Here is a 786833-nt window from a genome sequence, read left to right as displayed (position 1 = left end):
CTATTATTTAGTATAAAATATAGAACAAACTTACCTAGTAATAAAGTTGCGCTTCTATTACATGCATGCATTATTTTATGTCATAAAAGTGTACTACTATAACTTTTATGCTATCATTAATAATATTATTTAAAATATTGAAACTTTTTCCCTAATTGAACTGGAATTAAAATATAATTTGCAGCATTCAAAGCATTCCTGAAAAGAAAATTTTGGCTGGAAGAAGTATCTAAAAAAAACATAATCAAAATTATAATCTCCTATATAAAAGGATTGGACAAAAAAATACTATTAATTGACTTAGATCCTTAAAATTCTTTAACTTCTTATTTTAATAAGTATGTTTCTGATGTTGAAAAATACAATGTTTATAATATGTTAAAGAAAGATTTTCATTTTAAAAAATACTTAAATAAAATTAATGACCATATATATAATTCCTTCTCATCCCATGTAAGAAAAATTCAATTTATAAGGTACAACAAAAGAAAATTTATTAAAATATTATTTAAATGTTTTGATAAATAAGAAAAAAGTATTGAAAGTGTGAGATGTAATACAAACAAACTTACTTTTCTAAATACAATCCTATCAGAATTAGTTAAAAATGCTATAACGCTTGAAATTACCTAGCAAGTTTTATTATTTTAAAATTTTTAAAAATTCAAATCCTAACTATATCTTAGCTCTAAATCAATACGGGTTATTTAAAACTTTAAATAAAGATTATATAGAGAATATACTTACTATTTTAAATTCAAAACATAGAGAAAAAAGAATATCTATTAAAGGTGACAAGCTAAATATAAAAATATGAAACAAAAAAATTTTTTGCACGGAAACTTATTCAAAAAATAACATAGTTAAACAAATACGTTAAAACATTCTTAAATGTTAAGATTATATATTTAGTATTTACTATTTCCCCCAAATATAAAATAATAAATATTATTACATTACCACATCTCGTTGAAACTTCCCTAACCTAAAAAGAATTTAGAGAAATAAAACACTAAATTTTAAGACTATTTTTTGCAAATCCTACCAATAAATAAAAATTTTGTTTCAATCAAATACTTATTTTAAAAATTAGCTTTCGCTATTTAAAATCTTAAAGATTTAATAAGTTCAAAGTTAAAATTAAAAAATCCAATAAATATTAGCTATAATAACTAAAATAGAAATAAAAAACTCAATAATAAATAATGGTAAAACAAACCTAAACCATGTACCATAACCTAATTTAGATATCCCTAATACAGCCATTATAACTCCGCTTGTAGGTGTTATTAAATTAATAAGTCCGGATGAAGTTTGCATAGCAATAACAACCGAAGATCTTGGCATTGATAAAAAATCAGCGAGTGGAGCCATTATTGGCATAGTTAAACTAGCGTGACCTGATGAAGATGGAACAACAAATCCTATAAATACTTGAATAATTTCATTCAAAATAATAAAAAGGGGTCTGGGAAGATTATATAAAAAATTAGTAGCAGCATTTAATATAGTGGCAGTAATCAAACCATCATCGCATACTATCATAACACCTCTAGCAAGCCCAATAACAAGAGCTGCTGTTATTAGACTTTCAGATCCTTGCACAAATGCATCCCACATTTCAGATTCACCCAATCTACAAATAAAAGCTGCTATAATAGCAAATCCAAGATATAACATTGTCATTTCCTGCATCCACCAACCAAGCTTAACAATACTAAATATCAAAAATATTATCATGAACCCAAATAAAAGCAAAACCAATTTATGAGCAAAAGTAAACTCAATACCATTTTGAGCACCATCTCTGGTAGAAATATTGTTCTTTTTAACAAAATACTCATAATGCTCATCTTTTTGAGAATAAACAAGCGATTTTCTAGGATCCTTTTTGATTTTAGATGCATAAACACAAACATAAACTATCGCAACTAGTACCGATATAACATAAAGAACAACTCTAAAATAAAATCCATCCTGCAAACTAATAGAAGCTATTGCAGATGCAATTCCTGTAGCAAATGGATTTACAGTAGAAGCCATAGTGCCTACTCCAGCTCCCAAAGCAATAATAGACGCTCCAACAAGGCTATCATAACCTAAAGCCACTATCAAAGGAATCATAACAAAATAAAAAGGAAGGGTCTCTTCACTCATTCCAGTTACAGTTCCGCCGATTGAAAAAATAAACATTAATAAAGGAATAAGCAACCTATCTTTATGTCCCAATTTCTTAATTAAAGAATAAATTCCTGCATCTATTGCCCCTGTTTTCATAATAATTCCATAGGCACCTCCAACAATTAAAACAAAAACAATAACTTCGACTGCATGCTCCATACCTTTTGACATCGCAGTTAAAATAGTCATAATAGGATGCAAAAATCCTCTAGGCTCTCGATCTACATAATGATAAGTTCCAGCAACAACTATCTCTCTTTTAGGCCCATCACCTATTTGCCTAAATTCTTTATCAAACTCACCGGCGGGAATCACATATGTTAATATGGTAACAAAAACAATTAAAGAAAATATTATCGTAAAACTACTTGGCATTTTTATCATAAAATTCCTTCCAAATTTCAAATAATTAATTTAATATAAATAAAATCTTTATCCCAAAGTCGATACCATAATAGCTTTAACGGTATGAACTCTATTTTCAGCCTCATCAAAAACAACTGAATTTTTACTTTCAAAAACTTCTTCTGTAACTTCAATTCCATTAAGTCCATATTTATTAAAAATATCCTTACCAATCACAGTATTTAAATCATGAAAAGCAGGTAAACAATGCATAAATATTGCATCATCCTTTGCCATGCACATCATCTCTTTATTGACCTGATAAGACTTTAGAAGATTTATCCTATCTTCCCAATTACTCTCACCCATACCCATAGATACCCACACATCCGTATACACAACATCAGCGCATTTAACGGCCTCTTCTTTAGAATCTGTAATTGTAATTTTACCACCACTCTCTAAAGCTAAAGACCTAGCCTTAAGCTCCAAATTGGGATCTGGGAAAAGCTCTTTGGGAGCAAAAATTCTAAAATCAAGCCCCATAATAGCACAACCTTTCAATAAAGAATTGGCAACATTACATCTGCCATCACCACAAAATACTATTTTAATCCCTTGTAAACTTCCCTTATGCTCTTTTATTGTCATTAAATCAGCCAGTATTTGGGTTGGATGAGAAACATCTGTCAGGCCATTATAAACAGGAACATTAGAATAATTTGCTAAACATTCAACGGTCTGCTGAGAAAATCCTCTAAACCCAATCGCATCATACATGCGTCCTAAAACTCTCGCAGTATCTTTCATAGACTCCTTTATACCTATTTGGTTGCCTTTAGATCCCAAATAAGTGATATTTGATCCTTGATCATAAGCTGCAATCTCAAAAGCACACCGAGTCCTTGTTGAATCTTTCTCGAAAATTATAACAATATTCTTTCCTTTAAGCTTCTGCACTTCAATTCCTGAATATTTTGACTTTTTTAAATCGATCGATAAATCAAGTAGATATTCAATATCTTTGCTTGTAAAATCTAAAAGATTTAAAAAGCTCCTATTTCTTAAATTATACATCAACCCTCCAACCTTACAATGAGTTTTTAAAAACCCATTTGGCTAACTAGACTTTTACTAAACTTGAATATTAAATATCCTCTCTTACTAAAGGCATAGACATGCATCTTGGACCACCTCGACCTCTTGAAAGCTCACTAGATGGAATTCTATGAACTTTAATACCATTTTCTTCAAATAATCTATTAGTCACGTGATTCCTAGAATAAGCAACTACTTCTCCCGGAGCTATGGTCAAAATATTAGCACCATCATTCCATTGTTCTCTTGCTCCATGTATTAAGTCTCCACCCGCACATTTTATTATGTCAATCTTCCTGCCAAGATAAAAACTCAAAACATCTCTAAGTTTTGCTTTTTCTTTTTTAATATTAACCTTGCCAGAGCCTGAATTATAAGTTAAAACATAAATTGAGAAATACATATCATCACTCGTAAAACTTGTAAAAAGGCTATAATCAATTTGAGTAAAAACTGTATCTAAATGCATATAAGCCCTATTTTTTGGAATTTTAAAAGCCAAAATTGTGTTAAATGAAGTCTTATTTTTAAAAAGACTAACGGCTAATTTTTCTACAGAGTTAGCTTCTGTTCTTTCAGAAATTCCAATAACCAAAAGATCTTTGTTTAAAACAAACTCATCTCCACCTTCCAAAGAAGTCTCTTCCCATCTATTAAACCAAATTGGAACATTTTCTTTGTAAATGGGATGATATTTGAAAATATACTCTGCAAATACTGTTTCTCTACGTCTAACCTTAGTATGCATTTTATTTATTGTAATTCCATTCCCAATACTAGCAAAAGGATCCCTGGTAAATAAAACATTAGGCATAGGATCAATAATAAAAAGATTTTCACCATTAACTAAATCATCAAGAGAAGATGCATAATTTTCAAACTCCTCTCTTGTAACGCCCGAAATCATTTTAGAGACCATATTCTCAATAGGTAAATTAGAAAAATAATCTTTTAAAATATTAACTGTGCTATCTGTTTTTATTTCTGCTTCCAGAATAAATTGAGATATAAATTTATTTTTGATCGCCACAGAAGAAGCAAGAACCTCGCTAACAAGATCCTCAAGGTACTCAATTTCAATTGAATTATTTTTTAAAGTATTTACAAAAAATTCATGCTCTTCTCTTGCAACTTTAAGATAGGGAATATCATCAAATAAAAACTTTTTCATAATAAAGGGTGTAAGATTTTCTAATTCTTCTCCTGGCCTATGAAGCAAAACCTTTTTTAAACGACCTATTTCTGAAAATATATTTATTGGATTTAAATATCCTTCCATCAATTGCCCCTTTATAAAAATTGCCTTATTTATATTTTAATATTATAGTTTATATTAAAAAATATCAACTATTTTTTAAATTTTTTAAAAAAATATAGGCGTAGAAAGCAGAAATCTTACTAATAACAAAAAAAGAAATTCTTAAATAAAGAAAAATTTAATTGAAAACATCAGCAACAATTATGCTAAAATACTAACATGAAGAAAATTCATAGATCAATATTAATGTTCTCTATTCAAATTTTGCTATTTTCTTGTGCCTTAGTTGCAGAAGATACTAAATCAAAAAATCTAAGCACATCAGACATTATATTGACACAAAACACACCATTAGAAAGCTCTTTAATGAAAAATCCTTCTGGTGTAGAATATCGAATAGCAATATCCAATATCCAAGAAATTTTAAACAATAATAATTCTTTTTTAATAAAAAAAACAGCAGCCAAAATCAAAATAAGCCCACAAAAACTAGAAGAAATAAAAAACTATTTAAATGCTTATAAAAACTATTTAAACAATGAAAAAGAATGGATAAAGTTTATAGATCAAAGTAGCGTCAATGGCAATCTAATAATTAAAATTGATACTGCTTTTGAAAAAAAAACATATTCTAATCATGCGAATTCAGATAATAAAAATTTAACAGAACTAATAGAATTACAAATGCACCTGGAAAAAGAAATTTTAAACTTAATTGAGCAAACATTTCATGACAAAAATTTAGGCTACATACAATTAAATCATATTAATTCATTTTTTCCTCAAAAAAATATAAACTCAATAACAAAAGAAATAATAGATGGAGAAGAATATGTTGCACCTCACATAATAGCAAATCAATTATTAAAAATAAAAAATAAAAAATATTTTGAACAATTCATGAACTCTTTAAAGATTGAGAACAGCACAATAAAAACAATAATTGAAAAACAAAAAATTTCAGATCTTCATAATGAATTGTATTATTCAAAACAACCGACCCCTAAAAGAAGGAAAAGGTCAACCACTGAATCCGATAATAGTAATCAGCATGATATAATACCAAAAATAATAGACCCAAATACAGGCATTGAAATAACCCCTAAAAATTTAAGATCTCTTTTATCAAATGGCGATATAATACTAATTAAACCAAAAATAGACTGGACAGAATTTTTTTATTTTTGGCAACATGTAGGAATATTTGATGAAGAAAAATACGAAGCTACCAAAAAAATCGCATTCAATGGGAATGACAGTTTTGATATAAAATCAATAATTACAAGCAATCAAATCAAATTTGATACAGCATCTACTCAAGGCTCAGGGTATGAAAAACTCTCAACATATGTACAATCAAGAATATTAAAAATATTTTCGCCAATAACAGATACAAGAACAATTCAAAAAGCTATTAATTTTGGAAGAAGTAGATATATTGACAATAACTTTGGATATATGATTCCATTAATATCATCTAATTTATGGACAGATTCATTTGATCTTGAAGAAATTCACAACAAAACCTATTGTTCTCTAATGGTTGACAGAATATATAAAATAGCAGGACTTAATGTATCAAGAAATTACGAAATTTCAGGAATAATTACTCCTGGAGAAATAAATGCAGCCGCTTACAATTTTTATATGTCTTATACGATTACAGGAATATTCCCAAGCGTGCTTCCAAAAAGGCTTATTAAACCAAGCTTAAAAGAAAAATTCATTGGTTATAACAAAGAAATAGTAGATACAGTGGAATTAAAAAAATCAAAAGAAGAAATTTTTGGAAGAGCTTGCAATATAATAAATCTTTGGTGCTCAGGAAGTTAATACTATTTACTATATGGACAAATATTATGCATGCATTTTGATTAACAGTAATGAAAAAATTATTTTCAAATCCTGGGAAGAATGCAAAACTGCTATTAAAGGGAAAAATAATAAAATAAAAAGTTTTAGAACAATAGAACAAGCTCAAAATTGGTTATTCGACAACGTAGATAAAATTTATCATCATCCAATTGGAATATATTTTGATTCTGGAACAGGGAGAGGAAAGGGTGTAGAGATTAGAGTTGTAAACGAAAAAGGAATTTCGATATTAGATAAAATCCTAGATAAATCCTTGATTAATGAATATGGAAATCATTATGTCAAAAATTTTCAAGGAATCAGCAATAATTTTGGAGAATTACTTGCCCTATACACAGCACTCAAAATAGCATTAAAAGAAAATGTAACAGATATATTTGGTGACAGCAAATTAATAATTGACTATTGGTCAAAAGGAATCTATAATAGCAAAAAATTAAAACAAATTACTATTAATTTAATCAAAAAAACAGCTGAATTAAGGAAAAAATTTGAAGAACAAGGTGGAAAAATTTCTTTTATTCCAGGAAATGAAAACATTGCAGATCTTGGTTTTCACAAAGCTAAATAAAAATATTGTTAAAAATTGCACAAAAACAATGTTAGTGATTTCAATGGCTTATTTTTATTGTTGTGCAACAATAAAAATAAGCCCTGATTATGAAACTGATTTTAAAGTTTTAGAATCTCCCTCTAAATACATTAAAATAAATGTAATTAAGGCAGCAAAAGAATATATTTATATTCAAATTACGAACAATAGTTTAGACATAGTAAAAATAAATTGGCAAAACACTAGTCTTAATAATGATAAAATTGTTTTAAAAAAAGAAGATCTTACAATAAACAATGAAATAAAGTACAAGAATAAATACAGAGAGTTTTTTATTGGGCCTAAAACTTCATTTAAATTTAAAGCATATCCACTAAAAATTTTATCTAAAAACAAAAATAGCGATACTCTAACATCAACTATTAAATATCCATCTATTTTCAAACTCAACATAACAAAAGCAGGAATTGAAGCAAAAAAAACAATAAATGTGTTAATAAAAAGAACTATTAAAATCAATATTACTAATAAATAAAAACTATTATTATTTTTTTGTTTTTCTGTTAATTAGAAGCTCGTAGTTTGTATCTTTATTATTTTCAAATGATGCTTTTACAGGAGCAAAAAAATTCCAAGAAATATAAATTGTAAAATTATTTCTCCAGACAGGAGAATAAATACCGTCAGATCCTTTTAGCAAATCTGGTTCTAAATTATATTCACCAATAAACTTCCAATCATAAAAATTAAATTTGAAACCTGATGAAAACTTTTTAATCTTAAAAAGTGAATTTTTTCTGTCTTGAGTATTAAAGAAATTGAAAGATTTTAACAAATCATCAAAGATGTTGACAGTCTCAAGGCCAAGTTGATCCATATACCCTTTAAAGTATCTAAAAGTCTTAGTATTGATAGAAAAAGTAGAAAAGTAAATTTCTAAAAATTCTGTATACTTAAATTTAAAAGTTAGTGAAGAGTGGAGCTCATTATCCGTAAATTTCTGTAAATTTATTTTCCAGCCAACATCTACCCCTAAAGTAAGAGAAAGTTTCTTGTCAAACAAGCTTAAAACATACAAATCCTTCTTGTAACTAGAATTTAAAGAATATGGAACAAGCTTAGTTGAATCTCCAACCTTATAAAAATCTCCTTTTAAAGGATCATAATTATATTCAAAGTCATCTTTCATAGCAAACAAAAACTGAAAATCAACAACGTTGAGCTTAAACGAAAGTTCAGAGACTCTATTTATTAAAGGATTATAAGCAACTAAAAAACTAAATTTAAAATAATTTAAATATTTTGGCTCAATTTTATAATACAAAGCAGGAGACATTTCTAAATTTTTATAAGGCGATGAAGGTCTTTGGGGCTCCAAAGGATTCACTAAAGATTGATCAACAAAAATTCCGGAATTTTTAACATCTTCTTTAAATTTCTTATAATATTTAATTCCAATTCCAGCTTCTTGCAATAAATAAGGAAAATCTAAAGAAAATTTAAGATCAGAAGATGCCTTAATATCTTCAAAGCTATTTTTTAATTCCCCTGAAAGCTCAGCACTAAAATGATTATAATCATAAATTAAAGAAGCTGTTAAGCTTTGATAAAAAGTTTCCGGATCAGATAAAAAAATACTGCTATTCTTATCAACTAAAGATTTTACATCTGAATCATATTTTCTATTAAATGAATACAAAGTAGACTTATTCTCAAACTTTAAAGTACTTCTAGAAAATAAAGGGTATCTAATAAACGGAAGCAAATTTAAATTTATTTGATTAATAATAGAGTGTTCACTTTTTTTATCTTTATCTTCAACTTCAAAATCTTTATTTGAGGGATTATACTCAATAGTATTAAGATATAATAAATTTTCAAAAGTAATTAAACGATTGTAAAAATCAGCATGAATTTTTATATCCATTTTATTTTTTATATCAAATAAATAATTTTTTATTTCATAATTAAAATCTTTTGGGCTTGTAATGCCATAATTATTAAAAAAAACATTATTTCTCAAATAAGGATTAATACCAAACCTAATAAAAAAAGAATCAAATTGATCAATGTTATTTAAAATAATTGGTTCTGGAGAAATATGTAAATTTTTATTTAAATCTTTTATTTCTTCAGACTTTTCTCCCTTCATGCTCTTTTTATCTTTGTCTTTAGCTTCTAGATTTTTAACTTCTGGGCTTATTATTATTTCTTTAGCATCGGCTGAAAATGTCCATTGATTATTGTAAAGGTCTTTTTGAAAATTTAAATCAATATATGGAGCATAAATTCTCTCTAAATAAAACCATTTTCTTGTAGGATCATTAGTCTCTTTTGGTTTCTCCAAAGGAGATTTAACGTAAAGATTCTCATAACCCGACAATTTGAAATTTAAGCCCAAATTATTTAATTTGTAATCTAAAATTGAATTATCATTAAATGTTCGTTTATAAAAAGAAGACAAATTCCAATCAAAAGTGCTAATACTAGTTTGCTCTTTAACTGAATCTTTATCTAAATTTAAAAGAGAAAAAAATGTAGCGCTCTCTATTCTATCTCTAAAATCAATATTGACATATGGATCAGAATAGTGCTCTAAAACAACTGAAAAAAGTGCGTCACTTAAAAGAAATTCTGTTTTAAATTTAAGCAAGTATCTAAAAGGAACTTCAAACCCAAATATATCTCCTTTATTAAAATTAGAAAAACTAAAAAGGGATTGTTTTAAATTTCTGTTGTCAAAAGGATAATATCCTCCATCGTAACTATAAATATTCCTAGTAAAACCTAATCCAAAATTTCCTTCCAGAGTTTTAAAATGCCCCAAAGTATTGCCCAAATCAAAATCAATTCCAGAATAAAATCCTAGATTAGAATAAATATCAAAAATCAATTTAACATAATCTTTACTAGTATTATGTGCTAAATTTTCTGCAAAAAAATAAGTTAAATATCCATTTCTTATATAAGGTTTTTTACCTGAATTATAAACAGAATTGAAATCAAAATCCAAAAAAGAAGAATCTTCGCTTGAAGATTTATTACCAAAAAGATAAATAGTATTAAAAGCAGAAAAACCTTTTCGTGGATTTAGGCCTAAAGATGGATTAAAAAATAAACTGTCTCCCGGTCTGAAAAAAAAGGGAATATAAAATACTGGAACTCTTCCCATGTAAAATATGGCATTTAAAAACCCAAAATCTCCTGAAGGCAACACCCATATTTTAGCAGCCTTGATCGAATAGTAAGGATCTGGAATTTTACTAGTTGTTGCAAAGGATTGTTCCAAAATGGTAACATCATTATCCATCTTTTTTAAAACCTTCCCCCCAAATGAAAGAATATGATCTATTTTATTTTTTTGCATTTTTTTTTGAAGAATACCATCTTTTAACAGAAAATTTTGAGAATCAAAATCAACAAAAAATTCATTACCATAAAAATAAAGCTTTTCATTATTATCCATATCAAGAATGTATTCAACATTCCCAATAGAATAAAGTTTTTTAGAATTCTTGTTAAGGACTATTCTGTCACCCTTAATATTATGCTTCTTATTCTCTTTAATATCTTCAACTAAGATAGTAACTCTTCCTTCAAAAATAATGCTCTCATCCTTAGTAACCCCATAAGTGAAATTTTCAAGATTGTCAGTAGTTTCAATTATTATTTTATATCTACCAGATCCAGAAAGCCCTTTCCCTTTGACAAAAAGCTCAGGATCTATTCCAAACTTTTTTAAAAGTAATTCTCGTATTTTTGAAACATCAGTTTCTTTTAGGCCTTCTTTTAAGGCCCATTTTTTCAAATCTTCATCAGTTGAAAGCTCAAGTTCTCTTAAATAAGATTTTTGACTTAAAGTTAGTTTATCCCTTTTTTTAGAATTCTCATTATTTGCAGTCTGAGCAAAAATTGCATTAGAAAATGCTAAAAAAATTAAAAATATTACAAAAGATCTTTTAAAAACATTCCCGTATAGGAATTTTCGCATTTTGCAACCTCTTCAGGAACACCAGAAACAACGATATTCCCCCCCGCCAATCCACCATCAGGCCCCAAATCTATTATATAATCCGCCTGTTTAATTACATCTAAATTATGCTCTATGAGTACAACTGTATTACCATTAGAAACTAAACGCTGTAAAACCTCTAACAGCTTCTTTATATCATCAAAATGTAATCCAGTTGTTGGTTCATCAATAATATAGAAGGTTTTACCCGTACTTTTTTTGCTTAGCTCAAAAGCCAACTTAATACGTTGAGCCTCACCTCCTGATAAAGTTGTTGCAGATTGTCCCAATTTAATGTATTCAAGCCCAACTTCAATTAAAAATTTTAAATAATGATTAATTTTGGGAACATTCTCAAAAAATTTACTAGCTTCACATATACTCATTTCTAAAACATCATGTATATTTTTCCCCTTGTACCTAACCTCTAAAGTTTCTTCATTAAATTTTTTACCCTTACACAAATCACAAGGAACAAAAACATCTGGTAAAAAATGCATTTGAATATTAAGATATCCATCTCCTTGACATTTCTCGCACCTCCCACCCTTAACATTAAAAGAAAATCTACCAGCTTTAAACCCCCTTGACTTTGCATCCGGAAGCTTAGCAAAAAGCTCTCTAATTTCTGTAAAAAATCCAACATAAGTTGCTGGGTTTGACCTTGAAGTTCTCCCTATTGGTTTTTGATTTATTTGAATAATTTTGTCAATTTTTTCATACCCAATAATATCTTTAAACCCATCACAATACTTTCCATCAAGCTTTAATCTACTATCAAGAGCTGGATACAACACTTCGTTAAGCAAAGTACTTTTTCCACTACCAGAAACGCCTGTTATTACGGTAAAAACTCTCAAAGGAATGCTTACATCTATATTTTTAAGATTATTTTTATTAGACCCTAAAAGCAAAATTTCTCCCTTATCTGTTTTCCTTCTAGAGCTTGGAATATCTATTTTAAACTTGCCACTCAAATATTGACCTGTCAAGCTATTTTGACTATTTAAAATATCAATTAATGTACCTTTTGCAACTATTTCACCACCAAGAATTCCAGCACCGGGACCCATATCAATAATATAGTCTGCGGTACGTAAAGTTTGCTCATCATGCTCAACAACAATTACCGTATTGCCAAGATTTTTAAGATTAACAAGAGTAGAAATTAATCTTTCATTATCTCTTTGATGAAGACCAATACTTGGCTCATCAAGAACATAAATAACACCCGAAAGCGCTGATCCTATTTGCGTAGCAAGCCTAATACGCTGAGCCTCCCCCCCAGAAAGACTGCCTGATATTCTATTTAAATACAAATAAGAAAGACCAACATCAATTAAAAATTTAAGCCTACTTTTAATTTCCTTTAAAATTTCTTTAGATATTTTTTCTTCCACCACATCAAGTTGTAAGTTTTCAAAAAACACATAAGAATCTAATACAGACAAATTGGTAAGATCTTGAATGTCTTTTCCATTGATTTTCACAGTTAAAGCTCCAGCGCTTAAACGCTTACCTTTGCATGAATTACAGATTTTTTTAGACATCAAATTTTCATAAAAAATTTTAGTGCTCTCTGATTCTGTTGCAAGATATCGTCTTTTTAGTAGGGGCAAAAGTCCTTCAAATTTTTTGGAATAATGGAATCCCCCATCTACTTCCTTTGCTTCCATTTCTTTAGACTGGTAAATAAAATCTATTTTTTCGTTTGAGCCGTATAAAATCTGCTTAAGCACTTTATCTGGGATGTCTTTTATTGGAGTTTTTAATTCAAAATTATAATGTTTGGCAAGTCCCTTAAAAATAGCTACAGACCAAGATGAACTTGTCTTAAACGTAAGAAAAGCATCATCATTAAAAGAAAGACTGGTATCAGGACAAATGCTCTCAAAATCAAACTCAAGTGTAACACCAAGCCCAGAACACTCGCTGCAAGCACCAAATGGACTATTAAATGAAAAAAGTCTGGGCTCTATAAGAGGGAGTGAAAATCCACACAAAGGACAACTATTGTGCTCTGTAAAAAGTTTATCTATTTTTTCCAAATCATTTTCAATCTCCACTCGTAAATACCCATTAGAAACAGCAAGAGAAGTTTCAATAGATTCTGCAAGCCTAATTCGAATATCATTACCAAGCTTGATTCTGTCAACTATAATTTCAATGGTATGTTTTTTATTTTTATGTAAATTTAAATTAAATGCATCTTCAATTAAATAATCTTCGGAATTTATTCTAACTCTATTAAAACCTTGATTTAATATTTTTTCTAAAACTTTTTTATGTGAGCCCTTAGAACCCCTTACAATTGGCGCAAAAAGCACAACTTTGGATCCTTCGGAATAACTTAAAATAGTATTAACTATTTTATCCAAAGATTGTTCTTCTATTAATCTGCCATCATTCGGACAGTACGCTTTACCTATTTTCGCAAATATTAGCCTATAATAATCATAAATCTCGGTAATTGTCCCAACAGTAGAACGGGGATTGTTGCTTATTGTTTTCTGCTCAATAGCTATGGAAGGGGAAAGTCCGTCTATATAATCAACATTGGGCTTTTTCATTACACCTAAAAACTGCCTTGCATAAGCTGAAACAGACTCCATATACCTTCTTTGTCCTTCTGCAAAAATAGTATCAAAAGCTAGAGAAGACTTACCAGAACCACTTTTGCCAGATATTACAACTAAACCATCTTTTGGAATATCAACATCAATATTTTTTAAGTTATGTTCCTTTGCTCCCCTGATGATAATTTTTTTATTCAAACTTTTTTCCAAGGATTACACCTCTCTTTTATTTATTGCGAGTCATACTAATTTTGCCACTAATCTCTTTTATTTTATCTCTTAAAACAATTGCATCTTCAAATCTTTCATCATTAACAGCTTCTTCTAGCTCAAATTTAAGCTTATCAATAAGCTTTTTTTTAGACAATCTCCCCCCAAAAATAATTTTTTCAAAGTCATAGCTAATATTTTTATTTTTATTATTAAGCTCTTTTTCTAAAATATTTTGAATCTTCTTAACAATTGTCTTGGGAGTAATATTATTTTTTTTATTATAATCGATCTGAATTTGACGTCTTCTATTAGTCTCCTCAATTGCCTCCTGCATAGCCACACTTATTTTGTCGTAATACATTATTACAAGTCCATTAGAATTTCTAGCAGCCCTACCAATTGTTTGTATTAATGAAGTAGTAGATCTTAAAAATCCAACTTTATCGGCATCTAGTATTGCAACAAGAGATACTTCTGGAATATCTAAACCCTCTCTAAGCAGGTTAATGCCAACAATAACATCAATTTCAGATTTTCTAAGCAATGAAATAACTTCTACTCTTTCAAGAGTGTCAAGTTCTGAATGTAAATATTTTGCTTTTACCCCAAGACTTGCTAAATATTCAGTTAAATCCTCAGACATTTTTTTTGTCAAAGTAGTAATTAAAACTCGCTCTTTAAGAGCTACTCTTTTTTGAATCTCACTATAAAGATCTTCCATTTGTCCATAAGAATGCCTGGTAATAATTTCTGGATCAACAAGGCCTGTGGGACGAATTATTTGATCAACAACCACGCTACTCTTTTCACTCTCTTCAAGGCCTGGAGTTGCAGACACAAACACAACCTGATTAATTAATGTGTCAAATTCATCATATTTAAGAGGCCTATTTTCAAGCGCTGCAGGAAGTCTAAATCCAAAGTTAACAAGATTTAATTTTCTAGAATGATCTCCATTATACATCCCCCTAAATTGTGGCAATGTAACGTGAGATTCATCTACAAATAATAAGTAATCTTTCGGGAAAAAGTCAAAAAGACAATAAGGTCTCTCCATTGTACTTCCACTCAAAAAATATTTAGAATAATTTTCAATGCCTGAACAAAATCCCGTTTCTCTAAGCATTTCCAAATCATACTCTACCCTCTGTCTAAGTCTCTCGGCCTCTACAAGCCTGCCATTATTTTTAAAATATTGACATTGAAGATCTAAATCATGAGATATCTTAGGGATTGCCTCCAATACGTTGTTATAAGGAATTACAAAATAAGATTTAGCAAAAAGAGTAAAACTATTTGTAGCTCCTAAATTTTTTTTAGAAAATGAACTAATTCTGTATATTTTAACAATTTCATCAAAATCCAAACAAATTCGATACGCAAATTCTCCGTGCTCACTGCTAGGCCAAATTTCAATAATATCTCCCTTAATCGAAAATTTATCTCTTTCTAGATTCATTAAAGTTCTCTCATAATAAAGCTCTACAAAAATATCTGATATTTCTTTAATGGAAATTTTTTGGCCTACAAAAAATTCTCGCGCTGATTTTTTGAAAAAATCTGGAGACCCAAGAGCATAAATTGAAGATACCGTTGCAACAACAATGACATCTCGTCTTTTAGCAAGAGACGTTACAGTCCTTATTCGCTTTATTTCTATCTCAGCATTAATAGTAGCTTCTTTTTCAATAAATAAATCCTTTGAAGGAACATATGATTCGGGCTGGTAGTAATCATAATAAGAAACAAAATATTCAACAGCATTGTTTGGGAAAAAATCTTTAAACTCCCTATAAAGTTGCGCTGCTAATGTTTTATTATGACTGACAACTAAAGCAGGCCTATTTAGGTCTTTAATTATATTTGCAATTGTAAAAGTTTTTCCACTCCCTGTAACGCCTTTTAATGTTTGATACTTATTCCCAAGCAAAATAGAATTTTTAATCTCTTTTATTGCTTTTGGTTGATCACCAGCAGGAAGATATTCCGACTTCAAAAAAAAATCTATCATTAATTTAACGACCAAAATTTAATACGCATTCTTATAAAATATCTAATAATAAATTCTATATCAAGTATATAATTCATTATAAATCAATATAATTTAATTAATCTTTGTTTGAAAAAATAAAAGGATAACTCATGCAAAAAATCGACGCCAAAAAAAAATTGGAAAATTACATTCTTCTAGAAGAAGATGTTTATTTTAAAGAAGAAGCAAAAAAAATTCTAAGAACAAATAATTCAACAGAAATTCTAAACAGATTTTACAAAGACTTAGAATTTGGCACTGCTGGTATGAGGGGAATCATTGGAGCTGGAACATGCTACATAAACACGCATAATGTAAAAAAAATAAGCCAAGGAATATCCAACTATGTACTTAAAATCAATAAAAAACCTAAAGTTGCAATAAGTTATGATTCAAGATATTTTTCAAAAGAATTTGCTTACAATGCTGCTCAAATTTTTGCCTCAAATAATTTTGAAACATATATATACAAAAGCCTAAGGCCTACCCCCCAATTGTCTTATACAATAAGAAAATTTGACTGTGATGTTGGAGTTATGATAACAGCAAGTCATAATTCAAAAGAATATAATGGCTATAAAGCATACTGGAAAGGTGGAGTACAAATGATGCCACCTCATGACACATTAATAACTGATGAAATTAAAAAAGTAAAAAACATAATAAATACAATCACCATAAAAGAAGGCATTGAAAAAAAAATCATCAAAGAACTCGGTAATGAAATAGACAAAGAGTATATAAAAACAATAAACAAAGAATTCCCTGATTTTGAAAAGAACAGTAAAAAAACAAACTTAAAAGTAGCCTACACGGCACTACATGGTACCGGAGGGACCATAATAAAAGAACTCTTTGCAAATAGCAAAATACAGCTTTTTTTAGAAAAAAGTCAAATAATGCCAAATCCTGATTTTCCAACAATAAGATATCCTAATCCGGAAAAAAAAACATCAATGCTTAAGGTAATAAAACTTGCAAAAAAAGAAGATTGTGACATTGCATTTGCAACAGATCCAGATGCTGACAGAATAGGGATTGCATTTAAAGACCAAAAGGAATGGATATTATTAAATGGAAATCAAATATCATGCATTTTAATGGACTATATACTCTCAAAAGAAATAAATCCTGAAAATACATTTGTAATATCATCGTTTGTAACAACACCAATGCTAGAAAAAATTGCAAAAAAATATGGTTCTCAAATTTTTAGAACTTACACAGGATTTAAATGGATAGGAAGCTTAATTGATGAATTGGAAAAAAATGAACCAAATAAAAAATTTGCTTTTGCATGCGAAGAAAGTCACGGATACCTAATAGGGGGAAAAGTTAGAGACAAGGATGCATTTTCAGCCATGAAGGGGATTTGCTCTTTAGCGCTTGATTTAAAAGCCAAAAATCAAACAATTAAAAACTATCTTGAAAAGATATACAAAGAATTTGGATATTATGAAGAAATCAATATAGAAAAAAACTTTAAAGGGGCTGATGGAGAAATCCAAAGAGAAGCGCTAATGTTAAAGCTAAGAAAAGAAGAAAAAATGCAATTCGCAGGAATTAAAATAATTGAAAAATTGGACTACAAAACTCTTAAACAGATTAATTTTAAAAAAGAAATTTCAGAAATCAAAGAATATAAATATCCTACAAATGCAATAAAATTTATACTTGAAAACGAAATTGCAATAACCGTAAGACCCTCTGGAACAGAACCAAAAATTAAATTTTACATATCTGTAAAGCTAAAATATAAGGAAAAAGATAAAATATTTGGTATAATAAATGCAATAACTATGGAGATAAACAAATATTAACATAACAGAAAATTTAATAAATTTAGTAGAAATAGATTCAAAAGAAATTGCAAGAAAAAATAAAAATAAAGAAGTTTCAATTTGGCATTTATTAATGTCTATAATTACAACTCCTAAAAAATCTGAAATAAAATTTATAGATACTAAAACTTTAAAAAATATTAAACAAGAAGCTATATTTGAAATAGATAAATTAGAAAAAATTTTAATAGAAAAAAATGAGATAATTATTCCAAAAATCAATAAAGAAATCTTTGCCCTTATAAAAGAAGCTAAAAAGGAATTTAAATATAAATCCTTAATAGGAGCAAAAGAAATTTTTTATCAAATATTAAAAAATAAAAAACTTTTAAAAAAGTACAAACTAAGTAAATCTAGCTTCGACTTTAAAGATCAAAATATTTTAGAGTACATGGAAAAAAATAAAATAAGATTAATTGAAACTTACAAAGAATTTGATGAAGAAATACGACTTGAAAATGAACAATTTGAAATTGGAAAGTATGTCAAAAATTTAACAGCACTTGCAAAAGATAAAAAATTAGACCCTTTGATTGGAAGAGAAGAAGAGATTAAAACTCTTACAAATATACTCTTGAGAAGAAACAAAAATAGCGCAATGCTAATAGGTGAACCTGGTGTAGGAAAAACAGCAATAGTTGAAGGACTTGCCTCAAGTATAGTACAAAAAAAAATAAACAGCAAACTACAAAACAAAACAATTTTAATGCTTCAAGTTTCAAACTTGGTATCGGGAACAAAATATAGGGGTGAGTTTGAAGACCGTTTAAACAATATAATTAAGTATATTGAAAAAAATAAAAACACAATCATATTTATTGATGAAATACACACCCTAATAGGCGCTGGAAACTCCGAAGGAGCTCTTGATGCATCAAATATATTAAAACCATCACTTTCTAAAGCCGAAATACAAATTATTGGCGCAACCACTTACAGTGAATACCGAAAATACATTTCAAAAGACAAAGCATTTGCCAGAAGATTTCAAACAATTACTGTAAGAGAGCCTGATGAAAAAGATACACTAAAAATAATCAAAAATATTGCAAAAAATTTCGAAGACTATCATGGAGTGATCTATGAAAAAAATGCACTTATAAATATAGTAAAACTTTCATCCAAATATCTAATAAATAAAAGATTTCCAGATAAGGCAATAGATATAATAGATATTGCCGGCGCAATTAAAAAGGAAGAACCTACAAAAGACAATATTGTAACATCGAATGATGTACAAAAAGCAATAAATGAAATACTATCTATTAAAACAACAAATAGCATAAAAGAAGAAATTTTAGAACTAAAAGAAATAGAGAGCAAAATCAATCAAAAAGTGATCGGACAAAAAGATGCGGTAGGCGAACTTATTAAAGAAATTATTAAAGTTAAACTTGAACTTAATGATGATTCTAAGCCTTTAACTTCGATACTATTAATAGGAGCAAATGGGTGTGGAAAAACCATTTTGATTGATGAACTATCTAAAAAAATTATCAAGGATCAAAATTCAGTATTAAAATTAGATATGTCAGATTATAAAGAAGAAAGCTCTATTTCAAAATTAATCGGCACAAATCCGGGATACGTGGGTTACTCTGATGGAGGCATCCTAATAAATAAATTAAAACATTCATTTGAAACTTTAATATTGTTTGAAAACATCGAAAATGCCCACACCTCTATATTAAACCTCATAAGTCAAATGCTTGAAAATGGAGAACTTATTGATAGCAAAGAAGATAAAATACTATTTAAAAACACAATTATAATAATGACTACAAACGTTGGATCTAAAATGCTTCTTGGAGAAAATAATATTGGATTTAATAAAAATCAACAAAAAAGTCCAGAAACAGAAACCCTTAAAAAAGAAATAAAACAAGATCTTGAAAAAAGATTTAAGCTATCCCTTTTAGACAGAATTCAAAAAAAAATCATCCTAAATGTCCTTACAAAGGACAATATAGAAGAAATTTGCAAAAACTACTTAAATGCTCTTAAGACAAAATTTAACTCTAAAGGAATTGAAATAGAAATAAAAAAAGATATTAACAAATTTATAGCTACAAAATACTATAAAAAAAATTCAGGAGCAAGAAGCGTAATTGCTGCAATAAAAGAAAAAATAGAAGAAAATATTATCACCAAAATATCTGAAAATCAAAACATAAATAAAATAACAATTTATTTAGAAAAAGAAACCATAATAGCAGAATAAAGGAGAATTACAATATTCAATATGTTTAAAAAAGTAGAAACCAAGACAAATTTTCCCAAAATAGAAGAAAAAATATTAAAATTTTGGAATGACAATAAGATCTTTGAAAAATCAATGGAACAAAGAAAAGGATGTGAAGAATTTACATTTTATGACGGACCGCCTTTTGCAACAGGACTTCCCCATTTCGGACATTTTGTTCCAAACACAATAAAAGACATAATTCCAAGATACCAAACAATGCAAGGTAAATATGTTAAAAGAAATTTTGGGTGGGATACTCATGGGCTACCCGTTGAATACGAAGTAGAAAAAAAATTGGGAATTTCTGGTAAATATGAAATAGAAAATTATGGTATTGAAAATTTTAACAAAGAATGTAGAAAAATAGTACTTAGATATACAGAAGAATGGAAAAATATAATCTTAAGGCTTGGAAGATGGGTAGATTTTGAAAAAGGCTACAAAACCATGGATATAAGCTTCATGGAATCTGTGTGGTGGGTATTTAAAAATCTTTATAACAAAGGTTTAATATACGAAAGTTATTATGTACTACCTTATTCCCCAAAGCTTGCAACTCCGCTTTCAAACTTCGAAGTGAATCTTGGAGAATATAAAGAAGTTAATGATCCATCATTAACAATAAAATTCAAAATAAAAGATAAAAACGAATATCTACTAGCATGGACAACCACCCCTTGGACATTGCCCTCAAACCTTGGAATTGCAGTAGGACAAGAAATAGAATATTCCAAAATTTTCGACAAAAAAAGAGAAGAGATTTTAATACTTGGATCAAAAAAGATTAATAGCTATTATAATGATGAGAATTCATATACCATTATAGAAAAATTTAAAGGAAGCAAACTTGAAAGCATAGAATATGAACCTATTTTTAACTACTTTTTAGAACAAAAAGATAAAGGAGCTTTTAAAGTCCATACAGCCGATTATATTACAACTGACGACGGAACAGGAATTGTTCATATTGCTCCCTACGGAGAAGAAGACTACAAAATACTTAAAAATAATACAAATGTCGATATAATAGATCCCTTAGATGCTGAATGTAAATTTACAAATCAGGTGAAAGATTTTAAAGGGCTTTATGTAAAAGATGCTGATAAAAAAATAATAGAAAACTTAAAATTGCGCAATTTTTTATTCAAAAGAGAAAATTATCTGCACAGATATCCATTTTGCTACAGAACAAACTGCCCAATTATTTACAGACCAATAAGCTCGTGGTTTGTAAATGTAGAAAAAATAAAAACCAGGCTTTTAGAAATAAATGAAAAAATTAATTGGATGCCAGCTCATTTAAAAAAAGGAAGATTTGGAAAATGGCTAGAAAATGCAAAAGATTGGGCAATAAGCAGAAACAGATTTTGGGGAAATCCAATTCCAATTTGGATATGCTCAAAAACAGGAAAAAAAATTTGCGTTGGATCAAAAAAAGAGCTTGAAGAACTATCTGGTCAAAAAATCGAAGACTTACACAAAGATGAAGTAGATAAAATAACCTGGCCAAGCAAAGACGGTGGCACATTTATCAGAACAAGCGAAGTTCTAGATTGTTGGTTTGAATCTGGAGCAATGCCTTACGCAAGCAATCATTATCCATTCACAAACGAAAGTAATTTTAAAAATGTATTTCCTGCTGACTTTATTGCAGAAGGTTTAGATCAAACAAGAGGTTGGTTTTACACTCTTACAATTCTAGGAACTTCTCTTTTTGAAAACACAGCATTTAAAAACGTCATTGTCAATGGACTTGTGCTTTCAAGCGATGGAAGAAAAATGTCAAAATCCTTTAAAAATTATACAGACCCAATGGAAGTAATAAACACCTTTGGAGCTGATGCCTTAAGACTTTATTTAATAATGAGTCCTGTAGTCAAAGCTGATGATCTAAAATATAGCGACAATGGAGTAAGAGACGTTCTTAAAAATATAATAATACCTATTTGGAATGCTTACTCCTTTTTCACAACTTATGCAATAATTGATAAATTTAAACCTCCAAAAAATCTCAGCTTAATTAAAAATAATAACCTTGACAAATGGATCATAAGCGAACTTGAAAGTCTAAAAAAAATACTAAATATAGAAATAGATAAATACAATTTAACAAAATCAATAGAATCTTTACTTGAATTTATAGATAAATTAAATAATTGGTATATAAGAAGATCAAGAAGAAGATTTTGGAAATCAGAAAATGATAAAGACAAAAATGATGCCTACGAAACATTATATTATGCAATCAAAACCTTAATGATTTTACTTGCACCCTTTATTCCATTTATAACAGAAGAAATTTATCAAAATTTAAAAACCGATGAAGATAAACAATCAATACACCTGAACGATTATCCAAAAGCAAATGAAAATTTCATCAACAAAACAATCGAAGAGAAAATAAATCTTGCAAGAAAAATAACTTCAATGGCAAGATCACTCAGATCATTGCATAATATAAAAATACGAATGCCTATTAGTACAATATATATTGTTACAAAAAATCAAAATGAACAAAATATGTTAATAGAAATGCAAGAAATAATATTAGATGAAATAAATGCAAAAGAAATGAAAATAAAATCTAACGAAGAGGAGCTTATAACTTACAAAGCAAAAGCAAACTTTAAAGAACTTGGCAAAAAGCTTGGAAAAGATATGAAAACGGTGTCTACCGAAATTAGCAAGCTAAAAAATGAAGACATAATAAAAATAATAAATGGAATGCCTTACGAAGTAAAAGTAGCTAACACAAAGCATTATTTATCATTAAATGATATAATATTAGAGAGAGAAGAAAAAGAAAACTTGAAAGTAATAAATGAAGAATCTATTACAATAGGAATAGACTCACTAATCACTAAAGAATTGCACTTAGAGGGACTTACAAGAGAATTAGTAAGACAAATCCAAAATTTAAGAAAGGAAAAAAATTTGGATGTTAGTGATAGAATAAACTTATATATAGAAAGTAATGCAACATTGAAAGAAATGCTAAATAAATTTGAAAAATATATTAAAACCGAAACATTAGCCTTAAATATCATATCAAGTAAAAGTAAGCTAGAAAAAAAAATAAACCTTGACGATGAAACATGTACAATAATAGGAATTGAAAAATGTTAAAAATGTTAACAAAAATAATTACTATTTCATGCCTCATAACAGGATGTGCTAGTCTACCTTACAATCCTCCAAAACAAAATATAAATTACTTAATGGAACTTTTGCCTGACGCAAATTTATATGCACATGTAAATTTAATTAAAAACAGATCTATTTACAACTCTTTAAGCCCTAAATATAAGTCTGCTTTAAGACTTATAAGCGATTTATACTTCAGCTATAAAAAAGAAAATAACGACTTTGCCCTACTAGTAATGGGGAATTTCCCAAAAGATATTTTTTGGGGAATTCATAAAAACAGAAATGTAGAATCAATAGGCAATATACTTACAAATCCAAAATGGAAACTTAAAAATTCAAACATATACATTACCCCAAACAAAGCTAGAACTAACATTACAATAAACCAAAAAGATCAAACCTTAAAAGACAATAACATACTAACAACAAAATACATTGAGGAATTAGAAAAAAATGAAATGTTTTTTTTGATTCAAGATGCAACATTACTACTCCCAAACCAAATGGTAAATAGCAAAAATTTAATCCCCTTTAGCAATGGAACTATGTCTGTAAACAGCCTAAATCAAACCGAATATATTTTTAAATCCCTGATTAAAACAAATAACCCTTCAATACTAAAAATATTGTCAAAAAAGTTAATTCCAACTATCTTGGCAAGCACAACTAATCTCGCAATATCAAGCCAAATAAAGGCCACAATAAAAGATCAAAATACAGTAGAAATAGAATTTAATATTCAAAAATCTAGTGTTGAAAACTTTATAGCAAAACTAGCTTCAAATATTCAAACCTAAAATTTTTATCACCCAACTAAAAAAGAGGTCTTAATTTTGATTTTTGCAAGTAAAATAATTGTACAAAGCTCCAATTTTACCAGATTCATTATTAAACTTAGTTGTCTCAAGTGCTACAAGATCTTTCATATTTCTATTATTATTAAAAGCCATTTCTAAAGACCATAAATTTTCTAATTTTTCATATATTCTATCTATTAAATCGGGCCTTGCGCTTATTCCTCCTCCAATTAAAATTTTTTCAGGATTTAAAATAAAAGTTAAATTAAAAATACCAAACGATAAACTTTCAAAAAATCTGTCAACTTCATTTTTAGCATGAATATTACCATTCTCAGCAAGATCAAAAACAAATTCTCCTGAAATCTCTTTCAAAGACTTGCCTAATCGCATAGCAACTCTTTTTCTTAAGGCCGAAACAGAAGAAATAGATTCCCATCTGCAATTAAAAGGAATATTATTACTAATACCTCTAGTAATCATAAATCCAACCTCTCCAGACATAAATGAACTTCCTTTTAAAAGTTTGCCATTTGTAAAAATTCCAGCGCCAATTCCTGTGCCGAGAGTTATAGCAATAAAATCATTAGAGTCAATAGCATTGCCCTTAAATTTTTCTGCTAAGGCTACACAATTAGCATCATTTTCAATCTCTGTACTTACTCCGGTTAAAGATTCTAATCTCTCTTTTAGGGGATAATTAACAAACCCCGAAATAGCATTTGCTCTTATTACATTTCCCTTGAGATCAACAAACCCAGGAATACAAATTGCAACCCCCGCTATATCGCTTGATTCTTTGTAGGAATTAATAAGCTTAGCTAAAATATTTACTTGTTCATCAGAAGTAACACCTGTGCTTATTTCATTTTTATCAAAAAAAACACCGCCTGAATCTGCAAGCGAATATTTAGTACTAGTCCCGCCAACATCAATTGCTAAATAACGTTTCATATTTACCCTCAAAGGCTAATTGTACATAAATGATCACAAATTTTCCATAGCAATATAAGAAATCTTAGAAATCTTGTTTATAACTATTTGTGTTTTAATCATTTCCTTTAAATAAGAAACATGAGAAATGATGCCAATTTGTCGTCCCGTCATCATTTGAAACTTAGAAAGCTTAGGCATAACTTGAGCTAAAGTATCTTCATCAAGATTGCCAAAACCTTCATCTAGAAAAAAAGCTTCTATTTTTAAATCACTATCCCTTATTTTATCAGATAAAGCTAACGATAAAGCTAAAGATACAAGAAATTTTTCACCCCCTGACAAAGTTTTTACCGTCCTTATTTTATTAACATCTTTTTTATCTTCAATTAAAAAATCAAACTCTTTGCTATCTTTGTTAGTTTTAAGCTCAAAATCAGGGAAAATCCACCTTAAATACTTCTCATTTGCCAGCCTTAAAATATCATTAATTAAAAAAGTTTGAACATAATATTTCAATCCAGAAGATCTAATAACTACCTTTCTTAAAATATCTAGTTTATCTTTCCTTTCTTTAGCAAGATTTAATTCCGATCTTAACGTGTCTAAATTAATTTTTTGTTGATCAATCTTTTTTTGAAGCGTTTGAAAATTTAAAAGCTTTATTTTATACCTTTCGATATCTCCGGATAAAAATTCAAGCTTAGAGCTAATTGATAAACTCAATTTTTGCAAGAAATGTAAACTATTCTTATTTATTTGTTCTAAAACAGTTTTTGATTCAAGAGAAAATAATGAGCTAAAAGAAACACTTCCTAAATTTGAGACTATATTAATAAAATTATTTTGTTCTTCGTTCAATCTCTCTTTTAAAGCCAATATAGATTTCTTTAAAAATTTAATTTGAGTTTCAGTTTTGATTTTTAAATCTTTTAAATTTTTAAGATTTAAAATAAGCTCAGTCCATTTATTTTCTACACTTTCTTGCCTAGTCAAAATAACATTAAATTCTCTTTCTAAAGAGGAATAATCGTTAAAACTTAAATTTAAATTAAGTTTTAATAATAAACTTTTAATCTGCACAAGATTTTTATCAAAATTTCGATTTTTAAAAGAAATCAAAATTTTTAAATCTTTTTTTCTAGCCTTAAATTGTTCAAGCTTTTCTAATTTATTTTCAAATGCTAAAATTTTTTTTCTGTCAAAATAATTTATGTACCTATCAAATAAATTTTTTCCAAGTAATCTTAAAATTTCAGCATTGTTCTTTTCAAACTCTAAAGCATTAATCTCTTGTTTAGAGATTTCTTCTTGCCTGCAGGACAAATGATATTTAAGCTCATCAATTTGATTTTGTATTAAATGAAGTTTCGAATTTAAAACATAGAGCTCTTTCAACTTACAAGCCGATAATTTATCTTTACGCTGATAATTTTTATATTCAACCTCGATATATTTTAGCTTTTCTTTATCACTTTCAATAGAACAATTTTTATCATAAAGATATTTTAATAACTCTTTATACAAATCAATCTTAACAGTATTTTTTTCCTTATTTTTATTAAAATCTTTTTTATTGGCAGATTTCAATAAAAATTCCAACCTATCTCTATATTTTGAAATTAACTCATCGTTAAAAGTTTGAAATAATTTTAATGCTTCATAATAAACATATTTATCAAAATCGAAATTAGATTTCTCAGAAGAAATACTTTTAAGCTCATCATTTTTTTTACTTTGAAACTTCAATAATTCTCTTTTTTCATCTTCAAGACTGTTCTTCTTTAAAAGTAAACTTTGATAATCATTCTCAATCAATCTCGAATCAAAAATATTGCAATTTTTATTATAAAGGTCCTTAACATAATTAAAATTAAAATCATTGCTACATAAATCTTTAATTTCTTTTAAATTATTCATCACTTTTGAAAGTTCTAAATCAAGTAATTTGACGTCATTAAGTAATTCACCTTGCATAGTAACAAGATTCTTCAAATTCCAGAAATCCGAACACAAATAAATTTTTCGATCCAAATACAAATTTTCTTTTAATTTCTTTTGAAGAGAATAGTCCATCTCTAAAGAATTTTGACATTCAATCTGGTAAGATAATTGATCCTCTAAAGAAGAGATTTCAATTTTCAGTCCTAAATATTTCTCATTAGAAGCAATGGCTTGACTGCACAAAGAAATGGCATTTCTAATATTTCCAAGATCAATTTCTAATTGACCAATATCAACTAAATCCAAATAATCCTTAAGAGATTTATACTCTCTCTCGTCATAATCAAGGATTGATTTTTCATAAGATTCAGAATTTAATAGCTTATCTATACTAAACTTTGTACGCTCAAAATCACTTTTTAAATAAAATTCCAAATTATCATATTTCTGTAAATTAAAAATATTATCAATTATTGCAGTCTTCTCCTTAGGAGTTGATGTTAAAAATTCTTGAAAATTACCCTGTGGCAAAATTACAGTTTGACAAAATTGATTAAAGTCTAATCTACAAAGGCTTTTAATATGATCCAAAACATCAGCTCGTCCCTCAATAATCCTATTGTCAAAAAAACAATTAAGCAACATACTTTTGGGAGTCTCTATATTTTTTACATTAAGCTCAATAAAAGATTCATAAATTTTCCCAGAAATAGTAAAGGTTAATTTAACATAAGCATTAGTCTCACCTTTTGATATAATATCTACAATTTTTTTACCAAGTCTATAAACACGAGCATATAGCGCTAAAGTTATGCAGTCTAAAATAGTACTTTTGCCTGATCCAGTATTACCAGAAATTAAAAAAATACCTGATCGTCTTAAAAGAAGAGTATCGAAATTTAATTCATGTTCGCCTTTATAAGAAGCAATATTTTTGAATATGAGCCTATTTATCCTCATATTCACCCAAATATCCTTTAGCTAAAACCTCGCTAAAAAGAGAAATAAGCTCTTCTTCCTTAAATTTAATATCTTTAATAACCCCAGTCTCAAAATCTCGTTTCAATTTTTTTTCAAAAAAATATTTCTCATCCATTTCAAGCACTTCAATCTCTCCAATAAAGCTAGAATCATCTTGTAAATTCTGACTTGAGAGCAAAGAATAAGAAATAGAAGCTAAATTCATAAAATTAAGTCTTACTAAATCATAAATGATCTCCTCAGCGCTAGTGTCAACTGCTTCATTTAGTTCAATTTTCAAATAAATAGTAAAAGACTCTTCTTTTTTGACATTGGCTAAAAAATCAAGAACTTCATTCAAAGAACCTTTAACAAAGATTAATTTATTAAAAACTGGAACCGGAAAAGCTTCTTGCAAGATTAGTTTATTATCATTAAAATGCAAAACATTTATATATTTATCAGGGGTCTCATTAAATGAATATTGCATAGGAGATCCTGAATAAACAATATTATCACTTAACTTAATGAATTTATGAATATGCCCAAGAGCAACATAAGAAAAACCATTTCCAAAAACATTAAATGGGATAATATAACTGCCCCCCAAGGTATCAATCTTTTTACTGCTGCCAAAAAAAGAATGCGCCATCAATATTCTAGGTATGCCTTTATAATTGTTTTCTAAAAAATTAGATAAATTTGATATCTTTTCTCTATAAGCATTTTCTAAATTTTCAAGAAATAGCTTCCCGGAAGACTGATCTTCTGATCCAAAAATATTATCAAAATTTTGCCCTAAAATAAGTCTTTCATTTATATGCGGAAGACAAGCAACAATAAACTCAAGATTTCCATTGTCTTTTAAGAAAACTATCTGCTCATCAGAATCATATTCTGTTATTAAAAAAAAATTAAACCTTGAAAGAAGTTTTTTATTTATATTTAAATAATCCTTTTTGTCATGATTTCCGGAAATAACTACACACCATTTACAAGGAGTAAAAGAAAGCTCGTAAAAAAAATTATTTACCAATCTTTGCTCTTCAAATCCAGGCCTCTTAGAGTCATAAACATCCCCAGCAACAAGTAAAAGATCTATCTTTTCTTTTTTAATAAATTCTAAAAGAAAAGATAGAAAATTTTCTTGCTGCTTAAGTATTGAAAAATTTTCAATTTTTTTACCAATATGCCAATCTGAAGTATGCAAAATTTTATAATTGCTCACAAAATACTCTCATTTTTTTTAATTCTTAAATTATATTTATATATTATAATACAATATATAAATATAAGGAATTTATGCAAAATAAAAAATTAATAATAGTTGAATCACCAACAAAAGCCAAAACAATAAAAAAGTTTCTTGATGAATCATTCTTAGTAGAAGCATGCATTGGACATATAGTAGATCTACCAAACAATGCAAAAGAAATTCCCAAAGAATATAAAAAATACGAATGGGCAAATATTTCTATAGATTATAACAATGGATTTAATCCAATTTACATTATTCCTAGCAATAAAAAACAAATTGTATCAAAACTAAAAAAATTGGTAAAAACAATAAATGAAATATATCTTGCAACGGACCAAGACAGAGAAGGAGAAACTATAGCATTTCATTTAAAAGAAGTATTAAAAATTACAAATTACAAACGTATGATATTTCATGAAATCACAAAAACTGCAATAACTGAATCGCTAAAAAATACTAGAAACATAGACATGAATCTTGTTAATGCTGGGGAAGCTCGAAGAATATTAGACCGATTATATGGATATACCATCTCTCCCCTACTTTGGAAAAAAGTAGCTTACGGACTTTCTGCTGGTCGAGTACAATCTGTTGGGCTAAAATTATTAATAGAAAAAGAAAAAACCAGAATAAATTTTAAAAAGGCTAATTATTATTCAATTTTACTTCAATGCAAACACGATAAAAAAGATTTGCTGCTTGAAACAAAGTTAGAAGAAATTGATGGCAAGAATATAGCAGAGGGTAAAGATTTTGTAAATGAAACTGGAAAACTTAAAAATAGCGACAAAACAATAATAATGACCCAAGATTTAATGATCGAGCTTGGAAAAGAATTAGAAAATGGACAAAAAATTGAATTAATTTCAATAGAAACTAAAAAAATAAAAATACCTCCTCCAAAGCCATTTACTACATCCTCACTTCAACAAGAAATAAATAAACGCCTTAAAATTGGAACAAAGCAAATCATGCAACACGCTCAAAAACTTTATGAACACGGGTATATTACGTATATGAGAACAGATTCTCACAATATTGCTAAAATTGCCAGAGACAAAATAACAAAAATAATAAAAAATAAATATGGAAAAGAGTATATAGAAACAAAAGATAGAATTTATGAAAAAGAAAAAATGGCTCAAAATGCACATGAAGCGATAAGGCCTTCTGAAATGTTTATTCCAAACGAAAATATAGAAATAGAAAGTAAAACCGCTAAAGAAATTTACAAAATAATATGGGACAGAACCATTATTTCTGGAATGAAAGACGCAATAAAGGAGAATATAAAATTGACTTTTAAGTATAAAAACTTAATTTTCAAATCAAGTTTTACAAAAATAATTTTTGATGGATTTCTTAAGCATACTCAAGAAACAGATGAACATCTTGATATAAACTTTGACTTAATAAAAAAAAGAGATATGTTTTCTATAGTTAAAATGAAAACAAACGAACACGAAACAAAAGCTCCATTTAGATATACAGAAGCGTCTCTTGTGCAAAAAATGGAAAAAGAAGGAATAGGTCGTCCTTCAACCTACGCTACAATTATATCAACACTTTTAGAAAGAGAATATGCATTCAAACTTAACAATACGCTAATACCAACTATAAAAGGAGCTGCCGTAATGAATCTTCTTGAGAAATATTTCCCAGTCCTAATTGAACTAAATTTCACCTCTAATATGGAAGAAAAATTAGATAAAATAGCAATAGGAAAGCTAGATAAAATAAAATATCTAAGTAAATTCTATAATGGCAAAAAAGGACTAAAAGATACAGTAATGCAACTAGAGCCTAAAATTGATTCTTCTGAATTTAGAACTGTTATTGAAAGTCAAAACATAGAAAATAAAGATAATAGCATTAATTACACAATAAACATTGGCAAATATGGACCTTATTTAACATTCAAAGGGCATAATTACTCAATTAACACAACAACCCCATTAGAAAATTTGTACAAAAAAGATGAAATAGAAAAAATAGTAAATGAAAAAGATCTAAAACCAAATATACTTGGTATTGATCCTTTAACAGGACTTAATGTAATCTTCAAAAATACAATTTATGGGAACATTGTACAACTTGGGGAAGACACTTATGCTCCTCAAGAATATACAAAAAAAGGAAAACCTAAAAAATTAAAAATAATAAAAGCAAAAAAAGCATCAACTAAAAATATTGTCCCCGAAAACATAACATTAGAGCTTGCTTTAAAACTACTCTCACTGCCAAAACCGATTGGCAAACATCCTCAAACTAATGAACAAATCATTGCTGCAACCGGTGTTTTTGGAGATTATATTAAAACTGAAAGCGGAAGTATTGCTTGCTCTCTAAAAAAAGATTTAAAAGCATATGACATAACACTAGAGAAAGCTATTAGCTTGCTTGACGAAAGAGTTAATAAAGTAGGCATAATCGTTAAAACAATCACATTTTCTAAAAACAAAATCGGCAATAAAATATATATTTACAAAAAAAACGACAAATTTTATGCTAAAATTAAAAGAAGGAAGATTGATTTACCTGGTAACGTTAATCTTGATGAAATAAATGAAAAATATGTGTTCAGTTTATTGTAAATATGAATGATTTAAAACTCCCAATTTATAAATACAAAGATGAATTAATTAGTGTATTAAAAAAAAATAATGTTTTAATTGTTGAAAGCCCAACAGGAAGCGGTAAAACCACCCAACTACCCAGAATAATATATGAAGCAGGTTTTGCAAAATTAGGAAAAATTGGAGTAACTCAACCAAGAAGAATAGCTACAATATCAATAGCTGAATATATTGCCAAGCATATTGGTGTAAACGTTGGAGAAGAAGTTGGTTACAAAATAAGATTTGAAGAAATTACAAGCCCAAAAACCAAAATTAAACTAATGACTGACGGGGTACTTCTGCAAGAGTTAAAAAAAGATACATTGCTTTACGAATATGACGTAATAATAATAGACGAAGCACACGAACGAAGTTTAAACATAGATTTTATACTAGGCCTTATTAAAGACATTTTAAAAAAAAGAGACGATTTCAAAATCATAATTTCGTCTGCTACAATAAACACAAAAATATTTTCAAAATATTTTAACAATGCGCCAGTTGTTAGCATTGAAACCATCACATATCCAGTACAAATAATATATAATCCTCCTCTTTTAAATACATCAAAAGGAATGATATTAAAAATAAAAGAAATTGTTTTAAACGTAATAAAAGAAAAAAAAGCAGGAGATATTCTTATATTTTTATCTGGAGAGAAAGAAATAAAAGAAACAATAAAAGAATTACAAGAGTTAAACTCAAAAAAAAATTTAATAATATTTCCTTTATACGGAAGAATGCCTAAAGAAGCTCAAGAGCAAATATTTATAGATACTCCTAAAAATAAAAGAAAAATAATAGTGTCAACAAACATCGCAGAAACTTCAATCACAATTGAAAATATTAAAATAGTAATCGATAGTGGAAAAGTAAAAACAAACAAATTCCAAACAAAAACTCATACCTATTCGCTTCAAGAAGTTCCAATTTCAAAATCTTCAGCAACTCAAAGGGCCGGTAGAGCAGGAAGACTTTCAAAAGGAACTTGCTACAGACTTTACAAAAGAGAAGATTATCAACTAAGAGAAGATTACCAAAAAGAAGAAATATATAGAACAGATCTATCTGAGGTAATACTGAGAATGGCAGATATTGGAATCAGAGATTTTACCCACTTTGACTTTATCTCAAAACCATCAACACATTCAATTCAAACTGCAAGTAAAATATTAAAATCTTTGGATGCTATAAACAATAAAAACGAACTTACAGAAATTGGGAAATACATGATATTGTTCCCATTAGTACCAGCACATTCAAGAGCATTGGTTGAAGCAATGATAAATTACCCACAGGCAATATATCAAACTACAATAGGTCTATCATTTTTATCCACAAGTGGAATTTTTCTACTACCCCAAAATGAAGAAATGGAAGCTAGACGAGCTCACTTAAAATACAAAAATCCAATGGGAGATTTGATTGGGTTTGTTAACATCTTTGAAGATTTTAAAAAAGCTGCAAATAAAGAAGCATTCACAAAGGAAAATTATTTAGATCTACAAGCACTTGAAGAGATAATAAATGTTCAAATGCAGCTTGAAAACATTGTTAGCAAATTAAATATACCAATAGCACAAAAAGGTGTTTTTGACAACGAAGGATATTTAAAATCAATAATGAGAGGAATGAGGGATTATATTTGTTTTAAAACTTCAAAAAAGAAATATAAAACCATCAAAGCTCAAAACGTAATAATTCATCCCGGATCACTTATTAGCACAGATTCTGTTAAATATTTCGTTGCAGGAGAAATTGTAGAAACTACAAAAATGTATGCAAGATCCATTGGTGTCTTAAAAAAAGAATGGATTGATAGTATTGGCCTTATTAATGAAGAGTTAAAACATAAAAAGATACCCGAAAAGCAAATAACAAATGCTAAACAGACAAAAATTATCGATGAAATCAAAATAGGAAAAAAAATTTTCAAATCAGAATATAAAAATAACACTTATGTAATACAAATTAGCCTAGAAACACTAAAAGAAATGATTTTGAAAAAAGAACTAAACAATCAAAATAATCAAGATTTAAAAAAAATTAAAATACAATTAATACATAAAAATATAACGGTTTTCAACAATAAAAAATTTTCAGAAACTATAGAAATAGTTAAAGCAATGGGGAAAAATTGGCATTGTATAAAAAAATATGAAACAAAGAATGTAAACATCAATGAAGAACCTGAAAAAATGAAAAATCTTTTAGAGTGTACAATGCAGTTTATAAACTCTCCACCAAAAAAAATTGCTCTTTTTTTATCATTGGAAACAGATTGCCTTGGAAATTTTCGACTAAAACCAAAACAAAATTTCATAATGGCAGTAGAAGAATCTATAGAAAGCATAAAAAGCCTAATAGAAAACGAAGAATACATACAAAAGTTACATTTTATAAAAAAATTAATAAATAAAGTTTATAAAAAATTAAATTATTTTTTTTAAAAACTGAACTTTGAAAACCTTATTTAAAATAGAAAAGATAATAACCAATATTATTTAAAATTATTTTCACTATTCTAAAAACAAAGTTTATAATAAATCATGGACTGGCTATCCTTTTTTTATGTTTTATTATTTTTAGTAATTTCCCCTTTTGCATTGCGAAGCAATAATAAGGAAAATACAGAAAATTTAATAAAATTATACATGCTTTATGATTTAACTAATAACTTGCCAAAAGAATTAGAAACAATAAATAAAATTAAAAATTTTGACTTAGAACAATATTATCTGCTAATTACAAAATACTATTTAAAAATAAAAAAATATAAAGAAGCTAATAATTTCTTAAATAAAATAAACAAAAAAAAGATTAAAAATCAAAAAATGAAAAATGAAATCATTTCGCTAAAATTAAGAATAAATGAAGATAATATTAATGAAGAAGAAATTAAAAAAATTTTGAATAAGGAGGAAAATATAGATGTAAAAATAATTTATCAAATATTTAATCTTATAAGATTTAAAAATAAAAAATTAGCAGCAAAAATTAAAAATCTTATAATAACAAACTATCCCAAAAGTATTTATTCTTATAAAATAAAAAGAAATGAATAAAAAAATATTAACACTTCTATTATTAGTTTTAAGTATTTCATCAGGACTAATGTTGTCCAAATCAATTGCAAAACAACCTAAATACAAAGTTGTTAGGGGTCGTTTCATAAATAGCAATTACGTTTTAGTAAAAATTGAAAATAAAGATCTTAAATTTACCATATCAAAACCTATTTATGACAAAAATCTAAATAATTACTATTTTAAGGGCCAGACAACAAGTAATTTCTTAATTTCTAACAATGTCGACATTGCAATTAATACAAGCCCATATGAAGTTAAACAAAACATGTTTTTCCCAAAAGGACTGTACATATATAATAAAAAAATAATTTCAAAACAAATAAACAACTACGGAGAAATTGCAATAAAACACAATAAAATTATATTAAATCCCGAAGAAGACGAAATAAAAAACTGCGATTATGGATTTAGCGGATTTTTTGTTTTAATCAAAAATGGAAAGTATAAAAAAAACTTCAAAGAAACAAAGCACCCAAGAACAATAATAGGGACCGATAAAAATAACAAATATTTATTTCTTGCTACAATAGAAGGAAGAGGCGTTAATAACAGCAAGGGAGCCTCTCTTAATGAAGCTATTGATTTTGCACTAAGCTATGGCATGTCTAACGCCATTAATCTAGATGGGGGAGGCTCAAGCACTCTTGTTGTAAAATCAAACAACGCTCCTTACAAATTAAACTTTACTGCGAACATCTTTGGACAAGAAAGATCTGTCCCATTCCATTTAGGAATAAAACTTCCTAATTAAAAAATCTCCAACCAATATTAAATCCAAGCGTAATCTCAGTTGTTAGCCCAGAAAAATTTTTATAATTAGAAAATGGAGAGATAGAAAGCATAAACAAAGGCCTAATATATAAACCCTCAAAATCTGGAATAAAAAGATCAGCAGCAAGACCCATGCTTAAAAAAAAGAGATTGAATTTATTAGAGCTCAAATCAAAGGCATATTTAAATCCAATCAATGGGAAAAGCATTCTAATCTGTTCTTTAAAAATCATAGGATATCCCCCATAAAGCCCAAGCGAGAAATATCTCCCATTATGAGTAGTAACAAAAGCCTCTTTGTAAGAAATTTCAAAAAGTACATAATTTGCATCAAAAAATAAATTCAAATTAATCCCATGATCTGACCTAGTAAAATTTGGAGCAAATTTAGTGGAGCCTGTTTGATCAGTATAATTAGTAAATTGATAAGAAAAACCTCCACCAAAAGAAAGTGGATAAGAAACAATTAACTTATTAGAAGAGATGAGAAATAAAATAAAAAAAAGATATTTCTTCATTAACAATCCTTAAAAATTCTAAAAAATACTATATTATTATAGTAACACACTAAAGTAGTATATAAAAAATCAAGGAAATTATGAATACAAAAACATTATATTTAATATCCTTAATTCTTTTAGCTTGTAATAAAAATAACAAAATTCCTCTCATTCAAAAATTAAATTTGCCCAAAAGCAGCATTCTTGGATTTAGTAATAAAATGGGCATAATAATAAAGGACTATGCTTTTCTTAGTAAAAGCACTAAAAAAATTAGCGAATTGGACTATGATTACGAAATTCTACTTAGAAAAGATGAAGTCGTAAAAATTGAAAAAACACTAGAAAAAACAGAACGCTATGGAATTGAAGGTAATTGGATCCTAGTCAATTATAGGGGAACTAAAAGATACATTTTTAGCCAAGACATAAACATAGTCAACAACCTAATAATTGAACATTCCAAATAGCTCAACTGAATAGCTGGACAAAAGTCTCCGATCAGTCTAGCAAATTACTTATTTTTTTTCTTATGCCTATTTTTTCTTCTTTTTTTCTTCCTTTTATGAGTGGAAATTTTTTTTAATTTTCTTTTTCTTCCGCAAGGCACTCCCTAAATCTCCTTATCAACTTTAAAAATTAAATTCAAAATGTCAACTAAATCATCCTCTGGATGAAGCCATAAAACATCAGAAATTTTGGCAAAAAAGGTCATTTGCCTTTTTGCATACAAAACAGAATTTTTGTTTATCAAACTTATTATATCATTTAAACTGTAAAAAGGTCTACTTTTCCATAACAAAAACTCATTATAACCTATCCCTTTAAAAGCTGGAGTATTTTCATTGTACCCTTTGCTAAACAAGCCTCTAATCTCTGAAAGTAATCCGTCATTAAACATTTCATTAATTCTTATTGATATTCTAGTTTTCAAATCATCGAAAGATCTTTTAAGGCCTATAATTAAAATGTTTTTAAATTTGCTATCTTGTTTTTTTTTAAATTGGCTAATAGGAATTCCTGTTTGATAATAAACCTCAAGTGATCTTTTAATCCGATAAATATCATTCTTATTTAACATATTAAATCTAACAGGATCTACATTTTTTAATTCATTTAAAAGATGAGATTTGCCTTTAAGTTCTAAAAGATTGTTTACATACTCTCTTATTTTAGAACCAACCAAAGGTGTTGAAGGAAATCCATCCTTTAAATGCTTAAAATAAAAGGCAGTACCCCCTACAAATATAGGAATTTTCTTTTTACGTCTAATTTCTTTTATTATTCTTAAAGCTTGCTCGTAAAAAATTCCAATAGTATACTCTTCTTCAGGATCTAAAAAATCTACTAAATGGTGCTTTATATGCTTCATTAAACTTTTACTAGGCTTTGAAGAAGCTACATTAAATTCTTTATATACTTGAATAGAATCAACATTAATAACTTCTGCTTTATTTTTTGGAAAATGAAATAAAATATTGCTTTTGCCCACAGCTGTGGGGCCAAAAATAAAAACTATTCTATCTGCCTTCAATTGAATAGCTAAATTTACCAGTCAAAACGTCATTAAAAGCTTGTCCTAATATTTTATCATCAAAGGTAGCATGCTCTGCTAAAGAAATATTTTCTATGATTTGTTCTGTGCGCATTATAGTCGCAACAACAAGTTCATAAAAATTTCCATCAAAATCTTGTATTTTTTTTAAAGGTACTTTAATCATTTAATCTCCTTACAAACTTAAACATATTAATATTAAATAAGTTTAGCTAATTTTTTTTAAGTTTCTTTTATCAATTTCATCTCTAATTAATTCAAAAACTTCATTTGAATTAATATTTGTAGCATCAATCACTAAATCGGTCTTAGAACAATAATCATCAATATCTATATTGTAAATAGCTAAATATCTTTTTTTATCATTTTCATCTCTACTAAAAGTACTGCTTAAAACATCGGAATACATGCCTCCCTCTCTAGTCATTATTCTCTCGGCTCTGACTTCTATTTTAGCATAAAGATATATTTTTAAATCAGCACTCTTAGAGATCCAAATGGCAAGACGAGAAGCAAACACTGTATTATTTTTTTTAGCAAGTAAAGATAATCTTTTATCAAGATACTTATCCCAATAATAATCACCTCTTCCTATTATCTCTTTCTCATAAAACTCAGAAAAGGGGATATTAAGCTCTCTTGCAATATCATGAAAAGTATAATTAATAAACTCAAGACCATAATGCTTTGCAAGCATACTGCTTACAGTAGTATTACCACAACCACTCTTACCAGAAAGTGCTATTTTCATTCAATATTCCTTATTTGCTCTTTTATTTTTTCTAAATTTAACTTCATATTTAAAATTAAACTCTTAATATCAAGATCAACCGCCTTATTGCTCATAGTTGTTATTTCTCTATGCATTTCTTGAGAAATAAATTCAAGAATTTTGCCACATACCTCATATTCAAGATTTTTATAAAAAGTTTCTATATGAGAATCTAAGCGCATTATCTCTTCATTAATGTCTAAACGAATTGCCATTTTAGCTGCTTCTTCTGCAATGCTTAAATCTCTAAATTCGTCCATTAATTTAGAAATATTTTCTTTAATGCTTGCAAATAATCTAACATTTATATCGCTACAAGCATCCTTAATAATTTTAAGATCTCGCTCTATTAGCGCAAGGGTTGACACGATATCCGATTTAGTATTTTCTCCTTCAAAAACTCTTCCATTATTGTAATGAAACAGGGTTTCTTCTAAAACGCCTTTAAATAATCCATAAATCTCTTCTTGATGCTCACTATCCTCATCAATTATCAAAGCTCCTTTTAATGATAAAAAATCGCCTAAACTTAGTTCATTCTTAATATTAAGATCAGTATTTAATAAAGAATCTCTAAGTCTGGAAATAGCCTCAATATAATTGGGATTAACTGTAAAATTCATACGTGGAACCAATTCTTTATATCCCACATTTAAAAAAACATTGCCTCTGCTAATATATTTTGAAATCAAATTTCTTATATCAAGATCATAACCAGAAAAAATTTCCGGTAATCTAAGTTTAAATTCTAAAAATTTTCCATTATAAGATTTCAAATTAACACTAAACATATAGTTCCCAACTATCTTTTCCAAATAAAAAAATCCCGTCATGCTTTTCACTACAATACCCTTACAGAAAATCATGTAAAATAAAATTATTTCCAGCACCCATTGTAATAAACAAATCCCCCGATATTAATAAACTTTTTATAAATTTAATAGAATCTTTGACATCCTTGAAAAAATAAGTGTTTTTATTTATTTTTTTAATATTTAAAAATAATTTAACAGAAAGTTCGTCTGGATCAAAATTCTCCCTATTAGAAAGATAGATATTGTGCAAAATTAATATATCAGCAGCACTTAAAACCTCAACAAAATCATCAAAAAATTCTTTTGTTCTTGTAAAAGTATGAGGCATAAAATCCAAAATTATACGTTTGTTCTTATAAAAATTTTTAATACCAAAAAGCGTATCTCTAATTTCCCTAGGATGATGAGCATAATCATCCATGTAAATTACTCCCTTTTCCTCTTTAATAAGTTCAACCCTTCTTTTTATACCACTATAATTCTTTGCAATTCTCTTTATTGCTTCTCCAAAATCAAAAATTGATTTTCCATTAATTTTTAAAAAAAGATTTAAAGCCAAAAGCGCTGCTGAAAAATTTAATACATTGTGAAATAAAACAGTTTTAAGCTCAATATTGCATAAATCTAAAAAAGAAAAACAAAAATATTCATTCTTAACTACAATATTACTTATTGGGAAATTCGACAAATTTCTAGATCCAAAGCTAAAAATATTTATATCTTTTCTATTAATTTGACTTTTAATTTTAAGCAAATTATTATCATCAGAATTAATTATTAATATTCCATTTTCCTTCAAATTATTAATATATTGTAAAAAAGCACATTCAAGAGCCTCATAATTTTTAAAAAAATCAACATGCTCATAATCAACATTGGTTAAAATAAGCATATTAGGACTAAAATGCAAAAAATGTTTTTTATATTCACAAGTCTCAACAATAAAAATATTGCTAATGCCAGATATTGAAGAATTATCTCCAAAATCTTTAACACTCGATCCCAAAATAACATTGGGATTGAATCCCAATTTGTCAAAAAGAACACCTAAAAACGCAGTAGTAGTAGTTTTACCGTGAGAGCCTGCAATTCCAATGCTGTAGTACTTTCTAGAAAGCTCGCCCAGAACCTCAGGATAAGATAAAATAGGTATATTTAATTCTTTTGCTTCAAGCAAAACTTGCAAACTATCTTTATCATAAGCTGGAGAGTATACTATTAAGTCAAAAGGCCTATCAAGCTCTTTTAATGAAAATTTATAAATATTTTCATAATAAGATATTTTATTATTATTTAAAATCTCATCGGTATAAAATTGCTCAGAAACATCTACTCCTTCTACAAAATACCCTTTTAAATTTAAAAAACAAGCTAGAGAACAAACTCCGCTCCCCTTTATTCCTACAAAAAAAATATTACTCAAACTGTCAAAATTAACCCTCATAACTCTCTTCTAAATAATCTTTTTTGTCATAAAATTTGTGTATAACTATGTCAATAGATAATATATTAATTATTGTATATTTCAGTACGTTAGTAATAATATACGTTCTAAGCATTTCTGTATTATTAAGTAGATTATTTCTAAGGGGGATATTTAAAAACAGCTTAAAAAGGTAATTGTTTCCATCTTTTTTGATTTTAAGATCATAAACAATATAATTTCTATCATACTCAGCAACACAATGTTCAATAATTTGCCTTACAGCCCTTTTGGAAATAGACAAAACCCCTTCTTCATAAAAATGAGGTCTTACAACAGATCTAATATAATTCTTATTCCTTCTAAAAAACCATCCGCTTTTAAAAAAAACTTTAATTGAGTTTAATAACAAATTGGGTCTAACAGACGTTATTTCAAAAGCAGCTGCTGGTACAACATGCTCCCCCATTTGCCTTGAAATTCTTGCTTTTTCTATTTCCTCTCTAGTTGAAACATCTGTTATGTAAATAATCTTAAAAACATTTGGCAATAAAAGTCTTGAAACTATTTTATCTATCATTTTAAGACTTGTTCCTAATATTAATATTTTATTAAATTCTTCCCTTCCAAGAACTTCAAGCATTTCACGACAATGAGCATCATCTTCAAATACAGACCTCTTTACTGCCCTAAAAACATTATCTTCAAACTTGGCAGAACTACCAGCAATAATTTTCATGTTTTTAATTAACACGCCATCATCGATGATTAAAGGTATTGAGTACTTATCTGCTACCAAATGTGATCTAAAGCTCTTACCAGTTCCAGCAGATCCCACCAATGCATATACCTTAACTCTTACAAATTTATGCTTAATGCTAGTTGCAACGTTTTTAACCTTGCTTAATATTTTTTTCAAAAAAAAATTATTTGAAAAATTCTGAAAATTCATAAACATCAAAAATATCTTTTACTTGCTTTAAAAATTCTAAACTAGGCTTAGCGTAAAATTCATTCTTTTTAAAGAATTCTTCATTAAATTTTAACAAAAAAGCATGTAAAAAGTAATCTCTTTTTTTAAATTTATCATAATATTTCTTGTCATTAATTAAGGGATGATTATTAAATGCACATTGAGACCTTATTTGATGAGTAAAACCCGTTTCAATAACAATCTCAGCAAGAGTAGCTCTTTTGGAAGACAATATTGGATTAACCTTTGTAATTGCATTAACAAAGTTCGTATCTTCTAAAACAAAAGTTTTCCTCAGTTTTTTATTTCTAAATAAATGATTTTCATAAATAACAGGAGACTTAATATTTCCAAAAAGTATTCCAAAATACTTTTTAGTTATAGATCCACGACTAAATGCAGCACTTAACTTTCTTGCAGTATTTATATTTTTTGCAAAAATAATAATACCGGAGGTATTCCTATCAAGCCTGTGAACTGCCGAGGGCTTAAAACTAAGAGATTTTAAATCTTCCCCTAAAAGGTAAGCATTCACTAAAAAATCAAGAGAATTTCTATCTCCATGAACTAAAACGCCTTTTTGCTTATCTACAACAAGTAAATCACTGTCCTCATAAATTATTCTTTTTTGAATACACTGAAAATCAATATTGCTTTTATAATATTCATCTAAAGTCAAGTTTAAGCTTGGAGCTAAAGATTTATATAAATAAATTTTATCACCTTTGCAAACTTTACATGAAAAATGCGATTTCAGACCATTTAGCCTAATGTCTCCCTTTCTAATATGTTTTATTATCCTAACTTTAGACAAATTCAAAATTTTAATCAAAATTGAATCTAGTCGCTTACCATCATCATTAGCAAGAATTTCTAAAAAAATATACTTATCCAAACGCAAGAAACAATAACCCTAATAAACTTTGCTATTTTTTTTACAAAAAAAATTAACTATTAAAAATGTAAATATAGAAACAAAAAACGATGGAAAAATGGGGTGAAAAAACCAAATGTTCAAATCAAAGCATACAATACATAAATAAAATATCAAACCTAAAAGCATAGAAGCAAATGCTGCTATTTTGCTTACAAAATTTAAATAAAGTCCAAAAACAATAATTGAAAAAAATGAAACTTCTAAAGCTCCAAAAGCAAAAATATTAATAAAAAATAAAAAATTTGGAGGAAATAGAGAAAATATAAGTATTATTAAAATAAAAAAAACATTAGAAATCATTATTACTTTGTTAACCTTTACATCTTCTTTTAAATCTTTTTTATAAATAAATATTGACTTTATTAAAACAGATGTTATTAAGAGCAAATTTGAATCTACTGTGGACATTATTGCAGATAAAAGACCCATAAAAAACATAAAACAAGAAAAGGGATTTAAAACTTTTAAAGCCACATTTAAAACAACTTTATCATTTGGATTTAAATCTGGGAAAAGAATAATAGCAAAAAATCCTATTAAATGCATTAAAATAATTAAAAAACTAATAATAAAAGTAGAAATGGGAAGAGAAAATTTTATAGCATTCTCATCTTTAAATGCTATAAAATTATTAATAATCTGAGGATGCCCTAATATTCCTATTCCTATTAATATCCAAAAAGAAATTATATATTGTGGCTTTAAGTCAATATTTGAAGGAAGTAAAAGGTTTTTATCTAAAATAATCGTTGCCGTATTAAACAAATTATTAATGCCGCCTCCCAAATTTAACATCTTGAAAAACAAAATAACAGATGAAACGATCATTAAAAATCCTTGAACCAAATCCGTATAAGCTACAGCCTTAAATCCACCAAAAAATACATAAACAAAAATTAATAGGGTAAAAAACAAAAGACCAACTACATAATCAATACCCCAAAAAACTTCTATAAGCTTGGCACCACCTATTAATTGAGCAGAAATTAAAAACATTGAGAAAAAAATTAATACAAATCCACTAATTAAAGCCAAAAAATCACTTCTATATCTATATCTAATGTAATCAATAATATTTATTGCATTAATTTTTTTTGATTCTCTATTTAATCTCTGGCCAACAATAATAAAAACAATTAAAGTTGTGGGAATTTGGATAGTAGCTAATAATATAAAAGATAACCCATACTTATAAACAGCAGAAGGACCAGAAATAAAACTACTAGCACTAATATAACTAGAAGAAAATAATAGCGCCATAACAATAAAATTAATATTTCGATTTGCAAGAAAATATTTATTTAATAACAAAAACTCACTCCTATTTCTTTTTTAGAAAAACAAAAAATAAAAAAATATTAATAATGCATTAAGTTTTACTAATTATTAAAATAAAAAAACAAACCAAAAAAAAATTTATACTGGGGAATAAAATTCCTGACCCAAAAAACCACAAAGGAATATTAAATATAGTGGAAGATGTGTTAATAAAATAGGCAAAACAAAACCACAAGAAAAACATACAAACATACAACAATACAGCGTACAAAATCCTATTTTTCATTTAAAACAACCTTAATAAAAGGATATAAAATTCATAAATTCAAATTTAACATATATTATATAATATATGTTATATGAATAAAAATAAACATATATTAATCGGCATATGTGGAGGCATAGCCTCTTACAAATCAGTTTACATAGTTTCTAGTTTAGTTAAATTAGGATACAAAGTCAAAGTTATAATGACAAAAAATGCAACAAAATTTATCACCCCATTAACTTTAGAAACCATTTCTAAGAACAAAATAATTACTAATTTATGGGATTTAGACCATAATGAAGTTGAACATATAAAAATTGCAAAGTGGGCACAACTAATTCTAATTATTCCTGCTACCTACAATACAATATCTAAAATCGCATCAGGAATTGCCAATGATGCATTAACTACAATAATATCTGCAAGCAAAGCTCCTACTTATTTTGCAATAGCAATGAATAGTGCAATGTATTTAAATCCTATTTTAAAAGAAAATATAAGAAAACTTAAGACCTATAATTATAAATTTATTGAACCTGATAAAGGATTCTTGGCTTGCTCATCAAATGCATTGGGACGCCTTAAAAATGAAGACAAAATTATAAAAATAATATTGAATGAATTCAATAATCAAAAAAAGTACCTAAAAAACAAAAAAATACTAATAACAGCATCCAGAACCGAAGAATTAATAGACCCAATCCGCTATTTTTCAAATAAATCAACAGGAAAAATGGGATTTTGTTTGGCACAAGAGGCTATTAAACTAGGAGCCCAAGTTACGATTATTACAGGGCCAACCAATGAAAATGAACCAGAAGGGGTTAATATTATAAAAATAAAAACTGCAATGGAAATGTACAAAGAAGTTCTCAAAATATATAATAAATTTGAAATAATAATTGGAGCTGCAGCTGTTGCTGATTTTAAACCCAAATACATTTTAAGCAGTAAAATTAAAAAAAATAAAACCAATAAATTATATATAAAATTAGTAAGAAACCCCGACATAATCAAGCACTTAGGACACAATAAACTTAAAAACCAAATTGTTATTGGATTTTGCGCTGAAAATTCTAAAAATTTAATTGAAAAAGCCAAAGAAAAATTAAAAAATAAAAATTTAGACTTTATCATTGCAAATGAACTTAAATATTTTGGTTCAAGCTTAAACAAAGTTTATATAATAAATAAACAAAGTACAAAAGAACTACCAGAAATGAAAAAATCAGAAGTGGCTAAAGAAATTTTAAAAATTTTGTACTAATACTGCTTTAACAGCTTATCAAATAATCAATAATCTTTTAAAAGCATTTTAATATATTCAGAGTTTGTTTCACTTTTAATTTTTTTAAGCTTATCAGAAAGTGATGAAGATTTATTATAAATAGCTCCTTTTAATGCAAAATGCCTTAAATCAACATTTTTACTGTCAATGATTTTAGAATAAAAATTATCAAATTTACCCTTTTTACTAGCCAGCATTGAAGCAATACCCTTTAAAACATTTGAAGGTCTATTAACATTTTCTTTGTTAGCAATTTCTAAAGCAATTGATAATGCTTTTGGAGGATCTTTATCTAAAAGATAGCTAAACATTGAAATTTTAAAATTACTGTCAATCTTAAAATCAAACATAATGTTTTTCATCTCAATACCGCCAAGATCCATATCAATTAAAGCCTTAGCAGAAGCCTCCCTAACTTTCAGAGACGGGTCGCTTTTAAGTTTATAAATCAAAATATCCTTTGCCGAAAAATCCCTATGTCCTTTAATTGCATTAACAACTTTAAATCTAATATTATCATCAGAATCTCTTAAAAATCCTTGCAAAATCTCTTTAGACTTTAAAGAATTATCTTTAGATAAAGAAGTAATAATAGCTAATTTAACATTTAAATTATTGTTATTATTTTGAAGATATAAATCAGCATTTGCGGTTACTTTATCTGGAGCAAGATATGACAACGCTTCAATTGCAGCAGCCTTAATTGATGGACTCTCATAACTATCTAAAGAAATTTCATAAATTTTATTCTGATAATCAACAGCGGCTATTTTACCAAGAGCAATAAGTATTTCTCTTCTAGCACCATCATTCCCAGAATATTTTTCAAAAACCTCCATCATATTTTTAGAATACTCAAGAGAATCAAGTTCTCCTAGATAATAAGCTGCAATGGACACCACATTGCCCTCTTTATTTTCAAGAATATCAATAAGAGTTTTTTTTAATTTTTCCTTATCATCAAACTCCTTAAGATACAAAATTGCCAAGCTAAATAAAGCATTTGAGTATCTCTTGCTCTCATAATTTTCAAGAATATAATTTGCCGTATCAATACCTCCCGAATATTTAATAGAAATAAACAATTCAAGAATTTCCTTTTTAATCTCAGCATTAAAAGTTTTCTCGAGCCTTTTTTGTAGGGAAAAATTATATTGGCTGTCCCCTGATTTTTTAAGAGCCTTTATAATGCTTGCAACTTGGCTATCAAGCCCATAAAGAATTGTATCGTTAACATACTTAACATCTAAACCAACATTAGAAAAATTCTCACCCCTAGAAGAATTTTCTCTCTCAAGCTTATTTTCTGTAACTTCGGGCAATATAGGAGGACTAGGAAGAGCCGGAGGAGTAACATTTTGAGCATATACATTTAAAATAAACAAAAAAAATAAAAAATTAAAGCATTTCATAAAACATCCCTCCTAATAAATCTAAAAAGCTTATTTATTCCTAAAACAGAATAACAAATAAATAAAATAAAAATACTAATAATTCCTGCCCCAATTAAAAAATAAAGATTTTTTAAACTGAAGCCTACATCCCACTGCAACTTTTCAAAAAAGAAATAAATTGCATATAAAGGGAAAAGCGTAATAATTGACTTAAGAAGAACAAATAAAATCTCAATTAAATCAATTTTAACCCCTCTTTTTAGAATTATAAAATAAAAAACAACTACACAAATCATAAAAGAAATAGATTGAGCTAATGCTAAAGCATTCAAACCATAATAATTAACACCAAAAACAGAAAGCATAATATCAAGAACAGAAAATAAAACACTCAAATAAAATGGTGTTTTTGCATCACGAATAGAAAAATAATATTTTTGAAAAAAATTAAACATCGAATAAAAAGGTAATCCCAAAAGGAAGCATTTTAAAACACCTGCTGTTTTTTGAGTATCGTAAATAGAAAACTTGCCCCCAAGAAGAAATAAATTTAAAATATAATCAGACCAAATAAACATCAAAAAAGATACTGGAATAAAAATTAGCAATAAAATTTTAATTCCATCTACCAAAAGAGTATTTAATTTTGTATTATTGCCTAAAACAGAAAACTCTGCCATTTTGGGGAAAATTACTGTTGCAATAGAAATATAAAAAATTCCTACAGGAAGCTGGTAATAAACTACAGCATTACTAAAAATAGAAACACTTCCTATATCAAGAGTAGATGCTAATGCAAATGAAATTTGCTGAGTAATAATTGAAATAGAAAATCCAAAGATCATGCGAACCCATCTACTTAAAAAATTTAAAAATACTTTTTCTCTAAAATAAAATGTTGGTTTCCAGGCAAAACCAATCATAAGGCAATTTACAAACGGAATAAGAAATTGTAAAACCCCCCCAAAAATTACACCAACAACAGCACTATATATTCCAAAACGCCCATAAAATAAAAATATGCTCAATATTATTCCAAAAGAAAGCATAACAGGAGAAAATGAAGGAATAAAAAAAATTTTATATGAATTTAGAGTAGATACGAAGATTGATGACAAACTTATTAGCAAAATATATAATACCAAATAACTAAATACAGAACTTGCAAAAATTAAGTTTTCTTTCCTATAATAAGATAAAAAATACATAATAGGCTTTGCAAAAATAATCATAATCAAAACAATCAAACCAATAGAAATAACATTAAAGGTAATTACAGTTCTGAAAAAAGAAACAGCTTTTTTGTGTGATTTGTTTTTTTCATATGTAAATTCAGGTAAAAAAGCCGAAGTCATTGCACCCTCTGAAAGAATTTTACGCAAATTATTAGGAATATTGAAAACATAGTTAAAAATATCAGCATCAAGATTTGCTCCAAAATAATAAGAGAAAACCTTTATCTTTACAAAGCCCATTATTCGTGAAAAAAACGTGGAAATCATAACCAAAACTGTAGAAACAACATACTTATTCATAAAAATTTCCCTCTTCATACTTTTTTAAATATTCAGTTCTAAAGTTTACAAAATTATCATTTAAAATTGCAGTTCTTATCTTTGAAATCAATCGAAACATATAGTGAATATTATGTTCACTTGCCAAAATAATTCCAAAAAGCTCTCTGGATTTTATCAAATGCCTTAAATATCCTCTTGAATACCTTGTACACAAGGTACAGCTGCAATTTTTCTCTACCTTAGAAGTATCATCCTTATACTCTTTTCTGCCAATTCGCATTATCCCATTATCTGTCAAAAGAGACCCGTGTCTAGCAATTCTTGCAGGATTAACACAATCAAAAATATCAATGCCGTAGTATATGGCATCAAATATGTACTGGGGAGTACCAATTCCCATTACATACCTTGGTTTTTCTCTTGGTATCAAGAAAGAACTATATTCAAGAATTTCTAAATATTTTTCTCTTGGCTCTCCAACAGAAATGCCTCCAATGGCAATGCCTGGGCTGTCCAATTCTAATATATCATTGATACTTCTTTTCCTTAAATCTTTAAAAAAATTTCCCTGAGTTATTAAAAATAAAAGCCCACTGTACCCCTCTTTTTTATTTTTATAAGAATTAAATGTACGACGAGCCCAATTGGTTGTAATATTTGTGTATAAATTAGCTTCATCGTAATCAATCCCATAAGAACTGCAAATATCAAGTGACATAATAATATCGCTACCAAAAATTTCTTGCATGGCAAATACTCCCTCGGGAGTAAAATGATGATACGATCCATCTAAATGGGATTTAAAATGTACGCCTTCTAGATCAATTTTTCTTAAACCAGAAAGAGAAAACACCTGAAATCCACCCGAATCAGTTAAAAAATTTTTATTCCAAGTTGTAAAATTATGAAGACCACCATATCTTTCAATAGTTTTAATGCCCGGTCTTAAATATAGATGATAAGTATTTGCAAGCATTAAATTGCATTCTAATTTCTCAAGAACAGTGTGTTTTAATCCCTTCATTGCTCCCAAAGTACCAACTGGCATAAAACAAGGGGTATCTACTCTTCCGTGAGGAAGATTTAAGAATCCAACTCTTGCATTAGAATGCTTGTCACCCTTAATTATGCTAAACATATAAATATCCTAAATAATTATTATATATATTATTTCCTAACAATCCTATAAACAAAAAAATTGATAATCAAAAAAAATATAGTTGTAAAAGAGCTTGCTATATATATATGTAAATAACCAAGATCCGCTAAAAAATTAAAAATTACAACAGAAATAACATAAACAACAGCAAACGCAATGCTATTTAATAAACTGAGCATAAAAATATTTTTTTTAAGAGCAAGAGCAATAAATCCAACAGTAAAGCTAAGAAGAATCAATCTAAATGAAAAAAATATTCTATTTAGCAAATCAAGCAATGCATCAGAATAATTTAAATGCTCACTTTTGAGAAAACTTATCCAATTAATAAGTTTAGTAAAATTTAATGCTTTTGATGAAAGCATAACAGTTCTTATATAATCAGGCTCTAGCTTAACAATTCCTGTACCATCAAGAAAATCGTAGGAATTCTCCTGAATTTTTTTACCAACCTTAACAAACTCTCTAATACCATAAAGCTTCCATTTATTATCTCTCCATTCAGCTTTATTTATGTCATACCTTGTTTTAAACTCATCTTTACTGTCTTTAATTATAATCATTAAGTTAGAAAAAGTATTCTCGTCAATATCATAAGATTTAATATTATAAATCTCTCTGGCAAGATCTCTGATTATTATAGTTTTATCACTAGATCCACTATTGCCGATACTATTCTTAACAAGAACATCTCTTCTTGATATAGTATCTATTACTAAATAATTGTCAAAAAAGAAAAGAACAACTGAAATAAATGCACTAATTAAAATGATTGGTCTTAATATCCTAGTAAGCGGAACTCCACAACTAAAAAGACCTATTATTTCATTTCTCATAGAAAGATTGCCAATAAGATTCGAAATGGCAAAAAGAAAAGACAGAGCCACTCCATCTGAGAGAGCTTTTGGTAAATACAAATAATAAATATAAAGAATGTCCTTAAAACCAATATTTTTTTCAAGATAATTTAGAAGATTGACAAATAAATCACCAAGCACAATTAAAAGCATAAAAAGCAAGTTCATAGATACAAAAGTAAGAATGATGCTTTTTACAAAAAGCTTATCTATTTTCATTTTTTTAATAATCTCAAAAAGAGAATTGCTCCTCCAACAACTAAAATCAAATTAGGCAAAATAGTAACAATAATGGGATTTGGTGCATACTGTACAGTATAAACTTTTCCACCAATAAACATTACCCAATAAAAAACACAAACAATAATTGAAATTACAAGCTCAAGAATAATAGAATACTTCCTATTAGAATACATTCCCATTGAAAAAGCCAAAAAAATGAAAAATAAAACTGAAAGTGGTAAACTAATTTTTTGAAAAAATTCAAGATTAAAAAGAGCCAAATTTTGCTTCATGCTTTTATCTTGATAAGGCTTAAAATTTAAATTTAAATTATACATATAGTTTAAATTTTCAAAAAAATAAGATTCATCCATATAATAGTTTTGATTGTATAAATAATTTAAATAAAGATTTGAAAAATTTAAACTTAAAAAGTCCCCTTCTATATTATTTTTTATATTTGAATCTGCAATTAAATTGTTTTGCTTTTTAATTAATTTTATAACATCTCTCATGCTCATTTGCGAAGGAGTTACATAATTTAATAAGAAACCATCGCTAAATGTAACCTGATCGATTGAATATTTCATCTTATCTGCATAAAAATAATCATAAAATCCAATTTCATTGTCTGTTAAAGCAATAGATATAACATCACTTAAAATAAAATAAACTTGAAAATTTTCTTTTCTAATATCAAGATTTTTTGCTATAAATATTCTATCAAATCCCTTAAGCCTAGTGTTATCAAAAAAAGTTACATTCTTATATCCATTTTCCGATTTCTCGCCAGCAACAAAAATTAAATCTCCATATTGTTTGCTTGAATAAGGTTTTAATACCAAATGGGGAATTTCTTCTTTTATTTCATTAAAAATTTTTAACCTGCCAATAGACCCAAGTGGAAGTAAAATATCATTAGATATAAAAGATACAAAAGCAATAACTATTCCCAATTTAAAAAATGGGACAAGCAAATCAAAAATTGATATACCAATTGAACGAAAAGCTAAAATTTCATTGTGAATCTTAAATTTATGAATAGTAAGAATTACTGAAATCAAGGAGGCAAAAGGGGGAGAAAGGGCAATCACCATGGGAAGAGAATATATAATAAAAATAAAAGCTTTAAAAAAAGGAACATAATTTTGAAGAAGTATTCTCATAAAAAATAAAATTTGATTTATAAAAAATACGAAAAAGAAAAATAAAAAAGTAATTAAAAAATATTTAAAAAATTCAGTAATTATGTAAGACTCATAACTGTTTTTTAATATTTTCATCTACAAAAACCAAGCCATTATTAAGAGTACCCAGTATGACATAATTTTCAAATCTAGAAACTTTTATTAAATTCAAATTAAGAAGCCCGTTATTAGGTCCAAAATAATTCCAATTGTCATTCTCGGGATCATAAATTAATAATCCATGATCAAAGGTTGCAAATAACAACTTTTTATCTTTAATCTCCATGTCCATAAAATAATTAACATCAATATTATTAGCAATAACATGCTTCTTATAACTACTTTTACTTAAATTTAATTCAAAAAGACCACCACCATATGTTCCAACAAAATAACTATCCTTATATCCTTTTATAAAATTAATATTTTTTTCATTATCATTCTTGCTAAAAAAATCTAAATGTTCAATTTTTTCCCAATTATCGACATCGATACTATAAATAGCCTTGTCAACCGTCCCAACTAATAATAAATTTCTCACACTATCAAAGCACATTGAAGAAATTTTATTAGATCCAAGTGATACCTTTTTCCAACTTTTTAAATCATAAAACCATAACCCAGAATTTAAAGTACCAACAAATACTCCATTTCTAACACCAAGCAAAGTTTGCACATTGCTAAAATCAGCATTATTAGGAGTATTTATTTGTTTTAAATCTCCGTCAGCACTATCTATACAATAAACAACATTTTTCCCACCAATGTAAATTGCTCCATTATAATTGGCAAAACCTCTAATACCATTTAAAAAAATACTTTTTTTATCTTTAAGGTAAACTCTATAATCATTTTTTTTAATATTATATCTTAAAAGCCCACCTAATATATTAGTTACAAATACATTCTCATTAAAGACAAATACGTCAAAAACGCTATTGTCAAGAAATCCTAAAGATTTTAAGTTTAAATGACTTACCCCAAGTTTATTACTTAAAAAAGCATAAATCTCTTTGTCATAACCTGAAATAGAAAATTCATTAATCTCTTTAAATGCGGAAATTGCATCTGATTTTTCCTTAACAAGATATTTTAATTCAGCTGATCTTAAACTAGCATGAGAATATTTATAGTCTTTTAAAAAGAGATCAAAATTATATTCAGAAAGATCGTAAAAACCATTCTCATAATTTACATACCCGAAAAACAAATTTGCCTTAGCTAACAATTCCCTGCTGTGTTTGTTCTCATTAGCTACTATTTTATTCAAATAATAGTTTGTCAAACCAATATTATTCTTAGCATAACTTTCTCTAGCTTTTTTAAAATAAAAATTATCTTCTTTTAAAAAAGCATTACTAAGAAAAAAAGATTCATTGTCTTTTAATCCTGTTAAATAATCTCTTTTAAATTCACTCTCTTTGCTCTCATTAATAGCTTGATTATCATCAGTAATAACTACTTCTTTTTTTTTCTCTACAAGATCATTAATATGAGAATCTTGAATAGATCTATTTGTAGTAAGACAGGAAAAAAATAAAGTAAAACATATAATACGACTTTTAAATAAATTATTCAAAACAAGCTTCATATTAATTTAACAATCTTTATCTCTAACAATTCCAAGATCAATTTTCCCAAACTTATCTATATCAATTATTCTAACTTTAATTCGCTGCCCTTCTTCTAACTTTGGAGGTCTAACTAATCCCGCATTACCCCTTATATTATCTGTACCACCACCAAACCTAGAATATCCATTGCCGTTTACAAATCTTCCAGAACCATACTTGTTATCTCTGGATTTCAAGCGAGTGCTTAAAAATCCTTCCTTTGTAGGAGTAAGTTCAATAAAAGCTCCAAAACTATTAATCTTTTTAACAGTTCCTTCATAAATTTCACCTACCTTTGGCTCCCTTACAATGCTCTCTATTCTTTCTTTAGCTTTTTGCATCTTAAAATCATCATCACCGAAAAGAATAATTTTCCCATTTTGTTCAATCTGAACCTTAACTTCAAATTCATCTGTTATGGCCTTAACGGTTTTTCCGGTAGATCCTATTACAAGGGATATCTTGTCAATATCAATTTGAAGTTGAACAATTTTGGGAGCATACTTAGATATACCAACTCTTGAATCAGAAATTACAGTATTCATAATAGACAGTATATGTATCCTACCTATTCTTGCCTGCTCAAGAGCATCTCTCATTAAATGTTTAGTAACATTTTCAATCTTAATATCCATTTGAAATCCAGTAATTCCATTTTTTGTACCAGCTACTTTAAAGTCCATATCACCTAAATGATCTTCTTCTCCAAGAATATCACTTAAAACTACATATTGATCCCCTTCACTAATAAGACCCATAGCTATTCCTGCGACTTGTCTTTTAACAGGAACCCCTGCAGACATTAAAGACATGCTACCGGCGCAAACAGTAGCCATTGAAGAAGATCCGTTAGACTCCAAAATCTCAGAAACTACCCTAATAGTATATGGAAAATCGTTTTTTCCAGGGACCATTGATTCTAAAGACCTTTGAGCTAAATGACCATGTCCAATCTCACGCCTACCAGTCATAAGCCTGCCAGTCTCTCCAACTGAAAATGGGGGGAAGTTGTAATGAAGCATAAAATTAAGACGCTTATCACCATCAATATCATCCATTATTTGCTCATCAATGCTTGTACCAAGAGTAGTCACTGCTAAAGCTTGTGTCTCTCCTCTTGTAAAAAGCGCAGATCCATGTGTTCTATTTAAAATATCAACTTCAGCAATAATATCTCTTATCTCATTAGGAGCTCGACCGTCTGTCCTAATCTTATCGTTAAGAATAGAATTTCTAACAATCTCCTTTTCAAAATCATCAAAAGCTTTATGAAAAAGAGATTCATTGCTCTCCGTTAGCTTATCAAGAGAAGAAAAATGGTCATGAGATTTATTTCGCAGCAATGTTATAGCTTTATCTCTATTAAGCTTCCCTTTAACAAAACAGGCTTCTTTAAGCTCAGCATAAATAAAATCCCTAAGCTCCTCTTTAAATTCAAATATTTTTTCTTCAAAAGCTAAAGGAAGTTTTTCCTTCTTGCCTACAATATCTAAAAATTCTTTTTGAGCATTGCAAATTTGCTTAATATATTCATGTGCACCATCTATTGCTGCTAGTAAAATATCCTCACTAACTTCATTAGCACCACCTTCTACCATTGTAATTCCATTCAAACTCCCTGCAACAACAATATCAAGATCAGAATCATGAATCTCTTCAAAAGAAGGGTTTACTATAAACTTGCCATCCAAATAAACCATTCTAACAGCTGCAATTGGACCATTAAACGGAATGTCTGACAAAAAAACTGCCGTAAAAGCAGCATTCATCCCAACAATATCAGGAGGATTAAGCTGATCTGTAGCTAAAGTAGTAGGAATTACTTGAATTTCTCGACCAAATCTTTTATCAAAAAGAGGTCTCATTGGCCTATCTATTAACCTAGAAACAAGTATTTCTTTATCCTTTGGCTTTCCTTCTCTTTTAATAAATCCCCCTGGAATCTTGCCAGCCGCATAATATTTCTCATTATACTCAACAGAAAGAGGAACAAAATCTAAATCTTCTCTTACATTGCTTGAACAACAAACAGTCGCAAGAACCGAAGATCCTCCATAAGTTGCAAGAACAGATCCATTAGCCTGCTTAGCCATAAATCCCGTTTCAAAAACTAACTCGTCTCTACCTATTTTCAACTTTAATATTTTCCTCAAAATTTAACCTCTTTTTATTTTCTAAGACCAAGTTTAGATATCAACATTCTATAAGCTTCTAAATCTTTTTTTTGGTAATAACGCAACAAACTTCGTCTTTGCCCTACCAACTTTAACAAGCCCCTTTTTGAACTATGGTCTTTTTTATTTGTCTTTAAATGTTCAGTTAAATACTTTATTCTACCTGTAATAAGTGCAATTTGAACACCAACAGAACCAGTATCGCTTTCATTTTTCCCAAATTCAGAAACTATTTTTTGTTTTTGCTTTTTATCTATCATAAAGCAACTCCTATACCATTATAGCAAAGCTCTAAAAAACCTCTTGCTATAATTTAAACTAACTACTAAGATAGATTATAATATTTTTTATTAAAAATCACAAAAACCACAAAAACAATTTACTCTTTTTATATTTTATCTTTAATAATAAATTATTAAAATGTTTAAAAAATAAATATAAAACTAAAACATAATAACATATTTATATTTATTTAAACCTATTCCTTGAATAACCGATAATATTTCCCCTTCTCTAGATTTTAAAACCTTAAATTCATTAATATTAATTTGAATTTCAATGTAACCCCCGTTTCTAACAAGATTTATCTTGCTAGAATCAATGTAAACTTTTTCAAAAAAGTTTAAAGATTCTAGAGTAATCAAGGAAGCTTTACTTAAATTTTCACACAATGTAGAATCTTTTAAGCGAAACATGCCTACCTTAGTTCTTTTTAAATTACTAACATAAGCACAAGAATTTAAAGAACAAGACAAATCTCTTGCAATACTCCTAATATAAGTACCTTTTGAACAGTTAATTTTTAAACTAAGCAAAGAAGAGCTAAAATCATAACTTAATATTTGAATATCATAAACATTTACTCTTCGTTTTTTGATTTCAAAATATTTTCCATTTAAAGCAAGTTTATAAGCCCTACTACCATCAATATGAACAGAAGAAAATCTAGGGGGACTTTGATAAATCTCTCCAACAAAATCTTTAAGCTTTAAAGCTATATCCTCTAAATTAGGAATATAATCTGTTTTACGAACTATCCTTCCATTTGGATCAAGAGTATCTGTTTCTAATCCAAATCTAAAGTCTGCTACATACTCTTTATCTAAAGAAGTAAAATAGCTTGAAAGCTTTGTATATTTTCCTATAAGAACAATCAAAATTCCACTTGCAAACTTATCAAGCGTACCAGCATGCCCAACACGATTTGTATTAAAATATTTTTTTATAGGGGAAAGAGTTTTAAAAGAAGTTTTACCTTGTTCTTTATTAATCAAAAGGAATCCATTTTTCAAATTTAATTCTCTCTTGTAGTATTTAATCCTTCAATTATCTTATTAACATAAAATGATTTAGAAAGAGAATCATCCTTAACAAATAATAATTTAGGAGTACTTCTAACTTTAATTCGCTTAACAATTTCACCTTGAATAAATCCCTTAGCATTATTTAAAGCTTTAACTGCATTGTCTAAAGAAGCACCTTCCTTGATTGAACCTATAAACACCTTAGCATTTATTAAATCTTTTGAAAATTCTACTTTAACCACAGTTAAAAATAAATGAATTCTGGGATCTTTAATTCCCCTACTTACTATTAAATTTCCAATTTCTTGAGCAATTAAACTCTCAAGTTTGAACTTTTTTATATCCTTATACATAAACACATATAAATAAAACACTGCTAAGTTTTAAAAGATTTTTTTACCTTTTTTATCTCAAATGCTTCAATTATATCTCCTTCTTTAATATTAGCATAGTTATCAATCATAACACCACACTCATATTGCTCAGCAACTTCTTTAACGTCATCTTTAAATCGTTTTAAAGATGATATTTTACCAGAATGAATTTGTAAACCATCTCTCATCACATTAGTAATCGCATCTCGTTTTATTACCCCCCTAGAAACATAGCAACCAGCTATTACCCCAACTTTAGGGACATTGATTACAGCCCTCACTTCAGCAAAGCCAATAAACTGCTGCTCAACATCTGGCTCAAGCATTCCCTCAAGAACTGATTTAACATCGCTTATAACATCATAAATAACATTATACTTTCTAATCTCAACTTTTTCCTGATCTGCAAATACCTGAGCTTTTGCAGTGGGTCTTACATGGAATCCAATAACAATAGCATCACTTGCTGAAGCAAAGCTAATATCTGTTTCAGTTATTACACCTACTGATGAGTGCACAACTCTTACTCGAACCTCATCATTTGTTAATTTTTCAAGAGAATTCTTTAAAGCTTCAACTGAACCTTGAACATCTGCTTTTAAAATTATTTTAAGCTCTTTAAGCGTTCCTTCTTTTATTGAATCATAAAGATTTAACATGGTAACTTTCTTTACATTTTTAGAAGATTCATATTTTTTAAGATCTTGTCTTTTAGAACTAATCAATTTTGCTTCTTTTTCAGTTTTAGTCACTTGAAAAGGATCTCCGGCCTGAGGCATTGAAGAAAATCCTAAAACACTAATAGCCTTAGCGGGTCCAACGCTCTTAACAGAAGCGCCCTTGTCACTAATTAATGCCTTAACTTTGCCATAGCACGCTCCACCCACAAAAGAATCTCCCACATAAAGAGTTCCATCCTCAATAATAACAGAACAAACTATTCCCCGTCCCAAATCAATCTTTGCATCAAGCACTTTCCCAATCGCTCTTTTAGATGGGTTTGCCTTTAATAACATCATATCTGACTGCAAAAGAATCATATCAAGAAGGTCAGAAATTCCTATATTTTTAAGAGCAGAAATCAATACAAAAATAGTGTCTCCTCCCCAATCCTCAGGTATCAAGTTATATTCTGAAAGCTGATGTTTAATCTTATCAGGATTTGAATCTGGCAAATCAATCTTATTTATAGCAACAATAATCGGAACATTTGCTTCTTTTGCATGATTAATAGCCTCAATAGTTTGAGGCATAACACCATCAATTGCCGACACAACAAGAACAACAATATCTGTAACTTGAGCTCCACGACTTCTCATCACGGTAAAAGCTTCATGACCAGGAGTATCTAAAAATGTTATTTCCCTGCCATTGTAAACAATAGTATAGGCTCCAATATGTTGAGTAATACCCCCGGATTCTGTTTGATTTATATCTACATTTTGAAGCACAGAAAGTAGCCTGGTTTTACCATGGTCAACATGCCCCATTATTGTAATAACAGGTGGTTTTTCAATTCTTTTGCTTTGATCTTCAACTTCTTCTTCTATAACCGTTTCATCATAAATAGAAACAACATTAACTTTTGAACCATATTCTTCAACCAAAATAGTTGCTGTATCAGAATCTATCTTTTCATTAATAGTCACCATTACACCCAAACCCATTAATTTAGCAATCAAATCAGAAGATTTTAAATTCATCTTTCTTGCAAGATCAGAAACAGTAATACTGCCCATAATATCAATTGATTTTGGAATGGGATTAGCCAAATTATCTCTTTTCTTTTTTTGAAGTTGTTCAAAAACCTTTTGTTCAATTGTTTTGCTTTCAGTTTCTGCTTTTTTCCTCTTATAGCTTTTTTGACTTTCTTGTTGTTGTTTTTTCTTCTCACCAAGCTTACGATTTAACTCTTTGCTATTCTCAGAATCTGCTGAAGATGGACTGTTAACAATAGAGGAAACTTTGGGTTTTATAACTCTTCTAAAAGACATGGAAGTAGTATTTTTATTCTGAAAGCTATTTTTAGCAACATATGTTTTCTTTGCAAAACCTTGATATTGAGAAGCTAAAGCATCTCTGTTTTGCGCATATCCGCCAGCTCTATTTCCCCTGCTTTGCAAATATCCACCGGTTCTATTATCTCTGTTTTGTAAATATCCACCGGTTCTATTATCTCTGTTTTGTAAATATCCACCGGTTCTATTATCTCTGTTTTGTGAATATCCACCAGTTCTGTTATCTCTGTTTTGCGAATATCCACCAGTTCTGTTATCTCTGTTTTGTGAATATCCACCAGTTCTGTTATCTCTGTTTTGCGAATATCCACCAGTTCTGTTATCTCTGTTTTGTGAATATCCACCAGCTCTATTGTCTCTATCTTGTGAATATTCAGCTTTGTTGTTGTGCTTATGCAAATCAATAGAACTATTTGAATTATTTTTGCTGCCCAAATCGCTATGTGTTACAATTTTTACCACCTTCTTTTTTAATTTAATAATCTTAATTTTTTTACCATCTTCATTTTTAATATCATCAATATTTTTCGGCAAACCTACTCCTCCTCAAACTCAAAACTAAGCCCTATTTTACAACCCGGACAGGAGGTCATATTTTCATTAATAACAGCGCCACATTCAGGACAAAGAAGCTCTTCTTCTTCTATCTTTTCCGTAGACTCACTATTGTCATTAGCAATTATTATCATTCCCTCTTTTAATATTTTGTTAATTTCTTCTTGTTTTTCATAACTGACTCCAAGATTAAAAAGAACCCCTTCATCTGCTTGCAAAAAATTGTTAATATCATTAAGTCCCTCTTTTGATAAATTAGAAATCACAGAAGAATCGAGCAATTTAAGATCACTTATTTTGTTGATTTCCTCAAATTGTTCTTCTTCAGCAACATCTTGCATGACTTTATCAAACATCTCAAGTGTTTCTTGCTTAAACTCTGAATTAGCTTTCATTTCTGCAAATTGACTGCTGGTTTTAACATCAATAGCCCAGTCAAGAAGTCTATTAGCAAGTCTAACATTTTGACCCATCTTACCTATGGCAAGGGAAAGTTGATCATCGCTAACAACTACTAAAGCTTTATGCAAATCCTCATCAAGGATATAAACATGATCTATTTTTGAAGGAGTTAAAGAATCTTTTATGAATTCTTTAATGTCTTTGCTATAAGGAATAATATCTATTTTTTCTCCTTCAAGTTCCTTAATTATAGATTGAATTCTGACTCCTTTTTGACCTATGCAAGGACCAACAGGATCAATCTCTTCTTTTTCAGAATAAACAGCTACTTTGATTCTGTAACCCGGATCACGCACTATTTTATGAATCTTAATAATGCCTTCTTCAATTTCAGGAATTTCAAGCGCTAAAAGCTCTTCAATAAATTTTGGATGGGTTCTAGAAAGAATAACCTCAATACCATTTTTTCCCTTTTTGACATTATAAACTAAAGCTCTAATCTTATCGTTAAGACTATAAACTTCTCTTGGAGACTGATACTTTTTAGGGATTATACCATCCGTATTGCCAAGATTAACATAAAGATCCCCATTTCTATTTTGTTGAACATATCCAATAACAACTTTATTTAATTTGTTTTTAAATTCCGACAAAATCTCATTATCTTCAATTCCTTGCAAATCATTTTTGGTTCTTTGTTTTGCAACCTGAATAGAAAGTCTATCAAAAACTTTAGGATTAATTTCAATATAAGCATAATCACCTTCTACAATATTTTCCTTTGAGATATCTTTTGCTAATATTTCAAGCAAAGAATCTTTTACATCCTCTACAATTTTCTTTTTTGCATAAACTACCAAATCTCCAGTATTATCATCAAACTGAACAAAAGCATTCTCATTGCTTCCAAAATACTTTTTATAAGCTATCAATACCGATTCTTTGATTGTCTTTCTAATAGAATCCACACTCATGCCACGATCATTTGCAATACTTACAATCATATGTCCCGTGCCCTTTATCATCCAAATCTCCTCCTTAAACTAATCTGGCCTTCTTAACATCACTATAAAAAACATCTATTTCTTTGCTATCTGTTTTAAAAATAAAACTTTTTGATTTCGATTCCAATATTAAACCCTCTTCAAATTCATTATCTAGCATTAATTTAATTTTTTTACCTTCAAAAATTTGAAACTCTCTGTCACTTTTTATTTTTCTATCTATCCCTGGAGTGGAAAGTTCCAAAGTAAAACTATATTTAAGACTCGCTTCCAAAACTAATAAAATTATCTTATGCAAATCAGCTAGTAAATCAATACCTAAAGAAAAATTTTTACTATAAAGAACTATTTGAATTTTCCCACTATTTTTATTTCTAAAGATATTAACTTCTAATATTTCAACATTTAAACGTTCTGTTAAATTTTTTATCAAATTATAAACTTCATTGTTTTTATCAAAACATTTAATCAACTATATTCCTAAAAATAATAAGGTTCTTCTTAAAGAACCTTATTAAATACATAACTAAACCTTATCTCAAGGTTACCACTTAGAAAAAATAATGTCAACATTAAACCAAATTGTAAGATTTAGCCAACGAAAACTTTATAACCTTACAAGCTCCAAATTGCATAATAAGCTCTTCACAAATACAAATAGATGTTCCTATAGTAATAATATCATCAAGCAAAACAACCTTTTTAAATTGAAAATTTTTATACTTTGATCTTAATTTAATTTTATTTTCAAGATTTTCAAATCTAAGATTTCCTTTCATTAGTTTTTGACTTTTACCATACTTTCTTGAAAAAATATTTATGTAATTAAATCCAAAACGCCTTAATAAAATACCAATATATTCCATATGATCAAAACCATAAAACAATTTTCTTTTAAAGCTACAAGGAATAGTTACTATTTGATCAAAATCAATATTGATTAAACATTTAGCAATTTCACTTGCCAAAAATCTACCAATTGACTTTTGCCCATCTCTCTTATAAGATGAAATTAAAGATTTATAATGCTTTTTATATTCAAAAAAATAAATTAAATCCATTAAATTTAATTTTAAAATTAAAAAGTGACTTACATTGATCACAAAGAGCATTAGAAGTCACATTATCTTTTCTCACAAAAAATATAAAAAGGTAAAAATATGCTTTTTAATACGTTTAAATAATTCATACTAGCTGGACTGAGAACCAACTTTTAAAATAATTTGATTTAACAGCTCCATTGATTGAAAAGGAGTAATATTATTGATATTTATATTAGAAATAAAATTTTTTAACTCTAAATACTCATTTATTCCATTTAATTTAACATTATCATCGATGCTACTTTCCAAGATTTCTTTATCACAACTATCAGAAGAAATATAGGGAAAAAATTCTAAACAAGAGTTACTCTTTTGATTTAATAAGCTTTCTAAAATAACACTAGCTCTATCTATTACCTTTAAAGGAAGTCCCGCTATGCGAGCAACGTAAATCCCGTAAGAATTAAGAGACGGTTTTTCTTCAACTTCTCTTAAGAAAACAAGATCATTGCCTTGCTTTTCAATCTTCATTGAAAGATTAATAAAAGCCTCATGATTAATAGAAGAAAGCTCATGAAAATGTGTTGCAAACAAACTTCTAGCTTTAATATATTCTAAAATATATTCTATAATAGAGTAAGCAATAGCAAGCCCATCATTTGTACTAGTACCTCTTCCAACCTCATCCATAATTATCAAACTCTTTTCTGTTGCATTTCTTAAAATATTAGCTGTTTCGTTCATTTCAACCAAAAAAGTAGATTCCCCTTTTGCAATATTATCACTTGCTCCAATTCTGCAAAAAATTTTATCTGTAATACCTATTACAGCTTTAGAGGCTGGAACAAAAGAACCTATATGTGCCATTAAAGTAATTAAAGCCACCTGACGCAAATAAGTTGACTTACCTGCCATATTTGGGCCAGTAATTAAACCAAAATACCTTTCTTTATTAATTCTTACAAAATTTTCAGTAAACATTTCAGTATTTTTAACATAACGCTCAACAACAGGATGCCGAGACTGGTCAAGAAAAATTTCTTTACCGGATGTTAAAATAGGTCTTTTATATTCATTTTTTTTAGCTAAATAACCAAAATTAACAACTAAATCAATATATGCAAAAAATTCTGCAACCTTCTTAAGCACCTTATTATGCTTAACAACATTTGATGCTATTTTATCAAAAATTTCTTGCTCAAAAGTAGCTAAATTGTCTTCAGCATTATTAATCTCCATTTCAAGAGAAATAAGCTTTTCTGTTTTATATCTTTTTGAAGAATTTAAAGTTTGACTTTCTTTAAAATGAGATGGCACTTGAGCATAATTACTCTTTGTAACTTCAAAGAATAATCCTCTATTATTAGTTTTCCTAATCTTTAAATTATTAATTTTGCTAAGCAGTTTCTCTGATTCAAGATATTCGTCAATATATTTACTTGCATTAAGCTTTAAATCTTTTAAACTATCAAGCTTTAAATCGTACCCTCTTTTAATAAGCTCATCAGATGCACTTGAAATTGCACTATTTATTAAAAAATAAACTTTAGAAATGCTATCCTCTTCAAACTTATCAAAATTCCAATAATCAAAATTATGCTTATCAAATAGCTTTTTGACCAAAAAAAACGAAGAAAGGGCTTTTTCAATAAATAAAAAATCTTTTTTAATATATCTTTTCATCTGAATCCTAGATACTATTCTCTCAATATCCCATATATTAATAAAAGTTTCTCTTAAAGTCACAGTTAAGCCAATATTTTTACAAAAAAATTCAACATGATCTAATCTAGTATTAATCTCAGGAATATTTAAAATTGGATTTAAAATAAATTCTCTTAAAAGTCTTTTTCCCATTGCAGTTTTGCAATCATTTAACACAGAATATAATGAATATTGAGAAGAAAAATCATTGTTATTCTTTACAAGTTCAAGATTCACTTGAGTTACGTCATCAAGAAACATGTACGAAGAATCGTTATTAATATCTATTTTATCAATATTGATTAATAAATTTTTCAAATTATTTTTTATATGATTTATAATAAGAAAAATTGAAATGTAGTAGGGTTTCTCCTCATCAAATCCAAGAGAACTTAATCTAAGTATGTTAAAATGCTCCTTTATTGTTTTTATTGCAATATCTTTATCAAGATGCCAGGTGGGAATTTTGTTGATTAAAAAACGATTAAGATTAAGCTTCTCTAGGTATTCATAATAAAAGTTTTCAGAAACTATTATTTCTTTAGGAGAGTATTTCTCAAGATCCCTTTTAAGCTTTTCAAAAAAGCTATTCTCATAAAATATTATTCCAAGACTAGAAGTAGATAAATCTATATAAGAAAACGAATAATAATTTTTATAATCACTAATGGCAACTAAATAGTTATTAACATCGTCATTTAAAAAATCTTCATCAATAATAACACCTGGGGTTATTACCTCAACAACCTCTCTTTCTAAAGGTCCCCCAGAAGTAAGATTGGAAGCCTGCTCACAAATTGCAACCTTTTTATCAAATAAAATTAATTTTCTTATATATTCCTTACTAGCATGATAAGGCACTCCACACATTGGGACATTTTCTCTTTTTGTCAATGTTAAATTAAGAAGTTTGCTAGCCTCAATTGCATCATCAAAAAACATTTCATAAAAACTTCCTACTCTGAAAAAAAGAATGGCATCTTTATACTTTTTCTTAATATCTAAGTACTGCCTCATCATTGGAGTAACATTTTTTTCCATATGCTTCCTAAATAACATTGAATTATCATTGATATTATAAAATAAATATAATTCAATTAAAAAGAAAGAATGTAAAATAAAAAAGCCTTTAAAAACAATATTTTTATGCAATTTAGTTATTAGCAAGCTCACTTTTTAAAATTCAATGTACTTTTAAACTTATTTTAAAATAGAATAGTATTTAGATTTGCATTCAATCTAATTAAATAATTGCAAATTAAAAAAAGAAAACAGAGCCTTAAAAGATAAGTCTTAAGGATTTTTATTATCCTTTTCCAAAAGATGCTTAATAACACTGTCTGTTATATCAACAGTGCTATTATGGTAAAGAATATACGGATTATTTTTTTTCATAATCAAAGAAAACCCATTAATCTCTGCAACATATTGAATACCGCCAAGTATTTTGCTTAAAGATTCACTATTATTATTTAAACTATTGATATTAGCTAATCTTTGCTGTTCTAAATTATTCTTTGCTAAACTAGAAACTCTTTTTAGCTCATCAACTTTTAAATTATATTGGTTCCCAAAAGATCTTGCGCTGTCTAAATCGTTATCAGCAATCGATCTATCATACATTTGCTTTAAATTTTTAAGCTCTAAATTTAATGTATTTATTTGTTCTTGATACCGATTTTTTATTTGATCAATACTAGCCTTCAATTGAGGATTTAAAACTTCAATTACAATTCTATCAAAATCAACAATACCTATTTTAACAACATCTATTGAAAAAGCATTAAAAGACAATAAAAAAAACAATGGTAAAATCAAAAAAAACACAAATTTCTCCATAGCATTATATTAGTATCTCATTTCAATTCCTAAGAAAAATTTAAATCCAGAAAAATATTTGTAATAACTATTAACTTTGTCATTGTCAAAATAAAAAGGATAAGCTATTACAAAAGACAGTGGTAGCTGAGGCAAAAGACTTCTAATTCCAGTTCCCCAACTAAAAGCAAAGCTACTAAAAGGCCTAAACAAAGAATTTTCTTGGCCCTCTAAAGAATAGGAAGCAAAATCTAAGAAAAAAACATCCCAAACTAAAATATTTTTTAACAAAGGAATAGATATTTGCACAGTATTTACAAAGGAACTGTAAATATTTTTCAAAATCCCCCAGCCTCTAGCCTGCATAAAATTTTCACTAAGAACTATGTGATGATGAGGTTGAATTTCTATTTCAAAACCATTACCAAGAGGAGGCAATATATTTGAATATACGCTCCTTAAGGTCAAAATAATATCAAAATAAGGAGTAAACACATCCTCATACCCTAAGAGAGAAAAATACCTCTCAAAGGTTGTAGCAGATTTAATAAAATGGCTCTGGCCAAATAAAAATCCACCGAAAAAATCAAACTGCTGCTTAAGTAAAAATCCATTATTAGACAAAGAAGTTGAATTCCTTGTATCCCAAGCCGCACTCAAACTAAGAGAATTTTCAAATCTAAAAGTTTTGTAATTATCTCTTAAATAATAATTTGAAGGCCTGTTAACATCGTTATCATAAAAAACATATTTTAAAGAAGTTTGCAAAGTACCAAGAAGAGTTTGCTTGCCAAGATAATTAGAAAAAGTATATCCTGTAAACGCTCCAAAACTAAGCTTAAGTAAAGAATAATTCATGGCATTAAAATCAGAAAAGCTTTTAACATCTCGATATTCTTCCCAGCTTGTAAATGGATCAGGAACTTCCCTTTTGCCTGAGAAAATGGGTCCATTAATATCTTGATAAGCAGTATTAACAGAATGTGAAAAATCTATAAATCCCCCCACAGTCCATCTTTTCTGGAAAAACCAATTATCTCTAAATGTCAAACTAAGACTTTGCTCTAAAAAAGACAGATTCAATCTTGCAGCAAAATAGTAGCCTAAGTTTAAAAAATTAGAAAGCTCCCATTGTCCAAATACTGAGAATGGAAACGAAGAATTTGAATTGCCTCCAAAATTCATACCAAACCCAAAATTACTTGTTGCTCGCTCCTCAATGTTTAAATTTATTTTCATAAGCCCTTCTGTATTACTTGGAACAATATCGGGAGTTACATTTGAAAAATAACCAAGCTGCTGTAAATTCACCATACCCATTTTAAACTTATCCAAACTAAAAACATCTCCCTCTTGAAGGGGTATTTCCCTAAGTATTACATGAGTAGCTGTATTTTTATTTTTAGAAACAGTAATAGACTCAATATGAGCCTTATCCTTTTCTAAAATTTTAATTGAAGAATCGACAAACTCTCCTCTTATCTTTTTTGAAGGAATAATTTCTGTAAAAATATACCCTTCTTTAAAATAACTTTCCCTAATCTTGGCAAAATCTTGCTCAAATTTAGAATCATTATAAATATCACCTTCCTTAAAGGTAATAAAACTTTTTAATTCTTCTAAACTAAAAACCGAATTACCGAAAATTTCAAGCTTTCCAAATTTAAAAACATTGCCTTCTGAAATAAAATATTTCAAAAAAACTTCCTTTTCCATCTTTTTAGAATCTTTAAGAGAATCTTTAATATCAACAGTGTTATTGATAATCTTAATATCAATATATCCATTATTTTTATAAAAAGACTCCAATTGGCGCTTGTCCTTATCAATATTGCTTTTCAAATATTTACCATCTGAAAAAAGGGATACTACTCTTGATGCTAAAGATTTTCTCAAAGTGCTACTTTTAAAGCTTAAATTTCCTTCAAAGCCAATCCCTTTAATAACATATTTGGGTCCGGCTACTATATTAAAAATAATATCAACCAAATTTTTTTCTTCTTTGATTTCAAAGTTTACAGAAACTTCAAGATATCCCATGTCTTTATACATCTCTTCAAGCTTGCTAAGCCCTTTGTTAACACTTGCAAGATTTAAAGGTTCATTAACCTTAATATTTACCTTCTCAACAAGTTCGCTATTCCAAAAAACTCTACTGCTATCAGAAAAAACAACAGAATTAACCAAAGATTTTTCTTTTACAATAAATGTAATAAAAAGCTCCTCACCATCTATTTTGAACATTGGCTTAATAAGTCCGGAAAAATAATCAAGAGAATAAAGATCAATTTGCAATTTATCAAAAATTTCATTAGAATATGCCGCGCCAATATAAGGTTTCAAAATATTAACAAAATCTCTCTCTTTCTTATTCTTAAGTCCTTCAAAATTAATACCCTTTATTATTTTCCCCTTATAATTTTCAACTTGACCAAAACTAAAAACAGTAAAAAACATTAAAAAACTTACAAAAAACAAACTTCTGATTGAACCCATCTTAACCCCTTAACAATTTAATATTTAAATTTCCAAGAAATGCCTATATTATTTCCTATCCCATCTAAACCCTTTTTCATAAAATTGTAATCAAACTCATAATTAACCAAAAAAAATGGAGAATCAAACTCAATACCCAAATTAATAACAAAATTTAAATCTTTTGAAAAAGGAGTCATTTGTTCTTTCAAAAAACCAAAACCCCCACTAATAAAAACACCTTCTACAAGATATTTACCTACTTTAACACTTGTATTGTCAAGAACATCTACAAAAGTAGGATTTCCAATTTTAAAAAAATTACTATTAATAGAATTCTTTAATATATCTGTCTTTATACTCAATAAATCTAAGTTTAATACAGAACGCATATAATCTTCAATGGGTTGAATTAAAAAATCAAGAGCAATGTCACTTACTATCCCAATCGCCATTTCAGCGGCATTGGTCCCCACTGAGCGCAATCCTCCTTCGGCACCCCCTATTGTTGAGCCTGAAAGCAAATATTTAATCTCCTGTTCAGTTCTAGAGGGGTAAGACATAAACTCAATTTTCCACAAACTTAAAGGGCTATCAATGCTTATTGTAACAAGCAGTTTATCATTTCTATCTTTAATGGTATTTGTAGCCTCTGCCTTTATCCATGGATCAAATTTAGTTCTGTTCTCATTAAAAGATATATAAGATCCACTTTTAAAGATAAATTTTTTATTATTATAATTAACAAAACCATTTGCAATATTTAAATCACCTTTAAGAATAAAATCATCTGTTTTTGTATCAGATTTTATTATAAGCTTATCTCCTCTTGAAATAGTAGCTTGTAAAAAAGAAATATTACTATCCGGCCAATGAAAAGTAACACCGCTGTCAAAATTTATTTCAAGATCAGTCAAAATATCAAAATCTAGAACATTAATATCAGCAGTTTTCGCTCTTTTTGCTTGCTTGAAGGGGTTTACCAATAAATTGACAATAGAGCTTTCAAGAGAATAAACCCAGGCATTTGCAATATTTAAAATCCCTTTGAACATAATTTCATCGGCATTCCCTTCGATTGAAAAATCGCCTAAAGCATAACCTGTAACGCTTAAGGCAATTTTATCAAACTTAACAGGAACTCCCGTTCTGCCAGTCACATTAATATCTATTTTGTAATAATCAATAATAGTATCACTTAAAAAATTTAAATTTAAACTAGTAGAAACAAAAATCTTAGAGTATCGATCTATATTAAACTCATTGCTAAAAATGATTTTATTATCCTGAATTTCAACTGGCATATCAAATATTTCTAAAGCTCTATCACCGCCAAACTTTCTAGAAGCTCTTAAATACTCAGTACTTATTGATCCTTTTTTAATATTTAAACTCCCATTAATATTGGGATCATATAAATCCCCATCAATATCAAATTCACCATTTAAAATAAGATCGTAAAGAATAAAATGATTATCAATATTAAATAAAAAATTTGAATCCAAAAAATCTTTAGTGATTGTTTTTGAATCAAATTTAATATCTCTAACATTTCCAATAATTTTATTTTTAATTATTTTGCCTGATGAATTAAAACTAAGAGGCAAATAATCTTTTAATATAAAATTATATTCTCCACTGCCATAATGATATAAAACATCAATAAGGTCATAATCAATTGAAGTCATATTGAATTTTTCAAAATCATTACTAAATTCAACTGTAAGATTAGATAAAGACTCATTTTTATATTTAATATCTCTAAATAAAAATTCTCCCTCTGTTTTAGTTTTCAAAACTCCAAATTGCTCTTCATCTCTACTTTCGAAATTCCTAAAATTTGCATTAAACTTATAAGAAAACAGATCGCTATTAAAAACCATATTAGATACACCTATAGAACTGCTTAAATCATATCTTAGACTACCAGTGAGAAACTCCCTTTTATTGCGCTTGACTTTTATATCATATATGTTAAGCTTATTGTCCAATAAGCTTAGATTTAGAGAAGCCTGCAAGGAAACACCAAGTAAAGTTAATTTATCGGACTCAATATATCCACTTAAAGAATAATTTTCAAAATTATCCTTCTTTAAATTTAATAAAAAATTACCATTAGCCTTTCCCTCCAAAAGAGATAAGGAGCTAAAATTATAAAAATCTAAATCTTGAAATTTAAGTAAAAAATAGCTTCCATGCTCATCTGAATTAACCCCTAAAAAATATCTCTCTGAATTTAAACTAGAAAATAAATTCAAACTTCCATTAAAATTATCTTTTAAATTAAATTGTCCATATCCTTGTAAATTTGAAAGTTTATTTACAAGCTTAACATCAGAAATATAAAATTTATCATATTCATAAGAGCCTTTAAACCCAAAATTAAAATTATAAGAAGGTATTTTAGAAACTTTTATTATATTCAACTTATCTATTTTAAATTGTAAATCGTCATTAATACCCAAATAATTCCCATGAAAATTTAAATTTATCAAAAGTTCAGAAGTTTTATTGTAAATCTTAAATCCATTAACATTAAGATTGTAAATTATTTTAGAATCAAAATAATTAAAATCTAATTTAATACCAAGAGGAGATTCCGCAATAATAAACTTATTTTTAAAATTAACATTAAAATTCAAAGGATAATTTTTATCCAAATAAGAAAAATTCGTACTAATATTAAATCCACCTTCAAATAGCTCAACAAACAAACTAGAATACAAATTATAATCATTGTACTGCAAATCAAAATTGTTTGATTTGTAAAAATTTTTTTCTCCACTCGCATCAAACATCAATTTGAAATTGTCTAACTTTGAAAATACTGTGAAACTGAATTTTTTTAATCTATTTTTATGATAATCAAATTTATTTAAATTAAAATCAGAAACTAAATTTAAATATTTGCCTGAAAATAAAGTCTTAGGAAAAAAATTTATTAAGTAAGAACTAGGAAGAACTTCTTTTAAAAAAAGCAAAGGAAACTCTTTAATCCCCAAATTAAAAAAAAATTCCTCATTATTAAGATCACCTTTTAAAGAAATTTGAGAATTTTTATTTTCTAAATAAACCAAATAGTCAACAAAAATTTTATCCTTTAAAAAATAAGTTTTGAAACTTAAATTTTGAAAACTAAGATTTCCAAAACTAAAATTATCAGACTTAACCGAAAAAATATTTTTATCTTTTTTAAAATCTAAATATCCATTTAGATCGTTAAAGTCTAAAATTTTTGCAGACTTAAAATTAAGGCGTCCTATTGGAAGCAAGTCTTTTAAAGAATAATAACCCTTATAGTTTACAACTCCCCTTTTAAGCTTTAAAAAAGCATTCTTAACACTTACAATGCTATCATCACCCTTGATCTCAAGTTGTAAACCTTGAACTTCCTTACCTATAGTATCTACATTTAAAGAAGAATCTATTATTCCTGCATATCTTAAATCTTTGCCATTTAAATCATAAGAAAATGCCAACTGACCATTTAAACTTATATCAAAATAATCTTTATAAACTTCAAAATCTTTGTTTAACTTAATCCAATCCAAAAGATTAACATTGAAAAATAAAGCATCTAATCTAATAAAACCATTAGCCTTATCATAACTTAAATTAAAATCAAAATTCTCTCTTCGTAAATTAAAAATTTTTAAATTTCCTTTTGAATAATTTATTTGAAATCCTTGCTCAAGCAAAGAGAAATAGCTTGTTTTAAATTCAAAAAAACTAAAATTAACATAACCATCCTCAAAGCCTTTTTTGAATTTTCCCTCAAAATAGAAAGTTGAATCTAAAATTCCATCATTAACTCTTTCAGACGGCAAATTAACTTCTAAAGTTTTAACGGTGTTAAAATCAACCACAGAGGTAAATAAAAAATCTTCATCTACGGTGTTTAAGGAAAAATTTTTAACCTTAAAATTTAAAAAACTATTATTTTCATTAAGCTTAATATTAATATTAATATTTTCTAAATTAATATTTAACCTATAAAGATAATTTAAAATTTTACTTAAAATCACATTTCCATTGTCGGAATAGACACCGCTAGTAATGCTGGGATTAAAATCATCAGATAAGCTAAAATCGTTTATATCAAAATTCAAGTTACTCCCTTTAACATAAACATTCAAAATAATATCTTCATCACCTAAAATTAATTTAAACAGATTTAAATCTACTCTAACAATGTCTATTAATATTTTACCTTTTCCATCCAAACTTAACTCTAAGCCGTTTATTTTAATGGATGATAAAAAATATGGTGAAATTTTATCATATTTAATCCTAAAGCCAAATTTTGATTCAAAATATTTTATAACAAAAAACTTTGCAAAATAAATTTGAACTTGAACAAATAGATTAATGGAAAAAATTACTAAAATAAAAACAAAAACCGGTAAAATCAACAATAAAAACGTCTTTTTTTTAAAAAACTTCAAATTCATACACTCATATATTGATAATTATTATTATATAATAATTATCAATAACCTAATTATTATCACCAAAAGAAAGGAATAAAAAATATTTGTGATTAAAATTTTAAGAAACTTTTATTGCATAGAAGGAATTGATGGAAGCGGAAAAACAAGCATTATAAACAAACTAAAAGTTCTTTGCAATAATGAATCAAAGTATTATTTCACAAAAGAACCATCAAGCGGAATAATTGGAGAAATGATAAAAGAACAATTAATGAATTTTAAAAATCCTTTAAAAAAATCTACATTTGCGTATCTTTATGCAGCAGATCGACACGATCATTTATATAAAAAGGGCGGAATACTAGAAATTCTAAAAACAAAATCTAAAAAAATAATAACTGATCGATATTTATTCTCATCAATCGCCTATCAAGGAAAATTGGGATATGAATTAAATAAAAATTTTCCATTGCCTGAGAAAGTATTCTTTATTGAAATAGGCCCAAACATAGCTTATGAAAGAATACAAAAACATAGAGCACAAAGTGATCTTTTTGAACTTGAAAAATACAAAACTTTTGAACACATTGCTCTAAAATATTTAGAAATATTTAAAAAACTAGAAAAAAAAATTAATGTGATTTATATTGACAATTCAACAAAAGATGATTTAGATAAAAATGCAAAAAAAATTTTTAATCTAATAAAATTCTAATATAATTAATGATATGATCCACTATCAATGGAATTATTTTCTTAAAAATGTTACTTTTCAAATAAGTTTAATTTTACTTTTTTTAGTAGCAGTTTCAAAGATAAATGCATCGTCCAAATTTTATTATGCAGAACAATGGTATGTAATTTTTCATGCTCAAATGAAAAAAAATCCTAAAAACTACAAGAAAAACATATTTTTTCTCCAAAAAGCTTTAAAATACCCATTTGGAAATCCAAAATATTCACTAACCAAAATAGAAACGAAAAAGCAATGGATAAAATATAAACTTCTTTTCAAAATGCATGTAAACCTGCTTCTAGTTAAGCAAAATTTATATTTGGGAGACTTGTTCGACACAAGAAATTTATATTTTTTCAAAACTTCAGAAAAAAATGAAATTATTCTCAATTTAGAAAAATCAAAAAAATTATATAAAATGGCTATTAACTACTACAATGAAGCACTAAAATATCACAAAAAACTTGAAAATTACAAATATGTTAAACTGGAAAAAGATGGAATAACAAGCTGGGAAAACGAATATCATAAAATTTCTCTTAAAGAATTAGATTATTATGATATTATTAAAAAAGAACTACTAAGAATTGAGAAAACTAAAGTATTTTTTGAACAAAAACCAAACTATTATTAAAAAAATTCTTTGCCTTCCTTGGAAAAAAAAATTTTATTTATATAATCCTTATTTAAAGAAAACTTTAAAACAAGATCTTTAAAATTATCTTTACTTAAAATACTATATTCTGAGAAAAGAGTTATTAGCGCTCTTTCCGCTAAAAAAGGTAGATCTAAAATATTTTTTAAAACTTTAGATCTAAATTCACACGCTTTCTCACTATCTAAAGAATTTATAAAATTAGAATTTTTAACATCGGTACTTAACGCTACAATTTCACCTTCAAGAAATTTTTTATCTCCTTGTGAATATAATAAAGCAAACGGCTTTAAAAAAGAAAAAAAATACTCCTTACCCACAAGATAATGATGCATTGAACATCTTGTAGAATAATTCGGGTAAATAGCAGATTCAATCTCTTCATCGCCACCAACAATAAGCAGAGGATCAAAATAGGGGGCTGGAATTTCTTTATTGTTGTAAAAATAATACCTATAAGAAAAAAAAGATTCTTCCATACAATCAATGTGCCCACAATAAGCTCCAAGCTTATAAAGCTTGTCCGAATATTCTACCAAAAGCTTAGCAGTATCATTAAAAGATTCTTTTCTAAAATTATAAAGCAATGTAGGCAATATAAACAAAATATTTTCATTTAGCGAAATTTTATTTAAAACAAAAATTAAACGTTCATCATAAAAACATGCCTCATCAATAATAAAAGTACCATAACTAGGGTTAGAAGCTATTAAGTTTTCAATATCAAAAGAGCTGCTAGCAAAACCAATCTCATCAATTTTATCTTTTCCGCCACCTCTATACGGTATTACATTTTCTGGATAATCCTGAAATCTTCTCTTATCAAGAAAATTTCTAATAAAAAATACATTAACCCTATTCCTATCTCCTTTAATAATATTACTCAAAACCTTAAAAGACTTTTTTCTTACAATAAGTGAATCTTTATAAATTTTTGCAGCATATTCTGTTTTTCCACTTCCCATAGGCCCAACTACAAGAATTAAATTTATTTTAACTTTAAAATCAAAATGACTAATAGACACAACGTTATTTAATTTAGTATCTTCTTTACTGGCAAAGTCTAAACAAAAGCCCAAAAATAACCCCCCAAAACAAATTTAATTATACAAATAAATAACAGCAAGAAAACATTAATACCACAAACCCAAAAATTAATATTAAAACTTCTATTAAGATTATTCTTAAAAAGAATAATAACTTTCAAAACAATCATCATCTAATAAGACTTTCTTTATTTTTAATTTACCCTTCTCGTAAATCTCAACATAATTAAATTTTTTAGAACCATTAACTTTCCTATAAATTGAAACCAAGCTTCCAACTACATAATTTTTAATTTCTACTAAATTAGATCCAAAATACTTTCTTTTACTTATTAAACTTGATCTAATATCTAAAACAGATTTTTTTTCAAAAAACAAATTTAAAGCATTGGATAGAAAAAAATCTTTAATATTAGTCAATAACAACTCCCTGATTCCAAGACTATTAAAATCATAACCTAAATTATTAAAAAGATTGAACTTAAAAGTATGTAAAGCAAAGGTATAAACATCCCTTTTATTAGGGTATTCAACCTCAATCATATCAACGTAAGGGTAAACAGAATAATTTATTTTATAACCAAATAAACTATTCTCATAATAAACTGGAAAATTGTCTTTAAAATAAACTTTATTAAAATACTTGTTATTTAAACTAAATTTGTTTGCAAAATCTACTATTCCTGAAAAAATACCCACTAAAACGCCATCTTTAAGTATGGCTATATTATTTTTATTATCAATACAATAAATTCCTGACAACCTTTTGTAATCTTCTAAAAATTTATTCTTAATATCAGGATCTTCTAAAAGATCATAAAACATTTTATATTCATTTATTGTCTCAGGAGGAAACTTTTTAAAAGCCTTATAAGCTTCAATAGGGTCTAAAAGTTTGTATTTTAAAAAATACATACTATGAATTCCATTATATTCTTTAATTTTACTCTTAAGAAAAGAAAACAAAGAAACAGAATTGTCATAATTAAAATCTGAATTTCTAAATATATAATTAATATTTTCGGGCGTAAAGAAAAAATCTTCTTTGGATTTAATAGTATTAAAAATACTAAAAAAAAACCTATCTTCTTTTAAAAACCACTTAAAAAATAAAAAATCATTACCATACAAGTAAAAAGCTTGAAATAAAACTTTTTTAAAATCGTCTCCAAAACTTTCAAGTCTTCCAGAAGCCTCAAGCCTCATGCAAATTAAATCTTTATCTATTTGTAATTCTTTATTTAAGTTTTCATACAAAGCAATAATTTCTTTATACATATTCTTATTATTTTGCCTTAAAAGTAATGAAAAATAATAAGCGTATATTTCTTTAAGAGTTGTTACTTTAAAATTATTAATATTAATTGCTTTTTTTAATAAATAAATTCTATCTATTAAAGGAATATCTTCTTTTAACGAAAGCTCATAAAGAGAATCTGAAGCTAGCAAATTAAAATCAAGAGATCCATAAATTAAATCATTGCCTTTTTGAAAATTGGGAAAATTTTTAGACTCATTAAAAAGAATACTTGAAATATCTTCATCTTCTTTGGTTAAAACTGCACCTAGGTTTATAGAAATAAAAAGAATAAAACCTATCTTTAAATAAAACATAAACACTTATCCTAAACTTTTATTTCCTCCTCCTTTACTTCTTTTGCAATAGAAGAGTCTACTGTAAATAAATCGTATTCATCTTTGCTAGGTTCAAACCCCAAAAGCTCTCTCACTTCTTTGTCTGTCAAAGTTTCCTTCATAACAAGCTCTTTTGCAAGCTTAACAAGTTGATCCTTATGTTTTAAAAGTATATTTGATGCCTCTTTTAAACACTCTTCAAGTATTCTTTTTACTTCTCTGTCAACTTTAGCAGCAGTGTTCTCAGAATAAGCTTTGGACTTTGAAAACTCTTTTGGAAGAAAAATGGGTGCTTCATCATCTACTAAAAATATTGGTCCAACCTCTTCACCCATTCCCCACTCCGTAACCATTTTTTTAGCCAAACTAGTAGCTTGCATTAAATCATTTTGAACACCCGCTGTTGTAACGCCTAAATTTATTTGCTCACTAGCATAACCACCATAACATATCTTTATTTTGTCAAGAATTTGATGCTTATTTATTGAAAGTCTATCTTCTTTTGGAAGCGAAAATGCAACACCAAGTGCCCTGCCCCTTGGAATAATGGTAACTTTATGAAGCGGATCAGCATGTTCAAGATAATAGTGAAGCAAAGCATGGCCTGCCTCATGATAGGCAGTCTCAAGCTTTTGTCTATCAGTAATAGTCATAGATTTTTTCGCAACTCCCATTAATATTTTATCTCTAGCCTCTTCCATATCCTTCATTGAAATTTCATCTTGATTATTCCTTGCTGCTATTAAAGCCCCTTCGTTAATTAAATTTGCAAGATCAGCACCACTAGCCCCAGGAGTAGCTCTTGCTATTACCTGTAAATTAATATCTTTTGAAAGCTTTGTCTTTGAAGAATGAATATTTAATATTGCCTCTCTTTCCTTAACATCAGGCAAAGAAACTGTTACTTGTCTGTCAAATCGCCCGGGCCTAAGCAAAGCAGAGTCAAGAACATCTGGACGATTTGTGGCAGCCATAACAATTACATTAGTATGAGTCCCAAATCCATCCATTTCAACCAATAGCTGATTAAGGGTTTGCTCCCTTTCATCATGACCACCACCAAGCCCTGCACCACGACTTCTGCCAACAGCATCAAGCTCATCAATAAAAATAATGCATGGGGAATTTTTTCTAGCATTATCAAATAAATCTCTAACACGACTTGCTCCAACTCCAACAAACATCTCAACAAAATCTGAACCTGACATATGGAAAAAACTAACCCCAGCCTCACCAGCAACGGCTTTGGCAAGCAAAGTCTTCCCAGTACCTGGAGAACCAACTAAAAGAACTCCTTTGGGAATTCTTGCCCCTATTTTTTCAAATTTTTTCGGATTTTTAAGAAATTCAACAACTTCACGAAGTTCTTGCTTGACTTCTTCTTGGCCAGCCACATCTTTAAAGGTGATTTTATTTTTTCCAGCTTCATACTTTTGAGCATTACTTTTACCAAAAGTAAAAACCTTTCCACCACCACCTTGAGTTTGACGAAATATAAAGAAAAAGAAAATAAAAAATAAAATCCATGGCAAAGTTTGCAATAAAACTCCAATTAAAGAAGCTTGGCTTTTTCCTGAGCTAAGCTCAACTTTTTTACTTTTCAGTTCTGCAAGCAGATTTATATCAAGATAAGGAATATTGGTAGAAAAATAAGATTTTGCAAAGTTAGAACCCTTGACAACAAATTGAATCAAACTTTTATCAATTATTACCACAGACTCAACTAGACCATTGTCCAAATAACTCTGGAAAGTGCTATAAGGAACATTTTTATAACTTTCCCCTCCCCTTATAAAATATGACATAAACATTGCTGAAATTAAAAAAATAACAACGAGTCCTAAAATCCAATTTTTATTTTTCTTTTTGTTATTAGATTTCCCATTATTATTAATATTATTATTGCCATTCATTCCTTTAAAAGCCCTCCAATAAAAGATATACTAATTTTTTTAAGAATGCTTTTTTCACTCCATACTAAGTTTAAAGTATTTAAATCAACAATTCCAATTAACTTGTTATCTAATGCTAATAACATTAAATAAATCGGATTACACCTTATAAACTTAGAAAAAAATTTTTTTGCTTTTAATTTATTCTTAAAAAATTTATATCTAAACTCATAAGAACAACATTTTAACCTTGATACAGAAGCTGCATCGCACTCTAAACATTTTAGCAAAATCTTACCTAAAGATAAACTATGCCATTTACCAACATCCAAAATAAAATCAAAAGGTTTGTAAAATTTTTCGTCCTTTTTAAAAATTAGATTAATTTTATTATGCCTTTTTTCTAAAAAAAAATCATTGGTTTTTAACAAAACATTATTTTTCTTTTTACTAATCTCTACTCTAAACATTTCACTGAGAGTTTTATAAGAAACTTTAGCTGTAATTCCCTCTGAATTTAAAATTTTGAAAATTAATCTAAACACCAAATACTTAGGAAAATCTAAAAAAGTATTCAAATCAAAAGAATAATAACATTTGCCTTTCTCAACAGGAAAAAATTCATCTTTTTCAAAATAATCTACAAATTCCTTTGAAAATTCAGATATTCTTTTAAGACATTTACCATACCCTTTAAAAATCTTTTCTATAGAAGGTAGCAAACTATTTCTAACCCTATTTCTTAAATATAAATCTTGAGTATTTGTACTATCAACAAAAAAATTAATCTCATTTAAAGATAAAAAATTTTCAATTTCTGCTCTTGAAACATCGAGCATAGGTCTTATAATATTCCCATTGACACCAGGAATACCCCTAAGACCATCTAAAAAAGATCCTTGAAAAAATCTCATAATTATTGTTTCAATTTGATCGTTCTCGTTATGAGCAAGTGCAATATAATTTGCATCATTTTCTTTAAGAGCATTTTCTAAAGCAATATACCTACATTTCCTTGCAAGCTCTTCAATAGATACCCCCAACTTAACTGACTCACTTTTTATATCTATATTGCATTTATTAATTTGCAAAGCAATATTGTAAAGCTCGCAAAACTCCCTTACATGCTCTATCTCTTTATTTTGCTCATAATCAGATCTAATAAAATGAGCAAAATAAAATGCAATAATATTATTGTTCAAATAATATTTTAAATTCAACAATAGAGTTGTAGAATCAGCCCCTCCAGAAAAAGCAACAATAACCCGATTTTTATTTAAAGAATTTTGTTTATAAAATTCATCTATTTTAATTTGTATATTATCATCTAAAAAACGCATTAAAAATTACTAGAGTTGATTTTTTGAACCTTATATTTAAAATTTGCTTCGTTAATATCAATTAGCTCATCACTCAAAAAATTATACAATTTTTCAAGCCTATCTATTTCATCCTTACAAAATCTAGAAAGAACAAAACTCTTTATATCAGACATAACATTGCTTCCAACACCAATATAAAGTCTACTGTAATTAGAGCTTCCAAGAGCATTCGAAATTGACTTAAGACCATTATGAGTAGACATTCCCCCACACTCTTTAAGCCTGCACTTTCCCAAAGGAAGATCAACATTATCAAGAACCACCAATAAATTCTTTATGCACATATAAAAGTCTGAAAATATTGAGGGGAATAAAGATCCGCTTAGATTCATATAAGTCAATGGCTTAACCAAAATTACTCTTCCAGAAATCATTCTTAACTCTGAATATTCATACTTTTCTTTTCTTTTTAAAAAAAGGCCATTCTTAGAAAGAATTTTATCTAAAAGAGAAAAGCCAACATTATGTCTGGTTAAAGAAAATTCTAGCCCAGGGTTTCCTAATCCAAGTATCAACAACCCCATAAAATCACTTTATAATAACAACTTCCAAGCTCTCGTCATTTTCTGCAAGCCTAATATTAACAGGCAGCACAAGATCTTTAAGAAGAACACTATCTCCTTTATTAACAGGTGTTAAATCAAGCTCTATGAATTCTGGCAAATCCAAAGGTAAAGATTTTACCCTGACTTGCTCTTTTAAAACAGTCAAAATTCCACCTTCTTTAACCCCAACAGAAGCCCCAATAAGCTTAATAGGAATATATTTTTCAAGCTCAATACTCTTATCTACTTCATAAAAATCAATATGATAAATGAGCTTGCTAGCAATATTTTCTGCAACTTCTTTAACAAAAACACATCTTTCAAGCTTGCCGTCATTTAGTATTAAAACAGTATTATCTGTAAATTTTGCAAATTTCTTATTAAACTCACTACTCTTAATTCTCAAGTGCGAAACATCATTGCCTCGCCCGTAAACAACAGCTGGTATTTCATCTTTGGCTCTTATTCTGCGAGCATTAGAAGACCCAAAACTTGATCTATATTGGCAACTTAAAATCCTGCTATTTTCCACCAAAAAACTCCTAATATAAAATACTGGGACGGAAGGATTCGAACCCTCGAATGACTGGACCAAAACCAGTTGACTTACCACTTGTCGACGTCCCAAATACCTTAATACTTACAATTGACAAGCATACAAGATACAACGAGCTTTGTCAACAATTATCTAAAAATCTAATTCAAGCTCAAGATCGGCTGGATTTTCTCTTATATATTCCTTAAAAATAGAAGTTTGCAAAGCCTTCCTAAAATCTTGACTAATAGGATGTACAATGTCTTTATACTCACCAACTCTAGTCCTTCTATTAGGCATAGCAATAAATACTCCCTTTTGCCCTTTAATAACTCTAATATTGTGAAGAACTAAACAATTATCAAAAGTAACCGCAACATACGCTAATAATTTAGAACCAGAATTTTTACTATCAACTTTCTTAATCCTTATGTCTGTAATATCCACTTATAAGCCTCCCGCAAAAAGTACATACCTTAAATCTAAAATATTTTCTATTTTTTGTAAACATATTTTTATGATATTTTTAGTTTTTTTAATTAAACAGCAATTAAGGATAAATAATGATTCCTTTGGACCATATTTTTTCAAGCTCATAGTATTCTCTAGACTTTTCGCTCATTAAATGAATTACCAAGTTTGAACCTGAAACAACAGTCCAGTCATAAACTAACCCTTTCCCCTGAACATTAAGATTAATTTTTTTTTCTTTAAAAAATTTAATTATCTTATCAATATATAAAGCTTCCATCTGCTTAAATGATACAAAGGTGGCTATTATAAAAAAATCAGTCCAATTACAAATATTGCTAACATTAATACCTATAACATCAATTCCATTAAAATCGCTTATTATTTTACACAAATCACTAACATCACTTATTTTTAACATATCTTCCATCAAAATCATCTCCTAAAATAACTATTACATCGGGATTAATATCAAGATTATCAAGCTCTAACATTTTGGTTTTAACTTCAGAAATTGGCTTGATATTTGAAGTTTTAATTGCCTCTCCAACTCTAACAGCCATTTCTAAATTATCCGAATTATTTATAATTAAGGTATTTTTATAAGAATTTTTATCTGCATTACCAAATTTTAAAACTTTAAATTTTAAAGAATTAAAAATATTTGCTGTTTTTTTTGCAAGTCCAACAATTTTTGTTCCATTTAAAACAATAATTTTTACTATCTCTTCTACACCTTCATTAATAAGCTCTTTATTTAATTTATCCACAGATTCTTTTAAAATAGCGCCTCCATAATAAGGAAAAACTACCCTTATCAAATTATTATTACTATCCTTAAAAATCTCTTCTTGTCCTTTAATGTTAATAGAAATAATTTTATCATTATTTATTTTATAATTTTTAACAATATACTTAAAAATAACCTCTGAAAGATTAGTGTCTAGCATGGAATATATTTTAAAAAAAATGTCATTTTCAATACCAAAATCTGAAATTTGAAAAAGGAGTTTTTTAAAAAACTCTTTAAAAAACTCGATCCTCTCTTCAAACTGATTAACATCGTTAAAATACCTCAAATAATCATATGCTTTATCACCATCAAAATTAGAAGTACCAGAAGGTATTAAAATAGAATTTTCCAAACTATAAACTTTTACTGGACTTTTAACAAGAAGTCTAACCCCTCCCAAATAATCAATGAGTTTAACAAAATTTTCTTTTTGAAAACGAATATAATAATCTGATTCGTGTGATAATTGTGTATAAATTTTAGATAAAAATCTATTAAAAGAATTTTTTTTATAAAGATCTTTAAACCAAGATATATTCCCTTTTAAATCTTCATACCCAGTATGAATTGGAATATCTAAAAACCCAATGTTTCCTGTTTTTATATTAATAAAAATTTCTTGCATACTGACAAGATTTTTGTTAAGATCTTCTATTAAAAACAAAAAGCTAATATTATTCTTCGTATTAAGCTCAAAGTAAACTAACTCTTTTTTAGAGCTTCTAATAAAAAAGATCACTACGCTCACTATTATTAAAGCAATTAAAAATAAAAAAATTAAATCCTTTCTCAAACATTTACCTTTTTAACATATAAATTATTATCTTTAATGTATTTTAACACACTAAAAGGCATTAAATAGCTAACAGGAAGTCCATTTGCAATTCTATTTCTAATCTCTGATGAGGAAATCGGTATTATTTTATTATCTATATAAATATGTTTAAAAGAGCTCTTAAGCTTCTCTTTGTAGATTCTGTGAGCAACAACAAGATCAACAGAATTTACAATATTTTGAGGATCTTTCCATGAATCAAAATTTTGAAAAAGATCATCCCCAATAACCAAAAAAAGTTTATTATTTTTATATTTTTTTTTAACACAAGAAATAGTATCAATAGTATAAGTTATGCCGCCATTTATTATATCACAATCATCTATGAGCATTTTATTTTCATTCTCTAATGCAAGCTCAAGCATATTTATTCTATTCTTAACACTAACACCCTCCTCAATCAATTTATGAGTCGGATTACAAGTAGGAATAAATATTACCTTATCAACATTTAAAAAATATTCTATTTCTTTAGCTAAAAAGATATGTCCAATATGGACTGGATTATAAGTGCCCCCCAATATTGCAATTCTCATAAATTATTTTCCCTAAATCAAATAAATTCGATATTCAAAAACCAAGCCTTAAAAATAAAAAAGCCGACAATCAAAATTAATTTTATTAAAAAGTTTTAGCCAAAATAAAAAATTCTTTAATAAGCTCATCAATCCCTCTATTTTCATAAATAGAGATACCAATAATCTTTTCTTCTCTTAAGGCTTTTATAAAGCAATTAAAATTTTTATCAGAACCATCCAAATCAAGCTTATTAGCAATAATAATTTTTTTCTTGTTAAAAAGATTATAGCTATAAGATTTTAATTCATTTAAAAGAATATTATACGATTCTAAAAAATTAGCCTCAGAAATATCAACCACTAAGGCTAAAATTTTAGTTTTAGCAATATGTTTTAAAAATTTGGTTCCAAGCCCTACTCCAAAGCTAGCACCTTTAATTATTCCTGGAATATCCGCAATGATTAAATCATCATAAGAACGTCTAAGCATACCGAGGTGAGGAATCTTTGTTGTAAAAGGATAATTTGCGACCTTAGATTTTGCTGAAGTTAGTCTATTAAGAAGAGAAGATTTGCCAGCATTGGGAAGACCAATAAGTCCAATGTCTGCCACTAAAAAAAGTTCAAGACGCACATTCAAACTATCACCTGATTCTCCAGGTTGAGCAAATCTTGGCACTCTTCTAACTGAAGTTTTAAAATTCCAATTACCAAGACCACCTCTGCCACCTTTTAAAACAACAAATTCGTCATTTAAATTTTTAAGCCTATACAAAAGAGTTCCATCATTTGCATTATAAATGTCTGTATTTTGGGGAACGAAAAGAATTAGATCTTTACCATTAGCACCACTTCTCTTAAAGCCCATTCCAGGTTTGCCATTTTCAGCACAAATCACATGACCATTTTTATAAAAAGATAAAGTGCTAAGATTTTCTCTTACCCTAAAGATTACACTCCCACCACTCCCACCATTTCCACCATTTGGACCTCCTTTTGCATTAAACTTTTCTCGCAAGAAAGAAACACATCCGGAACCCCCATTACCAGAAACTACAGTTATGGTTACAGAGTCTTTAAAGTTATACAAAATTTCTCCAATTTTTATACTAAAAGTAAAAATTTTTACATACTAAACAATATTTACATATTTTCGTCCCTTTAAAGTTTTAAACTCTACTTTGCCAGCTGAAAGCGCAAATATTGTATAATCTCTTCCAAGCCCTACATTTCTACCTTTATGAAACTTTGTCCCTCTTTGTCTAACTATTATCTCTCCAGCTTTAACAAGCTGACCACCGCTTCTTTTAACTCCAAGTCGCTTAGATATGGAATCTCGTCCATTCTTTGAACTACCACCACTTTTACTTGTTGCCATTAATTTTCCTCCAAAACTAATTTAATATCATTAGGATACTCAAAACACAAATCATTTATACCTCTAATTAAAAATCTACTATAATAAAAAAGACTTTCTTTATCCAAATCTTTAAAAAGGGTCTTAAATTCTAAGTAACCTCTTTTCGAATTTTTTACAATAAAAGCCTCGCCCTCAAGGTCAAGAACGCTGAAAAAGGTTCTCAAAATAAAAGAAAAAGAAGAGCAGACAACGTTAATATTATTCTTGCTTGCAGCATGACCATCGGCTAAAAGATAAATGATTACATTGTCTTTTACTTTTACTAGAACATTAATCAATAAACTTAAAAAACTATTTCATCAACTAAAATATAAGAATAGGTCTGCCTGTGTCCAACTTTTCTCTCGCTTGATTTTCTTCTTCTGTATCTGTAAGAAATAACCTTTTTATCTTTTTTATCTTCTTTATAGGTACATCTAATAAGAGAATTTACAACATAAGGTTTTCCTATCTTAATCTCTCCACCCTTTTTGATAAGCAGAACACTATTAAATTCTAACTTCTCTTTTTCAATAGGAGAAATTTTATCTATTTTTAAAAATTCACCCTCAACAGCCTTATATTGCTTGCCATTTATTTCTACCAATGCATACATCACATTACCTCAATTAAATATTGTAAATTTAATAAAAAAGAAAAGTCAAGCACCAACTTAATTATACCTTACAAGAGAATTAACCTCATAGCCTTCAAGAAGCTGTCTACCATTAATACCACAAAGCTCAATAAAACAAAAAATATCTTTAATCTTACCTCCAGCTCTCTCTAACAAGATTGCAGAAGATTTTAAAGTTCCACCAGTAGCCAATATATCGTCTATTAAAAGAATATTAGAATACATTTTAATATCGTCTTTATGCACCTCTATTCTCCCAAAGCCATATTCAAGCTCATACTCTTCGCTAAAAACCGCTCTGGGCAACTTGCCCTCTTTTCGGATTAAAACAAGAGGAAGTTGCATTTTTAAAGATAAAGGAGCACCTATTAAATACCCCCTAGACTCAACAACCGCAATGCAATCAATCTTTTTAACGCTATAAAAAGAATGTGCATCATTTATTAATGAGGTGTAAACTTCGGGTTTTAACAAAACACTAGTAATATCATAAAAAAGAACACCCTTTTTAGGAAAATCGGGCACTTTTGTAATAAACTGATCATAATACTCTTTTTTATTTTTCATAACCTACTCATCCATCTACATATTTGTGTATTTTTTCAAACCAATAAAACCCAAAACCAAATTCAATTTTTTACAGGGGGCGCTGGAACAAGATTATGTAAGTCTACTTTTGGTATTTCATCGGATTTAGCTCTTGTCCAAATTTTGCTTCTGCCAAAAATCCAAACTTTTCCCTTGGTTATAAGATTTCCGGTTTTACTATCCACACTAATCTCAGAATTATAAATTTTACCGTTTTTAGGATCTATTATTTTACCCCTATCCCACTTTTTAGAATCAGAAGAATACTTAAGACCCCACATAAAATCAAGACCTTCTATTGCAAGATTTTCAAATCCAACTACAGTGTCTCCTGAAGGATTGTCAATATCATATATTTTGCCGTCTTTTATTACATTTAAAATTCGGCCATAAACTTCTTCATTATATTTATAAATATAAATAATAGAATTTTTTATTTTACTCACATCATCATAGCCAACCCAATATCCTAAAACTTCATTTCCAAAATCAAGGTTCTCAGACCCGCTAATAATTTCTTTTTCATTTGAATCGTCTGAATTTGCAAACAAAAACATTGAAAAACAAAAAAAAAGAACAAACTTTGAAAAAACTCTATTCATCAATTCTCCTTAAAACTAATATAATAATTCTAAATTATAGTTCTTTTTTTAAATTACTCAGTTAAAACTAGCAATTTAAAATTAGCCACAAATATCATTATACAACTTATTTTATAATTTTAATTATTAAGGTTAAAACCTAGATAAAAAATATAATAATTAAGCAAAAAACAATAGGTCAATTAATTGTTATATAAGACAATTAATGCTAATATTAGTAAAGTTAATTGTCTTTAAGGATTTAAAAGTGCTAAGAGGAATTTATACAGCTGCCAGCGGAATGATGGCAGAAAGACGAAAGCTTGACATAGTGTCAAATAATTTGGCAAACATAGATCTTGTTGGATACAAAAAAGATTTATCCATTCAAAAAGCATTCCCGGAAATGCTAATAAGAAGGCTAAATGATGATGGCCTTTATAAATTTCCCAAAGGACATCTTGAAACAGCTCCTATTGTAGGTAAGCTGGGAACAGGGGTTGAAGAAAATGAGATATATACGGTATTTGAACAAGGTCCACTAAAAACTACCGGCAATCCATTAGATTTAGCACTAACTGATCAAGGATTTTTTGTAATACAAACTTCAGATGGAGAGCGATATACAAGAAATGGCTCTTTTACTATTGGAAAAGAGGGAATCCTTGTTACAAAAAGCGGATTTCCTGTTCTAGGAGAAAAAGGATATATTTATCTTAAAAAAAATAATTTTAAAATAACTCCTCAGGGACAAATCTTCCATAATTCAAACTTTGAAGCAAATCCGAAAAGACTTGTTAGTGAGTATGAAAATTCTTGGGAAAATTATGAACTGCTTGACACTATTAGGATTGTAAACTTTGAAAATCCTAGATTTCTCAAAAAACAGGGCAATTCTTTATGGGTCGATACAAAAACATCTGGCAAAGCACAAGAAATTAATATATCATTAAGACCTAAAATAGAAACAGAGGCGCTAGAAGCTTCCAACGTTAATGGTGTTAAAGAAATGGTTTTAATGATTGAAATCAACAGAGCTTACGAAGCTAATCAAAAAACAATACAAACTGAAGATAGTCTCTTGGGAAAATTAATAAATGAAATTGGAAAATATTAAGGAGCATATTTTATGATGCGAGCATTATGGACAGCAGCAAGTGGAATGACTGCACAACAATACAATGTAGACACAATTGCTAATAATCTTTCAAATGTAAATACTACAGGATTTAAAAAAGTAAGAGCAGAGTTTGAGGACTTAATTTATCAAACTCACAACAGAGCAGGAACTCCTGCAACTGAAAATACTTTAAGACCGCTTGGAAATCAAGTTGGTCACGGAACAAAAATTGCTGCCACTCAGAGAATATTCGAACAAGGAAAAATGCAGTCCACCAATTTGCTCACTGACGTTGCTATTGAAGGAGATGGATTTTACAAAATTCTTATGCCTGATGGAACTTATGGATATACTAGAGATGGATCTTTTAAAATCGATTCTAATCGAGAGCTTGTAACAAGCCAAGGATACAAAGTATTACCTAATATATTCTTCCCAGAAGAATATATCCAAAACTCAATTACAATATCTGAAGAGGGGATAGTATCAGCAAAAATTGACAACAGTAACGAGCCAATAGAGCTTGGGCAAATTGAAATATCAAGATTTGTTAATCCTGCAGGGCTAAGTGCTATTGGTAGCAATTTATTCAAAGAAACAGTTGGGTCAGGCCCAGAAATAACAGGAACACCAGGAAGTGAAGGAATGGGAAGACTAAGGCAAGGCATTCTTGAAATGTCAAATGTATCTATTGCTGAGGAAATGGTAACAATGATAGTAGCCCAAAGAGCTTACGAAATAAACTCAAAAGCTATTCAAACTTCTGACAATATGCTAGGAATAGCAAATAATTTAAAAAGGCAATAAAATAAAAAAAAAAATATTTGAATTATTTATTTTTATTTTATTTTTTCTTTTCATAACAAGCCCAATAATAGGCGTTGATCATGATTTGTGTTTCAACATTACTCCTAGTAAAGCATATTTCTTTTCAAAGAAATATTCAAAAGTATGCAACAATCAAAGCTTATCAAAAATATATATTCCTCCAAATTTAACAAAAAAATCAATAATTTTTGAAATGATTTATTACATTACAAAAAATTTATCAAATGAAAATATCTATATACTTCAATTCAACTTTGATGAATCTGAAATAAACATAGAAGACAAATTTTTTAAAAAAATAAAATTTAAAGTCAAAGGCAACACTTCATACAAAAATATTCCAATTCAAAAAACTATGGTTTATTATGCAAAAAACTTTGAAAGTTACAAAAGACACAATTACATTAATATGTATATTGATATAATTGAACCTATTGTATTTGCAAAAGAAAATCTAAAAAAAAATGAAATCCTTAATGAACACAATACATACTTTAAATACAAAATTAACACAACCAGAATAAATGATGTTTTAAGTCTAAATGAATTAAACAATAGTAAATATAAAGTTATACGTAACACAACCAAAAATGAAGAAATAAGGTTAAATAAAGTGCAAAAAGAATAATGCTTAATTTTTCTTAATCTAAAAATTATTAATTTTAATCTGTCTTAATTTAAACATTTAACAATTAAGGATTAAATCAGCAATTTGCCAAAAAAATTTCATTAATTATAATAATTGATATAAAATAATAGATATTAAATAAATAGGATAAATAATGAACAAACTAACGTTGGTGTTAATTGCACTTGCAACAAGCACGCTAGCTCAAACAAATAAAGCTTCAATGGGACTAAAAACAGAACAATCATTTAAATATAATCTATCTGAAAGCGTAAAATTAAAAGAAATTGCAAACATTTATTCCACAAACACAACTTTTTTAACAGGCATTGGAATAGTAGCGGGTCTTGCTGGAAAAGGAGACTCTCCAAAACAAAAAAACCTTTTAAGTAAAATTTTAGAAGAAAACAATGCAATAAATGAAATAAATTCTAATAACATAGAAAGCAAAAATATTGCACTAGTAAATGTCAGCCTCCAAGTAACAGGCAATACGATCAAAGGCTCAAAACATAAAGCTTACCTTGCATCAATATTAGACGCAAAAGATTTAACAAATGGAATACTTTTAAAAACAAATCTGAAAAATAAAGAAGGGAAAATAATAGCAATTGCATCAGGAATTATACAGACCAATAACAAATTAAAAGGATACGAATACACTTTAGATGGCATAATAATAAATGATAATCAAAATATTAACTACAGCTATAATATAATTCTTAAAAAAGGAAATTATACGTTAGTAAATAAAATTCACAAAATACTAACTTCTAAAAAAATAAACAACAAAATTAAATCAGATAACACAATAGAAATAGAAGTAAAAAAACTGAGCTTATTAGAAGAAATTGAAAATATTAAAATAGAAACTAATCCTAAAATATTAATAGACAAAAAAAATGGCATTATCCTAGCAAGTGAAAATGCAGAAATAGGAACGTTTACATTTTCTATTGAAAAAGACGATCAAAATATTTTAAGCAACAATAATAAAAAAACAATTCAAGTAAACTCAATGAAATTAAACGAATTTATATTGAAAAATTCCAACAATCTTAGTAATAAAGAATTAATTCAAATAATTCAAGCTGCACAAAAAATTAATAAATTAAATGGAGAACTTATCTTGGAGGAAGAAGTTAATGGAAACTAAAATTAATTTACAAAATCTAAAATTTAAAAATCAAATAAATAATTTTAAAAATCCGGCAGAAATAAAAAAATCCTTTCAAAAAAACGAAGAACTTCGAAAAGCTTCTTTAGAATTTGAAGCCATATTTATAAAACAAATGCTTGAAAGCATGAAAAAAACCCTTAACAAAGATCAAAATTTGCTAAGCGGAGGCCAAGTAGAAGAAATTTTCGAAGACATGCTTTACGAACAAAGAGCAAAACAAATAGCACAATCTCAAAGCTTTGGAATTGCAAATTCGATTTACAATCAATTACAAAAAAATAAATAAAATAATTTAAAAAAACACTCCCCCTCCCCCCAAAAAAAATATATCTAATTTAATTAAAAACTATTTTTAAACTAAATTGGCATAATTTTTGCATGTAGATTAAGTAGTAACAACTAATAATAACATTCAAGAAAGGGGAGAAAATACACTATTATGAATATATTTAGCAACGAGGATTTAAATATATATTTAAAATCGGTAAGAGAACATAAGCTAATTACTCACGAAGAAGAGATTAAACTTGCAGGACAAATCCAAAGAGGCAACGCAAAAGCAAAAAACAAAATGATAAACGCAAATTTGCGGCTTGTTTTAAAAATAATAAAAAGATATGCGGGCAAAGGACTAAAAATTGAAGACTTAATTCAAGAGGGCAACTTGGGATTAATAAGAGCTGCCGAGAAATATGATCCGAATAAAAACACTAAATTTTCAACTTATGCATCATTTTGGATTAAGCAATCACTACAAAGAGCATTAAACACTAAAACCAGATTGGTAAAAGTCCCATACAGAAAAGAAAATCTAATACTGCAAATAAATAAATATTTAACAGAAGAAGAAAAATCGCCCAAAAAAGAAGAAATAATGAAAAGATTTAATCTGTCTCCTGCCCAATATATAAAAATTATTCCTTATCTTGAAAAAGAATATTCTCTAGATAAAGAAATAGAGGGATCTGAAAACTCAACACTCTTAAATCTATACGAGGATAATTCTTTTAATCCTGAAATCACCCTTGAACAAGATTCAACTCTCAAACATTTAAATTATATACTTGAAACAAAATTAAATGAAAAGGAGAGATACATAATCAAAAAAAGATACAACCTGGACAATAGTCCCAAAAAAAGCACCCTAAAAGATATTTCAACAGAACTTGGAATATCATCAGAAACTGTAAGACAAATTGAAAAAAGAGTTCTTAAAAAACTAAAAGAAGAGATAAATTAACATTGACATTCATGACATGTTCTGATCTACTTTTAAGTCAGTGGTCATGAATGTTAATATTTTATATTAAAAAAAACAAATTTATTGTTGTAATTTTTATTATAATTGCTATTATTATTGGAATAACTCAAGTATTTACAAGTTTATTATATTTTAACAACAACTCAAAAATTGTAAATACACCATTTAAAGATGGATTTGAAACAATACAAAAAGACAAGCTAATAATAGAAAACAAAAAAGCCAAAATCAAGCCTAAATTTTACTTAATCATCGACGATGTGGGTTATGATGAATTTATGCTAGAACAATTTATAAAACTTAATCTTGAAATAAATTATGCTATTATTCCATTTTTACCAAAATCAATGATTTTATATGAAAAACTAAAAAATAATGGCAAAACAATAATAATACATTTCCCAATGCAATCAAAACATAGAAATGCAATAGAAAAATTTCATATAAACATAAAAGATAAAAAGGAAGAAATACACAAAAAAATTGAAAAAGCATTCGAAAAATATCCTGATGCAAAAATAATGAATAACCACATGGGTAGTCTAATAACTTCAAATAAAGATGTGATGAAAATCATTTTGACAAAACTTAAAGAGATTAACAGATATTTTTTCGACAGCGTAACTATTGCGGAAAGCGTATCAAAAATAATAGCAAGAGAAATAGGCGTTAGAGTAGAAAAAAGAGATGTATTCCTTGACAGTAAAGACACAGAAGAGTCTGTATTAAAGGAGCTAGAAAAAGCAAAAAATATTGCCCGAAAATATGGAATAGTAAAAGTAATCGGGCACATTTGGTCCAAAAACACACTAAAAGTTCTTAAAAAAGAAAGTCCTAATTTAAACCGGGAATTCGAATTTGACAATTTATTAAATCTTTACGAGGAAACAATAAAATGAAAGTGCTTGGAATAGAAACCTCTTGTGACGACTGTTGCGTAGCTGTAGTAGAAAACGGCATTCATATTTTAAGCAATATAAAATTAAATCAAAAAGAACACAAAAAATATTACGGCATAGTACCTGAGATTGCTTCAAGACTTCATACTGAAGCTATTATGTCTGTTTGCATAAAAGCACTCAAAAAGGCCAACACTAAAATATCTGAAATTGACTTAATAGCTGTAACATCCAAACCTGGGCTCATTGGATCCTTAATAGTTGGACTAAACTTTGCCAAAGGCCTAGCAATTTCATTAAAAAAACCTATTATTTGCATTGATCACATCTTGGGCCATCTTTACGCCCCTTTAATGCACTCAAAAATAGAATACCCATTCATATCATTATTGTTAAGTGGTGGGCATACATTGATTGCTAAACAAAAAAATTTCGATGATGTTGAAATACTTGGAAAAACTCTAGATGATTCTTGCGGAGAAGCTTTTGACAAAGTAGCAAAACATTATGATATGGGATTTCCGGGAGGCCCAAACATTGAACAAATATCTAAAAATGGAGATGAAAATACATTTAAATTTCCAGTTACTACCTTTAAAAAAAAAGAAAACTGGTATGATTTTTCATACTCTGGGCTAAAAACAGCTTGCATACATCAACTCGAAAAATTCAAAATCAAAGATAATCCAACAACAAAAAATAATATAGCTGCAAGCTTCCAAAAAGCTGCCTTTGAAAATCTAATCACTCCACTAAAAAGAGCAATAAAAGACACTCAAATTAACAAATTGGTAATAGCAGGCGGTGTTGCAAGCAATTTATACTTAAGAGAAAAAATAGGTAAACTTAAAATACAAACTTACTACCCTCCTCTTGATCTTTGCACAGATAATGGTGCAATGATTGCGGGACTTGGATTTAATATGTATTTAAAATATGGAGAAAGTCCAATTGAAATTGATGCAAATTCAAGAATAGAAAATTATAAAAACCAGTATAGAGGGAAACATAATGAAAAGAATTTTAGCAATGCATGACATTTCAAGCATGGGAAGAACATCCCTTACAATATGCATACCAGTATTATCTTCATTTAATATGCAAGTATGCCCTTTTGTAACAGCTGTCCTTTCTGCTTCTACAGCTTATAAAAAATTTGAAATAGTAGATTTAACTGATCATCTAGAAAAATTTATCAAGATGTGGAAAGAACAAAATGAACACTTCGACATATTCTATACGGGATTTCTGGGAAGCCAAGCACAACAAACAACAATAGAAAAAATAATTAAATTGATCAAATTTGAAAAAATTGTAATTGATCCTGTATTTGCTGACAATGGAGAAATTTACCCTATATTTGATAATAAAATAATTAGTGGATTTAGAAAAATAATAAAGTATGCAAACATAATAACGCCCAATATCACTGAGCTTGAAATGCTAAGCAAAAGCTCACAACTTAAAAACAAAGATGATATCATAAAAGCAATATTAAATCTTGATACAAAAGCAACGGTAATTGTTACAAGCATTAAAAGAGGAAATCTTTTAGGAAACATTTGCTACAATCCTAAAAACAAAGAATACTCGGAGTTTTTTTTAGAAGAATTAGAGCAAAATTTCAGCGGGACAGGAGATTTATTTACTAGCTTACTTATAGGACATTTGGAAAAATTTGAAACAGAACAAGCCTTAGAAAAAACAACAAAAGCTATTCACTTAATAATAAAAGAGTCAATTAAAGTAAATATTTCAAAAAAAGAAGGAGTTCAGATTGAAAATTTTTTAAAAAATACATTTTGAATTTAAATTTCATTAAATTCGATTTTTAAGATTGAATCAGTATTTTAGAACAAAGGAAATACCAATATTGCAATATATTATTAAAATAAAATGTGAAAAAATTTATTACAAAGCAAATGCTTTATTGTTTTCATAAGTAAACATATGTCAAATAAAAAAACAATATTTTTTGCAGGGGGAGGGACTGGAGGTCACGTATTTCCAGGAATATCCATAATACAAAAATTAAAAGAATTTGACAATGAAATTGAATTTTTGTGGATAGGTAAAAAAAATTCTATAGAAGAAAAACTAATAAAAGAACAAGATAATATTCAATTTATTTCGATTCCATGTGGAAAACTTCGACGCTATTTTTCTTTTCAAAACTTTACTGACTTTTTCAAAGTAATACTTGGAATAATAAAAAGCTTTTACATTTTAAAAAAATATAAACCTCAGATTATCTATGCAACCGGGGGCTTTGTGTCGGCTCCTGCAATTATTGCATCCAGTCTGCTAAAAATAAAAAGCATAACCCATGAAATGGATCTAGATCCTGGACTTGCAACAAAAATTAACTCTAAATTCGCAAGTAAAATACACATAAGCTTCAAAGAAAGTGAAAAATACTTTAAAAACCATAAAAAAATTATCTACACAGGATCTCCCATAAGAAGAGAATTTTTAAACCCAAATCCCAAAATAATCAAACAATTAACCCAAAACACCAACAAGCCAATTGTTAGCATACTTGGGGGATCTCTTGGTGCTAATGCTTTAAACAACCTTGCACTCCACATTAAAAAAGATACTGAAATCTATTTCATTCATCAATCGGGAAAAAATTTAAATGCCCTGAGAGAAAATAATTACCTTAGAAGGCAATTTTTTAATGCAGAAGAAATGGCAAGCATAGTTAAATTTTCCAATATAATAATAAGCAGAGCTGGAGCTGGGACAATAAAGGAAATTGCAAATGCTGGCGCATGTGCAATTTTGATTCCACTTAAAAAAGGATCTAGAGGAGATCAAATTAAAAATGCAAAATTACTGAAAAACCAAAATGCTTGCATTTATATAGATGAAGATGAAATTTTAAATATAAATATTTTAAAAATTATAAAAAAAACTTTAAAAGATAGAGAAAAAATTAACCCTCTCAAAGAAAATGTCAAAAAATTCAATAATAAGCATTCTTCAACTTTAATAGCCAAATTACTAATAAAAGATATTAAGGAGAAAAAATCTAAATGATAATAAACGATCCTGTAAAAATAACTGGAATAGTAGACATATTAATAATAATAATTTTTACATCTTTAGGATTTAGAGGATTTTTAAGAGGATTTATTAAAGAAATTAGCGGATTTGCTGAAGTTTTTGTTTTAATGCTACTACTTTACAAAAAAACTGAAGAGTTTAGAAGACTGGTTGAACCTATTATTGAGCTATCTTACATTCAAGCACTACTTGTATTTTTTCTGCTTATACATATAGGATTTTTAATACTACAATCCCTAATAGAATCAATAATAAGTCAGCTTAAATTACTATTCTTCAATAGGATACTAGGCTTAGTACTTGGTCTACTTGAAGCTTTTGGAATAATTGCAATCGCGGTTTACATAATACACTCACAACAAATATTTAAGCCTGAATATTTCCTAAAAGAAAGCAAGCTGCTTGATTATTTGAATCCTGGAATAAACTATCTCTTTAAAATCTCAAAAACAAAATAAGGAGCCAATAATAACAATGCTTCCAAAGATTGCAAAAGCCATAATAAGCACATATAATCAAAAAACATTGCCAAATGCAATTCTTCTATTAGGAGAAAAGTTTTCATCAAAAAAGACAAGCGCAATTGAGATTGCAAAAAAAATATTAAACGAAAAAAACCTAACAAACCCCAATTTGCTCATTTTCTCAAATCTCGATACAATAGAAGCAAAAGCACATCTTTCTACGAAGTCGAATCAAATAGCAAACAAATATTTAGAGTTCATTAAAACTGTGATTTTTACTAAATGTTATTTTACTAATGAAAAAAATTTGAAAAAAATAGAGAAAAATATCAACTACATTAATTCTGTTTGCTATAGAAAAGAATACAATACAGAGATAAAAAATGAACTTATAAAAAATATAGAAAATATAAACAAAGAACTAAATCATAATATTACTGTTTATGATGTAAAAAAAATTCAAACTTGGATTTTTTCTGAAAAAGAAAAACCAAAGGTAATCTACATAAACGAAATCGAAAATTTATCATTTAATGTCCATAACTCACTTTTAAAAATACTAGAAGAGCCCCCTTCAAATATTTACTTTATCTTAGCAGCAAGAAATAAAAACAAAATACCAAAAACAATACTTTCAAGACTTAGAGTCTACAATTTCACAAAACTAGAAAGAAGTTTAGAAATTCAAAGATTTAAAGAAAGCTTCCTAATAGACAAAGATATAACAATTGAAGAGTATTTTGCCTCATTTTACAAAGAAGAAAGCAAAAAAATAAAAAAAGAATTAATAAAAATTCTAAATATAATAAAAGAAAAAAAATCCATATTAAATCTTGAAGAAATCGACTTTATAAAGGATGATCAAAGCTTTAAAATTTTTTTAAACGAACTTTTAATTAACATTAGAAAAGATTTTTTAGAAAACAAAATAGATATCAATCAATATCTAAAATATACAGAACATTTGAAAAATATTTACAAATATCGCCCTTATAATCAAAATAAAAAATTAATAATAGAAAACCTTATGCTAAATTATGAGGAGATATGAATAATTTTTTTAAAAAAGCTTTAACAAAGCTAAATAAATTATCTAATGAACAAAAAATTAAATTTATCGAACAAATTTACAAAAAAATAGAAATATATGATGGAATATTTGCATCAATTAATGAAGGAATCATTGTACTTGACAAACAAAACAACATAATCTATTCAAACAAGATTTTATATCAAATTTTAGCACTAACATCTAAATCGAAAATAGAAATTCTTGATGACATTCAAATTCCAATCTTAATAAATTTAATAAAAGAACTGGTTAGAACAGAAGATAAAATAATAGGATTAGAAGTTCCAATCTCAAGCAACATATATATTAAAATTTCATTTATGCCTTATGTAAAAGAAAAAAAACTTGAAGGCAATATTATTTTAATCGAAGATATTAAAGAGAAAAAGAAGCAGGAAGAGCTATTTAGAAGGGTTGAAGCTTTAGCCTCTTTTACAAGACATGCAAGAAATATTGCTCATGAAATCAAAAACCCCCTAGGAGCAATCGATATAAATTTACAACTGCTAAAAAAGGAAATTGAAAAACAAAAAATGAAAAATGGTAAAGCTGAAAATTACTTTAAAGTAATAAAAGAAGAAATAAACAGAGTAGACAAAATAGTAAAAGAATTTTTATTAACCGTTAGACCAATAAAAATTAACTTGCAAGAAGAAGACATTAAAGAAGTAATAAACAGTGTATGTGAATTATTAAGTCCTGAATTAGAAAACAAAAACATAAAACTACTGCTTAATTTAAACAAAATAAGCAATATTCTAATTGATGAGAAGCTATTAAAACAAGTTATTATAAACATCGTTAAAAACGCAGAAGAAGCACTACTTGAAACAAAAAAAGAAATAAAAAAAATAGAAATTTTTCTTTTTGAAAAAGACAATAAAATACATATCAACATAAAAGATAATGGAAGCGGGATAAAAGATGAAGTAAAAGAAGAAATATTTAAACCTCAATTTAGCACAAAAGAAAAAGGAAGTGGAATAGGTCTTACTATTTCTTATAAAATAATACAAGAACTTGGGGGTGAAATTTTTGTGGAAAGCAAAGAAGGCAAAGGTACTATTTTTACGATTACACTTCCTAAACTAAATAAAAAAAATATTTTAATTGAAGGGTATTAAAAATGAGCAAAATACTTGTAGCCGATGATGAAAAAAATATTAGAGAAGGAATTGCTACTTATCTTGAAGATGAAGGATATTTTGTTTTCACCGCTAGTGACGGAGAAGAAGCTCTTGAAACAATTGAAAATGAAAATATTGACGTAATAATATCTGATCTAAGGATGCCTCAAATATCTGGAGAAAAATTGCTCAAAATAGTTAAAGAAAAAAACTTAGAAATACCTTTTATTGTTTTAACAGCTCACGGAACAGTTGATTCTGCTGTAGACGCCATGAGAGAGGGTGCTTACGATTTTTTAACAAAACCCTTAGACCTTGAAAGACTTTTATTAATAATAAAAAGATCATTAAATAAAAAAGAAAATAATGATTATGAAAATACCAATTTAGAAAATATACTGGTAAGAAAAGATTTAAAATACTATGAAAAAATCATGGGGAAATCGCTATTAATGCAAAAAATTTTTGAACTTGTAGTACAAATAGCAAAATCAAATGCATCTGTTCTTATAACGGGCGAAAGTGGTGTTGGGAAAGAAATAATAGCCGATGCTATTTTTGATCTTTCAAATAGAAATGACAAACCATTTATAAAGGTAAATTGCGCTGCGCTTTCTGAAGGCATCCTTGAAAGCGAGCTTTTCGGCCATGAAAAAGGAGCTTTCACTGGCGCGATTTCCCAAAAAAAAGGCAGATTTGAACTTGCAAACAAAGGTACAATTTTTCTTGACGAGATAGCAGAAATTTCGCCTGGAATTCAAGTTAAACTTTTAAGAGTGCTCCAAAACAAAACCTTTGAACGTGTTGGGGGAGAAAACACAATTAAAGTTGACATTAGGCTTCTGGCTGCAACAAACAAGAATATTGAAGAAGAAATTAAAAAGGAAAAATTTAGAGAAGATTTGTTTTATAGATTAAATATTATTAACATAAACATACCACCTTTAAGAGAGAGAAAAGATGATATATCCTATTTAACAAACATACTAATAAAAGACGTTGCAAAGGAAAACAACAGAAAAGAGAAAACTCTCTCTAATGATGCAATGAAAGCTCTCTATTATTACGATTGGCCAGGAAATATTAGAGAATTAAAAAATGTGCTTGAAAGTGCATTAATATTGTCAAAAGGCAAGCAAATCACCAAAGAAGATTTGCCTGCAAAAATTAAAAATAATGAAAATCTTACATTTAAGATAACACTACCAATAGGAATTAGCCTAAAAGAAGCTGAAAAAGAAATAATAAAGCAAACGCTTTTTCATTCCAAAAACAACAAAAGCAAATGCGCAGAAATACTAAAAATAGGGAGAAAAACTTTACATAATAAAATAATTGAATATCATATCGATCAATAAAATTTATTTTCAATTATCAAATTATAATTGGTACAAAAAAATAATACTATTTTAAACTTGATGTATATTTTTGAAACCAAAAAATTTTTTAATGTCAATAATTATATTAAAATGAAACACTTTCTTTTAAAATCCTGGCACAAAAGTGTAAAAATATTTTTATCTAATACATAATTATACATAATTATGTATTAATAATCAATACAATTTAATAATTTAATATATTTATCTGGCTGCAGCCTAGCCTTACTTTAAAAACTTTAAAGGATTAATAGGAATATTTTTTTTTAATATTTCAAAGTGCAAATGGGGACCAGTTGAGCGACCCGTTTGCCCTACTCTTCCAAGAAATTCGCCCGATTTAACAAAATCTCCTATCTTTACAGAATATGAATTTAAATGTCCATAAAGAGATTTAATATTATTTTTGTGACCAACTACAACAAAATTCCCATAAAGATCATTGTATCCAGCTTCAATAACTATTCCAGAAGAAGATGAATACACTTCAGTATTCATTGGAGCTGCTAAATCTATTCCTGTATGAAAGCTTTTATTGCCAGTGAAAGGATCATTTCTAAATCCAAAATCAGAACTAACAATAAATTTTTTTAAAGGAAAAATAAAGTTGGCATTTAAAAAAAAAAGTAACTCTGTGCCTGAAAAAAGTCCAAAATCTGGATTCTTGGCAAAATCAAAAAAATAAAACTCATAAACTCTATCGTTCTTTTTAATTTTTACTTTTTCAGCTCTGGTAAGATCTCTTGTTGCTAAAAGCAAATTATTAAATCTATAATCTTTACTATCAAAAACAAAAACTCCTTTTTTACTAGGAATAAGAATCTCTTGTCCAACACCTACAAAAGGAGAATCCAATAAATTAATAGTAGCAATACCAGACTGCCATCCATTTATTTTATTGGCAATTTTAAAAAAAGTATCGCCTTTTTTAACTTTATATGAGTAAAAAAACAGAGGAATATGTTGTTTTTTATTATATTTTAAAACTTTAATTTTAAGATCAGAAAAAACAGGATCTTGCCTTGAAAAATTTTTTATTTCTGGATAAGAAAAAACATAAATTATTCCAAAAAAAAAGAAAACCACTTTAAATAATAAAAAAATCTTACTCATACTACAAATTCTTTTACGATTAATTAATCAAATATAATAAAAAACATAAAAAAAATAAATCCCGTTTAGACTTGCAAATAATAATAAACTGTAATAAACTGTCTCTCAACATGGAGTTAAACGAATACCAAGAAAAAGCAAAGTTAACTGCTAAGTACAAAAATAAAAAAGAAGAATTAATTTTAACAACTCTTGGCCTTGCTGGCGAAACTGGAGAAGTTGTTGAAAAAATAAAAAAATTGGTAAGAGATAAAAATTACATTATTGATGATGAGTATTTAATATCAATTAAAAAAGAGCTCGGAGATGTGTTATGGTACCTGTCAAGTTTAAGCAACAATTTAGGCATTACACTTGAAGATGTTGCCCTTACAAACCTACAAAAAATACAAAAACGACATGAAAACGGAACAATAAATGGCGAAGGTGATGATAGATAAAACATTTAAAATAAAAATACTTAAAAAATAAAAATGCTTAATATTTATATTAAAGGAATTTTACTTGGAATTGCAAACATAATACCAGGAGTTTCTGCAGGAACACTAGCTTTAATATTAAAAATTTATTATAAAATAATAAATTCTATTTCTGAAATCTTAAAGCTCACGGAAATTAAAAAAAATTTAATGTTTTTGACTATTTTGGCAACAGGAATATTAACTTCAATATTATTGGCTGCAAAAATATTTAAAGCTTACTTCTTTGACAATGGAACAATAGAAGCACTACTAATAGTATTTTTCATAGGATTAACATTTGGGAATATGCTAACACTAAAAATAGAAATACCTAAAAAAGAAATAAATAGTAATACAAAAGCATTAAAGTATTTCTTGTTTTTTATTGGCACGGCCATTATTGTACTCTTCTTAATAATAAAAGAATCTAATATACACTTGCAAAACACAATCCCTAAGGACAAAAGCTCAATAAAATATCGCTTATTATTAATATCTTCTGGAACAATAAGCGGAGCATCAATGATCTTGCCAGGAATTTCGGGATCTGCAATGCTTTTGCTATTTGGCTTTTATAAAGAAATAATACTCATTATATCTGAATTTAACATTATTCTTATTGCAACATTTGCAGCAGCAGCAATAATAGGCGTAGTTACATCAATATTAATAATAAAGAAAATAATAGATAACCACTTAAATAATTTTATTTATTTATCAAAAGGACTAATTTTTGGATCAATTCTACAAATGATATTAATAGTACTTAAATTAAATTTAAAAATTAGCTTCACATTTTTTGCATCTTTGGGAATATCATTTATACTAGGAATCTTTATAAACAAAAAATTAGCTGAGAAATGCAAATAAAATTTTAAAAATACCGAAGACCGGACTTGAACCGGTACGGAGCTTCCTCCTCAGGATTTTAAGTCCTGTGTGTCTACCAATTCCACCACTTCGGCATAGAATAATATTCTAAATAATAATACATTACGATGTCAAGCTAAATAAAAAATAAATCTAAAAACTAAGCTCAATTGATAACTATTTTTTGAGGAAAATTCTCAATAACATAATTGCCATGCAAATAATCTTCAATTACAAACCACAAATGAATATAAAAAAACTTTGGCGAAAAAATTAGAAAAAACTCTAAAATCAATTTTATTTACCAATATTGAAATATTTTTTGAATCGTTTATTAAGCTAAAAAATCCATTTTTAATTAATGAATCAAAAATAACAAATTCAGATTCATCTAAAATAAACATTAATTTATCCATTTGAACTTTTAAATATAAAATTTGCTCATTAATTTGCAAAATATTAAAATTTTTAATAAAATCATTGCTTAAATTATAAACAACAATGCCATAATGATTACCCTTAAATTTAAAATCGACAAGCACTCCTAATTTTAAATCGTCATAATCTTGCATTACACTTAAAACTTTAATATTTATTTTACGCTTAGAAAGAATGCTAACAAGAAAGCCCATTCCCCTGATCAATAAAATAAGCATTCTTAAAAATTCGAAATAAAACTCTATTATTGATTAAATCAAGAACATTTTTATTCTCAAGGTTCTTAATAATTATTAAATCAAAACTTTTATTAAGAATATTATAAGCAAAATTTAATAATTCTTGAAAAGAATTATTATTTAAATTAAAATTTGCAACTTTAAGTTCCAAAACGATAAAATCTGTATCTACAAAATTACAGGAAAAAATAAAACACTAAGAAGAAATAAACTCTTCGAGTTGAAACTTTGTCTCAACAACTTCAAATACAAGTCCATACTTTTTTGCAGCATCACTGTCTAACCAAAAATCTCTGTCAGTATCCCTTTCTATTTTAGAAATCTTTTGGCCTGTTTCTTTTGAAATAATATTATTAAGCTCTTTTTTAACTTTATTTAACTCATTAGTATAAATCTCAATATCTGTAGCAACCCCCTTAAATCCGCTTAAAGGTTGATGCAATAAATATCTGGCAAAAGGCAGTGAAAATCTATTTTCTAATTTTGCAGCCAAAAAAATTAAAGCAGCAGCACTAGCAACAAGCCCTACCCCAACTGTAAAAACTTTGGGTTTAACAAACCGAATCATATTAAAAATAGCAAATCCAGCATCAATATCTCCACCTTCTGAATCAATGTATACAAATATAGGCTTTTTAAAATCTAAAGTCTCTAACAATAATATTTTTTCCTGAAAAAGCCGAGAAACATCCTTGGTAATCTCACCAGCAATCACTATTGATCTACTCTTTAAAACTAACATCAATGATTTATCATGCGAAACATAAACATTATCATTATCATTATCATTATCATTATCATTATCATTATCATTATCATTATCATCTTCTTTACTAGTCATAAAACACCCCTTATACAAAAACATAATGATATATTATAATTTAAAATAAAAGGTTTTTAAATGATTAAAAAACATAAAAGCTAAACAATTGTATCTAATTTCTGAGAAGCAAAAGACTAATAAATCTTTAATCAAACTTCATTATAATAAAAAATACTCTAAATATATAAATAAGTAAGATCTAAAAAGGAGTTTATAATGCATTATGAATTTGCAGTCATTGGAGGAGGAATAGCAGGAAGCACTGTTACTTACGAACTACTTAAAAGAAATAAAAAAGTGATTCTTTTTGACGATCAAGATACAAAAGCAACAACAATAGCAGGCGGACTTATTAATCCCATTATGGGTAGAAAAATGAACATTGCTTGGAAAGAATCTCATATGTTTGAATTTGCAAAAAATTACTACCAAGAAATTGAAAAAACCATTAAATCCAACTTTTTTATAGAAAAAAATATCTTTAGACCCTTTACTACTGAAAATCAAAAAAATGAACTGATTGACAAAATTGAAAATGATAAAAATATGAAAAAATTTATTTTGAAAATACTAGATGGAAAAATTTACAATTTCTCCAATGACTCTAACGGTGGAATAATAATAAAAGGAGCTAGAATTAATGCAAAAACATATATAAAAAATATTAAAAAATACTTAATTGAAAAAAAATCATACATAAAAAAAAATATAGACGAAAATAAAATTAAACTTGGAGAAAGTTTTTTCAAAATAGAAGATTTCAAATTTGAAAAATTAATATTTGCAAAAGGATATAAAGAAAAACTTAAAGGATTTTTTTCCTACCTACCATTTGAGCCTGCAAAAGGCGAAATCATTATATTAGAATGCAAAAAATTAAATTTTAAAGAGATTTACAATAGACATGTATCTTTAATTCACTTAAAAGGCAATAAATTTTACCTTGGGGGTACTTACGAATGGAACACTTGGAATACACTTACAAATGAATGGGCAAAATTAGAGCTGTTAAAAAAATTTAAAAAAATAACAAATCTAAAATGCAAAGTCATTACTCAAAAAGCACACATAAGGCCTTCAACTCTTGACAGAGAACCTTTCTTAGGAGAACACCCTAAGTATAAAAATATCTTTATATTAAATGGTTTTGGAACAAGGGGAATATCTATGGCTCCATACTTATCTAATTTATTAGTTAACAATATTGAAAAAATTGAAAAAATTCCAAATCATTATAATATTCAAAGATATGCAAAATATTATAATATTTGATATTATTCTTAAAATCAAAATCTTTAAATCATACATACTGACAAACGACTACTATTAATATTTCTAAATTAATAAAAAAATAATATAATGTTTAAGTTAAGCTAAAATAATTCTTATCCAAAGAGAAACTAAAAGTGAGGCAAGATTTAACAAAGCAAATAAAATTAATTAACAATTTCAAAACAAACCGGGAGAATAATCTTTGGGATTTAATATTAACATCATAGGAACTGGAGGAACAAGACCACTCCACAATAGATATTTGTCATCCGTGCTAATCGAATATAATGGAGATAATTTTTTATTCGATTGTGGAGAAGGGACCCAAATGTCTTTAAGGAAACAAAAAATATCTTGGCAAAAAATAAAAATGATCTGCATTACACACTTACATGCTGACCACATCACAGGACTACTTGGAATAGTAATGCTAATGTCACAAAGTGGAGAAACCAGAAAAGAACCATTAATAATTGCTGGACCTATTGGAATAAAAAACTATACACAAACTAATATAAATATGCTTAAAATATATAAAAACTATGAAATAATTTATAAAGAAATAATTATAGATAAAACCGAAAAAATAATATATGAAGATAAAACAAAAAAAATTGAATACACCAGACTAAAGCATTCAATAGAATGTGTTGGATATTTATTCATAGAAAAAGATAAACCTGGCAAATTCAATACAGAAAAAGCAGAAGAGCTAAATATCCCTAAAGGACCTATTAGAAAAATGCTGCAAGATGGAAAAGAAATACAAATAAATGGGAAAATTATAAGGCCATCAGAAATACTTGGGAAATCTCAAAAAGGATTAAAAGTTGCATACATTACAGATACTGGTTATTTTAAAAAGCTAATACAGCAAATTGAAAATTTTAACCTTGTAATAATTGAAAGCACATTTAAAAATGAGCTTAAAAAAGAAGCAGATAAAAAACTTCACTTAACAGCTGGTGGGGCAGCAAATATTGTCAAACAAGCAAAAGTTTTGCAAACAGGACTTATTCATTTTAGCGAAAGATATACATTAAGAAAAGATCTTGAAAACTTACTAAAGGAGGCAAAATTGGAGTATCCAGATGGAGAAATCTTTTTAACAAAAGATGGAATGAGGCTTGAAGCAAGCAAAAATAACTTTATTATTAAATAGGAGGGCATATGATAAATGTAGAAAAAGTTAACAAAATGTATGGTTCATTTACAGCACTATCTAATGTCAGCTTTAAAGTTGAAGAAGGCGAAGTGCTTGGCATACTTGGCCCAAACGGAGCTGGAAAGTCAACATTAATCAAAATCTTAACATCATTTCATTATCCAAATAAAGGTAATGTAAAAATTTTTGGAAAAGACATTGTAGAGCATTCAAAAGAAATACTACAACAAATGGGATACGTTCCTGAAAAACTAGCTCTTTATCCAGAGCTTTCTGTTAAAGAATATTTAAAATTCATATCAGAAATAAAAGGCGTTAAAAAATTAAAAAAAGAAATTGACAGAGTAGTAAGTATATTCAAATTAAAAGAAGTTGAAGATAAGCTTATTTCTCAACTTTCAAAAGGATTTAAACAAAGAGTGGGAATAGCTGGTGCTTTAATAAACAGCCCTAAACTCGTAATACTTGATGAGCCAACAAATGGCCTTGACCCGAACCAAATAATTGAGTTTAAAGAATTCTTAAAAGAACTCACAAAAGAAAGTACAATATTATTCTCTTCACACATACTAAGCGAAGTAGAATCTATTTGCAAAAGAATTATTATTGTCAACAACGGAGCAATTGTTGCTGATGACACAAAAGAAAATATTATTAAAAATAAACTTAAAGAGATTGAAATAGAATTAACAATTTTAAAAAAATCTGAAAATGAAAAAAAAATTTTTAATAGCAAAAATGATATTTTTAAATTAATACACCTTGAAGAATACGAGGAAAACTTAAACATTTCATTAAAACTATCTCAAGGCAAAACAGAAGAAGATCTTTTTAGCTACATAGTAAAAAATAATATAATCTTAAAAGCAATGATTCCAAAACATGAAAGCCTTGAAAAGATATTTAGCAAACTAACCAAGGAGAGAGAACAATGAAAATAGATTTAAAGCAATCTTTATCGCTTTCTAAAAAAGAACTAAAAATATTATTTGGAACTCCAACTGCATACGTTGTGATGTTATTCTTTTTAATATTCATAAATTTTTCATTTATTTTTTTATCAGGATTTTTTATTAAAGACAATGCATCTCTTACTTCTTATTTCTCTTCAATGCCTATTATTTTAATGTTAGTACTTCCAGCACTTAGCATGGGAGTGTTCTCAGAAGAACATAAAACAGGAAGCATTGAGCTTCTTTATGCTCTACCACTAAGCCCTCAAGAAATTGTCTTAGGGAAATTCATTACTCTTAAAATATTTACACTAATGCTATTTGCACTTACTTTACCTCTTACAATAATGGCGATTTTCATGGGCGAATTTGATCTTGGCATAATATTTCTTCAATATTTAGGGATAATTCTTTATTCTCTTTCAGTGCTAAGTATGGGAACATTTATCTCGTCTATTACAAAAAGTCAAATAGTCTCTTACATTCTAACTGTATTTACATTGATATTAATACTATTTTCCGGGAAATTGGTCATGATCTTCGGAAAAGAAAATATAATAGGGGGAATGCTTAATTTTATTTCAATCACTAATCACTTTAGTTATTTTAATATGGGCATACTAAACTTATCAGACTTTATTTATTTTATTACATTCACGATCACATTTCTAATGCTAAGCACATACAGCATAACGTTAAAAAAATGGAGATAAATTTATGAAAAATAAAGAAAATGAAGTTTTCAACCTAACCTTAAACCTTACAATAATCTTTTTAATTTTTTGCAATATATCTATTTTCATTTTCAAAATAGACTTTACAAAACACAAAGCTTTTACAATATCTAATGTTACAAAAAATTTATTTTCAAGCGCAAATGAAACAATATATATAACATATTACAATTCAGGAAGCCTTGAAAACTACTTTGCTTTCCCAAACCAAATAAAAAATTTTTTAATAAGCTTTTCTGATGCTTCAAAAGGCAAGGTAATTTACAAAGAACTTGACGCTGATAAAATTTCAACCCCATTAGAGCACATTGGCATTCCTTCTCAGCAAATCGATTTAAGAGATATTAATCAGCTCTCAATACTTAAAATATATTCAGGAATTGAAATTATTTACGAAGGGAAAAGAGAAGTAATACCGGTTGTAACAGAAATCAGTAATTTGGAATATGACCTTGCAAATGGACTTGACAAACTAATAAACAATACAAAAAAAGTTTTAGGACTTGCTTTTGGGGACAGCGCCCTAAAAGAAGCACATAAAAACTTTTCCGAAATAATGAAAAAAGCATTCAGTATTGAAATAAAAGAAATAGATTTAAAAACCGAAAAATTAGAAGACATAAGAAAAGAAATAAATGGATTATTCATTATTGGTGTTAAAGAAATTGATGAAGAGATTGTAAAAAAAATTGACGATTTTATCGTTAATGATGGGAAAATATTTATTGCAACAAGCGCAATTGACTACAATCCTCAAAATCCATATGGAATAACTCCTATTAAATCCAAACTATTTGATCTATTTGAAAGTTATGGTATAAAATACAACGACAATATTATTCTTGATAAAAGAGCCCCTACAATCTTTTTAGGTGGGGATTTTCAAACCTACTACCCATGGATATTAATAGACAAAAGTAATATTGTAAAAAAAGATATACCATTACTTAAAAATTTCTATGCTGCTACAATTCCTTGGAGTAGTTCATTAGAACTTATAAAAAAAGATGAAGAAGAAGTAAAATTTTTACCTCTATTTGCAAGCTCCAAACAATCATGGCAAGTTAAAGAGCCTAATCTTTCAAACATATCTTTGAATGCATTTGAAGTTCCAAATAAATTTGAAGAGAATAAACTTAAAATACTAGGATATGCTATTGAAGGAAAAATTAAAAGCCTCTATAAAGAACAATATTCTAAAAATTCTAAAATAATTCTAACAGGATCAAGTATGATATTTAGTGATTATATGTACAACGGATCTCCATCCAACTTTGAACTATCAGGCAGAATCTCAGACTATTTAATGCAAAAAGAAGAATTTTTTAATATTAAATCTAGAGAAATGCGCGCTAAATTAAAATTTGCAAGCTCTTCAAACGAAATGGTCAACACAAAGTTTTCATTAATAATTGTTAACTTAATTATTCTTCCAACAATAATACTAATATTTGGACTTGCTAGATTTGCTAGAAAAAGAAAAGCAAATTAAAAATAAAGGAGAGTTTATGACAAAATCAAAAGTGTTCTCAATTAATAAAGAAAAAATAAAAATATTGATAATAATAGTGTTAACATCTACATTTTTATTGGGAATAATTTTTTCAAATGAAAATAAAGTAGCAAGAATTCTGGAAGAAAAATTTTTCGATTTTGACTTGAATTCAATTTCTAAAATTGAAACAGAACTCGAAGGAACGCTAACAAAACTTGACAAGGATTGGATGCTAACATATAACAAACAAAATATTCCTGTTGACAACAAAAAAATTAATTCTCTAATCAAAGCATTAGACGAACTTCAGAAAAATAAACTTGTAAGCAGAGATCAAAAAAAACACAAAGAACTGGGTATTGGAGAAAAGCCAAGTTTTAAATTATTTGACAACAATAACAAACTATTAACAGAAATTTTTGTTGGGAAATCAGGAGAAGGCGATTCAAGATTAGCATATATTAAAGGTAATGATGAAAATGTTTACTTAACAAAAAATATCTTCTTATCATATAAAGGAAATTCTTATAATACATTTTCAGACACTACATTATTTCAAGAAAAAAACACAAAATTAGAAAATTTATCATTCAAAATAATAGAAAAATTGGATAAAGAAAATGAAAATAATATAAATAATAATTATGAGATTACAACTAAAGATGGTCTTTATTTTTTTAATAACCAAAAAATGGTAAAAGAAAGACCTTTGAACATTATTGCTGAATTTAAAGCCGATGGACTTGAAATTGATAAATCTAAAATAAATGACTATAGACTTCAATACAAAATTGAAGTCAAATGGAGCAACAAAAGTGTTAACAATCTTGAAGTTTACTTCAATAAAAATGAAGAAAATGACAAAGATATATTAATCAAAAAAGATAAAGATGAATATTACTACATGACTAGTAAATGGACTTTTTTTGATGTATTTAACTTAGAAAAAAAATTAACAGAAAAAGATAATATTTCTAGCAATCATAATCAAGAAGAGTTACATAAGCATCACAGTAATACAGATTAATATTGCTTATATTTAAAAAAACAAAAAACACAAATATAATAAAAATTGGTATCCAATAGAAAAATAGACAACATTTTATATTTTGATAAAATGTTGTCTTGCTTTGCTGATTAGTTACCTTTTAAAGGTTGATTAATATATATTGGTTCAAATAAAAAAATCACCCCAACTATTAAAAAAATAAATTTAAAAATTTGTATAGAAAAATAAAATAGAATTTGAAAGAATGAGTTCTTTAACTCTTGGTAAGTAAAAATTTAACTTTTTTTAAAACCTCATATTCTTGCTTCATTTTAAAAATATTTCTATTGGGATTTAATTCAAGCTCACTTTCTACCCTATCAATAAAATTTATTAATATGGATTTTTCATCATTATTTAGCACAACATTGCTTAAAGATTCGTCAGCATCAAATTTGTTCACAACCCTTTCAACATCATTAAAATTAAAACTGGAAAAAGAATGATCCTCCGTTATTTTTTGAGAACTGAGCTTTTCAACATTAGCAGCGCTATTGCTGTGGTCTTGTTCTTTTACATCCACTAAATTATCGCTCAAATTTTTTTTCTCTTCATTATTAAGAAAAGATTCCACAATAACTTTAGAATCTAAGTCATCTTTTAAAATAGTTTCAAAGTCATCAAATTCTTTTAACTCAAGAGATTCATAAGAACTATTAAGATTCGAAGAATCAACACTATTCTCATGTTCAATACTTTTATTCTCACCAATTAAATCTAAATGCTGCTTATTATCTGTAAAACTATCCAATTTTTCATCATTATTTAACTCTGTATTTTCTAAAAAAACATTCTCACTGCCAACATTAATGCCTTCTTTTTTAAGAAAATTATTAGAAAAATTATCGGCCACGTGCAAATTGCTAGTCAAATTCAAATCTTTATCTCTATTAAACTGAACATCCACATCATGCCGAACTTCTTCACTTTCCTTTGAAACGTAATTAATACCTTTAAGCAGCGCATCTAATTCTTCTTGACCAATAGAAATATTGGGCAAATTATCTTCTTTTTTGGAAAATGAATCGTCAACTTCAGATAACTTTTTTTCAAAATTCTTTGAATCAGAAGTAATAAAATCTCTCTGAGCAAGCTTAAATCCATTATCAAGCATTTCTTTTTCAACTCTCTCAACACGAAGCTCAACATCCTTTAAACAATTAATCAATTCACCGTGTCTTTCCTTTAATATGTTATCTAATTTTAAAAGTTTTTCATCTAAAAAAATTTTAAGATTATCTGATGCTGTAGAAACAATTTCAACAGACTCATTTCTTAAAAATACTTTTTCCATATCAAAATCAACTTGCTTAGGACCTTCTTTGATAAAAAAAATACCTTTCTTCATGCGAAACTTGCTCTCCAAAACACTCAATAGAACTACAATCTAAACTAACTTTAACTACTTGTAAATATAGTATATTAAGAATATAATTACAAGCTATATGACTATTTATAAGAAAATTGCAATGTCTTTTTACTCAGGAATACTAAGCTACTTTATAATAGCTCCCATATTTGGAGAGAGAGGATTTGTTAATTATCAAAAATTAGACAACAACTTAATATTAATAAAAAATCACATCGAAAAACTAAAAGAAACTCAAAAAGAATTAAAAGTAAGATATATTAATTTGCAAGTATCTAAATCTGAAATTCTAAAAGAAGCTAGCAAATTGGGCTATTATCCCAAAAAGTCAACAGTAATAAAAATCAATAACAATAAAGACCAATATAACCAAGGGAAAATATTAGCCCTAAAAAATCCCCTTTCAAAGAATCAAAATTTTTATTTTATATCAATAGCAATAGGTTTAATTTATTACTTTTTATCAAGTTGCATTATTCAAACCAAAAAAAATATAAAAAGCAATAAACTTATTTCCAACAAAGCTAAGGATTAGTCTTTATTGAAAATATTTATCTTTAAAAATATAATATATTTATTAATTAATTTAATCTGTGCATCATTTTTTTGCGTATCCTTAGTAAATTTTTTTTCAAATGAGCACCAATATACCCCTTTTGTTAAAACAAATATTCTAAAAAAATACCTGCAATACATTGGAATATGCAAAAGTATAGAAAAATACTCCTTGATGCATGACTTCAATCCCAAATCAAAATTAGGAAAAAATTTCTTTTTAAAGCATATAGCTGGCAATTCATATATAATATACAAAACAAAAAATGAAGGAATACTCTGGGGCGATCATCGGTATTCTCTGCTGAGCAAAGGAAAGCCAACCACTAAAATAATTTTTAGTAAATTATTCAATACTTTAAAAATCTCAATTCCGGGAGCCCTACTCTCTTATATTGCAGCAATAGTACTTATTATAATTTGGAAAATTTATATAAAAAATAACCTAATAAATAATTTTCTAGAATATTTAATGTTATTGCTACACTCTATGCCAAGAAACTTAACGGTATTTTTAATATTGTCTTTAATATATTACCTTAATTTAAATCCAAAAAATTTAATAATAGGTGGATTTGCATGGTTTTTTTCATTCTTCATCTTCAATTCTGTAATTTTTAAACAATCTCTTGATAAAACTTTATCGGAATTTTACATAAAAGCTGCAAAATCAAGAGGTATAAATAAATTACAAATAATTTTAAAGCATGCATTAATCCCGTCACTAACACCATTACTTACAAACATGAGACCTATTCTCACAACTGCTTTTTTTGGAGCATCAATGATTGAATCAACATTTGAAATCGATGGAATTGGAGCTTTATATTTAAATGCTTTAAAATTCAATGATTATGCTATTTCTAAAGACTTAATTTTTATTGGTGTTTTCATTATGCTTATTCCAAATATAATAACAGATATATTAATTTACAAAATTAACCCATATAAGGACACTCTAAACTAATGAAAGCGCCATATAAAGCAAGAAAAAAAATTTATATCGTACTCTTCGGTATATTTATTGTATTGCTAATTATTGCTCCAACACTGGTTAATGAAAATTCAAAAATTGCAATCTACAAAAAAGACCCAAATAAAGTTTATTTAAAATCTGCCAAAAACATGCCTATGCCACCCACAAAAGACAATCCATTGGGGATCGACAAAATGGGTAGAGATATTATGGCAAGACTAATAATTGCAACCAGAAATTCTATTCTGCTTTCACTAAGTTACGCAACAATTTCTGCAATAATTGGAATCTTCATTGGAACAATAATTGGCATGTTTAGTTTTGAAATTTGCATGCTAATTTCAAAACCAATCGAAACATTGCAAGCATTGCCTTTTTTTTATATTGTGTCTCTGGTTTTTTATTACTTTTTAAAACAAAAAACATACAATATGCTTCAAACGGCAACACTATTGGCATTGATTCATGGATGGATTAGGTTTGCCTTTATTGCAAGAAATAATACATTGATAATAAAAAATTTGGATTATATTAAAGCTAGCGAAGCTATGGGAGCAGGCAAAATTAGAATAATATTACACCACATTTTTCCAGAAGTATTCTCATCAATATCATCCATAATCCCATTACAAATGGGAAGAAGTCTTACTACTTTTGAAGTAGTAAGCTTTTTACAAAAACAAGACAAAAATCTATATCCTAGTCTTGGGGAACTGCTCAACTATATGCAAATGGGTAATAAATATTTGTGGATATGGATCAATCCTCTACTCATATTAATAGGCATAAACATAATACTATCAATAATAAATTTACAGTTAAGAAAAAAAATGAAACATTTAATATCATCTTAACTAAAAAATTAACAAACCCTTGGAGAAAATTTTTCTAAAAAACAATTGACACAACTTGCATTTCTAGAAGTACAAATTTCTCTTCCGTGCTTATTGATAGCCATGGAAAATCTATACTGCTTACAGGATTCTATTCTTCTTTTTAAATCCAGTTCAATCTTAACAGGAGAATTTTCCAAAGAAAGAGCATGCCTTTTAACAACTCTACTAAAATGAGTATCTACAATAATTGCGGGCTTATTGTAAACAGATCCAAGAATAACATTTGCCGTTTTTCGACCTACTCCAGGTAGCTTAACAAGATCAAAAATATTATTTGGAATAACGCCATTAAATTTTTCCAAAATATCAATAGAACAATTTACTATATTTTTAGATTTCCTTGAATAAAAACCTGCCTTATAAATTAATTTTTCAACATCTCTCACATTTGCTTTTGCTAAACTTTCAAAATTATCATACTTTTCAAAAAGGTGGGGAGAAATTTTATTAACCAAATTATCTGTTGTTCTTGCACTTAAAATTGCCATTATTAAAAGTTCATAATTATTTTTATAATTTAAAAAAGGTTTAACATCCGGATATCTAAGCAAAGTTTCATCAACAATCAAATCAAGATTAATCATAAAAAAATTATAAAACATTATAAACGCAAAAAAAAATATCCAAAGTAAAGGTATCTAGAATTTGTTGACAAGGATTTTTCAAAATGATATACTCATCATTAGCGTTTAAAATGCACTAATAGCTCAATTGGATAGAGCAACAGACTTCTAATCTGTAGGTTTTAGGTTCGAGTCCTAATTGGTGCGCTTCATTCGGGATGTGGCCTAGTGGCTAAGGCACCTGCTTTGGGAGCAGGGGATCGTGAGTTCGAATCCCACCATCCCGAAAAGGTATTTAAAAACTTTAAAAGCTAAAAACAAAGTTTTTAGCTTTTAATAACTTATACAAATTTCAAACTTAATTAAACTTAATAATTATTTAACTTTCTTTAAAGTGCTTGAATCTAAAATAACCAAACTTTTAAACTCATCCTGCAAATAAATAAAATTCTTCCTCACAGAAAAACTAGTAAAAGGCAAAATGTTATTTTCTGAAAGAATAAACTCATCTAAATTTTTAGGAGAAAATTTAGCTAATCTCCAAGTATTACTACTATCGTCCTTAACAGATACTAAAATCATTTTAGAATCAACATAAAGAGATGAATTTTTATTAATCTCAAAATTAGACTCTGACATCACTTTTAAATTCTCGAGTTTATTAAGTATCTGAAGCTTAGCTTTACCTGAATCCACTTTAATAACAACCAAATCTTTCTCACGTTCATAAATTCCGTACCGCTGAATACCTTGCTGAGTGCTTTCCTTAATTCTAACACCAGTATTTAAATCAATAAGTTGAAGTGCCCCTAAATTTGTAATCGGATCAATAACCTCTAAAAATACAGGTCTACTGGAATCTATAGACATAATAGCTAAATCCTTATTTGAAGGAGTGGGTTGGCTTTTAACTTCAGGCTCGATTTTTTGCAAATTACCATCTTTGTTATCTAAATCTACTTTTGAATCAATCTCGTCATAAGAAGGTGTATCTACAGAAGATGATTCACTAACCCTATTGTTGTTAGACTTAGAAACTTTGCCTACTTTTTCAACCTCAGAAACAGGATTTAAATTCTTTTTACCATCTGATTTTTTATCCTCAGGTAATTTTTGATCTTCCAACATCATAGGTTTTTCGCCATTATTTAAATCATCTAAACTTGCCTGTGATTTACTTTTAATTAATTCTTCTTGTTTTTCTTTAATTTTCTCTTTACTAGAAGATTTAGAATTTAATTCTCTACTAGGATCTAATCCTTTATGATCTTTACTTTTTAAAAGCTCTTCTTCACTTTTTTTGATTTCAATTTGCTTTTCAATTTCTATTTTTTTATTTTCATCACCAGTTTCCTTAAGCTGATCCTGCAAATCTTCTATACTCTCTTTTATCTGTAGCTTTTTATCAACTTTAGGAGAACTTACATCACCTGGTTTTGGTAAATTCTTTTCCTTATTAATCTCGTTAATATCCTCTTGAATCTTTTCTCTAACAGTATCTCTTTGAATATCTAAATTATCTTCAGCAGAATCTAATTTTTGTTGAGATTTCTCAAGATTAACCGACTTTTCATCTAGTTCTTTTTTTTGTTTCTTTTTAGCATCAACTTGGCTTTCAATTTCTTTTCTATGCTCTTCATCTGTAGCTTTTTCAAGCTGATCCCTTAAATTTTCAATAGTTTCTGTTATATTGGAATCACTTTCATGAACATTGTCTAGCTCAACATCAATTTTATCTTGATCTGCTTTATGAGTTTCCCCCTGAATGTCTGTAATGTCTCTTGCAAAGTTAACACCCGCTTCATTCTCGCTTAAAAGAGCTTTCACCACCTTGTCTGTAACCAAACTATCAATATCAATGTCAGACTCAATATTTCCAGATAAAATATTCTTTTTAAGAGGGATAAATATTTGAGTCTTACCAGCCCATTGACTAAACACTCTAGAAAGACCTGCATTTTCTTTGGTTAAAGATTTTAAAGCAGGCTCAATATAAAACCCTTTATAATAATCTAAATCCCCTCTATAAACAGCATTATATATTGTAATAACCTTAGAAATTAATTCTGCACTAGACCTATCATAATCGAAAGACTTTATTAAATATCCAACAAGAATTTTTCTCAGATTATATATACTGTCAAGCTGTGACTTGCTACTAATAGAAAAAACATCAACACTTGCCTTTTTATCTTTATCATCAATAAATCTATTAATAAAATATTTGCCATAATAACTTGAGTTGCTATTGGAATTGATTAACGGCCTTGCTAAAAACTCTCCAATACCCACTATTTGTTCATATGTATTTGAAAAATCATAAGGGCCTTTATAATTTACAAACTCAAGATCCATATTAACAAAGTCCTTTAATTTTTCCCTATCAACTTCCCTTGCATTAAGAGGGAATCCATTTAAAAAAACAAGAAAAAAACTAAAGATTAGTAACATTTTTTTCATAAAAGAAATTCTCCTATAAATTTAATTATAATCTACCTTACCAACTAAATTCACTAATTTAAACCTAATTTTAACATAATCAGATTTATATGCAAAACAGCTAATTTAATCTTGAATGCTTGAAATAATCTCGTTAATGTGCTTGTTAATATTTTCAGAAAAATTCTGCCGTCTCATAAACATTAACAAACTTATATACTTATTCTTACAGAGTTTAAGAATTTTTTCTGTTGAATTTAAAATGATATTTCTCAAATTTAAAATCACAGAATAAGCTATTTCTAAATTGCCTTGATAATTTAACACTATGTTTTGGATGTAATTATATATAATACAATCTTGTCCATAATAACTTTCAAACTTGGTAATAGTTTGCACTATAGTAATTATATTATTAATATCTCTCTCTCTAATTGCCAAATCAATAAAGCTCTTAATTGAAGATTCATCATTAATATATACAAAATATCTATAAAGCTTGCCTCTTGCAACAATTCTATCAAGTCCCTTTTCAGGCAAAAGCCAAACATTAAAAGCTTTTTTATATAAATTTAAATATTTTTTGGGAAAATTTCCATGTTCAGTTACAAGAAAATCTAAAATACCTAAAAATTTATCGTAAGCAGCATCACTATAACTAGAATTAAGAATCTCGTCAAGAAGCGAATAATTCTTATCGTAATCCACAAAACGCCTTTCTTTTAAATCTATTCTGCCTTGATTGTATTTATTGCCTCTAAAATGGTTCCACACACTAACATCAAGCTCTTTGTCGTATTCATAATAATAAGTACTAAGAACCCAATCCCCCCCACCCAAGACAATAATGCCTGAATTAGCGCTAAGCCCTGACAAATTCTTAACTTTAACATCTGCAAATGATATATCAAAATTTTCTTTAAAAGATACAATTCCATTTGATTTGGTTGAAACTAAAAGATTCCTATTATTATAAAGAACAGCCTTATCAATCTCAAAGTTCATTTTTTTTTTGAATTTAAGCTTGAAGTTTCTATTCAAATCAAAAAACATACCAACACTTGAAATTGCGACATATTCACCATTAAACTTTTCAAACAAAAAATTAATAGGAAAGTCTAACTTAACAGAACTAAGAATTTCCCCAAAATCTCTCCCATAAGCAATAATATGCCCCGATTTATGCCCAACAACTACCTCTTTTTTTGTATTTATCATTAACAAAAAGGGAAAAGCAACTAGCCTAGAAAACCATTTCTTATTGCCCAAAGAATCAAACAAAAATATTTCATCATTTTCACTTGCAATACAAAAATCACCATTATCAAAAACTACAGGAGAAGTAGCGGGTCTTCCACCTATGTTGACCTCAATAACTTTTTTACCAGTATTTAAATCGACAGAAACAATCCCTCCATTCGCAAGAGGAATTAAAACGCTAGCATTCCCCATAGCAGGAGCAACTAAAGGTGAAAAATCAAGCTTATGTCTCCAAACAAGCTTTCCTCTTTTAATCTTTTGAACTTCATTCCTAACTGTAATAACATAATACCCATTATCAAAATCTTTCAAAAGAAAAGGATAAGGCATTCTATTTAATCTATAAGAATATTTTTTCTCAAATGCCATTGTATAAGTAGTCAACCATCTATCTTTTGTTAAAACTGTAACAGTATCACGTTTTTCATCAATAATTGGATTGCCTGAAGCTTTGCCAGTTAATGCTTTTTGAAAATATAAATTGATACTAGAATAAAGCCTTAAAAAAGAAGCTGAAAACAAAAATATAAAAAGTATAATTCTCAAAATAAAAAACCTTTGGGGTTTAAAAACTGCTACTAAAGTCTAAAGCCAGTATTATCCCCATAAAGATTATTTCTAAGATCTCTAACCTTAGTATCATTAACATACTCAGAAAAAGTCATATATCGGTCAATTATTCCATTGGGAGTAAACTCAATAATTCTATTGGCAACAGTATCTATAAATTGATGATCATGCGATGTAAAAAGAACGACTCCTTTAAACTCTTTAAGTCCAGTATTTAAAGATGTAATTGCTTCAAGATCTAAGTGGTTTGTAGGCTGATCCAGTATCAAAACATTTGCTCCGCTAAGCATAGCCTTAGCAAGCATGCACCTTACTTTTTCTCCCCCTGAGAGAACATTTACCTTCTTTAAAGCTTCATCTTGACTAAAAAGCATTCGACCTAAAAACCCCCTAATATAAGTCTCATCTTGTTCTTTTGAATACTGACGCAACCAATCAACTAAATTCAAATCTAAATCGAAATATTTCCCATTATCCTTATTAAAATATGAAAAATTAACAGTAGATCCCCATTCATAATGACCTTTATAATTCCTATCTTCATTTGTAATAATATCAAACAAGAAAGTCGCAAACATGGGATTTCCCAAAAAAACAATCTTTTGTTGGGGTTCAATAATACTGCTAAATTTATTTAAAATTAAATTCCCTTCAAATTCTTTTATCAAATTTTTAATTGTAAGAACATTTTTACCAAGCTCTCTTTCAATTTTGAAATTAACATAAGGAAATTTCCTTGAAGAAGGCTTTAAATCTTCAACCTTTATTTTTTCGATCAACTTTTTCCTTGATGTTGCTTGCCTTGACTTAGATGCATTACTAGAAAATCTTTGAATAAAGGTCTTAAGTTCAGCAATTTTATCTTCAGATCGCTTTTTAGCATCTTTTAACTGCTTGTTTAAAATTTGACTTGTTTCATACCAAAAATCATAATTTCCAAGATACACTTGAATCTTTCCATAATCAATGTCAACAATATGGGTACAAACTTGATTTAAAAAATGTCTGTCGTGAGATACAACAATAACTGTATTTTCAAAATTAATTAAAAACTCTTCTAACCATTTAATAGATTGTAGATCAAGGTTATTGGTGGGCTCATCAAGAAGCAATATATCAGGCTCACCAAAAAGAGCCTGTGCTAAAAGAATTCTAACCTTTAAAGATCCTTCAATATCACCCATTAAATTATTATGAATTGACTCATCTATTCCAAGACCCTTAAGAAGAACTGCTGCAGCAGATTCAGCTTCGTATCCTCCAAGCTCTGAGAATTCTGCTTCTAGCTCCCCAGCTCTAATCCCATCCTCATCACTAAAATCAGGTTTATTATAAATTTCATCCTTTTCTTTTTGAATAGAATAAAGCCTTTTGTGCCCCATAACAACAGTATCAATAACTTTATATGCATCATATGCAAATTGATCTTGCTCGAGAGCTGCTATTCTTTGATTTTTAGGAATAAATATTTCACCCTTAGTAGATTCAACCATCCCTCCTAATACTTTTAAAAAAGTGCTTTTTCCTGCTCCATTAGCACCAATTATTCCATAACAATTGCCAGAAGAAAATTTAATATTTACATCTTTGAATAAAACTCTCTCTCCAAATGCAACTTCCAAATTACTTACAGTTATCAAATCATTGCCCTGCCTAAAATTAATATTCTAATACCAAATTATCTTGAAAATTAATTTAATTTTCAAGCACTATATAAATATATTGACTCAACTCTAAATTTTTTCGTATATTTAATATTATTAAGATAAGGAGATGTTTGAAATGAAAAATATTAAGCCTTTAGCTGATAGAGTTTTAATAAAAATCAAAGAAGCTGAGAGTAAAACAATTTCAGGACTTTATATACCAGAAAATGCCAAAGAAAAAACAAATATTGGAACAGTTATAGCGATTGGCTCTAACAAAGAAGAAATCAATGTAAAAGTTGGCGACACGGTGCTTTATGAAAAATATGCGGGAGCTGCTGTAAAAATTGAAAATAAAGAACATTTAATACTAAAAGCAAAAGAAATAGTTGCAATAATAGAAGAGTAAAAAGCTAAGTAGCTAAACTTAGCTTTAATCTTTATAAAATATTTTTTATAAAGATTATTGAAAATAAGGTTTTAGTTTTAAAATGAACAAAAAAAAGAAACTTGGCCTAAAGGGAAAGTAAAAATGGTAAAAAATTTTGTATTCCTAAAAGAAAAACTACTAGAGTCTACAAATATTTATAAATCAAAATTTTTTATTAAAATTTGCAAAATTAAATAAAAATTACAAGTTTATTATAAAAACTTATTATTCTGATCAATCAAATTAAAAATTTCAAGCTTACAAAATGCTGTAAGCTTGAAAAAATTAAATTAAATGAAAAGTCTAATTTTTAAAGAAAGCACCATATATTCAAGCAAATTTGATGACATCTATTACAATCCAAAGTATGGAATTGAAGAGAGTTTTTATACATTTATTAAAGGCTGCAATCTAGATTTAGAATTAAAAACAAAAGAAAATCTTTTAATAGCAGAATTGGGATTTGGAACAGGATTAAACTTTATATGCCTTTTAAAATTCATAAAAGAAAACAATATAACCTCAAAGATTAATTATTATTCTATAGAAAAATTTCCACTCAAAAAACAAACAATAATGCAAATTTCCAAATTCTTCACTAAGGAAACCGCTTATTTCAAATTAATGTTAAAAAATTACCCTAAAACTCCAAAAAAAAATCTAAAACTAAAAATAACAGAAAATGTAAATTTAAAAATTTTAATTGGTAACGTTAAAATAAAAATTAAAGAAATTCCAAAAAACGTAGAATACTGGTTTCTAGATGGATTTAATCCTAAAAAAAATCCCGAAATGTGGAGTAAAGCAATATTTAATTTAATTTCTGAGAAAAGCAGCGCAGATTGCAAGCTTTCAACATTTTCCTCTGCAAGAATTGTAAAAGACGGCTTAAAGCTTGCTAATTTTAAACACATTCACATAAAAAAAGGATTTGGGAATAAAAGACATATGATTAAAGCTCAAAAAAATTAAAAATTTACTTTTATATAAGAAATTCAAAAAAGAATTTAAACAAGTATGATATACTAATCCAATAGAAAAAAGGAGAATTTAAATGAAAAGAAAAATATTTGCTACAGCATTAATCTTTTTAATATCTAATAATTATATTTTTGCAAAAGACATAATCAAAGATTTATTCTTTATACAAGATATACTAATAAAAAAAGAAAAATATTCTGAGGTTCTAAACAATGCAAGCCTTGAGGGAATTATTGAAATTGAACACAACGGACCATATATTAAAGATCACGATTCAGAAGTTAAACTTATCCTAAAAGAAAATGGATATAGAAGAAATTTCAGCTTTTTCAATCTTTTAAATACTAGTAATATAATCAAAAGCCTAAGTCTATTTAATGAAAAACCAAAAAACATTAAAGAAAATGAAATAATATTATTGGGTACAAAAATGATTAAAGAAAATCCCTATAAACGATACAAAGACGATGACGATTTTGAATTAAAACTAAGCGCAACTCGCAAAAACAATCAAGTTTATTTAATTCTTGATTTTGATTTTATCTTTGATCAAAGAAAAACTTTTCCATCAATTTACATCAAAAAAGAAGATTTACCAACAATAATAAACAGTTTCATGAAACTACAAAATCCAAACTTCTTGCTCCCTCAAGCAGTACATAACAATTAAGAATTCAAAATGCTAGAAATAGCATTTTGCTAAAAACCAACCATAAAAAGTTTAATTAAACAATAATTTTTTATTTTTTTACAGATTTTTTAAATCAATAATATAAGTATTTATCTTATTGATTAAAGAAGAAAATTCTGTAAATTTTAATTTTTCAGATTCAATTATTTCCTTAGGAGCATTCATCAAAAAATTCTCATTTTCAAGTTTCTTTGAAACAGAAATCTTAAGCATTTTGTACTTTTCAAGCTGCTTTTCAAGCCTTATTAATTCCTTATTTTTATCTATCAATGACTTAACATCTGCATAAATTCCAAAACCAACTGCAGCTACACCAAGCATGCCATCATAATTTTCATTGTAAAATACATTTTTAAAATTAATCATTTTTTTTGCGATGTTTTCATTAGCCTTAAAGTATCCCTCATATTTAAAGTCAGCATCAAACTTCAAAGCAATATCAATCTCAATGTTAGAAGGTATATTAAACTCACTCTTAAGTGTTCTAATAGCTACAACAAAAGTTTTAAATACTTTAAAGCTTTCAAATTCTTCTTGAAAATTATTAGCAATATCAAAACTTGGATATTCATTTAAAGCTAAAACATCTTCTTTTTCTGAAAATTCAGAAAAAATTTTTTCTGTAATAAAAGGAATAAACGGGTGCAAAATTAACAATGCTTTTTTAAGAAAAAATAGCAACTTAGAAATAGTCATATTTTGAATATTAACATTTTCACTATTTAAATCAATTTTGCTAATTTCAATATACCAATCACAAAAATCATTCCAAAAAAACTCATAAACAGATTTTGAAGCTTCATTGTACTTATAGTTTGCAAAAGAAGACTCTACACCAAGAATAGTTGAATTTAAGCTTGTAAGCAACCATTTGTCAATGTCGTTAAATTTCAAATCATTTAATATTTCTCTATTTTTTAAATTTAAAAGAATAAATTTAGAAGCATTAAAAACTTTGTTTGCAAACTTAGCTCCAAGCATAAAATCTTTAGCATCAATATTTAAATCTTGGCCTTGAACAGATAAAAAGGACAAAGTAAACCGCAAAGAATCGCTTCCATACTCACGAATAATATCAATAGGATCTATTCCATTTCCCAAAGACTTTGACATTTTTTTGCCTTGTTTGTCACGCAAAAGAGGTGTAATATAAACATCTTTAAAAGGAATTTGTCCTGTAAATTCTAACCCTGCCATAACCATTCTTGCAACCCAAAAAAATATTATATCATAAGCTGTTATTAAAGTATTCGTTGGATAATAATTTTTAAAATCAACAGTAACATTGGGCCATCCAAGAGAAGAAAAAGGCCATAGCCAAGAAGAAAACCAAGTGTCAAGAACATCTTGGTCTTGAACAAACCTCTTGCCCACATTCTTTTCATCTAAAGAAGGGTCAGTATCACTAACAATAATTTCGGACGTATCAATATTATACCAAGCAGGTATTCTATGTCCCCAAACAAGCTGTCTTGATATACACCAATCTCTAATATTTGATAACCAATACCTATATGTATTTTCCCATTTTTTAGGATGAAACTTTAATTCGCCATCCTCTAAGGCCTTTAAAGCTTTGTCTGCCAAAGGCTTCATTTTCACAAACCACTGAGTAGACAAATAAGGCTCAATAACCTCGCCTGATCGATAACAATGCCCAACTTGCTGCTGATGTTTTTTAACACCTTGTAAAAAGCCCTTTTCCATTAATTCTAACTCTATTTTAAATCTTGCGTCCTTCACGCTTAATCCTTGATATTGTAAAGGAACATTTTTATTAAGTTTTCCATCTGGAGTTAAAATATTTACTTTGGGAATATTATGTCTTTTTGAAATTTCAAAATCATTAGGATCATGCGCAGGAGTAACTTTTAAAGCCCCAGTACCGAAAGTGCTGTCAACATAAAAATCTGCAATAATTTTTATCTTTTTAGTTGTCAAGGGAATTGTGACTTCTTTACCAATTAAAGACTTATATCTCTCATCATTGGGATTAACAGCAATTGCAGTATCTCCAAACATCGTCTCAGGCCTAGTTGTTGCAACCTCAACAAAAGAAGAATCATTAATGAAGTACTTAACAAAATAAAGCTTGCCATCAACTTCTTTATATTCAATCTCTTCATCGCTAACAACACTCCCAGATCCAGGATCAAGATTAACAAGGTATTCACCCCTGTAAATCAATCCTTTAGAATACAAATCCTTAAAAACCTTGTTAACGGCCTTGCAAAGGTTATCATCAAGGGTAAACTTTTCTCTTGAGTGATCATAAGATGCCCCGAGTTTTTTTATCTGATTAACAATTATGCTTCTATGCTTGTCTTTTAATTTAAAAATTTCTCGAACAAGTTCTTCTCTTTCAAAATCATCTTTACTTTTACCAATACTTTTAAGATGTCTTTCAAAAACAGCCTGTGTTGCTATTCCTGCATGATCTGTACCAAAAAGCCATAAAGTGTTGTGTTTTTTCATTCTCTTATACCTTACAAGAACATCTTGCAAAACAAAATTAAGAGCATGCCCCATGTGCAACACGCCAGTAACATTAGGGGGAGGCGCAACCATACTAAATTTTTCAAATAAAGAATCATTTGGTAAAAAAACATTATTTTCAAGCCATTTATTGTAAATTTCATCCTCAAATGCCTTGGGATCATATTTTTCAAGAGGTCTACAATTCATTGTTTTTAAAATCTCCTACCATATCAATAACATTTAAATTTTCAAAAAGCTCTTCATAAGTTTTTGAATTCATAAGATTTGAGAAATATTTACTCTGCTTTTCATTCTCAGTAAAATATATCTTAAAATATTTTTTAAGTTTATTAAAATCTTTTCCAAGTCCCCAAGTAGCATAAAAATCCTTTATATGGAATTTTAATATATTTAACCTAAAATTTAAATTACTATCCAAAAAGCGTTTTGAAGATAATTTAAATAAATTTAAATTCTTAAAAATTCCACGCCCAAACATAATCCCATCAATCAAATATTTATCAACATAATATTTAGCATCCTTGAGGCTTAAAACATCCCCATTGCCAATAATAAGCGTAGAAGGACTAAGATCATTTCGCAATTTAATAAGTTCATAAAAAATATCAAAATTAACAGGACCTTTGCTCTGATTAATAGCAAGCCTTGGATAAACCGTTAACATATCGATTCCAAAACCCAATAAAAACCCTAGCCAATCATCAACTTCTGGATATGAAAATCCATGCCTGGTTTTAACACTAAGAGGCAAATTAAATCTTGCGCAAGCTTCTTTGCTTGCTAGAATTATTTCTTTAGCCAAAGATTTATTATTAATTAAAGCTGAACAAACACCCTTTTTAACTATTTTGCTTTTAGGGCAACCCATATTAATATCGACTCCCCAAAACCCCATGCCTCCTAATATTTCTATTGCCCTATAAAATTCTTCAGGAACATTGCCCCAAATTTGAGCAATTAAAGGTCTCTTAAGCTCATTAGGCTTTAAAAAAACATGCTGAATAGATTGTTTTAATCCATTTAAAATTCCCTTTGTAGAAATAAATTCAGTAAAATAAATATGGGGCTCTCCTTCTCCAGCTCCTATTAAATGGATTAAATTTCTAAAAACAGAATCAGTAACATCCTCCATTGGAGCTAAAATCATAATTGGAAGAGAAATGTCAAATAAAAACTTCATAAAATAACTTTATAATAATAAAATGGGAATTTAAGCAAAGTAAAACATCCGATCAATATTAGTAGATTTAGATTTTTAAAAATAAGATTGTAGCTTTTAAAATAAAAAAACACCACAAAAAAATTGGCAATAAATGAAATAATCATAAGATTTTTAAAAGTTTAATAAATAATTTTAATGGAAAAATAATTAAAAAAAATTAATCCATAACAAGACTTTCGCCCGGAACCTTGGTTTTTCTTACTAAAGTGTCTTTATATCCAGCAGATTTAATAAGCTCTATATTTCTTTGAACACTATCAGCATCAGTAGGAACAAAAACAGTATAAAACGGCCCGTGAGAATTGACTACAACAAAAAGACCTGCTTTTTTTAATATTTTATAAGCCCTATCAGCATAATCTTTTTTCCTATAAGATCCGACTTGTATGTAAAAATCTGTTTCTTTGTCAGAAAAAATTGATGAATCTGTTAATAAATTTGAAGATTTATTTTTAACAACAGAAACACTCTCTTCTGATTGATTGAGTTTATCTTTTTCTTCAATTTCAGGAGTATTAAATGCTTTTTTAAAATCACTAGATTTCGATAAAGAAGGTCTCTTTCCATTCGCACTTTCAATGACTTCGATTTTTACAGGAGCAACTCCTATCCCCAAAAAATCAAGCTTCTCGGCGGCATGTTTTGACAAATCGATTATTCTATCCTTCCTAAAAGGACCCCTATCATTAATTCTTACAACAACTGATCTATTGTTTAAAAGATTTGTAACCCTTACAGTAGTATTAAAGGGCAATTCTTTGTGAGCAGCAGTAAGAGCCATCATATCAAATTTTTCACCATTAGCAGTAGTTTTACCATGAAAAGCTTCACCATACCACGAAGCAAGACCTACTGTAGCGGAATTTAAATGAGAAGCAACATAAAAAAATACAAAGAGACAAAGAAAGTTTCTATTATCTCTTAAGATGGTATCAATTAAATTTCTCATAATGTCTATTATAATATAAAAACATATTTCAACAAACAATTAAGCTTACAAATTGCTTATTTACATTTTTTTTGATTTAATTATAAAAAGAAAAAAGTCTAAAAGATGATATCAACAGAAATAATTCGAAGTAACCAAACACAAAAAGCAGCAAAACTTATAAAAATGGGAGAACTTGTTGTATTCCCAACAGAAACAGTTTACGGGATTGGTGCAAATGCTTATGATGAAGATGCTGTAAAAATGATTTTTCTAGTAAAAAAAAGACCCATTACAAATCCCTTGATAGTGCACGTTGATACAGTAAAAAAAATAAAAGAATTATCAGAATACATCCCCAAAAGTGCTCTCATGCTAATCAAAAAGTTTAGTCCGGGTCCCTTAACCTATGTTCTTAAAAAATCAATAAAAATATCCAGATTTGTAAGTGGAAACCTAGATACAGTAGCAATAAGAATTCCTGCAAATAAAACAGCTTTAAACTTAATCAAAAAATCCAAAGTCCCAATAGTAGCACCATCTGCAAATATATCAAAAAGACCAAGTTCAACAAACTTCGAAATGGCCTTCAAAGAATTAAATGGGCTTGTAAGGGGAATAATAAAAACAGAAGAAAACAAAGACTTTAATATTGGAATCGAATCAACTGTGATTGGATTTGACGCAAAAGGAAATGTGCTAATATTAAGACCGGGCACAATAACAAAAAACATGATAGAAAAAGAGCTTAAAGGAAAATATACGGTCAATTATGCAGAAACAAAAACAGAGTTGGAAAAATCACCTGGGAACATAATAGAACATTACAAGCCAAAAATTCCTGTTTATTTGTTTAAAAATCAAGACAACATAAGAAGATATTTAAACAAAGATACAAAAATACTTATCACAAAACCTACTCTAAAATCCTATTTATTTAATTTTTTGTGGGATAAAAAAAATATTACAGTATTTAATACCCTTGAAGAATATGCACAAAATCTTTACAAAGAACTAATCAATTCTGAAAATAGCTACAAACAAATCCTTAGCGAATTCGTCAAAGATGAAGAGCTTGGATACTCAATAAATAATAGAATCAGAAAAGCTAGTTCAAATAGATTCATTAAGTAAAAACGTAAATAACCCTAATTATATTACTTTAAAATTTAAACATAAATACTCATTAGTAAAGCAATGCTAAATTCAAAATTAAACGTCTAAATTCACAATAAAGCAACAAATACAATCAAGAGAAACTTAAACTAAAGATTAGAAATCGATTTTCATATAAAAAGAATTTTAATCTTTTAATTAATTGAAATAATCATGGATTAGCATAGTATATTCAAGCGGTATTTTATCCTCATCAAAAGCAATCCCAAGTGCAAAAACCTTTCCACTTGGCGTCTGAATAATGCTTAAGCTTTTTGATTTACCCTCAATAAAAATTTCTTCATCCATAAATTCAAAACTAAAAATCAAATCAATTGCATCTTCCTTGACATCCCCATAATCAAAAGAAGAAATCACTAAAGCTCCCCCATAAGATAAATCTTTTATTAAGCATTTATGTTTTGAGCCATTAAACTTGATAAAAGCTTTATCGGAATCAATTTTTAGCTTTCTAATAGAATCTTTATCAACAATAATCCTCTCATGAATTCTCTGATTTTGTCCAAGCTTTAAATCAAGAAGCTTCCCAACTTTAATAGCGATCTCTTCTGGCATGGGAGATAAAAATTCCAATGTTAACAAATTGTATTCTTTATTTTGAGAAGAATAAGCAGAAGCACTTAACAACTTAACAGACAAAAAGGGGAAAACTCCCGCACTATGTTTAAAGTCTGAATTTTTCTTAAACTGAATAGAGCCTAAATTTTTATTTTTAGCCAAAGTGGGCAATACTGTATCTTCTTGAAAAATAAGCTTAAGAGAATCCATGGAGATAGAATAAATTACCCCAAGCACAGAATATGTGCCTATTTTCATCTCAATAGTATTTCTAAGATTTAAAAAACTATTTATCTCTGTGCTCATTTTAATTTCTTTGCCCCTATACTTAGCCCCATAATCTCTTATTTTTCTAGATAAAAGCATAAACCTCTCCTTTCTCCTTTTTTAGACATAAAAAATAAAAATTCTAAAAAACGCTTAAAACTGTTTTAAACAGCTTTGCACAAGTAAAAAAAATTTAAAACAACTAAGCTGCAAACAAGCTTAATTAATAATCGATAAATCTACTCTTAAAATCTAAGATATACCATCACCCAACCTTAACAGTATCTTCTTAATTAGCAAAACTTTAAAAGTGCTGCTTATATAGTGTAAAATTATAGCAATAATTTTATACTATAACAATCAGCTTATACATTATTAATTCTTATACACTTATAGTATACTTTAGTAAAAAATATGAAATTAAATAACCTTAAATTGAACACAATAAATATACATAAGCTACTTATTTATTTAACATATTTCTCAGTTAGCTTTTCTATTATCGCGCTATCATTAGCAATATCTAAGACTATAAACATACAAAAAGATAAAAATTTTGGGTATGTAAACCCAGCAATTCCTTCAAGACTTTTAGACATTAATGGAAAACTAATAACTCAATTTATATCTGATGAGAATAGAGAATTAATGCCCTTGAGAAAAATGCCTGATAATCTAATTAATACACTTTTAATAAGAGAAGATATTGGGTTTTTTTCTCATCGAGGGTTTTCCCTAATAGGAATACTTAGGGCTGCATTTAATATTGTTCTTGGTAGATATTTTTCAGGGGGCAGTACATTAACCCAACAACTTGCAAAGCTTCTCTACACAAATCAAGCAAGAAGATCTATTTTGAGGAAACTTAATGAAATATGGTGGGCAATTCAACTTGAAAAAAAACTCTCCAAATACGAAATACTAGAAAAGTACCTTAATAAAGTTTATTTTGGAAATGGAAACTATGGGATAGTTGCAGCATCAAAATTCTTTTTCGGCAAAAGTGTAAATAAAATCAACACAGCAGAATCCGTAATGATGATAATCCAACTTCCAAATGCAAAGCTTTATTCACCACTTTACAATCCAGAATTTTCAAAAAAAATACAACGCGCGGTTTTAAACCAAGTTGTATCAAAGGGAATAGTTAAGGCCGAAATTGCTGAAAAAGAATTTAATGAATATTGGCAAAATTATGATTGGACTAGAATGGCTGATACATCTGCAATTTCAAATAAAAAAGATCAGGCTCCCTATTTTTCTGAATACATAAGGCAAAAAATACTAAAACATTTACCAGACGGCGCAAACATATATAAAGATGGATACTCAATATATTCAACTCTTGACCTTGAAGCACAAAAATATGCAGATAAAGTTACAAACGATATGATTAACAAAGCAAGAACAATGCACAATTTAAACAGATCATCTGAAACAATAACTATTAATTCAGAAATTGTGCCTGTAGTAGATGCAATCTCAGATTTATTAGGAATTAAAAATTTAAGAATAAATGGAAGGCAATATAAAAAACTTAGACAAAGAAAATTTTACGAAGACAATATTGATCTAATTGCAAGCTTTGGAGCTATACTTGGGATTGATAAGATAGATAAAGCAACAAAAGAATACATTATCAAAAATAAATTAACACCAAAACTCATTGCACAGCCTGAAGGAGCAATGGTAGCAATAGACACAACAAGCGGAGCAATAAGAGCCATGGTTGGAGGAAGCGGACATGCTAAAGACAATGAATTTAATCGCGCTACACAAGCAAAAGTTCAACCTGGAAGCGCATTTAAAACGTTATACTTTGCAGCCGCAATTGATCTAAAAAAAATAACAGCTGCCACAATGTTTTCAGACTCTCCGGTAGCATTTTTAAATAAAAGAGGAGAAGTTTATGCCCCAGGGAATTATGGTGGTAAATGGAGAGGCAACGTTTTAACACGCCAAGCATTGGCTTTGTCTTTAAATATTCCAGCATTAAGAATATTAGACAAGCTAGGCTTTGACTCTGCGATTGACTACTCTTCAAAACTACTGGGAATAACAGATCCAAAAGAAATAGAAAAAACGTTTCCAAAAGTTTATCCATTAGCACTCGGTGTAATATCGGTTTCTCCAATCCAAATGGCAAGAGCCTTTGCAATTTTAGGGAATAGTGGTAACCAAATCGAACCTTATGCAATAAGATACATTGAAGACAGAACTGGAAGAATAATAGCAAATGAAGAAGCAAGCATATTGGCCAAAATTAAAAGCAAATCACACCAAACCCAAATAGTTTCTCCTCAAGCCGCTTATATCATTACAGATATGATGAAATCAACAATTCAATATGGAACCTTAGCAAATCAAAGATATACAAATCTCAAAAATTTTAAATCTGACATTGCTGGAAAATCTGGCACAACTCAAAATTGGGCAGACGGATGGGCAATAGGATACTCTCCTTATATAACAACAGCATTTTGGGTTGGATTTGATAAAAAAGGATATTCACTAGGAACATCAGGGACAGGAACAGGATTGGCAGGCCCCAGTTGGGGAGAATTCATGGCAGAATATCACAAAAACTTGCCTAAAAAAGTTTTTGTAAAACCTGAAGGAATAATTAGCATCCCTGTACAAACAGAAACAGGGCTATTACCAGAAGGAGTTGCTGAGGAAAAAATAATAAATGAACTATTTATTTCCGGCACTCAGCCAATTGAAAAATCAAAATATTATGAAAATAAGCTAGAATTTAAAAATACAATAGAATTTAACATATATGGAATTGATGAAATCAATAATAACGATGAAATAAATTTTGACACTCCTGAATTTGAATATCTTGATAATAATCTTGAAAGTCTAAACAACAATATCAACAATAACAGTGATCTTGGAAACATTAACAATAATGAAGAAAATAAAAGTGAAGATGAAATAAAGATGAACACTCAAGAACCTTTAAATGAAATAGAAAATCAAAGCTTACAAGAAGACACAATGAATAATACTAATGATAACATCACCAATAACAACGAAAAAATGCTTTTAAAAAATACCAAAGACATTGAAGACGAAGTCCTTGTTAATGAACCAAACACAGAATCACAAAACACAAAAGAATTAAATTTAAATAACAATGAAAATGAAAAAATGAACAATAAAGACGTCAATGGAGAAGATATCCAATTGGATTAAAACAATATGTTAATAGATATCGATCAAATAAAAATAAAAAAAAGAATTAGAAAAAATATAGGAGACATTGAAAATCTTAAAAACAGCATTACAAAACACGGGTTAATTTATCCAATAATAATAGATAAAAATCAAAATTTGATAGCGGGATTTAGAAGGTACCAAGCCTTAAAAGAACTTGGCTACAAAGAGGTTGAAGTAAAGGTAATATCAATTGAAAACAAAAAAACTTTACTTGAAATTGAGCTTGATGAGAATAATGTTAGAAAATCATTTACAAGAAGTGAAGCAAACGAAGGGGAAGCTTACTTAAAAATTTATTCTGAAAGCAATCTAATAATAAGATTCCTTAAATTTATTATCTTAAAAATTAAAAACATGTGTAAAAGAAAAAATAGAAAAATTTAAATCATAGTAAGAGGTGTGTTTATGATGAATTACAAAAATCTTAATGAACTTGAAAATTTTAAAATCCTTGAAGGAATTGCTCCAGAAATGCTCAAGACTGCATTAACCGGGGAAAGAATAAAAGAATACGACATTACAATAGAAGGAGAGAGCGTACATTATAATTATGCTTCAAAGCAAATTAATGAAAACCACCTTAAAATTTTTCAAAATTTAAGCGATGAAGCAAATTTAATAGAAAAATATAAAGAAGTACTTAATGGGGAAAAGATTAATATTAGTGAAAATAGAAAGGTACTGCATCACCTTACAAGAGGACAAATTGGCAAAGACGTAATAGAAGACAATAAAGAAAATATGAGAGAGTTTTTCCAATCAGAACTTGAAAAAATATATAATTTTTCAAAGCAAATCCATTCTGGGAATATTAAAAGTGCAAATGGTAAAAAGTTTAAAAATGTAGTTCAAATAGGAATTGGTGGATCCAGTCTAGGGCCAAAAGCTCTTTACAGCTCAATAAAAAACTATGCAAAAAAACACAATCTGACCTTAATGAATGGTTATTTTATTTCAAATATTGATCCAGATGAATCAGAAGAATTGTTAAATAGTATTAATATTGATGAAACACTTTTTATCATTGTCTCAAAAAGTGGAAATACATTAGAAACTAAAGCTAATATGCAATTCTTAATAAACAAATTAAAATTAAATGGCATAAAAGAATATAAAAAACAAATGGTTATTATAACATTAAAAGATAGTATGTTAGCGCTAGAAGAAAAAGGATATCTTGAATATTTCTTTATGCACGATTCAATAGGTGGGAGATTTTCTCCAACATCAGCAGTTGGACTTGCGCTACTTACTCTTTGTTTCACAGAAAAAATTGTAAAAGAAATTATAAAAGGAGCTAATAAGGCTGATAGAAAATCATTAAATAAAAACGTAAAAAACAATGCACCTCTTTTGGCAGCACTGATTAGTATATATGAAAGAAATGTTCTCAATTACACTAGCAATTGCATTATTGCTTATTCTAAAGCAATGGAAAATTTTTATCTTCACTTACAACAACTTGAAATGGAAAGTAATGGGAAAAGTGTAAACAGATTTAACGAAACAATAAACTACAAAACCGTAAGAATAATTTGGGGAGGCATTGGAACTGATGTTCAGCACTCATTCTTTCAAATGCTTCATCAAGGAACAGATATAGTTCCAATGGATTTCATAGGTTTTAATGAAACACAACTTAAAGAAGATGTAATAACTGATAATAGCTCAAGTAATGACAAATTAAAATCAAATTTAATAGCGCAAATAATAGCATTTTCAAAAGGTAAAGAAAATAGTAATAAAAATAAAAATTTTAAAGGCGAGAGGCCTTCTGCACTAATATATTCAAAAGAATTAACACCTTATGCAATAGGAGCAATACTCTCCCATTATGAGAATAAAGTAATGTTTGAGGGATTTTTATTAAATATAAACTCATTCGACCAAGAAGGAGTTCAGCTAGGAAAAATTCTTGCAAATCAAATTTTAAAAAACGATACTTTTGAAGATGAAGTAATAGAATCTTACTCTAAAAAATTATTAAAGCAAGATTAATTAATTTTTAATATATACCCTTAAGTTTAAAAAAGAATGCACTAAGCTTATACAAGAGGTAAGAATGGATAAGGTAAGTATATTGTATACATTAATTAATATTGTAATTATGCTTATTTTAATAAGCATAATTTATCTTTGCAAGAAAAAAAATGTTTCTTTTACAAAAAGAGTATTTATATCATTAATAATAGGAATAGCATTTGGAATGACTATCCAATATTTTTATGGCACAAATTCATCTATAACAAACGAAACTGTCAATTGGATAAATATTTTAGGCGATGGATACGTAAGACTTCTTAAAATGGTTATAACCCCCTTAATAATAACATCAATAATCTCTGCAATAATAAAATTAACTAACAGTAAAGATGTTGGGAAAATGAGTCTACTTGTAATAGTAACGCTAATATTTACAGCAGGCATTGCTGCAATAATAGGCATTTTCACTGCATTAATATTAGGATTAACAGCTGAAGGACTGCAAGCAGGAGCCAGCGAAATTTCACAAGGTGAAAAATTGCAAAAAGGCCTTGAAATATTAAATCAAACGCCAATTACAAAAAAAATCACAGAACTTATTCCACAAAATATATTTGAAGACTTGGCAGGACTTAGAAAAAATTCAACAATTGGAGTTGTAATATTATCAGCTATCATAGGAATAGCTGCCCTTAAAACATCTATAAAAAAGCCGGAATCAATGAAATTTTTTAAAAAAATAATATTAACGCTTCAAGATACAATATTGGGAGTAGTAACTTCTATTTTAAAGCTAACCCCTTATGCTATATTAGCTTTAATGACAAAAATTGCGGCAACAAGTGAATTCAAAAGCATAATAAAGCTTGGAGAATTTGTAATTGCTTCCTATATTGCTATAGGCCTTACATTTCTTATGCACATGACATTAATTGCAATAAACAAATTAAACCCAATTACTTTTATAAAAAAAATATCTCCAGCACTATCATTTGCATTCATATCTAGGTCTAGTGCTGCAACAATACCTATTAATATAGAAATTCAAACCAAAAACCTAGGAGTAAGCGAAGGAATAGCAAATTTATCAAGCTCATTTGGAACATCAATTGGGCAAAATGGTTGTGCAGCACTTCACCCTGCTATGCTCGCAATGATGATAGCACCAACCCAAGGAATAAATCCTACAGATGCTTCATTTATACTCACACTTCTTGGATTAATAATAATAACTTCATTTGGAGCTGCTGGAGCTGGTGGAGGCGCAACAACAGCTTCATTAATGGTACTCTCGGCAATGAACTTTCCAGTAGGGTTGGTCGGACTTGTAATATCTGTTGAACCTTTAATTGACATGGGAAGAACAGCTGTTAATGTAGGCGGCTCAATGCTTGCTGGTGTTATATCTGCGAAAAAACTTAAACAATTTAACCAGAATATATACAACAAAAAAGAATTTGTAACAAAATAAATGGAAAAACAATGATGAAAATAATAATTATTGGAGGCACATCAGCAGGGACTAGTGCAGCAGCTAAAGCAAAACGCTTAAACAAAAATTTAGACATTACTATTTATGAAAAAACAAATATTGTATCTTTTGGAACTTGTGGCTTGCCTTACTTTATAGGAGGATTTTTTGACAATCCAAATACAATGATCTCAAGAACAAAAAAAGAATTCGAAAAAACTGGGATCTCTGTTAAAACTAACCACGAAGTTATCAAAGTAGATACAAAAAGCAATACAATTACAGTAAAAAATCAAAAAGCAGGAAAAATTTTAAGCAATGCTTACGACAAACTCATGATAGCAACTGGTGCAAAACCTATTATTCCGCCAATTGACAATATCAATCTAAAAAATTTTTATACACTGAGAAATTTAGAAGACGGTCAAAAAATAAAAACTTTAATGAATAAAGAAGAGATTAAAAATATAGTAATAATTGGTGCTGGATATATTGGAATTGAAATGATAGAAGCAGCAAAAAATAAAAGAAAAAATGTAAGATTAATTCAACTAGACAAACACGTCCTCATAGATTCCTTTGACGAAGAAATAGCTAAAATAATGGAAGAAGAACTAATAGAAAAAGGAGTTAATCTTCATACAAGTGAATTTGTAAAAAGTTTAATAGGAGAAAAAAAGGTAGAAGGAGTAGTAACAAACAAAAATACTTATCAAGCTGACGTTGTTATACTTGCCACTGGAATAAAACCTGCCACTGAATTTTTGGAAAATCAGCTTAAAACTACCGCAAATGGAGCAATAATTGTAAATGAATATGGAGAAACTAGCATAAAAAATATTTTTTCTGCAGGAGATTGTGCAACCATTTATAATATAGTAAGCAAACAAAACGAATACATACCACTGGCAACAACAGCCAATAAGCTTGGAAGAATAGTGGGTGAAAATCTAGCTGGCAATCATGTTCCATTTAAAGGTACATTGGGCTCAGCTTCAATTAAGATTCTGTCTTTAGAAGCTGCAAGAACAGGACTTACAGAAAAAGATGCAAAAAAGCTTAAATTGAAATATAAAACAATTCTTATAAAAGATAAAAATCATACAAATTATTATCCAGACCCAGAAGACATTTATATTAAATTAATTTATGAGGAAAATACAAAAATAATCCTTGGAGCACAAGCAATAGGAAAAAATGGAGCCGTAATAAGAATCCATGCTTTATCAATTGCAATCTATTCAAAACTTACAACAAGAGAATTGGGAATGATGGACTTCTCATACTCTCCGCCATTTTCAAGAACCTGGGACATATTAAATATTGCTGGAAATGCTGCAAAATAAAAGAAAAGTAAATAAATTAAATTTAATTCTTCATACTAATTGGTTGTCCTGTGCTTGAGAGAACATCTCTCCAAAAAGAACCATTTGGATTAACCTTATTTCTATCAATTACCGCCATTTTAATCGGTATATGTACAAATTTTGTACTCCACAAACTAATCAGCATTTTTGTTTTGCCAGACATTGCAGCGTGAACAGCGTTCGAACCAAGCCTAGCACAATAAAGCGAATCGCTAGCATTAGCAGGCGAACTTCTAATAATATAGCTGGGATCAATGTATTTAAGAGTAAATTGTATATTTTTTGCTTTAAAATATTCAGTAATTTTATCTTTAATATAAAGCCCAATATCCTCATAAAGCAAATTCCCAGAATCGTCTTTTTTTTTAGGGAAATGATCAAAATACTTTTGGCCTGCTCCTTCTGCTATCAATATTACTGCATGAGGAATTTCTTCTAAGCTTTCTTTCTCTAAGAGTCGCCTTTCAAGATGAACAAGAAATCCATTAGGACCTTCTATATCAAAATCAAGCTCCGGAATTAAACAAAAATTAACATCATTAGAAGAAAGCGCAGTGTGAGCAGCAATAAAGCCAGAATCTCGCCCCATGACTTTAACAAGTCCAATACCATTGTAAGCACTATTGGCTTCAAAATGAGCACCAGCAACAGCTGCAACTGCTTGTTCTACAGCAGTCTCAAATCCAAAAGATTTTTGAACAAACATAAAATCATTGTCTACAGTTTTAGGGATACCTACAACTGCTATTTTTAAATTTCTTTTTTCTATTTCCTCAGCAATAAGAAGAGATCCCTTTTGAGTGCCATCTCCACCAATGTTAAAAATCATGTTAATGTTCATTCTCTCTAAAGTGTCAACTATTTCCACAGGCTTAATACCGCCTCTTGAAGAACCAAGAATAGTGCCTCCAAATTTATTAATATCATCAACAACATCTGGATTAAGATTAATAAAAGGTGAATTTGATTCAGGAAGAAGACCTTGATATCCAAATTTTACTCCATAAATATTGCGAACTCCATAAATTTTCCATAAAGTTCGCACAATAGAGCGAATAACATCGTTAAAACCAGGACAAAGCCCCCCACAAGTGGTAATAGCAGCTTTAACGTGTCTGGGCACAAAATAAATTTTTTCTCTAGGCCCAGCTTTTTCTAAAAGAACATCTTCATACCGATCTCCCTTTTCCTCATTTCTATATACACTAAACTTAATTTTATTTTTTTCATTAACAAAATATGAAGAACCTTCACTAGCATAAAAATCAATCAAAGGATTATTTTGTTTGCATTCCCCCAAACTATCTATTTTAAAATCTAAATTTTCATTTTTAATTCTATACACCAAACACTCCTTTATACTATTATAGCCCAATTACTTTCTAATAAACTTACTTTGATCTTTAATCATATCGTATATGTCATCATAAATATAAGGAGACCCTTCAACAGGAGATTTAATTAAATTGCCAGCTATAAATTCAAAATATTTATTCAACTTTGAATTCTTTTCAAAATCAATAAATGGCACCCTATTATTAATAGCCTCTCTAAAACTTTTTGCAAAAGGCACAAAGCCTATAAACTCTATTGGTATATTAATATTATTCTTAACAACATTAATCAAATTTTCACACATAGCAATTTCTTCACTAGTTTCTATTCTATTTAGCACTACTCTAGGATAAAAATTGTTCATCATCTTCTTGACTTTCAAAGAAGAACTCAAAGAAATAAGTTCAATCCCAACAACCAAATCTTTAAATCCAAGCTTTGTCCCTTCAATTTTATCCTTAAAAAAATTACCAATATAGTCACGCTCAGGACTTTTTTGAGGAAAGCTCAAATATAAAAGACGATAAAGAGCATTCTTCAAAAAAGAATAAGCATTAAGTATAGAGGGGGTTTCTGGTACTGTAACAATTATGCCGCTATAAGACGCCAAATAAAAATCTATTGTATTATAAGAAGTTCCAGATCCTAAATCCAAAAAAACAAAATCAGCAATAAGATCTTTTTGAATCGATTCTATAATCTTTTTCTTAATAGAAAAAGGAAGATTAGCTGTCCCTGTATAAAGAGAATCACCTGGAATAAGATAAAGTTTATCATAAGATGTTTTACATACTAAATCTGAAAAATTTTTATCCCTTTTATTAATAAAAGAACCAATGCCCACACCCTTATTTTTAACGCCCAAACATGTATGTAGATTAGACCCTCCAAGATCAAGGTCAACAAGTATTACAGTTTTGCCTAAGCTAGAAAGCTTATACCCAACATTTGCAACAAAAGATGTTTTTCCAACACCACCTTTGCCACTTGCTACAGGAATAATTTTAGTCATTCTTAAATCCTAGTTATCCTTACGATTCTTTTTAAAAATTTTAATAAAATTAAAAATCCCTACAAATCTCGATCTCTTTTCGGAATCTTTAATTAAATTTTCATCCTCTTTAACCCCCGAAATTAAATCTTTAATTAAATCTTTATTGTTTGTAAAATTTTCAATACTATCTGGTTTCCCACAAATTACAATTTTATCATCTTTTAAAAAAAAATAATCGCCATCAACAAATTCATATCTAGAATTACTTAAATTTCTAACAGCAATAACTGTAATCCCACACTCTCTTCTAAGATCAGCTTCAAAAAGAGTTTTTCCAACATATTCTTTGGGAATAACAGTTTCAGCAACAATAATATCATACCCAATAATATTATAAGTTGAAAGATTGGGAGATACTAATAATGGAGTTAATCTTCTTGCAGCATCTTTACTTGGAAATATAATTTTTGTTGCACCAAGAGTTTTTAATATTTCAGCATCATCCCTATTTTCTGTCTTAACACATATTTCCTTCAAGCCTAAAAGATTACAATAGTGAGTAACAAGGGCACTTTTACCAAGATCATCATCAAAGTCAATCACAACAGCATCTGTGTCTACAGGAATTATTCTTTTCAAGGCATTTTTAGTGAACTGCTCAACAACAAAGCTTTCTGTAGCTATGATATCATATTCCTCAATAAGCTCCTTAGATGTATCTATAATAATAATTTGACAATCAAGTTTGCTTAAATCTTCAAGTAGATGAATTCCCAAATTACTAAGTCCAATAATAACAAATGTTTTCATATGCTTCAACCAACCAAGATGTCTTGCCTTGGCCTTGTAAATTCTTCAAAACGCGACTTTCTTGAAACAAAAACAGCCATTGAAAAAAGCCCTATCCGTCCTGCAAACATAGTAAAAATTATAATGACTTTACCCCAAAATGACAAATCCTGAGTTACTCCAACTGAAAGACCAACTGTTCCAAAAGCAGAAAATACCTCATAACCCAAATCAATAACTTTCCAATTACCAGATCCTCCCTCAAAAAAAAGTAGCATAAAAAAGGAAAAACTTAAAATAAAAATAGCTCTTGCAAAAAACAAAAGTGCAAATCTTATACTATCTATTGAAACCTTGTAAGACCCAATAATATATCCATTGCCAATTTGATTTTTAACAACAGCTAATACAATTAAAAAAAATGTTGTAATCTTAATCCCTCCAGCAGTTGATCCGGGTGCACCACCAATAAACATGAAAGGCAGAGAAACTATTTGAGTTCTTCCACTTATTAAAGAATTATCAAGATAATTAAACCCAGCTGTTCTGGTACTAATTGAATAAAAAATTGAATTAAATATTAAAGTACTCATTGAATAGCCATCTTTTAATTTATGCATCTCTGTAAAAAAGAATAAAATTGAACCAATTATAATTAAAACAAAACTTAAAAAAAAAACTATTTTAGCATGAAGTGATAGCTTTTTTTTGTTCTTAATAGTATTCTTTACATCTCTATAGACCATAAATCCAAGCCCACCACAAATTATCAAAATAGAAACGACAACTATAGCCTCAGGAACATCTCGCCATGCATAAATACTCTCAGAATGCATTGAAAAACCCGCATTACAAAACGCAGAAATTGTTGTAAATAAAGCTTCTAAGAATGAAATATTAACTCCCCTAAGTTTAAAACAAATAAGTATTAATATCAAACCTATCATTTCAATTGAAAAGGTTATAAACAATATGCTTTTTAAAATTCTAATAGGATTATATTCTATATTTGAAAGGGAATATTGCTTTATTATTCTTGCATCTGTTAAATTCATTTTCTTTTTAGGTATAAGCAAATAAAAAGTAGTAATACTTATAAATCCAAGCCCCCCAAGCTGGATTAACAACATTATCAAAATAAATCCAAAAGTAGAAAAATTTTCTATTTCAACCGTTACAAGACCTGTAATACTTACGGCAGAAACAGCAGTAAAAAGAGCATCAATGTATGCTAACTCGCGCTCACCTTTCCAAGAAATAGGAAGCACTAACAAAAGAGATCCTATAAGCATAATTAAAACAAAATAACTAAAAAGTAAAAACCTGTCACCAAATTCAAATTTCAACATATCGTATACAAAAATCTATTTAAATTATTAAAAATCTATCTTATATAGCATAATATTTTAACATTGAAATATTATCATAATTACATTATTTTTAATATATGTTAGAAATAGAATCAAAAGCATTTATTCCCCCAAAAGAATTAAAAAGAATTATTAAGTTGGCAAATAAAAAATTCAAGTTTATTAAAGAAGAAATAAAAACTGACATCTATTACTCAAACCCAAAAAAAATTATAAGAATAAGAAAATTAAATACTCTAGAAAAAATTGTCACATTTAAAAAAAAAATATTAGACGATAATAATGCTATAGAAATTAATAAAGAGGTGGAATTTAAAATAGATAGCATTAAAAATTTTTTAATCCTTATGAAAGAGCTTAAATTTAAAAAGCTATACAAAAAGATAAAAAAAAGTTTAATTTATCAAACCAATAATTTAAATGTAGAAATAAATGAAATCAAAAATCTTGGATTTTTTTTAGAAATAGAAAAAATAATTAATAATGAAAATGATATTGGTTTAGCAAAAAAAGAAATTGACAACATAATCAATCAATTTGGATTAAAAGAAAACCTTGAAACTAGATCTTACTTTGAATTACTTTCATTGGCAAACCAAGGTAAAAAATAATTCTTTGGCATTAAAACTTAAAGTAGAAACTAAAAGCACTTGATTATCATAAATTCCAATCTGGGGACTAGTAACATTACTCTTAAAACGCTCTAATTTATTTAAAAAATACCAATTTTTATTTTTAAAATAAATTAATCTTACATTATTATTATCTTCAAAAGCTAAAAACAAATTATTTTTATAAAGCCCAATATCACTACTTGAGCCTCCCATTTTAACATTAGGGCTTATATTAATCCATCTATTACTTTTCAAAGGAGAAATGCTTAAAATAGGCCTATTTTCAGAAACAAAACTCATAATTATTTGATTAAAAGTAGAATCAAAAACCCCCTTAATAAAATTGGCCATATAAACAGAAGGAATATTTGCATTTACCCAAGAATTCTCATTATTTACAATAAATTCAGATTTAATCTCATCATTTGACTTATAATTATAAAAAATGCCTAAAAAAGGTTCAGATATCAGTCCAATGTTTGATGAATTCACATTAGAATCACCTTTGCTTAAATAAGAATGTATTACATCATTCCAAGTACTTCCGTAGCCCATATTTGAGATTAAATTAATTTTATATTCACCTCCAATTTTCCTTAAATATGTCAAATACAACCTATCTTTTAAATCAATACTAATATTTAATAAAGATCCAAAATTCTCTATGTACCCAGGACTAATATCAATCCATTTTCTACTATTAAATTTTTTAACTACAAGTTCACTAGCAAAATCGGATCCTGATTTTGTAACAAAAGCAATATATAAATTTCCTTTGGAATTAATCGAAAAATCAAAATTAACTATATTAATAATATTCCCATTAACAGATGAATCAAGATTAAACCAGCCAACATTCTCAATAAACTCTGCGACTTTAATGTCATCGCTATTCTCTAACTGATACGCAATATAAATATTACTTTTATAAATCCTTAATACATACTTTTTAAGTTTAGTAGTTAAATTTAAAACAGGCAAATCTTTTAAAGTAAAAAATAGATCTTCTTTTTCAACCTTAGATGCTTTAGCTTTCAGAGAATCACTACTTAAAATTGAAAAATCTAAATCTGTAAGTGAAAACTTTATGTTTTCGTTTTTAGTGCCAACATATATTATTGCATAAAGAGAATTTTTATCTAGCCTTATTTTAAAATCTTTTTTTTTAATTTTATCAGTTATGTACTTTTTATTAGAAATATCATAAATTTTAAAAACAAAATCGGAATTTGAACTCTTATCTAAGGTTAAAATATAATCAGAAGATTTGCTAACTTTTAAATAAACACTTCCTTTACCATTTTTACTTAAAATACTCAAAGGACTAATTTCCGTTAATATTTGATTTACTTGAGCTTGAATAAAAGAAAGTTTTGTAAATAAAAATAGCAAAATTAATGTCTTATTTATTTTCATATTTTTTTATATTAAAAAATACTAACACATAATCCAAAAATGATAAAATTGCAAAAAAAGCAGCACAAGCATACGTAGTTTGAATAATAAATAAAAATTTAAATTTAAAATTTAAAATGTAGCTAATAAAATCTTGAATTGGTTCTGTAAAGTTGAGTTGATTTAAAGTATAAAACAAAAGACTTGCAAAGGTACAAACAGCATAAAGAAGTGACTTTAATTTCCCCAAAAAATTTGCTTGTTGAACTATATCAAACTGAATAATTAAATTTCTAACAAAACCAATAGAAATCTCACGATAAATAAATATTACAAAAAAATAATACGGGGTTATTCCTTTGTAAAAGAAAAAAACAAAATATGTTAAATGCTGTAAAACATCCGCATAAGGATCTAAAACCTTACCCACATTGCTAACAAGACCATATTTTCTTGCAATATACCCATCAATAAAGTCGGTAAATTCATTAAAAATGATTAAAACCCAAATAATTCCAAAAAACAAATATGGAAAAAATATATTTTCCAAAAAAAACAAAATTAATATGATAAAGGAAAGTACAATCCTTGCTAATGTTATTTTATTAGGAGTAATAAACTTGATTAAGCTCTTCAATTTATCAAATCTCCTTATCTCTTATTTTTAATAAAACAAATTTAATAGCTTCATCAAGTTTAATTCCATTTATTTGCTCATTTGTTCTTGTTCTAATAGATATTCTCTCTTCTGTTGCTTCTCTCTCGCCAATTATAAACATATAAGGTATTTTTTTAGCCTGATGTTCTCTAATTTTAGCATTCATCCTTGAAGAACTATTATCAAGTTTTATTCTAATTCCCTCATTTTTAAATTTATTTAAAACATTAATAGCGTAATCTTCTACAATATTATTAACAGGAATAATTACTGCTTGAACAGGAGACAACCATAAAGGAAACGCTCCGCCATAGTGTTCTACAAGAATTCCAAAAAATCTTTCAATAGATCCCAGCAAAGCTCGATGAATCATAAACGGTCTTTTTTCTTTACCATTCTCAGCAGTATAAGTCATATTAAATCTCTCAGGAAGATTAAAATCAAATTGAATTGTACTCATTTGCCACTCTCTATCAAGCGAATCAACTATCTTAAGATCAATCTTAGGTCCATAAAAAGCACCTCCCCCCTTATCAATTTCATAAGGAACTTCAAAATCATTTAAAGTCTCTTGAAGGACCTTTAAAGACATTTCCCAGTTAGCATCATTCCCAACAGACTTGTCAGGCTTTGTAGAAAGATATGCCTTTAAGTTGTTAAAGCCAAATTTATTCCACATATAAATAGCAAACCTAAGAACTTCTTTAATCTCATCAAAAACTTGAGAATGGGTGCATATAATGTGAGCATCATCCTGAGTAAACCCTCTGGCTCTCATCATGCCGTGCAAAGCACCTATCTTTTCATAACGATATACAGTTCCAAGCTCGGCCCATCTAAATGGCAAATCTCTATAAGAATGCTTACCTGCATTGTAAATTGCAATATGAAAAGGGCAATTCATAGGTTTAAGATAATAATTGCTTTTATCCATTTCTATTTTTTCAAACATGCTTTCCTTATAAAAGTCTAAATGACCAGAAGTTTGCCAAAGCCAAGATTTACCAACATGAGGAGTAAAAAGAATATCATATCCATTCTTAGAGTGCTCTTCTCTCCAAAAGTCTTCTATTAAAGATCTTATTTTGGCTCCGTTGGGATGAAAAAAAACAAGTCCTGGACCAATCTCTTCATGAATAGAAAATAAATCAAGCTCTTTTCCGAGCTTCCTATGATCTCTTTTTTTTATTTCCTCCCTCAAATTAAGATAAGATCTCAGCTCTTTTTCATTATTCCATAAAGTTCCATAAATTCTAGTAAGCATTGGATTTTTTTCATTACCTCGCCAATAGGCTCCGGCAATGCTTATAAGCTTAAATGCCTTTGGATCAATTTTCTTCATGTTCTCAACATGAGGACCCCTGCAAAGATCGATAAAATTATGACTCTTGTAAATAGAAATTTCATCTTGTAAATCAAAATTTTTAATCAAATCAACTTTATAAGGTTCATCTTTAAAAATTTCAAAGGCCTTTTCTACGCTTATTATCTCTTTTTTAAAAGAACTTCCAGTTTTTAAAATCTCTCTCATTCTATTTTCTATGTCCGAAAGGGAATCTTCTGTAATTGGCTTTTTAAATTCAAAGTCATAGTAAAACCCATCTTTAATGGGAGGCCCTATTGCAATCTTGGTATTTGGGAATAAATCACACACAGCTTCTGCCATAACATGAGCTATTGAATGTCTTTTCTTATAAAGAATATCTTCTTTGTCTAAATCTTTATTCACAACAATACCTTTAATCTTTTGGTTTTTATTAAGAAATTAAAATTTGCATTCATCACTTTTACTTTAAAATACTTACATCAAATATTTACAATTACTAAGTTAAAATATACAAAAAAATTTTCTAAAAAAATAGTGATAAAAAACAAAACATTGAAAATAAATTCTCAATCCATAGCAACTATTGATTCAATATTAAAATAAAAAGACATTGCTAAAAAAAATGTAATAGTAGAAGAACCCCCATAAGAGAGGAAAGGGAAAGGAATCCCAGTAATAGGCAGAATCCCCAAAGACATTCCAACATTAAAAGAGGTATGAAAAAATAAAAGTCCTAAAATTCCAGATATTACCAAAGCCATATATCTATCTTGACTTTTATTCATTATTATCAAAAATTTAAAAAAAAGAAAAAAAAATAATATTAAAATCGTACTAACACCTAAAAATCCAAACTCTTCGGCAAGAATAGAGAAAATAAAATCTGTACTTTGAGAAGGCACATAATTAGCATGTGTATAGGGGCCTTTTAAAAATCCTTTACCAAAAAGACCACCAGAACCAATTGCTATCTTAACCTGATTTAAATTCCAACCAGCACCCTTAGCGTCAATAGCCGGATCTAAGAATACCAAAAACCGTTTAATCTGATAAGTCTTCATTAACTTTGAAAGAACTTTTGAAAAGACTATTGAAAGCAATAAAATAGAACTTGCAAAAAATACATAAAAATAAATTATTTTAATGCCCAAACCATATCTAGCAATAAAAAATCCTAAAACAGAAATTAAAAGTATTAAAAGTAACACCCCTATTACTACTTTAAAATAAAAAGGATTTGAAAATATAAGATAAAATACATTGCCCATATTTACCTTATGTTCGTACCAAACCGGTAAAATTGCAAAAACAAAAGAAAAAAATCCTATCAGTGCAAATGCCAAAACATAATGCAAATCTATTCCTGCAAAAAAAGAAATAAATATAAAAATAGTTAAATATACTATTGCTGTACCAAAATCAGGTTGCAATAATATGAGAATTACTGATGGAAAAATTAATAAAAATGCAGCAATAAAGATAAAAAATTCATTATAACCTTTTTTTTCAGCATAAAATTTTGAAAGGGTTAAAATAATAATAACTTTGCCAAATTCAGAAGGCTGTCCTCCAAGCTTCCATATACCAATCCAAGACCTTGCTCCATTTACGGTCATTCCAAAAAATGCAGTAAAAATTAAAGCCAATATTAACAGAAAATATAAAGGATATACCATGCTATAAATAAATTTTAAATCGTATTTTCCCACTATAAAAATTAGAAAAAATCCAATAACCACCCAAAAGGTTTGCTTTATATATTCACTCTTAGTTAAAGATCCACTAATATTATAATCACTAGAATAAATCAACAATATGCCAACAAAAGAAACTATAAATAAGCTTATCAAAGCTAAATAATCATAATTTTTCCTAAAAACCATTAATTTACCTAATATACCATGGCCTATAACTTTTAAGAATATCTTCATAACTTTGATTTGCAAAAATACCTTGCATTATTAAATCTGTAGATTTTGCAGGCCACCAATCTACATTACTTTTTGCCTCAACCAAGCTAAAAACAATAATTTGATTATCAACTAAGCCATTATAAGGAGCAAGCCCAATAAAAGAACTATTTTCAAAACCATCTATACCAGTTTGACCAGTACCTGTTTTGCCTCCAACCTTAACAGCTTTTGTAAGAATTGCATATTTTGCTGTACCATAAGTTACAACACTTCTCATATATTTTTTTAAAAGCTTAAATGTATTCTTGCTAATAAGATTTGTCTTTCTTAGTATTTCCGGCTTATTCTCAAGAACGACCTCATTTGTACCCCCCTTTAAAATTTTATTTACAATTCTGGGCTTATATACAACACCTTCATTTGCAATCATAGCAACCATATTAACAATCTGCATGGGAGTTGCATTCAAAAATCCTTGACCTATTGAAAAATTTACAGTATCTCCTCCAACCCAAGGCTGATTAAAAGTTTTTTCTTTCCACTCAGGACTAGGAAGAAGACCAGATACTTCATTTGGCAAATCAATTCCCGTTTTTTCTCCAAACCCAAATTCTTTTGCATACTTTCTAATCCTATCTACCCCAAGATACTTAAGCCCAAGTGTATAAAAATAAACATTAGAAGAATGTGCAATTGCCTCTTCTAAATTCACATAACCATGACCACCAGGCTTCCAACAATGAAAAATTCTATTCCCAACTTTAAAATATCCAGGACAATAAATTTTTCGATCTTTATCTATAACTCTCTCCTCAAGAATGGCAGCAGCAACAACTAATTTAAAAATAGAGGCAGGTGGATAAACAGCTTGAATTGCTTTATTTAAAAAAGAGTAATCTTCCTTATTATATTTATTGTAAACATCTCTCATAGAATAATAAGGATAATTGTGAAGAGCAAGAACAGCACCTGTTGATGGTTTTAACACTATAATAGCACCATACCTTTTACCTAAAGCATTCTTGGCAAGATCTTGGATATCTTTATTAATATTAAGCACAACATCATTGCCTGGCACCATATTCCTTATAATAGAACCATCATCTATTCTTCTCTCCTTAGAATCTACTTTGTATTTAATTAATCCTTCTTGCCCTCTAATGTAATTATCATAAACTTGTTCAACACCTAACTTTCCAATAGTAGAAGTATTATCGTAACCACCAACATTATAAAACGTTCTAAGTTCTCTTTGATTTATTTGGCCAACATACCCAATTGAATGCGAATATGAATCGTCAACTAAATAATTACGCTTAAAAGAATAGGTCCATAAAAGAGCGGGGTAATAAAACTTTTTTTCAGAAATTTTAAAAAGCATTTTTGGAGTAAGCTCAACTATTTCAACATCTTTTAGATATCCCCCGGGCTCTTGAAGCTTAGATAAAATAATTGATTTATCGATATTTAGAGTGCTTGATAAAAAGTCAAGCATCTCAATTCTAGTAGCAACAGGCATATTATAATACTGCTGCAAACTTATCTTTAAAATAAACATAGTTAAATTATTTGCCAAAATATTAGAATTAGAATCTAAGATCTCACCCCTTGAGGCATTTATTTTTTCCAATCTTGATAAAAAAACATTAGCTTCTCTATCGTAAAATAAATGCTTGCCAATTTGCATTTGAAATAAAATCCCCAAATAAAGCAACATAATTATTATTAAAAATAATATTCCAAACTTATATCTAAAATTTGTTATAACACCCACTAATAATCCTCTTTAAAAGAATAAAAACTTCTAGTAAAATAATTTTGAATTGGATATAAAAAGTTAATAAACATTATATTTACAATAAGATCAAGGTTAAAGATTGAATAATTGAAAGATTTTAAATCTACAAAATCATAAAATACAATAGCCAAAAACCATAATATAACTTTTGAAATAATAAAAAATATTGTCATGCTAAGCATATTTTTAGGCATTAATAACTTTATTTTATTGTTAAAATAAAATATTATCGTATACCCAAAAACAAAAAATCCGAGTGGCAATCCTGTAAAATAATCCATAATAAGACCATATAAAATACTAGATAATAGTCCCACATTAAAAATAAAATTTAAAGAATTAAAAACTAAAAAAATTAAAAAAATATCTATTGAAAAATAAAAATAAGTTGCAAAATAATGTTGAAAAATTTTACCTAAAAATGCGCTGGAAATAAAATATGTAAAAAATGCTAACATTATTCACCAATCTCTTTGTTGTTTTTAATAAGAAAAACATACTCAAGTTTATCTAAAACTATTGCTGGCTCTACTTCTATTTTTAAAAGAGAATTGTAATCAAGAATATGAAAATTTGTAATCTTTCCAATATAGATGCCAACTGGATATTCACTAAACCCAGCAGTAACAATAGAATCGCCTATCTTTAAATCTTTTTCAGCAAGCCTATTAACATAATTCATTTCAAGTTTTTTACCATAACCATTGCCTTCTATAAGGCCTATAAACCTACTGCTTTGAATCCTTGCGGACACAAAATTTTCATAATTAGTCAAGGGCAAAATTTTAGCAGTATTAGAATAAACCTTTACAACCTTACCTACAAGACCGCTAAATCCATCTTGATACGCAACTGCTATCATATCCTTTTCTATTCCATCATTAAACCCTTTATTAATAGCCATTAAGGTCGATATATTTGAATAATTTAAATATATAATCTCTGCTGAAATAAAATCTCTAGAACTTGAGGAATAAAATTTTAATTGCTCTTTAAGGCGAACATTTTCTTGCCTTAGTGACTGTATATTCTGAGTTACTATTTCAAGCTGCTGTATCCTTTTTTTATAAAATTCTATCTTGTCCTTATAATTCTTGTATTCATTTACAGTTTTAAAAACATTGGAAATAAAACTAAATACTGCGTGCATTCTGCTTTGAATATAAGAATTGAGGGTAAAAAACAAAAAATTATCAGATCTTTTCCTTTGAATACTACTTGAATCATAAATCATAAAAACAAAAGAAACTATCAATACTAAAAGCACTTTGATAAAATTCTTGAATTTGACAAGAAAGTTCATAACTTATTCATTGATAAAACTATAAATATTCTTGCTAATATCTATTCTATTAGCATAATCATAAAATAATCCAGCACCAACAGCTACAGATAGAAGCGGATTGTCTGCAACATAAACAGGAACCCCAGTCTCTTTTGAAAGAAGTCTATTTAACCCTTTAAGAAGAGCTCCCCCTCCTGTTAAAATAATACCACGCTCAACAATATCTGTAGCAAGCTCTGGAGGCGTTGCACCAAGAGTGCGCTTAACTTCATCTACAACAACATTAATAGGTTCTTGCAAAGACTCTCTTACTTCCATAGAATCAACAAGTTGCTTTCTAGGAAGACCAGTTACAGCATCTGTACCCTTGATATCTATTTTTTCTACTCTCAAATTTTGAATATCGGGATATACATTTCCTATCTTAATTTTCAATTTTTCTGCTGTTTGCTGACCAATTATAATATTATGAGAATTTCTCATATACTTTATTATACTCTCATCAAATTCGTCACCACCAGTCCTAATTGCTCTACTTACAACCATGCCACCAAGAGAAATAACCGATATTTCTGTAGTTCCACCTCCAATGTCACATACCATATGACCCGTAGGTTCAAAAATAGGAATATCAGATCCAATAGCAGCTGCAAGAGATTCTTCTATTACCTTAACTTCTCTTGCGCCAGCATTCATTGCGCTCTCTTTTACAGCTCTTCGCTCAACTTCTGTAATGCAAGTCGGGACGCCTATTACCATCCTTGGTTTAAAAAACAATTTTTTACGAGAAAAAATTTGATTAATAAAGTATTTAATCATTTTCTCTGTGTTCTCAATGTCAGCAATAACTCCATCTCTAAGTGGACGAACAGCTTTAATATTTTCTGGAGTTTTCCAAAGCATTTTTTTAGCATTTCGGCCAACAGCAACAACTTTATTACCCTTAGTAATATCTATTGCAACCACAGAAGGTTCACTCATAACCACACCATAATCTTTAATATAAACCAGTGTATTACATGTTCCAAGATCAATACCAATATCTATCAAAAAAGACTTAAACAAATTCAAATCAACCTCCCTAAAAGTCTTCCAAAGTAATTCCAAGTCTCTCTCTTGCTGCTTCTAAATAAGGATTAAGATTGAGAGCTTCTCTCCAGTATTTTCTAGCCTTAGGATAATCTTTATCTTTCTTCCTGTATATATCTCCTATTTTAACATAAACACTAGAATTTGAACTATTAATTTCTAGAACTTTATTATAATAATTAAAAGCATTGTCATAGTCACCTTTGTCTAATAGAATATCTCCATAAAGCAAATATACCTTTTGAATTAAATTTTCATCCGTTTTCTCGCCCTTTGACAATTTCCCTTTCTCTTCTTCTATTATTTTTTTTATATACTCGACGCTTTTATTTATATCATTTAATTTATAATTAACATAAGCCAAACTCCAAAGCACTAAATCAGATTTATTTTCATTATAAGCTTTTTCAAAAAACTTTAAACTAGACTTATAGTCTCTTAAAAGCTGATACGAATACCCTAAATATTCAAAAATATCTTCTTTAATGTTCATGAAATCAAAATTATCAACACTTAAAGCTTTATTCAAAAATTTTACAGCAAGTTCACTATAAAATTCTCCTTTATGAGAATATGCCTTTCCTAATATATAATACAAAGGGCCTATAGAAACCCCATCATTTATAGAAATTAAAAATCTTAATCTTTCTATGGATTTATCTAAAAATTCTCCTTTCAAATAGCTTTCATTTACTATTAAAGAATAATAAAAGTATGAAAATCCCAAAAGCAAATTTAAATTAAAATCAAATTTATGATTTTTAATCTCATTCTCAGCATAATCTATTATTTCTTTATATTCTTTTTTATCCCACAATAAAAGCAAATCAACCTCTGTTGGTCCCGCTTTTAAATAAGATTTAGAAAAAGATTTAAAATATGACAAAATGTAATATATTAAAAAAATAAAAATGAAAATCATAGCTACATAAAAAATATATCTTAAATATCTTATTTTCATTTAAAACTCTCTTTGAGACTTATGAAATTAAGCTGACACTCATAAGCCGAGTTCTGTACTATGCCATCATCTCTCTTGTTTTTTTATCACTAAAAAAATCATGCGATCTACCCGTAAGCATATCCTCAAGAACAAAGAAAGCTTACATACTTGATCTTGCTCCTAATGAGGTTTATCTTGCCTGTATTTATTGCTAAATACACGGTGAGCTCTTACCTCACCTTTTCACCCTTACCTTTATGGCGGTAATTTTCTGCGACACTTTCTTAGGTTTAAAACCCCTAGGCATTACCTAGCATTATATTCTTATTGGAGCTCGGACTTTCCTCTTAAGCTTTAACTACTTAAAACTAAGTGATGGCTGACTGTCAGCTTAAATAAAAAGTATCAAATTAATAAATTTTATTCAACAAGATCTGCTAGACTCCCAGGAATTATTTCATCACTTATTCGAATTTTATCTTGATAATAGAGTATCCTACTACAATAAGGACAAAATTTAATATCGTTAGGCTCACGTCTTACTTTATTTGCAAATTCAATAGGAAGTATCATGTGACAACCTTTGCAAACATTGTTAATTAAAGGTACAACTCCGTTTGATTTATTTCTTATTATTCTTTGGAATTTAAATAAAAAATCCTCATTCATTTTAGAAGAACAATTTAACTCTTCACTCTCTATTTCTAAAAGTTTCTTTTCAATTTCTAAAAGTTCTAACTCAAAACTATTGCTCTCAGACCTAAAAGATTCTTCTTCTTTGCTGTGCTTCTCACCAAGATCTAATATTTCCTTTTCTATTTTAGTTTTAAGTCCATTAACATGTGTCATCTTTTTTCTAATTGTAACTTCATCGTCAATAATAACCTGAAGTTCTTTTTCAAGAGCTTCATATTCTCTTTGTGTTTTAATGCTATCAATTTTTTCTTCTGCTTTACTCTTTCTTGAATTAATATCTTGAATATCTAACTTTAAAGCAGAGTCTTCTTTTTGATATTCCTTAAACCTTTGTTGCAAATCAATAAGAACTTTCGACAATTCTTCAATTTGATTTTTTTTTATCTCCAAATACTTGGGAATGCTTTTTCGTCTCTCCTCAAGCTCAAACTTAGATTTATATATAACTTCAAGTTTTTTTAATGTATCAATATTATTTTCCATCAATCCTCCACATTCAATTTAAATCTTCAAGATAATCTTTTAATTTTTGAGTTTTTTTGGGATTTTTAAGTCGCCTTAAAGCCTTAGACTCAATTTGTCTAATTCTTTCTCTTGTAACATTAAAATGAAGTCCAACTTCTTCAAGAGTTAAAGAATAACCATCTTCAAGCCCAAATCTCATTTTTACAACTTCTTGCTCTCTTTCAGGAAGAGTTCCAAGAATCGATCTTATTTGATCTTGCAAAACTACAAAGGATGTATGATTAGCAGGATTTTTTATTGCCTTATCCTCAATAAAATCACTAAGAACAGAATCTTCCTCTTCTCCGATTGGTGTTTCAAGAGAAACAGGCTCTCTTGAAACACTTTTTACAGTTTTAACCTTTTTAAGCTCCCACCCAAGTCTGTCTGAAAGCTCTTCATCTGTGGGATCTTTCCCTAAAACTTGAATTAAATATCTAGTTTCTCTATTAAGCCTATTTATTTGTTCAATCATATGTACAGGAACTCTAATTGTGCGAGCTTGATCAGAAATAGATCTTGTTATGGCCTGCCTAATCCACCAAGTAGCATAAGTTGAAAACTTAAAACCTCTTTTATATTCGAATTTTTCAACAGCTTTAATTAATCCAATATTACCTTCTTGAACAAGATCAAAAAAATGAAGACCTCTATTTGCATATTTTTTAGCAATGCTTACAACAAGCCTTAAATTAGCCTTAATCAACTGATCTTTAGCATGTTGCATCATTTGCTTACCCTTAGCAATCTCTTCTGACATGCTTATTATTTTGTCCATTGGGTATTCATAATACATCTCAATTCTCTCAAGTTCTTTTTGAGCTAGCTGAGCCTCTGTAATCTGCTCTTTAATAACATCTTCTTTAAGCTTAAGAGATTTTTCTATCTCTATTCTTTTTTCAGCAATAGTTAAATCTCTTCCAAGCACCCTCAAGTCTCTTATTTTTTCAATTTTTAATCTACTTAAAATTATTCTTTGCTGTCTTTGCAAATCCTTTATTTTGTTGGCAGAATCAATATAATCATCTGAAAAAACTCTTAATTCATCTTGATATAAAGGTATATCTCGCAAAAACTCTTTTAGATATAATCTCTCGCTTTTTAAATTATTTTCGAAAATATCTCCACCAAGGTCATATACTCTATGCTTATTATCTACATAACTTATTAAACGATCTTGAATTGGTTTTAAAGGAATTTTGTAAAAAGAGGCAATTCTTTTTTTTTTATTATAATAATCAGGGCTGCTCTCTTTATCCTTATCTTTTTCTCTTTTAAAAAACTCCTCTCTTTCCATTCTTGAATAAATAGTATTAACAAGATTATAATAGTTTTCTATAACAAGTCCCTCATTCTTAAGAATATTCTCAATTATGCTCTCCCCAGAATCCATTTGCTTTGCAAGTTCAACTTCTTGATTTCCTGTTAATAAGAACTCTTTTCCTATTTCCTTTAAATAAAGTTTTATCGGATCTTCTGAGTGACTGTCTTTTAAAACATTGCTTTTAATATATCCTGAACCCAAATCATCCTTAACAGAAATATCTTCTTCATCACAATCATCCAACTTGCCATCAATATCAATATCTCCCCCCTCATCACTTTGAAAACCATCATCTAAAATCATAAAATTTCTATCAGATTCAATCTCCAACTCCTCATCTTCATCATTTCCATCTTCGCTAACAACCAAATCTAATTCCGAAATTCTATTAACCAATCTTATTTCTCTATCCTCAAGCATTGAGCAAATACAATCAAGGACTTCTGGTTCTAATATGTCATCGGGAAGCAAACTTGATAATTCACTAAAACTAAGAGATTTTCTATCTCCCAAATGAGCAACAATACCCTCTATCAGCTTCGAATATTTCTTTTCCAAATCCGACAAAACTTAACTCCCTGGAACATCGTATGTATAGATTTTTAAATTTTTTCTCTGCATATTTAAAAACATTAACTCATTTATTTGAATCTTTGCATTTACCAAAGAGTCCCCATCTAACCTTTTTTTGCAAAGCAAAACACGAGAATCTAATTTTCTTCTTTTAATTGCAAGCAAAACATGAATGAGCATCTCGTCATCCACTTCAAATTCAGAATTTAAAACTTCTTCAAAAAAATTTTCACTAACTTTATAGACATCCTTTAAATTTATTTTTAAATCCATCAATGAAAAATCTTCATTATTCTCAAACAAACCCTCAAAGCACATAAAAATTCTTCTGGCATTGATATCAATTAAATCACTATCAATAATATTGCGCCTTATTATACTAAAATAACTAAAATTTTTCAACAAAGCTACTATTAGATACCTCTCATAAGAATCATCATTATGAGCATACAAATTTCTTTTATTATTGTCAACCGCAAATCTTTCTTTTATTCTATAATAATCTTTTAATAAAGTTGCCACACCAATGCCAAGCTTATTGCTAAGTTTGTCTAAAAAAATTTTTTTCTGAGTATCCACTTTTGATAAATTTATCAAATTTAAAAACAAACTAATCATAGCATTTAAATCTACAGTTTTATTTAAATCGTATTTATTAGAATAAACATCTAAAAGATAGTCAAAAACATCACATCTATTGTTTAAAATTTGTTGCAAAGAACCTTCACCTTTATTTTTAAGAACATCTGAAGGATCGCTTCCAAAATCCATTTTAACAACACTAACATTGATATTAAATGGCAAACAAATTTGGTAAGCTTTTAAAGTTGCAGAAAGTCCAGCATCATCCCCATCAAAAGAAAATATTATTTCATCGGCATACCTTTGAATTAAAGCTAAATGTTCTTTTGAAAAAGAAGTGCCAAGAGTAGATACAGCCCTCTTAATCCCGGATGTAAAAAAAGCAAGAACATCTATATATCCCTCTACCAATATAACCGACTTTGTAGATTTAATCTCAGCAAACCCCTCATAAAATCCATAAAGAATCTCCTTTTTTTTAAAAACTTCCGTTTCGCTTAAATTAATATATTTAGAGCCTCTTCCACCTAAATCTCGGCCCCCAAAACCAACAACGTTTCCTTTAAAATCTTTAATTGGAAAAATTAATCTTTGAGATAAAATAGAAGCTTTGAGATTTGTTTTTGAAAACAAACCACTTTTTTTAAGTATCTCAAAAGAGTATCCTTTTGAAACTAAAAAATCATAAAGCCCTAAATCATCTTTAACATTAGATGGTAAGTAACCAAGCCCAAATAAATCAACGACATCTTTAGATATTGCTCTACTGTTTAAAACGTAATCCAAAGCCTTTTTGTTTTTATTTAAAAAAAATTTAATAGTATTAATTAATCTAGAATTCAAAGAGTAAATTTCTGAAACTATGTCTTTATTTTTATTTTTTTTTTCACTTTCTTGATTTATTTTTAAATCATTATAATAAATACCAAATTTTTCACATAAAATCTTAAGAGCATCATTGTAATTAATCTTTTCCATATCCATTAAAAATCCAATAACATCTCCGCCCTTTTTACACCCAAAACAATAAAAATATCCTTGCAAAGGATTTACAAAAAAAGAAGGAGTTTTCTCAGCATGAAAAGGACAAAGGCCTTTGTAAGTAGATCCCGATTTAACAAGCTTAATATACTGCTCCACAATAGTTACAATATCAAATTTAGATTTAATTGAAGCTGCAGTTTGTAAATACTCCATACTTCTTAATCCTTAGTAATAAAATTTTTAACATAATCTTTTGCTCCCAAAAGATGTGAAGAATAATTTGATGAAAATTGATGTGTGCCTAACTTAGAGTCTTTTACAACAAAAAACAAATATTGCGTATTTTTTGGGAAAAAAGCTGCTTGAAGTGAAATAATCCCAGCATTTGAAATTGGAGCGGGAGGATACCCTTTATTTATATATGTATTATAAGGAGAATCTATCTCTAAATCTGAAAAATAAATTCTTTTAGGATGACCTCGCCCTAACTCCTCCGTAATAATATATTCAATAGTAGCACAAGATTGTAATGCCATACCAGATTTTATTCTGTTATAAAAAACCGAAGACATTATTGAAGCTTCCTCTTTAACTCTATACTCACGCTCAACAATAGATGCTATTATTACTCTATTGTAAAGTTCCTCACTTGAATACTCACTAAAAACAACCCCTATGGATTTAAGCTTATTTAAAAAATTATCAATAAACATACGAACAACATTCTTTATTTCCATCCCCTTATAAAACTTATAAGTATCTGGAAATAAAAACCCCTCAAGAGAATCGTAATTAAACCCAAGCTCATAAATAAACAACCTGTCGTTGATCACAGAAATAAAATCCTGAGCATCATCAATAACAGCAAACTCTTTAAGCTTAAAAGCAATTCTTCTACTAGTATAGCCTTCGGGTATTGTAACATCAATATTCACATTAGAAGATCCTTTTAAAAACTCTTTATATATTTCAAATGTAGAAAGATTGCCATTGATTAAATATCTACCCTCTTTAAATTGTTTGTCACTACCAAAAATATAAGAAATAAAAACAAGAAGTAATTCGGATTTAATTAACTTTTGTTTTTTTAATTCTTTAGCTATTTTTTTAACTCCCCAACCTTTCTCAATATCAAATTTATAAACTAAACCATTTGCTAAAGAAGATAAATTTAAAAAATATATAAAAATTGACAAAATAGAACCTAAAAAGAACAAAAGAATAAATACTTTTCCAATTTTAATAAGCACAAGAATCTCCTAGCCAAACAAAAGTATTCGCTTAATTACTCTTTGGTTATTCAATTAAAAATTTAATTGAATAACCAACACAATGTTTTATAACCAATAAGAACTTTTCTAAATAGACAAAAATGCAAGCACCATAATAAAAAGATAAACACATCTAAAAGATCGCAATCTAAAACTATTAAAGGCAATCACCTCTAATCCCACTAAATTGGGGAGGGTGGGATTCGAACCCACGTAGGCAAAGCCAACAGATTTACAGTCTGCTCCGGTTAACCACTTCGGTACCGCCCCAAAGAGCCGACTGTCGGAGTCGAACCGACGACCTGCGGTTTACAAGACCGCTGCTCTGGCCAGCTGAGCTAAGTCGGCAAATAACAAACTAATAGTTAGTTTATAAAAATAAAATTCATTAGTCAATAGAACAATGATAAATAATTAATGAAATCTTTCTATAAACCTATTTATTGCCAGAAAGAAAAATCTTTAAAAAAAGAGCACAGAAAAAAATTATAAAACTAAAAATTAAAATTAAATAATAATTAATTCTTTTATTTCTCAATAAATAAAAAAATATCAACCTAGTAGATTCAAGTCCAAAAGAAACAGAACTTAAAATAATAGTAAGATCAAGATAAAATTTTTGGAAATTGTAAACAAAAATATTATAAGAACCAGCCAAAAAAACGAATAAACTCAACAAAGAATTTAAAAACAATACAATAACCAAGATTCTAATAAAATTTGAAAAACGCCTTAGATTTTTTGCTTTAAAAACTTTCATGAAATTTATAAATTTTTTACTATAAAAAGTGCTTGACTAATGATTCCTAAAAGATTGCCAATAACATCAGCTAGTGTAATTTTTTTATTTTCACTTGTCATTAATTTATAAGAAACTGTTAAAGATTTTCGAATAAAAACATTATGATTTTCTAAAAGGGCTAAACATCTCTTATTAAGCTCAATAAAATAATCTACAAACCTATTTGAAGCCTTATCAATAGAAACAGATTCATTTAAACACCACTTCAAAACCCTTTCCTTATAAAGGTCATCAATTTTGCCTTCTCTTTTATACCTTTCAAACTCTTCATTTTTATAATCAATCTCAAAATAAATATTATAAATTTCTTTTTTTAAAGCAGTAATATTATTTTCAATGTCAACATATATATTCCTCAAATCAGGATTATTAATTAATACGACATTGTTTATAGTTCTTACAACTTCCATCATTCTAACATCGTATATGTTTTTAAAAAAATAATTAAGAAAATATAACTTTTTAAAACTATAGCGACCAAGATTTAACTCGTTAAAAATCTCACCCCTTAAATTTAAAATTACACTAGGATCTCTAACAAGATTTTTTATTTCTTTAATTACAAGAACTTTTAAAGAGCTTTCACGCCTTTTAATAGCCTGACCCATCACATTTAAAAATAAAATGTTATCATAAAAATTTTTCACATCAAAGAAAGGTACATATTTTTTAGGAGATGCAACCGGATTTTTGCAATATACTCTAAAAATATCTAAATAAGGCAAAGTTCTTGACAGCCCAACAATCTTAGATACAACCGATAAAACATTTTTCAATACATATTCTACTCTAGACAAATGATCTTCTCTTGAGATCGTTTCTGAATTGTTAATATCATCAAATATTAAAAAATAATTTGATATAATGCTTTTAACGATGTCCTCATCTATCTCAATATCTTTTAATGTATACAAAATATCAAAAAAATAATTCAAATACTTACTAACACTTGAAAAACTGGTTCCAAATCCAACCTCAAGATCAACAATGCTAATATTTTCGATATTATCTAAAAGATCAACATTGAAAAATGAAAAAAAAGATCTGTAGGGAAAAAACGCTAAGCTATTAAAAACATAATAAAACTCAAACATATCAGAAACAATTCTGTAAGTATTGGCTGGAATAGAATTAATATAATTATTTATCTTAACCTTAAGAGATTCTTCTAAATCGTTTTGAGTCTTTTCTTTTTTTAAGAAAAGCTCATATTCGCCTTCGTCTAAAAAATCTTCCAAATTTTTCTTAGCATTGGGGACTTTATTTTGAATAGTTTCTAAAATAGTTTGCTCAACAACAATGCCACCTTTTGCTAATTTCTTAAAAAATTCTTTCAATTCCATTGAATATCGAAAAACACCAAAAAACATTTCTACAAAACCAACATATAAACATTCTCTCTTAAAATCTATTACTGGATTTTTACACATTTCATTGATTTGATTTTCTAAGTTTTTTATAACATAAGCTTTATAAATATCTTCTTTACTTTTATCTTTCTGAAAAAAATTTAAAATAGTTAGCCACACTCTAATAAGAAATGATTCTTCCATTAAACGTCCTGAAAGAAATTTTTCAAGTTGAGAATCAACATAAGGCTCATTACTACAATTAGGCAAAACAAACTCAGAGGAATTCAACCCTAAGCTTTTTTTTATATCATTCATCAGCCTATTTTTAGTCTCTTTTGAAAGCTGCCCTATAGCATTATATACAGTATTGTCATTACTACTCATAAAACCTCAATAAAACCAAAAAATGAAACACTTCTTACAAGATACTTCAAATAATTTAAAATTGTAAATCAATTTTAAATTATTTACACTATAATATAATTTTATATGAATCTAGGTAAAAATAATCAAAATATAATTAAAATTGGCAAAATATTTAAAAAAAACAACTACGAATTTTATTTGGTTGGGGGCGCTTTAAGAGACTTGCTTCTTAATAAACAACCTTATGATTTTGATTTTGCAACAAACGCAACTCCTGAAGAAATAATAACACTGTTTCCAAACAACATTAAAACAGGGATAAAGCACGGCACAATTAGTATTATTTTTAATAAAAAAATATTTGAAATCACCACATATAGAATAGAAAAAGAATATGAAAAAAAAAGAGCCCCTAAACAAGTAGAATATACTAAAAATTTAATTAAAGATCTTAAAAGAAGAGATTTTACAATAAATGCAATTGCAATGGATATTTTAAACTTTAATATAATAGACTGCTATGATGGAAAAAAAGATCTTAATAAAAAAATAATAAGATGTATAGGAAACCCAAATAAAAGATTTGAAGAAGACGCCCTTAGAATACTAAGAGCATCAAGATTCTCATCCACACTTAATTTTAATATTGAAAAAAATACTTTAATTTCAATGAAATACAAAAAAGAAAATATTTTAATGATTTCAAAAGAAAGAATAAAAACTGAATTTCACAAATTGCTAGAAGGCAAAAATATACAAAAAGGAATTTATTATCTTAAAAAAGTTGATTTTTTTAAAAATTTTTTCAATCTAGAAATAAAAACAAAATTAATCAAAAAAACTACCTTGCTTAACAAAGAAAAATTTTATCTAAAAGCAATCACCATATTGACAATTAAAAAACCTATAAAAGAATTAAAAGAAAAATTAATTTTGCTTAAATTCTCAAATAAAGAAATTAAGTTAATTCTATTTTATAGAAGCATAATCGATAATAATAATATTTTTAATGTCAAAACATTGAGTGATATTAGGTATTTGCTTAGCAAAAGCACAAAAGAGCATTATAAAGAAATAATTGACATATATAAAGCACTCAAAGGAAAAAAGAAAAAATATTTATTTATAATAAAAAACATAAAAAGAAAAAAATTGCTAAAAAGTCCTCTCTCTTTAAAAGATTTAAAAATCAATGGAAAAGACATTCAAAATTTAGAACAAATAGAAAACAAAAATATAGGTAAAATTTTAAACATACTACTAAACTGCGTAATTGAAAATCCAAAGCTTAATACTAAAAAGTATCTTATAAAAAAAATAGAAGCTTTAAAGCTTAATATTTTCCATAGTTTTTAAAGCTACTTCGGCCGCTCTCATTTCAGCTTCTTTTTTAGATTTTCCCTTTCCGTTTGATACAAACTTTTCTCCAACATAAAGCTCAACACAAAAAACTTTATCGTGGTCTGGGCCTACTTCCTTGTCTAGCTTATAACTTGGCGAGATTTTATATTTTTTTTGAACATATTCTTGCAATAAACTCTTATAGTCTTTAAAATCACCCCTATTAAACATCAATCTTATAGACATATCAAAAAGTCCAACCACAAATTCTGTTGCAGCTGAAAATCCACTATCAAGATAAATAGCTCCTACAAAAGCTTCAATAGCATCTGCAAGAATTCCTTTTTTGTTGCGACCATCATTACTCTCCTCTCCTCTGCCAAGCAAAATATAAGATCCAAGATTAATCTCTCTAGCAATATTAGATAAGGAATCTTCACTAACAATATAAGATCTAGCCTTACTGAGCTCTCCTTCGCTTTTACTTGGATAAGTTTTATAAAGATGATCTGTGATAATTAAATTAAGCACAGAATCTCCTAAAAATTCTAATCTCTCATTATTATTAGATTTTTGATCCAACTCATTAGAATAAGACGAATGGCTTAATGCTGTATTTAATAAATCAAAATTATTAAAATCAATGCTCAAATTTTCCAAAAATTCATTCAACTGAGCTTTTCTTTCACTGTCAAAACAAAAATCAGAAGAATTTTTCTTCATCAACCTTTTCTCTTTTTAATAAAATCAACAACATCGCCTACCGTCTCAAATTCATTGGCTTCGTTCTCTGGGATCTTATCATCAAAAGCTTCTTCAAGTAAATATAAAAGCTCATAAATATCAAGACTATCTGCGCTAAGGTCCTCAACAAATCTAGAGTCTATAGTAATTTCATCTTCTTTTTTATCAAGTTGTTCAGATATAATAGACCTAACCTTACTAAAAATTTCATCATTATCCATGAATACACCTTCCTTGCTACAAAACTACAAACCTATTTCTAGATATTGGTTATTCCTATAATATCCACACTTTAAACAAATTCTGTGCCTCACTCCAAGGTTACCACAATTAGAACATTCTTGAAATTGTGGAACTTTCTTCCTCATATTTATACTGCGCCTTGTTCTACTCCTAGATTTTGAAGGCTTAAATTTTGGAACAGCCATTACTTTCTCCTACTACTTTTAAACTACATTAAATTATCTTAATAATATATATATTAACCAAGTCATTTGTCAATAAACTTAGATTTCAATCTATTGAACACCAATTCTGGAACAAAATGAGAAAGATCAACATCTTTTTTCATCATCAATTCCTTTACAAAATCAGACCTTACGTATAAATGTTCTGCACTACTTGGCAAAAATATGGTATCAATTTTAAAATTCAACTTATTATTAACAAGATATCTCTCAAATTCTATATCAAAATCATTAAAAGCCCTAATTCCTCTAACAATAAATTTAATGGAATTAATTAATGCATAATCAACAATAAACCCGCTATACTTATCTACAAATACATTTAAAAAATTTAAAGACAAAATAACATCTTTTGTAAGACTAAATCTCTCAACATCACTTAGTAAATACTGTTTTGATTTATTTTTAGCCACCAAAACAACAACTTTGTCAAAAATAGCCAATGATCTTTTAATTAAATCAATGTGACCCCAAGTAATTGGATCAAAAGATCCTGGAAAAACTGCCACCTTCATATCAACAAAGCCTAAACTCTCTGTTAATATCTTTAAGAATTTTTTTACGCCATATTGGTTGTTCTTCTAAATTTTCAAATTCAATTTCTTTAATAATTTTGAAATATAAATATTCTCCTCTAGAAGATGTATCCACAATAAAAAATTTACCAACACCTTTATAAACTAATTTTTCATTACTTGAAAGATTATTTTCAATAGCTAACTTGTTGATAGCACAATCAAAATGAATGGGTCTATCTTCATTTTCAACCTTTAAAGACATGCTACAAACAAGATCACTTATTTTTTTTTCACAAATAGCGCAAGTAACGTCAAGATTTATTCTTGTTTTAAATTTTGCATTTTTTCTTCTAAACTTACCTTTAAAAACATTTTGTTTATCTGAATTAAAAACAATAGATCTATTATTAAAGCTGTTTTGGGAAATAACATTTTGACCTTTACTCTCAGAATTTAATCTTTTATTTTTAAAACTATAAAAACGCTTATTTAATTTCTGAAAATTGCTACTCTTAAACTTACTTTGAGTATATTTCAAAATCAACTCTCCTTAACAATAACAAATACTTACTCTCAAAAAACAAAAACTTAGAGACAAATTCAATTACATAACTTGAAAGTTTTTCAACAAATCAAAATTTTAAATCTTTCTTTGGCTTTTCAAAAGACAAAAGTCCAATTAAACTTACATTGAAATTAATAATAATTATAATTAATTAATGCTTTAATTATAATAAATATACTTTCAACTTTACCAAAATTATTTTTTAAAATAGCAAAATTTTAAAATTTTGAATAAAAATCTGCAAAACAAAAAACCATTCAAAAACAATTTTGATCTTAATCTAATTTACTTAATCTAATAAACCAAAATACTTAAAATACTAATGCTTAACTTTTTTAATATTAAGACGCTCCTTTATCTTCATAGCAGCTTTGCCAATTCTATTTCTCATATAATAAAGCTTCGCCCTCCTAACCTTTCCTTTTCTTAAAACTTCAACTTTTTCTATAATAGGAGAATATACTGGAAAAATTTTTTCAACACCGATTCCCGAAGAAATTTTTCTAATCAAAAATGTTTTGCTAATTCCTTTATTTTGAAAAGAAATAACAATCCCTTCAAAACTCTGCAACCTTTCATTACTACCTTCAATAATTTTATAAACAACTTTTATAGTATCTCCCACATTAAAGACAAAAGCCTCATTTTTTTTATTTTGAGCTTCAATTTTTTTTATTAAACCCATTATCTTCTCCTATTATCTCTAAATATTTAAGGTATAAATCATATCTATTTTTTTTAGTTTTTTCTTTAGCCTTGAAAAACCTCCAATTCTTTATATTTTCATGATGCCCTGAAATAAGAACTTCTGGAACCTTTATCCCCATAAAATTATAAGGTCTGGTATAATGAGGATATTCAAGCAGCCTATTTTTTATACCAAATGATTCTTCTAATAAAGAATTGGGATTTATTACTCCATCTAACAACCTATATACACTATCTATTAAAACAAGAGCTGCAATCTCCCCTGAAGACAAGACATAATCTCCAATAGAAATCTCAAAATCAACATACAAGTCTATAATACGCTGATCAATTCCTTCATATCTTCCACAAATTATAACAATTTCTTCTTTTTTTGACAAGGAATATGCCAACTCTTGGGTATGCTTTATGCCAGAAGGACTTAAAAATATTGTTGTTTTTTTAGTAGCTTCCACATGCTCAAGAGCAGAAGAAATGGGCTCAGCCTTTAATACCATTCCAGCACCGCCTCCATAAGGCAAATCATCACATCTTTTATGTTTATCTTTTGAAAAATCCTTAACATCAAGAAGTTCAAAACTTACTATTCCCTTGTTAATAGCTTTTTTCATTATTGAATTTTCAAAAAATGGCTTAATTATTGCTGGAAAAAGGGATATAACTGTAAATTTCATCTTAAAAGATCTAAAACCTTAAGCTGAATCGTTTTCTCTTGAGCACTTATCTCTCCAATATAAATACTCGAAAAGGGAACAAAAAAAAATTTAATACCCACCTTGACCTCAAGAAATATGCCGTTTAAATATTCAAAGAAAGCTACAACTTCTCCCAGCCTTCTATTGTCATCAACAATAGCATAGCCAATTAATTTCCCCAAATAATATTCGCCTTCTTTCAAAGTCGATGCAAGCGCATCATTAACCCATAATTCAAAACCAATCAAGGATTTTACTGACTCCGGAGTATTAATCCCTTCAAACTTTAAAAACAAGGAATTACTCTTTATATTAACATCTACAACTTTAGTTTCCATAGTAAAACCATTGTTTTTTTTTAAAAGAACTTTATTGTTTTTTAGGTTAATAAAATCACAAAAATTATTGGATATGCTTTTAACCTTAGCATACCCATTAACTCCATAAGACGATAATATTATGCCCTTAATAAACATAATTAATCTAAAATTTCCAATTGCACTCTCCTATTGGTTTTAGCAGCACAAGCTCCAAGCAAAGTTCTAATAGCGCGTGCAATGCGACCTCGTCTTCCAATTATTTTGCCTACATCGCTTTGAGAAACCCTTAATTCTAAAATAGTTGATTTTTCCCCTTCAATTACATTTAGTTTTACTTCATCTTCTTTATCTACAAGAGACTTTACTATAAACTCTATAAGTTCAATCTCATTCCCGTACTCTTTCATCTAAACCTCCTGACTTTTCGCATTCAAGTTGTTTTTATTTAAAAGCATTCTCACTGTATCGCTTAAAATTGCTCCCTTACTTATCCAATCCTTCATCCTATCTTCCTTAATTTTTATTTGCTGCTGCTTTTCAACAGGATGATAATAACCAAGCTCTTCAATTGCTCTACCATCTCTAGGAGAAGCAGAATTCATAACTACGATCCTATAATAAGGTCTTTTTTTAGCACCCATTCTCTTCAATCTTATTTTAACGCTCAAATTTATTCCTCCTTATTTTCCCAAAAGGGATGCAATCTTATTTTGAAAATCCTTATTTTTCATTTTTTTCATAATCAAAGCTGTTTGACTAAATTTCTTTATGAGCTTATTAACATCAAAAATAGTTGTCCCACTTCCTAAGGCTATTCTTTTTTTTCTTGACGGATTATTCAAAATCACTGGATTTATTCTTTCTTTCTTAGTCATAGAAAGAATAATGGATTCTTCTCTATTCAAACTTTTTTCATTTAAATTATCAACATTCAATATTGACTTTGAAACACCTGGTAAAAAACTTGCAAAATTAGAAATTCCCCCAACTTGCCTAATGCGGCTAAATTGGCTTAAATAGTCTTCAAAATTAAAACTAGCTTTCTTGATTTTTTCCTGAAGTTTAATAGCCTCCTCTTTGTCAATAACGCTTTGAACCTTCTCTACAAGACTAACAATATCTCCCATGCCAAGAATTCTAGAAGCAATTCTTTCTGGATAAAAGGAATCAAGATCTTCAATTTTTTCTCCAACCCCAATAAATTTAATAGGAACTGCACAAATACTTTTAAACGATAGCACAGCACCTCCCCTAGTATCTGAATCAAATTTAGAAAATATTGCGCCAGTAAGCCCAACACTCTCATTAAATTCCTTAGCAATATTTACTGCACCTTGCCCTGTCATAGAATCTAACACCAAAATTGTTTCTACAGGCTGCAAAATCTCTTTGATATTTTTTATTTCTTCAACTAATAAAGATTCAACCTCAAGACGCCCCCTAGTATCAACTATTACAGAATCAAAAAACTCAGATTTAGCAAACTTCATAGAAGCTTTAACAATTTTAATAGGATCTTTTTCACCTTTAAGTGAAAATACTGGAACACCTATTTGGCTACCCAATATTTCTAACTGCTCTACAGCCGCTGCTCTAAATGTATCAGCAGCTACAAGAAGAACTTTCCTATTTCCCTTTTTAAGCCTTAAGGAAAGCTTGGCACATGTTGTGGTCTTGCCAGAACCCTGAAGACCAAGCATAAGAATATAAGATTGCTTATTAACAGGATGCAAGCTAAGCTCATAATTTTTGCCTCCCAAAAATTTAACAAGATTATCATTGACAATTTTAATAAACTGAGATTTAGGATCAATGCTTCTTAAAACTTTTACTCCCTTAGATTCTTCAACTATAGAATTTAAAAAACGCCTCACAACTCTTAAGTTAACATCAGCATCAACCAAAGAATTTTTAATAATCTCAATAGCCTCTGCAATGTTTTTATCATTTATTGTAGATTTCCCAGAAAGATAGTTTATAAAATTTTTAAAATTTGACCCCAAACTTTCAAGCATTAAAAAATAACCTCTATTCTCAAAAATAATCTTATCAAATATAAGATACAAAAAAAGGTAATATTAATCAATATCTCCCCCTGTCAAATAAAATTTATTAAAAATAACGCTAGAAGCCGGTCCAACAACAGAAACTTCAGTATCTAATGAACTAAGCTTTAATACTATATTCTCTTTATTTCGCTTTCTAATCTCTTCTTTTAACAAATCAAAAAAAGCTTTTAATTTAAAACTTTGCCCATAGAGTACTAAATAATTAAAATCAAGCATTCTTTGAATATTGATAATAATTATTGCCAAATATTTAACCGTATCTTGCATAATTTTATTTATAAAATCATATTTTTCGTAAAGAGAAAAAATATCATATATTGTAACCTTTTTTAATTTTCCCTCATACTTTTCATAAAGCTCAGGAATTTCACCATTCATAAACTCTTTTGAAATCAATCTCTGCAAAGCAAAATTGGATATTAGCATATTAACACAGCCCTTATTACCACAAGTTGGACAATTTTTTTCTCCTTCATAATCAATTATCATATGACTAACCATACCTGACCTATTATTAAAACCAGGATAAACATTGCCACCTGACCAAATAGAAAGTTCTGCAGTATCTGTGTAGTCAAAAAACATAATATTATCTATATTTTTACCCATAAATTCAGCAAGAGATAAATTTTTAACATAACTTTCAAGATAAACCGTAAGTGAAAAATATTCTTCAAGTATCCTCTTAACAGGAACATCTTTTTCAATCCATGCTCCATAGCTGTCATTAACAACGCCTAATTCCTTATCCTTTATTAACCCTGTAATACTAAAACCCAAACCAATAAACTTATCCCTTGAAAAATTATGTTTCCAGATAATTTCTATCATATGATCTTTTATTTTTTCTAAAATATCATAAGCACTAACTGGAGGCTCAAAAGAATGGGTCTCGCTTATTAAAACCTCACATTTAAGATTAGCAATACCTATTTGAAAATAATTGCTAGAAATAATAACTCCCATTGAATAGGCATAATCTTTATTAATGTCAAGAAGTATTTCTTTTCGTCCGTGCTTTTTAACATCAGACACTCTAGAACCAACTTCAATCAAAAGATTTTCTTTTATCATTTGATTGGTCAAAATAGTAACTGCAGCATTTGTTAAGGTTAATTTACGAGCCAGGTCTGTTCTTGAATATTGCATATTTTTCAAACTAAGAAGAATTTTTCTTCTATTTCCACCTCTAATTGAAACCATATTTTCACCCTGCATAATACGCCTCCTTTATTTTTTAAAATAAAAAAATATTATAAAATATCATATCAAAAAAACCAATATAATATTTTACCCATGCCTAAAAGGCAAACATGCCTTTATAAGGCTAAAAAACATTCTATATCATAATATCACATTCATAAACTATCAAAAACTTACAGATTAACAACAAAAGGAATAAAATCATTTTTACACAAAAACTCATCAATAAAAATTAATTAGTAATTAGATTTAAAAAATAATAAATACAAAAAAAGCCATTCTGCCTTATAAAACTAACAACTTTAACTTACTTTTTCCTTAAAATAAGAAAATTCCATAGTAAAACTGCCCCTCCCTTTAGTAGAACTTCTTAAAATAGAAGCATACCCAAAAAGCTTTTCAAAAGCCGCCTGTGATTTTATCAAATCATACTCTCCAATATTGCTAACTGCATGAACAACACCCCCCATAACATTTAAAGTAGAAATAATTTCTCCCGTATGTTCAACGGGTGTTCTAATTTCTAATAGCATTATTGGTTCAAGTTTAATAGGATCTGATTTTTGGAAAATGCTATGAAAAGCAAATCCCGAGATTGATTCAAAAGCACTCTCACTAATCTTGCCAGTTTCACAAACAATAGAAAAAATGCTAACATTAATATCAACAATGGGATATCCAAAAACTCCACTTACAAATGTAGTTGTAATCCCCCTTAATATTGCAGATTTAATTGGAGGATCGATATTACATTCAAAATCGATTTTATTTCCTTCGCCCCGCGACAAAGGTTTAATGACTATCCCAATTTTAAAATCAATATTTCTACCAGCAAAGATATTTTTAAACTCAAAAACTTCTTTTACAATTTTGCCTGCACTCTCTCTGTAACTTACTTGAGGTTTTCCTGTATAAACATTAAGATTAAATTCATCTTTAATTCTTGTCAAAATAATCTCAAGGTGTAATTCACCCATTCCAGATATAATCAATTGCCCTGTTTCTTTACTCTCAGAATAACTAAAAGTAGGGTCTTCTTTAGATATTATATCAAAAATTTCCTTTAGCCTAATCTCATCTGATGATCTTTCAGGCTCAACAGACATTAAAACAACTGGCTCTGGAAACATAACAGACTCAAGCAAAACATTATTATTTTCTTCAACAAGAGTATCCCCTGTAGCAGAAAATTTTAATCCCAAAACAGCGCCAATATCACCTGTTTTCACAAAATCTATTTGTTCATTTTTATTTGAAAAAACTCTAAAAATTTTTGTAAACTTTTCACGCTTACCATTAGAAGCATTAATAATTTTTTTATTAGAATTAATCTCACCAGAATAAACTCTAACAAAATAAAGATGAGCCGCAATTATGCTTGAATATTGGACTTTAAAAACAAGCGCTGACAATTTTTTACTTTCATTAGGATTAACTAAAATTTTTCTATCCGAATCTAAAGAAAAAGCATTAAAGCTTTTTTCAAAAGGACTTGGCAAGTAGTCTACAATCGAATCGATTAAAGGTTCTATTCCAATATTTTTTAAACTAGCTCCCATTAAAACAGGAATAATAAATCTAGAAATAGTGCCTCTTCTAATCTCCCTTCTAATAATGTCTAAACTAATCTCTTTATCTTCAAGAAACAATTGAGTAATTTCCTCACTAAATTGACTGAGAATATCTATTAATTTTTTCTTAAAAAGAATCACTTTTTCAACAAATTCTTCCCTGACTTGACTATAAGTTAATTTTGGAATTCCATTTTCCATTGAAAAATGAAGCTCTTTATTTAAAATAATATCAACTACTCCTTCAAAACTGCTTTCATTTCCAATTGGAATCTGCAAAATTAAAGGAATAGTTTTAAACTTATTTTTAATATCTTCTACAACTTTAAAAAAATTAGCGCCCAATCTATCCATCTTATTAACATAAGCAAGTCGTGGAATTTCATACTTCTCTGCCTGTTTCCATACAGTTTCTGTTTGAGCCTGAATTCCATCAACAGCACTAAAAATAACAATACCCCCATCAAGAACTCGAAGAGATCTTTCAACTTCTGCTGTAAAATCAACATGCCCGGGCGTATCAATAATGTTTATTTGGCAATCCTTCCAATGACAAGTAATAGCAGCTGAACTAATAGTAATCCCTCTTTCTTGCTCTTGAGGCATCCAGTCAGTAATAGTATTACCAGAGTCCACATCTCCCATTTTATGACTTTTACCGGTATAATAAATAATTCTTTCTGTGGTAGTAGTTTTGCCAGCATCAATATGCGCCATAATCCCAATATTTCTAATGTCCATAATCCCCAACAACTACAAAATTAATACAAATAAACTAACCATTAGTACAAGTTAAACATTTTAATAAAATTGTTATTTTTCATTGCACTCGCAACATTTGCTATCACCCTCGTCGTGACAAAAACAATGACAATTCTCAAGCAAAGCCTTATGCATCCACAAATACTTCTCAAGATCGCTTATGATGTCATCCATAATATTAGCAGTACCATAATCCCCAGCAGTATCAATCAACTTTCTCATTCCAACAATATTTTTTAAAATCTCAGTAAGACTGCAAACAATGCTTTGCATTGAAGGTAAAAAATTGGAAGTTGATTCAACATCAAGCTCCATAATAAAAGATTTTTTCATAAACTCAGAATATCTAAATTCAGAATCATATCCAAGCATTCTTGAACGTTCTGCAACAACATCAATAATCTTTTCAATATATTCATAAAGTTTTTGAGTTTTTTTATGAATAACAAAGAAATTGGTATCTTTTATATTCCAGTGAATACCTCTTAAATTAGAATAAAAAATATGCAAACTTGCTAATAATTCTTGCAATTTTAATTGTATTGCTTCTAAATCATTCTTTTTTATATAAGTTAAATATTTTTCCATCATAACTAACTCCTTTATATAATTATTATAATACATAATGATATATAATTATAATTTTAATATTATTATAAAAAGGATCTTTAATGAAAAAATTGATTTTAATTTTTACACTATTTTCGTCTCAAGCATGTAATTTAAACACAATGCACCCAATAGATACAAAAAAAGACATGAAAATCCTATATTCAGAAATTACTGAATTGAGAAAAAATTTAAATCTAAATCATCTAGAAATAGATGATGTTCTTGAAAAAGTTGCAAAAGAGTATGCTATACAACTAGGTGAAAATAAAACATTAACCCATACTCTTTTTGGCACAACCCCAATGGAAAGAATACATAAATACGATAAATCCTTTAATTTAACAAGAGAAATATTAGCATCAGGAATTGAACTTAGCGGAGTAGTTCATGCATGGCTTAACAGCCCAAGCCACAAAGAAGCTCTTATTAATACAGATACCGACAAAATGGGTGGCTATCGATTAAAAACAGCTAACAATATAGATATATTTGTAGTTCTTTTTGGAAAAAGAAAATATAAGAATTGACACCATTAAAGTTTATACTGTATACTACTTATTAGTAGTAAAAGGGCTCATAGCTCAGCTGGTCAGAGCGCCTGCCTTACAAGCAGGATGTCGGGAGTTCGAGTCTCTCTGGGCCCAAAAATCACCTAAACTCCAATTACTCTTAATTCTAAAACTAAGCTTATTTTAGAAGTTTTAAGTATATCATTTAACTCCTCTTGAACTTTATGCGCCTTTTGTAGACTTTCAAAAAGAAAAATAAACGCTCCCCCTTTGCCAGAGCCACTTAACTTTCCAGAAAGAGCACCTAATTTAATCCCCCTATTTATCAACCAATCAAGAGTATCACTAGACACCCCTAAACGCTTTAAACAATATTGCGCAAAATTCATTTCATTGGCCAAAGAATATATATCTTTATTCTGAAAAGAAATATAAGCATTCCTTACAGCAAGCCCAAGCTTTTCAATAAAAACAAATAAATCAGCATTGGATAATAACTGTTTTTTTAAATTAAAAACTATCTCTTTAGTCGTAAAATCTCTTTTGATTGCTCCTATTAAAAAATAAAAACCAGAATCTTTTACTTTCTTTAAATTTAAAATATCTTTTTTTTCTAAATAAAAAGTTCCACCAAGATCAATTAGTTTAATATCCATTCCGGAAGATTTGCCATGAAAAATATTTTCAATTTGATTTGCCAACAAAATTTTATTAAAATTTCTATACTCAAAATGGCTTGTAATATATTCTGCAAAACATAAACTAAGACTAGCAGAAGAGCCAAGACCAACTCCAATAGGAATTTCTGAAATTACATTAAACTCAATCGGATTAACTTTACTATAATTTGAAACAATAAAGTTTATCAAGCTATTTAATCTTGAACTGGGATTACCTAAATATTTCCAATTTCTAGACACACTGTAAACCAGATCCATATAAATTGGAACTGTAGCTCCAATAACTGGGAACCCGTAAACAGCACTATGCTCCCCTAAAAACAATATTTTAGCAGGTTTTCTTATTCTTAGCATTTATTGCTTTCAAATTTAATACTTTCGTGCTCTAAAACAATTGGAATAATTTTTGACAAATCAAAAGCTTCAATATTAGGCCTGTAAACTAAAAAAGTTTCATTCCCAGCTCCCAAAGCTTTAATCAAATCACATTGATCCTGAAAGTGTTTAAAGCTTGAAGGCAAAGCTGCAGAAACTCCTATTGCCTCTCCGATTGCTAGCCCCAATTCTTTAGCTCTCCTCAAATTAGAAATTAATGCGGATTTAGAACTACAAGCGCTTAAAACAAGTTTTTTCATTTCCAAATTGTATTTCAATATAAAATCTAAAATAGAATCTCTATGTTTATTGTACTCACAAATAGAAGTAGTAGTTTTAACTGCTTGCAAACCCCGCATTAAATAAAAATCATTAAACTCTAAAACTCCCAGCTGCCTACTTTTAGGATTAACTCCCCCTTCAAACTCAATCACACCTCCAAAAATACTAGTAGCAATATCATATCCACTGCCTATTCCTCCTTGCGAATATCTGTAAGCTTCCAAACAACATTTAAAAATTTCATCTTTGTTAATAATATTAGCAGTATTATAAATTAAAAAAAGTCCAAACACTATTCCAATAGCAACAACAGCACTTGATCCAAATCCCTTTTTAGTGCCATCATTAAAGAAAAAATTGCTTGTATCAATATATACATCGTAAGAAAAACTCTCTAGATTAAAAAAATAATTTCGACTTAAGTAATTAAACATTTTAAAAACAAAATCATTTCTATTTTCTATTAAAGAAAAATCGTCTATCTCTTTCTTTTTGCTAAAAAATCGCCAAGAATTGCTCTTTTTAAAAGAAAAAAATGCTCTCTTATTGATGGCAATTGCCAGACCTAATCCCTTTTCCTCTAAAATAGAGTACTCCCCCATTAAAAGCAAATTCCCAGGTACAGAAAAACTAATCAAATCCATTCTAAATCACGCCCAACCTTTGAAACAATAAAATCAATATCGGTAAAATTTTGCTTAAGTCCTTTTAAAATAGTATTTAAATTTTTCTCCAAACAAAGAAACTTTACTTGGGGGCCTGCATCCATTGTCTCAAATACAAAAATTCCTTCATTTCTCAAATTAGCAGCATATTTAATTAAATCTATTGTACTATTTTTAAAATAAAAAATAGAAGATGCAAACATTAAGGCAAACATATTCTGATAACTTTTTACAATAGTTGCTCCAAAATGTATAAAATCTTTTTTTAAAAAAAAATATAAGGCATCTTTAAAAATCTTTTTACTAGAAGCAATCCAAGCATCATAATAAAATTCATGGTGTTTACAAATATTCATTGCAGCCCTTGAAGATAATTCTTTTTCATTAGTATCAATTATGGCAAATATTATTCGCAAATCATTAAAATAAGATTGATCTCTTAATTGAAAAGATTCTTTTGCACCTTCTTTTAAAATAGTAAATCCCCCATAAATAGATCTTGCCGCAGAAGCTGATCCTACTCTTGCAAGATTAGATGCACTACTAGCAGAATATTTATTAAAATATTTCAAAACACAAGCAGCAATAGAAGCAAAACCTGAACTTGAGCTTGCAAGGCCTGCTGCTGTTGGAAAATTATTTTCACTTTTAATTTTAAATCTAACATTTGGTTCAGCAAGAATTTTTCTTGCATAATCAAAAAAGAATTTTTCTCTATTTTTCAATACAACTGGATTTGAATTTAAAATTATTTCATCTCGATTTGAAAGTTCAAGCTCACTTATTGAATAAAACTTATCAATACTAACAGCAAGACTAGAAGTCGCTGGAATGTTTAAAAAAACATCCTTTTTGCCCCAATATTTAATTAAAGCCAAGCTTGCATTAGCCTTGCACCTTACTTTCATTTTCTAACCTTATTTTCTTTAAAATTTTAAAAGCAAAATCAAAAGAATAAATATTCATTTTTTTCATTTCTAACAATAACTTGTCTTTCTCAAAATCAGATATATTATATTTTGTCTCTAAAAGGTAAAATATTTTATTAACATGCAATCTCATATGCCCCTTTTGAATCCCATTCAAAGCAAGAGCTCTTAAAGCAGCAAAATTACTAGCAAGTCCCACACAAGAGAGAATACCAATAAACTCACTCTTGCTATTTACATTCATAATTTTAAAACTTAAAATTGAAGCTTCATTAAAAGATGTAGCCCCGCCTTTAACTCCAACTTGTAAGGGAAGTTCAATCTCTCCAACCAAAGCATTATCGATAGTATAAAATTTACTAAGGGGAAGGTATTTCCCGCTCTTTGAAGCAAATCTGTGAACAGAAGCCTCAAGCGCTCTTGTATCATTAAAAGTCGCAAGACATACTCCTGTAATTCCATTCATAATGCCTTTATTATTAGTAACAGCCCTCTCCTCCTCGTAAAAACCTATGCTAGAAATAAGTTCAATTTTTTTAGCCAAATTCCAAGAATCATCTTTACTTGACAATAAATGGTCAAAATCTAAAATAAAACGAGCTTTAACTGTAAATTCACCAATATCATTGCTTAAAACTTTCAAAACACACTCATATCCAAACTCTAAAAAAATATATTCTGCCACACGTTCTGCAATTGAGTTTAGCAAATTAGCGCCCATAGCATCACAAGTATCCACATAAAGATTCAATTTTTGAATACCAAGCTCTTCAATATACCTTGTTGACAGTCTTCTAAATCCACCCCCTCTCTGATTCATATTAATTAAAAGAGGTTCAATCCAAGTCTTGATTTTATCGCCAAGATGAATCAAAATTTTACTTAAATCTTTTCCCGATTTTATATAAATTTGAGAAATTCCCAATACTTCCCCCAAAGAATAACTCAAATCAGCATTTTTAAGAATTTTTGCCGCAAAATTTAAAGCAGCAACAACAGAAGATTCTTCTGTTGCAATAGGTAAAGAATAATATGTACCATTTATTTTTAAATTTTTTACAATTCCAATAGGAAAAGATAAATATCCAATATAATTTTCTATTATATTAAAAAGAAAATCTTCATTGACATTATTGTAAAAAAAATCTTTAAAAGATAATCCCAAAAAACTTTTTATCTCTTGCCTTTTTTCTAAAATACTTTTATGCCTAAAATTTTTACTAAGTTTCATAAAACTGCTTAAAAACTCCAAACTCAGAAAGCAAATAGCTACTCAAAAAATACTTATTATTCCTAAGCTCTGATAAATTTTTACTTCCACTTAAAAACATAGACATTTTTAAAATATGCTCATAATCAGAAAAAAGACTAAATACAGCATCTTCTCCCAAATTGTAAAAAGCCCTAAGAACAACTGCAGCAACACCTATAAGTCTGGCCCCAAGAGCAATGCCTTTAGCAATATCCATGCCCGTCTCATATCCACCAGATGCAAAAATATTAGCTTTTAGAGAATCATCAATGCTAAGTAAAGTAAAAATCGAAGGGATACCCCAATCAGAAAAACAAGATGCAATATTTAGATTATCGCCCTTAATGCCTTCTACTAAAACCCAATTGGTTCCACCACTCCCTGCAAGATCAATATAAGAAACACCGAGGTTAAATAATTCTTTAACATCTTTTGGTGAAATTCCAAAACCTGTTTCCTTGACAATCAACGGAATACTTAAAAAGCCAGATAATTTAGCTATTGCCTCTTTTATTCCTTTAAAATTTCTGTCTCCATTAACATTCATCAACTCTTGTCCTGCATTAAGATGCACAATAATGGCATCAACTTCTAACCTCTTAACCATTTCAGCTATTTTAGAAATCCCAAATTCAACAATTTGAACAGCGCCGATATTAGCAAACAAAGGAATATTATAAGCATACTTTTTAAGAGCAAAATCTCTTATGTACTCGGGATACTTAAACAAAAGTTTAAAAGAACCTAAGCCAATAGGAATTTTTAAATGGTTTGCAATTTTAACTAAAGATTTATTAAAATCATTCCCCTCTTTACTCCCACCTGTCATGGAAGAAATAAAAACAGGCATTCTAATATTATATCCAAATATTTCTTCTTTTATGCTTATCTCAGAAAAATTAAAATCACTAAGAGCATTATGCTTAAACTTAACAAACTTTAAAAGATTGCAACCGCTTTTAACATCGTTCTTATTTAAACAAATCTCAATATGCCTTTTTTTGGTTTCCAATATATTAAGCTCGATACCCATAAATTCGGTATCCATCATTTCTTAATTCTTTTAAATAAAATCCTTTGGATTCACCAGGAACTATTTTATTTTGAAAGAAATCTTTATATTCTTCAAAATTTGCATTATTTCTATTTTTTATAAGCTCATCAAGATCCCATGATCTAACAACATCAAAAGCACCTTCTTCAACAGTAAGCTCATAAATAATCATAATATTGCCAGATCCATAAGAGCAAAACAATATCTTTTCTCCTGTAATATCTTTCTTGGAAAATACTCTTTTTAAATAAAATGCTAAAGATAGAAAAATTGAACCCGTATACAAATTCCCTACCTCCATAGCAGCTTCAACTCCATCGTAAAAATCTATTGATTCTAAATAAGCATTTCTAACAGATTCCTCATCACTATAATATTTTTTTAAAATATAATGCATTGAATCTATCGGCATCTTAGCAAAAGGAACATGTAGAACAAACCTATAATTAGAAAATAAATCTTTCATACTAAGATGCTTTTTAAAAGCAAAATCTCTTAAAGCATTTTCATTTGCATTATTGTAACATTCAACTGAATATTGACCCCGCACTTTAGCCTCAATACTTCCAAAAGGTCTAAAAAAATCATCAACATCATCGGTATAAACTCCAAATTCAGATAAATTGATCGAAAGTAGCTTTGGATTTTTTTCAACCAAAATGGCAGTTGCGCCAGCTCCTTGGGTAATCTCGGCCGTAGTAAGATTGCTATAATGTGCAATATCTGAAGAAAAAACTATACCATACTCAGAATTATCAGAATGGCTTAAAACACTTGCCATACTGTGTAAAGAAATTGCAGCACCAGCGCACGCGTGCTGAACTTGGAAAGTTAGAAAATTATTCCCCAAGAAAATACCAGCCTGCTTTAAAGCCCCAAAAACATAAGAAGAAATTGACTTTGAATGATCAACGCCTGTTTCAGTACCCCCCAAAAGCATTCTAATTTTGGTTAAATCGAGATTATTGTTGTCAAAAATAAGCTTAACAGCCGAACTTGCCATGGTTACACTGTCCTCATTAGGACCGGTAAACCTAAAACCTTTTTGCAAGGTTGCATCTATTGCTCTATTAATTTTTTTTAAAAAAGCTTCATTAGAAGAATATAAAGGATTTTCTAAAAGAACAGAAAAGTCTAAATAATTTAAAGGTAAAAAAATCCTAATATCACTAATACCTATTTTCACAAATTCCTCAATACATTAATGGATTTAAGTATTATATTATAATTTACAAAAATTATCAAAATCTTATATAATGAAACCTAAAAAGGGAAATTTATGAAAATAGCAGTGCTTTTGTCTGGAGGAGTTGATAGTTCTGTTGCCCTTTATAGAATAATAAACAAAGGATATACAAATATAAAATGCTACTATCTAAAAATTTGGCTTGAAGATGAACTGTCTTACATTGGAAGCTGCCCTTGGCAAGAAGATTTAAATTACGTTGAAGCTGTATGTAACAAATTTAATGTACCGTATGAAATAATAAACTTTCAAAAAGAATATTATGAAAAAGTAGTAAGCTATACTATTGAAGAACTAAAAGCGGGTAACACCCCAAGTCCAGATATTTTTTGCAATCAAAGAATAAAATTTGGAGCATTTTTTGAGAAAATCAATGAGCAGTATGATTTGGTTGTCACCGGGCATTACGCTAAAATACAAATAAAACAAAAAAAATTTTTTTTAAAACAGGCAAAAGATAAAATTAAAGACCAAAGCTATTTTTTATCTCATCTCTCCCAAATACAAATGTCAAAACTATACTTCCCCTTAGGGACATTGCTTAAAAGCGAAGTAAGACAAATAGCTAAAAACATAAATTTACCCAACAAAGATAGAAAAGATAGCCAAGGTATTTGTTTTTTAGGAAAAATTAAATACGATGAATTTATCAAATATCATCTTGGTGAGCAAAAAGGTAATATAATTGAAAAAGAAACGGGCAAAATAATGGGAATTCACAACGGATATTGGTTTTTTACAGTCGGACAAAGAAAGGGAATAAAACTTAGCAACGGACCTTGGTTTGTGATAGAAAAAGACTTAGAAAAAAATATCATATATATTTCCCATAACGAAAATTATTTAAAACAAGCAAAGCGCAAATTTCTAGTTCATGAAATACATTGGATAAACGACACACCTTCAAATTTTGAAAATTTCAAAATTAAAATTAGACACGGAGAAAAAAAATGCTCGTGCAAATTAAAGCTTATTGCAAATAACTTAATTGAAATTTCTTTAAATAAAAAAGACCAAGGAATCTCTCCGGGGCAATTTGCAATCTTTTATAAAAACACAGAATGCTTAGGTGGGGCTAAAATTTTTAAAGTCATAGAATAATGATCCACAAAAGTAAGTAAGTAGAAGATTTTTAAACTCTTTACTTACTTTTCGATCTTAAAGTAATCAACAGATTCTTTTAAATCTTTTACACTCTCTAACATTTTCTCAGACATTGCAGAAAGTTCTTCACTACTTGAAGCTGTGGTTTGAACTAGTTGACTGACCTGTTCTATTGCATTTTTAAATTGCTCTATTTGAATACTTTGTTTATAGCTCTCATTAGAAATATTTTTTACAAGTCTAGCCGTTTGTTCCATACCAGGAACTATCTGTTCAAAATTTTCTCCAGCACGACTTGCAACAGTTAAGCTTCTATTTGCAATATCAATAATCTCTCTTGCCGATTCTTTGCTTTGATCTGCAAGCTTTCTAACTTCAGCGGCTACCACTTCAAAACCCTTGCCTTTTTCTCCAACTCGTGCAGCCTCAATAGAAGCATTTAGAGCAAGTAAATTAGTTTGTCTTGTTATTTCGTCAATAATTCCAATTTTTTCAGTAATTACAGTCATTGCCTCAATAGCTTTAACAACAGATTTATGCCCCTCTTTAGTCCTTTCATTAGTATTAACAGCAATTTTTTCAGTAGTAGATGCATTTTCAGTATTCTCAGAAACACCTTGTGATATTTGCTCAATATTTGCTGTCATTTGTTCCAAAGTGGAAGCCTGTTCAACAGCGCCAGAACTTAAATTCTGACTTGCATTTGCTATTTGAATCGCATTTTCATAAAGATAATCTAGGTTTTCAATAACCCCCTTAGCAACTGAAGAAAAATTAGTTCTCAATTGTTCAAGTCCTTCGTACAAGCTATACAACTCTACAGTATCCCATTTGCCAAAATTGACATCAGCCGTAAAATTACCAGAAGCAAGTCGCTCAGAATATTCTAATATCTTATTCAAAGAAGAGCTCAATTTTTTAACAAGATAAAGAGTTGCAACAGCAAGAATAAGTAATGTAAATGCAAAACTGATGGCTAAGATTATAGTTGTAGCTCGCGACATATAATAAAAATCATCCTCTGAGGTTCTCATTAAAAGAATAAATTTACTATTAGACAAGCTTAATAATACCTTTTGACTAATTCCCACATATCTTTTACTGGTATTGGGATCATAATAATAAACAGTTGAAATTTCTTTATTTTTTTGCAACAAATCTTCAGATGTTTTTTTAACAATATTGGAATAAGAGGCACTAATATCAGTTAAAACATCGCCTGGAAATACCGTATGGTGAACCAATAATTTACCTGTAGTATCATAAGCTAGGGCACGACCACTAGAGAGTATTCCAAAATTAATCCCTCTAAAAGACCTATTTATATAATCCATTGAATAAAAAAACATAAAATAACCGAAAATGTCGCCTGTGTCGAAATCTCTTAAGGGCATACCTATTAATATGTAAGGAATCTGGCCTTTTTTATTTTTTATCTTGGAAATGTTGTTAACTAAAGACTCTTCAATAGACCCGGGATCTGCTAACATGACAAAAGAGTTGTAAACAATGCTTTGAGATTCTTTCAGTTTCGTAAAATATTCTCTGTCTCCAATAGATTTGCCAAAATCACTATTATCCTTAACAGCCGTAGTAAAAACTATTTCACCTTCCTTATTTGTAACCATCATATTACTACCAGTTTGAACAAGAATTTCAGATTGATCTAAAATAAAACTCAACCTTTTGGATTTAACTTTACTAGCCTCATTAAATTTCTCAGCAGAATTGAAATACATTGAACTAACTCTCACTTTCTCTTCCATTGAAGAGATGTAAAGATTAAAAGAACTTTTAATGCTTCCAATAAGATTTATCATAAGATCAAACTGCTGATCCACCAATTTACTATTAATCAACATTCCAAAAATAAAAAACAAAATTGATATAAAGAATGCTATCAGAATAAGAACAAGTAGCAACATCCTAGCTTTAAGCTTCATACTAACCACCTCTTTTACAAAAAATAAATTCTAAAACTCTGAAAAATCATCATCAAAATTTAAATCCTTATCAGCAATATCGATAGCTTTTTTGGGATCAACTCGCTTATTAATAGTATTAGTTATTACAGAAGACTCGTCATCAGTACTTAAAGAATAATTATGCCTACTATCATTTAAAGTCGAAATTCCATTGGTTTTCAAATTTTGATTTTCATCTTTAAAAGAATTCTCAGGACAATCTATTAACCTGAAATCGTAATCATCATCTTGCAAATTTTCAATTTTAGAATCTTTAATTTTAAAAAATAATACAGATTTTCTAAGTTCCTTAGACTTCTCTAACATTTTATCGGACATACTAGAAAGCTGCTCACTGCTTGAAGCTGAAGACTGAACAACTTCTCCAACCTGATCTAAAGCCATTTTAAATTGAGCAATCTGATCACTCTGCTTAGAACTACCTTCTGAAATCTTCTTAACAAGATTAGCTGTTTCTTCTATTTCAGGTAGCATTTCTTTAAAGATCAATCCCGCTTCAGTTGCTACCTTAGAGTTATCTTCAACTAACTCCCCAATCTCAAGAGCCGAAATTTTACTAAGATCGGCTAACTTTCTAATCTCACTAGCCACAACAGCAAATCCTTTTCCTTCATCACCCGCTCTTGCAGCTTCAATGGCCGCATTCAAAGCAAGCAAATTAGTTTTTCTAGCTATTTCTTCAATAACACTAACTTTCTCTACAATGTCTTGCATAGCAATAACAGATTCTTCAACAGCTCTACCACCTATCTGAGAATTTTCATTCGTCTTCAAAGCTATTTGTTCTGTTTCATAAGAATTATTAGCACTCATGTTGACACCTGAAGCTATTTGCTCAACATTAGCTGACATTTCTTCAAGAGCAGATGCCTGTTGTAATGCGCTAGAGCTTAAGTTTTGACTTGAACTGGCAACTTCTAAACTTGCCTTATTCACATAACTAATATTTCTCAAAACACTAGCAATTGCTATAGAAATAGCTTTTTTCATTTTCACAACCTGAAGGCTTAACATACCAAGTTCATCAAGAGCATTTTCATCATCATTAAAAGCATAATCTTTATCTAAATTGCCCTTAACCATATCTTGAACTAAAACTCTAATTGCGTTTAAACGAAAACTAATAATCCTATCTATTCTAGTTAAAAGAATAATACTTAATGCAATAATGCCCAATAAAGAATATAAAATATACTGAAATCTTAGGCTAGATATTACTCCATAAATGTCTTTATAAGGAAGCCTGGCAATAAGTATCCCACTCTTTTCTCCGAATTTACTACTTATGGGCAACATTGCATAATAACAATCTTCTCCCATTTCGGGTAAAAATATTCTATCAATAGTGTAAACCGACACTTCGCTGGCAATATTTGATGGAAAAGGTGGCTTAGAAAAAACATCTTTAAAAATATTTAAAAATTTAGAACTAATCCTACTGGTTTCATTGTATTCTTCAAAAGGATTAACTGCTATATTATTGGGATCCACATAAATAAAATTGCCTCTTTTATAAAAACCGAACCTAAATCGATCAAAACTATCTGCTATAATATCATTAAGCAAATATCCAGCCAAATACCCACACACAAGTTTATCTTCTGGAGAATATACAGGTACAATTATTGCAAAAGCCTTTTTTTCACTTTGTTTAGATCTAATAGCAACCTCTGCGGATATTCCTTCAGAAAGATCTGAATACCAACCTACAAATTTTAATTGGCTTTGCCTATAATCTTCAACGACTTTTTTAAAATAATTAGTGTTAGCTTCAGAATGCCCAAAATCCATATTATTTTCATGTCTTGTACTAACAATTATTCTCCCTTCAAAATCAAAAAAAGCAAATTCTTCAAAAAAAGTATCATTTTTAAGATTGGACATAAAATTGTATAAATATTGTCGATAGTTTTTGCTCACCTTTACAGAATCAATAACAAATTTTGAATTTTTCCTCAAAGCTACCAACTCGGACTCAGAAAAATCTTTCCCTCTATTCTCAGAAATTGCAAACTCTGATAAGGTTTCAAGTGCTAAATTGGAAGCTGCACCGCTGATTATCACATAAAGAGTGTCCAAAAAAGACTGTGTAGAAAAAGCTGCTCTTCTTACCTGCGCCCTTGTAAGTTGCTTATAATAATCTTCTAAATAACCACATAAAACAAAGTTAAAAATCATAGAAAAAAGTAACAATATGAAAACTAAAAACAATAATAAAAATCCAACAAACCTATATTTAAGCTTCAACAACATAATAAACTACCTCACAAATCATCTACTTATTTAATCAAACAAACTTAAGATCAAAGGGTATCAAAAAAAATTTTACAGCAAAAAATTAAAAACTCTTAAAACATTGAAAGAATTTTCACAACATGACAAACATATGAAAAACAAATTACAAGCTATTATCAACTCTAATGCTTTTTATAGGGTATTCCTAAAAACTTAGGTGCATAATGTCTTTTTGAAAAAAAGATAAGACTTATAATAATAATTAAATATGGAGTAATAACTAAAATTTTAGAAGGCATTATTAAAAATAAAAAAGACGATTGAGCCAAAACAATTGCTAAAGTTTTCACAAATGAAAACAAAAAGCTGCCTATTAAAACCCCTAAAGGCGTCCATTTTCCAAAAATTAACATTACAATAGCAATAAAACCTTGCCCTCCTGTAACCCCTTGAACATAGCTTGACGCAATCACTGTTGTAAGAACAGCGCCTGAAACTCCTGCTAAGAAACCACTCAAAAGAACACAAAAAAATCTAATTTTATTTACGCTAACTCCAACAGACTCTAACACTTCTGGATTTTCGCCACTAGCATTAATTCTAAGCCCAATTTTAGTATATTTGAAAATAATATGAAACAAAACCACACTAAGTATCGCAATGTATATAGAATATCTTTTACCAAAAATTTGGAAAATAAAAGACGTTTTACTTAAAATTCCATCAAAAAGTATAGGCAACTTTATGTCTATAGGAGGAGTTGAAATAGAAGAAAAAATCAAAGTGCTTATAAAAACAGCAATAGAAGGCCCTAAAAAATTAAGCGCCATTCCCGTTATAATTTGATCTGATTTTAAAAAAATTGTAAAAACAGCGTGTAAAAAAGCAAGCACAAGTCCCGCTAATCCGCCAACAAAAATTGAAAATAATGGGTCATTTGTAAAATATGCAACTGTAGCCCCTGAAAATGCTCCTATTGTCATTATTCCTTCAAGTCCAATATTAATAATTCCACTTTTCTCACTTATAAGACCCCCAAGCCCAGCTAAAATTAAGGTTTGAGAATTTATTAAAGTTTCGCTAATCAAAAATATTATTGTATTTGACACCCTTAACACCTTTTAAAAAGATTTTATTTAAAAAATAACTAGCAGAAATTACTAGAACAATTATTCCCATCATCAAAGATACAATTGAAGATGGAAGACCCATTAAGCTTTGAACCCTACTGCTTCCATAAAGCAATATAGAAAAAAGAATGCTAGAAAAAATTATTCCAATAGGCGAATTGTTTCCTATTAAAGAAACAGCTATCCCATTAAAACCAATTCCTTCCATATAAGAAAGCTTAAATATAGCTTTATTAACACCCATAATTTGAATAGCACCAGCAAGACCTGCAACAGCTGCTGAGAGAAACATTGAAAAGATTAGAACGGTTTTTACATTAATCCCCATACATCTTGAAGCTTCAATATTATTTCCTACGGCATTTATTTTAAATCCAATAATAGTTTTATTAAGTAAAAACCATATTAAAATAGCAAAAATTATACCCAAAATTATCCCAAAATGAAGAGGTGCTTTTAAAAGCTCATTAATAAAAGGATGAGAAGATCTATAAGCAAGACCTTCTGGTGAGAGTTTCCAAGAGCCTAAAAAATCAATATATGCACTTTCTTTAATGGATTTTGAAAAATCACTATTATCTCTTTTAATAAAGCTAAAATCTAAAATTATATTATTCAAATGAAACAATATCCAATTAAACATTATTCCTGAAATCACTTCACTAATATTGAATTTAGCTTTTAAATATCCAATTAAAATGCCCAAACTGCCTGACGCTAAAAACGTAATAACAAAAATAGTAATTACATGTAAAACGGGAGGCAAGTTAAGTAAAATCGATGCCATTAGAGCAACAATAGACCCTAATATAAACTGACCTTCAACTCCAATATTAAAAAGACCTGTTTTTAAAGAAATACCAATAGAAAGGCCTGTAAAGATCAAAGGGGCCGAATAACTTAAAATATAAGCTAAATGCTTGGGAGACGAAAAGAGAATCTCCAGTATTACAAAATACATTCTAAAAGGAGAATGGCCAAACACCATCACCACTAGTCCAACAATTAAAAATCCAACAAGTAAAGCAAAAACACTAATAAATGTTGAAGAATTTAAAAATTTCAACACAAACTTACTACATGCGTTTTTACTAATTATCATTTAGCTTAAACCTATCATCATTTTACCAATAAGATCAATATCAAAATTGTCCTCTAAAATACCCACTATTCTTCCATCATGCATTACAGCTATTCTGTCACAAACATTAACAAGTTCATCAAGTTCAAGAGAAACTAACAAAACAGATCTACCCGCATCTCTTTGTTCTATTATTCTTTTATAAATATTCTCAACAGCTCCAACATCAAGCCCTCTTGTGGGTTGAATAGCCAAAAGAATATCTGGCTCTAAACTAACCTCACGAGCAATAATAACTTTTTGCTGATTACCTCCAGATAAATATTTCACCTTATTTAAAATACCTCTTGGTCTAATATCAAAATAATTTACAAGTTGATTGCTCAATTTCTTTAAAATTTTAAGATCAAATCCTACAAATTGTCTTTTAACCTTATCAAATTGTCTTTTAATAAAATTGAAAAAATTTAATTTTTTCAAGTCAAAATTAACCTTTGAAGGGATTTTTTTTAATTTCAAATAATCGGGATCATCAAAGCTCTTAAGTCCAATATTTTGCATAACATTAAATTCCAAAATAAGACCATGTCTTTGCCTGTCAGAAGGAATACTGCCAATTTTTTTATCTATTATTTGCTTAATCGTTAAACCCTTTAAAGATTCCAAGCTTCCTGAAGAATTTTTTTTTAAAATATCACCCTTAAATATGCTTTTCAAACCTAAAATTGCATCAACTAAATCCTCTTGGCCACTTCCTTCAATGCCCGATATCCCAAGAATTTCACCATTTTTCAAATTAAGATCAACGTCTTTAACCTTTAAAACCCCTCTTTCATCTTTAACACTTAAATTTCTTATTTCAAGAACATTAAAATGGCCTCTAAATTGAATTTTAGATGAACGAAGTGCAATCTCTTTGCCTATCATTAATTTTGTAAGATCTTTGTCATCAATTTCGGCAATATTAACAGTGCTCACAACTTTCCCAAGACGCATAATTGTACATTGCTTTGCAATTGATCTGATTTCTTTTATTTTGTGAGTAATAAGTATTACAGTATGACCTTCTTGAGTAAGCACTTTTAAAATATTCATAAACTCATCAACTTCACTCGGGGCAAGCACTGCAGTAGGTTCATCAAAAATAATAATATCTGCATTTCGATAAAGAACTTTCAATATCTCTATTTTTTGCTCCATACCAACACTTAAATCTTCAACCTTTTTCTCTAAATCTATCTTTAAACCATACTTTTCTGAAAGATGCTTTATTTTGCTTTTAGCTTGTTTGTAATCAAGAAAACCAAATTTTGAGTTTTCATAACCTAAAATAATGTTTTGAACAGCGGTAAATTGTGGAATTAACATAAAATGTTGGAAAACCATTCCAATCCCATTTTGAATAGCTTCACTTGAATCCTTAAAGCTTACTTCTTGACCCTTTAAAATAATTCGCCCGCTATTTACTTGATGAATACCATAAATAGTCTTCATTAGGGTAGTCTTTCCAGCACCATTTTCTCCAAGAATAGCATGAACTTCGCCTGGCCTAAATTTAATAGAAACATTATCATTGGCAACAAAATCACCATACCTTTTTGTAATATTTTCTAATACCAGTATATCTTCTTTCACTAAGCCTTAACCCTAATAAAACATTAAACACAATGACCTACAACATTCTATTCTAATCAAATATGATAAAACTTAAAGTTTATATTTTCAATAGCATTTTTGCATTTTAATAAACAAAATAAATTATTTATAAAATTAATTACTAGTAAATAAAAAATCCTTAAAATATAAAAATCTTAATAAACAGAACAAATTAATGTTAAAATAAAAGAATAATTAAACCATTATAAAAGAGAGTATTATGAAAATCAAAACCTGCATTTTTGATATGGATGGAACCCTGGTAAATAGCATCATGGATATTGCATTCTCAATGAATTCTGCTCTTTCAAACTTAGGATATGATGCAATAAAGTTAGAAAAATTTAATGATCTTGTTGGCAGAGGATTTAACAAATTTGTAATAGACACTCTAAAACTACTATCTCTTGATTCCAATAATCCTAACTTACAAGACAAACTTTACAAAGAATTTGTAAAAGAATACAATAAAAACCTTTCATCTCAAACACAACCATACAAAAACATAAAAACCCTTCTAGAAAATCTAAATAAACTTAAAATTCCAATTGGAATTTTAAGCAACAAAAACCATGAAGAATTAATAAATTTAGTACAAAATATTTTTGGAAATATATTTTTCTTTGAAGTCAGGGGTTGTTCAAAAAAATTCCCACCAAAGCCAGATCCTGAGAATGCCCTTGATATGATATTAGAATTAAATGTCCGTAAAGAAGAAATTGCATATATTGGAGACAGCGATGTGGATATGCTAACTGCACTAAATGCGGGATTTATTCCAATAGGGGTTTCTTGGGGGTTTAGAAGTGTTCAAGAATTAAAACAAAGTGGAGCAAAGCATATAATCCACAAACCGCTTGAATTACTGGATCTAATCATATGAATATAAAACCATATTTCCCTCATTTGTATCATTATCTATTCAATCATGAAAGCATAAAAAGTTTATCTGCCATAGAAAAAGAAATTGAAATGCTTAGCTACTTAAAAGAAAACAAAAAAACTATTACTACATTTATCAAGAATGATTTTGAATCAGAACTAAAAGATCTAATTCAATACATCAAAGATAAAACAGATATAATGATTACGCCATTTGTTTTGTCTGGCATTGAAGCTATTGACTTTAGCATTGTAAAGCCTCTTTTTACTAAAGAATTAACAAAAAACGACTTAAATTTGATATTTAACTTTGTTAAAGCTAACGCTTCTTTAAGGAAAGAATTCTTTTACAATTTTAATACTATAAGCAATGGGTACATTACTTTTTACATAAACAAACTATTTGAGGGGAAAAATTCTTATACAATATATTTAATACAAAAAGAAAATAAAGCCCTTTATTCATCAGATATCATAAAAAATTATATAAAAATATTACTTCTCTTGAAAGTACTGGTAATTAAATACTGCTTTGAAAAAGGAATAGAGCTGACTATTAAAAATATTGAATCGACTTCAAAATCAATAAGCAATGATACCGATTTTCTAGACGAAAAAACAGCCAAACTCATAATTGAAAGCTTTTTTAAATATGAAACTTTACAAACAATGTCTCCAATTTCAACATTAATTGCCATTTTTTCAGCCAGAGCAAGAATTCCAAAATACAAAAACAATCCAGTCAAAGGTGTTATTGGGTACGATGAAAGTTGGTTTTCAATAAAACAATCAGGGCCCAGAGAATATGATTCAAGAATAATCAACGAATTATTAGAAATAGCCAGGGTAAATAAATGGTAAAAAAATTTTCGATTTTCTTAAAAGCAATAATAATTTTTTCAATATTTGAACTTTTAATCGAAGAGCTATCAATAGTTCTTTTTTTACCATACAAAATACGATTTGCACTAATATTTCTTGGCTTCCTATTTGACATAATTTTTATTTTTATTTTTTTATACAAAATAACCAAGGCTTACCTTTCCCAAAGATTAGGAATCTACGTTAGAAACAATCTATTCTTCGATATAATCCACTGCCTCATTCCTTTAGCATTTTACAGCTCATATCAACTTAAAAACATAATTGCTACCCAAGAAACCATATTAAATCCAATAATGTTATCCCTTTTCAAACTAAGATTTTTAAGACTTCTTAGATTTAACGATCTAATAATAGAAATATATTACAATTCAACAGAAAAAAACCTTATACTAATAGCATTTGCTAGAACATTTTCAATGAGCCTGTTAATCCCATTTACATTTTTCATAATAATATCAAGTTCAAAAATTGTAAATACAATACCAGAAAGACAAGAATTTAATATCATTAAAAATATATCAATAATAAATGAAAAAGCTTACATTAAAGAAAAATATCCCTTTATATTAATAATTAAGGAAAAAGAAAACATAATATATTCAAAATCAGATGAAATATTTGTTTATTACAGTCCTAGTGAATACAAAGTAATAGAAATAGAGAAGACAAAATTTTATATAGATAAATATCTGCAAAGAAAGAGCGATTCTATTCTTGGAATTTTTCTATTTGCATTGTTTGCATCATTTACTATTTTTTTAATGAATTTTTATAAATTTTTTAAAACAAGCTTTTTAAATCCTATTATTTTAATGACACAAATTTTACAAGACCCATTAGAATACAGAAAAATTCAAATTCCTTTTACTTTAAGCGAAGAAAAAGTATATGAACTTGCAAAAGCATTTAACAATCTTTTACTAAAAGAAAAACTGAATTCAAAGCGAAAAAGCAAAATACCTTTAGAAATTGAAAAAGTAAAAAAAATAATTAATAAAAACCAGGAATTAAAATGAAAATTCAAATAATTGTAGCGCTACTTACATTGTTAGATTTTCAACTTAATGCTAGACTTTTAAACATTTCAATTGAGAAAAGAGCAAAAGAAGAAATAAAAAAATATTCATCTTTCAATTTAATTTTAGAAAAAGAATACTATACGGGTTTTCCAACAATCGAAATAGAAAAGAATATTTATCAACTAACCGAACATTTTGTAAAAAGCATCATACTTAATAAAATTGACTATAGCTTATTAAATTCAAACTACAAAGAAGTAAATAAATATCTAATCCAAAGCGAACTTATTGATAAAAAATTTTTAAAATATAAAATATTTAAAGTTCAAAATATAAATGGCATTTTTAAAAGCTATTCACTAATATATACAAAAAAAGGATTTTACAAATTAGAACTTTACATAGAAAACAATGCAGAACATCTAAAAATATTTAACCTCAACATTAATTATTTTTTAAAAACATCAGATAAAATAAGTAATGAAATGATTTTTTCCCCTCAAAATAATTAAATTAAAGATTAGGCTATTTTATATTTATTTAACAAATACAGACATTACTCTTTGAAGAACTTTTGCCCTATCTAATGGTTTAACAATAAATGTTTTTGCTCCTTTTATTAAACAATCTTTAACTAATTGTTCTTTCCCTAAAGCAGATATCATTATCACTCTAGCATTTTTATCAAATTCCATAATATTAGAAAGACAAGTTATTCCATCCATTTTGGGCATAGTAATATCAAGAGTTACAATATCAACATTAGGATAATGGTTTTTGTATTTTATTACAGCCTCTTCCCCATCAGCTGCAGTATCAATGATATTAAAACCTTCTGATGTAAAAATTTGTGTAAGCTGCTTTACGGTAAAAACAGAGTCGTCAACAATTAAAACATTAAAAGGAATGCCTGTATCATAATTGATTCCTCTAGGCTTAGATGAAGAATCTGTAGCAATTGTAGTCTTTTGAATCATATTAACCTCTCTTGTCTAGTAAAAAGAATTTTTTTCATATCAAACCCTCTCTCTTATTGCAATATTAACTTCTATAATTTTACCATCAGGCAAAGAAAAAGGAACAATCAAAGCCTCAGAACCTTTATTACTTATTTTCATATTTTCCCCATAAATAAAAGCTGGCGGAGTTATATCAAATACAAAACCTTTGGCATGCAAAGTGGTAACAAAATTTCCAGCAATAATATTGCCAACCTCTGTTAGAGTTGCAGCAACCATCTCTTTTGTTTCCTCATCATCAAAATCATCGTACTCTTCAAAATTTAACTTAGAAGCAACAAAAAGCGCTGTTTCTATATCCATATCAATAATTATACTACCTTCAACAGACCCAGCAAGCCCTACTATTACAGAAACACCTTTTATCTTTTGATTTATTGATTTAAGTCCTGGTTTACCCATTTCTATATTCTCAACAAGCAACATATCTCTTAAAACAGAAGAAGCAGCATCCAAAAATGGCTCTATATAATCTATTCTCATTAATTTCTCCTTTAGACTTTCCTGTACAAGTTAAAATATTTTGTGGATTTCTCTTTTATAAAAACATCATTATTTTTAAGTTCTTCGTTATCCCCTAAAACCAAAAGAGCCCCTTTAATAGTTTTAGAGGCAATGATATTTAATATTAAAACCTGATCTTTACTATCCAAAAAACATAAAACATCTTTTAAAAAAACCATTCCCAAATTATCAGGCAAATCCGAAAAAAGAGCGTCGGAATATTCAAACAAAACATTATTTAGAATATCTGGCTTAAATTTATAAACCCCAGGACTTTGTTCAAAAGAGTTCCTATGATAAATTTCACTAATACTAATTTCTGAATCTGAAAAAACCAACCTAGAAGTTTCAACCACTTTTGACAAATCATTATCAATAGCTATCACTTTAAACGTTTTTACATAATATTCAGACAAAGCGCTAACTAAGGATATAGTCTCCTTTCCATTACCACAGCCAATTTCCAATACATTGAAAATGGAGTTCAAATTATCCATAAAATTTAAGCGATTCTTAACAATTTCATTTTGAAATTCTTCCAAGCAATCAGCTCCCCACAAATTTCCCGATGATTTTGAATAAAATTCATTTAAAAAACTATCGTAAGACAAGTAATCAGTATCAACCATATAAAATTTTACTCCAACTTTTTCTAAAAACACATCATTTACTAAAGAAGCATTAAATGAATATTTCAAAAGATTTTTTTTAATATTCTCCAAATTAAAAGTTGAAATATTATTTAAAGCTGGATTTTCACTGTTATTACTATTTTTTGAAAAAACATTTTCGGAAAAATTACTTTTACAATTCTTTAATAGATCTAAATCATCACAATCTCTTACAAAATCAACTTTTTCAACAAAATTTTGATCGGATTTCAATTCTCTTTCTTCTTTGCTATCTTCGCTATAATTAAAAATTTTAAAAACATCAAGAAGTATATAAAGCTGCTTGTTATAATCTACAACACCTTTTATATATTTTATTAAAGAATCTTGGGATAAAACTGGGTGTGGATCTTGAATAATGCTAGAATCTATTGAAAAAACATTATTGATTTTATCAACAATAACACCTATAAGAAGACCCTCATTTTTTAAAACCATAATATCTTCAAGATCTTTTTTATTAAATTCTAAATTAAACATTATTCTAAGATCTATAATAGGAATTATTTCGCCTCGTAAATTATCAAGTCCAGCTACATATTTTTTGGCATTTGGAACATAAGTGAAATTGCTAGATTTTCTAATTTCTTTAACCTGCATAATGTCTACTAAATAATGATCTGATCCAAGCTCAAAAGAAACAACCTTAAAATCAAAATTGGTCAATTTAGAATTACAATTTTTTTCATCTAAAATTTTGGATCCAAAATAAATTTCTTTTATCTGCACAGAGATTCACTCCTTAGTATCCTTTTTCAAAGTAAAAAGTTTAAAAACATCAATTATTAATACAACCTTACCATTACCAAGCGTAGTAGCTCCAACTATACCCGCAGTTGAGGAAAATTTATCCTTAATGGGCTTTACTACGAAATCCTCCTCTCCAAGGATAGAGTCTACAACAATAGCAGTCTTGATGTTACTAGTATTAACAACTATTAAAAATTTCTCTATTAATGAATCATCTCTTGTTATATTAAAAAGTTTATCAAGCCTGATAACAGAAATGATTTCGTCTCTTAAATTATAAACTTCATGATAATTTTCAAGCAATTTTATATCATGCTCAGTTATTCTATGAGTTTCAAGAACATTGCTTAAAGGAATAACATAGGTCTCAACCCCCGACTTTACCAAAAGACCCTGTATAATCACCAATGTCAATGGTAGCTTAATTTTAAAAACCGTTCCGAGGCCAACTTCTGATTCTACTAAAATGGTTCCATTAAGCTTTTCAATGCTTTTTTTTACAACATCAAGACCAACTCCTCTACCTGAAAGATCTGTTACTTGGACTGCTGTTGAAAATCCAGGAGCAAAAATTAAATTAATAAGTTCAAAATCAGAATAAATTGCATCTTCCTTTATTATTCCCTTTTCAATTAATTTGCGCCTAATAAGCTTTGGATCTATACCAACCCCATCATCTTCAATCTCAATCGATATTACATTGCCCTCATTTTTAGCCCGTAAAATTATAGAACCTGCTTTGCTCTTCCCCTTTTTAACTCTCTCTTCAACTGTTTCAAGGCCATGATCCATTGAATTTCTAACACAATGCATCAAGGGATCTACAAGGTCATCTATAACAGACTTATCAAGCTCAGTTTCTTCTCCTTCCATTTCAAGATTTACAATCTTATTCAATTTTTTTGAAAGATCTCTAACAACTCTTGTAAACCTTGAGAATATATTAGATATTGGCAACATTCTAGTCTTTAAAACACTCTCATGCAAATCTGTAATTATTCTCGATAGTCGCCCTGAAGTCATTTTAAAATTTTGAAGAAGCCTGAAAAAAGAATTTCTCAACTCAGATATATCATTAAGAGCCTTTTCCATTTTAGAATTCATCAAAGAACTAATATGTGATTCAATCTCATCTTCTAACGTTAAACCTGCATCTTTAAAAGCTATTTTCAAATCAATTAAAAAGTTCCTCTGAAAACTTTCTTGATAATCATAAAAATAATTAAAATTATAAAATAACGCAATCATTTCTGAATTTATTTGGTTGTAAGAGGATTTGCTTATTACAGCTTCACTGACAAGATTTAATATGTAATCTATTTTTTTACTATCTATTCTAATTAAATTAACACTAATTGGATTGTTTTTCTTAATGCTTTTATTTGCCTTAAGAGGTATTTCATCACTTTCTTTTGGGTTTACATTTTTTAAAGACTCTAAATTAACATTTTTGATTTCAAAATGACTAACAACATCTGGCAAATTAATCTTTTTAGCAATGCTTTCTGCACTAGTATTTGATATTAAGTAATATATAACAAGATCAAAAAACTTATCTGCTAATAATTCACTATAATCTGGAATAGATTTGAAAATTTTTCCAAGACTCCTTAATGCCTGAAGCATTTGAAATCCACCAATTGTAGACATAGGATTATCTTTTACAAAATCCAATCTCACTCTATACAGCTTCTGATTTTCAATCTCAAGTAATAAATCAGAAATCTCATTCTCTGTAAAGTCAAAACTATCATCTATAACAAAATTGGGATCTAAATCAATCTCTTCAATTTCTCCATCTGAAAACTTTTTTAATTCTTCTTTTACATTAAATTCATCAACCAAATAGCTTTTAATTAAACTTAAAGAATCTAAACTTTTTTTTACAACCTCTATATCTGAATATATTAGATAATAATCTACTCTTGCTAAAAATTTATTTTCAATAATTCGCTCATATTTAGGAATTGTATGCAGCACAGAGCCTAAATTTTTTAAAATATTAAATATTTTTAATCCACCATTTTCAGCATCAGAATCATCATTTGCATTAAAAATAACACTGATCCTTAAAACTTTTTGTCCAATTCCTAGACCCTCTTGTATTTCCTCAAGATCTAATTCTGAAAGACAAAAATTATTTCTAACCAAATTTTCGTCAAATCTCTTTACAATAGATTGATTATCAATTACTAAAAATTGCTTTAATTTGCTTTTAAGATCACTTATATCATCCAAATAAACCTTACCATCAATACGAAACGCAAGCATTTCCTTAATAATATCTAATGAATTTAAAAGCAAATCAACAAGATCATTGCTTATATTTATTCTACCGTCTCTAATAGCATCAAAAACATCCTCAACAATATGGGTAAAATCAGATAGCTCCATCATATCAAGAGAAGCAGAACTTCCTTTTAAAGTATGAGCTGCTCTAAATATTTCATCAATAGTATCAGAATTATTAGGATCGTCCTCTAATGACATAATATTCTCTTCAAGAATGTCTACAAGATTTTGGGCCTCTTCGAAAAAAACTCCTAAAAGCTCTTCATTTTCTAAATCTAATATTTCCATACTATTTCCTATTAAAAAACATCTTATATGTAAGCCAACCTTTTAAGTTAGCTTTACATATTAATTTAAACCTATTTTTTTAGGGATGATTCTTCAGGTTTTTCACTCTCAACCTTTTCTATAAAGTTTTGGAAAGAACCTTCGGGCATAGAAATTTTTTCTCTAAGCTTTAAAACTCTTTTAAAAGTTTCGTGTGCCTTTAATTTACGAAGTGATTCAGTTCCACTAGTCTCATAAACTTTAAATACAGACTCACTATCAATATCAGAATCTATTGAAACGCTCAACTTATCATAAAGAACTCTCAAATCTTTAACATAAAAAATAAAATTTTGCTCTTTTGAACTATGTGATTTTGAAACTCTAAAAGCCTTAAATCTCATTTTACTTGAAGCAAGAGGATAATTTGGAACATCGTCTTTAATTATTCTAGATGATACATTAGGAATGTAGTTAGGATTTGACCAAATTAAATCAGCCCACCCTTTAAACTTTAAAGTCCCCATAGAGTAAGCATACTCCATGCCATTCATGTCTTCAAATAAAACTTCAAGATCTATATCATATCCTAAGCTATATACTGATACTTTAATCTCTTTCATAGTTTTAATGTTATCAATAAGACCTTTTCCTAAAAATTGATTCCCACTTTCACCTGAATAAAAAGGAATTTTAAATGGTGGCATAATCATAGCAGATGATTGAGAATAGCTTGGAAATAGAACTCTTACTCCTAAAATAGTGTCTCCTGCATACCTTTTTGACTCGCTTTTAACAATAGCTGGCGCAACAACTGAATTTTTAACGTAAGCTTGTAGCCTTGCAGAAGGAGTAAGTAAAACACTCCAATTATTTATACCAAGATCTACAACCATATCTTCCGGCTTAACAATGCCAGAAGCACCAGAATATACATAATCAACATAATTTGTAAGATCAAGTCTTGTTGAACTTGGATCTCTTGCAAGTTCGGCAAAATCTAAAACTAATTCTCCAGGCTCTGATCTTTTAGACCCCTCTGCCACTCCATCAGTCTCTTGAGCAAAGAGTACAGTGGATAATAAAAAAAACAAAATGCTTTTCGCTTTCCTATTCATGTAAACTAACTCCTTATCTATAAATCTTTTATAAAATTTTCATTTTTTAATTACAAATTATATCATTATTAATAAAATTAAATTTATTAACTTTGCTCCTTTAACATACACCCTTCAACAAGAATAACAAGCTTTTTTACCTTGCCAGGATAGTTAAAGCGTATTGTTTTTATTAAAGACATGGCAAATAGATTAATCTTAACATCAAAAGATTCATAAGATTCATTATAATCGCCATTATTAAAAGAATCATAAAATTCCCTTGAAAGATTTATGTAATAAATTCCATTTTCTAAAAAAGAATATAAAAATCTTGCATCACTTAATAAAAACCCAAAAGAAAAACCTTCATTACTTCCTAAAAGAAAATCTTTTGCTAAAAGATCTAAATTATCTTTCAAACTTTTTTCATCTCTTAAATACCTTAAACTAACAATAAACCCCTTGCTAGAGTAAAAATAGAAAACTTTTTTTGAAAAAAAATTATCATAATTTAAAAAAACCATACAAATAGAAAAGAAAAAACTTGCCGCTAAAGCTCCTAAAAGGATTCTAGCCGTATGTTCTTTTTTAAAATTTAAAAATTTATAAATCACTGCATTATATTTAAAAAATATATCTGAAATACTATTTTTCATAAAAATTTATAAATTCCACTAAAGATTTGAGTATTAGAATATTAAACTTGCTCATGTAATTATAATCCAAAATTAATTTAGCATCTAAAACATTAGACAAAAACCCCATTTCGATCAATACGGCAGGCATACTGCTATTTTTTATTACAAACCATTGCTCTTCTCTAATTGGCCTAATAATAGTTTCACTTAACTCATTTTTAAATACTTTATAAAAAATTTCAGCCAATCTTTTCGATTCATATTTATATTTAATATCTAGTATATCATTAAGCTCACTTAAGTATCTATTACCTTTAATATCATATCCTTTAAAATCTTTAATAACCTCTCTTTTTGAATCCTTGGGAAGATACCAAAACTCAACTCCTCTAGCTTCGCGGTTTGGAGCATCATTAGCATGTATGGACAAAAATATAACATTATTTGGAAAATTTGGCTTTATTGCATTTGCAAACTCCGACCGCTCTTTCAAAGTTAAATAAACATCATGTATACGGGTTAACAAAATATTTTTATTTACAAAATAATTACTTAAAATTTTAGACAAATATATAGAATAGGCTAATGCAAAATCTTTTTCTTGAAGTACAACATCGTAACCATTTATCTTTAAAGTCACAACCGCACCAGTATCATGTCCACCATGTCCAGGATCAATAATTATTGAAGTAATTCTGGGCTTATTATAGTCTTTAAGAGAACTGAAATAATTTTCAATTTGTTTTAATACTTTCTGGCTTATTAAAATTTCTCCACGAATCTCGATAATTGGATCTACAAACATATAATAACCAGAAGATGTAAGTGCATATTCAAAACCTACCCTAAACTTTAAATATCCTTTGTTACTTTCAATTGTAAAAACATCATTTTCAATGTTTAAATCGAATTTAAAAACATTATTATCGAAAAAATCAAGAACATTTAAGTAACCAAGAGGCTTGGAATTTAAGCTTAAACACGAAAAAAAAATCAAATCAATCAATAATATTATTTTCCCAAAGCTCAATGGCACTCTTTAAGTCTCCTTTGAATCTTAAGCTATTTTTAGCAATTTCACCTTTTATCTCCTTAAACTCTTTTTGAAATAGAAAAGGATTAATTTTGTATTTTAAACAAATTTTACAAAACCTTAAAAAAGAAAAAACAACACCATTTCCAACAAAAATTGGGACATAATTCTTAAGCAAAAAAATCAAAAAGCTTTTATTTTTGGTCAAATTTTCTGGTGAATTTAATGCAGTATACTGAATTCTGAGTTTTCTATAAACATAAACATGCTCCCCAAAATAAATAGCTCTTAATCCAAAATCTATTCTTTGAAAATATTCATTTTTAATCCTTCCGTCAAAACCTCCAAGCTGTAAAAACTTCTCTTTAGAATAAAGCCCACAATAATCCATGGTAATCAAAGTTTTTTCATAGTCTTTCTCAGAATTTACTAAAATTACCTTAAACTTTTGCTGTTTATCTATGCTAGGAAGAAAAATTGAAGGGATTATTTCTTCTTCTTTATCGAAAAACTCACCTCCAACAAGAAGAACATTTTTTTTAACTATTTCATCAAATATATTTGGAATCCAAAAAGGATTTAAGAGGTACATATCACTTTGCAAAACAAAAACAAAATCACAGCTTGATTCCTTCATTGCTAAATTAACCTTTTCTCCGGAATTCAAATTATCAGTAAGTAAAATAAATTTTAACTTACCATAACTTTCTGAAATAAACTGCAAAGAACTTCTATTGCTCTGTTTTTCAATTGAAATTATTTCTCTTATAAAGTCAAAATTTGATAAAAATTCAAATAAATCCTCTCTAAAAATTTTTGTTCCTCTGCTTAATATTACAAAAGAAATTCCAAAAGAAGATTTTTGTGAATAATTATTTTTAGCTTGAATAACAGTATATGAATAGCCGTTACCTGGAAGACGCATAAATTACTTTTAAAATCCTCGCATTTAAATTATAATAATCATATGTCAAATAATACAATGTTATTTGCAAGAATAATCAATATTAATACATTATTCTATAGCATAATTATTATTATTTTTACACTTATTTCTTGCAATCACAAGAATATACAGTATGACAAGAGAATTAAAAAATTTTTAGATAAAAACAAAATTGAATATAAAATAGACCCGGAAAATGACTTTGTAGCATTTAAAGACATAAACAATAACGAAAGAGAAGAAATAATCATTAGATCAAGATTAAACTCATATAAAAATTCAAAAATAAGAGAAATATTTGGAATTGTCAAAGTGTTTGATGTTAATACTCAAAAAATTAAAGAAATATCTGAGTCTCTTATGAGCGACAGCTATAATAACAGGGTATTTGGATCATGGGAGATTATTCATAATGCAGAAAGAGGGATTAACTCTTTGGTATACATTGTAAAAGCAGAAGAGTTTGCAAGCGAAACACTTTTGCTTGATGTAATTGACGAGATCACCTCAACAATAAGTATTTTCAAAAAAATAATAACAAACAACGAAAACATTAATAATAATAATAAGGCAAATAATAATACAAATAAATCAACTGAACAGCATACTTTAGAGCAAGAAATAAATTCAACAAAAGAATCTAATAATAAGCTCAAAGAAGATCAAATAGAAGAAGAACTTCAAGAAATCAAAGCCCAATAATTTCAAAATTATTCTACTGGAAAAGAATTAATATCGAAGCAAAAATGCACCTTATCCCCTATTTTTATTTGAAATTTAGAAAATGAGCCTCGTGGAAGCTCAAGAGCATACTTTGCTTTATAAAGAGAATTAACATTTGCCCTAGAGTACGGCTCTAAATCATAAATCTCTTTAATAATTCCATTTGAATCAATATAGGCTATTTCAAGCAACAAAGGTGTATTTTCCATCCAAAAAGATAAATTTTGCTCTTTTTTAAAAACAAAAAGCATTCCATTTCCATATTCAACCTTTTCGGTACCCATATAGCCTTTTGCCCTATCAAATTCATTAAATGCTATTTTTACAAAAAACTTTGCCCCATTTATCACAACTGCTTTATCATAAAAATGATTAGCAAAAGACAAAAAAGATATAAAAAAAGCTAAACATAAAAACCGTTTTAAAATTTTTTCCAATTATCAACCTTATTTAAAATTACTTATTATGATTTGCAATATAAGATTTTAAAGTCATTCTTAAAATATTTTTATTTAAAACGATAATAGAATCACCAAGATCCCATAAATAATTCAAAGGCGTTACAAGTGTTGCCTCGCCAAACTTTTTCTTTACCTCAAGAAAAATTGAATACTGAGATATTAATTTTTTATCAAAAACAAAAGTATAGGAAAACATTTTATTTTTGTCAAAATTAAAAACAGCATATTTTAAATGAGTTTTAGCAACAAATTGTAAAGTATGTTTTCTAGCATAAGGGAATTCAACTTCTTCAACATCATAATAAAAAATAGTACTTTTTAGAATATTGTCCTTAACAGACTCCATGCTGGAGCCCATAACAAAAGATGTAAAAATAGAAAATAAATAAAAAACTGTAATATCCATACAAAGCCTTTAGCCATAAACAATATAAAGAAAGAGTATAACAAATAGAAAGCTTGAAAATAAATAAAGCAAAATATTAACATTAATCCCAAAATGAAAAAGTCTTACAAAAACTTTAGAAACTACCCTATTACTTATCATTCTTGACCTTTCTTTTCTTTTAAAAGGTTTTTCTTTAAGCTCTTGGAAAGGACTGTAATGGCAATTAGGACAACCCTCTCCAAAAGCAGAAACTGGTCCCACATGTCTACAATTTGGGCATTCAATATCACCAAGCTTGGCAGCACAGTTGGGACAAATAGACCTATTAAGTCCAACTTTTTCACCACATTGTTCACAAAAAACTTCAAAATTTACCTTTGCCAAACGAAAATTCCTCAAATTTTACTTAAAAATAAAGTATCTAAAATACTATATAATTAATTATAATAAAAAATATATGAATATTACATATTTAAGGAATGCTAAAACATGAAATCGGGATTTGTAGCAATACTAGGTAGACCATCAACTGGAAAATCTACACTTTTAAATTCAATATGTGGACATAAAATATCAATCATATCCCCTATTCCACAAACAACTAGAAATAAAATCAAAGGGATCTTTACAGACGAAAGAGGACAAATTATCTTTATAGACACACCAGGATTTCATTTGAGTAAAAAAAAGTTTAATATTGCAATGATGAGAAACATACACTCTTCAATAGAAGAAGTTGAGCTTATTCTATATATAATAGACATTCAAGACAAGCCTGGAGAAGAAGAAAATAAGATGCTAGAAATTGTTAAAAACTCCAAAATTAAATTTTTAGCACTACTTAATAAGATAGATCTTGAAAATACAAAAATAAAAGAAATAACACAATTTCTAAAAGAAAAAGGAATAAAAGATAACAACATAATTAAAATATCAGCTGAAAAAAAAATTAACATAGAAGAATTAAAGAATAAAATTTATGAAAATTTTTCAGAAGGCCCACTTTACTATCCACAAGAATACTACACCGATCAAAATATAAATTTTAGAATTAGTGAAATAATAAGAGAAAAAGCTATTGAAAACCTAAAAGAAGAACTTCCCTATTCTTTGTATGTAGATATTGATACCTTAGAAAATAAAAAAAGGGGTCTTTTCATCAGGGCAAATATTTTTGTAGCTAATGAAAGTCAAAAAGGAATAATTGTAGGAAAAAATGGGAAAGAAATAAAATCAATAGGGGAAAAAGCAAGAAAAACAATTTCAAAAATTTTTGAAACAAAATGCAACCTATTTCTACAGGTAAAACTTAAAAAAAATTGGAACAAAGAAGATAAACTAATAAAAAGACTTATAAATTAATATTTAAAGACAATTTTCTAAATTCTTGAAACTTAAAAAATAAAATGCTAAAATTTAAATTAGGAATAAAATGTGAAAACAGCGCATTGGGCAGATTTTTATGCAGAAAAAATAAAAAAAGAAAAAGGTCCGAAAAGCTTATACACAGTAGCATCGGGAATTACTCCATCTGGAACTGTGCATATTGGAAATTTTAGAGAAGTTATTTCAGTAGACCTGGTAGCAAGAGCATTGAAAGACTCTGGATCAAAAGTAAGATTTATTTATTCTTGGGATAATTACGACGTATTTCGAAAAGTTCCCAAAAATATGCCAGAGCAAGAACTTCTTACAACTTATTTAAGACAAGCGATAACAAGAGTTCCCGACACAAGAAGCCATAAAACAAGTTACGCAAGAGCTAATGAAATTGAATTCGAAAAATATCTGCCTGTAGTTGGAATCAATCCTGAATTCATTGACCAAAGTAAACAATATACAAACAGCGTTTATGCAAGTCAAATAAAATTTGCACTTGATCATAAAAAAGAACTCTCTAAGGCATTAAACGAATACAGAACTTCAAAGCTTGAAGACAATTGGTATCCAATCAGTATATTTTGTACAAAATGCAATAGAGACACAACAACTGTAAATAATTATGACAATAATTACTCTATTGAGTATACATGTGAATGCAGAAATCAAGAATCTCTAGACATAAGAACTACATGGGCCATTAAACTTCTCTGGAGAATAGATTGGCCTATGAGATGGAAATATGAAGAAGTTGACTTTGAGCCTGCAGGAAAAGATCACCATAGCAGTGGAGGCAGTTTTGATACATCCAAAAATATTGTAAAAATTTTTAAAGGCAGTCCCCCTGTAACGTTTCAATACGACTTTATTTCAATAAAAGGACGTGGTGGGAAAATATCATCCTCATCGGGAGATGTCATATCGCTTAAAGATGTTCTTGAGATCTATACACCCGAGGTTACAAGATTTTTATTTGCCGCTACAAAACCAAATGCCGAATTTTCGATCTCATTTGATCTTGACGTAATTAAAATATACGAAGATTACGACAAATTTGAGAGAATCTACTACGGACTAGAAGATATAAAAGAAGAAAAAAAAAGAGCATTTAAAAGAATTTATGAGCTGTCTCAACCATACATGCCAAGCGAAAGAATGCCTTATCAAATTGGATTTAGGCATTTAAGCGTAATCTGTCAAATATTTGAAAATAATATAAATAAAATTATAAATTACTTGAAAAACGTTCAAGAAGATCAAAAAGATAAACTAATTAATAAAATAAAATGCGCAATTAACTGGATAAGAGATTTTGCGCCCGAAGATTTCAAATTTTCATTAAGGTCTGAATTTGATAGCATAGAAATGCTAAAAGAAAATACTAAAAAAGCAATTAATGAACTTTTAGATTTTTTAAAAAAAAATTTTGAAGTTGCTACAGAACAAGACATTCAAAATGAAATATATAAAATTTCAAGAGAAAATAATATAGAACCCGCTTTGTTTTTTAAGCAAATTTATAAAATTTTAATTGACAAAGAAAAAGGACCTAAGTTAGCTGGATTTATCAAAATAATTGGCATTGATCGTTTCGAAAAGATTGTAAGTAAATATATTTAAACCTTCAAATAAAAAAATAAGTCATAATTATATGACTTATTAACACTTTTAATACCAATAGACTACTACTTTAACCTTCCTTGACTAGCAACAGACTCCATTGCCATTTTAATTCTGCTTTCATCGCCCAAATAGTAATGTTTAATAGGGTTTAAATCTTTATCTAATTCATAAACCAAAGGAATACCCGTAGGAATGTTAAGCTTTAAAATATCTTCTTCACTTAAATTATCAAGATATTTAACAAGAGCTCTTAAAGAATTACCATGAGCAGCAACAATAACTTTATTGCCACTAAGAACTTCTTTTGAAATCTCGTCAGTCCAATAAGGAATAACTCTTGCAACAGTATCTCTAAGACACTCTGTTGAAGGCAGTTCCCTTTTAGGGATATATTTATATCTTGGATCTTTTATTGGGTGGCGATCGTCAGACTCATCTAAAGACATTGGGGGCACATCATAGCTGCGTCTCCAAATTAGAACTTTATCTTCCCCATATTTTACAGCTGTTTCCGACTTATTTAAACCTTGTAAAGCTCCATAGTGCCTCTCATTTAATCTCCAGGTTTTTTTTACAATAATATAAGATTGACCCAGTTCTCGCAAAATAATATTTAAAGTATCATTAGCTCTTGACAATAAAGAACTAAAAGCAATATCAAAAGAATAGCCTTCTTGCTTTAGAAGTAACCCCGCCTCTACAGCCTCATCAATACCTTTATCGGAAAGTTTAACATCTGTCCAACCAGTAAAAAGATTTTCTTTATTCCACTCACTCTCTCCGTGTCTCACTAAAACTAACTTATACATAAAATCTCCTAGCATATTATTTTATTTACTAATACTAATAATTATAAATTAGTACAAAATCTAGTCAAGATTTTAACTTTAATTAAATAATGATATACTTTAAAATAAATTAAGATTTAAACTCATTCAAGCAGGTAAAAAATTTGTGGAAAATCAAAAAATTTTGGTAGCAAAATATGCAATTGATCATTACATAAAAAGCAATATGAACCTTGGAATCGGAACAGGTACAACTATTTATTATGCAATCAAATATTTAAGCGAAAAGATAAAATCGGGCAACTTAAAAAATTTAAAATTCTACACAACAAGTAGCCATACAAAATATTTACTCTCAAAAGAACAAATTCCTTATGAATCAAATTTTTCAAAACTTAACAAAAATCTAGACATTGCAATTGATGGAGCTGATGAAATTTTACTAGAAAAAAAAAGCTTAATAAAAGGAATGGGGGGTGCACATCTAATGGAAAAAGTAATAGCTTACAACTCAGAAATATTCCTAATAATAGCAGATGAAACAAAAATCGTAAAAAAATTGGGAACAAAAACGCCTATTCCCATAGAAGTTGCCCAAAGTGCTGTTGGATTTATTATGACTAGACTTGAAGAAATGGACTTGGACACAACTTTAAGAACTTGCAATGAAAAAAAAGGTCCCATTATAACCGATAACAATAATTATATTTTAGATGTAAAAATGCACATAGAAAATCCCGAAGGAACAGAAAAATATTTTAAACTATTTCCGGGCATACTTGAGATTGGAATATTTAATCATAAAAACACAAAAATAGTTTATTACCAAGACAAACAAGTTAAGGAAGCCTAAGCTTCACTTTAAAAAAGTTATCATTAAAATAATTTATAATTTTTACTAAGTAAAAATCTAACTTAAACCTTTCACGCCCTTTTAACAACATAATGTCATTATCAAAAACAAACTTTCTACTTAAAGTTGAGCAATAATTAATAAACTGCAAAAATTGTTTTTCATTGTACTCAAATCTAAGCCTAAGAGCCCGCAAATTAACACCTTGAACAGTCCCAAGTCCTTGAATAAAATGATAAACAAAAAACTCTAAATCCTCTAATAATTCAAAAGTTACTAAACGATTATTTGCTTTAATAAATCCACTATCTTTTCTAATTAAAGCTCTTAGATTATTATTCTTGTCATTACAAAAAAGTAAACTTACAGCATTCAATCCCAATCCTAAATACGGTTTTAACTCCCAATTTAGCTTATTGTACTCACTCTCATGTCCTTTTAACATAAAATTAGTAATTTCATAATTAATGTAGCCATTCGATTCTAAATACTCTAAAGCATAAAACCAAAGCTTTTCCGAAAAAATACCCTGATCAAGATCCCTTAAATCAAGATCTTCCTCTTCATATAGAAATTCACTAAAACAAATATGCTCAGGCTTATATGAAAGCAACTCTTTCAAATCACACTTGAGATGAAACTTTTTTTGCAAAGGCATATTGATAGTCATATCAATATTTAAATCAAAAGGAAACTTTCTAATATCATTAATTAGAATATTCATTTTGTCATAAGAAATTTCAGAAACCCCCATAATCTTTCTAAATTTTAAAGAAAAACTTTGAATACTAAGATTAATTCGGGTAATACAAAATTCATACAAAAGTTTGAATTTTTCAAAATCAACATAACCTGGAATAATTTCTAAAGTAAATTCTTCTAATAAAACCAAATTAATACATTTAGACAAAGATTTAAAAATAAATTTTAAAGTGTCCTGCCTGCATAAACAAAAATCTATATGTTTAATATAAAGTGTTTTTATAATTGGATGACCCAACAATCTTAAATGATATTTTAATTCCTCTAAAATTCTATTAAAAATGCTAAGATCTTTACAACAAAACGAAATATTAATATAAAGACTCAGCTCAATCAAAGGAAAAAGATCTACTCTCATAATTGGTCTTTTAAAAATTTAAATTTAATTATAACATATATAAAGTACAAATAATAAAATATATTTAAAAAATATAATAAATAAAGGAAATTTGGAGGAGATTTTTTAATGACCAAAGACTACTACAATATACTGGAAATACAAAAAAACGCTAGTAATGAAGAAATTAAAAAAGCTTACAAAAAATTGGCAATAAAATATCACCCGGATAAAAACAAGGGAAACAAAATAGCTGAAGAAAAGTTTAAAGAAATAAATGAGGCTTATGAGGTTTTATCTTCTCCTGATAAAAAAAGAAATTACGACTCTTTGGGTAGCACTAATTTCAATGTCAATAGCAATAATTTTGAAAGAGAATTCAGTAGCGCTAGATTTAGCGATTTTGAAGATTTAGATTTTTTTTCCAGAATCTTTAGTGTGTCTTCAAGAAAAAAAACAACAGACAGAGAAATAACTCTAAATATTTCACTTTATGATGCTTACATGGGAAGTAAAAAAATAATAATTATAAACAACAAAAAAATCGAGATAATAATCCCAAAAGGGACATTAGAAACAACTAAAATAAAAATAAACAACAAAGGACCTATTAATCCAATTTCTGGAATAAAGGGAAACTTAATAGTTAAATTTAATATATCAAGCTATAAAAACTTCAAACTGAATGGAAAAACTTTAGAAACAGAAATAGAAGTTTACCCATGGGAAATAGCCCTGGGTTGCGAAAAACTATTTGAAACAATTGAAGGAAAAAAAATAAAACTTAAAATTCCTCCGGATGCCAAAAATGGAGAAATTTTAAACCTAAAAGGATTGGGAATGCCCATAATTGGAAACAGCTCAAAAAGAGATCTTAAAGTCACTTTAATAGTAAAAATCCCCAAAATAATAAATAATGAAGTAAAAACTATTTACGAAAGATTAAAAGAGATATACAGTTAAAGTGTTTCTGAAAATAAATGACCAAAATTTTTTAAATTTGCTTCCCAGCCCGACCTATATTCATTAAATTTATTTATTTTAGACTCATATTCTTTGATTCCATCCTCAATATTGTCAAAATTCTTAGCAATATCGACTGAAAATTGAAAAACATCTCCTTGTCTAGGGGCAAGAGTAAAAAAGGCAAATTTCCAATTTCCAGAATTTATAGTAGATACGATTCTTTTCTGAAAAACATAGTCAGAGATTAATACAAATTTTTGAAACTCTTTTCTTCGCAAATAAATAAGTTCATTCCACTCATTAAAAATAGCATCTGGTAATTCGTTTAAACCGATCTCAATTATATTGTTAATAGATAAAAGAATTTGTAAAATTTCTAATAAATTTAAATAACAGCTATCAAAACATTGAATTGTAATCTCAAGCAAGGCAATTTTTATAAGCAGCTTAGAAATATCAAGACTATGATCTTTCATAATCTTGTCGATTCTATCTTTTGTGTGGTCTATAATAATTTTTTTATGAGTTTCTTTAATATTATTGCTTTTTTTAATTTGCTCTACTTTTTCATAATAATCATTAATTTCTTTATTAATTACATCTAAATTATTACTATTGGCCTCATTGGAGAAAAAATCTAATGAATTACTAAGTCGATCTAAAAATTCTTCTTGAATAAAGAATGTAGCAATTCTTATGCAAGAAAATGGGGCTTTACTTTTTTTTTCAAAATTTTCAATTTTTTGTTTAAGATCTACTCTAAAATTTAAATATTTAAGTTTATCTAAAAATTTATTAAAATGAGAAACATCTTCCAATAATTCATCTTCATTAACATCTAAAAATTCGGAATTAGGATGATATTTCCTTATCAAATTTTTAATAATAAGCAAAGTATCTAAAAAAATAGCTTTATTAGCATCCCAAGATTTACTAATACTAGGATTAAAATCCCTATAAATCTTATCTAAAAACACAAGTTTATCTTTAAGTAAATTAGCATCGTTAATAAGGCTTGACTGTTCTCGATAAGAATAATAATTTATTAAACTATATCTAAAAATGCTAAAATTAAGATATTTTTGAAAATCAAAAAATCTATAAAATCCTAATGAACCAAAATCAAAAAACTTCATGCCACAACATCATCTTATTTAAAATCTACTTTATTTTTTTATACAAATTTAAAAGTATTGGAGACGCTATGAACACAGAGGAATAAGTTCCAACAATTACTCCTACCATAAATACCAAAGAAAAGTCTTTTATAGATCCTTCAGTAAACACATAAATAGAGAATACTGCAACAAATGTTGTAACTGATGTCAAAATAGTTCTTGATAAAGTTTGACTAATGCTTATATTTAATACATTTAAAAACGCATTATCGGTTAATCGCTTAACATTATCCCTAATCCTGTCAAAAATAATTATTGTGTCGTTTAAAGAATACCCAATAATAGTTAATATTGCCACAACAATATAACTATTAATCTCTATTCGAAATACCCCTAAAAAAGCAACTATAAAAAATATATCATGAAATATTGAGAGAATAGAAGCAATGGCATAACTTAGCTTAAACCTTAAAGTTATATAAATCAACATTAGGGTAAACGTTCCCAATACTAAAAATATTGACTTACTTCTTAAAGTAGAAGAAAAACTTGAATCAATAAAATAAGAGTCCAAAACTTCAACATTAGCATTAAATGTTTTTTTAAGTTCATCTATTATTGTTTTTTGAACTTCTGTTTTAAAAGCATAATCAATAATATCTGACTTTACCATAATAGAGAATTCACTTTTATTCTCATTTAGTGAAAAAATGCTATTGACATCTAAACTCTTATAAATTGGAGAAAATATTCTTTTAATCTCATCTTCTTTAATATTTGATTTTTCTATTGAAAGATTAATATTAACTCTAGAAGAAAAATCTATTCCCCAATTGTATCCACCATGATAAAAAAAAGTATAAATAAGTCCAATTAAAATTAAAATAACACTAACTGATAAAACACTACTTCCATATTTTGAAAAATTAATTACTTTTTGCATATTTTGAACTCCAAGATATACTTATAAATTTGCTTTTTCTAACAGATATGATAAATTCCAAAATAAATCTTGAAAAAATCAAACTACTAAAAAGAGATGCTACAATTCCGACAGAAAGAGACCATGCAAAACCTTGAATAACTCCTGTGCCAAGAAGAGTTAAGAAAAGCACAGCAATAAATGTTGTTATATTTGCATCCATAATAGATAAAAAGGCTTTTTTAAAACCATCTTCAAAAGCATTTTCAAATTTTCTGCCTTCTCTAATTTCTTCTTTAATTCTCTCATAAATAACTATATTTATATCCACGGCCATACCCATTGTCAAAATAAGACCTGCAATACTTGTTAAAGTTAAAGTAAAATTAAAAGCCGACAATATTGCTAAAATTAAAAATACATTATAAATAACAAGTGAAAACCCAGCTACAAAACCGCTCAAACCATAATAAACACACATAAACAAAAAAACTAAACAAAGGGCAAGCGCAGAAGCTTTAATACCAAGATCAATAGTCCTAGCACCAAGAGTAGGTCCTACTATTCTCAAATCATCTATTTTAATCTCAACTGGAAAAGCTGCGGTTTTAAACACTAAAGCAAGATCTAGGGCCTCTTTTTTATCAAAAGAGTCGCCTTGAATTGAAACACTACCACCAGTAATAGCATACCCAATTCCTGCCACAGACTTAATTTTACCTTCCATAACAACGGCCAAAGATTTTCCAACATTTTTTTGAGTAAATTTAAAAAATTTTTCACTTCCATCAACATCGAGGTTAAAAACAACAGTGTCTCGACCTGTTCTAGGATCATTAGAAACCCCAGCATCTTTAATGTGAGCACCATCAAATGAATTTTCAGGACTTAAATCTACTACATAATAACGAACTGATGTCTCATCATCCACCCCATAAGAATCTTTAACATACCAAGGAAAAATTTGCTTACTATCCGGAAGATTCATATTTGCCTGAATTTCATCAATAGAAAAAAGAGAACCCGATTCTAATATTTTTTCATGTAAAAGCGATGTTGACTCTTCATCAACCACATAAAAAACTAAACTGCCTTTTCCACTCAAAAGAGTGCTTACTCTACTCTCATCTCTTTCCCCAGGAATATCTAAGAAAATTTTATTTCCTCCGGCCTCTCTTGCAATTTTAGGCTCTGTAAGCCCAAACCTATCTACTCTATCCTTAAGAATTTGCATTATACGGTAAATAGCGTCCTCTCTCTCAGCAAAGGTTAAAGAACGGCCTAATTTTTTTTCAACACTTGAATAATCAAGAGAAATGGTAACACTCATCCCTCCAGACAAATCAAGCCCGAGATGTATTATTCTGCTTTTACTCTTCTTTATATTCTCATAATGCCTATAGATCTCTAAACTTACTTCTCCCATATCAGAATCAGTCAAAAACCCTTCACGCAAGGTTTTAGCAGTAAAAGTATTGGGTGGAATTTTCATTGAAGACTTGTAATTATTTTTTGCTATTGGGATTAAATATGCGAGACTAGTTGGAATACTGCTATTGGGATCTTTATTATATAGCTCTTTAAGCTTAACAAGATCATTCAAAGCTTTTTTCTTTGAATAATCCCTTAAAGCTTCTTGTGAATATGAGCTTATTTTTTTATCCTCAATGCTCATTAAAAAATACCACTTTAAAGTCGGGAATATTAAAAGACACGCAAACAACGTCACCAATAGTATTAATATAAGCTTAGATCCTTTTTTCATTATATAAATCCTTAAAATTTTTAACAAATACCATTCTTAGCTACCAGTTCTAATTTTACTTTAAATTATAATACCTTTTTAACTTCATTTTTTTCAGACAAAACTTTATCAATAGAGTTTTTTACAAATACTGCTTCGATATTTGGACTTAATTCTAAAACAACATCCGTATCGCCTAATTTTTTCACAACTCCCAAAATTCCACCTATTGTTAACACCTTATCGCCTTTTTTTAGATTTTTTATCATTTCTTTTTTATTTTTTTCTTCCTTACGCTGAGGAGATATCACTAAAAACCAAAATATAGCAATAACAGGCACAAAAACTAACAAACTTCGCAAAAAGCTACCATTGCTGCTGAATTCTTGCAATAAAAACACAAAACCTCCTTTACTATATATATGTCACTTTTATCTTATTAATATCATCAGGATAAATTACTCCAAATAAAAGCTTAAAGTCGGCTTTTTTGGTATAATTAGAATTGCTTATTTTATTATACTCTTCAATTAAATAATTAATCAGAACATCGTCATTTCTATAAAGAGCTTTGCTAAAGGCACTTCTAAAAAGCCCAAGTTCAAAAAGCTCCTTAACACTCTTACCTTTGTTTTCTCTTAAAAGCTGCCTATCTACTATTGCCTTTGAACAATCATAGCCTACACAAAAAACAAATTCATCTTCACTCAAAATAATTCCTTTGAATAATAAAATATTCCACCGGCAAAAACCCAAGCTCGCCGGTGAAAATTTAATTTACATCATACCCATTCCTGGGTCCATAGGATAACCACCGCCACCAGAAGTATTTTTCTCTTCTTTAATATCAGTGATTGCACATTCTGTTGTTAATAAAAGCCCAGCAATTGAAGCAGCATTTTGAAGCGCACTTCTTGTAACTTTAGCAGGATCAATTATTCCACTCTCAATCATATTTACCCACTTAAAGCAAGAAGCATCAAATCCAAGCCCCTTTTTCTCAGTTTTAATCTGATGAATATAAATAGATCCCTCAAAACCAGCATTTGAAATAATCTGTCTCATTGGTTCTTCAAGACTTCTTTTTACAATTTCAAAACCTTGCTTTTCCTCATAACTTAATTTACTTGTATCTATTGTATCCAAATACATGGCAACTTCAATAAGAGTTGCTCCACCACCAGGCACAACACCCTCTTCAACAGCAGCACGAGTCGCAGAAAGAGCATCTTCAACTCTATGCTTTTTCTCCTTAAGCTCTACCTCGGTAACAGCTCCAACATTAATAACAGCAACTCCGCCAACAAGCTTTGCAAGACGTTCTTGAAGTTTTTCTTTATCATATTCAGATGTTGAATCTTCAATTTGTTTTTTAATAAGCTCTGCACGTTCCTTTATTTGTTCTTTATTACCGGTATTAATAATAGTGGTATTGTCTTTATCAACCTTAATAGTTTTAGCTTGTCCAAGTTGCTCAATCTCAACTGTCTCAAGAGTAAGGCCTAGCTCCTCACTGATTAAAACACCACCAGTAAGAACTGCAATATCTTCAAGCATTGCTTTTCGTCTATCGCCAAAACCAGGAGATTTAATTGCACAAACTTTTAAAGCCCCTCTAACACTGTTTAAAACAAGAGCAGCAAGAGCATCCCCTTCAATGTCTTCAGCAATAATCAATAAAGGTTTATTTGTGCCTAAAACTTTCTCAAGAACTGGTAAAAGCTCTTTAATAGAACTAATCTTTTTCTCATATATTAATATAAAAGCATCATCAAAATTAACGCTCATATTCTCTTTATTGGTGGAAAAGTAAGGAGAAAGATACCCTCTGTCAAACTGCATACCCTCAACATAAGAAATCGTAGTATCAAAAGTTTTTGACTCTTCAACTGTTATAACACCATCTTTTCCAACTTTATCCATTGCCTCAGCAATTTTTTCACCTATGTAACTGTCATTATTGGCAGAAATTGAAGCTACCTGTGCAATCTCTTCCTTTGTTGTAATTTTTTTTGCAGACTGGCGAATTTTCTCAGCAGCCAAATTTACAGCATGATCTATTCCCTTTTTTATTCCAATAGGATTAATTCCTGAAGAGACATTCTTAAGACCTTCTCTTGCAATAGCATAAGCAAGAACAGTCGCCGTTGTTGTTCCATCACCAGCAACATCATTTGTTTTAATAGCAACTTCCTTTAAAAGCTGAGCTCCCATGTTTTCAAACGGATTTTCAAGCTCAATCTCACGAGCAACACTAACTCCATCCTTTGTAACTGTTGGAGAACCGAACTTTTTATCAATAAGAACATTTCTCCCTTTTGGCCCAAGAGTTACTTTTACAGCATTGGATAATTTTTCAACGCCACTAAGTAAACTTTTTCTAGCATCCTCATTAAAATATATGTCTTTAGCCATAAAAATTTTACCCCTTTATATCCATAAAATAATTTAGATTTAACATTATAAGATTAACATAAACTCAATACATTCGCTATAGAGTATTGCTTCTATGTATCAAAAAATACAAAATATACAAAACTAGCAAGAATTTTTATTATATAATATAAAATATTAGCTGATCTTTATATCATAAAGAAAAAGAATTTATGTTTAGAAAAAGAAAAAAATCGAAAACTTACATTATCATTATTTCAATAACTAAATTTTCAGAGAATAATTTGTTATTGATAATATCAAATATAAAATATTTGATTGAGCACAAACAGCTAGCTTACAAAATACATTGGACATTTCCAATATACTTTTTTGAAATTCTAAGAAAACACGAAGAATTAAATAAATGGCTATTTGAAAGATTTAAAACCAATGTAGATATATATATGCCCGGAACTTACAGTGGAAGCCCTCATGAATACATGCTGCACGATGAAATACATTTAGATTTGTATTGGGCACTAAAAAATCCATTCAAAAGTGGATACAAAGACATATTTCAAAATGCTCCTATTATGCTTTATATCTACAACATAGAAAAGTTTAGAAAAAAAGTGACCGAGCTTTATAGAAAACTTAATTTCAAGTATACAGAAGGAATAAGGCAAAGCAAAAATAATAAAAATTACTTAATTTTTTATAAAAATAACTGCCAATATTTATATGAAGTCCAAAAAGTAGATTCTCCAAAAAGCAATGTAGAAACCCTTATTTACTTTTATGAAATCAAAGAAACTTACGACAATCAGGAATTAAAAAATTTTTTACTTTATTTAAAATCCTTAGAAAATAACTTGCACAGCATTAAGATACAAAATCTAGAAGGATCCAAACTGGCTGCTGAACTACTAGAAATTCCTAAATTTAACTCCCTTAAAGAACAAGAGCTAATAATAAATTTCCAAAACAAAAGACTCAAAGATTATCAAATCAACGAAAAAAGCTTAAGAGAATTTTTAATAAATAAACACCAAGAAGAAATAGCCAAAAATTCAGACTCCATTGTACCTAAAAATTTGGAATACAATATGGAAGGAAATTTCACACTCTCTCACGATCAATACAATATTAAATTCGAAAATGGAAAATTAAATAAAATAAAATTTAAAGATAAAAAAGTGGAATTTCTAAACACATCTAAAACTTACTTCAAAATTTTATCAAAAAAAGAAATAATAAGAAAAGCATCTATTGAAAGCTCATTTTCCTTCTCAAATGAAAAAATTTTAGGAATAAAACAATATTTAACATTTAACTCTGATACAAAATCAACAATTGATTTTTTTGTAGATGAGACTATCCCAAGCTTTTTTATATCCATTAAAATAAAATGGCCTTCTAAAATTGATCTTGATAAAAAAACATTAAAAAAATGTAATCCCGATTATCTTCTTGAATATTCAGCCCTTGAAATACCTGTTTTTGAAATTACAAAAGGCACTAATTTAAAAATAACAGCAAAATACAGCGATCTTGATACTTATGAAAAAATAATAATAACTAAAAACAATCCCAGAGGCTACATTAATGGTACAGAATTTTTGATATCCAAAGGAAATGATAAAAATAGTAACTTTTTTATAAGTTTTTTAAATGTTGAAAAACAAATAATTCATACAATTAATTATAAAATTGAAAAAATTAATTCTAAAAGATGGTTAATTTTAAATATAGGGGGCTCTTACAATACAGTCAAGATCCAAGATGTAATAAATTACTCTCAAACACTAAATTTAATGATACTGCCATTAAATAATAATTTTGATAACAAAATAAAACTAAATTCAAAAATAAAAAATTTAATTTTTTATACTAATATAAAAAAATATGAAAAATAAATAAATAATAAGTAGTAAAATATTAACAACTGGGTATAAAATTATTCTAAGAAGAACATAAAAAGTATTTAATCTTTAATTTAAACAAAAAGGTAATAATATGAACGATAACATAATAGACGTCCATTCCACATTGGAAAAAGTCGGCATTACAAATGATCCTATATTATTGAAAAATTTAACATCAGAATTGGGAATGAAGGCATCTCATTCGAGAAACAGGATTATTCTTTATATAGCATCGAACCCGAAAGAATACTTTACAGCAAAAGAAGTTTATAACAAGCTTGTAAAAGAAATTCCAAGCCTATCAAAGGCAACAGTATATAACACATTAAATATTCTTAAAGAAAGAAATATACTTAAAGACATAAAAACTACTGACCAAAAAGAAACAAAATTTTATCTAAGCTTGGCTTCCACAATAGCTCACTTTAAATGTAATAAATGCAATCAAGTGCATCCTATTCAACTTGACGATATTAAAGATATTTTGAAAGACAAACTTGGAGAAAACTGGGAAACGAAATCTATTGAAATAATTTATTCAGGTCATTGCAATAATTGCTACAAAAAAGATGTTCATAACCCCAATAACACCTTAGATAGCAAGGGAATCACCATATGAACATAAAGAATATCATTTTTATAATTATATTCTTATTACTATTGATACTAGTTAGTCCAAGAATAAAATTTAAAAATGAATTTCAAAAAAAATCAATTCCCAAAAACATTGAAGAAATTGACAATTATCTATTAAAAGAAGAATTACAATTTAATCTAGAAAAAAATACAAAAAAAGAAATAATCTGGAATAAAGAAATCCAAAAAACAAAATATTCTGTAGTCTATATTCATGGATTTGGAGCATCAAAAAATGAAATTTACCCGGTTCCAAATAATATTGCAAAAGCTCTTAATGCAAATCTTTTTTTTACAAGATTGAAAGGACACGGAATTAACAATAAAAATGCATTTCGGGGAATAACTACCCAAGATTGGCTAAGAGACATTGATGAGGCCATTAAGATTGGCAAACTAATAGGTGATAAATTAATACTAATTGGCACCTCTAATGGAGGTGCTGCTAGCATCTGGGCTTCAGCAAACTATCCGGATGAAATAAACTCGGTAGTATTAATTTCTCCCAATATATTCCCCTACGACAAAAGAACCAATCTTGTTTACTATCCCTGGGGACGACAAATTGCATATCTTATAACAGGTGGCTACAATAAATTTGAAACAAAAGAAGGTAAACGAAAGGAGCATATGACTATAAAAAGCTACTGTTCAAGAGTACAACATGTGGACGCAATTATTGCAATGATGGGCATTGTAACATTATTAAATTCATATAATTTCGATGAAATAAAAACACCTTTAATAATAGCCCATACACCCAATGACCATACAGTAGACCCAAGAAGAATAAACGAATTTATAAAAAATTATGGGGGCAAAAAAAAAGATATTCCAATTATACTTCTTGAAAATTCAGACGCACACGTGCCCATTGGAAATCAAAGCTACAAAAGCGCCCAAAACACCTCATACTTCACAAAATATGTGGTTGATTTCATAAATAAACAAAACAAATAAGTAATAGCCTTGAGGCTATTACTTATTAAAAAATCAATCTTCTAGTAATTCTTCTATTTCATTCTTAAGGACGCTCACGCCTGGTCCGTAAACTACCTGAACCCCATTGCCCTTAATAATAACTCCTTTAGAGCCAGTTTTCTTTAAAATTTTTTCAGAAACCTTAAGAGCATCTTTTACTGTAACTCTTAGCCTAGTTGCACAACAATCAAGCTCAACAATGTTTGAGACACCCCCAAGTCCAATAATAACCTTAGTAGCATAATTTTCTTCAAATTCACTACTCTTAGAAATTTGAGAATCTCCAGAATCTAAATCTTGCGTTCTACCGGGAGTTTTAAAATCAAACCTATTTATTAAAAATACAAAAGTAAGGTAATAAAGAAAAAACCAAGCAATGCCCACAACTGGAACTAAAAGCCAATTAGTTCTTGAATTCCCCTGTAAAATGCCAAAAAGAATAAAGTCAATAAACCCTCCAGAAAAAGTTTGACCTATTGTGATTTGAAGAATATGCGCCAACATAAAAGCAAATCCATCAAACGTAGCATGAACAACATAAAGAATTGGCGCTACAAAAAGAAAAGAAAATTCAAGAGGTTCTGTTATGCCCGTTAAAAACGATGTTAAGGCTGAAGATATTAAAAGACCAAAAACTTTGGCCCTCTCCTCACGCTTTGCGGTGTAATATAGTGCAAGTGCAGCTCCTGGCAAACCAAACATCATAGTAATAAATCTTCCGCTCATAAAACGACTAGTTCCAACAAAAAATCTATTTGTACCTTGAGCAGCAAGTTCGGCAAAGAATATATTCTGAGTTCCTTCAATCAATTTTCCATCAATAATAACAGATCCCCCAAGGCCTGTTGTCCAAAATGGTAAATAAAATATATGATGAAGACCAAAAGGCCCAAGCATTCTTAAAAAAATTCCATAAATAAGTGTTCCAATATAGCCAGTTGAATCTACTAGGCCTCCTACTTTATTAATCCCATTTTGTATAAATGGCCAAAAAATAAACATAATTACAGCAAGAAAAATACTAGAAAAAGAAACAACAATCGGCACAAATCTAGATCCGGAAAAAAATCCAAGAACCTTAGGCAAATCTACCTTATTAAACCTAGAATGAAGATAATAGGTCAAAATACCAACTATAATCCCTCCAAAAACCCCAGTTTCTAAAGTCTTAATTCCAAGAACAAAGCCTACAGCACCGCTGGAGAAAGATTCCGATTTGCCTGACACATCAATTAAAACTCCAATAGTAGCATTCATTACAAGATAACCAATAAAAGCTGCAATTCCAGCTGTACCTTTATCTGACTTAGCAAGTCCGACAGCAATTCCAATAGAAAATATTGGTGCTAAATTTGAAAAAATAATAGAACCTGATGCACTCATTATCTTGAAAACTGATTGCAAGAAAAATATATCTAAGAAAGAATACGTCTTAACAGTTTCTGGATTAGAAAGAGAGCCTCCAATTCCTAAAAGCAGACCTGCTGCTGGCAAAATAGCAATGGGAAGCATGAAAGAACGCCCAAATTTTTGAGCTTGTTCAAACCCCTTTAACATAAAAACCTCCTAAAATAAACAATAAATTAACTCTATAAGTTTAAATTTATTTTTTAATTTGATTTATTTTCTCTACAAATTTTTTAGTAATCTCAGCAGGCCTTGTAATAGCCCCCCCAACGACTACTAAATCAATCCCCATTTCAAAACATTTTTGAGCCTTTAAGGGAGTGTCTATTTTTCCTTCCACTATTAAAGTGGCTTTCAAATTAGAATTAAGTAAGGTTTTTAAAAAATTAAAATCATTGTCTGCAATATTAAAACCATCAGTACTTTTTGTATAGCCATACAAAGTTGTTCCAATAAAATCAAATCCCAATTTATCAGCATTAATAGCTTCATCTAAAGAAGAAATATCTGCCATCAAACATTGCTTTGGATATTTTTTTTTAATACTTTCAAAAAAATCATTAAGCAATACACCATTAGGTCTACTTCTAAAGGTAGCATCAAGGGCAATTATATCTACTCCTTCGCAACAAAGCTCATCAATCTCTTTCATGGTAGGAGTAATAAATACATCGCAATTGTTATAAACTTTTTTAATAATGCCTATTATTGGCAAATCAACTTCCAGCTTAATCTGGCTAATATCATTAACTCCGTTAGCTCTTATTCCAACAGCTCCACCTATCTTAGCTGCTAAAGCCATCTTAGACATAATAAGACTACTGTGTAAAGGCTCATTTTCAAGAGCTTGACAAGATACTATTAAACCTTTTTTGATTTTTGCAATAATAATTAGACCTCCTACAAAATTTATTTTTTTAAAAAAATATAAAAACTCAAATACAGGTTATATTTTTTCTTTAAAAAAAACAATTCTTTTTAAAGAAAATTAACACTTAAAAACAAAAATAACTTATTATTCAATATACATTAAGCTATAATTTAGGCATGGTAAACAAAATTAACTGGTTTCCTGGCCACATGAAAAGAGCTTTAGATTTAATAAAGAATAATTTACAAAAAGCTAATATTGTGCTAGAAATACTTGATGCAAGAGCTCCATTTAGCAGCAAAAATCCATTAACTGAAAAAATTACTAAAAATCAAACCAAAATAATTCTTTTACACAAATCTGATCTTGCTCAAATAAATGAAATTATAAAATGGAAAAAATATTTTGAAAAGCTTGGCAATACTGTAATAATAAGTAATATTTACAAAAAAGGAATGCGCAAGCAAATAATAGACAATATAAAAAAATTGGCAATTGTTAAGAAAATAAAAAACTATAAGGAAAAAATAAAGGTTTTAATTATTGGGGTACCAAATGTTGGAAAATCTTCAATAATAAATCTATTGTCTGGTAAAAAAAGCGCAAAAGTTGCCAACAAACCTGGATATACTAAAAATATACAAATAGTAAAAATAAATGAAGAAATTAATCTTTTTGATATGCCAGGAATTTTGTGGCATAATCTCACAGACCAATCTATTGCAAAAAAACTTGCAATATTGGATATGATCAAAAATGAAATAATAGATAATATAGATCTTGCATTGTATTTGCTTGAAATAATAGATCAAAATAATAAAAATATTTTGATCAAAAAATATAAAATACATCAGAACAATTCAATTGATATTCTACAAAATTTTGCAAAAGCAAGAAAATTAATCAGTAAAAAAAATGAACTTAACCTTGAGAAAGCATCAAAAATATTAATCAAAGAATTTAGAGACGGTAAATTTGGAAAAATAATTCTTGACAAGATTTATAACGCTTTTTAAAAAAGGCATTTACATAAATAATAATATTAAGTATAATCTTGATTTGTATTAGTACAGCCATAAGGAGGTTGGAATTAGTTGGATAATTGTATCCTAGAGATCAAAAATCTAAGTCATTATTATGATAACAATGCAAACAAAACTTTAGACAACATAAATTTAAAAATCAAAAAAAATGAGTTTATTACATTATTAGGTCCATCCGGATGTGGAAAAACAACATTAATAAAAATATTGGGTGGGTTCTTAAGCCAAAAAAATGGAGAAATTTATTTCTTTTCTAATGAAATAACCAAAACAAGTCCAAACAAAAGAGAAATTAATACTGTATTTCAAAATTATGCACTTTTCCCGCATATGAATGTTTTTGACAATATTTCATTTGGACTTAGAATGAAAAAAACACCAAAAGATATAATAAAAGAAAAAGTAAAATCATCTCTTTCGCTTATAGGAATGCCAAAATACGCATACAGAAATATTAACGAACTATCGGGGGGACAAAAACAAAGAGTTGCAATAGCAAGAGCAATGGTAATGGAGCCCAAGCTTTTATTACTAGATGAACCACTTTCCGCTCTTGATTTGAAAATGCGACAAGATATGCAAAAAGAATTAAAAAAAATACAGCGCCAACTTGGAATCACATTCATATATGTTACTCACGATCAAGAAGAGGCATTGACAATGAGCGATAGAATTGTTGTTATGAATGAAGGAATAATTCTACAAGTAGGAACACCCGAAGAAATTTACAATGAGCCTAAAACAAAATTTGTAGCCGATTTTATTGGAGAAAGCAATATTTTTGATGGAACATACAAAAAAGAGCTAGTTGTAAGTTTACTTGGCCATGAATTTGAATGCCTTGACAAAGGATTTGAAGCTGAAGAAGCAGTTGACCTTGTAATACGCCCAGAAGATGTAAAACTTCTTCCAAAAGGGAAAGGACATTTAAGCGGAACTATAACATCCGCAATTTTTCAAGGAGTTCATTACGAAATGACTCTAGAAATTCAAAAAACAAACTGGATAGTTCAAAGCACAAGACTTACAAAAGTTGGAGAAGAGGTTGACATATTTTTAGAACCCGATGATATTCATGTCATGCATAAGGAATAATGGTTGTGAAAAAATTAATATTAATTATATACTCTATGTTCCTATTAACATTTAGCATTCTTCCGTTACTAATAATAATATTATTGGGATTTTTAAATGAGAAACACCAATTTACAATCCACAATTTTATTGGACTTTTAAACCCAAGCTATCTTAATATCTTTTCAAGAAGTCTAAAACTAGCAACAATAGCAACAATTTTCTGCATTTTAATAGGCTATCCTGCCGCCTGGCTAATTTCACTATCAAAAAAAAGTGCTCAAAACAAATTGATAATAATGATAATACTTCCCATGTGGATAAATACATTGCTAAGAACTTATGCCTGGATGAGAATACTTGGGAAAAACGGATTCATTAACAACTTATTTGAAAAGATTGGAATTGGAACTTTAGATCTTCTTTACAATGAACAAGCTGTTACCATAGGCATGGTATACAATTTTTTGCCTTTCATGATTTTACCAATATATACAGGACTTTTAAAAATTAAACCAGAATACATTGAAGCAGCACAAGATCTTGGATCAAAAATGTGGCAAATATTAATTTATATAAAAATCCCCCTAACACTTTCTTACCTAGCAACAGGAATAATTATGGTATTTATTCCTTCAATCACGGTATTTGTCATTTCAGATTTGCTAGGAGGCTCTAAACAAATTTTAATAGGGAATCTAATAAGCAAGCAGTTTCTTTTCATCGAAGACTGGAATACTGGAGCTGCAATTTCATTTATTTTAATGTTAGTAATATTAATTTTTAATTTAATAATAATAAAATTAATGCGAAAAAATAATGGAGAGTAAAATATGTTTGGAGCTTTTAAAAACATTTTCTTATTTCTAATACTCAGCTTTATTTACCTCCCAATAATAATCTTAATAATTTATTCCTTTAACTCTGGAGATAGTGGATTTATATGGCAAGGATTTAGTCTAAAATGGTATAAAGAAATTTTTGCCTCAAGTCAAATCAAATCAGCAATACTTAACACCATTTTAATAGCTACAATCTCATCTTTAGCTTCTGTTCTTATTGGAATTATTGGTGCTTACGCAATTTACAAAGCAGAAAACAAAAAGTTAAAAACAATACTATTATCAGTAAACAAAATAACAATAATTAATCCAGATATTGTAACAGGAATAAGTCTCATGACATTTTATTCTGCAATAAAAATGCAGTTAGGATTTTCTACAATGCTAATATCCCATATAATTTTTTCAACACCATATGTGGTAATAATAATTTTGCCTAAATTATATTCCCTTCCCAACAATATTATTGATGCTGCTAAAGATCTTGGAGCATCAGAAACTCAGATATTTTTCAATATAATTTATCCAGAAATTGTTGGAAGTATAGCAACTGGAGCACTTATTGCCTTCACATTGTCAATAGACGATTTTTTAATATCATTTTTCACTACTGGACAAGGATTTAATAATTTATCTATTCTAATAAACTCACTAACAAAAAGGGGCATCAAACCCGTAATAAATGCTATTTCTGCTATATTATTTTTTACAATATTAAGCCTTTTGTTTATTATTAATAAATTTATAGGAATTAAAAAATTAACAACAGATGCTGAGCTTTAAAATAAAAAGGAAGTAATTATGAAAAAGATTTTTATATTAATAACAATTCTTACAACTTTTGCTTGCAGTAAAACGGATACAATAACTTTAAATGTATTTAATTGGGCAGAATATATTGACGAGACTTTATTAGATCAATTTGAAAAGGAAAACAATATCAAAATTAATTATGAAGTTTTCCACAACAATGAAGAAATGCTAGCTAAATTTAATACAACAACTAACTACTACGATATAATAGTTCCATCAGAATATTTAATCCAAGAATTAATCGATGATGGAAAAATTACAAAATTAGATTACTTAAAATTGCCAAATGTAACGAAAAACATTACTCAAAATCTCACAAACTTGGAACATGATCCTGGCAATCTTTATTCAGTACCAGCTTACTGGGGATTAATGGGCATACTTTACAATAAAACAAAAGTAGATTTAAATGATATGCAAGGCTTTGATATACTGTTTAATCCAAAATACAAAAAAGAGATTACAATGCTGGATTCTCCTAAAGACAACATTGGGGTTGCTCTAAAAAAACTCGGCTACTCAATAAATGAACACAATGTAGATAAAATTAAAGAAGCTGGCGAACTTTTAAAAATACAAAATCCACTCTTAATTGGATATTTCTCGGATGTACCAGCAAAATCATTAATGCTAAACGGAGAAGCATCTATTCAACTTACATGGAGTGGCGAAGCACAAAACGCTATGCTAAAAGATAAAAACTTAGATTTTTACGCTCCAGAAAACACAAACCTATGGATAGACGCATTTGTAATTCCTATTGATGCTCCAAATAAAGAACTAGCTTACAAATTCATAAACTTTATGTACGAGAATGAACCATCTTATAAAAATTTCAAAGAAACTAGATATAATTCTCCAAATAAAAATGTAATAAAAAGAATAGAAGAAGAAGCAAAAAGTAATCCCAAGCTGAAAATATACTTAGAAGAAAAATTTATACCAAAAGATTTTACCAAATTTGAAATTTTTAAAAAAATACCTAAAAAAATAAAAGAGGAAATCCTAAAGATATATTTAAATCTATCTTCTTGATTAAATTTGATATAAACACAAAAACAATCTTAAAAGCTTTCATTTAAAAGCTTTTAAGATTTTTAAATTTATTTGAAAAAAATTTAAATACTAATTTTATGTCAAGTCCAATTATAGATAAAACAATAAATAAGATTAAAAATCCTTGATAAATTAAAAATGGAAAAATTTCAAAAGGAGAAAGCTTACCTTTTGTAAAATCTACAAGAGCTATAATATGCATACTATGAGGCAAAATACTCAAAAAAAAGCACGAAGACATACAAAGTAAAGCTGCAATACGTTTTGAGTTTAAATTATTCTCCTCAGTTATTGATCTTACAACAGAACTACTCATTAAAATAGCAAGTCCATTATTTGCAAGAAACATAGTCAAAATTCCAACTAAAACTACAATTACAAATTCTGCAGTTCTTTTAGACTTTGACATTTTTTGCAATTTTAGCAGCAACCAATCTAACCCTCCGTACTTAACTGCCATATAAGAAATTCCGCCCGTAAAAACAACAAGAACAAACATTTCTCCTAAGTCTAAAAATCCTTCATTGATTTTTTTAGCCAGCAATAAAAAGGTAACATCTGAGTAATAAATTCCAATAATACCAGCAATAACAATGCCTAAAAACAAGGCTAAAAATACATCGAATCCTGAAATTGCAATAACCATAACAAAAATATATGGAACAATTTTAAAAAAATTTATCTCACTAGGCTCAATAATAAAACCATTAGTCTTGCTATAATAAGCGCCCAAAAATGCAAAAACAATGCTTGCTAAAATTGCCGCTGGGAAAGTATAAAAAGCACCGTTTTTGAAAACATCAACAATATTAACCTTTTGAGTATGACTTGAAATAATAGGGGTATCTGATATTAAAGACATATTGTCTCCAAATGCACCAGCACTAAGAATAGCACCAGCAATCAATGGAAGAGGAATGTTTGCCTTATCTGCAAGTTCCAAAGCAATAGGAGCAACAGCAACGACAGTCCCCATAAAACTTCCAGTAGAAAAAGACAAAAAAAGGGTGATTAAAAAAATGCCACATACTAGTAAATTCAATGGAACATATTTAAGACCAATATTTACTACAGCCTCGACACTTCCTATTTCTTTGCAAACAGCAGAAAAAGCACCAGACAACATAAAGATTAAAGATATAAAAATAACATCTTGTTGAGCACATCCCTCAATAAATTTATTCATTTTTGCTAAAAAAGATCCCCTAAAAATAATAAATGTCAAAACAATAGCAATAAACATAGCAAATATGGGCGGCATTTGATAAAATGCCCTTTCTACACCATTAAAATAAAGAACAAGTCCTGTGCCAATATAAATTCCTATAAAAAGAAAAAAAGGCGCAAGCCCCCAAAAATTTGGAACTATATTAGTTTCTCTTTCCAATTTTAAACCTCCTAAATCATATAATACAATTAAAACCGGTTTATTCTCAAAAATCAATTAAATTGGATAATTCAAACCTTAAAATTTTAAAATTTTTTATTTTTTAAAAAATATAAAAAAAGTTTTTTTATATCAATTCCCAAAATGGATAAAATAACAAAAAACAATAAAAACCCAAAATAAACTAAAAATGGTAAAACAGTAATTGGCGACACAAGTCCATTTGAAAAGCCCACTAAAATAATCATTTGGGCTCCATAAGGAATAATACCTTGAAAAATACAAGAAAACATATCTAAAATAGAAGCACTTCTTTGAAAACTAATACTATTTTCAGAGGCTATCTTTTTTGCTACTTTACCGCAAATAAGTATTGCAATTGTGTTATTAGCAAGAAAAATGTCAACTATTGAAACAAAAGCCCCAATAGAAAATTCTGCTGAACTTTTTCCTCTAATAAAAGATTTTAATTTAATAAGTAACCATTTAAAGCCTCCATTGTGGATTACAGCAAAAGAAACTCCTCCTGTTAAAATTGAAAGAAAAATTAAATCTGCCATATTTAAAAACCCTTTGTTAATATTTTTCATTGCATCCAGAATGTATAAATTACTATACAAAATACTAATAAGGCATATAGAAAGAACACCCAAAAAAAGAACTATAAAAACATTCATTCCGGTCAAAGAAAAAAATATAATAATTAAATAAGGCACAGTTTTAACTAAATCTATTGAAGTTTCATGCAATAAACTTGTAGTATTGGCTAAATTACCAGAAAGAAAGAAAAAAGAAAAAAAAGTTAATATGGCAGATGGAAAAGCATAAAAACTACTACTAATAAAAACATTTAAGATACTGCTGCCTTGGGTTCGACTAGAAACAATAGTTGTATCTGATATTAAAGAAAGATTGTCCCCAAACATAGCTCCACACATTACAGATGCTGCCATTAAATTAGGATTAATATTACTTTTAATAGCAATATTAAAAGCAATAGGAGCAATTGCAACAATAGATCCAACAGAAGTGCCAGCAGAAAAAGAGAGAAAGCAAGTTACAAAAAATATACCAGAAACAATCCAATTGGGATTAATATATTTAATCCCCAAATTTGCTACAGTTTCAACACAACCTATTTCTTTACAAAGAGAAGAGAAAGCCCCCGAAAGCAAAAAAATAAGACACATTAGGATAATGTCGTACTGAGCAGCTCCTTTAACAAATATGTGAATTTTGTCCGAAAATTTTCCTTTAAACACTAAAAAACATACAATAGAAGCAAAAAACATTGCAACGCTAGCCGGCAATTGATAAAAGGCCATTTTTACACCAAGAATACCTAAATAAATTCCCGTGCCTAAATATATAATAATAAAAACAAAAAAAGGAACAAGTCCAAAAAAATTTGGTTGAACTTTTACTTCAATACTTTCCATATACATCCTTTTAAATATAAGCACGACTTTTTAAAAAAAGATTACTTATATTTTTTTAATGATAACGCAAATTATTAATCGATGCATAAATTTGCAATCAACCCAAGAGCAAAAATCTTTAATTTTATTAAAATCTATTAAAATATAATTCATCAAGAACTTTACTACTAAGCTGCAAGCAATAAAAATTATGATTTTAATTACAAATAAGGTAAGTGTTAAAAATGAATATTAATAAATTATACAAAAACTTTTATCTATTTATAAAATATTTTTTTAAAAAACCTGAAAAATTAAATTTTACGCCAGAAATGATCTTTTTCTAAAATAGAATCTATCTCTTTTGGCCCTTCAGATCCATAAAAATAATTACAAATTTCAATATCTGCCCATTTATTTGAAATGTCTGAAACAAATTCCCAAGAACTTTCAATCTCGGCACTTGTAGCATACAGAGTGCCGTCTCCCAAAAAAGCATCTAACAATAACCGCTCATAAGCCTCATCAAACAATCTTTTAAATGTCCCATGATATGAAAATTCCATATTAGCAGTTTGAATTTCATAATTATATCCGGGTTTCTTGGTATTAAATTTAATTTCAATTCCATCTCTTGGCTGAATCCTAAATATTAAAGCATTGGAAAAATCAGCAGAGCTATTGTTAAAAAGAGTAAAGCTTGGTTTTTTAAATTGAATATATATTTCTGACAATTTCCTAGCAAGACCTTTACCAGTTCTAAGATAAAAAGGAACACCAGACCAACGCCAATTATTAATAAACACTTTCATAGCCAAATACGTTTCAGTATTTGAATTTACTAAAGATTCTGTTTCATCTTTATAACCTTTTTTAAAAACCCCTTGAACTTGTGAGCCTACATATTGTCCCTTAACAATGCAATTTTTAATATCCTCTTTGTTAATTTTCCTCAAGCTTTTTAAAACTTTTACTTTCTCATCATGAATAAACTCAGAATCAAATTTAATAGGAGATTCCATTGCAACAAGACTCAACAATTGTAAAATATGATTCTGAACCATGTCCTTCAAAGCTCCAACAGAATCGTAATACTCTACCCTTCCGTCAAGACCCAATTCTTCTGCTACTGTAATTTGGACAAAATCTACATAACGATTATTCCAAATATTTTCAAAAATAGAATTGCCGAATCTAAATGTAAAAATATTTTGAACTGTCTCTTTACCCAAATAGTGATCTATTCTATAAATTTGATCTTCTTGAAAAGCAGAATAAAGCAAGCTATTTAATTTTTTTGCTGTCTCAAGACTAGCCCCAAAAGGTTTTTCAAGAACTATTTTTGACAAAACTGTACTTTGATTTAAAGAATAATTTTTTAAATAATTAATTATTGGCCCATAAAATGTAGGAGATGTCGAAAGATAATATATTGTTTCTCGATCTTTATTTAACAATTTGGATAATTTTTTATAAGGCTCCTTTTCATTAAAATCACCAAATATATAAATAAAGAAATTTAAAAAAATCTCAATCAAAGAATCAGTCTCTTCCTGCCATAAAGAATCTTTAATATACAATCTAAATTCTTTATCTGTAAAAATTTTGCGAGAAAAGCCAATAATCCTAAAATTGCTAATACATTTGTTTTTAAATAAATTAAAAAGTGAAGGAATAAGTTTTTTTCTAGACAAATTCCCGGTAACCCCAAAAATTACAATATCAAAATTAGAAACACTTTTTTCTTTCATAGAATTTAATCCAATCTGGTCAATTTATTATTTTTTACAAAAACATATATAAATATTAAACACTAAAAACAAATAAAAATTAAGCTCAAATTAAATATCATTTTTTTACAAACAAAACTAGTATATAATAAGGAGAATGAAAAATCTATCACTATTTACAGATTTTTATGAAATTTCAATGATGAATGCTTATTTTACAAAAGGCATTAATCCTAAGGCAAAATTTGAAGTATTTTTTAGAAAAACGCCTTTTGAAAATGGATATATTGTTCTAGCTGGAATGCATACATTAATTAATGAATTAAAAAATATTCGTTTTAGAGAAAATGAGCTTAAATATTTAAAAAGCTTAAATATTTTGGATAAACAATTTTTAAAATTTCTAGAAGAATTCAAACTAAACATAAAAATAAGTTCAATCGAAGAAGGTCGACTGGTTTTCCCTCATTCACCAGTAGTTGTGATTGAAGGACGTCTAATAGAATTACTATTAATAGAGGGGCTGGTTTTAAACATAATAAATTTCGAAAGTTTAATAGCAACAAAAACCGCCAGAATAAAAGAATCCGGTGCAAAAATTTTAGCAGAATTTGGGTTAAGAAGAGCACAAGGAATAAATGGAGCACTCTCTGCCAGTAAAGCTGCTTACATAGGAGGAGCAGACTTTACAAGCAATATGCTTGCTGGATACAAATACAATATACCAGTCACAGGAACAATGGCTCACAGCTGGATAATGAGTTTTGAAAACGAAGAACAAGCATTCAGAGAATATGCAAAAACATATCCAAACAAAGTAAGCTTACTAATTGATACTTACGACACACTCAACAGCGGATTAAAAAATGCAATTAAAATATTCAAAGAACTAAAACAAAAAGGGAAAAATAATTTTTCAATAAGAATTGATAGTGGGGATCTTGAATACCTAAGCAAAGCAGCAAGAGAAGAATTAAACAAAAATGGATTAAATAATGTAAAAATTATTGCATCTAATGAGCTTGATGAAAATATTATCATGTACTTAAATTCAATAAATGCTCCAATTGATGTTTGGGGAGTTGGGACAAATCTAGTTACAGCAAAAGGAGATCCAAATCTCTCAGGAGTATATAAAATGATCTCTATAGAAAAAAACGGAAAGTTCATGCCAAAAATAAAAATATCAAATAATGCAGAAAAATCAACACTACCTGCCGAAAAAGAAGTTGCAAGAATCTATTTAAATGGTCAAATGATTTTTGACTTTATATTTTTAAAAGAAGAAAAAGATAAAATCAAAGATCACTTAAATTCAAGAAAAAAATTTACCATTTTTCATCCAATACTAGATAACGTTTTCAAAGTTATCAGCCAATATGACGATTTTGAATTTTTGATTCACAATGTCTTAGAAAATGGTAAACTTAGCAAAGGATATGAATCTAGTTTAAACAACATTAGAAATAAAGCCAAGCTTGACTTAAGCAAGCTTGAACATACTTACAAAAGAATAATTAATCCTCATATATATAAAGTGAGCATTAGCAAAAACTTAAGAAAATTAAGAAACAAACTCATAAAAGACAATAAAAGCAATTAATCCAGTGAACATATATAAAACCAACAAAATAAATAAAATTTATAATAAAATCAAAGAGCTAACTCAAAACGACAATATTTTTAAAAAAGAAACACTCATTATAGTAAAAAATGATCTCTTAAGAGAAGAAATTAAAAAAACTATAGCAAGACTAAATGAGATTTCTTATAATCTAAATATTAAAAAAAATGCTGTAAAAAGCATATATGAAATCTCCTTAAAAGATCCCAATATAAAAAAATACATAGAAAAGAACACTTTTTTGTTTTACCCAGAAACAGAAAAATTCATTTTATACAACATATTGGAAACTGAAAAACTCAAATACATAAAAGATTTCAAATCAACAAAAAATAGATATTTTTTTGCATCAAAAATAATAGATTTATTTCACCATTATTACTCAAAATTCTCAAAATTAATTGAAACCTGGGAAGACGATGGATTTTTATTCCAAGAAGAAAATTTAAAACCTTACGAGAATATGCAAAAAGAACTATTTAAAAAACTCTTTGAAAAACAAAAAAATATTTTAAACTTACATAAACAAATAATTCAGGAAAAACCAAAAAAAAATATAGAAATTGAAATTAAAAAAATAATATTTATTGGCAATAATAGAGAAATTGAAAAAAAAATTCTTAACTCTTTGGAAAAAATTTTTGATTTTGAGGTGCATGTATTAATTTTTGAAGATTTGATTAACTATAAGTCTACTCTTGTTGAAGAATTATTGCCAACAAAAACAAAAATCAGCTCAATAAAATATCAAGCTTTAGAAAAAATAGATATTAAATTATTTAAAGGTAAAAATTTTTTAACAAGCATTAAAAATAACATCATAGCACAAACCCCAATTTCAAAATCAGACGATAGCTTTAAAATAATAGAAGCTAAAAGTCAAAAACGTGAAGTAGAAATTTTGACAAATCAAATAGTACACTCAATGCAGAAAAATAACCTAAAATTAAGCGATATAGCAATAACTTGTTTGCAAGAAAAATTTAATGAATATTTACCATACATAGAAAAATGCCTAAATAAATATGAAATAGAATATAGTGTTCTATGTCATAACAACTTATCCAGAGGAGAGAGTACAATAGCTTTAAAAAGGCTAATGGATCTTTTTATATCAAAAAACGGAACAATTAGCAATTTCAGCAGAAAAGAAGTGTTTAACCTGCTAAGCAACAACAAAGTAATGAAAAAATTTAATATATCAACATCTGAATTAAACTATTTAATAGAATTTAGCGATGCAATGAACATTAGTTTTGGCGCAAACAACACTCACAAAGAAAATCTAAAGTATGATCAAAACTTTTTAAACTCGTGGGAAGACGGATTTAATCGATTTTTAATGTCTGAAATATTTAACGAACAATATGAAGAAGAGATTCAAAAAGAAAGCATCAAATTTCAAGATCAAGAATCAATAATAAAACTTATAACAATAGTAAAAAGTTTGTACGAAGATATAAACTATTTTAAAAATAAAACATATAAAGTACATGAATGGGCAGAAATAATAGAAATTTTTATTCAAAAATATATTGATTTAGAAGAATTTAATACAACTGATGAATATTTAAAAAATAAAATAAAATCCTTTAAAAATTTCTCTAAAGATTTTAATGACAATCTTTACAAAAACCATTTAAAAGAAATTAATGAAATAAAAATTGAATTTTATCTTTTCAAGATTTTGCTTGAAGAAAGTCTTGAAAAAGAAAAATACGGAATAATGTATAAAAAAAACGGAATATTGATTGCCAATTACAAAGAAATAGAATATCTTCAAAAAAAAGAAATTCATTTTCTAGGATTTCAAAAATTTAACTCTAAGATAAATTATGATAATATGAATTTATTAAATGAATACTATGAGTATGAGAATACCGAAAAAGAGGCAATAGCAACTCTTTTTAATTTAATTTTTGCAACATCAGAAAAATTTTACCTTTACTACTCATTTCAAGACAATCTAAGCCCAGAAATTAATACATCAAAAACAATAAATAAAATACTTGATCACATACAAAAGTATGAAAAAAATTTTCAAATAGAAAAACATCCAAATGAAAATCATGATCTAGAATATTTCAAAGATGGGAAAAAAAATTATTTAATAAACTATGATTTAGAGGCCTTTAATATTGCAAAAATAATACAAAATTCTAAACCAATTAAGTTTAAACAAAAAAAAATTCAACTAGAAAGTCCAATTAAGCTAAATTTATACGAATTAAAAAACGCACTTTCTAATCCTTACAAACATTTTTATGAAAAAAGTTTAAACGTTAAAATACAAGACATAAGATTGGAAAATGAAATCAAAGAAAAACAAGAAGAACAAATTTTCAGTGATATTGAGATTATTTACAGGCTTATAAAAAATTCAACACCTCTGCATGAATACATAATGGGACAAAGAAATGATACAAGTAAAACAATAGAAATTATTAAAAAGCATATTAAATTTGAAATACAACAAGGAGTCATTCCTTTTAACATAGATCAAAAAACAACTGTAAATAATATCTTTAAAAAAATAATTAAATTAAAATATAATGCTGCTAAAAGTTTAAAAATGCTTTCAGTAATGATGAAAGCCAAAATTAAATTTTGTCAAACAATAAAAATCAATTTTCAAAAAAAAAATATAGAATTTGAATTAAAAAAAGATATTGAGAATGTATATAAAATCGAAAACGATTATTTTTATTTAAATTTTGTAAAAAAAGACTATTGTAGCATTCCAGATAAAATAAAAAATGAAATATATTTATATATAACAGGACTACTAATAAAAAAAGAAATACAAAATTTCAATTCGTTAACAGAAGTAAAAATTAATCTTGAAAGCTTATCTGCAAACATAACTATTTCATATCAACATAAAGAAATAATACTTGATGACATTGAAAATATACTTATGCAATTTGCATACATATCAAGCTACCCAACTCCAATTTATCAAAGCTTGATAATTAAAGTTTTGACAAAAACAAATCAAAATAATTTTTCAGATTGTTTTAAGAACTTCATAAAAATGCAAATAAAAAACCCTTCCAAAACTTATTTTACAAGTAAAACACATGAGAGATTTTTAAAAACTAGAGAAATAACGCTATGTGATTACTACAATAGGTTTAAAGATACTCATGATTTCAAGTTAGACAAAAACTTACTGATATTGATAGAAAAATTTTATATTAAATTCATAAGGACAAAAAATTAAAATTCATGGAAAAAATCCTAGAAAAAATTAAAAGTAACACAAAAATATTAATAGAAGCATCGGCAGGCACTGGAAAAACCCACATACTTGAAAACGTAGTTATAAATTTAATGAAAAGCAAACTATACTCCATAAATGAAATCTTAGTATTAACTTTTACAAAAAAAGCTACAGAAGAAATGCGCACAAGAATACTAAAAGCAATAGAAAGTGCTTATTTTAGCTCAAAAACAAATGAAATTTTAAAAGAAGCTTATAAACAATCAAAAAAACTCTTTATATCAACAATCAATAAATTTGCATTACATGCTTTAAATAACTTTCAAATTGAAACAGAAAACTACTCTAAATATAGGCCTAAAGAAAAATTTTCAAAAGAAATAGATGAAATAGTTTATGACTTTTTAAGAAAATCAAATAGCTTGATTCATAATCTTGACATTAAAGATTATGAGCTTAAAGTATTTAAATCTGATGCTAAAAAAACAGAAGAAATTGTTTTAAAAATAAAAAAAGCTTATGAAAGAGATACAACTCAAGAACTTGGAAATTGGCTTAAAGCCCAAACAGCATTTGAAAAGATTCTTATTAAAAAGGAAGATTTGATTAGAGATTACAACGCAATAATAGAAGAATTAGACAAAATGACAGCAGATGAAATATTAAGTTTTTATAATAAACACATACAAACTGGCAAACTTGAAATAGAATACTCTAAAGAAAACGACATATTCAAAATAGCAGAAACATTATTAAAAAATAAATTTTTCTCAACTCTAATAGAAAAAGAAACTAAAAAAAATATTAAATTATCGCCTAAAGAACTTAAGATTAAAAATGATTTAATCTGTTTAGGCACTAATATTAGACATGAAAAATATAAATCAGAAGACAATAGAAATAAAAATAGAAACAATCTAAAGAAATATGTTATTTTAAAAGTTGAATATAAAATACTAAAATATATAGAAAAAGAACTAGAAAAAATTATTAAATTAACAAACACAATAGATCAAAATTACATAATTTCAAATTTAAAAAATTACTTAAAATCAGAAGACAAAAAGCTTCTAAATGCAATCAAAAATCGGTACAAAATCATTTTAATTGATGAAGCACAAGACTTAAGTTTAATACAAATAGAAATATTTAAAATATTAAAAACAGCAGGAATAAAATTAATATTCATAGGCGACCCTAAACAGATAATATATTCCTTTAGAAAAGCAGACATTTCATTTTATAACAAAGAAATAAAAAATAAAATTAACACAGATTCTAGAATTGTACTAAAAACAAATCACAGGGCAAGTAAAAAAATCATAAGTCCTTTAAATAAGATTTTTAACAACATATACAATAATACAATAACTGATGAAATTGAAAAAATTGAATTTACCAATTCGCTTCCAAATCAAAAAAATGACAATAATAGCATTTTCATCAACGGGCAAGAAATAGAAGGAATCAATATAATAAGTACCAATACCGAAAACACAGAAGACATTTACCAAAAAACAGCATTAACAATAAAATACTTACTCACATATGGAACAATTGTTAAGAACAATAACATTAGAAACATCAAAATGCAAGACATTAAAGTGCTTTGTAGAGGAAAAAATGAAATCGACTTAATAGATAACGCATTAAAAAAAGAGCAAATCCAAACAAACAAAACTCAAGAAAAATTTTTAAAAACCAAAGAATTTAGCGAAATTTTTTATATTATTAAGTGTCTAGACCGAAAACAAAATTTTAAAAACTTAAATTATATTCTAAGCAGCAAAATATTAAATGTGCCATGGAATTTACAAAGAATTTTAATCAAACAGGACAAAATTCACCTTATAGAAGAATTTATTGAAAATATAACAACTTTGCTTGAAAAAAATGAAATAACATTAATAAATGCAATTAACAAGATCATATTCGAAAAAAATTTGTGGATCAAAATTGCAAATATCACCAAAGATCAAAAAATTATTGAATGGGCACAAAATAAAATAAATTACAAAGGCATTTTTATTAAAGAAGGCAAACTTGAGAATTTAAAAAACTATGAAACAACACTTGAGATCATTTCCAAAATATATCATAAAGAACAAAGCATACAGTCGCTAATCTCTACTTTAGAAAGCTTAATAATAAATGAAGAAATAGAAGAAACACCCAATAATATAAATAATGACAATGAATCTATAGAACTGATGACAATACACAAATCAAAAGGGCTTGGTATGAATATTGTATTTCTAATTAATACATCTCCAATAGAAAATAACAATATTTTTTCAAAAAAAAGTCATTTTTACAAATTTTATCAAAATGGAAAAATTGAATATGATTTTTTTAAATTGGAAGAAAACAAAAAATATGCAAGACTAAAAATACTAAGTGAAGAAAAAAATATATTTTATGTGGGAACAACAAGGGCCAAATTTGCTCTTTTTATTATAAAAATAAATAGCATAACTAGCAAATTATTAGAAATGGCAAAAATTTTTACTATTAATGATATCGAACATGACTTTAACATATATAAATTTATTAGCCAAAAAAGATTTAATAAAAAAAAGAATAATGCAAATGTAAATACACAATTAATTGCACCAAAGCCAATAATTAAAAACATGTTTAAAAAAGAATATACATCGAGTTTTTCAAGCTTAACAGCACAAGCTCACAACACAGCATTTTACGAAAACTATGATTTTAAAAATATTAACTACGAAAAAGAAACAGAGCTTGATGACGACTCTACATTAGAAGAGATTCTACCTAAAGGAAAAGATAGTGGTAACATTTTGCATGCTGCTATGGAAGAAATAATTTTTAATACAGCAAAAGATACATTTGAGAATTTTAAAAAAAATAATATTAAAATTATTGAAAAACAAATACAAAAAATTAACTCGAATCTCAATACAATAGAAATACAAAATGCATTAACCAAAATGATTTATCATATACTAACTTATCATATAAAAGCAATTAATACTCGTCTGTGTGATATCGAAGAATTTCAAAAAGAAATGGAATTTTTAATCAAAATAAATCCTGAATTTCAAAAACAAAAACATCTTTTTGACAACCACTTTGAAGATTTTAACATAAAACTACATGATGGATATTTAAAAGGAATAATAGATCTCATATTTAAAGCTAATAATAAAATATATATCCTAGATTACAAAACAAACTATCTTGGAGAAGATAAAGATGATTATAATGAAACAAATTTAAAAAATATAATAAAAAAAGAATATTATGATTTGCAATATAAAATATATGCACTTGGGATAAAAAAAATATTATTTAAAACCAAAAGAGAATATAATCAAAAATTTGGTGGAATAATATATCTTTTTACAAGAGCCTTTAAAGACAATGTTGAACACTCAAAGTCGACATTTGAAAATGGCATTTATTTTGATCTTCCAAAATTTAATGACGTGGATTTAGATAAAATTATTTTAGAACTAAATATTAAAAGACACTTATGAGAGATTTTTTAGTATTAAGAGAATTTTTAAAAGATAAAAACAAAAAATTCTTAACACCTGAGCTTAAACTTTATGAAATAATTGAACTTTTAAATATCAATAAAAAAAATTGCTATAAAGCACAAACACTTGCAAAGTCCACAAACAATGAAAATATTGTAATATTTTTAATATTTTTATTTAACTACTTTGATAAAGGCCACCTAAGAGCTGACATAAATCTACTAGCAAAAGATATTCAAAATACAATAATATTCACAAAAGACAACCTAGAAAAAACCAATAAAAGCTTCAACAAATTAATAAAAATGCTAAAAGGGCTAGAAACATTTGGAAATCTAGAAACTATTAAGAATATAGTTTTACTTTTAAAGAAAAATAACATACTAATGGAATTTAATAATAAGCTTAAAATTACAACTCCCCTAATTCTGGAAAACAATATCTACATTTATACTCAAAAAAACTACAGAGAAGAAGAAGAGTTAATAAAACAAATTATAAAAAGATTAGAAAACCATAAAAGCGAATTAAATGACAATAAAATACAAAATATAATATCAAATTTAAATACCAATAATTTAAATAAAGAGCAAATTGCATCAGTAATAAAGGCATTAAAAAGCAACTTCTTTCTATTAAGCGGAGGCCCTGGAACAGGCAAAACTACAACTATTAACTATATCTTAAAAGCAATTAACAAAACATTAAACAATAAAAAAAAAGGCCTAGTAGCAATTGCAGCGCCTACAGGAAAAGCTAGCCTAAGGCTACAAACAAGCATCGACTATTCATTCAAAAATTTAGAAATAGAATGCAATACAATCCAAAAACTATTGGGAATCAAATTCATAAACAAAAAAAATCTATATGATGAAGAAAATCAATTAAATTTTGACGTAATAATAATTGACGAAGCTTCAATGATAGATGCATATACTTTTTTGAAACTACTAAAAGCAACCCCAATAACCACTAAGTTAATAATGGTGGGAGATAAAAATCAACTCCCATCAGTAAACGAAGGAAATGTATATTCAAGCCTTTTGGGAGTAAAAAAAATAAATAACGATAATGTAGAAGATCTTAAAGAAAATTTCAGAAGCAACAAAGGAATAAATTTGCTCTCAAAAGCAATATACAAAGAAGATAGTACTTTGATTTGCAAATACATTAATAACAATAAAAATATTCAACTGAAAGAAATAGAAAAAATAAACTTAAAAAAAGATCTAATAGAATATACAAACAATTTATATAAAAAAATACCCTCTTTTAATCTTAAACTACTAAAAGAATCAAAAATTGAAACAATACTTGAAACTTTACTTGAAAATATAATTTTAAGTTCAAAAAATTTTGGCAAATTTGGAACTAAAACACTAAATGACATAATAAAAAATTACCTAAAAAAAACCTATGGAAGCTTTATTGGACAAATAATAATGATAACTAAAACTGACTATAAAAACAAATTATTTAATGGAGAACGAGGTGTTATTTTTAATGAAAATTCTAAATTTTATGCTTTATTCCAAAGAAAAGACGAAAAAAAATATAAAAAAATAAATTTAGATTTACTAACAAATTATGAATTCAGCTTTGCCACAACAATACACAAAAGTCAAGGATCTGAATACAAACACATAAAAGTAATATTAGAAAATAACCCTTTTTTGACAAAAGAACTTATGTATACTGCAATAACCAGAGCTAAAGATAGCTTAGAAATAATTTCTAACAAAGAAACTATTCTTAAGGTAAGCAAAAAATCTAGTGAAAGAGATTCGAAAATACTAGAACAGTTAAACTTATTTAAAAAAATTGACAAATAAATTAAAAACTAATATAATCTTTTAAAAAGAATGACCTTGGGGGCGTAGTTCAGATGGTTAGAACGCCTGCCTGTCACGCAGGAGGTCGCGGGTTCGAGACCCGTCGCTCCCGATGACAACTTTTACAATTTATTATATCAACAGCTTTTATTAGAGAATCTATTTCTGCTTAAGCTGATTTTGAATAATAAAAAGTTACAAATGTTTAATTTAAAAGCCATAATTTAAGTAATTAAAAAAATAAATTCTATAAGGAGAATGTAAAATGAATTTACAAAAATGCTTGTTTTTCACTGCTTTATTGCTAATTTCAACATCTGTTTTCGCACAAACTAACATAATAAAAGAAAATATAATTTCAAATGAAAACTTCAGCCAATTTGGAGTAGAAGAGATTTGCCCAATATGCGGATATGTTAACTGTATTTGCGATGAGCAAACTACACAAATTGCTGCAAAAGTCTCTCAATCAAATACAACAAGCCTATTTGCAAGCATGGCTATATTTGCATTGCTAGTAGTTGCAGGATTAGCCCTAGCAAAAAATAAATTATATAAATCAAAATTAAAAATCTAAGCAAGCTAAACAAAATACTGTAGCTTTTTAAAAGCTACAGTATGATTTCAAAATAAAACTCTCAAGTCTATTTAAAAAATTAAGAACTGTAAATTTTCTCGACCCTAATTTCAGAAAGCATTTTTTTAACATCTTGAAATTCACAAAGATTGCCTTTTAATGCCGTAGCTGTGCCAGCTGCGACACCAAATTTAAATGAATCTTCCAAAGTATTTCTATTATCAAAAGCATACACAAATCCTGCAATCACGGAGTCTCCTGCTCCAATAGTGCTAGCAGAATTAATCTTTGGAACAAGGGCTCTAAAAACAACATTTTTACTGCCAATAAAAATAGCTCCATCACTTCCCATGGAAATTATAATATTTTGAACACCATTTTCTACAAGACTTTTCCCGATTTTAATCAGTTCTTCTGTAGAATTAAATTCAGCATTAAAAAGATTCTCAAGTTCATAAATATTTGGCTTTATTAAAAAGGGATTTAATCTAAGAATTCTTTTTAAAGGCTTGCCACTAGTATCAATGATAAGCTTAACATTATTAGAAATGCTATTAGCTATTTCATTGTATGCATTCTCTCCAAGAGCTGTAGGAACACTTCCTGACATCACCAAAATACTATTATTTGTTAAACTTTTAAGTCTACTTTTCAAAAGTTCAAATTCATCTTCAGAAATGTCTGGAGAACTAGCGTTAATTTCTGTTTCTCTACCATTTGCTATCATTTTAATATTTAATCTTGTATCATGCTTTATTTTAACAAAATCGTTTTTTATACCCTTAGAATCAAGAGAAAATCTTATATAATCGCCTGTAAAACCCCCTAAAAATCCAAGAGCCGTACTGGATTTCCCCAAATTTTTAAGAACAGTGCCTACATTTATTCCCTTGCCACCAGCAAAGAAATTGTTATTCAAAGCATAATTAAGACTTTCTTCCTTAAATTCTTTTAAAACTATTTTATAATCCACAGAAGGATTAAGCGTTAGAGTATATATCAAGATAATCTCCTTTAATTGATAAAATCAATTAAATAAATGTAAAATTTAATAAATATATATACACTATATAATATATAAAGGTGATTATTATGCAAAATTTATTTTCTAAAAACTTGATTGTTTTAAATTACAATGCAACTAGCAAAGAAGATGTAATTAGAAAAATGGCTAGCATGCTAAATGAAAATGGATATTTAAATGACATGGAAACATTCATAAAAGAAATTCAAAAAAGAGAAGAAATTAACGGAACAGGCATTGAAGAGCACATAGCCATGCCCCACGCAAAAGGTGATTTCATTAAAAAACACGGAATCGCTATTTTAAGAGTTACTGGAGATGGATTTGATTTTAATTCGTCTGATCAAAAACTTTCAAAACTGTTCTTCATGATGGCTCTCCCAGAAGAAACTTCTAGCGATGCACACATAAAAGCAATATCATATCTAAGTAATACTTTTAGTAACAACTTATTAAGAAATGAGCTTATGAGTACAAATAATGAAGATAGATTTTTAGAAATAATTATGAATAATGGCAATATAAATGAATCTAACAATTTAAATACAAAAAAAGATTTCATTCTTGCCGTAACAGCATGCCCTGTGGGAATAGCGCACACTTATATGGCAGCAGAAAGCCTTAAAAAAGCAGCCTTGGAATTAAACATAAACATAAAAGTAGAAACAAATGGATCTAGTGGAACTGACAACCCAATAACAGAAGAAGAAATAAAAACCGCAAAAGGAATAATTATTGCATCAGGCAAGACTATTAACAAAGAAAGATTTAGTGGGAAACCTTTAATCGAAGTGGGCGTAAAAGACGGTATACACAAAGCTAAAGAACTTATCCAAACGATTCTAAAAAACGAAGCACCTATTTACAACAAAAGCGACATAACGACAACTAATGAAATTCCTAAGCAAAACCAAAAAATAGGAATTTACAAACACCTAATGAATGGAGTTTCATTCATGCTCCCATTTGTAGTCTCAGGAGGGATAATAATAGCAATATCATTTATGTTTGGAATTAAAGCATTTGATATAAACGACCCAAGCTACAATAAAATAGCAGACATTTTGATGCAAATCGGCGGAGGAAGCGCATTTACTTTAATGATCCCAATACTTGCTGGCTATATTTCATTTAGCATAGCAGAAAGACCAGGACTTGCACCCGGAATGATTACGGGATTAATGATGAGCAATGGAAATGCAGGATTTCTGGGAGGTATCTTAGCAGGATTTATTTCAGGATACATTACACTACTTGTAAAAAAAATATCTGACAAGATCATTCCTAGCAATTTAAGAGGAATAAATCCAGTATTAACTTACCCTTTTTTATCAGTTGTAATTTCAGGGATTTTAATATATGGAATGCTTAGTCCAATATCATTTATTAATGAATCAATAACAAATATGCTAAACCAACTTAGCGGAACTAATTTGGCAATGCTTGGAGCTCTACTTGGTGGAATGATGGCAATAGACATGGGGGGACCTGTAAATAAAGCTGCATACGCATTTGGAATTGCAATGATAACTGCAAAAAATTATATTCCCCATGCAAGCATAATGGCAGGAGGAATGGTGCCTCCTATAGGAATTGCGCTTGCCACAAGTTTATTTAAAAACAGGTTTTCAAAAGAAGAAAGAGAATCCGGAAAAGTTTGTTATTTTTTAGGCGCATGCTTTATTACAGAAGGAGTAATTCCATTCGCAGCATCAGATCCTTTAAGAGTAATACCTGCATGCATATTAGGATCATCTTTGGGGGGATTTATCTCCGCACTTTTTAAGGTAGAAGTCATAGCACCACATGGAGGAATATTTATTCTACCAATAGTAGTAAACCCATTAATGTGGATAATATCTATATTAGTGGGATCAATGCTAACAGCTGTTTTAATAGGAATTGTGAAAAAAAATAATTCAAGAATATAAACTTAAAGTTTATATTCTTGAATGTCAATAAACTAATCTAAGTTTTATTGGTGTTTCAAGACTCAATCCTTTAACCATATCTATCTCAAACTTTAATGTGTTTGAGTTAATCTTTTTAAATCCAGAATGTTCTTTAATATTTCTAGAAGTCTTAACTATAAGATTAATTTTTGAATTGTCAATAAGTTCACTTGCTTTAGGAGTAAAGTCTGATAAAAAATAAACCAAAACATCTTTATATTCTTGGGCAGACATTGGAATCTCATCCGATGGCAAAAGAGCAGCAAGTGCATCACTAATATATTCTTTATTTTCATTAATATTCTTAGTAGCGTTTTTCAAATTAATATTAAATTCAATAATATTTTTACCATCTTTCTTTTCTATCTTAAACACAGAAATATCGGATTTTTTCATATAATCACCCAAAATCTTAATTAAATTATCAAACTTAACAACCAAATTAATAGAATCCCCTTGGGTTTTAATACTCAAAAGCTTAAGACCAAGCTTTTCTCCTTCATTCTTAAAATATTTTTTTATTTCATCTACTGGGAAAAGAGGCATATTTGCAATTTCTCCTCCTACTAAAGTTGTTAAGAGTTCTTTTCTAATTTTTTCAAATTCTCCATTAACATTGATAAATACTGAAGCAGTACCACTAATATCATCTTCTAGCTCAATTTCAACATTAGAGCTACAAGCAAAAAAAATAAACAGCAAACTACAGATGACTAAAAAATTCCTCATAACAAACTCCTAACTAATATACAGTTAAAAACTATTATAATAGAATATATAGCTATAAAGCAATAAATTAAAGGAGAACCACCCATGGTACACGATAAAACACTAGAACCAAAATTTTTTCAAAGTCTGCTAGACAATAGCCCTACCCCTTATCACCTAGTCAACTATATTGAAAAGAAATTAATAAACTATTTTAATGCACAAGAATTAAAACTTGATGAAAAATGGAAAATTGAAACAGGATCTTATTACATAAAAAAAGAAGGAACTAGCCTTATTGCCCTTAATATTGATGTCAAAAAAAAATATGAACCGTTTCTAATAGCAACAGCACATACAGACAGTCCGGGATTAAAATTAAAAATAGACGCAACAGAAAAAACAAGTGGCGTGTTTTACAATCATATTGAAGTTTATGGTAGCCCAATAATTTCTACTTGGATTGACAGAGACTTAAACTTAGCAGGAATTGTATATTTTAAAAAAAATGAGAATATTAATTCAAAATTAATAAACATTGAAAACATAGGAATCATTCCAAACCTTGCAATCCACTTAAACCGAAAAATTAATGAGGGATTTGGATACAATACTCATGACAATTTAACAGTAATAAATAGCACTAAAAAAACAATAAAAGATAGAATCTTAGAACAACTTGAAATAAAATATGAAAATTTTTTATCTTGTGATCTAATATTCACAGAATCACAACCATCTAAAATAATAGGAACTGAAAGAGAATTTTTAGCTTCTAAAAATCTTGATAACAAATCGGGATGCCACGCAATCATGAATTCTTATGTTCACACAAGCAATAATAAAAATAAAATGGCTGTATTTTTTGATAACGAAGAAGTAGGATCTTTAACCTCAAGAGGTGCTGATTCTAATTTTTTATCAGAAGTTTTAGAAAGAATCGATCTTGCTCTAAACTTAACCAGAGAAGAGCATTTAATTAAAACAAACAAATCATTTAATATATCGATTGACAGCGTTCATGGCATTCACCCAGGATATGCATTTAAACATGATCCAAACTATCAAGCTGCCCTAGGTAAAGGAGTAGTTGTAAAAAATAGCGCCAATTTCAGATATGCAACAACTTCAACAGGATTTGCAAAATTAAAAAATTTGGCTATTGAAAATAATATTAAGATTCAAGAAATAATAATGAAAGCAAATGTTCCTTCGGGTACAACAATTGGTCCAATCTCAAATGCAAGAACAGGAATAGAAACTATTGACATTGGAACACCAATGTGGGCAATGCACTCCTTACGAGAAACAGTATCAATAGCTGACCACATAGAAGCAATTAAATTGTTAAGAGCTTTCTTTGAAAAAGGAATTTAAAATTGGAAAAAATAAAAGAAATAATTGTGGTTGAGGGAAAAGATGATCTTAAAAGAATAAAAGAATCTTTTGAGTGCACAGTTGTAGAAACAAAAGGATTTGCTTTAAAAACTGAAACTATTGAATTACTAAAAAAAGCCTTAAAATACAAAGGGATAATAATCTTGACAGACAGCGATAAATCAGGAAATATTATTAGGCAAAAAATAGTCAAACATCTAGGAGAAAATAATAAAATCAAACATGCATATCTTAATATTAAAGACACTGAAGTTGAATCAGTAAATAAAACAGAAATAATAAAAATACTTAAAAGAGTTGGAACTTTATCTAAAGAAAATCAAAAAGACTTATTAACATTAAGCGATTTGCTAGAACTTGGCATAATAGGAGCAAACTCAAAAGAAAAGAGACAAAAAATACAAAATCAACTTTGCTTAGGGCATGGAAATAACAAAAAACTCTTAGAAAGACTTAATTACTTTAAAATAACAAAAATGGATCTAAAAAAACAGCTAACCTTAATTAACTCCCCCAGAAGGACTTGAACCTCCGACCTAGTGGTTAACAGCCACCCGCTCTACCGCTGAGCTATAGGGGAAATCGAACACTAAAAGTATTATCTTAAATTTAAAAATTTTTGTCAATTATTTCCCAATATTTTTAAAATCCCATTAGCAAGAATTTTGGAATCCTGATCTCTAAGCTTAGAAGATCTAATAGACCAAGCCTCCTCTGGAAATGCCAAATTTCTAACTTCTACTAAAAGCTTAGTTTTTACTATATTGTTTCTTAAAACATGAAGATTTTGACCCTTAACATAAAAACTTCTTTTCATTCCTTCTGTAATTTTTTCTGCTGCAGACTTTGAATGAATATCATATTTTTTTTCGTCATCTTTTTGATAATAAAATCCCATACTCTTAGGTGCTCCGACACTATTATCTGCATGCAAACTAAAAAAGGCTATATCCTTATCTTTAATATTTTTATATTTACTAACAATGTTTTTAACAACAACCAATCTTTTTTTAAGGCCCGCTGGAGTGCCGTTTATCCAGGAATCAACAGTATCATTTTTATTTAAGTCATAATCATTGTAAACCTCATTTTTAACATTAACAAAAGTATTGTTAGCAAAAACACTATTTCTAATTAAATGATCGGGAGCTAAAATAGTAAGTTCAACATTGGCCCCCTCTTCTTTAAGATACACATAAAGTCTTAAAGCAATATCATATACATATTCATCTTCAACAACAAAAACTTCGTTTCCAAGACCATCTCTAGACTTAACAATAGCTCCAGGATCAAGGCCCCCGTGACCAGGATCAAGAATTATTAACTTATCTTTAAGTCTTGAGCCTTTATTAAACCTAGAATTTACCAATTTTTCAAAACTTTTAAAAAGTTGAGTACCCTTTTTATAAGAATTTAAAGGGGAATGCCAATCTTCTGAATAAAACTCACTTGGCTGACTTATCTTTCTTGGTTTATACCAATAATAAAAATCACCAACAACCTCAAATATTGGTATTTTAGAGTCTAAAATAACCAAAGAACTAATATCAAAAAGACTTTGATTGTTATTAATTCCAAAAGTATTTAAATTTAGCTTTTTGCTTTTACTTGAGGGAAGATTAGCTATTGTTTGAACTTTATCAGAAGTATTGGAGCTAGAATCAACCTTGTTTTTAATGTCTAAATTATTTTTAGATTTAATTATAGAAGAATCAAATAAAAGTTTTTTATCAAAAATTTTCAATTTTTGATCGTGCATAATATTGTTACTACTTAAATTATTCCAATTTTTAATATCCTCAATTAAAACTCCGTAATGTCTGGCGATGCTATATAAAGTCTCTCCTACAGCAACTGAATGATAGATAAAATTATTATTTGTCTTCTTATCAATTTTTAAATTCTCTTTTAAATCTTTCTCAACGGGCTTTTCTAAATCATTATTTACAATCTTTAAAACATTTAGTAATGATCCTGCTTTAAGATTAACAGCCCGATTACCATTAAGAGCTACAAGATCCTTAGCAGTAATACCATAAATATAAGCTATTCTACCAAGAGTTTCTCCTCTTTTAACATAATGAAAATTAACGTTACCAACGGCTTTCTTTAAAAAAAGCCGTTGACCAATCTTTAACTTATCATCATTAAGAAAATTAAATTTTAAAATATCTTTAAAGCTAATATCAAAATCTTGAGAAAGTTTTGAAAGTGAATCGCCTTTCTTAACTATATAGGGTTTTAAAAAATCAGGCTCAGTTAGTAAAAGCTTCATTCCAGCTTTAAGACCTTTAGATCGCAAATCATTCCAAGCTACTATCTCTTCTTGACTTAGTCCAACAAGCTTTGAAACACTCTCAATAGTGTCACCTTCTTTTGTAGTGTAAAAAATTTCTCTTTTATTAACAGATTCTGGCGAAGCAAAAGAATAATTAACTTTATGAACAGCATTTTGATCTAAATTAGAATAGCTTGGAATAATTAATATTTGACCTACCCTAATATTGTCAACATTAAGTTTATTAATCCTTTTAAGATCGCTTACTTTAGCTTTATACTTAATTGCAATTGAAAAAAGAGTATCCCCTTTAACAACCTTATACTCAAAATCAGCATTAAGATTAACAGGACTTATTATTAAAAAATAAAATAATATAATAAGTTCTATAATTTGCAAAATACAAAAAGTTTTACTTTTCCTTAATGCCAGTATTTTGAACAATGTAGTCATATATTATCCAATAATAATCATATTTTTTAAAGAAGAAAGTATATCTTTTGGAAATGTAAAAATGCCCATCGTCAAAATATAAATCAGCAATTACCTTGCCTGCAGTATCAGAATAAGTTGTCTCAACAATAGAAAATTCATTTGGTGGTTTTGAAATATCTGAATTATTAGAATTCCATAAATATTCCTTATACTCTTCAACTACATTCTTATTAGGAACAGGTGATAATTTTTGCTTATAAAGGTATGCTTTGCCCTTATCATTTAATAACAAACCTTCAATGTCAAGATACAAAAAGAATTTTTCTTTTTTTCCAAGCTGCAATGCCTTTAATAAATATTTGACAATCTCATCAGGAGACAATTTTTTCTTTTTCAAGATATCTTGAATATCATTATTTCCAGACAAATTAACAAGATCTATGCTGCCTGGATTCTCATCAAAACTATCATTTAAAAAAAGCGTAATAATATTGGATTCTTTTTTCTTAGATGGATCTGAAATGTCTGGGAAAAAAATACCCTTAACAAAATAAACTCCATCTTTACTAAACTTAACAAATTGATTTAAATTAATAACTACAGAAAACTTTTCATTAGGTCTCAAGCTTAAATTCCTAACAGGAATAGCAATATTTTTAGATCTCTTTTTAACATATTCAATTGGTCTTTTAACTTTAATATTGGTGGTATCAGTAACATCAAAATCAAAGCCAAAAGAATTAATATCACCTATTTCTAAAGTTAAAACACTGTCAGACGCATTGCTAAGAGAAACTTCAATAAAAACATTACTATTAACACGATAAATAGATTGATTAAAAAACTTGATTTTAAAATCAAGGCCTTTGTAATCCCCTGCAAACAAAACAAAAGAAATATTGGTAAAAAAGATACAAAAAAGCAATTTTCTAATTTTCATAAGTTCCCCTAAAAACCTAAACACATTATATATAAAGAAAGTAATAATACCTATAGTATATTATTATACTAAATTAATTAAACAAAAAGGTAAAAAATGAATATAGATAAAGAATTAACAGAAATATTAAAAAATAATTCCAATTTAAAAAAAATGAAAGAATTTTTAGAACAAAATACATTTTTTTCATTAATAGGATATGAAGGATTTTTTAAAGCCTTTTTAATTAAAAAAATTAAAGAATATAGCAAAACTGGGAAAATAATTTTAGTAGTTAAAGATGAGAACACATTAGATAAAATCAAAAATGATTTAAGGGTAATTACAAATCAAATCTTTGAGCTTAACTATTTTAGTCCACTTGTATACAAGGGCATTGGCTCAAAAAGTACGATCTTTAACGAAAGAATTACATTCTTGATCAATTTTTATAAAAAAAAGCCTGGAATATACATTACAGTCTTAAAGTCATTGCTCAGCAAAATACCAGATAAAAATACATTACTAAAAAATATATGTAAAATTGAAAAAAATGACAATATTAATACAGCAGACATTGAAAAAACTCTTATAACATTAGGATATGAAAAAACATTCAGAGTAACAATTCCAGGAGAATTTACAATCAAAGGAGAAATTATAGACCTATACGCTTTTGGAGAACAAAGTCCAATAAGAATTATACTAAACTTCGACAAAATAGAAGAAATAAGGAAATTTAATCCCCTAACCCAATTAAAACAGGACAATGAAATTTTAGAATTTCAAATTATTCCAAAAAAAGAAATTATTTGGAACACTGAAGTTATTAATAACCTAAAAACAAAGATTAAATCTTATAAATATGAAAAGATTCTTGAAGAGTTAAATTTTAAAAAAGAAGCAAAAACAGAAGAAATGTTTTATCCACTAGTAGCAGATACTTACTTAATTGATGAGATTGAAAAAGAAACGCCTATTGTAAACTTTGAAATTAACAATTTCAAAAAAGAAATTGAAAAAATACACCAAGAATACGAAAAGCTTTACAAAGAAGCAAAAGAAGCTGGCAAAAATATAATTGACCCAAAAAGAATCCTATCAAATTCTAAAGCATTCAATCTAAAAAACGATGTTTTATTTTCCAAGATTAAAAGTTCTAAATCAAAAGAAGTTGTAGAATTTAAAATTGAGAGTGAGAGAAGCTTTTTTTCAAATATCGCGCTTACAAAAAAGAAGTTTGAAAATTGGCTAAAAAATGGATTTAAAGTCATTATTGCGGCAGAATCTGAATCGCAAAAAGAAAAACTTAAATATATTTTCAAAGATCTACCAAAAGTATCAATTGAAGTTTTAAAAATATCTAGCTCCTTAATAATAGAAAAAGAAAAAATTGCCATTATTCTTGAATCAAACATCTTTAATACCGGACAAAAAATAAACAAAACCTTTGAATCTTCAAAAACAAAGGCCATTAACTCTTTTATTGAAATCGAAAAAAATAGCCATGTAGTTCATATAAACCATGGAATTGGTATATTTAGACAAATAAAGAGAATAAAAACAAGCTCTCTTGAAAAGGATTATATTGAGATTGAATACGCTGAAGGGGAAAAACTATTTATTCCAATTGAACAAACAAATTTAATCCAAAAATACATTGGGAATGAACCTAAAAAAATTAAATTAGACAAAATTAATTCTAAAACATGGATAAAAAACAAAGCAAATGCAAAAAAAAGAATCGAAGAAATTGCAGATAAATTAATAGAACTTTATTCAAAAAGAGAAAGCATTAAAGGTATTAAATTCCCAGAAGATAACGAATTGCAATTATTATTTGAATCTGAATTCCCATACGATGAAACTCCAGATCAAATAACAGCAATAAAAGAAATCAAAGAAGATATGATGAGTTTTAAAGTAATGGATCGCCTTCTTTGTGGAGATGTTGGATTTGGAAAAACTGAAGTTGCAATGAGAGCTGCTTTTAAAGCTGTAATGGGAAATAAACAAGTTATTGTACTTTCACCAACAACTATCTTAGCAGAACAGCATTATAATACATTTAAAAAAAGATTCAAAAACTTTCCAATCAAAATCGACGTATTAAGCAGATTTGTAAAAAATACTACAGAAAAACGAATTTTAAAAGAATTGAAAAGCGGCAAAATTGATATAATCATAGCAACACACAAAATTCTTTCAAAAAAATTCATTTGCAAAAATTTAGGCTTAATAATAATTGATGAGGAACAAAGATTTGGTGTAAAGGAAAAAGAAAAACTTAAAGAAATAAGAATTTCGGTTGATTGTCTTGCTCTTTCTGCAACACCAATCCCAAGATCTCTTCACATGTCACTAATTAAACTCAGAGATATTTCTGTTTTGAAAATTCCACCTAAAAACAGAGTAAAAATAGAGGCTTATTTAGAATCGTTTAGCGAACTTTTAATAAAACATGCAATTGAAAGTGAGCTATCCCGAGACGGTCAAGTTTTTTTAGTAAATCATAATATTGAGGAACTGTATTATTTAAAAACGCTAATTGAAAAATTAACTCCTTATGCAAGGATTGCAATAATTCATGGAAAACTCACAGGTGAAGAGATTGAAAATATAATGCACAATTTTATTAAAAAAGCGTATCAAATTTTATTGGCAACAACAATAATTGAAAATGGAATAGACATTCCAAATGCAAATACAATAATAATTAATAATGCAAACAAGTTTGGACTTGCACAGCTATATCAACTAAAAGGAAGAGTTGGAAGAGGCTCTAAAAAAGCTTATGCTTATTTTTTGTACCAAGATAGCGAAAAACTAAATGAACAATCTATTGAAAGACTAAGAGCAATAACCGAATTTTCAGATCTGGGAGCAGGTTTCAAAATAGCAATGAAAGACATGGAAATAAGAGGTGTTGGAAATTTACTCGGTAGAGAACAACACGGAGAAATTGAATCGATTGGATTGGATTACTATCTAACAATGCTAAATAAAGCAATTGAAAAAAAAATAGGAAAAATCTCATCAGAAGAAGAAGTCAACATTGAAATTAACTACAGCGGCTTTATTCCTGACAATTACGCAAAAAATGAACAGGATAAAATACTAATCTATAAAAAAATTTTTGAAATTCAAACTGAAGAAGAAAGCAAAAAGATCAGATCAGAAATCCACGACAACCTTGGACCAATACCTGAAGAAATAAATAGTCTACTAATGTTAGCTGAACTTAAAATTCTAGCAAAAGAATTAAACATAATAAAACTAAAAGAAACAAACAAAACTTTGGAAATAGAATATAAAAATACAGAAAGCATTCCTATGAAAAAAATAATGGAAATATTTCAAAAGTATCCTAATTTATTAACTCTAAATCCATCGTATCAAAAATCAATATTTCTAAGCTTTAAAAATATTAAAAAATCTGAGAAAATAAATTACATATATAAAAATATTAACTTACTAAAAACAAACACATAGCTTGTCAAGCATAAAGGGAAAACATGAAAATATTAATCATAAACACAGGAAGTTCTTCATTAAAATTTGCTATTTATCAATATGAAAATTCACAAAAATTAATATCTGGAATTATTGAAAAAATAAAAGAGAAAAAATCGATCATAAAAATTGTAAATACTGACGGATCAACAACAGAAAGATCTGAAAAAGGAATTGAAAATCACCAAAAAGCAATAGAAAAAATGTTTAAAATACTTACAAACAGCAATTTAAAAATCCTTAAAACTCTTAGCGAGATTAAAATAATAGGACATCGGGTTGTACATGGAGGTTCAAGCCTTAAAAATTCAGTAATTCTTACAACTAGTATTTTAAATACATTAAAACAAATTTCTGAACTTGCTCCACTTCACAATCCAAGTGCAATCACTGCAATAGAAACAGTGCTTGAAATTTCACCACACACCAAACAAGTTTTATGCTTTGATACATCATGGCACCAAACTATAAAAGAACGCGCTTTTCTTTACGCGGTCCCATATTCTTGGTATAAAAATCACAGTATCAGAAAATATGGCTTTCACGGTCTTTCTTATTCATACATAACAAAAAGAACCTCAGAAATTTTAAATAAAAAAATAGATAATATAAATTTAATAATATTGCATCTTGGAAACGGAGCAAGCATTAACGCTGTTAAAGATGGAAAATCTTACGACACAAGTATGGGAATTACTCCGCTTGAAGGCCTTGTGATGGGAACAAGAAGTGGGGATATAGATCCATCAATTATTAATTTAATGAGCACAATTTTAAATAAAAACACTAAACAAATTGAAGAAATATTAAATAAAGAAAGCGGTATACTAGGAATTTCTGGAAAATCGAATGATATGAGAGATATCTGGAGCAAGATTGAAGAAGGAGAATATCAATCAAAAATTGCAGTAGAAATAATGACATATAGAATGAAAAAATATATTGGATCTTACATTGCCGCTCTTGATTTTAATGTCGATGCAATAGTTTTTACAGGTGGGATTGGGGTTGTTGATTACAAAGTAAGAGATCTTGCACTAAAAGGGTTTGAAAAAATTGGAATAGAGCTAGACCCTGAAAAAAATAAAATGGCTCAAAACAAAACTTTAGAATCTGAAATATCAACCATTAAAAGCAAAATAAAAATACTAACAATACCAACAAACGAAGAATCAACCATTCTTGAAGACATTTATAATTTAATTCCAAAAAATTTATAATTTGCAATTTTAAAAACTAAGTTTAACTTCTTATTATTTATTTAAACCATTTTAAATAGTTTATTATTTAACCGTTCAAAGTAAAGTTGCTTTTTTAACATCTTCCATTACTTGTTTCCCTTTTACCATTTCAAGAAGAGTAAAAGCAAATTCAAATGCAGTTCCAACTCCTTTAGAAGTAATAAAATTATTACTTCTAACAACATTTTCATCTACAAACTCACCATCAAGCACATTTTTTTCCAAACCTGGATAACATGTAAACTTATTAGCCCCTAGAAGACCTTTAGCAGCAAGCACTATTGCTGGAGAAGCACAAATAGCTGCAATAAATTTACCTTTGGAATTCATATCTTTTAAAATTAAATCTAATTCTTTTGAATTAAAAAGATTAGTAACTCCAGGTATGCCTCCCGGGAGAATGATTAGATCAAAACAATTCTGTTTACAGTTTGATATTACATCATCTGCTAAAAAAGAAACGCCTTTTGAACTTGTTACTACATTGTTATCATTTGCGCTAATAACTTTAATATTAACATTGCCCCGCCTTAAAATATCAATCGGGACTATGGCCTCAATATCTTCAAAGCCATTTGCAAGAATAATTCCTACTACCATTTAAAAAACCTCTAATGCTGATGGAGGGACTTGAACCCACGACAACTCGGATATGAGCCGAGTGCTCTAACCAGCTGAGCTACATCAGCTTAAACTTTTATTAAGTGTATAAATTCAATAATGCTTTGTCAATGTTATTATTCAAAAGCATTATTATAAAGTATAATACAAAATAACTTGCTAATAAATATAAATTGGTAAATTAGCACTTATTATTTATATGGTTAAATGAAAAGAAATTTTTATCTCATTATCCTTTTTATAGCTAATAACTGCTTTTGCATTGATTTTTGGGATACGATGGAAAGAGAAAAACTAATAAATGAAATGGTAAACAAAATGCAAGATCATGAACTATTAGGGCAAATGTTCATGATAAGCTATCCAAATCAATCAATCACAAATTTTGTTCTTGATTTTATAAGTAAAAAAAACCTTGGGGGAATTAAAATTTTTGGATGGAATGCAAAAAATTTAAAAAATTTAACAGAAAGCATTCATAAAGCTCAAAAAACATCTCAAAATAATAAATTTAAAATTCCTTTATTTATAGCAACAGATCAAGAAGGGGGATTGGCACAGCACATAAAATTAAATACATCAGAAACAATTGGCAATCTCGGAATTGCAGCATCGCTTTCTCCAAAAGATTCTTATAATACGGGATATTATATAGCACAAGAGCTAAGGCAGCTTGGAATAAATTTAAATTTTGCACCCATAGTAGATATATATAGTCATGAAAATAATTTCGCAATAGGACCAAGAACATATTCGGATAACCCAAAAATAGTTTCACTTCTTTCTCTAGCCTTTTACAAAGGACAAAAGCAAGGAGGAATAATTTCTACTGCAAAGCATTTCCCCGGGCACGGCAATACCACCCTTGACTCTCATATTAATATTCCAATAATAAATTCTAATTTACTAGAAATAAGTTTAAATGAACTTTTACCATATAAAATATTAATCCAAGAAAACATCCCGGTAATAATGACAGGGCATTTAGCATATCCAAAGCTTACAAATGGAGAAAATATTCCTGCATCATCCTCAATAAAAATAATTAAAGACGTACTAAGAAAAAAATTAAAATACAACAACATAATAATTACTGATGACCTATTAATGAACGCAGTAAAATACAATAATGAGAGTATTTATAATACGATTGAAAGAATAGTTAGAACCAAAAGTGACATTTTTTTAATATCTTTAAATGAAGATATACAGCAAAATGCTTACAACATGCTGCTAAACTTAATGAAAAAAGATTCAGAAATAAAAAACAATATTATTGAATCTAATAAAAGAATATTAAGAATAAAATTAATGTACTTAAAAGAAAATAAAAATAAATCTAATCTGTATCCCAATTTCAACGAAAATGAGAAAATATATTCAAAAGAAAGTGAAAATTTTTTTGAACAAAATACATTAAGAAGTATTACAAAAATAAGAATAGAAAAAGAAATATCTAAAACCAAAAAAACACTTATAATATCTCCTTACTACAAAATGATTGTAGAGGGTAAAAAAATATTTCAAAATACATATGCTTATTATTACAACTATTATCCCCTAAACGAAATTAATCCCCAAAAGCTCGATGAAATTAAAAAATTAATTAAGAAATTTGAACAAGTCATATTTAATTTATCAACACCTGGAAGCTTAAAATATTTAGAAAATTTGAAAGAATATAAAGATAAAATAAGCGTAATTGTATCCCTTACGCCTCAACATATTAAAAAACTAAATTGGATAAAAAACATAGTAATTATTTATGGAACAACGCCCTTGGCATTTAAATCTGGATTTTTAACACTCACTAGAGATTTTCACCCAAAAGGAACTATTCCTTTAAAAAATATTATAAATAAATATTATCCTTAATGTATGCCAGCATTCTATTTTTTACAATTTCTAAAGAACCTTGTTTAATTCTAAATCCACTAGCATTTTTATGCCCCCCGCCTCCAAAATCTTCTGCCAATTTTCCAACATTAAAAGAATCTTTAGATCTCAAACCAACTATAATAGAGCCATCTTCCATTTCCTTTAAAATACCCAAAATTTCATTATTTTCCACATTGCTTAAAATCATATAAAAAAGTTCATTAACTCCAGTAACACTACCGTCCTTGCTAGAACTAGAAGAAGATAAAAATGTAAACAAAACCTTTCCATTCCAATAAGATTCAAGACTGTTAAGCATTAGCTTAAGAATTTCTATTGATTTTAGACTTTTGGTTGCTTCTATATAGCTATAAACTTCTTTAAGGCTTATTCCTTTTGAAACCAGTCTTGCAACCATTTCAAAAGGCTCCGGATCACTTCTTGAAATAAATTTAAAAAACCCAGTATCAGTACAAAATCCTACTAAAATATACCAAGCCTCTTCTTTTGTAATATCATATCCAAACTCTCTAATCAATTTTTCAATTAAAAAAGTAGTAGAGGGCGCAAAAGGATCAATATATCCCAGGCATTCTAATTTTTCACCAGACATATGATGATCGATTACTAAAATGGGCATATCTTTTACATAAAATATAAATTCATCACCTATCCTATCTAAAATTGAGCAATCTAAAATAATAACTGAATAATCTGAAAGCTCAATATTGGGCCATTGAGATAAAAATTTATCTTTAAAAGGAATTATTTCTTTTCTAACAAAAGGACCCTCATTTAATAAAATAGAATTTTTACCAATTCTTGAGAGAAAAGACGATAAAGCTAAAGACGAACCTATACAGTCAAAATCAGGATCTTTGTGCCCAATAATAATAAAATTATTGTACTTGTTAATAAAATTAATAACATCTCTCATAATAAAGATCGCATACCTTTCGCAAAACAAGTTTTTAGCTTATTTTACATTGACTATATTACAATATTTCAATAAAATAAACCACAATGACTAATAAAATATAACAGGTGAGGCAATTGTGGAAAATCTAAAACAAGAAGATATCGACAAAGCATTTTATATGGCAGAAAAAGCAAGAAACAATTCCTATTCTCCATATTCAAAATTTAAAGTAGGTGCCTGCATTAAAACTAAAACAAACGATTTTTTTATTGGAACAAATGTTGAAAATGCAAGCTTTGGAGCAACTTGTTGCGCAGAAAGAAGTGCGATTTTAAATATGATTGCAAAAATTGGCGTACAATCAATAGATTTTTTATTGCTTAATACAAGTCCTGAATCTATTCCATGCGCTATATGCCTGCAAGTAATGGCAGAATTTTTTGATCAAGATACAAAAATAATAATAACAGAATCTAAATCATTCAATGAAAACAAAACTCCAATAAAAATTTACACATTAAAAGATTTACTTAAAGCTCCTTTTGACAAAAAAGAACTACGAAGAGTAACATAATCTGAGCTTCTAAAAAATTAATTTAATTTAATATCTTTAGAGAAACTAAAGCACTTGCAAGCCTATTTAATTTATCACTTTCAAGGATATTAGCAGATAAATCAAATACATTTAAAATAAGTTTTTTCTCATCAGAATTAAAATTGTATTCCAAATTTTCAAATAATAAAAAATCAATAATTGGAACAAATTTTTCTACAAAGCTGTATATGCTATTATTAAGATCATACACTTCATAATAATAATCAAATATACCTTCTAATGACTTTCTGTCAAACTCTTTTAAAAAATCACAAAAATTATTTTTAATATTTCCAATTAATCCATGCAAATTTTTATTATTAAAAATAATTTTTTTACATTTTTTCACAAAAAAATCAGCTTGCCTCATAAAATAATTTCCCCACTTTTGTCTTAAAACTAAGATTGAGCTTGAATTTAATAAATGATAAAATGTAGCATTAATGCTGCATTAATAAAATTATGCAATAAATAGGAGAATGTTGCAATTATGATCAAGGTAATAAGCTTAAAAAACATTCATAAATTTACCTATTTAAAACTAGATCCTTTAAAAAAAGAAGACACCTGTATAGTTTACATCGAAAATAATTCAAAATTAATTGCAAATCTTAAAGCAAAAGCAAAAGCTGATCAAATTGAAATAATTCATTTTTATATTGATGATAATTTTAAATCAGAAGGCATAGAAAGAATAATGATTAGCAATTTAATTCACTACAGTAAAAAAAATAAATTTAAAACAATTTTATGCAAAATTACTGAAATACAAGAAGAGCTTTTAAGCCTAGGATTTGAAAATAAAAATTCTCAATATAAAAAAGAATTAGCATCTGAAATAGAAGAAGATAAATTTGTAATGGGAATAGGAATAATCTCTATATTTACCGAAATAGCATCAATATCTTCTAAACTTACTGTAGGAATACTGTTTAACTCATTTGCGCTCATTACTGACGCTTTCCACGTCATAGCAGACTTTGCTTTATCTACAATAACTTACTTTAGCTTAAAAATTACAAGCAAACCTGAAACCATCCATTATCCTCATGGACACAAACTAATGGAAAGCTTAATAGCTTTTATAATGGGAATAATCATACTTATGGCGGGATTTACACTATTTTTAAATACAACAGGATTAAATAAATTTATCACTCTTGGGGGGGAGTCTGGATTTAATCTACACATACACCAAAACAAAAATAAAAATGATAATATATACGAACATGATCACAGCCACTCACACGATCACAATAGCAACCACAGCGAAGAAGAAAAAAACAACATACTAGAAATATTTTCAAATAAATCCCTTAAAAAAAGCTTATGGATACCACTAACCCCCTTTATTTTTTTCATAGTAAAAATAATAGAATATTTAACAAAATTCCAAATAGGGAAAAGATACAATAATCAACTTCTCCTAGCATTAGCTTCATCTGATAAAAACTGTATATTCTCACATGGTGGAATTACACTGAGCTTGCTACTTGCAACTTACATGTGGAGCGGCTTTGACAAAATCATGTCTATATTTATTGGCTTTATAATAATAAAAGAGGGACTCAATGTAATAATAAATAATGCAAATAATTTGCTCTCAAAACAAAATATAGATCTTAAAAGAAGCGTAAAAAACACGCTAAAAAATTTAAATATTAACTTTAAAACACTTAATTTCCACAATCAGGGCAACAAGCTTGTACTTTATATTAAAATAAATTTAAATTCAGAAAATGACTTTCAAAATTTTACAAATAAAACACAAGATATTAGAAATATCATAAAACAAGAATATAAAGAAATAAATAATGTATATTTTTTAGTCTAATTAAATTAATAATAAATAAATAATTGACACTTATAATAAAGTTGTGTTAACATTTTAAACTGTAAGACGCAGGGTAGAGCAGTTGGTAGCTCGTCGGGCTCATAACCCGAAGGTCATAGGTTCGAGTCCTATCCCTGCTATGCTTTATTTTTAATATGTGAGGAATTGATGAATAGAAAACAAATAGCTAAGGGCAAGCTAGTAAGGAGATTTGGTATTAATATTTTTGAGCAGCCAAAATACGACAAAATACTTAAAAAAAAGCCACATCCTCCTGGAATGCATGGAAAAGCCAGAAAAGCTAAAATCACAGAATACGGAAAACAATTGATAGAAAAACAAAAAATAAAGTTTACTTATGGTGTAAGCGAAAGACAATTAACTAACACCTTTAAAGAGGCAAAAAAGCATCACGGCGTTACTGGAGACAACTTACTTTCAATACTTGAGAGAAGAATTGACAATGTTGTATATAGAGCCGGATTTGCTATCTCAAGAGCACACGCAAGACAAATAGTTTCTCACGGTATTGTTATATTAAATGGAAGAAGAGTTACAATCCCTTCAATAATATTAAGAGCAAATGATCAAATTCAAATAAAAGAAAAAGATAGCCTAAAAAAATTAATAAGATCAAATATAGAAAAAACTTCCTCTCTTAGAAATTTACCAACTTGGATAGAAGTAAACGCTGACGATTTAAACATAAAAGTAAAGCACGCTCCATCAAGAGACGAGATACCTACGCTTGCTAATGAGCAAATGGTTGTAGAGTACTATTCTAAGAGAGCATAAAATATTATTTTTTCTGCATTATTAAAGAAACAAAAAGTGGCCAATTAAAGCCACTTTCTTTATTTACCTTTTTTTTTACCCTTTGAAAAATTTTTACCTAAATTATTCTTAGCAAAACAAGAAAAACTGTTATTCTTTTTCAAGCCTTTATCATAAGGCTGAGTACTAAAAGACGCCCTGTTGCCTGAGGGCCTTCTAACTCCATCTTTCATATATCTACTCCTAAAATATAAATTTAAATATGCAACTTTTTAAATAATATTTAAATAATCAAAAACCTCTTCCAAATTGGAGACAAATTTAACATCTATATTCTCTTTAACCTCTTCTGGAAGCTTAAAATAATCTTTTTTATTGTCTTTGGGTAAAATAACTTTGCTTATGCCATTTCTATAGGCTGCTAAAACTTTTTCTTTAATGCCACCTACAGGAAGAACGAAACCTTTTAAAGTCACCTCACCAGTCATTGCAAGATCCAAAGGAACTTTCTTCCCAGACAATATTGAAGCAATTGCTGTTGCGATGGTAATACCCGCAGAAGGACCATCTTTTGGCGTTGCCCCCTCTGGAAAGTGCAAATGAATTTCGGGGCTTTCTTTTACGTCAAAATTAAGCTTAGAAGAATAGGTCTTTACTATAGAATATGCAAGCTGTGCACTCTCTTTCATAATAGCTCCAAGACTACCCGTCAGTATAATGTCGCCCTTTTTCTCAAACTTAGTTGCCTCAACGGGAAGAACTGTACCGCCATAATTTGTCCAGGCAAGTCCATAAACAAATCCAGAAGAGTCAATCTTAATTAAATCCAAATTATATTCAGTATCAACATAATTATAATAATTATTAATATTTATTATTTTATAAATACCTGGAATATCAGGATCATGAGTAAAAAGCGAATTATTTCCATGTATCAAAGAACTCGGTGAATAAAAATTGCCTTTGATTATTTGATCTTTAGAATACTTATAAAGCAACTCCCTTACAAGTTTCCTAATTAAATTAGTTAAGACTCTCTTTAGTCCCCTTACACCAGATTCCATAGTATAGTTTCTAATTAAATTAAAAATAACCTCGTCTTCTATCCTTATATAAACTTTGTCTAAAAAACTCTCTTTAATGATACTTGGAATCAAAAAGATCTTAGCAATCTCTAGCTTTTCAATATAAGAATAACCTTCAACTTTAATTATTTCCATTCTATCAAGAAGTGGCTTTGACATACCATTAAGAGAATTGGCTGTTGTGACAAATAAAACATTAGAAAGATCATAAGGGATTTCTAAATAATGATCTATAAATTTATAATTTTGCTCAGGATCTAAAACTTCTAAAAGAGCAGATTCGGGATTTCCTTTATAGCTATTATTAATTTTATCTATTTCATCAAGAAGAATAACAGGATTGGATTTGCCTGATCTTTTCATTGCACTAATAAAAACACCTGGAAGAGACCCAACATAAGTTCTTCGGTGTCCCCTAATTTCTGCCTCATCTCTTAAGCCACCAAGAGATATTTTAACAAATTCCCTAGACAACGATCTTGCAACAGATTCTACAAGAGATGTTTTACCAATACCAGGAGGTCCCACAAGACATAAAATAGGAGCTTTAACCTTAGAATTAATTTGATAAACAGCCAAAAAATTTATTATCTTTTCTTTTGCTTCATCCATGCCATAATGAGAATTTCTTAAGATAAACTCAATCTCGCTTAAATGATTTTTCATAACAGTATTTTCATTCCAAGGAAGATCTAATATTAATTCTATATAACTTCTAATAATATTAGCATCAGGAGAATTCATCTGCATCTTAGATAATCTAGAAATTTCTTTTTCAATCTTAGATTTAATATCTTCTGGAATATCTTTGGAATTTAGCCTCTCAATATAATCATTTTCATCTTTGCCTAATCTTTTTTGTATTTCTTTAACTTGTTCAGAAAGAAAATAATCCCTTTGTCCCTTATCTAATTTAGCTCTAACTTTAGAATTAATATCTTTTTTAAGATCTAATAGGTCAATTTCAATGTTTAAATTAACAATTAGCTTTTCTATTCTGGTTTTAACATTTAACTCTTGCAAAAGCTCTAATTTTATGCCATTTTCCAAGTTTGAATTAGAGGCTATAACATCAACAAGTTTACTTGGATTTTCAAAATAATTAATCGGTTCATTATCACCATCATAAGATTTTAAAGATAAGGAATTTTTATAAACTTCATAAGTTTCTTTTAAAAATTTAGCATAGGTAAAAAGCTCTCTATTTAATCCACCAGAATCAGACACAAAAGTAACCCTAGCTCTCAAATAATCATTTTTTTTTGAAACATTGCCTATAAGAACTCTGCTTTGACACTCAACCAAAACTTTTACTGCGTCTTTGCCGACCTTTATAACTTGGATAAGTTTAGAATAAGTGCCCACAGAGCATAGGTTTTTAACCCCTCCTCTACTAGATTCGTCATAATTAGATTCATTAGGATAAGCAAATAAAATAAACCTTTCCTCTAGCATAGATTGAGCTATGGAATTAATTACATATTCATTATCAAAAGTTACCCACAATGTCATATTAGGGAAAAGAACATTTTCTTTTAAAATAACAACTGGAAGATCTTCTTTTCTATTTTTTATCATATTTAAGATTGATTTCATATAACTCTTTTGCCCAAGGTTTTTTAATTGCATTTCCCACCAAAATTAATGGATTAACATCTGCATTTAAAACAGATTCTTTTGTTACAACAACCTTCTTAGCCTTGCTAATCGAAGGAACCTCAAACATAACATCTTTAAGAAGACCCTCTAAAATAGATCTAAGACCTCTTGCTCCAGTATTTTTCAAAATAGCTTCATCTACAATTGACTCTAGAGCATCTTTTTCAAATACCAATTCAACATTATCCATTTTAAACATATAATAATACTGCTTAACAATAGAATTTTTAGGATCAACTAATATTTTCATCAAATCTTCTTTATTTAACTTTTCAAGATACGAATGTACAGGGAGTCTACCAACAAACTCGGGTATCAAGCCAAATTTAATCAAATCTTCCATTTCTAAATACTTTAATGAAGCGTTCTCCTTTACATTCTTTTTTTCAATTGCTGAAAAACCAATAGAACTCTTATTTATTCGATTTTTCACAATATTTTCAAGCCCAACAAATGCACCACCACATATAAAAAGTATATTTTGAGTATTAATTTCAATAGTATCTTCATAAGGATGCTTTCTCCCACCTCTTGGAGGAACATTTGCAACAGTCCCCTCAATTATCTTTAACAGGGCCTGCTGAACTCCTTCTCCAGAAACATCCCTTGTAATTGAAACATTCTCATTTTTTTTAGCAATTTTATCTATTTCGTCTATATAAATAATCCCTTTCTCAGCCAGACTAATATCACCATGAGCAGATTGTATTAATTTAAGCAAAATATTTTCTACATCTTCACCAACATATCCGGCTTCTGTCAAAGTTGTAGCATCTGCTATTGCAAATGGCACATTCATCTCTGCGGCCAAAGTTTTTGCAAGCAAAGTTTTCCCACTGCCTGTAGGCCCAACCAAAAGTATATTGGATTTTTCAATCTCAATACCATTATCATATTTATTATTTTTTAATATTCTCTTATAATGGTTATAAACAGCTACAGATAAAACTTTTTTTGCATCTTCTTGCCCAACAACATGCATATCTAAATGATCCTTAAGTTGTTTAGGAGTTGGCAAACCATTAGACTTAGAATCTAGAGGCTTACACAACTTTTCTTTAAAAAGATTGTGACATATTCTAGAACATTCGGGACAAATCGCCACTCCATTAGATATAACAACATTACCTCCAAGCTCAGCAACACTAAGTCCACAAAAAGAACACTCTTTTACTTTTTGACCTTTTACTCTTGCCATAAAAATTACTACCGAAAATAAAACTACTCCCTAACTAAGATACTATCAATAAGACCATATTTAAGAGCATCACTTGAAGTCATAAAATAATCTCTTTCCATATCAAGAGCCAGTTTTTCTTTATCAACTCCTATCTGATTAGACATAATATCTATTATTAATTTTTTAAGTCTTAAAATTTCATTAGCTTGTATATTAATATCACTAGCCTGGCCACTTATTCCACCCCAAGGCTGATGAATCATTATTCTAGAATAAGCTAGAGATTCTCTTTTACCCTTGGCACCAGCAGCAAGCAAAAAAGCTCCCATTGAAGCAGCTTGTCCAATACAAATTGTCCTCACATCAGGTTTTATATATTGCATAGTATCATAAATCGCAAGACCTGCAGTAATACTACCTCCTGGAGAATTTAAATAAAGATAAATATCTTTGCTTGAATCTTCTGATTCTAAAAACAAAAGTTGTGCAATCACAGTATCTGCCTTAGAATCATTAATCTCACCACTCAAAAATATTATACGCTCTCTAAGTAATCTTGAATATATATCAAATACTCTCTCATAATTCCCTGTATGCTCAATCACAGTGGGTATTAAATTATACATAAATTCCATTTTTCTTACTCACAAATTTTATAATTAACAAAATCTTTAAAAGAAATTTGTTTGCCTTTTACCTCTTTAAGATTTGTCAAAATTTTTTTCTTAACTCTATTCCTTTTGATATCATCTTTTAAATAAGGAATCAGATTTTGATCTTCATAAAATTTTTTAATCTCCTCGTAACTTACACCCGAATTTTCAGATTGTCTGACCATCTCATCCTCAAGATCACTCTCGGTAACTTTAGTTGGATCTAAATCTACCATTTTTTGAATTATTAACTTAGATTTCAAATTACTAAAAATTTCATTCTTTAAATTAGTATTACCAATAAATCCTGAAGAATAAAAAATGCTTTTAAACTCTTCAAGATTCATCTTATTTTGCTTTGCAGTGTCCTTAAAGGCGATTTCAATTTCAGCTTCAACCATTGAATGGGGAATGTCTATTTCTATTTTTTCAGAAATAGTAGAAAAAAATTTATTTAGCTTTAAGGCTTCTTTCTTTTCTTCAATAAGGTTAAAAATATTAGACCTTATAAAATTTTTAAGATCATCTAGTGTATTATATCTATCGCTAATATCCTTTGCAAACTCATCATCTATTAAGGGAAGATCTCTTTTTTTAATACTCTTAATCTTAATCTTCAATTTTCTTGAAGATCCCGCAAGTTCTTCAAATTTATAATCTGAAATATAAGATTTTTCTATAACTTTCTCTTCATCAATTTTCATACCAATTACATCTTTGTCAAAATCATAATAGGTCTCGGATTTTCCAACTGTAAAAACAAAGTCTTGTCTTTTTGTTGATGCTATCTCATTTAAAAAATCATTAAGTTCGACAAAGTCCACTTTAACAATGCTATCTTTTTTGACAATTCCTTGTTCATCTTCAATAATAATTGAATTTTCTATTTGAAGACGCCTAATCTCATCATCAATATCAGAATCATTAATAAAAACTTCAGGGACTTCCACTTTAATATCAATCTCATCAAAACTTGGGATTTTAAATTCAGGATAAGTCTCATACACAAAAGTAAATTCAAAATCTTTATCAAGATTTAATCTTAAATCTTTTTCCTTTATAGTGGGAGAAACATAACTTAAAGGCTTTTTAGGCTCTTCTTTAAAAAATTCTTTAAGAGAATTATTAACCAATTCTTCTAAAACAGTAGCTCTTAACCCCTCAGAATATTTATTCTCAATAATATTAATAGGAACTTTTCCAATTCTAAAACCTTGAATCTTAAGCCTGGAAGAATAATCCTTTAATAATGAGCTATATTTTTCCTGAATAATATTTTTTGGAACTCTAATGACAGCCTCAACCTTTGAGCCTGGAAGAAGCTTAATATCTTTGCTAAAAATCACTGCTAATGCCTCAATTAAAATTTATTGATAATTATTAAAAAGCGAAAGACGGGATTTGAACCCGCGACTTTCACCTTGGCAAGGTGACACTCTACCCCTGAGTTACTTTCGCACTTATTACAGAAGGTGGGAGTCGAACCCACACGCCAAAGGCACTAGATCCTAAGTCTAGCGTGTCTGCCAATTCCACCACTCCTGCATACTTCATACTCAACCTAGTATACAAAAACTTAAAAGCTTTTGCAAGTATGCCTAATCTATCAAATAAATAATATTTTCGCACTCAGCAGGACTCGAACCTGCAACCTTCGGATTCGAAGTCCGCCGCTCTATCCAATTGAGCTATGAATGCAGTTATTAAAATAAAATTGATTATAAGGTGATTGACGGGGCTTGAACCCGCGACATTCGGAACCACAACCCGACGCTCTACCAACTGAGCTACAACCACCAATAATAAGTGAATATGATTACCATCATATTTTATAAATATTTAATTTCTAAGTCAATAAAAAATAAAAACTATGCGAATTTTAGTTTAAAAAAAATTATTTTTTTAAACTAAAATTTTTTAAATCTTTCTAAACTTTTTTTCAAAAAATCATAAACTCTAATAGTTGAAGGAATATCTACTCTTTCTCTAGTAGTATGAGGAAATTCAATCCAAGGCCCAAGAGTAACAGATTCTATACCCCCTAATCTAGAAGATATTATGCCTGTTTCAAGACCCGCATGTATTAAACAAACATTAGCATCTTTAAGATACATCTCTTTATACACTTCTTGAAGATGTTTTAAAAGATTGCTATTCTTATCAGAATTCCAAGAAGGATCATCATAAATTAAACGTAAACTAGCTCCTGATAAATCACTTATTGAATGCAAATGATTAAAAACATATTCTTTGTCTAAATCCAATAAAGATCTTATTAAAAAAGTAAAAACATAATCACTTTGCATTTTTAAAAGACTTGAAAAATTTAAAGAAGTCTTAATGAGTTTATTTTCATAATTTTCTACTTTTTGAACTCCATGTAAAAATCCCATCCCCATATTTAAAAGCTTGCGCTTGCTATCTTCATCAAGAACTTTAGCTGATGAAAATCCTCTTTTATTAATAATAATGTCAAATTCACTTTCAAGAGAATACGTGCTTTTAACTTTAAACAAGAAAAGCTCGAGCTCTTTATTTAATAAATCATAATCACTGTCATTGATAAAAATTAAAGCTTTAGCTTCATTCGGGATTGCATTGCTGCTACCCCCACCAAAAATACTTTCAATCTCAAAATCAATATTTGCTTTAATTTCAAAAAGAGCAAAAAACATTAATTTTAAAGCATTTGCCAAATCCAAATGAATATCTGCACCGGAATGGCCACCTTTAAGCCCTTTAAATAAAATTTCTACTTTAGTTTTTTTTGTTGCAAGAGTATACTGAGGAGAAAAAACAACCTCAGCAAGTCTTGATCCTGCACAACCAACTATAAAATAACCTTCTTCTTCTCCATCAAGATTAATGAGACTTTTACCGCTGCATAAATTAGAATCAAGACCAAGAGCGCCTATTAAACCTATTTCCTCATCAACAGTAAAAAGAAGTTCCAAATCGGGATGGGGAAACCTATTTGCCTCACTCATAATGCCTAACATCATAGCTACCCCAATCCCATCATCAGCTCCAAGGGTAGTCCCTACTGCTTTTAGATACCCATCTTCTTCAACAATTGTAATTGGATCCGTTTCAAAATTATGTAAACTGGATTCATTTTTTTCACAAACCATATCAACATGTGATTGCAAAATAATAGGATGCATATCAATATTATTATTGGATTTTATCTGCACCACAATATTCCCAACACTATCTTCTTTAAAAGAATATCCAAATTCTCTGGCTCTCTCCTTAATAAAATTAATAATTCCTTTAACATTTTTTGAACATCTTGGAATCTTTGATATCTCTTTAAAAAAATCAATTACAATACTCATAATAACTTTCCTTTGATTATATTAAACCCATAAATTCGTTTAAATTTGATTATAACTAATCATATAATATACTAAATCAATCTAAAATTCATTCCAAATATTTATCAAGCTTTATTTTCAACAAAATCTGCATAATAATTAAAATTTAAAAATTCTTGAGGAATTTCTGAAATAAACCTTGAAGGCAATTGCTCAAAAATTTGCCTATCTTTTTTACGCTTATTGGCCATAGTAATAATCAGAGAATCTTTTGCGCGAGTTAATGCAACATAAAAAACTCTTCTCTCCTCTTCTAAGCCAACTTTACTCTCTTCAATAATTCTGTGATGAGGAATAATATTGTCTTCAACAGCAATAAAAAATACATAGTCAAATTCTAAACCTTTAGCAGAATGAACTGTCATTAAATTAATATTAATATTTTCAGATTCCTCATTCACTTCGTTAGATTGAATAACTATATAGTTTAAAAAACTGCTTAAATCCCTTAATTCACCAAATTGTTTGGATTCCCAATTTTTAATTATGCTTAAAAACCCTTCTATATTTTGATACTTATATTCAGCCACTTTGATTGAATTGGGACTTTCACTAACTAAAAATCCCCAATATTCAACACTTTCTATCATTTCTTTGATTATATTAGAATACGTGTTTTTTTTTACACTAAATTTATATTGATACTCTTCAATAAAAGATACAAAATCTTCTATGCTTTCAATTACCTGCTTATTTAAAGCCTTATCACAACTAGAAATGTTTGTAAAAGAAAAAGCAATATCACAAAGAGCATCATAAATACAACAACCCTTCTTGTCTGCTATATCTCTAATCTTTTTCAAATATTCCTTGCCAATTCCCCTTCTTGGAACATTAATTATTCTAAGAAGATCATAATCACTTTTAGGATTTATTATTACATTTAAATAAGAAATAATGTCTTTTATTTCTTTTCTTTGGAAAAAAGATGTTCCCCCCGAAACTTTGTATTTTATACTTCGCCTTCTAAAAATCATCTCAACGTTTTTAAAAAGAGCATTGGTTCTCATGAGAACTCCTACATTTTTAGATTGAAAGCCCTCTAACTTTGAAAGCTCTATGATTTGACTTGCAACAAACTCAGATTCTTGAATTTCATCCTCAAATATAAAAACATCTATAACTTTACTACACGTCTTTGAAGACCACAAAGTCTTTTCTTTTCTATTTTTATTATTCAAAATCACAGAATTGGCAACATCTAAAATATTTTTTGTAGAACGATAATTTTGTTCAAGTTTTATTTCTTTAACATTATAATCCTTTTCAAATTGCAATATGTTGTTATAACTAGCTCCACGCCAAGAATATATAGATTGATCATCATCGCCTACACAACACAAATTACTATGATTTATCAAAAGGCGAATAAAATTATATTGAATCAAAGAAGTATCTTGAAACTCGTCAATTAAAACATACTTATATCTTTTAGAATATTTATTTCTAATATCAGAATTATTACTTAACAATTCTTTTGGCTTTAAAATCAAATCATCAAAATCAAAAGAGTTATAAAGCCTTAATCGCTCTTCATAAAGTCTAAAAATATTTACATCCTCTTCCTTTAAATCATTGAGAGTGAGAATGCCATTTTTTAAAAGTGAAATAACATTACTAAGCGAATTTAAAGAAACTTTTTTATTTAAAAGGCCTTCATCTAGTAAAATCTCTTTAAGAAGAGAAATTCTATCACTATCATCATAAATGCTAAAGTTTTTTCTATACCCTAATAATTTATAATTTTCTTTTAAAAAAAAAAGGCCAAAAGCATGAAAAGTTGAAACCATAAGATTGCTAAGGGGACTTTTCAAAATTTTCCTAATTCTATCTTTCATTTCATTAGCAGCCTTATTGGTAAAAGTTAAGGCTAAAATTTCCCCTTGAGGAACACCTTTTAAAAGTAAATATGCTATTCTATGAGTAACAACTCTTGTTTTTCCACTGCCAGCACCAGCAATAATTAAAAGAGCGCCTTCAATAGTGGTAACTGCTTCATATTGAAATTGGTTGAGAGAATTTTTTAAAAAAACATCAAGCAATATTAAAAAACCCTTGTTCCATCTGGATATTCCACAATAACTTTAAAGTTTTCGGGAAATGCAAAAATCTTTCGTGACTTAGATTGATCAAAATCTTTAGCTAAAATTGGAATACGAAACTTATTTAATGTATTCACGGCAAACTCTGAATTTTCAAGCCCCACCTTAACAGATCCTTTTGCCATAAAATTAGTTCCTCCAAAAAGCTTGGCCTTAAGATTACTTTTATTAGCTCCATTTTCTAACATTGTATTTATTAACATGGGAATAGCATAAACCCCATACCTTCCACTTTGATCAGGAGATATATCAAGATCTGACTTAACTAGAACATAATGATTCATTCCAATTAAATTACTTGATTCATCGTAAAGCACAACAGCAACACAAGAACCAAGAATTGTAGAAATAACTCTTTTATTTGAAACAAAAGCTTCGCCTGGAACTATTATTGTAACATCGCGTTTTAATTTAAAATTAAAATGATTTAACATAGAATTAATACTCTCTTGAAAAAAAATTTATCAAACTCTTATAAAGGCCTTGCCAAAAACTCAATTTATTTACCTTATTACTAAATAAAGCAACATCCCCCACTTTCTCATTTTCTAAAAATATCATAGCCCTCCCAACAGGCATATTCCCACCAAGGGGAGCAACCAACTTATCAACAGTGTAATTTACATTAATTTTATCAAATTCATCTTTAGTAAAAACATAATAAAAAGGCTCTTTAGAGAAAAGAGCAACTGTATCTACTGTACCATTATAGACTTTTTCTTCTAATTTTACTATTAAAGGAAATTTAGAATATTCATTAAATCCATACTCTAATAAATTTTTTGCAATCAAAGCTCTCATTTTCTCTCCAGACCCATTAATTCCTTTTTTAACCCCTAATACAACTGCTATTAACCTTCTTCCACCCTTTTTAGCAGTAGCAACAAGATTTAATCCCGATTCCTTAATATATCCGGTTTTAAGACCATCTGAATACGGATAATCATGTATTAATAAATTAGCATTTCTTTGCTTTAAGTTTAAAAATTTTGACGACAAAGTAGCTCCTAAATTTTTACTCTTTGGATAAACAAAATACTTTAAAGAATGAATATCAAGCATAAATTTAAACTTTTCTAAATAAGATTTTACAAAAAAAGCCATATCTAGTGCTGTAATTTTATTTTCACTACTATAGCCAGAAGGTTCAACAAAATGCATATTAAAAAGCCCTAAATTTAATACATTAATATTCATCAAATTAACAAAGGTATTTAAATTGCCTACTACAAACTCAGCAATTGCAATAGAAGCATCATTGCCCGACGAAACTGAAAGTCCTTTTAAAATCTCTTCAAAATTAACAATTTGACCTTTTTCTAAAAACATTAAAGAAGAATTTAAAGGCGCATTATAATATGAAGCGGAATCGCTAATTGGAACTATGCTTTTTAATCTTATATTCCGCTTTTCAGCTTCAATTAAAGCTGTGTAAATTGTAACAATCTTTGTAAGCGATGCTGGAGGAAAAACCAAATTGGGCTTTTTAGAATAAAGTATTCGCCTAGTATCAAAATCCATTAAAACTATTGATTTTGCATGCTGCGACAATTCATTAATCTCAGCTAAATTAACTGCAAAAAGATCATTACAAAGCAGAAAAAAAAATAAAGTTAATAACAATTTTTCAATAACACAGATACTATTCATGTTGTAATATTAGAATTATATATTATTTATTGATTGTTAATTACAATGCAATTAAAAAGGAGCCATTTTTTATGAATTCTTACGATTTTATAACAGCTTTGGTGCCAATAATACTAATAATTATTGGACTTGGCATAATAAAAAAGCCTGCTTACTATGTCATACCCATATCATTAATAACCACTGTTGCTATAGTTATTTTTTATAAAAACTTAGGAATAGAAAACACAAGTCTTGCAATACTTGAAGGCACCTTAATGGGAATATGGCCAATAGTAACCGTAATTATTGCTGCCATATTTACATACAAAATGTCAGAAGATCAAAAAGACATAGAAACTATTAAAAATATATTATCAAACGTATCTTCTGATAAAAGAATTATAGTCTTACTAGTAGCATGGGGATTTGGAAATTTTTTAGAAGGAGTTGCCGGGTACGGAACTGCTGTTGCGATTCCCGTGTCAATACTAATAGCAATGGGATTTGAACCATTTTTTGCCTGCTTAATCTGTTTAATAATGAACACCTCATCAACTGCTTATGGATCTGTAGGAATTCCCATAATATCTTTAGCTCAAGCAACTAACTTGGATGTTAACATCGTTTCATCTGATATTGCATTACAACTAATACTCCCAACCTTAATAATACCTTTTGTACTGGTAATTCTTACAGGAGGAGGCATTAAAGGATTAAAAGGGGTATTTCTTCTTACCTTACTCTCAGGAATGTCAATGACAATATCTCAAGTATTCATATCAAAAACTTTGGGGCCAGAACTTCCTGCAATCATTGGAAGCATCCTTTCTATGGCAATAACAATAACTTACGCAAAGTTTTTTGAAAATAAAGACACACATGAGCACCAAAGCAAAAATGTAATACCTTTGTCAAAAGGAATTATTGCTTGTTCACCCTACATTTTAATAGTAGTATTTATAGTACTTGTATCTCCTCTTTTTAGCAAAATTCACGAATACCTAAAAACTTTTCAAAGCACTGTTAGCATTTATCCAGAAGCAAATCCTCTACACTTTAAATGGCTTATTTCCCCGGGCTTCTTGATTATACTTGCAACAATAATATCCTATTCAATACGGGGAGTACCAATATTAAAACAACTCAAAATATTTACACTAACCTTGAAAAAAATGGCATTATCTTCATTGATAATCATATGCATTGTTGCAATATCAAGATTAATGACACACAGTGGAATGATAAGAGATCTTGCTGATGGAATCTCAATAGTAACGGGTAAATTTGGCCCATTATTTAGCCCACTAATTGGAGCTATTGGGACATTTTTAACAGGAAGTGATACAGTTTCAAATGTTCTTTTCGGACCTTTGCAAACACAAATGGCAGAAAACATTGGAACAAATCCTTACTGGCTTGCAGCAGCAAACACAACAGGAGCAACTGGAGGTAAAATGATTTCTCCCCAAAACATCACAATAGCAGCAACAACTGCTGGATTAATTGGGCAAGAAGGTAAACTTTTATCAAAAACAATGCCTTATGCTTTATGCTACATTTTAGCAACGGGATTGCTAGTTTATTTAGTATAAATTAATCCTTTAAAATAAATAAGATTAATTTTAGTATAAATTAATCTTATTTATAAATTTGAATAATTTAAAAATCACAAAATACTAATATGGCCTTGAAATTTTACCTAATATTTTAATATTATATACATGTTATATACATGTTATATATATGTTAATATATTATATATAATATATAATAGCATATGCATAATATATTTATTAATACGTTTAATTAATAACTAGAACTAATAATAAAAAGTTTATAGTTACAACAGGAAGGTATAATTATGAAAAACCACATTTTATATAAATTAATTATATTTTTAACAACATCTGTGGCAATATTTGCAGCAGACGAATTAAAGGAAAAAGATGTATTTAAAATAAACCCGTGGATGCCCACATTTGGATTTGAAAACACAAGTGAATTCAGATTAGACATGGATGAGCTTGTTCCTGGATTTGAAAACAAGAGTAAAATTACTATTAAACTTAAACCATTTGAAGCTAATCCCGAATTAGGCAAAGATGATCCATTCTCAGCTTTTATTAAGGTGGAAGATCTTGCATTCAAAGCAGAAGGTAAAAAAGGCGATCCGTTCAAAATTGACGTGGGAGATATAACAGCCCAAATTAACATATATGATTTTTTTATTAAAATTAGTACGATGACGGATTTTGACTTTAATAAAGAATCTTTATTTAGTTTTGCCCCTATGACTGGATTTAAAAGCACTTACTACGGATTCCCAAGCAATGACAGAATAGTAAGAGGAACAATTCTTGCAAGAGGCACCTCTAAAAACATAGGAACAATTCAATTAGGATACAAGCTCCCACAACTTGATCTTGCATTTGCAATAGGGGGAACAGGCACAGGTAACAGAAATCAAGAGAATGACAAAGACACTCCATACAATAAAACCTATCAAGGAATCCTTTATGGAATTCAAGCAACATGGAAACCAATAAAAAATCTACTTGATACAAACGCAGACTCTGAATCTGTAATTGCAGAAACACCTTTTGAATTAAATTTTGGCTTGTCAGGAGCTTATGGAAATGAAACATTTAATAATTCATCAATAACATACTCTTTAAAAGATAAATCTGTAGTTGGAAACGACTTATTTAGCCCAACTTTATCAAATTCTGCAATTTTAGCATCTTTTGGAGCTCAATATAAACTTGGATTAACAAAAATTAACAATAAAAATACCTATCTTGTTTTACAAATGGGGACTGATTTTGGAATAGATCCTTTTGCAAGTGACTTTTCTGTATTTGGACACATTTCAAAAGCAGCAAATTCCAAAAAAGAAACACCTTCAGATCCTAGCAAAAAAGCTGAAGATATATTTGATCCAAAGGGGAATGCTCTTAATTTCAGCAAAAATAAAGAACTAGGAATTGCATTTTCAACAGGAGCAAGCATAGGCCTTGCTTGGAATAAAGATACTGGTGAAAAAGAATCTTGGAAGGTTAAGGGATCTGATTCTTACAGTACAAGACTATTTGGAGAACAAGACAAAAAATCTGGGGTTGCATTAGGAATAAGCTATGGACAAAATATTTACAGATCCAAAGATACAGAAAAAAGATTAAAAACCATATCCGAAAATGCATTTCAAAGCTTAAATGTTGAAATCTCAAGCTATGAAGACAATAAAAAGGGGCTTATGAATGGACTAGGATGGATATCATCTATTGGTCTTTACGATATTTTAAGACAACAATCCATAGAAAACTACCTTGCAGCAATCTCAAGTGCTAATGAAAAAAATCAAGCCGAACAAAGCCCATCAACAAGTAAAAAAGCTACAACTCCACCTAATTTAACATTTGAAGACGCAATGAAACTCGGTGTAGCTTTATATCTTGATTATGCAATTCCAATAACATCTATTTCAACAGAAGCATATGTAGTACCTTATATTGGAGCATACCTTTTAGGGCCTACTAACAAAATTTCAAGCAATGCTACAAAAATTTACTTAAAAACAGGACTTAGCCTTGAAAAACTAATAAGATTTACAACAATTTCTCTTGGATGGGATTCAAATAATATTATAGAACTTGCTAATAAAAACCCAAATAATGCCGCTATTGGAAGTGCTTTCTTGCAATTCAAAATAGCATACAGCGGAAGCTAACAGCAAAGAAGGGCTAAAAGCCCTTCTTTTTTTTACTTTTGAAACAAGTCAATCAATAATAAACAATTAATTACCTTATATTTCTTTCTTTGCAAATCTTTTCATAAGCATCTTGAATTTTAATGAATTTATCATTTGCATCTTTTTGTCTTACAGGATCGTTTGCAAATTTATCAGGATGGTACTTTATAACAAGACTTTTATAGGCCTTTTTAATCTCATCATCACTAGCAGTATAACTTAACCCCAAAACGCTGTAGGGATTTACAATTTTAATATTAATATCTTTATAAGCTTCATAACTATCGGATTCAAGCTCCAAAAAAACACCAATATAAGAAATAAATTTTTCGGCTTCTAAGTTTTTATACCTAGAAAGTCTGTTAATTTCTTTAAGAGAAGCAAAAAGCCACACAAAAAGATCTTTGTGTTGAAAATAACCAAGCTTAAGAGTATACAAAATTTTATCCGCATTGTTATTCTTAGTAATAGCAGAATGAAAAATAGTATACAATTCTGATTTACCACGTTCAGACAAATTCAAAGAATTAATAATAAAATTGACATAACTTAGCTGTTCTCCCGTTACAGTTCCCAAAATAGACAGTAATTTAGCCATTAATAAAAAAGAAAGTTTGTAAAATTCAAACTCTCTAGACCTAGAATATGAATAATCTCTTGTAAAATATATTCTAAAAACACCCAAAAAACTAAATAATATCAAAACAAAAGGAAATAATATAAAAAGCATTCCTATTAAAACGGGATTAAAAATAAAAATAAGGAATAGTCCCCAAAAAAACATTCTAATTAAGCTTGGCATTTATTGATCATAACCCCCAAACATAATTAAGGCATATCAAAATCTCTAATAAATTTTACAACTTCCTTTTTTATTTGTTTTAATTCAATATCAGACTTTGCTTTTAAAGCTCTAACAACAAATTTAGCAACATTTAGGGAATCGGCTTCATTTAGACCCCTAGAAGTAATAGCAGCACCCCCAATTCTAACGCCAGAAGCCAAAGAAGGACTTTTTTTATCAAAAGGAATAGCATTTTTATTTAAAGTAATATTCACCCCCTCAAGCAATTTCTCAGCATCAGCACCTGTAATATCTAAACTGCTCAGATCAACCAAAAATAAATGATTATCTGTGCCGCCACTAACAATCCGAAATCCTTCCGATTTAAAATATTCAGCCATAACTTTGGTGTTTTTTATTACGTTAGCAATATATTCTTTAAAATTTTCTTGAAGAGCTTCTCTGAATGCAATAGCCTTGCCCGCAATAACATGAACTAAAGGCCCCCCTTGGGTTCCGGGGAAAACTGTAGAATTTACAGCGCTAAACAAAGCTTTCTCTTTTCCATTAAAGTTTACCAATTCGTCAAAATCTTTTCCAGAAAGTATTATTCCGCCTCTTGGCCCTCTTAAAGTTTTATGCGTAGTACTTGTTGTAAGATGCGCCACATCAATCGAAGAATTATGAAATCCCGCAGCAATAAGGCCTGCAATATGCGCAATATCACACAAAAGATAAGCAGAAACGTCATCTGCTATTTCCCTAAATTTTTTAAAATCAATTTCTCTTGAATAAGAAGAAGCCCCAGCTATTATCAAATTTGGCCTACAATCTCTAGCTATTTTAAGAACCTCATCGTAATCAATCAGCTCAGAATCCCGAGAAACACCATAAAAATAAGTGTTAAAAAATATGCCAGAAAAATTTACCCTACTGCCATGAGTTAAATGTCCCCCATGAGACAATTGCATGCCAAGAATCTTGTCGCCCGGACTAATAAGAGCCATTATAGCAGCCATATTGGCCTGAGATCCGCTATGGGGCTGAACATTAACATACTTTGCACCAAAAAGCTCTTTTGCTCTTGAAATTGCTAAAGTTTCAATCTCATCAATAAAAGCACAACCACCATAATATCGATTCAAAGGATATCCTTCAGCATACTTATTAGTTAAAACACTCCCAACAGCCTGTCTTATCTCTAAAGATGTAAAATTTTCAGATGCAATAAGCTCAATATGTTCTTTTTCTCTTAGTTTCTCTTTCTCAATTAAATTAAATATTTGATCATCTCTCATTAAAAATTATCCTCCAAAACAAATCTATACATTAAAGAATACGATTCGTTTGTCAAACTTTTATACTTTAAAAACTTAGAATCTGAATAACCACCAAAAAATTCATTTTTATCATAGTCCTCTTTGCACCCATATTGAATATAGTTTTCAGACATATTTAAAAAATACTTAGAGTTATCCTTAAATAATACTGCATTTATTATATCAAAATATATAAAACCAACCTCAGGCAAAAAAAATTCAAACCAAAAATGCTCATTCAACTTAAAAGAATTCGAGTCATAGTAAAGCCCAACTATATTTTTAAGCGGAATTTCATACTTTAAAAATAATAAATTCGTAAGAACTATTAAATTGTTAGATGAAATTTTTCTTTCTTTTATAGAATCCTTTAAACTTAAATTATTCTCAACAATTTGAAAATTTAAAGTCAAAACATCAATAATTGCCTTAGCCAACTTATAAGCTGAATTACTCCCCGCAGTCATAGATGAAATCAGAGAATCTAAAGACATTAAATCAATAGAGCTGTAAGATAAATAATCTTTTCTTTTATCTTGAACATAAGTTTTGTACTCTTGACTATTAATATCCTTATTAACCTGAATGCTTTCTAAATATTTGGTATCCAAAAACTCTAAATTAAGTTTATAAGCTTTTACCCTAGTCTCAAAAATAAATTTATTTGTTTTTAAATTTACAAAAAATAAATTAGCAATATTAAAATCAAGATATCCATTACTACGCCCTGTAATTTTTTGACGCTCATTATCAATTGGTTTCAAATAGAAAACATTAAAATTAATATCCTTGGGAATTGAATCAAAATTGCCATTCATATCTTGAGTAAAATAAATTTGCTCAGTTATTGTAAACTCTTTTGAATCACTTAAAGTCCACTTAAAAAAATCATCTTTAACAGAAAACGGAACTTTATTGCTTTCAAGATTGTCTAATAAAACATAAAGTTTCCCACCAGAATTCAAAGTTTTAGGAGTAATAAATTCCACTCTATTCTCAGAAACATCTAAAATATTTTGGGGTAAAATTGTATAAAGCTTGTCCTTAGTTTCAAGAAAAATTTTAATAGTGCTAGAACGTGAAAACAAATTAATCCCCTGCAATAAAGTTAAAGAATTTGAATTTAAAATTATTTTATCCTCTGAAAAAATAAAAGGTATATTATCTCTATTAAGCTTAACAGGAACTTGCCTACTAATAACAAGAAAAAGTTCGTTACTAGTACCCCTTTCACTTTTTACAAAAATAAGCCCAGAATTTACCTCATCTGTAATTTTAAAAACTATTTCAGTATTACTCCAACTAATAATACTACTTTTAACCAAATAATTATTGTTAATATTAATCTCTCCTGTGGTATGGCCTAAGTTATTTCCTTTAATAACAATAACATCCTTGTGCGAAGTGGGAATTGGGGATATATCATAAATAATTGGCCTTGAATAAAATAAAAATCCAGAAAAAACAAATAAAAACAAAAAAATAATAAAAATTAAGCTTAAGTAAAAATATTTGTTTTTTAAAAAAATAGCCAAATACTAGCCTCTTTTAACCTTAGTCCCTTCCTTAGTATCAATCAAAACAAAACCCTTTTTAGCAAAAAAGTCTCTAATCTCATCAGCACGCTTAAAATTTTTTTCACATTTGGCTATTCTTCTCTCTTCAATTAAAGTTTTCATATTCTCATCAACAGCTACATCATGATTTTCTAAATTTTTTAAAATTTCTTTTCTCAAATTAAGCGACATGATCTCATCAAAAACAAAAGCTAATCTAAGCTTTGAAACAGGACCTAGATTTTCAGATTTAATTATCTCCCAAAGCAAAGCTAATCCCTGAGAAGCATTTAAATCAAAAGAAATTTTTTCTACAAAAGAGTCATAATATTCTTTTTCTACACTAAAGCTAAAATTTTTTAAATCCTTACTAAGCACACTTACGTCAACCGGATCCAAAGATGAATAAAAATAACTTAACCTGTTTATCATATTTACCCTAGCAATCTTACTTGCTTTAAGATTATTAAATGAAAATTTTAATTGATTTCTGTAGTGCGATGTTAAACACAAATATCTAAAGTCAAGAGAAGAAAAATTTTGATCTTCCAAGTCTTTAATTGTAATAAAATTCCCACTTGACTTTGACATCTTGTCATAATCCATAATCAAAAATTCTCCATGGACAAAAACATCACACCATTTCTTATTCAAAAAACACTCTGCTATTGCTATTTCATTTATGTGATGAACCCCAATATGATCAACTCCTCCTAAATGAATATCAAGTGTATCTTTGAAATACTCCAAATTCATAGCAGCACACTCCAAATGCCAACTCGGATAACCAAACCCCCAAGGAGAATCCCATTTCATCTCCTGATCTTTAAATTTAGAATTAGTAAACCACAAAACAAAATCAGTTTTATTCCTTTTAAATTTATCAATATCAACCCTTGGTAAAGTCATATCTTTATCAATCAAATCAATACCGGCCATCTCACCATAACTTTTAAAACAAGAAGTATCAAAATATACATTGCCGTTAGAAAAATAGGTGAATTTTTTTTCTTCAAGAATTTTAATAACTTCTATCATTACAGGAATATGCTTGCTTGCAACAAGAACTTTATCTGGATATACAACGTTTAATTTTCTACAATCCTTAAAAAAAGCTTCCGTAAAAAATTCACTAATCTCGTAAACTGTAAGACCCTTCTCTCTTGCAGTCTTAGCAACTTTATCTTCTCCATCATCAAGATCGCCTGTTAAATGCCCAATATCTGTAATATTCATTGCATAATCAACTTTATATCCTAGAAATCTTAAAGTTTTAATTAATAAGTCTCCAAAAATATAAGTTCTAAAATTTCCAATGTGAGCATAATTATAAACAGTAGGCCCACAAGCATACGCTTTAACACCGTCAAAATTTGTTAATTCTGAAAAATTCTTTGTTCTAGTATTATATAACTTTAAAATCATACATTTATCAAAATTGAAAAAATAAAAAATCTAATCTATTATTAAGTAAGTATGCTTAAAAGCCTAAATAATTTTCTTAAAAAAATCAATATTGCTCCTCAAACAAAAAATCTAAATGAATATACAACATATAAGATTGGAAACATTTCGAAATTATTTTTCATTCCTGAAAATATTCAAGAAGCTGAAAATCTTTTTAAAGCGGCAATAGAAGAAAAAATTAAACTATTTATTCTTGGGGGAGGATCTAATATTTTAGTCAATGACGAGAAAGAAATTGATTTCCCGATAATATACACCGGGCATCTAAATAAAATAAAAATTCACGACAATAAAATTACAGCAGAATGTGGTGCAAATTTTGAAAATTTATGTAAAATTGCACTTGATAACGGCTTAAGTGGCCTAGAATTTATCTACGGGCTGCCCGGAACACTGGGAGGTGCAGTGTGGATGAATGCTAGATGCTTTGGAAATGAAATCTCTGAAATACTAAAAAAAATTACATTTATAAACGACAAAGGAAAAATTATTTGCAAAGAATTTAAAAAAGAAGACTTTAAATATAAAATATCACCTTTTCAAAATAAAAACTTTTTCATATTAAAAATTGAATTGAATTTAAAAAAAGAAAATAAGAAAATTATTGAAGAAGAAATGAGCAAAAACAAACAAGCAAGAATAAACAAAGGTCACTACTTATTCCCAAGCAGTGGAAGCACCTTTAAAAACAATAAAACATTTCTGAAACCTAGCGGACAAATAATTGAAGAATGTAAACTTAAAGGACTAAGCATTGGGGGCGCTGCAGTATCTGAATATCATGGAAACTTTATTATTAACATTAACAACGCCACTTCCAATGACGTAAAAAGTTTAATTGAAAAAGTAAAAACCGAAGTTTACTTGAAAACTGGACTTTTACTCGAAGAAGAAGTTCTTTACATAGGATTTTAAAATCAAGAAAGCTAAAAAAGAATATCTTTAATCTCATCATTAATCTTTTGAATCAATTCTTTTATTTTAAATATCTTATCCTTAGAAGATTTCACTAAAGATGAATATTCTTGAAGAGAATTTAATGCATCTAAATTCATCTTAGAAACTTTAAATTCTTTTAAATCTTGACTAAAGTTGTTAAACTTGCCACTAATAAAAAAATGGTTATTAAAGATTTCCTTATACATATTCTTAGCATCTCTAATCTTAGTATCGTAAGACAAATACCTGTCCTTAAACTCTCCAATTTCTTTAAAATGCTTAGCAAGAGTAAGATCTACTTTCTCATGTCTTGAAAAATTGCTGTCTACATTATCCTGAATATCTATAAAATTTTTATAAATTGTATCAATCTCTGAATTAATCGCTGCAATAATGCCATCAACCGTTTTTAGCTCATCTTTAATGGTTTTAGAATATTTTCCAGAATTAATAGCAAGCTTTCTAATCTCCTCAGCAACAACTGCAAAACTTTTACCTGCATCACCTGCTTTTGCCGCCTCAATTGCTGCATTCATAGCAAGCATATTGGTCTGAGCTGAAATTGAAACTAAAAGCTTATTTGCACTTTGTAAGCTGTTAGTTTGAGACAAAAGATCTGCAAAATTTTTATTTACATTTTCAAAAACAATATTTAAATCAAAAACTTTACTTTTAATATTTTCAATATCAGAAGAATTTATAGTAGCAACTTTATTAAAAATTTCTAAATTTTTATCTATGCTATAAAAAAAACTAACGTTCTCTTCAAAATTTGAGGAAATCTCTAATATATACTTATTTAGATCATTAATCGGATCAGTAACAGATTCAAAGCCTTTTAAAATATCAACGATTGACTTTTCAAATCTAGAAAAAGTATCTTTTAGTTGTTCATAAGCTAAAACACTAGAATCTATGCTCTCGGTATTTAATACTGTAGTCTCTATTTGCTCTAAATAATTATTTAAATCTTTAGAATAAAATTTTATATTTTCAAAAGATTTATTGCTCTTAGCCGATAGATTATCCAGCTTTGAACTAATATAAGAAACAATAGTTGAAGAATACTTAACCTCTAAAGTAGGCTCAAGACTAAAAGGGTCACTTTTTGATTTTTGATAATCGACAATTCTGTTAAAATCATTAATTAATGAAAAAACAAAAGTGTTACATAAATAAAGCACAATAACAAAAGATGATAATAAAAATATAAAAAATACAATCCAATTTGACTTAAACACAATGGGAATGGAATTAACATTAAAAATCAATCCTTGAATCAAAAAATCATCTGTTTTTACAAAGTTTAAAGAATAAAAATCGCTTGCATAATTAAAGGTGCGACGAGTGACAGAAGAATCTTTTTTAGTATAAGATATAACTTTGCTCAAAACATTATCACTATAAGCTGCAGAAAAAGACTTAGAATTAAGATTATTAAAGTTTAAAAAAATGGGCATATAATTTCTGTCAAGCATAAAAAAATTATAATCTTTGCTGCTTAATTTAAGAGAAGAAAACAACTGATTTTCAATAATATCTAATGGCTCATCAAAGCATACTAAAATTCCTATCACCCCCAAAGTTGCAACAGAATCCCTAACAGGAAAACTTACTACAGAATAAATTTTCCCATCTATTCTCATGTACCTTGAATAATATTTAGAATTTTTCTCTACAGGCACAGAATAAATAGGATCTAACCTAATATCTTTTAAGCCTAAAGATGAAAAATTTGAATTTGATATTAAAACATTCTTCCCTATAGGAATAAAAAATATACCTTCGAGTGAATTTTCTGCAACAGGAATAGTTTTAAAGATTTTATCTATAGAGCTAAATTCTCTTGATCTTAAAAACAAATCGCTATTTTCATCTAAACTGTCTCCAAATTTTAAACTTGAAGACAAAAGAAAACTCTTTGAAGAATTCACCAATATCCCAAACCTATAGCTATCTTTTACAAGCTCCTCAAGAAACCTAGAAGATTCTAAATACTTAGCCTTAATAACAGCAGAAACACTATTTAAAAACAACTTGGCATCAAGGTCAAAGCGATCTAAATATTCATTTTTATGGTTAATATAAGCATAGCCTATGAATAAAAAATTGAACAAAATAAATACAAATAAAACTAAATAAAGAAATCGTTTAGTATTTTTCAAATTAACATCAATTAAATTCTCATCGGTCATAAAAGCTCTCCAAACATAACATTAACATGATCAAAACCTTAAAACAAAACTTTCACCTTCCAAAAATCAAATATAAATAATTACTAATAACAATTGGCAAATAAGATCTTTCTTTCTAAATATTAAAAAAGATTAAATCCCTCAAATATTTGCAAATAATTATTTTATTATTTAGCTACATGCATATATAATTATATAATAAAACATATAGAATACTAAAAATTTAATATTTTAAAATTTTATGAAAAATCAAAATTTTGAGGGGACTTAGTGAAAAAAAAGAAACTTAACTCCAGCCTTTTTTATAAATTCAACTTTATAATTCTGGCATACACAATAATCATTATTGCAACAACCTTTTTACTACTAGACCAGGGTTATAAAAAAATCATAACAAAAGAACTTCAAGACTTTACAAAATTCATCAACCAAGCAATGATTAAAAGTTTTTCTGATGAATCTAGAGAAATAATAAAAGCTTTAAGCATATTAACGGCTAGATATGATTACCAGTCTGCAATTCTAAATAACAAAAGCGAAGAACACTTAGTATCTGACAAAATTTTAATTACACTCCCCTCCTTTATTAAAATAATAGAGTACACAAACAAAGATGGATACATAATCGCATCAAGCGAAAAAAAAAGAACCGGCCAATATATAAGCTTAAAAGAATTGCTATTAGGCAAAGCTTTAACTACATTTCAAATTTCAATTCTTCACAACAGTTTAGCAAAAATAAATAACAATTTTTATATTCCAATAGCATATAAAATAACAGATTCAAAAAAATCTAATGTTGGGTATATTATTTTATATGCTGACATTTCAGAAAAAATTGCTGAGCTAAAAGAATATCTTTTACTTCTTTTAGAAAACTCGTTGCTAGAACAAAATGCAAGCAGTCAAAACTCATCAAAATACTTTAATGTATACATAATAAACAGCAGTGGTGATGCATTTGGAGGAAAAGATGAAATTCTAAAGAACATAAAGCACATATTTGGCTTTAACCCAAAAACATTAACGCAAATATTAAACGCACTGTCTCAAGGAAAAGCAAATTACAATACAAGCAATTCAAATGAAATAATCTCCTTAGCAAGGATCACAACATCCCATTGGTACTTGGGAATAAAAATAGATTATAATAATATATTTTCAAAAGAATTTAAAAATATGAGATTAGTTTCACTCTCGATTATATTTATTTTGGTAATAATTTTTATATTAATAATGATATCAACCATAAAAACTTTAATAATATCAAAAATAGACAAACTCAATGTTGTCATTCCAAAAGTTAAAAACGGCGACCTAACATTTAAAGTTGAATCAAAAGGCAAAGATTCAATAAGCTCTACCATAAATCTTTTTGGTCATTTTATTGAAAATCTAAAAAATGTAATTAATTCACTACAAGAACGAGTAAAGCTATTAAAAGAAAATGGAGATCATTTATTTAGTGAAATAAATAAAACACACAATACTATAAAAAATTCAAATCAATACATAGAAAAAACCCAAGAAGAAGTAGAAAAACAGGTAGAATTCATTTCTAATACAACAAATGTAATTGAAAGTCTTTCAAAAAATATTTCATCTCTTGACAACTCAATTGAAACTCAAGCTGCAAGTGTTGAACAATCCTCATCAGCTATCGAAGAAATGATAGGGGGAATACAATCAATAACAGAAATAACTCAAAAAGCTGCAAAAAGCACCGAAGAATTAAAAAGATTCTCTGATGATGGGCGAAAAAAACAAGAAGAAGTTATTACTCAAATCAAAGAAATTTTCAAAAACTCAACAAGATTACAAGAAGCAAACTCTTTAATTTCATCTATAGCTAGCCAAACTAACCTGCTCTCAATGAACGCTGCAATTGAAGCATCTCATGCTGGTGAAGCCGGAAAAGGATTTGCCATTGTTGCAGAAGAAATAAAAGACCTCGCAGAACAAGTAACATCACAATCAGAATCTGTTGCCTCATCAATTAACGAAATAATGGATTCAATAACCAAAACTGTGAACACTTCTGAATTAACAAATAAGGCCTTCAACCAGATATTTGACTCAATCAATCTGGTTGTTCAAGTAATAGAAGAAATAAATCACACAATGCAAGAGCAATCAATAGGTAGCCAAGAAATTTTAAAAGCTTTAAATACAATGCGGGAAATAACATATGAAGTAAAAATTGGCTCAAATGATATGTTTAGGGGAAACAAAGAAATCATTAGCACTGTTAAGCTCTTAGGAGAAATTAATATTACAGTCTCAAATTCAATGAAAGGCTTAAAAGAAGAAATTAATAAACTAGTAGAAGCAATTGAGCGCATTAAGGTTTTAGGAACTACAAACTCAAGCCATATTTCTGGAATTAGCGAAAGTATAAATCAATTTAAAACAAAATAAAATAGGCCAAAAAGGATTAATATGCAAAAAAAGACATTTTATAACACTGAAAAATATCTTAAAAGTCATTTAATGCTATTTCCTATTTTTGCTTATACAAAAAACTTTTTAGATGCTAGCATTGTATCTATTTGGATTTCACTGTGCATTATACTTCCAGCCTTAATAATCAATCAAATAGAACTAAAAAAACATAAAAGCCATATATTGGAAATATATTTACTAATAATAGGAATTTTTACTGGTCTAACTTACTTATTTATGTTTTATTTAACACCAACATTATACAAAGAATTTAAATTTTCAATACCCATTTTAATAGCCATAATAATATCATTTCATAAAAACGAGCCTTTTAAAATCCTGAAAAATCCATTAATGATAATTAAATACTCTAAAGCCCCACTTTTAATTTTTATTGTTCTAAGCTCAACAATTTCACTTATTAGAGAAATACTAAACACAGGAAATTTAAAACTTTTTAACAAAGAGATTCCTATAATAAAAGAGCTTATAAATGTAAAAATGTCGGCCCACAGCTCAAACATTTTTATTGTAGCATCTTTAGTTTTGCTATTAATAAATATAATAAAAAATGTTAAAGAGAAAAAATAACTAAAAGAGTTAAAGAAAAAATGAATAAAAGTGTTAAAGAGGACAAAAATGAATAAAAATATTAAAAAAAAAATTAAAGACGAAATTAGTATTATAGTTGCGAATCTAGCATTGTCAAAAAACATAAAACTAGACAAAATCAACATAAATATTCAAAAACCGCCCAAAAGCGATCTGGGAGATGTTTCCATATTAATATTTGAACTTAGCAAAACTTTAAAACTTCCTATTGAAACTATTTCTGAAGAAATAATAAAAGCTCTTAAAGCTAAATACGAAATTAAAGCTATGGGGCCTTACTTAAACATTAAAATTCCTAGAAAAGAATATATAAAGAATACAATAGAAATGATAAATGAGCAAAAAAATGCTTATGGAACAAGTAAATATCTAGAAAATAAAAAAATAATATTAGAATTTTCATCGCCAAATACAAACAAACCACTGCATGTGGGGCACCTTAGAAATGACGTAATAGGAGAAAGTCTCTCAAGAATATTAAAAGCTGTAGGTGCAAACATTACAAAAATAAACTTAATAAACGACCGAGGAGTTCATATCTGTAAGTCAATGCTTGCATACAAAAAATTTGGAGATGGCATTACTCCTGAAAAAGTTTTTAAAAAAGGAGACCATTTAATTGGCGATTTTTATGTTAAATACAATAAATACTCGCAAGAAAATGAAAACGCTGAAAAAGAAATACAAGATCTACTTTTAAAGTGGGAACAAAAAGATGCAAACACAATTGAACTTTGGAAAAAGCTAAATAAATGGGCAATTGAGGGGATAAAAGAAACATACAAAATTACAAACACCTCATTTGACAAAATTTACCTTGAAAGTGAAATTTTTGAAATTGGGAAAAATATGGTTTTAGAAGGGCTTGAAAAAGGATTTTGCTACAAACGAGAAGATGGAGCAATATGCATTGATCTGCCCACAGACTCAGGTGAAAAAGCAGATACCGAAGTAAAACAAAAAGTACTCATAAGATCAAACGGAACATCCATCTATCTTACCCAAGATTTAGGAAATATAGCAGTTAGAACAAAAGAATTTAATTTTGAGGAAATGATTTATGTAGTTGGAAGTGAACAAATTCAGCACTTCAAAAGTTTGTTTTTTGTAGCAGAAAAATTGGGACTTTCCAAAAATAAAAAACTTATTCATTTGTCACACGGAATGGTCAATCTTATTGATGGAAAAATGAAATCAAGAGAAGGCAATGTAATTGACGCAGATCATTTAATCTCAGACCTAATAGAATCAATAATCCCCGAAGTTGAGCAAAAAATTGAAAATAAAGAGAATGCCAAAAAAAATGCTTTAAATATTGCACTAGGAGCAATTCACTACTATCTACTAAAATCAGCTATACATAAAGATATTGTATTTAACAAAAAAGAAAGTTTATCTTTTACGGGAAATTCTGGACCATATATACAATACGTTGGAGCAAGAATTAATAGCATTCTTGCAAAACATAGTGCACTTTCTATACCTATAACGGAAAAAATTAATTTTGAACTTCTTGAACATGAAAAAGAATGGAAAATTATTAAAATTATATCAGAATTAGAAGAAACCATAATCAAAGCAGCAAAAGATTTAAACCCTTCAATACTTACCAGCTATTCATATTCACTTGCAAAGCATTTTAGTGCATACTATCAAGAAGTTAAAGTAATAGACATAAACAATATTGATTTAACAGCCGCAAGAATCGAATTTTTAAAAGCTATATTACAAACAATAAAAAATTGCATGTGCATACTCAATATTCCTTATATGTTAAAAATGTAGACAAGAAAATTGTATTATTTTCTTGTCTAATATCCATTTAAATCTAAGTCACTTCTACTAAAAATTGATCTTATTTTATCTTCATACTTTTTGGATATATAATATCTTTTTAACTTAAGAGTATTAGTAAGCTCTTCCCCAATTGAAAAAGAATCCTTAAGTAAAACAAAGCCTACTATTTTTTCAAAATTTTTAAAACCTAATTTAGTATTAATAGTATCTGAGATATGCTTAGAATAAAGTTTATTAACATCCTCATTGGCTAACAAATCATCCCTAGAAGAAAAAGACATTCCGCTAGAATTTGCCCACTTTTCAAGATTATCAAAATTAGGCACAATAACAGCTCCTAAAAATTTCTGATCTTGACCAACAATCATAATATTTTCAATAAATAAAGATTTGCCCAAAACTCTTTCAAGAGGCTCAGGTTCAATATTTTCTCCTCCTCTGAGAACAATTGTATCTTTGCTTCTACCAACAATTGCAATTTCATTGTTAATTGTCAATCTAACTAAGTCTCCCGTGTTAAACCAACCATCTTCTGTTAAAACTTCACTTGTCTTGGCCTTGTCCTTAAAGTAACCGCTCATTATTTGTGGCGATTTTATCCAAAGTTCACCTTTTTCTCCATAGGGCAAAACATTCCCATCAATTCCAACCACTTTGTATTCAACATCTGGCAAAATAGGCCCTACAGTTCTTGCTACCGGACTATTAAGACGCCTAACACTCAAAATAGGACCCGTTTCAGTTAGCCCATAACCTTCAAGAACTTTGATTCCTACAGCCTTGAAAAAATAATCAACATAATCAACCAACGCCCCACCACCAGAAACTCCAAATTCAAAATTTTGCCCAAGGGCATTTCTTATTTTTTTAAACACCAAAATATTACCTAATAATTTAACAGGTAAAATTAAAATAATCCCAACAAATAAAAATAGTTTTGAAAAAAGTGAAATAAAAAAATTAGGTTTTTTATAAACAGGCGAAAGGCCTAAAAATTTTTCCTTAAGCTTTGCATAAACGATTCCAACTTTTAAAAACACACCAAACACAAGTTTCTTAATCAAAGATTCTGACGCCTTTTTAATAATACCTATTCTTATACCTTCCCAAATTCTAGGTACAGAAATAATCATTTGAGGATTTAAAAGTGAAAAATCTTTTAACAAAACAGGACCTATGGGCTTTGAATATGCTATTCCTATACCTTTTAAAGCAACTATATATTCACAAGCCCTCTCAAAAGAATGCCAAAGGGGCAAAATAGAAATCATTATCTTACCGGGTTTAAGCGTTGGAAGATAATCATAAAGCCTGTCTAATTGAAAAATAAAAGATTCGTGTCTCAGCATTACTCCCTTTGGCATACCAGTTGTTCCAGACGTATATATTATAGTTGCGATGTCTTTTGAAGAACCTTTTTCAATCTCCATATCAAATGATTTTGGATTGGCTCTTAAATACTCAGCTCCAAGTTCTAACAATTTTTTATAAGAAAATATAGTAATATTCCCCATTTTTTCTTCATAAGATTTATCATCATCAATAACAATAATACACTTTACTAACCTAAGATCATGTTTTTTGGATAAAACTTTTTGAAGCTGTTTATTGTTTTCAACAAAAATAAAAGTAGATTCTGAATGGTTAATAATATAAGCTAATTCATCCTCAGAAGAATCATTTCCCCTAGGAACATCAACACAGCCCAATCCCAAAGTGGCAACATCGATTATTATCCACTCCCTTCTAGAATCAGAAATAATTACAACCCTTTCTCCTCTTTTAATGCCATAATGCAAAAGCCCAGAAGCCACTCTTTTTACTTCATTCCAAAAATCAGAATATATTTGTTTTTTAAAACTTTTAGACTCCCCCTCTTTATATAAAAAAATATCAAGCTCACTATAAAGAGTCACTACCTCTTTAAAACGCTTGGGCACAGTATCTCTCATAAATCCCCCTCAAATCAATTTAAAATTATTAATTTAAAAAAAGCAACAGACTACTAACAATAATATTATAAAAACTATGCATAAAAATCATATAATATACATTTTTATACCTTAAATAGATAAAAGCAAAAAACACCCCTAATATAAATGTAATCAAAAATCCTAAAATTCCATAATATAAATGCCCGTAAGCAAAAAAAATGCTGCTGAGAATAACAGTAATTACAGCAGGAAATCCCATTTTCCTAAACTTGGTAATAACAAAAGCCCTGTAAAACAACTCTTCAAAAGCCCCTGTAAAAAAAGAGGTAAAAGTCATTAAAAACAATGCTTTTTTACTACTAATTTTCCAATTAAATCCAGCATTGTTTTGAAAATAATGCGTAAATACCGATTCTGGCAATAGATATTCTAGTAAAAAAGCTATTAAAAAAATGAATATCATTACAACCAACATTGTTTTAATAAAAATTAAAACAGATTCCCAAATAAAAATAAATTTAAATTTAGGAATAAAAAACTCTAATCTAAAATCATCAGAAGAACTGGTAAGTTTAGAAAAATAGATTATAAAAACAATTAAAAAAGATCTTGAAATCCAAAAATAAAAATGATTCTCATCAATATTCCAAAATTCTGAATTAACATTTCCAAAAGGAGATGCAAGATAAATAACAACGTAGACCAAAAAAAGATCAAGCAGAGCTAGCTTGAATGAATACTTATTTTTTAACAATTGCATAAAGCATTGTAATTAAATAAATATTAATTGTCAATGAAAGATTATTGATTAATTAATCAAAACAATTTAAAATTTAAAATATAATTATTAATAAATAAAAAATGTGAATATTATAAATGATTTTAATAGTTTTCTTAATTTTTCTTAATTTTTCAATTCAATACTATTTAAAACTTAATTTGATTTATTTTAACGTAATACTGGCATTATTTTTTATAATAAAAAATAACAAACACTTGGCACTTAGTTTTGTTTTTTGCACAATAATGCTATTAGGCTTTCAAACTAGATTAAATCTTAAAACATTAAAAAAATATTTACCAAATAACAAACATTAAAAATTTTAAAAAAAATCAAAAACCATTATTGAAACAATTGACAACAAAACAAATTCACATAAATTCAACTTCAAAAATATTGAAAATATTTACAAAATCGGAGATACAGTTGAAATTGAAAACCAAAAAATAAAATTTATTAAAAAACCCTTTTTTGCCAAGCTCAGAGAGAAATATACAAACGCCTTAAATAATATTTTTTGCCGCATTAAATCCTAGTTATTCTCATTTTTCAAAAACAACAATTTTGAATATTAAATCAGAAATAACAAAATATGAAAAAACATTATTTCAAAATGTGGGAATTGCGCACATTTTAGTAGTCTCTGGACTACATTTTTATTTGATAAGTTTAATAAGCTACTATTTGCTTTTAATAGTCACAAATGAAAAATTAAAATACTTAATACTAAGCATAATTTTATTAAATTACTTAATATTAACTGGATTTACGCCTTCAACATTAAGAGCATTCCTAATGACAGAATCTCTTATAATATACAAGCTAATTTACGGCAAGATTAACTTAATAAGCTGCGTATCTATTAGTTTTATAATAAATGCGATTGTATCCCCCCAAAATCACTAAATTCAATAGAATTTCAGCTCTCTTATCTTGCAACAATAGGAATATCAGCATCAGTCCATCTAAAAAATAAATATGGTCTTAATAGGATAACATCATCAATGCTTACAACATTTTTTATTCAAATATTCACTTCACCGGTAATTTACGCTAACAATTTTGATCTAGCACCAATCTCAGTATTGTCAAACTTAATAATTATTCCATTAACATTAATTTTCTTAGCAATAACAATGTTAAGCTTAATAACTTACTTTTCAAGCTTGAATTTATTTTTTCTGTTTGACCTTGTAAATGTCTACATATTCTAAACAATAAAAATTACAGCAACGTTTTTTGGCAAATTTTTTATAGTCAAGCATCACCAAATACCTATATTTTTAATATTAAGCATTCTCCTTATAACCTATATTATTATAATAACGAAGCAAAAAAAATTTCAAAATAATTTTAAAATAACTGCAAATATAAAGAATAATATGCTACCATCTCTTTTATCTATGAACATTAACTATAATAGTATAGCTAGCATAAAACAAACATTAAAAGAAAAAAAAATAGCTCCAAGAAAATTGTGGGGACAAAACTATCTAATCAACGAAAACATAAGACAAAAAATAATAGAAAGCTTAGATATAAAAGAAAATGAAAAAATCTGGGAAATTGGTCCGGGACTTGGCGCAATGACTGATATTTTATTAAAAAAAACTAATTTTTTAACCACATTTGAAATTGATCCAAAATATTCAGAAATTTTAAATGAAAAATTTGGAAAATTCAAAAACTTTAAATTAATAAAAGGAGATTTTTTAAAAAAATACATAAACGAAAATAAAAACATTGATAAAATATTTTCAAATTTGCCATACAATATTGCATCAAAAGTAATATCTAAATTAATCGAAGAAAATTTTTTAAAAGAAATGGTGCTAACAGTACAAAAAGAATTGGCCGACAGAATAACTGCAAAAATACATAGCAAAAACTATTCTTCATTTACAGTCTTAGTGCAATCACATTTCACAGTAATTAAAATATTAGATATAGGAGAAAACAATTTTTACCCCGTACCCAAAGTTAAATCTACAACATTAAAACTAATTCCTAAAAAAAATAACATAAAAGACTTTAAAGAATTCAACAAATTAGTTAGAACTGTGTTCTCAAACAGAAGAAAGAAATTAAAAAACACTATTATTAATTTGATACCAAATAAAGCCACTCTGGGAAAAAATTTTTTAAAAGAATATTTAGACAAAAGGCCTGAAAATATCTCTGTTGAAGAATTTATACAAATTTCCAACACCCTAAATGATCATCATTAAAGCACTTGCAAATACAATTTCATCAACAGAGCAACCCCTTGAAAGATCACTAATAGGCTTGGAAAAGCCTTGTAAAAAGGGACCGTAAGCCTTGGCAAAAGCAAATCTTTCTACTAATTTATAACCAATATTCCCAGCATCCAAATTTGGAAATATTAAAACATTAGCAGAGCCTGCCACTAAAGATTCTCTACATTTTTTTTCTGCAACATTTTTTATTATCGCTGAATCAAGTTGAAGCTCTCCATCAATAAGTAAATCACTATCTTTATTCTTAACAATACTTAAAGCATTCTTTACTTTTTCAATTTCTTTAGCATTGGAAGACCCTTTTGTTGAAAAACTTAAAAGAGCAACCTTGGGATTTACATTTAAAATATCTTTAAAAGATTTAGCACTTTGCAATGCAATTTCTGCAAGTTCCAAAGAATTGGGATTGACTATTACACAACAATCTGCAAAAAATAAAATTCCATTGTACCCAAAACAAAAATCAGCATTACGAGCAATATTTAAAGTATCCATAATCATAAAAGATGATACAATCTTAACGCCATCTAGCTTAGGAATTATCCTTAAAGCATTAGACAAAACCTTAGCAGAAGTTGTAACAGCTCCACAAACACAAGACTTGGCACAACCAAATCTTACCATAAGCATGGCAAAAGTAATTTCATCTAAAACTTGGGTCTTTAAACTTTGCTTAGCAACTCCTTTTAGCTTTAGCAAACTCCAATATTCATCTAAATACATTTCAATGTCTGGGAAAGAATTAGGATCAACAACTTCTATTCTTTCTAAAACATCATTACAATTACAAAATTCTTTCAAAGAATTAATAACAGCATCTTTTTTCCCTACCAAAATAATCGAATCTGCAAGATTTTTTTGTAAAACAACAACAGCTGCCTTCAAAACTCTAGAATCACTACTTTCAGGGAAAACTATCTTGGCCTTAAGTTTATTCTCTTTTACAAATATTTTTGCTTTATTAAAAATATAATCTTTTAAACAAAACACTCTATAAAAATATTACAATATAAACCAACAAATAAACTTAAGAATGCATAAAAAAAGGCAGTTTTAAACAAAAAATCTTTCTTCATGCATAACAATTATAAAAATTTAATATTTCTTAAAGCATTCTTAAAATTTCTTGTACAACTTTAGCTGAATTAAAAGCAGCTAATTTAGAAAATTTACTGTATTCAACTTCATTTCCTTCTTTATTTACAATGTCAGATATGGACCTAATGACTATAAAAGGTACATTAAAAACATGAGAAACATGCGCTATTGCTGCGCCTTCCATCTCAACAGCTACTACATCCTTAAAGTTTCCTATAATTTTGTTAATATAAGCTGGATCAATAAACTGATCTCCTGAGACTATTAATCCTGAATATGCATTAGAACCCTCAACTTTTAATTTAACAGCTTCTATTGCTTTATTAACCAAACTCTTATTAGCACTAAATTTTTGAGGCAATCCTGTAAGCTGTCCCACCTTGTAGCCAAATTTAGTCAAATCAATATCATGATATGCAACCTCTGAAGACACTACTACATCTCCCACTTTAATATCTTTGTATTTACTACTAACAACACCACCAGCAACTCCAGAATTAATTACATGACTTATATTGTATTTTGACAAAACATAGCTAGTCCACATACCCGCATTAACCTTGCCAATCCCACAAACAATAGCCATAACATTGCGATTAGACAACTTCCCCTTTAAAATCTTTTTATTAAGACCATATTCTTTAAGTATTATTTCTTCCTTATTTGACATAAGCTTATTTATCTGCTCAAATTCAGAATCCATGGCAGTTATTATTAAAACATTGACGTTTTTGGAAAAAGCAACATATCCATTTGAAAAAACTAATAAAAAAAGAAAAAATTTAATTAAACAATTGTTCATATGTACTAATACTCCTTATCTTAAAAATATTTATACCATTTTTTACAGAAAAAAATAAAAACTGAATTGCCTTTGAAAGAATTTTTGTAAAAGGTATTGAAAAAAACTATCCTATCCGTATTACAATATTAATAGCTTAAAAAAAGGGAAAACTGAATGAAAAAAATGAATCTGATTACAGCTGCTTTACCCTATGTTAACAACATCCCTCATCTTGGGAATTTGGTGCAAGTGCTATCAGCTGATGCTTTTGCAAGGTATTCGAAAATGGCGGGAATTGAAACTCTTTACATCTGCGGAACAGATGAATATGGAACAGCCACAGAGACTAAGGCATTAATTGAAAAGACTACCCCTTTAGAACTTTGCAACAAATATTATGAAATACATAAATCAATTTATAAATGGTTCAATATCGAATTTGACATATTTGGCCGCACAACTAACAAGCACCATAAAGACGTTGTACAAAATTTTTTCCTAAAATTAGAAAAAAATGGTTATATAAAAGAGCGAGAAACTGAACAGTTTTTTTGCAATACAGATTCAATGTTCTTAGCTGACAGATACGTCATAGGAGAATGCCCGAAGTGCAAAAGCATAGCTAAAGGAGATCAATGCGACAACTGTTCCAAACTCTTAAGTCCAATAGACCTAATAAACCCAAAATGCATAATTTGTAAAAACAAACCTATTTTGAAAAAAACCAATCATCTTTATATAGATCTTCCCAAAATAAAGAAAAAACTAGAAAAATGGATAAAAAATTCAGATATTAGTAAAAATTGGAATACCAATGCCCTTAAAATGACTAAAGCTTTTTTAAGAGACGGTCTTAAAGAAAGAGCAATTACAAGAGATCTAAAATGGGGAATTCCTGTGCCCAAAAAAGGCTATGAAAATAAAGTGTTTTATGTTTGGTTTGATGCCCCAATAGGATACATTTCAATTACCAAAAACATTGTTAAAAATTGGAAATCTTGGTGGAAAAACAATAAACAGGTAAATCTTGTACAATTTATTGGAAAGGATAATATATTGTTTCACACAATTATATTCCCTTGCATAGAAATTGGAAGTAAAGAAAATTGGACAATATTAAATCAGCTCTCATCAAGCGAATACTTAAATTACGAAAACCTTAAATTTTCAAAATCAGAAGGAACAGGAATTTTTGGAAACGATGCTATTACCACAGGAATCCCTTCTGATATTTGGCGATTTTACATCTATTATAACAGGCCTGAAAAATCTGATTTTCAATTTATGTGGCAAGATCTTATGGAAAGAGTAAATACAGAGCTTATTGATAATTTTTCAAACCTTGTCAACAGAGTATTAACATTTCAAAAAAAATTCTTTGGGGATGAAATAGAAATAATAGAACTCGAAAATAAATTTTGGAAAAAAATAATACCAAAATATAATAAGATACTAAATCTTTTTAAAAAAACAGAATTAAAATCTGCACTCAAAGAAATACTTAAAATTTCATCTCTTGGGAACAAGATATTTCAAGATAGCGAGCCGTGGAAAAGAAAAGACAGTTCTCCACAAGAAACAAAAGCACTAATAGTAAACTTAATATATCTAATCAGAGACTTATCTATTTTAATGATGCCATTCATTCCCGAAACAAGCAAAAAAATACAACAATTCTTTGGCAACAGTTATCAATTTTCGACCAAAATTCTTGGAACTAAATCGGGAATCAAAAAAATTGAATTCACAGAAATACTATTTAATAAACTAGAACAAAAAAAAATCAATAATTTAAAGCTAAAATATTCAGGAGAGAACAATATGGAAGAACAAGAACAACCAGAAAACTTATTCAGAGAAAAAGTACTCTTAAAAGTTGTTAAAATAAAGAAAATAGAAAAAAATCCCGAAGCTAAAAACTTATTCATATTAAAACTAGATGACGGAACTAATCAGGACAAACAAATAGTAAGCAGCCTTGAGGGGTATTATACAGAAGAAGAGCTTTTGGGGAAACATATAATAATAGTAGATAATTTAAAACCTGCAAAGTTTAGAGGAATAAAATCTGAAGGAATGTTAATAGCTGCTGAGGACAAAAATAAAAATTTTAAAATTATAATTGTAGAAGATTCAATACAAAATCCTATTGCTGGAGAGAGAATAATACTTGAAAATGATCAAAATAAAGATCTTGTCTGTCCCCCTAAAATTGACATAAATAAATTTGCAAAAGCTAATATAGCAGCAGAAAACGGAGAGCTTAAAATAAACGGAATAAACTTAATATTAGAACACTCTAAGAACAAAATATTGTCTAAAGATATCCCAAATGGAATAGTTTGCTAAGAGCCGTTAATGACTATTGAAAAAATACAAATAAAAAAAATGGAAGAAAATTATCTTCAAAGCGAACTGTGGTCATTAATAAAAACAACAAAAAACAGCAATTGGAAAGCCTTAGCATTTAAAAGCGATGTTCTTGGCAAAATTGTTGTAATGCAAAGAAGGCTGTTTAAAAATTTTTACTTAGCATACATTCCACACCCAGAATTCTCAAACAAAACTCTTGATAGCATTAATATTGACAAAATAAGCAATAATATTAAAGAATTTAGCATAAAAATAAAACCCTACTTGCATAAAAATACAATTTTTTTAAGATTTGATTTAATGTACTACTACCAAAGAACACTGAATGATAAATACTCTCCATTAAAAATTAAAATACAATATCTAAAAAAATCATTTGATGACATACAGCCCGCAAACACAACAATATTAAACTTAAATAATTCTCTTGAGAACATTTTGCTTAGCATGAAAAAAAAAACAAGATATAACATAAAGCTCAGCACAAAAAAAAATCTAAATATAATAATAGATGATAAATTTAAACATTTAAGTGAATTTTACAAGCTATATAAAGAAACTAGCAAAAGAGATAAATTTACTATTCACTCAAAAGAATACATACAAAACCTAATTCAAATATTCAAACAAGACAAAAATGCTAAAATAAAATTAATAATTGCATTTTACAATAAAATAATCATTTCTGGCATAATAGTGGGAATTTACAAGGAAAAAGCAGTTTATCTTTATGGAGCTTCCAGCACAGAATATAGAAATTTAATGCCTAATTACGCAGTGCAATTTAAAGCAATAGAAATGTTAAAAAAATTAGAAATAAAAGAATACGACTTATTAGGAATCCCCCCAATTGCAAATAAAAAACACCCCTTATCTGGTCTTTTTGGTTTTAAAACGGGATTTGGAGGAAATATTATTCACAGGATTGGTTGTTATGATTTTACTTACAAAAATTTTATTTATAAGATCTATGCAAATATCGAAAAACTTAGATACTTCTATTACAAAGTAATAAGGAAAAAAATTTAACCAAGCGTATTAACTAAATTTTTAAATTGCAAACCTCTATCAAACTCATTATTAAAAAACTCAAAAGAAGCGCTGGCAGGAGAAAATAACACAATATCCCCCGGACTTGAAATCTTGAAAGCATAACTTACTGCATCTCTTAAAGACTCAAATAGAAAATATTGTATGCTACTTTTTTCTAAAATCTTAATAATTTTTACAGTTGCACTACCTCTTATCAAGATCCAAGTTTTTACAATATCTGTAATCTTGTTAAAACTTAAAAAATTAAGCTCTTTATCAGTTCCCCCAACAATTAAGTTAATACAATTGTCTTTTGTTTTCAAACTTTTAACAGATAAAACCGTAGACTCAGGAATAGTTGAAGCTGTATCATTATAAAACATTACATTTTGAACTGATTTAACAAACTCTAATCTATGCTCAATGCCTTTAAAATTATTTAAAATCTGAACCGTGTGATTAAGGCCTATGTTTAAATAATGCGAAACAAAAAAAGTAATAAACTTGGGGATCATAAAAAAAGCTTGTGAATCAGAAAACCTTCCAATCAAGTTGTCGTTAAAATATACTTTGCCTTCATTACAATAAAAAATATTTTGATCAAAATCACGAGGATTAAATTCGGAAAATAAAATAACTTGGGCTTTTGATTTAAATTTTGAAAAATATTTGTAATAAGCCTGATCCTGAACAATCACAATTCCTGAAGTTTGATTTACAAAAACTTTTGACTTATCGCTAATATAGTCGTCAAAATTTAAATAATAATTTTGATGATCGTTGTAAACATTTGTAATAATACTAATAATAGGATTAAAATTCTCTAAAGATTGCAGCTGCCAAGAAGAAAGCTCTAAAATCAAAGGAGATTTACCATCAAGTTGATCAAAAAAACTTAAAGGAGATACACCAATATTACCCCCAAGCTTTGCCCCCGGATATTTTTCTTTCAAAACTTGATATAAAAGAGAAACAAGAGTCGATTTGCCCTTAGTTCCTGTTACTGCAATTATAGGATTCTTGTTAAACATTAAAAATAAGCTAATATCTGTTTCAACTCGTTTTGCGAACTTTAAATATTTATTATTGGGTTTCACACTGGGATTTTTTACAACAATGTCAGCTTTTTTAAAATCGTTTATATCGTGTTTACCTAAAACATACCTAATTTGATCATCAAAATCTCTTAAAGCATTAATACTTAAGGCTAATTCTGTTTCACTTTTAAGATCAGTAATTACCAATTTGGCTCCGTGCTTTAATAAAAATCTAGAAAGAGCTACTCCTCCGCCATTAAGTCCCAAACCCATGATTAAAAAATTTAAATTTTTAATTTCGTCTAAAAGCACAATAAAATTATATCAAACCTGCTAAACTGTTTAAACGGATTTAATCCACCTTTCACTATAAAAATAAGGAAGTGAAACAGCAAGTTTGATTGCATCCTCAAGAGCCGGAATAAAAACAATAATTTCAAAAGGTAAATTTGTATAATTTGCTAAAACAAAAGCAATAGGAATAGTATAAACAAAAGTTACAGAGCTTTCCATGATAGCACCAAAACTTGGAGATGCTCCCGCACGAAAAAATCCAAAAAGATACTGAAAAGCAAGAGCCATGAAAAAGGCAGAAACAGAAGAATACCTTAAAATAATTCCCGCAAGGTACGAATACTTTAATGTATAAAAAATATAAGGAGCAAAAAATGAAAATATAAACAATACAAAAGATGTTAAAAAAGCAAGCTTAAGGCCAATTTTACCTAAAAATATTGCAACTTTCATGACTTCTTTTTTACTATTATGCATTTCATAGCCCATCAGAATATTTAAAGAAATACAAAAGGAATGAATTATATTAAAGATAATAAAATAAACAGAAAAAGATATGCTGTAAGCAGCATACCTATGAGTATCAATCCCTATGAAAATCGATGTCAATACAAGATAACCAAAAAACCAAATAAAATCATTTAAAAGAATTGGAATAAAAAATTTAATTAACTGAGCAAACAGCTTAATATTAATATTTAAATCATTGAACTTAAAATGCAAAATTGAATTTTTGTTAAACACTGTATAAGCAAGACAAATAATAAGTTCTAAAGTACGAATCACTGTTGTTGCAATAGCAGCTCCAACTACCCCCATATGAAAAACAAAAATAAAAATATAATTAAATATAAAATTCAAAAGCACTGAAAAAATAGAAATATAAACTTGAAATTTAACAATTTCAACAACCTTAAGAGCATTAGCAATAAGTCCTTTTATAATTGCAAATACAAAAGAAAAAATAGCTATATTTAAGTAAACTGTTCCATAGTAAACTGCCTGCTCATCATTAGAAATCAATCTAAGTAAGAAAAAAGGATTCACTCTAGAAATCAAAATAAACGGAAAAGAAAATAAAATAATAGTTAATATACTAATAAAAAACGTATTTCTAAAGCTCTTAAAATCACCCTGATTGTATTGTCTTGTAGCAATTATATTGTAAGCTCCTGTCATGGCAAACCCAATAGTAACAAACAGTTCAAAAAATTTATTTGCAAGAGAAACTCCTGCAACAGGATAATCACCAAGATACGCAACCATAGCATTATCTGTAAGGGAAATAAAATTAAATAAAAAAAACTCAATAGCAGTTGGAATCGCAATTTTTAAAAGATCTTTATAAATTCTATCCTTTTTCGATGAACTTAATGAATACATAAATTTCTCCAAATAAAAATTTAAGATTTTTGTAAAGAAAAATACCAGAACACTACAATAAAATAAAAAGAATTGCTTTTAATTAGTATAATCAGAATGAATTTTAGATTCACTCAGATCATTAAAATTTTTATTAACACCAAATATATCACGCTCACCATGCTTAAGCAAGCTCTTCATAATTAATCTCTCGTATCCAATCATCATGAAAAAATTCAATTATAATAAATATATTTTTAATGATCTCCTCAATATTTACAATAAAAACAACTATTGGCAAGCTTAAATTTGTATAAAATACTAATAAATAAGCAACTGGAAGCGTATAAAAAAGAATTACCCCCGATTCAATAAAAAAACAAACATTCGGTATGCCACCAGCTCTAAAAACTCCAACAAGAACTTGTGTCGTAAAAGCTTTAAAAACTACAACACTTGCAAAAACATAAATAAATACACTAACAAGTTTAGGAGAATCTAAATTGCTAAAAATATAAGGCGCAAAGCCCGATATCCCAATAAGCAAAATAACTACAAAAATGCCTAAAATAAATCCCAAAAAAGATAAAAAAAATCCAACCGACCTAACATGTTTTTTATCGTAAATCATTAAATGCCCAATAACGACACCTGTTGCAAGCCCCATGCCGTGAAGAAGCACAAAGCAAATGTCAAAAAGATTTGATGCAACAGCAAATGCAGCGTATTCAATGCTCCCAACTCGGGCATAAAATGCATGCAAAATAGTTATGCTCATCACCCAAAAAATCTCGTGAGACAAAACAGGTATAATCAGCTTCAAGTTAGCCCTAGTAACTATCTTAGAAGCTAAAAAATCACTAAACCTAATCCGATAATATGAGTTTTTATTTATTAAACTATATAAAAAATAAAAAACAAACTCAAAAATTCTAGCAATCATAGTGGCATATGCAGCACCTTTTATTCCCATACCGAAACCAAAAATAAAAATATAATTAAAAACAATATTTATTAAAACAACAATAGAAGTAATATATAAAGGTATTCTAACTTCTTTAGCACTCTTAAAACCCATAGCCGATAAAAAAGAATATGCCATTAACACATAAGACCATGAAATAATTTTTAAATATTCTGAACCAAAATTTAAAGAATCCTGATTAGATGTAAATAGCTTGATAATGTTTTTGGGGAAAAAAAATGAAAATAGAAAAAAAATTATTCCTATTGAAGTTCCAATCGATAACATATAGGCAAAAGATTGTCTTATTTGAATAAACTTCTTTTTTGCAATTGCCTGAGATACATAAGCGCTTAAAGCTGTGCCAAGTCCAAACACAACAATAAAAAAAAGAAAAGTTACTCTGTTTGCTAAAGAAACTCCTGTAACGTGAAAAGAACCCAAATAGGAGATCATAAAATTATCAAAAAAAGTTACCATTTGAAATAAAAGCGATTCGAAAGCTGTAGGAATAGCTATAATAAATAATTCTTTTATTACCTGATCATAATTTTTAAACTTTTTGATCATACCCCTTATATACAATCTCCTTTATTTATTGCTTTTAATTAAATTTAACCCAGTCAGAGTATATACATATATAATTAGAATTAACTATTAATTATACTAAAATATATTATAATTAATATAATATGAAATCAATCTATGTTTTATTACTTCTATTTATTAATCTATCTTTGTTAGCTAACAACATGTCAAAAACAGATTTAAAAATACTACTCAAGATTATCCAAACAATGAATAAACAAAATAAAAATTTTATTGAAAAAAATCCTATTCAGTTCTTAAGGGAAATAAAACCTTTAGTAGATGCAGAAAAAAACAATCTATTAACTCTAATAAATAAAAAAATACCAATTACTGAAAATTATAAAGTGCCTGATCTGGTGAATATTAATGATTTTAAAGATCTTAAGAATCTTGGAACAAAGAATCTAAGAGTAAGAAAAATCTTAATCGAAGATTTAATTCAATTAATAAAAGATGCAAAAAAACATGGAATCGAAATTAAAATCAAATCTGCTTATAGAACACAAGAATACCAAAAATTTTTATTTGATTATAATGTAAAAACTTATGGTAGAAAAGTTGCAGAAACTCAATCAGCAATTCCGGGACATTCTCAGCACCATATGGGAACAGCAATAGACTTTATAAATATAGATGATAATTTACTAAACACAAAAGAAGGAAAATGGCTTTACGAAAATTCTCTAAAATACGGATTTTCCCTTTCCTACCCAAAAGGATATGAAACGGAAACTGGATATAAAGCAGAGCCTTGGCACTACTTATACATAGGCCCTAAGCCATGCCTTATTCAAAAAAAATATTTTAATAATTTACAACATAAGCTTCTTGAATTCTGGAATCAAAACAAAACAAATCTTATTAGCCTAATTGAAAAATACACGAACTAAATGCTTCTAGCAGCATTCAAATAAGAACAAAAAAGATTGTCTAGCAAATCAATATCAAGCTTATCATAAGTAGAATTATCATAAAAAAATAAATCAAGCTCTTCTCTAACTAAGACTATGATTTCTCTATCATCAACAAAATTAGCTATTTTTAATTTTAAATATCCTGCTTGCTCAAGTCCAAATAAATTGCCAGGTCCTCTTAATCTTAAATCTTCTTCTGCTATTTTAAATCCATCCAAATTTTCTTTTATGGTTTTTAATCGAAATTTGCTAGCACTTGTCAAAGGCTCTTTATAAAGCAAAAAGAAAAAAGATTGCAAATTACTTCTACCAACACGACCTCTAATTTGGTGCAAAGTAGAAAGTCCAAAACGCTCAGCATGCTCTACTACCATACAAGTTGCATTTGGACAATCAATTCCAACCTCAATAACACTGGTAGCCACCAAAATATCTACTTTTCTCGAATAAAAATTTTTCATAATTTCTTCTTTTAAATCAGACGGCAACTTAGAATGAAGCATATCCACAACATATTCGCCAAAAACTTCTTTTAATTTTAAACACATATTATTAACATCTTTTAATTCAAATTTTTCTGAAGATGAAATTAATGGATACACAAAATAAACCTGATGACCTTTTAAGAGCTCTTTTCTCAAAAACTCATAAACTTTATCTTCATTGCCATGCTTTGCTAAATAAGTAGTAATAGGTAAACGCCCCTTGGGCAAGGTTTTAATAAACGAAACTTCAAGATCACCAAAAAGCGTTAACGCAAAGCTTCTAGGGATAGGTGTTGCAGACATTAAAAGTATATCTACCCCTTCCCCTTTGCTTTTAAGCTCTTCTCTTTGAGCAACTCCAAATTTGTGCTGCTCATCAATGATAACATACGCCAATCTTTTAAATTCTGTACTTTCGCAAAAAATAGCATGCGTTCCAACTATTAAACCAGAAGTTCCATTTTTAATGCTTTCTAATGCTTGCTCTTTATCCTTCTTTCTTAAACTACCAGTCAAAAGAGTCATTGGAATGTTAAAAGGCGCTAATATGTTCGATAAATTATCATAATGTTGACGAGCCAAAAGATCAGTAGGGGCCATAAATGCTACCTGATATCCAGCTTCAATTAAAGGAAGCCCTGAAAGCAAGGCAACAAGAGTTTTGCCACTTCCAACATCACCTTGAAGCAACCTATTCATTGGCTTAGAAGAGTTAAGATCAAAAAATATCTCATCAATAGAAATTTTTTGATCTTCTGTAAGCTCAAAGGGCAAACTTGAGACAACTTTTTCAAGCAAATCTCTTGATAAATCTTTTTTTTCTCGGAAAAGAACCTTAGAAGATCTATACCTTGAAAAAAACTGAAGCAAGAAAATTTCTCTGTAAATTAAAGTTTTTTTTGCCTTTTCAAGCATTTCTAATGAACTTGGAAAATGAATCTCTTTTAAAGCTTCGCTTAACGACAATAAAGAATACTTTTCTATTAAAAATTTGGGAATATCTTCTTGCCCAAACCTAAAAAAATATTCAAGAGCTTCTTTTACATATAACGAAATTTTCTTGGATGTTAATCCTTCTGTCAAAGAATAAACAGGAAAAATTTTTTTAAACCTTTCAGGGTTATCACTGTAAACTTCGCTGTCAAAATTAGAACAACTCCATAAACCACTATAATCATTATAAGTAAATTTAGAGTAAATATAGAATTTTTTATCTATTTTAAAAACATTTTCTAAAAAAGCTCTATTGAAAAGTAAAATTTCGAAAGGTTCATCATTTATACTTTTAGCTTTTAACTTCAAATTTTTTTTTAAACTATCGCCAAATTTTTTATGTCCAAGAACAGTGAACACCGTCATCATATCGCAACTTTTCACCTTAGAAAAATCTGGAAAAGTTTGTATATTTTGACGATCCTCATATTTTACAGGAAAAAATTCAATAAGATCTTTAACATTAAAAATTTGCAGATTATTTAACCTTTCAACACCCCTTTCACCAAGACCACTTATACCTTTAAGCTCATATTCAAACTCATGTAAAAACATTTTAATCTCCTAAAAAGGTAAATATGTTCCCAAAACTCTAATAGCAAATACAACTTGTTCAATAATAATTATAAATGCTATCATTAAAACGCTCCCAACAATCAAACGTGCAATATAAGACATATGTTTATCAGTAATTACACTGCTTATCTTAGTAGATAAAGGAAGCAAAAAAGAATCGACTGTTTTAAAAAAGTCTGACCCTTGAAACAAATTCAAAAACAATAATAACAATCTCAATAATAAAAAGAAAACTATAGCAATAAAAATACTTCTAAATATCCCCCAAACTTCAACAATAAATAAAATAATAAATGTAGAAAGCTTATAATTCCCATAAGCCAACATTCTTTCAAAAATAGTTAAAGTTATTAAAGCTGCAATTGGAGAAAAATCAAACATACCAACTGTAAAAAAAGGAATTCTTCTAAAAAAAGATAAAAATGGTTCTGTTACAGTATGTATAAATCTGAAAAACACATTGGTATTAATCCCTGAAGACACAAGCCAACTAAGAATAATCCTAATTAAAATTAAAATTCTGTAAATTTGCAAAAATACTATTAAAGTTTCTATTAAAACAACCAACACAGCACCTCCTAATCAATCCAAACATCTTCAACTATTACGCACTTTCTCAACTTATCAAGCTTGTCTTCATCTGGTACAAAATTTAAAATTGAATTCATTTTTAATTTTAAATCCTTGCCATTTTCTCTTAAATAAAAATAAACATTCGAAAATCCAGAATTGTCCTCAAAATTACTTATAATTTCCTTTAAAGAATTAAGTAGTTGCAAATCATTTAATTTATTATTTAAAAATTTAATATGAATATTATTTACTTTATCTTCAGAAAGTTTCTCAATATTTACAACTTTTTCAACTACAATTGAAAATTTGTCTCTGTTAAACGTAAGTCTACCTATAACTCCAATAACATTACCTTCAAGTAAAAAATTCTTATACCTTTCATAGCTTTCTGCAAAAACTACAATATCTATTGCACCTTTAAAATCCTCAATAACACCAAAAGCCATTTTTGCGTTATTTCTTTTAGTTTGAATAACTTTTACTAAATTTAAAATGCCAGAAAATTGAACAATGCTATCTTTTTTAGCAGCAAGATCAGTTAAAACATTTAAACTGGAAAAACTATTAATTGCCTTTCGATAAGGATCAAGAGGATGCCCAGACACATAAAATCCCAAAAGCTCTTTTTCAAATCCTAAAAGCTCCGAATAAGAATATTCTTTAAAAACCTGATAATTAAAATTCTGCTGAATTGAATCTTGACTTTCAAGAGCATCAAACAAACTATTTTGCCCAATTTTTTTATTATTTTTATCTTCTGAAACAACTTCAATCAAACGATCAAGATTTTCAAATAAAGTTTTTCTATTTTGATCTAAACTATCAAAAAGTCCAGATTTTATTGCAGATTCTAAAAATTTTTTATTAATTACTTTATCATCTACACGTCTTATAAAATCCTCAAAAGAACTATACTTGCCGTTTTTTTCTCTCTCATCAATTATTAAATCAACAACAATTCCTCCAAGATTTTTAATTCCATTAAGACCATAAGAAATTCCAGATTCAGTTACACGAAATTCTCTAAATGATCGATTTATATCGGGCTTTAGAACATTTATACCTATAGATTTTGACTCTTCAATGTAATAAGAAAGCTTGTCATTGTTATTAATTTCATTTGTCAGGTTGGCAGCCATAAAATACTCAGGGTAATTAGCCTTAAGATAAGCAGTTTGATAAGCTATTAAAGAATACGCCGCTGCATGCGATTTATTAAATCCATATCCCGAAAACGGCTTTAAAAGTTCAAAAATTTCACTAGCAATTTCTTTGTCATACCCTTTCTCAATAGCGCCCCTTAAGAAGTCGACCTTCATTTCATTCATCTCGTCTTCTTTCTTTTTGCTCATGGCACGTCTTAAAATATCAGCCTTACCAAGAGAAAACCCCCCAATTATTTTTGCAACTTCCATTACTTGTTCTTGATAAACAATAACTCCATAAGTCGGCCTTAAAACTTCCTTTAAATCTGGATGGGGATATTTAATTTTCTTAACACCTTTTTTAGCAGCAATAAATTGAGGAATAAATTGCATAGGCCCTGGCCTATAAAGAGCATTTAAGGCTATTAAATCTTCAATATTATCAGGCTTTGCCTCTTTTAAAATTTGCTGCATTCCTTCAGACTCAAACTGAAAAACAGATGCGCTTCTTCCTTCCCCTAACATTTTAAAAGTCTTAACATCATTATCTGGAATATTTTTTATTTTAAAATCTGGATTTACACTTCTAATAAGATTTTCTGCATTTTTTATTAAAGTTAATGTTTTAAGACCAAGAAAATCCATCTTAACAAGTCCACATTCTTCAAGCAAATCCATTGTGTATTGAGTAGAAACAGACCCTTGCTTATAATCCTTATAAAGAGGCACATAATCGGTTAAAGGAGTTTTGGAAATTACAATCCCTGCAGCATGGGTTGAGGCATGCCTATTCATTCCTTCAAGAACCAATGCAGCATCCATTAATTCTTTATAAACAGGTTTACTAGTAAAATACTGTTTCAAAGAATTGTCATCTAAAACTTCTCTTAAAGAAGTTTTTGGGCCATCGGGAATAAGTTTAGTAAGTTCATTCGATTCAGCAAACGGAATATCTAAAACTCTAGCTACATCTTTAACTACAGCCTTAGGCTTTAAGGTCCCAAAAGTAATTATTTGAGCTACCTTATCTTCTCCATATTTATTGGTAACATATTTTATAATCTCATCTCTGCCTTCAAAGCAAAAATCAATATCAAAATCAGGCATAGAAACACGTTCGGGATTTAAAAATCTCTCAAAAAGCAAATTATACTTTAAAGGATCAATATCAGTAATCCTAAGAGCATAAGCTACAATTGAACCGGCACCAGATCCACGTCCAGCTCCAACAGGAATATTGTTATCATGAGCAAATTTAATAAAATCCCAAACAATCAAAAAATAGCCCTCAAAACCCATTCTAATTATCACATTCAATTCATAAAAAGCTCTATCTTTTATTTTGTTTGTAAAAGTTTTATATCTAAATTTTAACCCCTCAAGGGTCAGATGCTCTAAATATTGCCCAAGAGTATTAAATTCAACAGGAATTTGATAATCGGGTAAAATAGGGCCTGGAAAAGTTATTTTAAAATCATCACACTTCTCTGCAATCCTTACAGTATTTTCTAAAGCTTCGGGCAAATCACTAAAAAGCTCACACATTTCCTCTTGAGACTTAATATAAAATTCATTAGTTTCCATTTTCAATCTATTCTCATCGCTTTTCTTAGCACCAGTACCGATACAAACAATAATATCTTGAGCAGTCGCATCTTCTTTATTAACATAATGAGAATCATTGGCCGCTGATAAAGGAACTCCAAGCTCTCTAGAATACTCAACCAGCTTTCCATTCACAATGTCTTGCTCTTTAATTCCATGCCTTTGAATTTCAAGATAAAAATCACTGCCAAAAACCTTTTTAAACCAAAGAATTTCACTCTTAGCATCTTCAAATCTATTGGCCAAAATAAGTCTTGGAATCAGTCCCCCAATACAAGCTGAAGTACAAATCAAACCTTCTGAATATTTTTCAAGATCATCTTTATCTATCCTCGGACGATAATAAAACCCTTCAAGATAAGAGATACTTGTTAACTTTAATAAGTTTTTATAACCAAGCTCATTCTTGGCAAGCAAAATTAAATGATAAGACATTTTTCCAAGATCATCTTGCTTTTTTACAAGCTTAGAAGTTTTTGCCATATAAGCTTCAATGCCAATTATTGGCTTAATGCCTGCCTTTTTAGCTTCTTTATAAAATTTAACAGCTCCAAAAAGATTGCCATGATCCGTTAATGCGATATGTGACATATTGCATTTCTTTGCTTTTGATATAATATCTGATATTTTTGCAGCCCCATCCAAAAGAGAATAATCTGAATGTACATGAAGATGAATAAACCTAGACCTAAAACTCATACCTAAAATTATTTTATCAAAATAAAACCTGATTTTTAACAAACCTTGGCTAAAATCAATCAAAATTTAAAAAGCCATAATAATTTTAAATCTCTAATTTAAATTACTTATTTATTGCAACAAATCTTATTAAAGATTATTAAGATAATCAAGAAAAAATATTAATTCCTTGATTATCCAATTCAATTACCATCTTCTTAATGTGCTCAAGTTTCCTAACAATTTCTTCGGATAAACTCTCAGCTTGAGATAAAAAATCTTTAGCTTGTCTTAAACTACTATCATTACGATCCTCTACCCTAAATATAATCAAAATTTCAGCTGCGAACTTATTAATATTTAAACAAGGGATATACACTTCTTCCCACAACTGTCTAATAGCATCATTCTTAGGAGACAATCCCTTATAAAACAAACCAAAACCATGCTTGGAAGCATCAGTTTGAATAAATATTTCTCTTTGTCCTTCAACAATTGCCCTCAAATTATTAATCCAAGAAAATTGCTCTGAGACAATAAATTCTAGCTCTTTTAAAAATTCATCATTAGAAAGCATAAAAGTATAAGAACTAATCAAAGAATCACAGTTCCTTGAATAATAGGCCATATTAGCATCTATGCTCTCAAGATTTTCAAGCAAAGAAGAAAACTCCGCCTGACTTTTTAAAAAGCGTTTAAATATACTTTCAAGATAATTAAGCTGTTCAAGAATCTCAGCAAAGAACTTATCAATATCAATCTGCAAATCCTTAAGGTTATGAGAAATTAAATCTTTAGAAACCTCCTCAATTTCCTTTACAGAAATCATATTCATAACACCTTTTGCCTGATCAGAAAGTCGCTTAATCTCATCTGCAACAACTGAAAATCCTTTGCCATATTCTTTGGCCCTTGCAGCTTCAAGCTTTGCATTAAGAGAAATCATATTGGTAGCACCTAGAAAACTACTTATTGTTTCTAAGCTTCCCTGAATTCCAACAATAACAGAAGATATTTGATTTAGTTTTTCCTTGTTATTTTTACTAAGATCACTAAAAATAATACTTATCTGATCACGAGCATTATTTGTAATCTTAACAAGATTGGAAAATATATGGTCAAAATCCTCTATCCTAGAAAACAAAATTCTTTGTAATGACTCAAATCCTACTTTTAAAGTAGTAATGGAAGCCTTGGTATGATAAAATCCCTTTAACATTTCCTTAACAGGAGCTTTATATTCATACGTGCTTAAATCTTTTTTGTCATTATCAACATCATTTAAAAGGCTTGAATCAAAAGATTTTTCTTTCTTTTTTTTAAAAAACGAAAATTTTTTCATAAAGGGATTCTACCATAAAAATTTTTTTTTGAATAGAGACACTAGTACTTAATTTGACACATTATTACAATTTTAATATCAAATCAAATACATTGATAAACAAAAAAATATTTTTACATTTAAATAGTAAAAATTAACACTCTGAAATAAATTTAAGCTTTTACCTTAAACCATAAAACCATCTAAAGATACAAATCATTCTCCCTATTTAATTAAATTAACAACTAATATTAAATTTATTTACTTCTTTTTTACCAAAGAGTACCGCCCACTAACTTCATTATACTCAAAAAGAACATCTCTGTAAGAAAAAAAACATAAGAAAATATCAATAAACTCTTCTAATTTAGCTTTAACTTTTGGCAAGTTAAAATCGTTGTCAAAATTAAAAATATCGTCTGATTCTGCTGCAAATAATTTATCATCCTGTTTGAGAATAACTTTTTTGGGTTGCCAAAAAAGAACATTGTTTTTTGTGTCCTGAAGAAAAAATCTTTTAAGTTCATAATTAAGATCAACTTGATCCGTTTTTGCTTCAACAATCCCAACAATAACACATCGTTCATGATCAACTCTTTTAATCAAAACAGCATCCGTAAGCACAACCCTATCACCAACTTCAAGAGCAAACTGTTCTTCTATCTCATATTGTTTATTAAAAGGAAGATTTGCAATTTTTCTAAAAAGATTAAGTAGTATATACTTAGTACTCATCTCTTTATTGCTTATTTTAAGACATCTAATTTTCATTCTATACTTAAGCTCATCAAAAAAATATTTAACCAACCTTTTCATTAAAATTGTTTTTTTAATGTCTTCTTCTTTCATTTAATCCTCCTAATAAAAATTGCAAAAAATTAAAACTATTATACAAATATAATAAAATCCTAATCTTATTAAAGAAATCAAAATATTTTATTATATACTAATTATAATTAAATCATTGCCTAAAATGAAAGGAAAAATTATGTTAATCAAATTTATGTTCTCAAATATTAATCTAATATTAATAGCTAGCATGACTTTATCTAAAATATTGTTAGAAATAACATACCGAAAAATATTATTAAAAAAAATAATTGGCAATGTCCGCACATTAAATTTTCAAAACAAACAATACAAAATAATTGTTATTTCTGTTTTGGCTTTAAATCATTTATTCCAAAGTTTTTTAATTAACACTCTTATTAATTTATTCAATAATTTAATAACTTTAACTAATAACTCTCTTGGAAACTTAACAAGTCTAAATTACAATATATTATCTGCAATATTAATATCAAGCATAATTTGGCTTGCATTTAGCTTCCCCAGAGCAATAAGCGATACAATCTATGAAAAAATGCCTTTTAATTTAGCAATAGCTAATGCTTTTTTTGACCTTTTAATAATAATATTACTAACCACATTCTCTAAATTATTTTTAAGCTATAAAATATTGCAATTTGAAAACACTACAAACATTAATTTTGAAAACCTACCCACTCACTGAGTAAATAAATAAAGCCTTAAAGACAAGCTTTAATTAGTCCTAAAAATAACTTAGCCGGATTTTCTATTCTTGTAATAAGCTCTGGATGGAATTGACAAGCTACAAAAAATTTATTTTTAGGAATTTCTATTAATTTTGCCATTTTAAAATCACTTGAAAATCCAGATACTAAAAGTCCATTTTTTTCAAACAAATCTATATAATCATTATTAACTTCATACCTATGTCTAAATCTTTCAATTATCCTCTCTTGGCCATAAAGCTTAAAAGCCATTGTATTCTTTTTGAGAATCACAGGATATCCTCCAAGCCTCATTGTAGCGCCCTTATATTTAATTCTTTTTTGATCGGGAAGCAAATGAATAACAGGATTTTTTAAAGGCTTATCTTTTACTATATTTTCTTCAGTATCAGCATCAAGTATTCCACAAACATTGCGAGCAAATTCTATTACAGCAAGCTGCAAACCAAGACAAATTCCAAGAAAGGGAATATTATTCTCACGAGCATATTTAATAGCAACAATTTTCCCCTCATATCCTTTACCTCCAAAGCCACCAGGGACAATAATGCCGTCAAACTCTTTTAAAGAGTTCTCATTTAAATCATTAGAATCAATTAGGGTGCTTTTAATAAGGAGATCCAAATTAGCTCCAACATGAACTAAAGACTCTCTAATTGAGGCATAAGAATCATCAAGCTCAGCATATTTACCACAAATAGCAATATTAATAATTTTTTTAGGCGCAAAAAAATTAGATTTTATAACTCCTACAAGCTTTGAAAGCTCTTCTATTTTTGGATCAACCTTAACATTTAACTTAGAACTTAAAATCTCATGTACCCGTTGTTTGTAAAAAGATATAGGAATTTCATAAATAGTAGAAACATCAACATTGTCAATAATAGAAGCACTCTCAACATTACAAAACATTGCCACTTTTTTCCTGATTTGATCTGTTAATACTTGGGAACTTCTAGCAATAATTAAATCGGGGAAAATACCTGCTTTATTTAAAGTTTTAACACTCTGTTGGGTGGGCTTAGATTTTTGCTCATTAATTCCGGCTGGACTTGGCACATAGGTTAAATGAACAAAAGCAATATTACTACTTCCAATCTCTTGTCTTATTTGCCTTACTGTCTCAACAAATAAAATATTTTCCATATCTCCTACAGTTCCACCAATTTCAATTATCAGCATTTCAGCATTCTCTGAATCTGCAATCTGAAAAATTGTAGACTTAATCTCATCAGTAACATGGGGAATAAGTTGAACTGTTCTTCCCAAATATTTACCCTTTCGTTCATTTTCAAGTATCTTTTTATATATTTTGCCCATTGTAATGTTCCAACTGGACTTCGCATTAAGATTTAAAAATCTCTCATAATGGCCAAAGTCCATGTCAACCTCTCCTCCATCATCAAGAACAAAAACTTCTCCATGCTCAACAGGATTAATAGTCCCAGGATCAGTATTTAAATATCCATCACATTTAATTGGGGTAACCTTAAAATCATATCTAAACAACCTTGCAATGCTTGCCGATGTAACTCCTTTACCAATTCCAGAGATCACGCCTCCTGTTATTACCAAAATCTTTAAGTTTTTTCTCATGTACACTCCAAAATTAAACCATTAAATTTTAAACCAATTAAGCTTAAACTCAATAAGAACACATAAACTGAATATAAAGAATAATTACTTGCATTAAATAAACAAAAACATTAAACCAAAATCAAAATTATTAATGCTTAGTTATAAAGCTATTTATAAACCCTTGTTCTAAGTTTTTTAAACTATTTTAACTATGGTTAATAAAGCAATATAATGAACCTTTGGTTAAATAGTAATAATTAAACATTGCTAAAAAAACTAAAAATCCCACAATAGCAAATAAATTGCTTTTCTTCCTAATACTTCCAAACTCTACTACCTTAAAATATGAAGCTAAATATAAAAAAAAGCCGAAGCTATAAACCATTTTTAAAAAAAAGTCACTTAAAAATCTATCAAAAGAAAAAATTAAATCTGAAGAACATGGTAAATATTTAAAACCCCTATAAAGAAAAGATGTGAAAAAAAACAACAAAACAATACTCCCTAAAAAGAATATCAGAACCTTAACAAAAGGATGTGTTTTAAAAGATATTCTAAAAAACATAAAAACTGGAAAAATAAATAAAAAATTAAAATAACGAAAAAAGAAAAAATCAGAAAGATATCTTAGTTCTAAAAATACAGCATCCTCGCTTCTTAAAAAGAATACATTATCTAAAAATAAAAAAACATTAACTCCCAAATAATAAAAAAATATTAAAATCAAAGGCAATGCAAATAAATATTTAATTAAATTGAAAACATAATGCTCAAAAGTTGAAACGGGCAAAGATAAATAAAGAATATTTCTAAAAGGATCATGAATTACTTTGTAATAATCACACATAGCAAACATTGATATAATTAAGGTTAAAATAAAAATTTTAGGAGCAAAAAATCTTAAAAAATCGGCTACTAAAAAATTAAAATAAAATCTAACAAGCAAATAAGATATAAATATCATTCCTAAAATTTGAATTATTAATAAAATATAGAATTTCTTATTATAAACAAAATCAAAATAAAATAAATTTAAAAATCTTTTCAAGCTAAACATTTTTTATTACCTCTCCTTTTTATTTTCAGTAACATATAAAAAGAAAAACTCAATATCAACAACTTCAGCTCCATTACTGCTCTCAAAATAAAGCGCCTTAAACCCATCTTTATTTTTTTCATAATACAATTCATTTCCATTCAGTTCGCTGATAATTTTAATTTTATAATTTTTATTAATATAAGATACTGAATTGGAAAAAAGAATTGACTTTTCCCCAACAATAATTAAATAATCTACAACCCCTGCCAAATCCCTTACATTGTGACCTGTAATAAAAATGATTCTATCATTTAAATTAGAAAATACATTTCTAAAAACATTTTTTGAAACAATATCAAGACTATTTGTTGGCTCATCAAACAACAAACAAGAAACATTTGTAGCTAGAGAAAATGCAATAATACTTTTTTTCTTTTGTCCAAAAGAAGCTGAAGACAGATCAAGAGAAATATCAAGATTAAAATCTAATAAATATTTTTCAAAATCTGCCTTATTAAAATTTGGATAAAATCTAGATAAAGCCTTGCTATATTTAGATAAAGACAATCTGGGAAGTGAAAATTCTTCAGGAACAAAGAATAAATTTACCAAACTCAAGGGATCTCTTGGGAAAGTCGCTAAAGAATTAAATAAAACTTTCCCCTTTAGTGGCTCCAAAAGTCCACTTAAAAGTTTAAGCAAAGTTGTTTTTCCAACTCCATTTTTACCAAGAAGCAAATAGACTTGAGGGGTCTCAATGTTTAAATTTAAATCTGCGTAAACTTCTTTTTTCTTATAGGAAAATTTTACATTAACAGCCTCAATAGCCATAAATACTCCTTAATATTAAAGGTCAACTAAAAATTAATTAAACCCAAAACATAAACTCAATTTTTTATAAATAACTTATAAATAAATATAGAAAAATTTACATAAAGCCTTGAGCTAAAATTCCAAATTTTTAGCATAATCCTAGGCAAAATTTGAATTTCGTTAAATCCAAAATTCCTTGCATATTCATAACAATCTTTAAATTCATAAAATCCTTTAATTTCATTAAGAACAGAGATAAGCTTTTCTTTGTAAGCACTATAAACAAGCTTATCAGCAATATTCCAACTAATAATATAAATTTGCTTAAAAGAAATAAAATAATAAAATTGCAAGAAAAATCTTTTATACAAATGTTGATATTCGTTAAAAATACCCTCTTTTTTCAATAAAGCTTCTATTGTGTTAAGAGATAATTTAGCTTTATGTAAAACGCTAATAGAAGAACTCATGCTTCCCATTCTTTGGAAATTAGTATAAAAATAATTATTTACAAAAGAAACTCTAGAGGCTTTTAAAAAAATTTGCATAACAAAAATTATATCTTCAAACACTACATCTTGCTGGCGAATATTATTTTTCAAAATTAATTCTCGTCTAATCAATTTATCCCATAAAGTTCCAACAACAAAATTTTTCCTTCCAAAAGTTGCATAAACAGTTAAAAGTAAATTTTTAAAAGCCTCTTTACCTGTTAATGGATAATTAGGAAAAGGAAGTAGAGATTTTCTTTTTACATTTATTGCAAGAAAATAAACATAAAATTGGGAACAAACAATATCAGAATTATCTGCCTTTGCCCTATTATATAAAACTTCAAGCATAGTGCTCTCAACGGAATCATCACCATCCCAATAAACAACATACTCGCCTTGAGCCTCAGAAAGCCCCCTGTCTCTAGAAGCAAAAAGCCCCATATTTTTTTGACTAAAAATCTTAATAAAGCTATACTTACTTGCATACTTTTCTGCTATTTCTAAACTATTATCATAAGAACCATCATTAATTAATATAATTTCTTTATCTTTTAATGTTTGATTAACAGCGTCCTTTATTATTGTATCAAGAGTCTCAGCCGAATTAAAAAAACAAATAATAACAGAAACTTTATACTTATGCACAATATCCTCCAAAATAAAAACTGCTAAGTAAAAGCAAAGCTAAAACACTTAACAACAAATTCTTTTAATTTTTTGCATAACAATTAAATTGTAATATATAATTAACAAGTTTTTATTGTTTTAAAATTATTTTTAATGAAAAGTTTAGCAGAAATTGATATATTATTAAAAGCAAAAAATTTAAAAAAATTAACCTAAGTAAGGAGCTTGAATGCTTGAAATAATAAGTCTTGGGGGAGGAGTAATAAATTCAAATCAAATCAACATAGAATTCATTAAAAAATTTAAAAACTTTGTTTTTAAATGGTTGCTGGAAAATGAAAAAAGAAAAATTATTTTAATAGTTGGTGGCGGAAAAGTTGCAAGAGAATACCAAGACGCATATAAAAAAATCAACCCTGATTTCAAAGTTTGCGAGCTTGATGAGATTGGAATAATGTCAACAAAGTTAAACGCAGAATTTCTATGTAAAGTAATGAGTCCCTTTTGTAAAGACAAAATTGTAACCAATCCTTTAAAAAATTTTTCTTTTAAAGGAAGAATACTAATTGCTTCTGGCTGGAAATCGGGATTTTCAACAGATTACATTGCTGTAAAATTTGCAGAAAAATTTAACAAAAAAGATATTATAAATATAACAAACGTAAGTCAAGTCTATGATAAAGATCCAAAAAAATTTAAAAACGCAACAGCTTTTAAAAAATTAAATTGGAAACAATTACAAGACATTGTGGGCCAAAAGTGGAATCCAGGCTTAAATTTGCCTTTTGACCCAATAGCAACAAAGCTTTCTTCAAAACTTGGACTTACTCTTTACATAGTGAATGGAAATAATATTGGAAACCTAGAAAAAGTTTTTAACAAAAATAATGATTTTTTTGGCACTGTTATAGTAAAATAAAAATTAATGCCGGTATGGCGGAATTGGTAGACGCGCCAGACTCAAAATCTGGTGAAGGCAACTTCGTGTCGGTTCGACTCCGACTACCGGTACTTTAATAACCTCTTAGAAATTTCAAAATTTACCTAACATTAATGCGCAATAATTAATTATTTTAAATTAACTGCTTTTTATTATTAATAAAATATTTAGCATTATTAAAGCGGGAATAAAACATGCGCTTCGATACACTACCTTTATTCTAAAACAACATATTGAAAATTATTTTAATTTATAAAAAACTTTAAAGTCTACAAATTAACTACAAATAAAAACTTAAAATATCTTTGAGATTGTTTTCATTAAAGCTTCCGGATTAAAAGGCTTAACAAGCCAACCAGTAGCACCCGCTTTACGCCCTTCATCAACCTTAGATTGCTCAGATTCAGTGGTAAGAACAAGTATAGGAACAAAGCTCCCAAATTCTCTTATCTGCTTTATAACACCAATTCCATCTAAATTGGGCATGTTGATATCTGTAATAACAAGATCAAAATCTTTATCCCCTTGCCCAACTGCTTCTTTAAACTTTAAAACCCCCTCTAAACCATCTTTTGCTTCTGAGACTCCAAAACCGTTTTGCTCTAAAATATAAGCAACGCTTTGCCTTATTGCCCTATTATCATCAATAACCAAAATTCTTTTTTTCATCTAATTTTCTCCTAAACCCTTCTCAAAAAGTATATAAAAATTAAAACAAAATTACACTGCCTTCATCAAAGGAATGAATATCTTTAGCTTCCTCTATCAAAGATAGTAAGTGTTTTTTATGAACAAACAATGTAAATCGATTAGCAATTCTATTGATAAATTCTTTATCTTCAATTTCAACAAATTGAACTCCAACTTTAGATAATTCCAAATTAAGATTAAAATTTATTTTGCTTTCCATGTCGATTAAAAAGTTGTTTATATCCAAAAGAGAATTTTTTAGATTTCTAACATTGTAGACTTCTAGTTTCATTTCTTCAAATATTTCCATAAATTCAATTGAAAAAACTTCATAAGACAAAATATTATCAATAGCTATGTTCTTAATATCAAGAATATCATTTTTAATTTCCATAAATAATTTTTTAAATTTATTAAAATAATTTTTTTCAAGATAAAATCTATTATCATAATCCTTGACAACTTTTTCAAGAAAAAATATTATTTGATCTAAAAATTCTATTCCCTTGGTAATATTAGAATCAATTTCTTTGATAATTTTAGACATTTCTGAAATATTACCTTCCATGGCTTTAAGTTCCAATCTTTTGACAACTTCTATCTTTGACGCTATATTAATATTTTGAAACCTAGCAGAAATAGCTGAAATATTTGAAAACATTAACTCTAATGATTTTATAAGCTTAACCTGTTCATAATATAAATTCAAAAAATTAGAATTGTTCTTCTCAACATCATCAATTCTTCTAAGCAGATCAGACAAAATACTAGAAAATTGTTCTATTATTTTAGGAATATCTATGTATAAGGAATTATCAGACCTTAAATCATTAATAGTTTGAATAGAATTAAGAGAAGCATCAATAAATTGCTCAAAAGCAGTATAATTTTTTTCAAGTTTTTCAAGAACATCTTTTACTATAACTTTTGATGTATCAGTAAAAACTGATAAAATTTTTAATTTTTGAATCTCACTTATATCTCTAAATTTAAAAACATCAATATTAGAATACATAATGTTTAAATGTTGCAAAGATTGAGTTAGCCTGTCTTGGAACTGAAGATAAGAAATAGAATTTACAAGTTTAAACTTAAATTCTAATAAAACTTTTAAAATATCATCATAAAGAGCAATAACGCTTCCTATTCCATCTGAAAAGGCATCTATTTTTTTCATTAAATTATCTCTAAATTCTTCAAGAATTTTATTTTCAGCCGTATTGCTTTCATATACTTGATTTTTAGCTCTATCTAAACCAATTTTAACCTCACGACCCTTACTAGTAAGTTGATCTGCCTGTTTAATCATAGATTGGGTTAAAACCTTAATTTCACTAGTAATATAAGAAAAAGCTCCACCGGCTTTACCAGCTCTCATAGCAACTGTTAACGTATTAATAGACATTATTTCCATATCAAGAGAACTTTTTTTCATCCTTTCAATAACATCTTCAAGTATTTCTATGTCTTTAACCTTGCTCCTTATTATGCTAAATTGAGATTCAAGAGAATTTGTTGAAGAATTAAAGTAAGCAACAAAATCGTCTAATGCTCCTATAATTTTAGCTATAAAATTATTCAAAGATGCATCATTATCAAGATCAAGATTAGAAATTAAGTCAATACTAAAAGATAAATCCTTAGAATCTTTAGAAATTTTTTCTATTAATTTAGGAATTAATTTACTTAAATTTGAGTAAATATGCCTTGAAGTCTCATCAAAAGCTTCAAGCTTGTCAAACAAAGTGGTCAAATAGTCATTGGCATCAAAAAAACCATTATTACCATTATCCATTACTAAGATCTCCTTAGAACATGATCGGCTATTTTATTTAAAGGAAGAATTTTGTCTATAGCTCCTATTTTTATAGCTTCCATTGGCATACCAAAAACAACAGATGTTTCTTGATCTTGGGCAATAGTATAAGCACCATTTTTTTTCATTTCAAGCATACAAATAGCACCATCATCTCCCATACCTGTAAGGATAACTCCAATAGCATTAGAGCCCGCATACATTGCAGCAGACCTAAAAAGCACATTTACAGATGGCTTATGTCTACTAACAAGAGGTCCATCTAATAAATTTACAAAATAATTTCCACCGCTATATTTTACAATCAAATGATAACTCCCATTAGCAATTATTACAAGACCTGGACGAAGAATGTCTCCATCTTCAGCTTCTTTAATGTCAATACTAAACTCATTGTTTAAGTTTTTTGCAAAAGATCTTGTAAATCCTCCAGGCATATGTTGAACAATAATAATTGGAGGAGAATCTTTTTTAAAAGACCTTAAAAAAATTCTTAAAGCCTCCGTGCCGCCTGTTGAAGAGCCTACAACAATAATTTTACCAGTTTTGCGCTTATTTATAAGGCCTTGATATTTAATAACAACATCGGGATCATTTTTGGGAGCAAAATTAATAACATCAGAAACTCTATAACTTTTCCTTACACTTAAATCATCTAAACTATTTTTTTTCAACTCTACTTTAGAATTAATGGAAAAATTAGGCGCAGGAATCCTTTTAACTTCAAAAGAAGATATTAATTTATTTTTCCCTAAATTTTTTAACTCCAGCTTTATTAAAGCTAAATACTTGCTACGGAATAAATCAACTGTAAGCTTAAAATTAAGCTTATTTATTATTAATTTAACCTTTTCTTTACTTTGCTCAAGACATCCGAAATTTGGAAACATTTCATTTTGTGCAATAAATACAACTGGAAGAGATATATTATTAAGAACATTGTTCAAAGCATTCCCAAAATTAGATCTTGCAGTATTCTCATCAATAATAACCAAATCTGGAAACTTTTGTAAAAATACATTAATTAGATTTGAAGAATTAAAACCAGCATTCAATATCTCAACATCATCATCTTTAGAAAAAGCTCTAACAAAAATCTGCTTTATAAGACCTTGAATATCAATTACTAATATCTTCATTGTTATATTTTAATATTTTTACCTTAAAACCAAAAATCTGTATTTTAAGATTTTTTATCTAATAAGCTTAGTTATTGCGTCTATATCAATAACTAAAGCCAAACTTCCATCACCAAGTATAGTAGCCCCAGAAACCCCTTCTACTCGAGAATAAATCTTGCCCAAAGCTTTTATAACAGTTTGATGTTGGCCTAAAACTTCGTCAACCACAATGCCCATTCTTCCACTATTTGTGTTTACAACAACAACTTGCTCACTCAAACTCTTCTCGCTAGAAACCTGAAAAAACTCTCTAAGACGAATAAAACTAATCATACTGCCCCTATAATTCATTACATTGCTTTTACTCTCAATCCCATCCATTTGAGAAATTAAATTATTAGATTCTAAACAAGACTCAACATTAGAAAGAGGAACAATAAAGTGTTCATCTTTTACTCTAACAAGCCAACCTTCAATAATAGCTAAGGTCAATGGAAAAATTAATTTAGTTCTAGTATATTTGCCAAACTCACTTTCAAGTACAACATTTCCTCTTAAAGATTCAACCTGTTTCTTAACAACATCCATACCAACCCCACGCCCTGATATATCAGTAACGAAACTTGCAGTTGAAAATCCAGGCTCAAAGATCAGATTATAAACATCAACATCTGACAAAGTCTTAGCAACTGAGTCAGAAATTATATTGCGCTCTATAGCCTTTTTGAGTATTTTATTCCTATCAAGCCCCCTCCCATCATCTTCAATACTAACAATAACAGAATCTCCAGATTGACAAGCTGAAAGCTTAATAATACCCTTAGGATCTTTACCTAACATTTCTCTCTCTTGAGATGATTCAATTCCATGATCTATTGAATTGCGAATTAAATGAACTAAAGGTTCATTAAGCTTTTCAATAATGCTCTTATCAAGAACAGTATCGCCCCCATAAGCACGATAAACAATTGACTTTCCAAGACTATTAGATAAATCTTTTACTATCCTTTGAAATTTTACAAACAAAATCTCAATAGGAACCGTTCTAAGCCCTGTTGTATAATCCCTAAGCTCATTAATAAGTAAAGAAAATTCTGCTGATATTGAATTTAAAATATTGCTACTCCTATTTTCAGCCTCTTTTGAAAGTTTTGATTGTATTGTAACAAGTTCTCCAACAAGATTTACTAAATGGTCAAGCTTTTTAGAATCCACTTTAATACTAGCAATATTAACTTTGCTTCTAGCAGTATCATCTTGAACATTAGATCTATTTTTATCCCCATTGAAAAAGGATTTCCCAACAAATTCCGATTTTTTAAATGAAAAATTAGTAGAATCTTTAGTATATTTGTCCAAGTGAAATAAATTAGAATTTTTGGGCTTTAAAGTATTTCCTTTATTTGCTTCAAAACGCTCATACAATTCCTGAATATCAATTTTTGATTGAGAATCTAAAAATACAAAAATATCTTCAATACTCTCTCTACTCTCTTCTGTATCTAGCCTTATCTCCCAATCAACATAAACATTGTCAGGAGAAATAAGCTCTAAATCAGGAATATTGTCTACTTTGGCTCTAACATATCCACTGCCCAAGTCAATCAACTTGCTTAATAAATTTATAGGCTTGTGCCCATGAAACAAAATGCCTTTAGCAGGAGAAAAAAGAATTTTGTAACTCTTAAATTCAGATCTTAAGGCCTCATCATCAAATTTATTGTCTGGATTTACTTTAATAAGCTCTTCTAAAACAGAAACGTTATCAGACTTTGAAAAGTCATTTTCTAAAGTTTCTTGAAAGGCTCCATTAATATTAGAAGTCTCAAGAACTTTTTTAATTTCGTTTACTAAAAACTGCTTACGCTTATTAAAGTCAATCTCAGAAATTGCCTCATCGCCTTCAATAAGTTCTCTAATAAAATCAACTGCCATTAAGGTAGTATCAATAGCGGACTGATTAAAAGTAGCCCTACCATCTTTTACAACATCAAGAACTGTTTCTATTTCATGAACAAGCGATGCTGTAAAATTAAAACCAAACATACCAGAACTTCCCTTTATGGTATGTAAATTCCTAAAAATAGAATTAATAATGTCTTGATCTGAGCTTACCTCAAGATTAAGAAGTGCCTGTTCAATATCTGAAATATTTTCTATTGATTCTTCCTTAAAGGAATTCTTAAATTTATCAATAACATCGCTACTATCCATAAGCTTTCCTTAAATCTAAAATCCAACTAAATTAAGCCCCAAATCAAAGCTATCAACATCTTCAATATCTACCAAAAACCCACCATATATTAATGAACTTAAAACCTCATCGGATGGATACTCAATTTTTACAAATAAATTTTTATTCTTAGCATATTTATTAGATGCATACAAAATTTGTATAAAAGTAATATCTATTTTTTCAACATTTGAAAGGTCAATAGTAAGAGTATCTCCTTCTTTCATCTTTTTAAAAATATTCAACAAATCTTCTTTTACTTTAAAAATACTATTTATTACAAGCTCTCCTTCCGGCCTATAAATCATGATTAAAACTCCTATTGCTGTTGATATTCAGGATCATATATTGTTGTATTTCTAAACTTAGAAAGCTCTCTAACGTCAAACAAATTTTCTACATCTAAAATAATAATAAACTTATCATTGCTCTTGCCAATTCCTGAAATAAATTTTGAATTAAACCCTGATCCAATCTTAGGAGCATCATCAATACTAAATGGATCTAATTCAAGAACTTCATTAACATAATCTACTAAAATTCCAAGATTAAATTCATCCCCATCGCAAACTAAAGTCAATATAATAATATTTGAAATATCAATTCCCTTATTTCTCTTATTATCATCCTCATTAACAATACGATCACTCATTCCAAATTGCTTTCGAATATCAATTATTGGAACGATTTTACCCCTATTATTTATTATTCCTGCCATATAATTAGGAGTTCTTGGGATTTTTGATATCTTAGTATATTCCAAAACCTCAACAACATATTTAATCTCAATGGCATAAAGTTCATCCAAACTAAATAAAAGATACTGACTTAAAGAATCTTGCATATCTGAATCCGTGCTCATAAAAGCCCCTTTAAATGTAAATGTATTAAATGTAATTTAAATCGCAAATAGAATACTAATACCAAAATTAATATTACCTCATATATTAATAAATACAAATTAGAAATTAATAAAATTTAATGCCTAATAAACAATAAAAGACTAATTTTAAAAGAGATTCTACCTTATAATTTAGATAGATATAAAGTTGCAGTTTAATTTAAATTCCACATAAAAAAGTGAACACAATGCTAAGTAAAAGCAAAATAATCAGATTATTAATAATTATTACATTGTTTTTCAATGTTGAAAATATTTACACAAACGAAAAATTCAAAAACAGTACAACTGGGCAAAAAACATATAGCCTAAACCCAAAAACCAAAATAAAATTTGGCCTCATTATGCCTTATCCTACTGCAATAGAATTTAGCATTAACAACTTTGATATTGGAATAGGAGTAACGATATTAAGTGTCTCCGAATTCTTCCCAAAATCACCAGCAGTATTGCTATTTAAAACATATTTTGACTATATATTTTTAAATTTAAGAATTAAAAATTCAAATTTTATCTTTTTCTTAGGATCTGGACTATTTTTTGAAATAGGCAAAATTACAAATTCAAAGTTAACACATGTTTTTTCTGGGATTACTTACAAAATTGGAGTGGGTTTGCCATTAGGAATAATATATGAAGCTTATTATGACATTATTGAAATTATAATAAAAACAACACCATCAATTTTTATTGGTCAATTACCCAATGGAAATTTAATATTCCCAATAAAAGGCAACTTCTCTATTGGAATAAAAAGCTCTCTTAAAATCTAGTTTACACTTTTTATTTAGATAAAATAGATAAAAAAAATTATTGAACTAAATTTGCTTTAAAAGCTAAATTTTACACTTAGGAGGTAACAAAAAGATGAAAACAAAAATAATTATTATGTTGATTATTATTTCATTAATCCCAATGTCAGGATTTGCCAATTCAAAAGGATCTGCAAGGGGTCAATTTGGAGCAGGAATCATACTCCCATTGCCAATTGCTCTGCATATTAATATGGGAAGCTTTGATCTTGATATTGGTCTTTACAGTGGAGTAAATAATTTGTTTTCAGACTGGAGAACACTGTTTGTAGCATTGGACTACATTTTTTACATATATACATTCCCAGGAGCTGCTAATATTTTGGATTTTTCAGTCGGAGCTGGAGGATATGGAACAATATGGTTCTCAAGATTTGGCGGCAGCAAATCTGGTTCTGGGCCAATGAGCATTGGAGCAAGACTGCCTTTGGGTTTAAATCTTGCAGTATTTAGAAGAAAATTCGACATATTTTTAAGAATAGCACCAGGACTTGGAATGAACATTTGGAGCAATGGAGTTGGCTTTAGATGGGAAGTATTTGCTGGATTAGGATTAAGATTCTGGTTTATTTAATAAAAAAATTTTTTAGAAAAAATAATTGTTAAAAATCAAACTGCTCCAAAAAGCTTAAATACAAAATTTAAATATTAAAGAGCTTGTTTTTATTGTTCTAAAGTTAGAAAATAAATATAATAAAACAAAGTTTGGGAGAAAATGATGAAAAAAATCTTCATATTATTCATCATGGTTGCAAGTATATCTACAAGTGGTTTTGCAAGAGATTCATATTTAAATAGAGGAATTGGCTTTGGAGCAAGTATTGGAAATCCAATTATTAACTTAATAATGTCATTTCCTTTCATTGACTTTGAAATAGGCTATGGCGGTAGCAATGGAATAAATTTATCAGGTCTTAAACTTGAATCTAAATTTTATGATTTTAATGTATTAGCAATAGCAGCACTTGATTTCATTTTTACAATATATTTGATGAAAAATTTAAACTTAGGAATTGGTATAGGAGGGAATCTAAGCCTATCATCTCACACATCCAAATTAATAAATATAGAATTGGGATTTGGAATAAGAGCTCCAGTGGCTATTTTTTACGACATTACAGAAAATTTAGAAATAGGTATAAAAATAGCACCTTCAGTAGAATTTGTTTCAAATACAAGATCTCTTGCACATTACAGAAGCTATGCGGGCATAAAATCAAACATTGCTGGGGGAATATTCGCAAAGTACTATATATAAATCAGCATGCTGATTTATTAAATTTATTGCCAATCACTATGAAAAAACTCACCTCGTTTTGAGTCTAATCTTTCAAAAAAATGGGCACCAAAAAAGTCTCTCTGCGCTTGTATTAGGTTAGAAGGAAGATAATTAGTAGAGTAAGAATCTAAAAACGAAAGACTGGCATAAAATGCCGGCAAAGGAATTCCAATTTCACTAGCCTTTGAAACTATTCTTCTCAATGATTTGTGATTCTTTTTCAATAAATCTAAAAAATAATCATCAAAAAGCAAATTAATAAGATGAGGATTTTTATCATAAGCTAATTTAATTTTATCTAAAAAACTGCTACGGATAATGCAACCTTCTCTCCAAACTAAAGAAATTTTACCCAAATTTAAATCCCAACTATAATTAGCAGATGCGGTCTTAAGCATCATAAAACCTTGAGCATAAGCTACTATTTTTGAAACTAAAAGAGCATAATAAAGATCTAAAATCCAATCACTAAGCTCAAACTCAAAAGAAACAGTATCCATCTTAAGTAAATCACTAGCAATAACCCTTTCGTGTTTTAACCCTGACATAAATCTTGACAAAACGGATTCAACAATCAAATTTACAGGCATATTAGATTCAAGAGCGTCAATAGATGTCCAAACACCAGTACCTTTTTGATTTGCAATATCTAAAATCTTATCAACTAAATATTCATTATTTTCTTTATATCTAAGAATCTTAGAGGTTATTTCTAGTAAATATCCCGAAAGATCGCCTTCATTCCACTTTTCAAAAACTTCAGAAATTTTCAAATTATCTAAATTGAAAGCTTTTTTCATGAAAAAATAAACTTCGCTGATAAGCTGCATATCAGCGTATTCCACCCCATTATGTATCATTTTAACGTAGTGCCCAGAACCATTCTCCCCAATATAAGCCGAACAAATATCGTTGCTTTTAGTTTTAGCTGCAATTTTATTTAACATAGGCTCAAGAATTTCATAGGCCGATTTACTTCCTCCATACATTAAAGCAGGGCCAAATCTTGCTCCTCTCTCTCCTCCAGAAATTCCAAGTCCTACAAAATAAATGTCCTTAGCAAATAATTCCTTTTCTAATCTCATTGTATTTTTATAATGAGAATTGCCACCATCAATAATTATGTCCAACTTATTCATAAAAGGCAAAAGTTGCTCAATAACCTTTTCTACGGCCAAACTTGTCACCATTAAGATAATTTTTCTTGGGAGTTTTAAGCTTTTCACAAAAGATTCAATATCTTTAAAGCCATTTATCTTTTTATGAGAATTTTGTTTAACAAAAATTTCAGTTTTTTCACTATCTCTATTGTAAACAGAAACATTAAAACCGTTATCAGCAATATTTAGAGCTAAATTACTACCCATAACACCAAGACCATAAATTCCTACATCCATTGCATTCTCCTTGATTCTAATTTTCTATTTGAAAGAAATTGCTTTATTTATTATTTTTAGATTATGTTATATTATAAAAAAAGTAAAGATTAAACTGAAAAGGAAAATTTGCATGAAAAAACAATTTGATACAGAAGTAAATGATTTACTTTATTTAATCATCCACTCTCTTTACTCCCATAAAGAAATATTTTTAAGGGAATTGATATCAAATGCGTCTGACGCTATTGATAAACTCAAGTTTTTAAGCTTGACAAATGAAAAATTCAAAAACATTGCCCTAGAGCCAAAAATAGAAATAACATTTGATGATAAAAGCATCCTAATTAAAGATAATGGAATCGGAATGGATGAGCAAGATTTAACTAATCATCTTGGCGTAATTGCAAAATCAGGAACTAAAGAATTTATTAATAATTTAAAACAAGATGAAAAAAAATCTGCTAGCCTAATTGGTCAGTTTGGAGTTGGTTTTTACAGTGCATTCATAGTATCAGAAAAAGTAGAAGTTACATCAAAAAAAGCATTAGAAAACGATGCTTATGTTTGGTCTAGCGACGGCAAAACAGGATATGAAATAGAAAAAACAGAAAAAGAAGAACCTGGAACAGAAATAAAGCTCTATCTTAATAAAGAAGGCTTTGAATATGCGAATAAATGGAAAATTCAAGAAATTATTAAAAAATATTCAAATCACATAAACTACCCCATTTATATAAAATACAACGAACCTATAATGAAGGACGGCAAACAAGAAGGAATAGAAGAAAAAGAAGAAAAATTAAATGAAACCACTGCTCTTTGGACAAAAAATAAAAGCGAAATTAAAGCAGAAGAATACGATGAATTTTATAAAAATACAACCTTTGATTATGAAAACCCATTGATGCATATTCATACAAAAGCTGAAGGAAATTTAGAATATACCAGTTTATTTTATATCCCAAGTAAAGCTCCTTATGATTTATATTACCCAAACACTAAACCTGGGGTAAAGCTATTTATAAATAGAATCTTTATTACAGATTCTGAAGGTAGCTTGCTTCCAAACTATCTAAGATTTATAAAAGGAATTATAGACTGCCAAGATTTGCCGCTTAACGTAAGTAGAGAAATTCTACAACAAAATAAAATTTTGTCTAAAATTAAATCATCTTCCGTAAAAAAAATATTAAGCGAGCTTGAAAAGCTAAGCAAAAAAGATCCCGAAAAATTTTCAGAGTTTTCTAAAGAATTTGGAAGATGTATTAAAGAGGGTGTTTATTCTGACTTTGAAAACAGAGAAAAACTTATCTCATTAATAAGGTTTAAGTCTTCAAGTGTAGATGGCTTTGCGTCTTTTAAAGAATACAAAGAAAGAATGAAAGAAAACCAAAAAAGCATTTACTATATAACAGGTGGGAAAGAAAATATATTAAAGGAAAACCCAATAGTAGCTGCTTATAAAGAAAAAGGATTTGAAATCTTAATCATGGACGATGAACTTGATGAAGCTATTTTAAATCTAATTCCAGAATACGAAGGCTTAAAACTAAAAGCAATAAACAAAAATGAAACTAGCAATGAATTAAAAGATGAAAATTTTAAAAAAATTGAAGAAGAGTTCAAAGATATCCTTATAAAAGTAAAAGAAATCCTTAAAGACCACGTAAAAGAAGTCAATCTATCAGCAGTATTAATAAAAGAGCCTTCAGCAATAATAGTTGACAGCAATGATCCAACTTACCAAATGCAAAAAATCATGATGTCAATGGGACAAGAAGTAAAAGAAATTAAACCAATACTTGAATTAAACCCTAACAATAAAATAGTTCAAAATTTAAAAAATCTAGAGCCTGAAAAATTAGAAAAAATAAGCATCCTCCTTTTTGAGGAAGCTTTGCTAACTTCAGGAATGCCTAGCAAAAACCCAGGAAAATTCATAAACATAATAAACGAATTTCTAGAAAAAGACTTGTTATGATTAAAAACAAAAGAGAGAGGGTTTCAACCTCTCTCTTTTGTTACTTTTTAACTCGCAACACCAAATCTTTACCCGCCGTAACAGGCTTTGTTTGAGATATTTTATGCCTAATTTCTTCTGTTAAAACAGTTGTTGACAATAAAATATATTCACTATCATTTTCAAGCTTTCCAAAAGAATATTCTATGCTTGAAACTTCATCAGAATTTGCAATAACAACCGGAGTAATAACAGATTCTGAATGCTCTTTTAAATATTCAAGATCAAGCCTAATAATAACCTCGCCTTGTTTAACATTAATGCCTTCTTCGGCAACTCTTGTAAAGCCTTTGCCATTTAAATTAAGAGTATTAATTCCAAAATGAACAAAAATTTCAACACCCTCTTTAGTTTCAAGACTAAAGGCATGATTAGTTTTAAAAATTTTACCTATTTTACCATCACAAGGCGCTAGCAATTCATTACTTGTTGGAAGGATTGCAATTCCATCGCCAACTATTTTTTCAGCAAACGCTTCATCAGGAACCTTATCAATTGACATAACTTTTCCACTAATCGGAGCAATCAAATCCAATGTAGCGGTTTTTTTAAAAAAATCTAAAAACCCCATAACTAATCTCCTATAAATTTATCAAAATAAATTAAAGTTTCTTGCTCAGAATTACTATTTAAAACTCTATTTGCCAACTCTTCCAATTCCATTATTGTGTATTTTTTAAGCAAATATTTAACTCTAAGTGTAGCGCTAGGAATCATGCTCAAAGACCTAAATCCAAGACCTACAAGAAGCAACGCTCCAGCATCGTCTCCTCCAAGTTCACCACAAACAGAGACATCAATCCCAGAACTAACTCCATCGTCAAGAACCTTTTTAATTAATTTCAACACAGCAGGATTATACTTGTCATATAAATTTGATATTTTTTGATTACCACGATCAACAGCTAAAACATATTGGGTTAAATCGTTAGTTCCTATACTAAAAAATTTTAATTTATTGGCAAGTTTAGAGGAAATTAACGCTGCTGAAGGAACTTCTATCATGCAGCCCACTTCCAAATTTTCATCAAAAGGCAAATTTCTAGACTTTAGGTTGCTTTTTGCATTATTGACAAAATATTCGATCGTCTCAATCTCTTCATATCTGGTAAGCATGGGTACCATCACTCTTATTTTCCCATAATGACTAGCCCTCAAAATAGCATTAAACTGTGCTTGAATCAATTCTTCGAATTCCTTATACATTCTAAGCGCCCTAAAGCCCAAAAAAGGATTTTCCTCTTTCTTAAAATTAAGATAAGGAATTTCCTTGTCTCCACCAACATCAAGAGTACGAATCGTTACAACCCCCTTTTTTTCCATCGTATCTATAACTCTTTTATAAGCTTCAAACTGCTCATCTTCTGTTGGGGGTTGTAAAGATTTCATATATAAGAATTCTGTTCTAAAAAGACCTATTCCCTCAACACCATATTTATTAACATAGGTAATATCAATAGGTGTTCCAATATTTGCCTTTAAAAGTACTTTTACGCCATCTTTTGTTTCAGCGTCTTTATCTTTTAAAGAAAAAAGCTCTTTTTCCATCTCTACTTGACGCAAAATCTTGCCTTTATAAAGATCAAGCTCATCAGAAGAAGGATTTTTGATAACAATAGAAGACATTGCATCAATAACTATCTTATCACCATCCTTTAACGCATCAATATCTAACAAAGTCATAACAAGAGCCGGAAGTCCCATTGTTCTTGCCAAAATAGCAGCATGAGAAGTTTCTCCCCCAACCGCAGTTAAAAACCCTTTAACATAATTTAAGTCAAATTGCATAGTATCAGATGGAGTTAATTCTTCGGTAACAAGAATAATATCTTTATTAATCTCAGAAAAATCGGTTACTTGGCCTAAAATGATAGAAATCAATCTATTCCTAATGTCCTTATAATCAGACGCTCTTTCCTTTAAATAAGGATCTTTATAATCTTCCACACTTTTAACCAAATTTTCAAACGCTAAATAAATAGAATAAGCAGCACTATAATTTTCTTTTATAATAAGCTCAATAACAAGCTCTGTAAATTCATCGTCCTCAACGATCAGCACTTGACCTTCAAAAATACCTTTTTTATCATCTCCAAATTGACGTACAGCTTTTCTCTCAAGATCCTTAAGCGCTTTAATTGCTTTTGATTTAGCTTTATTAAATTTTGATATTTCACTGTTAACTTGAGAAAAGTCGATTTTTTCTCTACTTACAATTTTATCAAAATTTTTCCTAATACAAAGAACTTCTCCAATGCCTATTCCTTTGGATATTCTTTTGCCCGATAAAGTCATAACTTAAATCCTTCTAAATTCATTCCTTAAAAGATTCGATAAGCTCTGCAAGTTGTGAAGCAGCAATCTCCTCATCCTCACCCTCAGCACATATCAAAAGCTTTTTACCCGATGACAATTCCAAAGTTTGAAGCCTAAACAAACTTTTCCCGCTAACAGACTTTCCATCGGACTCTATTGTTATTTCACTGGAATATTCTTTAGCTTTTTTTACAAAAGTTGATGCAGGTCTAACATGTAAACCGTTTACAGCCTTAATAATTGCTTCTTTTTTTACCATAAGTACAGAAACCCCTCATTATGAATATTATTTTTTTTTGATTAACTTCTTACATTATAATACATAAAATAAATTATATATTCCCTTTATGTAAGAAATATAGCATACTAAAGATAGTAATTAAAACTTATTCGAACTATTAAAAATTAAAACTCATTAACATATCTAAATAAAAATTCTTTATTAGCTTTAAATTTCTCTCTCCTATATTAAAATTTTTAGAATCTCTTATATTTTTATCCAACATTTTAAGAGAATTTTCCATCTCGGAAAATGAAAGTGGCAAAGATTTGTTTAAAAGTAAAATCTGAAAATCCTTTATAACGATCACTTTATCATCATAGAATATTTTTAACAAAAAATCATTTATAACGTCTCTTTTTATATTTAAAAGAACACATATAAAAATAATGTCTGTTTCTTCTAAAATATCAAAGGATAAGGTATTAAAAAATACTTTATGATAAAAGCTTCTATTCCATAAATTCATCATTGGAAATTTAAATTTAGTAACAAGAATAGTACTTCGATTTGCAATATAATCAGCTCTATTTAAATTATAAGCACTAAAAACATAAGTTTTTTTTGTTAAAACATTTTTAAACTCAATTTGTGCATCAAGGCTTAATAATAAAGGATAAATATCAAAAATGGTGTTTTTATAATAAAAACCATTCGCAAGGTTAATGCTATTTAAATATATTTTGTCATTAAATTTCGAAATAAATTCATAAAACAAACTTGGAATATTTTTTTCACCAATCTGAAGTATTTCGTTGTAAGTAACACACGGGCCCATCTCAAGAAAATTACCCCTTAAAGATACCCTATTAAATTTCTCAAAATTACCAACAAGAAAAAAATTATCAATGGATGTTTCTCTATTAAACAAATTAGGATTTTTTTTAAAATCTATTTCATTATAAATGATATAATTATTTAAATTTTTGTTAAATAAATTAGATAATATATTAAAACTTTCAGGATAATAAACCTTAACATCAGTCATTTTTTCCATACAACTCTTCTGCTTTCAAATAAAGAGATAAAAAAGTATTAACATCCATACAATTACATTTTAATGAATTTCTATAGCCTAAAATATCTGACTTGCTTACAATATTATTTTCCAAAAAATAATAAAAAAGCAAAACATTCGGCTCAAAACAATTGTTACAAAAATTAAAATCGTCTTCTAATAAAATCTTTTGCATGTGCTTATAAATTTTTTTTTTCTTAAGTCCTTCAAGGGTGACTACACTCCTACCATTTAAAATAAAAGCAGGAATCAAACTAGAATAAACAAGTCTAAAATCTAATAAAATTAAAAAAAATCTATTATTAATAATGTACTCTAAACTATTACTCTTGGCTAAAAAAATAGAATCTAAAAGACTTCTAGTTGACAAAGAAAGACTAATCTTTTTTGAAATGCTATCTCCATTTAAATTAAAATTAATTAGTATCAATTTTTATGCTCCAACTATTTAAAATTTCTTCAAAATCAAGAGGCGTACTGCTTGCATTAAAATTAAATATCTGAATCAAAGCAGTTCGAATTGCAGAAACAGATACAATAAAAAAACTTCTAAAAGAAAAAACAAACTCACCATCTTCAATAAACTCTAGACTTAAACAATCTTCAATGTCGCAATTTACATTTGCACTAGAAAATACATAATCAACTGCTAATCCAAATATTGTACGAATTCTTTTATTATTTAACTTAAGCTTAGTAAATTTGCCTTGCTCCACAAAAAAACTTACATTGCTAAAAACAGCACTAAGAGAATAAAATTCAAATTTAAGTTCAACAGAACACCCAAGCATGCAATCATTAACACAGTCAACAGCTATTTTTTCTTTAATAATTAAAGGATATTCATTTGAAAATCCTTTAATTATTAAAGAAGAAAAATTGTCCTTAATGGTTAAAATTGCTTTTTCAATCAAATAAGGGTCTTTAAAAAGAAGGCTATAAAAATTAGCGGAATCTAATGTACTCTCATCTATCAAAAAATTTATACTGCTATAGGGCAAGCTTAATGTTTTAGCCAAACTATTTTTCAAATAGTTGCCTAAATTGTTATCAATAATGCTGTAGGGCAAAAATATATTTAATCCATCCTTATACAAGAAGGCAACAATGTATTGCTCTTCACCTAAAAAATAATTGTTTGAATTCAAATAAGCAAAACCAACTCCCCTTCGACTAGTATCAAAAATATTATAATTCCTGTTAGCACTTAAAGCAGAAGATTTCTTTATTAAAGAATTTTTTAGGTCTAATTTTTTAAAAATTTTAAAAAAACTACTATAATCACCTTTAATCTGAGTAAGCAAATAACCTATTGGCTCACAAGACATCTCTAAAGCAAGATTATAAAAATTAGAATAAATAAAATTATAAACAGAAGTCTCAAATGCTAAAATGTTATCATAAAAAAAGACAAAATCACTTTTATTGTCAACAAAAAAAATTTCTAAAAACCCATCAAAAAACAAATTTTTAAAAATATTATTAATAAATTTAAAATAAAACTTATATAAAAAATTCAAAGGCCTATTTATTATAATTTCTAAAATAATCTTTGAAAGTTTGTTATCTGCTAATAAACAATTAGAAGCTGAAAAAGTTAAATTTAAATCTAAAATTCTAAAATGCCTTTTGTAGTAAACAACATTAACCCTTTTATTATTTTTTTTTGAAATTACAATACCTTGCAAAATTGCATTAAAAGAAATAGGAAAAATGGAACTAGTCCAGTAATTATTAAGAGAATTGATTTTTATTTTATCTTTATTCACGCCAAAATTTTCGCTAATAAAAAATTTCAAAAAAGAAATATTATCTACATTGGCGTCAATAATTAAATTTTCAGAATCAAAAAATACTTTAACTAAAATAAAGTCGTCTGGAAAACTATTGTAATCACTAAATTCATAACAAGCATTCAAAACATTACAAGCTCCAGATTCTTTCTTTTCAAATCCAGAAGAGTAAGCATTGCTCCCATCCCCAATTCTCAAATTAAAAAGAACATTTTTTTCTGCTTTTAGCAAATAATCTAAATTGTCTGAATACAAAACTAAAGGAATTTGACCTTCAAAACTTATTTTATTATCAAAAAGCTTTAAATTAAATTCATTAGAATCAACAAAATCTCTAAATTTTAAAGTTATATTGTCTTTGTAACTGATATTAAAAATTGAACTTACATGTTCATCTATAAAGCTAAAATCTTCAATAAAAGAATCTTTAACGTTACAGCAAACTGGCAAAGCCCAAAGCTCATATGTGTCAACATTTGTCAAACTTGAAAACTCCAACTAAACAAAAAAATATATCGGCAAGAACCTATCATGACATAATAAAAAAGATTGAAAATAAACCCTCAAAAACAATTAAACTTAGCAATATATGCAAAAATTTTAAGCAACTTAACAATAAACTCACCCAACCCAAAACCAATTTGAATAAGCAATACTTATCAATAAAACCATCCCCTAGGGATGATATTTTATCACTTTTGATAAATGGACAAACTATGGTAACATTATAAATTATAGATGTTTTCTAAATAAAAACAAGGACCTTATGAATAAAATAAAAAGTCAAATCTTTAAGTATTTTATAATACTTTCATGTATGTCATTATTTGGAGCTAATAATACAATAAGTTACTCTAGTATTGAAATTCCTCTAGAAGACTTAAGTGAAGAATTTAAAGATATTGATAATAAAAACAATCAAATAAACACCTCAAAGCCCTTAAACAAAGATATAATTTCCTATAAAGACCTAAAAAAAGGTAAAGATCTAAAATTACCAGAAAATATAAGAGACAAAAAAATGTCAAACAAAAGAATAGACGAAAATGATCTAAAATCTGTAATTGAAAATTATGAAAATAAAATTAACAATATAGAAAAGCTTTTAAAAACTAAAAATCAAAAAGCAGCAGTAAATGAAAATAAAAAAATAGAATCAATTGAAAAAAAAGCAAAAAAATATGAAATTTTAACTAATAAATTAAAAAACGAAATAATAGAAATAAAAAAACTCCTTAACAAAACCTCTAGACCTAAAAAAGATGAAAATTATGACAAAATGGAAATTGAAAACATTGAAGAAGATATAGAAGATGACGACGATGATGATAATTTTGAAGGAAATTATGAACACAATAATAAAATTAAAGAAATAAATGAAGATAACTACCCCTCTAACGAGAGAATAATAAATAATCTAAAAGAAAATCTCCAAGAGAACGAAAAATATCATACTATTAATGAAAAAAAATTCGATGAACTTGAAGATAGAATTAATGACAATGAAAATACCATTTTAGACCTGCAAAGAGAATTAAGAAATTTTAAAAAAAAAGACAACTCAGATAAAAACTTGAAAGAAATCGAAGAAAACTTATCTTCAATAGGAAAAATAATTAATGCACTAAAAGAAAAGATTAGCGCAAATGAGGAAATAAACAAAGAAAATCAAAAAAAAATAAGAACCGATAAACACAAGTTCAAGGAATTAGAAAATAAAATCAATGAAAATGAAGAGACTATTTTAAAACTTCAAAAAGAATTAAATAATTTTAAAAAAAAAGAAATTCCTAAAAAATCTTTAAACGAAGAAACTTTAATCCCAAGTATTACAAACAAAAATGATAGCTTAGAAGAAAATAAAAACCTGGAAAAAGAATATTTGAAGCCTAAAGAAAAAAATGAAAGTCACAATCTAGAAGAAAATGCTAAAAACAACCCAAAAACAACTATGATTAAAACAGCAGATTTTCAAATCTACCCTGATATATACCTTAATAACTATAAGTTTAAAGAAAAAGGGGATCAATTTGCATTTAAAATAGAAAACACATACTATATTGAAATAGATCCAACTAATAATTTAAATGAAGCCCTAAAAAATCATGAAATAATCTCAAAACATAAATTTGAAAAATATTTCATTAACCCTGCTCTAAAAAATAAAGAAGAATTTTTTAGGAACTTAATAGAAGTAAAAAATATTCACGAATTAGGCATTATGTATAAAAATCTTAAGCCTAAATTTAAACAAATAAGAATAATTAAATAAAATTCAACCCTTTTAATCTAACTTATTAACTTAATCTAAATAACTTTTTATGTCTTCAAAAGACATGATTTTTATATTTAAATTCAAAGCTTTTTCAAGCTTTGTCCCGGCTTTTTCTCCCACAATAAGGAAATCTAAACTTTTGGTAACACAAGAGCTAAAAATTGCTCCTTTATTTTTTAGCTTATCAATAACAACAGACCTAGGATAACCATTAAAAATCCCAGTAACGCAAAACTTTTTATCAAACAATAAATTATTCTCACCATCAACCACAACACACTCTTGCATTTTAAATCCCAAATTTTCAAAAAATTTAAACTTATTAAGCATTATTGAATCATTAAAAGCTTCAATAATATTTAAAGCAATTTTCTCTCCTATGCCTTTAATTTTCAATAATGATGAAAAAGCAAAATCTCTATCTTGACAAAGCTTGAAAAGCTTTGAAAATGAATTTAAACTGTTAAGAAACAATAGCCTTATTGTATTTTCTCCAAATTCTTTAATCCCCATACTAAGAAGTAATTTGCTGAATGGCTTTTTTTTGCTAGCTTCAATTGAATTTATTAAATTATTTATCTTTTTCTCTTTAAACCCTTTAAATTCAAGAAGTTTATAAAAATTAAATGTATAAAGATCAATTTCTGAAGAAATAAATTTTTTCTCAAAAAGAAAAGCAATGGTCTTGTCAGAAAGCCCTTCAATATCCATACAATTTTTACTACAAAAATATTTTATTCTCTCAACTGATGCTGAAGGACAATTGCTATTTGTACAAAAGAAATGTGCTCCTTCTTTGACTAAAACCACTTTGCAAGCTGGACAATTGTCAGGAATCTTAAAAAATCCTGTTGAAGATTTATTTATCACCATTTCAACGGCAGGAATCACATCCCCCCTTCTTGAGACTTTAACAACATCACCAACATTTAAACCAATTGACATTATATAATCTTGATTGTGTAATGTTGCATTAGTAATAAAAGCACCTGAAACAAAAACTTTATCAATATTAGCAACCGGAGTAATTTTGCCACTACGTCCAACCTGGACAACAATACTATTTACCCTACTAAACCCTGAAAGTGCCTCAAATTTATAAGCCATTGCCCATTTAGGATGGTGCGAAGTATATCCCAATCTTTCTCTTAACGCAAAATCACTGACCTTAATGACAACTCCGTCTATTTCATATTCAAAAGAATTTCTTTTTTTTGTAATATCTGCTATGTAATTTAAAACTTCTTTAATTGAATTTTTTTGATCAAAAAACTTAATTAAGGGATTGAGACTAAAGCCCAATTTTTTAAGTCTTGCAATAGCTAAATTATTAGTTTCAAACTCCAATCCAGCATTCAAAAGATCATAAATGAAAATATTTAAAGGGAAATTAGCAACCTCTCTACTATCAACCCTTCTAAGTATTCCCGAAGCTAAATTTCTAGAATTAGTATAAGGCCTTTCCAAAAATTTATTAATTTTCAAAAAATTTTCTTTAGTAATATAAACCTCGCCCCTTAATACTAAATCAACTTTATCATCAAGAAATAAAGGAATATGTCTAATGGTTCTAATATTTTTAGTAACGTCATTACCAAATTTTCCATTACCCCTAGTAAGAGCTTTCTCAAAAATACCATCTTTATAATAAAGAACAATAGAACATCCATCAATCTTTGGCTCAACAGAAATATTAAAAGAATTCTTAAAATCAATCTTATCTATCCATGATTTTAGTGAATCAAGATCATAAACCTTATCAAGACTTAATATAGGAGCAGAATGTTGAACCTCTTTAAAGTCATTCAAAAGATCACTACCAAATTTAAGAGTAGGAGAATCTAAAGTCTTATATTCTGGGTACTTACTTTCTAGCTCTTGAAGCCTTAAAATATGCTTATCATATACAGAATCTTCAACACTAGGCAAAGAGTCAATGTAGTACTCTTTATCCCACTTTCTGATCAATTTCTTTAAGTCTGCAATTTCTTGCTGCACTTTACTGCTCATAGGGTAAAATTTAACATATTCCTTATTGCTTTATCAAATAATCTTTACAAGCAAAAATTACCTTTTTTATTATAAAAACCATAAAGAAACACTAAAACACATATTATTTTATTTATGCTTAAATTAAAATAATCTTTAAATAAAATATCAAACAAAAAGATAATATATATAAAAATGTGAATTATATTTTAATTGTCGTTAAAGATATTTTAATATGTTAAAATGTATAAAGGAGCACTTGTTTGGAAGAAAACAAAAAAGCTTTAATAGCTGATGATTCACTTTTTATGAGAAAAAACCTAATAAAAATTTTAAAGCAATTAGGATTTAACGAATTTTTAGAAGCTGAAGATGGAATTCAAGCTGTTAAAGAATTTGAAAAACAAAATAATATCGATCTAATAACACTCGACATAACAATGATGGGAATGGATGGAATTACAGCTCTTGAAAAAATGTACGAAATTAATAAAAAATTGCTTAAAAAAGCCAATATATTAATGGTTACAGCTATTGGAAAGCAAGAATTAATACAAAAAGCTTTATCTCTTGGGGCTAAAGGGTATATTACAAAACCCTTTAAAAAAGAGCAAATAATAGAACAAATTAAACTTTTAGATTAGAGAAAATTTTGATAGCAAAAGAAAAAATATATAAACAAACACAAATAAACACATCAAACCCCCTCTCAATATTAATAATGCTTTATGAGAAAGCAATACAGGATTTAAAAATTGCCAAAGAGCTTATAAAAGATGAAAATTGGCAAAATGCAATTAAAGCTAATGAAAAAATCTTTCATGCACAAGAAATCATTACTGAATTAATGTCAACTTTAAATTTTGAACAAGGTGGAAACATCTCTACAAACCTATTCTCAATATACTCATTTCTAAATAAAGAGCTAGAAAATGTTCTTTTAAAAAAAGAAATGCATAAAATCGACAATGTTATAAAACAACTACAAACGTTAAACTCTACCTGGAAACAGTTAAGAAATAAAGAAAATAATGTTACTCAAAATAAATTAGGAATCAACATTGTCAGCTAATGAAATTTTAAAAAAATATTTTAGTAATCTTTTACTAGAATTAAAAGAATTAAAGTTGGTGTTAACAATAGAAAGTTATGAATTACAAAAAGAAGAAATAAGAATATTAAATGTAACCAATCCCAAGAAAGATTTAATCTTAGAGTCAATCAAAAATTATTATAAAACAATAAATGCGTGGTTAAAGTCTAAAAACCAAACATTAGATAATTTAGATTATTTGATTAAAGAAATTAACCTACTAAAAGAAGAAATATACACTAAATACCAAATCTGCCATCAACTTTTACAACAAATTATAAATACAAAAAGAAAAATACCAAAAATTAAAAAACATCAAAACCGCATTGCAACAAGCAATTTGCCTATAATGTTAGATATTAAAATATGAAAGACCTTTACCTAATTGACGCATTAAACATCATATTTAGAAATTATCACGTAATGAAAAACTATCCACTTTTAAACACACAGGGAGAAAATGTAAATGCATTTATAGGCTTTTTTAAAACACTATTCTTCATAATAAAAGAAAAAAATCCTGAACATTTGATTATTACTTTTGATTCAGAAACACCAACATTTAGAAAGCAAAAATATCCAGACTACAAAGCAACAAGAGATGCGCCTCCAAATGATTTAATACCTCAAATTGGGTGGATAAAAGAGGGCCTTTTAAAGGCAAAAATACCAATCTTTGAGATCGAAGGCTACGAAGCTGACGATCTGTTAGCTAGTTTTGCAAAAAAAGCTGCAAAGGATAATTATTTAACTTACATTATTTCTCCTGACAAAGACTTGCTGCAAACTATGTCAGAGCAGATAAAGATACTTAAAATTGAAAACAACAGCTTTGTTGAAATGAACAATGAGTATGTAATAAAAAAATTCGGAATAAACAGCTTTCAAATAAAAGATTATTTAGCTATTGTTGGAGACAGATCTGACAATATACCCGGAATAAAAGGCATTGGTCCAAAAGGAGCAGCAACTTTATTAAAAGAATTTAAAACCCTAAAAGGGATATATTCAAATTTAGAACTAATAAATAAAAAACATCGAGAACTTTTAATCAAAGAAAAAGAAAATGCTTTTTTAAGCTACGAACTTGTAAGTCTTGAAGAAAATTTAAAGATTCCAGAAATTGAAAACTTCACCTTAAAAAATATTAGTGAAGAGGTAATATCTCTGTTTGAAAAGCATTCAGCAATTTCTCTAATAAAAACTTATAAAAAAGACATATTAAAACAAGAAAAAATAAATTTAGGCCAAAAAAGCTTATTTGAACAGGATCCCACTACCAACAGTTTAGATGCCTTAAATACAATAGACACAGAAAATGTTAAATACCATCCAATAACAACAAAAAAAGAGCTTGACAATTTAATAGAAAGCCTTAAAAAAGCTAAATACATATCAATGGATACAGAAACATCTTCGCTTGACATCTATACAGCAAAATTAATTGGAATTTCCATTTCATTTAAAGAATTTGAAGGTTACTATATTCCAATCGAAGCCAAAGGAAAAATTTACATAGAAAAAAATTATATAATACAAAAATTTAATAATCTCTTTGAATCAAACCCAAAAATAATTGGTCAAAATTATAAATTTGACTACAGAATACTTAAAAATAATGGATTTAGTCCTATACCACCCTATTTTGATACAATGATTGCAGCATACCTTATTGATGCAAATTCAAAAGTATCTCTTGATTTTCTTGCAGAAAAATATTTAATGCATAAAAATATTAAATATGAAGATGTGATACAAAAAAACGATACCTTCGCAAATATATCTCTAGAAATGGCAACAAGTTATTCATCCGAAGATGCTGATATTACATTTAGATTGTTTAATATATTTACCGAAAAACTAAAAGAAGACAAACTTGACAAGCTAATGCACGAAATAGAAATGCCTTTTAACAAGGTAATTATAGAAATGGAAGAAAATGGCATTTATCTTGATAAAGAATACCTAAAAGAATATGCGAAAGAACTTGGGAAAGAATTAGAACTAATCGAAAACGAAATAATAAAAAGCATAGAAATTGATTTTAATTTAAATTCTCCAAAACAAATGCATGAAATTTTATTTGAAAAATTAAATCTAAAATTACCAGAAAAAATGAAAAAAGATTCAACTGATATAAAAGTGCTTGAATCTCTCAGAGGACAGCATGAATCGATTGCAAATTTAATAAAACACAGACAAATCGCAAAATTGAAGAGCACTTACACAGATAATTTGATAGAGCTAATAAACCATAAAACAAACAGACTACATACAAGCTTCATACAAACAAAAACAGCAACTGGTAGAATAACTAGCATAAATCCCAACTTACAAAACATACCAATAAAAGATGAGAAAGGGCGAAAAATAAGAAAAGCATTTAAACCGGAAAATGGAAATATTTTTATTTCAGCTGATTATTCTCAGATTGAGCTTGCTATACTTGCTCATTTATCACAAGATGAAGAACTTATTAAAGCATTTGAAAATAATAAAGACATTCACACAGAAACTGCTTCTAAGCTTTTCAAAATAGAGGAAAAAGAAATTACTCCCAACTTGAGAAGAATAGCAAAATCTATTAATTTTGGAATAATTTATAGAATGTCAGATTTTAGACTTGCAAAAGAACTAGGAATTACAAAAGAAGAAGCAAGAGGATTTATCAAGTCCTACTTTGAATCTTATCCAAAAATCAAAGAGTTTATAATAAATCAAATAAACTTCGTAAGAAATGCTGGATACAGCGAAACCATCCTAAAAAGAAGAAGATACATAAAAGAAATTAATAGCAATAATTATCTAGAAAGATCTGCTGCAGAAAGAATAGCTATAAATAGCATAATTCAAGGGAGTGCCGCAGATATCATGAAAATTGCAATGATTAAAGTATTTAATGAATTTAAAAGTAAAAAAATGGAATCAAAAATACTACTACAAGTGCACGACGAAATGCTTATTGAATCACCTATTAAAGAAGAAGATGAAGTGAAAAAAATATTAAAAATTATGATGGAAACTGCTTACACATTAAGTCTACCCTTAAAAGCAAATATTGAAACGGGTCAATCATGGGGAGAAATTCATTAATTATTGGAATAACAGGAAGAATTGCATCTGGCAAAGATACTGCTTCTAAAATAATTAGCGGTAAATATGGATTTTACGAAATAAATGCAGACAGGCTTGGACATTCTGTCTTATATGAAAAAAAAGATGAAATTGTTAAAATATTTGGTCAAAAAATATTAAATACTAAAAACGAAATAGACAAACTCTTAATAAGAAATATCGTATTTAATGATAATAAAGAATTAAAAAAGCTCGAAAGCATCTCTCATCCAATCATACTCAGCAAAATAAAAAAAATCCTAATTCAAAACCAATCTACAAAAATAATAATCAATGCTGCTTTACTTTTTAAAATAAATTTAGAAAAATTTTGCGACTATATAATTGTGCTCAAAGCAAAGACTTCTATAATAAAAAATAGATTATCATATTCTATGCCAAATATTGACTTAAATATAATAAATAAAATACTCAAAATCCAAAAAGATATTTTTTTTAAAAAAAATATTATAAACTTAAAAATAATCAATATAATTAATAACAAGAATTATGCATATCTAGAAAAAGAAATTGAAAAAAGAATGCAGGAGATAATTAACTATGAAAAATTTGAATGAAAATAATGACAATAACAAAGGATTTTTTGTAGCATTAACCTCAATTGCAACAGTTTGTATTATAATATTTCTCGGAACAATTATTTTCTTTCCAAACAAAAATTTGGCTTCAGATATTGCAGAGAAGAATATTGTTTTAGAAGAGAGCAAAGATCAAAATACTTTAGAAAACGTTGAACAAAATGAAAAATCTTTAAAAGTATCTGAAACTCCAAATGAAATAATCATAGATTTAACAAAAGATTTAAATAAAGAAGAAAAAACTACTACAGGCAAAACATCTAATACTTTACAAAAATCAAAAATTATTGAAAAATCTCAGTCTGCACCCAAAAAATTACCTAATACTCCTCAAAAAGCAAAAACTATTGAAAAATCTCAGTCTGCACCCAAAAAATTACCTAATACTCCTCAAAAAGCAAAAACTATTGAAAAATCTCAATCTGCACCTAAAAAATTACCTAATACTCCTCAAAAATTAAAAACTATTGAAAAACCTGAAAAAATAGTCGAAAGAGCTTTAAATACTGATAACATATATGACCCTAATACAGAATATTACATACAATTTGTATCACTCTCAGATCCAATCAATGCAGACAACTATATTCAAAAATTACTCAAATACAATATAATTGCCAAAATATATTCTGCAACAGTAGATAATAAAGATATTTACAGAGTAAGATCTGGTCCTTATAAAACAAAATCAGAAGCAAAAGCAGACTTTAAAAAAATAGCAGGAATAAACGAATTTAAGGAAACCTATATATTACCCGTTAACAAATAGGCTGTAATTATTAACATATTTTTGATACTTTTCTAAATATTCTTCATGAACCTCAATAATAGGCGAAATAACATGTCTAATCTTTACAAGCTTTAAAAAAGAATCATTTAAGGTGCCAAATTCTCCTAAAGAACAGAATGCTTGCATTGCTCCCCCAATAATCTCCGAATGCTTAAAATCAAAAATCTTTAAATCTTTGCCAATAATATTTGCTTTTATTTGGTTTAAAAGTAAATTATCTGAATTCGATCCACTAACAAAAATACTTAAAATTTCTTTTTTATAGGCTTTTAACTCTAACAATCTGTTGTAAAAAGCAAAACATACAAACTCAAGTATTGCTAAACCAATCTCCAATGGATTTTTAATGCTGCCAAAAATCCCTTTACTTAAATCTTTACGAAGATAAGGATCTAAAATAAACAAATCATTAAAAAGTTTAATTTTGCTTGGATAAAAATATACATTATTCAAGATGGTGCTTTTAACAATCTTCTTTAAGAGAAACTCAAAAGTCAAACTTTTTTCATAAAAACTGTCTTTTAATAATTGAATCAAATATCCAAAAGGAACAATCCTACCAATAATAAAATATCCTTCTAAAAAATAAGGATACTCCAAGGAAAATCCGGGTAAATACGTACTTGAAACATAATTAAACCCCTCACTTGTGCCCATCCTGTTTGACACAACTCCTTCTTGAAAAGCGCCACTTCCTACTAAAACACTCAAATAATCTGGTCCCGCATTAATTACGCTAATTCCACTATTTAGTCCAAATTCAACTCCTGCTTTATAAGTTACAACACCAATATTTTCTCCCATTTTGACGAATGGGGGAAATTTGTTCTTATCAAACCCATATTTTTTTATCTCTACATCATCCCAAATAAAAGGAATATACTCTATGCTGGGAAAGCTTGTAAAAAGCTTGTCTGTAAGCAAATAAATAAAATATTCAAAACAAGAAACAAAATAGCTTATTTTAGAATATGTTCCTCTTTCAACAGTAGAAAGCACATAGGGCAAAAATACAGATTTCCCTCTAAAATCTGACTTAATTTTAAGCGAATTCCAATGTAATACTTCCAAAGGAATTAAATTTGAATTTAAAGCAATTAAACATGGTGAGATACCACTAACAGAAATGCAATCTATTTTATTGGACTTAAAATTGGATATGGCTTTTTTAAAAGAAAAAAGCCATATATTAAAATCAAAATTTTCGAAATCGATATTAAAATAATCCGAATAACTAACATCAATATAACTTAAAACTCCATTTTCAGAACTAACTAATGCTGCCTTTAAAACACTAGTACCAATATCAATACTAAGAGTATTCATATTAATCTTTGGTAATCAATTTTTGAATATCATCCCTTCTGTCAAGAATTTTTTGCAAACCAACTTTATTATAAATTGCAAATATTGCATCCGCAAAAAGATGTGCAACATTAGCTTCATGATACCAAGGCTTATTTATTAACTCGTCATTATGACAAACAGCATTTGTTCCAATTATTTTATAAAAATACCCTTCCTCATAAGCTTTGTCAAAATATTTAACAGCATCTCCATTGAAAAATGGTAAACTAATCCCACATATAATCTTTTTAGCGCCCATGCTTTTAAGCAATTTCATTGCCTTAATCAGAGTACCTCCAGTGGCTAACATATCATCACTCATGAAAACATTCTTGCCCTCAACATCTCCTAAAAGCTTGGTTACAGAAATATTTGAATCAGCAACATCGCTTGAAACTCTTGAATAATCTCTCTCTTTATAAAGCAAAGCAAGAGGACTCTTAAGACTTGATGCAAAAAATTTATTCCTACTTACAGCACCTGTATCAGGTGAAACAATAACTAAATTAGAATCTCTAATATCAATCAAATCCTTAAGAGACTTAAAGATTTCATAAGAAACATTTAAGTTTTCAAAATAAACTTTTCTAAATACATTCTCAATGGCCTTTGAGTGGATGTCCAAAGTTAAAATATGCCTAATACCCAACTCTTCTAAAAATCTTCCAATAAGACTTGCTGTTAAACATTCTCTTGAATGTTTTTTATCTTGCCTTGAATAAGGATAAGACGGAATAATAACACTAACGGAGCTAGCTTTAGCTTGCATACAAGCATCTATTGTTGTCATCAAATTCATTATATGATCATTAACTGTCATAACTATTTTTTCACTACTATTTATCTCAACTTCATAAGCATTGGCAACATCTTGAACAATAAAAATATCTTTATTTCTAATTGTTTTTAAAATTTCAGTTTTAAATTCACCATTGGCAAATTTAACAAATTTTACAGGAATTTCTAAAGGCTCTTTGCTTTTAAGAGTAGATAAACTAAGGCCTTCTAAAAAAGGAGATAAAACTTTTTCAATCTTAAAAATTTCTTCCTTTAAAACTTTAGAACCTTGACATATACTATCTATAATATCATTTTCAATATTTATAAATATTCTTTCAAGCTCTTCTATTATTTTACTGGCGAAAACTCTACCCCCCGGACAAGCAATAATTCCTATTGATTTTTTTTTAAGTAAATTCACCTAGTTCCTCGTTCTTTTTTTAAAGGATCTCTCAACAATCTTAAAATAACAATTATCATAACTTATACACACAAAAATAACTGAAATTATTAAAGCAAAATCATTAAAATGTTTTAGCTTTAATAATAAAAAAGAAAATTTAAAAAATCCTATTAATAGCAAAAATAAATATTATGCTCAATACTAAAAACAAAATTGACAAATTACACAATTCCAAATTCAAATCCTAGTCCAAACTTGAAATCAGAAAATTTAACGTTTTTAATATTCCAAACATAGTAAGCTTCAAGAATTAAAAAAGAAAATGAAAGTCTAGCACCAATATCCCAACCCATTGTTCCTAATTCTGCTAAAACAGAATCAGCAGCAGCAGTAGCTATATTGATCTTGGGACCTGTGAAAAATGCCAAAGCTAAAACAAAAAAATCTAATTTTGTATAAAATCTCGGTGTTATTGCCATAACAAAAGAGAAATTTTCATTTGCAGCTCCATCTGAACGTTTTATTGCTTTAAAAAGGTTCATGTCAAACATGAGCTCAAACCCAATAGAAACAAAATCATCAAATTTCGCACCAAATTGAGCATAAGTCCCATATTTTAATCCAGCTTTAGCAATATTGGCCAAATCAGAAAATTTTTGAACTATTTCTTCTTTTTCCATTGGGGATAAATCTGAAGGCAAATTTTGCTTAAGCTTTGCATTAATATCTAAAGCCTCATTGTAAAAACTTGAAAAGGGGCTAATAGGAAAAGCAGCTCCACCACCAAAATTGAATTCAAAATTAGCATCCGCAAAAGCATTGACAACAAAAATCCCAAACAAGCACAAAATTAAAAATTTAAGCCTCATATATACAAACTCTCCTAAAAAAAATTATGAAAAATAAAACAGGGTTTATATTGCATACCTTATTATATAATAATCATAAAGTAAAAAAGCAAAAAATAAACAAAAAATCAAAAATTAGCTCTTAACAACAGAAGAAACTATTTCTTCTGCACTACTTGGTATAGGATGGTTCAACTCTTTATATCTTAAAATATATTTTTTTGCATTTTTTTTGTCATTCTTTAAATGATAAATGTAGAAAATATTAAATAAAGCCTCTTTATTTGCGGGCGCAAATTCTAAAGTTTTTAAATAAAAAATCAAAGCATTATCTAAATCATTTTTCTTAAAGAGTAAATATCCTTTCAAATTAATTAACAAAATATTTTCTGGATCTTCTTTTATAATAGAATTAAGCTTCGACTCAGCCTCTACATATTTTTTTAAATTAATGCAAGCTAAAATAAAATTATAACTTGAATCATCACCCGCATTAACATTAAATTTAATAGATTTTTCATAAAGCAAAACAGAAGTCTCATCATTCCCAAGCTCTTCATTTAATTTAGCAAGCTTATAATATTCGTCTGATATGTTTTGATATTCCCTATAAATAGAACTACATGACAAAATAAAAATAATAATAAACAAAAATTTATACATAAAAAATTTACTTTAATCCTTAATGCTTACTTAGTGCCAATTTAATCGCTCAAAGGAGCAAAATAACACTCAATTTAATACTAAAATACAAAACCCTAATGCTATTAAACTTTAAAATCAAACAAACCACATTTATGATTATAAAATAAAATTTCTAACTCTAAAAGATAAAAATAAATAAGCCCTCCGTTTAAAAACAAAAGGGCTTTTAATATTACCTAAAAAACAAATTAAAGCTTTTCTTGGTTATATTTGTTAAATATATTTTCTGTCAAATATTTACCAACTGATCTTTTGTCTTCAATAAGCTTAGATATTGCGCTAAAATGTCTCGGTTCAATCTTAAAATACTTATAAGCTCTTCCATCCTTAAAAAACACAGAAAGCTCAAAGACAGAAGGATCATAACCTACCTGCGATATTTTGCTTAGTTCATTAGATATTGTTAAAGTTTCCAACTCAAATTCCTCCAAATAATTATCTTAGGAGTATAATAATAAAGTAAGAGTTAATTCACTAAATAAAAAATTTTAATCAATAAAATCAAAATCTACTAAATGATATATTCCCTAAGATTAAGAATATACATTAATGCAACTTTAATCAAGCAAACTAAAAATATCACATTAAAGATTTGAACTTTAAAACATTTAATAACATAAAATGAAATGATATAAGATAGATTTTTAAAAAAAAATTTTGTAAAATTATTTAGATAGTTAATCTTCTATTCACATATCATCAGGAGGAATAATGTCTAATGGACTATAATAAATTACGAAACATAGGTATTAGCGCCCACATCGACTCGGGGAAAACCACTCTTACAGAACGTATTCTTTTTTATTGCAATAAAATTCATGCAATTCACGAAGTAAAAGGTAAAGATGGGGTTGGCGCAACAATGGACTCAATGGAACTTGAAAGAGAAAGAGGAATAACAATAGCATCAGCTGCAACTCACGTTGAATGGAAAGATTTTCCAATAAATATTATTGATACACCCGGGCACGTAGATTTTACAATTGAAGTTGAAAGATCTCTTAGAGTGCTTGACGGGGCAATATTAGTTCTCGATTCTGTTGCGGGAGTTCAATCCCAATCAATAACTGTTGATCGACAACTTAAAAGATATAGCGTGCCTCGCCTTGCATTTGTAAACAAATGCGATAAAACTGGGGCAAATCCTTACAATGTAAAAGATCAACTAAGATCAAAACTTGACTTAAACTCCGTTTTAATGCAAATACCAATTGGATTAGAAGATAAACATATTGGAGTCGTAGACCTTGTACTAATGAAAGCCTACTATTTTGAAGGAAAAGATGGAACAGAAATAATAGAAAAAGAAATACCAGCAGATCTCTTAGAAGAGGCAAAAAGTAAACGAGAAATAATGCTTGATACTCTTGCGGACTTTAATGATGAACTTATGGAATTACACATGGAAGGGAAAGATGTCCCTATTGAAACAATATATAATGCAATTAGAACAGGAACATTGGCTTTGAAATTATGCCCTGTATTTATGGGATCCGCATATAAAAATAAAGGAGTACAATTACTATTAGATGCTGTAACAAGATTTTTACCATCTCCTCATGATATAAAAAACACTGCTCTTGACCTCAATAACAATGAAAAGGAAATCGATCTTAAAATTGACAACAACCTACCAACTGTTGCTCTCGCATTTAAACTTGAAGACGGGCAATATGGGCAATTAACTTATGTCAGAATATATCAAGGAACTTTAAAAAAAGGACAAGAACTTATAAACTCAAGAACTTCTAAAAAATTCAAAGTTGGAAGACTTATCAGAATGCATGCTAATAATACAGAAGACATTGAATTTGGAGGAAGCGGTGACATTGTTGCTTTATTTGGAATAGAATGTGCATCGGGAGATACATTTTGTGATCCATTGATTAGCTATTCCATGACATCAATGTTTATTCCTGATCCAGTAATTTCTCTTTCTGTAAAACCAAAAGACAAAAAATCTGCTGACAATATGGCTAAAGCTCTTGGAAGATTTACAAAAGAAGATCCAACATTTAAAACTTATGTTGACGCTGAATCAAACGAAACAATAATTCAAGGTATGGGAGAACTACACTTAGAAGTTTATATTGAAAGAATGAAAAGAGAGTTCAAAGCAGAAGTTGAAACCGGAATGCCACAAGTAGCCTATAGAGAAACCATTACAGGAAAAGCTGAGTTCAACTATACTCACAAAAAGCAATCTGGGGGAGCTGGCCAGTTTGGACGAGTTGCCGGATTTATGGAACCTCTCAACAAAGAAGGAGAAACATACGAATTTGTTAATTTGATAAAAGGAGGAGTAATCCCAACGGAATACATTCCATCATGTGACAAAGGATTCCAAAAGGCAATGGAAAAAGGAACATTAATTGGGTTCCCAATAGTTGATATCAAAATCACAATAAATGATGGCCAATATCACATTGTTGACTCATCTGATATTGCATTCCAACTAGCAGCAATTGGTGCTTTTAGAGAGGCTTACGAAAAAGCAAAACCTACAATCCTTGAGCCAATAATGAAAGTCACACTTGAAGGACCTACAGAATTCCAAGGAAATATGTTTGGACTTTTAAACCAAAGAAGAGGAATAATAGTGGGTTCGCTAGAAGATGGAAGTTTTTCAAAAGTTGAGGCTGAAGTGCCTTTAAGCGAAATGTTTGGATTTTCCACAGTCCTTAGGTCCTCTACCCAAGGAAAAGCAGAATTCTCAATGGAATTTTTAAAATATGGAAAAGTTCCAAGCGCTATATTTGATGAACTTCGTAAAAAATTTAACAATCAAAACAAATCTTAATAATAAATAATAAGGAGGCTTTATTATGATCGATTTAGTACAAGAAAAACAAGAAATATTAATAAAAAACAAGTTTTTAGCCAAAGTTTTTGGGCTTATGTCAATTGGACTTTTAATTTCAGCAATATTCGCATACGCAACATCAGAAAACCAAACAATAAAAGCAATAATATTTTCAAATCCAATGTCATTTATGGCTATAATACTTATTCAATTTGGACTTGTATATGCAATAAGTGGCGCTCTTAATAAAATATCAAGCAATACCGCAACAGCTCTTTTTTTGCTCTACTCAGCACTAACAGGAGTAACATTATCTTCTATATTTATGATCTATACACAAGGATCAATAGTATTCACATTTGGCATTACTGCTGGAACATTTCTTGGAATGTCTGTTTACGGGTATACTACAACAACAGATCTAACAAAAATGGGGAGCTATCTAATAATGGGCCTATGGGGAATCATTATTGCATCTCTTGTTAATATGTTTTTTAGAAGCTCAGGTCTTAATTACCTCATATCTATTTTGGGAGTAATCATATTTACAGGGCTAACAGCTTATGACGTTCAAAACATTTCTAAAATGGACAAAATGCTACAAGATGATACTGAAATAAAAAATAGAATGGCAGTTGTAGCTTCACTTAAGCTTTATTTAGATTTTATAAATTTATTCTTATATCTTTTAAGATTTTTAGGCCAAAGAAGAAACGACTAAAATTAATAAAAAACATTCATCAAAATTTAAATCAAAAATGAATGCTTTACCTTAGGAGCATTCATTTTTAGAGGTTTCAATGAGCATAGATAGCTTAGAATTTGAAGAAAGTAGTACTCAAAATGTAATAAAAAAAAATTTTGAATTTGAAGGATACATTGAAAGTAATAAACCAATAATAATAGAAGGAAAGCTTAAGGGCTTAATAAACTCATCAAGCTCAATATATCTAAGGGAAAGGGCTAATGTTGAAGCTGAAATAAAATGCCAACATTTACTAAATCATGGCAAAATACAAGGAAATATTGAGGCTTTAAAAACAATCAAAATCTACAAAACTGGCAAATTAATAGGAAACATTAAAACCAAAGAACTTTTTATTGATTCTGGAGCAATATTTAAAGGAAATTGCGAAATGGAGGATTTTGAAGAATGAATTTTTTTTTTCTATTACAAATAACTTTAATTCTGCTATCCAATTTAGGTTTATTATTTGGACAATCACAACCTAAAGAAAAAGAAGACTCTCTACTTCTCTATAAAGAAGGTAAATTTAAAGAAGCTATTTTAAACACATTAGAAGAAATTCGACTAAATCCTAGCAACTTAGACGCTAGAACAATATTGACATGGAGCTTAATAGCTATCGGAGAATACAAAAGAGCTGAAACTGAAGCAATTATAGGCCTTGGAATTAAAAAATATGATATAAGAATTATTGAAGCACTAGGAGAAGCTTATTTTTTTCAAAAAAATTATGAAAATGCATTAAAATACTTTCAAGAATATATTAGTCTTGATTCTAAAGGAGCAAGAATAATAAAAGTTTATAATTTGATTGCAGATTCTTTCTATGAACTAAAAAGATACAATGAAGCAGATTTTGCATACGAGCATGCATTAAGATTTAATCCTAATAACCAAAATCTATTAATAAAATTAGCAAGAGCAAGAATAAATGCAAAAAATAAAATATTAGCAGAAGAAACACTAATTAAACTTCTTACAATCTATCCTAATAATCTAGAGGCAAAAAATTTACTAGAAGAATTAAAAAAAAGCAACAGCAAACCTTGACATTCAATTTATAAAAACTTATTCTTATTGTTAGCAAATTAATGAACCGGGCTGCTAGCTCAAGTGGTAGAGCATCGGACTCTTAATCCGTTGGTTACAGGTTCAAGTCCTGTGCAGCTCAAATTATTAAATGCCTTTTCGGTATTAATTGTCAATTTTATGTAAATTTAACTTGACATTATTGGGAATTAAATATATTATTATTTTTAATGGTCATAAAATGACTTTTGGGCTCATAGCTCAGGTGGTAGAGCAGCGCCCTTTTAAGGCGTTTGTCGTAGGTTCGAGTCCTACTGAGCTCACTTTTGTCCTCTTCGTCTATCGGTTAGGACTCCAGGTTTTCATCCTGGCAAGAGGGGTTCGATTCCCCTAGAGGATGTCTTGCTAAGGAAAAATTATATTCAACATTCTTGATTTCTAATAAACCTAGAAAACAAGAATGTTGTTTTAAGTAAACAAAAGCTATTCAGGCAATAATAATATTTCTGCTTTTTCACTAAGATTAATTTTCTTAAAAAATTCATTTATCAAATCTTTGCTTAAATTCGTCTCTATAAACTTAACACCAAAATTATTCTTAAATACTCCATGCCAAGATAATGATGCTAATATATTTGAAATCCAATAACTATTCTTCTCTGAATTTATCTTTGTATTTTTAATATAATTTTTCTTAAGATAGGAAAAATCTTCATCATTAAAATCTATTTTTTGCCTTTCAATCATATAGCTATTAATAGAGTTTAAAACATTATCTAGCTCCTTAGGCTCGGTAGTAAAAAAAATAGACAAAATACCATCGGAATCTACATTTTTCCTTAAATTGGAGTCAAAAGAAGCTTGAATTGCATAAACACTAGACATTTTTTCTCTAATGTTTTTTATAAGCCCATCCGTTAAAAGATCGGCTAAAGCATTTAAATTTAATGAAACCTCTGCTAAATAATTAAATTTAAAAGGATAAACTACATAAGCAAAGCTAGTTGAATTTTTCCCCTTTCTTATAACTATTTTATTAAAATTTTTACTATAAGAGTAATCTAAGTCTTTATACTCGTTTATTTTCTTAAAGCTAAGATTACCCAAATATTTTCTTGAATAAGCTTTTATTGTCTGAATATCTGAATCTCCAGCAAAAACAAACTTAAAATTATTTGCATAAGTGAACCTTTTCTTATAAAAAGATAAAATATTTTCTTTTGTAAAATATTGTAAATCATTCTCTTTTGTATCTTCAAATCTAAGATCATTATTGTTTAAAAATTTACTAATAGCTTTTTTAAAATGATGATTAGAACTATTTTCATTGCTCTTTATTAATGCTTTTATATTATTAATAGCATTTTGCAAAAAAACATCATCTACTTTGGGCTCTTTAAAAGTAAAATATATAAGCTGAAAAAGAGTTTCAAGATCTTTTTTATCTGAACTTCCAGCAATATATGATTCTTGAGCTCCAACAGCAACACTTAAAGAAACAGCTTTATCGGATAAATATTTTTCAATCTGCAATGCAGAGTAATCGCCGTACCCCGAACCAGATACTACCCCAGGCGCAAAAGATAAAACAGGAATAAATTTAAAATCTTCATTTATTAAACCGCCCCAAGAAGTCGCACTAAAATCAATTACACCCTTTTTTTGATCATTATACTTAAAATAAACCTCAACTCCATTTTCAAGAACAAATGATGAAATTTCATTTTCAAACTCACTTTCCTTAATAATATCTTTATCATCTAAAGACTTCTTAAAAAATTTACCTTCAATTAAAAAATTCTCATAAGGCTTAAAATCTCTTTTTAAAGCCATCTTTTGAAAATTATCAATATATTTAAAATCCAAAGTAGGATGTGCTCCACTATAATAAGAATAAAAAATTGCACAATTTTTTACATCAAACTCTCTTCCTACAAGATTGTTGATTGTCTTTAAATCAATTTTTTTCAAATATTGAACAGAAAGATCACAATATTCACTAACATCAAATTTGTTAGAACCATCAACAGCAATATCTATTAAATCTTGAAAAATAGTCCATGAATTTGTTTTATTTATATTTTTTTTCCTTAATTCTAAAGATTTGAAAAATTGAGATTTAACTTTTTCAAACTCGCCTTGAGTAAATCCAAATTTCCTTATTCTCTCAAGCTCATAAAAAAAGTCTTCTATTGCTTCATTAAAATAATCTGGATTAAAGTTTAAAGAAATCGATCTTGCAATAATAGTATTGTTATCTGATTTAAATGAAAAAAAATCTTTGTTTGCAACATTTTTAAAATGTTTTACCCCAGTAGTCTTTAATTCAGAAAATCTATTCTCAAAAAGAGCAGTCAATAAAGACCTTTTAATATTCTCTAAAACATCATCTTTAGTTTGGACAAGCTTAACAATTTCCTTTTTAAAGAACATTAAACCGGGCTCTCCTACTTCTAAATCTTCTAAAAGTAAAAACTTATCTTTAAACTTTACATCTAAGGTTACTTTTACCTTCTTAATCTTATCAGCTGGATTTTCCCAAGAAATAAATTGTCTCTTTATTTTCTTTTCAATTTCTCTAGGATTAATATCTCCTACAACAATAACACTTGCAAGTTCTGGTCTATACCACTTTCGATAAAATTTTTTGAAATCTTCTGGCTGAAAAGATAAAATTTGCTCTTCAAGTCCAATGGGATTTCTAAATTCATAAATACTTCCACTTGTCAAAAACTTATACATTTTCTCATAAATCCTTCTAGGATAAGTCTCGCCAAGCTTTTTTTCTTCAATGATAATATTGCGCTCCAGATCTATTTCTTCTTTCATGAAACTAATTTGAGAAGCCCAGTTCCTCAAAATATTTATAGATTCATCAATTTCATCTTTATTATTACCATCTGACAAATCAAGTCTATAATAAGTAAAATCAAAACTAGTAGCAGCATTAATATCAGCACCAAATTGCATTCCAAATTTTTTAAGAACGTCAACAATAGAATTTCCTGGATAATCCCTTGTACCATTAAAAGCCATATGTTCAAGATAATGAGCTATGCCCCTCTCGTTATCTTCTTCATTAAGAGAGCCTACATTGAAAACAATTCCCATATTAACAGCATTCTTTGGAATTTGATTTTTATAAATATAATACCTCAACCCATTGGCAAGTTCCCCCTTTACCAAGCCTCTATCTAACTTTAAGTCATTAGAAACACAAGAAAACAAAAAAAATAGAAACACACTTGTAAATTTACAATAATTTTTAATTCTTTGATAATGCATTTGTACTCCCTCTTATTGAATTTATTTTTTCAAAATAAATTTTATTCAATGCTTTTAAAATAGATGAAAATCCAAAATCATTCCAATCTTTTAAACTCTTTAGCTTAGAAACCGGGAAAAGTTCATAAAATAAGAACAACAACTCTTCTTTGCTTAATTTTGGAATATCATTTAAGTAAACGTTTTTATTAAAATCTTCAAGATAAATAAAAGGATTTAAGCGATTATCTAGAAGAAATTTATTTAAATTAGGCATTAAAATACTTTTATTATAAATTTCAATAGTAGTATATTCACTTGGCATATCATCATAAAAATTGTTATTCGAAAAAGAATCTAAAATAACAAATTTATTCTCATTAACGCCTACATTTCTCCCATCTAAAGTCTTTAAAAGACCGTCTTTATCAATATGAACTAAAGTATTTAAGGCCTTTGTAGCATTAAAGATAAGCCTTGCATTGTTATATACTTTGGATTGTCTTAAATGATTAATGCTACTATCTAGTGCTAATCCTTTGTCATTTTTTATTAATAAATTTATATTTTTTTCTTTTAGCACCTTATAAGCTAATTCAATGTATTTTAAAGTACAACTATTTGCCAAAGCAAGTTGCTCTCTTTTTAGCAAATTAATAAAAAATATCAATTCCTCTTTTTCAAGACTCCGGTAAAAATCAAAATCATTTAAATCAATGCCAAAACTAAAAGTAAAGCTAAATATTAAATAAAAAATTGCAATGTTTTTTTTCAATCTAGATTCCTCCTTTAACTAACCACATTATTTAACTCTAAAAAAACAGGGCAATGATCACTGCCCATTACTTTGTCTAAAATTAGAGATTTTTCAACATTTTTCCTAAAAAATTCATTAACAACAAAATAATCAATTCTCCAACCCATATTTCTCTCTCTAGCTCTTGTTCGATAGCTCCACCAAGTATAATAACCAGGATCCTTATTGAATATCCTAAATGTATCCACATATCCTTTGTTTAAAAAACCATCTAACCAAGCAGTCTCTTCAATATAATATCCTGGAGAGTCTCTATTAGAATCCGGACTTATAAGATCAATCTCGGTATGAGCAATATTAAAATCACCACAAAGTATTACATTCTTACCACTACATACAAGAGAATCTACAAGATTTTCAACATAAGATAAAAAATCAAGTTTATAATCAAGCCTTCTTCTTAAAGCTTGAGAATTAGGGAAATAACCGTTAACCAATATAAAATCGTCGTAGGATGCTATAAGCCCCCTACCCTCATTATCGAAAATTTCTTTTCCAAGTAAACTTACAGATATAGGCCTAACTTTAGAATAAATACAAACACCGCTATAACCCTTAATCTTTGACTTTGAAAAATAAGAATAATAATTTTCAAGAATTAAATCCCTTGGCAGTTGTTCTTTTAAAGCTTTCGTTTCTTGAATGCACAAAATATCTGGGGTATGTTCTTTTACAAAATTTAGAAAACCTTTCTTTAAAACAGCCCTAATTCCATTTACATTCCATGAAATTAATTTCATAAATCCTCTATAACTAAAGTTAAATTAAATATAAATCTTTAATCCATCATAAGCTAAATAGATATTATCTTTCTTTAAATAATCAAATTCTTCATGCATTATATCGTGTGCAATATGCGTAAAGTAAGAAATTTTAGGATTAATTTTTTCAATTACACAAACAGCCTCTGAAAAATTTAAATGAGCGGGATGAGGCTTAATCCTCATAGCATCTATTATAAGTAGATCTAAATTTTTTAAATAATTATAAGACGCTTCAGGAATAAATTTAACATCAGTAAGATAGGCTAAATTGCCCATCCTATAACCTAAACTAACTATATCTCCATGAACCAAAGGAATTGGTACTATCTTTAAACTTTTAAAAAAAAAAGGCTCAAAATCCCTAATAACATTGGGAATAATGTCTGCCTTGCCACTTAAAGAGGGTTTGGATGAAAAATTATGCGAAAAAGCATTCCTTATGTGAGACATAGTGGTATCCCTAGCATAAATGTTTAAAGGAGCCTCTCGTGTATAGAACTTAATATCATCAAAACCCATAATATGATCATAATGTTCATGTGTGTAAAGCACTAAATCAAGCTTATCTATTTTCTCTCTTAAAAGTTGCTGTCTAATATCAGGACCTGTATCAATCAATAATTTTATGCCAGAAGACACCCTAAGAAAAAAAGAACTTCTTAACCTTTTATTTTTACTACACTTTGAAGTACAGACTCTACAGTTACAATTTAACATAGGAACGCCACTTGAAGCTCCCGTTCCTAAAAAGGTTCCAACCATATGTTACTACCTTTCGCCTGTAAACATAATCTATTTTAACACAACATTTTATATTAAACAAAAACAAATTTTCTTAATCAAATTTCCCCCTAAATCTAAAATTAAACTAACACTATTTAATAGGCAATTCTGTAAACTATTTTGGAAAAACCGCTTTTATGCTTATAATTATTTAAGGAAAAATTATTTTTATGAATACGCAAATTTATGAACTCATTTTCTTAACTAGTTTTAGCATATTTTTAATAGTAGATTTATTTAATTTTAAAAAAGAGTTTACCTATGAAGACTACTTTATAATATTCCCAGGCACCTTTTTTGTAATAACTTTATACTTTACAGAAATCAGGCCATTAATGTTATATATTGGCGGCATATTCTTAATCTTTATGATAATAATCTTCTTTAAAAACATAAAAACAATAGTAAATAGAAGAAGAAGAAGAAGAAGAAGAAAAAAAAACAGCAGCAAATATATAAAACAGTCAAAAGGAATATTTCTTTCAATTTTTCTAAAAACAATACTTGTGATGCCTGCTATTTTAACCGTTATTATTGCAACTATTTTTTCATACTTAGCACTTTTTGTAAATTATCCTAAAGATGAAAATAATAGCTATCAAATTGGATTTACAAGAATTAAAGATCACAAAAATGATTTAAACTTATCGATTTGGTATCCTGTAAGCTCAACATTGGGCTTGGAAAAACAAAATCCATTTCTTTTATACAAATTTAATCCTTTTTTTATAAGCGAAATGAATTATTTACCAAAACAGAATAATATATATAAAAAAGCCTTTATTAGTAATAACCAAAAACTATATGATTCTATTTTACTTATACTTCCTTATTATTCTCACGATTCAATGTTCAAATCCCTAGTAAGCAAGCTTGTTAATAAGGGAAAAATTGTTTATTTATATTCTCCAAAATATAAACATATGAAAAGCTACGATTTTATTAAAAATAGCCATAAAAGCATGTTCAGCTATGTAATAAACAAAAGCATTAGCTATTTAATTGAACCTGCTAATATCCTTAATGAAAAAGCTGATATTGCATCTACTGAAAACGATATTCAAAACATTATCGAACTAGTAAAATCAAGCCAAAATTTAAAGTTTTTAAATTCAAAAATGAACCTTAATAAGCTAACGTTAATCACACTGGGAAATCAAGCAAATATTGCTAATTTTATCCTTTCTAAAAACACAAACATAGCAAAATATATCAATATAGGGGGCAAACCACAAATAATAAGAAATTTAAAAAACTTACAACTCATTCTAAAAGAAAATGAAAAGGAAATTAATACAAAAATTACAAATACAAATTCCATAAAGCTAATAGATATAAGTAATATTGCAGAAATTTCTGATCTCATTTTTAGCAGAAATTATTTAAAAAGTTTTAATTTTTTAAATAACAAAAAATCAATGTTATCAAGATTTAATTCTATAGTTAATGAAGTTAATAAATTTATTGAAGAGGAAAAATAATAATGATAAAAAAATTTTTGCTATTTGTAATGATCAACATCTTTCTAACAAATAAAGCTCATAGTAATGAAGAAGTAATCGAAATAAGCACTGAAATACAAAAAGAAAAATACATTCCATTTTTAATCAGTAGGGGAAAAACTCAACTAGAAGACCTTGTAAAATATACTCTAGAAATAAATCCGGAACTTGACAAAAACTATGTAAATACTGTTGCTAAAACATATATAGACGAATCTTTGATTGAAGGTGTTAATTACGACATTGCTTATGCTCAAATGCTACTAGAAACAGGAGTTCTAAAATTTAACGGAATAGTTTCAAAAGAACAACACAATTTTTCAGGAATAGGCGCTACCAATAATCTTACAAAAGGAAATTATTTTTCCAATATTAAAGAAGGAATTAAGGCTCATATTCAACATTTAAAAGCTTATGCATCAAAAAACAATATCAACTCAAATATAGTTGATCCTAGATTTTACCTTGTTAAAAGAGGATCTGCCCCAACAATATATGATTTGACTGGAAAATGGGCAAAAGACAAATTTTACGATAAAAAGCTTAAAAAAATATTATTAGAACTATTAGAATATAATAATGCAAATAAAAGCTAAAAGCTCACTATATGATTTTTTAGAGAAGATATATTCAAAATACAATAAAAAAAAATTTATACATCCCGATCCTTTAGAATTTTTACATAAGTATAAAAAAAAAGAAGACATTGAACTTGTAGGCTTAATTAGTTCTTCGTTGGCACTTGGAAGAGTAGAAAAAATTTTAGAAGCAATAGAGAGAATACTCAAACCGCTTGGCAAATCTCCTTCTGAGACACTTAAACTATTAAATGAGAAAGACTTAAAAGAAATATTTAAAGGATTTGTTTATAGATTTTTTAAAGAAGATGACATTATAAGACTACTGTACACCCTAAAAATAATAAAAGAACAGCATCATACACTTGAAAATCTTCTTTATAGTATTTATCATAAAAATCAAAATTTTATACTCAGCATAGATGAATTAATAAAGCATATGGAAAAAATAAATGGAAAAGAATTTGGAATGCTGCTTCCGAAACCTTCAAAGGGAAGTTCTTGTAAAAGAATTTTTTTATTCTTAAGATGGATGATACGCAAAGATGACGTTGATTTAGGTATTTGGGAAAAATTTAATCCTAATAAACTTATAGTGCCAATGGATACCCATATGACAAGCATTGCTTCAAAACTATTTAAAATAAAAGAAATAAAAAACGTAAATCTGAAAAAAGCAATAAAAATTACAAGCTATTTTTCAAAAGAAAATCACGAAGATCCTGTAAAATACGATTTTTCCTTAACCAGATTTGGAATAAATAGAGATTTTAATAAAGAAAAATTACTAAAAAATATTAACAAACTATAAAATTTTATTAATAAAACTTTTAAAATATGAAATACTTAAATCAGTAAAACAAAAACACAAATTATCTATCATAAAATAAAAAGGAGAATCTGTGAACAACCTTAAAGAAAGAATAAATACCCATAGTAAACTAATTTTGGGATCTTGGCAATTTGGGGGGGGATATTTCAAACAAGTTGAAAAAGAAACTGCCAAAAAAATACTAAAAAAAGCATATGATCTTGGAATTAGGAATATTGACACTGCAAAAGCTTATGGAAATGGAATTTCAGAAAAAATAATTGGTGAAATAATATCAAAGGATCCGCTAATAAGAGAAAATATTTTAATTGCAAGCAAATGCTACCCAATGGAAATTTCAGAATACACAAAGAACTTTAATGAAAGTCTTGAAAATTTAAAAACTGATTATATAGATATTTACTATATACACTGGCCCAAAAATGATTTTGACTTAAGACCAATAGCATCATTTCTTGAAGAAATGAGAGCAAAAGGAAAAATAAAATATGTAGGTGTAAGTAATTTTGAAATATCACACATGGAAAGTATAAAAAAAGTTTGCAAAATTGACGTAAACCAAATAGGATACAACCCTTTATTTAGAAATAAAGAAAAAGATGTAATTCCTTACTGTGAAAACAACAACATTACAACTATATCATATTCCACAATTGCTCAAGGACTCTTATCTAAAGCTAATATAAAAGACAAAAACAAATTTAATGATATTAGAACAGAGAAATTGATACTTTTTAAAAAAGAAATTTGGCCTCATACTTTAAAAACCCTAAATAAACTTGAAGAGATAGCAAAGAGAAACAACTTAACAATTTTAGAATTAACATATTCGTGGCTTAAAAAAACAAAATTAAGTGGATTTATAGTGGGCTTCAGCAAGGAAAATCACGTAAAATCAAATTTGAATTCATTTAAAGCAGAAATTAATGACGAAGTACATAAAAAGATTACATCAATCTTAGATGATTTTAATCACCAAACAAAAGATTTCCCAAATTTATTTAACAAAAAAATTTAAAACTTTATAAAAAAATTTCAATCAATAAGCCTAAAAACAGTAGAATTACCTAAAATTCTAATTCCTTCTACGGTTAAATAAATATTAAAAATAAAATCTATCTCAATTAATGGCAAAATTAAGTACGCATTACCCCCAGTAATTATTAAATTAAATTCTTTTTTATACATCTTTTTGATGTCACGATAAACACCTTCTGTTAAATATTTATATTGATAAAATAAACCGCTATTTACGCTCCCAGATGTAGTTTTTTCTAAAAGATTACTTGGAGTGCTAATGGGAATTTTTTTTAGAAGATAAGCATTGTCTAATAAAGAATTAAAATTTATCAAAGGACCAGAATTAATAAGACCACCAAGTATTCCATCCTGTCTAGTAACAGCAAAAATGGTACAAGCTGTTCCAAAATCCACCACCAAGGCATTTTCTAATGAATAATATTCAATAGCCGCAACAAGATTAGCAAAAACGTCTGAACCTAACAAGAATTTATCACTTTTGTAAGGATTAAATGTTAAATCATAATTTAAATCAAAACCAATAAACAAAGGTTTTATCTTAAAAAAAGAAAAAACGACATGATCAAATATTAGATTAAGAACGGGAACAACGCTACTTATAAAAACTTGATTTACATTAAAATCAAAATTCTCTTCAAAAAAACTATAAGCCTCATCATACCTTAGCATAAGATTTGTTTTCATTTTAATAAATAAATTAATTTTATTATCTTTAAATAAGGCAAAAGCAATGCTAGTATTCCCAATATCAATTATTAATTCTGACAATAAAAGTTTATTCATAAATATTTATTTTTCTTGAATTTTTTTCAAATCTTAATAAAAGATTAACGGTCTTCTTTTTCTTAGGGGTTACTTTAATAATCAAAATTTTATTCGAAGGATAATACTTCCAACCATCAGAATATGTATAAAACTTATAATCTGAAAACCAATCAATTTCTCTAAATCTAACTAAAGTTGGATTTAGAATATTTCCAAAAAATATATAGTTAGTATAATTGATCTTTTGATCGAAATTAATCATAACCTTGGTATCAGTAATTTCACGATTTAAAAACCTAGACGCAGCATATATCCACCTGACAGATCCATGATCAGAAATAAAAATAAATTGAGGCATGTATTGATTGTCAATAATATCAGAATAATAATTTTCATAAGGAATACCCTTAACAAAATCACTTATTAAAAAGTAATAAATCGCATTAGAAGAAAGCTTTAATATTAAATTATCTTTCAAATAAAATGCTATTTTTTTAAGAACCCCAGAAATCTTTAATGCATACTCAACAACATCAGATGAATTAATATTATTATTTAAAATATACACTCTTCCTTCATCTGTAACACCAAATAAAGTGAATACAAATTCATAAAGTTCTTTTTTAAAACTTGAATAAAAAAAATCATCATTGCTAATCTTAAGAAAAGTAAGATAATTAGAAAAAATATTGTAGATTTGGCTAAAATTAAAATTAGAACTTAATATTTTTGTAGGATCTTTAAGAAGATTTAAAGCATCATTCAATTTAGAAACGTTTTCCGATAAAAAAATTTTTTCCAAAAGTCTCGGGTCCTCTTTTAAATAAACCATAAGTTTGTCTCTCTCAAGAGAGTCAATAAAAGTTTTATTTCTTGACAAATAAGAAAAAAATTTATCGATTTGATCTGAATTAACATAATAATTTAAACTCAAATAAGTAAGTTTATTTTCATTTTTAACTAATAGAGAATTTAATTTCAAAAATATTGATTCGTGATCTCCTCTAATTAGAGATTCTGCTAAAAGACAAACCATTAAATTTTCATCAAAGTCATAAGTACTATATTTAAGCCATCCACCCTTTGAAACATTAAAATTAACAGGATTATTCCAAAAATCATAAGCACTTTGTCTAAAATTATTTAAAATATCATTAAAAATTTTATTATCTACCTCTTCAATTTTTGAATGCATAATAGAATTATCTAGTATATTAATTTGATTGTCCTCTATAGCCGAATTTGAGGTATTTTTCTTTGGTGAATCTATATAAATAGCATTACCAATTCTAAATGTTGCTTGAGGAGAGATTAAAATATCTTTTTCTCTTATCTTTACATTTTCTCCTAAAAAAACTTTATATTCTAAATTTTTACCTTGTCTTATTGAAATAGAAGGCTTATTTAATATAACCTCATAATGATCCTCAAGTTCATAGCTTAACAAAAAGCTCTTAGAGAGATTTGATTCAATACTAAAATTGTTTTCCGAATCAAGCAAAAATCCTAGAAAAATATTATTCTCAAAATAAACATAAATATCTGTGTCTTGAACTTTATAAGAAATTGGTAAAAGATTTAACCCTGTTTCTAAAACAACAAGCGGATTAAGCTTGGACAAAAGTATCCTAATCCCCCTAACATTAACAACAATATTATTTAAGATATATTCACTATTTTCAACTTTATTATTTACTTCTAATTTTATATCTTTTAAAAAAAAGATATTTAAGTTTAAATTCCTAAATTGTAAAAAAATAACAATAAATAATATTAAAAAACCAAGCAATAAATTAAAAGCCCCTGCCCTTAAAAAACCCTTCATATGATGATTCTAATCATAAAAAATCAAAATATCAATATTGATTGCATAAAAACAAAAAAAATAATAAAATTATAGGTTAGCTAGTTTAGTAGGAGTAAAATATATGAAAATTCCTAAGAATTATATTCCAGGAACAAATCCTTACAAGTCTCTGCCTAAAAAACCTGTTATTGAAAGCAAGAAAAAAATTACTAAAAAACAAGAACAAATTAATTCGGAAATTATGAAATCGCAAGAACGTATTTTAAAATTATATATGAGACGCCTACAAAAAAAAGATCAAATAACTCTTCAAAATTTTATTATAGAAGGCCATAAGGTTGGTTCCAAAATTTTCAACAATTTGCCAAAAACACTAAAAGAAATAATAGCTTTAATGAATATAGAATCGTTAAAAGTGCTAAAAAAATATACAAAAAATCCAATTAAAATGCTATACATAAAATTTTCAAGCTGGACATTAAACAAACTAATCAAAACACTCGACATTGAATCTAATAACAATAAAACTGCAAAACATAAATCATAATTTTTAAATATCTTACTTATTAAATTTTTTATTTGCATCTTTTCCTTACAATGTCTATTGTTGATTTATTGTGAGCAAAAAAACTTTCAAGGATCATCTTTTATGATTATTAGGCTCTAAAATGTACATTAAATCGATATCTAATGTCATTTACACTACCACACAATAAATTCACCTATCATCCCCAATTTATTCCTAATAGCTAAACAAGCGCAATATATCAAATCCTACACAAGAAAAATAAGCTTCATAAGAACCTGTAAAAAGTTTTGCAAAAGAATAAACACAAGAACATTAATATGAATATGAGAAAAAACATAAAAATTAAATGACCTTATAATAGACTTTGAAATTGCAACCAAACTGTGTATTATAACATTCAGAATTAGCAAAAATAAACTTATTAAAATCTTTTTTTTAAAGGATAAGTATCAATCATTTTTTTAGCATAAAATACACTGTCTTCAAAAGTAATAAAAAATTCTCCGCTTAAGGAAAGAGAAATCGCACCTTCAACAATTTTGCCGCCACTAACATACACTATCGATATTCCATATGAAGGAAGACCTGCTACAAAAAAAGAAGTTCCATCAATAGGATCAATAATAAAAGTATTCTCTGCAATTAGAGCATCCTTAATATACTCTTCCCCATAAAAATCTAGTCTCCCTCAAAATTACCAGGCTTTTTAATTTCTTTAGATAAAAATTGCTCAACCTGCCTATCAACCTGAGTTACAATAGACCCATCAGATTTAAAATACAAACTTAATTTAGCATAATCACTTAATGCAATCCTAGTTGACTCATTTAACAAAAATATAATTTTTTTCAAAATCCCAATCAATCTTTAGCTCGGTTCTTTTTCAATAAAATTTTTAATTTTTAACATATAAATATACAACATTTAACGATAATCAACTATATATTAAAACCCGCCTCAACAATACTATTATAGCCTATTCCTAATACAATAATAATGAATATTTTTAAAAAAATGTTCCTTTTAAAAAAATTGAGCAGATTTAAAACTAAATTAACCTTGCTTTTAAAAACTCAATCCAAAATAATTGGACCATAAAAAACTTTTAAAAGTCTTTTTAAAATACTAAAAATATTAATTTTCTCTATATATCTTAAAAAATAAGCTCCAACCACAATTCTAAGCTATACTATTTAAAATGGGAATTGAAAGTTCAAAACCAAAGGTTTTTTTAGAAACCTTAACTACAGGGACTCCTTGTCTTCTTTTGTATTCATTTTTAAAATAAAGATTTAAAACTTTATCAACTACATTTTTTCCAAAATCAAGATAAATTGAATCTACAGATTCATTGCCAATCAAATATCTATTTAAAATAGCATCAAGAACTTCATATTTTGGAAGATAGTCACTATCTTTTTGATCAAACCTTAACTCAGCTGAAGGCTCCTTTAAAATAATATTAACAGGAATAATACATTGGTCAAACTTTGCATTAATATACTTTGCAAGTTCATAAACTTCTGTCTTAAAAAGATCTCCTATTAAAGCAAGTCCACCACAAGTATCCCCATAAAGGGTACAATAACCAACTGCAATCTCGCTTTTATTGCCAGTATTTAAAAGTAAAGAATTTTGAGAATTACTGTAAGACATTAATAAAAGCCCTCTCAACCGAGCTTGTAAATTTTCTCCAGTAACTCCTTTAACATCAAAATAGTCTGCAAAAAATCTACTACTTCCCTCAAACAAGTCTTTTATTGGCATTTCAATTAATTTAAAGCTTAATTTTCTAGAAAGCTCTTCAGCATCAGAAATAGAATCTGCTGATGAAAATTGACTGGGCATAGAAATTCCAACAACATTCTCAGCACCCAAGGCAAAACATGCAAGACACACAACTAAAGCAGAATCAATGCCCCCAGATACCCCCAAATGAACTTTAGAAAATCCTGAAAAAGAAACATATTCTCTTAAAACAAGAGATATTGCTAAAATGATTTTTTCAAAAAGCTCATTATATGCATCAAATTTTAAATCTTGAAATACATCATTAGATATGAAATCAAATTCAAATCCTTTGGCTTGTTTTATCTTGCCAAGGCTATTAATAAAAAAACTACCCCCATCATAAACTGCAGAATCTTCAGCTCCATAAAAATTAGAATAAACAACATCTAGATTATTCTCAACAGCAACTCTTTCAAAAAATTTTAACCTAAGATTATTTTTTTCCTTAGTGAAACAAGATTTAGAAGGTATTATTAAGTAATGAGCATTTTTTAAATTTTCACCAAATTTGGGACTTGGATCCTCAAATAATAAAGCATCATCAAAATTTAACACAGCAAATACACAGTTCTTATAACTAAAAAATTCAGGTAAATCATGTTGTGACACAGTTAAAATAACTTTATGATTACTGATTACAAAAGCAATATCTACAAATTTGCCACCCTTATAAACACTATGACCAAAAACAACTAAGGTGCTATCATTAACCTGTTCTTTTATGAATTCAATGAACTTACATATATTTTTAGAATATTCAAATCGCCCAAAAAACTCACCATACTTAGTATTGCCCAAAAACATAGAAGGAAAAACTAAAACATCTGATCCTCTTAACAAGGCTTCCTCATAATTAATTTTAAAATCGGCAATACATTTATCAAAATCTAAAACTCTGTATTTTGTTTGAGCAATGCTTATTTTCATAGGTAAATAATAAGCAATAATACATTAAATTACAACAAAAATTATAATAGACTTCCAAAGCCAATAACCACCTAAGAATACCCCCGAAATTAAGAGTATCTACAAGTAAACCAAAAACAAATAAAATTTAAAAATAATAACAAAAGTATTTTGATAAAAAAATAAAATTTTTTTATTTTGACAAAAAAATACACACGAACATTTTATTAAATAATAATATGTATCAATACAACACTATTGCTAAAAGCTTAAGAAAAATATATATCTTCCAAATGATCAAAATGAATCAATTTTAGTAAATTTTAAGAAATAAAAAAATTTGTAAAATTCTTTTTAAAAAGATAAAATGCTTTATCGAAGGAGGAAAAATGGAAAAAGAAAAAAAAGAACCTAAAAACGAACCCGAAAAAACCAACAAACAAGACAATAAAAATGCAAAATCTCAAAAAAAAGAAAACTTAAATTTGGTAAATTCTGATAAAAAAATTACTGAGCTTGAAAATGAAATTTCCAATCTTAAAGACTTGTATTTAAGAAAGCAAGCAGAATTTGAAAACTTCAGAAAAAGATTAGAAAAAGAAAAAGACAATTTTGTTAAATTTGCAAATGAAACCATAATGAAAGATGTCGTTAATTTTCTTGACAACCTAGAACGAGCTATTAACTCTTCAAGAAAATCTAAAGATTTTGACAATCTATTAACAGGAATCAGCATGATTGAAAATGAAATACTATCAGTCTTTGATAAAAAATATAATTTAAAGAAATTTGGAGAAAATGGCGAAAATTTTGATCCAAGTCGTCATGAAGCAATAAGTATTGAAGAGAAAGAAGATCTTAAAAACCCAGAAATAGTAGAAGTATATCAAAAAGGATATTGCTACAACGACAGAATATTAAGAACAGCAAAAGTTAAAGTTGCTCAAAGTAAAAATTAATTAGAAAAAAAGGAGGTATAATATGGGCAAAATAATAGGTATTGACCTAGGAACAACAAACTCATGCGTAGCTATAATGGAGCATGGAAAACCAGTTGTAATACAAAATTCAGAGGGAGGAAGAACTACTCCATCTATTGTTGCATACACAAATAAAGGCGAAAGACTTGTGGGGCAAGTTGCAAAAAATCAAATGGTTACAAACCCCGAAAACACAATTTATTCTATTAAAAGATTTATGGGGAGAAGGTTTGAAGAGGTTGCAAGCGAAATAAAAATGGTTCCTTATAAAGTAGAAAAGGGACTAAATGGCGATGCACGAGTAAACATTTCTAATATAAAAAAGCAAATGTCGCCGCCTGAAATCTCAGCAGCAACTCTTACAAAAATGAAAGAAACAGCAGAGGCTTACTTGGGTGAAAAAGTTACAGAGGCTGTCATTACAGTTCCTGCTTACTTTAACGATGCTCAAAGACAAGCTACAAAAGATGCTGGTAAAATAGCAGGACTTGAAGTAAAAAGAATTGTTAACGAACCAACTGCTGCTGCTCTTGCTTATGGAATTGAAAAAAAACACGAAGAGATTGTTGCTGTTTACGATCTTGGTGGGGGAACATTTGATATTTCAATATTGGAGCTTGGAGATGGTGTTTTTGAAGTAAAGTCAACAAACGGAGACACACATCTTGGTGGTGACAATTTTGACGACGAGATAATAAAGCATTTAATTTCAGAATTCAAAAAAGAAAGCGCTATTGATTTATCAAACGACAAAATGGCTCTTCAAAGACTAAAAGAAGCAGCTGAAAAAGCTAAAATAGAACTTTCAGGTGCTCAAGAAGCTTCAATAAATCTTCCATTTATTACAGCAGATGCAAACGGTCCAAAACACTTACAATATACTCTAACAAGAGCGAAATTCGAACAAATGGTAGACAATTTGGTTCAAAAAACAAAAGAACCATGCCTTAAAGCTATTAAAGATGCTGGGCTTAAAGCTTCTGACATTAATGAAGTAATACTTGTAGGCGGATCAACAAGAATTCCTGCTATTCAAAAAATTGTAAAAGATATATTTGGACAAGAACCTAACAAAGGAGTAAATCCAGATGAAGCTGTAGCAATTGGAGCTGCTATTCAGGGTGGTATTTTAACAGGAGAAACTAAAGACATGGTACTCCTTGACGTTACTCCACTCTCACTAGGAATAGAAACGCTAGGTGGTGTGATGACTAAGCTTATTGAACGAAACACTACAATTCCTACAAAAAAAAGCCAAGTATTCTCAACAGCTGCTGACAATCAAACTTCAGTTGATATCAAAGTCCTTCAAGGTGAACGTGAAATGGCAGCACAAAACCGAATACTTGGTAACTTTATACTTGATGGAATACCAGCAGCACCAAGGGGAGTACCTCAAATTGAAGTTAGCTTTGACATTGACGCTAATGGGATAGTCCACGTATCTGCAAAAGATATGGGAACCGGCAAAGAACAAAAGATTAGAATTGAATCATCATCAGGACTCTCCGAATCAGAAATAGATCGAATGGTAAAGGATGCAGAAGCTCATGCGGAAGAAGATAAAAAATTAAAAGAAAATATTGAGACAAAAAATGCAGCTAATTCTTTAATTTATCAAACAGAAAAATCATTAAAAGAATATTCTGAAAAAATTTCAAGCGAAGACAAAGAAGCTATTGAAACTAAAATAAAAGAATTAAAAGAAAGTCTTGAAAAAGAAGACATTTCACTTATAAAATCTAAAACAGAAGAACTTCAAAAAACTTCTTACAAAATAGCTGAAATGATGTATAAAGATTCTTCCCAGCAAAATGCAAGCGGCCAACAAGAAAATAGTACTCAAAGCAATACAAGCGAAGAGGGGAAAGAAGCTGATTACGAAGTTGTTGACGAGGATAAAAAATAGTGAAAAAAGATTATTATGAAATTTTGGGGCTCTCAAAAGGAGCCTCAAAAGATGAAATAAAAAAAGCTTATAGAAAAATAGCAATTAAATATCACCCCGATAGAAATCAAGGGAATGAAGAAGCCGCTTCGATCTTTAAAGAAGCTACTCAAGCTTACGAAGTTTTAATAGATGATAATAAAAAAGCTAAATACGACAGATTTGGACATTCCGCTTTTGAAGGAGGAGGATTTGAAGGGTTTTCAGGTGGATTTAGTGGATTTTCAGACATCTTTGAAGATTTTGGTGATATTTTTGATTCATTTTTCACTGGAAACAAAGGACAAGAAAAAAATAGAAAACATGCAAAAGGTGAAGACGTAGGATATAACATAGAAATATCTCTTGAAAATGCATACTTTGGCTACAAAAATAATATAAACATAACAAGACAAATATTCTGTGACTCTTGTTTCGGAAAAAAATGCGAAAAAGGCACAAGCCCTTCAATATGTAATATGTGTAACGGCAGTGGAAGAATAGTACAAGGAGGAGGATTTTTCAGAGTTACAACAACATGTTCTAAATGCTACGGTGCAGGTAAAATAATATCAAACCCTTGTAAATCTTGTAAAGGAAAAGGAAGTATTACAAAGCAAGAAACTATTCAATTAAACATTCCTCCAGGTATTGACAATAATCAACAAATAAAAATGAAAGGCAAAGGAAATGTTAATCCGGACAACCAAGAATATGGCGATCTTTACGTAAAAATATTAATAAGAGCTCATAAAATATTTAAAAGAAATGGTAAGGATCTCTACGCGGTACTTCCAATAAGCTTTACTCAAGCAGCTCTTGGAAAAGAAATAAAAATAAAAACAATAGCTTCAAAAGAGATTAAAATACAAATTCCAAAAGGAATAGAAAATGAAGAACAAATTTTAATTAAAAGTGCAGGAATGCCAATTCTTCAAACCGAAAAGTTTGGGAATTTAATATTAATCACTAAAATAAAAACACCTAAAAATTTAAATTCTAATGCTATCAAACTTTTTGAAAACTTAGGCAAAGAATTAAAAGATGGTGATGAAATAGATTTACTAAAAGTATAATATGTATATAACTCATGCCAATTCAATAATTGAAAGCATAAAAAATAATAAAGGATTTGAACTTTACATATCAAAAAAAAGTTCAAAAACTAAAGAAATTGAACAACTAGCTAAAACACAAAATGTAAAAATAACAAGAATAAGTATAAACAAACTTGATAAAATTCTAAAAAACAAAGACCATAGAGGATTTGCATTAAAATTAAAACTTGAAAAAAATTCAAATCTAAAAACACAAACAAAAGATTTTGAAAACTTACTAGAAACATTTAAAAAAAAAGAAAATGCTTTTATTTTACTTCTAGATGGAATAGAAGACCCCCAAAACTTCGGAGCAATCCTTAGAACAGCAGAACAGTTTAGTGTGGATCTTGTAATTACTAGTCAAAAACGTAGCGCAAAAGACAATTTAACAGTTTTGCGCACCAGCTCTGGTGCAAGTCAATACGTAAAAAAAATCACAGTGACAAACATAAACAACACAATAAATTTTTTAAAAAAAAATGACTTTTGGATATACACTAGCGATGTTAAAGGACAAGATATAAATAAACTCAAAATAAACGACAAAAAAGTTGCACTTGTTTTAGGAAATGAAGGAAAAGGTGTCCACAAGCTAATAAAAGAAAATTCGGATTTTTTAATAAGGATCCCAACTAGCGGCAAAATAGACTCACTTAATGTTTCTGTGTCCACGGGCATTTTAATCTTTGAAATAAAAAGGCAATTAAATCTACTCTAAAACATTAAATTAAATAAAAATCTCATTTAAAGCCAAAAAATATATTAATAAAAACTATTTTAAAAAATTTCCCAACTCAACAGACGCAATAAACCCCTCAGCAGCCGCTGTAATGGCTTGAGCATAAAGTTTATTGCTAACATCTCCACACGAAAAAACACCATCAACACTTGTTTTAACAACATCTTTGGTTATAATAAATCCTTCTTCATCTAAATCCACAAATCCCTTTAAAAATTCTGTATTAGGCTTGTAACCAACAGCCATAAATAAAGCATTCGCTTCTAATTCATAAATAACATCGTCTTTTTTATTAAAAATCTTAACCAGAGAAACAGAATATTTTCCATCTACTTCTATGGCTTCTGAATTATACAAAATTTCAATATTTGGCAACTTTGCAACACTGTCTCTTAACATAGCAATAGCTCTAAGATAATCTTTTCTTACAATAAGATAAACCTTATCCGCTAATTTGCTCAAATAAATTGCTTCTGAAAGAGCAGTATTACCTCCACCAATTACTGCAACCCTTTTCCCTTTGAAAAGATGCCCATCACAAATAGCACAAACAGAAATGCCCTTATTCCAAAATAAATCCGAATTTTTAAGAGTTTCAAGTTTTTTAGGTTTTGATCCCACAGCAATAATAACAGCTTTACTTTTATAAATATAATTTTCTGTATAAAGATAAAAAATATTATTCTCCCTTTTTATAGAAAAAACAGTTTCGGGAAAAGCTTTGGCCCCAAGATTTACTGCCTGCTCTCTCATATTTAACATCAATTCTCTACCACTTATTCCATTTTTAAAACCAGGATAATTGTAAACTTCTGTGGTTGTTGTAAGCTGCCCCCCAGGTTCTGGGCCTTCTAAAATAGTAACTTTATAATTACTCATGACAGAATAAATTCCAGCTGTTAATCCTGCCGGACCAGATCCTATAATTATTACATCTTCAACAAATTCTATCTCTTTTTGGGGTAAATTTTTAGTTTTTATCAGATTTGTATCAATAGTTTCAAATTCTAACATATCAAACTTAAAGCCTCGCCTAAAAATTTTAATATTCAATACTTAAAAGCGACTCATAAGTTTATTGATATTAATCTCAAAAACAGAACACGGAATAAAAATGCCAAAATTATTTAAAACATAAGGTGAAATTTCACCAAAACTACCTATATCAAAGCCTTTAATCAAAATATCTGCACCTCTACCATTAATATAAAAAGTAACCTTTGATTCTCTTAAATGAATTTCAATATTCAAATAATAAAAAAGCGTTGCAACAATTGAATTAATTTCATTAAAAGAAATTTCTTTCCCTGACATTAAAAAAGCTAAATTTGTAAAAGTACTTGTTCCTTCAATAGTATCCAAATCCTTTAAAGCTACTTTGCCAACTTCAAAAATTTTATGTGGATAAGGAAAATTAGAACTAACACTTTCTGATTTTAATAAATTAGGAATTATTGATGCCCTAATATATTCATAATTCTCCGTCATTGGGTTAGATACTTTTAAAAAATTGTGATCATTAATATTCATTTTATCAATAAAATCTTTCTTAGAACCCATGTAATTGTAAACCATCTCTTGAAATCCCATGCCCACCATTAAATTCCTAAGATTTCTTGAAAACTCTTCCAAAGGACTAAGCCTTCCAACTACAAAAGCCTTGGGAAGTTCTGGCTGAAAGCTTGAAAGACCTTCTCCTATCATTACATCTTCAATTACATCAACCTCATGAAGAAAGTCATTTCTATAAAAAGGTGGAATAACATAGTTTTTCAAATCTCTAGAATAAGAATTTACTCCCATTTTTTTTAAACTAAGGCAAATACTCTCTAATGTTAAATTATTTCCAAGCAGCCTATTAACATTTTTCACACTAAACTCTATTTCTTCTTGAAAATAATAAGGACATACTAATTCTTCAAAATCTAAACCAAAAGAGTCCCCAAACACAGTTTTTACAGGGAAAATTTCAAAGCCCATATCATAAAAATCACAAGCTACTACAGATAACGCTAACAAAGTTGCTTCAAAATCAATACCTGTAACTTCAACAAATACATTAGTATCACCAACCTTTAAAGATCCAATATTTTTAGAATTAATTATTGGGGGATAAGAAACTACATTATTATTCTTATCTAATAATAACGGATACTTATCAAAATTCTTGATAATATAAGAATATTCCAATCCTTTGGGATGCTTTTCATTTATTTCTAAAAGAGAAAGTTCACTATCCATACCCAAAGGAACAAACTTGTAATTAGGAGATGAAGCAACATAACTTATTGGAAATTCAATAAAATCAGAATTATACATTCCCATTGCAACTCTTTTTCTCTTTTGTCCGTAACTTTGACAAAGTTTTTCTTGAAATTGAATTAGTGCTTCAAGCATTTCATCATTAGTAATTAATCCTTTTGCTAAAAATCCAAAAATAAATGGTCTGATCTTAGACATTTTATTATCTACTAAAATTTCCCCATAACACTTTTTAAAATCGCCCTTTTTTGAAAAAAAATCATAACAAGGCATCTCTCCAAAAAGATACATATTTATTTGACGAGCAAGTCCAGTATAAGACCATAAATCGGGTCTGTTTGTATCATTAAATTCTATTTTAATTTTTCCTGAACTTTCATCAAACCCATCGAATTCTGCTTTAAATGGTTCTAGTAATTCTGAAATCTCTAAATTTGTTAAATTTTTTCCTATTTTATCTAAAAAAAGATTTTTATAAATTTCTACCTTCGGCATTTTATATTTCCTCGTCTTAAAATAACATCACCAATATCATGAGTAAAAAGATCTCTCAAATCATTTAGACCCAAATGCATTAAAGCCATTCGATCTATTCCAATACCCCAAGCGATAACAGGAAGATCAATGCCTAAAGGCTTTGTAACTTCTGGCCTAAAAATTCCACTTCCTCCAAGTTCAAACCAACCAAGTACGGGATGCTTTACATGTATTTCGATCGAAGGTTCAGTAAAGGGGAAATATGCGGGGACATATTTAACTTCTGTAGCACACGCAAGCTCTTTGGCAAAAATTTCAAGAAGCCCCAACAAAGTTTTAATACTAACATTGTCCTCAATAACAATCCCCTCAGTTTGATAAAAATCGACTCCGTGAGTTGCATCTACTTGATCATATCTAAAACATCTAATAACTCCAAAATATCTACCTGGATTTTTGGCATTCATTAATTGCTTTGCAGAAAGAACAGTCCCTTGAGTTCTTAAAACTAATCTCTTAGAAAGATCTTCGCTAAAACTATATCTCCACCCTCTTGAACCTGTTGTATATCCTGTTTCATGAGCTAATTTTACATTAGAAAAATAAGGCTCGGGTAAAAATTTTTGCATATTAGGATCTGAAATGTAATAAACATCCTTAATGTCACGAGAAGGATGAAATTGGGGCATAAAAAGAGCATCATTGTTGAAAAATTCTGTTTCCACTAAAGGGCCGTCAAACTCTTGAAAACCAAGACTTACCAACTTGTCTTTAACTTTAGAAATATAATCTAAATAAGAATTAAAGCGCCCAATAAAAATTTTAGCTGATGGGATATGAATATTGTAAGCCCTAAATTTTTTATTCTCATACGTTTTATTTTTTAAGATTTCGGGAGTAAGCTTAGTAAGTTCATCTCCTGTCAATTTATTTTTCATTAAAAAATTTTTTACTTCTAATCCAAAGCTAGATAATCTAAACCTTAAATCAAGTTTTTCTATTATTTTAAAAAATACAGAATCTGCTCCCTTTTTCTTAGAAAAATTTGATATTAATAAAAGCTCTTCAGTTGTCAAACTTTCTCTAAGAAGATCGTTACTTTTTGCCCTTTCTAACAAGACACGTATTTTTTGATAATTGGCGTCAATACCATCTAAACAATTTACAACAATCTGTTTATTTAAATCAAGAGAAAGAATCCCCTCTTTTAACAAATTGCCAAACGCTTTTCTCACTTCTTTAACATCAAGATCAAGCTCTAAGTCTAAATTTGAAGCTAACACTACCTTTTGAGAAACCAGATTTATTATTTTTTCCTCAACAAATCCATCTCTTAAAACACTAAGTCCCCTTTCTGTTGCTTTATAAAATACATTTAATTTCCTATAAACCTCTTCAATAACCTTTCTAGAATTTAACCATTCAATTGTTTTATTTGCCTGACCTTCATTAAAGCCTAATCTTTCAATAATAATTGAAGCAGAAATATTATCATCTTCCTCATTGTTTAAAATTACTTTCATCTCAAGAGGATGTAATGTTTTTATTAAATTTAAATCTACACTCATAAATATAACCCTTAATTACCCTTGTTGCTTACACCAAGCTCTAAAATGAGTTCAACTTCCCCAATAGATAATTTAGTCGCTCTAGAAATCTCTTCAGCGCTCCATCCTTGCCTCATCAATTTTATTACAGAATTCCTAACAGTTTCATTATTAAGACCAACATTATCTTGATATTTAGAATCTGTTTTAACAAGAATGCCAAGAGTTTTTATTCTCTCTTCTGCTGCAATATTTAAATTTTCTAACCTTGTCTCAGACTTTACTACCTTCTCTCTAATAGTTAAAGTATTTTTCAATCTATTTTCAATATCTACTAGTATTTCCTTTAAATTCTGAGCATTAGTCAACACTTCTTCTGACAGCCCTTTGTTTAATAAGAGATTTGAAACAACATTTTCCATATCCTTGAGATTGTCCTGAAACTTAACGCTCTCCTTACTTAAAGAATTAAATCTTTTCTCAATTTCATTTATTAAATCAAAGTTCTTATCAACAGATTCTATAGTACTCTTTAATATACTCTCTTTATTGCTAATTCTTTCATAATTATCAAGAATAGTTCTCTGTTCATCAGCTATTTCTTTTATTTTAGCTTTATAAATTTGCACTTCATCATAAGATTCAATTAAACTCTTATATCTACTATCAAATGAAGAGTAAAATTCAAAAAATTTATTAAAATCATTCTTAATAGCTTTAACTGATTCCTGTTCTAACTTTAACTCATTAAAAGTTTCAATAATACCTAATGTTTCTTTTTGAATATTATAGAATTCTTTGTTAACGTTTTCAAAATTATTTTTATATTCCTGAGCAAGATCTATTTCCTTTTGTAAAGTTTTCCATAATTTTTCCAACTTGTCTTTAAGAGAATAAGCCTCCAAAAATATCGAATTATTTTTTTCAAGTTCAGCATCTAGTTTTTTAAAATTTTCAATTTGGAAATTTATTTTATCATAACTATCTTCAAACTCTTTTCTCAAATCAAATTTGTATTCAAATAAATTGTCTTTAATCTCACTAGCAAATTTATTAAATTTAATGTCATAATTTAATATTTTAGATTCCAGTTCTAAAACATTAGAATCAACTTCTTTTAATAATTCTTTACTCTTTTTCTTAAATTCAACCTCAAATTTATTAACTTGTTCTTGTAAGTCATTCTTTAAAGTTTCAATCTCCAATGTGGAATGTTTTAAACTTTTTTTAAACTCATCTTCAAGTATACTAACCTCTGATTTTATAGATTTAGAAAAAGAATTATATTCGTTTTCAATTGAAGTCTCAATATTATTTCTGTATAAACTAATTTTTTCAGAAAATTCTGAAATATCTTTATGCATTAATTCAATTTGACCTTCAAAGCTTTCTTTATCACTAGAAATTATATCAACCATTTCCCGCCTTACTCTATCAAAATTAGAAGACAAAGTTGTAAATTCATGCTCAAATTTTTGATTAAGATCAAAAATTCTATCTTCAAGATTCTTTTGCTGAGTTAAAAATTTCACTTCTGCTTGAATTAATATGTCTTCGGTCTTCTTGCTAACTCTTTCGTCTATCTTTTCTACTTTAAAATCAACAGTTTTTTCAAGATCTAAAACTTTAAGATTTAATGAATCACCAATATTTTTAAAATCAAGATGAATTGATTGTTCAATTTTTTTAGCCTCGCTTTGCAAATTAACAAAAATCTCTTCGGCCTTAACCTCAAAACCATCTTTAAAAGATTCTAAACCAACCTTAACATTTAAAATATCATTTTCAAATGATTTAATTCCAAGTTCAGCAAGATTTATTCTCCTCTCTATATCACTATAAGATTCTTCTTGCCAATTTTTTACATCATCTTTAATATTTAAAAACCAAGAATCAATAACATTTTGTCTATTATTTACAAAATCAATAAATTCATCTACTCTCCCAGTAATATTGGTTTCCATTAAAGCTATCTCACTCTCCATATCTTTTTTTTTAGAAGAAAATTCTTTGGTAAAATCCAAATAAAAATTTTCTTTATCATTTTTCATTTTTTGTTCAATATCTAAATGGAAATTTTGAATAAGCTCTGTTTTTTTTTCCAAATTTTTAGACAAATCATATTCTAAATTTTGAATTTTATCATTATATGAGGAAATAAAGTTTTCCAAAGAATATTTAAGCTCTTCGCCTCTAACTTTCAAATCTTTAAAAAAATCTTCTTCTAATAGTTGAAGGTGTGATGAAACATTGTGATAAGATTCTTCTTTTAGCCTAATAACATCTTTTTCAACATTATTTAAATCAGATTCAAGATTTTTAAGATTTTTCAGTTGAGATTCAAGTTCAAAAATCATATCTTTATTTGAATTCTTAAACTCTTCACTTAAAGTTATAATATAAGAATTTAATCTCTCTAAAAACTCATCGTACATATCAGCATACTTTCTTTCAAGCTCATCATATTGACTTAATGCTAAATTATCAATGGCTTTAATTTTATTGTCAATTTTACTCTCCAAATTCAATTGCCCTTCATTGCACCTTTCTTCAAGTTCAATATACTTAAGATTAAAATCATTAGCCATTTTATCAATACAGCCATTCACTTTGTCATTCAAACTTTCCTCTATGCTATCAAAAGTACTTTCAATAGATCTTAAAGAATCAATTCTCTTATGAATTTCATCTTCATACTTTACAATGTTATCGTTAATTAAAGAGTTTGCCTTTTTTATACAAGCCTCAAAATGATTTTTTATATTCTCTTCAACACTTACCTTAATCTCTCCAAATTGAGAATTTATAACACTGTAAGAATCTTTAATTTTGTTTTGCAATTCTTTTTCAAGCTCTAAAATATCTTTTGATCTTTGCTCTATTATTTCAAAATTATGATCCATTTCAGAAATCTTAATTTTAAAATTTTCATCATTTGTTGTAAGTGTTTTATAAATTTCATCTCTAATTTTTGAAATAGCTGCCTCACTCTCAATTAAAAATGTAGAATATCTCTCTTCAAAATTACTCTCAATAAGTTTAAATCTTTCCTTATAAAGATCGTTTAAAAATTCAGACTTACTCTCAATATTATTTTTAAGATCATTTGTTATCTCTCCAAATCTCTCTTTCGCCTGCATAATATCACTATCAATCGTTCTTCTATAATCAATTGCTTCCTCTAATCTAGATTTATAATACTGCTCAATCTCTTTAACAAACTCGCTAATTCTTGCCTCTCCATCATCTGTTAAATCTTTAACTTTTAATTCAAATTTTTCAACCTGATATTTTGATACATCAAAAGATTCCTTAAGTTTTTGAAGATTTTCATCCATGCCTTTACTAAGATTGTCTATTCTATCTGTTAATCGTCTATTTAAATTTTCAATTCCATGTATTATTTCATCTTCAAGTTTACTAGAAATATTTTCTGAATATCCTCTATAATTAGATATTACTTCATTATATTTCCCATTAATTTCTTTGTTTATATCATTAAACTTTACACTAAGAGAATCAAGAGTAATGTCTATATTAGCCTGAAAAGAGGCAATATCGGTTCTTTTGTCTTGTAGTAAACTATCAACCTCTTTAACAAATTCTTCTGAATTATTTAAAACAACAGCAAACTTCTTTGATAAATTTTCCTCAAGTTCTCTAGTCTCTTTATTGAAACGGTTCATTATATCTTGTAAAAGCTCATCAGAATATATAGTACCTTGATTTCTAAACTCATCTATTTTGTCAAGATAATAACTCTCAAGACTTTCTATAGAAAATTTAAGCTCTTTAATTTTTGTAGTTGCTTCAGAATCTATTAAATCCAGATCCACTTTGCCCGAAGACAATAAATTTTCAATTTTAACAGTTATTTCGTTTAATCTGCCTTGCCAATCACTAAGCTTGCTGTCTACTTCATTATTAATTGAATCTTTCCTATTTAAAATATCTTTAGAAATTTTATCTAAAAAATCATCAATTTGCCTTTCATTGTCTGATTTCATATTAGAGACAATTTGTAGTTTTGATTCAATAAATTCATTAAGATCAGATTTAAAATTATTTAAAATATCTTCTGATTCAATCTTGAAATCTTTCAATTTGTAATCACATTCTTCAATTTTACTTATAACAAAATTATTCTTATCATCAAATTTTTTGTTCAAATCCTCAAGCATAAATAAACTTTTATCTTTAATTACTTCTGTTTGCCTATTAATAAATTCTTTAATCTCTAATATGGCTTCATCACTTTGTGAATATGACATATCTTTTAATTCTTTATATTTTTCTATCACTAAACTCTCAATATCGCCTGTCTTTAACAAAACATATTCTATTCTATCGTTAACATCTTTTTCAAAATTCTCTATTTTTAAAGTAGCAGATGAAAGCAATTCTTCACTAGAAATCTTAATATCAAGCAAAGATTTATTTAAAGCAACAAGTTCATCTTTCCAACTACCGTGCATATCAATGGCTTTCTTTTGAATATGATCTGAAAGATCATTAAAAACACTCTCGCTAAGCTCTATTCCTTTGTCTTTTTGAATCTGAATTAAACTTAAAAATTCTTCATTTGTTTTATTTATTTGGAATTCAATATTTTTCAAATTAGCATCCATTTCAACTTGCCACTTTGAATATTGAAGCTTACTTTCTTCTAGCTGACTAACAAAAATATTTACCTCATCGTAATAACGATCCTTAAACTCTACTATATTTTTACCAATTTCATCTTTAATATTAATTAAACTAGTATTAAAATCTTGCTTTAAAGACTCTTGGTCTTTTTCAAAGATACTATAAAAAGACCCAATTTCATTTTCTAATTTTTTATTTAAATCTTGAAATTCTCTATAATTATTAATCGCTTCTTTAGAGAGTGTGTCAAATTTATCCCCATAAATTAAAGAAAACTCATCCATTTCTGCTGTTAATTTATCCGTAAAGATCTTATATTTAGATTCCATTTGATCTTCAAATTTAGAACTACTAGAATCCAAAGATTCAAAAAGAGCTTTATACTTGGAATTTAAATTGTCACTTAAATTTGAATAATTATTATTAAATCTCCCATTAATTTCTTCAAAATTAGAAATCAAATTATCATTAAGCTTAACAAGCTTGTCTTGAATATTAGAATCAACATCTAAAAGTTGAGATTCTAATTGCATTTTAATTTGATTAATATCACCTTTAAAACTTTCACTAAATAATTCAATATCTGACCCAAACTTATTTTTAAATTCAAGATATATTCCATTAGAATCATCTTCAAGCCTCTTCATCAAATCCATAGCGCCCGCCTGAACACTTTCCATTTTGGAATTCAAATCTAATAAACTAAGCTCTACCCTTTCTCTAATACTCTTATCAACTTGATCTATTTTATTTTCATAATCCTCATAAATATTTTTAAGATTTAAATCAACTTGAGATCTAAATTTATCAAAAACATCATCGACTTGCTCTTCATACTTTCCCATTTCTATTCGCATTGACTCTTCAAGTGAATTAATTCTTGAATAAACATTGTCCTTAAAAGAAGAGCTCATGGAAGAAATTTCATCATCAACTAAAATCAATTTATCCTCAAGTTTGTCTTGAATTTCCTTAGATCGATCATCAACATATTTAAAGATATCCTTAAATTTATTTTGTAATTCTTCATTCAGCCTATTTAAAATAAAATCTTCTTTTTCATTAATTTTATTTTTTACGCTCTCCATAATAAGCTCTATAGAATTTTCTATTAACTTATATTTGTTTTCATAAAAAGAAAAAGAACTTTCTATCTCTTTGCTATATTTGCCAATGTTAAATTCAACCTTTTCTAGAAAATCACTGAATTCTAAATTTAATTTCTCATTGCCCTTAACCAAAATATCCTTTTTTCTCTCTTCAATATTTGCTAAATCTTTTTCATAAAAACTAATCTGCTCATTCAAATTGTCCATTTTGGAAACAAGATCCTTAATATTAATATCAAATTTTTCCCAACTGGCAATTTTAATAGACTCGAGATTCTCTTTATTGGTTTTATCAAATTTTTCTAAAACTAAATTTAAATTTGATTCAACCGAATCAATCTGAGTATTAAATCCCTTTAATGTTTTTGAAAGTTTATCTACTATTTTCCCATCAACTTGCAATCTTTGTATATTCTCTTGGACTTTAAGGGTCATTTCATCAAGATCCTTAAGCATAGAATCATGATAAGCTATCTTTTTTTCAACCTCTGCAAAATCGTTGCTTTTGTTTTTAATTTTTTGCTGAACTTCGTCAATCCTTTTTATTATTTCTATGCTAGATCTTTGATAAGCTTCCATATCAACAGCAAGATCATTAATCTCCTTTGTCTTGTCTTCAATAAAATCTTCAAGATTAACCTTTGTAAGATCAACGAACTTTTTAATTTTATCTAATGCTCTAGAACGTTTATCATATTGTCTATAAACAAATAAAACTATTGAAACCAAAAAAAGGTTAACCAAAATAGTTACAAAATCTATCATAAAATATTTTACCCATATTCTATATATTCAAACGTATATATTCTCTTAAGTCTTTGTAATCATGAAAAATAAAATCAATCATTTTTTCGTAATTTTTTTTCTTTTTTGAGAAAAAGGCTGCTTTCATTGAAACATTTTTAGCACCCAAAATGTCATATTTATAAGAATTGCCCACATACAAAATATTATTACTACTTAAATTTAAATCCTCAATAACTTTTAAAAAAGGCGCTTTATGTGGCTTTAAATATCCAGTGTCTTCCGAGGAATGAAGAATATCCCAAAAACTGTCTTGAATCCCCAATAAATTTTCTACACGACCTAAAATAGGAAAGTCTGACATTACACCTAATTTTATCCCCTTAAATTTAAGCCAATATATTAAATCTTTCACTCCAAAATATGGCTTAAGCTTCTTAAACTTATCGCTAAAAATCTGACTGTAATATATTTTATTTAATAAAAAAGCACACCAATTTTCATTAAGATTTAAATGCTTAGAAAGCATTTTAACCTGAAGAGAAAATAGTTCATACCTATTTGAAGGCGAAAACTGATTATTTTGCAAAATTCGTATTTCTTTTCTAATCTGTTTAAAAGCTAAAAAAAACTTAACATTGGTTAAAAATTCAAAAAACATTAATTTATTTCTATCCACCTCAGGATACAAGGTGCCATCTAAATCAAATACTACAGCTTTAATCATGACGATTGATTATTCGCCTTTATTGGTATAGGCACTATAGGCAAATTCTCAGGAATCTTAACTCTAACTAAATGAATATAAGATTTTGGATACCTTTTTTGAAGAGACTTGATTGAAGTCTCAGCATTAACCTCATTAACAGAAACTCTAAAAATCCTATTTTCATCAAGAAATGGAAGAAACAAAACAACATGCTTATGGAGTATCATGCTTGATGAATCGTTAACACCTGTGTTAATAGATCCTAAGTAAATATATCCAGGCTCATTTAAAGCTAGACTATACAATAAAAACTCTAAATTTTCAATTTTATAGCCACGATTGTCAATATAATCAAAAAACTTAATATTATTTACATCATTTTCTTTAACTTTAGATAAATTTAAATCCGCATTAATATTATTTATCCTATAGGCAATATTGCGAATCCAATCAAGACCAAAAAAAGGATCCTTATTAAATTCGTAAGTTTTAGTAAAAACATTACCCCTCACACCAATATGTCTAAGCTTAAGGTCATCAATTTTTAAAAGTCGTCCTGTCATTGATTTATAAATTGAATCCGCCACCCATTTAACAAATCCTGAGCAATTAAACCCCACAGGATCTTTTTGCAAAGATCCAGTTTCTATATGTACCATTTTGCCAGACTCATCCATTGCACCATCAACAACCTCAGCAATAGAAAAAGATGCAAAAGCTTTCCTTAAAACAATTGCCATATTAGAAATATTTTTATAAACATCAAAATACTCAGGAATAAAATACTTAAAATCAATAATTCTACTAATATAATTTATTATATTGCCAAGAGAAATTGTTGCAATCTCTTCAATCTTAAAAGGCAATTTAATATCTTTATAAATTAAAGTGTTCACTAAATAAAAATCAGCACTAGAGGAAAATTTTGCAGGCTTTATTCTAATAAACGTATCTCCCCTGTTGATAAAAAATATTTTTATCTGTTCAATGCCGGCTTTTCCAACCTTAATAACATAAGACCCTGGGAAAATATAATCCACATTCTTTTTTTTATTAAAAAAAGAATAATAAACATACCCAAAAGACTCTGCACTTGAAACTTCAATGTAATAATTTTCTGTAATCAAATGCTTTATTGGACTTATTTTTTTTTGCAAATGGCTTGAATTAAAATATTTTGAATACTTAGTCCTTATATCAAAATCATAAAAAAAACTCTCAATCGCAAAAAGATTTAGACTCTTAATTATTAAGAATAAAAATATATATTTCACTTTAAATCTCTTATTTTTTCCTTTAATTCTACTAAAATTGGAATATTTTTATATCCAATTTTACGCAAATTATTTACTAAATAATTATAGTAAGAATTTGGAAAATTTTTTATTTTATTTGCAAAAAGAACAAACTTAACAGGGTTAGTGCTAACTTGTGTAATATATTTTATTTTATGAAAAATATTTAAATGATAATCCTTGACCCATAAGTTTAACATTTTATTTAGATCTTGAGTACTAGTTTTAAGCTCAAGCTGATCTTTTAACTTAAAAACTTCTTTAAAAAGAGAATCTAGACCCATCTTTTTATGAACAGAAATTCTAAATATAGGTGCAAAATTTAAGATAGGAAAAAAAAATTTCACACGACTCTTTAAGGCTCCAAAATAACCTTTAGATTTTTCCACAAGATCCCATTTGCTAAAAACAATAATAATTCCTTTTCCCTTTTTAGTGACATAATGTGCAATCTTTTTATCCTGAGAAGTTAATTCTTCTTTAACATCAATCAACAAAAACACAATATCCACCATATCAATTACTTTTAACGCCCTATTAACAGAATAATATTCAACAATTTCATTTACTCTCGCTCTTCGCCTTATCCCAGCTGTATCAATAATCTCAAAAACTTTGCCATTTTTGGTAAACTTAGTCTTAATAAAATCTCTAGTAGTACCAGGTTGGTCTGAAACAATTGAGATTTCATTTCCAGATAAATAATTAATAAGAGTAGACTTGCCTGAATTAGGCTTGCCTATAATTCCAACTTTAATATTAACTTCATCCTCAATATTAACTTGACCAACTTCTGCTTTTAAAAAATCTCTAAGCTCAGTAATGCCTCGAGAATGAACTGCACTAACCAAAAAATAGCGCTTGAATCCTAAATTATGAAATTCATAAGCTAAAAATTCCTTATCTTTAGTATCTACTTTGTTTAAAACTAAAATTACTTTACTAGTATATTTTCTCAGCCTCTCAATAATCTTATAATCTTCAAGTAAAATTTCATTAACATCTAAAACCAATAAAATTAAATCAACTTTTTCTAAAGAGTTTAAAACCTTTTGAACAATAACTTTGCTAATCTCATCTTTTAAGATCGTAAACCCACCAGTATCAATTAATTTAAAATTAAAAGAACCAACCCTACAAACCTCTTCAACTAAATCCCTAGTAACGCCGTAAGCACTCTCAGTAATACTTCTTTTGGTATTTAAAATTCGATTAAATAAAGCAGATTTCCCAACATTTGGTCTACCAACAATAAGAACCTTTTTATAACTAAGCAAAGCAAATACACCTCTTTATTTATTCCGATATTTCCATTATAATATCAAATATTATTATTTATGCCAATTGCACGTGAGTGTTTGTATTGAAAAGAAAAAAAAAATCACCCTCAAACAAATCAGACATGCTTTTAATTTTAATTGCTATTATTTTAACAATAATTAGTGCCTTATTAATAACTAAAAATTCGCTTATAATGCATATTTTTAAAGAAAAAGATTTTGACAACAGCTTATTTGAATCAAATCAAACACAAGATAAAAAGTTAATTGAAGCTAAAAAAAACAATGATAAAAATACAAATATAAAAATACTCAAAAATGAAAGTTTTTTAATCCAGCCGCCAGAAATAAAAAAACTTGAAGAAGAACTTAAACAAAACCAAAGAAATAATAGTCTTAAAAATAAAAAATTTATTAAGCTTTATTTTATAAAAGTCACTCCAGAAGGCTATTTTTTAAGACAAAATGTAAAAAGAACTATATTCTACGACAAAAACATTCTAGAAGAAACACTAAAATCTTTAATCAAAGGGCCAAATGAATACGAGCTAAAAAATAATTTTTTAAGTTTAATCCCTATAAAAACTAAACTGTTAAACTTAAGCTTAAGTGAAGGAATTGCCAAAATAAACTTATCTAAAGAATTTTATGAAAATAGTTTCGGGATTGAAGGAATAATTAATCAAATCGCTCAAATAATCTTAACATGCCTTGAAATCAAAGGAATTGCTGGAATAATTTTAACAATAGAAAATAATCCAATAATACTTGAGGAATTAAACTTAAACTTTTCAGGAATATTAAATAAAAAAACTTTAGACAAATATTAAAATTTAATACCGCTAAGCAATTGCATAGAGCTTGAAATATTTAAAACGCTTGATCCAACAACTAAAAACATAAATTCTTGATTGCCTTTTTTGCCTTTGGTTTTTAACTTTAATATATTTTTAACTTGTAATTTATTTTTATAAAACTTTTCAATTACACTTTGCAAAATTATCTTCAAATACTTGCTATTCACAACACCATTAAAATTTTTTATATCTAAATTTAAACTTTTAAACTCAAACTGAGGCTTAATTAAAACTATAATAAAATTATCAGAAAGTTTATCTATTAAGTTTACACATATACTTATTGATGATCTAAAAGAAACATCTACAACTGCAAAATTAGGCACAATTTTAAATCCTTTAACATCAAAAATATTAGTTCTCTCTAAAACTTCAACTCTCGGATCAATCCTTAATTTATAAGAAAGTTGATTAATACCTACATCAATTGAATAAACAAAATTGGCGCCACACTGTAACAGACAATCAGTAAAACCACCAGTTGAAGAACCAACATCAACACAAATTTTATTTTTAACTTCGATCTTAAAATATTCAAGAGCCTCTAAAAGCTTATACCCCCCCCTTGACACAAATGTTTGGCAAGTATTCTCAACCAAATCTATTTTACTTGTTTTGTTTATTAAGATTTTAGGATTTTTTTCTTTATGAGAATTTACATATACACTGCCTGTTAAAATAAAAACCATTAATTCTTTTCGTGTTTTTTCTGGATATCTTTTACAAAGTACATTTAATAAATTATTTCTGAATTCTTTCAATTTTTAAAGCACAACCTGTCCTTAAATTAGAAGTAATAACAACCCCCTGTAAAATTGTATCGTCTTCTGAAACTTCAGATCTTAAAGAGGTATATTCAAGCAAGCCTTTAAGAGAAATATCAGGATTAAATCCTATTACAGAATTTAATCCCCCTGTCATTCCGACATCACTAATATAAGCTGTCCCTTTTGACAATATTCTTTCATCTTTGGTCATAATATGAGTATGTGTACCGACAACACCTGTTACAGAACCATTTAAAAAATATCCAAAACTTTCTTTTTCATAATTACTCTCAGCATGAAAATCTACAAAAATAGTTTTAACCTTATTGCTAATCATATTAACCAATTTTTTTGTGCTATCAAAAGGGTTCTTAACAATAAAATTCATATTTAAAACCCCTTGAACATTAATCACAGCAACCTTTTCATCTCTAATGGTTAAAAAACAATAACCATGCCCATCTAACAAATCTGAAAAATTATTTGGTCTTAATATATATGTTTGCTTATTTAGATAATCATTTATTTTATAATTAGAATACACATGATTACCAGTAGTAATAACATCAACACCCGATCTAAAAAGATTATTTGCTATTTCTGGAGTTATACCAAAACCATTTGAAGAATTTTCTCCATTAGCAATTACTAAATCTATTCGATATTTGTTCTTAATATTTTTAAGATTAAAAAAAACTTTCTTTAATCCACTCTCACCTATTATATCCCCAATTATCAAGGTTTTAATAGTGCTATCTTGCATATTCAATAACTCTGGTTTCACGAATAATTGTAACTTTAATTTTTCCAGGATATCTCATTTCAGCTTCTATCTTCTTAGCAATGTCCCTTGCAAGTAAAACTGACTTTTCATCATTAACCAAGACATTGTCAACAATAATTCTAACTTCACGACCAGCCTGAATTGCATAGCACTTTTGAACACCTTCAAAACTATAAGCAATGTCTTCGAGTCTTTTAAGCCTATTTATATAGTTATTCAAACTTTCTCGTCTTGCTCCAGGACGAGATGCTGAAATGGCATCTGCTATTTGAACAACAATAGCTTCAAGGCTCTCAGGTTTCACTTCATTATGATGAGCAGCAATAGCATTAACAACAATTTCGCTCTCTCCACAACTTTGAGCAAGTTCAGCCCCAGTAATGGCATGCCCCTCGCTATTTTCAGAAATACTTTCCATCCCTTTCCCAATATCATGTAAAAGACATGCTCTTTTTACTACAACAGGATCTAATTTCATTTCTTTCGCTAAAATTTCTCCTATTATAGCCGTTTCTTTAGAATGGCTTAGAACATTTTGACCATAACTACTTCTAAAATAAAGCCTTCCCAGCCCTCTAATAAGTCTCTTATCAAGCCCATGTATATTAAGATCAAAAACTACCTTTTCACCTTCTTCTTGAATAATACTATTTATTTCATTGGTAACATTATACACAACTTCTTCAATCCTAGCAGGGTGAATTCTACCATCTGTAACAAGCCTTTCTAAAGTTCTCTTGGCAAGCTCTTTTCTTATTGGATCAAAACAAGATATAACAACAGCTTCAGGCGTATCATCAATAATAATATCGGCTCCTATTAAAGTCTCAAGGGCCCTAATATTACGCCCTTCTTTACCTATAATCCTACCTTTCATCTCATCATTGGGCAATTCAACAGAAGCTACTGTAAACTCCGAACTTACCTCTGTAACAATACGCTGCATGGTAGATACTAAAATATCTTTTGCGACCTTATCTGCTAATAACTGGGCTTCTTGCTCACTTTTATTGATAATAACTTGAGCATCTCTTCTAGACTCATGTTCAATTTTTTCAATTACAATTTTTCTTGCGTCCTCTCTTGTAAGACCAGAAATATTCTCTAACCTCTTAATAAGATCGGCCTCTTTTTCTCTTATTATTTTTTCTTTGTGTTCAAATTCTTTAATTTTAAAATCAACTCTGGATTGCTGTTTATCAAGAGCAGATATTCTCTTATCTAAAGTTTCTTCTCTTTGTAATAATCTTTTTTCTAGATTAACAATCTCATTTTTTCGATCTCTTATATCCCTATCTTGCTGGTTTTTTTCTTTAAGCATTTGAGATTTTGCATTAGCAATAATTTGCCTTCTTTCATTTTCTATCTCTAATTTTGATTCTACCCTTACTTTTGTCAGATTTTTTTCTAAATCTAATAAAGACAATCTACCTAAAAAAACTTTTACTAAAAATCCTAATATAAAGCCAGCAAAAATAGAAGAAAAAATAATATATATCATATCATTTAACTCCTATGCTGTTTAAAAACAATTTAAACTTTATCTTTAAAACAGTGTGCTAAAATTACTAATTATTCAACTTTTAAAGGCTTTTCGACTAATTCTAAAATAGCCATTTCAGCCGCATCTCCATATCTTTTCCCTAATTTAATCACCCTAGTATACCCACCACTTCTTTGTCTAAAAACAGGAGAAATTTTGGTAAATAGCTTATTTAAAATATACTTATCATGTATAAATTTTGATAATTCTCGTCTATTATGCACAGTATCAACTTTTGCCTTTGTAATTAATCTTTCAGCAAATCTTTTAACTTCAAACAATTTTACCTTAGTAGAAGAAATTTTTTCATGTTTTAAAAAAGAAATCACCATATTCTTTAAAAGTGCCCTTCTATGGCTAGATTTTCTACTTAATCTATTAAAACCCAATTTTGTTTTCATGAAACACCCTAAATTCTCCTTTTATTCAGATATTTTAACATTCTTGCTCAATACAGATAGAGCATCTTCTTTAGACATTCCTAAAAATAATCTATAAGAACCAAGTTTTTCGATTATCTCTTCTAAGCTTTTTTTCCCAAAATTTCTCGCTTTAGAAAGATCTTCTGCATTTTTGCTAATAAGCTCTCCTAAAGTTCTCACATTTTCTTTAGCTAAACAATTTAAAGATCTGACTGACAAATCTAATTTTTCAATACTCATATCAAGTAAGTTAGAACTTTCTGATTTTGATTTTTCAAAAGATACATTAACATTATCTTCAAAATCTACAAGAGGAAACAAAAACTCTCTTACTGTTGATGCTGCCTTTTTTATTGCATCTTTGGCAGAAATAACGCCAGTAGTCCAAATTTCCATTACAAGCTTGTCATAATCTGATCTTTGACCAACCCTAGTATCTTCTACAGAATATGAAACTTTCTCTATAGGAGAAAATATAGAATCTAAAGCAATAACATTAACTTCTTCTAAATATTTGGAATTTTGCTCAGAAGACACATATCCTCTGCCATAATTAATTTGAAATTCAAAATCTAAATTCACATCATGTGATAAAGTGGCTATAACCAAATCTTTATTAAAAACTTCAACCCCATCTCTTTCAAAATGAGAAGCTTTCAAAACATTGGTATCTTTACCATTAACACTAAAGCTTATTATCTTTCTTAGCTCTCCTTCTCCCAATTTCAAATGGATATTTTTAATATTTGCAATGACCTCAAGAGTATCTTCAGAGACTCCAGGAATCAAATCAAATTCACTTGAAACAATCTTGGAAGAAGAGTCTTTGTTGTTAGATTGAACTCTCATAGCAGTAATAGCATACCCTTCAATAGAAGAAAGCAGCACACGCCTTAAAGTATTTCCTATAGTAATCCCAAAACCTCTTTCAAAAGGATATATCGTAAATTTACCATAAGATCCATCATCTTGGCCTTTTAAAAATTCAATTTTTTCAGGTATAGTGAAATCTTTCAAAAATTTTTCCGTAGGCATCATAACTCCTTCTAGCTAAACTCGTCTGGTTTTTTTTGGTCTACATCCATTATGGGGAATGGGGGTAATATCGGAAATTGATTTTATAGTCATACCAATCGAACCAATAGCTCTTATTGCAGACTCTCTACCAATACCTGGCCCTTTTATATATACATGAACATAATTAATTCCAAAATCTCTCACTTTATTTAAAGCAGATTCCGCTGTCATTTGAGCAGCATATGGGGTTGACTTTTTAGCTCCTTTAAAACCCATCCCACCAGCACTTGCCCAAGCCAAAGCATTTCCCTTTATATCAGATACAGTAACTATAGTATTATTAAAAGTAGCTTGTATATAAACGTTTCCCTCTCCAATATTTCTTTTTATTTTTTTTTTATTACTAGTTGATAATTTTGCGCTCAACTTGCCCTCCAAATCTTAAAAACTATTTTATTTTATTTGCTAGCTATTTTCTTATTAGCTACAGTCTTTCTTTTTCCTTTTCTAGTTCTTGCATTCGTTTTAGTTCTCTGCCCCCTTAAAGGCAATCCTTTTCTATGCCTAACGCCCCTATAACATGCTATATCCATAAGTCTTTTTATAGACATAGCAACCTCACTTCTAAGCTTTCCTTCCACAACATAATCACTTTCAATTACCTTCCTAAGTCGATTAACCTCATCATTATCTAAATCTCTAGCAATTTTGCTTGGAGAAATACTTGACCTATCGCAAACTTCTAAAGCTCTTGTTCTACCTATACCATAAATAGAAGTAAGCGCTATTTTTAATTGTTTATTACTTGGCAAATCTATTCCTGATATTCTAGCCATCTTATTCCCTCTAATCTTTACTTTTGTCTTTGTTTGTGCTTCAAATTATTACAAATAATTCTTAATACACCTTTTCTTTTTATAACTTTACATTTTTCACAAATTGGCTTTACACTTGCCCTAACTTTCATAGTCAAACACTCCTAAATTTTTTGCAAAAATGCATAATTCTTTTTATTTCCATGAGAAAATCCTTGAGTTTTTAAATAAGCATCAATATGAATTAATGTATCAAGAGCAACTCCTACCATAATAAGCAAAGAAGATCCTCCCATTATTCTAGAAACATCATGTGGAAATCTAAAAATATTTTGCACTAAAAATGGAATAATTGCAATAATCGACAAAAAAATAGATCCTGAAAATAAAGTTTTATTCATAATTTCATCCAAATATCTTTCCATCTCATCAGATTTTATTCCAGGAATAGTTCCCCCATTCTTACGAATATTATTGCTTATATCTTTAGGACTTAATTGAATCTTAGAATAAAAATAAGTAAATCCAATTATTAAAATCACATTTAAAAAAGTATAATAAAATCCGCTAGGCCTTAAGTATGATAAAATTTGTCTAGCTATAGAAGAGGTTTCTGCAAAACCACTTAAAATTTGTAGAGGCAAAGTAATTAAAACAGAAGCAAAAATAACAGGCAAAACGCCCGATGGATTCAATTTAATCGGTAAATATGAACTAACCGTACTAGTAGAATTTGCTCTAGCATAATGAATAGCAATTCGCATTTGAGCCTTATATTCGTATATAATTAAGATAATAACTAAAATAAATATACTTATAACAAGTATTACAAAAACAGGATTAATATTTTGAGAAGGATCCTGCATGCTTTGAAATAAGTTAAACAAAGCTGCTTGAAGTCTAACCACTATTCCAGAAAAAATTATCAAAGATGTTCCATTACCCACGCCTCTTTGATTAATCTGTTCTCCAAACCATAAAAGGATAAATGTTCCTGCAGTAACTGTTAAAATAGCAATAAATATATATCTATAAAAGGGAATAGTAACAGCGCCCGGAATACCTTTAGCATAAAGACTTGTTGCATACCCTTGAACTACAGCTGCAAGTATTGTTAAATACTTTGTATATTTTTTAGTCTTTTGTCTCCCACCATCACCTTCTTGCATTTTTTTTAAAGAAGGAAACGAATATACAAGAAGCTGTATAATAATAGATGCTGAAATGTAGGGGCCTATACTAAGCATAAATATAGAAAAATTACTAAAAGCTCCGCCTGAAAAAAAATCAAAATAATTAGCAATTGAAAAATCTGATTGCGACTTAAAATAACTTTTAAGCGCTAAAGAATCTATTCCCGGTATCGGCAAATACGAACCAACCCTAAAAAGAAAAAGAATAAATAAAGTAAACAAGAACTTATTTCTTAAATCCTTAATAGTAAATAAACTTAAAAACAATTCTTTCATTTTTATTCCACTTTAAACTAATTTAATAGTACAGCCAATTTTCATTACAAGGCTTTCAGCCGATTTAGAAATTTTAGAAACCTCCAAGGAAACTTTTTTTGTAAGCCTACCATTAGACAAAATCTTAATTCTTTTATCTTTCTTTTTTATAAGTTTATTTTCAAGCAAAGTATCATAATTGACAACTTGCCCATCCTTAAATTTTTTATCTATATCCCCAAGATTAACAATTGCATATTCCAATTTATAATCATTATTGGAGAAACCTTTACTAGGCAATCTTCTATAAAGAGGAGTCTGCCCACCTTCAAATCCAAGTCTTGGCGAAGTATTTCTTGCTTTTTGGCCTTTTTGCCCTCTCCCAGAAGTTTTACCAAGTCCTGAACCTGGACCTCTACCAACAATTTTACGTCGCTTATTTGCTCCTTTAGGCTTGAACAAGTTAAACATTGCTTACCTCGCTTAATAAAATCATATTAATACTCTTGTTAAGCATGCCCTTAATAGATTCATTTAAAAAATGCACCTTTTTATCGCCCATTTTATTTAAACCTAATGCTTTTAAAACTTTAACCTTCTTATCTAATTTTCCAATAAGACTTCTTACAAGACAAACTTGTACATTTATATTGCTTTTGGAAATAATTTCCTTATTCTTTTCCATTCTTCTAATAAAACATTTATTCTTAGACCTGGCCCTTGAAGCATTAAATCTAGCTTTCTTTAATTGTAATCTCAATTTCCTTTTAATCATACATTAACCCCATAAAGTTTTCAAAGTTTTTCCTCGCATCTCTGCTACTTTCTCAGCATCCAATACCAAATCAAATGCCTTAAAAGTTGCCTTCACTACATTTATAGAATTATTAGAGCCAAGAGACTTGCTCAAAATATCATGGACTCCTAAAGCCTCCATTACAGCACGAACAGGCCCTCCTGCAATAACACCAGTACCATGCGTAGCTGGTTTAATTAAAACTTTAGCTTTTTTAAAGCAACCAATAACCTCATGTGGCAATGTTCCTTTTCGAATAGGAACAAATCTTAAATTTTTCCTAGCACTTGTTAAACTTTTTTTTATTGCATCACTAGCATCATTGGCTTTACCAAATCCCCAACCAACACACCCTTCTCCATCTCCAACAACCATAAAAGCAGCAAAAGAGAATCTTCTACCACCCTTAACAACCTTAGTAACTCTATTGAGTGATATTAACTTTTCTATCTGCTTTCTCTGAACCTGAACATCTACCATAAATACACTCCCTTAAATATTAATACCAAACTCTCTCAAAGAAGTTGCAAAACTTGCAATAACTCCATGATACTTATAGCCATTTCTGTCAAAAACAAGATTATTTATATTTTTTTCTTTAAGTCTTTTAGCAAGAATTTCCCCAAGTTTTCTTACATCATCAATATTTTTATTTAATTTAAGACTTTTTTCAATAGTAGAAACACTTACAATAGTATGTCCCTTACTATCATCTATAACTTGCGCATAAAAATATCTATTTGATTTAAATATAGTAATTCGTGGCCTGCTAGCTATCCCAAGCCCTATTTTGTTCTTTATTCTTTTTTTACGCCTAAGCTTTCTCTGCTCTGCTTCTTTTATTTTTTTCATAACTATTAACCCAAAGACTTATTTTTTTACACCAGATTTTCCAACTTTTCTTCTAATAACCTCATTATCATACTTGATACCCTTTCCTTTATAGGGCTCTGGTTTCTTTAAACTTCTAATCTCGGCAGCAACCTGACCAACCTTAAACTTGTCTATTCCTTCAATAGAAATTTTAGTATTCCCGTCAAGCTTTATACTAATGCCATCTGGAATAACATATTCAAACTGAGTTGAATAGCCAAGGCTTAAAAAAAGACTATTGCCTTGTTGCTCCGCTCTATACCCTATCCCATTTATAGTAAGAGACTTAGAAAATCCTTCAGTCACTCCTTTTATCATATTAAAAATTAAACTTCTGTAAAGACCGTGATAAGCTTTTGCTTTTTTATCATTTAAATCCCTACCAACAATAACACTACCATCCTCAACTTTAACGTTAATACTATTTTTTATATCTTGAACTAATCTTCCCTTAATTCCCTCAACTATTACCAAATTATCTTTAACATCAATCTTAACAGCATCTGGAATCTTTATGGGAAGCCTTCCAATACGTGACATATATCCCCCTATTTTAAACTACCAAACTGAGCAAATCAACTCACCACCTATTTTTTTATCTTTAGCTTCCCTGCCGGTAATAACACCTTGAGAAGAAGATACGATTAATATTCCATATCCATTCTTTATTCTTGGCATATTTTTATATGAAGAATAAATTTTTCTACCAGGAGTAGAAATGGCATCTATTTTATTTATAACAGGATTTCTTTTGTTGTCGTACTTTAACAAAACCTTAATAAAGGCAAGTCCTTCTTTTTCTAAAAAATTAAAATCCTTGATATAACCCTCTTCTTTAAGAATGTTTAATATTGATTTATTCATATTAGACATCTTTAAATCTACAGACCCATGCTTAACTCTGCTTGCATTCCTTAATTTAGTTAGCATGTCTCCCACTGAATAAGTAATCGCCATAAAATCCCCTTACCAACTTGATTTTGAAACGCCAGGAATTAATCCCTCAGAGGCGTACTTTCTAAAACATATTCGGCACATACAAAAATCTCTCAAATATCCTCTTGGACGACCACATAATTTACATCTATTATTTTGCCTTGTCTTATACTTAGGCTTTCTCAAAGCCCTAATAACCATTGATTTTTTAGCCATATACCTTACAAATCCCTTTAATTACTAAACGGCATTCCAAATTTCAAAAGCAAAGCTTTGCTTTCTTTGTCATTTGAAGCTGTTGTTACAATTGTAACATTCAAACCAGATATTCTCTCTATTTTATCATAGTCTATCTCAGAAAATATTATTTGCTCCGTTATCCCAAAAGAATAATTTCCATTACCATCAAAAGCATCCCCATTGATTCCCCTAAAATCCTTAACTCTGGGCAATGCTAAATGAATAAGCTTATATAAAAATTCATACATTACATTACCCCTAAGTGTAACTTTAGCACCTATTTCTTGCCCTTGCCTAATTTTAAACCCAGCTATTGCTTTTTTAGCTTTTGTCTTTACAGCCTTCTGGCCAGTAATTTGAGAAAGCTCTAAAACCGCAGAATCTAGCAGCTTCTTATTCCTAACAGCCTCACCAACACCCGTAGAAATTACTATTTTCTCAAGCCTGGGAACTTGCATTATAGATTTATATTCAAATTCTTTAACAAGATCTTTTACAACGGTATCTTTATAATATTTCTTCAATTCAGGAATATAATTCATAAAACCTATACCCTCTGTCCATTTTTTTTAAGATATCTTATTTTTTCATTATTTTCAAATCTAATACCCAATCTTGAAGAAGTTCCTTTGATAAATATCATAACATTTGAAATATCTATAGCAGCTTCCTTATCTATTATCTTGCCTTTTTCTTGGGGTGTCCTAGCTTTAATAACTTTTTTAACCATATTGCAAGATTCAACAATAACTTTATTTTTTTTCCTATTTATACTAGCAATCTTGCCTATTTTCCCCTTATCTTTTCCAGAAAGAATTTTTACGCTATCACCTACCTTAAATTTTGTCTTCACAAAACCCCCTTTTGCTATATCACCTCTGAGGCTAATGATACTACCTTCATAAAATTAGCATCCCTAAGTTCTCTTGCAACAGGCCCAAACACCCTTTTACCCCTAGGACTTAAATTAGCATCAAGTATAACACAAGCATTATCATCAAACCTAACATAAGTTCCATTTTTGCGTCTTACTTCTTTAGAAGTCCTAACAATCACAGCTTTATAAACATCTCCTTTTTTAACAGAAGAATTGGGAATTGCTTGTTTTACTACAATAGTGATTATATCCCCAATTTTGGCATAACGCCTTTTACTACCACCAAGCACTTTAATGCATTGAGCCACCTTGCCGCCAGTATTATCAGCAATTGTTAAATAAGTTTGCATCTGAATCATAATCAACCTCCTTTAGAAAAATCAAAGTTATTTCAATTTTTCTAAAACCTCAACAAGAGACCATCTTTTATCTTTACTAATAGGTCTAACTTCAATAATTTTTACCTTATCGCCAACTTTTGAAACTTCCTTTTCATCATGAGCTTTAACTTTCTTGCTAACTTTTAAATACTTATGATAGATTGGATGCATCTTTCTTTGAACAATTTCTACTACTATAGTCTTAGACATCTTGTCACTAACAACTTTACCAATTAATTCTTTTTTATTTTCTCTTGCCATACTTAAACCTTTCTAATGCCTAATTCATACTCACAAATCATTGTATTAAGCCTTGCAATATCACGCCTAATCTCTCTTTTCTTTAAAGGGTTTTCAACATGACCTACAACAGATTTAAATCTTAAATCTAAATATTCTTTCTTTAATTCTAGCCTTTTAGCCTTCATGTCCTCAAGAGTAAAATTCTTAAAATTTTTCAACATAATTACCTCAAATCTCGCCTTACAACAAACATGGTTTTTACTGGAAGCTTAGAGCTCGCAAGTGACATAGCCTCTTGAGCAAGCTCCTCCACAACCCCGGCCATTTCAAACATAACAGTGCCAAGCTTAACAGGAGCATTCCAATGATCAACACCACCTTTACCCTTGCCCATTCTAGTCTCAGCTGGTTTTTTAGTATAAGGAATATCTGGAAATATCCTTATCCAAACTCTTCCGCCTCTTTTTATTTTACGAGTCATTGCAATACGAGCGGCTTCAATTTGACGAGCAGTAATAAAATTTGTTTCCAAAGAAACAAGTCCATATTCACCAAAAGAAATTTTATTGCCCTTTTGGGCCTCTCCGGACAATCTTCCTCTCTGCTTTTTTCTATATTTAACCTTTTTTGGACTTAACATCTAATTACCCTCCAATATTCTGCTCATCAGAGTCAACTCTTCCTTTTGGAAAAGACACACTAGATTTATTTAAAAGACTAGCTTCATTTTTAGATGATCCATCTTTTTTATTTAAAAATCTAGCTTGCTTTTCACTGGCCTTCTCTCTATTATTTAAAATTTTATCAAAATTTTTAACAGCCTCACCTCTTTCCCTAAAAGGCTTTCTATTTATTACCTGACCAGCATCAGAATTAGTTTGCCTTCCTAAAACTTCACCTTTAAATAACCAAACTTTAACTCCAATGATCCCATAAGTAGTTTGAGCTTCGGAAAACCCATAATCTATATTAGCTCTAAGAGTATGTAAAGGAACACGACCCTCCTTAACTTCAAAACTTCTTGCAATCTCAGCTCCACCAAGTCTCCCGGCAATCTTAATTTTTAGACCTTGAGCACCTTTTAACATAGAAGTAGAAAGGGCTGATTTTAAAACTTTCCTATAAGACACTCTATTTTCTACTTGTTTTGCAATCCCATTAGCAATAATTTGAGCATCAAGCTCTGGCCTTTTAACCTCTTTGATCTTAATACTAATCTTTTTAGAAATTTTTTTAGCTAACAATTGACCAAGCCTTTCAAGATTAGAACCTTTAAGCCCTATTACAGAACCGGGTCTTGGAGTAACAATTACTACTGTTACTTTTTGAGGATTATTTCTAATTATTTCTATATCAGAAATATCAAATTTAATCCCCTTGAGAAAATTCATAATTTCTCGTCTTATTAAAAAGTCTTCATGAAGAATTGTAGAATACAATTTTTTATCAAAATACCATTTTGATTTCCAATCCTTATTAATTTTTACCCTTAAGCTATATGGATGTACTTTTTGACCCATACTTTATCCTTTCATATCTCTTTTTTCATCAACTTCAACAAAAATATGACAATTTCTATTAACAAGCCTATCAGCCCGACCTCTAGCCCTAGGCCAAATCTTTTTACGACGACGCCCATCATCAACCATAACTACTTTAACAAATATCATATCCTCGGAAAGATTTTTATTGTGATACATTGCATTTGATGCTGCTGATTTAACAACTTTTTCTAAAAGCTTGGCTCCTTTATTAGGCATAGAACAAAGCACTGCAATAGCTTTAACATAAGACTCGCCCCGTATATTGTCAGCTAACGGCCTAACTTTTTTTGGAGAAGAAGGCAAATTTTTACCCCTTGCTGTATATCTTCTATTTACCAACATAACTACTTTACTTCCTTCCCTTTTTATCTGATTTAGCATGCCCTCTAAAAATCCTTGTAGGTGAAAACTCACCAAGCTTATGCCCCACAAGATCTTCAGTAATATAAATAGGTATAAAAGTCTTTCCATTGTAAACAGATATAGTAAGACTTACCATTTCAGGAATTATTGTTGAAGATCTGGAATAAGTTTTAATAACAACCCTTTTATCACTTCCAAAAGATGATAAAACTTTTTGATAAAGACTCTTTTCTATAAAAGGTCCCTTTTTAATAGATCTTGCCACTATGCTCTCCTAATTATTTCTTCTTTTAATAATAAATTTATTTGAATATCTCTTCTTCTTACGAGTCTTGTAACCTTTAGTAGGCTGACCCCAAGGAGACACGGGATGACGACCCCCAGAAGTTTTCCCCTCACCCCCACCATGCGGATGATCAACAGGATTCATAGCAACACCCCTAACCTTAGGCCTTCTACCAAGCCATCTACTTTTACCGGCTTTACCTATAGAAACATTAACATAATCTTCATTTCCAATTTCACCAATTGTTGCAATGCATTTCTTGAAAATCAACCTCATCTCACCAGATGACAATTTTACAGTGACATAATTCCCATCAGAAGCAAGTATCATCGCATACCCCCCGGCACTTCTTACAAGCTGCCCACCTTTTCCTATATTAAGCTCAATATTGTGAATAGTTCTTCCAATAGGAATATTTTCAAGAGGCAAAGCATTGCCAATTTTAATTGGTGCATCTGGACCACTTTCCAAAACATCTCCAACCTTAATGCCTTTAGGAGAAATAATATATCTTTTTTCTCCATCTTTATAAACAAGCAAAGCTATATTGGCACTTCTATTAGGATCATATTCAATAGAAGCAACACGAGCGGGAATGCCAAATTTATCTCTTCGATTAAAATCAACCAACCTATACTTTCTCTTATGACCACCACCTCTTCTTCTGATACTAATCCTGCCAGAAGAATCTCTGCCCGATTTAAATTTCTTACCTTTTGTTAAAGATTTTAAAGGATCATTGCCCTTGCTCAAATCATTAAAAGATAAAGTCGTCTTATAACGCAAAGAAGAAGTTTTTGGCTTGTAAGTCTTAATACCCATATTTATTTTTCTCCAAAACCACTAAAAAATATCTATTTTATCTTCCTTTTTGAGATAAACATACGCCTTCTTCCATGAAGAAGTTTTCCCCTTACCTATAGGATATCCTCTTCGAGACACCACAACCTTAGCTTTACTTTTAATATTAAGTAAATTGCACGATACTGGAGTAACATTAAAAAGTTCTTTTATTGCCTCACAAACCTCTTTTTTATTTGCTCTTTTACTAACCTTAAAAACATAAGCATTAATATTTTCTCTTTGAATATTGGTTTTTTCAGTAAGCATAGGTGAAACTATTATATCATAAGCTTTCATACTCATACTCATCCTCTATATCTTTTTTATTTAATGTAAAACTCATTAAGCTTGTTAACAGCAGATTCTAGGGCTATTAAATTCTTAGCATAAAACAAATCAACAACTCTAAGTTTATCAAAAGATAAAATCTTCAAATTTCTTATATTTTTACCAGCTCTTTTGATCATCTGATTATCATTGCCCAAAAGAATAACCACCTTACCATTAATACTTGCAAAATTTTTTATTATCAAAGCAAGATCTTTTGTTTTTCCCGATTCAATATTAAAGTTCTCAATAACCTTAAAATTATTTTCATCAGAAGCGCGCAAACTTAATACAGACTTAAATGCAAGCTTTTTTACCTTTTTAGGCAATCTATAGCTATAATCTCTGGGTTTTGGCCCTAATGCTATACCTCCACCAATCCAAACTGGATTCCGCTTTGTACCTACTCTAGCTCTACCAGTTCCTTTTTGCTTCCAGGGCTTTTTAGAGCTACCTCTGACCTCTGATCTGGTTTTAGTTGAAGATGTTCCAATCCTAAGATTAGACAACTCATTTTTTATAGCATTATAAATAGACCCATGACTAATTTCTATATTAAAAACTCTGTCATCCAAATTTATAGTCCCAATCTCTTTCCCATCTTTAGAAAAAACTTTTCTTTCCATACTAAATACCTACTTTTTAGATTTCTTAACAACAACAAAAGAACCCTTAGCGCCAGGCACAGCCCCTTTTACCAGGATAGCCCTCTTTTCCTCATCAATTAAAACAACTTCAAGATTTTGAATAGTTTGTTGATTTCCACCCATTCTACCAGCCATTTTGGTTCCCTTAAATGTTCTTGCAGGAGTAGTAGCTTGTCCTGTCCCACCAAGATGTCTATGGAATTTTGATCCATGAGAAGATGGTCCACCGCTAAAATTGTGCCTTTTCATAGCCCCTTGAAAACCCTTGCCTTTAGTAGTCCCTGTAACATCTACATACTTAACTGACTTAAAAACATCAACCTTAATCTCATCTCCAGCATCATACCCATCAAGCCCCCCCTTAAGCTCTATTACATATTTTTTAGGCTCAATGTCTTTTAAGCTTTTATACTGACCTTTTATAGGCTTTGAAATTTTAGAACCCTTAAGATCAACAGAACCCGCTACAAGCGCACTATAGCCATCTCTATCAACTGTTTTCTTCCCTATAATATAATTGGGCTGAAACTCTATAACAGTAACAGGAACCACAATGCCATTTTTCTGAAATATCTGAGTCATGCCAACTTTTTTTCCAATCAATCCCAACATTAAAACACCTCAAATTCATATACTTAAAATATCATTTACTGTTTAATATCTACCTCAACACCTGCTGGAAGCTCTAATTTCATTAAAGAGTCCATTAAAGCAGAAGTGGGTTCTAAGATATCAATAAGCCTTTTATGAGTTCTCATCTCAAATTGCTCTCTTGACTTTTTATTGACATGAGGAGAACGTAAAACAGTATATTTTTTGATTTTTGTAGGCAAAGGAATTGGACCCTTAATCTGAGCCTTAGCCTTTTGAACAGCTTTAACAATAGATTCGGCACTCTGATCTAATATTTTAACATCAAAACTAAATAATCTTACGCGTATCTTATCTTTAGCAATCAATTTATTCTCCTAAACTTTAGAGAGTATTAATATATCTTTACATACCAAAGTTTTAACTTATTCTAATATCTCAAGAATTCTTCCTGAAGCAACAGTTCTTCCACCCTCTCGAACAGCAAATTCTACATTTTTATCCATAGCTATTGAAGAGATCAGCTCAACAACAATATCAACATTATCACCAGGCATAACCATTTCTTTACCTTCTAAAGCAACAACGCCAGTAACATCGGTTGTTCTAAAAAAGAATTGTGGTCTATACCCCGGGAAAAATGGTTTATGTCTACCACCTTCTTCTTTAGTTAAACAATAAATTGAGGCTTTAAACTTCTTGTGCGGAGTAATTGTACCTGGAGCTGACAAGACTTGTCCTCTCTCAATATCTTTTTTATCAACTCCTCTTAAAAGTAGACCAACATTATCCCCTGCTTGACCTTGCTCAAGAATTTTCTGGAACATTTCAACGCCAGTAACAGTGGTTTTTCTGGTTTCTTTAATACCAACTATCTCAACTTCTTGACCAACCTTAATAACGCCTCTTTCAATACGCCCAGTAGCAACAGTACCTCTTCCTGAAATAGAAAATACATCTTCGACAGCAAGTAAAAATGGTTTGTCAATATCTCTTTCTGGAAGATCAAAATAATTATCCATAGATTCAAGAAGTTCTTTAACACATTTTGTAGATTCAGGATCTTCTGGATTTGACATGGCCCCAAAAGCTGAACCCTTAATTATTGGAGTATCAGCTGAAAATCCATATTTTTCAACCAGCTCTAAAACTTCAACTTCAACAAGTTCAACAAGTTCGGGATCTGCCAAATCTAACTTATTTAAAAAAACTATTATTTTCTTTATTCCCATTCTTTGAGCAAGAAGCAAATGCTCTTTTGTTTGAGGCTCAGCGCCACTATCAGCAGCAACTAAAAGTATAGCTGCATCCATTTGAGCTGCTCCTGTAATCATATTTTTTATATAATCAGCATGGCCTGGACAATCTACATGAGCATAATGCCTATTAGCTGTTTCGTACTCAATATGTCTAGCATTAATTGTTATTCCCCTTGCTTTCTCTTCAGGTGCATTGTCAATATCTTCATACTTTAATGCTTTTGCATCTTTATTTAATTTTGAACAATAAATACTAATAGCTGCTGTTAATGTTGTTTTACCATGATCAACATGCCCTATTGTTCCAACATTCATGTGCGGTTTTGTTCTTTGAAAAACTTCTTTTGCCATGACTAACCTCCTAAATTTCACATCCTAAATAGCTACTTACATTTAATCTCTTCAAAAAATTTTTAATAAATTCATTCTTATCAAAACAAAAAATAGCTATAAATAACCAAAAAAATAAAAAAATCAATTTTTTAGAAATTGACCCGCACTGCGTGTTTTTCTAAAAAATTTTAATAGCTTTAAAATTTTACACATTTTATAAAATATAGTCAATACACTTTAACTTTTAAAATCAATTAACCTAAGCATACAATAGTATTAAAAATTAACATGAACATCATATTTATTAAAAAAAGCATAAAATACCAAATAATAACACTTTAAAAATATTTAACTAATACAGCTTAAAACATAAAATTCAAAACAATAGTAAATATTTTTGAAATCTAGTTGCCATTTAGAATTGATAAAATATCTTTATTTTATCAAAAGGGTTAACACTGGCCGCTATAAAAAATATAATAAAAATGATTAAAACTCAAAATTTTAAGCTTAAATTAATGTCAATACTTACAATTCTTATCATTACATTTATTTTTATGTCTTGTGTAAATACAAGCACAATAAAATCAAAAGAGCATACACAAGAAATTACCTATCTTATTAGCGCTATAAAAACTAATAAAAAATAGAAATAGTAAACTACAAATCCGACAACAAAAACAATCTAATAATTACCCTTAAAATAAAAATGGGGAAAATATAAATGCAAATTCATTAGCAATTTTTAAAGAAGGAAGCAAAACAGGCGAATTAATTAGAGAACAACTTAATGGATTTGAGACAAAAACTTTTCATTTGAGAACTAAAATCAACACCAAAAGAAAAAACATATTATATATTTTTGAAAAACAATAACAAAAAGAAACACTTTAAAATAGAATTAATGTTATTAACTCTACTCAAATACGCTTTATTGCAAATAAATTATTAACTTAAAAAATTAAGAAAGAATCTAAAATCTATTTAAAAAGCTAAAAACATTAAATTAATTCAAAATAAATTAATCATTTCCTTGGGTAATATATAAATATAAATAAATCTTAATTACATTTATATTTCTTAATTAAAATAGTTTTAGTCCAATAGCGAGTACAAGTAAAAGCAACTAAAATTATAATTGCTAAATAATTTGAAATTATAAAAGCATAACCTAAAGAATTTTCAATTATGCCAAAATATTGGAAAATAAAAACTACTGGAAGACGAATAAGCCACAACCTAATAAAAATAATAATCATCGCAATTTTTGTCCTACCAGACCCAATAAGTCCTCCAAAAAATACTTGCTGTAATCCATATCCAAAAGTGCCGATAGTTGTTAGTAATAAATAATTATTAGCATAATTTAAAACTTCTAAATCATCTGTAAACAGCTTCAATATAAATTGTTTATTAATAATAACAATTGAATTTATTATTAATAAAATTGCCAAAGAAATAAAAAATCCTTTTTTCAAAACCTCTCCTACCCTATTGATTTTCTTAGCACCAAGATTTTGGCCAACAATTGAAATAATTCCGGTGCCAATGCCCATAGCGGGAAGAAATAAAAAAGAAATAATGGTGTTTGTAAGTCCATAAGCCGCCAAAAATTTTGGACTAATCCCAATAACAATATAATTAAAAATAAAAAAAGACAACGAAACCATTATTTGTCCAAAAGCTGAAGGCAGTCCTAGATTAACAATTTCTTTAATAGATCTTATATCTATCGCTAAATCCTTCGGATAAATTTTCAATCCATAATTTAACTTGTAAGTCAAAAACAAATAAAAAGCAACGGTTAGTAACTTTGAAAATAAGGTGGCCCAAGCAGCCCCAGTAATGCCCATATTAAAACTAAATATTAAAATTGGATCAAGAATAAAATTAACAATATTGGCAAATAAAACTATTATCATTGAAAGAATAGTTTCTCCTTGAGCATTTAAAATATATGTAATTGAAATACTTAAAAACATAATAGGTATTCCAAAAATTGTCACATAAAAATAAAGCCTTGAAAGTTCTTTAAGCTCACCTTTTACACCCAGCAAATCCAAAAGATGCTCAATTAAAAAAAAAGCACAAATAGTAACAAATAAGGATAAAAGAAAGTTTAAAACAATAAGTTGCCCTGCATACCTTGAAAAACGAGAAAAATTCCCCTCTCCTATACACTTTGAAATCAAGGAAATGCTTCCTGTAGCCATACCCATAGCAATAGCCATAATAAAAAAATTTATAGGACCAGCAAGCGAAAGCGCTGACAAAGGCATGGCTCCAAGCTTGCCAACATAAAACATATCGGTAAGATCGTAAAAAGCTTGAATAATATTGGTTATAACAATAGGAAAACTTATTAAAAAAAGAACTTTATATAGGTTGCCATTTAATATTAACTCTCTAGTCTTACTCTTGTTTGTAGACATAAAATTTTATCCTTATCTAAAATATTTTTTTATAAAAATTTAAACTCAAATTCATTCACCAATAATAAAAAAGCATTTAATTTCAACTTTAAAAATTGAAAATTAATATGTAATATCAAAACAATTAATAGTTAATATGACTTATACATTACAATGATCAAAGCACAAATAAATTCCATTACCCGCAACACAAAAAAATCACAACTAAAATTGGGTACAATAAAAATTTAATAACGCTGACGTTAATCATAAATAAACAGTCATTAATAAAATTAAAATTATTCTTATGAATTAAAGCAGAGCAATAAAAGCCTATTTAAAATAAATAATTAATATTATAGAGACAAAAACTCAAAATTGGCAATACCTCTGCAATTTTTCTCAATCTTTCAAGATTATTTTTATATCAAGATCTTTAACCTATAAAATAAAATTTAATATTTTTAAATAAAATCCTAACAATAAAAATTAATTTAATATATTTTTATTCATAATTCAAGCTATTAATAGGTTATCTTTATTCTCTATTAAAATATTTTTCATAAATCTAAAATTACAATAAAGTCCAATGTCAAACCAAACTATAGACTTTTAACTTTTTTGATTTTTGCCCCCAAATTAATTAATTTGCTAACTACATCTTCGTATCCCCTTTCAATTTGATAAACATTTTGAATCTCGCTGCAACCTTCAGCAACAAAAGCCGCAATAAGAAGAGACATTCCTGCCCGTACATCTGGAGAAGACAAAACATTACCCTTAAGAGGAGATTTGCCCGTAACTACTACACGATGCGGATCGCAAAGCACAATTCGAGCCCCCATTTTTATTAACTTGTCTACAAAAAACATTCTAGATTCAAACATCTTCTCAAAAACAAGAACTGTTCCTTCTACTTGAGTTGCAGTAACTATAATAATACTCATAAGATCTGTTGGGAAAGCTGGCCACGGACCATCATCAATTTTTGGGATGTGCCCACCAAAATCTAACTTCACTTTTAATTCTTGTCTATCTCTTACATATACATTTTCCCTATCGTATTCGAAATTAATACCAAGTCTTGAATACACATACCTAATTAACCTGAAATGATGGGGATCTGCTTTTTTAATCTCCAATTCGCCCCCTGTCAATGCAGCAAGACTAATTAAAGATCCAACTTGCATAAAATCAGCTCCTATTCTAAATATTGTTCCACTTAATTTTTTTACACCTTTTATTTCTAAAACATTTGAACCAATGCCTAAAATATTAGCGCCCATTGAATTAAGCATATTGCATAAATCTTGAACATGCGGCTCACAAGCGGCATTCATAATAACAGTCTTACCTTCAGCAAGAACTGCGGCCATAATAATATTTTCTGTAGCTGTAACAGAAGCTTCATCTAAAAACATTTCGGTTCCAACAAGCTTGTTGGCCTTTAAAATAATTCTTCCATCCTTTGTGCTTAACTTAGCTCCTAATTTGCAAAGACCATAAAAATGAGTATCAAGGCGCCTTTTCCCAATCACATCTCCTCCTGGAAGCGCCATATCTATTCCCCCAAATCTAGAAACAAAAGGTCCCAATAAAAGTATAGAAGCCCTAATTAAATCTGTAAGAGAAGAATCTATTTCTGTTTTTACAACATTTAGAACTTTTATTTTTAAAGTATTCCCATCTCTTACAATATCTGCTCCTATATCACTTAAAATATCTAAAACGACTTTCACATCATTAATATTAGGAATATTTTCCAAAATAACATCTTCATCGGTAAGCAAAGCAGCTAAAATACAAGGTAAAGCAGAATTCTTGTTCCCACTAGCTGTAATTTGACCACCTATCTTATAACCACCTTCTACAATATAACTATGCATAACTCTCCCTCGTATATATAAAACCCCAATAAAATGAATATCAAATAATATCTATATCTTTTAAACTTGGTTTATAATCTATATATTTTCTAATAGCTTCCACAGAAAAAGAATGCCCATTATCATCGATGTCAATTAACACTCCGTTAAAACCAAGCCCCTCCCAAGATTCAATAAATCTTTGACTTAAAAATCCTTTCAAAAATTTATCTACCTCTAAACTAGGAGTATACCCGATAACACTATCCAAGCTCCCAACTCTACCTAAATCAGTTATAATAGCAGTATTGTCCAAAATTCTCAAATCAGCTGTTAAAATCCTTTTTCCAGTTCCAAGACAAGCACTAACTCTTGATTTTAAATAAAAAAACAAAGCATTAACTTCGGCCGTAGTATTTGAATCAAAAAGAACAATAATATTGTTTGTTTGCATTTTAATTCTTTGATAAAAAAAATCAAAACTATAAAAAGGATGATTAAATTTATATTTAGTTGCTCCTGTTTGACCTACAATTCTCATAACAGCCAACTTTTTACCATTAATATTATAAATAAAATAAGAATATCCTTTTAATTTTGCAGGACAATTTAAAGGTTTTAAAATAAAATTATATTTATCAAGATCATCAGACAAATCAGGTCTTGCAAAAGCATTTTCACCTAATGTTAATACATCAACTCCATACTTTCTTAATAAAAAGGCATGTTTCTTGCCAAGACCCCTTAAACCTGTAGTAAAATTATTTCCAGATATTACAAAGTCAATCTTTTTTTCTATCTTAAAGGATGATAAAAAAGATTTTATCGCAATAATTCCAGATTTACCAACAACCTCGCCAGCAATTAAAACCCTTAAAGACACAAAGTCCCTCTTTTTATTGATCTAATTTAAACAATTTAATAAGTAAGCTTCTTACAATAAAAACTGACACAAAATACCCCACCAAAACAGCAAAAACAATCATCATAAAAATCAATACAAATTGTAAATAAGGCTTTACAATAACACTAAATTTAACAACTAAAAGAAATTCTAAAAAGAAAATCAAAAACATTAAGGCTAAGTTCATTAGCACAGACAAAATAAAACCTAAAATTTTCATGTATTAAGCGCTTTTCTTTTTATAAAAAAATCATTAACTAAAAATAAAATCATTCCTATAACAACATAGCTATCTGCAAAATTAAAAGTGGGCCATCTATCAAGTCCAAAAATTCCATAAAATTTGAAATCTAAAAAATCTACAACTCCAGAAGGTCTAAATAATCTATCAACAACATTTCCCGCTCCTCCTGAAAAAATCAATAAAAGTGAAATCCTGGCAATGCAATTTTTTTCTTTCAAAGAAAGATAAAAAACAAATATTAAAATGAAAATAGGCATTATAAGAAAAAAAATTTTTTTCAAACTATAATGAATATTAGATCCCATAGAAAACAAAATGCCTGTGTTTCTCACATGAATTATTCTAAAAAAATTCTCAAAAAAAGAAAAATATATTGAACCCAATTTGACATACTTCACAACCAAATACTTAGAAAGTTGATCAAAAAAAATCAAACTAATAATAAATACAAAAATATTGAAATATTGTTTACTTTTAGCACCCATAGAAAAATCCTTATAAATTAGTATCTTTATAAATAAATTTAACTTCCAAATCTTCTTGAATTTTGAGATCCTCCATCAATTTAATTAAGCCAAAAGTTTCGGTAAAATAATGCCCTGCAAAAATCAAATTCACTCCGAATTCTTCTGCTAAAGAATATATTTGATGAGAAGTATCGCCGGTTATAAACAAATCTATACCATGATACAAAGCCTCGTCAAAAAAAGAATACCCAGAGCCACTAACAATTGCAACCTTATTTACCGCCTCCTTAAACTTTTTCGCAAAAAGAATATTTTTATTTTCCTTTTTAATTTTCTCTAAAATTTTAGAAAAGCTAAAATCAGAATCAGCAATAATTCCTAGATTAAATCCTCCATAATCTGCAAAAGCAAAAGGATTTTTTAACCCTAAAAAATCTGCAAACACCCTGCTGTGTGAATAAACAGAATGAACATCCATAGGTAAATGAACAGAATAAAGAGCCAAATTATTTTCAATCAAAAATTTGATTTTATCATACATATTAGAAACAATACGCTCTTTTTTTGACCAAAAAATACCATGATGGGTGATCAAAAAATCATTCCCTTTTGCTTCTTTTAAAGTTGAATAACTAGCATCAACTGCAAAGGCAACCTTATTTACCTCAGCATTGAGATTCCCCACTTGAAGTCCGTTTAAATTTTTATCAAAATGCTCATACTTCTTTATGTCAAAAATTGAATTAAGCCTAAAAGACAAATTCCTTACATTCAAATCAAACTCTCCAAATTAAAGCATAACTTTGCCCTTCTCTTAATCTTCTATAAGAATAAAGATTTTTCAAGCAATGCGTACAAAGTTTTGAATTATAAATATTTAAATTAAACCTAGAAAGTAAATTTAAATTAAAATCAGCATTATCAAAATATATTTTGCCATCTCTTGTAGCAAAAGCGGCATTTAACAAATCTTTGCTAAATTTATTGCCTACCTCTTCTAAGAAAATTTCAGAAACCTCATAACAACAAGATCTGTTATAAGGCCCAAAAACAATTTTCAAATCTTTAAAAACTGATCCCATTTTTTCAAACATAAACAACATTTTTAAAATAATCAAGTTAAAGCTTCCTTTGTATCCACTGTGAATAAGTCCTATAAATTTTTTAACTGAATCATAAAAATATATTGGAAGACAATCTGCAAAGTAAGCAACAAGAGCCACATCTAAAGAACTAGAGATAAGGCCATCCCCTTCTTGAAAATTTATAAAATCATCTTCAACTTTATAAATAATATCTGTATGTAATTGCTTTAAATATTTTATTTTCTTTGACTTAGGAACAAAATTAAATTTATCATTACTAAGTTCTCTTAAATTCAGATTAAAGGGTTTTTTAGTATAAATCATTTTAACATCGTCAGCTACATTAAATTCATAATAAAGTTTATGATCTATTGTTTTCATAATCTAAATTCTTCTCCCAAATAAAGCTTTTTGGCTTTTTCGCTGCTTACTATATAATCAACATTACCCGAATCAAGCACTTGCCCCTGATAAATAATATAAGCTCTGTCAATTATATCAAAAGCATCTCTTACATTATGATCAGTAATAAGAACACCTATGTTTCTCTCTTTTAAAATTTTTATTATGTTTTTTATATCCCCAATTGCAATAGGATCAATACCAGCAAAAGGTTCATCTAAGAGTAAAAAATAGGGATTTACAGCCAAAGCTCTTGCTATCTCTGCTCGCCTTCTCTCTCCACCAGAAAGAGTATAAGCTTTTTGACTTTGTATTCTTTTTATATCAAATTCTTTAAGTAAATTTACAAGTTCTATCTTGCGCTCGGCCTTAGACAGATCGTCTCTTCTTTCTAAAGCAACCATAATATTCTCTTCAACCGTAAGCTCCCTAAAAATTGAAGCGTCCTGGGGAAGATATACAATTCCTATCCGCGCACGCTCATACATATTAAGAGATGAAATATTGTAATCATTTATTAAAACTTTGCCTGCATTGGGCCTAATAAAGCCTACAATTGTATAAAATGTTGTTGTTTTGCCGGCTCCATTTGGGCCAAGAAGCCCCACAACTTCACCTTTATGAATGTTGATTGTAATACCATTAACAGCAAGCTTTTCACCATACTTTTTAATAATGTTATCTGCTCTTAAGATAACATTATTGACAAAATTAAAGTTAAGATTTTCCTTAATCTCTTTTATTTTATTTTTTTTCTTCAGAAGCATCATCTTCAACCTGGGTAAACTCTCCCTCAACACTTCCCTCAAGTTTATATCTATTAGTTTCTGTATTGAAAATTATTCTTGAAGCAGAATAATAATTGTCTTTCTGATAAATTACTGGAACTCCCTCAAGGATCATTTCTTTTTCTTCTTTATTATAAGTTCCATTCTCAGCTCTTGCAAAAGTATCATCTTTATATATTTTAACAGAATATTGCATAATATAAACATGAGATTTATTACTGCCTTCAATTCTTTCTGCCTTAATAACCATATTATTTTCTAGATCTTCAAGCTCAACACCTCTTTGAAGATAAAAATTATCCAGTTTCCTATTAAAAAACAAAAATTGCGCCTTAACATCTATTTTATTATTATAATCTTCATAATAAACATTGCCTCGAGCTTCAAAATAAGATCCCTTTTCTCCATAAATTTCAATTTCATCTGCTCTAAGCTTAAAATCTGATGAGATAACTTCTGAATTACCTTTTAAAACAATTTTTTTATAAAAAGAAGACACTACCCCTTGTGCAAAATCCGACTTAAAGGTAAAATTAATATTTTTCTTTCCATTTCCCTTAAGTTCTTCCGATTTAACCTTAGATTGTCCTTGTGCCGCTTGAACATTATTAACAATAATAATAAAAATCCATATTGAAATCAATTCTCTCAATTCATGATTCCTTCAACTCCAGAATCAAAATAAAAAACATTGCTCTTTAAAAAATAGGAAAATCCTTTCCCTTTTATTCTGCTATCATTAAATCTAATTAATACTAGCTCATTCGGAGGAGATTGCAATTTCTTATCTTTATTTTTCCATAAAATCCTATTTGAATTAAGTAAATAATAATTATTTTTATCCTCTATTTTAAATTCTACAGAATCTCTCATATCCAAATCCTTTGTAACATAAGAGCCTTCTAAATTATTAAACTTCCCCGAAATTTCATTATCTACCGAATGATATAAAAACCTTCCATTCTCTGCCTTATAAATTTTATAGTCATTATAATAGCTAAAACTCAAAGACTCTAGAACGGTTTGCTCTTTATTGTATACAACATTATAATATTTGATTCCTAATATTTGTATTGAGGGGAACTTTTTTGCAATATCAGGCCTATTAGAATATTCATCATAATCGAAAGCACAAGCATAAAACAAAAATAATAAATAAAGTCTAAGTATTCTCATAAAAATTTTCAACAAGACTAAAAATCTCTCATTTTAATTAACAATAACAATTCGTTAAACATAAAAACATAACATTAAAAACTCTGTTAAAGCAATATTAAACAAAATTTATTTACACAATAAATTTTAATGTAAAACTTAAAAGTAAGATAAAAACACCATTTTCAAAAACAGCTCTTTATATAAAAATTCTCCTAAAATACAAAAAACTAAAACAAATACAAGAATTGCTTTTATTTTAGATTACCATTAAATTAGTAACTTTAAACTTATCCCTTTCAAAGGGATAACATATTATCAAAATCAATAATAATGCTCACATTCATCATCTCTTTTATAATTTAAAATTTCATTATCTTTAAACCAAATTGGTATTTCACGAATCGCATCTACTTCATTTGCAGATGCATGAATCACATTATAAATTGAAAAACCCTTCTCATTTGAATATTTAAAACTATGATGTGAAAAATCTCCTCGTATTGTTCCGGGAATGGCTAATTTTGGCTCAGTAGCGCCACAAAGCTTTCTAACAACCTCAATGCTTTCAACTCCTTCAACAATAAATGCAAAAACAGGAACATTTGAAATAAATTTAATTAAAGACTTCCAGACTGCCTCACTGTGCCTAAGAGCAATATCATCATACAAATAATGTTTTTTTGCTAGACTCTCATCAACAATAAGCATTTTAGCAGCCACAATTTTTAAACCCACCCTTTCAAATCTAGCAACTATATCACCAATTAGGCCCCTCCTAACCCCATCTGGTTTAATAATACATAAAGTTTTTTGAAATAACATTGACATAAATACCTCCAAAATTTAGAACATATATTAATTAAAAAAATAATTAAATAATTAATTAAATTTATAAGGAATAACATAAGCTACAAAGCGCTTAAAATTATTTATATTGAAAAATCAAAATATGACCTTTACAAAATTAACACCTACATTCCAAAAGGAAGAACTCCCATAGTTTTTAATTTTATCTCTTCTTTAACCTTAGAAACAGCATCATTTAAAGCAGCTTTAACCATTTGTTCAAAAGCATCATTGTCTAAATCATCAAAAAATTCCTTATTAATTGAAACTTTTTTAACATTAAATTCGCCGTCCATTTCAATAGCAACAATATTGCTGCCCGCTTTACCACAAACCGTAATTTTAGACATTTCCTTTTTAATATTATCAATATCACTTTTAACACTAGACATATTTTTCAAAAAATCTAACGGATTTACTGCCATATTTTATACCTCCAAAACTTCACTTGCTCCAAAAATATTTTTTACAGTTTCTAATTTTTCAAAATCCTTTTCAAGGCTTTTGAAATTTTTCTGAAACACAATGTTTAAACTTGGAAATTCTTTATAAAATTCAGATCTTATCTCACCTTTATAATTTTGAAGCTCATTATACTCAAATTCACTAAACACCTTATAATAAAGAACATTGTCATTAATAACGATTTCTCCTGAATGAACTAAGGTTTGAACATATCTTGAAACAATATAAATAAACTTATCTCTTATATCCATAAAATCATTTGCTTTACTTGAATCATCATCCTCAATAAAAATCTCATCAATCTCATCAATCTCATTAGTCTCTAAAAGATTTTCATAAGTTTTTGCTGACAAATTTTCATCATAGCCAACTTGCTCTTTTCCTAAAGATTTGACTTTGGGAAATTCATTTTTTAAGCTAAGTTTTGATGAAATAAAGGTTAAATCATCTTCACTATTATTATTTGCTAAAACATCAAAATTTTTTGAATCCAAAGCCATGCTTTCTAACAAGTTGTCTTCAAGCCTTTGAATTTGTTTTATTAAAACATGATTTGGAATATAGTTTTTAAGTCTTAAAATTTTAATAAAATTAATCTCAAGCTCATATCTTGGATTAACCGAAAATTGCAAATCCCTGTAAGTTTCAAGCAAAACGACAATAATTCTCTCAAGATAGTTCAAATCAAAATTAATTAATTTTTTTCTCAAGCTCTCAGATTTAATACCAATAAACTCAAAATTTTTAACGCCTATCTTTAAAAATAATGCCTCTCTAAAAAATTCGATTGAATCTAACAGAAATTGCTCATAAGACACTCCGGCCAAAAAAATAGAATCAAGAACGCAAATTAATTCTTTCACATCTTCACTAAGAATGCTAACCGACAACTTTTCTAAGAACTCATCATTGGTCAAGCCCATCTTAGATCTTATTTGATCTAATTTAATATCAGAATTAGTAAAAGAAACTATCTGATCAAAAAGCGTATAAGCATCTCTTACACTACCACTACTCTTATATGCAATCCATTTTAAAGCCTCATCTTCATATTTAATATGATCCTCAAAACAAACCTTTTTAAGCATATTATAAATCTTTTCTAAGGATAAAAGTTTAAAACTAAAATGCTGACATCTGCTTTTTATTGTCTCTGGAAGCTTGTGTGACTCTGTGGTGGCAAAAATAAAAACAATATAATTTGGGGGCTCTTCAATTGTCTTTAAAAGAGCATTAAAAGCAGAATTGGAAAGCATATGAACTTCATCGATAATATATATTCTATATTTAGAAATTGCAGGAGGAAACATTATCTCTTCTTTAATTTGTCTAATATCTTGAACCGAAGTATTTGAAGCACCATCAATTTCGACAACATCAAGACTGCTATCATTCTCAATAGACTTACAATTACTACACTCTCCACAAGGCATAACTGTGGGGCCATTCTTACAATTTAAACATCTAGCAAAAGCCCTAGCTGATGAAGTCTTACCAACACCCCTTGGTCCTGAAAAAATGTAAGCATTTGCTATTTTATTTTTCTCTATAGAATGCTTTAGAGTTTCAACAACAAAATCTTGCCCTTCAAGAGAGTGAAAATCTCTGGGGCGTTTCTTAAGAGCAGTGCCTCTTGAAGACGCCATTAACTTTTTACCTCCCAATGCTTTAATAAGCAAAATACTATAAATACATACTATACAACATATTTATATCTTATAACCATTATTTTAAAAGAATTGTCAAAGAATTTTATAAAGCACAAAAAATATCTAAAAAAACCTTCCCAAGAAAATATAACAAACTTGAAAGTTCCAAAAAGACAAATCCATATTTTAATACAGAATAAAACATTGCATTTTGGATGAAAATTAAACCTAAGACTTGCGTACTCACCAAAAAATTGCCTACCGCTGCTACCTTCCAGTCCTGACGGGGTTTAGCAACATTTGATAGTACGGGCCCTAGGAATCGGAGAGAATGGGATTCGAACCCATGATACATTTTACCGTATACACGCTTTCCAAGCGTGCGCCTTAAACCACTCGGCCATCTCTCCAAAATAACAAACTTTTTCGTGTCCAAGAGGACTTGAACCTCCGACCTTAAGAATCGCAATCTAACGCTCTATCCAGCTGAGCTATGGACACAAACAATTAATTTTTATTGTAATAAAAATTACTATTTATTACAATAAAAACATTCAGCAGAAAATGGAGAAGTTGTGAGAACTAAAATAATCATTCTTATTTTAATATTATTTGCCTTATTTGCTTTATCATGTTCTAAATCAGCCTCAAATATGGTTAATTCCGAATTAATCATTAAAACTAAAAATATTAAAGAAAAAAAAATATTAAAAAACAATAATATTCTCCACATAGACGCAAAAATTCCTTTTATGGAAAATAAAAACTTTGAATTTGAAAATTTTATAAAAAAATGGGAAAAAGATATTGAAAACAAAATATTAAAAAATAAAAACTCAAAAAATGAATATTTTTATTTTTCCAGCTTTACAATATTTAAAAATGAAAATATTGGCATTACATCTATTTTATATAAAGAATCCTTAAAAGAAAAAGAATCAAGCGCTCTCTTAAAATATCACTCTTTAAACTTGAAAGGAAGCAAAAAAATAGAAATTGCAGAAATAATATCAAAGGATCAACTAGATTCTCTCATAAACGTATTAAAAGAACAAATAAAAAGCAAAATTAAAGATTTTTACGTAAAAGCTAAACAAAATCCAAAAGAATTGGAAAAAAAATTCACAACAATCTTTCCAAAATACAAATATTATTTTAAAAATAACCAAATTATAGTCTTTTATGATCCATTATTAATTGATTGTAATGAATGTGATAAAATTGAGTTTCAATTTCCCATATACGAAAACACAGAGAATGAATATCGGCCAAATAAAATCTATGCCCTTAAATCTTAATACCAAAATCAAATACAATAATTACGGAGAGGGTGAGATTCGAACTCACGGTAGGCTTACACCTACAACGGTTTTCAAGACCGTAGCATTAAACCACTCTGCCACCTCTCCAGAGTTAAAACAAACTTTAATCAATAAAGTACACACTGTCAAGATTTAAACAATCACGGAGAGAATGGGATTCGAACCCATGGTCCCCTTTTAAAAGGACAACTTCTTAGCAGGAAGCCCCATTCGACCACTCTGGCATCTCTCCTATAACATTAATACATAATATCTTAGAGATATTATTATTGTCAATAAAATAAACTAAATAAATTACGAATATTAGTAATTTATTCTAAATTCTTTATAAGCTTCTATTAAATTTTGAAAATCCGCAATAGAAATGTCACTTTTAGAACAAACGTCCTCCTCATTCAAGGCCGCTTGAACTATTTTTTCCTCATTATTGCTAAATTTTAATTCAATGCATTCATCTTTAATTCTCCAAATATATGTATTCACCCTTATATTGTGATCAAAAATAAAAATAGGATCTCTCAAATTTAAAGAATTATCAATAAAAAATAAATATTCTAAATACCAATTGACTTTTAAAGATATCGCAAATTCTTCAAGCAAATTCTCAATTAACATATCCTCACTAGACTCAAGTAATTTTAAAAATTTTAAATAAGGCCCTGGATTAAGCTCACAAAGTTTTTTTATATAAAAATAGGCATCCTCAAAATCACGATTTCTAAGAAAAAATAAGGCTGCATAAAAATATATCAAATCTAGATTAAAATAATCACTAACCATCCTCTCAATAGCCCTTTTGGGAGAAAATTTTAAAAGCTCAATTGTAGCAATATGCATATTATAAATTGTATAAATATTTGGAAAATTTAAAATGGCTTTAACATAAGATGTTGTAGCTTGAGTCATGTTGCCTATTTTGTGAAAAATGGTTCCTCTATTATGCCAAATATACTTAGAATAATGAGAATCTGTTAAAAATTTTTCAGAAAGCCTAATTGCTCTGCTTATTTCACCAATAGAATAGAAATAATACATTAAATAATTAACAATAAGAGCAAGATTGGCATCAAAAAAATTTTTGTCTACTTTTAAAAAACTTTCTGTTTTAAGAGATTCACTATTTTTTAAAAGCCAAATATTAAGCTTAACAAGAGAATTATTTTGATCCAAATCCTTAGCCTTAAAAAATAATTTCAAGGCCTCATCCTTGTTGCCTAACATTTCAAATAAGACAGCACTATTGTTTAAAGCTTGTATAAAATCAGATTTTTGCTCTTTAGCCTTTAAAAAACAACTTAATGCAAGTTCATATTCTTTTAAATTGAAATAAAAAACACCTAAATTATAATTTTCAAAAGGGCCTAGCTCATCTTTATTTTTTTCAATTTTACCATAATTTACAAGTTTAACTAAAAAATTGTATTCACTCAAAACAACAGGATAAGTATTTAGAACATATAAAAGAGCTTTATAATCCTTTTTCTTAAAATAAATAAGCGCTTTAAGTGAGAGAGAATCAAAATTTTCATCAAAAACATCTAAATTATTAAGAGAACTCTTAAAATCACCATTTTTATAAAAATTTAAAGCTTTCTCAAAGCTAAAATTATTCATATTTTTTAAAAATCTCCATAGGCCTTACAGAAATCTCCTTTGAGAAAGAAGTCTTATTAACACTTTTATCCAAATTGTAAGCAGCAATACTAATATAATAAAGTCTTCCATCTTCAAGTCCTGTAATTTTAAAAGAAGTTTGATTTCCAACATCAATAGGGGAAGTTAAAACACCAGCAATTTTTCCATGATAATTACCAGAGACAACCCCAATATAAACATAATACCCTTCAACACTGCTATTAACAACAGGAATCCACTCAATAAAAACTTCCCTGGAGCCTGGAATAACTCTTGTTATTACAGGAGGGAATGGGGCTGATTCGGGTACATAGGTGATCGACATACTGTAAAGAGAAGGACTATTTATAGAATCTCCACTGGGATAAAATTCAACCTTTATTTGAATATATTTTGATATCTTTGAATCTGGAAAATCTTTTTTAGGATCAAAATGAATCCATGCCCCAGTTAAATTTTTTTTAATATTTCCATAGCTATCTGTATCGTAAAATATCTTATTATCTAATCTATAATAATAAACAATCTCTGTATCCTTAGGAACATTAGAATCAACATCGAAGGACAATACTTGAGAATAGTATTTGGAAAGCTTAATGGGCTCTGTAATAATGTATCCCATACTCTTTGAAAAAAAAGCGTTACTAACCTCTTCAAAGCTTTTATGTATTTCTAAATTCTCAACCGCACCAGTAAAATAAGTTCCTAAGGTAAAATCAATAAAATTGCCAATACTTAATAAATATCCTGATCCTTCCTTCTTATCATCTGTTATATATTCTATTGCTTGAGGTTTAGAATCTATTAAATATTCAAGTATACCATCCTTTTGCCTATATCTTAAAGTGTGCAAATGCCATTTCTTTGGAATAAAATCATCATTACTTTTCATTCTAATTTTAATAGGATTCTTATTATCTTTTAAAAATACATTGTTTAAAACCCAAACAAAATTTCCCTCATCACTTTCTAATCTAATAGATTGATCTACCCATGAATTATTAACATTTTTATAACCATCCCAACTAAAAATAATTTCTCCTGTAACAGAAGTTGTTCGATATACCCAAAACTTAATAGTAAAATCAGAAACAGTATTACCTGAAGAAAAAAAAGCTTTCTTTCTTAATGGTTTAAACTTAACAGGATTTTGATTTGAATAAAAAATTAAAGAACCATTAGAGACATTACGAAATTCATTTGAAACTCTCAAACTCTTTGCACTAACTAAATAGTTTGAAGATGTGTCCTTTAATTTATTATCCCTTCCTATTTCTAAGCGCAAATCAATATTATTCAAATCCAAAACAGCTTTATATCTGTCCAAATAAATACCAAGTAATCCCCTTAAATCTCTTTCAAAAGTAATATTGCTAGAATCTTGAATAAATTTAAAATTTTTTTTTGAATCAAGTATTAACTTCAATTCTTGAGATAAAAGAATAGAAAAGCACAAAAAAAATAGCAAGAGCATTAAAATTAATCTCATTTTTGACCTTTTATTTGTTATTATTCATATTTTTAAATACCCTAGAACATAAAACAAAGTGCCTTATGCTACAATATTATATCACAAGATGATTTCTAATAAAATCTAAAAACTATCTGACATTATGAAAGAGAATCTAACAAGTTTATTCGAAAAAGTAATAAAATTGCCAACCATAAGCGGTTGCTATAAAATGCTAAATGAAAATAAAAAAATACTCTATATTGGAAAAGCAAAAAATCTAAGATCAAGAATAAAAAGTTATTTTTTAGAAAAAAATAGTCACAAAATCAAAATGTTAATGAAAAATGTAAAATCAATAGAGGTTATTACAACAAACAGCGAATACGAAGCACTACTTCTAGAATGCAATCTAATCAAAACTCACAAGCCTGATTACAATGTAAAATTAAAAGATGGAAAAGGGTACCCCATGGTAAGGATAACTCATGAAAAATATCCAAGAATTTTCAAAACTAGAAAAATAATTAATGACAAAAGCGAATATTTCGGCCCATTTACTAATGTAAAAAAATTAGATCAAGTATTGGATTTTATTAGCAAAACATTTAAGATTAGAAAATGCAAAAAAAAATCCACTGTTCCTTGCCTATATTACCATATGGGACAGTGCCTTGGAGTATGCTACAAAGAAAACCTTGAAAAAGAATATCAAAAAGAACTAGATAAGGCAAAATCCATACTAAGCGGGAATATATCCGAAACATTAAGTCAAATTGACATTAAATTAAAACTTGCAATACAAAAAGAAGATTTTGAAACCGCTATTAAATTAAAAGAAATTAAAAGTTCTTTGACAGAAATTAATCAAATACAAATCGTTACAAAAACCAACAATTTAAACATAGACTATGTCTATGTTCATCCAGGGGAAAATGTAAATACAATAATAGTATTAAAATACAGAAATGGGAAATTAGTTGAAAGAGATGCAAACTTTGATGAAAGCATATGCAAAAAAAATGATTTGGTTTTACAATTTTTGATTCAATATTACACATCTATTAATATGATAGTGCCCGATAAAATTCATATTTTTATCAAAGATGTTGACACTAAAAATGTTGAAAAACTAATAAATGAAATTAAAAATACAAAAACAAAAATTATTTACAAAGAAACAGCAGAAATTTTAAAAATAATGGAAATGGCAATGTCTAATGCCGAATTATCCTTAAGAGAATATGAAAATAAAAGTAATAAAGCACTTGAGAGTCTAAAAATTTTGCTAGAAATGGACAAACTTCCCAAAATAATTGAAGGATTCGATATTGCCCATCTTAAAGGTCAAGAAACAGTGGCTTCTATGGTGACTTTTAAAATGGGGTTGCCTTTTAAAGAAAACTATAAGCTTTACAATATAAACTCACTATTAAAAGGAGAAATTGACGACTTCAAAGCAATAAAAGAAGTAATCTCAAGAAGATATTCAGAAATAATCAATAACAACTTAGAACTACCGAATTTAATCTTAATTGACGGGGGAAAAGGACAACTAAATGCTGTTTTTTTTATCCTAAAAGGCTTAAAAATAGAGAACAAAGTTAAAGTTTGTTCGTTAGCAAAAAAACAAGAAACAATATTTTTAACAACTAATAAAAAAGGAATAAATTTGCCCCAAGGACATCCTGCTCTTAGAATACTACAAAATGTCAGAGATGAAGCACACAGAAAAGCTAATGGATTTAACAAAAAAAGAAGAGAAAAAATAAATCTATTGTATACAAAAATAAATGGAATTGGAAAAAAAACAGCACAAAAAATATTAAAATCAATTGGAACCTATAAAGATATATTACCTTTAAGTGAAAATGAAATTTCAGAAAAAATAAAAATAAATATTCAACTTGCAAAAAAAATAAAAGAATTTGCAATAAAAGAAAACTCAATAAAAAATCATAATCACGACATATAAATTTTAAACTAGATTATTATTGATCAATATTTTTTAAAATAAAAACACTATTTGAAATGCCAGGCGATAAAACTAAAAAAAGATCATTAATAAGCTTGTTTCTAGCTTGCATATTTGAAACATCTCCTAAAAGCTCTATTTTATATTTTCCAGAAGGACTCTTTGCCATTCTAAAAAAATGAACAATCTCAGTGTAATCAGAACTATCTAACTCTCCAATAACTTCATTTATTAAATTGTTAAATATTTTTTTACGCTCTTTTTTCTCTAAACTTTTAATCTTTGAAAATCTTTCTTCCATTTTATTTAATTTATCCAAAAATTTTTCTATCCCGTTTTGAAAGTTAATATTTTTAATAATAACTTCAAATTCAAAGCCCTTAGAAATATTTTTTTTACCTATTATTTGATATCTTAGATTATTAAAAAACAAAGGATAAAAAATAAAATCATCCTTTGCCTGAGATTTTAACCCATAAATTTTTGCTTTCAGATCACTATCATTTGGAATATTCAAATAATTAAAAAATATTTCAGGGCTGCTTTGTAAATTTTTAATAGAATCAAAAAACTCTATTAAAACAATTTCTGCCAGTCTAGATTCAGACCTACAAGACAAAAAACAAAACAATAAAATACAAATTAATTTCTGCTTCATACATTAAAAATTAAATTTTGATTCTGAAAAACAATGCATTAAAAAATTATTATTAAGATTTAAGATTGAAAATATTAAAAAATATGACAAATTTTGATGAATATTTTTAGAATAAATCCTCAAGTATAAATCAAACTTATATAAAATTTTCAAAACAATTCTTATGTCTTCAATTGAATAATTTTCAACCCCTATTCTATAAATTTTATTTAATGAAAAAAAAATTTTATTTTTATTCAATGCGCTCTGCAAGCTTTCACATGCATTATAATCTATTTTCACCTTTAATAATCTTTTAAATTGCCAAATAAGACTCATCAAAATATTAAGTAAATCTTCTCCCTGGTCCAAAATAGACTTAATCTTTATCAAAGAATGGGTCATATCTTTTCTTAAAATTGAATTAAATAAAGAAAAAGTATTTTCAAAACGAATAAAACTAATCCAAGAAGTTATATCTTCCTCATCAATGGTATTATTCTTGGCAAAAAGTGCAAATGAATCTATATAAAATTTCAAAATTTTAGTATCTGAATTTAGCATTAAAAGCATTAAGTTTATTGCAGAATCTGTGATTTTAATATTAAGATTAAAAAAATTTCTTTTTACAAATGTAAATTTATCATCATCAGAAATTTCATAAAAAACTTTTTTTATAAACTTAAGCTTGTTCTTAAAATCAATATTACATGTATTGCTATTAGAAATAAAAATAACAGTTTTATTGCTAGATTTTAAAATTGCATTACATACTAGTTCTAAATCTTTTCCCGCTTTTAAAAGTTCAGACTCATAAACAATAAAAATTTCTTTTTCTGAAAAAAAAGAATTGGAAAATAGTTTCTCAGCAAATCCCACAGCCGAGAGTTCTGATAAAAAAATCTTAGTAACTGAAACTTCTGATTTAAAAGCATCCATTTTAATTAGCAGCTCCTTTAAATAGGCCTCTTTTAAACCTTGTTCATTACCCAACAACAAATAAACCACTTGCATTAAAGTAAATTATAATCCAAGTGCCAAATATATTATACTTAAGCTAGGAGGAGAATATGAAAGTTGCAATATTTACAGATACGTATATCCCAGAAAAAAATGGAGTGGCAACGTCAATAAAACAAATTAAAGAAGGGTTTGAAAAAAATGGATATGAAGTTTACATATTTTGTCCAAAAACAAAAAAATCTTTAAATGAAAAAAATGTTTACAGATGCCCATCTATCCAAATAAATAAAAAACTTGACGCTGTAATAGCTTTCCCCAATAAAAGAAAAATATCTAAAATAATACAAAACTACAAACCAGACATCATTCATACTCACTCCGAATTTTCTATGGGGAAAACTGGGAAACAAATTGCATTAAAGCAAAACATACCAATGGTTCATACAAGCCATACAATGTGGGATTATTATTTGCATTACTTAGGATTTTTCAAATATTTCATCAACCCCGATAAAATGATACGAAGACATTATAACAAAATAAAATATTTTATTTACCCATCAAGCAAAGCAAAAAAGAGGTATTTTCACCTTTCAAATAATTCTAACTATAAAATAATCCCAAATGGAGTTGATAGAAAGCTTTTCATAAAAACTCTAAGCAAAGAAAAAAAAGATGAGATTTTGAAAAAGCACAATATAAAGCAAACAGACAAAATAATTATATTTGTTGGCAGAATAAATAAAGAAAAAAACATAAATTTATTAGTAATACATTTAAAAGACCTTTTAATACAAAACAAAAACTACAAGCTTATCATTATTGGCAAAGGAAGTGAAGAAAAGGAAATAAAAAATTTTAGCATCAAACATGGACTTGAAAAACAAATATTGTTAATAGGAGCAATTCCATGGGAAGAAATATATTATTACTACAAAATTTCTGATATCTTTGCTAGTTTATCAAGAAGTGAAGTATATCCAATGACAGTAATAGAAGCATTAACTGCTGGAATACCTGCTATTTTGATAAATGATTATATCTATAAAGATGTAATAAAAGAAGGAATAAACGGATTTTTAATAAAAAAATACGAAAACTTATCTGAATATATAGAAAAAGTAATAAAAGATGATGAAATACTAAAAACATTTAAACAAAATGCAAAAAAATACTCTATTAAATTTGCAAGCCATTTGTTTATAAAAAAAATTGAAAATTATTACTCAGAAATTATTGCAAGAAAAAATTATTAAGACAGTTTATCAAAGGGTATAAAACAAATTGGAACCTTAATTTTCATATCGAGTAAAACATTTTGAATAGACTCACCAACAAAATATTGAAAATCCCAAAAAGCCTCTGTATTAACAAAAAATCGGGCTTGTAAAATTATATAATAAGGAGTGTATTTTTCGACAATAAGAGTAGGAGCACAAACTCCAACATTAAATTTTTTATTATTAAAAATCATTAAATCTTCTATTTTGTCTTTCAATAAACCAATATTAGTATCATAGGGAACTTGAAAAGAAAACACAACTCTTCTTCTCGGACTTGCCGAAAAATTAACAACAAAATTCGATGTAAGCTTGCTGTTTGGGATTTTAATAATTTCTTTGTTAAACGTTTCAAGTGTAGTAAAAAAAATTTGGACATTCTCAACCAAACCTTCAACATCCCCACATTTAATATGATCTCCGCACTTAAAAAATTTAGAATTTAAAACAACAAATCCGCTAACAAAATTAGACAAAATGCTTTGAGCAGCAAGTCCAACAGCAAGCCCTAATGATCCAAATACAGCAATAATAGATGTTGTAGGCACACCAAGATATGTCAATATTATTAAAATAATAACAAAATCTGTAAATATTTTGAAAAAAGACTTTAAAAAGTTTAAAACTGTAATTTCTAACTTCTTTTCTAATCTAGACTTTTCCAAAGTCTTAAATAAAATTTTACCTATTTTCTTAACTATTAACTTTAAAAAATACCATATTAATATAGCAATCGAAACTTTAAAAACATAACCTACAACACCCTCGAAGATATAATTAAAATAATCTTGAAATATAAAAAGCTCCTTAAACAAAATAAACTTTCCTTATAAGCCCTACATAAATTAATTGAATTATAACACAAAAAAACAAACAAACCTCCCCCAATAGAAAAGCTCTAATAAAAACAGTAAGCTCCGCGTTTTAAAGTCATAATAAAGCATGTTGTCACGGTCACTGCTTAACAACAAAATACACATTGCAACAATAATTGTGATAAAATTAGTATTCAAAGGTTTTTACTAAATTTGAGAAAACAAATGCATAAACAAAAAAAAATATATGAAACTCTAAACTTATTTTTACTTGTATTTAAAACAACAACACTTACAATTGGCGGAGGATTAATAATTATATCTGAGCTTAAAAAAATACTTGTTAAAAAAAGGAAAATAATATCTAAAGACGACTTTAACAAAATATTAGCAACATCAAATGTTATTCCTGGAGTTACAGCGATTAATTTTGTATTCCTAGTAGGAAAAAAATTTGGAGGTTTCCCATGTGCACTCTTGCTCGTTGTTGCAGGAATTTTACCTTCTATTATTGCAATAATATTGGTTTTCCTTTACTTAAACTTAGTGCAAGACAACATACATGTAGAAAAATTTCTCGAAGGTGCGAAAATCTCTTCGATTATCATAATGTCAACAGTTGTCTTAAAATTTTCAAAAAAAATGTTAAATAATTCTTTAATAAAATGGATAATATGTTTTATTGTAATTTTTGCAATTCTTAAATTAAAAATAAAAATATCATATATACTGATAATTTTCTTTTTAATATATATATTTAAATATATAACAATAAAAAAAATATTAAGTAAAGAAAAAAAGGATATCGGTTGATTTTAATAAATTTATTCATTACCTTTTTAAAAATTGGATTATTAAATTTCGGAGGTGGCAATGGAATTGCTGCAATAATAAACAATGAAATAATTAATAATAAACATTGGATAACAAAAGAAGAATTTGTCAATATGATTACAATATCAAGAATAACCCCCGGTCCTATTGCAACAAACATAGCAACATATGTTGGAATGAAAACCGCCGGAATTGCGGGCGCAATAATTGCTACAATAGCATTAATAACAGCTCCAATAATTATAATGGTCATAATCTTACTAATGCTGCACAAAATTGGCTTTTTAAATTATTGTCTAGAAAATTTAAAACCTATTATTGTTGCACTGTGGATAATTACAATAATCATCTTGATGGAAAACACATATATTAAAATAGATAACGACAAAACAGAACTTTTAAAAACCTTGACTACTGTGGGAATTAATATTTTTATTTTATATTTTTATAATAAAATAAGCCCAGCATTAGTAATTATACTTAGTGGATTCTTTTATACATTAATATAAAGATGATTAAACAAAAATTAAGATTATCTCAAAATTTAAATTCAACTCAAATACAAACAATAAAAATGTTGAGTCTTAATAAAAAAGAATTAACACGGCTTATACTAGAAGAAAGCGAAAATAACGAATATCTAGAAATAGACTCAACTAAAATATTTTTCGAAACATTAAAAACACATAAATTTAAAAAAGTTTTTTATAAAGAAGATGATATAATGAAAAATCAACATGACATAGCTCTTGAAAAAACACAAACAAACACTTCTTTAAAAGAGCATCTTTTGCTACAATTAAGAATACAAAGAATAAATGACGATGAACTTAAAATAGGTGAAATATTAATAAACAATCTAAACAACAAGGGTTTTTATATAACAAACCCTTACGATCTTTTTAAAAAAGAAGAAAAAGAAAAAGTAAAAAAAATAATTGAACTTATTCAAAAATTTGATCCAATTGGAATTTGTGTACCCAATATAATAGAATCTTTAATTTTACAAGCAAAACATCATAAGTTAGAAGCTAATATTATTAAAATTCTTGAAAAAGCAGAACTTCTTGAAAAAACTCAAGAAAAGTTAAAAGAAGAGCTCAAAATAAGAAGTAAGGAATTTAACAAGGCTTTAGAAATTATTAGACAAAAGCTTAGCCCCAACCCAACACACGAATTTAAAGACCCAAATGACACCAATTTTTATGTTGACCCAGACATATTAATAATAAATCACAATAACAAATTTAAAATTAAAATCAAAGAAGTTAACATATTTAAAAAAGAACTTAAAAAGACAACTGAAAATCCTCAAAAACAAAAAAAAGCAAAATGGTTAATCGAATCATTACGATACAGAGATGAAATACTTGCAAAAATAGGAATAGCTATATATACATTACAAAAAGAATTTCTAAAAAGAGGCTTTAAAAGTTTAAGGCCAATGAACTTGAACATTTTGTCAAAAAAAATTAGTGTATCAAAATCAACAATATCAAGAGCAATAAAAAATAAATATTTAAAATGCGAATGGGGCACCATACTAATCAAAGAGCTCTTTAGCTCTGTTGGTGGAGCAAAAACAAATGAATTTTCAAAATTAAGCATTAAAATAACAGTAAAAAAGCTGCTAGAAATAAATAAAAAGATGTCAGATAAAACAATTTCTGATATACTAAAATCCAAAGGAATCTGTATTTCTAGAAGAACGATTAACAAGTATAGAAATGAATTGAAATCTGAGAAAGGAAAAACATATTATGGAACCTAAAATTCAAACAGTTAATTATAATTTAAATGAGAGTGAAAAAATTTTTATTTTCAAAAAGTTAGAAAAATTTGATACTCATATCAAAAAACATATAGATAATTTAAAAATTACAATCAAAAAAGAACATGAGCTTTTTGAATTGGACGCACATATCCACTTTAATTGGGGGAAAATAATACATATAAGAGAAGATGGAAAAATACTTCTCAATCTTATTGACAGCGCAATGGCAAGACTTTATAAAACAGCAACCAAAGAAAAAGAGAAAAAAAACAACAAATAAGATAAGCAAAAAATGCAAGAATTAGAAATTGAGATAATAAATAAAGACGGAATACATTCAAGGTCAGCAAACATCATTGCTGAATTAGCAAACAAATACTCTTCATGCGATATAAAAATAACAACAGAAGATGGCAGAAAAGCTGATGCAAAGTCTACAATAGAAATTATCATATTGGGAATAATATACAAAGAAAAAATTAAAATAACAGTCGTTGGGAAAAAAGGAAAACTAGCAATTAAAAATTTGTTAAACTTGCTAAAATATAATTTTTCAAAAGAGCTTCAAAAATGAACAAAAAATTTTATTACATAGCAATGCTACTGCACTTACCTAATCTTTTATTTTCATACTCAACAAAATATGACATTGAAATACAAATGTCATATTTTGTTATGAGTCTGGCAATCATTGTAATCTCATCTATTGTAATAGGAAATCTAGTTACTAAAATAGGAATTCCAAAAGTAATAGGACAAATAACAGCAGGAATAATTCTCAGTCCAAATGCCTTTGGAAAAATTCAAATACCTTTATTATTTCCACTAGGAATAACTCAAGTAGGAGAAAATTATTTAATAAATGAAAAAATATTTGCAATATCTACCATAGCTTCAATAATATTACTTTTCACAGCAGGACTTGAAACTGACTTAAAATTATTTATCAAATTTTTACCACGCGGAGGAATTATTGGAATAACAGAAGTTGTTGGCACCTTCACAAGTTTTGTACTAATGGCTAGCATAATTTTTAACGTTCCTCTAATAAGTCCAACCTCGCTTTTTATTGGAATAATTGGAACCCCAACATCAGCAGGAATTGCAGCAAGCATACTATCAGCAAAGAAAAAAATGAGCACATCAGAAGGAGTAACAATAATCTCAACTTCAATTATTGATGATGTGCTTTCAATGCTTATGCTTACAAGTGTAATAACTATATCAAGGTCTATATCAGATCTTGATATAGCAAGCTCGATCAAAGCCATAATTCAAAACATAGTAATTTGGCTATGCTTAACTTTTTCTCTAATATATGTATCAGAAACGATCTCAAGACTGTTGAAAAAATTAAACAGCGTCACCTTAGCAACCGTAATAACACTCTCTCTAGCTCTTACCATTGCAAGTATTTTCCAAAATCTGGGAATGTCTTTTGTTGTTGGAGCTTATGTATTTGGACTTGCCATGTCAAAAACAGACATTGTATATGTAATCCAAGATAAACTAACAATCTTTGAAAGATTTTTTATCCCAATCTTTTTTACATCAATTGGACTTATGTCAGATATTAATGAAATACTCTCAAAAGAAGTTCTTATTTTAGGATTAGCAATTAGCGCAATAGCAATAATTACTAAAAGTATATTCTGCTTTATTCCAGCGCTCTTTTTAGGATTTAATAAACTTGGTGCATTAAAAATTGCAACCGGAATGGTCCCAAGAGGAGAAGTTTCACTTATTATGGCAAATGTAGCATTATCTTCAGGATTTATTAGCCAAAAAATATTTGGAATCATAATAATAATGGTATTTTTGCCAACAATTATTGCAACACCCATAATAAACTTTTTATTTAAAATAAATAAAAGCGGACTTAAAAAGGAGCTTCCAATAGATCAAAATACACACATATGCGTATCATTTGAATATGATAATTTAGCTAAAATTCTTATATGGGACTTAAAAAATGAATTAAGAAAAGAAGGATTTTTTACACAACAAATTAAAAATGATTCTTCACAATATATTAATGCAAGAAAAAATAATATATCCTTCTCAATAAAACGCGAAGGTAGTAAAATCACATTCGAATGCCCAAACAATCATTTAATCATAATGCAAGATCTTTTTAGAGAAACAATCTTAAATTTAGAAAAAATAACTAAAGAAGTTGAAACAGTCTCTTTAAGAGCAAAAAAACTAGATTATTCAATAAATTATGATAAACTCCTTAATAATATTAACCTAAATAAAAGAATAAAAAAAGAAAACATTATTCTAAAATTAAAAGCAAGCAATAAGGCCGATGTAATCAGAGAACTTCTAAGCGTAATAAACATTGAAATTGATAAAGAAAGAATATTCCAAGATTTAATGGAAAGAGAAAAATTAATTACTACTGCGCTCAAAGAAGGTTTTGCTATCCCTCATTTAAAAACAAATTTAATCTCAAAAATACACATTGCAATAGGAATAAGCCACGAAGGGATTGACTTTAATGCCCTTGACAAGAACTTAAGCCATGTTTTTATATTAATACTGTGCCCAGCAAAAGATTACGTAAGCTATCCTAGAATTTTAGCATCTGTTGTGGGTAAAGTTGATCTTTACAAAAAAGAAATTTTAAATGCAAAAACAGACAAAGAAATTTATAATATAATAGTGAGCTAAATTATGTTTAAAGTTATCAAATGTAATGAATTGAATGAAAAATTGATAAATAAAAAAGTTGAAATAAATGCTTGGGTAAAAAAAATTAGACACCACGGAAAATTTACCTTTCTAAACATAAGAGACAGATATGAAAAAGTTCAAGTTCTAATAAACGAAGAACACCTTTTAAAGATCGCAGAAAAAATAAAACTTGAATATTGTATTAAAATTCAAGGATTATTGATCAGAAGACCTCCTGAAATGATAAATGAAAATATGAAAACAGGATATTTTGAAATATTGGCAAAAAACATTGAAATTATTTCAAAGTGTAACGAATTGCCATTTATGATAGAAGATGACAATAAAGCAAGTGAAAACTCAAAACTTGAATATAGATACTTAGATTTAAGAAGAGATTCATTGAAAAATAAAATCATTTTAAGATGCCAGGCTACTCATCTTATTAGAAATTTTTTAGTAAAAAGAAAGTTTTTAGAACTAGAAACTCCAACTTTTGTAAAATCAACGCCAGAAGGCGCAAGAGACTTCATAATTCCATCAAGAATTCACAAAGGGTCTTTTTATGCCCTACCTCAATCTCCACAACTCTACAAACAGCTTATAATGATAGCAGGATTTGACAAATACTTTCAAATAGCCCGTTGTTATAGAGACGAAGATTCAAGAGGAGATAGGCAGCCAGAGTTTACTCAGCTCGATCTTGAAATGAGCTTTATCAAAAAAGAAGATATTTTTAAATTAATAGAAAATATGCTTTTTTCAATATTTAAAAATTGCCTTAATATCAACTTGCCTAAAAAATTCAAAAAAATAACATACAAAAAAGCAATGAACAAATATGGAAGCGATAAACCAGATACTAGATTTGAACTTGAATTACAGGATATAAGTCGCAATCTAAAAAATTCAAAATTTAATGTGTTCAAAGATACCCTAAAAAATAAAGGTTCAATTAAAATTTTAATAGTAAAAGATAAGGCCGATAAGTTCTCAAGAACAAAAATAAATGATTTAGAAAAAATTGCAAAGCTATACAAAACACAAGGACTTTATTTTACAAAAATTGAAAACAATAAATTTTCTGGAGGAATTGCAAAATTTTTAAAAACAGAAGAACAGCAATTAATAAAAACCTACACTCTAAAAAATAATGACATAATTTTCTTTACAGCCAATAACAAATGGGAAACTGCTTGCAAAGCAATGGGTCAAATTAGAATAAAAATTGCAAACGATCTTGGGCTAATAGATGAAAATAAATTTGAATTTCTATGGGTCTACGACTTTCCACTATTTGAATATGACGAAAATACAAAAACCTATACACCAGCTCACCACATGTTCTCGCTTCCCAAAAAGCAATATATTGCCAATTTAGAAAAAAATCAAAAAAAAGCAATCGGTGAAATTTACGATCTTGTTTTAAATGGTGTAGAGCTTGGCTCAGGATCAATCAGGATACATAACAAAGAACTTCAACAAAGAATTTTTAACATAATAGGATTTCAAAAAGAAAAATCAGAAGATAGATTTGGATTTTTCCTAAAAGCTCTAGATTATGGAGCTCCCAATCATGGTGGCATTGCTATTGGTATTGACAGGTTATTAATGCTAATGACAAAATCAAGTTCAATAAAAGATGTAATACTATTCCCCAAGAATTCTTTTGCAGCAAGCCCTCTAGATAATTCCCCCTCTAAAATCTCAAATGAACAACTCAAAGAACTGGGAATAAATATTATTACTAATGACACTTAAATTCATAAGATAACTTATACAATAAACCTTTAAATTATAAAAACCAGTTAATCCATATTCATTAAAAATTTCCAACAGTCCTGCTCTTATTTTGAGATAATTAAATCTAAAAGTTCAATTTTAATTTTTCACAAAAAACACTATAAAAACATATAAAGTCAATCTAAAATAAAATGCTTTTTAAAAAAATTAAATAATAAAATATTAATTTATGAAAAAATAAGCAAAAAATACAAATAATCAATAATTTTATAATTCAGTGTCTAAAAAAGAATAGAATAAAAAAAGCCGCTTTAAAAGCAGCTTACAAATAAAAATTAACCAATTTTTATTTAATTCCTATTAATATTGTTAAGATTTTTGCAAGCAATCTTCACACGTTCTTTCATGGAAACTTCAGCTTCTCTTAACCAAGCTCTTGGATCATAAAATTTCTTATTTGGAATATCAGAGTCCTTACCATCTCCTAATTGACTTTGCAAACGACTTTCATTCTTTTTGTAATAATTTAAAACACCTTCCCAAGCAGCCCACTGTGTATCTGTATCGATATTCATCTTTACAACCCCATAAGAGAGTGCCTCATTAATTTCACCAATTGTAGATCCAGAACCCCCATGAAAAACATAAGAAACTGGTTTAGCAACATTTGTTCCTACTTTTGATATCACATAATCTTGCCCATCTTTTAAAACTTTTGGAGTAAGTTTAACATTTCCCGGTTTATATACTCCATGGACATTCCCAAAAGCCGCTGCAATCTGAAAATTAGGGCTAATCTTTAAAAGTTCTGAATATCCATAATAAATATCCTCGGGAGTAGAAAATAGTTCATGCGAAGCTCTGTCCGAATTATCAACTCCATCTTCTTCACCACCTGTAATTCCAAGCTCTATTTCTAAAAACATTTCAATTTTTGCCATTCTTTCTAAGAATTTTTTAGAAATTTCAATATTTTCTTTAATAGGTTCTTCCGATAAATCCAACATATGAGAAGAAAATAATGGCTTTTTGTGCTGACTATAATATTTCTCACCATACTCTAAAAGTCCTTCAACCCAAGGAAGCAAATTTTTAGCACAATGATCAGTATGAAGAACGACAGGAATACCATAATGTTCTGCCATCAAATGAACATGCATAGCGCCAGAAATAGCTCCAAATATTGAAACTCCTTGTGGTTTTTCCATCTTCAATCCTTTCCCACAAATAAAAGCAGAACCACTGTTGGAGAATTGTATCATAATAGGGGAATTAATCTCTCTTGCTGCCTCCAAAACTGCATTAATAGAATTTGTTCCTATACAATTAATAGAAGGGATAGCAAATCCTTCCTTTTTACATATTTCATATAAAGAATGCAATTCTTTTCCATAAACTACACCCGGTTTAATCTTATCTAAAACACCCATGTTCTAATGCTCCTTTTAATGTCATTTTTTCTTTTATCAAATGCCTATAATAAATAATTATACACCCAAGAACTAGAATTGAATTTAAATTAATGAATAATTAATTATGCAACCAAAAACAAAATTTATTATAATCTATCATTCTGCACAAAAAAATTTAAAATTAAGCATTCTCATCAAACTCTAACATTTTATACCACTGTGAAAATTCTTTTATTCCTTCTTTAATAGAAACTTTAGCTTCATACCCCACATCATTTTTAAGCTTTGAAATATCACAACAACTTTCCACAACATCTGCTTTTTGCATAGGCATATAATTTTTTAATGCCTTTTTATCAAAATTTGCCTCAAGCTCCTTAATAAAATCTAATAATTTAATTGCATGTCCAGTCCCTATATTATATATTCTGTAAGGGAAAGACGATGTTGACGAATTTGGATTTTTAACATCAAAATTACAATCACTCTTGGCTGGATTTTTCAATACTTTGTAAACACCGTTTACAATATCACTCACATATGTAAAATCTCTAGCCATATTTCCATCGTTAAAAACATTAATGGGATTGCCATTTTTAATTCCATCTGAAAATAAATATAAAGCCATATCGGGTCTTCCATAGGTTCCATAAACTGTAAAAAATCTAAGCCCTGTTGTGGGAATATTAAAAGAAGCACTATAAGCATGAGCCATCATCTCGTTAGATTTTTTACTAGCTGCATATAAATTTAAAGGATGATCCGTAATAGAATCTTCATTAGACGGAATATTCTCATTTATACCATAAACAGATGACGTAGAAGCATAAACAAAGTGCTCGATGTTTTCTTTATAAATTCTGCATGCGTCTAAAACATTAAAAAATCCAACAATATTTATTGAAACATAACTATCAGGATTTTCAAGGCTATCTCTAATGCCCGCCTGAGCAGCCAAATGGCAAACATGTGTAAATTTATACTCTTCAAAAACTTTTAATAGTTTATCTTTATTTAAAATATCAAGATAAACAAAATCTAAATTATTATATTTTTTACTCTTAATAATATTCTGAGCTTTAACATCCGTAGAACAAAACCCTAGAGCTTCTAATCTTTCATGCTTAAATTTAAGTTCATAATAATTATTTAATATATCTGCACCCAAAACTTCATGTCCTTCTTCTGCAAGCTTTTTAGCTACATGAAATCCAATAAACCCTGCAATTCCGGTTAAAAAAATCTTCATATTATTATTCCTATTTAAAAGTCAATGCAAACTAACGTCATCAATCTATTTTTTATGTCCAAAATCTCTTTTTTGATAACTACGAGAATTATTGCTGCTGTACCTATTATTTCTAACATAAGAAACTCTTATTCTTTTTATATTTCCATCACCTTCACTTTCAGTTTTTATGTCACTATAACGATTTAAAGTTGTATGAACAATTCTTCTTTCAAAAGGATTCATCGACGGCAGTAAAATAGAACGTCTAGTTCTTTTGACCTTATGAAAAGAATTTATAGCCAAATTAATGAATCTAGATTTAAATCGCTCTCTATAATCTCCAATATCCAATATAACCCTATTAAAGGTACCAGTTTCGCCAATAAGCTTAGAAGTATAAATATTTGTCAAAAGCTGCAAAGAATCTAAATTTTTACCCTCTCGTCCAATTAAAATATTTGGACTATCTGTCTCAATAGAAATCTTAATATGCCCCCCTTCTTTAGGTTCTATTGTTAAATTTACAGAATATCCCATTTTAATTAGCATTTCTTTTACAAATTCTAAGATTCTATCACAAATTTCATCTCCAATTTTAATTTCAAAACTGCCTTTTTTAACTTCCTTTACATGAGGAGAAACCCTTATTTTAATCATTTCTTTCTTAAATAAGAATCCAACCCTTTCTTTATCTAAAATTTCTACATCAAACTCACCTTCTTTTAATTCTAGGTCTCTCATTGCTTTTTTTATTGCTTCTTGTTCGGTTTTTCCGTAAAATTCATAGCTCATATTATCCCCCTTTTAAGACAAATGCATCTTTATATAGTATTGCTGCAAAATAGTAAAAATATTTGTTGTAATCCAATATATCAAAAGCCCTGATGGTACATTATAAAGTATGAAAAAAAACATAATGGGCATTCCAAAATATAAAAACTTCTGCTGTGATCCAAGATTTTTTAAATCAAGATTGGAACTAACAATTGTGGATCCTAATTGAGTAAACATCATAATAAAAGGCAAAATCCTAATATCGGTCCAAGACAAAACATAAAGCTTATATCCAAAATGATATATACTGTCACCAATAGATAAATCATCAATCCATCCTGGAATAAAACTAGCTCCTCTTAATAAAAATAAATTATTTACAAGTGAATAAAGAGCAAAAAATATAGGAAGCTGCAAAATTATAGGAAAACATCCGCCCAGAGGATTAACTCCTTCTTCTTTATAAAGCCTTCCCATCTCTTCATTCAACTTCTTAGGATCATGCTTAAATTTTGCTTGAAGCTCTTTCATTTTAGGTTGAAGCTTGGAAAGCTCAGCAGTAGCTCTAAATCCCTTAAATGTTAAGGGGAATATAAGTATTCTAACAACAATTGTCAAAAAAATAATTGAAAGTCCCCAATTAGGTATAACATCATAAAAAACTTGCATTACTATTTGCATAGGAACTTGAATTAAATACCAAAAACTCTTTTCCACTGACATTCCAAAAGCAATATCGGACAAACCAAATGTATTGTTTTCATTATTATCAAAAATGTCTAAATATCTATTGTCCTTAGGTCCAGCATAAATAAAAAACTCATCACTAATATTTTTTTTATTTCCAACATTATTGACAATAAACGACTTGAGAATTGCTCTTTCTTTTTTAAACTCAACTTCCATATTTTCTTTAGAAACCAACACCCCAAAATACTTAGTGCTAGAACCAATCCATCTAGGATTATTAATTTTTAGCCCATCTTTACCATATTTAAGCTTATTATCATAATAAATTAATTGAGATAAATAATTATTATATTGCAGCTTAGCTTTATCACTCAATTTTTCAATTTCAGAACTAAAAATAATTCTATAAGAATCAATATCAAGCAAATTATAATTCTCAAGACTATTTACAGTAACTTTAAATTTCATCAAATATTCATTTTTTTTCGAAAATGTATACCTCTTTATATATTCATAAGTTTTGCCATTATTTTTAAAATAAGCTTTAAATTCATGATTAAAATCATCTATTTTTTTATACAAAAACAAATCCTCTACCAAATGGTCAAAACTAACATCAAAAAAAGTTTCATTTTTATAATCAATACTAATCAAATCTGTAGGATCTTTTTCCAAATTTAAATGATTTTTAAGCTTTAATGAAACCAAATTCCCTTTAAATGTGGAGAAAGTAGCAAAGTATATGCCTGTTTCTATAACGATATTTTGAGACTTATTAATCAAATTAAAGCTATTACTGTTGCTTAAAAACATTGCATTATCATCAAAGCTTTTGTTTAAATCAAAATGAACCTCCTTGTTATAAGACTTAAAACTTTGCCTGCTGAAGAAAAAAAGATCATTAATGAGCATAAAAAGACCTATTGAAAATAAAGACAAATAAACTGCTCTTAAAATTCTTTTGCTTTGGCTCACTTACACCCCTTTACACCATTAAAACTAAATTTTTAATAAGAGATTCAATATTTAAATATGTCAAATTTAATCTACTATAAGAAACTACAAAAATAATATCTATTGCCTTACCTTCTAACAATTCTAATCTTTTCCTAAAAGCCTCTTTAAAAAGCCTTCTAATGTGATTTCTTTTAACGGCCCCCTTAAAACCTTTAGAAAAGGTAACAAGAAGCCTAGAATAAATCAAATGATTTGATTTATAAAACACTTTTAGATTAAGATTAGTAAATCTAATCAAATTACCTTCTTTGAAAATTTTTTGAATTTCTATTTTTGATTTTAGACTAATATTTCTTTTTTTCATCAGAAACAGTTAATTTTATTCTTCCTTTTGCCCTTCGCCTTGAAAGAATAAGTCTTCCACCTTTAGTCTTCATTCTAGCTCTAAAGCCAAATTTTCTATTTCTTTTAACACGACTGGGCTGATAAGTCCTTTTCAAAACACTCCTCCATTAAAAACAATTTCCCGCTACTAAGCTGCAAATTTAACACTACCATGGTATAGTATATAAATACGATTGTCAATAATAATTACCTTACCAAAATCTTTATATCTATTATTTTAATCCCCGTTAATTCTTTTATTGAATTTATTATCTTTGATTTATTAATTGATATACTATACAAAATACTTGAATTACCTACCTCAAGAAAAAGAACCTGCTCATTTTTAAAATCTAAAAATTTTACATCATCTGATAAAATCTTAAAGATTTTATTCCAGTTGTCAGCAATCAATAATTTTGAACTTATTTTTTTATTAACAAATAAATTAGATTCTAAATAATTTTTTAGAACATTGCTCATTTTTTTAAAAGAAGAATTATTCATAACAATTTTTTATACCACAATTCAAAAAACAATATTGAATAACCTTTAGAAAGCTTATTTTAATATTCAAAATCACATTGATAATTCACTTTAACCTAAAGACATGGGCATTATCAAGTGCATAAAATTAAAATTTTCAGGCTCACTCAATTTTAATACATTGCCCGAATTAAATTGTATTTCTATCTTTGAAGTTTCAAAGACACCAATAGCTTCAACAAAATATGAAATATTGATAGCCATAACTTCATCTTCTCCGTCATACAAATAGTTAGGACTTTTAATAAAAAATTCACCTTTTCTTCCAGTAATTAAATCTTCTCCAAGAAGCTTTAATTGAAGTTCAGAAAAAGTCAGAACCAACTTTCTTGACTTATCAACATATAAATTGACTCTTGAGAGTCTATCTTTTAAAATTCCCACAGAAACCAAAGATTTATTTTTTTGTTCTTTAGGTATAATACTCCTGTAATCAGGATAATTACCATTAATCAAGCTGCAAGCTATTTTATAATTATCAAATTCAACATAAAATTTTTTATCAGAAAATTTTATTTTAACTATGCCTTCTCCTGACATAAGATGTTTCAAGAAATTGAATATTTTTACAGGAACTATAAAATTCGCATCTTTTTCAACTGTAACTTCTGTTCTAAAAATAGACATTCTGTGCCCATTAGTAGAAACAAGTAATAACTTTGAATTTTCATCCTTTGTAAAATACACACCATTTAATACATTCTTAGATTCATCAATATGTGCTGAAAAAGCTATTCTGTTTATTATTTTTTTCAAAGATTTTTGTTTTACTTCGATTTCAAAAATATAATCTTCATTAACCAAATCATAATTGTAATTTTCTATTTCTTCGGATGAAAAGGTAGGTTCTTTTAAATGATCTTCGTGCTCTTTCTCTTTGTCTTCGTCTTTTAATTCTTCCATGATTTCCAATTTACTTTTATTCTTATTAAAAGCTATTTTAATTTTTTTGTAAAAACTGAATGCTTTTAGTGCATCATAAAAATTTGATGCATTAATTAATACCTTAAAATCTGTTTCTGAAAAAATTGGAATTATGCTTTCAAAAAAAATATTTCTATCTGTCGATTTAATTATAAGAGCAGATCTTTTTACTTCAATCAACACTGCGCTCCAAATATCATTCATGTTTCTATTCAATATTATTCCTTTTGCTTTTTCTATTTCATTTATGATTTGATTTGTTTCGCAAATAAAAAATGTGTTATTTATCATAATATCTCCTTATATATTTTATTACATTTTGTTTTTTTGTATATTAATAATAGTAATAGTAGTAAGCATCTGTTTGATTGTTTAATTGTACTTAATGTTTTGTAAAGCAAGGAAATATCTTGTTGAATTGTTTGTTGTATTTTTGATAAATTATTTGTTTCAATTGTTTAAAAGAATTTTTGATTTTTCAATTAGGTTTGTTTTTTTTTATTTTGTTCATAAGTTCTGTGATTAAATTGTTGATTTCTTTATCATTATTTCTATCTCTATCTATTTTATTTATTGAATAAAGTACTGTTGAATGTGTTTTCCCTCCAATAATTTTCCCAATTTCAACTGTCGATAGCTCTGTAAAATTCCTCAAAAGGTAAGCATAAATATGTCTAGCTTTTGTGATTTCTGGTTTTTTACTATGTCCTTCAATGTCTTTATGTGCAATTTTTAGCTCTCTTAAGAGTATTTTTTTTATATTTTCGATATTGATTTTACTGTTTGGTTCATTTGTTGTTTCTTTTTCGTAAATTATTATTTCTTTGATTATTTTTTCAGCAGTTTCAATGTCAATTTCTATATTGTCTAAATCTATATATGCTTTTAGCTTTGTTACAGCAGCTTCAAGGTCTCTTACATTTGTTGTAACTTTTTGAGCAACTAGATTAAGTATATCTTTAGGCACTTTTATACCATCCTCTTCTGCTTTTTTTTCAATAATAGCTACTCTTAGTTCGAAATTGGGTTTTGATATATCAACATTTAGCCCCCTTGTGAATCTGCTTTTTAGTCGATCTGTAAAGTTTGTAAGTTCAAAAGGAGATCGGTCACATGTGAATACTAATTGTTTATTGTCTTCATAAAGGGCATTAAATGTGTGAAAAAGCTCTTCTTGTATGCCTTCTTTTTTTTGTAAGTCGTGGATATCGTCTATAAGCAGCATGTCTAAGTATCTATATTTTTTTTTAAATTGTTTTGTTTCGTGTGTCTTTATGCTTTCTACAAATTCATTTAAAAAATTTTCAGCAGTAACGTATAATATCTTTAGGTTATGATGCAATTCTTCTGTTTTGTTTCCTATGCTTTGAAGCAAATGTGTTTTACCAAGCCCAACTCCACCGTAAATTAAACATGGATTATATTTTTTACCAGGATTTTTTGAGATTGACAAGCTGGCATTGTATGCAAGCTTATTATTTGGCCCTATGATAAAATTTTCAAATGTATATTTTTTTTTAAGAAAGGGATTTTTAAAATTTGTAGGCCCCTCTTCTTTTTTAATATACATTGTTATTCGATCTTTAATGCTTTGAACCGGTTCTTTATAGAGTGTGTTTTTTTTGGAAGTGTTGAGATTTGAAAAAGTTTCACTAAAAGCTGTTTTATTGCTTTCTTGTTTGCCAGAGTAAGTTTTAGGTGTTTGATTTGTAAACTCAATGACTACATCATTGTGGCCGTTTTTTGTGAGTATTTCTTTGATTTTTTTTGCAAATCTTTTTTCTATTTGATTTTTGTGAAATAAATTTGGAGCGGATATTTTGATATTGTCTCCTATTGATTCTAAAAAGCACAAATTTTCAAACCAAACATAAAACTCTTCTTCTGATAATTCTTTTTTTATTTCTGTTAAAATCAAGCTCCATATATTTTTTAATTTTTCCATTTTTTTGTCCTTGTGGGTTTTAGTACTATACTTTTAACATTATATAGTATAATGTTAAATTAGGATTCTATTTAAATTGTTTTTGAGTTTTTAAAAATTTTGGTATTTTGTGTGTAATAGATATTATTTTTTTTTTAATGTAAAATTTATTTGTGTCTAGATTTTAATTGAATGGAAGGTTTATGAATTATGTTGCTAGTAACATTCAGGTCTTAAAAGGACTTGAAGCTGTTAGGAAAAGGCCTGGCATGTATATAGGTTCTATTTCTGCTAGTGGGTTGCATCATTTGGTTTATGAGGTGGTTGATAATAGTATTGATGAGTCTTTAGCTGGGTTTTGTGATAAAATAGATGTTATTATTAATTTAGATAATAGTATAACTGTAATTGATAATGGTAGAGGGATTCCCACTGATATTCATGAAGAAGAGGGAATTAGTGCTCTTGAACTTGTTTTGACAAAACTGCATTCTGGTGGTAAGTTTAATAAAGGCACGTATAAAGTTTCTGGGGGACTTCATGGTGTTGGAATTTCGGTTGTAAATGCCTTGTCTTCGTTTTTAGAAGTTTATGTTAATAGAGATGGAAAAATTTATAGACAGACTTTTTCAAAAGGCATTCCAACTTCTAAAGTAGAAGTTGTAGGAGAATCTTTCATTACGGGAACTAAGGTTACTTTTTTAGCAGATTCTGACATTTTTGAAACTTTAGATTATAATTTCGATGTTCTTGAAAAAAGGCTTAAAGAACTTGCTTTTTTAAATGACAAAATACACATTTCAATTGAAGATAAAAGATTTGGTAAAGAAAAGTCTTCAAAATTTTATTTTGAAGGCGGAATTAAATCTTTTGTAGATTATTTAACTAATGACAGTAAAGTTTTTCAATCAGAATCTTATTATATTGATGGCTGTATTAATGAGGTTATTGTTAATGTTGGGCTTAAATGGACTGAAAGCTATTCTGACAATATTCTTTCTTTTGTTAATAATATTAATACAAGAGATGGAGGGACCCATGTTTTGGGCTTTAGAAGCGGACTTACTAAGGCCATGAACGAAGCTTTTAAAAATTCAAAAATAAGTAAAAAGGATATTCCAAGTCTTACAGGAGACGATTTTAAAGAGGGGCTTACAGCTGTTATTTCTGTCAAAGTTCCGGAACCTCAATTTGAAGGCCAAACAAAAAGCAAGCTTGGCAATTCCGAGATAAAGAAAATAGTTGAGGTTATTGTATATGAGCATTTATTAGAAATTATTAATTTAAATCCTTTAGAGATAGACATGATTCTTGGAAAAGCAATAAAAGCTGCTCGTGCTCGTGAGGCTGCAAGAAAAGCAAGAGAATCAGAAAGAAAAAAAAATGCATTTGAAAGCTTGGCATTGCCTGGAAAATTGGCAGATTGTGCTTCTAAAAATCCTTTGGAAAGAGAGATCTATATTGTAGAAGGCGATTCTGCTGGAGGAAGTGCTAAAATGGGTAGAAATAGATTCTTTCAGGCTATTTTGCCATTATGGGGAAAAATGCTTAATGTTGAGAAAACAAGAGAAGATAAGGTAATCACCAATGATAAGCTTATTCCTATAATTGCATCTCTTGGTGCAGGAGTTGGTAAAACTTTTGATATTACAAAGCTTCGTTACCACAAAATCATTATTATGGCAGATGCTGATGTTGATGGGTCTCATATTAGAACTTTGCTTTTAGCTTTTTTCTTTAGGTATATGAGAGATTTAATTGAAAATGGATATATATATATAGCAATGCCTCCTCTTTATAAAATAAAGTATGACAATCAAATTCATTATTTTTATGACGAGAAAGAAAAAGAAAAATTTTTAGATTCTATTGAAACCAAAAATCGAAATAGTATTTCTCTTCAGAGATATAAAGGGCTTGGAGAGATGAATCCAACGCAGCTTTGGGAAACTACTATGGATCCTGCTAGAAGAAAAATGAGATTAATGAGTATAGATGATGCTGTTGAAGCTGAAAAAATTTTTGTTACTCTTATGGGAGATTTAGTTGAGCCTAGAAAAGAATTTATTGAACAGAATGCACTTAATGTAATTAATCTTGATGTGTAATTGGAGCGTTAATGGCAGTTGGAGAAAATGAAGAACAAATATTAAATACTAAGATAGAAGATGAAATAAAAACTTCTTATTTAAATTATGCAATGTCGGTTATTGTTTCCAGAGCTCTTCCGGATGCAAGAGATGGTCTTAAGCCAGTTCACAGGAGAATACTTTATTCTATGTATGAGATGGGACTTCGTTCTGATAAAGCTTTTAAAAAAGCTGGAAGAATAGTAGGAGATGTTCTTGGGAAATATCATCCTCATGGGGATCAATCAATTTATGATGCGCTTGTAAGGTTAGCTCAAGATTTTTCACTTAGATATCCTGTAATACGGGGACAGGGAAATTTTGGATCTATTGATGGAGATCCTCCTGCTGCTATGCGATATACTGAAGCTAAAATGGAAAGAATAACTGAATATATTGTTAAGGACATAGATAAAGAGACTGTTAATTTTAAATCCAATTATGATGATTCTTTAAGTGAGCCCGAGATTATGCCCTCATCATTTCCATTTCTTTTAGTAAATGGTGCCAGTGGAATTGCTGTTGGAATGGCTACTAACATGGCCCCTCATAATTTAAGGGAAATTTGTGATGCTATTGTTTATATGTTGGATAATGAGAATGTTTCTATATTTGATTTGCTCAAGATAGTCAAAGGCCCCGATTTTCCAACTTTTGGAGAGATTGTTTATAATGATAATTTAATTAAAGCATATAAAACTGGCAAGGGAAGCGTTGTTATTAGGGCGAGATATCATATTGAAGAAAGAACAGAAGACAAAAATGCCATCATTGTTACAGAAATACCTTATACAGTAAACAAATCTACACTTCTTATGAAAGTTGCACTTTTGGCAAAAGAAGAAAAGCTAGAAGGACTTTTGGATATAAGAGATGAGTCTGATAGAGAAGGGATTAGGATAGTTCTTGAAGTTAAGAGAGGATTTGATCCCCATGTTATTATGAATTTGCTTTATGAATATACTGAATTTAAAAAACATTTTAGTATAAATAATCTAGCTCTTGTTGATGGTATCCCCAAGCAGTTGAATTTGAAAGAGTTATTATTTAAATTTATTGAGCATAGAAAGAATATTATCGAAAGACGTATTGAATTTGACCTGAGAAAGGCAAAAGAGAAAGCGCATATTCTTGAGGGATTGAATATTGCTTTAAATAATATAGATGAAGTTATTAAAATTATTAAATCATCTAAATTAGTAAAAGATGCAAAGGAGAGGCTTGTTGTAAATTTTGGCCTTTCAGAGATTCAGGCCAATTCAGTTCTTGATATGAAGTTGCAAAAGCTTTCAGCTCTTGAGATTTTTAAGCTTGAAGAAGAGCTTAATGTACTTTTAAGTTTAATAAAAGATTATGAAGATATTCTCTTGAATCCAATAAGGATTATTAATATCATAAGAGAAGAAACTATAAATTTAGGTTTAAAATTTGGCGATGAACGTCGAACTAAAATAATTTATGATGAGGAGGTTTTAAAAACTAGTATGTCGGATTTAATGCAAAAAGAAAATATCGTTGTTATGCTTACAAAGAAAGGTTTCCTTAAAAGACTTTCACAAAATGAGTATAAATTACAAGGTACAGGAGGAAAAGGTCTTAATTCTTTTGATCTTAATGATGGAGATGAGATTGTTGTTGCTCTATGTGTCAATACTCATGATTATTTATTTATGATTTCAAATGAAGGAAAACTTTATTTAATCAATGCTTATGAAATAAAAGATTCTTCAAGAGCCTCAAAAGGTCAAAATATTAGTGAGCTTATTAATTTGGGAGATCAAGAAGAAATATTAACTATTAAGAATAGTAAGGATTTTACTGATAATTCCTATTTATTGCTTACAACCGCAAGTGGAAAGATAGCTAGATTCGAATCTACAGATTTTAAAACAGTAAAGTCAAGAGGTGTTATTGTTATTAAACTTAATGATAAAGATTTTGTTACAAGTGCAGAGATTGTTTTTAAGGATGAAAAAATAATTTGTCTTTCTAAAAGGGGTAGTGCATTTATATTTAATTCAAGAGATATTAGGCTTACTAATAGGGGGACTCAAGGCGTTTGTGGAATGAAATTAAAAGAAGGCGATATTTTTGTTAAAGTTTTGGCCATTAGAGAAAATCCTTATCTTTTGATTATTTCTGAGAATGGATATGGAAAAAGATTAAGCATTTCTAAAGTATCTGAGCTTAAAAGAGGGGCTACTGGTTATACTAGTTATAAAAAATCTGATAAAAAAGCGGGTAGTGTTGTTGATGCTATAGCAGTTTCAGAAGATGATGAAATTTTGCTTGTAAGTAAACGTTCAAAAGCTTTAAGAACATTAGCTGGGAAAGTGTCTGAACAAGGTAAAGATGCTAGAGGAATTCAAGTATTATTTCTTGATAATGATAACTTGGTTTCTGTTTCAAAATTTATTAAATAGAGAATTGGTTTTTCTTATTAAAGAATGTTCCACGTGGAACATTCTTTTTTTTTATTCTTAAATTGTAATTAAATAATATAACCTGGTAAAATTTTGTGTTGTAGGAGGTTTTGACAATATGGATGGAGTTTTTAAAATGATAGATATTCAGCTTTTAGATATTGACAATGATCAACCAAGGAAATCTATTAGTCTTGTTGAATTAGAAGAGTTAGGTATTTCTATAAAAGAAAATGGAATTTTGCAACCCTTAATTGTTTGTAAAACAAATGAGAGATATAAAATAATAGTAGGAGAAAGAAGGTTTAGGGCTGCTAAACTTGTTCAGATGACAAATATTCCTGTTATCGAGGTTAACATAAAAGAATTTTATAAAGATTTTATGCCTTTGGTTGAAAATATTCAACGAGAAGATTTTACACCTGTTGAGGAAGCCTATGCCTATAAAAATCTAATGAATAAATATTCTTTAACTCAAAAGGATTTATCTGAAAAAATTGGCAAAAGCAGAGCTTATATATCAAATTTAGTTAGAATTTTAGATCTTGAACAAGAAATATTAAATGCAATACATAGGAAAGAAATTTCTTTTGGGCATGCTAAAGTTATTTTATCTTTAAAAGATAAACAAGATAGGTATAATCTTTATTTAATGATACTAAAAAAAAAAATTTCTGTAAGAGATGCAGAAAAATATGTTAGAAATTTTTATAAATCCATAGTAAAAAAAGAGGAATCGGAACAAGATCCCTTTTTAAGCAATATAAAGGAATTTTTATTTGATAAAATCCAAACAAAAATAGATATTAAGGGGAATCAAAATAAAGGAAAAATAGAGATAAAGTATTTTACAGAGGGCGATTTAAGAAGGATTGTTTCCTTTTTTGGTCATATTGGCTAAATCGTTTTTATAATTTAAAGATTGTAAAATATCTTTTCTTAATTTTATGATAGTTTTTATTTTTATGCATTTGTCTCAATACGTAAATTTTAAATCTTGTTTTATTAAAATTGTTTAGTTTTTTAAAAAAATCTTAAGCTTTAAATGAAGAGTAAAGTTTATATTTTTTATTTATGGTTAAATTTAGAAGTAAAAATAATTTAATATTTATTACAAAATGAACAATAAGAATATATATTTTGTATATACTTATTAGCGTAGTTGCAAATTTAGATAGAACTATTTTTAATATGTTTTATTTTTTTCTTTATTTCTGAAATAGAATTAAAAAATAATTTTAAGTTTTCTTTGTTTAATTTGTTTAATTCAATATTTTTTAATTCTGTTATATTTTTTAATATGAAATCTAATATTTCTTTTATCTCATTTTCATATTGTTTATTTTTATTAAGCAGCGATTTGTGTGTATTCTTTAAATTAAAATTTTTTTTATAGATAATTTTAAATTCTTTTAAAGAATTTATTTTGCCATTTAAAACTTCAGTTTTTAAGATAGAAGGGCAAGATTTTTTCGATATTTCATATGATAATGATAATGGTAATTTTTCTATAGTGAGTTGCTTGTCGGAATTTTCGATAAGCAGATTGTATCTTGATATTAAAGCGTAAACTTTGTCTTTTTTAAATCCCATGCTTTTGAACCATTGATAAAAAAGTCCGTTATATTGATTGCTTCCTTTCAATTTGTCTTGAGTCTCTTTAAGTATCTTTCCAATTTTTGTATAAGTATTATTAAAAATATTGAAAATTTCATATTGTTTTTTTTTTAAAAAATCAGAGATATTTTTATCTAGCTTGTTGTAGTCAAAGTTTTTGTTTTCAATCGAAATAATTTCTTTTTTTTCGATATTTTCCGAATTGTTAGAAGATGTTTCTAATTTTTTCCCCATTAGAAACATTAAAGTTTCTAGATTGTCAGACATAGTTATTCCTTGATTTTTTTGATTATTTCTTTTGAGAGTTCTAAGAAATCTTTTGCAGCATTACTTTCTTTGTCATATTCATATACGGGTATTTTTGCTTCTTGAGATTTTGAAATGGCTATATTTTTCCTTATTTTCGTATTTAAAAGTTTTTCTTTAAAAACTTTTTTTAATGAGCTTATATATTTTTCTTTACTTTTGTTTCTTATATCATATTTGTTTATAAAAACACCAGCAATCTCTAAATTTTTATTTAATTGCTTTACAGTATTTATTGTGTCTATTAGCTGATTTATACCTTCAAATGCAAAAAATTCTGTTTCAATTGGTATTAATAAGTAATTGCTTGCAATAAGAGCATTTATAGTTAATATTGAAAGTGTGGGGGGACAGTCAATAATAATAAAATCATATTTATCTTTTTCGTACAGTGTTAATGCATTTTTTAGAAAATTTTCTCTTGAGAGTTCATTGATTAATTCTTTTTCTAATAAAGCTAATTTAATGCTGGATGGAATTATATCTAATGTAAAATGATTTAAAGGTTTAATCTTTATTTTTTTGTTAATAAGTTCATAACTCGAGTTTTCAATTATATGTTCTGATGTGTTTGTGCCACTAGTAGAATTTCCTTGTGAATCAATATCTATTAGAAGAATTTTTTTATTAAGCAGGGTCATTGAATAAGAAATATTAATGGCGCTTGTGGTTTTTCCTACACCCCCTTTTTGATTGATTACAGATATTATTTTCATATAAATTTTCTCTTTTTATTTCTTTTTGTTTTTATATTTTAAAACATAAATGCTAAAAATAATAATGCTTTAAAGTAATTTTTTAAATATTTGATTGTTTAGCATTTGCATTTTTTTTCATTAAGCTTTAAAATTTCTGGAATTAATCCAGTTTCTATGAAAAATTCTGATATTTTTTGTTTATTTTTTGTTTTAAATTTAATTGAGGTGTTTATTTTGTTTGAAAAGTTTGAATCTGTTATTTCTATTTCAAGCTTATTTTTCATTTTTAATAGTGAATTGTATTGATTGTAATTTAAATTTAAATTTAAAATTTCCAATTCCTCTTTTTCTATTATAGCAGTATTTTTAATAACTTCTTTTGCGGATCTGTAATATGCCTTTGTTAATCCTCCCCTGCCAAGCAAGGTACCTCCAAAATATCGCAATGTGATTATTAAGGTATCAGTTAAATTATTATGTATTATGGCATCTAATGTGGGCTTTCCAGCTGTTAAATTAGGTTCTTTGTCATCACTCATTCCATTTAGGAATGAGTTCTTATTTCCAATTCTAAATCCATAAACTACATGCGTAGCATTTTTAAATTTTATTTTGTATTTTTTAATAGTTTTATTTATATCTTCTTTTTTTTCAATATTAAAAATATATGAAACAAAGATAGATTTTTTTATTTCAATTTTAGAATTAGTATTGTTTTTTGGCACAAATATCATATAACGTAAGTATACTATCTTTTTATATATTGCAGTATTTATTATTTATGTATATTATTAATATTGTTTGCTTTTTATCGATTATTGTAAAGCATGTTCCAGAAAAGGGGTAAAAATGATATCAGGCTTGAATCCAACATTAAGGTTATTTAAAGATCATAAAATACTTTATTCTAACATGGAAAGGGGGTTGAAGCCCCTTTTGGAAGTAGATAATTTTATCAATAAGTATATTCAAAATAAAGAAGGACTTGAGATTTATGATAAAGTCGTGGGTAAGGCGGCAGCTATTATTATTTATAATATAGGGCTTCAAAATGTTCAAGCTGGGGTTGTTTCTCAACCGGCAAAGGATTTTTTAGAAAGTAGAGGAATAAAAGTGGCTTATAAGAAATTAGTTGAAAAAATAAATGACAGGGCAGAAAATTTGATTGAAAGCTTAGAAAATCCCGAAGAAGTTTATAAGTATATGATTAAAAGAGGCATTATAGTTAATAATTTATAAAATTATGCAAATTAAAATAATTAAGCTATGTTTGGCTAGCTGTGTGACTTTGAATATACAGTAATAATTAGGGCTATATTGTATATTAATATTATTAAATTTCCCCAATTTAGGTAAAAATTGCTTTTATCATAGTTAAATATCCAAATTCCAGCATAAACTCCTAAAAATCCCCCTATAGAAGATGTAAACATAATTAAATTGGTTTCAATTGTATGTTGCTTAATTTTGTTTTGATTCTCTTTATCAGGCTGTTTTGTAAACTTGCTGTCAATAAAAATCATGGCAAAACCTGCAAGGGTAATGCATAGAAAATAAATTACAAATATTTTTCTAATTAATGCAAACATAAATTCCCCCGTTCTTTTAGCTTTTTAATCATTAATAACTTAATGATATAACTAAATGCAATACAAAACAAGTATTTTGATATACATGTAAAATATAGTTTATAATTTATAACTTATTCTTATATTTAGTGAATAAAAGATTTTGCATTTTGTCATAAAGAAAGATGGTTTTAATATATAGTTTTTATTTTTTTGGAGGAATTAACAGAGCTATGTTATATATTGTTGGTACGCCAATAGGTAATTTAGAAGATATTACTTATAGAGCGGTTAATGTTTTAAAATCGGTAAATGTTATCTTTGCAGAAGATACGAGAGTCACTAGCAAACTTTTGTTTCGATATAAAATTAATCAAAAAATGATTTCTTGTAATGCAGTAACAGAAAATAATAGGGTAAGTTTACTGTTGGATTATTTAGCAAAAGGAGATTCTGTTGCTTTTGTTAGTGATGCCGGCACTCCAGGCCTTAGTGATCCCGGTAGTTTGTTAGTCGCTGCTGTTTTTAGAGAGGGATATAAAGTTTGTCCCATTCCTGGAGCAAGTTCTTTTAATACTATTGTAAGTGTTAATCCTTTTAGAGATAAAGCAGTTCTTTTTGAGGGATTTTTACCCAACAAAGGTCTTAAAAGATTTAAAAGAATTACTGAGTTATATGAAAGGGGTGATGCATTTGTATTGCTTGAATCTGGTCATAGACTTTTAAAGTTGCTTGTTGAAATCTCTTCTGTTAATTTAGATGCGAAGATTCTTATTGGTCGTGAGATGACAAAAATTTATGAAGAATATCGAATTGGCAAGCCTTTAGAATTAAAAAATTATTTTGAATCGAATAAGGAGAAGATTAAAGGAGAATTTACTATTTTGGTCAGCAGAAATCGTTAATAAAAATGTTTTCTATTTAGATTGTCAAAACTTTATTTATTTTCTGGTTTTACCCAATGGATTTATTGTGTTATACTTGAATTTTAATAGGGGTTTTTATGAAAATTTATTTGGCTTCTCCATTTTTTAGTAAAGAGGAAATTAAGCTGCGGGATGAAGTTTTGAAATTTCTTGAACAGTTCAATTTAGATGTATTTTCTCCAGAGCATCATGCTGCCAAAAAGATGGGACTGCTTGAAAAGGTTGATTATAAATTTGCAAATAGAGATATAAGAGAGAAAATCAGGGAAATAGATTTAAAAGAGCTAGTTAGTAGTGATATAATTTTAGCTTTGGTTAATTATGTTGATTCTGGTACAGCTTATGAGAGGGGATTTGCTTTTGCCAAAAAAATACCAAGTATAGATTTTTTCAAGGATAAACAAGATTCTGATTTTTATAATTTAATGTATAGCGATTGCAATGCATCTTTTTCCAATTATGAAGATCTTAAGGAAGGAATTTTGACCATTAAAGAGTTGTGGATTAAGTTTAAAGGAGATAGCGAAAATTTTAGGACTTTCTTTGATTATTTAAAGGCTAAATTAGGTAATAAATTGAAAAAAATTCTTACAACTTTACCTGCTAATGAAAAATGTGGTTGTTAATGCTTTTATCATGGTTTATTAATAAAATTTATTTTTTATGTTTTATTTTTAATAAAATAATAAAAAGGTATTGACAATATGATTCTTCTTTTGTTAAAGTATTAAAGGTTGAAATTATTATTGGAAGATGAGAGAAGGGAAGAGTTAAGTAAGGTTAAAAGCCAAACAAAAAGAATAAACAAAAACTTGTTAATTTTTTTAAATAAAAAATAAGAATAACGAAGAGTTTGATCCTGGCTTAGAACTAACGCTGGCAGTGCGTCTTAAGCATGCAAGTCAAACGGAATGTAGTAATACATTCAGTGGCGAACGGGTGAGTAACGCGTGGATGATCTACCTATGAGATGGGGATAACTACTAGAAATAGTAGCTAATACCGAATAAGGTCAGTTAATTTGTTAACTGATGAAAGGAAGCCTTTAAAGCTTCGCTTGTAGATGAGTCTGCGTCTTATTAGTTAGTTGGTAGGGTAAATGCCTACCAAGGCGATGATAAGTAACCGGCCTGAGAGGGTGAACGGTCACACTGGAACTGAGACACGGTCCAGACTCCTACGGGAGGCAGCAGCTAAGAATCTTCCGCAATGGGCGAAAGCCTGACGGAGCGACACTGCGTGAATGAAGAAGGTCGAAAGATTGTAAAATTCTTTTATAAATGAGGAATAAGCTTTGTAGGAAATGACAAAGTGATGACGTTAATTTATGAATAAGCCCCGGCTAATTACGTGCCAGCAGCCGCGGTAATACGTAAGGGGCGAGCGTTGTTCGGGATTATTGGGCGTAAAGGGTGAGTAGGCGGATATATAAGTCTATGCATAAAATACTACAGCTCAACTGTGGAACTATGTTGGAAACTATATGTCTAGAGTCTGATAGAGGAAGTTAGAATTTCTGGTGTAAGGGTGGAATCTGTTGATATCAGAAAGAATACCGGAGGCGAAGGCGAACTTCTGGGTCAAGACTGACGCTGAGTCACGAAAGCGTAGGGAGCAAACAGGATTAGATACCCTGGTAGTCTACGCTGTAAACGATGCACACTTGGTGTTAACTAAAAGTTAGTACCGAAGCTAACGTGTTAAGTGTGCCGCCTGGGGAGTATGCTCGCAAGAGTGAAACTCAAAGGAATTGACGGGGGCCCGCACAAGCGGTGGAGCATGTGGTTTAATTCGATGATACGCGAGGAACCTTACCAGGGCTTGACATATATAGGATATAGTTAGAGATAATTATTCCCCGTTTGGGGTCTATATACAGGTGCTGCATGGTTGTCGTCAGCTCGTGCTGTGAGGTGTTGGGTTAAGTCCCGCAACGAGCGCAACCCTTGTTATCTGTTGCCAGCATGTAATGGTGGGGACTCAGATAAGACTGCCGGTGATAAGTCGGAGGAAGGTGAGGATGACGTCAAATCATCATGGCCCTTATGTCCTGGGCTACACACGTGCTACAATGGCCTGTACAAAGCGAAGCGAAACAGTGATGTGAAGCAAAACGCATAAAGCAGGTCTCAGTCCGGATTGAAGTCTGAAACTCGACTTCATGAAGTTGGAATCGCTAGTAATCGTATATCAGAATGATACGGTGAATACGTTCTCGGGCCTTGTACACACCGCCCGTCACACCACCCGAGTTGAGGATACCCGAAGCTATTATTCTAACCCGTAAGGGAGGAAGGTATTTAAGGTATGTTTAGTGAGGGGGGTGAAGTCGTAACAAGGTAGCCGTACTGGAAAGTGCGGCTGGATCACCTCCTTTCTAAGAGAAAGATAAATTAAGGCTCATTACATTAACTCTTCTCTACTTTTTTCTTTTGATAAAATATTTTTTGAAACTATGTTTGTTTATATAAGTTTAAGTAGATTTTTTGTTGGCAATATTAAATAATTTTATTAAACCTAAATTTAAATTGATGGGGGGGTTTAGCTCAGTTGGCTAGAGCATCGGCTTTGCAAGCCGAGGGTCAAGGGTTCGAGTCCCTTAACCTCCATTAGACGTATGTCTTAGATTTAAATTGTGCGCGCTATTAATTGAGCTTGTTAAAGATTAAAATAATTATTAGAAGATGAGATTAAAGAGGCCTAAGTAAGGATGAAGGCCGAAAAAAATAAGAATAACGGATATATTAATGCTAATCTAGCAATTAGCATTAATGGTGTATTTTAGGCATGCTAGTTAAGTAGAATACAGTAATATCGAATAAGTTTATTAACTAATGAAAGGAATTCTTTCAATTTTTGCTTATCGTTAGGCTTATGTTATTACTTGACATGGGGAAATATTTATCAAGGTGATGATGAGTAGTTAATTTCAGGTGGTAAACTATCACTCTAAAACTGAGATATGGATAAAATTTCTGAGAGGGAATAGTTTGGCGGATAGTCCAAGAATCTTCCTTAATAGCTGAAAGCTTAACGGTGTAGCGCTATTTGAATTGGAAGATCGAAAAGATATTGTAAGATTTTTTTGTTAATAAGAAATAGGTTTTGCGGTGGGAAATGACAAAGTGATGATGTTAATTTATGAATAAGTCCCGGTTAATTACGTGCCAGTAGTCGTGGCAATACGTAAAGAGTGAGCGTTGTTTAAAGAACTACACAGAATCAATATTATGTAATATTGCAATTGAAAAGTACTTTATTTTTATACTTATGGCTTAAAAACTACGTTTTAACATCTACATCAATAATACATTGGGACCAGGATGAGTTGAACATCCGACCTCAGGTTTATCAGACCTGCGCTCTAACCACCTGAGCTATGATCCCTTAATCACACTAATTCTTTACAAATTTTATTTAAATCTTTTGGCTTTGTCAATATCTCTTATATCTTTTTAAGATGCAAAAGATGTATATATTGTTTATAATTTTTCATATATTTATCAATGCTTGCTATATTTAATTTTAAATTTTTTCGTTGGTAGTATACTCTTTCATATTGTATTTGTTTTTTTAACAATATAATACTATTATTTTGCTTTAAAATTGATTTTATGGATCGATATTTTTTTTTACAAGATGCTATTACTGTAGCAAAATTATTGCTTGGCAATCTGTTGGTCAGGAGGATTCAGGAGAAGAAAATAGTTACCAGAATTGTTGAAACGGAAGCTTATATGGGAATAACAGACAGTGCTTGTCATTCTTATAAGGGCAAGAGAACAAATCGGACAAATGCTATGTATAGCATAGGGGGATATTCTTATGTTTATATAATATATGGCATGCATCATATGTTTAACATTGTTACTGCGGAAAGAGATAATCCCCAAGCTGTTTTAATTAGAAGTGTAGAGCCTATTTTCCCATTATTGGGAGAAAAAAATATTCTTACTAATGGTCCTGGCAAACTTACAAAATTTTTAAATATTGATTTAGCCTTTAATGAAGTTGATCTTATTGGGAATAATGAGCTTTTTTTACAAAGAGGCTTGAATTTGGATTTTAATATAGTTTGTTCGAAAAGAATAAATATTAATTATGCACAAGAGAGTGATATAAACAAACTCTGGAGATTTTATATTAAAGATAATAAATTTGTATCAAGGTGTTGATTTTAGCTTAAATAAAGTTTTTAAGAAATATATTATTATTTAATTTAATTCTTTTATACTTAAGAATAATTTATTGGGAATAAATTATTTGTGATATTATGTCTTACAAGAGAGATTTATATATGAATTCTAACTATAAAAGATATAAAATGTTGGTTTTTGACCTTGATGGTACTTTGTTGAATAATAGCCACGAGATTACCTTTTTAACTCTTGAAGTTCTTTTGACTTTAGAGAAAGATTTTAAAATAATTGTTGCAACTGGCAGAAGGTTAATTGAAGTTAGAAATGTCAGAGATCAATTAAAAGAAATTAATTTTAATGAAAACTATCTTGTAACGGCAAATGGTGCTGAAGTGTTTTTGCAAGAAAATTTAATTTTTAGACATGCAATGAGTTATGGCTTGGTAAAAGAAATTCTTCAGATACATACAGATAATGTTGATGTTAATCTTTATACTTTTGATACTTGGTATTCTAATGCAGATGTTAAAAGTCCTATTATGAATCATTTTATTAGGGATTTGGGTTTAAATGTTATCATTGGAGATTTAGCTAAATTAGGCGTTGATTCTGTTTCTAAGATTGTTTATTATTGTGATGATTTGGCAATTCTTAATAAACTTAACAATGAAATTAGGAGTAAAAATTTTCAGGACATAAGGGTGTTTTTTTCTTCTAAAGATTTATTAGAGGTTACCAATATTAATGCTGATAAATACAATGCTATTAAGAATATTGCTTTTCTTGAAGGCATTCCCCTTTGTGATGTTTTAGCCTTTGGAGATAATAATAATGATTATGAGATGCTTAAAAATCTTGGCAAAGGGGTTTTAATGAAAAATGCCAATGAATTTCTTAAAGCGAATTTAGTAGATAATGAAATAACAAGATTTAATAATAATGAGGATGGTGTTGCTAGGTTTTTAATTGATTTTTTTGATCTTGATATTAAATATGAATAATTTTTATTTGAATTTTTAATAATTTAATTAATTTTTATAAGAATCTTCTATTTAAAATGTAAATTTATTTATTAAAATATTGAGATAAGTATTGACACGGATTAAACAAAGGTATATTATTTTATGTTGTATAAACAAATTGGCAAAATAGAGACGGAAGATAAAAATATGGTCAAAGTAATAAGAGTCTATGGTGGATGCCTAGGAGCTTTAAGGCGAAGAAGGTCGTGGTAAGCTGCGAAAAGCTTGGGGGAGAAGCAAACATTTATTGATCCCAAGATTACCGAATGGAGTAATCCAGCTAGCAAGATGCTAGTTATCTATTATTTAAATAATAGAGGCGATACCAGGGGAAGTGAACCATCTAAGTACCCTGAGGAAAAGAAATCAAAGAGATTCCCTTAGTAGTGGCGAGCGAAAAGGGAGTAGCCTAAACTTTAAATGTGCCAAGTTGCAGAGCGTTGCATTTAGAGGGTTGTAGGACGTTTAAGCTTAGTCTGTGATAAGCAAAAAAGTTACAAAATATTTATATAGAAGAATAATCTGGAAAGTTTAACCAAAGAAGGTGATAGTCCTGTAATTTAAATGTAAATATCTTTTTAAAATGTTCCTGAGTAGGACGAGGCACGAGAAACCTTGTTTGAAGCTGGGGAGACCACTCTCCAAGGCTAAATACTAAAAAGCTACCGATAGAGAAGAGTACCGTGAGGGAAAGGTGAAAAGAACCCCGGGAGGGGAGTGAAATAGAACTGAAACCGTAGACTTACAAGCAGTCAAAGCCGCGATTTATTGCGGTGATGGCGTGCCTTTTGCATAATGAACCTGCGAGTTATCATGTCTAGCAAGATTAAAGCATAGAAGTGCTGGAGTCGAAGCGAAAGCGAGTCTTAAAAGGGCGATTTAGTTAGATGTGGTAGACCCGAAGCCGAGTGATCTATTTATGGCCAGGCTGAAGCTTGGGTAAAACCAAGTGGAGGGCCGAACTCTAGTCTGTTTAAAAAGGCAGGGATGAGCTGTGAATAGGAGTGAAAGGCTAAACAAACTCGGAGATAGCTGGTTCTCCCCGAAATGGATTTAAGTTCAGCCTTATTTTAGTTTAATAGAGGTAGAGCACTAATTGAGCTAGGGCCTGTCAAAGGGTACCAAACTCAGTTAAACTCCGAATGCTATTAAATGATGAATAGGAGTGAGACTATGGGCGATAAGGTTCATAGTCGAGAGGGAAACAACCCAGACCAACAGCTAAGGTCTCAAAAATGTGTTAAGTGGAAAAGGAGGTTTAGGTACGTAAACAGCCAGGAGGTTGGCTTAGAAGCAGCCATACCTTTAAAGAGTGCGTAATAGCTCACTGGTCGAGTACTTAAGCGCCGATAATGTAACGGGGCTAAACACATTACCGAAGCTTTGGATCTTGACGAAAGTTAAGATGGTAGGGGAGCGTTCTGTAAGCCAGAGAAGTTAAACTGGAAAGTTTGATGGAGGTATCAGAAGTGAGAATGCAGGTATGAGTAACGAAAAAATGGGTGAGATCCCCATTCGCCGAAAACCTAAGGTTTCCTGGGTAAAGGTCGTCTTCCCAGGGTTAGTCGGCCCCTAAGGCAAAGCTGAAAAGTGTAGTCGATGGGAAACGGGTTAATATTCCCGTACCTCTTATAGTTTCGATGGAGTGACGCATGAGGTTAACTACTGCTAGGCGATGGTTGTCCTAGTTTAAGCATTAAGGTGATGATCTTAATAGGAAAATCCGTTAAGAGAGCTAAGATGTGATGATGAGTGTTATTTAGGTAACATGAAATGTAGGTAGTCAAGGTGCCAAGAAATAACTTCTAAGGTTAGGCTATAAGGGACCGTACCGCAAACCGACACAGGTAGGTGGGATGAAAATTCTAAGGCGCGCGAGAGAATCCACGTTAAGGAACTCTGCAAAATACGTACGTAACTTCGGGATAAGTACGACCTAAGCAATTAGGTAGCATAAAAATGGTCCAAACGACTGTTTACCAAAAACACAGGTCTCTGCAAATCTGTAAGGAGAAGTATAGGGACTGACACCTGCCCGGTGCTGGAAGGTTAAGAGGAGATGTTAGTTTATTCGAAGCATTGAATTCAAGCCCCAGTAAACGGCGGCCGTAACTATAACGGTCCTAAGGTAGCGAAATTCCTTGTCGGGTAAGTTCCGACCCGCACGAATGGTGTAACGATTTGGACGCTGTCTCAACGTGGAGCTCGGTGAAATTGAAGTATCGGTGAAGATGCCGATTACTTGTGGTTAGACGGAAAGACCCCGTGAACCTTTACTATAGCTTGGTATTGAGATTTGATTAAATATGTGTAGGATAGGTGGGAGACTTTGAAGCTATCTCGTCAGGGGTAGTGGAGTCAACCTTGAAATACCACCCTTGTTTAATTAGATTTCTAACTTATAGAAATATGAGGAGAGTGCCAGGTGGGTAGTTTGACTGGGGCGGTCGCCTCCTAAAGAGTAACGGAGGTGCGCAAAGGTTACCTTAGAGTGGTTGGAAATCACTCTGTAAGTGTAAAGGCATAAGGTAGCTTAACTGTAAGACTGACAAGTCGAACAGATACGAAAGTAGGTCTTAGTGATCTGGCGGTGGCAAGTGGAAGCGCCGTCACTTAACGAATAAAAGGTACTCCGGGGATAACAGGCTTATCCTTCCCAAGAGTTCACATCGACGGAAGGGTTTGGCACCTCGATGTCGGCTCATCGCATCCTAGGGCTGGAGCAGGTCCTAAGGGTATGGCTGTTCGCCATTTAAAGCGGTACGCGAGCTGGGTTCAGAACGTCGTGAGACAGTTTGGTCCCTATCTGCCACAAGCGTTGGATATTTGAGAGGAGCTATCTTTAGTACGAGAGGACCGAGATGGACGAACCTCTAGTGTACCAGTTATCCTGCCAAGGGTAAGTGCTGGGTAGCTACGTTCGGAAAGGATAACCGCTGAAAGCATCTAAGTGGGAAGCCTTCCTCAAGATGAGATATCCTTTAAGGGTCCTGGAAGAATACCAGGTTGATAGGTTAGAAGTGTAAGTATAGTAATATATTAAGCTGACTAATACTAATTACCCGTCTCTTTGACCATATTTTTGTCTTCCTTATAAAAACCCTGGTGGTTAAAGAAAAGAGGAAACACCTGTTATCATTCCGAACACAGAAGTTAAGCTCTTATTCGCTGATGGTACTGCGAGTTCGCGGGAGAGTAAGTTATTGCCAGGGTTTTTTTATACTTTAAGTTTTGAATTTATTTTTTATGGTATTTAAATACTTATAATTTAAATACCATAAAAAATAAATTAGATATTGACACGGATTAAACAAAGATATATATTATTTTATGTTGTATAAACAAATTGGCAAAATAGAGACGGAAGATAAAAATATGGTCAAAGTAATAAGAGTCTATGGTGGATGCCTAGGAGCTTTAAGGCGAAGAAGGTCGTGGTAAGCTGCGAAAAGCTTGGGGGAGGAGCAAACATTTATTGATCCCAAGATTACCGAATGGAGTAATCCAGCTAGCAAGATGCTAGTTATCTATTATTTTAATAATAGAGGCGATACCAGGGGAAGTGAACCATCTAAGTACCCTGAGGAAAAGAAATCAAAGAGATTCCCTTAGTAGTGGCGAGCGAAAAGGGAGTAGCCTAAACTTTAAATGTGCCAAGCTGCAGAGCGTTGCATTTAGAGGGTTGTAGGACGTTTAAGCTTAGTCTGTGATAAGCAAAAAAGTTACAAAATATTTATATAGAAGAATAATCTGGAAAGTTTAACCAAAGAAGGTGATAGTCCTGTAATTTAAATGTAAATATCTTTTTAAAATGTTCCTGAGTAGGACGAGGCACGAGAAACCTTGTTTGAAGCTGGGGAGACCACTCTCCAAGGCTAAATACTAAAAAGCTACCGATAGAGAAGAGTACCGTGAGGGAAAGGTGAAAAGAACCCCGGGAGGGGAGTGAAATAGAACTGAAACCGTAGACTTACAAGCAGTCAAAGCCGCGATTTATTGCGGTGATGGCGTGCCTTTTGCATAATGAACCTGCGAGTTATCATGTCTAGCAAGATTAAAGCATAGAAGTGCTGGAGTCGAAGCGAAAGCGAGTCTTAAAAGGGCGATTTAGTTAGATGTGGTAGACCCGAAGCCGAGTGATCTATTTATGGCCAGGCTGAAGCTTGGGTAAAACCAAGTGGAGGGCCGAACTCTAGTCTGTTAAAAAAGGCAGGGATGAGCTGTGAATAGGAGTGAAAGGCTAAACAAACTCGGAGATAGCTGGTTCTCCCCGAAATGGATTTAAGTTCAGCCTTATTTTAGTTTAATAGAGGTAGAGCACTAATTGAGCTAGGGCCTGTCAAAGGGTACCAAACTCAGTTAAACTCCGAATGCTATTAAATGATGAATAGGAGTGAGACTATGGGCGATAAGGTTCATAGTCGAGAGGGAAACAACCCAGACCAACAGCTAAGGTCTCAAAAATGTGTTAAGTGGAAAAGGAGGTTTAGGTACGTAAACAGCCAGGAGGTTGGCTTAGAAGCAGCCATACCTTTAAAGAGTGCGTAATAGCTCACTGGTCGAGTACTTAAGCGCCGATAATGTAACGGGGCTAAACACATTACCGAAGCTTTGGATCTTGACGAAAGTTAAGATGGTAGGGGAGCGTTCTGTAAGCCAGAGAAGTTAAACTGGAAAGTTTGATGGAGGTATCAGAAGTGAGAATGCAGGTATGAGTAACGAAAAAATGGGTGAGATCCCCATTCGCCGAAAACCTAAGGTTTCCTGGGTAAAGGTCGTCTTCCCAGGGTTAGTCGGCCCCTAAGGCAAAGCTGAAAAGTGTAGTCGATGGGAAACGGGTTAATATTCCCGTACCTCTTATAGTTTCGATGGAGTGACGCATGAGGTTAACTACTGCTAGGCGATGGTTGTCCTAGTTTAAGCATTAAGGTGATGATCTTAATAGGAAAATCCGTTAAGAGAGCTAAGATGTGATGATGAGTGTTATTTAGGTAACATGAAATGTAGGTAGTCAAGGTGCCAAGAAATAACTTCTAAGGTTAGGCTATAAGGGACCGTACCGCAAACCGACACAGGTAGGTGGGATGAAAATTCTAAGGCGCGCGAGAGAATCCACGTTAAGGAACTCTGCAAAATACGTACGTAACTTCGGGATAAGTACGACCTAAGCAATTAGGTAGCATAAAAATGGTCCAAACGACTGTTTACCAAAAACACAGGTCTCTGCAAATCTGTAAGGAGAAGTATAGGGACTGACACCTGCCCGGTGCTGGAAGGTTAAGAGGAGATGTTAGTTTATTCGAAGCATTGAATTCAAGCCCCAGTAAACGGCGGCCGTAACTATAACGGTCCTAAGGTAGCGAAATTCCTTGTCGGGTAAGTTCCGACCCGCACGAATGGTGTAACGATTTGGACGCTGTCTCAACGTGGAGCTCGGTGAAATTGAAGTATCGGTGAAGATGCCGATTACTTGTGGTTAGACGGAAAGACCCCGTGAACCTTTACTATAGCTTGGTATTGAGATTTGATTAAATATGTGTAGGATAGGTGGGAGACTTTGAAGCTATCTCGCCAGGGGTAGTGGAGTCAACCTTGAAATACCACCCTTGTTTAATTAGATTTCTAACTTATAGAAATATGAGGAGAGTGCCAGGTGGGTAGTTTGACTGGGGCGGTCGCCTCCTAAAGAGTAACGGAGGTGCGCAAAGGTTACCTTAGAGTGGTTGGAAATCACTCTGTAAGTGTAAAGGCATAAGGTAGCTTAACTGTAAGACTGACAAGTCGAACAGATACGAAAGTAGGTCTTAGTGATCTGGCGGTGGCAAGTGGAAGCGCCGTCACTTAACGAATAAAAGGTACTCCGGGGATAACAGGCTTATCCTTCCCAAGAGTTCACATCGACGGAAGGGTTTGGCACCTCGATGTCGGCTCATCGCATCCTAGGGCTGGAGCAGGTCCTAAGGGTATGGCTGTTCGCCATTTAAAGCGGTACGCGAGCTGGGTTCAGAACGTCGTGAGACAGTTTGGTCCCTATCTGCCACAAGCGTTGGATATTTGAGAGGAGCTATCTTTAGTACGAGAGGACCGAGATGGACGAACCTCTAGTGTACCAGTTATCCTGCCAAGGGTAAGTGCTGGGTAGCTACGTTCGGAAAGGATAACCGCTGAAAGCATCTAAGTGGGAAGCCTTCCTCAAGATGAGATATCCTTTAAGGGTCCTGGAAGAATACCAGGTTGATAGGTTAGAAGTGTAAGTATAGTAATATATTAAGCTGACTAATACTAATTACCCGTCTCTTTGACCATATTTTTGTCTTCCTTATAAAAACCCTGGTGGTTAAAGAAAAGAGGAAACACCTGTTATCATTCCGAACACAGAAGTTAAGCTCTTATTCGCTGATGGTACTGCGAGTTCGCGGGAGAGTAAGTTATTGCCAGGGTTTTTATTTTATATTTTAAGTCTTGAACTTATTGTGTATATTTATTTTTATATATTAGTAAAACTATTTTATTTTAATAAGGAAATTTTAAAATAACATGAAGAAAGCAAGCTTTTTAAGTACTAATTTTTTAATTTTGCTTTTGGTTTGCTTTGTCAGTGTCGATTTATTTTCTAAGGATACTTTCAAGTTTAAGCTTGTAGATCAATATTTTCCTTTTTACTATAAAAATAATAAAGGAGAATATGTGGGGCTTATTTTTTCTATTTTAGATAAATGGGCAAAAGATAATAATGTTGATATTAAAGTTGAGCATATTGATAATTTCAATGAAAGTGCAATTGAAGACGAAGCAATATATTTAGGATTGACTTATAATATAAAATTAAATGATTTTTTTTATTTTAAAAGTGAGCTTGCTAGGAGTATTTCAATTTTATTTTCTAAAAGCTCTAATAAAAAATATAAAAATACTCATTCAACATTTTTATCCAATTTTAATATAGGAGTTATTAGAAATACAATATATGAAGATATTTTAAGACTAAAAGGCATTAATACGATTTTTTTGGCTGAAAATGCTCAAGAGTTAGTATTGGCTTTAAAAAATGATAAAGTTGATTATATATATGGTGATTGTAAGACTTTGCATTATATTGCAAAGCTTTTTTTTGGTGAAGACCTTGTGATTTTTACTGGAGATGTTTTTTATAGCGTCAAAAATAGAGTGGCTATTAGTAGAAATGCTCCTGAGATAATAAAGAATTTGAATTTAGATTTGTTTTCGTATTTGGTGAAAATTCCTGATGAACATATTTTTTCTTTTTTAGATAGTAATACTAAGGGAAATTTTATTGATGTTGGTTTATATAATGATTATCCTCCCTTGAGTTTTATTAATTCACAGGGAAAGTTGTCTGGCATTTTAGTAGATTTATGGAATCTTCTCTCAAGACAACATATCTTTAAACCTATTTTTAAGGGATTCCCTAAAGAGGATATTAAGAAATCATTAGAGGGAAAGCCAGTAGGCATTTTTGGAGGAATTATTAGCAATGATAGTGTATTTGAAAATGTTAATTATGTAGTAAGTAAACCAATATATCCTCTTAATTTTAAATTTTATTCCAAAGGCTTAAACAATAATATTGGTCCAATAAATTCTCAGTTTATTGATTTTAGTTTTAATAATATTCAATTAAGTAAGGATCAAGACATTGTTAATAACTTTGTAAATATTGTTAATAATTCATATGGATTTATAGAAAATTCAATAACAACAAAATATTTATTAAAATTAAATGGATATAACGGAAGATTAAAATCTTATGATTCTATTTTTAATAAAAATAGGTTTTTAGTATTAGCTATTGATAACAGAATTTATAAAGTTATTAAATATATTCTTAATTCTATATTTGATGATATTTCATTTGAAACTTTGCTTCAAATAGATAAAAATTGGCTGGACAAAGAAGAAATTAATAGTTCTAGAATTAATAGTTATAAAATTATGAATAAGGTTAAATTTAATATAGAAGAAAAAATTTGGTTATCAAAAAATAATAAATTGAATCTTGCTGTTAAAAATTGGTATCCAATAGATTATGTTGAAGCAAATAGCTATAAAGGAATAAATCAATTTTTACTTGATAAAATTAGAATGTTTTCAGGTTTGGAATTTAACATAATTGAAACATACGGCAGCTTAGATCTCAAAAAATTAATCAAATCTGGAAAAATCGATATGCTAAATACTAATGCAGTAGATTCAAATTTAGAGAATGTTTTCAATATAAAATTAAATTCTCGAATTCCACTTTATATTTTTTCAAATAAAAAAAGGGTGCTTCCATCTAGATCTTTGGAGAGGTTTGCAGTACTTGATTTTTTATATAGTAAAAACTTGGCTTCTAGTATTAAATCAGATCTTATTTTGGTAAGTAGCTTTAAAGAAGCGCTACTTCTTCTTTATAAGGGAAAGATTGATGGGATTATTAGTGATGAGTATACGGCTGCTTATGTTTTTGAAGAATTAAATGTTTCGGATGTTGAAAAACTGCCTACTTTTAGAGATTTGTCTTTTGATTTAAGTCTTGCTATTTATAATCAAGATTTTATCTTGAAAGAAATTATTCAAAAAGTTGTTGTGCGTTCAAATGTTGATAGTCAGAGGTATTTAAATGATTGGAAATTTGATATTTATTATAAATCTAAGGGCATTAGGTTTAAAAATTTCAAATTTTTAGTTTTAACAGTTATTATATTTTATTTTACTTTTTTAGGATTTGTAATAATTTTTATGTTTAAATTATCATTTGAGCAGAAAAGAAGATATTCTTTTGTAATGAATAAAAAAAATATTGCAGAAGCTGCTAATACCGCTAAAACAATTTTCATAGCAAACGTCAGTCATGATATTCGTACTCCCATTAATGGCATAATGGCTGCTACTGAGCTTTTAGATACTACTATTCTTACGGATGTTCAAAAAGACTATGTTAAAATGATAAATTATTCATCTGATTCTTTACTTTCTTTAATTGATGATATATTGTATTTGTCTCAAATAGATGTCAATGAATTACATATTGAGAGTCAAGATATTGATTTAGAGACTGAAATGGAAATGGTTTTAAAAACTTTTCAATCTCAATGTGCAAAAAAAAATATTGATTTATTTTCTTATTCTAAATCTATTTTTAAGAATTATATAAAAGGGGATATTGTAAAAATTAAACAAGTTTTAATTAATTTAATAGGGAATGCTTTTAAGTTTACAGATGACGGTGTTATTGTTTTAAACTATGAAGAAGTATATAGAACAAAAGCTGATGATAATAGAGTATTGGTTACAGTTGAATTTAAGGTAATAGATACAGGCAAAGGTATTAAAAGAGAAAATCTTTCTAAGATATTTGAAATATTCAAACAAGAGGACGATTCTTCTTCAAGAGTTCATGAGGGTGCGGGATTGGGGTTATCAATATCTAAAGAGCTTATAAGGCTAATGGGGGGCCTTGGAATTACTGTTGATAGCAAGGTAGGAGAGGGAACGACTTTTTCATTTATGTTGCCTTTTATATTAGGCGATGAGCTTAAAAGTAAAGATTTATCATTCAATGTTCAATCAATAAATAGTAATAATAAAGTATTAAATGTGCTCTTGAGTAAAAAATCTATTAAAATTTTTGAACACTGTTCGACTTTGTTGGGCTGTTCTTCTAATGTACATTACGTGGCGTCTTTTGAAGATGCATATAAATTCTTTAAGAAACACTCTTTTTATGATTTTGTTTATGTAAATGTAAATAACGACAATATTCAAGAGAGTATCCAATTTGCTAATAATATTGAGAAGCTAAGCTCTGATGTAAAAATTATTTTTTTATTTTATTATTTGGATAATAAAGCTCTAAAAAATTTAAAATATATGTATGTTAAAAAGCCTTTAATGGGGCTTAGCATATGTTCTATTTTTTCTAAAAAAGAGCTTAAAACAGAAATGAAATTTGAAGATTTGGCCCCAGTAAATAGTGCTTTTAAGGTGAAAACGCCTGTTAATGTGTTAATAGCTGAAGATAATCAGGTCAATCAAAAAGTGTTAAAAGATATTCTTGTTGTAATAGGTATTAATGAAAATCATATTGATGTTGTAGATGATGGAGTAAAGGCTTTAAAATTTTTAAAAGAAAAAAAATATGATATCTCTTTTATTGATATACGAATGCCAAGATATGATGGATTTTCGGTAGCTAAAGAAATTAGAAAGTTTGAAAAAGTAAAGAATTTAAAGCCGTGTGTTTTGGTTGCGGTGACAGCCCATGCTTTGCAAGAGTATAAAGACAAGTGTTTTGCAAGCGGTATGAATGATTATATATCAAAACCAATACACATAAGTTCAATTAAAATCATATTAAAGAAATATTTACAGCTTGAAGTTGATGATATTTGGGAGAATAAAGATTTTAATCAACCTGTCAAGTTTTCTAATTTAGATGTTAATAGGGCTTTAAAAGAATTAAATCTTTCATATGAGTCATATTCTGAATTATGTAGAGGACTTGTTGATTTTATTTCTATCAATATTATTGATTTAGAAAAAGCTTTTGATGATGAAAATTTGTCTTTAATTAAAGACATATCCCATTCAATATCTGGAGCTCTTTCTAATATGCGTAGCAAGTTGTATAGGTATTTTAAAAAAATTGAAACAAGTAAAGATTCAATTTATGAATTGAAAAAAATGTATTTTTTTGTAAAAGATGATTTGTTGCATTTAATAAGCGACATAAAGGAGAATATTTTGTTTGATTCTGAGCTTGTTGGCGATAATAAGCTATACTTTAAAAGCAATGATCAATTTTTAAACCTTCTCAATAAGCTTTTAGTTGGCATTAAAACTAGAAAACCAAAAGAATACAAGGAAATTCTTAAGAGCATTGACAAGTATGTTTTAGACGATAATATTCAGGTATTATTTAGTGATCTTCGCAGGAATTTAAGATTATATAGATTTACTGAGAGTTCTAAAATCCTTGAAGAGATCATTGAAATTTTTATCAACAAGAGATATTAGCAGTGGGAATGATAATTAAAGATAAATCTTTTGAAACAGAGAATCAGAAACTTTTAATTGTGGATGATTCTCCCACTAATTTGGATTTATTGGTAAATATATTGCAAGATGCTTATGAGGTTGAGGTTGCAACAAATGGACTTGATGCTTTAAAACAGGTTGAAAAAGATAGTCCCGATCTTGTACTTCTTGATATAGGTCTTCCAGATATTAATGGCTATGAGGTATGCAAAAGACTAAAAAGCGATCCTGATACTAAAGATATTCCTGTAATTTTTATTAGTTCAAGAAATTCTACAGATGCTCAACTTGAAGGATTTAATGTTGGTGGGGTAGATTATATTTTAAAGCCTTTTAATAGTCGAATAATTGATGCTAGAGTTAAGACGCACCTTGAATTAAAGCGCCTGAGAGATTATTTTAAAAGTTTGTCTAGAATTGATGGACTTACTCAGATTCCAAATAGAAGATTTTTTATGGATAAATTTTCTAAGTCGTGGATTAAAGCTTTAGAAAGTAAAGAAATAATAATTGTTGGTATGTTGGATATTGATAATTTTAAGAATTATAATGATAATTATGGTCATACCAATGGTGATGAGTGTCTTAAATTGATTGCTAAGACCCTATATAAGGTTTCTTTAAAACATAAAATAGATGTTGCTAGATATGGAGGGGAAGAATTTATTTTTTATTCTGTTAATAATAGTCTAAGTGAAATGATCGATATTATTAAAACAATGATTAATGATATAAAGCGCTTGAGAATAGTTCATGAGTATAGCAATACTTCTAGTATTGTAACTGTTTCAATTGGTCTTGCTCAAGAAATTCCTATTGATAACAATTTTACCAATATCATAAAGCTTGCTGATAGCAAGCTTTATGAGGCTAAAGTTTCTGGAAGGAATCAGTTTAGATACTAAGCTTAATATTTGTAAGTTGCAGAGATTCCAATAGAATCGTAGTAAAAATAAGAATTACCAGTTGCTATTCTTTTTGAAATATCGGCTAGCCCAGCTGTGTTACTTGTATATATGGGATTTGTAGATAATTTTAATTGAAGACCAATTGTTAAAGGTTTGAAAATTTCAAAATTAGCAACAATAGAAATATTGTGATAAAAAATGTCACTTCCCCACCCTTTGTTTTTCCATGAGCTTATGTTTCTTTCTTTTCCAATTTGTGTTTTGCTTTCATAAAGTAGCCCTATTGTGTTAAAAGGTATTGGCATTTTGTAAGCTAATAGGGCATAAGGCTTTATAAGCATGCCATTTATATTTTTACCGTCGTCTGCTTTATATTTCCAAAGTTGATCTTTGTTTGCATGAGGATTAATTAAGTATGTAAAATCATTGCCAATAACTGTAATAATGTGTGTCCATTCCCCTTGGAAAATAGCGTTTAAATCAAATTGGAATCGCCCTCCTATTGTTATTTCTGAATAAAATTCAGTAGTATTTGAATATTTCCCATTTTTAATGTGTACACCGATTCCCTTAAAGCCAAAAGCTTCCCAGCCCACACCAATTTCATTTGATGCATATAAATTTAAAAAAGCAATAGGGGTAAGGCTTAACATGCTTTTAAATGAGATAGTTACAGGAGACAATCCAATATTTAAATCGAGATCTATTCCATTGTTTTTAAAAAAAATAGAATCAGGATTACGTAAAACTTTAAAATTTTTATAGTATCCTAAGTATGATATTAATTTTATTCCTCCCCAATAATTGAATGGAATTTGTAAACTTGGTTCAATATTTTGAAAATTAGGATGTTTAAAGCTTTGTGAAAATCTGCCCCCATTTGTTCCCATCTCGTGGGGAGGGTAATAAGCAGATTGAAAATTAAAGTAAAAATAATTATCATTAAATTCTAAATTCTGTTGATCTTGGGCAAGAATTAATATTGCCTGCAAAAAAAACAAGCAAAAACAAATTTTTTTTATTAACATTTTTATTTAAAATACCTTTTCCATTTAATTTTTTTTTAACATTATTTTAATTATCTTATTTCTTATTTCATCAATCTTAACAGATGCATCAACATTGTTAAGTCTAGAGCATTTTGAGTAAAATTCTATCAGTGGTTTTGTTTGTAATTTATATTCTTTGAGTCTTGTTTTTAAGCACTCTTCCTTGTCATCTTCTCGTTGGTAAAGATCTCCTCCGCAAATGTCGCAAATTTCAATTTTTTTTGTGGCTAGAGTATATATATTGAAAATATTATTACAAGATTTACAAATTCTTCTTCCTGAGAGTCTTTTTATTATCAATTCTTCATCAATTAAAAAGTTTATTATTTTTACATTTGGCAAAAATTTGTCAAGAGCTTCAGCTTGACAAATATTACGTGGAAATCCATCTAAAATAAAATTTTTATTATTTTTAATAGCTTTAATTTTATCTTTTACTATTTTAATTGTAATTATGTCGGGAACTAGTTCTCCTCTTTCGACAATTTTTTTTATTTCTTTTCCAAGAGCTGTAGAATTTGAAATATTTTCTCTAAATAAATCTCCTGTTGAAATGTGATGGTATTTAAATTCATCAGAAATAATTTTTGAAATAGTCCCCTTTCCAGAACCTGGGGGACCTAAAAATACAAGCCCCATTATATACTCCCGTGTAGATATTTATTATTTTAAGGGTTTATTTGAAAACATTTAATAAAAATTTAAGTCCTACAATTGTTCCAATTGTAGATCCAAGGTTTACAAAAAGTGCTATTAATAAAATTCTTGTAACTTTGTTTTTGAGATACCCTTTTATTGTTGATAATTCTTCTTGTAGATTTTCAAAATCTTTGACCTTTGGTTTGTTTATGTAAGCTTCAACAAGTCCTGCTACCATGCCTGTTCCTATGAATGGTATTAAGGAGAATATTGGAGAACCGATAGCAGCTGTTAAAATTGTTAAAGGGTGAGATTTAAATAAAATGGATGCAATGCCTGAAAAAAGAGAGTTGGATATTATCCAAAGCTTTAAATTTTTGTAAGCAAAATCGAATCCTTTAAAGTAAAAAGAGCTCACTATTAGTAAAATGATTAAAATTGCGATAAGGTAAGATAGTGCTTTGCTAAGTGAAAAATATTTTTTAGGTATTCTCTCAAGTTCTTCAATGTTTATTATTTTTTTATTTTGGCTTATTTCTTCTAGAGTTTTCATTATTCCATTTACATGACCCGCGCCTACAACCGCAAGAATAGTGCCTTTTCCTTCAAGTATTTTGCTTGTAATAAATTCGTCTCTTTCGTCAATTAAAGCTTTTTTTACTTTAGGTATTTCTTTGGCAAGTTCTTTCATTATTTTGGAAAGGGCATCCTGTTCTTTAAGTTTTTCAATTTCATCTTTTGTAATTTTTGTATCTGTTAAGGAAAAAAGGCTTGAGATTATTTTTACTTTTTCAAATATCGGAATAGATATCCAAGCTCTTTTTAAAGTTGTTTCAATTTTTCTGTCAGCAAGAATTAGTGGAATATTATGCTTTTTCGCTTTTAAAATAGCTGTTTTCATTTCTTCACCAGGTTTTATTCCCTGTTCTTTTGCTAGTTTTTTTTGAAAATTACTAAGAATTATGTTTATTATGAGAAAAAAGGCTTTTCCTTGTTTTAATGCTTTATCTATATCTAAGTTTCTCCATTTTTCATTTTCATCTGTGTTTAAGATCGAATGATAACGAGCCTCATCAAGTTCAACCGCAATATAGTCTGGTTTTAAGATTTCTATTAAATTTGCAGTATCTTCTGAGCTTTTTTTTGATACGTGAGCCGTTCCAAGTATATATATTGTTTTATTGTGTATGTTGAATTTGCTTACATGAGAAAAACAGTCTTCTGTCTTGGTATTTTCTTTTTCTTTATCCAAAAAAATATTCCTTGTTTAAAAAAATTTAGCTATTAATTAGTATAGCTTTTAATAATTTTACCATATGGTTTAGAGGAACTACATAGTCTATGTTGTTTTCTTTTATTGCTATTTTTGGCATTCCAAAAACCATAGAACTTTCTTTATCTTGTGCAATAGTTAGTCCTCCAGCTTTTTTTATATCTCCAATTTCTATTGATCCGTCATTTCCCATTCCAGTCATTATTAGAGCAATTGCTTTATCTTTTGCAATTTCTGCAATAGATTGAAATAATACCCCAATAGATGGTTTGTGACCATTAATATGTTTACCATCGAAGATTTGTATTTGGTAGTTGCCGTCGATTTTTTTGATTTTTGTATGATATCCACCTGAGCTTATGTATGCATGTCCTTGCTTTAATATTTCGTTATTAGCGGTTTCTTTTACCCTTATTTTGCAAAGATTATTAAGATTTTTTGCAAATTCTTCTGTAAACCCTTTGGGCATATGTTGAACAATTATTATTGGTGGAAAGCTTTCAGGTATTTCTGGCAATATTGATTTCAAGGCTACGGGTCCCCCTGCTGATACTCCAATTGCTATTATGTCGAATTTTCTCAGTTTTAATTTTTTTATTTCTTTTTCATTTAATATTTTTTCTTTTGAATGTTCTTCAAGTTGATTTAATGGAAAAATGTTATTTTTGTGATTTAAAAAAATTTTATCTCTTTCATAGGTTTTTATTTCTAATTCTCTATTATGGACAATTTTGTTTTTTATAGATATTGATCCATAAGCCAAAAGAGAATTAATAATTTGTTCTTTTTTGTTTTCATGTGATGTTCTATTTTTAGATACTAATATAAGATCGTCAGCTCCTTTTAAAGCAGCAATATTTATTAAGTTTTGATTTGAAGATGTGACTACAATTGGTATTGTTTTGTTTATATTGTTTTTTTTCTCCAAAAAGAGAATATCTTTAATATTGTTTTCTTCTAAATTCATTAATATTACTTCGGGGTTATGTTTTTTAAGTTTATTTGTTGCAAATTTACCATTAGAAGCAGTTGCAATGACTTGTAATTTTGGAGACGAATTGATAAGGTCTGAGATAAGCTTTCTCTTTACAGCAAAGTATTCTATGATAAGCACAGTAATTTTTGTTTCCACTTTTACTTTTTTCCTATTTAATTCTTATTAAATTATAACTTATATTTATTTTGTAATTTAAATCTTTCTTTTTGACAGCTTGTATCTTTTTTTTCATATATTATTGCCCACGGTGTTTTTAAAAATTTAAAAGGAAGGTTAAGCCCAAAAAGTGATTCTGAGTGTCCTATAAATAAATAGCTATTTTTAGACATGTTATTATAAAATTTTTTAAGCACTTTAATTTTTGATTTTTCATCAAAGTATATTAAAACATTTCTACAAAAAACAACATCAATTTCTGAAAAATTACTTTCAAAGTTCAGGTTATGATAATCAAATCTTATGTGATTTTTAATTTCATTTTTAATTTTATATCCGTTTGAATGAGAATATATATAGTGCCGATATTCTTTAGGGATATTTTCACATTTATTTGATGAGTAATACCCTTCTTTTGCTATCATCAAAGATTTTAAACTTAAATCAGAAGCAATAATAATAAAATCTATTTCTTTTGGAAGCTTTGACTTGAGTACAAATGCTAATGAATAAGGTTCTTCTCCTGTTGAGCATCCTGCAGACCAGATAATAATCCTATTTTTTTCTTCTATTTTTTTAATATTAATTAAATTAGGAATTACAAATTTTTCAAAAGTTTTAAAATGTAGTGAATTTCTAAAAAATCTTGTTAAATTGGTTGTGACTAAATCTAAGAAATATTCTTTTTTAAGTTTTTCACTAATTATTAAATTATAAAGTTGTGATGGGGTTTTTAGAGCAAGCTCTCTTACTGCATCATTAATTCTGCTTTGAAGAACAAATTTATTTTTTTCGTCAAAACGCATTCCGCTGTTGTTGTATATAAAGTCGCAAAATTTTAAAAATAGTTTATCTTCAATTTCTAGCATTTTTAGGAACCTGCTCAATTATTCTCTTTATAAATAAGTATTACCTATTTATAATAAATCTCTAGGCAAGAATATTTTTTTTGAAAAAAATTGTAAAATTAATATAAGTAATTTTATTATAAGACATGGATTTTAAAAATGCTTTTCTTTATTTTAATTTATTTGCAGTAATAAATGAGGAATTTATGGGTGTTGAAAAAATATGTGCAAATGCCAATTTAATATCTATTTAAGAAATGAATGATGTTTAATGAGTTTAAAAAAATAATTTGTAGAGAAGATGTTAAGTATGAAATTTTTAGAAAATTTTTTCATATTTTTAGCTTAATATTTTTGGTTTTTTATGGAATAAATTTTTGGATAGGACTTATTTCTAATATACTTTTTATGATTTTGTATTTAAGCTCTGAAGTTTTTAGAATTGCTAAAAAAAAACTACTTTTCTTTAAAAATATTTCAGATATAATATTAAAATCAAGAAAAATATTGCCTAATAAAGTATCTTTTTCGCCTGTTTTTTTGTTTTTAGGTATATTAATATCGTATTGCTTAGCTATTGAACCCTTTAATTATATTGGAATATTCTCTGTATGTCTTGGTGATGGATTTGCAAGTCTTGCTGGAAAGTTAATTCCTTCTTTTAAGCTTGTAAATGATAAAACGATTTCTGGTAGCTTTGTTGTATTTTGTGTTACTTTTTTTTCATATTATTATTTTTTTCCTTGTTTAACAGCAGCTTTAATTCTTGGAATTTTGGCAGTATTGGTAGAGCTTTTTGATTCTGCTAATTATGATAATTTGTTTTTGCCGCTTGTTGTTTCAGCTTCGTCTTATTTTTTGACTTTCTTTTTTTATAGCCAGTAAAAGAAAATTTTTCCCGATTTTTTTAAGTAGATGGGTATACCAATTGAGATTAGGAGAAAGGCGTAAGGTATTTTTAGCAAATTTAAGTAAATTCCACTTAATATTAAAAGCATTGAAACAAAAAGGAAAAAATAATCTAAGTTTTTCTTTCTTAAAAAAGCCACTATAAAGTTTATTAAAATAAGCAATAAGAATGCGTCTATGTAAAATTTTGTACTTTCTATTTTAAGAATGCCTAAGTTTTGGATATTTTCGTAGGAATTAATAGGCATTGTGTAACTATATATGCAGGCAAAGGTTAAAATAATGTAAATTGTATAATGTATTGATTTTATTTTGAAATCACATATATATAAACTTAGAAAAAATAAATTTAATAATGAAAAAGTATTTACGAAAAGGGTAAATTTTGTAAATAAGTAATAACTTGAATTTAGGTTATTGTTTAGGAAAAAATCTTCAGAGATAGAAATAGGCTCTAATGTATATGAACTAATAAAGCAATAGAAAAGTATAAATTGTATATTATTGGTTCTTTTGTAGTTAATGTATGACCATAATGAGCCTATGATCCCAGCAATAAAGATGGCGAATTTATTAGTCAATATTATAAAATTATTATTGTATATTTCTAGAATATAATTTTGATAATTTTCATTATATTTTATTTTATAGGAGAAAATCAGTATAACCAGTGTTACTAAAATAAAAATTATAAAGAGAAAGAGATTAATAGAAGTGTTTAGCTTTGTAAATATTGACTTCATTGAAACTTCCAAGAATGCGTGTTTTGTATTTTTTTGATATTTTTTTTAATTTTTGAATCAAGTTTTTCAAAAAAATCTATCTTTGTTTTTTTTTCAATTGAATCGACGTTAACAACGTAATTTTTCAAATCTAAGTTTTTTGCTTTTTCATTTGGGATAATAAAAGAGATTATGTCATAAAAATTATTATTATTAATTGCTAGTATTATTTTATAAAAATTTCTAGGTACCAAAATTTTGCTTTTACCAATAAATCCTTTATTTTCTGTTAAAATTCCAGCACTAATTATATATATATATCCTTTTGAGATTGCCCATTTTCTTACTAATTTTTCAAGTTTTAGCCAAATTCCGGAATTAAAATCGCTTTTTTGAGGCGATATATTTGATAAAAAATATGTATCTTTCATTGCATTTTCAGAAAAAGACATGTCTGCAGAATTTACTATGTGTCCTCTGTCATAACCACTTTTAAAGTAATCTTCAAGTTTTGGAAAAGTGCCTTTGATATTGGTGTCTTCAAAAAATTTAGGACTCCTTTTAATTTTTTTTGATTTTAATAAAGTTAATGCTAGTTCTACCATTTCTCTTTTAAGTGGATAAGCAGCCCATTCGGATTGTCTTGCGCTTTCAGCATATCCTAAAGTATAGTGTTTTTTGCTTATTATTTGGGTAGTAAGATGTCCTTTTGGTATTAATTGGAATTCTTTTATTGGAATAGATTGTGTAACTATGTATTTATTTTCTATTATCTCTAAATAGTCATAAATTTTGTGTTTAATTTGTTTTAGGAGTTTTTGATTTAAGGAAAAAAATAAAAATCCTGTTAGACATAAAATATAGCAGTAAAGAAAAAATTTAGATCTTTTTTTCATATTTCTATTTCTTTTTCGTCCTTAAAATTATATCTAATAGTAAAATTAAAAGAAATGTTAAATGTATCTAAAAATAAAAAATCAATTTTAAAGTCTAGTCCCATTAAAGGGATAGCCCTTTTAGTAGAAATTTCAATAAACATATAAGGCTCTAACACATAAGGCAATTTTTCGTAAAATTTAATGTCTCCTATAAAATTTGTAGATAAGTAAAAACGACCACCTATTCCAATAGTGGAGGAAAAATATTTTGTTTTTTTTATTAAGTTTGCAATGTGCCAATTTATTCCCCCTCCAATATAAGATTTAAAGTATTGCATCTTTTTAGGGGTATTAAGGCTTTCCTTTATTAATATCATAGCAACTATTAAAAAATCAAAATTATTGTTAGAGAATGTGTAGTAAGGTCTAAAAATAAGATGTTTAATATTCGAGTTCAGGAAAAATCCAATTCCAGTTCCAATTCCTGTTGAATATGCAAATCCTCTTTCTGGGCTAAAAAATCCGGGGCTTTGTTGAGATTCGTTATTTTTTTCATTAATATTATCGTCTTCATTTGCAAGTGCATTTAAAGTGGAAATGATAAGTAGTGTTAGGGAAATACAAATGTTTGGATTTTTTTTCATAAGCAGATTATTTAAATAATATAAAAATTGTTTTGTCTTTTCAATATTGTAATATGTATTTGGGGGGAGATTTTCCTTTTTGGTTTAAAAATATTTTTTATATTAGGTGGCTGTAGCATGCAATTTTATTGTATATTATACAATATGTTTAATTGCTTTGGAGGCTATGTTTATGTTTTTTAATTTTTTGAAAAAAGATCTTGTATTTATTTTGCCAAAATTAAATTCAAAAGAAGATGTCATTGATTTTTTAGTTAAAAAAATCAATGAAAAGGGATATATAGACAGTAAAGAAGAGTTTCTAAAAGGAATTCTTGATAGAGAGAAAATAGGCGATACTTCTTGGGAAAATGGGGTTGCAATTCCTCATTTTATAGGAGATGTGGTTAAGACTAGTTTTATTTCATTGCTTTACATTAAAGGTGATGGGATTAAGTGGTCTGAGGAAAATCCTCCTGTTAATTTAATATTTTTGATTTGTATGTCAAAAAAGCAGCAAGGTAATGAACATCTTAAGGCTATTGCATTTATCGCCAAACTATTTGAAGATGATGCTTTTCAAAATGCTTTAAGTGGTGTTGTTACTACTGATGACATTTATTATTATATAGAAAATGTTCAAAGAAAGGCTAAAGAAGAAGTTTTTGGAGCTACAAAATCAGAGAAAATAGTGGCTGTAACCGCTTGTCCTGTTGGAGTTGCGCATACATATATTGCAGCAAAGAAAATTGAAAATGAAGCGAAAAAACAGGGTTATAACATTAGAGTTGAAACTCAAGGATCTATTGGTATTGAAAATGCCTTAACAGAAGAAGAAATTAAGAATGCAGACACTGTAATACTTGCTGTTGATAAGGATATTGAGGAAAAGAGATTTGAAGGTAAAAGAGTTTATAAAGTTTCAACTGTAAAAGCGATAAACAATACGGAAAATGTTATTAAAGAAGCGTTTAATGCTCCAGTATTTTTTTGCAAAAATTCTAGTGCTAATAGCAGTTCTAAGGGGTCAATTGCTACGGAGAAAGGCAGTTTTTATAAATACTTAATGAGTGGGGTATCTCCAATGATTCCTGTTGTTGCAAGTGGAGGAATTTTAATTGCCCTTAGCATTGCTTTTGTTGGGATTGGCCCTGATGGGCCTAATTTTGCTGAGCATCCATTTTATAAACAGATTGCAGATATTGGCTCTGTAGCTTTTGGAATGATGTTACCTGTGCTTGCTGGTTTTATTGCAATGGCAATTGCTGATAAGCCTGGTCTTACTCCCGGTCTTGTTGGTGGGGTAATATCTGGAAATGTAAAAGCAGGTTTCTTAGGTGCAATATTTGCTGGGTTTCTTGCAGGCTATGTTGCAAAGTTTTTAGCAAAAAGATCTGTTCCTGAGTGGTTAAGACCTGTGATGCCTATATTTGTGATTCCGCTAATAAGCACTATTATTGTTGGATTTTTTATGTTATATTTTGGCGTTTATATTGGGGAATTTATGGGGGTGCTTGAGAGTGGGCTTAAATCTTTGCAGAGCAATTCAGAAACTTTGGGGGTGTTGGGTAAAATTTTCTTAGGTTTAGTGCTAGGTTCAATGATTACTGTTGATATGGGTGGGCCTTTTAATAAAGTGGCATTTCTTTTTGGCGTAGGGTTAATTCCTCAAGTACCAGAAATAATGGGAATGGTTGCAGCAGCAATTCCTGTTCCCCCGATGGCTATGGGGCTTGCAACTTTTTTAGCACCAAAATTATTTGAAAATGAAGAGAAAGAATCTGGCAAAATAGCCTTTTTAATTTCATTTATTGGTATTAGCGAGGGGGCTATTCCTTTTGCCGCTAGTGATCCTGGAAGGGTAATCCCTTCGATAGTAGTAGGGGGGGCTGTATCAAGCATTATTGCTGCTTTCTTAGGTGTTGCTAATCATGCTCCACACGGGGGTCCAATAGTGCTTCCTGTTATTGATAATAAATTTGAGTTTATTATTGCAATTGCTGTTGGAGTTGCAGTTGCAACAGCTTTGGTAATTTTTTTGAAATCTTTAAAATTAAAGGAATCTGAATGAATGAAGATAATATTTTTTTAATGAAAAATAATATTAAAGAGTATGATTGGGGAGGTATTAGTTTTATTCCCAATCTTTTAGGCGATAAGATTGATGGAAGGCCTAAGGCTGAAATGTGGCTTGGAGCACACAAAACGTTTTCTAGTAAGATTTTATATAGAAATGAATATGTGCTTTTGAGTGATTTTTTAGAGGATCATAAAGAGCTTTTAGGCTGTAGTAATGGCGAATTTCCTTTTTTGTTTAAGGTATTGTCTGCAAGTAAGCCTTTATCTATTCAAATTCACCCTTCTAAAGATTTTGCCTTAAAAGGTTTTGAATCAGAAAACAATAAAGGTATAGACATTAATGATCCCAAAAGGACATACAAAGACAAAAATCCCAAAATTGAACTTATTTATGCTCTTAGTGATTTTTATGCTCTTAAAGGCTTTTTGCCTTTAGACGAGATTAAAAAAATTTGTGAAACTTTGGAATTAAATTTCGACTTTCAATCACATATAGGCTTTGTAAAAACTATTTTTGAATTGCAAACGCATGAACTTGAAAAGATTATTGAAAAAATTTTAAAAAATTTGAATCTTATTGATAATTTTAGAGGCTATTGGTTTAATGAAATTTATAATATTTATGGTATAGATGTGGGGCTTTTAGTATTTTTGGGTATGAATATTTTAAAGCTAAAACCAGGAGAAGTTTTTTATACAAATAGTCAGGAGGTGCATGCGTATCTTAAAGGAGACTGCATTGAGCTTATGACCAATTCTGACAATGTTATTAGAGCTGGGCTTACTACCAAGTATATTGATAAAGAGGAGATGTTAAGAGTTGGTCAATTTGAGGAGGGAAACTTATCATTTTTAAGTCCTGATTTCCAAAATAGTTTTAATGTATTTAGGCTTCCCAATACCAATTTGAAACTAATTGAAAAAAAAATAAATGAGAGCATTTGCATCAATAGGAATAGTCCAATGGTCTTGTTAGTTTTAGATGGGTGTGTGAGTATAAATAAATCTTTAAATCTTAACAAAGGCGAGAGCATTTTTATAGGCAAAAAAGCTAAAAACTTATTTATTAATGGGGATGGGCAAGCTTTTATTGCTGGTTTTGATCAAGATTAAGCTTGCTTATGTGGGCTTAATCTTATCCGAAATTATTTTATTTGGCTAATTAAATGCAAATTTTATGAATCCAAATCCAAAGAAATTGAATTTAATTCCTTCAAATAAAATACTTGGCTTTGTTAGCAATATTGTTGGCCCTAATGCAGGGTAAATTTTGAATCCTATGGATAAATTTTTTGCAAAATTATATTCCATTACAAAAGGAATTCTTATAACAGCGCCTATTCTTTCATATTCAGTTTCTTCCTCTTGGTCAGGAGGGATAAGGGATTCTTTTGTCCAATCTGCACCTATTCCAATGCCGCCGCCGATTCTCATGTATTGCCCAATTTGCTTTTTAAAAATAATATCTATTCCTCCGTTTAGATAATTTTCAAAATTGTTCGATTTAGGTCCAATAAAGCCTCCGTATCCAAAATCAATATTTACATAAGGAATTGAAATTATAATGTTTGCAATAGGATTTCCTATTCCAATTCCCATTGAAAATAAGTCATAACTTTTTTTTTCTTTTATGTCTTTAAGTTTTGCGATGCAGGTGGTTGAATCTTCTTCCTTGCTACATCTGACCATATAGTTGTCAGATGCATAAGAAAGGTTTATTATACCTAATGCTAATGTTAAAATATGCATTTTTTTAAAATTTTTTATCATTTATTCTCCATTATATATATATTTTTATAAAGCCTGTGCCCAAGAAATTAAATCTAGCTCCTTCAAATGACATTGGACTACCAAGTAGCATTGTTGTTCCAATAGTAGCAACGGCTTTAAACCCGATCACAATATTTTTAAGAAAGCTATATTCTATTACCAAGGGCAGCCTTATCACAACTCCTATTCTATTTTGAAGAGAGGTTGCTTGTTGAATTTCATTTTCTTCTTCTTCTTCTTCAGCTTTTTCAGGACTTCCCTTTGACCAATCTGCACCTATCCCAATACCGCCGGAAATCATAGTGTTTTTATGTATTTCATCTTTAAACAAAAGATCTATTCCCATCACAACATAAGGCATAAAATTATTAGGCTTAAGCCCTACGAACCCTCCGTAGCCAAGGTCTATGTCTACATATGGAACAGATATTGTAATGTTTGTAAGTGGATATCCAATTCCAAAACCTATACCAAACAAGCGACGCACAGAGGCTTCTTTTTCAAGAAGTTTCTCAAAGTCAAAGTCATCTTCAATCATCGCTTTGCTTTTTGATTGGGCACCTAATAAACCTGTTGTTAATATAAGTATTATTGTTGCTAATAGCATTCTCATTAAAATTCTCCTTTTTTATATCCAATTTTAGATATTATTTTTATCTTTGCAACATTTTTAATAAAACATAAAAAATTAAAAATATTGATATTTATTTGCTTATTTTGATAGTAAAACTTTATTATTAAATTTTTTATTGTTTTATTTGTTAAAGTTTTGTTTATCAAAAAATTTTTAATCACAAACACAGGTATTATTATACTACTTGACTGGATATTGATGTTAATCTTATTTGCTTGTATGAGATTTTTGGGGATACATTTTTTCTTTGATTTTTCAGTTTTTAAAAAAAATATAAATTGATGAGTTTGCAGTAAATAATAATAAGTTTTATTACAATGTTGCATTTTAAGATTGTAAAAAAACTTTATTTGTTCCAAGGCTTTTAAAGCTAATTTTAGGCTATTGATCTTTTTGTTCAAAAATTTATCCCAAAAATTTGAATATTAAGTTTTAATCTATAAACAAATAGTATATCAAAGTTTTGAATTTGAAATGCTGTTTGATATTATTTTAAATAAGATTAAATTAATTATAAATAAGTTTAGTATGTAATTTATTGTTATTAAACTTATACATTAACAAAGCTTATGGTTAAATTGTATATTGTTTTTTTTTATTTTTTTTCTTTTTTATTGGGATTTTCAGAAAATGTTTTTTTTAAAAATTTAGGATTCTCTAATGATGATCAGTATTTTATGTTTGGTGAATATGGGCTTGAAAATGGATATTATTATTCTGCTGCATACTTTGTTGATGTTGTTAAAAATAATTTTGCAAACTCTGGAGTGCATTCAAGAATTTTTAAGGAGCACATTGAATATTTAGACAGCTATGATAAAAGTCTTTATGAACTTTTAAAGATTATTAATTTCAAAGTTAGAGAATTTAAAATTAATCATTTAAGAAGAGGTCGAGAAATTTATTTTTATGTTAAGAGTGAAATTCCAGAAACAGATTTTTTAAATTTTGTTGATTTTAAAACAGGAAACGAATATCAAGTTTTTGTAAATAAGGATATTAATTCTCTAGAGATTTCTTCTTCTTTTAATATTTTTTTATCTGTAAAATATTACAATTCAACCTTAGAAAGACATTTTACTGTTGGAAGAGGAAATTTTTATAGAAAGAATGTTATTGATTATAAAATAAGGGAGATTGTTTTATTCCCAAATGAAGATGGAATTGTTTTTGTTTTAGAAAAAATCATGTTAAATCCTTATGAGAATAAGTATAATCGGTTTATGGTTGAAGTTAAAAAATATTAATATAATTATTTAATGTGTTAAAGAAGTATAATGCTTTATTGAGGATAATATATGAGTGATTTTATAGCATCAAAAGAAGATGAATATTCTAATTGGTATTTGGATATAGTTCAGAAAGCAAAACTTGCTGATTACAGCCCTGTAAAAGGTTGCATGGTGATCATGCCTTATGGATATTCTATTTGGAGCAAAATTCAGAGTATACTTGATAAAAAATTTAAAGATACAGGGCATGAGAATGCATATTTTCCCATGCTTATTCCTTATAGTTTTCTAGAAAAAGAAAAGGATCATATTGACGGATTTTCACCTGAGTTTGCTATTATTAAAGATGCTGGTGGAGAGAGCCTAGCAGAGCCTTTAGTTTTAAGGCCTACTTCTGAGACGATTATTTGGAATATGTATAGTAAGTGGATTAAATCTTACAGAGATCTACCTCTTAAAATTAATCAATGGGCAAATGTTGTTCGCTGGGAAAAGAGAACAAGGCCTTTTTTGCGCACTACCGAATTTTTATGGCAAGAAGGACATACTGCTCATGCTACTGAAGAGGAAGCAATAGAAGAAACTTTACTTATTTTAGATATTTATAAAAGATTTATGGAGGACTACTTAGCTATTCCAGTTTTTTGTGGTAAAAAATCTGAAAAGGAAAAATTTGCAGGAGCTGTTTCTACTTATTCAATTGAGGCATTAATGCAAGATAAGAAAGCACTTCAAGCTGCTACATCTCACTATTTAGGTTTAAATTTTGCAAAGGCATTTGATGTAAAATTTCAAGACAAAGATGGGAAGATGAGATATGTATTTGCTAGTAGTTGGGGTGTTTCTACTAGATTGATTGGCGCTTTGATTATGGTTCATTCTGACGAGAAAGGCTTAATTTTGCCGCCTCGCATTGCTCCAATAGAAATCATTGTTATTCCCATTTTTAAAAAAGAAGATGAGATTAATAAAAAAATTTTAGACCATTCTGATTATGTTGTGCGCATTTTAAAAAAAGCAGAATTTAGGGTTGAAATTGATAAGGACATTAGAAGTTCTCCAGGATTTAGATTTTCATCTGCTGAGTTTAAAGGAATCCCAATACGCCTTGAAGTAGGGATAAATGATGTTCTTTTAAATTCTATTACTATTGCAAGAAGAGATAAAGACAAAAAATTTAAGTATCAAATATCACTTGATTCTCTTGTAAGCAAGGTTAGAGTAGAGCTCGATTCTATGCAAAAAGATTTATTTAAAAAAGCACTGAATTTTAGGACCTTAAATACCAAAGAGATTTTTAGAAGCAGCAAGGATAGTTATGAGCTGTTTAAAGCTTATATGAATGATTATTCTGGATTTGTGATTTCTTGTTGGTGTGGTAATTTGAATTGTGAAAATATCATTAAAAATGAAACTAAAGCTACAATAAGATGTATTCCTGATGATTTCAAGGCCAAAGATTTAACAGATATGACTTGTATTTATTGTTCTTCTAAGGCTAAACATTTTGTCTTATTTGCCAAATCTTATTAATTAGTTTAGTTTAATTAATTTTTTCTTGATCTTTTAATTCTTTGGAGTTTATTATGTGGATGATTGCAATGTTAAAAGCAAAGTCAATTAGTAAAGCCAAAGAGATTAATATTGGCAGCATTGGTGTTATATTGGAAACATTTAGTTCTATTCCTTTTGTATGGGTGGAACAAAGCATTGTAATTATATAAATTAGACTATTTGGTATATGAGGAAATGCAAAGACAAAAAAGAATGATAAAGTACTCATATAGCTTATTTCGTAGATAGAAATAGGCAAGCTAGAATATGATTTTAAAATTATAAAAAATGATATTACTGAAACAAAAATAGTCCCAAATTTAGAAACAAAATTTATTAGAGGTATGTTTATAATTATAGATTTTTTTATATTTATCCTTTCATTTTTAATGTCTTCTATTAATATCACATAGGGGGAATAAGAATCTTTTGTTAGTCCTGAAAATATTATGTTTTGGAATGATACAAAGATTCCTTTATATATCATTCTAAAATTTTTTGTCAATCTATAGCTAATTGTTGGTAATACTATGAATAAAATTATAATTGTCCATGTCAAAAAGAATATTATGCTATTTGTATAATTTTGGTAATCCTTGAAGCTTTTTAAGCTTGCAGCGTAATCTGCTGCTATAAAAATGATTCCTACATTTAATATGTTTGTAATAAATCCATTTGCATGATAAAAAAGGTTGGATGCGCTTAGCATTAGTTCTCTGGCTATTCTGCCTTTTTGTTTTGCGTAATAAAAACTTGTTCCTATTATTATTGAAATCATATAAATGCTTAGTAAATTTGGATTACTAGATGTAAATATTTTGAAAATATTTTTTGGAAAAAATGTTTCTAATAAAGCTTCTTTTTCAAAAAAATGTGTATTTTGTATTGTTTTTTCTAGTATTGGAATTCTTTGTGGAAGATATATTGTTGCAGCTATTATTGATAAAGCAACTCCAGATAGGTTAGTTAAAACTCCATAATAAATTGTTTTGCTAAATAGCTTTTTCAAGTTTTTATTTTCAATAATGTTTTCAATTCCCAATGGTATTGAAAACATTAAAAAAGGAATAAGAGATAAGTATGATAATCTTATAAAGGCATGAGATAAAGAGCTGTAAATCCCAAGAGGGAAAAATAGTCCCAAAAAGATTCCAATAGGCATGGTGAAAAAAAAATTGATCTTTACATTCATGTAATTTTCCCTTTCAGAGATTTAATATACATTATTTATAATAAATATTACTAAATTTTTTTGTAAATATAAACTTTAGAGTTAAAATTATGTTTGTGCTTTTATGTTGTTTTTAGGGGTTTCTGGGGGTTGTTTGTATAAATATCCTGATTTTGTAGATACAGATTTAGATTCAAGATTGCCAAATATTTTAACCTTAGAGGAGCATGATAAAAAATTTTTTACTAAAGATTTTTATAAAAATCTTATTTCAAGTAGTAAAGAAATTGGCATTAAGCTTCATAAAGTTTTGGTAGATTATTTAAATCCTCAGTCAGAAGAGGTTGATAGAGTTTTTAAATATAATCAAGTGATTAACATTTATTGGTTTTTTCTTAAGTCAATTGCAAAAAATGTTTCAAAATTGACTATGGAGCAAAAAATTTTATTTAGGTTTGCTGCTCTTATTCCAAATGCGCTTGGGTCTGAAATTCAGCTATTGATTTCAAAAACTATTTGGGATAATCATTATAATGCACCTTTTATTTATTTTGATGAATGGCTTTATGGGGTCAATAGTTTGAAGCTTAGTAGATTAGCAACTGATTTGCCGATGGATAATTTTAAAGAAGAAGATATGGAAAAAATTTTACTTAATAAAAAAGAAAAACTTTTGGCAAATATTGATTTTGCAAAAAGTAGTCTTAAAAGAACCGATAAGGTTAGGGAAGAAGCTCTTTGCAGGCTAAGAGGCATGTTTGAATTTTTATTTTCAAATAATAGTCAAAACAATTTAACCTATATACCTGAATATGGAGTGAAAAGTCCTTATGCCAATTCAATTCTAAAGCCCTTAAATTTTGCTGGTAATTATGTTGATGATCTTATTAAATCAAATAGAGAGATTAATGTTTTTATTAATAAAATTGAAGATGCTAACAGAAAGCTTTTTGAAATTCAAAATAAGATGAATAATATTAAAACTTCTGCTGAATCAACTATTGCACATGATGAAGTTGAGGTTATTAGAAGTGCCAATAAACTTGCAATAGGGCCTAGAGGAAATCATTTTCCTATTCTTTTGAAAAATAATATAGTTGCCAATCCGCAATTTTTTGGAAGCAGAGAAAGGGTTATGCAGCTTGTTCAGGAAATTGAAAATATTCAGCCTAAACTTTTTCAAAAGGCTTATAGAGGAGATTTGCTTAGAATAGTTCCTTATTTTATATTAATACCTTCTTATGGTGATAAAGGGGTTTGTTGGGAATCAATTGATGTTAAAAATAGGGCAAATGGTAGGGGTAAAATATTAATACCCATGTATGCTAAAAATTTAAAAAAAGCAGTTATTTTAGGTATTGGCGATTTTGTTTGGGAGCTTGCAAAAGAACAAGCTTCTTTTAGGTGGATGGAAACAGGAATTACGGGGCAATATTATGATTATTATATTAAATTTATTAAAAAAGGAAATGTTAAAAATTTTTTTCTGGAGGATTATCTTCTTTGGATAGAAAAGGAAAGTAAAGGGATTCAAAAACTTGAGAAATTGGTACGTGGCATAATGTGGAGAAATTTGCCTTTTTCTAAAAATTTAAAAGAGACGCTTGCTAAAAAATCTTTTATATACAAAGATCTTTTTGATAAAGATAAAAATATTCAAGTATCTGATGGGTATTAATAAATTTACTATTTTGAAAGCATTCTGACTATTTTTTGTTTTTCAACGCTTTAAGTTCTTTTTTATAATTCTCATTAATGTAAGTTTTTTTCTTTTTCAAAGATTCAATTAATTTTATATTTTCTGTTTCTATTGCAGCTTGCAATGGGGTTTTTCTATTTTTAAGTGTGAAACTTAAGTCAGCTCCACTTTCTTTTAAAAATTCAAATATTTTTTCGTTGTTAGTATATATTGCCCAAAATATTGGAGAATGACCTGTATCGTCTATTTGATTAAGGCTTATTCCATAATCTACCAATATTTTTGTGATTTCAAATTCATTGTTTATTATTGCAATTGAAATTGGAGATATTTTATACTTAAGGTTTATTTCTGCTCCAAGATTTAGTGCAATTAACACTCCTTTTTTATTGCTGAAAAAAACAGATATTATAAAAAGATCATTTTTAATTTTTTCTACATTTTGTAAGGCTTTCTTGTCGTTTATGTTTATTGAATTTATAACTTTATTTAAAGTATCTTTATTATTTTGATATTCTTTGCTATTAAAAGCATACAAATTTTTTTGTAATTCTTTTAATAGCAAAGCACTTGTATTGGTATTTGTTGAATTTAAATTCATTATTATTTGTAATAACATTAAAAGTATAATGATTTTTTTTTTCATAGTTTATTAGTTTTATATTCCTTTAATAAAATATTTAATTTTAGATGGTTATTTTTTTAATAAGTATTATAAACATGAGTTAGCATTATTATAGTTATTGTATGATTGTTTTTCAATGTTTTTATGGTCATAATGTTGATTATGAAATGATTTTTGCCTATTTTTAAATATTGGGTTTATGCTAGCCTAATAATTTAGATTTTTGTTTTTTTATTGTTTTTTGTATTGGCATTAATATAAAATGTTGTCATGTCAGGTTATTATTTATAAAAATTCTGATAATTTTTTAAATTAAGATGTGTCTTTTGTTATGTATATTGTAAAATGTTTTTATGAAATTGTTTTCTGAAATTGCTAAGTTTATTTTGATTTTGCTGTTATTTGCCTCTTGTAAACAAAAACAAAGCGAGATTCAAAATCTTACTTATCTTTTAAAATCTTCTAATAAGAATAGATTAGATAAATTTCTTATTATTGATAGGGTTGCTAATATATATATTGCAAATAAAAATTATGCAAATGCCTTAGAAATTGTAAATAGTGGAATTATTGATGATGAATCTAGAGAATATTATCCTTTGTATCTTTATTTAATGGGCAATATTTATAATTCTATGGGAGAAGATTTTGTCGCTTTTAGTATTTACAAAAATGTTGTTGATGATTTTGATGATTATATTTATGAAAATTGCTCAGTGAAAACAAGAGCGGCCAAAAAGATTGTTAATTTAAATATTGATTCAATAGATAAAATTAATTATTATAAATTTATATTAAATACAGAGATTGATAATTTAAATAATGAGGAAAAGGGTAATTATTTTTATAATCTTGCACTAAGTTTAGAAGATATTCAAGATTACGATGAGTCTTATTTTTACTATAAAAAATTTCTTTCAATTCCAAGGGCACATTTAAAAATAGATTCTAGAGATTATTTTAATGTAGTTACAAAAATTAATTATTTTAATAATCCAGAATTTGCTGTTTATAGAAATTTAGGAGATTTAATCCAAGATGTTAAAAACTTTGTTCTTTCTGGAGATACTTCTAAATTGCTTAATATAAGAGATAAGAATAATTTTTTTATTCAAAGCTGGGATCAAAAGGGCGGAAAGAGTAATTCTATTAATACTAACAGCTTTTTAACCACGATGATTAGGCTTGGAGGGAGGAGAAAAAATGGGATACAATTTGCAAAGCAGCTTGAAGCAGATTCTAGTGATGATATATCTTATCTTGAATCAAGCGGTTGGGATCATATTCGGGAATGGTATTTTGTTTTTAAAAAAATTGTTTATCCTAAAGATCCAGAAATTAATAATGGCTGGACTTGGATAGGCGTTTATTTAGGTAAAAAATAATAGGAAGGAGATATGCATTTTCTTAAGTTTCTTTTAAATTATTTATTTCTACTTTATTCTAATGTTTCTATAATTAAAGATGATGTTACTGAGACAAGTGTGCACAGAATAATTGATTGGGATAGAAAGGTTATTTGTTTTGACATTGTTAAGGAAATTAATGAAAATGAATTTAGACCAGTAGGTTTAAATACAGCGTCTAAATTAATAGCAACCATTAATGATTTTAAAGATACTTTAATAAGAGAGTCTCTTTTTAAGATAATTATGGACTCTGAAAATACTTTTAAGAATTATTTTGATCTGAGTCCCAGCTTAATACTTAATTTTTCAGGCCCTAACAGCATTTTGAAAAGATCTTATATAAAATACTCAGAAGATTTAAGAAGTTTAACTGTTAGGTATGAACTTAGTCTTTTCCCAGATTTTATAAATTTATTTTTTTCGCATGAAGAGCCTTATAAGGCTTTTTATCCATTAGTAAATTCCGATGTTGATAAAACTGATTATACAGGGGTTGTGATTTATGTGGGTGAAGTTTACAATAATGATGTTGGTTCTAAAAAATTAGAAGATTCTTTTTTTATCAAAATTTATGATGAAAACATTAGACCATATTTTGATAAAAGAATGGTTTCTTCAGAGGCTTTAAAAAAATGGGGAATGCTTGAGTATAGTAATGATGTTTTTTACAAGAATAAAAGTAGAGTTGGACATCGTCCTTTAAAATTAGTTGCCAAAAGTATTTATGGTAAAAACAATACAGACATTATACTTGATGAGCATTCTATTAATAAATTGTTTTCAAATAGTAAAAATATTAAACTTTTGCAAGACGGAAAACTTGTTGTAATAAAATAAGAAAATTAAATTTGGTACTTGTTTTTTTGTAAACAATCAACTAAGATAGTAAAGAGTTTTATAAGGTATTGATGCCCTTATAGCTCAGTTGGTAGAGCACCACCATGGTAAGGTGGGGGTCGTCGGTTCAAGTCCGATTGAGGGCTTTTATTGTATTGGTAGTTAGGAGTTTTTGTATGGGTAAAAAGAAAGGAAAAGGAGCTGTTGAGCTCATATCTTTGATTTGTGAAGAGACAGGTCTTAGAAATTACACCACTACTAAGAATAGACGTAATAAGCAAGAGAAGTTAGAATTGATGAAGTATTGTCCAAAATTGAGGAAACATACTCTTCATAAGGAAGGAAAAATAAAATAATAAATAATAGGTCAGTAGTTCCAATGGTAGAACGACAGTCTCCAAAACTGTATGTTGGGGGTTCGAATCCCTCCTGACCTGTTATTAAAATTAAAGTGAGGCTTTTAATAAGTGTTTAAGTTTATCAAAGATAGTATCTTAGAGCTTAAAAAGGTAACGTGGCCTAAGTATAATGAAGTTGTTGGAAATGGAAAACAAGTTTTTTGGTTGGTATTATTTGTTTCAATTTTCTTGGGTGTAGTTGATTATCTTATGTTTCTTGTTGTAACTTATGTATTTTAGTTTTATTGTAAGAAGGATAAATTATGTCTAGAGCTTGGTATGTAGTTCAAACTTATTCTCAATATGAGAAAAAGATAGAGCAAGACATAAGACTTTTAATAAGCGAAGGGGTTTTTGGCAATGTAGTATTAGATGTTAAGGCTCCTATTGAAAAAGTAGAAGAGATAAGAAATGGCAAGAAAAGAATAAGAGAGAGAAAAATTTGGCCAGGCTATATTCTTATTGAGCTAGATCTTCCAGAAGTAGGTTGGAAAGATATTATTGCTAATATTATTAAAGTTCAAGGTGTTATTAATTTTGTAGGTGTTAATAAAGGGCAAAAGCCTATTCCTATTAATGATGAAGAAGTAAAAAGTGTTTTTATGCTTACTGGTGAGATTAAAGCGAATAAATCTATTTTTATGCTTTATGATTTTGAAGAAGGAGAAAGGGTTAGAATTAAAGGCGGGCCTTTTGATTCTTTTGAAGGGCTTATTAGTTCTATTGATTACGAAAGAAAGAAATTAAAAGTTGCAGTTCAAATTTTTGGAAGGTCAACACCCGTTGAAGTTGATTTCCAACACATAGAAAAGATTTAGAATTTATACTAATGGGAGCTTTTAAAGCGTTATTACCATGAGGAGTTTATATGGCAAAAAAAAAAGCAATTTCTTGGATTAAATTGCAGGTTCCGGCTGCCCAAGCAGCTCCAGGAGCTAAAATAGGTCAAGCGCTTGGACCACACGGAGTTAGTGGCCCTCAGTTTGTAAAGGAATTTAATGAGAGAACCGCAAAGATGGATCCCGGTATTGTGGTTCCTGTTATTATTACTGTTTATAGCGATAAGAGTTTTTCTTTTATTGTAAAGACCCCTCCAGCTTCGATTTTAATTAAAAAGGCTATTGGAATAGAATCAGGATCTAAAAAATCCAATACAGATAAAGTTGGAACTATATCAAAAGAAAAGCTGATGGAGATAGTAAGAATTAAAATGCCTGATTTAAACGCAAAATCAGAGTCAGCAGCGTTTAAAATTATTTCAGGAAGTGCGCGTTCAATGGGTGTTGAGGTGGAGAAATAATGTCAAAAAAGGGTAAAAAATATATTGCAGCTTTTTCCAAAGTAGATAAGAATAAATTTTACAGCATTGAAGATGCAATTTCACTGTTGAAAGAAATTAAATTTGTTAAATTTGATGAAACTATAGATGTATCTGTTAATCTTAATTTAAAAAAGAATCATACTGTTAGAGATACTATAGTTTTGCCAAATCAGTTCATGAAGCCAAAAAGAATACTTGTTTTTGCAAAAGGTGATCGAGCAGATGAAGCTAGAGCTTCTGGTGCGACTTATGTTGGAGATGAGGATCTTATAAATAAGATTAAGAATGGTTGGGATGAATTTGATATTGTTGTTGCAACTCCTGATATGATGAAGGATGTTGGAAAACTTGGTCCTATTTTGGGTAAAAAGGGCTTAATGCCTAATCCAAAAACTCAAACAGTCACAAATAATCTTAAGGATGCAATCAATAGTCTTAAAAAAGGCAGAACAGAATTTAGAGCAAATAAAAATGGTGTAATAAGCTTTTCTTTTGGTAAATCTTCTATGGATAATAAAAAGATAAAGGAAAATTATGAGGAATTTATCAAGGAAGTTGTTAAAAGAAGACCTAGTGACTTAAAGGGAGCCTTTATAGATAGTGTTTATATTTCATCTACTATGGGGCCTTCTATAAAAGTTAATTTTGTTTGGAGGTAACAATGAGTAAGAATATAAATTCTAAAAAGTTGGAAATGTTTGATTTATTGAAAAAGTTTGTAGATAACAAGCAAAATCTTTTTTTCTTAGATTATAGAGGTTTGAATGTGGCTCAGTTGACAGACCTTCGCAATAAAATAGAAGGTGAGCATGGATCTTTAAAAGTTGTTAAAAACAATATAATGAAGATGGTTTTAAAAGAAAAGAATATTAATATTATTGATTCTTGTTTGGTTGGCCCTACAGTTGTTGTTGCTGCATTAGAAGAGGCTAATGTAATAGCAAAAATTTTTTATGATTTTGTAAAAAGTAGTACTTTAAAAGTAAAGGGTGGTTTTGTTTTAGGAGAGTTTTATGATGAGCCCAAGGTTCAAGCTTATAGCAAACTTCCTACCAAAAAAGAGTCTATTTCTTTATTTGCTAGCGTGTTAAAAGCGCCAGTTTCTAAGCTTGCAAGAACATTGAAAGCTTTAGCTGATGCTAAAAATTAACATGACAGTGTTAGTCTTAAATTTTTAGGTGCGTGCTATCACTGTAAAATAAAAATGTATAAGGAGTTAATATGGCACTAAGTAAAGAAGATATTTTAACCTGGCTTGAGGGTGCAAAAACTATGGAAGTCGTAGACCTTGTTACAGCCATTGAGGAAAAGTTTGGAGTAACTGCTGCTGTTTCTGCTGTTGGGGTTGCTACTGCAACAGGGGCAACTGATTCTGAAGAACAAACCGAATTTGATGTAATTCTTATGTCTTTTGGTGACAGCAAGATAAATGTTATAAAAGAGGTTAGAGCTATTACAGGGCTTGGTCTTGGAGAAGCTAAGACTTTAGTTGAATCTGCCCCTAAAGCTATTAAAGAGGGTCTTTCTAAGTCAGATGCTGAGGAATTAAAAAAGAAACTTGAGGCAGTTGGCGCAAAAGTTGAAGTTAAATAAAAAATTAAAAATATATCAAAGTTGTTATTCCGCATGTCTTTATGATGTGCGGCTTGTTATGTCTTAAAAAAGGAGTCTTTTAATGATAAAAAGAGTTCATCTGGGACAAGGAAGAGCTGATGAGATTTTAGACTTACCTAACCTGATAGAAATACAATTAAATTCTTATGAAAAATTTTTACAACTTGATAAATTAAGAAATAAAAAACCTTTACTAAATGAAGGCCTTGAGTCTGTTTTTAGAAATATATTTCCCATCAAAAGTGGAAATGGTGATGTTGCCCTTGAGTATGAAAGATACTATATAGAAAACGATGCTCTTAATTTTACAGAAAAAGAATGTAAAAGAAAGGGGCAAAGTTATGAGGCTGTTTTAAAAGTAAGACTAAATTTGCAATTTTTGACTACTGGGGAAATAAGGCAAAAAGACGTTTACATGGGAACTATTCCTTTAATGACAGAAAGGGGTACTTTTATTATTAATGGAGCTGAGAGGGTTGTTGTTTCTCAAATCCATAGATCCCCAGGGGTTGTTTTTTATAAAGAAAAAGATTTGTATTCTGCTAGAATAATTCCTTATCGTGGTTCTTGGTTAGAATTTGAGATTGATTCTAAAAAAGATTATCTTTATGTAAAAATAGATAGAAAAAAAAGAATACTTATAACTCTTTTTTTAAGAGCCTTAGGGGTTAATACAAGAGAGAAAATAATAGAAACTTTTTACAACATTAAAAAGATTAAAGTTGAAGAAGGCACAAAAAGAGATCTTCCAGGTCAATATTTAGCCAAGAGTATTAACATAAGAGAGAATATGCATTATCGAGCAGGCGATAAGATTACTCTACAAGATGTTGAAGATTTTTTACAAAATGGAGTAAATGAAATAGAGCTTGTTGATTTTGATGGTTATGATGCTATTTCTGGAAAATATTTTGTAAGTTCAAATGTTATTTTAAATTGTCTTGAGAAAGAAGATGCTTTTTTTGCTTTAAAGGATGGTTCTAAGGAGCTTCCAAAAGAATCAGTTATGTTGGCTGTTTATGGTGCTCTTTTCCCTGGTGAACCAATATCGATTGATAATGCTGAAAACGATTTAAAAACTATATTCTTTTCCGAAAGAAGATATGATCTTGGGCGTGTTGGGCGCTATAAACTTTCTAAAAAATTTGGACTTGATGATTTAAGTACATCGGTTTTAACTATGGATGATATTGTTAATACCATAGCTCATCTTTTAAGGATATATGAAGGTCATGATATTCTTGATGATATTGACCATTTAGGAAATAGAAGAGTTCGTTCTGTTGGAGAACTTCTTACTAATATATATAAAGGTGCGATGTCAAGAGTTGAAAAAATTGCTAAAGATCGAATGTCTAATAAAGAAGTTTTTAATTTAAAGCCCCAAGAATTAATAAGCGTTAAGCCTATTGTATCTGCCGTTAAAGAATTTTTTGCAACCAGTCAGCTTTCACAGTTTATGGATCAGGTCAATCCTTTAGCTGAGCTTACTCACAAAAGGCGTCTTAATGCTCTTGGACCAGGAGGTCTTTCAAGAGATAGAGCAGGATTTGAGGTAAGAGACGTCCATTATACTCATTATGGCAGAATGTGCCCTATTGAAACTCCTGAAGGACCAAATATTGGACTTATTGTTTCTTTAGCTACTTATTCAAGGGTTAATGATTATGGTTTTTTGGAAACTCCTTATAGGAAGGTTGTTAATGGAGAAGTGACTGATCAATTAGAATATTTATCTGCTATTGACGAAGAGAAAAAGTGTATTGCTCAGGCTAATGCTGCTTTTAATTCTAGTGGGAGGTATCTTGAAGATTTAGTTTCTGTTAGAATTTCTGGTGATTATATTACAACAAGCCCTAAGAATATAGACTATATGGATGTTTCTCCTAGGCAGTTAATTTCAGTATCTTCAGCATTAATTCCTTTTCTTGAACACAATGATGCAAATAGAGCCCTTATGGGCTCTAATATGCAAAGACAAGCAGTACCTCTGCTTTTCCCCAAGCCACCTATTGTTGGTACAGGCATGGAAAGTGTTGTTGCAAAGGATTCAGGAGTGGTAGTTAAGGCCAAAAGAAGTGGAGAGGTTATTCTTGCAACAAGCAATAAAATAGTTGTTAAGCCTTTTGAATCAGAGAATGCTAAAGATTTTGACGAATATCATATTGTTAAGTATGAAAGGACAAATCAAGATACTTGTTTTAATCAGTCTGTTTTAGTTAAAGAAGGCCAAAAGGTTGAAAAGGGAGAGATAATAGCTGATGGACCTGCTACTAGATATGGAGAGCTTGCTCTTGGTAATAATTTGTTGCTAGGAGTTATCCCTTGGAATGGATTTAATTATGAGGATGCTATATTGATTTCTGATAGAATTGTAAAGGAAGATCTTTATACATCTATTCATATTAAAGAATTTAGTATAGAGGTAAGAGAAACTAAGCTAGGTCCTGAGAAGGTTACAGGAGATATACCAAATGTTAGCGAAAAGATACTAAACAAATTAGATGAAAATGGAATTATCCGGATCGGAACTTATGTGAAGCCCGGTGATATTTTGGTTGGCAAGGTTACTCCAAAGTCAGAAGGAGACATTACTCCTGAATTTAGGCTTTTAACTTCTATTTTTGGGGAAAAAGCAAAAGATGTTAAAAATAATTCGTTAAAAGTTCCCCATGGTACTGAAGGCACAGTTATTGATGTCCAAAGAATTACTAAAGAGGATGTTGGCAATCTTTCTCCTGGAGTTGAAGAGATCCTTAAAGTTTATGTTGCTAAAAAAAGGAAGCTTAAAGAGGGTGATAAAATGGCTGGAAGACATGGTAATAAGGGGGTTGTTGCAAAAATCCTTCCCGTTGAGGATATGCCTTATCTTGCAGATGGAACTCCTCTTGATATATGCTTAAATCCTTTGGGAGTTCCATCTAGAATGAATATTGGGCAGTTAATGGAATCACAATTAGGGCTTGCAGGTAAATATCTTGGTGAATCTTATAATGTCCCTGTTTTTGAATCTGCTACAAATGAACAAATTCAGGAAAAATTAAAAAAAGCTGGATTTAATCCAACTTCTAAAGAAATTTTATATGATGGTTATACAGGAGAGCCTTTTGAAAATGAAGTAATGGTTGGAGTGATTTATATGCTTAAATTGCACCACCTTGTTGATGATAAAATGCATGCAAGATCAACAGGGCCATATTCTCTTGTTTCTCAGCAGCCTCTTGGAGGAAAAGCTCAATTTGGTGGGCAAAGACTTGGAGAAATGGAGGTTTGGGCTCTTGAAGCTTATGGAGCGGCTAACACTCTTCAAGAACTTCTAACAGTTAAATCTGATGATATGTCAGGCAGGGTCAAGATATATGAGAATATAGTAAAGGGCATTCCTACCAATGTATCAGGGATTCCTGAGTCTTTTAATGTGCTAATGCAAGAGCTTAGAGGGCTTGGACTTGATTTGTCAATTTACGATGATAGTGGCAATCAGATTCCTTTGACAGAAAAAGAAGAAGAGTTGATTAATAAAAGCTAGGTTTTTGGAGTTTTTATGAAAGAGATAAAAGATTTTGAAAGAATAAAAATTAAAATAGCGTCTCCTGATCAAATTAGAAATTGGTCTTATGGAGAGGTTAAAAAGTCTGAAACTATTAATTATAGAACTTTGAGACCTGAGAAGGATGGGCTTTTTTGTGAAAGAATTTTTGGCACTACAAAGGAATGGGAATGTTATTGTGGTAAATTCAAATCAGTTAGATATAAGGGCATTATTTGTGATCGTTGTAATGTAGAAGTTACCCATTTTAAGGTGCGACGTGAAAGAATGGGCCATATTGAACTAGCAGCTCCAGTTGCTCATATTTGGTATTATAAATATATACCTTCTAGGATTGGTCTTTTGCTTGATATTACGGCATCTAGCTTAAATTCTATTCTTTATTATGAAAAATATGTAGTAATTGAGCCAGGTGATACTGATCTTAAAAAAATGCAACTTTTAAATGAAGATGAGTACATAGAGGCTAGAGAGCGATATGGTATGTCTTTTAATGCTTCAATGGGTGCTGAAGCTATTAAAACTCTTCTTGAGAATCTTGATCTTGATGAGCTTTCATCCAAGCTTAGGATTCAAATGATAGATAAAGATGATAAAACTGATAAAAAACTTTTAAGGCGTCTTGAAATTATTGAAAATTTTAAAATTTCTGGTAATAAGCCAGAATGGATGATTATGGAGGTTCTTCCTGTTATTCCCCCAGAGATTAGGCCAATGGTTCAGCTTGATGGCGGACGTTTTGCAACTTCTGATCTTAATGATCTTTATAGAAGGGTTATAAACAGGAATAATCGTTTAAGAAAGTTGCTTCTCCTTAATGCGCCAGAGATTATTGTAAGAAACGAAAAAAGAATGCTTCAAGAGTCAGTAGATTCTCTTTTTGACAATTCTCATAAAAGAAAGGTTGTCAAAGGGGCATCTAGTAGGCCGCTCAAGTCACTTTCAGATGCGTTAAAAGGTAAGCAGGGAAGATTTAGGCAAAATCTTCTTGGTAAAAGAGTAGATTATTCTGGGCGTTCTGTTATTGTTGTTGGGCCTGAATTAAAGTTACATCAATGTGGATTACCTGCAAAAATGGCTCTTGAACTGTTTAAACCTTTTGTGATAAGGAGACTAATTGAAAGTGAAGCTGTTTTTAATATTAAAAGAGCGAAGAATTTAATCGAACAAGAAGTTGATGAAGTTTGGCAAATTTTAGATATTGTTATTAAAGAGCATCCTATTCTTTTAAATAGGGCCCCTACTCTTCATAGACTTGGAATTCAAGCTTTTGAGCCTGTGTTAGTTGAAGGCAAGGCAATAAAATTACACCCTCTTGTTTGTCATGCATATAATGCTGATTTTGATGGTGATCAAATGGCAGTACATGTGCCACTTACTCCAGCAGCACAAGCTGAAAGTTGGGCCTTAATGCTTTCAACAAATAATCTTTTAAATCCTGCTAATGGACATCCTATTGTTTTCCCATCCCAAGATATTGTTTTGGGTCTATATTATTTAACGATGGAAAAAAAGAATGTTGTTGGAGAAGGTAAAAAGTTTTTAAACTTTAGTAATGTTATTCTTGCTATAAATAATAGGAGCTTAGATTACAATGCTTCTATTTATGTAAAAATTGATGGAGAGTACAGAAAAACTACAGCTGGTAGGGTTATATTTAATGAGGCTTTGCCCAATGGAATTGAATTTGTAAATAAAACGCTTAGTGATTTGGAGTTACAAATTTTAATATCAAAAGTTTATGTAGTGCATGGTTCTTCCACTGTAATTGAAATGCTTGACATTATTAAGGATCTTGGCTTTAGATATGCTACTAAGTTTGGATGCACAATTAGTATGAGTGATATTATTGTTCCTAAGGAAAAGAGAACTTATGTAGACAGGGCCAATAAAGAGATTGCTAAGATTCAAAATGATTATGCCAAAGGTGTTATTACTGGTGAAGAGCGTTATAATAATGTAGTTTCCGTTTGGTTAAAGACCAATGAAGAACTTACTAATAAGATGATGGAAATTTTAAAGAAGGATAGAGATGGATTTAATGTTATATATATGATGGCAGATTCTGGTGCTAGGGGTAGTAGAAATCAAATAAGGCAACTTGCTGGCATGAGAGGGTTGATGGCAAAAACCTCTGGAGATATTATCGAGCTTCCAATTATTTCTAACTTTAAAGAAGGTCTTTCTGTTATAGAGTTTTTCATATCTACAAATGGAGCTAGAAAGGGTTTAGCAGATACTGCTCTTAAGACAGCCGATGCTGGATATTTAACCAGAAGGTTGGTAGATATTGCTCAAGATGTTGTTGTTAGAATAGAAGATTGTGGGACTATAAACGGAATAAAAGTTGAAACTGTAAAAAATGGTGAAGAAATATTAGAATCTTTGAAAGAAAAAGCTGTTGGAAGTTATTCCATTGAAAGAATAAAAAATCCAATTACCGGCGAGATTGTTTTAGATGCAAATGAAGAAATCTCAGAAGCTAAAATAGAGTTATTAGAAAAAATTGGGATTGAAAAACTTGTGATTAGATCTGTTTTGACATGTGAAGCTGAGCATGGTGTTTGTCAAAAATGTTATGGTAGAGATTTTTCAAAGAACAAGCCTGTTAACATTGGTGAGGCTGTAGGAATAATTGCTGCTCAGTCCATAGGTCAACCCGGCACCCAATTAACCATGAGAACTTTTCATATTGGTGGAGTTGCTCAGGCTGGTAGTGAGGACGATAAAATATCTTTAAAAAATGCTTTTATACTTAATGGCATCGAAGGGTTTAATGTTAGGGTTGACAATGGAATTCTTTTCACAAGAAAAGGAACTTTGAAAATAATCAATGTTTTTTATGAGGAGAAGATTGAAAACATAAAAGAGATTAAAGTTTTAGATTCTCAAAGAGTAATAAAAGGAATCCCTTTGTTTGTTAATAAAGATGGGATAGAAATTTTTTCTTCTTACATTGGTTATGTTAAATTAAGAGACGACAAATTTTTCATAGTATCAGAAGAACAAGAAGTTATCTTGAAAGCTGGCACAAAGCTTGAAATAGAGATTGGTGATTATGTTGAATCGGGTAAAGTTATTGGTACATTTGATCCATTTGCAGAGCCTATTATTGCAGAAGTTAAAGGCAAGATTAAATTTAAGGATATTATTTTAGGAACTACTCTTAAAGAGGAAATAAATACTGAAACAGGCAATGTTGAGAAAAGAATTACAGATAATGTTTTTGAATCTCTTGATCCTAGAATTTTTATTATTGACAGTAGTGGGATGGAGATTGCATCTTATGTATTACCAGGTGATGCTTATCTTCAAGTTGAAGATGGTCAGAATATTAGCATAGGAGATGTAATCGCTAAGCTTTCTAAAGGCTCTGAAAAAACTCAAGATATTACGGGGGGATTGCCTCGTGTTAATGATCTTTTTGAAACAAGAATTCCTAAAAATTTAACTGAAATGGCTAAAGTAAGTGGAATTGTGCAATTTAAATCAATTCAAAAAGGTAAAAGACTTATTAATATTTTAGATGAGTATGGAGTCGAACATAAGCATTATATTCCAGCCGGCAAGCATCTTTTGGTTAGAGATGGAGATGTTGTTAAAGCAGGAGATATGCTTTGTGATGGCAGAATTAATCCTCATGATGTGCTTGAAATTTTAGGCGGGATTAGTTTGCAAGAGTTTTTGTTGGCAGAAATTCAGGATGTTTATCGAAAGCAAGGTGTTAGTATTAATGACAAGCATATTGGTGTGATAATTAAACAAATGATGAAAAAAGTTAAAATTGTAGCAGTTGGTGATACCAATTTTGTTTATGGACAAAAGGTGGATAAGCATACTTTTTATGAGCAAAATAGAAAAGTAATAGAACAAGGTGGTGAGCCGGCAATAGCAAGTCCAATTCTTATAGGAGTAACTAAGACTTCTCTTAATATAGATTCTTTTATTTCTGCAGCTTCTTTCCAAGAAACAACGAAAGTATTAACCGATGCTTCTATTGCTGGGAAAATAGATGACCTTAGAGGATTAAAAGAAAATGTTGTAATTGGGCATTTAATTCCTACTGGAACTGGTATGGGGCTTTATAAAAAAATTAAAGTTAGTGAGAATATAGATTCTGAAGTTTAGCTTGAAAATAAGCTATATATTTGTTACCATTTTATTAATAATTTCAAGAAAAGGAGAGCGTTGATAAATGCCTACAATTAATCAGTTAATTAGAAAGCCTAGAAAAAGTCAAACGGAGAAGACCGCATCTCCTGCGCTTCAAAATTGTCCTCAAAGAAGAGGAATTTGTACACGTGTAATGACTGTAACTCCTAAAAAACCTAATTCAGCTTTAAGAAAAGTAGCTCGTGTTAGACTTTCAAATGGATTTGAAGTAACAGCATATATTCCAGGGATTGGTCATAATTTACAAGAACACTCTGTAGTTCTGATTAGAGGTGGTCGAGTTAAGGATTTGCCTGGAGTAAGATACCACATTGTTCGAGGAGCTAAGGATACTCTTGGTGTTAATAATAGAAAAAAGGGTAGATCTAAGTATGGAACAAAAAAACCTAAAGCTTAACTAAAAGGTGGATTAATATTAAATATGTCAAGAAAAAATAAAAAAATCAAAAAGAAAATTTTTATTGATACAAGATATAATTCTAGAGTTGTTGCAAAATTTGTAAACAGAATGATGTATGATGGAAAAAAATCAATAAGCGAGAGCATACTTTATAGTTCGATTGATTTGCTTGCTGATAAGCTTGAAGATAGTGATAAGATGGCTGTTTTTTATAAAGCTTTAGATAATATTAAGCCATTAGTAGAAGTAAGAAGTAGGCGAGTGGGTGGTGCTACATATCAAGTTCCTGTTGAAGTTAGAGAAGAGAGAAGAGAGGCTTTGGCTATGAAGTGGATTATTTCTGCTGCCAGAAAGTCTAGTGGCAGGTCTATGAAGGAGAAGTTGTCAAATGAACTTTTAAATGCGTATAATTCTACTGGGGCCGCTTTTAAAAAGAAAGAAGATACTCATAGAATGGCTGAAGCAAATAAAGCTTTTACTCATTATAGATGGTAAAAAGACACCTTTTTTTAAGGTGTCTTTTTTTGTTTATGTTTTGTGATATCATAAGGACTATTTTTTAGTATTTATTTTATTAAAATTAAGGAGGGTATTTTTGTGTTAAAGAAAATTTATTATTTTATTATTTTTTTATTTATTGTTGCTTGCTCTGGCTCTAATGATGGTAAGTCAGAGACAAAAACAGTTTCACTTATAGTTGATGGTGTTTTTGATGATAAAGGATTTAATGAAAGTTCTTCTAAGGCGATAAGAAAATTAAAGGCAGATTTAAATATAAATATAATTGAAAAAGCATCTATGGGTAATTCTTATTTGGGAGATATTACAAACTTAGAAGATGGTAATTCAAATTTGATTTGGGGCGTTGGATTTAAATTTTCAGATATTCTTTTGCAAAGAGCCAGAGAGAATGCTTCTGTTAATTATGCAATCATAGAAGGGGTTTATAATGAAATTGAAATACCCAAGAATCTTCTTAATGTTGATTTTAGATCCGAAGAAGTAGCTTTTTTAGCAGGATATTTTGCTTCAAAGGCTTCTAAAACAGGTAAGATCGGATTTATTGGAGGAGTAAAGGGAAAGGTTTTAGAATCTTTTATGTATGGATACGAAGCTGGTGCTAAGTATGCAAATTCCAACATTAAAGTTGTCTCTCAATATGTTGGTACATTTAGTGACTTTGGGCTTGGCCGCTCAACAGGATCTAATATGTATCGAGATGGTGTTGATGTTATATTTGCAGCTGCAGGACTTTCTGGCATAGGAGTAATTGAGGCTGCAAAAGAATTAGGGCCTGATCATTATATTATTGGAGTTGATCAGGATCAAGCATATCTTGCTCCCAATAATGTTCTTGTTTCTGCTGTAAAGAAAGTTGATTCATTGATGTATAGTTTAACAAATAAGTATTTAGAAACTGGAGTTTGGGATGGGGGCAAGTCCATTTTATTTGGGCTTAAAGAAGATGGGCTTGGTTTGATTTTAAATGAAAACTTAAAATCAAACCATTCTGAGGTTTATGATAAATCATTGAAAATTGGGCAAAGCATAATTAATGGTGTAATAAAAGTGCCTTATGATAAGGTATCTTATGATAACTTCGTTTTGCAAATAGCAGAGTAACTTAATTTGTATAGAGTTGGGTTGTTAAAAATCTTTTTAGTTTTTTAAAAAAATTTAGAGGGTCTTTTAATTATTGCAATTAAATTTTCAATTAATCTTGCAAAAGGATTTAAATTTGGATATTATGGTGGGGTAGGAAAGATGATTTTTCCTACTACCATGTTTTATTAATATTAAAAGTGTTGTTTATTTTTAAAAGGGTTATTGAAATTTTTCTTTTATAAATAAAGTATGCTGTTTGTTAGTAAAATAGAGTTAATATTTTAATTTTTAAAAAAATTTTATAAGGAGAGGATTAATTTTGTTTAAAAGGTTTATTTTTATTGCTTTATCTTTATTAGTATTGGCTTGTTTTAAATCTAATAACAAGTCTATTAAATCTGACAAACTTGTTGTTGGTGTTTTAGCTAATGGTAGCTTTTATGATAAAGGCTATAATCAAAGCGTTCATGATGGCGTTGTAAAACTTAGAGATGATTTTGGAATAAAACTTATAACTAAATCTTTAAGGCCTTATCCTATTCCGGGCAAAAGACTTCTTACTGTTGATGAGGCAATGAATGAGGATGCTTGTGATATTCAAAAAAATCCTTTAAAGCTTTTTTGGTTGATTGGATACCAATTTTCAAGTTTATCGGTTAAGCTTTCGCATGAGCATCCAGATATTTTTTATGGAATTATAGATGCTTTTGATTATGGCGATATTCAGGTTCCTAAGAATTCCTTGGCTATTAAGTTTAGAAATGAAGAGGTTGCATTTTTAGCTGGGTATATTGCAGCTAAGATGAGTAGAAAGGAAAAGATTGGATTTTTAACAGGTCCTATAAGTGAACATTTAAATGATTTTAAGTTTGGTTTTAAGGCCGGAATTTTTTATGCTAATCCCAAATTAAGATTAATTTCAAAAAAAGCACCTTCTCTTTTTGATAAAGAGAAAGGCAAAAAAATGGCTCGGTTCATGTATAAAGAAGATAAAGTGGGTGTTATTTTCCCAATAGCTGGTATAACTGGCCTTGGAGTTTATGATGCTGCTAAGGAACTTGGTTCTAAATATTATGTTATTGGTTTAAACCAGGATCAATCATATATTGCACCTCAAAATGTTATTACTTCCATACTTAAGGATATTGGCAATGTTATTTATTCTGTTTCATCAGATTATATTAGAAATGGAGTTTTTAAGGGTGGAGTTGTTATTGATAGAGGGTTAAAAGAAGGAGTAATAGAAATTGTTAAGGATCCCGATGTTTTAAGTGAGAGGCTAGTTGATGAAGTTATTAATCTGGAAAATAAAATAATAAATGGAGAAATTATTGTTCCTGATAGTGAATATGCATTTGATTTATTTAAATCAAAGTTATAAACTACTTAGGTATAGCTTTATTTCAAAAAGGGGGAATAGTTTATGAATAAATTATTGTTGTTGATTTTGTTTGAAAGTGTTATTTTTTTAGCTTGTAGTGGTAAGGGTAGTCTTGAGAGTGGAATTCCCAAGTTATCTTTAATGATTGATGGAACTTTTGATGATAAATCTTTTAATGAGAGTGCTTTAAATGGCATAAAAAAAGTTAAAGAAGAATTTAAGATTGAGCTTATTTTAAAAGAGTCTTCAGCAAATTCTTATTTATCTGATCTTGAAGGGCTTAAAGATGCGAGTTCAGATTTAATTTGGCTTATTGGGTATAGATTTAGTGATGTGGCCAAGGCTGTTTCTTTGCAAAATCCCGAGGTAAAATATGCAATTATTGATCCTGTGTATTCTAACGAGCCTATTCCTTCAAATTTAGTAGGCATGACTTTTAGAGCCCAAGAAGGTGCATTTTTGACGGGCTATATTGCTGCAAAAGTTTCTAAAACAGGTAAAATTGGATTTTTAGGGGGAATAGAGGGTGAGATAGTAGATGCTTTCAGGTATGGGTATGAAGCTGGCGCTAAATATGCCAATAAGGATATAAATATATTTTCTCAGTATATTGGTAGTTTTGTTGACATTGAAGCTGGTAGAAGTGTTGCAACTAAAATGTATTCTGATGGGATAGATGTTATTCATCATGCTGCGGGTCTTGGAGGCATTGGAGCTATTGAGGTTGCAAAAGAACTTGGTTCTGGGCATTACATTATTGGAGTTGATGAGGATCAATCATATCTTGCTCCCGATAATATTATCACATCTACAACTAAAGATGTTGGCAGATCTTTAAATATTTTTACATCTAACTATTTAAAAACCAATACTTTCGAAGGTGGGAAGTTAATAAACTATGGCCTTAAAGAAGGAGTTGTGGGGTTTGTAAGAAATCCTAAGATGATACCCTTTGAACTTGAAAAAGAAATCGATAACCTTTCTAGCAAAATAATCAATAAAGAAGTTGTTGTTCCATATAATAAAGAAAGTTATATAAAATTTCTTAAAGAATTTATTTAAATAAAGAATTAATTTATATTTTTAAGTATAAAAACATATTGTTTTTGTTTAAATGATGAAAATGGAGAAGCGTTTTAATGAGGATTGTAATTTTTATATTTGGTATTTTGTTTATTTCTTGTTTGAGTAAAAATGGAATAGAATCTGAGTCAAGTAAAATGAAGATATCTATGTTGGTAGATGGAGTTCTTGATGACAAATCTTTTAATTCTAGTGCAAATAATGCTTTATTGCGTTTAAAAAAAGATTTTCCAGAAAATATTGAAGAAGTTTTTTCTAGTGCTGTTTCTGGGGTTTATTCTAGTTATGTTTCAGATCTTGATAATTTGAAGATGAATGGCTCAGGCTTGATTTGGCTTGTAGGGTATAGGCTTACGGACGCTTCTTTATCTGTTTCATTAGAAAATCCAAAAATTAACTATGGAATAATAGATCCTATTTATGGCGATGATGTCAGGATTCCTAAAAATCTGATAGGTGTTGTTTTTAAAATAGAACAAGGTGCTTTTTTGGCTGGCTATGTTGCAGCTAAAAAAAGTGTTTCTGGCAAAATAGGTTTTATAGGGGGAATTAAGGGCGAAATAGTAGATGCATTTCGTTATGGATATGAAGCTGGCGCAAAGTATGCTAATAAAGGCATAGAGATTTTAAGTGAATATTCTAATTCTTTTTCTGATGTTGAAATTGGTAGAGTAGTGGCTAATAAACTATATTCTAAAGGGGTTGATGTAATTCATTTTGCAGCTGGTTTAGCAGGGGTTGGTGTTATTGAAGCAGCAAAAGAGCTTGGAGATGGTTATTATGTTATTGGAGCTGATCAGGATCAGTCTCATCTTGCTCCTAAAAATTTTATTACTGCTGTTATAAAAAACGTTGGCGATGCGTTGTATTTGATTACTAGCGAATATCTTAAAAATAATAATACTTGGGAAGGTGGAAAAATTGTTCAAATGGGATTAAGAGACGGTGTTGTTGGCTTATCTAATGCTAACAAATTTGACTACATAAAAGTACTTGAAAGGAAAATAATAAGCGGAGAAATTATTGTTCCTCATAATAAGGAAGAATATGAAATTTTTCTAAAACAAATATTAAAGTTATAGACTTATCAAATAAAAAGATTTTAATTTTCTAGTTTTTAATTTTTAAATTATGTTATGTTTATTGTGTTATAATAAATAGAAGTACATTTCTATTATTTTAGAGGATTTAGCATTGAATAAAAAGATGTTTCCCAAAATTTACTATTATGACCAAGACTTTATTGACATTTATAATAAAAGTCTATCTTGGATTCAAGATAAGGTTATTTTACAGAAAGTTGCTGATAAGAGTAAAAAAGATAAAAATTATTATTCGGAGAATTGTAATTATATAGATCAGATGCAAGCTTGTATTTCAAGCTTTTTTCTTGTCTATAGTAATGGGGAATATTCATCTACATCTGCAATTGATAAATTTTATCAATTGCAGGAAGAATCTGGTGCAATTAGAGCTAGATATGATAATAACAATGCTATTATTGATCTTGATGGAAATGAAGAGAATATTGGATTTCCAATTTTTGCATGGGCTGAATATAATTTATATCATAAAACAGGAAATAAAAAAAGAATTTCTGAAGTTTTACCAATTCTTGATAAGTATTATAAGTGGATAGAGAGCAAATTTTTAAAAGAAAATGGTCTTTATTCAATTGATGTAAATAAAGTTTTTTATAAAAATTCCCCAAGGACAGATGCATACTATCCTATAGATTTTAATTCACTACAAGTTCATAGTGCATATTGTATTTCTAAATTAGCAGATATTTTGAATGATAAAAATTTATCACTAGAATATAAAAAACGATTTTTTTCTCTTAAGGTTAAAATCAATTCTTTAATGTGGAGCGAAAAGGATGGATTTTATTATGATCTTGATGTTAATGAAAATATTATTGAAATTAAAACAATAGTGGGCTTTTTCCCAATGCTTTCTGAGATTCCCAGTGAAGACAGAATAGAAAGAATGATTTTTTATTTAAAAAGTACTAAGCATTTTGGGACTCCAAATCCTTTTCCAACGCTTTCTGTTAGTGAGCCAGGTTTTAGTGAGGATGGTAATGGATATTATGGCTCAGTTTATACTTATATGAATTTTTTTGTGATCAAAGGCCTTGAATATTGTGGTCGTGCAAATATTGCAAGAGAATTTACTATAAGACATCTATATTATATATTAGACACTTTAATGCCTTTTAATAAAATTAAGGGGCACATTTGGGAAGCTTATAAACCCATGCAAGAAGGTCCTGCATATTTTGATTCCAATAAAAAAATTTATACCGAGAAAGATCTTATTTGCTATCTTTCTCTTTTTAGTATTAGCTTGATGATAGAAAATATTATTGGACTTACAATTAGCTTGCCCGATAAAACTGTGTATTGGAACATACCTACTCTTGAGATTATGGGAATTGAAAGCCTATCTCTTAAAAAGAATCAAACCACAATAATTTGCAATAAAGGGAAAAGAGGTTGGGAAATAAAAATGGAATCTGAAAAACTTTATTATTTTACAATAAATATATTAAATAAAAAAGAAAAAACCCTTCCTATTCCTTCGGGAAGATGTTCTATGTTATTGGATAAGCTTTGATGAATTAGATTCATTAAATGTCTTGTAAAATTTAAATTTTTGGAGGCCTTTTAATGATAGATATTGATGAATTGAGAATTTTTCTTAAAGAAAAAAGTTATTCTAAAATTAAAGAAAAATTTTTAAAGCACGATTCCTTTGATATTGCTGAGGCTCTTAAAAGGCTTAATGGCTCTGAATTGATCTTACTTTACAGGTTTTTGCCTAAAAAAATAGCAGTCGAAACTTTTTCTAATTTTGATCAATCTACAAAAAACAAATTAGCAAATTCTTTTACAAATAAAGAAATAAGTGAAATGATTGATGAGTTAAATCTTGATGATGTTATTGATCTTTTAGAAGAAGTTCCCGCAAATGTTGTTCAGAGATTTTTAGCAAGTTCTACAGAAGAGAATAGAGAAATTATTAATAAATTTTTGTCTTACAGTGATGATTCTGCAGGTTCAATTGTAACAATTGAGTATGTTGAGCTTAAAGAAGATTTCACCGTTGGTCAAGCTCTTGACTACATTAGAAGAGTAGCTAAAACCAAAGAAGATATTTACACTTATTATATTACAGATTATGAAAAGCATTTAAAAGGAGTTATAAAAATTGAGGATTTAATATTAGCTAAAGATGATGTTATTCTCTCATCAATCATGAGAGGCACTGGATTTCATATTGTTAGGGTCAATGATGAGAAAGAGGATGTTGCACTTCTTTTCCAAAAATATGATATTACTAGTGTTCCTGTTGTTGATAATGAAGGTAGAATGATAGGAGTTATTATTATTGATGATATTTTAGAAGTTATTCAATCTGTAAATACTGAAGATTTTCAAATGATTGCAGCTGTTAAGCCCTTAGATACATCTTATCTTGATACTTCTATTTTAGTTATGACAAAAAATAGGATAATTTGGCTTTTAGTTCTTATGATTTCTTCTACTTTTACAGCTACAATCATTTCAAATTATCAAAATTTAATGCTGTCTTTAGTAGTTTTGGCTAGTTTTATTCCCCTTTTAATGGATACTTCAGGCAATGCTGGTTCTCAGGCATCTGCGCTAATAATTCGTGAGCTTGCTCTTGGCACTGTTAAGGTAAAAGATTTTTTTAAAGTTCTTTTAAAAGAGATATGTGTTAGTATTTTAGTAGGGGTAATTCTTGCCAGTGTTAATTTTTTAAGAATTATATTTTTCATAGCTCCACAACATTCTGATAGACTTAAAATAGCTTTTGTAGTTTCATCTTGCTTAATGGTAAGCTTGACAGTAGCAAAGATATTGGGAGGTCTTTTGCCTATTGTTGCTAAAATTTTTAAGTTGGATCCAGCACTTATGGCAGGGCCTTTAATAACTACGATTGCAGATGCGATTACCTTGATAGCATATTTTAATATAGCAAAATGGGTTTTGGTTAGTTATGCTGTTTAAATTTCATTTAAATATTTTAATTGTTATTTTTCTATAATAGGACATTTTTAATGTATAATTGTATTTTTTGTAAAATAGTAAACAAAGAGCTTCCTAGTTATAAAGTTTATGAGGATGATTTAGTTTTAGCATTTTTAGATATAAATCCTTTAACTGTTGGGCATACTCTTGTTATTCCCAAAGAGCATAGTGAAAATTTGTTGAATATGGATGATAAATTTAACGAGAGAATTTTAATAGTATGTAAAAAAATTTCGAATGCTTTAAAGAAAATAAATTCAAACGTTTATGGTGGAATAAATGTTTATTCTGCCTTGGGAGCTGGTGCAGGACAAGAGATTTTTCATACTCATTTCCACATAATTCCAAGATTTAAAAATGATGGTTTTGGTTTTAAAAGGGGAAATAAACTTAATTTTGAAGTTGAAAAATTTAAAGAGTTGTCTATGCAAATAAGTATGAATATTTAGTTTTATTTTGTTAAAAAGGATTCTTTATGAGAAGAAACTTTTTTTTATTTTTTGTTTTCATGCTTAATGCATCAAGAATTTATTCGGGAATTCCTGGCTATCTTAATGTATACAATGGATTTGGTGTTGGTGTTGATAACTTTACTCAAGATTTATTCTTCTATGAAAGACTTAAGTATCAATTTTTTAGTGGACTCGGTGTTAATGTTTCTCAAAATTTCGCGCTTGGTGGGGAATTTAATTTAGATATTAAATTTTTGCCAGGAGATACTCCTTATACTGAAGATATTATGTTTATGTTGAATGGTCAATTATATTTGAAGCATTTTTTAAATTATTTCATAGTAAAAGATGTTTCATTTTCACTTAGAATGTATGGCAATTATTTCTTTTTACCTTATACTCCAATGTTAAGTTTAATTATGTTTACGGGTTTAAAATTTTCATATATTGGCGCAAAAATTTGCTTTAGAGGCTCAGGTGATTGGGTATTGTTGGATAATTTTGTTTTAGGATTAGACATTGGAGCTAGAATTAATATAGATTTTGTTTTTTTAGAATACACAGTTTCTCCAATTTTTTATAACAAACTTTTGCTCTTTAATCAAATGCATAAAATAACTTTAGGCTTTATTTTCCAGCTTGACGTAGCAATAAAGAATAACAGTGAAATAATTTCTGTTTTTTAAATTTTATGATCTAGGGATATTTTAAATTTTCTTCTTTGATATTGTCTAATATTTGTAAGTATTTAGAAGATTCATATTTAGCCATGTCAATGTTATGTTCTTTGTAATTTCCACATTCTTTATCACTTGCACCTGGAATAGGTTCTGAAAAATTTACAATTTCAGAAAAAAGCCATGATATTAAGTCAACAAGATCTTTGCTTTCATAGTTTCCAAAAATTATTAAGTAAAAACCAGTTCTGCATCCCATGGGGCCAAAATATACTATTTTTTCGGCCCAAACTTCATTATTTCTGAGTAAAGTAGCTCCTATATGCTCTATTGTGTGTATTGCTGCGTTTTCAATTATAGGCTCAATGTTGGGAGCTTTGATTCTAATGTCTATTGTAGTAAATGTTACATTTTCAAAGGTATCTTTTCTTGAGACATATATGCCGGGGTTTAATTTTGTATGATCTATTGTAAAGCTTGCTATTTTTTTCATTTTTTTAGTACCGTTTGTATTTTTTTTACAAAATCTAATTTTTCCCATTCAAATTCATTTTTTCCAAAATGACCATAAGTACAAGTTTTAAGATATATGGGTTGCTTTAGTTTTAATTTTTCAATTATGCCATTGGGAGTTAGGTCGAAGTTATTAACAATAAAATTTAATATTTTGTTTTCATATTCGGGATCATTTATTCCTGCAGTTATTTGAATAGATATTGGGTTTTCAATTCCAATTGCATATGCAAGCTGTAGTTCAAATTCTTTAGCAATGCCTGCTGCTACCATATTTTTTGCGATATATCTTGCCATGTAGGCGGCAGATCTATCTACTTTTGTGGCATCTTTTCCGCTATATGCTCCTCCCCCATGTCTTGCAAATCCTCCATAACTATCGGCAATAATTTTTCTTCCAGTAAGACCAGTGTCTCCGGTAGGTCCTCCAATGACAAAATTTCCAGAAGGATTAATGCAATAAATAGTATTTTCATCAAGCATTGATTGGTCTTGAATGTTAGGCTTAATAATTTCTTCAATTATTGTTTGGCGCATTAGTTCTTGGGAAATATTTGGATGGTGTTGATGAGAGACTATAATATTTTTTATTTTTACAGGTTTTCTATTTTTATCGTATTCTATAGTAACTTGAGATTTTGAGTCGGGTCTCAGCCATTTTATTGCTCCTGATTTTCTAAGATTGCTGGCTTTTTTTAGAATTGAATTAGCGAGTTCATAAGGAGCAGGTAAAAAATTTTTTGTTTCATCGCAGGCATATCCAAAGATTATTCCCTGATCACCTGCTCCAAGGTTATTAGATCCTTTTTTTTCAATTGCATTTATAATGTCGCGAGATTGATTACCGACAGCATCTATTACCGTTATTGTTTTGTAATCAAGCCCATAATCAATATCTGTATAGCCTATATCTTTAATGATGTTTTTAGCAATTTCTTTTATATCTATGTTTTTTTTTACAGGACTATTTATTTCTCCTGCTATTACTACTAAATTTCGTGCAACTATGACTTCGCAAGCTACTTTTGCATTTTTATCCAATTTTAGTATTTCATCAAGGATGGCATCAGAGATTTGATCTGCAATTTTATCTGGATGTCCTTCAGATACAGCCTCAGAAGTTAAAGTTTTGTTGGCCGCTATTATTTTATTCATATTAATCTAATGAGTTCCTTTGTCATTTTGCTTGAATTTATTGATGATGTTTTTAAAAATTTGTTAAAGTCTATATGATTGTCTTTATTGTTTGGTAAATCAGAAATTGAGCGAATTATTATGAATGGTATTTTAAATATGTATGCTACTTGAGCTATGGCAGCTCCTTCCATATCTACGGCCAAAGCATCTTTGAAATTTTTTTTAATTGTCTCAAGATTTTTTTCATTGTCAATAAATCGATCTCCTGTTAGTATTAAGCCAATATGGATGTCAATGTTTAAAAGCTTACTGTCAACAATATTAATTACTTTTTTTAGCAGTTCTTCATCTGTTTTAAACCTTTGTGGTAAATTAGGGACTTGTCCTATTTTGTGTCCAAACTTGGTTAAGTCAAAGTCATAGTATGCTGTTTCTGAGGACACTATGATGTCTGATATTTTAAGGTTGGAGTCTTCTTTTATTCCGCCAGAACTTCCGGAGTTTATTATATGAGTGATTTTATATTTAGATATAATTTGACTACTCCAAGTAGCTGCGTTAACTTTTCCAATTCCTGTCGTTAAAGATATTACATTTTTTTCTAAAATTTTTCCTTTATAAATTTTTTTATTTTCTAAGTAGCTGTTTAATACAATTTCTTCTTTGTCATCAATCATCTTATTTATTTCTTCTGATTCTTCTTGCATGGCCGATATGATTAAAATCATGTTTTTTCTCCTTTTAAGTGTCTTATATATTATCTAATAAAGAATATTTATTTTTAATTAGTTCTATTTCATTTTGATTGAGTATTTTTTTTATTCCCATATTTGTGTTTGGTATTGATTGAACGTTGGATTGCTCATTTTTATTTACAACTTTTCCATTTTTTATTATGTAGTTTACATATGGGAGATTTGGGGTATAATCATCTATGTCTACTATTTTGGCTATAGAACCATCATTAAGCTCTACAATAAAATCTAAAGGGCAAGAAGATATTGCATTGATTATTAACTTTAAAACTCTTTTGTCAAATTTTTTGTCAGCATCTTTAATTAGTTCAATAATAGATGCTCCAGAATTGAAAGATTTTTTGTATGCCTTATCTAAAATAATAGCAGAATAGGCGCTAGCAGCGCCTATTATATTTGATTCTATGCTAATATTTTCACTTGTTAGTCCCTTAGGATAACCTGTTCCATCTAGATTTTCTTTATGTGTTAAAAGTGTTAAGCATATTGATCGTGACAAATTGCTTGTTGAAGCTATTTTATAGCTGATTATGGGGTATTTTTTTATTATTTCTAGCTCTTCCTCGGTTAATGCTTCTTTTTTTTCGCTGATTTTTGTTGGAATAAATAGAAATCCTATTTTGTGTAGAAGAGCAATGCTACAAAGTTCTATTGTTTTGTAGTTATTTAGTCCCATTTCATTGCCAAGGGCTACTGTTAAGATAGCTGTATTTACTGAATGAATAATGTGATAGTTTGCAGAAAGCTTAGGAATTCGAAAATACTTGATAAAAATTTTTTTTTGTTTCTTATAAAATTCTATTACTTTTTTTACAGTAGGCATAATATCTTGGTAATATATTTTTTTATTTCTTTTGCAATTTTCATAAATTTCTTCTAAATTACTTATTATTACATGATAGCTAGAAATAGCCTCTTCGTTGAATTTTTTGTGTATTTCTTCATATTCTCTTTTAACAGAATCATCACTGAAAAAATTTGCTCTCTCTTTAATGTATGATTTTAAATTCCATTTTTCAATAAGCTCAATGTTTTTGTCTCCAATAAAGGCATTTTGAGGCCACACCAAGAATTCTCTATCTATTAAATATGATGAATTTTTTATATTTTTGATAATGCTTTCAAAATTTTGCATTTATTCCCTTGAAATTATGCTCTTATTAACCATGTATATCATATTATTTATTAATTGTCCATCTATTGTATAATGTATCTATTATATCTCAGTTTTTGAATTAAGCTTTTTTAAAGAGATTCTTATGGTAGAAAAAATACGCTTAGGTTTTAATGTTATATTTCTTGGATTATTTATTTATTTTTTAGCAATTTTAAGATTCCAAATGAAATTAAGCTTTATTTTATTAAATTACCAATTTATTGTAATTTATTTTTTATTAGTGATTGTTTTTAATGTTATTTATTCGCAGTATTTTTCTTCAAGATTATATTTTATTTTAAATGGAATGGAAGACATATTTACTTTTTTAAAGCTTAAAATGGTTCGCAAAAAGCTTAAAAGTGTTTTTGAAATATCTGTTCTTCTTAGGTTCATTTTAATAAAACAAGATAAAAAAAGTCTTGATGAACTTTATTTTTATTTAAAAGACAATAAATTAAAAAATAAGACAATAGTAGAGCTTTATTCTGTTCTTATTAGTTTTAGAGAGAAAGAAAAGGCTTCTAGTTTAATTTTAAATTACAAGTGCAGTAGAAACAAGTGGGTGAAATATTGCGAAGCTCTAAGCATGTTATCATTTGAAGAGCATTTAAAGCTAAAAGAGGTAGTAGATTTCTTAGATAAGTTTTTTTTAAAAAATGATATTTTTACTATTTATTTTTATTATTTATTGCGAAAATCTAAATCATCTTTTAATTTGCTTGAAAACAGAAAAATTGAGATTAGAAATCGATATTATAAATTTAAAAATAGAATAGATTATAAGCATACAAGACTACTTAGTTCAAATTTATTTTTTGTTGTTTTTTATTATATTTATGATTTTTCTAAAAAAGATGTTTTTTATTAAAGGAGTTGTTTTTTGAGTATAAGAGTTCGTTATGCGCCTTCTCCAACGGGTTTGCAACATATTGGTGGGATTAGGACAGCTTTGTTTAATTATTTTTTTGCAAAATCTTGTGGAGGTAAATTTTTACTTAGAATTGAAGATACAGATCAGAGCAGATATTCTCCAGAAGCCGAAAATGATCTTTATGAAAGTCTTAAATGGCTTGGTATTTCTTTTGATGAAGGTCCTGTTGTAGGGGGAGATTATGCACCCTATATTCAGTCTCAAAGAAGTTTGATATATAAGCAATATGCTCAATATTTAATTGAATCTGGACATGCTTATTATTGCTATTGTAGTCCTGAAAGGTTGGAAAGGATTAAGAAAATTCAAAATATTAACAAGATTCCGCCTGGATATGATAGACATTGTAGGAATTTAAGCAATGAAGAAGTTGAGAGTGCGCTAATTAAAAAAATTAATCCTGTTGTAAGATTTAAAATTCCTTTAGAAGGAGAAACCAGTTTTGACGACATTTTGCTTGGAAAGATTACATGGGCAAATAAAGACATTAATCCTGATCCTGTAATACTTAAGTCAGATGGACTGCCAACTTATCATCTTGCAAATGTTGTTGATGATTATTTAATGAAAATTACTCATGTATTAAGGGCCCAAGAATGGGTTTCTTCAGGCCCATTGCACACACTTCTTTATAAAGCTTTTAAATGGGAACCTCCTATTTATTGTCATCTTCCGATGGTTATGGGGAATGATGGTCAAAAATTAAGCAAAAGACATGGATCAACAGCTTTAAGACAGTTTATTGAGAATGGATATCTTCCGGAAGCTATTATTAATTATGTTACTTTGCTTGGGTGGTCTTACGACGATAAGAGAGAATTTTTTTCAAAAAATGATCTTGAGCAATTTTTTTTAATTGAGAAGATCAATAAATCTCCTGCTATTTTTGATTATCATAAGCTAGATTTTTTCAATAGTTACTATATTAGAGAAAAAAAAGATGAAGATTTATTTAATCTTTTACTCCCTTTTTTCCAAAAAAAAGGGTATGTTTCTAAGCCTAATACTTTAGAAGAGAGTCGAAAATTAAAATTATTAATTCCTCTTATAAAGAGTAGAATTAAAAAATTAAGTGATGCTTTAAATATGACCAAATTTTTTTATGAAGATATTAAATCTTGGAATTTGGATGAGTTTTTAGGCAAGAAAAAAACAGCTAAAGAGGTTTATTCTATTTTAGAATTAATAAAGCCTGTTTTAGAGGGATTTGAAAAAAGACCTTCAGAAGAAAATGATAAAATTTTTTATGATTTTGCTGAGAGAAGTGGTTTTAAATTGGGAGAAATTCTTCTTCCTATTAGAATTGCAGCGCTTGGCAGCAAAGTCTCCCCACCACTTTTTGATTCTTTAAAATTGATAGGCAAATATAAAGTTTTTGAAAGAATAAATTTGGCACAGGAATTTTTAAGAATAAATGAATAGGTATTAAGGATATTTTTATGGTTAGAATGGAAGATATTATTTCTCTTGCAAAAAGAAAAGGGTTTGTATTTCAGTCTTCAGAAGTTTATGGAGGTCTTTCGGGAGCTTGGGATTATGGTCCTTTGGGCGTTGAGCTTAAAAAAAATATAAAAAAAGAGTGGTGGAAGAGTATGGTGTACCTGCATGAAAATATTGTAGGGTTGGATAGTGCTATTTTTATGCGCCCCGAAATTTGGAGAGCATCCGGGCATATTGATGGTTTTTCGGATTCTATGGTTGATTGCAAAGATTGTAAAAGTAGATTTAGAGCCGATTTTATTGATTTATCAGAAAATTGTCCAAATTGCAAAGTTGGGAATAATTTTACTTCTCCAAGAAGTTTTAATTTAATGTTTAAGACTCATATTGGAGTTGTAGAGGACAGTTCAAGTGAGATTTATTTGAGACCTGAGACAGCACAAGGAATTTTTGTTAATTTTAGGAATGTTTTAGATTCTTCAAGACTTAAGATTCCTTTTGGGATTGCTCAGGTAGGTAAAGCTTTTAGAAATGAGATAGTTACTAAAAATTTTATATTTAGAACTTGTGAGTTTGAGCAAATGGAGATGCAGTTTTTTGTTCATCCCAAGCAAATAGATGAATGGTTTTATTATTGGCAGCAAAATAGAATGAATTTCTTTGTAGAAACTCTTAAAATTAGGCCTGATAGATTAAGATTGAAAGCTCATGACTCAACAGAACTTGCTCATTATGCAAAAGCTGCATTTGATATTGAGTATGAATTTCCGTTTGGATTTCAAGAAGTAGAAGGCATTCACAACAGGGGTAATTATGATTTAACTAAGCACGCTAAATTCTCCAACAAGCCTAAACTATTTGAGTATCATGACTTGTTGACAAAAGAGAGATATGTACCTTGTGTTATTGAAACTTCTTCTGGGCTTACAAGGTCTGTTTTAATGACTCTTTGTGATGCTTATTCTGAGGAAGAGCTTTTAGATGGAGATAAACGTATTGTTCTTCGTTTGCATCCCAAGTTGGCTCCTTATAAGATTGCTATATTTCCTCTTGTTAAAAAAGTTGAGCTTGTTGAGATTGCTAGAAGGATTTATATGGAGCTTTGCGACGATTTTCATATATTTTATGATGACAGCGGAACAATAGGTAAAAGATATAGACGTCAAGACGAAATAGGAACTCCTTATTGTGTAACAGTAGATTACAGCACTATTGAGGATGAAACAGTTACTGTTAGGGAAAGAAATAATATGACTCAGAGGAGAATTTCTATTAATGATTTATATTCGTACATTAAAACAGAGATTTTGAATTACAAAGAGGATTTTAATAAATGAATCTTGTTTTAAATCTTTTACATAAACGCGGATTTTTAAAACAATGTACATCTTTAGAAGTTTTAAGCGGTTTAATGGATAGAGAAAAAATAGTTTTTTATGCAGGAATTGATGCAACATCTAGTTCTCTTCATATTGGACATTTGATTCCTTTTTTAGCGATGATGCATCTCAGAGAATACGGGCACATACCAATTGTTTTGATTGGAGATTCTACATCAAAAATAGGTGATCCTTCTGGAAAAAGTGAAATGAGAAAGATGTTGTCTTTAGGAGAGATTAAGAATAATACTTTGTCTATAAAAAATCAGCTTCAAAAAATAACTAAGTTTGATTCAGAATGCTTTATTCATAATTCAATTTGGCTAGATAATCTCAATTATATTGAATTTTTAAGAGATATTGGTATACATTTTTCTGTTAATCGTATGTTAAGCTTTGAAACTTATAAAAGAAGGCTAGATTTTGGACTTTCATTTATTGAATTTAATTATCAGCTTTTGCAGTCTTACGATTATTACATGCTTAATAAAATAAAAAATTGTCGACTTCAAATTGGTGGTGATGATCAATGGGGAAATATTATCTCAGGTGTTGATTTAATTAGAAGAAAATTGGGGAAAGAAGCTTTTGGACTTACGTTTCCATTAATTACAAGGAGTGATGGGAAAAAGATGGGCAAATCAGAAAAAGGCGCTGTTTATCTTGATTCTGCTCTTTACAGTATTTATGATTTTTATCAGTATTTTAGAAACACTCCAGATTCTGATGTGAAAACCTTTTTATACCTTTTTACTTTTTTAGAAGAAGAAGAGATTGAATTAATTTCAAATTTTAGGGGGAATTCTTTAAATAAAGCTAAAGAGATTTTAGCTTTTGAGATAACTAAAATTGTTCACGGGGAAGAAGAAGCCTTAAAAGTTCAAGAAGCATCCTTTGCTGCATTTAAGGGGAGCGGAGATAGAAGTAATATTCCATTTTTTAAATTTAGTTTTTCTAGCTTAGAAGAAGAGGTATCATTGATTAATTTAATGTTGGATTCAAAGATTGTGCCTAGCAAATCCGAAGGTAGAAGGTTGATTAATTCTGGGGGGGTGTATATAAATGGCAAAAGGATAGAAAACCAGAACCACTTTCTTACCAGAGAGGATTTTAATAACAATGAAATTGAATTAAGAATAGGTAAAAAAAAATTTTTACGAATTGTTTTATAATTGATTTTGAATGTATGACAGAAGAGCTTTAAATTGTTTATTTTTTAATACGTTTTTATTTTTCATGGAATCTAAACATCTTGTTTTTACGGAAGAGCATATTTTTTATGGACTTATTAAAAACGATAAAGTTAAAGAACTGCTTAATTTATGTACAATTGACTTTTATAAACTTAATAAACAGCTAGAAGAATTTTTTAGCAAACTACCCTTAAGAGATAATTATATTCCAGATTATGTTTCTAGTATGGATTATTTGTATGATGATATAATCAACGTTCTTTTTTTTTATAAAAAACCTTATAAGGTTCAAGAAAAAGATTTATTGTGGGTGCTTGTAAAAAAAAGAAAAAACAGTATTTTAGATGCACTGCTTAACTCAGGGTTTAATTTAACCATTTTTGACAGACTTATTGAAGTTCATGATTATTTAACTGTAAATACTAAATCCGATTCAAGTTATGATAGTGAATTAATTGCAAAATATATTCATAACAATGCACCAAAAAGTAAGGGGGGCTTTCATATTTTTGATAATAAGCGCGATAAGTTTGATCAAAATAATATTTTCTTAGAAAATAAAGATTCTATTGGCAATTTTTTAACAAATGTTATTGATGTTCTTGATTTAAACCACAATCCTTTAATTGGTCGAAGGCGGGAATTATCTCGTTTAATCCAGATAATACTTAGAAAGCATAAAAGCAATCCTATTCTATTTGGAGAGCCAGGTGTTGGAAAAACAGTATTAATCCAAGGCCTTGCATATAAAATCAAAATGGGGAATGTTCCAAAGGATTTAATAGGGTATGAAATCTATTCTCTTGATATTAGTAGGCTTATTTCGGGTACTAAATATAGAGGAGACCTTGAGAGTAGAATGAATAAAGTTTTGGATTTTTTAAGCTCAAGAAAAAAAGTTATGCTTTTTATTGATGAGATACATATGATAGTAGGGGCAGGGGCTACTTCGTTTGGCAGTATGGATATATCTAATTTGTTAAAGCCTATTCTTACTTCGGGGAAAATCAAATTTATTGGGGCTACTACAGAATATGAATATAGAAAATTTTTTTTAAAAGATAAGGCTTTAATGAGAAGGTTTCAGAGTATAGAGCTTAAAGAGCCTAATTTTGAAGAGACCTATAATATTTTGCAGGAGATTAAAAAAGATTATGAAAGATATCATAATGTGGAATATACAGATGAGGCAATACAAGCTTGCATTGTTATGTCTGGGAAATATATTAAAGATAGATTTCTTCCAGACAAAGCTTTTGATATTTTAGATGAACTAGGTTCTAAGTTTAATCTTGAAAATATAAAAAGGATCATAACAAAAGATGATGTTTGTGATCTGATTAAATCTATTGTTGGTTCTAATATTTTTAATTTTGAAGAATATGATAGTGAGTTGTTGATTAATTTAGAAAATAGGATAAAAAAAGAACTTATTTTACATGATAGTTTAGTATTTGATTTGGTATTAAATATTAAACTATTAAAATTTAATTTGCTTGTCAATAGAAGCACTATTGGCATATTTGCCTTTATTGGTACTTATGGAGCTGGAAAATGCAAATTGACGGACATTTTATCGCAAGAGCTTGAAATTCCAAAATTTAGTCTTAATATGGGTGAGTATGGCGATTTTAATTCCCTTGACAGATTAATTGGTCCTGTTTTAAGTAATGATGGACATTATGAATCTACCAGATTTTTCAAATTTTTAAATAAATCTTCTAATTCTATTATTTTCTTATCAAATTTTGATAAATGTAGCAAAAGGGTTTTAGATTTTTTTTTGGAGGGGTTTAAAACCGGCAAACTTTTTGATGGTCTTGGGAAGCAGGTAAGTTTATCAGAAAGTTTAATAGTAATAAGTATTAATATTGAAAACAGTGAGCTTAATAGTATCGGCTTTAAAAATAATAAAATGACAAGGGAAAATGATTCTAATCTTATATTAAAGAAGAGATTTCCCAATGAATTTTTAGAGTTAATAGATCATGTGTTTGTATTTAAACCTGTTGATGAGTTAGATTTTGAAAAAATAATTTTTAATGAGCTTAATCGTTTTGCAAGTATTTTGCGAGATAGAAAATTTGATGTTTTTTTTGAAAAAAGTGTCATTGATTATATTCGGGGGAAGGTCTATGGAAAGGGGCATGGCTTAAAAAGTGTTAAAAAGTTTATATTCAAAGAAGTGGGAAAGCTTTTAATAGATGAAATTCTTTTTAAGAAAATTGAAAATTCTGGTAAAATAAGAATCTATTTAGATGAAACAATAAAATATGAGTTTTTATAAGGTTATAGAGGAGTATTTATGAAGATATCGGTAATAGGAGCGGGTGCTTGGGGGACAGCTATTGCAAAGTCTTTGGCAGATAAATTTGATTTTAATGTTTTTTTATGGTCTTTTGAAGAAGATGTTAAGAATGGTATTAATAACGACAATGTTAATGCTAAATATTTAAAGGGAATTAAATTACCAAAAAATTTAGTTGCAAGTTCGGATTTGTTTGAAGTTGTATCGATGTCCGACTATATTTTTATTGCAACGCCTTCTCTTTTTACTGTTGATATTTTAAAAAAATTGGATCAATTTTTGCATTCTTTGGAAATAAAGCCAAAGCTAGCAATACTTACAAAAGGGTTTATTACTTTTAATGGGGAAGTTCAGACAGTTGTTGAATCTGCTGAGAGAGTTTTGAAAGGATATAAAAACGAAATTACTTATATTGTTGGTCCAAGTCATGCCGAGGAAGTTGGACTTGGTGTGATAACAGGACTTGTTGCAGCTAGCAATAATAGAGAAAATGCATATTTGTTTATTAATTTATTTGACAAAACCCCAATTTCTTTGTTTTATAGCAACGATGTTTTTGGGGTGCAAATAGCAGCAGCTTTAAAAAATGTATTTGCGATTGCATTTGGAATTTTAGATGCGTACAAAGTGAATCACTCTAATTCAATAGGTGATAATACAGAATCATTTTTATTTTCACTATCCTTAAATAGTATGAAGGATATTGCAATTGGACTTGGGGGAAAAAATATTGAAACTTTTCTATTTTTATCTGGTTCTGGAGATTTAGATGTTACTTGTAGAAGTATATTTGGAAGAAATAGACAATTTGGTAATGAAATTGTTAGTAAAAACATTTTAAAAAGTTTTTTTAGTATCGATGATTTGATAAGCAATATTGAAAAAATTGGATATTTGCCAGAGGGAGTTTTGGCTGCTAAATCAATTTTTTCTCTTTTAAAGCAATTAAATCGTGACTTCAATTCTAATAGTTTGTTAAGCGTTATATATAAAATTTTGAATAAAGAATTGGGACCTGAATCTATTATTGATTATATGAGAGGTATTAGGCAATAAAATAAAGCCCCTGCAGAGGCTTTATTGTTTTTGATCATTCATCATATATAAAATTTTATTATAAACATCATCTATTATTTCAAAATTCATCACAATTTCTGTAAGTTCATTAGATTTAATAGTTCCTATTATGTTGTCATTTTTTGTTAAATCATCTCTTTTTACTAAAGAATTGCTGTCTACTAAAATTTTTATTCTTGTTATGTCTTTACTTATGTTTTTAATATTTTTAATTCCTCCAAAGCATTCTACAATATGCTCTGTTACTTTGATTTTATTTGTTTTTTCTAAGTCTGTTGTCATAGCAGCAATTTTATTCCTTGTAGAAAGCTTTGTACGCTAAGTAAGCATTGTATAAGTCAAATTTAGAAATTATTTCCATTGGAGAATGCATGCTTATAACAGCGGGGCCCATGTCTATTGTTCTTATTCCATAGCTAGCTAAGAATTTAGCAACGGTACCTCCTCCCCCTTCTTCTACTTTTCCAAGTGTAGCTACTTGCCAGGCTATATTGTTTTTATTTAATAGTTGTCTAATATGAGAAACAAGCTCGGCATCAGCATCACTTGCCATACTTTTCCCACCATGTCCTGTGTATTTCATTATGGGTATGCCATATCCTAGTTTAGGGGCATTTTGTTCGTCGTGAACTGAGCTAAATAGCGGGTTTATTGCTGCGCAAACATCAGCAGAAATGCTTTTTGAATTCCATAAAGCTTTTTGGACGTGAAGATTGTTATATTCTGATTTTTTAATTTTAAAGATCATGTCAGAAACAAAATATTCAAGATATCTTGAGTCTAGTCCAGTTGAACCTGTTGAGCCAATTTCTTCTTTATCTACAAGGAAGCAAATAGCTGTTTTGTTTGGAATCTCTTCAAGATCAAATATGGATTCTAGTGAAGTGTATACACATATTTTGTCATCTTGTCCGTAAGCACCAATTAAGGCTTTGTCAAATCCAACGTCTTTTGCTGTTCCTGCGGGTACTATTTCAATTTCTGATGATACGAAATCTTCTTCTTCTATTTTGTATTTTTCTTTTATTAGCTGCAAAGTTGCTAGTTTAACTTTATCTTTTTCTTTTGTTTCAATCGGTAGGCTTCCAATTAAAATTTTTAGATTTTCTCCCTCAACAATTTCATCTGATTTTTTATTTCTTTGTATTTTTCTATCAAGATGGGGCAAAATGTCGGGAATTACAAATACAGGATCGTTCTCGTTGTCTCCAATATTGATTTCGACCTTTTCTCCGTTTTTTAAGAATACTACACCTCTTATTGAAAGAGGCGTAGATAACCATTGGTATTTTTTAATTCCCCCGTAATAATTTGTTTTAAGAAATGTAAGTTCATTTTCTTCAGAGATTGGTGAAGGTTTTGCATCAAGTCTTGGTGAATCTGTGTGAGAAACAATTAAATTCATTCCATTTTCAATAGGATTTTTGCCAATAATAGCAAAAGCAACAGATTTTTCTCTGCAAGCGTAAAAAATTTTATCGCCTGGCATTAAATTTTCTTTCTCTTCAGCGTTAAGAAATCCCTTTTTTTGAGCTTTATCTAGAGCATAGGCTGTAACTTCCCTTTCTGTTTTAAATTTACTTATAAATTTTTTGTAATTTTCTGAAAAATTGAAAATTTGATTTTTTTCTTCTTCACTTAAAGATATCCATGGATTTTGTTTTTTCATTTATAAGACCTCCTCTTTCATTTTAACATTTTAATTGTTTTTAAAGTGTGTACAAAATAAATTATTTATTGTAAACTTACCTTTAAATTTTAATATTATTAATAAATAATAAGGGAGAATTTTTATGTATAAAAATGGTTTTTTGAGAAACTATTTAATGGTATTTTTATTTTTTTTAATAATTGCTTGTACTTCAAAAGACAGCTCAAATGAATACGTTGAAGAGCAAGAAGCGGAGCAGTCTTCTAAGGTTGATGATACTTCTAAAATAGATGAACATACTATTGGTCATGTTTTTCATGCTATGGGAGTAGTTCATTCAAAAAGTGATCGAAAAAATTTGGGGGAAAATATAAAGGTTTTTTATTTTTCCGAACAAGATGGGCACTTTCAAACAATACCTTCAAAGGAGAATGCAAAACTAATAGTTTATTCTTATGACAATATTTATGCAGGAGAAGTTCCAATAAGTATTGCTGGAAAAGACGCTTTTATTTTTGTTGGCATTACCTCTGATTTTAAAAAGATTATAAATAGCAATTTGCATGGTGCGCGAAGTGATCTTATCGGTACTTTTAAAGATCTTAATATTAAAAATTCAAAATTGGAAATTACAGTTGATGAGAATAATTCGGATGCCAAGACTTTCCTTGAATCTGTTAATTATATTATCGACGGTGTTGAAAAAATTTCGCCTATAATAATGAATTAATGTATGGTTTTAATTTCTTAGGCTTTAATTTTAAATTAAAGCCTATTTTAAAGCCAAACTTTCAAGTCCTTTTATCAAAATTTCTGCTGTTTTTACGTTTGTTGCAAGTGGTATTTTATGTACATCACAAAGCCTAATAAGAGCCGATACGTCTGGTTCGTGAGGTTGACTTGTTAGGGGATCTCTAAAGAAGAATATAGCTAAGATATTTCCTTCAGCCACTTCAGCTCCAATTTGCTGATCTCCTCCCATGGGGCCCGATTTATATTTAATAATTCCAAGATCAGTAGCTTGTTGAATTTTAGACCCTGTTGTTTCTGTTGCAATAAGTTGAAATTTAGATAAGAAGAGATAGTTTTGTTTGACAAAACTTACTAAGTCATCCTTTTTTTTATCGTGTGCAATTAATGCTATTTTTTTTCTCATTAATTTTATTCCCTTTCTAATGTAAAATAAATTTTTTATTAAAATTTAATAAAAGTTAGTCATGAGTATATTTTAGATTTCATTGCTTTTAGCATTTATATTGGTTCTGGTTTGTGCCATAAAAATCCTTGTCCATAGTCTATTTCTAGTTCATTTATTTTTTTTAATATTTCTTCATTATATACAAATTCAGCAATAATTTTTATATTTTTTGTATCTGCTATTTTTTTAATAGATTTTATTATTACAAAATCTATTTCACTAGAGTTTATTGCTTTTATGAAAGAACCGTCTATTTTGAGCAAGTCTATTGGTAGTGTTTTAATATATGAGAGTGATGTATGTCCGCTTCCAAAATCATCGAGTGCTAGTTTGATTCCAAAACTTTTTAATTCTTGAAAATATTTATTTATTATTTCAAAATTTTCAAGAATTCCAGTTTCTGTTATTTCTAAGCATATGTTTTGAAGTGGGATTTGGCTTTTTAACAAAGTATCTCTTAAAAAGATTCTAAAGTTTTGTGATTTTAGAGAATAAGGAGATATATTGATTGAAAAAATGTGAATTCCATTTTTGGCTACAAAACTTTGATATTCTCTTAAGGCCTTTTTAACTACTAATTTATCAACTTCAACAGTTAAATTATATTTATCTATTAGACTAAAAATTTGATCGTTTGGAATTGGTTTGCCCATGTGATCAAAAAGTCTCGTTAAGATTTCTATTTTAGGCTTTAAGTTCTTTTTAAGAGGATATATTTTTTGATAATAAAGAGTGAAAAAATCATTTTTTATTGCCTTTAGTATATATTGAAAGATTTTGTTTTGATTTTTTAAAATTACTGCTTCTGGAAGTTCTTCTTTATATATAATAGGATTAGACTCTTTATATTCCGATGATATTTTTGTAGCCATCATTAATTTAGGGATTTTGAATTCTAAGTTTTCTTTTAAATTTACTTCTATTATTCCGATATTGAATTCGAATATAATAATATCTTCTTTTTTAAATGCTAATGAGATTGTTTTTTTAATTTTTTTTGCAATTGAGATTATTCGTTTTTCGCCACCATTTGTGCATATGATTACTATTAAATTGTTGTGTTTTAGTTTGAAAATATATTCAGAATACAATGACATTATTTTTGAATACATTATTTTAAGTATTTTTAGTTTAAGTTTTTCTTTGTCTTCTTTGTATTCATATTTTGTTGTTAGGGATAGGGCCAAATTAAGTAAATATATTCGAGTTTTTTTGTAAATATCCATATTGTTTACTAGTAATTTTTCAATTTCTTTGGCATTTTGAATTTCGTCTTGTGAATGAGCAATTTCTAAGTATTGATAGTTTTCTGTTTTATTAAGGTTTTGAATTTCTTTAATAGTTATTAATTTATCAATATTATTTTGAGCTATTGTACTAATAAATACATCTACATGTAGTTTTTTATTATTTTTTACAGTTAAAATACAATCAGTTATTAATATGTTTTTAAATTCAGGAATAGAATTTGTATGGTAACTTAAATCTATTTTTTTTAACTTTTCCCAATCTCTAATATCTATATCGGTTGCTTTGATTGTATTTCCAGAGGTTTTCATTGGAAGATTAAGATTTTTACTGCCTTTTTCATTTATATAAATAATTTCATTTTCGGTATTTGTGATGATTACTATTTCTTTTATGAGTTCTGATAAATTTAAGAAGAAATCCAAAGTTGTGTTTTTATTGTCGCAAAATAGTTTTTTTTGGTGTATTAAGCTTTGCTTATATTTTAATTCGCTTATGTCTTTTATTATTTCTATGTGATTAAGTTTTAAATATTCCTTATCAAATTTTTCATTGTTAATTATAATAGAATGAATTTTGTTTGTATTTTTTAATTCATTTGCAACGTTTATTGAAAAATCTATTGGGTTTTCGTAATTATAAATAATAGCAAATTTAATATTATTTTGTTTTATATATTCATTGTGTAAAGCTTTTTCAGATTTTACGATTTGAATTAAGTTAAAAATAGATTTAAGTTTTATAAGATCTCTAACATCAATTTCATTTTTAGAGATTACAACAGAATTTATATTTTGATAATTATTATTAACTTTGTTCATTTTATTGGCTTGTTCTTATTTCAATTTTTATATGCCAAATTACTATTATTTTTTATTTTTTTATCTGAGATTTTTTTAGTGGTTATTATCCATATTAAACCTAAGAGTATTAACGTTAGTGAGAGAATTTGTCCCATTGATATGTTTAAAAAAGAAAATTCTAAAAGACTGTTGATTGGCTTATAGTTTATTATAAATCCAAGTTCTTTGTCCGGTTCTCTTAAATATTCAATAAAGAATCTAAAAAAAGCGTAAAGCATTACATACATACCAAAAATAAACCCATCATGTTTTTTCATTTTTCTAAATAAAAACCATAGTAATATAAAAGTTACAGGTCCTTCAAAAAATCCTTCAATAAGTTGAGAAGGTATTCTTGGGAGGTTAATTAGCAGATCATGAGGCAAAATTTCAAGCCCTATGGATGATGCAAATTCTTTTACGCCCGGTATATTTGTGTCAAATGGTTCTGCATTAGGGAATATTATTCCTCCTTTCATTACTCTTCCATAAAGTTCTGCATTTGCAAAATTAGCAAGTCTTCCAAGTATGTAACCAGAAGAAAAAGCTATTGATCCATAATCTGTTAGTTTTAGAAAATATTTTTGAACATTTGTATTTTTAAGTTTCGTGTTTATTGTGATTAGAGGAGCAATTATTGCTCCCAAGAAACCGCCGTGGATGGCCATGCCTCTAAATCCTGTAAAATTCCAATGTTGGTCAAATGGTAAGAGTATTAACCAGGGGTGAGAATAATAAATGCCTGATTTGTCGTAAACCAAGGTAGATGCCAATCTGCCTCCTAAAATTGCTCCAATTACAAGTGAGAACATAAATGTTTCATAATCTTCTTTTTTTATATCAATGTTATCTAATTGTATTTGATACCAAATAAACTTATAAGAGATTAGTATGATAAAAATATAAGATAGACTATACCATGTAATTGGTATACCTTGAATCACTTCGGGATGCAACCAACTTGGGTAATTTATGTAATTTTGCATTAGACCTCCTTAGCCTTTTCAAGCTTTTCAAAAAGCTTTTTTTTAAGTAACATATTTTGTTTTCTTAAGGTTTCGATTTCTCTTTTTTGAGATTTTATTATATCAATAATTTCGCTACTGTTTATTGTTTTGTTTTTTATTAGCAATTCAAGGTATTCAATTTTTTCAATATATTCTTCATGAGCTTCTCTTAGTACGAAATCATAACTTTCATTTAAATCTTCTTCGCTTAAAAGCTCAGCATCATTTGCTAAATCTTCAAGTTCAATTAGTTTTTTTGCAATTTTTTTTATACTTTTAGAGGTTGAACTTGTGGGTTTGTATATGGTGATAGGGATTTTACTGTTTAAAGCTTGATCAACTATTTCATCTTTATAGATTGCTCCAATACTTTGTAAATTTATGCTTAAATAGTTTTTTGCTGATTTTATTATTTTTTCAGTTTTTTCAATGTCATTAGGGTTTTTGAGCATATTGAATATCATAAAAGGGCTAATTGTTTTAAACAATTTGTTAAATTTGGAGTAATTTTCAGGATCTTCGTTTTCTAGTTTTAGTAGTAAATTAGGTATATATACTGTTTGAAGATCAATTGAATTTTGTTTTATTGTTCTGAGGATTTCATTTCCTTTTGTTCCTCTTTTAAACATGCTTGATAGCAGTCTAAATATTATATTTTTAAGAAATAAATATGCATTCATTGTAGCTGTTACTGTGGGTGTTGTTACTATTACCCCTCTTTTTGACATTAAAAAGAAGTCTATGATATTAAAAGCTGTTCCTGCTCCAAGATCGATCACCAAGTAATCATATTTTAAAGATTTCAAATTTTTTATTATAGTTTTTTTTTGAGAAGCACCTATATTAGCAAGTTCTGGTATGTCAGAATCTCCTGCAATGAAGTTTAAATTTTTAATTCCAGATTTAATAATAATGTCTGAGAAATTAATTTTTGTTTTTAAAAATGTACCTATGCTTTTTTTGGGAACAATATTTAACATTGAATGTAAATTAGATGCTCCAAGGTCAAGATCAATAAGCAAGACGCTTTTTCCTTCATTTGCCAGACAAATTGCTATATTTGTTGAAAAAAGGGATTTACCAACTCCCCCTTTACCACTGGCTACAGGAATAATAATCAAGCTTTACTCCTCTTTTTTTATTTTTGCCCTAATAATTATTGCTAAAATTATTATATTAAATATTAGATAAACTACTGTAATTCCCAAAATTATAGCTAGAGAGGTTTGATAGACGTATATTTTAAAAGCAAATCCTAAGATAAATAATAATAATGTTAATATTATTTGGAATAATTTGGTTATTATTATAATACTGTGAAGAATTTTAAATTTTTCGTATATAAAATAATAAAGTGTTAAATTGGCCATGAAAAATTCAGGTGAGTATAAAATAAATGTTAGCATAAACTTTATTGAATAATGATTAATAAAAATTAATTTATTAATGGCTTGGGATAATAAGACTAAAATTAAAAGACTTTCGAGTATTTGTAATATAATAAGGCTTAATCTTTGAAGGCTTTGTTTTTTTTTAGGATGTGAGTTTAACATAGTTTTAAAATATTATATTATGGAAATAAAATCAAGTTTTAATTTTTGCATTAGGAATGGATAAATGAAAAATAAATTTTTAATATGCGTGTATTTTTTATTGATTCTGGGTATAAGCTCTCTAGTAATTGTTGAATCTATTTTTGCTTTTGATGGATCTAATAATAGTAATTTGTCAAGATCTAATTATGAGCAGATGATGATTCAAGCTTTTGAATTTGTAAAAGAAAATTATGTTGATCCTGTAAGCGATGAAGTAATTTTTGAAGGTGCTTTAAAAGGAATATTTCAATCTTTAGGTGATCCTTATTCTCAATATTTGACAAAAAAGGATTTAGAAGAAATTTCAAAAACAACAGTGGGAGATTATGTGGGTATTGGAATTTCTATAATAAAAAAAATGCATTCTCAAGACAAGCAAGACAAAGCAAAAGATCTTGATCCTAGTAGCACTTGCGTTTCTATTGTTGCTCCTTTTGAGGGGGGCCCAGCCTATAAGGCTGGAATTAAATCTGGAGATTGCATAACCGCTGTTGATGACAAGAGTGTTTCTTCTATGGAGGTGGATCAAGTTGTTGATCTTTTAAAAGGCAAAGAGGGCACAAAAGTTAAAGTGTCTATTCTTAGGGGAAAAAATTTAACATTGAATTTTGAACTTACAAGAGAGAAGATAGAAATAAAAACAATTAAACATGATGTTATTAATCCAGATATTGGGTACATAAGAATAGTGAGTTTCAATCCACACACGTCTGCAGATTTTAGCAAAGCTTTAGAAAATCTTAAGAGCAGAAATATTAAATCTTTAATTTTAGATTTAAGACTTAATACTGGGGGATATTTTCAGGCAGCTATAAAAATGGCTGATGATATTTTATCTAAAGGGACTATTGTTTCCACAAAATCAAGAAATTTTAGCAAGCCTATTGATTATAAGGCAAGCTCAAAACAAGTTTTGCCTTCAGACATAAAAATCGTTGCTTTAATAGATAAATCCTCAGCATCAGCATCAGAGGTTTTTGTAGGAGCCTTAAAAGATAATAAGAGAGCCTATATTATTGGTGAAAAGTCTTATGGTAAGGGACTTATTCAACATGTGGTTCCTTTTTATACTGGTGGATTTAAAATTACAAGTTCAAAGTATTATACTCCATCTGGGAAAAGTATTCATAAGGTTGGGATTGAGCCTGATTTAGAAATAAAATCACCAGATTTTTCTGAAGAGGAAGCGTTAATATATAAAGAAATTTTTGATAAAAAGCTGGTAGAAAACTTTTTAAAAGGCAAAAAATCCATTACTGAACAAGAGATTGATTTTTTTGTTGAAAATCTTATTAAAGAGAATCCAAAATATAAAATTGATAAAGAATTTTTGGGCAAGTATGTGTTTTTTAATTACTATCAAGATAATAATAAAGAACTGCCAATTTATAACCTACATTATGACAAGGTTTTAAAAACAGCTTGTGAATATTTGTCTAAATTGGGTAATTAAATTGTGAAGCAAATTGTTTTGGATGCGAATTGTTTAGAAGGCGATTTTGCTATTGTTAAAGATGTAAGAATATATCATCATCTTGTGAATGTAAGGCGACTTAAAAAGGGTGATAAGCTAAATATTCTTTTAAAAGATGGAGAATTAAGAGCGTCAGAAGTAGTAAAGATTGGTAGTAATTTTATTAAGCTTGCTACCAATAAAATAGATAAAATTGAAAAAAATAATTTTGAGATAAGTATTTTTATTTCTAGTTTAAAGGGTAAAAAAATAGATTCAGCGTTAAGACAGGTTGTTGAAATTGGAGTTTCAGAAATTAATATTATTAATGCGGAGCATTCTGTGTCTAAAATAGATATAAACAATACATCTGCTAAAACTTTAAGATTTTCAAAAATAATAGATGAGGCCTTAAAGCAAAGTGGTAATAAAATTATTCCTAAAATTAATTTTTATAATAATTTTTTTTCTTTTCCCTATTCTTTTTGTACTACTAAATATTATGTTGCTCATCAGAGTGGAATGATTTTAAGCAAGAATGAAAGTTTTGACAATTTTAACAAAATTGGAATTATAATAGGCCCTGAGGGGTGCTTTTCAAAGTCCGAAATTGTATTTTTTAAGGAGAAAGGCTTTAATTTTGTAAGATTTAATACTCCAATTTTACGATCTGATACTGCTATTATTTATTCACTTGCTTATTTTAATGCATTTTTAGAGGGTTATAATGGCTAATTTAAAAGACATATATTCAAAACCAAATAGGTTTTATTTTTTGGGCGTGCCTATAGATGTTTTTGATAGTCGCAGCAAGCTTATAAGCAGATTTGCTTATCTTTCAGGGCATCCTTATCATTCAATAGTAATTTTTATTGGTCTTAAAGCTTTTCTAAAGGTTTTGATTTTTAAAAAGTTTAGAAATCATATTAAAAATTCTTCTCTTGTTTTTTTAAATTCCAAGATTGTAAGATTTTTTTTTAGGATTTTTAAAAGAGTTAATATTGACTGCTATGATTCAAATACAGTTCTTCTTATTTTAATGGGAATACTAGAAAATGCCCATAAAACATGTTATATTATTGACAAGGATAAAGTGATTTCCAAGAAAAAATTTTTAAGATTGAAAGAATCTCATAAAGAAATTAGTTTTATTGGATATTATGATTTAAAAGCTGTAAAGAGAAATAAAGAAATGTTTTTTGCCAATATTAATAAACTTACTCCTAGTGTGATAATAAGCTTTTGTAATGATAGATATCTTGAAAATTTATTTTATGAAAATAAATTTAGTATTAGAACCAATTTAAGCGTTTTTTTATGAGCTTTTAAATTTTAACTGTTTAAAGTTTATGAGGTAAATATGGCATTTTTGCTAAATCAATCGGTAGTTTATCCAATGCATGGAGTAGGTACGATTAAGGATATTAGAACTAAAGAGTTTAATGGTGAGATTATTGATTATTATGAAATACATTTTCCATTTAGTGATATGATTTTTATGGTTCCCGTTGCTAAAGTTGATGACTTTGGAATTAGAGCTTTGGTTAGCAGAGAAAAGGTAGAAGAAGTTTTTGATGTTATTAAAGAGTTTGAAGGTCAAATAGATTCAAAAAAAATAAAAGATGGTGGTCATGAATTTTATAAAAAAAGTGATATTTTGGATACAGCAAAGTTATATAAATTTTTATATAAAAAATCTACCCAAAAAGAACTTCCTTTTTACGAAAAAAGGATTTTAAATGATTTTGAGTTAATATTGGAGCACGAGATTAGCTTAGCTTTGCAAATTAGCTTTGAAGAAGCTAAGAAGAAGATTAAAAATATTTTGATCAATAATAAAAAGGCTTAAAGGTTTTTCAATTTTTGAGGAGAAGGATTTGTTGTGCTTGATTCTTTAAGATTGATCTTTTTAATAATTTATAGGTTTATTTTGGTATTTTGCCTTTTTTCTTTAATGTTTATTTGTACATTTTATTTAAAATATAAGTTTTTGTATTTTAATTTTTCTATTTTTAGTTATAGTCTTTATTACAATGCCTACATTTATTCTTTTCCTTTGTCACTTGTTGTTACTTTCATGAGGAGGCCCTATCCTTTTTATGGAATTGTTTTAAAGTCTTCTAGAGGGACTTTTAATTTTTATTGTATTATCTTTATTCTTATTTTATTGTTTTCTTATTTAGGATTTTTGGTTAGTTATAGTTTTCATTCTTACTATATCGATAATAATAGAAATAATAATTTTATCCTTAAAGATGAGGTTGTACATTTTTTAAATGATAAAATAATATTTTCTAGCAATAAGCCTAAAATTTATGGTTTTAATGGAGTTTTAATCGTTTCAGATAATAATAACAATAATGATAAAAGTTTTTCTTACCAACCAACTCTTTCTTATTCTAATAAGATTGATTTTAATGAGAATAATTTTTTAGGACAAAAGATATATAATAACTTTGTTGATTTTATTTTTAGGGATTTAAAAATTTTGAATAATTTTCTACTTTCACTCAACTATTTAAGTTTAATTTTTAATGTATTGGGAATTTCTTTATTGTTATTTGCCTTTTCCTATGTATTTAATCTTATTTTTTCAAATAGTTTTGCAATATTTCTCTATCCCATTTTTATTATACTTTTTTTAAAAATTTATAATGTATATTCAATTGAGTTTCCCAAGATTTACAATGTAATAATAGGAAGGAGCATTGTTTCTGATTTTATTCCTTTTATTTTTTGTGTTTTAACCTTTTTTTCTAGCTATGTATTTGGTTTTGTTTCAGAATATATTAAAATCAGCAAAGATTTAGATAATAATTTGTATAAGGGTAGTTAATTCTTAAAGTTTATGAAAAGAGAAATATATGCATTTTTGAGTAATTTTATTATTTTCCTGTGTTTTTTTCTAGGTTTAATGTTTAGTTATTCTTATTTTTTTGGAGCAAATTTTTTAGAAAAACATAGATTAATAGCATCTTTTTTTGATTCTATTTTGCTTTTTTATAAATATTTTTATGGATTTTTTATTTTTATTATTTGTATTTACTTCGCTTTTTTTGTTCAACAAGAAATTAAAATTTATTTAAAATCTTATAATGGATATTTATTTTCCAGGTTTTATGCATTTTTACTGTTATTTTTTATAATAGGGCTTTTTTTTGTTTTTATATTTAATTTAATATTGCCTTATGTAATTGCTCAGAGAAATGAGTATAAGTTTAGTTACGACAGATATAATCTTCTTGAAACTGAAGCAAATAAAATATCTCTTAAAATTAAAAATATAGATATAAGCTTGTCCTCAAATAGATTTTTGTCATCTTCTGATTTTGCAGATTCAATGAAGCAAAAGAGAAAGCATCTTGAAAATTTGATTAGAATATATGATAAAATGCGTATTATTTATCTAAATAATGAAGAACTTTTAACAAATTATTATTTAGTAAAATCTGAATATAGCAAAATTCCAAGCTATGAAGTTGATTTAGAAAAGGTTAAAAAAACTTTTTCACTATATCCTTTACAAAATCTTAAAAAGCAAGATTTTTTTAACATTGCAAATGAATTTATTTCTCAAAATGATTATTATACGGCCAATTACTTTGCTTATATTGCTTATGCTGCGACAAAAGACGATGATTTTGTTGCGCTTTTAAATTTGACTTTACAGTACATTAATGAGAACAGAAATTTTGAAAAAGAAAAAACTCAACTTATTTCTGAAGAAAAGCAAAAAAATTTTTTATATCTTAATACTGAAAAATTTAAATTAGCTTATTACGGTTTTTCAAATCTTCATAAATTGTTTCCCAGTGATAATGAAATTTTGAATTATAAAAATAAATCACTTGAAAAGCTTAGGAAGCAATATCTTTTTTTTGATGAGATTGAAAAATATTTTGAATATTACGGAATAAATGATGTATTTTTGCTGCAACCAGATTCTAAGAGAGGGGTTTTTGATTATATTTATATGCAAAAAGTTGTTACTCTTAATAATTATTCGAAAATAATAAAAAATTTTGAACTTATTAGATTTAATAAAACAGGAAATGTTATATTGCATATAAAAATTCCATTTGCTACTTTGAAAGGTAGCTTTGTGTATCAAAATGTTTTAGACAAAGATAATGAGCAGAGCGACAGGACTCTTACCAAAGTTTTTGTGTCTATAGATAGTTTTGATACAGATGCTTTAGAGGTTGTCAAGATTAATGAAAATGTGGAAAATTTAGCTTTATTTTCAAATTTTACTGAGGTTGACTTTTTTTTGAAAATTCAAAGTTTGTCAAGTGCTTTTAGTAAGGTTACTATATTAAATTTGAAATTAATTAATATTTTTTCCTCAAGTTTGATTTTACTAATTTCTCCTATTTTGCTAATTTTAATGGGAGCATTTTTTATCTCTTTGTTTTCTAAAATAGAATTTAATTTTAATTCAAAGGCGATGATTTTTCTAGCTTCATTAATGATAGCTATTTTTTCAGGAATTGTTTGTCTTTTTGTGAATTATTTTTTAATTATTTTTGTGTCTCTTCTTATATATATTTTAAATAGCGTATATGTGTCCTTAGCTATTCTTTTTGCCTTATTGTTTTTTCTTATTTTTAAAATAGTTGCTTTAAATCACAGAGAAGAATATATTTAATTTTTAAAGTTTTTTGGATTCTTAATTTTAGCGAAAAACCATTCATTTATTAGTAGGTTTTCTTTTTCAATTGTTTTTTTGTTTAATACATAGGAATAACTATTGATTTTAGTTTCGTCAACAATAAAAGGAGATATTCCATCAATTGAATGTTTTATTTTTAAATTTAATTCTTTGTAAGGAGTAAAACCATTAGCAAGTCCAAATGATTGGGGTTGATTGTTAAATCTAATTAAGGTTTTTTGGATGTTTTTATCTAAAATCCAGTTGATAAATTTTTTAGTTAAAATAGATGTTTCTAAAATACCAATAAAATTTGGGCTAGAGATTACAACTTCATTATTATTGTTGATTAAATATGAAAATTTTATTTCTGCTTTCTCTTTTTCGTTTAATTTATTGTAGAAGGTTAGATCACCCAATCCCGTTATTAAAAGAGACTTTTTATTAAGCAATATTTTGTTTAGTTTGAGGTAGCTATATTTATTGAAGAAATCTTTTTGCAAATCCATTTGTTTTGGATTTAAAAATGATGAGAAATATTCCGACATTTTTAGAATTTTCTTTTCATTATAATTTAATTTATTCTTTTCGAAAGAAAATCTTACACCATTTATTTCAGAAATTACATAAAATAAATTTTCAGAAATATAAGGTGATATAAAAAATTTTCCATCTTTAATGAATTTTTCGTATTCTTCTTTTAAATCTTTGACGTTTATGTATTTTTTAATGCTGTGTGTATTTTTATAAATTAAAATAGGAACGTCAAAGCTTAATGGGATAATTTTGTAGTTAAATTGTTTGAAAATATGTTTTAATACGGGATAATCTGGATTGTAATTAATTTTTATAGATTTTAAATGATTGTTAATATTTGTGTTGCCAATATTTTTAGAAATGATTATTTGTGCATTTTCTTTTTTTATTGTTTGTAGATCAATGTTGTTCCTAAACTTAATTATAAAATTCAGTTTATTTTCGATGTTAAATTGATTTATATAAAATGGTATTGTTTTGTTGTCAGTTAATACAACTATATTCTTATTCTTTGAACAGCTAAGGCTAATTAGTAAAATTGCTATTAGTATTATTTTTTTTATTATCATAAAATTATTCAAGTTTTTTCTTTTATTTTATAATAAATTATGTATAATTTTTATAGTTAATAATGATTTCCATTTTGAATTGGAAAATAGAGTAAGGCAGTTGAAGAGCTTTTAGGGGGATGATAAATTTGGGTTTATTTGATTTTATACTTTCCATGTTTAGTATTAATAAGGAGCTTACTTCTGAGCAAATAAAGCAAAAAAGGTTAAAAGAAGTTAAAATTAGTTTAAGCAGGGTAAGTAATTTTTTTAATGCTTCAAAAATTCAGGCTTTACCTCAATTTTCTAGATTTCTTTATAATTTTTATAAAATTTTTTCTCCCCTGAGGCCATTTGCTCAAAGATATAAAAATTCTAATAAAATTGTTCATTTTGTTGTTGAAAAATATTTAAATGAAAGTCAGAAGAAATCTTTAGATTATATTTATTCTTTTTCTGCAAGTGGGAACATAAATTCTGCTTCAGATCTTCCTAAGAATTTACATAATAATTTATCTTATTTGTTTAAAAACATAACTCAAGAGCAAATTAAATTGATAGATGAAACTTATGAAGCTTTGCATAACTTTTTTGATTTAGTTTTATATCAATATTATTTGGTTCTTAAAAATTTTGATAGTTTGCTTCCAGAAGATGATTTTGTGTATAGGCCCAGATTTAGCTCTATAGGGTGTGGAATTATTATAGATGATCTTAAAGATTTCTTAGAATGTGTTTCTTGTGTAAAGAATATTACTATTTGGAAAAACCTCTATGATATTATTCTGGAAATATATGGAAATAAAGAAGATTTTCCTATTAAATCGAATGTCTGGATTAAGATTATTTCTTCCATTTTGGACATAAATAAGAGTAAAGAAATTTTATATCTAATAAGATATGTTAGTGGAGATCCAGATTATTTTCCTATTTCTGTTAGTCAAAAACCTAATCCAATAGCAAGAATATTTTTTAATGATCTTACCAAGCATGTTGCCACTGAAATTGAAAAAATTAAAGTTTTACAAAAAAATAACAAATCTAAAATATTAGCCGAACAGCTTTTTCCAGGAATATCTTTTTTAAATTTAGATAATTATAATGAAAAAATGAATGAAAAGATTGTATCTAAAATAATGAGCACCACAGGTTATATTTATTATGAGCTTTTAGTTTATTTGAGAACATACACTATTCATTTTGTTAAAAAAGATCTTAATGATATTATTAATTTACTTATTATTAAAGGACAATGGAAGCTTATAGAACTTTCAAGGGAAATGTCTAATGACATGCATGCCTTGATTAATATTCATACAAATCTTGTTGATTTTGATTCTAGTTTAGGAGAGCATGGGGGGTATGGGAATAGAATAAATGCATTGCTACACAGGGCTTCTGCGGGAGATAAATCTTCGGAGAAATTATTGTTAAATATAATAGCAGATGTGAATAAAAAGGCATTTACCATATCAAGTGAATATTATTCCAAAATTTATTCTATTGAGCAGCGTTTGCAAGATTGTCTTTCAGACTATTCAAAGGTGTCTTTGGAAAGAGAGCTAATTTATAATTGGAAAGAGCTTGATATGGACCTTGCCAAAAGCTATGGAAATAATCTAAACTTTGGAGGTATAATGAAAAATATTTTAGGGAGTTTGGCTTTATTTTTAAAGTTAATGGATTTATATTTGGAGAAAAAATAATGAACTTAAAGGAGCGCTTAAATGGCTAGGAAGTGTGAGATAACAGGTAAAAAAACTATATTTGGGAACAATGTTCCAAGAAAGGGTCTTGCCAAGAAAAAGGGAGGGGCTGGACAACATATTGGAGTAAAAACCAAAAGAACCTTTAAGGTTAATTTAATAAATAAAAAATTTTTTATTCCAGATCTTGGACGAAGTGTTAAGATTAGGGTTTCTGCTAATGCATTAAGAAGTATTTCAAAGATAGGGCTTAATGCTTTTTTAAGGAAAAATTGCAAAAAATTAGAAAACTTTTTATAAGTTTTAATTTTGAGCAATTTATTTTATTAGAATGCTGTTTGATATCAAATATTCTGGAGGATTGGTTGTTATTTTTGAATTTGCAAATTCAAAATTTTTAAAAAGACTTGAAATGGCCATGATTGCATTTATGTTTTCCGGAAATATTTTTTTTGATTTATAGCTTTCTAGTATTAGATTTGGAGTACGCGATTTTTCTTCAAGGAAGATATTTTTTAAATTTTCTTCAAGCTTTAAGGCTTTTTTTATATTTGTAGATTTTGAAATAAAGTAAGATAGCAAAATAAATGAATTTTCTTCTTTGCTTATAAAAGGTTTTAAAAAATCACAAAATTTTATTAAATCCTTATTGCAAGTTTTACCAAAAATTATTGGAATTATTTTTATCTTTTCCTTTATATTGCTAATAAAGTTCAACGTAATTTCAATTTTATGGTCATTTTCTATTAGTTTATCGTCTATATTGATAAAATTTAAATTTTTTAATAATTTTAATATTTCTAGGTTTACTTTAATATTTTTATTAAAAATTTTCCATACATGATGGTTGGATATATTAATTAAAAAATTGCTTTTTGCTCCAGAGATTATAAATACATTATTAGTTTGATTTGATATTATTTTTTTAAATAAACATTCACTTTTTAAAAAAAACTCATAGTTTCCATAACTTGTTAGAATGGCTTTGTGAGTTTTTTTTTCTGCCAACTTAAATGATAAGCTGTTTATATTATTTGAATAAAATATGTTTTCAACCAAAGGCTTTCTAATTTTCTTTATATATTTCGTCCCTTGATAGCATCTTCTACTGTGTTTATTTCCATAAATTCTGTTCCTTTTTCAATATTTCTATTTGGATTGCCAGAAATAATTATTACAGTATCTTTGTCATTAACAATGCCTTGTTCTTTTAGCATTTTAAGAGACGTTACTACAAATTCGGTAGTTCTTTTAAAATTATTATCTACAAGATTGGAATAAACCCCATAAGATAATGCCAATTCTCTTGCCAGTCTCTCGCTATTTGTTGTAATGAATAGTGGGGCACTTGCTCTGTAAGTTGCCATTATCCTTGCAGTTTTGCCTTTTAGAGAATCTACAATAATTGCTTTTACATCCATAAGCTTTGTGGCATCAATTGCGCATTTGATAATGTAGTTTCTTGTGATGTTTTTATCGTAAAAAAGTTCATCCTTATATAAGGTCATTTTTCTATGTTTTTCAACTTTTTTAGCAATGCTTGTCATCATTTTTACGGCTTCAATTGGATATTTTCCGTAAGCAGTTTCTCCGGATAACATAATTGCGTCTGTTCCGTTTAAAATAGCGTTAGCGATGTCAGATACTTCTGCTCTAGTAGGTCTTGGATTTTCAATCATTGTGTGAAGCATTTGAGTTGCTGTAATCACAGGTATTCCATACTTTACACAGGTTTGTGTTATTTTAAGTTGAGCAATTGGTACATCTTCTGCAGGAATTTCAACCCCCATATCTCCTCTTGCAACCATTATTCCGTAAGATGCTTTTACAATTTCTTCAATATTGTCAATTCCTTCTTGATTTTCGATTTTGGATATGATTTTTACATCAGAATTTCCAGCAGCATCTAAAATTTTTTGAACGTCTTGAACGTCTTTAGCATGTCTTACAAATGAATGTGCAATAAAATCAACATTGTATTCTGCTGCAAGCTTAATAAATCTTTTGTCTTTTTCGGTTACTGATTGTAGTTTAAGAGAAATACCGGGAGTATTGATTGATTTTTTATTTTTAATTTTGCCATCATTTTTAATTTCACAAATTAATCGGTCAGGGAGTTTGGCAACAACAGTCATTTCAAGCTCACCGTCATCAATTAAAACTTTAGATCCTTGAGGCACTTCTTTAACAAATCCATCATAATTGGTTTGAAAGCTGTTGGGTTCATTAATAGGTAAAGTTGAGATCACTACCTTGTCTCCAGTTTTTACAATAATAGGATTTTCAATATTTGCTGTTCTAACTTCCGGTCCTTTTGTGTCGATCATTAGAGCTATTTTATTTGAAATTTTTCTAACATTGTCTATTACTTTTATTGTATCTTCGCGTGATTGATGGGCAGTATTTAGTCTTATGACATTTACTCCTGCTTCATATAAATCTTTTATGTGTTCTTGTTCGCATCTAAGATCAGATATTGTTGCTACAATTTTTGTTAACTTTGAAATCATAAAGTTCTTCCTCCACTTTTATAAATTTTATGCTTTTTGTCTTTGAATAACAATATTTTGTAAAAAATTCAAAATTTTGCTTTGCTATTATAGTTTTTAGGTTTAATTTTTTAATTTTTTTATTAAATTCTCATCTAGTTTAATATGTAAATTTTTTTCTGCTTTCGGAATTACAAGACCTAGCTTTCCGTTTTTAACTCTTCTTAAATTTTTAACTTGAGTGTAGTAAAGATCTGCTTTTCCAGATTTTTTTGCTAATTTTGTATAAAATACGCATAAATTACCTGCAGCCAAAAGGACATCAAGCGGAGGAGTTTTATTTTTTTGTTTTTTAATAAAAACATAAGCCCCAGGATAATCTCTTGTATGAAGCCAATAGTCATTCCCTTTAGCGCAATGTCTAAGAAGTTCATCGTTTTCTTTTGCGCTTCTTCCAATAAGAATGTCAAACCCACAATAAGCAAAATGTAAGCCTATTTTTGGTGTTTTTTCTTTTTTTTTAATAACAGTTTCTTCTTGATTATATTCTTCTTTTGGAATGAAATTTTCAATTTTTAACATAGCTATTTTGGATTGAACTAGGTTAAATTTATCTAGACTATCTTTTAATTGATTTTTTATGGTTTTAAAAGAATTTTTGCCTTTTTTATACGCTTTAAAGTATTGCAAAGCATTTTCTTTTGGTGATAATGATGGGTTTAACGGTATTTTTATTTTTTCTTCATTATAATTTAAGAGAGTTATTTCTTTAATTCCTTTTTGTATTTTGTTAATATTTAATAAAATCAACTCACCTTTTTCTTTTTCATTTTCAATGTTTTCAATCAGTTTAATTTGTTTTTCAAAAGATTCTATTCTTTTTTCTAAAACAATTAATTCTTTTTTATATTTTTCAATAAACAATTCTTTTGTATTTATTGCTTTAATTTTGTTGCTAAGCGATTCGTAGTAATTTTCAAGAAATTCAGAATAAGATGTGTACTGGGCATTATTGTATTCTTCTTTTAGGTACATAATTTTTTTATCAGACATTTTATTGCTTTCATGTATTTCTTTAGCTTTTAAAAATATTTCTCCCGTTGTTTCTTTTATTTTTGGTCTTCTGTAATAGACATCTAGTATTTTAAAGTTTGGGTTTGTAGCTATTATATTTGGAGAGGATGGCCACAATTTAACAAATAATATAATTATGTCCTTTTTCAAGATTTCAAGATAAATAATTCTTTCGTTTTTCATTTGGAAGGCTTTTTGAATTTTTCCATTTTGAATTTTTGATTTTAAAAAGTCAGAAAATCTTAATTTCAAAGCATTCTTTTTAAATTTTTTTTTGGTTATGTGGAATCTAGTAGTACTTGGATTTAAAGAGATTAATATTTTAAATGTTTTATTTTCAATTTTATTGTAAATTTCTAAAACCAAACTTTTGTAATCTGGTTGTATTATTTTTTTTATGAAAGAGTTTTCTAAAGGGATTTCTTTAATCAAAGTATTTATTTCGTCGTAATTCAAAGACATTGTTATCAAATCCTAATTTTTTAAAGGTGTTTGCTTAAGCTTTAAATTTTTATTTTATGTATTAAACTATTACTATTAATAATAGTTTATTTCCACGATATGTAGTATTATGAAATTAAACTATTAATAATAATAATAATAATAGTTTAAATGTAGTTTTGTTAATGGCTTAAGCTTATTAATAATAAGAGTTCATAAAATGATAAAAACAATATTTTTATTGGTTTTGTATCCTGTTGCTGTTTTTGCTCAAATATCTGCAAATCAATACTTTGAAGGAATTTATGCTAAATATCAAAATGTAGAGGACATGCAAGCAACAATTAATTTTACTTTAAAGGGATTAAAGCAATCAGGTGTTTTGCTTTATAAGTTCCCAGACAAGTTTATTATTAATCTAGATTCAAATAATCAAGTTTTTGTAAGTGATGGTGAATTTTTGACAGTTTATGTTCCATCTCTTGGCACTTCGTTTAGTCAGCAATTGTTAAAAGGTAGTAGCGGGGGAGGTCTTATGAAAGTGTTAAATAGTGAGTATAGTGTGTCTTATACCAATTCTCCAAATCTGGAAGCTCTCGATTCATCTGAGTCTGGAAAATACATTAAATTAACCTTTTCTAGGAAGCTTTACAAAGGAGCTGCTACTATTAATTCTTTTATTATTGCTTTTACTCCAGATGGAATAATTAGAAGAATTACTGCTTATCCTACTAGTGGTGGTCGTGAAATAGTTATTGATTTAACCGCTGTAAAGTTTAATGTTGGAATTCTTGATAGCAAATTCAAATATGATCCTCCAAAATCTTCAAATAAGGTAGATAATTTTTTATATGATATTAAAAAAAATTAGGGTTTAAATCTATGGAAGAAAATGATTTTGTTAAATTTGGGAGTTATTTGAGAAAAGTTAGAAATGGTAAAAATTTGACTCTTGAAATGGTGGCTGATGATATTAAAATTTCTATTAAGTATCTTAAAGCTCTTGAAGATTCTAATATTGAAATTTTTCCAAATGAAGTTTTGGCTGTTGGATTTTTAAGAACTTATAGCGAATATTTAGATATTGATTCTAGATTGATATCAACACTTTTCAAGGATTATAAGAGTAGACTTAATAATAGTTATATTGGGATTAAGCCTGAAGATAAAATTTCAAATTCAGGATTTTTAGGCGATAATAAAGTTCCAGACAAAAAATTGTTTTTTTTTAATTTAGAGCCTTTAAGCATTTTGAAAATTCTCTTAGGAATTGTTGGTGTTATTTTATTATTATTTGTGCTGTTTGCTTTTAAAGAAGTGGAAGTTTATTTTAAAAAATTTTTCAAGCTTAGCCAAGATGAAAAGAAAATTTCAAATATTCATGAAGTTTCTTTTGATGAAAAGAATTTTTGGAATGTTTCTCTTAAAGAGGGGGATTTTTTATCTTTAACATATGATGATAATATTGCAAAATATAAGGCAGCGTTTATTAGTGATGATTTAGTTATTATTGACGAGTCTAAAAAAAGTAAAAATGTATTTAATTTAGGTGAATTTAAAGAGATAGATCTTGATGATAGTATAAGAGTTAAAATTATTTATGAGAACTATTATTATGATAAATTGAAAATAGCTCATGTAAGCTTGGAATCTTTTGTTTTAAATGTTAAATATGTATTCGAGACCAATATTGACAATAGATTTAATATTTTAAATTGGCAGTTTGATGTTAGGGGAACTGAGAAATTGCCAAGTAGTGATTATTTAACCCTATATTCTTCTGAAAAACTTTCAAATGTTGATTTAAAAATAAATTTTTTAAATGATACATTTTTTAGATACGCTGATGAAAACAATCTTTATGGCAAGTCTTTGTTTGTATCCAAGGGCATTCCCATTAATTTAACTTTTGAAAAATCTTTGATACTATTTTTTTCAAGACTTTCTGATGTTAATATTATTCTAAATGACAAAGACATTACCCCTTTTTTAAAAGAGCAAGGGAAAGAAATTTTTGCTGTTCAATTTTTTTGGGTAAAGACACCTTCAGGGTTTGATCTTAAGGTTTCTGAAGTTTATTAGCAATGGATAAAATAAGTAATTTTTTTTCTAGCTTAAATACTTCTCAAGAGAAAATTGTTTTTAGCAAAAGTAAAAATCCAATGCTTATTTTAGCAGGGCCTGGAAGTGGTAAAACAAGAGTTATAATTGCAAAAATTGTGTATTTAATCAAATATATGAATATAAGTCCTAATGAAATTTTGGCTTTAACTTTTACTAACAAAGCTGCAAATGAAATGAATGATAGGATAAACGATCTTTTAAAATTTGACAAGAAACTTCATATTCAAACTTTTCATTCTTTTGGGGCTTGGCTTTTAAGAGCTTACTATAAGGATTTTGATAAAAATTATGATTCAAATTTTACAATTTGGGATACTAATGATGTTGTTAGATTTGTCAAACAAATTGATCTTGCTCCAAATCTTGAAATGGCAAAGCATATTGCAGCTTTGATTTTAAAAGACAAAGAAAATTTTTTCTTAGAAAAATTTATTAAATTCACAGAAAAGGAATACGAGTATATCAAAATTTATGAGAAAGAAAAAACTAAGAATAATGCTTTTGATTTCTCAGATCTTATTATTAAGCCCATTCTAATGCTTAGGCAGTCCAAATCTTTAAAAGAATCTATTCAATCTAAATTTAAAGTTATTTTTGTAGACGAATATCAAGATACGAATTATTCACAATTTTTATTTTTGAAAGAGCTTTATTTGGATGGTATGTATTTTATGGTTGTGGGAGATGAAGATCAGTCAATATATTCTTTTAGAGGAGCTAGAATTGAAAATATTCTTGAATTTGAAAAAACTTTTGGCAACGTCATTAAATTTTATTTAGTGCAAAATTATCGTTCAAATTCAAATATAGTGGATATTGCAAATGGGGTTATTTCAAAAAATGAAAATAGGTATGAGAAAGAAATAACAACTCAAAATAGTGCTGGTAAAAGAATGAAATTTTTGGTTTTTCAAAGCACATCAGATGAAGCTGAATATTTTTCTAATTTGCTTGTTGATGATGATATTCAGACGGCAATACTTTATAGATTTAATTCCCAATCTTTTCATTTTGAATCATCTTTTTTAAAGAAAAATCTCCCGTATAAGGTTTTAGGATCAATTAAGTTTTATGATAGAGAAGAAATAAAGGATATTATTTGCTTGCTTAGACTTTTTATAAACAAGAGAGATAAAATAGCTTTTTTGAGAATGATAAACAAGCCTCCTAGAGGAATTGGGAAAACTACTCTAGATAAAATAATTAGTTTTTTAAACGATGATGATGTTAATTTTAATTTGTTTTGTGCGAGTAAAAAGGTTTTCAGTTCGCTTAAAAATAAAGCCAAAGAGTCTCTTTTATTGTTTTTAAATGCTTACGATGAGCTGGGCAAAAAACTTTTTGAAGACAATTATATTAGTTTATCTGCTTTTATTGAAGATGTTGTGATTAAGTTTGGTCTTTTAGATTATTATAAAAAATTTGATAAGGACGAAAAATTAAGAAATATTGATGAGCTTATTAATAGTGGAATTGAATATTCAGCTACATTTGAAGGTCTTGCCATATTTTTAGAAAATTCTTCACTCTCTCCTTTAATTTCTGGAGATTTTAAGTCCAATATACTTTTGTCTTCAATCCACGGTGTTAAGGGGCTTGAATTTGATAGGGTTGTTATTTCTGGTCTTGAGAAAGGTCTTTTGCCAGCTGAAATTGAAGAATTAACAGAAGACAGACTTGAGGAGGAGAGAAGGCTTTTTTATGTTGCAATCACAAGAGCTAAATCAGAGCTTATTATTACTTTAAATTTGAGGCGAGCTTTTAGAGGCTCTTTTAAAGGAACTTCCCTTTCCGTTTTTTTCCAAGATATTGACAAAAATTCTTATGACATTATTTTTATTCCTGAGTACTTAAAAGAAAACTTTAATAATTTTTTAATTGATAATAAAAGAAATGTTAGATTTAATATTGGAGACTGTATAATTTATAATGGAGAAAAGGGAGTAGTTGTTGATAGCTGGTACCAAGGCAACTTGCAGTTTGTTAAAATTAGTTTAAGAAATGGTAAGAAGGCTATTTTGAGTCCTGAGTATGTTAAAAAAATTATTAAAGTTTAGGGGTTTATTTTGAAAGATATACATTTAGAAAATAGTTTAAAATTAAGTTTAGTAAGGCTTAGTAGAGAGAGTGAAGATAAATTTATTTCAAAATTGGAAAAAGTTATTAAATTGGTTAATGAAATTGCCAATTTTGAGGTTCAAATTAATTTTGATGCTAATAAAAAAAAGATTTCTACATTGCGTGAGGATAAAGTAAGATCATCCCTTTCTATTGAATCAATTAAAAAGCTTAGTAACTCGTTTTTAGATGGATATTTTTCATCTCCTAAAGTATTAGAATAAGGATATGATCTTGGACTTAAGCAGTTTAACTTTAACTAAAATTCAAGAATTAGTTTTAAGCAAAAAATTTAAAATTTATGATATTTTACTTGCTTATAAAAATAATTATGAATTAAATAAAGATATCAATGGATATATTGAATTTTTTGATGATTCTTTAGAGATTGCAAAAAGGTATGACGATTGTTTAAAAAATTGTGAATTAGAGGACTTGCCTTTAATTGGCATGCTTATTGCCGTTAAAGACAATATTTCAATTCAGGATAAATCTTTAACTTGTGCTTCTGAAATTTTAAAAGGCTATATTTCTCCTTATGATGCGACTGTAATCAAAAGACTTAAGGATAAAGGAGCAATCTTAATTGGTAGAACCAATATGGATGAATTTGCCATGGGGTCTACTTGTGAATTTTCTTATTATGGAGCAACTGTAAATCCTTTAAATAGAGAATATGTTATAGGTGGTAGTTCTGGCGGCTCTGCAGCTGTAGTTGCAGCTTTTCAAGCACCTTTTTCGCTTGGCAGCGATACTGGGGGTTCTGTTAGGCTTCCTGCATCTTTTTCTGGAATTTTGGGTTTCAAGCCTTCTTATGGCGGCCTTTCTCGTTATGGACTTGCATCTTATGCATCATCTTTTGATCAAATAGGATTTTTTTCTCATTCTATTGAAGATATTGCTTTAATCTTAAAACATACTTGTGGGGCTGATAAAATGGATTCTACTAGTGTAGACATTTTTGATAATTTTTATCCTTTAAAAGTTGAGTCATTGCACGGCAAGAATTTAGCTGTAATTAAAGAACTTAGCGAAGATTTAATGGACGAAAACGTTGCAATTAGTTTTACAAAATTTAAATCTGATCTTTTGTCAAGGGGTGTTAATATAAAAGAAGTTTCAATAGAAGAGATCAATTTTATTTTATCAATTTATTATACAATTTCTCCTGTTGAGGCGTCCTCCAATCTTGCTCGTTATACTGGACTTTGTTATGGTAAGAGAATGTCAGAAAATTTGAGTCTTAACGATTTTTATTTTAAACATAGGAGCAATTTCTTGTCAGAAGAAGTAAAAAGACGTATTGTTCTTGGAAATTATTTATTGTCAGAAGGATACGATGTCAAATATTATTCAAAGGCTTGTGAGATTCTTCAAAATTTAATTATTCCAAAATTTAACAAGCTTTTTGAAAGTTGTGATTTTATTATTACTCCAACAAGTTTTGTTAAACCTTTTAGAGTTGGTTTGGACTACGATGATCCTGTTAAAATGTATTATTCAGATATTTGTACTGTGATTGCAAATCTTATTGGAGCTCCTGCTATTTCGCTTCCGTATTCTAAGGATAATGAAGGATTGTCGATTGGGATGCAAGTTATTGGGTGTAGCAAGAAAGATTTTGAACTTTTAAGTTTTTCAAAAAATGTGATTATGGAATTAGGATTGAATGGAATATAAATTAGTTATTGGATTAGAAATTCATATTCAGCTGGGTCTAAAAACAAAGGCTTTTTGTGGATGTAAGAATGATTTTGGGGGAGTTCCCAACTCTCGTATTTGTCCAATTTGTCTTGGATTACCTGGGACATTGCCAAGTGTGAATGTCGAGCTTATTAATAGTGCAATTTTAGCAGGACATGCTACAAATTCAAAGATTAGACATGTTGTTAAATTTGACAGAAAACATTATTATTACCCAGATTTGCCAAAAGGATATCAAATCTCTCAAAATGATAAACCAATTTGTGAGGGGGGAAGTTTATCAATTGAAACTCCTTCTGGGGCTAAAAAGATTAACATTATTAGAATTCATATGGAGGAAGATTCAGGCAAGAGTTTGCATTTGTTGGATAGTGAAAATCAGAGTTATATTGATTTTAATCGTTCGGGAGCTCCTTTACTCGAGATTGTTTCTGCTCCAGATATTAGTAGTGGGGATGAAGCAGTTGCTTTTTTAAGTTCTTTAAGAGAAATTTTTAGATATCTTGATTTGTCAGAATGCAATATGGAGAATGGTTCTTTTAGGTGTGACGTAAATGTTAATTTAATTGTTAGAGAGGGTGGTGTTGAATATAAAACTCCTATAGCTGAAATAAAGAATTTAAACTCTTTTAAATCTATTAAAGCTGCCATTGAATATGAAGAATTAAGGCAGCAAGAGGAGTGGGTTCAATTTAGAAAAACCCTGGATACTTGTGGTAAGCACACTAGAGGGTTTGATGATAAGCGTGGAATAACAGTTATTCAAAGGGACAAAGAGACAGTATCTGATTACCGTTATTTCCAAGAGCCCGATCTACCCTTAATAGAGATTGATAATTTTTATATTGATAATATTAAAAATTCAAAGTTAATCGAACTTCCGTTTGATGCAAGAGTTAGGCTTAAAGATCAATATGGGTTAAGTGATTTTGATGTTATTACTTTAACAGCAGATAAGCATCTATTTGGATATTTTGAAGAGGCTGCTGTTAATGCAAGTGACCCCAAAAAGGTAGCCAATTGGATATTGTCTGAAGTTTTAGGCGTTCTTAATGATAAAGGAATTAGTGTTCTTGAATTTAATTTGCCTCCAAGTCATATTACAGAACTTGTTGAATTTATTGTTGCTAGTAAAATAAGTAGCAAAATGGCAAAAAAGGTGTTTTCAGAGATGATGACCAGAAATGTTTCCGCTTCTGTTATTATAAGTGAAAATCGATTAGAACAAATAAGTGATAAGTTTGTTATTAAACAGATTGTGCTTGAAGTTTTAAATGAAAATCCCAAATCAATTGAACTTTACAAAAAGGGAAAAGATCATGCTATCAAATTTATGATGGGGCAAATAATGAAAAAATCTTCAGGAAAAATTAATCCTATACTTGCAAATGAAATTCTTTTAGAAAGTTTATCAAATGAATGATTTGTCATTAATAGACAATTTACCGGTGATTAAAAGGGCAAGGTTTTTTTATCTTTATGATATTCATGGTAAGAGGTATTTAGATTTATATTTAAATGGTGGAAAAAATTTTTTAGGTTATAGGATTCAAGGTTTAAATCGCATTTTTAAGCAAACTATGTCAAGGGGCTTGATATCTCCATATCCTTCTGTTTTTAAGAATCAGTTTATCAATTTAATATTTACTTTTTTTAAAGAGGCGGGATCTGTTTATATTTTTAAGCTAGAACAAGATGCAAAGGCATTTTTATTTTCTTTAATTGGTAAAGATAAAGTTTTTATGCCTTGGGAAAAAGAAGAAGGAATATATGAATTTAAAATGGGGTTTAGGAATATTAAATATCCTATGATTTTTAATATTCCTTTGCCTGATTTCATGTCTGTTAGTATTGTTATTGTAGATAACCTTTCTAGAAAAATAGAATTTAAAGACAATTTTGATGCTATAACTTTATCTTTGGCTAGGCATACATTAAGTAAACTTTTATTTTATAGTAAAAATCTCAATGTTGATTTTAATTCTTTTGCTACCTCTTTGTTTAGAGGGATTGATCGCTATATGTTTCCTCTTTACGATGCTTGTTATCATGCTGAAATTTTTAATGAGTTTCTTCAACATGGGTATTTAATTAGTCCAAATTTTAGTACTCCATCTATTGCTCCCTTGAAGTTTTCTAAAGGAGATTTGGACAATTTTAAGAAAATTTGTTTTACTCTTAAAAATAAGTTTATTGGTGGGCTTGACAGTGATCCTTACAAATAATACAATAAATGAGATTTATGCATAAAATTATATGTAAGGGTAACGTTCTATTATGAATAAAATAACTAATAATGCTACGATTTGGATTAAGCCAAAGACTGTTAAGAAAAAATGGTATTTAATTGATGCAGCAGATAGAGTTTTAGGTAAAGTTGCTGTGGATGTTGTTAGAATTTTAAGGGGCAAGCATAAAGCTTATTACACTCCCCATCAAGATTTAGGTGACAATGTTGTTATTATTAATGCTTCTAAGGTTAGGCTGACGGGGAAGAAATATCAACAAAAACTTTATTACAGACACTCAAGATATCCAGGGGGTCTTTATTCCGACACTTTTAGAACATTGTCAGAGAGAAAGCCTTGTGCTCCTCTTGAGATTGCCATTAAGGGTATGTTACCAAAAGGGCCTTTGGGGCGAGATCTTTTTAGAAATTTAAAAGTCTTTTCTGGCTCAGAACATACTCTTAAAGCTCAGAATCCTACAAAATTGGAAGCTAATTTAAGAGAGGTAAAATGAAAAAATCAAATTTTAGCAATGTTAATTTGTCAATGGGAACCGGTAGGAGAAAATCTTCTGTTGCTAGGGTTTACATTAGAGAGGGTAGTGGTAATGTTAAAGTAAATAATAGAGATTTTGCCTCTTATATTCAACTTGAAAATTTAAGAACAATGGCGCTAGCGCCTTTGGTATTAACAAATGCGCTTGGGAAATATGATCTTTATATTAATGTTTATGGTGGTGGGATTTCAGGTCAATCGGGGGCAATAAGGCACGGCATCTCAAGGGCTCTTTTTGAGCTTGATGAAGCTAATAAGACGATTTTGAGATCTAATGGATTTTTAACAAGAGATTCAAGGAAAGTTGAACGTAAGAAATTTGGACAGAAAAAAGCACGAAAAAGTTTCCAATTCTCCAAAAGATAATTTTATTTTTTATAGTTTTACATTTTTATTTAAGTTTATTTAAGCAAAAAAATCCCTTTTACAGGGATTTAATTTATTTTTGTTTAATTGAATAAAAGACGTTTTTGCCATGATATTCAGCAGTTGTTTCCAATTCTTCTTCTATTCTTATGAGTTGATTGTATTTTGCTATTCTGTCTGTTCTTGAGAGTGAGCCGGTTTTGATTTGTCCTGTTCCAAGAGCTACTACAAGATCAGCTATTGTTGTATCTTCTGTTTCTCCTGATCTGTGGGAAACTATTGCTGTGTAACCTGCTTTTTTAGCCATTTCTACAGCTTCAAATGTTTCTGTTAGCGTTCCAATTTGATTGACCTTAATAAGAATAGAATTAGCAACTCCCATTTCAATTCCCTTTTTAAGAAATGAGGTATTTGTTACAAATAAATCATCTCCAACAAGTTGGATTTTGTCCCCAATTTTGTCTGTAAGTTTTTTCCATCCATCCCAATCTTCTTCGGCCATGCCATCTTCAATTGAAATAATTGGATATTTTTCTACCCATTTTGACCAATATTCAACCATTTGTTCAGAGGTAAGCTCTTCTTTTGTTGACCATTTAAGTACATATTTTTTTGTTTTTGGATCATAAAGCTCAGATGTTGCTGGATCAAGAGCTATTGCTATATCTGTTCCAGGCTCGTATCCCGCCTTTTTTATTGCTTCTATAATTACTTCGCAAGCTTCTTCATTTGATTTTAAATTTGGAGCAAATCCCCCCTCATCTCCTACAGAAGTCGCATATCCTTTGCCATTTAGAATGCCTTTTAGTGTATGAAAAACTTCTGCTGCCATTCTTATTGCTTCGCTAAAAGTTTTTGCTCCAACCGGCATTATCATGAACTCTTGAAAGTCAACGGAGTTGTCAGAATGTGCACCCCCATTAATAATATTGCACATAGGTGTAGGCAAAATATTGGCTTTGTACGCTCCAAGATATTGATAAGTTTTAAGCCCAAGGTAATTTGCAGCAGCTTTAGCTGTAGCCATTGAAACTGCTAAGATTGCATTAGCGCCAAGCTTTTCTTTTGTGGGGGTGCCGTCAAGTTCAAGCATTTTTCTATCGATTGCAACTTGATTTAAGGCACTCATACCTTCAAGCTCTGGGGCAATTATGTTTTTTATATTTTCAATTGCTTTTAAAACTCCTTTCCCCATATATACAGATTTATCACCATCTCTAAGCTCAACAGCTTCGTTTATTCCTGTTGATGCGCCCGATGGTACGGCAGCTCTTCCGTAAGTTCCATCTTCTAAAATGACATCGGCCTCAACTGTTGGATTCCCTCTAGAATCAATAATTTGTCTAGCTTTGATTTCATAAATATGAAAACCCATTTTTACACTCCTCGTCTTATTTACTTTAATTTATGTTTTTAGTATAATGTTAAAGAGTCTAAATGTGTAGTATTTTGTAAAAAGAATTATTTTGACCTTTGTTTATAATCTATGAAAGAAAGATGTTTTTATTTATTAGTTTTTGTATTTTTATGTATTAACAGTCTTTTTTCAGATGATTATGCATTTTATAATTTTGATTTGAGTTTAAATGAATTTTTAGAAGTTTCAACAAGAAAAGACAATTTTGAGCCAATGGTTGATTCCAAGCGCATATTATTGTTTTACCCCCCCAATAGGGAAATTAGGAAAATTTTTGCTGCCTTTGATTTTGATCAGTATTCTAAGAAATATTTATTCAAAAAAAATGAGTATGGAGTTTTTTTTGTTAAAGTTAATATTCCTCATGGCACAAGCGATATAAAATATAGGCTTATTATAGACGGTGTTTGGACTAATGACGAGTATAATAAAAATGTGGTTTACAATGAAGATTTAACTCCATTTTCTAGAATTGAGGTTGCTAAAGAGAAGTCTAGTTATATTTCTTTGAGGAATCCAATAAAATCGTATGATAATAATGAGATTGAAATTTTTTATATAGGTCGTCCTGGACAAATAGTTACAATAGCTGGCAGTTTTAATAATTTTAATCCGTTTTTAAATAGACTTATTGAAAAAGAAGATAATAAGGGAATTTATACTATTAAGCTTAAAAATTTACCCAAAGATAGAATTTATTATTATTTTATTGATTCTGGTAACAAAGTAATAGATAAAAATAATGTTAATAGAATTAATTTATACTTTGTTGAGGGTATTGATAATAAAATAGATTTTGAAGTCTCTTATTTTGATCATAAGTAAGCTTTTGAGTTATTTATTCATTTCATCAAAAAGGTATTTAGATACAAAGTGATCTTTTTCTACTTCTTCAAGTTTTTCGTGTACTTGAGTTGTTAAATGAATTTTCCTAATGTTTGCCAGAGTTTGTTCGTCTAGTTTTATAGTTTTATTTTTTCTTTTTTCAGGGTTGATTTCAGGAATTGATGCTATTAACATTTTAGTATATGGATGAATTGGATTTGAAAATAGTGTTTCTCTGGGAGCAAGTTCCAGGATAATTCCAAGGTACATTACAGCTATTTTGTCACTCATATATTTTACTACAGCAAGATCGTGAGAAATAAATAAATAAGACAAATTGAATTCTTTTTGCAAGTTTTTTAGCAGATTTAAAATTTGAGCTCTAATTGATACATCAAGCGCAGAAACTGCTTCGTCTAAAAGTAAAAGCTTAGGATTTAAAGCCAACGCTCTAGCAATTCCTATCCTTTGTCTTTGTCCTCCTGAAAATTCATGAGGATATCTGGTTAACATACTTTTATGCAATCCAACAATGTCTGTTAATTCGTTTACTCTTTGCTCTATTTCTTGTTTTGTTTTTGGAAGAATTTTGTTTTCATTGTATATTTCTAGTGGTTCTGCTATTATGTCTTTTATTGTCATTCTTGGATCAAGTGAGGTATGAGGATCTTGGAATACCATTTGCATATCTTTTTTTGTTTTTAAGAGCTCTCTTTTTGAAAGTTTAGTTATGTTTTTGTTGTTAAAGTAAATATTTCCAGAAGTTGGTGTGTAAAGCTGCATTATTGAGCGAAGAGTAGTAGATTTGCCACAGCCAGATTCTCCCACGAGTCCCAAAGTTTTATTTTTTTCAACTTCAAAGCTAACATTGTTTACCGCATTTACTTTTTGTCTGTTTTTCCAAAATAAAAAATCTTCTCCAGTTTTGAATGTTTGTATTAAGTTTTCTACTTTAAGAATTATTTCTTTTTTATTGTTCATTTAAAACTCCTCAATACTGGTTTTTGTGGTTTTAATGGGATTTTCTTTTATTGAATAAAGTTTTTTATTTGGGTCTTGTTCTAGCGTAAGAATTGATTTTAAAAGCCCAATAGTGTAAGGGTGTTTAGGATTGCTAAATATTTCCTCTACTGTTCCTTCTTCTACAATTTTTCCTTGATACATGACAGACACTGTATCGCAAATTTCGGCAACAACTGCAAGATCATGAGTTATGAATATAGTAGAAGTATTAAATCTCTTAGATAGACTTTTAATTAATAACAATATTTGCTCTTGGATTGTAACGTCGAGCGCTGTTGTCGGTTCATCTGCTATTAGTAAAGATGGATGACAGCTAAGTGCCATGGCAATCATGACTCTTTGCCTCATTCCTCCCGAAAATTGATGTGGGAAGTGTTTTATCCTCTCTTCTGCGTTTACAACGCCAACAGTTTTTAACATTTCTATTGCTTTTTCTTTGGCTTCTTTTTTCCCCAATTTTTGGTGCAAGATTATTGTTTCTTCAAGTTGAGTTGATATTCTTAAAAACGGGTTTAATGAAGTCATTGGGTCTTGGAATATCATTGATATTTTATTCCCTCTGATTTTTAAAAGTTCTTTTTCGCTAAGCTTTAGTAGATCTTGATTTTCAAATAGTATTTCGCCACTTTTATATACCGTTGTAAGTTCTGGCAATAATTTTAAAATAGCCATGCTTGTTACGGATTTTCCACTTCCAGACTCTCCAACAATAGCTCTAATTTCTCCTCTTTTTACGGATAGGTTAATATTTCTTACCGGGTGAATTGTTGTATGTTTTAATCTAAATTCAATTGCTAAATTTTTTATTTCTAATATGTTTTTATTTTCTTTTTCCATTCAATTTTTCCTTAGATGCTATCTTTTGGATCAAATGCATCTCTTAACCCATCACCTAAAAAGTTCATAAATAATAAAAATATTGTCATAACTATGGCTGGAATAAAAACTTTCCATGGATATTCAACAAATGTAGCAATTCCATTTTGTACTAATTCTCCCCAACTTGTCATTGGTGCTGAAATTCCAAGTCCTAAAAAGGATAAAAATGCTTCAGCCATAATAAAGCTTGGAACTCTTATTGTTGTGAATATAACTATCATTCCTATGCTATTAGGGATTAAATGTTTTAAGATTATTCTTTTATTTGTTGCGCCAAGTGTTTTAGCTGCCTGTATAAATTCTGAGCTTGATAGTGATTGTACTTGTCCTCGTACAACTCTAGCTACTGTTAGCCATGATACAAATGCAAGTGCTATAAATAGTCCTATTATACTTCTTTCCATTATTGCCATTAGTATTATTACAATAAGCAAATAGGGTAGTACATAAAGAATTTCGATTGCTTTAGTTATTATTTTATCAGGCAGTCCCCCAAAAAATCCCGCTATTGAGCCTAGAATAGTTCCTATTATCATAGACAAAAAAGCTCCAATAAATCCTACAGAAAGAGAAATTTGACTTCCTTGTATTAATCTTGCAAGCAAATCTCTTCCAAGATTGTCTGTACCAAGCAGATAAACTCTTTTGTGTATTTTTACTTCCCTTTTATCTATTATTTGAATTTCATTTTCTATTTTGCTTTTTATGTCTTCGAGTTTTTTTAGTTCCTCTTCATTTATTTCTCTTTTTTCTTTTTTTGCTAATTTTTCAATAAATTTTTTTTCTTTATTGTACCAGAGTTCTCCAGCAGCCTGGAAAGATGGCGGTAAATCAGAATGCTCTACTATTTGAGTATGGTATTTATATATTGGCAATATTGGTTGTAAAATGGCAATTGATATATAAAATCCAATTACAAAAAGACTTCCAAATGCTAGTTTATTTTCTTTAAATCTTGACCAAGCTCTTCTTTCTATTTTAGAATTGTTTTTTTCATTTTGTGTTTCAAGGTTATTCATTTTGATTTCCCCCTATACTCTTGGATCTAGTAGCTTATATATAATGTCTGATATTAATATAGAAATAAGAAGTATTACTGAATATACTAACAATCCCCCCATTAATACTGGGTAATCTCTGTTTAATGCAGACTCTGTTATAAACATCCCCATTCCAGCAATTCTAAATATTTTTTCAATAACCACGCTTCCAGAGATTATAGCAGCGAATGCTGGGCCTATATAGCTTACTACAGGTAGCATTGCTCCTCTTAACATGTGTTTTATAACTATTGTTTTAAAGCTTAGTCCTTTTGCGCGTGCAGTTCTTATAAAGTCGCTCTGTATTATTTCTAGCATTGAGCCTCTGATTATTCTTGCAAAAATGGCTATATTAGGCATGCTAAGAGTTATTATAGGTAGAATTAAATTTAAAAATCTCCCTCTTTCTGTAATCCATCCTGAGGTGTAAAATAAGCCCCATTTAATTGCAAAAAAGTATTGTAAAATTGGTCCTATTACAAATAATGGTATAGAAATTCCCAGTATTGCTATTGATGTTATTATATAATCTATATAAGTATTTTTATAAATAGCAGCTATTATTCCTATTGGTATTCCTATTGATAGTGATATAATGAGGGATATTATTCCAAGTGTAAGTGATTTTGGAAATCCTAATTTTATGTATTGATTAACTGTGAGGTCTTTCTTTTTTAAAGAAGGTCCCAGATCTCCCTTAAGAGCGTTTGAAATATAATAAAATGCTTGAATATAAAAAGGTTTGTCAAGGTGATATTTTTCCATTAATCTTGCTTTTACTTGAGGGTCAATAGGTTTTTCAGAATCAAATGGGCTTCCAGGAGCCATTCTCATTACAAAAAAGCATAAAAAAATTATTACTAGTAAAGTTGGTATTATTCCTATTATTTTTTTTAAAGTGAACTTTAACATTTTTGCTCCTTTGTAAATGGATATTAGCAATAGTGTATATTAATCAATTATATCATATAGTATTTATTGTTTTTCAAGCCGTAATTAATAATTTTTGATAGAATAGAAAACTATTTACATTGTAACTAATTAATTTAAGAAAGATTTGCTTTTTTGTTCAAGATTCTAAGGCGAAATTCCTTAGAATCTTGAGTATTATCCGCATATTTTTTGTTTTAAACAAGGCCATTCTCTTAAGTGTAATTTGGCCAGCTTTCTTTTATATTAGACTTAAATATTTTTAATATATTAGCCTAATAGCCATTTGAAAAATTAATTAATTTAGTTTTGCATTTTTAATTGGTTTTAATTCAGAGAAATAATAAACTTCTGATATATTCGGATTCCACCCAGTCCATTTGTCGTTTCTGAAAAGATAGTGTCCAGAATATATGTATATTGGTGCTGCAGGGAAATCTTTTTCAATTATTATTGATTCTGCTTTTCTGAGCAAGTTTTTCCTCTTTATTGGATCTTTTTCAAAATCCGATTTTCTGATTAGCTTGTCAAATTCTGGGTTTGAATATCTGTAAGATGCAAGTTGTGAATTTTCGCTTGTGAATATAGTGAAGTATGTGTGTGGATCTAAATATTCTCCAATACGTCCAACTCTTATGATTTCAAAATTACCTGTATTTCTACTATTTGTAAGAACAGGCCAATTTTCATTAACAAGCATAATATTTATGTTTAAAATTTTTTTCCATTGGTTTTGAATAAATGCAGCAATTTTTTTATGAGTTTCGTTTGTATTATACTTTAAGGTTAGTGTTGGAAATCCTTTTCCATTGGGATATCCGGCTTTTGTTAAAAGCTTTTTAGATTTTTCAGGATCAAATAAAGCCAATTTTTTGCCATAATTGTAGCTTTCAAGATCAGGAGTTATTTCTCTTGTTGGAACTGTGCCATCATTTAATACTTTATAAGTTAGAGTTTCTCTGTCAATAGCTAATGTTAAAGCTTCTCTAACTCGAACATCATCAAGAGGCTTTATTTTTGTATTAAATGAGTATAAATAAATTGCATTGCTTTTGTGTTGGTAATAGTCATTTTGTAGTTTTATTTCATTTACAATGTCTGGTGGAATGCTGTTAAAAATAGCGTCAATTTCGTTATTTTTGTACATATTGTATACGGTCAGATCATTGTCAGATGTAATGTATACAAGTTCTTCAAGTTCTACTTCTTTTGCATTGTAATAGTGTTCGTTTTTTTCAAATATAATTTTTTCATTAGGTAATCTTTTTTTTAATTTAAAAGGACCGCTGGTAACCATGTTTTCAGGGCTTGTCCAATTTCCCTTATGTTTTTCAATAACATGAATCGGCACTGGCATGAATGCATGATGTAGAAGTAATTCAAGAAAATATGGTTTTGGAGCCGTAAGTGTTATTTCTAATGTTTTGTTATCAATTGCCTTAATTCCAAGTTCAGAATCAGATACTTTCCCGTCAAAATACTCTTGTCCATTTTTTATTATTGATTTAAGCATGTCAACATTTGTAGATTCTGTTGTTTTATTTAAAATTCTTAAAAAAGACTTTCTTATCCCTTCAGCAGTGATTTCAACTCCATCGCTCCAAACAAGGTTGTCCCTTAGGTAAAATTGATATGTTTTTTTATCTTTTGAGACTTCCCAATTTTTAGCAAGTCCGGGCTTAATCTTTCCTGTTTTAGTATTTAATGTTAAAAGCCCCGAGAATATTTGTTCTAAAATTCTTGCTCCGATTGTTTCATCTACTAATTGTGGGTCAAGCGACGAAGGAGCTCCCCCTATGTACACTTTAAATGATAATTTTTCTTTTTTGGAATTGTTATTACATGTAATTAAAAACATGGCAAGTACAATTAATATTGCCATCTTAATTTTTTCACTGATTTTTTTATTTTTAGTTATATTAAACTTCATTTTAACCTTTTCCCAAATTATAATTATTTACTAATTTAAGCTATATTCTTTTTAGAAAAAAGTCAATAAAAATCGCCTATAAAAATGGATTAATAGACGATTTTTATTTAATTAAATGAAATGTTAATTATTTACTTTTTTAATTTTAGTTGAGATAAATCAAATCTTTCTGAAATATTGGTATTCCACCCTGCCCACTTATCATTTCTGAAAAGGTAACTGTTTCCATATATGTATATTGGTGCTATTGGAAAATCTTTTTCAATTATTATCTCTTCTGCTTGTCTTAGAATTTCTTGTCTTTTCATTGGATCAAGTTCAAGATCGGATTTTTTAATAAGTTCGTTGTATTCTGAGTTTGAGTAATTGTGAGATGAAAATTGTGTGTATCCTTGTGTGAATATGTTTAAAAATGTCGAAGGATCAGCATAGTCCCCTATCCATCCTGCTCTTGCTATTTCATAATTTCCGTTTGCTTTGGCGTTTAAGTAAGTTGTCCACTCTTCATTTTCAAGCTCTACATTAATATTTAAATTTTTTTTCCACTGGTTTTGAATAAATTCACAAATTTTTTTATTTGCTTCGCTTGTATTATATTTTAATTTTAAAATGGGAAATCCATTTCCATCTGGGTATCCAGCCTCAGCTAGAAGGTTTTTTGCAATTTCAGGATTAAATAATTCTAAATTTTTTGCATAAGAATATGAGCTAAAGTTGGGAGTTGCTCTTCTTGTAGGAGTAGTCCCGTTGTCAAGAACTTTATATGTGAGCGTTTCTCTGTCAATAGCAAGAGTTAAAGCTTTTCTAACTTTAACATTGTCAAGTGGTTTAATATGTGTGTTAAATGCGTAAAAGTATATGGCATTAACAGCCGATGAGTAATAATCGTTTCTTAATTTTAGATCTTTAATTAAGTCGGGTGGTATGGAGCCAAATATTGCATCTAGCTCTTTATTTTCATACATTTTGTATGCTGTTGAATTATCATTTGTTGTATAAAATGTAATGTTTTGTACTTCTACTTCGTTTGAGTTGTAGTATTTGTCATTTTTTTCAAGTACATATTTTTCGTTAGGAATTCTTTCTTTTAATTTAAAAGGACCGCTAGTAACCATGTTTTCAGGACTTGTCCAGCTTTGTCCGTACTTTTCGGTAACATGAACTGGTACTGGAATAAATGATTGGTGTACTAGCATATCAATAAAATAAGGTTTTGGTGATTCTAATGTTATTTCTAATGTTTTTTTGTCAATTGTCCTAATTCCAAGTTCAGAGTCAGATACTTGACCATCAAAATATTTTTGACCATTTTTAATTGTTGATTTAACCATTTCAACATACTTTGAGCCAGTTTCTTTATTCAAAATTCTAAGATAAGATTTTCTAATTCCTTCTGCAGTAATTTCAACCCCATCACTCCAGGTAATTTTTTCTCTTAGGTTAAATGTGTAAACTGTTCCGTCAGAAGAAATATTCCAATCTTTTGCAAGTCCTGGCTTGTTTCCCCCCGTATCAGGATCGCCTGTAATAAGTCCCCTAAACATTGTGTCTAGCATTTTTGATGCAACGTTATCATCTGCTAATTGAGGGTCGAGACTGCTTGGCTCTGCCCCCAAGCTTATTTTAAATGATACTCCTTCTTGTTTTTTCTCATTATTACAACAAAGAAAAGCTAGAAAAAATATTATTGAAAATAATGACTTTTGTAATTTCATAATTTTTTATACCTCCATTTTAAAGCTAACTTTAAAATTTAACTTTAATTTTATAAATGCACTTTTATAGATATTAATTTTAAATCTTAATTTTAAAATTACTTATTTTATTATTTTTTAGTTTTAATATCTTCGTATAAGTAGCTTTCTGCAATATTTGGCATCCACCCTGTCCATTTATCATTTCTGAAAAGGTAATGGGATTTAGGTACAACTAAAGGTGCCATAGGAAAATCTTTTTCTACTATTATTGCTTCCGCTTCTCTTAAAATGTCTTGTCTTTTTATTGGATCAATTTCCAAATTAGATTTTTTTATTAAAGCATCATACTCTTTGTTTGAATATTTGTATGCTCCAAAGAAATGATTTTCTGTTGTAAATAGACTTTCTAAGAACGTTAAAGGATCAAAATAGTCTCCTATCCATCCCACGCTTGACATTTGGTAATTTCCATTTCTTCTGCTTCCTAAAAATGTTGTCCATTCTTCATTTTCAATTTCCATGTTAATGTTAAGTATTTTTTTAAACTGTTCTTGTAAGAATTCTGCTGTTGTTGTTCTTCCCCCTGAGATTTTATATTTTAATGTGGGGAATCCTTTTCCATCTGGAAATCCAGCTTCAGCTAAAAGTTTTTTTGCATTATCAGGATCAAATAATGCTAACTTTTTTCCATAAGAATAATCATCAAATTTTGGAGTTAAGTTTCTTGTTGGATCTGAGCTTCCTTTTAAAACCACTTTAGCCAAAGTTTCTCTATCAATAGCAAGTGAGAGGGCTTGTCTAACTTTTGAATTATCTAATGGCTTTATGGTTGTATTGAATGCTATGTATGCCATTCCATTTTTTGGTCCGGAGTAATAATCATCTCTTATTCTCATTTCTTCTAGATTATTTTTTTCTGCTCCTTGTAGAAAATCGATTTCACCGTTTATGTACATATTGTAAGCCACATTACCTTCTGTTGGGTAAAATACTACTTCATCAATCTCTACGTTTTTTGCATTATAATACTTTTCATTTTTTTCTATTATTATTTTATCGTTAATTGATCTTTCTTTAAGTTTGTATGCTCCACTAACAACTATATTTTCAGGATTTGTCCAGTTTTCTCCATATTTTTCAACAACATGCATTGGAACTGGTATGAATGCTGAGTTCGTTAGCATATCGGGGAAATAAGGTTTTGGAGATGTTAGTGTTATTTCTAAGGTTTTGCTGTCAATAGCTTTTATTCCAAGCTCAGTTTCAGGTACTGTTTCATCAAAATACTCTTGTGCGTTTTTTATTGTGGATTTTAATAAATTAGCATACAGTGCAGCTGTTTTTTTATTTAAAATTCTTAAATATGATTTTTTTATTTCTTCAGCGGTAATGGCAAGTCCATCGCTCCAAACTATATCTTCTCTTAAGTGGAATGTGTAAACATTTCCATCTTCAGAAATATCCCAGTTTTTTGCAAGTCCCGGTTTATATTTCCCAGTTTGTGAATCTTTTGTTGCTAGACCTAAGAATAGGTTTATAATGATATTGCTGCCGTAAAAGTCTGTTGAGAGCTGAGGATCAATTGATGATGGTTCACTTAAATTTGATAATCTAAAAACTATTTTTTCTTTTTTGGTATCATTCATACAGGCTATTAAAGAGAAAATAGTTAACATTAAGACTATTTTTGTGTATTTCATAGGATTTTCCTTTTTCAATATATTTATATATTTTTTGTTCTGATTCTTTATTAATCTTTTTTAATAAAGAATCTTTACTTTATTTTGCTTTTAAATCTATGCCTCCGATAATTTGATTTGTCTTATGTTTAAATTTTACTTTAATTATTATAATAAAAAAAGTCTAATAAAAGTCGAATAAATTTAATGGTTTTTGTTGCTATTTTGCCTATTATTGTGATTTTAAATTTTACTTTAACTTGTGTAATAAATAAGTTATAATGGGTGATAAATGTTTTCAAAAATGTATGCTTGTTTAATATTAGTTATTTGTTATTGGCTTTACATAGTTGTTTGTTCGTAATAAATAAAATGATGTAACTAATGATTAAGTGGCATTATATAATGCTTTAAAAGGTGCTAATTTTATGTTTGTACAAAATGAAAGTTTTGATAAATATTTTAAAGATATGGAGAGCGACTTTGTAAGTCAATTTAAGTCTGTTGAAAATGTTAATTATTTAGATAAGTCTTATCGTAATGCAGACCCTAATAGCAGAAGATTGGCAGACAGAATGATAGAGAGACTTCTTGAGAGTGGATCTACCATTGTTGGTATTCAAAATATTTTAGAACTTTACCAAAAGGCCAAATCTGGTAAGTCTTCAATTATATTAATGGAGCATTACAGCAATTTTGATTTTCCCTGTTTCCAATTTTTACTTTACAAAATGGGCTATCGTGATATTGCAGATCATATTATTCCAATAGCCGGAGTTAAGCTTTTCAGGGATAATTTATTTGTTAAAACTCTTTCTTTAGGATACAATGCAATATTAGTGTATCCACCGCATTCATTTATTGGGATTGGCTTAGAACATGCTAGGCAAAGACGTGTTTTTAATGCTAATTCTATGAAATATATTTATGAAAAGAAAAATAGTGGGTACATTATACTTATTTTCCCCACGGCGACTAGATATAGGAAAGGAAAGCCTGAAACAAAAAAAATAATTTTAGAAATCGTTAATTATTTTAAAATTTTTGATTATTATTTGATGGTTGGAATTAATGGAAATGTTCTAGAAGTTTCTGAAGATGGTGATATGTCGCATGATGTTTTTAAAAGAGATTCTCTTATATACAATGCTGATAAGGTTATGAGTATCGTTGAGTATAGGGATAAAGTTTTAAAGACTTTAAAAGATGGTCAGATAGAGATTACAAAGGAAGCTTTGGGGTTAAAAATTGCTGAAGATTTAGAAAATCGCTTTAATGAGCTTCACAAAGAAGGATTTGAAGTATACAAGAAGAAGCTTTAATGAACTAGGAATTTGATTGCAATATGCCTGATATAGATAAAATAAAACAGTTTAAAAGAGAAGTATTGGATGATCTCTCTAATGAGAGATCATCCAAAGAATCTTTTGGTATTAGTATGGATGTTAATCTTCCTGAACTTGGAGAGAATATTGTTCCTTGGATAAGTAGCGAGGATCTTGCTTTGGAAGAAAATGATGATGAGATTGATTTAAATTTTATGCTTGATGCTCTTGAGAATGAGGATAAATTGCCCTATTCTGACATTTTTAATAACAATTTGCCTTTAAGCAATTCTAACTTAAGAGTTGATGTGGATTCAGAGCTTTCAGCTTTGAATAATGATTTTGACGTTTCTTCTAATGATTATTTGGAAAACAATATTGACAGAGTTCTTGATGATAATTCTATTGATTTAGAAAATGCTTCTGAGATTGATTTTGATAAGTTAACTAATTCTTCAGAATTTAATTCTGAAGAATTGGTTAACAAGCAAGGCAATAATAATTCTTTTGTTGCAATGGATGATGATTTTTTAGAATCCAATGAATTTAATATTGATGATACTGTAAGTGATAAAATTCAAAAAGATGAACAACCAGAGATGTTTTTAGCAGACAATTTAAATTTGGGTATCGATGACAATGATTTTGAAAATGTTGCAGATGATTTTAAATTTTTAGAGTATAGTCAAAATGCAAATTCCAAACGTTTTGAATTTAAGGTTAATTATCCATTATTTTTAAGACATTTGAATTCTTATCCTAGAAATTTAAGAATTGCAATTGCTGAGGCTTTAACAAAGGAGAATGTTTCAAGGTATAAACTTGAAGCGTTAATTGATCTTGTTGAAAAAAATCAAAAAGGGTTGAAATTAATTGCTAAGTTTGTAGGAGATATTGTTGGGCGATCTATTAAATTGCCCTTAATTTATTTTAAAGCGGAAGAATTTAGCAAGCTTCAACAGAAATTGAGCTATAGAGTTTCAAGAGCTTTATTGCCCCTGATAAAAATAGCTTCTTTTTTCGTTGTTTTGGTTTTAGTTTCCTTATACTTTATAGTAGATGTAGTATTTTTTTATATTGCTTCTGAGAGTAAGTATAAAGAGGGCATAAAATCTATATATGAAAATAAAAGAGAGCTTGCGAAAGCTATTTTTAGAGACGCCTATTACATTAGGCCTGATGATAAATGGTTTGTTAGTTATGCTAAAGCGTTTGAAGAAATCAGAGATTTTGATAGCGCTGAGGAGAAGTATGAAGAATTGTTTACAATTGAGCCTTTTTCTGAAGATTCTGCAAGTAGAAGGCGAAAAAAGTTTAATAAGGAAGGATATATTTCATATGCTTCTATGAAAATTAGTCTTGGAGAATATTCTGAGGCCAATTCAATACTTGATGAGGTTATATCTTATGATCTTTATGATTATGATGCTTTGGTGCTAAAGGGAGATAATTATTTTAAGTGGGCTAAGACAAATTCTAACTACTATAAGGATAGTATTAATAGTTATACGGTTGTGCTTTCAAAGTACGGACAAAAAAAGGAAATTTTATTTAAACTTTTTAATGCTTATATTGAAGCTGGTTTAGATACTGAGTCTGATAATGTTAATAATTTTATCAAGTCCAATGAAATTTTAGATGTTAATGAAGTTGTTTACACAAAATATGCTAAAAAGCTGGTAGATAAGTATATTTCTTTTGTGACTTATAATCAAAGAGCAAACAATCTTGCTATAAATTTAAATTATCTTAATGGACAAATAAATTTATTGAATAAGGAATTCTCTGATTTTAAAAGAACTGATGGCAGAACTATTTTTAAGCTTGACAATAATGTTAACATGAATTCAGAGATTGAATACATTCTCAGGAAAATATTAAATAAAAATCCTAATTACGACAAGGCGCTTTTTGAAAGCGGAAGATATTCGTATTACATAGGAGATTTTAAGAAAGCCGAAGTATATTTGCTTAAAGCATTAAATAGTTTTAGGCAGAAAAATTCAATTGAAGATGCTGGGGACAAAATATTGGCTTATAAAATTTTAGCAGACATTTATGAAAAATCTAAAGATTCTCTTAGAGCTAGCAATATTATTGGTTTGGCCTTGAGCGATTATTCTTTTTATAAAAAATATAACCTTATAAAAGGATCTAAGGAGATTTCTTCAATTTATGAGAAGCAGGGCGATATTCTTAGATCTTTAAATGACTTTAATTCTGCGATATCTTCTTACAAATTGGCAATAAATGAGGGTGTTGATTATCCAGATGTTTACTATAAGGTTGGATTGCTTAGTTATAGGGAAAATAATTATGATGATGCATTGAAGTACTTATTTAAAGTAGAGAGCATGGCAGGGTTTTCAAATAGTAACGAAGTTTTAAATTCCATTGCCTTAAGTCTATATAAAATAGGCGATTTTTTAGCTTCTAGGAGTTATTATTTAAGGGTTATGCAGAATTTAAAACTAGAGAAGGCCAATGTTTTAAATTTTAATCCTAAAGAAAATGATTATCATAAAACTCTTTTATTAAAAGAAATTGAGACTTATAATAATCTTGGAGTTGTAGAAGTAATAGCCTCTTTTTCGTCCATAAGAGATACTAAACTTTTTAATTCTGGAGTTAGCAATTTAAGCGAATCAGCTAAGATTTTTGATATATTAAATAGAGATGATGATATGGTAAAAAATGTTAGGAAAGATCTTGCTAGCTTAAATCTAAGGAATATTTTTAAAAATAGTTTTTCTAAATCGAATGTTTTATTTTATGAAAATTTATCCGAAAAACTTTAATATGGACCTTATTAATTGCTTTTGAGTTATTTATGAGGGTGGTATTTCTTATGAAGAAAATTTTTTTATTTCTTTTTATTAACTTTTATTTATCTGGATTTGAAGATAATTCTTTGAAAATAGGGATTGATGATGTTTATGTTGAGGCTCATGAAGAGGGATTTCATCTTTTTATTAGAAAAAAACCTTCAATCAAATCAGTAATATTGACAGAATCTTTTGAAATTCCTGATAAGAAAAAAGATGTGGCTACTTATTCATTTCGTACATTAAGTTATAATAAGGTTAATGGAGATGAAATTCGAATTTTAAATGGAAGGGTTATTAGAAATAAAGAACTTTTATCATTGACATCTTCCACCCCTGTTCCTAATAAGAAGTTTGGAGAAGCTTTCCATATATTGATTCCCAAAAAATTAAAATATGGATTTCCAAATTTTTCAACAAGAAGCGGTGAGATTGACTTAGAAGTATTAAAAAAGAAAAAAGAGCCCTTTTGGTTTTCCATAAGATCTTTTGAGAAAAAGTATAATGATTATTTAGGTAGGTACCAAGATAATGCTTATGAATTGTTTTTCAGAGACGCTCAAAATCAGGGGAAAATTGAATTTAATGAATTAAAGGATAATTTTACAAAATTTTCGGATGAGGTTGTTGTTGCTAATAATGGCATTGATATTGTTGATAAAATAAAAAAAATTTTAAAAAACTCAGAAGATTCAGAATATGGTTTAGATCTAGTGCTTGTTGTTGATGTTACTGATAGTATGAAAAACAATATTGAGATTTTAAAAGAGCATTTATTTTCAATAATAGAACCGCAACTTCAAAAGTTTAAATTCTATAGGGTAGGTCTTGTTTTTTATAAAGACTACCTTGAAGATTTTTTAACTAAAGCTTTTGATTTTAATACTATTCCTTATTTAAATAATATTCTTAAATATGTTAATGTTGGTGGCGGTGGAGATTATCCAGAAGCTGTTTTTGAGGGGATTGATGCCGCTGTAAATCAGTTTGATTGGCGGGCAGAAAGAAGATTTGTCATTGTTATAGGAGACGCACCTCCTCATGAGTACCCAAGAGGATCTATTGTTTACGAAGATGTTATTAATTCTGCAAAGGAAAAAGATATTACAATTTATGGAATAATATTCCAGTAAAAATTTTTATTTTTTAAAATTATTATTATTGTTGATTATTATCTATTTTATTTAATATTTTTTTAGCTAAAGGCTTGACCCATTTGGGCATTTCCATGTTACTTCCTATTAGCTCTCCGAAGATTTTTTTTGCTTTTTCTATTTTGTTTATTGTATAGTATATGAATGCAATTTCATATTTGCCAGTAGCAACTATATTTGGATTGTGAGCGAAATTTTGAATCATTTTTTCGTATGCTTTTAATGCAGAGTTATAATCATTAACATTTACAGCTTTTTGAGCTTCTCTGAGATAAACCCCGTAAGGAGTTTCTTTTGTTAACTTTTCTAAGTTGATTGTATAGCATGAAATAAATATTAAGTTTAATGCTGTTAGTTTCTTCATTTTCTGTCTCTTTTAGAATGTTTTTTATTTAATTTTATTAGATATAAAACAAGAAAGCAAGGCTTTTAAGCCTTGCTATGTGATTGTTTTGCTTATTTTGCAGGAATTATTATTTTCCAGTTAGAATGAATTAGATCAGGATTTTGTATTTTTTGTCTGTTAGCAAACCAAATTTTTGGCCATAAGTAAGGATCGTTGTATAATTTTTTAGAAATGCCCCATAAGGTATTGCCTATTTTTATTACATAAAGCTCACTGCTTGCATTGCTTTGATAAGCTTCAAGGTATCTTGCAGATTCTAAAAATAATTCGTTGGCAAGTCTAAAGTTTTTGACATATTTAGCCTCAACCCCCTTTTCCCACAGTTTTCTAGATTGTTCAATAAGTTCTAGTGTTTTAAATTGTTCTTGAGGCTTAGAGGTTTTTGATATTTCTACCTTTTCTTCATATGCTAGTACTATTGGTATTTGAATTTCTGTTTCTCCAAGAAGATAAGTGTCTTCATTAATATTTAAAAGATTTAAGTGACTATTTCTTTCTTTAATAAATGCTCTACCATTCCATGGCGATGGCTTGATAAGTCTATTATTGCTGTAAATTGGCAAGTTAGAAGCCGCTTCGAGTGCTTTTAATTGCTTATACATTCTCTCATCAGTTTCTTTTAAAGCTTTAGCTTCTTTAGCATTTTTTGCTGCTTGTTGTGCTCTGTTAAATGCTTTGCTATACATGTCAAGGGCACTGTCAAGATCGTAGTTTTTATATTTTCTTGTTGCTTCAAAATACAAGTTATTTACTTCGTCGATTTCTAATGGAATCCATATATATGCTTCATTTGCTTCTGCATCGTTTAGATACTTTTCAATATTTTCCTTAAGGTAATTTGTTTTTTCTTTTTTTTCTCTTGTTTCTTTTATTATTGTTTTGTATCTTTCAAGGACTTTTAGTGCAATTTCATTTCCTTCTTTTGCTTTTTTTTGGTAAAAATTTTTCTTCATTGCTTCTTCTAATCTTTCAGCTTCGTTAAACTCTTTAGAATAAAAAAGATGGCCTCTCTCTTTTATTAGTTCATTTTTAATGTCTTTTATATCTCTTAATTGAAAGCTTTTACTATCTGGCTGTGCAATTTTAGCGTTTTTACTCTCTCTTGTTTCTGGAGGCGTTTTGCATGCGATAAAAGAGATTGCTACTATAATGCGCAGCATCAATATTAACTTATTCTTTATATTCATAAATACACCCTTCTAATAACTTGGCTTCTATTATCTTTAAAGTAAGAACCTTAAATATTAACGTTCTTCTTTTTTACTATTTTATTATTATAGTAATTATAGCATGTCAACAAAAACTTAATATTTTTAATTCTTAAATTAAATTATAGTTCTTTTTCATCATTGTTCAAAGTGTAGTAAACGTGTAATAAATTTATGTAAAACAATGTATAATTAATTTATAGGTTTTTAAAAGATCAGGAGAGCTATATTTTTAGAATATATCATTTTGTCCTTTTGATATTGCTTTCAAGTGGAGCTTTATTTTCTCAAGTAGCAGTTGTAAAAGAAATAGAAGGTAAAGTTGGTATTATTAGAAATACATTTCCTGTTAAGCTGGATTTAGATGACGAAATTTTTGAGTATGATTTTATTGAGGTTGGGGAAAATTCAAAACTTAAAATAAATTTATATGAAATAAATGGCATTTCTGCAGATTTAATTTTTCATTCCAATACAAATAGTTTTGTGTTTTATTCTTCTCTTAAAGATTTGCAAGATGCAAAAATATATTTGTTTAGAGGAAGTGTTGATGCTGTAATTCATAATATTGTTAAAGGATCTTCAATTTCTGTTGTGGTAGATAATAATTTGTTTAAAGCTGAAAATGTATCAAGATTTTATCTCAACAGTGATTATTTTAATAGTTATTTTATTAATGTTTACAAGGGTAGCGTTAAGCATATTAATAAAAGCGAATATTTAATTTTTCCGAATACCAGTCTTTTGCTTTTTAATGGGAATTCTTTTTTGCATAAAGTTAATGAAGCTACCTTAAAGGGTGTTAATCAAAATTTTATAAGAATGGCTAAAGATAATTTTATGTCTTTAAATAAAGGGTTTTTATATTTCTTTATTTTAAAATATTTCGAAGATAGTTTTAGATTTAACTTTATGTATAATTATTTAATAAAAGATTTTAAATTTAATTCTATATATTCTAAATGGAGCTTGGAAGATAAAAATTATAAACTTGGTAACAGAGTTGATATGATTAAAAATATTAATTATTTAAAGGGTAGAATTGGTGTACTTTTTAATAATTTCGTTGATTTGGCCAATAGGTTTTATTTTGTGGATGATGTTTTTAAACATTTTTCTACCTTTTTCGACAAATCAATGCCTGTTGATAGTTCTATTCCAAAATTTTTAAAAGATTACAAGGTTAATAAAAATGTTTTAAAAAACAAGTTTTTTAAAACAATACATTCACTAAAGATGTATTTAAGACGTTCAAATGACGATATAACTAGTAATTTAAATGTTAATGAATTGCATTTATTGCGGCCTAGAGAGTTTTAATTTTTATATATTTAGTTTGGCTTTTATGTTAAAGTTATTTTTTAGGCAAAATGATATATTTCTTGAAAATTTAAATAGTAGGAGAAATTAATATATTTGTTTTTATTAGCTATTTCAAACTATTGATATTGAGTTTTATTAAAAAAATGAAAAGTTTTCAAATTTTATTATGTTATTCAGCAAAATTTAAAATTTATATTCAGAATTTGCTTAAGATTTTATTAAATCTGTTGAATTCTGAATTTTTTTGTCAAGATCTTATAATAAGAGGAAAAATGTGTTATTTAGATGTGAGGATAGTTTTTCAATTAGCTTTGAGAGTTTTATTTTATGGCTTTATGGTTGATCTTTTTTTTATTTGATTTTTGTTGTGGCATTAAGATGAATTTAATAATTAATGAAAGGATGTTTTATCTTTATGGGTAAGAAAGTGTTTTTTAAAGGATTTTGGATTTTATTCACAATATTGCATTTGTATTTATTTGTTTATTTAATCTTTTTCAAGAAGCGCAAGGTGGATATTTTTAATAAAACAAATATTGCTTTATTTATCCCAGGAATTATTTCAGGATCTCCGTCTTATAAAGAAATGTACAATTCTTTATTTGAATTTAAAAAAAAGCATGAAAATCTTGAAATTAAAGTTTTAGAAGCCGGATTTAATCAAAGCGAGTGGATAGAAATGCTTGAAAAATTGTTAACTTCAAAAAAATATGATTTTTTAATAACTACAAATAATGCTATGCAAGATATTATTGACAATGTTTCTCATAATTATCCTTATACTAAGTTTCTCATTTTTGATTCTTTAGTAAAAAATACCAACAATCAAGTATATTCAGTTTCTTATAATGTTGCAGAAGAGGCATACATTTTAGGGTATTATGTAGGCCTTTTTTTAAAAGAATTTGTTAAATCTGGCTTTGGAAATGCTGCTCTGATTTCAGGCCAAGATTATCCTGTTATGAAAGATTATATTTATTATTATTTCAGAAAAGGCATTCTTGATACTGGCGTGAGATCGGAAGTTTATTATCGAGTTTTGGGAAATTGGCATGATAGCAATTTAGCCAAATTGTTATCAGATTCTTTGATTAAGGATTCGGGGGCCTTGGTAATTCTTCCTATTGTTGGACCTGCTATTGAAGGAGTGCTTTCTTCTATTAGGAAGAATAATGTTTCCGCCGTTCTTTTTGACAGTGAAGATTATTTGGATAATAAAGAAAATATTATTGGCTCAGGAATTACAAATCAGAAATATTATGTTTCATATATTTTAGATAAAGCTCTCAAGTCAGAGATTAGCTATGGAAATTCTGATATTTTTGGCATAAAACACAAAGGAGTTTTGTTTAATATTTCGAATGTTTTTTACTTAGAGCGAACTAGTCAAAAGTTAAAAGACGATCTTTTAAAAAAAATAGAAGAGGTTAGTGTAAATGGTATAAAAATTAATTTGGAACAAAATTAATGGTAGAGTTTAAGAATATAGTTAAGTATTTTCCAGACATTGACAAGCCTATTTTGGACAGTATTAATTTAAAAATTGAGGAAGTTAAGATTTTTACGGTAGTTGGTAAAAATGGGGAAGGAAAAAGCACCCTAGCTAAGATTATTGCCGGACTTATTGAATTTGATGAGGGTGAAATATTAGTAAATGGGATTAGGCAGAAAAATTGGAATGTAGATAAAGCTAAAAGCAATGGTATTTATCTCGTTTCTCAAGTTCCTAATTTGAAAATGAATTTAAGAGTATGGGAATATTTGAGTATTTATTGGTTTGGTTATGCATTTTTTATGCCAATGAATAAATCTAAGACCTATAAATATTATAAATGGCTTATGCAATTTTATAAAATTTCTTTTGATTTAGATAAGAAAATTAAAGATTTAAATATTAAAGAGATTTATTTTTTACTTATTATTGCTGCTCTTAAAGAGAATGCAAAAATAATTATTTTTGATGAGAGTGCTGCTTATTTTTCTCAAAAAGAAGCGAAAGCTTTTATCAAATTGCTTGTATTGCTTAAGAAATCAGGAGTCGCATCTCTTTTTATTACTCACAGTGAGATTACAGATGCTGTAAAATTTAGCGATGAGTTTATTATTTTAAAAGATGGAAAGTGTTTTAGAACAGTAAACAAAGAATCAATTTTAAGCAAACTTGAATCCTCTAGTGACAAGGTATTTTTTACAAATATTAATTGCAAAAAATTTGAAAAAGATTCTATTAAATTTAATTTGTTTTTTGAAGATTTTTGGAAGTACGATGTTAGCTTTTCTTTAAATAAAAGGGGTGTTTTAGGAATAATTGGTGAAGAAGCTGCAATTAAAACATGGGAAAAATTATTCTTAGGAGAACTTATTTTTGTTGGGTGCATAAAAATTAATGGCATTAGATATGAGCGAATAAATATTTTTGAATGTAAGGCTGGATTTTTACCCCTGGGCATTGGTAATTTATTCCCCGATAATAGCAGCATATTAGATAATTTTTTAGCTAAATTTATGAACTTTGAAAATAAAATTTTTATTAAGCAATCCTATATTAATAAGATCAAAGATTTTTTTAAAAAAAAGATGGAATTTTACAGTGAAGAAAAAATATATAGAATTCTTTATTCCAAATCTTTGGCATTTTCTGGGGGGACTTTAAAGAAGTTTGCTCTTTACAGAGAGATGTATATTGCAAAAAGTTTTTTAATTTGTTTTTCTCCTTTAAGCAATTTAGACCACAAAGCTTATAATGAAATGTCTGTTGCTATTCGTAATTATTCAAAAGAAAAGCCAGTTCTTTTGATTACTTCCAATTTAGATGAATTGCTTTTGCTCTCTGATAACATTTTAGCAATGAAAATGGGGGAAGTTTTGTTAAACACATCTAGAGAAAAGGCTAGTAAAGAAAAATTAAAGGAATTGCTATTTTTATGAACTTTTTTAGAAATAGCTTTATGGCATTATTTTTTTCTTTTTTGATATTAAGTATCAGCTATTTTTTTAGTGATTTTTTTCAATTTTCATATATAAAGATGATATCTTGGCGTTTTATTTTATTTTTAATAATGGCTACTGGGATTGTCACTTGTGCCAAGACCAATTCATTAAATCTTGGAAATGAAGGTCAGGTTTATTTTGGAGCATTTTTCGTTTATATATTTTCAAGTTTTTTTGGATTAACCTATTTAAATTTTATATATTTGATATTTTTGAGTTCTTTTTTTGTAGGACTTTTGGGACTTATACCTTTTTTTATTACTTTTTTCTTTGGATTAAATAGAGCTTTAACGGGTCTTTTAATTTCTTATGGAAATCAAAGGTTGATAGATGGATTTATTTTAAATATGTTAAAAACAGGTAGTTTTTCTAATCAGACAAAAAGAATTAATAGTTTATTTGCTTTAGATTCGTCACTTATTTATTTGTTTTTATTTGGCATGTTAATTTGGCTTTTTTATTTTTTGATGCACAAAAAAACTATTTATGGACTTCAGCTTGAAATATTAAGTAATAAGAAAAAGATAGGTATTTTTTTCAATATAAATGAATTTAAATATAAGTTTTTCTCTGTATTTGGTAGTGCCTTTTTAAATGGTCTTGCAGGCTCTATGTTTGTAGTATTTTACAAACAGTATTTGGTTTTAGGGTTGACTTCAGGGCTTGGTTGGAGCAGTTTAATTGTTGCTGTAATTTCAGGATTTAATTATATTTACGTATTATTTTTTAGCTTATTGTTTTCAATATTAATCGAATTTAATAATTTTCTTAATATAAATTATGACTTTAAATATGAATTTATTGGGTTGTGTCAATCAGTTGCCATTTTTATCTCTTTATTTTTTATTAAAGCTAGGGAAAATTAGATGTTTGGTATTTTTGTGCAGGCTCTTGTCTTTTCGTATTTAGCACTTGGAGTTCTTTATACAGAGAAAATAGGATTTTTAAATGTATCTATTGAGGGCATTTCGTATCTTTCAATATTTTTAACATCTTTTTTTATTTATTCGGGATATGGAATTTTTATTTCAACTATTTTTGCTCTTTTTATTAGCTTTGTGTTTGGATTTTTTTTATCTTTTATAGTCAATAAAAATTATGATATTTTTATAGCAGGAATAGGGATTAATATTTTTTGTTATTTTTTTGTTGATTATTTAATGAAGAGAAATTTTAATTTTATTCCGGGCTTTACTTTAAATTTGTCTGGAAAATTTGAGGTTATTGCTTTTATTGTCATTTTTTTCATTTTTTTATTTACTACTGTTTATATTATAAGTTATTCAAGAATTAGAGTAGTTTTTGAATTTATTTTTTCAGGGAATTATGAAGACATTTTAGGTGAAAAAATAAGCAATCGTTTCAAATCTTTTGCGATTTTTGTATCAATTTTCACAGCAAGTCTTGCTGGCTCATTTATTGCGGTAAATCTTAATGCTTACTCTTATAATTTGGGATTAAACAATGGCTGGCTTGCTATTTGTATTCTTTATATTGCATTTTCAAATCCTTTATTAATTTTTCCAATTTCTTTTTTAATAGTTTTTTTTGAATATCAATTTTTTCATACTCAAGAGTATATAAATTCTTATTTTTCTCTTTCTCTTCCATTTTATGTAGCAATAATAATAAATATATTGGTTTCGTTGATTAAGAAAAAAGATAAACCTTGATTCAACTTCTAAAGGCTGTGTTTTGAATTGTTTTTAGAGTACTAATTTGTAGATATAATTCTTTTAATTTTTTTCTATTAAAATAATAGAAGGGTATTTGTTTTATTATTTCCAAATTATTTAAAAAAATTACAAATAAAGTGTCATCATTAAGTGCTAATTGAAACGTTGAGATTAATATTGTATTAAATGCTGGATTTTCATTCTTTATAAAGTGATAAATGCTTTTTTTAAAAAGAGCATCAATTGCTATAAATATATTTTCTCTAAATAGTTCTTTACCGCTTTTGAAAAATTTAATTATGTAGTCCATTGAATTTTCAACTTCTCCTATTAAAAAGTATGCCCAAGAGATGTCCAAAAAGTTTTTTTTATCTTGAAAGTCTATTATTTTTAAGTAATCTTGAGATTTAATAATTGCTTTCTTCCAATTTTTATTTAAATATTCTAATTCTGAGAGCAAAAGATGAGCATCAACTTGATTGTGATCTATGTTAACTATTTTTTTTAGATTTTCTATAGCTTTTTTATATTTTTTTGATTTTTTTAGTACCATTGATTTTTGGTAAAGTTTTTCTATTGTATAATTTTTGTCTTGTTCATTGGGGTTTAATGTTGATGTTATTACAGGACAAATATTTGTTGTCAAACCGTAGGAAAGCGTAATCATCATTATTATTGTTCTCATTATATTCCTTCTTTTATTTGTTCAATAATATCTATTAGTAGATTTTTATATCTATTTATTAATGGATATAAATTTAGTTCATTTTTAAATTCGTTTAAATATTTTAAGGCAATAATAGTTGAGTTTTTTATTGATTTTGATGAATTTATCATTTCTGTTAGGTTAAATATTTCTTTTCTTGCTGCAGTGGTTTCTTCGTTTTTTATTTGATTAAATTTTGAAATAATTTTCGGTTCAAAATTTTTTTCTTGTAAAAACAAAATTATTGGCAAGCTTTTTTTCCCTTCAAGCAAATCGTCTCCGAACTCTTTACCATTAATTTTATTTTTTATGTTTTTAATATCGTCTATTATTTGGAAATAAACACCAAGTTTTAAGAATGTGCTGTAAATTTTTTTAGCTTTGTCTTCATTATTTGTGATTATTGCAGCTAAAAAGCTTGCCATTCCGAAAAGCGAAGCTGTTTTTAATTCTACTAAAGAAATGTATTCCTTAATGCTTGGAATATATGATTCATTGTGAAATTTAATATCAATTCCTTGTCCCAGGTGAAGATTTGAAAGAGTTGTAAAAAAATTTTCATAAATTAGTAATTTTTGATTTTTTTTTAAATTTGATCTTTCTATTAATTTCGCAGGTAAAAAATAAATTAAATTGCCAGCGTTTATGCTGTTATCTATTCCATAGATTAAATGTATTGCTGATGTACCTCGTCTTTTTAGCGAATTGTCTTCAATGTCATCAATAATCAAGCTTCCAGAATGAGGGAGTTCAAGTAGCAAGCTTAATTTATATATTAATTTATCGTTTTTTTCTTTTAAGCCCAATGCATGTGCTAAAAGAATCATTATCATAGGTCTTATTCGTTTTCCACCCCTATTAATAATTTCAATTGCTGGTTCTTTAATATAATCAAGAGTTTCTTTTTTTATTTTAAAAGTAAATTTTAAATCTTTATCTTTGAATAAATTTATAAAATTAGTTGTTGAGAATATTTTATTAATATTTTTTTCAATTTTTTTTAAAAATAGTTTATTTTGCATAATAAGAATTATAATGAAAAAGAATAATAAAGTGTATTAAAGGTATTGATGTGTATCGCTTGGATGATGAGTATTCTCTAAAAGCTAAAAGAGAAGGATATTTGGCAAGATCTGTTTACAAGTTGATGGAAATTAATGAAAAATTTTCTTTATTTTCTTCTGGAAATGTTTTAGATATTGGTGCATCACCTGGCAGTTTTTCTCAATATGCTTATAAAAAGCTTAAAAGAGGCGTTCTCGTATCTGTAGATATGAATGATATTGGCCTTAAGTATGCTGATAACTTTTATTTTATAAAGGGAGATATATTTTTAGATGACACAGTTTTTAAGATTAATACGTTTAGTCCTTATAGTCTTGTAATTAGCGATGTGGCTCCCAAGACTACTGGAAATAGACTTTTAGATACTACCAATTCTTTTAATTTGAGTATGAGAGTAATAGATTTATCGCTTGAAGTTTTGCTTAAAAATGGAAATTTGCTTGTTAAAGTCTTTCAGGGAGGAGATGAGATGCAAATTTTTAAAAAGTTTGAAAAATATTTTAAATTTGTAAAAAAAATTAGACCCAAAGCTATAAGGAAAAATTCTTTTGAAATTTATATTTTAGGTAAGAGTTTTGGCAGGTAGCAAATTAATCAAATTGTTATAAACATCAATTTAAGGGTATAAAATATGTTGAAAAAAGAAATTTCTAAAGACAAGAAGTCACAGTTGCAAGTTGCAGGTTTTAAAATAGGAAAAGAAAGTTATGGGGTGTCAATAGAGCATATTAGAGAAATTATTAAAGTTCCATCAGAAGGAATTTATGCTATACCAAATGTTCCGGAATATATCATAGGTATTTATAATCTTAGGGGCAGTATTATTCCTTTGATAAATTTAAATATTAAATTTGGGGTTCCTTCTATTTCAATAACAGAAGAAGATATGCTTTTGACGGGATACTTAATAGTTAAGATTAAAAATAAACTTTTGGGCATTTTTGTTGACAGGGTTTTAAAAGTTATTAGTTTTGATGATTCTAGAATTCAAGAACCTCCTGCGACTTTGCAAACTTTAGATAGAAAATATATATCTGGAGTTGTAAAGCTTGATGAGACTGATAATCTTGAGAGTGAATATTTAGTATTAATTGATATTTCAAAAATTTTTGACAAATGCGAATTCGAAGATATTCCTTATAAAGATCAACATGAAGAATAAGGCTCTTCTTTGTATTAATACTTTAAAGTCGGGAGCTAGCATTTTAGGTAATGATATTAAGGCTTATTTAGAAACCAAATATTTTATTGAGGTGATCTTAATAGATGTTAGCAAACCTTTATCTTCTTTGCCAAGAGAAAATTTTCTTTTTTTGATAACTTTAGGGGGAGACGGAACAGTGCTTTTAGTTGTTAATTTGCTTCTTGAAAATAAAAATATTGATATTCCAATTATTTCAATTAATATGGGAAAGGTAGGATTTTTAGCAGATATTAAGATTGAAGATTTTAAAAAAGTAATAGATAGATTTTTTAAAAATTCTTTAGTTATTAATAAAAGATTTTTACTCCATGTAACAATTTATCAGCAAGGTAAAGATTTGATTTCTAAATATGCTTTAAACGATATTATTATTCGCTCAAGCGTTCTTAATAAAATGATTTATGTAGATCTTAGGGTTAATTCTGAAAGTTTTTTATCATATAAAAGTGATGGGATAATTGTGTCTACTCCAACAGGTTCAACCGGATATTCTTTTTCAGCAGGGGGTCCTATTCTAGAAGCGGATCTTGAGGGTTTTGTACTCACACCTATTTCTCCCCATTCCCTTTATAATCGTTCTTTTGTGTTTTCTAAATTAAGTAAACTTTCTCTTTCTTTTTCGAAAGAATATTTTATATCATCAGCATCAATTTTTTTAGATGGAATTAATTTTGGTTCTTTTGGAATTGATGCTCTTTTTGAATTTGAAATTTCTTCTCAAAGCTTGAATTTTGTTTCATTTTGTACGGACACTTTTGTTAAAAGATTGAAAAATAAGTTATTGCAAGGTTAATGTTTTTAAAAGTATTTTTTAATAAATAGTGATTATTTGAATGTTGGATTGAATCTAATCTTTTAATTAAACTGTAGGATTTTATATTTTTTAAGACCCGATACTTTTAAAAAGTAGCTAAAATTTTACATAATTTATTATAAGTATGTTAATGTTTTTTATTTACGTAGTTAATTTTCTAAGGGTGTTTTTTATAAATTTATAACTTGTTAAAATATTTAATGTGTTTGTTGCTAAAAATAGTATATTGAATAGCTGATAGATCACCTTTGTATGAGTTTAGGCAGGTGTTTATGGATTTAATTGATAATGAAAATTATAAAAAAATAGTTTACATTAATAATCTTGTTTTAAGGACTTTGAATGATATAGCAGCTATAAAAGAGACTGAGGAATTTTCATCAAATGCCAAGCTTTCATTTGATCTTATTGATTTCAATTTAAATGTTTTAAGCTATATTTCTTCTTTAAATTATTTTTATACTAGGCCGAGATTGAAAGTAAATTATTCTATAAAAAAGATTTTATCTGGATTGATTTCTGATTTTAGCTTGGTTATTAGCCCTGTTCTTAGCATTACCCCAAGAGAGTTAATTGAAATGCCTCAGGCTCTTGATTTAAACCCCGAAGAGAGGTTTTTAATTGTTAAAAAATTGGGTTATTTAATTGATTTGGCTAAAAGTTTTAGCAAAAAAGATTCTAAAACGCTTGTTTTTCTTGATGATATGTATCTTAAGTTTATTGTTTTTTCTAAAAATATTATTGATTTTAGAGATTTTTCTAAAAATCTAAAACTTGAGAGTCCTTATTATAAATTTCAATTTGAACACCTTATCAAAGTATTGGAGCTTTTAGAAGAAGGAGCGTTTATTCTAAGAAGCAAATATGAGCTTAGTGGATCTCATGAGTTTGGATTGCATTCTCTTGGTTACTTGGAGGCTGGGCGAGTTTTGGCTACTATAGCTTCTCAAAAAGAAGCTGCTGAAAAATTTTCAAGGTTTCATGGAGTTTGGTCTTCAAAGTTTAGTTCAGATTTAATTAAGGCAAAATAAATAAATTAAAATGAGGGGAGCAATTCAATTGAGTTTTAATGTAGAAGAAGGTGCGATTAAATTTAAAAAAATAAAAATTTTTTTGATCTTGGTTTTGTTTTTATTATTTATAATTTTGATAGATTTTTTTGTAAGATCTACTATGAATGTATCTAATTTTTATGATTTTAAGAATTTTGAAAATAAGTCTGATTATAAAAATATAAATTTAAGCAAGAATGTTTTTATATCAAATAAGGTTTTAAATCTTAATTTTGAAGAATCTTTTTATTCACTTTTAAATGATAACTTAATAAGTTATTCAGGCTATTATTATGTTCTTTTTAATTCTAGCGAGGATTATTCTGTTTTTTCTGCTAAAAACAATAAGTTTTTATTTACGCTCAAGTTCAAGGATTTTGTTTTTGTAATAAAAAATGTAATTTTTACTTTAAATAACTTGTATAAAACTTTGGAGATTTATGACTCTAGTGGAAATAATACACTTGTGCTCAATTTTTTGTCCTCAATTTTAAGTGTGGACTATAATAATGATTTTTTGGTCTTGGGTCTTTCTAATGGTGAGATTTATATATATAAACAAGGCAAGATGATTTACATGGAGGATTCTTTAGAGAGAAGATTTCCAACATGTTTTGTTAAATTAAATTCTAATAATAAATATTTGATTTCACTAAAAGGTAATTCTGAATACGTTTTAGAAGTAATTGATTTAGAAAATAATTATAAAAAAATTTTAGAATTAACTAATTTAACTATTAGTAGTTTGGAAAGTTTTGAGACTTTTCTAAAAATAGATGATTATCACAATTTGTTTATTGAAGGTAGAAGTTCACTTGTGGTGATAAATATTAAAAGTGGTAGAATATTTAAAGTTGAAAATAAAAATTCTATTTTAAGAGCATCATATGATTATTTTCAAAATATTTATAGAGTGTATTTTTATTCTGAGGATGACAAAATTATTAATATAAAAACTTATTCTGCAAATTCTTTTAGATTGTTTGATAATGTTTTTATTAAAGATGAAATAAGCTCTTTTGTTGAATTTGGAAAAGGACTTTTATATTTTAATAGTAATAATGATTTAAAATATTTAGGATTAGGGCAGTGATTTTAATTGTTTTTATATTTTTCTTTAATGTTTTAGATTTATATCCATTTTTGGAATTTAGAAATGATGAAAAGTTTGCTTTGGTTAAAGATTTTGGTGTATTGGATAATAATAAATTGAATATTGGAGTAAGGTTAAGGCCTTTAGAAAAGATCGTATCTATTTTTTCAAATAATTATAAAGTATTATATTCAAAAAATCGATTAGATAGGGATAGTGTTTTAATCATTTTTGACAATGATTTAGATTTAAATTTAGAGGTTTTAGGGGGGTTTTTTTATAAGCTTGGAAAGATTGTTTTAAGGGATGAAAAGAGCGTTATTGATTTAGTAGTTAATGATCCTATTGCTAAAAAGATTGTCAATCCTTTATTTGTTATTAAAAATAGGAACAATGTGGTTCCCGAAACAGTCTATACTTTAGGCAAAGTTTTTTTAAAAGGAAGGGGCGATGATGAAAAATTGGAATTATCAAAAAATATAAATTTAAATGTTGACTCTGGTCAATACAGCCTTTTGTTATATTTTCATACTCAAAAAGTAGAATCTTTTAAAAATTCTCTTAAAGGGGTTTATTATTTTGAGGCTATTTTGAATAATAAAAGTATTCTTCGTTCAGATTTTCAAAATATTTTTTTTATTAATAATACATATGTTCTAGCTCAAGAAAAAAATTATGGATTGGATATTTTGAATATTAAAAAAGATGACGGATGCCTTAAAATAAATGATCTTAATTTTATTAAGGGCAAGAATGAACTTAAAATAAAATATGGCGATGTTTATGGAAATGAAAAAAAAATAATTTATAGGTTTAAATTAAATGAATAATAATGTTTTTCATTTTCCAGTACTTCTTGATGAAATTTGCAAGCTTATAGAAGGGCTACCTGTAAAAAGCGATTTAATATACATTGATTCTACTCTTGGAGAAGGAATTCATGCAAAAGAGATTCTTAAAAAATATGATTTTTTAAGTTTGGTTGGAATTGAAAGAGATTCTCAAATTTTAGAAAGAGCAAAGCAGTTTCTTATTGCCTTTGAAGAGAGAATTACATATGTTAATGATTGGTTTGACAATTTCTTTCTCAATTACCCTTTAAATGTAAAAGCCGATTTTATTTTAGTTGATCTTGGTATTTCTATGTTTCATTACAAGGGTAGTAAAAGGGGGTTTACTTTTCTTGAAGATGAGCCTTTGGATATGAGACTTTGTTCTTCTTCTTGCAGAATTAGTGCAGCTGAGGTTGTAAACACTTTTAGTAAATATGACCTTGAAGCTTTAATTTATGATTTAAGTAATGAATATTATTCTAGAAGAATCTCTAAAGCTATTGTAGAATATCGAAAGATTAAAAAAATACAAACTACAAAAGAGTTACAATCTATAATAAATAAAGTTTATCCTGTTTCAAAATTTAAAATAAATCCAGCTACAAAAACTTTTCAAGCGTTAAGAATTTATGTGAACGATGAGCTTGCAAGGCTTAAAAAAAGTTTACCTTTGTGGGTAGAAAATTTAGCCAAAGATGGGATTTTAGCTATTATTACGTTTCATTCAATAGAAGATCGCATTGTAAAAGATTTTTTTAAAAGTTTAAACTGTGATTTGTATGCTAAGGTTTCAAAAAAGCCCATTATTCCAAGTTTTTATGAGATTAAAAAAAATAAACCTTCAAGGAGTGCAAAGCTTAGGGCTGTAAAAAAAAATGAGTAGTATAAGTAAGATTGAATTTGAAGTTTATTGTATTTTAATTTTGATATTAACAGTTATATTATGTTTTAATATTTACTTAAATTTCAGATATGTTGTAAAACTTAGAGAATTTAATCACTTAAACAATGAACAAGAAGATATTATTGATGATAATTTAAGATTGCTAACAGTAATATATGAACTTGAAGATATTAATAGGATAGAGAATTTTTGTCTTGGAGAATTAAATTTGGAAAAGAAAGCTAATGAAGATATAAATATTTTTATCGAGTAGAATATTTTAGAATGAGGTTTGAGTGCGTATAAAGATTAAGGATATTTTAATCTCTTCTAAAGATGTGAAGTTTGTGGGAAATATAAAAAATATTGAAAAAGTAGTATCGTTTTACTCCTTAGACAGTCGAGAAATAAAGAATAATAATATTGATGTCGCTCTTTATTTTGCATATAAGGGAAATAAAGTAGATGGATTTTCTTTTGTTAAATATTTAATTGATTTGGGTGTGAAATGTTTTGTATGTTCAAGAGATCATGAATCTGAGTGTATTGAATATTTAAATGATAATGAAGAGCTAGTTTTTTTACTTACAAACAATGTAATAAGGCTTCTTCAAACTTTAGCAGCGTGTTTAATTGAAAAAACAAGTTTTAAAAGAATTGCTATTACAGGTAGCAATGGTAAAACCACAACCAAAGAGATGCTTTATAGTATTCTTTCAAAGAAGTATAAAACTTACAAAACTTGGGGTAATTTAAATTCTGACATTGGGCTTCCCCTTAGCATTTTAAGGGTAGAGGGCAATGAAGAGTATGCTGTTTTTGAGGTTGGAGTTAGTTATGTTGGGGAAATGGATCTTTTGTCCCAAATTTTAAAACCAGAAATTGTTATTATTACAAATATAAGCTATGCACATATGCAATCGTTTAAAGAATTACAAGCTATTGCTTTTGAAAAGAGCAAAATAATTGGGAAAAACATTGAAATCTTTGTTGTAAATGAAATGAATGATTATTATGGTTATCTTGAAAAAAGAGCAAAAATAGCAAATCCAAATGTTAAAATTGTTTATTTTGATTTTGAAAATCTTAATATTAAATCATTTTCTTTTGTGGAAGGAAAATTTTCTTATGACTTTGTTTACAAAGGGTTTGAGTACTCTATTTTATTGCTAGGCCGGCATAATATTTTTAATGCAATAGGATGTATTAATTTAGCTTTATTTTTGGGAATAAGAGAAAAAGAAATTAGAGAAGGCCTTATTGAAACTGCTTTTCAAAAGGGCAGGGCAGAAATTTTGACAAAAAATGGATATTTAATTTTAAATGATTCTTATAATGGCAATATGGGTTCTTTTATGGCCTTGAAAAATATGATTTTGGACCTTAATATCCAAAACAAAAAATTTATAGTTCTTGGATCTTTTAAAGAGCTTGGAGAATTTGCATATAAAACTCATAAAGATTTAATTCAAGAGGCTGTTTTAATGAATTTTGATAAAATTTTTCTAATTGGTGAAGAATTTTTAGATGTTAGAGATTCTGAGAATTTAGTTGAAAGATGTTTATATTACTTTAGTGAGTTTGATAAATTTATTGATTTTTTTTTAAAAAGCTTGGAACCTTCAGTTTTTATTGTTATTAAGGGTTCAAGGTTAAACAGGTTGGAGAGAATTTTAAATTATATTTAGATAATAATGAGGTTCTTATGTTTTACCTTTTAGGTTTACGTTTACTTAAATACATTACCTTTAGAATGGCGTATGCTACAATTTTTGCATTTTTGCTTTCTTTGATTGTAGGCCCGCATATTATTTTAAGGCTAAAAAAATTAAGAGCCGATCAGATTTTAAGAGAAGATGGTCCTAAAAGACATTTAAATGAAAAAACAGGAATTCCTACCATGGGAGGCATTCTTATTTTTTTTTGTGTTTTTATCTCTTTAGTATTTTGGAGTAATGTTTTAAATGTTTATTTTTTGATTATGTTTTTTGTTATGCTTGGATTTGCTTTTTTGGGATTTATAGATGATTTTTTGAAAATAAAAAAGAAAACTTCAGATGGACTTAAAGCTCGATTTAAGATTTATGGACAAATAATATTTTCTTTTATTTCTGTTGGCATTCTATATTATTTTGGGGGTGAGCATGTTAGTATAATCTATTTTCCTTTTATTAAGTCTTTTCAAGTAGATTTGGGTATATTTTACATTCCTTTTGGCATCTTTATTTTAATCTCTTCTTCTAATGCTTTTAATTTAACGGATGGACTTGATGGGCTCGCGATTGGATTAAGTATAGTTATAACAGGAGCTTTAATAATAATAGCTTACCTTACAAGCAGGGCTGATTTTGCAGCTTATTTGCATATTCCAAATGTTAAAGGCTCTGAAGAGCTTGTAATATTTCTTGGGGCTTTACTTGGAGGTAGTTTTGGATTTTTATGGTTTAATGCCTATCCTGCTAAAATTATGATGGGAGATACAGGTAGTTTGGCTCTGGGAGCCATTCTTGGAATGGCAGCGTTGATTTTAAAAAGTGAAATACTTTTTTCAATTCTTGCAGGTGTTTTTATTATTGAAACTATGTCTGTGATTATTCAAGTAGTGGTTTATAAAAAGACTAAAAAAAGAGTATTTAAAATGGCTCCACTTCATCATCATTTTGAAGAACTTGGGTGGTCTGAGATGCAAGTTGTTATTAGATTTTGGATAATAGGACTAATATTTGCTATAATTGCTTTAAGTACTATAAAAATCAGATAATTTATTATGTTTGTAGATATTAATTCCCTTAGGATGTGTTATTTGCTTGTTTTACTGCTATTAGTAGCTTATGGTCTTGTGGTTTTTTACACTTCTTCCTTTTTCTTAAGCTTAGAGCTAACAGGTAATCCAAATTTTTTATTTTTTACAAGGCTTAATTACCTTTTTTTAAGCTTTATAGCTTTTCTTGTTTTTGAGAGAATCTCTTTAGACTTTTTAAAAAGATCAATATTCCCTGTGTTAGTTATAACTCTTTTTTTAATTATGGCAACCTTTTTATCTCCAAGTATTTCTGGAGCAAAGAGATGGATATTCTTTCAAGGCATTAGTATTCAACCTTCTGAGATTTTTAAAATATCTTTTACTATTTATCTTTCAGCTTATTTGAGTAAGTTTGATCCAAGAAAAAACAACGGTATTTCATACTGGTTAAAGCCAATGTTGATTTTTGCAATTTTTTGGGTGTTAATAATTTTGCAAAACGATTATTCAACAGCTATTTATTTTGCTATTCTTTTTTTTATTGTTTTGTTTGTTTCTAACATGGCATTTAGCTATGTTTTTGCTATTGTGATTGCTTTTTTGCCAGTTTCCGCTATATTTTTAATGCTTGAACCTTACAGGGTTTCTAGAATTTTTGCCTTTCTTAATCCTTACGAGGATCCTTCTGGGAAAGGTTACCAAATAATTGCATCTCTTAATGCTTTAAAAAGTGGAGGAATTTGGGGCAAAGGTTTGGGAATGGGGGAGATAAAACTTGGAAAACTTCCAGAGGCTAATTCCGATTTTATTTTTTCAGTTCTTGGAGAAGAATTGGGGTTTTTAGGTGTTTTGTTTGCTATAAGTTTATTTTTCTTGTTTTTTTATTTTGGCTATTTTATAGCTATTCATGCTAATAGCAGGTTTAAATTTTTTATTGCATTTATTTCAAGTCTTGCAATTTTTCTTCAAGGTATAATGAATATTTTAATTGCAATAGGTCTTTTGCCTCCCACTGGGATAAATTTGCCGTTTTTTTCATCTGGAGGATCTTCTATTATTGTTACTATGGTACTTTCTGGTCTTATTTCAAATGTTTCAAAAAACTTAAGTGATAATTGATTAAATTTTTCTAATAGTGTAGATTAGGTTGTTTTATGATTTTTGAGAGAAAATTTTTAGTTAAGTATATATATTTTTCAATCTCTTTAATTTTTTTTGAGATAATAATTATTATTTTTGTGTCTCCTTATTTTTTAATTAGGTATATTAGTATTAATAATGATATTTCTCTTTCTAAAGAAGATATAATCAAGATTTCAGGAATCAAGCCTAATACATATTATCATAATACTAATGTTAAAATGTATGAGGAGAATCTTAGAAGAGATTTAAGGATAAAAAATGCTAAAGTTGATCTTAAGTTTCCAAATAAGATCAATATTAAAGTAGAAAAAAGAATACCGGTTGCTGTTGCTTTAGAAAACGCAAATGGTAATATTACTTATTATTACATCGCATCAGATGGTGTAATTTTAGAAAAAAGTAAATATTTAATTTATGATTTACCTATAATTAGCGGATTAGTTTTAAACTATAACAATGTTGGAGATTTTTTAGAAGATAGAATGCTTAATATTGTAAGAGGCCTTGATTATCTTAAAATAAATCAAAAATATTTGTATAATTTAGTATCAGAGGTGAATTTTTTAAAATTGAATTTCTACGATTATAATGTAATTTTGTATATTAAAAGTATATATAATAAAATATTGGTAACAGTTGATATGGATTTAATAGATGCAATGCATAAAGCGTTTCTTGCAGTTGATCTGCTTAAAGGAAAGCCCGGTATTATAGATTTAAGAAGTGGTGATATCATTTTGTTAGGAGAAGGCTAGTGTCTAGAAATTTGATAGTAGGTTTGGATGTTGGAACTTCAAAAATTTGTACTGTTGTTGCTGAGGTAAATTTAAATGATCAATTAGAAATAGTTGGAATAGGCACTAGTATATCAAGAGGTGTTAGGAAGGGAGTTTTAATAAATATTGAAGCCGCTCTTGATTCAATATCTAATTCTATTGAGGCTGCAGAGCTTATCTCAGGATGTGACATTACATCACTTTCAGTTTCTATGTCTGGCAGCAGTGTTGAGGGAACTAATTCACGAGGCGTTGTTGCAATAAATTCAAGAACAAGAGAGATTAACGAAGAAGATGTTGACAGAGTAATCGAAGCAGCAAAGGCAATTGTTATTCCAATGGATAGAGAAATTCTTCATGTTATTCCTCAAGAATTTATTGTAGATGGAATACCCCATATAAAAAACCCAATAGACATGATGGGTATTCGTCTTGAAGGAGAGGTGCACATTATTACAGGCTCTAGTTCTTCTAGCCAGAATTTAGTCAGATGTGTAAATCGAGCTGGTTTTGCAGTTGACGAGGTTGTTCTTGGAAGCTTGGCTTCATCTTATGCAACTCTTTCTAAAGAAGAGCGGGAGATGGGTGTTTTGTTTATTGATATGGGAAAAGGTACAACAGATATTATTCTTTATATTGACGGCGCTCCTTATTATACAGGTGTGATTCCTATTGGTGTTAATAGAGTGACTCTTGATATTGCGCAAGTTTGGAAAGTTCCTGAAGATGTTGCTGAAAACATTAAAATAACAGCCGGTATTGCTCATCCTTCTATTCTTGAGAGTCAAATGGAAACTGTAATTATTCCAAATCTTGGAACTCGGCCTCCTCAAGAAAAAAGTAGAAAAGAATTATCTGTAATAATTAATTCAAGACTTAGAGAAATTTTTGAGATGATGAGAGCAGAAATACTTAAGCGGGGACTTTATAATAAAATTAATGGTGGTATAGTTTTAACAGGTGGAGGAGCTTTATTCCCCGGTATTTCTAATTTAATAGAAGAAGTATTTAATTATCCTGCAAGAATAGGTTTGCCAATGAGTATTAATGGTGTTGGAGAAGAGCATATAGATCCCAAGTTTTCTTCAGCTCTTGGTCTTGTTCTTTATAAGCATGAGCAACAAAAATTCAATAAATTAAAGAAGGTAAGTAGCAAAGTTAAAAGAAAAAATAAAATATCTTCAAAGTTGAAAGGTTGGTTTTTGAAAGAATGGTTTTGACCAATCGTGGAGGAAGCGTTAATGAAAGATTATAATATGATTGATAGCCAAACAAGAAGATTCGATTCTACCACAAATCCTACAATTCTCAAGGTGATTGGTGCGGGGGGGGGAGGTAGTAATGCTGTTAATCGTATGATTGAATACGGAGTAAGAGATGTTGAATTTATTGTAGCTAATACTGATCTTCAGGCTCTTCAAACCTCTATTGCTCCCATAAAAATTGCCCTTGGAGCAAAAGTTACAGCAGGCCTTGGTGCTGGAGGAAAACCTGAGATTGGGCAAGCTGCAGCAGAAGAAGATATAGATGTTATACGTAACCATCTTTCTGGTGCTGATATGGTGTTTATTACTGCTGGTATGGGAGGTGGTACAGGAACTGGAGCAGCTCCAGTTATTGCGCAAGTAGCAAAAGAGCTTGGGATTTTAACAGTTGGAGTTGTAACGAAGCCTTTTAAGTTTGAAGGTCCTAAGAAGCTAAGACTTGCTGAGCAGGGAATAAATAATTTAAGAAAATCTGTAGATACGCTGATTATTATTCCGAACCAAAAACTCTTAACTGTTGTTGACAAAAGAACTACCATTAAAGATGCTTTCAAGCGTGCAGATGATGTTCTGAGAATGGGTGTTCAAGGCATTGCAGGGCTCATTATTGAGCATGGGGAGGTTAATATTGATTTTGCTGATGTTAAAAGCATTATGCAAGGGCAAGGCGATGCTTTAATGGGAATTGGATATGGCAAGGGTGAAAATAGAGCTGTTGATGCTGCAACTTCTGCTATTAGCAATCCACTGCTTGAAGAAGTTCGTATTGAAGGTTCTAAGGGTCTTCTCGTTAATGTTACTGGTGGAGATGATTTCTCATTGCTTGAGCTTGAAGAGATTATGGGAATAATTACTGTTAGTGTTGACGATGAGGCTACTGTAATATATGGTCATGCGATTAATTCAAATCTTGAAGATGAGATTTACGTTACAGTTGTTGCTACAGGTTTTGCATCTAAAAGGCATAAAGAAATATCAAATACACCAGAGAATAATACTTTAAGTTCTAAAGAGTTTGATACTTTAATGTCAGGCAATCAAAATATTCCGTCTGGATCTTATGAAAATCAAGATTCTTCTTTTGCGACAAAGTCCAAAAATGTTAATTATTTTGATGATGACATTGATGTTCCAACATTTCTTAGAAATTTAAATAAAAAAAGTAGCGATGATTAGATGAAAATTTTGTGGTTAATATTACTTATTGCATTTTTATCTTGTGGGAGTGAATCTAAAGAAAAATTGAATCTTGGGCTTAGATTAAGAGAATTGGAAATTTCTAGTGGTGGATCTGAATCTAAGATTGAAGTTTATAAGGAATTTATTGAAAGAGAAGATAAAAATATTTTAAAGATAGTTAATTCTATTGACAAGAAAGCCAGATTTTTTAATTTAATTGGTCTTGAATTTTTTAAGCTTGGACAATATGGACCTGCTATTGAATATTTTGTTAAGAATTTAGAAATTAATCCCAATAATTATTTATCTCATTTTTACATAGGTGTTTCTTCTTATAATTTAGCTAAAAATTTAAGAACAAAAGATGAAGTTGAAAAATATATAATTCTTGCTGAAAATTCTTTTTTAAAATCACTTTCAATTAGAGATGATTTTAAAGAATCTCTTTTTGCTATTTCTAATATGTATGTATATGATCTTGATAAACAACTTGAAGCTAAAAATTATTTAAATAAACTTGATGATATGGGTGAGGACTATTTTGAGTTTTTTATGTTAAGAGGTGCAAATTATTATTCATTAGGCGATCTTGGTAATGCTATATTGTTTTATGACAAAGCTAGTAAAAAGGCTTCAACTGAAGAGCAAAAAGAAAGTGTTTCTAGGATCATGAGTAATTTGAAGTAATTATTTATGATGAAATTGCTTTATATTGATAATTTGAAATTTTTAAAAGGCAAAGAAAAATTAAAACTTTTTAATAATTTTGATTTAAATGATATTATTAAATTAACTCAAAAAGAGATTGAGTCTTATCTTTCAAAGTCATTTAGAAAATCATTTAAATTACTCGATTTAAAATTAATAGAATTACAAGAAAAAGTTATTAGAAAAACAAGGGCCAAAATTGCTATTTTGAGGTCTAAATTTTATCCCAATAAGCTTAAAAGGATTTATGATCCTCCTTTTGCCATTTATTATAAAGGCAATTTACCAAATTTTTCTTCATTATCTTGGGTTGTTGTTGGTTCTAGAAGAATTAGCAAAACTATTGCTGAGAGGACAAGGGAATTTTCTTCACATCTTGCAAAAAATGGTATAGAGATCGTTTCTGGATTTGCAATTGGAGCCGATATTGAATCTCATATAGCGGCAATAAATGAGAATAGTAGGACATTTGCCGTTATTCCAACAGATATTGACAATATTTATCCTAAGCAAAATCTAAAATATGTTTTTAAGCTTTTAGAGCAAGGTGGTGGAATAATTACTGAGACTTTGCCATTTGATAAAATTCAAAATTATTTTTTTGCTAAAAGAAATAGATTGATTTCGGGTTTGTCGGATGCCATTTTTATAACTTATGCGTCCTTAAAGTCGGGGGCTTTGATTATAGCTGAACTTGGTCTTGACTTAGGGCTTGACGTTTATGTTTATAATTTAGATTTTTGTGGCGATGGGGCTGTAAAATTGCATGATTTTGGCGTGCAAGAGATAAAAACTATTAAGGATCTTTATGATTTATTGAATATTAAATATATAGATTCCAATAATATTGAAGATAATCCTGAAGAGTATTGTGATTATAAGAATGTATCTGATGTTCTTATTGGTGAACTTTTAAAAGAGCTATATAAATAGGGGGTAATATGAGCTTTAAAGGAACCACTGTTATTGCAATAAAAAAAAATGGCAAGACGGTGGTGGCAGCAGATGGACAAGTGACTTTTGGACATACTGTTTTAAAGAGTAATGCTGTTAAAATACGAAAATTGCTTAATGGGAAAATTTTGGCAGGATTTGCAGGTTCAACTTCGGATGCAATTACTCTTTTTGAAAAATTTGAAGAAAAAATCAAGGCAAAAGGTGATGGGTTGATTGATATTAAAAGAGCGGCTGTTGAACTTGCAAAAGATTGGCGTTCTGACAAAATACTTCATAAGCTTGAGGCCATGATGCTTGTTGCTGATTCTAATAATATTCTTCTAATTTCTGGTACTGGTGATGTTGTTGAGCCTGAAGAGGATGTTATTTCAATTGGTAGTGGTGGCAATTATGCATATTCAGCGGCTCTTGCTTACATGGAAAACAAAAAATTAAGCGCTCTTGAGGTTGCGCTTAGGTCTTTAAAAATAGCAGCAAGAGTGTGTATATATACTAATTCTAACATTGTGCTTGAGGAGATTGAAAATGAATAAATTAGAAGAGCATTATATAGTTCCCAAAGATGTAGTTGCAGAACTTGATAAGTACATCATAGGTCAAGATGAAGCTAAAAAATTAGTATCGATTGCTCTTGTTAATAGATATATAAGGTCTAGGCTGCCAAAAGAAATAAAAGATGAGGTGATGCCTAAAAACATTATTATGATTGGATCAACTGGTATTGGAAAGACTGAAATTGCAAGAAGACTTTCCAAGTTAATTAAAGCCCCTTTTATTAAAGTTGAAGCTACAAAATATACTGAGGTTGGTTATGTTGGTCGTGATGTTGAATCTATGGTTAGAGATTTAATGGGCATTGCAGTTAATATGGTAAAAGAAGAGATGTATAGCACTGTAAGAGAAGATGCTTTAGTCAAGACAGAAGAGAGAATAGTTGAGAGTTTGTTTAAAGGGTCTGGCAATTTTGAGAATGTAGATCCGAATGAGATAAAGGCTGAAGAAAAGGTAAAAGAGAAGCTTAGAAAAAAGCTTAGAGCAGGTGAGCTTGACAATACTATTATTGAAATACAAATTTCTAGTAAAATGCCATTTTCCACAATAGAAATATTTACGGGTGGTAATTTTGAAGAAATTGATATGGGAATTGGTGGCTTGTTGGGCAATATATTTGATAGAAAAAAGAAAAGAGAATTAAAGATTAAAAAGGCAAAGGAAATAATTTTAGCAGAAGAGCTTGAGAAATTGGTCGATCACGAAAACATTTCAGATATTGCAAAATCTAAAGTTGAAAATATGGGAATTATTTTTATTGACGAGATCGATAAAATAGCTGCTAAGAATAGGAGTGGTAATGACGTATCTAGAGAGGGTGTTCAAAGAGACATTTTACCAATTATTGAAGGTTCTAAAGTTAATACAAAATATGGAATAGTTGACACTTCTCATATATTATTTATTGCAGCAGGAGCATTTAATTTGGCCAAACCTTCTGATTTAATACCCGAACTTCAAGGTAGATTTCCGATTAAGGTTGAACTTAAGAGCTTAAGTATAGATGATTTAAAAAAAATTTTAAAACAAACAAAAAATTCTTTAATAAAGCAATATGTTGCGATGTTCAAGGTTTATAATTTAGATTTAAAGTTTAGCGAAGAGGCTATAGACAGAATTGCAGAGCTTACTTTTAATATGAATCTTGAGAATGAAAATCTTGGTGCCAGAAGACTTCACGGTGTTATGGAAAGAGTGCTTGCAGATCTTTTTTTTGAGGTGCCCGGTAGTAAGTTGAAAAAATTTGAAATAAACTTGGACTATGTTAATAAAAAAATACAAATTAACGAACAAAAAGATTTAAATTATTATATAATTTAGTTAAAAGTAATTTTAAACAGAGGGGGTTTTAATTTGAATGATTTTGAAAGATCTGTAGATTTTTCACATAGGTATTTAGATGTTCTGAGTTTAAGACAAAGCGTTATTTCTGACAATATAGCAAATGTAGATACTCCAAATTTTAAAAGAAGTAAAATTACTTTTGAGTCAGAGCTTGAAAGGGTTTTTTTAAATAAAGATAAAAATAATCTAAGCTTAATCAAGTCTAGTGATAAGCATTTGTCTGGGTTTAAAAATCTAAAGTATTCAGATGTCAAGCCTCATAGAGTTCTTGACCATTTTTCAACTATGAATAATAATGGCAATAATGTTGATATTGATTCTGAGATTAAGTCACTTGTGCAAAACCAAATGATGTATCATCTCATGACTAATGTTCAGACGCATTATTTTAAAAGTATAAATATTGTATTAAAATAAATTAATATCTTAAGGAATGTAACATGGGATTGTTTTCAAGCATTAATGTAGCTTCAACAGGATTAACAGCACAAAGGTTAAGAATTGATGTTATTTCTAATAACATTGCAAATGTTTCTACTTCTAGAACCCCTGACGGTGGGCCTTACAGAAGGCAAAGAATTGTTTTTGCTCCAAGGGTTAATAATCCTTATTGGAAAGGGCCTTTTATTCCAGATTATCTTGACAATGGCATTGGGCAAGGAGTTAGGGTTGCTAGTATTGAAAAAGATAAATCTCCATTAAAGTTAAAATATGATCCAACTCATCCTGATTCAATAAGTTCTGGAGATAAAAAAGGTTATGTTGAGCTTCCTAATGTCAATTTAGTTGAAGAGATGGTAGACATGATTTCAGCTTCTCGTGCTTATGAGGCAAATTCTACTGTTATTAATAGTAGTAAGTCTATGTTTAAAAGCGCATTAGCTATACTTCAAGGCTAAAGGAGTGATTTTTGGTGAGGATAGATGCTTTTTTAAAAGAGAATAATATTAATTTGGTTAAAAAAAATCCTTTGCATTTTGATGTAAATCTTTTTAGTTCTAAAAGCAGTACCAAAAACAATGATGTTGAAACATTTAAAGATGTTTTAATAAATACGATTACTGATGTCAACAATAGTCAATTAAATGTTTCTAGGGTTACAGAAAAGGCTATTTTCAAGCCTAGTAGTATTGATGTTCACGATCTTGCAATAGTAATGGCTAGGGCAAATATGAATTTAAGCATTTTAAAGGCTGTTGTTGAGAGAGGCGTGAAGGCTTATCAAGATATAATCAATGTTCGTTAAGGGAGCCATAAGACTTTGAGCAATTTTTTTACTAATTTTTTTGTTTCAGCAAAAGGAATCTTAAAAAAAGCTAGTACGGTTCAAAAAATAGCCTTAGGATTGATTATTTTTTGTGTGATTCTTGCGATTGTTTTTTTGATAGGGTTTTCTACTAAAAGTCAAAGCGTTGCTCTTTTTGGAGTTGAAATTAAAGATCAATATCTCTTAGATAGGATATCGCAAAGACTTGATAGGGAAAATGTTAAGTATTTTTTGAATTCTGACGGAAGAATTTATTTGGACGATGAAAAGTTTGCAAAAAAAATGAGAGCAATTCTTGTTAGAGAAGAGCTTGTGCCTGTTCACATGGATCCATGGGCTTTGTTTGATATTGATAGATGGACTATTACTGATTTTGAAAGAAGCATTAATCTTAGAAGGTCTATTACAAGGGCGGTTGAGCAGCATATTGTAGCTTTAGATGATGTTGATGCCGTTAGCGTGAATCTTGTTATGCCCGAAAAGGCTCTTTTTAAAGAGTCACAGGAACCTGTTAAGGCATCTGTTAGAATTACTCCAAGACCTGGTTCTGATATTATTACCAATAGAAAAAAAGTTGAAGGGCTTGTTAAGCTTATTCAGTATGCCATTGAAGGTCTTGAATCTGATAATATTGCTATTGTTGATAATAGTGGAACTATTTTAAATGATTTTTCTAATTTAGATGGAATAGATAGAATAGACTTAGCAGAAAAAGAACGTAAATTAAAGCTTAAGTATGAAGCCATGCTTAGGGGAGAAATTGACTCTGCATTAAGTAAAGTTTTGTCCGTTGATAGATTTATGATAGCAAGAGTAAATGTAAAGCTTGATACTTCAAAAGAAACTACAGAGTCCAAAGAGTATGCTCCTATTGAGCTTCAATCTCAAGATCCAAAAGCTTCTTATAACACTAGGAAAGTAAGCGATTCAACTATTATATCTTCTCAGACTCAAAAAAAAGAATATCAGGGACAAGGATATAGTCCATGGGGCCCTCCTGGGCAAGAAGGCAATACTCCTCCTGAATATCAGGATTTAAGCGATATTACTGGTAAATATAATGAATCTCAAGAGATCAAAAATGTTGCTTTAAATGAAAAAAAATCTACAAGTGAAAAGGAGCCTGCTAGGATTGTAGGTGTTTCTCTTGGTATTTTTGTGGATGGCATTTGGAATTTTGTTTATGATGAGAAGGGAAGTTTCGTAATAGAAAATGGAATGAGAAAAAGAGAATATAAGCCTATGGCATTAGAGGAAATAAAAAATATTGAAGATGTTTTGCAAAGTTCTTTTGAATATAAACCAGAAAGAGGTGATTCAATAACGGTTAGAAATATATCTTTTGATCGTATGAATGAATTTAGGAAAATAGATGAAAATTATTTTGCAAGTGAAAGGTTTAAATATTTTTTATTTATTGCAAGTATAATATTCTCATTATTAATTTTAGTATTTACAATATTTTTTGCTATTTCCAGAGAGCTTGAGAGACGAAGACGTCTTAGAGAAGAGGAATTGGCAAAACAAGCTCATTTAAGACGTCAACAAGCCTTAATGGATGGTGGTGACGATATTGGTGTTGATGATGTTGTTGGTGGGATTAGAGAAGGTGACGAGCTTCAAAACAATGCCGAGCTTTTAGCTAGAGAAAAACCAGAAGATGTTGCTAAGCTTATAAGAACATGGCTTTTGAAAAACGCGTAGAAGGTAATAATTGATATGGAAGAAAAAAAAGAAAAGGAGATTCTTGATGTTTCTGCTTTAACAGGAAAGCAAAAGGCTGCTATTTTACTTGTTTCAATAGGTTCTGAAATCTCTTCTAAAGTGTTTAAGTATCTTTCTCAAGAAGAGATAGAGTCTTTGACATTTGAGATAGCAAAACTTGAGACGATTACTTCTGAACTTAAAGATAATGTTCTTTTAGAGTTTAAAGAATTGATGATGGCTCAAGAATTTATTCAAAAGGGTGGAATTGATTATGCAAGAGAGCTTCTTGAAAAATCTCTTGGTACTCAAAAAGCAGTTGACATTATTAATAATTTGGGATCTGCTTTGCAATCTAGGCCTTTTGAATTTGTTAGAAGAGCAGATCCTGCAAATATTTTAAATTTTATTCAACAAGAACATCCTCAAACAATTGCTTTAATACTTTCATATCTTGATCCTCAAAAGGCTTCTTTTATTCTCTCTAGTTTGCCCACAGAAGTGCAAACCAATGTTGCAAGAAGAATTGCATTAATGGATAGAACTTCTCCTGAGGTCGTAAGAGAGGTTGAGAGAGTTCTTGAAAAAAAACTAGCTTCTCTTTCTTCAGAAGATTACACATCAGCGGGTGGAGTTGACAATGTTGTTGAGATAATCAATATGGCTGATAGAAAGACAGAGAAGTTTATTATTGAATCTCTTGAAGAAGAAGATCCAGAGCTTGCAGAAGAGATTAAGAAGAAAATGTTTGTATTTGAGGATATAGTTTTACTTGATGACAGATCTATACAAAGGGTTTTAAGAGAAATAGATGGTCAAGAGTTAGCAAAAGCTTTAAAATCTGTAGATATCCCTGTTCAAGAAAAAATTTTCAAAAACATGTCAAAAAGAGCAGCTTCAATGCTTAAGGAGGATATGGAGTTTTTGGGACCTACTAGGCGAAAAGACGTTGAAGAATCCCAGCAAAAAATTGTTTCTCTTATTAGAAAATTAGAAGAACAAGGAGAAATAGTTATTTCAAGAGGTGGCGAGGAAGATGTGCTTGTCTGATAAAGGAGTTTTGTTTGCCTAAGGTTTTATATAAATCATCAGAAGTTGATAATTCAGTAAAGTTTGAATTTGTTGAAATAGCAAAGCCCATTTTTGAATCTTTGGAAATTAAGCAGAAGGAAAACAAGGTTTACGACATAGACAGCCAAATTACTAATCTTAAAGAAGAGTTGCAGCTTTTAAGAGATGAAAAATTGCAACTTGAGGAAGAGCTTGCTAAAAGGCAAGAACTTGCCAAAGAAGAAGTCCAAATTGAATCTGAGAGACTTATTCAAGAGGCTAAGGTAAAAGCCAATGAAGTATTAGAGGCAGCCAAGCAAGAAGCAGATCTTTTGCAAAGAGAAGCTATTTATAAGAAGGAATCTATTGAGGCTGAGTCTAATACTGAGATTGAAAAATTAACAAGAGAGTATGAGGAAAAATTAAAAACAGATCTTGAGATGGCAACAGCTAAGGGTAGGGAAGAAGGATATAAAAAGGGTTATGAAAGTGGTTTTGAAGATTTTGACAAAACTATGAGAAAGCTTCACAGCATAATAGCATCTCTGATTGCGGAAAGGAAGGGGATTCTTGAATCTTCTAGTGGTCAGATAGTAAGTCTTGTTATGCAAATTGCAATTAAGGTTATTAAAAGAATTACGGATTCTCAAAAAGATATTGTTCTAGAAAATGTTAATGAAGTATTAAAAAGAGTAAAAGACAAAACACAAATTACAATTCGTGTGAATCTTGATGATTTAGATATTGTTAGACATAAAAAAAATGATTTTATTTCCAGATTTGATATTATAGAAAATTTAGAGATAATAGAAGATCCCAACATAGGCAAAGGTGGTTGTATAATTGAAACTAATTTTGGAGAGATTGATGCGCGTATTTCTTCTCAACTTGATAAAATAGAGGAAAAGTTTAAAAATTTTTCTTTATTAAGCTAAGTGTCTAAAGGAATTTTAGTGAGTAATTTTTTTGAAAATTATTTAAGACAGATAGATGACATTGAAACTGTCTCTTTTGTTGGCAGAGTGCAAAAAATAAAAGGTTTTTTAGTTGAAAGTTTAGGACCTCAGTGTGCTGTTGGGGATTTGTGTTTAATTGATCAGAGAAATAATGAAAAGGTGTGTGCTGAGGTTTTAGGATTTAATGGTCCTTATGTTAGTCTTATGGCTTATGAAGGATTTAGTGGGATTGAAGTTGGAAATAAGGTCTATTCTTTAAATAAAGGGTTAGAAATAAATCTTAGTGATGAACTTTTAGGAAGAGTTATTGATTCTCTTGGTAGGCCCATTGATAACAAAGGTTCATTTTTAAACAATAGATATAAAGAGCTAATTTTTGAAAAAATTAATCCAATTAATAGAAGTATTTTTGAAGAGCAAATATTGACAGGAGTTAAAGTTCTTGATGGATTTTTACCAGTTGCAAAAGGACAAAGAGTTGGCATTTTTTCTGGTGCTGGAGTTGGTAAATCTACTTTGCTTGGCATGATTGCAAAAAATTCAAATGCAGATGTAAACGTTATTGCTTTTATTGGAGAAAGGGGTCGAGAGCTTAATGAGTTTATTCAGCATGAACTGGGCGAAGAGCGTTTGAAAAAAAGTGTTTTAGTTGTTTCAACTTCTGATGAGTCCCCTATATCAAGGTATAAGGGAGCTTATGTTGCTACCATGATAGCGGAGTACTTTCGGGAGCAAGGTAAAGATGTAGTTTTGCTTTTTGATTCTATTACTAGGTTTGCAAATGCTAAAAGGGAGATGTCTCTTTCTTTGGGAGAGCCTCCGGTAGCTAAAGGTTATCCACCTTCTGTTTTTGTTGAAATTCCAATTTTACTTGAGAGATCAGGTTTTAATGGTAATGGGGGAAGTGTTACTGGGTTTTATACTGTTCTTGTTGAAGGAGATGATTTTACAGAGCCTGTAGCTGATAATATTAAGGCTGTTTTAGATGGTCACATTATTTTAGACAGAGATTTGTTTGATAGGGGAATTTATCCTTCAATAAATGTTTTAAGTTCAACTTCAAGATCTATTAATAGAATAATGAGTGTAGAAAAGCAAAAATTAATAACGAAAGCTAGAAATTTATTGTCTGTTTATAAAGATTATGAAGATCTTGTTAGAACAGGTATTTATATCAAAGGATCCAATAAGGATGTTGATTTTGCAATTTCTAAGTATCCTAAGATTATTGATTTTATTTCTCAAGGAATAAATGAAAAATTTGATTTTGAAAATTTAGAAGATGAAATAAGGGAAATATTGTCTTGAATGATTTAAACTTTAGAAAACAAAAACTTAAAAAAATATTGACCATTAGAGCTTACCATCGCAAGTTAAGTGAGAGAGACTTAATGAATGTAAATAAAAAAATTTCAGAAATAAATCAGTTTTCAGATGAAATTCCCGATCTTTTAAAAAGCCTGAGTGGTTTTGATGATCTTTCTGTAATAGGTTATATAGACTGTTTAAATTATAAGAAAAACCAAGATTTTACTATTCTTAAAGAACTTAGAAAGCACTATAATCAATGTTATGATGTTTATGTGGATAAATATAGAGAAGAAAAAAAGATTAAAATATTAATAAAGACTTTAAATAATTCTATAATTAAAAATAAAGAAAAGAAGGAAAGCTTAGTGCTAGATGAATATGTAAATTATAAAGTTTGTCAAAATCTAAGGATTGAAAGTGAATAATTTTTTATCGTTCTTTTTTAGAGCATTTTTTTTGTTATTTTTAATTTTTATTTTATTTTTCTTTGTATTATTTTTTATTGATTTTCTTGGATTATATAATACTAAGAGATATTTCCCTGAATTTGTAAGGACTAAGTTTTTAGGAGAAACTTCTTTGTCCTTTGATCATAATTCTAATATAATCCTTGATGAGGCTAGGCTTGTAAAGGAAAGAGAAGCGATTGATATTAAGAGTCAGCAGATTGAAAAGCTTAAAGAAGATTTAAAGTTAAAAGAAGACAGTTTAAATAAGCTTGAATTTGAACTTAATCAAAAGCAGAAAGATTTAGATTTAAAACAAAAGGTAATAGATGATATTATAAATAAATATAATGACGAGGAAGCAAATATTTTACAAACAGCTGTATATTTAATGAATATGCCACCAGAAGATGCTGTTAAGCGGCTTGAGGATTTAAATCCTGAGCTTGCAATATCTTATATGCGAAAAATTGAAGAGCTTTCTAAAAAAGAAGGCCGATTATCAATTGTTCCCTATTGGCTTTCTATTATGGATTCGAAAAAAGCTGCTGTATTGATTAGGAAAATGTCTGTTAGTTCATTGGAGTAGTGTTTGTATGAATAATTTATTAAAATTAAATAAAGATGATGGCAATAAATTTAATCTTTTAAATACGGTTAAAGGATTAAATTTAAATGTTTCTAAAATGGAATCTAGAGAGAATAATAAGGATTCTTTTTTAAACATTATGTCTTCTGAGTTTAAAAAATTAGCTAAAGCAAAATTTATGATATTTGATTTTTTAAATTTTTTTAAAGATAATGGACTTATTGCTAAAAATTTAAAAAAATCGCTTTTAAATAAATCCCTTTTTTTAAAAAAACTTGAAAATGAGGCTTTTGTTTCTGACTTGAAGTTTTTGATTACTAGAATGAATAGTTTTTTAGATTCTGAAGCTTTAAATAACATTAAAGACAATTTATTATTTAATTTTGATTTTCTAAATAAAGAAAAACTTTTTGAAAAAATCGAAAAACTTTGTTTGACTGTTAATGATTTGAGTTCTTTTTTAGGTTTTGATTTTTCAACCACGATAATTGATGATTATTATAATCAGATAAGCTTGAATGATAAAAAGGAAGAAAAAAATATTATTAACATTGATGTGAAAAATTTTAAGAAGAATAATGGTGATCGCAATGATTTTATTTTTTCAAAGTTTAGCCCAAATGTAATTGATGGTCAAAATTTTGCTGGTAAATATAAAGTTAAAGAAATATCAAATGACTTTTCAAATGTCCTTGTTGAAGAATTTGCTCATTATAACATAAAAAACTCTAAAGGGGTTGATAGTTTTGATTTTGCAAGCAGCCTAAAGCCAGAGTGGAATCTTAAGATTAATAAAAATATTGTAGATAAAGCTAAAGTTGTGTTAAAATCGAATAATACGGGAGATATTAAGTTGGTTTTAAAGCCTAAGGAGCTTGGTAGTATACGAATTAATTTAAACCTTGATTCTAATAATAATTTATTGGGAAAGATTGTGGTGGACAATCAAAATGTTAAAATGCTTTTTGACCAAAATATGCATTCATTAAATAAAATGCTTGGTGAGAGTGGTTTTAATGCCAGCTTAGATCTTTTTCTTGCCGGTGAGAATTTAAATTCTTTTTCTAAAAATTTCAAAGATGACTCTAAGGATCAAAAATTTTATTTTGGTTATAATAAATTTTTTCAAATTGAAGAAGAAGTTGAATTTTCTTATGATGTAGATAAAAATGTTAATTTAATTGTTTAGAAGGTGGAGTTAAATGATTAAAATGAATGGTGTTGAAAATGTTTCTAATTTGAATATTAATAGTAGAGTTAAAAAAGAATCGAATTTTAAGGTTGATAATGTATCTAACAAGGTTAATCTTGGTAAAGATGATTTTTTAAAGTTGCTTATTACTCAACTTAAATATCAAGACCCTACAAATCCAATGAAGGATAAAGAATTTATTACTCAAATGGCGCAATTTTCAGCCCTTGAGCAAATGACCAATATGAGCAAGTCATTTGAAAAACTTTCGTCTTCTTTAGGAATAAGAAAAGATTTGGATTTACTAGGCAAAGTAATTAAATTTCAGCATGGTGACGGGGAGATTGTTGAAGGTCGTGTTACAAGCATTAAGACAGGTGCAATACCCCAAATTATGGTTAATGGTAATTATTATGTATATAAAAACATATTATCGGTAGGTTTGGAGGAGTAATTATATGATGAGGTCTTTATATTCTGGTGTTTCTGGACTTCAGAATCATCAAACAAGAATGGATGTTGTTGGTAACAATATTGCGAATGTGAATACAATTGGTTTTAAAAAGGGAAGAGTGAATTTTCAGGATATGATATCCCAATCTATTTCTGGAGCTTCTCGCCCTACTGATTCTCGTGGTGGGACTAATCCTAAGCAAGTTGGATTGGGTATGAATGTTGCTTCAATTGACACTATTCACACCCAAGGGGCTTTCCAAAGTACTCAAAAAGCATCTGATCTTGGAGTTAGTGGAAATGGATTTTTTATTTTAAAAGAAGGTAAAAATTTATTTTATACAAGAGCCGGTGCTTTTGATGTGGATTCTGATCGGCATCTTGTAAATCCTGCAAATGGAATGCGAATTCAAGGTTGGATGGCAAGAAATTTAGAAGGAGAAAGGGTTATCAATACAGCTTCTGATATTGAGGATCTGATTATTCCGATTGGAGATAAAGAAGGGGCAAGGTCTACTAAAAACGTTACTTTTGCTTGCAATCTTGATAAGAGATTGCCCTTAATTCAAGAAGGGGCAAGTCCTGCAGATATTGCACGTGGAACTTGGGTTGTCAATAAGTCATTATATGACAGTTTTGGAAATGTTAGTGTTCTTGAGCTTAGGGTTGTGAAAGATTTGAATACCCCTAACTTGTGGAATGTAACTGTGTTAATAAATGGAGAGCAAAATTCAAATTTTACTCTTAGTTTTGACAATGAAGGGGCATTGGCATCTTTAAATGGGCAACCAAGTCAAAAAGGGGATGTTCTCCAAATTCCTATAACATTTAATGTTTTGGGCGCAAATGTGGGTGAAGTTGGTGAGCAGCAAACTGTAAATTTGAAATTAGGAACAGTTGGAAGTTATACTGATTCAATCACTCAGTTTGCTGATTCTAGCAGCACAAAGGCCATTATTCAAGATGGATATGGTATGGGATATATGGAAAGTTATGAAATTGATCAAAATGGCGTCATAGTTGGAATTTACTCAAATGGCATAAGGCGAGATCTTGGAAAGATTGCTCTTGCTTCTTTTATGAATCCCGGAGGACTTGCAAAATCGGGCGATACTAATTTTGTAGAAACAAGCAATTCAGGTCAAGTTAGAATAGGTGAAACCGGACTTGCTGGACTTGGTGATATTAGATCTGGTGTTTTAGAAATGGCTAATGTTGATCTTGCAGAGCAATTTACAGATATGATAGTGACTCAAAGAGGATTTCAGGCAAATGCTAAAACTATTACTACTTCTGATCAATTATTGCAAGAACTTGTAAGATTGAAAAATTAATCTAAGATTGTTTTTAATATATGATTTTTGTAACTAAGCTTAATGGCGATGGATATTATTTAAATCCTTGTCATATTGAAAGTATTGAAGCTAATCCTGATACTACAATTCTTCTTATGAACGGTAAGAAGTTAATTGTAAAAGAAAAAGTTGAAGAGGTGGTCAATAGGATTAAGTTGTATAGGAAAGAAGTTGCTTCTTTTCAAAAAATTGTAGGAGAAGGAAATGGGGGCGTTGAATAATGAATTTAGCTAGTATAATGGGGTGGGGAGTTGGATTTGGAGCTATTTTAATTTCCATGGCATTTACTCCTACAGGACTTGGTGTTTTTTGGGATTTAAGTTCTGTTTTTATTACTATTGTTGGATCTTTTTCTGCCCTTATGGCTTCTTCAGAAGTTTTTGCTGTGAAAAAAATTCCAACGTATTTGGGATTTTTCTTTAGAAGAAATTCTTATGCTAAAACTTCTGTTATAAAAGTACTAGTAGAGCTTTCAGAAAAGGCTAGAAAAGAAGGTCTTTTGTCTCTTGATGATGAACTTGAACAAATTAATGATCCATTTTTTAAATCAGGAATGAGGCTTGTTGTTGATGGTGCAGATCCGGAGGTAATTAGGACTATGCTATATTTAGAGCTTGATCAAATGCAAGAAAGACATAAAGTTGGTTCAGATCTTTTTAAGACTTGGGCAAAACTTGCTCCCGCTTTTGGTATGATAGGAACTCTTATTGGGCTTGTAGCTCTTCTTGGCAATCTAGAAGATAAGTCTGCGCTTGGGTCTTCTATGGCTGTTGCTCTTATTACAACTCTTTATGGAACCATAATGGCAAATTTAATGTTTACACCTGTTCAACTTAAGCTTGAAAAAATTGATTCTGAGGAAGCTGCAGTAAAAACAATGATCATCGAAGGTGTTTTATCAATTCAGTCCGGGGATAATCCTAGAATTTTAGAGCAAAAATTAATGACTTTTTTAACTCCCAAAGATCGAAACCATCTTGGTAGTAGCATTGGAGGTGAATAATGGCTTTGCGAATTAAAAAGCCTTTAAAATGTGATGAAGGATCTCCAGATTATATGTTGACTTATGGAGACATGGTTACTTTACTACTTGTATTTTTTGTTACAATGTTTTCATTAAATGATATTATTTTTCAAGAAAATGTTATAAGAATAATGTCTGCTTCTTTCACAGGCGCAGGATTTTTTAAAGGTGGAAAAACTTTAGACTTTAGTAAATTATCTTATTTGAGTAATAGTTTTATGTCTTTGCCTTCTACTGTGCGAAATAAACAAGCATCTCAAACTGCTAAAAATAAATCTATGATTGAATTTATTGAGAAAATTCAGTCTAAAAACATTATAGTTAGACAAGAAGAGAGGGGTATTGTGATATCTCTTGCGGCAGATGCATTTTTTGATTCTGCTAGTGCAGATGTTAAGCTTGAAGATAATAGAGATTCTATTCAAAAAATAGCATCTTTTATTGGCGTTTTAAGCTCAAGAGGCTATAATTTTAAAATAGAAGGGCATACAGATAATATTGATACTGATGTAAATGGACCTTGGAAAAGCAATTGGGAGCTTTCGGTTGCAAGATCAGTTAATATGCTGGAACATATTTTAAACTATTTAAATCAACCTAGTGCTAAGAGCATTGAAAATAAGTTTGAAGTATCTGGTTTTGGCGGAAGTAGACCTATTGCAACAGATGATACTCCTGAGGGCAGAGCTTATAATAGAAGAATTGATATATTAATTACTACGGACGCGGCTTTAAGTTTTCCTAAGGAAATTAAGCAGTAATAGTTCTTTTTAACTTATAAATAAGAAACTAATAGGAGGGATTTTATTATGCCAAATAAAGATGATGAAAATTTAGATATGGTGGATTCTAATGTTGGTAGAAAAGGTGGTTTATTGCCCGATATTATAATAAAAATTTTGCAGATACTTGCAATAGGAATATTTACTGTTGCAATAATGATAATTGTTTCTTATTTTGTATCTAAAATGGTTGTAAGCCAAAGTGGAGCTCCTAGTGATTTTCCAGTTTTTTCTAATGAATACTTAGGAAAGCCTCCTATGCTTATATGGTATGAGAGTATAGATGAGATTAGAGGCAACACTTTAGATGTTCCTCCAAAAACTTTTGTTGTAAAGCTTGCTTTAGGATATGCTGAGAATAATGTTAATATTCTCAATGAGCTTGGTAGACAAAAGGTGCGCTTAAAAGACATTATTAGAGAATATTTTAGCCAAAGAACTGGTCAAGAAATAAAGAATGAAAGTCAAATAAAAGCAGAAATTAAGGCGAGAATTAATAGTATTCTTAGAAATGGAGAAATAAAAGAAATAGCATTAACCCAAATTGATATTTTTGATATGTAATAATTAATAAATTTAAAAGAATTTTAAATTTAAAGGAATTTCAAATGGCAAATAATCCAGGAGCTTTATCTCAAGACGATATAGATAGTCTTTTAGAGTCTATCAATTCGTCTGAAAGTTTATCCTTAGACGAATCCCTTTCCAATGTTATATCTAGTCCTACAGGCAAAAAGCAAAAAGTTAAGGTGTATGACTTTAAAAGGCCAGATAAATTTTCAAAAGAACAGGTCAGGACAGTTTCAAGTTTTCATGAGGCATTTGCTAGGTATACTACAACTTCACTTTCTGCTCTTTTGAGAAAAATGGTTCATGTTCATGTAGCTTCAGTTGACCAATTAACCTATGAAGAGTTTATCAGATCAATACCCAATCCTACAACTTTAGCAATAATAAATATGGACCCTCTTAAAGGATCTGCTATTTTTGAAGTTGATCCAACCATAGCATTTGCTATAGTAGATAGACTTTTTGGGGGAGATGGAGATACGATTAAAGATAAAAGTAGAGATTTAACAGAAATTGAGCAGTCTGTCATGGAAAGTGTTATTATTCGTATACTTGCTAATATGAGGGAGGCTTGGTCTCAAGTTGTTGATCTAAGGCCAAGATTTGGGCATATTGAGGTCAATCCACAGTTTGCTCAAATAGTTCCCCCTACAGAAATGATCATTTTAGTAACTCTTGAGGTTAAAATAGGAAAAGTTGAAGGGCTTATGAATTTTTGTTTACCATATATTACTATAGAGCCTATTGTTTCAAAGCTATCAACAAGATATTGGCATTCTTTGATTGGGGTTGGAACTACAAGTGAGAATCTTGATGCTTTGCGTGAAAAATTGGAAAATACAGCGATGCCTTTGATAGCAGAAATAGGAGAGGTTAAACTTAAGGTAAGAGAAATTTTATCTCTTGAAAAAGGGGATGTTTTAAATCTTGAATCTTCTCTAATCAATAAAGATTTAACTTTAAAGGTTGGTACTAAAGAAAAGTTTAAATGTAGAATGGGCTTAATGGGGAATAAAGTTTCAGTACAAATTACAGAAAAAATTGGAGATATAAAAGGATTTGATTTGTTAAAAGAGCTTACAGAAGAGGTTGAGTGATATATAATTTATTTGTATTAACTTAAATTGATAAGAGGTTTGAATTATGAGCGTAGATGAAAAGAGTGATAATGGAGAAAAACCGGAAATAAAAGGGGTTAAGCTTCCCGATTTAATTGATACTTTACCAGAAGGAGTTGATCCTAGTAATTTTGGACTTTTAATGGATGTTTCTATGCAGCTTACTGTAGAGCTTGGAAGAACAGAGCGTAAAATAAAAGATATACTTGGCATGTCTGAGGGCACAATTATTACCCTTGATAAACTTGCTGGTGAGCCTGTAGATATTTTAGTGAACGGTAAAATAGTTGCCAGGGGAGAAGTAGTTGTAATTGATGAAAATTTTGGAGTTAGAATTACTGAGATAATTAAAACTAAAAATGAATAATAAATTTTTATTTTTAGTTTTTTTAGCGTTTTCTATTTTTTTTACATATGCTAATTCACAAGAACAGGTAGGTTCAGCATCTGTTGATTTAGAAAATGAATCTAGATTGCCGATCTTTGAAGAAAATAAGGCAAATTTTGCTAACAAGGATAGTATTCAGCCAGTTTCTCTTTTTAATATTTTAGATTTGGTTAAGATAGTTTTATTTTTACTTGTTGCTTTTTTTATCTTTTTTTTATTTAAGAAGTTGATCTTTCATTCAAAAAAAAGTAAATATGAACAAAATTCTAATTTAGTTAAGGAGCTTGTTTTTTACGAGATAGATGTTAAAAACTCAATAAGGATTATAAGGATATTAGACAATGTTTACATATTTTTAGTTTCTAATAATTCTTCTGTTTTGCTTAAAGAGGTTAAATCTGAAGAAGAGTTAGAAAATTTTAATCGTAAGTTTAGTGAAATTAATGATTCTACTAAGAAAGATTCTTTTAAATCAATCTTTAATAAAATGTTACTCAAAAAAGAAAAAATTGCTTTTTCTGGTAATGATTATGTTAAACTTGAAAAGAAAATTGAGACTTCACTTAAGGATAAACAAGATAGGTTAAAAAAATTTTAGAGGGTTTATTTTGAGAAAGTGTTTTATTTTTTTTTTATTTTTTAGTGTAACAAGTTTATCTTTTGCTCAAACAAAATCTTTGCAAGCTACTAATGGGCTTAATTTCCCGTTTCTAAATTTTGACAATATTGGTGGTTCAGAGATAGCTTTTTCTTTGCAGCTTTTGATTCTATTAACCATTATTACTCTTTCTCCGGCATTTTTAGTTTTAATGACTTCGTTTTTACGAATATCCATAGTTTTGGATTTTATTAGGCGTGCTTTATCTCTTCAGCAATCTCCTCCTACTCAGATAGTAATGGGATTGGCTTTGTTTTTAACTATTTTTACTATGTGGCCAACTTTTAATGTTATATATAAGCAAGCTTATTTGCCTCTTAAAGAGTCAAAAATAAATTTTGATGAATTTTATAACAAAGGGATTGCTCCTCTTAGAATTTTTATGTATAAGCAGATGTCTGATGGGCGTCATGAAGAGATTAGATTATTTATGAGCATTAGCAATTATGATCGACCAAAAAATTTTAGTGAAGTTCCAACTCATGTTTTAATTGCAGCTTTTATTTTGCATGAGCTTAAAGTGGCTTTCAAGATGGGAATTTTAATATTTTTGCCTTTTATAGTTTTAGACATTATTGTTGCTTCTGTTTTAATGGCTATGGGTATGATAATGCTACCCCCTGTAATGATATCTTTGCCTTTTAAGCTGATTCTTTTTGTAATGGTAGATGGCTGGACTTTAATTACTAGTGGTCTTATTAAAAGTTTTATGTAGGTTTTATGTAGAGTTGTATATGACTGCAGGGCACATTCTTTATTTAATCAGAATTTCTATTGAAAACATTATTATTTTATCAGCTCCAATGCTGATTATAGCCCTTATAGTTGGTCTTTTGATTTCAATTTTTCAAGCTATTACTTCAATTCAAGATCAAACTTTAAGTTTTATTCCAAAGATTATTGTTATACTTTTAACTATTGTGATTTTTGGTCCTTGGATTTTGAATAAGCTTATGCAGTTTACTTATATGATTTTTAATCAATTGCAAAATGTTTAATTTATAATTTTAAATTGTATTATGTGGATGAAATTTTGAATTTGAGTTTTTTATTTTTAAAATCTTTTACAATTTTACCTGTGTTAGTTAGAATTTTTATGTTTTTAAAATTTTCTCCGTTGTTTTCAACAATAAAAATTGGATATTTTAATTTTTTCTTTTCATTGATTCTCTCTGTAATTGTTGTTGAAAAGATTAAAATTGTTTATCCCTTAGACAATATGTTTTATTTTGTGTTGATTTTATTAGGAGAAGCTATTTTAGGTCTTATTCAGGCATTTTTTGTTAGTATAATTTTTAATGTTTTCCATTTAATTGGATTTTTCTTTTCTAATCAAATTGGCCTTGCTTATGCAAATATTTTTGATCTTTTTTCAGAAGAAGATAGCATGATTATTTCGCAAATTTTTGCTTATTTATTTTTACTTTTGTTCTTATCAAGCAATTTTTTACTTCGATTTTTTGTAATTGGTATACATGATTCTGTTTTAAACATTAGAGTTGAACATTTGGTCAATATGGGAAATTTTGAATTTGTTAAGCTTTTGCTTATGTCTTTTGGATTTCTTTTTGAAAAAGCTTTATTAATTTCGTTTCCAATATTGGCTTTGCTTTTACTTTTTTATTTGGTATTAGGAATACTTTCAAAATCATCACCTCAGATTAATCTATTAATAATTAGTTTTTCAACTTCGCTATTTTTAGGATTGTTAATTTTGTATATTGGATTTCCAAGCTTGGCAACATCTTCAAAAAGAGTGATTGAGCTTTCCTTAGATTCTCTTGATAGGTTTTTAAAGTTGTTTTCTAGAGTTTTAAAATAATGATAAAAGATGATTTTTTGATTAAAAGCTGGTATATTCCCCTTGATTTTTTTTCTGCAGATGATGAGGGGAGAACTGAATTACCTACTGACCAGAAAAAACAAAAAGCAAGAGAAGAAGGACGGGTATTAAAGTCTATTGAAATTAATACTGCTGTTAGTCTTTTGTTGTTATTTGCATTGTTTTTTTTTATGCTTTCTTATTTTGCTTTAGATTTAGTAGCTGTTTTTAAAGAACAGGCTAGCAAGCTTCCCGAAGTTATGCGGATGAGTGTTTATTCCATGGGCTTTGCATATATTAGATCCATCATTGGATATGTCGTTTTGTTTTTTTTTGCATCTCTGGCTGTTAATTTTTTTGTTAATATTATTCAAGTAGGTTTTTTTATTACTTTTAAATCTTTGGAGCCAAGGTGGGATAAAATTAGTTTTAATTTTTCCAGGTGGGCAAAAAATTCTTTTTTTTCAGCAGGGGCTTTTTTCAATTTATTTAAAAGTTTGTTAAAAGTTGTTATAATATGCTTGATATATTATTTTATTATAGAAAACAATATAGGCAAAATTTCTAAGCTTTCGGAGTATACGCTTAATTCTGGAATTTCTATTGTGTTAATGCTTGCCTATAAGATATGTTTTTTCTCAGTAATGTTTTTGGCAATTGTTGGGGTGTTTGATTATTTGTTTCAAAGATCTCAGTACATTGAGAGTTTGAAAATGACAAAAGAAGAGGTAAAGCAGGAGAGAAAGGAAATGGAAGGTGATCCTTTACTTCGATCTAGAATGAAAGAGAGAATGAGGGGTGTTTTAAGTGCTAATTTAAGAGTGGTTGTTCCTCAAGCAGATGTAGTAATTACAAACCCAGAACATTTTGCTGTTGCTATTAAGTGGGATAGTAAAACAATGCTAGCTCCAAGGGTGCTTGCAAAAGGGCAAGATGAAATAGCCTTCACAATTAAAAAAATTGCAAAAGAAAATAATATCCCTTTAATGGAAAATAAGCTGCTTGCAAGAGCGCTTTATACTAATGTTAGGGTTAACGAAGAAATTCCAAGAGAATATTGGGAGGTTGTTTCAAAAATTCTTGTGAGAGTATATTCCATTACTAAAAAGTTTAATTAGAGGTTCTATTGTTGGATGCTAGAAAAAATTCTATATTAGGATATTTAGGGCTTAATAATAAGTCTGATTTAATAATTTCTGTCGGTTTGATATTTATTGTTGCTGGATTCATTTTGCCCCTTCCTGCGGTTATTTTGGATATTTTGATTACGGTTAATTTAGTAATAAGTCTTTTAATTATTTTAATTGTTCTTTACTCTAAGAGATCTCTAGATTTCTCTGTTTTCCCGACTTTATTACTTGTGATGACTATTTTTGGACTTGTTCTTAATATTTCTTCTACTAGATTGATTTTAACTAAAGGTATAAATTTTGATGGGCAAATGATAAGAACATTTGGAACATTTGTTGTGGGTAGTTCTGGAATTCAAGGGCTTGTTATTGGATTTATAATATTTTTAATAATCATTGCTGTTCAATTTATTGTAATTACCAAAGGAGCGACAAGGGTAGCCGAAGTTGCAGCTAGGTTTGCCCTTGATGCGCTTCCTGGTAAGCAGATGGCCATTGATTCTGCCTATAGTTCTGGAAATTTGACAGAAGAAGAGGCCACAAAGCAAAAAAACGATTTACAATCTGAAGTTAATTTTTATGGTGCAATGGATGGAGCTTCTAAGTTTGTATCAGGAAATGTTAAGGTTGGATTTTTAATAACCCTTATAAATATTCTTGGTGGTTTGTTGGTAGGAATAACTTTGCAAGGTCTTAACTTTAGCGAAGCGCTTAATAATTATGTGTCATTGACGGTTGGTGATGGGCTTGTGTCTCAATTACCAGCTCTTTTGATCTCAACGGCTACAGGATTGATTGTTACCAGGTCTATTTCAAAAAATAGTTTTGGTGGGGAGATTTTTGAGCAATTTACAAGTCACTTAGGAATTTATTGGATTGTTTCCGGATTTTTGTTTTTTTTAGCTTTTCTTCCTGGATTTCCAACCTTAATTCTTATTTTTTTAAGTGTATTAATTGCATTTTTAGCTTATTCTCTTTCAGGAATGAGGCGCAAAGAAGAAATTGAAAAAAAAATAAAGTTAGAAGAAGAGCAAGCGTTAGTTTATTCAGATAAAGACGTTGCTCCTGTTGTTCCTCTTGATCCACTAGCTCTTGAGATTGGATATAATCTTGTTCCATTAGTTGATGATACAAAAACTTCTGAACTGCTTGATCGTATTGTTAAGATAAGGCGTGAAGTTGCATTTGAATTTGGAATAGTTGTGCCTAAGATTAGAATAGTTGACAATATGCGGCTTGAGCCGAATGCTTATTCTTTTAAACTTAGAGGAGTTGAAGTTGGTCGAGGTGAGATTAAACTTGGTAAATTTTTAGTGATAAATGTTGGAATTGATTCCGGAATAGATGGAGAACTTGTTAGAGATCCTTCATTTGGGCTTCCTTCTCTTTGGGTAAATGATGATGGGCGAGAATCTGCTGAAAAATTAGGGTATACTGTTGTAGATCCTCCCTCGATTATTGCTACGCATATGACAGAACTTATTAAAAGACATTCTTATGAGATTTTGACTCGTCAAGATGTTCAAAATACTCTTGATGTTTTTAAGAAAGATTATGGAGCTATTGTTGAAGAGGTTCTTAAGAATTTTTCAGTTGGTGAGATTCAAAGAGTTTTGCAGGGTCTTTTAAAAGAGCAAGTTTCGATTCGTAATTTAGTTACAATTTTTGAAACAATTGCAGATTTTACAAGTATTACTAAAGATATATTTTTCTTAATTGAAAAATGTAGACAATCAGTTGGAAGACAAATAACTAGTGGGTATTTAGACTTAAATTCTGAGCTTAATGTAATAACTTTAAACCCTGTTTTTGAGCAAATAATAATCGATTCTCGTATAGAATCCAGTCATGACCTTATTAGCTCAATTGATCCCAATTTGAAAACTAAATTTATTTATGAACTTTTCAAAATTGTGAATGAAGTTCAAGCAGAAGGGTTTTATCCAGTTGTTCTCTCAAGCGAATCTTCAAGGCCCATAATTAAAGCAATAACAAGTAGAGAGATTCCAGAGCTTGTTGTTATGTCTGTTTTAGAGGTTCCCCAAAATATTAAAGTTAATGTTCTTAAAACAGTAGAGGTTGAAGAATAGTATTATGGTTCAATATTTTACAGAAAAAGGTCCAACTTATAATGAAGTTATAGAAATAATTAAGAAAAAATATGGCAAGAATGCTAGAGTTATGACCTATAAAACCATTCCTCATGGGGGGATTTTAGGTTTGTTTAGCAAAGATTGGGTTGAAGTTTCAGGTTATGTTAGATACGACATTGGCAACCAACAAATTAATGTTGAAGATGAAAAGCGAAAGATACTTCAAAGCATTAAAAGAGAAGAAAATTCTTCAATTGAAGATGTGCTTAAAGAAGTTAAATCTCTTAAAACAGAGCTTGCTCAAAAAAAAGAAAATGTTAATCATCCAACAATTACAAAAATTGAAGATATTTTAAGAGAAAATGATTTTTCTGAAAACTATATTAAAGACATTAATGAGTTTATTAAGAGAGAATTCAGTTTGTCAGATCTTGATGATTATGAGAGAGTTAGAGAGGATGTTATTTTGTATATTGCAAAGACAATTAAATGTTCAGGCGCTATTATTGATGATCTTAAAAAAAGGGTTTTTATTTTAGTTGGTCCAACAGGTGTTGGGAAGACTACCACAATTGCAAAACTTGCAGCAATTTATGGCATTAATGGAGAATCTAAGAGTTTAAATATTAAGATTATTACTATTGATAATTATCGTATTGGAGCTAAAAAACAAATTCAAACTTATGGTGATATTATGGGTATTCCTGTTAGAGCAATTGAGTCTTTTAAAGATTTGAAAGATGAAATTACTGATTCAAAGGATTTCGATCTTATACTTGTTGATACAATTGGTAAAAGTCCTAAAGATTTTATGAAGCTTGCTGAGATGAAGGAGCTTCTTAATGCTTGCGGAAGAGATGCTGAATTTCATTTAGCTGTAAGTTCTACTACGAAAACATCAGATATTAAAGAAATATTTCACCAGTTTTCTCCTTTTAATTATAAAACTGTGATTTTTACCAAGGTGGATGAAACCACTTGTGTTGGGAATTTGATAAGTTTGATTTATGAAATGAAGAAAGTTATTTCTTATGTTACAGATGGGCAAATTGTTCCTCATAATATCAGTGTTGCAGAACCACTTACTTTTATTAGAAGAATAAATGGCTACAGAATAAGCGATGATGCAGAGTTTATTAAGAAGGTAAAAAGTAAATCTTATTATTAAGGAAAGTTATAATGGAAGATCAAGCTCAAAGTTTAAGAGATATGATGAGATTAAATGGTAAATTTAATTTTTCAGTTGATGAGAAAGTTCAAAATAGTAAAACAAGATTTATTGCTGTTAGTAGTGGCAAAGGCGGTGTTGGCAAAAGTAATATTGCAATTGGACTTGCTCTTAAATATTCTGAGCTTGGCAAAAAGGTATTAATACTTGATGCTGACATTGGAATGGCTAATGTTAATATTTTACTTGGAGTTATTCCTAAATACAGTATATATCATATGATTGCTCAAAGTCGTGATATTAGGGAAGTAATAACAAAGACAGAGTACAATATTGATCTTTTAGCCGGTGCTTCTGGTACAATGGAGCTTTTAGATCTCTCTGATGTTGATGTTAATAAATTTATAAAAGAATTATTAAAAATATACGAATATGATATAGTTGTAATAGATACTAGTGCTGGGATTTCAAGGCAAGTTATTTCGTTTTTGCTTTCTAGCGACGATGTTGTTATTGTTACTACTCCAGAGCCTACTTCTATTACCGATGCTTATGGAATAATAAAGGTTTTGTCTTATAAAATGGAGAATTTAAAAAATTTAAGGCTTATTGTTAATAGAGTAGCTAATGTTAGTGAAGCTAAGGGGGTTGCCAAAAAGGTTATAGATATTTCAGGGCAATTTTTAAATTTAAACATTGATTATTTGGGTTATATTTATGAGGATCAAAATATTAGAAGTTCTGTTTTTAAGCAAAAGCCTTTTGTTTTGGTAAATCCAAATAGCAAAGCTAGTTATTGTCTTGATTCTATTGTTGCTACCCTTGAGGAAGTTTCTCTAGACAGCAGAAAAAGAAGAGGTGTTATAGGCTTTATATTAAGATTTTTTGGTGTGGAATAAAGCATTATGTTTATAAGTAGGGAATTAAAATATATTTTGTTAGCCAGCGTGTCAGCATTGTTTATTTCAGTAGTTTTGGGTTTGTTTTGTGGCTTATCATTTTTTACAATCTTGTTTAGATCTTTTTTGCAGTTTACAATTTTTTTTGTTATTGGACTTTTAATTGAGTTTATCTATAAGAAATATTTATTGAATCTTTTTTCAGCAGAATTGCCTAGTGATGCAGAGGATAAGCTTCAAGATGATAAGAAGGATAATAAGGATTTTGATATTCAAAATCCTTATTATGAGAATTTTCAAAATAACAACAGTAGTGTTGATTTTATAGAAGAGGTCAAAAAGTATAAATTTGAAACTGAAGACATGATTAAGGGTAATGACAAAATTAAAGAAATGTCATTTATTGAAGATAATGATCCAAAAGTTGTTGCAGATGCTATTAAAACTTTAATGAGCAAGAAGGAATAAATATGGATAACAGGGCTATAAATTTTTCTGAACTTTCTGATAAAATGCGCGCTTACTTAGAAAGAGAAAGAGATGTTGATTTGATGGAAATAGAAGCAGATACTCTTGAAGAGGCTTTAAATGACGCTTCTTTAGAACTTTCAGTACCTTATAAAGAATTAGACTATGAAGTTTTATTAAAAGGCAGTAATGGCATATTGGGATATGGAAAGAAAAAATGGAAAATAGTAGCTTACAGGAATTCTTCTAACAAGCCTAAAGTCTCTCTTGATGCAAAAAATGATTCAGGAGAAGAAAAAATGATTTCATCGGATGGTGAATTTTTTATTAGGAAATCTTCCAAAGGTGTATTTTTAAAGGTTATCTCATCTAAGGGGCAGGGAATTCCTATTAAATATCAAGATGTTCTTTCTAAATTAGAATTACATAGCAATATTGAAAATTTCAATAAAGACATTGTAAAGGGCATAGTTGAGAATGCTAGTGGATACTATGAAAAAATTGCTGATTTTGAATCTGATCCTTCTGAAAATGTTACAATGATGGTTCAAATATCAGAAAATTCAATGTCAGTTACTATTGAATTTACGGTGCCCGGAATTAATGGAGCTGAAATTTTTGAACAAGATATTTTCAATATCCTTAGAAAATATGGAGTAATAGATGTTGCAATACTTAAGGACAAGGTGGCAAAATTTGTAGATTATCCTGTTTATGGTGAGCCTGTTGAACTTGCAAAAGGGTTAGAGCCTGTAAAGGGTAAAGATTCTTATATTGATTTTATTGTTGATGAGAATAATAGGCTTGGCGAGTATGAGGTTTCAAGCATAGGGTTTAGGAATGTTATTGAAGGCGAAGAGTTAGCCAGAATTATTCCTTTTGGGAAAGGTGTAGATGGTTATACTGTTTTTGGCAAAGTGTTAAAATCAGAGAGTGGGCAAGATATTAATTTTCTTTTAGGTGAAAATACTTTTAGAGATGGTTATAAAATTCGTGCAAAATGTAATGGATATATGTCTGTTTCAGATGGCATAATATCTGTTCATAATATTTATTTAGTCAGGGGTGATGTTGGGCCTGCTACTGGGGATATAGTAAATAATGGAATGGTTCTTGTCCAAGGCAATGTTTTAGATGGATACAACATTATGGCTAAAAGTGGAATAGAAATTAAAGGATTAGTGGGGCGGTGCAATTTAAAAACGGATGGTTCTATTATTTTTCACAGTGGTGTAAATGGTAAGGGCGATTCTAATATTTATGCAAAGGGTAATATTAGAGCTAAGTTTTTAGAAAATGTTACCTTGATTTGTGGTGGGGAGGTTGAAGTTTTAAGAGGTATTGTGAATTCTTCAGTTTCTTCTAAAAAGAGAGTTCTTTGTATTGGTAAAAAATCAAAAATAGTTGGTTCTAATGTTTGTGCTAAAGAAGAGGTTAGGGCTTATTCTATAGGCTCTGACAGAAGTTGTGAAACTTCCATTGACGTTGGCTATGATCCTGAAATTAAAGATTTACTTACTAGGTTTACTATCCACCTTGAAAAGATTGAAAAGCGATTAGAAGTTTTAACTAAAGATATTGTTGCTTTAAAAAAGAATATTGTGTTTATTACAGATAAGTCAGAAAAATCCTTAAAGATTGATAGTTACAATGAATTTGTTAATGAGAGTAAAATTCTTAGGATGGAAATAAAAATGATAGAGGCTAAGCGAATTGATTTGCAAAATGAGCTTGAAAATACTAAGATAGAGGGTAAAGTTTCTGTTGAAAATATGGCTTGTTCAGGTGTTAAGCTTTATATTAATAATGCTTTTTATGAACTTTCAAAAGATTACAGCAATGTTACTTTTGTAGAGGATGATAATTATATTAAAGTTATGACTTATATTCCTTTTAAGCCTGAGTGAGTGATCTTTAATATAAGGATTTATATATGGATGCATTTGAATTTTTTAAAACGTCTATTGCTGGATCTTTTAAAGCCAAACAACTTTTAAGTGAAGATGAAAAGCGTAAAAGATTAAAAATTAATCAAAACGCTAGGCTTAAATTTTTAAGAGATTGTCATACTGATTCTGAGGTTAGCAATGTGTGTCTAGTTAGCAAGGTTGAAGATAATTTTTTGCTTTCATTTCCAGTTAAAAAAAATAAGAATGAAGAGAAGGTAATGCTTAGTTTATATTTTGATAAATTTGAAGATCCCAAAATTGGCAAAAATGTTAATATTAAGAGATGAAATTTTTTAAGGTTTTGGTATGTTTATTGTTTTTTATCTTATTTTAATTATATTTATTTTTGTATATTTTCATGTGTATGTTAATTTGAAAATAAAATCTAATAGTATACTTAAAAAATTTAAAAGTGAGGTAGATAAAACAATTATTGAAATTAATCAAGCTACTGATAGAAATATAAATATTATTGAAATAAAAATTGAAAGTTTAAATAGAATCATTAAAGAGGTTGATGAGAGAATTGAAATTCTTGATCAGAGATTATTGGGGTTTAACAATAGTTCTATTCCCGGGAATAGTTCTTCTAATTTTGGATCAAAGAGTGATGGAATTTATAAAAACAATTTAGATTATTCTATGCCTACTATTGAAAAAAATATAATAAAAGAGAGTTACAATGTTCGCAATCAGATTATTTTACTACATGAACAAGGTATGTCTTTTGAAGCTATTGCTAAAAAGTTTAAGTTAGATTTGGGCGAGGTTGAGTTAATTGTTTCAATACATAGGGGAGGTATTCATGAAAAAATGGATAGGTATTGATCTTGGAACCACAAATACTGTAGCATCGTATTTTGATGTTAGTTATAAGATAATATTAAATGAGAGGGGTGAGCGAATGATCCCTTCTATTGTTTCTTTCTCAGATAAGGATGTTCTTGTTGGAAGTGCTGCTAAAAATCAAATATTAGTTAATCCTCAAAAAACATTTTATAATTTTAAGACCAATATGGGTTCTAATAATTTTTATAAAGTAGATGGTGAATTTTATAGAGCAGAACATATTTCGGCACATTTGCTTTCTAGTGTCAAAAAGAACGCCGAAAAATTTTTAGATGAAGAGATTGAAAATGCTGTTATAACAGTGCCTGCATATTTTTCCGAGACTCAAAGAAGAGGTGTTGTTGAGGCTTTAAATATTGCTGGTTTGAATTGCAAGGCTATACTTAATGAACCAACTGCGGCTGCTATTGCTTATGCTTTTGAAAAGCAGATTGATGGAATTTTTCTTATTTATGATCTTGGGGGCGGAACTTTTGATGTAACTCTTATGGAAAAACAAAGCGATACTTATACTGTTCTTTCGGTTAAAGGACAAAGCCAACTTGGAGGCAATGATTTTAACAAAGTCATTGAAAAGCATGTTTTAGATAGTTTTAAAAATGAATATCCCGATTTTAATTTAGAAGATGTTTTTATTCTTGAACAGTTAAGAGATCGAATTGAAGAGGCTAAAAAAAATTTATCTGTTATGAAAGAGGTTGATATTACTTTGCTTTTCCTTGATGGCAAGCATTTAAATTATAAACTTAAAAGGGATGAATTTAATTTGATGATAAGCGAATATGTTGACAAAACCATTCAATTATCCATGGAATGTATTGCTGATTCTGGAGTTGATATTAATAGTATTTCAAAAATTATACTCTCCGGTGGTTCAACAAGGATACCCTTGATTGAAAAAGTTTTGAAAGAATCTTTTCCTTCTGTATCAATTTTAGATACTTTGAATCAAGATGAAGTTGTAGCAATTGGCGCAGGTATTCACGCTTTTAGTCTTTCTAGAAATGACTCTGTTATTAAGTTTAAAGATGTGACTCCTTATTCTCTTGGGCTTGAGATAAGAGATAATGAATTTTTTACTTTAATAGAGAGAAATACCACTTTACCAATTTCTAGAAGCAAACTATTTACGACTGTTCATGATTATCAAGATGAAATTGAGATTCATATACTTCAAGGTGAATATAAAAAAGCTTCTTTGAATTATTCTATAGGTAGGTTTTCTTTTGGCAATATTCAAAAAGCTTTAAAAGGAATTCCCAAAATAGAGGTGCTTTTTACTTTAAATGAAAGTGGTATTTTGAGTGTTAATGCTAAAGATTTAGAGACAAATTCTTCTAACTTTATTGAAATAAAAATTACAAGCTCATCTGATAATGTAGCAAAAGAAAGTCTTTCAAATACTTTTACAAGTATTATTGATTAAAGACTTAAAGAAAAAATTTTTTTAGAAATGATAAATTATTTTTCCCAATATGTTGTCAATGTTTATGAATCCGTAGTCTCTTGAGTCTAATGAGGTTTGTTTATTTTCCCCTATTACTAAATAGTGTTTTTCAGGAATTTTTTTAATATTATTTTTTTTTAAAATATTTTCATCTATTATAAAGTTTAAGTCATGTATGCATATTTTATTTTTTTCTATTTGTTTAAATTCTTCTCCTGGAATTGCAAAAATTTTTTTTATTGCGATTTTTTTTGTTATAGGATCTTTAATAAGTACCATTTCATTTTTCCGAGGGGCTTTCCACAATAAGAGGTATTTTTGGTGAGTTTTCAGTCTAAGTCCATACGCAAATTTGTGACTTACAATCCAATTTTTGTCAAATATTATTGGGGTCATTGATGTGCCTTTTACCATGTAAAATGATAAAAACAACTTTATTAAAATTATTAAAAACAAGGAAGCTGTCAAAATTGACAATAGTTCATATTTGTGAGATTTAAATATTCTCATAACTTTTAAAAGATGCTTTCATTAAAATATAATTTTCTATTGTATAATGAAATAGCATAATATGATTATATCAAAAAATAAGCAAAGGGTAGAAAAACGTAAAAAAAAAACTTTATTCAATGACAAAAAGAGCGTTAATTTTGAATTAAAAGATTTTGCCAATATTAGAAATGTTGGCAAAAGAAGAAAAAAAGTTTTTAAACTTAAAAACTTTTTTAAAAGAGTTTCTTTATTTTTCTATAATCTTAAAATACAAAGTATTAATCATTATGAATATAAATATTATTATAAAAGTTTAATAGAGAAGGTTGTTGATATTTTTAGCATGCTTAATTATAGGCTTGTTTTTAAGCTTAATGCAATAATCTTTGTTTTTATATTAATATTTTATATTAATATTTTTTCTTACTACGGTTCGTATGTTTTTTTAAATAGGCTCACTTTGCCCAAAGATTATTTTATTGATACATTTTTATATTATAGCGATCAAGATATAGCGCAAATTAGTAGCTATTTGCTTGAATCTGATGTTTCTGCAAATGTTACTGGATTTAAAAAAAATTTTGTATTAAAGGTATTTGATCATAAAATCAAGCCTGGGGAAACGCTTTCTCATGTTGCAGCTAGATATCAGATAACCAGTGAAACTTTAATTTCTTTTAATGAAATTAAAGATGTAAGAAGTATTAAGCCAAATTCAATCATTAAAGTTCCCAATATGAAAGGAATTGTTTATGTTGTTAAAAAAAATGATTCTATTTCATCTATAGCTAGTGTCTATAATGTTCCCAAGGTGGATATTTTAGATTCGAATAATCTTGATAATGAAGTTTTATTTTTAGGACAAAAATTATTTATTCCTGGGGGAAGATTGCCCAAAGATTTTTTGAAGGAGGTATTGGGAGAAACTTTTATGTATCCTGTGCAAGGCATTATTACTTCAGGATATGGTTATCGACCAGATCCATTTACGGGAGTTATTAGCTTTCATAATGGAATAGATATTGCAAATTTAGCTAATACTCCAATTAAAGCCTCAAGAGAAGGTATTGTTGTAACTGTGGGATTTAATGCGGGAGGGTATGGGAAATATATTGTTATTTCTCATAGTAATGGATTTCAAACTTTATATGCGCATTTAAATTCCTTTGCTGTTAAAGTCGGTAAAAAAGTTTCAAGAGGAGCAGTAATAGGTTATATGGGTAGCACTGGCTATAGCACAGGTAATCACTTGCATTTTACAATTTTTAAGAATGGCAAAACTGAAAATCCTATGAAATATTTAAGATAGTTTCACATGTATTTGGATATGTTAATTTTTTTAAGTATTTGGGTTAATTTTTTACCTTCTACTAGATCAATAAGCCTTCCCTCAATCATTTGCTTAGCCTTTAAAGAGAATTTTGACGGAGCAATACAGAGTCCTTTTATTTTATTTTCTTTTATTTTTGAAATGAAGTCTTTTAGGAATAATTCACCGAAAGTATCTTGTTCAGTTCTTACAAAGCGTACTATTAAATTTTCTTCCCACTGATTGTTAGCTAGGTGAAAGTTCATATCAATAAACTGTGATGTTACTTCGTTTATTTTAGAATCTCTTATTTGGAATTTATTTAAATATAGTTTTAAAATAATTTCATTTGCTATTTTTTCAAAATTTTCTTTTGAACTGCGCAAATATATTCTTAGTGCTATGTTTTCGTTTAACCTTTTACTAAATTCTAATTTTTCTTTAATATTTTTGTAATTTGGATCAATATTTTCAACTTTGATAAAAGCTTCTGTAGCTTTTTGATAATTTTCAACAGAAATTTGGAGTTCTCCAAGATTGTAAAATAGTTCAAGGAAAATTTTTTTAGGCAAGTCAGGTTTTACTTTTATTATTTCTTTAATATTTTGTTCTAATTTTTCCAATTCTTTATTTTTTGAATAAATATCGGATGTGATTAATAAAGCTTCATAAATCATTCCATCTTTTTGTTTTATTTTGTTTGCAATCTCCAGTGCTAGATGATCTTGGTTCATTTTTGACAAAGATTTGGCATACGCTAAAAGAGCGTCAATGTCGCCTTGTATGTATTTTTTTATATTATTAAATATTCCAGCAGCTTTTCTATAGCTTTCCAAATGAAATAAAGTTATTCCTATGTGCTTTAAAATGTCCCTATTATTTTTATTAAACTTGTAGACTTTTGTAAGATAGTATAGAGCCTCTTTATACATTTCATTTTTTAAAAATGCTATGCCAAGATAATAATTTGCATCCTCATCTGTTTTTTTTATTAGGTAAGCTTTTTTTAAAAATTCTAAGGCTTCTCTGTTAAAATTTCTTTTAAGATTATAAAATCCATAGCTTAAAAAAGCTTTAAATGTGTTTATTTCTTGGCTTATTGGGTTGTCTTCTATTAATTGGCACAATTTTTTTGCATATTTTATACCATTCTCATAGTCTTTATTTTTATAGTAGTAATTATTTAGAATTTCAAGAGCACCTATTTCGTTTGGATTTGTTTTTAATAGAGAAATTGCTCTTTCAATTAATTTTCGAGTTCTCTCGTCATCTTTTTTTATTTTTCCTCTATTTTTACCTATTGTAAGTTTTAGTGCTATTTTAAAAAATAAAAATACTAAAATAAACACTATCAGTGAAGAGATTACTATAAATAGCGATAACACTCGTATTGCTCCTAAGTTCAAAATATCTCATTAATTTGCATAATCATAGCTACTTTTAATGAAAGTTATTTACTTAAAATAAAAGTAATTTGTAAGTTGAACATCACATTATTTATATTATATTATAGTTATAATAATAATGATAACTATAATTAGTACATAAGTTTGGTTTTAATAAAATAAAGCAAAGAGGTTGTAATTTTTGAAAGGGTTTTTAGCGATAAAATTATCTAATAATGAGTATTATTCGGTTTTAAACTTGGATGATAGCTCTGTTAAGAGAGTAATATTGGGAAAAATTGCAGGTGATACCAGTATTAAGTTAAATTTATATGTTAGTGAGCATGAAGATTTTTCAAATCCTTTTTTAGTAGGTTCTTTTTTCTTAGATAATTTGAAAAAGGAAAGCTTAAGTGTCAATGTTTATTTTAAAGTTATAGATGAAATACTTTATGTTTATAGTGAATCTGATGGTATTCAAGATAAATCGAAGTTTGATTTAGGTCTTGTAGATTTTAATCAAAATTTTAAAAGATCTGATGAGAATGGCCTTTCAAATGATTTTAAAAGTGATATTGAAAATGATTTGCCTGTTGAGGATATGGGCTCTGAATTTGATTTAAATTTTGAAGAAAAAGATGATTTTATTAAAAAAGATTTTTCTGATTTAAGTGTACCTGTTGTTAATCCTTTAGATATAAAAACTCAAGAAGATCAAAAAATTGAGTCAAGTGATTCATCTTTTGAGGGTCTTGATGATAATGAGGTTAGTTATGTTGATTCTAAAGAGTTTAATCAAGAGAATAAAAAAGTTGAGTATATTGATGAGGATTCTTTAAATATTAATAATTTTGAGCTTCAAAAATCAGAAGAATCTTCTTTAGAAGAGGAAGATTTACATGATTTAAGCGTTGAAGACATTATTGCAGATATTGACAAAGATTTAATAGATACTTCAGATGAAGATGTTGAATTAGATCTTAGGGAAGACTTTGAGAATGATGTGATGAAAAACAATTTTAAATTAAATTCAAGTGAAGGATTAGTTCATTCTCCCATGCTATATTTGAGCCTTATTTCTCTTTTTCTTTTGATATTTTTTTCTTTGTTTTTGGTTTTCTCAAAAATTCTAAAGCCTAGAGATTTTGTTTCATATTACTTTGAATGTGATAAAAAGAGAATTGAGAGATATGGAAAAGATCAATATGTTTGATAGAATTTCTTTCGTATTGAAAAATCTTCTTTTACTTTTTTTATATTCAAGTTTATTTTCTTGCTTTGTGAAAAAAGAAATTTCAAGCAATGATTTTATTAAGTTACATTCAAAAGAGTTCGATTTAAATAATTTAAATTGGCTGTGGAATTTTGATTATTCAAAAAAAAATTTTGATAAGCATTTTAATATAGACCCAGGTTCTTATATATATGTTGCTTATTTGTTTAAAAAAATAGGATTTGAAGAAAAATTCATAGAGTATATGAAAAAAGCCATAGCTCATGGGGATAGTATTCCAGCTCAGTTTGCTGGAGTGAAGCTTATTGAATATTTTAACTCAATAAAAGAGTATTTTGAGTCTGAATTGATTGGGGAGAGGCTTTATAAAAAATACGAAAACAATAAATTTATTATATTAGGGTACTTCAAAAGTCTTTATTGGCAAAAGAAAAACGATAAAGCACTTAGTCTTTTAAATAAGCTTGATAAAATGAAATTTTCTGATTATCAGGAAAATGAAAATATCTTATTAAAAGCAGCTCTTTATCTTAATCTTTCTAATGTAAGCGAGTCAAAAATTTATTTTAACGAACTTTTTGAAAATTTGCCTGCAAATTATTTACATGTAAGAGCTTATGATTACTTTATTATTGAGAATAAGTCTAAGTACTTTAGTGCTAATTTTTTAAATCTTGTTAGGTTTAAATATGAAGTGGCAAATGGCAATTTCAATAGTGCAATAAATATATTAAATAAAAATGGTTTAAATGACTATTATGACAATAACATTGTATTAAGCGATGTTTATAAGGCTTTTATTGGTTCTGGAAAGATTTCGAATGCTCTAACATTTTTTAGTAAAATAAAAAGTAAGTATAAAAATTATTATTTAGGCATTTTAAATCTTAGGGGAAAAAATAATTTAGGCCTTGTTATTTTAAAAGAATATCTTGAAGGTTTAAATCTTAATAATGAGATTAACAGGCTTGTCTTACTTAATACGGCTTTTAGTAATTTGATTTTTACTAAAAGTGCACGAGATTATTTCGCTGAAAGTGTGGCCAAGTTTTATACTGAGAGCGATAAAAAAAATTCTAATTTTATTAAGATTTTAGAAGAGTATATTTTAGAATCAATTCAGCTTGAAGACTATGACAACCTTTACAAGCTTTATTCTAATGCTAAAAAAGTTATTTCTGATTCGATTTTGTCTAAACTTGCCTTTATTAATGCAAGGCTTATATATCATAAATTAATTAAACCTAGTGTAAGTGGAGAGTACAAAAGTCTTTTGCATTCTGCTATTAATTATGATAGATGGTCTTATTCTTCATTTATGAGTAGGTACTTATTAGATCAAAATATTAATGAATTTTTTACAAGCGGGATTGATGTTAAATATGATCAATCTGATTATGAGATTTTTTTGGAAGGATTTTTAAAATTCAACCTTTGTAATTATGTTAGAAGGTTTATTTCTGAAGATTTTAAGAACGGATATAAATTTTCACTCGATTTTTATCGAAGAGTATACGATGAGCTTTTAAGGAGCGAAAATTATTACGATGCAACTCTTGTGATTAATTATCTTGTAAATCAAGATGAATCTGCTTTAATGGAGAATGACTATAAAAGGCTTTATCCTTATTTGTATGGATCTTTGGTCGAATACTGGGCTAAAAGGCGTGGGCTTGAAACTAGTGTTATATTTTCTTTAATCAAAGCGGAGAGCAGCTTTGAGAAAAATGCCGTCTCAAGGCCTGGTGCTGTTGGCCTTATGCAAGTTATGCCATCAACAGCGAATGATATTTCTAAAGAACTTAAATATTTTGATTATGATTTAAAGACACCAAAAGATAATATAATAATTGGGACATATTATTTGAAAAAAAGAATATCTACAACTGGTAGTCTTTATAAGGCTCTTGCTTCTTACAATGGAGGCATTGGCAATCTTAGAAAGTGGGAAAAAAGTTATGGACATTTATCCAAAGAGCTTTTTATTGAGGCAATTCCTTTTAGTCAGACTAGAAATTATATTAAAAAGATATTAGTTTATTCGGTATTTTATGATGCTTTGTATGAAAAAAAAGGAATAGATTCGGTAATAGTTAAAATTATGGGCGAATTCCCCAAAAATTAGTATTGGAGCATTTAATGGGAAATATTTTAAGTGCAATTATTTTGGGGATTGTTCAAGGTATTACAGAGTTTTTACCAGTATCTAGTTCCGGGCATTTATTGCTTTTTAAGCGTTTTATGCATTTAAGGCTTTCAATAATATTTGATATTTATTTACACCTTGCAACAGTTTTAGTGGTTATTATTTACTATCGTAAAAGGATTTTAGAGCTTTTTTTAACTTGTATTAGATTCTCTTTAAGAAAAACTGTTAAATCTGATTTAGCAAATTTAAAATTAATTTTGCTAATATTAATAATAACTATTGTTACTGGAATTGTTGGAGTTTTTATTTTGAAATACGAGAAAATGTTTACGTTGTCTTTTGTTTTAATTAATTTTATTATAACGGGGATTTTAATCTTGATGCTAGAATTTAATTTTTTAAAAATTAAATTTAAAGGTAATATTTTGTTAGTAGGAATTTTTATGGGGCTAATGCAAGGTTTAGGTGCATTTCCAGGAATTTCTCGTTCTGGAATTACAATTTTTTCTGCTAGGATTCTTGGATTTAATAGAAAAAGTGCATTTGAAATTTCATTTTTATCTTTAATACCAGTAGTTTTTGGAGCGATTTTATTAAAACATAAAGAATTTTATGATATTTTTATGGTTTTAAATTATTTTGAAATAAACTTAGGAGCATTGGTTGCTTTTGTTGTTGGTATTTTTTCAATAAATTTCTTTTTTAAAATGCTTAATAACAAAAAACTATATTATTTTTCAATATATTTATTTGTACTTTCAATTGCAGTTTGTTATTTTTTTTAGAATATGAAAGATTTTTATCAATATTTTCAATTTTTGTTTTTTTTTATGCTCTCGGTTATTTCTTTTTCTCTTTTTGTAGCATTAACACCTTTGAGTAATATATTTATATTTTTTGTTTTCAATTTAATAGGGCAAATACTTTTTAATGTTTTTTCATTCTTGTCATTTTATTTAATAGTTTATCCACTTGTTAATTGGTACGCTTATAAAAAACATATCTTTACTAAACGATTTGCATTTAATTGGAATTACACTGTTATATTATTTTTTACTTTAATATTTTTAATAAAAATTAATTCTAGTGTTGAAAAATCTTATTTTATTGAGATATTTCTTATTAATTTTGGTAAAACATTGGGAAATTTTTTTATTTTTGTTCTTTTAATTTTAGAATTTGTAGTTTGGATTTACTTGAATTATGTCCTTTTCAAGGATATTAATTTTATTTTAGATGCTTTTAAATTTTTAGAGTTTAAGATTAAAATTTTGTTTGAAAACATATTAAGTTATTTTCCTTTTTCAAATTCATTGGATGTAAAAAAAGACATTAAAGTTTATGGAGATTCTGTAGAGGATGTAAAAGATTCTCAAGTTCTTGATGATAAAGAGCATATTATTAATGACGAAGAATATCAAGCTTTATGGTCATTTAGTGCTTTTTTAAGAAGCAATAAAAAACCTTCCAATGTTAATTTAGACAAAACTGTTTTTGAAGGCTCAAATCCCGGAGAAGCAAGCTCTTCAAATGATGAGATTTTAAATGATAATGCTTCAAACTCAGATGAAATTGATAAGTCTTGTGAGTATAAATACTTGGACAATTTTGAAGATAATAAGTTAATCATTACTGGAAAAGTTAAGGCTTGTGAGATAAGGGCTAAAGGTATAATTAGTCAAGCTACTATTCCTAATGTTTGTAACGAAAATGCTTTGAGTAAAAAAAGTGATTCTTATATTATTGATATTTCAGTTTTTGACCAGAAAGAAGTTAAAAATGATGTGGAAGATATTGAATATGAAAGAGAAATTCAAAAGCAGTCAATGATTCTCCAGGAGACATTAAAAGAGTTTAATATTAATGCCAAATTAATTGATATTATCAGAGGTCCTGTTGTGACAATGTATGCTATTCGTCCAGATAAGGGAATTAAGCTTTCTAAGATTACTTCTATTTCTGACAATATTGCTTTAAGACTTGCAGCTATTAGGGTTAGGATTATTGCTCCAATTCCTGGCAGAGAAGCTGTGGGAATTGAAATTCCTAATAAAAGACGTGAGTTTATTTTAATTTCAGAGATAATAGATAGCAAGGAATTCAGAGGAGATTTTAGAATTCCTTTTGCTCTTGGAAAGGAGATTAGTGGTGAAAATATTGTTTTTGATCTTGTTAATTCTCCACATCTATTAATAGCTGGTGCAACTGGGGCAGGTAAATCGGTTTGTGTGAATTCTTTAATTGCTTCAATTATTTTTTCAAAATCTCCAGATGAAGTTAAATTGATTATGATAGATCCTAAAATAGTTGAGCTTAAGCTTTTCAATGATATTCCCCATTTATTAACCCCAGTTATTACAGATGTAAAGAGAGCCTTAGAAGCTCTTAGATGGTGTCTTGATGAAATGGAGAGAAGGTATGTGCTTCTTGATAATTTATTAGTAAGAGACATTTCTTCTTATAATAAAAAAATAAAAGATGAGAATTTGAATTTAATGGTCTTGCCATATCTTGTAATAATTATTGATGAATTTGCAGATCTTATTCTTGCTACAAGAAAAGATTTGGAAAATTTAATTTCTCGACTTGCTGCAATGGCTAGGGCTGTAGGGATTCATTTGGTTCTTGCAACTCAAAGACCTTCAGTTGACGTTATTACTGGAGTAATAAAAGCCAATTTTCCTTCAAGAATTTCTTTTATGGTAGCTAGTTCTATGGATTCAAGAATTATTCTTGGATCTTCTGGTGCTGAAAAACTTTTAGGAAAAGGAGATATGCTTTATATTAGTTCTTTAAATCCCTTTCCCCAAAGAATTCAGGGAGGATTTTTAAAAGAAAGAGAAGTTTATAGTCTTGTTGAAGAAGTTAAAAAATTTGGTCCCCCAAATTATATTGATGATGAAATATTTATTGATAGCGAAAAAGAGTCAGATTTGATTGCCCTTGGGCCTTCTGATGAACCGATGTTTGACGAAGCTCTTGAGATTGTTAAATCTACAAGAAAAGCATCAGCATCTTATCTGCAAAGAAGGTTAAAGATAGGTTACAATAGAGCAGCTCGAATTATTGAAATTATGGAAGATATGGGGTATGTAGGGCCTGTTAATGGATCAAAACCAAGAGAGGTATTGATTTAAATGAAGAGACATCCATTTGAACATCTCTTGCTATTTACCTATTAGTTTTTTGCTTTAATTTTCTTACTTTTTTTGCTTGTTTTCTTTTAAAAGCTTTCTCTTTTTTTACACGGATTGTGGATGGTTTTTCATAGTATTCTCTTCTTTTCCATTCGCGAATAATTGCTTCTTTTTCAATCATTCTTTTAAAACGTTTTAATGCTTTTTCAAGATTTTCATTTTTGTCCACAGTGACTGTTACCAAAAAATCACCTCCTTTTACTCTATTCTTTTAATATTATTTATTATTTTATTTTTGTCAATAAGCATTCCATTTAAAAGGAAATCCGGATTTATTGCTATGCCATTAATTCTTACTTCGAAGTGTAAATGAGGGCCTGTTGAAAGCCCTGTGTTTCCAGTATGTCCAATATATTCCCCGGCACTAACTATTTTATTTTCACTTGTGCCCAATTTTGAGAGATGAAGGTAAATTGTAAATACACCTGGCAAATGTTGTATTATAAGAGTATTACCCGTTAGCTCTCTATTTTTTGCAAATACAACTTTTCCTTTACCGGCAGCAAAAATTGGAGTATTTTCTCTTTTAAATGGGGCATAATCAATTCCATTGTGCATTGTATAATTTGAAATTTTTTTATTACCTTGCATATAAAGCCTTAAATCTCCGTATTGGCTTGTTACAATGTACTGATCTTTTATTGGTTTAACTAAAGTATCATAGTGATATATTGCTGTGTCTCCAACATTGCCAATAATGTTCCATAAAACCAAAGCTTGTTCTTTTTGTTTTATTGATTTTTTTTGGGTAATAAGCTTGGCTTTTTCTCTATTAAAACTAATTGTTGTTTTTTTGAAATTAAATTTTTTTATTTCTATTTCTTTAATGTAGCTTTTACTTTTGAATTCTATTTGAATTTTCCTTTTACCCTCTTTTATCATTGGTGTAATTCCCAGAAATGCTATGTAGTAAATTTTGCTTCCTACTGTAAATTTGAATGGAAAAGAACTTATGATTGGATTTTTATTTATACTTAAAAGTGATAAACTTTTAAAGTTTTCATTACTTGCAAAGTATATGTAATCTCCTTGAAATGCCTCTTTTTTATATTGAATTTTGGGAATAGTGTTTATTATTTCTGAATTTATATTTTCTATTCCTAGAATACAAAATATAAGTAGAATTTTTTGTATTCTATTCATTAACTTGAGTACTCTTTTTTATATCTATGATTTTCAAAATTTTTTCTCTAGGGCTGTAAAAATCTTCATTAACTGTAAAAATTATGTCTAAATATTGATCTTCTTTTATATTTAATTCTTCTATTTTTTGTGTTCCGTTAAAAAAAATAGCTTTATAGTAATCGTTTTGTGATTTGATTCGCATACTTATATGTTTTGAACTATGATTTTTGTCAATTACTTTGAGTTCTTGAAGGTAGGCATTTTCTATCATTAATACTGGCTCTCTAAATTCATATCCATAAGGCTCAAATATTTCTATTGTTTTAAAAAGAGAATCTTTTGTTAAATTCTTTGGAATAATAGCATCTATTAATATGGATTCGTTTTCATCAGTAGTTTCATATTTAACTTTTGTAGTTGCATATTCTAATTCCTTAATAAAGTCTTCAAGTAGACTTTCATGCAGTGTAAATCCAGCAGCAGCTTTATGTCCCCCTGCATTTATTATTAAATGGGAAGGCACTCTCGATATTAGTGTTTTTGAATTGATTTTATTGTTTGATCTAATTGATCCTTTAATAATATTGTCTTGCTTTGTTAAAAAAATAGCAACTTTTTGGTAGTAGGCAGAAAGTCTAGTTGCGATTCTTGAACTTATTCCTTTTGGAGTATTTTTATCATAGCAAACTATGAATTTATCGTTTTTAAAAATAGTGTTTTTATTGTGTGAATTCCAAGCTTTTTCTTCTTTATATTTTCTCAGTTCATTGATTTCTTTTATTTCTTTAAATTTATTTTCTATTTGATTAATGTCGTTAGTTAGTAAAAAATTTATTGCAATATCTGCTTTTTCAAGTCTTCCTGTTGAATTTAGTATTGGTGCAATTTTATATGCTATATCCATTGAAGTTATATTTGGTTTTGTTAATATGTTTGCATCTTTTAATAGATAATTAATAGGCATTCTTTCTCTTAATGCAATTTCTTTAAGCCCTAATTTTAGGATTATTCTATTTTCATTGATAATGGGCATATTGTCTGCTATTGTTCCTATTGCAACAAAGTTAAGTCTTTTTAGGCATTTTTGTAGCAAATTTTTATTAACTTCAAAAATTATGTTGTAAAATATGTAGTAAAGTTTGTCTTTAATGCCAATTTCTTTATATCTAAAATATTTAGTTGCTTGTATTAAGTCTTTTAATGTTTTTTTTCTGAAGTTTGGATATTTTTTTATAAAATTTTCACTAATATCAATTGTGTTTATATTTATGCTTTTCCCGAAGCATTTATTTAATAATTCATTTTGATCTTCTTTGTTAAAGACTACTATATATTTGTTTTCTACAAATTTTTCTAAATTGTTTAAGTTAATTAAAGGGTCATTTTTATTATTTAATCTTAGATATTGTTTTAAAATATAATTTTTTATTTCTATTGCGTGAATAATAATTTCATTTTTTGTTTTTTCTAAAAACAAAAATACAAGGTTTTTAGAATAAAGATCTGTAAAGGACATGCTAAGAGCAAGACAAGTTTTAAAACTTACACAACATCCTGCTATTTCTTTGAACGGATATTTATCATCTTTTAGATGAGGATTTATAATTATGTTTTCAGTTTTAAAATTTTCGCCTGGAAGATGGTGGTCTGTGATTATTATTTCTATTCCTTTTGAATTTGCATAATTTATTTCTTCAATACTAGAGATACCATTATCAACGGTTATTATTAAAGATATTTTTTCTTCCAAAGCTGTGTTAATTAATTCGTTTGAAAGTCCATAAAATTCCCCATTTGAAGGTATTTTATAGCTCACATTTAGCCCAAAATCTTTAAGAGTTTCGTACATTATTATTGTTGCTGTGATACCATCAGCATCTTTATCTCCGAAGATTAATATGTTTTCATTCTCTTTAATTGCTTTATTTATTCTTTTTATAAATTTATCTATATTTTTTAATAAAAATGGATTGTGTATTAAATTTATGCTGTCTTCAAGGAAAAACATAAAATCTTCTTCTTTGATTTCTCGATTTATAAGTAAAGTTGCTTCAAAAGAATTGATATTATATTGCTTAGAAATTCGATCTAATTCTTGGGTTTGTATCTTAGTTTCTTTTTGTTTCCAAATTTTCATTTACTTCTCTAAAAATTCATTTTTAATCGATTTTTCAAGGATTTTTCTTTATTAACTTCACCATAAATTAATTAATTTTAATTAGTAGTCATTTTGTTTATTGTTAAATGGTATAGCTTTATTGAATTGTAATTTTCACTATAATCCAAATTCATAATAATAATTTTAACTGTGCAAATTCTCATTTTATTATTTTATAATAAAAAAAATTATTATTAAATAAATTTCCATAAAATATTTGTTTTGTTATAATTAGCTTAGGAGATTTTAAATTTTATGGATGAACTTAAAAAAGCTAGGTTAGGAGATAAAAAGAAAGAAAAAGCCGTAGCTGGTATTTTGCCGCATTCTAATAAACCTGCAAGAGTTCCTTTAATAGCGGTTCCTTCTCATCCAGTTTTTCCAGGGATGTTTATTCCAATTGTTATAATCTCTGATTCTGATATGAAAGCGATTGATTATGCTATGAAAGGTAATGGAATCATTGCTTTGTTTGTTTTGAATGATAAATTTTTAGGAAAAAACAATAATAATACTCAACAGAAATTAATTATTGATTATAGTAAAGATATTTATTCTGTTGGAGTTACTGGAAAGATAATAAAAAAGATTAATCTTCCAGATGGTGGTTACAATATATTCGTTTCAACTTTTGATAGGATTAAGTTTGTTAAAGTTGTTCTTAATGACAAGTTTCCCATAATTGAGATTGAATATTTAAAGCAAATTCCAGTTAGAAAAGATGATATTCAGTCAAGGGCAGTTTACAGTAGTATTTTGCTTAGAACTAAAGAAATATTTTCACATAGAAAGATGCCAGAAGTTCAATTAAATATGGTTAACATTGAAGATAAGGGTAAATTATGTGATATTGTAGCTAGTACTATTTCATCTTCAAAAAATGATCATCAAATAGTTCTTGAAACTTTAAATGTAAAAGATAGGCTTAAAAAAGTTTTAGAATTAATTTATGAAGAGCTTAATTTAATTGAAATTCAAAATAAAATTGCCAAGGGCATTCAAGAGAGATTAGAGAAACAGCAAAAAGAGTTTTTTTTAAAAGAACAGCTTAAGGCTATTAAAGCTGAGCTTGGTATAGGTGATAAGAAAAGTAGTGATTTGGAAAAGCTTAAAACTAAGTTAAGGGCTTTAGGGTTGAAGGGAGAGCCTTTAGAGGTAGTTGAAAAAGAGTTGGAAAAATTTTCACTTCTTGAGACAAGCTCAGCTGAATATATTGTTATTAGAAATTATCTTGAACTTATTACTGAGCTTCCTTGGCGAGATTTGAAAATTAATTTTGATAAATTAGATTTGCAAAAATCTAAAAAGATTTTAGATAGAACTCATTATGGAATGACGGAAGTTAAGGATAGAATTATTGAATATATTTCTGTTCTTAAATTAAGAAAAACTCAAAAAGGGGCTATTATTCTTTTGGTTGGGCCCCCTGGTGTGGGCAAAACTTCTATTGGATCTGCTATTGCAAAGGTTTTGCGAACCAAGTTTTTTAGATTTTCTGTTGGTGGAATGCGCGATGAATCAGAGATTAAGGGGCACAGAAGAACTTATGTTGGTGCTTTGCCTGGTAAAATTATTCAAGGCTTAAGAATTACTAAGACAAATTCTCCTGTTTTTCTAATCGATGAAGTGGATAAAATTTCTGCTTCAAGCTATGGGGATCCTTTTTCGGTTCTTCTTGAAGTTTTAGACCCCGAACAGAATATTAAATTTAGAGACCATTATCTTGACCTTCCTTTTGATATTTCTAATATATTTTTTGTTTTAACTGCTAATTCTGTAGAGACAATACCAAGACCGTTGTTAAATAGAATGGAGGTTATTGAGGTTTCTGGATATGTTGATAACGAAAAAATAGAGATTGCAAGAAAATATTTAATTCCCAAAGTTTTAAGTGAAAATGGAGTTGATAAAGATTCTTTAAAATTTCAAAGTTCAGCTCTTGTTCAAATTGCTCAAGAGTATGCAAGAGATAATGGAGTTAGAAATTTTGAAAAATATTTAAATAAAATTGTACGGAAGGTTGCAAGAAAGCTTATTGACAATACTGAGATTAAATCTTACCAAATTTCGAATGACAATCTAGAAGAATATGTTGGTGTGCCTGTTTTTAGAAAGGAAGGCATGCCGAATGCTATGTATGCGGGAATGGTAATGGGGCTTGCTTGGACAAATTATGGAGGCTCAACTTTAATGATTGAGACTGTAAAGACAGAGTCCAAAGTAGGTGGAATTAAATTGACCGGTAGGCTTGGGGATGTTATGAAGGAATCTGCTAATATTGCTTATACTTATGTTAATAGTATAAAAGGAGATTTAAGTATTAGTAAATCTTTTTTTGAAAAAAATATTATTCATTTACATATTCCCGAAGGAGCTACCCCAAAAGATGGTCCTTCTGCAGGAATTACAATAGCCAGTGCTTTTATATCTCTTGCTCTTAATAAGGTTGTTAGACCCCATTTGGCTATGACAGGAGAGCTTTCTCTTACTGGGAATGTAATGATGATAGGCGGGCTTAGAGAAAAAATAATTGCAGCAAAGCGTAGTGGTGTGGAGCATGTTATTGTTCCTAAGGCAAATAGAGTTGACTTAGAAGAAATTCCCATTAACATTAAAAGTGGTATTAATTTTTATCTTGTAGATAATATGCGCGAGGTCATCAAATTATTGTTTTAATTTTTTTTAAAATTGTTGTTTGAGGCTAGTTTGACTCTAGGTTTAAATAAATTAATTAATAATGGAAGAAGTGTTAGCGATGCAAGAGATGTTGTTAGCATTGTAAAGGCAATTATTGCTCCAAGAGTTGATATTATTTTATATGAGGAAAATATTAGGGTTAAAAATCCTATTCCAACAGAAATAGAATTTGCAAATATCCCATTAAATACGCTAGGTATTGATTGAAGAAGTGCAGTTTTGTAGATTTGGCTTTTTTGGTATTTTAAAATAAATGTATTGAAAAAATGAATTGAATAATCTACTCCGACTCCCATACTTACAGATGCAATTGTTGCTGTTGCGGGGTTTAAAGTTATTCCAAATAATCTCATTACAGCAAAGTTTAAAAACACTGACCACGCCACTGGGATTGCAATAATTATTCCGGTTTTTATAGATTTAAAGAAAAACATAAGTAGTAGTGTTATTGATCCAAGAGTTGTTATTATGTTCATAATCTGTTCTCTTACCATTGTTTTAGCTATTAAAACCTTGTCATATACTCCTGAAAAATGATATTTATTATTTCCCATATGTTCATTAATTGTTTTAATAGCATATTTTTCAAATTTTTTTATTCCTTCGGTTGAATTGTCTTCAATCCTTACTATAATAGATATTAATGACCAATCATCATTAATATACATTTTTTTATTCTCTTGAGTCCAATCGCTTTTATCTATTAAATTTATTAGTTTGTTTAATATAATTTTGTTTTCAGGTAGCTTATACTCTAACGGGGATTCTTTTTTAATTTTAAAATTTGTAAATTTTAAAATTCCGTTAATGGAGCTGGATTGAGTTTTTGAAGAAAATGCATCAATCTTATCTGTAATTAAATCTAAGATTTGCATTGATTTAGCATTTTTAAATTCACCGGGATTTCCTTCAATTTCTATTTTAAAAATCGATATTCCTCCCATTTCTTTTTGCATTAGGTTTAATGTTTTTTTTACACTTGTGCTTTCTTTAAAGTAATCTTTTTCATCAAAATTGATTTCGATTTTTAAAAGTCCCACAATAGAAATTCCCAGTATGATGACGACTATTATAGAGGATATATATTTTCTTTTTAATATAGACTCTGTTATTTGTGTATTTAGCTTGACAAGTCTTTCAAGGAAAAATATTTTATTTGGTTTATTTTCTTTTTGTTTTTCAAGAGACTTTTTTTTTGTAAATGGAATTAATGTTATTATTCCAGGCAAAACGGTTAATGAGATTATCATTGAGATAATCACCCCAATTGACATGAAAATACCCATTGTTTTGTAAGCATTAATTGAAGATGTTGTAAGAGATAAGAATCCAAATGCAGTTGTAAGAGATGTTAGCAGAATGGGTTTTTTAAGTTTTTTCATTGTCGTTTTTATTGATTCTTTTGAGAGTTGTTCTTTTTTTATTAATTTAAATATTCCATTTATTATGTGTACGGCATTAGCACACCCGATGGAAATAAGTAAAACAATCATTGAAGTTTCAGGTACTGTAATGGGGGATTGTACAAGTCCTTTAATACCAAAAGTCCAAATTAATGATAATAATGCAATAAAAATAGGAATTAATGCGCCAATGAGATTTTTGATAATAAGGTAAAGTGAAATTATTACTACAAAGGTAGCAAGAGGGCCTAAGATTTTGAAGTCTTCAACCATATAGTTTAAGATTTTTTCTCTTACTACTAAATCCCCTGTAAGATACAACTTTAGATCGTTTGTTTCATATTTTTTGATTGTTTTTTCCATCTCATCAAGTTCAGTTTTTAAATTTCTACTAAAGTTGATTTGGTCACTCTCTGATGGAATTATTATGAAGTATATTAAATTTTCTGAGCTGCCTAGAAATGTGTTTTTTACAAATGGAGTTGACTTTATTTTATTTTTTATTTCTTCTATATCTTGATCTGTGTATATTTCTTTTTTAAATTGTGGAAAATAAGAAAATATGCTTGTAACGGCATTGGGAGATACTTTTAAAATTTCGGTTATTTCATTGATTACTTTGTTTATTATTTCAAAATTTTTTTTATTGAAAATATTTTTTTTGTCTTGAAATATTACTATTGTAGATAAAAGAGAATTACTTTTGTCAATGTCTATTAAGCTTTCAGTTTCTTTAGTCTTGGGTATAAGTTTTAAGATGTTTGCATCGAATTTAAGATTTTTTAAAAAAAATCCTAAAAAAATGGTAATTAATATAAATATTGTGAATATAATTCCTTTATATCTAATGCTTAGACTTTCAAAGTCCATACCATGCCTCTTTTTTACTTTATCACTATGTTGACAAGCTTGTTTTTAATTACAATTATTTTCATTATTTTTTTATTTAATAAGTTTGATTTTATTTTGTTATTTTCCATTGCTATTTTTTTTAGTTCTTCTTCACCTATCTCTTTGTTTAGTAAAATTTTGTCTTTTATTTTTCCATTTATTTGTAAGACAATTTCTTTTTTTTCCTTAATAATAAGGCTTTCATCGAATTTTGGCCATTTTGAATTTTTAAATAAACTGGGAGTTTCTCCAATGTATTCCCAAAGCTCTTCTGCTAAATGGGGTGCATAAGGGGATAAAATAATAATAAATGGTTTAAATATATTTAAATAAATTTTCTCGTACTTTAGAATCTCATTTATAAATATCATCATGGCAGAGATTGCTGTGTTAAAATTTAGTTTTTCTGTGTCTTCTGTGACTTTTTTTATTACTGTATGTAGTTGAGATATTATTTCTTTTGGAGGGGTGTCTTTTGATAGCTCTTTTTTTCTTAAGTTCCAAATTTTGTTTAAAAATCGAAAAACACCAATAATGCCTTTAGTGTTCCAAGGTTTAGAATCTGTTAGTGGTCCCATGAACATCTCATAAATTCTCATTGAGTCTGCTCCGAATTCCTTAATAATGTCGTCTGGGTTTATTACGTTCTTTAAGGATTTTGACATTTTGGCAATTACTTGGGTTACTTCTTTATTATCCTTTTTGTCAAAAAATTTATTGTCTTTTTCTACAACTTGATCATTAGGTATTAAAATTCCATTTTCTTTTTGATAAGAAAATGATGTTATTATGCCTTGATTTATTAGCTTTTTAAAAGGTTCTTTGGTATTTACATACCCTAGATCATAAAGAACCTTGTGCCAAAATCTTGAATAAAGCAGGTGCAATACTGTATGTTCAGAGCCACCTATGTATAGATCAACTGGCATCCAATATTCAATTTTTTTTTTACTTGCAAACTCTTTGGTGTTTTTGGGGTCGAGATATCTCAAGTAATACCAGCAAGAGCCTGCCCATTGAGGCATTGTGTTTGTTTCTCTTGTAAAGTCTGTATCTTTTACATTTACCCAATCTTTAATCCTTGACAAAGGAGATTCTCCTGTTTTGGAAGGTTTATAGTTTGCAATTTCTGGAAGTTTTAGGGGAAGATCATTTTCTTCTAAGGGCATTTCATTCCCAAGCTTGTCAAATAAAATGGGAATAGGTTCCCCCCAGTATCTTTGTCTTGAAAAAATCCAATCTCTAAGCTTGTAGGTAACTTTTTCTTTTCCCTTGTTGTTTCTAGTAAGCCATTCTATTACTTTATTCTTTACTTCAGAATTTTTAAGATTATTAAATTCATTAGGAGAATTTATTGAAATTCCATCATTAATGTATGCTTTTTTTAGTATTTCATTTTTTCCTGATTTTGATATCACAGGTAAAATTTTTAATTTATACTTTTTAGCAAATTGGAAGTCTCTTTCATCATGTGCTGGAACGCCCATTACAGCTCCAGTGCCGTAAGTTCCTAGTACGTAGCCTCCAACCCAAATTGGAATTTTTTCATTTGTTATTGGATGAAATGCATAAGATCCTGTAAAAACTCCCGATTTGTCTTTTTCAAGAGAAGTTCTCTTAAGATCACTTTTGAGTTCTTCTTGCTTTACATATTTTAATACATTTCCTTTAAAGTTATTTTTTGTTATTTTTTCTATTAGTTTGTTTTCTGGTGCGATCACTAAATACGTAATACCAAAGATTGTATCTGGTCTTGTTGTAAAGACTTTAATTTTGTCATTATATCCTTCAATTTCAAAGTCAATTTCAATCCCTACTGATTTGCCAATCCAATTTCGTTGCATTTCTTTTACAGATTCAGGCCATTCTAATTCTTCAAGGTCTTTTAACAATCTTTCAGCATACTTTGTAATTTTTAAAACCCACTGTCTTAAGTATTTTTTTTCAACGTTGTGAAATCCTCTCTCAGATTTTGGACCATCCGGAGTTTGAATAATCTCTTCATTTGCCAATACTGTTCCAAGCTCAGGACAGTACCATACAGGCATTTCTTTTACATAAGCTAGACCCTTTTTATATAGTTGCAAGAAAATCCACTGTGTCCATTTATAGTAATTCTCTTCATGAGTTCTAATTTCTCGATCCCAATCATAGGCAAATCCCAAAGCTTTTATTTGGTTTTTAAACTTATTAATATTTTCTTCTGTAGTTTTTTGAGGATGAGTTCCTGTTTGTATTGCATAATTTTCAGCCGGAAGTCCAAAGCTATCAAATCCCATTGGGTGAAGTACATGAAATCCATTCAAAATTTTGTATCTCCCAAATATGTCAGTAGCTGTGTATCCTTCTGGATGGCCAACATGAAGTCCATTAGCAGAAGGATAGGGGAACATGTCAAGTATGTATAATCTTTTTTCTTTTGGAATGTTTGGATCTTCTTCTACTTTGTATGTTTTGTTATTTTCCCAAAATTCTTGCCATTTTTTTTCAATTTTTATGAATTCGTATTTAGACATTTATCCTCTTAAAAATTAATCTACAATTATTCTTTATCATCTCTTTAGATTACATTTTTGTCAATTTTTTTAATAAGCTAACAACAATTTTGATGCTGTGAACTGGACTTGAACCAGCACGAGCTTACGCCCACTAGCCCCTCAAGCTAGCGTGTCTACCACTTCCACCACCACAGCATTACTAACCATTATATTTTTTATTTTAAATTTTTGTCAACTTTTTTATTCTTTTTAATTACACAGATTGTTATTGTTGTTATTATTGCGGCAATAAATATTGCAAATATAATTATTTTTATTTTTGAAAATATTATTTCAAATGATTGTCCCAGTTTGAAGCTTAGAGTAAAATAAACCATTATTGAGAGCAAGGTTGCAAAAAAGTCAGAAACAATAAATAGATTAGATTTCATATTTCCCATTCCTGCTGATATAAATATTGCGTTTCTAACTCCAAAGGGTATAAACCTTCCTATAAATAAAGTTAATACTCCGTATTGACCATAATAGTAATTTATTTTGTCAAGCAGGTTATTCTCTTTTTTATTTTTAAACAATTTATTTCCCATTAATTTTCCAATATAAAAAGATATTATGTCTCCAAGATATGCGCCCCAAAAAATTCCTAAAAATATTAATATAGTATATTCATTTTTTCGACTAGATAAAATTCCACCCATTAGTACTATTGCATCTTCAGAAATAGGGATGTTAAGCCCTGCTAAAATTAGTAAGGAAAAAAATACTATTGGGGAATAAGCTATGTTTGAATCAATCGATTCTATTATTGTATTTATATACATTTTGTCATCTATTTCTTGTTTTATAGGTTAAATATATACTTGCTAGAGTTAAATATGCAAAGTAAAGAATGAGAACCGTTTTTGCTATTTTTAAAGCTGTCGTGGACAACTCTGAGAATATTGATACAACAAATGTTAGGCAACTTATTATTGTTAGTGGTATGGTAATTTTCCTTAATTCTTTAGTTTTTGATGGATAAATAAATTTTATTGGGATGAAGCTTATAATAATGCATATTAATATTGTAATAAGGTTTGTAATTTGCCCTATTTTAAAGATTATATTTGATATTACGAATAGATTCCAAAGAGAAGGAAATCCCCTAAAGTAGTTATCATTTGTTTTTGCATCGGTTCTTGAGAATTGATATGCTGATGAGAGCAAAATTCCAATACAAATGGCCAATTTATATTTTTCTTCAATGAATTCTCCCAAATAAAAAAATATAACGGGTATGAATGTATAGTTTAGGTAGTCTGTAATGTTATCAAGTAGAGTACCATCAATTTCAGGTATTAATTCTTTTACCCTAAGCTTTCTTGCCATAGTTCCATCAATGCCATCTATTATAAGTCCTACTACTGTTAACTTTAAAAGAAGATAATAGTCACCATTTACAATTGAAATTATTGAGTAAAGTCCTACAATCAAGCCAGATGCTGTAAAAATATGTACAAGCCAAGCTAAAATCAAATTGATAGTTTTCACAGTAAATCTCCTTTTATTGGAATATTTTCTTTATCTCTTCAAGTCTACATTTAAAAATGTTAATAGTGTTTTCTATTGCTGCTTTTTTTGTCAAATCTACTCCTGTAATATTTAAGGAATCTAATGGATATTTAGAACCACCTGTTTTTAAAAATTTTATATAATTTACTACTGCATCTTTTTCATTTTCTTTGATGTCTTTGTATATTGATAAGGCGGCTGCAATGCCTGTAGCATACTGATATACATAAAAGGGTGAATAAAAGTGGGGAATTCTAAGGCATTCAAGGGGGCTTAATTCATCGAGTTTTACACTAGGTCCGAAGTATTTTTTTAGCAAATTGAGATAAGTTTCTGTTAGTGTTTCTTTTACTACAGGCTCTTCTTTACTAATCATTTCATGAATGATGTACTCAAATTCAGCAAACATTGTTTGTCTGAAGAATGTTGAAATCATGTCGTCAATTTGAGTCAGTTTAATATATTTGATTTTTTTAGTATCGGTTTCGTTTTGAAGTAAATATTCTGCTAGTATTTGTTCGTTAATTATTGATGCTATTTCTGCTTCAAAAATAGAATAATTGTAGTGTGGAAATGGGTTGTTTTTTATGCTAAAGTAAGAGTGCATTGAATGTCCTGCTTCGTGAGCAAGCGTGAACATATCTCTTATTGATTCGTCTTTGTAATTAAGGAGTATATAAGGTTTTCCGTTGTATGATCCAGCGCTAAAAGCTCCCGATCTTTTTCCAGTATTCTCGTATTTATCAACCCATCTTTCTTTTAAAAGACCGTTTCTTAAGATTTCTGTATATTCGGTTCCTAGTATCTCTAAGGATTTTAATATTTTTCCACAAGCTTCTTCAAACGAATTTTTAAATGTTATTCCTTTTGTTAATGGTACGTAAATATCGTAGTGATATAGATGCTCTTGGTTTAATACTTTTTTTCTAAAGTCATAATAGTCATTAATCGCAGATAAATTTTCATTGACAGTTTCGATTAAGTTTGTATAAACTTTTTTGTCAATGTTATTTGAGAAGAGTTTCATTGAAAAAGTATTTTGAAATTTTCTTGTTTTTGCAATGAAGTGACTTTTCTTAAAGTCTGAAATAATAAGATTAGCAAGTGTGTTTTCGTTGTTTTTATATTTTTGATAGAATTTTAAAAAAGCTTCTTTTCGTATTTTTTGATCTTCGTTTTGTAAAAATAGTGTGTAGGTAGAATTGGTTAAAGGTTGTCCATTAATTTCTCCAAATTCCATATCAGCATTTATTAATGCTGAAAATATGTTTTGATAAGATGAGTAAAGAGGAGTGTAGTTAGCAAGTATTTCTTCTTCTTTTTCGCTTAAAATATGATTTTTCTCTCTTAGTATTTTTTCAATTGCAATTTTTTTATCCTTAAGTTCGGGCTCATTTATCCAAGCTTGAATATTTTTTGCATCTATTTTGAGTATTTTGGGCATGAAGAATGAGGTACCATTAGATACTTTTGTAGTTAAATTTATACATATGGAATATATTTTGTTTGAATCTTTGTTAGTTACATCTGTTTCTAATTGAAGCATTGCATAGTAAGAGACTTTCTCTAAATTTTCCATAATTTCATAGTATTTGTTTAAAGTTTCTTTAAATAAATCAAAATTTAATTCCAATTTTTCATATTTTTTAAATTCTTCGGTTTTAATTTCAATAGCATTAATTGCTTTTGTATATTCTTCTTCATTTGCAAATAGAAAAGATAAATCCCATTTATCATTCTCATTGATTTCATTTCTGCTTATCACTAAATTCTCCTCTTCCTTTTTTTATTATTTGGAAAGAAATAATACATTGAAATTTTATAAACATTGTGCTTTTTATTTTACAATAAAGTCTAAACTTTATATATAAAAAGCTTTTAAGTTTAACTTTTGAACAAAGTTTCTAATAAAAATTTTTTAAATTTTGAAAATGCTATTCCCCGATGTGATATTTTATTTTTTTCTTCGAGTTTTAGATCGCTAAATTTTTTATTATTTTTAGTTAAAAATATTGAATCATAACTAAATCCATATTTTTCATAACCATTTAAACTTAAGGCAATTTTTCCATTAATTATTCCTTCAAAATTTGATATTTGTCCATTTTTTGAAATATAACTTATGTTACATAAAAAATATGCTTTTCTATTTTTTTCATTTTTCATTAAGTCTAAAATAAATTGATTTTTCTCATTAGCGCTTAATTTTTTACCCAGCTTATAAGTGTCATATCTTTTAGAGTAAATTCCAGGTTCCAAGTTTAGTGCCTCAATGCACAATCCAGAATCTTCTCCAAAAACATTTTGATTTTTATTTAAAATTTCAAACAGAGCTTTTGCTTTAATCAAAGAGTTTTCCTTGAATGTTTTTCCTGTTTCTTTTATGTTGAAATTTTGAGGGATCATTAAGTTTAAATTAGGAATATTTAATATATTTTTTACTTCATTTATTTTATTTTCATTTGTTGTTGCAAAAAATAGTGTTTTCATTTATATAATAATAAAGTATTTGTGAGTTTAATCATAATCATATTGATTTTAAATATTATTTTCTTTAATTATGTGTATTTGTTGAATGTTTTTGTACCAGGTTTTTATCAAAAAATTTGGATTTTTGCCTAAGGTTATTAAAATAAATTTTTATTTTTTGTTTGAGCATGGTAGTTTTTAGTAAGGTTTGTTATGAAGAAAAGAATTAAATTTAAGATTATTTTAGGGTTAAAAGGAATTTTCAAATTTTTCTTAGCTATTTATAATTCTTTTTTTGTAATCCTTAAAGTTATACATTCTTTTTTTAAGCAAAATATTAGCTTTATGATTATTCCTCATGTTAAGGGGAATGTAAAAAATATTAAAATTTCTTTTTTGACTTTATTTTTCCTTTCTACTTTTTTTTTAGGCAGTTTTATAGGGTTTGTTTTGCTTGCTGTTAATTATGTTACTCTCTCATCAATTGTGAAATCTACAGAGAAGAATTACTCTTTAGCGGAAACCGAGATTGAAGATTTTAGAAATACAGTTGTAGAAATTAATTCTGTTGCAAAAAATTTTTCCAAAATTTTAGATGAGCTTAAAACCTCTTTAAAAATTAATTCTAATGGTGTTGATTTGAATAAAAATAAACTAGATGGAGATCTTTCTGATTTTATTGATTTGCAAATTTTAGAAGCTAATTCAATAAAAGAGCTTAGTGATCTTAAAAATATTAAAAGTAAAATAGAAAGTTCAATTCCTCCTCTTAAAAGCATAGTTAAAGTTTTGCACGCCCAGGACAAGCTTTTAAATGACATTCCTTCTCTTTGGCCTCTTGCGGGTGGATCTGGAATTATTACTTTGCATTTTGGTCCTGCTATTGAGCCTTTTACTAGGCAGTGGTATATCCACAAAGGCATAGATCTTGGGGGGGTTAGAATTGGAACTCCTATTGTTGCAACTGCTGATGGGGAGGTTGTTAGGGCAAGTTATCAATCAGCAGGTTATGGCAATTTTGTTCAAATTAAGCATAAGTATGGACTTGCTACTCTTTATGCACATATGTCGCGCCTTAATACTTCTAAAGGGTCTTATGTTAAAAAGGGGCAGATAATTGGATTTATGGGGCAGACAGGCTATGCAACAGGTCCACATGTTCATTATGAGGTTCGTGTAGGCTCTCAAGTTATTAATCCTGATATGTATTTAAATTTAGCTACAGGAGCTTCAAAATAGATGTTAAATTTGTTGAATGTGAAAAAAAAAGATAAAAAATCATCGCCTTTGTTTATTTTTGACGAAATAAAAACAATAGTGGGTATTGGAGATTTTTTTAAAGGAGATTTAGTTTCAAGTAATTTTATCCGACTTGATGGTGATTTTATAGGTACTATTAGCTCTACTAAAAGAGTAATTATTGGAGAGAGTGGTAGGGTTAAATCTAGTATTGATGCTAATGAGCTTGTTATTTCTGGAATAGTTGTGGGTAATATTTATGCTGAGAGTAAAATTAAAATTTTCGCATCGGGGTGCGTTATTGGAAATATTTCTTGTAAGTCGATTGAAGTTGAAGAGGGAGCTATTATTGATGGGTATATGGATATTGGTTCTGAGCATCTTAGAGTTCCTGAAAGAAACACATTGTTTTATGCTGGTTCTTACAAGGTTAATGAAGATCTTTTAATTGAAATCAATAAGGAGTATCAAGAAGAAAAAAAATCTTTTCACTCTTTAGAAGGTGAAGATGATAAATATTTTTCAAGTGCTGTGAGTAAAATAGATGAAAGTAAATAGTTTAATTGCCGGAGCATTAAATCTTAATTCAAAGGATTACAAAAAAGATAGTAAAAAAGTATTTTTTGATAAGAGCAATCTTTTTTCTTCGGTGTTTCAAGTTGAAAGCGCTAAAGAGGACAAACATTTTATTTTACTTGAAAATGGTGAATTTAATCTTGATTTAATTAAAAGTATGTTAGATGGAATTAATGACGTTGGCGAGAGACTATTGAGTGAGCCGTCCAGACAAAATGTGATTTTTTACAAAAAAGTTATTTCAGAGTTTATATCCATTATTATATCTTCTTCTGTTTGCTTAAAAGAACAAAAAGGAGGTAGCTTGGGAGATTCTAAGCGCCCCAAGTATAGAATTATTAAGATTATTAATGACAAGTTAGACAAGCTTGCCTATTCTGTTTTGCAAAATCAAATGACTCAGATTAAACTTTTAGATAGTATTGAAGAGATTCAAGGCTTGCTTGTGAATTTGCTAATGTGAATTAGGTTTTAGGCTTTTAAAATGTTTTAAATTTTAAATTAGAACTTTTAAATTCAAAGAGATTGTTTAACAATCTCTTTGTTTAATAGTAAAAATTAAATTAATTTTTAATTAAATATTTTTCACTTATCTCCAAAAAGTTTTTTATTTGTTCATTTTTCCACTTTTCAGATTTATTTAATTGTTTCATCATTATTTCAGCAACTCTTGGAGCAGCTTCAATTGTAGCTTGAGGATTTAAAAGTAACGATCTTGTTCTTCTTGCTAAAACATCATCAATAGTTTTTGCCTGCTCAAATTCAATTGCAAAAGCTATTTGAGCTTCATTTAAATCCAAGTTTTCGTGTATCTTTTTGTCAAACCCTTCCATATTTTTTAGAATTTCAAAGTCACTGCCGTAAGTTCTAAAAGGCTCAGGAATTTTCATTGCCTCTTCTTTTGTAAGATAACCGTGTAACTTTAAATCTTCTGTAGTTGGTGCACAATTTCGTATTAAATTTTTTTCTATGGCCTTGAACAAGGTTTTTTCTGCCATTTTTCTATATGTAGTATATTTTCCCCCCGCTATTGTAATAAGATTTGAATCTGAAATGAATATTTTTTCAGTTCTTGAAATTTTTGAGGTGTTGCCCATAGCTTTTGGATCCATTACTAATGGTCTTATTCCAGTATATACGCTTTTTATATCTGATTTTTCTATTTTAATATTTAAATAGTTGTTTAAATTACTTATGATAAATTCGATCTCTTTATCAAATCTTTTAGGTTCTTCTTCTGCCTCTTTTATTGGAATGTCGGTGCTTCCGCAAACAACACTGCCATACCAAGGAATAGCAAATAAAATCCTGTTATCACTAGTTTTAGGAATTAATATTGCATGATTTGGGGGGAATTTGTCTTTTTTTATTATTAAATGACTACCTTGGGAAGGTTTTATAATGTTTGAAGCATTTTCATCATCTAATTTTCTTATTTCATCTGAAAATATTCCAGTTGCGTTTATTATGCATTTGCTTTTTAATGAAATTTCTTCTTTTGTTAATTTATTTTGTATCAAAATCCCCGAAAGTTTTCCGTTTTCCTTATTGAATTTTTTAAGCTCTGTATAGTTAAGAGCAATGCCCCCTTTTTCAGTGAAAGTTCTCAACAGTGTTATTGCCATTCTGGCATCATCAAATGAATCATCATAATATAGGACAGAGCATTTAAGGCTTTGTGTTTTAATATTAGGAGCTTTTTCAATAGTAGATTTTTTGGATAGTAGTTTGGTTTTGTATTTAGTAGATTTTCCTTTGCTCATAAGACTGTGATAATAGCTTAATCCAAAATAATAATAAGGTATTTCTAAAGCATTATAAATAGGTGTAATAATTGCACATTCATTAATTAAATGGGGTGCATTTTTTTCAAGAATGCCTTTTTCGTGTAAAGCCTCTTTAACTAAAGCAATATTACCTTGAGCTAAATATCTTACTCCTCCATGAATTAATTTAGTTGATCTAGAAGAAGTTCCTTTTGCGTAATCAAATTTTTCTATAAGTATTGCTTTATATCCTCTTGTGATTGCGTCTACTGCGATACCAAGACCTGTTGCGCCTCCTCCAATTATTATGAGATCAAATTCTTGATTTTCAAGATCTTTTAATTTTGTTTCTTTGTTATTATTCATGAAATTTAAATATTCCTCCATTTTTGTTAATTTTTTTCTTTTTCGTTAAATAATAGATTTGAGAAATTGGCAAAGATCATTTGTTCACAAAGACCGTTTGTTTAAATTTTATTGAATAGCGTTATAAACCAATTGCATTGGCAAATTTTTCAATTTTTTATAATTTTTCTTTCGATTTAGTATATTATTAACCGTTTTTTGTATTTCTCCAATAATTTTTACCTTTTTTATAAGGTTTAAATAGCTTATTTGCTTGCTATGCATTTTTATTATATGCTGTTTTTGTTTTAAAAAATTAAATAAATTATTAATAATTTATTCTCCAACATATTTTTATAATCTTTAAAGCTTTTTTTGAACTTTTACATATTATTATGAGAATGTTGTATCCAGGATTTTGCTCTTTCAATTGCTTTGTTCCAATTCTCAAGAAGCATTTCTTTATGACTTTTTGGCATTGAAGGCTCAAATACTTTATCTACTTGCCAAAGACTTATGATTTCTTCGGCGCTTTGCCAATAGCCTGATGCAAGGCCCGCAAGATAAGCAGCCCCAAGAGCAGTTGTTTCTGTTATTTTTGGTCTTACAACTTTACACTCTAAAAGGTCAGCTTGAAATTGCATTAATAGATTGTTTTGACTTGCTCCCCCGTCTACTCTTAATTCTTGAATTTCAAAGTTAGGAACAGATTTTTTCATGGTGTTTAGTATGTCAAAACTTTGGAATGCGATACTTTCAAGAGCAGCTCTTGTAATGTGAGCTTTTGTTGATCCTCTTGTTATTCCGATGATTGTCCCTCTTGCATAAGAGTCCCAATGGGGAGCGCCAAGTCCAACAAATGCTGGTACGAAATAAACTCCTCCATTATCTGAGGCAGAGCTTGCCAATGATTCTGCATCTGAGCTTTTTCTAAAAAGTTCAAGACCATCTCTTAGCCACTGAATTACGGCTCCGCCAATAAAAACACTTCCTTCAAGAACATAAGTTACAGATTTTTTTCTTCCCCATGCAATTGAAGTTAAAAGCTTATTATGGCTAATAATTGGTTCTTTGCCTATATTTAATGTTAAAAAGCAACCAGTTCCATATGTGTTTTTAGCCATACCTTTTTTAAGGCAGGCTTGTCCAAATGTTGCTGCAAATTGATCTCCGGCAATTCCTGCAATAGGAATTTCTGATCCAAATAGTAAGTTGTCTGTTTTACCATATATTGTAGAACTTTCTTTAACTTCAGGCAAAATTGCTTTTGGAATGTTTAATATGTTTAAAAGTTCATCGTCCCATTTTAATGTTTTAATATTGAACAATAATGTTCTTGAAGCATTAGAATAATCAGTCGCATGTACTTTTTTTTGAGTCAGATTCCACAATATCCATGTATCTATTGTCCCAAAGCATAATTCACCATTTTCAGCTTTTTGTCTGGCGCCTTCTACATTATCTAAAATCCACATTATTTTTGTTCCACTAAAATAAGAATCTAGCACCAAACCTGTTTTTTCTAAAATAATTTTATCTTTTCCCTCGTCTTTTAATTGGTCACAAATTTTTGAAGTTCTTCTGTCTTGCCATACTATTGCATTGTAAATGGGCTTTCCTGTATTTTTTTCCCATATAATTGTAGTTTCTCTTTGATTGGTTATTCCAATAGCATCAACTTCATTTGGCAGAATTCTTGCATTTGCAAGAGCCTCTGTTATAACTCCAAGTTGTGAACCCCATATTTCGGTAGGATCATGTTCAACCCAGCTTGGTTTTGGATAGATTTGAGTAAATTCTTTTTGAGCAAGTCCTTTTACGTTTGCATTTTTATCAAATACTATTGCTCTTGAGCTAGTAGTACCTTGATCAATAGATAAAATGTATTTCATAATTTTTCCTTTTACTTTGTTAAAGATAAATATCTTTAACCTTTATTATTTTTTAGAGTAAATTCGTAAATTGTAGCGCCTAGAATTGCTCCAACTATTGGACCAATTATTGGGACAATAAATACACTTAGGTTGTTAAAGCCATGATTTTTAAATCCAGCAAATAGGAGTAAAATTCTTGGCCCCAGATCCCTTGCAGGATTAATAGCGTAGCCGTTCATTCCTCCGAAACTTATTCCTATTGCCAAAACCACCGATCCTACAATGAATGGAATAAATGGGTTATCGCTGTATTTTTTTACAAAATCTCCAACAACACAAATTAAAAACATTAACAAAAAAGTTCCAAAAACTTGATCAATAAATCCCGGCAAAAATCCAGGAATAGCGGGAAAAGTTGCCATTATGCCTTGAGTATTTTCAAAACCAGGATCCATTTCTATCCATTTAGGATAAAATACTACAAGTGTCATTAATGCACCCGTAAATGCTCCTAATATTTGTGCTATAATGTAGTGCAAAAGTTTTGAAGCAGGAAATTTCCCAACACTTGCTAATCCTATGCTAACAGCTGGGTTTAGGTGCGCTCCGCTTATTCTTGCTGCTGTATAAATACCGAAGGTTACACCCAGTCCCCACCCAAATACTATATTTGTATATCCTCCTTTTATTATTTCTCCTGGTATTGCAGGACTAGAGGGGAATAATACTGTCATTGCAACAGACCCAGTTCCTAAAGCCAATAGGATAAATGTCCCCAAAAATTCCGATATAAATTCTTGGAATTTTGTGTAATTCATATTATATCTCCTTTTTTTATAACAATTTTATTTTTTCTTAAAAAGTTTTAATTTTTGATTTTGAATCAAGGAATATTAAATTTTTTAATTAAATTTTATTTTGTTTTTTACTAAATTGCCAGATTTATATATTTTAACCTCTTTTTATCAAAAAGAATTAATTTTTTTAATTATTACTTTTACATCATTTATATTTAATATATTATTTTTAATTAAGATTAATGTCAATAATTTAAAAACTTTAATTTTTAAATTATTGATTTCTTCTTCAAAATTTGTTTAAGGATTTTTTATTTTATATTAAAATTTTTACATTGGAATTTTTGATTAATTAAGTTTTATGTTTTAGCAATTCTTTTTTTAGCTTATGTGTGAACTTTTTAAGTTATTTTTGGAGGTAGACTTGGTGATTGTAATAGAAGGTTTAATTGGGGTAGGAAAAACTACTCTTGGAAATATTTTATCAAAGGAGTTGGGAGTTCCTTTTTATAGTGAACTGAATAATGATTTTACTTTAGCGGTATTAGATAAATTTTATAAGGATAAGTCCAGATGGGCATTCTCAGTTCAAATTAATTTTCTCAATGAAAGGTTTAAGTTAATAAAAGGTGTGTTTAGAACAAAAGGAGGCATACTTGACAGATCTATTTATGGTGATCGTGTGTTTGCCTCTCTTTTAAATTGTGATGGGCATATCTCTGATGAGGAGTATAAAATATATATTGACCTTCTTGATAATATGCTTGAGCATTCTCAGCGACCAAGTTTGCTTATTTATCTTGATTGCAGCATTGATGAGGTTGAGCGCAGAATTAAAAATAGAAATAGAAGTTTTGAAATGAATATTCCCAGAGATTATCTTGAAGGTCTTAATGGAAAATATTTGGAGTGGTATGATAAGTATAACTTGTCTTCAAAGATAAAATTTTCTTATGATAAAATAAATATTTTTAACGAAGAAGATAAGGATAAAGTGATTTCTTTAATTAGAGATAAACTTGTATTATAATTATTTGTAGTAGATTGACATTCTTTTGTTTTAAAGGTTGAGTGTTAATGGAGGTTCTTATGGGAAGATTATTTCTTCTATGTTTTTTATGTTCTTTTGTTTTTTTGAATTTGTTTGCTCAAGGTAGTTCTTCTTATGTTGATAAGCAAAAAGAGCTTGCTATTTTTTATTATGAAGTTGGTCAAAGGTATATAAACGTTGGTAAGGTTAAAAAGGGAAAGCTTTTCCAAGCAAAAGCTTTAAAGATTTATCCAGGTTTGAAAAAGGAAACTAACATCAAGCTTGCAGTTAAAGAGCTTGATGCTAAGATGAAAGATGAAAGTTTCAAGGTTGTTATGCTTGAAGATGTTAAGCTTGAGGAGATACCTGGAATAGTGCACGAAAAAATAGAAATAAATGATTTTACAAATGCTCCTAAAATAGAATATATTGCTCAAAGAGAGAGAAGTAAAAATCAAGATAAGATTATTAAATTTCAATTTGGAAAGTTTGCAAGAGCTTTAATTTCTCGAAACTTTGATTTGTTTGACTCTGTTGTTGCAGATAAAGTTAATGTTATGGGTCAATTTGAATCAAAAAATGATTTTATATCATCTTTATCAAGTGCTTCATCTAAGATTGATGCTGATGAGTTAGAGTATTTGTCAGTTGATGATTACTACGATTTAAAGTCTTTGAAAATTTCAAAATCCAACGATACTTCTTTTGCTGTTAACGTGAGTGCCAAAAAAAATGATATTACTAAAAATTTTCCATTTTGGAAAGAACATCAGACTTTAATTTTTACTACAGAAGATAACAATAATTGGTTTTTGTCTTCTATAAAGTGAAATCTTAGCGTTGTAATTAAAAACATTATTATTAGCATATGTACAAATAAGTCTCCAATTTTTTCATAAATAGTTGTAAATGTTGGGGACAGTTTTACTATTGATAATAAGTAGCCTTTTTTAAAAGTTTCTAATGTTCTAATGCTTTCTCCGTATTCGTTTATGATTGCAGTAATTCCCGAGTTTGTAGCTCTAATGGTTTTAATTCCATTTTCAATGCTTCTAAATTTAGCTACAACAAAGTGTTGCCATTCTGCTGAATTTGTTTTTGACCAAGAGTCATTTGAAAAATTTAGCAATGTATTGGCGCCTTGGGTTTTATAAAATCTTGAAAGTTCTGGAAATGCATCGTCATAACATATTAAAGGAGCAAATTTAAATTTTTTCAATTTTAATATTTCAATTTTATTCCCTTCAATCTGCCCCAAGATTCTAAAATTTTTTAAAAAAAAGTTTCTTATAAATTTATATTCGTAAAAGGGAATTTTTTCCGCAAAAGGGACTAAGAATATTTTAGAGTATATGTTTGCAATGTTGAGGTTTGGCTCTATCATATAAATAGAATTTTGTTGAATTCCTATAGTTTTGTCGACATTTGAGGGAGCCCCAATGGCAAATGGGATTTTTCTTTCTTTTATAAAATTTTTCAGTTCATTATGTAAGTAGTTATTTTTAAAGTACTGGTTTTCTTTACTAAAAGGGTAGGTTAGCACTCCTTCGCTCCAGATTACAAATTCTATTTTTGGATTTTCTTTTAAGGCTTGTTCTGTAATTTCAATAGAATCTTTTATTCCCTTTTCGTCATTTCCAGGTAACCAAGGATCAGTGTTAAGCTGAATAGCTGCAATATCTAGACTATCTATTTCTTTTGCTAGTAAGCTTTTTAGTTCTATTTTTTTAAGCATTCCATAAGTAAAAGATGTTAATATTAGTAATATTGGAAATATTGTGTTTAGCAAATTAGTTTTGTTTTTGTGGATTAAAAAGCTTGCAATTCCAGAGTTTAAAAAATAGACTGCAAATGATACAAAAAATACGCCAAAAATGTCTGCTACTTGAATTAAATTGTTAAAGTTATTTACAGTGAAAGCTCCAAGTCCCCAGGGATACGCTAAAAATCCAATTGATCTTGAATAATCATAAAATGTGAAAAGCATTGCTATTATTATTGTCTTATTTTTAAAGCTTTTTAAAGAGTGATAAAGAAAATAACCCAAAGTTAATGAATATGGAATGTATCCTATGACTACTCCAATGAATGTAATCCATCCAAATGCATGAAAAAATCCAAGCCAAAAATTTTGCAAGCTGTTGGCTATTAAGAAGTAAAATACTGTTAAACCTATTAATGTTTTTTTATCTTTTAGTTTGTTTAAGGCTATAAAAAGCGGCACATATGCAACAAATCCTAGGGTTGAATATCCTGTTTCTTTAATTTCATTTGGAATTGCAAGTGTTGTAAGAATTCCTGAAAATATGGCTAGGCAAAAGTATCTAGTTTTCATTTTCCCTCTTTTTTACTATTATTATTAGTGATGTAATAATGCAATATATTTAATATTATCATTAATAATTTTATATGCATTTTATATGATAGCATTATTTTTTTGTATTATTTTTGAAAATTTTCTGCTTGTAATAGGTCTTTAAAGAGTAAAGGGAATTATGTTAATTTTTGGTATTATTGGTTTATTTTTTTTAAATCTTTTTAGTTTGCATGCCCAAGGAATAGTCACCAACAAAGATGCTCAAGAAGAGTTTAAATGGGCTCTCAATTCCTATAATAATGGAATTTATGATGATGCTCTTTTATCTTTTAAAAAAATTTTAAGTTTTGATCCTAATAACCTTGATTATCACTTTTGGATTGGTAATGTTTATTATAGGCTTGGTTATGTTGAAGAAGCTTTAATGGAATGGAGAAATTTAAAAGATCAAGGCTATAAGGTTCCCTATCTTAGGCATTTGATTTCTACTATTGAGCAAAGGAGAGGTATTTTTTCAAATTATGAGCTTAATTTTAAAAAACTTGTAAAAGTTGCATCTCTTGACAATTCTATTTACAAAAGGCCACATGGGTATCAGATTACATCTTTGAGGGCTGATAAGTACGGTGGATATTACGCTGTTAATTTTGTAGGTAATGAAATATTGTATTTTGATGTTAATAATAATGTTAATACTTTAGTTAAAAATGGATTTAGTTATTTGAAATCACCTTATGATGTTATTGAAGCTAATAATTTACTTTATGTAACTCTTTATTCAAGTGATGAAATTGGTGTTTATGACAAAGTTCTTGGAGTTAAAAAGAAATCTATTGGGGGAAAAGGTACAAAAGATGGGGAATTGCTTGCTCCTCAGTATATGGCTATTGATAAGAGAAACTATATTTATGTGAGTGAGTGGGGAAATAAAAGAGTGAGTAAGTTCGGGCTTGATGGTGATTTTATCCTTCATTTTGGTTCTAGAACTTCTGGTTATAAGGGCCTTTTAGGTCCTACAGGTATTACTTATTTAAATGAAAATATTTACGTTGCAGATTCTCTTAGAAATACTATTGAAGTTTTTGATACTAGTGGTAATCATTTGTATTCAGTTTTTACTTCTATTGAAGGAATGGAGGGACTTAGCAGTGATTCTGCAGGCAACAATGTTATAGTATCTTCAAAGGATGGTGTTTATAATTACAACATTGCTAAAAAGACAATTACAAAAATTTTAAAAGCAGATAAATTGAATTCTAAAATTTCCTCATCTGTTTTGGATGCCAATAATCAGATGATTGTTTCAGATTTTAATAATGCCAAGGTTTCAGTTTACAAGAGTGATACAAGTCTTTATGACAGTTTAAATGTTGATGTTAGAAGAATAGTTAGGCTTGGAGGGCCTAAAATTTATGTTGAGCTTAATGTAAGTAGTAAAAGTGGATCGCCAATTGTTGGGCTTAAAAGTGAAAATTTTTCAATTGCAAATGAAAATTATTATATCGTCAACCCGAAAGTAGCTTACAATGTAAATGCTTCAAAAGACATTAATATAGCAGTTGTTTTTGATAAATCTTCTTATATGAAAAATTATGATTTAGATCAAATTATGGGTTTAAATGCTTTAATAGAATCATCAAAAAATAAAAATTTTAGTTTTATAAATTCAACAAATGTGCCCATTATAGATAATATTGAAAGTTTGACAAGTAGCATTAAAAACACAAGTTCTCTTGGTCCTTATAGTACAGATGCTGTAAAGACAGATGTTAGTTTGAAGTTAGCAGGCTCTGGGCTTATGTCAAAAAGCTCAAGACGAGCAGTAGTTTATTTTAGTGGTGGCATTTTAAATCGTAAAGCTTTTGAAAAATATTCTTTAGATACAATAGTAAGTTATTATAAAAATAATGATATAAGGTTTTACTTAATATTGTTTGGCAACAATCCTGTTAATAGCAAGCTTCAGTATTTAGTTAATGAGACAGGTGGTGCTATAATTCCTTTTTCATCTTATGAAGGAGTCTCTAAAGTTTATGATTTAATTTTAGAGCAAAAGACAGGCACTTATTTACTAGAATATTATTATCCAGGTTCTCAAGAGCCTAATAAATATTTTAATTTATCTGTTGAAGCAAACATAAATCAACAGACAGGAAGAGGGGAGTTTGCATATTTTATCAATTAGATTGTTTTTTGATTTTATTAGAGGGTTAAGTTATGAGACTTAATGCAGGAATTGTGGGGCTTCCTAATGTGGGCAAATCTACTTTATTTTCATCGTTAACATCATCTAAGGTTGAGATTGCGAATTATCCTTTTTGTACTATTGAGCCAAATATAGGAATAGTGGAAATTCCTGATGAAAGGCTTTTAAAAATCTCAGAGTGTATTGTTACGCGCAAAATTATTCCGGCTGTTATGGAATTTGTAGATATTGCAGGCCTTGTTAAGGGAGCATCCACAGGCGAGGGGCTTGGTAATAAATTCTTGGCCAATATTCGTGAAGTTTCTCTTATTGTTCATGTTGTAAGATGTTTTGAAGAAAAAGATGTTATTCATATTGATGACGATATTAATCCGGAGAGAGATATAACTACAATCAATGTTGAACTTTGTCTATCGGATCTTGAAACTGTCCAAAAAAGTCTTCAAAAACAAGAAAAAAATATTAAAAGTGCTGATAAAAAAATTAGTGAATCTGCTAAGACAATTGTTTTAATGCTAAAAAGACTTGAAGGCCATTTAAATAATATGAATCCTGCTTCTGATTTTAAATTTGATGATTTTGAATATAACTTTGTTAGATCATTAAACCTTTTGACTTTTAAAAAAGTTTTATATGTTTGTAATGTTGATGAAAATTCACTTAGCGGCAATAAATATACAGATATTGTAAAAAATCTTGCTTTAAAAGAAGGGAATGATTTTTTAATTTTATGTGCCAAAATTGAAGCAGAGCTTGCTCAAATAAAGGATATATCTTATAAAAAAGAAATGTTAGAATTATTTGGAATAAATGATAGCGGCCTTAGTAATTTAATTAAAAAAGCTTATTATACTTTAGGGCTTAGAACCTATTTTACAGCAGGCTTACAAGAAGTTAGAGCTTGGACATTCAAACAGGGTATGAAAGCTCCTGAAGCTGCTGGAATAATTCATAGTGATTTTGAGAGGGGTTTTATTAAAGCAGAGATTTATTCTTTTGAAGATTTGTTTAAATTTCAAAGTGTTCAAAAACTAAAAGAAAAAGGACTTGTTCGAATTGAAGGCAAAGAATATCTTGTAAGAGATGGGGATGTAATCTTTTTTAAATTTAATGTTTAGATTTATTTTATATTATGGGTAATTTATTTTTCAATAATGTAAAATTAATTAGTTTATTTGTTTTTAACATTGTTATTTGCTTGATTTATTCAGGTTTTTATGGTACAAGTTTTTTTTACTTTGTTCTAGCACTTCTTTTAGTAAATTTTTTTGTAATCCTTTTTTATTTAAAATATTTTTGTTCTGTCTTTTTTAGGGGATCTAAGATTTATTACAAGGGTATTTTTTTAAGCTATAATTTTGATTTTGATGACATTATTTCTCTTGAAAAAAGATTGTCAGACAATGTTTTGATTTTGAAATTAAAAAATAAAAAAAAGATTAAAGTTTATTTTTTGATAGGCAATGGTTCGAGTGAATTATTCAAAGAGCTTAAATTTAAAAGAAAAGATTTGTTTATTTCAAAATTGGAAAATTTTCCAATAAGGTATTATTTGTCTTATACTTATCTTTGCATGTTTTTAGCTCGCATTATGATTAGTTTATTTGTTTACTATATTTCATTAAGCAATATATTTATTTTTTTATTTATTTGTTTTATTGACATTAAAGTTTTGTTAGGTGATTTTTCAGTTATTAGTAATATAGTGTTATTTTACGAATTTAGGAAAGATTCAATTTGTGAAAGGAGGCTCTTTAAAAGTGAAGTTTATTTTTATGAATTTTTTGAAAAAATTTTTATTGCTAGAGAATTTGAATTTAACGGTAAAAATTATTTATGCTTTTCCTATAAGGGGAATCATTCAATAAAAAAAGTATATATTTTGAATAAAAAAATTTCTTATTCCATGCAAAAGGTTTTTGAATATATTGATCAAAACTATTATGCTGAATTAACTTAAAGCTTTGATTGACTATATTTAAATTAGTTGATATATTAAGTTTATTATTTGATAATATTATTAAGGAGTATAACTTGAGAAAAAATGCATCTGCATTGAAGCGCTCTCGTCAAAATTTAAAAAGAAAGATTAGAAATGTAAGTGTAAAAAGTGAGTTAAAAACAATAGAAAAGCGCTGTATCAACATGATTAAAGCGGGCAAGAAAGACGAAGCTATTGAATTTTTTAAGTTTGTTGCAAAAAAACTAGATACTGCTGCTAGAAAGCAAATAATTCATAAAAATAAAGCTGCTAGAAAAAAATCTCGTTTAAATGTTTTGCTGTTAAAGTAAGGAAATTAGTTTATGTCTTTTTCAAGAAGACCAAAGGTTACTAAGTCAGACATTGTTAATCAAATATCTTTGAATATCAGAAATAATAATCTAAAATTAGAAAAAAAATACATAAGACTTGTAATAGATGCTTTTTTTGAAGAGCTTAAAAGTAATCTTTGTTCGAATAATGTTATTGAGTTTAGATCTTTTGGTACATTTGAAGTTAGGAAAAGAAAGGGACGTTTAAACGCGCGTAATCCTCAAACAGGAGAATATGTTAAGGTTTTAGATCATAATGTTGCGTATTTTCGTCCAGGCAAGGATTTAAAAGAGAGAGTGTGGAGTATTAAAGGTTGAATGCCGGTTAATATGGTAGATTCTTATAAATGGGATTGTAAGCTTGATTCGAGTTTAACTTTTAGAGGAAAATTAAAATTTGAAGGAACTTTGTATCTTGATTCTTCTTTTGAGGGTGAAATATCTTCAAAAGGGGGTGTGCTTTTCATTGGCAAGAATAGTAAGGTCATCACCAACGTGGTAATTTGTGATACATTAATAGTAGAAGGAATTTTGAAGGGGAATGTCAATGCTGCTAGTAAAGTTTATTTAAATAGCGGTTGTAAAATATATGGGGATATAAAAACAAAAAAAATATTTATTAATGATAATATAATTTTTGATGGTAAGTGTGAAATGATAAAGTCTAATGAAATTGTAGACTTATTTTCTTTCACTGTTTCACAAATAAAAGATACTTTGCAATAGGTCGGTGTTTTTTATTAATTAATAATAAGTAGATTTTTATAAAATCCTTTCTTAAAAAATTTAATTCTTAGAGGAAAATATGGATAAAAAAAATGGTGGATTTGATTTAGAAGGTGAAATAAGGCGATTGGATGTTTCTAAAGAGTTGAAGATTGAAGATAATTCAAAAAAAAAGGTAATTAAAGTTGTTGCTAAAAAGGATTCTACATATAGCTTGACAAAATCTGCAGGTTTAAGTGGTACAAAGGATTCAAACGGTGTAGTACTTTCTGAGTTTGATTATGATATTTCTGCTTCTGGTTTAGAAAATAACATTAAAACTTTAGAGCAAAGTAATATCATCAAGTTTTTTAATGGTAAAGATTATGTAGAGATTGAAAAACTTTATGATAAGCCAATTACAGAGGTTAGAAAAGTTGTTGAAGGGCTTGGGACCAATCATACTATTGCTGTAACAATGAAAAAAACAGAATTAATATTTTTATTGGTAAAAATATTAAGTGAGAATAATATTGATGTTTTATTTACAGGCGTGCTTGATGTTCTTAGTGATGGTTATGGGTTTTTGAGAACGGCATCGAATTCTTATCTTTCAGGAGGGAATGATGTTTATGTCTCTCCTTCTCAGATTAGACTTTTTAATTTAAGAACGGGAGATATTTTATATGGCCAAATTAGATCGCCTAGAGATGGTGAGAGATTTTTTGCTATGGTTAAAATTAAATCTATTAATAATCAAGATCCCACGTTTGCTCAAAACAGAATACCTTTTGATAATTTAACTCCTCTTTATCCCAATATTAAATTGAATCTTGAATATGAAAATTGTAATATTTCTACAAGGCTTATTAATCTTTTTTCACCTATAGGTAAGGGGCAAAGGGCTTTAATAGTCTCTCCCCCAAAAGCGGGAAAGACCACTTTGCTCCAAAAAATAGCTAATGCAATAACTACTAATTATTCGGATGTTATTTTGATGATATTGCTTATTGATGAGAGACCAGAAGAAGTTACAGATATGATTCGTAGTGTCAAAGGTGAAGTAATTGCATCTAATTTTGATGAGCAAGCTAGCAGACATGTCCAGGTGGCAGAAATGGTTATTGAAAAGGCAAAAAGGCTTGTTGAAAACAAAAAAGACGTTGTTATTTTGCTTGATTCTATTACAAGGCTTGCAAGGGCATATAATCAAACTATGCCAACTTCTGGCAAGATTTTGTCAGGCGGAGTAGATTCTAATGCTTTACATAAGCCAAAGAGATTTTTTGGATCTGCTAGAAATATTGAAGAAGGGGGGAGTTTAACTATTATAGCTACTGCTTTGGTTGATACTGGTAGTAAAATGGATGAAGTTATTTTTGAAGAATTTAAAAGTACTGGTAATATGGAATTAATTCTTGATAGAAGTTTGGCAGACAGAAGGCTTTTTCCTGCTATTAATATTAAAAAATCAGGGACAAGAAAAGAAGAGTTACTTCTTAGTGAAGAGGAGCGTTCTAAAATTTTACTTATTAGAAGGATACTCGGGGGTGTTGATGATTATGAGGGAGTTGAAGTTCTAATAGAAAAGATGAAAAAAAGTAAAAATAATGAAATTTTTTTAAAGACAATGAGCAATGGTAATTAAATAAATTGACATTATTTTTAATGTAATTTAAAATATGCTCTGGATTAATTAAACTTTAGTGAAGGTTTAAGAGGAAGGTTTTATGAGAAAAGATATACATCCTAAAAATAATTTAGTTGTATTTAAAGACGGGTCAAATGGAGCAATGTTTTTAACTAGGTCTACTTTGAATTCAAAGGAAACTATTAAATATATTGATGGAAAGGAATACCCATTAATTACTGTGGAGATTACAAGCAAATCGCATCCTTTTTATACTGGTCAACAAAAGTTTGTGGATGCAGCAGGAAGAATTGATAAATTTAATAAAAGATATAAAAAGTCCTAAAAATTAGTTATTTTTGCATTAAATTTTGAGAAAATATTAATAAATTTTTTTTAAATTATATTCTTTCCCTATTAATTTTTCCAGGTTGTTTTTTTCTTCTTCATATTTTTGATTATTTACTAAAGATGTAATGCTACTATGTTGTTTTATTTGTTTTAGAACCTTTTCGGATATTTCTTTAATGTCTTGGGGTGTAATTGTAAAGTAGGCATTTCGAATATCTTGCCTTAAACTATCGCTAATATTTAACATTTTTCTTTTATAGCTTTGCAAAGCTTCTGTAGCTTTGGTTTTTACATAGATGTTAGTTCCTATTAAACCTATCAAATAGGTATAAATTTCTTCATTTTCCAGTTTATTTTTAGCCAATTCTTCTAAAGAATTTTCAAAAGCCAAATACGTTTTAATGAAGTTAGGGTCTCTGTAGGATGCAAAAGAGAAAATTCCGTTAGTGATTGATGCGCTTGCTCCGTACGCACCGCCCATTACCCTTATCTTTTCCCAAAAAATCCCACTTCTTAATATATGTTCTAAGAAATTTGCTTTTGGATAATTTTCATCGTTGATTTTGTAACTAGGGAAACATATAGCATTGAAAGCTACTTTTGATTGGATAATTATTATTTCTTTTAATGTTTTATTGTTTATTTCAATATTGAGCAATTCGTTGTAATAATTATTTTCTTTTAGGCTTTCTTTTAGATTAAACAATTCATTTTCTAAGTTCTTAAGAACATCGTCAGTGTTTCCTATTATTAGTGTGGATAGATTGTTTTTTAAAATTATTTTATTTTTTAAATTGTCTAATTTGTTTGCAATTTCTTTTAAAGACTCAGTATCTGTTTTTATTTTTTGCCAAAATTCTCTACCTGTTATTCCATTTTGCAATTCTTTTAAATATTCATTTAATTTTAGCTTTGACTTGGCCCTTAATATTGCTAAAAGATGTCCTTTTGGGATTAATAATGATTTAAAATCGTTTTTCAAGCTTAGTATTATTTCTTTTAATCTCTCATAATCATGAAAGTTAATATTGATTAAAATTTCTTTAATCAGTTCAAATGATTCTTTAACTTTATGGTTAAAAGATTTAAAGCCAATATTAAATAAATTCAAAATGTTTCCATTAATATCCTCGTCATAACTTTCAGATATATTTATTTGTCCCAAAGTATTTTGTATTTTATTGTTAATATCTATGTAAGAATAGTTTTTTGTAGACAAATCTTGGAGAGCTCTTTTAAATAAAGATAAGTATATATAATCTTCTTTTTCTAAAAAATTTAGTTTAAAAAATAAGTTTACGTTAAAAATATTGTTATTCTTAAATTTAAAAGAATGCAGATTAAGCTCTTTTATTTCGTTAAGATCTAAACTTTTTTCTATTTGTTTTGGTAAATCTTCTATTTTTAGCAAAGGAAGTTTTGCTATATCTGCTTTAGAGTCTTTTTTATTTTGATATTTTTTAAACTGATTAAAATCTTTTTTAAATTGTAAAAATTTTTCTGGATTTTGTTTAATTTCAATTTCTTTTGCCATTATTTTTTTTTCAATTTTTTCTTCCATTTCTTTTTCTGTGTCGTATGATGGAATAAAGCTTATTAATGTATAGTGATTGTTGCATATTAGATATTTTTCGATTAAATTTTCGAAATAATAAATTCCTTTTTCCAATTTATTTTCAATTTCATTTATATAGTGGCTTGTTTTTAACGTTTCGGCCGGATGCATACCGTTTAGCCATCCTTTGAAACTTTTTATCATTAGGTCGATGGGGAGATTTTGTCCTTTTTCTTCTTTTAGGGCGAATTCGTAGCCAAAAAGAATTCCTTTTATTAGCTCTTTTGGAATTTTATTTTTTACTAAATTTTTAAGCTCACTAAAAATTAAATTTTTAAATTCTTTTTCTTTTTTTTCAACAACATTTTGAAGTCCAAATGAAAAAACAGATTCTTTTAAATCTGTATTAATTCCGCTAATATGTGCTATATCTTCGCCAATTCCGCTTTTTAAGATATTAACTGTAAATGAACAAGAATCATCTAAGAGTATTTCTGAGAGAATTTCAAGACCAATGCTGTCTTCAATATTGTTAATTTCTGTGCAAAGCCAATTTATTGCGTATACCCCAAGAGTATTATCGTTTTCTTTAGGAATTTTGTATGTTAATTTTTTCCCCTTTTCCCATCTCTTGGCGGGGTTTATATCAATATTAACATTGCTTTTTTCTTTTTTATAAGGTCTTATTATATACTTTTCAATGAAATTTAGATTTTTTTCAGTCTGAGTGTTGCCAAATAAAAATATTTTGCAGTTTTCAAGTGTATAATATTTTTGATAAAAATCTAAAAAACTTTCATAGGTTAGATCAATAATGTTTGTTGGGATTCCGCCCGAATCGTATTTATATGCTCCTTCTTCAAAAAGAGAACTAATCGCTATTTCGTTGATTAGAGAATTTTTGTTTGAGTAATTGCCTTTCATTTCATTAAAGACAATTCCAGAAACTTTAAAATCTTTTGGATTTATATTGTATCCTTCTTGCATAAATGCTTCTTTTTTAAGCAATGGTTGAAAGATAGAATCGGCATAGATATTAAATAAATTAAAATAGTCTTTTTCAATTGTGGATGCTGCTGGATAGATTGTTTTGTCTGGAAACGTCATTGCATTTAAAAATGTGTTTAGGCTTCCCTTTAATAGGTAAAGAAATGGGTCTTTTATTCTATATTTGTTAGAACCGCAAAAAATTGTGTGTTCTAAAACGTGTGCAACCCCTGTATTGTTTGAAGGGATTGTTTTAAAAGCTATGCAAAATGCATTTTCTTTAAAAGAATCGCTTTTTAAGTGAAATACTTCAAGACCGCTTTCATGTTTAAAATAAGACCCTTCTGCATCATATTCTTCTAGATAAGTTTTTGAAATTAGTTTAAAAATTTTTTTCTTTTTCATTCGTGACTTTAATCCTTATTTTACAAATTGTGCTATTTCGCTTTCATTAAATTCAAATATGTTTTGATATTCCTCTGTGTCGTCTAGTTTAAATGTATATTCAGGAAATTTAATAATAATTTTTTTGTTTTCAAAGTAAATTACTGCTTGTTGTAAGTCAAATATTAATTCGTTAGGCAAGATTTTTCCTTTAATTTTTTTTATAAAAAATGGGAATGCTTCATCTGTTTTGATTATGTTGTCAATATTATGAATATAATTTCCTGTGTCTTTAATGTAATAGCTTCTGCAATTTGTAATAGGGCTGTCATGGATTTCTTGAGTTGAAGTAAGTATTATTGTATAAGTATTGTATCCATAGTAAATTTCGTAGTCTATTTTTAAGCTAAATTTTTTATCCTCAGGTTTAAGCTCGTTACTAACAATGTCAAGCCTTGTTACAATTTGACTTACATGTTCATTAATTTCATTATTTAATTCCTCTAGATTCCCCTTGTCTTTCCCTTCGATTATTAATTTAGGTATTCTAATGTTGTATTCGTAAAATTTTGATTCTTTTTTTGAGTTCATTGAATTTATTATTAAAGAATCCATTTTGGTGCTATTTGAGTTAATATCTTTAAAATTGATCTTAGTTATTTTTTTTTCGCATCCATTAAAGATCATTAATGTAGATATTAACACAAAAGCTGCCTTTATTGTTCTTAAACTTAGCATACGATGTCTCCCTGCAGATTTATTCTAATCCTGCTATAAGATATTATATAATAACCTTGATATGAATTAATATTATTTGTAATTTTGTTTAAAAATTTTACTTAAGACATATCTTAGGAGATAAGATGCTTGATCTGAAATTTATTAGAGATAATCTTGGTCTTGTTAAGAAAAGTATTAATGCAAGGGGCCTTGTTTTAGATATTGATAAGTTAATTTATCTTGACGATAAAAGAAAAAAAATAATTACTAAAATTAGTGAGCTTAATGCGAAAAAAAATGAAAATGCTTCTAAAATGGTAAAAAATCTTGACAAGGTTTTAAAAATCTCTTTAGTAGAAACCGGAAAAATTTTAAAAAAACAGCTTTTTGATCTAGAAGAAGAGCTTGAGAGAGTATCTTTTAATTTTGATCTTGAAAATAAGCGTGTACCTAATATTTTGTCGCCCGATGTGCCTATTGGTAATAGCGAGGAAGATAACTTTGAGATAAAAAAAGTGGGAACTGTTCCAAGCTTTGATTTTAAGCCAAAAAATCATTTAGAACTTGGTAGAGATTTAGATCTTCTAGATTTTGACAGAGCACGCGAGGTTAGCGGTAGTAAATTTTATTATCTTAAAAATGAGGCAGTTTTTTTAGAAATTGCTCTTATTAATTTCTCTTTGAATAAATTAAGAGAAAAGGGTTTTAATGTTTTTATTACTCCTGATGTTGCAAGAGAGTTTATAGCTGATGGTATTGGTTTTAATCCTCGTGGTAACGAAAGCAATATTTATAAGATTGAAGGTACAGATAAATATCTTGTAGGTACTTCTGAAATTACGCTTGGTGGTTACTATTATAATAAAATAATAGATTTGACTTTGCCAATAAGAATGGCAGGATTTTCACATTGTTTTCGAAAAGAAGCCGGAGCATATGGCCAGCTTTCAAAAGGTCTTTACAGAGTTCATCAGTTTAGCAAGGTAGAGATGTTTTGTTTTTGCAAAGCGGAAGAGTCTGAGGTTATTCATGACGAATTTTTAAGTATTCAAGAGCAAATTTTTACTGAACTTGAGATTCCTTATAGAGTTTTAAATATTTGTGCTTTTGATCTTGGTGCCCCAGCTTATAAAAAATATGATATTGAAGCATGGATGCCCGGAAGAGACGGTAAGGGCAGTTATGGGGAGGTAACTTCAACTTCAAATTGTACAGATTATCAGTCAAGAAGGCTTAAGATTAGATATAAAGATAAAGATGGGCAAAATAAATTTGCACACATGGTAAATGGAACAGCAATAGCTACAACTAGAGTTATTATTTCCATACTTGAAAACTTTCAAGATGAAAAAGGAGGAGTTAGAATTCCAAAAAGTTTGGTTAAGTATACAGGTTTCGATTATATTCCTTTTAAGAATTAGAATTTAGTATTTTTTCTGGCAATGTTTCTATAGCTTTTAGCAATATTTCATGTTTTTTTAAGTTTTTTGGAAATGGTGCTGTTAAGTTTTGTCTAAATTTTTTAGCTCCTTCTTTGGAAAATACGATTCCCATAAGATGCTTGAATAATATATTTATTGACAAGTAATTTTCGTATTCTTTAATGTATTCTACCATTTGCATCAATATATCTTTTCTTGTTGGAATTTTATCAGTTTCGTTTAAAAACTCTCTTGAAGCGTTTGCAATAAAGTATGGATTTTCAAATGCACTTCTTCCAATCATTACAGAATCAACAACAGATAAGTGTTTTTTGATTTGCTCTAAGTTGTTTATTCCTCCGTTTGTTTCAATAAATAAATTTTTATTCTCTTTTTTTAGATTATATACAAATTCATGTCTTAATTTGGGGATATTTCTATTATTTTTAGGGGAAAATCCTTTTAATATTGCAACTCTTGCATGTACAATAAAATTTTTGATACCAAAATCTGAGATTATTTTGACAAAGTTTTTTACCTCAGAATAATTTTCGTTTTTGTAATCACTAGGTAAAAGTCTAACGCCTAGTCTATGTTTAATTGAAATAGGCTTATTTGTGCCTTCTTTCATTGTTTTTAAAATTTCACCTACTTTATTAGCATCTCTCATTAGGCAAGCCCCGTAGTTTGCATTTTGGATTTTTAGAGATGGACATCCAACATTAAGATTGTATTCATCAAAATTGAAGTGTTTTTCAAGAATTTTAATGGCTTTAAGAGCATCGTTTTTAGAGTTTGTTGCTATTTGAATTGCAATTGGAGATTCTAATGGTGCTTGTTTTACAATTTTTTTTAAATCCCCCATAATTATTGACTTTGCAGAAATCATTGGGGTATATAATGCAACTTTTTTTGATAATAGCCTTATTAAATACCTAAAATGCTCGTCTGTAATGTTTACCATTGGAGCTATGGATATTTTACGATTTATTAACATTACATAATATGTTAGAATAAACGAGCTAATTTAACAATTATTTGTTCTTTTTTTAGGAGGAATTGTTATATGCTTTGGAAAAAGGATTTATTTTTTTTACTACTTTTCCTAGCATTGTTAATTATAATTTCTTACAAAAGAAAAAACATTAATACTAAGAATGGTAGCTACATTCCAGTTAGGGGCACAAGCGAAAAAGAAATCTTTTTAACATCTTCGAGTTGGAATTTACAATATGATTTAAGTATTAATGTTGTTAATGACAACATTAAAGAAAATAACTTAAATTTATCTAATAATAAGATCAAAAATTTTTTTATTAAATGCGGATTTAATGAAGATTATGTAAAAAAAACTTTATCGTTAAAAATATTAAAAATTTTTGTAACTATTGTTTTATTATTTAGATTAATATGTACTAAGGGAAATTAAATGGAGTTTTTATATTCTGATGAAGAGAATTATTTAAAAAATAGATTTTTTGATTTTTTTAATATGAATATAGATAAAGATAAATACACAAGTATTGGAATTTGTGGTGGTCGAAGTATCCTTACTTTTTTAAGTGTTTTTCTTGAACAAAATTTTTCTTTTAGAAGATCACATTTTTTTTTGGTTGATGAGCGGTGTGTTCCATTGGATAACGAGAATAGCAATTATAATCTTTTAAATAGACATTTTTTTTCCAAAATGGTTGAAAAAAATTTAATAAGCGCTTCCAAGTTTCATGCTTTTTTTTATAACGAAATAGATGAAACTACAGCTATTCATGACTATAATATTGAATTTAATTCTAGGTTTAGTATTTTTGATTTTATTTTAGTTTCTGTTGGTGAGGATGGCCACATTGCATCGCTTTTCCCCTCAAGAAAACTCTTGTTTTCAGATATAGAAGGCTATCAGTATGAATACAATTCTCCTAAATTCCCTAGCAAAAGAATAAGCTTGACGCCAAAGTCTTTGTTTAATTCAAAAGCAGTTGTTTTGTTATTTATGGGTATTGATAAAAAGCGTGCTTTAGAAAATTTTTTAAGTTTTAATACCTCTATCAATGAATGTCCAGCCAGACTTCTTAAAGAGCATCCCAATTTACTAGTTCTTACAAACATTAGAAGAGATGAAATTTATGCAGGATCCTAGGCTTTCTAAGTATAAAAATACTAAAAATTTAAGCAAAAAAACCATTGAAGAAATTGATACTTTAAGTTTAAATAAAAACTTTTCAGATTCAGAGATTCAAGGTTCTATGCTCAGATCTTGGATAAATCTTATTAAAGGTAATAAAAATAAAGTGCCTGCTGAGACCAACCCCAATAGTATTAAAGATTTAAATCCGGGGTTTATTCGTAAAGAGAGTAAGGTTACAAAGATTGCAAAATATTTTTTGGCTATTGGGCTTGAAAAATCTGCAAAGATTATGTCTGAACTTGATGATTCAGATATAATCTTAATTACTAGAGAAATTTCAAAGATTAGTTATATTTCTCCAGAAGAAAAAGATCATATTATTAAAGAATTTGAAGAGTTGTTAAGAAATCAAAAAAGATATGTTAAAGTTGATGATAATTTTGCTTATGAATTGTTAAATAAAACGTTAGGGAAATCTAAAGCAAAATCAATTTATAAAAAAGTTACTGGCAATGATATTTTTATTCCTTTTGATTATTTGTCTCAAATTGAGCATGAACAACTTTGGGCATTAATTAAAGATGAGAATATTAAAACGCTTGTCATATTATATAATTATTTAAATAAAGATCAGAAAAAGTATGTTTTTTCAATGCTAGAAGAAAAAGATAGAAGAGAATTTGTAAAAGATCTTGCTAAACCAAGGCAATTGAGCATGGAGACAATAGAGGCAATTTCAAATAAGCTTAAGGATAGATTTAAGATGCAAGGGTGTCTTAAGACAGATAAACTTGATGGATCCAAGATACTTGTCGATATTTTAAGCTATATGGATTCTAATGAGGAGAAAAATCTGCTCAATAATATTAATATGAAAGATTTAAATCCTGCTGTGTACAGCGAAATTCGAGAAAAAATATTTGATATAAATGTAATCTTGAGAATTATGGATAATGACTTACATAATATTTTAAGAGAGTTTACAGACAAAGAGATTGCAATTATTATTAAAGATAAAACTGATGAGGTTAAAGATAAAATACTTTCAAATGTTTCAAAAAGACGTAAAGAAATTATTTTAGATGAAGAAGCTTTCTTAGGAAAAATAAGTAAAAAAGATTTAAAAACTATGACGCTATCTTTTATCAATTATATTAAAAATTTAACTTTAAAAGGCGATTTAATAATATATAGAAAAAATGAGGAATTTATTTAATGACACTTGATGAGTTGCGTAGAAAATATATTGATTTTTTTAAATCAAAAAAACATTTTGAAATAATGGGTAAATCATTGGTTCCTGAAAATGATCCTACAGTTCTTTTTAATACAGCTGGCATGCAGCCCCTTATTCCTTATCTTCTTGGAGAAATACATCCATCAGGAGATATGCTTGTTAATGTCCAAAAATGCTTAAGAACAGGTGACATTGATGAGGTTGGTGATTTAAGTCATTTAACTTTTTTTGAAATGCTTGGAAATTGGTCTCTTGGGGCTTACTTTAAAGAGCATTCTGTAAAGTGTAGTTTTGAATTTTTGACGTCTTCTGATTATTTAAATATTTCAAAGGACAGTCTTTATGTAAGTGTTTTTGAAGGCGATCAAGAGATTCCACGTGATACAGAGACGGCCAAAGTTTGGGAGAGCTTAGGTATTCCCAAAGACAGAATATATTATCTTTCTAAAGATCATAATTTTTGGGGTCCTGTTGGATCTAAAGGACCTTGTGGTCCAGATACTGAAATATATGTGGATACTGGAAAGAATAAGTGTTCTGCTGATTGCAATATTACGTGTTCTTGTGGCAAGTATTTTGAAATTTGGAATAATGTTTTTATGCAATACAATAAAGACGAAAATGGTAATTACATAGAACTGGACCGAAAATGTGTTGATACGGGTATGGGGCTTGAGAGAACAATTGCTTTTTTGCAGGGCAAATCTTCAGTTTATGATACAGATGCATTTATCCCTATAATAAAGAAAATAGAATCTATTTCTGGTAAAATTTATGGACAAAAAGAAGACTATGATAGATATATTAGAATAATTTCTGATCATGTTAAATCGGCTTGCTTTATTCTTGCTGATAGTTCTGCTATTTTACCTTCCAATTTGGGTCAGGGATATGTTTTAAGAAGGCTAATTAGGCGCTCTATTAGGTACGCGAAGAAGCTTGGAATAAAATCTCATTTTTTATCTGATCTTGTTGATTCTGTAGAGACTATTTATAGATCTTTTTATAATGAATTAACAGAAAAAAAAGATTTTATTAAAAAGGAATTGAGCACAGAAGAAGAAAAGTTTTTTAAAACTTTATTTCAAGGTGAGCAAGAATTCATTAAAATAACACGAAATTTACCTTCCAAGACTATTCCTGGCAATATTGCTTTTAAACTTTACGATACTTATGGTTTCCCATATGAAGTAACAGAAGAGCTTGCTTCTGAATATGGCTTTAATGTTGATAAGTCAGATTTTAATGAATATTTTAAAAAACATCAAGAGGCTTCAAAGAAAGGGAGTGACAAAATCTTTAAAGGAGGGCTTGCTGATTATACTTATGAGACCACCAAGTTGCATACAGCTACTCATTTGCTTCATAAGGCACTTCAATTAGTACTAGGTGATCATGTTAGGCAAAAAGGAAGCAATATTACTGCTGAGCGATTAAGGTTTGATTTTGTTCATTCTGAAAAGATGACAGATGATGAAATAAAAAAAGTTGAAGAGATTGTTAATTTACAGATAAAAAATTCTTTATCTGTAAAAAAAGTTATAATGGAATTAAGTGAGGCTCGAGAAAAAGGCGCTATGGCGCTTTTTGGGGAGAAATATGATAATTTGGTGAGCGTTTATGAGATAGATGGATTTTCACTTGAAGTTTGTGGAGGTCCTCATGTAGAGAATACCAACGAACTTGGTACTTTTAAAATACAAAAAGAACAATCCTCATCTTCAGGGGTAAGAAGAATAAAAGCTGTTTTGATTGATGAGTAAAATTGTTTATTATTTGTTGATTTATTTTAATAGGGGGTCTTATGACAAAATCAATTTTAGATTATTTATTGACTTTGCATCCTGTATTATTGGGGCTTTTAGGTTCTACTTTCACTTGGTTTACTACAGCTTTTGGAGCAGCAGCAGTTTTTTTCTTTAGAAAGGTAGATAATAAAATAATGGACGCTATGCTTGGCTTTTCAGCAGGCATTATGATAGCGGCTAGTTTTTTTTCGCTTATTAAACCAGCTATAGAAAGAGCTGAAGAGCTTGGATACATTCCCTGGATGCCAGCTGTTTTTGGATTTCTTGTTGGTGCATTTTTTATATATATTGTAGATGTATTTGTTCCAGATCTTGATAAACTTACTTTTATTGATGAAGATTTGACTAAACATGGTAAAAAAGATTTTTTACTCTTTACTGCTGTTACTTTGCACAATTTTCCAGAAGGATTAGCTGTTGGAGTTGCTTTTGGAGCTTTAGCATCTAATCCAGATATTCAAACTTTAGTTGGGGCCATGCTTCTTACACTCGGTATAGGCATTCAAAATATTCCGGAAGGAGCTGCTATTTCTCTCCCGTTAAGAAGAGGTAATGTTGCTCTGTTAAAATGCTTTAACTATGGTCAAATGTCAGGACTTGTGGAAATTGTAGGGGGACTTATGGGAGCTTATGCTGTTTATTCTTTTACCCGAATTTTACCTTTTGCTTTAGCTTTCTCAGCGGGAGCTATGATTTATGTGTCAATTGAACAATTAATACCTGAGGCTAAGAGAAAAGACATTGACAATAAAGTGCCGAGTATATTTGGTGTTATTGGTTTTACATTAATGATGTTTCTTGATGTTTCATTAGGTTAAGGTTATCCAAATTTTCCGCTGATATATTCTTCAGTTTTAGCATTCTTAGGATTAAAGAATAGTTCATCAGTTGGGCTTTCTTCTTCAATGCATCCATTAAGGAAAAATGCGGTTCTGTCAGATATTCTTCCTGCTTGTTGCATGTTATGGGTTACAATGATTATTGTGTAACTTTCTTTTAAGTTTATTATTAGTTCTTCAATTTTTCCTGTTGATATTGGATCTAGTGCAGAGGTGGGTTCATCCATTAGTATTACATTAGGTTCTATTGCAAGAGTTCTTGCAATGCAGAGTCTTTGTTGTTGTCCCCCTGACAGACTTAGGGCATTTGTATGAAGTTTGTCTTTGACCTCTTCCCAGAGTGCAGATTTTTTTAGTGATTGTTCTACTATTTCATCTAGTTGGTTTTTATCTTTTGTTCCGTGAATTTTTGGGCCATAGCTTATGTTGTCGTAGATAGACATTAAAAATGGGTTGGGTGTTTGAAAGACCATTCCTATTTTTCTTCTAAGTTCTAGGATATCGAAATTGTTTGAATAAATGTTTTTCCCTTCATATATTACATTGCCTTCTATTTTAATGCCTTCAACAAGGTCATTCATTCTGTTGAGAGTTCTTAAGAATGTTGATTTGCCGCAGCCAGATGGACCTATTAAAGAGGTAATGCTATTTTTTAATATTTTAATATTTATTTCTTTTAAAGCTTTAAAGTCTGCATAAAATAGATTGAGATTTTCTGTTTCTATTATAATTTCGTTTATCGGTTTATCTTTTTCTTTTACCACTTATTTAATCCTATATAATTTATTTATTAAAAATTTTGATGTTAAATTTATTATGAGTATCATTATTACAAGTATTGAAGCTGTTCCAAATCCTTTATCCAGGTGTCCTTCTTGAAATAGCATCAGTAAGTGTACAGTTAATGTTCTTGATGGTTCATTTAAATTTGTTGCAAGTCCCAAGTTTGTTCCCATTGTAAAAAGCAGTACAGCTGTTTCCCCTAAAGCTCTACCTATTGCAAGAACCATTCCTGTTAGTATTCCAGGAGCAGCTGCTGGAACCATAATTAAAATTATGGTTTCTGTTTTGTTTGCTCCCAAGGCGAATGAAGCATATTTGTATGATTTTGGGATTGTTTTAAATGCTTCTTCGGTTGTTTTAACAATCATTGGTAATATCATTAGGGAGCTTGTTATTGCTCCTGAGAGTATTCCTATCCCAAAAATTGGAACAAAAAATATTAGTCCAAAAAGTCCAAAAATTATTGCAGGAATTGAAGACAATATGTCAACACTCATAGATAGCATTTTATAAAATATTTTGTTAGAAGTGTATTCAGCAAGCATTATGCCAGTTCCTATTCCAATGCATATTGAAATAGCAGTTGTTAGTAGTATTACATAAAAAGTATTTAAGATTAAGTAGGAAATTCCACCATATGCACCAGAATCTCTTGGAATAGATAATATGAAATTTAAATTCAAAGGACTACTTTTAGTAAAGTAATGCATTTTGATAAAGGGTGCTTTAAGATTTTGAAAATAGTGCCAAGGTACAATTGCTAGTGAGCCTTCTGTTTTTTCTATGGTTTCTATTATTTTTTCTTCTTGATCAAAATATTTTATTATTCTTAATTCAATATCCTTTGATATTAAATTAACCCATTTTTCTTTACCTTTAATGAGTTTTTCAATTTCATCAATACCCAGTGTATTGATTATTTCATTTTCATTTTTTGTTAAAGTTTTTTTACTTATTAGGACAGACATAGTTTTTATTTTTAAAGCTTTAATATTGGGATATAAATTAAAATCTAGGGATTCAAATTCTTCTTTTGTCAAATAGCTTATAGAGCCTATTGTGCTGTTTATGGTTTGAAGCATTTTTTTTGTAGATGGTTCAATTTTTATGTATTTTTTTTTAAATGTATTGTTTTTTATTAGTGTTTTTAGAATATCTTTGTTAGATATACTGCTAAGTGAGTTGACAATGGGTATAATGTCAATTCCTTGATCTGAAATGCTTCCCCAATGCGAAATTTTATTATTATATATCTTGTAAATGTCTTCTATTGAGATTTCATCTATTTTGATATTTTTGTTAATAATAAAAGCAATTTGTATTTCTTTGTTGTCTTCTGTTTTAAATGGCACGAAGCTTTGAGTTTCGTTTAAAAATAAAGTTTGTTTTTTTTTGAAATAAAAAAAAGAGTTGTACAATATGTATGTTATTAGAAAAATTAACAAAGCTGTTAAAAAATATGCAATAAAATTGATTATAAAGAAATAGAATTTGTTGATCAGTTTGTTAATTTGAGTTTTGGTCACTTTTTCTTTAACCCTTTGTTTGAAGATAGTATGAAATTTTTGAGTAAATTTGTAATTATTGAAAATAGTAACAGCACTAGAGCCGTAGAGAAGAGGGCTTCTCTGTGAGTCCCTGAGGCATATCCCATGTCCATAGCAATATTTACAGTTAGCGTTCTAATGGGAGAAAATACATTTTTTATAAAAAGGGGAGATCCCCCTCCGACCATTAATACCGCTACTGTTTCTCCAATAGCTCTTCCTATTGCCAATATTGTTCCTGCCAAAATACCTCGACTAGCCGAGGGTATTATTACCTTATATATTGTTTGCCAGTCTGTTGCTGCTAACGCAAGAGATGCAAATTTATACGATTTGGGAACGGCTTTAAGTGACGAATAGCAAACGCTAATTATTGTGGGAACTATCATCATACTTAAAATGAGTGATGAGCTTATTAAGTTGTATCCCAAATTGTCTTCTCTTTGAAAAATGTTTTTTACTAAAGCGGCAATAAATGTGCTTCCAAAAAATCCATAAACCACACTGGGGATTCCTGCTAAAAGCTCTATTATTGTTTGTAAAAATTTTCTATAAAATCCTTTTGCTTTTTCAAATAAATATATTGCAAATCCCAATCCAATTGGCAATGCGATTAAAATAGAAAAAAGTGTGGTCAAAAAGGAATTCATTATGAATGCTAAGATTCCATAAGATTTGTGTAGATTATTAGTAGGATCCCAATTTGTACTAAGTAAAAAGTTGAAAATTTTAATTTTGTTATTGATAAATGGTGTTATTCCGGTTTTTAAAATAAATGCACCCAAAAATATTATTGATAGGGAGCTTATTATTGCGGATATAAGAATAAAAGATTTGAAAATAAATCCAACTATCTTTCTTTTTGTCTTTAAGCTTAGATGCATTTTTTAGAAGAATTCCTTGAAGCTCATGCCAACTTTAAATTGTATTACTTGACTTAATATTAAGTCAAGTTTTTTTTTCTTTAATTTAATTATGTTTTTATCCCCAAAAAACCTTGTTCTTCAACGATATCTTGTCCGATTGAGTTTGTCATAAAGTCAATAAATTCAGTTACGCTTTTATCCTCATATTTATTATTTGTAACTATTATTAAATTTCTTTTAATGGTGTATTTATTGCTATTTATTGTTTTTTTTGTAGGGTATATGCTGTTGATAGAAAGTATATTTAAATCTTTTTCTATTGAATTTTTTGCGTACCCAAGACCTATGTATCCTATTGAGTATGGAGTGAGGCTTGTTTTTTCAATTACTTCTCCATTAGATTTTACTACTATACCATCCTGTCTAAATTGAGATTCTTCGTGAGTTTTAAATATTTTTTTAAGAAGTAGATCTTTTATAGATGAATAAGAACCAGAAGAGGAATCTCTATTAATAAAGTTGATTTTAGCATCTGGGCCTCCTACTTGTTTCCAATTTTGAATTTTTCCATTTAATATTTTAGCTAGATTTTCTTCTGTAATATTTGTAATTTTTACTTCAGGACTTGTGATGAAAATTAAAGCATCATAAGCGAATACAGTTTCTTTTGCCCCTTGTTCAATTTCCTCTTTTGTTAAATCTCTTGATGATATTGCTATTTTATATATTTTGTTGAATAGACCGTTTATGCCGACACTGCTTCCTTGTGCATCGTATGTTACTTTAGTATTACTGTTTATTTTATTGTATCTTAAAATCATTTCGTCTAGTATTGGGCTTACAGTTGTAGATCCCCCAATTGACACAATTTTTTCATTGTCTTGATTTTTACAGTTGTATAATAAACTTGTTGATAGCATAAAAATTAAGATAATAAATTTTTTCATCAACTAAACTCCTTTGTTTAAATATATAATATCATTAATTTAAAATAAGTCAATTGTAAATTAACTTTATTGATTAAGTTGTAATTGGGGAATAATAGCAAATATTTTGATTTTTTGGTATAAATTACTACTAGTGATTTGTATGTTAAGTTTTAAGAGGTACTTAAATGGCAGTAGTAAAATCTGGTGAGATTGAGAAAGGTTCTTTTTTGCTTATCAAAGGGGCCCCACATATTGTTCTTGAGAGAGAATTTTCAAAAACAGGTAGGGGAGGGGCAATAGTAAGGTTAAAGCTTAAGAACTTAAAAAATAAATTTGTTATTAGAGAAACTTTAAAAGGGGCAGATACTGCAGAAGCTATTGAAATTCATGAGGTTAGTGCTCAGTATTTATACAAAGATAAAGACGTTTTGGTTTTTATGGATTTAGAGAGTTATGATCAAGTTAGTTTGGACTTAAAGGAAAGTGCTAATTTACAAGATAAGATGCTTTTTTTGCAGGAGTCTGAAATTTATTCTCTTATAATGTTTGACAATGTGGTTATTGATATTAAGCTGGCTCCAAAGATTGCTTTTGAGGTTATAGAAGCTGAGACAGCTGTTAAAGGCGATACTGTAACAAATGCAATGAAAAATATTACTCTTAATACAGGACTTGTAATAAAAGCTCCGCTTTTTATTAACGTTGGAGATAAAGTTTTAGTTAATTCTGAAACTAAAGAGTATGCAGAGCGGATTAAAAGTTAAATTAATATTGTTTTTTTGCTTTATTGTTTTTTCTTGCGAAATAAATTATCCAGAGATAAAAGAACTTGATTATAAGGTAAATTATTATTTTACTGAGAATCGTTTGGATTACTTCATGAGTTTTGATTTTGCAATTAAAATTCTAAATCCAAAAGATGTTTTTAAATTATCAATAAAAAATAAAAACACCAGAGAGTTTATTCAAGTGACCAATAATAATTATAGTTCTTTTTTTATTGATTCTGTTCTTGGCAAGGATATTCTATATTGTAGAGATTTGAGGTTTAATTTTTTTGATAAGACTTTTGAAGATTTTGCTGCATGTGTTCGTATTTTTGACAAGGGCATGAGAGTATATAGTAGAGAGTTTGTTATTTCTTTAAGTATGTCAAAAGATGATTTAGATGATGTTCACAATTATGTATACAATTCTAAAGATATGGCAATGTTAAATAAGCTAAGTAATTCTAAAGTATTTTTTGTTAAAACTTTTAAAGACAAACTATATCCTGCCTCTTCAGTTGTTAAAATTGATTCAATAGATGCTTTGGAGATTGATAAAACATTGGATAATTACATAGGGTTTTATTATGTCGAAAAAAATTCAAATCTTTTTTTTAAGGTTAATTAAAAAGATCAAGTTGGGCCTACCAGGACTTGAACCTGGGACCTACCGATTATGAGTCGGGTGCTCTAACCAACTGAGCTATAGGCCCTTAGCTTTAATTTATTATATTTATTTTTTATTCATTGTCAAGTTCATTTTGAATAACTTCTATTTTAGAAGTTAACTCATTTAATTTATTATTAATTTTATCTTTTTCTTTTGTTAAGGTTTGCATCTTTTGTTGAATGTTTTTTATTTCTTCCTGTTTTGTTATTTTTATTAAATCATTATTTAAGTTTAATGTTTTTTGTTTTATTTTTTCTATTTTTTGGATTAGTGGACTGATTGCATTGTTTTTAGTTGCAATTTTTTCTTTTTTTGTGGTTTCAATAAATTCTTCAGCAATTTTTTTAAAAATATTTTCTTTGTTTTTTGTAATAAGGTTGATTTCGTTTTTTATTTTATTCTTTTTGTATATGTTTTCTTTTTTGCTTGTATGTATTATTTGCTTTATTTCTTCTTTTATGCTTTTTATATTTATTTTATTTTCATTTAGCATTTTAAATTCTTTAACAATTGCATTGGCTAATTTTTTATTTAATGAAAATTCATTTATTATGCTTTCAAAGTTTTCAGAAGAATAATATTTTGTGAATATTTGTTTTTCAAATTCTTTTGATATTTTGTATGCATTTATCATATTGATGATATTATTTCTTGCTGAGGTTACTTTAAGTATTATTCTTTGTAAAAAATTTTTTGTTTTATGATCGTTTTCTAATTCTATTTTTTTATATTTTTCAAGTTTTAATTTAGAAAAATTCATGTTATATTTTGATGTTAATTCTAGATTTTGAGGATAAATTTTAATTATTGTTTGAGCAATTTCTTTAAGCTTTTTTTTATATGATTTTCTAATAGATTTATATTCTTTTTTAAGAATATAAATCTTTTTGTTTAAATTTTTTAATATGTTTTCATTTTCTTCTGATTTGCTTAAATTGATTTTCATTTGGTACAATTCTTTTTCTGCTAATTTTAGATTAGGATAGTGGCTTAAATTTTTTAATTCTACTGTATTATTATTTTTCAATACCTTCCCAAGTTCAATTAAACTTTTTTCTTTTTCTATCTTTAACAAGTTGATTTCGGATTTGATTTTTTTTATCATTGGGAAGCTCTGATTTTATTTTATGCTCTGTCAACTTTTTTTTCAAGCTCAAATTTAGATATTTTGTAATAAATTTTTCGTCCATGAGGACAATGTTTTATTTCTAGCTTAAAAAATTCATTTATTAAAAATTTGCTAAATTCAACGCTTAATATATCATTTGTTTTAACAGCCTTTCTACAAGCAATAGTTGCATATAAATCAGATTCAAGAGAATTTATTGTCCTACTTCTTCTCGATTGAAAAAAGTTGATAAGAGTATTTTCATATTGATTGCAAATATTAGGGATAGATTCAAGTTGATATTTTTTAGGACCTATTTTAGAGATTATAATGTCCAATTTTTTGTATTCTTCGATTTCACTATCTATAATTTCTTCTATGTTTGTATCAACTATTGGAAATTCAATTGGTATTAAAAGCTTTTGAATAGTTTTTTTTGAGTTCCTAAGTTTTTCATATATTATTTTTTCATGAACTGCGTGTTGGTCTATAAAGTAAATTTCATTTACTTTTTCAACAATTAAAAATTCAGAGAATATTTGTCCTATGTAGTTAAATTTTATTTCTTCTTTTTCGTTTTTGTTTGGCAGCTCTTCAAATTCTAAAAAGTTGTCAGAGAAAATGTTTTCAATGTTTTCCTTAAGCGATGGTCTATTTTGTATAATTGAATTGTAGCTTCTAAGGTCAATATCGGGTTTTGTTATGTTATTGCTTGGCTCGATTGCATTATTGTCTGTTTCTAAATTTTTGTTTTGTGGTATATCATATGTGTTGGTTTTATTGAAGTTTTCTGTTTGGTGTATCATTCCTATTAAATGATCATCATCTGTTAATTGTCTTTTTATTATTATGTCTTGGCAGTTATTTATGTCTTTATCGAAAAAATTATTAATGTTGTCAGAGATTAGTTTAAATAAAAATGGAAGATTGAAAAATCTTACTTCTTTTTTTTGAGGATGTACATTAAAGTCAATATACTCAGGGTTTATTTCTAAGAATAAGTAACATATTGGAAAGTTCCCAGGGGAAAGTATTCTGCTGTGACCATTAGTTATTGCTTCTAAGAGATCTTTTTGATCAATGAGTCTTCTGTTTACAAATGTTTTAATATGTCTTTTGTTTTTTTTAGAAAAATTTTCTGGTGCTAAGAATATTTTTATTTTTATATTGTCATGTTCTTTTTTTAAGACTCTAAATTTATTATTTTCTATTACATTTCCATATACATTTTGTACTCTATCAATTAACGATTCTTTAAAGTAAATTTTTCTTAGTTTTTGATTTAAATTAATCTCGAAATTGATTTCGGGATGGGTTATTATTTTTTCTTCTAAAACCTTTAGACACATTTTTGTTTCAATGGGTTCTTGCTTTAAGAATCTTTTTCTTGCTGGAAAGTTGTGAAATATTTTTGTAACATCTACTATTGTTCCGTTTATGGCAGGTTGTTTTTTAAAGCATTTTTCAATTCCATTTTCTACTTCTATTTTATAGCTTTCAGTGCTAGTTGTTGAGCTTGTTATTGAAATGTTGGAGCAAATTGCAATACTAGAGAGCGCTTCTCCTCTAAATCCTAAAGTTTCTATTTTCCTTAAATCTTCTTCTGATGATATTTTTGAAGTAGTGTGTGGCAGATAGCAGATTTTTAAATCTTCTTTATTTATTCCGCTTCCATTATCTATTATTAAGATTTTGTGAATTCCCCCTTCTTCAAGAAAAACCTCAATTTTAGTAGCTCCAGAATCTATTGAATTGTCTAGTAGTTCTCTTAATATTGAACATGGTCTATCGATTGATTCTCCTGCTGCTATTTTTTGAACCAAGTATTTATCTAAGAATCTTATTTTGTTCATTTAAATTTATATTCCTATTATTTTTTTAATATTTTCATTTTTTTTATAATTTGGAAATTTTTTTACAAGTTCTCTTAATGTTTGATCATTATTATTCTCATTATATTCTATTATTCCGAGTGCATGTAGGGCTTCTGGATTATTTGGTTTTAATTTTGTATATTCCTTTAGAAGGTCTTTAGCTCTTGCATTATCATTAATTTCAATCAAAGTGGTTGCAAGATTATATTTTGCTTCAATATCCGAATTGAGTATTGCTTTTTCAAAAATTTCAATTGCTTTTTGAAATTTTTTTTGTTTTTTATAAAGTATTCCAAGATTGTTTAAGGCTAATTTATTGTTTTTATTTATTATCTTTTCAAGAGTTGAGATTGCTTGAGTTTGGTTTCCCGATTTTTCGTATGCTTTTGCTAGGTTTATATAAGCTGAAATATTTTCAGGATTTTTTTCAATTACTAAGCTGTAAAGTGGTATAGCATTTTTGTAATTTTCGTTTTTAAGATTTATAGATGCTTTTAAATATAAATATTCACTTTTTTCTGGATTTAAATTGATAGCCTTGTTTATTGCTTCAAGAGATTCTTCAAGTTTATTGTTTTCAAATTTTGCTATTGCTAGGTTATAAATGGCAATGTCGTTAGGGGTTTTTGCATTGTCATTGAAAAAACTTAAATATTCTTCACTTTGTTTGAAGTTTCCTAAGTTGTTTGATACTATTCCGACTTTTAATGCGTAGTTAAATTTTTTATCGATATTGTAGGCATTTTTAAAACTTTCAAATGCTTGTTGCATATCGCCATTTTTTTCTTCTGCTATACCTTTTTGGTAGTAGGCAGTGTCATAATTTTTATCGATTTGTATTGCCTTCTCAAAAGATTTTATTGCTTTTTTATTTTTATTTAACATCATTAAGGCTATTCCTTTGTTATTGTATGCTTTTTTATGTTTCGGATTTAGCCTTATTGTTTGATCAAATGACTCTATTGAGTTTTCATACTTTTTAAGTTTGAATCTAATGATGCCAAGTTTATAGCAATCTTCTTGGGTATTTGTGAGCTTGGTAATTTTTTCGTATACATTTTCTGCTCTTAGCAAATCCCCATCATTTTCATAAGCTTGGGCTAAAGCTTTAGAAGCATGTGTGTCATTAGGATTAATTTTCAAGAATTCGTTTAGATCATTAATGGCTTGTTGGCGAGTTTTTGGGTTTTCAAGATCAATAGGTTTTATTGAATTAACCTTAGATTTAAGGTCTTCTAAGTGTTGTGTTTTATTAGCTTGGGCTAAAATTTTAGAAGCATGTGTGTCATTAGGATTAATTTTCAAGAATTCGTTTAGATCATTAATGGCTTGTTGGCGAGTTTCTGGGTTTTCAAGATCAATAGGTTTTATTGAATTAACCTTAGATTTAAGGTCTTCTAAGTGTTGTGTTTTATTAGCTTGGGCTAAAATTTTAGAAGCATGTGTGTCATTAGGATTAATTTTCAAGAATTCGTTTAGATCATTAATGGCTTGTTGGCGAGTTTTTGGGTTTTCAAGATCAATAGGTTTTATTGAATTAACCTTAGATTTAAGGTCTTCTAAGTGTTGTGTTTTATTAGCTTGGGCTAAAATTTTAGAAGCATGTGTGTCATTAGGATTAATTTTCAAGAATTCGTTTAGATCATTAATGGCTTGTTGGCGAGTTTCTGGGTTTTCAAGATCAATAGGTTTTATTGAATTAACCTTAGATTTAAGGTCTTCTAAGTGTTGTGTTTTATTAGCTTGGGCTAAAATTTTAGAAGCATGTGTGTCATTAGGATTAATTTTCAAGAATTCGTTTAGATCATTAATGGCTTGTTGGCGAGTTTCTGGGTTTTCAAGATCAATAGGTTTTATTGAATTAACCTTAGATTTAAGGTCTTCTAAGTGTTGTATTTTCTTGTCTTCTTTAGGTAATTGAAAAATATTTTTTTTGTAAGGATCTTCTGGTATATTAGGTATATCAATTAAATTTGGTTCAATATCTTTTTTTATTAAGGTTAATAGTAAATTAGAGGCTTCTTTATTTTTTAAACCTTCAATCAATTCATTTACTTTTTGGAATTTATTGCTTAAACCCCTTTTGATTAATTCTTTTAATCTGTTTTTTCCAAGTGTGACTCTGCCAGTATTAATATCATCTAATATTTCATAGAGTTCTTTTTTTATTAAGTAAGTATATGGTCTATGAATCTTCCCTATTATTGTTTGACTGGTTATAGAAAGGTTACTTTCTTTTTTTGAATTTGAAGAAATCTTTTTTAAAGATATAGCATTATCATTGTTTGAATATTGACTATTGTCTGTGGTTTTTAAAATGTGTTCGGATTTTTTTTCCTTGGAAAAATTTAGTTTTTGCTTATCATTTTCTATTTTTGGGGAGGTGTTTAAAATATTTTCACTATTTGATTTTTCGTTTAAATTTTTTTTTAGTTTTTCTAAATTGAATAAATTTTTTTGATCATTAACATTTAATTTGGGATTTGGAGATTGTATTGTTTGATCTTCTTCTTTTGGCTTTGTGTTTGGTATTATTTTTTCCGGAATTTTACTTTTTTTAAATTCAGCTATGTCTTCATCTTCAATGCCAACATCATCGTTTCTGTCAGAGTAGTTTTCCGTTATTGTGTTGTCTTTAATGTATCTATTATTAAATCCAATATCAAAGTTTTCTTTTACATTTGTTTTTTCATTGTTTTGCCCTTTAATTTTGTCTAAGATTTGATTCGCAGAATCTCTTTGTAGGTCGTTTGATTCAAAAGGGCTGCTGTTGGCAATTTCTTCTAGCGTACTTGTAAGCATAGCAATGTCTTCGTTTTGAGGGTATTTATCTTGTAGAAGTTTTGCAACAGAATATGCTTTCTTATAGTTTCGATCTATTACACTATTTTTAACTTCGTTTAGCATTATTTCTCGATTTTTGTCATTTAATTTGCTTTGATATATATAGTAACCAAAGCCCCCAAAAGATAAGATAAGTAAGAAAATTAAAAGCAATAATACTGAAAAATTTGTGTGGTTTTTATTCATCTATATATAACTCCTCTTGCCAATTAAGTTTTTCTAGTTCAATTAAAGAATTTGTTTCTAGGGTGTCTTTAAAACTGTCTTTAAGTATTTGATTTTTATCTTCTTTTGCGTATACAATATGCTCGGTTCGTCCTTTTAAGCTTTTGTCAAGTTTTTCAAGATTAATTTTTTCATTTCTTAAATAGCTTATTATAAGCAAAATGCTGTCTTTTTTTTCTGTTTTTGATCTAAGGGTAATAAATTGTGAGTAGTCGTGGATAGCCATAGTATATGAGTCCCAAGCTTTTTGGTATTCTTTTTCTTTAGATGTTATTTTGCCCTGTTGAACATAGGCATTAGCTCTGTTTAGTAGTGCGCTGTCATAATTGGGTTTGTTTTTAATAGAATGAGAATAATATTTTATTGCTAAAGGATAGTAACCTTCTCCTCTGTTGAACATTATGTTGCCTAATTCATAATATAGCATGTAATCGATCTCACCTCCTACTGCAATTCCATCTAGCAAGGCTCCTTCTGCCTCTGTTAATTGGTTATTTTCTCTGTAGGCTACTGATAAAAAGTAATAGCCAAGTTGTACTTTTGGATATTTTTTAATAGCATCGCTAAGTGTTTCGATTGCTTGAATGTAATTTTTGTTTTTTAGTTCTTCTTTCCCAATTCTAATTAGCCTTTGAGAATATGCCAATTTTGAATTAAATATTAGAATTAAAAATAAAATAAAAATTTTACAATTTTTATTTAATAAAAAATAAATCTTCATTTTTTTTCCATTATATTTAATTTAGATTGAATGTCTTTAGCTTTCATAAGCTCTTTTTTAAAATTTATTTTTTGCTTCAATTTTGCTTTGAAAAAAGAAATAAATTCTAATAAGCTATTTTTTTCATTAGATTTTATTTTTTTATTGTTTTTTAATTCTACCAGATTATCACAATATATTAAATAGCATATTGCGGGTAATAATTTTTTCTCATTTTCATCTTCAAGTTTTTCAATAAGATCAAATCTTATATTTTTGAGTAGAATTTTTAAAATCCTAGATCTTGTTTTTAGTGATTTTATTAAAATATATGATCTTTGGTAATCTAGTTGGTTGGGATTTATTTTTTGCATTTTTATTATTTTTTTAGGTATTGTAATTTTATTTTCGTCAAGGTAAAGGAGTATATCTGATATGAACTTGAAATGTTTATTTTCAATATTGGGATAAAAAGATAAAAAATATACAAATATTTGATTTTGTGTTTCAAAGGTTTTATTTTTGAAAAAATCTTTCATGTGTTGACAAAAAATTTTTTTATCTTTGTTCTCAGCATAAATGTAGAACGCAATCCACCCATAAGTTTCTATATTTTGAGAATTTTTTTCGACATAGTTTACAATGCTTTGTATGAATGCATTTTTAATGCATCTTTCTTTAAAGATTGAGCTTTTGTAAGGATTGAAATTTGTCTTGTCAAAAGATATAAAAAAATCTTCTGTTTGAAATTTTGCGGTTATAATTTCTTTAATTTTTTCTTTTATGTTAATTAATTTGTGTTTTTCAATGTATTCAAGCGTGTTTGTGAAAGATTCCCAATTATTTGATATTTTGTCCTTAAAAAACCAAGTTAAATATTTTTTTGTTATTGTTTTTTCAACTACATACAAATAACACTTTAATGTGTTTTGAAAATCTTTTGGGATGTATTGTGTAAAATCACTGAAAAAATAATTAAAGTTAATATTTTTGCTCGAACCTTTATAGAAGATTTCATTGAGACTTAAAGTTTTTAGTGCACGTAAGTAATTTAAAATTTCATTATATTTTAGTGCTAGAATTTCTTCTTCCAAGTATTTGTAATGTTTTATTAAAATTTTGATAAAAATGTTTTTACTTAAACACCCAACTGGCCAATATGTAAGTATTAGTATTTTTTTTAGCTTTATTAGTCTACTTTCTTTATTAGCTAGGCTTGATTTAAAAACATTTTGATTTTCTGATTTATTTTTTAAATTTTTATTTAATATATTCAATATTTTAATTTTATTTTTGTTTCTTACAGCCACTAGAATGTCTATTGTTTGCTCTAAGTTGTCAATGTTAATATTGCTAGAAAAATTTAATATAAATTGCTTGTAAATGTCTTTTTTTTCTTGAGAATAATAAGGGTTATTTTGTATTTCAATTAGTTTTAAAAAGTTGCTAGATTTTAGTTTATATGTTATTCCTAGTTTTTTGGTGTTAAAGTTAGCTTCTTTACTTATTTGAGCGAAGTTTTTACTTCTTATTATTTCTAGTATCCATTTTTTAATTATTTCATTTTGAGTTTTATTGTAGTAGTATTCTTCGAGCGAAGTATTTAATGTATTTTTTTCTTTTTCATAATTATCGCTAATTTTTATAAGTTCAATTATTTCAGTTTTTTCTAATTTGTAAAGTTGAGAAGCAATGCTGTATTTTAAAACTTTTTCTTCTATATATTTGATTATGTATTTTTTTAATGTAGCAAGGTAATCATAAAATTCTCGATCCTTTTTAATCGTTTTCATTTATTCCTTTTTTTATAATTTCCATTAAATTTTTATCTTTTTTTGCAAAATTTAATATTGCCTCTAAATAACCCTCAAGAGTTCCTATGTCAATTCTTTTTCCCTCAATATTTTTATACAGTACTTTTTTTTGATCCATTAGCTTTTTTAAAGCATAAATGTGATAGTATTCACCCTTTTGATGCAGTTTAAATCCTTCTTCTAAATGCTCAAAAAATTCATAGTTATATAAAAATCTTCCAATAGATGCTTTATTGCTAGGTTCGCTCCCAATTTTTGGTTTTTCAATAATGTTTTTTACATGGACTTTGTCTTTGTAAAGATCTATTACTCCGTATCTGTTTATATTTTCTGGATTTTCAATGATAGACATTATGTTCTTTCCAGTCTTTTCATGAAGCTTGATTAATTGTAAGCTTAATGGTGGATTTCCAATGTGAAGATCGTCGGGGTAAGCCACAACTACAGGTTCTCTATTGATCCAGGGTTTCGCATAAAGTAGTGCATTTCCTGTGCCCAACATTTCTTTTTGTCTTAAGAAGCTTATGTTGATTTTTTTACTTTTAATCTTTTCTAGTTCATTTTTTTTATTTTCTTTTAAAAAAATATTTTCAAGTTCAATTTCTCTATCAAAATAATCGTCAAGAACCTTTTTTCGTCTTGAACTTATTAATAAAATGTCTTTTATTCCCGAATCGATAAATTCTTGGATGATATAATCTATGGCTGGTTTGTTTAAAATTGGTAACATTTCTTTTGGAATTGTTTTTGTTATTGGTAAAAATCTTGTTCCATACCCAGCTGCCAGAATAATTCCTTTCATACTTTTCTCTCTTGAAATAAGATTATATCAAAAATTTAATTTTATATATTCAATGTTTTTTAGAATTGTTTTAAAATCTTTATTTATGTATGTAAGTGCGGGTAAATATAAAGGCAAAAAAATTTTGTTTCCCAAGGCTTTAGCTGTTCGTCCCGTAATGTCTCTTGTCAGAGAAGCCTTTTTTTCTATTATTTTCAAAGATATTGTTAACTCAAAATTTTTAGATGTTTTTGCAGGAACTGGCATAATGTCTGTTGAAGCCCTTAGTAGGGGAGCTAGTCTTGCCCATCTTGTTGAGTATAATAAAAAGACTAAAGCAACATTAGTTAAAAATTTTAGTTTTGTTGAGGAATTTTATAATTTTTTTTTTCAAAGAGCAGAGGATTTTTTAAGCAAAAAAGATCTTTTTTATGATTTCATTTATCTTGATCCTCCTTTTAATTATAAAAATAAGATTAATCTACTCGAGATTATTTTAAAAGGCAGACTTTTAAATAATAAAGTTAATATCATTATGCATTGCCCTTTTAGTGAAGATTTGGACATAAATACATCAAAATTTTTGGTTTATAATTTAAAAAGGTATGGGGGATCAAAACTTATTTTTTTGAAAATATTGTAGGATTTATTTTTTTTCATAGTTAAAGGGAATGAGTTGAATTTCATTTTTATTTAATTCTGGAATGTTGTTTTTTATTACAAAATCATCCACATTTTTTAATGGATTTTTTTTATAATGTCCATTTGTATCTTTTATTAAAATTTCCTTATTTTCGAGATCCATTATTATTTCTTCTAGTTTATAAATCTGTTTTTTTTTGTTTATTATAGATATGTTTGGCATAACTCCTGTTTTGTATTCAATAACAGCAGCTTGAAAAAGATTTTCATTATTATTTTTTTTGTTTACACTCACTATTTGTCCATAATCAAAAGGTGCAAGTATTGTTAAAAAATTTTCAAGCATTTTAATGTCAAATTTTTTGTTTTTTGTTTGCTCGCTTGGTTCTTTTCTGCTCCAACAGTATTCCCCGCTATTTTCTATTAGGAATTTAACAACCTCTAAAGGGTTAGCGCTTTCTTTTATTATTATTGGATTTACCAATTCATCGTAAGTATCAATTATGCAGAAAATTCTAACAAGTTCATGAGTAAATTTGTTGATTTTAGTTTGCGGATATCCAGTAGCATCAAGGTATTCTTTTTGTCCATTAATTATCATTTTTGTAATAGCTGAAATATCCTCTCTTATTCTAAACAAATTCTTGGCAATGTTAATATTTTTTTCTAAGTGTTCTATCTTTAATTTGTGGTGTTCTTTTAAATTTTTATCCTTAAGGCTTATTTTATTTCCTATATTTTCTAATATTGTTATATGCATTAATCCTATTGAGTGTAGTAATGATCCAAGTGCAGCTTGTAGTATCATGTCTTCTGCATAGAAAAATTCTGTAAATTCGGTATACTCAGTTTTATCAAGAAAAAATTTGATAGTTGAACGGGGTGCATTTTTCAAAGATCTTATTTTGTTTAAATTTGCAATTGTCAATAAAAAATAAATTGTTGTGTCGACTGAATGCAGTAGTATTGAATCGCCTTCTGTTTTGACTTTTCCTTTAAAAAATTCGTAATCTCTTCTAGCAGAATATAAATACAATTTTTTTAAAGTTTTTTTATCTTTAAAGTTTTCTTTTGTTCTAAGCTTTTGAATATCAAAATAATGATATATTTCTAATAAAATTTTTTGTAAAGACGTTATTTTATGTCTTGGAAGTATTTTAAAACTTCCTTCCAATATTTCTTTCCAATAAATTTGATTGGGCTCAACTTCCATCAATGTATTGATTTTCATGAGTGGTTTTTTCCCCTTGGTAAAAAATATTGGGTCGTCTTCCTTAAAGGGTTTATATACGTCTTTTAAATTATCTATTAGCTTTTCTCTTAAATAGGTAAGATCATCATTTAAAATTTCTTCATTTATTTTTTTTATAAGATCCTCATATGACTCATCTTCTTTTTTTTTAAGTACGGGAATATACGGCGTATTGCCTTTATCAAGTATTTTAATGATTTTTTCATTTACTCTTGTACCGAGTTTTGATAGGTTTCCTATCCTTGCAAAAATTATGTCTTGCTCGCTTAGATCTTTTATTTGCTTTATTTCTTTAAGTATCACTTAGAGATCCTTTTAATCTTTAAATAAATGTCGCCGAGGAGAATCGAACTCCTGACACAAGGATTTTCAGTCCTATGCTCTACCAACTGAGCTACAGCGACAATTGTAATGTAATTAACTAATTAACATGCTGCCGAGGAGAATCGAACTCCTGACACAAGGATTTTCAGTCCTATGCTCTACCAACTGAGCTACAGCAGCGTTTTTATTCTAGTACCTTAATTTTTTCACAAGTATATATGTTTGTCAACTCTTTTTAAATTTTAGCCTTTGAATATAGTGTAAAAAAATGATTTTTAACTAGCTCTAAGGCTTTAAATAAACAATTCTAGGAATTTAATTAATTTTTAATGTTTTGTATAATGTATTTTTATGAGAATTTTTTTAAATGATTTTATTGATTTTGTTTGGCTTTTAAATTTAAATAAAGACTTGCATTGTTATTTAATTTACAATAACAGTGCCTTAGGATTTTTATTTTACAAATATTTAAAGATTACAGGCATTTAAAGAAAAAAATTATACAATTAATTTTTAACTTCTTTTGTGAAGATATTTAAAGAAATCCATATCTGTTGAGAAAATTTTTCTTTTATCTTTTAATACTGCCTTATAGCTTTCTAATGCTTGCCAAAATTTGTAAAATTCAATATCTTTACTATATGCATTTGAATAAATTTTTGCAGCTTCCCTGTCTCCTTCAGCTTTTATTTTTGCAGCTGTGGCTCTTGCTTCGCTTAATAGCTTAAGCTTTTCTTTTTCAATGCTACCAAGAATTTCTGTTTTTTCGGCTAGTCCTATGCTTCTTTGTTCTTCTGCGATTTGTTGTCTTTCTGAAATCATTCTATTATTAACAGATTCAATAAGGCTTGGATCATAAGTGACTTTTCTTATTAATACGTCTACAATTTCAATTCCAATATCTTTTGTATTGTTGTTTGCGATTTGAATTATTTCTTTTTCGATTATTTTTCTTCCTTTTGTTATTTTATAAATATCATTAATTTTTGTTTCTTGCGGAGTGAGTACTCCATTAGACAAGCGCTGAATTGGGTCGTTTGAGCTTCTTATAATTTCTAACAAGGGGTATTTTGCAACAACTCCTCTAACAGCAGGCTCAATTGCTGCATCAATTCTAATGTATGCTCTGCTCATTGTTTTTATTGTTGTATAAAATTTATTTATGTCTGCAATTTTCCATCTAGCTGTTGTATCAATCCATATTAATTGCTTTTCTTCTCCCCCTGTTGGGATTCTTTGAGGTTCCCCATCCCATCTAAGAATTATTTTGGGGAATATTTGTACATTTTCAATTAATGGAATTTTATATTTAAGTCCGGCTAAATTTTCAGTTCTTTGGATTTTTCCAAGTCGGGTAGTTATTGAAATTTCATTTTCTTTCAAAATGTAAATTGGTTGAAAAATAGATAAAATAGCCAAGCAAACTATTATTGTAAAGGTTATAATTTTTGCAGCAGATAATAAAAGATTTATTATAAATTTCATTTATTTTACCTCTTTAAATGGTAGAAAATTTTTTAAGTTTTTGTCAATTAATTCAATATTATCTTTGTTTTCAAGTATTTCTTTCATGGTTTCATTGTAAAGCCTTTCTTTTGTAATATCGGGATTTTTTAAGTAAGCGTCTAGTATGGCATTAAAAATTTCTGTGTCTGCTAATGCATTGTTTATTCTGCTTTCTTTGTATCCTCTAGCTTCTTCAATAACCTTTAATGCTTCACCTTTGATTTTAGGAACTATTTGATTAAATTCTTTTTTCCCTTCGTTTATGTATTTGTTTTTGTCTTGGATGGCAATGTTTACATCTTCAAAAGCTTCGTAAACTTTTCCTTTTGGGGGGAGGGCATTTCTAATTTGTACTTGCACTATATCAATTCCTAAATTGTAATTATCTATTATTTCATTCATAGAAGATTTCACATCTTCTGTCACTCCCACTCTGTTGTCATTTATTATTTCAAAGATAGTATTATCTCCGATTAATCTATTCATTGATGATTTTGCAATATCTTTGATTGTTGTCTCAGGATCTTCTACTTTAAATTTGTATGAGTAGGGATCTCTTATTTTATATTGCACTAACCATTCAATATTTATGATATTTAAATCTCCAGTGATGATCATGCCCTCATCGTTTGCATTATTATTTTCTCTAATGTCGTTTGGAGATAGTATAAATCCAAATTTGATTTCCTGGACTATTTTTACAGGCACTATAAATTTTTCTTCAATTAATGGAATCTTTACATGTATTCCTGAATCAAGAGTTCTGTTAAGCTTGCCAAGACGAAGCACAATTGCTTCTTCCGATGGTCCGACTATAAATATGTTTGCGATAAGTATTATTGATATTAGTATTAAAGTAATAATAATTATTAAATATTCATAAGTTTTATTAAAAATTTGTTTTACGTCAAACATTTGCTTCTCCCAATGTTTTTAATTATTTTTATTTTTTAATCGAAGTTATCACTACTTTTTTGATTTGATAAAAGTGATTGTTTCGATTTTATTATTCTGTATTTCCTTAATAAAATATTCTCCATCAGTTGTTTTTACGTTTTCGTTTTTTGTTGGTATTTTGTCAAGTAGATCTATTAAGTATCCCCCAATTGTATTTGTATATTCTTTGTGTTTAATAGATATTCCAATTATCTCTTCAATCTCATCAAAGGTAGTTTCTCCAAGTATTGAGTAAGTATTGTCGTTTATTTGGGTAATAAGAGGCTTTTCTTCTTTAATGTCATATTCGTCAGATATTGCTCCAAAAATTTTTTCTACTATGTCTTCTATTGTAAGTATTCCCGAAAAACCACCGTACTCGTCAATTACAATTGCCATTAATTTTTGCTTTTTCCTCATAATATCTAGTATGTCTTTTATTCTTTTGTTTTGCTGTACAAATACAGCTGGTTTAATAAATTGAGAAATGCTTTTATTCATATCTTTTTTATTGACTTCTATGAGGTCTTTAGCTATTAAAATCCCAATTATCTGTTCTCTGTTTTGTCTTTTGTATATAGGAATTCTAGAATATCCTTCTTCTTTGATCAATTTAATTACATTTTTTAGTTTTGATGAGCTTGAGAGTGAAAAAACTTCTGTTCTGTGGGTCATTATCTCAGAAGCTCTTACTTGATCTATGTCTAACATTTTTTGCATAAATATTCTAGAATCATTTTTTAAAATTCCTAAATTTCCCGCTAAGGAGAGCATGTTTTTTATGCTTTCTTTGGTCATTTTATAGCTTGTATTAATTTTAAAAAGATTTAATATTTTTTTTATTATTTTATTTATTATATATATTAGCGGGGTAAATATAAAAATTAATGGCTTTAAAAAAAATGAAGTGGATAAGGCAATAATTTCATTATTTAGAATTGCAATTTGTTTTGGAAGTATTTCTGCAAAAATTAGAACAATTATTGTTATTAGGCCTGTTGAGATTGCAAGTGCGCTGTTTCCGTATTTTTCAAGTACAAATTTTGTTGTGAGTGCACTTGCTGCAATATTTGATATATTATTTCCAATAAGAATTGTAGTGATTAATTTTGAAGGGGATTGAACCAAGTTGTAAACGGATATTCCCGATTTTCCTTTTTTTCTTATGTCTTGTATCTGAAGCATGCTTAGGGAAGTGTAGGCTGTTTCAGATGCTGAGAAAATAGCAGATAATATTATAAATAGTAATATCACGATTAATTCTAACATATATGTATTATTTTAATTTATCTTTAATAAAAATGCTTTAAGTTATGTCCTTAGGCAATAAAAATATTTTTGACTTGACCTTGGAAGGCGCTGACCGGAATCGAACCGGCGAATCAAAGTTTTGCAGACTTCTCCCTTAGCCACTTGGGTACAGCGCCTTGTAACATTGCTTAGTTTATTAAAAAAATAGAAAATTGTAAATATATTTTCTATTGAAGCATAATTTCGAATTTCTTAGCTATTTTTATCAGTTTTATGTAAAATTTTAATGTATGAATAAAAAACTTAATGACGTTTTATTAAAATTGGATCAAGGTTTAATAAAATATGTAAGAGGTTCTCTTGATTCAGAAATATCAGGAGTTACTTACAGTTCTAAATTAGTTTCGCCTGGTTTTGTGTTTTTTGCTCTTCCAGGAATTCATTTTGATGGGCATGATTTTATTGAAATTGCAATTCAAAAGGGTAGCAATGTTATTGTATGCTCACGAGATGTTGATTTTTATAGTCCTAATGTTACTTATATTAAGGTGGATAATTTTAATATAAGAAAATTTATGTCTAATTTTTCAAATATTTTTTATGATGAGCCTTCTAAAAAATTAAAAGTTATTGGAGTCACTGGTACTGACGGGAAAAGTTCTGTTTGTTACTATATATATCTGCTTTTAAAAAAAAGGAGTGTTAAAGTTGGTTTCATATCGACAGTATTTTTTGATGATGGAAGCGGGAATTTAATTAAAAACCCTTACAGACAATCAACCCCTGAGTCTACAGAAATTCATTCATTTTTAAGCAATATGGTTAAAAATGGGGCTCAATATGCAATTCTTGAATCTACTTCTCATGGGCTTGACCTTGAAACAGCAAGGCTTATTGATGTTAATTATTTTGCAGCTGTTTTTACCAATATTGGACATGAGCATCTTGAATTTCATGGCACAATTCAAAATTATTTAAATGTAAAGCTAGGTCTTTTTAGCTCTGTTAGTGACGATGCTGGCTTTGGTGTTATTAATCTTGACGACTTTTATTCTTCTAACTTTAGGAATGCTATTAAAAAATCTTTTACTTATAGTTTAAAAAATAGTAAAGCAGATTTTTTTGTCAGTTTTATTGATGAGGGCGCAGATTCTACCAAATTTGAATTTTATCACAAGGGGGTTAAATATTTTGCTAATGTTAGCTTGCTTGGGAGTTTTAATGTTGAGAATGTAATGGCTGCTCTTATTTTGGTTTCTCAAATTTTAAATAGCGATATTCAAGACATTGTTGATAAACTTGATTGCATTAAAAGTCTTGATGGACGTATGGAGAGTATTAATTTAGGACAAAGTTTTTCTGTAATAGTTGATTATGCTCATACTCCCGGTGCTTTTTCTAAACTTTTCCCTATTTTTAAAAGATTTACTACAAATAGATTAATTTCTGTTTTTGGCTCTGCTGGAGAAAGAGATGTTGCAAAAAGATTTTTGCAAGGACAAATTTCAGATATTTATTCTGATTTAATAATACTTTGTGATGAGGATCCAAGAGGTGAGAATAGTATGGACATAATTAAAGATATTTCAAAAGGAATTGTGAATAAATTTATAAACCAGGATTTATTTCTTATTCCCGATAGAAGGCAGGCTGTTGAAAAGGCAATAAGCCTTGCAAAGGCAGGAGATTTGGTTGTAATTTTAGGCAAAGGTCATGAATGCTCAATAATTTATAAAAATAGAGAAGTTTTTTGGAATGAGAAAGAGGTAGTTAAAAACGCTATTTTAAGCTTAGAAAAATCAAAGGAGAAGTAATTTGAAAAAAAATCTTATGCTAATATTTGGCGGTGTTTCTTTTGAGCATGAAATTTCTTGCAAATCCGCTTATAGTATTTATTTAGCTCTCTTAGATCTAAATAAATACAATATTTATCCTGTTTATATTGATAAGTGTACCGGTATTTGGTATTTATTGGATTCTGTTTCTGATCCGCCAGAGCTTATTAATACAGATGTTTTGCCTATTGTTAATTTATTGCCAGGTATTGGAATTTTTTCAAGTAATAAAAATCTTGAGATCGATGTTGTTTTTCCCGTTGTTCATGGTAGAACTGGTGAAGATGGTGCTATTCAGGGGGTTTTAAAGGTTATGGACATTCCTTGTGTTGGTGCTGGTATTATAGGGAGTGCTATTTCTAGCAATAAATATTTTTGTAAACTTTTGCTTCAAAGTTTTAATATTCCTTTAGTGCCTTTTATTGGATTTAGACAATATGATTATCTTTTAGATAAAGAAGAGGTAAAAAGAAACGTAAAGGAAGTTTTAGGTTATCCTGTTATTGTTAAGCCCGCAGTATTGGGGTCTTCGATTGGAATAAATGTAGCTTACAGTGAAAATCAGATTGAATCTTTTATTAATGAAGCTTTAAAGTATGATCTTACTATTGTAATAGAGAAATTTATTGAGGCTAGAGAGATTGAATGTTCTATTATTGGTAATGAAAAGATGAAAATATTTTCTCCTGGTGAAGTTGTTGTTCAGGATTTTATATTTTATGATTATGATGCTAAATATTCTGTTATTCCTGGAAATTCTATTGTCTTTAATATTCCTGCTCATCTTGAGACAAATCAGTTGTTAAGTATTAAGGAATATGCCTTTCTTGTTTATAAGAATTTAGAACTCAGAGGTATGGCAAGAATTGATTTTTTTGTTGAAAAAAAATCAGGAACAATTTATCTTAATGAAATAAATACTATTCCTGGATTTACTGATATATCTATGTTTTCTAAAATGTGTAGTCATGATGGTCTTCAGTTTAAAGACTTGGTAGATAATTTAATTGATTATGCTTTTCAAAGCTACATTAATAGAAAAAAAAGAATCAATTTTGAAGATTGAAGATTAATTAAATTTTAAATTTTTTAGATTTTCAATCTCTTTATCATCTTTTAGCTTGAAGTATTCAAGATTTTTATATTTTTCTGCTTTAGGCAATATTCCTGAATATTTTATTTTATAAGAGTAATTTATTTTTATATTTTTTTCTTCTGTATTATTGGCTTTATTATAAATTCTAACTTGATTTTTTTTTATATGAAGATTCGCAAATGCTTCATATGTTATGTCGTCTTGAGATTTAAGAGTAAATACAATTGTTGTTTTTTTAGAGTTAATATTTTTGAGTGAAAAGATAATTTTATTAGCCAATATTTTATAAGGAGTATTGCTTTGATAAATTATTAGCTTAGATGCGTTTTTAAAATGTAATTCGATTTGATTTGCAATTCTTTGAGTCACCAAATCAACACTATAAACAGCCCTTTCTGCTATATCTATTTTTTTAAAATCAATATTCATTAGTTCTTCATCGGCTTTAATGCTAGTTTTTAATGTTTTTTCATTTGCCTTTAAAGTTAGATTAAAGTCATTTGAAATTATTTGGATAGGATGTTTATTGTTTTTTAGGTATTCAATTTTTATTATATTTCTTTTTTCTGGAAAACTAACCGTTTGTTTTATTTGTATCAGATGCTCTTCTTTATCAATATTGCTAGTTATTATGATTGTGATTATTAAGAAAAAAGTTACAAGACCAAGTTTTTCAGCTTTTTTAAAATTTTGTTTAATTTTTGAGAGTTTAGATTTTAAATATTCTGAAATATTAATAAATATTGTAGAAAAAAGACAAATTGATATTAGATAGCTTAGTGTAAGTGTATTTGTGATTGATGTAGTATTTTGTATTAATGTTATCAATACAAAATTGATTATCCAAATAATTAATACTATTATTTTTTGAATAATAGTATTTTTATTTGGCTTTATTAAAAATAGAATGCTTTTTATGATAATTATTAAAATAAATTCTATTTTAATAAACATTAATATTATTAATTCAATAATAGAGGTTGATATTGCCAGGTATTTAAGTTGTCTGTAATTTAAATATATTGTGAAGTTATATGTAAAAAGAGACAAAAGATTATATATGAGTAAAGTTGTAAAAAAATTTATTAGATATTTAGAGTTTATTGTGCTGTAAGCTGTTATGTTTTCATAGTTTGCAAATATTTGATTTGTAAGCAGTAAGGATAAATATGTGCTTAAAAATAAAGTAAAAAACAATCTCACTAATTTGTAGTAGTTATTTTTTACTTTTTTCATGACTAATCCAGCTTCTTTGAATTTTCTAATAAATATAATTATAATTAAGTTATAGCAAATGTAGATTAATGCTATTAAAGCAATTTCATTGATTATTATTTTCTTCAAAGGCGTGTTAATTACAATATAGTGTATTTCATCAGTATTTTTGCTTTTATACTCATTGGTTAATGTTTCTTCGATTGATTTGTAAATTTCATAAATAGTATTTTTATTTTTATTTAATATGGGATTTAAATTATTATTTATTACTAAAAGGGGTATAGATTCATCCCAATATAAATTGTATAAATTATTTAATTTTTTTTCAGTTATTTTTGTTGCATTAAAATCAAGCTTATTATTTTCAAAGGTTTTTATAATAGCTTTTAAAAATCCCAAATTTGTTTTTGAATTTGTTATGAAAGATTCATTTTCTAAGAAAATTTTATTTTTTATTCTATTTTCGTTTAGCATTAAGTATATTGTATTTGTATTTTTCTCTAAATAATTGTTGCTAAGTAAAATTCTGCTACTAATTATTGTATTTTGCTCTAAAGAATCATCTTCAATAAAAAAAAAATTTACGTTGTTTTCAGGGTTAGTGTTTTTAAGTTTGCTCAAAAGCTCGATAGCAATTCCAATTGCTAAATTATTTTTTAAATTATTTTGTATTTTAATTGGAATGATTAGATTATAAATATCTAGACTTTTACCCTTGATTTTAGAATGTATTATTTTTTGTGAATACCCAATAAATCCAATCTCTTGTAAAGAATATTCCATATATTTAATTTCTTTCGTATTGAAATATTTTTTTATATAATTAAAAGTGTTTATTATTTGTTCTTGTCTTTTGTTTAGTTGATTAATTTTTCTAATATGCGCTTTTATATTCTTTTCAGTTTCTATGTTTGCAATTTTATTGCTTGAATTGGATACATTTTTTTCCATTTTATTTGGTGCAATGGGAGGAGTCATTATTGAGTTAATTAATAACAATGATATCAGTGATAATAATATCTTAATTTTCATAATTTTTAATGTCTTCTTCGATTTGCATTATTTGTAAGATATTTGGGTTTTCTTTTAAAGCAGAAATAATTTTTGTTATATTTTTAGTATTTGATGAAACTATTATATTTGTTATTCCGTGCCCATTTCCACAGTCTTCTATTTTTTCGCTAATAAGTCTTACATCATTGAGTGTGAATATGTTTTCAAGATAACTAAATATTCCTTTTAATTCTTTTAAAAGCAAAATAATGTGATGTACTTTTCTAGTTGGTGTTGCTTCCCACTCAACTTCAATCAATTGATTTTGTTTATAGGATTTAAGTTTTTGACAATTTTCATTGTGCACTATTATCTCATCTTTATGTATTATTCCAATAATATCTTCGCCTGTTGTTGGACTACATTCAGGGTCTATTGCGATTCTTTTTATTTTGGTTTTGGTATAAGATTTAAATAAGCTAAAAAGCTTTCTTTGCTCTTTGTTTGCTCCAACAAGATATGCAATAATATTGTTGTCTACAAAAATTGTGTTGTCATTTTTGTTAAGCCACGATCTAATTTTTGAACGAGCTTTTTTTGTTCTTACACTGTTTAGCCATATTACATCTGGTTTTGAGTCTTTTGATGTAAATATTTCAACAATTTGCTCGTTTTTAAGTGGTTTTGTGATTGAACTTATTTTTCCATTTATTTTTGCATAAAGAGCTTGATCTCCAATATCTGTGTGGATTATGTATGCAAAGTCAATTGAATTTGATCCAAAAGGAAGTTCTACTACTTCTCCTTCTGGAGTGTAAACATATATGAATGTATTTAGTAGCTCTTTGTGTATATCATTCATTGAATATTGACTCTTATTGGCTGATTCTTGTTGCCATTTTTTTATTCGGTTTATAAATGAAAGATCATCAGTTTTAAGTTCAATTTGTTCTTTATATATCCAGTGTGCTGCAACCCCGTAATTAGCAATTCTGTCCATTTCTTCTGTTCGAATTTGTATTTCAATAAGCTGATTATCCTCAGGGATTCTAACAGTGGTGTGTAGTGATTGATATTTATTTTCTTTTGGACTTGCAATATAGTCTTTAAGTCTTCCTGGGATTGGTTTCCATACTCTGTGAACAATTTCTAATATTTCATAACATTCTTTTTGTTTTTTGCAAATTATTCTTATTCCTAGAGTGTCAAAAATTTGAGTAAGCTTATTTGTTCTTGTTTGCATTTTTCTAAATATTGAATAAAAATGTTTTGATCTTACTGTAATTTCTGCTTCAATCCCACTTTTTTGAAGTTCTTTTTCTATTGATAATTTGCCTTTATATAATTTTTTTTCCCTTTCTATTTTTGTTTCAGATAAAAAATTTTTTATCTCTTTATAATCTTTAGGATAAAGATGCTTAAATGAAAGATCTTCAAGATATGTTTTAAGAGATGAGATTCCAAGGCGCTCTGCTATTGGAACATAAGTTGAAAGACAATCTTTTGCAATTCTATCTTGTCTGTTTTTGGGCAAATAAGAGAGAGTTGTCATATTATGAAGCTTATCTGCCAGTTTTATTATTATTATTCTAATATCATGTGTCATTGCAAAAAACATTTTTGAAATAGTATTAGCTTCTTTTATGCTTCTTGTTTTATTGTGTAAATCATGAATTTTGGTTACGCCGTCGATTAAGCTTAAAATTTCCTCATCAAATTCTTTTACTATTTCTTCTTTTTCAATATTTGTATCTTCAAGTACGTCATGCAGTAGCCCAGCAATAGTTGCTTTAAAATCTAGTTGGAATTTAGCAAGAAATAATGCAACCATTATTGGATGAATAATGTAGGGTTCTCCACTTTCTCTGTATTGGCCATAGTGGAGTTGTTCTGCTATTTCTAGAGCTTTAAATATGTTTTGTACCTCAAATTCATCTTTGTAAGTATTCTCAACAGTTTTTTTAAAAATATTTCTAGCTTTTTCAAGATCATTTATTTTTATTAAGTGTGCAATCTCATATGCTTGTATCATGCTTTTGTCCCAATACCAGCGCTCTTGCTCTTTTTTCAAGGTCATAAATTGTTTTTAAATGTGAAAATCCCTTTTTGATTGCAAAATCTTTCAAACTTTTTATTTGCCAAGGAGCTAGTTCTATTATTATGATTCCATTCGGGTTAAGTTTTGCTTTTGCCTGGTTTAATATTTTTCTAGAAATATTAAGCCCATCTTTTCCAAACCCTAAAAGAGCTTTTACGGGTTCTTTTTTTATTTTCTTTTTTATTTTTAATTCTTCTTTGTTTAAATAAGGAGGATTTGTAATAATTATATCAAGCCTTCCGTTTATACATTTTAACAAATTAGATTGAATTATTTCTACAAATTTTTCAAGTTTGAGCTTTTTTGTATTTATTGCAGCTATTTGTAAAGCTTTTGCTGAAATATCTGAGAGTATTACTTTTTGCTTCATGTAATAGGCAATCGAAAGCCCTATGCATCCGCTGCCGCAGCATAAGTCTAATATTTTTTTAAAGCCATTTTGCTTAATTTGAATTAAGGCTTCTTCTGCCAAGCATTCTGTGTCAAATCTTGGGATTAATACATGCTTGTTTAGGCTAAATTCAATACCCATAAATTCTTTCTTTTGTAATATATAGTGAATGGGGGTTCCTTTTCCTATTTTGTCTATTTTATCAAAAAAAAGTTTTTTTTCTCTTTTAGTTAAGTTTTTTCTTATATTCGCAATTATTAATTCTTTTCTGGTTTTTAAAATTAATTCAAGCGTTAATAATGCCTCTATTGTATCTAAATTTTTATTTTTAGCATAATTTATGGCTTCGTTTACATTCATTACTATGTATTATTATTTTTTAATATTTGTTCTTGAAGCTCTATTATCAAGAGATCAAGAAGCGGATCAAGTTCCCCTTGCATAAATTCTTCTAATTTGTAAAGAGTGATGTTTGCTCTATGATCTGTTATTCTATTTTGAGGGAAATTATAGGTCCTAATTCTTTCAGATCTATCTCCTGAGCCGACTTGTTGTTTTCTATTATTTGATCTTTGTTCTTGTTTTTTTGAGTCTTCAAATTCATAAAGCCTTGCTCTTAATATTTTCATTGCTTGATCCTTGTTTTTATGTTGACTTCTTTCGTTTTGACACTGTACAACAATTCCTGTTGGCAGGTGCGTTATTCTTACTGCAGAATCAGTTGTATTAACGTGTTGCCCACCAGCTCCAGACGATCTGTAAACATCAATTCTTAAATCTTTTTCATTAATATCAATTTCTGTTTCTTCAATGTTGGGCAGTACTGCTACAGTAGCAGCTGAAGTCTGGAGTCTTCCATTAGACTCTGTTATAGGTATTCTTTGAACTCTGTGTACACCACTTTCATATTTTAATTTTTTAAATACATCTTTTCCTTTAATTTCAAAGATTATTTCTTTAAATCCCCCAAGTTCTGTTTCATTGAAGTTTATAATTTCTGTTTTCCATTTTTTTTTCTCTGAATATTTTATATACATGCTATAAAGATTGTTTGCAAAAAGGGCAGCTTCTTCTCCGCCTGTTCCAGCCCTAATTTCAATTATTATATTTTTACTATCATTTTCATCTTGAGGCAAAAGCAGTATTTTTATTTGATGTTCAAGATCTTCTTTTTTTTTATCTAGATCAATCAGTTCTTGTTTTATTAGCTCTTTCATTTCTTGTTGCTCTTCTTTTTCCAAGATGGCTTTGTTTTCATTGATTTGGCTTAGTATTTTTTCGTATTCAATTTTTTTAGCATTTATTTTTTCTAAATGTGTATATTCTTTTATTATTTTTGAATATTTTTTTTGATCTTTAATTAAATTTATGTCTTGCAATTTATTTTCTATCGACTTAATCTTGCTAGTTGCTGAATTTAATTTTTCTAAAAACATTATGATTTCTCCTGAAAGATAGTAATAGTTTATATTAATTTTAGATTTTTTTGTTAGACTTTTAATAAATTTCGTGTTAGAATGTTTACTTTTATGTTTTATTTCAATATTCTTTTTTTAAAATTTCTTTTATCTAAAAAAAAAAGAATAAAGCTTGAGTAAAAAAATCAATTATATTTTTTTAATGTTTTTTTATATAATGAATGTTATTAAGTTGGATATTAAAGTTAGATTAGGTTTTGTTGTATTTATATAAAATTTAGCTTTGCGTATTATTTATTTGTGGTGTGTTCAAGGTAGTTAAAGTTATATCTTTGATAAACCGATTTAAAAGGGGTATTTATGTTGAATGAAAAAATTTTAGATGATTTAGAAGATCTTTCAAGTGTTTCTGATGATCAACTTCTTGATGTCACTGAAAAATCAAAAAGAGGATATCAGTTAATCAAAGAAGAAAGACTTGATGAAGCGGAAAGTTTATTTTCTGATATCCTTGAAAAGGATAATGAAAATAATTATGCTCTTGTTGGGCTTGGGGACATTGAAAGGAAGAAGAATAATTACGATAAAGCAATAGTTTATTATCAAAGATGTCTTGTAAAGCACCCAAACAATAATTATGCTCTTTTTGGGCTTGGAGATTGTTACAGAAATTTAGATAATTATAAAAAAGCTACAGATATATGGGAAGAATATTTAAAATATGATCCTGAGAATATAACAGTTTTAACAAGAGTTGCAGCATCTTACAGGAAGCTAAAAAATTTTCAAAAATCCAAGCAAACTTATCTTAAGGTAATGGAATTAATGCCCGAGAATGATTATGCGCTTGTAGGTATTGGCCATTTGTATTACGATTTTAAAGAATATAAAGAGGCTTTAAAGTATTGGCTTAAAATGTATGAATTAAATCAATCCAAGGTTGATGTTAGAGTATTAACTTCAATTGGCAATTGTTATCGTAAGTTAAAGGAATTTACCAGAGGAATTTATTTTTTTAAAAAAGCTTTAGAGATTTCACCTAGTAATTTTTATGCTGTTTTTGGACTTGCTGATTGTTACAGGGGAAATAAGGAGTACAAAGAGGCTTTGAAATATTGGTTTGATATTATTGAAAAAGATCCAAGAAATAACTTGGTTCTTACAAGAGTGGGGGATGCTTATCGTTATTTAAATGATTATGAAAATTCTCAAATTTATTATAAAAAGGCTCTTGATGTTGATTTTGATATGTTTGCCATACTTGGACTTGCCCTTATTCAAAAGGAGCAAGGTAAATATGAAGAAGCACTAATAGCTATTAAAAGTTTAATTAAGAATAATCCTAAAAATTCAGCATTGTACGTTAGTGCTGCTGAATGTTATGAGGCATTAGGGCAGATTGGAAATGCTGTTGATATTTTGTCAAGCTTTTTACATCTTGGTATGAAAAATATTATTGTTATTGACTACCTTGCGGCTCTTAGGAAAAAGATGCAATGATAAACCACTGCTTGCTTGAAACTGAAAAATCTATTTTTTTTGATAAATTAATAGATACCCATGTTCATTTTTATGAATTAAAAAAAAGATCTTTGGATGTCAATTATATTATTAACGAATGTTTTAAAAACGGCTTTTCTTATTTTCTTGATATTGGTTTGCATCCTAGCGATTTTGATAATAGAAAAAATCTTTTAAGCCCCTATTCTAATATATTTTTAACAGCAGGCATTCATCCTTTAAATTTAAGCGATAATTTTAAACAGGATATTAATCACCTTGAAAAAATTTTGATTAGTGAAAATGTTGTTGCTGTTGGCGAGATAGGGCTTGATTATTTTAAATCAGATGACAAGAAATTTCAAATTAAAGTTTTTGAAGAGCAATTGTATTTGGCTGATAGATATAAAAAGCCGGTTATTTTACACATAAGAGATGCCTATGATGATGCCTATAATGTTGTAAGGTCTTTAAATTTTTTAAATAGGGGTATATTACATTGTTATTCGGGAACCTATGAGCATGCTAAAAAATTTATTGATTTAGGCTTTAAAGTTTCTTTTTCGGGCAATATAACTTTTAAAAATGCTCAAGCTTTAAGGATTCTTGTTGGCAAATTAAATATTAACGATCTTTTAATAGAAACAGACAGTCCCTTTTTAGCTCCAGTTCCATTAAGAGGTAAAATAAATTCACCCTTGTTTTTAGGATATGTGTGTCTTGAGATTGCAAGGATCAAAAATTGTTCTGCTAATGATATTGCTATTGCTTTATACAATAGTTTTAAAGATCTTTTATTGTTGCATTAAATTTTGCAGTTTAACAACTTGTCGGAATGTTTTATTACTAGCTGCAAATTTAATCACCTTTATTGTTTATAAATGTTAAATTCATATTGAAAATCTTTTTCAACGTCTTTAACTATCTTTATCAAATCAGATTCTTTAAGAGTGATTAAATATTTTAGCTTAATAATTTTTAAGTCTTTTCTTGTATTGCCAATCAATACAAATTTTATATTTTTGAAAAAAGGCGAATTTGATATCTTTTTTAAAATAATATTATTATCTCTTAAAGAGAATAATATTATTGTTTTGATTTGAGGAGTGATGAATGTTTTTATGTAAGATATGTTTTTTTCGTTTATCAGGGTAATATTAATATTTTTTTCTTTGCTTTTTTTTTCTAAGTATTCAATATCTTCGTTATTTAGGGATTTGTCTCTAAATAGTAATGTTTTTGATAGGTCTATTGATTCCCCGCTAAGCAGAAAATCAATAGACTTTTTTAGAGAAAATTTTATTTTTGACAGATAAAAAATTTTATCTTTTATAATTTCGTTATTTAGTATTTCATTATTTGATTTATGGGTTAATAGTATTTTTTTTATTGTTTTAAGCTTGTCTTTTATAATTTTTAAATTTTTATCATTTATGAATAGGATTTCATTTTTTACGAATGGAGTGTTTTGAATTTCAAAAAAATATTCGGTTGCATCTGAAAAAATTATTGCATAATTAAATTGTTTTTCAATAATGGAAGATTTTTTACATCCTTGTGTTAGGATTGCTAAGAGCAATATTATAATAAGCGTTTTTGGGTCAGGCATTTTATTCCCACGTATTCTTATTATTAATTGCTATAAATGCTATAAATATTAAAATTAATGTAAATATTATGAACGCATGGATGCGCATATTGGTTAGAATTAATGTTTTTAAAGTGGCAATAAATAGTCCTAAAAATAGAATAGGAGAAAGAATGATTTTATATTCTTTTAATGAGTATTGTTGGCATTTTTTAATTTTCTTCTTAAAGATTATTGCTGAAGAAATCAATTCCATTGCATTAAGTATTGGTAGTTCGATGTATTCATAGATTCCAAAAATTTTGCTATTTAGAATGATTATTTCTAGGTTTTTAGAAAATATTAGTCCAAATGCGAAATATATAAGAATTGTTAAATTTTTTTCAAGTGAAGAATTTTCATTTAGAGTAAAAAAAAATAGAAATATTAATAGTGGGAATATATAGTAGTATAGATGTTCTTTGATAAATATTGAAATTCCCAGACTTGTTCTTGATGCGTAATTTAATTCAAATAGTCTGTATAGAATAAATTCTTGAGTTAAATAAAGAAAACAAAAAATTGTGATTGCAAAAAATATTACTAAAGCGTGGGCTTGAATATTTTTTGTTTGACTTTGTCTTAACTGAGTATTCATATAAATTTTTAATATTAGTGGCAGACTTGTTAATAAAAATAAACTCATTCTAAGTACAATTCTACTTTTAAATGTTTTTTAAATCAATCGATTGTCTAAAAACTTGTATGATTTTGGGTATTTATTACTTTTTCAAACATTATGCTTAGAATTTACTTTTTAGTCAATGTATATTAAAATTAAGTATCAATATTGATTATTAATTGATTTAGGAGTATATGTTTTTTAGATGATAAATAGAAGTGCCAATAGAGATAGGGATAGGTCCAGATCAAATGACAAGGAATTGAGGATTAATTACAGAATTAAGGCTCGTGAAGTAAGAGTTATTTTTGAAAATGGAACACAAGAGGTTTTGCCTATTGAGGATGCTATTAAAAAAGCAAAAGAGTCTGGACTTGATTTGGTCGAGGTTTCTCCCAATGTGTCTCCCCCGGTTTGTAAGATTATTGACTATGGGAAATATAAATTCCATCAAGAAAAGCGGCAGAAAGAGCAAAAAAAGAATCAAAAAGTAATTAAGCTTAAGGAAGTTAGAATGCAGCCCAAGATAGATGCTCACGACCTTGATTTTAAGTCAAAAAACATTTTAAGTTTTCTCAAAGATGGTAATAAGGTTAAAGTTACAATAAGATTTAGAGGCCGTGAACTTGCTCACACATATTTAGGGTATGGCATTTTAAATAACATCCTTGAAAAAGTAGGGGATGTGAATTACGTTTTGGAATCTGCAGCTAAAATGGAAGGCAAAACAATGTTTTTGATTGTAGCACCTAAGTTTAAAAAATAAATATTAAATTAAAGGGGATAAAATGGCAAGTAATAAGATGAAAACACGCAAAAGTGCAAAAAAAAGGTATTCTTTTACTGTAAATGGGAAGGTTAAGTATAAAAAACAAAATTTAAGGCATATTTTGACAAAAAAATCTTCTAAGCGTAAGAGAAATTTAAGGAAATTGGGCAATCTTTCTTGTTTTGAAGTTAAAAGAATAAAAACTTTATTACCTTATGGTTAAAATAATTTTTAGGAGATAGGTATGGCTAGAGCTAAAAGCGGCACAGTTCACGTTGCAAGGCGTAAAAGAATTTTAAAAAAGACAAAAGGTTTTTGGGGTACAAAAAAGAGTAACTATAAAAAGGCTAAGGATACCTTGAGAAAGGGTATGATGTATGCTACAAGAGATAGAAAGGCTAGAAAAAGAAATTTTAGACGATTATGGATTTCAAGAATTTCGGCTGCTTTAAGTGATACTGGGGTTAGTTATTCAAGATTTATTGCTGGACTATTGAAGTCTAATATAAAAATTAATAGAAAAATTTTGTCTAATTTGGCGATTGAAGATGTTGAAGCTTTTAAAAAAATTGTTTTAGAGATAAGAAGATAAAAAATCACAACTCCTGGGAGGTTCAATTTTAAGAATTAGAGTTATTTTTTTGCGACATCTCATTAAATTTAGGAATTTGAATATTTTTAGTCAATGGTAGCCAAAAGCAACTCAGAGGTTAAGAATAAAAATTCCGCCTTGAAAAATAGCGCTAAATAAAAATATTCTTATGTTGGCTTTTTGGGAGTTTAATTTATTTTAAGGATATTGCTGTGCAGCTTATTTCTCTTAATAATATCGAAAAGCAAGAGAGTTTTATTTATTATAGAAATGTATATTTTGCTGATGTTGTTTATAGGTATAATGGCACCTTAGAAATCAAAAAAGTAAAGTTTATAATTGAGGTAACACCCTTAGGAGAAAAGCATGTTACTATTGATTTTATAGATCTTTTAAATTATCCTGTTTTAAAGTTAATGGTTGCAATTAAAAGGCATGTAATTGATTTGGAATTTAAAGGTAAGCTTCCTTGATTTTAGAATTTAAATCAGAAAAAAAAATGATAAATTTTTCCAAATCTTTTTTTTATCCTTTGCCAATTGGTAAAATATTTGTTTTAAGTGGTGATATGGGATCTGGAAAAACTAGTTTTTTAAAGGGGCTTGCTTTCAATCTTGGTATTTCTTATTTTACAAGTCCAACTTACAACATTGTTAATGTTTATGATTTTGTAGATTTTAAGTTTTATCACATTGATCTATATCGTGTTTTTTCTTTAGAAGAATTTGAACTTATTGGAGGATTGGAAATACTTATGGATCGCGACTCAATTATTGCTATTGAATGGCCACAAATTGCTTTAAGCATTATTCCAAAAGACAGATTATTTTCTTTGGCTTTTAAAATAGTTGGTTCGGGAAGGGTTGTAGAATTTAATGATTAATGTGCTTGCGTTTGAATATTCATATAAAGCATTAATAGTTTATTGTATTATTGACAATAAGGATTTTTCATTGGTTGAGCTTAAGTCAAATTTTAATTTTAGTATTCCAAAAATTTTTAATGATTTTGTAATTAAAAATAACATTGATCTTAATCAAATTAAATTAATTGTAAATTCTTGTGGACCTGGTTCTTTTACTGGCCTTAGAATTAGTTTAAGTTTTGTTAAAGGCCTTGCTTTGGGTCTATGTATTCCTTTTGTTAATATTTCCACATTAGATGTTTTTGCAAACTTGGTTAAAAACAATTCTAGCGCAATCGTGTTAACTTTTACTGCTGGTAAATATTTTTTGGGGCATTATAAAAATTGTGAATTGGCGGGGAAGATTTTATGTTTATCCAAGGAAGATTTGTTTGAATATCTAAATCGGGCTGATGTAAATTCAGTGCTTGTTGGAAATAATCTTGAGGATGTTTGTAAAGAATTTAATTATAAATTTAAAATTATTGAAAATTTAAGTTCATTTGGAAAAATTTTAACAGAACTTGGGATAGCTAAATATTTAAAAAATCGTAAAAGTGATAATATTTTTTCAGGGCCTCTTTACATAAGGCAAAGTGATGCGGAAGTTAATTTTCATTCTTAAAATAATGACTGAATAGTTTTTTAATTTTGCTTATATTGTGCTTGTCTTTTAGTATTGATTTTTTATTTTCTTCTATAATAAATTCATAAATTTCAGATCTAAATATTTTAATGTTTGCAGGAGCCTTAATTGCTATTTTAACAGTATCCTTTTTTATCTCTAATATTAAAACTTCAATGTTAGAGTTTATTTTAATACTTTCATTTATCTTTCTTGACAATACTAGCATCTTTATTCCTTGAAAACTTTATGGTGTAACGAGTATTTTTCATTTATGCATATGGCTTGCTTTCCAAGTAATTTTTTTTTGTTTATTATTATTGGTGCTTTTAGGTTAGCTGTAATGTCTTTATAATCATTAACGTGCATATTAATTATGCATAATATAACTTTTTCATCTTCTTCTTTTGCTTTAATGTCAAGCCAATCTTTTTCCTGGATATCTGGTAAGTATTCACTTAAAAAATTAAAAGGAGATGTCACTAAAAAGCTCACGTCTTTATTAATGGATTGCATAATAGAAAAAGGCTTATATTTAGAGTCTTTTATTGTAAATTTTTTAATGTTTTCAAATCCAAGTATTCCTTCGGGGAAATCAAATCCTATACTTTTTTCATTTATCATTCTATTTTATAAAATCTAATAAAGTTGTTTGCATTATTTTAGCAGAGATTCCTAAAGATACTTGATAAGCTAGGCTTGTCATATTTAAATTAGTTATTGCTTTTGTTACGTCAAGATCGGTGTATTGGACCATGTCTTCTTTCATGTCTGCGGTTTCTTTGCTTATTCTTTCATAGCTTCTATCAAGTCTATTTTCCTTTGCTCCAAGATCTGCAACCGATGTAAGTAATCTTTTTAAGCTCTCATCAATTTCTGCCAGACTTCTACTTCCAACAAGCTCTTCTTTATTGTTGTAAAGAGTGTCTCTAAGTTCAATAAGTGCATCGAAAATAGACCTACCTCTAACTTCTGTGCTGCTAGAAAGGTTGTAAGGAGGCAATTTGGTGTCATTGTTTTTAGTAAGTATTCCAAGTGTTTGTAAAACATTTGATTCTTTTGCTTCTGTTATCCAAATTTGGTGTGGGGTTGTAGTTTTAATAGATAATGAGTTTAAAACTGGATCAATACTTGCTTCAACAGGTGCTGAGGATTCATTAATTTTTGCAACAATGTCAAGAGCAGTATCTCCTGCTGTTAGTCCTATTTCAACATTGTCAATATAAATTTTTGTATTTTCTTTTACAGTAAACCCAGTAGTGTTTGTTGATGAGATAATATTTTGATTTTGCAAGAAAAATATTTTATTTCCAGGATAATTATTTGATATATGTATTTCATTGTATACTTCTGTTTCCTTTTCAGCTTGGTTTCCGTTGTATTCCACTTTGATTATTTGGGGACCTTCACCGTCTTTGCTTATTTTACTTATTTTGTTTTCTCTGGTTACTTTAAATGCTTCGCTATCAATTTTGGTTCCTGAGAATATGCTGTATCCATCAGGCCCTTTAGCGTTTGCTATTGCAATAGCATCTTCTAGTAGCGCATTTACTTCTTTGGATATCATTTTTTTGTCATCTGCTTCGTAAGTTCCGCTTGCTCCTTGAATGGCAATTTCTTTAGCCCTTGTTAAAATATTTGTAAGAGATTGTAAGTAACCTTCTGTATACCTTAGTTTGCTTTTAGAAATGCCAATATTTTTTATGTATACATTCAGCTTGAATATGTCGTTATCTAGTCTTATTGCGTGAGTAACTCCCGTTGGATCGTTTCTTAGTTTAACAATCCTTTTTCCGCCTTTGTATAAGTTTTCTAAAAGCTTTGTAATTTTAGACTCTTGATCTGCTACAGAGGTTTTAAAATTTTCATATGTTAATGGATGGCTTACTCTATTTATCATACTTATACTCCCATTTTATTTATTACTGTGTCTATTAATTCGGTAGAAACAGCGATAAATTTACTTGCTGCAATAAATGCTTGTTGAAATTCTATCATGTTTGCAAGTTCTTCATCTTTATTTACCCCAGAAATAGACATTCTTAGATCTGTTAAATCTTTTAATATTTGAGATTGGCTTTCTTTTGTAATTTCTGATATTTGCCCTTTTATTGCAATATTCGATGCTGTATTTGCAAAGTAATCATTTAGTGTTAAATTTTTACCGATCATGATCTGATAATTTCCAAAAGAGGAGATTCTCAGCGCTGCTTGGTTATCTCCAGTAGATACTTCATTTGTTGGATTTTTAATTCCCGCTGTTATTTTTGAAGGATCTAAGTCTATTGTGTCTGCAACTTTTATCCATGCTGCAGGATTTTTTAGAGGCGTTATCGAATAATTGGAGCTAGGCGTTAACTTGTCTGTTGTGTTAACATTTCTATAATCATAAGCCCCTTCAGGTCCAGATGCATTTAATATTCCTGTATATTTTGTTAGGAATAATCCAGAATCTTCTATATATTTTATTCTAAATGTTATGTTCTCATCTTCTTGTTCTTTAACTGCTTTGATTTCAAGCTTGCCTTCTGAGTTAATTCTTGCTGTAACTTGTGCGTTGGAATTGTTTATTTTATTTATAACATCTTGAACTGTGTCTGGAGCATTGTAAGGTATTTCTATAATTTCATTGCTATTTGTAGCCTCAAATTTAAGAGTTCCGTAAAATCCCAATTTTTCTTCTGGGAATATTTCGTTTGTGCTATTAATTTTGAAAATATGAACAGAATCAAATTGGCCTTTTCCGTTAGTATCATACCGGCCTCGATCATCGGTTAGCTTTAGTTCTTGAGCAAAAAAGCCCCTTCCATTTTTTTTGTCCATTCCATATCCTGTTTCGTGTATTTCGTTAACAATCTCTATAATGTTGGCAGCCATATTATTTATTTCATTGATTTCATTTTTAACCTCTTCATCTCTTATGTCAAGCAAAGATCCCAGTTTTCCCGTTTTAAGGTGAACTTTGTCATTATTTGCCCATAGAATGTTCCATCTAGTCCTGGTAGGTCCGTTTGTAGCTTCTAGTTTAAATTCATTAGCAATTGAACCTTGTACAAGGTGTCTTCCTTCTGAGTGAATTAGAAATTCATTGGGATCTTGTTTGTTTTCAATTGATATGCTTATTAAATTGCCCAATTTTTCGACCATTAAATCTCTTGCATCCATTAAGTCATTTGGATTGTCTTTCATTGCTTGAGATTTTGAAATTTGTTTATTAAGATTTGCAATATTTCTAATGTAATTGTTTGCCTCATCAGTTGTAATTTTTATTTCATCGTTTGCCATTATGTAAATTCTTTCAAGCGAATGGAATCTACTTCTTATTGATTCACAAAAAGATTTACCCCTTTCTAGAATTATTTTTCTTTCTGCTAAACCTTGTGGTTGATTTGCCAAATCGTGCCAACTTTCCCAAAAATCATTTAATCTTTTTCTTATTGATTGATCTTCGGGTTCGTTATAAACATCTTCTAACATTGATATGAACTTGTCTTGTGAAGTCCAATATCCTAGTCGGTGTGATTCTTCAATGATTCTTGTGTTAAGTAGTTCATCTTTTACTCTGTCTATAGATTGAACCACAATTCCTTGGCCCAATTGTCCTTGCTTTTTAGCTCTGTTTAATTGCGGAGCATAAAGAGGAATTTCGGTTTTCATTGTTACTCTTTGCCTTGAATACCCAGGCTTTGTAGCATTGGATAAATTGTGACCAACTGTATTCATAGCATCTTTGTGTGCAAATAAACTTCTTTTGCCAATTTCTATTCCCGAGAATGTTGAATCCACTCTAAACTCCTTTAAAGTTTTTTATTTATTAAAATGGAAGCTTCGTTTAAGCGTCCAAGCTTTGGCCCGTAAGGGTTTTTGTAAGTTACATTTTCTACACTTTCTTGAATATCTTGAAATATTATTGCTAACATATCAAGGGATGTATTTACATAGTTTTGTATTATGTAGTTTAAATTTTTGATATTAAGTATTCCAATTTTTAATTTGTGTAGGTATTCGTATATTTCTTTTTTGTAAATTGTAGTCAATTTTTCTACAGCTTCGTAAGTTGACCCAAAGTTTTCATTTTTGGTAAATTTTTTCCAAATTTCGTCTCTTTTGCTTTCAATTTCTTTAAAACTTTCAAGTGATATTTTTGTTTTGGTTGCAATCTCTTTAAGTTCTACTTCATTTTTATTTTCAATAGTTTCTTTTATTTTCAAGTATAATCTATATATTTCTTCTACTAAGAGAATTTCTTTTTCTAAAACTTCTTTTAGTTCAATTTCAAGTTTTGTTTTCATTTTTATAAAATTAATTATAAGCTATTATAAATATATTTACAAATCAATTCTGTCTTTTAATTATGTTATAATACATTAAAGTATGAGTAAGCTTTTTGAGAGAGATGATGACATTGTAGCTCTTGCAACCCCTTTTTTAAGTAGTGCTTTATGTGTGATTCGTAGCAGTGGTATTTCTTCTATTTCTAAATTTTCTAAAATCTTTTCAAATCATACAGCTCTTAATTCAGCATCCGGGAATACGATTCATTACGGTTATATATTAGATAATGAGAATAATTGTAAGGTAGATGAAGTTGTTGTGTGTTTATATAGAGCACCAAAGAGCTTTACTGGTCAAGATGCTGTTGAAGTTATAGCACACGGTTCTTTGATTGGGATTAAAAAGATTATAGATTTGTTTTTAAAAAGTGGGTTTAGAATGGCTGAGCCTGGCGAATTTACTTTACGTGCATTTCTTGCTAAAAAAATTGATCTTACAAAGGCAGAAGCGATTCATGAGATTATTTTTGCCAAGACCAATAAAACTTATTCTCTTGCAGTTAATAAACTTTCTGGAGCTTTATTTGCTAAAATAGACACAATAAAAAAATGTATTTTAAATTTTCTCTCAGCTGTTAGTGTTTATCTTGATTATGAAGTTGATGAGCATGAGGTTAATATTCCTTTTGATTTAATTTTAAGTAGCAAGACCGAGCTTCAAAAATTAATTAATTCTTATAAGGTTTATGAAAAAATTGATCACGGTGTTACTTTGGTTTTAGCAGGGTCTGTTAATGCTGGGAAGTCTTCGCTATTTAATTTGTTTCTCAAAAAAGATAGATCAATTGTTTCTTCATATCCTGGGACTACAAGAGATTATATTGAAGCAAGTTTTGAGCTTGATGGCATTTTATTTAATCTTTTTGATACAGCAGGACTTAGAGATGCTGACAATTTTGTTGAGAGATTGGGAATTGAGAAAAGCAATTCTTTAATAAAAGAAGCATCTTTAGTAATTTATGTGATCGATGTTAGTTCAAATTTAACAAAAGATGATTTCTTATTTATTGATTCAAATAAATCTAATAGTAAAATATTGTTTGTTTTAAATAAGATAGATTTAAAGATAAATAAATCTACTGAGGAATTTGTTCGTTTAAATGTATTGAATTCTTCAAATTTAATAATGATTAGTACTAAAAATTTGGAAGGGATAGATATTCTTTATGACAAAATAAAGACATTAATCTCTTATGAGAGAGTAGAAATTGGTTTTGATGATATAATAATATCATCAAAACGGCAAATGCAACTTTTAGAGAAAGCTTATTCTTTGATTTTGGATTTATTGAGCAAAATTGATCGCCAAGTAAGTTATGATATGTTGTCATTTGATGCTTATGAAGTTATTAATTGTTTGGGAGAGATAACAGGAGAAGTTAGTAGTGAAGATGTTCTTGACAATATGTTTAAGAATTTTTGTTTGGGGAAATAAATATGGATTTTGATGCAATTGTTATTGGAGGAGGGCATGCAGGGATTGAAGCTGCTCTTGCTCTTTCAAGATTAAGTTTTAAAACTTTAATGATTACTCAAAATTTAGATACAATCGGTAAGCTTTCTTGTAATCCTGCTATTGGTGGACTTGCTAAGGGCAATATGGTTAGAGAAATTGATGCTCTTGGCGGCGAAATGGGTCGTATTATTGACTTTAGCATGATTCAGTTTAGGGTTTTAAACAAAAGTCGTGGTCCTGCGGTTCAAGCTCCGCGTGCTCAAGCTGATAAATTAATGTACCAAACTAAGGCTAAAGAAACTTTAGAGCGTCAAGATAATCTTGATCTTTTTCAAGATACAGTTGTTGATTTTCTTCTTAATTCTATGAGAAATGAGATTGAAGGTGTTGTTACAGAGAGAGGTAATAAGTTTAGATCAAGCGTTGTGGTGCTTACAACAGGTACTTTTCTTAGAGGTAAAATATTTATTGGCGAGTATAGAGCTAATATGGGTAGACTTGCTGAATTTTCTGCTTATGGGCTTGATAAAACTTTACTTGGCCTTGGATTTGAAATGGGTAGGCTTAAAACGGGTACTCCAGCAAGAATTCATAAAAAAAGTGTTGACTTTTCAAAGACTGAGGTTCAATTTGGAGATTCAGACATTATTCCCTTTTCTTTTTCAAATGGCAAGTTAGACAAATCTCAACTTTCATGTTACGTGACTTATACCAACAAAAAAACTCATGAAATAATTAGTGAGAATATGCATTTGTCACCTCTTTATTCTGGTGAGATTGTAGGCAATGGCCCAAGATATTGTCCTTCTATTGAAGATAAAATAGTAAAATTTAAAGATAAAGATAGGCATCAAATTTTTATTGAGCCTGAAGGTTTTAATACTGAAGAAATGTATCTTAATGGTCTTAGTTCTTCTTTGCCTGAAAATATTCAGCAAAAATTGATTAACAGTATTGAAGGTCTTGAGCATGCTGTTATTACAAGGCCTGGGTATGCTGTTGAGTATGATTATATAAATCCAATCGAGCTTTATCCAAATCTTGAGAGCAAAAGAGTTAAAGGACTTTTTATAGCAGGTCAGACCAACGGTTCTTCAGGTTATGAAGAAGCAGCAGCTCAAGGCTTAATGGCCGGAATTAATGCTGCTCTTAGGCTTCAAAATAAAAAGCCAATGATTTTAACAAGAACTAGTTCTTATATTGGAGTTCTTATTGACGATCTTGTTACTAAAGGCACTAAAGAGCCTTATAGAATGTTTACTTCTAGGGCTGAGCACAGGCTTAATTTAAGACACGATACTAGTGATAAGCGTTTGATTAAGATTGGATATGATCTTGGGCTTGTTGATGAGGAGAGATATTCAAAATATCTTTTTAAGGAGAGGAGAGTTGAAGAGATAAAGGAGCTTTTAAGGAAAAGGCGTCTTAGTTTAAAAGATGTTCCTGACGAACAATTAAAAAAGCATATTAGTAAAGATTTTTACCATATTTTAAAAGATCCTTCTATTAGTTTAGATAATCTGATAAAAATTGATCCAAGTTTAAGTGATTCAAAAATAATTTTAGAGCAAGTTGAATTAGATGTTAAATATGAAGGTTATATTAATAGACAAAAAGATTTGATTAAAAAACTTAATAATTTGGAACTTGTTAAGCTTCCATTTGATTTTAATTACGAGATTATTGAAGGCCTTTCAAGAGAAGCTCGAGAAAAATTCTCTAAGATTCAACCAGCTACTCTTGCTCAAGCAAGTCGAATTCCTGGAATAAGAAATACAGATATTACTGTTTTGTTAATATATTTTTCAAATCCTAAAAATAAGGTAGTTATAAATTTTTCTGTATGATAAGTGATATTGAATCTGTTTTGTCAGAACGTAATTTTCACTTTACTTATAAGGATCTTGAGAAAATAAATTTATACATAAAGAGACTTTTACTTTTAAATAACAGATTTAATTTAATTTCCAATAGTAATAGCAATTTTAATTCTATACTTAATCTACACGTCATGGATTCTCTTTTAGGATTACCTACTATTCAAGATATTAATCCTTCTGAAATTCTTGATGTTGGAAGTGGCGCTGGATTTCCAGGTATTGTTTTGGCTATTTTTGATACTTATAGAAAATATTATCTTTTAGAGAGAAGTAAAAAAAAATCTACTTTTTTGGAAATGATAAAGTTAGAACTTGATTTAGAAAATGTAAAAATTTTAGAATATGAGATTGAAAAGGAAAAAAAGAAGTATGAATTTATTACGATTAGAGCTTTTAGGAGCCTAAATGAATACGCTTTAGTTTTAAAGAATCTTTTAAAAAGTGGGGGATTGATTATGGCGTATAAGGGCAAATTTGATAGAATTAGTTTCGAAATTAATCAAATTAAAGATTTGTTTAGTAAAATAGAGGTGAAGTCTTTAAATTCAAAATTAAGCGTAGATAGAAATTTGGTTTTGTTGTACAGATAATAATATTATGATCATTTAAGCTTAATTTATATTTTAAAGGGATTTTGACTAGGAGTATTATGAAGAGTGGTTTTCAGATAGATTCAGAAGTAGAGAATGCATTACATTTGATAAATAAGTTTAGAAGAGAGGTTGCAAGCAGAGTTCTTGGTCAAAAAGAAATGATAGATGCTATTTTGATGGGGCTTTTAACAGAAGGGCATGTTTTGCTTGAAGGGGTTCCAGGTCTTGCCAAGACTCTTGCAATTCAAACTGTGTCTGATGTTCTTGATCTTGAGTTTAAGCGCATACAGTTTACCCCAGATCTTTTGCCATCTGATCTTACTGGCAATATGGTTTATAAAAGTGCTACAGGAACTTTTAAGGTTAGAAAAGGTCCAGTATTTTCGAATATTATTTTAGCAGATGAAATAAATAGAGCTCCTGCAAAAGTTCAGGCTGCTCTTCTTGAGGCTATGGGAGAAAGACAAGTAACTCTTGGAGATGAAACCCATAGACTTCCAGATCCATTTTTTGTTCTTGCTACTCAAAATCCAATAGAGCAAGAGGGGACTTATAATTTACCAGAATCTCAACTTGATAGATTTTTATTAAAAGTCAATGTTAATTATCCATCAGTGCAGGATGAAGTAAAACTTTTGAAAATATTTTCAGTGGATGGACGTCTTGAAAATATTAAAGTTGCAAAGGTAATGAATGCTTATTCGTTGGCTGATATTAAGAGAACGGTTGGCAGAGTAAAAGTTGATGACAAAATAATGCTTTATATTGTTACTTTAATCTCAGCATCTCGTGAAAGAGATAAGAAAACTTATCCCTTTGCCAAATATATTGAATTTGGTGCATCTCCCAGGGCTTCTCTTAGTTTATTAAAGTGTGCTCGTGTTAATGCTCTTTATGAGGGGAGAATATTTGTTTTACCAGAAGATGTCAAAGCTGTAGCTTACAGTGTGTTAAGGCATAGAATTACGCCATCTTATGAGGCAGAGGTGGAAGAAATGAGTATTGACGATATTATCAGAATGCTTCTTTCTGCTGTAGCGCTTCCTTAGGGAATAATTTTGAAATGATGCAAGATAGGGAGATAAGTAGCAGTACTAAAACTAAGATAAAAGCTTTAAAGTTCTTTTCAAGGAAAATGCTTTCAGAGCTTAATTTTGGTGGTTATCGTTCAATTTTTAAGGGACTTGGTCTTGAATTTTATGAATTTAGACCGTATGAGGACTCTGATGATGCTAGATTTATTGATTGGAATGTGAGCTCAAAAGCGGATAGTATTTTTTCAAAAGTTTTCAAAGAAGATAGAGGAATGAATCTTCATCTTCTTGTTGATAATTCGCTTTCTATGAGCTTGGGAGATAAGGTTAACAAAAAGGATGTTCAGGATTTGTTGGTTTCTATTTTTGCGCACATGGCATTTTTTAATAATGATAAAATAGGAGTTACTTTTTTTTCAAGCGGAATGGACAAGTTTATACCTTCGGGCAAAGGTCATTTACATTTAGGATTAATATTAAGTGAAACGATTAATAGAAGTCTTAAACCAGGTAGCAGCTTAGCTTATATTTTTAAAAATACGGCAGAATATTATAAAAAAAGATCTTTGGTTGTTATTATTTCTGATTTTAAGGCAAATGATTATTTTAAATCTTTAAATGTTTTGAGCAAGAGACATAATGTTGTTGCTATAAGAATTTCAGATTTTTTTGATGAAAATTTTCCCAAAATTGGAACTTTGATTTGTGAAGATATTGAAACTGGAGAGAATTTTTTAGTTTCAGGGTTTAGCAAGTTGACGTTAAATGGTTATAAAAACTATTGGACTCTTGATAAAATAAAATGGAAAAAAGAGTGTATTAAAAAAAATATTAGTTTTATTGAGATTGATACTAAAGAAGATGTTTTTAAAAAACTTAAAATTCTTCTTAAAAAGGGACAATAGACTTTGAAGAAAATTATTTCAAATCTTTTTCTTTTTTTCTCCTTATTTTTACATTCTTATGAAATAAAGAATGAAATATTTATGCCAACTCGTTATTATGTAGGTGATTCTGTCGATTTTAAAGTTTCATTAATTTTAAATGATGATGAAGAGTTTTTCCCTGTAGATTTTAAAGAAGTTAAAGATGAATTTGTTGAAGTAAATTCGATTAGTTATAATAGTGTAACAAATGAAATAATAGTTAATTTTGTTTCTTTTTATATTGGAAGTAGTTCTCTTCCTTCTATTTATATTGGGGATGTAATTAATAAAAATGGTAAGAAAAACAAGGTTGTTTTAAAGAATATAAAAATTAATACTGATAAACTGGTATCTAATAATTCTGATTTTAAGATTAAAAATATAGAAGGCGTTTTATTTGTCCCCGGAACAAGTACCTATTTGTTTTTATTTATTCTTGTTTTATTTTTGATTCCTTATTTGTTTATTAAGCTTTTAAAGTTTTTAAATCGCCTTTTAATTTACCTAATAGTTAAGCATGGACTTAGAAAGCCTTATAAAATATTGCAGAAACAGTTTGTTATTTTATCTAAGTATGCTAGACAAGGTGGTGATCAAAGTGCATTTTATAATTTAATAAATTCTTCTTTAAGAGTTTATTTATCTAAAAAAACAGGTTTAGATTTTAATGCTATTACTACAACAGAAATTTCTGTAATTTTGCAAGATCTTAAGGTTCCTTATGAGATTCGTTCAGCTTTTATTAATACATTAAGGCTTTCTGATTTTAGTAAATTTAGTGGGGTTGATTTATTATTTGATAGCTTGCCATTTGTTTTAGAAGATTTAAGAACTGCAGCATCAAATTTTGAAGAATTTAATAGGGGTGCTAATGCTAACATTTAATGAGCCCTTGTATTTGTTTTTGTTGATAATTTTTCCTTTAATAATTTATTTTAATCATTTTTTTAAAAATAGAGGCGGTAAAATAAAGTTTCCAATATCGCTTTATGGCAATTTTAATTCTTTAAAGCTTAAGGATTATAGACTAAATTTGATGTATTTTTTTACTTATTCTTTTTTATATTTGGCTGCAATGGTTATGGTTTTTGCTTTAGCAGGTCCTTCAGTTTCAAAAAAGAAGATGATACATCTTAGTGCTGGTGCTGACATTGTCATTGTTCTTGATATTTCACCTAGTATGGGGGCTGTTGAGTTTTCTTCTAAGAATAGACTTGAGTTTTCAAAGGAATTGATTAGGCGTTTTATTTCTCAACGCGAAAATGATAATATTGGTTTGGTAGCTTTTGCAAAAGACGCTTCAATAGTAGTACCTATAACAACAGATAGGGATTTTTTTAATAAAAAGTTAGATGATATTTATATTATGGATCTTGGCAATGGGTCTGCTTTAGGATTGGGCATTTCTATTGCTTTGTCTCATTTAAAGCATTCTGAAGCTCTTAAAAAATCAATAGTGGTTTTAACAGATGGAGTTGTTAATTCAGATGAGATTTATAAAGATCAAGTTATTAATCTTGCTCAAGGTTTGAATGTTAAGATTTATTCTATTGGTATTGGTAGTTCTGAAGAATTTAGTGTTGAGTTTAAATTAAGATCTGGAAAATTTTATCAAGGAAGTCTGAAAGAAGTTTATGATCCTAGTATGCTTGCTGAGATTTCGAATAAAACAGGGGGGCTTTTTTATTCAGTTAATGATGATTTTTCTTTTCAATTTGCAATTCAAGATTTTTCAAAAAAGGAAAACTTGGAGAGAAAAATTAAAATAGCTGTGGATAATAAAGACATTTATAAAGAATTTTTAGTTTTAGCGTTTTGCTTATTATTTATTTATTTTATTTTTTCAAAAATCTTCTTAAAAGAGGTGCTATGAGCATAAATAATTATAGTGCTTTATACTTTTTTTTAATTTTATTGTGGATTTTTTTTGTGTGTTTGCTTGATTTTAAAAGAAATATTCCGTTTTTTAAAACCTTAAGCTTTATGTATGGGAACAATTCCTATATTCAAAATTACTGCATTAAAAAGATTCTTATGACAATATTTTTTATTTTTAGTTTGATTTTTTTAATTTTATCCATTTTAGATATTTCTTGGGGGCAAAGAGCTGTTGAGGATGAGAGAAGTAAATTGAGGATTTCTTTTATTTTTGATATTTCGCGTAGTATGTTAAGTGTAGATGAAGGGAAGATTATTAATAGGCTTGAGAGCGCTAAAAACATTATTAGCTTAATTTTAAACAATTTTGAAAATGCAGAATATTCTCTTACTATTTTTAAAGGTAAGTCTATATTGGTTTTACCTTTTTCTAAGGACAAAAACAGTTTAAATAAGATGTTAAATTATATAGAGCCCGATTTAATAAGCTCACCCGGGAGTTTTTTAGGGGATGCTGTTTTTAATGTAATTTCTAGCTTACAGGATGATTCTTATTATAATTTTTTAGTTATTTTAACAGATGGTGATGATTGGGGAGAAAATAATTATTATAGGTTTTCTAAATTTGTCAATAATTTAAAGTTAGAAAGTTTTGTGGTTGGAATTGGTAGCAGCAATCCTTTTTTATTTGATCAAGGCTTCAGTATTAAAGATAAAAATGGAAATTTTGTTAAAACCACAATAAATGAAGAAAATTTACTTCTTCTATCATCTTCACTTAAAGGATCATATTATAACTTGTATTTAAAAGGGATTAACTTTGTTGTTAATGATATAAGAAATGGTATAATAAGAAGAACGTCAAATGATATTATACTTGTTGATGTATTAAGGTATAGAATTTTTTTGGTTATTTCTCTTTTGTTTATTTTTATGTATTTATTTGTCAGGATGATAAAGTGGGACGAGACTTTTTAGCATTTTTATATATTTGCTTTTTATGTTTAGGTTTTTTGTCTTGTTCAAATGTTAAGTCCATGTCTTTAATGGCTATTGGCAATTATGAATATGTTCGGGGAAATTATCAAAATGCAATTTCAAATTATTACAATCTTGTAGAGGATAAAAAATATTCTGCTTGGGGATATTACAATCTTGGAGTTGTATACTATTCTTTGGGTGAATATGAGAGTTCTCTTAGAATATTTTCTTATGCAAAGAAGACCAATGATATTTTTTTAAATTTTAATGTCAATTATAACGAGGGGATAATATATTATAATCAAGGACTTTATCATAAGGCTGAGATGGCTTTTAAAGAGGCTTTAAAAATTAATCCTAGCAGTTATAATGCTAAATATAATCTTGAACTTGCAATAATAAAAAAACGAACAGTGCGCGATAGTTTGAATTCTTTGAGTGTAGAAAAAAGTAAAAATTTTGTTGAGAGCAATGAAAATTTTTTAAGGTATATTGAAAATCTTGAGAGGGTTGTATGGTTGAGAAAAATAGACGAAGGCCTAGCTGTTCCAAGAGAAGATTGGTAATATTTTTTATTTATTTTTTTTCAATTGCAAGACTTTATTCGCTTACGGGTATTGATTTTGTTAAAAATATTAAAGTTTTAAGTGGTGACAAATTTATTCAAATCATAAGGCTTAACAATCCTTTGCAAGATATCGACATAAGTTTGCTAAAAGTTGAAATAAATAAAGAAGTTCAATCCAATTCTAATGTTTTATCAATATCTAGGGCGACGGATAATAATAATTTCCCTTTTATTGAGATTAAAGTTGAATATCTTTTTGAGAGTTTGGGGTTTATTAAGATTCCCCCATTAAAAGTAATTTATAAAGGTGATTTCTATTTATCTTCAGAGGTTGAAGTTAGTGTGCTAAGATCTGATGAAATAAATTCTTTTGGTTTGCCAGTTGATTTATATTGGGATCTTGACAAAAGAGAGGTTTATGAATATCAAAGCATTGGGCTTGTTTTGCGTTCAAATTGGCTTTCAGATGGTAATTCTAATGAAATGTCTGGATCTTTGCCCGCTATTAAAGACGCAATGGTTGAAAAGATGCCTATATTTGGAGATATTAAATATAGAACTTTTCATAATAAAGAGATTTTAGATGTACCTTTTTATAATTTTGTATTAACCCCTCTTAAGGACTCAAAAAATGTTTTGATTCCCAGTTTTTCTTTTAATATTAATTCTAGCCTTGTTAGGAAAACCCCTGAGCTTTTGTTAAAAGTTAAACCGATTCCCCAAGAGGTTAAATCTTTAGCAGTGGGAACTTTTAGAATCGATTATGAGACTCCGACTTATTCGACAATTAAGCAAGATATATTTACTATTTTAATAAAAATTACAGGTCAAGGGAATTTTCCACACTTTTATTTTCCAGAGATTGAAACTTATAATTCTAAAATTCTTAATAAAAAGAAAAATTATAGTTTTAAGCCTTCTAAAAGTGGATACAAGGGCAGTATTTCTCAAGTTTATACAATTAAGCCTGATACTAAAGGTAGTGTATTTTTAAATATTAGTGACTTTAATTATTTAAATCCCGATAACGGAATAGTTTATACTCTTAAAGGGAAAAAATTGAAGTACGAATATTCAGGCGAGCTTAACAGTATAAATAGAGTACAAAGTAATGCAGATTCTGATTTTAAACTATTATCTTATGCTGATATTTTGAATTACAAAAATAAAACTTTTTTATTTTTTGTTTCATACTATTATTTGCTTGTAATTCCAGGATTTTTATTGTCTTTAGCCATTTTAATTAGTTATAAAAAATTTTTTGCAGCATCAAGTTTTGGACTTATTATTTTAATATTGGCTGTTGGTATTAGTTTAAATGCTATAAATGATGGTTTACTTTCAGAAAAAAATATAAATGATTTGGTTGAAAATTATAATACCAAAAATTATGATGCTGCACTTATCAAAATTGACAATATTCTTAAAAAATATCCAAATTATTCAGGGCTTTGGCTAAATAGAGCTCTTATTTTAAGTAAAATGGATAGAGATTTTGAAGCTATTTATTCAGCCTATAAGGCATTTTTGGCTTCTCCAAATAATGAAATTTCTTATAAAGTTATTGATTTAATTGAAGCTAAAAATGGAGTTACAGACAATGTTCGTAATAATAGTTTTATCTTCTCTAATATTTTTTTTATTATTAGCTTATTTTTGATAAATTTTTTAGTCGTATCTATTTCTTATAGATTTTTGGCAAAAAATTTAAAAAAAATAATTGTATTTTTACTTTTTTCTGCGGTTTGTTTTACTATATTTGAGACATATTATTTTTATTCTAAGCAACAATTCGAGGTGGGAATAATTAAAGGCGATTTAGTCTCTCTTTATAAAGTTCCTGACAACTTTTCAAGAAGTTGGAGATTTTTAAAAGGCAACGCAAGCGTTTATATTCTTGACAGCAAAGATGATTTTGTTCTTATTGAAACAAGTTACGGACTTCAAGGCTGGATTCACAAGAATTTTGTTGTGTCTTTAAAAGATGATTTGATCTAGAAAATAAATATTTACAATGTTCTGAAAATTTTTTTAAAGTGTTTAATTTTATTTTTCCCTATAAACTATTCTGCCTTTTGTAAGGTCATAAGGAGATAGTTCAACTTTTACTTTATCGCCAGGAACTATTTTTATGAAATGTTTTCGCATCTTGCCAGATAGATGAGCAAGTACAATGTGCTTGTTTTTAAGTTCTACTCTAAACATGGTATTTGGAAGAGATTCTTTCACAATTCCTTCAGTTTCAATAGCTTCTTCTTTAATATTCAAGACAACCTCCACATTTTTCTCTAATAGGATAAATTTTACATGATTAAACATATCATTTCAATTGTTCTTTTTAAAAATAAAAGCATTATTTTTTGTTTACATTATAAGAAATTGTGTATATAATTACACGAAGTTTTTTAAAAATGTAATTTATAGGGAGGTATCATGCAAAAAGCTAGTTCTGAGGATGAGTTTATTGAAGAAATAAAAAAATTTCTTTTAGCCGAAAAAAAAGAGATATTGGATTCTATTAAGTCTGTAGAAAATAGCAAAAAGGAAATCATTAATAATGATATGTATCCAAAGGATGTTGTTGATATTGCTTTTGATAATATGGATGGAAACAATCTTGAAGCATTAGGTTTTGTTGAAAAGAGAAAGTTGAATTTGATAAATCAAGCTCTTTATAGAATTTCTCAAAATTCTTATGGTAAGTGCTTGGCTTGTGAAAAAGAGATCTCTAGAGAGAGACTTTTAGCGATTCCTTATGCTTTTTTATGTATTAGTTGTCAGACAAAAAAAGAAAAAAAGAGCAAAAGATGATACATCTTAAGTTAGTTATTTAATATTGTAATTTCTACTCGTCTATTTTTAGCTGCTAGTGGGGACGATTTGAGATATTTTGGTTTTTGAGATCCCCATCCTTTAAACAGTATTTGGTCTTTGTTTTTTACTTTCATTTTTATCAAATAATTCCCAATTGTACGAGCTCTTTTTTCAGAAAGCTCGTGCATCTCTTCTTTCGACCCAAATTGTTCAGTATGTCCTTCTATTAGAAGGTTATTTTTTTTAAATTTTTCAAGAAGTTTAGCTATAAGATCAAGTTTTTTATATTCTTTTTGTAGTATTTGGAATGAGTCAGGATAAAATTCAATATCAAAGCTTAAATTAATACCTTTATTATTTTTTTCAACGTCAATAGCGTTTATTTTTTTTTCTTTGATGTAATTTTCAACTTCAGTTTCAATGAAATTATCATTTGGAAGTTCAATTGAAATGATTTTGCCAAGGGAATTCCCAATCATTTTATAATGTTGATTATTGTTTTGTTTTATTTCAAATATATATTTATCGCTATATTTATATGTATTACCAATTTCATTGTCAAAATAAATTTTTTGGACTACTTCTTGAGAGAAAGAGATATTTTTTATATTGTATTGTGATTTATAATTTGAAAGAATTATGTGGTAATGTTTGCCGTTGTGTTCTTCTTTGCCTTTGTATTCATAGCTAACATTAAATTTTACAACGAAATCTTTTAAGTTTTTGTCTATTTTTGAAGCTTCTATATATTCTTCTGCAGGGTATGTCCATTTTTCATTTAATTTGATAGGTGTTTTCGGAAACCTTGGAATGCCTCTAACAGAAGGTCTTTTTTGATTTGTTCCTATTATATATTCTCCTTGCTTATTTACACTAAAGATTTCTTCGAACTCTTCATTCAATAGGTAAGGTTCATTAATATTTTCTCTTTTTAAGATTCTAAAAAAAGCTTTAATGTTTGCAAATTTTTCTTTTATGTCTTTTATTTCAGTTGAAATTTGAATATTGGTTGTAGAGCTTGAATTGTAATGACCGTTGAAATATATTTTCTGATTATCTATGCCTTCTAGTCTAAACTTTGCCCCTTTAATGTATTTGAATTCAAAAACTTCAGAAGACAAAGCTAAGTTTTTAACTAAAAATAATAGCAACAATAACATGGTTGCTTTGGTATTCATTAATAGATTTTATCATAAAATCATTTAATTTTTAAATTTTTATTAAAATTGCTATTTAATATTTTGTTCTTATCTGATATTGATTATAATTTATAACACGGTGAATATTTATTTAAATTATTAATTAATAGAGGTTTTATATGAAATATGAAAAAATAAGAATTAATTTAAATCTAAAAAGAAAAAGCGGTGTTTTGCTTAACATAAGCTCTTTGCCATCTAAATATGGTATTGGAGATTTAGGTAAGGGGGCTTATAAATTTGTAGATTTTTTGTTTGCATCTTCTCAAAGTTATTGGGAAATGTTTGCTTATTCCCCTATTGATTTTACAAGATCTCCTCCTTATTCAATTTTTTCGGCTTTTGCTGGCAATGTTTATTATATTGATTTAGAAGCTCTTGGCAAATTTATAGATTCAGATTTAAATCTTTTAAAGGAAAATGAAACTAGGTATTCTAATTTAAAAAAAGTAAGTCTTAAAGATAAATTTCTTAAAGAAGCTGCTTTAAATTTTATTAATAGAGCTTCGGTTGATGAGATTAGAAGGTTTGAAAAATTTAAAAAAAAGGCTTCTTATTGGCTTTTAGATTTTGCAAGTTTTGTTGCATTTAAAGAATATTTTTTAAAAGAACCAAAGGATGCTTTTAATGTTCTTTTTGATAGAGGAATCCTTAAAAGAAATGAAAAAGACTTATTTAAATTGAGAAGCATCCTTTCAAAAGAGATTAAAGTGCAAGAGGTATTGCAATATTTCTTTTTTTCACAGTTTCAAGCTTTAAAACGATATGCAAATGATAAGGGAATTGAGCTAGTTGTGGGTTTACCTCTTTTTATAGCATATGATTCTGCTGATGTTTGGGCACATCAAAAATATTTTAAGTTGAGATTTGATGCAAGTAAAGATAAGGTTTCAGGAATTTCTCCAGATTATTTTGCAGAACAATATCAAGCTTGGGATAGTCCAGCTTATAGCTGGAATGTTTTAAAGAAAGTTAAGTATGAATGGTGGATAAAAAGGATCAGGGCTTTAAGAAAGTATGTAGATATAATTAAAATTGATCATTTCAGAGGTTTTGTTTCTACTTGGGAAGTTAGTGCCGGTGAGACTCATGCTTTTAACGGGTTGTGGGTAAAGTCACCCGGACGAGATTTTTTTAATTTTATTTTAAATGAAATTAAAGATTTAAAAATTTGGGTTGAAGATTTTCAAAACGATCCTGAAGATGTTTCAAGGCTAAGAGATTTTTTTAATTTTCCGGGAATGAGAATAATTAAGCTTGCCTTTGATTTTGATTCGGGTAATCAGAATCTTCCCCATAATTATGTTAAAAATTGTATAGTTTACACAGGGATTGATGACAACAATACAATACGAGAATTTGTTGATTCTTTAGATGATTTGCATAAAAAGTATATTTTTGATTATTTAAATACAAATAAAGATTTTGTTGTTTGGGACATGATAAGAAGTGCGATGAGCAGTGTTTCTGATAATGTGATAGTACCAATGCAAGATTATATTAGTTTAGGAGGAGATGAATTTAGGGCAAATATTCCAAAAAGCACTTTAGATAATTGGATTTTTAGATTATTAGAAAGTGATTTAGATACCACTTTGAGCAAAAATATAAGTTTTATTACAAGGCTTTATGGTAGAGCTTAAAAATTTTAAGAGTAAATTTTTGATAAAATTTTAATATTTTTAATTTAATTTAATTGAGATAATTTAGATCCAATTGATCAAATAAAAGTCATTGTTATTTAATATTTTTTGATTTGCAAGTATCATGTATTAATGTGCATGAAAATTTTTATCTATTGGATAGTTATTTTCTTCTTTTTTGCTTTTAAAGTTTTTAGTGTATTTTCATTAACCGATGAAGAATTTTTTAAAAAATATAGTTTATTTTTTGTTCATAAAGGATTTTTAAGTAAAAATATTAATGGGAAAATAACTAAAGTTAAAGTTAATGGTATAGATTCTAGGTGGATTTACCCTTTTCATGGGCTTACCCCCAGTCGGATTACTTCTATTTATGAGGATATTTATTCTTCAAGTTCATTTTTAACTACAAGCAATAATCTTTACGTTTCTTATGACTATTCAAAGAATTTTAGGGAATTGGTTGGAATTAGCAAATTTAACAGTAGTGCGTATATTACATCAAGTGCTTTCTCTCAAGGAGATTATAAGCGTATTGCTATTGGAACTGCGATTCATGGCATTTATCTAAGCATTGATGGAGCTGTTAGTTTTAAAAATTTAAATCGTTTACTTCCTCAGATTTATCTGGGCGCAGGGTATTATGATATTATTAGTGCTGTTGAATTTTCAAAAGAAGATGTAAATAATTTATATTTTTCTTCTGGAGTTTATGGAGATATTTTTTTAATTAGTCAGAAAAAGGGATTTCTTAAAAAAATATCTTTTCCTTTTAAAAAGCAAATAATACGTATTTTAGATTTATCTAGCAAGAATGTGGAAAAAATTTTAGTCAGAACATATGATAATCATTTTTATTCTTATTTTAATGGGCAATGGACATTTGTTGGAAAATTATCTCTACAAGATAAGGATTTTGCTGAAAAATCACAAAGGATGCAGCTTGCTAAAAACAAAGGGTCTATTTATTTAACAGCATACACATTGCGTGATAATAGGGCAGTTGATGAAAGATTTAAATTTATTAAAGATTCAGGCATGAATGCCGTTGTAATTGATTTTAAAGATGATAGTGGAAATTTAACTTATTCTAGCAAGCTTTCTTTGCCCAATAAGTTAAAAGCTGTTAAAAACTTGATTGATGTTTCTTATATTCTTAAAAAAGCTAAAGAGCTTGGAATTTATGTTATTGCTAGGTGTGTTGTATTTAAAGATGCAAAATTGTATTATTATGATAATTTTAAGCATGCTCTTTGGAATAAAAGGACCAATAAACCTTGGGCTAATTTTATTAAAAAGGTTGATTCTAGCGGTCTTGTGAAATATGTGCAATTAGAGCATTGGGTAGATATTTTTTCTCCTGCTACTTGGGAGTATAATATTTCTATTGCAAAAGAAATACAATCTTTTGGAGTTGATGAGATACAATTTGATTATATTAGATTTCCATCAGATGGTCCTGTATCTCTTGCGACCTCAAGAATAAATAAGTATGAGATGTTGCCCGTTGATGCTCTTGAATCTTTTTTGGTTATGGCAAGAGAACAGCTTTATGTTCCTATTTCTGTTGATATTTATGGATACAATGGTTGGTTTCCTACCAATAGTATTGGGCAAAATATTTCAATGTTATCAGATTATGTTGACGTTGTATCCCCTATGTTTTATCCCTCGCACTATACCGATGATTTTTTACCAAGCAATTCTTATTATACAAAAAGAGCTTATAAGATTTATAAAGAGGGAGGCGATAGAGCATTTGTGTTTTCTCTAGATAAGGTTGTTATTAGGCCTTATGTTCAAGCTTTTTTGTTGGGAAAAGAAAGGTTTGTGGATGACGAGATTTATTTGAAATATTTAAAGTTTCAGCTCAAAGGCGTCAAAGAGTCTTTTAGCAGCGGTTTTAGTCTTTGGAACGCATCTAATGTTTATTATATGGTTAAAGGAAGTTTAAAAGAATATTTAGATTCTTTTTAATTATTGTTTCTTATAAAGGAGATTCATTTGGAACATTTAATCCAATTTTTTTATCTAGGGTTTGGTATTTTTTTGTTATATCTCGGCGGTGATTTGCTTTTAAAAAGCTCAGTTGGCATTGCTACTTGTTTAAAAATTCCAACACTTTTAATAGGAGTTACAATAGTGTCTTTTTCAACAAGTGCTCCAGAGCTTTTTACAAGTCTAATAGCGGCTTTTAAGGGTAAAAATGAAATTGTTGTTTCTAATGTTATTGGTAGTAATATTATTAATATGTTGCTTGCCTTGCCTTTAGCGGGATTCTTTTTAAGAATTAAGGCAGATTTTAAAAGGCTTAAGCTTTCTTTTATGTTTCTATTTTTATTAATGTTTCTTCTTTTGCTGCTTTCGTTTGATTTTGGATCTTACTCTTTTTTTGTAATACCTTATAATCGTTTCAGCTCATTGAGTATTTTAATTTTGTTTTTATCCTATTTATTATTTTTTTATAAAGAAGAAAAAGCGCATGCAAGTTTGGAAAATTCTTTTCAAGAAGGTGTAAGCCATTTAAATTATGGTTTAAATTTTATATTTTTAAATGTATTAAGTTTTTTTATTAGCATGTATTTTCTTTATTTGGGGTCAAAATTATTGGTGGATGGGGCTCTTTATGTTGCCAATAATGTTTTTAATGTTAGTGAAAAGTTGATTGGAATTATAGTTGTAGCTTTTGGAACAAGTGTTCCAGAGCTTGTTGTATCTCTTTTTGCAATAATCAGAAAAGAGGTAGACATTGCATTTGGGAATATTATTGGTAGCAATATTTTTAATATTGGTTTTATTTTAGCTAGCAGTAGTTTTTTCAGGCCTATCTTGTTGCAAGATATTTATATTGTGGATTTTAGTATAATGGTGATTATAACTTTAGTTTTATTTTTAGTGGTTAAATTTAAAGGGGTTTTTGGTAGAGGCATTTCTTTGATTTTTTTACTTTTATATATTTTATATAATTTAATGTTATTTAACTTTTATTGATTATTTGATCTTAATTTTAGCTTGTTAATATATTTTTAATGTAATATGTTTTATTATTTAAATGTAATATAAGGGAACAGTATGAAAAAATTACCAGAAATTTTTTATATGAGTAGCAAAGAAGTAGATATTTTAATTTCTCAGCTAGGAATATCTTCTGATACCCAAAAATCAATCTTGAAAACAATTTTGTCTTATAAAAAGGATTCTATAGATTATTCTTCTTTTATAGAAGAGCATTCTGTAAAAATAAGAGGTTTAAAAGGGGAGCTGGATTTTTTATTTCGCAAGCTTTATGAAGTTAAAAGAGGAATAATTACTAATAAAATAGCACCAAGCGGAGAATTTTTACCAGATAGCATAATTTTGACCGATGAGGCCAGCTATGATTTTTATTATTACTCTATTGAAGATTTATTTTTGAAAACCTATATAGGAATAGAGCTTTTTAGTTCTTTGCTTACTGTTAAGAATATAGAATCTAATTTGTTGGTTTTTCAGAATGAATTTATAACTATTACAGATTCAGATATTAATTACAAATTTTTTGAAACAAAGTCACGACTGAAAGAAATATTGGTTTGGAAATCATTAATAATTCCATCGAGCAGGGCTTTATATTTTATTGAATTTGTAAAAAAAATATTTTTTAATATTGCTTCTAATAATGTTGTAAAAGATGTTTTCGTTAGAATAAAAGGATTAAAGCTTATTGATTATGAGAGAGTTTTGGAAGAGGGTAAGAATATTATTGCTGCTATTTCCAAGATTCTCTCTGGCATGATTGAAATTAAGGATGAAGTTCTTGGCAAGAAGGGAATCACTTTTTCAAAAAATTATTTTGTTTTTTTGAATTTTCTTAATCTTTTTATTAAAAATGAAAAAGACTTAGAAGAGCTTAAAGCTGTAGAAGCTATTAAAATTGATGAATCTTTAAAATCAATTGAAAAGACTTTAGAGTTTAAAAAAGGCCCAATTGATAAAGAAGAATTTTTTAGTATTTTAAAAGTTTATTCTGAAGGCTTGAACGATCCTGAAAATTTTTTATTAGTTTCCAATATGTACTTTTTTGAATCTAAAATTAATGATATCTTGCCAAAGATATTTCAAGTAAAAGAAAATTTTTACTTGTACAAACCCTTTGCATATGAGTTTTTTCTAGAGGAATATGAAAAGGTTTTAGAATTTCTTAATAGCGAATTGAAGGTTATTATATTTAAAATTCTTAGTTTTGGAGATGATTCTTCTTCTATTTTTACGGAAGAAGGCTTAGAAGGAGTTATAAATAGATTGGTATCTAGATATATTATGAATGAGTATTGCTTAAAAAATAAAGTCAAATTTCTTGACCTTATTGTTTCTCATTACAGAAGAATTTATAAAACCCAAAGTGTTCAAGTTCATATTAAGGATCTGATTAAAGTTGAAGCGGCGAAATATTTTAAGAATAGTAGTGAATTGCTACCTTTATATAAAATATATAAACTTGATTTGTATTCACTTTTGAATGCTGCTTATAAAGAGTTAAGTTTGTTTAAAAGAATTCTTTTGTTTTTGACAGGCAAACACCAAAGCTATAAAGAGGCTTTGTCCAGGTTAGATTTTAGAGCTGGTTTGAATAAAAGTGGAAGTGGTCTTTTTGATTCAAACGAAAGAGTTAAAAGACAGTTGGAAAAAATTAGAAAACAAAGAGAAGAAATAAAAGCGCAAGTTAGAAATTCTTTTCCTAAAAAAGGCACAACACCTTCTAAGCAAGCAGTAAATAAAAACTATACAAAGCAAGAGCAAGACGAGGCATGGGTTAAATTTAGTGATAGAATACAAAAAAAATAGTGCTTGCAACTAAGTGGATTTATTTGTTAAAATAAATCCTTCGGTTTTCTTGCTGTATTTTTTGAAGTTTGGCATTCTGCATAATGCTTTATTTTTCCATTTTCAAATTTAGATTTCATTATAATTTTTCCTCCCCATCTACTTATTAGTTCTTTTGACCCCACTCTTTGGGCGTTTTTAGAAATTTTTGCCATTTTAAGTTCCTTTTGATAGATTTATTGTATAATAAAATCTATCAAAATAATTTTGATTTATCAAGGAATTTATTCATGTTATTTATAATATTTTTTGTGAGTACTTCTCTTTTTTCAAAAGAAGTTTACTATAGGTTTGCAGATTATTCTATTAATTACAATATAGTAGGCAAATATGAGATTACAAAAGAAGAGTCTGAGGAAGAGTATGGATATAAATTCACTTATGATCGCAATAATAATCTTATTTTAGTTGATTATATTGGCAAGCTTAGCATTTTAATGCCTTCTTTTTTTAATGCAAATCAAATTAAAATAGAAAGATCTAAGAACAATGAAAGACGTATATTTTTAAATAGGGGACTTGCTTTTAAAAATAATAATGGTGTTTACATTGAGCATATAGAGTATATGAGTGATGGTAGTGGTAGGATTAAAAATATTTTTAATTATAATAAGTCTAATGAAATGGTTAGAGATAGATATGATGTTTCTTATTATCATTTTTTATATGATAATGAGAGAGAATACAGTGTTTACAGATTTAATGAAACAGGGATTCAAATTAAAGATTTGAATAATGTATATTTTACAAAGGTTAGTTATGATCATGCTAAATTTGTTAAAACGGTTTTATATTGCGATGAGAATGGTTATATTGTAAGATCTAAAAATGGCACTTGTGGGTTTAGATTAACTTATGATGCTAACCATAATCTAATTAAAGAGGAATATCTTGATAAATCAGCTCACACTGTTTCAAATCCATTTTCTGTAGCTACTAAAATATATCATTATGATGTTGATGGAAAAGTTATTGAGATTTTAAATTATGACATTAATAACAATTTGACTCCCGATGAAAATAATGTGGCAATTTATCGTTATGAATATTATTTGAAAGAGAAAGATTGTTATTACAAAGAATATAATTATGACAATAATAATAATTTAACAATCAGCCAAAATGGGTATGCCATGAAGAAGACTATTTTTTATATCCAAAATAATGAAAAAAGGATAATAAACTATAGCAACAAAATTAACAAAAATTATAATAGAAATATTCCAACTGTTTATGAAGAAAAGTATGAAATAATGGACAATTTTAAAGGCATTGCTATTTATAGTTATAAATATGATGACAATTTTTATTTAATAGAAAATATTTTTTTTGATAAAAATTTTAATTTAATAGCCGATGTTAAAGGTGTGATGATTTACAGATACTCTTACGACAAAGAAGGATTTTTGATTGCTCAAGAACATTTTGGTGGGGATTTTGTTAATCCAGTAGATGATTTTGGAGGCGTTTCAAAATATAAATTTAGCTACGATTCTAATGGTAATATGATTTCAAAGAAAAATTATTCTAAGGATGGAGCTTTGGTTGCTGATTCTAATTTTGTTTTTGAATATTTATATGAATATGATAAGCAAAATAGGCTCGTTTCTCAGAAAAATTTTGGCAGCTTGGGACAACTGCAAGATGATATTCATGGAGTTAGTTTTTATAAATATGAATACAATAAATTTGGAAAAATTTCAAAACAATCAAATCATGGTCCGGATTTAAGATTAAGAGATGATGTTGGGGGATTTGCAATTTATAAGTGGATTTATGATGCTAGGGGCAACTTAATAGATTTTCAAAAATATGATTCTTTGGGCAATTTAATATAAATATTTTCTGTTCTCGTATTTTCCTATATTACATAGTAATTCATAATGACTTCTTTTAGAGAATTTGCTCATTTTGTCTATGCTTAATTTTTCTGATACAATTTCTACTTTTGAACCCGTTTTAACTTTCAAGTCTTTAGGAATTTCTATTATTGTTATATTCATGCAAACCTTCCCCCTTATTTTACATTTTTTATTTTTTATTAAAAAATAAAAATTATTATTTATATTTTGTGGGATTCCATCGAAATATCCAATTGGGATAATTCCTATTTTCATATCTTCTTTGGCTTGAAATGAACCTGAATATGAAATTTTTTCACCTTTTTTTACATTTTTTATAAATATTACTTTTGAAAATAAGTTCAATACGGGTTTAAAATTTGGGAGATTTTTTTTGTTTTTTAGTGATGGATAATAACCGTAAAGAATAAGACCTGGTCTTACCATATTAAATTGTGAACTTAGCTTGTAGTTGACAATGTGTCCCGAATTAGAAATATGGACAAATTTTGGATTTATATTTTTTTGTTTAAGTGTCTCTAAAAAAAATAAGAATTGCTCTATTTGTTCTTGTGTGGTTTTAAAGTTTTCTGTTGCTGGTAGATGCGAGCAGACCCCATCTAGTTCTAAAAATTTTGAATTTTGAATATATGTGGCCATTTCAAGGGTATTATCATCTATTTTTATTCCATATCTATTCATGCCAATATCAATTTTTAAGTGAACTTTTATTTTATTTTTTTGTAATGCGCATTCTTTTTCTATTAAAAATAGATATTCAAAATCAGCAACAAATGGTAATAGCTCAAGTTTAATTAGATTTTTAATTTCTTTTTTATCCACTTTAATGTACATCAGTATTTTTGTGCTTTGATCAATTTTTTTCAGTATTTTGGCATCTTCAATATTGAAAAGTCCAAAATAATTTATTTTTTTTGCTTTTAAAAATTTAAAGATATTTATAAGTCCGTGGCCATACGCATCGCCTTTTAAGGTAGCCACTATTTCTTTTTCACCGATTTTATTTTTAATTAAATTTAAGTTATGCTCTAAATTATTTAAATTTATTATTATTGATTTGTTACTGCTCATTCTTTTATTATCATATATTTAGTGTTCTTAGAGAAGTAAAATTCTTTTTTCTGTTAATTTGTGATTTATTCAATAATCGGTATTGGAAATTTATTTATTTGGGTGCTTTTAAAATGCAATCTCAATTTTTTTTGGAAATCATTATATATTTTAGGGTTAATTCTAATTTTGTATCTTTTAGTTTCTTTACCTATATTACCCTCTACCGTTATTGCTGCCAAAATATAATACCAGTTGCTGTCCTTATAATATTCTGCTATCGTTTTTGAGAGAGAGTCAGTTCGTAATGTGCCAAATGAATAAGCGTCTTTTGCAAGTTCTTTTTTTGATTTCTGCTTTCCACTGACGAGGCTGCTTAGATGATCAATAAAATTGCCTTTATCTGGACTTAAAAATTCTAATTTTGTGATTTTGTATTTTTTAGAAGCTTCGTCTGATAGGTCAAATGAAATAATAGCAGAAGATCCAATTTTTGAAAATGCATTTATGAATGAATAGCTAACCCCGGCAAGTTCTTTTATCGGAGTTCCATTCAAATCTACTAATTCCATGTAAGGTTGGCTAATGGCAATATCAACAGATGCAAGTAAAAAACTTTGTTTTAGTTTTTTAATTGTTGTTTTTATATTTTCTTTTACAATATAGTTCTCATTTTCGAAGATATTAATTTCGTTTTTAGAAAAAATATTTTTAGCTAGAGAAAGAATTATTACGGTTAAAATAAATTTTTTAATGTTCATAAAATATTTCCTTTTGTTATGTATTATATATCTTCAAATAAATCTCCAGCTATGTCTTTTAAGACAGGATTTTCTTTTAGTACTTCTTTTAAAAATTCAATAATTAATTTTGAATTAAGCGAAATTTTATAAATTTTAGTTTCTTGAGTAAGTTTGTTTTTGACGGTTAAATTTGCAAGCATATAATTCCATTGACCATTTTTATATGTTAATTTGAAAGCATTTTTGATGTCGTCGCTCATCAATATTCCAAATGGGTATGCATTAACATATCCTTCTTCTTGTGAGTTTTCAACAACTAGAAGGGAATTTTTAAGCTCTAATGTAGACCCAGCTGTTACAAATTTAATATCTTCGATTTCATATTCTTTATCTCCATTTTTAGTTGTTTCAAAAAGTATTAATAGTGATACAAAATTACTATGTACATCATCCAGTTTTATGGGAGACAGTATATAAGAATATCCAAATTTATTTTTGAATTCTGGTATTTCTTTTCCATATTCATCCAAGATTGTCATTGCCCTTGTCTTTATCCAAGTTACGTCATGATTGCCATTTACGATTGGCAATTTTTTATTCAAAATTTTGCCCGATATTAAATGTAATTTGTCATCGCTTATTGGTTTTCCAGTATCGCTTTCTTGTTCTTCTGCAGATTGTGGTTTTTTTAATGAATGTAACTTATCATCATTTATTGGTTTTCCAGTATTGCTGTCTTGTTGTACAGATTGTGGTTTTTTAAAAAAAGCGCAACCCAGTATTATCATAGGCAATATTATAAATTTCAAATTTTTATATGTTCTAAATATCATTATATCTTTTTCCCTTATACCATTTATGGCCCTTATTGGGCCAGTAATTAAAATTACATTAAATTATAGTAATAATATAGAATGCTTATACGAAAGTCAAGCTGATTTTTAGTAGTTTTATTTTTTAATAATTACATCTTTATTTTAATCTTAGAGTAAAGGTATTTCTGCTGCTAAAAAATGAATTATTCCAATAATGATTGATATAATGCCAATTAATTGCTGATTGCTTTCAAGTATTGATTTAAATTTTCCATATTTTTTATTATTTTGAACTTCTGTAGGTAATTTTTGTTTTAAAAACAAGATAAATCCAATTAAAAATAAACTTATAGCTGGAATTAGATTTCCAATTATTGGCAATTTGTAGGGCTTGATTATTTCAAGGGTACTAGTTATTAAAAATAATAATCCAAAAATGCTTTTTACCTTTTTGTTATCGTTTATTAAATTTACAAAATCTTCAAAAATTTTAAAAAATTTTATTTTTTCTATTAATATTGGAAATGCAAGTATTATTCCTCCCAAAATGTTAAGCAAAACAGACATGAAGTATATTTGTATCATATTTTATCCCCTAGATTTTATTCTTTTACTATAAAAAACATTTTTATTATCATTGCTCTTTAGTATTATACTTAATAAACTTTCATTTTGATATATTATATTAGCATATGTTGTAAAGTTTTTGCTGCTTATATAAAGCATTTGGCTTTCAATTAATCTATTGTCTAGATAAATATCCAGTTTGGCTTTTCCAAGGGTAGAGAGTGTTTTTGTTTTTATGCTCATTTTTAATGATAATCTATTTTTTTTTTGTTTGTAGCTTATTGTCATTTTGATATTGTTTTTATTTTTCTCATGATTTTGAAGTATGGGAATTAGTAAAATTTTAAAAAATAAAAGAATTATAACAAAGATTATTCCAATAATGATATGTTTTTTCATCTTTTTTTGATATTCGATTTCTATTTTTTGATTGCAATTAATCTTTTTCATTGAATTTGAAAATTTAACCTTTAAAGTTTAATCTTTTTATGATTATAATTTTAATAAAGTGTTTAGATTCCACCAGTAAACACTAACACCAGTTTTTCCGCCATAAAGTATGCTAAGTATTCCATCTTTAGATAAGCTTTCAGAGAGAAATATTAAATTTCTAGGCTCGATTAAAGCTATTTGTTCTTTAATTAAACCTTTGCTGTCCAATTTCCATATTAAATTATTAGATAAATTTTTCATGTTAGTAGATGCTATTATTTTGTCTTTTTGTATTTTTATAATATTGATAAAGCTTTCCTGTTTATCATCTAGTAAATTTTTAGGAAGGGCAATTTTGCTTATTACTTCTAATTCTTTATTTTTTTTTAAACTCATTTTATAAATATATTGATCTTTAATTTTAATTCCAAGATCGTTTATATTTTCATTATCTCCAATGTTTTCATAGTAAGTGGTTTTCACATAAAGAGTTTTTTTGTTAACTTCAAAAAAAACCTTATCTATTGAAATATTGTATTTTTTTTTTGGATTGTCTATTGTGTTTAGTAGGTTTTTATTCACGTAAATTTTATAAAGCGGAGAAAATTCTTTATTATAAGAATATATTATATATCCCTCGCTATATATTGATATTATTGCAATGTTGCCATTTTCATCAACATTAACATCATAAATTTGTGGAAATGGTGTTCCGTTTAAACCTTCTTGACCCAAAATTTCTACAGACGAGTTTTTGTTTAGTATTAATATTCTCATAAAGTAGGCAATATTTTCCTTTTGATTGAATTTTGATTTTTTATTATTTAGTTTGTCTGAGACAATAATAAAATCTTTTAGTGGATATATTGCTTGAATTCCTTCAAAATCTATTTTTTTTATTTTTAAATCTGGGTTTGTTTTAAATATTCCATTTTGATAGGTTTGTATTAGTTTTCCGTATGAGTTAAAAATCATTAATTTGTTTGTTTTTATTTCTGCGATGTATACTAGCCCATTATATGTTTTGATATCAAATTTTGAATTTGTGAATTTGTCATCCAAGGGCATTATTGCACCAGGAAGTGATCCGAATGGTATTTTAAATTGCTCTTCTCCTAGTTCATTTAAAGTTTTAGTATTACATGATATAATTGCAAAAAGCAAGCTTAGTATAAGAGATTTATAGTGTTTTTTCATATTTTTATATTATTATTTAAAATGACTTCAAGTCAATTATTTAGGAGAATTAATACCTAACATGTTAAAAGCAGTACTTGAGACAACTATTGGCTCAAAAATTAAAAGAGATTTAAAAGATTATCTTCCAACTTTAAGAAATATTAATAAGCTTGAACGTTGGGCATTATCATTAGCAGATGAAGATTTTCCAAAAGAGACAGAAAAGCTTAAAGATGAATTAAAATCTGGCAATTCTTTAGAGAGTATTTTAGAGAGAGCTTTTTCTCTTTCTAGAGAGGCTGCTAGAAGGCGCCTTAAAGAAAGGCCTTATGATGTTCAAATTATTGCAGGGCTTGCTCTTCACAAGGGCAAAATAATAGAGATGAAAACAGGAGAAGGAAAAACTCTCTCATCAGTTCAAGCGGCTTATTTAAATAGTTTAACAGGAGATGGGGTTATTGTTGTTACTGTTAATGACTATCTTGCAGAGCGTGATTCCAATTGGATGAAGCCGGTTTTCGATCTTTTGGGTGTTAGTGTCGGGGTTGTTTTATCTAATATGGATTATGAGCTAAGAAAAGCTCAGTATGCTAAAGATATTACTTATGTTACAAATAATGAACTTGGATTTGATTATTTAAGGGATAATATGCGCTATGACTTGAATGAAAAATCTTTAAGAAAGTTTAATTATTGTATTATTGATGAGATTGATTCTATTTTGATCGATGAGGCAAGAACTCCTTTGATTATTTCAGGGCCTACTGAGGGCGACACCAATGCTTATCTTGAAGTTAATTCTCTTGTACCCTTTTTAAAGGAATGTTCCAAGGATTCTAAAACAGGCGATTACCCTTTAGAAATAGATGACCTTGATGGTGATTATACTATTGATGAAAAATCCAAAAGAGTTTCTTTTACTGTTAAGGGGTTTAATAATCTTGAACAGCTTTTAATCTCTAAGGGCATTATTAATGGCTCTATGTATACCGATTCAAATTTTAATTATGTTCATTATATGACTCAAGCCTTGAAAGCGCATTTGCTTTTTTTAAAAAATAGAGAATATATTGTTGGTGATTCTGGGGTTGAGATTGTAGATGAATTTACTGGTCGAGTTTTAACGGGGAGAAGATACTCCGATGGGCTTCACCAAGCTATTGAGGCTAAAGAAGGAGTTAGAGTTGCTAATGAAAATAAGACTATGGCAACTATTACTTTCCAGAATCTATTTAGAATGTTTGATAAAATTTCTGGCATGACAGGTACAGCTGATACAGAAGCTAAGGAGTTTCATAAAATATATAATCTTGATGTAGTTGTAGTTCCAACAAATAGATTGTTAGCGCGGATAGACGAGGATGATACCATTTATTATACAGAAGAGTTTAAGTTTAATGCGATTACAGATGAGGTTTATAAAACTTACAAGAAGGGTCAACCGGTTTTAGTAGGAACTGTTTCTATTGAAAAATCCGAGATTTTATCAGCTATGTTTAGAAATAGAGGGATTAAGCATGAAGTTCTTAATGCAAAAAATCATTCTCAAGAGGCATTTATCATTGCTGAGGCTGGAGCAAAATATGCGGTTACAATAGCAACAAATATGGCCGGCCGTGGCACGGATATTAAACTTGGGGGCAATATTGAGCATAGGGTTAGAAAAAAAATTGGGACTAATGTAAGCCTTGAAGAATTTCAAGAGGCTGTTAAAAATGAACGAGAAAATTATCTAAAAGACTATAATGAGGTTAAAAGTCTTGGTGGGCTTTATGTTATTGGCAGTGAACGTCACGAATCAAGGCGAATAGACAACCAGCTTCGTGGGCGTAGCGGAAGACAAGGTGATCCTGGACGCTCAAGATTTTATGTGTCTCTTGAAGACGATTTAATGCGTCTTTTTGCTGGAGACAGCCTGAGGTCATTAATGGGTAGGCTTGGAATGGCAACTGGAGAACCTATTACACATTCTCTTTTAACTAAATCTTTGATTAATGCTCAAAAAAGAGTAGAGGACAGAAATTTTGAAATTAGAAAGCATTTATTAGAGTATGACGATGTTATTACAAAGCAGAGAGATTTTATTTATTCCCAGAGAAATTCTATTCTTGAAGATACAGCTATTAAAGATCGTATTCTTATTGCCTTGGAAGAATATCTCAGTTTTTTGCTTGAAGGGACAAAAAGTGGCGTAGTTACAAATGTTTTTTTAAATGAAGTAAATTCAATTTTTGCATATATGCTTGAAAGTCTTGGTCCTATTGAAAATATTAATTCTCTTGATTTAAAGGCTAAGTTAATGCAAATAGCAAAGGCAAATTTAGACGAGAAGGAAGATTTAATTGGTAAGGATCTTTTTAATGGATTTTTAAGATATGAATATTTAAAAAATATTGATTTTAAATTTCAAGAGCATCTTGCAAATTTAGACTCTTTAAGGGAAGCTGTTTATCTAAGATCTTATGCTAATAAAAATCCAATTACAGAGTACAAAGAAGAAGGGTTTTCAATATTTAGCGAGCTTATTAAAGACATTAAAGTTTCTACCATAAGGCGTGTTCTTCAGTTAAAATTAGATAGCAGGTCTTCTGATTTTAGGTCAGTAAAGAAGTCTAAAAATATTAATTCAATCCACAAAGAACTTTCAGGAATTGTGATTAATGAAAATAAAAGCTCTTCTAATGTTCAAGTGGTTAGAAGTTCCCCTAAAATAGGCAGAAATGAGCCTTGTTATTGTGGGAGTGGGAAAAAATATAAAAATTGTCATGGCAAAAGTTAAAACAGGAGGTTTTTTATGTTTAAACTGCCAGAGCTTGGGTATAATTATGATGCTGTTGAGCCTTATATTGATGCGAGAACTATGGAAATTCATCATAGCAAGCATCATAACGGTTTTGTAATGAATTTGAATTCTATTTTGGAAAAAATGGGTAAAAGCCATTTAACAGACGTGTCAAACATATTGCAAAATATTCGTGATTTTCCAGATGAGTTTCAAGCCCCAATAAGGAATAATGCTGGGGGTTATTCAAATCATACTCTATATTTTAGAACTTTAAAGCCAGGAAACAAGAGCAATCTTTTGGGAAAGTTTGAAAACGATATAAATGCAGCTTTTGGAAGTCTGGATATTCTTAAATCTAGTTTGAAAGATATTGCAATGAAAATTTTTGGAAGTGGTTGGGCATGGTTAGTATTGTGTCCTGATAATGGTCTTAAAGTTATTTCAATGCCTAATCAGGATAGTCCCTTGATGAATTTTTATAAACCGATTTTAGGTATTGATGTTTGGGAGCATGCATATTACCTTAAATATCAAAATAGAAGAATTGAATATGTTGATGCATTTTTAAAGGCTTTAAATTGGGAAGAAGTTTCAAAAGTTTACAGCGAAGTTAACAATTAGCTTTTATTTTATAAAGATTTTTAATTCTAGATTTAGTATTTTACTCTAAAATTTCAAGCAATTTATTTTAAGTCATTATTAAAGTTTTCTCTTTCTATGTTATTAAAGTATTCTACTGTGCCAACTTTTAATTCGTAAGTTGCATTTTTGTCAGATACTATGATTGCATTTTTATGTAGTTGAAGTGCGCTAATTGTCCACATGTGGTTAACGCCTTTTTCAATGGCATGCTTTAATGCTCTTGCTTTGTTGTGTCCGTTTACTATTATTAGAACTTCTTGTGAATCCATAATTGTTCCAATTCCAACAGTTAGTGCATTTTTGGGAACTTTGTTTACATTGCCTTTAAAAAATCTTGAATTAGCAATAATTGTATCCTGGGTTAAAGTTTTAATTCTTGTTCTTGATGTTAAGGAGGAGCCCGGCTCGTTAAAAGCAATGTGACCATCAGGGCCTATCCCCCCCACAAAAAGCATGATTCCCCCTAAAGATTTGATTTTGTTTTCATATTCCTCGCATTCTTTTTTTAGATTTGAAGCATTTCCGTTTAGTATATTTATGTTTTCTTTTTTAATGTCAATGTGGGAAAAAAAATTTTTCCACATGAATGAATGGTAACTCTCGGGATGATTTTCTTCAATTCCTATGTATTCATCCATATTAAAAGTTATGACATTTTGAAATGAAATTTTTTTACTTTTATTTAATTCAATTAAATTTTTGTACATTCCAATTGGAGAGCTTCCCGTTGGAAGGCCAAGAATAAATGGCTTTTCTTTTGTTGGAGAAAATTCTTTAATTTTTTGAGCCACATGATTGGCTGCCCATTTTGATATGTCTTCATATGTAGGTCTGATTATTAATCTCATTGAGATCTCCTTAAAATTGGTTAAAGTTAGAGGTTGTTAAAAATTATTTTAGATTCTATCATTGTCAATTTTAGATTAAAATCTTTATCTAGGACATTGATGTTTGCATCGTATCCATGGCATATTAAGCCCTTTTTATCAATATTGAGAATTCGTGTTGGATTGTAAGAGCTTGCTTGAACAGCATCACTTAAGCTGTAGCCAAATTCTACTAAATTTTTAAGGCCTTGTATCATTGTAAGTGTTGATCCAGCTATTGTGTTGCTTTTCACGCTGTGGAATAGTCCATCTTTTGCAATATAAACTTCATCTCCGTTTGCAATTAGTTTTCCAGAAGTTTGAAAATTTGGAGTAAGTCCGTCAGTTACGAGCACTATTTTACTTATATCTTTAAGCTTTCTAAGCATTAAAACTAATTTTGGGTGTATATGATATCCATCTGCAATAATTTCACAAGAAACATCACCGTGTATTAATACGGCTCCTATTGCATTTGGATTTCTGTGGTCAAGTTTTGACATTGCGTTGAAAAAATGGGTTGTGTGAAGTATTCCAACTTGAAATCCTTCAATCATGTTTTCATATGTTGCGTTTGTGTGTCCTGCTTGAAGGTTTATATTGTTTTCAAGGCAAAATATTGCAAGCTCTCTCATGCCCTTAAGCTCAGGGGCAACAGTCATTGTGCTTATATGTGTTTTTCTTTTGCCGTTTGATCCTGTAAATATCCCACCAGCTGCATCTATTAGTTTTTGCATAACTTCAATGCTAGGCTCATGAAGATAAGAAACAGGGTGTGCGCCTCTTTTATCAGGAGAAAAAAATGGCCCTTCAAGGTGAAGTCCTAGAATTTTGGCTCCTTTTTCTTTGCCAATAGCTGCTGTACAAGCTTTTATTGTTTTAATCATTTCATCTATTGGTCTTGGATAAAGAGTTGGTAAAAATCCTACTACACCGTACTGCGCTAAATGATCTGACATTTTAAGTATTGATTCTGTTGAACACTTGTCTGTACCATGGCCATGAAATCCGTGAATATGAGTATCATAAAGACCCGGAGTTATATAATTGCCTCTTGTATTAATCATTTGGTATTCCTCGAGATCTATTTTTTTAAGCCTATCAGATGTTACAATATCAAAAATTTTATTATCTTTAATTAGAACTGCTGAATTATCTAGCTTATCGTTTCCAGTTAAAACGGACTTTGAGTTAAATAAGCAAAAATTTGGCATTTTCATGCTCCTTTTTATTTATTTTATTTTACTATAAGCATTAATCTTTTTTAAAGCTTTTATTTTTTATTTTGAAGCGTTTGGATGCTTAAAAATTCATGTTTTTTAAATTTATTTATGGTTTTTATTATAATTTATATTTTATTTTCAATTTTATTAATGATATAATGTACTCTGGAGGGCGTTATTATGGCATCTGGATTTTTTGTTCCTGGACTTGAGAGTAAATATAATACTAAAGAAATTCGTGAATCCATGCTTAAGCCTGATAAGCTCAAAATTGATTCTTCTTCTAAGAAACTTGAGTCTTTAGAGCAAGAAAAAAGTGCCTGGCAGTTAATTAATAGAAAAATCTCTACTTTAAATTCTCTTGCAAAAGAAATTACTTCGCTTAACAGTCCTTTTAATTTAATGTCTGGGAATTCTAGTAATAGTGAAGTTTTAACCTTGTCTACTCGATATGGATCTAAGAATGAGACTCACAAATTAATTGTTGATCAAATAGCCTCAGCTGATGTGTTTGTGTCTTCAAATTTTAATCCTAAGAAAATTACAATCCCAGAGGGAGATTATATATTTTTAGTTGGCAAGAAAGAAATTAATGTAAAAAGTAATGGTAACATTGATTTACTTGTGAGAGATATTAATAATAAGGGAAAAGGCTTTTTATCTGCAAAAATAGTAAAAAGTGATAAAAATGGCAATAGTCGTTTTATTTTGCAATCCTTAAAAGAAGGCAAAGAAAACAAACTTATTATAAAAGGAGAGGGATTGCCTTTTGCAAAGCAAATTGGCATTTTAAGTGAACTTAAAACTAATTTTAATCCTGGTCTTTCAGATATTGTTGTAAGCCAATCTAGCGTTAATAATAGGCTTTCTTTTGAAAACAATAATCTTGTTTTAAATCCGCTTTCAGAGATGTCGATTGAAATTCCTGAAGATATTGAAATCACATCTAGGAGTAAAATTAAATTTGAAGTTAAATATTTTGATACAGGCCTAGAAGAGTCCGATAATAAGATTATTTTTAATCCTGGAGAAGCTACATTTAAGGATGCAAAAGTTGACAGTGAAGACAGTGTGGTTGATCTTGGATCTGATTTAAAAGCTCCTTTGGAAAAAAAATATATTCAAATGAATATTGTTAAAATATGTGGCAAAGAGGGGTCTTTAGAGCTTCCTTTAATAAATATTTCAAATAATTTTGAAGAAGTGGAAGTTGATGTTGGAGCTCTTTCTAATCTAGAAGAAATAAATATTGAAAATAAAGCAAATAATAAAGTGATTGTGATTAGAAATGTTGAAGTTTTTGATCCAAAAAATAGAGATGGTCATTTACCAATAAATGCTAAAAGTTTTGCTGAGAATGCAAAAATTAAATTTGATGGGGTAGATGTTGAGAGAGATTCAAATGTTATTAATGATTTAGTTCCAAATGTAACTTTAAGTTTAAAAAAAACCTCAAGTGATATTGTTGAAGCTAAAATTGAACCTGATTACGAGGGAATTAAGAGAGTTCTTTTAGATTTTATTGGTGCTTATAATGAGGTTCTTGCTGAGATTAATATTGTAAGTTCCAATGAAGATCAAATTGGAAATCAAAAGTCTAATATAGTTGAAGAGCTGACTTATCTTAGTGATTCTCAAAAAGAAGAGGCTTATAAAAATCTAGGTATTCTACGGTCTGAATTTTTATTGAAAAATCTTAAGTCTAGGCTAGAATCAATAATTTTTAAGCCTTATGTTACTAGTGATCCTAATTTTTCAATAATTAATCAAATGGGAGTTTTTACCAACTCAATTTCTTCTTCTGGTGGACTTTCTAGATATTTAAGACTTGATGAGAAAAAGTTTGATGAATCAATTCGTAATAACATTGATAATGTTAGGGAGCTTTTTTTATTTGATCTTAATGGTGACAGAGTATATGATAATGGAATTGCCAAAATGCTGGGAGATTGTTTGTCTCCTCTTGTGACTTCTGGAGGAGTTATTTATAATAAAATAAAAAATTATGATCTTAAAATTATTAATCAAAAAAATAAAGTTGAAGATTATAGAAAGAAGTACGATGATAGAGAGAAAAAGGTAGAAGGCGAGCTTAATACCTTAGATTTTACCGTTAAGCGAATGAAAGATCAGGAAAATACATTAAGGGCTTTTGATTTTAACCAAAGAAACAGACAATAACAATTATTTTAATGCTATTAATATCTACGTTTCTTTTTTTTAATTTTTTGTGCTATTCTTTTTAACAGGTAAATGGATTTGCCAAAAACAAATAATTAAACTTTATCATGGAGGAATGATATATGATAATAAATCATAATACGTCAGCTATTAATGCTTCAAGAAATAATGGTATTAATGCTGCTAATCTTAGCAAAACTCAAGAAAAGCTTTCTAGTGGATACAGAATTAATCGAGCTTCTGATGATGCTGCTGGTATGGGAGTTTCTGGTAAGATTAATGCTCAAATAAGAGGTTTATCACAAGCTTCTAGAAACACCTCAAAAGCTATTAATTTTATTCAGACAACAGAGGGGAACTTGAATGAAGTAGAAAAAGTTTTGATAAGAATGAAAGAATTAGCGGTTCAATCAGGTAACGGCACATACTCAGATGCAGACAGAGGTTCTATACAAATTGAAATAGAACAACTTACAGACGAAATTAATAGAATTGCTGATCAAGCTCAATATAACCAAATGCACATGTTGTCAAACAAATCTGCTGCTCAAAATGTAAGAACAGCTGAAGAGCTTGGAATGCAACCTGCAAAAATTAACACACCGGCATCACTTTCAGGATCTCAAGCTTCTTGGACTTTAAGAGTTCATGTGGGAGCAAATCAAGATGAAGCGATTGCTGTAAATATTTATGCAGCTAATGTTGCAAATCTTTTCTCTGGTGAGGGAGCTCAAACTGCTCAGGCTGCACCTGTTCAAGAAGGTGTTCAGCAAGAAGGGGCTCAACAACCAGCACCTGCTACAGCACCTTCTCAAGGTGGGGTTAATTCTCCTGTTAATGTTACAACTACAGTTGACGCTAACACATCTCTTGCTAAAATAGAAAATGCTATTAGAATGATAAGTGATCAAAGAGCAAATTTGGGTGCTTTCCAAAATAGACTTGAATCTATAAAGAATAGTACTGAGTATGCTATTGAAAATCTAAAAGCATCTTATGCTCAAATAAAAGATGCTACAATGACAGATGAGGTTGTAGCTGCTACAACTAATAGTATTTTAACACAATCTGCGATGGCAATGATTGCACAGGCCAATCAAGTTCCTCAATATGTTTTGTCATTGCTTAGATAAATTTTTAATTTAATTAAGTTAATTAGTACAAATTATTAACAAAAGATCCTTTAAAGGGTCTTTTGTTTTTTTATTTCCGATCGGCAAAAATTTAATAATTTTAGTATAATTTATAATAATGTATTATGAAGTATAATGCAGACTTATTGAGGAGTTTGCTTTGGATAGGGTTGCTGTTAAAATTAAAGATTGTTATAAAGTATTTTCTTATTATGTTGACAAAAAGCGAATAAGCCAAGCTATAAAAGATTATGAAAATGGCAAAGATAGAATGCAAATTTACAAAGAGTCTTCTATTTTTATTGCAAATGCCAATATTAATCTTGATGTTTATGAAAATGAAATTTTGGTTATTATGGGAATGTCAGGTTGCGGCAAATCTACTTTTGTCAGGTGCTTAAATGGTATTTACAAAATAGATTCAGGATCTATTTTGGTAAATAACATGGAAATGAGTGCTATAAATCGCAAGGATCTTTCTAATTTAAGAAAAGATACATTTGCAATGGTTTTTCAAAATTTTGGACTTTTCCCCCATATGAATGTACTAAGAAACGTCACTTATGGGCTTGAGGTTAAACATATCCCCAGAAAGATTAGAGAAGAGCGTGCTATTGAGGTATTAAATCTTGTAGGACTTGAAGATTCAAAATATAAGTATATTAATGAACTTTCTGGAGGAATGAAACAAAGGGTTGGAATAGCAAGAGCATTGGTGGTTAATCCAGATATTCTTTTAATGGATGAAGCTTTTTCAGCGCTTGACCCTTTAATTAAAGGGGAAATGCAGGAAGAACTTTTGAGGTTAGTAGCTAAGCTTAAAAAAACGGTTGTGTTTATTACTCACGATTTAATTGAAGCTTTTAAATTGGGACATAGAATTGCTTTTATGAAAGATGGGAAAATCATTCAAGTTGGCAAACCTGTAGAAATTTTGGCCAATCCTAGTACAGACTTTATATCTGATTTTATTAAAAATTTGCCTGTTTTAAATATTTTAAAAATAAAAGATATTTTAAAAGATGATTTTGATTTAAACTCTGGTAGTGATAATGGCTTAAATGTTATCATTAAATATCAAAATGAAAATTTTAGTTTATATGATAAAGCTCTTAATAAAAGATATGATAATCTTGTATCTTTAAATTTAGATCTAAATGATGAGATAAAAAAAATTGTTGAATACTTGAATAAGCAAGACTATTTAATAATAAAAGAAAAGGGAGATATTGTCGGATATATCAATTTAAATGAAATTTCCGATTTATTGTCAAGATAAGAATTTATGAATAAAGATTTTTTTATATTAAAAATAGATAATTTTTTTGATTTTTTGGTTGATAATTTTTCAACTTCTGATGGAGTAGGTTTTTCTAAAAGTATAATTTTTTTATATGAAAGTTTAAAAAATTTATTTCTTTTTGTTAATCCTATTTTTTTAATTTTAACTGTATGCTTGCTAAGTTTTGTTTTCTTGAAAAAGAGATTATTGTTTTTAATTTTGCCTGGCTTTCTTTTTATTTTATATTTTAATCTTTGGGAAGCCTCTATGGATACAGTAGCTATTATATTTGTTTCTGTATTTGTTTCTGTTATTTTAGGAATCCCTATAGGCATTTTGGGGGGATATTTTCCAAGATTTTATGTTTTTTTAAAACCCATTTTGGATTTAATGCAGGCTATGCCCCCATTTATTTACTTGATTCCCGCTATTCCTTTTTTTGGAATGGGTACAGCTTCTGCTATTTTTGCTACAATAATTTTTGCCATGCCTCCTGTTATTAGATATACAAGGTTGGGAATTGTTCAAGTTTCAGATGAAGTAATAGAAGCAGCTAAGTCTTTTGGCAGTAGTAATTTGCGCATTCTTTTACAGGTTCAACTCCCTCTTTCTCTTCAGAGCATAATTGAAGGCATTAATCAGTCAATAATGATGGCAATATCTATGATAGTAATTGCTGCAATGGTTGGATCATCTGGACTGGGTAGGACTGTGATTTACTCTATAGAAAGATTAAATTTTGGTGAGGGTTTAATATCCGGGTTAGCAGTTGTTATTATAGCTATTATTTTAGATAGGATTATGCAATCTATTTTTATTAAATTCAGCTATTTAAATACAGATCATTATGGTGGAAAAAAAGAGAATAAATTTAAAAGATTCTTGGAAATCTATAATAAATAGGAGGATATTTTATGTATAAATTATTTATGGGATTTTTCATTGTTCTTATGTTTTTGTCTTGTGATGAAAAAAAGAGTTCAAAAAATTTAAAATCGGTAAAAATTGGGTATGTGAATTGGGGTGGAGAAACAGCAGCTACGAATGTATTGAAAGTTGTTTTTGAGAAAATGGGTTATAATGCAGAAATATTTTCAGTTACCACATCTGTAATGTATCAATACTTAGCATCTGGAAAAGTAGATGGCACGGTATCTTCTTGGGTTCCTACAGCTGATAAATTTTATTACGAAAAACGGAAATCAAAATTTGTTGATCTTGGTCCAAATTATGAAGGAACCATTCAGGGATTTGTTGTGCCAAGCTATGTTCCAATTTCTAGTATTAGTGAACTTAGGGGAAAAGGCGCTAAGTTTAAAAATAAAATGATTGGGATAGATGCTGGCGCAGGAACTCAGATTGTTACAGAACAAGCGCTTGATTATTATGGATTGAGGAAAGAGTATGAGTTAGTTCCTTCAAGCGAAAGCGTTATGCTTGCAAGTTTGGATTCTGCAATAAAAAGAAACGAGTGGATTTTAGTTCCTTTGTGGAAACCTCATTGGGCTTTTTCTAGGTATGATATTAAGCTCCTTGATGATCCTGATTTAATTATGGGGGGAATTGAAAGTGTGCACACTCTTGTTAGACTTGGCCTTGAAAATGATGATCTTGATGTATATTATGTTTTTGATAATTTTTATTGGAATGATGATTTAATATTGCCTTTAATGGATAGAAATGATAAAGAACCAGGCAAAGAGTATCGCAATGCGGTTGAATTTGTTGAAAATAATAAAAAAGTTGTAAAGACCTGGGTTCCAGAAAAGTATAAAGCCTTATTTGATTAATCTTTTTTTAAATTCTTTTAAAGATGTTGAAATGGGATTGTATTTAGGAATAAAGTCATCTCCTCCTTTGAATAATGCATTACATCTTATTATTCTTAGTGTCATTAATATTAAGGCGGTTGGAAAACAGTATTTTTTAAGGCATTCAATTGAATATTTTGAGCAAGTAGGTTTATATATGCATTGTAGTCCAAATATTTTAGAGAAAGTATATTGGTAAATTTTTATTAAAAAAATAATAGTATAATTTAAGATAAAGAAAATTTTGAAAATGTTCATATTTAGAATTGTATTATAATATAATAATTAATTAAATGAATTGAAAATGTTAATTAAGTTTTATAACTTTAAAGTTTTAATTCTTGTTATAAAGGAGGCTTAAAATTAAAAAATTTTTTTTAATTTTTATGACTGTCTCTTTTTCTTTTGCTGAAATTATTCAAATATCACCCAAACAAGCTGTAAATATGGCTCTAGAGAATAGCTTAGACTCAGGAAATGCTCTATACAAGGAAAATATAAAAAAACTTTATAAAAATAATGTATGGAATGCTTTTGTTCCAAACGTTAATCTTAGCTCTACAATCAGTAGAAATCCTTCTGTTTTGAGAGAGCTTGAAAGAGATTATTGGGGTTTAGGGTTTGGAGTTGGGATTAACCTTTCTTTGTCACCTTCTGTTTTAAAGAGAATGGAACTTGTTATGTTGGAGTATGAAAATGCGAAGATAGAAAGGGAGAGTGCCGTTCGTAATATTAAGTTAAATGTTCTTAAGTCTTACAATCAATTAATAGCTTTAAAGAATACTTTAAAAGTTCTTGAGAGTCAAATACAAAATAGTAAACTTAAATTTGAACAAGCCAGAATTGCTTATAATAATGGATTAATATCAGAAATAGATTTTCTTGATGCACAGCTTAAGTATAGAAAATCTCAACCAGATTTAGATGGCCAGATTATTAATTTTGAAAAGTCAAAAGAAATTTTTAAGTTATTAATAGGATTAGAGCCGGATCAAGATTTTGAAATTATTGGAGAATTGCCAGATGAGACAATAGATTTTTCATTATTTGATGAGGCGTTAAATATTAATGAATCATTGGAGATTAAGGAGTTGAATACACGCTTAAAAATGGCGGAAAAGTTTCTTGATTCGCTTTGGTTGGACACTTTTTTACCAAGTCTTTCTTTGTCATTTTCTTACTCTCCTTATAGATCATTTCATGAAAATTCTAAAGGTTTTTCAAGTGGATTTTTGGCATCCTTTAGCTTAAATTACAATTTAACTGAAATATTTCCATTTTCAAAAAGTTTTACAAAAATACAAGATAACAACTATCAGCTAAAAATACTGCGAAATAATATTGAGAGTAAAATTAGAAATTTAAAATCTGATATTGTGCAAAAAAGGAAAGATATTAAAAGATATAAAGCGATTCTTGATGCTTCTAAAATTAATGTAGAATTAGCTAAAAAAAATTATCAAATGGCATTTAATGCTTTTAATTCTGGGGTTATGGATCTTTCCAAATTAAATGATATTGAGCTTGTTTATAAACAGAGTGATTTAAAGTTTATTGAAGACAAATTAAATTATTCTAATTCTATACTGGAATATAAGGACTTAATAAATTTATTAGACTAAGAGGTATTTTTATGAATTTAATTTTTAATATTAACTTATTTTTAAAAAAATATTTTTTAGTTTTATTCTTAGTTTTAGTTGCTTGTGTGAACAAAGCCAAGCTAGATGACGTTAATAATGAGCAAGAAGGTCCTTATAGATTCCCCGTAATTGCCATAAAAGCAAAAAAGGGAATTTTGAGTGATTATTTGTCTTTAAATGGAGATATAGATACAAAAGTTAAAGCAGATATTTTCCCAGATGCTGCGGGCAAAATAACTTCTTTGAGCATTAAACTTGGGTCTTATGTTCAAAAGGGACAAATAGTTGCGACTCTTGATCCTTCAAGGCCTGGTTCTGTATATTTAAAAAGTCCGGTAAGAGCGCCAATTTCAGGATATATTTTAAATATTAGAAAAAAAATTGGTGAAACAGTTAATTCTCAGTCCAGTATAGCAGTAGTAGGCAGAATAGATGCGAAGCAAATTTTAACTTATGTTTCTGAAAAATACATTTCAAATGTTAAGGTTGGAAATGATGCCATTATTGAAGTTGGAGCTTATCCTAATGAGAAGTTTAAAGCCAAAGTTTCAGAAATATCTCCTGTTTTAGATTCTAAAAGTCGCACTATTGAGGTGTATCTTATACCTATTGGCAGTAATTTAGATAAACTTATTATTGGTATGTTTTCTAAAATTAAACTTATTACTAAGCGCTTTAGAGATGTAATTAAGATTCCGAGAGAGGCTATTGTTGAGAGAGAAGACAAGAAATTTGTATTTAAGCTTGATTTAGAGGGTAAAAGTGTTCAAATGTTGCCCGTTACAGTACTTTTTGAAATAGATAATATTGTAGCTCTTTCAGGTGAGGTTAAAGAGAATGATTTAATTGTAGTAGAAGGCATGTCTACTCTTTCTGATGGAACTTTAATAAATTTGGTAGATACAAAAGAAGGTCTTTCAGCTGAAAGCAATATTTAATTTCTTGGGGGATGTGTTATGTTGGTGAAGAGAATAGTTGGCAAACCAATAACAATATTGATTTTATTTTCATTGTTAATGATGATAAGTTTATATACCTTTTCAAGATTAAAAGTAGATCTTTTACCTGGAATTGATATTCCTCAAATAAGTATTCATACTGTTTATCATGGTGCTTCTCCTAAAGAAGTTGAAGAGAGTGTTTCTAGAGTCCTTGAGAGTGGTTTGAGTTCAGTAAAGAATTTAAAAAATATATACAGTGTTTCTTCTAAAGAAAGTAGCACTGTTTCACTTGAGTTTTATCATGGGACCGATTTAGATTTGGTTTTAAATGAAATTCGAGATGCTCTTGAATTGGTAAAGCCTTCATTGCCCAGCAAATCACAGACCCCCAGAATTTTTAGATACAATCTAAAAAACATTCCTGTAATGGAAATTGTTATTAATTCTGTAAGGCCAGTTTCTGAGCTTAAAAGATATGCTGATGAGGTTATTAAGCCCGGACTTGAAAGGCTTGACGGAGTTGCAATTGTTACTGTTAATGGCGGAAGCAAAAAACGTGTTTTAATTGAAGTTTCTCAAAACAGATTAGAGTCTTATGGGCTTTCTTTGTCAAGAATATCTGCTATTATAGCATCCCAAAATCTTGAACTTTCAGCTGGTAATATATTGGAGAATAATTTAGAATATTTGGTTCAAGTGTCTGGAAAATTTAAATCTATTGAGGAAATAGGCAATGTTGTCATAGCTTATAAGATCCCGGATATTTCTTCTGGCATAAATTCATCTCCTATTGAGATAAAACTTAAAGATATTGCTAATATTAAAACCGATTTTGAAGATTTGTCAGAATATGTTGAATATAATGGGCTGCCTTCAATTTCTTTATCGGTTCAAAAACGTAGTGATGCCAATTCTATTACAGTTTCTAATGTTGTTATGAAGGAAATAGAAAAATTGAAATTATCTATGCCTAAAGATATGAGATTGGAAATTGCTTCTGATAGTACTAATTTTATTAAATCGTCTATTTCAACTGTGGTAAATTCAGCCTATTTTGGGGCCATGCTTGCAATATTTGTTATTTTTTTCTTTTTAAGAAGCTTTAGAGCTACAATAATTATTGGAATTTCTATTCCAATAGCAATTGTTTTGACCTTTTGCTTAATGTATTTTGTAAATATTTCCCTTAATATTATGAGTCTTGCGGGTCTTGCGCTTGGGATTGGAATGGTTGTTGACTGTTCAATTGTTGTAATAGACAATATATATAAATATAGGCAAAAAGGAGCAAAGCTTGTTTCATCGTCTATCCTGGGGGCCCAAGAGATGCTGTTGCCTATTACATCTTCAACTTTTACTTCTATTTGTGTTTTTGGGCCATTTCTTATTTTCAAATCAGAACTTGGGGTATATGGAGATTTTTTTAAAGATTTTTCATTTACGATTGTTATTTCTTTGGGGGTTTCTCTTTTAGTTGCTATTTTTCTGGTTCCTGTTTTATCAAGCCATTATGTCGGCTTATATACAAGTTTTCAAAAAAATATTAAGAGTGCTTTTGTTAGAAAAATTGATGCTTTTTGTGCTAAAATTTATTATTTTTTAGAATTTTTGTATATCAATTTATTGAATATAGTTTTAAATCACAAATTGATTTTTGGGTTGATTGTTTTTTTTAGTTTTATTGGTAGCTTGTTTTTAGGATTTTTATTAGATGTGACAACTTTTGCTAGAGGAAAAGAAAACTCAATTATGATCAATTTAAATTTTCCTTATAAAACTAATTTGGAATATTCAAAATTTTATTCCGATAGATTTTTAGAAATTGTAAAAAGTGAAGCTAAGGGGTATAAAAGCATTATTTCTACTTTGTATACTGACAGAATATCTTTCAACGTATTGTTTCCTCTTAAGGAAGAGTTAAAAGATAATACGATTAAAAGCATAGATTACGATACTATTAAGTATAGAATCATGAACCGTATTGGAAATCTTTATCCTGAATTTAATGTTGAGCCTTCCAGTGGCAGTGCTTTAGGTGGTGGAGATTCTGTTAAAATTAAAATTTCAGCTAATGATTTCGAATATATAAAAGATTATGGAAAAATTTTAATTTCTATGCTAAAAAAGGCAATTCCTGAACTTGTAAATCCAAGACTTAATATAAGTGATTTTCAACTTGAAATTGGCGTTGAGATAGACAGAGCACTAGCTTATAATTATGGTATTGACATGAATACCATTTTAAATGAGTTAAAGGCCAATGTTAATGGCGTTGTCGCTGGTCAGTATGTAGAGAATGGACTTAATTATGATATTGTTCTTAAGCTTGATAGAATAGATGTTAGAAATTTAAAAGATTTGGGAAAAATATTTGTTACAAATTTATCTGGAGTTAAAATTCCTTTATCATCAATAGCTACCTTTGAAAAAACCAAAAAAGCCGAGTCTATTTACAGAGAAAACCAAGCTTTAACTATTTATATTAATGCGGGTATTTCTCCAAACGACAATTTAACTCAAGTAACTGCGAAAGTTATAGATTTTATTAATAATAAAGTACCTCATAAAGAGGGTACAGCACTTAATGTTGAAGGAGAATATAACGAATTTTCAAATATAATGAATCAGTTTAAAATAATAATTATGATGGCTGTTATTGTTGTGTTTGGCATTATGGCTTCTCAATTTGAATCTTTTTTAAAACCCTTTATTATTATTTTTACAATTCCTTTAACCGCAATAGGGGTTGTACTTATACATTTTCTTGCAGGAGAAAAACTTTCTATTTTTGCTGCTATTGGAATGCTTATGCTTGTTGGTGTTGTGGTAAATACTGGAATTGTTCTTGTAGACTATACTGGATTATTGATCAAGAGGGGATTTGGTCTAAGAGAAGCAATTATTGAGTCTTGTCGTTCAAGGCTTAGACCAATTTTAATGTCTTCTCTAACCTCAATAATAGGACTTATCCCAATGGCATTTTCTACTGGTAGTGGGAATGAGCTTCTAAAGCCAATTGCATTTACCTTTATTGGTGGAATGACAGCTAGTACATTTCTTACTTTGCTTTTCATTCCCATGCTTTTTGAAATTTTTTCTAATATTGTTTCAAGTTTTAAATCTAGGTTAAAAAGAGCAGCGGCTGATGTAGATCTTAAGGAATCATCCAAAATTAATAATTCAACTAAAAGTAGTTATGATAGTCTATTTGAAGAAGATGGAAATTAATATGACTAATTTTTATAAGTATAGAATTGAAATAATTTCTAACTTATCTTTAGAGCTTGATATTTTTGAATGTATAGAAAAAATAGAGCGAGAGTTAGGAGAGCCTATATATTATTCCAAGATAGAAACTGTTTACGGAAAAGGCAAGAAAGGTGAAAAACATGGTAATGGTGTTTGGCCTGAAGAAAATTTTATTTTAATTATTTATACTTCCAATCAATCTGTTCTTAATAGATTGGAAGATGTTATAGATAATTTAAATCGTTCTTACCCTACAGAGGGGATTAATATTTTTGTTTTGGGAAATTAATGCTTATTAATGTTTATAATTTAGTAAAATTCTAACTTAATAAAATATTCTATTTATTCAATTCATAAGTATCTAATAATTTTTATTTTTTTAAAGTGTTAATATTGGGATTGGTCAGTGTTAATATTTTAAATTATTTTTTTATTAAATATTTATTTTGTAAACTTTATTTTAATTTTTTAGGTTTTTATTCTTTTATTAGCTTTTTGTATGTTTTTTGCGTTAATAAGCTTTACAAATAATCTTTATGAATTTATGGTTAATAATGATATAATAAACCATGTTAACTTTGTTAAAAGGAGGATTATATGTCAATAGCAAAGGCATTCTTTGAAGTGGCTGATCAACAAACAGATAAAATTGCTCAAATATATAAAGTTTGCAATGGATATGCCAATGTTACTTATGGTGACTTAAAAAATAATGTTTTAAAGTTTGCTTCCTTTTTAAAGTCAATCAATGTTAAGCATCAAGATAAAATATTTATTTGTTCCGAGAATAGAGCCGAATGGGCTGTGATAGATTTTGCAATTTTATCTTTAGGTGCCGTTGATGTTCCAAAGGGTTCTGACGTTACTCTTTTTGAAGCTAAAATTATTTTTAGCTCTGTTCTTCCAAGTGTAGTTATTTTGGAAAATTTAAATCTTCTTGATATGTTTGTTCAAATTGAATTTACAGTAAAACCAATATTTATTATTATTGAAAATTTAAACAAAGAAGACATAGTAAAGTATAGTGATTTTGAAATTTATACCTATAAAGAGTGTATTTTATTTGGAGAAAATTTAAGAAAAGATTCAGAAATTATTGAGATTGCAAGTAAAGTTGATTTTAATGACATGGCAACAATAATATATACTTCTGGAACAACGGGCCATCCAAAAGGGGTAATGCTTAGTCATGCTAACCTTCTTTATCAAGTTTCTAGTTTTAGTTTAATGGTTGATACTCGGGTGGGGCAAATATTTATGTGCATTTTGCCAATTTGGCATTCCTTTCAAAGGTCTTTTTCTTACAACATTTTTCTTAAGGGTATGGTTTGTTTATTCTCTAATATTGTTCCAAGGGCAATGCTTGATGATATTAGGAATATTAATCCTCATTATATTGCAGCTGTTCCTAGACTTTGGATTGCAATAAAGCAAAATATTTATAAAGAAGTTTCTAAAAAACCATTTATTTCTAGAATAATTTTTCATTCTTTTATAAAATTGGCATTTCTTAGTGATATTTGCTATAGGGCGGTAATGGGACTTTATCCAGATAATGGTTTTAGTTTATTTTTCCCTATAAAGAAAATTTTGGGAATATTTGGATTAGTTTGCTTATTTCCTTTTAAAGCTTTGGGGAATATTTTGATTTTTAATAAAATAAATAAGATCTTAGGCAATAATTTTGTTGTTGGAATTACTGGTGGCGGGAGCATGCCTTTGTCCGTTGTTAGATTTTTTAATTCAATTGGTATTGAGCTTGCTAATGCTTACGGATTGACAGAAACTTCACCTGGAGTGGCTTCCAATAAGCATAAAAAAGTGATTATTGGGACTTGTGGTAAAATTTTGCCTGGAACTGTTGCTGAGATTAGAGATGCCGATGGGAATAAGCTTAAAAAGCCTGGAAAAGGAATTTTGTTTGTAAAAGGGCCTCAAGTAATGCTTGGATATTATAATGACCGAGAAGCAACTTCTAGGATTATTGGTTATGATGGATTTTTAAACACAGGTGATATTGCAAAATTATCTAAGGACAATGTAGTTCAAATTATTGGCCGAGAAAAAGATACAATTGTTTTGAATAATGGAGAAAATGTTGAGCCTGCTCCAATTGAGATTAAGCTTGAAGAATCAGCATTAATAGAAAAAGCGGTTGTTGTAGGCCAAGATCAGAAATTTTTGGGCGCCCTTATTCTTCCAAATTTTGAAGAAATAAATAAATATCTAGAAAGTGCTGGGCAAAAAATTTTTGATGCTAATAATAGACACCAAATTATTGCAAATAATATTGTTCTTAAGGCTATAAATGATGAGATAAAGAAATTAATCAATAGAACTAATGGATTTAAACCTTTTGAGCAGATATTGAAGTTTGCTCTTTTGGAAAAACCATTTGAAGTTGGCAAAGAAATGTCAATTAAAATGGACATTAAGCGAAGTTATGTTTTAAATTTTTATAAAAATGAAATTAAAAATTTATTTACCTAATTATTTTAAATATAATTCAAGCTCTGTCATATCTTCCAATTTTGTATTGGGGGATATGCTTTGTTTGTAAACAAAGCCATCGCCATTTATTTTTATTTTTATGCTATTTTTATAGTATTTTAGTATGTCTAATGCTTCTCTTTTGGAAAGGTTGATAAAATTTGGTAAGTATTCTTCGTTTTTATAATTAGTGGTTGTGATTTTAGGGATTTTGATTTTTGATGGCATTTTGATTTTTTTATACGCGCTTGTATTTTGCTGGTGTTCAATAAATTCTATTATTTCTTTAGCCATTGGTGCTGCTATTCTTGTTCCATATATTATTTTTTTTGGGTATCTGTATACTATGTAAATAATATATTTTGGTTGTTCTGTGGGGTATATTGCCAAGATAGAGGAGGTATAGTCTTCTTCTGAGTATTTGCCGGTTTTTCTATCAATAGCCTGAGATGTTCCGCTTTTTGCAGAAATGTCAAGATTTTTAATTTTAAGGTTTGGAATTCCACCTTTGTTCACAACTTCTCTCATCATTTTTAAAACTTTTTGAGCTGAGCTTTTAGATATTGCTCTTTTTATTTCTTCTTTTTCAAATTCTTTAATAATTTCTTCTTTGTCGTTGCTTATTTTTTTTATTATTCTAGGTTTTAACATTATTCCATTGTTGCCTAGTATGCTTGCAGCTTGTAATATTTGAACGGCTGAAACTCCTATTTCTTGTCCAAATCCAATTGTAGCTTTACTTCGTCCTGACCATTTTGAATAATGGTTTAACAATCCTTTTGTTTCCCCGGGAAATGGGAATCCAACTTTTTTTCCAAATCCAAAATCTAAAAGTTTTTTGTAAAAGTATTCATTGCTGACTTTCTCAGTAATGTAGGCTATTCCTACATTTGATGAATAAATTAAAATTTCTGTAGAGTCAATATATTTATAAGGAGGATTTAAGGTTTTTATTGTAATTTTTTCTCCCGATGGAAATTGTTTTTGATATATTCCATTGTCTAAAAATTTTTCTCCTAAATTTAATTTTCCACTTTCTAATATTATTGCGACTGTAAAAATTTTATTAATGCTTCCAGGCTCATAGGTTAATGATGAAGAAAGATTTTTTCGCATTTCTTCAGAATATTCAGAATAAAAATTTGCATCGTATTGGGGGAATTGAACCATAGACAATATTTCTCCATTTTGTGAGTTCATTACTAAAGCAATTAAGCTTTCAGGATTATTTTCTTTAAAGTATTTTTTAGCTATTTTGCTAACACCTTGTTGTATATTCATGTCTATTGTTAAGTAGATGTTGTTTGTTTCCAATTCTTCATTTAAAAATTGTTGTTTAGTTTTATCTTTTCCCAAGATGCTATTTAAAGAAAATTCAATGCCTTCAAGGCCAAGATTATCTGTTCCTACAAAGCCAGTAATATTGCTTGTGATGTGCCTGAAAGGATAAATTCTTGTGTAATCAGGATATAAAATAATGTTTGAAAGTCTGCCCTCAGCTTGAATTCTTTTTATTAAATCGGATTCCTCTCTTTTTATTTTTCTTTTTATGTATAAAAACCCTTTATTAGAAGAAAGTTTTTCCTTTAAAATTCTTGAATCGATTTGGAGTATTGCACCAAGGGTTTCAGATGTACTTACAATATTTTCTATTTTTTGAGGATTTGTCCCAATGGAGTAGGACTTTGAAGAGAATGCTATTGGTTTACCATTTCTATCATAAATTGTTCCTCTTTTTGCAATATCATTTGATTTTAAAGATATTATGTTGTCTGGGCTGTTATTGAATGCCATTAGTGTGAAATATTTGTAAATAGTTAACAAAGTTATGCCCAAGAATATTGTTAATATTGTTTTTGCTCGATAATTGTTATTAAATATTCTTTTGGTCATGAATTTTGGACCTCTTAATTATTTTGTGAGTATATGAAATAAAAAATTATTCATTTTTTTTTGCATCTATATTATTATATGTTATTATATTCTGAAAAAGTAGATTACTATATAGCAGAGGATAATATAATGGATATTAAAACTTTAAAAGGCTTTAAGGATTATTTGCCCAAGGATTCTTTAACTCGAATTCATGTTGTCAAGCAGATATTTAGTGTTCTTAATTCTTATAATTTTGATTTAATAGATACTCCAGTTCTTGAATATTCAGAGTTGCTCTTAAAAAAGAGTGGGGATGAAGCCGAAAAGCAAATTTATAGGTTTAAAGATAATGGGGGCAGAGATGTTTCCATGAGATTTGACTTAACCGTACCTTTTGCCAGATTTATTGCTACAAATATTTCTGCTTTAAAATTTCCTTTTAGACGTTCTCAATTTGGAAAAGTTTTCAGAGGAGAAAATTCTCAAAAAGGTAGATATAGAGAATTCATGCAATTCGATTTTGATATAGTTGGAGAGGATAGCTTTAGAAGTGATGCGGAGATTCTTTCTGTTGTGTATTATGGACTTGAAGAGATTTTTTTGAATTTTATAGAAGGCATTAATAAAAAATTTATTATCCATTATTCTCACCTTGGCATATTAAATTCTTTTTTTGAAAAGTTGGGGGTTAAGGAAAAATCCCTTTTTATTTTAAGAAATATTGACAAAATAGATAAAATAGGAATTGACAAGGTTAAAGAGGTTTTACTTCTTGAAATTGAAGAAGATGCAGTAGATTCAATTTTAAATTTAGTGAATTTACAAGGTACTTTTCAAGACAAAATACAAATGTTAAAAAATATTTTAGGTGATAATGAGTCTGTTAAAAGGGTAGAAGATGTTTTTAGGCATCTTAGTTTATTAAAAATTCATGATTCTTTTAACTTAAATCTAAAAATATCGCGTGGTCTTGATTATTATACAGGGATTGTTTTTGAAGCTAAGGTTTTTGGTAGCAATATGGGCAGTGTTTGCAGCGGGGGAAGATATGACAATTTGGTTTCTTCGTTTTCAAGCTCTATTCAAAAGGTTTCAGGAGTTGGAGGATCTTTTGGTGTTGACAGAATAAAGGATATAATTGATCTTGAAAAGTTTAGTTATATTAAAATATTTGTTACTAAGGCTAGGTCTAAAGTTTTAATTGTCAACTTAGATAGTACTTTGCAAAATTATTATTATGAACTAGCTACTAGATTTAGAAATCATGATTATTCTAAGGTTAAAAATATTTCTTGTGAAGTCTATTTTAAGAATAAAAATGGTAAAAATATTAAAGAGCAGATAGAATATGCTTTAAACAAAGAGATAAGATTTTTAGTTTTTGTTGGTCAAGAAGAATACAAAGAAAATAAAATGAAAGTAAGAGATTTAACAAAAAAAGAAGAGTTACTTCTTTTTTTTGAAGAGGCAATAGATGTTATCAAATGCAATGAAAAGCTTCTGTGCACTCCTTTTTAATCTTTTGACAAAAGCCATTAAGATTAATTTGCATTTTTATCTATTTTTCTAATTGTGATTGCATTTAAGGTAAGTTTGTTCTTTTTATATTCTATCTGTCCAAGTATTTCAACATTGTCTTTAAAATCAATATCAATATCAAAGGTTGTTTTTGTTGGGATAATTCCCGAGAGTACATTTTTGTTATATCCCACATAAAAGTCAAACTGAACTATATTGTCTTTTTTTTCAATATTATTTACTACTCCTTCCCATTTCACATATACGTTTGAATAGATTGATGGATCTTTTTTAATATCTTTTAAGTTTAGGTGCTCATTAAAGCTAATAAAATCTGGTCTTGATATAAAACTTGCAAGATTTTTGGCTTTTAATTTTATTGATTCTGATGCATTTGAATTTAATATTTTATTTATTTCTACTCTTGCAAAATTATCCTTTCCTTTTTTCAAATAAATTTTAATTTTTTCGAAAGAATTTTTAATTTCTTCGCTTGTTAGTATTAATATAAATTGACCTTCTTCATTTTTTATTTTTTCTTTATTATTTATTTTAATGTCATCAATGTAAGCAGCAATGTTATTTAATTTTTTTTTTATTTCTTCGTTTTGATTTATGTACATTGTTATTTTTTGTTCATAAAAAATGAAATATATTGCTAACATTGAAATAAATAAAATTCCCCCAATTGCAATTATTATGATTAACTTTGTTAAATTTTTATCAGGTATTGCTTTAATTGTCGGGAACAATTTTTCATACAGGTTTTTATTTTTTAAAAAAACATATCCTTTGATAGGATTTTTTCGAATAATTTCAAGAGATAGCTCTGATCGATCTACTTCTTGATTTTCTTCTATCATTTTAAGCCATATTTGAATAGCTTTTTCTTCTTTTCCTTGGATTACTAAAAGTATAGCAATAGCTTGTTTTATATTGGATTCGTTTGGATTTAAAGTGTAAGCTTTTTTAAGATATGTTTGTGCATTGCCAAGGTTTCCAATGCGGAGATAAGACATTCCTAAGACATAGTGATACAAATAGTAATTTTTGTATAAGAAAATTTCTTTTTCTAGTAGCTTTATTGCTTGCGAATATTTTTTTGAATTATAGTAATAAATAGACTTATTAATAATTTTATTAGGTTCCATATATCTAGAATTTGACCCCACAATTTTCTTTTTAATATTATAATATAAGATTTTATTTTAAAAGAATAATAAGCAGAATATTGTTATTTTGCCTTAATTTCTTGTTTGACTAAAAATTGATAAATGATATAATTATAGAAAGTGTTGTAACGGGGGTTTGTATATATTTTAAAATGGTGGGGATGTGTCATCAGAAAGAATCGTTGAATTGATTAAAGAGATTTATTTAGATTTTAGAAAGGGTAATTTCAAAAAAGCTTTATCGAAATCCGAAGAAGCCCATTCTCTTGATTTTGATAACATTGAAATTTTAACAGCTTTGAAAAGCTCTGTGTATTGGAATGGTCAAGTTGAAAGCCTTGATAGAATAGGACAAGACTATGAAAAGGCAGAATTTTTAATAAGGGAATGGAATAATTTTGCAGGACGATATTTGAAAAAGATGGATTGTAATTTTGTGCAAGGTCGTAATTCTATAAAATATTTTGTGTTTCAGACTTGTCTTTATATATATAAAAATATATACAAAATGCATCCGGAAAATTTGGACCTTTTAATAAAAATTGCTAAGTCTTATAAGGGCATGGGAAATTACGAGAGAGCAATTAATGTCTTTTTGCAAATATTAGGAGATGTTAAGGACAACTCAGATGTTGTTGCAGAGCTTGCTGATTCTTATGCATTGATTGATGAAATTAAAGAGGCTAAAGTCTTATTCAGAGAGGCTTTTTTTATTAATCCTCAAAAGATAGATATATATTCTCTTGAGTCTGACATGATTTTAAGATTAATAGATCTTATTAAGCTTGACAGAAACATTTCAGATGATCTTATAAAAGAATGGATTCCTGTTTATGGCTCTCTTAATGGTGTTTTTAATATTAAAAGAGAATTAAGGCCTATAGAGCTTGGGCAGCTAAAGCAGTCTGTTTACAGCTTGCGAAATGAACTTAAAGAAAAGTCTTATAGATCAATAAATGAAAACATATTGCTTCCAAGGCTTATTAATAAATATTTTTGGCTTATTGATCATTACGTAAGAATAAAAGAAGATAGAGCTCGTATTGATGAGATTTTGTTATACATAAAAGAAATAGACCCAAGTATTTATCAACAGTATGTAAATTAGTTGCTTTATGCTAAAAAATCGATATTAGGAGAGTTTAATGTCTAATGTTACTACCATAGAGAAATTAGATAGTATTTTACAAGAAGATAAGTGGACGAGAATAGTTGTTAATAATTATTCTCTTGCCAAAATAAAAGAATTAGATGATTTAATAGATAATATAATTGATGAGGGGCTAACAGAAGATGTGCTTGATATTTGCGGCAGGCATTTAAAAGACGTTAAAAAAAGTATAGCAGGCCTTTATATTTCTGGAATGCTTATATATAGCAGGCGACCTTTAAATGATATGAATTTACTTGCCGTTATTGATTTATTTTCTCAAAACTTAAAATGGGCTCTTGTTGAACATATATGCAATGAAATGCTTTTAATTTCTGAGAATAAGCATGCTCTTTATACTCTTGCAAAAATATATGCCCAAAGCAATGAAAATGATAAGCTTCCAGGTATTTGGACTAGAATTGTTGAAGCAGATGTTGATGACACTGTGTTTGTAAGACAACTTGCTACTTATTATGAAACTATTGATTTGCAAAAATCAATTTTTTATTTTAGAAAAGCTATTTATCGATTTATTGACAAAAAACAAATGTCAGGAATCAGAGAAGTATGGGCAAAGCTTATCCATTATGTTTCAGATGATTTTGATTCTTTTTTGCTTATTTTACAAAAAATTGAAAAAGATCTTGGATTTAAAAAGGCTATAGTTCTTTATGAAGATTTGTTTGATCATTATTCTTTGACTGACAATATTGATGAGACAATAGAAATTTTAAAAGGTATTTTAAAACTTGATAATAAAAATTATAAGGCAAGAGAAAATTTAGTTAAATTTTTAAGAGAAAGATATAAAGATGTAAAGAATATTGAAGATTATCTTGTAAAGTCTGATATTGAAAACTTAGATAAAAATTTTGTTGACGTGTATTCAGACTTTGAAAAATATTTATTTTTTGCAAAAGGTAATTTTGTTTATCATCAGACTTGGTCTGTTGGAATAGTAAGGGATGTAAATGATCATGGCATTACGGTTGATTTTGTTTCTAAAAGAGGTCATTTTATTGGGTTTGATATGGCAATGTCAGCTCTTTCTCCTCTTAACAGAGAAGATATTAGAGTATTAAAGGCTGTAACGCCCAAAGAGGAACTTGCAGATAGAGTAAAAAAAGATATTGAGTGGGCTATTAAAGTTATTATAAAGAGTTATAAAGCTATTGATTTAAAAGGAATAAAAAAAGAGTTAGTGCCAAGTTTAATGACTCAAAGTTCGTGGAATTCGTGGAGCTTGAAGGCAAAGCAAATTTTAAAGGATAATCCCCATTTTGTTATGGATTCTGGTAAGCTTGATTGTTATATATATAATGAGAGATCTTCTAATTTAAATGAAAAAATGTATGATAAATTTAAAATTGAGAAAGATTTTTATAAAAGATATGAGATATTTATAAACTATTGTAATGTTAAGGGAATTGTTAAAGATTTGCATATTGAAGAAGAGATGCTTAATTATTTTTTAATTTATGTTAACAACTTTACAAAGGTTGATCATCATGTTATAAGCTCTTATGTTATTCTTAAATCTTTAGGTAATTTTTCTGAAGAATTGTTATCAAAGGTTAATATAGAAAAAGATGTTAATTTAGAATCTCTTTTAAAGGAATATCCAAAAGGAATAGTGGATCTTTTTGATTCAATTTTGAATGCAGAAATTAAAAAAGAATTGGTTGTTTTAATTAAAAAAGAGCTTAGCAATTGGATTTTGTACTATAAGGAACTTTTTCCCCATTCTGTTAATAAAAAATTGGTTGAATCACTTTACAAAGAAGATCCTAGAGAAGTGGAAAAATTATTTAATTATGTTATAAAAAATTATAAGATCTATAAAGATGCTTATATTTGGATTTTGAAGCACTTTAAAGCGTATTCTATTAGCTTAAGCTATTCAGATTCGGATCTTTTAGCCAATTTGATTAAAATATTAACAGACAGTGTTATCAAAATTAATAATAAAAACAATTCTGTTGCAAGTAAAAGAATTTATAAAATGGTAATCAATCTTTTGGTTAAAGATGGATATCTTAAATCAGTATTAGAGTGTGTGAGAGATGAAGAGCTTGCAAAGAGAGTTTATATGACTTGTTTTTATGTTAAAGATTTTCCTCCTAAGGATCTTTTAGATGTTAAGTCTATAATAAGGCAATTGTTTGATTCGGTTGAGTTTGAAGATGAAAAGATGCAGCTTTCAGGTGAGAGAATGGAAACTGGATTTTTAACCATATTGAGTTCTTTGAATAAAAAGCAAAAAGAGCTTAAATATTTAAAAGAAGTTGAGATTCCGGAAAATTCAAAAGAAATTGGGAAAGCTCGTGAACTTGGTGATTTAAAAGAAAATGCTGAATATCATTCTGCTAAGGAAAAACAACAGTTTTTGACAAAAAGATTAAACTCCTTAATGTTGGAAATAGAGAATGCAAAAGTTATAGACACTAAAGATCTGCAAAGCTCTGTTGTTGGTTTTGGAACTAAAGTTATCATTTTAAATGAAATTACAGGTAAAGAAGAATCTTATTTGATACTTGGACCTTGGGAATCAAACCCTGATGAAGGTATTATTTCATACAAATCACCTTTTGGAGAAAACTTGCTTGATTCTAGAGAAGGGGATAGTCTTAATTTTGTTATAAACAACACTAATTTTAAATATTTTGTAAAAAAAATAGAACCTATAAAATTTAGCTAGGAAAATTTAAGAATGTCAAAGTTAAAGGAAAAAAAAGAAAAAATTGTTGTTAACATGGAGAAAGCAAATAAAGAAGAAGTCGTTGAGCTTGCAAGGGCTCAAATAGAAAAAACCTTTGGAAAAGGAAGTCTTATTAAGATGGGAGAATCTCCTATTGGAAAAGGCATAAAGGTTATGTCAAGTGGATCTATTCTATTAGATGAAGCTCTTAGCATTGGTGGGTATCCCATAGGTCGCATAATAGAAATCTTTGGTCCTGAGTCCTCTGGTAAAACTACTTTAACCCTTCAGGCAATTGCTGAGGTACAAAAAGAGGGGGGTATAGCTGCTTTTATTGATGCTGGACATGCTTTTGATCCTGTTTATGCAAAAGCTTTGGGGGTTAATGTTTCAGAGCTTTGGCTTAGCCAGCCTGATACCGGAGAGCAAGCTCTTGAAATTGTTGAACATTTAATCAGAAGCGGTGGTATTGACTTGATTGTAGTTGATTCTGTGGCAGCCTTAACGCCTAAGTTAGAGATAGATGGAGAAATGGGAGATTTTCAAATTGGTCTTCAAGCAAGGTTAATTAGTAAGGCCCTTAGAAAGATTACTGGCATACTTTCCAAATCTAATACTTGCATTATGTTTATTAATCAAATAAGAATGAGGATTGGTGTTATGTTTGGCAATCCCGAGACTACTACTGGTGGGAATGCTTTAAAGTTTTATGCATCTCTTAGGCTTGAGGTTAGAAAAATTGAACAAGTAACCAGATCAGGCTCAAGTGATAATGTTATTGGTAATAAGATTAGAGTTAAAATTGTGAAGAATAAGGTTGCTCCACCTTTTCGTAAGGTAGAATTGATAATTTATTTTGGGGAAGGTATTTCCAGAGAGGCTGGTATTTTAGATGCTGCTATTAAGTACAATTTAATACAAAGAGCAGGCTCTTGGTATTCGTTCGCAGATAATAAGTTGGGGCAAGGTAGAGAGAGTGTTATTAAGTATCTTGCTAAAGAAGTAGAGCTTACAAATGATTTGGATAAGAGACTTAGAAAAATAATTTTTAATAATTTTGCTCAGAAGGATGTTGATTTTGTTGAATTTAAGGAAGATGAATTTGAGTAGTAGGAAAAATTAAATGTCGGAATTGGATAGCTACTCTATCAGTCTTGATGCTTTTACAGGTGGAATAGAGCTTTTTTTTGAATATGTTAGTATAAATAGGCATGTTTTAAGAACTTTAAGTTTAAATCAAATAATTGAAGAATTTATAGTTGTTTCAAGCGATCTTAATATAAGTATTAGGGGGCTTATTGATTTTTTTTATCTTGCTAATAGTTTGTTTTATTGGAAAACTCAAATTTTATTTCCATTAAAACTTGAATTCAATGATAAAGCAGATCGAAAAGTTGTTGAAAGATTAATATCTTATAGCAAGAATAGGGAAAATGAAAAATTACAGTTAAATCAAATCAATAATTTTAAGCCTTATGACTCAAAAATGATTGAAGATTTTATTTTTGGCAATAGTAGTAATTTTGTTAAAAACATTAGTACTATTGCTAATAAGAAGAAGAAAAATTTAAAGAGAAAGTCTAGTGTATTGAAGGAAAAAATTATTAATAAAAATTTTTTGTGTAATAAAAAATTTAAAGTTGTTTGCAATGAATATGAATTGAAAATTTTTGAGAAAAAAAGGAAAATTATTTCTATTTTAAATAAAGAGAGTAGCGTCATTTTTGATTCTCTTTTAGATTTTAATGCTAACAATTATTCTTTTGAAAGATTTTCTTATTTTTTAGTATCTCTTGAGTGTAAAATGCTTAATATTGTAAATTTGGGGTATTTGAATAATAAATTGGTATTGTATCGAGGTTGTAAAATTAATGATTGCACTTAAAACTCTCAGAGTTCATGTGTTTTTAGCTGAAAAGGGAGTAGGATCAAGAAGATTTTGCGAGGAGCTTATAAGAAGGAAGCTTGTAAGAGTTAATGACTCTATTGCTAAGCTTGGAGATAAAGTGGCCTTAGGGGATAGGATAATTTATAATAAACAGATTTTTGTTTTTAAAGATTCTCAAATTAAGGATAGAATTTATCTAGCTCTTAACAAGCCTAAAAATTATTTATGTTCCAATTTAGATGCTGATGGGAGAAAGTTAGCAATATCTTTAGTCCAGCCTTTGTTTAAAGAGCGTGTATTTTCAATCGGTAGGCTTGATTTTAAAAGTTCTGGACTTTTATTGTTTACTAATGATGGCAAATTTGCAAATGATGTTATTCATCCAAGGCAAAAAATTGAAAGAGAATATATTATTGAATCAAAAAAAGATATTGATGAAAATTTACTTATTTCTTTTAAATTAGGCATAAAGGTAGAAAAAGAGTTTTTTAAATTAAAATCTTATGAAATTTTAAATAAAAATTCTGCTAGATTGATTTTGGACGAAGGGAAAAATAGGGAAATAAGAAAAGTGTTTTTAAGCAAGAATATTTTTTTAAAAAAAATTCACAGAATTAGAATTGGCAATATTAGTTTGGACAATTTAAAAGAAGGTCAAGTAAAAATTATTCCTTTGGTTAAGATAAATAGGTTAAAATCTAGGCTGGAGAAGTTAAATGATAATAGCAATTGATGGGCCTTCAGCATCAGGGAAAAGTTCAATTGCAAGAGTGCTTGGTGTAAAATTAGGCTATAAATTTATTAGCTCTGGGTATCTTTATAGAATAATAACTTTAATTGCCCAAAGATCTCTTATGAGTAGCTATGACTTTGTTAGTGAGAATAGACTTTTAAATTTGATTCTTGAGAATGATATAAGTTTTAATGATTCTAGTTTTTTGCTTAATGGAGAAAATGTTGAAAGTCAAATTTTAAATGATAAGATTGATTTTCAAGTTTCTTTTTATTCTTCTTATATTGGAATAAGAAACATTGTAAATAAAAAATTAAGAGAGGTTGTTAAATTTAGTTATGATAATTATATAATAGAAGGTAGAGATATTACTACTATTGTTTTTCCAGAATCTGAATTCAAAATATATCTTGACGCTTCTGTTAAAGTTAGAGCTTTGAGGCGATATAAGCAAAGAAATGGAAATGAGACTTTAGAAGAATTAGAGCGCACTCTTAAAATAAGAGATGACGTTGATAAGAGAAAACAATATGGTAAGTTAAAGTTATCAAAAGGGGTTTTTTACCTCGATACAAGCCACAAAGGATTAGACGATGTATGTAATATTATAATAGAAAAGTTTAATTTGAAAAAAGTAAGAGAGAGGTGAGAATGGAAAATCAAAAAGATTTACAAGAAAATTATTTGAAAGTACTTGAAAGAGTAGAGCTTGGAAGTCGTGTTTCTGGAACGATTGTTAACATTATGAAAGATTACGTTCTAGTAGATATTGGTTATAAATCGGAAGGTTTTGTCAAGATTGAAGAATTTGAAAATGTTCCCAAAATTGGTGATAAACTTGAAGCAATTGTTGTAAGAATAGGCGGAGAATTGGGTTTGATTTTAAGTGTTGAAAAGCTTGATTCTTTAAATTTTCAAGATAAAGTAAATGAATATATTCAAAATAAAAAAATAATTAAAGGTAAAGTATTAGTTGAGCTTTCAAATGGTTATAAGATTCAAATTAATGAGAATGTTTCTGGTTTTATGCCTTTTTATTTAAGCTCTAAATCTAAGGATGAGAAATTAAAAAGAGGTTCTATTGTGGAGTTTTATATCCTTGAGGCAAGCGAGTCGGATGGTTTAAAGCTTATTCTTGATAGGCGTACTTTAGAAAGAGAAAGGGAACTTGCTAAAAGAATAGCGCTAGTAACTTCTTATAGTGAAGAAGATGTTGTTGATGGTGTAGTTGACCGCATTACAGAATATGGTGCAATTGTAAAAATTAAAAATTTTGTTACAGGAATTTTGCATAAGAGAAATATTGCCTTTAATCAAGTTGGAAATATTGAAGATTTTGTTAGAGTTGGTGATAAGTTAAAGTTGAAAATTATTAAGATAAATCCACAAACAGGCAAAATGGAATTATCCCTTAAGGCGTTAAAAGTAAATCCTTGGGATTCTGTAGATATTAAATATAAAATTGATAGCATTGTAAAAGGGAAAGTTGTAAAAATTTTACCTTTTGGAGCTGTTATTGAGCTTGACAGCGAATTGTCGGGGTTTTTGCATATAAGCAATTTTTCTTGGATAAGAGTAATAAAGAGTCCTCAAGAGTTAATAAAACTTGGTCAGATAGTGGAAGTTAAAATTTTAGAAATAGACAAAGAAAATCAAAAAATATCGCTTGGTATTAAGCAGATTAATGAGAATCCTTGGGAGAGATTAACTGAGAAATATCCTATTGGAAGGGTTATTCAAGGAGTTGTTACCAACATTACAAAAACAGGCGCTTTTGTAAATATTGAAGAAGGGATAGATGCTTATGTAAGCAAGTTTGATATTTCTTGGCTTGAAGAGATTGATCCTGAAGAATATTTTAAGATAGGCGATGTAGTAAATGGCAAAGTGCTTGAAGTTGACAAACGAAAGAGAAATGTTAGATTGGGGATTAAGCAGCTAGAAGAGAGCCCTTGGGAAGATTTTTCTAAAAGCTATAAAAAAGGTGATACTATTGAAGTTGAGATTGTAGAGAAAAAGTCAAAAGGCTTTTAAGTAAGAGTTTATAATAAAATCATGGGATTTATTAGTAAAATTCAACTTGGAGATACAAAAGAATCTAGTTTAGAAACTTTTGAGAAACTAAACATTGGGGATAAGCTTAAAGTGGTAATAACAAGTATTGATTCTAAAGACAAATCAGTGCTGCTCTCTTATAGGGAATATGAAAATCAAAGATCAAGAGAAGAAATTTCTTCTTATTTATTTAACGGCAATGATGAGGAATCTTATAAGCCATTTGAAAATTTACTTAAGAGGAATGAATGATGACTAGGAATAATCTTTTGGTTTTATTTATTGTTATTGTTTTTGTGTTTGTATCTATTATTATTGTTTTTTATAGTTCTTTAGGCAAAGATTATGTAAAGACTGGTGGAGAAATAGTAGAAAATCTTGAAAAGGATTTAAATGATTATTTAAAAGAAAATGATGCTAAAGAGAGAGAAAAAATATCTCTTAGGATCAAGGAACTTGTTTTAAAGGAAAAAGAAATTTCATCTTACTTTATTTCAAGGTTTTATTTAGCTAGAGCTGTTTATTTGCAAAGTCAAGCACAGTATGATGAGGCTATTAAGGATTTGGATGTTGTTATTAAGGCAAAAGGCATTGAAAGTGAAATTGCTTTTCTAAGTAAAGCTGCAGTTTATGAAAAAATGGGATTAAAAGAAGACGCTTTATTAGTTTATGAGGAGTTTATTAAAAGCACTAGTTTAGGGTTTTTAAAGGTAAGAGCTCTTTTGAGTAAAGCAATATTGATTGAAGAAAAGGATAAGAACCTTGCTATAAAAGTATATGAAGAGATTGTTAAGTTTCCTTATGAAAATAATTTATATGTAAATATAGCAAATAACAAAATTTTAGAACTTAAGCAAAATTAATTTGTATTTTTGAGGGAGATTTTATAATTTTTTTTATCTTATATTTTTCATTTTGTTTAGTTATTTTGGGATGTGGCCTTGACAATATTTTGATACTTCCTTCGCCAGAAAAGATTGATAATCGAATTTCAAGAGATTCTGTGGCCTTTTTTTTGCCAGCAGGTTATTTTTCTAATCAGGCCGCTGAAAAATTAAGAGGTTTTGATATATATTACAAGTTTTATCCAGAAGGCGCTAATTATCATATAAGTAGCTTTCAGAAAAGCGTTGAAAAAGATTTTGAAGCCCTAAAGGGAGTTTTTGATAATGTTAATGAATTTAATAATAGGGGATTTTATAAAATAAATTTGAGTCCTACTACTTATTCAGGCAAACCTATTTTTAAATTAAAAAAAGAATGGGTTGATAGCAAATTGCCTTTATATTTTGAAATAAATTTTGGAGAATTGAGAAAAGATGTCCCCGGTGAGGCTTTCATTATTGTGAGAAATGGAAATTCTTCTTCGTCGCCAATTATTTTTGAGAGGAAAAACATATATAGGTCTTACATTAATAAGGGGGAATATATAGGCTTTTCGAAATCTATTAAAAAGTCTAATTTGTTAGACAAAGAGAAAAGGCCAATTGATCTTAAGCATATAAATGACGATTTTTTTACAAAAGAGATTGCTCCTAAATATAATTTGGCAATTTTTGTTATGGGTGTGGGTAGCATTGTTGATGATGCATATAGTGTTCTTATTAATCTTGGAGATTTATCAGGATTTAGTTTATCTAACTAGTTGGTTTTAAGGGAGAAGGAACATGATAGTATTTTTTTCTCATTTGATTTTAACAAACATTATTATTTCTTTTTTAGTAAGCTTTTTTGTTATATTTTTAAATATATTGAATTTCAAGTTTTTAGTAGTTTATTTAATAAGTTTTTTAGGTGGCATTGTATTTTTATTTTTCATTCCTTTTTTCTATTCTGATTATTATGAAAGGCAAATAGATCTTATTCTTTATTTATTTCCTATTTTAGGTTCAGTTATTCTAATAGGGTTGATTAAATTCTCAGAGAGAAATAAGAACGATTTGTAAAAGAACGATTTTTTAAAAAAGTTTAGGGATTAATTTAACTTTTAATGTTCTTTTGTTAATATGTTTTATTTTATTGATATTATTTTTTAATAATTTTATTATAGTGTTTATTTTTAATGTAGTGGACTTATTAATTTGATTGTTTTATTATATTCATAAAAGAGATTATAATTTCCGCTATGTGTTATCATAGTGAGTAAAAGAGAAGGATAGTAGGAGGTTGATTTGGCAGTTATTACGATGAAGAGCTTGTTGGAGGCTGGAGTGCATTTTGGCCACCAGGTAAAAAGACTTGATCCTAGAATGAAAAGATTTATTTTTTCTGAGAGAAATGAAATACATATTTTAGATCTTCAAAAGACTTTGCAGGGCATTAAAGATTCTTATGAGCTTGTTCAAAGTGTGATAAAAGATGGCAAAAAGGTGCTTTTTGTTGGTACGAAAAAACAAGCTAGTGAGATAATCGAACAAGAAGCAAGAAGAAGTGATATGCCATATGTAAACAACAGATGGCTTGGGGGCATGCTTTCTAATTTTAATACGATTAGGAAATCTGTTCAAAAATTAAAAAAATTAGAAAAGATGGAAGTTGATGGAACTTTTGATATGATAAGTAAGAAAGAGATTTCACAGCTTAATCGTGAAAAATTAAAATTAGCTAAAAATTTAACAGGTATCAAAGATATGGAAACACTTCCCGGTGTTATTTTTATCATTGATCCTAAGCGAGAACAAATAGCTATTAATGAGGCTAGAAAATTAAAAATTCCAATTATTTCAGTGGTTGATACAAATTGTAATCCAGATGTTATCGATTGTCCAATTCCAGGCAATGATGACGCTATTCGTTCTGTTGCCTTGTTCACAAAAATCATATCAGATGCTATTTTGGAAAGTGATAAAGAGGTTGGTATTCAAATAATTGAAAATTTGAATGAAGAAGACTTGATGAAAGAAATTGAAATAAAAAATGATAAAAGAGATTCTATTGGAGAAGGGGGAGAATAATTTATGAGCACTATTAGTCCTCAAGATGTAAAAAAGCTTCGAGAAGAAACTAATGCTGGTTTTGGAGATTGTAAAAAAGCTTTAGCTGCTGCTGGTGGAGACTTTGGTTTGGCTAAAAAAAAACTTAGAGAAATGGGAATTGCGTCTGCCGAGAAAAGGCTTGGTCGAGATGCAAATGAAGGTAGAGTATTCTCATATTTTAACAATATTTATGCCGGTCTTTTGCTTATTTCTTGTGAGACAGACTTTGTTGCTTTAAATCATAATTTTGTTAATTTAGGCAATTCTTTAATTAAGGAATTGGTAGAGAGCGGAAAAAATTTTTTAAACACTTCTCAAGAGTTAGAGCTTAAAAATTTAGCAGCTACAATAAAAGAAAATATTCAGGTTAAAAAAATTTTTATTACCGAAATTCAATCTAATGAATTTGTAAAAATTTATTTGCATGGTGAACAATCTAAGATAGGTGTTTTGGTTAAATTAAAAGTAGATGATTTTTCTAAAGCTGAAGAGAAAATGTTGCAAAATTTTGCTATGGATTTAGCTTTGCATGTGGCTGCATTTGCTCCTATTTATTTGAAAAATGATGATGCTTGTCCAAATTATATTAAAGAGCAAGAAGAGATATTTGCCAAACAATTAGAATCTAGTGGTAAGCCAGAAAACATAGTTAAAGGCATAATTGAGGGAAAAATAAAAAAACATCTTGCTGAAATTTCTCTTCTTGAACAAGGTTTTGTAAAAAATGATAAAATCACTGTGAGGGAAATGTTGGAAGAGATTTCAAAGGCAATTTCAAGCAAGATAGAAATAGTTGAATTTAAGTATTTAAGAATAGGTTAGATTATTTACTGCTTTTTTGTCAGCAAGGGGGAGTTTATATGGAAGATTATAAGGCTTTTTTAGATGAAAAGATGAATAAAGTTCTTTTATCGCTTGATAATGAATATAAAATACTAAGAACGGGCAGAATTAATAGCAATATTTTTGATAAAGTTTTTATTCAATATCACGGGCAAAGAACACCTATAACCCAAGTGTCAAGTATTAGAATTCCTGAAGCAAGGCTTGTTGTTATTCAGCCTTGGGATAAAAGTATCTTGAATAAGATAGAACAAGCTATACTTAATTCTGATCTTTCTATGAATCCTTCAAGTGATGGTTCAGTTATTAGAATTAAGGTCCCGGCCTTAACTAGTGAAAGACGACAAGAGATTGTGAAGCATGCTAAAAAAATAGCCGAAGAGCATAAAATTTCAACTAGAAATATAAGGCAGGATTTAAAAAATAGAGTTAAAAAGCAAGAAAAAGAATCAGAAATTACAGAGGACAGTTTAAAAAAAATTTTAGATGATATTCAAAAATCTACAGATATTTATATTAAAAAAATAGATGCAATTTTAGAATCTAAAATTCAAGAAATAATGGAAGTTTAAAAGCCTATGGATGAGAATTCTCTCCCAAGTCATGTTGGAATCATCATGGATGGCAATAGAAGGTGGGCTTTAAGCAAGAGATTGTCTTTTTTGAACGGTTATCAAGAGGGTTTAAAAAGAGCAAAAGAAATAATTGAGTATTCTTTAAAGGTGGGTATCAAATATTTATCCTTTTATGTATTTTCTACTGAAAATTGGAAAAGGGATGATTGTGAGATAGAAGAGTTAATGTTTTTAATTGCTAAATATTTGAGAGCTGAGTTTAATTTTTATAAAAAAAATGGAATAAAAATAATAGTTTCAGGAGATGTTGAGTCTTTAGGTGAAGAAGTAAAAAGTGCGATAAAAGCTTCTGTTAGCTTTTCTAAAAATTTTAACAATCTTATTTTAAATTTAGCAATCAATTATGGGGGCCGCAATGAAATACTTAGAGCTGTTAAGAAATTTGTTTCAAGTGATTTTGATTTAGAGTCTTTAGATGAGAATGCTTTTTACAATTTTTTGGACAATCCAGAGTTGCCCGATCTTGATCTTTTAATACGTACAGGTGGAAACATTAGAATAAGTAATTTTTTCTTATGGAGGATTGCTTATTCTGAATTAATTTTTTCAGATGTCTTGTGGCCTGATTATTATGGCAGTAAGTATAGTAAGGATTTGGAATGTTTTCAATTTAGAAAAAGAAGTTTTGGGAGATGATTTGTTGAGTAAGATTAAGAGATTCGCTTTTTTTGCAAGGCTGGGAACATTTCTATTTTTTGTTCCTTTGATTTTATTTTTAATATTTTTAGATTTTAAAAATTATTTATTTCTTAATATTTTAATTTTTATATTTAGCGGTTTTTCAGCAAAAGAAGTTAACGATTTATTAAAATTAAAATTTAAATCGTCAGGACTTTCGGATATATTATCTTTTTTTTTAGGGTGTATTCCTCCAATTTTAACTTATATTCATTTTAATGTTTTTTATTTAGGCGTTACTGTAGTATATTACTTGATTATAGCCTTAGTGTTTAGTAATTGGATTGTGAATTTGGCGTTTATCAAAGAACACGAAATTGGGAATTTTTTGGCTCAAGCAACGTCAATACTTTTTATACTTATATATCCCGGAGTGCTAATGTCTTTTACTGTTGCTATTACAACTTTGCCCAAGGCCCCATTTTTAATGCTAATACTTTTTGCTATGGTAAGTGGAAATGATACTTTTGCATATCTTTTTGGCTATTTTTTAGGGGAAAACAGCTATCGACCTACTATTATTAGCCCAAATAAAACATTAATGGGGTTTTTTGGGGGCATTTTGTTTTCTGTGCTTACTGCTATATTTGCGGTAATTTTTAGATTAATAAATTTAAGTTATGGAGAATCTATTATTTTGGGCATTTTGATTGGAGTTTTTACCATTATTGGTGATTTGTTTGAATCTGGATTAAAGCGGAGTGCTGGAGTAAAAGATTCTGGTAAAATCATTCCTGGCAGAGGCGGGGCTCTTGATTCAATTGATTCTTTTCTTTTGACAGGCCCAATATTTTATTTATACTTATCTCAGTGATTTTTGGAGGGAATTATGTATATTCTTTTTAGTGTGCTGGCTCTTAGTTTTATAATATTTATCCATGAGCTAGGGCACTTTTTATTTGCTAAACTTTTTAAAGTTAAGGTTGAAGTTTTTTCTGTGGGCATAGGTCCTAGCATATTAAAGTTTAAGATTAATGATACTGAGTATAGGCTTTCTCCAATTCTTCTAGGGGGATACTGTAAGCTTAAGGGATTTGATCACTTAGAAAAGGAGCTTAAGGCAAATAAAGAATTAGAAGCGGACAAAGACTCTTTGTTTGGAATTTCACATTTTAAAAGAATTTTAATATATTTTGCAGGCCCTTTGTTTAATTTAATTTTTTCATTTATTGTTTTCATTTTTATAAGCATGGCAGGCGTTATATACTTTGATTATTCTTCAAGAGTTAGTATTTTAGATAAAAATTCTTTTTTAAAAGCTAAATTTAGAGATGGTGATGTTATATTAAAGGTTAATAATAAAAAAATTGAATATTTCTCTGATTTGAGAAAAATTCTTCCTGAAGAAAAATCTACAGTTACATTTAATGTTTTAAGAGGAAAAGAAAATGTTACTTTTAAAGAGACTATTGGTTTGCAAGATTTTTTAAAAGGAATTGGCCCCTGGATTGACCTTGTAGTGGCAGATGTAGTTTTAAATTCGCCTGCTAAGATTGCGGGAATAAAATCGGGTGACAAAATAATTAGCATTGATAATATTTTTTTGGAAAATAAAAGAGATTTAGATGATTTGCTTAAGAATTTAAATTCGGATGTTGTGGAGATTAAATTTGATAGGAATGGAGAAATCTTTTCTTCAAAATTAGTATTTCAAGATAAAAATAAAATGATTGGAGTATATTTTTCGCCATCCTTAAAAAGGATAATTAAAGTAGAAAATGTTTCAAGTGCCGTTAAAAATTCTTTTTTTAAAGTTGTTAATGCT

Annotated in this window: 691 protein-coding genes, 31 tRNA genes, 5 rRNA genes, 2 other RNA genes and 7 pseudogenes (1 of these 736 only partly in view); 351 read left to right on the top strand and 385 right to left on the bottom strand. The window is 28.5% G+C overall.

Features of this window, described 5'->3' with window-relative positions; genetic code table 11:
- Positions 1-1140 precede the first annotated feature (1140 nt).
- The 3 genes from DB723_RS04255 to arcA form a co-directional block, all read right to left on the bottom strand.
- Entirely contained in the window at positions 1141-2565 is a 1425-nt protein-coding gene (locus DB723_RS04255; protein ID WP_151552876.1) for a YfcC family protein, read from the bottom strand.
- Between the two features lie 48 nt (positions 2566-2613).
- Positions 2614-3603: an ornithine carbamoyltransferase gene (argF, locus tag DB723_RS04250; RefSeq protein WP_151552873.1), complete on the bottom strand. Its 990-nt coding sequence runs from the start codon at positions 3601-3603 to the stop codon at positions 2614-2616.
- A gap of 70 nt (positions 3604-3673) precedes the next feature.
- Positions 3674-4906 (bottom strand): arginine deiminase, encoded by a 1233-nt coding sequence (arcA, locus tag DB723_RS04245; RefSeq protein WP_188093265.1) that lies wholly within the window; start codon positions 4904-4906, stop codon positions 3674-3676.
- A 195-nt stretch (positions 4907-5101) separates the two neighbouring features.
- On the opposite strand from arcA, the gene DB723_RS04240 reads away from it, so the two are divergent.
- The 3 genes from DB723_RS04240 to DB723_RS04230 are packed head-to-tail and all read left to right on the top strand — an operon-like array spanning position 5102 to position 7845.
- Positions 5102-6715: a hypothetical protein gene (locus tag DB723_RS04240; protein WP_151552869.1), complete on the top strand. Its 1614-nt coding sequence runs from the start codon at positions 5102-5104 to the stop codon at positions 6713-6715.
- A gap of 13 nt (positions 6716-6728) precedes the next feature.
- Positions 6729-7328: a ribonuclease H family protein gene (locus DB723_RS04235; RefSeq protein WP_151552867.1), complete on the top strand. Its 600-nt coding sequence runs from the start codon at positions 6729-6731 to the stop codon at positions 7326-7328.
- On the top strand, positions 7297-7845 hold the full coding sequence (locus DB723_RS04230; protein WP_151552865.1) for a hypothetical protein: 549 nt from the start codon (positions 7297-7299) through the stop codon (positions 7843-7845). The genes DB723_RS04235 and DB723_RS04230 overlap by 32 nt, the downstream gene beginning before the upstream one ends.
- Before the next feature lie 9 nt (positions 7846-7854).
- On the opposite strand, the gene DB723_RS04225 is transcribed toward DB723_RS04230, so the two are convergent.
- From DB723_RS04225 to uvrB, 3 genes are read right to left on the bottom strand one after another with little or no spacing between them, the layout of a single operon-like run.
- A complete protein-coding gene (locus tag DB723_RS04225; RefSeq protein ID WP_151552864.1) occupies positions 7855-11301 on the bottom strand; it encodes an LPS-assembly protein LptD in 3447 nt (1148 codons plus the stop codon).
- Complete coding sequence (uvrA, locus tag DB723_RS04220) at positions 11256-14108, bottom strand: excinuclease ABC subunit UvrA (RefSeq protein WP_151552862.1); 2853 nt, start codon at positions 14106-14108, stop codon at positions 11256-11258. The genes DB723_RS04225 and uvrA overlap by 46 nt, the downstream gene beginning before the upstream one ends.
- A 16-nt stretch (positions 14109-14124) precedes the next feature.
- Positions 14125-16122, bottom strand: coding sequence for an excinuclease ABC subunit UvrB (gene uvrB, locus DB723_RS04215; RefSeq protein ID WP_151552860.1), 1998 nt, complete (start codon positions 16120-16122; stop codon positions 14125-14127).
- 131 nt (positions 16123-16253) lie between these two features.
- Here uvrB and DB723_RS04210 point away from each other — a divergent pair, with 131 nt between their 5' ends.
- From DB723_RS04210 to DB723_RS04195, 4 genes are all read left to right on the top strand, one after another.
- Positions 16254-17963, top strand: coding sequence for a phospho-sugar mutase (locus tag DB723_RS04210; protein ID WP_151552854.1), 1710 nt, complete (start codon positions 16254-16256; stop codon positions 17961-17963).
- A 94-nt stretch (positions 17964-18057) separates the two neighbouring features.
- Positions 18058-20205 (top strand): AAA family ATPase, encoded by a 2148-nt coding sequence (locus DB723_RS04205; protein WP_228459392.1) that lies wholly within the window; start codon positions 18058-18060, stop codon positions 20203-20205.
- A 21-nt stretch (positions 20206-20226) separates the two neighbouring features.
- A complete protein-coding gene (gene ileS, locus DB723_RS04200; protein WP_151552850.1) occupies positions 20227-23355 on the top strand; it encodes an isoleucine--tRNA ligase in 3129 nt (1042 codons plus the stop codon).
- The gene (locus tag DB723_RS04195; RefSeq protein ID WP_151552848.1) at positions 23349-24173 is read left to right on the top strand and encodes a hypothetical protein; all 825 of its coding nucleotides are present in this window, start codon (positions 23349-23351) and stop codon (positions 24171-24173) included. Before ileS ends, DB723_RS04195 begins: the two co-directional genes overlap by 7 nt.
- Positions 24174-24203: 30 nt before the next feature.
- Here the strand turns inward: DB723_RS04195 and DB723_RS04190 are convergent, their stop codons facing one another.
- Genes DB723_RS04190 through DB723_RS04180 form a run of 3 tightly spaced genes read right to left on the bottom strand, consistent with a single transcriptional unit; the run spans position 24204 to position 29238 of the window.
- Positions 24204-25127: an ROK family protein gene (locus DB723_RS04190; RefSeq protein ID WP_151552846.1), complete on the bottom strand. Its 924-nt coding sequence runs from the start codon at positions 25125-25127 to the stop codon at positions 24204-24206.
- 33 nt (positions 25128-25160) lie between these two features.
- The gene (locus DB723_RS04185; RefSeq protein WP_151552844.1) at positions 25161-28010 is read right to left on the bottom strand and encodes an AAA family ATPase; all 2850 of its coding nucleotides are present in this window, start codon (positions 28008-28010) and stop codon (positions 25161-25163) included.
- On the bottom strand, positions 27997-29238 hold the full coding sequence (locus DB723_RS04180; RefSeq protein ID WP_151552842.1) for an exonuclease SbcCD subunit D: 1242 nt from the start codon (positions 29236-29238) through the stop codon (positions 27997-27999). The genes DB723_RS04185 and DB723_RS04180 overlap by 14 nt, the downstream gene beginning before the upstream one ends.
- 74 nt (positions 29239-29312) lie before the next feature.
- On the opposite strand from DB723_RS04180, the gene topA reads away from it, so the two are divergent.
- The 4 genes from topA to DB723_RS04160 all read left to right on the top strand — a co-directional run bounded on the left by topA (position 29313) and on the right by DB723_RS04160 (position 35726).
- Positions 29313-31862 carry a type I DNA topoisomerase gene (topA, locus tag DB723_RS04175; RefSeq protein ID WP_151552840.1) on the top strand — a complete coding sequence of 850 codons (2550 nt, stop codon included), beginning with the start codon at positions 29313-29315 and terminating at the stop codon, positions 31860-31862.
- A gap of 2 nt (positions 31863-31864) precedes the next feature.
- Positions 31865-34336: an ATP-dependent RNA helicase gene (locus DB723_RS04170; protein ID WP_151552838.1), complete on the top strand. Its 2472-nt coding sequence runs from the start codon at positions 31865-31867 to the stop codon at positions 34334-34336.
- A gap of 99 nt (positions 34337-34435) precedes the next feature.
- Positions 34436-34951 (top strand): hypothetical protein, encoded by a 516-nt coding sequence (locus DB723_RS04165; RefSeq protein ID WP_151552836.1) that lies wholly within the window; start codon positions 34436-34438, stop codon positions 34949-34951.
- A complete protein-coding gene (locus tag DB723_RS04160; RefSeq protein ID WP_151552834.1) occupies positions 34944-35726 on the top strand; it encodes a phosphodiester glycosidase family protein in 783 nt (260 codons plus the stop codon). Before DB723_RS04165 ends, DB723_RS04160 begins: the two co-directional genes overlap by 8 nt.
- Here the strand turns inward: DB723_RS04160 and DB723_RS04155 are convergent.
- The gene (locus tag DB723_RS04155; RefSeq protein ID WP_151552832.1) at positions 35719-36264 is read right to left on the bottom strand and encodes a hypothetical protein; all 546 of its coding nucleotides are present in this window, start codon (positions 36262-36264) and stop codon (positions 35719-35721) included. The two genes, DB723_RS04160 and DB723_RS04155, sit on opposite strands and share 8 nt — an antisense overlap.
- Before the next feature lie 80 nt (positions 36265-36344).
- Here DB723_RS04155 and DB723_RS04150 point away from each other — a divergent pair, with 80 nt between their 5' ends.
- Complete coding sequence (locus DB723_RS04150; RefSeq protein WP_151552830.1) at positions 36345-36716, top strand: hypothetical protein; 372 nt, start codon at positions 36345-36347, stop codon at positions 36714-36716.
- 143 nt (positions 36717-36859) lie between these two features.
- Here DB723_RS04150 and miaA read toward each other — a convergent pair whose 3' ends face one another.
- From miaA to DB723_RS04105, 9 genes are read right to left on the bottom strand one after another with little or no spacing between them, the layout of a single operon-like run.
- The gene (miaA, locus tag DB723_RS04145; protein ID WP_151552828.1) at positions 36860-37780 is read right to left on the bottom strand and encodes a tRNA (adenosine(37)-N6)-dimethylallyltransferase MiaA; all 921 of its coding nucleotides are present in this window, start codon (positions 37778-37780) and stop codon (positions 36860-36862) included.
- A complete protein-coding gene (locus DB723_RS04140; protein WP_151552826.1) occupies positions 37767-37967 on the bottom strand; it encodes a DNA-directed RNA polymerase subunit omega in 201 nt (66 codons plus the stop codon). The genes miaA and DB723_RS04140 overlap by 14 nt, the downstream gene beginning before the upstream one ends.
- 42 nt (positions 37968-38009) lie before the next feature.
- The gene (gene cmk / locus DB723_RS04135; protein WP_151552824.1) at positions 38010-38552 is read right to left on the bottom strand and encodes a (d)CMP kinase; all 543 of its coding nucleotides are present in this window, start codon (positions 38550-38552) and stop codon (positions 38010-38012) included.
- Positions 38549-39415 (bottom strand): YicC/YloC family endoribonuclease, encoded by an 867-nt coding sequence (locus DB723_RS04130; RefSeq protein ID WP_151552822.1) that lies wholly within the window; start codon positions 39413-39415, stop codon positions 38549-38551. The genes cmk (DB723_RS04135) and DB723_RS04130 overlap by 4 nt, the downstream gene beginning before the upstream one ends.
- Positions 39416-39425: 10 nt before the next feature.
- Positions 39426-40832 carry a UDP-N-acetylmuramate--L-alanine ligase gene (gene murC / locus DB723_RS04125; protein ID WP_151552820.1) on the bottom strand — a complete coding sequence of 469 codons (1407 nt, stop codon included), beginning with the start codon at positions 40830-40832 and terminating at the stop codon, positions 39426-39428.
- Positions 40822-41769, bottom strand: a complete 948-nt coding sequence (locus tag DB723_RS04120) for a hypothetical protein (RefSeq protein ID WP_151552818.1) — start codon at positions 41767-41769, stop codon at positions 40822-40824. The genes murC and DB723_RS04120 overlap by 11 nt, the downstream gene beginning before the upstream one ends.
- Complete coding sequence (locus tag DB723_RS04115) at positions 41738-42685, bottom strand: RluA family pseudouridine synthase (RefSeq protein WP_151552816.1); 948 nt, start codon at positions 42683-42685, stop codon at positions 41738-41740. Before DB723_RS04115 ends, DB723_RS04120 begins: the two co-directional genes overlap by 32 nt.
- 12 nt (positions 42686-42697) lie before the next feature.
- Positions 42698-44032 (bottom strand): sodium/pantothenate symporter, encoded by a 1335-nt coding sequence (gene panF / locus DB723_RS04110; protein ID WP_151552814.1) that lies wholly within the window; start codon positions 44030-44032, stop codon positions 42698-42700.
- 58 nt (positions 44033-44090) lie between these two features.
- Entirely contained in the window at positions 44091-44243 is a 153-nt protein-coding gene (locus tag DB723_RS04105) for a hypothetical protein (RefSeq protein ID WP_267128463.1), read from the bottom strand.
- Positions 44244-44358: 115 nt separating this feature from the next.
- Between DB723_RS04105 and coaBC the strand changes: the two genes are divergently transcribed.
- A complete protein-coding gene (gene coaBC / locus DB723_RS04100) occupies positions 44359-45534 on the top strand; it encodes a bifunctional phosphopantothenoylcysteine decarboxylase/phosphopantothenate--cysteine ligase CoaBC (RefSeq protein ID WP_151552810.1) in 1176 nt (391 codons plus the stop codon).
- Between the two features lie 26 nt (positions 45535-45560).
- On the opposite strand, the gene DB723_RS04095 is transcribed toward coaBC, so the two are convergent.
- From DB723_RS04095 to DB723_RS04010, 18 genes and pseudogenes are all read right to left on the bottom strand, one after another.
- Complete coding sequence (locus DB723_RS04095; RefSeq protein ID WP_151552808.1) at positions 45561-46967, bottom strand: HEAT repeat domain-containing protein; 1407 nt, start codon at positions 46965-46967, stop codon at positions 45561-45563.
- Positions 46964-48484: a murein biosynthesis integral membrane protein MurJ gene (gene murJ / locus DB723_RS04090; protein ID WP_151552806.1), complete on the bottom strand. Its 1521-nt coding sequence runs from the start codon at positions 48482-48484 to the stop codon at positions 46964-46966. The genes DB723_RS04095 and murJ overlap by 4 nt, the downstream gene beginning before the upstream one ends.
- The gene (gene tgt / locus DB723_RS04085) at positions 48477-49604 is read right to left on the bottom strand and encodes a tRNA guanosine(34) transglycosylase Tgt (protein WP_151552804.1); all 1128 of its coding nucleotides are present in this window, start codon (positions 49602-49604) and stop codon (positions 48477-48479) included. The genes murJ and tgt overlap by 8 nt, the downstream gene beginning before the upstream one ends.
- 29 nt (positions 49605-49633) lie before the next feature.
- Positions 49634-50701 carry an LptF/LptG family permease gene (locus DB723_RS04080; protein WP_151552802.1) on the bottom strand — a complete coding sequence of 356 codons (1068 nt, stop codon included), beginning with the start codon at positions 50699-50701 and terminating at the stop codon, positions 49634-49636.
- Positions 50698-51987, bottom strand: coding sequence for an LptF/LptG family permease (locus DB723_RS04075; RefSeq protein ID WP_151552800.1), 1290 nt, complete (start codon positions 51985-51987; stop codon positions 50698-50700). The genes DB723_RS04080 and DB723_RS04075 overlap by 4 nt, the downstream gene beginning before the upstream one ends.
- Positions 51962-53482, bottom strand: a complete 1521-nt coding sequence (locus DB723_RS04070; RefSeq protein ID WP_151552798.1) for a ligand-binding sensor domain-containing protein — start codon at positions 53480-53482, stop codon at positions 51962-51964. Before DB723_RS04070 ends, DB723_RS04075 begins: the two co-directional genes overlap by 26 nt.
- Positions 53483-53488: 6 nt before the next feature.
- A complete protein-coding gene (pnp, locus tag DB723_RS04065) occupies positions 53489-55657 on the bottom strand; it encodes a polyribonucleotide nucleotidyltransferase (RefSeq protein WP_188093264.1) in 2169 nt (722 codons plus the stop codon).
- Positions 55658-55671: 14 nt separating this feature from the next.
- Entirely contained in the window at positions 55672-55938 is a 267-nt protein-coding gene (gene rpsO / locus DB723_RS04060; protein WP_014024011.1) for a 30S ribosomal protein S15, read from the bottom strand.
- A 183-nt stretch (positions 55939-56121) separates the two neighbouring features.
- Complete coding sequence (truB, locus tag DB723_RS04055; RefSeq protein WP_151552796.1) at positions 56122-56970, bottom strand: tRNA pseudouridine(55) synthase TruB; 849 nt, start codon at positions 56968-56970, stop codon at positions 56122-56124.
- Between the two features lie 2 nt (positions 56971-56972).
- Complete coding sequence (gene rbfA / locus DB723_RS04050) at positions 56973-57335, bottom strand: 30S ribosome-binding factor RbfA (RefSeq protein WP_151552962.1); 363 nt, start codon at positions 57333-57335, stop codon at positions 56973-56975.
- 23 nt (positions 57336-57358) lie between these two features.
- Complete coding sequence (infB, locus tag DB723_RS04045; protein ID WP_151552793.1) at positions 57359-59908, bottom strand: translation initiation factor IF-2; 2550 nt, start codon at positions 59906-59908, stop codon at positions 57359-57361.
- 2 nt (positions 59909-59910) lie between these two features.
- Complete coding sequence (gene nusA / locus DB723_RS04040) at positions 59911-61356, bottom strand: transcription termination factor NusA (RefSeq protein ID WP_151552790.1); 1446 nt, start codon at positions 61354-61356, stop codon at positions 59911-59913.
- A gap of 13 nt (positions 61357-61369) precedes the next feature.
- On the bottom strand, positions 61370-61807 hold the full coding sequence (gene rimP, locus DB723_RS04035; RefSeq protein ID WP_151552788.1) for a ribosome maturation factor RimP: 438 nt from the start codon (positions 61805-61807) through the stop codon (positions 61370-61372).
- Between the two features lie 100 nt (positions 61808-61907).
- Positions 61908-62524, bottom strand: a pseudogene (locus DB723_RS04030) (type I phosphoribosyltransferase).
- A 1-nt stretch (position 62525) separates the two neighbouring features.
- Positions 62526-65123 carry a DNA mismatch repair protein MutS gene (gene mutS / locus DB723_RS04025; RefSeq protein ID WP_151552786.1) on the bottom strand — a complete coding sequence of 866 codons (2598 nt, stop codon included), beginning with the start codon at positions 65121-65123 and terminating at the stop codon, positions 62526-62528.
- Between the two features lie 252 nt (positions 65124-65375).
- Complete coding sequence (locus tag DB723_RS04020) at positions 65376-65909, bottom strand: OmpH family outer membrane protein (RefSeq protein WP_151552784.1); 534 nt, start codon at positions 65907-65909, stop codon at positions 65376-65378.
- 21 nt (positions 65910-65930) lie between these two features.
- Complete coding sequence (gene bamA, locus DB723_RS04015; protein WP_151552782.1) at positions 65931-68396, bottom strand: outer membrane protein assembly factor BamA; 2466 nt, start codon at positions 68394-68396, stop codon at positions 65931-65933.
- Positions 68397-68413: 17 nt separating this feature from the next.
- Positions 68414-72826 carry a translocation/assembly module TamB domain-containing protein gene (locus DB723_RS04010; RefSeq protein WP_151552780.1) on the bottom strand — a complete coding sequence of 1471 codons (4413 nt, stop codon included), beginning with the start codon at positions 72824-72826 and terminating at the stop codon, positions 68414-68416.
- A gap of 85 nt (positions 72827-72911) precedes the next feature.
- Here DB723_RS04010 and tmk point away from each other — a divergent pair, with 85 nt between their 5' ends.
- Together tmk and DB723_RS04000 are read left to right on the top strand one after the other, a co-directional pair.
- Entirely contained in the window at positions 72912-73520 is a 609-nt protein-coding gene (tmk, locus tag DB723_RS04005; RefSeq protein ID WP_151552778.1) for a dTMP kinase, read from the top strand.
- Between the two features lie 13 nt (positions 73521-73533).
- Positions 73534-74175 carry a hypothetical protein gene (locus tag DB723_RS04000; protein ID WP_151552776.1) on the top strand — a complete coding sequence of 214 codons (642 nt, stop codon included), beginning with the start codon at positions 73534-73536 and terminating at the stop codon, positions 74173-74175.
- On the opposite strand, the gene DB723_RS03995 is transcribed toward DB723_RS04000, so the two are convergent.
- The 17 genes from DB723_RS03995 to DB723_RS03915 all read right to left on the bottom strand — a co-directional run bounded on the left by DB723_RS03995 (position 74172) and on the right by DB723_RS03915 (position 87074).
- Positions 74172-75275 (bottom strand): thymidine kinase, encoded by a 1104-nt coding sequence (locus tag DB723_RS03995; RefSeq protein WP_151552775.1) that lies wholly within the window; start codon positions 75273-75275, stop codon positions 74172-74174. The genes DB723_RS04000 and DB723_RS03995 overlap by 4 nt on opposite strands.
- Positions 75276-75380: 105 nt before the next feature.
- Complete coding sequence (locus tag DB723_RS03990; RefSeq protein WP_151552773.1) at positions 75381-76856, bottom strand: hypothetical protein; 1476 nt, start codon at positions 76854-76856, stop codon at positions 75381-75383.
- An 11-nt stretch (positions 76857-76867) separates the two neighbouring features.
- Positions 76868-78790: an ATP-dependent zinc metalloprotease FtsH gene (ftsH, locus tag DB723_RS03985; RefSeq protein ID WP_151552771.1), complete on the bottom strand. Its 1923-nt coding sequence runs from the start codon at positions 78788-78790 to the stop codon at positions 76868-76870.
- Complete coding sequence (gene tilS, locus DB723_RS03980; RefSeq protein ID WP_151552769.1) at positions 78787-80109, bottom strand: tRNA lysidine(34) synthetase TilS; 1323 nt, start codon at positions 80107-80109, stop codon at positions 78787-78789. Before tilS ends, ftsH begins: the two co-directional genes overlap by 4 nt.
- On the bottom strand, positions 80109-80675 hold the full coding sequence (gene pth / locus DB723_RS03975) for an aminoacyl-tRNA hydrolase (protein ID WP_151552767.1): 567 nt from the start codon (positions 80673-80675) through the stop codon (positions 80109-80111). Before pth ends, tilS begins: the two co-directional genes overlap by 1 nt.
- Before the next feature lie 4 nt (positions 80676-80679).
- Positions 80680-81228, bottom strand: a complete 549-nt coding sequence (locus DB723_RS03970; RefSeq protein ID WP_151552765.1) for a 50S ribosomal protein L25/general stress protein Ctc — start codon at positions 81226-81228, stop codon at positions 80680-80682.
- Positions 81229-81251: 23 nt separating this feature from the next.
- A tRNA-Gln gene (locus DB723_RS03965) sits at positions 81252-81323 on the bottom strand.
- A 61-nt stretch (positions 81324-81384) separates the two neighbouring features.
- The gene (gene spoVG / locus DB723_RS03960) at positions 81385-81678 is read right to left on the bottom strand and encodes a DNA-binding protein SpoVG (RefSeq protein WP_002557374.1); all 294 of its coding nucleotides are present in this window, start codon (positions 81676-81678) and stop codon (positions 81385-81387) included.
- A gap of 103 nt (positions 81679-81781) precedes the next feature.
- Positions 81782-82132, bottom strand: a complete 351-nt coding sequence (rsfS, locus tag DB723_RS03955; RefSeq protein ID WP_151552763.1) for a ribosome silencing factor — start codon at positions 82130-82132, stop codon at positions 81782-81784.
- Complete coding sequence (locus DB723_RS03950; protein WP_151552761.1) at positions 82107-83288, bottom strand: LCP family protein; 1182 nt, start codon at positions 83286-83288, stop codon at positions 82107-82109. The genes rsfS and DB723_RS03950 overlap by 26 nt, the downstream gene beginning before the upstream one ends.
- Positions 83285-83866 carry a nicotinate (nicotinamide) nucleotide adenylyltransferase gene (nadD, locus tag DB723_RS03945; protein WP_151552759.1) on the bottom strand — a complete coding sequence of 194 codons (582 nt, stop codon included), beginning with the start codon at positions 83864-83866 and terminating at the stop codon, positions 83285-83287. The genes DB723_RS03950 and nadD overlap by 4 nt, the downstream gene beginning before the upstream one ends.
- Before the next feature lie 85 nt (positions 83867-83951).
- Positions 83952-84938, bottom strand: coding sequence for a GTPase ObgE (gene obgE, locus DB723_RS03940; protein WP_151552757.1), 987 nt, complete (start codon positions 84936-84938; stop codon positions 83952-83954).
- 42 nt (positions 84939-84980) lie between these two features.
- Complete coding sequence (gene rpmA / locus DB723_RS03935; RefSeq protein WP_151552755.1) at positions 84981-85226, bottom strand: 50S ribosomal protein L27; 246 nt, start codon at positions 85224-85226, stop codon at positions 84981-84983.
- Complete coding sequence (locus tag DB723_RS03930; RefSeq protein WP_151552753.1) at positions 85226-85546, bottom strand: ribosomal-processing cysteine protease Prp; 321 nt, start codon at positions 85544-85546, stop codon at positions 85226-85228. Before DB723_RS03930 ends, rpmA begins: the two co-directional genes overlap by 1 nt.
- A 5-nt stretch (positions 85547-85551) precedes the next feature.
- On the bottom strand, positions 85552-85863 hold the full coding sequence (rplU, locus tag DB723_RS03925; RefSeq protein ID WP_151552751.1) for a 50S ribosomal protein L21: 312 nt from the start codon (positions 85861-85863) through the stop codon (positions 85552-85554).
- Between the two features lie 57 nt (positions 85864-85920).
- A complete protein-coding gene (locus DB723_RS03920; protein WP_151552749.1) occupies positions 85921-86451 on the bottom strand; it encodes an adenine phosphoribosyltransferase in 531 nt (176 codons plus the stop codon).
- 62 nt (positions 86452-86513) lie between these two features.
- Positions 86514-87074, bottom strand: coding sequence for a DUF2147 domain-containing protein (locus DB723_RS03915; protein WP_151552747.1), 561 nt, complete (start codon positions 87072-87074; stop codon positions 86514-86516).
- 247 nt (positions 87075-87321) lie between these two features.
- Between DB723_RS03915 and flgF the strand changes: the two genes are divergently transcribed.
- From flgF to DB723_RS03845, 14 genes are all read left to right on the top strand, one after another.
- Complete coding sequence (gene flgF / locus DB723_RS03910; protein WP_151552745.1) at positions 87322-88170, top strand: flagellar basal-body rod protein FlgF; 849 nt, start codon at positions 87322-87324, stop codon at positions 88168-88170.
- A 12-nt stretch (positions 88171-88182) separates the two neighbouring features.
- On the top strand, positions 88183-88980 hold the full coding sequence (gene flgG, locus DB723_RS03905) for a flagellar basal-body rod protein FlgG (protein WP_151552743.1): 798 nt from the start codon (positions 88183-88185) through the stop codon (positions 88978-88980).
- Positions 88981-89065: 85 nt separating this feature from the next.
- Positions 89066-89629 (top strand): hypothetical protein, encoded by a 564-nt coding sequence (locus DB723_RS03900; protein WP_407645343.1) that lies wholly within the window; start codon positions 89066-89068, stop codon positions 89627-89629.
- Positions 89630-89783: 154 nt separating this feature from the next.
- A complete protein-coding gene (locus tag DB723_RS03895) occupies positions 89784-90785 on the top strand; it encodes a flagellar basal body P-ring protein FlgI (protein ID WP_151552739.1) in 1002 nt (333 codons plus the stop codon).
- Positions 90775-91095, top strand: coding sequence for a rod-binding protein (locus DB723_RS03890; RefSeq protein ID WP_151552737.1), 321 nt, complete (start codon positions 90775-90777; stop codon positions 91093-91095). The genes DB723_RS03895 and DB723_RS03890 overlap by 11 nt, the downstream gene beginning before the upstream one ends.
- Before the next feature lie 153 nt (positions 91096-91248).
- Entirely contained in the window at positions 91249-92049 is an 801-nt protein-coding gene (gene rpoS / locus DB723_RS03885) for an RNA polymerase sigma factor RpoS (RefSeq protein WP_002557358.1), read from the top strand.
- Positions 92050-92099: 50 nt separating this feature from the next.
- On the top strand, positions 92100-92969 hold the full coding sequence (locus tag DB723_RS03880) for a divergent polysaccharide deacetylase family protein (protein ID WP_151552735.1): 870 nt from the start codon (positions 92100-92102) through the stop codon (positions 92967-92969).
- Positions 92966-94006: a tRNA (adenosine(37)-N6)-threonylcarbamoyltransferase complex transferase subunit TsaD gene (gene tsaD / locus DB723_RS03875; protein WP_151552733.1), complete on the top strand. Its 1041-nt coding sequence runs from the start codon at positions 92966-92968 to the stop codon at positions 94004-94006. Before DB723_RS03880 ends, tsaD begins: the two co-directional genes overlap by 4 nt.
- The gene (locus DB723_RS03870) at positions 93981-94775 is read left to right on the top strand and encodes a PfkB family carbohydrate kinase (protein ID WP_151552731.1); all 795 of its coding nucleotides are present in this window, start codon (positions 93981-93983) and stop codon (positions 94773-94775) included. Before tsaD ends, DB723_RS03870 begins: the two co-directional genes overlap by 26 nt.
- A gap of 144 nt (positions 94776-94919) precedes the next feature.
- Entirely contained in the window at positions 94920-96011 is a 1092-nt protein-coding gene (gene murG / locus DB723_RS03865; protein ID WP_151552729.1) for an undecaprenyldiphospho-muramoylpentapeptide beta-N-acetylglucosaminyltransferase, read from the top strand.
- Entirely contained in the window at positions 96008-96496 is a 489-nt protein-coding gene (locus tag DB723_RS03860) for a CvpA family protein (RefSeq protein ID WP_151552727.1), read from the top strand. Before murG ends, DB723_RS03860 begins: the two co-directional genes overlap by 4 nt.
- A gap of 10 nt (positions 96497-96506) precedes the next feature.
- Complete coding sequence (locus DB723_RS03855) at positions 96507-97553, top strand: hypothetical protein (protein WP_151552725.1); 1047 nt, start codon at positions 96507-96509, stop codon at positions 97551-97553.
- Positions 97550-98698, top strand: a complete 1149-nt coding sequence (locus DB723_RS03850; protein ID WP_151552723.1) for a two-component system sensor histidine kinase NtrB — start codon at positions 97550-97552, stop codon at positions 98696-98698. The genes DB723_RS03855 and DB723_RS03850 overlap by 4 nt, the downstream gene beginning before the upstream one ends.
- A gap of 2 nt (positions 98699-98700) precedes the next feature.
- Positions 98701-100059 (top strand): sigma-54-dependent transcriptional regulator, encoded by a 1359-nt coding sequence (locus DB723_RS03845; protein ID WP_151552721.1) that lies wholly within the window; start codon positions 98701-98703, stop codon positions 100057-100059.
- A gap of 246 nt (positions 100060-100305) precedes the next feature.
- Here DB723_RS03845 and DB723_RS03840 read toward each other — a convergent pair whose 3' ends face one another.
- Entirely contained in the window at positions 100306-101193 is an 888-nt protein-coding gene (locus DB723_RS03840) for a LysM peptidoglycan-binding domain-containing M23 family metallopeptidase (protein WP_151552719.1), read from the bottom strand.
- A 110-nt stretch (positions 101194-101303) separates the two neighbouring features.
- On the opposite strand from DB723_RS03840, the gene DB723_RS03835 reads away from it, so the two are divergent.
- Together DB723_RS03835 and DB723_RS03830 are read left to right on the top strand one after the other, a co-directional pair.
- Entirely contained in the window at positions 101304-101633 is a 330-nt protein-coding gene (locus DB723_RS03835; protein ID WP_151552717.1) for a nucleoside triphosphate pyrophosphohydrolase family protein, read from the top strand.
- A gap of 33 nt (positions 101634-101666) precedes the next feature.
- Complete coding sequence (locus DB723_RS03830; protein ID WP_151552715.1) at positions 101667-102524, top strand: undecaprenyl phosphate translocase family protein; 858 nt, start codon at positions 101667-101669, stop codon at positions 102522-102524.
- Positions 102525-102535: 11 nt separating this feature from the next.
- Here the strand turns inward: DB723_RS03830 and DB723_RS03825 are convergent.
- The 3 genes and pseudogenes from DB723_RS03825 to DB723_RS03815 all read right to left on the bottom strand — a co-directional run bounded on the left by DB723_RS03825 (position 102536) and on the right by DB723_RS03815 (position 104042).
- Positions 102536-102619: transfer RNA gene (locus DB723_RS03825), tRNA-Leu, on the bottom strand.
- Between the two features lie 71 nt (positions 102620-102690).
- A pseudogene (locus tag DB723_RS03820) lies at positions 102691-103352 on the bottom strand (hypothetical protein).
- Between the two features lie 45 nt (positions 103353-103397).
- A complete protein-coding gene (locus tag DB723_RS03815; RefSeq protein WP_228459391.1) occupies positions 103398-104042 on the bottom strand; it encodes an ATP-dependent Clp protease proteolytic subunit in 645 nt (214 codons plus the stop codon).
- 198 nt (positions 104043-104240) lie between these two features.
- Here DB723_RS03815 and DB723_RS03810 point away from each other — a divergent pair, with 198 nt between their 5' ends.
- The 6 genes from DB723_RS03810 to DB723_RS03785 all read left to right on the top strand — a co-directional run bounded on the left by DB723_RS03810 (position 104241) and on the right by DB723_RS03785 (position 110670).
- Entirely contained in the window at positions 104241-105296 is a 1056-nt protein-coding gene (locus DB723_RS03810) for an NAD(P)/FAD-dependent oxidoreductase (RefSeq protein WP_151552713.1), read from the top strand.
- A 202-nt stretch (positions 105297-105498) separates the two neighbouring features.
- On the top strand, positions 105499-106458 hold the full coding sequence (locus tag DB723_RS03805; protein ID WP_151552711.1) for a ribonuclease Z: 960 nt from the start codon (positions 105499-105501) through the stop codon (positions 106456-106458).
- Between the two features lie 8 nt (positions 106459-106466).
- Complete coding sequence (locus tag DB723_RS03800) at positions 106467-107396, top strand: ABC transporter ATP-binding protein (protein WP_151552709.1); 930 nt, start codon at positions 106467-106469, stop codon at positions 107394-107396.
- Positions 107393-108127 carry an ABC transporter permease gene (locus DB723_RS03795; protein ID WP_151552707.1) on the top strand — a complete coding sequence of 245 codons (735 nt, stop codon included), beginning with the start codon at positions 107393-107395 and terminating at the stop codon, positions 108125-108127. The genes DB723_RS03800 and DB723_RS03795 overlap by 4 nt, the downstream gene beginning before the upstream one ends.
- Positions 108128-108131: 4 nt before the next feature.
- Positions 108132-109640: a GldG family protein gene (locus DB723_RS03790; RefSeq protein ID WP_151552705.1), complete on the top strand. Its 1509-nt coding sequence runs from the start codon at positions 108132-108134 to the stop codon at positions 109638-109640.
- Positions 109641-109656: 16 nt separating this feature from the next.
- Positions 109657-110670: a DUF4340 domain-containing protein gene (locus DB723_RS03785; protein ID WP_151552703.1), complete on the top strand. Its 1014-nt coding sequence runs from the start codon at positions 109657-109659 to the stop codon at positions 110668-110670.
- Between the two features lie 235 nt (positions 110671-110905).
- Here the strand turns inward: DB723_RS03785 and DB723_RS03780 are convergent, their stop codons facing one another.
- Positions 110906-112039, bottom strand: a complete 1134-nt coding sequence (locus tag DB723_RS03780; protein WP_151552701.1) for a hypothetical protein — start codon at positions 112037-112039, stop codon at positions 110906-110908.
- A 97-nt stretch (positions 112040-112136) separates the two neighbouring features.
- Between DB723_RS03780 and DB723_RS03775 the strand changes: the two genes are divergently transcribed.
- From DB723_RS03775 to DB723_RS03765, 3 genes are read left to right on the top strand one after another with little or no spacing between them, the layout of a single operon-like run.
- Entirely contained in the window at positions 112137-112595 is a 459-nt protein-coding gene (locus DB723_RS03775) for a septum formation initiator family protein (protein WP_151552699.1), read from the top strand.
- 6 nt (positions 112596-112601) lie between these two features.
- Positions 112602-113582: an ABC transporter permease subunit gene (locus DB723_RS03770; RefSeq protein ID WP_151552697.1), complete on the top strand. Its 981-nt coding sequence runs from the start codon at positions 112602-112604 to the stop codon at positions 113580-113582.
- Positions 113582-114445, top strand: coding sequence for an ABC transporter permease subunit (locus DB723_RS03765; protein ID WP_151552695.1), 864 nt, complete (start codon positions 113582-113584; stop codon positions 114443-114445). Before DB723_RS03770 ends, DB723_RS03765 begins: the two co-directional genes overlap by 1 nt.
- Before the next feature lie 8 nt (positions 114446-114453).
- On the opposite strand, the gene DB723_RS03760 is transcribed toward DB723_RS03765, so the two are convergent.
- Positions 114454-115089: an endonuclease III domain-containing protein gene (locus DB723_RS03760; RefSeq protein ID WP_151552692.1), complete on the bottom strand. Its 636-nt coding sequence runs from the start codon at positions 115087-115089 to the stop codon at positions 114454-114456.
- Positions 115090-115183: 94 nt separating this feature from the next.
- Here DB723_RS03760 and DB723_RS03755 point away from each other — a divergent pair.
- Together DB723_RS03755 and DB723_RS03750 are read left to right on the top strand one after the other, a co-directional pair.
- Positions 115184-115257, top strand: a tRNA-Arg gene (locus DB723_RS03755).
- Between the two features lie 7 nt (positions 115258-115264).
- Positions 115265-115337 (top strand) — tRNA-Pro (locus DB723_RS03750).
- 88 nt (positions 115338-115425) lie between these two features.
- Here the strand turns inward: DB723_RS03750 and DB723_RS03745 are convergent.
- The 3 genes from DB723_RS03745 to DB723_RS03735 all read right to left on the bottom strand — a co-directional run bounded on the left by DB723_RS03745 (position 115426) and on the right by DB723_RS03735 (position 120959).
- The gene (locus DB723_RS03745) at positions 115426-117510 is read right to left on the bottom strand and encodes a P83/100 family protein (RefSeq protein WP_151552690.1); all 2085 of its coding nucleotides are present in this window, start codon (positions 117508-117510) and stop codon (positions 115426-115428) included.
- 105 nt (positions 117511-117615) lie between these two features.
- The gene (locus tag DB723_RS03740; protein ID WP_151552688.1) at positions 117616-119295 is read right to left on the bottom strand and encodes a PQQ-binding-like beta-propeller repeat protein; all 1680 of its coding nucleotides are present in this window, start codon (positions 119293-119295) and stop codon (positions 117616-117618) included.
- A 32-nt stretch (positions 119296-119327) separates the two neighbouring features.
- Positions 119328-120959: an ABC-F family ATP-binding cassette domain-containing protein gene (locus tag DB723_RS03735; protein WP_151552686.1), complete on the bottom strand. Its 1632-nt coding sequence runs from the start codon at positions 120957-120959 to the stop codon at positions 119328-119330.
- Positions 120960-121101: 142 nt separating this feature from the next.
- Here DB723_RS03735 and groES point away from each other — a divergent pair, with 142 nt between their 5' ends.
- The 3 genes from groES to DB723_RS03720 all read left to right on the top strand — a co-directional run bounded on the left by groES (position 121102) and on the right by DB723_RS03720 (position 123046).
- Entirely contained in the window at positions 121102-121374 is a 273-nt protein-coding gene (groES, locus tag DB723_RS03730; protein WP_014653906.1) for a co-chaperone GroES, read from the top strand.
- Positions 121375-121689: 315 nt separating this feature from the next.
- Positions 121690-122367, top strand: a complete 678-nt coding sequence (gene mnmC2 / locus DB723_RS03725; protein ID WP_151552684.1) for a tRNA (5-methylaminomethyl-2-thiouridine)(34)-methyltransferase MnmC2 — start codon at positions 121690-121692, stop codon at positions 122365-122367.
- Positions 122368-122449: 82 nt separating this feature from the next.
- Entirely contained in the window at positions 122450-123046 is a 597-nt protein-coding gene (locus tag DB723_RS03720; RefSeq protein ID WP_151552682.1) for a hypothetical protein, read from the top strand.
- A gap of 78 nt (positions 123047-123124) precedes the next feature.
- On the opposite strand, the gene valS is transcribed toward DB723_RS03720, so the two are convergent.
- The 3 genes from valS to DB723_RS03705 form a co-directional block, all read right to left on the bottom strand.
- Positions 123125-125752 carry a valine--tRNA ligase gene (gene valS / locus DB723_RS03715; protein WP_151552680.1) on the bottom strand — a complete coding sequence of 876 codons (2628 nt, stop codon included), beginning with the start codon at positions 125750-125752 and terminating at the stop codon, positions 123125-123127.
- Entirely contained in the window at positions 125742-126746 is a 1005-nt protein-coding gene (locus DB723_RS03710) for a tRNA dihydrouridine synthase (RefSeq protein ID WP_151552678.1), read from the bottom strand. The genes valS and DB723_RS03710 overlap by 11 nt, the downstream gene beginning before the upstream one ends.
- 199 nt (positions 126747-126945) lie before the next feature.
- Positions 126946-127737 carry a septal ring lytic transglycosylase RlpA family protein gene (locus tag DB723_RS03705; protein ID WP_151552676.1) on the bottom strand — a complete coding sequence of 264 codons (792 nt, stop codon included), beginning with the start codon at positions 127735-127737 and terminating at the stop codon, positions 126946-126948.
- 105 nt (positions 127738-127842) lie between these two features.
- On the opposite strand from DB723_RS03705, the gene DB723_RS03700 reads away from it, so the two are divergent.
- Positions 127843-128850 carry an L-threonylcarbamoyladenylate synthase gene (locus tag DB723_RS03700; RefSeq protein ID WP_151552674.1) on the top strand — a complete coding sequence of 336 codons (1008 nt, stop codon included), beginning with the start codon at positions 127843-127845 and terminating at the stop codon, positions 128848-128850.
- 180 nt (positions 128851-129030) lie between these two features.
- On the opposite strand, the gene plzA is transcribed toward DB723_RS03700, so the two are convergent.
- Positions 129031-129816: a c-di-GMP-binding receptor PlzA gene (gene plzA, locus DB723_RS03695; protein ID WP_151552672.1), complete on the bottom strand. Its 786-nt coding sequence runs from the start codon at positions 129814-129816 to the stop codon at positions 129031-129033.
- 315 nt (positions 129817-130131) lie between these two features.
- Here plzA and DB723_RS03690 point away from each other — a divergent pair, with 315 nt between their 5' ends.
- The 5 genes from DB723_RS03690 (at position 130132) to DB723_RS03670 (ending at position 137742) form a co-directional block, all read left to right on the top strand.
- Entirely contained in the window at positions 130132-132918 is a 2787-nt protein-coding gene (locus DB723_RS03690; protein WP_151552670.1) for a penicillin-binding protein 1A, read from the top strand.
- 6 nt (positions 132919-132924) lie between these two features.
- A complete protein-coding gene (locus tag DB723_RS03685) occupies positions 132925-133326 on the top strand; it encodes a ParB N-terminal domain-containing protein (protein ID WP_151552668.1) in 402 nt (133 codons plus the stop codon).
- Between the two features lie 21 nt (positions 133327-133347).
- Positions 133348-134940, top strand: coding sequence for a glucose-6-phosphate isomerase (locus DB723_RS03680; RefSeq protein ID WP_151552666.1), 1593 nt, complete (start codon positions 133348-133350; stop codon positions 134938-134940).
- A 64-nt stretch (positions 134941-135004) separates the two neighbouring features.
- Positions 135005-136396, top strand: a complete 1392-nt coding sequence (locus DB723_RS03675) for an L-cystine transporter (protein WP_151552664.1) — start codon at positions 135005-135007, stop codon at positions 136394-136396.
- A gap of 14 nt (positions 136397-136410) precedes the next feature.
- Positions 136411-137742 (top strand): CoA-disulfide reductase, encoded by a 1332-nt coding sequence (locus DB723_RS03670; protein ID WP_151552662.1) that lies wholly within the window; start codon positions 136411-136413, stop codon positions 137740-137742.
- Positions 137743-137764: 22 nt separating this feature from the next.
- Here DB723_RS03670 and DB723_RS03665 read toward each other — a convergent pair whose 3' ends face one another.
- Genes DB723_RS03665 through DB723_RS03650 form a run of 4 tightly spaced genes read right to left on the bottom strand, consistent with a single transcriptional unit; the run spans position 137765 to position 142230 of the window.
- Complete coding sequence (locus DB723_RS03665) at positions 137765-139108, bottom strand: ATP-dependent 6-phosphofructokinase (protein WP_151552660.1); 1344 nt, start codon at positions 139106-139108, stop codon at positions 137765-137767.
- Positions 139109-139138: 30 nt separating this feature from the next.
- Entirely contained in the window at positions 139139-140110 is a 972-nt protein-coding gene (locus DB723_RS03660; RefSeq protein ID WP_151552658.1) for a MinD/ParA family protein, read from the bottom strand.
- A 9-nt stretch (positions 140111-140119) separates the two neighbouring features.
- On the bottom strand, positions 140120-140902 hold the full coding sequence (locus DB723_RS03655) for a potassium channel family protein (RefSeq protein ID WP_151552656.1): 783 nt from the start codon (positions 140900-140902) through the stop codon (positions 140120-140122).
- A gap of 5 nt (positions 140903-140907) precedes the next feature.
- The gene (locus DB723_RS03650; protein ID WP_151552654.1) at positions 140908-142230 is read right to left on the bottom strand and encodes a TrkH family potassium uptake protein; all 1323 of its coding nucleotides are present in this window, start codon (positions 142228-142230) and stop codon (positions 140908-140910) included.
- A 98-nt stretch (positions 142231-142328) separates the two neighbouring features.
- Between DB723_RS03650 and cyaB the strand changes: the two genes are divergently transcribed.
- Positions 142329-142862: a class IV adenylate cyclase gene (gene cyaB / locus DB723_RS03645; RefSeq protein WP_151552652.1), complete on the top strand. Its 534-nt coding sequence runs from the start codon at positions 142329-142331 to the stop codon at positions 142860-142862.
- Here cyaB and DB723_RS03640 read toward each other — a convergent pair.
- The 18 genes from DB723_RS03640 to DB723_RS03555 all read right to left on the bottom strand — a co-directional run bounded on the left by DB723_RS03640 (position 142836) and on the right by DB723_RS03555 (position 161745).
- Positions 142836-144281 carry a hypothetical protein gene (locus DB723_RS03640; protein WP_228459390.1) on the bottom strand — a complete coding sequence of 482 codons (1446 nt, stop codon included), beginning with the start codon at positions 144279-144281 and terminating at the stop codon, positions 142836-142838. The two genes, cyaB and DB723_RS03640, sit on opposite strands and share 27 nt — an antisense overlap.
- A complete protein-coding gene (pgsA, locus tag DB723_RS03635) occupies positions 144268-144897 on the bottom strand; it encodes a CDP-diacylglycerol--glycerol-3-phosphate 3-phosphatidyltransferase (protein ID WP_151552650.1) in 630 nt (209 codons plus the stop codon). The genes DB723_RS03640 and pgsA overlap by 14 nt, the downstream gene beginning before the upstream one ends.
- A gap of 4 nt (positions 144898-144901) precedes the next feature.
- The gene (gene thrS, locus DB723_RS03630) at positions 144902-146647 is read right to left on the bottom strand and encodes a threonine--tRNA ligase (RefSeq protein WP_151552648.1); all 1746 of its coding nucleotides are present in this window, start codon (positions 146645-146647) and stop codon (positions 144902-144904) included.
- A 164-nt stretch (positions 146648-146811) separates the two neighbouring features.
- Positions 146812-148128 carry a rod shape-determining protein RodA gene (rodA, locus tag DB723_RS03625; protein ID WP_151552646.1) on the bottom strand — a complete coding sequence of 439 codons (1317 nt, stop codon included), beginning with the start codon at positions 148126-148128 and terminating at the stop codon, positions 146812-146814.
- A 4-nt stretch (positions 148129-148132) separates the two neighbouring features.
- A complete protein-coding gene (gene mrdA / locus DB723_RS03620; protein WP_151552644.1) occupies positions 148133-149932 on the bottom strand; it encodes a penicillin-binding protein 2 in 1800 nt (599 codons plus the stop codon).
- Positions 149932-150414, bottom strand: a complete 483-nt coding sequence (locus tag DB723_RS03615) for a rod shape-determining protein MreD (protein WP_151552642.1) — start codon at positions 150412-150414, stop codon at positions 149932-149934. Before DB723_RS03615 ends, mrdA begins: the two co-directional genes overlap by 1 nt.
- A complete protein-coding gene (gene mreC / locus DB723_RS03610) occupies positions 150414-151259 on the bottom strand; it encodes a rod shape-determining protein MreC (protein WP_151552640.1) in 846 nt (281 codons plus the stop codon). The genes DB723_RS03615 and mreC overlap by 1 nt, the downstream gene beginning before the upstream one ends.
- A gap of 3 nt (positions 151260-151262) precedes the next feature.
- The gene (locus tag DB723_RS03605) at positions 151263-152312 is read right to left on the bottom strand and encodes a rod shape-determining protein (protein ID WP_002557301.1); all 1050 of its coding nucleotides are present in this window, start codon (positions 152310-152312) and stop codon (positions 151263-151265) included.
- A 10-nt stretch (positions 152313-152322) separates the two neighbouring features.
- A complete protein-coding gene (locus DB723_RS03600; RefSeq protein ID WP_151552638.1) occupies positions 152323-153291 on the bottom strand; it encodes a tetratricopeptide repeat protein in 969 nt (322 codons plus the stop codon).
- 24 nt (positions 153292-153315) lie between these two features.
- Positions 153316-153667: RNase P RNA component class A (gene rnpB / locus DB723_RS03595), an RNA gene on the bottom strand.
- Positions 153668-153693: 26 nt separating this feature from the next.
- On the bottom strand, positions 153694-154452 hold the full coding sequence (locus DB723_RS03590) for a zinc ribbon domain-containing protein (RefSeq protein ID WP_151552636.1): 759 nt from the start codon (positions 154450-154452) through the stop codon (positions 153694-153696).
- A 13-nt stretch (positions 154453-154465) separates the two neighbouring features.
- A complete protein-coding gene (gene rpoD / locus DB723_RS03585; RefSeq protein ID WP_151552634.1) occupies positions 154466-156364 on the bottom strand; it encodes an RNA polymerase sigma factor RpoD in 1899 nt (632 codons plus the stop codon).
- A 3-nt stretch (positions 156365-156367) separates the two neighbouring features.
- On the bottom strand, positions 156368-158149 hold the full coding sequence (gene dnaG, locus DB723_RS03580; RefSeq protein WP_151552632.1) for a DNA primase: 1782 nt from the start codon (positions 158147-158149) through the stop codon (positions 156368-156370).
- 5 nt (positions 158150-158154) lie between these two features.
- Positions 158155-159186 (bottom strand): endolytic transglycosylase MltG, encoded by a 1032-nt coding sequence (gene mltG / locus DB723_RS03575; protein WP_151552630.1) that lies wholly within the window; start codon positions 159184-159186, stop codon positions 158155-158157.
- 209 nt (positions 159187-159395) lie between these two features.
- A tRNA-Tyr gene (locus tag DB723_RS03570) sits at positions 159396-159477 on the bottom strand.
- A 4-nt stretch (positions 159478-159481) separates the two neighbouring features.
- Positions 159482-159555 (bottom strand) — tRNA-Thr (locus tag DB723_RS03565).
- Positions 159556-159643: 88 nt separating this feature from the next.
- Entirely contained in the window at positions 159644-159967 is a 324-nt protein-coding gene (locus DB723_RS03560; RefSeq protein WP_151552628.1) for a hypothetical protein, read from the bottom strand.
- A 5-nt stretch (positions 159968-159972) separates the two neighbouring features.
- A complete protein-coding gene (locus tag DB723_RS03555; RefSeq protein ID WP_151552626.1) occupies positions 159973-161745 on the bottom strand; it encodes a hypothetical protein in 1773 nt (590 codons plus the stop codon).
- A gap of 105 nt (positions 161746-161850) precedes the next feature.
- Here DB723_RS03555 and DB723_RS03550 point away from each other — a divergent pair, with 105 nt between their 5' ends.
- The gene (locus tag DB723_RS03550) at positions 161851-163083 is read left to right on the top strand and encodes a CCA tRNA nucleotidyltransferase (protein WP_151552624.1); all 1233 of its coding nucleotides are present in this window, start codon (positions 161851-161853) and stop codon (positions 163081-163083) included.
- Here the strand turns inward: DB723_RS03550 and rnc are convergent.
- From rnc to DB723_RS03480, 14 genes are all read right to left on the bottom strand, one after another.
- Complete coding sequence (gene rnc / locus DB723_RS03545; protein WP_151552622.1) at positions 163054-163791, bottom strand: ribonuclease III; 738 nt, start codon at positions 163789-163791, stop codon at positions 163054-163056. The two genes, DB723_RS03550 and rnc, sit on opposite strands and share 30 nt — an antisense overlap.
- Positions 163791-164033 (bottom strand): acyl carrier protein, encoded by a 243-nt coding sequence (acpP, locus tag DB723_RS03540; RefSeq protein WP_151552620.1) that lies wholly within the window; start codon positions 164031-164033, stop codon positions 163791-163793. The genes rnc and acpP overlap by 1 nt, the downstream gene beginning before the upstream one ends.
- A 24-nt stretch (positions 164034-164057) precedes the next feature.
- Positions 164058-164240: a 50S ribosomal protein L32 gene (gene rpmF / locus DB723_RS03535; RefSeq protein ID WP_075552352.1), complete on the bottom strand. Its 183-nt coding sequence runs from the start codon at positions 164238-164240 to the stop codon at positions 164058-164060.
- A gap of 62 nt (positions 164241-164302) precedes the next feature.
- Complete coding sequence (gene coaD, locus DB723_RS03530) at positions 164303-164794, bottom strand: pantetheine-phosphate adenylyltransferase (protein ID WP_151552618.1); 492 nt, start codon at positions 164792-164794, stop codon at positions 164303-164305.
- A 1-nt stretch (position 164795) separates the two neighbouring features.
- A complete protein-coding gene (locus DB723_RS03525; RefSeq protein ID WP_151552616.1) occupies positions 164796-165335 on the bottom strand; it encodes a hypothetical protein in 540 nt (179 codons plus the stop codon).
- A 346-nt stretch (positions 165336-165681) separates the two neighbouring features.
- Positions 165682-166047 carry a 50S ribosomal protein L19 gene (gene rplS / locus DB723_RS03520; protein ID WP_151552614.1) on the bottom strand — a complete coding sequence of 122 codons (366 nt, stop codon included), beginning with the start codon at positions 166045-166047 and terminating at the stop codon, positions 165682-165684.
- Positions 166025-166744, bottom strand: a complete 720-nt coding sequence (trmD, locus tag DB723_RS03515; RefSeq protein ID WP_151552613.1) for a tRNA (guanosine(37)-N1)-methyltransferase TrmD — start codon at positions 166742-166744, stop codon at positions 166025-166027. The genes rplS and trmD overlap by 23 nt, the downstream gene beginning before the upstream one ends.
- The gene (gene rimM, locus DB723_RS03510; protein WP_151552611.1) at positions 166741-167241 is read right to left on the bottom strand and encodes a ribosome maturation factor RimM; all 501 of its coding nucleotides are present in this window, start codon (positions 167239-167241) and stop codon (positions 166741-166743) included. The genes trmD and rimM overlap by 4 nt, the downstream gene beginning before the upstream one ends.
- A 2-nt stretch (positions 167242-167243) precedes the next feature.
- Positions 167244-167492: a KH domain-containing protein gene (locus tag DB723_RS03505; protein ID WP_002557283.1), complete on the bottom strand. Its 249-nt coding sequence runs from the start codon at positions 167490-167492 to the stop codon at positions 167244-167246.
- Positions 167493-167753, bottom strand: coding sequence for a 30S ribosomal protein S16 (gene rpsP / locus DB723_RS03500; protein WP_151552609.1), 261 nt, complete (start codon positions 167751-167753; stop codon positions 167493-167495).
- A gap of 12 nt (positions 167754-167765) precedes the next feature.
- Entirely contained in the window at positions 167766-169100 is a 1335-nt protein-coding gene (ffh, locus tag DB723_RS03495; protein ID WP_151552607.1) for a signal recognition particle protein, read from the bottom strand.
- A gap of 63 nt (positions 169101-169163) precedes the next feature.
- A complete protein-coding gene (gene badR, locus DB723_RS03490; protein ID WP_151552605.1) occupies positions 169164-170372 on the bottom strand; it encodes a host adaptation transcriptional regulator BadR in 1209 nt (402 codons plus the stop codon).
- A gap of 287 nt (positions 170373-170659) precedes the next feature.
- Entirely contained in the window at positions 170660-172669 is a 2010-nt protein-coding gene (gene fusA, locus DB723_RS03485) for an elongation factor G (RefSeq protein WP_151552603.1), read from the bottom strand.
- Positions 172670-172741: 72 nt separating this feature from the next.
- Entirely contained in the window at positions 172742-173278 is a 537-nt protein-coding gene (locus DB723_RS03480; RefSeq protein WP_151552601.1) for a Dps family protein, read from the bottom strand.
- A gap of 83 nt (positions 173279-173361) precedes the next feature.
- Between DB723_RS03480 and DB723_RS03475 the strand changes: the two genes are divergently transcribed.
- A complete protein-coding gene (locus DB723_RS03475) occupies positions 173362-173829 on the top strand; it encodes a BB0689 family surface lipoprotein (protein ID WP_151552599.1) in 468 nt (155 codons plus the stop codon).
- A gap of 43 nt (positions 173830-173872) precedes the next feature.
- A tRNA-Val gene (locus DB723_RS03470) sits at positions 173873-173946 on the top strand.
- 8 nt (positions 173947-173954) lie between these two features.
- Here the strand turns inward: DB723_RS03470 and mvk are convergent.
- Genes mvk through DB723_RS03440 form a run of 6 tightly spaced genes read right to left on the bottom strand, consistent with a single transcriptional unit; the run spans position 173955 to position 180234 of the window.
- Entirely contained in the window at positions 173955-174845 is an 891-nt protein-coding gene (mvk, locus tag DB723_RS03465) for a mevalonate kinase (RefSeq protein WP_151552597.1), read from the bottom strand.
- Positions 174839-175792: a GHMP family kinase ATP-binding protein gene (locus DB723_RS03460; RefSeq protein ID WP_151552595.1), complete on the bottom strand. Its 954-nt coding sequence runs from the start codon at positions 175790-175792 to the stop codon at positions 174839-174841. Before DB723_RS03460 ends, mvk begins: the two co-directional genes overlap by 7 nt.
- Positions 175783-176721 carry a diphosphomevalonate decarboxylase gene (mvaD, locus tag DB723_RS03455; protein WP_151552593.1) on the bottom strand — a complete coding sequence of 313 codons (939 nt, stop codon included), beginning with the start codon at positions 176719-176721 and terminating at the stop codon, positions 175783-175785. The genes DB723_RS03460 and mvaD overlap by 10 nt, the downstream gene beginning before the upstream one ends.
- The gene (locus DB723_RS03450; RefSeq protein ID WP_267128452.1) at positions 176699-177973 is read right to left on the bottom strand and encodes a hydroxymethylglutaryl-CoA reductase, degradative; all 1275 of its coding nucleotides are present in this window, start codon (positions 177971-177973) and stop codon (positions 176699-176701) included. Before DB723_RS03450 ends, mvaD begins: the two co-directional genes overlap by 23 nt.
- Positions 177963-179027, bottom strand: a complete 1065-nt coding sequence (gene fni / locus DB723_RS03445; RefSeq protein ID WP_151552958.1) for a type 2 isopentenyl-diphosphate Delta-isomerase — start codon at positions 179025-179027, stop codon at positions 177963-177965. The genes DB723_RS03450 and fni overlap by 11 nt, the downstream gene beginning before the upstream one ends.
- Positions 179011-180234, bottom strand: coding sequence for a hydroxymethylglutaryl-CoA synthase (locus DB723_RS03440; protein WP_151552589.1), 1224 nt, complete (start codon positions 180232-180234; stop codon positions 179011-179013). Before DB723_RS03440 ends, fni begins: the two co-directional genes overlap by 17 nt.
- A gap of 93 nt (positions 180235-180327) precedes the next feature.
- Between DB723_RS03440 and mnmA the strand changes: the two genes are divergently transcribed.
- Entirely contained in the window at positions 180328-181395 is a 1068-nt protein-coding gene (mnmA, locus tag DB723_RS03435; protein WP_151552587.1) for a tRNA 2-thiouridine(34) synthase MnmA, read from the top strand.
- A gap of 44 nt (positions 181396-181439) precedes the next feature.
- Here mnmA and DB723_RS03430 read toward each other — a convergent pair whose 3' ends face one another.
- The 5 genes from DB723_RS03430 to DB723_RS03410 form a co-directional block, all read right to left on the bottom strand.
- On the bottom strand, positions 181440-183341 hold the full coding sequence (locus DB723_RS03430; protein ID WP_151552585.1) for a methyl-accepting chemotaxis protein: 1902 nt from the start codon (positions 183339-183341) through the stop codon (positions 181440-181442).
- Between the two features lie 30 nt (positions 183342-183371).
- Positions 183372-185636 (bottom strand): methyl-accepting chemotaxis protein, encoded by a 2265-nt coding sequence (locus tag DB723_RS03425; protein WP_151552583.1) that lies wholly within the window; start codon positions 185634-185636, stop codon positions 183372-183374.
- Between the two features lie 164 nt (positions 185637-185800).
- The gene (locus tag DB723_RS03420) at positions 185801-186727 is read right to left on the bottom strand and encodes an ABC transporter permease (protein ID WP_151552581.1); all 927 of its coding nucleotides are present in this window, start codon (positions 186725-186727) and stop codon (positions 185801-185803) included.
- Positions 186699-187850 (bottom strand): ABC transporter permease, encoded by a 1152-nt coding sequence (locus DB723_RS03415; RefSeq protein WP_151552579.1) that lies wholly within the window; start codon positions 187848-187850, stop codon positions 186699-186701. Before DB723_RS03415 ends, DB723_RS03420 begins: the two co-directional genes overlap by 29 nt.
- Positions 187851-189464, bottom strand: coding sequence for an ABC transporter ATP-binding protein (locus DB723_RS03410; protein WP_151552578.1), 1614 nt, complete (start codon positions 189462-189464; stop codon positions 187851-187853). It lies immediately after the preceding gene.
- Between the two features lie 241 nt (positions 189465-189705).
- Here DB723_RS03410 and DB723_RS03405 point away from each other — a divergent pair, with 241 nt between their 5' ends.
- From DB723_RS03405 to DB723_RS03390, 4 genes are read left to right on the top strand one after another with little or no spacing between them, the layout of a single operon-like run.
- Positions 189706-190368, top strand: a complete 663-nt coding sequence (locus DB723_RS03405; protein WP_151552577.1) for an HAD family hydrolase — start codon at positions 189706-189708, stop codon at positions 190366-190368.
- A complete protein-coding gene (locus DB723_RS03400; RefSeq protein ID WP_151552576.1) occupies positions 190365-191228 on the top strand; it encodes a hypothetical protein in 864 nt (287 codons plus the stop codon). The genes DB723_RS03405 and DB723_RS03400 overlap by 4 nt, the downstream gene beginning before the upstream one ends.
- Positions 191222-192268 (top strand): hypothetical protein, encoded by a 1047-nt coding sequence (locus DB723_RS03395; RefSeq protein ID WP_151552575.1) that lies wholly within the window; start codon positions 191222-191224, stop codon positions 192266-192268. Before DB723_RS03400 ends, DB723_RS03395 begins: the two co-directional genes overlap by 7 nt.
- Complete coding sequence (locus tag DB723_RS03390; RefSeq protein WP_151552573.1) at positions 192265-192783, top strand: hypothetical protein; 519 nt, start codon at positions 192265-192267, stop codon at positions 192781-192783. The genes DB723_RS03395 and DB723_RS03390 overlap by 4 nt, the downstream gene beginning before the upstream one ends.
- Positions 192784-192807: 24 nt before the next feature.
- Here the strand turns inward: DB723_RS03390 and DB723_RS03385 are convergent, their stop codons facing one another.
- The 8 genes from DB723_RS03385 to DB723_RS03350 form a co-directional block, all read right to left on the bottom strand.
- Entirely contained in the window at positions 192808-193248 is a 441-nt protein-coding gene (locus DB723_RS03385; RefSeq protein ID WP_151552571.1) for a response regulator, read from the bottom strand.
- 39 nt (positions 193249-193287) lie between these two features.
- Complete coding sequence (locus DB723_RS03380) at positions 193288-193773, bottom strand: chemotaxis protein CheX (protein WP_002557258.1); 486 nt, start codon at positions 193771-193773, stop codon at positions 193288-193290.
- An 11-nt stretch (positions 193774-193784) separates the two neighbouring features.
- Positions 193785-195194 carry a CheR family methyltransferase gene (locus DB723_RS03375; protein WP_151552569.1) on the bottom strand — a complete coding sequence of 470 codons (1410 nt, stop codon included), beginning with the start codon at positions 195192-195194 and terminating at the stop codon, positions 193785-193787.
- 6 nt (positions 195195-195200) lie between these two features.
- Entirely contained in the window at positions 195201-197795 is a 2595-nt protein-coding gene (locus DB723_RS03370; protein WP_151552567.1) for a chemotaxis protein CheA, read from the bottom strand.
- 71 nt (positions 197796-197866) lie between these two features.
- Positions 197867-198892, bottom strand: a complete 1026-nt coding sequence (gene flaA, locus DB723_RS03365) for a flagellar filament outer layer protein FlaA (protein ID WP_151552565.1) — start codon at positions 198890-198892, stop codon at positions 197867-197869.
- An 86-nt stretch (positions 198893-198978) separates the two neighbouring features.
- Positions 198979-199530 carry a flagellar filament outsheath protein gene (locus tag DB723_RS03360; protein WP_151552563.1) on the bottom strand — a complete coding sequence of 184 codons (552 nt, stop codon included), beginning with the start codon at positions 199528-199530 and terminating at the stop codon, positions 198979-198981.
- Positions 199520-200518: an N-acetylmuramoyl-L-alanine amidase gene (locus DB723_RS03355; RefSeq protein WP_151552956.1), complete on the bottom strand. Its 999-nt coding sequence runs from the start codon at positions 200516-200518 to the stop codon at positions 199520-199522. The genes DB723_RS03360 and DB723_RS03355 overlap by 11 nt, the downstream gene beginning before the upstream one ends.
- Complete coding sequence (locus DB723_RS03350; RefSeq protein ID WP_151552561.1) at positions 200511-201470, bottom strand: glycosyltransferase family protein; 960 nt, start codon at positions 201468-201470, stop codon at positions 200511-200513. The genes DB723_RS03355 and DB723_RS03350 overlap by 8 nt, the downstream gene beginning before the upstream one ends.
- 57 nt (positions 201471-201527) lie before the next feature.
- On the opposite strand from DB723_RS03350, the gene DB723_RS03345 reads away from it, so the two are divergent.
- On the top strand, positions 201528-202193 hold the full coding sequence (locus DB723_RS03345) for a hypothetical protein (RefSeq protein WP_151552954.1): 666 nt from the start codon (positions 201528-201530) through the stop codon (positions 202191-202193).
- An 8-nt stretch (positions 202194-202201) separates the two neighbouring features.
- Here DB723_RS03345 and DB723_RS03340 read toward each other — a convergent pair whose 3' ends face one another.
- The 3 genes from DB723_RS03340 to DB723_RS03330 are packed head-to-tail and all read right to left on the bottom strand — an operon-like array spanning position 202202 to position 203447.
- Positions 202202-202651, bottom strand: a complete 450-nt coding sequence (locus DB723_RS03340; RefSeq protein ID WP_151552559.1) for a DUF192 domain-containing protein — start codon at positions 202649-202651, stop codon at positions 202202-202204.
- A 19-nt stretch (positions 202652-202670) separates the two neighbouring features.
- Positions 202671-203081: a hypothetical protein gene (locus DB723_RS03335; RefSeq protein WP_151552557.1), complete on the bottom strand. Its 411-nt coding sequence runs from the start codon at positions 203079-203081 to the stop codon at positions 202671-202673.
- A 9-nt stretch (positions 203082-203090) separates the two neighbouring features.
- A complete protein-coding gene (locus tag DB723_RS03330; RefSeq protein ID WP_151552555.1) occupies positions 203091-203447 on the bottom strand; it encodes a hypothetical protein in 357 nt (118 codons plus the stop codon).
- A gap of 105 nt (positions 203448-203552) precedes the next feature.
- Between DB723_RS03330 and era the strand changes: the two genes are divergently transcribed.
- Together era and lysS are read left to right on the top strand one after the other, a co-directional pair.
- The gene (era, locus tag DB723_RS03325) at positions 203553-204425 is read left to right on the top strand and encodes a GTPase Era (protein ID WP_151552553.1); all 873 of its coding nucleotides are present in this window, start codon (positions 203553-203555) and stop codon (positions 204423-204425) included.
- A 72-nt stretch (positions 204426-204497) separates the two neighbouring features.
- On the top strand, positions 204498-206063 hold the full coding sequence (gene lysS, locus DB723_RS03320; RefSeq protein WP_151552551.1) for a lysine--tRNA ligase: 1566 nt from the start codon (positions 204498-204500) through the stop codon (positions 206061-206063).
- Between the two features lie 65 nt (positions 206064-206128).
- Here lysS and gpmA read toward each other — a convergent pair whose 3' ends face one another.
- Positions 206129-206875: a 2,3-diphosphoglycerate-dependent phosphoglycerate mutase gene (gpmA, locus tag DB723_RS03315; protein ID WP_151552549.1), complete on the bottom strand. Its 747-nt coding sequence runs from the start codon at positions 206873-206875 to the stop codon at positions 206129-206131.
- A 145-nt stretch (positions 206876-207020) separates the two neighbouring features.
- On the opposite strand from gpmA, the gene rpiA reads away from it, so the two are divergent.
- The gene (rpiA, locus tag DB723_RS03310; RefSeq protein ID WP_151552547.1) at positions 207021-207707 is read left to right on the top strand and encodes a ribose 5-phosphate isomerase A; all 687 of its coding nucleotides are present in this window, start codon (positions 207021-207023) and stop codon (positions 207705-207707) included.
- On the opposite strand, the gene psgB is transcribed toward rpiA, so the two are convergent.
- Entirely contained in the window at positions 207694-208827 is a 1134-nt protein-coding gene (psgB, locus tag DB723_RS03305) for a HemN-related non-iron pseudo-SAM protein PsgB (RefSeq protein ID WP_151552545.1), read from the bottom strand. The genes rpiA and psgB overlap by 14 nt on opposite strands.
- A gap of 108 nt (positions 208828-208935) precedes the next feature.
- Here psgB and DB723_RS03300 point away from each other — a divergent pair, with 108 nt between their 5' ends.
- Positions 208936-209769 (top strand): DnaJ domain-containing protein, encoded by an 834-nt coding sequence (locus DB723_RS03300; RefSeq protein WP_151552543.1) that lies wholly within the window; start codon positions 208936-208938, stop codon positions 209767-209769.
- On the opposite strand, the gene DB723_RS03295 is transcribed toward DB723_RS03300, so the two are convergent.
- The 6 genes from DB723_RS03295 to groL form a co-directional block, all read right to left on the bottom strand.
- Positions 209766-210908, bottom strand: coding sequence for a hypothetical protein (locus tag DB723_RS03295; RefSeq protein WP_151552541.1), 1143 nt, complete (start codon positions 210906-210908; stop codon positions 209766-209768). The genes DB723_RS03300 and DB723_RS03295 overlap by 4 nt on opposite strands.
- 25 nt (positions 210909-210933) lie before the next feature.
- On the bottom strand, positions 210934-211833 hold the full coding sequence (gene secF, locus DB723_RS03290; RefSeq protein ID WP_151552539.1) for a protein translocase subunit SecF: 900 nt from the start codon (positions 211831-211833) through the stop codon (positions 210934-210936).
- A complete protein-coding gene (secD, locus tag DB723_RS03285; protein ID WP_151552537.1) occupies positions 211817-213577 on the bottom strand; it encodes a protein translocase subunit SecD in 1761 nt (586 codons plus the stop codon). The genes secF and secD overlap by 17 nt, the downstream gene beginning before the upstream one ends.
- Before the next feature lie 65 nt (positions 213578-213642).
- Complete coding sequence (gene yajC, locus DB723_RS03280; protein WP_151552535.1) at positions 213643-213978, bottom strand: preprotein translocase subunit YajC; 336 nt, start codon at positions 213976-213978, stop codon at positions 213643-213645.
- A complete protein-coding gene (locus DB723_RS03275) occupies positions 213971-214267 on the bottom strand; it encodes a hypothetical protein (protein ID WP_151552533.1) in 297 nt (98 codons plus the stop codon). The genes yajC and DB723_RS03275 overlap by 8 nt, the downstream gene beginning before the upstream one ends.
- Positions 214268-214333: 66 nt before the next feature.
- Entirely contained in the window at positions 214334-215971 is a 1638-nt protein-coding gene (gene groL / locus DB723_RS03270) for a chaperonin GroEL (protein WP_151552531.1), read from the bottom strand.
- A gap of 191 nt (positions 215972-216162) precedes the next feature.
- On the opposite strand from groL, the gene DB723_RS03265 reads away from it, so the two are divergent.
- From DB723_RS03265 to DB723_RS03255, 3 genes are all read left to right on the top strand, one after another.
- A complete protein-coding gene (locus DB723_RS03265) occupies positions 216163-217848 on the top strand; it encodes a histidine kinase (protein ID WP_151552529.1) in 1686 nt (561 codons plus the stop codon).
- Between the two features lie 100 nt (positions 217849-217948).
- Positions 217949-218476, top strand: a complete 528-nt coding sequence (locus DB723_RS03260; RefSeq protein WP_151552527.1) for a transcriptional repressor — start codon at positions 217949-217951, stop codon at positions 218474-218476.
- Complete coding sequence (locus DB723_RS03255; RefSeq protein ID WP_151552525.1) at positions 218473-219453, top strand: alpha/beta hydrolase; 981 nt, start codon at positions 218473-218475, stop codon at positions 219451-219453. Before DB723_RS03260 ends, DB723_RS03255 begins: the two co-directional genes overlap by 4 nt.
- A gap of 33 nt (positions 219454-219486) precedes the next feature.
- Here DB723_RS03255 and DB723_RS03250 read toward each other — a convergent pair whose 3' ends face one another.
- Both DB723_RS03250 and DB723_RS03245 read right to left on the bottom strand, forming a co-directional pair.
- Positions 219487-221031, bottom strand: coding sequence for a maltose/glucose-specific PTS transporter subunit IIC (locus DB723_RS03250; RefSeq protein ID WP_151552523.1), 1545 nt, complete (start codon positions 221029-221031; stop codon positions 219487-219489).
- Positions 221032-221077: 46 nt separating this feature from the next.
- Positions 221078-221743, bottom strand: coding sequence for an N-acetylmannosamine-6-phosphate 2-epimerase (locus tag DB723_RS03245; protein ID WP_267128459.1), 666 nt, complete (start codon positions 221741-221743; stop codon positions 221078-221080).
- Between the two features lie 185 nt (positions 221744-221928).
- Between DB723_RS03245 and ylqF the strand changes: the two genes are divergently transcribed.
- The 5 genes from ylqF to DB723_RS03220 all read left to right on the top strand — a co-directional run bounded on the left by ylqF (position 221929) and on the right by DB723_RS03220 (position 226559).
- Entirely contained in the window at positions 221929-222768 is an 840-nt protein-coding gene (ylqF, locus tag DB723_RS03240; RefSeq protein WP_151552519.1) for a ribosome biogenesis GTPase YlqF, read from the top strand.
- Positions 222769-222846: 78 nt separating this feature from the next.
- Complete coding sequence (locus DB723_RS03235; protein WP_151552517.1) at positions 222847-223890, top strand: ABC transporter ATP-binding protein; 1044 nt, start codon at positions 222847-222849, stop codon at positions 223888-223890.
- A gap of 5 nt (positions 223891-223895) precedes the next feature.
- Positions 223896-224699, top strand: coding sequence for an ABC transporter permease (locus DB723_RS03230; RefSeq protein WP_151552515.1), 804 nt, complete (start codon positions 223896-223898; stop codon positions 224697-224699).
- Between the two features lie 3 nt (positions 224700-224702).
- Positions 224703-225494, top strand: a complete 792-nt coding sequence (locus DB723_RS03225) for an ABC transporter permease (RefSeq protein ID WP_151552513.1) — start codon at positions 224703-224705, stop codon at positions 225492-225494.
- Between the two features lie 18 nt (positions 225495-225512).
- Positions 225513-226559 (top strand): ABC transporter substrate-binding protein, encoded by a 1047-nt coding sequence (locus tag DB723_RS03220; protein WP_151552511.1) that lies wholly within the window; start codon positions 225513-225515, stop codon positions 226557-226559.
- A gap of 43 nt (positions 226560-226602) precedes the next feature.
- On the opposite strand, the gene DB723_RS03215 is transcribed toward DB723_RS03220, so the two are convergent.
- The 3 genes from DB723_RS03215 to zwf all read right to left on the bottom strand — a co-directional run bounded on the left by DB723_RS03215 (position 226603) and on the right by zwf (position 231136).
- Positions 226603-227967: a Na+/H+ antiporter NhaC family protein gene (locus tag DB723_RS03215; protein ID WP_151552508.1), complete on the bottom strand. Its 1365-nt coding sequence runs from the start codon at positions 227965-227967 to the stop codon at positions 226603-226605.
- Positions 227968-228053: 86 nt separating this feature from the next.
- Complete coding sequence (locus DB723_RS03210; protein ID WP_151552505.1) at positions 228054-229406, bottom strand: Na+/H+ antiporter NhaC family protein; 1353 nt, start codon at positions 229404-229406, stop codon at positions 228054-228056.
- Positions 229407-229699: 293 nt separating this feature from the next.
- Complete coding sequence (gene zwf / locus DB723_RS03205; RefSeq protein WP_151552503.1) at positions 229700-231136, bottom strand: glucose-6-phosphate dehydrogenase; 1437 nt, start codon at positions 231134-231136, stop codon at positions 229700-229702.
- A 136-nt stretch (positions 231137-231272) separates the two neighbouring features.
- On the opposite strand from zwf, the gene DB723_RS03200 reads away from it, so the two are divergent.
- The 6 genes from DB723_RS03200 to DB723_RS03175 all read left to right on the top strand — a co-directional run bounded on the left by DB723_RS03200 (position 231273) and on the right by DB723_RS03175 (position 241880).
- Complete coding sequence (locus DB723_RS03200; protein WP_151552501.1) at positions 231273-232718, top strand: nicotinate phosphoribosyltransferase; 1446 nt, start codon at positions 231273-231275, stop codon at positions 232716-232718.
- A 4-nt stretch (positions 232719-232722) separates the two neighbouring features.
- The gene (locus DB723_RS03195) at positions 232723-235962 is read left to right on the top strand and encodes a PD-(D/E)XK nuclease family protein (RefSeq protein ID WP_151552499.1); all 3240 of its coding nucleotides are present in this window, start codon (positions 232723-232725) and stop codon (positions 235960-235962) included.
- Between the two features lie 5 nt (positions 235963-235967).
- Positions 235968-239468 (top strand): exodeoxyribonuclease V subunit beta, encoded by a 3501-nt coding sequence (gene recB / locus DB723_RS03190; RefSeq protein WP_151552497.1) that lies wholly within the window; start codon positions 235968-235970, stop codon positions 239466-239468.
- Positions 239465-241303, top strand: a complete 1839-nt coding sequence (recD, locus tag DB723_RS03185) for an exodeoxyribonuclease V subunit alpha (RefSeq protein ID WP_151552495.1) — start codon at positions 239465-239467, stop codon at positions 241301-241303. The genes recB and recD overlap by 4 nt, the downstream gene beginning before the upstream one ends.
- A 38-nt stretch (positions 241304-241341) precedes the next feature.
- Positions 241342-241415: transfer RNA gene (locus DB723_RS03180), tRNA-Asp, on the top strand.
- Between the two features lie 153 nt (positions 241416-241568).
- On the top strand, positions 241569-241880 hold the full coding sequence (locus DB723_RS03175; protein WP_151552493.1) for a hypothetical protein: 312 nt from the start codon (positions 241569-241571) through the stop codon (positions 241878-241880).
- A gap of 79 nt (positions 241881-241959) precedes the next feature.
- Here DB723_RS03175 and pfkB read toward each other — a convergent pair whose 3' ends face one another.
- Positions 241960-242883, bottom strand: coding sequence for a 1-phosphofructokinase (gene pfkB, locus DB723_RS03170; RefSeq protein ID WP_151552491.1), 924 nt, complete (start codon positions 242881-242883; stop codon positions 241960-241962).
- Between the two features lie 89 nt (positions 242884-242972).
- Here pfkB and DB723_RS03165 point away from each other — a divergent pair, with 89 nt between their 5' ends.
- Complete coding sequence (locus DB723_RS03165; protein WP_151552489.1) at positions 242973-244835, top strand: fructose-specific PTS transporter subunit EIIC; 1863 nt, start codon at positions 242973-242975, stop codon at positions 244833-244835.
- Between the two features lie 24 nt (positions 244836-244859).
- Here the strand turns inward: DB723_RS03165 and DB723_RS03160 are convergent, their stop codons facing one another.
- Positions 244860-245585 (bottom strand): hypothetical protein, encoded by a 726-nt coding sequence (locus DB723_RS03160; protein WP_151552487.1) that lies wholly within the window; start codon positions 245583-245585, stop codon positions 244860-244862.
- 84 nt (positions 245586-245669) lie between these two features.
- On the opposite strand from DB723_RS03160, the gene DB723_RS03155 reads away from it, so the two are divergent.
- Positions 245670-246941, top strand: coding sequence for a M18 family aminopeptidase (locus DB723_RS03155; protein WP_151552485.1), 1272 nt, complete (start codon positions 245670-245672; stop codon positions 246939-246941).
- 2 nt (positions 246942-246943) lie between these two features.
- Positions 246944-247489 carry a ribonuclease M5 gene (gene rnmV / locus DB723_RS03150; RefSeq protein ID WP_151552483.1) on the top strand — a complete coding sequence of 182 codons (546 nt, stop codon included), beginning with the start codon at positions 246944-246946 and terminating at the stop codon, positions 247487-247489.
- Here rnmV and DB723_RS03145 read toward each other — a convergent pair.
- The 3 genes from DB723_RS03145 to DB723_RS03135 all read right to left on the bottom strand — a co-directional run bounded on the left by DB723_RS03145 (position 247471) and on the right by DB723_RS03135 (position 250615).
- Positions 247471-247542 (bottom strand) — tRNA-Asn (locus DB723_RS03145). The genes rnmV and DB723_RS03145 overlap by 19 nt on opposite strands.
- Before the next feature lie 42 nt (positions 247543-247584).
- Complete coding sequence (locus DB723_RS03140; protein ID WP_188093263.1) at positions 247585-249693, bottom strand: LysM peptidoglycan-binding domain-containing protein; 2109 nt, start codon at positions 249691-249693, stop codon at positions 247585-247587.
- Positions 249653-250615: a hypothetical protein gene (locus tag DB723_RS03135; protein ID WP_151552481.1), complete on the bottom strand. Its 963-nt coding sequence runs from the start codon at positions 250613-250615 to the stop codon at positions 249653-249655. Before DB723_RS03135 ends, DB723_RS03140 begins: the two co-directional genes overlap by 41 nt.
- 96 nt (positions 250616-250711) lie before the next feature.
- Between DB723_RS03135 and mfd the strand changes: the two genes are divergently transcribed.
- Both mfd and DB723_RS03125 read left to right on the top strand, forming a co-directional pair.
- Positions 250712-254086 carry a transcription-repair coupling factor gene (gene mfd / locus DB723_RS03130; protein ID WP_151552479.1) on the top strand — a complete coding sequence of 1125 codons (3375 nt, stop codon included), beginning with the start codon at positions 250712-250714 and terminating at the stop codon, positions 254084-254086.
- A 23-nt stretch (positions 254087-254109) separates the two neighbouring features.
- The gene (locus tag DB723_RS03125) at positions 254110-255327 is read left to right on the top strand and encodes an acetate kinase (protein WP_151552477.1); all 1218 of its coding nucleotides are present in this window, start codon (positions 254110-254112) and stop codon (positions 255325-255327) included.
- Between the two features lie 75 nt (positions 255328-255402).
- On the opposite strand, the gene DB723_RS03120 is transcribed toward DB723_RS03125, so the two are convergent.
- Positions 255403-255948 (bottom strand): DJ-1 family glyoxalase III, encoded by a 546-nt coding sequence (locus DB723_RS03120; protein ID WP_151552475.1) that lies wholly within the window; start codon positions 255946-255948, stop codon positions 255403-255405.
- A gap of 15 nt (positions 255949-255963) precedes the next feature.
- A tRNA-Met gene (locus tag DB723_RS03115) sits at positions 255964-256037 on the bottom strand.
- 211 nt (positions 256038-256248) lie between these two features.
- On the opposite strand from DB723_RS03115, the gene DB723_RS03110 reads away from it, so the two are divergent.
- Positions 256249-257844: a glycoside hydrolase family 3 N-terminal domain-containing protein gene (locus DB723_RS03110; RefSeq protein WP_151552473.1), complete on the top strand. Its 1596-nt coding sequence runs from the start codon at positions 256249-256251 to the stop codon at positions 257842-257844.
- Here DB723_RS03110 and DB723_RS03105 read toward each other — a convergent pair.
- A complete protein-coding gene (locus tag DB723_RS03105) occupies positions 257822-258784 on the bottom strand; it encodes a DHH family phosphoesterase (RefSeq protein ID WP_151552471.1) in 963 nt (320 codons plus the stop codon). The two genes, DB723_RS03110 and DB723_RS03105, sit on opposite strands and share 23 nt — an antisense overlap.
- Before the next feature lie 118 nt (positions 258785-258902).
- Here DB723_RS03105 and cdd point away from each other — a divergent pair, with 118 nt between their 5' ends.
- Positions 258903-259340 (top strand): cytidine deaminase, encoded by a 438-nt coding sequence (gene cdd, locus DB723_RS03100; RefSeq protein WP_151552469.1) that lies wholly within the window; start codon positions 258903-258905, stop codon positions 259338-259340.
- A 22-nt stretch (positions 259341-259362) separates the two neighbouring features.
- On the opposite strand, the gene DB723_RS03095 is transcribed toward cdd, so the two are convergent.
- A complete protein-coding gene (locus DB723_RS03095) occupies positions 259363-259731 on the bottom strand; it encodes a hypothetical protein (RefSeq protein ID WP_151552467.1) in 369 nt (122 codons plus the stop codon).
- A gap of 120 nt (positions 259732-259851) precedes the next feature.
- Between DB723_RS03095 and DB723_RS03090 the strand changes: the two genes are divergently transcribed.
- The 3 genes from DB723_RS03090 (at position 259852) to rpsD (ending at position 261990) form a co-directional block, all read left to right on the top strand.
- The gene (locus DB723_RS03090; RefSeq protein ID WP_151552465.1) at positions 259852-261195 is read left to right on the top strand and encodes a cation diffusion facilitator family transporter; all 1344 of its coding nucleotides are present in this window, start codon (positions 259852-259854) and stop codon (positions 261193-261195) included.
- A gap of 67 nt (positions 261196-261262) precedes the next feature.
- Positions 261263-261335: transfer RNA gene (locus DB723_RS03085), tRNA-Met, on the top strand.
- 28 nt (positions 261336-261363) lie between these two features.
- Positions 261364-261990: a 30S ribosomal protein S4 gene (gene rpsD, locus DB723_RS03080; RefSeq protein WP_151552463.1), complete on the top strand. Its 627-nt coding sequence runs from the start codon at positions 261364-261366 to the stop codon at positions 261988-261990.
- Between the two features lie 59 nt (positions 261991-262049).
- Here the strand turns inward: rpsD and DB723_RS03075 are convergent, their stop codons facing one another.
- The 13 genes from DB723_RS03075 to DB723_RS03015 all read right to left on the bottom strand — a co-directional run bounded on the left by DB723_RS03075 (position 262050) and on the right by DB723_RS03015 (position 273675).
- Positions 262050-262202 (bottom strand): hypothetical protein, encoded by a 153-nt coding sequence (locus DB723_RS03075; protein ID WP_151552461.1) that lies wholly within the window; start codon positions 262200-262202, stop codon positions 262050-262052.
- A 39-nt stretch (positions 262203-262241) separates the two neighbouring features.
- A complete protein-coding gene (lon, locus tag DB723_RS03070) occupies positions 262242-264632 on the bottom strand; it encodes an endopeptidase La (RefSeq protein WP_151552950.1) in 2391 nt (796 codons plus the stop codon).
- Positions 264619-265911, bottom strand: a complete 1293-nt coding sequence (clpX, locus tag DB723_RS03065) for an ATP-dependent protease ATP-binding subunit ClpX (RefSeq protein ID WP_151552459.1) — start codon at positions 265909-265911, stop codon at positions 264619-264621. Before clpX ends, lon (DB723_RS03070) begins: the two co-directional genes overlap by 14 nt.
- Positions 265912-265934: 23 nt before the next feature.
- Complete coding sequence (gene clpP, locus DB723_RS03060; RefSeq protein ID WP_151552948.1) at positions 265935-266519, bottom strand: ATP-dependent Clp endopeptidase proteolytic subunit ClpP; 585 nt, start codon at positions 266517-266519, stop codon at positions 265935-265937.
- A gap of 14 nt (positions 266520-266533) precedes the next feature.
- Positions 266534-267892, bottom strand: coding sequence for a trigger factor (gene tig, locus DB723_RS03055; RefSeq protein ID WP_151552457.1), 1359 nt, complete (start codon positions 267890-267892; stop codon positions 266534-266536).
- A gap of 40 nt (positions 267893-267932) precedes the next feature.
- A tRNA-Gly gene (locus DB723_RS03050) sits at positions 267933-268004 on the bottom strand.
- A 6-nt stretch (positions 268005-268010) separates the two neighbouring features.
- Positions 268011-268091 (bottom strand) — tRNA-Leu (locus DB723_RS03045).
- A 79-nt stretch (positions 268092-268170) separates the two neighbouring features.
- Positions 268171-268244, bottom strand: a tRNA-Arg gene (locus DB723_RS03040).
- A 25-nt stretch (positions 268245-268269) separates the two neighbouring features.
- Positions 268270-268344, bottom strand: a tRNA-His gene (locus tag DB723_RS03035).
- A gap of 109 nt (positions 268345-268453) precedes the next feature.
- Entirely contained in the window at positions 268454-269884 is a 1431-nt protein-coding gene (pepD, locus tag DB723_RS03030) for a beta-Ala-His dipeptidase (RefSeq protein WP_151552455.1), read from the bottom strand.
- Positions 269885-269988: 104 nt separating this feature from the next.
- The gene (locus DB723_RS03025) at positions 269989-271965 is read right to left on the bottom strand and encodes an ATP-dependent helicase (protein WP_188093262.1); all 1977 of its coding nucleotides are present in this window, start codon (positions 271963-271965) and stop codon (positions 269989-269991) included.
- 2 nt (positions 271966-271967) lie between these two features.
- Positions 271968-272459 carry a chemoreceptor glutamine deamidase CheD gene (gene cheD, locus DB723_RS03020; RefSeq protein ID WP_151552450.1) on the bottom strand — a complete coding sequence of 164 codons (492 nt, stop codon included), beginning with the start codon at positions 272457-272459 and terminating at the stop codon, positions 271968-271970.
- 4 nt (positions 272460-272463) lie between these two features.
- Positions 272464-273675, bottom strand: coding sequence for a D-alanyl-D-alanine carboxypeptidase family protein (locus tag DB723_RS03015; RefSeq protein WP_151552448.1), 1212 nt, complete (start codon positions 273673-273675; stop codon positions 272464-272466).
- A 71-nt stretch (positions 273676-273746) separates the two neighbouring features.
- On the opposite strand from DB723_RS03015, the gene DB723_RS03010 reads away from it, so the two are divergent.
- Together DB723_RS03010 and DB723_RS03005 are read left to right on the top strand one after the other, a co-directional pair.
- Complete coding sequence (locus DB723_RS03010; RefSeq protein ID WP_151552446.1) at positions 273747-275249, top strand: lactate permease LctP family transporter; 1503 nt, start codon at positions 273747-273749, stop codon at positions 275247-275249.
- Between the two features lie 269 nt (positions 275250-275518).
- Positions 275519-277384: an integrin-binding adhesin P66 family protein gene (locus DB723_RS03005; RefSeq protein WP_151552444.1), complete on the top strand. Its 1866-nt coding sequence runs from the start codon at positions 275519-275521 to the stop codon at positions 277382-277384.
- Positions 277385-277454: 70 nt separating this feature from the next.
- Here DB723_RS03005 and DB723_RS03000 read toward each other — a convergent pair whose 3' ends face one another.
- Genes DB723_RS03000 through DB723_RS02985 form a run of 4 tightly spaced genes read right to left on the bottom strand, consistent with a single transcriptional unit; the run spans position 277455 to position 282489 of the window.
- Entirely contained in the window at positions 277455-278207 is a 753-nt protein-coding gene (locus DB723_RS03000; protein WP_151552442.1) for a J domain-containing protein, read from the bottom strand.
- A 26-nt stretch (positions 278208-278233) separates the two neighbouring features.
- The gene (gene glyA, locus DB723_RS02995) at positions 278234-279487 is read right to left on the bottom strand and encodes a serine hydroxymethyltransferase (protein ID WP_151552440.1); all 1254 of its coding nucleotides are present in this window, start codon (positions 279485-279487) and stop codon (positions 278234-278236) included.
- Positions 279487-281043 (bottom strand): DNA-binding protein, encoded by a 1557-nt coding sequence (locus DB723_RS02990; protein ID WP_151552438.1) that lies wholly within the window; start codon positions 281041-281043, stop codon positions 279487-279489. The genes glyA and DB723_RS02990 overlap by 1 nt, the downstream gene beginning before the upstream one ends.
- 3 nt (positions 281044-281046) lie before the next feature.
- Positions 281047-282489 (bottom strand): cysteine--tRNA ligase, encoded by a 1443-nt coding sequence (locus tag DB723_RS02985; protein WP_151552436.1) that lies wholly within the window; start codon positions 282487-282489, stop codon positions 281047-281049.
- Positions 282490-282540: 51 nt separating this feature from the next.
- On the opposite strand from DB723_RS02985, the gene murB reads away from it, so the two are divergent.
- Positions 282541-283446, top strand: coding sequence for a UDP-N-acetylmuramate dehydrogenase (gene murB / locus DB723_RS02980; protein ID WP_151552435.1), 906 nt, complete (start codon positions 282541-282543; stop codon positions 283444-283446).
- 11 nt (positions 283447-283457) lie between these two features.
- Here murB and DB723_RS02975 read toward each other — a convergent pair whose 3' ends face one another.
- A complete protein-coding gene (locus DB723_RS02975; RefSeq protein ID WP_151552433.1) occupies positions 283458-285665 on the bottom strand; it encodes a methyl-accepting chemotaxis protein in 2208 nt (735 codons plus the stop codon).
- A gap of 270 nt (positions 285666-285935) precedes the next feature.
- Between DB723_RS02975 and DB723_RS02970 the strand changes: the two genes are divergently transcribed.
- From DB723_RS02970 to argS, 3 genes are read left to right on the top strand one after another with little or no spacing between them, the layout of a single operon-like run.
- Positions 285936-288083, top strand: coding sequence for a methyl-accepting chemotaxis protein (locus DB723_RS02970; protein WP_151552431.1), 2148 nt, complete (start codon positions 285936-285938; stop codon positions 288081-288083).
- Between the two features lie 21 nt (positions 288084-288104).
- A complete protein-coding gene (locus DB723_RS02965) occupies positions 288105-288698 on the top strand; it encodes a hypothetical protein (RefSeq protein WP_151552429.1) in 594 nt (197 codons plus the stop codon).
- A gap of 48 nt (positions 288699-288746) precedes the next feature.
- On the top strand, positions 288747-290504 hold the full coding sequence (gene argS / locus DB723_RS02960) for an arginine--tRNA ligase (RefSeq protein ID WP_151552428.1): 1758 nt from the start codon (positions 288747-288749) through the stop codon (positions 290502-290504).
- Between the two features lie 26 nt (positions 290505-290530).
- Here the strand turns inward: argS and DB723_RS02955 are convergent, their stop codons facing one another.
- Both DB723_RS02955 and DB723_RS02950 read right to left on the bottom strand, forming a co-directional pair.
- A complete protein-coding gene (locus DB723_RS02955; RefSeq protein ID WP_151552426.1) occupies positions 290531-292468 on the bottom strand; it encodes an AMP-binding protein in 1938 nt (645 codons plus the stop codon).
- 28 nt (positions 292469-292496) lie between these two features.
- Entirely contained in the window at positions 292497-293210 is a 714-nt protein-coding gene (locus tag DB723_RS02950; RefSeq protein WP_151552424.1) for a CPBP family intramembrane glutamic endopeptidase, read from the bottom strand.
- 116 nt (positions 293211-293326) lie between these two features.
- Here DB723_RS02950 and DB723_RS05790 point away from each other — a divergent pair.
- Both DB723_RS05790 and rsmA read left to right on the top strand, forming a co-directional pair.
- Positions 293327-294582 (top strand): annotated as a pseudogene (locus DB723_RS05790) (ComEC/Rec2 family competence protein).
- A 31-nt stretch (positions 294583-294613) separates the two neighbouring features.
- On the top strand, positions 294614-295459 hold the full coding sequence (gene rsmA, locus DB723_RS02940; protein ID WP_151552946.1) for a 16S rRNA (adenine(1518)-N(6)/adenine(1519)-N(6))-dimethyltransferase RsmA: 846 nt from the start codon (positions 294614-294616) through the stop codon (positions 295457-295459).
- Here rsmA and pta read toward each other — a convergent pair.
- The gene (gene pta, locus DB723_RS02935; RefSeq protein WP_151552423.1) at positions 295442-296479 is read right to left on the bottom strand and encodes a phosphate acetyltransferase; all 1038 of its coding nucleotides are present in this window, start codon (positions 296477-296479) and stop codon (positions 295442-295444) included. The two genes, rsmA and pta, sit on opposite strands and share 18 nt — an antisense overlap.
- Positions 296480-296594: 115 nt before the next feature.
- Complete coding sequence (locus DB723_RS02930; protein ID WP_151552420.1) at positions 296595-297389, bottom strand: 5'-methylthioadenosine/adenosylhomocysteine nucleosidase; 795 nt, start codon at positions 297387-297389, stop codon at positions 296595-296597.
- Positions 297390-297545: 156 nt separating this feature from the next.
- Between DB723_RS02930 and metG the strand changes: the two genes are divergently transcribed.
- Together metG and DB723_RS02920 are read left to right on the top strand one after the other, a co-directional pair.
- Positions 297546-299720, top strand: coding sequence for a methionine--tRNA ligase (metG, locus tag DB723_RS02925; protein ID WP_151552418.1), 2175 nt, complete (start codon positions 297546-297548; stop codon positions 299718-299720).
- Positions 299721-299729: 9 nt separating this feature from the next.
- Positions 299730-300773, top strand: a complete 1044-nt coding sequence (locus DB723_RS02920; protein ID WP_151552416.1) for a lipid II:glycine glycyltransferase FemX — start codon at positions 299730-299732, stop codon at positions 300771-300773.
- On the opposite strand, the gene murD is transcribed toward DB723_RS02920, so the two are convergent.
- From murD to DB723_RS02905, 3 genes are all read right to left on the bottom strand, one after another.
- On the bottom strand, positions 300770-302125 hold the full coding sequence (murD, locus tag DB723_RS02915) for a UDP-N-acetylmuramoyl-L-alanine--D-glutamate ligase (protein WP_151552413.1): 1356 nt from the start codon (positions 302123-302125) through the stop codon (positions 300770-300772). The genes DB723_RS02920 and murD overlap by 4 nt on opposite strands.
- Before the next feature lie 30 nt (positions 302126-302155).
- Positions 302156-303490, bottom strand: coding sequence for an MATE family efflux transporter (locus DB723_RS02910; RefSeq protein WP_151552411.1), 1335 nt, complete (start codon positions 303488-303490; stop codon positions 302156-302158).
- 163 nt (positions 303491-303653) lie between these two features.
- Positions 303654-305003: an MATE family efflux transporter gene (locus tag DB723_RS02905; RefSeq protein ID WP_151552409.1), complete on the bottom strand. Its 1350-nt coding sequence runs from the start codon at positions 305001-305003 to the stop codon at positions 303654-303656.
- Positions 305004-305125: 122 nt separating this feature from the next.
- Between DB723_RS02905 and DB723_RS02900 the strand changes: the two genes are divergently transcribed.
- Positions 305126-305914 carry a M15 family metallopeptidase gene (locus DB723_RS02900; protein ID WP_151552407.1) on the top strand — a complete coding sequence of 263 codons (789 nt, stop codon included), beginning with the start codon at positions 305126-305128 and terminating at the stop codon, positions 305912-305914.
- Here the strand turns inward: DB723_RS02900 and recG are convergent.
- The 5 genes from recG to DB723_RS02875 all read right to left on the bottom strand — a co-directional run bounded on the left by recG (position 305911) and on the right by DB723_RS02875 (position 314163).
- Entirely contained in the window at positions 305911-307971 is a 2061-nt protein-coding gene (gene recG / locus DB723_RS02895) for an ATP-dependent DNA helicase RecG (RefSeq protein ID WP_151552405.1), read from the bottom strand. The two genes, DB723_RS02900 and recG, sit on opposite strands and share 4 nt — an antisense overlap.
- Before the next feature lie 9 nt (positions 307972-307980).
- Positions 307981-308559 (bottom strand): YggT family protein, encoded by a 579-nt coding sequence (locus DB723_RS02890; RefSeq protein ID WP_151552944.1) that lies wholly within the window; start codon positions 308557-308559, stop codon positions 307981-307983.
- A gap of 11 nt (positions 308560-308570) precedes the next feature.
- Complete coding sequence (gene dnaE, locus DB723_RS02885) at positions 308571-312056, bottom strand: DNA polymerase III subunit alpha (protein ID WP_151552942.1); 3486 nt, start codon at positions 312054-312056, stop codon at positions 308571-308573.
- Positions 312057-312162: 106 nt separating this feature from the next.
- On the bottom strand, positions 312163-313335 hold the full coding sequence (locus tag DB723_RS02880) for a methyl-accepting chemotaxis protein (protein WP_151552403.1): 1173 nt from the start codon (positions 313333-313335) through the stop codon (positions 312163-312165).
- 240 nt (positions 313336-313575) lie between these two features.
- On the bottom strand, positions 313576-314163 hold the full coding sequence (locus DB723_RS02875; RefSeq protein ID WP_151552401.1) for a hypothetical protein: 588 nt from the start codon (positions 314161-314163) through the stop codon (positions 313576-313578).
- Between the two features lie 139 nt (positions 314164-314302).
- On the opposite strand from DB723_RS02875, the gene DB723_RS02870 reads away from it, so the two are divergent.
- Entirely contained in the window at positions 314303-314827 is a 525-nt protein-coding gene (locus DB723_RS02870; protein ID WP_151552399.1) for a DUF1761 domain-containing protein, read from the top strand.
- A 16-nt stretch (positions 314828-314843) separates the two neighbouring features.
- Here DB723_RS02870 and pyrG read toward each other — a convergent pair whose 3' ends face one another.
- From pyrG to DB723_RS02850, 4 genes are all read right to left on the bottom strand, one after another.
- A complete protein-coding gene (gene pyrG, locus DB723_RS02865; protein WP_151552397.1) occupies positions 314844-316445 on the bottom strand; it encodes a glutamine hydrolyzing CTP synthase in 1602 nt (533 codons plus the stop codon).
- Positions 316446-316632: 187 nt separating this feature from the next.
- Positions 316633-317484, bottom strand: coding sequence for a hypothetical protein (locus tag DB723_RS02860; RefSeq protein WP_151552395.1), 852 nt, complete (start codon positions 317482-317484; stop codon positions 316633-316635).
- Positions 317485-317490: 6 nt separating this feature from the next.
- The gene (locus tag DB723_RS02855) at positions 317491-318297 is read right to left on the bottom strand and encodes an ATP-binding cassette domain-containing protein (protein ID WP_151552393.1); all 807 of its coding nucleotides are present in this window, start codon (positions 318295-318297) and stop codon (positions 317491-317493) included.
- Between the two features lie 56 nt (positions 318298-318353).
- The gene (locus tag DB723_RS02850; RefSeq protein ID WP_151552391.1) at positions 318354-319430 is read right to left on the bottom strand and encodes a glycosyltransferase family 2 protein; all 1077 of its coding nucleotides are present in this window, start codon (positions 319428-319430) and stop codon (positions 318354-318356) included.
- Between the two features lie 199 nt (positions 319431-319629).
- On the opposite strand from DB723_RS02850, the gene pyrH reads away from it, so the two are divergent.
- Both pyrH and DB723_RS02840 read left to right on the top strand, forming a co-directional pair.
- Positions 319630-320319 (top strand): UMP kinase, encoded by a 690-nt coding sequence (gene pyrH / locus DB723_RS02845; protein ID WP_151552389.1) that lies wholly within the window; start codon positions 319630-319632, stop codon positions 320317-320319.
- Positions 320320-320327: 8 nt separating this feature from the next.
- A tRNA-Leu gene (locus DB723_RS02840) sits at positions 320328-320411 on the top strand.
- A 223-nt stretch (positions 320412-320634) separates the two neighbouring features.
- On the opposite strand, the gene DB723_RS02835 is transcribed toward DB723_RS02840, so the two are convergent.
- Genes DB723_RS02835 through DB723_RS02810 form a run of 6 tightly spaced genes read right to left on the bottom strand, consistent with a single transcriptional unit; the run spans position 320635 to position 327062 of the window.
- Positions 320635-321009 (bottom strand): response regulator, encoded by a 375-nt coding sequence (locus DB723_RS02835; protein WP_002557158.1) that lies wholly within the window; start codon positions 321007-321009, stop codon positions 320635-320637.
- 40 nt (positions 321010-321049) lie between these two features.
- Positions 321050-322825 carry a BB0569 family chemotaxis protein gene (locus DB723_RS02830; RefSeq protein WP_151552387.1) on the bottom strand — a complete coding sequence of 592 codons (1776 nt, stop codon included), beginning with the start codon at positions 322823-322825 and terminating at the stop codon, positions 321050-321052.
- A gap of 2 nt (positions 322826-322827) precedes the next feature.
- The gene (locus DB723_RS02825; RefSeq protein ID WP_151552385.1) at positions 322828-323985 is read right to left on the bottom strand and encodes a CheB methylesterase domain-containing protein; all 1158 of its coding nucleotides are present in this window, start codon (positions 323983-323985) and stop codon (positions 322828-322830) included.
- A 54-nt stretch (positions 323986-324039) separates the two neighbouring features.
- Positions 324040-326181 (bottom strand): chemotaxis protein CheA, encoded by a 2142-nt coding sequence (locus DB723_RS02820; RefSeq protein WP_151552383.1) that lies wholly within the window; start codon positions 326179-326181, stop codon positions 324040-324042.
- A gap of 15 nt (positions 326182-326196) precedes the next feature.
- Entirely contained in the window at positions 326197-326508 is a 312-nt protein-coding gene (locus DB723_RS02815; protein WP_151552382.1) for an STAS domain-containing protein, read from the bottom strand.
- Between the two features lie 11 nt (positions 326509-326519).
- A complete protein-coding gene (locus tag DB723_RS02810; RefSeq protein WP_151552380.1) occupies positions 326520-327062 on the bottom strand; it encodes a chemotaxis protein CheW in 543 nt (180 codons plus the stop codon).
- A 227-nt stretch (positions 327063-327289) separates the two neighbouring features.
- On the opposite strand from DB723_RS02810, the gene DB723_RS02805 reads away from it, so the two are divergent.
- The 3 genes from DB723_RS02805 to DB723_RS02795 all read left to right on the top strand — a co-directional run bounded on the left by DB723_RS02805 (position 327290) and on the right by DB723_RS02795 (position 329171).
- Positions 327290-327874 (top strand): BAPKO_0422 family outer member beta-barrel protein, encoded by a 585-nt coding sequence (locus DB723_RS02805; RefSeq protein WP_151552378.1) that lies wholly within the window; start codon positions 327290-327292, stop codon positions 327872-327874.
- Between the two features lie 94 nt (positions 327875-327968).
- Positions 327969-328487: a DUF3996 domain-containing protein gene (locus tag DB723_RS02800; protein WP_151552376.1), complete on the top strand. Its 519-nt coding sequence runs from the start codon at positions 327969-327971 to the stop codon at positions 328485-328487.
- A gap of 144 nt (positions 328488-328631) precedes the next feature.
- On the top strand, positions 328632-329171 hold the full coding sequence (locus tag DB723_RS02795) for a DUF3996 domain-containing protein (protein ID WP_151552374.1): 540 nt from the start codon (positions 328632-328634) through the stop codon (positions 329169-329171).
- 23 nt (positions 329172-329194) lie between these two features.
- Here DB723_RS02795 and gnd read toward each other — a convergent pair whose 3' ends face one another.
- The gene (gene gnd, locus DB723_RS02790; protein WP_151552372.1) at positions 329195-330589 is read right to left on the bottom strand and encodes a decarboxylating NADP(+)-dependent phosphogluconate dehydrogenase; all 1395 of its coding nucleotides are present in this window, start codon (positions 330587-330589) and stop codon (positions 329195-329197) included.
- Between the two features lie 112 nt (positions 330590-330701).
- Here gnd and htpG point away from each other — a divergent pair, with 112 nt between their 5' ends.
- On the top strand, positions 330702-332552 hold the full coding sequence (gene htpG, locus DB723_RS02785) for a molecular chaperone HtpG (RefSeq protein ID WP_151552370.1): 1851 nt from the start codon (positions 330702-330704) through the stop codon (positions 332550-332552).
- Positions 332553-332592: 40 nt separating this feature from the next.
- On the opposite strand, the gene crr is transcribed toward htpG, so the two are convergent.
- The 6 genes from crr to DB723_RS02755 all read right to left on the bottom strand — a co-directional run bounded on the left by crr (position 332593) and on the right by DB723_RS02755 (position 338481).
- On the bottom strand, positions 332593-333162 hold the full coding sequence (gene crr, locus DB723_RS02780) for a PTS glucose transporter subunit IIA (protein ID WP_151552368.1): 570 nt from the start codon (positions 333160-333162) through the stop codon (positions 332593-332595).
- Positions 333163-333164: 2 nt separating this feature from the next.
- Entirely contained in the window at positions 333165-334886 is a 1722-nt protein-coding gene (gene ptsP, locus DB723_RS02775; protein ID WP_151552366.1) for a phosphoenolpyruvate--protein phosphotransferase, read from the bottom strand.
- Positions 334887-334905: 19 nt separating this feature from the next.
- The gene (locus tag DB723_RS02770) at positions 334906-335166 is read right to left on the bottom strand and encodes an HPr family phosphocarrier protein (protein ID WP_151552364.1); all 261 of its coding nucleotides are present in this window, start codon (positions 335164-335166) and stop codon (positions 334906-334908) included.
- A 139-nt stretch (positions 335167-335305) separates the two neighbouring features.
- Positions 335306-336175 (bottom strand): FAD binding domain-containing protein, encoded by an 870-nt coding sequence (locus tag DB723_RS02765; RefSeq protein ID WP_151552939.1) that lies wholly within the window; start codon positions 336173-336175, stop codon positions 335306-335308.
- Positions 336168-336635: a hypothetical protein gene (locus DB723_RS02760; RefSeq protein ID WP_151552362.1), complete on the bottom strand. Its 468-nt coding sequence runs from the start codon at positions 336633-336635 to the stop codon at positions 336168-336170. The genes DB723_RS02765 and DB723_RS02760 overlap by 8 nt, the downstream gene beginning before the upstream one ends.
- A complete protein-coding gene (locus tag DB723_RS02755) occupies positions 336622-338481 on the bottom strand; it encodes a hypothetical protein (protein ID WP_151552360.1) in 1860 nt (619 codons plus the stop codon). Before DB723_RS02755 ends, DB723_RS02760 begins: the two co-directional genes overlap by 14 nt.
- 283 nt (positions 338482-338764) lie before the next feature.
- Here DB723_RS02755 and DB723_RS02750 point away from each other — a divergent pair, with 283 nt between their 5' ends.
- Positions 338765-340270: a coiled-coil domain-containing protein gene (locus tag DB723_RS02750; RefSeq protein WP_151552358.1), complete on the top strand. Its 1506-nt coding sequence runs from the start codon at positions 338765-338767 to the stop codon at positions 340268-340270.
- Between the two features lie 30 nt (positions 340271-340300).
- Here the strand turns inward: DB723_RS02750 and ligA are convergent, their stop codons facing one another.
- Entirely contained in the window at positions 340301-342283 is a 1983-nt protein-coding gene (gene ligA, locus DB723_RS02745) for an NAD-dependent DNA ligase LigA (protein ID WP_151552356.1), read from the bottom strand.
- A 242-nt stretch (positions 342284-342525) separates the two neighbouring features.
- On the opposite strand from ligA, the gene DB723_RS02740 reads away from it, so the two are divergent.
- Genes DB723_RS02740 through DB723_RS02715 form a run of 6 tightly spaced genes read left to right on the top strand, consistent with a single transcriptional unit; the run spans position 342526 to position 347837 of the window.
- Positions 342526-342906 carry a response regulator gene (locus DB723_RS02740; RefSeq protein ID WP_151552354.1) on the top strand — a complete coding sequence of 127 codons (381 nt, stop codon included), beginning with the start codon at positions 342526-342528 and terminating at the stop codon, positions 342904-342906.
- Between the two features lie 8 nt (positions 342907-342914).
- The gene (gene fliS / locus DB723_RS02735) at positions 342915-343334 is read left to right on the top strand and encodes a flagellar export chaperone FliS (RefSeq protein ID WP_151552352.1); all 420 of its coding nucleotides are present in this window, start codon (positions 342915-342917) and stop codon (positions 343332-343334) included.
- A complete protein-coding gene (locus tag DB723_RS02730) occupies positions 343324-343725 on the top strand; it encodes a hypothetical protein (protein WP_151552350.1) in 402 nt (133 codons plus the stop codon). The genes fliS and DB723_RS02730 overlap by 11 nt, the downstream gene beginning before the upstream one ends.
- A complete protein-coding gene (gene polA / locus DB723_RS02725; RefSeq protein ID WP_151552348.1) occupies positions 343722-346448 on the top strand; it encodes a DNA polymerase I in 2727 nt (908 codons plus the stop codon). Before DB723_RS02730 ends, polA begins: the two co-directional genes overlap by 4 nt.
- Positions 346430-347047 carry a dephospho-CoA kinase gene (gene coaE / locus DB723_RS02720; RefSeq protein ID WP_151552346.1) on the top strand — a complete coding sequence of 206 codons (618 nt, stop codon included), beginning with the start codon at positions 346430-346432 and terminating at the stop codon, positions 347045-347047. The genes polA and coaE overlap by 19 nt, the downstream gene beginning before the upstream one ends.
- Positions 347031-347837, top strand: coding sequence for an SPOR domain-containing protein (locus tag DB723_RS02715; protein ID WP_151552344.1), 807 nt, complete (start codon positions 347031-347033; stop codon positions 347835-347837). The genes coaE and DB723_RS02715 overlap by 17 nt, the downstream gene beginning before the upstream one ends.
- On the opposite strand, the gene DB723_RS02710 is transcribed toward DB723_RS02715, so the two are convergent.
- The 5 genes from DB723_RS02710 to DB723_RS02690 all read right to left on the bottom strand — a co-directional run bounded on the left by DB723_RS02710 (position 347820) and on the right by DB723_RS02690 (position 352357).
- Positions 347820-349184 carry an FGGY-family carbohydrate kinase gene (locus DB723_RS02710; RefSeq protein WP_151552342.1) on the bottom strand — a complete coding sequence of 455 codons (1365 nt, stop codon included), beginning with the start codon at positions 349182-349184 and terminating at the stop codon, positions 347820-347822. The two genes, DB723_RS02715 and DB723_RS02710, sit on opposite strands and share 18 nt — an antisense overlap.
- A 1-nt stretch (position 349185) precedes the next feature.
- Positions 349186-350406: a ribose-phosphate pyrophosphokinase gene (locus tag DB723_RS02705; protein ID WP_151552340.1), complete on the bottom strand. Its 1221-nt coding sequence runs from the start codon at positions 350404-350406 to the stop codon at positions 349186-349188.
- Positions 350407-350609: 203 nt separating this feature from the next.
- Positions 350610-351257 carry a hypothetical protein gene (locus tag DB723_RS02700; protein ID WP_151552338.1) on the bottom strand — a complete coding sequence of 216 codons (648 nt, stop codon included), beginning with the start codon at positions 351255-351257 and terminating at the stop codon, positions 350610-350612.
- 114 nt (positions 351258-351371) lie between these two features.
- On the bottom strand, positions 351372-351899 hold the full coding sequence (locus DB723_RS02695; RefSeq protein ID WP_151552337.1) for a tetratricopeptide repeat protein: 528 nt from the start codon (positions 351897-351899) through the stop codon (positions 351372-351374).
- 230 nt (positions 351900-352129) lie between these two features.
- Positions 352130-352357, bottom strand: coding sequence for a KTSC domain-containing protein (locus tag DB723_RS02690; RefSeq protein ID WP_151552335.1), 228 nt, complete (start codon positions 352355-352357; stop codon positions 352130-352132).
- A 302-nt stretch (positions 352358-352659) separates the two neighbouring features.
- Here DB723_RS02690 and fusA (DB723_RS02685) point away from each other — a divergent pair, with 302 nt between their 5' ends.
- From fusA (DB723_RS02685) to DB723_RS02660, 6 genes are all read left to right on the top strand, one after another.
- A complete protein-coding gene (gene fusA / locus DB723_RS02685) occupies positions 352660-354741 on the top strand; it encodes an elongation factor G (RefSeq protein ID WP_151552334.1) in 2082 nt (693 codons plus the stop codon).
- A gap of 25 nt (positions 354742-354766) precedes the next feature.
- Complete coding sequence (locus tag DB723_RS02680; RefSeq protein ID WP_151552332.1) at positions 354767-355465, top strand: Bax inhibitor-1/YccA family protein; 699 nt, start codon at positions 354767-354769, stop codon at positions 355463-355465.
- A gap of 79 nt (positions 355466-355544) precedes the next feature.
- Entirely contained in the window at positions 355545-355901 is a 357-nt protein-coding gene (locus DB723_RS02675; protein WP_151552330.1) for a bactofilin family protein, read from the top strand.
- Positions 355898-356542 (top strand): tetratricopeptide repeat protein, encoded by a 645-nt coding sequence (locus tag DB723_RS02670; RefSeq protein WP_151552328.1) that lies wholly within the window; start codon positions 355898-355900, stop codon positions 356540-356542. Before DB723_RS02675 ends, DB723_RS02670 begins: the two co-directional genes overlap by 4 nt.
- 48 nt (positions 356543-356590) lie before the next feature.
- Positions 356591-356663: transfer RNA gene (locus tag DB723_RS02665), tRNA-Lys, on the top strand.
- A gap of 108 nt (positions 356664-356771) precedes the next feature.
- Positions 356772-356844, top strand: a tRNA-Lys gene (locus DB723_RS02660).
- Positions 356845-357004: 160 nt separating this feature from the next.
- On the opposite strand, the gene DB723_RS02655 is transcribed toward DB723_RS02660, so the two are convergent.
- From DB723_RS02655 to DB723_RS02640, 4 genes are read right to left on the bottom strand one after another with little or no spacing between them, the layout of a single operon-like run.
- Positions 357005-359806 (bottom strand): M16 family metallopeptidase, encoded by a 2802-nt coding sequence (locus DB723_RS02655; RefSeq protein WP_151552326.1) that lies wholly within the window; start codon positions 359804-359806, stop codon positions 357005-357007.
- On the bottom strand, positions 359787-360560 hold the full coding sequence (locus DB723_RS02650) for a hypothetical protein (RefSeq protein ID WP_151552324.1): 774 nt from the start codon (positions 360558-360560) through the stop codon (positions 359787-359789). Before DB723_RS02650 ends, DB723_RS02655 begins: the two co-directional genes overlap by 20 nt.
- Before the next feature lie 14 nt (positions 360561-360574).
- The gene (gene xth / locus DB723_RS02645) at positions 360575-361342 is read right to left on the bottom strand and encodes an exodeoxyribonuclease III (RefSeq protein ID WP_151552322.1); all 768 of its coding nucleotides are present in this window, start codon (positions 361340-361342) and stop codon (positions 360575-360577) included.
- A gap of 24 nt (positions 361343-361366) precedes the next feature.
- Complete coding sequence (locus tag DB723_RS02640; RefSeq protein WP_151552320.1) at positions 361367-362128, bottom strand: MBL fold metallo-hydrolase; 762 nt, start codon at positions 362126-362128, stop codon at positions 361367-361369.
- Positions 362129-362319: 191 nt separating this feature from the next.
- Here DB723_RS02640 and DB723_RS02635 point away from each other — a divergent pair, with 191 nt between their 5' ends.
- The 4 genes from DB723_RS02635 (at position 362320) to DB723_RS02620 (ending at position 366079) form a co-directional block, all read left to right on the top strand.
- Positions 362320-363630, top strand: coding sequence for a hypothetical protein (locus DB723_RS02635; RefSeq protein WP_151552318.1), 1311 nt, complete (start codon positions 362320-362322; stop codon positions 363628-363630).
- A gap of 2 nt (positions 363631-363632) precedes the next feature.
- The gene (locus DB723_RS02630; protein WP_151552316.1) at positions 363633-364247 is read left to right on the top strand and encodes a glucosaminidase domain-containing protein; all 615 of its coding nucleotides are present in this window, start codon (positions 363633-363635) and stop codon (positions 364245-364247) included.
- Positions 364231-365040, top strand: a complete 810-nt coding sequence (locus DB723_RS02625; RefSeq protein WP_151552314.1) for a TIGR02757 family protein — start codon at positions 364231-364233, stop codon at positions 365038-365040. Before DB723_RS02630 ends, DB723_RS02625 begins: the two co-directional genes overlap by 17 nt.
- A gap of 91 nt (positions 365041-365131) precedes the next feature.
- A complete protein-coding gene (locus DB723_RS02620; protein WP_151552312.1) occupies positions 365132-366079 on the top strand; it encodes an aldo/keto reductase in 948 nt (315 codons plus the stop codon).
- A gap of 17 nt (positions 366080-366096) precedes the next feature.
- On the opposite strand, the gene DB723_RS02615 is transcribed toward DB723_RS02620, so the two are convergent.
- A complete protein-coding gene (locus DB723_RS02615; protein ID WP_151552311.1) occupies positions 366097-366885 on the bottom strand; it encodes a type III pantothenate kinase in 789 nt (262 codons plus the stop codon).
- Positions 366878-368692 carry a hypothetical protein gene (locus DB723_RS02610; protein ID WP_151552309.1) on the bottom strand — a complete coding sequence of 605 codons (1815 nt, stop codon included), beginning with the start codon at positions 368690-368692 and terminating at the stop codon, positions 366878-366880. The genes DB723_RS02615 and DB723_RS02610 overlap by 8 nt, the downstream gene beginning before the upstream one ends.
- A 103-nt stretch (positions 368693-368795) precedes the next feature.
- On the opposite strand from DB723_RS02610, the gene DB723_RS02605 reads away from it, so the two are divergent.
- A complete protein-coding gene (locus DB723_RS02605) occupies positions 368796-369221 on the top strand; it encodes a hypothetical protein (RefSeq protein ID WP_151552308.1) in 426 nt (141 codons plus the stop codon).
- Positions 369222-369233: 12 nt separating this feature from the next.
- Here the strand turns inward: DB723_RS02605 and DB723_RS05785 are convergent.
- Positions 369234-370068 (bottom strand): annotated as a pseudogene (locus tag DB723_RS05785) (inositol monophosphatase family protein).
- 314 nt (positions 370069-370382) lie between these two features.
- Entirely contained in the window at positions 370383-371921 is a 1539-nt protein-coding gene (gene nadE / locus DB723_RS02595) for an NAD(+) synthase (protein ID WP_151552306.1), read from the bottom strand.
- 368 nt (positions 371922-372289) lie between these two features.
- On the opposite strand from nadE, the gene grpE reads away from it, so the two are divergent.
- From grpE to rlmB, 4 genes are read left to right on the top strand one after another with little or no spacing between them, the layout of a single operon-like run.
- Complete coding sequence (grpE, locus tag DB723_RS02590) at positions 372290-372859, top strand: nucleotide exchange factor GrpE (RefSeq protein WP_151552304.1); 570 nt, start codon at positions 372290-372292, stop codon at positions 372857-372859.
- Between the two features lie 22 nt (positions 372860-372881).
- Positions 372882-374789, top strand: a complete 1908-nt coding sequence (gene dnaK / locus DB723_RS02585; protein ID WP_151552302.1) for a molecular chaperone DnaK — start codon at positions 372882-372884, stop codon at positions 374787-374789.
- On the top strand, positions 374789-375883 hold the full coding sequence (gene dnaJ / locus DB723_RS02580) for a molecular chaperone DnaJ (RefSeq protein ID WP_151552301.1): 1095 nt from the start codon (positions 374789-374791) through the stop codon (positions 375881-375883). The genes dnaK and dnaJ overlap by 1 nt, the downstream gene beginning before the upstream one ends.
- 1 nt (position 375884) lies before the next feature.
- Positions 375885-376625 (top strand): 23S rRNA (guanosine(2251)-2'-O)-methyltransferase RlmB, encoded by a 741-nt coding sequence (rlmB, locus tag DB723_RS02575; protein ID WP_151552299.1) that lies wholly within the window; start codon positions 375885-375887, stop codon positions 376623-376625.
- Positions 376626-376679: 54 nt separating this feature from the next.
- On the opposite strand, the gene trxB is transcribed toward rlmB, so the two are convergent.
- From trxB to der, 7 genes are read right to left on the bottom strand one after another with little or no spacing between them, the layout of a single operon-like run.
- Positions 376680-377660 carry a thioredoxin-disulfide reductase gene (trxB, locus tag DB723_RS02570; RefSeq protein WP_151552298.1) on the bottom strand — a complete coding sequence of 327 codons (981 nt, stop codon included), beginning with the start codon at positions 377658-377660 and terminating at the stop codon, positions 376680-376682.
- Between the two features lie 42 nt (positions 377661-377702).
- Positions 377703-379403: a phenylalanine--tRNA ligase subunit beta gene (gene pheT, locus DB723_RS02565; protein WP_151552296.1), complete on the bottom strand. Its 1701-nt coding sequence runs from the start codon at positions 379401-379403 to the stop codon at positions 377703-377705.
- A complete protein-coding gene (gene pheS, locus DB723_RS02560; protein ID WP_151552294.1) occupies positions 379391-380953 on the bottom strand; it encodes a phenylalanine--tRNA ligase subunit alpha in 1563 nt (520 codons plus the stop codon). The genes pheT and pheS overlap by 13 nt, the downstream gene beginning before the upstream one ends.
- A gap of 11 nt (positions 380954-380964) precedes the next feature.
- Complete coding sequence (locus DB723_RS02555) at positions 380965-387453, bottom strand: SpiroCoCo family coiled-coil protein (protein ID WP_151552292.1); 6489 nt, start codon at positions 387451-387453, stop codon at positions 380965-380967.
- A 19-nt stretch (positions 387454-387472) separates the two neighbouring features.
- Complete coding sequence (locus DB723_RS02550) at positions 387473-388159, bottom strand: HAD family hydrolase (RefSeq protein ID WP_151552290.1); 687 nt, start codon at positions 388157-388159, stop codon at positions 387473-387475.
- Complete coding sequence (locus DB723_RS02545) at positions 388156-389415, bottom strand: hypothetical protein (protein ID WP_151552289.1); 1260 nt, start codon at positions 389413-389415, stop codon at positions 388156-388158. Before DB723_RS02545 ends, DB723_RS02550 begins: the two co-directional genes overlap by 4 nt.
- On the bottom strand, positions 389412-390713 hold the full coding sequence (gene der / locus DB723_RS02540; protein WP_151552287.1) for a ribosome biogenesis GTPase Der: 1302 nt from the start codon (positions 390711-390713) through the stop codon (positions 389412-389414). Before der ends, DB723_RS02545 begins: the two co-directional genes overlap by 4 nt.
- Before the next feature lie 86 nt (positions 390714-390799).
- On the opposite strand from der, the gene DB723_RS02535 reads away from it, so the two are divergent.
- Positions 390800-391546 carry a GerMN domain-containing protein gene (locus DB723_RS02535; RefSeq protein ID WP_151552285.1) on the top strand — a complete coding sequence of 249 codons (747 nt, stop codon included), beginning with the start codon at positions 390800-390802 and terminating at the stop codon, positions 391544-391546.
- On the opposite strand, the gene DB723_RS02530 is transcribed toward DB723_RS02535, so the two are convergent.
- From DB723_RS02530 to tuf, 31 genes are all read right to left on the bottom strand, one after another.
- Positions 391543-392334 (bottom strand): TlyA family RNA methyltransferase, encoded by a 792-nt coding sequence (locus tag DB723_RS02530; RefSeq protein WP_151552283.1) that lies wholly within the window; start codon positions 392332-392334, stop codon positions 391543-391545. The two genes, DB723_RS02535 and DB723_RS02530, sit on opposite strands and share 4 nt — an antisense overlap.
- Positions 392315-393103 carry a TIGR00282 family metallophosphoesterase gene (locus DB723_RS02525; protein WP_151552282.1) on the bottom strand — a complete coding sequence of 263 codons (789 nt, stop codon included), beginning with the start codon at positions 393101-393103 and terminating at the stop codon, positions 392315-392317. The genes DB723_RS02530 and DB723_RS02525 overlap by 20 nt, the downstream gene beginning before the upstream one ends.
- On the bottom strand, positions 393093-394625 hold the full coding sequence (gene rny, locus DB723_RS02520; RefSeq protein ID WP_151552280.1) for a ribonuclease Y: 1533 nt from the start codon (positions 394623-394625) through the stop codon (positions 393093-393095). Before rny ends, DB723_RS02525 begins: the two co-directional genes overlap by 11 nt.
- Positions 394626-394696: 71 nt before the next feature.
- Complete coding sequence (rplQ, locus tag DB723_RS02515; RefSeq protein WP_151552278.1) at positions 394697-395068, bottom strand: 50S ribosomal protein L17; 372 nt, start codon at positions 395066-395068, stop codon at positions 394697-394699.
- 21 nt (positions 395069-395089) lie between these two features.
- Positions 395090-396124 carry a DNA-directed RNA polymerase subunit alpha gene (locus tag DB723_RS02510; protein ID WP_151552276.1) on the bottom strand — a complete coding sequence of 345 codons (1035 nt, stop codon included), beginning with the start codon at positions 396122-396124 and terminating at the stop codon, positions 395090-395092.
- A gap of 15 nt (positions 396125-396139) precedes the next feature.
- Positions 396140-396532: a 30S ribosomal protein S11 gene (rpsK, locus tag DB723_RS02505; RefSeq protein WP_151552274.1), complete on the bottom strand. Its 393-nt coding sequence runs from the start codon at positions 396530-396532 to the stop codon at positions 396140-396142.
- Between the two features lie 32 nt (positions 396533-396564).
- Positions 396565-396942 (bottom strand): 30S ribosomal protein S13, encoded by a 378-nt coding sequence (gene rpsM / locus DB723_RS02500; protein WP_151552272.1) that lies wholly within the window; start codon positions 396940-396942, stop codon positions 396565-396567.
- Between the two features lie 17 nt (positions 396943-396959).
- Positions 396960-397073: a 50S ribosomal protein L36 gene (gene rpmJ / locus DB723_RS02495; RefSeq protein WP_151552270.1), complete on the bottom strand. Its 114-nt coding sequence runs from the start codon at positions 397071-397073 to the stop codon at positions 396960-396962.
- Between the two features lie 12 nt (positions 397074-397085).
- A complete protein-coding gene (gene secY, locus DB723_RS02490; protein ID WP_151552268.1) occupies positions 397086-398390 on the bottom strand; it encodes a preprotein translocase subunit SecY in 1305 nt (434 codons plus the stop codon).
- Between the two features lie 12 nt (positions 398391-398402).
- Positions 398403-398840: a 50S ribosomal protein L15 gene (gene rplO / locus DB723_RS02485; RefSeq protein ID WP_151552267.1), complete on the bottom strand. Its 438-nt coding sequence runs from the start codon at positions 398838-398840 to the stop codon at positions 398403-398405.
- Complete coding sequence (gene rpmD, locus DB723_RS02480; protein ID WP_151552265.1) at positions 398833-399144, bottom strand: 50S ribosomal protein L30; 312 nt, start codon at positions 399142-399144, stop codon at positions 398833-398835. Before rpmD ends, rplO begins: the two co-directional genes overlap by 8 nt.
- Positions 399145-399147: 3 nt before the next feature.
- Positions 399148-399645, bottom strand: a complete 498-nt coding sequence (rpsE, locus tag DB723_RS02475; RefSeq protein ID WP_151552263.1) for a 30S ribosomal protein S5 — start codon at positions 399643-399645, stop codon at positions 399148-399150.
- A gap of 12 nt (positions 399646-399657) precedes the next feature.
- Entirely contained in the window at positions 399658-400017 is a 360-nt protein-coding gene (gene rplR / locus DB723_RS02470) for a 50S ribosomal protein L18 (RefSeq protein WP_151552261.1), read from the bottom strand.
- 18 nt (positions 400018-400035) lie between these two features.
- Positions 400036-400578, bottom strand: coding sequence for a 50S ribosomal protein L6 (gene rplF, locus DB723_RS02465; RefSeq protein ID WP_151552259.1), 543 nt, complete (start codon positions 400576-400578; stop codon positions 400036-400038).
- Positions 400579-400596: 18 nt separating this feature from the next.
- The gene (gene rpsH / locus DB723_RS02460) at positions 400597-400995 is read right to left on the bottom strand and encodes a 30S ribosomal protein S8 (protein WP_151552257.1); all 399 of its coding nucleotides are present in this window, start codon (positions 400993-400995) and stop codon (positions 400597-400599) included.
- Between the two features lie 9 nt (positions 400996-401004).
- Positions 401005-401190: a type Z 30S ribosomal protein S14 gene (locus DB723_RS02455; RefSeq protein ID WP_151552255.1), complete on the bottom strand. Its 186-nt coding sequence runs from the start codon at positions 401188-401190 to the stop codon at positions 401005-401007.
- Positions 401191-401207: 17 nt separating this feature from the next.
- Positions 401208-401756, bottom strand: a complete 549-nt coding sequence (gene rplE / locus DB723_RS02450; protein ID WP_151552253.1) for a 50S ribosomal protein L5 — start codon at positions 401754-401756, stop codon at positions 401208-401210.
- 5 nt (positions 401757-401761) lie between these two features.
- Positions 401762-402067 carry a 50S ribosomal protein L24 gene (gene rplX / locus DB723_RS02445; protein ID WP_151552251.1) on the bottom strand — a complete coding sequence of 102 codons (306 nt, stop codon included), beginning with the start codon at positions 402065-402067 and terminating at the stop codon, positions 401762-401764.
- A gap of 14 nt (positions 402068-402081) precedes the next feature.
- Complete coding sequence (rplN, locus tag DB723_RS02440; protein ID WP_002557079.1) at positions 402082-402450, bottom strand: 50S ribosomal protein L14; 369 nt, start codon at positions 402448-402450, stop codon at positions 402082-402084.
- A 27-nt stretch (positions 402451-402477) separates the two neighbouring features.
- Positions 402478-402732 carry a 30S ribosomal protein S17 gene (gene rpsQ, locus DB723_RS02435; protein ID WP_002557078.1) on the bottom strand — a complete coding sequence of 85 codons (255 nt, stop codon included), beginning with the start codon at positions 402730-402732 and terminating at the stop codon, positions 402478-402480.
- A 2-nt stretch (positions 402733-402734) separates the two neighbouring features.
- Positions 402735-402935, bottom strand: coding sequence for a 50S ribosomal protein L29 (gene rpmC, locus DB723_RS02430; RefSeq protein WP_002557077.1), 201 nt, complete (start codon positions 402933-402935; stop codon positions 402735-402737).
- A gap of 2 nt (positions 402936-402937) precedes the next feature.
- A complete protein-coding gene (rplP, locus tag DB723_RS02425) occupies positions 402938-403354 on the bottom strand; it encodes a 50S ribosomal protein L16 (protein ID WP_004789534.1) in 417 nt (138 codons plus the stop codon).
- Between the two features lie 4 nt (positions 403355-403358).
- Positions 403359-404234 carry a 30S ribosomal protein S3 gene (rpsC, locus tag DB723_RS02420; RefSeq protein WP_151552249.1) on the bottom strand — a complete coding sequence of 292 codons (876 nt, stop codon included), beginning with the start codon at positions 404232-404234 and terminating at the stop codon, positions 403359-403361.
- Between the two features lie 3 nt (positions 404235-404237).
- Positions 404238-404600 carry a 50S ribosomal protein L22 gene (rplV, locus tag DB723_RS02415; protein WP_151552247.1) on the bottom strand — a complete coding sequence of 121 codons (363 nt, stop codon included), beginning with the start codon at positions 404598-404600 and terminating at the stop codon, positions 404238-404240.
- A 7-nt stretch (positions 404601-404607) separates the two neighbouring features.
- Positions 404608-404886 (bottom strand): 30S ribosomal protein S19, encoded by a 279-nt coding sequence (gene rpsS, locus DB723_RS02410; protein ID WP_014540695.1) that lies wholly within the window; start codon positions 404884-404886, stop codon positions 404608-404610.
- 9 nt (positions 404887-404895) lie between these two features.
- Positions 404896-405729 (bottom strand): 50S ribosomal protein L2, encoded by an 834-nt coding sequence (rplB, locus tag DB723_RS02405; RefSeq protein ID WP_151552245.1) that lies wholly within the window; start codon positions 405727-405729, stop codon positions 404896-404898.
- Positions 405730-405750: 21 nt separating this feature from the next.
- Entirely contained in the window at positions 405751-406047 is a 297-nt protein-coding gene (gene rplW / locus DB723_RS02400) for a 50S ribosomal protein L23 (protein ID WP_151552243.1), read from the bottom strand.
- A 26-nt stretch (positions 406048-406073) separates the two neighbouring features.
- On the bottom strand, positions 406074-406703 hold the full coding sequence (rplD, locus tag DB723_RS02395) for a 50S ribosomal protein L4 (RefSeq protein WP_151552241.1): 630 nt from the start codon (positions 406701-406703) through the stop codon (positions 406074-406076).
- Positions 406704-406712: 9 nt separating this feature from the next.
- Positions 406713-407336, bottom strand: coding sequence for a 50S ribosomal protein L3 (rplC, locus tag DB723_RS02390; RefSeq protein ID WP_151552239.1), 624 nt, complete (start codon positions 407334-407336; stop codon positions 406713-406715).
- Between the two features lie 35 nt (positions 407337-407371).
- Positions 407372-407683, bottom strand: a complete 312-nt coding sequence (rpsJ, locus tag DB723_RS02385; protein WP_002557068.1) for a 30S ribosomal protein S10 — start codon at positions 407681-407683, stop codon at positions 407372-407374.
- A gap of 57 nt (positions 407684-407740) precedes the next feature.
- The gene (gene tuf / locus DB723_RS02380) at positions 407741-408925 is read right to left on the bottom strand and encodes an elongation factor Tu (RefSeq protein ID WP_151552237.1); all 1185 of its coding nucleotides are present in this window, start codon (positions 408923-408925) and stop codon (positions 407741-407743) included.
- A 470-nt stretch (positions 408926-409395) separates the two neighbouring features.
- Here tuf and DB723_RS05400 point away from each other — a divergent pair.
- A pseudogene (locus DB723_RS05400) lies at positions 409396-409783 on the top strand (hypothetical protein).
- Positions 409784-409968: 185 nt separating this feature from the next.
- On the opposite strand, the gene DB723_RS02370 reads toward DB723_RS05400, so the two are convergent.
- The 16 genes from DB723_RS02370 to DB723_RS02295 form a co-directional block, all read right to left on the bottom strand.
- Positions 409969-411339, bottom strand: a complete 1371-nt coding sequence (locus DB723_RS02370; protein WP_151552235.1) for an MATE family efflux transporter — start codon at positions 411337-411339, stop codon at positions 409969-409971.
- Between the two features lie 581 nt (positions 411340-411920).
- On the bottom strand, positions 411921-413204 hold the full coding sequence (murA, locus tag DB723_RS02365) for a UDP-N-acetylglucosamine 1-carboxyvinyltransferase (RefSeq protein WP_151552233.1): 1284 nt from the start codon (positions 413202-413204) through the stop codon (positions 411921-411923).
- A gap of 40 nt (positions 413205-413244) precedes the next feature.
- Complete coding sequence (locus DB723_RS02360) at positions 413245-414066, bottom strand: TIGR00282 family metallophosphoesterase (protein ID WP_151552231.1); 822 nt, start codon at positions 414064-414066, stop codon at positions 413245-413247.
- Positions 414067-414079: 13 nt separating this feature from the next.
- On the bottom strand, positions 414080-414259 hold the full coding sequence (locus DB723_RS02355) for a hypothetical protein (RefSeq protein WP_151552937.1): 180 nt from the start codon (positions 414257-414259) through the stop codon (positions 414080-414082).
- 44 nt (positions 414260-414303) lie between these two features.
- A complete protein-coding gene (gene lspA / locus DB723_RS02350; protein WP_151552230.1) occupies positions 414304-414816 on the bottom strand; it encodes a signal peptidase II in 513 nt (170 codons plus the stop codon).
- 10 nt (positions 414817-414826) lie between these two features.
- Entirely contained in the window at positions 414827-415573 is a 747-nt protein-coding gene (locus tag DB723_RS02345; protein WP_151552228.1) for a Nif3-like dinuclear metal center hexameric protein, read from the bottom strand.
- A gap of 1 nt (position 415574) precedes the next feature.
- Positions 415575-416264 carry a peptidoglycan editing factor PgeF gene (pgeF, locus tag DB723_RS02340; RefSeq protein WP_151552226.1) on the bottom strand — a complete coding sequence of 230 codons (690 nt, stop codon included), beginning with the start codon at positions 416262-416264 and terminating at the stop codon, positions 415575-415577.
- Entirely contained in the window at positions 416261-417052 is a 792-nt protein-coding gene (gene lptB, locus DB723_RS02335) for an LPS export ABC transporter ATP-binding protein (protein ID WP_151552224.1), read from the bottom strand. Before lptB ends, pgeF begins: the two co-directional genes overlap by 4 nt.
- Entirely contained in the window at positions 417030-417725 is a 696-nt protein-coding gene (locus DB723_RS02330) for an LptA/OstA family protein (protein WP_151552222.1), read from the bottom strand. Before DB723_RS02330 ends, lptB begins: the two co-directional genes overlap by 23 nt.
- Positions 417722-418249 (bottom strand): hypothetical protein, encoded by a 528-nt coding sequence (locus tag DB723_RS02325; protein ID WP_151552220.1) that lies wholly within the window; start codon positions 418247-418249, stop codon positions 417722-417724. The genes DB723_RS02330 and DB723_RS02325 overlap by 4 nt, the downstream gene beginning before the upstream one ends.
- 303 nt (positions 418250-418552) lie before the next feature.
- Positions 418553-419059: a nucleoside-diphosphate kinase gene (locus DB723_RS02320; RefSeq protein WP_151552218.1), complete on the bottom strand. Its 507-nt coding sequence runs from the start codon at positions 419057-419059 to the stop codon at positions 418553-418555.
- A gap of 143 nt (positions 419060-419202) precedes the next feature.
- Positions 419203-419502, bottom strand: coding sequence for a YbaB/EbfC family nucleoid-associated protein (locus tag DB723_RS02315; protein ID WP_151552216.1), 300 nt, complete (start codon positions 419500-419502; stop codon positions 419203-419205).
- Between the two features lie 3 nt (positions 419503-419505).
- Complete coding sequence (dnaX, locus tag DB723_RS02310; protein WP_151552935.1) at positions 419506-421188, bottom strand: DNA polymerase III subunit gamma/tau; 1683 nt, start codon at positions 421186-421188, stop codon at positions 419506-419508.
- Between the two features lie 227 nt (positions 421189-421415).
- Positions 421416-421511: signal recognition particle sRNA small type (ffs, locus tag DB723_RS02305), an RNA gene on the bottom strand.
- Positions 421512-421514: 3 nt separating this feature from the next.
- Positions 421515-421601, bottom strand: a tRNA-Ser gene (locus DB723_RS02300).
- Positions 421602-421618: 17 nt separating this feature from the next.
- A tRNA-Arg gene (locus DB723_RS02295) sits at positions 421619-421692 on the bottom strand.
- Positions 421693-421766: 74 nt separating this feature from the next.
- On the opposite strand from DB723_RS02295, the gene DB723_RS02290 reads away from it, so the two are divergent.
- Positions 421767-422489, top strand: a complete 723-nt coding sequence (locus tag DB723_RS02290) for a hypothetical protein (RefSeq protein ID WP_151552214.1) — start codon at positions 421767-421769, stop codon at positions 422487-422489.
- A 24-nt stretch (positions 422490-422513) separates the two neighbouring features.
- Here DB723_RS02290 and DB723_RS02285 read toward each other — a convergent pair.
- From DB723_RS02285 to DB723_RS02270, 4 genes are all read right to left on the bottom strand, one after another.
- Positions 422514-422600 (bottom strand) — tRNA-Ser (locus tag DB723_RS02285).
- Positions 422601-422656: 56 nt separating this feature from the next.
- Positions 422657-422745 (bottom strand) — tRNA-Ser (locus DB723_RS02280).
- Between the two features lie 71 nt (positions 422746-422816).
- Positions 422817-424127 carry a tetratricopeptide repeat protein gene (locus DB723_RS02275; protein WP_151552212.1) on the bottom strand — a complete coding sequence of 437 codons (1311 nt, stop codon included), beginning with the start codon at positions 424125-424127 and terminating at the stop codon, positions 422817-422819.
- Positions 424120-425637, bottom strand: a complete 1518-nt coding sequence (locus tag DB723_RS02270) for a fibronectin type III domain-containing protein (protein ID WP_151552210.1) — start codon at positions 425635-425637, stop codon at positions 424120-424122. The genes DB723_RS02275 and DB723_RS02270 overlap by 8 nt, the downstream gene beginning before the upstream one ends.
- 124 nt (positions 425638-425761) lie before the next feature.
- Here DB723_RS02270 and uvrC point away from each other — a divergent pair, with 124 nt between their 5' ends.
- Positions 425762-427573 carry an excinuclease ABC subunit UvrC gene (gene uvrC, locus DB723_RS02265; RefSeq protein WP_151552208.1) on the top strand — a complete coding sequence of 604 codons (1812 nt, stop codon included), beginning with the start codon at positions 425762-425764 and terminating at the stop codon, positions 427571-427573.
- A gap of 16 nt (positions 427574-427589) precedes the next feature.
- Here uvrC and DB723_RS02260 read toward each other — a convergent pair whose 3' ends face one another.
- Both DB723_RS02260 and holA read right to left on the bottom strand, forming a co-directional pair.
- Positions 427590-428231 carry a hypothetical protein gene (locus tag DB723_RS02260; RefSeq protein ID WP_151552206.1) on the bottom strand — a complete coding sequence of 214 codons (642 nt, stop codon included), beginning with the start codon at positions 428229-428231 and terminating at the stop codon, positions 427590-427592.
- Positions 428232-428234: 3 nt separating this feature from the next.
- Positions 428235-429224, bottom strand: coding sequence for a DNA polymerase III subunit delta (gene holA / locus DB723_RS02255; RefSeq protein WP_151552204.1), 990 nt, complete (start codon positions 429222-429224; stop codon positions 428235-428237).
- Positions 429225-429280: 56 nt separating this feature from the next.
- Here holA and DB723_RS02250 point away from each other — a divergent pair, with 56 nt between their 5' ends.
- Entirely contained in the window at positions 429281-430429 is a 1149-nt protein-coding gene (locus DB723_RS02250) for a glycosyltransferase family 4 protein (protein ID WP_151552202.1), read from the top strand.
- Here the strand turns inward: DB723_RS02250 and DB723_RS02245 are convergent.
- On the bottom strand, positions 430426-431268 hold the full coding sequence (locus DB723_RS02245; RefSeq protein WP_151552200.1) for a mechanosensitive ion channel family protein: 843 nt from the start codon (positions 431266-431268) through the stop codon (positions 430426-430428). The two genes, DB723_RS02250 and DB723_RS02245, sit on opposite strands and share 4 nt — an antisense overlap.
- A 213-nt stretch (positions 431269-431481) precedes the next feature.
- On the opposite strand from DB723_RS02245, the gene DB723_RS02240 reads away from it, so the two are divergent.
- The 7 genes from DB723_RS02240 to aspS are packed head-to-tail and all read left to right on the top strand — an operon-like array spanning position 431482 to position 438316.
- Positions 431482-432081: a chromate transporter gene (locus DB723_RS02240; protein ID WP_151552198.1), complete on the top strand. Its 600-nt coding sequence runs from the start codon at positions 431482-431484 to the stop codon at positions 432079-432081.
- Positions 432078-432611, top strand: coding sequence for a chromate transporter (locus tag DB723_RS02235; protein WP_151552196.1), 534 nt, complete (start codon positions 432078-432080; stop codon positions 432609-432611). Before DB723_RS02240 ends, DB723_RS02235 begins: the two co-directional genes overlap by 4 nt.
- A 2-nt stretch (positions 432612-432613) precedes the next feature.
- Positions 432614-433873, top strand: coding sequence for an RNA polymerase factor sigma-54 (rpoN, locus tag DB723_RS02230; protein WP_151552194.1), 1260 nt, complete (start codon positions 432614-432616; stop codon positions 433871-433873).
- Positions 433863-434156 (top strand): HPF/RaiA family ribosome-associated protein, encoded by a 294-nt coding sequence (locus DB723_RS02225; protein WP_151552192.1) that lies wholly within the window; start codon positions 433863-433865, stop codon positions 434154-434156. Before rpoN ends, DB723_RS02225 begins: the two co-directional genes overlap by 11 nt.
- A 12-nt stretch (positions 434157-434168) precedes the next feature.
- On the top strand, positions 434169-434450 hold the full coding sequence (locus DB723_RS02220) for an HPr family phosphocarrier protein (RefSeq protein WP_151552190.1): 282 nt from the start codon (positions 434169-434171) through the stop codon (positions 434448-434450).
- Positions 434447-436552, top strand: coding sequence for a cation:proton antiporter domain-containing protein (locus DB723_RS02215; protein WP_151552188.1), 2106 nt, complete (start codon positions 434447-434449; stop codon positions 436550-436552). The genes DB723_RS02220 and DB723_RS02215 overlap by 4 nt, the downstream gene beginning before the upstream one ends.
- Before the next feature lie 3 nt (positions 436553-436555).
- A complete protein-coding gene (gene aspS / locus DB723_RS02210) occupies positions 436556-438316 on the top strand; it encodes an aspartate--tRNA ligase (protein ID WP_151552186.1) in 1761 nt (586 codons plus the stop codon).
- Positions 438317-438648: 332 nt separating this feature from the next.
- Here the strand turns inward: aspS and fbaA are convergent, their stop codons facing one another.
- The 9 genes from fbaA to dnaA all read right to left on the bottom strand — a co-directional run bounded on the left by fbaA (position 438649) and on the right by dnaA (position 447161).
- Positions 438649-439728: a class II fructose-bisphosphate aldolase gene (gene fbaA / locus DB723_RS02205; RefSeq protein ID WP_151552183.1), complete on the bottom strand. Its 1080-nt coding sequence runs from the start codon at positions 439726-439728 to the stop codon at positions 438649-438651.
- Between the two features lie 163 nt (positions 439729-439891).
- A complete protein-coding gene (locus DB723_RS02200) occupies positions 439892-440959 on the bottom strand; it encodes an NAD-dependent epimerase (protein ID WP_151552181.1) in 1068 nt (355 codons plus the stop codon).
- Positions 440960-441004: 45 nt separating this feature from the next.
- The gene (gene jag / locus DB723_RS02195; RefSeq protein ID WP_151552179.1) at positions 441005-441733 is read right to left on the bottom strand and encodes an RNA-binding cell elongation regulator Jag/EloR; all 729 of its coding nucleotides are present in this window, start codon (positions 441731-441733) and stop codon (positions 441005-441007) included.
- Between the two features lie 12 nt (positions 441734-441745).
- Positions 441746-443380: a membrane protein insertase YidC gene (gene yidC / locus DB723_RS02190; protein WP_151552177.1), complete on the bottom strand. Its 1635-nt coding sequence runs from the start codon at positions 443378-443380 to the stop codon at positions 441746-441748.
- Positions 443381-443390: 10 nt separating this feature from the next.
- On the bottom strand, positions 443391-443726 hold the full coding sequence (gene rnpA / locus DB723_RS02185) for a ribonuclease P protein component (RefSeq protein ID WP_151552175.1): 336 nt from the start codon (positions 443724-443726) through the stop codon (positions 443391-443393).
- Positions 443707-443862 (bottom strand): 50S ribosomal protein L34, encoded by a 156-nt coding sequence (rpmH, locus tag DB723_RS02180; RefSeq protein ID WP_004789541.1) that lies wholly within the window; start codon positions 443860-443862, stop codon positions 443707-443709. The genes rnpA and rpmH overlap by 20 nt, the downstream gene beginning before the upstream one ends.
- Before the next feature lie 91 nt (positions 443863-443953).
- On the bottom strand, positions 443954-444253 hold the full coding sequence (locus tag DB723_RS02175) for a hypothetical protein (RefSeq protein WP_151552173.1): 300 nt from the start codon (positions 444251-444253) through the stop codon (positions 443954-443956).
- A 90-nt stretch (positions 444254-444343) separates the two neighbouring features.
- Complete coding sequence (gene dnaN / locus DB723_RS02170) at positions 444344-445507, bottom strand: DNA polymerase III subunit beta (protein ID WP_151552171.1); 1164 nt, start codon at positions 445505-445507, stop codon at positions 444344-444346.
- Positions 445508-445694: 187 nt separating this feature from the next.
- Positions 445695-447161 (bottom strand): chromosomal replication initiator protein DnaA, encoded by a 1467-nt coding sequence (gene dnaA, locus DB723_RS02165; RefSeq protein ID WP_151552169.1) that lies wholly within the window; start codon positions 447159-447161, stop codon positions 445695-445697.
- Positions 447162-447343: 182 nt separating this feature from the next.
- On the opposite strand from dnaA, the gene gyrB reads away from it, so the two are divergent.
- The 3 genes from gyrB to DB723_RS02150 all read left to right on the top strand — a co-directional run bounded on the left by gyrB (position 447344) and on the right by DB723_RS02150 (position 452593).
- Complete coding sequence (gyrB, locus tag DB723_RS02160; protein WP_151552167.1) at positions 447344-449248, top strand: DNA topoisomerase (ATP-hydrolyzing) subunit B; 1905 nt, start codon at positions 447344-447346, stop codon at positions 449246-449248.
- Between the two features lie 11 nt (positions 449249-449259).
- Positions 449260-451692: a DNA topoisomerase (ATP-hydrolyzing) subunit A gene (gene gyrA, locus DB723_RS02155; RefSeq protein ID WP_151552165.1), complete on the top strand. Its 2433-nt coding sequence runs from the start codon at positions 449260-449262 to the stop codon at positions 451690-451692.
- Positions 451693-451810: 118 nt separating this feature from the next.
- A complete protein-coding gene (locus DB723_RS02150) occupies positions 451811-452593 on the top strand; it encodes a ParB/RepB/Spo0J family partition protein (RefSeq protein ID WP_151552163.1) in 783 nt (260 codons plus the stop codon).
- A gap of 269 nt (positions 452594-452862) precedes the next feature.
- Here DB723_RS02150 and DB723_RS02145 read toward each other — a convergent pair whose 3' ends face one another.
- The 3 genes from DB723_RS02145 to DB723_RS02135 form a co-directional block, all read right to left on the bottom strand.
- Complete coding sequence (locus tag DB723_RS02145) at positions 452863-453576, bottom strand: hypothetical protein (RefSeq protein ID WP_151552161.1); 714 nt, start codon at positions 453574-453576, stop codon at positions 452863-452865.
- 2 nt (positions 453577-453578) lie between these two features.
- Positions 453579-454331: a ParA family protein gene (locus tag DB723_RS02140; protein WP_151552159.1), complete on the bottom strand. Its 753-nt coding sequence runs from the start codon at positions 454329-454331 to the stop codon at positions 453579-453581.
- 98 nt (positions 454332-454429) lie between these two features.
- Positions 454430-455047, bottom strand: coding sequence for a YigZ family protein (locus DB723_RS02135; protein WP_151552157.1), 618 nt, complete (start codon positions 455045-455047; stop codon positions 454430-454432).
- Positions 455048-455162: 115 nt separating this feature from the next.
- Between DB723_RS02135 and DB723_RS02130 the strand changes: the two genes are divergently transcribed.
- A complete protein-coding gene (locus DB723_RS02130; RefSeq protein ID WP_004789512.1) occupies positions 455163-455552 on the top strand; it encodes a DUF1893 domain-containing protein in 390 nt (129 codons plus the stop codon).
- 35 nt (positions 455553-455587) lie between these two features.
- Here the strand turns inward: DB723_RS02130 and DB723_RS02125 are convergent, their stop codons facing one another.
- Positions 455588-455902, bottom strand: a complete 315-nt coding sequence (locus tag DB723_RS02125; RefSeq protein WP_151552155.1) for a hypothetical protein — start codon at positions 455900-455902, stop codon at positions 455588-455590.
- Positions 455903-456114: 212 nt separating this feature from the next.
- Here DB723_RS02125 and rsmI point away from each other — a divergent pair, with 212 nt between their 5' ends.
- The 4 genes from rsmI to DB723_RS02105 all read left to right on the top strand — a co-directional run bounded on the left by rsmI (position 456115) and on the right by DB723_RS02105 (position 459416).
- Positions 456115-456786, top strand: a complete 672-nt coding sequence (gene rsmI, locus DB723_RS02120) for a 16S rRNA (cytidine(1402)-2'-O)-methyltransferase (protein ID WP_188093261.1) — start codon at positions 456115-456117, stop codon at positions 456784-456786.
- 98 nt (positions 456787-456884) lie between these two features.
- On the top strand, positions 456885-457433 hold the full coding sequence (locus DB723_RS02115) for a nucleoside 2-deoxyribosyltransferase (protein WP_151552151.1): 549 nt from the start codon (positions 456885-456887) through the stop codon (positions 457431-457433).
- A 215-nt stretch (positions 457434-457648) separates the two neighbouring features.
- Positions 457649-459184 (top strand): 16S ribosomal RNA (locus DB723_RS02110).
- Between the two features lie 158 nt (positions 459185-459342).
- Positions 459343-459416 (top strand) — tRNA-Ala (locus DB723_RS02105).
- 704 nt (positions 459417-460120) lie between these two features.
- On the opposite strand, the gene DB723_RS02100 is transcribed toward DB723_RS02105, so the two are convergent.
- A tRNA-Ile gene (locus DB723_RS02100) sits at positions 460121-460194 on the bottom strand.
- Between the two features lie 227 nt (positions 460195-460421).
- Between DB723_RS02100 and DB723_RS02095 the strand changes: the two genes are divergently transcribed.
- The 8 genes from DB723_RS02095 (at position 460422) to DB723_RS02060 (ending at position 473913) form a co-directional block, all read left to right on the top strand.
- Positions 460422-460982, top strand: coding sequence for a DNA-3-methyladenine glycosylase (locus tag DB723_RS02095; protein ID WP_151552149.1), 561 nt, complete (start codon positions 460422-460424; stop codon positions 460980-460982).
- Positions 460983-461104: 122 nt separating this feature from the next.
- Entirely contained in the window at positions 461105-461947 is an 843-nt protein-coding gene (locus tag DB723_RS02090) for a Cof-type HAD-IIB family hydrolase (RefSeq protein WP_151552148.1), read from the top strand.
- Between the two features lie 170 nt (positions 461948-462117).
- A 23S ribosomal RNA gene (locus DB723_RS02085) occupies positions 462118-465046 on the top strand.
- 23 nt (positions 465047-465069) lie between these two features.
- Positions 465070-465180, top strand: a 5S ribosomal RNA gene (gene rrf / locus DB723_RS02080).
- Between the two features lie 165 nt (positions 465181-465345).
- Positions 465346-468274: ribosomal RNA gene (locus DB723_RS02075) — 23S ribosomal RNA — on the top strand.
- A gap of 23 nt (positions 468275-468297) precedes the next feature.
- Positions 468298-468408: ribosomal RNA gene (gene rrf / locus DB723_RS02070) — 5S ribosomal RNA — on the top strand.
- A 97-nt stretch (positions 468409-468505) separates the two neighbouring features.
- Entirely contained in the window at positions 468506-472987 is a 4482-nt protein-coding gene (locus DB723_RS02065) for a response regulator (RefSeq protein WP_151552146.1), read from the top strand.
- Positions 472988-472989: 2 nt separating this feature from the next.
- Positions 472990-473913 carry a GGDEF domain-containing response regulator gene (locus DB723_RS02060; RefSeq protein WP_151552144.1) on the top strand — a complete coding sequence of 308 codons (924 nt, stop codon included), beginning with the start codon at positions 472990-472992 and terminating at the stop codon, positions 473911-473913.
- A 2-nt stretch (positions 473914-473915) separates the two neighbouring features.
- Here DB723_RS02060 and DB723_RS02055 read toward each other — a convergent pair whose 3' ends face one another.
- Genes DB723_RS02055 through DB723_RS02035 form a run of 5 tightly spaced genes read right to left on the bottom strand, consistent with a single transcriptional unit; the run spans position 473916 to position 478899 of the window.
- Entirely contained in the window at positions 473916-474944 is a 1029-nt protein-coding gene (locus DB723_RS02055; RefSeq protein WP_151552142.1) for a hypothetical protein, read from the bottom strand.
- Positions 474945-474968: 24 nt separating this feature from the next.
- Positions 474969-475604, bottom strand: coding sequence for an adenylate kinase (locus DB723_RS02050; RefSeq protein ID WP_151552140.1), 636 nt, complete (start codon positions 475602-475604; stop codon positions 474969-474971).
- A 37-nt stretch (positions 475605-475641) separates the two neighbouring features.
- A complete protein-coding gene (locus tag DB723_RS02045) occupies positions 475642-476856 on the bottom strand; it encodes a TraB family protein (protein WP_151552138.1) in 1215 nt (404 codons plus the stop codon).
- A gap of 25 nt (positions 476857-476881) precedes the next feature.
- On the bottom strand, positions 476882-478009 hold the full coding sequence (gene cheB / locus DB723_RS02040; protein ID WP_151552136.1) for a chemotaxis-specific protein-glutamate methyltransferase CheB: 1128 nt from the start codon (positions 478007-478009) through the stop codon (positions 476882-476884).
- A gap of 32 nt (positions 478010-478041) precedes the next feature.
- A complete protein-coding gene (locus tag DB723_RS02035) occupies positions 478042-478899 on the bottom strand; it encodes a protein-glutamate O-methyltransferase (RefSeq protein WP_151552134.1) in 858 nt (285 codons plus the stop codon).
- Between the two features lie 243 nt (positions 478900-479142).
- On the opposite strand from DB723_RS02035, the gene DB723_RS02030 reads away from it, so the two are divergent.
- Complete coding sequence (locus tag DB723_RS02030; protein WP_151552132.1) at positions 479143-479763, top strand: diacylglycerol/polyprenol kinase family protein; 621 nt, start codon at positions 479143-479145, stop codon at positions 479761-479763.
- Here DB723_RS02030 and DB723_RS02025 read toward each other — a convergent pair.
- From DB723_RS02025 to DB723_RS02015, 3 genes are read right to left on the bottom strand one after another with little or no spacing between them, the layout of a single operon-like run.
- Positions 479751-480530 carry a hypothetical protein gene (locus tag DB723_RS02025; protein WP_151552130.1) on the bottom strand — a complete coding sequence of 260 codons (780 nt, stop codon included), beginning with the start codon at positions 480528-480530 and terminating at the stop codon, positions 479751-479753. The genes DB723_RS02030 and DB723_RS02025 overlap by 13 nt on opposite strands.
- A complete protein-coding gene (locus DB723_RS02020; protein WP_151552128.1) occupies positions 480527-481405 on the bottom strand; it encodes a DNA/RNA non-specific endonuclease in 879 nt (292 codons plus the stop codon). Before DB723_RS02020 ends, DB723_RS02025 begins: the two co-directional genes overlap by 4 nt.
- Entirely contained in the window at positions 481402-482031 is a 630-nt protein-coding gene (locus tag DB723_RS02015) for a hypothetical protein (protein ID WP_151552126.1), read from the bottom strand. Before DB723_RS02015 ends, DB723_RS02020 begins: the two co-directional genes overlap by 4 nt.
- A gap of 172 nt (positions 482032-482203) precedes the next feature.
- Here DB723_RS02015 and DB723_RS02010 point away from each other — a divergent pair, with 172 nt between their 5' ends.
- Positions 482204-484081, top strand: coding sequence for a fructose-specific PTS transporter subunit EIIC (locus DB723_RS02010; protein ID WP_151552124.1), 1878 nt, complete (start codon positions 482204-482206; stop codon positions 484079-484081).
- A complete protein-coding gene (gene manA / locus DB723_RS02005) occupies positions 484078-485202 on the top strand; it encodes a mannose-6-phosphate isomerase, class I (RefSeq protein ID WP_151552122.1) in 1125 nt (374 codons plus the stop codon). The genes DB723_RS02010 and manA overlap by 4 nt, the downstream gene beginning before the upstream one ends.
- Positions 485203-485247: 45 nt before the next feature.
- Here the strand turns inward: manA and DB723_RS02000 are convergent, their stop codons facing one another.
- The 3 genes from DB723_RS02000 to DB723_RS05395 are packed head-to-tail and all read right to left on the bottom strand — an operon-like array spanning position 485248 to position 486894.
- Positions 485248-485859, bottom strand: coding sequence for a DUF3996 domain-containing protein (locus DB723_RS02000; protein ID WP_151552120.1), 612 nt, complete (start codon positions 485857-485859; stop codon positions 485248-485250).
- A gap of 10 nt (positions 485860-485869) precedes the next feature.
- Complete coding sequence (locus DB723_RS01995; protein ID WP_151552118.1) at positions 485870-486472, bottom strand: DUF3996 domain-containing protein; 603 nt, start codon at positions 486470-486472, stop codon at positions 485870-485872.
- A complete protein-coding gene (locus DB723_RS05395) occupies positions 486472-486894 on the bottom strand; it encodes a hypothetical protein (protein ID WP_151552116.1) in 423 nt (140 codons plus the stop codon). Before DB723_RS05395 ends, DB723_RS01995 begins: the two co-directional genes overlap by 1 nt.
- A 168-nt stretch (positions 486895-487062) precedes the next feature.
- On the opposite strand from DB723_RS05395, the gene DB723_RS01985 reads away from it, so the two are divergent.
- Positions 487063-487740 carry a DUF2259 domain-containing protein gene (locus DB723_RS01985; protein ID WP_151552114.1) on the top strand — a complete coding sequence of 226 codons (678 nt, stop codon included), beginning with the start codon at positions 487063-487065 and terminating at the stop codon, positions 487738-487740.
- 51 nt (positions 487741-487791) lie between these two features.
- A complete protein-coding gene (proS, locus tag DB723_RS01980) occupies positions 487792-489258 on the top strand; it encodes a proline--tRNA ligase (RefSeq protein ID WP_151552113.1) in 1467 nt (488 codons plus the stop codon).
- Between the two features lie 10 nt (positions 489259-489268).
- Here proS and DB723_RS01975 read toward each other — a convergent pair whose 3' ends face one another.
- A complete protein-coding gene (locus DB723_RS01975) occupies positions 489269-490471 on the bottom strand; it encodes a dicarboxylate/amino acid:cation symporter (RefSeq protein ID WP_151552111.1) in 1203 nt (400 codons plus the stop codon).
- Positions 490472-490574: 103 nt separating this feature from the next.
- Between DB723_RS01975 and DB723_RS01970 the strand changes: the two genes are divergently transcribed.
- The gene (locus DB723_RS01970) at positions 490575-492128 is read left to right on the top strand and encodes a hypothetical protein (RefSeq protein ID WP_188093260.1); all 1554 of its coding nucleotides are present in this window, start codon (positions 490575-490577) and stop codon (positions 492126-492128) included.
- An 8-nt stretch (positions 492129-492136) separates the two neighbouring features.
- Here DB723_RS01970 and DB723_RS01965 read toward each other — a convergent pair.
- Positions 492137-492795, bottom strand: a pseudogene (locus DB723_RS01965) (ankyrin repeat domain-containing protein).
- 332 nt (positions 492796-493127) lie between these two features.
- On the opposite strand from DB723_RS01965, the gene DB723_RS01960 reads away from it, so the two are divergent.
- The 23 genes from DB723_RS01960 to DB723_RS01850 all read left to right on the top strand — a co-directional run bounded on the left by DB723_RS01960 (position 493128) and on the right by DB723_RS01850 (position 515741).
- Positions 493128-494159 carry a hypothetical protein gene (locus tag DB723_RS01960; protein ID WP_151552107.1) on the top strand — a complete coding sequence of 344 codons (1032 nt, stop codon included), beginning with the start codon at positions 493128-493130 and terminating at the stop codon, positions 494157-494159.
- Between the two features lie 12 nt (positions 494160-494171).
- Positions 494172-495020 carry a hypothetical protein gene (locus DB723_RS01955; RefSeq protein ID WP_151552105.1) on the top strand — a complete coding sequence of 283 codons (849 nt, stop codon included), beginning with the start codon at positions 494172-494174 and terminating at the stop codon, positions 495018-495020.
- A gap of 73 nt (positions 495021-495093) precedes the next feature.
- Positions 495094-495166, top strand: a tRNA-Thr gene (locus tag DB723_RS01950).
- 30 nt (positions 495167-495196) lie between these two features.
- The gene (gene rpmG / locus DB723_RS01945; protein ID WP_151552103.1) at positions 495197-495376 is read left to right on the top strand and encodes a 50S ribosomal protein L33; all 180 of its coding nucleotides are present in this window, start codon (positions 495197-495199) and stop codon (positions 495374-495376) included.
- A gap of 8 nt (positions 495377-495384) precedes the next feature.
- Positions 495385-495457: transfer RNA gene (locus DB723_RS01940), tRNA-Trp, on the top strand.
- A gap of 30 nt (positions 495458-495487) precedes the next feature.
- Positions 495488-495658, top strand: a complete 171-nt coding sequence (secE, locus tag DB723_RS01935; protein WP_151552101.1) for a preprotein translocase subunit SecE — start codon at positions 495488-495490, stop codon at positions 495656-495658.
- 23 nt (positions 495659-495681) lie between these two features.
- Positions 495682-496236 (top strand): transcription termination/antitermination protein NusG, encoded by a 555-nt coding sequence (nusG, locus tag DB723_RS01930; RefSeq protein WP_151552099.1) that lies wholly within the window; start codon positions 495682-495684, stop codon positions 496234-496236.
- 50 nt (positions 496237-496286) lie between these two features.
- Complete coding sequence (gene rplK, locus DB723_RS01925; protein ID WP_151552097.1) at positions 496287-496718, top strand: 50S ribosomal protein L11; 432 nt, start codon at positions 496287-496289, stop codon at positions 496716-496718.
- Positions 496718-497398, top strand: coding sequence for a 50S ribosomal protein L1 (rplA, locus tag DB723_RS01920; protein WP_151552095.1), 681 nt, complete (start codon positions 496718-496720; stop codon positions 497396-497398). The genes rplK and rplA overlap by 1 nt, the downstream gene beginning before the upstream one ends.
- A 2-nt stretch (positions 497399-497400) precedes the next feature.
- Positions 497401-497889, top strand: coding sequence for a 50S ribosomal protein L10 (gene rplJ / locus DB723_RS01915; protein ID WP_151552093.1), 489 nt, complete (start codon positions 497401-497403; stop codon positions 497887-497889).
- A gap of 71 nt (positions 497890-497960) precedes the next feature.
- Entirely contained in the window at positions 497961-498332 is a 372-nt protein-coding gene (gene rplL, locus DB723_RS01910; protein ID WP_151552091.1) for a 50S ribosomal protein L7/L12, read from the top strand.
- Positions 498333-498414: 82 nt separating this feature from the next.
- Positions 498415-501882: a DNA-directed RNA polymerase subunit beta gene (gene rpoB / locus DB723_RS01905; RefSeq protein ID WP_151552089.1), complete on the top strand. Its 3468-nt coding sequence runs from the start codon at positions 498415-498417 to the stop codon at positions 501880-501882.
- Between the two features lie 15 nt (positions 501883-501897).
- The gene (rpoC, locus tag DB723_RS01900; RefSeq protein WP_151552087.1) at positions 501898-506031 is read left to right on the top strand and encodes a DNA-directed RNA polymerase subunit beta'; all 4134 of its coding nucleotides are present in this window, start codon (positions 501898-501900) and stop codon (positions 506029-506031) included.
- Between the two features lie 67 nt (positions 506032-506098).
- Complete coding sequence (rpsL, locus tag DB723_RS01895; RefSeq protein WP_002656492.1) at positions 506099-506473, top strand: 30S ribosomal protein S12; 375 nt, start codon at positions 506099-506101, stop codon at positions 506471-506473.
- 24 nt (positions 506474-506497) lie between these two features.
- Complete coding sequence (gene rpsG / locus DB723_RS01890) at positions 506498-506971, top strand: 30S ribosomal protein S7 (protein WP_151552085.1); 474 nt, start codon at positions 506498-506500, stop codon at positions 506969-506971.
- 102 nt (positions 506972-507073) lie between these two features.
- Positions 507074-508099: a nucleoside ABC transporter substrate-binding protein BmpD gene (gene bmpD / locus DB723_RS01885; RefSeq protein ID WP_151552083.1), complete on the top strand. Its 1026-nt coding sequence runs from the start codon at positions 507074-507076 to the stop codon at positions 508097-508099.
- 301 nt (positions 508100-508400) lie between these two features.
- On the top strand, positions 508401-509462 hold the full coding sequence (gene bmpC / locus DB723_RS01880; RefSeq protein ID WP_151552081.1) for a nucleoside ABC transporter substrate-binding protein BmpC: 1062 nt from the start codon (positions 508401-508403) through the stop codon (positions 509460-509462).
- Between the two features lie 42 nt (positions 509463-509504).
- Entirely contained in the window at positions 509505-510524 is a 1020-nt protein-coding gene (gene bmpA, locus DB723_RS01875; RefSeq protein WP_151552079.1) for a nucleoside ABC transporter substrate-binding protein BmpA, read from the top strand.
- A 77-nt stretch (positions 510525-510601) separates the two neighbouring features.
- Positions 510602-511627 (top strand): nucleoside ABC transporter substrate-binding protein BmpB, encoded by a 1026-nt coding sequence (gene bmpB / locus DB723_RS01870; RefSeq protein ID WP_151552077.1) that lies wholly within the window; start codon positions 510602-510604, stop codon positions 511625-511627.
- Between the two features lie 112 nt (positions 511628-511739).
- Positions 511740-513164: an MGH1-like glycoside hydrolase domain-containing protein gene (locus tag DB723_RS01865; RefSeq protein ID WP_151552075.1), complete on the top strand. Its 1425-nt coding sequence runs from the start codon at positions 511740-511742 to the stop codon at positions 513162-513164.
- A gap of 53 nt (positions 513165-513217) precedes the next feature.
- Complete coding sequence (gene mgtE / locus DB723_RS01860) at positions 513218-514582, top strand: magnesium transporter (RefSeq protein ID WP_151552073.1); 1365 nt, start codon at positions 513218-513220, stop codon at positions 514580-514582.
- A 50-nt stretch (positions 514583-514632) separates the two neighbouring features.
- Positions 514633-515052: an HIT family protein gene (locus DB723_RS01855; protein WP_151552071.1), complete on the top strand. Its 420-nt coding sequence runs from the start codon at positions 514633-514635 to the stop codon at positions 515050-515052.
- Positions 515053-515078: 26 nt separating this feature from the next.
- Positions 515079-515741, top strand: a complete 663-nt coding sequence (locus tag DB723_RS01850) for a hypothetical protein (protein WP_151552069.1) — start codon at positions 515079-515081, stop codon at positions 515739-515741.
- A 10-nt stretch (positions 515742-515751) separates the two neighbouring features.
- Here DB723_RS01850 and DB723_RS01845 read toward each other — a convergent pair whose 3' ends face one another.
- The 4 genes from DB723_RS01845 to pdeB are packed head-to-tail and all read right to left on the bottom strand — an operon-like array spanning position 515752 to position 519272.
- Entirely contained in the window at positions 515752-516225 is a 474-nt protein-coding gene (locus DB723_RS01845; protein ID WP_151552067.1) for an S-ribosylhomocysteine lyase, read from the bottom strand.
- Positions 516222-517400, bottom strand: a complete 1179-nt coding sequence (gene metK / locus DB723_RS01840) for a methionine adenosyltransferase (RefSeq protein WP_151552065.1) — start codon at positions 517398-517400, stop codon at positions 516222-516224. Before metK ends, DB723_RS01845 begins: the two co-directional genes overlap by 4 nt.
- Positions 517397-518110, bottom strand: coding sequence for a 5'-methylthioadenosine/adenosylhomocysteine nucleosidase (locus tag DB723_RS01835; protein WP_151552063.1), 714 nt, complete (start codon positions 518108-518110; stop codon positions 517397-517399). Before DB723_RS01835 ends, metK begins: the two co-directional genes overlap by 4 nt.
- Positions 518111-518132: 22 nt before the next feature.
- The gene (gene pdeB, locus DB723_RS01830; protein WP_151552061.1) at positions 518133-519272 is read right to left on the bottom strand and encodes a cyclic di-GMP phosphodiesterase PdeB; all 1140 of its coding nucleotides are present in this window, start codon (positions 519270-519272) and stop codon (positions 518133-518135) included.
- A 124-nt stretch (positions 519273-519396) separates the two neighbouring features.
- Between pdeB and DB723_RS01825 the strand changes: the two genes are divergently transcribed.
- The 6 genes from DB723_RS01825 to DB723_RS01800 are packed head-to-tail and all read left to right on the top strand — an operon-like array spanning position 519397 to position 527603.
- The gene (locus DB723_RS01825) at positions 519397-520164 is read left to right on the top strand and encodes a hypothetical protein (RefSeq protein WP_151552059.1); all 768 of its coding nucleotides are present in this window, start codon (positions 519397-519399) and stop codon (positions 520162-520164) included.
- A gap of 12 nt (positions 520165-520176) precedes the next feature.
- Complete coding sequence (gene gltX, locus DB723_RS01820; protein WP_151552057.1) at positions 520177-521649, top strand: glutamate--tRNA ligase; 1473 nt, start codon at positions 520177-520179, stop codon at positions 521647-521649.
- Positions 521650-521666: 17 nt separating this feature from the next.
- A complete protein-coding gene (locus DB723_RS01815) occupies positions 521667-523004 on the top strand; it encodes a glycine--tRNA ligase (protein ID WP_151552055.1) in 1338 nt (445 codons plus the stop codon).
- On the top strand, positions 523001-524218 hold the full coding sequence (gene tyrS, locus DB723_RS01810; protein ID WP_151551744.1) for a tyrosine--tRNA ligase: 1218 nt from the start codon (positions 523001-523003) through the stop codon (positions 524216-524218). Before DB723_RS01815 ends, tyrS begins: the two co-directional genes overlap by 4 nt.
- A gap of 10 nt (positions 524219-524228) precedes the next feature.
- The gene (locus tag DB723_RS01805; RefSeq protein ID WP_151551742.1) at positions 524229-526526 is read left to right on the top strand and encodes an AAA family ATPase; all 2298 of its coding nucleotides are present in this window, start codon (positions 524229-524231) and stop codon (positions 526524-526526) included.
- An 18-nt stretch (positions 526527-526544) separates the two neighbouring features.
- A complete protein-coding gene (locus tag DB723_RS01800; RefSeq protein ID WP_151551740.1) occupies positions 526545-527603 on the top strand; it encodes an NAD(P)H-dependent glycerol-3-phosphate dehydrogenase in 1059 nt (352 codons plus the stop codon).
- 21 nt (positions 527604-527624) lie between these two features.
- Here DB723_RS01800 and DB723_RS01795 read toward each other — a convergent pair whose 3' ends face one another.
- Both DB723_RS01795 and DB723_RS01790 read right to left on the bottom strand, forming a co-directional pair.
- Positions 527625-527906: a PTS sugar transporter subunit IIB gene (locus DB723_RS01795; RefSeq protein ID WP_151551738.1), complete on the bottom strand. Its 282-nt coding sequence runs from the start codon at positions 527904-527906 to the stop codon at positions 527625-527627.
- A gap of 10 nt (positions 527907-527916) precedes the next feature.
- Complete coding sequence (locus DB723_RS01790) at positions 527917-529293, bottom strand: aminopeptidase (RefSeq protein WP_151551736.1); 1377 nt, start codon at positions 529291-529293, stop codon at positions 527917-527919.
- Positions 529294-529417: 124 nt separating this feature from the next.
- Here DB723_RS01790 and p22 point away from each other — a divergent pair, with 124 nt between their 5' ends.
- Positions 529418-530005: a lipoprotein P22 gene (gene p22 / locus DB723_RS01785; RefSeq protein ID WP_151551734.1), complete on the top strand. Its 588-nt coding sequence runs from the start codon at positions 529418-529420 to the stop codon at positions 530003-530005.
- A 42-nt stretch (positions 530006-530047) separates the two neighbouring features.
- Here p22 and mgsA read toward each other — a convergent pair whose 3' ends face one another.
- The 5 genes from mgsA to DB723_RS05780 form a co-directional block, all read right to left on the bottom strand.
- On the bottom strand, positions 530048-530431 hold the full coding sequence (gene mgsA, locus DB723_RS01780; protein WP_151551733.1) for a methylglyoxal synthase: 384 nt from the start codon (positions 530429-530431) through the stop codon (positions 530048-530050).
- Positions 530432-530526: 95 nt separating this feature from the next.
- The gene (locus DB723_RS01775) at positions 530527-532542 is read right to left on the bottom strand and encodes an EAL domain-containing protein (RefSeq protein WP_151551731.1); all 2016 of its coding nucleotides are present in this window, start codon (positions 532540-532542) and stop codon (positions 530527-530529) included.
- Positions 532543-532562: 20 nt separating this feature from the next.
- Positions 532563-533549 (bottom strand): prolipoprotein diacylglyceryl transferase, encoded by a 987-nt coding sequence (lgt, locus tag DB723_RS01770; RefSeq protein ID WP_151551729.1) that lies wholly within the window; start codon positions 533547-533549, stop codon positions 532563-532565.
- Positions 533549-534691: a MinD/ParA family protein gene (locus DB723_RS01765; protein ID WP_151551727.1), complete on the bottom strand. Its 1143-nt coding sequence runs from the start codon at positions 534689-534691 to the stop codon at positions 533549-533551. The genes lgt and DB723_RS01765 overlap by 1 nt, the downstream gene beginning before the upstream one ends.
- 3 nt (positions 534692-534694) lie before the next feature.
- Positions 534695-535123: a hypothetical protein gene (locus tag DB723_RS05780; RefSeq protein WP_151551725.1), complete on the bottom strand. Its 429-nt coding sequence runs from the start codon at positions 535121-535123 to the stop codon at positions 534695-534697.
- A gap of 64 nt (positions 535124-535187) precedes the next feature.
- On the opposite strand from DB723_RS05780, the gene DB723_RS01755 reads away from it, so the two are divergent.
- From DB723_RS01755 to DB723_RS01730, 6 genes are read left to right on the top strand one after another with little or no spacing between them, the layout of a single operon-like run.
- Positions 535188-536618 (top strand): S41 family peptidase, encoded by a 1431-nt coding sequence (locus DB723_RS01755; protein ID WP_151551723.1) that lies wholly within the window; start codon positions 535188-535190, stop codon positions 536616-536618.
- 3 nt (positions 536619-536621) lie between these two features.
- On the top strand, positions 536622-537353 hold the full coding sequence (locus DB723_RS01750) for a 16S rRNA (uracil(1498)-N(3))-methyltransferase (protein ID WP_151551721.1): 732 nt from the start codon (positions 536622-536624) through the stop codon (positions 537351-537353).
- Positions 537346-537939, top strand: coding sequence for a hypothetical protein (locus DB723_RS01745; RefSeq protein WP_151551719.1), 594 nt, complete (start codon positions 537346-537348; stop codon positions 537937-537939). Before DB723_RS01750 ends, DB723_RS01745 begins: the two co-directional genes overlap by 8 nt.
- Before the next feature lie 39 nt (positions 537940-537978).
- Complete coding sequence (locus DB723_RS01740) at positions 537979-538467, top strand: CarD family transcriptional regulator (protein ID WP_151551717.1); 489 nt, start codon at positions 537979-537981, stop codon at positions 538465-538467.
- A gap of 33 nt (positions 538468-538500) precedes the next feature.
- Complete coding sequence (locus DB723_RS01735) at positions 538501-539454, top strand: hypothetical protein (RefSeq protein WP_188093259.1); 954 nt, start codon at positions 538501-538503, stop codon at positions 539452-539454.
- A 12-nt stretch (positions 539455-539466) separates the two neighbouring features.
- Entirely contained in the window at positions 539467-541266 is a 1800-nt protein-coding gene (locus DB723_RS01730; protein WP_151551715.1) for a hypothetical protein, read from the top strand.
- Here DB723_RS01730 and DB723_RS01725 read toward each other — a convergent pair.
- The gene (locus DB723_RS01725) at positions 541263-542387 is read right to left on the bottom strand and encodes a hypothetical protein (protein ID WP_151551713.1); all 1125 of its coding nucleotides are present in this window, start codon (positions 542385-542387) and stop codon (positions 541263-541265) included. The genes DB723_RS01730 and DB723_RS01725 overlap by 4 nt on opposite strands.
- 110 nt (positions 542388-542497) lie before the next feature.
- On the opposite strand from DB723_RS01725, the gene DB723_RS01720 reads away from it, so the two are divergent.
- Positions 542498-544060: a hypothetical protein gene (locus DB723_RS01720; protein WP_151552926.1), complete on the top strand. Its 1563-nt coding sequence runs from the start codon at positions 542498-542500 to the stop codon at positions 544058-544060.
- A gap of 21 nt (positions 544061-544081) precedes the next feature.
- Complete coding sequence (gene rpmB / locus DB723_RS01715) at positions 544082-544360, top strand: 50S ribosomal protein L28 (protein WP_151551711.1); 279 nt, start codon at positions 544082-544084, stop codon at positions 544358-544360.
- A gap of 18 nt (positions 544361-544378) precedes the next feature.
- On the opposite strand, the gene amrB is transcribed toward rpmB, so the two are convergent.
- The 3 genes from amrB to DB723_RS01700 form a co-directional block, all read right to left on the bottom strand.
- Positions 544379-545119, bottom strand: a complete 741-nt coding sequence (gene amrB / locus DB723_RS01710) for an AmmeMemoRadiSam system protein B (protein ID WP_151551709.1) — start codon at positions 545117-545119, stop codon at positions 544379-544381.
- Between the two features lie 17 nt (positions 545120-545136).
- Entirely contained in the window at positions 545137-546570 is a 1434-nt protein-coding gene (gene pyk / locus DB723_RS01705; protein WP_151551707.1) for a pyruvate kinase, read from the bottom strand.
- A gap of 102 nt (positions 546571-546672) precedes the next feature.
- Complete coding sequence (locus DB723_RS01700) at positions 546673-548085, bottom strand: NFACT RNA binding domain-containing protein (RefSeq protein ID WP_151551705.1); 1413 nt, start codon at positions 548083-548085, stop codon at positions 546673-546675.
- A 199-nt stretch (positions 548086-548284) separates the two neighbouring features.
- Here DB723_RS01700 and DB723_RS01695 point away from each other — a divergent pair, with 199 nt between their 5' ends.
- From DB723_RS01695 to rpsI, 9 genes are read left to right on the top strand one after another with little or no spacing between them, the layout of a single operon-like run.
- Complete coding sequence (locus DB723_RS01695) at positions 548285-548935, top strand: LolA family protein (RefSeq protein ID WP_151551704.1); 651 nt, start codon at positions 548285-548287, stop codon at positions 548933-548935.
- An 11-nt stretch (positions 548936-548946) separates the two neighbouring features.
- Positions 548947-550146, top strand: a complete 1200-nt coding sequence (locus tag DB723_RS01690; protein ID WP_151551702.1) for a BB_0345 family helix-turn-helix protein — start codon at positions 548947-548949, stop codon at positions 550144-550146.
- A 2-nt stretch (positions 550147-550148) separates the two neighbouring features.
- A complete protein-coding gene (locus tag DB723_RS01685; protein ID WP_151551701.1) occupies positions 550149-552245 on the top strand; it encodes an ATP-dependent helicase in 2097 nt (698 codons plus the stop codon).
- 9 nt (positions 552246-552254) lie between these two features.
- Complete coding sequence (gene gatC, locus DB723_RS01680) at positions 552255-552530, top strand: Asp-tRNA(Asn)/Glu-tRNA(Gln) amidotransferase subunit GatC (RefSeq protein ID WP_151551699.1); 276 nt, start codon at positions 552255-552257, stop codon at positions 552528-552530.
- A 10-nt stretch (positions 552531-552540) separates the two neighbouring features.
- Positions 552541-553986, top strand: coding sequence for an Asp-tRNA(Asn)/Glu-tRNA(Gln) amidotransferase subunit GatA (gatA, locus tag DB723_RS01675; RefSeq protein WP_151552924.1), 1446 nt, complete (start codon positions 552541-552543; stop codon positions 553984-553986).
- Positions 553976-555433: an Asp-tRNA(Asn)/Glu-tRNA(Gln) amidotransferase subunit GatB gene (gene gatB, locus DB723_RS01670; RefSeq protein WP_151551698.1), complete on the top strand. Its 1458-nt coding sequence runs from the start codon at positions 553976-553978 to the stop codon at positions 555431-555433. Before gatA ends, gatB begins: the two co-directional genes overlap by 11 nt.
- Positions 555426-556235, top strand: a complete 810-nt coding sequence (locus DB723_RS01665) for a hypothetical protein (RefSeq protein ID WP_151551696.1) — start codon at positions 555426-555428, stop codon at positions 556233-556235. The genes gatB and DB723_RS01665 overlap by 8 nt, the downstream gene beginning before the upstream one ends.
- A 52-nt stretch (positions 556236-556287) precedes the next feature.
- Complete coding sequence (gene rplM, locus DB723_RS01660; protein WP_151551695.1) at positions 556288-556752, top strand: 50S ribosomal protein L13; 465 nt, start codon at positions 556288-556290, stop codon at positions 556750-556752.
- Positions 556749-557159, top strand: a complete 411-nt coding sequence (gene rpsI, locus DB723_RS01655; RefSeq protein ID WP_151551694.1) for a 30S ribosomal protein S9 — start codon at positions 556749-556751, stop codon at positions 557157-557159. The genes rplM and rpsI overlap by 4 nt, the downstream gene beginning before the upstream one ends.
- A 73-nt stretch (positions 557160-557232) precedes the next feature.
- Here rpsI and eno read toward each other — a convergent pair whose 3' ends face one another.
- A complete protein-coding gene (gene eno / locus DB723_RS01650; RefSeq protein ID WP_151551692.1) occupies positions 557233-558534 on the bottom strand; it encodes a phosphopyruvate hydratase in 1302 nt (433 codons plus the stop codon).
- 111 nt (positions 558535-558645) lie between these two features.
- Between eno and DB723_RS01645 the strand changes: the two genes are divergently transcribed.
- A complete protein-coding gene (locus tag DB723_RS01645) occupies positions 558646-559401 on the top strand; it encodes an early set domain-containing protein (protein WP_151551691.1) in 756 nt (251 codons plus the stop codon).
- Between the two features lie 9 nt (positions 559402-559410).
- On the opposite strand, the gene DB723_RS01640 is transcribed toward DB723_RS01645, so the two are convergent.
- The 7 genes from DB723_RS01640 to DB723_RS01610 all read right to left on the bottom strand — a co-directional run bounded on the left by DB723_RS01640 (position 559411) and on the right by DB723_RS01610 (position 568600).
- The gene (locus tag DB723_RS01640; RefSeq protein WP_151551689.1) at positions 559411-560382 is read right to left on the bottom strand and encodes an ATP-binding cassette domain-containing protein; all 972 of its coding nucleotides are present in this window, start codon (positions 560380-560382) and stop codon (positions 559411-559413) included.
- Positions 560383-561261, bottom strand: a complete 879-nt coding sequence (locus tag DB723_RS01635) for an ABC transporter ATP-binding protein (protein WP_151551688.1) — start codon at positions 561259-561261, stop codon at positions 560383-560385.
- Between the two features lie 11 nt (positions 561262-561272).
- Complete coding sequence (locus tag DB723_RS01630) at positions 561273-562322, bottom strand: ABC transporter permease (RefSeq protein ID WP_151551686.1); 1050 nt, start codon at positions 562320-562322, stop codon at positions 561273-561275.
- A gap of 12 nt (positions 562323-562334) precedes the next feature.
- Positions 562335-563255, bottom strand: coding sequence for an ABC transporter permease (locus DB723_RS01625; RefSeq protein ID WP_151551684.1), 921 nt, complete (start codon positions 563253-563255; stop codon positions 562335-562337).
- 316 nt (positions 563256-563571) lie between these two features.
- A complete protein-coding gene (locus DB723_RS01620; protein WP_151551682.1) occupies positions 563572-565203 on the bottom strand; it encodes a peptide ABC transporter substrate-binding protein in 1632 nt (543 codons plus the stop codon).
- A 131-nt stretch (positions 565204-565334) separates the two neighbouring features.
- Entirely contained in the window at positions 565335-566918 is a 1584-nt protein-coding gene (locus tag DB723_RS01615; protein WP_151551681.1) for a peptide ABC transporter substrate-binding protein, read from the bottom strand.
- A gap of 110 nt (positions 566919-567028) precedes the next feature.
- A complete protein-coding gene (locus tag DB723_RS01610) occupies positions 567029-568600 on the bottom strand; it encodes a peptide ABC transporter substrate-binding protein (protein WP_151551679.1) in 1572 nt (523 codons plus the stop codon).
- Between the two features lie 407 nt (positions 568601-569007).
- Here DB723_RS01610 and DB723_RS01605 point away from each other — a divergent pair, with 407 nt between their 5' ends.
- From DB723_RS01605 to DB723_RS01595, 3 genes are read left to right on the top strand one after another with little or no spacing between them, the layout of a single operon-like run.
- Positions 569008-569901 carry a 1-acyl-sn-glycerol-3-phosphate acyltransferase gene (locus DB723_RS01605; RefSeq protein WP_151551678.1) on the top strand — a complete coding sequence of 298 codons (894 nt, stop codon included), beginning with the start codon at positions 569008-569010 and terminating at the stop codon, positions 569899-569901.
- Positions 569902-569924: 23 nt separating this feature from the next.
- Positions 569925-572702: a periplasmic flagellar collar protein FlcA gene (gene flcA, locus DB723_RS01600; RefSeq protein WP_151551676.1), complete on the top strand. Its 2778-nt coding sequence runs from the start codon at positions 569925-569927 to the stop codon at positions 572700-572702.
- Between the two features lie 50 nt (positions 572703-572752).
- Entirely contained in the window at positions 572753-573862 is a 1110-nt protein-coding gene (locus tag DB723_RS01595) for a VWA domain-containing protein (protein WP_151551674.1), read from the top strand.
- Positions 573863-573887: 25 nt separating this feature from the next.
- On the opposite strand, the gene DB723_RS01590 is transcribed toward DB723_RS01595, so the two are convergent.
- A complete protein-coding gene (locus DB723_RS01590; RefSeq protein ID WP_151551672.1) occupies positions 573888-574247 on the bottom strand; it encodes a tetratricopeptide repeat protein in 360 nt (119 codons plus the stop codon).
- 92 nt (positions 574248-574339) lie between these two features.
- Entirely contained in the window at positions 574340-575476 is a 1137-nt protein-coding gene (locus DB723_RS01585; protein WP_151551670.1) for a LysM peptidoglycan-binding domain-containing protein, read from the bottom strand.
- A gap of 282 nt (positions 575477-575758) precedes the next feature.
- On the opposite strand from DB723_RS01585, the gene DB723_RS01580 reads away from it, so the two are divergent.
- From DB723_RS01580 to DB723_RS01555, 5 genes are all read left to right on the top strand, one after another.
- On the top strand, positions 575759-576817 hold the full coding sequence (locus DB723_RS01580) for a hypothetical protein (RefSeq protein ID WP_151552922.1): 1059 nt from the start codon (positions 575759-575761) through the stop codon (positions 576815-576817).
- Between the two features lie 418 nt (positions 576818-577235).
- Positions 577236-578288 carry a BMP family ABC transporter substrate-binding protein gene (locus tag DB723_RS01570; protein WP_151551668.1) on the top strand — a complete coding sequence of 351 codons (1053 nt, stop codon included), beginning with the start codon at positions 577236-577238 and terminating at the stop codon, positions 578286-578288.
- Positions 578288-579748: an ATP-binding cassette domain-containing protein gene (locus tag DB723_RS01565; RefSeq protein WP_151551666.1), complete on the top strand. Its 1461-nt coding sequence runs from the start codon at positions 578288-578290 to the stop codon at positions 579746-579748. Before DB723_RS01570 ends, DB723_RS01565 begins: the two co-directional genes overlap by 1 nt.
- On the top strand, positions 579745-580677 hold the full coding sequence (locus DB723_RS01560) for an ABC transporter permease (RefSeq protein WP_151551664.1): 933 nt from the start codon (positions 579745-579747) through the stop codon (positions 580675-580677). Before DB723_RS01565 ends, DB723_RS01560 begins: the two co-directional genes overlap by 4 nt.
- On the top strand, positions 580678-581484 hold the full coding sequence (locus DB723_RS01555; protein ID WP_151551662.1) for an ABC transporter permease: 807 nt from the start codon (positions 580678-580680) through the stop codon (positions 581482-581484).
- Between the two features lies 1 nt (position 581485).
- On the opposite strand, the gene DB723_RS01550 is transcribed toward DB723_RS01555, so the two are convergent.
- The gene (locus DB723_RS01550) at positions 581486-582172 is read right to left on the bottom strand and encodes a tetratricopeptide repeat protein (protein WP_151551660.1); all 687 of its coding nucleotides are present in this window, start codon (positions 582170-582172) and stop codon (positions 581486-581488) included.
- Entirely contained in the window at positions 582172-583215 is a 1044-nt protein-coding gene (locus tag DB723_RS01545; protein WP_151551658.1) for a polyprenyl synthetase family protein, read from the bottom strand. Before DB723_RS01545 ends, DB723_RS01550 begins: the two co-directional genes overlap by 1 nt.
- Before the next feature lie 50 nt (positions 583216-583265).
- Between DB723_RS01545 and DB723_RS01540 the strand changes: the two genes are divergently transcribed.
- The 49 genes from DB723_RS01540 to DB723_RS01300 all read left to right on the top strand — a co-directional run bounded on the left by DB723_RS01540 (position 583266) and on the right by DB723_RS01300 (position 626471).
- Positions 583266-583844 (top strand): SAM-dependent methyltransferase, encoded by a 579-nt coding sequence (locus DB723_RS01540; protein WP_188093258.1) that lies wholly within the window; start codon positions 583266-583268, stop codon positions 583842-583844.
- 45 nt (positions 583845-583889) lie between these two features.
- Positions 583890-584420 (top strand): chemotaxis protein CheW, encoded by a 531-nt coding sequence (locus tag DB723_RS01535; protein WP_151551656.1) that lies wholly within the window; start codon positions 583890-583892, stop codon positions 584418-584420.
- Entirely contained in the window at positions 584410-585255 is an 846-nt protein-coding gene (locus tag DB723_RS01530) for an NAD(+)/NADH kinase (RefSeq protein ID WP_151551654.1), read from the top strand. The genes DB723_RS01535 and DB723_RS01530 overlap by 11 nt, the downstream gene beginning before the upstream one ends.
- A 293-nt stretch (positions 585256-585548) precedes the next feature.
- Positions 585549-586307: a hypothetical protein gene (locus DB723_RS01525; RefSeq protein WP_151551652.1), complete on the top strand. Its 759-nt coding sequence runs from the start codon at positions 585549-585551 to the stop codon at positions 586305-586307.
- 28 nt (positions 586308-586335) lie between these two features.
- Positions 586336-587421, top strand: coding sequence for a hypothetical protein (locus DB723_RS01520; protein ID WP_151551650.1), 1086 nt, complete (start codon positions 586336-586338; stop codon positions 587419-587421).
- Complete coding sequence (locus DB723_RS01515; RefSeq protein ID WP_151551648.1) at positions 587418-588251, top strand: hypothetical protein; 834 nt, start codon at positions 587418-587420, stop codon at positions 588249-588251. The genes DB723_RS01520 and DB723_RS01515 overlap by 4 nt, the downstream gene beginning before the upstream one ends.
- Positions 588244-589137, top strand: coding sequence for a 16S rRNA (cytosine(1402)-N(4))-methyltransferase RsmH (gene rsmH / locus DB723_RS01510; RefSeq protein ID WP_151551646.1), 894 nt, complete (start codon positions 588244-588246; stop codon positions 589135-589137). The genes DB723_RS01515 and rsmH overlap by 8 nt, the downstream gene beginning before the upstream one ends.
- Positions 589130-589411 carry a hypothetical protein gene (locus DB723_RS01505; protein ID WP_151551645.1) on the top strand — a complete coding sequence of 94 codons (282 nt, stop codon included), beginning with the start codon at positions 589130-589132 and terminating at the stop codon, positions 589409-589411. The genes rsmH and DB723_RS01505 overlap by 8 nt, the downstream gene beginning before the upstream one ends.
- Positions 589412-589433: 22 nt before the next feature.
- Entirely contained in the window at positions 589434-590825 is a 1392-nt protein-coding gene (locus DB723_RS01500) for a UDP-N-acetylmuramoyl-tripeptide--D-alanyl-D-alanine ligase (protein WP_151551643.1), read from the top strand.
- Between the two features lie 17 nt (positions 590826-590842).
- Positions 590843-591898 (top strand): phospho-N-acetylmuramoyl-pentapeptide-transferase, encoded by a 1056-nt coding sequence (gene mraY / locus DB723_RS01495; protein ID WP_151551641.1) that lies wholly within the window; start codon positions 590843-590845, stop codon positions 591896-591898.
- Positions 591899-591940: 42 nt separating this feature from the next.
- Positions 591941-592999 (top strand): putative lipid II flippase FtsW, encoded by a 1059-nt coding sequence (gene ftsW, locus DB723_RS01490; protein ID WP_151551639.1) that lies wholly within the window; start codon positions 591941-591943, stop codon positions 592997-592999.
- A gap of 35 nt (positions 593000-593034) precedes the next feature.
- Positions 593035-593778 carry a cell division protein FtsQ/DivIB gene (locus tag DB723_RS01485; RefSeq protein WP_151551637.1) on the top strand — a complete coding sequence of 248 codons (744 nt, stop codon included), beginning with the start codon at positions 593035-593037 and terminating at the stop codon, positions 593776-593778.
- On the top strand, positions 593778-595019 hold the full coding sequence (gene ftsA / locus DB723_RS01480; RefSeq protein WP_151551636.1) for a cell division protein FtsA: 1242 nt from the start codon (positions 593778-593780) through the stop codon (positions 595017-595019). Before DB723_RS01485 ends, ftsA begins: the two co-directional genes overlap by 1 nt.
- Before the next feature lie 21 nt (positions 595020-595040).
- The gene (ftsZ, locus tag DB723_RS01475; protein ID WP_151551634.1) at positions 595041-596240 is read left to right on the top strand and encodes a cell division protein FtsZ; all 1200 of its coding nucleotides are present in this window, start codon (positions 595041-595043) and stop codon (positions 596238-596240) included.
- Entirely contained in the window at positions 596241-596930 is a 690-nt protein-coding gene (locus tag DB723_RS01470; protein ID WP_151551632.1) for a tetratricopeptide repeat protein, read from the top strand.
- A 9-nt stretch (positions 596931-596939) separates the two neighbouring features.
- Positions 596940-597884 (top strand): DNA-processing protein DprA, encoded by a 945-nt coding sequence (dprA, locus tag DB723_RS01465; protein WP_151551630.1) that lies wholly within the window; start codon positions 596940-596942, stop codon positions 597882-597884.
- An 8-nt stretch (positions 597885-597892) separates the two neighbouring features.
- Entirely contained in the window at positions 597893-598441 is a 549-nt protein-coding gene (hslV, locus tag DB723_RS01460) for an ATP-dependent protease subunit HslV (protein WP_151551628.1), read from the top strand.
- Positions 598434-599780 carry an HslU--HslV peptidase ATPase subunit gene (hslU, locus tag DB723_RS01455; RefSeq protein ID WP_151551626.1) on the top strand — a complete coding sequence of 449 codons (1347 nt, stop codon included), beginning with the start codon at positions 598434-598436 and terminating at the stop codon, positions 599778-599780. Before hslV ends, hslU begins: the two co-directional genes overlap by 8 nt.
- Before the next feature lie 33 nt (positions 599781-599813).
- Positions 599814-600221 (top strand): flagellar basal body rod protein FlgB, encoded by a 408-nt coding sequence (gene flgB / locus DB723_RS01450; RefSeq protein ID WP_151551624.1) that lies wholly within the window; start codon positions 599814-599816, stop codon positions 600219-600221.
- 23 nt (positions 600222-600244) lie between these two features.
- The gene (gene flgC, locus DB723_RS01445) at positions 600245-600703 is read left to right on the top strand and encodes a flagellar basal body rod protein FlgC (RefSeq protein WP_151551622.1); all 459 of its coding nucleotides are present in this window, start codon (positions 600245-600247) and stop codon (positions 600701-600703) included.
- 11 nt (positions 600704-600714) lie between these two features.
- Complete coding sequence (gene fliE, locus DB723_RS01440) at positions 600715-601050, top strand: flagellar hook-basal body complex protein FliE (RefSeq protein WP_151551620.1); 336 nt, start codon at positions 600715-600717, stop codon at positions 601048-601050.
- Positions 601051-601065: 15 nt separating this feature from the next.
- Positions 601066-602775 carry a flagellar basal-body MS-ring/collar protein FliF gene (fliF, locus tag DB723_RS01435; RefSeq protein WP_151551618.1) on the top strand — a complete coding sequence of 570 codons (1710 nt, stop codon included), beginning with the start codon at positions 601066-601068 and terminating at the stop codon, positions 602773-602775.
- Between the two features lie 15 nt (positions 602776-602790).
- A complete protein-coding gene (gene fliG, locus DB723_RS01430) occupies positions 602791-603825 on the top strand; it encodes a flagellar motor switch protein FliG (RefSeq protein WP_002556889.1) in 1035 nt (344 codons plus the stop codon).
- Positions 603826-603839: 14 nt separating this feature from the next.
- Positions 603840-604760: a flagellar assembly protein FliH gene (gene fliH, locus DB723_RS01425; RefSeq protein ID WP_151551616.1), complete on the top strand. Its 921-nt coding sequence runs from the start codon at positions 603840-603842 to the stop codon at positions 604758-604760.
- 18 nt (positions 604761-604778) lie between these two features.
- A complete protein-coding gene (locus DB723_RS01420; RefSeq protein WP_151551614.1) occupies positions 604779-606089 on the top strand; it encodes a FliI/YscN family ATPase in 1311 nt (436 codons plus the stop codon).
- Positions 606086-606517: a flagellar export protein FliJ gene (locus tag DB723_RS01415; RefSeq protein WP_151551612.1), complete on the top strand. Its 432-nt coding sequence runs from the start codon at positions 606086-606088 to the stop codon at positions 606515-606517. The genes DB723_RS01420 and DB723_RS01415 overlap by 4 nt, the downstream gene beginning before the upstream one ends.
- The gene (locus tag DB723_RS01410) at positions 606510-607127 is read left to right on the top strand and encodes a periplasmic-type flagellar collar protein FlbB (protein WP_151551611.1); all 618 of its coding nucleotides are present in this window, start codon (positions 606510-606512) and stop codon (positions 607125-607127) included. The genes DB723_RS01415 and DB723_RS01410 overlap by 8 nt, the downstream gene beginning before the upstream one ends.
- A 7-nt stretch (positions 607128-607134) precedes the next feature.
- On the top strand, positions 607135-608316 hold the full coding sequence (locus DB723_RS01405) for a flagellar hook-length control protein FliK (RefSeq protein WP_151551609.1): 1182 nt from the start codon (positions 607135-607137) through the stop codon (positions 608314-608316).
- Between the two features lie 13 nt (positions 608317-608329).
- A complete protein-coding gene (gene flgD / locus DB723_RS01400) occupies positions 608330-608773 on the top strand; it encodes a flagellar hook assembly protein FlgD (RefSeq protein ID WP_151551608.1) in 444 nt (147 codons plus the stop codon).
- Between the two features lie 4 nt (positions 608774-608777).
- Positions 608778-610106: a flagellar hook protein FlgE gene (gene flgE, locus DB723_RS01395; protein WP_151551606.1), complete on the top strand. Its 1329-nt coding sequence runs from the start codon at positions 608778-608780 to the stop codon at positions 610104-610106.
- A 20-nt stretch (positions 610107-610126) separates the two neighbouring features.
- Positions 610127-610348 carry a flagellar FlbD family protein gene (locus tag DB723_RS01390; RefSeq protein WP_151551605.1) on the top strand — a complete coding sequence of 74 codons (222 nt, stop codon included), beginning with the start codon at positions 610127-610129 and terminating at the stop codon, positions 610346-610348.
- Positions 610348-611130, top strand: a complete 783-nt coding sequence (locus tag DB723_RS01385) for a motility protein A (RefSeq protein WP_151551603.1) — start codon at positions 610348-610350, stop codon at positions 611128-611130. Before DB723_RS01390 ends, DB723_RS01385 begins: the two co-directional genes overlap by 1 nt.
- Positions 611130-611912 carry a flagellar motor protein MotB gene (motB, locus tag DB723_RS01380; RefSeq protein WP_151551602.1) on the top strand — a complete coding sequence of 261 codons (783 nt, stop codon included), beginning with the start codon at positions 611130-611132 and terminating at the stop codon, positions 611910-611912. The genes DB723_RS01385 and motB overlap by 1 nt, the downstream gene beginning before the upstream one ends.
- Positions 611913-611960: 48 nt before the next feature.
- Positions 611961-612497 (top strand): flagellar basal body-associated protein FliL, encoded by a 537-nt coding sequence (gene fliL, locus DB723_RS01375; protein WP_151551600.1) that lies wholly within the window; start codon positions 611961-611963, stop codon positions 612495-612497.
- A gap of 44 nt (positions 612498-612541) precedes the next feature.
- The gene (gene fliM, locus DB723_RS01370) at positions 612542-613600 is read left to right on the top strand and encodes a flagellar motor switch protein FliM (RefSeq protein WP_151551599.1); all 1059 of its coding nucleotides are present in this window, start codon (positions 612542-612544) and stop codon (positions 613598-613600) included.
- Positions 613601-613646: 46 nt separating this feature from the next.
- Positions 613647-613988: a flagellar motor switch protein FliN gene (fliN, locus tag DB723_RS01365; RefSeq protein ID WP_014023523.1), complete on the top strand. Its 342-nt coding sequence runs from the start codon at positions 613647-613649 to the stop codon at positions 613986-613988.
- Positions 613981-614607 carry a flagella biosynthesis regulatory protein FliZ gene (locus DB723_RS01360; protein ID WP_151551597.1) on the top strand — a complete coding sequence of 209 codons (627 nt, stop codon included), beginning with the start codon at positions 613981-613983 and terminating at the stop codon, positions 614605-614607. The genes fliN and DB723_RS01360 overlap by 8 nt, the downstream gene beginning before the upstream one ends.
- Positions 614608-614617: 10 nt before the next feature.
- On the top strand, positions 614618-615382 hold the full coding sequence (fliP, locus tag DB723_RS01355; RefSeq protein WP_151551596.1) for a flagellar type III secretion system pore protein FliP: 765 nt from the start codon (positions 614618-614620) through the stop codon (positions 615380-615382).
- Positions 615383-615401: 19 nt separating this feature from the next.
- Positions 615402-615665: a flagellar biosynthesis protein FliQ gene (gene fliQ / locus DB723_RS01350; protein WP_038628195.1), complete on the top strand. Its 264-nt coding sequence runs from the start codon at positions 615402-615404 to the stop codon at positions 615663-615665.
- 35 nt (positions 615666-615700) lie between these two features.
- Positions 615701-616489 (top strand): flagellar biosynthetic protein FliR, encoded by a 789-nt coding sequence (fliR, locus tag DB723_RS01345; RefSeq protein WP_151551595.1) that lies wholly within the window; start codon positions 615701-615703, stop codon positions 616487-616489.
- Entirely contained in the window at positions 616489-617607 is a 1119-nt protein-coding gene (gene flhB / locus DB723_RS01340) for a flagellar biosynthesis protein FlhB (RefSeq protein WP_151551593.1), read from the top strand. Before fliR ends, flhB begins: the two co-directional genes overlap by 1 nt.
- An 8-nt stretch (positions 617608-617615) precedes the next feature.
- A complete protein-coding gene (flhA, locus tag DB723_RS01335; RefSeq protein ID WP_151551592.1) occupies positions 617616-619709 on the top strand; it encodes a flagellar biosynthesis protein FlhA in 2094 nt (697 codons plus the stop codon).
- Between the two features lie 4 nt (positions 619710-619713).
- Positions 619714-620880, top strand: coding sequence for a flagellar biosynthesis protein FlhF (gene flhF / locus DB723_RS01330; protein ID WP_151551591.1), 1167 nt, complete (start codon positions 619714-619716; stop codon positions 620878-620880).
- Between the two features lie 11 nt (positions 620881-620891).
- The gene (locus DB723_RS01325; protein WP_151551589.1) at positions 620892-621779 is read left to right on the top strand and encodes a MinD/ParA family protein; all 888 of its coding nucleotides are present in this window, start codon (positions 620892-620894) and stop codon (positions 621777-621779) included.
- Positions 621780-621785: 6 nt separating this feature from the next.
- Positions 621786-622247 (top strand): hypothetical protein, encoded by a 462-nt coding sequence (locus DB723_RS01320; RefSeq protein ID WP_151551588.1) that lies wholly within the window; start codon positions 621786-621788, stop codon positions 622245-622247.
- Between the two features lie 2 nt (positions 622248-622249).
- The gene (locus tag DB723_RS01315) at positions 622250-624154 is read left to right on the top strand and encodes a FapA family protein (protein WP_151551586.1); all 1905 of its coding nucleotides are present in this window, start codon (positions 622250-622252) and stop codon (positions 624152-624154) included.
- A 26-nt stretch (positions 624155-624180) separates the two neighbouring features.
- The gene (locus DB723_RS01310; protein ID WP_151551584.1) at positions 624181-624483 is read left to right on the top strand and encodes a hypothetical protein; all 303 of its coding nucleotides are present in this window, start codon (positions 624181-624183) and stop codon (positions 624481-624483) included.
- 19 nt (positions 624484-624502) lie between these two features.
- Positions 624503-625024, top strand: coding sequence for a hypothetical protein (locus DB723_RS01305; RefSeq protein WP_151551582.1), 522 nt, complete (start codon positions 624503-624505; stop codon positions 625022-625024).
- Positions 625002-626471 (top strand): Hsp70 family protein, encoded by a 1470-nt coding sequence (locus DB723_RS01300; protein ID WP_151551580.1) that lies wholly within the window; start codon positions 625002-625004, stop codon positions 626469-626471. The genes DB723_RS01305 and DB723_RS01300 overlap by 23 nt, the downstream gene beginning before the upstream one ends.
- A gap of 21 nt (positions 626472-626492) precedes the next feature.
- On the opposite strand, the gene lepB is transcribed toward DB723_RS01300, so the two are convergent.
- Positions 626493-627002 (bottom strand): signal peptidase I, encoded by a 510-nt coding sequence (gene lepB, locus DB723_RS01295; protein WP_151551578.1) that lies wholly within the window; start codon positions 627000-627002, stop codon positions 626493-626495.
- A 61-nt stretch (positions 627003-627063) separates the two neighbouring features.
- Here lepB and DB723_RS01290 point away from each other — a divergent pair, with 61 nt between their 5' ends.
- Positions 627064-628293 (top strand): peptidoglycan DD-metalloendopeptidase family protein, encoded by a 1230-nt coding sequence (locus DB723_RS01290; protein WP_151551576.1) that lies wholly within the window; start codon positions 627064-627066, stop codon positions 628291-628293.
- 2 nt (positions 628294-628295) lie between these two features.
- Here DB723_RS01290 and DB723_RS01285 read toward each other — a convergent pair whose 3' ends face one another.
- Complete coding sequence (locus DB723_RS01285; RefSeq protein ID WP_151551574.1) at positions 628296-629678, bottom strand: tetratricopeptide repeat protein; 1383 nt, start codon at positions 629676-629678, stop codon at positions 628296-628298.
- 202 nt (positions 629679-629880) lie between these two features.
- Here DB723_RS01285 and DB723_RS01280 point away from each other — a divergent pair, with 202 nt between their 5' ends.
- From DB723_RS01280 to DB723_RS01265, 4 genes are read left to right on the top strand one after another with little or no spacing between them, the layout of a single operon-like run.
- On the top strand, positions 629881-630891 hold the full coding sequence (locus DB723_RS01280; RefSeq protein WP_151551572.1) for a hypothetical protein: 1011 nt from the start codon (positions 629881-629883) through the stop codon (positions 630889-630891).
- On the top strand, positions 630884-633037 hold the full coding sequence (locus tag DB723_RS01275) for a flagellar assembly lytic transglycosylase (protein ID WP_151552916.1): 2154 nt from the start codon (positions 630884-630886) through the stop codon (positions 633035-633037). The genes DB723_RS01280 and DB723_RS01275 overlap by 8 nt, the downstream gene beginning before the upstream one ends.
- 14 nt (positions 633038-633051) lie before the next feature.
- Positions 633052-633846, top strand: coding sequence for an undecaprenyl-diphosphate phosphatase (locus tag DB723_RS01270; protein ID WP_151551570.1), 795 nt, complete (start codon positions 633052-633054; stop codon positions 633844-633846).
- A 3-nt stretch (positions 633847-633849) separates the two neighbouring features.
- Positions 633850-636198 carry a DNA translocase FtsK gene (locus tag DB723_RS01265; RefSeq protein ID WP_151551568.1) on the top strand — a complete coding sequence of 783 codons (2349 nt, stop codon included), beginning with the start codon at positions 633850-633852 and terminating at the stop codon, positions 636196-636198.
- 34 nt (positions 636199-636232) lie between these two features.
- On the opposite strand, the gene rpsU is transcribed toward DB723_RS01265, so the two are convergent.
- Genes rpsU through recJ form a run of 3 tightly spaced genes read right to left on the bottom strand, consistent with a single transcriptional unit; the run spans position 636233 to position 639520 of the window.
- Positions 636233-636442: a 30S ribosomal protein S21 gene (rpsU, locus tag DB723_RS01260; protein WP_002656880.1), complete on the bottom strand. Its 210-nt coding sequence runs from the start codon at positions 636440-636442 to the stop codon at positions 636233-636235.
- Positions 636443-636456: 14 nt separating this feature from the next.
- Positions 636457-637401 carry a M23 family metallopeptidase gene (locus DB723_RS01255; protein ID WP_151551566.1) on the bottom strand — a complete coding sequence of 315 codons (945 nt, stop codon included), beginning with the start codon at positions 637399-637401 and terminating at the stop codon, positions 636457-636459.
- Positions 637394-639520 (bottom strand): single-stranded-DNA-specific exonuclease RecJ, encoded by a 2127-nt coding sequence (recJ, locus tag DB723_RS01250; RefSeq protein WP_151551564.1) that lies wholly within the window; start codon positions 639518-639520, stop codon positions 637394-637396. Before recJ ends, DB723_RS01255 begins: the two co-directional genes overlap by 8 nt.
- 276 nt (positions 639521-639796) lie before the next feature.
- On the opposite strand from recJ, the gene lon (DB723_RS01245) reads away from it, so the two are divergent.
- Positions 639797-642217, top strand: coding sequence for an endopeptidase La (gene lon, locus DB723_RS01245; RefSeq protein ID WP_151551562.1), 2421 nt, complete (start codon positions 639797-639799; stop codon positions 642215-642217).
- Here lon (DB723_RS01245) and DB723_RS01240 read toward each other — a convergent pair.
- From DB723_RS01240 to rdgB, 7 genes are all read right to left on the bottom strand, one after another.
- Positions 642214-644511 carry an efflux RND transporter permease subunit gene (locus DB723_RS01240; protein ID WP_151551560.1) on the bottom strand — a complete coding sequence of 766 codons (2298 nt, stop codon included), beginning with the start codon at positions 644509-644511 and terminating at the stop codon, positions 642214-642216. The genes lon (DB723_RS01245) and DB723_RS01240 overlap by 4 nt on opposite strands.
- Positions 644512-644525: 14 nt before the next feature.
- Positions 644526-647048, bottom strand: a complete 2523-nt coding sequence (gene leuS, locus DB723_RS01235) for a leucine--tRNA ligase (protein WP_151551558.1) — start codon at positions 647046-647048, stop codon at positions 644526-644528.
- A 93-nt stretch (positions 647049-647141) separates the two neighbouring features.
- A tRNA-Leu gene (locus DB723_RS01230) sits at positions 647142-647225 on the bottom strand.
- A gap of 20 nt (positions 647226-647245) precedes the next feature.
- The gene (locus tag DB723_RS01225; RefSeq protein WP_151551556.1) at positions 647246-647851 is read right to left on the bottom strand and encodes a DedA family protein; all 606 of its coding nucleotides are present in this window, start codon (positions 647849-647851) and stop codon (positions 647246-647248) included.
- A 4-nt stretch (positions 647852-647855) separates the two neighbouring features.
- Complete coding sequence (gene pcsA, locus DB723_RS01220) at positions 647856-648560, bottom strand: phosphatidylcholine synthase (RefSeq protein WP_151551554.1); 705 nt, start codon at positions 648558-648560, stop codon at positions 647856-647858.
- A gap of 13 nt (positions 648561-648573) precedes the next feature.
- Positions 648574-650346, bottom strand: coding sequence for an oligoendopeptidase F (gene pepF / locus DB723_RS01215; RefSeq protein WP_151551552.1), 1773 nt, complete (start codon positions 650344-650346; stop codon positions 648574-648576).
- A gap of 119 nt (positions 650347-650465) precedes the next feature.
- Positions 650466-651071, bottom strand: coding sequence for an RdgB/HAM1 family non-canonical purine NTP pyrophosphatase (gene rdgB / locus DB723_RS01210; protein ID WP_151551550.1), 606 nt, complete (start codon positions 651069-651071; stop codon positions 650466-650468).
- Between the two features lie 192 nt (positions 651072-651263).
- Here rdgB and DB723_RS01205 point away from each other — a divergent pair, with 192 nt between their 5' ends.
- The 3 genes from DB723_RS01205 to DB723_RS01195 are packed head-to-tail and all read left to right on the top strand — an operon-like array spanning position 651264 to position 653328.
- A complete protein-coding gene (locus DB723_RS01205; RefSeq protein ID WP_151551548.1) occupies positions 651264-652289 on the top strand; it encodes a M23 family metallopeptidase in 1026 nt (341 codons plus the stop codon).
- Positions 652290-652847, top strand: coding sequence for a bactofilin family protein (locus DB723_RS01200; protein WP_151551546.1), 558 nt, complete (start codon positions 652290-652292; stop codon positions 652845-652847).
- Positions 652834-653328: a DUF327 family protein gene (locus tag DB723_RS01195; protein ID WP_151551544.1), complete on the top strand. Its 495-nt coding sequence runs from the start codon at positions 652834-652836 to the stop codon at positions 653326-653328. The genes DB723_RS01200 and DB723_RS01195 overlap by 14 nt, the downstream gene beginning before the upstream one ends.
- Before the next feature lie 100 nt (positions 653329-653428).
- On the opposite strand, the gene DB723_RS01190 is transcribed toward DB723_RS01195, so the two are convergent.
- The 3 genes from DB723_RS01190 to DB723_RS01180 all read right to left on the bottom strand — a co-directional run bounded on the left by DB723_RS01190 (position 653429) and on the right by DB723_RS01180 (position 657668).
- Complete coding sequence (locus DB723_RS01190; RefSeq protein WP_151551542.1) at positions 653429-655018, bottom strand: glycerol-3-phosphate dehydrogenase/oxidase; 1590 nt, start codon at positions 655016-655018, stop codon at positions 653429-653431.
- A 341-nt stretch (positions 655019-655359) separates the two neighbouring features.
- Positions 655360-656868, bottom strand: coding sequence for a glycerol kinase GlpK (gene glpK / locus DB723_RS01185; RefSeq protein ID WP_151551541.1), 1509 nt, complete (start codon positions 656866-656868; stop codon positions 655360-655362).
- A gap of 35 nt (positions 656869-656903) precedes the next feature.
- Positions 656904-657668, bottom strand: a complete 765-nt coding sequence (locus DB723_RS01180; protein ID WP_151551539.1) for an MIP/aquaporin family protein — start codon at positions 657666-657668, stop codon at positions 656904-656906.
- 406 nt (positions 657669-658074) lie between these two features.
- Here DB723_RS01180 and DB723_RS01175 point away from each other — a divergent pair, with 406 nt between their 5' ends.
- On the top strand, positions 658075-658677 hold the full coding sequence (locus DB723_RS01175) for a deoxynucleoside kinase (RefSeq protein WP_188093257.1): 603 nt from the start codon (positions 658075-658077) through the stop codon (positions 658675-658677).
- Between the two features lie 59 nt (positions 658678-658736).
- Positions 658737-659507 (top strand): hypothetical protein, encoded by a 771-nt coding sequence (locus tag DB723_RS01170; RefSeq protein WP_151551537.1) that lies wholly within the window; start codon positions 658737-658739, stop codon positions 659505-659507.
- On the opposite strand, the gene lnt is transcribed toward DB723_RS01170, so the two are convergent.
- Positions 659447-661012 (bottom strand): apolipoprotein N-acyltransferase, encoded by a 1566-nt coding sequence (lnt, locus tag DB723_RS01165; RefSeq protein WP_151551535.1) that lies wholly within the window; start codon positions 661010-661012, stop codon positions 659447-659449. The genes DB723_RS01170 and lnt overlap by 61 nt on opposite strands.
- Positions 661013-661172: 160 nt before the next feature.
- Here lnt and DB723_RS01160 point away from each other — a divergent pair, with 160 nt between their 5' ends.
- From DB723_RS01160 to DB723_RS01125, 8 genes are all read left to right on the top strand, one after another.
- Entirely contained in the window at positions 661173-663179 is a 2007-nt protein-coding gene (locus DB723_RS01160) for a hypothetical protein (RefSeq protein WP_151551534.1), read from the top strand.
- 32 nt (positions 663180-663211) lie between these two features.
- A complete protein-coding gene (gene ychF, locus DB723_RS01155; RefSeq protein ID WP_151551532.1) occupies positions 663212-664318 on the top strand; it encodes a redox-regulated ATPase YchF in 1107 nt (368 codons plus the stop codon).
- Positions 664319-664332: 14 nt separating this feature from the next.
- Positions 664333-665160, top strand: a complete 828-nt coding sequence (locus DB723_RS01150) for a hypothetical protein (protein WP_151551531.1) — start codon at positions 664333-664335, stop codon at positions 665158-665160.
- 74 nt (positions 665161-665234) lie between these two features.
- Entirely contained in the window at positions 665235-665492 is a 258-nt protein-coding gene (gene rpsT / locus DB723_RS01145) for a 30S ribosomal protein S20 (RefSeq protein ID WP_151551530.1), read from the top strand.
- A gap of 12 nt (positions 665493-665504) precedes the next feature.
- Positions 665505-665831 (top strand): HU family DNA-binding protein, encoded by a 327-nt coding sequence (locus DB723_RS01140; RefSeq protein WP_151551528.1) that lies wholly within the window; start codon positions 665505-665507, stop codon positions 665829-665831.
- Positions 665832-666239, top strand: a complete 408-nt coding sequence (locus tag DB723_RS01135) for a bactofilin family protein (RefSeq protein WP_151551526.1) — start codon at positions 665832-665834, stop codon at positions 666237-666239.
- A gap of 79 nt (positions 666240-666318) precedes the next feature.
- Positions 666319-667866, top strand: a complete 1548-nt coding sequence (gene rho / locus DB723_RS01130) for a transcription termination factor Rho (RefSeq protein WP_151551525.1) — start codon at positions 666319-666321, stop codon at positions 667864-667866.
- An 82-nt stretch (positions 667867-667948) separates the two neighbouring features.
- Positions 667949-668194 (top strand): type B 50S ribosomal protein L31, encoded by a 246-nt coding sequence (locus DB723_RS01125; protein ID WP_151551523.1) that lies wholly within the window; start codon positions 667949-667951, stop codon positions 668192-668194.
- Positions 668195-668230: 36 nt separating this feature from the next.
- Here the strand turns inward: DB723_RS01125 and DB723_RS01120 are convergent, their stop codons facing one another.
- Positions 668231-671146 carry an insulinase family protein gene (locus tag DB723_RS01120; protein ID WP_151551522.1) on the bottom strand — a complete coding sequence of 972 codons (2916 nt, stop codon included), beginning with the start codon at positions 671144-671146 and terminating at the stop codon, positions 668231-668233.
- Positions 671147-671161: 15 nt separating this feature from the next.
- A complete protein-coding gene (locus DB723_RS01115; protein ID WP_151551520.1) occupies positions 671162-671863 on the bottom strand; it encodes a hypothetical protein in 702 nt (233 codons plus the stop codon).
- Between the two features lie 125 nt (positions 671864-671988).
- Between DB723_RS01115 and serS the strand changes: the two genes are divergently transcribed.
- Positions 671989-673266 (top strand): serine--tRNA ligase, encoded by a 1278-nt coding sequence (serS, locus tag DB723_RS01110; protein WP_151551518.1) that lies wholly within the window; start codon positions 671989-671991, stop codon positions 673264-673266.
- On the opposite strand, the gene dusA is transcribed toward serS, so the two are convergent.
- Entirely contained in the window at positions 673256-674263 is a 1008-nt protein-coding gene (gene dusA / locus DB723_RS01105; protein WP_151551516.1) for a tRNA dihydrouridine(20/20a) synthase DusA, read from the bottom strand. The two genes, serS and dusA, sit on opposite strands and share 11 nt — an antisense overlap.
- Positions 674264-674332: 69 nt before the next feature.
- On the opposite strand from dusA, the gene DB723_RS01100 reads away from it, so the two are divergent.
- From DB723_RS01100 to DB723_RS01080, 5 genes are read left to right on the top strand one after another with little or no spacing between them, the layout of a single operon-like run.
- The gene (locus DB723_RS01100) at positions 674333-674695 is read left to right on the top strand and encodes an SIMPL domain-containing protein (RefSeq protein WP_228459387.1); all 363 of its coding nucleotides are present in this window, start codon (positions 674333-674335) and stop codon (positions 674693-674695) included.
- Positions 674696-675403 carry a 6-phosphogluconolactonase gene (locus tag DB723_RS01095; protein ID WP_151551514.1) on the top strand — a complete coding sequence of 236 codons (708 nt, stop codon included), beginning with the start codon at positions 674696-674698 and terminating at the stop codon, positions 675401-675403.
- Positions 675390-676607: a flagellar motor switch protein FliG gene (locus DB723_RS01090; RefSeq protein WP_151551512.1), complete on the top strand. Its 1218-nt coding sequence runs from the start codon at positions 675390-675392 to the stop codon at positions 676605-676607. Before DB723_RS01095 ends, DB723_RS01090 begins: the two co-directional genes overlap by 14 nt.
- Positions 676607-678391, top strand: coding sequence for an alanine--tRNA ligase (locus DB723_RS01085; protein ID WP_151551511.1), 1785 nt, complete (start codon positions 676607-676609; stop codon positions 678389-678391). The genes DB723_RS01090 and DB723_RS01085 overlap by 1 nt, the downstream gene beginning before the upstream one ends.
- Positions 678392-678432: 41 nt before the next feature.
- Complete coding sequence (locus DB723_RS01080) at positions 678433-679254, top strand: ZIP family metal transporter (RefSeq protein ID WP_151551509.1); 822 nt, start codon at positions 678433-678435, stop codon at positions 679252-679254.
- A gap of 2 nt (positions 679255-679256) precedes the next feature.
- Here the strand turns inward: DB723_RS01080 and pstB are convergent, their stop codons facing one another.
- The 4 genes from pstB to DB723_RS01060 form a co-directional block, all read right to left on the bottom strand.
- Entirely contained in the window at positions 679257-680039 is a 783-nt protein-coding gene (gene pstB / locus DB723_RS01075) for a phosphate ABC transporter ATP-binding protein PstB (RefSeq protein WP_151551507.1), read from the bottom strand.
- Positions 680040-681476 carry a phosphate ABC transporter permease PstA gene (gene pstA, locus DB723_RS01070; RefSeq protein ID WP_151552913.1) on the bottom strand — a complete coding sequence of 479 codons (1437 nt, stop codon included), beginning with the start codon at positions 681474-681476 and terminating at the stop codon, positions 680040-680042.
- 104 nt (positions 681477-681580) lie between these two features.
- Positions 681581-682489, bottom strand: a complete 909-nt coding sequence (gene pstC, locus DB723_RS01065) for a phosphate ABC transporter permease subunit PstC (protein WP_151551505.1) — start codon at positions 682487-682489, stop codon at positions 681581-681583.
- A gap of 89 nt (positions 682490-682578) precedes the next feature.
- Positions 682579-683418: a PstS family phosphate ABC transporter substrate-binding protein gene (locus tag DB723_RS01060; protein ID WP_151551503.1), complete on the bottom strand. Its 840-nt coding sequence runs from the start codon at positions 683416-683418 to the stop codon at positions 682579-682581.
- Between the two features lie 167 nt (positions 683419-683585).
- Between DB723_RS01060 and efp the strand changes: the two genes are divergently transcribed.
- Complete coding sequence (gene efp, locus DB723_RS01055) at positions 683586-684164, top strand: elongation factor P (protein ID WP_151551501.1); 579 nt, start codon at positions 683586-683588, stop codon at positions 684162-684164.
- A complete protein-coding gene (locus tag DB723_RS01050; protein WP_151551499.1) occupies positions 684142-684795 on the top strand; it encodes a hypothetical protein in 654 nt (217 codons plus the stop codon). Before efp ends, DB723_RS01050 begins: the two co-directional genes overlap by 23 nt.
- An 11-nt stretch (positions 684796-684806) precedes the next feature.
- Here DB723_RS01050 and DB723_RS01045 read toward each other — a convergent pair.
- The 7 genes from DB723_RS01045 to DB723_RS01015 form a co-directional block, all read right to left on the bottom strand.
- Positions 684807-684880, bottom strand: a tRNA-Ile gene (locus tag DB723_RS01045).
- 27 nt (positions 684881-684907) lie between these two features.
- Positions 684908-685942, bottom strand: coding sequence for a coiled-coil domain-containing protein (locus DB723_RS01040; RefSeq protein WP_151551497.1), 1035 nt, complete (start codon positions 685940-685942; stop codon positions 684908-684910).
- Between the two features lie 20 nt (positions 685943-685962).
- On the bottom strand, positions 685963-687798 hold the full coding sequence (gene mutL / locus DB723_RS01035; RefSeq protein ID WP_151551495.1) for a DNA mismatch repair endonuclease MutL: 1836 nt from the start codon (positions 687796-687798) through the stop codon (positions 685963-685965).
- Between the two features lie 6 nt (positions 687799-687804).
- A complete protein-coding gene (locus DB723_RS01030; protein ID WP_151551494.1) occupies positions 687805-690849 on the bottom strand; it encodes a tetratricopeptide repeat protein in 3045 nt (1014 codons plus the stop codon).
- Positions 690842-691609 (bottom strand): tetratricopeptide repeat protein, encoded by a 768-nt coding sequence (locus DB723_RS01025; protein WP_151551492.1) that lies wholly within the window; start codon positions 691607-691609, stop codon positions 690842-690844. The genes DB723_RS01030 and DB723_RS01025 overlap by 8 nt, the downstream gene beginning before the upstream one ends.
- Positions 691606-693381: a BB_0208 family protein gene (locus DB723_RS01020; protein WP_151551491.1), complete on the bottom strand. Its 1776-nt coding sequence runs from the start codon at positions 693379-693381 to the stop codon at positions 691606-691608. Before DB723_RS01020 ends, DB723_RS01025 begins: the two co-directional genes overlap by 4 nt.
- Positions 693368-694204 carry a UTP--glucose-1-phosphate uridylyltransferase gene (locus DB723_RS01015; RefSeq protein ID WP_151551489.1) on the bottom strand — a complete coding sequence of 279 codons (837 nt, stop codon included), beginning with the start codon at positions 694202-694204 and terminating at the stop codon, positions 693368-693370. The genes DB723_RS01020 and DB723_RS01015 overlap by 14 nt, the downstream gene beginning before the upstream one ends.
- A 52-nt stretch (positions 694205-694256) precedes the next feature.
- Here DB723_RS01015 and rsmD point away from each other — a divergent pair, with 52 nt between their 5' ends.
- Positions 694257-694826, top strand: a complete 570-nt coding sequence (gene rsmD, locus DB723_RS01010) for a 16S rRNA (guanine(966)-N(2))-methyltransferase RsmD (RefSeq protein WP_151551487.1) — start codon at positions 694257-694259, stop codon at positions 694824-694826.
- Positions 694827-694829: 3 nt separating this feature from the next.
- Here the strand turns inward: rsmD and DB723_RS01005 are convergent, their stop codons facing one another.
- The 7 genes from DB723_RS01005 to DB723_RS00975 form a co-directional block, all read right to left on the bottom strand.
- A complete protein-coding gene (locus tag DB723_RS01005) occupies positions 694830-696380 on the bottom strand; it encodes an HD-GYP domain-containing protein (RefSeq protein ID WP_151551485.1) in 1551 nt (516 codons plus the stop codon).
- Positions 696381-696408: 28 nt separating this feature from the next.
- A tRNA-Phe gene (locus DB723_RS01000) sits at positions 696409-696481 on the bottom strand.
- 27 nt (positions 696482-696508) lie between these two features.
- Positions 696509-696581 (bottom strand) — tRNA-Phe (locus tag DB723_RS00995).
- 333 nt (positions 696582-696914) lie between these two features.
- A complete protein-coding gene (gene hflC / locus DB723_RS00990; protein ID WP_151551484.1) occupies positions 696915-697886 on the bottom strand; it encodes a protease modulator HflC in 972 nt (323 codons plus the stop codon).
- Positions 697887-698822, bottom strand: a complete 936-nt coding sequence (gene hflK / locus DB723_RS00985) for an FtsH protease activity modulator HflK (RefSeq protein ID WP_151551482.1) — start codon at positions 698820-698822, stop codon at positions 697887-697889. It lies immediately after the preceding gene.
- Between the two features lie 51 nt (positions 698823-698873).
- Entirely contained in the window at positions 698874-700112 is a 1239-nt protein-coding gene (locus tag DB723_RS00980) for a hemolysin family protein (RefSeq protein ID WP_151551480.1), read from the bottom strand.
- 85 nt (positions 700113-700197) lie between these two features.
- A tRNA-Cys gene (locus DB723_RS00975) sits at positions 700198-700270 on the bottom strand.
- 114 nt (positions 700271-700384) lie between these two features.
- Here DB723_RS00975 and DB723_RS00970 point away from each other — a divergent pair.
- Together DB723_RS00970 and DB723_RS00965 are read left to right on the top strand one after the other, a co-directional pair.
- Entirely contained in the window at positions 700385-701908 is a 1524-nt protein-coding gene (locus tag DB723_RS00970; RefSeq protein WP_151551478.1) for a UDP-N-acetylmuramoyl-L-alanyl-D-glutamate--2,6-diaminopimelate ligase, read from the top strand.
- 1 nt (position 701909) lies between these two features.
- Positions 701910-702995, top strand: coding sequence for a D-alanine--D-alanine ligase (locus DB723_RS00965; protein WP_151551476.1), 1086 nt, complete (start codon positions 701910-701912; stop codon positions 702993-702995).
- 3 nt (positions 702996-702998) lie between these two features.
- Here DB723_RS00965 and DB723_RS00960 read toward each other — a convergent pair whose 3' ends face one another.
- Genes DB723_RS00960 through prfA form a run of 4 tightly spaced genes read right to left on the bottom strand, consistent with a single transcriptional unit; the run spans position 702999 to position 709161 of the window.
- Positions 702999-705275 (bottom strand): hypothetical protein, encoded by a 2277-nt coding sequence (locus DB723_RS00960; protein WP_151551474.1) that lies wholly within the window; start codon positions 705273-705275, stop codon positions 702999-703001.
- Positions 705265-707268 carry a guanosine-3',5'-bis(diphosphate) 3'-pyrophosphohydrolase gene (gene spoT / locus DB723_RS00955; protein WP_151551472.1) on the bottom strand — a complete coding sequence of 668 codons (2004 nt, stop codon included), beginning with the start codon at positions 707266-707268 and terminating at the stop codon, positions 705265-705267. Before spoT ends, DB723_RS00960 begins: the two co-directional genes overlap by 11 nt.
- Positions 707252-708085, bottom strand: a complete 834-nt coding sequence (prmC, locus tag DB723_RS00950) for a peptide chain release factor N(5)-glutamine methyltransferase (RefSeq protein WP_151551470.1) — start codon at positions 708083-708085, stop codon at positions 707252-707254. Before prmC ends, spoT begins: the two co-directional genes overlap by 17 nt.
- A gap of 2 nt (positions 708086-708087) precedes the next feature.
- Positions 708088-709161: a peptide chain release factor 1 gene (prfA, locus tag DB723_RS00945; RefSeq protein ID WP_151551468.1), complete on the bottom strand. Its 1074-nt coding sequence runs from the start codon at positions 709159-709161 to the stop codon at positions 708088-708090.
- Positions 709162-709503: 342 nt separating this feature from the next.
- Here prfA and DB723_RS00940 point away from each other — a divergent pair, with 342 nt between their 5' ends.
- Positions 709504-710643, top strand: a complete 1140-nt coding sequence (locus DB723_RS00940) for a tetratricopeptide repeat protein (RefSeq protein WP_151551466.1) — start codon at positions 709504-709506, stop codon at positions 710641-710643.
- Positions 710643-711452, top strand: coding sequence for a TatD family hydrolase (locus tag DB723_RS00935; RefSeq protein WP_151552910.1), 810 nt, complete (start codon positions 710643-710645; stop codon positions 711450-711452). The genes DB723_RS00940 and DB723_RS00935 overlap by 1 nt, the downstream gene beginning before the upstream one ends.
- A gap of 59 nt (positions 711453-711511) precedes the next feature.
- Here the strand turns inward: DB723_RS00935 and DB723_RS00930 are convergent, their stop codons facing one another.
- Both DB723_RS00930 and DB723_RS00925 read right to left on the bottom strand, forming a co-directional pair.
- Positions 711512-712252, bottom strand: coding sequence for a hypothetical protein (locus DB723_RS00930; RefSeq protein ID WP_151551464.1), 741 nt, complete (start codon positions 712250-712252; stop codon positions 711512-711514).
- A gap of 1 nt (position 712253) precedes the next feature.
- Complete coding sequence (locus DB723_RS00925) at positions 712254-712916, bottom strand: hypothetical protein (RefSeq protein ID WP_188093256.1); 663 nt, start codon at positions 712914-712916, stop codon at positions 712254-712256.
- 181 nt (positions 712917-713097) lie between these two features.
- On the opposite strand from DB723_RS00925, the gene infC reads away from it, so the two are divergent.
- The 6 genes from infC (at position 713098) to tsaB (ending at position 715782) form a co-directional block, all read left to right on the top strand.
- Positions 713098-713658 (top strand): translation initiation factor IF-3, encoded by a 561-nt coding sequence (gene infC, locus DB723_RS00920; RefSeq protein ID WP_151551462.1) that lies wholly within the window; start codon positions 713098-713100, stop codon positions 713656-713658.
- A 22-nt stretch (positions 713659-713680) separates the two neighbouring features.
- Positions 713681-713884 carry a 50S ribosomal protein L35 gene (gene rpmI, locus DB723_RS00915; protein WP_151551460.1) on the top strand — a complete coding sequence of 68 codons (204 nt, stop codon included), beginning with the start codon at positions 713681-713683 and terminating at the stop codon, positions 713882-713884.
- 21 nt (positions 713885-713905) lie between these two features.
- Entirely contained in the window at positions 713906-714253 is a 348-nt protein-coding gene (gene rplT, locus DB723_RS00910) for a 50S ribosomal protein L20 (protein WP_151551458.1), read from the top strand.
- A 212-nt stretch (positions 714254-714465) separates the two neighbouring features.
- Positions 714466-714726, top strand: a complete 261-nt coding sequence (locus tag DB723_RS00905; RefSeq protein WP_151551457.1) for a hypothetical protein — start codon at positions 714466-714468, stop codon at positions 714724-714726.
- A complete protein-coding gene (gene tsaE / locus DB723_RS00900; RefSeq protein WP_151551455.1) occupies positions 714723-715136 on the top strand; it encodes a tRNA (adenosine(37)-N6)-threonylcarbamoyltransferase complex ATPase subunit type 1 TsaE in 414 nt (137 codons plus the stop codon). The genes DB723_RS00905 and tsaE overlap by 4 nt, the downstream gene beginning before the upstream one ends.
- Positions 715129-715782: a tRNA (adenosine(37)-N6)-threonylcarbamoyltransferase complex dimerization subunit type 1 TsaB gene (gene tsaB, locus DB723_RS00895; protein ID WP_151551454.1), complete on the top strand. Its 654-nt coding sequence runs from the start codon at positions 715129-715131 to the stop codon at positions 715780-715782. The genes tsaE and tsaB overlap by 8 nt, the downstream gene beginning before the upstream one ends.
- Here the strand turns inward: tsaB and csrA are convergent.
- Genes csrA through DB723_RS00870 form a run of 5 tightly spaced genes read right to left on the bottom strand, consistent with a single transcriptional unit; the run spans position 715766 to position 720074 of the window.
- Complete coding sequence (gene csrA / locus DB723_RS00890; protein ID WP_151551452.1) at positions 715766-716011, bottom strand: carbon storage regulator CsrA; 246 nt, start codon at positions 716009-716011, stop codon at positions 715766-715768. The genes tsaB and csrA overlap by 17 nt on opposite strands.
- Positions 716012-716013: 2 nt before the next feature.
- The gene (gene fliW / locus DB723_RS00885) at positions 716014-716406 is read right to left on the bottom strand and encodes a flagellar assembly protein FliW (protein ID WP_151551451.1); all 393 of its coding nucleotides are present in this window, start codon (positions 716404-716406) and stop codon (positions 716014-716016) included.
- Between the two features lies 1 nt (position 716407).
- Positions 716408-717682 (bottom strand): flagellar hook-associated protein 3, encoded by a 1275-nt coding sequence (locus tag DB723_RS00880; protein ID WP_151551449.1) that lies wholly within the window; start codon positions 717680-717682, stop codon positions 716408-716410.
- Between the two features lie 2 nt (positions 717683-717684).
- A complete protein-coding gene (gene flgK / locus DB723_RS00875) occupies positions 717685-719568 on the bottom strand; it encodes a flagellar hook-associated protein FlgK (RefSeq protein ID WP_151551448.1) in 1884 nt (627 codons plus the stop codon).
- Positions 719569-719579: 11 nt separating this feature from the next.
- A complete protein-coding gene (locus DB723_RS00870) occupies positions 719580-720074 on the bottom strand; it encodes a flagellar protein FlbF (protein ID WP_151551446.1) in 495 nt (164 codons plus the stop codon).
- Between the two features lie 82 nt (positions 720075-720156).
- On the opposite strand from DB723_RS00870, the gene mnmE reads away from it, so the two are divergent.
- From mnmE to DB723_RS00820, 10 genes are read left to right on the top strand one after another with little or no spacing between them, the layout of a single operon-like run.
- Entirely contained in the window at positions 720157-721551 is a 1395-nt protein-coding gene (gene mnmE, locus DB723_RS00865) for a tRNA uridine-5-carboxymethylaminomethyl(34) synthesis GTPase MnmE (protein ID WP_151551445.1), read from the top strand.
- 2 nt (positions 721552-721553) lie between these two features.
- Complete coding sequence (gene mnmG, locus DB723_RS00860) at positions 721554-723419, top strand: tRNA uridine-5-carboxymethylaminomethyl(34) synthesis enzyme MnmG (protein WP_151551443.1); 1866 nt, start codon at positions 721554-721556, stop codon at positions 723417-723419.
- Positions 723416-724042 (top strand): 16S rRNA (guanine(527)-N(7))-methyltransferase RsmG, encoded by a 627-nt coding sequence (gene rsmG / locus DB723_RS00855; RefSeq protein WP_151551442.1) that lies wholly within the window; start codon positions 723416-723418, stop codon positions 724040-724042. The genes mnmG and rsmG overlap by 4 nt, the downstream gene beginning before the upstream one ends.
- Before the next feature lie 59 nt (positions 724043-724101).
- Positions 724102-725094, top strand: coding sequence for an AAA family ATPase (locus DB723_RS00850; protein ID WP_151551441.1), 993 nt, complete (start codon positions 724102-724104; stop codon positions 725092-725094).
- Positions 725095-725108: 14 nt separating this feature from the next.
- Positions 725109-725984, top strand: a complete 876-nt coding sequence (locus DB723_RS00845) for a DUF58 domain-containing protein (protein WP_151551439.1) — start codon at positions 725109-725111, stop codon at positions 725982-725984.
- A gap of 3 nt (positions 725985-725987) precedes the next feature.
- Positions 725988-726890 carry a hypothetical protein gene (locus tag DB723_RS00840; RefSeq protein ID WP_151551438.1) on the top strand — a complete coding sequence of 301 codons (903 nt, stop codon included), beginning with the start codon at positions 725988-725990 and terminating at the stop codon, positions 726888-726890.
- Positions 726877-727878, top strand: a complete 1002-nt coding sequence (locus DB723_RS00835) for a vWA domain-containing protein (RefSeq protein ID WP_151551436.1) — start codon at positions 726877-726879, stop codon at positions 727876-727878. Before DB723_RS00840 ends, DB723_RS00835 begins: the two co-directional genes overlap by 14 nt.
- Positions 727875-728861 carry a VWA domain-containing protein gene (locus tag DB723_RS00830; RefSeq protein ID WP_188093255.1) on the top strand — a complete coding sequence of 329 codons (987 nt, stop codon included), beginning with the start codon at positions 727875-727877 and terminating at the stop codon, positions 728859-728861. The genes DB723_RS00835 and DB723_RS00830 overlap by 4 nt, the downstream gene beginning before the upstream one ends.
- Positions 728843-729430: a tetratricopeptide repeat protein gene (locus DB723_RS00825; protein WP_151551433.1), complete on the top strand. Its 588-nt coding sequence runs from the start codon at positions 728843-728845 to the stop codon at positions 729428-729430. Before DB723_RS00830 ends, DB723_RS00825 begins: the two co-directional genes overlap by 19 nt.
- Complete coding sequence (locus DB723_RS00820; protein WP_151552904.1) at positions 729424-731430, top strand: SH3 domain-containing protein; 2007 nt, start codon at positions 729424-729426, stop codon at positions 731428-731430. Before DB723_RS00825 ends, DB723_RS00820 begins: the two co-directional genes overlap by 7 nt.
- A gap of 48 nt (positions 731431-731478) precedes the next feature.
- On the opposite strand, the gene infA is transcribed toward DB723_RS00820, so the two are convergent.
- Positions 731479-731700: a translation initiation factor IF-1 gene (gene infA / locus DB723_RS00815; protein WP_002556767.1), complete on the bottom strand. Its 222-nt coding sequence runs from the start codon at positions 731698-731700 to the stop codon at positions 731479-731481.
- A 165-nt stretch (positions 731701-731865) separates the two neighbouring features.
- On the opposite strand from infA, the gene DB723_RS00810 reads away from it, so the two are divergent.
- Positions 731866-732243: a TraR/DksA family transcriptional regulator gene (locus tag DB723_RS00810; protein ID WP_151551431.1), complete on the top strand. Its 378-nt coding sequence runs from the start codon at positions 731866-731868 to the stop codon at positions 732241-732243.
- An 11-nt stretch (positions 732244-732254) separates the two neighbouring features.
- On the opposite strand, the gene DB723_RS00805 is transcribed toward DB723_RS00810, so the two are convergent.
- Positions 732255-733424 (bottom strand): OmpA family protein, encoded by a 1170-nt coding sequence (locus tag DB723_RS00805; RefSeq protein ID WP_188093254.1) that lies wholly within the window; start codon positions 733422-733424, stop codon positions 732255-732257.
- Positions 733425-733564: 140 nt separating this feature from the next.
- On the opposite strand from DB723_RS00805, the gene malQ reads away from it, so the two are divergent.
- The 4 genes from malQ to DB723_RS00785 all read left to right on the top strand — a co-directional run bounded on the left by malQ (position 733565) and on the right by DB723_RS00785 (position 739912).
- Entirely contained in the window at positions 733565-735088 is a 1524-nt protein-coding gene (gene malQ / locus DB723_RS00800; protein WP_151551430.1) for a 4-alpha-glucanotransferase, read from the top strand.
- 132 nt (positions 735089-735220) lie between these two features.
- Complete coding sequence (locus tag DB723_RS00795) at positions 735221-737065, top strand: putative glycoside hydrolase (RefSeq protein WP_151551428.1); 1845 nt, start codon at positions 735221-735223, stop codon at positions 737063-737065.
- A 27-nt stretch (positions 737066-737092) separates the two neighbouring features.
- Positions 737093-738079 (top strand): calcium/sodium antiporter, encoded by a 987-nt coding sequence (locus DB723_RS00790; protein ID WP_151551426.1) that lies wholly within the window; start codon positions 737093-737095, stop codon positions 738077-738079.
- Positions 738080-738160: 81 nt separating this feature from the next.
- Positions 738161-739912 (top strand): hypothetical protein, encoded by a 1752-nt coding sequence (locus tag DB723_RS00785; RefSeq protein WP_151551424.1) that lies wholly within the window; start codon positions 738161-738163, stop codon positions 739910-739912.
- 26 nt (positions 739913-739938) lie between these two features.
- Here the strand turns inward: DB723_RS00785 and DB723_RS00780 are convergent, their stop codons facing one another.
- Positions 739939-740106, bottom strand: coding sequence for a hypothetical protein (locus DB723_RS00780; protein ID WP_002556760.1), 168 nt, complete (start codon positions 740104-740106; stop codon positions 739939-739941).
- Positions 740107-740181: 75 nt separating this feature from the next.
- Here DB723_RS00780 and DB723_RS00775 point away from each other — a divergent pair, with 75 nt between their 5' ends.
- Positions 740182-741789, top strand: coding sequence for a hypothetical protein (locus DB723_RS00775; RefSeq protein ID WP_151551422.1), 1608 nt, complete (start codon positions 740182-740184; stop codon positions 741787-741789).
- Here the strand turns inward: DB723_RS00775 and alr are convergent.
- From alr to DB723_RS00745, 6 genes are all read right to left on the bottom strand, one after another.
- Complete coding sequence (gene alr / locus DB723_RS00770; RefSeq protein WP_151551420.1) at positions 741781-742902, bottom strand: alanine racemase; 1122 nt, start codon at positions 742900-742902, stop codon at positions 741781-741783. The genes DB723_RS00775 and alr overlap by 9 nt on opposite strands.
- Positions 742903-742949: 47 nt before the next feature.
- Positions 742950-743624 carry a BB0158 famile outer surface lipoprotein gene (locus DB723_RS00765; RefSeq protein ID WP_151551418.1) on the bottom strand — a complete coding sequence of 225 codons (675 nt, stop codon included), beginning with the start codon at positions 743622-743624 and terminating at the stop codon, positions 742950-742952.
- 23 nt (positions 743625-743647) lie between these two features.
- Positions 743648-744439: a S2/P23 family protein gene (locus DB723_RS00760; RefSeq protein WP_151551416.1), complete on the bottom strand. Its 792-nt coding sequence runs from the start codon at positions 744437-744439 to the stop codon at positions 743648-743650.
- 150 nt (positions 744440-744589) lie between these two features.
- Positions 744590-745006, bottom strand: coding sequence for a hypothetical protein (locus tag DB723_RS00755; RefSeq protein WP_188093253.1), 417 nt, complete (start codon positions 745004-745006; stop codon positions 744590-744592).
- Positions 745007-745009: 3 nt separating this feature from the next.
- Positions 745010-745438 (bottom strand): hypothetical protein, encoded by a 429-nt coding sequence (locus DB723_RS00750; protein ID WP_151551414.1) that lies wholly within the window; start codon positions 745436-745438, stop codon positions 745010-745012.
- Positions 745439-745480: 42 nt separating this feature from the next.
- The gene (locus DB723_RS00745; RefSeq protein WP_151551412.1) at positions 745481-746617 is read right to left on the bottom strand and encodes an LIC_12708 family protein; all 1137 of its coding nucleotides are present in this window, start codon (positions 746615-746617) and stop codon (positions 745481-745483) included.
- A 61-nt stretch (positions 746618-746678) separates the two neighbouring features.
- Here DB723_RS00745 and secA point away from each other — a divergent pair, with 61 nt between their 5' ends.
- Positions 746679-749378, top strand: a complete 2700-nt coding sequence (gene secA / locus DB723_RS00740) for a preprotein translocase subunit SecA (protein WP_151551410.1) — start codon at positions 746679-746681, stop codon at positions 749376-749378.
- A 15-nt stretch (positions 749379-749393) separates the two neighbouring features.
- On the top strand, positions 749394-750005 hold the full coding sequence (locus tag DB723_RS00735) for a superoxide dismutase (RefSeq protein WP_151551408.1): 612 nt from the start codon (positions 749394-749396) through the stop codon (positions 750003-750005).
- 62 nt (positions 750006-750067) lie between these two features.
- On the opposite strand, the gene nagB is transcribed toward DB723_RS00735, so the two are convergent.
- Together nagB and nagA are read right to left on the bottom strand one after the other, a co-directional pair.
- Positions 750068-750874, bottom strand: a complete 807-nt coding sequence (gene nagB / locus DB723_RS00730) for a glucosamine-6-phosphate deaminase (RefSeq protein ID WP_151551406.1) — start codon at positions 750872-750874, stop codon at positions 750068-750070.
- Between the two features lie 26 nt (positions 750875-750900).
- Entirely contained in the window at positions 750901-752106 is a 1206-nt protein-coding gene (gene nagA, locus DB723_RS00725; protein WP_151551404.1) for an N-acetylglucosamine-6-phosphate deacetylase, read from the bottom strand.
- Positions 752107-752295: 189 nt separating this feature from the next.
- Between nagA and fliD the strand changes: the two genes are divergently transcribed.
- From fliD to DB723_RS00700, 5 genes are all read left to right on the top strand, one after another.
- Entirely contained in the window at positions 752296-754296 is a 2001-nt protein-coding gene (fliD, locus tag DB723_RS00720; protein WP_151551402.1) for a flagellar filament capping protein FliD, read from the top strand.
- Positions 754297-754418: 122 nt separating this feature from the next.
- Positions 754419-755429, top strand: coding sequence for a flagellin FlaB (gene flaB, locus DB723_RS00715; protein WP_151551400.1), 1011 nt, complete (start codon positions 754419-754421; stop codon positions 755427-755429).
- 160 nt (positions 755430-755589) lie between these two features.
- Positions 755590-756708, top strand: a complete 1119-nt coding sequence (locus tag DB723_RS00710; protein ID WP_151551398.1) for an ATP-binding cassette domain-containing protein — start codon at positions 755590-755592, stop codon at positions 756706-756708.
- A gap of 6 nt (positions 756709-756714) precedes the next feature.
- Entirely contained in the window at positions 756715-757614 is a 900-nt protein-coding gene (locus DB723_RS00705; protein ID WP_151551396.1) for an ABC transporter permease, read from the top strand.
- Positions 757615-757625: 11 nt separating this feature from the next.
- Entirely contained in the window at positions 757626-758501 is an 876-nt protein-coding gene (locus DB723_RS00700; RefSeq protein WP_151551395.1) for a glycine betaine ABC transporter substrate-binding protein, read from the top strand.
- Here DB723_RS00700 and yidD read toward each other — a convergent pair.
- Positions 758490-758780, bottom strand: a complete 291-nt coding sequence (gene yidD / locus DB723_RS00695) for a membrane protein insertion efficiency factor YidD (protein WP_151551393.1) — start codon at positions 758778-758780, stop codon at positions 758490-758492. The two genes, DB723_RS00700 and yidD, sit on opposite strands and share 12 nt — an antisense overlap.
- A gap of 128 nt (positions 758781-758908) precedes the next feature.
- On the opposite strand from yidD, the gene DB723_RS00690 reads away from it, so the two are divergent.
- The 5 genes from DB723_RS00690 (at position 758909) to DB723_RS00670 (ending at position 766845) form a co-directional block, all read left to right on the top strand.
- Positions 758909-760144: a TolC family protein gene (locus DB723_RS00690; RefSeq protein ID WP_151551391.1), complete on the top strand. Its 1236-nt coding sequence runs from the start codon at positions 758909-758911 to the stop codon at positions 760142-760144.
- An 11-nt stretch (positions 760145-760155) separates the two neighbouring features.
- On the top strand, positions 760156-761103 hold the full coding sequence (locus DB723_RS00685; RefSeq protein ID WP_151551390.1) for an efflux RND transporter periplasmic adaptor subunit: 948 nt from the start codon (positions 760156-760158) through the stop codon (positions 761101-761103).
- An 18-nt stretch (positions 761104-761121) separates the two neighbouring features.
- Positions 761122-764334 carry an efflux RND transporter permease subunit gene (locus tag DB723_RS00680; protein WP_151551388.1) on the top strand — a complete coding sequence of 1071 codons (3213 nt, stop codon included), beginning with the start codon at positions 761122-761124 and terminating at the stop codon, positions 764332-764334.
- A 1-nt stretch (position 764335) separates the two neighbouring features.
- On the top strand, positions 764336-764644 hold the full coding sequence (locus DB723_RS00675) for a PG0541 family transporter-associated protein (RefSeq protein WP_151551387.1): 309 nt from the start codon (positions 764336-764338) through the stop codon (positions 764642-764644).
- A gap of 308 nt (positions 764645-764952) precedes the next feature.
- Positions 764953-766845: an AMP-binding protein gene (locus DB723_RS00670; protein ID WP_151551385.1), complete on the top strand. Its 1893-nt coding sequence runs from the start codon at positions 764953-764955 to the stop codon at positions 766843-766845.
- Here the strand turns inward: DB723_RS00670 and DB723_RS00665 are convergent, their stop codons facing one another.
- Positions 766846-768738, bottom strand: coding sequence for a penicillin-binding protein (locus DB723_RS00665; protein ID WP_151551384.1), 1893 nt, complete (start codon positions 768736-768738; stop codon positions 766846-766848).
- A 129-nt stretch (positions 768739-768867) separates the two neighbouring features.
- Between DB723_RS00665 and hisS the strand changes: the two genes are divergently transcribed.
- Positions 768868-770238, top strand: coding sequence for a histidine--tRNA ligase (hisS, locus tag DB723_RS00660; protein WP_151551382.1), 1371 nt, complete (start codon positions 768868-768870; stop codon positions 770236-770238).
- A gap of 23 nt (positions 770239-770261) precedes the next feature.
- Here hisS and DB723_RS00655 read toward each other — a convergent pair whose 3' ends face one another.
- Positions 770262-771389, bottom strand: a complete 1128-nt coding sequence (locus DB723_RS00655; protein WP_151551381.1) for a tetratricopeptide repeat protein — start codon at positions 771387-771389, stop codon at positions 770262-770264.
- A gap of 184 nt (positions 771390-771573) precedes the next feature.
- On the opposite strand from DB723_RS00655, the gene DB723_RS00650 reads away from it, so the two are divergent.
- From DB723_RS00650 to rseP, 16 genes and pseudogenes are all read left to right on the top strand, one after another.
- Positions 771574-772518, top strand: coding sequence for a tetratricopeptide repeat protein (locus tag DB723_RS00650; protein ID WP_151551380.1), 945 nt, complete (start codon positions 771574-771576; stop codon positions 772516-772518).
- Between the two features lie 37 nt (positions 772519-772555).
- Positions 772556-775261, top strand: a complete 2706-nt coding sequence (gene greA, locus DB723_RS00645; protein ID WP_151551378.1) for a transcription elongation factor GreA — start codon at positions 772556-772558, stop codon at positions 775259-775261.
- Between the two features lie 12 nt (positions 775262-775273).
- Positions 775274-776371 (top strand): recombinase RecA, encoded by a 1098-nt coding sequence (gene recA, locus DB723_RS00640; protein ID WP_151551377.1) that lies wholly within the window; start codon positions 775274-775276, stop codon positions 776369-776371.
- 13 nt (positions 776372-776384) lie between these two features.
- Positions 776385-777146 (top strand): hypothetical protein, encoded by a 762-nt coding sequence (locus DB723_RS00635; RefSeq protein WP_151551376.1) that lies wholly within the window; start codon positions 776385-776387, stop codon positions 777144-777146.
- The gene (locus tag DB723_RS00630; protein ID WP_151551374.1) at positions 777133-777882 is read left to right on the top strand and encodes a pseudouridine synthase; all 750 of its coding nucleotides are present in this window, start codon (positions 777133-777135) and stop codon (positions 777880-777882) included. The genes DB723_RS00635 and DB723_RS00630 overlap by 14 nt, the downstream gene beginning before the upstream one ends.
- Positions 777866-778531, top strand: coding sequence for a (d)CMP kinase (gene cmk, locus DB723_RS00625; RefSeq protein WP_151551373.1), 666 nt, complete (start codon positions 777866-777868; stop codon positions 778529-778531). The genes DB723_RS00630 and cmk (DB723_RS00625) overlap by 17 nt, the downstream gene beginning before the upstream one ends.
- 2 nt (positions 778532-778533) lie before the next feature.
- Positions 778534-780189: pseudogene (locus DB723_RS00620) on the top strand (30S ribosomal protein S1).
- Positions 780189-780800, top strand: a complete 612-nt coding sequence (locus DB723_RS00615; protein WP_151551372.1) for a tetratricopeptide repeat protein — start codon at positions 780189-780191, stop codon at positions 780798-780800. Before DB723_RS00620 ends, DB723_RS00615 begins: the two are co-directional and overlap by 1 nt.
- Positions 780801-780886: 86 nt before the next feature.
- Complete coding sequence (locus DB723_RS00610) at positions 780887-781582, top strand: hypothetical protein (RefSeq protein WP_151552897.1); 696 nt, start codon at positions 780887-780889, stop codon at positions 781580-781582.
- A 22-nt stretch (positions 781583-781604) separates the two neighbouring features.
- Entirely contained in the window at positions 781605-781883 is a 279-nt protein-coding gene (locus tag DB723_RS00605) for a hypothetical protein (RefSeq protein ID WP_151551370.1), read from the top strand.
- A gap of 225 nt (positions 781884-782108) precedes the next feature.
- The gene (gene rpsB, locus DB723_RS00600; RefSeq protein ID WP_151551368.1) at positions 782109-782891 is read left to right on the top strand and encodes a 30S ribosomal protein S2; all 783 of its coding nucleotides are present in this window, start codon (positions 782109-782111) and stop codon (positions 782889-782891) included.
- Positions 782892-782894: 3 nt separating this feature from the next.
- Entirely contained in the window at positions 782895-783734 is an 840-nt protein-coding gene (tsf, locus tag DB723_RS00595) for a translation elongation factor Ts (protein ID WP_151551366.1), read from the top strand.
- A gap of 38 nt (positions 783735-783772) precedes the next feature.
- The gene (gene frr / locus DB723_RS00590; RefSeq protein ID WP_151551364.1) at positions 783773-784327 is read left to right on the top strand and encodes a ribosome recycling factor; all 555 of its coding nucleotides are present in this window, start codon (positions 783773-783775) and stop codon (positions 784325-784327) included.
- A 6-nt stretch (positions 784328-784333) separates the two neighbouring features.
- Complete coding sequence (gene uppS, locus DB723_RS00585; RefSeq protein ID WP_151551362.1) at positions 784334-785026, top strand: polyprenyl diphosphate synthase; 693 nt, start codon at positions 784334-784336, stop codon at positions 785024-785026.
- 1 nt (position 785027) lies between these two features.
- Positions 785028-785882, top strand: coding sequence for a phosphatidate cytidylyltransferase (locus DB723_RS00580; protein WP_228459393.1), 855 nt, complete (start codon positions 785028-785030; stop codon positions 785880-785882).
- A 15-nt stretch (positions 785883-785897) separates the two neighbouring features.
- Positions 785898-786833: the 5' portion of an RIP metalloprotease RseP gene (gene rseP, locus DB723_RS00575; RefSeq protein ID WP_151551360.1), read on the top strand. Its footprint extends 366 nt past the window's final position; 936 of the gene's 1302 nt are visible here — the first part of the coding sequence; its start codon is at positions 785898-785900; its stop codon lies beyond the right edge, outside the window.

The sequence above is a fragment of the Borrelia maritima genome, from assembly GCF_008931845.1.
In the GTDB taxonomy this organism is placed as follows: Bacteria; Spirochaetota; Spirochaetia; order Borreliales; family Borreliaceae; genus Borreliella; species Borreliella maritima.
The sequence above is the reverse complement of the archived record's forward strand: the minus strand, read 5'-3'. Positions and strand labels throughout refer to the sequence as shown.

Bases quoted from the DNA above. Each gene is read 5' to 3' on its own strand.
- DB723_RS04255 (WP_151552876.1), bottom strand. From the start codon at position 2,565: ATGATAAAAATGCCAAGTAGTTTTACGATAATATTTTCTTTAATTGTT.
- argF (WP_151552873.1), bottom strand. From the start codon at position 3,603: ATGTATAATTTAAGAAATAGGAGCTTTTTAAATCTTTTAGATTTTACA.
- DB723_RS04240 (WP_151552869.1), top strand. From the start codon at position 5,102: ATGAAGAAAATTCATAGATCAATATTAATGTTCTCTATTCAAATTTTG.
- DB723_RS04235 (WP_151552867.1), top strand. From the start codon at position 6,729: ATGGACAAATATTATGCATGCATTTTGATTAACAGTAATGAAAAAATT.
- DB723_RS04225 (WP_151552864.1), bottom strand. From the start codon at position 11,301: ATGCGAAAATTCCTATACGGGAATGTTTTTAAAAGATCTTTTGTAATA.
- uvrB (WP_151552860.1), bottom strand. From the start codon at position 16,122: ATGATAGATTTTTTTTTGAAGTCGGAATATCTTCCTGCTGGTGATCAA.
- DB723_RS04210 (WP_151552854.1), top strand. From the start codon at position 16,254: ATGCAAAAAATCGACGCCAAAAAAAAATTGGAAAATTACATTCTTCTA.
- DB723_RS04205 (WP_228459392.1), top strand. From the start codon at position 18,058: ATGTCTATAATTACAACTCCTAAAAAATCTGAAATAAAATTTATAGAT.
- ileS (WP_151552850.1), top strand. From the start codon at position 20,227: ATGTTTAAAAAAGTAGAAACCAAGACAAATTTTCCCAAAATAGAAGAA.
- DB723_RS04195 (WP_151552848.1), top strand. From the start codon at position 23,349: ATGTTAAAAATGTTAACAAAAATAATTACTATTTCATGCCTCATAACA.
- DB723_RS04190 (WP_151552846.1), bottom strand. From the start codon at position 25,127: ATGAAACGTTATTTAGCAATTGATGTTGGCGGGACTAGTACTAAATAT.
- DB723_RS04185 (WP_151552844.1), bottom strand. From the start codon at position 28,010: ATGAGGATAAATAGGCTCATATTCAAAAATATTGCTTCTTATAAAGGC.
- topA (WP_151552840.1), top strand. From the start codon at position 29,313: ATGCAAAATAAAAAATTAATAATAGTTGAATCACCAACAAAAGCCAAA.
- DB723_RS04170 (WP_151552838.1), top strand. From the start codon at position 31,865: ATGAATGATTTAAAACTCCCAATTTATAAATACAAAGATGAATTAATT.
- DB723_RS04165 (WP_151552836.1), top strand. From the start codon at position 34,436: ATGGACTGGCTATCCTTTTTTTATGTTTTATTATTTTTAGTAATTTCC.
- DB723_RS04160 (WP_151552834.1), top strand. From the start codon at position 34,944: ATGAATAAAAAAATATTAACACTTCTATTATTAGTTTTAAGTATTTCA.
- DB723_RS04155 (WP_151552832.1), bottom strand. From the start codon at position 36,264: ATGAAGAAATATCTTTTTTTTATTTTATTTCTCATCTCTTCTAATAAG.
- DB723_RS04150 (WP_151552830.1), top strand. From the start codon at position 36,345: ATGAATACAAAAACATTATATTTAATATCCTTAATTCTTTTAGCTTGT.
- DB723_RS04140 (WP_151552826.1), bottom strand. From the start codon at position 37,967: ATGATTAAAGTACCTTTAAAAAAAATACAAGATTTTGATGGAAATTTT.
- cmk (WP_151552824.1), bottom strand. From the start codon at position 38,552: ATGAAAATAGCACTTTCTGGTAAGAGTGGTTGTGGTAATACTACTGTA.
- murC (WP_151552820.1), bottom strand. From the start codon at position 40,832: ATGAGGGTTAATTTTGACAGTTTGAGTAATATTTTTTTTGTAGGAATA.
- DB723_RS04120 (WP_151552818.1), bottom strand. From the start codon at position 41,769: ATGTTTATGAATTTTCAGAATTTTTCAAATAATTTTTTTTTGAAAAAA.
- DB723_RS04105 (WP_267128463.1), bottom strand. From the start codon at position 44,243: ATGTTTTTCTTGTGGTTTTGTTTTGCCTATTTTATTAACACATCTTCC.
- coaBC (WP_151552810.1), top strand. From the start codon at position 44,359: ATGAATAAAAATAAACATATATTAATCGGCATATGTGGAGGCATAGCC.
- DB723_RS04095 (WP_151552808.1), bottom strand. From the start codon at position 46,967: ATGAAATGCTTTAATTTTTTATTTTTTTTGTTTATTTTAAATGTATAT.
- murJ (WP_151552806.1), bottom strand. From the start codon at position 48,484: ATGAATAAGTATGTTGTTTCTACAGTTTTGGTTATGATTTCCACGTTT.
- tgt (WP_151552804.1), bottom strand. From the start codon at position 49,604: ATGTTTAGCATAATTAAGGGTGACAAGCATTCTAATGCAAGAGTTGGA.
- DB723_RS04080 (WP_151552802.1), bottom strand. From the start codon at position 50,701: ATGAAAATAGATAAGCTTTTTGTAAAAAGCATCATTCTTACTTTTGTA.
- DB723_RS04075 (WP_151552800.1), bottom strand. From the start codon at position 51,987: ATGAAAATATTAAAAAACAGTTATGAGTCTTACATAATTACTGAATTT.
- DB723_RS04070 (WP_151552798.1), bottom strand. From the start codon at position 53,482: ATGAAGCTTGTTTTGAATAATTTATTTAAAAGTCGTATTATATGTTTT.
- rpsO (WP_014024011.1), bottom strand. From the start codon at position 55,938: ATGATAGATAAAAAGCAAAAACAAAAAATAGTTTCTGAATTTGGGAAA.
- rbfA (WP_151552962.1), bottom strand. From the start codon at position 57,335: ATGTATAAGGATATAAAAAAGTTCAAACTTGAGAGTTTAATTGCTCAA.
- nusA (WP_151552790.1), bottom strand. From the start codon at position 61,356: ATGATAAAGGGCACGGGACATATGATTGTAAGTATTGCAAATGATCGT.
- mutS (WP_151552786.1), bottom strand. From the start codon at position 65,123: ATGGAAAAAAATGTTACTCCAATGATGAGGCAGTACTTAGATATTAAG.
- bamA (WP_151552782.1), bottom strand. From the start codon at position 68,396: ATGGGTTCAATCAGAAGTTTGTTTTTTGTAAGTTTTTTAATGTTTTTT.
- DB723_RS04010 (WP_151552780.1), bottom strand. From the start codon at position 72,826: ATGAATTTGAAGTTTTTTAAAAAAAAGACGTTTTTATTGTTGATTTTA.
- DB723_RS04000 (WP_151552776.1), top strand. From the start codon at position 73,534: ATGATCCACTATCAATGGAATTATTTTCTTAAAAATGTTACTTTTCAA.
- DB723_RS03990 (WP_151552773.1), bottom strand. From the start codon at position 76,856: ATGTTTTATTTAAAGATAGGTTTTATTCTTTTTATTTCTATAAACCTA.
- ftsH (WP_151552771.1), bottom strand. From the start codon at position 78,790: ATGAATGGCAATAATAATATTAATAATAATGGGAAATCTAATAACAAA.
- tilS (WP_151552769.1), bottom strand. From the start codon at position 80,109: ATGCGTTTTTTAGATGATAATATACAAATTAAAATAGATGAATTTTAT.
- pth (WP_151552767.1), bottom strand. From the start codon at position 80,675: ATGGGGTTGTTGATACTTGGATTAGGAAACCCTGGGCTAGAATTTTCT.
- rsfS (WP_151552763.1), bottom strand. From the start codon at position 82,132: ATGGAAGATATGTTAAAAATAAGTGATGTTAGTGATTTGTGTAAAATA.
- nadD (WP_151552759.1), bottom strand. From the start codon at position 83,866: ATGAGAATTGCAATATTGGGGGGCACTTATAATCCAGTCCATATTGGA.
- rpmA (WP_151552755.1), bottom strand. From the start codon at position 85,226: ATGGCAACAAGTAAAAGTGGTGGTAGTTCAAAGAATGGACGAGATTCC.
- rplU (WP_151552751.1), bottom strand. From the start codon at position 85,863: ATGTATGCATTGGTAGAAATAAATGGCAAGCAATATAAGGCTGTTGAG.
- DB723_RS03920 (WP_151552749.1), bottom strand. From the start codon at position 86,451: ATGAAAAATAAAAAAGAGTATTATGATCAGTTTATTACAAAAGTGCCC.
- DB723_RS03915 (WP_151552747.1), bottom strand. From the start codon at position 87,074: ATGAATAGAGTTTTTTCAAAGTTTGTTCTTTTTTTTTGTTTTTCAATG.
- flgG (WP_151552743.1), top strand. From the start codon at position 88,183: ATGATGCGAGCATTATGGACAGCAGCAAGTGGAATGACTGCACAACAA.
- DB723_RS03895 (WP_151552739.1), top strand. From the start codon at position 89,784: ATGAACAAACTAACGTTGGTGTTAATTGCACTTGCAACAAGCACGCTA.
- DB723_RS03890 (WP_151552737.1), top strand. From the start codon at position 90,775: ATGGAAACTAAAATTAATTTACAAAATCTAAAATTTAAAAATCAAATA.
- rpoS (WP_002557358.1), top strand. From the start codon at position 91,249: ATGAATATATTTAGCAACGAGGATTTAAATATATATTTAAAATCGGTA.
- DB723_RS03880 (WP_151552735.1), top strand. From the start codon at position 92,100: ATGTTAATATTTTATATTAAAAAAAACAAATTTATTGTTGTAATTTTT.
- tsaD (WP_151552733.1), top strand. From the start codon at position 92,966: ATGAAAGTGCTTGGAATAGAAACCTCTTGTGACGACTGTTGCGTAGCT.
- DB723_RS03870 (WP_151552731.1), top strand. From the start codon at position 93,981: ATGAAAAGAATTTTAGCAATGCATGACATTTCAAGCATGGGAAGAACA.
- murG (WP_151552729.1), top strand. From the start codon at position 94,920: ATGTCAAATAAAAAAACAATATTTTTTGCAGGGGGAGGGACTGGAGGT.
- DB723_RS03860 (WP_151552727.1), top strand. From the start codon at position 96,008: ATGATAATAAACGATCCTGTAAAAATAACTGGAATAGTAGACATATTA.
- DB723_RS03850 (WP_151552723.1), top strand. From the start codon at position 97,550: ATGAATAATTTTTTTAAAAAAGCTTTAACAAAGCTAAATAAATTATCT.
- DB723_RS03845 (WP_151552721.1), top strand. From the start codon at position 98,701: ATGAGCAAAATACTTGTAGCCGATGATGAAAAAAATATTAGAGAAGGA.
- DB723_RS03840 (WP_151552719.1), bottom strand. From the start codon at position 101,193: ATGAGTAAGATTTTTTTATTATTTAAAGTGGTTTTCTTTTTTTTTGGA.
- DB723_RS03835 (WP_151552717.1), top strand. From the start codon at position 101,304: ATGGAGTTAAACGAATACCAAGAAAAAGCAAAGTTAACTGCTAAGTAC.
- DB723_RS03830 (WP_151552715.1), top strand. From the start codon at position 101,667: ATGCTTAATATTTATATTAAAGGAATTTTACTTGGAATTGCAAACATA.
- DB723_RS03815 (WP_228459391.1), bottom strand. From the start codon at position 104,042: ATGACTAGTAAAGAAGATGATAATGATAATGATAATGATAATGATAAT.
- DB723_RS03810 (WP_151552713.1), top strand. From the start codon at position 104,241: ATGCATTATGAATTTGCAGTCATTGGAGGAGGAATAGCAGGAAGCACT.
- DB723_RS03800 (WP_151552709.1), top strand. From the start codon at position 106,467: ATGATAAATGTAGAAAAAGTTAACAAAATGTATGGTTCATTTACAGCA.
- DB723_RS03795 (WP_151552707.1), top strand. From the start codon at position 107,393: ATGAAAATAGATTTAAAGCAATCTTTATCGCTTTCTAAAAAAGAACTA.
- DB723_RS03790 (WP_151552705.1), top strand. From the start codon at position 108,132: ATGAAAAATAAAGAAAATGAAGTTTTCAACCTAACCTTAAACCTTACA.
- DB723_RS03785 (WP_151552703.1), top strand. From the start codon at position 109,657: ATGACAAAATCAAAAGTGTTCTCAATTAATAAAGAAAAAATAAAAATA.
- DB723_RS03780 (WP_151552701.1), bottom strand. From the start codon at position 112,039: ATGAAGAAAGGTATTTTTTTTATCAAAGAAGGTCCTAAGCAAGTTGAT.
- DB723_RS03775 (WP_151552699.1), top strand. From the start codon at position 112,137: ATGACTATTTATAAGAAAATTGCAATGTCTTTTTACTCAGGAATACTA.
- DB723_RS03765 (WP_151552695.1), top strand. From the start codon at position 113,582: ATGAAAGCGCCATATAAAGCAAGAAAAAAAATTTATATCGTACTCTTC.
- DB723_RS03760 (WP_151552692.1), bottom strand. From the start codon at position 115,089: ATGTTTTATAATTTTTTTATGATTAATCTTGATTTGATTGTTGATGAA.
- DB723_RS03745 (WP_151552690.1), bottom strand. From the start codon at position 117,510: ATGAAAAAAATGTTACTAATCTTTAGTTTTTTTCTTGTTTTTTTAAAT.
- groES (WP_014653906.1), top strand. From the start codon at position 121,102: ATGAAAAATATTAAGCCTTTAGCTGATAGAGTTTTAATAAAAATCAAA.
- mnmC2 (WP_151552684.1), top strand. From the start codon at position 121,690: ATGAAAAGTCTAATTTTTAAAGAAAGCACCATATATTCAAGCAAATTT.
- DB723_RS03720 (WP_151552682.1), top strand. From the start codon at position 122,450: ATGAAAAGAAAAATATTTGCTACAGCATTAATCTTTTTAATATCTAAT.
- valS (WP_151552680.1), bottom strand. From the start codon at position 125,752: ATGAATTGTAGACCTCTTGAAAAATATGATCCCAAGGCATTTGAGGAT.
- DB723_RS03710 (WP_151552678.1), bottom strand. From the start codon at position 126,746: ATGAAGTTTTTATTTGACATTTCTCTTCCAATTATGATTTTAGCTCCA.
- DB723_RS03705 (WP_151552676.1), bottom strand. From the start codon at position 127,737: ATGAGAAATTTAATTGATACCATCTTAAGAGATAATAGAAACTTTCTT.
- DB723_RS03700 (WP_151552674.1), top strand. From the start codon at position 127,843: ATGATATCAACAGAAATAATTCGAAGTAACCAAACACAAAAAGCAGCA.
- plzA (WP_151552672.1), bottom strand. From the start codon at position 129,816: ATGCTTTTATCTAGAAAAATAAGAGATTATGGGGCTAAGTATAGGGGC.
- DB723_RS03690 (WP_151552670.1), top strand. From the start codon at position 130,132: ATGAAATTAAATAACCTTAAATTGAACACAATAAATATACATAAGCTA.
- DB723_RS03685 (WP_151552668.1), top strand. From the start codon at position 132,925: ATGTTAATAGATATCGATCAAATAAAAATAAAAAAAAGAATTAGAAAA.
- DB723_RS03680 (WP_151552666.1), top strand. From the start codon at position 133,348: ATGATGAATTACAAAAATCTTAATGAACTTGAAAATTTTAAAATCCTT.
- DB723_RS03675 (WP_151552664.1), top strand. From the start codon at position 135,005: ATGGATAAGGTAAGTATATTGTATACATTAATTAATATTGTAATTATG.
- DB723_RS03670 (WP_151552662.1), top strand. From the start codon at position 136,411: ATGAAAATAATAATTATTGGAGGCACATCAGCAGGGACTAGTGCAGCA.
- DB723_RS03660 (WP_151552658.1), bottom strand. From the start codon at position 140,110: ATGACTAAAATTATTCCTGTAGCAAGTGGCAAAGGTGGTGTTGGAAAA.
- DB723_RS03655 (WP_151552656.1), bottom strand. From the start codon at position 140,902: ATGAAAACATTTGTTATTATTGGACTTAGTAATTTGGGAATTCATCTA.
- DB723_RS03650 (WP_151552654.1), bottom strand. From the start codon at position 142,230: ATGTTGAAATTTGAATTTGGTGACAGGTTTTTACTTTTTAGTTATTTT.
- cyaB (WP_151552652.1), top strand. From the start codon at position 142,329: ATGTTAGAAATAGAATCAAAAGCATTTATTCCCCCAAAAGAATTAAAA.
- DB723_RS03640 (WP_228459390.1), bottom strand. From the start codon at position 144,281: ATGAAAATAAATAAGACATTAATTTTGCTATTTTTATTTACAAAACTT.
- rodA (WP_151552646.1), bottom strand. From the start codon at position 148,128: ATGGTTTTTAGGAAAAATTATGATTATTTAGCTTTGATAAGCTTATTT.
- DB723_RS03615 (WP_151552642.1), bottom strand. From the start codon at position 150,414: ATGTTAGCATTTTTTACATATTTTATTTCCAGCGCATTTTTAGGTAAA.
- mreC (WP_151552640.1), bottom strand. From the start codon at position 151,259: ATGAACTTTCTTGTCAAATTCAAGAATTTTATCAAAGTGCTTTTAGTA.
- DB723_RS03600 (WP_151552638.1), bottom strand. From the start codon at position 153,291: ATGAAAATAAGATATTTAAGATATATTTTTTATGTAGCTATGATTTTC.
- DB723_RS03590 (WP_151552636.1), bottom strand. From the start codon at position 154,452: ATGGAAAATAATATTGATACATTAAAAAAACTTGAAGTTATATATAAA.
- dnaG (WP_151552632.1), bottom strand. From the start codon at position 158,149: ATGGAGTATTTACAAACTGCAGCTTCAATTAAATCTAAATTTGATATT.
- DB723_RS03560 (WP_151552628.1), bottom strand. From the start codon at position 159,967: ATGAAAGTTTTTAAAGCAAAAAATCTAAGGCGTTTTTCAAATTTTATT.
- DB723_RS03555 (WP_151552626.1), bottom strand. From the start codon at position 161,745: ATGAGTAGTAATGACAATACTGTATATAATGCTATAGGGCAGCTTTCA.
- DB723_RS03550 (WP_151552624.1), top strand. From the start codon at position 161,851: ATGAATCTAGGTAAAAATAATCAAAATATAATTAAAATTGGCAAAATA.
- rnc (WP_151552622.1), bottom strand. From the start codon at position 163,791: ATGAAGAAAAATTCTTCTGATTTTTGTTTTGACAGTGAAAGAAAAGCT.
- acpP (WP_151552620.1), bottom strand. From the start codon at position 164,033: ATGGATAATGATGAAATTTTTAGTAAGGTTAGGTCTATTATATCTGAA.
- rpmF (WP_075552352.1), bottom strand. From the start codon at position 164,240: ATGGCTGTTCCAAAATTTAAGCCTTCAAAATCTAGGAGTAGAACAAGG.
- coaD (WP_151552618.1), bottom strand. From the start codon at position 164,794: ATGAAGGTGGCAGTTTTTCCAGGATCTTTTGATCCAATTACTTGGGGT.
- rplS (WP_151552614.1), bottom strand. From the start codon at position 166,047: ATGGGTTTAATAAAAAAAATTGAAGCTCAAAATAAAAAAAATGAGGCT.
- trmD (WP_151552613.1), bottom strand. From the start codon at position 166,744: ATGAAATTTACAGTTATATCCCTTTTTCCAGCAATAATTAAGCCATTT.
- rimM (WP_151552611.1), bottom strand. From the start codon at position 167,241: ATGTTTATTAAGGGCATAATATTATCGTCTTATGGAGTTAATGGGTAT.
- DB723_RS03505 (WP_002557283.1), bottom strand. From the start codon at position 167,492: ATGAAAGAGTACGGGAATGAGATTGAACTTATAGAGTTTATAGTAAAG.
- ffh (WP_151552607.1), bottom strand. From the start codon at position 169,100: ATGCTTGAAAGTTTGGGGTCAAATTTTAAAAATTTTATAAACTATCTT.
- badR (WP_151552605.1), bottom strand. From the start codon at position 170,372: ATGCAGGGTGAAAATATGGTTTCAATTAGAGGTGGAAATAGAAGAAAA.
- fusA (WP_151552603.1), bottom strand. From the start codon at position 172,669: ATGGACATTAGAAATATTGGGATTATGGCGCATATTGATGCTGGCAAA.
- DB723_RS03480 (WP_151552601.1), bottom strand. From the start codon at position 173,278: ATGGAAAAATATTTAACTTATATAAAAAAGAATGATTTAGAAGCAATA.
- DB723_RS03475 (WP_151552599.1), top strand. From the start codon at position 173,362: ATGAAAAAATTGATTTTAATTTTTACACTATTTTCGTCTCAAGCATGT.
- mvk (WP_151552597.1), bottom strand. From the start codon at position 174,845: ATGCTAAGAATAAGAAAACCTGCTAAAATATTGTTTTTAGGGGAGCAT.
- DB723_RS03460 (WP_151552595.1), bottom strand. From the start codon at position 175,792: ATGGATTTGATTAGTTTTTCTGTACCTGGGAATTTGCTTTTAATGGGG.
- mvaD (WP_151552593.1), bottom strand. From the start codon at position 176,721: ATGAAAGTAAGGTGCAAGGCTAATGCAAGCTTGGCTTTAATTAAATAT.
- DB723_RS03450 (WP_267128452.1), bottom strand. From the start codon at position 177,973: ATGAAACTTAGTAAAAATTTTAGGCATAAAAGTATTTTAGAAAAAAGG.
- fni (WP_151552958.1), bottom strand. From the start codon at position 179,027: ATGGGTATCGAGCTTAATATATTGGAAACCAAAAAAAGGCATATTGAG.
- mnmA (WP_151552587.1), top strand. From the start codon at position 180,328: ATGAAAATAGCAGTGCTTTTGTCTGGAGGAGTTGATAGTTCTGTTGCC.
- DB723_RS03430 (WP_151552585.1), bottom strand. From the start codon at position 183,341: ATGAAGCTTAAAGCTAGGATGTTGCTACTTGTTCTTATTCTGATAGCA.
- DB723_RS03425 (WP_151552583.1), bottom strand. From the start codon at position 185,636: ATGTTGTTGAAGCTTAAATATAGGTTTGTTGGATTTTTATTATTGTTT.
- DB723_RS03415 (WP_151552579.1), bottom strand. From the start codon at position 187,850: ATGATAATTAGTAAAAACGCATGTAGTAAGTTTGTGTTGAAATTTTTA.
- DB723_RS03405 (WP_151552577.1), top strand. From the start codon at position 189,706: ATGAAAATCAAAACCTGCATTTTTGATATGGATGGAACCCTGGTAAAT.
- DB723_RS03400 (WP_151552576.1), top strand. From the start codon at position 190,365: ATGAATATAAAACCATATTTCCCTCATTTGTATCATTATCTATTCAAT.
- DB723_RS03395 (WP_151552575.1), top strand. From the start codon at position 191,222: ATGGTAAAAAAATTTTCGATTTTCTTAAAAGCAATAATAATTTTTTCA.
- DB723_RS03390 (WP_151552573.1), top strand. From the start codon at position 192,265: ATGAAAATTCAAATAATTGTAGCGCTACTTACATTGTTAGATTTTCAA.
- DB723_RS03385 (WP_151552571.1), bottom strand. From the start codon at position 193,248: ATGATTCAAAAGACTACAATTGCTACAGATTCTTCATCTAAGCCTAGA.
- DB723_RS03380 (WP_002557258.1), bottom strand. From the start codon at position 193,773: ATGAGAATAGATTATATAGAGCCATTTTTGGATGCTGCTTCTTCTGTT.
- DB723_RS03370 (WP_151552567.1), bottom strand. From the start codon at position 197,795: ATGGAAATATTAGATTTAGAAAATGAAGAGCTTTTAGGAGTTTTTTTC.
- flaA (WP_151552565.1), bottom strand. From the start codon at position 198,892: ATGAATAGGAAAGCGAAAAGCATTTTGTTTTTTTTATTATCCACTGTA.
- DB723_RS03360 (WP_151552563.1), bottom strand. From the start codon at position 199,530: ATGAAAAATAGTATTTCAGATATATTTTTTAAATATAATGCAGTGATT.
- DB723_RS03350 (WP_151552561.1), bottom strand. From the start codon at position 201,470: ATGCGTCTTCCAGGTAACGGCTATTCATATACTGTTATTCAAGCTAAA.
- DB723_RS03345 (WP_151552954.1), top strand. From the start codon at position 201,528: ATGTTATTTGCAAGAATAATCAATATTAATACATTATTCTATAGCATA.
- DB723_RS03335 (WP_151552557.1), bottom strand. From the start codon at position 203,081: ATGGATATTACAGTTTTTTATTTATTTTCTATTTTTACATCTTTTGTT.
- era (WP_151552553.1), top strand. From the start codon at position 203,553: ATGAAATCGGGATTTGTAGCAATACTAGGTAGACCATCAACTGGAAAA.
- gpmA (WP_151552549.1), bottom strand. From the start codon at position 206,875: ATGTATAAGTTAGTTTTAGTGAGACACGGAGAGAGTGAGTGGAATAAA.
- psgB (WP_151552545.1), bottom strand. From the start codon at position 208,827: ATGAGAGTAGATCTTTTTCCTTTGATTGAGCTGAGTCTTTATATTAAT.
- DB723_RS03300 (WP_151552543.1), top strand. From the start codon at position 208,936: ATGACCAAAGACTACTACAATATACTGGAAATACAAAAAAACGCTAGT.
- DB723_RS03295 (WP_151552541.1), bottom strand. From the start codon at position 210,908: ATGAAGTTTTTTGATTTTGGTTCATTAGGATTTTATAGATTTTTTGAT.
- secF (WP_151552539.1), bottom strand. From the start codon at position 211,833: ATGCAAAAAGTAATTAATTTTTCAAAATATGGAAGTAGTGTTTTATCA.
- secD (WP_151552537.1), bottom strand. From the start codon at position 213,577: ATGAAAAAAGGATCTAAGCTTATATTAATACTATTGGTGACGTTGTTT.
- groL (WP_151552531.1), bottom strand. From the start codon at position 215,971: ATGGCTAAAGACATATATTTTAATGAGGATGCTAGAAAAAGTTTACTT.
- DB723_RS03265 (WP_151552529.1), top strand. From the start codon at position 216,163: ATGTTTAGAAAAAGAAAAAAATCGAAAACTTACATTATCATTATTTCA.
- DB723_RS03260 (WP_151552527.1), top strand. From the start codon at position 217,949: ATGAACGATAACATAATAGACGTCCATTCCACATTGGAAAAAGTCGGC.
- DB723_RS03255 (WP_151552525.1), top strand. From the start codon at position 218,473: ATGAACATAAAGAATATCATTTTTATAATTATATTCTTATTACTATTG.
- DB723_RS03250 (WP_151552523.1), bottom strand. From the start codon at position 221,031: ATGTTAAAGGGGTTTGAACAAGCTCAAAAATTTGGGCGTTCTTTCATG.
- ylqF (WP_151552519.1), top strand. From the start codon at position 221,929: ATGGTAAACAAAATTAACTGGTTTCCTGGCCACATGAAAAGAGCTTTA.
- DB723_RS03225 (WP_151552513.1), top strand. From the start codon at position 224,703: ATGTTTGGAGCTTTTAAAAACATTTTCTTATTTCTAATACTCAGCTTT.
- DB723_RS03220 (WP_151552511.1), top strand. From the start codon at position 225,513: ATGAAAAAGATTTTTATATTAATAACAATTCTTACAACTTTTGCTTGC.
- DB723_RS03210 (WP_151552505.1), bottom strand. From the start codon at position 229,406: ATGGAAAGTATTGAAGTAAAAGTTCAACCAAATTTTTTTGGACTTGTT.
- zwf (WP_151552503.1), bottom strand. From the start codon at position 231,136: ATGAAAGAAAAAAGTGTTTCTAATTTTGATATTGTAATTTTTGGGGTT.
- DB723_RS03200 (WP_151552501.1), top strand. From the start codon at position 231,273: ATGAAAAATCTATCACTATTTACAGATTTTTATGAAATTTCAATGATG.
- recB (WP_151552497.1), top strand. From the start codon at position 235,968: ATGGAAAAAATCCTAGAAAAAATTAAAAGTAACACAAAAATATTAATA.
- recD (WP_151552495.1), top strand. From the start codon at position 239,465: ATGAGAGATTTTTTAGTATTAAGAGAATTTTTAAAAGATAAAAACAAA.
- DB723_RS03175 (WP_151552493.1), top strand. From the start codon at position 241,569: ATGAATTTACAAAAATGCTTGTTTTTCACTGCTTTATTGCTAATTTCA.
- DB723_RS03165 (WP_151552489.1), top strand. From the start codon at position 242,973: ATGCAAAATTTATTTTCTAAAAACTTGATTGTTTTAAATTACAATGCA.
- DB723_RS03160 (WP_151552487.1), bottom strand. From the start codon at position 245,585: ATGAGGAATTTTTTAGTCATCTGTAGTTTGCTGTTTATTTTTTTTGCT.
- DB723_RS03155 (WP_151552485.1), top strand. From the start codon at position 245,670: ATGGTACACGATAAAACACTAGAACCAAAATTTTTTCAAAGTCTGCTA.
- DB723_RS03140 (WP_188093263.1), bottom strand. From the start codon at position 249,693: ATGACTACATTGTTCAAAATACTGGCATTAAGGAAAAGTAAAACTTTT.
- DB723_RS03135 (WP_151552481.1), bottom strand. From the start codon at position 250,615: ATGAAAATTAGAAAATTGCTTTTTTGTATCTTTTTTACCAATATTTCT.
- mfd (WP_151552479.1), top strand. From the start codon at position 250,712: ATGAATATAGATAAAGAATTAACAGAAATATTAAAAAATAATTCCAAT.
- DB723_RS03125 (WP_151552477.1), top strand. From the start codon at position 254,110: ATGAAAATATTAATCATAAACACAGGAAGTTCTTCATTAAAATTTGCT.
- DB723_RS03120 (WP_151552475.1), bottom strand. From the start codon at position 255,948: ATGGTAGTAGGAATTATTCTTGCAAATGGCTTTGAAGATATTGAGGCC.
- DB723_RS03110 (WP_151552473.1), top strand. From the start codon at position 256,249: ATGGAAAGAGAAAAACTAATAAATGAAATGGTAAACAAAATGCAAGAT.
- DB723_RS03105 (WP_151552471.1), bottom strand. From the start codon at position 258,784: ATGAGAGATGTTATTAATTTTATTAACAAGTACAATAATTTTATTATT.
- DB723_RS03095 (WP_151552467.1), bottom strand. From the start codon at position 259,731: ATGAGGCAAGCTGATTTTTTTGTGAAAAAATGTAAAAAAATTATTTTT.
- DB723_RS03090 (WP_151552465.1), top strand. From the start codon at position 259,852: ATGATCAAGGTAATAAGCTTAAAAAACATTCATAAATTTACCTATTTA.
- rpsD (WP_151552463.1), top strand. From the start codon at position 261,364: ATGAATAGAAAACAAATAGCTAAGGGCAAGCTAGTAAGGAGATTTGGT.
- DB723_RS03075 (WP_151552461.1), bottom strand. From the start codon at position 262,202: ATGAAAGATGGAGTTAGAAGGCCCTCAGGCAACAGGGCGTCTTTTAGT.
- lon (WP_151552950.1), bottom strand. From the start codon at position 264,632: ATGATAAAAAATAGAAAAGAAGATCTTCCAGTTGTTATTTTAAAAGAA.
- clpX (WP_151552459.1), bottom strand. From the start codon at position 265,911: ATGGCAAGAGTAAAAGGTCAAAAAGTAAAAGAGTGTTCTTTTTGTGGA.
- clpP (WP_151552948.1), bottom strand. From the start codon at position 266,519: ATGTATAATTTAATACCCACTGTGATTGAGCATACAGGGAATTATGAG.
- pepD (WP_151552455.1), bottom strand. From the start codon at position 269,884: ATGAGTATTGTAATTGATTTTTTTAAAGAGATATCAAAGATTCCAAGA.
- cheD (WP_151552450.1), bottom strand. From the start codon at position 272,459: ATGTTAAATCATTTTAATTTTAAATTAAAACGCGATGTTACAATAATA.
- DB723_RS03015 (WP_151552448.1), bottom strand. From the start codon at position 273,675: ATGAATAGTATCTGTGTTATTGAAAAATTGTTATTAACTTTATTTTTT.
- DB723_RS03010 (WP_151552446.1), top strand. From the start codon at position 273,747: ATGAATTCTTACGATTTTATAACAGCTTTGGTGCCAATAATACTAATA.
- DB723_RS03005 (WP_151552444.1), top strand. From the start codon at position 275,519: ATGAAAAACCACATTTTATATAAATTAATTATATTTTTAACAACATCT.
- DB723_RS03000 (WP_151552442.1), bottom strand. From the start codon at position 278,207: ATGCCAAGCTTAATTAGAATGTTTTTTTGGGGACTATTCCTTATTTTT.
- glyA (WP_151552440.1), bottom strand. From the start codon at position 279,487: ATGAGAGATGATCAAATATTTAATTTAATTGAGAAAGAGAAACTAAGA.
- DB723_RS02985 (WP_151552436.1), bottom strand. From the start codon at position 282,489: ATGATTTTAAAGTTATATAATACTAGAACAAAGAATTTTTCAGAATTA.
- murB (WP_151552435.1), top strand. From the start codon at position 282,541: ATGCTTAAAAGCCTAAATAATTTTCTTAAAAAAATCAATATTGCTCCT.
- DB723_RS02975 (WP_151552433.1), bottom strand. From the start codon at position 285,665: ATGACCGATGAGAATTTAATTGATGTTAATTTGAAAAATACTAAACGA.
- DB723_RS02965 (WP_151552429.1), top strand. From the start codon at position 288,105: ATGCAAAAAAAGACATTTTATAACACTGAAAAATATCTTAAAAGTCAT.
- argS (WP_151552428.1), top strand. From the start codon at position 288,747: ATGAATAAAAATATTAAAAAAAAAATTAAAGACGAAATTAGTATTATA.
- DB723_RS02955 (WP_151552426.1), bottom strand. From the start codon at position 292,468: ATGAGAGATACTGTGCCCAAGCGTTTTAAAGAGGTAGTGACTCTTTAT.
- DB723_RS02950 (WP_151552424.1), bottom strand. From the start codon at position 293,210: ATGCAATTGTTAAAAAATAAGTATTCATTCAAGCTAGCTCTGCTTGAT.
- rsmA (WP_151552946.1), top strand. From the start codon at position 294,614: ATGCTACCATCTCTTTTATCTATGAACATTAACTATAATAGTATAGCT.
- DB723_RS02930 (WP_151552420.1), bottom strand. From the start codon at position 297,389: ATGAACAATTGTTTAATTAAATTTTTTCTTTTTTTATTAGTTTTTTCA.
- metG (WP_151552418.1), top strand. From the start codon at position 297,546: ATGAAAAAAATGAATCTGATTACAGCTGCTTTACCCTATGTTAACAAC.
- DB723_RS02920 (WP_151552416.1), top strand. From the start codon at position 299,730: ATGACTATTGAAAAAATACAAATAAAAAAAATGGAAGAAAATTATCTT.
- DB723_RS02910 (WP_151552411.1), bottom strand. From the start codon at position 303,490: ATGTATTCATTAAGTTCATCGAAAAAGGATAGAATTTATAAAGATCTT.
- DB723_RS02905 (WP_151552409.1), bottom strand. From the start codon at position 305,003: ATGATCAAAAAGTTTAAAAATTATGATCAGGTAATAAAAGAATTATTT.
- DB723_RS02900 (WP_151552407.1), top strand. From the start codon at position 305,126: ATGAAATCAATCTATGTTTTATTACTTCTATTTATTAATCTATCTTTG.
- recG (WP_151552405.1), bottom strand. From the start codon at position 307,971: ATGTTTTTACATGAGTTTGAATATGAGCTTAAAGGTATAAGTGGTCTT.
- DB723_RS02880 (WP_151552403.1), bottom strand. From the start codon at position 313,335: ATGAAAAAATTTTCGTTTTTTAAAAAAAAGAAAGAAAAATCTTTTGAT.
- DB723_RS02875 (WP_151552401.1), bottom strand. From the start codon at position 314,163: ATGAAAGAAGAAGACATTAAAAAAACAATTTTAATGAAAAGGTTGGTT.
- DB723_RS02870 (WP_151552399.1), top strand. From the start codon at position 314,303: ATGTTAATCAAATTTATGTTCTCAAATATTAATCTAATATTAATAGCT.
- pyrG (WP_151552397.1), bottom strand. From the start codon at position 316,445: ATGAGAAAAAACTTAAAGATTTTGGTAATAACAGGAGGCGTGATCTCT.
- DB723_RS02860 (WP_151552395.1), bottom strand. From the start codon at position 317,484: ATGTTTAGCTTGAAAAGATTTTTAAATTTATTTTATTTTGATTTTGTT.
- DB723_RS02855 (WP_151552393.1), bottom strand. From the start codon at position 318,297: ATGGCTATTGAGGCTGTTAATGTAAAATTTTCCTATAAGAAAAAAGAA.
- pyrH (WP_151552389.1), top strand. From the start codon at position 319,630: ATGCTTGAAATAATAAGTCTTGGGGGAGGAGTAATAAATTCAAATCAA.
- DB723_RS02835 (WP_002557158.1), bottom strand. From the start codon at position 321,009: ATGAAAAAAAGAATTTTGGTTATTGATGATAATAGGGCAATAAGGCAA.
- DB723_RS02830 (WP_151552387.1), bottom strand. From the start codon at position 322,825: ATGGATAATGGTAATAATGGTTTTTTTGATGCCAATGACTATTTGACC.
- DB723_RS02825 (WP_151552385.1), bottom strand. From the start codon at position 323,985: ATGAAGATATTAGTAATTGATATTCAAGGTCTTATAAAGCAGATTTTT.
- DB723_RS02820 (WP_151552383.1), bottom strand. From the start codon at position 326,181: ATGGATAGTAGCGATGTTATTGATAAATTTAAGAATTCCTTTAAGGAA.
- DB723_RS02815 (WP_151552382.1), bottom strand. From the start codon at position 326,508: ATGATTTATAGGCCGGAAGGAGAGCTTGTAATAAATAGTATTTTTAAA.
- DB723_RS02810 (WP_151552380.1), bottom strand. From the start codon at position 327,062: ATGAGCACGGATTCAGATATGCAAGATTCTTTAAGTCAGTATCTTTTA.
- DB723_RS02805 (WP_151552378.1), top strand. From the start codon at position 327,290: ATGCTAAGTAAAAGCAAAATAATCAGATTATTAATAATTATTACATTG.
- DB723_RS02800 (WP_151552376.1), top strand. From the start codon at position 327,969: ATGAAAACAAAAATAATTATTATGTTGATTATTATTTCATTAATCCCA.
- DB723_RS02795 (WP_151552374.1), top strand. From the start codon at position 328,632: ATGAAAAAAATCTTCATATTATTCATCATGGTTGCAAGTATATCTACA.
- gnd (WP_151552372.1), bottom strand. From the start codon at position 330,589: ATGGATGTAGGAATTTATGGTCTTGGTGTTATGGGTAGTAATTTAGCT.
- htpG (WP_151552370.1), top strand. From the start codon at position 330,702: ATGAAAAAACAATTTGATACAGAAGTAAATGATTTACTTTATTTAATC.
- crr (WP_151552368.1), bottom strand. From the start codon at position 333,162: ATGGGGTTTTTAGATTTTTTTAAAAAAACCGCTACATTGGATTTGATT.
- ptsP (WP_151552366.1), bottom strand. From the start codon at position 334,886: ATGACTTTATCGGGCAAAAGAATATCCAAAGGAATAGGCATTGGAGAA.
- DB723_RS02770 (WP_151552364.1), bottom strand. From the start codon at position 335,166: ATGGTAAAAAAAGAAGCAATTATTAAGGCTGTAAACGGTTTACATGTT.
- DB723_RS02765 (WP_151552939.1), bottom strand. From the start codon at position 336,175: ATGACTGATGTTAAGGTTTATTATCCTGAAAGTTTTAATATATTATCT.
- DB723_RS02750 (WP_151552358.1), top strand. From the start codon at position 338,765: ATGAATAAAATAAAAAGTCAAATCTTTAAGTATTTTATAATACTTTCA.
- ligA (WP_151552356.1), bottom strand. From the start codon at position 342,283: ATGAGCAGTAAAGTGCAGCAAGAAATTGCAGACTTAAAGAAATTGATC.
- polA (WP_151552348.1), top strand. From the start codon at position 343,722: ATGAAAGACCTTTACCTAATTGACGCATTAAACATCATATTTAGAAAT.
- coaE (WP_151552346.1), top strand. From the start codon at position 346,430: ATGGGGAGAAATTCATTAATTATTGGAATAACAGGAAGAATTGCATCT.
- DB723_RS02715 (WP_151552344.1), top strand. From the start codon at position 347,031: ATGAAAAATTTGAATGAAAATAATGACAATAACAAAGGATTTTTTGTA.
- DB723_RS02710 (WP_151552342.1), bottom strand. From the start codon at position 349,184: ATGAATACTCTTAGTATTGATATTGGTACTAGTGTTTTAAAGGCAGCA.
- DB723_RS02700 (WP_151552338.1), bottom strand. From the start codon at position 351,257: ATGAGGCTTAAATTTTTAATTTTGTGCTTGTTTGGGATTTTTGTTGTC.
- DB723_RS02695 (WP_151552337.1), bottom strand. From the start codon at position 351,899: ATGTATAAATTTTTGTTTATTATTATTTTTATTTTGTCATGTAGTTCT.
- fusA (WP_151552334.1), top strand. From the start codon at position 352,660: ATGGACTATAATAAATTACGAAACATAGGTATTAGCGCCCACATCGAC.
- DB723_RS02680 (WP_151552332.1), top strand. From the start codon at position 354,767: ATGATCGATTTAGTACAAGAAAAACAAGAAATATTAATAAAAAACAAG.
- DB723_RS02675 (WP_151552330.1), top strand. From the start codon at position 355,545: ATGAGCATAGATAGCTTAGAATTTGAAGAAAGTAGTACTCAAAATGTA.
- DB723_RS02670 (WP_151552328.1), top strand. From the start codon at position 355,898: ATGAATTTTTTTTTTCTATTACAAATAACTTTAATTCTGCTATCCAAT.
- DB723_RS02655 (WP_151552326.1), bottom strand. From the start codon at position 359,806: ATGCATTATCAAAGAATTAAAAATTATTGTAAATTTACAAGTGTGTTT.
- xth (WP_151552322.1), bottom strand. From the start codon at position 361,342: ATGAAATTAATTTCATGGAATGTAAATGGAATTAGGGCTGTTTTAAAG.
- DB723_RS02640 (WP_151552320.1), bottom strand. From the start codon at position 362,128: ATGGTTGGAACCTTTTTAGGAACGGGAGCTTCAAGTGGCGTTCCTATG.
- DB723_RS02635 (WP_151552318.1), top strand. From the start codon at position 362,320: ATGAATACGCAAATTTATGAACTCATTTTCTTAACTAGTTTTAGCATA.
- DB723_RS02630 (WP_151552316.1), top strand. From the start codon at position 363,633: ATGATAAAAAAATTTTTGCTATTTGTAATGATCAACATCTTTCTAACA.
- DB723_RS02625 (WP_151552314.1), top strand. From the start codon at position 364,231: ATGCAAATAAAAGCTAAAAGCTCACTATATGATTTTTTAGAGAAGATA.
- DB723_RS02615 (WP_151552311.1), bottom strand. From the start codon at position 366,885: ATGAATAAACTTTTATTGTCAGAATTAATAATTGATATTGGGAATACT.
- DB723_RS02610 (WP_151552309.1), bottom strand. From the start codon at position 368,692: ATGAAGGGTTTTTTAAGGGCAGGGGCTTTTAATTTATTGCTTGGTTTT.
- DB723_RS02605 (WP_151552308.1), top strand. From the start codon at position 368,796: ATGAAAATTCCTAAGAATTATATTCCAGGAACAAATCCTTACAAGTCT.
- nadE (WP_151552306.1), bottom strand. From the start codon at position 371,921: ATGAAAATAAGCATTGCTCAAACAAAATACAGAGTTTTAGATTTTGAT.
- grpE (WP_151552304.1), top strand. From the start codon at position 372,290: ATGGAAAAAGAAAAAAAAGAACCTAAAAACGAACCCGAAAAAACCAAC.
- dnaK (WP_151552302.1), top strand. From the start codon at position 372,882: ATGGGCAAAATAATAGGTATTGACCTAGGAACAACAAACTCATGCGTA.
- rlmB (WP_151552299.1), top strand. From the start codon at position 375,885: ATGTATATAACTCATGCCAATTCAATAATTGAAAGCATAAAAAATAAT.
- trxB (WP_151552298.1), bottom strand. From the start codon at position 377,660: ATGTTAGAATTTGAAACTATTGATACAAATCTGATAAAAACTAAAAAT.
- pheT (WP_151552296.1), bottom strand. From the start codon at position 379,403: ATGCCGAAGGTAGAAATTTATAAAAATCTTTTTTTAGATAAAATAGGA.
- pheS (WP_151552294.1), bottom strand. From the start codon at position 380,953: ATGAGTGTAGATTTAAATTTAATAAAAACATTACATCCTCTTGAGATG.
- DB723_RS02555 (WP_151552292.1), bottom strand. From the start codon at position 387,453: ATGATAGATTTTGTAACTATTTTGGTTAACCTTTTTTTGGTTTCAATA.
- DB723_RS02550 (WP_151552290.1), bottom strand. From the start codon at position 388,159: ATGATTAAAGCTGTAGTATTTGATTTAGATGGCACCTTGTATCCTGAG.
- DB723_RS02525 (WP_151552282.1), bottom strand. From the start codon at position 393,103: ATGCAAGATAGCACTATTAAAACCTTGATAATTGGGGATATAATAGGT.
- rny (WP_151552280.1), bottom strand. From the start codon at position 394,625: ATGATATATATTATTTTTTCTTCTATTTTTGCTGGCTTTATATTAGGA.
- rplQ (WP_151552278.1), bottom strand. From the start codon at position 395,068: ATGAAAACAAAATTGGGTTTTAATAGATTAAGTAGAAAATCTAGCCAT.
- DB723_RS02510 (WP_151552276.1), bottom strand. From the start codon at position 396,124: ATGCCTACGGAAAAATTTTTGAAAGATTTCACTATACCTGAAAAAATT.
- rpsM (WP_151552272.1), bottom strand. From the start codon at position 396,942: ATGGCTAGAATATCAGGAATAGATTTGCCAAGTAATAAACAATTAAAA.
- rpmJ (WP_151552270.1), bottom strand. From the start codon at position 397,073: ATGAAAGTTAGGGCAAGTGTAAAGCCAATTTGTGAAAAATGTAAAGTT.
- secY (WP_151552268.1), bottom strand. From the start codon at position 398,390: ATGAAAGAATTGTTTTTAAGTTTATTTACTATTAAGGATTTAAGAAAT.
- rplO (WP_151552267.1), bottom strand. From the start codon at position 398,840: ATGTTTAACTTGTTCAAGCCTAAAGGAGCAAATAAGCGACGTAAAATT.
- rpmD (WP_151552265.1), bottom strand. From the start codon at position 399,144: ATGATTAAAAGGAAATTGAGATTACAATTAAAGAAAGCTAGATTTAAT.
- rpsE (WP_151552263.1), bottom strand. From the start codon at position 399,645: ATGGTAGATGTTCAGGTTCAGAGAAAGCAGATAGAAAAGTTAATATCA.
- rplR (WP_151552261.1), bottom strand. From the start codon at position 400,017: ATGAAAAAAATAAAAGAAGCAGAGCAGAGAAAGCTTAGGCGTAAAAAA.
- rplF (WP_151552259.1), bottom strand. From the start codon at position 400,578: ATGTCACGTATTGGAAGGCTTCCCATAAAGATTCCAGATGCTGTTAAG.
- rpsH (WP_151552257.1), bottom strand. From the start codon at position 400,995: ATGGCGATTACTTATTCAGTGGGAGACATGCTAACTAAATTAAGGAAT.
- DB723_RS02455 (WP_151552255.1), bottom strand. From the start codon at position 401,190: ATGGCTAAAAAATCAATGGTTATTAGGGCTTTGAGAAAGCCTAAGTAT.
- rplE (WP_151552253.1), bottom strand. From the start codon at position 401,756: ATGAATTATATTCCTGAATTGAAGAAATATTATAAAGATACCGTTGTA.
- rplN (WP_002557079.1), bottom strand. From the start codon at position 402,450: ATGATTCAGATGCAAACTTATTTAACAATTGCTGATAATACTGGCGGC.
- rpsQ (WP_002557078.1), bottom strand. From the start codon at position 402,732: ATGGCAAGAGAAAATAAAAAAGAATTAATTGGTAAAGTTGTTAGTGAC.
- rpmC (WP_002557077.1), bottom strand. From the start codon at position 402,935: ATGTTGAAAAATTTTAAGAATTTTACTCTTGAGGACATGAAGGCTAAA.
- rplP (WP_004789534.1), bottom strand. From the start codon at position 403,354: ATGTTAAGTCCAAAAAAGGTTAAATATAGAAAAAAGCAGAGAGGAAGA.
- rpsC (WP_151552249.1), bottom strand. From the start codon at position 404,234: ATGGGTCAAAAAGTACATCCATATAGCTTAAGGGTAAAAATTAATAAG.
- rplV (WP_151552247.1), bottom strand. From the start codon at position 404,600: ATGTTGGTAAATAGAAGATATACAGCAAGGGGTAAAAATTTGCCTTCT.
- rplB (WP_151552245.1), bottom strand. From the start codon at position 405,729: ATGGGTATTAAGACTTACAAGCCAAAAACTTCTTCTTTGCGTTATAAG.
- rplW (WP_151552243.1), bottom strand. From the start codon at position 406,047: ATGAAAGCTTATGATATAATAGTTTCACCTATGCTTACTGAAAAAACC.
- rplD (WP_151552241.1), bottom strand. From the start codon at position 406,703: ATGGAAAGAAAAGTTTTTTCTAAAGATGGGAAAGAGATTGGGACTATA.
- rplC (WP_151552239.1), bottom strand. From the start codon at position 407,336: ATGTTGGGATTGATTGGAAAAAAAGTTGGCATGACTCAGATATTTCAG.
- tuf (WP_151552237.1), bottom strand. From the start codon at position 408,925: ATGGCAAAAGAAGTTTTTCAAAGAACAAAACCGCACATGAATGTTGGA.
- DB723_RS02370 (WP_151552235.1), bottom strand. From the start codon at position 411,339: ATGTCTACAAACAAGAGTAAGACTAGAGAGTTAATATTAAATGGCAAC.
- murA (WP_151552233.1), bottom strand. From the start codon at position 413,204: ATGCATAGTTATATTGTAGAAGGTGGTTATAAGATAGGTGGTCAAATT.
- DB723_RS02355 (WP_151552937.1), bottom strand. From the start codon at position 414,259: ATGTTTTTGATTTTCTTTTTAGAATTTCTTTTAGTTGTTAAATTTAGT.
- lspA (WP_151552230.1), bottom strand. From the start codon at position 414,816: ATGGGTGCTAAAAGTAAACAATATTTCAATATTTTTGTATTTATTATT.
- pgeF (WP_151552226.1), bottom strand. From the start codon at position 416,264: ATGAAAACAATAGATCATAAACTTTATTATGAATTTAATGTAGCTGAC.
- lptB (WP_151552224.1), bottom strand. From the start codon at position 417,052: ATGCTTCTGAAGAAAAAAAATAAAATAAAAGAGATTAAGGAAAATCTT.
- DB723_RS02325 (WP_151552220.1), bottom strand. From the start codon at position 418,249: ATGAGAATACTTAGACTTTATTTATTATTTTTGTTTTATGCTTGTGCT.
- DB723_RS02320 (WP_151552218.1), bottom strand. From the start codon at position 419,059: ATGTCAATGTTATTTCAAAAAACTTTATGTATTATTAAACCAGATGGG.
- DB723_RS02315 (WP_151552216.1), bottom strand. From the start codon at position 419,502: ATGGCAGTAAATCCGTTAGATTTTTTGAAAAATATGTCTAGTGTTAAA.
- dnaX (WP_151552935.1), bottom strand. From the start codon at position 421,188: ATGGCGTCTTCAAGAGGCACTGCTCTTAAGAAACGCCCCAGAGATTTT.
- DB723_RS02275 (WP_151552212.1), bottom strand. From the start codon at position 424,127: ATGAATAATTTTAGCTTTGAGAAAGCTTTAAATTTTTATAAAAATGGT.
- DB723_RS02270 (WP_151552210.1), bottom strand. From the start codon at position 425,637: ATGAGATTAATTTTAATGCTCTTGCTATTTTTTTTGTGCTTTTCTATT.
- uvrC (WP_151552208.1), top strand. From the start codon at position 425,762: ATGAAAGAGAATCTAACAAGTTTATTCGAAAAAGTAATAAAATTGCCA.
- DB723_RS02260 (WP_151552206.1), bottom strand. From the start codon at position 428,231: ATGAAGCAGAAATTAATTTGTATTTTATTGTTTTGTTTTTTGTCTTGT.
- holA (WP_151552204.1), bottom strand. From the start codon at position 429,224: ATGCAAGTGGTTTATTTGTTGTTGGGTAATGAACAAGGTTTAAAAGAG.
- DB723_RS02250 (WP_151552202.1), top strand. From the start codon at position 429,281: ATGAAAGTTGCAATATTTACAGATACGTATATCCCAGAAAAAAATGGA.
- rpoN (WP_151552194.1), top strand. From the start codon at position 432,614: ATGATTAAACAAAAATTAAGATTATCTCAAAATTTAAATTCAACTCAA.
- DB723_RS02225 (WP_151552192.1), top strand. From the start codon at position 433,863: ATGGAACCTAAAATTCAAACAGTTAATTATAATTTAAATGAGAGTGAA.
- DB723_RS02220 (WP_151552190.1), top strand. From the start codon at position 434,169: ATGCAAGAATTAGAAATTGAGATAATAAATAAAGACGGAATACATTCA.
- DB723_RS02215 (WP_151552188.1), top strand. From the start codon at position 434,447: ATGAACAAAAAATTTTATTACATAGCAATGCTACTGCACTTACCTAAT.
- aspS (WP_151552186.1), top strand. From the start codon at position 436,556: ATGTTTAAAGTTATCAAATGTAATGAATTGAATGAAAAATTGATAAAT.
- fbaA (WP_151552183.1), bottom strand. From the start codon at position 439,728: ATGGGTGTTTTAGATAAGATTAAACCGGGTGTAGTTTATGGAAAAGAA.
- DB723_RS02200 (WP_151552181.1), bottom strand. From the start codon at position 440,959: ATGAAGATTTTTTTAACCGGAATTGCAGGGTTTATTGGATTTCATGTA.
- jag (WP_151552179.1), bottom strand. From the start codon at position 441,733: ATGAGCTATGAATTTTACGGAAAAACCGAACAAGAAGCAATAAAAAAA.
- rnpA (WP_151552175.1), bottom strand. From the start codon at position 443,726: ATGAAAAAAAGAAATATTAGTCTAAAATCAAAAATAGAAATTCAAAAA.
- DB723_RS02175 (WP_151552173.1), bottom strand. From the start codon at position 444,253: ATGAATAATTCTTCTTTTAAAAAAATGAGCAATGTTCTAAAAAATTAT.
- dnaN (WP_151552171.1), bottom strand. From the start codon at position 445,507: ATGATAAATAACACATTTTTTATTTGCGAAACAAATCAAATCATAAAT.
- dnaA (WP_151552169.1), bottom strand. From the start codon at position 447,161: ATGGAAAAATTAAAAAATATATGGAGCTTGATTTTAACAGAAATAAAA.
- gyrB (WP_151552167.1), top strand. From the start codon at position 447,344: ATGAATTATGTTGCTAGTAACATTCAGGTCTTAAAAGGACTTGAAGCT.
- gyrA (WP_151552165.1), top strand. From the start codon at position 449,260: ATGGCAGTTGGAGAAAATGAAGAACAAATATTAAATACTAAGATAGAA.
- DB723_RS02150 (WP_151552163.1), top strand. From the start codon at position 451,811: ATGGATGGAGTTTTTAAAATGATAGATATTCAGCTTTTAGATATTGAC.
- DB723_RS02145 (WP_151552161.1), bottom strand. From the start codon at position 453,576: ATGTCTGACAATCTAGAAACTTTAATGTTTCTAATGGGGAAAAAATTA.
- DB723_RS02140 (WP_151552159.1), bottom strand. From the start codon at position 454,331: ATGAAAATAATATCTGTAATCAATCAAAAAGGGGGTGTAGGAAAAACC.
- DB723_RS02135 (WP_151552157.1), bottom strand. From the start codon at position 455,047: ATGATATTTGTGCCAAAAAACAATACTAATTCTAAAATTGAAATAAAA.
- DB723_RS02130 (WP_004789512.1), top strand. From the start codon at position 455,163: ATGATATCAGGCTTGAATCCAACATTAAGGTTATTTAAAGATCATAAA.
- DB723_RS02125 (WP_151552155.1), bottom strand. From the start codon at position 455,902: ATGTTTGCATTAATTAGAAAAATATTTGTAATTTATTTTCTATGCATT.
- rsmI (WP_188093261.1), top strand. From the start codon at position 456,115: ATGTTATATATTGTTGGTACGCCAATAGGTAATTTAGAAGATATTACT.
- DB723_RS02115 (WP_151552151.1), top strand. From the start codon at position 456,885: ATGAAAATTTATTTGGCTTCTCCATTTTTTAGTAAAGAGGAAATTAAG.
- DB723_RS02095 (WP_151552149.1), top strand. From the start codon at position 460,422: ATGGATCGATATTTTTTTTTACAAGATGCTATTACTGTAGCAAAATTA.
- DB723_RS02090 (WP_151552148.1), top strand. From the start codon at position 461,105: ATGAATTCTAACTATAAAAGATATAAAATGTTGGTTTTTGACCTTGAT.
- DB723_RS02065 (WP_151552146.1), top strand. From the start codon at position 468,506: ATGAAGAAAGCAAGCTTTTTAAGTACTAATTTTTTAATTTTGCTTTTG.
- DB723_RS02055 (WP_151552142.1), bottom strand. From the start codon at position 474,944: ATGTTAATAAAAAAAATTTGTTTTTGCTTGTTTTTTTTGCAGGCAATA.
- DB723_RS02050 (WP_151552140.1), bottom strand. From the start codon at position 475,604: ATGGGGCTTGTATTTTTAGGTCCCCCAGGTTCTGGAAAGGGGACTATT.
- DB723_RS02035 (WP_151552134.1), bottom strand. From the start codon at position 478,899: ATGCTAGAAATTGAAGATAAACTATTTTTAAAATTTTGCGACTTTATA.
- DB723_RS02030 (WP_151552132.1), top strand. From the start codon at position 479,143: ATGTTTAATGAGTTTAAAAAAATAATTTGTAGAGAAGATGTTAAGTAT.
- DB723_RS02025 (WP_151552130.1), bottom strand. From the start codon at position 480,530: ATGAAGTCAATATTTACAAAGCTAAACACTTCTATTAATCTCTTTCTC.
- DB723_RS02020 (WP_151552128.1), bottom strand. From the start codon at position 481,405: ATGAAAAAAAGATCTAAATTTTTTCTTTACTGCTATATTTTATGTCTA.
- DB723_RS02015 (WP_151552126.1), bottom strand. From the start codon at position 482,031: ATGAAAAAAAATCCAAACATTTGTATTTCCCTAACACTACTTATCATT.
- DB723_RS02010 (WP_151552124.1), top strand. From the start codon at position 482,204: ATGTTTTTTAATTTTTTGAAAAAAGATCTTGTATTTATTTTGCCAAAA.
- manA (WP_151552122.1), top strand. From the start codon at position 484,078: ATGAATGAAGATAATATTTTTTTAATGAAAAATAATATTAAAGAGTAT.
- DB723_RS02000 (WP_151552120.1), bottom strand. From the start codon at position 485,859: ATGATAAAAAATTTTAAAAAAATGCATATTTTAACATTAGCATTAGGT.
- DB723_RS01995 (WP_151552118.1), bottom strand. From the start codon at position 486,472: ATGAGAATGCTATTAGCAACAATAATACTTATATTAACAACAGGTTTA.
- DB723_RS01985 (WP_151552114.1), top strand. From the start codon at position 487,063: ATGGTTAAATTGTATATTGTTTTTTTTTATTTTTTTTCTTTTTTATTG.
- proS (WP_151552113.1), top strand. From the start codon at position 487,792: ATGAGTGATTTTATAGCATCAAAAGAAGATGAATATTCTAATTGGTAT.
- DB723_RS01975 (WP_151552111.1), bottom strand. From the start codon at position 490,471: ATGAATGTAAAGATCAATTTTTTTTTCACCATGCCTATTGGAATCTTT.
- DB723_RS01970 (WP_188093260.1), top strand. From the start codon at position 490,575: ATGTTGTTTTTAGGGGTTTCTGGGGGTTGTTTGTATAAATATCCTGAT.
- DB723_RS01960 (WP_151552107.1), top strand. From the start codon at position 493,128: ATGAAATTGTTTTCTGAAATTGCTAAGTTTATTTTGATTTTGCTGTTA.
- DB723_RS01955 (WP_151552105.1), top strand. From the start codon at position 494,172: ATGCATTTTCTTAAGTTTCTTTTAAATTATTTATTTCTACTTTATTCT.
- rpmG (WP_151552103.1), top strand. From the start codon at position 495,197: ATGGGTAAAAAGAAAGGAAAAGGAGCTGTTGAGCTCATATCTTTGATT.
- nusG (WP_151552099.1), top strand. From the start codon at position 495,682: ATGTCTAGAGCTTGGTATGTAGTTCAAACTTATTCTCAATATGAGAAA.
- rplK (WP_151552097.1), top strand. From the start codon at position 496,287: ATGGCAAAAAAAAAAGCAATTTCTTGGATTAAATTGCAGGTTCCGGCT.
- rplA (WP_151552095.1), top strand. From the start codon at position 496,718: ATGTCAAAAAAGGGTAAAAAATATATTGCAGCTTTTTCCAAAGTAGAT.
- rplJ (WP_151552093.1), top strand. From the start codon at position 497,401: ATGAGTAAGAATATAAATTCTAAAAAGTTGGAAATGTTTGATTTATTG.
- rplL (WP_151552091.1), top strand. From the start codon at position 497,961: ATGGCACTAAGTAAAGAAGATATTTTAACCTGGCTTGAGGGTGCAAAA.
- rpoB (WP_151552089.1), top strand. From the start codon at position 498,415: ATGATAAAAAGAGTTCATCTGGGACAAGGAAGAGCTGATGAGATTTTA.
- rpoC (WP_151552087.1), top strand. From the start codon at position 501,898: ATGAAAGAGATAAAAGATTTTGAAAGAATAAAAATTAAAATAGCGTCT.
- rpsL (WP_002656492.1), top strand. From the start codon at position 506,099: ATGCCTACAATTAATCAGTTAATTAGAAAGCCTAGAAAAAGTCAAACG.
- rpsG (WP_151552085.1), top strand. From the start codon at position 506,498: ATGTCAAGAAAAAATAAAAAAATCAAAAAGAAAATTTTTATTGATACA.
- bmpA (WP_151552079.1), top strand. From the start codon at position 509,505: ATGAATAAATTATTGTTGTTGATTTTGTTTGAAAGTGTTATTTTTTTA.
- bmpB (WP_151552077.1), top strand. From the start codon at position 510,602: ATGAGGATTGTAATTTTTATATTTGGTATTTTGTTTATTTCTTGTTTG.
- mgtE (WP_151552073.1), top strand. From the start codon at position 513,218: ATGATAGATATTGATGAATTGAGAATTTTTCTTAAAGAAAAAAGTTAT.
- DB723_RS01855 (WP_151552071.1), top strand. From the start codon at position 514,633: ATGTATAATTGTATTTTTTGTAAAATAGTAAACAAAGAGCTTCCTAGT.
- DB723_RS01850 (WP_151552069.1), top strand. From the start codon at position 515,079: ATGAGAAGAAACTTTTTTTTATTTTTTGTTTTCATGCTTAATGCATCA.
- DB723_RS01845 (WP_151552067.1), bottom strand. From the start codon at position 516,225: ATGAAAAAAATAGCAAGCTTTACAATAGATCATACAAAATTAAACCCC.
- metK (WP_151552065.1), bottom strand. From the start codon at position 517,400: ATGAATAAAATAATAGCGGCCAACAAAACTTTAACTTCTGAGGCTGTA.
- DB723_RS01835 (WP_151552063.1), bottom strand. From the start codon at position 518,110: ATGATTTTAATCATATCGGCCATGCAAGAAGAATCAGAAGAAATAAAT.
- pdeB (WP_151552061.1), bottom strand. From the start codon at position 519,272: ATGCAAAATTTTGAAAGCATTATCAAAAATATAAAAAATTCATCATAT.
- DB723_RS01825 (WP_151552059.1), top strand. From the start codon at position 519,397: ATGGTAGAAAAAATACGCTTAGGTTTTAATGTTATATTTCTTGGATTA.
- DB723_RS01815 (WP_151552055.1), top strand. From the start codon at position 521,667: ATGGTTAGAATGGAAGATATTATTTCTCTTGCAAAAAGAAAAGGGTTT.
- tyrS (WP_151551744.1), top strand. From the start codon at position 523,001: ATGAATCTTGTTTTAAATCTTTTACATAAACGCGGATTTTTAAAACAA.
- DB723_RS01805 (WP_151551742.1), top strand. From the start codon at position 524,229: ATGTATGACAGAAGAGCTTTAAATTGTTTATTTTTTAATACGTTTTTA.
- DB723_RS01800 (WP_151551740.1), top strand. From the start codon at position 526,545: ATGAAGATATCGGTAATAGGAGCGGGTGCTTGGGGGACAGCTATTGCA.
- DB723_RS01795 (WP_151551738.1), bottom strand. From the start codon at position 527,906: ATGACAACAGACTTAGAAAAAACAAATAAAATCAAAGTAACAGAGCAT.
- DB723_RS01790 (WP_151551736.1), bottom strand. From the start codon at position 529,293: ATGAAAAAACAAAATCCATGGATATCTTTAAGTGAAGAAGAAAAAAAT.
- p22 (WP_151551734.1), top strand. From the start codon at position 529,418: ATGTATAAAAATGGTTTTTTGAGAAACTATTTAATGGTATTTTTATTT.
- mgsA (WP_151551733.1), bottom strand. From the start codon at position 530,431: ATGAGAAAAAAAATAGCATTAATTGCACACGATAAAAAAAAGGATGAC.
- DB723_RS01775 (WP_151551731.1), bottom strand. From the start codon at position 532,542: ATGAACAAAGTTAATAATAATTATCAAAATATAAATTCTGTTGTAATC.
- lgt (WP_151551729.1), bottom strand. From the start codon at position 533,549: ATGCAAAATTACATAAATTACCCAAGTTGGTTGCATCCCGAAGTGATT.
- DB723_RS05780 (WP_151551725.1), bottom strand. From the start codon at position 535,123: ATGTTAAACTCACATCCTAAAAAAAAACAAAGCCTTCAAAGATTAAGC.
- DB723_RS01755 (WP_151551723.1), top strand. From the start codon at position 535,188: ATGAAAAATAAATTTTTAATATGCGTGTATTTTTTATTGATTCTGGGT.
- DB723_RS01745 (WP_151551719.1), top strand. From the start codon at position 537,346: ATGGCTAATTTAAAAGACATATATTCAAAACCAAATAGGTTTTATTTT.
- DB723_RS01740 (WP_151551717.1), top strand. From the start codon at position 537,979: ATGGCATTTTTGCTAAATCAATCGGTAGTTTATCCAATGCATGGAGTA.
- DB723_RS01730 (WP_151551715.1), top strand. From the start codon at position 539,467: ATGAAAAGAGAAATATATGCATTTTTGAGTAATTTTATTATTTTCCTG.
- rpmB (WP_151551711.1), top strand. From the start codon at position 544,082: ATGGCTAGGAAGTGTGAGATAACAGGTAAAAAAACTATATTTGGGAAC.
- pyk (WP_151551707.1), bottom strand. From the start codon at position 546,570: ATGATTTCAAAGTTAACAAAAATTGTAGCAACAATATCTGATCTTAGA.
- DB723_RS01700 (WP_151551705.1), bottom strand. From the start codon at position 548,085: ATGTCTTTGAATTACGACGAAATAAATACTTTGATTAAAGAAATCCCT.
- DB723_RS01695 (WP_151551704.1), top strand. From the start codon at position 548,285: ATGATAAAAACAATATTTTTATTGGTTTTGTATCCTGTTGCTGTTTTT.
- DB723_RS01690 (WP_151551702.1), top strand. From the start codon at position 548,947: ATGGAAGAAAATGATTTTGTTAAATTTGGGAGTTATTTGAGAAAAGTT.
- DB723_RS01685 (WP_151551701.1), top strand. From the start codon at position 550,149: ATGGATAAAATAAGTAATTTTTTTTCTAGCTTAAATACTTCTCAAGAG.
- gatB (WP_151551698.1), top strand. From the start codon at position 553,976: ATGGAATATAAATTAGTTATTGGATTAGAAATTCATATTCAGCTGGGT.
- DB723_RS01665 (WP_151551696.1), top strand. From the start codon at position 555,426: ATGAATGATTTGTCATTAATAGACAATTTACCGGTGATTAAAAGGGCA.
- rplM (WP_151551695.1), top strand. From the start codon at position 556,288: ATGAATAAAATAACTAATAATGCTACGATTTGGATTAAGCCAAAGACT.
- rpsI (WP_151551694.1), top strand. From the start codon at position 556,749: ATGAAAAAATCAAATTTTAGCAATGTTAATTTGTCAATGGGAACCGGT.
- eno (WP_151551692.1), bottom strand. From the start codon at position 558,534: ATGGGTTTTCATATTTATGAAATCAAAGCTAGACAAATTATTGATTCT.
- DB723_RS01645 (WP_151551691.1), top strand. From the start codon at position 558,646: ATGAAAGAAAGATGTTTTTATTTATTAGTTTTTGTATTTTTATGTATT.
- DB723_RS01640 (WP_151551689.1), bottom strand. From the start codon at position 560,382: ATGAACAATAAAAAAGAAATAATTCTTAAAGTAGAAAACTTAATACAA.
- DB723_RS01635 (WP_151551688.1), bottom strand. From the start codon at position 561,261: ATGGAAAAAGAAAATAAAAACATATTAGAAATAAAAAATTTAGCAATT.
- DB723_RS01630 (WP_151551686.1), bottom strand. From the start codon at position 562,322: ATGAATAACCTTGAAACACAAAATGAAAAAAACAATTCTAAAATAGAA.
- DB723_RS01625 (WP_151551684.1), bottom strand. From the start codon at position 563,255: ATGTTAAAGTTCACTTTAAAAAAAATAATAGGAATAATACCAACTTTA.
- DB723_RS01620 (WP_151551682.1), bottom strand. From the start codon at position 565,203: ATGAAGTTTAATATAACTAAAAATAAAAAAATCAGTGAAAAAATTAAG.
- DB723_RS01615 (WP_151551681.1), bottom strand. From the start codon at position 566,918: ATGAAATTACAAAAGTCATTATTTTCAATAATATTTTTTCTAGCTTTT.
- DB723_RS01610 (WP_151551679.1), bottom strand. From the start codon at position 568,600: ATGAAATACACAAAAATAGTCTTAATGTTAACTATTTTCTCTTTAATA.
- DB723_RS01605 (WP_151551678.1), top strand. From the start codon at position 569,008: ATGTTTGTACAAAATGAAAGTTTTGATAAATATTTTAAAGATATGGAG.
- flcA (WP_151551676.1), top strand. From the start codon at position 569,925: ATGCCTGATATAGATAAAATAAAACAGTTTAAAAGAGAAGTATTGGAT.
- DB723_RS01595 (WP_151551674.1), top strand. From the start codon at position 572,753: ATGAAGAAAATTTTTTTATTTCTTTTTATTAACTTTTATTTATCTGGA.
- DB723_RS01590 (WP_151551672.1), bottom strand. From the start codon at position 574,247: ATGAAGAAACTAACAGCATTAAACTTAATATTTATTTCATGCTATACA.
- DB723_RS01585 (WP_151551670.1), bottom strand. From the start codon at position 575,476: ATGAATATAAAGAATAAGTTAATATTGATGCTGCGCATTATAGTAGCA.
- DB723_RS01570 (WP_151551668.1), top strand. From the start codon at position 577,236: ATGGGTAAGAAAGTGTTTTTTAAAGGATTTTGGATTTTATTCACAATA.
- DB723_RS01565 (WP_151551666.1), top strand. From the start codon at position 578,288: ATGGTAGAGTTTAAGAATATAGTTAAGTATTTTCCAGACATTGACAAG.
- DB723_RS01560 (WP_151551664.1), top strand. From the start codon at position 579,745: ATGAACTTTTTTAGAAATAGCTTTATGGCATTATTTTTTTCTTTTTTG.
- DB723_RS01555 (WP_151551662.1), top strand. From the start codon at position 580,678: ATGTTTGGTATTTTTGTGCAGGCTCTTGTCTTTTCGTATTTAGCACTT.
- DB723_RS01550 (WP_151551660.1), bottom strand. From the start codon at position 582,172: ATGAGAACAATAATAATGATGATTACGCTTTCCTACGGTTTGACAACA.
- DB723_RS01545 (WP_151551658.1), bottom strand. From the start codon at position 583,215: ATGCAAAATAAACTATTTTTAAAAAAAATTGAAAAAAATATTAATAAA.
- DB723_RS01535 (WP_151551656.1), top strand. From the start codon at position 583,890: ATGTTGAAAAAAGAAATTTCTAAAGACAAGAAGTCACAGTTGCAAGTT.
- DB723_RS01530 (WP_151551654.1), top strand. From the start codon at position 584,410: ATGAAGAATAAGGCTCTTCTTTGTATTAATACTTTAAAGTCGGGAGCT.
- DB723_RS01525 (WP_151551652.1), top strand. From the start codon at position 585,549: ATGGATTTAATTGATAATGAAAATTATAAAAAAATAGTTTACATTAAT.
- rsmH (WP_151551646.1), top strand. From the start codon at position 588,244: ATGAATAATAATGTTTTTCATTTTCCAGTACTTCTTGATGAAATTTGC.
- DB723_RS01505 (WP_151551645.1), top strand. From the start codon at position 589,130: ATGAGTAGTATAAGTAAGATTGAATTTGAAGTTTATTGTATTTTAATT.
- mraY (WP_151551641.1), top strand. From the start codon at position 590,843: ATGTTTTACCTTTTAGGTTTACGTTTACTTAAATACATTACCTTTAGA.
- DB723_RS01485 (WP_151551637.1), top strand. From the start codon at position 593,035: ATGATTTTTGAGAGAAAATTTTTAGTTAAGTATATATATTTTTCAATC.
- ftsZ (WP_151551634.1), top strand. From the start codon at position 595,041: ATGAAAGATTATAATATGATTGATAGCCAAACAAGAAGATTCGATTCT.
- DB723_RS01470 (WP_151551632.1), top strand. From the start codon at position 596,241: ATGAAAATTTTGTGGTTAATATTACTTATTGCATTTTTATCTTGTGGG.
- dprA (WP_151551630.1), top strand. From the start codon at position 596,940: ATGAAATTGCTTTATATTGATAATTTGAAATTTTTAAAAGGCAAAGAA.
- hslV (WP_151551628.1), top strand. From the start codon at position 597,893: ATGAGCTTTAAAGGAACCACTGTTATTGCAATAAAAAAAAATGGCAAG.
- hslU (WP_151551626.1), top strand. From the start codon at position 598,434: ATGAATAAATTAGAAGAGCATTATATAGTTCCCAAAGATGTAGTTGCA.
- flgC (WP_151551622.1), top strand. From the start codon at position 600,245: ATGGGATTGTTTTCAAGCATTAATGTAGCTTCAACAGGATTAACAGCA.
- fliG (WP_002556889.1), top strand. From the start codon at position 602,791: ATGGAAGAAAAAAAAGAAAAGGAGATTCTTGATGTTTCTGCTTTAACA.
- DB723_RS01405 (WP_151551609.1), top strand. From the start codon at position 607,135: ATGAATAATTTATTAAAATTAAATAAAGATGATGGCAATAAATTTAAT.
- flgD (WP_151551608.1), top strand. From the start codon at position 608,330: ATGATTAAAATGAATGGTGTTGAAAATGTTTCTAATTTGAATATTAAT.
- flgE (WP_151551606.1), top strand. From the start codon at position 608,778: ATGATGAGGTCTTTATATTCTGGTGTTTCTGGACTTCAGAATCATCAA.
- DB723_RS01390 (WP_151551605.1), top strand. From the start codon at position 610,127: ATGATTTTTGTAACTAAGCTTAATGGCGATGGATATTATTTAAATCCT.
- DB723_RS01385 (WP_151551603.1), top strand. From the start codon at position 610,348: ATGAATTTAGCTAGTATAATGGGGTGGGGAGTTGGATTTGGAGCTATT.
- motB (WP_151551602.1), top strand. From the start codon at position 611,130: ATGGCTTTGCGAATTAAAAAGCCTTTAAAATGTGATGAAGGATCTCCA.
- fliL (WP_151551600.1), top strand. From the start codon at position 611,961: ATGCCAAATAAAGATGATGAAAATTTAGATATGGTGGATTCTAATGTT.
- fliM (WP_151551599.1), top strand. From the start codon at position 612,542: ATGGCAAATAATCCAGGAGCTTTATCTCAAGACGATATAGATAGTCTT.
- fliN (WP_014023523.1), top strand. From the start codon at position 613,647: ATGAGCGTAGATGAAAAGAGTGATAATGGAGAAAAACCGGAAATAAAA.
- DB723_RS01360 (WP_151551597.1), top strand. From the start codon at position 613,981: ATGAATAATAAATTTTTATTTTTAGTTTTTTTAGCGTTTTCTATTTTT.
- fliQ (WP_038628195.1), top strand. From the start codon at position 615,402: ATGACTGCAGGGCACATTCTTTATTTAATCAGAATTTCTATTGAAAAC.
- flhB (WP_151551593.1), top strand. From the start codon at position 616,489: ATGATAAAAGATGATTTTTTGATTAAAAGCTGGTATATTCCCCTTGAT.
- flhF (WP_151551591.1), top strand. From the start codon at position 619,714: ATGGTTCAATATTTTACAGAAAAAGGTCCAACTTATAATGAAGTTATA.
- DB723_RS01325 (WP_151551589.1), top strand. From the start codon at position 620,892: ATGGAAGATCAAGCTCAAAGTTTAAGAGATATGATGAGATTAAATGGT.
- DB723_RS01320 (WP_151551588.1), top strand. From the start codon at position 621,786: ATGTTTATAAGTAGGGAATTAAAATATATTTTGTTAGCCAGCGTGTCA.
- DB723_RS01315 (WP_151551586.1), top strand. From the start codon at position 622,250: ATGGATAACAGGGCTATAAATTTTTCTGAACTTTCTGATAAAATGCGC.
- DB723_RS01310 (WP_151551584.1), top strand. From the start codon at position 624,181: ATGGATGCATTTGAATTTTTTAAAACGTCTATTGCTGGATCTTTTAAA.
- DB723_RS01305 (WP_151551582.1), top strand. From the start codon at position 624,503: ATGTTTATTGTTTTTTATCTTATTTTAATTATATTTATTTTTGTATAT.
- DB723_RS01300 (WP_151551580.1), top strand. From the start codon at position 625,002: ATGAAAAAATGGATAGGTATTGATCTTGGAACCACAAATACTGTAGCA.
- lepB (WP_151551578.1), bottom strand. From the start codon at position 627,002: ATGAGAATATTTAAATCTCACAAATATGAACTATTGTCAATTTTGACA.
- DB723_RS01290 (WP_151551576.1), top strand. From the start codon at position 627,064: ATGATTATATCAAAAAATAAGCAAAGGGTAGAAAAACGTAAAAAAAAA.
- DB723_RS01275 (WP_151552916.1), top strand. From the start codon at position 630,884: ATGTTTGATAGAATTTCTTTCGTATTGAAAAATCTTCTTTTACTTTTT.
- DB723_RS01270 (WP_151551570.1), top strand. From the start codon at position 633,052: ATGGGAAATATTTTAAGTGCAATTATTTTGGGGATTGTTCAAGGTATT.
- DB723_RS01265 (WP_151551568.1), top strand. From the start codon at position 633,850: ATGAAAGATTTTTATCAATATTTTCAATTTTTGTTTTTTTTTATGCTC.
- DB723_RS01255 (WP_151551566.1), bottom strand. From the start codon at position 637,401: ATGAATAGAATACAAAAAATTCTACTTATATTTTGTATTCTAGGAATA.
- recJ (WP_151551564.1), bottom strand. From the start codon at position 639,520: ATGAAAATTTGGAAACAAAAAGAAACTAAGATACAAACCCAAGAATTA.
- lon (WP_151551562.1), top strand. From the start codon at position 639,797: ATGGATGAACTTAAAAAAGCTAGGTTAGGAGATAAAAAGAAAGAAAAA.
- DB723_RS01240 (WP_151551560.1), bottom strand. From the start codon at position 644,511: ATGGACTTTGAAAGTCTAAGCATTAGATATAAAGGAATTATATTCACA.
- leuS (WP_151551558.1), bottom strand. From the start codon at position 647,048: ATGTCTAAATACGAATTCATAAAAATTGAAAAAAAATGGCAAGAATTT.
- DB723_RS01225 (WP_151551556.1), bottom strand. From the start codon at position 647,851: ATGTATATAAATACAATAATAGAATCGATTGATTCAAACATAGCTTAT.
- rdgB (WP_151551550.1), bottom strand. From the start codon at position 651,071: ATGAAAACACTATTTTTTGCAACAACAAATGAAAATAAAATAAATGAA.
- DB723_RS01205 (WP_151551548.1), top strand. From the start codon at position 651,264: ATGAAGAAAAGAATTAAATTTAAGATTATTTTAGGGTTAAAAGGAATT.
- DB723_RS01200 (WP_151551546.1), top strand. From the start codon at position 652,290: ATGTTAAATTTGTTGAATGTGAAAAAAAAAGATAAAAAATCATCGCCT.
- DB723_RS01195 (WP_151551544.1), top strand. From the start codon at position 652,834: ATGAAAGTAAATAGTTTAATTGCCGGAGCATTAAATCTTAATTCAAAG.
- DB723_RS01190 (WP_151551542.1), bottom strand. From the start codon at position 655,018: ATGGAGGAATATTTAAATTTCATGAATAATAACAAAGAAACAAAATTA.
- glpK (WP_151551541.1), bottom strand. From the start codon at position 656,868: ATGAAATACATTTTATCTATTGATCAAGGTACTACTAGCTCAAGAGCA.
- DB723_RS01180 (WP_151551539.1), bottom strand. From the start codon at position 657,668: ATGAATTACACAAAATTCCAAGAATTTATATCGGAATTTTTGGGGACA.
- DB723_RS01170 (WP_151551537.1), top strand. From the start codon at position 658,737: ATGGGAAGATTATTTCTTCTATGTTTTTTATGTTCTTTTGTTTTTTTG.
- lnt (WP_151551535.1), bottom strand. From the start codon at position 661,012: ATGAAAACTAGATACTTTTGCCTAGCCATATTTTCAGGAATTCTTACA.
- DB723_RS01160 (WP_151551534.1), top strand. From the start codon at position 661,173: ATGTTAATTTTTGGTATTATTGGTTTATTTTTTTTAAATCTTTTTAGT.
- ychF (WP_151551532.1), top strand. From the start codon at position 663,212: ATGAGACTTAATGCAGGAATTGTGGGGCTTCCTAATGTGGGCAAATCT.
- DB723_RS01150 (WP_151551531.1), top strand. From the start codon at position 664,333: ATGGGTAATTTATTTTTCAATAATGTAAAATTAATTAGTTTATTTGTT.
- DB723_RS01140 (WP_151551528.1), top strand. From the start codon at position 665,505: ATGTCTTTTTCAAGAAGACCAAAGGTTACTAAGTCAGACATTGTTAAT.
- DB723_RS01135 (WP_151551526.1), top strand. From the start codon at position 665,832: ATGCCGGTTAATATGGTAGATTCTTATAAATGGGATTGTAAGCTTGAT.
- rho (WP_151551525.1), top strand. From the start codon at position 666,319: ATGGATAAAAAAAATGGTGGATTTGATTTAGAAGGTGAAATAAGGCGA.
- DB723_RS01125 (WP_151551523.1), top strand. From the start codon at position 667,949: ATGAGAAAAGATATACATCCTAAAAATAATTTAGTTGTATTTAAAGAC.
- DB723_RS01120 (WP_151551522.1), bottom strand. From the start codon at position 671,146: ATGAAAAAGAAAAAAATTTTTAAACTAATTTCAAAAACTTATCTAGAA.
- DB723_RS01115 (WP_151551520.1), bottom strand. From the start codon at position 671,863: ATGCTAAGTTTAAGAACAATAAAGGCAGCTTTTGTGTTAATATCTACA.
- serS (WP_151551518.1), top strand. From the start codon at position 671,989: ATGCTTGATCTGAAATTTATTAGAGATAATCTTGGTCTTGTTAAGAAA.
- dusA (WP_151551516.1), bottom strand. From the start codon at position 674,263: ATGTTAATAAATCGTAAAATATCCATAGCTCCAATGGTAAACATTACA.
- DB723_RS01100 (WP_228459387.1), top strand. From the start codon at position 674,333: ATGCTTTGGAAAAAGGATTTATTTTTTTTACTACTTTTCCTAGCATTG.
- DB723_RS01095 (WP_151551514.1), top strand. From the start codon at position 674,696: ATGGAGTTTTTATATTCTGATGAAGAGAATTATTTAAAAAATAGATTT.
- DB723_RS01090 (WP_151551512.1), top strand. From the start codon at position 675,390: ATGCAGGATCCTAGGCTTTCTAAGTATAAAAATACTAAAAATTTAAGC.
- DB723_RS01085 (WP_151551511.1), top strand. From the start codon at position 676,607: ATGACACTTGATGAGTTGCGTAGAAAATATATTGATTTTTTTAAATCA.
- DB723_RS01080 (WP_151551509.1), top strand. From the start codon at position 678,433: ATGACAAAATCAATTTTAGATTATTTATTGACTTTGCATCCTGTATTA.
- pstC (WP_151551505.1), bottom strand. From the start codon at position 682,489: ATGCATCTAAGCTTAAAGACAAAAAGAAAGATAGTTGGATTTATTTTC.
- DB723_RS01060 (WP_151551503.1), bottom strand. From the start codon at position 683,418: ATGAAAAAATTTATTATCTTAATTTTTATGCTATCAACAAGTTTATTA.
- efp (WP_151551501.1), top strand. From the start codon at position 683,586: ATGGCAGTAGTAAAATCTGGTGAGATTGAGAAAGGTTCTTTTTTGCTT.
- DB723_RS01050 (WP_151551499.1), top strand. From the start codon at position 684,142: ATGCAGAGCGGATTAAAAGTTAAATTAATATTGTTTTTTTGCTTTATT.
- DB723_RS01040 (WP_151551497.1), bottom strand. From the start codon at position 685,942: ATGATAAAAAAAATCAAATCCGAAATCAACTTGTTAAAGATAGAAAAA.
- mutL (WP_151551495.1), bottom strand. From the start codon at position 687,798: ATGAACAAAATAAGATTCTTAGATAAATACTTGGTTCAAAAAATAGCA.
- DB723_RS01030 (WP_151551494.1), bottom strand. From the start codon at position 690,849: ATGAATAAAAACCACACAAATTTTTCAGTATTATTGCTTTTAATTTTC.
- DB723_RS01025 (WP_151551492.1), bottom strand. From the start codon at position 691,609: ATGAAGATTTATTTTTTATTAAATAAAAATTGTAAAATTTTTATTTTA.
- DB723_RS01020 (WP_151551491.1), bottom strand. From the start codon at position 693,381: ATGAAAACGATTAAAAAGGATCGAGAATTTTATGATTACCTTGCTACA.
- DB723_RS01015 (WP_151551489.1), bottom strand. From the start codon at position 694,204: ATGAAAGGAATTATTCTGGCAGCTGGGTATGGAACAAGATTTTTACCA.
- rsmD (WP_151551487.1), top strand. From the start codon at position 694,257: ATGTTTTTTAGAATTGTTTTAAAATCTTTATTTATGTATGTAAGTGCG.
- hflC (WP_151551484.1), bottom strand. From the start codon at position 697,886: ATGAAATTTATAATAAATCTTTTATTATCTGCTGCAAAAATTATAACC.
- hflK (WP_151551482.1), bottom strand. From the start codon at position 698,822: ATGTTTGACGTAAAACAAATTTTTAATAAAACTTATGAATATTTAATA.
- DB723_RS00980 (WP_151551480.1), bottom strand. From the start codon at position 700,112: ATGTTAGAATTAATCGTGATATTACTATTTATAATATTATCTGCTATT.
- DB723_RS00970 (WP_151551478.1), top strand. From the start codon at position 700,385: ATGAATAAAAAACTTAATGACGTTTTATTAAAATTGGATCAAGGTTTA.
- DB723_RS00960 (WP_151551474.1), bottom strand. From the start codon at position 705,275: ATGAAAATTAAGATATTATTATCACTGATATCATTGTTATTAATTAAC.
- spoT (WP_151551472.1), bottom strand. From the start codon at position 707,268: ATGATACAAGCATATGAGATTGCACACTTAATAAAAATAAATGATCTT.
- prmC (WP_151551470.1), bottom strand. From the start codon at position 708,085: ATGAATGTAAACGAAGCCATAAATTATGCTAAAAATAAAAATTTAGAT.
- prfA (WP_151551468.1), bottom strand. From the start codon at position 709,161: ATGTTTTTAGAAAAATTAAATTCAGCAACTAGCAAGATTAAGTCGATA.
- DB723_RS00940 (WP_151551466.1), top strand. From the start codon at position 709,504: ATGTTGAATGAAAAAATTTTAGATGATTTAGAAGATCTTTCAAGTGTT.
- DB723_RS00930 (WP_151551464.1), bottom strand. From the start codon at position 712,252: ATGCCTGACCCAAAAACGCTTATTATAATATTGCTCTTAGCAATCCTA.
- DB723_RS00925 (WP_188093256.1), bottom strand. From the start codon at position 712,916: ATGAGTTTATTTTTATTAACAAGTCTGCCACTAATATTAAAAATTTAT.
- infC (WP_151551462.1), top strand. From the start codon at position 713,098: ATGATAAATAGAAGTGCCAATAGAGATAGGGATAGGTCCAGATCAAAT.
- rpmI (WP_151551460.1), top strand. From the start codon at position 713,681: ATGGCAAGTAATAAGATGAAAACACGCAAAAGTGCAAAAAAAAGGTAT.
- rplT (WP_151551458.1), top strand. From the start codon at position 713,906: ATGGCTAGAGCTAAAAGCGGCACAGTTCACGTTGCAAGGCGTAAAAGA.
- tsaB (WP_151551454.1), top strand. From the start codon at position 715,129: ATGATTAATGTGCTTGCGTTTGAATATTCATATAAAGCATTAATAGTT.
- csrA (WP_151551452.1), bottom strand. From the start codon at position 716,011: ATGCTAGTATTGTCAAGAAAGATAAATGAAAGTATTAAAATAAACTCT.
- fliW (WP_151551451.1), bottom strand. From the start codon at position 716,406: ATGATAAATGAAAAAAGTATAGGATTTGATTTCCCCGAAGGAATACTT.
- DB723_RS00880 (WP_151551449.1), bottom strand. From the start codon at position 717,682: ATGATAAATAGAGTAAGCCATCCATTAACATATGAAAATTTTAAAACC.
- DB723_RS00870 (WP_151551446.1), bottom strand. From the start codon at position 720,074: ATGAAAACAAAACTTGAAATTGAACTAAAAGAAGTTTTAGAAAAAGAA.
- mnmE (WP_151551445.1), top strand. From the start codon at position 720,157: ATGAGTAAGCTTTTTGAGAGAGATGATGACATTGTAGCTCTTGCAACC.
- mnmG (WP_151551443.1), top strand. From the start codon at position 721,554: ATGGATTTTGATGCAATTGTTATTGGAGGAGGGCATGCAGGGATTGAA.
- rsmG (WP_151551442.1), top strand. From the start codon at position 723,416: ATGATAAGTGATATTGAATCTGTTTTGTCAGAACGTAATTTTCACTTT.
- DB723_RS00850 (WP_151551441.1), top strand. From the start codon at position 724,102: ATGAAGAGTGGTTTTCAGATAGATTCAGAAGTAGAGAATGCATTACAT.
- DB723_RS00845 (WP_151551439.1), top strand. From the start codon at position 725,109: ATGATGCAAGATAGGGAGATAAGTAGCAGTACTAAAACTAAGATAAAA.
- DB723_RS00835 (WP_151551436.1), top strand. From the start codon at position 726,877: ATGCTAACATTTAATGAGCCCTTGTATTTGTTTTTGTTGATAATTTTT.
- DB723_RS00830 (WP_188093255.1), top strand. From the start codon at position 727,875: ATGAGCATAAATAATTATAGTGCTTTATACTTTTTTTTAATTTTATTG.
- DB723_RS00810 (WP_151551431.1), top strand. From the start codon at position 731,866: ATGCAAAAAGCTAGTTCTGAGGATGAGTTTATTGAAGAAATAAAAAAA.
- DB723_RS00805 (WP_188093254.1), bottom strand. From the start codon at position 733,424: ATGAATACCAAAGCAACCATGTTATTGTTGCTATTATTTTTAGTTAAA.
- malQ (WP_151551430.1), top strand. From the start codon at position 733,565: ATGAAATATGAAAAAATAAGAATTAATTTAAATCTAAAAAGAAAAAGC.
- DB723_RS00795 (WP_151551428.1), top strand. From the start codon at position 735,221: ATGTGCATGAAAATTTTTATCTATTGGATAGTTATTTTCTTCTTTTTT.
- DB723_RS00785 (WP_151551424.1), top strand. From the start codon at position 738,161: ATGAAAAAATTACCAGAAATTTTTTATATGAGTAGCAAAGAAGTAGAT.
- DB723_RS00780 (WP_002556760.1), bottom strand. From the start codon at position 740,106: ATGGCAAAAATTTCTAAAAACGCCCAAAGAGTGGGGTCAAAAGAACTA.
- DB723_RS00775 (WP_151551422.1), top strand. From the start codon at position 740,182: ATGTTATTTATAATATTTTTTGTGAGTACTTCTCTTTTTTCAAAAGAA.
- DB723_RS00765 (WP_151551418.1), bottom strand. From the start codon at position 743,624: ATGAACATTAAAAAATTTATTTTAACCGTAATAATTCTTTCTCTAGCT.
- DB723_RS00760 (WP_151551416.1), bottom strand. From the start codon at position 744,439: ATGATATTTAGAACATATAAAAATTTGAAATTTATAATATTGCCTATG.
- DB723_RS00755 (WP_188093253.1), bottom strand. From the start codon at position 745,006: ATGATACAAATATACTTCATGTCTGTTTTGCTTAACATTTTGGGAGGA.
- DB723_RS00750 (WP_151551414.1), bottom strand. From the start codon at position 745,438: ATGAAAAAGATTAATTGCAATCAAAAAATAGAAATCGAATATCAAAAA.
- DB723_RS00745 (WP_151551412.1), bottom strand. From the start codon at position 746,617: ATGAAAAAACACTATAAATCTCTTATACTAAGCTTGCTTTTTGCAATT.
- secA (WP_151551410.1), top strand. From the start codon at position 746,679: ATGTTAAAAGCAGTACTTGAGACAACTATTGGCTCAAAAATTAAAAGA.
- DB723_RS00735 (WP_151551408.1), top strand. From the start codon at position 749,394: ATGTTTAAACTGCCAGAGCTTGGGTATAATTATGATGCTGTTGAGCCT.
- nagB (WP_151551406.1), bottom strand. From the start codon at position 750,874: ATGAGATTAATAATCAGACCTACATATGAAGACATATCAAAATGGGCA.
- nagA (WP_151551404.1), bottom strand. From the start codon at position 752,106: ATGCCAAATTTTTGCTTATTTAACTCAAAGTCCGTTTTAACTGGAAAC.
- fliD (WP_151551402.1), top strand. From the start codon at position 752,296: ATGGCATCTGGATTTTTTGTTCCTGGACTTGAGAGTAAATATAATACT.
- flaB (WP_151551400.1), top strand. From the start codon at position 754,419: ATGATAATAAATCATAATACGTCAGCTATTAATGCTTCAAGAAATAAT.
- DB723_RS00705 (WP_151551396.1), top strand. From the start codon at position 756,715: ATGAATAAAGATTTTTTTATATTAAAAATAGATAATTTTTTTGATTTT.
- DB723_RS00700 (WP_151551395.1), top strand. From the start codon at position 757,626: ATGTATAAATTATTTATGGGATTTTTCATTGTTCTTATGTTTTTGTCT.
- yidD (WP_151551393.1), bottom strand. From the start codon at position 758,780: ATGAACATTTTCAAAATTTTCTTTATCTTAAATTATACTATTATTTTT.
- DB723_RS00690 (WP_151551391.1), top strand. From the start codon at position 758,909: ATGACTGTCTCTTTTTCTTTTGCTGAAATTATTCAAATATCACCCAAA.
- DB723_RS00685 (WP_151551390.1), top strand. From the start codon at position 760,156: ATGAATTTAATTTTTAATATTAACTTATTTTTAAAAAAATATTTTTTA.
- DB723_RS00680 (WP_151551388.1), top strand. From the start codon at position 761,122: ATGTTGGTGAAGAGAATAGTTGGCAAACCAATAACAATATTGATTTTA.
- DB723_RS00675 (WP_151551387.1), top strand. From the start codon at position 764,336: ATGACTAATTTTTATAAGTATAGAATTGAAATAATTTCTAACTTATCT.
- DB723_RS00670 (WP_151551385.1), top strand. From the start codon at position 764,953: ATGTCAATAGCAAAGGCATTCTTTGAAGTGGCTGATCAACAAACAGAT.
- DB723_RS00665 (WP_151551384.1), bottom strand. From the start codon at position 768,738: ATGACCAAAAGAATATTTAATAACAATTATCGAGCAAAAACAATATTA.
- hisS (WP_151551382.1), top strand. From the start codon at position 768,868: ATGGATATTAAAACTTTAAAAGGCTTTAAGGATTATTTGCCCAAGGAT.
- DB723_RS00655 (WP_151551381.1), bottom strand. From the start codon at position 771,389: ATGGAACCTAATAAAATTATTAATAAGTCTATTTATTACTATAATTCA.
- greA (WP_151551378.1), top strand. From the start codon at position 772,556: ATGTCTAATGTTACTACCATAGAGAAATTAGATAGTATTTTACAAGAA.
- recA (WP_151551377.1), top strand. From the start codon at position 775,274: ATGTCAAAGTTAAAGGAAAAAAAAGAAAAAATTGTTGTTAACATGGAG.
- DB723_RS00635 (WP_151551376.1), top strand. From the start codon at position 776,385: ATGTCGGAATTGGATAGCTACTCTATCAGTCTTGATGCTTTTACAGGT.
- DB723_RS00630 (WP_151551374.1), top strand. From the start codon at position 777,133: ATGATTGCACTTAAAACTCTCAGAGTTCATGTGTTTTTAGCTGAAAAG.
- cmk (WP_151551373.1), top strand. From the start codon at position 777,866: ATGATAATAGCAATTGATGGGCCTTCAGCATCAGGGAAAAGTTCAATT.
- DB723_RS00615 (WP_151551372.1), top strand. From the start codon at position 780,189: ATGACTAGGAATAATCTTTTGGTTTTATTTATTGTTATTGTTTTTGTG.
- DB723_RS00605 (WP_151551370.1), top strand. From the start codon at position 781,605: ATGATAGTATTTTTTTCTCATTTGATTTTAACAAACATTATTATTTCT.
- tsf (WP_151551366.1), top strand. From the start codon at position 782,895: ATGAGCACTATTAGTCCTCAAGATGTAAAAAAGCTTCGAGAAGAAACT.
- frr (WP_151551364.1), top strand. From the start codon at position 783,773: ATGGAAGATTATAAGGCTTTTTTAGATGAAAAGATGAATAAAGTTCTT.
- uppS (WP_151551362.1), top strand. From the start codon at position 784,334: ATGGATGAGAATTCTCTCCCAAGTCATGTTGGAATCATCATGGATGGC.